Origin of the sequence: Citrobacter sp. Cu233, assembly GCF_030332225.1 — a bacterium.
GTDB lineage: Bacteria > Pseudomonadota > Gammaproteobacteria > Enterobacterales > Enterobacteriaceae > Citrobacter.
In genome coordinates this window covers 1-922,746 of record NZ_JAOWIF010000028.1, presented here as the reverse complement: position 1 = coordinate 922,746, position 922,746 = coordinate 1, and the positions used below count along the sequence as shown (strand labels likewise).

Genomic DNA, 922,746 nt, shown 5'->3' with positions numbered 1-922,746 from the left:
ATCAACTGCTGTTCTTGTTTACCCGGTACCTGCGCCAGGCTGGTCGCGGAAGGACGCAACGCAATGCGTGCCGGATCGTCAGAGTTGAGCAGATAGTTGCTGGCATCGCTCACGTGCCACTGCCCTTGTTTATCAATACCTAACAGCACAACGTCAAAGCGAGTCTTGTCGATGGCATCGACAATATTTTTTGCCGATTGCAATGACACTTCATGTTCCGCTGATTTACCACCAAATACGATTCCTACTCGCAACTTTGCCATCTTAAAAACCCATTCCTTGAATGCAAAGCACATACATTACCACGACAAAACGCAGGATTCCTCGGCTTCTGGCAGATTGTTTTGGTGGATTACCCGGGAATGAATACGCACAAATCTACAGGTCATGTTCGAAGCATAATCCCCTGCATACAATGTGGATTTGATGTGATGAATGTCACAAATATGATGAGCGGGGAGATAAAATACTAAACTGTGAAACATCGCACCTCTGGGCCCTCGTTTGAAGGCGTAATTTGTTAAGCTGCTCGCAGTTTTCAGCTAATTACCGTTATGAGTCCTTATGGAATCCTGGAGAGTTAACCTTATTTCCGTGTGGTTCGGTTGCTTTTTCACCGGCCTGGCGATCAGCCAAATCCTGCCTTTTCTACCGCTCTATATCTCCCAACTGGGCGTCACCTCGCACGAAGCGCTCTCAATGTGGTCCGGGTTAACGTTTAGCGTCACGTTTCTTATTTCTGCCATTGTTTCACCGATGTGGGGCAGTTTAGCTGACCGTAAAGGGCGTAAGCTGATGCTGTTACGGGCCTCGCTGGGTATGGCAATTGCCATTTTGCTGCAGGCATTTGCAACGAACGTCTGGCAGCTTTTTCTGCTGCGAGGAGTGATGGGGTTAACATCGGGATATATTCCTAATGCGATGGCGTTGGTGGCGTCGCAAGTCCCGCGCGAGCGTAGTGGTTGGGCGTTGAGTACGCTCTCAACGGCGCAAATTAGTGGGGTGATTGGCGGGCCGCTGATGGGCGGTTTTATTGCTGACCATGTTGGCTTACGTGCAGTATTTTGCATTACCGCCGCGCTGTTGGTGGTGAGTTTTTTGGTCACACTGTTCTTAATTAAAGAGGGTGTCCGTCCGACGATTAAAAAAAGCGAGCGTTTAAGCGGAAAAGCTGTTTTTGCTTCGTTACCGTATCCAGCGCTGGTTATTAGCCTGTTTTTTACCACCATGGTGATTCAACTGTGTAACGGCTCTATTGGCCCCATTTTGGTGCTGTTTATCAAATCGATGGTGCCAGATAGCTCAAATATTGCTTTTCTTAGCGGGCTGATTGCCTCGGTTCCCGGCATATCCGCTTTGATTTCAGCGCCACGTCTTGGCAAGTTGGGTGACAGAATTGGTACTGAACGGATTCTAATGGCAACGCTTATCTTCGCCGTGGTGCTGTTTTTCGCCATGTCATGGGTTACCACTCCGTTGCAGTTAGGGATATTACGTTTTCTGCTCGGCTTTGCCGATGGTGCAATGCTGCCTGCGGTGCAAACGCTATTAGTGAAATACTCCAGTGAGCAGATTACCGGGCGCATCTTTGGGTATAATCAGTCGTTTATGTATCTTGGAAACGTCGCTGGGCCCTTGATGGGCGCAACCGTATCGGCAATGGCGGGTTTCCGCTGGGTCTTTATTGCTACCGCGAGCATTGTGCTTATTAACATCTGGCAACTGGCTATCGCGTTGCGACGCCGGCGTCTCGCTCGCTGAATAGCGGATTAACAACGCGGGTTGCCAGCGTTGTTAATCCATAATTGAAGATTATATATCAGGGTGACTATTAATCTCCTTACCCTTTTATATTGAATTATTCTGCAGTAAGCGTCATTCCCCCTTATTTTGTGTTGTGATTGTTTTCGCAAAACGTTTTATTTCTGCAATAAATACAACTTTCATCCTCTAGGAAGTTGTGAGTCTTAGTGATAACGTGGCCTTTATTTGGTTAAGGGAATACGAAAATGAAAAATCTCATCACTGAGTTGTTACTTAAGCTCGCCCAAAAAGAAGAAGAGTCGCAAGACCTGGCCGCGCAAGTCGCAACGTTGGAGCGGGTCATCATGGAAATGCTGCGCAACATGGCAATAAATGAGCAGCAAACGCTGATTCGTCAAATAGAAGATGCGCTGGCAGGGGTAAGTCAAATGCCCGCATTTCTAACGACTATGCAAAGTGCTGGCGAGAACCTACCCAAAACGTGTTGAGATATCTGCAGTTACTTATCCACGAATTATCATAAAAGTGTCACATCAAATACTTATAGTCGCTTTGTTTTAATTTTACCGTATTTGTACATGGAGAAAATAAAGTGAAACAAAGCGCACTCGCTATTGCCCTGTTACCCTTGCTGTTTACCCCGGTTATTAATGCAGAAACATCTACCGTAGTGGCTATGGATAATCGTGCCGCACAGGGAGATATCACCACACCGGGTGGCGCGCGTCGATTAACGACTGATCAAACGGCAGCACTACGAGATTCTTTGAGCGATAAACCAGCCAAAAATATTATTTTATTGATCGGTGATGGTATGGGAGACTCGGAAATTACCGCTGCGCGAAATTATGCTGAAGGCGCGGGTGGTTTTTTTAAAGGTATTGATGCGTTACCTCTGACCGGACAATACACGCACTACGCGTTGGATAAAAAAACGGGTAAACCTGACTATGTGACCGATTCTGCAGCCTCTGCGACGGCATGGACGACCGGGGTTAAAACATATAACGGTGCGCTGGGCGTTGATATTCACGAAAAAGATCACGCTACTATTCTGGAAATGGCCAAAGCTGCCGGTCTGGCGACAGGCAACGTATCCACTGCTGAATTGCAGGATGCCACCCCGGCCGCGCTGGTTGCACATGTGACGTCGCGTAAATGTTATGGTCCGAGCGTCACCGCTGAGAAATGCCCGACGAATGCGCTGGAAAAAGGCGGAAAAGGGTCAATCACCGAACAATTATTGAATGCCCGCGCTGATGTTACGCTGGGTGGCGGGGCAAAAACCTTTGCTGAGACCGCTGCAGCGGGCGAGTGGCAGGGTAAAACGCTGCGTGAGCAGGCTCAGGCCCGTGGTTATCAGATGGTCAGTGATACCGCGACGCTTGCAGCCATTACCGAAGCGAATCAGGATAAACCGCTGTTAGGCTTGTTCTCTGACGGCAACATGCCGGTACGCTGGGAAGGGCCAAAAGCGTCTTACCACGGTAACCTTGATAAGCCAGCCGTGACCTGTACGCCAAATCCAAAACGTAACGACACGGTACCAACGCTTGCGCAGATGACGGATAAAGCGATTGAGCTATTAAGCAAGAATGAAAAAGGCTTTTTCCTGCAGGTAGAAGGCGCGTCCATCGATAAGCAGGATCACGCCGCAAACCCGTGTGGTCAGATTGGTGAAACGGTCGATCTGGATGAAGCCGTGCAGCGCGCGCTGGCTTTCGCGAAGAAAGACGGCAATACGCTGGTCGTCGTGACTGCTGACCACGCGCATGCCAGCCAGATTGTTGCGCCAGACACCAAAGCCCCTGGCCTGACTCAGGCGCTGAATACCAAAGATGGCGCGGTGATGGTTATCAGCTATGGCAACTCGGAAGAGGAATCACAGGAGCATACCGGCAGCCAGTTGCGTATTGCCGCCTATGGCCCGCATGCGGCGAATGTGGTCGGCCTGACCGATCAGACCGACCTGTTTTACACCATGAAAGCGGCGTTAGGGCTGAAGTAACCGGCTATTTGGTCACTTAATTTTAATTATGAGGTGGCTATTTTTGCGTCAGCAACCAGACTTACTACACGTCATCCTTCAGGCAGCCAACATCGAGGTCGCTTGAAAGGTGACGTGTAGAGTGAATACTCACAACAGGATGGTGCTATGAAAATAACATTGCTCGTTACCCTATTGTTTGGCCTGGTTTTCTTAACTACTGTCGGCGCTGCCGAGAAGACGCTAACCCCGCAACAACAGCGTATGACCACCTGCAACCAGCAGGCGACGGCGCAGACCTTAAAAGGGGATGCCCGGAAGACATATATGAGTGATTGCCTGAAAAACAGTAAGTCTGCGCCTGATGAAAAGAGTCTGACGCCGCAGCAGCAGAAAATGCGTGAATGCAATGTTCAGGCAACAGAGCAGTCGCTGAAAGGCGACGATCGTAAAAAATTTATGAGCGCTTGCCTGAAAAAAGCTGCGTAATACATACGGGTGAGCGGATAAAATCGCTCACCCGAAATATCATACTTCCGCCGCCAGACCCCTTTCTATAATTTGGGAAATTTGTTTCAGAATATTCCCAAATACGATGAATGATGAAAACTTTTATCAAAAGAAGGCCGCACCGAATGAAGCATTTATATCGCTTCATCAAAACGACCACCAACGTTCCGGTCTGCGATTTGCCCGACGGATAAGGCTGCCTCGCGCAGTCGGGCTGGGGGGAATGTTTTTCCCCATCGCGTCGGTATTAGTCTCGCAACCTATAACCGGAGGTTGGTGGCTATTACTGGTGGGGTGGGCGTTTGTCTGGCCACACCTGGCGTGGCAATTGGCGAGCAAAGCGGAAGATCCGCTGTACAGTGAATTTACGAATATTAAAGCCGATGCGATCCTCGCTGGCATGTGGATGGGGATCATGGGGGCAAACCTGCTGCCATCCACGGCGCTGCTGATGATTATCTGCATCAACCTGATGGGCGCAGGTGGGGTGCGATTATTCATCGCTGGCGTCGTGTTGATGGTGGTTTCATGTCTGGTGACGCTACAGTTAACGGATATTCCGGTCGTGTTTAGCAGTTCGCAACTGAGCGTGTTGTTGTCGCTGCCGGTACTGGTGATTTATCCGCTACTGTTTGCCTGGGTTAGCTACCAGACGGTGATCAAATTGGCGGAGCATAAACGCCGCCTGCAGGTAATGAGTACGCGGGATGGAATGACCGGAGTTTATAATCGGCGCCATTGGGAGCTACTGCTGCGCAATGAATTTGATAATTGCCGTCGTCAACAACGTGATGCCACTCTGCTTATTATCGATATCGACCATTTTAAGAGCATCAATGATACCTGGGGTCATGACGTTGGGGATCAGGCGATTGTTGCGCTGACGCGTCAGTTGCAAATGACGCTGCGCGGCAGTGATGTGATTGGGCGTTTTGGTGGTGATGAGTTTGCGGTAATTATGTGCGGTACACCTGCAACCAGCGCAATCGCAGCGATGTCGCGCGTCCATGAACGACTTAGCCAGTTACGCTTGTCCTGTGCTCCGCAAGTAGCCCTGCGGATTAGCGTCGGTGTTGCTCCGCTGACTTCTGAAACAGAGCACTATCGGGAATGGTTGAAGTCAGCGGATATGGCGCTTTACAAAGCAAAGAATGCCGGACGTAACCGTACTGAAGCGGCGGCCTGACGTCCGACTTGCACTCAGGATTTGCTGAGTTTCTCTGATTGTTCCATGCACTTAACCATCGCTTCGATGACTGACGAACGGAAGCCGCGTTCTTCGAGGACGCGCACTGCCTCAATGGTGGTTCCACCTGGTGAGCACACCATATCTTTCAGTTCTCCGGGATGTTTACCCGTTTCCAGTACCATCTTCGCCGATCCCATGACCGCCTGTGCCGCGAATTTATATGCTTGTGCGCGTGGCATGCCGCCCTGAACGGCGGCATCCGCCATGGCTTCGATAAACATAAACACATAGGCCGGGGCTGAACCACTGACGCCAACGACCGGGTGAATCATCGATTCTGCGATGACTTCGGCTTCGCCAAAGCAGCGGAAAATATTCAACACATCAGCAGTATCTTCCGGTGTCACCAGCGCATTTGGGGTGACGGAAGTCATTCCTGCATTGACCAGTGACGGCGTGTTAGGCATTGCGCGGATAATTTTACGGTCATGACCCAGTGCGCGGGCGAGTTGATCGAGGGTGACGCCCGCGGCAATGGATACCACCAGAGAATCTTTGTTCAGACTGGAGGTGATTTCACTCAGCACCTTAATCATGATACCAGGCTTCACGGCGCCAAAGACAATATCTGCGATCTGCGCGACTTCTTGCGCAGACTGCGCCGCATTTATGCCGTACTGATCGTGCAGTGCTGCGACTTTATCGGGAGAGGGGGTATAGACCCAGATTTGTCCGGGGAGTACCTGGCCGCTGGCGATCAGGCCGCCAAGAATTGCTTTACCCATATTTCCGCAGCCGATAAAACCAATTTTCTTGTCCATCTTGTCACTCCCTATGCGTGATATTCATTGTTTTATACCCGTCATCCTTCAAGTAACTTGAATTAGTTAGGGTAAATCTGGGAAAGCTAAGCTTAGCGCGGAATGAAGGCGTTCAGAAGGAGAAACAGCGCTTTGCCTGAAAGTAAAAGCACGAGACAATGTGCAATTGCACATGTGTCTGGAGGTGTTATGACGATTTGGGTGGATGCGGATGCGTGTCCGAATGTGATTAAAGAAATTTTATATCGGGCTTCCGAGCGGATGCAGATGCCGCTCATTTTGGTCGCAAATCAGAGTTTGCGCGTTCCGCCTTCGCGTTTTATCCGCACCTTACGTGTTCCGGCCGGGTTTGATGTCGCCGATAACGAAATCGTGCGCCAGTGCAGCGCTGGAGACCTGGTGATCACGGCGGATATCCCGCTGGCTTCTGAAGTCATTGAAAAAGGCGCTGCGGCACTCAACCCACGCGGTGAACGCTATACCGAGGCGACAATCCGTGAACGTCTGACGATGCGTGATTTTATGGATACGCTGCGTGCCAGCGGGATCCAGACCGGAGGGCCTGATAGCCTTTCACCGCGTGACAGGCAACATTTTGCGGCTGAACTGGACAAATGGTGGCTGGAAGTTCAACGTAGAAAATAATGACTGTAATTTATTTTTTACACTTTCTTCGTGGTGAATTCTTGTTATAGTAGGGTTTAATCGATTTCATCGCCTTACTGGAACGTATTCTTTACGCTTTGGCGATGTACTAGTTTGATGGTATGATTATAACTTTAACAGCATCAGATCCCGCTTACCTGCGGTTCTCTGGGGAACTTCTGTGATGACACAACCGCTTTATCTTGTTGGCCCCCGGGGGTGTGGTAAGACGACAACCGGTATGGCACTGGCGAAAGCCATCGACTTTCAGTTCGTTGATACCGATCGTTGGTTGCAATCACACGTGCAGATGACCGTGGCTGAAATTGTTGAAAGAGAAGGATGGGAAGGTTTTCGCGCCCAGGAAACGACCGCCTTGCAGGCCGTTACGGCCCCCTCAACAGTCGTGGCGACCGGCGGCGGTATTATTCTTACTGAATATAATCGTCACTACATGCGTAGTCACGGCATGGTCATCTATTTAAGTGCACCAGTATCGGTACTGGTAAACCGCCTGGAAGTGGCGCCTGAGGAAGGATTGCGCCCGACCTTAACCGGTAAACCATTAACCGAAGAAGTGCAGGAAGTTCTTGAGCAGCGCGATGCACTGTATCGTGAAGCGGCACATTATATTGTTGATGCGACGAATGAACCTTCGCAGGTTGTGGCCGATATTCTTGCGATACTGTCGCAAGCCCGGTCACGACTACAGGGCGGAGCTTATTGTTAAGGGCTTCCCGATATAGACCAACCCTTCCACTCAATCCCGGGCGCGCAGACAAATTATCTGTCCTCTGTCGGAGCGTGCCTGTATCACAATTTTCGAACCTCCCGGTATACCGCGGAAATTGAAAGTTAAACGATAACAATATAATACTGGAATGATTTGGAATCTTTACACTATGCATCACCGATCTGCTGCTACGCTTTTGAGCATTTGTAGCGCAGGTCAGTACCCGGCATTTGTCCGGGAATTCACAGCAAAGTAAGAAGACGGTGGAGCAATAAATGAGTACGTCGTTGGCTATCCTCACGATTGGTGTTGTGCCGATATGTGAGGTATTACCGCTCCTGACGGAATATATTGAGGAACAACACATTACTCACCACAGCCTGCTGGGACAGATGCGGCGGGAAGATGTGATGGCCGAGTATGCGGTCTCGCCCGGCGAAGATGTGTTATTAACGCTGCTGAGCGATCATCAACTGGCTCATGTCTCGCGCCAGAAAGTCGAGCGCGATTTGCAAAGTATTGTTGAAGTGCTGGATAACCAGGGGTTTGACGTTATTTTGCTGATGAGCACGGCCTCAATTACCCGCCTGACGGCCCGCAATAGTATCCTGCTGGAGCCTTTACGAATAATTCCTCCCCTGGTGGCCTCAATTGTGGAAGGGCATCAGGTTGGGGTGATTGTGCCGGTCGCCGAATTGCTCCAGGCCCAGGAACAAAAGTGGCAGGTGCTACAGACGTCCCCCGTCTATGCCGTGGCAAACCCGATTCACGGTTCTGAACAACAGCTGATTGATGCAGGAAAAGATCTGCTTGAGCAAGGCGCGGATGTGATTATGCTGGATTGTTTGGGTTTTAACCAACGCCATCGTGATTTACTGCAAACGTCGCTGGATGTCCCGGTTCTTCTGTCTAACGTACTGATTGCCCGACTGGCATCCGAGTTGCTCGCTTAATTTTGCGTGACAGGTACAACATCAGGCCCCTATATTGGTTATCAACTTAATCACGAGATAGGGCCAGTTGTATGCTTCAAAGTAATGAATACTTTTCCGGCAAAGTAAAATCGATTGGTTTTACCAGCAGCAGTACTGGCCGCGCCAGCGTTGGCGTTATGGCGGAAGGTGAATACACCTTTGGTACAGCAGCACCTGAAGAGATGACGGTGGTAAGCGGTGCGTTAAATGTGTTACTGCCGGGGGAAACTGAGTGGAAAGTATATGCCGCAGGGGATGTGTTTAACGTACCGGGCAACAGCGAATTTCATCTGCAAGTGGCAGAGCCAACATCCTACCTTTGCCGTTATCTGTAATTGTTTAGTGCCTGATAATACTCACTTATCTGGCCTACAATATGCGTAGGCCAGATAAGTCGCAAGGGTGACATCTGGCAAAACAAAGCCACTCAGCGCTGTGCTTCGCCGCCTAATCCTTCCACCAGGCTTTTAATCAACGCGGCCAGTTCACCCGTCATCAGGATGAAATCGGCATCAAAACGTTGAGCATAGTCTTCACGGTCGATGTCTTCATTCTGATCGCGTAGTTCATCGCTGAACTTCAGACGCTTAATGGAACCGTCGTCGCACATGACAAACTGAATACGCTGCTGCCAGTCGAGAGCCAGCTTGGTGACCAGTTTGCCTGCTTCGATGTGTACGGCAATTTCATCGCAAACCAGATCCTGTTTCTTCGCGCGGATCACGCCGCCATCTTCCAGCATCGCTTTCAGTTCGGCTTCATCCAGTAACTGGAAACCTTGCGCCGTCGTGCCGGAACGGACCCATTCGGTCAGCGTCAGTTCGATTGGGTTTTCCATCGTCAGCGGGACAACCGGCAGTGAACCGAGGCTTTTACGCAGCAGAGCCAGCGTGTCCTCTGCTTTCTTTGCGCTTGCACAGTCGACAATGATCAGGTCATTGACGGTGTCGATCCACATCATTGTCTGGCTGAAGCGGCTAAAGGCGCGCGGCAGCAATGAGTGCAACACTTCATCTTTCAGCGAGTCTTTTTCGGTCTTTTTGAGCTTGCGACCCTGCTCAGCTTCCAGTTTGACTATTTTTGCTTCCAGCGCCTGTTTGATAACCGGCGACGGCAGAATTTTTTCTTCTTTGCGGGCGCAGATAATAATTTGGCCATTGGCGGTATGCGTTAATGCATCGCTGTGCGATCCCATCGGCGGAACCCAGCCCATTTTTGCCATATCCTGGCTACCGCAAGGGGTGAACGTCATTGATGCCAGCTGTTTTTCCATCTCTTCGGCACGCAAAGAAACATCGCGGCTAAGACGGTAAACCATTAAATTTTTGAACCACAGCATGATAATTTCCACGGCCTTGTCGTTAAATCCAGCGGGCATGATAGCGAATTGTCGCTATGCTTGCATTGTTAATCGGGAAGAGGAGTAAACCGTGCGTATTGGTATCGATTTAGGCGGTACGAAAACGGAAGTTATCGCGCTTGGCGATGCGGGTGAACAGCTTTTTCGCTATCGCCTGCCGACGCCGCGTGATGATTATCGACAAACCATAGAAACCATCGCCGCGCTGGTGGAGATGGCGGAAAAAGACACCGGGCAGGCGGGAACTGTGGGGATAGGGATCCCCGGATCGCTGTCGCCCTATACCGGGGTGGTGAAAAATGCCAACTCGACCTGGCTCAATGGACAACCCTTTGACAAAGACCTGAGTACGCGACTGAACCGTGAAGTCCGCCTGGCAAACGATGCTAACTGCCTGGCGGTGTCTGAAGCGGTCGATGGCGCAGCAGCGGGGGCGCAGACCGTGTTTGCGGTGATAATTGGTACCGGCTGTGGTTCCGGCGTGGCGCTCAATGGTCGGGTGCATACCGGTGGTAATGGCACGGCGGGCGAGTGGGGGCATAATCCGCTGCCGTGGATGGATGATGATGAGTTGCGCTATCGGCAAGAGGTACCTTGCTATTGCGGTAAACAAGGCTGTATTGAAACCTTTATCTCAGGGACCGGTTTTGCTACTGATTATCATCGTCTGAGTGGGAACCCGCTAAAAGGCAGTGAAATTATCCGTCTGGTTAACGAACAGGATGCGCTGGCGGAACAGGCGCTGAGCCGATATGAATTACGCCTGGCAAAATCGTTAGCGCATGTGGTGAATATTCTCGACCCGGATGTGATTGTGCTGGGCGGGGGAATGAGCAATGTCGACAGGCTGTACCAAAACGTTCCGTCACTGATTAAGCAGTTTGTTTTTGGTGGTGAGTGTGAAACGCCTCTGCGCAAGGCGTTACACGGTGACTCCAGTGGCGTGCGCGGCGCGGCCTGGCTGTGGCCGCAGGCATAAACTTTTACGTCGCGGGTGCAACGTGTTGCACACCGCGCTTCAGACGACCATAGATCAGCAGTGATGACATCGCGGAAAAAGACAGTAGCGCCGCAGGGATCGTTACGTAGTTGTAGGCAAAGCCCAGCGTCAACATTAAGCCGCCGAAGTAAGCGCCAATTGCGCTACCCAGATTAAAGGCCATTTGCCCTCCGGCCGCTCCCAGCAGTTCACCGCCCTTCGCGTTTTGCAGCAGTAAAATTTGCAGCGGTGCTGATAGCGCAAATAGCCCTGCACAGCAAATAAAGGCGAACGTCAGCGATGCGGCTTTGATGCCGCCGAATGCAAACAGCAGCAGCAGGGCCACGACAATCACAAAATCGGTTACTATCGCAATGCGTAGCGGCGTGTAGCGACCAGACAGTCGTCCGCTCATCAGGTTGCCCAACACCATCCCCAGCCCAACCAGCATCATGATGAAAGTCATCAGCGCTGCGGAGAATCCCGAGATGTACATCATGTAGGGTTTTACGTAGCTGAACCAGGCAAAAACACCGGCGTTCCCAAACATGGTGGCGGAGAAAATGAGCCACGGTTCGGGACTTTTCAGAAAGTGAAATTGCTCACGTAGTCCGCCTTTTGCTTCGTCGCGGAGGTTGGGTACCCAAAAGATAACCGACAGAATAACGGCGATGTTAAACACGGCAATCAGCAGAAACGTGTAGCGCCAGCTAAATGTCTGACTCAGCCAGGTGCCAACAGGGATGCCAATCAGATTGGCGACGGTCATGCCGGAAATCATACCCGCTACGGCGGCGGTGACTTTACCAGGACGCGCCAGCTTTGACAGGATAATCGCGCCGACGCCAAAAAATGCCCCGTGTGGAAAACCGGAGATTAGCCGGCCTACCGCCAGCATGAACAAGGAGGAGGAGAAGGTGAAGATAGCGTTCCCGGCTACACACAGTGTGACCAGAAACAGCAGAATATGTTTGAGGGAAAAACGATTGGAAAACACGGCGATAATGGGGGCGCCGATGACAACGCCAAAGGCGTAAAACGAAATCATATGGCCAGCATCGGGGATGGAAATGCCCACGTCACGTGCCAGTTCGGTTAATACGCCCATCATGCCAAACTCGGCCATGCCCAGCCCAAACGTCCCGAGGGCTAAAGAGAAAATGACTTTTTTCATACTACCTGCCAACAATAAAGACGCAGGATATGCGCCACAGCGCCGAATGCTCGCCGCCAATAAAGGGATAGCTTGCGGATAAGAAAGAGAGATTGCCATTTCATATCCGTCTTTGTGTATTCACGATCGTGCTATGTATTATGCCGGATGGTGCTTGCGCTTATCCGGCCTGCGAAATCGCACCCACTGGTCGATTACTCCACCGCAAACATCTTGTCGAGTTTGCTGTAACCTAATCCATTGATTTTTTTAACCTTGATCTGCACGGGAATACGTTCTTTCATCGCTTCGACGTGGCTTATCACACCAATGGTCTTGCCCGTGGCGTTCAGGGCGTCCAGCGCGTCGAGGGCGGTATCCAGCGTTTCGCTATCCAGCGTACCGAAGCCTTCATCGAGGAACAGGGAGTCAATGCGTGTTTTGTGACTGACCAGATCGGACAACGCCAGCGCCAGCGCCAGACTCACGAGGAAGCTCTCGCCGCCGGATAGCGTGCGGGTATCACGTACGGCATCGGCCTGCCAGGTGTCCACCACTTCAAGTTCCAGCGCCTCACTGGCCTTGCGTTGCAACAGATAGCGACCGTGCAGGCGGGTCAGCTGATTGTTGGCCAACCAGACAAGGTTATCCAGCGTCAGTCCCTGGGCAAATTTGCGGAATTTATCACCTTCTTTCGAGCCGATCAGCGCATTCAGATAGCCCCAGTCTTCGACCTGCTGTGAGGCCTTTTCAATCTCTTGCATCAGGGTCTGCTGTTGCTGCCGGTTTTCGGCATCCTGCCGGAGCTGCTGGCGAATTTCGCCCTGGCGCGTGGTGTTATCCCGCAGTTGTTGCGTGAGCAGTGCCAGTGCATCGCGAAGATATTCCACGGTGAGTGTGAGATCCGCGCCAGCAGGCGGTTGCTGCTGATGCGTTGCCAGCGCCTGCTGAGCCTGGTTAAGCAGTGTTTGCGCCTGTTGTCGCTGGCCTTCCAGCGACTGCTTAAGCTGCTCAAGATGGTTAAATGCCTCTTCATCCAGCAGGGCAGCAAGGAAGGCGTCGCGATCGTCAAAAACACTGGCCTGCAATGCGCTATCAAATTGTGCCTGTATCTCAATTGCGCGTTGAGCTTCCTGGGCTTCCTGTTGTTGCAGCGACTGCCACTGGCCCTGTAATGAGAGGCAGTCGTCGTGCACCTGCCGCCAGTTTTCCAGCGCCAGGCTTTCTGTCGTTTCTTCCTTCGTGCCGGTTTCGGGCAATGTTTCCAGCAATGGCGCAAGCTGTGCCATTTTCGCCTGGAGCTCGGTCAGTTCATTCTGACGACGCTGCCACATCTGCGCTTCGCCCGCACGTGCGTTAAGCCAGGCGGTGATATCGTCATCGGCAGGAAGCGACAGACCGTAGCGGGTTAATTCAGCGAGAAGCGTAGTCTGCCGCTTTTCAATATGCCGCTGAAGCTGGGTTATCTGTTCGGAATGCGCAGTAATTTGAGCCTGCAGGGCATGACGCAGGCTCAACTGGTGAAGCTGTTGTTCGTGTTCCTCCTGGGCTGCAAGCCAGGGGGCGATATCATCCTGCGGTTGTAACGTTATGTTCAGACGGGTAGTCAGCGCCTGCCACTCTTTAGTAAGTGCTTGCTCCTCCTGAGAAAGCGTCTGTACCTCGCGTTCATCGCGCTGTAACTGTTGGGTTATCGCGTCGAGCTGTCCGCGTAGCGTTGACCCCTCATCGGCCAGCGTTTTGACCTCTTTTTCTAATGCATCCCGTCGCGCCTGATTGACGCTGAGTTCGAGTGTCTGATAGTGCTCAATGGCCGGATGCGTCGTGGAGCCACAAAGTGGACAAGGCTGTCCGGATTGCAGTAAAGCACGCTGGCTTTCCAGATCTTTAATCCGTGCTTCCTGCTCGCAGAGCGTTTTTACATCGGTCAGATGCTGATTTTTATCTTTATAACGCTGACGTTTTTCTGCCAGGGCCGCGTTGCGTTGAGCTTGCTCCTGCTGCCGCTGCTGAATTGTGCTGCGTAGCTGTACCAGCTGTTTTTGTTTCGGCGCAATTTGTCCATGCAGATTACTCAGTTGCTGGCGTAATGGACGCCACTGTGAGTGCTGCGCCAGTGCTACCGTGACCTCCTGCGCGTTAAGGGCCAACGAGGGAAGCGGCAGTGCATCCAGCTTGCGTACGTCGCTGTCGCGTAGTTTTTGCCACTGATGTAGCTGGTCGTTAGCGTCAGATTGCTGTGCCAATAGCGCTTTCCATCCTGCCAGTTCGCTGCTCCATAAGCGGAAACGGTCATGTTCGTTCAGCCAGTCGGTTAGCGTCTGCTGTTCGGTGAGCAAGGTCACCGACTGTTTTTGTGCCTGCTGACGGATGCGCCCACGCAGCGTTAAGCTGCTTTGTAAGCGAGCATTCACTTCCTGAATATTCTGTCGTGTTCGGCTAAGCGTGGCGGATTGTTCCTGAATTCGCTCCCAGTGCGGGCGTAACGCTCTGGCGGGATGTGCCAGGCTGAGTGTCGCCAACTGCGGCTGTGCTTTTTCTTGTGCCTCTTTTGCGGTTTGTAATGCTTGCTGGTGGCGGCGTATTTCTGCCTGCAGCTCATTTTGTCGGGTGAGCCAATTAAGATGCTGTTGCTGGATTTGCTGACGGGTAAGATGCTGTTTCTCTTCGTCAGTAAGTACCTGCAAACTTTCTGTCAGGGACTGCACCTGCTCTGTGGCGAGCAGGGCAACACCGCTGGCCTGCGCCTGTAGCTTTTCCAGCGCAGTGCGCGCCGCTTTATGTTTTTCGAACACCATGGCGGAGATTTGTCCATAAATCTCGGTCCCCGTCAGTTCTTCCAATAGTTCGGCGCGTTCTTTCGGTTTGGCATTGAGAAAAGCAGCGAACTGTCCCTGAGACAGCAGCATAGAACGGGTAAAGCGTCCGTAGTCCAGCCCGGTAAGTTCGGCAGTGATTTCCAGCTTGTCTTTAACTTTATCGGCGAGAATTTTGCCATCGGCGCAGCGAGCCAGTTCGACACGCGGAACCTGCAGATTACCTTCTGGTTGATTGCGCGCGCGGTTCTGACTCCAGAATGCGCGATAGGCTTCGCCTCTGACCTCGAATTCAACTTCGGCAAGACATTCCGCCGTGTCACGAGTCATCAGGTCATTTTGCGACTGCGATACGGTATTGAGTCGTGGTGTTTCGTGGTACAGCGCGAGGCAAATGGCGTCCAGCAGGGTGGTCTTCCCGGCACCGGTTGGACCGGTGATGGCAAACAGCCCGTTGCTGGCAAAAGGCTCTGCCGTGAAATCAACTTTCCATTCCCCTTTCAGGGAGTTGAGGTTTTTCAGACGCAGGCTGAGAATTTTCATGCTTCGGTCTCCCCGGCGAGCGTGTGTAAGGTCGTGTTAAACAGGTGATTCAGGCGCTCACGCTGTGGATCGTCGAGTTCTTCCAGCGCCAGACGGCGGTCAAATACCTCTGTCACGCTCAATTCACTCAACGTTTCACGTCGTTCATTGGCCATGATGCGCTCGCGTTGTTCACGGCTACGACGCACCAATAAGACTTCTACCGGTAAATCCTCGGTCAGGGCCTGGATTTTGCGCTGCATATCGTGCAGATAGTCATCGGTTGCGATTTCTATATCTAACCACACCGGCGGTTCCTGTTGCGTGTCACGCCATTGTTCCAGCTGTGCGCTAATCGTCGCTATATCGCCTTTCAACACGGCAAGCTGTTGGGTTACTGGCACGATGAGGTTTTCAACGGCGCTCAGCTTACCGTTTTCAAAGCTCACCAGGTGGACGCATTTGCTTTTGCCGCACTCGTCAAAACTGAGTGCAATTGGGGAGCCGCAATAGCGAATATGTTCTGTACCGCCGATGACCTGTGCCCGGTGAATATGTCCCAGCGCGATGTAATCCGCTGGTGGGAAATTTTGTGCCGGAAAAGCATCCAGCGTCCCAATATAAATATCACGTACGGCGTCACTTTTACTGGCACCGACGGTGGTCAGATGTCCTGTCGCAATAATCGGCAGATTCTGGTCGCCACGCAGCACGCAGGCGTCCTGATATTGCTGTTGGTAATAGTCGGTGATTGCACCTAATACATGCTGCTGTTTTTCGTGACCGGTTAGCCCCGCCTGGCTGGTAATGATGTCACGTGGGCGTAAAAAAGGAACCGGACAGAGGATCGCGCCCGGCATGCCGTCGCGTTGAAGTAGCACTTGCGGTGCATGGCCCGCGCTGGCCACGACGGTGGTGTTGAGGAACGCCAGAATATCGCGGGATTCATTGAGTGTGGCAACGGAGTCATGGTTTCCTGCCAGCACGACCAGATGACAGCCTGTTTGCTGTAGATTGACAACAAAACGGTTATAGAGCTCGCGGGCGTAGCTTGGCGGTGAACCGGTATCAAAAATATCACCTGCCACAATAATGGCATCCACCTGATGGGATTGTGCCGTTTCCAGCAGCCAGTCGAGAAAGGCCTTATGTTCAGCGGCGCGGCTCTTGCTGTAGAAATTTTGGCCCAGATGCCAGTCAGACGTGTGGAGGATGCGCATAAGAGTTCCATGACAAAAAAACGATGGCGGAGATTATAACCTTGCAAGGGCGGTAATATCTTGTTTCCGGGCTGTCATAATTCGCCTGGCTGCGTTAAACCTGGACTATCTTTTCATAAATCTGTCATAAAAGTGACGCATAATGCCACGGTATTGATGGCAAACGATTTAATTATAAACAGGGCAAATCATGGCGAGACGTATTCTGGTCGTAGAAGATGAAGCTCCAATTCGTGAAATGGTCTGCTTCGTGCTCGAGCAAAACGGTTTTCAACCCGTAGAAGCCGAAGACTATGACAGTGCTGTGAACCAACTTAATGAACCCTGGCCGGATCTTGTCCTGCTTGACTGGATGCTTCCCGGCGGCTCGGGTCTACAGTTTATTAAACACCTCAAGCGGGAAGCGATGACGCGGGATATCCCCGTGATGATGCTGACGGCGCGCGGTGAAGAAGAAGACCGTGTGCGGGGGCTGGAAACCGGCGCGGATGACTATATTACTAAGCCGTTCTCTCCGAAGGAGCTGGTGGCGCGTATTAAAGCCGTATTACGACGTATTTCCCCCATGGCGGTGGAAGAGATTATCGAGATGCAGGGGCTGAGTCTTGACCCTACCTCGCACCGTGTGATGACCGGTGAGGACCCGCTGGATATGGGACCTACCGAATTCAAATTGCTCCATTTCTTTATGACCCATCCTGAGCGTGTCTACAGCCGCGAGCAATTACTCAATCATGTGTGGGGAACCAACGTATATGTAGAGGACCGGACGGTCGATGTGCATATTCGTCGGTTGCGTAAAGCGTTGGAGCATAGTGGACACGATCGTATGGTGCAGACGGTACGCGGGACGGGATATCGCTTTTCGACTCGCTTCTGACTGCAGGTAATAAGAGCCTGAGGGATTAGGCTGTAAATGGAGTATGACGTTTGCTTGAACGATTGTCATGGAAAAGGCTGGTACTGGAGCTGATCCTCTGCTGCATACCGGCTTTTATCCTTAGCGCTTTTTTGGGTTATCTACCCTGGTTTTTACTGGCGTCGGTAACGGGCCTGCTTATTTGGCATTTCTGGAATTTATTGCGTTTGTCCTGGTGGCTGTGGGTCGACAGGAGTATGACGCCTCCACCGGGTCGTGGCAGTTGGGAGCCACTGCTCTACGGCCTGCATCAAATGCAGTTGCGTAACAAAAAGCGCCGTCGCGAATTGGGTAACCTGATTAAACGTTTTCGCAGCGGTGCCGAATCACTGCCCGACGCAGTGGTGCTGACCACTGAAGAAGGCGGGATTTTCTGGTGTAACGGACTGGCACAGCAGGTTTTAGGATTACGCTGGCCGGATGATAGCGGGCAAAACATTCTTAACCTGCTGCGCTATCCGGAATTTACGCTGTATCTGAAAACACGCGACTTTAGTCGGCCAATTAATCTGGTACTCAACACCGGACGGCATCTGGAAATTCGTGTAATGCCCTACACCGATAAGCAATTGCTGATGGTGGCGCGTGATGTTACGCAAATGCACCAGCTGGAAGGTTCCCGACGTAATTTTTTCGCCAACGCCAGCCATGAGCTGCGCACACCGCTGACGGTGTTGCAAGGTTATCTGGAGATGATGCAGGAGCATCCGCTGGAAGGGACGACGCGAGAAAAAGCGCTGCATACCATGCGTGAGCAAACCTACCGTATGGAAGGGCTGGTGAAGCAGTTGCTGACACTGTCGAAAATTGAAGCTGCACCGACGATGATGCTCAATGAAAAGGTGGATGTGCCGATGATGCTGCGCGTGGTTGAACACGAAGCACAAACGCTGAGCCAGCATAAACACTCCTTTACTTTTGATGTTGATAGCCAACTGAACGTGCGGGGCAACGAAGAACAACTGCGTAGCGCAATCTCAAACCTCGTGTATAACGCAGTGAATCACACGCCTGCGGGAACGCATATTACCGTACGCTGGCAGCATGTGGCGTCGGGAGCGGAGTTTAGCGTGGAAGATAACGGTCCGGGTATTGCTGCTGAGCATATTCCACGTCTGACTGAGCGTTTTTATCGTGTAGATAAAGCACGATCCCGACAAACGGGGGGGAGCGGATTAGGACTGGCGATTGTGAAGCATGCTCTGCATCATCACGACAGCCGTTTGAATATTGACAGCACCCCAGGCAAAGGAACACGTTTTAGTTTTGTGCTTGCGGAACGTTTAATTGCCAAAAATAACGGTTGAAACGTATTCGTAAGCTTATCTTTCCAAAAGCCAGCGTAAGCTGGCTTTTTTTGTTGTAGTCAATAAACAGATCCTGAATTTTACGACGTTTGATTGTTTTTTGTTCGCATGATTACCCATGTCTTTTTCCCGGGAATGGTGTTTTGTGCTGGCTCAATTTTTCATATCGCTATATTGTTCTGGTTTTTAGATCCCACCTTGCTTTAAAACGTTATAAGCGTTTAAATTGCGCATCAAATGCTGTCATACCGACTGCATTTACGCGGTAAATCGAAAAACTATTCTTCGCCGCGCCATGCAGGGAGAATTTCCCGCTGGAATTGCTTAAAAATTCCGCTGTATCATCCCGCGGGGAAAGGCAGAAAATTAAACGTTTTCAACACCACATCCACAGGCTGTAAGACTTTATGACCCATCAGTTAAAATCGCGCGATATTATCGCTCTGGGATTTATGACATTTGCACTGTTCGTTGGTGCAGGTAACATTATTTTCCCCCCAATGGTTGGTTTGCAGGCAGGCGAACACGTCTGGACTGCAGCCTTTGGCTTCCTGATTACCGCCGTTGGCCTTCCGGTACTTACCGTGGTCGCACTGGCGAAAGTAGGCGGCGGCGTGGACAGCCTGAGCACGCCTATCGGTAAAGTTGCCGGTCTGCTGCTGGCTACCGTCTGCTATCTGGCCGTGGGGCCATTATTCGCCACGCCGCGTACCGCAACGGTTTCGTTCGAAGTTGGGATTGCACCGCTGACCGGTGATTCCGCGCTGCCGCTGTTCATCTACAGCGTGGTGTACTTCGCGATTGTGATTCTGGTTTCACTGTACCCCGGCAAACTGCTGGATACCGTGGGCAACTTCCTTGCTCCGTTGAAAATTCTGGCACTGGTTGTGCTTTCCGTGGCGGCGATTGTCTGGCCCGCGGGTCCGATCAGCAATGCGATGGAAGCCTATCAAAACGCAGCATTCTCGAATGGCTTTGTGAACGGCTATCTGACGATGGATACGCTGGGTGCGATGGTCTTTGGTATTGTTATTGTGAACGCCGCTCGCTCGCGTGGCGTTACCGAAGCACGTCTGCTGACGCGTTATACCGTCTGGGCGGGTTTGATGGCGGGTATCGGCTTAACGTTGCTGTACCTCGCGTTGTTCCGTCTGGGTTCAGACAGTGCGACGCTGGTCGATCAATCTGCTAACGGTGCGGCAATTCTGCATGCGTATGTTCAGCACACCTTCGGTGGTGCAGGCAGCTTCCTGCTGGCGGCGTTGATTTTCATCGCTTGCCTAGTGACTGCGGTTGGCCTGACCTGTGCGTGCGCCGAGTTCTTCGCACAGTATGTTCCACTGTCTTATCGTACGCTGGTGTTTATCCTTGGCGGCTTCTCCATGGTGGTCTCTAACCTTGGCCTGAGCCATCTGATTCAGATCTCTATTCCAGTGCTGACGGCTATCTATCCGCCATGTATCGCACTGGTTGTATTAAGTTTTACCCGCTCATGGTGGCATAATTCTTCCCGCGTCATTGCACCTGCGATGTTTATCAGCCTGATTTTTGGTATCCTTGATGGCATTAAAGCTTCTGCAATTGGCGATGTCTTACCAGCCTGGACCCAGCGTTTACCGCTGGCAGAACAAGGGCTGGCGTGGTTGATGCCAACAGTCGTGATGGTGGTCCTGGCCGTTATCTGGGATCGCGCAGCGGGTCGACAAGTGACCTCCAGCGCACACTAATATCACTGACAATAAGTTTTAACCACGGGGCTATTAATATGGCCCCGTGGTTTTTTATTGTGTTAACAGGTTAGGAATCGATGGAAAGTAATAACAAGCTAAAGCGTGGGCTGAGCACCCGGCACATTCGCTTTATGGCACTAGGTTCAGCAATTGGTACCGGGTTGTTCTACGGTTCAGCCGATGCCATCAAAATGGCGGGGCCGAGCGTGTTGCTGGCCTATATTATCGGTGGCGTCGCGGCGTACATTATTATGCGTGCGCTGGGCGAAATGTCAGTCCATAACCCCGCAGCCAGCTCTTTCTCGCGCTATGCGCAGGAAAACCTCGGACCGTTGGCTGGCTACATTACCGGCTGGACCTACTGTTTTGAAATCCTGATTGTCGCCATTGCCGATGTGACAGCCTTCGGTATTTACATGGGCGTCTGGTTCCCGGCCGTACCGCACTGGATTTGGGTACTCAGTGTCGTGCTGATTATCTGCGCTATTAACCTGATGAGCGTGAAGGTGTTTGGTGAGCTGGAATTCTGGTTCTCGTTCTTCAAAGTTGCCACCATTATCATCATGATTGTTGCTGGTTTCGGCATTATCATTTGGGGGATTGGCAACGGCGGGCAACCGACCGGCATCCATAACCTGTGGAGTAACGGCGGGTTCTTTAGCAACGGCTGGCTCGGGATGGTGATGTCGCTGCAAATGGTGATGTTCGCCTACGGCGGGATTGAGATTATTGGTATTACCGCGGGTGAAGCAAAAGACCCGGAAAAATCTATTCCGCGCGCAATCAATTCTGTCCCCATGCGCATTCTGGTGTTTTATGTGGGGACGCTGTTCGTCATTATGTCTATCTACCCGTGGAACCAGGTCGGCACAGACGGCAGCCCGTTCGTCCTGACATTCCAGCACATGGGTATTACCTTTGCGGCGGGCATTCTCAACTTTGTGGTTCTGACTGCGTCGCTGTCAGCCATTAACTCTGATGTCTTCGGTGTAGGCCGTATGCTGCACGGTATGGCTGAGCAGGGTAGCGCACCAAAAATGTTTGCTAAAACCTCGCGCCGCGGCGTGCCGTGGGTAACAGTGATGGTGATGACGATTGCGCTGCTGTTTGCGGTATATCTAAACTACATCATGCCGGAAAATGTCTTCCTGGTGATCGCTTCGCTGGCAACGTTCGCCACGGTATGGGTGTGGATCATGATCCTGCTGTCGCAGATTGCCTTCCGTCGTCGTCTGCCGCCGGAAGAAGTCAAAGCGCTGACGTTTAAAGTGCCTGGCGGCGTGGTTACCACTATCGTGGGGCTGGTGTTCCTGGTCTTTATCATCGGGCTTATCGGCTACCATCCGGATACCCGTATTTCGCTGTATGTTGGCTTTGCGTGGATTATCCTGCTGCTGGCAGGTTGGGTATTCAAACGCCGCCGCGAGCGTCAACTGGCTGAAGTACAGTAATTTGTTTGCCGGGTAAGACAGTGTCGACACCCGGCAACATCTCCTCCCCCGAACTCCTCCCCCAATAAACGTTAAGATGATGAGTGATCCTGCACTTCGCTATGGCAAGGTGTCGTCATTATCATCAAAGGGGATACGTGATGTTGAACGCCTGGCACCTTCCGGTTGCCCCATTTGTGAAGCAAAACAAAGATCAACTGACGATTACGATATGGCTGGCAGGGGAAAATCCTCCTCAGCGCGTGACGCTTCGCGCTGAAAACGATAACGAAGAAATTTCCCTGTGCATGCACAAACAGCGCAGTCAACCGCACCCAGGTGTCACCGCATGGCGCGCGGCGCTCGATCTTACCAGCGGGCAGCCCCGTCGACGCTATAGCTTTAAATTGCTTTGGCTCGATCGCCAGTTGTGGTTCACCCCGCAGGGATTTAACCGCTTTCCGCCTGCGCGTCTGGAGCAGTTTGCTGTCGATGTACCGGACAACGGTCCGCAATGGGTGGCTGACCAGGTTTTCTATCAGATTTTCCCGGATCGCTTTGCCCGCAGCCAGTCGCGTGATGCGGGGCAGGATAACGTCTATTATCACCACGCCGCTGGGCAGGATATTGTGCGACGTGACTGGGATGAACCTCTCACTGCTCAGGCGGGTGGTTCGACGTTTTATGGCGGAGATTTGGACGGCATCAGCGAGAAACTGCCGTATCTGAAAACGTTAGGGGTAACGGCGCTGTACCTGAATCCGGTATTTACCGCACCAAGTGTACATAAATACGATACCGAAGATTATCGCCATGTTGATCCGCAGTTTGGCGGCGATCGGGCGTTGCTGCGTTTGCGGCAGAACACGCAACAGCAGGGGATGCGCCTGATTCTGACGGTGTTTTTAACCATAGCGGCGACTCACATGCCTGGTTTGACCGGCATCATCGCGGGACGGACGGAGCGTGCCATAATCCGGATTCCCCCTGGCGCGACTGGTACCATTTCTCTGATGAAGGGGTTGCGCTGGACTGGTTGGGGTACTCAAGCCTACCCAAACTGGACTTTTCCTCCGAAAGCCTGGTGAATGAAATTTATCGTGGCGAAGACAGTATTGTTCGCCACTGGCTAAAAGCACCGTGGAGTATGGACGGCTGGCGACTGGATGTCGTGCATATGCTGGGTGAGGCGGGTGGCGCACGTAACAACTTGCAGCATGTGGCCGGGATTACCCAGGCGGCGAAAGAAACGCAGTCAGAAGCGTATGTGGTGGGTGAGCATTTTGGCGATGCCCGTCAGTGGCTACAGGCTGATGCTGAAGATGCCGCCATGAACTATCGCGGCTTTACCTTTCCTGTCTGGGGCTTTCTCGCCAACACCGATATCTCTTACGATCCGCAGTTTATTGACGCCCAGACCTGTATGGCGTGGATGGATAACTACCGCGCGGGTCTTTCGCATCAGCAGCAGTTGCGCATGTTCAACCAGCTCGATAGTCACGATACCGCCCGCTTTAAATCATTGCTCGGAAAAGATGTCGCCCGCCTGCCATTAGCGGTGGTGTGGCTGTTCACGTGGCCTGGCGTTCCTTGTATTTACTACGGTGATGAAGTGGGGCTTGACGGGAATAACGATCCGTTTTGCCGCAAGACGTTCCCGTGGCAAAAGGAAAAACAGGATAGCGAGCTGCTGGCGTTATACCAACGGCTGGCAAAAATGCGTCACGGTAACCAGGCGTTACGCCATGGCGGTTGTCAGGTGATTTATGCCGAGGACAACGTGGTGGTGTTTGTGCGGGTACTGAACCGACAGCGCGTGCTGGTGGCGATCAATCGCGGTCACGCTTGTGAAGTCGTGCTGCCAGCCTCACCGTTGCTTGATGTCAGTCAATGGCAGCACAAAGAGGGCAAAGGCCAACTCGTCGATGATATCCTGATGCTGCCCGCAATATCGGCTTCAGTCTGGATGAGTCATTGATACAAAAGCGTAATTTCCTCACTGGCCAGCAGCGTTTCTCGCCACCAGCGCTGCGCCAGTCCTTCGCTACTATTGCGCCATGCCATATAGGCGACGTCTTTTTGGCGAAATGAGATAACCGTTTTTTCTACCAACTCGCCCGTTGCAAGCCATGGGCTGGCAATGTGGCGGGGGAGAAATCCGCAGCCCATTCCCGCCCGCAACAGCATCACCTTACTGTGGAAATCATCGACGCGAATTTGCGCCTGTTCATCCATCAGGTTGGTCTGTAACGGATGGCAAAAGCGAGCGCTGTCGCTGATAACAATTGCCCGGTGCAGGCACAATTGCTCATTCGTCAGGTCATCAGGCGCGCTCGCCAGCGGGTGTCCTGGGGCGACGACAAAGACATTGTCCAGCGTGCCGAGCATTTTGTAGGACCAGGCGGCGGATGTGGGCGGTTCATTAATTGCGCCGAGGATAATATCTGCCCCGTTGTGGGTCAGTTCCTCCCATGAACCCGCCAGCGTATGGTGGGTAAAGTTGAGACGGGTTTGTTTATTAAGCGCATGAAATTCATCAATAATGGGTAGCAATGTGGCAAAGGGGAAGGAGTCATCGAGCGCTATTGCCAGCTCCTTTTCCCAGCCGGAACTTAGCTGTATTGCTTGCTTTTCGAGATCTTTTGCCGCATTCAACAGTAGACGCCCCTTTTCCAGCATCATCCGTCCGGTGTCGGTGAATTTTGCCCGGTGTCCGGAACGGTCAAGCAATTCAATGTTCAGATCGCTTTCCAGCTTCTGAATCATATAGCTGAGTGCTGCAGGTGTTTTAAATAGCGATTCGGCCGCTGCGGCAAAAGAGCCGTGCTTGTCGAGTGCATCGAGGATCAGCAGAACATCCAGATTGAGGCGCATAAGCAGAAAATATCCTGATAATTAAACCCCTCTGTTGTACCGAAATGAGAAAAACAATACCAGTGAATAAATTAGATGAGTCATGCTCATTTTTTTGATGTTGTTTAGGATATATCGCAATACAGAATTAATAGTTTCACGGGATGGTAAGTTTTCTTTAATAACTCGTTAGAAATTTCCCGCTATACTCAACAAGCTTTCTGATTCAGGATCCTGCTACTGACGGCAGTTACAGGCTGTTACCTTTTAACTCATTGATTAAGAAGGTGTGCTATGTCTATCCGGGAACTGATTGACCCACAAAACTCAACGCTTATTTTTATTGATCATCAGCCACAAATGTCATTTGGCGTGGCGAATATTGACCGCCAGACGCTGAAAAATAATACCGTCGCATTAGCTAAAGCCGGGAAAATATTTAATGTCCCCGTCATTTATACATCAGTTGAAACCAAAAGCTTTAGTGGTTATATCTGGCCGGAATTATTAGCCGTGCATCCTGATGTGAAGCCCATTGAACGCACGTCGATGAACTCCTGGGAAGATGCCGCGTTTGTGAAAGCGGTGAAAGCGACCGGGCGTAAAAAACTGATTATCTCTGCGTTATGGACGGAAGTTTGTCTGACCTTCCCGGCGTTAATGGCGCTGGAAGAAGGTTATGAAGTGTATGTGGTGACCGACACTTCTGGCGGTACTTCTGTGGATGCCCATGAACGTTCTATTGACCGTATGGTGCAGGCGGGTGCCGTGCCGGTCACCTGGCAGCAGGTTTTGTTGGAGTATCAGCGTGACTGGTCACGTAAAGAAACCTACGACGCCGTCATGGATTTAGTGCGTGAACACAGCGGTGCTTACGGTATGGGTGTGGATTACGCGTATACCATGGTGCATGGCGCGCCTGAGCGCAAAGCCTAAATACACGTCATCCTTCATGTTGCCTCTTTGTTGGCTTCGTTTGCGTACCCCGGTCACTTACTTATGTAAGCTCCCGGGGATACACAACCTTGCCCCTCGATGCACCATGAATGATTTTGTGTATTGCTTCCGTGGCCTAAGCGGGCCTGTTTCCCTTCATCAAGGAACCCTTCATGGCGCAGAACAAACATGTGACGTTGGTAATTACTCACACCCTGCAGCCTGAACAGGCGCAGCGTTATGAGCAGTGGCTGGGGAAGATCATGCCGCTGGCCGCCGAGTTTCCCGGGCATCTTGGGGCGAATGTCATTCGACCCACAGATGGACAAAACCTGTGGAACATCATTATCCGTTTCGACAGCCTTGAGCATCTGTATAACTGGACTCAATCCGATACACGTCGGGAGCTGGTTGAGGAAATTGCACCGCTGCTGGCCGAAGGCGATAAAACAGAAGTGCGCACCGAAGCGGCCTTCTGGTTTACGCCGCCAGCCCCCCATGTACGCCAGCCCAAACGCTGGAAGCAGTTTTTGATAACGCTGCTGGTGATTTTCCCCAGTACCAACCTGGTGCCGTGGCTGACCGGTTTTCTGCTGCCTTCAATGAAAGGCTCGTTACTCCTGCATCTGATTAATGATGCCTGTGTGGTTGCGCTGGTGGTCTGGTTGTGGATGCCCATCGTAACCCGTCTGTTTGCCGGATGGCTGAAAAAAGCCTGACCGGTTTCTCAGGAGATTGTTATGCCTCAAACTGCCACACTGATTCTGACGCACGGAAAAATTCATACTCTCGAAAAGCAAAGCCCGCAGGTAGAGGCGGTGGCGATCGCCAACGGGAAGATCCTCGCAACGGGTAGTCACGATCGGGTAATGAGCTTTGCGACCGATGGTACGCAGATTGTCGATCTGCAGGGACACACCGTGATCCCGGGTTTAAATGATTCGCACCTGCACCTCATTCGCGGTGGGTTGAACTACAACCTGGAGCTGCGCTGGGAAGGGGTCCCGTCACTGGCGGACGCACTGCGTATGCTCAAAGAGCAGGCTGACCGCACGCCGTCTCCACAATGGGTGCGGGTGGTCGGCGGCTGGAGCGAGTTTCAGTTTGCCGAACGCCGTATGCCGACCCTGGAAGAGCTCAACGATGCTGCACCGGATACACCGGTATTTGTTTTGCACCTCTACGACCGGGCGTTGCTGAATCGCGCGGCGCTGAAAGCCGTTGGCTACACCAAAGCCACACCGGATCCGGCGGGGGGAGAGATTGTGCGTGACGGCAATGGTAATCCAACCGGAATGTTGATAGCCAAACCGAATGCCATGATCCTCTATTCGACGCTGGCGAAAGGGCCAAAACTCCCGCTGGAGATGCAGGTTAACTCGACCCGCCAATTTATGCGTGAGCTGAACCGCCTCGGGTTGACCAGCGCCATCGATGCCGGCGGCGGCTTCCAGAACTATCCGGAAGATTACGAGATCATCGAGCAACTGCACGCGAACCAGCAGATGACGGTGCGTATTGCGTATAACCTGTTTACCCAGCGTCCAAAGCAGGAGCTGGAGGATTTTGAGCGCTGGACGGATATGCTCAAACCCGGGCAGGGAACCGACTTCTATCGTGCTAACGGGGCGGGGGAAATGTTGGTATTTTCGGCGGCAGATTTCGAAGATTTCCTGCAGCCGCGCCCGGATTTACCGGAAGGCATGGAAGATGAACTGGAGCGCGTGGTGCGCCACCTGGTGGAACATCGCTGGCCGTTCCGTCTGCACGCCACCTATGATGAATCGATCAGCCGTATGCTCGACGTGTTTGAGAAGGTGAACCGTGACATCCCATTCAATGGCCTGCACTGGTTCTTCGATCACGCCGAAACGATTACCGAACGCAACATCGAAAGGGTAAAAGCGCTGGGCGGTGGCATTGCCGTTCAGCATCGTATGGCATTCCAGGGCGAATATTTTATCGATCGCTATGGCAAAGAGGCGGTTAAACATACGCCGCCGGTCGCAAAAATGCTGGCGGCTGATGTACCGGTTGGTCTGGGTACCGATGCTACGCGTGTGGCAAGTTACAACCCGTGGACAGCCTTGTACTGGCTGGTATCAGGACGCACCGTTGGCGGTATGGCGATGTACGATGATAACAACCGCCTGGCGCGAGATGTTGCCCTGGAACTGTGGACCGCTGGTAGCGCCTGGTTCTCCAGCGAGCAGGGTAAGAAAGGGCGTATTGAAAAGGATCAACTGGCAGATCTGGTGGTACTGTCAAAAGACTATTTCAGTGTGCCGGAAGAAGAGATCAAAGGCATTGAGTCAGTGATGACCATTGTCGATGGCAAAGTGGTTTATGCGGCTGGACATTTCACCCCGCTAGCCCCCCCAGCGATTCCGGTTGTTCCTGACTGGTCGCCCGTTGTGAAAGTACCGGGACATTATCGTTCAGCGCCGCCAGCTGCCGCGAAGGTTGGGGCGATGGTTCAGATGCATCAGTGCTGCGGAAGCTGTGGTGTGCATGGTCATCAGCATGATATTGCGCGTAAATCAGGGATTCCGGTATCAGATGACCGGGCGTTCTGGGGCGCATTGGGATGTTCGTGCTTTGCGTTCTGATCCAGGTTCTGGCGACAGAAAATAAAAAAGGCTCGCGAATGCGAGCCTTTTTTCGATTCATGCCAATTACAGGCTGGAAACGTTTTCGGTCAGGTATTTTGCTACGCCGTCCGGAGATGCGTTCATACCTTCTTTACCTTTTTCCCACTGCGCCGGGCAAACGTCACCGTGCTCTTCGTGGAACTGCAGCGCGTCAACCATGCGCAGCATTTCGTCGATGTTACGGCCCAGCGGCAGGTCGTTAACAACCTGATGGCGAACAACGCCGTTAGCATCGATCAGGAAAGAACCACGCAGAGCAACGCCCGCTTCCGGGTGCTCAATGCCGTAGGCTTTCTGGATTTCGCGTTTGATGTCAGCAACCATTGCGTATTTCACTGCACCGATGCCGCCTTTGTCGACAGGGGTGTTACGCCATGCGTTGTGGACAAATTCAGAGTCAAAAGAAACGCCAACCACTTCAACGCCACGTTTCTGGAATTCTTCGTAACGCTTGTCGAATGCGATCAGTTCAGACGGGCAAACGAAGGTGAAGTCCATTGGCCAGAAGAACAGAACGGTGGTTTTACCGTTGGTATGCTGTTTGAAGTTGAAGTTTTCAACAATCTCACCGCTACCCAGTACCGCAGCTGCTGTGAAATCCGGAGCCTGACGAGTTACCAGTACCATATAAATTCTCCTGCAAAGTTAAGGGGTTTTGGAACGCAACGCGGGCCAGTATAGAGAGTGTTTGGGAATAAGACAAAGAGGCGCTGGCAATCAATGAGACAGGTTTTGACTATCAATGTTCGCCGGATAGTGGCCTCGCCTTATCCGGCCCTACAACACATGCTGCAATCAAAGCGTTTTACGGCGTGCCTGTTCCATCATCTGCGGGTAAAACTGCCAGAAACGTTCTTCTAACGCATCGTAATGGGTATCCAGGTCGTACCATGAATCGCGCAGGGCATCGAGACGTGGACGACGACTGGCCATCCCGTTGAGTACGTTCTGGATAAAATCCATGTCGCGATAGCGCTCAAGCCATTTCTCTGACCACATATAATTGTTCAGATTAATAAAGCGCGGCGGTGATTCTGGCAGAATAGTGGCAACCTGGGTGTGCGCGTAGCGAACAAAATCCGTCAGCGGGAAATCGGGAGAGATTTCTGACCAGTGTCGGGACAGGAAGTGATCCCACATGACGTCCAGCGTAATCGGTGCGACGCGACGCGTTTCGCTACGAAACCACGCTCTGGCTTCAAGGACTTGTGGCAGGTTATCGGTCATGACGTCGATTCGACGATGCATAAAAATGCCTTCCACCACGTCAGGCGAGTAGTGCGTTTCCGGATTACCCCGGACAAAATCCGCCAGCAGATTGCCGGAAAGCGAGCTGTCTGCTAAATGTGCTAAGTGCAGGTGTGCAAGAAAATTCATAGTTAAACGTTTATCCAGAGGGGTAAAGGTTGCAGGGAGGACGCCCCGGCACTAGACTACCCGCCTCTTATTTTAGTCTGAGTCAGTGTCATGCGCGTTACCGATTTCACCTTTGAATTACCCGATTCCCTGATTGCTCATTATCCGCAGGCTGAGCGCAGCAGTTGCCGCTTGCTGTCACTGGATGGGCCGACGGGCGCGCTGACGCACGGTACTTTCACCGATTTGCTCGATAAGCTCAACCCTGGAGATCTGCTGGTCTTTAATAACACCCGCGTGATCCCGGCACGTCTGTTTGGCCGTAAAGCTAGCGGCGGCAAGATTGAAGTGCTGGTCGAGCGTATGCTGGATGACAAACGTATTCTGGCGCATATTCGCGCCTCGAAAGCGCCGAAACCTGGCGCTGAACTGCTGCTGGGTGACGACGAAAGTATTAAAGCGACGATGGTTGCTCGTCATGACGCGCTGTTTGAAGTTGAGTTTAACGACGAACGCAGCGTGCTGGATATCCTCAACGCCATCGGCCATATGCCGCTGCCGCCGTATATCGATCGCCCGGATGAAGATGCCGATCGCGAACTGTACCAGACCGTGTATAGCGAAAAACCGGGCGCCGTCGCCGCGCCGACCGCGGGCCTGCACTTTGACGATCCGCTGTTGGCAAAACTGCGTGATAAAGGCATTGAGATGGCGTTCGTGACGCTGCACGTTGGGGCGGGGACGTTCCAGCCGGTGCGTGTAGACACCATTGAAGATCACATCATGCACTCCGAATATGCCGAAGTGCCGCAGGATGTCGTTGATGCAGTGCTGGCGGCGAAAGCGCGCGGCAATCGCGTTATTGCGGTAGGGACGACGTCAGTTCGTTCGCTGGAAAGCGCAGCGCAAGCAGCCAAAAACGACCTTATTGAACCGTTCTTCGGCGATACGCAGATCTTCATCTATCCCGGCTATCAATACAAAGTGATAGACGCGTTGGTGACCAACTTCCATCTGCCGGAATCGACGCTGATCATGCTGGTTTCCGCCTTTGCTGGCTACAAAAACACCATGCACGCCTATCATGAAGCGGTAAAAGCGGAATATCGCTTTTTTAGTTACGGGGATGCCATGTTTATCACGTACAATCCGCAGGCTATTTCTGAGCGACCGTGAGAAGGCTATCTCACTTGCCATTTTGATGGCGGGCAGTGCTCGCCATCCTCACGTACTGCATGTACGCTCCGGTGGTTGTGCGCTGGTCGCCCCCAAACTGGCTGCGCCGATTGCGCCTTCGCCAGTGGGTTAAAATATTTTTACTCCGTGGAGTGAATCCATGGGGAAAGTTTAATCATCAGACTGTCTCTCTGATGCAGGAGAAAAAATGAAATTTGAACTGGATACCACAGACGGCCGCGCTCGCCGCGGCCGCCTGGTTTTTGATCGTGGCGTAGTGGAAACACCTGCCTTTATGCCGGTCGGTACTTACGGCACTGTCAAGGGTATGACGCCGGAAGAAGTTGAAGCGACTGGCGCACAGATCATCCTTGGCAACACCTTCCACCTGTGGCTACGCCCAGGCCAGGAAATCATGAAGCTGCACGGCGACCTGCACGATTTCATGCAGTGGAAAGGACCGATCCTCACCGATTCCGGTGGTTTCCAGGTTTTCAGCCTGGGTGATATTCGTAAGATCACCGAACAGGGTGTGCATTTCCGTAATCCGATCAATGGTGATCCGATTTTCCTCGATCCAGAGAAGTCGATGGAGATTCAATACGATCTCGGTTCCGATATCGTGATGATTTTCGATGAATGTACACCGTATCCGGCTGACTGGGACTATGCTAAACGCTCAATGGAGATGTCTTTGCGTTGGGCGAAGCGCAGCCGTGACCGTTTTGATGGCCTTGGCAACAAAAATGCGCTTTTTGGCATCATTCAGGGCAGTGTTTACGAAGATTTACGTGATATCTCTGTCAAAGGTCTGGTAGATATTGGCTTTGATGGCTACGCTGTCGGCGGTTTGGCTGTCGGTGAGCCGAAAGCAGATATGCACCGCATTCTGGAACATGTTTGCCCGCAAATTCCGGCAGATAAACCTCGCTATCTGATGGGCGTTGGCAAACCAGAAGATCTGGTTGAAGGCGTGCGTCGTGGTATCGATATGTTTGACTGCGTGATGCCAACGCGAAATGCCCGTAATGGTCATTTGTTTGTGACTGACGGCGTGGTAAAAATTCGTAATGCGAAACATAAAAGCGACACCAGTCCGCTCGATGCCGAGTGTGATTGCTACACCTGTCGCAATTATTCGCGTGCTTACTTGCATCATCTTGATCGTTGCAACGAAATATTGGGCGCGCGACTCAATACGATTCATAACCTTCGTTACTACCAGCGTTTGATGGCGGGTTTACGCAAGGCTATTGAAGAGGGTAAATTAGAGAGCTTCGTGACCGATTTTTACCAACGTCAGGGTCGACCTGTTCCACCTTTGAACGTTGATTAATTTTAATAATGAGGGAATTTGAATGAGCTTTTTTATTTCTGATGCGGTAGCGGCAACAGGTGCTCCGGCGCAGGGCAGCCCGATGTCTCTGATTCTGATGCTGGTGGTGTTTGGTCTGATTTTCTACTTCATGATTCTGCGCCCACAGCAAAAGCGTACCAAAGAACATAAAAACCTGATGAACTCCATTGCCAAGGGTGATGAAGTGCTGACTAACGGTGGCCTGGTAGGTCGCGTGACCAAAGTAGCAGAAACTGGCTACATCGCTATCGCGCTGAACGACACCACTGAAGTGGTTATCAAACGTGATTTCGTAGCTGCCGTTCTGCCGAAAGGCACGATGAAGGCGCTGTAATTTATTGTTTTCCCAAAGGGAACTGCCGTGTTAAACCGTTATCCTTTGTGGAAGTACATTATGCTGGTCGTCGTTATTATCGTCGGCCTGCTTTACGCACTTCCCAACCTGTATGGTGAGGATCCGGCTGTTCAAATCACTGGCGTGCGCGGTGCCGCCGCCAGTGAGCAAACGCTGATCCAGGTCCAGAAAACGTTACAAGAAGATAAAATCACACCTAAGTCTGTGGCTCTGGAAGAGGGCGCTATTCTTGCGCGCTTTGACTCCACCGATACCCAACTGCGCGCACGTGAAGTGTTGATGGGCGTGCTGGGTGATCAATATGTCGTGGCGCTTAACCTTGCTCCGGCAACACCCCGTTGGTTGGCAGCCATTCATGCAGAACCGATGAAACTCGGTCTTGATCTGCGTGGCGGCGTTCACTTCCTGATGGAAGTGGATATGGACACCGCACTGGGTAAATTGCAGGAACAAAATATCGATAGCCTGCGCAGCGATCTGCGTGAAAAAGGCATTCCTTATACCACCGTTCGTAAAGAAGATAACTACGGTCTGAGCATCACCTTCCGTGATGGAAATGCCCGTGATGAAGCTATCTCTTACCTGAGCAAGCGTCACCAGGATCTGGTGATTTCCAGCCAGGGCAGCAATGCGCTGCGTGCGGTGATGACCGATGCGCGCCTGAGTGAAGCTCGTGAATACGCGGTCCAGCAGAACATCAACATCCTGCGTAACCGTGTTAACCAACTGGGTGTTGCTGAACCTGTTGTTCAGCGTCAGGGTGCTGACCGTATCGTCGTCGAACTGCCTGGTATCCAGGATACCGCGCGTGCGAAAGAAATTTTGGGCGCAACCGCGACGCTGGAATTCCGTCTGGTAAATACCAACGTTGACCAGTCTGCTGCGGCATCCGGACGTGTTCCGGGTGATTCGGAAGTGAAACAATCTCGTGAAGGTCAGCCAGTAGTGCTGTACAAGCGCGTGATCCTGACCGGTGACCATATTACCGACTCCACTTCCAGCCAGGACGAATACAATCAGCCGCAGGTTAACATCTCGCTGGATAGTGCAGGTGGTAACATCATGTCTAACTTCACCAAGGACAACATCGGTAAACCGATGGCGACCCTGTTCGTGGAGTACAAAGACAGCGGTAAGAAAGATGCCAACGGTCGTGCCGTGCTGGTGAAACAGGAAGAGGTGATTAACATTGCCAACATCCAGTCTCGCCTGGGCAACAGCTTCCGTATTACCGGTATCAACAACCCGAACGAAGCGCGTCAGCTTTCCCTGCTGCTACGTGCCGGTGCATTGATTGCGCCGATTCAGATTGTTGAAGAAAGGACAATCGGCCCAACCCTGGGTATGCAGAACATTAAACAGGGTCTGGAAGCGTGTCTGGCTGGTCTGGTGGTTTCAATTCTGTTCATGATCTTCTTCTATAAGAAGTTCGGTCTGATTGCGACAAGCGCGCTGATTGCCAACCTGGTATTGATTGTCGGCATTATGTCACTGTTGCCGGGGGCGACGTTGAGTATGCCGGGTATTGCGGGGATCGTCTTAACCCTTGCCGTCGCGGTCGATGCTAACGTACTGATCAACGAACGTATCAAAGAAGAGTTGAGCAACGGACGTTCGGTGCAGCAAGCCATCAATGAAGGTTATGCGGGTGCATTTAGCTCCATCTTCGATGCGAACATTACGACGCTGATCAAGGTCATCATCCTGTACGCAGTCGGCACCGGGGCAATTAAAGGGTTCGCGATTACTACTGGTATTGGTGTGGCGACGTCGATGTTTACCGCGATTGTCGGTACACGTGCCATCGTAAACCTGTTGTATGGCGGCAAGCGCGTCAAAAAGCTGTCAATCTGAGGAGTGCGATGTGGCACAGGAATATACTGTTGAACAATTGAACCACGGCCGTAAAGTCTGGGACTTTATGCGCTGGGACTACTGGGCTTTCGGCATTTCTGGTTTCCTGCTGATTGCGGCCATCATTGTGATGGGCGTGCGTGGGTTTAACTGGGGGCTCGATTTCACCGGTGGTACGGTGATTGAAATTACGCTGGAAAAACCAGCGGACATGGACGTGATGCGCGATGCGCTGGAGAAAGCGGGCTTTGTGGATCCGCTGCTGCAGAACTTCGGCAGTAGCCACGACATTATGGTGCGTATGCCGCCAACTGAAGGGGCAAACGGCGGCCAGGTGTTGGGCAGCAAAGTGTTGAGTGTGATTAACGAATCCACCAACCAGAACGCGGCGGTGAAGCGAATTGAATTCGTTGGGCCGAGCGTGGGGGCCGATCTTGCACAAACCGGTGCGATGGCGCTGATGGCGGCGCTGATCTCCATCCTGGTATATGTTGGTTTCCGCTTCGAGTGGCGACTGGCGGCAGGTGTGGTTATCGCATTGGCGCACGACGTTATCATTACGCTCGGGATCCTGTCGTTGTTCCATATTGAGATTGACCTGACTATCGTTGCATCACTGATGTCGGTAATCGGTTACTCGTTGAACGACAGTATCGTGGTATCTGACCGTATTCGTGAAAACTTCCGCAAGATCCGTCGCGGTACGCCTTACGAAATCTTTAACGTGTCATTGACCCAGACGCTGCACCGTACGTTGATTACATCCGGTACCACGTTGATGGTTATTTTGATGCTGTTCCTGTTCGGTGGCCCGGTACTGGAAGGTTTCTCGCTGACCATGCTGATCGGTGTGTCCATCGGTACGGCGTCGTCTATCTACGTAGCATCGGCGCTGGCGCTGAAGCTGGGTATGAAGCGTGAACACATGCTGCAGCAGAAGGTTGAGAAAGAAGGGGCGGATCAGCCGTCAATTCTGCCTTAATCGACGAAGAGCAAAAGAACTGGAATCCCGATCGCAAGGTCGGGATTTTTTTTGTTTGTATATCGTCACAATACTACTGACAGTATGCTGTCAGTAGTCCTGTTTTATAGTCCTCCTGAACTTACTCATTAAGGCAGGAGGATGTATGAAAAATGTCATTAACTGGTTTGAAATTCCAGTAGTGGAAATGGATCGCGCCGTTGCATTTTATGAGCCGGTGATGCAGGTTTCGCTGCGCCGGGAGAAGATGGATTGTGCCGATCTGGCGGTATTTCCGCATCAGGATCCGGCTCCCGGCGGCGCACTGGCAAAATTTGACGGAATGATACCTTCGCAGCAGGGCGCTATTATTTACCTGCATACGGACGATTTGGCGGCAACGCTCGATCGTGTCACAACGGCGGGTGGCAAATGTGTGTTTGGGCCACTTGAACTGGGGCAGGATATCGGCACGATTGCGTTATTTACCGACAGCGAAGGCAATCGTGTTGGCTTACATCAGCCTGCGTAATAATTCCTGAGAGAGAGTAAAGATGACCAGACGCGCCGACCGCTTGTTTCAGATTGTACAAATCCTGCGTGGCAGGCGAGTGACAACGGCGGCGCTGCTGGCAGAACGTCTTGAGGTTTCTGAACGCACGATTTATCGCGATATCCGCGATCTCTCTTTATCCGGTGTGCCCATTGAAGGCGAAGCGGGCAGTGGATATCGCTTAATGGCCGGATATGATCTGCCGCCGTTGATGTTAACGCAGCACGAATCAGAAGCGTTGATGGTGGCTATTCGGCTACTGAAAACATGGGGTGGGGATTCACTCTCACAGGCGCTGGAATCTGCGCAGGAAAAAGTGCTGGCGATATTGCCGCCAGAGAGTCGGCGCAGGGCCGAACAAGCGCGGATTTACGCACCTGATTTTGGCAATCAGCCGCATTCACGCCGTGCGTTCGATCTTATTCATCGCGCGGTTTCGGTGCAGCAGATTTTGGCGCTACATTATCGCGATGAGTCCGGGAATCTCTCCTGGCGAGATGTTCAGCCGTTGGGGTTATTTTTCTGGGGCGAGCACTGGCTACTGGTTGCATGGTGTGAGAATCGTGACGATTATCGCTGTTTTCGCGTTGATCGTTGTCTGAAGATCACGCCGCTCGACAGGCATTTCCGCGAATCCGCAGATCGTTCGCTAAGTGACTTTTTACGTAAAGTACGCTGTGAAGATCGGCCATAAAAAAGCCAGCGGTTAAGCTGGCTTGTCTTTGATTAATTTACTGGATTAGAAGTTGTAACCTACAACCAGGTAACCACCCCAACCGGTAGAACGAACGTTTTCATTCATCCAGTTCAGATCCGCGTTATCGTTCCACTGACCACCGTTGTGCCAGTAACGGGCAACGACAGAATAATGCCAGTGGTCATAGTTTAGCGCCAGAATGTGGCTGGAGGCGATAGAGTTGTTAGTACGCTGTTTAATGCCATTCTCAGCGTAGGCGCTCTTATCACCCAGATCGGAACCCCAGTCAAAGTTGGTAAAACCGATGTAGCTCAGGTTACCGCCCCACAGTTCGGTAATTGGTACAAAGTACTTCACTTTGAAACGGTAGCCGTCCCAATCATTTTCGTTCTCAGCACCGTAGTTCTGCCACTGGTACTTAGCGTACACGTTCATGGACAGGCTCATCGGCAAGCCGGTGTCGATGTCGGTACCCAGACCCATGTACCAGGTACTCTGGCGGCCATCTTTGTTACGACCCATGTCGTAGATGTAGTTGTTCGCGAAATACCACTCTTTGAACGGACCGAAGCTCAGGTCGGTACCGGTCAGTTTGTCGATGGAGAAACGGGGTTCGATTTCCATGAACAGCGGAGAGCCGTGGTTCCAGATACCTTTCGCATCGGTGTTACCACCGAAGAATACCGGTGCATCCATGTAACCATAGAAGTCGAACCAATCTTTCTTGGCAAACGCTTCGTATTCCAGGTAGGTATCGTTACGGAGCTGCGGTCCGAAGCGAGTGTGGTAGCTACCCACAACGTTAACGCTCTGATGCCACCAGTCGGAAAGATATTGCGGTTTGTCATTTTCTGCCGCGTTTGCAACAGTAAATGACGAGGAGAGCGCCAGCACTGCACCGGCTGCAAGTAATGTTTTTTTCATATGTATGCCACTGTTTGAAATCCCTTTCGGGAGTGAAAAAGGCGCAAATTGCGTTTCTAAATATTTCGTATTTCTTCGGAGCCTATTATAAAAATCATTGTTCACAAAAATATGTCTTGTTTCACAGTTCTATCATTCACGTAATCGATTGCGTTCACGTTTGCGTACTTTAGGCGGCGAATTGTACTGGCTCCAGTGAATGTTGCCAAGTTTTACCAGAAATATCGTTTATGTCAGAGGAGTAACAAAATGAGGTGGGCTGGTGTTGCGGAACGCACAAAAACGTTCCGCAAAAAGTTTATTGGCTAACAGGCTGGATGTCGTGGATGCGAATAAAACCTAACTGGTCAGGAGACAGTCCGTTTAACTGCAACGGAATGTCTACATCGCTGGGGGCAAGGATACTCGCCGGGGCGTTTATCAACTGATTCTGTACATTCACTTCCTGGTAGTTGTCTGTGGTGCCCTGAATCTGTCCGTACTCTACAGTACCGCTAAAGGCAGGGAGCGGGGTATTCGATTCCCCCTGAATACGCAGTGTCAGGCGCGTTCCAGCCGCATTTGGCGCAATATTCACCAGAGACATACGCAATGTGCCGATCTGACTATCCAGCCGGGCAGGCGTTTTGGAACCGGGTAGCAGGTAGGCTCCGCTGGTCGATTTTGCATTCAACATATTTTGTTGCGTAATTTTTACCGTTTCCTGATTCAGCTGCGTCATCTCCTGGCTCAACGTACTAACGCTTTGATGCATCTGGCGTACTTCGCTTTGCTGTGCACAGGCGCTGAGGCTAAAGAGGCTTCCCACCAGGAGAATTCTTAGGTAACGTCTTGTCATTGTGATTACTTCCTTCATTGTCGCGATAGCATAATGGTAGTGTGCGCAGAGCTCGAAGGCATCGATCCTTTGTCTCAAAAGCGCTCCGCCTTTGTTGTCACGCCAGTTCAGGGTAAAATAGATTTCTGCGAACCACTAAGGTACAGGACGCCGTATGCATTGCCCATTCTGTTTCGCCGTAGACACTAAGGTAATTGACTCTCGTCTTGTAGGCGAGGGCTCTTCGGTACGCCGCCGCCGACAGTGTCTGGTCTGTAACGAACGTTTCACCACCTTTGAGGTGGCTGAACTTGTTATGCCGCGCGTTGTAAAAAGCAACGATGTGCGTGAACCCTTTAATGAAGAGAAGCTGCGTAGCGGCATGCTCAGAGCACTTGAAAAACGTCCGGTCAGCGCAGATGACGTCGAAATGGCGTTAAACCATATAAAATCACAGCTGCGCGCGACAGGCGAACGTGAAGTGCCGAGTAAGATGATCGGCAACCTGGTGATGGAGCAGTTGAAAAAGCTCGATAAAGTCGCCTATATCCGTTTTGCTTCGGTTTACCGGAGTTTCGAAGATATCAAAGAATTTGGCGAAGAGATCGCTCGCCTACAGGACTAAGCCATGCAGGATGAATTGTACATGGCGCGAGCGTTGAAGCTTGCTGCGCGCGGACGTTTTACTACTCACCCCAATCCCAACGTGGGCTGTGTGATTGTTAAAGATGGGGAAATCGTTGGTGAGGGGTATCACCATCGCGCGGGCGAGCCTCATGCCGAAGTCCATGCTCTGCGTATGGCGGGAGAAAAAGCACAGGGGGCAACCGCCTACGTTACGCTTGAGCCCTGTAGTCATCATGGTCGCACGCCGCCGTGCTGCGATGCGCTGATCGCCGCCGGTGTGACGCGTGTTGTTGCCGCTATGCAGGATCCTAATCCACAGGTCGCTGGCCGCGGGCTTTATCGCTTGCAGCAGGCGGGCGTTGACGTCAGCCATGGCCTGATGATGAGCGAAGTTGAGCAACTCAATAAGGGCTTTCTCAAACGGATGCGTACCGGATTCCCCTACGTCCAGCTCAAGCTGGGGGCCTCGCTTGATGGCCGCACGGCAATGGCCAGTGGTGAGAGCCAGTGGATCACCTCGTCGCAGGCACGTCGCGATGTTCAGCGCCTGCGTGCGCAAAGTCATGCCATTTTAACCAGCAGTGCCACGGTACTGGCGGATGACCCTCAGCTTACCGTCCGTTGGGAAGAACTGGGGGAATCAACCCAGGCGAGTTATCCGCAGGAAAATCTGCGTCAGCCGATCCGTATTGTACTTGATAGCCAAAACCAGGTGACACCGGCGCATCGTATTGTGCAACAGCCCGGAGAAACCTGGATTGTCCGTACCCAGGACGATCCTCGCAGCTGGCCGGAAACGGTTCATAGCCTGAAGGTTCCGGAACATAACGGGCATCTGGATCTGGTGGTGTTGATGATGCAGTTGGGCAAGCAGCAAATTAACAGTATTTGGGTTGAGGCGGGGCCAACACTTGCAGGTGCGTTATTACAGGCCGGCGTGGTGGATGAGCTAATCGTCTATGTTGCGCCTAAACTGTTAGGGAGCGATGCCCGAGGATTATGTGTGCTTCCAGGCCTTGAGAAACTGGCTGACGCCCCCCATTTCAAATTCAACGAAATACGCCATGTAGGTCCGGACCTTTGCCTGCATTTAGTGGGCGCATGATCTCCCGGTTCGAAAGGGAAGCAGCGCACAGATTATTATGATAAAATCCGCCCCCCTGCGGGGTCTAGTGAATCCGAAGGAAGAATATGAACATTATTGAAGCTAACGTTGCTACCCCGGACGCTCGCGTCGCCATCACCATTGCGCGTTTCAACAACTTTATCAATGACAGCCTGCTGGAAGGTGCGATCGACGCCCTGAAACGTATTGGTCAGGTTAAAGATGAAAATATTACCGTCGTTTGGGTTCCAGGCGCGTATGAGCTGCCGCTGGCGGCTGACGCACTGGCAAAAACCGGTAAATATGACGCGGTGATTGCGTTAGGTACGGTGATCCGTGGCGGTACCGCACACTTCGAATATGTGGCTGGCGGTGCAAGCAATGGCCTGGCGCATGTCGCTCAGGACAGCGGCATTCCGGTAGCCTTCGGTGTTCTGACCACCGAAAGTATTGAACAAGCCATCGAACGTGCTGGCACCAAAGCCGGCAACAAAGGCGCAGAAGCTGCACTGACTGCGCTTGAAATGATTAATGTATTGAAAGCCATCAAGGCCTGATTTTTGTAAGGGGAAATCCGTGAAACCTGCTGCTCGTCGCCGCGCCCGTGAGTGTGCCGTCCAGGCGCTCTACTCCTGGCAGTTGTCCCAGAACGACATCGCTGATGTTGAATACCAGTTCCTGGCGGAACAGGACGTAAAAGATGTCGACGTTCTGTATTTCCGTGAACTGCTGTCCGGGGTGGCGACTAACAGCGCGTACCTGGATGGACTAATGAAGCCTTACCTGTCTCGCCTGTTGGAAGAGCTGGGTCAGGTAGAAAAAGCCGTGCTGCGTATTGCGCTGTTTGAACTGTCTAAGCGTAGTGATGTGCCGTATAAAGTGGCCATTAACGAAGCGATTGAACTGGCGAAAACCTTCGGCGCTGAAGATAGCCACAAATTCGTCAACGGCGTACTGGATAAAGCAGCACCTGTGATTCGCCCCAACAAAAAGTGATCCCGAGGCCGGCTGGATGGTGGAACCTGTTTCCACTGTCCCCGGCTTTTTCTTTTTTCCTGCTGAGGCATAACGTATGGCATGTGGCGAGTTTTCCCTGATTGCCCGTTATTTTGACCGCGTAAGAAGCTCTCGTCTTGATGTCGAAACCGGTATTGGCGACGATTGCGCACTTCTGAACATCCCTGAAAAACAGACGCTGGCGATCAGCACCGATACGCTGGTGGCAGGCAACCACTTCCTCCCCGATATCGATCCCACAGACCTTGCCTGGAAAGCGCTGGCGGTGAACTTGAGCGATCTGGCGGCGATGGGGGCCGATCCTGCATGGCTGACGCTGGCCATTACATTGCCTGATGTCGATGAAGCCTGGCTTGAAGCTTTCAGTGATGGCCTGTTTGAGCTCCTGAATTATTATGATATGCAGCTGATTGGCGGTGACACCACACGTGGGCCGTTGTCAATGACGCTGGGGATTCATGGCTACGTCCCGGTTGGACGGGCCTTAAAACGCTCCGGTGCGAAGCCGGGTGACTGGATTTACGTTACCGGTACGCCGGGCGACAGTGCCGCCGGGTTGGCAATTTTGCAGCAGCGGTTGCAGGTTGCCGATGCACAAGATGCTGACTATCTGCTCAAGCGCCACCTGCGTCCCACGCCGCGAATTTTACAAGGGCAAGCCCTGCGCGACCTGGCGAGCGCCGCTATCGATCTTTCGGACGGTCTGATTTCAGATCTGGGGCATATCGTTAATGCCAGTGGCTGCGGCGCACGGATTAACGTCGATGCGCTGCCATATTCCACAGCGTTTACCCAACACGTCGAGCCTGAACAGGCGTTGCGTTGGGCGCTCTCGGGCGGTGAAGATTATGAGTTATGCTTTACCGTACCGGAAATGAATCGTGGGGCGCTGGACGTCGCGCTGGGACATCTCGGCACACCGTTTACCTGCATTGGGCAGATGAGCGCGGATGTGGAAGGCATTCATTTTACGCGTGATGGAAAACCCGTCACGTTTGACTGGAAAGGATATGACCATTTTGCCGCGCCTTAAAAAAGATGTCGCAAAAAGCCGTTTGAGCATGCGCAATCCGTGGCACCTGCTGGCTACCGGATTTGGCAGCGGATTGAGCCCGATTGTACCGGGCACCATGGGATCGCTGGCGGCGATCCCATTTTGGTATTTAATGACATTTCTGCCGTGGCAACTCTATTCACTGGTGGTCATGCTGTCGATCTGTATCGGCGTCTATCTGTGCCATCAAACGGCAAAAGATATGGGCGTGCACGATCACGGAAGCATTGTCTGGGACGAGTTTGTCGGAATGTGGATAACCCTGATGGCGCTGCCGACCAACGACTGGCAGTGGGTTGCCGCTGGATTTGTGATTTTCCGTATTCTGGATATGTGGAAACCCTGGCCGATTCGCTGGTTCGATCGTAACGTACATGGCGGCACGGGGATCATGATCGACGATATTGTGGCCGGGATACTTTCTGCCGGGATCCTGTATTTTATCGGCCATCACTGGCCGATAGGGATTATTTAAATGGGTTTGCCGGATGGTGGCGTAATCGCCTTATCCGGCCAACCGAGACTTATTTAAATCCCACTACCGGATGCTGTTTGTACGGCGTTTCCAGCTCAGCAATCTGCTCCGGCTTGAGTGTTAAATCCACCGCATTGAGCAACTCATCAAGCTGTTCCTTGCGCGATGTGCCGATAATCGGTGCGGCGACGCCGGGTTTGCTTAACAGCCATGCCAGAGCGACCTGCGCTCGTGTAGCGCCCAGTTCTTCACTGACGCCAGTCAATCGTGCAGCAATTTGCGCGTCGTTTTCATCGCTCTCGTTGTACAAATTTTTACCGACTTCATCGGATACCAGACGTGCGGTGGTTTCCCCCCAGGGACGTGTCAGGCGACCACGCGCCAGCGGACTCCATGGGATCACCGCCACGCCTTCCTGAGAGCAAAGCGGCAGCATTTCGCGTTCTTCTTCGCGATAGATCAGGTTGTAGTGATCCTGCATGCTGACGAACTGCGCCCAGCCGTGTTGCTTCTGTAAGGCCAGTGCCTCTGCAAACTGCGAAGCGTGCATGGATGATGCGCCGATGTAGCGCGCTTTTCCGGCTTTCACGACGTCATTAAGCGCTTCCAGCGTTTCTTCAATCGGCGTGTTGTAATCCCAGCGGTGAATTTGCAGGATATCGACATAGTCCATACCAAGACGTTTCAGACTGTCATCAATAGAACGCAGAATTTGCGCACGGGATAATCCTTCCGGCAGGTCGTTAACACGGTGAAAAACTTTGGTGGCTACTACGACGTCATCACGACGTGCGAAATCGCGCAGCGCACGGCCGACAATTTCCTCACTGCTGCCTGCGGAGTAACTGTTTGCGGTATCGAAAAAGTTAATACCACCCTCAAGGGCATGTTTGATAATCGGGCGGCTACTTTCTTCCGGTAGCGTCCAGGCGTGATTGCCGCGGTTGGGTTCGCCAAACGTCATGCAGCCCAGGCAAAGGCGGGAGACCCGAAGGTCTGTTTTTCCTAATGTGTTGTATTGCATAAATTCGCTCCTGCTTAGCGTGTTATTCATTAAGCATAGCAGGAGCGAGGGGGGGATTATGCCAGCCAGGCCTTGATTTTGGCCTCAATTCCGGCTGCATTCAGGCCCAGTTCGGCGCGAGCCTCGTCCTGAGTTCCCTGAGGAATGAAGAAGTCAGGCAGACCGATGTTCAGCACCGGAACCGGCTTACGATGCGCCATCAGCACTTCGTTTACACCGCTACCTGCGCCGCCCATAATGGCGTTTTCTTCAATCGTTACCAGCACGTCATGCTGTGCTGCCATTTCCAGGATCAGTGCTTCATCCAGCGGTTTCACGAAGCGCATATCGACCAGTGTGGCGTTCAGCGACTCCGCGACCTGAGCCGCTTCCGGCATCAGCGTACCAAAGTTCAGAATCGCCAGTTTCTCGCCGTGACGCTTGACGATACCTTTACCGACAGGCAATTGCTCCAGCGGTGTCAGCTCTACACCTACGGCAGTACCGCGTGGATAACGCACGACCGTTGGGCCATTGTTGTAGTGATAGCCGGTAAACAGCATCTGGCGGCATTCGTTTTCATCGCTCGGGGTCATAATGACCATTTCCGGGATGCAGCGCAGGAAAGAAAGATCGAACGCACCCTGGTGGGTTTGCCCATCGGCACCCACGATCCCAGCCCTGTCAACGGCGAACAGTACCGGCAGTTTCTGAATGGCAACATCGTGCAGCACCTGATCGTAGGCGCGTTGCAGGAACGTGGAATAGATAGCGACGATGGGTTTATAACCACCAATCGCCAGACCTGCAGCAAAGGTTACTGCATGCTGCTCGGCAATGGCCACGTCGAAGTAGCGGTCCGGGAATTTACGGGAAAACTCCACCATACCGGAGCCTTCACGCATTGCCGGGGTAATCGCCATCAGCTTGTTGTCTTTTGCTGCGGTTTCACACAGCCAGTCACCGAAGATTTTTGAATAGCTCGGCAGACCGCCGCTGCTTTTCGGCAGACATCCGCTGGACGGATCGAATTTTGGCACTGCGTGGAAGGTGATCGGATCTTTTTCTGCCGGCTCGTAGCCACGACCTTTCTTGGTCATGATGTGCAGGAACTGTGGGCCTTTCAGATCGCGCATGTTCTTCAGTGTGGTGATAAGCCCCAGAACGTCGTGACCGTCTACCGGGCCGATGTAGTTAAAACCCAGTTCTTCAAACAGCGTGCCCGGCACGACCATGCCTTTAATGTGTTCTTCGGTACGTTTGAGCAGTTCTTTAATCGGCGGTACGCCGGAAAAGACTTTCTTCCCGCCTTCGCGCAGCGACGAATAGAGTTTTCCAGAGAGCAATTGTGCCAGGTGGTTATTCAGCGCACCGACGTTTTCCGAAATCGACATTTCATTGTCGTTGAGGATAACCAGCATGTCAGGCTTAATATCGCCCGCATGGTTCATCGCTTCAAACGCCATCCCGGCGGTGATAGCACCGTCGCCAATGACGCATACAGTACGGCGCTCTTTACCTTCTTTCTCGGCTGCAACCGCAATGCCGATACCTGCGCTGATGGAGGTCGAGGAGTGGCCAACGCTCAGTACGTCATACTCGCTCTCCCCGCGCCACGGGAACGGATGCAGGCCGCCTTTCTGACGGATGGTGCCGATTTTATCGCGGCGGCCAGTCAGGATTTTGTGCGGATAAGCCTGATGTCCCACATCCCAGATTAACTGATCAAACGGGGTATTGTAGACGTAGTGCAGCGCGACGGTGAGCTCCACCGTGCCCAGACCAGAGGCGAAATGCCCGCTGGAACGGCTCACGCTGTCGAGTAAATAGCGGCGCAGTTCGTCGCAAAGCTTTGGCAGGCTCTCTTTTGGCAGCAGGCGTAACTCCGGAGTGGAGTCGACCAGCGCCAGGGTCGGGTATTTGGCTATATCAAAACTCATCGCAAGCTCATGGGATATGTTGGTTTATTTATCACGCTGGATTATGTAGTCCGCTAGCGCTTCCAGTGCCGAGGTATCGAGAGATTGTGCGGCCAGCAAATTTAACGACTGGCGGGCATCCTCAATTAAATCCCGGGCTTTATTCCGGGCTTGCTCAAGACCCAGAAGTGCAGGATAGGTACTTTTGCCAAGCTGCTGGTCGGCACCCTGGCGTTTACCCAATGTTGCAGTATCGCCTACCACATCCAGTATGTCATCCTGAACCTGGAAGGCCAGACCGATACTTTCGGCGTATTTGTCGAGTATCGGCAGGACGTTTCGCCCTTTATCGCCGGCACTTAACGCACCCAAACGAACGGCCGCGCGAATCAGTGCGCCGGTTTTATGGCGGTGAATACGCTCCAGCGCCGCCAGTTCTACCTGCTGACCTTCTGCTGCCAGATCCAGCGCCTGACCGCCACACATACCGGCGATACCGCTGGCCTGAGCCAGTTCAGAGATCATGGCGATGCGGTCACGGTCGGTGACTTCTGGCATCGGGGCGTCGCTGATAATAGAGAATGCCAGCGTTTGCAGAGCATCACCGGCCAGAATCGCATTCGCCTCGCCAAACTTGACGTGGCAAGTTGGCAGGCCGCGTCGCAGATCATCGTCGTCCATCGCGGGCAAATCGTCGTGCATCAGCGAATAGGCATGGATACACTCAACCGCTGCGGCGGGGGCATCAAGCGTACTCAGACTCACACCAAACATCTGACCGGTAGCATAAACCAAAAATGGGCGCAGACGTTTGCCGCCTAATAATGCGCCATATTGCATGGTTTCGACCACGGGAGTGTTCTGAAAGGGCAGTGGCGCGATAAAACGGCTCAGTGCCTGGTTAGCCTGCTCAACGCAAGCCTGTAGCTGCTGCGTAAAATCCATTTACTCATTATCCGGTGTAAAAGGCGTGAGGGCGGCGTCTTCAGTTTCTGACAGCAGGATTTGCACGCGCTGTTCAGCCTGCTGCAGTTTAACCTGTCCCTGACGTGCAAGCTGTACGCCACGTTCGAATTCGTTCAACGCTTCTTCCAGCGGCAGGTCGCCACTTTCCAGACGGGTAACAATCTGTTCCAGCTCGCTCAGCGCTGTTTCAAAACTGGCGGGCGCTTCATTTTTCTTCGGCATAATGAATGTCTGACTCTCTGTATTGGCAGCACAAGACTATGGTAACGGACTCGCACTGATAAGCAAATAACGCGCAATGTGCACAGTAGCCGTGTGATGGTGATATACTTGCGCGCCTGGATGCAGTCGCGGGTATGGGCTGCTGTATTTTTTTCCATTACAAGTCGTTCAGACTTGCCTAAGAACCATTGCCGCCATGAAGTTTATCATTAAATTGTTCCCAGAAATCACCATCAAAAGCCAATCTGTGCGTTTGCGCTTTATAAAAATTCTGACAGGGAACATCCGTAACGTTTTAAAGCACTACGATGAAGACCTTGCCGTTGTCCGTCACTGGGATCACGTTGAGGTTCGCGCCAAAGATGAAACCCAGCGTCTGGATATTCGTGACGCGCTGACCCGTATTCCGGGGATCCACCATATTCTCGAAGTAGAAGACGTGCCGTTTACCGATATGCACGACATTTTCGAGAAAGCACTGGTGCAATACCGCGATCAACTGGAAGGAAAAACTTTCTGTGTGCGCGTCAAGCGCCGCGGTAAGCATGAGTTTAGCTCCATCGAGGTGGAACGTTATGTTGGCGGCGGACTGAATCAGCATATTGAATCTGCACGCGTGAAGCTGACGAAGCCGGATGTTACCGTCAATCTTGAAATCGAAAATGACCGTCTGCTGCTGGTAAAAGGCCGCTATGAAGGTATCGGCGGTTTCCCGATTGGTACACAAGAAGACGTTCTGTCGCTGATTTCCGGTGGTTTTGACTCAGGTGTGTCCAGCTACATGCTGATGCGTCGTGGTTGCCGCGTACATTACTGTTTCTTTAACCTCGGCGGCGCTGCACATGAAATCGGCGTTCGCCAGGTGGCGCATTATCTGTGGAACCGCTTTGGTAGCTCACATCGCGTACGCTTTGTTGCTATCAACTTTGAGCCGGTAGTCGGTGAGATCCTGGAAAAAGTCGACGACGGTCAGATGGGCGTGGTCCTTAAGCGCATGATGGTCCGCGCGGCGTCTAAAGTCGCTGAGCGCTATGGCGTACAGGCGCTGGTAACCGGTGAAGCGCTGGGCCAGGTCTCCAGCCAGACGCTAACCAACCTGCGTTTGATCGATAACGTTTCTGATACGCTGATCCTGCGTCCGCTAATCTCTCATGATAAAGAGCACATCATTAATCTGGCGCGTGAAATCGGTACTGAAGACTTCGCCCGTACCATGCCGGAATACTGCGGGGTGATCTCGAAAAGCCCGACGGTGAAAGCGATTAAAGCGAAGATTGAGGCCGAAGAAGAAAACTTCGATTTCTCGATCCTCGATAAAGTGGTTGAAGAAGCGAACAATATTGACATTCGCGACATCGCCCAGCAGACGCAGCAGACCGTGGTGGAAGTCGAAACCGTGAGCGGCTTTGGCCCGAACGATGTGATTCTGGATATTCGCTCCGTGGATGAACAGGATGACAAACCGCTGAAGGTGGAAGGTGTGGACGTGGTTTCTCTGCCGTTCTACAAGTTGAGCACTAAATTCGGCGATCTGGACCAGAATAAAACCTGGCTGCTGTGGTGTGAACGCGGTGTGATGAGCCGTCTGCAGGCGCTTTATCTGCGCGAACAGGGCTTTGAAAACGTGAAGGTGTATCGTCCGTAGTCCCTTTTGTTGCCCTGGCTTTAGGTGCCGGGGCAACATAAGTCTATCGGCTAAGCGAACCCACAGTGTTCATAAGTTGTACCGCAATCTGTGGAATGTCTTCTGTACAAAAAAAACCCATCGTCACAGCAATTGCAATCAACTTCTCTTTATTATCCAGCAGTGGGCAGGCAATAGACTGCGCCCCTGGAATGCCGTGGGTAGGTTGATAACGCACAGCAAAACCCTGTAGCCGGATTTGAGCAATCAGTGAAGCATGCTGATCATCTTGCGGATGGTCTGTAAAGCCCATGAAAATCTGCCCGGCAGCGCTGTGATGAAGCGGTACAGGGGTGTTGGGGAGAAAATCAATATCAACATTACGAAAGCTACGGTTATAGTGCTTAAGTATGAGTCCTTCGCCAGTGCTGACAACCACCCCCGTAGAATAGTTAAACTTATCGCGAAAAGCGGTGAGTACGTCATTGAGTTTGCTGATCGGATCGCTTTCGCCTGAGCCGTTTCCGGACAACTGATGAAGAGTTGCCCCCAGTGAGTAAATTCCTTTCTCATTCTGGCTCAGCATCCCTGTTCTACACAATGAAATCAGATACTTATGCAGGCGGCTTTTGGACAGATTGCATCCATTAGCGATATCGATAGCTCTTGCCTGGCCGTCGTAACGCGCAACAAAAGTCAGAATGCCGACGGCGATATCAACCGAATTTACCCCTTGAGATGTCTCAGTCATATTTCTTCTCTATTTAAGATCCTCTCAATTATATCACTGTGCTTTAAATCATTACTGCCTTCGCAATTTTAAAAAACAACTCTACTCCTAAATGATTAGAACTTGATACACCGCAAGTTAACCAATGGTGTCCTTTGGTTCACTGATGATGAACTTTGTGAGGGGCAATTATGGAAACATTAAATAAGATACGTTTAAAAAGAAGAACCCTGCTAAAAGGGCTGGGCGTGGTGGGATTGTCTTCTCTGGGGGGCGTTTTTTTAACGTTACGACAGGCCAATGGCTCACCGCTGCCCCGATTTCGTCTAAAGCAAGCGGATTACCAGACGTTTCGTTCTACCTGTGCGATGGAGTGTTTGCACTGCAATCTCACAGCCTATGTCTGGAAAGATCGCTTAATGAAAATTGAAGCGACGAAAGATTTCAATGTGAAGTGTTGTTTACGAGGGATTAGCCGAACGAAATGGGTCTACCACCCTTTGCGTTTAACGCAGCCTCTGCTCCGTACAGGAGAAAAGGGAGAAGGTAAGTTTAAGCCGATCGGTTGGGACGCCGCGCTGGATTTGATTGAAAAAAAAATCAGAGAAACTATCGCAACTGACGGTAATAAAGGCCTATTCCTTACCGCAGCATCCGGAAATATGGATTCTATTAAAAATGATATGGGTAAGGCTTTTTTTGATTATCTCGGTGGAGCAACGAAACACGCTGGATCGTTATGCTGTGCGGCGGTAACTGCCGCCATGATGCCAATGGTGGGATTAAGGTACGCGGATACCCGGGATACGATAGCCGATAGTCGATATATCCTGTGCTGGGGAAATAACCCTGCTGTCACTATGCACGCGTACTTCAAATATTATTCACAGGCGCAGCATAACGGAGCGCGGATAGTCGTTATCGATCCACGCTTTAACGAAACAGCAGCCAAAGCAGATGAATGGGTTCCTATCGTGCCCGGTACGGATATCGCATTGGCGCTGGGGATGATCAACATCATTATGGAAGAAAAACGTTATGACGCTGATTTTTTGCGAGCACATACAGGAGCCGTCTACCTGGTTGATGACCAGCAGCAACTGATGCGTGCAGATCCCCTGGATATTGACAGCTACCTGGTTTTTGATACGCGAACTCAGACGCTGAAACGACATGATGAGCCTGGTGTAATCCCTGCGTTACTGAGCGATGAACTACCCGTTGATTGTCACTTTATGACTGTGCTGGATACCGTTTGGGCGCAGGCCAAACCCTGGTCGGCGAAGAAGGTTGAGGAGGAAACCGATGTTCCTGCACAGACCGTGTTACGTCTGGCGCGCGATTACGCTTCCACACAGCCCGCCATGATTGTTCAGAATATGTCCGGTGCACAGAGAACCGAGTTTGGAACGTACGTGGCCGCAAGCCAGTTTTATCTGGCACTGATTACCGGCAACATCGGAAAACGTGGAGCGGGTGTCTGTGATGCTGGAGGCGTCCGGCAGATGGCTAAATTTTCACCGATTATTCCACCAGCACCTCATGTGGAAAAAATTCCCTCCATTCCCATTTCTAAAATTGGCGACTGGCTTGTTAACGAAAAGCCTCATCCTGTTAAGTTCTGGTGGAATATGACGCTGGGCGCGATGACGCAGCTTCCTAATACTAACCAGGTCAGAGAAGCATTTAAAAAAGTTCCGTTTGTTGTGGTTGCGGACAACCTGATGAGTTCATCCGCGTTGTATGCCGACCTGGTGCTGCCTGTCACGACGATTTTTGAGGACATCAGCCTGATGGCTGGCGTGCGCAGCCATTATGTTCAGTTGATGGAAAAAGCGGTGGAACCGCCGGGAGAAGCAAAACCCGATTACTGGATTTTTGCCCGCCTGGCCGAGCGCTTTGGCTTTGGCGACGTCTTTAACCAGCCCATTGAGCACTACATCGATACTTGTCTTAAAGGCTCGGGTATTACCCGTGAAATGTTGAAAAAAGGGCCTGTGTGCCCTGTTGAAGAGGACTGGATCCCGTTTAAAGATGGTCAGTTCCGCACGTCGACTGGCAAAGCACATTTTTATATAGAAGAGTGGGCGAAAAAGAAATTTATGCCTGTGGTGACCTGGAAACAGGTGACGGAATCGGTGAAAGGTTCGCCTGAACTTGCCCATAAGTATCCCCTTATGGCGGTACAGCGGAAGCTGGCGCGCAGTGTGCATTCCAGCCACGGCATGAATGAGTGGATCCTTGAAGTTCAGCGCAACCGCCCGAACGTTATGATTCACCCGGAAGATGCCCAACATCGCCAGATACGAGCAGGAGAATGGGTTGTCGTCTTCAATCATCGTGGGGAACACCGCGCCATTGCTGATGTTACAACGCATATTAAACGAGGTGTTGTCAGTCTGGATAACGGCTGGTGGGAACAGCAGGGCGGAAGCAGTAGTCATGTCACCAACGATCAGGTGGAATTGCTGGGAAATGGTCACTGCTGTAACAGTACGCTGGTTGATGTCAGAAGGGAGGCTCAATCATGATAAAGCAGTATGGATTTCTTATTGATATGCAAAACTGTTATGGCTGCAAGACCTGCAGCATGGCCTGTAAATCGGAAAATATGACGCCGCTCGGGGTGCTATGGCGTCGGGTTCGCGAATGTCGTACGGATGAGCCCAACACCCAGGCATTTATTAGCATGTCATGTAACCACTGCGACGACCCTCAGTGTATGAAAGTGTGCCCGGCAGGAACATATACTAAACGGGCGGACGGTATTGTTGTGCAGGACCACGAACGATGTATCGGGTGTCGAATGTGCATCATGGCCTGTCCCTGGAGTGCGCCGGTTTATGATCCTAATGAGGGAAAAACCAGCAAATGCAATCTGTGTGCAGAAAGATTAGATGAGGGATTGCAGCCGCGATGTGTCGAGTCTTGCCCTGCGGGAGTATTACGTTTTGGGGATATAGCGGCGCTACGCAAAGAATACACTACTCAATGGACTGTGTTGGAAAAACGCTACAACCTACCTGACCATAACATCAGTAAGCCCAATATTGTGATTATTCCGGCACAGGACTGAGGTGAAAAAATGGAACATTATGAACTACCACTCGTTTTTTTCACGGTCTTTGCGCAATGGGGGGTTGGCGGGGTATTGGCGCTTACGCTGTGTCAGAGTTTCAGTACAACTAAATTCAGTGCAAACCAGTATCGTATGTTGGCATTGCTTTTTTGGAGCATCACAGTGTTGGGGTCATTAGCATCTCTGGCGCATCTGGGAACACCCACCGGAGCATACCGTGCACTGGCAGGGTTGGGAATATCCTGGCTTAGCAGGGAAGTGGTTATGTTTATTGCGCTGAATACAATGATATTTTGTTGGATGGGGTTATGTTGGTTTAAGCCTCAGCATTGGGCTGTTAACCCTCTGGGGGGGATGACGGCGCTTATTGGGCTGGCGTCAATTTTGGTGACTTCTCAGGTTTATTATCAGATGACGCTGCATCCGCTCTGGTCTTCGATTGCCACACCGGTCGGCTTTTTGGCAACGGCTATTTTGCTCGGTTTTATAAGTGTGGCCGCGGCATTTGGTTACTGGCATAACTCATCCTCGACCTTATGCAAAGCTGGGGCCATCATCGGAATTCTGTTAAGCGCAGGTGCGTTGTGGATTCGCTTTCAGGTTCCAGGATCTGATGCCTCAAGTCCTCTGTTCTGGTGGCAGCTATTTGCCAGTATTGGCGTTGCGGTATGGTGCATTTCTCGCCGGAATGTTGGGGTGAGCGCTTACGTTTGGGGGGCTGTTATTTTGACTGGCGAACTGGCGGGAAGAATGCTGTTTTACAGTAATGTCATGAGCGGAGCGCCATGGTTCTAAGTGGGGATATTTTTCCCTCTTCAAACCCAGTGTGTTGCACGCCGGATGGCGAAGAACTATGCCGCCATCCGGCAATATAACGATATTATTCAAAACGCACGGGGAGCGTTTTCCCGTTCGATTCCCAGACGCCCTGATAAACCCCGTCTTTTAAATCCAGCGTTATCTTCTCTTGCGTTTGTTCAGCGGCAGATGTCTTCAGTTCATAATGTTGATTGTTTTCAACGTCGCACTTGCCGGTTAATTCAATCGGTGCGCCAAATTTCTGGTAAAAGTAAGCCCCTTCAAAAGAATCACCGTATTTGCAGTCCACCTTCAGCACAATACGCATGCTTTTTCCCAGTGTGCCGTACATCACCTTGCCGTCAATGCCGGGCGCTGGCTCAACCGGTGTTGTACTCTTTGCGCCAGTCAGATAGTGGCCGTACGGCGTGAACTGATTATGCAGTTCTGCGGTAGGTATTTTCGTGGTGAAATCGCCCAGATCGTCGAGCGCACGACTGGCGTGGTTGCTACAGCGTCCGTTCAGAAAAGCCAGGTGGTCTTTTTGCAGGGAGAATTTGTCGATGTAGTACAACCCTTCAGTGTAGGTAGCGCATGAAGCGTAGAAATCGGCATAGTCAAAATCCTCACCTTTTTCTTCTTTTATTTGCTCGGGCGTCTGTGATTTATGCGCCGCAACGAAGGCATCGATTTGGCCACGGATATCTTTTCTGATGCGGGTGTTTAATTCGGCCATCGTGGCGCGGGAAAACAGATCGTTAAGGGTAATAGCGGCGCCGTTGGCTAAATCGAAGCTCAGCGGTACATTGTACGACTCGCAATACGCCCCGCAGCCTTCGACAAACATATTCAGGGTCAGAACCTTGGCGTCGCGATACTCAACCGTGTAGTCAAGGTTTGCGGTGGGATTCCTCTCTGATTTCGCAAACTGATTCACTGTAGCCTGCGGATTATTACCCGGTAGCTGGTTGATAAAGCTAGCGAAAATATAATCATTAATGCGTTTAGCGACTGTCGGGTTATCCGCCGAGCTAAACCACGGCAGGCGATACTGCATCTCAGTGCTGTTGGGATAGCGGTACTCAATGTTCTTTATTTCAAGCTGGGTTGCTGCGGTGTAGCCGGAAAGGAGCAGTAAAGCCACTCCGCTCAGATATCCTTTCATCATATTTCCTTGTAAGGAAGTGGCCTGAAGATTTACTCGTAGTAGTTATAAATTCCCGCAGCCATCACCAGTTGTGATGCCACCTCATGGGCTTTTTCGCGACTCACCAGCAGATCGATGATTTTTAAACCAAAATCGATGGCGGTGCCCGGTCCCTGGCTGGTTAACAGGTTAACGCGCGGATCCCATACGACGCGCTTGTCCTGCCACTGTTCGGCTGGAATCTTCTCTTTCAGCGCGGGGAAACCGGTCATATTACCGATGGGGAAAATATCGTGCGGGACGAGCACGGTGGCGGCAGCGGCACAAATCGCGGCGACAATGCGTCCGGAGCGATGGAATTGCTTCACTGTTTCGATAAGCAACGGGCTGTCACGAAAACATTCAGCGCCTTTAATGCCACCAGGCAACACGATAATGTCGAAATCACCGTCCGCAACTTCGACCAGGGGCGCATCAGCCAGTAACTTCACGCCACGCGAACAGACAATCGTCAGGTTGCCATCGCTGGCGACGCTTGCGGTCGTGACCTTAATGCCGCCACGAACCAGCAGATCGATAGTGGTGACCGCTTCGGTCTCTTCACTACCAGGGGCGAGGCAAACCAGTGCCTGAGCGCTCATACTCACTCTCCTTTCGCTTTACCATTTCAAACAGGCGGGCATTTTCCGGGACGGCGATGCCGTGCGCACGTGCGCGTTTTAACAAATAACCGGTAATGTAGTCGATCTCAGTATGACGCAAGGCACGAATGTCCTGCAGCATTGATGAGATATTTTCCGCTGTGCTGTCAATCACTTGCTCGACATAATAACGTAAATCATCCGCTGATGTGTGGTGACCTTCGCGCTCGATGACCGCCGCCACTTCCTCGCATATCAATGCTATTTTTTCTGGATGCTGACGCAGTTCGCCGTTGGGACAGTTCCAGAGTGCGGTGAGTGGGTTAATGACACAGTTCACAGCCAGCTTGCGCCACAGCTCCGCGCGAATAGTGTTGTGCCAGGCGACATCGGGCAGGACATCTTGCAGAATTTCAGCCAGATAGCTGAAATCACCATCTTGTTCACGTGCCGGGCCAATACGTGTTGTGCCCTGGGCGACATGAATAATGACGTTCCCGTCACGGCGTGCCGCGTGAGTGGTCGTACCCATCAACAGGGGTTGCCGAATGCTACGCAGTTCTTCAATTGTCCCCATACCGTTGTGAATTAACAGAATGGGTGTGGTTTCAGGCAGAATAGCGGCCAGGCTTTTGACTGCGTCAGAAACCTGCCAGGCTTTTAGTGTCACCAGCAGCAGATCGCTTTTCGCCAAAAAATCGGGGTCGTTTGCCGTCAGGGATTCATTAAAAACGGATCCATCCGTGTCAATCAGGTTCACGCTGCAATAAGGTTGCGGCACGCGTAGCCACCCTTGCACCTCATGCCCATGTTTGCACAGCGCTGTAAGCCACAGCTGTCCTAACGCTCCGCATCCCAGTACGGTAATTCTCATTCTTCCTCCTCACCTGCAACAGCACCAGGTGTTAATCCATATCCGCTACATCCCATTATTGTTCGCAGCTATCAGTACCACGTACAATTAAAGGATACAGCCTAGTATAGCGCTGTCTGTTGAGTAACTTTGCAGGTATTATGCTTCGCATCAAAAATGAAGGGAGAGGAAAAGATGCCATCTTTCGATATTGTTTCTGAAGTTGATCTTCAGGAAGCCCGTAACGCGGTCGATAATGCCAGCCGCGAAGTGGAGTCACGCTTCGATTTTCGTGGCGTTGAGGCCACCTTTGAGCTGAACGAGTCAAATAAGACGATTAAGGTGCTGAGCGAGTCTGATTTCCAGGTTAATCAGTTGCTGGATATTTTGCGTGCCAAACTGCTGAAACGTGGTATTGAAGGCACGTCGCTGGATGTACCAGAAACTTTTGTGCACAGCGGTAAAACCTGGTTTGTCGAAGCTAAGCTGAAGCAAGGTATTGAAAGCGCTGTGCAGAAGAAAATCGTCAAGCTGATCAAAGACAGCAAACTGAAGGTGCAGGCGCAGATTCAGGGCGAAGAAATTCGTGTAACCGGTAAGGCGCGTGACGATCTGCAATCCGTTATGGCGCTGGTTCGCGGTGGCGATCTCGGCCAGCCGTTCCAGTTCAAAAACTTCCGCGACTAAGTCGTTATGTCAGATGGCGCAAACCGCCATCTGACAATCTCATCATCACGCCTGGCTTATCGCCTGCTCAATTTCATATCGGTTGGTCACTTTGCTGTCGATTTTCACGTAGGCTGAATGCTCTTTTGCCACAATTAATACCTCACTCACGCCTTCTTTTGCCAGCAGACGCTGTTTCAGGGTGTCATCCGCAGCAATCTCAGGTGGGATTTCCACGCGCAGGCTGCTGACATACGGCGGCTCTTTCATTGTACTTGCCACCAATAACCATACTGCTGCCAGAAGCGCGCCAGCCAGGAATACCGCCTGACCGTCAAACATTTCGACCACCCAACCGCCCAGCGAACCGCCAATCGCCACGCCAAGAAACTGGCTGGTGGAGTAAACGCCCATCGCCGTGCCTTTATAGCCAGCCGGAGACTCTTTACTGATAAGCGAGGGGAGGAGGGCTTCCATCAGGTTAAAGGCGAGGAAGAATATCTGCACGCCCGCAATCAGCCCCCAGAAACGAATGTTAGCGGCCCACAATACAATCTCTGCAATAAGAATCAGTAACACGCAGGCGAGGAACACGCGTTTCATCCGGCGCTTCACTTCGGCGTAAATGATGAACGGCACGACAGAAACAAAAGACAGTAGCATCGTCACCAGATAAATTTTCCAGTGTTCGGCGGCGGGGAAGCCTGCTTTCGCCAGTTGTCCCGGTAAGGCGACGAAGGTGGACATCAGTAAAATGTGCAGACACATGATGCCAACATTGAGTTTCAGCAGTTTGGGCTCCGCCAGCACTTTGCTGAAGCTGTCTTTTACCATGCCCGACTCGCGGTTCAGCACGTGGTTGGTGCTATTGGGAACGACCCAAATGGTCAGCACAATACCAGTGGTGGCAAGCGCGGCAATCATCCAGAACAGCGCATGCAACCCCAGCGCATGGGTGACGATTGGCCCCAGCACCATCGCAATAGCAAAGGTGATACCAAAGCTGACGCCGATAAAGGCCATCGCTTTGGTGCGGTTTTGCTCACGGGTTAAGTCGGAAAGCAGCGCCATTACGGCAGCGGCAATCGCGCCAGAGCCTTGCAGAGCCCGGCCAAGAATAATTCCCCAGATTGAATCGGAGAGGGCGGCAATCACGCTGCCGAGAACGAATACCGCCAGTCCGCCAACGATAAGCGGCTTACGACCGATGCGGTCAGAGAGCAGGCCAAAGGGGATTTGAAAGATGGCCTGTGCCAGGCCATAAATGCCGATGGCAAGGCCTATCAGCGCTTCGCTTGCGCCCTGTAGCGCCATGCCGTATGTGGTCAGAACTGGCAGGACCATAAACATGCCAAGCATGCGCAACGAGAATACGGTCCCTAAACCCCAGGTGGCGCGCAACTCACCGGGCGTCATTTTGTAATCGTTCATTCCCACCTCTGTATTAATTTCGCGCCTAGTGTAAAGCGGTATGCAGGCAGGGTAAATACATGGTTATTTAACAAATATGACATTGTGTTGTATTTATGATGCGAATAAAAAAAGGGTGCCGAAGCACCCTTTTTGCATGAGCAGATTTTTACCAGACGTAAGTCAGCAGGTTCTGCGAGTTTGGCACCATAAAGTCGACGGACATCATCACGGAAAGCGCGGTAATGGCGATGATGGAGAACCCGAACAGCTTGCGCGCCCAGACTTTGTCATCTTCCACTTTATAACCGCGCAGCGCCATACCTAACCACCAGACACTCACCGCCGCAGCAACAATCAGGTACTTATAACCTGCATAGCCGCCCAGGGTTAGCATCAGCGTGGCAATAGCAAACGCCACGATGTACAGCGTGATATGGTTTTTTGCGACCGAAATGCCTTTCACCACTGGCAACACCGGGATGTTGGCAGCCTGATAATCCTTAAAGCGGAAAATCGCAATGGCGTAAGAGTGCGGCATCTGCCACAGGCTGAAAATAGCCAGCAGAATCAGCGCACCGCTATCGAACTCACCGGTTACGGCGCAGTAGCCAATCACCGGCGGCGCAGCGCCGGAGAGTGAGCCAATCAGCGTGCCATAAACGGAGTGGCGCTTCATATACAGGCTATAAACGCCCACATAGACCACGAAGCCCATTACCCCCAGCCAGCAGGCCAGAGGGTTTGCGCCAAACCACAGCAGCATAAAGCCAGCAATACCCAGCAAGGTGGCGTATACCAGCGAGACCGCAGGTGATATCAGACCTTTAACCAACACGCGGTTTTTGGTCCTCTCCATCTTCCTGTCGATATCCCTGTCGATGTAGTTGTTAAATACACAACCTGACGCCACAACCAGTGACACCCCAACCAACGTGTAGATAAACAGGGGATAATCGATACTGCCCTTAGAGGCCAGCAGGAACCCCCCAATCACCGAGATCAGGTTGCCAAAGATGATGCCTGGTTTCGTTACTTGCAGGTATTGCTTAAACATCATAATCGCCGCTCTTAGTGCATCATCATGTTGTAGTTAAGGTTCCACATAATCCAGATGGAGCCCACAACCAGGATGGCGATGATTAGCACAGTAAAGACAAAGGCCGTCATGTTCCAACCTTCATCAGATTTACTATTCATGTGCAGGAAGCACACCAGGTGCACCAGAATCTGTACCACTGCCATTGCCAGAATAGTTCCCAGAATGACGGCCGGAGAGGCAGAACCTGTCATGACCATCCAGAACGGAATGACCGTCAGGATGATCGACAGGATAAAACCTGTCATGTAGGTTTTTACGCTGCCATGGGATGCGCCGCCGCTCTCGTTAGCATGACTCATTACATCGCCCCCATCAGATAAACAACAGTGAACACACAGATCCACACCACATCAAGGAAGTGCCAGAACAGGCTCAGGCACATGATGCGGGTGCGGTTAGTACTGGTCAGGCCGCGACGAGCAACTTGCACCATCAGCACCGCCATCCAGATAAGACCGGAGGTGACGTGCAGACCGTGCGTGCCGACCAGCGCGAAGAACGCAGACAGGAAGCCGCTGCGATCCGGGCCCATACCGTTAACAATCAGGTGATGGAATTCATAGAGTTCCATCCCGATGAATCCGGCACCAAACAAGAAGGTCAACGCCAGCCAGGAGATAACCTGGCTCTTGTTGTTCTTGTACATGGCGATCGCCGCCATGCCGTAAGTAATGGAGCTGAATAACAGCAGGAATGTTTCAACCAGAACGAACGGCAGTTCAAAAATGTCCTTACCTGTTGGGCCACCTGCGGTGCCGTTCACCAGAACGGCATAGGTTGCAAACAGAATAGAGAACAGAATGCAGTCGCTCATCAGGTAGATCCAAAATCCGAAGATTTTGGTCTGGCCTGCATCGTGGTGCCCGTGTTCGTGCGCGTGGGCATTCGCGTGCGTTAAAGTATCAGTTGCCATTTTTCAGCCCTGCCTTAGTAATCTCATCGAAATGCTGGTTTTCCAGTTTTTCGACTTCCGGTACCGGCACGTAGTAATCCACGTCTTCATCAAAGCTTTTCACGATCCAGCTGATGATCATGCCTGCGAAGCTTGCAATCGCCAGCCACCAGATATGCCAGATCATGGCGAAACCAAACAGTGTTGCGAAGGCGGTAATGACGATACCGGCACCGCTATTCTTCGGCATATGAATTTCTTCATAGTGCGCAGGCTGCTTGTACGCTTCACCTTTTTCTTTCATTTCCCAGAAGGCATCACGTTCGTGGACGTGTGGCACAACGGCAAAGTTATAGAACGGCGGCGGGGAAGAGGTTGCCCACTCCAGCGTACGACCACCCCATGGGTCACCGGTCAGGTCACGATTCTGCTCGCGGTCACGAATAGACACGTAGATCTGAATCAGCTGGCACAGGATACCCAGTGCAATCAGTGCGGCACCGCAGGCGGCAACGACCAGCATTGGATGGAACTGTGGGTCAATCTGCTGGCTGAGACGACGAGTCATACCCATGAAGCCCAGCACGTACAGCGGCATAAATGCCACGAAGAAGCCGATGATCCAGAACCAGAATGCACGTTTACCCCAGGTTTCGTTCAGCGTGAAGCCGAACGCTTTTGGCCACCAGTAGGTCATACCTGCGAAGCAGCCAAATACGACGCCGCCGATGATAACGTTATGGAAGTGCGCAATCAGGAACAGACTGTTGTGCAGTACGAAGTCCGCACCCGGAACCGCCAACAGCACGCCGGTCATACCGCCGACTGAGAAGGTCACGATAAAGCCAATCGTCCACAGCATCGCTGAGTGGAATACGATACGGCCCTGATACATGGTGAACAGCCAGTTGAAGATCTTCACCCCGGTCGGGATGGCGATAATCATGGTGGTAATACCGAAGAAGGCGTTTACGTTAGCGCCTGCACCCATGGTGAAGAAGTGGTGCAGCCAAACAACGAACGACAGAACGGTGATACACACGGTTGCCCACACCAGAGAGGTGTAACCAAACAGACGTTTACGTGAGAAGGTTGCTGCGATTTCGGAGAACACACCGAAGACCGGCAGAACCAGAATGTACACTTCCGGATGGCCCCAGGCCCAAATCAGGTTGATGTACATCATCATGTTGCCGCCCATATCGTTGGTAAAGAAATGGGTGCCCAGATAGCGATCCAGGGTCAGCAACGCGACGGTAACCGTCAGGATTGGGAAAGACGCGATAATCAGGATGTTGGCGCACAGAGATGCCCAGCTAAATACTGGCATCTTGAACATGGTCATACCTGGTGCACGCATCTTAATGATGGTCACAAAGAAGTTGATACCGGTCAGCGTTGTACCGATACCGGACAACTGGACTGCCCATATCCAATAATCGACCCCGACGCTTGGACTGTACTCTATTCCCGAGAGCGGCGGATACGCCAGCCAACCGGTCTGTGCGAATTCACCTACGCCCAGAGACAGGTTAACCAGGATTACGCCGACAACGGTGAACCAGAAGCTCAGGTTGTTCAGGAATGGGAAAGCAACGTCACGTGCGCCGATCTGCAGCGGAACCACCAGGTTCATCAGACCGATAACAAATGGCATTGCCACGAAGAAGATCATGATCACGCCGTGAGCCGTGAAGATCTGGTCGTAGTGGTGAGGAGGCAGGAAGCCTGCTTCACCTGCAGAAGCCAGCGCTTGCTGACTACGCATCATGATGGCGTCGGCAAAGCCACGAATTAACATGACGATTGCGACGATGACATACATGATGCCAAGGCGTTTGTGGTCAACCGAAGTTAACCATTCTTTCCACAGGTAGGTCCACTTACCGAAGTAAGTGATAAGGCCGAGTAAGGCCGCACCACCGATGATAATGGCAGCGATCGTAACCATGACAATGGGTTCATGGAACGGCACTGCATCCAGCGTCAATTTTCCGAACATCGTATTCTTCCTCGGCCCCTTAGTGAGCGGATTCCGCGTGGCTCATGTCCATGCCTTCCATGCCTTCGTGTGCGTTGTGCTCACCTTCGGGTTGGGTCATGTCCATGCTCTTACCGTGAGCCATAAATTTGTTAATAACGTCTTTAAACAAATCGGGTTTCACGTTGGAGAAGTATTCCACCTGGTTGTATTCGCTTGGCGCAGCCACTTTCTCGAACGCAGCCATGTCGCTCATGGTGTTCGTGGACTGTTTCGCTTTAGCAACCCATTGGTCGAATTCGGCGCGGTCCTTTGTTGCGATAGCCTTGAACTTCATACCGGAGAAGCCGGGTCCGCTATAACTTGCGGAGATACCATCATAAGTACCGACTTCGTTGGCGATCAGATGCAGTCGAGTCTGCATACCGGCCATGGCATAAATCTGGCTACCCAGACGCGGGATAAAGAAGGAGTTCATCACGGAGTTGGATGTCACTTTGAATTCAACCGGAGTATTCGCCGGGAAGGCGATTTCATTCACGGTAGCGATACCTTGTTCCGGATAGATGAAGAACCATTTCCAGTCCATGGAAACCACTTCGATGGTAATGGGCTTCTCGTCATGCGCCAGCGGTTTGCTTGGTTCAAGAGCGTGAGTGGTTTTCCAGGTCAGAACGGCAAGGAAAATAATGATTAAGATAGGCACCGTCCAGACCACAGCTTCCACTTTATTGGAGTGTGACCAGTTCGGGCTGTACTTCGCATCTTTATTGCTTGCACGATACTTCCAGGCAAAACCAACAGCCATCAAGATGGCAGGAATAACGACAATCAACATCAGGCCAAATGCCGTCAGTATCAATGACCGTTGCTCCAGTCCAATCTGTCCTTTAGGGTCAAGCAGCGCAGAATTACAACCACTGAGTAATGCAGTGCCTGCAATTAATGACAACCATCCCAAACTTTTATTGTATTTCCTGAGTCTCATTTAACGACCTCAATTCCACGGGACCGGGTGGCGTTTAAAGTGTGAGGGCATTTTACGGGAAGGTTACATTACTGTAAACATCATTGGATCTGTGTTACCGGGTTCTGCCGTGCATGTCACATATGTTGCAATATATGTCGCCTCGGCTTTAAGAACCTGTTGCAACATCACGTTATAACGAAAGCGGGCGAGCAGGGGAGGTGTTGAGGGCAATTGGTATAACCAATACGAAAATAAAACAATTGTTTAACAATTGATTATCAATAAAAAGACAAATAGCGAACAAAAAATAAATCTGATTCGGCTGAATCGAGTAAGGAAAATAGAATTTATAAAAGGAGTCAATAATTTCCAAATTCTATGGCGCACAAAACAACAAATTATATTTTTATTAACTGCTTTTTATTTAGCCGTTATAATTACGCAGGGTGATTACAACGGCCAAATAAACCGGTCAGATTACGGCAGACGAGTTTTGCGTAGTGCCAAATAATCCAGCAGTCCACCGAATACCACACCGCAGACGGCGACCACGACGGCCACTTCAAGCAGCCCCGCCAGGAAAGAGAAGTTGGTGTAATCGAGGGCGTTCATCGTCAGAAGTAGCAGCCAGACAGCCAGCAAACAGCAGCCTGCCACTAACGTTATCAAAGCCAGATTGTACGCACCACGAAACTCTGTGCGTGGAATAAAACTCTCATTTTGCCAGCTATGTTCCAGCGTCTGGCGACAAACCAGCAGCAGCAGGAGTCCAGGGATCGCGGCAAACACGGAAAACAGATAAAACGTTGGCCAACCGTGAGCCTCGACGAACCAACCTGCCACTGGGCCCACATAGACGCGGCCAACAGCCGAAAGGGCAGAGAGTAGGGCAAACTGGGTTGCGGAGAACGATTTATTACACAGCGTCATTAATAAGGCGACAAACGCCGCAGTACCCATTCCGCCGCACAGGTTTTCGAAGAAAACCGCTGCCGCCATACTGAACATGTGCTTGTCTGTAATAGAAAGCAGCCAGTATCCGGCGTTCGATACGCCCTGCAGAATGCCGAAAATGAGTAACGCGCGAAACAGCGAAAGGCGCTGCATCAGGATCCCGCCGTACAGCGCACCGACTATTGTCGCCAGCAGTCCCAGCGTTTTATTAACGACGCCGACTTCACCGGCATCAAACCCGACGCCGCGGATTAAAAACGTCGTGGTCAGGCTCATGGCGAAAGCATCACCAAGCTTATACAGCACAATGAGCAGCAAAATCAGCCAGGCGTTGTTACGGCCAAAAAAGTCACGCAGTGGCGCAGCAACCGCTTGTTCCAGTGTTTTGGGCACCGGAATGGTGTCAGTGGGTTCGGGCGCTAACAGGGTGGCGATAATGCAGGGAATTAGTAGTGCCGCCATCAGCCAGTACATACCTTGCCAGCCGAGCCAGCGGTCGGCCATCCACAGTGCCAGACCACCGGAAACCAGCATCCCCAGGCGGTAACCCAGTACGCTGATTGCTGCACCGGTACCACGTTCTTCTGCCGGTAAAACGTCTGTTTTCCAGGCGTCAAAAACAATATCCTGCGACGCGGAACAAAATGCGATCACCACTGCGAGTGCCGCCATCCAGCGTAACTGCGTTCCTGATTCCAGAAAACCCATCGCGGCGATGGAAATAAGAAGCATCACCTGGGTCGTCAACAGCCAACCGCGACGACGACCTAAAAACGGTGGCGTGTAGCGGTCCATCACCGGGGACCAGAGAAACTTAAAGACGTAGGCCTGGCCGACCAGAGAAAAGAAACCGATAGTTTTCAGATCGATGTTTTCGACCGTCATCCACGCCTGAAGCGTACCGGAGGTCAGGGCGAGCGGTAAACCGGAAGCAAAACCTAACATCAGCAGAATCGCTGATTTTGGTTGCTGAAAAATACGTAAATAGTGATTGGACATGGGCATTAAAAGCTGACCCGGCGAAATGCCGGGTCAGGAGGCTTAAATTAGCGAGCGTTCTGCTTGATGAAATCGTGAACGCTGGTGTCCTGGGACATATCAGCGATGGTGTCGGTCAGGACGCTGTTAACGGCATCAGCAATATTTTTGTTAGAGGCCTGGAATGCGCCTTCAACAGAGTAGCTGGCACGGTAGTTTTTGGTCATCTTGTTGCCGTTGGCAGCCGTTGCAATAATGGCGATGTCTGCTTTGGTTGCGATGTTATAGCGCACGCTACCCTGAGACACGTCAGCATACAGCTGGCTTACGATGATTTGCAGGTTAACTGCACCGTTTGGACCCACCATATAACCGCGTGCAGTCATCTGCTTTTCCAGCACTTCTTGCAGCAGGAAGCGCAGATCGCGAGACGCAGTCAGAGTAACCAGTTGATTGTCGCGGGTCACTTTTGCCAGCGCCTGATCCTGACGCTGGTCGGCGCCGTTGATGCTGACAGTCACTCCCATCAGACTCGGATCCTGCTGTGGCAGGGTAATTTTCGGCGATACGTTGATGGTAGTGGGCGGAGTTGCGCAGCCAGCCAACATAAACAACGCGACTAAAGGGAAGAGGATTTTTTTAAACATGCCAGGGCTCTCAGCGAATCTAAATTGTATGGTTAGAGAAAATTCCCGCCATCATAACATCGCCAACGATGAGGGGAAGTGGGTAACGCATGTAAATTCATCATGTTGTCCGTTTGATGATGTTGTAGAGACCATAAATGGCCTTTTTGCAATAACGCGAACACAAGAATCAGTGAACTTCATTCGTTTGGGTGAGAAAATCAGACAAGCGCTAATTTTTTGTTGCTAAGGTGTAATGAAAACGGTAAAAGCGGCTAATATTTAAAGGGATGGGTGACATCTCAGCGTTGTCGGAGGAAAAATTTCATGATGATTCGTGAGCAAATAGAAGAAAAATTAAGGGCAGCGTTCCAACCCGTGTTCCTCGAAGTTGTGGATGAAAGCTATCGTCACAATGTCCCGGCAGGTTCTGAAAGCCACTTTAAGGTTGTGCTGGTCAGCGATCGCTTTACAGGTGAACGTTTTCTTAATCGTCATCGGATGATTTACAGCACGTTAACGGCGGAGCTTTCCACAACCGTACATGCTCTGGCCCTGCATACCTACACCATTAAGGAGTGGGAGGCGTTGCAGGACACCATTTTTGCATCACCTCCATGTCGTGGGGCGGGAAGCATCGCCTAAAAAACGGATTTGCAACAACCGGCGCTTTTCCAGTATGTTGCTACAGATTATGTGAAAACGGCCTGCGGGCCGTTTTGTTTTGTCTGAATTCTGAGTAGGTCGTCCAGTATTCAGACAAAAATTAGCCGGGAATTGTGAAAAAAGCCGCAGCAACGCGCGATAACCGTTCTCGACTCATAAAAGTGATGCCGCTATAATGCGCGTCTTATTTTTCGGAATGTCTTCGGGATGATTCTGACGACAGGGAATGTGATTGATTATGAGAACATCCCAGTTCCGCGAAGCCAACAACCTGTGCTTGCGGAGAAGAGTTGACCGAGCACTGTGATTTTTTGAGGTAACAAGATGCAAGTTTCAGTTGAAACCACTCAAGGCCTTGGCCGCCGTGTAACGATTACTATCGCTGCTGACAGCATCGAGACCGCTGTGAAAAGCGAGCTGGTCAACGTAGCGAAGAAAGTGCGTATTGACGGTTTCCGCAAAGGAAAAGTACCGATGAATGTCGTTGCTCAGCGTTATGGCGCTTCTGTTCGCCAGGACGTTCTGGGTGACCTGATGAGCCGTAACTTCGTTGATGCCATCATCAAAGAAAAAATTAATCCGGCTGGCGCACCGAACTACGTTCCGGGCGAATACAAACTGGGTGAAGATTTCACTTACGCGGTAGAGTTCGAAGTTTACCCGGAAGTTGAGCTGACCGGTCTGGATGCAATCGAAGTTGAAAAACCGGTTGTTGAAGTTACCGACGCTGACGTTGATGTTATGCTGGATACCCTGCGTAAGCAGCAGGCTACCTGGAAAGACAAAGACGGCGCTGCTGACGCAGAAGACCGTGTCACCATCGACTTTACCGGTTCTGTAGACGGCGAAGAGTTCGAAGGCGGCAAAGCGTCTGACTTCGTACTGGCGATGGGCCAGGGTCGTATGATCCCGGGCTTTGAAGAAGGCGTTAAAGGCCACAAAGCTGGCGAAGAGTTCACCATCGACGTGACCTTCCCGGAAGAGTACCACGCTGAAAACCTGAAAGGTAAAGCCGCTAAATTCGTTATCAACCTGAAGAAAGTTGAAGAACGTGAACTGCCGGAACTGACCGAAGAATTCATCAAACGTTTTGGCGTTGAAGATGGTTCCGTAGCAGGTCTGCGCGCAGAAGTGCGTAAAAACATGGAACGTGAGCTGAAAGGCGCTGTACGTAACCGCGTTAAGTCTCAGGCGATCGAAGGTCTGGTTAAAGCCAACGACATCGACGTTCCTGCTGCACTGATCGACAGCGAAATCGACGTTCTGCGTCGTCAGGCTGCACAGCGTTTCGGTGGCAACGAGAAGCAAGCTCTGGAACTGCCGCGTGAACTGTTCGAAGAACAGGCTAAGCGTCGCGTAGTTGTTGGTCTGCTGCTGGGCGAAGTGATTCGTACCAACGAACTGAAAGCTGACGAAGATCGCGTAAAAGGCCTGATCGAAGAAATGGCTTCTGCTTACGAAGATCCGAAAGAAGTTGTTGAGTTCTACAGCAAAAACAAAGAGCTGATGGACAACATGCGTAACGTCGCTCTGGAAGAACAGGCTGTTGAAGCGGTTCTGGCGAAAGCTAAAGTGACTGAAAAAGCCACTACTTTCAACGAACTGATGAACCAGCAGGCGTAATTCGTTGCTTTTATAGCACGAAATTCGCACATAAACCCGTCACCTTCTGGTGGCGGGTTTTTTTTTGTCACGCATTTTGCATGGGAAGGGTGCGAAAACAGCGTTTCAGTGTTAGCGTTACAACAAAAGATTGTTATGCTTGAATTATGGCGATGTCGTACCCATTACAGAGGGACTAGCTGATAATCCGTCCATAAGGTTACAATCAGCACAGCAGGTTTTTTCAAATTTTATCCAGGAGACGGAAATGTCATACAGCGGCGAACGAGATAACTTTGCACCCCATATGGCGCTGGTGCCGATGGTCATTGAACAGACCTCGCGTGGTGAGCGCTCTTTTGATATCTATTCTCGTCTACTTAAGGAACGCGTCATTTTTCTGACCGGCCAGGTCGAAGACCATATGGCTAACCTGATTGTGGCGCAGATGCTGTTCCTGGAAGCAGAAAACCCGGAAAAAGATATCTACCTGTATATTAACTCCCCTGGTGGCGTGATTACTGCAGGGATGTCTATCTATGACACCATGCAGTTTATTAAGCCGGACGTTAGCACCATTTGTATGGGCCAGGCGGCCTCAATGGGCGCGTTTCTGCTGACTGCCGGGGCGAAAGGTAAACGTTTTTGCCTGCCTAACTCTCGCGTCATGATCCACCAGCCTCTGGGCGGTTACCAGGGTCAGGCAACGGATATTGAAATTCATGCCCGTGAAATCCTGAAGGTAAAAGGGCGCATGAACGAACTTATGGCGCATCATACGGGTCAATCTCTCGAGCAGATTGAACGTGATACCGAGCGCGATCGCTTCCTCTCCGCTTCTGAAGCGGTGGAGTACGGTCTGGTCGACTCGATTTTGACCCATCGTAATTAATGCCCAGGGCGCAGGTGTGCCGCTATAATTACCTGGAGCGGCACAACGCTGACTAGCGTCTTGCGCCTGAGAATGGCATTTGCGTCGTCGTGTGCGGCACAAAGAACAAAGAAGAGGTTTTGACCCATGACAGATAAACGCAAAGATGGCTCGGGCAAATTGTTGTACTGCTCTTTTTGCGGCAAAAGCCAGCATGAAGTGCGTAAGCTGATTGCCGGACCATCCGTGTATATCTGCGACGAATGTGTTGATTTATGTAACGACATCATTCGCGAAGAGATTAAGGAAGTAGCACCGCACCGTGAACGCAGTGCGCTGCCGACGCCACATGAAATTCGCAACCACCTGGACGATTACGTTATTGGCCAGGAACAGGCGAAGAAAGTGCTGGCGGTCGCGGTATACAACCATTACAAACGTCTGCGCAACGGCGACACCAGCAATGGCGTCGAGTTGGGCAAAAGTAACATCCTGCTAATTGGTCCGACGGGTTCTGGTAAAACGCTGTTGGCTGAAACGCTGGCACGTCTGCTGGACGTTCCGTTCACAATGGCCGATGCCACCACCCTGACCGAAGCCGGTTATGTGGGTGAAGATGTTGAAAATATTATTCAGAAGCTGTTGCAGAAGTGCGATTACGACGTGCAGAAAGCGCAGCGCGGTATCGTCTATATCGATGAGATCGACAAGATTTCGCGTAAATCAGACAATCCGTCTATTACGCGTGACGTTTCCGGTGAAGGCGTACAGCAGGCGCTGTTGAAACTGATCGAAGGTACGGTTGCTGCCGTTCCGCCACAGGGTGGACGCAAACATCCGCAGCAGGAGTTCTTGCAGGTTGATACCTCCAAGATTCTGTTTATCTGTGGTGGTGCGTTTGCCGGTCTGGATAAGGTGATTGCTAACCGTGTTGAAACCGGCTCCGGCATTGGTTTTGGCGCGACGGTAAAAGCCCAGTCCGATAAGGCCAGCGAAGGTGAACTGCTGTCGCAGGTTGAACCAGAAGATCTGATCAAATTTGGTTTGATCCCTGAGTTCATCGGCCGTCTGCCCGTTGTGGCAACGCTGAGCGAACTGAGTGAAGAAGCGCTGATCCAGATCCTGAAAGAACCGAAAAACGCCCTGACTAAGCAGTATCAGGCGCTGTTCAATCTTGAAGGTGTGGATCTGGAATTCCGCGAGGAAGCGCTGGATGCTATCGCCAGGAAAGCGATGATTCGTAAAACCGGTGCGCGTGGTCTGCGTTCTATCGTGGAAGCCGCGTTGCTGGACACCATGTACGATCTGCCTTCTATGGAAGACGTTGAAAAAGTGGTGATCGACGAGTCTGTGATTGGCGGTCAGAGCAAGCCGTTGCTGATTTACGGTAAGCCGGAAGCACAGCAGGCATCTGGCGAATAATTCATCAATTCATACAGACGTTTAACCAAAAAGGGGGGATTTTATCTCCCCTTTTATTTTTCCGTAAACATGGCGTTGAATGTGTGGGAAACATCCCCATATACTGACATACATGTTAAAGGTGGTGTGAAGCACAGTCGTACCACCTGATTACCTGGCGGAAACTAAACTAAGAGAGAGCTCTATGAATCCTGAGCGTTCTGAACGCATTGAAATCCCCGTATTGCCGTTGCGCGATGTGGTGGTTTATCCGCACATGGTCATACCCTTATTTGTAGGGCGGGAAAAATCTATCCGTTGTCTTGAAGCGGCCATGGACCATGATAAAAAAATCATGTTGGTCGCACAGAAAGAAGCGTCAACGGATGAGCCGGGTGTAAACGATCTTTTCACCGTCGGGACCGTGGCCTCTATTTTGCAGATGCTGAAACTGCCTGACGGCACCGTAAAAGTGCTGGTCGAGGGGTTACAGCGCGCGCGTATTTCTGCGCTGTCAGACAACGGCGAGCATTTCTCTGCGAAAGCGGAGTACCTTGATTCGCCTGCTATCGATGAGCGCGAACAGGAAGTGCTGGTGCGTACCGCTATCAGCCAGTTCGAAGGCTATATCAAGCTAAACAAAAAAATCCCACCAGAGGTGCTGACGTCGCTTAACAGCATTGACGATCCCGCGCGTCTGGCGGACACCATCGCTGCCCATATGCCGCTGAAGCTGGCGGATAAGCAGTCCGTACTGGAGATGTCCGACGTGAATGAACGTCTGGAATATCTGATGGCAATGATGGAATCCGAAATCGATCTGCTGCAGGTTGAAAAACGCATTCGCAACCGCGTGAAAAAGCAGATGGAGAAGTCTCAGCGTGAGTACTATCTGAACGAGCAAATGAAAGCGATTCAGAAAGAGCTCGGCGAGATGGACGATGCGCCGGATGAAAACGAAGCGCTGAAACGTAAGATCGACGCGGCGAAGATGCCGAAAGAGGCAAAAGAGAAAGCGGAAGCAGAGCTGCAGAAGCTGAAAATGATGTCTCCGATGTCGGCGGAAGCGACGGTCGTGCGTGGCTACATCGACTGGATGGTACAGGTTCCGTGGAATGCGCGTAGCAAGGTCAAAAAAGACCTGCGTCAGGCACAGGAAATCCTCGATACCGACCATTATGGTCTGGAGCGTGTGAAAGACCGTATTCTTGAGTATCTTGCGGTCCAGAGCCGTGTGAACAAAATCAAGGGACCGATCCTGTGTCTGGTTGGACCGCCGGGGGTGGGTAAAACCTCTCTTGGTCAGTCCATCGCGAAGGCGACAGGACGTAAATACATCCGTATGGCGCTGGGTGGCGTGCGTGATGAGGCTGAAATTCGTGGTCACCGCCGGACCTATATCGGTTCGATGCCGGGCAAACTGATCCAGAAAATGGCCAAAGTGGGCGTGAAAAACCCGCTGTTCCTGCTTGATGAGATCGACAAAATGTCTTCTGACATGCGTGGCGATCCGGCATCAGCGCTGCTTGAGGTGCTGGATCCAGAGCAGAACGTGGCGTTCAGCGATCACTACCTGGAAGTGGACTACGACCTCAGCGACGTCATGTTCGTTGCGACGTCGAACTCCATGAACATTCCAGCACCGTTGCTGGATCGTATGGAAGTGATTCGTCTGTCTGGCTATACCGAAGACGAGAAGCTTAATATAGCTAAACGTCATCTGTTGCCAAAACAGATTGAGCGTAATGCGCTGAAAAAAGGCGAGCTGACGGTTGATGATAGCGCCATTGTGGGCATCATTCGTTACTACACCCGTGAAGCGGGCGTGCGTAGTCTGGAGCGTGAAATCTCCAAACTGTGCCGTAAAGCAGTTAAGCAATTGTTGCTCGATAAGTCACTGAAACACATTGAGATCAATGGCGATAACCTGCACGACTACCTGGGTGTGCAGCGCTTTGACTATGGCCGTGCGGATAACGAAAACCGCGTCGGTCAGGTCACGGGTCTGGCATGGACAGAAGTGGGCGGCGATCTGCTGACCATTGAAACCGCCTGTGTTCCTGGTAAAGGCAAGCTGACTTACACCGGATCGCTCGGCGAAGTGATGCAGGAATCCATTCAGGCAGCACTGACCGTGGTGCGTGCGCGTGCGGAAAAACTGGGTATTAACCCGGACTTTTACGAAAAACGCGACATCCACGTTCACGTACCTGAAGGCGCGACGCCGAAAGATGGTCCAAGTGCGGGTATTGCCATGTGCACTGCGCTGGTCTCATGCCTGACCGGTAACCCGGTTCGTGCCGATGTAGCGATGACCGGCGAGATCACCCTGCGTGGTCAGGTTCTGCCTATCGGTGGTTTGAAAGAAAAACTGTTGGCGGCGCACCGTGGTGGCATTAAGACGGTCTTAATTCCAGACGAAAACAAACGTGACCTGGAAGAGATTCCGGACAACGTTATCGCCGATCTGGACATTCATCCGGTGAAACGTATTGAGGAAGTTCTGACTCTTGCGTTGCAAAATGAACCCTCTGGAATGCAGGTTGTGACGGCAAAATAGTGACCTCGCGCAAAGAGCATTAATAAAAACAGGGCTGGCAGGCCATTTCGGGCTTGCCAGCCTTTTTTTGTATAGCTAATTTAGATAACGGATTGGGCTTGCCATCATTATCGGGTGTTGTAAGGGCATGGCAGGCCTGATATAACTGCTGCGCGGTCGCACTTTGAAGGATTCAGGTGCGATATATATTATAAAGAGGAAGAGAAGAGTGAATAAATCTCAACTGATCGACAAAATTGCTGCAGGGGCTGATATCTCTAAAGCTGCGGCTGGACGTGCGTTAGATGCAATTATTGCTTCTGTTACCGAATCCCTGAAAGAAGGTGATGACGTAGCACTGGTAGGTTTTGGTACTTTTGCCGTTAAAGAGCGTGCTGCCCGTACTGGTCGCAACCCGCAAACAGGTAAAGAGATCACCATCGCCGCGGCTAAGGTACCGGGCTTCCGTGCAGGTAAAGCACTGAAAGACGCGGTAAACTAAGTGATTTCCCCTTTGGGGATGTGACTAAGTACAAGGGCGCATCAACCGATGTGCCTTTTTTATTTCTGATTCCGGTACTTTCTACGCGTTGTGGGCTGACAATTGCCCCAGTTTCTTGTCACAATAGACCTTTGTGCGCAGCGTTCAGGAAACGCTATGCTGCGTGAAGCATATATACTCAAAATCCTTGCCGCCGTTGTTGTGTCAACGTGCAGGCGGCCTGAAGGATAACGCGTATAGTCATCTACAGCGGAGTGTGGTTACACCATGATGGACAGCTTACGCACGGCTGCTAACAGTCTCGTGCTCAAGATTATTTTCGGTATCATTATCGTGTCGTTCATTTTGACCGGCGTGAGTGGTTACCTGATTGGCGGGGGCAATAACTACGCCGCTAAAGTGAATGGCCAGGAGATCAGCCGCGGGCAGTTCGAGAATGCGTTCAACAGCGAACGTAACCGCATGCAGCAACGGCTGGGCGATCAATATTCTGAGCTGGCGGCGAACGAAGGTTATATGAAAACGCTGCGTCAGCAGGTGCTTAATCGTCTTGTGGACGAAGCGCTGCTGGATCAGTACTCCCGTGAGCTTAAGCTCAACATTAGCGACGATCAGATTAAGCAGGCTATTTTCGCCACTCCGGCTTTCCAGGTTGACGGCAAATTTGATAACAACCGCTACAATGCGATTGTGAATCAGATGGGAATGACTGCAGATCAGTATGCTCAGGCATTGCGTAACCAGCTCACCACGCAACAGTTGATCAACGGCGTTGCCGGAACCGACTTCATGCTGAAGGGGGAAACGGACGAACTGGCTGCACTGGTTGCACAGCAACGTATCGTACGTGAAGCGACGATTGATGTTAATGCTCTTGCTGCGAAGCAGTCGGTTACCGACGAAGAAGTGGCCAGTTACTACGAGCAGAATAAAAACCGCTTTATGACGCCGGAACAGTTCCGTGTGAGCTATATCAAGCTGGACGCTGCAGCAATGCAGGAAACCGCCAGCGATGCTGATATTCAGTCTTATTATGACCAGCATCAGGATCAGTTCACTCAGCCGCAGCGTAACCGCTACAGCATCATCCAGACTAAAACAGAAGATGAAGCAAAAGCGGTGCTTGATGCGCTGAACAAAGGTGGTGATTTTGCGACCCTGGCGAAAGAAAAATCTGCCGATATCATCTCTGCCCGTAACGGCGGTGATATGGGTTGGCTGGAAGACTCCACCACCCCAGATGAACTGAAAAATGCCGGTCTGAAAGAAAAAGGCCAACTGTCAGGCGTGATTAAGTCTTCTGTTGGTTTCCTCGTTGCGCGCCTTGATGATGTGCAACCTGCGCAGGTTAAACCGCTGAGTGAAGCCCGTGACGACATTGCAGCGAAAGTTAAGCAGGAAAAAGCGCTGGATGCCTATTATGCGTTGCAGCAGAAAGTGAGTGATGCTGCCAGCAATGATAACGAATCTCTGGCGGGTGCGGAGCAGGCTGCAGGGATGAAAGCGGTTGAGACGGGCTGGTTTAGCCGTGACAGTCTGCCGGAAGAACTGAATTTCAAACCTGTTGCTGACATCATTTTCAATGGTGGTCTGATAGGCGAGAACGGTACGCCGGGCAGTAACTCTGACATCATCACCGTGGATGGCGATCGTGCGTTTGTGCTGCGTATTAGCGAACACAAAGCAGAAGCCGTTAAGCCGTTAGCGGAAGTGAAAGAGCAGGTTACCGCGCTCGTTAAGCACAATAAAGCTGAGCAGCAGGCGAAACTGGATGCTGATAAATTGCTGGCCGATCTGAAAGCTGGTAAAGGCGACGAAGCGCTGAAAGCGGCGGGTCTGAGCTTTGGCGAAGCGAAAACGCTGAGCCGTACGGGCCAGGATCCGCTGAGTCAGGCGGCATTTGGCCTGAGTCTGCCTGCGAAAGACAAGCCGAGCTACGGTGTGGCGAACGATATGCAGGGTAACGTTGTACTGTTGGCGCTGGACGAAGTAAAAGCCGGCTCAATGCCAGAAGCACAGAAAAAAGCGATGGTTCAGGGGATTACTCAGAACAACGCTCAGATTGTCTTCGAAGCACTGATGAGCAACCTGCGTAAAGCGGCAAAAATTAAAGTTGGTGACGCGCTGGAACAGCAGCAATAACCGAGGCTTCTCGCAAAAAATTGCAAAAAGTTGTATATACCAAAGGCCGCTTTCGCGGCCTTTTCCATTTCTGAAAATTGCCATTTGTCTGCCGTTTATCCCCCCGCTATCGTGGCTCCACTGTTAACCAACAAGGAGCAAAACAGTATGAAACATGGAATTAAAGCTTTGCTTATCACCTTTTCATTGACCGGTGCCGGTATGGTGCAAACTGCACTCGCAGCGGAACCCGTCGCCAAAAGTCAGGCGGTTCAGACCAAAGCGGATGCATCAGGAAGTACACACAGCAAAGCCACGCCAGCGACAAAGTCGAGTGATGATGAAGGTACCAGGGTAAGCATCAACAGCGCTTCAGCGGAGGATTTAGCGCGAGTGATGAATGGGGTTGGGCTGAAGAAAGCACAGGCCATTGTCAGCTATCGTGAGGAGTACGGACCATTTAAAACCGTCGATGATTTAAAGCAGGTGCCGGGGATGGGCAGTTCGCTGGTGGAACGTAATCTGGCATTTTTAACACTTTAATAACTTGCAGAGTGCTGAAAGTTTGCCAGAATGTAGAGGTCATACCAGTTATGGCCTTTCTACCCTGAAGTGTATTCCTATAAAAACAAACTAAGGTTCCTGTGCTATGCAAACACAAATCAAAGTCCGTGGTTTTCATCTTGATGTCTATCAGCACGTTAACAATGCCCGCTATCTTGAGTTTCTGGAAGAAGCCCGCTGGGATGGTCTGGAAAACAGTGACAGTTTTCAATGGATGACTGCACATCACATCGCGTTTGTGGTTGTTAACATCAATATCAACTATCGCCGTCCTGCCGTGCTGAGCGATCTGCTGACCATAACCAGTCAGGTACAACAGCTAAATGGCAAAAGTGGCGTATTAAACCAGACCATCACACTGGAGCCAGAAGGGCAAGTAGTGGCTGATGCGTTGATTACTTTCGTCTGTATTGATTTGAAAACGCAGAAAGCGCTGCCGTTGGAAGGGGAGTTACGCGAGAAACTGGAACAAATGGTGAAGTAGTGACTGTGACTGCCGGATGGCGACGCTCAAGCGTCTTATCCGGCCTATATGAGTTGCTGCGAGTGTCTGTAGGCCGGATAAGCAAAGCGCCATCCGGCATCACTCAACACATTACTTTAACCCGGTTTTCTGCTTCATAGCTGCCATCACTGCCAGCTTATCCGCCAGATAATGGTTCAGACCGTTGGCACGCAGATTACAGGCAGCACAATGGCCGCAACCGTTACCCTTGATCCCGTTATAACAGGTCAGCGTCTCTTCACGTACCAGATCCAGCTTACCCCAGTAGTCGGCCAGCGCCCAGGTTTCGGCTTTATCAATCCACATCAACGGGGTTTCGAAACGGATGTCTTTTGCCATTCCCAGACTGATGGCATGATTCAGGGCTTTGACAAACTCGTCACGACAGTCCGGATAACCAGAGAAATCGGTCTCGCAAACGCCGGTAATTACCGCCTCTGCCTGTACCTGGTAAGCGTAAATTGCAGCCAGCGTTAAGAACAGAATGTTACGTCCAGGCACAAAAGTATTCGGGATACCGTTCGCGTCCGGTTCATAATCGGGTACCGGGATATTATCGCGGGTCAGGCTGCTGACAGCCAGTTCGCTGAGCAGCGTCACGTCGAGAACTTTGTGTGCACGGGCGCCGAGTTTTAAGGCCAGATCACGTGCGACGTCAATTTCAGCGCGATGGCGCTGACCATAATCAAAGGTCACACAGTGCACTTCATCATACTGATGTAGCGCTTGCACCAGACAGGTCGTGGAGTCCTGACCTCCACTAAATACAACAACGGCACGTTTCATGGCATTTCCTGAAAAAAGAACAAAACCCTATGGTAGCGTCTGGGTGTGGTGTCGACCAGCTTCTTCACGCTGAAGGGGGCGGTAACCAGGCCTCGGTGAACTCAAACCAGCCGCGCGGATTCAAACGTACGCCATTTACGCCCGGCGGAGCGCTAATTCGATAGTGATAATTAAACAGCGGAGTAAGCGTGGCGTCATGCATTAACGTTGCGAAAACCTGCTGTAAAGCCGCATGACGATCGTCCTCATCGGCCTGAACTTGCAAAGCATCCAGCGTGGTCTGCAGATGAGTATATGCGGGCGCATTCAGAACATGTGACCATAGCTGATCGCAACGTAACCACTGTTCGAGGGTATACTCGGGGGCTTCGCCAATCAGCCTGTCTCCCATCATCAGATCGGCCTGGGCTAAAGGATGATCGCCATCCCAGTTTTTAGCATTATGAAAAATAAGCGTTAATTCACAACCCAGTTTTGCCAGTGCCTGGCGAAGCTGTTCCGCCATCGTATGCAGTTCGACAGGTAAGTGGTAGGCCAGTGTCAGTTTTTCCGGCAACGCCACCTCGTCCAGCTCATCCCATTGTGGGATCGTCCATCCTGGCAGCAGGGCATTGCTGGGGGTAATGAGGTTTTCATCCACCTCCAGCGTCTGTAGCAGCGAAGAACGGTGAATAATATTGATCAGCCTGCGAGCCTGGAGCGTGTTCAGGCGTGAACTTTTCTTCAGCGTTAAATAGCAAAAGCCCAGGCTGATCCCGCTGCTGACCTGGCTCAGCATGGCGAGCTCTTCGGGTTTACCAATCGCAATTTGCACCGGGTGGCGGCAGCTGGTGCCCAGATCCTGGGAAAAGAGTTGCGGGGTTATCCAGTATTCAATCGCTTTCAGCAGCGGATGGCCAAGATGGTAACTATCGTGGCTCTCGATGCGAACCCATTCAGGTGTAAACAGCGTCAGCCGGAACGGGCCAGTCCCGACAAAGGGTTGTTCTGGGTGCGCGAGATGACTGCTGTAACTTGCCAGGCGGTGTGCCAGCCAAAAGTCAGGTCGATGCAAAATAAAAGTCAGACATTGAGGGTGCGTCACCTCTATGCGTTTAACGCTGATAAACAATCTGGCCAGCGCGGGCAGTTCAAGCAACATCAACAGCCGTTGGTGTAACTGAGCACTGTTGACAACGTCACCGTTATGCCAGTGCAGCGTTGAGCGAATATAGAAATCCCAGCGCAGACCGTCGGCAGAGATATTCCAGTGGTGAGCTAAATCGCCGCAGGGTCGTTGAGTGTGGCTGTCAAAACGTGTCAGGCCAGAGAATACCTGTCCGGCAAGGTGCTGCTCCGCACGACCGGGTAGGAATCCAGGATGCAAAGGTTCGAGCTGGCGATAATAGGGGATACGCAGGGTGGGCGTATCATTTTGCCATTGTCCGCCCATAAACGGCTGCAGCAGGGTTCTTAATTCCCCGGGGGCCAGTTGAGCCAGTTCCAGTACGCTGAGCTGTTCACCCTTTTGCAGTGCCTGCTCCATCATCGTGTTGCGCAGAGAGTCCGGAGTTACCAAAAAACGTAATGCTCCGCGTTTCCCGCGTCCGGAGTGCGCTTGCCATACCAACCAACCGGCATCCTGCGCTTGCCTGAGCAGAGTACGTACATGGCGCTCGCTGCAAAAGCAGCGTTCAGCCAGTTCCCCGACGGTGACTGACTGCGGTTCTCCGTTTGAAGGTTGCCACAGACGTTGGTACTGATTCAGGCGATTAAGCAAACGCATTGATACATCATCCTTCAAGATGCCCACTAGCGGTTTTACGTAGAAAAAACCGGAACAATTTTCTTTATCTATTCACTATTACTTCCGTATATCTCAGGAGATACTGAATCACAAGTTAACCGCGTCACAGTGTGGAGAATGAAATGGCTCGTCTGGCTGCATTTGATATGGATGGCACCCTTTTGATGCCGAATCACCACTTAGGTGATGAAACCCTTTCGACGCTGGCACGCCTGCGTGAACGAGACATCACGCTGACGTTTGCGACCGGTCGTCATGTGCTGGAGATGCGTCATATTTTGGGCTCGATCTCGCTGGACGCCTTTTTAATCACCGGTAACGGGACACGTATTCACTCGCTGGAAGGCGATGTATTGCATCGTCAGGATCTGGCTCCCTCGGTTGCCGATATCGTATTGCACCAGCGGTGGGAAACGCAGGCCAGTATGCATGTTTTTAATGACAACGGCTGGTTCACCGGGCAAGAGATTCCGTCACTGTTGCAAGCGCATGTGTACAGCGGATTTCGTTACCAGATAGTGGATGTGAAGCGTATTCCTGCTCATCAGGTCACGAAAATCTGCTTCTGTGGCGATCATGACGATTTGGTCCGCCTGCGTATTCAGTTGAATGACGCGCTGGGCGAGCAGGCGAATCTCTGTTTTTCCGCTATCGATTGTCTTGAAGTGCTGCCGCTGGGCTGCAATAAAGGCTCCGCACTGGCAGTGCTAAGCGAGCACTTGGGTTATTCCATGGCTGACTGCATGGCGTTTGGCGATGCCATGAACGATCGTGAAATGTTGGGCCGCGTTGGGCGTGGTCTGATTATGGGGAACGCGATGCCGCAGCTTATTGCTGCGCTGCCTCATTTATCGGTGATTGGGCATTGCCGCAATCAGGCTGTATCTCACTTTTTGACGCATTGGCTGGACAATCCGCATCTACCTTATTCCCCCGAATGAGAGATCCCTTCCAGCAAGCCAGGCTTCGCGTCTGGCTTTTTTTTGTCTGCTCAGTGTGTATTCAGCAACTGGGCAAGTTCTGCTTTCGATGGTGTTAAATCACCGATGTGTGACTCGACCCATTGCGGGTTGTAATAGGTTTCCAGATAACGTTCGCCACTGTCACACAGCAACGTAACCAGCGACCCTGTTTCTCCGGCGTCGCGCATCCGAGCGGCAAGTTGTAATGCTCCCCACATGTTGGTACCGGTTGAGGCACCCACTTTACGACCTAGCTGCGTCTCCAGCCAGTGCGCGGTGGCAACGCTTGCGGCATCCGGAACGCGCAACATTTCATCAACCACATCAGGAATGAAAGAAGGCTCTACGCGTGGGCGGCCAATGCCTTCAATTTTGCTGCCGACCGGACTGCGTAACGACGCATCGCGATCCTGCCAGTAAGGCAGAAAGACCGAGTTTTCCGGGTCAACGACCATCAGGTGTGTGTCGTAACCCTGACAGCGAATATAACGGCCTATGGTTGCTGATGTACCGCCGGTTCCGGCGCTCATCACGATATGGCGAGGCACGGGGTTTGGCTCACACTGCATCTGGCGGAAGATACTGTCGGCAATATTGTTGTTACCACGCCAGTCAGTAGCGCGTTCAGCGTAAGTGAACTGGTCCATATAATGCCCGTTCAGTTCACGTGCCAGCTGTTCAGAAGCTGCATAGATTTCACAGGCGCTTTCCACGAAGTGGCAGCGACCGCCATAGAATTCAATCTGTTCAATTTTGCGTTTTGCCGTACAGGAAGGCATAACGGCAATAAATGGCAGTCCAAGCAGACGGGCGAAATAGGCCTCAGAGACCGCCGTTGAACCCGATGACGATTCGATAATCGTGGTGCCTTCTTTAATCCAGCCATTACAGAGTCCGTAGAGAAACAGTGAACGTGCCAGGCGATGTTTCAGGCTACCGGTTGGATGCGTGCTCTCATCTTTCAAATAGAGCTGAATACCTGGAAACGCCGGAAGCGACAGGCGAATGAGATGCGTATCGGCAGAACGCTGGTAATCCGCATTGATTTCATTGATAGCGTTTTTAACCCAGGAGCTATTCATCATTAATATCCATTTGTCATTTTGTGCCCAGAATAGCGAAAAGCACGGAAAAAATTGTTGCCATTTAGCCTTTAAAATAGAATGTAAGGAGAAAATTCTTCTCTGTGGAGTGGGTATGTTAGACAAAATTGACCGTAAGCTGCTTGGCCTACTACAACAAGACTGCACCCTTTCTTTGCAGGCGTTAGCCGATGCCGTTAATCTGACTACCACCCCCTGCTGGAAACGCCTCAAGCGGCTTGAGGATGACGGCATTCTGCTGGGCAAGGTTGCCCTGCTGGATCCAGAAAAACTGGGGTTGGGCTTAACCGCGTTTGTGCTGATTAAAACCCAGCATCACAGCAGCGAGTGGTACTGCCGCTTTGTCACCGAAGTGACCGGGATGCCAGAGGTACTGGGTTTCTGGCGAATGGCTGGGGAGTACGATTACCTGATGCGGGTGCAGGTTGCTGATATGAAACGTTATGATGATTTCTATAAGCGTCTGGTGAATAGCGTACCGGGCCTGTCTGATGTGACCTCCAGTTTTGCGATGGAACAGATTAAATACACGACTGCTCTACCTATTGAATAACTCTGCCGGTGGTCATTGCCGGAAATCTTGTCAGGACATAACGCGTGCGATTATTTGCTCAATTAAGCTGGTACTTCCGCCGGGAGTGGCGTCGCTACCTCGGGGCTGTGGCCTTGCTTATCATCATCGCTATTCTTCAGCTTATCCCGCCAAAAGTGGTCGGTATCATCGTGGACGGCGTGACGACACAGCGCTTCACAACCGAGCGGTTGCTGATGTGGGTCGGCACGATTGCCCTGATTGCGGTGGTGGTCTATTTGTTGCGCTATGTCTGGCGCGTACTGTTGTTTGGCGCATCCTACCAGCTGGCAGTTGAATTACGCGAAGACTATTACCGCCAGTTGAGCCGCCAGCATCCCGAATTTTATCTGCGTCATCGCACAGGCGATCTGATGGCGCGTGCAACTAACGATGTTGATCGGGTGGTGTTTGCGGCTGGCGAAGGTGTATTGACGCTGGTGGACTCACTGGTCATGGGGTGCGCGGTGTTGATCGTGATGTCTACGCAAATCAGCTGGGAGCTGACACTGATCGCGCTACTCCCAATGCCGGTGATGGCGATAATGATCAAACGTTATGGCGATCGACTCCATAACCGCTTTAAGGTTGCGCAAGCAGCGTTCTCCAGTCTTAACGATCGTACTCAGGAAAGTCTTACCAGTATCCGTATGATTAAGGCTTTTGGTCTGGAAGACCGACAGTCGGCGCTATTTGCCGCAGATGCTAAAGATACCGGCAAGAAAAACTTGCGGGTCGCCCGCATTGACGCCCGTTTTGACCCCACGATTTATATCGCTATTGGTATGGCTAACCTGCTGGCAATCGCCGGAGGAAGTTGGATGGTGGTTCATGGTTCTCTGACCCTTGGTCAGTTAACCAGCTTTATGATGTATCTCGGTCTGATGATTTGGCCGATGCTGGCACTGGCATGGATGTTTAACATTGTTGAGCGCGGCAGCGCCGCGTATAGCCGTATTCGCGCGATGCTGTCTGAAGCCCCCGTGGTGGATGATGGCACAGAACCCGTACCAGAAGGACGTGGTGAGTTAGCGGTGGCCATTCGCGAATTTCGCTACCCGCAAACGGCTCATCCGGTGCTGGAGAATGTGAATTTCCAGCTTAAGCCAGGGCAGATGCTGGGTATTTGTGGTCCAACTGGGGCAGGGAAAAGTACCGTACTATCGTTGCTCCAGCGCCATTTCGATATCACTCAAGGGGATGTGCGTTTTCATGGTACTCCGTTAACGTGCTTGCAGCTTGATAGCTGGCGTAGCCGCCTGGCAGTGGTCAGCCAGACACCTTTCTTGTTCTCGGATACGGTCGCCAACAACATAGCGCTTGGACGCCCGCAGGCCACACAGGATGAAATTGAACATGTTGCACGTCTGGCCAGCGTGCATGAGGATATTTTACGTCTTCCTCAGGGGTATGACACTGAAGTGGGTGAACGCGGCGTGATGCTGTCCGGTGGACAAAAACAGCGTATTTCTATCGCTCGTGCGCTGCTGCTGAATGCTGAAATCCTGATTCTTGACGATGCGTTATCGGCGGTGGATGGTCGTACTGAACATCAAATTCTGCATAACCTGCGCCAGTGGGGAGAAGGCAGAACCGTGATAATCAGCGCTCACCGTTTATCTGCGCTGACAGAAGCCAATGAAATTATCGTGATGCAGCACGGACATATTGCTCAGCGTGGCAAACACGATGCGCTGGTGCAACAACCTGGCTGGTATCGTGATATGTACCGTTATCAGCAACTGGAAGCGGCATTGTCTGATGCGCCAGCGATCGACGAGGAGGCGGTTAATGCGTAGTTTTGGACAATTATGGCCGACCCTGAAAAGGCTGCTGGCGTACGGCTCGCCGTGGCGAAAACAGCTGTCTATCGCTGTTGTCATGCTGTGGGTAGCGGCAGCGGCGGAAGTTAGTGGTCCGCTGCTCATCAGCTATTTTATCGACAACATGGTGGCGAAAAACAATCTGCCGCTGGCGATGGTGGCTGGGCTGGTGGCGGCATATGTCGGTCTGCAACTGTTGGCGGCGGGCCTGCATTACGCGCAATCATTACTCTTTAACCAGGCGGCCGTTGGTGTGGTGCAGCAGCTACGTACCGATGTGATGGATGCCGCGCTGCGTCAGCCGCTCAGTGCTTTTGATACTCAGCCTGTCGGGCAGCTTATCTCCCGGGTGACCAATGATACCGAAGTGATCCGCGACCTGTACGTGACGGTAGTCGCGACGGTACTGCGCAGCGCCGCCTTAATCGGTGCCATGCTGGTAGCGATGTTCAGCCTTGAATGGCGAATGGCGCTGGTTGCGATGGTCATATTCCCGGCTGTGCTGGTGGTGATGGTGATTTATCAGCGCTATAGCACCCCCATTGTGCGTCGCGTTCGCGCCTATCTGGCGGATATTAACGATGGCTTTAACGAAGTGATTAACGGCATGAGCGTGATCCAGCAGTTCCGCCAGCAGGCGCGTTTTGGTGAGCGAATGGGCGAAGCCAGCCGTTCGCACTATATGGCGCGCATGCAAACGCTGCGCCTGGATGGCTTTTTGTTGCGCCCGTTGCTCAGCTTGTTTTCTGCCCTGATCCTCTGCGGTTTGCTGATGCTGTTTAGCTTTACATCCGGTACGTCCATTGAGGTTGGGGTGCTGTATGCGTTTATCAGCTATCTGGGGCGTTTGAACGAGCCGTTGATCGAGCTGACGACCCAGCAATCAATGCTGCAACAGGCGGTGGTCGCGGGTGAACGTGTATTTGAACTGATGGATGGCCCACGCCAGCGTTATGGTGAGGATATCCAACCCCTGAAAAGTGGGGACATTGAGGTTGATAACGTCTCTTTTGCCTATCGTGACGACAATCTGGTGCTGCAAAACATCAGTTTGTCCGTACCTTCTCGTAGTTTTGTTGCGTTGGTTGGGCATACCGGTAGCGGCAAGAGTACGCTCGCCAGCCTGCTGATGGGGTACTACCCGTTGACTCAGGGTGATATTCGTCTGGACGGACGACCGCTGTCTTCGTTGAGCCACAGTGTGTTACGCCAGGGCGTTGCGATGGTGCAGCAGGATCCGGTGGTGATGGCGGATACCTTTCTGGCCAACGTGACGCTGGGTCGCGATATTTCTGAAGAGCGGGTATGGCAGGCGCTGGAGACGGTGCAACTGGCAGAACTGGCGCGCGGGCTGAGTGACGGTATTCATACCCGACTGGGCGAGCAGGGCAATAATTTATCAGTCGGGCAGAAACAGCTGCTGGCGCTGGCGCGCGTGCTGGTCGAAACGCCGCAGGTGCTGATTCTGGACGAAGCGACGGCCAGCATTGACTCCGGTACAGAACAGGCTATTCAGCAGGCGTTGGCAGCGGTGCGTGAGCACACCACGCTGGTGGTGATTGCGCATCGGTTATCCACCATTGTCGATGCCGACACCATTCTGGTATTGCACCGGGGGCAGGCCGTTGAGCGCGGCACGCACCAGCAACTGCTTGCCGCACAGGGCCGCTACTGGCAAATGTATCAACTGCAGTTGGCGGGCGAAGAGCTGGCGGCTAGCGTAAACGAAGATTCAGCAATCGCCTGATGGCGCTGCGTTTATCAGGCCTACAGCCAGTGTGGTTTTGTCGGCCTGATGAAGCGTTTTCGCCGCCATCCTGCATTCAACAATCTGGTGCAAAAATGTAACGCACTATGCACCGTTTTAGTGCGTTTTTTCTTTTTCTATCCTGACCGTACCCCGCGCGGCTGAATCATCCCGCGTTTTTCATTCCTGGCACACCCCTTGCAATGTTCAGCATGTGTATCTGCAGCCACTACTGAATTCTGACTGGAGGGGATCTATGAAGCTGGTTACCGTGGTAATCAAACCGTTCAAACTGGAAGACGTCCGTGAAGCATTGTCGTCTATTGGTATTCAGGGGCTGACCGTCACCGAAGTGAAAGGGTTTGGCCGACAAAAAGGTCATGCCGAGTTGTACCGGGGAGCGGAATACAGCGTCAATTTTTTACCCAAAGTGAAGATTGATGTGGCAATTGCTGATGACCAACTGGATGGCGTAATTGATGTCATCAGTAAGGCCGCCTACACCGGAAAAATTGGCGACGGCAAAATTTTCGTCGCCGAGCTACAACGCGTGATTCGTATTCGTACCGGCGAAGCCGACGAAGCCGCACTGTAACGTCTGGCACACAGTGATAGGAAACCAAAAAATGAAGATAGCAACGATGAAAACGGGTATTGCATCACTGGCGCTGCTGCCGGGACTGGTGATGGCGGCACCGGCGGTCGCGGATAAAGCCGATAACGCTTTTATGATGATTTGCACTGCGCTGGTGCTGTTTATGACCATCCCTGGTATTGCGTTGTTCTACGGCGGTTTAATTCGCGGTAAGAACGTGCTGTCAATGCTGACCCAGGTTACGGTGACATTCGCTCTGGTCTGTATTTTGTGGGTCGTTTATGGCTACTCGCTGACTTTCGGCGAAGGAAATAATTTTTTTGGTAACTTCAACTGGGTCATGTTGAAGAATATTGCACTGACGGCGGTGACGGGGAGTATCTATCAGTATATTCACGTTGCTTTTCAGGGGTCTTTCGCCTGTATCACTGTTGGGCTTATCGTCGGTGCGCTGGCGGAGCGTATACGGTTCTCGGCGGTGCTGATTTTTGTGGTGGTGTGGCTGACGCTGTCTTACATCCCTATTGCACACATGGTCTGGGGCGGTGGTTTGCTGGCTACTCATGGTGCGCTGGATTTTGCTGGCGGCACGGTAGTACATATCAACGCCGCGATTGCCGGTCTGGTTGGGGCTTATCTGATTGGTAAACGGGTCGGTTTTGGCAAAGAAGCATTTAAGCCACATAACCTGCCAATGGTTTTTACCGGCACGGCTATTCTCTATATCGGCTGGTTTGGCTTTAACGCTGGCTCCGCGGGTATGGCGAATGAAATTGCCGCGCTGGCCTTCGTGAATACCGTTGTTGCAACCGCGGCCGCTATTCTCGGCTGGATCTTCGGTGAATGGGCGCTGCGTGGCAAACCATCATTGCTGGGAGCCTGTTCTGGTGCCATTGCGGGTCTGGTTGGTGTGACGCCTGCCTGTGGTTACATCGGTGTTGGTGGTGCGTTGATCATCGGCGTGGTTGCTGGTTTGGCGGGGCTGTGGGGGGTGACGATGCTGAAGCGCTTTCTGCGTGTTGATGACCCGTGTGATGTCTTCGGTGTTCACGGTGTCTGTGGCATTGTCGGATGTATCCTGACTGGCGTATTTGCCGCCAGCTCTTTAGGGGGGGTAGGATTTGCCGAAGGCGTTACCATGGGGCATCAGCTTCTGGTCCAACTGGAAAGTGTGGCGATCACCATTGTCTGGTCCGGTGTCGTGGCATTTATCGGCTATAAGTTGGCGGACATGACGGTAGGTCTGCGCGTACCGGAAGAGCAGGAGCGTGAAGGGCTGGATGTGAACAGCCACGGCGAAAACGCCTACAACGCCTGATGTTTCAATTTCTCGGATGGTGCTAAATGCTTTTCCGGCCTACGACAATTTATCCTGTAGGCCGGAAAAGAAATCAATTACGATTACGCATTACCCCTTCCTGCACGGTAGAGGCGACCAGCACGCCATCCTGAGTATAAAACTCCCCGCGTACAAACCCCCTGGCACCGGAGGCAGATGTACTTTCTACGTTGTACAACAACCACTCATTGATATTAAAAGGACGATGGAACCACATCGAATGGTCGATCGTGGCTATCTGAATCCCTTTTTCCAGAAAACCAATGCCATATGGTTGTAAAGCAACAGGCAGGAAGTTCAGATCGGAGGCGTAACCAAGCAGATACTGATGTACACGAAGATCGTCCTGCAGCGTGCCGTTAGCGCGTATCCACACCTGGCGAGTCGGGTTGGCAACGTGACCTTTTAACGGATTATGAAATTCCACCGGACGTACTTCCAGTGGGCGGTCGTTGATAAATTTTTCTTTCAACAGCGGTGGCAGCAGGTGAGCTACTGAACGGGCGATCTCAGTTTCTGATTTAAGCTCTTCAGGGCCAGGCGCATCCGGCATCTCTTTTTGATGCTCAAACCCATCTTCTGGTGCCTGGAAAGAGGCGGTCATATAAAAAATAGGTTTCCCATTCTGGATCGCGGCAACGCGGCGGGCGCTGAAGCTGTTACCATCGCGCAGCACTTCTACATCATAGATGATGGGCTTTTGGCTATCGCCTGGCCGTAAAAAGTAGCTGTGGAAGGAATGCACCAGACGTTCTTCCGGCACGGTCTCTTTCGCGGCGTACAACGCCTGACCGACAACCTGTCCACCAAAAACCTGACGTAACCCTAAGTCTTCGCTTTGGCCCCGAAAGAGTCCTTCTTCAATTTTTTCCAGATTTAACAATGTCAGCAAATTTTTCAGTGCCAGACTCATACGTACTCTCCAGGTAATAGCGATCTCGCAGCGAGGTAGGCAGAGTATAACGCAATTTTGAAAGTGGTCCGATGGGTGCAATTGTCTGAATTACAGGCCTATTACAAGCAGAAATTGCTAATTTGTGCCACACTTAGTCACGTTATGTTTTTGTTAACCACTCTTCTGGCGAGGAAAGTTCTCGCTGGTGCATAGATGAGAAGGAGAATCTAATGAAACTCGTGCACATGGTAAGTGGTTTAGCGGTTGCGGTCGCTCTGGCGGCCTGTGCTGGTAAAAGCGCAGATATTCAAACACCTGCGCCGAGTCCTAATACGTCAATTGCTGACACACAGTCAAAAATTCAACAGCCGAATGTGTCTGGTACGGTATGGATCCGCCAGAAAGTTGCCTTACCGCCGGATGCCGTGCTGACCGTCACGCTGTCAGATGCGTCGCTTGCCGATGCACCGTCAAAAGTGCTGTCGCAAAAAGTTGTGCGTACCGAGGGAAAACAGGCACCATTTAGTTTCGTGCTCCCGTTTAATCCGGCAGATATTCAGCCGAACGCGCGTATTCTGCTGAGTGCGGCGATTACAGTGAATGATAAACTGGTCTTTATTACTGATACCGTCCAGACGGTGATCAATCAGGGGGGGACTAAAGCCGACCTGACCCTGGTCCCGGTCCAGCAGACGGCCGTTCCAGTACAGGCGAGCGGTGGTGCCGCGACAACGGTACCGTCAACGTCACCCACGCAGGTGAATCCGTCTTCCGCAGTTCCTGCCCCGACACAGTACTAAGGGCATACTACCCCTCTCCGTCCGGAGAGGGTTAGTACACCCAGCGATAGCGCTGTAAATCGATTTGCCCACTCCCTGAAACCACAATACCTTCCGCCAGCAATGCCTGGCGTTGTCGTTGCAGGTCAGGACCTGTCAGTGAAATCATTCCGTGACGATTAACCACGCGATACCAGGGCAGGGTGCTACCTTCAGGCAGTCGCTTGAGTACACCGCCCACCTGACGCGCAGCGCGCGGTGAGCCAGCAAGCCTGGCGACATCGCCATAGGTGGTGACGAATCCTTCGGGGATTGAGGCAACGATTTGCCAGACGCGTTGAGGGAAAGAGTCTTGTATATCCATCGTTTATTCCTGCGCTAATCCTCCAGCATAATCCCGAATGACGAGGTAGTGAAGCTTCATTGCACAAGAAAACAGCATCTGATGCGGCATGGGTTGCAATTACAGGGGGCAGCAGTGATAATGCGCCTGCGCGTTGGTTAACAACGCTCTCAATGGGGGCTCTGTTGGTTCTCCCGCAACGCTACTCTGTTCACCAGGTCAGGTCCGGAAGGAAGCAGCCAGGGCAGATGACGTGTGTGCCGGGATGTAGCTGGCAGGGCCCCCACCCAATTCTGCCGTCCGGCAATCTCAGTTTTTCTCATCTTCTTTTCTTTGTCATCGTATTGTCATTTTATTGTCATCAAATGCTGTCAATGTGTTTCAGGGATGTTATTTGATGCTTTTGCCGTCGCCATCGCGTATCGCGTAGAGATATGAGTCTTGCGCCCGGTGGACTTTGGCTGACCACAAGGATTTTTTACGATGTCGACCGCAGTATTGAATGTCAAAATTGATGAGGCGCTAAAAGAAAAGCTGCGTCATTACGCTGAAGTGAATAACGAGAACCTAAGTATCTCGACGGAAAAATTGCTGCTTATCGCGTTTTCCGCCATTGAAGAGGCGGGAGTCTCCGCTGAAGATATTGATAGCCAGCATACGGAAGAATCCGTGGTTGAAGCACTGACTCCTAAAGAAATCAAAGCGCTGCGCAGATTACTGAAGAAGAAAAAATGAAACAACAACCGCTCTCAACCGCCTGTAATTATGGCGAAGCCTGTGAATTGCTACGTTCCGGTTATGTGAAACATGTTCGTCTGAGCTGGAATGTCGGTAGCGATGAATTTTTCCGTATTGCTTCCGACTGGTGCGACGCCGGGGCGAAAATTAAGAAAGACGGCGAGAATTTTGTGATTTCCCTGAAAGGTTTTCCGGTTCCCCGCCAACTGTAGTTATTGATGGTTTAAGTAGCGCATGACGAGCCTTGTGGCTCGTCGCTCATATTATTTTGCGTATTTTCCCGTGATTGGCCTGTAAACGCAGGTTGTCCCAAATGGGTTGCAACGTCCGGAAGGCCGAGCGCATTGTGTCATCGGGCAGTGCGAAGGGCATGCGTAAGAAGCGATCGAATGCGCCATCCAGGCCGAAGCGCGTCCCGGTACCCAATTGAATACCTGCACTTTCAGCGCGCGCGGCAAACAACGTCGCCAGCGTATCGGGTAATTCAACCCAGAAAGAGAGCCCACCTTGCGGTTGAGTAAACAGCCACTCCGGGAAATGTGTCTTCATCAGGTCATGGCACAGATCGCGCCGGGTGGTGAGCAATTGCCGTCTGTTGGGAAGAAAATTGGCTGCATTGTCCAGCAACCAACCCGTCGCAAGTTGTTCAAGTACTGGTGATCCTAAATCAAATGTGTCGCGAGTCTGTACCAGCGCGGCAATGGTACGCGACGAGGCCCTAATCCATCCCAGCCGCAGACCTCCCCAAAAACTTTTCCCCGCAGATCCCAGCATGATGATGGGCGCGTCATCATGGAATGCCGCCAGAGGCGGTGGTGGTGGGGCGTCATACCACAGATTGACCATGGTTTCGTCCACCACCAGTGTCGTGCGGGTTCTGGCGGAGATATCGGCGATAATCTGGCGCGTCGCCGCATCCATACAACGTCCGGTAGGATTGTGAAAATCTGGCATCAGGTAGGCCATTCTCGGCGCGGTTTGCGCAATAGTGGCGACAAGGCCCGATGTATCCCAACCGTGTTCAGGCAGTGACACGCCCACGGGGCGGCAGGATGCACCTTGAATGGCGGCAATGGCGAGCGGATAGGTAGGATGATCGACCAACACACGATCGCCGGGACCCGTGAGCAAACGCAGGATCAGCGCCAGGCCGCTGACTGCGCCATTCACCACCATTATTTCATCCGGCTGTGTGGGTAATCCACGTTCGCAATAATGTCGGGCGATAGATTCGCGCAGCGTTGGTAACCCCTGGGGCAAATACCCTGAACTTAGCAAATGCGGTGGCATCGCGAGCAGGGCTTGCTGGTACGCCTGATGAATTTCTGGCCCGGCGCTGAGGGCCGCGGTGGACAAATCCAGCGCGGTGCTGGTGCGGGTTCGCGTCGGTACATGACGGATATGTTCCGGCAGAATCACGCGTGAACCACTTCCATGACGGCTTTCCAGATACCCTTCTTCCCGCAGTTGCGCCATTGCGCTGGCAATTGTCGTACGACTGACTTCAAGCACGGCGGCCAGTTCGCGTTCGCCGGGTAAGCGGGTATCCAGTGCCAGTCGACCATCCAGGATCAGCAGGCGCAGTGCCTCTGCCAACTGTCGCCAGATAGGGGTACGCGAGGGGGTCTCCTGCCAGTGCCCGAGCAGGCGCTGCAAGGACTGACTTCCATAACGGCGAGATGACATAGCAGTCCACTTTCTGAAAACTGGACATTAATCATAGTGCCAATTGCGGTGAAGATGAAAGCTATCTGAGAGGTGAGGAGAAAATTATGCTGCGTCGTTTACTTCAGCTGTATGTCGGACTGGCGCTGTACGGTGTTTCGACGGCGATGTTTGTACGTGCAGATTTAGGGGCTGACCCGTGGAACGTATTTCATCTGGGCGTGGCAAATCTATTATCGATGAATATCGGCCTGGTGATCATCGCCGTGGGGGGACTGGTTCTGCTGGCATGGATACCACTGCGCCAGCGTCCCGGATTTGGCACTCTCAGCAATGTCATTATGATTGGTTTGGCGGCAGATACCGCGCTGGCAGTGATCCCGGGATTTGAATCGCTACTGACGCGCAGTGGACTGCTGGTTGCGGCGGTTATCTTGAATGCACTGGCGACCAGCCTGTATATCGGAGCCGGTTTTGGTGCGGGCCCACGTGACGGCTTGATGACCGGCATTCATGCGCGTACTGGTTGGTCTGTACGGACTATCCGGACCGCAATTGAGGTGTCGGTTTTGCTCAGTGGTTGGCTTCTTGGCGGAACCGTGGGTGTTGGAACGGTACTGTATGCGTTAGCTATTGGACCGTTAATTCAGATTTGCTTGCCGTGGTTTCGTCATCAGCCGCAGTCACGTATTCGTGTTCGGAATGAGCCTACGGCGTAATCGCCTGCTGACGACTAAACTTAACCTCGACTGACGCGGCCGGAATCGGCTTGCCGCGCAGTACACTTCGGAGGTTTATCTGATGAAGTATGTTGATGGTTTTGTTGTTGCCGTTCCCGCCGAAAACAAGGAGGCATATATCGCGATGGCGGCAAAGGCTGCGCCGCTTTTCAAAGAATTCGGTGCACTGCGCGTTGTGGAGTGTTGGGCTGATGATGTTCCCGACGGGAAGTTGACCGATTTTCGTATGGCGGTAAAAGCGCAGGATCATGAAGAAGTGGTATTCAGCTGGATTGAATACCCTTCCAAAGAAGTCCGCGATGCGGCGAACCAGAAGATGATGTCCGATCCCCGTATGAAGGAGTTTGGTGAGTCTATGCCATTTGATGGTAAGCGAATGATCTACGGTGGATTCTCGCCCATTATGGATGACTGACGTGACTGGCTGTGCGGCGTGCCGCCAGCCATCTCAATACACGCCAGTGCTATGTTAGATCCGTTGTTCCGCCCACAGAATAAATTCCGCCTTTGGCAGTGCTTTGCTGTACAGCCAGCCTTGGCCATACTGTACGCCATGTTGACGTAGCCAGCTTTCCTGGTTCTCGGTCTCGATACCTTCTGCCACCATTTCCAGCTTCAGCGTTTTGGCTATCTCGATAATATGTGGCGTGACGTTATTGTATTCCAGCGCATCAACAAACGATTTGTCTATCTTCAGGATGTCTACATCCAGATCCTGCAAATAACTCAGGCTGGAATAACCTGTACCAAAATCATCAATATAAATAGAGTGGCCAGCCTGACGGTATTTGGCGATAAATGGTGCACTGTTTTTCGGGTCGGCAAATTCACGCTCAGTCAATTCCAGGGCAATTTGTGCTGGTCTTAGTTGCCAGTGGTTAACCATGCGGTGTAACAGTGCCGGAAGTGTTTCGGACTTCAAATCGGCCGACTCAAGGTTGAGTGATATATGCTGTTGAGGATGTTGATGCAGCCATTTACCTAGATCTTCGAAGACGTTTTCAATAATCAAACGTGTGAGTGGTTCTGTCAGGCCGGTCTCTTCGGCCAGGGGGATAAAAATATCTGGTGAGAGATAGCTACCGTCAGCTTGTCGCCAACGAGCCAGTGCTTCTGCACCCACAACCTTTCCCGTTTTGAGCGAAATAATGGGCTGGTAATGGACCTTGATATCCCGGTTCTGAATAGCGTCTTGCAATTGGTGATGGGGAGACTGCAAGCGGCGCAAAATACGCAGAATAAAGAGGGCGGTGAGCAGGCCAATAATGAGCCCTGCCGGGAGCCAGATAAGCGCCTGTCGGTGCCAGGATTTTTGCAAAGGTAATGCCGACGCCCAGCTTACGATCGTGATACCCAGTTCGGGGAACGGGCGAGAATTATAAATACTGCCATCTTTTTGAAAATGGCTGATAGAACTGTCTTTTTGCAGATGGTGCAACACGTCTAAAGGGAGATCGGCACTACTGGCCACCACGACGTCGCTTACTGTACCCACAATGGCGACTTCGATAGGCCATGAACCAAATGGGATAACATCAATGAACGATCCCGGATCGATCATCACGACATAATGTTCGCTGCCGAGCGCTGCCATAAAACGCTTTATCCCGAGGTCATTTTGCGAAGTTAACCAGGCACGATAGCCATCAAGCGTAATTTTCATTGGTGGTGGAAACGCAGCAGCCAGGCTCCTTTTTTCAAGGGAGGAACATTGTGGAACATTGTTTTTGAGGTACATCACTTCCTGAATATAACGGTAGCTGTAGGACAACCGGCGCATTTCCAGCAAATGTTCCTCTGAGCAGGGCACACCCTGGAAGGCTTCTATTTTTTGTAGCGCTTTTTTGGCCTGTTCGCCAACGCGTTCCGTACGCAAAGCGACCCGGGTAGAGAATGAATCAAGTTCATCTATAAATTTCGTTTCGACCTGACGATGTGCCAGCCATAGGCTTAAACACACCGGTACGAGGATAGACAGAACCAGTATTCCCGTCACCAGGCCAATCAGATGTCGTGTTGTCACAGTGATATCCTTATTAACACAGCGTAGAGAAAGTATATCCGAAAGCTAATAAAGCAATTCGATTGGCATCATATATTTAGGGGCACTTATCACTCCGATAAATTACCCATAGCATAAATCAGGTTGAGATCTGTACGGGAGTGGTGTATTTTGTTGGTTATGTTATAACGTAACAAATTGAGGTTACCATGAAGCCGGATATCCACCCTTTTTATCGCCCTGTGGTGTTTCACGATACCAGTGCCAATGAATACTTTAAGGTCGGTTCGACTATCAAAACCGAACGAGAGATTGAGTTCGAGGGCCAAATGTACCCGTACGTAACGCTTGATATCTCGTCTAAGTCACATCCGTACTACACCGGTAAACAAAAAACCTTCGATAACGAAGGCAGCGCGGCGCGTTTCCAGAAACGTTTCGGCCACTTCATTGGCACTAAGCGAGGTTAAGATGCAGGTACTCAATTCACTTCGCAGCGCCAAACAGCGGCACCCTGACTGCCAGATAGTCAAACGCAAAGGGCGTTTGTACGTCATCTGCAAAACGAATCCGCGGTTTAAAGCGGTACAGGGCCGTAAAAAAAGACGTTAGTCACTTTGCCAGCATTACAGGGACTGAAGTGCGTTCCCCTCGGGGGACGCACTTTTTTGTTTGTGACAGAGTTTAATCACTGACTGACCTGTGCGCGGGTTAATGTGAAGACATCATAAAATGACAGTTCACCTTTCCGCGTAATCATTTTTTGCAATTGGGCCTTATGCTCATTGTCGACTTGGGGAGAGTGCAGGATAGTGTCGATGAGCGAGGGCGGCACAAAGCGCGTATTGTACCATTCACCGTTATAGCAGACTCTGAAATCCAGTACGTCAATGTCTTCAAAGCGGTAACGCGGCGCAACATCAAAAAAGAAAAAGGCGTTGAGTAAGACGAACAGTACAACCAACAGCCATACCGAATCGACCAGTGTTTCTGATTGCAGCATTACCGCCAGCGTGGCAAAAAACGCAACATACATGCCGATAAATAGCCCTGGATGTTTACGAATAAAGCTGATGCTAAAGCGCGGTTTGTTGTCGCGCTTTTCGCGAATATTTAAGTCGTCGATGGTTTCGGTAAGCAGGCGTTGTATTTCTGTCATCTCTTGCCTTCGTGAAGTCTGCAATAGTCAGGAGGGATCAGCCCATTTTAAAAGGGGATACCGTCTGAGAAAAGTAACAGATTAACCACAATTTAGCATAACAGTTACATATCAGATCACAGTGTTTTGATGCTCCGTGCCGGATTGCCTCCGACGACGGTGTTTGCCGGAACGCTTTTAGTCACCACTGCGCCTGACGCCACAACCACGTTGTCGCCCAGTGTTACACCCGGATTTATTACTGCGCGCCCCCCGATCCAGACATTATTCCCGATGGTTACAGGTTTCCCTAGTTCAACTCCGCTGTTGCGTTCGTTAGCGTCCAATGGATGGGTTGCCGTATAGATATGGACTCCCGGTGCCAGCATACAGTTATCACCGATGTGGATTGGGCAGACATCAAGCATGACGCAGTCGAAGTTGGCGTAAAATGCTTTGCCGAGATAAATGTTATAGCCGTAGTCGCAACGAAAAGAGGGCTCAATGTAAGCGCCTTCGCTTTGACCCAATAGATCGTGCAAGATAGCCTGACGTTCACTCTGCGCATCGGGTGCGGTGGCATTGTATCGGTGGATGAGTTGGCGTGCACGGAGACGGTCGTTGCGCAATGTTTCATCTGCCGGGCGATACAATTCGCCGGCGATCATCTTTTGCTTATCTTCACTCATTACGAACTTTCCTGTTTGCTGATAGGCCGTCACAGTACCTTAAAACGCAATGCAGGGAAGGGGAACGTTCCCGTTTTCTCGCTGTGATCGCAATCACGTGATTTGAATTAAATAATGGTTGTTGGTACGGGAAATGGTCAGTCAGACAAACAAATGTTTCGCGATACCTGACTTAACCTCATGAGCAATTAACGAATAAATTTCCAAACAGATGTTGGGATCTTGTCGTAGAGCTTATTCATTGTCAATTCAGCAAGACGATGATCGGCGGCTGAGTAAAATACAGCCAGTTCATTGTCAGACAATTCATATTTATTTTTCTCAATAACACGCTCAAGCGTGTCAATTGTTTGACAGCGTCGTAGGCGCATCAAATAATCTGTTTTAGTTAATGGTTTATCGGACATAACTCTTACCTATGATTGTAATAATTTTTAACAAGACAAACTGACAGGATTAGCCCTGGTGGCATTGACAAAACAGCGAAACAGTCGATTACCTGACTTCCGCCATTTCTGCAGATCCTGCGTATTAATACCATAACTGCTGAACAACATAAAAGTGTCATCCAGGTATTCATCAATCTGTGCGATCAGCTTATTGTCCTCATTGTACTTAATTTTATAATTAAGTGCGAAGGTTGCAATATGCTCTATCAGTTCATTGAGCTGCAAGCTGGTTGCAGAGGTAGGGTCATTTACCCAACCATGGTTGCTTTGTTCAAGGTTTGCAAGACAGTCATGATACAGAGTTTCGCAGAGAAATTTAAGCTGCGCGATATCATGTCTTTTCGGTGAGTATTCATCCATAACGCATCCCCTTCTTAGTGGTTTAGACTAACCGAACACCTTTCGGGATGGATACAACAAACGACCTGGAACTTGCCCGCGACTCCTGATGATTTAACTATAATCTACTCTAAAAAAGATTTCATCGTCATATCACGAAAAATTACAATTATGTAAAATTATGATGCAGTCCCATTTTTACATTTTAACAGATAAATGCCGGTATTCGAAATGGAACAACTTCTTTATTCTCGGCCAATCATCAAGTTATCTTGTTTAGGTTTAGCAACGAAAGGCGACAACCGGCTCTGTGAACGAAAACTAGGAATAGTCTTAATATTTATTTAAGTAAATAAGGATTCGTGACGCTTTTTAAGAATAGCCTTTAAGCTCGCAAGGATTATATCGCTTATTTAAACAAGAGAAAATAAACGAAATCGCAATAAGCGATTTTTATGATTTTTTTCCAGAAAAAAGGCCGCTTGCGCGGCCTTATCTTTAGGAATGTATCAATGATGCTCAACTGAGTGGCTATGTTCAACATCTTCGTTCTTGCGGCTAAAGCGGCGGCGGACCACCACAAAGAACACCGGAACAAAGAAGATAGCCAATACGGTTGCTGTGACCATCCCGCCCATTACGCCAGTACCGACGGCGTTCTGCGCGCCACTACCTGCACCGGAGCTGATAACCAGTGGCATTACGCCGAGGATAAAGGCTAATGATGTCATCAGAATCGGACGTAAACGCATGCGAACTGCATCCAGAGTCGCTTCTACCAGACCTTTACCTTCTTTATCCATCAAGTCTTTGGCGAATTCGACGATCAATATCGCGTTCTTCGCCGACAACCCAATGGTTGTGAGCAGGCCCACCTGGAAGTAAACGTCGTTGGTCAAACCACGGAACGTTGCCGCCAGCAGCGCACCGATAACCCCCAGCGGAACGACCAGCATAACGGAGAATGGAATTGACCAGCTCTCGTACAATGCCGCCAGACACAGGAAGACGACGATCAGTGAAATAGCATACAGGGCAGGTGCCTGGTTACCGGACAGTCGTTCCTGGTAGGACATACCTGTCCAGTCATAGCCGATACCGGATGGCAGTTTGCTGGCCAGTTGCTCCATCATTGCCATCGCTTCACCGGTACTTTTACCCGGTGCGGCCTGGCCTAAGATTTCCATGGACGGCAGACCGTTATAGCGTTCCAGACGCGGTGAACCATATTCCCAACGCGAGGAAGAGAAAGCCGAGAATGGCACCATTTGTCCATCGCTACCGCGGACATACCAGTTTCCAATATCTTCCGGCAACATACGGTATTTGGCTTCAGACATGACGTAAACTTTCTTCACACGACCACGGTCGATGAAGTCGTTCACGTAGCTTCCGCCCCATGCAGCGCCCAGCGTTGTATTAATGTCACTAATGGAAACACCCAGAGCCTGCGCTTTTTCCTGATCGATATCGATCTTGAATTGCGGAGTATCTTCCAGACCGTTAGGACGTACGCCCACTAACAGATCAGGATGTTTCGCGACTTCACCAAACAGTTGGTTACGCGCCTGAGTCAATTTTTCATGGCCCAGACCGGCCTGGTCAATCAACTGGAAGTCGAAACCAGTCGCGGTGCCCAGTTCTACGATTGCTGGCAGGTTAAAGGCGAATACCATGGCGTCTTTAATCTGCGAGAATGCCCCCATCGCACGCTGAGTAATCGCTTCTACCTTGTTCTCTTCACCTGGACGTTCACTCCAGTCTTTCAGAGAGACGAAGGCGATACCGGTGTTCTGACCACGACCAGCAAAGCCGAAGCCGTTAACCGCAAACACCGATTCAACGTTCGCTTTTTCTTTGGTCAGGTAGTAATCCGTCATTTCGTCCAGCACCTTCTGGGTACGCTCTTGCGTTGCACCCGCGGGTAGCTGAGCCATAGAAAGGAATACCCCCTGGTCTTCATCAGGCAGGAAGGAGCTTGGCAGACGAACGAACAGATAGGCCATACCCACGACGATGATCAGATACAGCGCCAGATAACGACCGGTGCTGCGCAGAATACCGCCCACACTGTCGGTGTAATGGTGCGTGCTCTTATCGAACATGCGGTTAAACCAGCCGAAGAAGCCTTTTTTGCCTTCTCCGTGATCACCCTTAGCAATCGGTTTAAGCATTGTTGCACACAGGGCTGGGGTCAGAATCAACGCCACCAGTACAGACAACGCCATTGCGGAAACAATGGTGATGGAGAACTGACGGTAAATCGCACCGGTAGAACCCCCGAAGAAGGCCATTGGGATAAAGACCGCTGACAATACCATCGCGATACCCACCAATGCGCCCTGAATCTGGCCCATTGATTTACGCGTTGCTTCTTTCGGTGGTAGCCCTTCTTCAGCCATGACACGTTCAACGTTCTCGACCACCACGATGGCGTCATCCACCAACAGGCCGATGGCGAGCACCATCCCGAACATCGTTAGCGTGTTTATCGAGAAGCCGAAAATCGCCAGCACAGCAAAAGTACCCAACAAGACGACCGGGACGGCGATGGTCGGAATCAACGTCGCGCGGAAGTTCTGCAGGAACAGATACATAACCAGGAACACGAGGATGATTGCTTCCGCCAGCGTCTTCACTACTTCGTGAATAGAGATTTTCACGAACGGTGTTGTGTCATACGGATAAACAATTTTCAGGCCTGACGGGAAGAACGGTTCCATCTTCTTCAGTTCTTCGCGGATGGCCGCTGCGGTATCCAGGGCGTTCGCACCGGTAGCCAGTTTGATACCCAGACCAGACGCAGGCTTGCCGTTGAACTTCGCAATGATGTCGTAGTTCTCGCCGCCCAGTTCGACTTTCGCGACGTCACGCAGACGTACCTGAGAGCCATCCTGATTCACTTTCAGCAGAATTTTGCTGAACTCATCTGCGGAGGTCAGACGGGTTTGCGCGATGATCGACGCGTTAAGTTGCTGGCCTTTCACCGGCGGCGTACCGCCTAACTGACCGGCTGCAACCTGGGCGTTCTGCGCTTTAATGGCGCTGATCACATCAACTGGCGTGAGTTGGAAGTTGTTCAGTTTATTCGGATCCATCCAGATACGCATCGCGTACTGGGAACCGAACAGCTGCACGTCGCCCACACCTGAAGTACGGCTGATCGCATCCTTCATGTTGGCGCCCACGTAGTCGGAAATATCCTCCTGCGTCATGGTGCCATTGGTGTTGATGACGCCGACAACCATCAGGAAGCTACTGGACGATTTCTCGACGCTCACGCCCTGTTGTTGTACTTCCTGCGGCAGCAGCGGCATCGCCAGCTGCAGTTTGTTCTGCACCTGAACCTGCGCAATGTCAGCATCAGTACCTGACTGGAATGTCAGGGTGATCTGAACCGTACCGGTTGAGTCACTGTTAGAGGACATATACATCAGGTTATCGATACCGTTCATATTCTGTTCGATAACCTGCGTAACAGTATCCTGTACTGTTTTGGCATCAGCGCCAGGGTAGGTCGCGGAGATCGTCACTGCTGGCGGTGCAATAGTCGGATATTGCGCCACCGGCAATTTGAGGATCGCGAGCCCCCCTGCCAACATGATGATAATGGCGATCACCCACGCAAATATGGGGCGATCGATAAAGAAATTAGGCATGTCTTAACGGCTCCTGTTTAAGTTAAGACTTGGACTGCTCAGACTGGCTACCGCTTGCGCCTTGCTGGTTGTTATCCGCGGTGATTTCCTGCGCTTTTACCTGCGCGCCAGGACGTACTTTTTGCAGCCCTGTGACAATCACGCGGTCGCCCGGCTTAAGTCCATCAGTGACTAACCATTTGTCGCCAATCGCTTGTGCGGCGACAATTTGACGCGTTTCAACTTTGTCATCAGCACCGATAACCAACGCACTGGCTTCACCGCGTGGTGTACGGGTCACGCCTTGCTGCGGAACCAGTATTGCCGTTGGGTTAACCCCTTCTTCCAGACGGGCACGGACGAACATACCCGGCAGTAAGGTGTGATCCGGGTTCGGGAAGATTGCGCGTAACGTAATCGATCCGGTGGTTTGATCTACCGTCACATCAGAAAATTCCAGCGTACCGGACTGCGGGAATTTAATACCGTCGCTGGTGACCAGTTCGACTTTCGCTTTACCGTTTTCTTGTTTCAGCGTGCCATTGGCTAACTCTTGTTTCAGGCGCAGGAAGTCGTTACTTGACTGCGTTACGTCCACATAGATGGGATCCAACTGCTGAACGGTCGCCAGTGCGGTCGCCTGACCGTTTTGCACCAGAGCGCCTTCCGTAACGGATGATTTACCAATGCGACCGCTGATCGGCGATGTCACTTTGGTATAAGCCAGATTGATGCGTGCAGTTTCTACCGCGGCTTTCGCAGCGACAACAGCAGCGTTCGCCTGCTGTGCATCTGCCTGCGCGCTATCATAGTCCTGTTGACTGATGTACTTCGTACCTAACAGTTTCTGATAACGTTTAACCGTCAGCTGAGCGATATTTGCTGCGGCTTGTGCCTTGGCCAGATCGCCTTTTGCGCTTTCATAAGCGGCCTGGTAAGTAGCAGGATCAATCTGATAGAGAGACACACCCGCTTCAATGTCGCCGCCTTCTGTGAAATTACGCTTCAGGATGATGCCGCTAACCTGAGGGCGAACTTCTGCAATGCGGTAAGCACTGGTGCGACCCGGGAGTTCAGTGGTGATCTGTAGAGGTTCAGTTTTGAGTGTCACAACTCCAACCTCTGGCATCTGCTGGCCCCCTTGTTGGGCCTGTTTGTCGTCACATCCTGTTAGCGCTAAGCTGCCTGAGAGCATCAGAACGACTGCCAGAGGCGTTAACCCTCTGTTTTTGTTCATATGTAAACCTCGAGTGTCCGATTTCAAATTGATCAATGGCTGAAAGCCCATAAACCCATTGCTGCGTTTATATTATCGTCGTGCTATGGTACATACATTCACAAATGTATGTAAATCTAACGCCTGTAAATTCACTGACCTATGGCACGAAAAACCAAACAACAAGCACAGGAAACACGACAGCACATTCTCGATGTCGCTCTGCGTTTGTTTTCGCAACAAGGGGTCTCATCCACCTCGCTTGCGGAGATCGCAAAAGCCGCTGGTGTAACTCGCGGTGCTATCTATTGGCATTTCAAAAACAAGTCGGATTTATTCAGTGAAATCTGGGAGCTGGCAAAACCTAACATTGATGAGTTAGAAACTGAGTATCAGGCAAAATTCCCCGACGATCCACTATCAGTATTAAGAGAAATTTTAATTTACGTTCTTGAAACTACCGTGACAGAAGAACGCCGACGTTTATTGATGGAGATTATATTCCACAAATGCGAATTTGTCGGGGAAATAGCATCAGTTCAGTTAGTCGAACGTAGTCTGTGCCTGGAAAACTATGACCGTATAGAAAAAACGTTACGCCACTGTATGGATGTCAACATGCTGCCGGAAAACCTGAACACCCGTCGTGTAGCGGTGTTAATGCGTAGCTATATTTCCGGGATCATGGAGAACTGGTTATTTGCCCCCGAATCTTTTGATCTGAAGAATGAGGCTCGCCACTACGTGGCGGTGTTGCTGGAGATGTGCCTGCTTTGTCCAACCTTGCGCCTGCAGACAGGGGAGACACGCTAACTTACCATTTCTGCACCAGGAATTCTCCTGGAGGGTTTCCCTCCTGCTATTCTGTCCGTCACAGCCGTGATATTCTTGCCGCTTGACTATTTTCGGTCACTTTCCCGGTTCAGAAACGTTCATTCTCATGACTATGTTGCAGCTCTATAAACGTTCACAGCATCTTATTGCTATAAGCATTCTTTTCTTCATTCTATTGCTGTCCAGCCAGTCATCAGCATTTGCGCGAGCGCAACAGAATGGTGAACTGCCGACAAAAGCGGATATTCAGAGCCAGTTGGATGCGCTGAATAAACAAAAAGATCTTTCCGCGCAGGACAAACTGGTTCAGCAGGATCTCATCGATACTATCGCCACGCTGGATAAAATAGATCGCGTGAAAGATGAGACCGTACAGCTTCGTCAGAAAGTGGCTCAGGCGCCGGAGAAAATGCGCCAGGCAACGGATGCGTTGAATTCACTCAGCGATGTCGATAATGACGATGAAACGCGGAAAACGCTGAGTACGCTCTCCCTGCGCCAGCTTGAATCTCGTGTCGCACAGGTGCTGGACGATCTGCAAAGCGCGCAAAACGACCTTGCAGCATACAACAGTCAGTTGGTTTCGCTGCAAACGCAGCCAGAGCGCGTGCAAAATGCGATGTACACCGCATCACAGCAAATGCAGCAAATCCGCAATCGCCTGGATGGAACTAATGTGGGTGAGGCGGCATTACGCCCCAGCCAACAGGTATTGCTGCAGGCGCAGCAAGCGTTGCTGAGCGCGCAGATCGATCAACAGCGTAAGAGTCTGGAAGGCAACACGGTTTTGCAGGATACCTTGCAGAAACAGCGTGATTATGTAACGGCGAATACGAATCGTCTTGAACATCAGCTTCAGTTGCTGCAAGAAGCGGTGAACAGCAAACGTCTGACGCTAACCGAAAAGACGGCGCAGGAAGCGGTAACACCAGACGAAGCGGCGCGTATCCAGACCAACCCGTTAGTTAAACAAGAACTTGATATTAACCATCAGCTCAGTCAGCGTCTGATATCTGCCACCGAAAACGGCAACACGCTGATGCAGCAAAACATTAAAGTCAAAAATTGGCTTGATCGTGCGCTGCAATCTGAACGCAATATTAAAGAACAAATCGCCGTGCTGAAAGGCAGCCTGCTGTTGTCACGCATTCTGTACCAGCAACAACAAACGCTGCCGTCGGCGGATGAACTTGCCGACATGACCAACCGGATCGCCGACTTGCGTCTGGAGCAGTTCGAGGTTAACCAGCAGCGTGATGCGCTATTCCAGAATGATGCGTTTGTCGCCAGGCTAGAAGAAGGGCACAGCAATGAAGTGAATGGCGAAGTCCATGATGCCTTGCTGCAGGTTGTGGATATGCGTCGTGAACTGTTGGACCAGTTGAATAAGCAGTTGGGTAACCAATTGATGATGGCCATTAACCTGCAAATTAATCAACAACAGTTAATGAGCGTATCGAAAAACCTGAAAGGGATCCTCACGCAGCAAATCTTCTGGGTAAACAGTAACCGCCCGATGGACTGGGACTGGATCAAGGCGTTCCCACAAACGCTTAAAGACCAGTTTAAGTCGATGAAAATTACCGTGAACTGGGAAAAAGCCTGGCCGGCGGTATTCATTGCGTTCCTGGCTGGTCTGCCGTTGCTGCTTATTGCCGGGCTCATCCGCTGGCGTCTTAAATGGCTGAAAGAGTATCAGGCAAAACTCGCCGCGGCGGTGGGGAACTTGCGTAATGACAGCCAACTCAACACGCCAAAAGCGATACTGATTGATTTGATCAGAGCCTTACCCGCATGTCTGATTATTCTCGCTGTAGGCTTGATTCTGCTGACGATGCAATTAAACGTCAGCGATCTGCTGTGGGCATTCAGTAAGAAGATGACCGTTTTCTGGCTGGTGTTCGGTCTGTGCTGGAAGGTTCTGGAAAAAGATGGCGTGGCGATACGTCATTTTGGCATGCCAGCGAAACAGACCAGCCACTGGCGTCGCCAGATTGTGCGTATTAGCCTTGCGCTGTTGCCGCTTAACTTCTGGTCAGTTATTGCTGAACTGTCGCCGCTTAATCTGATGGATGATGTGTTAGGGCAAGTCGTTATTTTCCTTAACCTGCTGCTGATCGCCTTCCTGGTGTGGCCAATGTGCCGTGAAAGCTGGCGTGACAAAGAGTCGCATGGTCTGCGTCTGGTCACTATTACCGTGTTGTCTATTATCCCGCTTGCGTTGATGGTGCTGACGGCGACTGGTTATTTCTATACCACGCTGCGCCTGTCCGGTCGTTGGATTGAAACGGTTTATCTGGTTATTGTCTGGAACCTGCTATACCAGACGGTGCTGCGTGGGTTGAGCGTGGCGGCACGCCGCATCGCCTGGCGTCGTGCGTTGGCGCGTCGCCAGAATCTGGTGAAAGAAGGGGCCGAAGGCGCAGAACCGCAGGAAGAACCGACCATAGCGCTGGAACAGGTAAACCAGCAAACGCTGCGTATTACGATGCTGTTGATGGTGGCTCTGTTTGGTGTTCTGTTCTGGGCAATCTGGTCCGATCTGATCACCGTGTTTAGTTATCTCGACAGCATTACGCTTTGGCATTACAACGGTACTGAAGCGGGAGCTGCAGTGGTGAAAGATGTCACCATGGGCAGTTTGTTGTTTGCCATTATTGCCTCGATGGTGGCGTGGGCACTGATCCGCAACTTACCCGGTTTGCTCGAAGTGCTGGTGCTCTCGCGACTCAAAATGCGCCAGGGCGCATCGTATGCTATCACCACAATCCTCAATTACGCGATTATCGCTATCGGGGCAATGACAGTCTTCGGATCGCTCGGCGTATCGTGGGACAAACTCCAGTGGCTGGCTGCGGCCCTGTCGGTTGGTCTGGGTTTTGGCTTACAGGAAATCTTCGGTAACTTCGTCTCGGGTCTGATTATTCTGTTTGAACGTCCGGTACGTATTGGCGATACGGTTACCATTGGTACGTTCTCTGGTACGGTCAGCAAGATCCGTATTCGTGCCACAACGATTACCGACTTCGATCGCAAAGAGGTCATTATCCCGAATAAGGCTTTTGTGACGGAGCGTCTGATCAACTGGTCACTGTCTGATACCACCACACGTTTGGTTATTCGTATTGGTGTGGCTTATGGTTCAGATCTGGATAAAGTGAAGAAAGTGCTGCTGCAGGCGGCAACGGAACATCCGAAAGTGATGCACGATCCGGAGCCGGCAGTGTTCTTTACTGCTTTCGGTGCCAGCACGTTGGATCATGAACTGCGTTTATACGTTCGTGAACTGCGGGATCGCAGCCACACGGTCGATGAACTGAACCGCGCGGTTGATCGTTTATGCCGTGAAAACAATATTGATATCGCCTTTAACCAACTCGAAGTGCACCTGCATAATGCCAAAGGTGACACAGTGACGGAGGTTAAGCGTGACATCATCAAAGGTGACGATCCGACGCCAGCCGCAGGTTGATGGTGAGCTAAACGTCTTATCCGGCCTGTGAGCTTCGATTCATTCGTAGGCCGGATAATGCACCGCCGACAGGCCATTTCAGCTACCGCTCTTTTTTTGATAAAGAGAGCTGTTTCTTCTCGTAATCCCGCTTCACAATCTCCAGAGCTTTCAGTACGGTTTCAGGTTCCACCTGATTCTCTTCAAGCAAAACAATTAAATCGACGGCCAATTTGACGTCGTCCGGGGCGTTTTCAAGAGACATACATTCTCCGGTGATTAGCGGGTTAAACGCGCCAGCACGTTTTCAATCCTTGCCAGCGCATGACGGCAGCGTGCCAGTCGTGCTTCGAACGCCTCGACTTCTCGGTGCAACTTTTGCTGCTCCTCTAACCCCGAGGCCTGAGCTAATCGCTCTTTACGTTCACGTGTCATCTCAACCAGACGCCGCTCAAATTCCTGATGCTGAACGCGTTTGCGCTGCCAGCGGGCAAGACCCGGCGAGGCGTTGTCCCACTCCCTCAGTGACCAGGTGGCGGATTCGCGTGAAATCGCTTCTAACTGTGAGGCGAGATGTTCCGCAAGCCAGGCAATTTGCGGTAATTGTTGCTGCTCAACGGCACGCCGCAGGGCGGCAAGATTATCGCCAGCTTCATCCAGACAAGCCTGCAACAGCGTGCTGCGAGTACGAAAAAGATGACGATCGAAACGGGCGCTGAGCGTTGCGTGATGAGCCTGGGGCGCACATTGCTGGCGCAGGCTGTTGAGTTGACTTTCGAGCTTCTGTAGTAGCATGACGGTTTTCACGACAACACTCCGATGAAAATGAGAACTGTTATGCTAAAGTAGCGATTCTCTGTGTTAAGTACTCATATTATGCAACGCATTATTCTAATCATCATTGGCTGGATAGCGGTAGTGTTAGGCACGTTGGGCGTTGTATTGCCACTGTTGCCTACCACGCCATTTATCCTGCTGGCAGCCTGGTGTTTTGCTCGTTCATCGCCTCGCTTTCACGCCTGGCTGCTTTATCGTTCGTGGTTCGGTGGTTATTTGCGCCATTGGCAAAAATACCGCGCGATGCCGCCGGGAGCCAAACCTCGCGCTATTTTGTTAATCGTGCTGACATTTAGCGTTTCGTTGTGGTTCGTTAATATGTTGTGGGTTCGCGTGCTGCTGCTGGTGATTCTCACCTGTTTGCTGATTTTTATGTGGCGAATCCCGGTGGTTGATGAAAAGCAATAAAAGCACTGAAGCACAATAATCGCTGTTGCAATTGTCTCTCACAGCCAGTAAATTCGACCGTTTTCGAGCACAGGCGCAGGTGGTCAAAGGTTAAGCAAGTGTAACTTTGACTCTTATATAGACACAAAATCATTCAAGTCGCGTCGAGACGGCACTGAATGAATCCCCGGAGCTTACATCAGTAAGTGACTGGGATGAATGAAGGTAGCCAATCAAAAGGCCGCTTGAAGGATAAAGTGTATAGTGCGCCGTGAAGTAATACTGTATTAATCAGGCACAAACTTATGACCGCGACTGCACAGCAGCTTGAGTTTCTCAAAAATAGCATCAAAAGCATCCACGACTACCCGAAACCGGGCATTCTTTTCCGTGATGTCACCAGTTTGCTGGAAGACCCGAAAGCGTACGCGCTCAGCATCGAATTGCTGGTTGAGCGTTACAAAAATGCCGGTATTACCAAAGTGGTCGGTACCGAAGCGCGTGGCTTCCTGTTTGGCGCACCGGTCGCGTTGGGCCTGGGCGTCGGATTTGTTCCCGTGCGTAAACCGCGTAAGCTTCCGCGTGAAGTCATTGCTGAGAGCTACGAGCTGGAATACGGCACCGATCAGCTGGAAATCCACGTTGATGCCATCAAACCAGGCGATAAAGTTCTGGTCGTTGACGATCTGCTGGCAACCGGTGGCACGATTGAAGCGACCGTGAAGCTGATCCGTCGTCTGGGCGGCGAAGTGACCGACGCTGCTTTTATCATTAATCTGTTCGATCTGGGCGGCGAACAACGTCTGGAAAAACAGGGGCTGACCTGTTACAGCCTGGTCCCATTCCCGGGCCACTAAGTTCGGACTCTCTTTTTTGCCATTCTGGCTCCGGTCAGTGCTCAAAATCCTCACGTACTACGTGTACGCTCCGGTTTCTGCGCGCTGCCCGAAACCAAACTGGCTGCAACGATAACGCCCGAATATAACGTGTCAACCTCGCCGTCGGTGCGAGGTTGTGTTAGCATTACCCTCTTGTGAATCCACCCTCCAGCCTTTCAGAGCCTGCCAATGAGTTATCAGGTCTTAGCCCGAAAATGGCGCCCACAAACCTTTGCTGACGTCGTCGGCCAGGAACATGTGCTGACGGCACTGGCGAACGGCTTGTCGTTAGGGCGTATTCATCATGCATATCTTTTTTCCGGCACCCGTGGCGTCGGAAAAACCTCGATCGCCCGTTTGTTGGCGAAGGGACTGAACTGTGAAACCGGCATCACGGCTACGCCTTGTGGTGTGTGTGATAACTGCCGCGAAATCGAGCAGGGGCGTTTTGTCGATCTGATTGAGATCGATGCTGCGTCGCGCACCAAAGTCGAAGACACCCGCGATCTGCTGGATAACGTCCAGTATGCGCCAGCGCGCGGTCGCTTTAAGGTCTATCTGATCGACGAAGTGCACATGCTGTCGCGTCACAGTTTTAACGCTTTACTGAAAACGCTCGAAGAGCCGCCGGCGCACGTCAAATTCCTGCTGGCGACCACCGATCCGCAAAAACTGCCTGTTACTATCCTGTCACGTTGTCTGCAATTCCACCTTAAGGCGTTGGATGTTGAGCAGATTCGTCATCAGCTTGAGCATATCCTCAATGAAGAGCACATCGCTCATGAGCCTCGTGCGCTGCAGTTGCTGGCCCGTGCAGCGGATGGCAGCCTGCGTGATGCGCTAAGTCTGACCGATCAGGCGATTGCCAGCGGCGATGGACAGGTCTCTACCCAGGCGGTGAGCACCATGCTCGGTACGCTGGATGACGATCAGGCGCTGTCGCTCGTTGAGGCGGTTGTTTCTGCGGATGGTGAGCGCGTCATGACGCTGCTGCACGACGCCGCCGCGCGCGGTATTGAATGGGAAGCGTTGTTGGTTGAGATGTCGGCCTTGCTGCATCGTATTGCGATGGTACAGCTTTCACCCGCCGCGCTTGGCAGTGATATGGCTGCAATTGAGCAGCGTTTACGCGAGCTGGCGCGGACCGTACCTCCGACCGATGTGCAGCTTTACTACCAGACGTTGTTAATTGGGCGCAAAGAATTACCGTATGCGCCAGACCGACGTATGGGGGTAGAAATGACGCTGTTGCGTGCGCTGGCTTTTCATCCGCGCCTGCCGCTTCCGGAGCCTGAAGTCCCGCGACAGTCGTTTGCCCCGGTCGCACCCACCGCGGTGATGACCCCAACGCTGGTCCCACCACAACAGTCTGCACCGGTGCATCATGATGTGCCGTTATCTGACGCCACCAGCCAGGTGCTGGCGGCACGTAGTCAGTTGCAGCGCGCTCAGGGAGCAACCAAACCAAAAAAGAGTGAACCGGCAGCCGCTTCCCGCGCGCGGCCGGTGAATAATGCTGCGCTGGAAAGACTGGCTTCGGTGTCTGAACGTGTTCAGGCGCGTCCGGCTGTCTCCGCACTGGAACAAACGCCGGCGAAAAAAGAAGCCTACCGCTGGAAAGCAACCAATCCAGTTGCAGAAGTCAAAGAAGACGTCGCCACGCCGAAAGCGCTGAAAAAAGCGCTGGAGCACGAAAAAACGCCAGAGCTGGCTGCAAAGCTTGCGGCTGAAGCTATTGAGCGCGATCCCTGGGCTGCGCAGGTGAGTCAGCTTTCGTTGCCCAAGCTGGTGGAGCAGGTAGCGCTGAACGCCTGGAAAGAAGAAAATGGCAATGTGGTTTGCCTGCATCTGCGTTCTACGCAGCGCCATCTTAATTCCAGTGGCGCGCAGCAAAAACTGGCCGAAGCATTGAGTACCTTAACGGGGTCAACGGTTGAATTGACCATCGTTGAAGATGATAATCCAGCGGTGCGCACGCCGCTGGAGTGGCGTCAGGCCATTTACGAAGAGAAACTCGCGCAGGCGCGTGAGTCGATTATTGCGGATAATAACATTCAGACGCTGCGTCGTTTTTTCGACGCGGACCTGGACGAAGAGAGTATTCGCCCCATTTGATCGTCAGCCTAATGGTTTGACGGTCGTCATCCCTTAACGTGATTGAGAGAGAAGCCTATGTTTGGTAAAGGCGGTCTGGGTAACCTGATGAAACAGGCCCAGCAGATGCAAGAAAAAATGCAGCAGATGCAGGAAGAAGTCGCCAAGCTGGAAGTCACCGGTGAATCTGGCGCAGGTCTGGTGAAAGTGACCATCAACGGTGCGCATAACTGCCGTCGCGTGGAGATCGATCCAAGCCTGCTGGAGGACGACAAAGAGATGCTGGAAGATCTGGTTGCTGCAGCATTCAACGATGCGGCACGTCGCATTGAAGAAACGCAGAAAGAGAAAATGGCCTCCGTTTCCTCCGGTATGCAACTGCCACCTGGCTTTAAGATGCCGTTCTGATGCAAACCAGCCCGCTGTTAACTCAGCTTATGGAAGCATTGCGCTGTCTGCCGGGCGTTGGCCCGAAGTCGGCGCAGCGCATGGCGTTCACGCTCCTGCAGCGCGATCGCAGCGGCGGGATGCGTCTGGCGCAGGCGTTAACGAAAGCGATGTCGGAAATCGGCCACTGTGCCGATTGCCGCACCTTTACGGAGCAAGACGTCTGCAACATCTGTTCAAACCCGCGTCGCCAGGAAAATGGTCAGATTTGTGTGGTGGAGAGTCCTGCGGACATCTATGCCATTGAACAAACAGGGCAGTTTTCCGGACGTTACTTTGTGCTGATGGGACACCTGTCGCCGCTGGATGGCATCGGGCCTGATGATATCGGGCTCGATCGTCTGGAGCAGCGACTGGCGTCTGAACACATCAACGAACTGATCCTGGCGACCAATCCCACGGTCGAAGGAGAGGCAACCGCCAACTATATTGCTGATCTTTGTATGCAATATGGCGTTGAAGCCAGCCGTATCGCCCATGGCGTACCGGTAGGCGGCGAGCTGGAAATGGTCGACGGTACGACACTGTCGCACTCTCTGGCAGGACGACACAAGATTAAATTCTGAACAAACGGAGGCCGCGATGGCGGCTTCCGCTTGAAATCCTACCCGCTTGTCCCCATTTCACCCTCAACGTGTTTTTACCATTAAAAATGGCATTGTTGAGGTAGATCTACATGAAAGGACAAGAAACTCGTGGTTTTCAGTCAGAAGTAAAACAGCTTCTGCACCTGATGATCCATTCTCTGTATTCCAATAAAGAAATCTTCCTGCGTGAGCTTATCTCTAACGCCTCGGATGCGGCAGACAAGCTGCGTTTCCGCGCCCTGTCTAATCCGGACCTGTATGAAGGTGATGGTGAGCTGCGTGTGCGTGTTTCCTTCGATAAAGATAAGCGTACGTTGACCATTGCTGATAACGGCGTGGGGATGAACCGCGATGACGTTATCGATCATCTGGGGACCATTGCAAAATCTGGTACGAAATCTTTCCTCGAATCCATGGGCTCCGATCAGGCAAAAGACAGCCAGTTGATCGGCCAGTTCGGGGTTGGCTTCTACTCCGCGTTTATTGTGGCGGATAAAGTCACTGTGCGTACCCGTGCTGCGGGTGATAAGCCTGAAAACGGTGTGTTCTGGGAATCTGCGGGCGAAGGTGAGTACACCGTTGCCGACATTACCAAAGAAGACCGCGGTACCGAAATCACTCTGCACCTGCGTGAAGGGGAAGACGAGTTTCTGGATGACTGGCGCGTGCGTTCCATCATCAGCAAATATTCCGATCATATCGCGCTGCCGGTAGAGATTGAAAAACAGGAAGAAAAAGACGGTGAAACCGTTGTTTCCTGGGAGAAAATCAACAAGGCACAGGCGCTGTGGACGCGTAACAAGTCAGAAATCAAAGACGACGAATACAACGAATTCTACAAGCATATCGCGCACGACTTCACCGATCCGCTGACCTGGAGCCACAACCGTGTGGAAGGTAAGCAGGAATACACCAGCCTGCTGTACATCCCGTCACAGGCCCCGTGGGATATGTGGAACCGCGATCACAAGCATGGCCTGAAACTGTACGTTCAACGTGTATTCATCATGGATGACGCTGAGCAGTTCATGCCGAACTATCTGCGCTTTGTGCGCGGTCTGATAGATTCCAACGATCTGCCGCTGAACGTGTCCCGTGAGATCCTGCAGGACAGCACCGTCACCCGTAACCTGCGCAGCGCCCTGACTAAACGCGTGTTGCAGATGCTGGAAAAACTGGCGAAAGACGATGCAGAAAAATACCAGACCTTCTGGAAACAGTTTGGCCTGGTACTGAAAGAAGGGCCGGCGGAAGATCACGCTAACCAGGAAACCATCGCTAAGCTGATGCGCTTCGCATCCACGCACACCGACTCTTCTGCGCAGACCGTATCGCTGGAAGACTACGTGTCGCGGATGAAAGAAGGTCAGGAGAAGATCTACTACATTACTGCAGACAGCTATGCGGCGGCGAAGAGCAGCCCACACCTGGAGCTGCTGCGTAAGAAAGGCATCGAAGTCCTGCTGCTTTCTGACCGCATCGATGAGTGGATGATGAACTATCTGACTGAATTCGACGGTAAGGCATTCCAGTCTGTAGCCAAAGCTGACGAGTCTATCGACAAACTGGCAGATGAAGTTGATGAATCGGCAAAAGAAGCGGAAAAAGCGCTGACGCCGTTTGTTGAGCGCGTGAAAACCCTGCTGGGTGATCGTGTGAAAGAAGTGCGTCTGACGCACCGTCTGACCGATACGCCAGCGATTGTCACCACTGACGCAGACGAAATGAGCACCCAGATGGCGAAGCTGTTTGCCGCTGCGGGCCAGGCTGTACCGGAAGTGAAATACATCTTTGAACTGAACCCGGACCACGTGTTGGTAAAACGCACGGCGGATACTCAGGACGAAGCTCAGTTTAAAGAGTGGGTCGAACTGCTGCTGGATCAGGCGTTGTTTGCTGAGCGCGGTACGCTGGAAGACCCTAACCAGTTCATCCGTCGCATGAACCAACTGCTGGTTTCCTGAGTTCGGTATGCCGGATAGCGACGCTGTGCGTCTTATCCGGCACAGGAGCAGGTTTCGTCTGTAAGCCCGATAAGCGTAGCGCTATCGGGCAATTTTTTATCTTCTCTTTTCTTAATTTTCCTCCGTTAACCGTTTCAGCGTCAGGCGTCTTTCTTGAGCCAATTGCGTGATGGTGGTATCGTTTAGCGCTTTTTAAAAAATATCGACAACCTTTAAGGGGATTTTCGTAATGCGTATCATTCTGCTTGGCGCTCCGGGCGCGGGTAAAGGAACTCAGGCTCAGTTCATCATGGAGAAATATGGTATTCCGCAAATCTCCACCGGTGATATGCTGCGTGCCGCCGTGAAATCTGGCTCCGAGCTGGGCAAACAAGCGAAAGACATCATGGACGCCGGTAAGCTGGTGACTGATGAGCTGGTGATCGCGCTGGTAAAAGAGCGTATTGCTCAGGAAGACTGCCGTAATGGTTTCCTGCTGGACGGCTTCCCGCGTACTATCCCGCAGGCTGATGCCATGAAAGAAGCGGGCATCAATGTGGACTACGTTCTGGAGTTTGACGTTCCGGACGAACTGATCGTTGATCGTATCGTTGGTCGTCGCGTACACGCTGCTTCTGGCCGCGTTTACCACATCAAATTCAATCCGCCTAAGGTGGAAGGTAAAGACGACGTGACCGGCGAAGAGCTGACCACCCGTAAAGACGATCAGGAAGAGACCGTACGTAAGCGCCTGGTGGAATACCATCAGATGACGGCTCCGCTGATCGGCTACTACTCTAAAGAAGCGCAGGCGGGTAACACCAAATACGCGAAAGTTGACGGCACTCAGGCCGTGGCCGACGTTCGCGCAGCGCTGGAAAAAATCCTCGGTTAATTTTTTCGCGGTTAATGCCGGATAGCGGTGTACACACCTTATCCGGCCTACGATTTTTTATAGGGCTGATAAGCGCAGCACTATCAGGCAAATTCTTACTTTACCTCTCACAGCAATTAGTTCTTCTTCCCCGCTTTTCCGCTACAATTATCAACAATTTGAATCGATAAGAGGCGGTAATGCGTCAGACGAAAACCGGTATCCTGCTGGCTAATCTCGGCACTCCCGATGCCCCAACCCCTGAAGCTGTTAAACGTTACCTGCGCCAGTTTTTGAGCGACACCCGCGTAGTTGATACGTCCCGTCTACTATGGTGGCCGTTGCTGCGTGGCGTGATCCTGCCGTTGCGTGCGCCGCGAGTGGCAAAGCTGTACCAGTCAATCTGGATGGAGGACGGTTCTCCACTGATGGTTTACAGTCGTGCACAGCAGCAGGCACTGGCGGAGCGTTTACCCGATACGCCCGTCGCACTGGGAATGAGTTACGGTTCACCTTCGCTGGAAAGTGCGGTTGATGAATTGCTGGCCAGCGGCGTTGACCACATTGTGGTGTTAACGCTGTACCCGCAATACTCCTGTTCGACGGTAGCCGCCGTATGGGACGAACTGGCACGTATCCTGGCGCGTAAGCGCGGTATTCCTGGGGTTTCCTTTATCCGTGATTACGCGGACGACAACAGCTATATTGATGCACTGGCCAAAAGCGCCCGCGATTCGTTTGCACAGCACGGTGAGCCTGATTTACTGCTGCTTTCTTATCACGGTATTCCACAACGCTATGCTGATGAAGGCGACGATTATCCGCAGCGCTGCCGTGATACCACCCGTGAGCTGGTCTCTGCGCTTGGCTTAGCCCCGGAGAAAGTAATGATGACCTTCCAGTCTCGCTTTGGCCGTGAGCCGTGGCTGACGCCATATACTGACGAAACGTTAAAAATGCTCGCGGAGAAAGGGACCGGACATATCCAGGTGATGTGCCCAGGCTTTGCCGCAGATTGTCTTGAAACACTGGAAGAGATTGCGGTGCAAAACCGGGAAATTTTCCTTGAGGCGGGTGGTAAGAAATATGCGTATATTCCGGCGCTGAATGCCGCGCCGGAGCATATCGAAATGATGGTTAAACTGACCGAAGCCTACCGCTAAAGCTGTTGTTCAAAGAAACGCGCGCCATCCTGCAGAGCCTCGTCGGCGGTTTTCATCATCCGCGAATAATGCAGGAAGGCGTGCAGCATGCCGGGGTACATTTGATACTGACAGGTCTGCTGATGCGCATGCAGCGTCTGGAAAAGTAACCGGCTGTCATCAATCAACGGATCGAACTCGGCGCTGGCGATAAAGCAGGGTGGCACGTCGTGCGTAAGATCGTTATTAAACAGGCAATAATACGGCGACTCACGATCGTCGGCGCTACGCAGATAGGCGTTTTCGTACATCTGCAGATCCTCACGCCCTAAGCCATCCCATGCTCCGCCCATCAGTCGGCGGCTAAGCGAATCCTGCAGACCATACAGCCCGTACCATAACAGTACGGCAATGACCTTGCCGCAGGGGACCTGTTTATCACGCAACCACAACGCACTGGCGAGTGCCAGCATGGCGCCTGCGGAATCGCCGGCAAAACCAATATGTTTCACATTGAGAGAATAATCGTCGGCGTGGTGATGGAAATATTGGCAGACGGCGACAATCTCTTCGATGGCTTGCGGGAAGCGCGCTTCTGGCGACAGTGAGTAGTCGATGCCAATAACAGTGCACTGCGTGTAGTGCGCCAGTAGACGCATAATGCGATCGTGCGTATCCAGATTACCGAGAATAAAGCCGCCACCGTGTAAATAATATAGCGTGGCCTGGCTGTGAGGCTGCGGTGAGTAAATACGTGTGTTAACAGAGCCATAGCGGGTGGAAACTGCGCACTCCTGAGTGCTCATTTGCGGTGCATTAGCATTCCAGAATTGCCGTTCATGTATGTAGTACTTTCGTTGAGCCACGATATCATCGGCAGCGGGCCATGGTGGCAGGTCATCGCGATGAAAATTCATCACGACCTTCATTTCATCTGAAATTCTGTCGAGTACGGGGATCTTGTTATCCGGCTTCATAAAACGCTCCTTGTGGACGATGATTTATTGTAGAAACTGAGACCGGATAAACTGCGATCCCGCCGTCCGATATTGAAACTTAGCGCCGCATCGCATGCATATCCGGTAATGTGCTACCATGCATCGCTCAGTTAACCACCCATATAGTCGACCATGAAATTTCCCGGTAAACGTAAATCCAAACACTATTTCCCCGTCAGCGCGCGCGATCCGTTGCTGCAACAAATTCAGCCTGAAAATGAGACCAGCGCGGCCTGGGTAGTCGGTATCGACCAAACGCTGGTGGATATTGAAGCCAAAGTGGATGATGATTTTGTAAAACGTTATGGATTAAGCGCCGGGCACTCTCTGGTGATTGAAGATGATGTTGCGGAAGCTCTCTACCAGGAGCTGGTACGCGAAAACCTGATCACCCATCAGTTTGCAGGTGGCACCATCGGTAACACCATGCATAACTACTCCGTGCTGGCAGATGACCGCTCGGTACTGTTGGGTGTGATGTGCAGCAATATCGAGATTGGTAGCTACGCGTATCGCTATTTATGCAACACCTCCAGCCGCACCGATTTGAACTATCTACAGGGGGTAGATGGCCCGATTGGCCGTTGCTTTACGCTGATTGGTGAATCCGGCGAGCGCACATTTGCCATCAGCCCCGGTCACATGAACCAGTTGCGCGCGGATAGCATCCCTGAATCGGTGATTGCCGGGGCTTCCGCACTGGTGCTGACCTCCTATCTGGTACGCTGTAAGCCGGGCGAACCGATGCCGGAAGCGACCATGAAGGCGATTGAATTTGCCAAAAAGCACAACGTTCCGGTGGTACTGACTCTGGGGACCAAATTCGTTATTGCGGATAACCCGCAGTGGTGGCAGGAATTTCTGAAAGAGAATGTCTCTATTCTGGCGATGAACGAAGAAGAAGCTGAAGCGCTGACCGGTGAAAACGATCCGCTGCTGGCGTCAGATAAAGCACTGGATTGGGTGGATTTAGTCTTGTGTACTGCCGGGCCGGTGGGGCTGTATATGGCCGGCTTTACTGAAGACGAGGCGAAACGCAAAACTCAGCATCCGCTGCTGCCAGGCGCTATCGCTGAATTCAACCAGTACGAATTCAGCCGCGCAATGCGCCATAAAGATTGTACGAATCCGCTGCGTGTTTATTCACATATCGCGCCATATATGGGCGGGCCGGAAAAAATCATGAACACTAACGGAGCGGGCGACGGTGCATTGGCTGCATTGCTGCATGATATTACAGCGAACAGCTATCACCGTGGCAATGTACCTAACTCCAGCAAGCACAAATATACCTGGCTGACTTATTCATCTTTAGCCCAGGTGTGTAAATATGCCAACCGCGTGAGTTATCAGGTGCTGAATCAGCATTCACCGCGTCTGACGCGTGGTTTGCCGGAGCGTGAAGACAGTCTCGAAGAGTCGTACTGGGATCGTTGAGTTACTGCCCGATAGCGCTATCGCCTATCGGGCCTACGCAGAACATGGCAAAATAGATGCCGGATAAGCAGCGATAGCGCCATCCGGCAACGCAAAACTAGCTGGCAGTGGCAACGTCACCTGCTGGCGGTGTTTCAATCAGTTCCAGCATAGTCCGTGCGATTTCACGTTCACCCATCACCACCTGATTGGCACCACGCTCAGTGATGTACTCAACCTCATCGTCATAATGCGCGCGGGCGATAATCTCAATCGAAGGGCATTTCTCACGTGCGGAAGCGACAATCTCTCCTGCTTCATAACCATTGGGGATGGTCAGCAGCAGCCAGCGCGCGCAGTCCAGATGCGCCAGATTCATGATCTCTTCGTTGGCCGCATTGCCCAGCACGGCACGGATCCCACGTTCACGCAGTTCATCCACGCGGGTACGCGATGTTTCAATAACGACCAGCGGGATACCCGCCGCCATCAGCTTTTCACCTAACAGGCTGCCGACACGACCAAAACCGACCAGCAGGGCATGATTACAAATATCAACCGGGATCTGTTTCTCTTCTTCGATAGCCTCTTCCAGAGTCTGCTCTTCCAGCGTTTCGGTTTTGGCGAGATATTTTTCTAATACCGCAAACAGCACCGGGTTGAGCATAATGGAGAGAATCGCACCTGCCAGCACCAGGTTTTGTCCGGCTTGTGGTAACAGGTTCAGCGCCATACCAAGGCCCGCCAGGATAAAGGCAAATTCACCAATCTGCGCCAGGCTGGTAGCAATGGTGAGCGCTGTACGCTGAGAGTGACCAAACAGGCGTACCAGGAAGTAGGCAGCGACGGATTTACCGAAGATAATAATCGCCAGTGTACCCAGCACGGCCAGAGGCTGCTGGATCAGGACTAATGGATCAAACAGCATACCGACAGAAACAAAGAACAGTACGGCGAAAGCATCGCGTAGCGGTAGGGTATCGTGCGCCGCGCGGTGGCTCAATTCTGACTCGTTCAGCACCATACCGGCAAAAAACGCGCCCAGTGCAAAGGAAACATCGAACAGCTCCACCGCGCCAAAGGCGATACCCAGCGCCAGCGCCAGCACCGACAGGGTAAACAGTTCGCGGGAACCGGTTGCGGCGCTGCGGGCCATAATCCATGGCACCAGGCGACGACCAACCAGCATCATAATGGCGATAAACGCCACGACCTTACCGATGGTGATGCCCATATCGACGGCCAGCGAAGTAAAGCCGACATCTTCTTTTTCCAGCATTCCGGCGACAGCAGGCAGGAGAACCAGCGTCAGCACCATCATCAGGTCTTCGACAATCAGCCAGCCAATGGCGATTTGCCCGCGTTGGCTATCAATGAGCTGCCGTTCTTCAAGCGCACGTAACAGCACCACGGTACTGGCGGTTGAAAGACACAGACCAAACACGATACCGACCATCAGCGACCAGCCTAATACGGCAGAAAGCGCCATGCCCAGCAGTGTTGCTACCGCTATCTGGGCAATCGCGCCGGGAATGGCGATAGACTTTACCGCCATCAAATCCTTCAGGGAAAAGTGCAGCCCGACGCCGAACATCAACAGGATTACACCAAGTTCAGCCAGTTCAGGCGCGAGCTTGGTATCAGCAACAAAACCAGGTGTAAATGGACCGGCCAGAACGCCCGCTAACAGATATCCCACCAGAGGAGAAATACGCAGTTTATTGGCAATCATGCCTAATATAAAAGCGAGCACAAGGCCGCCGACAATGGTGGTGATAAGCGGGGTGGCGTGATGCATTCCGTCTCCTTTGGTTGCTGTGTTGATCCTGAAAACTCAAATTCCGAGTAATAGTTTATGACAATTTTAATGTTTATGTTTATGAATAATTATTGAATTTTGATGAAAATAGGATTTTAAGCGTAAAAAAGCACGGATCGGAAAACTACGGGGAGATGTATGAGGCAAAGGCTGATGGTCACTGTAAGTGATGACGGCCAAAGTTTACTTTTGGCCGTCAGAAAATCAGGCTTTATGTCGGTTATCAGGTAAGAATATGGTCAGTATCCCAAGGAGAGGCAGGAAAGCACATATTTTATAGACCAAATCGATACTGGTATGGTCGGCAATAAGCCCTAACACCGCGGCACCCAAGCCGCCCATGCCGAAGGCAAAACCGAAAAATAGCCCGGAAACCATACCGATACGCCCCGGAAGTAGCTCCTGTGCATAGACCAGAATGGCAGAAAAGGCCGATGCGAGGATAAAACCAATGATCACGGTTAAAATCCCAGTCCATTCAAGGGTTGCATAGGGCAAAATGAGGGTAAACGGCGCTACGCCGAGGATAGAGCCCCAAATAACATATTTTCTGCCAATTTTATCGCCTAATGGCCCTCCAATTACCGTACCGGCCGCAACGGCAAACAGGAAGGCAAACAGGTGGAACTGGGCATTTTGTACCGATAATCCGAATTTTTGCATCAGATAAAAGGTGTAATAGCTACTGATGCTCGCCATATAGAAGTATTTGGAGAAAATCAGCACCAGCAGAATACCCACCGCCAGTACCACTTTATTTCGTGGTAGCGGATTGACGATGGCGACCTTCGGTTTTCCTTTACTCATCCGATGTTGTGCGGCGTACCAACGGCTAATCTGTGCCAGTACAACAATCGCCAGCAGGGCCGCCAGCACGAACCAGGCCACATTACCCTTACCATATGGCGCGATGATGACAGCGGCCAGTAGTGGCCCCAGAGAACTACCGAAGTTACCACCGACCTGGAAAATAGATTGCGCCAACCCATGACGGCCACCGGAGGCCATACGTGCCACGCGAGAGGATTCCGGGTGGAATACTGAAGACCCGGTACCGACCAGCGCTGCGGCGAGCAAAACCATATGGAAACTGCCTGCCATCGCCAGTAGCACAAGCCCACTCAGCGTGAAGCACATTCCAATAGGTAGCGACCATGGCATCGGGTATTTGTCCGTCCAATAGCCGACAACCGGTTGCAGCAGCGAGGAGGCGAGCTGGAAGGTTAGCGTAATCATCCCGATCTGCATAAACGTCAGTGAAAATTCTGACTGTAAAAGCGGATAAATCGCCAGAATCAGCGATTGGATCATATCGTTTAGCAGATGAGAGAGACTGATCGCCCCTAAAATGCCAAATGAGGTGCGTGCTTTAGCAACCGACGCTGACGCGCCAGCCACTGGCTGGGTTGGTTCACTTATTGCCATAGAAAGTCACTTCTGTTTGGGTTGCGATTATGAGGGTAATCTAATTTGTTATTATTACTTGCCTAACATACCTGCGGAAGGTGTTTGAAGGAAGTCTCATTTCTGAAAACATTTTCGACTATTATTTCATATCATTGTAATTTCAGTCGTTGATATTGGCTCAGGGAGAGTTCATGAAATTTTTAACACGGGGTGTGGCGCTGGCGTTATTGGCCGCATTTGCGCTGGCAGGTCAGCCTGCTCAGGCGTACGAAAAAGATAAAACCTACAAGATAACCATTCTGCATACCAACGATCACCACGGTCACTTCTGGCGCAGTGAATACGGCGAATACGGGCTTTCCGCACAAAAAACGCTGGTGGACGGTATTCGTAAAGAGGTCGCTGAAGAAGGGGGAAGCGTACTGCTACTTTCCGGCGGTGATATTAATACCGGCGTACCAGAATCCGATCTCCAGGATGCAGAACCTGATTTTCGTGGAATGAATCTGATTGGTTATGATGCGATGGCGGTGGGTAACCACGAATTTGATAATCCGCTCACCGTATTGCGCCAGCAGGAAAAGTGGGCGAAGTTTCCTTTTCTCTCCGCCAATATCTATCAAAAAAGCACTGGCGAACGCTTGTTTAAGCCGTGGGCTATTTTTAAGCGCCAGGATTTAAAAATCGCGGTTCTTGGTTTAACAACCGATGATACGGCGAAAATTGGCAACCCGGAGTTCTTCACCGATATTGAGTTTCGCAAACCTGCGGAAGAAGCAAAGCTGGTTATCCAGGAACTCAATATGAATGAAAAGCCAGACATCATCATCGCTACCACGCATATGGGGCATTATGACAACGGCAATCACGGCTCGAACGCACCGGGCGATGTGGAAATGGCGCGTAGCCTGCCCACCGGGGCGCTGGCGATGATTGTGGGTGGTCACTCACAGGATCCGGTGTGCATGGCATCGGAAAACAAAAAGCAGGTTGATTACGTACCGGGTACGCCATGTGCACCAGATAAGCAAAACGGTATCTGGATTGTGCAGGCGCATGAGTGGGGTAAATACGTTGGCCGGGCGGACTTTGAATTCCGCAATGGCGAAATGAAAATGGTCAACTACCAACTCATTCCGGTAAACCTGAAGAAAAAAGTGACCTGGAATAACGGTAAAAGTGAGCGCGTACTTTACACCCCAGAAATTGCTGAAAACCAGCAAATGCTGTCGTTACTGACACCATTCCAGAATAAAGGCAAAGCGCAGTTGGATGTTAAAATTGGCAGTGTCAATGCGCGTCTGGAAGGGGATCGCAGTAAAGTCCGTTTTGTGCAGACCAATATGGGACGTCTGCTGCTGGCTGCGCAAATGGCGCGAACCAGCGCTGATTTTGGCGTGATGAGCGGTGGCGGTATCCGTGACTCCATCGAAGGCGGCGATATCACCTATAAGAGCGTGCTGAAGGTACAACCGTTCGGCAACATCGTAGTGTATGCCGATATGAGCGGGAAGGAGGTTATTGACTATCTGACCGCCGTGGCTCAGATGAAGCCAGACTCGGGGGCGTACCCACAGTTTGCCAACGTCAGCTTTGTGGCGAAAGACGGCAAGCTTAACGATTTGAAAATCAAGGGTGAAGCTGTTGACCCGGCTAAAACCTATCGCATGGCAACGCTGAGCTTCAACGCTACCGGCGGTGATGGCTATCCGCGTATTGATAACAAACCCGGCTATGTGAATACCGGGTTTATTGATGCGGAAGTGCTGAAAGAGTACGTGCAGAAAAACTCACCGCTGGATGCCAGTATGTATGAGCCGAAGGGTGAAGTGACCTGGCAGTAACAGGGCGGAGTGCCGGATGGCGGTGCAAGCACCTTATCCGGCCTACGGGTACTTAATCCCGGCGGGCGATATCGGCGAACTTCGCATCCAGAATTTTCGCCAGATCGTTCGCCGCCAGTTCAATATCCAGCCCGCGTTTGCCACCGGAAACATAAATCGTGTCGAATGTCTGGGCGGGGGCATCAATCAGCGTTGGCAACCGTTTTTTCTGCCCCAGCGGGCTAATACCGCCGACCAGATATCCCGTTGTACGTTGCGCAACCATTGGGTCAGCCATATCGACTTTTTTAGCGCCCAGCGCCTTCGCGACCTTTTTAAGATCCAGCTGTCCGGCTACCGGAGTGACGGCAACCGCCAGATGTTTCATATCGCCATTCACGGCAACCAGCAGTGTTTTGTAGACCTGATCCGCATTCAGCCCTAATTTACGGACCACTTCGTCGCCAAAGTTGGTCTCAGACGGATCGTGATCGTAGGTGTGGATCTGAAAAGAAATTTTGTTTTTTTCGAGTAGTTTAACGGCGGGTGTCATAGCAATTTTTCCTGGCTCAGACAAAATACGACACAAGCATACGCCTGATGTCTGTCTAAAAAATAGTACCATCTTGCGCAATAGTATTGGCAGGATGACGACTTTGAGCGACAATCGACCTACACCGATGCTTTAAGCGTCGGCATAATAATAATGATGAAATTCCTCTTTGACGGGCCAATAGAAATATTGGCCATTTTTTTATCGCATCATCTCCGGTAAGTTTCCCTCTCCATACAGATGCAGTGCGCCGACAGCGACCACATAGTGGCCCGCAGGCATTGCCCTGAGTTTGTCCCGCCAGGCCTCATTACGCTGGTGCATGAGTACGTCATATAACGACTGGCTGAATGTGTTGGGTAATGTGAGTTCGCCATTTTGTGGTGGTGATTCAAGCCACCACCCCATCATTTGTTGCAGCAACCTGGCGTTGGTGTGCCAGTGCGTCAGGGTATCGTCGAGCAAAGCCAAACCGTTATCAGGCAACTGGCATAACAGGTCGATTTGGCTGGAGGCGCCTTCCAGTTCAATAATGGGTTTTTGCGTCTGTTTAGCCGCTTTGAGCAGTTGGTAGTCAATGCCATATTCCGCCCGTAATCCCAGCTGTTGCGCCTGCGTGGCTTGTAAGATCATGGCTATTTGCCACAGGGGTTGAGTCGAAAACAGGGAAGGGGAAATACCAAGATCGCCAGAAACTTTTTGCAGATTGCGCAACTGCGCTTCGCTGATACGTTCTTCCAGAGCAGCAAAAACCGGAAGATTGGCAAACGGCGCATCGTCACCGGAGACATCGGCTTCGACAATCAGTGCGTCAGCGCGGCTGAGTTTTTTCAGTAACCTGGCAGGCAGAGGGGCCATCCCCCGGCTACCCATATGAATGCTGCCAATCAGATGAAAATGGCGGTTGCCAGGCAAAGAGATATCGATGGCCGGCCAGGTATAATGGTTACCGCGCAGTGCAGACCATAATGCTTTTACCCGGTATAACAAATCCATACGACCTCCCTAAGTGTAAAGCCATGCTAGCGCGTGGCTGGAAAAGTCGCAATGTGTGAATTGCCGGATGGCGTAGTTGATAGCGCCATCCGGCAAAGGGTTACTCTTTCGGTTTGAAGCGCAGAAGTCGGTTAGCGTTGCTCACCACGGTAATGGAAGAAAGTGCCATTGCCGCTCCGGCAACGACCGGGTTCAGCAAGGTTCCAGTGAACGGCCACAGAATCCCGGCGGCGACGGGGATACCGATGCTGTTGTAGATAAATGCGCCGAGCAGGTTCTGCTTCATATTACGCAGCGTTGCTCGCGAGATAGAGAGCGCATCTGCAACGCCCATCAGGCTATGACGCATCAGCGTGATCGCAGCGGTTTCAATTGCCACATCGCTGCCGCCCCCCATGGCGATCCCTACATCGGCCTGAGCCAGCGCAGGCGCATCGTTAATGCCGTCACCGACCATGGCGACCTGACGCCCCTGGCTCTGCAGACGCTTAATCGCCTCGGCCTTACCGTCTGGCAGAACGCCGGCTATCACCTCATCAATACCTGCTTCTTTGGCAATGGCATTGGCTGTAGTTGGGTTATCACCGGTGAGCATCACCAGACGATACCCGGCGCGGTGCAGGCGCTGGAGCGCTGCCACGCTGTCGCTACGCAGTGGATCACGTACCGCTAACAAGGCTGCCGCTTGCCCGTCAATGGCCAACAGCACCGGAGTTGAGCCCTGGGAAGCCTGAGCGGTGATTTCAGCCTCCATTTCTGTGGTATCGACCTGCTGCTCATTGAGCAGCGCCTGGTTGCCCAGCAGCAGCGTATGACCTTCCGCTTCGCCGCTGACGCCTAAACCACGCAGCGTACGGAAACCATTGACCTGCGACAGCGTAACATCGCCCGCTTTGTCGAGGATCGCGCGGGCCAGCGGATGGCTGGAACCCTGTTCAAGGGCCGCAGCCAGGCGAACAGCCAGCGCTTCATCGGTATTGCCAAACGTTTTGATGGCGACAACCTGCGGTTTACCCTCGGTCAGCGTACCAGTCTTGTCAAAGACGACGGTATCAAGCGTGCTGGCGCGCTGCAGCGCATCGGCATCACGTACCAGCACACCAAACTCAGCGGCACGACCAACCCCGGAAATAATCGACATCGGCGTTGCCAGACCCAGCGCACAAGGACAGGCAATAATCAGTACGGTGGTGGCAATCACCAGCGTATAAACAATTTGTGGCGCCGGGCCAAAGAAGTACCAAATTGCTGCACTCACCAGCGCAATCACTACCACCACCGGAACGAATACCGAGGAAATCCGGTCGGCCAGCTTACCAATCTCGGGCTTACTGCTTTGCGCCTGACGCACCATGCGAATAATACGCGATAACGTCGTGTGGCTGCCGACGGCACTGGCGCGGAACAGCACGCTGCCATCCTGAACCACAGTACCGGCATGGACGCTATCACCTTCTCCTTTTTGTTGCGGGATCGGTTCGCCGGTCAGCATCGCTTCATCCAGCCAGGCTTCGCCCTGCGTAATTTCGCCATCGACCGGAACGCGATCGCCGGTAGTCAGACGTAGCAACATACCTGACTGTACATCGGCCAGTGGTACGCTTTTTTCACCGTCATCGGTTACGACACGTGCGGTTGGCGGTGTTAAATCGAGTAGTTTTTCCAGCGCTTTGGAAGAGCGTTGGCGGGCGCGGGCTTCCAGCATATGGCCAAGGTTAATCAGACCGATAATCATGGCGCTGGCTTCATAATAGAGATGCCGTGCTTCCATCGGGAACCATTGCGGCCAGAGGTTGACGCTCATGGAATAGAGCCAGGCGACGCCCGTGCCCAGCGCAACCAGAGTATCCATGGTTGCGGTGCCATTCATCAGGCTCTTCCAGGCACTGCGGTAGAAGTGACCGCCTGCGAAGACCATGATGGCGAGTGTTGCCAGACCAATGACCAGCCATAGGCTGCGGTTGTCATCGCTCACCATCATGTTATCGCCAATCATGCCCCATACCATCACCGGGATACCCAGCAGCAGCGCGACGGCCGCCTGCCAGCGAAAACGCTTCATGGTTGCCACGGCGGTTTCCTGCTGGCGTTCGCGGCGCTTAGCGTCGTCTTCGATCGCTTCTGCACCATAGCCGGCTTTTTCCACCGCCTGGACTAAATCTGCGGCGGAGGCACTGCCCATTACCAGCGCAGTGCGTTCCGCCAGGTTTACCCGTGCCTGGGTGACACCCGGTACGCTTTGCAATGCATTTTGTACACGGGTCACACAACTGGCGCAGCTCATGCCGTTTAACAGCAACTGTTGGCTGTCATCATCAGCCGTAGCTGCCGGAAGCTCGGAAGGGACCGCTGCCAGTGCTTCCGACGGGATTGATGACTCCGTCAGCGGTTTAGCCTTTGGGTGGCTTAACTCCGCCCCGTAACCGGCTTGTTTGATGGTTTCAATCAGCGCTTCTGCGCTGGCGCTCCCGGTAACATGCGCCTCTGTCACGGTGACATCCGCTTGCTCAACATCCGGACGTTGTTCCAGACTTTCTTTAACGCGTTTTACGCAGTGACCACAGGACAAACCGTCCAGGGTTAGATCGATTGTTTGAGACATAACCAACTCCTTGATTGCAGGATTAACTGACTGTGATAAAGGTTAAACCTTCCAGCAAGGGGAAGGTCAAGGGCGTTTTTAGAAAAGATGAAAAAAGGGGGCGAAGGGGAAAAAACGGGAACGTTACGTCAGAGCGTTCCCGGTCTGTTATTGATTGAGGACGATAAGCGGCGTTCGATGCTCCGGTTCATTTATGACCGTGAGATCGGCACCGTACAGCGCGTTCAGCGACCGTTGCTTCAGGACATCCTGCGGATACCCGTTATCAACGATCCTGCCGCGTTCCATCAATACCACGCGGTCGGCATAACGCGCCGCGAGGTTGAGATCGTGCAGGACGCAGCAGACGCTAAACTGTCGTTCACGCACCAGACGACGCAGCAGACGAAAAAGGTGTTGCTGGTGGTGAATATCCAGGGCGGAGGTGGGTTCATCGAGAAACAACCATTTTGGCACAGGTTCGGGCTCCCAAAGCTGAACCAGCAGACGCGCCAGCTGTACCCGCTGTTGTTCTCCTCCCGACAGATGCCGATAATCGCGCGCGGCCAGCGCCTGGCAATCACACAACGTCATGATATGCGCCGTTTCATCGCCCGTATTGCGCGTGCGATACGGATGCCTGCCCATGCGAATGACCTCCTGAACGCTAAACGGGAAGGCCATATGACTATTCTGGCGCATCACCGCACGGGTTTTTGCCAGCTCGGTAATCGACCATTCATCCAACGGCTTGCCGAATAAGCTACAGCGCCCACTGTGAGGTTGCAGATAACCCGTAAGCTGGCGTAGCAGCGTCGATTTCCCGGCGCCATTCGGGCCAAGGATCGCGATGATCTCTCCTTGGGGTAGCGTCAGGGAAACATCGTCGGTCAGTCGTCTCCCCTGAATGTGGTAGACCAGATTTTCTGCGACGATCATGACATCCTCCGGCTACGCAGTATTAACCACAGAAAATACGGTCCACCGATCAGGCTGGTTAACAGGCCAACGGGCATTTCGGCAGGCTGCACCAGAGTACGGGCCAGTGTATCGGCAATCAGGAGTAAACAGGCGCCCGCCAGCGTAGAGCAGGGAATCAACCAGCGATGATCGGCGCCGGTAGTCATTCTGATCAGATGCGGGATCACCAGGCCAATAAAGCCAATTACGCCGCTGACGGAAACGGCAGCGCCAACCAGTAGCGAACTAAGCAACAGTAATTGCTGGCGCTTACGTTTGACGTTCACGCCGAGGTAATGCGCTTCTTCATCCCCCAGTTGCAGCAAATTAAGCGTTCCCGCCATACAGACGGTGACAGCAATGGCAGGCAGAACAAACGTGCTGGCAACCAGCAGCGTTGGCCACTGGGCCTGGCCGAGATTGCCCATCATCCACAGCGTAAGTTGACGTAGCTGCTGCTCGTCGCCCACATAGCTCAGCACGCCAATAGCCGAACCGCACAGAGCATTGATAGCGATACCGGCTAACAACAGTTGCATCATTCCGCCGTGGCTATGACGCTGGCTTATCAGGAAAATAATCGTGCAGACCACCATGCTGCCCGCGACGGCAAAAATCATCTGTTCATACAGCACCAGAACAACTGGAAACGAAAAGGGGATAACTATCGCGATGCCGACCATCAGCGCGGAGCCGCTGCTGACGCCAAGCAGGCCAGGATCGGCCATCGGATTGCGAAAAAGCCCCTGCATGATGACCCCTGCCGTCGCCAGCGCCGCGCCTACCAGAACGGCCAGCAATACGCGGGGCAAGCGGATGTTCAACCAGATGTCACGGTATTCGTCGTTGAACAGCGCGCTGAAACTAATGTTCAGCGCGCCCTGGCTGGCACCGAAGAGCATCAGAGCGACCAGCAAGAGAGAAAGAACCGTCAGAATGCTGACGGAAGAAAGCGAGTCCTTAAGCACGCAACGCTCCATAACGTCTTTGCGGCGCGACGTTCCCGCGCCGCGAGGGGTTTACGCAGGTTTGAGTCCTGGCTCAACCAAACTGTAAATCTGGTTATTGAGTGACGGGGCTGTAGCCAGTTCGTGAATGTGCTTTGCAACATCTGCACGCATCACAAAACCATGACACTCCCGGGCCTGTATCCGTTGCGCCTGGCCTGTGGCAGCACCGTTCAGCAAACCGCCGGGGCGGAGAATGGCGTAGTCCAGTTGACTGGTTTGTAGCCAGCTTTCAGCCAACGATTTTTCCCGTACCGCCTGACCAAATGCGGCCCTGGCGTGTGGGGATAAAAAGAGCCAACTGTCGCCACAGCCCAGCGACGTCACCAGAATCATGCGTTTGATCTCCGCTTTTTCTGCTTCATCAATGACGGTTCTGTGCGCCAGATAATCGTGGGCACCGCCCATGGAGGAGATCACCGTCGCATGTTGACCAGCAGCGCGACAGGCACAGGCGGTGACCTGGCTGTCGCAGGCGTCGCCAATGAAGACCTGCACACCTTTTTCCTGTAACCCGGCAGCGACCTGCGCGTTGCGAACGACGGCAATCACCGGGCGTTGTTCCGCCAGTGCGAGTGCCAGCGTTTTTGCGCCGACGCCGCTACCACCCGCACCAAAAATGAGCCATGGAGCCATCAGGCATGTTCCTTTAAGGATGAAGACAGCGCGTGAAAGGCACTGATCTGCTCGGCCAGTAGCTGGCGATGCTCATCCCGACCAAGGAAAATTTTGAACATAGCGCTACCCGCCTGGTTAAAGAAGAGAATGGACGCGGTGTCCATGCCCATAAATTTGCGTTCAATCAGGGCAATATGCGTGCAGTTTTCTGCCTTGATATGACCGGTCATGCCTTTTTTGCCGCGCAGGTTGAAGTAACCGTGGCGGTGGAATCCGGAAGGTAATTCACCGGTAAATTCCAGAATGACATCAGCAGTATGGACCAGGGTAGTGACTTTGCCCCATTCGCTGACGGTTTCCCAGACGGTATCAAACTGATCGCCGGAAACCAGCGTCGGGGAGGGGAGACTTTTCACCACCTCCAGCAGCGTGGTGTTGTACCGGGCCGCGATAGCTTCCAGCGTACCGTCCGGCTCAGTTTTCAAAAAATCCTGTAAAGAGACATGGCTCATACTTCACTCCTGTTATGGTTGCTCTACCGCAATACGCGGCGCGTTAAGTGTCTGAATCAGTTCATCAAGAGACTGCAAAATATTGCTCGCCCAAAAACGCCCTTCATTGGTCAGGCGCAAACAGGTGCTGGCATCTCGCGTCAATCCTGCGTGATGCCATTGGGTCAGTAGCGGGGCCAGTTTTTGGGCATGAGGCGTCAGTTCATCCAGCGGGACGCGGGCCGTTTCAATGCCGGCCTGGAGGGTGTGCCGCCACTGGAAACCGCGCTCGGCGGTACGCATCATCATCATTAGCGGTTTTTTTCCGGCGGCGATGGATTCATGCCATGTGGTCAGATTGCGCTCGACCATCCAGGAATAGCCATTGACCGACCCCCCTGCGCCAGAGCCGAATGCCAGACAGTCAGCGCCCTGTTTAATCAGCAGGTTGTACAGATTGCGTTCCCGCGTGGTTCGCGCCCAGTGACTGTTACTGATGCAACGCCAGCCTGCGCTGTCCATAAAATCGCAGCCCTGAAGATAGAGATCGCGACGTTCGGCAGGGGAGGGAACCGTTGTGCGCCCGGTTTCAACCGCTTTGCCAAGCGGCGTATTGGGGATCAGGTTCAGCGCATAAAGATCTACGCCGTCGAGGCCGATGTCGCGGGCAATCGCCAGATCGTCGCCCCACAGTTTGGCGTCCTGTCCTGGCAGACCAAACAGCAGATCGCACACCACGGCGGCACGATCCCGTTTTACCAGCCCCTGCATAAAGGCTATGGCGGTCGGGCCGTCCGAGGTGCGCGCCATTTTCTTGCGGATCCGGCTGTTAAAGGATTGAATACCGATCGAAAACCGATTGGCACCAGCGTCAAGGCAGGCATCGATGCGGGCATCGTCAAAATTGAGAACCCGTCCCTCGATGGTGATTTCGCAGTCCGGCGCGAGCGGTAGCTTTTCACGCAGTGCGGTGATGATTCTGGCCAGATCCCGTGCTGACAGCGCAGACGGTGTACCGCCGCCAAAATAAACTGCGTGAATGGGCGCTGACTGATGCAATGCGCTGTCGGCCTCCATCTCTATTTCGCGCAACAGCGCGTTGGTGTAGCGGGCGCAGTGATCTTCTTCAAACCGGTTTTGATAAAACCCACAGAAAGTACAATGGGTTGCGCAAAAAGGGATGTGCAAATACACCAGCCGTTTACGTGCCGGTGTAGGCTGACTGAGGAGCTCCTGCCAGGTTTGTGACAGGTGCTCTTTGGCGACGGGGATCGCGCCGCGCCAGGGCATCGTGGCGCGTCTGTCCTTAAAGGGCTGGCTTCCCTCCAGGGCAAAATGTGGGGTGAGATTCAGCGTGCTTTGAGTGTTCATACTTCTTTTAAATTCCCTTTACTGTGGCCAGAATTGTTGGTGCAGAGCTTCAACAGCGTCCGCGACGCGGGGACCCATTCCCAGAATCAATGCCTGGTCTACCGCCACAATGCGCTGATTTTTCCAGGCTGCAGTGTGGGTAATACCGGCGATGGCGCTCAGACGATTCAGATCGCCATCGACCATTTGCGACGTCACCACGATGACCTCCGGGTTGGCCGCGATCAGCGATTCCGCGCTGTAGCTTTTGTACTGTGCGTGAGTGGCGACATTTTGTGCGCCTGCGAGGGTCATAATGGCATCGGCAACGCTACCTTTGCCGGCGACCTGCGGCGCGCTGCCGCCCGCGGAGAGAATGAACATGGCTTTGATCGGCGCGTTTTTTGCCTCCACGCTGTGCTGAACGCGATCCAGACGTCGACCTATGCGATCGATCAACGTCTCACCTTGTTCGGGAATACGCAGGGTTTGAGCCAGTTCCCGAATGTTGGCGTACATCTGCGCAACGGTGGCCGGGACGCGCGGCAACGTCACAACGTTCACTTTTTGCGCTCGCAGCTGATCCAACACGATTTGAGGGCCTGCGTCCTGCCAGGTGATAAAGCTGTCCGGATGCAGCGATAAAATGCCCTCGCTGCTTAACTGTTTCCAGTAGCCGATATGCGGGAGTGCGGCAGTTTCGGGCGGGTACGAGGTGGTTTCATCAACGCCGACCACCCGGTTGCCGACGCCCATGGCGTAAATCAGTTCGCTAAGCGAGCCGCCCGCCACTACCAGGCGGTCGGCGGAGTGGGCGCTGAAAACGCAGGCGAGACTCAGTAAGCCAATCAGGCGTTTTTTCATCGTCAGAAATTCCACGCAAAGCCAACGGCGGCGTTGAAACCCGCGCTTGGGATAGATTCATGCGCGGTTCTGTAACGCTTGTCGGTCAGGTTGTTAAGCGCGAGGTTGACCTGATACTGGTCTTGCGGACCAAACTCGGTGTTGAATGCGAGGTTAAGCGTGGCCCAGCCTGGGTAATTAATTTCTGTACTACCGGTATTATCTTTGGCGCTGGACGCCGCGCGAATAAAGACATCGGACGTTACGTTAGCGACATTCATCAACCAGGTATGTTTCAGACCCACGCGCCCGGTCAGTGTAGGTTCGCCGGTATCCCAGGTTTTAATCGTGTCACCCTCGTACTGACGGCGAATAAGATTACCGCTCAGGTAAGGTGAAACTGCCCAGCCGTTGTATTCTGCGGTGAGTTCCATACCCCAGGTTTTGGCCCGATCGATGTTGTCATAGTAGTTGTAGCCGCCGCGTGAAGAGGTGCTGTTACCATAGCAAACGGGTTGACCTGAACAGGCCAGACTGGCGATATAGTCTTTAGCTTCGGAGTAATAAATGGCGCCGTCTATCAGCCACATATTCCCTTTATACCGCGCGCCTAACTCATAGTTATTCGAGTGTTCCGCCTTCAGATTTGGGTTGCCGTAGGTCACGCTGCCGCCAGCGGACGTCTGTGTGAACAGCTGAGTCAGCGTAGGGAAAACATAGCCCTGGGCGTATGCTGCCCGGAGTTCAAGATCTTCAAAACCGGAATAACGCAGGCTGGTTGAGGTCACCAGTTCATCATCGTGAACGGAATTGCCCCCGGTAGATTGCCAGCTCGTACCGCTGCTTTGCATAGTTTGCGTATCGTTGCGATTGAGTTTCGAAGACAGCCAGTACTGGCGTGCGCCCACGGTCCACGTCCAGTCATCGGCAAAGCGCCAGTCGTTTTGCGCGAATAACGAGGTGTTGCTTTGCTCTGCTTCGTTGTATGACAAGGTGCGGGTTTGCGTATCGAAGAAGCCGGTAGCCGCGGTCTGGCGCGTACTGCCGTTCGTGTCCTGTTTTATTTTGTCATGCTGGTACTGAGTACCAATCACCAGCTCGTTGTTAGCAGGCAGGGAGAAGTTGCTCTGTAGCGTTACCCCCTGGGTATACTGTTTGTCGTTGGTATTGGTCTGATTGCTTACCGTCAGCGCTTTAATCATCGGGCTGGGGATTACCTGGGTTGTTTTGACCCGGTTTTCAAATTTGCGCTCTATTGTCTGGGTGTATGCGTCAACATGGATGTTCTTCAGGTAATCCCCATCGGCCGCGTAGTCGTAGAAAAGACCGATTTTCTCGCGTTCCAGCTTAGGAATTTTGACGCTAAAGTCGTCGAACTGGCCTTCCGGATCGTCAAACCAGGTTTGAGTGGACAGCTTATAACGGTCGAGGGAGAGGCCAATTTTGTGGCGATCGAAGTTGTAGCCAAGCCACACACCCTGGCTGTTGTTACGGAAATTGGTGTCGGGCAATCTTCCGTCAGGTGTGTCGCGGTCCCCCTGGTCGGAATAGCTGCCATTGATGCGGTAGTCAAAGTTTCCGATACTGCCCCAGGCTGCAGCCGATTCTTCCCAGCCAGCGGTCGCGGAGTTATAAACGGCTTTGATACTGCCGCCGAGTGGTTTATCACCGCCTTTTTTGGTAATAAAGTTCACGACGCCACCAATCGCCTGCGAACCGTAGAGGACAGAATAGGGGCCTTTGACCACCTCAATGCGTTCCAGCGCGGATTCGTCAATTAGCAAACCGGCTCCGTAATTTTGTCCGGCACGCTGGTAGCTGACGACCTGGCCGTCGATCAAAATCAGCACCCGTGAAGACGCTTCGCCACGGATACGGATTTGTTTTCGCCCTGCGAGGGCGTTATCGGTGACTTCGACGCCGGGAATATCCTGCAGATCGTCGGCGATAGATACGCTGGTGGAGTTTTGTAACGTCTGACGATCGATAACCTGAATGGTTGCCGGGCTATCCCAGAGACTACTTTCGGTGCGGCTAGCCGTGACGATCACGGTATCGTCGTGCGATGTCGAAGAGTGTGCCGGGGGGGTTGTCGCTGCGAAAGCAGTGCCAGAGATGCATAATGTCAGGGTTGAAAGAATAAATGGCCTTTGGTAATTCCGTGGCAACATAAGAGAACCTTTATTTGAATGTAAATGATCATCATTATCATTCGCGTTTATATATAAAATTGTTTCTCTTTATTCAAGATGAAAGATGTAGAACCAATATATCTTTTGATTTGAGTCAATTTCGTGCGGTCATTAAATACAGAAATGTGATGTGAATCGGATATAACAATGTGAATTAAAAGGATTTGTGCATCACGGTGCAGGTGAGAAATGTGCAGGGTTCTCGGGTAAAGCATTACGACAATCTGGGCTATAATGGGGCTCAGTACCAACACGATCCGCGGGGGAAATGTGAATATTAGCGATGTTGCGAAAAGAACCGGTTTGACCAGCAAAGCGATACGCTTTTATGAAGAAAAAGGCTTAGTGACGCCGCCGCTGCGTAGCGAAAATGGCTATCGCACATACAACCAACAGCATCTGAATGAACTGACGCTACTGCGCCAGGCACGCCAGGTTGGTTTTAATCTCGAAGAGTGTGGCGAACTGGTGAACCTGTTTAACGATCCGGCGCGTCACAGCGCAGATGTCAAAAAGCGTACCTTAGAAAAGGTAGCGGATATTGAGCGGCATATCAGCGAGCTGCAGGCCATGCGCTTGCATTTGCTGGCGCTGGCGGAGAGTTGCCCTGGCGATGACAGCGCCGAATGCCCGATCATTGATAACCTCTCCGGCTGCTGCCACCATAAAGCGAAGGCTTAACGGCGAGGGGGATTAAGCATAAACACCACCGTGCCGCGGTACCACGGGGATTTCTCAAGCTGCGCTTCAGCCTGCGGGTCCCGGCTACCGTTTTGCACCAGCCCCAGCTTAAACGGAATGCGCAGACGACTGAGTGCGGGCAGATACGCCTGATAATTCGTTACCGTATGACGGCCCTGATAGCTCTGGACCACCAGTTCATCGACCGCCAGCGCATTCAGCGTGGCGATATCCCCGGTTTTTGCCCAGTCCAGCAGACCAGTCACACCAAGCGCAAACTCTGGCGGCAACTGTTGACGCAATTGCTGCAGAAAATGGGCGTAATCAGCAAGCTGATGGGTCGCCGCGTCAAAATCAACCTGCAGGCCGACCACGTGATTCCCGGCGGTCTGCCAGCGTTGCAACAGCCGAATGATGCGAGCCGGGAGCGCCTCCGGTACGTCGAGCGTGGTAAAGCGCACGGTCAGCCAGATTGAGGGAAAAGACAGGCGGCTGACCGGCAGCCCGAGACGCTGGAAAACCACGTTACCCGAACGAATCAGCACTTCACCCTGATGCAGATAGACCGTTTGTGCGTCTTTCAGCTCGTCACTGGCCTTCACGCCGGACCACAGCCAGAAGGCCGGATGCTCCCGGGCAGCGACGATATCCGCCGCCTGTGTCTGACCGGCCAGCAGCGCGATTACCAGTAGTATTTGAGTTTTTGCGCCCACGGACTTCCCGGATACTGTGTCTTTAACTGCGTGAACCAGTCTTTTCGTTGTGATTTATCCACGTCTTCGCCGCCACATTCGTTATAGCCTGACGGGGAGTAGCACATGATGGCCCGATACAGCGCAAAGCTTTTATCCTCGACTTCTGCTTTTGGAGACGCGATAACCTGTTGATAATAGCGCTGCCTGTCGAACTGGCCGAACGGCGCCTTGCGTGAGATTGCTGATTCGAGCACATCGTTGCCGGCACTGTTTTTCCACAAATCAACGTGGGTTTGCGTGGTGCGGAAGAATTCGCCTAAGCAGTTCAGCGCGTGGGCATCATCCGCTTTTTTGCTTAATACCGTGACCGTTTCATTGAGGCTGCGACAGGTGTAACCGGCTTGAGCGGCATCGCCATTCCAGTCGAAAATACTCAGATTAACGTCATCAAACGCGTCGCCCATCACCGGTGGAGTAATGGCACTGGCCAGTTTTCGGTCATTCAACCAGTCGCCAAAGCGATTTTCGGTAAGATCGCGTACCAGCAGCGTATGCAGGGCGATGGTTCGCTCTTCATTGTTAGGTCCATGAACGGCCTGCTGGCGCAGTAGTTCAGGCGATGCCTGTGTTTTCAGTACCTGCGAGCGAAAACGCAGGTTGGTTACTGCGCTTTCTGGGGCAAAAACCGCCGCCACGTCGCCGCTATAAACCAGCGTTGCGGCGAGCTTAGCCTGCACATACTGCTGCTGTTCGTTGTCCTGGCTGAGTTTTAGCAACTGCTGCCAGAAATCACGCGCCGCGCTCCAATTCTTCTGGCCCATCAGCGCTTCGCCGTACAGCACCTGTTCACTGAAAGCGAGCGTATCGTGAGCGGCAAGTTTTTGTGCTGGCGTAACTGCCTGAATAATCGCCGCGTAGTTCCCGGTCGCCAGCCAGAGATTCAGTTGCAGATCGCGCCATAGCGGCAATTTTTGGCTCTGCTCAAACACTGGTTTGCTGGTATCGAGCTGCGCCTGCGTCAGCGTTGGTTTACCGTTGTTATCCAGACGCAGCGCGCGCAGCAGTTCGATATAGCTGACAAGCGGCGCATCGGGGAATGCTTCCACCACGGACTGTTCGTAGAACGCCATACCGTAGACATTATCGTATTCGATGACAATTTCACGCAGTTGCCGTGCGTCAGCCGACTGCTGGAGCGTCTGCTCATACAACCCGGCCAACTGCGGCCACGCCTGTAAATACCAGTTGATGCGACGCAGCATACCGCGCGCGGAGTCGGCATACAGGCCTTGCGGGTAGCGTTGCAGATAGGCTTGTGCCTGCGTCTGAGCCTGAGTCGCATCCTCGCGGTTAATTTTTGCAATATCAAAATCGCCGTACTCGCCCACGCTGTTCTGGCTGCTCTTGTTCAACGCCGCACGCATCAGCATGTATTGCGCGGTCTCTGCCAGCCACGGGCGATCGCTTTTCGCTAGCTGAGTAAACGTTTGTTCGGCATTCACATAATCACCGGCATAGAAATTGGCGGCGGCAATCAGGTACGTTTTATAGCGTTGGGCACCGGAATCCTCAGGCAGAGTGGACAATGAGGCATCAATCTGCTCACGGGTTGCGCCGGACAACAGCCCCATACGTGCTTGTGCCAGAGCCTGACGTTGTTCAACTGTCAACGAGGTATCGGCGAGCAGTGCAGCAAAGAATTGACTGGTACTGCCCATATTATTCGAAACATGGCGGTTTTCGAGATCATCATCATTGCGGATTACCTCATCCGCGCTGATGTGCAGTTCAGCCATTTGCCGGGTTAGCGTGTCATCTGCATTTTGCTCCGGGGCGGTGGCTGCGGGCGACGTGATGTCATCCCACTGCGGATGATACGCAAAATAGAAATCTCGGGAGCGGGTGATATCCTCAGGCATCGCCTGTATAGGCAGGGCGAATGATTTTTCCTGACTCAGCAGTCGTAGCAGGTTATCACGGCTGTCGTTTCCGGGGCTGAAGGTTGGCGTGCCTTTCAGCAGACAGTGGTCATCGCTCCATTTGCAATCTTCTATATCTGATGAGGCAAACGCCTGGGGAGCGGCTGCCAGTAGTGTGAAAAGGGCAAAGGCGAGGGGTGTCTTCCTGACCATAGTCTTATTTCCTGTCTGTTTTATTGTGATACGGCTTTGATTACCAGAGTAATACCTTCAACGGCAACCACTTCAACGTGTGTTCCGGCACTTAAGTCATCATTGGCGCTGACGGGCCACGAGCTGTCGCCGACGCGCATATGCCCGCGACCATTGACCAGCCCGGTTTCCAGTGTAAATCGACGACCGACTAGCTGTTGTCCGCGCTGATTGAGATGACTGTCGGCCGGTTTCTGCGCTTGCACGCGCTTCGCCAGCCATTTCCACCACAACCAGGCCGCCAGCAGTGTTAATACGGCGAACATTGCTCCCTGCCACGCCCAGTCGAGCGGTACGAGCCAGATAACCAGCCCGGTTATCACCGCCGCTACACCGCTCCATAGCAGATAGCCGTTACCGCCCAGCATCTCGGCGGCCAGTAACAGACCCCCGAGGCTAAGCCAGAAGATATGCGGGTGAACCAGAATCATCGCTATCATGATTTTTTCCGTTCGCTGGCGCTGTCCTTAATCAGTTCAGTGATCCCGGCGATGGAGCCCATCAGGCTGCTGGCATCTAGCGGCATCATCACCACTTTGCTGTTATTTGACGAACCGATATGTTGCAGCGCTTCGGTGTATTTCTGTGCCACAAAGTAGTTCACAGCCTGAATGTCCCCAGCGGCAATGGCTTCAGATACCATCTGCGTTGCACGAGCTTCCGCTTCCGCTGAACGTTCACGTGCTTCGGCCTGTAAAAACGCGGACTGGCGTTCACCTTCTGCTTTCAGGATTTTCGACTGTTTCTCACCCTCGGCCTTGACGATCTCCGCCTGACGGATACCCTCGGCTTCAAGAATGTAGGCACGCTTGGTACGTTCTGCTTTCATCTGCGCGTTCATCGCATCGATAAGCTCTGCCGGTGGGCGAACATCGCGGATCTCGATACGGGTAATTTTGATGCCCCAGGGATTGGTGGCTTCATCAACGATATGCAGCAAGCGCGTATTGATGTTGTCGCGCTGGGAGAGCATCTCATCGAGTTCCATAGAGCCGAGAACGGTACGGATGTTGGTCATGGTCAGGTTGATGATCGCCAGCTCCAGGTTACTGACTTCATAGGCCGCCTTTGGCGCGTCGATGACCTGAATAAAGCAAACGGCATCAATGGCAACATTAGCGTTGTCTTTGGAGATGACCTCTTGCGATGGAATATCAAGAACCTGTTCCATCATGTTGATCTTACGACCAATTCGGTCCATAAATGGCACAACAAGACTTAACCCTGGTTGCAGGGTCTTGGTGTAACGCCCGAAACGTTCCACCGTCCACTGGTATCCCTGCGGGACGATTTTCACGCCCGCACCGACGATCACCAGCGCGACAAAAATGAGAATAGGGATAAAAATGAGCATCGATGGAACCTCCTGTTGTGCTGTCCTTTACTGCCTGATTAATCAAATTATACCCGATTAATCAAGGTGGGCTCCCCTATAATAATTTACAGGCATAGACTGTCGGTATGAAAGAAGTCAAAAAGGGATCGGTAATGGAAGAAAGCAGAATGCTGCTTCAGTTAAAGAATGTCGCCTGGCAGGCAGGAACGACGAAAATTCTTAATAACATCAGTTTTAATCTTAATGCCGGGGAATTTAAGTTGATTACCGGCCAGTCCGGTTGCGGTAAAAGCACGTTGTTGAAAATTGTCGCATCGTTAATTAGCCCGACTGCGGGTGAGATTATCTTTGAAGGTAAGGAGATAACGACCCTCAAACCTGAAGCGTATCGTCAGCAGGTCTCCTATTGTGCGCAAACGCCCGCTTTGTTTGGTGACACCGTCTACGATAACCTCATTTTCCCCTGGCAAATCCGTAATAAACGTCCGGATCCGGATGTGTTTCTTGCCGATCTGGCTCGTTTTGAGCTCCCCGAGACGATCCTCAAAAAAAATATCAATGAGCTATCCGGTGGCGAAAAGCAGCGCGTCTCGTTAATTCGTAACTTGCAGTTTTTGCCTAAAATCCTGCTGCTTGATGAAATAACCAGTGCGCTGGATGAAGCCAACAAACGGAATGTGAATGAGCTAATTCACCGCTATGTGCGCGATAAGAATATTGCTGTGCTGTGGGTGACGCACGACAAAGATGAAATTAATCATGCGGATAATGTCATTATCCTTCAGCCGCATGCCGGAGAAATGCAGGAAGTCAGCAATGAATGAGCATAATATTACCAATGAATCACTGGCGTTAGCGATGATGCTGGTGGTGGTGGCGATGCTGATCAGCCACAAAGAAAAACTGGCACTGGAAAAAGATATTCTCTGGAGCGTTTGCCGGGCGGTTGTCCAGCTTATTATCGTAGGCTATGTGCTGAAATATATCTTCGGCGTGAACCACAGCATTCTGACCTTAGTGATGGTGTTGTTTATCTGCTTTAACGCCGCCTATAACGCGCAAAAACGCAGTAAATATATTGATAAGGCTTTTATCTCCTCATTTATCGCCATTACCTCGGGGGCGGGAGTCACGCTGGCCGTTTTGGTTCTGTCAGGCTCCATCGAGTTTGCACCGATGCAGGTGATCCCGATTTCCGGCATGATCGCTGGGAATGCGATGGTGGCCGTCGGGTTATGTTACAACAACCTGGGGCAGCGCTTTAGCAGCGAGCAGCAGCAAATTCAGGAGAAATTAAGCCTTGGCGCTTCTCCGAAAGTCGCGTCCGCGCCGCTTATTCGGGACAGTATTCGCGCATCGCTGATCCCAACGATCGATTCCGCGAAAACCGTCGGGTTAGTGAGTTTACCGGGGATGATGTCAGGATTGATCTTTGCCGGTATCGATCCGGTAAAAGCGATTAAATACCAGATCATGGTGACGTTTATGCTGCTTTCTACCGCCAGCCTGTCGACCATTATCGCCTGCTATTTAACCTATCGGAAGTTCTATAATTCACGCCACCAGTTGGTGGTGACGCCATTAAAGAAACCGTGATGTGATGCCGGATAGCGGCTACCGCTTATCCGGCCTGCGAGAGTGGAATTTGCCGGCCCGATAAGCACTGCGCCATCGGGCAAAGAAACGGATTAGTACAACAGAGCGTACAGCTGACGACGATATTTTGACGCCAGCGCATCACCGGTACCCAGCGCAGCGAGGATCTCCTGGAAGGTCTTACGTGCCTGACCCTCCGCCGCCGCGAGATCTTTCTTCAAATGGCTGAACAGGAGTTCCAGCGCTTCTTCGTTACGTCCAACCTGGTGCAATTGAATAGCCAGCTGCGTTGCCAGTGCTGCATCCTGTGGGTTATTCGTAACCTGTTGCTGTAACTGCTGAATTTCTGGTGTATCAGCCGCCTGCTTCAGCAGTTCAATTTGCGCGACCAGCCCCTGATAACGGGTATCCTGATCCTGCAATGGGATGGTTTTAAGTACCGCTTCGGCATCTTCAGAACGATTCAGTGCGATTTGCGTTTCCGCCAGCAGCAGACCAATTTCACTGCTCTGGTTGGAGATTTGCCACGCTTCTTTCAACAGCGGCAGGGCGTCGGCGTGGTTACCCGCTTCAATAAACTCAATCGCCTGGCGTGCCTTCAGCTCTTCTTCACTCGGCAACACTTTTTCAAGTAGTGCGCGGATCACCTCTTCCGGCTGTGGTCCCTGGAAGCCATCGACCGGCTGACCGTTCTGGAACAGATACACTGTTGGGATGGCGCGCAGGCCAAACTGCGAGGCGATCATCTGCTCGGCATCGCAATCCAGTTTGGCGAGAATGAACTGACCGTTGTACTGGGCGACCAGGCTTTCCAGCACAGGGGTCAGTTGCTGGCAATGCTGGCTGCGTTCAGACCAGAAATAGAACAGGACCGGCGTGGTCATCGACAGTTCAAGGGTCTGCTGCAGGTTGGATTCGTTAATATTGACAATATTTTGTACGGACATGGAGTCACTCTCTATTCGTCTATTTATTTCTACATGGGGGCTGACGAGCAGGCTTCAACTCAGCCGTGTAAAATTTTGTCCATTGCGCGGCCCGGCAGCAGACGTTTGAGCAATGTCACAGCCCAGGTCACCAGCGTAACGGGATAACGCAATTTGGGTTTGTCGCTCTCAAAAGCATGGCGTACTTTGGCGACAACGGCTTCCGGACCCAATGTAAACCGTGCAGCAATACCGGGGTTCTCGACAGGCTTATCACTCTGGGTCTGGTTGACGTTTTCAGTAAAGCGTGTGCGAATGGGGCCGGGTTCAATCAGGCTGACCTTAATTCCGCTATGGCGCAGTTCCATCCGCAGCGCATCGGACCAGGCTTCCAGCGCATATTTGCTGGCGGCATACGCGCCACGGCCTGGCGTGGAAATTAATCCCATGACTGAAGAGGTCATCACAATACGCCCTTCGCCATGAGGTAACATGGCGGGTAGCAGACGCATGGTGAGCTGATGTGCGCCAAAGAAGTTGGCAGAAAACTGCTGTTCCATTTGCTCGCGGCTGATGGTGGGCAGCGGGCCGTAAACGCCGAATCCGGCGTTGTTAAAGATCCCATACAAACGGTTATCGGTCAGGGCTATCACCTCATCGGCGGCGCGATCCACGCTTTCTGATGAGTCCAGATCCAGCAATATGCCGGTGAATCCCATGCCGTTCATGCGCGCGACATCCTCAGGTTTGCGGCAGCCAGCCAGAATTCGAAAACCCTGGCGTTTAAGCTCAAGCGCACTTTCCAGGCCAATACCACTGGAACATCCTGTTATTAAGACCGATTTTTGCATAACTTTACCTGTCAGGATCTCCGTTGATTTACGAGTCGTGATTTACTAAAGGGGTCAATTGTTTCGCCATCCAGTCGGCAATAAACGGCTGGGCGTCACGATTAGGATGGATACCATCATCCTGCATCCATTGGGGTTTCAGATAGACCTCTTCCATAAAAAAGGGCAGCAGAGGAATATCAAACTCTTTGGCAAGCTTGGGATAAATCGCGCTAAAGGTTTCATTATAACGGCGACCGTAGTTAGCTGGCAGACGAATTTGCATCAGCAGCGGTTCGGCATTCGCCGCTTTTACGTCCTGCAAAATGGTACGCAGGGTTTGTTCAGTTTGGGCAGGTGCAAACCCGCGCAGGCCATCATTGCCACCCAGTTCGACCAGCACCCAGCGCGGCTGATGTTGTTGCAGTAATGCGGGCAGACGGGCCAGACCCTGCTGCGAGGTATCGCCGCTAATACTGGCATTTACCACCGGTGTTCTGCTGTGCCATTTATCATTAAGCAGTGCAGGCCACGCTGCACTGGCTGACATACGGTATCCGGCGCTCAGGCTGTCACCCAGAATAAGTAACGTGTCCGCCGCGGCGGCGCGGAAAGTTAACAGAACCAGGAACAGGAAAGGCAAATGCCAGCGGAAAACATTGTTGAAGTTCATCATCTTAAGAAATCCGTCGGTCAGGGTGATCACGAGCTATCCATCCTTACCGGAGTTGAACTGGTTGTCAAACGCGCCGAGACCATTGCGCTGATTGGCGAATCAGGATCGGGGAAATCCACGCTACTGGCGATCCTTGCCGGGCTGGACGATGGCTCCAGCGGTGAAGTGAGTCTGGTGGGGCAGGCGCTGCATACCATGGACGAAGAGGCCCGTGCGCAGTTACGGGCGCGACATGTTGGCTTTGTCTTCCAGTCATTCATGTTAATTCCAACGCTGAACGCACTGGAGAACGTTGAGCTTCCTGCACTGTTGCGAGGAGAACACAGTGGGAAAAGCCGTGATGGTGCGAAAACGCTGCTTGAACAATTGGGGCTGGGAAAACGTCTCGACCATCTTCCGGCTCAGCTTTCCGGTGGTGAGCAGCAGCGTGTGGCACTGGCAAGGGCGTTTAATGGGCGCCCTGATGTCCTGTTTGCCGATGAACCTACGGGCAATCTGGATCGACAGACTGGGGACAAAATTGCCGATCTGCTGTTTTCTTTGAACCGCGAGCACGGCACGACCCTGATTCTGGTGACGCACGACCCACAACTGGCGGCGCGCTGCGATCGGCGTTTACGTCTGGTGAACGGGTTGTTGCAGGAGGAGGCATGATAGCACGCTGGTTCTGGCGCGAATGGCGCTCGCCTTCATTACTGATAGTCTGGCTGGCACTGAGTCTGGCGGTGGCCTGTGTCCTTGCGCTGGGTAACATCAGCGACCGAATGGAAAAAGGTCTGAGCCAGCAAAGTCGCGAATTTATGGCGGGTGACCGGTCGCTGCAAAGTTCACGAGCAGTACCGAAAGCATGGATTGACACGGCGCGACAGCGTGGTCTGCGGGTGGGGGAGCAACTGACTTTTGCCACCATGACCTTTGCCCAGGACACGCCGCAATTGGCGAACGTCAAAGCGGTAGATAGCGTGTATCCGATGTATGGCACGCTACAAACCCATCCACCAGGACTGAAACCGCAGCCAGGCTCGGTGCTGCTGGCTCCGCGTCTGATGGCGCTGCTCAACTTAAAAATCGGAGACGCCATTGATGTCGGCGATGCCACGTTGCGCATCGCGGGTGAAGTGGTGCAAGAACCTGACTCTGGCTTTAATCCGTTCCAGATAGCGCCGCGTCTGATGATGAACATGGCGGATGTTGAAAAAACGGGGGCGGTCCAGCCGGGAAGCCGGGTGACCTGGCGCTATAAATTTGGCGGGACACCGCAGCAATTAGAAGGCTATGAAAAGTGGCTGCTGCCACAGCTGAAGCCCGAACAGCGCTGGTATGGGCTGGAGCAGGATGAGGGGGCTCTGGGGAAATCGCTTGAGCGTTCGCAACAATTCCTGCTGCTTTCTGCATTGTTAACGTTGCTACTGGCGGTGGCCGCTGTTGCTGTGGCGATGAGCCATTATTGCCGTAGTCGTTACGACCTGGTGGCTATTCTGAAAACACTCGGCGCGGGCAGGGTACAGCTGCGCAAGCTGATTATCGGGCAGTGGCTGATGGTGCTGACGCTGTCTGGTGTGACCGGGGGGCTGTTTGGGCTGTTATTTGAACGTGTCCTGGTGGTGTTGCTCAAACCGGTTCTGCCCGGCGAGTTGCCGCCTGCCAGCCTGTGGCCGTGGCTGTGGGCATTAGGCACGATGACTGTCATTTCCCTGTTGGTGGGGCTACGTCCTTATCGGCTGCTGCTGGCGACACAGCCATTGCGGGTACTGCGTCGTGATGTCGTTGCCAACGTCTGGCCACTGAAATTCTATTTGCCTGTGGTATTGATCGTTGTGGTCGCGCTGCTTGCCGGGCTGATGGGGGGTAGCATGCTGCTGTGGGCGGTGCTGGCCGGCGCGGTTGTACTGGCGCTCTTGTGCGGCGTGCTGGGCTGGATGCTGCTCAACGTACTGCGTGGTCTGACGTTAACATCGCTACCGCTCCGTTTAGCGGTCAGTCGTCTGTTACGCCAGCCGTGGTCGACGCTGAGCCAGCTATCGGCTTTTTCGCTTTCCTTTATGCTGCTGGCGCTGCTGTTGGTACTGCGTGGCGATCTGCTCGATCGCTGGCAGCAGCAAATGCCGCCAGAAAGCCCCAACTACTTCCTTATTAACATCGCCAGCGAGCAGGTGGTGCCGCTGAAAGCGTTCCTGGCTGAACATCAGGTGATCCCGGAGTCGTTCTACCCGATAGTGCGGGCGCGTCTGACGGCTATCAATGACAAGGCAACCGAAGGTAATCAGGATGAGGCGCTGAACCGTGAGCTTAATCTGACCTGGCAGGATACCCGGCCGGATCATAACCCGATTACCGCCGGAAGCTGGCCGCCAAAAGCGGGTGAAGTGTCGATGGAAGAGGGACTGGCGAAGCGGCTGAACGTCCGGCTCGGCGATCGGGTCACCTTTATGGGCGATACTCAGGATTTCAGCGCCACGGTCAGCAGTCTGCGCAAAGTGGACTGGGAAAGCCTGCGACCAAACTTTTTCTTTATCTTCCCATCCGGTGCGCTGGACGGGCAGCCGCAAAGTTGGTTAACCAGCTTTCGTTGGGAGAACGGCAATGGCATGCTGACGCAGCTTAACCGGGAATTTCCGACCATCAGCCTGCTGGATATTGGCGCTATTCTCAAACAGGTGAGCCAGGTACTGGAGCAGGTGAGCCGCGCGCTGGAGGTGATGGTGGTGCTGGTCACTGCGTGCGGCATGTTATTGCTGCTGGCGCAGGTTCAGGTGGGGATGCGTCAGCGTCATCAGGAACTGGTGGTCTGGCGTACGCTGGGCGCGGGCAAGAAGCTGCTGCGTACCACACTGTGGTGCGAGTTCGCTATGCTCGGGATGGTCGCCGGACTGGTGGCGGCCATCGGGGCGGAAACGGCGCTGGCGGTTCTGCAAACAAAAGTCTTTGATTTCCCTTGGGAACCTGACTGGAGACTGTGGGTAGTATTACCCTTCTGTGGGGCGTTGCTACTCTCCCTATGCGGTGGATGGCTCGGCTCGCGCCTGTTAAAAGGCAAAGCACTTTTCCGTCAGTTCAGTAATTAATTCATTTCCGTGATGAATACGCACCGATTTTGCCATCGGTGCGTATTTTTTTTCTATAGAGCACAAATTGATAACTACTTGATATTTAACAGCACAAATCAATAAAAACCCGACAACACGAGTGTATTAATAAACGTTAATATTTGTATGCTGAATAATTGGCAGGCTATCTATCAAGGTACAAATAATGACTATAAAAAAAACGGCGCTGGCGGTATCGATCGGCGCAGCAGTGGCATTAACGACTTTCGCCTCTCAGGCGGAAATCACGGTCCTGAAACAAGATCCGCAGGCGGGCAATCCGCTGAGTCGTCTTAACTTCACCGTTGGCGGGAGTATTCGTCCGCAGTTCCAGAATATGGCTGGCGATGATGGTAAGAATGGTTACAAACGTAATGGCTTCGACGGCGGTACTCGTTTCCGTTTCGCTGCTGATTACTATCTGTTTGATGACATTAGTTGGGTGAGTTACTACGAGCTGGGCGTTAACTTCCCGGCCATGTTCAACTGGGATAATCACTATGCTGACGGCGCCAACGATACCACGCGCCGTATGCTGTACACTGGTCTGAAAAGCGCGACCTGGGGTACGCTGACCTTCGGTCAACAGAACAGCATCTACTATGATGTGGTTGGCGCGAAAACGGATATCTGGGACTACGACATGATCGGCCAGGCACCAGGTAACGGGATCAACGGCGACTACGATGGTTCCTATCGTACACGTAAATCACTGAAATATAAAAATACGGTAGGCGATGTTGATCTTTACGCGTCTTATCTGTTCAGCGATGACTACAACCCGAACAACGGTTTGCGTTACAAACGTAAAGGCGGCGGTTCACTGGGTGTGGATTATCACATTACGGATGACCTGACCTGGGGTACGGCGTGGAACTACACCCGCGCCGAGATGCGTGGCAACACCAGCAAAACTTACGATCAAAACATCGTCGGTACCGCGCTGAGCTGGAAACCGGACAACTGGACCTTCTCGCTGGGCGGCGGCTGGTATCAGAACTTCATGACCACCAAAAAAGTGTCTGTAAACGACTACTTCGCCGGTGATGCCTGGGGTCTGGAATACTTCGCGGGTTACACCTTCCCGGTCGGTCAGTATGCGCTGAAATCTGTTCAGCCTTACTTCATGGGCGATCGTATTGAATACGTGAATGGTCGTAACTACCTGCGTACCGACAACGGTGTGGGTATCAGCTTCCAGCTGGATTACGGTTTCCGTGTTGATTACGAACACGTCTTTACCTCCAGCACCGACAACCTGGGTGATATGAACCTGGTTCGTCTGCGTTACGACTTCTAAGTCAATTTCCCTTCCAAAACCGGGTAACCAGAGGGTTATCCGGTTTTTTACTCTCCTTTGCTGAAAAACACATAAGTACCTTCTGCGTATATTCAACGACATATCTCGCAACATCATGAAATAATTTCAAGGACAGCAGGTTGTGATCTGTGTCATGTTAACAATCAGCCTGTTAAACAGGTTAACAACAACAACGCCGCAAGAACGGCGTGAGACATGACACCACAACGTTAAAATGGAGAGATTATGGGATTGCGTCAGAGTTTACGCGTCGCGACCGGAGCACTGTTGCTGGCCTGCGGATTACAGTTTGCTCATGCGAACAGTGACCCGCATACTATCGTGTTTGGCGTCGCACCGGGTCCGTACGGCGATATGGTAAAACAAGCCATTGCCCCTACGTTGAAAGAGAAAGGCTACAAGGTGGTGGTGCGCGAATTTAGCGACTATGTTCAGCCAAACATGGCGCTCTCCAACGGCAGCATTGACGCAAACCTGTTTCAGCACTCGCTTTATTTTGACAAATTCACTGCCGATAAAGGGTTGAAATTGAGTAAGCTCATCGTCGTTCCAACGGCGGGGATGGGTTTTTACTCGCATAAAATCAAGAGCCTGGATGAACTGAAGAAAGGTGATGTCATCACGCTTTCTAACGATCCGACTAACCTGGCCCGCGGTTTGCGCTTCCTGCAATCTATCGACCTTATCACCATCAAAGACAATATTGATCCCACTAAAGCCTCTGAACGTGATATCGCCAGCAACCCGAAAGGGCTGGTGTTTAAACCACTGGAAGCTGCGCAGCTGCCGCGTACGCTGGATGGGGTGACCGGGGCACTGGTTAACGGTAACTTTGCGGTTGCGGCAAAACTGGATCTCGCCAGTGCGATCAAGCAAGAGCAGCTGGATGAAAACCTGAAAAATATCATTGCGGTACGCAGTGAAGATGCAGATAAATCGTTCGCCAAAGACATTGTTGAAGCGGTGAAATCTCCGGCTTATCGTGCGGTGATAGACGATCCGAAAAATATCTACAGCGCCTTCCAGAAACCGGAATGGATGACGGCAGCCCAATAATCGCTGCGCTTAAGGTTTAACAGGGCAGCAACGACTGCCCTTTTCGCATTTCTGAGGTCGGTATGATTGAGATAGAGAAGGTTTGCGTGGATTTCAGCGCAGGCCGTGGACCGTCAACCCGGGCGGTTGATGAGGTCAGCCTGCGTATCGGTGCAGGTGAAATATTCGGTATTGTCGGGACCAGTGGGGCGGGGAAAAGTACGCTGCTGCGCACCCTGAACGCCTTAACGCGCCCAAGCCAGGGAAGCGTGAAGGTGAACGGTGTTGAAATTTCAGCGCTGGAAGGAACGCACTTACGTAAGGCCCGTCAGCGTATTGGGATGATTTTTCAACATTTTAATTTGATGCACACCCGCACGGTGGCGCAAAACGTTGCTTTCAGCCTGAAGGCTGCCGGATGGGAACGCAGCAAAATCGCCCCGCGCGTGGCGGAAATTCTGGCGCTGGTCGGGTTAGCGGATAAAGCAAACCGTTTTCCGGTACAGCTCAGTGGTGGGCAAAAACAGCGCGTGGGTATTGCCCGCGCCATAGCCAACCACCCGGATGTACTGCTTTGCGATGAACCGACTTCCGCGTTAGATCTGGAAACATCGGCCACCATTCTGGCTCTGCTCAAACAGATCAACCAACAACTGGGGATCACGATCGTGCTGATCACTCACGAGATGAATGTGATCAAATCCATTTGCGATCGTGTGGCGGTCATGTCCGGCGGCAAGGTGGTGGAGTCAGGTGAGGTGTTTGATGTCTTTGCCCACCCGCAGCACGCTTTTACTCAGCAACTGGTTTCGCACACGCTTAATCTGACACTCCCGGAGAGACTGCGACAACATCTGCCTGGACAACTGCTGAAAATTTTATTTATCGGCGATTCGGCGGAGCAGCCGGTGCTGTCTGAAGTGGCGGTAAAGTTTGGCGTAGCGGTGAACATTCTGCACGGCAAAATTGAATATATCGGCGAACGGGCGCTGGGTATTTTGGTCGTGCAACTGACCGCGCCGCATAACCCTGCGGCGGTCGATGCCGCTGTGGAACATATTCGTCAACGTACCGCACAGGTGGAGGTGATTCGTGGATGATCTATTGCCGGATTTGACGCTGGCGTTTAATGAAACCTTCCAGATGCTGAGTATCTCAACCGTACTGGCGATCGTTGGCGGCCTGCCTCTGGGCTTTTTAATCTTCGTGACCGACCGCCATTTATTCTGGCAGAACCGCTTTGTGTATCTGCTCAGTTCTGTGCTGGTGAACATTATCCGTTCGGTACCGTTTGTGATCCTGCTGGTGCTGTTGCTGCCGTTAACCCAGTTTCTGCTCGGGAACACCATCGGACCGGTTGCGGCGTCTGTTCCGCTGTCGGTGGCGGCGATTGCGTTTTATGCCCGACTGGTGGACAGCGCGTTACGTGAGGTTGATAAAGGCATTATCGAAGCCGCGGAAGCGTTTGGCGCCAGCCCGATGCGTATTATTTGCACCGTGCTGTTACCGGAAGCCAGCGCGGGTCTGCTGCGTGGTTTGACGATAACGCTGGTCAGTCTGATCGGGTATTCAGCAATGGCCGGGATTGTTGGCGGCGGTGGGGTAGGCGACCTGGCGATTCGCTTCGGTTATTACCGCTACGAAACCCAGGTTATGATTGTCACCGTGGTGGCGCTGATTATTCTGGTACAGGTCGTTCAGGTATTGGGCGACTGGCTGGCGAAACGCGCGGATAAACGCGACAGACATTAATGCGTCTGGAGCCAGTCATTCACATCCTGCCATGTGCCGCGAAAAACGATTTTCGCGGCTTTCTTCTCCAGTTGATAGCGATACATCGGGTCGTAATATTCGTTAAGCAGTGGCACCAGCCAGCCCATATGCGCGTCGGTGTTGCCGTCGGTTTGTTGCGCTTGCAGGGCGACATCCAGCAGAGCGGTCAGCTCCGCAAAGCGCTGTAACCCCAGACGGCGGCGGATGGCGAACAGGCCGTGATGCAGATAGTCACTGTACTCCTGCCAGCCCTGAGTTTCCCCGTAAGCCTGAGTGAAATCGTGGTGCATACGGACAAAATACTCTTCGCGCAGTCGCTCCAGGCGTAGCTCAAAGGGGTCTTCCACCACCGCAATAGATGCCTGAGTCATACTATCACGCAAACATTCGGGCAGATGATTGGCACCAATCATGCGGCCTTCATCTTCCAGTACCCACAAACGCAGATCCTGGCGGCTGTCGGTTTTCAGCATTTCGACCGCCAGCAGGTTTTCGAAGCTCGCCTGGCTGAGCTGTGGTTCAACGGTTCGGCCAAAAGAGGAACCGCGATGATGTGCCAGACCTTCGAGATCCACGCCGTTTGTCTGCTGTTGTACCAACAGCGTTTTACCGCTGCCGGTACAGCCGCCAATTAAGACGATGGGCTTTTGTACTAAATCTTCGGTTATCTGTATCGCGGCCTGACGCAGGGCCTTATAACCGCCGCGTACCAGCGGGTAGTCAATGCCGGATTCACGCAGCCATTGCTGCACAATGTGCGAGCGCTGGCCGCCGCGGGCACAGCATAAGTATCCCTCTGGATGCTGGCGACAGGCTTCCAGCCAGGCGTTCATTCGCTGCTGGCGGGTTTCACCCGAGACCTGTTGGTGGCCCAATGCGAGCGCCGCCTCTGGTCCCTGACGTTTATAGCAGGTCCCGACCGCGGCGCGTTCGTCATCGTTCATTAGGGGGAGGTTGATTGCACCCGGCATCGTACCCTGCTGAAATTCGACGGGGGCGCGTACATCGATTAAGGGCGTACCGGCGAGCAGTATCGCGCGATAGTCCGTTCCATCGTTCATGTTTAGTCCTGAAAATACAAAACAGCAATGGAGGGGATTTTACGCGCCTGAAGAGGAGCCGGGGAAGGATAAAATCAAATCCCCGGCATTAATGGCTTATTTCAGCTTTGATTGCGCCCAGATAATTCCGCTGGCATATTCCGACGGCAGTAGGGGAATTAATGCTTCGAGCGTGGCGTTAAGACGTGCAGTATCGCTGTCGCTCAGGTTCAGGTGGCCGACCTTACGCCCTTCGCGCACGTCTTTGTCGTACCAGTGCAGATGGACCAGCGGCAGTTTCAGCCAGTCGTAGTTCAGGTCGCTGCCAATCAGGTTCACCATCACTGACGGACTGTTCACCACCGGCGTCGGCAGCGGCAGGCCGGTAATGGCGCGCAGGTGCAACTCGAACTGGCTGATACTGGCACCGTTTTGTGTCCAGTGCCCGCTGTTGTGCACGCGAGGCGCCAGTTCGTTAATCAGCAGACCTTCCGGGGTAATGAAACATTCCATTGCCATCACGCCGACATAACCCAGCTCCTGCATGATGGCGGAAAGCATCGCTTCGGCCTGTTCCTGCTGTCTGGCGTTAGCCTGCGGGAAGACCACGCTGGTACGCAGAATGCCGTCCTGATGCAGGTTGTGGGTCAGTGGATAGAAAACCGTGCTGCCGTCGTGTGCACGAGCGCCTACCAGTGACACTTCGCCAGAGAAGTTAATGCCCTGCTCAACGATACACTCGCCGTAGCAATCATCCGGCAATTGTTCAGTTTCATTCGCGCGCAAACGCCACTGACCGCGACCGTCATAGCCGCCGACGCGACGTTTGACAATCGCCAGCTCACCCAGCTTGTCGAATACCGCAGGCCATTCGCTTTTCTCTGCCAGCAGTTGCCACGGCGCGGTTGCCAGGTTGAGTTTGTCAAAAAGCTGCTTTTGCGTCAGGCGGTCGGCAATAATCGGGAAGACATCACGATTCACGAACGCCGGATGGCGCGCCAGCTCGCGGGTTAACGCGGTTTCCGGCCAGCGCTCGATCTCAGCGGTAATCACGCTTTGCTGAAAGGGAACGGCGGCGGGTTCGGCATCCAGCCCAACTGGCCAGACAGCAATGCCCAGCGGCTCGCCGGCCTGACGCAGCATACGTCCTAACTGACCGTTACCGAGTACGCAGACCTGCTTCATGCCGCACCTCGCGGGTCCGGGTTCTCCAGTACCTCATCGGTTTGTGCTTTGCGCCAGTCGCTCAGACGCTGATGTAATGCTATGTCGTGTGTTGCCAGAATTTGTGCTGCCAGCAGGGCCGCATTGGCCGCACCTGCTTTACCAATCGCCAGCGTACCCACAGGGATGCCGCGTGGCATCTGCACGATAGAGTAGAGGCTATCTACACCGCTCAACGCTGCGCTTTGTACCGGAACGCCTAACACGGGGACCAGCGTTTTTGCTGCAATCATGCCCGGCAGATGCGCTGCACCGCCAGCACCCGCAATAATGACCTGATAACCGTTTTCTTCAGCACTTTCGGCGAAACTGAACAGTTTGTCAGGAGTACGGTGGGCTGAGACGACTTCAACATGGTGTGGAACGTCCAGCATTTCGAAGATTTCGGCGGCGAACTGCATGGTAGCCCAGTCGCTTTTGGACCCCATCACGATGGCGACACGCGCCGGATTATTGCGGGAAGACATGCGTCTAAAAACTCCTGTGGGTGTGCTTCACACTGCTTTAGAGGCGAGAGAGAATAGCACGTTTTAAAAACAAGGAAAACGATTGCGTTGCTTTACATTTCACTCTTCAGGCTGCCTCTTTGTTGGCTGCATCTGCTCATCCCAGTCACTTACTTTTGTAAGCCCCAGGGGACTCACAGATTTGCCGCCTCGATGCAACTCGAATAGTTTTGTGTAAAGAGGAACTGGGTATCTGCAGAATTAAAATGGAAAAGCGATCAGTTCAACGTCGTCAGGTGTGACTTTAATCATCGAACCTTCGGTGTGCCAGGCACCTAACACCACGCGAAAAGCGGGTTGCGCATTGGCCGTGAGTTCGTGGACTGCCGGGCGATGGGTATGACCGTGAATTAACCACTGGACCTGATGTTTCTCCATTTCGGTAATGACGGCCTGTGGATTTACATCCATGATCTCCAGCGACTTGCTGCTATTGGCGGCTTTGCTGTTGGCGCGCATCTTCGCGGCAATACGTTGGCGAATGAATAATGGCAGGGAGAGAAACAGTTTTTGTAGCCAGGGCTGATGAACCTTAGCGCGAAATGCCTGATAGCCTGTATCGTCGGTGCACAATGTGTCGCCATGCATGATCAGTACGTTGCGACCATACAAGTTGAGCACTTTTTCCTGAGGTAACAGGGTCATGCCGCTCTCACGGGCAAAACGCTTGCCGATCAGAAAATCACGATTGCCATGAATGAAAAAGCAGGGAACACCGGAATCTGTCAGCGCTTTTATCGCTGCGGCCATTTCACGATGTAGGGGATTGGGATCGTCATCGCCTATCCAGGCTTCAAACAGATCGCCAAGAATGTACAGCGCATCGGCCTTTCGTGCATCGCCGGCTAAAAAACGCAGAAAACCGGCGGTGATCGCCGGTTCTTCCGTGCAGAGATGGAGATCTGCAATAAACAGTGTCGTCACGATTACTCGCTGACGGTCACGTTTTCGATGATAACGTCTTCTTTAGGTACATCCTGATGCATACCGCTGCGACCGGTGGAAACGCCTTTGATTTTATCAACGACATCCATACCTTCAACAACTTCAGCGAATACACAGTAACCCCAACCCTGCATGCTTTCGCCGGAGAAGTTCAGGAAGTCGTTATCAGCAACGTTGATGAAGAACTGAGCCGTCGCGGAGTGCGGAGCCTGAGTACGCGCCATTGCCAGCGTTCCACGGGTGTTTTTCAGACCGTTGTTGGCTTCGTTTTTGATAGCTTCTTTCGTGGCTTTTTGCTTCATGCCCGGCTCAAAACCGCCGCCCTGGATCATGAAACCGTTAATAACACGGTGGAAAATGGTGTTGTTGTAAAAACCTTCGCGGCAGTAGTCCAGGAAGTTTTTAACTGTTTCAGGCGCTTTATCATCAAACGTTTTGATTACGATATCGCCGTGATTAGTGTGGAAAGTAACCATTTTTGCATCCTGTTCCGATAGAGTGGTGCTTCGACCCTGGTCAGGGTCACATGATAGGGGCTTGTTATAGCATAACCGCAAGGTTCGATCACCTTGCAAAGTGTGCTGCTTCGGGGCCAATTTATAGGTATTATAGGGCTTTGTTATCCACACACGTCTACACGGAATCTTCGATGTTAAAAATCTTTAATACACTGACGCGCCAAAAAGAGGAATTCAAACCCATTCATGCCGGGGAAGTCGGCATGTACGTGTGTGGCATCACCGTTTACGATCTCTGTCATATTGGACACGGGCGTACCTTTGTTTCTTTCGACGTTGTTGCCCGTTATCTGCGCTTCCTCGGCTACAAGCTGAAGTATGTGCGCAACATTACCGATATCGACGACAAAATCATTAAGCGCGCTAATGAAAATGGCGAGAGCTTTGTGGCGCTGGTTGATCGCATGATTGCGGAAATGCACAACGATTTCGATGCGCTGAATATTCTGCGTCCGGATCTTGAACCGCGTGCTACGCATCATATCCCTGAGATTATTGAAATCACCGAACAGCTGATTGCCAAAGGTCACGCTTACGTTGCCGATAACGGCGATGTCATGTTCGACGTACCGACCGACCCGAATTACGGTCAGTTGTCACGTCAGGACCTGGATCAGCTGCAGGCGGGTGCGCGTGTTGATGTGGTTGATGTGAAGCGTAACCCGATGGACTTCGTGCTGTGGAAAATGTCCAAAGAGGGTGAGCCGAGCTGGCCATCTCCGTGGGGCGCAGGCCGTCCGGGCTGGCACATTGAATGTTCGGCGATGAACTGCAAACAGCTGGGTAACCATTTCGATATTCACGGCGGCGGTTCTGACCTGATGTTCCCGCACCATGAAAACGAAATTGCGCAGTCCACCTGTGCGCATGACGGTGAATACGTAAATTACTGGATGCACTCCGGGATGGTGATGGTTGATCGTGAGAAAATGTCCAAATCACTGGGCAACTTCTTCACCGTTCGTGACGTGCTGAAATATTATGATGCCGAAACCATTCGCTATTTCCTGATGTCTGGTCATTATCGTAGCCAACTGAACTACAGCGAAGAGAACCTGAAACAGGCTCGCTCAGCGCTGGAGCGCTTGTATACCGCGCTGCGCGGCACCGACAAGTCCGTGGCGCCAGCCGGTGGCGAAGCCTTTGAGGCGCGTTTCATTGAAGCAATGGACGATGACTTTAATACGCCGGAAGCCTACTCCGTGCTGTTTGACATGGCGCGTGAAGTTAACCGTCTGAAGGGCGAAGATATGGCCGCGGCTAACGCTATGGCTTCGCATCTGCGTAAGCTGTCCGGCGTACTGGGTCTGCTGGAACAGGAGCCAGAAACATTCCTGCAAAGCGGTGCGCAGGCGGATGACGGTGAAGTTGCTGAAATCGAAGCGTTGATTCAACAGCGTTTAGATGCCCGTAAAGCGAAAGACTGGGCAGCGGCGGATGCTGCACGTGACCGCCTGAACGAAATGGGTATTGTGCTGGAAGATGGTCCACAAGGAACCACCTGGCGTCGTAAGTAAGTCTCATATTGCCGGATGGCGCAATGCGTCGCCATTCGGCAAATTAGTGCTTTCTATACCACCACAGCACACCCATCATGACGGCTCCTGGTAGCCATACCCACATCAATTCCGAAATAATCACCTGATGCCCGTACGGCGTGGCGTAGCGCGACAGCGCAAACGGCGCGACCTTAATCACCTGCCACGGTGCAAAGAAGCGTTCATCTGACCACGGCCACAGCCAGCCAACGCCTTTCCCTCCGGTTGTCACTGAATCAAGCAAACTGTGTGACAGCAGTGAAACCGTCAGGAATAGCCAGCAGCGAATCAGACCAGCTTTAAACCATCGCCGGCCAATCATTACGCACAGTAGCGGCACCACGAAGGCGAACAATAGCGAGTGGGTAAATCCACGGTGACCAAACACGTTGCCGTAGGCGACGCCGAACTTAAACGACAGAACGTCGGCGTCTGGCAGCATTGCCAGCACAACCCCGGCAAACAACAAGCGTGGTGGAATGGCTTTGAGTCCCAGACCCAATCCTAAGCAAAGCGGTACGGCTGCATGGGTAACGATGGTTGGCATGATGGTCGCTTCGAATGAGAAAACAACATGCTAACAGTCTGGTGTGAAGTGATGGTGAAGTTAATTATCTGAAAATGCGGGGAACGGGCCGGATAAGGTACAAACCGTCATCCGGCACCTGGGATCACGCGACGACGTTAATGCTGTGACCTTCAAAGCTGACGGTCTGTCCGGCAACGATTTTGCAGCGCTTGCGCGTTTCTACAACACCATCGACCTTCACCAACCCTTCGCCAATAGCAATTTTTGCCTGGGCGCCGCTTTCGCTCCAGCCTTCCAGCTTCAGCAAATCGCAGAGTTCAACGTGAGGGTGTTTACCCAGTGAAAATGTGGCCATCTTAAACGTCCTTTACATCATGATATTCAACACACGCCTGCAGCGTGTTTTCGATAAGCGTGGCGACAGTCATTGGGCCAACGCCACCCGGCACAGGCGTAATATACGACGCACGTGCGGCAGCATCCTCAAAGACCACATCGCCAACAACCTTACCATTCTCCAGACGGTTGATGCCGACATCAATCACAATTGCACCTTCTTTGATCCACTCACCCGGAATAAAACCCGGTTTGCCAACGGCAACAATCAGTAAGTCGGCATGCTCAACGTGGCGACGCAGATCTTTGGTAAAGCGATGGGTTACCGTGGTGGTACAACCCGCCAGCAGCAGTTCCATGCTCATTGGGCGACCGACAATATTGGAGGCGCCAATCACCACGGCGTTCAGGCCATAAGTGTCGATGTTGTAGCGTTCAAGCAGGGTCACGATACCGCGTGGGGTACATGGGCGCAGGCGCGGTGCGCGTTGGCACAAACGACCGACGTTATACGGATGGAAACCGTCAACGTCTTTGTCCGGTGCAATACGCTCCAGAACTTTTACGTTGTCAATACCCGCCGGCAACGGCAGTTGTACCAGGATACCATCGATGGTGGTATCTGCATTGAGCGTATCGATCAGCTCAAGAAGCTCCGCCTCGCTGGTGGTTTCAGGCAGGTCATAGGAGCGGGAGACAAACCCCACTTCGTCGCAGGCTTTGCGTTTACTTGCCACGTAAATCTGCGAAGCCGGGTTGCTACCTACCAGCACAACAGCCAGTCCTGGGGCGCGTAATCCAGCCGCTAAACGCGCCTGAACTTTTTGAGCAACCTCAGAGCGCACCTGCTGCGCAATCGTTTTACCGTCAATAATCTTTGCTGCCATCAGAGAGAGGATTCCGTCTGTTACGTTAAGTCGAAGGGGATGTGACTATTTTGTCAGAAGCGGGGCGTGCTGTCAGTTTTCGTTTGCGTTTTTACGTGCGGTGATTGTTTCGCGTAGCCAGTGAGAGCGGCAACAGGCGTTGGAAGTTGGCACGTGATTCATGAGCATGCTAATGAAACTTAACCTAAATGAAACAACTCATCACCCTGGTATTTTCATGGGTAATATCTCAGAAACCAGACTGTTACGTCTTGTTATGGCTGTTTTTGCCTCATTTCTACCCGGAATTTTCTTAGGGTTCAATAAGAATAAGCCAGGATCATTAAAAGGAATTACAGGTATTTTTCATTAATTGAAATGTTTAATTTATCCCTGTGACGAATTGTCATATTCGTGAAGATTAATTAGTGAATCAAATACTCAGGAGAGTGGGGGTACACGTTTCGCTAATTCTCTCTCGATATATATCTTTACAGGACGCAGAGATAATTTGCCTGACATTTAATGTCGATAATGATTCAAACGGATCCCGCAGGACGCTGGAGCCGGATGTGTGTAATTCAAGGGAAATCCATGAAACGTAAATTAATGACCTCTTCTGTTTTTGCCAGCATGATGTTAATGGCGGGCGCAGCGGTGGCGGCAGATCCGGTAAGCGTGAGCGGCGGTACGGTTCACTTTGAAGGTGAACTGGTTAATGCAGCCTGTGCAGTGAGCACTCAGTCAGCCGACCAGGTTGTCACATTAGGCCAATATCGTACCGCCAGCTTCACCGCTGTCGGCGACACCACGGCGCAGATTCCGTTCTCCATCGTGCTGAACGACTGTGACCCGAAAGTTGCTGCGACTGCTGCTGTTGCTTTCTCTGGTCAGGCGGATGCCACTAACTCGGCCCTGCTGGCTGTTTCTTCAGGGAATAACACCACCACAGCGGGCGGTGTAGGGATCGAAATCCTGGACAACACGTCCACCGCACTGAAACCAGATGGTGCAACCTTCTCTACTGCCCAGGCTCTGGTAGAAGGGACCAACACCCTGCGTTTCTCCGCGCGTTATAAAGCGACTACCGCTGGCGCCACACCAGGCCAGGCAAACGCCGATGCTACCTTCATCATGAAATACGAATAAGCCGTTCTGATTTGCGCAAGGAAGACTACCGCCTCAATGGATGAGGCACTATCCGGGGATGATGAAGGATGTGGCAGATGATAGGGAAAGGCGGAGCGCTGGCGGGAATGGTCTGCGTAATGCCGGCGTTTGCACACACAGTGATACTGGAAAGTGGCCGTCTTCATTTACGTGGGCAGCTTGTTAATGGCGCCTGTACGGTTGCCACGGACAGCCAGAGTTTACGGGTGCAAATGGGGCAGTATCGCACTAACGCGTTCTCCGGGACGGGAAGCTTTGCCTCTACCAGCGTACCGTTTTCGTTGCGCCTGACGTCGTGCAGTGCTGATGTTTATGACCACGTGGGGATTGCCTTTGCGGGCGTTACGCCAGCCGAAGATCCACAGGTCTTTCTTGCCAGCGGCGAGGCGTCTGCGGCTTCGGGTATTGGTTTGGCGTTATTTGATGAGCGGCAACGACAAATAATTCCGAATGCGCTGCCGCTTCATTATGCCCCGATTTTAACGCAAGAGATGACGTTTCATTTCACTGCTCGCTATCGGGCTGTCTCGGAATATATAACGCCGGGAACGCTTCGTTCAGATGTGTGGTTTACGTTGGTGTATCCCTGATTTATTTCCTGACGATAATCACGCCAAAGGTATTTGTAGCTATGTTTAATTATCTAAAATCAGGCTTTATCATTTTACTGGCCTTATTTTCTGCCACCAGTGTGCAGGCATCTGGAGGAATTGCATTAGGTGCAACTCGTGTTATTTATCCTGCCGAGGCCAAACAAACGTCCCTCGCCATTAGTAATAGTGATACCAAAGAACGTTTCCTGATTAATTCATGGATCGAGAACAGCGCAGGCATCAAAGATAAATCGTTTGTGGTCACTCCACCGCTGTTTGTCAGTGAACCTAAAAGCGAAAACACGCTGCGTATTATCTACGCGGGCGAGCCGCTGCCCAAAGACCGTGAATCGCTGTTCTGGATGAATGTGAAGGCTATTCCGTCGGTCAATAAAAACAGCCTTGAGGGGAAAAACGTTCTGCAACTGGCGATTTTGTCCCGCATCAAACTCTTTGTCCGCCCAAATAATCTGCCACAAATCGCCGAAGATGCGCCAGGCATGCTGCAGTTTTCCCGGACCGGCAACCACCTGAAAATCACCAACCCGTCAGCGTATTACGTTACGCTGGTCAATCTCAATGTCGGAAATACGAAGATTGATAACGTCATGGTTGCGCCGAAAAATGACACGCAGGTCCTGTTGCCGACTGGCGTTCAGGGAAACGTGACGTTCCAGACGGTGAACGATTATGGCGCAGTAACCACCGCTAAAACGGTTAGCGTGCGTTGAGAAAACGATGAATAAGACAACGTATTTTCCTGGCCTGTTACCGGGGGTTACGCCACCGCTGGCGGGGGTGGCGTTGTCCACGCTGGCCGCGCTCTTTCCCTCCTTTAGCCATGGTGAAAGCTATTTCAATCCGGCGTTTTTATCTGCGGATACCGCTACCGTGGCGGATTTGTCTCGTTTCGAAAAAGGGAATCACCAGCCTGAAGGCGTTTATCGTGTGGATATTTGGCGCAATGATGAGTTTGTGGCCACCCAGGATATTCGTTTCGCCACCAGCGCGGGGAAAGCCGGAGAAAAATCCGGCGGGCTGATGCCGTGCTTTGATCTCGACTGGGTTAAACGCCTTGGCGTCAATATCACTGCGTTTCCGGCACTCAGTCAGGATGCGAACACTACCTGTATTAATTTGCCAGAGACGATTCCTGGTAGCGAAATTGCCTTCGATTTTTCTACGCTGCGCTTAAATGTCAGCCTGCCGCAAGCTTCAATGTTGAATAGCGCGCGTGGTTATATTCCACCAGAGGAGTGGGATGAGGGTATTCCGGCGGCGCTGGTTAACTACAGCTTTACCGGCAGTCGCGGCAGCGATACCGACAGCTATTTCTTAAGCATGTTAAGCGGCCTGAACTATGGCCCATGGCGGCTGAGGAATAACGGTGCATGGAACTACTCGAAAGGTGACGGCTACCATTCGCAAAGCTGGAAAAATATTGGCACATGGCTTCAGCGCGCGATTATTCCGCTGAAGGGTGAGCTGGTGATGGGTGACAGTAACACTGGCAACGACGTTTTTGACAGCATCGGTTTTCGTGGTGCGCGTCTCTACTCGTCCGACAGCATGTATCCCGACAGTTTACAGGGCTATGCACCAACCGTCCGTGGGATTGCACGTACCGCAGCGAAACTGACTATTCGCCAGAATGGCTACGTGATTTATCAAAGCTATGTTTCGCCAGGCGCTTTTTCGATAACCGATCTCAACCCCACCTCGTCGAGTGGTGACCTGGACGTAACGGTTGATGAGAAGGACGGCAGTCAACAGCGCTATACGGTGCCGTATTCCACGGTACCTCTGCTACAGCGTGAAGGGCGTTTCAAATATGATGTTGTCGCTGGGGATTTTCGTAGCGGTAATAGCCAGCAGTCTTCACCATTCTTTTTCCAGGGAACGTTAATCGCCGGGCTACCAGAAGGTTACACCGCGTATGGCGGCACGCAGTTAGCTTCACGCTACACCGCACTGGTGTTAGGCTCCGGCCGCAACCTGGGGGACTGGGGAGCCGTCTCTGTCGATGTAACGCATGCCCGTAGCCAACTGGCGGATGACAGTACACATCAGGGGCAATCGCTGCGTTTTCTGTATGCAAAATCATTGAACAACTTCGGCACCAACTTCCAGCTGTTGGGGTACCGCTATTCGACGCGCGGGTTTTATACCCTCGATGATGTGGCGTATCGCAGTATGGAAGGTTACGAGTACGAATATGACAGCGAAGGGAATCGCCACGATGTTCCACAGGTGAAGAGCTATCACAATCTGAGTTACAGCAAAAAGGGCCGTTTTCAGATCAACATTTCGCAGAACCTTGGCGATTACGGTTCACTGTATGTCTCGGGTAGCCAGCAAACGTACTGGAACACCTCAGATACCAATACCTGGTACCAGTTGGGGTATGCCAGCGGTTGGCAGGGGATTAGCTATTCGCTCTCCTGGTCATGGAATGAATCGGTCGGGATCTCCGATACCGACCGCATCGTGGCCTTCAATGTGTCCGTTCCGTTCAGTCTGCTGACCGGGCGGCGCTACTCACGTGATAACGCACTCGATCGCACCTACGCCACTTTCAATGCGAACCGTAACAGCAATGGACAAAACAGCTGGCAAAGCGGTATTGGCGGCACGCTGTTAGATGGGCGAAATCTCAGCTACAGCGTAAATCAGGGTCACAGCAGCTCCAACGGGTACAGCGGGAGCGCCAACGCGAACTGGCAGGCGGCCTATGGCACGCTGGGCGTGGGTTACAACTATGACCGTGACCAGCATGACTATAACTGGCAACTCTCCGGGGGGGTCATCGGACATGCGGACGGCATTACGCTCAGCCAACCACTGGGCGATACCAACGTACTGATAAAAGCACCAGGGGCCCAGGGAGTGCGGATAGAAAACCAGACCGGCGTGCAGACCGACTGGCGTGGCTACGCGGTCATGCCATATGCCACCGTTTATCGCTACAACCGCGTCGCGCTGGATACCAATTCAATGAATAACAACACCGATGTGGAAAATAACGTTAGCAGCGTCGTGCCAACGCAGGGGGCACTGGTACGTGCGGCGTTTGATACACGCATTGGCGTGCGTGCGCTTATCACGGTTAACCGGGATGGAAAACCGGTGCCATTTGGGTCGGTGGTACGCGAAACCACAAGCGGTGTCACCAGCATGGTGGGTGAAGATGGACAAATTTATCTGAGTGGTCTGCCGCTCAAAGGCAACTTGCTGATCCAATGGGGTGAAGGCGAAAACGCACGCTGTGAAGCGCACTACACCTTGCCTGAAGAGAGCCTGAAACAGGCTGTAACGCTCACCAACGTGACGTGCCAACGACCGTCGGCACGACAGGGATAATATGATGAAACGACAAACCGGTTTGCTACTGGGAAGCGCTTTACTGCTTATAGCTAATACGTCATGGGCGACGGTCTGCCATAATTCGAACGGAACGCCAACGGACGTTTATTACGATCTGTCGAATGTTTTTAACAGCAGCAATAACCAACCGGGCCAGGTAGTGACATTGCCTGAAAAGTCAGGCTGGGTTGGGGTGAATGCAACCTGCCCGGCAGGGACGACGGTGAATTACACCTACCGAAGTTATGTGACAGAACTCCCTGTGCAAAGTACGGAAAATAACTTTCAGTATCTGAAACTCAATGATTACCTGTTGGGGGCCATGAGTATTACCGACAGCTACGCCGGGTTGTTTTATCCCCCTCGCAATTATATCCGCATGGGGAATCACCCAAACGTTTCCAAACAGCAGCCTTTTGGCGTGATGGATTCTAAGCTGGTATTTAAATTAAAAGTGATTCGCTCATTTATCAACATGGTGCCGATCCCGCGACAGACGATGTTCAGTGTCTACGTCACAACCAGCACGGGAGATGCGCTGAGTACGCCGGTTTACACCATAAGCTACAGCGGCAAGGTGGAAGTCCCACAAAACTGCGAGGTGAATGCCGGGCAAATCGTGGAGTTTGATTTTGGCGATATTGGCGCCTCGTTGTTCAGCAAGGCGGGAGCGGGTAACCGGCCAGAAGGTATCAATACGCAAACGAAAACGGTCGCCATAAAGTGCACTAACGTTGCCGCACAAGCTTACCTGACCATGCGGGTCGAGGCCGAAAAAGCGTCCGGGCAAATGATGATATCGGACAACCCCGATTTAGGTTTTATCGTGGCCGACAGCAGCGGTAAACCGCTGACCCCGAATAATCTGTCCAGCACCATTCCCTTTCAGTTGGATGATAACGCTGCCGCACGGGTTGGCATCAGAGCATGGCCAGTCAGCGTGACGGGCAATAAACCAGCAGAAGGGCCTTTCACCGCCCGTGGCTATCTGCGAGTTGATTATGAATAAGCAGAGAACAATGAGACGTCGTGCGCTTTTCGTATTGATTTCCGCAGTGTCAGCCAGTTCGCTATGCCAGGCGGATACCTCGCTGGGTGAGATTAATATCGAACTGCACGGTAATATCGTGGACTTCACCTGTGCGGTTATTGCCAGTGATAACAATAAGTTGGTTGAATTAGGCACCTGGCCAACAAAACAATTAAAGACCACCGGGGATACGACCCAACCGGTTCCTTTTACGTTAAAACTTGAAGGCTGCCCGCCGGGGTCGGCCTCGATAACCTTTTCCGGTACGCCGGCAGCGGGTACCACGTTGTTGGCGCTGGACGATGCCGTGATGGCACAAAAGGTCGCGATTGAATTGCACGATAGTGACCGTACGCGATTACCGCTTGAACAAGCCAGCCAGACAGTGAACATTGATGAAAATGGCAATGCTATGCTGACTTTTTTTGCCAACTATATTGCGCTGGCAGATGGCGTTCAACCGGGGATCGCGAAAGCAGATGCTACGTTTATGATTAACTACAATTGACATCATGCGCTGATAATTCACTCCCGAACGACACCTCGCCGGGAGTGCGATCACATTAATTCATGCATCTTTGCATAATCGATTAGCTCAACAATGGTATGTAGTCCGAGCTTGGAATAGATGTTAGCTTTGTGAGCACTGATTGTTTTATTACTCAATAAAAGTTGCTCAGCAATTTCTTTATTAGATAACCCATTCGCCAGATAACGTAAAACCGTAACCTCGCGATTCGATAATGGCATGTCATTCAGCATGCCTTTACGTATATTAATATTATTAATAAAATTAAGCGTGTCTGATGGGAAAAATGAATATCCTGATAAAATCATTTTTACCGCGTTATAGATATCATTGAGATCCTTTCGTTTACTGACGAAACCATTGGCTCCGGCACGGATCGCCCGTCCGGCATAAAATGATTCGGACTTTGAGGATAGAAACAACACCCGAGTTTTTTCCTGCAGAGATTTTATTCTCTTGAGTAATGTAAACCCATCGGAGCCAGGTAGCTCAATATCCAGAATGACCAAATCGACTGGATAGGTCCGCAGATGATCTATTGCCGTGCGGCTGTCGTCGGTTTCCAGAACAACCTGAATATTACTATTCTTTTCGAGCAGTACTTCTATCGACATTCTGACAATAGGGTGTTCGTCCATAATGATAACGGATGCTGGTTTCATTGTTGTATGCCTCAAACTGTTTGTGTATCTTGCGATTTTGATAAAACATCAGGCGTTATAATATTGTCAAATAGCCAAGGATTGCTCTGGAAGAAGAACCGAATAAATATTATATCATCCTTGTTTATTCGGTTGTTCTACGTCAGAACAATGAGTTTGTGGAATATCCATTTCACACCAGGGAAAACTTACAATTAATCAGAAAACAGTGAGGATTATACCTGCTCTGCACTTTCGGAAAAGGCTTACAGCACGTAAGTTCATAATGTCTGTTAGGATATCCTGAAAGACCAGGGTATGGTAATGACTATTGATATTAATCTCCTGCTGTTTGAATTATGGCAGATTGAAAAAATTTTTTAAATAGTAAAAACGACACAATGGGCTAATTGTTTAGGTTTTGTTAAGGCGGCGATGCAATTCTTTTTTGTCGAAATGTACTGAATCTGTCGGCTAAAGCAGGATACCCGTGCGACATATAATACCAGGAATAGTTGTAAATATTAAATGTTTGTAAAAATCACATTCGTTTTCTCAGTTGAAAATAAGTAATTTCCTATAAATTCTTATATCACAGAGGCTTAGGGTGTTAAATTAAATGGGGAGAGGTAACGCTCAGGAGATGTATCAGATGCAAAAAATGTTGGCGATGTGGTAACCCCAGCCGTGTGATCAGTTGGTTCAGGCGATAGATAATGCGGTGATAGGGTTGGGCCTGCAGGAGAGCAATCTTCTTTAATGATTTACCTTGCAAGAGTAATGAGATCATCGCCCAGTCAGCCTGATTTATGTACCCTGAGTCAATATGATCCTGCTCCATAGATAATAAAGCATGGCGCATCTCCGGGAGGCGCTGGCGGCGCGGCAGGATATCAAATGGCCCAGCCATCGCAATAAAGTGCCTGAGCGCTTCGTGGCGACGGGGAAGTAATATGAAAATTTGAATATTACTCTGCTCTTTAATGAGTCGGCGAAGATATTCCAGAACATCGAAATATGAGCTTGATGCACCATCCATATCAACCACTAACTGACTAACTTCAGATGCCTTCAACAGTGGTAGGGCCGATTCAATCGTCTGGAAGATGGCCGTGTGTGTACCAGAAAATAAATAGCGATTTAGCGTGTAGCCGAGATAGTTGTCTGTTGTGATGATTGCTTGAGATATCGTGTCATCCGGTAATGTGTAATCAAGTTTTTGAGCCAGATACTCAATTCTGTCAAATTCTTGCGGTGCACAGTGATCATATTGCCAGGTACAGTGGGCGTTTCGTAAACGGCGATGCCGTTCCCGGCGTTTTACACTGCGCATCCTTCCTTTTTCCCTGTCCGTATCTATTGCGCCTGCTCTGGATAAATTGCTGGCCACAAATATCCCTGACCCAAATTTGCGCCAGCGAGCAGGGCAATTTCCTGCTGTTTCTGCGTTTCGATTCCTTCAACTACCACCAGGCCGGCGATTGCGCGCCCCATCTGAATAACCTGGCGGAGTTTTTCCGGCACATGACTAAGTGTCCAGAACGTATTTTTATCCAACTTTACCCCTGACAAATGCCAGTTGGCTGCGCTGAATGCGCCCAGCAGTTGCTCATTGACGTCATCCAGCCATATTGGGATACCATGGTTTTCAAGATGTTGAATTACGCCATAGACGATCGCCCGCTGAGGTGTACTTAAAGAATAAAACGTATTTGGATCTTGTATTTCGATAATCAAGCTGGACGGAGAGGGCGTAATCAAAGAATGGAATAACGGCCAACTCAGGAAGGCTTGCATCGGTAAATTCAATGAGTAGCGCAGACCCTGTGGATAGCACTTAATTTTGTCAATTTGCTGATAAAACAGATGCAGTCGGTGCTGAACCGACAGTTGGTGAAAATATTTTTCACTGTTTATATTCGCGGGAAGATGTGTGAGGACCTCACAACCGTATCTCAACGCGGTAGACAAATCGACAATGGGCTCGAATTTAAGTGCGAATTGCAAGGGTTCTGCATCGCTGTTTTTGGCGGTAAAGACAGAGCGCTCAGATTTATCATTCCATAATAACAGGCTCGGTGCCACGATATCCCCCCTGGCGTCAGCGCAAATATTACCGAGTGCGTCTATTTGTTTCCCCGGAAATAATATACATAGGGTATTCTGGCAGCATGCGGTTAGGTACAGTAGGTGCCAATACTTAATTGATGATGAGACATTTCTCAATAAAATGCCCGACAGCAAGACCCACTCTATTGTTGCAGAAAACTCAGGTGTGCCCTGATATACCTTAAAAATTGCTGATCATTTTTCACATCCAGCTTTTTCATAATGCGGCGGCGAGTTGCTCTGGCCTGTATATCGTTGATGGAGAGAAGATGTGCCGTTTCAGCGAGCGTGTTACCGCTGGCAAGTAGCATTAAGAACTGGCGTTCCTCCACCGAAAAGTTGCGGGTGGTACAGAAATGGCAGACGGTTGCAGGCACACTGTGGCGGAGCGCGCGTTTTTGCAGAATCAGGATCAATTTTTGGGTTATCGCTTCCACATTATCTTCCCGATAGATCAGCGGCAGCATATACAGGCAGGGGCGAAACATCAGCTTATCTTTATCGCCTCCATTGCAGATGATAACCCGATGTTGGCGTCTGGTGTGGACGGGAACCTGATAACATCCTGCACTGAGCCAATCGTCATCCAGCGAAATAAAGGCGATGTCTGCACGATCGATATCTTCGGTTGGTAAGAAGCAGATGTCCTGACGCCACTGATTTGCCAGGCGGGAGATGATGATTTTCAGCCCATGTTCGAAATGACTATTTTCTTCCTTGATAGCGATACTTAACATTGACGAGGTCCTGAACTGCAGGGAAGTGGTTGGGGAATGTTAAGCAAAATCATTAATTTTCTAAATACTTGTAACCTTAAATCCCGCATTATGCTGGCTGAGTTGTTACCAGGTGATTTCCTGGAACCCCATGAACGACCAGAAAAAACAACATTCGTACACTTCGTCAGCAACCGGAACAAAAGGCATTGACTCAGCAGGCGCTGACCGTATAATTCACGCGTTTCATCTGCATGAAGTCATCACTTCTCTATGCGCCCTTAGCTCAGTTGGATAGAGCAACGGCCTTCTAAGCCGTAGGTCGTAGGTTCGAATCCTACAGGGCGTACCATCTCGATAAAATATCCTCTCGGCACGGTCTTATTCCTGCAGGCATAACGTCTACATCAGCAGCTCTGAATTTAACTTTTTCTGCAGCGTTTTGGGGATATAAAAACGGGAGCCTGATCGCTCCCGTTTTCCTGTTTTTCTAACCAATATCACCGCACAACAAGCACGGGGCATTTGGCATGACGTACTACAGCTGCGGCGGTTGACCCCAACAGATAGGTGCTGAAACCCGGCTTATGTGAGGCGATGACGATAAGCTCGGCGTCTACTGATTCCGCCAGTTTGAGGATCTGATCCTTTGGCGGGCCGTAAACGACATGAGTTTGACTCCTGCCTGCAGGAATATTGAACTGCTTAATAATCTCTTCGAGTTTTTCGCTGGCCTTGGCCTGCAGACCACTTCTGTCCGGGAATTCAGTTGAATAGGCCAGCCCCAGCGAGGCATAAAACGGAACGGTAGGAATAACGGCTAAAAAGTGGACCTTCGCGGTTTTGGCATGCGCCTGCACTTGTGGAACAACATGGCGGGTTAAATCGGCTTCAGAGATATCAATGGGCACCAGAATTGAGCGATACATATTCACTACCTCCTGTTTGTTGACCTCTACCCTGAGTGTAGCGAAAGTTGTTTCTGTATAATAAGTGACCAGATCAAGGTTGCGTGCATAAATGTGTTTCAATGAAAGGTATGTGCCGCAAGTCCTGGCGGGAATGTATGCCTGAGCAAAACTGCAAGAAAGATATTTTTTTTAACACTCGCGATCGTGAAATAGAAAAGAAGTCGTTTTTTATCTCCTTTCATTGTATATTTAATTATATAACGGGTGTTGCTAAGGGATTAATTTCAGCGGCGTTATGCGGTCTTCCATCTTTTATTCTGACATTTCAATTATCAATAGATTAATAAACCTAAAACACCGATTAAAGTTCTGATTTTAAACTAAATTTGGTATTTACATTTCGTTCTCATTAAATATGCGAGTCCCTTCAAATTTACCCGCATGCTGATTCTCATTTCTCTATTCAGTTGATGAATATCAATAAACAGCCGCTTTCGGATAATTATTGTCTACCTATAAAAGGGTATTTGTCTTGCGGGAATAAAAGATGAGAAAAATAAATAAAACCATCCTCTGGACGATGCTGCTGTGCATTGTTCTGGGTGCCATTATTGTGTTGGCCGGGCAATGGACATTGCATAAAACCTCGAGCACGGAATTTTGTTTGTCTTGCCATACGATGCAGGCACCCTATGAGGAATATACCGGTTCGGTCCACTTCCAGAACCAGAAAGGTATTCGCGCAGAGTGTGCGGACTGTCATATCCCGCAAGGGGGTCTGGACTATCTGGTGGCTAAGCTGCGGGCCTCAAAAGATGTTTACCATCAGTTCATAACCAAAAAGATTGATACCCCGGAAAAATTTGAAGAACACCGTCTGGAGATGGCGCAAACCGTCTGGGCCCAGCTTAAGGCGAGTGATTCTGCGACCTGCCGAAGCTGTCACAGCATGGACGCGATGGACCTTGCCGCACAAAGCGCGGATGCCCAGAAAATGCACAAAATGGGCATCGCAGAAAAGCAAACCTGTATTGATTGCCACAAAGGGGTAGCCCACTTCCCACCTGAAATCAAAATGGATGACAGTGCGCTCAAAGGGCTTGAAGCGCAGTCAGCCTCCACACCGGCCTCGGCAACTGAGATTTATGCCGTAAGCAACACCGCGTTGGGCGATCTGGGAACCGTTTACCCGGCAACACAAATGCAGGTTCTGAAAACAACGGACAATACGCGTCTGGTCGAGATTCGTGGTAGCCAGATGCAGGGAAGTGAACAGGTCATTTACTACGCGGCAGGACAGCGTTTGATTCTTGCCAGCCTGAGTGAAAAAGGTCAGCAATCGCTGAAGATTCTCTCTGACTGGAAAACAGATGATTACGGCAATGCGTGGCGAGATGTTGTGTTGCAGGGCGAATGGAGCGGTTCGGCCCTCGCCAGCCGCGAGCCTATGTGGGATTACGCACGCAAACTCGACAATGTGTACTGCGCGGGCTGCCATGCGCCAATTCCGGCGAATCATTTCACGCTCAACGCCTGGCCTTCAGTGGCGAAAGGGATGGGCGCTCGTACCAATATCAGTGAAAACGAACTGGATATCCTGAGCCGTTACTTCCAGTACAACGCTAAAGACATGAACAAATAAGCGATAGATCAGGAGAAATCATGAAACTCACAAGACGTGACTTTATCAAGACGGCTGGCGCGGCTACCGGAACAATGGCGATTTCTTCGGTGATCCCAATGCCGGCCTGGGCCGAAGGTCAAAATGGCGGGGCGATCCTGACGGCAGCGCGTTGGGGCGCGGTATATGTGGAAGTAAAAGACGGCAAAGTGGTTTCCTCAAAAGGCGCGTTGCCTAAAACGGTACCGAACTCGCTACAACAAACCGCACCGGATCAGGTCCACACCAATATCCGCGTAAAATATCCGATGGTGCGCAAAAGCTATCTTGAAAACCCGGGTAAAGCGGATGGAAAACGTGGAAACGATCCCTTCGTGCGGGTTAGCTGGGAGCAGGCGCTGAAGCTCATTCATGAGCAGCATAGCCGGATCCGTAGCAGCTATGGCCCGGCTTCGATATTTGCCGGTTCATATGGCTGGCGCTCCAGCGGCGTTCTGCATAAAGCGCAAACCTTACTGCAACGCTATATGAGCATGGCGGGTGGCTACGCTGGTCATACCGGAGATTATTCAACCGGTGCCGCGCAGGTGATCATGCCTTACGTTGTGGGATCGGTTGAGGTCTATGAGCAGCAAACCACCTGGCCGATGGTGCTTGAGCACAGTCAGGTTGTGGTGTTGTGGGGGATGAACCCGCTCAATACTCTCAAGATTGCCTGGAGCAGCACGGATGAACAGGGGATCGAATACTTTAATCTGCTGAAGAAATCAGGCAAAAGCGTCATTGCCATCGATCCGATGCGTTCTGAAACCATCGAATTCTTTGGTGATAATGCCACCTGGATTGCGCCACATATGGGGACCGATGTGGCGATGATGCTGGGGATCGCCCATACGCTGGTGAAGAAAAATCTCCACGACAAAGCTTTCCTGGAAAAATACACCACCGGATACCCGCAGTTTGAAGAGTATTTGCTCGGCAAGAGTGACAAAATAGAGAAAACTGCCGAGTGGGCTTCCGGCGTGTGCGGCGTGCCTGCTGAGCAACTTGAGAAGTTGGCGGAAATTTTCTCCAGTAATAAAACGATGCTCATGGCGGGGTGGGGGATTCAGCGCCAGCAATACGGTGAGCAAAAACACTGGATGCTGGTGACGCTGGCGGCGATGCTGGGGCAAATTGGTACCGAAGGCGGCGGCTTTGGGTTCTCGTATCACTATTCTAACGGCGGTAACCCAACGCGCACCGGTGGGGTATTGCCAGCAATCTCCGCCAAAATTGAAGGTGGATCATCAGCGGGCAACGACTGGGCGGTTTCCGATGCAGTGACCAGCCTGCCGGTAGCGCGAATTGTTGAAGCACTGGAAAACCCTGGCGGCAAATATCAGCATAACGGTAAAGAGCAAACTTTCCCGGATATCAAAATGATCTGGTGGGCGGGCGGCGCTAACTTTACCCATCATCAGGATACCAACCGCTTAATCAAAGCCTGGCAGAAGCCTGAACTGGTTGTCATCTCTGAGTGCTACTGGACCGCAGCGGCCAAACACGCCGATATTGTTCTGCCGATCACCACGTCGTTCGAACGCAACGATCTGACCATGACCGGTGACTACAGTAACCAGCATCTGGTACCGATGAAGCAGGTCATCGCGCCGCAGTTTGAAGCACGTAGCGACTTTGACGTATTTGCCGATCTGTCTGAGATGCTCAAGCCGGGCGGGAAAGCGGTCTACACCGAAGGCAAAGATGAAATGGCGTGGCTGAAGCAGTTCTATGATGTCGCGCAAAAAGCCGCCCGTGCCCAGCGCGTCGCCATGCCTCAGTTCAATGCGTTCTGGCAGCAGAACAAACTGATTGAAATGCGTGAGAATGAAAAGAACAACAAATATGTGCGCTATGCGGAATTCCGCAGCGATCCGGTGATGAATGCGCTTGGAACGCCGAGTGGCAAGATTGAAATCTACTCGAAAACGATTGAAGGCTATCAGTACAAAGACTGCCCGCCACATGCGTCGTGGATTGAGCCTGATGAGTGGAAAGGAACGGCGGATAAGGATCAGCTGCAGCTACTGACGGCGCACCCGGCACATCGCCTGCACAGTCAGTTGAACTACGCGTCGTTGCGTAAAGAGTACGCGATTGCTAATCGGGAGCCGGTAACAATTCACCCGGATGATGCGAAAGCCAGAGGTATTGCCGAGGGCGATCTGGTACGCGTATGGAATGCGCGTGGACAGGTGCTTGTTGGCGCACACGTCAGTGACGGTATCAAACCGGGAATCATCTGTATCCATGAAGGTGCATGGCCGGATATTGAAAACGGCATCTGCAAAAACGGTGGCGCGAACGTGCTGACGGCAGATATCCCGACGTCAAGGCTGGCGAATGGCTGTGCGGGGAATACCAGTCTGGTATACGCAGAAAAATTCACCGGTGAAGCACCAAAACTCACTGTTTTTGATGAGCCTGAAATCGTCACTATGTAATGGTGGCTGATAAACGGGAACCGAAAGGTTCCCGTTTTTTCTGTTTTAGCAACTTTTACTGTCGTTACTCTTCCAGAACAATTACATCTCCCGTTGCCGGGGCGTCAGTTCCCGGTAGCCACAAACGTCCCCATGAACCGGTGCAATGGCAGCCGAGCAGCTTTTCCGGTTGCTGTTGCTTAATAAATTTTCGCGTCCGCCATAGCTTAGCGGGTGAGGCGGCGCGTAAATGGAACCCACCGATGAGGGCGTAAATTTTGTTAACACCGGTGATATTCTGGCAATGGCGTACGATATTCTCAATTCCCCGATGTCCGCAGCCGGTAATAATGACTAATCCGCGCTCAGATTTATAAATCAAGACACCTTCATCGCTGATGTAATCCGGTTGAGGTGTTTCCTCACTAATAACGCCATAGGCCTGCGGAGTGGGAACGCTAATTTCCCCGGACCATAAAAATCGATCGCTAATATCCAACGGTTTGCGGGTGTATTCCATGATGAGTCGAGAGTAGTCGTTATCGCGGGAGAGTTTTTTTATTTTTCGCGGCGTTCCCGCAAGAGTTATTGAGGCGTAACGCTCACAGGCGATTTGAGGATGGCAAATGACACGACTGTTATCTGCAAGCCACGGCACGCCGCCACAATGATCGTAATGGCCATGCGAAAGCACCACGGCGTCAAGCTGCGATAAATCAACCCCCATTTGCGCGGCGTTAAGTATGAAGCTGTCATCCGGCCCGGTATCAAACAATATGGTGGTGGTTTTATCCTGAACTAACAGACTCAGTCCAGGCTTTGCCCGTAATGATTTATCTGCGCTCGCAGCGCGCCGGTTTTCAAGCAATACCGTGAGGGTTAAAGCCACATCTGACTCCAGTATTAAAACGACATACTGTAGCTCAGGGCTTTTGTGAGCGCTGTGATCGCAGCGCTCTTTAGCGTTATCTGTTACTGCGCACAGTTTGCCTGTGCGCGGTGTTTTTCCGCCTGCTGTTCATGGGCATAGGAATGACCATTATTCATCGACTGATGTACTACCATCGCTTTTTCATGTTCATTCATTTGTGAAAATGACTGTGCATGGGGTGACGTTTCTGCTGCATTAACGCCAGCAGAGATAAAAAATGCGATAGCGAAAAAAGAGGACATCTTATTCATCATATTTCTCCTGTATGGGTTTACGGAAGAAATTATAAAGAGCGAGGACAGTCAGCGACGTGACAGGATTATGACGGTTATGTCAGAGAATAATAATATTAATATGAGGTTTAATTGATGGCGCATTAGCGCCATCAATAATAATTAAGCGGCATACTTGGGTAATGTCAGAATAAAGCGGGTAGCGCGAGCGTCGGATGTTACGGAGACCTTGCCCTGGTGGGCAATCACAATCGATTTCACTATCGCCAGGCCAATACCGCTACCTTCGCCTTTACGCTGTCGTGAGGGATCGACGCGATAAAACCGGTCAAAGAGTCGTGGCAGATGTTCCGCGGCTATTGGCGTACCGGGATTTTCCACAATAATATGCACGAGATCATCAGCCTCTTTCACTCGCACGGTGACAGACTCGCCTTTTGGCGTATAGCGCATCGCGTTAGAGAGCAGGTTGCTCATTGCCCGGCGTAACATTAACGGGTCGCCAGAAACCCAGCATGCCCGACCTTCAAAGCGCAGGCTGACTTCGCGTTCTTCCGCCCAGGCTTCGAAAAAGTCGAACACTTTACTGACTTCATCCGCAAGATTCAGCGCTGTTTTTTCCGGGATCAGCTGGTTATTGTCTGCCTGTGCCAGAAACAACATATCACTCACCATCTTCGACATGCGCCCAAACTCTTCGAGATTAGAGTAGAGCACATCTTCCAGCTCTTTCGTGCTGCGGGGATGACTGAGGGCAATTTCTGTTTGCGTCACCAGGTTGGTGATTGGTGTGCGGATCTCGTGAGCAATATCTGCAGAAAAATTGGACTGACGTTTAAACACATCTTCGATTCGTTCGATCATGTGATTAAACGACTCGACCAGTTGCTCAAGCTCAATAGGCACGGCCTGCGGGTCCAGGCGAACATCGAGATCTTTAGAGGTGATATTTTGGATGCGCCGACTGACATTACGGATCGGTTCATGGCCTTTATAGACGGCGAACAGCACGATAAAAACAATCATCATGCTAATTAACGATGCTGTCATGATCAGCTTGTTTTTCAAATCGTTAATGTAGTGCAGATGAAAATCGATCGATAATGCCATAAACAACGTATATGCCGGTTTCCCGTCTGGCAACTGCCCAATGGGTAAACGAATCATTCGCCAGTTGGAGGACGCATTTTTACCGTGTGCATGTTCTGATGTTTGCAGTGTTGGGCCGGAAATTAAAAAGACATTACGGGTATGGGCATTTTTATCCGGCGTTGCCGTGGCGATAAACTGACGAAGATCTGGCGCATCAGGTGAATGGAAAATGGCCCTCTGATTGGCATCTTCCAGAGAAATAATGACGTTAGAATAACCCGAAACTACGTTTTTTAGTGTTTCCAGCCGACGCGATTCCGGTTCGTTCGGGTGGTTAATAATACGCTCCAGCGTCGCGCTGATTTCTTTTAAATCATTGATATCCTGCTCTGCGAAATGGACTTTCACCGAGTGGATCATTATCCATGCGAAAGCGAAAAATGAGGCGATTGTCGCCAGGCTGATAAAAAAGGTTAACCGTGTTGCCAGCGAAAAAGGGCGCTGTAATCGTTTAGTGGCCATCCGGCACCTCAAGCATGTACCCTACACCACGCACGGTCTGAATCAGTTTCGGCTCAAAGTCATTATCGATTTTGGCCCGCAGACGCTTCACGGCGACGTCAATCGCATTGGTGTCGCTGTCAAAATTCATATCCCAGACTTGAGAGGCAATCAGTGAACGCGGCAATACTTCTCCCTGATGACGCAGGAAAAATTCAAGCAGCGTAAACTCTTTACTGGTCAGGGTGATGCGTGTTCCGTTGCGGGTGACTTTTCTGCTGACCAGATCGACCATTAAATCCGCGACCTGAAACTGACTTTCGACAATGACCGCGGCTCCGCGTCGCAGCAGCGTTCTGACCCGCGCCAGCAATTCTGCAAAGGCAAACGGTTTAACCAAATAATCATCAGCCCCCAGCTCCAGACCTTTAACCCGATGCTCAATGGTACCCAGTGCGGTGAGAAGCAGAATGGGCATGCCTTTGTTGGCGGTGCGCAGCATTCGCACGATATCCCAGCCGTTTACATCGGGCAGCATGATGTCGAGAATGAGCAGGTCATAATCACCGGTCATCGCCAGGTGGTATCCGTTCAGACCGTTGTCCGCCAAATCCACAACAAAACCCGCTTCCGTCAGGCCTTTCGTCAGGTATTCGCCGGTTTTTTTTTCATCTTCGACAATCAAAATCTTCATGACATTCTCCATCACGCACTGGCTGTGCGGATTTTCAATTCTAGAGAAGGCGGATCGGATAGCAATCGGTTATTGGGAAAATGACAGTTTTGTCATTTTCCTGTCACCGGTTAAACAGAGTCATTCAGGTATAAATTCACACATCTTTTATGGTTATCAGTCCGGTCTGGACGAGAAGAACTATGTACAAATTTAAGCTTCTTACCCTCAGCGCTATTTTTGTTCTGGCTGGCTGCTCGTTGGCTCCGGACTATCAGCGTCCTGCATTGCCGGTTCCGCAGCAATTCTCCTTAAGTCAGAACACGCTGGTTTCAGCCCCGATGGGATATCAGGATACGGGCTGGCGTACCTTTTTTGTTGACTCCCAGGTGAAGGCGTTGATTGGTGAGGCGCTGGTCAATAACCGTGATTTACGCATGGCGGTACTGAAGGTTCAGGAAGCGAAAGCGCAATATGGTGTGACGGATGCCGATCGTTACCCGCAGCTTAACGCCGGTTCCAGCGGTACCTATAGTGGGAAATTAAAAGGTGATAGCAGCACCAACCGGGAATTTGAAGCGGGACTGAATCTCAGTTTCGATCTGGATTTCTTTGGACGACTGAAAAATATGAGTGAAGCCGATCGGCAGAATTTTTTCGCCAGTGAAGAAGCGCGTCGAATGGTGCATATTTCATTAATTTCTAACGTGGCGCAAAGCTATTTCAATCAGCGTCTGGCTTACGCGCAACTGCAAATTGCCGAAGAAACGTTGCAAAACTACCAGCGCTCTTTTGCGTTTGTCGAGAAACAGTTGATGACCGGCAGTACGAACGTGCTGGCACTGGAACAGGCTCGCGGCGTGATTGAAAGCACACGCAGCGATATTGCCAAACGTCAAGGTGAACTGGCGCAGGCGAACAACGCACTGCAATTATTGTTGGGGACGTACGGGAAATTACCGGACGACCGTGTGCGCAGTCGCGGTGATATAAAACCCGTGACACTGCCCCCCGCACTCCCATCGCAAATATTATTGCAGCGTCCGGATATTATGGAAGCCGAACATGGATTGCTGGCGGCGAACGCCAATATTGGCGCTGCGCGAGCGGCGTTTTTCCCATCGATTACGCTGACCAGCTCTGTATCCAGCAGCAGTGGCGATCTTTCCAGTCTCTTTAATGCGGCCAGCGGCATGTGGAATTTTGTCCCGAAAATAGACATTCCGATCTTTAACGCTGGACGTAATCAGTCAAATCTCGATTTAGCAGAAATCCGCCAGCAGCAATCGGTGGTGAATTACGAGCAGAAAATTCAGAACGCATTTAAAGAAGTTGCGGATGCGCTGGTGTTGCGTCAAAGCCTTGCCGATCAAATTACCGGTCAACAGCGTTATCTGGACTCATTACAAATCACGCTGCAACGCGCTCGTGCACTCTATCAAAATGGTGCTGTTAGTTATATCGAAGTATTGGACGCCGAGCGTTCTTTATTCACTACACAGCAATCGTTGCTCGACCTTAACTATGCCCAACAGGTTAATGAAATTAAGCTGTTTGCTGCCTTAGGCGGTGGCTGGGTTGAATGATCTTTAATCTTAAATTCTCAGGAGTATATTGCATGAAAACTACCGTTGAAGCCGCTTTGTTTACTTTGTTATCTGTAGTCATGTTTAACGCTCAGGCCAATGAACATCAGCATGGCGAGATGATGAATATGGCGCCTGTGGCCCAGCAGGAGCAAGTGATTAGTGCGACAGGTGTGATTGAAGCTATTGATATGGATAGCAAAAAAGTCACGATTAAACATGAGCCTATTCCCGCAGTGAACTGGCCGGCAATGACGATGCGTTTCACGCTGGTACCTGATACCAAGGCCGACGATATTCAGCCTGGTAATAAAGTTGCATTTACGTTTGTTCAGCAGGGAAATCTCTCTGTCTTACGCGATATTCATATCAGTAAATAACGGATCTCGCTGGTCTCTTTTATTCTTGCCCGGGTTTTCCTGAACACGGGCGAGACTATCGCGCAATGGAAATCACTATGGCGTCTTTAAATATTAAAAATACCGCGCTTATTCTTGGCAGTATGATTGTCGGCGGAATTATTTCTGTCGGTGTGTATACCTATTATTCTTCCGCAAAAGTATCGGCCGATACCGGCGCTGCTCAAAAAAAAGAAGAGCGTAAAGTTTTATTCTGGTACGACCCCATGTATCCCAACACGCGGTTTGATAAACCGGGTAAATCACCGTTTATGGATATGGATCTGATCCCGAAATATGCCGATGAAGAGACGGCGAGTACATCCGCACCGGGCGTGCGTATTGACCCGACACAGACCCAGAATCTGGGGCTAAAAACCGAACCCGTGCGCCGTGGGCCATTGCAATATGCACAAACTTTTCCGGCGAACGTCAGTTATAACGAATATCAATTTGTCATTGTTCAGGCGCGTTCGGCAGGTTTTATCGAGAAGGTCTATCCGCTGACCGTGGGCGACAAAATTAAGCAGGGCTCGCCGCTTATCGATCTGACAATCCCTGACTGGGTAGAAGCACAAAGTGAATATTTACTGCTGCGGGAAACGGGCGGCAGCGCGACGCAGGTTGAAGGCATTCTGGAGAGATTACGCCTGGCTGGAATGCCGGAGGCGGACATTCAACGCTTGAAAGCGACGCGGAAAATTCAGACCCGCTTTACCCTGAAGGCCCCTATTGATGGGGTGATTACCGCGTTTGATTTACGAACTGGTATGAACATCTCAAAAGATAATGTGGTCGCGAAAATTCAGGGGATGGATCCGGTATGGGTCAGCGCTGCAGTCCCGGAATCTATCGCCTGGCTGATTAAAGACGCCTCACAATTCACCATTACCGTACCTGCCTGGCCGGGTAAACCCTTCACCATTAGCAAATGGAGTATTTTGCCGAGTGTGGATGCCACGACGCGCACGCTCCAGCTTCGCCTACAGGTTGATAACCCGGATGAGGCCCTTAAGCCGGGAATGAATGCCTATCTGCAACTAAAAACGCAAAGCGAACCGATGCTGCTGATCCCGTCTAAAGCGCTGATTGATACCGGTACCGAACAGCGGGTTATCACCGTCGATAATGAAGGACGATTTGTACCTAAGCAGGTTGCCGTATTCCATGAGTCTCAGGGGTTAACGGCCATCCGCTCTGGTCTGAGCGAAGGTGAAAACGTGGTGTCCAGCGGTCTGTTTCTGATCGATTCCGAAGCGAATATTTCTGGCGCGCTGGATCGTATGCGCGCCCAGACAAACGGGACACACGCTGTCCCCGCGATGCCAGCTCAGGCGACCCATTCACACTGAGGATATGATAAATGATTGAATGGATTATTCGCCGCTCGGTGGCAAACCGTTTCCTGGTGATGATGGGGGCGCTGTTTCTCAGCATCTGGGGCACCTGGACCATCGTGAATACGCCGGTTGATGCGCTGCCCGATCTCTCTGATGTGCAGGTGATCATCAAAACCAGTTATCCGGGGCAAGCACCGCAAATTGTTGAAAATCAGGTGACCTATCCGCTGACCACCACCATGCTGTCGGTGCCGGGAGCGAAAACGGTGCGTGGTTTCTCGCAATTTGGCGACTCTTACGTGTATGTCATTTTTGAAGATGGTACCGATCCTTATTGGGCGCGCTCCCGGGTTCTGGAATATCTCAACCAGGTGCAGGGGAAATTACCCGCAGGCGTCAGCGCGGAAATGGGGCCGGATGCCACCGGTGTCGGCTGGATCTTTGAATATGCGCTGGTAGATCGCAGCGGAAAACACGATCTGGCCGAACTGCGCTCACTGCAGGACTGGTTTTTAAAATATGAACTGAAAACGATCCCCAACGTGGCGGAAGTGGCTTCGGTGGGCGGTGTGGTCAAAGAGTATCAGGTTGTCATCGATCCGATGAAGCTGACGCAATATGGCATCAGCCTGGGTGAGGTGAAATCGGCGCTGGATGCCTCAAACCAGGAAGCCGGTGGTTCATCTGTCGAAATGGCCGAAGCGGAATATATGGTCCGCGCCAGTGGGTATCTGCAGTCCCTTGATGACTTCAATAGTATCGTGCTGAAAACCGGCGCTGATGGCGTACCGGTCTATCTGCGTGATGTTGCCCGCGTACAAATTGGGCCGGAAATGCGCCGCGGGATCGCCGAGCTGAATGGCGAAGGCGAAGTGGCAGGCGGTGTAGTGATCCTGCGTTCCGGTAAAAATGCGCGCGAGGTGATTTCCGCGGTTAAGGCTAAACTTGAAACGCTGAAGGGCAGTCTGCCAGAAGGCGTTGAAATAGTTACAACATACGATCGCAGTCAACTGATCGATCGCGCGATTGATAACCTGAGCTACAAGCTGCTGGAAGAATTTATCGTTGTGGCGCTGGTGTGCGCGCTTTTCCTGTGGCATATCCGCTCGGCGCTGGTGGCGATTATTTCTCTGCCGCTGGGACTGTGTATCGCGTTTATTGTGATGCATTTCCAGGGACTGAACGCCAACATTATGTCGCTTGGGGGGATAGCCATCGCGGTCGGCGCGATGGTTGATGCCGCAATCGTTATGATTGAGAACGCGCATAAGCGGCTGGAAGAGTGGGGGCATCAGCATCCGGGTGAAAAGCTGGATAACGACACGCGCTGGAAAGTCATCACCAACGCCTCGGTGGAAGTCGGCCCGGCGCTGTTCATTAGCTTACTGATTATCACGCTGTCGTTTATCCCTATCTTCACGCTTGAAGGGCAGGAAGGACGGTTGTTTGGTCCGCTGGCGTTTACCAAAACCTACGCTATGGCAGGTGCTGCGTTTCTGGCCATTGCGGTGATCCCGATCCTGATGGGATTTTGGATCCGTGGCAAGATCCCGGCGGAAAGCAGCAACCCGCTCAACCGTTTCCTGATTCGTATTTACCATCCGTTATTGTTGAAAGTGCTGCACTGGCCGAAAACGACCCTGCTGGTGGCGGTGCTATCGATCCTGACAGTCATCTTTCCGCTGAATAAGGTTGGGGGTGAATTCTTACCGCAGATTAACGAAGGCGATCTGTTGTATATGCCTTCAACCTTGCCAGGAATTTCCGCAGCACAGGCGGCAGATATGCTGCAAAAAACCGATAAGCTCATCATGACGGTTCCTGAAGTGGCGCGTGTGTTTGGTAAAACCGGTAAAGCTGAAACCGCCACCGACTCCGCACCGTTGGAAATGGTGGAAACCACCATCCAGTTGAAACCGCAGGATCAGTGGCGTCCGGGGATGACGATGGACAAAATCATTGAGGAACTGGACAAAACCGTTCGTTTACCGGGGCTGGCGAACCTGTGGGTACCACCAATTCGTAACCGTATCGATATGCTCTCTACGGGGATTAAAAGTCCTATTGGCATTAAGGTATCGGGTACCGTGTTGTCGGATATTGACGCTACGGCAGAACAAATCGAAGAAGTCGCAAGAACGGTGCCTGGCGTGGCGTCCGCATTGGCTGAACGTCTGGTCGGCGGGCGTTATCTTAGCGTAGATATTCATCGTGAAAAGGCCGCCCGTTATGGGATGACCGTCGGTGATGTGCAGCTGTTTATCACCTCAGCGGTAGGCGGCGCCATGGTAAGTGAAACGGTTGAAGGGATTGCCCGCTATCCGATCAATCTGCGTTATCCACAAAGCTATCGCGATAGCCCGGAAACGCTACGGAATCTGCCGATACTGACGCCAATGAAACAGCAAATCACGCTAGCGGATGTGGCGGATGTACAGGTGGTTTCTGGGCCGTCGATGTTGAAAACTGAGAACGCGCGGCCAACCAGTTGGATCTACATTGATGCCCGCGATCGCGACATGGTGTCGGTGGTGAACGATCTGAAAAAAGCGATTGCTGAAAACGTCCAGCTAAAACCGGGGACCAGCGTGGCATTCTCGGGACAATTTGAGCTGCTCGAGCGCGCCAGTCATAAGCTCAAACTGATGGTGCCGATGACATTGATGATTATCTTCGTGCTGCTGTATCTGGCATTCCGTCGTTTTGGCGAAGCACTGTTGATTATTACCAGTGTGCCCTTTGCGCTGGTAGGCGGAATTTGGTTTCTTTACTGGATGGGATTCCATATGTCGGTCGCGACCGGAACCGGATTCATCGCACTGGCAGGCGTGGCTGCTGAATTTGGTGTGGTGATGCTGATGTACCTGCGCCACGCAATTGAAGCAGAGCCTGCGCTGGAAAATCCGCACACCTTTACCGTGGATAAACTGGATGAGGCGTTGTACCACGGAGCGGTACTGCGTGTGCGTCCTAAAGCAATGACTGTAGCGGTCATCATTGCGGGTCTGCTGCCGATTCTATGGGGAACGGGTGCCGGGTCTGAAGTCATGAGCCGTATCGCTGCACCGATGATTGGCGGCATGATCACGGCACCTTTGCTGTCACTGTTCATCATTCCGGCAGCGTATAAGCTGATGTGGCTACACAGGCATCGCACCCAGAAATAACCCCTGATAGCGCTCACCTTCAATATACCGTGTTGCGTGACCAAATATTTACCCATCCAGGTATGAGTGAGTCATTAAACGACCTTTTTTCTCTCGTTCAATAATAAATATAGAGTCTGCATCTTTGCCCCACCTGTGTGGGGCTTTTTTTATCATATTGTTATACAGCACAATACTATCGAACAGCTATTCTGGGTTAGGATTGATGGGGGGAGTGCTGGCATTTGCAACGCCGCTTGTCACCTTGTCGTTTTTAATTACCACACCAGAAGCATGGATTATGCCATTGGGTGATTTACACCACGGTTTTCCGTATTTATCGGGGGCGGGACGTGTGGTGCTAAAAGACACGTTAATGTTGGCTGGGGCAGTAATGAAAATTGCTGATTCTGCCCGAGCAATCGTTAAACAACGGTATTGAATTTTTAACGCTGTGCCCTCTGTAAGATAGTTTGCCACTCTAATTTAATTCGGTATTTACCGGGGTCAGCATGATGTTGGCCTTTTTTATCACTTAAGTTAAATTATGATTAATATACCTGAATGATACAGCCTTCCCTGTGAAATGAGACGTCATTGTATTGATATCAGTTGGCTAATGCCCACCCGCTGGATATCTTGCCTATAGGTTCAGCAAACACCCGTCCACGCTCTGTATTGTCAACCCCTTAGTTTTAAAGCATTTTTTCTATTTTATTTCTATGCGATTATTGCTATTTATTATCTCAAAATCGCATTTTGAAAGGTCTTGTTATTCGCTTTTGTTATAGTAATTACGTAGGTTTGCATGGTTTTAGGCATGGCTTAAGCTAAAATTAATTCTGATTAAATGTTTTTACGTATCAATAAATGACAAAAGATAGTTAAAAACTTAAATTTTAATCAACTGTTCGACATGGAATCCACTATGGTAATTAGGCGCCAGGGGTGGATGCTGATCTCGTGTTTTTGTCTGTCATCAGACCGGGGCCGAGACATATCTTAAATATGGAAATAAGGGTTTTAGAATGAACTTTGGATTAGCAAAGGACAACAAGTTTGAGATCATCGCTATCCTTCGTGAAGAACTGCATAAGAAGACGAAGCTGGAAGTTTTATGTGAAAACACCAGCGCCATCACGCAGTTAGAAAGGATCGATTTCGAACGTTTTGTGGTCACCGGCCATGAAGACATCATTCCTGAAAAGATCCAATACTTTATCCTGCACAGTGATAGCGGGATTATAAAATTTAGCGCCAGATTTGAAGCAACCCCATCAACAGGTGCTGAGGCAGGATTATCCTACCTCATCCCGGATATGATTTTCTTTGCCCAACAGCGACAGAATCAGCGGTTTTCTTTTCTGAAGGGGTTCGATTTTTTCTGTTTTGGTCGTTACAAAAACGGAGAGAACTACTCACTTAAGATTAAAAACATCTCTCAGGGTGGCTGTGCACTAATCGCTAAAGATGTTAATGCCCGTTTTCTTTACAAGGATGCAGTGATTAAAAATGCTGCTCTGGATTTTGATACGTTCGGCAGTTTTCAGCTTGATTTAAAAGTCATTGATGTCGTCGCGATCAACGAATTTGATGAGGATAATCAATTGTATTCCTGTCATCAGGTTTCTTGCGAATTCGATTTTAAGAATCGCCGTGAAGAGGCTGAAGTTGAGAAAACCATTATTAAATTTTTAATGAGTAATAAAATTAGAAGCTTATAAGGAGCGGTGAACAGGATGTTGATGTGTGGCAGTGATAATTTTGTGGGCAATGGAATGTTTGCCTACCTGACAAGCAAACATGTGCCGATAAAAACATTCCAGTTTGAGGATATGTTGCAGCAGTCGTCATTATGCCAGCATCAGACAATGGTTTTTAATATCATTAACAATGAACAGCCGTGTTCCGCCATTGTGCAGTTTTTGAATAAAAACCGGTTCAAGTTTTATAATAGCGTCGTCGTCATCGTAGCTGATAGTTTGGTGGCGAAATTATGTATTGAATTATTATACGTTGAAAAAACTATAGTATTGACTGAGAAATCTTCATTGCGTGATTTTGCTCAGTTGGCTACGTTGTCGGTCGGGAAATGGAATCCCCGACTGTATCGTTCGCAGAAAAGATTGACGGAAAGAGAACAACAAATCCTCAATTTATTGGTAAGTGGTTATTCTGCCAGGGAAATCTCTGAGTTGGTTAGTCTGAACTATAAGACTATTCAGGCGCATAAGATGAGGGTTGTCGCCAAGCTGGGACTGACCAATACGTCTGATCTGAATAAACTGATTGTCAGATTTACCCATAGCATGTCTTTTTTACCCTAACCTGGCTATTCTTTTCTGATGTAATGCATTAACAGCAGGTACAACTCGGGAGTGATTTTGACTGGTTTTTAATTTATAGGATTTGTAGAGGGAGAGGGGGAATGTTTAATTCCGATGAGGTGCTCACCGCGCTTGAAAAGGCATTGAATACCAGTCAGCTTTATATGGTTTATCAGCCTATTTTTAATTTACATACCGAGTGTATTAGCGGGTTTGAAGCATTAATGCGGTGGAACAGCCCCCAGATGGGTATGATCTCTCCTGATGTGTTTATTACGTTACTGGAAGACAGTGGCAATATATTTTCAATTGAAGATATGGTTGCCAGTCCGCCGTGGAATGTTGCGAGTGCCTGGCCTGAACCTCTTGTATTATCAGTAAATATTTCTGCGCTTGAATTCTGCGATCCTCTTTTACCTCAACGAGTCAGACAAAACCTGGCCGCTTCCGGCCTTCCAGTTCATCGATGCCAGATTGAAGTAACGGAAACATCGCCGCTGTGTGACAGTCAAATAGCGGCGAAAAATATGACGGAACTGAAGGCTATAGGGGTCAAATTAGCGCTCGATGATTTTGGCACCGGGCACGCTAATCTTAATTATCTGTTGAAATACCCTTTTGATACCTTAAAAATTGATAAAGAATTTGTCACTGAAATAGAGCCCGATACTAAATCGACAAGGATTATTGAGGGCATCATTTCTTTAGCGCACAATTTTGGCATTGAAGTCCTGGCCGAAGGGGTCGAAACCCAGTCTCAACTGGATCGCCTGACGCAGATCGGCTGTGACAAAATTCAAGGCTTCTTCATTTCTCCCCCTGTGTCGGCAGAAGAGATTCCTTCACTCATCGCGCACTATAACCGTTAATCTCATCCCTCTTTGTTGTTCCCCTTAGTCTGGATCCTTTCACGTTGTCGGGTAGCGGCGCCTGCGCCTTATCCGGCCTGCAAGAACGAACGCAAATCCGTAGGCGTGATAAGTGCTGCGTATCAGGCTGTGCTGTATTCTGGACCGACAAAAAAAGCCCCCTGTGAACAGGGGGCTTGCGAGTTTATGCCTGCTTAAAACGATTTCTTAAAGCCAATGGACGCATTGACCGGGGCTTCAACCTGCGATTTATTGCTGCCATTGCTGAACTGTGTCCCCAGTTCGCCGTAGACCTGCAGATTACGGTCGATAGACCACGACAGACCCGCCGCAACCTCGGTGCTGGAGTACTGCTGTGACGATTCCAGCGTGGTAGTGGCGACCGCATTGCTGAAGTGCGTTTTATCTTTAGAGCCCAGACCCTGCCAGACGTTGACCCTGCCGTATGGCTGGAATTTGCCATGGTTGGTGTCGTAGTCCGCGACCAGACGCACGCCCAGACGCGCGGTAAATGAATCGGCAGTGTCCATATTCACTCTCGTTTGGGTTACACCATCCAGCGTGCTGTTATCGAAATCGCTGTACTGATAGATCAGCTGGGCCTGCGGTTCCAGGCTCCAGGCGCTGGCACCTAAACGGAATGCTTTACCCACTTCAGTTGAGGCCGTCAGCGTATTGCCTTTGACGGTGTAAGAGCCGTTGTTACCCGATGCCGACAGACGGGATTTATGGTTCCCGTATTGCAGCACGTTATCGACATACATACCGTCACCCGAGAACCAGGTGGCATAACCGCCAACATAAAACGCGTTGTCGTCGATATTACCGCCTTTGCCGTCGCTGCCAGTCTTCGTACCTTTCACATTGCTGTCGATATCCAGAATGCTGGTATACATACCGGCTTTCCAGCTTTCATTGGCGTACATATCGACGCCGACCTGAATACCCATGGTATGGGAGCTGGTTTGCGTACCGACTGCATCATCCAGTTTGGTTTTACCGGAATAACCAATCATTCTGGCCCATGCGCGGTTGTCTTCATCAATACCCGGTTTAACCTCATCACCCATACGTTGGTGCATGTTGCCCAACAGACTGATGTCGCCCTGGCGAACCACGCTGGCAAGACCGGAGTACAGCATGGTTTCCGGGCGATATTCACTCCTCAGGTACCAGTTTTCACCCTGACCTTGCGCGTTCCCTGCCTGCAACTGATACTCAAAAGCACCTGCAGCCATGCGTTCAGAGGCAAGATGGAAAGCATCCCGCGTGGTTTGCGCCGTGGTGGTTGCGCCGTTGAGCGCCGTAACCACTTCAATCCCGTCGCCGACCGTCGGGGCGCCCAGACCTGAACCGTCGACATTCAGCAGCGTACTGCCGCTGGCTTTACCGCCATCAATAATCAGGCGGTCGGCAATACCTGCGCCACTACCATTCTGGATAGCCGCCATGTTGATGGTGCCTTTTTCGCCGGTGTAATCCCCTTTGACGGTTAAGGTTGTGCCAGGTTGCTGGCCGATGAGCGACACATCACCACCGTTGTTGAGTCCTGCTACCGTCTGGTCGTAACCCTGTGTATTCAGCGTCGTGTTTGTCGCAACATAGTGATGTGATGCTGAGCTCAGCGTATCGGTATTACCGGCCTCGAGGACACCGTTGGCAACTAATGTTGCGCCGCTGTAGGTATTGGAACCTTGCAGAACGGTGGTGCCGCTACCCGTCTGATACAGTTGACCTTCACCGCTGATATTACTGGTTAATTCCAGCGTATCGGCACGATCGATATTGAGAATACCGTTATCAACAATATCTCCCTGCACGCTGCCGATATTGCCGCCGTTGCCCAGTTGTAATACGCCCTGGTTAATCGTCGTACCGCCGGTGTAAGTATTATCCAGCGTCAGCGTCAGTACGCCTTTGCCGGTTTTAGTCAATTGACCGTTACCTTCGACTTCCGTCAGCAGGGAGACATCATAGCCGTTCGTGTCGAATGTCCCGCCGCCGGATTCCAGCGTAACCTGACGCGCGGTATCAAACGCGTCGCCATATTTCAGCGTACCACCGTTGAAGGTGATCCCGGTCTCTGCTGCCCCGAGGTTGGTATCACCTGCCACTTGTAACGTACCTGACGTAATCGTGGTCCCACCGCTGTAGGTGTTATCGCCAGTGAGAATCAGCGTCCCGAGGTCGCCTTTATTTAAACCGCCAGTGCCGCGGATCACGCTGTCGATAGTGGCGGTATAGTTGATGCCGTCTACTGTGCCATCGCCGACGCGAATCAGCGTATTGGCTGTATCGGTGGTGATGGCTTCACCGCCCACGCGATAACCATCGGTAGCGAACTGCGCGCCACTGATGATGACGTCGCCTTTGCTGTTATCGACGGTCACATTACCGGCTTCCCCCTGGAAGACGGCAAATGCGGCATCGGTAAACGGTGCATTCAGCGCGCCTTCTGGCGTAGACTCATCCGTCGTCCAGTTGTCGTTCCCCTGGCTGGATTGCCAGATACCATCACCGCCGTTGATGACGCCGTTATTTTTCAGCTCGCCATTTTCACCGCCGGTGCCGTCCCAGAAGCGCAGCGTCAGCCCGGCATGGTTGACCAGGTTAACCTGGTTTTTAACCGAGGTTTGTACGTACAGGCTGTCTGCGGCTTCCGGCGCGTTAGCAATATCCATCACATTGTTGGTCAATGTGCCGGTGTAGTTGATGACGCGATAAACACCCACGTCGAAGCTACCGCCTGGTGACGTCTCAATGTTGAGCTTACCGTCGAGCGTCAGGTCGCCATTCACATCAATCAGGTCATTGAAGGCTCCGCCTGGGGTATAAGCCTGACCGAACTGGTAGTCCAGTTGTGCGTTATCGCTGAGCGTCAGAGAACCGGTGGTCAGTTTGCCCACGCTGTTGATGGTAGCTCCGGCGGTAATATGACCGTTGTCCAGAACATCAACCGCGCCGCCGATAATACCGTTACCCCCGAGCGTCGCCCCGGATTTCACCGTGACCTGACCGGTAGCGGCGGACTGATTACCGTTCACCAGTAGCACACCTTCGTCGACATTGGTGGTGCCGGTATAGGTGTTGTCGCCTTCCAGGGTCAACGTGCCGGTACCGATTTTCACCAGATTGCCATCATTGCCACTGATCACACCGCTGATGGTGTCATCAAAGTTCAGGTTACCCAGAGACAGGGATTTATTACCCAGCTCAACGTTACCTGCGCCGGACAACGAACCGATGGATGTTGCGCTGTTCACCGCGCTGATGTCGACCATACCGCCAGCCTGGTTTTTGACAACGGCGTTTTCAGCCATTGCCAGGTCAGCAAAGGTCATCAATCCGCTGTTGGTAACATCGGCACTGCCGCCGCTGGCGTTGTCTTCCAGCGCCAGCGTACTGTCTTCCCCGACGTTAACCGTTGCGTCACCGGCGGTGGAATCCTGCGTTAATATCGCTTTCGCTTTGCCGGTCAGATTCAGTTTGGCACTTGCGGCAGTGACGTTGTCAGCCAGCGTTAGCAGGCTGTCGGCAATGTTCATGGTGAGCGATTGCAGGCTGGTGTCTGTGCCGCTGACGTTTACTGTCGCACCTTTATTAACGGTAACGGTGCTGCTCGTATTGCTACCAAAGGCACCGGTTTTGCTGACGTTGACGGTCACATTGTTAGCATTACCCGTACCGGCAACCTCGGTTTCTCCTTTGTAGCTGTTCGCTCTGTCGAGCGTCAGCGTACTGTCCGCATCGCTGGAGCTGCTGGTGATTTTCAGTTTGCCGTCACCGGTGATATCGCCGGTTGGGGTGAAGTGGTGTGAGTTCAGGTCGAACACTTCTGCATCAGTATTTGCGCCCAGCGTGATGGTGCGATCGGTGCTTAAATCTGCACCCAGTTGCAAGGTTGAGGCGTTGTTAATCTCCAGACCCGTTCCGCTTTGTCCGAGGTTTGTGTCCGAAGAAATTTGCAGCGTACCGCCATCGATACGGGTACCGCCACGATACTCATTATCACCGCTCAGGATCAGACGACCGAGGTCGGTTTTCACCAGTGTCAGCTTATCGCTGGTGCTGGCTTCACGGATGATGGATTCGATGGTGGCGGTATAGTTTTGACCCGCACCACCGGCCCCAACGCGCAGCAGCAGTTCGCCGGTACCTGGCGTTTGGCCTGCGTGCGTCGCATTTTCTGTGGTGGCATAGGCATTGAGTGCGTCACCTTTAACGACATAGCCATCGGCGTCAAACTGCGCCCCGGAGAAGTTGACTTCACCCACCGCATTATCGACGGTCACAGTACCGGCGTTGCCAGTAAAGACGGCGAACGATTTCTGTGCCCACGGCGCATTGCCGTCGCCGGTTGCCGTCGTCCAGTTGTTATCGCCCTGGCTGCCAATCGCCATCCATTTACCATCGCCGCCATCAATATTGCTGTCACCTTCAATACCCGTTGCGCCGTGGCTCTGGTTCACGGTCGCACCGTCCCAGAATTGCAGGGTGACGCCATTGGCGTTGACCAGGTTAACCTGCTTATCGATGGAGGTCTGGACAAAGACGTTGCTCTTATCCTGGCTGTCCGGGATTGTGCCCAGATCCAGCCCCTGGTTATTCAGCGTGCCGCCGTAGTTATAAATACGGTACACACCGGGACCGAAACTCCCGCCCGATGACGTGGTGACATCCAGAGTCCCGTCCAGTTGCAGATCGCCTTTGACGTTGATCAGGTCATTAAGCTTACCACCCGGTGTATAGGCCTGGCCCAGCTCGAAAGCGGAAGTCGTTTTGTTGCCAAGCTGCAGATTACCGTTAATGGATAACGTACCTGCACCGCCGTCACCAGCGCTAATCGTTGTGGCATCGTTCATCAACACGTTGCCGCCGATAATGCCATTACCACCCAGTGTGGCAGCATTGCTGACGGTGGTGATACCCGTAGCAGCACTCTGGTTCCCATTGACCAACAGTGCGCCGCTCGTGACGGTAGTATCACCTGTATAGGTATTGTTCCCGCCCAGACGCGTGATCCCGCCGCCGATTTGTTGTAACGCACCGATACCGGAAATAATGCCGTTGAGCAGTACGTTATTGGCGCGATTAATGGTGAGTATGCCGTTATCGATAATATTCGACACGGCGCTGACTTCCCCGGTATCTCCGCCCGAACCTAGCTGCAGCGTGCCGCTTTGATCAATGGTAGTGGATCCGGTATAGGTGTTGTTGGCGGTAAATACTGTGGTGCCGCCCGCCGCACGTTCAAATTTCCCGCTGCCGCTGATGGTGCCGTTATAGATTTGAGCCTGGTTATTGTCGCCCGTTGTATCAAAGATGACTTTGCTGGCTGCATTGTTAGTGGTGATGTTGTAATCGCCAATGGTGGCGGCATTGCTGCTGGACTCACCGTGGTCGCCAGTACGCAGTGTTGCACCGTTGTTGACGGCGATGGTTTTGCTTGTCAGCGTCAGGCGATCAACGATGCGCATATCGGCCTGGGAGCCTGAAAGCGTGAGTGAATCCCAGCCTGCGCCGATATTGGTGCCAGTGCTGAGGTTATCGCTACTCAGGCTGCCGATTTTGGCACCCGTGCCATGCGTGTTCGTGAAGGTGAGGGCGTTACCTGCGCCTGCTGCGGTGATGATATGGCGCGTATTGCTCAGATCTACGTTACCAATATTGGCTTTATTGTTTCCGCCGGTTCCCGCGAAATTCATTTCGCCTGCAAAGGTACCCTTCGACCAGTTCACGGTATCGGTGCCAGCACCCGTGTTGATGACGCCGACCGTTTCGATGCCGTTGATATTGATGGTGTCATTACCGTCACCGGACTGAATGGCCACGGCGGTATCGCTGGCGGCACGGATAGTTCCAGTATTGGTAATGGTTTTACTGTTCGCACCGCTGGCATCAATCACCGGCCCATTGATGCTGCCAGAGATGATTTTCCCATTGTTAGTCAGCGATTTAACATTTTTCGCGATAATGGCTGAATCACCGGTGCTGTCCTGCACGGTAATATCGGCGCTGGTCGTGACATTACCGTCAGTATTCGCACGAATCCCACTACCCGTGGCATTACCTGCCGCGTTATGTACGAGCACGGTATAGCCGGTACCAATATTCAGATCGCCCGTCACGGCGCTCCCGTCGCGTTGTTCAAAAGCAAAACCGGTTCCGTTGCCTGTCACATTCAACGTATTGTTTGCGCCATCTTTTACATTCAGCGCAACGCTGGTACGGATACCAGAGCCATCGTTGGCATTGATGGTCACATCGTTGAGTGTAATGTCGCTACTGTTGGCGTCGTTCTGGATCCCCGCACCCGTACCCAACGCGCTGATGCTAACGCCTCTGGCCGTCAGTGAACCGGCATCCTTATCCAGGCGTATACCGTCGGCGGTGCCATTGGTGATGATGGAATCACCGGCTGAGGCAGTAATGTCCAGTTCGGCGCCGTTTGTCAGCAGAACGCCTGCTGTACCATCGTCAACCTTGATTTTCCCCAGCCTTTTGATCTGCGCATTGGCACCCGAAGCGCGTACGCCAATACCGTTGCTGACATGCAAATCGCTGGATGAATTATTGGTTAAACGTCCGCCTTGTTGCACATCGACACCGATGCTGTTGACACTGTCGAGAGCTATAAGCGATTTTGCATCGAGAATAATATTCCCCAGATTTTTCGCCACGTAAGCGATAACCTTTTTCCCGCTGGCATCAGAGGTAATGCTGGCGTCAGAGATAAGGGTCGTTTCGACAGGATTACCCTGGGTGGAGCCGTTTAAATTATGCGCCTGGCCGTCAACAATCCCGGCGGTGGTCTCTTCACCGGTCAAATGGATGGTGGTTTTATCGCTGATATTACCGTTTGCGCCGCCTTCAATCACAATGGCAGATGCGCCTTTACCCCCGACGTTGAAGGTCGCTTCACCGGTTTGAACGACAGTGTTATTCCCGGTACCCAGCACACCTACAGAGTTATTACCGCTGAGTGTCAGTTTAAGATCAGAAGCCGTGCCGGTTATCGGATCGTTGCTGTTACCGGCAAATTTAGCGCCCTCAGCAATACGGAAGATAGTGGTATTGGCCTGGCCATTATCATTCATCTCCGTCTTACCAATATTGGCAACGGCATTGGCACCGTATAAGAAATAACCTATCTGGTCGGTGCTGTTAAACACAGGGCTGCTGTCGTTATTGATATTCGCGGTTGCACTGCCGCGAACGTGTACCCCAATGTCCCCGGTACCCTTTAGTGTAATACCGGAAGAGATATCAGCAACCGCCTGCTTGCCGGCGGAGCCTTCGACCCAAATGGCATAGTTACGTTCGTTGGTTCCGCCTTCACCATCCACCGTAATTTGACCGGACTGGCTGGTGGTGACTTTGGCATCTGTGCTGTCTGCACGGACATGAATACCGATATTATTCTTGCCGTTAACATCAATCTGGCCGTCATTACGGATAGTCTGACCGGCATTTGCACCGCTGTTATGCACCGACATCCCGTAATTTTGCAGCCCGGATGATTTACCGTTGACCGAGATAACACCGGAGTTGATGACATCCCCGGTCGCGCCAGCAACCAGTATGCCTGCTGCGTTACGTACACCGGTACCCAGGGTAATATTCCCTGCGTTAGTCACAGTCCCTGTACCGCGCGCATGGATACCGGCGCTGAGGTTGGAGCCGCCAGTTAATTCAACATCCTGGGCGAGGTTGGAACCATCACGGCCGAGATAAATCGTGGCGTCCGCGCTGTTCTTGAAGGTTGCATTATCGGCCACTTCAACACCGTAGGCTGTACCTTTCCCGAACGAGGCTCCGTCGGCGTTACCGTCCACCACATTGATCGTTTTGTTGTTAACCCCGACAGAATCCCCCGATAACTGCATCCCGATGGCCAGCGTAATTGGCTTTGTTACCGTGGTGTCGGTATCCCATGGGTTGGCCGCTGAGGCGGTGCCATAGTTACCCGTTGTGATAGCCTGGTTAATGATGCCATCGTTGGTAACGGTACTGGTTCCTTTGCCTTGCATACCGATAGCACCATAGCTATTCAGGGTCTGTCGCCCATCTTTATCAATGAACAAGCCGGAGTTAATGGTACCGGTGTTGGTTGCCGTGGCGTTTTCCGCCAGCATACCGATGGCCAGACTGTGACCTGTGGAAGTACGCAATGCGTTGAGAGAACCCTGGTTCGTAATGATGGCGCCTTCCGTGCCTTTCATCACGCCATTAATGCTACCGTCTACCGCCAGCACTGAATCTTTTGTCACTGTGCCGGTTGCGCCCGCGCCATGCGCATAAACGGCGTGCAGCTCGGTATTACCGATCGTGGCGTTATTGGTATGACTCTTCCCATCAGCCCAGACTTGATAATCCCAGTCAACCGAACCGGTTACCGTATCAGATTGCAAAACACTGCTAATCAGGTTTGCATACCAGTCTTCAACGTCTTTGAGGGACATGGTGGCGCGATTGGCATCCAGCATCAGTTGCAACTGGCTTACCTTTTGCCCCTGAGTATTCAGGACTGCGGCATCATTTTCACCCAGTAACCAGTCGTTAAAGTCGCCGAGTTCCTGGGTATTGGTGATGTCGAATTCCTGGGTGCCGGTTTTCACCGCATTACCGTCGCTATCGTATCCGTAGGTATCGATAGTCAACACTTTGCCGAACTGGTCCATTGTCTGAGAACCATTAAAGGTTTCGTTCGGGACGACAGGTGCGGCGCCAAAGGAGATGTAGTTGTCGGAAATCCAGTTAACCTGGCTACCTGTGCCGCTGGCTTCAAGCAAAGAGCTGTTTTTGGCAAGAAGCTTGATGGTATTTTCAGCATCGCGGGCATTCTTCTGATCGTTGCCAATGTTCAGATTGGCCGTTGAACCGTTGCTGGCCTGCGCAATGCCAAAGTTGTTATAGATTTTAGACAGGGTAGCGTCATAGGTGTTTAACGTTATGCCATCTAACGGGGTTTTGGTCAGATAGCGAACCAGCTCATCGGTGTTGTAGACCTGCATATCTGCCGGGGCTTGTATTGCAGGGTCAATGACGGTGATTTTGTCATCTTGCGCAGGCGTCGTCTTTGGCTGGTTGTAATAATACTTTGCCAGTTCTTCAACGGTTGTAATCGGGGTGGTAACGCCCCCAATGGTCGCCGTGAGGGTGATCTTTTTTTGCTGCAGCAGCTGCTCAATAGTCGCCGATTCGACAATACCGGTTTGGCCTTGCTCTATCTTCGGCAATGCGCCGGTGACGTTTAACACTGCACCGTTGGTAGTGTTCTGGTAGAGGAAACCATCATTGTGAACGTCGTCATTTGTACCAGGCTGAATGACAATATTATTATAATCGACAGAAATATCGTGATCGCCGGTGACATCCGCCGCCATGAGGGGGGACGTGCTCATTAAGGCGGCAGCCGCTAATACGGCAACAGTTTTACGTGAACTGCTTTTTTTCTTACCTCTGGTTAATTCAGAGACGACAACCCAGATGCCGAGTGCCGCGTTCCAAATAATGCTGTAAACCTTATTCATATATAACCCTCGTTTACATTCCTGTTATGTATGTGTTAATACGTTGAGTTGTTGGCTATGGTTGGCACGCGGATGTGCTACCCGGTATGTCGATTTTCGAAAATAGAGATCCCTTCCGGGCTATGCGGAATTAAAAAAACGAGCCGAAAGAAAACCTGTTAATAATTAACCGTGATTACTATCCTTAAATAAGTCAGTTACGGCTGGCTATAGTGAGAAATGGTGTACTTGAGCCGGGTATTACTTTTACCCAGCTTTCTGGCAATGTTGCTTTTGTACGCCCCGATTGTTTTTTCACTTTTTTTCGATACTCCGGCGATTTGTGTCAGTGACCACCCCCGGGCTAACATCATCATCACGTTGAATTCATTGGCCGTTATTTTTGTTTGTAGTTCTTTGATATTGCGTGGCTTTTTGTTTTTTGTGATACAAGTGATTGTTTGCAATAGCTGATCAAGGCTGGTGTCCTGATCCAGGAACTGCAGGGCCATTCCGCAAACAGTTTGAAAAATAGAAAAAGTGGTTTCATCGGCTAAAACGATGACCGTTGTGGATGGTCTTAAAGCCATGTTGCGGATAATCCTGGCATATTTTAAAAAATCTGATTTGTCAGGGTTAATAATGATGCAATCCGTTTCATGAGATAGCGTTTGGACGGCAGAAAGCGTCTGGGAGGAGTGGTACGCGATATCAATATATAATGATGAGCCACGTAGGATTTCTCGCATGCCTAGCCAGGGGTAAATTGAGTCACCCAAAAAAATAGCTTTAGACATACCGATCTCCTTGAAATTTTGGTGCAAGCAGTCGCCTCTTTTTTTATTTAAAAAAGAGTTTCTCGCGATGCATGAAATGTTAATTAATACTCGTATGCCCTAACTAATTCCAGTTACAGCAAGTCCGGGAGGTAAATTCCCAGGCGTACAGATACTATGTGGCTGAGGTGAACTAACGCAGCCAACGCATATGTAACTTGAAGTATGATGGGTATATTTTGCTCTTTGTTTTGAACGCATCCTTATTTATTCGGATATCAACAGGTATTATCTGTCTTTATTTAAATCATTAACTATTCTTAAAGTGGATATTACACTTTGTTAAAATTTAAGATAAATCGTTTATATCACCTCTGTGAAGAACATTGATAGATTTCGCTTATTGATCGGCGAGGTTTAGTGTCCACCGATTCGATAATGACAGGGGATTCCTATAGGTTTAGAAGGGGGATATTGTTAATTGCTATTAATTTCAAACGGATATGTGATTTTCTTAACAGGGAAGGAAATAACCAGGAGAATTCTTAATCAAAGGCCGGACAGGGAAGGCGGTCAATGTTCTTGAGAAGAAAATATTGTTTAATTTGAATTAATGGGCTGCAAATGAAAATAATTTAGATTTATATTCTTTATGTTTGTGGTTTTTTTGGGTATTTAATCTAAAATGAGCTTTTCGTGCTTAATCTAAAAATCAGTCTTGCAGCCGCTTTTTTGCCCGCTTTTTGTTCGCTCATTTTCTCAGCCAGCCAATAGCTCTTGCTCCACTTGTTGTACTTGCATTTCCAGCGTATTGCGGATTTCCGTCAGTGCCCGTTGCTGATCGGAGAAGTAGGCCTCTTTGTCGGTTACTGAAGTGGCAAGACGCCAGGCGTTTTCCGCTTCCAGATCGCGAATCTCTTTGAGCAGTGCATTAATTTGCTCCCTGAGCTGCTGAATCTTGCTACGTAAATGCTGCAGATCGTTTAACCGGTCACTTGCCATCATCGGTTCGAGTCCGGTTTGTAACTGGGTCAGCAAGGCCCTGACCGCGGCCAGATCGGCATTTTGTCGTGCCTGATTAAGCTGCACCATCATCTGATGGGCTTTCTCTTTCAGGTCATCCGCTACCACGTCAGGGTGGCAAAGACGACTGGCCTGACGCCACAGGCGTTTTAATTCATTACGTTCATCCGTTGAAAGCCGCTGGTCGCGGGTGTAACGGTGCTGAGCATCCTGCTGTTGCTCCTGATATTCATCATATTCATGGCTGGCTTCCTCCTGTGCCTGACGGGTTGCGCTGTCGTCCTGGCGAGAAAAGTCGTTTTCAAGTTCACGAATTTCCGCCAGCAGGGCGGTGATAAGCTCAGTCTGTTGCTGAATGCGCTGGCGAGTTTCCACGGATTCGCGGGAGTCCGAACTCAGATTTACCCAGTGCTGCTTGAGTTTCGCCAGTTGATCAACGGCCTGTGAAATATAGTGCTGGCAGGACTGATAATCTTTTTCCCGACGTTTTCGTTCTGCTTCCTGCCTCCGTTGCGCACTGGCAGCCAACTGCTTACGCAGTTCGAGAATCCGGCTCATCAACGGTCCGAGGCGAAGATGGTACAGGTCATTGAAATCATCGAGGATTTGAATACGCGTGTTGCGCTTATCAATCAGATCACGCAGTTGGGTTTCAAGCGCTTTCAGTTCGAGCTTACTGGCGGCAATGCCGGGGTCCTGCCACGTTGATACTGCGCGCTGGGATTGTAGCCAGTGCGTAATTTCACGCAGGGCATCGCCGAAACGTCGTTCTTCAATCGCCTGCACGATGGCGCCGGGAATGACTGGCAAAGGTTCATTTTTCAGATGCGCCAACTGCTGGAAAATAATCTCTTCATCTTCCAGTTCGATAGCGCTTTTGACGATCTCAAGTCGTTTAATGATCTTATTCATGACAGTCGTTGCCTGGCGTGGTTCAAAAAAGAGTGACTGAACCACGACAGCTTCACCCGTTTGAAAATGTTGGAAAAACAGTAAAGTGCATTCTGTGGCCTGCGATGCCTTTTCGTCCAGAATAATTCACTGTAATTATGAAAAAGCGGTACTACCGCGCACTTCTTCGCGTCTTTAAACCCTCGTTTCATCTTTTTTATTCACCGGTTAATTATTCTTGATCTGATAAAGATAATGCGTATAGTTCTCATTCTCTTTTGTCATTAACAATCTGCGTGAACACTGGTAAGGATCCCGACAATGAAAAAAACAACATCCGCTCTGGCATTGTTGACTGCCGTTGCATTAAGCGGCTGCACAGCTAACGCCACGCCAGCCAGTAACCCGGTGGCGCAGGAAAAAACAATCGCACCGGCAGCAACGGATATTCAGCAGCGCGCACTGGCCGACGGCCTGTATGAGATGGCGCTGAGCCCAGCGGGTGATGCGCTGTACGTTGCCAGTGCGGAAGGGTTCAAAGATGTACAGGGTGGGGTCGTTTACAAGCTGGATCCGCAAACGCTGAAGACCATCGGTCTGAGCCACACCGATCTGAAAAACTTTGGTATGGCTCTCTCGCCAGACGGTAAAACAGTGTATGTCACCAACTCCCTGGATGGAGGGGTAAGCGCGCTGAATACCGCAGACGGCAAAGTGAAGAATCGTGTGCTGTTCCCGGAACGTAACGCGCAAGGTTTCCCGTACGGCGCGCGGCAGGTACTGTTGCATAACGGTCTGCTCTATATCGGCGCCGTTGCCGATCCAGCGGTGATCTGGGTTGTTGATGCTGAAACGCTGAAACTAAAAACCCGGATTAAAAACACGGGTAAATGGATGACCGGGCTGCATTACTCAGAAATGACACAGCGTATTTATGCGGCAAATGGCGGTGGTGAAATTCTGGTTATCAACCCGCGTACTCAGCGCGTTGAAAAACGCTGGCAGCCGCTGGGCGATAAACCCGCATTGCTGCTGAATATGGCGGAAGACCCGCAAACAGGTCGTCTGTTTGTCACCGACAATTCCAAAGCGAAAACGACATTGGTGTTGGATATTCATACGGGCAAGCTGCTTAAACAACTGGATATCGGGGATTCGCTGGCGGTGAAATTCAATGCGAAGCGTAATGAAATCTATATTACCCAGCGTGATTCCGGGAAATTGCTTAGCCTGAATGCAACGGATTACAGCGTGAAAAAAAGCTGGGATCTCCTCCCCAATCCAAACAGCCTGTTGCTCTCTGCTGATAGCCAAACCCTGTTTGTCACAGTGAAACAGAAATTCAATAAAGACCACTCCACCTCCGCGCCAGATAACGTGGTGCGTATCGACTTGAATAAATAATAACAACACGTTTCCGGAGCGCTCTCCGGCAACGTCGTCAGACTTTGATCAGCAAGCTAAGACCGTAGCCGATGTTGTCGCCAATGATGCGAGCGTGCAGGCGGTACAAGGCTACGATAACGTCACCAACGAGAATTACTGGTCAGGTATTGATGATACCGGGACTTATCTGTTCTAGGGCGAGCCACGCACGCTGAAGGTTTCTGCCAGTTACGACTTCTGATTTTTTTCCTGGGCCTCGGTGCGTTGGGCAAGGATGCCCGGCGTATCCAAACGATTGCGCCTTGCGACAACCAGGTTGAAATGTTAAAAGAAGCCCCTTCAATAAAAACCACACAGGGGTAGGGCGTGAAAAACGCGTCAACTGCATCTGACACCAGCGTGTCTGATGCCGCGTCGACGAATGAACCGACGCTTCAGCGGGGGTTGCAAAACCGCCATATTCAGTTAATTGCGCTGGGCGGCGCAATTGGTACAGGCTTGTTTCTGGGAATCGGCCCGGCTATTCAGATGGCGGGACCTGCTGTATTACTCGGTTACGGTGTTGCCGGAATCATCGCTTTTCTGATTATGCGTCAGTTGGGCGAAATGGTGGTTGAAGAACCCGTTTCGGGATCGTTTGCCCACTTTGCCTATAAATACTGGGGGCCGTTCGCGGGTTTCTTGTCTGGCTGGAACTACTGGGTGATGTTTGTGCTGGTTGGTATGGCAGAACTCACCGCAGCCGGAATTTATATGCAGTACTGGCTGCCTGATGTCCCAACCTGGATTTGGGCCGCGGCTTTCTTCGTGATTATCAATGCGGTCAACCTGGTCAACGTGCGTCTGTATGGCGAAACGGAATTTTGGTTTGCGCTGATCAAAGTCCTGGCGATTATCGGCATGATTGGCTTTGGTATCTGGATGCTGTTTTCCGGCAACGGTGGCGAACATGCAAGCATCGATAACCTCTGGCGTTATAACGGCTTTTTTGCGACTGGCTGGAACGGACTGATCCTGTCGTTAGCGGTGATTATGTTCTCGTTTGGTGGTCTGGAGCTGATCGGGATTACTGCTGCCGAAGCGCAGGACCCACAAAAAAGCATCCCGAAAGCGGTAAACCAGGTGGTGTATCGTATTTTGCTGTTCTACATCGGTTCACTGGTGGTGCTGTTAGCGCTGTATCCGTGGGTGGAAGTCAAATCGAATAGTAGCCCGTTCGTAATGATTTTCCACAATCTTGACAGCAACGTGGTGGCATCTGCGCTGAACTTTGTCATTTTGGTGGCTTCGCTGTCGGTCTATAACAGCGGTGTTTACTCGAACAGCCGCATGCTGTTTGGCCTGTCGGTACAGGGAAATGCGCCGAAGTTCTTAACCCGTGTCAGCCGTCGTGGCGTACCGGTGAACTCATTGATTCTCTCCGGCGCGATTACGTCGCTGGTGGTGCTGATCAACTATGTGTTGCCGCAAAAAGCCTTCAGTCTGTTGATGGCGCTGGTGGTTGCGACGCTGCTATTGAACTGGATTATGATCTGTCTGGCGCACCTGCGTTTCCGGGCAGCAATGCGTCATAAGGGGCGTGATACTCAGTTTAAAGCGTTGCTGTATCCGGCGGGTAACTACCTGTGCATCGCCTTCCTCGGCATGATTCTGGTGCTGATGTGCACCATGGATGATATGCGCCTGTCCGCTATCCTGCTGCCCGTGTGGATCCTGTTCCTGTTCGTGGCATTCAAACTGCTGCGTTGCAAGTCCCGCTAATATCTAACCGATCTCATCCTGGTGATGAGATCGGTCCTTTCTTCATGCTACCGATTAACGCTGAAAAACGCCTGCCAGTGCGCGAATATCATTTCCGGTAGGGGATTGATGAATGCGTAAACCAAACTCTTCGACGACGGCAAAAATATGGTCGAAGATATCAGCCTGAATACTTTCATATTCCAGCCACACCACCGTATTGGTAAACGCATAAATTTCAATCGGTAAACCGTGGTCATCTGGTGCAAGCTGGCGCACCATTAATGTCATATCTTTGCGAATGCGCGGATGGTGGCGTAAATATTCGTTCAGATAAGCGCGGAAGGTGCCGATATTGGTCATCTGGCGATGGTTCAATACGGACTCCGGCGCATCTAATTGCTGGTTCCACTCGCTGATTTCCTGGTGACGCGTGGTTAAATAGGGTTTCAGCAGGTGCGCTTTATGCAATCGCTGGCGTTCATCTTCATCGAGAAAATGAATGCTGGTCGCATCGATGCTGATGCTGCGTTTAATGCGTCGACCACCGGAAGCTGACATCCCGCTCCAGTTTTTAAACGAGTCTGATACCAGCGACCAGGTGGGGATAGTGGTGATGGTGTTATCCCAGTTGCGGACTTTTACCGTGGTTAAGCCGATATCAATAACTGCGCCATCGGCACCATATTTCGGCATTTCCAGCCAGTCGCCCAGCTTGAGCATATCGTTGGCTGAAAGCTGAATACCGGCGACCAGTCCGAGGATCGGATCTTTAAATACCAGCATTAAGACGGCGGCCATCGCACCCAGACCGCTTATCAGGATGGCCGGTGACTGACCAATCAGCAGGGAAATCATCAGAATGCCGACGATAATCGCGCCGATTAACTTGATGCCCTGAAATATGCCTTTCAACGGCAGTTGTGATGCGGCGGGAAGTTTTTGCGACAGATTGAGAATAACGTCGAGCAGAGAAAATACTGACAGCAGGGCGTACATCATGATCCACAGCTGCGCGCAGGTGACTAATATTTCTGCGGCTTCGCTGCCTTTTTGTAGCCAGAGGGCTGCCTGTATATTGACAATGATACCTTGCAGCGTGAATGCCAGTCGGTGAAATAACTTGTTCTGCGTGATGATTTGTAGCCACAGGCGGGAGCTGGCGTTGGCGCGCTTTTCAAATGCGCGTAATACCACCCAGTGCAAAATAACGTGAACAATAATGGCGGTGATAAAAATAATGCCAAAAATCATCACCAGCGAGGTGGTGTGATTCATTTCAATGCCGAGGTCTTCTACCTGAGATATCAATTCCTGCATAATGTCTCCTTAATAAACAGCGGTCTATGATGACCGCTGTGTGGAGCTTATGCAAATGTGGGGATCAGACTTCTGTCAGCGTCGTTTCTTGCGGCAGACGTGATTTGGGTAGGGCAGCGTTGAAGTCTTCTACGCTGTGATGACCCACCGGGACTACAACAACGCTGGTGTACCCTTTTTCTTTCAGACCAAATTCTGCATCCATGATGGCCGCATCAAAGCCTTCAATCGGTACGGCATCCAGGCCCATCGCCGCAACACCCAGCAGGAAGTTACCGACGTTCAGGTACACCTGTTTCGCCATCCAGTGGTTGTCGTCTTTAAGTTCCTTGCGGTGCAGGTCGGCAAAGAATGTACGGCCTTTATGGTTGGCAGCTTTGGCTTCTGGCGTTGCGAAACGACCATCAATCTCTTCCTGATCCACCACGCGTTCCAGCCACGCATCGTCCATCGCCGTTTTGGCGCAGAACACCACGACGTGTGAAGCATCCAGCATTTTACGTTCGTTGAACACAAAGCTGCCAGCTGCGGATTTAGCCACCCGCGCTTTTCCTTCGTCAGTGCTGGCAACGATAAAGTGCCACGGCTGAGAGTTGGTACTGGACGGACTAAACTGCAGCAGTGTTTTTAATTTTTCTGCTTGCTCAGCGGTCAGTTTTTTATTCGGATCGAATGCCTTAGTGGAGTAACGTTTTAAGGCGACAGAAACAATATCCATAACTACTCCTGGTGGTTTTTCGTACCCTGCGGGTGCGTTTTGTTTCAGCAGGGTACAGGGTTAGCGGGAAAATGATAAGACCGAAAAATGCAAAAACACTTATCGACGCTAACGATAAATCAGCCAGGCCGCAGGCGTTTTTGATCCCGCTTCGGCAGGCCGTCTACCACCCGATGCCATGAGTCGTTCACCAGGTCAGTCAGTAATGACTCGTTAATATCATCGCCGGGGTAGACGGATATCCAGTGCTTTTTATTCATGTGATAGCCCGGTTCGATACTGCGGTAAATCTGCTGATTCAGCAGCGATTTTTGTGGGTCTGACTTCAAATTAACCAACGGACGACCGCGCTGCTCTGAGACAATCATAAAAATCTTACCGCCGACTTTGAAGACATCGTATTCCGGGCCGAACGGCCAGCATTGCTCGGTAAAAGGGAGTTCGAGTGCAATACGTTTAGCACAAGCATGCAGCGTTTGGCCGTTCATTATTTTTCCTCGCGGGTGAGTGCGCGCCACATGGCCTCAAACCCCATCGAAATGTAATCATTCGCGCGGGCAGGATCGCGGGCGGCGAATTCCATGGTTGTCTCGGCAAGTGAAAGAAAAAGCCCATCACCGAAGGCACGATATTCGTCAGACATAAATTCAGGGCGAACGGAACGATGACATAAATCGCGCAGTTCCGGGAACATATCGTCAGCCTGCTGTTCGGTTTCTTTGCTGATTTTCTCGCTGACGGCCAGTTGGCGGATAGTACGATGCCCACAAGTATGGTTCAGACCCCAACTGATATAGCTGTTCCAGATGTAGTGAGTCATGGTTTTGGCATCGGTCACTGAACGGTCCAGATTGGCCATCATCGACTGGCACATATCGTGCTTTAAATGGAGATAAAGCTCGTTGATCAGGTCATCTTTTGTCGCGAAATAGCGAAACAATGTTCCCTCTGCGACACCTGCATTCCGGGCAATAACGGCGGTAGAGGCCGCAATACCTGATTGTGCAAATGCTGCGGTTGCAGCTTCCAGTAATGCCTGTTTTTTGTCTTCACTCTTCGGACGAGCCACTACACTTTACCCTTAATTCTGTAAAAAACATGATTGAATCACGGCCTTTACCGCACCGCAACGGCGAATGTCAAAGATTGAAAATCATCTTGACGACGAACTTTCGATTTCTATAATGAGTGCTTACTCACTCATAATCAAGAGTCAGTCGCGCAATCCAGCGGAAAGGGGCGCGTTTAAGGTCAGGATATGAAGCGTCTCACAGTTTGTGTGGTTGTTATTATGCTCATTGCCGCTGCAGCAAGTTTACCGTTTGTATTCAATGCCGGATTTGGTCAGGTGCCGCAAGGAGCACAACTGAGTCAGGTTGAACAGTCGCCACACTATCGTGATGGACAGTTTCATAATCAGGTCCCGACCCCGGGCTATACCGGCAACAAAGGTATGTTGGCGGCCTGGTGGGAGTTTCTGGTCGCGAAACGAGAAAACGCGCGGCCTGCACAGCCGTTACCACTGGTTGCGACCGATCTCGCCAGTTTATCGCCACAGCAGGATACCCTTGTCTGGCTGGGGCATTCCTCGTGGTATTTGCAGTTGGCGGGCCAGCGTATTCTTATTGATCCGGTGTTTAGCCATTATGCCGCACCGTTTTCATTCCTGAATAAAGCCTTTGCCGGTGAGTATCCGTGGACCGCGCAGACGATGCCGGAAATCGATCTTCTTATTATCTCGCATGATCACTACGACCATCTGGATCTCGCCACCATCAAGGCTCTGATGCCGAAGATTAAGCGCGTGATTACACCGCTTGGCGTAGGTTCACACCTGCGTTACTGGGGAATGAACAGCGAGATCATTGAGGAACGTGACTGGAATCAATCCGTCAAAGTGACAGATTCACTGATCGTCCATGTACTGCCTGCCCGCCATTTTTCTGGCCGGGGGATTAAACGTAACCAAACGCTGTGGGCAAGTTTCATGTTTGAAACGCCGGAACAGAATGTTTACTACAGCGGAGACTCCGGTTACGGACCGCATTTTAAAGCGATTGGCGAACAGTTCGGCACGGTCGATGTGGCGATCATGGAAAATGGTCAATATGACCAGGACTGGAAGTTCATCCATATGATGCCAGAAGAGACCGCCCAGGCCGCGGCCGATCTCCGCGCGAAAGCGGTATTACCCGGACATGCGGGTCGCTTCGTTCTGGCGAAACACTCCTGGGATGATCCATACAAAAGACTGGCACTCGCCAGTCGCCGCCAACATTACCGATTGCTGACGCCGATGCTGGGTGAGCCGGTAGTACTGTCCGAACCGGACCAACAGTTTACGGCCTGGTGGCAGCAGGCAACGCAATGAACAGAGGGGAGAGCATGATGACGATTTCTGCTCAGGTAATTGATACGATTGTTGAATGGATTGATGATAATTTGAATCAACCCTTGCGCATTGATGATATTGCACGCCATGCGGGGTATTCAAAATGGCATCTGCAACGCCTTTTCCAGCAGTACAAAGGTGAGAGCCTCGGGCGTTATATCCGTGAACGTAAGCTATTATTAGCGGCACGCGATCTGCGCGATACCGACCAAAAAGTTTACGATATCTGCCTGAAGTATGGTTTCGATTCGCAGCAGACTTTCACGCGTATTTTTACCCGTACGTTTAGCCAGCCACCTGGGGCGTATCGTAAAGAAAATCACAGCCGTACACATTGACGGGATACGGGTTCTCGCGGGTCTATTCTGCCAGCGAGAACCAACGCCGCCAGATGAAACGCAGCACAAAATACTCAATCACCCCGAGAAGCAAGAACCACAGACAAAACAACAACGTATAAAACTGATTAAGATCCATTAAATGAAAGGTTGTGACAAACTTTTGCGCCAACGCCAGGCCAAGCGAAGGGGCGGGCAGCAGCAGGCAGGAAAGCAGAGCCAACAGCAGTATCCCGGCGGCGGTCATCAGTGATTCAAGCGGGTGTTTCATGGCATTGTTAAACTTGAGTTAAAAAGCCATTGTCCGGGATATCGTTGGTTAACGCAAACGTCGCGCTTAATGCCCCGCCCAGATCTCACAATGTTTTTTCACCAGCCCACTCAGCGAGCCACCGTTTGCCACAAAATCACGCATGTGCCGGACCTCATTGTGACCCTTTTTCACCTGCTGATGTAAGGTGTTTATGGCACTGGCAGCCCCCACTTTTTCCGCCGATGCTGCGACAGTGTCCAGTAAGCGTAGCGTGTTATCCGCCAGGTGATGGTGATCCCCGGTGTTCACGTCGGTGAGTATTCCTTCCATACCAAAACGACAGGCCTGAAAACGGTTGAATTTGTACAACAGATAATCATTTTCCTGATGCCTGAATGGCCGTTTAGTGAGTAACCAGTGGGCGGTAGCCTGAATAAGCCCGGCTATGTTGAGTGCGTGCTCAAGAGTCAGCGGGGTATCCATCACCCGCACTTCTACCGTTCCAAAGTGTGGGCTGGGGCGGATATCCCAGTGCAAATCCTTAATACTGTCAACGATGCTGGTCCATGCCAGTCGGCGAAATAAGCCCTCAAATTCCTGCCAGTTGCGCACCCACGGCATCGGGCCATTATCGGGAAATCCGGAGAAAATGTTCAGCCGCGCGCAGGCAAATCGCGTGTCTGCTTCCTGCATATAAGGTGAGGCGGCAGAGAGCGCAATAAAATGCGGAACAAAGCGCGACAGGCCATGCAGCAGGTAAATGGCGTCGTCACCGTTGGCGCAACCGATATGAACATGCTGACCGAAAACCGTTGCCTGCTGAATAAGGTAGCCGAAGTTCTCCAGGTTCCGCCGATAGCGTTCGTCATCACACACTTCCTGACGCTGCCATGTTTGAAACGGGTGCGTACCACCGCCGCAGATTTCGAGGTGATGCGCTGTGGCGGCGCGCAAAACAAGGTGCTGCATGGTGGAAAACTGTGCGGCAGCCTGGTCAATATCGCGACACACCCCGGTCGCCATTTCCAGCATACTTTCGGTGATATCGTGCTTCACCTCGCCGACAGTGAGTTCTGACTTCACGGCGTCAATCAACCTGGACGCGTCCTGACTCAGATCGTAGCCCGGAGGATTGATTACCTGCATTTCCAGTTCAATACCTAACGTGAAGGGGTCAGAGATATGAAAATCGGGAAGTGACATCGTGTTCCCCTGAGCGTTGATTTTTAATCAGTATAGAAGGGGCGGTGATTTTCGGTTCTGCGTTAAAAATTCCTGACCGGTACTTTGAAGGCGAAATGGCGGGTGCTATAACTTGGTTTTTGTTTGCATAACAGGGGTTGAACAGTGCCAGAGATAAATCGGTATGGGCAGACGGTGGGTGATGCCCTGCCGGACTGGAATGGCGCAACCGCGCTGCCACGGAGTGTGCTTATTGGTCAATATTGCTGTCTGGAGCCCCTGAATGCTGACCACCATGCTGCCGATTTGTTTGACGCCTACGCACAGGCACCTGATGAACGTGACTGGACCTGGCTTGCCAGCACGCGTCCTGCGTGCGTAGAGGAGGCCGTGCGTTGGGTGACGGACAAATCAACGGATGCCTCTTTGGTTCCCTATGCGGTGATTGATTTACAATCCGGGCGCGCCGTGGGGTTAGTCTCATTCATGGCGATCGACCTTGTAAATGGCTCGGTCGAGATAGGCCATGTGACCTGGTCGCCACGCATGAAGAATACGGTATTGGGTACAGAAACCGTCTGGCTGCTGCTGCGTCAGGCATTTGCGCTGGGCTATCGCCGCGTGGAGTGGAAATGCGATTCTCTGAACGTCGCATCCCGCCGTGCGGCGGAGCGTTTAGGGTTTATCCATGAAGGGCGCTTTCGCCAGAAGATGGTGCGTAAGGGTCGCAACCGCGATAGCGACTGGCTATCAATGATTGACGATGAGTGGCCACAGTGTGACGTTGTTTTACAGCGCTGGCTGGCCCCGGAAAACTTTGATGCGCAGGGGCGGCAGCATCGGTCACTGGCGGCGTGCAGAGCGATTTAAGTTAACGCCCGCAGTTTGAGATGTCTGCGGGCGAATTTCTGTTACCAGCAGATAAATCCACCATCTACCACCAGGTCGACGCCGGTACAAAATGAGGCTGCATCGCTGGCAAGAAATAACGCCGGGCCAGCCATTTCTTCCACCCTGGCCATTCGCTGAATGGGTGTCTGACTTTCAAATTCCCGCGTCTGATGAACCATCTCCGGACGGGTATTCATCGGCGTGGCGGTATAGCCAGGGCTGATTGAGTTCACGCGAATACCTTTCCCAATCCACTCCATCGCCAGGCTTTTCGAAAGATGTATCACGCCAGCTTTAGAACTGTTGTAGTGAGCCTGTTCCAGTCCCCGGTTGACAATGATTCCTGACATGGACGCGATGTTGATGATCGAACCGCCGCCGGATTCAATCATCAGTTCTGCCTCCGCTTTACAGGAGTTCCATACGCCAGTGAGATTGATGTCAATTACGCGTTGCCACTGCTCGCTTTCCATTTCCAGCGCAGGATTGGCGTTAGCAATACCGGCGGCGTTTACCGCGATATTCAGGTGTCCGAAGCGCTCTTTTGCCAGCGCAACTGCAGCGCGCAGGTCATTAAACTGCCGGACATCGCCCGAATAGAGAGCAGCCTGCCCGCCAATGGCTTCGATATTATTGACGGTTTCTTTTAGTCCGCCGTCTTCGCGCAAGTCAAAGCAAACTACGCGAGCACCCGCACTGGCGAGGGCATACGCGATAGTCTGACCGATGCCGCTGCCCGCGCCGGTCACGAAAGCGACGCGCCCTTCAAGGTTAAACAGTTGTTGAGCAAAATCTTTTGCGATCATAGTGATAACTCTCCCTGCAAATACCCTTGCGGGCGTTACGACATAATCAGGCCGCCATCGATATTGATGGTCTGTCCGGTGAGATAACGTGCATCGTCAGAGGCCAGGAAAGCGACCAGTCCGGCGACATCCTCAGGTTTACCCGCACGTTTCATGGGAATGCCTTCAACCCATTCCGCCATCAGTTCACCTTTGCCATAGCGTTTTTCCTCCGTGCTGAGGATCTCGCCCCATACTCGGTCGTTGTAATCCCACATTTCACTCTCAATAATGCCCGGGCAGAAGGCATTGACGGTGATATTCCACGGAGCCAGTTCATGTGCCAGACTTTGAGTGATACCGATCACGCCCATCTTGCTGGCGGCATAATGCGGAGTGTAGATAAACCCCTGGCGTCCCTGACCGGAGGACGTGTTAATCAGGCAGCCCTGGTTTTGTTTAACCATATATTTTGCGGCTTCCCGGCAGCAGAGCCACACTCCGGTAGTGTTTACGGCGAGGACTTTTTCGAAATCCGCTTTCGGCATGCGGTCGAAATAATCGATAGTGATGACACCTGCGTTCTGGATGGATACATCAATGGTGCCAAAGCGCGCGGCGGCCTGTTCATACAGTGATTGCACCTGCGCCTCATTGGTGACATCAACCTGCAAAGACAGAATGTCGGCCTGGTAACGATGACGCAGTTGTTCAGCCGTTTCGTGGACGCGCTCGGCGTTGGAGACCATCACCAGTTTCGCGCCATCGCGGGCGAAACGTTCAGCGATGCCCGCGCCAATCCCCCGGCAGGCGCCGGTGATGACAACAGTCTTACCCTGAAAATCACGTTGCATATTCTTATCTCCTGAATAAGCCGGGCAACACACGTCCGGCGGAATGATGCTGCTTAACTGGATACGGTATTGGCTGAAGGTGTCGCCGTCTGCTTTTCTTCATGGCGACGCATCAGAATGACCTTGTTCTGTAGCTTTTGCTGGAACTGATCGACGACTACGGCGGTGACAATAACCACGCCTTTAATCACCATTTGCCAGAAATCGCTGACACCCATCATCACCATGCCATCCGCCAGAAAGACGATGACGAAGGCACCGATAATGGATCCGGAGACGCGCCCGCGCCCCCCGGCAAGCGCGGTTCCGCCCAGCACAGTCGCGCCAATGGCATCCATCTCAAACATGTTGCCGGTCATCGGGTGTGCGGTTTGTAACTGGGAAGCCACAATCAGCCCGACAAAAGCGGCACACAGCCCGGAGAAGGCATAGACAAATATTTTCGCTTTTACGATAGGTACGCCAGCCAGGCGCGCAGCAGATTCGTTCCCCCCGATAGCGTAGATATAGCGACCGAGAGGGGTTTTGGTGGTGAGCCAGTAGCCCAGCAGTAAGAAGGCGATCATCAACCAGATAGGCAGATAAATCCCCAGTAGCGTGCCTGAACCCAGCGTGGCGAAACCGGTGTTACCCAGCGCTTCCATACCGTTGAGGTTGGGGTAGGTGCTACCGTCATTAAACAGCAAGGCTGACCCCCTGGCGACGTACATCATGCCGAGGGTACAGATAAAGGGGGCAACACCGAAGCGAGTGATTACCGCGCCGTTAACCAATCCAACAATGATGCCGAAGATGGCGACACAGAGAATCACTTCAGGCACGTTGAAAAAGAGAATATTGCCGCCCCAGATGGGCAGACCGTTAGTGAGCAATGCCCCTGCAACCATGCCGCAAATACCTGCCACTGCGCCGACGGAAAGATCGATACCGCCGGTCAGGATCACCAGCGTCATACCAATCGCCAGTAGTCCGGTGATCGCAACATGCTGGGTCATAATCAGCAGGTTAGATGTGGTCAGGAAATTCGGTACCATCACGCTGAAGAATGCGATCACCAGCAGCAGAGCGATAAACGTTCTGGCCTTCAGCAGGTACATATAAATCATATATTTCTGGTTCATGATGGATTCCAGCCTGATTAATCTTGAGGTGTAGAAGCCGCGATCAATTTCTCACGAGTGACCGCATGGCGAGGGACATCTGCGGTAATGCGGCCATCGGCCATCACCAGAATTCGGTCCGCCAGGGCCATCACTTCATCCAGTTCTGATGAGGAGAACATCACCGCCAGCCCTTGCTGAGCCATTTTGCCGATCAGGTGATATACGTCAGTTTTGGCACCGACATCGATGCCACGAGTAGGTTCATCAAGGAAGACCACCTGTGGCTGCGTCATTAATGCTTTGCCGAGGACAACCTTTTGTTGATTGCCTCCACTCAATGAGGTAATAGGCAGCTCGGGATCGCTGACTTTGATGGCTAGCTGCTGGATCATATTCTTCACGCTGGCCTGTTCTTTATGCGGGTTGAGCCATTTCCAGGCACGGCGAAATCCTTTCAGGCTGAAGTCAGACAGCGTCATGTTGGACTGAATTGACATCATCTGAATGACGCCTTCGCCCTGTCTGTCTTCTGGTACCAGCGCCAGCCCTTTTTTCAGTCGGGACTGAAAGTGGGCTTTATTAATGCATTCACCGTTGAGCTGAACATTCCCACTCTGGCAAGGCATCAATCCAACCAGGCCTTTGAACAGTTCTGTACGTCCTGCGCCCAGCAGACCGTAGATTCCAATCACTTCACCTTTACTTAAGCTAAATGTTACGTCATTGAGCTTATAGCCACCGCTGGGATGGAGTGCTGTGAGTCCCTGAACAGTAAGGATCGTGTCACTTTTTGGTGCGGGCTGATAATCGAAATGTTTTTTCTTATCGCCAACCATTTGTTCAATGATCCATGGAACGCTGGCATCGTTGACCGTTCTTTCACTGATAAATCGGCCATCGCGAAAGATAGTGATGTAGTCACCAATTTCCATCAGTTCTTCAAGACGATGAGATATGTAGATGATGGTAACGCCACGCCGCTTGAGCTGTTCAATCACATTGAACAACACCTTTACCTCAGACTGGCTGAGGGCTGACGTTGGTTCGTCCATAATTAGCACACGCGTATCTTTGGAAAGGGCACGGGCAATCTCAATCAGTTGCTGGTGGCCAATCCCGAGTTCATCCAGGGGCGTATACGGATCAACGTCCAGTTCAAGCCTTTCCAGTAAAGATTTAGCCAGTGCATACTGGTACTTTTCGTTAATTCTCCCTTTCTGAAAGAACTCATTAGCCATGAAGATGTTGTCCATGACGTTCATATTTGGGAAGAGATTTAATTCCTGGAAAATAATGCTAATGCCCTGTTTTTCAGCCTGATGAGTTGAATTCAGAAAAACGGGCTTGCCGTCCAGAAAGATTTGACCGGATGATGGGCTTTCAACACCAGCAAGCATTTTCATCATGGTGGATTTACCGGCACCATTTTCTCCGATCAGCACGTTTACTTTATTACGATATACCCGGTAATTAACGTTATCTAATGCTACTACCCCAGGGTAGATGCGTGACAGATCGCGGGTTTCGATAATAACGTCTGATTCGACTGGGTGGGGAACGATGATATCTTGCTGTTGCATTTTATTGTCCCCTCATCTTTTCTATTTTTGCTGGTGTAATATCCGGAAGCGTTTGCGGAATATCCCACGCAGAAAAAACACCATAGACTTGTGTTGATTCACCCGTTTTTAGTTGCGACGCTTGAATCATTTTTATCGCTTGTTCGTTAATGGCTCGACCATATTCACCAAATAATACCTGGTCGTTGAAGTCGCCATAGCTGGTGCCTTTATAAGCATCGCGTAATTGCGTGCCTCGCAGGGTTGGGCCAATTTGTACGATAATATTGCTGCCGCTTTTATCCGTGATAGTCATTTTCCCACTGCGGGACGTGGTATCAAGATGGCTAATTGGCCCCTCTACTTTCACGTAAAAGATACAGGGATTCTCTTCCTGGGAGCGGTAGCCAAGGTTTTTACAGGCGCTATCAATGTCTGGTTCGGTTTGCAACGCGGCCATTAATTCAGCAACCGGACGAGCCTGCCCAACAATTTGTGGGACAATTTTGCTTTGCCACGTTTGGTCTATATTCGCCATATTGGGGTTTGGTGGAGATTTGAGATCCGCCAGCTCTTGCTGCGAGACGATGCGACATCCTCCGACGGTCAATACGGCCAGCGCCAGCCAGACTTTTTTAGTCATAATATTCTCCTTTGCGCCTCGTGAGAGGCGCAATAACCCGAGATCAGGATTTGATATTGAAATCCTGGACTTTATCTGCGTTATCTTTAGTGATGAGAATGCCGCGGAACATGACGCGTTGTTTAGCTGGTTTTACGCCATTTTGCAGGTAGTTATCCAGATCCGCGACGCCCTGTGCAGCGATCGCCTGAGCCTGAAGCATCACCGTGGCTTGAAGTGTTCCTGCTTTTACCGCATCACGTTCGTCGTTGCTGCCATCAATGCCAACGACAATAACGTCGTTACGGTTGGCTGCTTTGAGCGCGGCGATGGCGCCAAGCGCAACAGGACCGTTGCCGCAGATGACACCTTTAACGTCCGGATGTGCCTGCAGAATGCTATCCATAATACGTTTACCGTCGATAAGCGTACCTTTGGCATCCTGTTTGGCGACGCTGGTCATGTCCGGGAACTGGTCAATAACCTGGTGGAAGGATTTAGAGCGAGTAACGCAGTTATTATCAGCCAGGTTACAGGTCAATTCGGCATATTTGCCTTTTTCGCCCATCTTCTCAACAAATACGTTGGCCACCTCAGAACCAGCCTGGAAGTTATTATGGGTGATTTGTACAAGCGCAACATCATCAACCGGAATTTCCCTGTTGATTAATATGACAGGAATCCCAGCTTTTTTTGCTTTTTCAATTGCCGCAACACTTGCGGTTGAGTCTGCATTATCCAATACAATACCCTGGACTTTTTTTCCGATGGCGGTATCGATTAATTCATTCTGTTTTTTAACATCTTCACTGTGCGAAAGAATCGTGGTTTTGTAACCTAACTGTTGTGCTTTTTCACTGGCACCTTTTGCCTCAGAGGCGTAATAAGGGTTATCCAGTGAGTTAACCATAATCATGATTGTCCCTTTATCTGCGGCATGGGCAGTAAAAGACAAAGCAGTCAGGGTTGCAGCAGTTAGCAGCGTTAAACGTAATTTCATGACAATGTTCTCTCTGTGTTGTTATTGTCGGGTACGGTGAAACAACGTAAAGCCTGAATTCTTTTATGGGCCGGAATTCTCCTTTTATTGTTGGTAAAAAATCGTCACGTATTTTCCCTGGTGAGGCGTCAGACGGACGAGGCCGGTTTCCATAATGTTCTGTCTACCGCATGGCGCCATTCTTGCCATCTTTTTTGCAGACGATGATGACGCGTCATGTCGGGTTGAAATGTGCTGTGTACGGTTAAAAAGGCTTTTAAATCAGTGAGCGAACCGGGGTGAAGTGCTTTACGCGCCAGTAATGCAGCGCCAATGGCCGAAAGTTCCGGTACATCGCTGCGCATCACCGGGCAACCCAATAGGTCTGCCTGATATTGCATTAGCCAGTCATTCCTGGTCGGTCCGCCATCAACCATCAATGCTGACAGGCTAAAATCATTATGCTGTTGCATAGTGACCACGACGTCGGCGATTTGATAAGTCATCGACTCGAGCGCGGCGCGAATTAAATGCGCCCGCTTTACACCCCGACTGAGTCCGCAGATAACGCCACGGGCGCTGTCATTCCACCAGGGCGCGCCTAGCCCGGTGAGGGCAGGGACAAAATACACGCCGAGCGTTGATTCGACAGATTCAGGAAGGGTATTCAGCTCGTGAGTGAGTTCGGCGTCAGGCAGCTCGCTGAGCCCGGTGCTTTCTGCCATCCACGCTACCGCATCGCCGGTGTGTGGAATATTTCCTTCAAGACCGTAAATGATGCTGTCGCCATCGTGCCAGGCGATAGTGGTCGCCAGCGCACCAATATCACTCTGCGCGGATTTCACCGGTGCCATTACAGAAGAGCCTGTGCCGTACGTGGCCTTAACGCATCCCATCTCGCCGAGAGCATGGCCGAACAAAGCGGCGTGTGAGTCACCGACCATCGACATCACCGGAATGCCGTCCGGGATCCCATTCAGTCCACGGGTGTGACCAAATAACCCGCTCGATGGTTTGATTTCCGGCAATGCGGCGCGAGGAATGTGGAACAATGACAGCATGGTGTCATCCCATTGCCCGGTGTGCAGATTGAGTAACTGTGTGCGTGCGGCATTGGAATAGTCGCAGGAGAACGCTTCGCCGCCGGTTAAGTTCCACAGCAGCCAGCTATCGATTGTTCCAAGACAGATCAGTCCCTGTTCCGCGAGCTGTGGGCCATCAGTCACCGATTCCAGCAGCCAGCGCATTTTAGATGCTGAGAACAGTGGGGCTATCGGCAGGCCAGTCGTTGTTTTAATCAACTGCTCTTTATTGTCCTGGCGTAATGCCTCGCAGTAACCTGCGCTGCGGGTACATTGCCAGGTGATAGCGGAATTCAGCGGTTTACCTGTATGACGATACCAGCCAATCGCGGTTTCTCGCTGATTACTGATAGCCAGTGCTGCCACATTTTCTGCCCCAGCGTGATTAACCGCTTTGGCGATGACGTTAATGGAGGCGTCAATCAACATCTCACCGGATTGTTCAACCCAACCTTCACGTGGCGTTTGAATCGCCAGCGGCTGAGAAAACTTGGCCACGACGTTGCCCTGTGCATCAAGCACGACCGCCTTCGCGTTGGTCGTACCTTCATCCAGCGCAATAATGAACTCTTTCTTCGCTGCACACATAGATTATCTCCTGAGCCACGTAGCGTTCCGGTTTAGAGGGTAGAGTACCCTTAACTGTCGTTTCATTACTTCATCATGCCTGGCCGCGACGTTGTGTTTTTTATTGCTGAATATATATTCGATGTTGATTATTTATTTAATACCTTAGCCAGATTATTTCCGTCGGGCTACAGGAAAAATCATCAATTGTGCTGAGAATCACACTTACACAGACAGGGGAAGAGCAGGGAGAATAAAAAAATAACTGGAGATGAATCCTTTCAGTTCATTGAAATATAATGGTTTTATGGTAAGCCTTTGCCGTAAATATCATTTATGCAAAGGCTAAAAGAGGTATCAGAATCAGGCTGTAACCAGCATTCGGGCGGTGGGGTAGTCGGTGATCAGTACGTCGATATAGCCGCCATTTAATGCACCCTTAATCGCGGCAACTTTATCCGTTCCCCCCGCCAGTGCCACTACATTCGGACATTTTTTCACTTTGTCGAGAGCCATACCGATAACCGGATCTTCATCATCCGTTAATACCGGTTGACCATTTTTGTCATAGTAGTGCAGACAAATATCGCCAACGGCACCGCGATCGGCCAGGACTTGCAGCATATCTTCGTGATAGTAGTTACCTGAGGTTTTCAGTAACTGAGAAGGTTCCAGAATACCGACACCAACAATAGCAATATCGACATTATCGAAGCGAGAAATGACGTCAGCGACGTCTTTACTGGCGATGAGGCGATTTTTCTCTTCGACCGAGCCTTCGATGCTTTGTGATGGAAGCAACCAGGCTTCACAGTTCAAATGTTGAGCAAGTGTCTGTGTCAGAATGGTCGCCTGTACGTTACCGTTAGGTCCTACACCCCCCAGTAGTTGAATAACGCCGCCTGCTTTAAGATTTTGGGTGTGGACTTCATCAACCATGGCGCGAATTGTTGAACTCCATGAAGATACCCCGACCAGATCTTTGGGCCGCAAGCGTGTTTCCAGATAGTGTGCGGCGGCAGAGCCGATGGCCCGCTTGATGGTGTAATCACTGGCATCCTCTTCCGTATCCACCACAATTGCCTGCTTAAGCCCGTAGCGTTCCTCGATGCCTTTCTCAAGATTCAGGAAGATATTTGAGGGCTGGACGACGCTGATTTTTACCACGCCTTCTTTTTGGCAGCGGGTGATGGCTCTGGATATAAACGACTGAGAAAGCGAGAGAAGCTGAGCAATATCGGATTGTTTGCGTCCCTCAAGGTAGTAAAGGGTTGCGATTTTAACCAATAGCCGTTGTTCATCCTGCTTAGCCATATATTTCCCCGAAAATCATTTACGTACAGCCATTATCTTAGAGTGTTTTATCATACGCGAAAAATGACGACAGTTAAGTGTGATAAAGCTCTAACTTTAACCAATACTCAAAAACAGCTATGGACAAAAATAGAAAACGGGCCGCATAATTGAATAAAGAGTCATGTGTGAATATATATTCATGATGGCTTCAGATCAACTGAAGATTACCCGGCATCAGTTTGCATGCGGTAAGGAGGCAGAATGTTCCTGAGTATGACGCAGCGCGCAAGCCTTGTGATGCAACGCCTGGGGATTTCTGGTTTTTTTAGTCCCTGATGGAATAAATATTCCGTATTGAAAATAAATTCAGAGGTATTAAATGAATCCCTACAACTATGATGTCCAGACACTTGAGCGCAAAGCGCGGGCTGTGCGCCGCCACATCGTTAGACTGAATGCTAACAGCCCTGCAGGGGGGCATACTGGCGCAGACCTTTCCCAGGTCGAACTGCTGACTGCGCTCTACTTCCGAATGCTTAATGTTGCTCCGGATCGTATCAATGATGATGAGCGCGATGTTTATATCCAGTCTAAGGGGCATGCAGTAGGGTGTTACTACTGCGTCCTGGCAGAGGCGGGTTATTTCCCCATCGACTGGCTGGAAACGTATCAACATGCCAATTCCCATCTCCCCGGACACCCCGTTCGTCAGAAAACCCCGGGCATTGAACTGAATACTGGCGCATTAGGCCATGGTTTACCTGTTGCGGTCGGGCTGGCACTGGCGGCTAAGAAGAGCAACAGCGCCCGCCGCATCTTTTTAATTACCGGTGACGGTGAACTGGCTGAAGGCAGTAACTGGGAGGCGGCGCTGGCTGCGGCGCATTATGGTCTCGACAACCTGGTCATTATTAATGATAAAAACAACCTCCAGTTAGCCGGGCCGACGCGCGAAATCATGAACACCGATCCGCTCGCCGCAAAATGGCAGGCATTTGGTATGCAGGTGACTGAATGCCTGGGGAATGATATGGCGTCGGTTGTTGCCGCGCTGGAAGGACTGAAGCAGGAAGGTAAACCCAATGTCATTATTGCTAATACCACGAAAGGCGCTGGTATCTCCTTTATTCAGGGGCGCCCCGAATGGCACCACCGCGTACCGAAAGGTGAAGAAATTGAACTGGCACTGGAGGAACTGAGAGATGAGTAATGCAGAACACCTTGCAAACGTTATGGTTCAGGCATTTATTGATGCAGTAGAACGTGGTGTCGATCTGGTGCCGGTCGTGGCGGACTCTACATCAACCGCAAAAATTGCCCCCTTCATCAAACAGTTCCCGGGGCGTTTGGTAAATGTAGGTATTGCTGAGCAAAGCATGGTTGGAACGGCCGCTGGTTTGGCCCTCGGCGGCAAGGTGGCTGTCACTTGTAATGCCGCACCATTCCTGATCTCACGAGCCAATGAGCAAATTAAGGTCGACGTTTGTTACAACAATACCAATGTGAAGTTATTTGGTCTTAACGCGGGCGCCAGCTATGGTCCGCTGGCGAGTACTCACCACGCGATTGATGATATCGCGATTATGCGCGGCTTCGGCAACATTCAGATTTTTGCCCCATCTTCGCCGCGTGAATGTCGGCAGATTATCGACTATGCGCTGGGCTACCAGGGGCCGGTCTATATCCGCATGGACGGGAAGGCGTTGCCGGAGTGTCATGATGAAAATTATCGCTTTATCCCTGGTGCAATCGTGACCTTACGTGAAGGCGAAGATATTGCGCTGGTGGCGACAGGCTCGACAGTGCATGAAATCGTTGATGCTGCCGCGCTGTTGGCTGATTCCGGTATTCAGGCGACGGTGGTCAGTGTCCCTTCAATTCGACCGTGTGATACGAAAGCACTTTTATCTGCATTACATGGCTGTAAAGCAGTCATCACCGTTGAAGAGCATAATGTTAATGGCGGACTGGGGAGTTTGGTGGCTGAAGTTTTGGCTGGAGCAGGTGCCGGCACGAGGCTGAAACGTTTGGGGATCCCTGATGGTGAGTATGCGGTGGCGGCCGATCGTGGCTGGATGCGTCAGCACCACGGTTTTGACGCACAGGCGATTGCAACACAGGCACGCGAAATGCTTTGAATGCTACTCTGTGGCCAGAGTCATAACGTGGCTATCTGAAAACCGCCACCGCACACGGTATGTCCGGGCGTGTGTCAGCAGGAGCAGTTGCTGTTTCTGAACACTGACAATTTGATATTGCAAAAACCCGGTGTTTGCCTGCTGTAAAGCTGGGGTCGCTTTGAAGGCGCTCTCTTTGGCGGAAAAAGCCAGTGTGAGCGCCTGCTCAAAGGGCAATCCACTCTCTACCATCCATGCTTTTTCTTCATCTGTCACTATGCTGCTTGCCAGTTCCGCTGCGACCTGCGGCGAAAAAATGGCTTCAATGTCCAGCCCGACGGGGTGGCGTGAGACAACCGCCAGCGCCGTGTTTTCGCAATGACTGATACTGCCAAACAGGCCTTGCGGCCACAGGGGGCGTCGCTGCTCGCCGATGCCGGGCACCGTTTTGCTGCCATATTCACGCAGGGCATGCACGGCGGCAATACGTCCTGCCAGGTGTTCTGCTTTACGTTTACGTGCGCCAGCGGTTAGCAGGGCATGGTGAGGGAGCCAGAGCAGATCGTGTTCGTGAAAGCTGTTGGGATCAAATTCGATGCTCTGCAGCGAATAGCCTGCGAAAGGGATTGATGTGTGTATTGTACGCATGATTTTGTATCGTTTCCCTCTCCCCACCGGGAGGAGAGGGAACAACGCTATCAGAAGTGTGTATTCACGCTCATGAACCACGTACGACCCGGTTCGTTATAGGTGTACGCACCAGCGCCCGCCATATAATTTCCGGTCACGATATCGCCAGTGGTCTGGGCATTACCTTCACGCCACAGACGTTTGTCAAAGACGTTATCCACACCGCCGGTCAGACTGACGTTTTTGGTCACATCCCAGGTCGCGCTCAGGCCGACGATGCTGTACGGACTCACTTCTTGTGCCGAGCTGCCGGTCACCGGTTTACCCTGATAATCGTATTTCTTCGGTTGCTGCTTGCCGTACCAGGTAAAGGTGGATTGCAGTGACAGATCTTCACGAGCCTGCCAGCTCAATGTGGAGTTCAGCGTGTACTCAGGAATAATCGACAGACGCTCGCCAGTCTCTTTATTCTTGCTTTGCAACATGTAGGTGATGTTGTTGGTCCAGGTAACGGTCTCGCTAACCGGTACGTTCAACGTTCCTTCCAGGCCTTCTACCACCGCTTTAGGAATGTTTTCCCACTGATAGATATCGGTGTAGGTTGTTGTGGTCTTGCCCGTTGTTGCGTTTTTCTTGCTGATAGAGGTTCTGTCAAACGGTACCGTACCCGCTTCAATCTTGTTACGGTAATCGTTGCGGAACCAGGTGACGCCAGCCAGCCAGCCGTCACGTTTGAACTCGAGACCAATCTCTTTGTTGATGCTGGTTTCTGCTTTCAGGTCATCGTTACCCATCATGTAGCAGCCAATACCGCTGGCAGAACCGGTGGCATAGCAGCCCTGGCCTTTACTGTACAGAATGTAATTTGGGTTGAGTTGGTACAGGCTTGGTGCTTTATAGGCGCGTGCGATGCCCATTTTCAGCGTAAAGTCGTCGCCCAAACCTTGAGACAGGTTTAATGACGGGCTCCAGTTGTCGCCTACAATGCTGTGGTGATCGAAACGCAGGCCCGGCGTCAGCATGGTGCTGTCGGTCAGCTCCATGTTGTTTTCGGCAAACAGGGAGAAGATCTCGGCTTTCGAATATGGGCTGCGATCGGTGCTGCTGTAGCCTGGAATATTACCGCCCATAAAGGTCTGCGAGTTAGACAGCATGTCCTTCATGCGCTGCTGGTTCCATTCAGTACCCAGCGTCAGGTTTTGATTGACCAGCAGATCCAACGGAATGCTGATCTCACTGTGCAGCATGACGTCATTCAGGTCGGCATCGACATATTTTTGGGAAGCCGTCGGGTCGAAGATCCCCTCGGTTCCACCGGCCAGACCTTCCGGCGTGCGAGAGTTACGCGTGTGTTCGTACTGCACCCAGTTGCTGGTGGTGACACCATTATCCCAGCCGCCGTTCCAGGTCAGCGAGTAATTCTGACGGTACAGACGGTTAGTTTCTTTACCGTAGTTATCTTTCACCAACTGGTTAGTGTTGGTATTTTGCGTGTCACCCGCGTACAGGTTGCCCTGGCGGCTATAACCCGCTTCCAGTTCCAGTGACTGCAGTGGGGCGAAATCCCAACGCACAATACCGTTGATGTCTTTGTTGATCACCCCTTCGCGACCGGCCGGTAAGGTATTGGAATACGTACCTGTACGTTCTGACTGATGGCCCTGGTTGATATCCCAGGCATCGGCCTGGGTTTTATCGAGGTTACCGTACAGACGGAAGCTGAAATCTCCGCCCATTGGACCATTCAGGCTAAAGTTGGTGCGTTTGGTTGAACCTTCGTCTTTGTGCTCCGGCGCGTTGAAATAGGTATCCCATGAACCGTGCCATTCACTGCTGCCTTTTTTGGTGATGATATTCACCACACCACCTGCCGCGCCGTTGCCGTAGCGTGCTGCTGCTGGGCCGCGCAGGACTTCAATGCGTTCAATCATTTCTGGTGGTACCCAGGCGGTATCACCGCGGGTATCACGCTCACCACGCCACCCCTGGCGCACAGAGTTGCGGCTGGTCACCGGCTTGCCGTCGATCAAAATCAGGGTGTTTTCTGGGCCCATACCGCGAATATCAATCTGCCGGTTGTTACCGCGCTGGCCACTGGTTGAGTTACCGGTCAGGTTCACACCTGGCATGGTACGGATGATTTCCGAGACGTCGCGAGCCGGAGGGTTCTTACGGATCTCATCTGCGGTGATGGTTGAAACGCCTGGTGCCTGCAGGTTCTGCTGAGCGGCGGTGACGACGATGGTGTCTTCATGAGAGACGGCGGCGCTATCGGTTTTATCTTCTGCCATTGCGGGCAGTGCTACCCCGTAAATCCCTAAATTGACCAATAAGGCCAGTGAATGAATCTTGTTGTTCATTGTATGTCCTGCTTTCTTTTAGCCACGAGTACCCGTGTGCCGTTTTGGGCACCAGGCCTGATGTCGCCCGCATCTGCGTAAACCCTCCGTTCCAGAAAAAGTACGCAGCGCCAGGTCGGTTTATAAGTGGTGAAAAACTGTGCGCGCTTCCCACAGCGCGTCAATACGCTATTGCAAATGCAAATAGTTATCAATAATATTATCAATATATTTCACGCAAATATATAAAATTTCACAATAAACATGGGGTTATGACGGTGACGGCGTTAATGATGGGAAGCGAGGCGTGGTGGCAGTCTAAAAATGGCCCGGAATGGGAGCGTGAAGACAACGGAGATTACCGCGTAACGTTCTGGTGGCGTGACCCACAGGGCACCGAAAAAGAGTCAGCCATTCGCCGGGTGTGGGTTTACATCACGGGCGTTACCGATCATCATCAAAATGCCGTACCCCAGTCGATGCAACGTATTGATGGAACGAATGTTTGGTGCTGGAGCATTTCCCTGAGCGCTAACTGGCGCGGCAGTTACTGTTTTATCCCCTCCGATCGAAACGATATTTTTGCCTCACTGGCACCGGGTGAAACGCCCGATCGTACTGTGCTACGTGAAGGCTGGCGGCAACTGCTGCCACAGGCTATTGCGGATCCTCTCAATACTCAAAGCTGGAAAGGGGGGCGGGGGCATGCGGTGTCCGCACTGGAGATGCCAGATGCTCCCGTACAGCCGGGATGGGATCGCCCTGAAAATCCTGACTCGCCCGCAGTATGCCTGCAATGGCACAGCGACCGGTTGGGTAATACGCGCCGGGTGTGGGTTTTTACCACCGGTGAAGCCAACCCGGAAGAACGTCCTCTGGCTATTCTGCTGGACGGACAGTTTTGGGCACACAGTATGCCGGTCTGGCCGGCACTCACCTCACTCACTCATCGTGGCCAGCTTCCACCCGCGGTATATCTCCTGATTGATGCCATTGACACGCCGCATCGCAGCCATGAGTTGCCGTGTAACCCTGATTTTTGGCTGGCCGTTCAGCAGGAATTATTGCCGTTGGTGAAGACCACGACGCCATTCAGCAACGACCCGCAGCGCACGGTAGTTGCCGGGCAAAGTTTTGGCGGTTTGTCTTCGCTGTATGCTGGACTGAACTGGCCAGATCGTTTTGGCTGCGTACTCAGTCAGTCCGGATCTTATTGGTGGCCGCATCGCGGTGGTCATCAGGATGGCGTGATTATTGAACAACTGAAGGCCGGAACGGTAGGCGTTCAGGGTCTACGTATTGTGCTGGAGGCCGGGACCCGCGAGCCGATTATTTTTCGTGCTAATCAGGCGCTATTCACCCAATTTCCCTCTGCACCACAGTCTATTTTCTGGCGTCAGGTTGAGGGTGGACATGATGCGCTTTGCTGGCGCGGCGGCTTAATGCAAGGGCTGATGACGCTCTGGCAACCGCTCACTGACACGCTTTAACCGGACGATGTTCCACGACAGGAGTTGAGTATGGAATTCAGTAACCCCTTCGATAACCCGCAGGGACAGTTTTACATTCTGCAAAACCCACAACGTCAATTCAGCCTCTGGCCTCAGCAGTGTTCACTTCCTGCTGGCTGGACGGTTGTGTGCGAACCGCAGTCGCAGGAACTCTGCCAGCAATGGCTGGATGCGAACTGGACCACGCTGATGCCAGCGAACTATGTCGATGTACAGGAGGCGCAATGACCCAGCGCTTACCCTTAGTTGCGGCCCAGCCAGGGATCTGGATGGCAGAAAAGCTCTCCACATTGCCCTCGGCGTGGAGCGTTGCACACTATGTCGAATTAACCGGTGAACTGAATGCACCACTGCTGGCAAAGGCGGTCGTGGCCGGTCTGGAACATGCAGATACCCTGCGGATGCAGTTCACTGAGGATAACGGTGAAATCTGGCAATGGGTTGATCCTACGCTCACCTTTGCTGAACCTGACATACTCGATTTGCGTGATGAATCCAGTCCGCACGAGGCGGCACGCGCGTTGATGCGGGCGGATCTGCAACAGGATCTTCGCGTTGACGGCGGTAAGCCGCTGGTCTTCCATCTGCTCATTCAGGTGGGAGATAAACGCTGGTACTGGTATCAGCGCTATCATCACTTACTGGTTGATGGCTTTAGTTTCCCGGCGATTACCCGCCAGATTGCTGCAATTTACACAGCGTGGCTGCGCGATGAATCCACGCCAGCCTCGCCATTTACGCCGTTTGCCGAGGTCGTGGAAGAGTATCAACAGTATCGTCAAAGCGATGCCTGGCAACGTGATAGCGCATTCTGGGCTGAACAACGCCAACAACTGCCGCCGCCGGCTTCATTGTCGAACAAACCGCTGCCGGGTCGCTCAGCCAGCGCGGATATTATTCGTATGAAGTTAACCGCGCCTGAAGGGTCATTTCGCCAGCTCGCGTCACGTATGCCAGATGTTCAGCGTGCGGATCTGGCACTGGCGCTGGTAGCATTATGGCTCGGTCGTTTATGTAGCCGAATGGACTATGCCGCCGGGTTTATCTTTATGCGCCGCATGGGATCAGCGGCGCTTACCGCTACCGGACCGGTGTTAAATGTCCTGCCCTTTGCTGTGAGACTTGATGCAGCAGAAAGTCTCCCTGCGCTTGCTCAACGGCTGGCTGGCCAGATGAAGAAAATGCGCCGACACCAGCGCTATGATGCCGAACAAATTGTCCGTGACAGCGGGCGTGCAGCCGGGGCTGAACCGTTGTTTGGCCCGGTGCTGAACGTGAAGATCTTTGACTATCAGTTGAATATTCCTGGCGTGCAGGCACAAACGCATACGCTGGCAACGGGGCCGGTTAACGATCTGGAGCTGGCGCTGTTCCCGGATGAAAATGGCGGGTTGAGCATTGAAATTCTGGCGAATAAGCAGCGATATGACGCCGCTACGTTGGCACAGCATGCTTCGCGTTTAACGGCGCTTATTGCACAATTTGCCGCAAATCCGGCGTTACGCTGCGGGGATGCGGAGATGCTGCTGGCGTCTGAGCATGAACAACTGGCGACAATTAACAATACGGCAGTGACGATCCCTTCCACCACATTAAGTGCACTGGTGGCTGGGCAAGCCAGCAAAACACCGGATGCGCCGGCGCTGGCCGATGCCCGCTATCAGTTTAGCTATCGCGAAATGCGTCAGCAGGTGGTGGCACTGGCAAAACTGCTGCTCGAACGCGGTGTGCGCCCGGGGGACAGCGTGGCGGTCGCCTTACCGCGCTCCGTTTTCCTGACGCTGGCGCTGCACGGTATCGTCGAAGCAGGGGCTGCCTGGTTACCGCTGGATACCGGATATCCGGACGATCGCCTGCGGATGATGCTGGAAGACGCTAAACCTACTTTGCTTATCACCACTGATGAACAATTGGCTCGTTTTAGCGATATCCCTGGGCTGGAAAGCCTGTGCTACACCGCGCCGCTACCAGCGCAGGATGACACACCATTAGCATTATCACGACCAAATCATACGGCCTATATCATCTTCACCTCAGGATCGACGGGCAGACCAAAAGGGGTGATGGTAGGGCAAACCGCCATCGTTAACCGCCTGCTGTGGATGCAGAATCACTATCCGCTGACCGCCGACGATGTGGTGGCGCAAAAAACGCCATGCAGTTTTGATGTTTCGGTCTGGGAGTTTTTCTGGCCGTTTATTGCCGGGGCAAAACTGGTAATGGCTGAACCAGAGGCACATCGTGACCCACTGGCGATGCAACAGTTCTTCGCGACGTTTGGGGTGACGACAACGCACTTTGTACCGTCGATGCTGGCGGCGTTTGTGACCTCACTGACACCAGAAACGGCGCAGAAAAGCTGCTCCACGTTGAAACAGGTGTTTTGTAGCGGTGAAGCGCTGCCGGCAGAGTTGTGCCGCGAATGGGAGCAACTGACCCACGCGCCGCTGCATAATTTGTATGGGCCAACCGAGGCGGCGGTAGATGTAAGCTGGTATCCAGCCTGGGGTGAGGAACTCACTGCCGTGACGGGCAACAGCGTACCCATCGGCTATCCGGTCTGGAATACCGGTTTGCGGATCCTCGATGCCATGATGCGTCCAGTGCCCATTGGTGTCGCCGGTGACCTGTACCTGACGGGGATCCAACTGGCGCAGGGATATCTCGGCCGACCCGATCTGACGGCGAGCCGTTTTATTGCCGATCCATTTAACCCTGGCGAACGGATGTACCGTACCGGAGACGTGGCGCGCTGGCTGGAAAATGGTGCGGTGGAATATCTTGGGCGCAGTGATGACCAGCTAAAAATCCGCGGGCAGCGTATTGAACTGGGCGAGATTGATCGGGTGATGCAGCAGTTGCCAGATGTTGAGCATGCTGTTGCCCATGCCTGCGTATTCAATCAGGCGGCAGCGACAGGCGGCGATGCTCGCCAGTTAGTGGGTTATCTGGTGTCACAATCGGGTTTACCGCTGGATATTCCGGCATTGCGCGAGAATCTGCGCGCAACCCTGCCTGCACATATGGTACCGGCCGTGCTGCTGCAACTGGCGGAGCTACCGCTCAGCGCCAACGGGAAGCTGGATCGTAAAGCGTTACCGATGCCACAACTGACGTCACGCCAGGAAGGGCGGGCACCGCGAGTAGGGACTGAAACCACGATTGCGCAGGCGTTCGCGACCTTGCTGGGTTGTGAGGTCAATGATGTTGAAGCGGATTTCTTTGCGCTTGGCGGGCATTCTCTGCTGGCGATGAAGCTGGCGGCACAATTGAGCCGCATTTTTGCGCGCCAGGTCACTCCTGGGCAGATTATGGTGGCCTCGACTGTCGAACAGCTCAGCGCATTGCTGGATAACAATGATGACGAGCAGTCGCAACGGCTGGGATTTGAAACACTGCTGCCGCTGCGCGAAAGCGATGGTCCTGTGCTGTTCTGCTTCCATCCGGCATCGGGTTTCGCCTGGCAGTTTAGCGTGTTGTCACGCTACCTTCCTCCACAGTGGTCGATTATGGGTATCCAGTCACCGCGACCGGATGGCCCGATGCAGACAGCAGAAAACCTGGATGCGGTGTGCGAACAGCACCTGGCAACGTTACTTCGTCAGCAACCTCATGGACCTTATTATCTGATAGGGTACTCATTGGGCGGTACGCTGGCGCAGGGCATTGCTGCCCGATTACACGCGCGCGGAGAAACGGTCGCGTTTCTCGGCCTGCTGGATACCTGGCCGCCGGAAACGCAAAATTGGTCGGAAAAAGAGGCCAATGGACTCGACCCGGAAGTGTTGGCGGAGATTGATCGTGAGCGTGAAGCGTTTCTGACTGCTCAGCAGGGTAATGCGTCCGACGCCTTGTTTAGCGCCATCGAAGGTAACTACGCCGATGCGGTTCGACTGCTGAGTACGGCACATAGCGTACCTTTTGCGGGACACGCGACGCTGTTTGTTGCTGAACGCACGTTACCGCCGGGAGTCAGCCCGGAACGCAGTTGGTCGCCGTGGATTTCCAGTCTGGATGTTTATCGCCAGGACTGCGCGCACGTTGATATCATTACGCCAATGGCGTTCGAGAAGATTGGGCCAGTCATGCGCGACTTGCTCAAAGACATCCAATAAATGGACTCGCCACCTCTGCGGAGGTGGCGCGATTTATCTGTTTGCTGTACGTCCCAGCGGGACCACTAACGGCGTTCCGGCAACCGGATCGTCGATAATCATACACCGCAGCCCATAGATTTTTTCAATGAGCTCTGCCGTGACAATCTCTTTCGGCGCACCCTCGGCAACGATCTTTCCATCACGAAGTGCAATCAGATGGGTGGCATAGCGACATGCCTGATTCAGGTCGTGCAGAACGGCGGCCAGCGTGTAACCTTTCTCCCGGTTTAGCTCACTCAGCAGCTCCAGCAGATCAATTTGATGGCTGATATCCAGCCAGGTGGTCGGTTCGTCGAGCAGCATAATCGACGTTTCTTGTGCCAGCACCATCGCTATCCACGCGCGTTGGCGTTGACCACCGGAAAGGGTATCCACGCTTTGCATCGCCAGGTGGGTGATCCCGGTGGCGTTCATGGCGTGCACGACCGCATCCTCATCTTCTTTACGCCAGCGGGTAAATAAAGGTTGATGTGGATAACGCCCACGAGCAACCAACTCCTGCACGGTAATATCGCCCGGCGTAGTGGCATTTTGCGCCAGCAGACCAATTTTGCGTGCGACCTCTTTACTGGGGTAATGTTGAATATGTTCACCATCAAGCCAGACTTTGCCGTGCGCGGGTGTCATCAGACGACTCAATGTCCGCAGCAGTGTGGACTTGCCACAACCGTTGGGTCCAATAATGGCAGTGAAGTGACCATCGGGGATCGAGACATTAAGGTTTTCCGCCACGGTAAATTTGCCATAACCCAGCGTTAACTGGTCGCCACGCAAACGGGCTACTGATTCGGTCATTTTTTGCGGGACTCCTGAATTAACAAGACGATAAGGTAAATACCGCCGAGGCTTACGGTGACAACGCCTACCGGAAGCTGATAAGGCATAAATAGCTGCTGAGCGCATAAATCGGCCATCAGCAGTAACAGGGCGCCGCACAGCGCCGACTGCGTTAATCCCCAACGTGCCGTGCCGCTAAGCCGACGCGCGATGTGTGGGGCAACCAGGGCAATAAACGAGATAGGGCCAGCCAGCGCAGTGGCTGCGGCGGTCAGAACCACCGCGACCAGCATCATCATCAGGCGCGAGCGTTCAACGCTGACACCGAGCGCACAGGCGCTGTCATCACCCATTTCCAGTAAACGCAGGCGGCGTACCAACAGCGCGGCGCACCCCAGCATCACGATAATCAGCGGCGCAGAAGGCCAGGTCTTTGCCCAGGTCAGACCGTTGAGCGATCCGGCGTTCCACAGCCCGGCGGTCAGTGCGGTTTCTAAGGACGCTTTCAGCAGCAGCCAGGTGTTGAAGGCCACCAGCATTGCGCGAATGCCGATCCCGATGATGATCAGTCGGAAGGTGTCGATGCCGTTGCGCCAGGCCAGCGCCCAGACCACCAGTGAAGTCAGGATCCCGCCGAGCATGGCCGCCAGCGCGATGGCGGTAAGATGCTGACCAAACAGCACCATTGCCACCAGTACGCCGCTCCAGGCACCGGTATTGAAACCCATCACGTCCGGGCTACCCAGCGGGTTGCGCATCAATGACTGGAATATCGCGCCGCTAACGCCCAGCGCCGCGCCAATCAGCAGCGCCATCAAAACGCGTGGTAAACGCCACTCGGTCACCACCAGCGTAATGTTACGCGGTGCATCGCCGAGCAGGGCGGCTATAATTTGCTGGGTCTCGAGCATAACTGCACCGCTGCGCAGGCTCCACAATCCAACGGCCAGGCAACTGACGACCAGTAGCAGACAACTGATAATCAGGCGACGGGAGAGATGCATCATGCGCCACCTCCGTGCTGTTTGCGGCGTACCAGGAAGATGAGAACCGGCGCACCGATAAACGCGCTGACTACAGAGACGCGCAGCTCGCCGGGCACAATCAGACGACCGATGATATCGGCAATCAGCAGCAGAGAAGGGGTGGCCAGCAGAGTGACGGGCAGCGACCAGCGATGATCTGCGCCCACCAGCCAGCGTGCCATATGCGGCATCATCAGGCCGATAAAGGCGATAGGGCCGACGATGGCGGTCGCACTTCCGCACAGTACGGTAATCACCAACAGGCCGATAAACTGGGTACGCGCCACTTTGCTGCCCAGCGCAGTGGCGGTATCGCTTCCCAGACTGAGGCTATTCAGAGCACGGCTAAGAAACAGCGCGACAGCACCGGCAATCAGGACCGGGATCAGCACGACTTTCAGCGTCTGCAGGCTGCGGATATCCAGTGAACCGGCTTGCCAGAAACGCAACTGGTCGTAGACATCCGGGTTGAGCAGGGCGATGCCGGTAGATAATCCTTCCAGAACAGCACCCAGCGCAACACCGGCCAATGTCAGGCGTACCGGGCTGAGCTGCCCACCGCCCTGACTACCGGTAAAGGCCACAATCAGTGAGGCTGCGAGAGCCCCGGAAAAAGCCATTAGCAGTTGTTCTTGCGGGGAGGAAAAGCCAAACAGCGATGCGCCTAAAACAATCGCGAAGCTGGCGCCGGAATTGACGCCAAGAATACCTGGATCGGCCAGCGGGTTACGGGTGAGCGTTTGCATCAGCGCGCCCGCCAGGCCCAGCGCCCCCCCTGCGAGGAGCCCTGCCAGCGTACGTGGAAGTCGCGCGTCCAGCACGATGGTGCAATCGGCGCTTTGACAACTGCCGGTGAGTGCATCAAATACCACGGAGGCGGGCAGCGACTTTGCGCCAATAACCAGACTTAATGCCGTAGTGAGAACAAGTAGTAACAACAGTCCGGGCACGGCGAAGGCGCGTGTCGCGGAAACAGAGCATGACATATCAACTTCCCTGATAATGATAGTAATTATCGTTATCGATCTTATTTGGATATGTTAGCATGTGCAGCCATTGAATGGATAATGAAAAAGTACCTGGTAAGGCTCTGTAATGAATCGACAATCCTGGCTGCTTAATCTCAGCCTGTTAAAGACCCATCCTGCATTTCGCGCTGTTTTTCTCGCCCGTTTTATTTCCATTGTCTCTCTGGGACTATTGGGGGTTGCGGTCCCGGTACAGATCCAGATGATGACCCAGTCGACCTGGCAGGTGGGTTTGTCGGTTACGCTGACCGGGAGCGCCATGTTTATTGGTCTGATGGTTGGCGGTGTACTGGCCGATCGCTATGAGCGCAAAAAGGTGATCCTGCTGGCCCGCGGAACCTGTGGTATCGGTTTTATTGGCCTGTGCCTGAACGCGCTGCTGCCCGAACCGTCGTTGCTGGCTATCTATGTTCTTGGCTTATGGGATGGCTTTTTTGCCTCGCTGGGTGTTACCGCACTGCTGGCAGCGACACCTGCGCTGGTCGGGCGTGAAAATCTGATGCAGGCCGGGGCGATTACCATGCTGACGGTGCGTCTGGGATCGGTCATTTCGCCAATGCTTGGTGGGGTGCTGCTGGCGACCGGGGGCGTGGCCTGGAACTACGGCCTGGCTGCGGCGGGTACATTCATTACCTTGCTCCCATTGCTGAGCCTTCCCGCGTTGCCGCCTCCGCCGCAGCCGCGCGAGAATCCGTTGACATCACTGGTGGCGGCGTTCCGTTTTCTGTTCGCCAGCCCGCTGATTGGCGGTATTGCACTGCTTGGCGGCCTGTTGACCATGGCGAGCGCCGTGCGCGTGCTGTATCCGGCACTGGCAATTAACTGGCAGATGTCGAGTGCGCAAATTGGCCTGCTGTATGCGGCCATTCCTCTTGGCGCGGCGGTGGGAGCTTTAACCAGCGGGCAACTGGCACACAGCGTGCGTCCAGGTCTGATTATGCTGGCATCAACCGTGGCCTCTTTCCTGGCTATCGGTCTGTTCGGCTTGATGCCGGTCTGGGCGCTGGGCGTTGTGTGTCTGGCGCTGTTCGGCTGGCTGAGCGCGGTCAGTTCTTTGTTGCAATACACCCTGTTACAGACGCAGACGCCGGAAGCGATGCTCGGGCGAATTAACGGTTTGTGGACCGCGCAGAACGTAACCGGTGATGCGATTGGCGCGGCGCTGTTAGGGGGGCTGGGGGTGATGATGACGCCTGCGGCCTCGGCAAGCGTCAGTGGGTTTGGGTTGGTGATTGTCGGTCTGTTGCTGCTGCTGTTGCTGAGCGAGCTTCGTCGTTTCCGACAGATACCCGTGAATGCCTGATAGCGTTGTGCTCTACGGTATGTAAGCCGGATAAGGTATTAGCCACATCCGGCGAAAGCCATTAAAAGAGCGCTGACAGACGTTGCAGCAGTAGCGTAGCGCTGTAGTAATCCAGACGGAAGGTTTCCGTGCCCAGCGCATAAACGCGTTTGTTTTGTACGGCAGGCAGATGCGCCAGCAGTGGATTAGCGTAAATCGCATCGGCATCTTTGCTGTCGCCTGCAAACAGGAACAGCGCTTCACCGTTCAGACCGGCCGCCAGATTCTCACCACCAAGCTGGATAATATCGTGACGTTTACCCTGGCTCTGGCTGGTATGTAGTCCGGCAGGTAGCGGTGCCAGCGTGAAACCGAGCTGTTCCATCAGCTTGCCTTGCGCGGACTCCGGCGTCCACAGGTTGGCGCTGTGCGCGGCTGCGGTATACACCAGCGCGCTGACCGGCTGAGGCGGCAGGGTGATACGTTGCTTTACCGCGAGCAGTTGCTTATCAAACTCAGCAATACGCGCCGCTGCCTGTTGCTCCTGTCCGGTGATTTCACCTAATTGTGTCAGCAGTGACTGCCAGCTTTTATCGTCGTAATTAATGATAAGCGTAGGGGCTATGGTGGACAGTTGATCGTACAGCGCAAGCGCGGAATCGCCCCCGGTGGCGCTGACCAGAATCAGGTCCGGCATTTGTGCGGCAACGGCTTCGGCGCTGGGTTCGCCAATATACAAACGGCTCAGTTTGCGTTCTTTGGCGACGTCGCTCCACTGGCGTAAAAAGCCCTGAGCGTCACCAATACGGTTATTCGGTGTTGTGGCACCGCTGGCGATGACCGGGGCATCAATCGCCAGCAGAGAACCGGTGAGGGTCACGCTGGTGGAGACAATGCGCAGTGGTTTATGTTCCAGCGTGTGCGTGCCGCGGCTGTCAGTAACCTGACGCGGCCAGTCGGCGGCATGGCTTAAAGAAATTCCTGAAATAACGAGTCCAACCAGTAACAGCGCAGTGCGGTAAAACGCGGAAAATCTCACAAATAAGCTTCCTGTTATCAATGTAGTTAATGCTTCTCATTTTCATTGTTACGCGTCAGGGATGCAAGCCTAAGTCGCACATTGTGTTACCACAAGAGTTGACATACCGACGCTTTGCTTTTAGGTTAGCGACCGAAAATATAAATGATAATCATTATTAAAGCCTTTATCATTTTATGGAGGATAATATGGACACGTCACTGGCCGAGGAAAAAACGCAGACTATGGCAACTCTCGCTCCCGACAGTTTTTTCTTTATGTCGCCGTATCGTAGTTTTACGACGTCAGGATGCTTTGCCCGCTATGCGGAACCGGCAATTGATGGTGATTCACCAGACAGCCCCTTCCAACAGAAAATGCACGCGCTGTTTGCGCAGGCCAAATCGCAGGGCATCACAAACCCCATTATGGTAGGGGCCATACCCTTTGATACCCGCCAGCCCTCATCGCTATTTATTCCTGAATCATGGCAAAGCTTTTCACGCACGGCAAAGCAGCAATCAGCGCGTTATTTTACTGCCCATCAGTCGCTGAATGTGGTTGAGCGTAAATCGATTCCTGAGCAGGATTTTTTCGAAGATATGGTCGCCAGAGCTGCGGCGCTGACGGCAACCCCGGAAGTCGACAAAGTGGTGCTGTCACGCCTGATTGATGTGACCGCCGACGCCAATATCGACAGTGGTGCACTGCTGGAGCGGCTGATCGCACAAAACCCGGCAAGCTACAACTTTCATGTACCCATCGAAGATGGCGGTGTACTGATCGGCGCCAGCCCGGAATTGCTGTTACGCAAAGAAGGCGACCATTTCAGTTCGCTGCCGCTGGCGGGATCTGCGCGTCGCCAACCGGACGATGTTCTGGACAGGGAGGCTGGGATCCGTCTGTTAGCTTCCGAAAAGGATCGCCATGAACACGAGCTGGTAACCCAGGCGATGAAAGCGGTTCTGCGCGATCGCAGCCGTGAACTGCAACTGCCTTCTTCTCCGCAGCTGGTTACTACGCCGACGCTCTGGCATCTCGGTACCCCGTTTGAAGGTAAAGCCAACGCGCAGGAAAACGCACTGACGCTGGCTTGTCTGCTGCACCCGACGCCTGCGCTGAGTGGCTTCCCACATCTGGTTGCTCAGAAACTGATTGCCGAACTGGAGCCGTTCGATCGCGAACTGTTTGGCGGCATTGTGGGCTGGTGTGATTCGCAGGGCAACGGCGAATGGGTGGTGACGATTCGCTGTGCGAAACTGCTGCGCAATCAGGTGCGTTTCTTTGCCGGCGCCGGCATTGTGCCAGCCTCGTCACCGATTGCGGAGTGGCGTGAAACGGGTGCCAAGCTTTCCACCATGTTGAATGTTTTTGGACTGCATTAATAGCCTGGTCTACCAGGCTATTCAGGCCTTATCGACAGGCTCTAAGGAGCAATAATGAGTATCCCTTTCACCCGTTGGCCGGAAGAGTTTGCCCGCCGCTACCGCGAAAAAGGCTACTGGCAGGATTTGCCGCTGACCGACATTCTGACCCGCCATGCCGATAGCGACCATACGGCGGTGATTGCCGGGGAACGCCATCTTAGCTACCGCCAGTTAAACCAGGCGACGGATAATCTTGCCTGTAGCCTGCGTCGCCAGGGGATCAAACCCGGCGAGACCGCACTGGTGCAATTAGGCAACGTAGCTGAACTGTATATCACTTTCTTTGCACTGCTCAAACTGGGTGTGGCCCCCGTATTGGCACTGTTTAGCCATCAGCGTAACGAACTCAACGCCTACGCAACGCAGATCAAACCGGTGTTAGTGATTGCCGATCGCCAGCATGCGTTATTTAGTGGCGACGACTTTCTGAATACCTTTGTTGCCGAACACAATTCAGTGCGCGTGGTTCAGTTGCTCAATGATGATGGCGAACACAATCTGCAAACGGCAATACGCCAACCTGCAACGGCGTTTATCGCTACACCATCACCGGCTGATGAAGTGGCTTACTTCCAGCTTTCCGGCGGCACGACCGGGACGCCAAAGCTGATTCCACGCACCCACAATGATTACTACTACAGCGTGCGCCGTAGTAACGAGATTTGCCATTTCACCGGTGAGACCCGCTATTTGTGCGCGATCCCGGCAGCGCACAACTACGCCATGAGTTCGCCTGGCGCGCTGGGCGTTTTCCTCGCAGGTGGAACGGTGGTGCTGGCGGCAGACCCGAGCGCGACGTTGTGCTTTCCGTTGATTGAACAGCATCAGGTAAACGTTACGGCGTTGGTACCGCCTGCGGTGAGTCTGTGGCTGCAGGCCATTCAGGAGTGGGGGAGTAACGCACAGCTGGCTTCGCTGAAACTGTTGCAAGTGGGGGGCGCGCGGCTTTCGGCTTCGCTTGCCGCTCGCATTCCGGCAGAGATTGGCTGCCAGTTGCAGCAGGTCTTCGGGATGGCGGAAGGGCTGGTGAACTATACCCGTCTGGATGACAGCCCGGAGCGCATTATCAATACCCAGGGGCGTCCGATGTGCCCTGACGATGAGGTCTGGGTGGCAGATGCAGACGGGAATCCTTTACCACAGGGCGAGACCGGACGCCTGATGACGCGTGGTCCGTACACCTTCCGGGGTTACTTCAATAGCCCTGAGCATAACGCCAGCGCGTTTGATGCTAACGGATTCTATTGCTCTGGTGATCTGATCGCCATCGATCGGGAGGGTTACATCACGGTGCAGGGACGTGAGAAAGATCAGATCAACCGTGGCGGAGAGAAGATCGCAGCAGAAGAGATTGAAAACCTGTTGTTGCGGCACCCAATGGTGATCCATGCCGCATTGGTCAGTATGGACGATGAGCTGATGGGCGAGAAAAGTTGCGCCTGCCTGGTGGTGAAAGAGCCGCTGCGTGCAGTACAGGTCCGTCGTTTTCTGCGCGAACAGGGCGTGGCGGAATTCAAATTGCCGGACCGTGTCGAGTGCGTTGAGTCATTGCCGCTGACCCCGGTCGGCAAAGTGGATAAAAAACAATTACGTCAGTGGCTGGCATCACGTTCACCGGCCTGAAGGAGAATAAGAAATGGCAATTCCTAAACTGCAGGCTTATGCGCTGCCAACGGCGCTTGATGTTCCGGCAAATAAAGTTGACTGGGCATTTGAACCAGAACGCGCCGCGCTGCTAATCCACGACATGCAGGACTATTTTATCGGCTTTTGGGGCGAGAACTGCCCAATGATGGAACAGGTAGTAGCTAACATCGCCGCGCTGCGTCAGTACTGTAAAGCACATAATATTCCGGTCTATTACACTGCGCAGCCGAAAGAACAAAGCGATGAAGACCGTGCTTTGTTGAACGATATGTGGGGGCCAGGCCTGACGCGCTCGCCTGAACAGCAAAAAATCGTCGATGCACTGGCACCGGACGAAGCGGATACCATTCTGGTTAAATGGCGTTACAGCGCGTTTCATCGTTCACCGCTGGAGCAGATGCTAAGAGACACTGGACGTAACCAGCTGATCATCACCGGCGTGTATGCGCATATTGGCTGCATGACCACCGCGACTGATGCCTTCATGCGTGATATTAAGCCGTTTATGGTCGCTGATGCGTTGGCAGATTTTAGTCGTGATGAACACCTGATGTCGCTGAAATACGTGGCGGGGCGTTCCGGCCGCGTGGTGATGACGCAGGAGTTACTGCCGACGCCTGTTCCGGACAGTAAAGATGCGCTGCGCAGCGTGATTCTGCCGCTGCTCGATGAGTCTGAAGAGCCAATGGATGACGAAAATTTGATCGATTACGGTCTGGACTCTGTACGTATGATGGCGCTGGCGGCCCGTTGGCGGAAAGTGCATGGCGATATTGATTTCGTGATGCTGGCGAAGAACCCGACGATTGACGCCTGGTGGAAACTGCTTTCCCGTGAGGTGAAGTAATGACCGGTTTTGATTTTACCGGTAAAACTGTCTGGGTTACTGGGGCGGGAAAAGGGATTGGTTACACCACGGCACTGGCGTTTGTTGATGCCGGGGCGAAGGTCACCGGATTCGATCGCGAGTTTACTCAGCAGGTGTATCCGTTTACCACAGAAGTGCTGAACGTGGCGGACGGCGGGCAGGTGGCTGAGGTATGTCAACGCGTGTTGTCGCAGAGCGAGAGGTTAGACGTACTCGTCAATGCAGCCGGGATCCTGCGCATGGGGGCTACCGATGCGTTAAGTGCTGTGGAGTGGCAGCAGACGTTTGCCGTCAACGTTGGCGGGGCGTTCAACTTGTTTCAGCAGACCATGGCGCAGTTTCGTCGTCAGCAGGGGGGGGCGATTGTCACTGTCGCATCCGATGCTGCGCACACGCCGCGAATCGGTATGAGTGCATATGGGGCATCAAAAGCCGCACTGAAAAGTCTTGCACTGACTGTCGGGCTGGAGCTGGCGGGTAGCGGAGTACGCTGTAATGTGGTTTCTCCGGGATCGACCGACACTGACATGCAGCGTACGCTGTGGGTGAGTGATGACGCGGAACAGCAGCGTATTCGTGGGTTTGGCGAGCAGTATAAGCTTGGTATACCGCTGGGGAAAATCGCGCGTCCACAGGAAATTGCCAACACCATCTTATTCCTTGCCTCCGATCTGGCCAGCCATATTACGTTGCAGGACATTGTGGTCGATGGCGGTTCGACACTGGGGGCATGACGGTGATCTGGAAACGACATTTAACGCTTGATGAACTGAATGCCACCAGCCAGAACACGCTGGTGGCGCATTTAGACATTGTCTATACCCGACTGGGGGACGATGTGCTGGAAGCCGAAATGCCGGTGGATAGCCGCACGCATCAGCCGTTTGGTCTGCTGCACGGTGGGGCGTCAGCGGCGCTGGCAGAAACGTTGGGTTCAATGGCGGGTTACCTGATGACTCGCGACGGGCAGTGCGTGGTGGGAACCGAGTTGAACGCCACACATCACCGCGCGGTATCGCAGGGGAAAGTGCGCGGCGTGTGCCAGCCGTTACATCTCGGGCGACAGAATCAAAGCTGGGAGATAGTCATCTTTGATGAACAGGGGCGGCGTTGCTGCACCTGCCGTTTAGGTACGGCGGTGATGGGGTGAAGTCACCTGCAAAGTAAAATGAAATTGCAGGGTTAACAGGTAAATGAAGTGATCTGGTTAACAATGCAATGTAAATACTCAGTGATACTTCGGGTTTGTATAGTTGTCAGGTTGTTAAATCCAGAAAAGATGTTATAGAAACAAAATGTAACATCTCTCTGGATCAGACAACGGATAACAACTATGAACAAATCAGGGAAGTACCTCGTCTGGACATTGCTCTCTGTGATGGGAGCATTTGCCCTCGGCTATATTGCGTTAAACCGTGGTGAACAGATCAACGCGTTGTGGATAGTCGTCGCGTCGGTTTGTGTCTACCTTATCGCTTACCGTTTCTATGGCCTGTACATCGCGAAAAATGTGCTGGCGCTTGACCCGACGCGTATGACGCCAGCCGTGCGCCATAACGACGGGCTCGATTACGTTCCTACCGATAAAAAAGTACTGTTTGGCCATCATTTCGCGGCAATTGCCGGGGCTGGCCCATTAGTGGGGCCGGTACTGGCGGCGCAAATGGGCTATCTGCCAGGGATGATCTGGTTGCTTGCCGGGGTGGTACTGGCTGGCGCGGTGCAGGATTTTATGGTGCTGTTTGTTTCTACCCGTCGCGATGGACGTTCCCTTGGCGAACTGGTGAAAGAAGAGATGGGCCCTACCGCCGGTGTGATTGCGCTGGTGGCCTGTTTTATGATCATGGTGATTATCCTTGCCGTGTTGGCAATGATCGTCGTGAAAGCACTGACGCACAGCCCGTGGGGAACCTACACCGTCGCATTCACCATCCCGCTGGCGATCTTTATGGGGGTTTACCTGCGCTATCTGCGTCCGGGGCGTATTGGCGAAGTGTCAGTCATCGGTCTGGTATTCCTGGTTTTTGCCATTATTTCCGGCGGCTGGGTTGCGGAAAGCCCGACCTGGGCACCGTATTTTGACTTTACCGGTGTACAGTTGACGTGGATGCTGGTGGGCTACGGTTTCGTGGCTGCCGTGTTGCCGGTATGGCTGCTGCTGGCACCGCGAGATTACCTCTCGACCTTCCTGAAGATTGGTACCATTGTTGGTCTGGCGGTGGGTATTCTGATCATGCGTCCAACGCTGACGATGCCTGCGTTGACCAAATTCGTTGACGGTACCGGTCCGGTATGGACGGGTAACCTGTTCCCATTCCTGTTTATTACCATTGCCTGTGGTGCCGTATCTGGCTTCCACGCGCTGATCTCTTCCGGCACCACACCGAAGATGTTGGCGAATGAAGGGCAGGCCTGTTTTATTGGCTACGGCGGGATGCTGATGGAGTCCTTTGTCGCCATTATGGCACTGGTCTCCGCATGTATCATCGATCCGGGTGTGTATTTTGCGATGAACAGCCCGATGGCGGTGCTGGCCCCTGCGGGTACGGTGGATGTGGTCGCTTCTGCGGCGCAGGTCGTTAGCAGTTGGGGCTTTGCGATTACCCCGGACACCTTGCACCAAATTGCCAATGAAGTGGGTGAGCAATCCATTATTTCCCGCGCAGGCGGAGCGCCCACGCTGGCCGTTGGGATGGCTTACATTCTGCACGGTGCGCTGGGCGGCATGATGGATGTGGCGTTCTGGTATCACTTCGCCATTCTGTTTGAAGCCCTGTTCATCCTGACGGCGGTTGATGCGGGCACCCGTGCCGCGCGCTTTATGCTGCAGGATCTGCTGGGCGTCGTCTCACCGGGGCTGAAACGGACCGACTCGCTACCGGCGAACCTGCTGGCAACCGCGTTGTGCGTACTGGCCTGGGGTTACTTCCTGCACCAGGGCGTGGTGGATCCGTTAGGCGGTATTAACACCCTGTGGCCGCTGTTCGGTATCGCGAACCAGATGCTGGCCGGTATGGCATTGATGCTGTGTGCGGTCGTATTGTTCAAGATGAAACGTCAGCGCTACGCATGGGTAGCGCTGGTGCCAACGGCCTGGCTGCTGATTTGTACGCTGACTGCGGGCTGGCAGAAAGCGTTTAGCCCGGATGCGAAAATCGGCTTCCTGGCTATCGCTAACAAGTTCCAGGCGATGATCGACAGCGGTAACATTCCGGCGCAGTACACTCAGTCGCAACTGACGCAACTGGTATTTAACAACCGTCTTGATGCTGGCTTGACCATCTTCTTCATGGTGGTCGTGGTGGTACTGGGTCTGTTCTCCATTAAAACTGCGCTGGCAGCGTTGAAAGAGGACAAACCAACGTCGAAAGAAACACCGTACGAACCGATGCCCGAGAATGTTGAAGAGATTGTGGCGCAGGCGAAAGGCGCGCACTAATATTCTCTTAACGAAAAAGCCCTCTCCTTAATGGGGAGGGCGTTTGTACGACAGGGAATCACTATGTTTGAAACACTCTCAAAAGCTGGGAAGTATTTAGGGCAAACCGCCCGACTGATGATTGGTGTGCCGGATTATGACAACTATGTTGAGCATATGCGTGTTACGCACCCGGACCAGGAGCCGATGACTTATGAAGAATTTTTCCGCGAGCGCCAGGATGCGCGCTATGGGGGGAAAGGCGGTGCCCGCTGCTGTTAATGATCTTCATAATTCAAGCCGCAGGTGTGTTGGCTCTCCTCGCTCACCCCGGTCACTTATTGATGTAAGCTCCCGGGGATTCGCTGTGTTGCCGCCTTCCTGCAACTCGAATTATTTTGAGCATTTGCCATTGTAAGTAGTCGTCGTAGGCCTGATAAGGCGACACCACCGTCAGGCAACCTACACCTGAATCACACCGTAAACGTCTCTACCTTCTCAAATGCCGCACGCAGTGTTTCCGGTGTTAGCTTCACCGGCAACGCATGAATGGACTCCACCGGGCGCAGGGTGTGCGCAATCACCTTATCGATTTCGGCGTGGTTAGTGATGTCCACTTCCAGTTGAGCCAACCGGGTTGGTAAATTGAAGCGCTGATAAGCGGTAATTAACTGCGTTAGCACATCATCTTGTCCCAACAGCGCGCTTTGCACCAGAATGCCGTACGCCACTTTGGTGCCGTGTAAAAACTTTTCCGTTTGCGGGAGGACGGTCAGGCCATTATGCACCGAATGTGCCGCCGCCACGCGGGTGTAACGCTCGCCCAGACCGCCGACCATACCACCGCCAGCAATGATCGCATCCACCACGTCGCAAAATGCACGGGTCAGTTCTCCACGCTGTTTATCTGCCAGAGCCTGTTCGCTGCTCTGAAGGAGAACGTCGCGGATCGCCAGTGCGCCGTTGATGCCCAGACGTACAGTCAGCGGCAAGGTTTCAGGCTGTGGGGCGAGCACAACCGCTTCGTACCATTTCGCCAACGTGTCCCCAATACCGGCCAGCAAATACGCGTCTGGCGCATTAAGCACGATCTCCGGCTCTACCAACACCAAAAAATTGGCATCATCGAAAATTTCGAAATGCAGTGCCTGACCTTCATCGTTGTACCACACGGAGAGCGGCGTCCAGGCTGCACAGGTGGCGGCAATGGTTGGGATCGCCACAAATGGCAAACCAAGGCGGCGCGCCAGCGCTTTGGCGGTGTCGAGCAGGGTACCACCGCCGACACCGATCACGATGCTTCGGTCGTCTCCTGCATCTGTTGCCAGTTGCCCAACATCTTTTTCACTGCAGTGTCCGGTAAAAAGCAGGTGCCTGGCCCCGCTCAGATGAAAGGCGTCAGGCAGCCAGGGGCGTGCGGCAGCGATGGCGCGTTCACCGAAAACCCAGACTGCGCGTGAGAGTCTGTCTGGGGTGAAAAAATCGTTTAATCTGCAGAGGCTACCGGTATGGGAAAAATAGTTAGCGGGGCCAGTGACGACGCGAATTTCAGTACTACTCATGTTGTGTTGTCCTTTTGACTGTCCTGTCCAGGCAGGTTATTTTTATATAGACGTCTGAACGTCTTGATTGCCAAATACTAGCATCGTGCTATAGTGGCATCAACAACAACATCACACGCTGGGATAACAATAATGAGTAATAACCCGCTGATTGTGCAAAGCAAACTCCCCAACTTAGGCACGACTATCTTTACGCAAATGAGCGCACTGGCGCAGCAGCACCAGGCGATTAATCTCTCACAGGGATTTCCTGATTTTGATGGTCCGCACTATCTGCAGGAACGACTGGCATTTCATGTGGCGCAGGGTGCGAACCAGTACGCACCGATGACGGGTGTGCAACCGCTGCGAGAAGCCATTGCCGATAAAACCGCCGAGTTATACGGATACCTGCCGGACGCTGATAGTGACGTGACGGTAACGGCAGGGGCGACAGAAGCGCTGTATGCGGCTATTACGGCCTTAGTACGGCCCGGCGATGAGGTTATCTGTTTTGACCCGAGCTACGACAGTTATGCACCCGCGGTGGCGCTATCTGGAGGTATCGTGAAACGTATTGCGCTGCAGCCACCGTCTTTTCGCGTGGACTGGCAGGAATTTACCGCGTTGCTGAGCGATCGTACCCGACTGGTGATCCTAAATACGCCGCATAACCCTTCGGCTACGGTATGGCAGAAGGCGGACTTTGAGGCGTTATGGCAGGCCATTAACGGGCATGAGATTTATGTTGTCAGTGACGAAGTCTACGAGCATATCTGTTTTGCCACGCATGGGCATGCCAGCGTGCTGGCGCATCCGCAACTAAGGGAGCGTGCAGTTGCCGTTTCGTCATTTGGCAAAACTTATCATATGACGGGCTGGAAAGTGGGATACTGTGTTGCGCCACCGGCTATCAGCGCGGAGTTACGTAAGGTCCATCAGTATTTAACCTTCTCGGTCAACACGCCGGCACAACTGGCGCTGGCGGATATGCTGCGGGAAGATCCGACGCACTACCGTGAGCTGCCCGCGTTTTATCAGAGAAAACGTGATGTGCTGGTGAATGCGCTGCGTGACAGTCGGCTGGAAATTCTGCCCTGCGAAGGGACATACTTTTTGCTGATTGATTACAGTGCTGTTTCTGATCTCAACGATGTGGAATTTTGCCAATGGCTGACTAAAGAGGTCGGCGTGGCGGCGATCCCACTGTCCGTTTTCTGCGCCGATCCTTTCCCACATAAGCTGATTCGCCTGTGTTTTGCTAAGCAAGAATCGACGCTGCTGGCAGCGGCAGAATGCCTGGTTGCGCTGTAGTGACGTGATTTCGCTACTTCACCGTCCAGGCTCTGGAGAATTGGCGGTCGGCAAATAATTCTTGCAGACCGTTGATTTGCTTCAGACGTAAGACTTCGTCACTATCCATTCCCAGCTCTTTACCGATTTTCTCTTCGCTCCAGCCTAATTGTGACAGTTCACGAACGATTTCTGACATGGCATGGATTTGATGCCGCCCGCGGGCACGGTTATGACGAATGGTTGCCGCTATGCGTTCGTGGCGTTCGCGTTGTAAACAGGTGATCGGCAGATAACCTTTGAGCCGCGATTTTAGCGAGGATTTACTTTTGCCTAATTCATGTCGATGAAAACCATCAATGATTTCATACTCTTCTTCTGATGAGTGGACTACAACAATAGGCTGTGTGAATCCATCCGCTTCGATGGACTTTAGCAACAGTTTTTTCTCGGGAGGTGCGACGTTATTAGGGTTGTAATCATTCGGTGAGATATGTCCGTTTTTGACCCATAAAACACAATCTACCGGTTCTTCACGAAAAGGACTGACACTATGGATTGCCATCCTGAATTCATTGATCGCTTCAATTCGTTCCTCTTCTGAAAGACCAGAAAGAAAACCGGTGAGTTCCTGAGTTAGTCGCTGTTGCATAAGATCCCCCATTCCTGGCGTTTGGTTTTCATACGTTCGTTATAGCGTTGGTAGCTTTTGGATTTTGTTGGGCTGAATGAGAGTGCCCGACACCAGTAGTCATTATTCAGCAGGACTTTGCAGATCCGTCGCCATGAGGGAATGTCTTTAGAACCAATATCGCTTTCTTGTGTTTGAGGAATCTCATCGATCCCCTTTTTCTTGTACCACTGTATATAGACGGCAATTTTATTGCGGTAGTGCTCTGCGGTCTGTTCCGGCATGCTGTTTAATAGCAGCATGGCGTAATCTTGCCAGCTCAAATGTTCCGGTTTTAATATTTTCCGATGACCATAAAAATGGTTGTCATGACCGGCGTAAATCCCGCCGCTTTTAACACCGCTAACCCGGGCGCACATGGCTGCCCATCGCTGTGGCTCAATAACATGATACAGCCACAGCCCCTGGCGTTGTTCCGGGCCAAAGGGTTCGCAAATGCGCATATATCGTGTTGGAACTCCGGCCTGATACATCAGGTTATACAAGGGGTTGCATAGCATTTTTGTTTTAGCAAACCATGTCCAGATATCGGCTGTTTTCCAGTCGTATATTGGATAAATATACCAGGTGTGTCCGCCGGGCGCTGCGGTAGTCCACGGTTTATCATCAGAAAAGCGTTGCTTATGCGAGTTGGCAATAGCGACAAAACGGTTATATGACTCGTCGGCGCGGATCCCGACCAGCATCGCGGCGGGGCGTTTTTCTGAAAACCAGTCAGCGAACTCGCGGACGAATTGTTCAAAGGTCATTCCAGGTTGATAGAAATGAAAGAAACTGGGGTCGGTAATTGCATCCTCTGGTGGTTGGCGAACCCACTGTGTATTCGGTTCCCAGCACTGCCATTCTGGTTGATATTGCGAAAGGGAATTTTGCGTGGTTAGCGGGACTGCCACCCAGTAAAATTGCTCAATGACATCAGAATAATGTTCGCGTAATGCTTGCACATAATCGATAGTACAAGAAAACTGAGCCTCCCAATCGATGAAGAGTACGCTAATTTTCTTATGTAACTGACGAGCCAGCATGGCTGTCAGATGTAACATCAGTCCTGAATCTTTACCGCCTGAGAAGGAGACGCACACTCGAGATAGCGTCTCAAGCGCCCAGGTGATTCGTTCCTGTGCGGCTTCCAGAACATTTTGATTCAGAGGGATCTTATAAACAGACATCTCAAATCCATATTGAAGTTTATTATTTAAAGCCATAATAAATGGTTGTCATTAAATACGCCAGCTTACAGCAGGTTTAGTATTAATATATATTCATTTACATTATTGTTTTTTTGTTTTGCATGCTATAAATTAATGTGTTTAATGACGTGCTATGTTATCCATTTATTAATCATTATGTGTGATTTTTTTGATTAATTCAGCGAATCCATTATTGCTGAGAGATGCCCGGTTATACATTAAGAAGAGCTGTATTGATGGGGGATTAACATCAATATTTATTTTTTTAAGCTTAAGGATGGGAGAGTAAAAGTGATAAACCTCTACGGGTATCAGACCAATAATATCCGTGTTGGCAATAATATTGGCAATAGAGACCAGCGAGTTGCTACAAAACCCAATGCGACGATTAGTCAGGAAAGCGTTCGCTTTTGACTGGAATGCTTTAATGCCTGGATCTTCAGATAGAAAATAAGTGAACTGCTCTTCCAGTATGTGTTCAAAAGAGCTGGATTCATTGATTCTGGGGTGCGCGCTACGGCAAACCAGGACGCAGTCACTGGATTTGAAAGGTGTGCATATCACTGACCGGTTATTAATTGGCGACAGTGTAATAATCAAATCAGCTTTACGATATGCCAGTAAGTCTTCGGCAGTTTGTGCTGACATTAATATGTCATGGTGCTCTATTTCGATATTGGAATCATCTCTGAGATGATGAATAATGTCCATCACACGTGTTGCAATTATAATTTGTGGGCTGTAAATGATAAATTTCTTTTTCAGGTTAGAGCTGTTCATTATGCTGATTGTTTGCTCCAGACTATTGAGATTGTTTTCGAGATGGTGATGAAGATTTATCCCTGTCACAGTCGGGGTAATTCCCTTGCCGGAACGAATAAACAGGGGGTCATTAAACTGAGTGCGTAACCGCTGTAGTGACTGGCTGACGGCAGATGGCGTAATGAACAGTGTTTCAGCTGCTTTACTGATGCTTAAATGTTGATAAATACATTCAAAAATGACCAGCAGGTTGAGATCAAATTTCTTGAGATCATAGAGGTTTGCCATACATACCTTAGTGTAATGGTTAGGTTTTGAAAATTCGATTTGCTAATATTTTAAACGTTAATCATTCTAAAAAATTATGTTTGTGTGCTTAATGAATAATTAACTAATACTAAAGTAGCACGGCCAGCGTTCTTTTTACGAGAAAAATAAATGATGATGAGTGATTGAAATGAGAACCATAACAACCACTCATTTTATTACCTTTATTTATTACCCATGATAATATTTAATTTATCCTCATCAGGTAACCCTACTTCCTGCTGTAACGTATTGTCTTTGCTCATGTAATAGATAGCAGGCGTTACATTGGCTCCCAAATCATCCATCAATTTTTGATTGATATTCAATACCTTCATCTGCTCAGGAGGGAGCGACGCCGGGATGTTCAGCGTCATTTTCCCACCAGAGGCTTCATAGTCATGCCAGGTTTTAGCGGGGTCCTTGCTTGCCAGAATGGCCGCAGCGGTTGCCGGACTTTCGGGCTTAATCACGCCGACCAACAGCGTGCGTAATTGAACTTTGCCGGACTCAACCCACGGACGTGCTTGTTGCCAGAATTGTTTGCAGTACGGACAGAAGGGATCGGCAAACACATACACAATAACCGGCGCGTCTTTTTTGCCGTCCAGAATCCACGACGCTTTTTCCATTCTTTGCCACATCTCGCGCCCGGCAGGTGCATAGATTTCTTTTTCTATCAGCGTATTGCTCAGGTTTTCACCTTTCTCGTTATACATGTAGCCGGAGATCGCATGTTTTCCATCAGGCGTGACATAAATAGTGACCCCCATGTCCTGGTATTTGCCCAGGTACCCTTTCATGCCACCAGGGGCGTCGAACGGCTTCAAAATTGTAATGCCCTGTTTCTCAATCGCTTTAACAGGGGCAGGAAGCTCTTCAGCATGGACGACAGCAGGGAGCAGAGCTAAGAGTAATGTACGTTTAAACATTGATTTTCCTTATAAAATCAGAAGGAAAGGGAGTTAAATTGCAAAACCTATCGCAGCCATAGGTAAGATCGACACTCTGTCGATTGCCCTTTCTGTAGTTGGGTGATGTAATCCCAATCGCTGTTACGACCTTGGTTAAGGTAATGTAGAGCGCAACACATAGCCAGTTCTGCTGGCACTGAAGTTACTTGCGGGTAACTCGGGTAATGAGGCTCCCTGCAAAGGGAGCCTTTTTTACTTTTAGAACAGGGTTTACAAAATGCGGTTGAGTTGGTTGTTAGTTAACGCTTATTGATTTGATAAAGGAAACGCATTAGCCCTTATCAATGATTTTCGTTAACTTATCCCTCAACGAAAACACGGAGGAAGTACAAATGTCTTTGATTAATACCAAAATTAAACCTTTCAAAAACCAGGCGTTCAAAAACGGTGAGTTCATCGAAGTCACTGAGAAAGATACCGAAGGTCGCTGGAGTGTCTTCTTCTTCTACCCGGCTGATTTTACTTTCGTATGTCCGACCGAACTGGGTGACGTTGCTGACCACTACGAAGAACTGCAGAAACTGGGTGTGGACGTTTACTCTGTTTCTACCGACACTCACTTTACTCATAAAGCATGGCACAGCAGCTCTGAAACCATCGCGAAAATCAAATATGCGATGATCGGCGACCCGACTGGCGCCCTGACCCGTAACTTCGACAACATGCGTGAAGATGAAGGTCTGGCTGACCGTGCAACATTCGTTGTTGACCCGCAAGGTATCATCCAGGCAATCGAAGTTACCGCTGAAGGTATCGGCCGTGATGCGTCTGACCTGCTGCGCAAAATTAAAGCTGCACAGTATGTCGCTTCCCACCCAGGCGAAGTTTGCCCGGCTAAGTGGAAAGAAGGCGAAGCAACTCTGGCTCCGTCTCTGGACCTGGTTGGTAAAATCTAAAATTCGCTACGCCTTTCGCGCTACAGGTGCGTTGGCTACGCTTAATCACCCCGGTCACTTACTTATGTAAGCTCCCGGGGATTCATAAGCTTGCCGCCTGCCTGTAACACGAAATTCTTGCGAATTAATCCTTAAGCGGGTGCGTCGCGCCCGTTTTATTCCAACACCATGATGCAAACGTATTCAGACTGCCTGAACGAATTCGGCTTGCATGATGATGTTTTCAGAGAGGGAAGAATAATGCTCGACACAAATATGAAAACCCAACTCAAGGCTTATCTTGAGAAACTGACCAAACCTGTTGAGCTGATTGCTACGCTGGATGACAGCGCTAAATCGGCAGAAATCAAGGAACTGCTGACTGAAATTGCTGAACTGTCAGAAAAAGTCACCTTTAAAGAAGACAATACTCTGGCCGTACGTAAGCCATCGTTCCTGATCACCAATCCGGGTTCTCACCAGGGGCCACGTTTTGCTGGCTCTCCATTGGGCCATGAGTTTACCTCTCTGGTTCTGGCGCTGTTGTGGACAGGTGGTCATCCGTCGAAAGAGGCACAGTCACTGCTGGAGCAGATCCGCGACCTTGACGGCGATTTTGAGTTCGAAACCTATTATTCACTGTCCTGCCATAACTGCCCGGATGTGGTGCAAGCGCTGAACCTGATGTCTGTGCTGAACCCGCGTATCAAACATACGGCGATTGATGGCGGTACATTCCAGAACGAAATTACCGACCGTAACGTGATGGGCGTTCCGGCGGTCTATATGAACGGTAAAGAGTTTGGTCAGGGCCGTATGACGCTGACTGAAATCGTAGCGAAAGTGGATACTGGCGCAGAAAAACGCGCAGCGGAAGAATTGAATCAGCGTGATGCTTACGATGTGCTGATCGTCGGTTCGGGTCCTGCCGGGGCAGCGGCTGCGGTGTACTCTGCACGTAAAGGTATTCGCACCGGTTTGATGGGCGAACGCTTTGGCGGTCAGGTTCTTGATACCGTTGATATCGAAAACTACATCTCTGTACCGAAAACCGAAGGCCAGAAGCTGGCTGGCGCGCTGAAAGCACACGTTGATGATTACGATGTTGATGTTATTGATAGCCAGAGTGCGAGCAAGCTGGTTCCGGCGGCACAGGAAGGTGGTTTGCATCAGATTGAAACGGCTTCCGGCGCGGTGTTGAAAGCACGCAGCATCATCATTGCTACCGGCGCAAAATGGCGCAACATGAATGTTCCGGGTGAAGATCAGTATCGCACCAAGGGCGTAACCTACTGTCCGCACTGTGATGGCCCGCTGTTTAAAGGTAAGCGTGTCGCGGTGATTGGCGGTGGTAACTCCGGTGTTGAAGCGGCTATCGATCTGGCCGGTATCGTTGAACACGTGACGTTGCTGGAGTTTGCCCCGGAAATGAAGGCCGATCAGGTTCTGCAGAATAAGGTCCGCAGTCTGAAAAACGTCGATATCATTTTGAATGCACAAACCACAGAAGTGAAAGGCGACGGCACTAAAGTCACCGGTCTGGAATATCGCGATCGCGTTAGCGGTGATATCCACAATGTGGAACTGGCGGGTATCTTTGTGCAGATTGGCCTGTTGCCGAATACGAACTGGCTGGAAGGCGCCGTTGAGCGTAACCGCATGGGTGAAATCATTATCGATGCTAAGTGTGAAACAAGCGTGAAGGGGGTTTTTGCTGCGGGGGATTGTACAACCGTACCGTACAAACAGATCATCATCGCTACTGGCGAGGGCGCGAAAGCTTCACTGAGTTCATTTGATTATCTGATTCGCACCACAACCGTATAAGAAAGTAAGACTCACCTGCAAAAGAAGCGAAATGCCCGATAGCACAAGCATATCGGGCCTACAAATGGGATTTCATCGGTTTGTAGAATGAAGAGGCTACCGGAAGGTAGCCTCTTTTTTTATTAGCGAACAACCAGCACTGGCAGAGTGGCGTGGCGGACAACGCTGGAGGCATTAGAGCCGAGCAGATGGGTGCTAATTGATGGGTTGCGTGATCCGATGACCACCACATCTGCATTCAACTCTTCACCCAACTCGTTGACCACATCACGCACGCTACCAAAGCGAACGTGCTGCTTAATGCGGGAAGGATCGATACTGAAGTGACCGACCATCGTTTGCAGACGGGTTTCCGCTTCGTGTTGCAGATGCTCTTCAAAACGACGAACGTCAGCGGCAAAACGGTGCAGACTCAGACTGGCAGAACCCGGCAGTACATGCAGCAGATGGATCACCCCTTTATCTTGTGCCAGAAATTCTGCATGGCGAACAGCCTTGTCGCTCAGTTCCATTTCGAATACATCAACAGGCATTATGATTGTGTTGTACATAAACATTCTCCTTGTCATTACATGAACACATAACAGCATAGTATTAAAAATGATTCTGTCAGTCACGACACAGATTAATGTTTTGCAAACAGGAGAAAAGGAAGTGCAGTAAATGAAAGAAAGCAGGGGGAAGCGGAAAGAGGATGCGGATGCATCCCCTGTAAGATAAAGCGAGTCGCTTTGATAAGACAGAGTTAGCGCAGGTAGTCGCCTGCAGCTTCAGGCTGGTACTCAAGCTCGATGACTTCGAGGTGGGTCGATGTACCGCCCGGTAATTCCCAATGGATCGTATCGCCAACGCGCAGACCCAGAAGTGCTGCACCGACTGGCGCCATGACCGAAAGCTGTGTACTGCTGTCAGTCATATTGGCCGGATATACCAGAGTACGTACACGCACTTCGCCATCGCTCAGATTGCGGAATTTCACGCGGCTGTTCATGGTCACCACGTCGTGCGGCATGGTTTCCGGGGAACACATTTGGGCGCGATCCAGTTCAGCGTTTAATGCGTCCGCTATCGGTAAACCAGCAAACGCAGGTTGCTCCAACAGGCGGTCAATGCGTTCCGCATCGAGGTCGTTAATGATAATAGTTGGTCTGGACATTTATTACTCCATGTCGTCGATACTGCGGATGCGCAGGTAAATAATCCCAAAAGAAAACCCTCACCGTCAGGCGGCAAGGGTTTAGCTTTTATGATGATACTGAGACTTACCCCTGGTTTGAAGTGATTTAGTTCACATTCAGGCAAATCATCAATATTGCTGCAGATGAAGGGGGAGGCAAAAAACGTGATCGTTCTCAAATTTGCATTATGCTTTTTAAGCGCTCGCTGCGGGCGCGCCACGACAACTCAGTGTTCCTCGACAGGAGATCTCATGAGCCAGTACGACAAACTTACCTTAAAAGATGGCAGCTATTTGCATTTCAAAGACTGGGGAAGCGGCCAGCCCATTGTGTTCAGCCATGGTTGGCCGCTGACTGCCGATGCGTTTGAAGATCAGATGCTGTTTCTCGGGTCGAAAGGATTTCGTGTGATAGCCCATGACCGACGGGGGCATGGGCGTTCGGCCCAACCCTGGGATGGCAATAATATGGATCAGTATGCTGACGATTTGGCCGAACTTACCGCGTATCTCAATCTCAAAGATGCTGTGCATGTCGGGCACTCTACCGGCGGTGGCGAAGTTGCTCGTTATATTGGCCGCCATGGGACGCAGAGGGTAGCAAAAGCGGTACTCATTGGTGCGGTAACACCCATCATGATTAAAACCGACTTTAACCCGAATGGTGTACCGAGGGAGGTGTTCGATAGCATTCGTGAAGGCGTTGTGAACGATCGTGCCGCCTTTTTCTATGAGTTGACGGCCGCATTCTATGGCTACAATCGACCGGGTACAAAGGAATCGAAGGCTGTCCGCGAAAGTTTTGTCGAGCAGGGCTTACAGGGATCAATTAAAGCACTGTACGACTGTATACATGCTTTCTCGGAAACAGACTTGCGTGAAGATCTCAAAAAAATGACCATCCCGACGCTGGTGATTCATGGTGATGACGATCAGATTGTCCCGTTTGAAACCTGCGGTAAGGTCGCGGCAGAAATCCTACCAGATGCACAGTTGAAGGTGTATGCCGGAGGATCTCACGGTATTTGCACCACCCATAAACATCAGATCAACGCCGATCTACTCGGCTTTATCCAGTCGTAATCGTTCGTGGATTGTTCTACGCTGATCCTCTTCCGTCAGGGGGATGAGCGAAGCATAATTTATGCTTAGCAGAGGCTAACTTCACCAGAGAAAACGATGTATTTCTATCAACCGTCGCAGGGACACGGCCTGCCACATGACCCGCTCAATGCCATTATTGGGCCGCGCCCTATTGGGTGGATTGCGTCAAGTGACAGCAACGGTCGGCATAATCTGGCACCGTACAGTTTTTTTAACTGCTTTAACTATCATCCGCCGATTATCGGCTTTGCCAGCAGCGGCTGGAAAGACAGCGTGCAGAATATTATCGAAACAGGTGAGTTTGTCTGGAACCTGACCACCCTTGAGTTGGCCAGTGCGATGAACGAAACGTCGGCCAGTCTGCCTCACGGCGAGGATGAGTTTTTTGCCGCAGGGCTTTGCAAAGCAGAGAGTCGGTTAGTTAATGTGCCGCGCGTGGCACAAAGTCCCGTCAATTTTGAGTGTCGTTTATCTCAGAGCCTGCAATTAACGACCGCAGATGGCACGCTTGTTGAAACCTGGCTGATATTGGGTGAGGTGGTCGGTATCCACATTGATGAATCGCTGCTGGAAGAGGGCATCTACCAGACGGCGAAAGCGAACCCGGTACTGCGTGCAGGTGGGCCAGGTGCGTATTATTCAATTGATGAATCACATCGCTTTGATCTGGTGCGTCCGGATGCTCGGCCAAAACGTTAAGCCGTCAGACCGACGCCTGGTTTGCGCGTCGGTCTCCCTGTTTAGTATCCCGTTTTGTCGATAATAAACTGTTTACCGCAGTTACCCGGATGGGGTTGCGGCAGGAATGAACGGGATGATAAAGGTTGGTTGATGGCATCGGCTTTCAATGAAAACTGGATCTCCGTCAGATAAGCGGGGTTGCCGTGACAACTTAGCTTCACTGCTTTGATATTCTCTTTGCCCCAGTTTTTAGCGAATGCGGCGTCAAATGCGCTACGGCTAACCGTTTTGCCGTAGTTATCCGCCAGAAACTTGCCCGTCTCGCTACTCTTAATCTCATTGTTCAACCGCACCATGGTGTCGAAGTACGCATCGGGATCAAAACCAAAACAGGCACCATGTTTGGCATACTCATAACGTTCCAGACAAGATGTTCCGCCAGCACCGGGCATGACGGCGCTCAACTTCGCCGCACTCTCCAGTGACAGACCGGTTTCCGGTGCGGCGCATTTGCGGCTGGCGCGAGCTTCAGGCAGGTTGGGGATGGGGCGTGTTGCGCAGCCAAAACGCATCCAACGGCGATTATCTACACCGCGTGCGGCAATTGAGTTTGGCAGGCTGGGCCACAGGCCATGAACCGTCAGAAAATCTGCTTTATTGTCGGTCTCCTTTTGCAAACGGCATTCGTCAGGCTCCTGACGATTACGCTCATGCTGACTCTGACAAAAACCGGTTTGCCAGGAAAGGGCCAGCACGTAGCTGTCAAAATCACCGTACTGTTTGGCCTCAAGTTGGGAGGCTCCGGCTACTGAAACCGGCAGCAGAAGCGCTGCCAGTAAAGAAAAAGAACGCCATGTTGATGTCATGATGAATTCGGACACTTATATAAATTCTGAATATCATCTATTTAATCATAAAAAATGCCAGTCAGGTTTAGCTGACTGGCATCATTTTAGCTATGTGTTTTGACTATGTGTAAAGTGCGCGGATTAGCTCCACATTGCCAGAATCGGCCAGCCGACCAGCAGCAGCATTGAGATGTAGATGACACCGAAGATAGCACCCAAACGCCAATAGTCTTTGGATTTCACATAACCACAGCCATAGATGATAACACCAGGGCCAGTTGCATACGGAGTCAGACAGCCCATGATACCGATGGACAGTACCAGCAGGATACACAGATGTTCCATTGGAACGCCCGGGATACCTTTACCTACCGCCAGAATAACCGGCAGCATGGTGGCGGTGTGTGCAGAAAGGCTGGCAAACAGGTAGTGAGCAAAGTAGAACACCAGTACCAGAACGATTACTGTCGCGTTAGGCGAGAAACCTTCCAGATGCGTGCTCATGGTGTTGGCAAACCAGTCGATGAAACCAGAACGGGTTAAACCGTTGGCCATTACCACCAGAGTGGCAAGGTTGACCAGGGTGTTCCATGCGCTGTTATAGCGAGTAATGTCTTTCCACGGGACAACATGCAGAGCCAGCATCAGGGAGACTGCCAGCAGACCCACTGCGGTGGCGTCAATCAGCTTGCCGCCAAATACCCACAGGCCCAGACTGAGCAGTACCAGACCGATCAGCGTTATCTCTTTACGGGTCAGTTTACCCATGCCTTTCAGTTCATCACCGGCCCATGCTGCAACTTCAGCACTGTGGGTGACTTCCGGTTTGTACAGCACGTAAGAAAGCCACGGCGCAACGATCAGCAAAATAATACCGACTGGCAGGAAGCTGAGGAACCACTGCAACCAGCTGATTTGAATACCGGCAATTTTGTTGACGAATTCCAGACCCAGTACGTTTGGCGCAGCGCCGGTAACGAACATAGAGGAGCTCAGGCTGGTACTGATAACCATCATCCACATCAGATATCCGCCGATACGGCGTGCGGAAGGATCGTTAGGGAAGGATTTGAACAGCGGCGGCAGGTTTTTGATAACCGGGAACACTGTACCACCGGTACGCGCGGTGTTGGACGGTGTAAACGGTGCCAGCAGGATGTCGATAATAACAATCGCATAGCCCAGCGTCAGGGTACGTTTACCCATGAATTTCACCAGGAACAATGCGATACGACGACCCAGACCGGTGACTTCATAACCCAGTGCGAAAATAAATGCACCGAACACCAACCACACGGTGGTGCTGGAGAAGCCTGCCAGACCCCATTTCAGCGCTTGCTTACCCGCTTTAAACGCCGGATCAGCCAGTTCGGAAGCATCAAACAGCAGGTAGTTGCTGCCAATAACGCAGATCGTGACGGCGATAAAGCTGATCGCCGTTGCCGGGATTGGCTCGAGGATCATACCGACGATCATTGCCACAAACACGGCAAAGTAGTGCCAGGCCTGTGGAGGCATTCCATCAGGGACGGGGATTAGAAACATGACACCCATCACGACCAATGGGGCCAGTAACTTCCATATTTTATCTTTTGCTAAAGACATGTGTGTGATTCTCCGGAAAGGATCTTTAATTGTGATAATGATGAACTTGCGAAATCTGAGCTAAGAACCAGGTGACGATCAGCAGATCGGCGCAGCCTCCAGGGCTGAGGTTGCGTTCGATGCACTGTTGGTCGAACTGGCGTAGGTAATGGAGATCGGCAGGGGTACGAATTCCCCCTTGCTGCAATAATGTGGTGGCCTGCTGTTGTATCCACCGCAGACCCTCAGCGCCGCCACGTGAAGCCACGTTGGTGTCGCCATTGAGAGACATCAGCAGCAATAATGTGTCGAGTAATGCCAGTTCAGGGTCGCGACCCTGAGTCAGCAGTGCGCGGTAGTGCGGCAGGGCATGCTGAATGACGAGCGGGTATCCCGCTTCGGCTTCGCCCCGTGCGCCGGTTAATCCCAGTTGCTGATAAAGACGTTGGCCAGCCGTGAGTTGTTGATTGTTCTGGCGCAGTTCGCGCTCGGTCAGGCCTCGGCAAAATGTTGCTGCCGTAGAGCAAATGGTTTCAGCGGTAACAGTCAGTTGGAGCTGGTGCAGGCGGCCAATGGCGGCACACAGCAGTCCCAGAGAAAAGATGCTGCCTTTATGGGTGTTCACCCCAGCGGTGGCGCGAAACATATCGGCTTCGCAGGCCATACCCAGCGGACGCAGTCCTTTCAGTACATCTTCGGGTGACAACTGCGCGCTGAATGCGCCGTATTCGATAAAACGTGGCAGCCAGGCCTGGATAGCCTCTGCGCTGCGATGAAAATCTTCCAGCGCCATATCTTTATGTGCGCCGTTATTAATGCGATCCACCAGACCCGGTTTGGGCGATAAGTTGACTTCAGTCAGCATGGCGCGCCAGGCAAGCGTGGCGTAGGCGTCGGGCAGATCCAGTGGAAGGACTGCGTTATTCGTCGATGTTGCGGGAATCGGCATCATGCAGCAGTGCCTCCATTTGAATAAGTAAGTCGGAAAGTGCGTGGGTTTTACCCCGCGCACATTCGGCAGCGCTTTGCTCGCACAACAGACAGCGGCGGGCAGGAAGCGCGAAATGACGGCGGGACAGGATTTCTCCTTCAGGGGTCAGGACATCGATGTCCCATAACCGTCCCAGCGGATGTGAATGCTCAAGCTCGATAGTGGCGAGCTTGAGGTCGTGGGCTGGCGCCTCGATGGACAACAGACCTTCCGGACCGCTGGCGGAGACCAGCGCAGTTTGCTCCCTGACAATCCAGGATGATTGTTTCGCCAGCGCAAGCAAGGCGATGACGCCGTGATTAAAGATGCGACGGGTTAATTCGCTGTCTTTGATCGGGCCTGGCGCTACCACGGTAAAAGAGACCAATGGCGCGTGATGACGCGTGAGCCAGGCATTTTGCCTCGCTTGTCTCTCATCACGGCTGGCGAGCAGCTCGGGAATGGAAACCGCGTGGCAGGTGGCGTGTTCAGGGAGCAGGTGCATGGCTTATTCCTTCACCTGATGCACAACGTCAATCACTGAACCATCGCGGTAACGCACTACGGCAATGACGCGGTCGGTGAATTCAATTGCGCGTGGCTGGCCGGTAAGTTGCTGCGCACGTTCGCGCAACCATTCAATGGACACCACTTTCATGCCAGCTTCTTGCAGACGTTCTGCCAGCTCAGGGCGTGCAGGGTTGACGGCGATGCCGTGGTCAGTGACCAGGATATCAACGCTGGAACCCGGAGTTACGCAGGTCAGGACGTTATCAACCAGCGTCGGGATGCGCCCACGAACCAGCGGTGCGACGATGATGGAAAGCGCTGCGGCAACCGCTGTATCACAGTGGCCACCGGATGCGCCGCGCAGTACGCCGTCAGAACCGGTCAGTACGTTAACGTTGAAGTTGGTATCCACTTCAAGTGCGCTCAGTACCACGACATCCAGACGATCGACAGAGGCGCCTTTTGAGCCCCAGTTGGCATACTGGTTAGCACTGATTTCAATGTGATTTGGATTGCGTGCCAGAGATTCTGCCGCATTACGGTCGAAGCTCTGCACATCCAGCAGTTTGCGGATTAAGCCTTTCTCATGCAGGTCAACGATGGTGGCAGTGATGCCGCCCAGCGCAAAGTCAGCACGGATGTCGCGGCTGCGCATTTTGTCTTCCAGGAAACGGGTAACGGCCAGAGACGCGCCGCCGGTTCCTGTCTGCAATGAAAAACCTTCTTTGAAGTAGCCGGAGTTAGCAATAACGTCTGCTGCGCTGCGGGCGATCAGCAGTTCACGTGGGTTGGTGGTCATGCGGGTCGCATCAGCACCAATTTTGTCAGCATCACCGACCTGGTCGATTTGTACAATCAGATCCACCTGATCCTGGGTAATGCTGGCTGGATTATGCGGGTAGGTCAGCAGTTGTTCGGTCAGCAGGACAACCTGTTTTGCGTTTTCAGCATCGACACGAGCGTAGCCCAGTGAGCCACAGCAGGCTTTACCTGTGTAACCGTTGGCGTTACCAAACGGGTCACAGGACGGCACGCCGAGGAAGGCGACATCAATGTTGAGCTCGCCGCTTTGTACCAGGTGTACACGACCACCGTGAGAGTGGACCTGAACAGGTTCAGCCAGCAGACCGCGAGAGATCTCTTCTGCCAGCGGGCCACGCAGACCAGAAGTATAAATACGGCTGACGACACCCTGACGAATGTGTTCAACCAGCGGCGCATGGCAGTCGCTCAGGGAGCTGGAAGCCAGCGTCAGGTTTTTAAAGCCCATTGCCGCGATGGTATCCATCACCAGGTTGATCGTCAGATCACCACCACGGAAAGCGTGGTGGAAGGAGATGGTCATGCCATCCTGTAAGCCTGAACGGCGAATGGCCTCTTCCAGGTTAGCGCACAGCTTTTTGTTACGCGGTTTTTGCGCCTGTAATTCAACTTTTGCGGTGCTCTGATAAGCGGAAAGCTCGCTTTCTGCATGACGGCTCCAGGTCGCCACGCGATCCTGTCGTTGAGACTGTTCGATTTTCTGCGTCATTTTTTTGCCTTATTCTTCGCGAATGCCGGAAAGTTCTGCACGGGAGATAACCAGAAGGGCGCGCTCGATAACCGGGCTGTCGACCATCTTGCCGTTCAGGGAAACGACGCCACGGCCTTCACGGGCGGCGGCTTCAGCGGCTTCTACCACCAGACGTGCGTGAGCCAGCTCTTTGCGCGTCGGGGCATACAGGTTGTGCAGGAGTTCAATCTGACGCGGGTTGATGAGCGACTTACCATCAAAACCCAGTTGCTTGATGTGTGCTGCTTCGTGCAGGAAACCCGCTTCGTTATTGGCATCGGAATAGACGGTATCGAACGCCTGAATGCCGGCGGAACGCGCAGCCTGCAGAATTGAGCAACGTGCAAACAGCAGTTCGGTGCCTTCCGGGGAGCGTTCGGTACGCAGGTTACGTACGTAGTCTTCTGCGCCGAGGGCAATACCGATCAGACGCTCGGAAGCGTGGGCAATTTCTACCGCGCGGGTAATACCTAATGGTGATTCGATAGCGGCTAACAGACCGGTGCTGCCGGGTTCACGACCACAGGCGTTTTCAATACGCAGGATTTCGCTTTCGATATCGGTGACATCCTGGGCGGTATCCGTTTTGGGTAAACGCACGATGTCAGCGCCACCGCGTACGACGGCTTCGAGGTCATTGATGCCCCATTCGGAGTCGAGGGCGTTAACGCGCACGATAGTTTCAACATCGTGATACAGCGGATGCTGCAGCGCGTGATATACCATGCGGCGCGCAGTGTCTTTCTCCCGCAGAGCGACGGAGTCTTCCAGGTCGAACATCAGCGCATCTGCCGGGTAGATGAATGAGTTGCTGACCATTGCGGCGTTAGCGCCTGGTACGAACAACATGCTGCGACGTGTGCGGGATTTACGTTGTTGTAAAGAATCGGAAATCATTGGCAATCCTCCCATGGCAGTGCCGGAATGCCGCTGGCACGGGCCAGTAATGCTTCCAGTCGCGCACGTAAAATGCAGTCCAGTGCGCCTTTATCATCAACATTTAATTGCACGCCGCGGACGTTATAGCGGGACAGAACGTCCAGAATGGTGGCCCTGATGGCATCACCGAACTGCTTTTCGACGCTACTGTTAACCTGCAGGTCAATATCCTGCGTATCGAGCGGGGCGATGCGGATCATCACATCACCGGACTCGAGAGTGCCTGCGACGGCTGCCTGGTTTATTTTCATTTTTCACCTGTTGCTAATGCGGGGGTATTTTGGCGGACTGTCGCAGCCGATGAGGTTCGCTCAACCATGCTTTGCAAGTAGTGCAGCGTGGCTTCGGGAACCAGGGATGCGATAGCCGTGAGATCTTTTTTAACCAGCAGCTTGCGCACCCAGGAGGCGGAAATCGGCATCTCCTGGAAACACAGCCGCTCAATTTCCACCAGTTCAATCGGCGGGGCGGGAAGTGTTGGGGTCTCCAGCCAGTAGCGCATATCGTTGTTGTACTGGGAGGTGACGGTGCAATACGGCTCAGTACCGACGAAACGGTGCGTAACGCCGAGTGCCGGTGCCAGGTACTGACGGAAAATTTTCAGGTCTATTTCGGTATAGCAGTGGTTAATAACGCTCTGCTCTTTAATGAAGTAGCACGGGAACGTGGCGCGAGAGATGATGTATTCCGAACCGCGGTGTACGGTTAAACGTGGAATATCTTTTGTCCCTTTGAGTACCAGGTCCAGTCGGTCTTCATATGGGAAACGCGAAGTATCTTCTTTCACCAAAAACACATGCAGCCAGTCGCACTGTGCGGCGGCTTGTTGGATCAGAAAACGGTGCCCGTTGGTGAAGGGGTTGGCGTTCATCACGATACAGCCAATTTTTTTCCCTTCACGGCGCTGTTTTGTCAGTGATTCAGCGTAACGTTTGAGGCGAGTGGTGCTGTTTTCCATCAGCACCATAATGCCGGGCACACTGGTCAGCGTCGAAAAACCGCACTGCTTAAACAGTGACTCATACTCGGTTTTGGTATAGATGAAGAGATGGGTGCAATGCCGCTCGTAGGCGAGATTGATTAACTCAGTCGCCAGCGTCAACGCTAAGCCTTCACCGCGAACGGATTCACAGATCGCGACGCATTTAATGATATTGCCGGCGATACCGCCACAAGCGATTAGGCGGTCGTTACGGGTGACGGTGATAAATACTTCGACGGTGGTATCAACGCTCAAATCGTTCTCTTTCAGAAATTGAGCGATAACCGCCATCTTTTTATTTTCTGAGCGTTTAACTTGCGTGAATATATTATTACCGAACATAGTAAATAGAGCCCCGATGGTATATTTGTTACTGGGTTTCTGTTTTTGTTGCTCTGTTTAGCAACCTGATAACGTTTTGTTTGCAATTGAAGGGAATGTTTTTTTATTACGGAGTATTTCTTTTTTTCCCTGCTGCATACATCGTAAGGAGTATTTGGGAGGTAAATTTTGATTTATTTCACAATAACTTAGATGGTTTTTATGTGTTTTATGGTTTTAAGTTTTTTAATTAATTTAACCCGGAAATAGCATGTGGTTTTTATTTGTTTAATTGATTTAAGGTGGGGAATCTGTAACGATCCTATTTTAGGCCGTGACTTGTAAATAAAACATTTTTATTACAAATACAACGAAAAATAAGTTTCGGTTAACGTCGGTGAGGAAAAAACATGTCGGAAAAGAAAAATAAAACACGGTTTCCTTTTTTTCGCAGCCTGGCGTTTCCGTTGCGTATCTTTCTACTCATTCTGGTCGTTTCTGTTTTTATCATCGCGGCATTAGCACAATACTTTACCGCCAGCTTTGAAGATTATCTGGCAACGCATGTCCGTGATATGGCAATGAATCAGGCGAAAATTATCGCCTCGAACGACAGCATTATTACTGCTGTGAAGCACCGTGATTACAAGCGTCTGGCAACGATAGCGGATAAGTTGCAGAGCGGGACTGACTTTGATTATGTGGTTATCGGTGATACCCACTCGATCCGTCTTTATCACCCTAATCCGGATAAAATTGGCTACCCCATGCAGTTCACCAAACCCGGAGCACTGGAGAAAGGGGAAAGCTACTTTATTACCGGTAAAGGGTCTATCGGGATGGCGATGCGCGCCAAAACCCCTATCTTTGATGATGATGGTAAAATCATCGGTGTTGTCTCAATTGGCTACCTGATCAGTAAAATCGACAGCTGGCGCTCGGATTTCTTACTTCCGATGGCAGGGGTGTTCATTCTATTGTTACTGGTGCTTATGTTACTTTCCTGGTTTTTTGCCGCCCATATTCGACGCCAGATGTTGGGTATGGAACCCAAACAAATCGCGCGGGTAGTACGTCAGCAGGAAGCGCTGTTTAGCTCAGTGTACGAAGGCTTAATTGCTGTTGATCCTGAAGGGTGCATTACGGCGATAAACCGCAGCGCGAGAAAAATGCTGGGGCTTTCGTCGCCTGGACGTAAGTGGTTGGGTAAGCCGGTTGCAGACGTTGTTCAGCCAGCAGACTTTTTTACCCAGCAGATTGCGGAAAAGCGTCAGGATGCGATGGTTAACTTTAATGGGTTGAGTGTTATTGCCAACCGCGAGGCTATCCGCTCAGGCAACGAACTGCTCGGGGCTATCATCAGCTTTCGTAGCAAAGATGAAATTGCGACCCTGAATGCCCAGCTAACACAAATCAAACAGTATGTAGAAAGTCTGAGAACGCTACGTCATGAACACCTGAACTGGATGTCCACCATCAATGGTCTGCTACAAATGAAAGAGTATGACCGGGTGCTGGCCATGGTTCAGGGAGAGTCGCAGGCGCAGCAGCAACTCATTGATAGCCTGCGCGGCGCTTTTGCCGATCGTCAGGTTGCGGGCCTGCTGTTTGGCAAGGTGCAGCGTGCGCGAGAACTGGGTCTCACAATGACCATTGTACCTGGCAGTCAACTGCATAAGCTTCCTGAGGGATTGGATAGCACAGAGTTTGCAGCAATTGTTGGTAATCTGCTTGATAATGCTTTTGAAGCCAGTTTGCGTACCCAGCAGGGTAACAAGGTCGTTGAACTCTATCTGAGCGATGAGGGCGATGAGGTGATCATCGAAGTCGCCGATCAAGGTTGTGGCGTACCGGAAGCATTGCGCGAAAAAATATTTGAACAGGGTGTGAGCACTCGTACCGATGAACCAGGCGAACATGGCATCGGTTTGTATCTGATTGCAAGTTATGTGAGGCGCTGTAATGGGGTTATTACGCTCGAAGATAATGATCCCTGCGGTACCTTATTTTCTTTATTTCTTCCGAAAGTGAAAAAAAACAATGACGGAACCATTAACGCTGTTGATCGTTGAGGATGAAACGCTACTGGCGGAAATGCATGCTGAATATATCCGCCATATACCCGGTTTCAGCCAGATATGGCTGGCGGGTAATCTTGAGCAAGCAAGGATGATGATTGAGCGCTTCAAGCCAGGTCTGATTCTTCTGGATAACTACTTGCCGGATGGCAAGGGCATAACTCTGTTACACGAGCTGACTCAGGCACGCTACCCTGGCGGCGTGGTGTTTACCACGGCGGCCAGTGATATGGATACGGTCTCAGAAGCCGTACGCAGCGGAGCGTTTGATTATCTGGTTAAACCCATAGCCTACGAGCGACTGGGGCAGACGCTTACCCGGTATCAGCAACGCAGAAGAATGCTGGCAGGTAATGACAGTGCCAGCCAAAAACAGATTGATGAAATGTTTAATGCCTATGCGCGCGGTGAGCCGAAAGGGGATTTACCGACGGGGATCGACGCGCTAACGCTGAATGCGGTACTGAAGTTGTTTGCTGACCCGACGGTGCACCATACTGCGGAAACGATCGCCCAGGCGCTTACCATCAGCCGTACAACATCCAGACGTTACCTGGAGTACTGTGCCAGCCGCCATTTGATCATTGCGGAGATTATTCACGGGAAGGTAGGTAGACCGCAACGTATTTACCACGGCGGCTAATACACGTCATCTTTTAAGCTGCCTCCTGGTTGGCTGCGTGAAGAAACCCCAGTCACATAGTTATCTATGCTCCTGGGGATGTCTTCACTTGCCGCCTCGATGCAGCTTAAATGATTTTGTGTATCACGGTCGGATAATGAAAGTTATCGTCAACCGCCAATCAGGGCGGAGGTCGCGGGTACCATCACCTCAGTGGCGATAATCACAATTAGCAGTCCGACCATCACCGGAACAGAAGTCCGTTTTACGACTTCAAACGGTGAAATCTTCGCCATCCCAGCGACAGCCACAACCACACCGGATACCGGGGAGATTGTGCGTCCGAGGTTTGACGCCTGCAGCATTGGGATCGAAAGGTAGGCAGGGTTGATACCGGAAGAGTGCGCCAGTTTTGGGATCATCTCAACGAAGGCGTAGAAAGGCGCGTTACCGGAGCCCGTGGTCATTGCGGCCAGCATGGTCAGGATCACCAGGACCAGCATCAGAATAATACTCGCAGAACCAAATGAGGTGGCGATAGAGATCAGACTCTGAATAAAGCCAATGGTGCTCAGACCCTGAGCAAATACACCGGCTGCAACTAATAGCATGACGACGTTAGCAAAGGCATCTGCCATTCCACGGTAGGCGACTTCAAGACCTGAAAAAACCTTCTGGGTGTTGAATCCGCGGATGAACTCCAGCACTGCGGCAATAAGCATGCACAGCACCAGAATCGTGATGATGTGCAGTTGCGGGCCCCATTTACCATCAAAAATCAGTACACCGACGATCGGGGTAAACGGCAGAATGGCGTAAAACGAGGGGGCTGTGGTGGTGATTTCTGCCACATCTAACATTTCGTGAGAGATGTTCTCTTTTTTATCCAGATAGCGCTGCCAGAAGTAATGGGCAATCGCCATACCAATAATGGCGGCAATGGAAATCGGCAGCGTGGTTTTAAACGCAAAGTCGATCAGTGGCATTTCCGCTGCTTTTGCAGCCAGCACGACATCTCCGGAAGTGGGAGAAAGAATGATTGCGGCAGGGGAGGCGCAAATGGCCGCCGCAGCACCACGACTGATCCCAACGTTAACCATGACTGGAAAGAGTGTCGCCATCAGCAGCACGCCCAGCCCGGTTGCCGAAGAGACGGCCAGTGACATCAGGCAGGCAACAAAATAGGCGGCAATCATTAGCATGTAAGGCGAGTTGATATATTGCAGGGGTTTGGAGGCCAGCTTAACGACCATATCGTTTGCGCCGATATGCGTCATGTAGGCAGCAAAACCACACAGCATCATAATCATCATGCCAAGGTCGCCGCCGCGGCTCATTAGCAAAATTTTAATATATTCAACAATATCTGTCGCAGTATAGCCGGTACTTTCGGCACTGCCGGGCAGAACTTTATGTCCCATCAGGGCGCTGATAATCAATAAAACCAGCCCCCCGACAAACAATACGCCGGTCGCGGAATAACCTTTAATGATGTAGCGAGCTACACCCACAATAACAACGACTCCAATAAGGAGTTCTATAAATGTCAACATTGTTTCCCCTGTCATATTGACGCCCGGAAAGTAAAAAAACTAAAAAAAGCATAAAGCGGTGTGAGAATGTGCCTAATAAACACCTGCCCTTTGCTGATTAAAATCAATAAAAATACGGATTCAACCAATGGTATAGCCATTTTTTTAACATCGAGGATGAACAGGGAATGCGACATTCAAAAAGTGTGAAGTAGTCTGTGGTTGTGTGCTATTTGATATTGCATTGTTATTTAATTGTTAAGTTGTTGTTTATTTTGTTAACCATTGCATGCGGAAAGAACAATTTACTGATATTAAGAAAATAACAGTCATTTTTATAAACCTCATTAAATATATGGAAATAATCTGAAATTCATCCATAGAGAATATTCTTATTTTTATATTTGCCCATTTCGTTAAGCTAAAATTTAGGATGTATTTGCTACAATAAATATGAGATTCCAAAATGGTAATTAAGTTGTGATTGTCGCAAAACGCTATTTCCTTATTTTTTCATTTCTTTTTACTCAGTTGGCTGTTATGCCACAGGTCATCGCTGAAGATAAAGGCTGGTTTGACACTTTTAAAGATAATGTCAGTGAAACCTGGCAGCAACCCGAACATTATGATCTGTATGTGCCGGCCATTACCTGGCATGCGCGTTTTGCCTACGATAAAGAGAAAACCGATCGGTACAACGAACGTCCCTGGGGGGCAGGATTTGGTCAGTCCCGCTGGGATGATAAAGGTAATTGGCACGGGCTCTATATTATGGCCTTCAAGGACTCCTTCAATAAGTGGGAACCGATTGGCGGCTATGGCTGGGAAAAAACCTGGCGACCGCTGGCCGATGATAATTTCCGTCTTGGGCTGGGCTATACAGCTGGTTTCACCGCGCGCGATAACTGGAACTATATTCCCGTGCCATTGATCCTGCCGTTGGCATCGATAGGCTATGGCCCGGCAACGTTCCAGATGACCTACATTCCGGGTACGTATAACAACGGAAATGTCTACTTTGCCTGGATGCGTTTCCAGTTTTGACAGACTACCTGTATTGTCAGGTGGATTATTATAAACTTGTTTAAAAACAGATATATATGTTGTTTGTCTGAAAAATAACGCGACATTTATCACTTTTTGACAAAGTTCGACTGGACAAAGTGCACCACAATTGTTGTACTGATACCCGACACAGCATTTGTGTCTATTTTTCATGTAAAGGTAATTTTGATGTCTAAGATTAAAGGTAACGTTAAGTGGTTTAATGAGTCCAAAGGATTCGGTTTCATTACTCCGGAAGATGGCAGCAAAGATGTGTTCGTACACTTCTCTGCAATCCAGACCAATGGTTTTAAAACTCTGGCTGAAGGTCAGCGCGTAGAGTTCGAAATCACTAACGGTGCCAAAGGCCCTTCTGCTGCAAACGTAATCGCTCTGTAAGCATACGACAGCAAGAATTCAAAACCCGCTTAATTGCGGGTTTTTTTTCGTTTAGTGTGCAGGAGAGGCTGAAACCAGCCAGAACGCCAGAGCCGTCATCGCAAATGACCCCAACAGGTTAACCAGCACATTCACCATTGCCCAACCAAAGCGTCCTTCCTGCAGCAAAAATACCACTTCTGCCGAGAAGGTTGAAAACGTCGTCAATCCCCCGCAGAAACCGGTGGTAATGAGCACTTTCCACATGGGATCAATGTTTGTCATGCGGTTAAACCACGCCAGCCCCATGCCAATGATAAACGCGCCAATCAGATTTGCTGCCAGCGTACCGAATGGGATGGCCTGATGTAGCGGATTGAACCGCATGCTTAACATCCATCTTGCTACGCTTCCTGTACCGCCACCGATAAAAACTGCTAAAAGGAGTTGTAACACTGCGTAATCCTGCTATTTGATTGTATATAGCGTGAGTGTAACGCCGAATAATCGCTGTTGGCGAGCTTAACCAATTTTTCTGGAGGGAATATGTTTGTTGCAGCAGGGCAATTTGCCGTGGGTCCCTCGTGGGAAAAAAATGCGGAAACGTGTGTCCAGTTAATGTCTCAGGCCGCAGGAGAAGGAGTATCTCTGTTGGTCTTGCCGGAAGCGCTGTTGGCCCGTGACGATCTCGACCCCGATCTATCGGTGAAGTCGGCTCAGCTACTGGAGGGCGGTTTTTTGACGCGGCTACAGCGAGAGAGCGCGCAAAACGAGATGACGACGATTCTGACGATTCATGTTCCCTCTGTGCCTGGCCGGGCGTTGAACATGCTGGTTGCGCTACGCGGAGGCCGGGTTGTTGCCCACTACGCAAAATTACATCTCTATGATGCCTTTTCGATTCAGGAGTCGCGGAATGTCGATGCAGGTGAGGCTGTAGCGCCATTGCTGGACGTAGACGGATTAAAGGTAGGGTTAATGACCTGCTATGACCTGCGCTTTCCTGAACTGGCATTGGCGCTCGCGTTACAGGGGGCTGAAATCCTGGTCTTACCGGCTGCCTGGGTTCGTGGTTCGCTGAAAGAGCATCATTGGACAACACTGCTGGCGGCAAGGGCCCTCGATGCGACCTGTTATGTGGTTGCAGCAGGGGAGTGTGGTAACAAGAATATCGGTCAAAGCCGGGTTATCGATCCGTTTGGCGTGACGATTGCCGCTGCGGCGGAAACGCCCGCGCTGATAATGACGGAGGTTTCGGCTGAGCGGGTGAGGCAGGTCAGGGCGCAACTTCCGGTGTTACGTAACCGCCGCTTTGCGCCACCGCAATTATTATGACGTTTTTTTAAACAAGGCTTGATTCACCTTGTTACAGATTGCTATTGTGTGCGCGCGTCGAAAGGCCGTTAATATTCTCAGGTTAATATGGCGCTTTATGCAGCCTGGTTTAAGTTAAGAAGGTATCTATGGGTGAGATTAGTATTACCAAACTGCTGGTGGTTGCCGCACTGGTCGTTCTGCTGTTTGGTACCAAGAAGTTACGTACACTGGGTGGAGACCTGGGAACGGCAATTAAAGGCTTCAAGAAAGCGATGAACGATGATAATGCCGATGCTAAGAAAGATGCTGACGGTAGCGTTCAGACAGAGAAGCTTTCCCATAAAGAGTAATGTCAGGAGCACGATGCTCATACTGCATACTCTGCATGAAAAAAAACCGGCAATTGCCGGTTTTTTTATTGCTGAAATGTAAGTGAGTATTACACGATCACTTCACTTCCAACCCTTTCGCCTGCATGTCCGCATGGTAAGAAGAACGAACAAATGGGCCACAGGCTGCATGGGTAAAGCCCATTGCCATGGCTTCAGCCTTCATTTCATCAAACTCGTCCGGGCTTACGTAGCGCTGAACCGGCAGATGGTGACGGCTGGGTTGTAAATACTGGCCCAGCGTCAGCATTGTCACGCCGTGACTGCGCAGATCGCGCATAACCTCAATGATTTCAGCATTGGTTTCGCCCAGACCCACCATCAGACCGGATTTGGTTGGGATTTCAGGATGCGCTTCCTTGAAACGTTCCAGAAGCTTCAGTGACCAGTTGTAATCAGCCCCAGGGCGTACGTTGCGGTAAATACGCGGAACGTTCTCGAGGTTATGGTTAAACACGTCTGGTGGGGTGGCTGTGAGGATATCCAGCGCACGATCCATACGGCCACGGAAGTCAGGTACCAGCGTTTCGATTTTAATCGACGGGCTTTTCTCGCGGATTGCGGTGATACAATCAGCGAAATGCTGAGCGCCACCGTCGCGGAGATCGTCGCGGTCAACGGAGGTGATGACGACATAGCGCAGCGCCATGTCCGCAATCGTCTGAGCCAGCTTTAACGGTTCGTTAGCATCAGGGGCAACCGGGCGACCATGGGCAACGTCACAGAATGGGCAGCGGCGGGTACAGATTGCGCCGAGGATCATAAAGGTCGCGGTCCCGTGGTTGAAACATTCTGCCAGGTTAGGGCAGGACGCTTCTTCGCAGACAGAGTGCAGGCCATTTTTGCGCATCGCTGCTTTGATACCCTGGATGCGAGTGGAGTCCGCTGGCAGTTTTATTTTCATCCATTCCGGTTTACGCAGCAGGGCTTCGCGCTCTGTTGCTACATTTTTTACCGGGATAAGAGCCATCTTATCGGCATCGCGGTATTTAACACCGCGTTCCATCACAATGGGTTTACTCATAGCTTGCGTGTTCCAGTTGCGAATTACGAAGGAAAGCGTTTCAATTCAAGGGAATGTTGCATTTATCAACTATTTTTGAATTAGTGGTACGCAGTATATCATTGAAACGGGCCAGAAAGCAGCCTGACAGGCTGGCAAAATGTAAAATAGTTGTTGTTTTGTGCCATTTGCCACAACATATGCTGCGGCAAACTATAACCTGTTTTTCAGTCTTCAATGTACGCGTGGGGGGGATTGCCCAACAGCGCTAAAATGTTAGCCAGCAGACGAGGGCGAACGCTCTCGGTTGTTGCCGTACTGTCCCACTGCGAGACTTTTGCCATTTCCATTCCGGCATAACCACAGGGGTTGATGCGCAGGAAAGGCGATAGATCCATATCTACGTTGAGCGCTAAGCCGTGAAACGAGCAGCCTCTACGGATACGTAGCCCTAATGAGCAGATTTTTTTTTCGCCGACATATACTCCCGGCGCATCAGCGCGCGGATGGGCCTCAATACCTATCTCCGCAAGCGTATTCACCACGGTTTGTTCCAGCAGTGTTACCAGTTCACGTACGCCCAGTTTGCGGCGTTTGAGGTTCAACAGAACATACATAACCTGCTGACCCGGTCCGTGGTATGTCACCTGGCCGCCCCGATCGCTCTGGATAACGGGAATATCACCGGGCATCAGTACGTGCTCTGCTTTACCTGCCTGACCCTGGGTAAAGACAGGGTAATGCTCTACCAGCCAGATTTCATCATGGCTGTTTTCATCGCGGGTATCGGTGAATTCGTGCATGGCCAGAGAGACTGGCTCGTAGGGCTGAAGACCGAGCTGGCGGACAAGAATTTTATCCTGGTACAAAACGGCATCTCCGTAGATACTCGTCGTCTTTCAAGCTGCAACAGCGTTGGCTTTACTCACCCCTTCGGGGTCAGCGTAAGCGCTGTTCAGACTGGCTGCACCAGTTTGCCTCACTCACTCCGGTCACTTGCTTCTGTAAGCTCCTGGAGATTCGCTGCGTCGCCGCCTTGCTGCTGCTCGAAATCCATACAGTAGAGAATGTAAAATAGGGGAAAAGTATATCACAGCGGGAGAGGGGTTACCCGAGCGAGAATGCAGCGGGTAACCGACAGGTTTTTACAGCACCATACGTACGATATCGATATTACCTAATTCTTCGTACAGCGTTTCAACCTGCTCAATGTGTGTCGCATTAATAGTGATTGAGACCGAGTGGTAATTGCCTTTGCTGCTCGGTTTTACCGTTGGGGAGTAATCACCTGGCGCATGGCGCTGTACCACTTCAACCACCTGATCAACCAGCTCAGGCAACGCCTGCCCCATTACTTTGTAAGTAAATGGAGTAGGGAATTCAAGCAGTTCGTTAAGTTTGGTTTTCATGTCAGCTCCGGCGTTACATCAAAAAATAATAACTCCCACAGAGCGTGGGAGTTATCTGGATACTTAGTATATGGGGACGTAAATCACACTTTCAAGTGTTCAATTTTTAGCCAAACCAGTGATGGAACATTAATTTAATATAATCAATGATTTTACCAAAGAAGTTGCCTTCCGGGATTTCCTGCAGAACCACCAGTGGACGCTGCTCAATGGTTTTGCCATCAAGCTGGAAGTTGATGGTGCCGACAACCTGGTTTTTCTGCAGCGGAGCATGCAGTTCCGTGGTGTTCAGAACATAGCTGGCTTTCAGATCTTTCATGCGGCCGCGTGGAATAGTCAGGTAGACATCTTTATCGACACCTAACGACGCACGATCGGTATTACCAAACCAGGCGGGCTCTGAGGCAAACTCTTTGCCGACTTTCAACGGGTTTACGGTTTCAAAGAAACGGAAGCCCCAGGTCAGCAGCTTTTTACTTTCGGTTTCACGACCTTTATAGGTGCGACCCCCCATCACGGCTGAGATCAGACGCATCTGACCTTCCGTCGCGGAGGCAACAAGGTTATAACCCGCTTTGTCAGTATGGCCGGTTTTGATACCGTCAACATTCAGGCTGTTATCCCACAGCAGACCGTTACGGTTGAGCTGGCGGATGCCGTTAAAGGTGAACTCTTTTTCTTTATAGATAGAGTATTCGTTAGGTACATCGCGGATCAGAGCCTGACCAATCAGCGCCATATCGCGGGCTGAGCTGTACTGGCCTTCCGCATCCAGGCCATGTACGGTCTGGAAGTGGGTGTTTTTCAGCCCCAGCGCATTAACATAGCTGTTCATCAGGCCGACGAAAGCATCCTGACTTCCGGCAGAAAAGTCTGCCATTGCCACACAGGCATCGTTACCGGATTGCAGGTTGATACCACGGATTAGCTGCGATACTGGCACCTGCATGCCCGGCTTGAGGAACATCAGGGACGAACCTTTAAAGACAGGGTTTCCCGTAGCCCAGGCGTCGTTGCCGACGGTGACCAAATCGGTTTCTTTGAATTTCCCTGCTTTCATTGCCTGTCCGATGACGTAGCTGGTCATCATTTTGGTCAGGCTGGCGGGATCGCGGCGAGAGTCCGCATTCTGTTCTGCCAGAACTTTGCCTGAATTGTAGTCAATCAGGATATACGACTCCGCATCGATCTGCGGAACACCCGGGATCATGGTTTTAATATTCAGGTCATCTGCATGGGCAGCAGAAAGAGAGGCTGCGCAGAGAGCCGCGGTGAGCGCCATGCGCTGCACGAAACGAGCGGAAAAAGTGGTCTTCATGGTCTGAACTACGACGTCCGTGGTGAAATTAAAAAAAAGTGCCCTACTATAGCAAATGCATAACTCACAGGCATCTGACTTTCCGCGTGACTTTGTTAATGTCGTTTACAGAAACTGACAACTTAGATGCCGGGTTTACGTTATTACACGCCGGTGATGAAGGACTGTAATTGCGCCTCGGATTGAAGACGCTGTTGCAGTGTGGAGGCTTCAGCTTTGCTGGCGAATGGCCCCATCTGAATACGCCAAACGGCGCCGTTTTGCACTACCCTGCCCGGAACGCCAAACTGCTGACTTAAACGCTTTTGATACTGCTGTGCACGAGCCTGTTCACTTACCGCACCAACCTGAACGACGTAACGACCGTTGGCTGCGGCTGCCGGAGTGGCAACGGCAGCGGCCGGTGCTGCTGCGACAGTCGGTGTTGTGGCTGGTGCAGTAACTGGGGCGGCCGGTTGTGGCGCAGGCGTCGGTTCGCTACCTTCAAGCACGCCGGAAGCGAGCGTGGTAGGTGCGCCGAGGAAACCACCGCTGTTTACTGGTGCTCCGGTAGGGTCATCGCTTTTCAGCGTGGAATTGCTGATCGGGCGGATATCACCTTGTGGCTGACCCGCATCCGGTGTAGCAGGCATGCTGCCGCCACCGCTTAAATCAGGGCGAGAGGGCAGGGCATAGGTTTGTTTGGCCACTGTCGTACAGGCCATACCTGGGCCGGACAGAGAGCCATCCTGTGCGACAATGATAGGATCGATACGCACTTTCGTGTTGTTAGATGTGTTCAGACGATCGGCTGCTGCTCGCGACAGCGAAATGACGCGATCGTTGCCATATGGCCCACGATCGTTAATGCGTACGACGATCATTCGACCGTTTGCCAGGTTAGTAATTCTGGCATAGCTTGGAATGGGGAGTGTCGGATGCGCAGCGGTCAGCTGCATCGGGTCGAACGCTTCACCTGAGGCGGTTAAATTACTTCCTGGCTCCGCATCGTAAATGGCGGCCAGTCCAGCCTGGCTAAAGCGGGAGGGATCCTGGACTATCTTGTAGCTCTTACCGTCACGCTGATAGTCCTGATTCGCCGTTGGGTTCAGGGGTTCAAAGCGCGGATCGGCCCCGCTGATTTCAACAATCGGACCATTACACACCGCAGGCTGCGGCGCGACGGCAGCCTGCTGCTGACCATCATCACTTGAACACGCCGCGAGCATTCCTGCTGCGATGCAGATTCCAATCCACTGCTTACGCATTGCGTACCCCTTACACGCTTTTCGACAACATTTTTCTATGGGTGTGGATCGACATGACAATCCCGAACCCGGCCATCAGCACGATCAGTGCAGAGCCTCCGTAACTGACCAGTGGGAGTGGAACCCCAACTACAGGCAGAATACCGCTCACCATACCAATATTTACGAAGACATAAACGAATAATATCAACATTAAACCACCGGCCATGACGCGACCAAAGGTTGTTTGCGCGTGGGCGGCAATCCACAATCCGCGCATTATCAGCAAAATGTACAGGGCAAGCAGGATTAAAATCCCAACCAGACCCAGCTCTTCCGCCAGTACTGCAAAGATAAAGTCAGTATGACGTTCGGGCAAAAACTCCAACTGCGACTGCGTACCATGCAACCAGCCTTTGCCGCGTAGCCCACCTGAACCAATAGCAATTTTAGACTGAATAATGTGATAGCCCGCGCCCAGTGGATCGGTTTCCGGGTCGAGAAGCATCATCACGCGTTGTCGCTGGTAATCATGCATCAGGAAGAACCACAATATTGGAATAAATGCGGCCACCAGAACCACAGCAACGCCGATTAAACGCCAGCTCAGGCCAGAGAGAAACAAGACAAACAGGCCGGAAAGAGCAACCAGGATTGAGGTTCCAAGGTCAGGCTGCGCGGCAACCAGCAGCGTGGGCATAAAAATGAGCACCAGCGCAATAGCCGTATTCTTCAGCGAAGGTGGGCAGACATCGCGGTTGATAAAGCGCGCCACCATCAGCGGGACGGCTATCTTGGCAATTTCCGAGGGCTGAAAACGCACGATTCCCAAATCCAACCAACGTTGTGCGCCTTTGGAAATGGCGCCGAAGGCATCGACAGCAACCAACAGGATGATACAGAAGATATAGAGGTACGGTGCCCAACCTTCATAGACTCTGGGGGGAATTTGCGCCATCACCACCATGATGACCAGCCCCATAGCGATCTGGCCTACCTTACGTTCCATCATGCCAATATCCTGGCCGCTGGCGCTCCAGATGACCAGCGAGCTGTATACCAGCAGAGCCAGCAAGATAAGTAACATTGTGGGATCGATATGAATTTTGTCCCAGAATGTCTTTTTGTTCGGATTATCCGTCACGATTATTGGTCCTCACCTGCTGCAACCGCCGGGTTTTCAGCAGGCAGATTGGTGTTATTGTCGCCCAACATAATGTGGTCAAGGATCTGGCGCATGAGTGTACCTACCGCCGGACCGGCCCCACCGTTTTCGAGGATCATCGCGACGGCGACCTCGGGTTTGTCATAGGGCGCGAATGCAGTCATCAGTTTGTGGTCGCGTAAACGTTCGGCGATCTTATGTGCGTTATAGGTTTCATTGGCTTTCAGGCCAAATACCTGCGCGGTACCGGATTTCGCCGCAATTTTGTAGGGGGCGCCAGCAAAATACTTGTGCGCAGTCCCATTAGGGCGATTCGCTACACCGTACATACCGTCTTTGGCGATTTCCCAGTAGCCAGAATGAATGTCACCGACAGGAGGCTCATGCGGCTGTATCCACGGCACTTGCTTGCCGTTTTCCGCTGTGCTCATCAGCAGATGCGGGACTTTCACCATGCCGTCGTTGATGAGGATCATCAGCGCCTTACTCATCTGGATAGGTGTTGCTGTCCAGTAGCCCTGACCGATACCGACAGGGATTGTATCACCCTGGTACCAGGGCTTTTTAAACCGTTTTTGCTTCCACTCGCGGGTTGGCATGTTACCCGCGCGCTCTTCAGCGAGATCGATGCCCGTATAATGACCGTAACCAAACTTGCTCATCCACTCAGAAAGACGGTCAATCCCCATATCATAGGCGATTTGATAGAAAAACGTATCAGCGGACTCTTCCAGAGAACGGGTGATGTTCAGATGACCGTGTCCCCATTTTTTCCAGTCGCGGTAACGTTTCTCTGAACCGGGTAATTGCCACCAACCCGGATCGAATAGCCCGGTATTGCGGGTAATAACACCTGCGCTTAACGCAGAGACCGCAACATAAGGTTTAACCGTGGACGCCGGAGGGTAAACACCTTGCGTGGCGCGGTTAACCAGAGGGGTATTGGGGTCATTGAGTAACCCGGAATAATCTTTGCTGGAGATGCCGTCCACGAACAGGTTCGGATCGTAGCTGGGCATAGATACCAGTGCCAGGACACCGCCAGTACGTGGGTCTGTGACCACGACGGCGGCACGGCTACCTGCCAGTAGCGTTTCAATGTATTGCTGGAGTTTTAAATCAAGCGTCAGATAGATATCGTGCCCGGCCTGCGGGGCGACTTCTTTGAGCTGTCGAATTACGCGGCCACGGTTATTGACTTCAACCTCTTCATAACCTGTTTGACCATGAAGTACGTCCTCGTAATAGCGCTCGATACCCAGCTTGCCGATGTCATGTGTGGCTGCATAGTTGGCCAGCTTGCCGTCTTTATCCAGACGTTCAACGTCTTTATCGTTGATCTTCGATACGTAACCAATCACGTGGGTCAGTGCAGAACCGTACGGATAATAGCGGCGTTTATAGCCTTTGACCTCGACGCCGGGGAAACGATACTGATTCACGGCAAAGCGTGCGACCTGAACTTCAGTCAGGTTGGTTTTTACCGGGATCGAGGTGAAGCGGTGCGAGCGGGCACGCTCTTTTTTAAAGGCTGCAATATCGTCATCGCTCAGATCCACGACGTTGCGTAGCGCGTCGAGGGTATCCTGAATATTGTCGACCTTCTCCGGCATCATTTCTATCTGATAAATAGTGCGGTTAAGGGCGAGAGGAATTCCGTTGCGGTCATAAATGATGCCGCGGCTGGGGGCGATAGGCACCAGTTTGATGCGGTTCTCGTTCGAACGGGTCTGATAGTCAGTAAAACGAACGATTTGCAGATTATAAAGATTGGCGATTAGCACGCCAGTGAGCAGCAAAATCCCCAAAAAAGCGACCAGCGCCCGGCGCACAAACAGCGCGGACTCAGCCGTATAGTCGCGAAAAGAATTCTGTAGTTTCATCCGCTGCTTAATCTACTCAAGAATCAATGATCACTCACGGTGATAAGGATGGTTGGTGGTAATGCTCCACGCCCTGTACAGACTCTCTGCGACCAACACCCGAACAAGAGGGTGGGGAAGGGTTAACGCAGAGAGTGACCAGCTTTGCTCCGCTGCCGCTTTACAGGCGGGGGACAGCCCTTCGGGTCCGCCAATCAACAGACTGACGTCACGACCATCCAGTTTCCAGCGTTCCAGTTCGGTCGCCAGCTGTGGTGTGTCCCAGGGTTTCCCTGGAATATCAAGGGTGACGATGCGGTTTTTGCCTGCGGCGGCCAGCATCTGTTCACCCTCTTTGTCGAGAATGCGCTTAATGTCCGCGTTCTTGCCGCGTTTTCCTGCCGGGATTTCAATCAGCTCAAAGGGCATGTCTTTTGGAAACCGACGCAGGTACTCCGTAAAACCGGTTTGCACCCAGTCAGGCATCTTCGTACCCACGGCGACAAGTTGCAGCTTCACGCATTAACTCCAGAGTTTTTCCAGTTCATACAGGCGACGGCTCTCTTCCTGCATAACGTGGACAATCACGTCGCCAAGATCGACAACGATCCAGTCAGCGACGTTTTCGCCTTCTACGCCAAGCGGCAGCAGACCGGCGGTGCGAGATTCCTGAACAACGTGATCGGCGATAGACATGACATGGCGGCTGGACGTGCCGGTGCAGATAATCATGCAATCAGTGATACTGGATTTGCCCTGAACATCTAAGGCGATGATGTCTTGACCTTTCAGGTCATCAATTTTGTCGATTACAAAATCCTGGAGTGCTTTACCCTGCAAGTGTTCCCCCTGGGTGAAAAAGAGTTAAAAACGTCTGTTAGTATACCTGAACCAGAGGCGATATCGGGACAAATGTCTCCGAAAGCGCTTTTGAAGTGCGCTATCATCCCACCCCGCGCAACAGAATGCATCGCCATTTTTGTAAAACAATTTCTGCAAAGCTCTGAAAGGCGGGGAAAGTCAGGTTGCGGAGAATAGCAGCCTGTCATAGGGTGTCAATGGGAGAGAGGCCCTTCGGCAGAAAAAACAGTGCATTCACTCACCCTCGTGCCACACGGCGCGACTATTGAGAACTTTCAGAACCGCAAAATCATCACAGAAATCAATCGCGCTCCAGCAACCCTGCTCAACGCGGAAATGCCACATTGATGCTGCCGGCATTGACAGCAGTCGGGCGATCAGCACGCTGAGTACGCCCTGGTGGCTGACCACCAGCAGGTTCTGCACATTTTTATAATCAGCAAGTTGGGCAATGAAACGTTCAATACGTTGTGAAAATGCCTGGAATCCTTCACCGTTGGTTGGGGTTGCATTCTGCCAGTCGTTACACCATACGGCATAATTTTCAGCGTCTTCACGCGCCAGATCGCGATGATGGCGCATTTCCCAGTCGCCAAAGAACATCTCATTAAGTTCAGGCATGACACGCACAGGAACCTCGCGTTCCGCCAGAATCAGTTGGGTTGTATGGCGGGCTCGTTCGAGTTCGCTGCACAGAACGTTGTCGAAAGGGACATTGCGTAACAGTCCACTCAGTGATTGTGCCTGAGCAATCCCCCGTTCCGTTAGCGGTGTGGGGGCATGGCCGCTGTATAACCCGGCGACATTGGCTTCGGTTTCTCCGTGACGTACTAACCAGAGTCTCATTTCTTCCTCGTGAGGCTATTCGCATAAAACATGATGTTGGCCCTGATTGCGCAGAGATTTTTCAATAAAATACCTTTTTTTAACTGGAGCGGCACGATGTCTTTATTGAAGAGCGCGCACGGCGGTAATACCCGAGAAGCCGCCGCATTGTTGGGCATCCCGCCTGAGCAATTGCTGGATTTTAGCGCGAATATTAACCCGCTGGGTATGCCCGAAAACTTAAAATGCGCGCTTATCGACAATCTGGACAGGGCTGAACGCTACCCGGATGTTGACTACACCCAGTTGCATGCGGCACTGGCACAGCATCATCAGGTACCTGTTTCGTGGATCCTCGCGGGGAATGGCGAAACAGAATCTATTTTCACCCTGGTTAATGGGCTCAAGCCGCGTCATGCGATGATTGTCGTCCCCGGATTTGCTGAATACCGCCGGGCGCTGGAATGGGGAGAATGTGCAATCCATGAATTTGCGCTGCGCGAGGAGGATGGCTGGCAGCTCAGCGCCACGATCATTGATGTGTTAACGCCACAACTGGACTGCCTTTTTCTCTGTACGCCCAACAACCCTACAGGGCTATTGCCCGATGATCGTCTGCTTGCTGCGATAGCAACGCGCTGCGCTGAATTGGGGATTACCTTGATTCTGGATGAAGCCTTTATCGATTTTATTGCCGGGGAAGAAGGTTTTATTCCGCTGCTACAAGAGAATCCGCACATTTGGGTTCTTCGCTCGCTAACCAAGTTTTATGCGATACCGGGGTTGCGACTGGGTTATCTGGTCAATAGCGACGAACAGGCCGTAGCGCGAATGCGCAGCCGACAAATGCCGTGGTCAATTAACGCATTTGCCGCGCTGGCGGGAGAGATGATTCTCAGCGATAGCGCGTATCAGCAGGCAACGTGGAAGTGGCTAGCGCAGGAGGGACGGCGATTTGATCAACAATTGCAAATACTGCCCGGCCTGACAGTCTATCCCGGTCGGGCTAACTATCGGCTGTTACGCTGTGATCGACCGGGTATCGATTTGCAAAAATCATTGCTGGAACAACATGTTTTGATCCGTAGTTGTGCCAATTACCCTGGGTTGGATGTGCGCTATTACCGGGTTGCTGTTCGCAGTCAGGAGGAAAATGATCGCCTGCTGGTGGCATTAAACAACACGCTTAGCGGTACAAACCCTGCTGGTTGATATAGTCGAGCACGGCGCGTGGCAGTAAGTCGTCGCACGGCTCGCCTTTTTCCAGACGTTCGCGGATAAGCGTGGCGGAGATATTGAACCAGGGCGTTTCGGCAAGGTAAATCTTGCCTGCTGGCAGGTTGTGTAGATCATCTGCCGTATGGGTCAGATGATTTTCCAACCACTGCTGGTGCTGTTCCTGTTCCATCTCAAGGGGATAACCCGGTCGTCGACACACGATAAGATGGGTGTTATCCAGAATCGTGTCGTAATCATGCCAGGAAGGAAAGGTGAGCAGTGAATCCTGACCAATAATGAATGCCAGCGGTGCATCCGGGCCTTGTTCCACGCGCCACTCTTGCAGCGTTTGTGCGGTGTACGAGGCGGTATCGCGTTTTAGCTCACGCTCATCCAGTGAAAATAACGGTTTGTCGGCAATGGCCAGTTCAAGCATATGTTTACGCTGTGCGCTGGAGGCTTCCGGTTGCGCACGATGCGGTGGTACGTTATTGGGCATGACAATGACCCGAGACAGGCCAATCAGATTAGCCAGAATTTCAACGGGTTTCAGATGACCATAATGCACCGGATCAAAGGTGCCGCCGAACAGAGCCTGCAATGATTTCATATCAACCATCAATAAAAACATCTGCCAGTGATTTATGGCAAAGCAACAGGGAAAGTCCCTCAAGCTCCGCCCACACTAACTGACCATAGTCTTGTTTAAGCGTAATTTCCGTACGTGTTAACAGCGTGACTGCCTGACGTAACTGCGTGGGAGTCAGTCGGTTTAACGCTTCTCCCATCATGCCCCGGCGATTTTGCCATACCCGATGTTTGTCAAACAATGCCCGTAATGGGGTATGGGCCGACTGCCGTTTCAGATTCACCAGCAGTAATAATTCCCGCTGCAGAGTACGTAACAAAATAACGGGTTCACTGCCTTCAAGACGAAGCTGTTGCAGAATATGCAGCGCGCGCTTGCTTTTGCCCATCAGCAGTGCATCCACCCAGTGGAAGGGAGTAAAGTGCGCGGCATCATTAACGGCTTGCTCTACACGAGGCAGCGTTAATTTACCGTCAGGCCAAAGTAGTGAGAGCCGCTCCAGTGCCTGCGCTAACGCTAACAGATTACCTTCGTAGCAATAGCATAAGAGCTGGTTGGCGGCGTCATCCAGTTGCAGATTATGATGTTTCGCCCTTGCGGCTACCCAGCGCGGAAGCTGTGCCTGTTCAGGTGTCTGGCAACTGACCAGCACCGCGTTATTGGCCAGTCCGGAATACCATGCGGCGTTTTCCTGTGCTTTGGTCAGCTTGTTACCACGAACAATAAGCAGCAGATCGTCATGTAGCAGCGTGACGAGCGAGGCAAGTTGTTCGTTAATGGCGGCATTGGGGCCATTTTCTGGCAGTTGCAGGAGTAGCGTTTGACGGTTGGCAAACAGGCTCATCGCCTGGCAAAGGGAAAAGATTGCGCCCCAGTCGGTGCTGTTATCGAGGGTGAACGTATGGTGTTCTTCGAACCCTTGCGCGGCGGCAGCCATACGGACGATGTCCTGGCTCTCTTGCAACTGCAGGGGATCATTGCCCAGTAATAAATACGCCGCGCGCAGCCCTTCGTTGAGCTGTGCGCGGAGTTGTTCAGGGTACAACTTGAGCATCAGTTACCCAGGGTGGTGGAAACATGTGCCGGAGAGGAGGGCGCTGGCGCTGCTGTTTTCACTGCAGGTTCAACGCCATCACTGGATGACTGAACATCAGCAATATGTACGCTTGGCAGTTTACGAATCAACTGCTCGGCCGCCTTGTCGTACATCTCTTTAACGATTATCTCCTGCTCGTTATCCTTCGCCAGTGCCGCTTGCGGGTTGTCGAAGAATGAACGATAGACTTTAGCGCTGATCGGGTAAATATCATGGCCCGGGATCAGGACTGAGGCACTAACAGACATCACCATCTGGTATTCAGCGGTTTGACCGTTCTGGAACACGGACGCGGTATCCTGCGAAATGCTGACTGCACCAAGGCGTAAGGACGGAACGTCTTTGCGCGTTGAGCTGTCTTCCAGCAGTGTAACGCCATTCAAACGCAGCTGATTACGTACCGCACGGCTTAACGGGCCGTTCGGATCACCCGTGACCAGAATCATGGTTTTCATCGTGGGGGGAACCTGCGTAGTACTACGCAGATGCCAGCCACACCCGGCGGTGACAAGCACCACCAGGGATAACAACAATGTTGTCAGATGTCGCACGCTTCCTCCCGCGCTTAGCCAACGACCAGATTGAGGAGTTTACCCGGTACATAAATCACTTTACGTACGGTAACGCCATCAAGATATTTTGCCACCAGATGCTCCTGGCCAGCACGTTCACGAACCTGCTCTTCAGTGGCGTTTACCGGGACGGTAATTTTACCACGGACTTTGCCGTTGACCTGAACCACTACCAGCGTAGAGTCTTCGACCATTGCGCTTTCGTCAGCAACAGGCCACGGTGCATTGTCGATATCGCCTTCGCCTTTCAGCGCTTGCCACAAGGTGAAGCAAACGTGTGGGGTGAACGGGTTAAGCATACGCACAACGGCCAACAGCGCTTCCTGCATCAGGGCTCTGTCCTGTTCGTCTTCCTGCGGTGCTTTTGCCAGCTTGTTCATCAGTTCCATAATTGCCGCAATCGCGGTGTTAAAGGTCTGACGGCGGCCGATATCATCGGTCACTTTGGCGATAGTTTTGTGCACGTCACGACGCAGCGTTTTTTGGTCTTCGCTCAATGCATCAACGTTCAGTGCAGCCACATCACCTTTGGTGGTGTGCTCGTAAACCAGTTTCCAGACACGTTTCAGGAAGCGGTTTGCCCCTTCTACGCCAGATTCTTGCCATTCGAGCGTCATATCAGCCGGAGAGGCAAACATCATGAACAGACGCACGGTATCGGCACCGTAACGTTCAACCATTACCTGCGGGTCGATACCGTTATTTTTCGACTTGGACATTTTGCTCATGCCGGTATACACCAGTTCATGACCTTCGGCATCCTGCGCCTTAACGATACGGCCTTTCTCGTCGCGTTCAACGATCGCATCAACCGGAGAAACCCAGTTACGCTCGCCGTTTGCGCCAACGTAGTAGAACGCATCTGCCAGCACCATACCCTGGCACAGCAGCTGTTTAGCCGGTTCGTCAGAGTTCACCATGCCCGCGTCGCGCATCAGTTTGTGGAAGAAGCGGAAGTAGAGCAGGTGCATGATGGCGTGTTCAATACCACCAATGTAGATATCAACCGGCAGCCAGTAGTTTGCCGCTTCCGGATCCAGCATGCCTTCGTTGTACTGCGGGCAGGTATAGCGCGCGTAGTACCAGGAGGATTCCATGAAGGTATCGAAGGTGTCGGTCTCGCGCAGTGCCGGCATGCCGTTAACGGTGGTTTTTGCCCACTCAGGATCGGCTTTAATTGGGCTGGTGATGCCATCCATGACGACATCTTCTGGCAGAATCACCGGCAGTTGATCTTCTGGTGTTGGCAGTACTGTGCCATCTTCCAGCGTGACCATCGGGATTGGCGCACCCCAGTAACGCTGGCGGGAAACGCCCCAGTCGCGCAGACGGTAGTTAACTTTTCGCTCCCCCACACCTTTTTCGACCAGCTTGTCGGCAATGGCGTTAAAGGCGGCTTCGAAAGACAGACCGTCAAACTCGCCGGAGTTAAACAGGACGCCTTTTTCAGTCAGTGCCTGCTCAGACAGGTCCGGCTCTGAGCCGTCAGCGGCCAGAATAACTGGCTTAATGCTCAGACCATATTTAGTTGCAAACTCGTAGTCGCGTTGATCGTGGCCCGGAACGGCCATAACTGCACCCGTACCGTATTCCATCAGGACAAAGTTTGCTGCCCAAACCGGGATCTCTTCGCCGGTCAGCGGGTGAACGGCTTTAAAGCCAGTGTCGACACCTTTCTTCTCCATGGTCGCCATTTCAGCTTCAGCAACCTTGGTGTTGCGGCATTCATCGATAAATGCTGCCAGCTCCGGGTTATTTGCCGCTGCTTTTTGCGCCAGTGGGTGGCCTGCCGCAACAGCAAGGTAAGTGGCACCCATAAAGGTGTCCGGACGAGTGGTGTAAACGGTCAGCGTATTGTCATAGCCGTTGACATCAAAGGTGATCTCTACACCTTCAGAACGACCGATCCAGTTACGCTGCATCGTTTTCACGGTGTCAGGCCAGTGATCCAGATTATCCAGATCACGCAGCAGTTCGTCAGCATAAGCGGTGATTTTGATGAACCACTGAGGGATCTCTTTACGCTCAACTTTGGTGTCGCAGCGCCAGCAGCAACCGTCGATAACCTGTTCATTTGCCAGTACGGTCTGGTCGTTAGGGCACCAGTTCACCGCAGAGGTTTTCTTGTATACCAGACCTTTTTTGTACAGTTCGGTGAAGAACTTTTGCTCCCAACGGTAATATTCCGGGGTGCAGGTTGCCAGCTCGCGGCTCCAGTCGTAACCAAAGCCCAGCATTTTGAGCTGGTTTTTCATGTAAGCGATGTTGTCGTACGTCCACGGCGCTGGAGCGGTGTTGTTTTTAACCGCAGCGCCTTCCGCCGGCAGACCGAACGCATCCCAGCCAATGGGCTGCAGTACGTTTTTGCCCAACATACGCTGATAGCGGGCGATCACGTCACCGATGGTGTAGTTACGTACGTGGCCCATGTGTAGTCGACCAGAAGGATAGGGAAGCATAGACAGGCAGTAATACTTCTCTTTGCTCTCGTCTTCGGTCACTTCAAATGTGCGCTTCTCATCCCAGTGAAGCTGTACTTTGGATTCTATCTCTTCCGGGCGGTATTGCTCTTGCATGGCAGCCAGTGGTCCTGTTTTCAATACAGCTACAAACGTAGCTCTAGATGTGGTGTTTCAGATCCGCATAGCATAGCCCAAACGCCCGCGTCAAAACAGCCTTTCGCGCATTCAGCGTTGAATTCCCGCAAGGATAATTCTTGCACGAATTTACACACTCTGTGGGCAGTCTTGCAAAGCGTAGCGTAAATAACGTCTATTATTATAGACAGTTAACAACCCAGGAGGCGAAGCGATGAACAAGGTTGCTCAATATTACCGTGAACTGGTGACGTCACTCAGCGAACGTCTGCGTAATGGCGAACGCGATATTGATGCGCTGGTGGACCAGGCTCGTCAGCGAGTTTTGCAGACCGGGGAGTTAACGCGAACCGAGGTGGAAGAACTCACAAGGGCCGTCAGACGCGACCTCGAAGAGTTTGCGCTGAGTTATGAAGAGAGTCTCGACGAGGAGACTGACAGCGTCTTTATGCGGGTGATTAAAGAGAGTATCTGGCAGGAGCTGGCCGATATTACTGATAAAACCCAGCTTGAATGGCGCGAAGTGTTTCAGGATCTCAGTCACCATGGGGTTTACCACAGTGGTGAAGTGGTGGGGCTGGGCAATCTGGTGTGCGAGAAGTGTCACTTCCATTTAGCCGTTTACACACCGGACGTGCTGCCGTTGTGTCCGAAATGCGGGCATGACCAGTTCCAGCGCCGACCGTTTGAGCCGTAATGTTGCAGAAAAGCGGCCCGATGAAATGCGGGCCGTATCGATGAAGAAATGTTTAAGGGATCATCAGGTTAATGGTGATGACCGACTGATAGTTCCCCGACGTAGCGGCCGCAGCGTTTTGCAGGTACACCAGCTGGGCGCTAAAGTCGAGGGATAACGTGTCGTCTGCACCGATATCTGCTGCTGACTGTAGCGGGTATTTTTCGCCGGATTTAATGTGCTCAAACGTGCCGTTGGTGCCTTTACTGTATGTGGTGTACATAGATACATAGGCGCCCACGCCCTCGGCTGCGCCCTCACCCGAAAGATTATTCAGGAAGATGCTGCTGTTGGCGTCGCTGGTGGCGTCGCCATCAACGCTGATATAAGCACCGCTGGTCCTGAGGCAGTCCCCGCTGAAAATGATAGTGGGTGAAGTCATAGGCTTCTCCGGGAAGTCCTTACCGTCAGGGACCAATTGCACGGTTCCCATATTGATGGTGGCTTCCGGAAATTGTGTGCTCAGGGTACAGTCCGGAACGATATCGCCTTCAACGGTGATGGAGATATTAAAGTCCGGTGATCCGGCATCTATCCTGCTTTTCGCCAGAGCCCCCCATGGATGGCTGAGACCTGCACAAAAAAGCAGTCCAGCAATCCCATAGCGCTGAATTAATAATGTAAACATAGTGGCGTTCCCTCTGCACGCTATTGAACATGGACATTCAGAGTGGCGGTTGAACGGAAATGGCCTGCTTTCACCTCTTCTCCAAAACGATAGTAGTAGGCCGTAAGATAAAAATAGGTTCGTCTGACCTTGCCTGTCGGGCCATCAAGCAGATTAAAAGATTCGGCTAACGTCAGATCGCGTGGTTCGCTTTTGCCTCCGCCATCGGCATCATTAAAATGGTATCTGAAGGTTGCGCCGACTCCCTCTGCTCCTCCCGGTTCTGGCGCCAGGACATTGGACAGCCCTGGAACGGTATCCGTTGCGCTAAGCGTGAATTGCACGTTGACGTCTCGATCGCAGTTGATACCGCCGCGTGTAGTTTGTTGCTCTCCTGATGCTTTGAGGAGCCCGGGCTCTTTGAAGGCAGTTGTTTTGGTTTCTGGCATGGCAAAATACAACGCAGAAGTGTCTATATAGCAGCTGGCTATGGCGGTAGCCCTGTTGCCGAATCCAAAAATGACCTGTTTATCGTTAACGGGGTAATCGCCACCACCACTTGCGGTTAATGTAACAATATCTCTGGTACCGAAACGGCCTGATTTGGGATCTTCCGGGCCGATAGCCCAAAACTGATATGAAGCCAATTCTGCAACTCTATAAGCACGCAGGTCAGACTCGGAACCACTGATTCGAGGAATATCCCAACGGCGGGTGGTGAACGAGCCGTCAGTTAATACGGTTGAAGCTAAGCCGCTGGCATTGGCATTCAGCACCTTGGCAGTGATAGATACGCCGATGAAATCAATATCGGTTTTTATTACGCCGTTACCAATAGAGGCTGGAACCAGCGCTCCTGTTATGCTTAATTCAAACCACCCACCGTCGTTGTTACATATGACGAATACGTCACTCATAGGGTTATAATTCTCTATCACCTCACCTGGGAGATGCTGGTTGAGTATGACATTGCTGTTAAAAACTTGACCATAGCCGGTGCCGTTGTTCGATATTCCGCACCAGGCTAGCCCGGTCTGAGACCAGAGCGCGACCAGTACGCCGGTCAGCAGCAAAAATAGCTTTCTTCTCATTATTTGCATTCTCCTTGAACCATGTTCACACCGACGGCGGAAGGGGCCTCTGCACTGTGATAAACGAAGCGGCAGGTCTGGTTATTTCCCCACAGAGCCACCAGCGTGGTGTTGTCACTTAGCCCGCCGAGGTAGACCTCGCCGTCGCTCGCGACAATACCGCTCTGACCGTCGGTTCCGCCTTCTGGCGTCACAATTGCGCCAAACGGCACCACACTGCCATCGGGACGCCGGAGGGTAATAAGTGCTCTTTCCCCAACGTTAGCACCATATTCGGCACGAACCAGCGCGCCGCGCGTTGGCACCAGCATACGGTTGGTATCCTGCAGGTCGACATCAGTGGGCAGGGTTTCCGTGTCCAGATTCACTTCGTTTTCACGGTAGGGTGTCAGGTTATTGACAATGGTGTAACCACGGAAGTCGGTGCTTACGCCATCACGGTTAACTACCCGCACGCCGGAAGCCTCCGGGATTTTGATGAGCGCGTTGGTTTCACCTAACTCCTGGGCCAGGGTAACGCCATTGCGGTGAGCAATCAGCGCGCCGGATAAACCGTAATCGGTACGTTCTGAGTCGTCATCATAGCTATAGCCGCCTTGCAGCGTGCCGTAGGTGCCGTTATAGGTGGCGCGCAGGCTGCCGTTATAGCTGTTGTCATCCTCGTCGCTCTGGGTATAGCCTTGCTGGACGCTCCAGTTAAGCGCATTGCCTTCGAGGGCATAACCGTTCAGCGTGGTGGAGTGAACGGTGTCGCCGCCTTTGGTCGCGTTGAGGTTATAAGAAAGCCAGGCGCGCGGCAGCAGTTTGTCCAGCGGTACGGAAATGCTGAGCGAGAACACTTCGTCTTTATCGTAGCGTTCACTGTTGTCGTAAGACTGGGTGTTTTTGTTGTAGCTGTAGCTCAGGCTATAGCTGACGGCTCGCCAGTGGTTGTTCCAGCTTATTCGCCATGAGTCCATCTGCTGGTTGGTATTCCAGTAATCTTCCCGCACCAGCGAGCCGGAAATTGATCCGAAACCCGGGCCTAACGGTTGGCTCAAGCTTAATTCCCAGCGGTTACGCTGGCGGTCGGGCAGATTATCTTTATTGCCGTAGGTATCAAGAATGTCCGCCATCTCAAAGTAACCGTCGCTGTTATAGCGATAGCCAGCCATGGTGAAGGTGGTACCGGTTTCGAGGATTGATTTACTGTAACGAAGCCGCCACGACTGACCTCTTTCTTTCACATCGCCGTTAATTGGTTCTTCCGGGGTCGCCCATGACTGCGTGACATCGGCGGAGAGCGCCCCCCAGTTGCCCATATTTTTCCCGAGCCCAATCGCCAATGACTGGTAGTGACTGGCGAACTGCCCGCCGCCGTAGATGGTTAAGTTCCAGGGTAAACCATAGCTGGCAGAAACCTGAGTGAACGGTGTTTCATCCACGCTGCCATCATCCGGGCGATAGCGCCCGGTGGTGATAGCGTAATCAATTGTACCCTGACGTTGCAGGTTGGTGAGCGAGGCGTAGGGCACAATAAAATGCTGCTCTGAGCCATCTTGTTCCTTTACCGTGACATAGAGATCGCCGGAGCCGCCGGTAGAGTAAAGATCCTTAATGGAAAATGCGCCCGCAGAAACATAGTTTTGATAAATCACGTAATTATTCTGGCGAATGATAATCTGCGCGTTGGTGCGCGCAACGCCTTCAACGACAGGCGCATAGCCGCGCAGTGAATCAGGGCGCATGCTATCGTCGGTTTCCAACTGCACGCCGGTAAAGGGCACTCCGTCGAAAATATCGGCATTGGTGGTACTTTCTCCCAGCGTAAGCTGGCTGCCCCAGGCCGGAATATCGCGCTGAGCATAGGTGTAGGCCGTATCCCACGAGCTTTCACCATCGTCGTTGCGGTTCCACGTAGAGTAGGTGCGGATACGCCACGCGCCGATATTTATTCCGGGACGTAGGTTAGCATACTGGGTGTCCGAGCTGCCGCCGCCGTGGCGCTGGCGGGTTTGATCACCGGTAAAATCGTAGTTGAGAATAACGGCGTTAATCCCTTCATCCCAGTCTTCTGGCGGAATATACCCGCGTACATCGTTGGCTAGCGCCGCCTGAGGGATACTGATTTGCAACTGCTGTTTGTTGAAGTCAAAAAATGTATTGAAGCGATCAATAGCCGCGATGTTGGCGCAACTGCTGTCTTTGATAAGCAACTTCGGATAAGCGGAGGTATTCACGCCATATTTTTTCAACTGGGCCATGCTCAGACAGGGAACTAATTGGCCGTGATCGTCAAGGCTGAAGTTAATGTCCTGAGTTTCTGCCCGACGTTTGTTGACGAAAATATCGACACGGTAGGATCCTGGTGCCTGCCCGCCTTTTTCGAATAAGGACAAATCGACGGGCGCTTCACCGTTGCCCGCCCCCGAATGCTTAAAAAACGCTGGGTTGAAATAGGGAGTCGCCGCTGTGGCGTTGGCCGACTCCGCTGGCTTTTGCGGCTCGACTGCAACGGCTAGCGAAGTATAAAGCCCACAGGCTAAGATGACTCCGGACGCCAGACGGCTAAGGCGAAAGGGGGAGGGTTCTGCCGCTATAATCATCTACATCATCCATGTTAAGCTGATAACGTTTTATTTAAATGTGCGCATGGAAATCTTTGCTCACGCCGCCCTGGTCGTTAATGATGGCGAAAGCAACATCGCCGCCTGTCACGTCTTTTGGGAGGTCGAAGTGCGCCACGCTGCCAGGTGCGACGTAAGTGACTTTTTCCAGTTTTTTCCCGGCCACGCTAATGCGGCCAAAATTGATGTAATAAGGTGAGGCATTAGAGACCTGGAGCTGGATTCCGGAACGCTGCCAGGTCAACTGATCTTTGTGATCGGTTGGGATGGAGTGACCGAGTGATTTCGGGCGGTAAATCAGCTTGACGACAGTATTGACCGCAATCTGGATGCTGTTATCGCCGGTAGGACCGCCGGGAATACCTTTTACGTTTAGCCAGAATAGCGACTCTTTATCTTCCGGCAGCGGGCTGGTGAGAATAATACGCAGCACGTTTTTCTGCTGAGGGTCGAGACGAAAGAGCGGCGGCGTAATAACAAATGGCGCTTTTTTATCTTTCGCACCATCAGGCATATTGACCCAGGACTGTACCAGATAGGGGGTTTTATCCGGGTTTTCGAGCTGAACCGAGGCTTCTTTCTTTGCGCCATCATAGATCACGCGCGTACCCATCAGCGATACGCTGGCCGATGCGCTGGACATCGTGAAGAAACCCAGTAATAAACCGACAATGTTTTTTTGAATTCCATTCATAACTTAAATCCTTAGTACTTAAATAATCTGTCCTGAATTAATTTTGCATAACGTCGAGCGTGACCGTGGTGCTGGTTTTCCCGCTGGTGACCGCATCAGCCAGCCGTATATAACCGGCCTCAAGCTGAAAGGTGAATGTCGATTGCTTTTTTGCCGATGATGTTCTACCGTCGCCGAGAAATGTGTTGTTAGGGTAAAAGGCAGCGCTGGGATCGATATATTTCAGATAGTGTCCCACCCCTTTAGCGCCATCTTCGAGCTCATTTGCCAGGGCCTCGGGGAAACCGCCATCGGGACCGGTAAAGCGCAGAGCATATTGGGCATCTTCACATTGCTCGAGCGTGACGTTAACGATTTTGGTCGCCGAGGGAACCGGCGCGCCGAATGCAACGCTCAGGATATCCTTTACCGTGACGGGACTGAGGTTGATCCCAGAACCGCCCTCAATGGTGACCTTACAGGCAGAATTCACCAGTGACGCTGTGATCGTCAGTTTTGTGCCCCAGGTTTTTGCGGTATCGGCCCATGCCGATAACGAGCAGGCCAGCGCCAGAGGAATAAGCGTCACAATTATCGTGTTCCGAGTTTTCATCAGCCCGTTTATTCTCCCTGCCTTGTGGTTAAATTTGCCAAACTCCGCAATGCTGATTTCGATTATTTATCGTGATGCAGCGCGGTGGCTGGTTAAATTCGGTATAACAACATCTCCCCCACAGGGGAGATGTTGGCTACGCGTGATAAACTCTCACTGAGAATTAATCTTTGTAGGTGATATTCAGCGTAACAACAGACTCGGTCGGGCCAGCCGGAGAGGACTGATCGTCAACTTCGCCAATTTTGGTGTAGCCGACGTTAAGCGGGAATAGATAGCCAACAGCACTCTGCGCCGCAGTTGCTTCCGCAGTACCATGCTCAATGATCTGAGTCGTATTGCTCAGCGAGGCGGTGTTCGTGCCGTTGTACAGGTAGTGGGCCAAAACGGTGTTGGACGGTGCTTTGGAGTTGACGATAGCGTCTGCGTTGCCGTCGACGGTGTCAGCAACAAACTGAACATAAATGTTGTAATTCGGGCAGTTTGTCAGTTTGAAATGGTCATTCTGGTTGCCCAGGTGAGCGCCGATAGCCGCCACTTTTGCCTGCTGTACGGTGATTTTATTCAGCGAGATATCTGCGTTGTTGTTAGTGCCGAACTCGCAGCCTTTTTCAATCACTTCACCATTAATTGTGATGGTTTCGGCTATTACGCTACCGGATGCCAGAGCGGCCATGACGGCTGCGGCTAAAAATACCTTTTTCATGTAAAACTCCATTTAGATAAAAATACTAATTGAGGTTGTGCACTAAATGAATAGATTATGATTACTGCGATCAACGCCTGATACTTTGCGGGGGGATAATACAATATCAGAGGATCTGAAAATATATTTTTAAAAAAGATGGGCGATGGGCGTTCTTGTAAATATTGAATGATATTAATCAGGGTGATGAATAACGCCTGTTTGTGTCTTTCTGGCACGATAAAACAGTGAATATATAATTAAAATCGTATGGAACTGCAAGAAGCAGGTTTCCAGTTATGCTATTACGCGGAAGATTTTAGGAATTTATTTAGAAGAGATGCGTTGCTGGAAAATAAAATGCCGGGCGTTTTTCCTGACTCAGGAGAAAACACCCGGCGATGCAGTACTAATCGAAGGGGGAATTACTGAACGTAGGTGATACTGAGGTCAATCGTTGAGCTAGTTGGACCGGCAATAGATACGCCACTCCCCACCTCTTTAATTTTGGTATAACCTGCCAGCACCGGGTACTGATACCCCTCCGGGCTTTGTGCTGCTGCGGCTGCAGCTTTAGCCAGATAAACACGGTTGGAATCTGGGTCAGCCAGCGATTTGTATTCCGAGTCACGGCCGTCTCTCAGGAAGTGGGCGATATATTCACCGTTCACATCGGTGTTGACGATGGCGCCCGGGTAACCGTCTGGTGCCTGCGCCCTAAATTCAAGGCGCACGTCGTAGGTTGGGCAGTTGCTGATCTTAAAACTATCCGCCTGGTTCAGCAGTTCGCTGCCCAGCGGCGCCGCTTGTACATCTTTCGAGGCGAGTTTGTTCAGCGTGATATCGGCCTTGCCGTTGTTGCCGAATTTGCAACCTTCTTCGATCATATCGCCATTAATGGTGATGCTCTCGGCCATGGCGCTGCCAGAGACCAATGTAGCCATAACCGCTGCAGCTAAAAATACCTTTTTCATATAAACTCCATGTTTAAATAATGAATTATTGCTGCAAAGTATTATATTTAGATCGCTCATTGATATAATCAATAATCCATTTTTAGCTCGAGGTATAATAACATTAATCATGGCGGGCAGGTATAGGCGATACAATTGTACATTAGCATAGCGTGCACAATTATTCATGGAATTAATTTAATTATTAGTGGTGCTTAGCATGTGAAATTAAGGAAAATATGATAAAAATAAGGCTATCCTTGTTTTTTATGGCAGGATGCAAGTTTCTGTTTATTGCGGGGGCGGTTTTTTTAAGAATTTATTTAGCTTTGAGTGCGCAGATAGTGAAGAACACAATAAGAGATAAACCACCTCCGAAGGAGGTGGTGATTAATTAGACTGGTATCATACAGTGTCGATTACTGGTAATAAGTGATATCCAGTGTTACGACGGAACGCGTCAGACCGGCGGGCGAGACACCGGACTGCACGTCAGCGACCTTTTTGTAGCCCACGATTACGGGATAGTCATAACCTTCATCTGATAGCGCTTTTTTATGCTCTTCTGGAGTATATTCTGCTGACAGAGTTATTCCCCCATTCAGGTTCAGAAGGCTCATATTATCACTATTGTCTACCATATAATGTGCAACAACATCACCGGACGGTTTAATGTCGTTGACGATGGCCTCAGGATCCGTTGGGTGAATATCTCCACGGAATGTGATTGCGATACCATAGTTCGGGCAGTTGTGAATATTAAATGATGCCGCTTTTTCCGCGAATTTAGTGCCGATACCCGCATTTGTGACTTCAGCAACGGTGATTTTATTCAGATTAATATCCGCATTACCGTTTTTACCAATAATGCAGCCTTTTTCAAGCAGTTCGCCGTCAATGGTAAGGGTCTCTGCCATCACGCTGGTGGAGGCCAGCGCAGCCATCACTGCAGCGGCTAAAAATACCTTTTTCATAAAATTCTCCATGTAATAAAAAATAAATTATTTCGCAAAGTATTCAATAGCGACCGCGTATTGATATAACCAATAATTCATTTTTTACAGCGTGACTATAATAACATTTTTAAAAGGAATGTGGAGTCTAAAAAAAGAAGTGGGTGAAAGAATAATACATGGTGCGACTATGGTTAGTATTATTACCGAAGGTTATTCATTTTTGGATAATATTGATCTGGTTAACGCTTACCCCGTTTCTTTATTATTCACTTGTACTTAGCCGTACGGAGGTGCGATATCTTTGCACGAAAAGGCGCACACGTTGCCGCGTGCGCGAAAAAAATCAGTGCAGAATTTTGGCCAGGAAGTCTTTGGCACGATCTGATTTCGGGTTGGCGAAGAAGGCCTCTTTTTCCGAGTCTTCAACGATTTTCCCCTCGTCCATAAAGATCACCCGGTTCGCCACTTTCCGCGCAAAGCCCATTTCGTGGGTAACCACCATCATGGTCATCCCTTCATTGGCCAGCTCAACCATAACGTCCAGTACTTCGTTGATCATTTCGGGGTCCAGTGCGGACGTCGGCTCGTCAAACAGCATGGCGATAGGATCCATACACAGTGCCCGGGCGATAGCGACACGTTGTTGCTGACCACCTGAGAGTTGTGCCGGAAACTTCTCGGCATGCGCCGCCAGACCGACGCGTTCAAGCAGTTTTTGCGCTTTTGCACGCGCAGGTGCTTTATCGCGTTTGAGCACTTTTACCTGGGCCAGCGTCAGGTTTTCTATGATCGACAGATGTGGGAACAGTTCAAAGTGCTGGAACACCATACCGACACGGGAACGTAGTTTTGCCAGATCGGTTTTTTTGTCATTTACAACGGTGCCATCCACGGTGATGACACCCTGCTGTACAGGTTCCAGACCGTTTACCGTTTTAATCAGCGTTGATTTACCGGAACCTGACGGGCCGCAGACCACCACCACTTCACCTTTTTTCACTTCTGTGGAGCAGTCGGTCAGCACCTGAAAGTGACCATACCATTTCGAAACATTTTTCAGGGTAATCATTAAACTGTCCTTTTCTTCAAATAGCTGACCAACAACGATGCGCTCAGACTGAATACAAAATAGACGGCGCCAGCAAACAGGATCATTTCAACCTGTGTGCCGTCACGCTCGCCAATGGTGGAGGCGGTGCGGAAGAAATCTGCCAGACTCAATACGTAAACCAGCGAGGTATCCTGGAACAGGACTATGCCCTGGGTGAGCAGCAACGGCACCATGGCGCGAAATGCCTGTGGCAATATGATGAGCTTCATCGATTGCCAGTGGGTCATCCCCAGTGCCAGTGCCGCGCTGGACTGCCCACGGGAAATACTCTGGATCCCTGCACGGATAATCTCCGAGTAGTAGGCAGCTTCGAACATCGAAAACGCGACCATTGCTGAGATCAGGCGAATATCGGTTTTCGGCGACAGGCCTAATACGTTTTGCAGGAAGCCTGGAACAATCAGGTAGAACCATAGCAGTACCATCACCAGCGGAATGGAGCGGAATACGTTAACGTATATTTTCGCAAACCAGGCAATTGGCGCGAAGCTGGACAGACGCATGACCGCGAGGAGGGTTCCCCAGACGATGCCGATGATGACAGCCGTAACGGTGATTTTCAGCGTGATAAGCAGCCCATCCAGCAGATATGGCAGGGAAGGGACAATTGAACTCCAGTCAAATTCGTACATTATTTGCCTCCTATGTTGCCAGGCAGGCGGATTTTACGTTCGACAAGATTCATCACCAGCATAATAAAGGCGTTAATCAGTACGTAGGCCAGGGTAATGGCGGTAAACGATTCCCATGCGTGGGCAGAGTAATCCAGCAGTTTGCCTGCCTGCGCCGCCATATCAACCAGACCGATAGTCGAAGCGATGGCGGAGTTTTTGACCAGGTTCATCATCTCTGAGGTCATTGGCGGCACAATCACGCGGTAGGCGTTTGGCAGCAAAACATAGCGGTAGGCCTGTGGCAGCGTTAGCCCCATCGCCAGTGCGGCGTTTTTCTGTCCGCGAGGCAGTGACTGAATTGCGGCACGCACCTGCTCACAGACGCGGGCGGCGGTAAACAGCCCCAGACAAATCATGGATGAAAGGAAGAACTGGATGTTAGGGTCCAGCTCTGACTTAAACCACATGCCAATGTTTTCCGGCAGTAGCTCAGGTACGACCAGGTACCAGGTAAAAAATTGAACGATCAGCGGTACGTTACGAAAAAGCTCGACATACAGCGTACCCAGTCCGGAAAGGAAACGGTTCGGAACGGTACGTAAGATGCCGAATAACGAACCCACCAGGAAAGCGATAATCCAGGCGGTGATGGATAATGCGACAGTGACCTGGAAACCGCTCCAGAGCCAGCCAAGATAGGTGGTGTTGCCGAACGGGGCCTGTTGTAAAAAAATACCCCAGTTCCAGTCTATAGACATAAATCTACTCCAGAAAAAAAAGGGTAGCAGCGCTACCCTCGAAGATTGTTATTCAGCGTTTAGCGGTTTTCAGGCCTGATGGGGAACGACCATCAGGCTTATAGTCTGTCCGTGCCAAGTAACAATCGAGAGGGCAAGGTGAACTCGCCCCATTTATTTTAGTTAGTTAAGCGCTTTATCATTCGGTGACTTGAACAGAGCCTTCATTTCGTCTGACAGTTCGAAATTCATGTTCAGGTTTTTCGGGGGAATGGGGTTTTTAAACCACTTATCAAACCATTTTTCCGCCTCGCCTGAAGTCTGAGCCTGAGCAATGGTGTCATCCATCAGCTTCTTGAATTCAGCATCGTCTTTACGCAGCATACAACCGTAAGCTTCCTGAGATTGCGGCTTGCCAACGATCTCCCAGTTGTCCGGTTTCTTCGCTTTCGCGCGCTCGCCGGCCAGCAGTGCGTCATCCATCATAAAAGCAACGGCGCGACCGCTTTCCAGGGTGCGGAAAGAGTCACCGTGGTCTTTCGCGCTGATGATGCGCATATCCATTTTTTGTTCTTCATTCAGTTTGTGCAGCAGCACTTCTGAGGTGGTACCGGAAGTGACGACGACCGCTTTCCCTTTCAGATCAGGGAAATCTTTGATATCGCCACCTTTTTTCGCCAGCAGACGGGTGCCGACAACGAAAATAGTGTCAGAGAAAGCCGCTTGCTTCTGGCGCTCAACGTTGTTGGTGGTGGAACCACACTCAAAGTCGAAGGTGCCATTTTGCAGCAGCGGGATACGGTTCTGGGAGGTAATCGGGATCAGTTTCACCTGCAGGTCAGGCTTGTTCAGCTTTTTCTTCACAGCTTCAACAATTGCGTTGGAATAATCCTGTGAATAGCCGACCACTTTTTGCTGATTATCGTAGTAAGAAAACGGTACCGAGGATTCACGGTGTCCGACGACGATTACGCCATTTTTAGCGATCTTATCCAGCGTGCTGCCTGCCGCTGGTGCTGCGTCTTCTGCGTGCGCCAGACCAGCGGACATTCCCATAACCAGCATAGCTGTGGCGAGCTTACGTAATTGCATATCCAACTCCTTTATCGTCTGCGCCGGTGACGCAGTGATACCCATTGTGATGTTGTTATTGTTTGCTACTTAAACGTGCAGTCTTGTATATGTTTGTTAACATTTAGTTTGGATGAATGTAAAGAATTTGCTGTGTTATTGTTTATTTTTGCGAAGTGCGCCGCACCATTTGGGGGCAAAAATATCTTGTTGCACTTTTCAGGTGCTACCTTCGCTCAACTTTGGTGCGACCAGGTTGCACATTCAGCCAAAACAGTGTTTTCCTTGTATAACAAAGCAATAGACGTGCCAGAATGGGAGATGGGGACAATGTGTTGGCCGGAGAAGGCGCATGAGCGCCAACATCCGGCAATATGATGAGAGCAGAGGTTATTGACGACGCTGGCGCAGGCCCATCACGACTGCAGCGAAACCAAACAGTGCGGTAAGCAACCACAGTGGCCAGTTACCGGTTCGCGCATAAGGGGTTAAGCCCGTGGCTGGCGTAACGCTGGTGGTCAGTACCTGGCGGGTAAACTGCGGGATCATCGCCTGAATTTCACCTTGCGGGCCAATCACCGCGGTAATTCCGTTATTGGTGCTACGCAGCAGCGGGCGTGCCAGCTCCAGAGAACGCATACGCGCCATCTGGAAATGCTGCCACGGACCGATCGACTTACCGAACCAGGCATCGTTAGAGATGGTCAGCAGATAGTCAGTATCCGGGCGGAAGTTATCACGTACCTGTTCGCCAAGAATAATTTCGTAGCAGATTGCCGCTGTCAGTTTGAAACCATGCGCATGGAGCTGTGGCTGAACATATGGCCCACGGCTGAATGATGACATCGGCAGATCAAAGAATGGTGCTAACGGGCGCAGAATCGATTCCAGCGGAACAAACTCACCAAATGGGACGAGGTGATTTTTGTTATAGCGATTGGTCGAGTCATAACGGTACGGGCTGTCTTTACCCAGCGTAATGATGGTGTTGTAGGTATCGTAACGGTTCTGCTTGTTGAGGCGAGCATCGACAATGCCGGTGATCAGCGTGCTGTTTTTGGATTTCAGCAGGTCATCCATCATGCTCAGGAAACGCTGCTGATTAATTTCCAGATCCGGAATTGCAGACTCCGGCCAGATAATCAGCTGCGATTTACCCATCTCTTGCTCGGTAGCATCAAGGTAAATCTTCAGCGTGTTAAGCAGCTGGCCCTCATCCCACTTCAGTGACTGTGGAATGTCGCCTTGCACCATCGATACCTGCGTGGTTTTTTCAGGCTCCAGCGTATACCACTGGATATAGCGCAGCGGGAAGGGCAGTGCGAAAAGTATCACGGCTACGACCAGCGGACGCCAGTTACGGCTGACTAACGCCAGCACCAGCAGGCCGCTGACTATCATCAACAGGAAGTTGATGGCCTCTACGCCCATGACCGGTGCAAGCCCTTTCAGCGGGCCATCAATCTGGCTGTAGCCAAACTGCAACCATGGGAAGCCAGTCAGGACCCAGCCGCGCAGGAATTCAGTTATCTGCCAGATAACCGGCGCGGCAATCGCTACCCGAATCCAGCTGGTTTTCGGCCACAGACGCGACAAAATGCCAGCAAAAAGACCGGTGTAAAGTGACAGGTAGGCGGCAAGCAGTACCACAAGAAACACGTTAACCGGGCCAGGCATACCGCCAAACTGTGCAATGCTGACATAGACCCAGTTGATACCGGAGCCAAAAAGACCCATTCCCCAGAAATAGCCAATAGCAGCAGACTGGAGCGGGCGGCGGTTGAGGGTGAGGGCCTGCAGACCCATCAGCGAAATAATCGCGGCGGGCCAGATGTCATACGGAGAGAACGCCAGCGTCCCGCAGGCACCGAATAATAACGCCAGCAGCAGGCGAATGCGCTGGCGTTCAATTAATGGGGCTAATGCCATGTAGTCTATGATCCAGTTTCGGGTTTATTCGTCCAGTTTAGGCTGGGGTGAGTCGTCCGGAATTCTGACATGAACCTGAATAATACGACGGCTGTCAGCCATAGCCACTTTGAACTGGTAACCATCAATGTCGATGGTCTCACCGCGAGCAGGTAAATGACCAAAGGCCTGCATAACCAGCCCGCCAATGGTATCAACTTCTTCGTCGCTAAAGTGGGTCCCGAAGGCTTCGTTGAAGTCTTCAATCGGTGCCAGCGCGCGAATAGTCCAGGTGTGACGGCTGAGCTGACGGAAATCGATATCGTCTTCTTCGTCGTACTCATCTTCAATTTCACCGACGATCAGCTCAAGAATGTCTTCGATGGTCACCAGACCAGACACTCCGCCGAATTCGTCGATGACGATTGCCATATGGTAACGCTGGGAGCGGAACTCTTTCAGCATGCGATCAACACGCTTGCTCTCAGGGACAACAACCGCCTGGCGTAACACTTTCTCCATGCTGAATGCTTCGGCATCGCTGCGCATAAATGGCAGCAGATCCTTGGCCATCAGAATCCCTTCAATGTGATCTTTGTCTTCGCTGATCACCGGAAAACGCGAGTGGGCAGACTCGATAATGACATCAAGGCATTCGTCCAGAGTCTGGTTGCGTTTCAGGGTAATCATCTGAGAGCGGGGGATCATGATGTCGCGAACGCGCTGGTCCGCAATGTCCATCACCCCTTCGAGCATATCGCGCGTATCTTCATCGATAAGGTCGTTCTGCCCGGAATCACGGATCAGCTCCAACAGTTCGTCGCGGTTTTTCGGTTCACCGTGGAAAAGTTGGCTCAGTAACAGGGAAAAAAATCCCTTTTTGCTGGTTAACGTGTCACTACTGTGTGAATTGTCGTCGCTCATGGCGTCGTATGGGTTCTCATGTTAGTTAATATAAAGCGCGTCGAGCATAGTTTCTGCGTCAGACGGCAACAACAACCGCCGGGCGTCAGCCCGGCAGCTTACTCTTTCTCGGCAATGTACGGATCCTCATAGCCCAGAGCAAGCATAATCTCTGTTTCAAGGGATTCCATCTCTTCCGCTTCGTCATCTTCGATATGGTCGTAGCCCAATAAATGCAGGCTACCGTGTACCACCATATGCGCCCAGTGGGCTTCAAGTGGTTTGCCTTGCTCTTGAGCTTCTTTCTCAACCACCTGACGGCAGATGACCAGATCGCCCAGCAGCGGCATTTCAATGCCAGGAGGCGCTTCAAACGGGAAAGAGAGTACGTTGGTTGACTTATCTTTCCCGCGATAGGTCAGGTTCAGTTCGTGGCTTTCAGCGTCATCGACCAGACGAATGGTCACTTCTGATTCTTCCTGAAACTGCGGGATCACCGCATCCAGCCATGCCTGAAACTGACTTTCTGGTGGTAAGCCGGATTCGTTTTCGCATGCCAGCTGTAAATCGAGAATAACCTGACTCATTTTTGTTCCTGCTCCTGAGCTTCGCGCTTGCGTTCTGCCGCCAGCTCGGCTTTGCGTTTTTGTTCTGCTTCTTCCCAGGCTTCATATGCCGTCACGATACGGGCAACAACGGGGTGGCGTACCACGTCTTCGCTATGGAAGAAATTAAAGCTAATCTCATCGACTTCGGCCAGCACTTCAATGGCATGACGCAGGCCAGACTTGGTGCTGCGCGGCAGGTCAATCTGAGTGATGTCCCCGGTAATGACTGCTTTGGAGTTAAAGCCAATACGGGTCAGGAACATTTTCATCTGCTCGATGGTGGTGTTCTGACTCTCATCAAGAATGATGAACGCATCGTTTAACGTACGGCCGCGCATATAGGCCAACGGTGCGACCTCAATGACGTTGCGCTCAATCAGCTTCTCGACCTTTTCAAAACCCAGCATTTCGAACAATGCGTCATACAGTGGACGCAAATACGGATCGACTTTCTGGCTCAGATCGCCTGGCAGGAAACCCAGTTTTTCACCGGCTTCAACCGCTGGGCGGGTTAACAGAATACGGCGGATCTCCTGACGCTCTAGCGCATCGACCGCAGCAGCAACAGCAAGGTACGTTTTACCAGTACCCGCCGGGCCAACGCCGAAGGTGATGTCGTGGTCAAGAATATTAGCGATATACTGCGCCTGGTTCGGCGTACGCGGTTTAATGACGCCACGCTTAGTTTTGATATTCACCGCTTTGCCGAACTCTGGCACGCTGTCTGCGCTCTGTTCAAGCACACGCGCTTCTTTGATCGCAAGGTGAATTTGTTCTGGCTCGATGTCCTGTGTCTGGCCGCGCATTGGGGCCGTATCGACATACAGGCTGCGTAAAATATCTGCCGCAGCGGTGACACAAATTGGACGACCGGTCAGTTTGAAGTGGTTATCGCGGCGGTTAATTTCGATGCCGAGACGACGCTCCAGTTGTTTGATGTTGTCATCAAATGGCCCGCAAAGGCTCAACAGGCGGGCATTGTCTGCGGGTTCAAGGGTGATTTCGCGAGTGTCTATGTTCAAACTGTTCCTCTTATGCATGTCTCGCCGGACGTTGAACATTGACCGGCATATAAGGAAATTATTCACGCCACGGGGAAAAGGCGCAAGCATTGCGATAAAGATGGGGGCGTTGAGAAGAAATACAAGGCTCACCCCAGCCACATCGTTATCTCTGTGACTGGGGGCTTTGAGGATTAAGGCTGGTAAATACCGACGCCAAGATCGTTTTCTTTACGGGTACGAGCAATAACGGATTCCGGGCTTTCCGCGATACGCAATCCCATTTCGTCTTCGGTACGCACGACTTTACCGCGCAGGGAGTTGGTCCAGACGTCAGTAATTTCAACGTCGACGAACTTGCCGATCATTTCCGGGGTGCCTTCAAAGTTCACCACGCGGTTATTTTCGGTACGGCCTGACAGCTCCATGATGCTCTTACGCGATGTACCTTCTACCAGAATACGCTGAGTCGTGCCAAGCATGCGGCGACTCCAGGCCATCGCCTGCTGGTTGATGCGCTCCTGCAGGATGTACAGACGCTGTTTTTTCTCTTCTTCCGGCACATCGTCAACCATATCGGCTGCTGGAGTGCCTGGGCGCGCAGAGAAGATAAAGCTGTAACTCATGTCGAAATTGACATCAGCGATCAGCTTCATGGTCTGCTCGAAGTCCTGGGTGGTTTCACCGGGGAAGCCGACGATGAAGTCGGAGCTAATCTGGATATCCGGACGTGCTGCGCGCAGTTTACGGATGATCGCTTTGTATTCCAGCGCGGTATGGGTACGACCCATCAGGTTCAGCACACGATCCGAACCGCTCTGTACCGGCAGGTGCAGGAAGCTCACCAGTTCTGGCGTATCACGGTAGACCTCAACGATATCATCGGTGAATTCGATTGGATGGCTGGTGGTAAATCGAATACGGTCAATGCCGTCGATTGCAGCGACCAGACGGAGTAAATCGGCGAACGAACCGATCGTGCCATCGTAGTTTTCACCACGCCAGGCGTTTACGTTTTGCCCCAGCAGGTTCACTTCGCGTACGCCTTGCGCCGCAAGCTGGGCGATTTCAAACAGGATATCATCCGCCGGGCGGCTGACTTCTTCACCACGGGTGTATGGCACCACGCAGTAAGTACAATATTTATTGCAGCCTTCCATGATGGACACAAACGCGCTTGGACCTTCGGCACGCGGTTCCGGCAGACGATCGAACTTTTCGATCTCCGGGAAGCTGATATCTACCACAGGGCTACGGGTATTGCTACCACGCACTTTGTTGATCATTTCCGGCAGACGATGCAGAGTTTGCGGCCCGAAAATAATATCGACGTAGTGTGCGCGTTGGCGAATATGGTCGCCTTCCTGAGAAGCCACGCAGCCACCAACACCAATGATGAGATCGGGATTTTTCTCTTTTAAGAGCTTCCAGCGACCTAATTGATGGAAGACTTTTTCCTGAGCCTTCTCGCGGATTGAGCAGGTATTCAGCAGCAGCACATCCGCTTCTTCCGCCACGTCGGTCAGTTGATACCCGTGAGTGGCATCCAGCAGATCGGCCATCTTCGATGAATCGTATTCGTTCATCTGACAGCCCCAGGTTTTAATATGGAGTTTTTTGGTCATCGACTTGCTCTTGCGAAATTGTGGCTGAAATGCAGGGCGCATAGTGTACTGCTTTGGCGCGGTTGTGACCAGTATGACGGATGTCAGCCTCAAGGGGTAAAAAATCCTGTAAACTTACACAATACAGGTAACAGGATGATTGACCATGACAAATCAACCAACGGAAATTGCCATTGTCGGCGGGGGGATGGTCGGCGGCGCGCTGGCGCTGGGACTGGCGCAGCACGGATTTACGGTAACGGTTATCGAGCATGCTGTGCCCGCGCCGTTTGTGGCTGATGGACAGCCGGATGTGAGAATTTCGGCCATCAGTTCCGCCTCGGTATCGCTGCTTAAAGGGCTGGGCGTCTGGGATACGGTGCAGGGGATGCGCAGCCATCCTTATCGTCGGCTGGAGACGTGGGAATGGGAAAATGCTCATGTGGTGTTTGATGCTGCAGAGCTTAAGCTGCCGTTGCTGGGTTACATGGTGGAGAATACCGTCCTGCAACAAGCGCTCTGGCAGGCGCTGGAAGTTCACCCTAAAGTTACGTTGCGCGTGCCCACATCGCTGATTTCTTTACATCGACATAATGACCGGCATGAACTTGAGCTGGCAGAGGGTGAAAAAATCAACGCGAAGCTGGTGATCGGTGCTGATGGTGCCAACTCTCAGGTACGCAAAATGGCCGGGATTGGCCTTCATGCCTGGCAGTACGCGCAATCTTGTATGCTGATAACTGTCCAGTGTGAAAACGCACCCGGAGACAGCACCTGGCAGCAGTTTACTCCTGACGGTCCGCGTGCGTTTTTACCGTTGTTCGACGACTGGGCCTCGCTGGTGTGGTACGACACCCCGGCGCGTATCCGCCAGTTACAAAGCTTAAGCATGGCGCAACTCCAGACAGAGATAGGCAAACACTTCCCATCGCGACTGGGTAACGTGTTGCCTGTGGCGGCAGGCGCATTTCCACTTACACGTCGTCATGCGTTGCAGTATGTCCAGCCGGGACTGGCGCTGGTCGGTGATGCCGCACATACCATTCATCCATTGGCGGGGCAGGGCGTAAATCTGGGATTTCGCGATGTCGATGCACTGATTGACGTGCTGGTGAATGCCCGCAGTTACGGTGAGTCCTGGGCTAGCCAGCCAGTACTGAAACGCTATCAGAATCGCCGCATGACCGATAATTTCATCATGCAGAGTGGCATGGATTTGTTCTACGCCGGGTTCAGTAATAACCTGCAACCGTTGCGCATCATACGTAATCTGGGACTCATGGCCGCAGAGCGCGCAGGCGTGCTGAAACGCCAGGCATTGAAGTATGCGCTAGGGTTGTAGCTCGAGTGGCGCCTGATGTCGTTACGCTTATCAGGCCTACATGACTTGTAGGCCGGGTAAGGCTTGTCGTCACCCGGCGTTAGAAAAGCAAAAAGCTCGCCGAAGCGAGCTTTTTTAAGATGGCTGGGGTACGAGGATTCGAACCTCGGAATGCTGGTATCAGAAACCAGAGCCTTACCGCTTGGCGATACCCCAACGGGTGCACCCACAAAGTGGATGACTTCTTTAATATGGCTGGGGTACGAGGATTCGAACCTCGGAATGCTGGTATCAGAAACCAGAGCCTTACCGCTTGGCGATACCCCAACAATTTTTTGGATTTACCGGGTTAACCCGATACATCTTAATATGGTGGCTACGACGGGATTCGAACCTGTGACCCCATCATTATGAGTGATGTGCTCTAACCAGCTGAGCTACGTAGCCAAATACTAACACATTCTTCGATGGCTGGGGTACCTGGATTCGAACCAGGGAATGCCGGTATCAAAAACCGGTGCCTTACCGCTTGGCGATACCCCAATGACCGTCGCGGTGAACCGCTTTATCGAAGAAAAAATGGCTGGGGTACCTGGATTCGAACCAGGGAATGCCGGTATCAAAAACCGGTGCCTTACCGCTTGGCGATACCCCATCCGTGCAACGCTTACGGTGAATGGTGCGGGAGGCGAGACTTGAACTCGCACACCTTGCGGCGCCAGAACCTAAATCTGGTGCGTCTACCAATTTCGCCACTCCCGCAAAAAAAGATGGTGGCTACGACGGGATTCGAACCTGTGACCCCATCATTATGAGTGATGTGCTCTAACCAGCTGAGCTACGTAGCCATCTTTTTTTCGCGTAACCTTATCGGCGTTGCGGGGCGCATTATGCGTATTGAGCCTTGAAGCGTCAACCCCTTTTTCATTGAAAATAGCCGGAATGTGACTGTTTGGTTAGGTTGCGAACAGCATGACGCAATATTCGGCAATTATTAGTTATTAATTGTTTTTTCGCGCGTTAAATCGACATAAAAAAAGAGCCCCGAAGGGCTCTTTGCTGATGATTCGCTTACTTATAGGCTGACTGATGCACGCCAACCGCGCGACCAGACGGATCGTTCATGGTTTTGAACGCTTCATCCCATTCAATGGCTTTTGCTGAAGAACAGGCAACAGAAGGGCCACCAGGAACACATTCAGCCGCGCTGGCTACCGGGAACAGTTCTTCAAAAATCTCACGATACAAATACGCTTCTTTAGACGATGGCGTGTTATACGGGAAGCGGAAGCTGGCGGTTTCCAGTTGTTGGTCGGAAACTTGCTCTGCAGCGACTTCTTTCAGCGTGTCAATCCAGCTGTAACCGACGCCGTCAGAGAACTGCTCTTTCTGACGCCACGCCACGCTGGCGGGCAGATACGATTCAAAACATTCGCGCAGGACATGTTTTTCCATTTTTCCGTTGCCGCACATTTTGTCCTGTGGGTTGATGCGCATTGCCACATCAAGGAATTTTTTGTCCAGGAAAGGCACACGGGCTTCGACACCCCAGGCAGACATTGCTTTGTTGGCACGGGCGCAGTCGAACATGTGCAGCGCCTGCAGTTTACGCACGGTTTCTTCATGCAACTCTTTCGCGTCTGGCGCTTTGTGGAAGTAGAGATAACCGCCAAACACTTCGTCTGAGCCTTCGCCAGATAACACCATTTTAATGCCCATTGCCTTAATCTTGCGCGACATTAAGTACATCGGCGTTGAAGCACGAATGGTTGTGACATCATAGGTTTCGATGTGATAAATCACGTCGCGAATAGCATCCAGACCTTCCTGCACGGTGAAATGGATCTCATGGTGGACAGTACCAAGGTGGTTTGCCACTTCCTGCGCGGCTTTCAGGTCCGGTGCACCTTCGAGGCCTACCGCGAAAGAGTGCAGTTGCGGCCACCAGGCTTCACTGCGTTCCTGATCTTCTACACGACGCGCCGCATACTTTTTCGTGATGGCGGAAATAACGGAGGAGTCCAGACCACCGGACAATAGTACTCCGTAAGGAACGTCGGACATCAGGTGACTTTTCACGGCATCTTCCAGTGCCTGACGCAGCTCGTTTTTATCCGTAACGTTGTCTTTTACTGCATCGTAATCAAACCAGTCACGCTGGTAATACTGACGAATTTCGCCGTCTTTACTCCACAGATAGCTACCGGCCGGGAATTCTTTAATCGTACGGCAAACAGGAACCAGCGCCTTCATTTCAGACGCAACATAGAAGTTGCCGTGTTCGTCGTAGCCCATATACAGTGGGATGATCCCGATGTGATCGCGGCCAATCAGGTAAGCGTCCTGCTCGCTGTCATACAGTGCGAAGGCAAACATGCCTTGCAGCGAGTCGAGGAACTCAGGACCTTTTTCCTGATACAGCGCAAGGATAACTTCGCAGTCAGAACCGGTCTGGAACTGATAGCGATCGCCGTATTCAGCACGCAGCGCCTGATGGTTATAAATCTCACCGTTAACAGCCAGGATATGTGTTTTCTTCACATTATACAGCGGCTGAGCGCCCGCATTGACGTCGACAATAGACAGACGTTCATGCGCCAGAATGGCGTTATCACTGGCGTAAATACCAGACCAGTCCGGGCCGCGGTGGCGCATCAGACGGGACAATTCCAGAGCCTTTTTACGCAGTTCAACTGCGTCTGTTTTAATATCGAATACGCCAAAAATAGAACACATAACCTTCTCCGTTAACCTGTTGCGTGATGCTTTTTATGTTTGCTTGATAAAGAAAATGCCGCAAAGCCGCTGGGGGCGCAAGGAGTTTGGCGTGCTGAAAATAAAAAACTCAATGATGATTGTTGAATGGTGAAAAAAGATTACGTAATGAGCGCATTTATTGATGAATCATCAATAAAATGGCATTTTTATTAGATGGTGGGTTCTCTGTTGGCCGAATGAGGCGCTTACACCGTCATCCGGCATTCACGCCGCAACATTGCCGGAGGGTGACGCGCGTGCGTCTTATCCGGCCAGGGGATTAAATCACATCAATCTCTGCAACGGAGGGGTAGATCCAGCTTGGTCTGAATGGCATGTTGTCGATATCGTCAAGCTTGGATACGCCAGACAGTACCAGGATAGTTTCCAGACCCGCCTGGAAGCCTGCCAGAATATCGGTGCGCAGGTTGTCGCCAACAATGACCGTTTCTTCTGAGTGCGCCTGCATTTTGTTGAGTGCCGCGCGAATAATCCACGGGCTCGGTTTGCCGACATAAAACGGTTTACGACCGGAGATCTTCTCAATACCAGCGCAGAGCGCACCACAAGCAGGGTAAAAGCCGCGACCGTGGGTATCCGGGTTAGTGGCGATAAAACGTGCGCCGTTAGCCACAAAGTAAGCCGCTTTATGCATCATGTCCCAGTTGTACGAGCGGGTCTCTCCGACAATGACAAAATCAGGGTTAACGTCGGTAATAGTAAAGCCCGCTTTATACAGCTCATGGATTAACGCACCTTCACCCACCACGTAGGCTTTTTTCCCTTCCTGACGACGGAGAAAATCAGCAGTAGCCATAGCGGAAGTATAAAAGACGCTATCGGGGACATTTACACCCGCAGTGGCGAAGCGGTTTGCCAGATCTTGCCCGGTCTGCGAAGGGTAGTTAGTCAGCAGGACTAACGGTAAACCTTTCTCCAGAATGCCGGTCAGAAATTCTGCCGCACCCGGTACGGCAACATTGTCGTGCATCAGCACGCCGTCGATATCACAAATTACATTCTTAATGGCCATAGACAATCCGACATTAAAAAAAGAAGGCATTACTATACACAAAATACACGCAATCATCCGAGTTGCATCAAGACGGCAAGGGAGTGACAAATTCGTCAGGAACGAATTTGATCAGCCAAAGGCTGACCTCCGGTGAGGAACATGAATGGCCCTCATTCATCCCCTGAGCATACTGAAGTAAGTGGCTGGGGTGAGCCGATCCCGCTAACGCAGAGGCAGCAGGAAGGATGACGTGTATTAGCTCTCCAGCAAACGTTGCAGCAATGAACCATTGAGCATGGCGCGCTTCACCAGCGCAAATGCACCAATCGCTGAACGGTGATCCAGCGTGGAACGTACCACCGGTAAATTGTGGCGAAACGCCTTCAGTGCCTGATTATTAATGCAGCTTTCTATTGCCGGAAGCAGAACTTTATCTGCTTCGGTAATCTCACCGGCAATGACGATTTTTTGCGGATTAAACAGGTTAATCGCAATCGCGATGGTTTTTCCAAGATGGCGACCAACGTGCTCGATAACTTCTGCTGCCAGATTGTCACCTTTATTGGCTGCCTTACAGATCGCTTTGATGCTGCAATCGTCCAGTGTGAGGCGGCTCGGATAGCCTTGTTTCAGTAAATGTTGTACGCGATGTTCAATGGACGCATTGGCTGCGATCGTTTCCAGACAACCAAAGTTACCGCAATGGCAGCGTTCGCCCAGTGGCTCAACCTGGATATGGCCGATTTCACCCACATTGCCGTTGCGTCCGATGAAAATACGCCCGTTGGAGATAATTCCTGCGCCGGTTCCTCGATGGACACGCACCAGAATAGAGTCTTCGCAATCCTGACTTGCCCCAAAATAGTGCTCGGCAAGCGCCAGGCTGCGGATATCATGACCGACAAAACAGGTGACCTGAAACCGCTTTTCAAGAGCTTCGACCAGTCCCCAGTTTTCAACCTGAATATGCGGCATATAGCGGATGACGCCACTTTCGGGGTCAACGAGGCCTGGCAGGATAACGGAGATTGCAATCAGCTCACGGATTTTCCGCTGGCAACTGTCAATAAAGGTGGCAATCGTATTGAGCAGCGCGTGCTCCAGTGTTTCCTGGGTGCGCTCTGGTAGCGGATAATGCTCTTCGGCAACCACTTTGCTGCTCATATCATAGAGCGTCAGCGTGGTGTCGTGGCGGCCAAGGCGAACGCCAATTGCGTGGAAATTACGGGTTTCGGTGACGATAGAGATGGCGCGGCGGCCCCCGGTGGAGGCCTGCTGATCGACTTCTTTAATCAGCCCGCGTTCAATCAGTTGACGCGTAATTTTGGTTACGCTGGCGGGAGCAAGCTGGCTTTGCTCGGCAATCTGAATTCGCGAGATTGGCCCATGCTGGTCAATCAGACGATAAACTGCCGCGCTGTTAAGCTGTTTTACGAGATCAACATTACCTATTTGAGCTTGTCCGCCTGGTGTCATTCTTTCTCTTACTCAGTAACGACCTCGTTGCCATTAACGATGGTCTTGATAATTTTAAAGTCGTGCGTGAACGCGGTCAGGTTGGCTACGTTGCCTGGCGCGATACTGCCGAGTTGTTTGTCGACGCCAATGGCGCGAGCAGGGTAGAGCGTTGCCATACGCAGGACTTCGTCCAGTGCGATACCGCAATGTTCAACCAGATTGCGTACGCCTTCGATCATGGTCAATGATGAACCGCTCAGTGTGCCGTTCTCATCAACACACAGTCCATTGCGGTAGTATATTGTTTTACCAGCGAAAATGAACTGTTCAATGTTTGCACCCGCCGGTGCAGTTGCGTCGGTCACCAGGCACAGTTTGTCACCTTTCAGGCGTTTGGCATTGCGGATGTTGGCATAGTCAACATGCATGCCATCGGCGATGATACCGCAATAAATATCGGCCTCATCAAGAATCGCACCTGCCAGACCTGGTTCGCGGCCGGTAATATAAGGCATCGCGTTGAACAGATGTGTTGCAAAGGAAATGCCCGCACGGAAACCGATTTTTGCTTCTTTCAGCGTTGCGTTAGAGTGGCCCGCAGACACCACAATACCTGCACTCACCAGTTGGGTGATTACTTTGGCAGGAACCATTTCAGGCGCCAGCGTCACTTTGGTGATGACATCCGCATTATCGCACAGGAAATCGACCAGCGCAGCGTCTGGTTGGCGGACAAAACTCGGATTATGCGTCCCTTTTTTCACCAGATTCAGCCACGGACCTTCAAGGTGTAGCCCTAATGCCTGATTTGGATGCTTAGCGAGGTATTCACGCATGACGCGAACGCCCTGCTTCATCAGGTCATCGCTGGTGGTGATTAGCGTTGGCAGATAGTTGGTGCAGCCCGATTTCTCATTGGCTTTCTGCATGATTTCCAGCGTCTCAACGGTAACGGCCTCTGCCGTATCGTTAAACTGTACACCGCCACAGCCGTTTAACTGCACATCAATAAAACCGGGGGAGACAATGGCCCCATTCAGTGAGCGCTGTTCAATCCCTGACGGCAATTCAGACAGTGGGCAAACGCTATCGATCAGGCCATTGGCGACAACAATCGCATGGTCATCAAGAATTTCGTGACCGGTAAAAATCCGGCCCTGGGTTAAAGCATACATTCCGACCCCCCGATTTCAAAAAAATGCCGCCCTGCAAGTTTTCGGCAGGGCGGAGACATCATTACAGACCTTTAATATTTTCCGCTTCTAACTCGTTAAAGTATTTCAGCGTCTTCACTTTCAGTTCCATAGTGGAAGGCTCATCGCAGACCACAACCGCTTTCGGATGCAGTTGCAGACAGCTGATAGTCCACATGTGGTTAACGTTACCTTCAACAGCCGCCTGCAGCGCCTGAGCTTTCTGGTGACCCAGTACCAGGATCATCACTTCTTCAGCATCCAACAGGGTGCCCACGCCTACGGTCAGTGCATATTTAGGCACCTGGCTTACGTCGCCGTCAAAGAAGCGTGAGTTTGCTACGCGGGTGTCGTGGGTCAGCGTTTTGATACGAGTACGGGAAGCTAAAGAAGAAGCGGGTTCGTTGAACGCAATGTGCCCATCGTTACCTACACCGCCCATAAACAGATGGATTTTACCGTAAGAACGGATTTTCTCTTCGTACTGACGGCATTCTGCATCAATATCCGGCGCGTTACCATTGAGGAGGTTGATGTTTTCTGCTGGAATATCAACATGATCAAAGAAGTTACGGTGCATGAAGCTGTGATAGCTTTCCGGATGCTCTTTCGGCAGGCCAACATATTCGTCCATATTGAAAGTGACAACATGTTTGAAGCTCACCTGGCCCGCTTTGTGCATTTCGACTAATGCTTTATAGGCAGTCAGCGGAGTACCGCCAGTTGGCAGGCCCAGAACGAACGGACGATCTGCCGTTGGTTTGAACGCGTTAATACGGTTAACGATATGGCGAGCAGCCCATTTGCCGACTTGTTCAGCGGTATTCAGGGGGATCAGTCTCATTCTTCACCTCAAAAGTAAATGTAAGCAGTTGGCGGATTGAGTCTCTGTGCAGTATTAAGCGTAACCTGGTTTTGCATCGGTAAGGATCAATCCGTTTCGATTTTTTGAATGATAAAATAAGTTTTCGTAGTTAGCCAGTGTAAGGGAGGGTTAATAACGATATTTGGTGATAGTAATCACAAAAAACACGCTTTTAATTTGCGATACGAATTAATTTTTCACACACTCTGAATGTAGATGAATGGTTAATGTTGTTGTTCCAGAATCTCTTGCTGTTGCAGTCAGGAATGGTCGCACAATAAAAATATGGCTTCAAAGGAGCCTAATCGGGGTCTCGTAGGGGGAATAAAATGAATATTTTAGGTTTTTTCCAGCGGCTGGGTAGGGCGTTACAGCTCCCCATCGCGGTGCTGCCAGTCGCGGCACTGTTGCTGCGATTCGGCCAACCAGATTTACTGAACGTACCCTTCATCGCGCAAGCGGGTGGGGCTATCTTTGATAACCTCGCGTTAATTTTTGCTATCGGTGTGGCTTCCAGCTGGTCTAAAGACAGCGCGGGTGCGGCAGCGCTGGCAGGTGCGGTTGGTTATTTCATATTGACCAAAGCAATGGTTACCATTAACCCGGCGATCAACATGGGCGTCCTGGCGGGTATCATCACCGGTCTGGTCGGCGGCGCGGTGTATAACCGTTGGTCTGGCATCAAACTGCCTGATTTCCTGAGCTTCTTCGGCGGTAAACGTTTTGTACCCATCGCCACTGGCTTCTTCTGTCTGGTGCTGGCTGCTATCTTCGGCTACGTGTGGCCGCCGGTGCAGAACGCCATCCATGCGGGTGGTGAGTGGATCGTGGGCGCTGGCGCGCTGGGTTCCGGTATTTTTGGCTTCATCAACCGTCTGCTGATCCCTACCGGTCTGCATCAGGTTCTGAACACCATCGCCTGGTTCCAGATTGGCGAATTCACTAACGCTGCAGGTACGGTATTCCATGGTGATATCAACCGCTTCTACGCGGGTGACGGCACTGCGGGTATGTTCATGTCTGGCTTCTTCCCGATCATGATGTTTGGTCTGCCGGGTGCGGCACTGGCGATGTACTTCGCCGCGCCGAAAGCACGTCGTCCGATGGTCGGCGGTATGCTGCTGTCCGTTGCTATCACCGCATTCCTGACCGGTGTTACCGAGCCGCTGGAATTCCTGTTTATGTTCCTGGCGCCGTTGCTGTACCTCCTGCACGCTGTTCTGACAGGTGTCAGCCTGTTTGTTGCGACGCTGTTGGGGATTCATGCGGGCTTCTCCTTCTCCGCAGGTGCTATCGACTATGTGTTGATGTACAACCTGCCGGCTGCAAGTAAGAACGTCTGGATGCTGGTCGTCATGGGCCTGGTGTTCTTCGTTATTTACTTCGTCCTGTTCAGCGCGGTTATTCGTATGTTTAACCTGAAAACGCCGGGTCGCGAAGATAAAGAAGACGAGATTGTTACTGACGAAGCGAACAGCAATACCGAAGAAGGTTTAGCTCAACTGGCTACCAACTACATTGCAGCGGTTGGCGGTACGGATAACCTGAAAGCGATTGATGCCTGTATCACCCGCCTGCGTCTGACCGTTGGCGATTCTGCCCGCGTAAATGATGCGATGTGCAAACGCTTAGGCGCATCGGGTGTGGTTAAACTGAATAAACAAACTATTCAGGTCATCGTGGGTGCGAAAGCTGAATCTATCGGCGACGAAATGAAGAAAGTTGTGGCGCGTGGCCCGGTTGCGGCAGCGTCTACTGACAGTACTCCGGCAGCGGCTGCCCCGGTTGCAAAACCGCAGGCGGTAGCGAATGCGGCCACTATTGAAGCACTGGTTTCTCCGATTACCGGTGATGTGGTTGCACTGGAGCAAGTGCCTGATGAAGCATTCGCCAGCAAAGCAGTGGGTGACGGCGTGGCGGTAAAACCAACGAATAAAATCGTGGTTTCTCCGGCAGCGGGTACCATCGTGAAAATCTTCAACACCAACCATGCCTTCTGTCTGGAAACAGAAAAAGGCGCGGAAATCGTGGTCCATATGGGTATCGATACCGTGGCGTTGGAAGGTAAAGGCTTTAAACGTCTGGTTGAAGAAGGTGCGATTGTTGCAGCAGGTCAACCGATTCTGGAAATGGATCTGGAATACCTGAACGCGAACGCACGTTCCATGATTAGCCCGGTAGTTTGCAGCAATAGCGATGATTTCGGTGGTCTGGTTGTTAAAGCCGAAGGTCATGTGGTTGCCGGTCAAACACCACTGTACGAGATTAAAGCTAAGTAAGTCGCTTGTTGCCGGTAGGGTGGATAAGGCGTAAGCGCCACCATTCGGTAATATGAGATGAATCAAAAGCGGCGGGGGAAATCCTCCGCCGCTTTTTTTTGCAGCGATTGCCCGCATAATAGCTGTCAGATACGTATTTTGCGTAACTAAAGGTTGTCAGTCAGTCCTGCTTATAAGATCATATGCCGTTATACGTTGTTTACGCTTTGAGGAATCCACGATGAGTGAGGCTGAAGCCCGCCCGAGTAACTTTATTCGTCAGATCATCGATGAAGATCTGGCCAGTGGTAAGCACACCACTATCCATACCCGTTTTCCGCCGGAGCCAAATGGCTATCTGCACATTGGCCACGCGAAATCCATTTGTCTGAACTTTGGTATTGCGCAAGATTACCAGGGCCAGTGCAACCTGCGTTTTGATGATACGAACCCGGTTAAAGAAGATATCGAGTACGTTGAATCGATTAAAAATGACGTTGAATGGTTAGGTTTCCACTGGACTGGCGACATTCGCTACTCGTCGGATTACTTCGATCAGCTACATGCTTACGCGGTAGAACTTATTAACAAAGGTCTGGCGTATGTCGACGAACTGTCTGCTGACGAAATCCGTGAATACCGTGGCACGCTGACTCAGCCTGGTAAAAATAGCCCGTTCCGCGATCGCAGCGTTGAAGAGAACCTCGCGCTGTTTGAAAAAATGCGTACCGGTGGTTTTGAAGAGGGTAAAGCCTGCCTGCGTGCGAAAATCGATATGGCTTCGCCGTTTATCGTGATGCGTGACCCGGTGCTGTACCGCATTAAGTTTGCTGAACACCATCAGACTGGCAACAAGTGGTGCATCTATCCGATGTACGATTTCACCCACTGCATCAGCGATGCGCTGGAAGGCATCACACATTCACTGTGTACGCTGGAATTCCAGGATAACCGTCGTCTGTACGACTGGGTGCTGGACAACATCACCATTCCTGTTCATCCGCGTCAGTACGAATTCTCGCGCCTGAATCTGGAATACACCGTGATGTCCAAGCGTAAGCTGAACCTGCTGGTGACCGACAAGCACGTTGAAGGCTGGGACGACCCGCGTATGCCGACTATCTCGGGTCTGCGCCGTCGTGGTTACACGGCTGCTGCGATTCGTGAATTCTGCAAACGCATTGGTGTGACCAAACAGGATAACACCATTGAAATAGCTTCTCTGGAATCCTGCATCCGTGAAGATCTGAACGAAAATGCACCGCGCGCGATGGCCGTTATCGAACCGGTGAAACTGGTTATCGAAAACTATCCGCAGGGCGAAAGCGAACTGGTAACGATGCCTAACCATCCGAGCAAGCCGGAAATGGGCAGCCGTGAAGTGCCGTTCAGTGGTGAAATCTGGATTGACAGGGCTGACTTCCGCGAAGAAGCCAACAAGCAGTACAAGCGTCTGGTAATGGGCAAAGAAGTCCGTCTGCGTAATGCTTATGTTGTTAAAGCCGAGCGCGTAGAGAAAGATGCGGAAGGTAATATCACCACCATTTTCTGCACCTACGATGCCGATACCCTGAGCAAAGATCCGGCCGATGGACGTAAAGTAAAAGGCGTTATTCATTGGGTAAGTGCGGCTCATGCGCTGCCGATTGAAATCCGTCTGTACGATCGTCTGTTCAGCGTACCAAACCCTGGCGCGGCGGAAGACTTCCTGTCCGTCATTAACCCGGAATCGCTGGTGATTAAACAGGGCTATGGGGAGCCTTCGCTACAGGCTGCGGTTGCTGGTAAAGCGTTCCAGTTCGAGCGTGAAGGGTACTTCTGCCTCGACAGCCGCTATGCAACAGCTGACAAACTGGTGTTTAACCGCACCGTGGGTCTGCGCGATACATGGGCTAAAGTAGGCGAATAAACCGTCGTTACGCATCCTTTCAAGCGCCGCACTCTGCGGCGTTTTTTTCGCCTGAAAACGGTTAGCAGACTCTATTTGCGCAGCGAAATAATTGTTATTCAGGAATGATTTTTGCCGTTTATATTTTTCTAAAAAAACCTTGCGTTATCAGCCACTCTGGACTGAAACCGATTTCATCTTTATGGAAAACAAGCCTTTTTTCAATTCTTCAACGCTTTTTTATCTTCCAATGAAAATGTAACAGAAAGCAATGAAATATGTGCGGTTGCTCATGTTCTTACATACTGGTTACAAAAAGAGATTGATAATTCGCGTCGCGAAAAATAGTCTATTCATTGTAGTCAATGAGGTTTTCTCAGCGCTACTTTTTTATTTTTGCTTTTTCGCTGACCGCTTTTATCGGCAGCATTTTATACCCAATGAATTTCGAGTTGCATCAAGGCGGCGACGCAGTGAATTCCCGGGAGCGTACATCAGTACGTGACTGGGATGAGCGAGGAAAGCCAACGCAGATGCGGCTTGAAAGACGAAGGGTTATACGTCAAAGAGGATTAACATATGCGTACGTTTAGTGGCAAACGTAGTACGCTGGCGCTGGCTATCGCCGGTATCACAGCAATGTCGGGTTTTGTTGTCGCTCCCCAGGTTCACGCCGAAGGTTTTATTGATGACTCTACTTTAACTGGTGGCATTTATTACTGGCAGCGTGAGCGTGACCGTAAAGATGTGACCGATCATGACAAATACAAGACTAACCTTTCTCACTCCACCTGGAACGCAAACCTCGACTTCCAGTCCGGTTACGTGGCGGATATGTTTGGTATTGATGTCGCAGCATTTACCGCTATTGAAATGAATGAAAGTAGCGAAAGCGGCCATCCAAACGAAATCGCATTCTCTTCAAAAAATAAAGGCTATGACGAAGATTACTCCGGCGATAAGAGCGGGATTAGCCTGTATAAAGCGGCAGCTAAATTTAAATTTGGCCCGACCTGGGCGCGCGCCGGTTATATTCAACCAACCGGGCAAACTCTGCTGGCACCACACTGGAGCTTTATGCCTGGTACCTATCAGGGTGCTGAAGCCGGTGCCAACTTCGATTATGGCGATGCGGGTGCGCTGAGCTTCTCCTATATGTGGGCCAACGAATATAAAGCTCCGTGGCACACCGAAGTCGATAAATTCTATCAAGCCGATAAAAAGACCAAAGTTGATTACCTCCATTCAATCGGCGCAAAGTATGACTTCAAAAATAACCTGTTGCTGGAGGCAGCATTCGGTCAGTCTGAAGGCTACGTCGATCAGTATTTCGCCAAAGCCAGCTACAAATTTGATCTAGGCGGTAACCCATTTACAACCAGCTACCAGTTCTACGGTGCCCGCGATAAGGTTGATGACCGCACGGTTAACGACATTTATGATGGCACGGCCTGGCTGCAGGCACTGACCTTCGGCTACAAAGTGGCAGAAGTCGTTGATCTGCGACTGGAAGGGACCTGGGTTAAAGCTGACGGGCAGCAGGGCTACTTCCTGCAGCGTATGACTCCGACCTATGCGTCTTCAAACGGTCGTCTGGACGTTTGGTGGGATAACCGCTCTGACTTCAACGCCAATGGTGAAAAGGCCGTGTTCTTCGGCGCGATGTATGACCTGAAGAACTGGAACCTGCCAGGCTGGGCTGTGGGTGCATCCTACGTTTACGCGTGGGATGCTAAACCGGCTACCTGGCAGCTCAACCCGGATGCGTACTACGACAAAAATCGTACTATCGAAGAGTCGTCTTACAGCCTGGATGCGGTCTATACCCTGCAGGACGGCCGTGCGAAGGGCACTATGTTTAAACTGCACTTCACCCAGTACGACAACCATTCAGATATTCCGAGCTGGGGCGGTGGTTACGGTAACATCTTCCAGGATGAGCGTGACGTGAAATTCATCGTTATTGCTCCGTTCACCATCTTCTAATGCCGACAGCGGCAGGCCGCAAGCCTGCCGTTTTGTTGAGGAGTGTGTTATGAAAAAGCTGATACTCATCGCCGTCATGGCATCAGGGCTGGTTGCCTGCGCGCAATCACCAGCGCCGAAAGAAGATAGCCATCTTAAGGAAGCTTACAGTGCTTGTATCAATACTGCGCAGGGCTCGCCGGAGAAAATCGAAGCCTGCCAAAGCGTGTTGAATGTGCTGAAGAAAGAAAAACAGCACCAGCAGTTTGCCAATGAAGAAAGCGTGCGCGTACTGGATTACCAGCAGTGTATCCAGGCAACGCGTACGGGTAACGATCAGGCCGTTTCGGCCGATTGCGACAAGGTCTGGCAGGAAATTCGCAGTAATAATGCGGCGAAATAAAACGTGGTATGAACAAGAACGGGCGGAGAGATCTCTTCGCCCGTTTGCATTTTAGCGTTGTTTTTCAATTGCCCACTTGAGTAATGCCGCACAACGGTAAAATCCGTGGGCAAATTTTCCGTATGGGATGGTCAGAAATAGCGCTATGACGACACCAAGATGAATAGCAAGCAAAATAGCCATCCATGAGGTATCTCTGCCAGCCAACAGCGCCAAGCCCGTCAGACTGGTCAGTAGCAGCAACAGGATAAAACCGCGGTCCATCGGCTTTTGCCTTGCGTCACCTTGTAGCGGTGAGCGTTTAAAATTCAGCCATAGCAAGCCTGCAGGTCCTATAACCAGACCAATACCACCCAATGTGCCAAGGATTACCGGGATGCTGAAAAACGGGTAGGGGGCTTCGATACCGGCGAAGTAGTGGTAGCCTGTCGCCACGACGGTGGCGGCAAAACAGAGCATAAAACCGTAGAAAGTGAAGTGATGAAACCGGCGGCGAATCAGGGTGAAAGCATCATCCGCTTCATTACAACCTTTACCGTGCCCACCATCGAGATATTTCAGCGTCAGCGCATTGTGTGAGGCTTCAGCAATGTCAGCAGGACGCGGTATCCCCGGAGAAATCTCCCGCCAGAAGCGGATCACGCCAGCCATGAGCAGCCCCATCGCCAGAATAAAGACTGAACCAAACATCCATGCCAGCAGGTTGTGCGGGAAAATTTGATAAAAATCTCCAGCCAGCGGAGGATGGAACAGGGAGCCTTTTAACCCCATGGCAAGAAGTAAAAACAGGATCAGGCCGAAAACCAGCGACAGCGTTACGGTCATGCCAGCCCGGCGATAAAGTGCGCCAAAGGTGGCGGGTTGAGTATAGTGTTGATAGGTTTCCAGCCTTACTTCTGCCATCGCTTTCGGTACATTGATAGCAAACTCATGGGGCGGTGCGTATTGACACGCGTGCAGGCAGGCGCCGCAGTTATGGCACAAGTTGGCCAGATAGTTAATATCCGCTTTACCGAATTCCAGACGCTGAGTCATCGCCGGAAAAACGGCGCAAAAACCCTCGCAATAGCGGCAGGCATTGCAGACTTGCATGACTCGTTCAACTTCTGCTTCTGGCTCGGTAAGCATTTTCGCTTCGATAATTAATTTCTCAAGCTGTTTCATGATGCGCCTCCTCACGTGCTGCCAGAGCGGCTTCTTTTCCGGCAATACGGCCAAAGGTGGTCCCTATCGACATGCCTACACCTGCGGTGTAGCCTTTTCCCAGTACGTTGCCCGCCATCATCTCTCCGGCTACGAACAGATTGCGACTTGGAAGCCCGGCAAAATGCACCGCGGCGTGTTCATTCACCTTTAACCCCAGGTAGGTGAAGGTGATCCCTGGACGTAAGGCATAGCCATAGTAAGGCGGCGTATCCAGTGGTCGCGCCCAATGTGTTTTTGCCGGTGTCAGATTTTGTGTTGCACAGTTATCCAGAGTGGTGTGGTCAAAGTGCCCTGGCAGGCAGGCGCTGTTGTACTGCATGACAGTATGGGTAAAGCGCTCAGTATCCAGTCCCAGCTGACATGCCAGCTCTGCTAACGTATTGGCCTGTGCACCAGGAAAAACTGGGGGCATGAAGTGACCGATCGCTTTACTGTCGATAATGGAGTAACCAATTTGTCCGGGCTGGTGGGCAACCAGACGTCCCCAGATGGCATAACGTTTTGGCCAGAAATCCTCACCTTCATCATAAAATCGTTCTGCATCGCGGTTCACTACGATGCCCAGAGAGACACAGTCCACCCGGGTGCAAATTCCGCCGTCATATAAGGGGGCTCGGGCATCAATCGCCACGCAGTGTGATTGCGAGGGTTCGCCGATAATGTCCGCGCCGGCATCGATCATAAATTTGAGTAGTACACCCTGATTAAAGCGCGTGCCGCGAATGAGGAAGTTATCCGCAGGACATTCACCGCGGGCGTTCTCACCCCATGCTTCTCGCAGCCATTCGCGGTTAGATTCAAACCCGCCAGCAGCAAGCACGCAGGTCTTTGCCGGAATGCGCTCTGCGCCAGCCAGTGCTGCCACAAACTTGCCATTATGCAGTTCAAGCGCCTGGACTGGTGTGTTATAGCGGATTTGCACCCCCAGTTTTTCTGCGCTGCGATAATAGGCGTTCACGAGTGCTTTTCCTCCGCCCATAAAGAAGGCATTCGTTCGCGCGACATGCAAAGCGCCAGAAAGTGGAGGTTGAAAGTTAACGCCGTGCTGGCGCATCCAGTCGCGGCATTGGGAAGAGGTACGGATCACCAGCCGTGCCAGTGCTTCGTTGGTATTACCTTCCGTTACACGCCAGAGGTCCTGCCAGAATTCCTCTTCTGGATAGCTCTCCACCAGTACATCCTGTGGCGCATCATGCATACAGCGTAAATTACGCGTGTGTTGGGAGTTCCCTCCGCGCCATTCACGCGGGGCCGCCTCAAGCAGCAGTACCGAAGCGCCTTGCTCCCGGGCGGTTAAGGCGGCACATAATGCAGCATTGCCGCCGCCAATCACCAGAACATCAACCATCGCATACTCCATTACCACTTAACCAATTGTTAAGTTTGTAATTAAAATGTATACGAGTAAGTTGTGGGGACGCTATAACGTGATGCTAAACAGCTCTTTAATTATTGTAAAGGATCGCACCTGGCCAGTTTCCAGATTCCACCAGTTGATGCATCACTTCGTTAGTACCACACGAGCAGCGAGACCTGCCGGGGTGAGTTCATCGTCAGAAAGGCTGACCAAAAAGTTGGGGCGGCTAAGTATGGGGTTATGGATGCCGACCACTCTTAATGTCTCTTTATCGAGATGGGAAATTGCCGCACCGGGCTGAAGTGTTGCACCAATTCCGCTGCGAACGGCGTGCATCAGTAGCGTCAGACCGTCAATTTCTGTGGCGATCTCAATGTTCAGGGCATGCTCCTGGCTGATAGCATCCAGTCTGCCGCGCAGACCATGTCCTGGGCTTGGCATTATCAATGGAATATTAACCAGTTCGGCAGGGGCGATAGTGTCATCCGCAATACCTGCCAGCAAGGTATGAGTACCAATCAAAAATAACCGTTCCTCAAGAATCGCTCTGGCGCTCCAGCGCAGGATTTTTTCCTTCTGAAATACTACGGCCAAATCAATTTGACGGGTATTAATCATTCGTTCCAGATTGCCAGAGAGACTTTCCACTACATGCAGGCGGACATCGGCATAGCTTTCCCGCATGGCGCTGATGAAAGGCATCCCGAGAACGGAAGCTGTGCTGGGGGCCATGCCGACACTGACGTGCCCGGAAAGTCTGGCCTCCCGTGCTGCAAGGATGGCATCGTCTGCGTGGCGTAATGCCAGTTGTGCCTGAGAGTAAAAAGCCAGTCCAGCGCTGGTGGGTGTCACGCCACGAGAAGTCCGTTGCAGCAGACGTATGGCGAGTTCGTTTTCCAGGCGGGTCATTTGCTGACTGAGCGCCGAAACACCGATATTGAGGTCGAGCGCCGCGCTGCCCATGCTGCCGGTTTCTACAATGCGAACAAAATAGCGTAACTGGCGAAGTTCCATTTCGACTCTCCGATGAAGGCAAGGTGAGTTTTAAAGTAAAGCAACATTGAGTTGGAAGGAAGGGGAGAAAGGTCAGATTGAGTCCATAAAAAAAGCCAACCGTAAGGTTGGCTTTTCATAAAGCATCACATTATTTGGCGTCGTGCGCATGATCGTCTTCGCGGCAATCGCCTTCAGCGCAGTGACCGTACAGATAGAGGCTATGGTTAGTTAAACGAATACCATGTTTAGCCGCAATCTCACGTTGACGCGCTTCGATGGAGTCATCGCTGAACTCGACCACTTTGCCGCAGTCAAGGCAAATCAGGTGATCGTGATGATGTTGCTGGGTCAGTTCGAAGACGGATTTACCACCTTCAAAATTATGGCGGGTCACGATACCGGCATCATCAAATTGGTTCAGCACGCGATACACGGTCGCCAGACCAATTTCTTCACCCATGTCGATCAGGCGTTTGTATAAGTCTTCCGCACTGACGTGATGGTTATCCGGTTCCTGAAGAACTTCCAGAATCTTTAAACGAGGAAGCGTTACTTTCAGGCCAGCCTTCTTTAATGCGGTATTGTTGTCAGTCATGCGGAATCTGTCCTGTAGCTAAACGGTTCACTTCATTAACAGAAGTGACAGAAATTGCACTTGAGATAATGCGTATCATTATAGAACTGCCATGCCTAAATGAAAACTGCAAGTCTCTGGCAAATATTGTTAATCAAAACGTGGTATCACCGACAAACACACTGTGCAATACCCGATTGGCATCCAGCCATTGTACAGGGTCAGGCGAAAAAGTTACAAATTTGTAGCAATTATTTTGATTGGTTTTATCTATTGATGCGGCGCAGATGAATATCTACGCCGCACGAAATCAGGCATTGATGATTTCGTCGAGATGCAGCTCTTCAGCGATCTGCTTCACCCATTTTTCTACGCGTTCAGCGGTCAGTTCCGGCTGGCGATCTTCATCGATAGCCAGACCCACAAAGTGGTCGTCATCAGCCAGACCTTTGGACGCTTCAAAATGGTAACCCGCCGTTGGCCAGTGGCCGACGATGGTAGCGCCGCGCGGCTCAATGATGTCGCGGATGGTGCCTAACGCATCACAGAAATATTCTGCGTAATCTTCCTGGTCGCCGCAGCCGAACAATGCCACCAGTTTACCGTTAAAATCAATGTCTTCGAGAGTAGGGAAGAAGTCATCCCAGTCGCACTGCGCTTCACCGTAGTACCAGGTTGGGATGCCGAGCAGCAGAATGTCATACCCTTCCAGGTCTTCTTTGCTGCTTTTTGCAATGTCATGTACATCGGCAACGTCTTTACCAAGCTGTTTTTGAATCATTTTTGCGATATTTTCGGTATTACCGGTGTCGCTGCCGAAAAAGATGCCAGTGATTGCCATGAGTAAAATAACCTCTTGAAACTTATTGAAATGGTGGTGGCGCATTGCCCACGGATAAGGGCAATCATAGCAGAACAGTCCGGCATGCGGAAACAGCAAACATGCGGGACTGCACTCTGTGCTACACGATTTATGATTTAGAGCAGAAATTCAGACTAAGCCTGACCGCGCAATGCGGTGAGTTGGTTCATCAGCATCTCTTCGATGAGTTCACTGCGACTCATGTTGCGCGCTTCCGCCAATTCATTCAGAGCGTCAACGGCATCCGCGTTCAGTTTCAGTTCGACACGCTTGAGTCCACGAACTTTGTCGCGTTTAAGCTGATTACGTTTATTAATACGTAACTGTTCATCACGCGAAAGCGGATTGGTTTTGGGTCGTCCCGGGCGACGCTCCTGCGCGAACAGATCTAATGTCGTACGGTCCGTTTGTTCTTTGGCCATGATCTTGGTGACTTCGGGGAAACAATCAGCCAGGCGTCTGCCCGGATGGATAGCGCGCCATAATACATCAGCAGGGGAGGCGCGCCAACGCCCACGCGCGTAATCGCGCGCGGACGCTGAGTTTTTAATCAGTTAACCTTCTCACTCAGATAACGACGGATAGCGCGCAGCACGGCATCTGGTTTTTCTGCATGTACCCAATGGCCTGCGCCGGCAATAACGTGTGCGCGGGCCAGCGGAAACTGGGCCAGTAATTGCTCGCGATACGCTTCAGTCACATAAGGTGAATTACCGCCGGGGATAAACAACGCCGGATGTTCCCAGGCGGGTAGGGTTTCCCATCCCACGATATGGGGATACTGCTCCCACAACACCGGGACGTTGAAGCGCCACTCGCCCTCGACGAAAGACTTCAGCAGAAACTGGATCACGCCTTCTTCTTGCAAATGCTGACGCATGATGCTCGCAGCCTGCTGGCGTGAGGAAACCTGGGCATCTGTTACCGCATTAATGGCGGCAAAAATCTCATCGTGGCGGCGTACGTGATAGTCAACCGGGGCGATATCGATAGCCACAAGCTGGTCGATCCGTTCCGGTGCGAGAGCAGTGAGCGCCATGACGGCTTTGCCCCCCATGGAGTGCCCAATAAAGGTCGCTTTTTCGATATGTTGCTCATCGAGAGTATCCAACAGATCCTGTGCCATTGCCGGATAATCCATCTCTGGTGAGCGGGGAGAGAGGCCATGATTTCGCATATCGACCTGGATAATATCGTGATCAACGACCAGATCGCGCGCCAGTATGCCCAGGTTATCCAGGCTGCCAAACAGACCGTGAACCAGGACGATGGGAGAATTATTGTGCGGGTTTTGCGCAGATTGCGCTCGGATATTCAATTTCATGGCAAAGTTCTTTTTTTCACACTCACGGGTTAGGGTATCATGTTGACCATTCTGCCACATGGCTGCAACAACTACGGTTACTCCGAGTTTTGCTGGTCACCAGGCTTGACGCTATCCGCTGTCAGGATTTGCCTTTACACTACAGCGTGTAAAGTCCTGACAACTTGTATTCAGCCAAACATTGCACTGGATTAAGATGAAAACGATTGAAGTTGATGATGAACTCTATAGCTATATTGCCAGCCACACCAAGCATATTGGCGAGAGCGCATCCGACATTTTACGGCGTATGTTGAAGTTTTCCGCCGCATCACAGCCTGTCACTCCGGTAGTAAAAGAAGTCCGCGCCGTGCAACCTGTCGTGGAAGCCAAGCCGGTCAACCCCGCGAAAGACAAAGTGCGCGCCATGCGTGAACTGCTGCTTTCCGATGAATATGCGGAACAGAAAAAAGCAGTGAATCGCTTTATGCTGGTGCTGTCTACACTTTACTCACTGGATCAACACGCGTTTGCACAAGCAACAGAATCGTTGCATGGCCGCACGCGCGTCTACTTCGCAGCGGATGAACAGACGTTGCTGAAAAATGGTAATCAAACCAAACCAAAACACGTGCCAGGCACGCCATATTGGGTGATCACCAACACGAATACCGGCCGTAAATGCAGCATGGTTGAACACATCATGCAGTCAATGCAATTCCCCGCGGAGTTGATTGAAAAGGTTTGCGGAACAATTTAATCCTTGCACTAGAAGGACCAGGCAATGGCAATCCACAACCGTGCAGGTCAACCTGCGCAACAGAGTGATTTGATTAATGTCGCCCAGTTAACGGCGCAATACTATGTACTAAAACCGACGGCAGGGAATGCGGAGCACGCGGTGAAGTTCGGTACATCCGGGCATCGCGGTAGTGCGGGTCGTCATAGTTTTAATGAGCCGCATATTCTGGCTATCGCTCAGGCGATTGCCGAAGAACGTGCGAAAAACGGGATTACTGGCCCGTGCTATGTGGGCAAGGATACCCACGCGTTGTCTGAACCGGCATTTATCTCTGTGCTGGAAGTGCTGGCGGCGAACGGTGTTGATGTCATCGTGCAGGAAAACAACGGCTTTACGCCAACACCTGCCGTGTCTAATGCTATCCTGGTCCACAATAAAAAAGGCGGTCCGCTGGCTGACGGTATTGTGATCACACCGTCCCATAACCCACCAGAAGACGGCGGAATTAAATACAACCCGCCAAACGGCGGCCCGGCAGATACCAACGTTACCAAAGTTGTAGAAGACAGGGCTAATGCACTGTTGGCGGATGGTCTGAAAGGCGTGAAGCGTATTCCGCTGGATGCCGCACTGGCGTCCGGTCACGTGAAAGAACAGGATCTTGTGCAGCCGTTCGTGGAAGGGCTGGCAGATATCGTCGATATGGCAGCAATCCAGAAGGCGGGTCTGACGTTGGGCGTTGATCCACTGGGTGGTTCCGGTATTGAATACTGGAAGCGTATTGCTCAGCACTACAACCTGAATCTGACCCTCGTTAACGATCAGGTCGACCAGACTTTCCGCTTTATGCATCTTGATAAAGACGGCGCCATTCGTATGGACTGCTCTTCCGAGTGCGCGATGGCCGGTCTGCTGGCGCTGCGTGACAAGTTCGATTTGGCGTTTGCCAATGACCCGGACTATGACCGTCACGGTATCGTAACGCCTGCTGGACTGATGAATCCAAACCACTATCTGGCGGTCGCGATCAACTACCTGTTCCAGCATCGCCCACAGTGGGGCAAAGATGTTGCTGTGGGTAAAACACTGGTGTCCTCCGCGATGATCGATCGTGTGGTAAACGACCTGGGACGTAAACTGGTCGAAGTGCCGGTGGGGTTCAAATGGTTCGTTGACGGTCTGTTCGACGGTAGCTTTGGTTTCGGCGGCGAAGAAAGTGCGGGTGCATCTTTCCTGCGTTTCGACGGTACACCGTGGTCCACTGACAAAGATGGCATCATCATGTGCCTGCTGGCAGCGGAAATTACGGCAGTGACAGGCAAGAACCCGCAAGAGCATTACAACGAACTGGCGGCGCGCTTTGGTGCACCGAGCTATAACCGAATTCAGGCTGGAGCCACCTCCGCGCAGAAAGCTGCGTTGTCTAAGCTCTCTCCGGAAATGGTTAGCGCCAGCACGCTGGCGGGGGATCCCATCACTGCGCGTCTGACAGCAGCGCCAGGTAACGGCGCATCGATTGGCGGCCTGAAGGTTATGACTGACAACGGTTGGTTTGCCGCACGCCCGTCAGGTACCGAAGACGCTTACAAGATCTACTGCGAAAGCTTCCTGGGTGAAGAACATCGCAAGCAGATTGAGAAAGAAGCTGTTGAGATTGTCAGCGAAGTGTTGAAGAACGCATAAATCCTATGCCGGATAAGACGCTTGCGTCGCTATCCAGTATGAATAAAAAAAGCCGGATAGCCTGTGTGCTGATCCGGCTTTTTTATTCAGTGCATATTCACGGCATAAACCGGTAGCCAATCCCGGTTTCGGTAAGAAAATGGCGTGGGCGAGCCGGATCCAGTTCCAGTTTCTGGCGCAGATGACCCATATAGATACGTAAGTAGTGGCTGTGTTCAACGGCATTCGGTCCCCACACCTGATTCAATAACTGGCGTTGGGTCAGCACTTTTCCGGCATTATTGAGTAGTATGGCCAGCAGGCGAAACTCAATTGGCGTCAGATGAACCTCCACATCCCCGCGACGAACCAGACGCGCGGCAATATCCACCTTTACATCAGAAAATTGCACCACGGGATCAGGAGAGGGGCCGGTAGCGTGGCGCCGCAGTGCAACGCGTAAACGAGCCTGTAGCTCGCCAATGCCGAATGGCTTGCTGAGATAGTCATCGGCACCGGCATCCAGCGCGGCGATTTTATCGCTCTCTTCGCTGCGGGCTGACAGCACGATCACCGGGATCGCGCTCCACTGCCGCAGGTCGCGGATAAAATCAATACCGTCACCGTCCGGAAGACCGAGGTCGAGAATGATGAGATCGGGTTTTCGTGTGGCGGCTTCCAGCAGACCACGTTGCAGCGTTTCCGCTTCATACACACGCAGGCCATCAGCTTCCAGCGCGGTACGCAGAAAGCGACGAATGGCTTGTTCATCTTCAACAATCAGTACGTTTGTCACATATCCTCATGAAAATCTTCAAGTTCAGGGGGCGCTTCCTGCGGCAGTGTAACACGGAAACACACCCCTCCCTGCGGACGATTATGAGCAGAAATCGTGCCACCGTGCACGTCGACAATCGCCTGACAAATTGCCAGTCCCAACCCAACACCCGGTACCGATGATTCTTTGTTTCCACGGGAAAACTTGTCGAAAATACGTTGTTCCAGGCCGACAGGAATACCGGGCCCATTGTCCCAAACATCCAGCAACAGATGCTCGCCGTCGACCTGGGCGTCGATACCGATTTGCGCCTGCGGACCTGCGTATTTGACGGCATTTTCCAGTAGATTGATCAGCACCCGCTCAAAGAGTGGTCCATCAACGTGTATCAGCGTCAACGGCTCCGGAAGAGACAGGTTAATTGGTGCTGCCAGCCCAGGCTCCAACATTTGCAGGGCGCTGCCTACCACTTCTTCCAGCGTTAGCCACTCTTTCTTAAGATTAAAGCCGCCAGACTGGATCCGCGCCATATCCAGCAGATTATTGACCAGTCTGGTGGTATTCAGTACGTGCTGGCGGATCTCGCTGGCCTGGCGAGCGTGTGGCGAACCTTCACTTGCCAGATCCAACGTTAATATCTCCGCCTGACCGAACAGCACCGTCAGCGGCGTGCGTAAATCGTGGGACAGGGCGGCGAGCAGTGCATTGCGAATACTTTCTCGCTCGCTGGCAAAGCGGGCCTGCTCTTCACTGGCCGTCAGAGTCAGGCGCTCCAGCGCACTGGCCACCAGCAGAGTGAAGGTTTCCAGCAGACGTTGCTGTTCCGGGATCATCAGCTGACGCAGGTTTCCTGGCTCCACCACCAGTAGCCCATAGGTTTTATCGGCGCTTTTTAACGGCAAAATTTGATAGGGAACGCCTGGTAATGTGTCGGTGCCGGCACCTGCCATCTGCCCCTTGTCAAAACTCCACTGGGCAATGGCATCATCCCACGGTGTCATACCCTGCTGATGCGTCAGGGGAACCAACTTACCGTTTTCGTCAGGCAATAACACCCGGCTGCGGGCCTGAAACGTCGAGGCAATAAACTGTTCGCTGGTAGCCGCGATATCCTGTTGGCTACGCCCTACAGCCAGGGCTTTTGACATCTCATACAGGTGCCGCGTTCGTTGCTCACGATAGCGTGCAACCCGGGCCTGATAACGTACCCCCGCGGTCAGATTACCGATAACCAAGCCGACCGTTAGCATCACGGCGAAGGTAAGCAGGTACTGGACGTCAGACACGGCAAGCGTACCGCGTGGAGCAATAAAGAAGAGATCAAAGCTGGCGACGTTGATAAAAGTGGCTACCACTGACGGCCAGCGCCCGTAGAACAGGGCGATCACCACCACGCCCAGTAGATAGAGCATCACCAGGTTGGCTGCGTCAAATGCAACCAGCCACTGCATGGCAATCAACGTCGTAACCGCACACAATGCAGCAGCGACCACACAACCCTGGATTTGTACCCGCCATTTATCCTTAAAGGTGCGGTTATCCGTGGTTTGCAATGTCTGGCGAGAAGGCGGATCGTCCAATGCGACAATCATCAGGTCAAGATCCGGTGCGCGATGCGCCAGCTTGTCTGCAAAGGAATCGCTGCGCCACCAGCGACGGGTGGTCGGACGCCCAAGCACAATTTTCCCCAGGTTGTGTTCCCGGGCATAACGGACAACGGCTTTATCTTCGGCAGGGTCGGAGAGCGTGGCGGTTTCTGCCCCCAGTTCCTGTGCCAGTCGCAGCGCGCTTAAGATTGCCCGCCGCTGTTTTTCAGGTAGCCGGTGTAGCGCAGGTGTTTCAACATATACCGCATGCCAGACGCTGCCGAGACGTGCCGCCAGGCGTGCAGCGGCGCGCACCAGTTTCTCGCTGCCGGTGTTGTGCCCAATACACAGTAAAATGGCATCGCGGGTATGCCAGACTTTTTCTTCTCCTGGACGCCCCCGCCAGGCACGCATCTGCTCGTCTACCCGATCGGCGGTGCGTCGCAGAGCCAGTTCGCGCAGCGCTATCAGATTACCTTTGCGGAAGAAATGCTCGATTGCACGCTCTGCCTGACCGGCAATATAGACCTTGCCTTCGTTCAGGCGCTGACGCAAATCGTCAGGTGGGAGATCGACCAGTACCACATCGTCAGCGGCATCGAAAAACGGGTCAGGAACAGTTTCGCGCACCTGAATACCGGTGACGCCGCTGACCACATCATTCAGGCTTTCCAGATGCTGAACGTTAACGGTGGTAAAAACATCAATCCCGGCTTCCAGGAGTTCTTCAATATCTTGCCAGCGGCGGGGGTGGCGTGAGCCTGGCGCATTGCTGTGCGCCAGTTCGTCCATCAAAATCAGCGCAGGGCGGCGGGCGAGGGCGGCATCAAGATCGAATTCGCTGATATGCCGCCCACGGTGTGCCTGACGTTTCAACGGGAGTACGGTGAGACCGTCCAGTAGTGCGGCGGTCTCCTTGCGCCCGTGGGTTTCCACCACACCAATCAGCACATCCAACCCCTGCGACCGTAGCCGTTGTGCCTCCGCCAGCATGGCCCAGGTTTTCCCTACGCCCGCACAGGCGCCAAAGAAAATTTTCAGTTTTCCCCGGTGTGGCGCTGTGGTCTGCTCCAGCAGGCGATCGGGGTTGGGACGTAGGGGTTCGCTATGCATGTCCTTTTTCTCAGTGCTTATCCAGCGCTAAATTAAGTTCCACCAGGTTCACTACCGGTTGACCGATGAAACTGACCAGCGGTTTTTGCGTATAGTGTGCAACCAACTGCGTAACCTCTTCAACGCTGAGGTTGCGGGCTTGTGCCACGCGGGGAATTTGCCAGGCGACCGCATCGGGGGTCAGGTTATTGTCCAGACCACTGGCGGACGCTGTGACCAGCTCCACGGGAACAGCAGGGCTAGCCTGTGGATTAGCCGCACGCAGTTCGGCTATCCGGCTTTGCAGTTGCTTATCCAGCTCCGGGTTGCTCGCTGCCAGGTTGCTGCCACCCGAAGCCATTGGATTATAGGGTACTTCTGCCGTTGCCGACGGGCGTCCATGAAAATAACCCGCGGCGGTAAAATTTTGTCCGATCAGTTCAGAGCCGCGAATTATCTGACCCTCACGCAGAAGTGACCCGTTAGCCTGGTGGGGGAACCACCACTGTCCCAGTGCGGTGGTTAGCAGCGGATAAACACCGCCGGTGATAAGCATCAGGAAAAGCAATGTTGATAATGCAGGACGTAATCCACTCATCTGAAACCTCACACCAGACCCAGCAGGGTCAGCAGTAAATCAATGACTTTGATACCCATAAACGGCACAACCAGGCCGCCCAGACCGTAGATCCACAGATTGCGGCGCAGCATGGCGGAAGCGGATAACGGCTTATAGCTCACCCCCTTCAGCGCCAGTGGGATCAGGAAGACAATCACCAACGCATTGAAGATGACGGCGCTCAGGATCGCCGAATCCGGCGAATGCAGTCGCATGACGTTCAGTGCGTTAAGCTGCGGGTAAGTTGCGGCGAACGCAGCCGGGATGATGGCGAAATATTTCGCAACGTCGTTGGCGATACTAAAGGTGGTCAGCGACCCGCGCGTCATCAGCATCTGTTTACCAATGTGCACCACTTCAATCAGCTTGGTGGGGTTAGAGTCGAGATCCACCATGTTGCCCGCTTCCTTCGCGGCCTGGGTCCCGGAGTTCATCGCGACCGCGACATCGGCCTGCGCCAGTGCCGGGGCGTCGTTGGTTCCGTCACCAGTCATCGCCACCAAACGACCTTCCGCCTGATACTGACGGATCAGTGCCAGCTTGGCTTCCGGTGTCGCTTCTGCCAAAAAGTCATCCACTCCTGCCTCTGCGGCGATTGCTGCAGCAGTCAGGCGGTTGTCGCCCGTGATCATCACCGTTTTGATGCCCATTTTGCGCAGCTGGGCAAAACGTTCTTTAATCCCGCCTTTGACAATATCTTTCAGGGCTATCACGCCCAGCACCCGTGAACCTTCAGCAACGACCAGCGGCGTCGCGCCAAGGCGAGCAACGTTTTCGACTTTCTGCTCCACATCGGCAGGGAAGTGGCCGCCGTTGGCTTCGACGTGACGACGAATAGCATCTACGGAACCTTTGCGGATCATCCGGTTGTCGATGTTGATACCACTCATCCGGCTTTGCGCGGTAAACGGCACAAAGGTGGCATGGAGCGACTGTACATCACGTATACGCAGGTTAAAGCGTTGTTTAGCCAGGACAACGATGCTGCGGCCTTCCGGCGTTTCGTCGGCCAGTGATGAAAGCTGTGCCGCGTCGGCCAGTGTTTTTTCGTCCACGCCCTGGGCAGGCAGAAAATCAGAGGCCTGACGGTTCCCCAGCGTGATGGTGCCGGTTTTATCCAACAGCAGCACATCGACGTCGCCAGCCGCTTCTACCGCACGTCCGCTGGTGGCGATAACGTTCGCACCCAGCATGCGGCTCATCCCGGCGACGCCAATCGCGGAAAGCAGCCCACCGATCGTGGTGGGGATCAAACAGACCAGCAGGGCAACCAGTACCGTGACGCTGACCGCACTGCCGCCCCAGGCAGAGAACGGCCACAGCGTGGCGGTTGCCAGCAGAAAGACGATAGTCAGGGCAATCAGCAGGATCGTCAGCGCGATTTCATTTGGCGTTTTACGTCGCTGTGCGCCTTCGACCATGGCAATCATTCGATCGAGGAATGTTTCTCCGGGATTGACGCTACACTCGATCACCAGCCAGTCCGAGAGAATGCGTGTCCCGCCAGTGACGGAGGCAAAATCGCCGCCGGATTCACGGATCACTGGCGCGGATTCACCGGTAATGGCGCTTTCATCCACCGAGGCGCCGCCTTCGATAACTTCGCCGTCACAAGGGATAATATCGCCAGCTTCCACCAGCACGATATCGCCTTTGCGTAGCTCTTCGGCCGGCACGTGATCCATTTGCGCGCCATATTTCGGTTCACGAAGTTTGCGGGCAAAGGCGGTTTTTTTGACCCCTTTCAGGCTGTTGGCCTGCGCTTTACTACGCCCTTCAGCCAGCGCCTCCGCAAAGTTAGCGAACAGAACGGTCACCCACAGCCAGAGGCTTATCGCGCCGGTAAACAGTGGATTACCTGACATATGGCCTGTCGCCATCGCTACCGTTAACAGGGTGGTCAGCAGGCTGCCCAGCCAGACGATAAACATCACCGGGTTACGCCACTGAGTATGTGGACTTAATTTTTTCACGGCGTCCATCAGCGCTTGTACGACCAGAGAAGGTTCGAACAGTGCCAGTTGCTTGCGACTCATAACAATGTGCTCCGCATCGCTCAACGTAAAGAGAGGTATTCTGCGACCGGGCCAAGCGCCAGCGCAGGAACAAAGGTGAGGGCGCCAACCAGCAACACCGTACCGATCAACAATCCAACAAACAGCGCACCGTGGGTAGGTAGCGTGCCGGGACTTGCTGGCTGACTCTTTTTACCGACCAGTGAACCGGCAATCGCCATCACCGGGATAATGACGCCGAAGCGGCCGAAGAACATGCACGCGGCCAGCAGGCTGTTCCAGAATGGACTGTTGGCACTTAATCCGGCAAAAGCGCTACCGTTGTTATTGGCGGCAGACGAGACCGCGTACAGCACCTCGCTAAAACCATGCGGCCCAGGATTGAGCATGGCGCTACGCCCGGCATCGCTCATCATGGCTATCGCTGTCCCAAGCAGCACCAGCGCAGGGGTAACCAGAATCGCCAGCGCGGTCATTTTCATTTCACGGACATCGATTTTTTTACCCAGATACTCCGGGGTACGGCCAATCATCAGTCCGGCGATAAAGACCGCCAGCAGCACGAACAGCAGCATGCCGTACAACCCTGACCCCACACCGCCGAACACCACTTCGCCAATCTGCATCAACCACATCGGTACCATGCCACCCAGCGCAGTGAAGGAGTCGTGCATAGCGATGACTGCGCCACAGGACGCTGCCGTCGTGACGACTGCAAACAGACTGCTGACCAGCACGCCAAAGCGGCTTTCTTTACCTTCCATGTTGATATTGCTGTCTGCGCCAAACGCTATCAGATGCGGGTTACCCTGCACTTCGGCCCACATAACAACCGCCACGCAAACAACAAAAATGAGCGACATAGCCCATAGCAAGGTACGTCCCTGTCGGCGATCGCCCACGACGTCGCCAAAGGCGAAACACAGCGCCGTGGGAATTAAGAAGATGGCCAACATCTGTACCATGTTGGTCAGCGCGGTTGGGTTTTCAAACGGATGTGAGGAGTTGGCATTAAAAAAGCCACCGCCGTTGGTACCGAGCATCTTAATGGCCTCTTGTGAGGCGACCGGTCCCATCGGCAGCAGTTGTTTTGCCCCTTCAAGCGTGGTGATCGCCTGATAAGGCAGCAGGTTTTGCAGCGTACCTTGCTGGATGAAAAACAGCGCGATGAGTAGAGAAATCGGTAGTAATATCCACAATGTGATGCGTACCAGATCCACCCAGGCGTTCCCCAGCGTGTTCATACTCTGGCGCGTAAAGGCGCGAGCCAGGGCAAAGATCACCGCAATACCTGTCGCCGCAGACAGGAAATTCTGCACAGTCAGGCCGGCCATCTGGCTGAAGTAGCTTAAAGTGGTTTCACCCGCATAGGACTGCCAGTTGGTGTTGGTCACAAAACTAACAGCAGTATTGAGCGCGAGATCCCACGATAGCCCCGGCAACTGTTGCGGATTCAGCGGTAGCAGGTTTTGCGCCATCAACATCGCAAACAGTATCAGCAGACCGAAGATATTAAGTGCGAGGATCGCCAGCAAATAGTGCAGCCAGGTCATTTCCTGCTGCGAAATACCCAACCCACGCCACAGCACACGCTCAACGCCTGCAAGGCCGGGTAAGGATGTATTGTTGATAAGACGCGCCAGCCCAAAGCCCAGCGGCCTGGCGATAACAAACAGCACCAGCAGGAAACTGGCGAGGAGTAAAAATCCTTGCGCTGCCATCAGAACGCCTCCGCATTAATCAAGGCATACACCAGATAACCCAGTAATAAAAAGACCAGCACAATGCCGGTTATCACGCCTGCACTCACAGTGCACCTCCCGTGGCATAAATGTGATAACCAGAGCGTAGGTTTTTGGTTGCAAAGATTTCGCAAAAATCTGCGGGCGGGGTGTAAAAAAAGTATAAAAATGGCAAAGACCATTATTTAACTAATGATTAGTATTAATTTAACTTTTATGTAACTTACTTACGAATTTAAGTTAAACGGAGCATCAATAGATAAAAATAAGTGGTCGGATGAGTAGCAAAATTACACACAAAGCGGTATTATTTTCACCAGTTAACCAAGTTTATTTTTCCGGTGCGATTCACCGAACAGATATATGGGAGAGGATTATGGACTTTTATAAAGAATATCCAGCACACATTGTTTTCTTGCGCCGTACCTTTGCCGTACTGGCTGGTGTTCTGGCGCTGCCGGTCATGCTGTTCTGGAAAGACCGTGCCCGTTTTTACAGCTACCTGCATCGCGTCTGGTCGAAAACCAGTGATAAGCCGGTGTGGATGGAGCAGGCTGAAAAAGCCACCTGCGATTTCTACTAAGTTACCGTTCAGGTTCAAAAAAACCGCCAACAGCAATGTGGCGGTTTTTTTATACGTCGCAGACTACACTTATCTGTGTAACGGATAAGGAGTGGCGATGAGCAAGAGAATTTCTGTTGGTATCCGCGCCTGTCTGACCACAGAAGCGAACGATAAATTTCTGTTTGACGAGAATACACTGGTACGTATTTATGCCTTGCATGAATTGCACCGACTGCGCCAGAGCGGATTATCACGTGGCGCATTGATTGATTTTCACACCCGTTACAAGCTGGTGTTACTGGCACACTCCCAACCGGAGTATCGTGAACTCGGCCCTTTTGTGGCCGCAATCCACGAATGGGCAAGCCTCGATGCTTTTTATACGGAGTACCGTTTGCGGTTGATTCATCTGCTGTTTAATAACGCGACCCGACGCAACCATACCAATGTCCTGATGCATGTGCAGGGTTATTTCCGTAACCAACTCAATCTTCGTCAACGTCAGGAACTGACCTCAATAATCGATAACTATCGACGTGAGATGCAGCCGCTGCTTGCGCCATTGATGCTCCTCCAACACTATATGACGGAACACCCGAACAGTTGGTTGTCCGGGCAACGTTACTTTGAACTCTGGCCTGCGATTCTGCGTTTACATGGCAAAGCTTAATTTTTATTCGGGAGTTTTATGACCACTCATCTGGTCTGGTTTCGGCGAGATTTACGTCTGCATGACAATCTTGCGCTGGCAGCGGCATGTCGGGATCGTTCGGCGCGGGTATTGGCGTTATATATTGCCACGCCCGCACAGTGGAAAGCGCATGATATGTCACCGCGTCAGGCGGCGTTTATCAGCAAGCAGTTGAATGCGTTGCAAACGGCGCTGGCGGAAAAAGGCATCCCGCTGCTGGTTTATGACGTCGGGGATTTCACCGCCAGCGTAGAGAGAGTCAAAAATGTCTGCGCACAGCATGACGTTAGCCGACTGTTTTATAACTATCAGTACGAAATCAACGAACGCCAGCGCGATGCTCAGGTAGAAAAATCATTACCGCAGGTGGTGTGTGAGGGCTTTGACGATAGCGTAATCCTGGCACCGGGCGCGGTAATGACCGGGAATCATGAGATGTATAAAGTCTTTACGCCGTTTAAAAATGCCTGGCTGAAGCGGTTAAAAGACAGTATCCCAGAGTGTGTTGCGGCACCAAAAGCCCGCGAAAGCGGCGCAATTCCCTCCCCACCAACGCCAATTACGCTCAACTATCCACAGCAGGATTTTGATGTGGCGCTTTTCCCGGTAGAAGAAAAATCGGTTATCGCGCAATTACGTCAGTTTTGCCAGCAGGGGGCGGCAGAATACGAACAACAACGTGATTTCCCGGCCAATGAAGGTACCAGTCGGTTATCTGCAAGCCTTGCCACCGGCGGGCTATCACCGCGCCAGTGTCTGCACCGTTTGTTAGTCGAGCAACCGCAGGCGCTAGAGGGAGGCGCCGGGAGCGTTTGGTTAAACGAGCTCATCTGGCGCGAATTTTATCGCCATCTACTGACGTACTATCCCGCGCTGTGTCGGCATCACCCCTTTATTCGCTGGACTGATCGTGTGCAATGGCAAAATAACGTGACGCATTTTCAGGCGTGGCAGACGGGGAATACAGGGTATCCCATCGTAGATGCGGCGATGCGCCAGCTTAACGGCACAGGGTGGATGCATAATCGTTTACGCATGATCGCGGCTAGCTTTTTGGTGAAGGATCTGCTGATTGACTGGCGACAAGGTGAGCAGTATTTCATGTCACAACTGATTGACGGTGATCTGGCGGCGAATAATGGTGGCTGGCAGTGGGCTGCGTCTACCGGAACAGATGCTGCGCCGTATTTCCGTATTTTTAATCCCACCACGCAGGGGGAGAAATTCGACCGTGATGGTGACTTTATCCGCCAATGGGTACCGGAATTACGTGATGTACCGGGAAAAGCCATTCACGAACCGTGGACGTGGGCGGAAAAAATGCAGGTGACACTCAATTATCCTCGTCCGATTGTCGATCATAAGCAGGCAAGGTTAGCCACGCTGGCAGCATATCAGGCAGCGAGTCATTCGTAATCGCCGGATAAAAACAGGCCCGAGACATAGAACATCGTCGGGCCCGTAAACTCAGGACTCTACCGCGAGCGGACGGTTTTTAAATTTGAGGGATTGATATAACCAAATCAACAGCACCAGCGCCACACAGGCCAGCGCACCCCAGGTAATTTCGCTAAAGACATCAATGTAGGCGTTGATGGAATAGTTGATGGCACCGGTTGCATCAAACGCGCCCTGTGATGTCTGGTCGGCAATCACACCCGCCAGGTAGTTGGCAATAGCCCCGGAAAGCAGCATATAGATGCCGGTTAGTACGCCGGTTACCCCCGGAATTTCAATGCGTGTAATTTGTGACATGGCGACAGGGTCGATAAACAGTTCGGCGAAACCCATAACGGCCAGCCCTAAAACCATCAGCGGCATGGAGGAGTGCCCATATGCGGCGGACCAGCGGGCGCTTAAGGTCAGAATACAGAAACCAGCACTCATTAATCCCAGGCCGAGAGCAAACTTACCCCAGATACGAACGGTACGATTGCCACTCACGCTTTCTTTGACCACCCAGGCCAGCACGATGCCGCACAACATGACGGCGAAGGCGTTTACTGACTGGAACATGGCAGTAGGAACTGAATATCCCATCACGTCGCGATTAACAAAGCGGTCGATATACAAGCTGATGGAACTACCACCCTGCTGTGCAAAGGCCCAGAACAACAAGCTGAAGAAGGTCAGGGTAACGATCAGACCCAGCTCTTTACGCTGCTTCTGCGTTTGCGCCTGACGGTAGATTTTTGCCAGAACGGCCAAACCAATGACGGTGGCGACAATCAGCGCGTACACGGACCACTCTTTCCAGAACAGGACAGTAATGAAAAGTGGTGCGGCGACCAGCAGAACCAGCAGCCAGGCCCAGTTCGGCAGAATGAACGATTTGGCACACAGTACGGCTTTGTTGACGCCGGTGGTGTGAGCAAAATGACGATTCCCGCATAAGAAAATGACCAGCCCGGCCAGCATACCGATAGCGGCCAGCGCAAAGCCCATTGCCCAACTGTACTCTTCCTGCACATAGCCGCAGGCGATAGGGGCAATAATTGAACCAATGTTACCGGCAGCATAGAGCAGAGAGAATCCGCCGTCACGGCGCGGATCTTCTGGTTTATACAATTCACCCAGCAGGCAACTGATGTTGGATTTAAACAAACCGTAGCCACAGACAATAATGGCCAGAGATAAGTAGAGAAACGCCGGAGCCATTTCACTGGCACCCAGGACCAGATGTCCCACTGCCATCAGAAATGCGCCAATCATTACCGCCATCCGGTTACCGAGCACTTTATCCGCCAGGTATCCCCCGAGAATCGGCGTGACATACACTAGTGAACAGTAAGCACTGAACAGTTCATACGCGTGGTTATCGTTGTACTTAAGCTGGTTAGTGAGATACAGGATCAGCAGTGCACGCATGCCATAAAAACTGAAGTATTCCCAAATTTGCAGCGCGACGACGTAATAAATCGCGCGCGGCTGAGATGCTTGTTTATTCATTATTTTCTCGAAGTAAATGCCTCACGACGGAAGGAACGTGCCGTGTGAGTGTGTTTCCTTAAAGTTGTCACTTTGATACAGATCTGATTATTTTTGCAATATGCTGTCTGATTGCATAAATATACATGAATACGATCTCGTGGTGGTAAGCAATTTACGTTTACAGGCCGCGTGATTGTTTCTTGATGTGTCAGCGAAATGGCTATCGACGAACGGAGGTGAGGACGCTATTTTAACTGAAGCTGTGTTGCTGATTGAGCAGGCAGAATTTATGACAACGAGGGCGATGATGAAAAACACCGAGCTGGAACAACTGATTAACGACAAGCTGAACAGCGCAGCCATAAGCGACTATGCACCGAATGGTTTGCAGGTTGAGGGCAAAGAAACGGTGCAAAAAATCGTGACCGGTGTAACCGCAAGCCAGGCATTACTGGATGAAGCTGTTCGCCTTGGGGCCGATGCGGTCATCGTTCATCATGGTTATTTCTGGAAGGGCGAATCTCCGGTTATTCGCGGCATGAAGCGCCGGCGTCTGAAAACGCTGCTGGAAAACGACATCAACCTGTATGGCTGGCATCTGCCATTGGATGCCCACCCCGAACTGGGGAATAACGCACAGCTGGCCGCGCTGTTGGGCATCACTGTGATGGGGGAGATAGAGCCTCTGGTACCGTGGGGGGAACTCTCCATGCCTGTTCCTGGGCTGGAACTGGCATCCTGGATTGAAGCGCGTCTGGGACGTAAACCGTTATGGTGCGGCGATACCGGGCCCGAAAACGTTCAGCGTGTTGCCTGGTGTACGGGGGGCGGTCAAAGTTTCATTGATAGCGCGGCCCGTTTTGGTGTTGATGCCTTTATTACCGGGGAAGTTTCTGAACAAACCATTCACTCTGCCCGCGAGCAGGGACTGCATTTCTATGCTGCCGGTCACCATGCTACCGAACGCGGCGGTATTCGTGCATTGAGCGAATGGCTGAATGAAAATACCGATCTGGATGTGACGTTCGTCGACATCCCTAACCCAGCCTGATAAAGAGGGACGAAAGTGCAGCGAGCGCGTTGTTATCTGTTAGGTGAAACTGCGGTGGTTCTGGAGCTGGAACCGCCGATTACGCTGGCAACTCAGAAACGCATCTGGCGTCTGGCCCAGCGTCTGGCTGATGCTCCGAATGTACTTGAAGCCATTCCGGGAATGAACAATATCACGGTGATCCTGAATTCCCCGCAGACGCTGGCGCTGGATGCTATCGAACGCCTGCAACGTTGGTGGGAAGAGAGCGAGGCGATGGAGCCGGATTCGCGCTTTGTCGAAATCCCCGTTATCTATGGCGGCGAATATGGGCCCGATCTGGCCGAAGTCGCCCGGCACAGTGGTTTGAGCGGCAAGCAGGTCGTTGAATTGCATGCATCAGTGGATTATGTCGTCTGGTTTTTAGGGTTTCAGCCGGGATTTCCCTATCTTGGGAGCTTACCAGAACCATTACATACGCCAAGACGAGCCGAACCGCGCTTACTTGTTCCGGCAGGTTCGGTGGGGATCGGCGGTTCACAAACCGGTATTTACCCGATTGCAACGCCCGGCGGGTGGCAACTGATAGGACGTACCGCCGTTAAGCTTTTTGATCCGCAGCGGGAGGAGCCGATCCTGTTACGGGCTGGAGATACTGTACGTTTTGTCCCGCAGAAGGAGGGCGTATGTTAAACATCATTCGTGCTGGCATGTACACCTCCGTACAGGATGGGGGGCGGCATGGCTTTCGTCAGTCAGGGGTAAGCCACTGCGGTGCGTTGGACAAACCGGCATTGAACGTCGCTAATCTGCTGGTAGGAAATGATGCGAATGCTGCCGCGCTGGAAGTCACGTTGGGTCAGCTGGTGGTGGAGTTTGACGCGGATGGTTGGTTTGCCTTGACCGGCGCGGGATGCGAAGCGCATTTGGATCGTACTCCGGTATGGAGCGGTTGGCGGTTGCCAGTTAAAGCCGGACAACGCCTGTCATTAAAACACCCGCATCATGGTATGCGTAGTTATCTGGCGGTGGCGGGCGGTATTGATGTTCCCGACGTTATGGGATCGCGCAGTACCGATTTGAAAGTCGGTATTGGCGGATTTGAAGGACGTTTGTTACGCGATGGCGATAAGTTGGCGATTGGCGTTTCAACACGGCAATTCAATGGCCCACAAGGGGTAAAACAGTTGATGTGGGGCAACCACATTCGTGCGTTACCAGGACCCGAATATCAGGAGTTTGACGAGGCATCGCAGGCATCGTTCTGGCGCTCGCCGTGGCGACTGAGCCCACAGAGTAACCGTATGGGGTATCGCCTGCAGGGGCAGCCACTGACACGCACGACAGACCGCGAGATGTTGTCACACGGTTTGCTCCCCGGCGTGGTACAGGTCCCGCATAACGGGCAGCCAATTGTACTGATGAACGATGCCCAGACCACGGGCGGATATCCGCGTATCGCCTGTATCATCGAGGCGGATATGTATCACCTTGCGCAGATCCCTCTTGGACAACCGATTCACTTTGTTCAGTGCTCTCTGGAAGAGGCGTTGAAGGCGCGTCACGATCAGCAGCGTTATCTGGAACAGCTAACATGGCGACTTAACGATGAAAATTGATTTGAATGCCGATCTCGGCGAAGGCTGTGCGAACGACGCGACGCTACTCCAGCTGGTGTCATCGGCCAATATCGCCTGTGGATTTCATGCCGGGGACGCGCAAACCATGCTGTCAAGCGTGCGTGAGGCGCTTAAAAATGACGTCGCGGTGGGGGCGCATCCCAGTTTCCCGGATCGGGAAAACTTTGGTCGTAGCGCCATGACCTTGCCGGTAGAAACGGTTTACGCACAAACGCTGTATCAAATCGGTGCGCTGGCCGCGATCACCCGGGCGGAAGGGGGCATGATGCGCCATGTGAAACCGCACGGCATGCTCTATAACCAGGCCGCAAAAGATCCTGTGCTGGCCGATGCGATAGCCAGAGCAGTTTATGCCTGCGATCCGTCATTGATACTGGTAGGGCTGGCGGGGAGCGAATTGATCCGCGCCGGTGAACATTATGGTCTGGTGACGCGTCAGGAGGTTTTTGCAGATCGGGGGTATCAGGCTGATGGTAGTCTGGTTCCGCGTAGTCAGCCAGGTGCACTGATCGAAGACGAAGAGCAGGCGCTGGCGCAAACGTTAGAAATGGTGCAGTCCGGGAGAGTAAAAAGTCAGAGTGGAACATGGGCAAGCGTGACCGCGCAGACGGTATGCATTCATGGGGATGGTGAGCACGCACTCGCTTTTGCCCGTCGTTTGCGCAGCGCGTTCAGCGCCTGTGATATTCAAATTAGCGCATAAATTCTTATACAAAACAATAAGATATTACACAACAACATCAACTCTGAATATTTCGAGTGGCGGGAAGATGACCCGTGAGTGACTTCCCTGGCGCTTACATAAGTGAGTGGCAGGGGGGGAACGAACGCAGTCAACGGATATGCTGCTTGAAATATGACGAATTTAAACAGGAATGAATTATGGGAGAGGCTATTTCTCTCTGGCCATTGACGGGGATCGCCGTCATCGTGGTCGGATTTCTTTTACGTTTTAACCCGGTATTGGTGGTTATCGTTGCCGGGATCGTCACCGGGCTGGCAGCGCATATGCCAATCGCCACTATTCTTGAAAAGCTGGGTGAAGGATTTCTCAACACCCGCAACCTGCCGTTTATCCTGCTGATTCCGCTGGCAGTCATTGGTCTGCTGGAACGTCACGGGCTGAAAGAGCGTGCCCAGACGTGGATCGCGAAAATCCGTAGCGCCACCAGTGGTCGTCTGCTCATTGTCTATCTGTTTATTCGTGAAGTGACCGCCGCGCTGGGCTTGACCAGCCTGGGTGGGCATCCTCAGATGGTACGCCCGTTATTATCCCCGATGGCTGAAGGGGCTGCGGAGAAAAACCACGGTGAATTGCCGGGGGCCGTGCGTTATCGACTGCGTGCAATGTCTGCGGCGACTGACAACGTTGGTCTGTTTTTCGGTGAAGACATCTTCGTTGCCTTTGGGGCGATCATTTTCATGCACAACTTTATGCTGGAGTCCGGTGGGATCCAGACCGAGCCACTGCATATTGCCCTGTGGGGGATCCCAACGGCAATTTGCGCCTTCTTGATCCACGGTACGCGCTTGTGGCGTCTGGATAACTATCTGCAGCGTGAGGTGGCGAAAGCCAATGCGGCAGCGAAAGGAGCAGCGCAATGAATTTTCAGCAAAGCTATCTCTACTGGCTGGCGGGTGCGGTACTGTTGATTGTGGCGGTGATGTCCTGGCAGGACAAAGCGAACCCACGCCGTCTGAGCACAGGGCTGTTTTGGGGACTGTATGGTGTGCTGTTCCTGCTTGGAGACTGGACGTACTCACTGTTTGGCGACAAACGTACGGTACATATCGCCGTCGGCATTGCGGTGGTTGTACTGGCGCTGATCGCCGGGTTTGGCGGTGTGAAACTGGGCAGCTACCATCAACGCACCCAGCAGCAGCGTGAAGAAAGCGCCAGCCGACTGGGCAACCGCTTGTTTTTTCCGGCGCTGGCTATTCCGCTGGTGACCGTTATCGGTGTACTGATGTTTAACCATATTCCGGGTTTGCAGGATGCACTGTTTGGGCCAGGGAATCACGCCACGCTGGTCACGCTCTTTTCTATGACGGCAGGCTCGCTGATTGGCCTGGCGATGGCGATAAAAATGACCCATGAGCGCGTCCATCAGCCCATTCAGGAAGCCCGTCGTCTGCTGGATTCCATCGGTTGGGCGTTCATCCTGCCGCAAATTCTGGCAACGCTTGGGCTGTTGTTTACAGCGGCGGGTGTCGGCAGTGGTATATCGTATCTGACCCAGGAATACCTCGCAGTAGATAGCCGCTTTATCGCCGTGGCGGTGTACACCATCGGTATGGCGCTGTTGACGATGGTCATGGGGAACGCATTTGCTGCGTTCCCGATTGTGACCGCCGGGATCGGTATTCCAATTCTTGTGTTGCAGCATGGTGGTAACCCCGCGGTGATGGCGGCCATTGGGATGTTCTCCGGTTATTGCGGAACCTTAATGACGCCAATGGCAGCGAACTTTAACATCGTGCCCGCAGCCCTGCTGGAGTTACCGGATAAAAACGCGGTGATTAAAGCGCAGGTGCCAACCGGCATACTGCTGTTGCTGGTTAACGTGTTCCTGATGTATTTCCTGATGTTCCTGTAAGGAGAAAGGATGAAAACGGTCTTAATTACCGGATTTGAACCCTTTGGCGGCGAGTCAGTTAACCCTTCCTGGGAAGTGGTCTCCGGGCTCGACAATGCTATCATCGCCGGATGCCGTGTCGTGGCGCGTCAACTACCGTGCGTATTTGGCGAGTCTCTGGCCGTACTTAATGCCGCGATTGACGCGCTGTCACCGTCGTTGGTGCTGGCGGTGGGGCAGGCAGGAGGTCGTACCGATATTACCGTTGAGCGTGTGGCGATCAATGTGGACGATGCGCGTATTGCGGATAACCACGGTCAGCAGCCTGTTGATGTGCCGATTGTCGCCGAGGGTCCGGCGGCATGGTTTAGCACGCTGCCGATCAAAGCAATGGTGGCGGCCATGCGCAATGCGGGTATTCCGGCCTCGGTTTCGCAAACCGCAGGTACCTTCGTCTGTAACCACGTGATGTATGGCTTGCTGCACAAACTACGAGACACACCGGCAGTAAAGGGCGGGTTTATCCATATCCCTTATCTGCCACAACAGGCCGCCGCGCACCCCGGAGCGCCAAGTATGGCGAGCGAAACGGTGCGCCGGGCGCTGGAAATTGCCATTGACACTGCCTTACAGGTGGAACGCGATATCGCAGTGACGGGCGGTGCAACTCATTAACAAAGGACAGTATTATGCCTGAAGGCCCGGAGATCCGCCGCGCGGCGGATAACCTGGAGGCGGCAGTCAAAGGCAAACCGCTGACGGATGTCTGGTTTGCCTTTGAGCAGTTAAAACCGTATCAATCTCAACTCATCGGGCAGCGCGTCATCCAGCTTGAAACGCGGGGAAAAGCATTACTGACCCACTTTTCAAATGGACTGACGCTGTACAGCCACAATCAGCTTTACGGCGTATGGCGGGTGGTGGAGACCGGAAATATACCGGAAACGACGCGTGTGTTGCGTGTCAAACTGCAAACACACGATAAAACCATCCTGCTCTATAGCGCGTCTGATATTGAGATGCTGACATCAGCACAATTGGCGACCCATCCGTTTCTGCAACGGGTAGGGCCGGACGTGCTGGATCTGCGTTTAACGCCTGAGGAGGTTAAAGCGCGGTTGCTGTCACCCCGTTTTCGCAATCGGCAGTTTTCTGGCTTACTGTTGGATCAGGCGTTTCTGGCGGGACTGGGGAACTATCTGCGGGTAGAAATTCTCTGGCAGGTTGGACTGACCGGTCAGCATAAAGCATCGCAACTGAGCGATGAACAGCTCAGCGCGCTGGCGCATGCGCTGCTCGAGATTCCACGCCTGTCCTACAACACCCGTGGGCTGGCTGATGAGAACAAGCATCACGGGGCGTTATTTCGCTTTAAGGTGTTCCATCGGGATGGCGAGCTCTGTGAACGCTGTGGCGGCATTATTGAGAAAACGATGCTCTCTTCACGACCGTTTTACTGGTGCCCGGGATGCCAGCACTAAGCTGGCTGTTTTGGCGCATGCGCTGAAATAAACCGCGCGACTGTCGGTCCGGTTAATAAAATACTGAACAGTCGCAGGGTCTGCATCGCCATGACCAGTGCCATGTCGGCATGGCTTCCTGCGGCAATCACTGCGACGGAGTCCACACCTCCCGGACTGGTCGCCAGATAGGCGGTGAGAAAGTCGATTCGCATATAATGTGCCAGCCCCCAGGCCATGGCGGCACAGACAGTCATCAGTGAAAAAATAGACAATAAAATTTGTGGCAACGGACGCAGTGCCATCAAAAAGATCTGTTTGTCAAAACCCAGGCCTATTTGCCAGCCGATGGCCATATACGCCATCGCCAGCAGCCATTCCGGCAGTTCAATGACCATGACACCGCCAGCGTTCAGCAATGCGCCCACCAGCATAGGCAGGAGCATGACGCCAGAGGGGATACGCAGCAATCGTCCTGCCCCCCCGGCAACGGCGGCCAACATCAGGGTACTGAACAGGTTGATACTCAGCGGCGGAAACCAGACCATTTGGGCGCTGACCGCCTGTGCCTGATCGCCCATTACCAGTCGGGTGACCAGTGCGGCTGCCCCCACCACCAACAGTACCCGCAGATACTGCATAAAGGCCACCAGGCGGATGTCGGCGCCATAATCCTGTGCCATTGCAACCATTGCTGCGGCTCCGCCAGGCGATGAACCCCACGCACCGGTGTTACCGGGCAGGTTGCTGTAACGAACCAGCAGCCATCCGATGACCGCGCTGCTGACAAGTGTCGCCAGCAGGATGACCATAACCACCGGCCAGTGCGCCGCAAGCGTGGTTAAAATAGAGCCAGTCAGGTTTTGCGCAATCATACAGCCGAGAATGGCCTGCGCACCGAGAAACGTGCAGCGAGGGGGATGCAGCGAAATACCGCGCATACTGAAAATAATACCGACAATCATCGACCCGAGCAGTAATGGCCCCGGAAGATGGATAAGCAGAAACAGCAGGGAAAGAAGAAGTGACAGTATAAACAGTGCACTCCACTGCAAAACAGGCATCCCATGCTCCTGAATAAAATTAGAGAAATCTCAGTAAATCATAGAGAAAGGATGGGCGGATTAACACAACGCATGTCAAGAAAAAGGGAATATACCGGCTGGTGACGCCACAGCATCGCCAGCCGGTAACAGGGATTAACGCTTAATGTCGGACTTAAAATCGCGCTTGTCGTAGCCGGTGTACAACTGGCGAGGACGGGCGATTTTCATGCCGTCGGTGTGCATTTCGTTCCAGTGTGCAATCCAGCCAACGGTACGCGCCATTGCGAAGATCACGGTGAACATGGAAGACGGGATACCCATTGCTTTCAGAATGATGCCAGAGTAGAAGTCCACGTTCGGGTAGAGTTTCTTCTCGATAAAGTACGGGTCGTTGAGCGCGATGTGCTCAAGCTCCATTGCCACTTCCAGCAGGTCATCTTTGGTACCCAGCTCTTTCAGCACTTCATGGCAGGTTTCACGCATGACGGTGGCGCGCGGGTCATAGTTTTTGTAAACACGGTGACCAAAGCCCATCAGACGGAAAGAATCATTCTTGTCTTTCGCGCGGCGAACAAATTCCGGAATGTGTTTAACTGAGCTGATTTCTTCCAGCATTTTCAGTGCAGCTTCGTTCGCGCCGCCGTGCGCCGGTCCCCACAGGGAAGCGATACCGGCTGCGATGCAGGCAAACGGGTTAGCGCCGGAAGAGCCAGCGGTACGTACGGTTGACGTTGAAGCGTTTTGTTCGTGGTCAGCATGCAGGATCAGAATACGATCCATTGCGCGTTCCAGGATTGGGTTTACTTCGTATTTTTCGCACGGCGTGGAGAACATCATGTTCAGGAAGTTACCGGCGTAGGAAAGGTCGTTACGCGGATAAACAAACGGCTGGCCGATGGAGTATTTGTAGCACATTGCTGCCATGGTTGGCATTTTGGACAGCAGACGGAAAGCGGCGATTTCACGGTGACGCGCATTATTGACATCCAGAGAGTCATGGTAGAACGCGGCCAGCGCACCGGTAACACCGCACATGACGGCCATCGGGTGAGAGTCGCGGCGGAAACCGTGGAACAGACGGGTAATCTGTTCGTGGATCATGGTATGGCGAGTGACCGTGGTTTTGAACTCGTCGTACTCTTCCTGTGACGGTTTTTCACCGTACAGCAGGATATAACACACTTCCAGATAGTTGGACTCGGTTGCCAACTGGTCAATCGGGAAGCCGCGATGCAGCAAAACACCTTCGTCACCGTCGATGAAAGTAATTTTGGATTCGCAGGATGCGGTAGAGGTAAAACCTGGGTCAAAAGTGAACATCCCTTTTGAGCCAAGGCTACGAATATCAATAACATCTTGACCGAGCGTACCTTTCAGCACATCCAGTTCAATAGCAGCGTCACCATTAAGAGTGAGTTTTGCTTTAGTATCAGCCATTTACGGTCTCCTTAGCGCCTTATTACTTAAGACTACTCAGGTGAGATCTGTTTCAACTCATCAATTAACCATTACCAGTTTGTTATTCGGCTCGCCGCTCTGCGATAGAGGAGAAAACCAGGGTACAGAGCAATGGGCGCTTGCAGGTAAATCAGTTAACTCATGGTGAATTAGCAACAAATCAACAACTTAGCAATCCGAATTATTTAACCTGTCTATCACTAATAACTGTCCTGAAGGTATTGGTCAATACTTCCACACTGTTACATAACTAAATCTCCGGTGAAAGAGTGACCCCATAACTTTTACGCATTATATGCTTTTTCTGGTGTTGTTTGTAACAACTTTGTTTAATGATTGTCAAATCAGATGATTAAAAATTAAAATAATGTTGTTATCGTGACCTATGTCACTGTTCGGGATAAAACCCGACAAACTATATGTAGGTTAATTGTAATGATTTTGTGAACGTCCTATACTGCCGCCAGGTCTCCGGAATACCCTGCAATCCCGAGCCAACCAGCGTTGTAACGTGTCGTTTTAGCAACTGGAAGCAGTGTTTTATATGACGCGTAGTTATAGTAAGGACGCTGTCTGACCCGCACGCAGACCGGAGGAAGGAAATCCCGGCGTCTTTCAGACTACAGAAGTCTTTTTCTTCTGTGCCCGAAGTCCAAAGGGAATAATAAGAACAGCATGTGGGCGTTATTCATGATAAGAAATGTGAAAAAACAAAGACCTGTCAATCTGGATCTGCAAACGATCCGATTCCCAATCACGGCGATAGCGTCCATTCTCCATCGCGTATCTGGAGTGATCACCTTCGTGGCGGTCGGGATCCTGTTGTGGTTATTGGGTACCAGCCTGTCCTCCCCTGAAGGTTTCCTCGCCGCGTCATCCATTATGAATAATTTCTTCGTGGAGTTGATTCTGTGGGGGATTCTGATTGCGCTGGCCTATCACGCCGTCATGGGCATTCGCCATTTGTTGATGGATTTTGGCTACCTCGAAGAAACCCTCGAAGCAGGGACACGTTCCGCCAAAATTTCTTTTGTAATCATTGTCGTGCTTTCACTTCTCGCAGGAGTCCTCGTATGGTAAGCAACGCCTCCGCATTAGGACGCAATGGCGTACATGACTTCATTCTGGTCCGTGCCACCGCTATCGTTCTGACGTTATACATCATCTATATGGTCGGCTTCTTCGCCACCAGTGGCGACCTGACCTTTGAAGCCTGGACCGGTTTCTTCTCATCGGCATTCACCAAAGTCTTCACCCTGCTGGCTCTTTTCTCCATCTTGATTCATGCCTGGGTTGGCATGTGGCAGGTGTTGACCGACTACGTTAAACCGCTGGCAGTTCGCCTGATTCTGCAACTGGCCATTGTCGTTGCGCTGGTGGTTTACGTCATTTATGGATTTGTTGTGGTGTGGGGTGTGTAATGAAACTGCCAGTCAGAGAATTTGATGCTGTTGTGATTGGTGCCGGTGGTGCAGGTATGCGCGCGGCGCTGCAAATTTCCCAGAGCGGTCAGACCTGTGCGCTGCTCTCCAAAGTCTTCCCAACCCGTTCCCATACCGTCTCTGCGCAGGGGGGTATCACCGTTGCGCTCGGTAATACCCATGAAGATAACTGGGAATGGCACATGTACGACACGGTAAAAGGGTCGGACTACATTGGGGATCAGGACGCCATTGAATATATGTGTAAAACCGGTCCGGAAGCGATTCTGGAACTGGACCACATGGGGCTGCCGTTCTCGCGGCTGGAAAATGGCACCATTTATCAACGTCCGTTTGGCGGTCAGTCGAAAAACTTCGGTGGCGAGCAAGCGGCACGTACTGCAGCAGCGGCTGACCGTACCGGTCACGCGCTGTTGCACACGCTGTATCAGCAAAACCTGAAAAACCACACCACGATTTTCTCCGAGTGGTATGCGTTAGATCTGGTGAAAAACGCCGACGGCGCAATTGTCGGTTGTACCGCACTGTGTATCGAAACCGGTGAAGTGGTTTACTTCAAAGCCCGCGCGACCGTGCTGGCAACCGGTGGTGCAGGCCGTATTTATCAGTCGACAACGAACGCCCACATCAACACGGGTGATGGCGTAGGTATGGCAATCCGTGCCGGTGTTCCGGTGCAGGATATGGAAATGTGGCAGTTCCACCCGACCGGTATCGCCGGTGCGGGCGTGCTGGTAACAGAAGGCTGCCGTGGTGAAGGTGGTTATCTGTTGAACAAACACGGCGAACGCTTCATGGAGCGTTATGCCCCGAACGCGAAAGACCTTGCGGGCCGTGACGTGGTGGCGCGCTCCATTATGATCGAAATCCGTGAAGGTCGCGGCTGCGATGGCCCATGGGGTCCGCACGCCAAACTGAAACTCGACCATCTGGGTAAAGAAGTACTGGAATCCCGTCTACCGGGTATCCTGGAGCTTTCCCGTACATTTGCTCACGTTGACCCAGTGAAAGAGCCGATTCCGGTCATTCCAACCTGTCACTACATGATGGGGGGTATTCCGACCAAGGTGACTGGCCAGGCGCTGACCGTGAACGAGCAGGGTGAAGATGTGGTCATTCCTGGACTGTTTGCCGTGGGCGAGATCGCTTGCGTATCGGTTCACGGTGCCAACCGTCTGGGCGGCAACTCGCTGTTGGACCTGGTGGTCTTTGGTCGTGCGGTCGGCCTGCATCTGCAGGAATCTATCGCCGAGCAAGGTAATCTGCAGGATGCGACGGAAGAAGAGATCGATGCCTCTCTGGCGCGTCTGAATCGCTGGAACGGCAATCGCGACGGTGAAGACCCGGTTGTGATCCGTAAAGCGCTGCAGGAATGTATGCAGCATAACTTCTCGGTATTCCGCGAAGGTGACGCGATGGCGAAAGGTCTTGAAGAGCTGAAAGCCATTCGTGAGCGCCTGAAAAATGCCCGTCTGGATGATACCTCCAGCGAGTTCAACACCCAGCGCGTCGAGTGCCTGGAGTTGGATAACCTGATGGAAACCGCGTACGCAACGGCGGTATCCGCCAACTTCCGTACCGAAAGCCGTGGCGCTCACAGTCGCTTCGACTTCCCGGAACGTGATGATGAAAACTGGCTGTGCCATTCCCTGTATCTGCCAGAGTCGGAATCCATGACCCGACGTCAAGTCAACATGGAACCGAAACTGCGCCCGGCATTCCCGCCGAAGATTCGTACTTACTAATGCGGAGACAGGAAAATGAGACTCGAGTTTTCAATTTATCGCTATAACCCGGATGTTGATGATGCTCCGCACATGCAGGATTACACCCTGGAAGCGGAAGAAGGGCGCGACATGATGCTGCTGGATGCACTGATGCAGCTGAAAGAAAAAGACCCTACGCTATCGTTCCGCCGTTCCTGCCGTGAAGGGGTCTGTGGCTCCGACGGTCTGAATATGAACGGTAAAAATGGACTGGCCTGTATCACACCTATTTCTGCGCTGAATCAGCCGGGTAAGATGATTGTCATTCGCCCGCTGCCGGGTTTACCGGTTGTGCGCGATTTGGTGGTAGACATGGGGCAATTCTACGCACAGTATGAGAAGATTAAACCTTACTTGTTGAATAATGGGAAAAATCCACCGGCTCGTGAGCATTTACAAATGCCAGAGCAGCGTGAGAAGCTCGATGGGCTGTATGAATGTATTTTATGTGCATGCTGCTCAACGTCTTGCCCATCATTCTGGTGGAATCCGGACAAGTTTATTGGCCCGGCAGGTTTACTGGCCGCGTATCGTTTCCTGATCGACAGCCGCGATACCGAGACCGACAGCCGCCTGGACGGTTTGAGTGACGCTTTCAGCGTATTCCGCTGCCATAGCATCATGAACTGCGTCAGTGTTTGTCCTAAGGGGCTGAACCCAACGCGCGCGATTGGTCATATTAAGTCGATGTTACTGAAACGTAGTGCATAAATAGTTGTTGTTGCCGGGGAAGTGATTCCCCGGTAGTGCAGGAAACCTCTAAAAACTGCCATAAATTAGAGAGCAATAATCGAGGCGTTCGAAGCGCGACAAGGCGCGGTCCGAACGACGAAGATTATTAGACAGTTTTTAAAGGTTCCTTAGCGGACGCAGATGATACGACAGTCCGCAACAAGTGAACCCCGGCACGCACATCGGTGTGCGTGGTAGTATCCACGGCGAAGTAAGCATACAAATGCTTAAGGGATCACGATGCAGAACAGCGCTTTGAAAGCCTGGTTGGACTCTTCTTACCTCTCCGGTTCTAACCAGAGTTGGATAGAACAGCTCTATGAAGACTTCTTAACCGACCCTGACTCGGTAGATGCTAACTGGCGTTCGACGTTCCAGCAGTTACCTGGTACCGGAGTCAAACCGGATCAACTCCACTCAAAAACACGTGATTATTTCCGTCGACAGGCGTTGATTACCCCACGTTACTCTTCTTCTATTTCCGACCCTGATGCCAATGTGAAGCAGGTTAAAGTCCTGCAGCTCATTAACGCCTATCGTTTCCGCGGTCACCAGCATGCGAACCTCGATCCGCTGGGGCTGTGGCAACAAGAAAATGTGGCCGATCTGGACCCGTCTTTCCACGATCTGACCGACGCTGATTTTCAGGAAAGCTTTAACGTTGGTTCTTTTGCCGGCGGCAAAGACACCATGAAGTTGAGCGACCTGGTTGTCGCGCTGAAACAAACCTACTGCGGCCCGATTGGCGCCGAGTATATGCACATCACCAGCACCGAAGAGAAACGCTGGCTTCAGCAGCGTATCGAGTCCGGTCGTGCAGCATTCAGTAGTGAAGAGAAGAAACGCTTCCTCAGTGAACTGACTGCAGCTGAAGGCCTGGAACGCTACCTGGGTGCGAAGTTCCCAGGGGCAAAACGCTTCTCACTGGAAGGTGGCGATGCGTTAATCCCGATGCTTAAAGAAATGATCCGCCACGCCGGTAACAGTGGAACCCGTGAAGTGGTTCTGGGCATGGCGCACCGCGGTCGTTTGAACGTACTGGTTAACGTGCTGGGTAAACGCCCACAGGAACTGTTCGACGAATTCGCAGGCAAACATAAAGAACACCTCGGCACCGGTGATGTGAAGTACCACATGGGCTTCTCATCAGATATCGAAACCGAAGGCGGTCTGGTGCACCTGGCGCTGGCGTTTAACCCGTCGCACCTGGAAATCGTTAGCCCGGTGGTTATCGGTTCCGTTCGTGCGCGTCTGGATCGTCTGGACGAGCCAAGCAGCAATAAAGTATTGCCGATTACGATTCACGGTGATGCGGCAGTGACCGGACAGGGCGTGGTTCAGGAAACCCTGAACATGTCGAAAGCGCGTGGTTACGAAGTGGGCGGTACCGTTCGTATCGTCATCAACAACCAGGTGGGCTTCACCACCTCTAACCCGCTGGACGCACGTTCTACGCCGTACTGCACCGACATCGGTAAGATGGTTCAGGCGCCGATCTTCCACGTGAATGCGGATGACCCCGAAGCGGTTGCTTTCGTGACTCGTCTGGCGCTGGATTTCCGTAATACCTTTAAACGTGATGTCTTCATTGATCTGGTGTGCTACCGCCGTCACGGCCATAACGAAGCCGATGAGCCGAGCGCAACCCAGCCGCTGATGTATCAGAAAATCAAAAAGCATCCGACCCCGCGCAAAATCTACGCTGACAAACTGGAAGCCGATAAAGTTGCGACGTTGGAAGATGCGACCGAGATGGTCAACCTCTATCGTGATGCGCTGGATGCTGGCGAATGCGTCGTGAAAGAGTGGCGTCCAATGAACATGCACTCCTTCACCTGGTCACCGTACCTCAACCACGAGTGGGATGAAAACTACCCCAGCAAAGTTGAAATGAAGCGTTTGCAGGAACTGGCCAAACGCATCAGTACCGTACCAGAAGCGGTTGAAATGCAGTCGCGCGTTGCCAAGATTTATGGCGATCGTCAGGCGATGGCGGCAGGCGAGAAGTTGTTCGACTGGGGTGGCGCAGAAAATCTGGCTTACGCCACGCTGGTTGACGAAGGCATTCCGGTACGTCTGTCGGGTGAAGACTCCGGTCGCGGTACTTTCTTCCACCGTCATGCGGTCATTCATAACCAGGCGAACGGTTCAACCTACACCCCGCTGCAGCATGTGCATAACGGGCAGGGGACGTTCCGCGTCTGGGACTCCGTCCTGTCTGAAGAAGCGGTGCTGGCATTTGAATACGGTTATGCCACGGCTGAACCGCGTACCCTGACCATCTGGGAAGCGCAGTTTGGTGACTTCGCCAACGGTGCGCAGGTCGTTATCGACCAGTTCATCTCGTCCGGTGAGCAGAAATGGGGCCGTATGTGTGGCCTGGTGATGTTGCTGCCGCACGGCTATGAAGGTCAGGGGCCGGAGCACTCCTCCGCGCGCCTGGAACGTTATCTGCAACTTTGTGCTGAGCAAAACATGCAGGTTTGCGTCCCATCTACGCCGGCACAGGTTTACCACATGCTGCGTCGTCAGGCGCTGCGCGGTATGCGTCGTCCGCTGGTGGTGATGTCACCGAAGTCATTGCTGCGTCATCCGCTGGCGGTGTCTACGCTCGACGAACTGGCGAACGGTACGTTCCTGCCAGCCATTGGTGAGATTGATGAACTTGATCCACAAGCCGTGAAGCGTGTCGTGATGTGTTCTGGTAAGGTTTATTACGACCTGCTGGAGCAACGCCGTAAGAATGGCCAAAAAGATGTTGCCATTGTGCGCATCGAACAGCTCTATCCGTTCCCGCATAAAGCGGTGCAGGAAGCGCTGAAACCGTTTGCTCATGTACATGATTTTGTCTGGTGCCAGGAAGAGCCGCTTAACCAGGGCGCATGGTACTGCAGCCAGCATCATTTCCGTGAAGTAATTCCATTTGGGTCAGCTCTGCGTTATGCAGGTCGCCCGGCCTCTGCCTCTCCGGCAGTAGGATATATGTCCGTTCACCAGAAACAGCAACAAGATCTGGTAAATGACGCGCTGAACGTCGATTAAATAAAGGATAAATAATGAGTAGCGTAGATATTCTTGTTCCCGACCTGCCTGAATCCGTCGCGGATGCAACGGTTGCAACCTGGCATAAAAAACCGGGCGATGCAGTACGTCGTGATGAAGTACTGGTAGAAATCGAAACTGACAAAGTGGTACTGGAAGTACCGGCATCAGCGGACGGTATTCTTGATGCGGTCCTGGAAGATGAAGGGACAACTGTAACTTCTCGCCAGATCCTCGGTCGCCTGCGTGAAGGCAACAGCGCCGGTAAAGAGACCAGCGCCAAGTCTGAAGAGAAAGATTCTACTCCGGCGCAGCGCCAGCAGGCGTCCCTCGCCGAGCAGAACAACGATGCCCTGAGCCCGGCAATCCGTCGCCTGTTGGGTGAGCATAACCTCGAAGCCAGCGCTATCAATGGCACGGGTGTCGGTGGACGTATTACGCGTGAAGATGTTGAAAAACATCTGGCTAAAGCGCCGGCGGCGAAAGCTGAAGCCAAAGCACCGGCCGCCGCACCTGCTGCGCAGCCTGCGCTGGGCGCACGTGGTGAAAAACGCGTTCCGATGACCCGCCTGCGCAAGCGCGTGGCTGAGCGTCTGCTGGAAGCGAAAAACTCCACTGCGATGCTGACGACCTTCAACGAAGTCAACATGAAGCCAATCATGGACCTGCGTAAGCAGTACGGTGACGCGTTTGAAAAACGTCACGGTATCCGTCTGGGCTTTATGTCTTTCTACGTTAAAGCTGTTGTTGAAGCGCTGAAACGCTATCCGGAAGTCAACGCGTCTATCGATGGTGATGACGTGGTTTATCACAACTACTTTGATGTCAGCATGGCGGTCTCCACGCCGCGTGGCCTGGTGACCCCGGTACTGCGTGATGTTGATCTGTTGGGTATGGCCGACATCGAGAAGAATATTAAAGAACTGGCAGTAAAAGGTCGTGACGGCAAGTTGACGGTTGAAGATCTGACGGGCGGTAACTTCACCATCACTAACGGTGGTGTGTTCGGTTCCCTGATGTCTACGCCTATCATCAACCCGCCGCAGAGCGCTATCCTGGGTATGCATGCCATCAAAGACCGTCCGATGGCGGTAGACGGTAAGGTTGAAATCCTGCCGATGATGTATCTGGCGCTGTCTTATGACCACCGTCTGATTGATGGTCGTGAGTCAGTCGGCTTCCTGGTAACCATTAAAGAGTTGCTGGAAGATCCAACACGTCTGCTGCTGGACGTGTAACCAAAAAGAGTATCACCTGCCCCGTAGGTCTGGACGCCTTATCAGGCCTACGGGTAAAAGATAACGATTACCTGAAGGATGGACAGAACACATGAACTTACATGAATATCAGGCAAAACAACTTTTTGCCCGCTATGGCTTACCGGCACCGGTGGGTTATGCCTGTACTACTCCGCGTGAAGCCGAAGAAGCCGCCTCTAAAATCGGCGCGGGCCCGTGGGTAGTAAAATGTCAGGTTCACGCTGGTGGCCGTGGTAAAGCGGGCGGTGTGAAAGTTGTTAACAGCAAAGAAGACATTCGCGCTTTTGCTGAACATTGGCTGGGTAAACGTCTGGTCACTTACCAGACAGACGCACATGGTCAACCGGTAAACCAGATTCTGGTTGAAGCAGCGACCGACATTGGTAAAGAACTTTACCTCGGCGCAGTTGTTGACCGCAGTTCCCGTCGCGTGGTCTTTATGGCCTCTACCGAAGGCGGTGTGGAAATTGAAAAAGTCGCAGAAGAAACGCCGCACCTGATCCACAAAGTGGCACTTGATCCGCTGGCAGGCCCAATGCCTTACCAGGGGCGTGAACTGGCGTTCAAACTGGGTCTGGAAGGTAAACAGGTTCAGCAGTTCACCAAGATTTTCATGGGCCTGGCGACGATTTTCCTGGAGCGCGACCTGGCGCTGATCGAAATCAACCCGCTGGTGGTCACCAAACAAGGCGATCTGATTTGTCTCGATGGCAAACTGGGGGCTGACGGCAATGCGCTGTTCCGCCAGGCTGACCTGCGTGAAATGCGTGACCAGTCTCAGGAAGATCCGCGTGAAGCACAGGCTGCACAGTGGGAACTGAACTACGTCGCACTGGACGGTAACATTGGTTGTATGGTTAACGGTGCGGGCCTGGCAATGGGCACCATGGACATCGTTAAGCTGCACGGCGGCGAACCGGCTAACTTCCTCGATGTGGGCGGCGGTGCGACCAAAGAACGTGTCACCGAAGCATTCAAAATCATCCTCTCTGACGACAATGTTAAAGCCGTTCTGGTTAACATCTTCGGCGGTATCGTTCGTTGCGATCTGATCGCTGACGGTATCATCGGTGCGGTAGCAGAAGTGGGTGTTAACGTTCCTGTTGTTGTACGTCTGGAAGGCAACAACGCCGAACTCGGCGCGAAGAAACTGGCTGACAGCGGCCTGAATATTATTGCAGCGAAAAGTCTGACGGATGCAGCTCAGCAGGTTGTTGCCGCAGTGGAGGGGAAATAATGTCAGTTTTAATTAATAAAGATACCAAGGTTATCTGCCAGGGCTTCACCGGTAGCCAGGGGACATTCCACTCTGAACAAGCGATTGCTTACGGTACGCAAATGGTCGGCGGCGTTACGCCGGGCAAAGGTGGCACCACGCATCTGGGTCTGCCGGTATTCAATACCGTACGTGAAGCCGTAGAAGCGACCGGCGCAACCGCCACCGTTATCTACGTACCGGCACCGTTTTGCAAAGATTCCATTCTGGAAGCGATTGATGCAGGCATCAAACTGATCATCACCATCACCGAAGGTATCCCGACGCTGGATATGCTGACGGTGAAAGTGAAACTGGATGAAGCGGGCGTACGCATGATTGGCCCGAACTGCCCAGGCGTTATCACCCCGGGCGAATGTAAAATCGGCATCATGCCGGGCCACATTCATAAACCGGGTAAAGTGGGTATTGTTTCCCGTTCCGGTACGCTGACCTATGAAGCCGTTAAGCAGACCACCGACTACGGTTTTGGCCAGTCTACCTGTGTCGGTATCGGCGGTGACCCGATCCCAGGCTCTAACTTTATCGACATCCTGAAACTGTTCCAGGAAGATCCGCAGACTGAAGCGATCGTGATGATCGGTGAGATCGGCGGTAGCGCAGAAGAAGAAGCAGCAGCGTACATTAAAGACCACGTGACTAAGCCGGTTGTGGGTTACATCGCAGGTGTGACCGCGCCGAAAGGCAAGCGTATGGGTCACGCGGGCGCGATCATCGCGGGCGGTAAAGGGACAGCGGATGAGAAATTCGCTGCACTGGAAGCGGCTGGTGTGAAAACCGTGCGCAGTCTGGCCGATATCGGCGAAGCGCTGAAAGCGGTAATTAAGTAATTCTCAAAAAGCAGTATAAAGTCCGACTCTTTCGCGTAGCAGAAAACAGCTGTTACGCGAAGGAAGCAAGACTGATTCGTTTTCGACATGGTTGGCCATCTATTGATGGCCTTTTTTATTTTCTGTCATCCCGTATCATGCAAATTGATCATAATCATCTTCACAAATGAGATTATTTTTTGCGGCGAACATCATTCTTTCTTTTGCCTGGATTTTGCATATTACCGCCTTTAGTCATATTAAGGTTGGAGGATGGCGTGTCGCTGAAAATTCAGGATGATTACTTACCATGTTTTTTCTCTATAGCAGAAGTCTTCTCCAATGCGACGGGGTTAGCAACGGTAGTCGTTGATGTTACAGGTAGAGCGCTCTCTGATTGCCATAATTTTAATTCATTCTGTAAGCTGATGAGAGCGAATAAACGCTACAGTGTTGGTTGCCAAACGTGCGATAAACAGTGTGCTTTTGAAGCTCTGAAACAGTGTAAGCCCAGAATATTCAGCTGTCATGCAGGGCTAAGTCTGTTCTCCATACCATTAATTTATGAGGAAAATCTGCATGGTTTTATTATCTGTGGTCAGGTTCGGGCTAAGTACCAGGAATATAAAACCATCATTGTTGAAGATGAATCGCGATGGATGGTCGATCCTGAAATAAAAGCCGAGTGGGATCAGCTTGTTGCGGTTGATAATAATACGCTGGTGGCATCGGCTAATTTATTGCATTTTATTGTTAATAATTTTGAGGGACAAGAAAAACAATCTGAAGTAGTGTTCGACAAACCAGTCAGTAACATCCGGCACTATTTAACGGAGCTTTCTCGTCATGAGAAAAAACTACTGGCGGCACTGCGTTATATTGATGATAACTTGTATAGTGACTTATCCCTGGAGTCTGTGGCAGCACATGTCTGTTTAAGTGCAAATTATTTCAGTCGATTTTTTAAGAAACGCCAGGGCGTTAATTTTAAAACCTGGGTAAATCAGAAAAAAATGCAAAAGGCGGGGGAGTTATTACATGATCCTGTTCATTCAATAGACAGTATTGCCCGGAAACTTCAGTACGCACAAACCAGTTATTTTTGTCGCGTTTTCCGGGCGGCGCATCAAACATCACCCCAGTCTTTTCGTCACGCCAGACTCTCGCAGTAAAGATGTTCAGGGCGTTCGATAGCGGCGGGAATGAAAGACAGGCGATCGCTCAGCGTGACGACATCACCAATGACGATCAGTGCAGGCGGCGTAATGTTGGCTTCCTGCGCATTGCTCAGTAATGATCCGAGGGTACAGGTCAGTCGGCGCTGATTCTCCCGGGTCGCGGACATGATAATGGCTGCGGGTGTCTCCGCAGGTTTTCCGCCCATCAGTAGCTCTTCACAGATGAATGCCAGATTCGCGATACCCATGACGATAACCAATGTACCGTTCAGTTTGGCCAGCTGGCGCCAGTCCTGTTGCTGGTTACCTTCGCGCGTATGGCCGGTCACCACGTGAAAACCAGAGGCGTAATCGCGATGTGTTACCGGGATCCCGGCGCAGGTTAATCCCCCAATGGTTGAACTGATACCGGGGACGACTTCAAAAGGGATCCCCGGTTCGATAAGCCCTTCAGCTTCTTCGGCCCCACGACCAAATACGTAGGGATCGCCGCCTTTTAAGCGCACGATATTGTGATGCGTCTGGGCATACTGAACGAGAAGCGCGTTGATTTCATCCTGTGGTACGCAATGAAATCCTGGATTCTTACCGACATTGATAAGCTCACAGTCAGCGGATGCCCATTCCAGAATCTTAGGATTGACCAACCGATCGTAAATAATGACATCTGCTTGTTTAATGCACATCACTGCTTTGAGGGTGAGTAATGAAATATCACCGGGACCTGCGCCAACGAGCCAGACCTTTCCGAAAGTTTTCACATTGTGTCCTTTATCACGTCTAACAAAAAAAGGCAGAACCACCCCGGAGAATGATTAAAAGCAGTCGTTTGCCTGTAAGTTATAACGCTAAATTTTCCTAAATTATCGCAAGGATAATATTGATTAATCTCGCAAAGTTTTTTCCACAATAAACAAGATGACTTGAAAAATTATTAAGAACTTATTGGCGCTATGTGTCTGAATTTAACCTTATTTAAATTGTGTTTATTGTTGTGCTTGCGTATTATTGGTTAATATTTATCCGCCATCAGTATGAACAAATCATGGATTGGATCAATGACATCAATGCCTGAAATAAAATATAACACTCGATGTTTATTTGGGTGACATGAATTATTTTTTTATAAATTAAACTATTTTTGTACGCTGCATATGGAAGAGGTTATGAGAGGAAAAATACCCAAAACGGAGTTGCTGGTAACTTTTGAAGTGGTTGCGCGTCACGAAAGTTATACCCGGGCAGCTGAAGAGCTGGCTTTAACACAAAGTGCTGTTTTCCGCCAGGTGAATGCGCTAGAGGATTTTCTTAATACAGCGCTATTTAATCATGCCAAAAAGCGCATTTTTTTAAATGCGGCAGGCAAACACTATTTAACTATCGTTAAAGAAACGCTGAACAAGCTTGAACGAGATACGACGACGATCATGACATGGCAGCCGACCGTACAAGTGATCGAACTGGCGGTTAACCCGACGTTCAGTACGCACTGGCTGATCCCAAACCTGCGTGAGTTCAATAAACTCAATCCTGATATTATCGTTAATATTCATTCTCTGGCGAATATTGGTGATTTTCTTAACCGGGAATATGACGCAGCGATCATGCGGGAAGATTTTTACTCTCCGTGGTCGGGGGTAGAGTACCTGTTCGAAGAGGAAATTCTGCCAGTGTGCAGTCGTTGCCTGCTTGCTGAACCGGACCGGAAGCTGTCCGTCGATGAACTGCTGAACGAATACCCGCTTTTGCATCAAAGCACCCGAATTAAAGGCTGGCAGGAATGGTTTGCGCTGTCCGATGTCAGCAGTCCACTGGTGAATAAAGGTCCGCGATTTGATCTCTTGTCGATGCTGATTGCGGCGGTACGTTCCAACCTTGGCGTCGCATTGCTACCCCGTTTTGCCATTCAGCACGATCTGGATAGTGGGGATATGGTGATTCCTTGCGATGTTCCAATGCGTACCGGTAATCGATTCATCATGACGTGGCGGGAGGAAAAATCGGAGTCCCTGCATTTGGAGATCTTCCGCAACTGGTTGCTAAATAAATCCGTGGTGTCGGCTGCCTGATGGCGACTTGCGCATTATCAGGCCTACTGGTTTCGGTGTTCACCATAGGCCCGATAAGCGTCGCGGCATCGGGCAAATTGCCGGATGCGGCGTAAACGCCTTATCCGGCAAAGGAGTGATTACCAGTCGATTCCTGGCTGTGCCTGAATGCCGCTATCAAAAGCGTGTTTAACTGGGCGCAGCTCGCTGACCGTATCGGCAAGTTCAAGTAACAGCGCATGGCAACCGCGCCCGGTGACTATCACACTCTGGTCGGCAGGGCGATTTTCGATGGCGCTGATAACCTCCTGTGTATCCAGATAGTGATAAGCCAACATATAAGTGAGTTCGTCCAGTACGACCAGATCGTAATGCGCATCGGCTAGCATGCGCTTACTTTCCTGCCACACTGCCGTGGCCGCCTCAATATCGGCTTCCCGGTTCTGAGTTTCCCAGGTAAAACCGGTACCCATAATATGAAACTCCACGCCAAGAGGGTGCAGTGTGTTGTACTCGCCATTGTCCCACTGGCCTTTAATAAACTGCGCGACGCCAACGGTTTTTCCGTGACCAACCGCGCGCGTAGCCGTGCCGAAGGCTGCGGTGGATTTCCCTTTACCATTGCCGGTGAAGACAATCAGAATCCCTTTTTTCTCGGTGGCTGCCGCCACGCGGGTATCAACCTGCGCTTTTAGCTTCTGCTGACGCTGGCGATGTCGGTCATTGTTGGCTCGCGCTTCCATGATAGCTCCTTAATGCCCTGCCGGGCAGGTTGCGCAGCGATGCTGCTGCTCAAACTGACTGAAGAAGTTATTGCCTTTGTCATCCACTAAGACGAAGGCCGGCATATTTTTAACTTCCATCATCCAGACCGCTTCCATGCCCAGTTCGGGGTACTCAAGGCAGTGCAGGCTCTTCACATATTGCTGTGCCAGTAGGGCCGCTGCGCCGCCGATGCTGCCGAGGTTAAAGCCACCATGCTTGTGGCAAGCATCGGTTACTTGCTGGCTACGGTTGCCCTTTGACAACATGATCAGACTGCCACCCGCAGCCTGGAAGGCATCGACATAACCGTCCATGCGTCCGCCGGTGGTCGGCCCCATTGAGCCACAGGCCTGATTATCCGGCGTTTTTGCTGGACCTGCGTAATATACAATGTGCTTTTTCATGTACTCCGGCATTGGCTCGCCGTTATCCAGGCGCGCTTTTATTTTGGCGTGAGCAATATCACGGGCGACGACAATCGGGCCGCTGAGTGACAGGCGGGTGCCAATGGGCAGCGCTGACAAATCATTCAGAATGTCACGCAACGGGCGATCGAGGTTGAGCTGTACCGTCTGGGCGGTGTTTTCAACGCGGTGAGAGTCGGGAATAAACTTGCCTGGGTTATGTTCGAGTTTCTCCAGCCAGATACCGTGTTTATTAATTTTAGCCTTGATGTTGCGGTCAGCCGAGCAGGAGAGCGCCATGGCGATAGGGCAGGAGCCACCGTGGCGCGGCAGACGAATAACGCGAATGTCGTGGGCAAAGTATTTGCCACCAAACTGCGCGCCAATGCCAAATTCGCGGCTGGCATTGAGCAGTTCGGCTTCCAGTGCTGTATCGCGGAATGCCTGACCCAGTTCATTCCCGCTGGTGGGCAGGTTATCGTAATATTTGGTCGATGCCAGCTTCGCAACTTTTAGCGACTGATCGGCAGATAATCCGCCAACCACAAATGCAATGTGGTACGGCGGACAAGCGGCAGTGCCCAGCGATTTCATTTTTTCGATCAGGAAAGCCGTCAATTTCTCCGGCTGCAGAATAGATTTGGTTTCCTGGAACAGCGCGGCTTTGTTAGCTGAACCACCACCTTTGTTGACGAACAGGAAACGGTATTCGCTACCCGGCGTCGCGCTGATGTCGATTTGTGCAGGCAGGTTGGTCTGGGTATTGACCTCGTTATACATGTCCAGCGGGGCATTTTGTGAATAACGCAGGTTACTTTCCGTAAAGGTGGTATATACGCCCTTGCTTAATGCTTCGGCATCATCGCCACCGGTCCAGACCTGCTGGCCTTTGCTGGCGACAATGGTGGCGGTACCAGTGTCCTGGCAGTTTGGTAGTACGCCTTTGGCTGAGACTTCGGCATTGCGCAGCAGCTGTAATGCGACATACTTGTCATTACTGCTGGCCTGTGGATCGTGTAAAATGCTGGCAATCTGTTTCAAATGTCCGGCGCGCAGGAAAAAAGAGGCCTCATAAAATGCCTGCTGTGCTAACAAGGTTAACGCTTCCGGCGCAACCTTAATAACTTCCTCTCCGTCTAACTCTGTCACAGTAATATGTTGATTACTGAGCAATTCATATTCGGTATTATCTTTACTCTGAACAAAGAGCTCCTGCCAGACAAATGGTTTAGACATGTTTACTTCTCACCTCTTCATTTTTTGCCGGATGACGGCGTAAATAAATGTGCTAATCGTAGGCCGGATGAGCAAAGCGCCATCCGGCATAGCGTTATTTTGCTAAAAAGACATTGGCTTTGGTCGCGTCAGCGACATATTCGATAGTTTTCTGTGCACGAACGCTGTTACCGGCTTCGTCCAACGGCGGAGAATAGACGGCAATGGCATATTCACCCGGGACAACAGCAACCATTCCGCCGCCAACGCCGCTTTTCGCCGGAATACCGACGCTGTACAACCATTTACCGCTGCCGTCGTACAGTCCGGCAATGGCCATTTCAGCCAGCACCTGTGGTACATAGCTTTCATTCAGCAACTGCTTACCGTTGAAGGGCGATTTGCCTTTGTTCGCGAGTACGGCACCCATTTTGGCCAGTTGCTCAACGGTGATGTCCACTGAGCATTGGCGGGTATAAATTTCGACCGCTTCCTCTGTGTTGCCGTAGAAACTGTTATAGGACTCCATCAGCTTCGCCAGTGCCTGGTTGTGCTGATTGGTTTCCATCTCGGATTTGAATACCGGTTCGTTGACCGTCAGTGAGGCATCCGCCCAGACATTCAGGTTGTCGAGGATTTTGTTCCAGCGATCGGTTTTGTCTTTGGCCTCAATCAGGCTGACGGTGCTCATTGCACCTGCATTCACCAGCGGGTTTTCCGGCGCGCCTTTAGTGAGTTCAACGGCTAAACCTGAATTAAATGGCATGCCGGTGGCATTGGCCCCGAGTTTATCCAGAACCACCTGAGGACCGTGCTGCTCCATGGCCAGCGCCATAGTGAAGACTTTACTCAGGGACTCCATCGGGAAGGGCTTTTTAACATCACCCACCTGGTAGATTTTTCCGTCTACCGTGGCAACGGTGATGGCAAAATTATTGGGACTGTAGCTCGCCAGGGCAGGGATGTAGTCGGCGACTTTTCCATCATTGTTACTTTTGTATTTCTGATGTGCCTGCTCTATTAGCCTTGCGTAGTCCGGCGTGGTTTGCGCGAATGAGGCAGAGCTAAACAAGACGCTGAAAACAAAGAGACTCACGCCGGGAAGAGTTTTAGTCATGGTGCGATCCTGTTGGGGTACTCATCATGGTGCCGGATGGCGGCGTACCGCCTTATCCGGCTTACGGATAGTTAAACGTTATGTAGGCCGGATAAGCGCAAGCGCCATCCGGCAATAACGGGGTATCAGGACAACGCGACCTCTGTTTCGGTAACCGGGCGTTCTTGCTCCGGTGTTTTGACGGGTGCTGTTCCGCGGCAGCCTGAACCAAAGTGTTCACCTTCCCAGCGACCTACAATGGCAGCCCCCATGGCATTACTCATGACGTTAGTGGCTGAACGCCCCATATCCAGGAACGGATCGACGCCCATCAGCAGGATCAAACCGGCTTCCGGAATGTTGAACTGGTTCAGCGTAGCGGCAATAACCACCATGGATGCACGTGGCACACCCGCCATCCCTTTTGAGGTCAGCATCAGGATCAGCAGCATGGTGATTTGCTCGCCCATGCTCAGTTCTATGTTGCACGCCTGGGCAATAAAGACGGTGGCAAAGGAGCAATAGGCCATGGAGCCGACGAGGTTAAAGGAGTAACCGATCGGCAGCACGAAGCTGGCAATTTTTGACGATACACCGAATTTTTCCAGCTTATCCAGCGTGCCAGGGAAGGCCGCTTCAGAACTGGACGTGGTAAAGGCCAGCAGCGCCGGTTCGAAGATGGATTTGGTGAGGCGGCTGATGCAAGGACCAACAATGAGTGTCGACAGGCCAATCAGAATTGCCCACAGCATGCCCAGTGTCAGGTAGAACTCGCCCATAAAGATACCGGCGCTGACCATTACACCCAGACCTCGCTCGGCAATCAGGCCGGAAATAGCAGCGAAAACGGTCAGTGGGGCAAACAGCATGACGTAGCCTGTCAGCTTCAGCATGACGTGTACCAGCGAATCCAGAACCTTAACGATAGGCTCGGCTTTTTCACCGATTGCGGCCAGGCTGCAACCAAGGAAAATGGAGAACACCACGATCTGCAGGATTTCGTTACGCGCCATCGCGTCAACGATACTGGTTGGTACGGCATGTGAGATAAAGACTTTCAGCGTGAACGGCTCTGACTTAACAGCGGCAACAGCGCCTGCGTCATGAGCAACAAAGTTGATGCCTGCGCCCGGCTGGAAGATATTAACGATAACCAGACCCAATGCGATCGACAGCAGTGAGGCACAAATAAACAGGAAAAAGGTTTTAGAAAATATACGCCCCAGCGTTTTGGCATCGCCCATCTTGGCAATACCGACAACCAGAGTTGAAATAACCAATGGCGCAATAATCATCTTCACCATACGTAAGAATATAGTGGTGAAAATGGAAATATCCTGTGCATATGATTTTGCTGTTTCAGCCGCGGCCATATTATTAATAGCCACCCCGGCAATCATGCCGAGTATCAGGCCTAATATGATCATCTTCGTTAAACTAATTTTCTTCATGTGTACTCCATCGGATAAAGGCTGGTAATTGGAATAATGTAGAGTGGCGTGTGCCTGAGCCCGGACAGCAGCTCAGACGCACGCCTGTTGTGACCAACCGCATGAATATTCGAAGCACTGTGATACAGCTGAACTCTGTGCTCCAATGGCTGTTATTGTGTTTTTTTGTTACAGATCGAATTCAATACTTAATAATGGTGCGTGTTGCTGTGCGCCATAAACATCATTGTCACCGACATTTCCGGAAATAATATCGCGCGGCATGACAATTTTTACTGCGTTCGCGGGGTCAAACCAGACAATATTGTGAATAAAGTCAGGTTCGACATTATATAATCCAGCAATAAGCTGCGGAGTTAATTGCTCCGAACGCTTTACTCGCTGATAGTCTTCCCGGGTTTTAAACAAAATATCTAAAACCAGTTCGTACGGTCCGGCATTTTTGGAGCGAATGACCTGCGCCAGTGAACAAATTGACTGTTTCATGCCTGAACTCCTTCTGGCGTCACCTGCTCAATGTGGAAATCAAACCGCAGTGCATCGCTTGCTTCAATCAGGTGATAGATCGAGAACTCATACACCGGCCCACTCTGAATATCAGATGGTGAGAATGGGAAAGCGAGGTTGCCCGCGGTCGCAATACGATTTTCATAGCCGTAGTGCAGTAGGGTAGAGCGCACCAGCGAGCAAACGCTGTTGGCGATATCCTGCGTTGGCGCGACGACGTCCAGTAAAATCCCCAGTTCATGACCGGCGGTTTTCATCGGTTCATGATTGCCCATCACGCCATTCTTACCGTAGAGGTGGAACGTCATGCGGATACTGTCATCATTCAGTGAGAGGTTACGTGCCACGCTTGCCTGTACCTCTTCGAGAATGGTGTCGATACCGGCAATCATTATCGGATCGCGCGTCCCGGCGATAGTCAGGCAGCGGAAGCCAACCTGACGTGCGCCTTCCAGTTTCAGCGCATACGGCGTTTCTTCATGACGCGAACCGCTGACATACACTTCGCCTTCGTTAACTGCGGTGAAAGTACATGCCTTCAGATTCAGTACGCCGCCCGGTCCCGGCAGGAAGTACGGGTCGGACTTCTCGTACAAGGTATGCGCCGCAGCGGAGGTTTCGGTGAACTTACGCTTTGGATTGAACGCTTTCAGCGTAAAGCCGTTGTCGTCGATGATCCCCATTGCGCAATCCGAGCCGGAGCCAGGGGTTGCTGCAATGGCAGCACACTCAAGGATCTTACCGCAGTGTAGCGCCAGACCTTCATCAAAGCCTTGCATGATGGGCAGCGCCGCGAAGCAGGCTGGATCGTAAGCACGTCCGCCCAGAACAACCTGTGCACCCGCTTTCAGCGCACGCTGGAAAGGTTCGACACCCATCTGTGCGACGATGTAGGTGCTGTCTTCGATGGCTTCGTGGGTTAACTCAGGCACGAAATCCAGCGCGGTGATTTTGCCGTTATCCAGTGCCTGGTGAACCACTTCTTTATCAACATCAGACGGAATCAGCGCCATTGAGAAAGACAGTTTTTCTTCCTGGGCAATCTCATGGATTATCTGGCGGCACCACTCCAGATGCGGAGCAGCACCGGAACCACCCGCGGTACCGATGACCACTGGGATGTTGTTCTTAACGCCCGCCACGATCATATAGCGTAGATCGCGTTTTACCCCGGCCCTGTCAGTGAAGGGTTTACCTGCCCCCAGGTAGTGGGGGCCCGGATCGGAGGAACCTGCGTCAACAGCAATAAGATCCGGTGACTCTTCCATGGCTTTACGAAAACTCTCTTCCGGGAAGCCATAACCCAGGATAGCCGTAGGCGATAAGATCTTAAATGTGCGTGCCATCTCTTAATCCTTAGTTTGCAACAGCGCGATGGTGCGGTTCATTTCGTTAAACACGATGTTGAGACCTTCATCGAATCCCATACCCGGTTTTACCAGCATGCGCATTGGACGTGCGGCCAGTGCGACGTGGACGCAGGTGCGAGCACTGATCTCGGTTTCGTTGCAGGTACCGCCCTGATAAGCTTCCATGGCGTGTTTGTTGCAATACAGCACCGCATCAACGATGTTGTGAATACCGCCCAGGTCCGGGGTTTTGATCTGCACCATGTGGCAGCTGCCCGCATCGGTGAAGTCCACGATGTCCTGATAGGTGTTACACCATTCATCAGCCACGATTTTCACGCCGGAGCCCAGACGGGTCAGCTCTTTGGTGATGGCGGTCAACATGCGGATCTGATCCGGTTTGTTGCCGGCATCAACCGGACCTTCAATGTACAGCGGCAGGCCTTGCGCTTCGGCTTCCAGGCTGGCGATGTATTCGGCGCAGCGCACTGGGTCCATATCAAAAATCAGGCCGATCGTGCCGTACACATCGATATGTAGCGTCGGGTGATAACGCTCGCTGGTGCGCAGGCTTAAGATACGGTCGGACAGCCAACGCACATACTCACGCAGTTTTTCGCCTTTAAAGCCCAGCTTCTCTTCAACGTTGTTGATCAGCGCATGCGGCAGGACATCCACACCTTTGAGGATCATTTTGTCGACGGCGATATAGCGGTCATCACCACTCTGACCAAATAATGGAATGGCTTCCGGTACGCACGGCAGTTGCCACTCGTCGCATACCACTTCAGTTTTCAGACGACCGGTGGCCAGTGCCGCCGCGTCAAGCAGTGCCTGAGACAGACCATAACGAACGGCGGTATGCAGCAGATGGCCGTCAATACGCAGTTGGTCAAAGAAACGGGCATTCGGCAGGAATGCATCAACGTCACGACCTTCCAGCAGTGGTTTGATGTGATCGTTGAGGAACGGAATGAAGTTCTCAGCCAGGAACAGCGGATCACGACCGCCGGCACCTGAATATTGCACCGCCGCGCAATCACCCACTGCGACCGCGCCGTTTTCCAGAACCAGCTGTACGGATACGCATTCACCTGCCTGACGCACAGAAGTAAAGCCTGGCGTTACCGGATCACCGGTATAGATAAAGCCGTCATGACCTGCGCCGTTTTTGATGGCCTGCTGATCGTCAAAATAAAATGAGGAGTAGCCAGCGGTGAAAAGGGCCTGTTTAATTTTCATTATGGTCTTCCTATTAATTTACTGTGGGATACGGCGTTGATGTCATCAATGACCATCTGGAAAGAAGGTTTGCGACCTTCAAAATGTGCGCGCTCTGAGACGTAGTCGTGGTGCAGCGCGAGAATGTCTTTCGGCAGTGGAACCGCACCGGCTTCGAGAATACGGATAGCACCTGTGTTATCGCGCACCGGCAGAATTTTGCCTGCGTTGCAGGCGGCTGGGGCGAAGGGAACATCCAGAACACCGGCTTCAAAGGCCAGTACCGTACCGCGTGCAATGTCGCCATTACCCAGCTCGAAGACTTTTTTCAGTACTGCGCGGACTTCACTCTTAATCAGTTCGACTTCCTGTTCCACGGCAGCGCACTGCGGGAACTTCTGGTCGCTCACCATGTTAAGCATCTGGCGTGACGCTTTAAGACCCTGAGCGTTAGCCGCGGCGGTTGGGATGCCGAAGGCTTCATGCGGGCTCTTGGTAATGACTTTTGTGGCACCGGACATGCCAGCAACCGCAGCACCCCAGGCGATAACGGAGAAGGCTTTTGCTTCATCTTCCGGGAATCCGCCCATCCACTGGTGGAATACGGTACTCAGCTCATAATCATCGAAGCCGTGGTTATGGAAGTATTCGTGGGACAGTTCACGCAGTGCCTGAATGGCGGCGATATCCTGAGTCAAACTACCGACCTGGCCGTAACCGACGGTAATAGACTTCACGCCTTGTTCCAGTGCCAGCAGACCTTCGATAATCGCTACCGAGTGGGACATAAACGGGGGGATCAGGGTGCCAGTCAACGGGCCAAACGGTTCACGGTTGATGCGAATACCATTTTCTTCGTACAGTCCCATCAGGCGATCGCAGTACTGCCAGTCACGAATGGATTTTTCCAGGGTGACGCGTTTGGCGTAAGGGATGTTGTAGGAGATACCGCCGCCTTCGTAGCTGGTAAAACCACTGGCCATGGCGATTTCTGCCAGCAGACGGGCATCTGGCGTACCGTGGCGGACCTGGATTGGTTTTTCCAGCGACTCAGTCATACGGCGGCAGGCAGCAACCCCATGATTGACGACAGGTAAACCATTCAGTTTGGAGGTGCCCGCCTCGATAGATTTTTGGATCCCGACAGCCGCTTCTTCATAGCGGTTCAGACGGGTATAAGCATCGATTGTACTTGGCAGGAGGTCACATTCTTCCTGCAATGTTTTAAGCAGCTCAATATGCTCATCCATGAGTGCGACGCCCGCACGCGGCTGGCTCAGCGTTTTACCTTCTTGATCGGCCTTCAACAGCGCGAGGGAGAAGCGCTTTGAGTCTGGAATTGATTGCTGGTACTTCACGCCATCTTCGAAGTTCTCAACGTCTTTGCCGGTTTCCCAGGTTTGCAATACCTGATGCCTTTCGGTCATGAATTCGTCGTGGGTCAATTTTTTATTTCGAAGTTCCATTCGTAGCTGCCTTTAGTTTTGTAGGGTTAAACACTGAATGCTGGTGCGAGCAGCGGCTTGCGGGTACAGCCTGGCGACGTTTGCCAGTAGCGGGAGCAGGCCATATGAATCGCGGTAATACTCAAACTGATTCGGTAACAGAATTCTTTTACCCTGGTCGTCCAGCTCCCGGTATTTGAGCCAGTTATGGATATCGAACTGGCTGGCGCGAGAGAGCCATCCCCCTGAACCGACAACTTTCCGTACGGTGGTGAGATCGCGACCCATCTGTAAATCCACGTTACCGACGCAGGTGCAAACCTGCTTCTTAGTGCCCGCGTGGCGCTCAGCGGCATAGCCCACGCACAAACCTGCTAACAGAGTGTCGAAATATTTCTCTTCCTCGTTGACTGGCAGGTAGTCCGGCTGCCCAACCAGATGGCGCAGGTAGCGATAAAACGCCTCCTCACGTTGTGGCTGTTGGGCGAAAACAACTTTCACCATCTCCTGCGTGCTTTCTCCCACCACGACGGCGGAAACGCGCATGCCCAAATCACCTTCAACGGTACGTTTGACGAAAGGTTCTGGGACACCATGCAGGACAGTATCGGGGGAGAGGGTATTCGCGCTGGCTGAATAGACATCCGTGGTGGCGCCACCCATATCGATCAGCATGAATTCCTTCCATGCGCTGTCGTAATCGCTAATTGCTTTTACCAGTTCATACACCGTCCACGGCGTCGGCATGGGGTCTTCGCCTGTTTCACCCACGATGACGTCAAGACCTTTACCTTTTACGATGCGTGACAAGAACACATCGCAAATGGCCTGACGAGCGGCAAACGGATTCGGGTGATCGAGATCCGGCAGGATGTTGTCTACCGTGGTCAGATCTTTGTGGCCCAGAATCGTTTGTATTTCGTCCTGAATATCACGGTTTCCGGCATAGATGATGGCGCAATCAAGCTTCGAATCCGCCAGTGCACGCGCATTGGCCAATCCATAGCTTTCTTCACCGCCATCTGTACCACCCGTAAACAACAGGATATCTGGCGGTACGGATTCCAGCTCCTGGATGTCATGACGGTTCAGCTTGTACGAATAATATTGCGCGATTTTCGCTCCTGCCGAGTGAGCGGTAACTTTCGCCGATTCCAGCGTAATGGAAGGCACCAGCCCCATTGCTGCAACAGCGAGTCCACCTTTGGCTGAGGAGGAGTACTTCAACTGCACTTCACCACTTTTCAGTAACGGGCGAGCATCGGCAACATTCAGCACCTGATTCAGGCTGGCAAAAAAACCGTCTGCCAGATGATGTGTGGTGGTTGGGGTCAGGACATGATTGACCAGCGTTAACACCTCTCCTTCCTGTGCGAAGAGGGCTGCCTTGGTCCATGTCGAGCCGATATCGACAGAAACTGTTTGCATCAGATGGCCTCTTCCAGGCAACGCTGTTCGAGGCCATTGTGTTGGTGAATATCGTTAGTGATAAGCGAGCAGACATCTTCCAGGTCATGGCTGGGGGCGAAAACGCGGTTGAAGCCCATTTCTTTAAACTTCACTTCGACATCGGCAAAATCATGTTTGCCCACGACAAGGTTACCGCCGACATACAGCAGAATGTCGCCCAGGCCGCGTTCAATGCAGCGCTCACGCAGGCCGAGGCAGTCAATGTCGCCGTGGCCGTAGATGGAGGACACCACGATGGCATCGGCGCCTGTTTCAATTGCGGCATCAATATATTCATCCTGGCTCACCATCACCCCGAGGTTGATTACGTGAAAATCATGAGCAGTAAAAACGCGATCCAGAACTTTATTGCCTACTGCATGGCAGTCAGCACCGATGACGCCAATAACAAGTGTAGATTTCTTCATGGGTAATCCTCTGTAGGGCTGATGGTCAATAAGTAAAAAATATTTCTAATATTTAGAACATGGATTGTGACAACCTCTTAATAGGGTTGGAGTTTCTGTGGAAGCGAAAAAGGAAGCAATTGATCTATTTTCAAAATATCCTGCATAAAACGATTGTTATATTTTATTTTTATAAAAAGGCATTTAAATCAGTATGTTATAAATTAGTTTCTATTGGTTACCTTATTTATTAGCGAATTGCGTAATAAACAACTTGCCATGTTTGTGATCAAAATCTTATTTTGTGTTGCGGGCTTTATTTGTGGCGTTTTTAATAATTTCGAAAATGATATTCGCTAAATAAATTGTGAACGGCATAACGGTTTTTTATTTATTAATCTTATATGTCGTAAATATTTTTTGTTAAATTTAAGATAAAAATGATAATGAATTGTTCGTGATATATTTATTCTTTGGCACAGAAGCGATGTTGTGGTGGGAGTGATAACTTATAATGATGATTTAAGCGAAACGGCAGGTCTCTGCTGAGAGATCGCCAAAGCTCAGGGCGTTGGTCAATGTTAGCCGCTTCGCTTCCGGTTGAGATAGTTACATTGCGGTGTTAATTATAAGTAAATTTAAAATGAATAATTTGTATTAAATAATGATTGCAGGACTTGCTAAACAAAAAACTGTGAGCTACCCAGCAAGAGTGACTCTTTATCTGTCCATAATTTTGTCTGCCTGACTGGTTAAAAGATCGTGTAGATTTAAATAAATATCCTATCATTTGTAGTAACGGCAATTACTCATTGAAAAACATATCGTTAACATGGTGTTCACTAGTCGCACTAGCGATAAACACTATTAACATTAAAATTGAAAATTGATTTAAATCAATGTTTAAAACTTGGTAAACATCATCAAATGAGGTTAAATTGCTGCAGATCAAATTGGTCTGAAGGTGATAAATTAGCTATAAATTGATCACTATCGAAAAATGCAAATTTACCTCGATAAAAACCTGTTTATTGTAAGGATTTTACGGCGTAATATAATTGCGGGATCAATTTGAGTGTTTTATTAACATGTTTGTAACTTTTCATCATTGTCCTTTCTTCAAATGAGAAGAAAGAGCAGCGGGGGAAGGAAGCAAATAAATTTGTATTGGGGCATGCGTGTGACCCTTTCTAACGGGGTTCACTCTCGGAGTCTTCATGCGATGAGCAAGGAGTCATGATGTTAGATATAGTCGAACTGTCGCGCTTACAGTTTGCCTTGACCGCGATGTACCACTTCCTGTTTGTGCCACTAACGCTCGGTATGGCGTTCTTGTTGGCCATCATGGAAACGGTCTACGTCCTTTCCGGCAAACAGATTTATAAAGATATGACCAAGTTCTGGGGCAAGTTGTTTGGTATCAACTTCGCTCTGGGTGTGGCAACCGGTCTGACCATGGAGTTCCAGTTCGGGACTAACTGGTCTTACTATTCCCACTATGTAGGGGATATTTTCGGTGCACCGCTGGCGATTGAAGGTTTGATGGCCTTCTTCCTCGAATCCACCTTTGTAGGTCTGTTCTTCTTCGGCTGGGACCGTTTGGGTAAAGTCCAGCATATGTGTGTCACCTGGCTGGTGGCGCTGGGTTCTAACCTGTCCGCACTGTGGATTCTGGTTGCGAACGGCTGGATGCAAAACCCTATCGCTGCGGATTTCAACTTTGAAACCATGCGTATGGAGATGCTGAGCTTCTCTGAACTGGTGCTCAACCCGGTTGCTCAGGTGAAATTTGTTCACACTGTGGCTTCTGGTTATGTTTGTGGCGCGATGTTCGTTCTGGGTATCAGCTCCTACTATATGCTGCGCGGTCGTGACTTCGCGTTTGCTAAACGTTCTTTTGCTATCGCTGCCAGCTTTGGTATGGCTGCCATTCTGTCTGTTATCGTTCTGGGTGATGAATCTGGTTACGAAATGGGCGACGTGCAGAAAACCAAACTTGCTGCTATTGAAGCCGAGTGGGAAACCCAACCTGCACCGGCATCCTTTACGCTGTTCGGTATTCCGGACCAGGATGCGCAGGAAAACCATTTTGCGATTCAAATTCCTTATGCGTTGGGTATCATCGCTACCCGCTCCGTTGATACACCGGTCATTGGTCTGAAAGATCTGATGGTGCAGCACGAAGAGCGTATCCGTAACGGGATGAAAGCGTACCAGCTGCTGGAAGAACTGCGTGCAGGCTCTACCGATCAGGCTGTTCGCGACCAGTTCAACAGCATGAAGAAAGATCTGGGATATGGTCTGCTGCTGAAACGTTATACAGATAAAGTGACCGATGCGACTGAAGCGCAAATCCAGCAAGCCACGAAAGACTCTATCCCTCGTGTTGCACCGCTGTACTTCGCATTCCGTATTATGGTGGCGTGCGGCATCCTGATGCTGGCTATCATCGCTGTGTCCTTCTGGACCGTGATTCGTAATCGTATCGGCGAGAAAAAATGGCTGCTGCGTACTGCGCTGTATGCTATCCCGCTGCCGTGGATTGCCATTGAATCTGGCTGGTTTGTCGCAGAATATGGCCGTCAGCCGTGGGCGATTGGTGAAGTGTTACCGACAGCCGTGGCGAACTCGTCGCTGACTGCGGGTGATCTCATCTTCTCGATGCTGTTGATTTGCGGCCTGTATACCCTGTTCCTGGTGGCTGAACTGTACCTGATGTTCAAGTTCGCACGCCTTGGGCCGAGTAGCCTGAAAACCGGTCGTTATCACTACGAGCAGTCTACTGTGACTACTCAGCCGGCACGCTAAGACAGGAGTCGTCAAATGATCGATTATGAAGTATTGCGTTTTATCTGGTGGCTGCTGGTTGGCATTCTGCTGATTGGTTTTGCGGTCACTGATGGCTTCGACATGGGGGTGGGCATGCTCACCCGTTTCCTCGGTCGTAATGATACCGAGCGTCGAATTATGATTAACTCCATCGCCCCGCACTGGGACGGTAACCAGGTATGGCTTATCACCGCGGGTGGCGCACTGTTCGCTGCATGGCCGATGGTGTACGCTGCTGCGTTCTCCGGTTTCTACGTGGCGATGATCCTGGTACTGGCGTCATTGTTCTTCCGTCCGGTCGGTTTCGATTACCGCTCCAAGATTGAAGATATGCGCTGGCGCAACATGTGGGACTGGGGCATCTTCATTGGTAGCTTCGTTCCGCCGCTGGTTATCGGCGTTGCGTTTGGCAATCTGCTGCAAGGTGTTCCGTTCCACATGGATGAGTACATGCGCTTGTACTACACCGGTAACTTCTTCCAGTTGCTGAATCCGTTTGGTCTGCTGGCAGGGATTGTGAGCGTAGGGATGATCATCACTCAGGGCGCAACCTATCTGCAGATGCGTACCGTAGGCGAACTACACCTGCGTGCACGTACCACCTCACAGGTGGCGGCGCTGGTGACGCTGGTTTGCTTCGCACTGGCCGGTGTTTGGGTTATTTACGGTATTGATGGTTATGTTGTGACTTCCGCACTGGATCACCACGCGGCCTCTAACCCGATGACCAAAGAAGTGGTGCGTGAAGCGGGCGCCTGGATGGTGAACTTTAACAAAGCACCTGGCCTGTGGCTGGTTCCGGCGTTGGGCGTGGTTCTGCCGTTGCTGACCATTCTGACCTCTCGTATGGAGAAAGGGGCCTGGGCGTTCATCTTCTCCTCACTGACGTTAGCCTGCATCATCCTGACTGCCGGTATCGCAATGTTCCCGTTTGTGATGCCGTCCAGCACCATGATGAATGCAAGTCTGACCATGTGGGATGCCACCTCCAGCCAGAGAACATTGAACCTGATGACCTGGGTTGCGGCAGTGTTTGTACCGATTATCCTGCTCTACACCAGCTGGTGTTACTGGAAGATGTTCGGTCGCATCACTAAAGAAGATATTGAAAGCAACACCCACTCTCTGTACTAAGTAAGGAGCTAAAAATGTGGTATTTCGCATGGATTTTGGGAACGCTTCTTGCCTGTGCATTTGGGATAATCACAGCACTGGCGCTTGAGCACGTTGAATCAGGCAAAGCCGGACAAGAAGAAAGTTGATGACCAACATTATCGCGATGGTATACAACGCGATGGATAAGCGCCCCTTGCGGGCGCTTTCCTTTGTGCTGGCAATCGTGTTGGCTGGCTGCATATTCTGGGATCCGTCACGTTTCGCGGCCAAAACCAGTGAGCTTGAGATCTGGCATGGCTTCCTGCTGATGTGGGCGGTCTGCACTGGCGTCATTCATGGCGTTGGGTTCCGTCCTCGTGCGGTGCACTGGCAGGGCATCTTCTGCCCGCTGATCGCAGATATCGTCCTCGTTGTTGGTCTGATTTTCTTCTTCTTTTGAATAAGAAACATCCTTAAATATTTATGGGCTTGCATAAGCCCATAATTTTTTACTCTCCGTTTACTTTCCCCCATTCCAAAGCATCAATCCCGCGCGTATAGTAGCGAAGTTTGAAAGCACTACCGGGATGTACAGTGAAGACAGCGCGATATACAACGACATTCTTGAAGCATCGCGGCGGCAAGAACGCGAGTCACCTGGCGTTTACAAAGATAAGCGACTGGTGTGAGTGGACGAAGCCAACAAAGAGGCAGTAAGAATGAATAAGTATATATTTCGATGGCCGGTTCGTGTCTATTATGAAGACACCGATGCCGGTGGGGTGGTTTACCACGCCAGCTATGTTGCTTTTTATGAGCGAGCACGCACAGAGATGCTGCGTCATCATCACTTCAGTCAGCAGGTGCTGTTGGCAGAACGTGTAGCCTTTGTGGTGCGCAAGATGACCCTGGAATATTTTGCGCCAGCCCGGCTCGACGATATGCTCGAAGTCCAAACCGAAATTACGTCAATGCGTGGCACCTCATTGGTTTTCACGCAACGCATTGTCAACGCAGAGAACGTCGTGTTGAATGAAGCCGAAGTTCTGATTGTTTGCGTTGATCCACTCAAAATGAAGCCTCGTGCGCTTCCCAAGTCTATTGTCGCGGAGTTTAAGCAGTGACTGACATGAATATCCTTGATTTGTTCCTGAAGGCAAGCCTTCTGGTTAAACTTATCATGTTGATTTTGATTGGTTTCTCAATCGCATCCTGGGCCATTATTATCCAGCGGACCCGTATTTTGAATGCCGCTTCACGTGAAGCAGAAGCCTTTGAAGATAAGTTTTGGTCTGGCATCGAATTATCGCGTTTGTACCAGGAAAGCCAGGGGCGCCGGGATAATCTGGCCGGTTCGGAACAAATTTTCTACAGCGGATTCAAAGAATTTGCGCGTCTGCATCGGGCAAATAGCCACGCGCCGGAAGCGGTCGTTGAGGGGGCATCCCGTGCGATGCGTATCTCTATGAACCGTGAACTGGAAACGCTGGAAACGCATATTCCGTTCCTGGGAACCGTCGGCTCCATCAGCCCATACATTGGTCTGTTCGGTACCGTTTGGGGGATCATGCACGCATTTATCGCGCTGGGCGCGGTAAAACAGGCAACCCTGCAAATGGTTGCACCTGGTATCGCGGAAGCGTTGATTGCAACGGCCATCGGCCTGTTTGCGGCAATCCCGGCGGTTATGGCTTACAACCGACTGAATCAGCGCGTGAACAAGCTGGAACTGAATTACGACAACTTTATGGAAGAGTTCACCGCGATTCTGCACCGCCAGGCGTTTACCGTTAGCGAGAGCAACAAGGGGTAAACCATGGCCAGAACGCGTGGACGAGGTCGTCGCGAACTCAAGTCCGAAATCAATATTGTACCGTTGCTCGACGTACTGCTGGTTCTGCTGCTGATCTTTATGGCAACAGCGCCAATCATTACACAGAGCGTGGAAGTCGACCTGCCGGATGCGACTGAGTCGCAAGCCGTCAGTAGCAATGACGAACCACCGGTCATTATTGAAGTTTCCGGTGTTGGGCAATACAGCGTGGTGGTTGAAAAAGACAGGATGGATCAACTGCCACCAGAGCAGGTTATCGCGGAAGCGAAGAGCCGTCTGCAGGCCAACCCGAAAACGGTATTTTTAATCGGTGGTGCGAAAGACGTGCCTTATGATGAAATAATTAAAGCGCTGAACTTGTTACACAGTGCAGGCGTGAAATCGGTTGGCTTAATGACGCAGCCAATCTGATGTCTGCGTATTCCTGGCTTGAAAGATAGCGCGTAACAGGCGAACAGTTTTTTGGGAACCGAGAGTGTCAAAGGCAACCGAACAAAACGACAAGCTCAAAAGGGCGATAATTATTTCAGCGGTGCTGCATGTCATTTTATTTGCGGCACTGATCTGGAGTTCGTTCGATGAGCACATTGATGCTTCAGCCGGCGGTGGTGGTGGCTCGTCCATCGACGCTGTTATGGTCGATCCTGGTGCTGTTGTTCAACAGTACGACAGGCAGCAGCAACAGCAGGCAAGTGCGAAACGTGCAGAAGAACAGCGTGAGAAACAGGCGCAGCAGCAGGCCGAGGAGCTTCGAGAGAAGCAGGCGGCAGAGCAAGAGCGTCTGAAACAGCTGGAGAAAGAACGTTTAGCGGCGCAGGAAAAAGTGCGCGAGCAGGCGGAACAGCAGAAACAGGCTGAAGCCGCTGCGGCGAAAGCACAGGAGCAACAAAAACAGGCTGAAGAGGCTGCGGCGAAGGCTGCTGCAGACGCGAAAGCCAAAGCAGATGCTCAGGCGAAACAGGCGGCTGATGCTGCGAAGAAAGCCGCTGCTGATGCCCAGAAGAAAGCAGAAGCTGAAGCTGCAAAAGCGGCTGCCGATGCTAAGAAGGTTGCTGAGGCGCAGGCTGCCAAGGCCGCCGCAGACGCCGCGAAGAAAGCGCAGGCTGAAGCCGCTAAACAAGCTGCGGCTGAAAAAGCTGCCGCTGAGAAAGCCGCTGCTGCTGCCGAAAAAGCGGCTGCCGCGAAAGCTGCCGCTGCTGAAAAAGCGGCTGCAGAGAAGAAAGCCGCCGCCGAAAAAGCCGCTGCAGATAAGAAAGCTGCCGCTGAAAAAGCCGCAGCAGATAAGAAAGCCGCTGCCGATAAAGCCGCCGCCGCGAAAAAAGCCGCCGCCGAAAAAGCTGCTGCCGCTTCGGGTGTTGACGACTTATTAGGTGACTTAAGCTCCGGTAAGAATGCGCCGAAATCAGGCGGTGGGGCGAAAGGAAACGGCCAACCGGCGAAAGATAGTGGTACAAGTGGTGCAAATGGCGGTGCATCTGGTGCTGATATCAGTGCTTACGCATCTCAAATTCGTAATGCAATCCAGAGCCGTTTGTATGGTGCCGATTTATATGCAGGGAAATCTTGCGTATTACATATCAAGTTAGCACCCGATGGTCTGTTACTGGATGTGACCGAAGAGGGCGGCGATCCGGCATTGTGCCAGGCTGCGCTGACGGCTGCGAAAACAGCCAGAATTCCTAAACCGCCTAGCCAGGCTGTTTATGAAAAAGTAAAAGATGCCAAACTGGACTTTAAACTGTAATAAGGCCCCCTGAGAATTCAGGGGAAACGGTCTAAGGTTGAGACAGAGTTCTGGTAGTTTTGTGTATTTGAGTTTGTTAACATTCTGCTAAATTATCGTGGGCGTGCCGTCCAGATAAGGGAGATATGATGAAGCAGGCATTACGAGTAGCATTTGGTTTTCTGATGCTGTGGGCAGCAGTGCTGCATGCAGAAGTACGTATCGAGATCACCCAAGGGGTAGACTCGGCACGCCCGATTGGTGTTGTCCCGTTCCAGTGGGCAGGGCCGGGCGCTGCACCTGAAGATATCGGTGGTATCGTCGGTGCTGACCTGCGTAACAGCGGTAAATTTAACCCACTAGACAGATCTCGTCTGCCTCAGCAGCCGGGGACTGCGGCTGAAGTTCAGCCTGCTGCATGGTCCGCTCTGGGTATTGATGCCGTCGTGGTAGGCCAGGTTACGCCAAATCCGGATGGTTCCTATAGCGTTGCATATCAACTGGTTGATACCGGTGGCGCACCGGGTACCGTACTGGCACAGAACACCTATAAAGTGAACAAGCAGTGGCTGCGTTATGCGGGCCATACTGCAAGTGACGAAGTATTTGAAAAACTGACCGGTATTAAGGGCGCATTCCGTACCCGTATCGCGTATGTTGTTCAGACGAACGGTGGTCAGTTCCCGTACGAATTACGTGTGTCTGACTACGATGGTTACAACCAGTTTGTCGTTCACCGCTCTCCGCAGCCGTTGATGTCTCCGGCGTGGTCTCCGGACGGTTCTAAACTGGCCTACGTTACCTTCGAAAGCGGTCGTTCAGCGCTGGTTATTCAGACGTTGTCCAACGGTGCAGTGCGTCAGGTTGCTTCGTTCCCGCGTCACAACGGTGCACCAGCATTTTCTCCGGATGGCAGCAAGCTGGCGTTTGCACTGTCTAAAACCGGTAGCCTGAACCTGTACGTTATGGACATTGGCTCCGGTCAGATCCGTCAGGTCACTGATGGTCGTAGCAACAACACGGAACCTACCTGGTTCCCGGACAGCCAAAACCTGGCCTTTACGTCTGACCAGGCCGGTCGTCCGCAGGTGTATAAAGTTAACGTCAACGGCGGTGCTCCGCAGCGTATTACCTGGGAAGGTTCGCAAAACCAGGATGCTGATGTCAGCAGCGACGGTAAGTTTATGGTAATGGTAAGCTCGGCGAATGGTCAGCAGCACATTGCCAAACAAGATCTGGTAGCGGGTGGCGTACAAGTTCTGTCGTCAACGTTCCTGGACGAAACGCCAAGTCTGGCACCTAACGGCACTATGGTAATCTACAGCTCTTCTCAGGGGATGGGATCCGTGCTGAATTTGGTTTCTACAGATGGGCGTTTCAAAGCGCGTCTTCCGGCAACTGATGGACAGGTTAAATTCCCTGCCTGGTCGCCGTATCTGTGATAATAAATAATTGATTAATAAAGGAATCATTGAAATGCAACTGAACAAAGTGCTGAAAGGGCTGATGATTGCTCTGCCTGTTATGGCTATTGCGGCATGTTCTTCTAACAAGAACGCCAGCAATGACGGCAGCGAAGGCATGCTGGGTGCCGGCACTGGTATGGATGCAAACGGCAGCGGCAACATGTCCTCCGAAGAGCAAGCGCGTCTGCAGATGCAACAGCTGCAGCAGAACAACATCGTTTACTTCGATCTGGATAAGTACGATATCCGTTCTGACTTCGCTGCAATGCTGGATGCGCACGCTAACTTCCTGCGTAGCAACCCGTCTTACAAAGTCACCGTAGAAGGTCATGCGGACGAACGTGGTACGCCTGAGTACAACATCTCCCTGGGTGAACGTCGTGCTAACGCCGTTAAGATGTACCTGCAGGGTAAAGGCGTTTCTGCGGACCAGATCTCCATCGTTTCTTACGGTAAAGAAAAACCTGCAGTACTGGGTCATGACGAAGCGGCTTACGCCAAAAACCGTCGCGCCGTACTGGTTTACTAAGAGAATTGCATGAGCAGTAACTTCAGACATCACTTGTTGAGTCTGTCGTTACTGGTTGGCATAGCGGCCCCCTGGGCCGCTTTTGCTCAGGCGCCAATCAGTAGTGTCGGCTCAGGCTCGGTCGAAGACCGCGTCACTCAACTCGAGCGTATTTCTAACGCTCACAGTCAGCTTTTAACCCAACTCCAGCAACAACTCTCCGATAATCAGTCCGATATTGATGCCCTGCGTGGTCAAATTCAGGAAAGTCAGTATCAGCTGAATCAGGTTGTTGAACGCCAAAAACAGATATTGCTGCAGATGAATAATCTCGGCAGCGGTAGCGCGCCTGCGGCGCAATCTGCGACTGGCGATCAGAGCGGGGCGGCAACCCCAGCACCCGATGCGGGTGCTGCAGCCTCGTCAGGCGCTCCGGCGCAAACTGGCGATGCGAATACTGATTACAATGCGGCAATCGCTCTGGTACAGGATAAATCCCGTCAGGATGATGCGATCGTTGCATTTCAGAACTTCATCAAAAAGTACCCGGATTCTACTTACCTGCCAAATGCGAATTACTGGCTCGGTCAGTTGAATTACAACAAGGGTAAAAAAGATGATGCAGCGTTCTATTTTGCATCCGTAGTTAAAAACTTCCCCAAATCACCGAAGGCTGCAGACGCGATGTATAAAGTCGGCGTCATCATGCAGGACAAAGGTGACACAGCAAAAGCGAAAGCGGTTTATCAGCAGGTTATCACTAAATACCCTGGTACTGATGGCGCGAAACAAGCGCAAAAACGTCTTGGCGCGATGTAATGCACACCATGCGACCAGAAATCGTGTTATTTCTGGTCGCGTCGTGTGATTCCTAAGCAGTTGAGTCATTTACATCGAAATTTTTGTTGCGCTAAAATCTGAAATCAGTAATATATGCCGCCGTTGCCAAGGGATATCAAACAAACCAAAAGCAGCGCAAAAGTGGGTCGTTAGCTCAGTTGGTAGAGCAGTTGACTTTTAATCAATTGGTCGCAGGTTCGAATCCTGCACGACCCACCAATCGTTCTGGTGGAACGCGATAGTAAAACGTGAAGGATAACGTTGCGAGAGCAACGGCCCGTCAGGGCGAGACGAAGTCGAGTCATCCTGCACGACCCACCACTTAATGCAGTATCCAGCGTAGTATCGGGTGATTAGCTCAGCTGGGAGAGCACCTCCCTTACAAGGAGGGGGTCGGCGGTTCGATCCCGTCATCACCCACCACTCGGGGCGTTAGCTCAGTTGGTAGAGCAGTTGACTTTTAATCAATTGGTCGCAGGTTCGAATCCTGCACGCCCCACCAATTCTTATATTGGTGTCGAGTAAAAATTTTCAGGTGATATCCGAGCGGGTCGTTAGCTCAGTTGGTAGAGCAGTTGACTTTTAATCAATTGGTCGCAGGTTCGAATCCTGCACGACCCACCATCCTGAATAATTGAAGCAGTAAACCCCATATGGGGGCGTTAGCTCAGTTGGTAGAGCAGTTGACTTTTAATCAATTGGTCGCAGGTTCGAATCCTGCACGCCCCACCAGTGTAAAAAGGCGCCCTAAAGGCGCCTTTTTGCTATCTGCGATTTATAAAATTCGAACCTGCAGACCTGATAAGACGCTAGTCACCATCCGGCATTCATCACACGCATTTCTTGTGACTTTTCTACGCCAATCCGCTATCTTGTTTAGCATACAAAACAATTATAACCGAATATAGCGTATGTCACGCTTTTACTCGGTTATTTCGTTAAGCCAGTAAAACGAGACAGCATGATGAGCGTGATGTTTGATCCTGAAGCAGCAATCTACCCGTTTCCGCCAAAACCTGCGCCGTTGAGTGTGGATGAAAAGCAATTTTATCGAGAGAAAATTAAACGTCTGCTGAAAGAGCGTGATGCCGTCATGGTCGCGCACTATTACACCGATCCTGAAATACAGCAGTTGGCCGAAGAAACCGGTGGCTGTATCTCTGATTCGCTTGAGATGGCGCGGTTCGGATCAAAACATCCGGCCTCTACGTTGCTGGTTGCGGGAGTCCGGTTTATGGGGGAAACAGCCAAAATTCTGAGCCCGGAAAAAACCATCCTGATGCCAACCTTACAGGCTGAATGTTCATTAGATCTGGGGTGCCCGATTGAGTCGTTTAGCGCATTTTGCGACGCGCATCCGGATCGCACCGTCGTAGTGTATGCCAATACGTCGGCTGCAGTTAAAGCGCGCGCTGACTGGGTCGTGACGTCCAGTATTGCCGTCGAACTGATTGAACACCTTGATAGCTTGGGGGAAAAAATCATTTGGGCCCCTGACAAGCACTTGGGCAATTACGTGCAAAAACAGACGGGGGCGGATGTTCTCTGCTGGCAGGGTGCCTGTATCGTTCATGATGAATTTAAAACCCAGGCATTAACACGCATGAAAGGGCTGTATCCTGACGCTGCCGTACTTGTGCACCCTGAATCCCCCCAGTCTATCGTTGATATGGCCGATGCGGTGGGATCAACCAGCCAGTTAATCAGCGCCGCTAAATCGTTACCGCACAAGCAACTGATTGTGGCGACCGATCGGGGTATTTTTTACAAAATGCAGCAAGCGGTTCCGGATAAAGAGCTGCTTGAAGCCCCGACGGCGGGTGAAGGTGCAACGTGTCGTAGCTGTGCGCACTGTCCGTGGATGGCAATGAACGGCCTTAAGGCGATTGCTGAGGGACTTGAGCAGGGTGGTGTGGCTCATGAGATACATGTTGATGCCGCGCTGCGAGAAGGTGCATTGCTGCCGTTAAACCGCATGCTGGAATTTGCGGCTACACTACGAGCTTAATTAAGGCGTTTCGCTCTGGGGGAAAAGATGGATTTTTTTAGCACGCAGAACATTCTGGTACATATTCCAATCGGTGCAGGCGGGTACGATCTGTCGTGGATTGAAGCGGTGGGGACTATCGCCGGGTTACTGTGTATTGGCCTCGCCAGTATGGAGAAAATCAGTAATTACTTCTTTGGTCTGATAAACGTCACGCTGTTTGCGATTATCTTCTTTCAGATCCAACTCTACGCCAGCTTGCTGCTGCAGGTGTTCTTTTTTGCCGCCAATATCTATGGCTGGTACGCCTGGTCCCGGCAGACCAGCCAACATGAGGCTGAACTTAAAATTCGCTGGCTGCCGTTGCCGAAAGCGTTGGGTTGGCTGACGGCTTGTGTGGTGGCAATTGGTCTGATGACCGTGTACATCGACCCGGTGTTTGCGTTCCTCACCCGCATTGCGGTGACTATCATGCAAGGACTGGGATTACAGGTTGCATTACCTGAATTGCAACCGGATGCGTTCCCGTTCTGGGATTCCTGCATGATGGTGCTATCAATTGTGGCGATGATCCTGATGACGCGCAAATACGTCGAGAACTGGCTATTGTGGGTGATCATTAACATCATCAGCGTAGTGATCTTTGCCCTGCAAGGGGTGTATGCCATGTCGCTGGAATACATGATTCTGACGGTGATCGCGTTGAACGGCAGCAGGATGTGGATTAACAGCGCGCGCGAACGTGGCTCACGCGCGTTTTCCCATTAGTGATGGTGATGTGAATGGCCGGACAGTCCCTCATACAGGTGACAGTCCGGCCCATTACATGGTTGGTATTCCATCTGAATCGTCGCGTGTTCAATTTGATAGTGATGAAGAAGAAAGTGCTGAATACGTTCCAGCAACGCATCGTGATCGTGCGGCGGGACTACCTGAACATGCAGCGTCATGACCGGTTTTTCACCCACCATCCAGACGTGAACATGGTGCACGTTGCGAACTTCGGGGATATCCCGGCTGAGATGTCGCTGTAGGGCGGCGATATCCAGCGCATGGGGCGCGCCCTCGAGTAATTCATTCACACTGTCTTTCAGTAAGCGCCAGGCGCTGCGCAACACCAGAACAGAAACCAGAATAGAGAGAATAGGGTCCGCAGGGGTCCAGCCCGTCCAGATAATGATCAGTGCCGCAATGATCGCGCCGACCGAGCCCAGCAAATCGCCCATAACATGCAGTGCTGCGGCACGAACGTTGAGGTTTTTCTCTTCGCTGCCGCGATGTAAAACCCAGAAGGCGAGCACGTTAGCCAGTAAACCCGCAACGGCGATAACCATCATCATCCCGCCGGCGACCGGACGGGGCGTATGGAAGCGCTCAATCGCTTCCCAGACGATTAAAATCGTGATCACCACCAACGCAATAGCGTTAACAAATGCGGCCAGCGTCGTGAGCCTCAGCCAGCCGAAAGTGTGTCGGATGGTCGGCGGTCGACGGGAAAACTGGACGGCCAGCAGCGCAAAAAGCAGCGCTGCGGCGTCAGTGAGCATATGTCCGGCATCAGCCAGCAGCGCCAGCGAGCCTGAAAGTATCCCTCCCACCACTTCGACCAGCATGAATCCCGCTGTAATGCAGAAGGCGAACAGCAGTCGACGGGCGTTATTATCCTTTGGCTGGTCGGGGGAAGTATGAGTATGTGAGTGCGCCATTGTGCCATCCCTTTGTTATTCTCACCTTTACTGTATGACATCATACCGTTTTTGGGGGGATAAAATTAAAAAGGAGAGCTTCCATTCTCCCGCTATCAGCCACGTAAATATTGGGCGTTGCCTTACAGTACAGTGGGTAAAGATCCACAATGTGTATCGATAGTCAGCACAGAATTTTGAAAATAATGATAAAAGCCGCAATTACAGTCGGGATTTGCAGTCTGGATCTCACTATTCGCTACATTCTTGCGTTTTTTTGCTTATTCCCGGGATAACACGGTTCGTACTGTAAAACCCCGTTTACACTTTATGACTGAAGATATAGATTGGAGGGATTGCATTCATTTATATAAGTATGGCTACGCTGGAATAATCATGAATTATCAGAACGACGATTTACGCATTAAAGAGATCAACGAGTTATTGCCCCCGGTTGCACTGCTGGAAAAATTCCCCGCTACTGAAAATGCCGCAAATACGGTGGCGCATGCCCGTAAGGCGATTCATAAAATTCTGAAAGGAAATGACGATCGTCTGTTGGTCGTTATTGGGCCGTGCTCAATTCACGATCCAGCTGCCGCTAAAGAGTATGCCGCACGTCTTCTGGCGTTGCGTGAAGAGTTGAAAGGCGAGCTTGAAATCGTCATGCGCGTTTACTTTGAAAAACCGCGTACTACCGTCGGCTGGAAAGGGCTTATCAACGATCCACATATGGACAACAGCTTCCAGATCAACGACGGCCTGCGCATTGCACGTAAATTGCTGTTGGATATCAACGACAGTGGTCTGCCGGCTGCGGGTGAGTTTCTGGATATGATCACTCCGCAATATCTTGCGGATCTGATGAGCTGGGGCGCAATTGGCGCGCGCACCACTGAGTCTCAGGTGCACCGTGAACTGGCGTCTGGTCTTTCCTGTCCGGTTGGCTTTAAAAACGGTACCGATGGCACAATCAAAGTTGCCATTGATGCTATTAACGCCGCAGGAGCACCACACTGCTTCCTGTCCGTGACCAAATGGGGTCACTCCGCCATTGTGAATACCAGTGGTAACGGCGATTGTCATATCATTCTGCGTGGCGGCAAAGAACCAAACTACAGCGCCCGGCACGTCGCAGACGTAAAAGAAGGTCTGGTCAAAGCGGGTCTGTCTGCGCAGGTGATGATCGATTTTAGCCATGCCAACTCCAGCAAGCAGTTCAAAAAGCAGATGGATGTTGCAAAAGATGTCTGCGGACAGGTTGCCGGCGGCGAGAAAGCAATTATTGGTGTGATGATCGAAAGCCATCTGGTCGAAGGTAATCAGAACCCGGATAGCGGTGAACCACTGACCTACGGCAAGAGCATCACTGATGCCTGTATTGGTTGGGAAGATACCGATGCCGTGCTGCGCCAGCTGGCGGATGCGGTAAAAGCGCGTCGGGGTTAAAAGCAAGCCCCGCAGAGAGACAAAAAAAGCGCGGATTCTCCGCGCTTTTTTATGTGCAACGAAGAAATTACTTCGCTTTACCCTGGTTGGCAACGGCCGCAGCTTTTGCTGCGATCTCGTCAGCGTTACCCAGATAGTAATGCTTGATCGGCTTGAAGTTTTCGTCGAATTCATACACCAGCGGTACACCCGTCGGGATGTTCAGTTCAAGAATTTCATCTTCACCCATATTATCCAGATATTTCACCAGCGCACGCAGGGAGTTACCGTGAGCGGCAATAATGACGCGCTCACCGCTTTTCATGCGCGGCAGAATGGTTTCATTCCAGTAAGGGATAACGCGATCGATAGTCAGTGCCAGGCTTTCGGTGACCGGCAGTTCTTTGTCCGTAAGTTTGGCATAACGCGGATCGTGACCCGGATAGCGTTCGTCATCTTTAGTCAGTTCCGGCGGGGTTACCGCAAAACCACGACGCCATTGCTTAACCTGCTCGTCACCGTATTTCTCGGCAGTTTCGGCTTTGTTCAGCCCCTGCAGCGCGCCGTAATGACGTTCGTTCAGTTTCCAGGATTTCTCAACGGGCAGCCAGGCCTGATCCAGTTCGTCCAGGACATTCCACAGGGTGTGGATGGCACGTTTCAGCACAGAGGTATAAGCAAAATCGAAGCTGTAGCCTTCCTCTTTCAGCAGTTTACCTGCCGCTTTTGCTTCGCCCACGCCTTTCTCAGACAGGTCAACATCATACCAACCGGTAAAACGGTTTTCGTTGTTCCACTGACTTTCACCGTGACGTACCAGAACCAGCTTAGTTACAGCCATACACTCACTCCTATAAATCATATTGAATGATAATAATTATCATTATATTGCCGTAATGCACCAGCGGCAATGCTTACGCATAACCATAGCGAAAATAGCGGCGCAGTGTAAGGTTCTTGTGAACTCAAGGTTGCGATTTTGTCTTTGAGTGGTGTGGTTTTGAGCGGATCCCGCGTGGGAATTTATGACGAGCCGGGTTTCGGCTCATCACGGCTAACGATCAGGCTGGAATAAATCGGTATTCGGTCAGGCTGGTGTACTCTTCACCCGGTCGCAGAAAGCAGTCTGGTTGCGGCCATTCCGGATGATTTGGGCTGTCAGGCAGAAACTCACTTTCCAGCGCCAGTCCTTGCCAGTCAGCATAGACTTCAGGCCCACGGGATGGCGTGCCGCCGAGGAAGTTACCGGAATAGAACTGCAATGCCGGGGCAGAGGTGTATACCTCCATTTGCAGTTTTTTATCCTGGGACCAAACCATAGCGACCGGTTTGCGGGCGTCGCCTTGCGCCTGCAACAAGAAAGCGTGATCGTAACCTTTCACCTTGCGCTGATCGTCATCGACCAGAAATTCGCTGTCGATGCGTTTAGGTGCACGGAAATCGAACGAGGTGCCAGCCACGGGTTTCAGTCCGTCATGCGGGATACCCATTTCATCAACCGGCAGGTACATATCGGCCAGAATCTGTAGCGTATGCTGACGGATATCCGTTTTGTCGCCGTCAAGATTGAAATAAACGTGATTCGTCAGATTTACCGGGCAGGGCTTATCCACCGTCGCACGGTAGGTAATCGAAATACGGTTATCATCGGTCAGGCGATATTGCGCGGTGGCGCAGAGGTGACCCGGAAAACCCTGGTCGCCATCGTCAGAGGTTAAGGCAAACAGCACCTGACGATCATTTTGATTCACTATCTGCCAGCGGCGTTTATCGAAGCCGTCCGGCCCGCCATGTAACTGGTTGTCACCCTGGCTTGGCAGTAACGCAACGGTCTCACCGGCATAGGTATAACGGCTGTCTGCGATACGGTTAGCATAGCGGCCAATGGATGCGCCTAAAAATGCGGCCTGTTGTGGGTATTGCTCCGGGCTGGCGCAACCGAGTAATGCTTCTCGCACGCTACCATCATTAAGCGGGATACGGGCAGAAAGCAGCGTCGCGCCCCAATCCATCAGTGTGACTACCATCCCCGCGTCATTACGCAGGGTGAGCAGACGAAAGGGTTGGCCATCGGGCGCCATTACGGGAATTTCGTTTAGCACTGTCCGGCTCCTTGTGAAGGTTTGCAGACGTAAAAGGTTTCCTTGATACCGGTTTTCGCTTCGTACTGTTCAGCGACAGCTTGCTGTACGCCAGGAACCAAATCTTGCGGGATCAGCGCCACGATGCAGCCGCCGAAGCCGCCACCCGTCATGCGCACGCCACCCCGATCGCCGATAGTTGCTTTCACAATCTCGACCAGCGTATCAATTTGTGGCACGGTGATTTCGAAATCATCGCGCATTGAAACGTGAGATTCAGCCATCAGCTGACCCATACGTTGCAGGTCGCCTTTCTCCAGAGCCGCTGCGGCTTCAACCGTGCGGGCGTTTTCTGTGATCACATGGCGAACACGTTTGGCAACGATGGGATCCAGTTCATGTGCAACCGCGTTAAAGGCCTCAAGGCTGACATCACGCAGCGCGGGTTGTTGGAAGAAGCGCGCACCGGTTTCACACTGTTCGCGACGGGTGTTGTACTCACTGCCAACCAGTGTACGTTTAAAGTTGCTGTTGATGATCACCACCGCCACACCTTCCGGCATGGAAACCGCTTTGGTGCCCAGCGTACGACAGTCAATCAGCAGCGCATGATCTTTCTTGCCCAGTGCAGAGATGAGCTGGTCCATAATGCCGCAATTACAGCCGACAAACTGGTTTTCTGCTTCCTGGCCGTTCAGGGCAATCTGTGCACCGTCGAGTGGCAGATGATAAAGTTGCTGGAACACGGTACCTACGGCCACTTCCAGTGAAGCAGAAGAGCTTAAACCCGCACCTTGCGGCACATTGCCACTGATCACCAGATCCGCGCCGCCAAAGGCGTTATTGCGTTTTTGCAGATGCTTCACGACGCCGCGCACGTAATTTGACCACTGCTGGGTTTCGTGGGCGATAATCGGCGCATCAAGCGAGAACTCATCTATCTGATTTTCGTAATCCGCCGCAATCACACGAACGGTGCGATCATCGCGGGGGGCACAACTGATAACCGTTTGATAGTCGATGGCGCACGGCAGGACGAAGCCGTCATTATAATCAGTGTGTTCGCCGATCAGGTTTACACGGCCGGGTGCCTGAATGGTATGGGGGGCAGGGTAGCCAAACGATTCAGCAAACAGAGATTGTGTTTTTTCTTTCAGACTCATTATTTAAACTCCGGATTCGCGAAAATGGGTGTCGCTGACCGCACGCAGACGGTCTGCCGCTTGTTCTGCTGTCAGATCGCGTTGGGTCTCCGCCAGCATTTCGTAACCAACCATAAACTTACGTACGGTCGCGGAACGCAGCAGCGGCGGATAAAAGTGTGCGTGCAACTGCCAGTGGTCATTCTCTTCGCCGTTAAACGGTGCGCCGTGCCAGCCCATAGAGTAGGGGAAAGAGCACTGGAACAGGTTGTCATAACGACTGGTCAGTTTTTTCAACGCCAGCGCCAGGTCAGTTCGCTGTTCGTCGGTCAAATCGGTAATACGCAGCACATGCGTTTTCGGCAGTAGTAGCGTTTCGAACGGCCATGCGGCCCAGTAAGGCACAACCGCCAGCCAGTGCTCGGTTTCTACGACCGTACGGCTGCCGTCTGCCTGTTCACGCTGGACATAATCCAGCAGCATTGGTGTGCCCTGTTCAGCGAAGTACGCTTTTTGCAGACGGTCTTCACGTTCGGCTTCGTTGGGCAGGAAACTGTTGGCCCAAATCTGTCCGTGTGGGTGCGGGTTTGAACATCCCATCGCCGCACCTTTATTCTCAAATACCTGCACCCAGGGATAGGTTTTCCCTAAATCTGCGGTTTGTTCCTGCCACGTTTTCACGATTTCGGTCAGCGCGGGTACGCTGAGCTCTGGCAGCGTTTTGCTATGATCGGGCGAGAAGCAAATCACGCGGCTGGTACCGCGTGCGCTCTGGCAACGCATTAATGGGTCGTGGCTATCGGGAGCATCCGGGGTATCAGACATCAGCGCGGCAAAATCGTTGGTAAAAACGTAGGTTCCCGTGTAATCGGGGTTTTTATCACCGGTAACGCGTGTATTGCCTGCACACAGGAAGCAGTCCGGATCATGCGCGGGCAGAACCTGTTTAGATGGCGTTTCCTGCGCCCCTTGCCAGGGGCGTTTTGCACGATGTGGCGAAACGAGGATCCACTGCCCGGTGAGCGGGTTAAAGCGGCGGTGTGGGTGATCGACAGGGTTGAATTGCGTCATAACGTGTCCTTAATCCGAATATCCCTGTGGATGGCGTGATTGCCAGTGCCAGGTATCTTGCGCCATTTCATCCAGTGTACGCGTCACGCGCCAGTTAAGTTCGCGGTCTGCTTTGCTGGCATCAGCCCAGTAGGCAGGCAGATCGCCGTCGCGGCGCGGAGCAAAATGGTAGTTCACTGGCTTACCACACGCTTTGCTGAAGGCGTTGACCACATCCAGTACGCTGCTACCAACGCCAGCGCCAAGGTTGTAAATATGTACCCCTTGCTTGCCTGCCAGTTTTTCCATGGCGACAACGTGACCGTCGGCAAGATCCATCACGTGGATGTAATCGCGAACACCGGTACCGTCTTCGGTAGGGTAGTCATTACCAAATATGGCCAGAGACTCACGGCGGCCTACGGCAACCTGTGCAATGTAAGGCATCAGATTGTTAGGGATACCTTGCGGATCTTCGCCCATGTCTCCTGACGGATGTGCGCCAACCGGATTGAAATAGCGTAGCAACGCGATGCTCCACTCAGGTTGTGCTTTTTGCAGATCGGTCAGGATCTGCTCGACCATCAGCTTACTTTTGCCGTACGGACTTTGTGGTGTGCCGGTCGGGAAGCTTTCAACGTAAGGAATTTGCGGCTGATCGCCATAGACTGTGGCGGAGGAGCTGAATATGAAGTTTTTCACGTTGGCGGCGCGCATCGCATTAACCAGACGCAGAGTGCCGTTGACGTTGTTGTCATAGTACTCCAGCGGCTTAGCCACGGATTCGCCGACGGCCTTCAGACCGGCAAAGTGGATGACCGTATCGATGGCATGATCGTGCAGGATTTCGGTGATCAGCGCTTCGTTACGGATATCACCTTCGACGAAGGTCGGATGTTTTCCACCTAAACGCTCAATAACGGGCAGTACGCTGCGCTTACTGTTGCAGAGGTTATCAAGGATCACGACATCGTGACCGTTTTTCAGTAACTGTACACACGTGTGGCTTCCAATGTAACCGCTACCACCTGTAACCAATACTCTCATAATTCGCTCCGTTATGCCTATATCATGTAATGAAGATAGCATAACAAAGTTGTGAAAAGTGTGACATGGAATAAATTAGTGGAATCGTTTACACATGATGATTCTCAACGCCTGAATTGTGTTTTTTGGTTTTAAATCATTCTGTTATTTAATGATCGCAGCTTTTATCTGAAAAATCAGGCCTAAAAAAGGGCGCATTAACGCGCCCTGGTATGAAAACTAACGCAGGGAGGATTGCCGATAGGTGTAGATATCGTTTTCTGGTACGAACTCCAGTCGGTGGGTAATGCAGGCTGGTGCATCTTCAGCATGGTGAGAAACAAACAGCAGTTGGGTTTCGCCTTCGCCGAGCAGAACATCAACGAAGCGGCGGATCAACTGGCGGTTTAACGGATCCAACCCTTGCAAGGGTTCATCAAGGATCAATAGCGTAGGGTGTTTCACTAACGCGCGGACGATCAGCGCCAGGCGCTGCTGCCCCCAGGAAAGGCTGTGGAAAGGGGCGTCTGCAGTGCGTTTATCCATTCCCAGAATGTCTAGCCACTGTTGCACCAGCTTGTGTTGTCTGTCTGATACGGCCTGATAAATACCGATTGAATCGAAGTAGCCTGAGAGAATGACGTTACGCACCGTGGTGCTTACCCGGTAATCCAGATGCAGGCTGCTGCTGACGTAGCCAATGTGCTTTTTAATATCCCAGATAGTTTCGCCGCTACCCCGACGACGGCCAAACAGCGTCAAATCATTGCTATAGCCCTGCGGATGATCGCCGGTAATTAAACTGAGTAGCGTTGATTTTCCCGCCCCGTTTGGACCGACAATCTGCCAGTGTTCCCCTGGGTTTACCCGCCAGCTCAGATGATGAAGAATAGGGCGATCGTTATAGGAAACGACCCCGTCGTTGAGCATAATCCGCGGTTCGTTCTCAGACAATATGCGGCGTACGGAAGGTTCATCCGGTTCGGGGAGGATGATACCATCAAGCCGTTCACTGTGGGCAAGTTGGGCGATTAACGCTTGTTGCAGAAGACCCGTTTTTTCACCGGTTTCAGTCAATGTGCAATCGGCGAGTACGCCAGCAAATTGCACAAAATCGGGGATCTCATCAAAGCGGTTTAGCACCAGCACTAACGTAAAACCGGCCTGATGTAACGCCGCGAGCAGCTCCGCCAACTGGCGACGTGAAGCCACATCCAGCCCGTCAAATGGTTCATCAAGGATCAGCAAATCGGGTTCGGACATCAGTGCCTGACAGAGCAGGGTTTTCCGCGTTTCGCCAGTGGAAAGGTATTTGAAACGTCTGCTGAGCAGTGAGGTGATACCAAACTGCTGCGCCAGGGCGGCACAGCGAGCTGGATCGCTGACCTCATCCTGAATAATTTCCGCAGTGGTGCGCCCGGTATCGTCTTCGCCTGGGCTCAGAAGATCGGTGTTGTTACGCTGCCATTCGTCGCTGACCAACTTTTGTAGCTGCTCAAAGGAGAGACGGGTTATACGCGTGAACTGGCTGTGGCGTTCGCCTTTTAGTAACGGCAATTCTCCGGCGAGCGCACGCGCCAGCGCGGATTTTCCGCTGCCGTTAGACCCCACAAACGCCCAGCTATCACCCGCGTTTAACGTCAACGAATTCAACTGAAGCGTTTTGGTATCACTCAGACGAAACGTGCCTTGCGAAATTTGCAACGATGACATTTTGCATCCCATTTTTTGCAGCGATGAATGACAGGGATACTTTGTCCGGGCGGGAATGTCAATGTCGTTTGTTGCCGGATGGCGGCGCGGGTACCTTATCCGGCCTGAACGTAGCCTGATAAGCGCAGCGCCATCAGGCGAAGCGGGCTTCAAGATTTAGCACAGCGTTGCGATAATCACTCTGTCCGCGTTGAAATATGCAGTGACATTCGCGCCTTCTTGTAGTGATAGCGCATCGTCAGTCGGAACGGTGGCGCACAGCGTTTGTCCATCCGGTAAGGTCATTAACACTTCACACTGCTCGCTCCCGCGTTCAATATGGCTGATGGTGCCTTGCAATTGGTTATCGGCGGCCTGAGCGATAGCATCATCCTGGGTGATCCCCACCCACGGCGCTTTCAACAGGATCAAGACTTCTTTGCCTTCATCAAGTCCCAGACGTTCACCGCTCTGCGCGGTAATCGCGACTTTCAGCCGGGTTTCGCCATCGGCCAGCAGGACGTCAACATGCTGTTGAACCTGATCGTGGTCGCGTGCGGTGATGGTGCCAAACCATTGGTTACGCGCACTGGTTTGCAGCGAGAAGCGGGAGATGGCCGCCAGCAGGCTATTGAGTGGAACCGCATCGTCATCGCTCAGGACATCGAAGGCTTTTTGCTGAATTTGCGCCAGCAGATCGTATAACTGAATCAGGCGTTGGCCGTAGCGGGTTAACACTGCACCGCCGCCCCCTTTGCCACCGGTGGCGCGCTCTACCAGCGTCTGCTCACTAAGCTGGTTCATTTCGTTAATCGCGTCCCAGGCGCTTTTATAACTGATACCTGCATCCTTCGCGCCCTGACTGATGGAGCCGGAAAGCGCAATGTGCTTAAGCAGAGAAATACGGCGGGGATCGGCAAACAGTTTTTGCTGAAGTTTCAGTGTAAGTAGGATTTCGGCCTGCATAACAAGCTCCTGGCAAAAAAGGGTATTGTGACGGAAAACCGCGCCTGAGCAAAGCCGACCGCACAAAAGGGGAGTGCTTTTCTGTGTTATGTGGTTAGAATACAACTAAGGACTATATCTGGAGTTGACCATGTTAGAGTTATTGAAAAGTCTGGTATTCGCCGTAATCATGGTACCTGTGGTAATGGCCATCATTCTGGGACTGATTTACGGACTGGGTGAAGTGTTCAACATTTTTTCCGGTATCGGTCAGAAAGACCAATCCAGACAGAACCATTGATTCCCCGAACGCCCGCTTAGCCGGGCGTTTTTTATTGCTCATTATCCAACTGCGTTAGTTCCTCAAGATCCTGCTTTCCCTGCCGATATTTTCTTTGTGTAACCTCTAATTGGTAGTAATAACCACTGGGAAAATCCTGATTTAATCGTTATATTTGCGCCTACATAACGAAACTCAAAGGAGTTACAGATGGCACGTACATGGTTACGCTTGTTTGCAGGGGCAACACTTTCTCTTTCTGTTGCCGGACATGCACTGGCGGATGAAGGTAAAATCACAGTGTTTGCAGCGGCGTCGTTAACGAACGCGATGCAGGACATTGCCGCAGAATATAAAAAAGAGAAGAATGTTGATGTTGTCTCCTCTTTTGCCTCTTCTTCTACGCTGGCACGCCAGATTGAAGCAGGCGCACCCGCCGATCTGTTTATTTCAGCCGATCAGAAATGGATGGATTACGCGGTAGACAAAAAGTCTATCGATACCGCAACGCGCAAAACGCTGCTCGGTAACAGCCTGGTCGTTGTCGCTCCGAAAGCCAGTGCACAGAAAGACTTCACCATCGACAGCAAAACCAACTGGACCAGCCTGTTGAACGGCGGGCGTCTGGCCGTGGGTGACCCGGAACATGTTCCGGCAGGTATTTACGCGAAAGAAGCGCTGCAGAAATTGGGCGCATGGGATACCCTGGCGCCGAAACTGGCTCCGGCTGAAGATGTTCGTGGCGCATTGGCGCTGGTTGAACGTAACGAAGCCCCGCTGGGTATTGTCTATGGTTCTGATGCCGTAGCCAGCAAAGGCGTAAAAGTTGTGGCGACCTTCCCGGAAGACTCACATAAAAAAGTGGAATACCCTATCGCGATTGTTGATGGGCACGCCAACGCAACGGTCAGCGCGTTCTATGATTACCTGAAGGGACCGCAGGCTTCTGAAATCTTCAAACGTTATGGATTTACGACCAAGTAATGATACTCACTGATCCAGAATGGCAGGCTGTCTTACTTAGCCTGAAAGTTTCTTCCCTGGCCGTGTTGTTTAGCCTGCCGTTTGGGATCTTCTTTGCCTGGTTACTGGTACGCTGTAAGTTCCCGGGCAAAGCGTTGCTCGACAGCGTGCTGCACTTGCCGCTGGTACTGCCTCCCGTCGTGGTGGGGTACCTGCTGCTGGTGGCTATGGGGCGGCGCGGATTTATTGGCGAATGGCTGTACGACTGGTTTGGCATCACCTTTGCCTTTAGCTGGCGTGGCGCGGTTCTGGCCGCGGCGGTGATGTCTTTTCCTCTTATGGTGCGGGCAATACGTCTGGCGCTCGAAGGGGTGGACGTCAAGCTGGAGCAGGCCGCCCGCACGCTGGGGGCCGGGCGCTGGCGCGTATTCATGACCATTACCTTACCGTTGATGCTGCCTGGCATAATTGTCGGTACGGTGCTGGCGTTCGCGCGTTCACTCGGTGAATTCGGCGCAACCATTACTTTTGTTTCTAATATCCCGGGCGAAACGCGCACCATTCCTTCGGCAATGTACACTCTCATCCAGACGCCTGGCGGCGAAAGTGCGGCGGCAAGGTTATGCATTATTTCTATTGTGCTGGCGCTGATTTCGCTGCTCATTTCTGAGTGGCTGGCGCGAATTAGCCGTGAGCGGACGGGGCGATAATCATGCTGGAACTTCATTTCTCCCAGACGCTGGGAACCCACTGTCTGACGCTCAACGAAACGCTGCCAGCCAGCGGTATTACCGCTATTTTTGGTGTCTCTGGCGCGGGAAAAACGTCGCTGATTAATGCTATCAGTGGTCTGACCCAACCACAGTCCGGGCGCATTGTGCTCAACGGTCGGGTACTGAATGACGTTGAAAACGGTATCTGCCTGACGCCTGAAAAACGCCGGGTGGGCTATGTTTTTCAGGATGCGCGTCTGTTCCCGCATTATAAAGTGCGTGGGAATCTGCGTTATGGCATGGCGAAAAGCATGGCCGGGCAGTTTGATAAGCTGGTGGCATTGCTGGGCATTGAGCCTTTGCTCGACCGTCTACCCGGAGGCCTTTCTGGCGGTGAAAAACAGCGTGTTGCTATTGGTCGCGCGTTACTGACCGCACCTGAATTGTTGCTGCTCGATGAGCCGTTAGCCTCGCTGGACATTCCACGTAAACGTGAGTTGTTGCCTTATCTGCAGCGGCTGGCGCGCGAAATTAATATTCCCATGTTGTATGTCAGCCATTCGCTTGATGAGATTTTGCATCTGGCCGATAAAGTGATGGTGTTGGAAAATGGGCAGGTGAAAGCGTTTGGCTCACTGGAGGATGTCTGGGGGAGCAGCGTGATGCATCCCTGGCTACCGAAAGAGCAGCAGAGCAGCATACTGAAAGTTAACGTACTGGAGCATCACCCGCATTATGCGATGACAGCGCTGGCGCTGGGCGATCAGCATCTGTGGGTCAATAAGCTGGATAAACCGCTGCAAACCGCATTGCGTATCCGGATTCAGGCATCTGATGTTTCGCTGGTATTACAACCGCCGCAGCAGACCAGTATTCGTAACGTACTACGGGCAAAGGTGGCGTCATGCTATGACGACAACGGACAGGTAGAAGTACAGCTTGAGGTCGGCGGGAAAACGCTGTGGGCGAGAATCAGCCCATGGGCCAGGGATGAACTTGGCATCAAGCCTGGCCTGTGGTTGTACGCCCAAATTAAGAGCGTGTCGATTACCGCCTGATTACAGCAACTGAGAATAGATAAATTTGGCGATACTGTCGGTGGTATTGTCGCCAATGACAATATTGGCGCGGGCTTTGACTGCATCATCGGCATTTCCCATCGCCACACCGGTACCCGCGGCTTCCAGCATACTGATATCATTAAAGTTGTCACCAAAGGCGATGACATTCTCCATTGACCCGCCTTGCGCTTCAATCCACTGGGCAAGGCGTCTTCCTTTGCTGTTGCCTTTGCGGGCCACGTCGACCTGATCGTGCCAGGACCACTCACACTCGAGCCCCAACTGCTGTTCAACATGTTTACCAAACTGCTGCAGCTTTGGAATATCTTCGTCAGTCAGGGCAAATTTCCACACGGCATTAACGTCATGCGCGGCCTGTGCCAGAGACGGAACCTGAGTGAAGGTAGGGCGCTGTTCCGGCGGCAGAGTTTGCGCCCAGTTTGCAGTACGCACGACATGCCCGGTCGGGCGTTCATACAGCATCGCGTCATCCACATACATCAGACCGTGGATCTGATGAGCCTCCAGCATGTCGATCAGCTGCAACGCCTGGTTAACCGGAAGGGGATCGGATTCCAGTACCTTTTTTGCCTGATAATCATACAAGTAAGTGCCATTGCAGCAAATTGCAGGTGTATCCAGCGCCAGTGCCTGATAAAAAGGATGAATAGCAACGTGATGGCGGCCCGTGACAATGATAAGTTGATAGCCGGCTTCTCTGGCGCGTGAGAGCGCTTCGAGAGAGGAGGGCAGCAAGGTTTTTTTCGGGGTCAACAACGTACCGTCTAAATCTAGGGCAATCACGCGAGTGGTCATCAGTTATTCCAGATTAAGGTTGAGAATTGTGTCTTTTGGCATGGTACACCGAGTCGGCAGTCGGACAAAATTCTGAGCCTTAATTAAGCATTCACCGTTAAAAGCGTCTACCTTAGGCGTGTGTCAGGCAATTGCAGCCACCTGCCAAAAGCAAAGGAGTTTTCATGAAGCAAACCGTTTATACCGCCAGCCCTGAGAGTCAGCAAATTCACGTCTGGAGCCTGAATCACGATGGGTCACTGACGTTGACGCAGGTGGTTGATGTACCGGGTCAGGTACAGCCGATGGTTGTCAGCCCGGATAAACGCTACCTCTATGTCGGTGTGCGCCCGGAGTTTCGTGTGCTGGCATACCGTATCGCGCCTGATGACGGTGCGCTGACATTCGCTGCGGAATCTGCACTGCCGGGGAGCCCGACGCATATTTCGACCGATCATCAAGGGCGTTTCGTATTCGTCGGGTCTTATAACGCGGGTAGTGTGAGCGTCACGCGTCTGGAAGATGGCCTGCCGGTGGAACTGGTGGATGTGGTAGAAGGTCTGGATGGTTGTCACTCGGCCAATATCTCACCAGATAACCGTACGTTGTGGGTTCCTGCGTTGAAACAGGATCGTATCTGCCTGTTCACCGTCAGCGATGATGGCCATTTGGTTGCACAGGAACCCGCGGAAGTGACTACCGTTGAAGGTGCGGGTCCGCGCCATATGGTGTTCCATCCGAATCAGCAATATACCTACTGTGTGAATGAGCTGAACAGCTCCGTCGATGTTTGGGAACTGAAAGATCCGTACGGCAAAATTGAGTGTGTACAGACGCTGGATATGATGCCTGCTGATTTCTCTGATACCCGCTGGGCGGCAGATATCCATATTACGCCAGATGGTCGTCATCTGTATGCCTGTGACCGTACCGCCAGCCTGATTACGGTTTTCAGCGTATCAGAAGACGGAAGTGTGCTGACGAAAGAAGGTTTCCAGCCTACTGAAACACAGCCGCGCGGTTTTAATATCGATCACAGTGGGAAATACCTGATTGCCGCAGGGCAGAAGTCCCACCATATTGCGGTGTATGAAATTGTGGGGGAACAGGGATTGCTGGCTGAGAAAGGACGCTATGCGGTGGGCCAGGGCCCAATGTGGGTGGTGGTTAACGCGTACTAATTCGTTTTTCGTTTTGCAGGCCGGACAGGGCAGGTAAACCACTGTCCGGCACACTGCCCGGTCGGCGCATGCGCTTACCGGGCCTGCCTAAGGGGATGACGCTTACTGCTTAGGTACGGCAACCACTTTGCTACCGATACCACGGTTGTTGTATTCCCACATGCGGTTAAAGTTGGTGTCATTCAGGTTACGTTGAATTTCACCTTTGTCATCTTCCGCACCGGTGTTCCCTGCAAACGGACGTTTTGAGATAACGCTGTCAGCCCAGGGTTTTGCCATGTTAAAGCCTTCATTGATCACACTGTCGCGAATAACAACCTGACCATTGGTGTTAGCATCGACATCCAGCGAACGGCCCAACTGCGCCACGCCATCGCCTGCTGCGGTAAAGCGGCTATTGGTGGCGAGGAAACCGTAGTAAATGTTCGACAGGGTTGCTGGCGCAAATACGTAGGCTTCCTGCTGGGTGCGGGAGTTTACTACGCGGAAATCGGTGTTATCGAACACGACAGCACCGCGACCAGAAACCATATCCACATCACCTTCAATGTAGCTGTTAGTCACCAGCGTACGCGGCTGACGATCGTTTTCCAGACGGTTTTGTACGCCGCTATTGGTCACGAAGAAGGTGTTCTGACGTCCCAGAATGTTGACCTTGTCGATTTGCACTTTATCGCCATCGGTACGCAGTGCGACGGCCGGGTGGTTACCCGCATCAACGCTGTCACCGAGGTTATTTTCGATGGTCAGGTTCTGCAACTGCAGACCATTGTTTTGCGACCAGACAACCGCAGAACACATCACGCCGATGTTTGTGCCACGCTTATTCTGGCAATTATCATACATATACCACGCAGGTTTACCCGGCATATATTTACCGCCAGGGTTCACCGTACGACGCCAGTCTGCGGTGCTCATTTCGCCATCAATAGCCTGGCCAATTTTCACATCAAGCGGTTTTTCGCCCATACCGTAGAGCGTCAGGCTTCCTGTCGCCGCCGGGATATAGACTGTGCCCTGATACTCGCCAGGCATGATGGCGATGTACTGACGCTTATTGGTGCGTTTTATGATTGCCGCATCCACTGCCGCCTGAATACTGGTATGGGTAACGCCTTGAGTTCCTGCCGGGCCGACGACAAAGTCAGGCTGGGCGGGCAGAGAAATCGCGGAAGGACTCCATGGCGCAGTGTTTGGCGTCAGGGCAGAAAAATAGTGTGCAGCGACAAAATTTTTCGCTTCATTTGCCGACAGAATCGGGCGCATAGACGTTCCTGGCGCGGTCTGATCGGAAGGAATTTGATCGGGCGGTGTAGAGCTACAGGCTGTCAGCGTCACGCCAAAAGCCATTGCCAGCGCCAGACGGGAAACTGATGAAATGTTCACAGGTTGCTCCGGGCTTTGAAAGTTATCCATTGAAGCCTGCTTTTTTATACTAAGTTGAGCGAAACGGGAAGGCGAAAAGGTAAAAAGTTGTTTTTTATAGCAGCAATGTCGGGTGTAGAGAGTCCTTATATCACAATTAGATAACAATTTCGGTCCTTCAGGTTGACAACATCCACAGGATGCAAAATAAATGTCTATACAACCTATGACAAGTGGTGAGTCGAATGCAGCAATTTTTCCCTGATGATGTTATCTGGCGTAATGTCCGCCTGGCGACCATGGATACTGAACGTGATACTTCGTATGGGCTGGTGGATGACCATGCGTTGATCGTCCGTCAGGGTAAGATTCGGGCCATTGTGCCTGAGTCGTCGTTATACCTTACACACGATAATACCCTTGATATGCAAGGGCGGTTGATTACGCCGGGTCTGATTGATTGCCATACGCACCTGGTGTTTGGTGGTAATCGTGCAGGTGAATGGGAACAGCGGCTAAACGGCGTTTCATACCAACAGATCAGTGCTCAGGGGGGAGGGATCAATGCCACCGTTACGGCGACGCGCAGCGCCTCCGATGAGCAGCTCTTACAGCTGGCGCAGGGGCGAATGGAACGGTTGATCAAAGAAGGCGTTACGTTGCTGGAAATCAAATCGGGCTACGGCCTGGATTTGACGACAGAAGAGAAAATTTTACGCGTCGTGGCTGCGCTGGCGGCAGAAAACACCGTCGAAATAAGCCCAACGCTGTTAGCTGCACATGCCACACCGACCCAGTATCGCGATGATCCTGATAGCTATATTGCGCTGGTTTGCGAAACGATTTTGCCGCAGTTGTGGGAACAGGGATTGTTTGAAACCGTTGACCTGTTCTGTGAAACCGTGGGCTTTACGCTGGCGCAGAGCGAACGCGTATTTCAGGCCGCGCAGGCGTTGGGTATCCCGGTTAAAGGCCATGTCGAACAACTGTCATTACTGGGCGGGACGCAACTGGTTAGCCGCTACCACGGATTATCAGCCGATCACATTGAATATCTGGATGAAGCGGGCGTAGCGGCGATGAGCCAAAACGGTACGGTTGGTGTGTTATTGCCCGGCGCTTTTTATTTCCTCAAAGAGAAACAGCGTCCGCCAGTTGAGTTATTACGTCAGTATCAGGTTCCGATGGCGGTGGCGACCGACTACAACCCAGGCACCAGCCCGTTTATTAGCCTGCACTGGGCGATGAATATGGCCTGTGTACAGTTTGGCTTAACGCCGGAAGAGGCATGGGCAGGGGTCACGCGTCATGCTGCCCGCGCGCTGGGTCGTCACGCCACTCATGGACAACTGAAAGCCGGGTTTGTGGCCGACTTTGTGGTGTGGGACGCACAATTACCGGTCGAAATTCTCTATGAACCTGGTCGCAACCCAATCTATCAACGCGTATTCAGAGGGCAACCATCATGACTCACTGGCAACCCGCTTCTCCTGCGCTCTGGCAGGGGCGTGATGACCGCGCCGAGTCGCCGAATGCGCTGCGTCTGTTTCAGACCATTTCGCTTAGCCCGGCATTTACACCGGAAATGTACCAAGAGCAGATTGCGTTGCTCGGATTTGCCTGTGATGAAGGTGTAAAGCGCAATCAGGGGCGTATGGGGGCGGCTGGTGCGCCCGATGCGCTGCGTAAAGCTCTGGCCAATTTAGCCAGTCACGCGGGCCATCAACGGTTGGTGGATTTGGGAAACATTGTGGCCCAGGCTCCCGACCTTGAAGGTGCTCAGCAGGCGCTGCGCATAGCGGTGCAGCGTTGTCTGCGGGCGGATATGCGTACCTTCGTGTTGGGCGGGGGACACGAAACGGCATTTGCTCATGGTGCAGGGGTGTTGGATGCATTCCCGCAGGCCAAAGTGGGAATTGTTAATCTCGATGCGCACCTGGATCTACGCTACGCCGAACAACCCACATCCGGTACGCCGTTTCGTCAACTGGCGCACCTCTGTGAGCAACAGCAGCGTGAATTTCATTACGCCTGCGTGGGCGTCAGTCGGGCAGCGAATACCCAGGCGCTGTGGGATGAGGCGCAGCGGCTGGGGGTTACTGTGGTGGAAGATCTGCACTGTCATACGGCGCAGGCGCAGCTGGCGCAATTTGTTGCAAACATGGATGTCATCTATCTGACTATCGATCTTGACGTGTTACCGGTGTGGGAAATGCCGGCCGTATCCGCGCCTGCCGCGTTGGGTGTTCCGCTGGCGGCGTTGTTGGGGCTCATTGAACCCCTTTGTCGCAGCGGTAAATTACAGGCGGTGGATATGGTTGAGTTTAACCCGCGTTTTGATGATGATGGCAGGGCGGCGCGCGTTGCGGCGCGATTAGGTTGGCAAATTGCACACTGGTGGCACTGATATGCCTGAGGTTATGCGCTTATCAGGTCCAGGTTATACCTGTAAACTGCACCTATTAAAATTCTCAGCTTAAGGAAGGCTAACGAATGCACCGAACCCGCCCCCAAACTGCTCCGGCTCCTTTTTACGAAAAGGTCAAAATGGAGATCAGTGAGAAGATTTCCAGCGGTATCTGGCAACCTCACGATCGTATCCCATCGGAGGCGGAACTGGTGGCGCAGTATGGTTTTAGCCGTATGACGATCAACCGGGCGCTGCGTGAGCTAACGGATGAAGGATTACTGGTGCGTTTGCAAGGGGTGGGAACATTTGTCGCCGAACCTAAAGGTCAGTCCGCGCTGTTCGAAATTCGCAGCATCGCGGATGAAATTAATGCGCGCCAGCATCAGCATCGATGTGAGGTCCTGACGCTGGAAAGAACCCGGGCAAACGCGCAGCAGGCCACGGCATTAAACGTCAAAGAAGGTACCCCCATTTTTCACTCCGTCATGGTGCACTATGAGAATGAGCTGCCGGTGCAGATTGAAGATCGCTGCGTGAATGCGGAGATTGTGCCGGAGTATCTGTTGCAGGATTACAGCCAGACCACGCCGCATGCTTACCTGTCACTCATCGCCCCTTTGACGGAAGGGGAACATATTGTCGAAGCGGTACGCGCCAGCGCGGAAGAGTGTGCGCTGTTACATATCAAAGAGCACGATCCCTGCCTGTTGATCCGCCGGAAGACCTGGTCGGCGTCTTCTATTGTCTCTCATGCCCGCCTACTTTTCCCAGGTTCCCGCTACCGTCTGCAGGGGCGTTTCATGTCCTGATGCAGGAGATGAAAACCGTGATTGCTGACGCAATATAATAAAAATGTATCTTAATTGTTAAATTCAACCTTGCGATGGCTTGTATAGACAAGTATATGTTACTTATCTGTCCGAACGTTCGCGAGGAGTGCTCTACCATGTCTCACAGCAAGTATCGTCAGCAGGATATTCGTGCCCCACGAGGCACTACCTTAACGGCCAAAAGCTGGCTGACCGAAGCGCCGCTGCGCATGTTAATGAACAATCTGGATCCTGATGTGGCGGAAAATCCGCATGAGTTGGTAGTGTACGGTGGGATTGGCCGTGCAGCGCGTGACTGGGAATGCTATGACGCCATCGTCAAGGCACTGACCCAACTGGAATCTGATGAAACCCTGCTGGTTCAGTCCGGGAAACCGGTCGGCGTGTTCAAAACTCATGACAATGCGCCACGCGTGTTGATTGCCAACTCCAACCTGGTGCCGCACTGGGCGACCTGGGAACACTTTAACGAGCTGGACGCCAAAGGTCTGGCGATGTATGGCCAGATGACGGCCGGGAGCTGGATCTACATCGGCAGTCAGGGCATCGTACAGGGCACTTATGAAACCTTCGTTGAGGCCGGACGTCAGCATTATCAGGGGAACCTGAGTGGACGCTGGGTTCTGACCGCCGGGCTGGGGGGCATGGGTGGCGCGCAGCCGCTCGCTGCAACGCTGGCGGGCGCGTGTTCTCTGAATATTGAATGCCAGCAAAGCCGCATTGATTTCCGTCTGCGTACCCGTTACGTGGATGAGCAGGCCACCTCACTGGACGACGCTTTGGCGCGTATCGACAAATACACCTGCGAGGGTAAAGCCGTTTCTATTGCGCTGTGTGCGAACGCGGCAGACATTGTGCCGGAACTGGTGAAGCGTGGCGTGCGCCCGGATATGGTCACTGACCAGACCAGCGCCCACGATCCGCTGCACGGTTACCTGCCGTCCGGCTGGCGCTGGGAAGAGTATCAGGCGAAAGCGGTGTCCGATCCACAGGGTACGGTACAGGCGGCAAAACGTTCAATGGCGACGCATGTTGAGGCGATGCTGGCGTTTAGCAAAATGGGCGTACCGACGTTTGATTACGGTAATAACATTCGCCAGATGGCCAAAGAGATGGGGGTGGAAAACGCCTTTGATTTCCCAGGGTTTGTGCCTGCTTATATTCGTCCGTTGTTCTGCCGCGGCATTGGCCCTTTCCGCTGGGTGGCGCTTTCCGGCGATCCGCAGGATATTTATAAGACCGATGCCAAAGTGAAAGAGATCGTGGCTGATGATAAGCATCTGCACCACTGGCTGGACATGGCACGTGAGCGGATTAACTTCCAGGGCTTACCGGCACGTATCTGTTGGGTTGGTCTGGAATGGCGACAAAAGCTGGGTCTGGCATTTAATGAGATGGTGCGCAGCGGTGAAGTGTCTGCACCTATCGTCATTGGCCGTGACCATCTGGATTCAGGCTCTGTTGCCAGCCCGAACCGCGAAACCGAAGCGATGCGCGACGGTTCTGACGCTGTCTCCGACTGGCCGCTGCTGAACGCACTGCTCAATACCGCCAGCGGCGCGACTTGGGTGTCGCTGCATCATGGCGGCGGGGTCGGCATGGGCTTCTCCCAGCATGCAGGGATGGTCATTGTGTGCGACGGTACCGATGAAGCCGCTGCGCGTATCGCGCGGGTATTGCATAACGATCCGGCGACAGGCGTCATGCGCCATGCCGATGCCGGGTATGACATTGCTGTGGAATGCGCCGTCGAAGAAGGGCTGAATTTGCCGATGATTGCCGCCACGCAGGGGAAACGCTGATATGAACACAATTACCTTAACGCCTGGCCACCTAAGCTTTGCGCAGTTGCGCGATATCTGGCAGCAGCCGGTTCAACTGAGACTCGATGCCAGTGCGATTGACGCAATTAATGCAAGTGTCGCCTGCGTCAATAGCATTGTCGCGGAAGGCCGCACGGCGTATGGCATTAATACCGGGTTTGGGCTGCTGGCTCAGACACGTATCGCGACTGACGATCTGCAAAATTTACAGCGTTCGCTGGTATTGTCTCATGCAGCAGGCGTAGGCGAAGCGTTAGATGATGCGATGGTGCGCCTGATTATGGTGCTGAAAATTAACAGCCTGGCGCGTGGTTTTTCCGGTATTCGCCTGAGCGTCATTGAAGCGCTGATTGCGCTGGTCAACGCCGGGGTGTACCCGCTAATTCCGGCGAAAGGATCGGTGGGGGCATCGGGCGACCTGGCTCCGCTGGCGCATATGTCGCTGACGTTGCTGGGAGAAGGCAAGGCGCGCTGGCAGGGGGAATGGCTCCCGGCGACAGATGCGCTGAAGAAGGCCGGACTGGAGCCGATTACGCTGGAGGCAAAAGAAGGGCTGGCGTTGCTGAACGGCACCCAGGCGTCCACCGCCTTTGCATTACGTGGGTTGATTGAGGCGCAGGAGCTGTTTGCGTCTGCGACGGTGTGCGGGGCGCTCACCACTGAAGCGGTACTGGGTTCCCGTCGTCCGTTTGACGCCCGCATTCACGCTGCGCGAGGACAACGTGGGCAGATTGACGCCGCAACGCTGTATCGCCATGTGCTGACCGACTCCAGCGCGCTTTCACAGTCACATCATAACTGTGAAAAAGTGCAGGACCCCTATTCTCTGCGCTGCCAGCCTCAGGTGATGGGCGCGTGTCTGACACAAATGCGCCAGGTGATGGAGGTGTTGCTGGTGGAGGCCAACGCCGTGTCGGACAACCCGCTGGTGTTTGCCGAAGAAGGTGATGTTATTTCTGGTGGTAACTTCCATGCGGAACCGGTGGCGATGGCAGCGGATAATCTGGCGCTGGCGATTGCCGAAATCGGGGCGTTATCCGAGCGGCGTATTGCGCTGATGATGGATAAACACATGTCGCAACTGCCGCCTTTCCTGGTGAAAAATGGTGGGGTTAACTCCGGCTTTATGATTGCCCAGGTAACCGCAGCTGCGCTGGCGAGCGAAAATAAAGCACTCGCGCACCCGCACAGCGTGGACAGTTTACCAACGTCAGCAAATCAGGAAGATCATGTCTCAATGGCACCTGCAGCAGGTCGTAGACTGTGGGAGATGGCGGCGAATACGCGTGGCGTGATTGCTGTGGAGTGGCTGGCGGCTTGTCAGGGGATCGATCTACGTGAAGGATTAACCTCAAGCCCGCTACTGGAGCAGGCGCGTCAGACGCTGCGTGAGCAGGTTTCACACTATACCCAGGACCGTTTTTTCGCCCCGGATATCGAGTGTGCGACCGAACTACTAGCACAGGGAACCTTGCTGAAGCTGGTGCCCGAGTTTCTGTAAATAACGCCTTGCTTTGTCGGCCGGATAAGACGCATCGCGTCGCCATCCGGCACAGCACAGCTTAACTGAACATCGCGGTAATCGACGCGCTGGCGAGCGAATGAAAATGGACGTTAAATCCGACCATCGCTCCGCTGGCGCCCTCATCGACATCAAGACGCTCCACATCCAGCGCGTGAACCGTAAAGATATAGCGATGCGTTTCGCCTTTCGGTGGCGCCGCACCGCCGTAGCCTGCTTTACCAAAATCCGTGCGCGTTTGCAGCACGCCTTCCGGTAGCGCAACCAGCCCGGAGCCGTACCCTTGTGGTAAAACCCGGGTATCTGCAGGCAGGTTAACCACCACCCAATGCCACCAGCCGGAGCCGGTTGGCGCATCAGGATCGTAACAGGTTACGACAAAGCTTTTGGTCCCGGCGGGTACATCGTCCCACGCCAGATGTGGGGAAATATTGTCCCCGTCATATCCCATGCCGTTAAAGACATGACGATGTGGTAGCTTTTCCCCATCGCGCAGATCGTTGCTGATTAATTTCATGCTGACTCCTCTCGTTAGCCAAAAAGTGTAGCCAGAAACCTCATAACTTACCGCTGATTATTCACTAAAAAATGTTTCATTGCGCACAGCATCGTTCACGGCCTTTGTCAGGCGACGCAGTTGATCTGGCTGGATAATGTACGGCGGCATCAGGTAGATGAGTTTGCCAAATGGCCGTATCCACACGCCTTGTTCAACAAAGAACTTCTGTAATGCGGCCATATTCACCGGACGCGTAGTTTCAATGACACCAATGGCGCCAAGCACCCGCACGTCGGTGACATAGTCGGAATCTGCTGCGGGGACCAGTTCGGCACGTAGCTGGGCTTCGATTGCGGCAACCTGCGTGCGCCACTCGCCCGATTCCAGCAGGGACAGGCTGGCCGAGGCGACGGCGCAGGCCAGCGGATTACCCATAAAGGTCGGGCCGTGCATAAAGCAGCCAGCATCACCGTTGCTGATGGTTTCCGCCACCTGGCGCGTGGTGAGCGTTGCGGAAAGGGTCATCGTGCCGCCAGTTAACGCTTTGCCGAGGCACAGTATATCCGGCGTAATGCCGGCATGTTCACAGGCAAACAGCTTACCCGTGCGACCAAAACCGGTGGCGATTTCATCGGCAATCAACAGGATACCTTCACGGTCACACATCTTACGAATACGCTTCAGCCATTCGGGGTGATACATACGCATACCGCCTGCACCTTGCACAATCGGCTCGAGGATCACCGCCGCTATCTCGTGGCGATGCGCGGCCATCAGGCGGGCAAATGGCACCATATCCAGTTCATCCCACTCACCGTTCATGCGGCTCTGCGGGGCGGGGGCGAACAGGTTTTCTGGCAGGTAACCCTTCCACAGGCTGTGCATTGAGTTGTCGGGATCGCAGACCGACATGGCGCCGAAGGTGTCACCGTGATAGCCATTACGAAACGTCAGGAAACGCTGGCGCGCTTCGCCTTTTGCCTGCCAGTATTGCAGTGCCATTTTCATTGCCACTTCGACGGCAACCGAACCTGAATCCGCGAGAAAAACGCACTCCAGCGCCTTGGGTGTCATATCCACCAACTGACGACACAACGTAATGGCCGGCGCATGGGTAATACCGCCAAACATCACATGTGACATGGCATCAATCTGCGTTTTCATCGCGGCGTTCAACTGCGGGTGATTGTAGCCGTGGATCGCCGCCCACCAGGATGACATGCCGTCAATCAGTCTTTCACCGCTGGCTAAAATCAGTTCGCAACCTTCGGCGCGTGCCACCGGGTAAACCGGCAAAGGGGAGGTCATAGAGGTGTAGGGATGCCAGATATGGCGTTGGTCAAAAGCAATATCGTCCGTTGTCATAATCGACTTGTAAACCAAATTAAAAAGATTTAGGTTTACGAGTCTACACGAAACTCACAATGAAACGTATATCAATATGGCCCACATTTCTCGCTGGACAATGTCGCAAGTCACCGAATTATTTGAAAAACCCCTGCTGGATCTGCTGTTTGAAGCGCAACAGGTGCACCGTCAGCATTTTGATCCGCGGCAGGTACAGGTGAGTACACTGCTGTCGATTAAAACCGGCGCCTGTCCGGAAGATTGCAAATACTGCCCGCAAAGTTCCCGCTATAAAACCGGTCTGGAAACCGAGCGTCTGATGGAAGTTGAGCAGGTTCTGGACTCTGCGCGTAAGGCGAAACAGGCCGGTTCAACGCGGTTTTGCATGGGGGCTGCGTGGAAGAATCCGCATGAACGCGATATGCCTTACCTGGAGCAGATGGTCCAGGGCGTAAAAGAACTGGGGCTGGAAACCTGTATGACGCTGGGTACGTTGGACGAAACGCAGGCGCAACGTCTGGCCAGCGCGGGTCTCGACTACTACAATCACAACCTCGATACCTCGCCGGAGTTCTACGGCAATATCATCACCACCCGTTCCTACCAGGAGCGACTTGATACGCTGGATAAAGTGCGTGAAGCGGGGATTAAAGTCTGCTCAGGTGGCATCGTCGGCTTAGGTGAAACGGTTACTGACCGTGCCGGTTTACTGCTGCAACTGGCGAACCTGCCCACGCCGCCGGAAAGCGTGCCCATCAACATGCTGGTGAAAGTAAAAGGCACGCCGCTGGCGGATAACGACGATGTGGATGCGTTTGATTTTATCCGCACCATCGCGGTGGCCCGCATCATGATGCCGACCTCGTACGTGCGCCTTTCCGCAGGACGCGAACAGATGAACGAACAGACCCAGGCAATGTGTTTTATGGCCGGGGCCAACTCGATTTTCTACGGCTGCAAACTGCTGACTACGCCGAATCCAAACGAAGATAAAGACCTGCTGCTGTTTCGCAAGCTGGGTCTGAATCCACAGCAAACGGCAGTGCTGGCGGGCGATAACGAACAGCAACAGCGCCTGGAACAGGCCCTGCGCACGCCGGATACCGACGACTACTACAACGCGGCCACCGTATGACCTGGCAGCAAAAAATTGACGATGCGCTGGCGGCGCGTCGTTCTGCCGATGCCCTGCGTCGGCGTTATGCAGTGACGCAGGGAGCCGGGCGCTGGCTGCAGGCCGACGGTCGTCAGTATCTGAATTTTTCCAGCAATGATTACCTTGGGCTAAGTCACCATCCGCAGATTGTGTGCGCGTGGCAGCAGGGGGCAGAACGGTTTGGCGTCGGCAGCGGCGGCTCTGGTCACGTCAGCGGTTATTCCATTGCGCATCAGGCGCTGGAAGAGGAGTTAGCGCAATGGCTGGGTTATTCACGCGCATTGCTGTTCATCTCCGGCTTTGCTGCCAACCAGGCGGTGATCACCGCGTTGATGGGCAAAGATGACCGGATTGTCGCCGACCGCCTCAGCCACGCTTCGTTGCTGGAAGCGGCCAGCCTGAGTCCCGCCGCGTTACGCCGTTTTCCCCATAACGACCCGCAACATCTGGCTCGTCTGCTGTCTGCCCCCTGTCCGGGACAACAGTTTGTGGTGACCGAAGGCGTGTTCAGCATGGATGGCGATAGCGCGCCGCTGGCGGATATCCATGCCGCAGCGCAACGCCAGGGGGCCTGGTTGCTGGTGGATGATGCGCACGGTATTGGCGTCACTGGTGAAGAAGGTCGCGGATCGTGCTGGCAACAGCAGGTTAAGCCCGAGTTGCTGGTGGTGACGTTCGGAAAAGGATTTGGCGTCAGCGGTGCGGCAATACTGTGTTCTGACAGTGTGGCTGACTATCTGCTGCAGTTTGCCCGTCATCTGATCTACAGCACCAGTATGCCTCCGGCGCAGGCGCAGGCCTTACGTGCTGCGCTGGCGGTGATCCGCAGTCGTGAGGGCGATGAACGCCGGGAAAAACTGGCGATGTTGATCCAACGTTTTCGTGCCGGCCTGGACATTCCGGATTTCACGCTGGCAAATTCGGACAGTGCCATCCAGCCATTGATCGTGGGCGATAATCATAAAGCGCTGCAACTGGCGGAAGCTTTACGCGCTCAAGGTTGTTGGGTGACAGCTATCCGGCCTCCTACGGTACCGGTCGGCACCGCCAGATTACGGCTGACGCTGACGCAGGCTCATGAATGCCAGGATATCGACCGTTTACTGGAGGTGCTGCATGGCACAGGTCAATAAACAGGCCATTGCTGCCGCCTTTGGGCGCGCCGCTTCCCATTATGAACAACATGCCGGGCTACAGTGCCAAAGCGCCGATGCCTTGCTGACGCTGCTTGGCGAACGGGATTTCCCACGGGTACTGGATGCGGGGTGCGGCCCTGGGCGCATGAGTCGCTACTGGCGTGAGCAGGGAAGCGAAGTCAGCGCACTGGATCTTTCTGAACAAATGCTGGCAGAGGCACAGCGGCAAAATGCCGCCCACCACTATCTGCTGGCGGATATTGAAGCCATCCCACAAAACGCCGCCACTTTTGACCTGGCATGGAGCAATCTGGCGGTTCAGTGGTGCGATAATTTACGCGGGGCGTTAAACGAGCTTTGCCGGGTTGTGCGCCCCGGAGGCACGGTGGCATTTAGTACGCTGGCGCACGGCTCGATGCCGGAATTACGCCGGGCGTGGCAGGCGGTGGATGACCGGGAGCACATCAACCGTTTCTTGCCCGTGGAGCAACTTGAAAAGGCTCTGCATGGCTGGGACGTCGAGTATCAGCTTCATACGGTGACACTGTGGTTTGACGACGCATTGAGCGCCATGCGCTCGCTCAAAGGGATCGGTGCGACGCATCTCCATGATGGACGCGAGCAGCGCGTACTGACCCGTTCACAGCTGCAGCAGTTACAGTTAGCCTGGCCCTCTGTGCAGGGAAAATACCCGCTGACGTATCAACTTTTTTTAGGAGTAATTCAACGTGACCAGAACGTATTTTGTCACCGGGACGGACACTGAGGTTGGTAAAACCATCGCCAGCTGTGCGCTACTGCAGGCAGCGGGGCAATTGGGTTATCGAACGGTCGGCTATAAGCCTGTAGCCTCTGGGAGTGAAATGACGGCAGATGGCCTGCGAAACTCTGATGCCCTTGCCTTGCAGCGCAACAGCGCTGTGGCAGTGAATTATACGGCAATCAATCCCTATACCTTTGCCGAACCCACGTCACCGCATATCATCAGCGCTGATGAAGGGCGACCGATTCTGGCTTCAGTGATGTCTGCTGGTTTACAGGCACTGCAAATGCAAGCCGACTGGGTGCTGGTGGAAGGCGCTGGCGGCTGGTTTACGCCGCTTTCACCCACGCTGAGTTTTTCTGACTGGGTACAAACAGAACAACTTCCGGTGATTCTGGTGGTTGGCGTCAAGCTTGGTTGTATCAACCATGCCATTCTGACTGCGCAAGCGGTACAACAGGCGGGGTTGACGCTGGCGGGGTGGGTCGCCAATGATGTGGCTCCACCAGGGAAACGCCATGCTGAATATATGGCAACGCTGAAGCGCGCGATTCCGGCCCCGCTGCTGGGGGAAATTCCCTGGCTGGAAGACGAGCCAGAACGCGCAACGACAGGTCACTATCTCGACCTTAGCGTTTTGCCTCTGGTGCCATCCAGTCGTTAAGAAACGGGTCGTTGAGCTGCGCCAGTTGTCCCTGGGCCACATTGCGTCCGCGATGTAACAGGCAATAGCAATCCGCGACCCGACGAATAAACGGCAGGCTTTGTTCTGCGAGCATAATGGCGATACCCAACTCCTGGCTCAGGCGTACGATCAGATTGCCCAATTTGTGAACATACGCCTGGCCCGTGCCTCGCGTAGGCTCATCGAGGATCAGCAGGCGTGGGCGTGTAACCAGTGCGCTGGCGAGCGCGAGCTGGTGCTGATCATCCTCTGATAAGACCCCCCCTTTGGTCTGACGCAGACTGTACAACTGTGGGAAGAGGCGGTATATATCGCTGCCGCTCATCGCCTCGTTTTCCCCGATCGCTTTACGCGCAATATGCAGGTTTTCCTCGACTGTCAGCTGCGAAAAAATACGCCGTTCTTGTGAGACATAGCGAATACCCAGGGCGATACGGTTGACCATTGCCATTGGCCGCAGATCGCACGGTGGTGCCCCAGCCTGATACCAGACCATCGTACCGCTTTCAATCGGCAAAGTGCCGATGATGCAATTGGCCAGCGTTGTTTTCCCCATCCCCGGAAGTCCCAGCACACCGGTACACTTGCCGGGTTGCAGGTCGAGATCCACATCCCATAGCGTGTGCTGGTTACCGTAATAGTGATTCACCGCACGAAGACTCAACATAGGTTTTCTCCATCATGATGTTATCCGCCCGACAGGCCGGGGAGCAGAAGAAAATTGCAAATCTCTTGCCAGAAATGGGAACTACACGAAAAACAGCGGGATAGCGTGATCTACCGGCAGTGATGTCTGGCTTTTAACGACCTGACTTGATTTTGTGCACATTGCCAGTGCCTGGTCGCGTCGGGATGGTGCAGGCAGGGAAATGGTGAAAATGCGAGCAAGATCTCGGCTGCGTCCAGGGCTGCGTTAGCTGATAAATATAAAAAAATGGCGATAATTTTTTTTTATCCCACCCGAAAAGTGCAAGTCGGTGTTTTTGCCAGGCGGCAGTCAGCACGGGCTGGAGGCAGTTATCCACTATTCCTGTGGATAACCTTGTGTATTAGAGTTAGAAAACACAATGTAAGCGAGAGAAGACGCGGCCTGCGACTAAATTGATGCGAAAGACGGCTCGAGAGAATAGTTATTGAAATTCAGAATGTTAGATAAAAGCAATGGCTGTCGCAGAAGCGTCATGCGTTGCCATAAAACTTTCATCTGCCGTCTTGACAAATGTTAAAAAAGTCATTGGTTTGGGGATAACACATTTTTACTGGTGTTTTATCTCGCCAGTGCCAAAATTTTAGCCTGCTATGACGGGCTTCCTGACGGCGTAACAGAAATAATCTGATGCGTTACTGTTTTTTCATCCAGTATATTTTACTGGCAAAATATACTGCTGCGAGTAAAATTACACACCTGCCCGCCCATTGCTTCAGGTAGCTGCCCATGAGTAAACCTTTCAAACTGAATTCCGCTTTTAAACCCTCTGGCGATCAGCCTGAGGCGATTCGTCGCCTGGAAGAAGGGCTGGAGGATGGTCTGGCGCATCAGACGCTGCTCGGGGTGACGGGGTCGGGGAAGACATTCACTATCGCCAACGTGATTGCGGACTTACAGCGTCCGACTATGGTGCTGGCCCCTAACAAGACCCTCGCAGCCCAGTTGTACGGCGAGATGAAAGAGTTTTTCCCGGATAACGCAGTGGAATATTTCGTCTCCTACTACGACTATTATCAGCCGGAAGCTTATGTCCCGAGCTCTGATACGTTTATCGAGAAAGATGCGTCGGTAAACGAACACATTGAACAGATGCGTTTGTCGGCGACCAAAGCCCTGCTTGAACGGCGGGATGTGGTGGTGGTGGCCTCAGTTTCCGCGATCTATGGTTTGGGCGATCCGGATCTGTATCTGAAGATGATGCTGCACCTGACGGTGGGGATGATTATCGACCAGCGCGCGATCCTGCGTCGGCTTGCTGAGCTGCAATACACGCGTAACGATCAGGCATTCCAGCGCGGGACGTTCCGTGTGCGTGGTGAGGTGATCGACATCTTTCCAGCCGAATCTGACGATATTGCACTGCGCGTCGAGTTGTTTGATGAAGAAGTTGAGCGCTTGTCGCTGTTCGACCCGCTAACCGGGCAGGTTGAATCCACTATTTCGCGCTTCACCATTTACCCGAAAACCCACTACGTGACGCCGCGCGAACGTATTGTGCAGGCAATGGAAGAAATTAAAGTTGAGCTGGCGGACCGCCGCAAAATCCTGCTGGCGAACAACAAGCTGGTGGAAGAACAGCGTTTAAGCCAGCGTACGCAGTTCGATCTGGAAATGATGAACGAGCTGGGTTACTGCTCGGGTATTGAAAACTATTCACGCTATCTGTCCGGACGCGGTCCGGGCGAGCCGCCGCCGACGCTGTTTGATTACCTGCCTGCCGATGGTCTGTTGGTGGTGGATGAATCCCACGTAACGATTCCGCAAATTGGTGGGATGTACCGCGGCGACCGGGCACGAAAAGAGACGCTGGTTGAATATGGATTCCGTCTGCCGTCGGCGCTGGATAACCGTCCGCTGAAGTTTGAAGAGTTCGAGGCGCTGGCACCGCAAACCATTTATGTTTCAGCGACACCGGGCAATTATGAGCTGGAGAAATCCGGTGATGACGTGGTCGATCAGGTGGTGCGACCAACCGGGCTGCTGGATCCGGTAATTGAAGTTCGTCCGGTCGCAACACAGGTTGATGACCTGCTGTCTGAGATCCGCACTCGCGCGGCGATTAACGAACGCGTGCTGGTGACGACACTCACGAAACGGATGGCAGAGGACCTCACTGAATATCTCGAAGAACACGGCGAGCGGGTGCGCTATTTGCACTCCGACATTGATACCGTGGAACGCATGGAAATCATTCGTGATTTGCGCCTGGGCGAGTTTGACGTGCTGGTGGGTATCAACCTGTTACGAGAAGGCCTGGACATGCCAGAGGTCTCTCTGGTGGCGATTCTGGATGCGGACAAAGAAGGGTTCCTGCGTTCGGAACGATCGCTTATCCAGACCATCGGTCGAGCGGCACGTAACATCAACGGTAAAGCGATTCTCTACGGCGATAAAATTACCGCATCGATGGCGAAGGCCATTGGTGAGACCGAACGTCGTCGCGAGAAGCAGCAACTGTATAACGAAGAGCACGGTATTACGCCACAGGGGCTGAACAAGAAAGTCGTTGATATTCTGGCGTTGGGTCAGAATATTGCGAAGACCAAAGCGAAAGGCAAAGGGAAGTCGCGTGCCGGGGCGAAATCCGAGGTTGTTGAGCTGGATATGACGCCGAAAGCGCTGCAGCAGAAGATTCACGAGTTAGAAGGTCAGATGATGCAGCATGCGCAGAACCTTGAGTTCGAAGAGGCCGCCCAGATCCGTGACCAGTTGCATCAGTTGCGTGAGTTGTTTATCGCGGCATCGTAAGCGTGTTCCGGATGCGGGATAAATCCCTTATCCGGCCTATAAGCGCATCAGGCAAATACGTTCAACCTAACGCCTGCACCGCTTTCTCCAGCGCGCTATGCAGCAACTGACGGTCATGACGATAGGGGATATCGCTGGCTTCCAGTTCATCCTGAATCACAATGCGGTCGGTCACGGCCGAAACATCGACTTTTGGCCCTACAATCACCGCATCAATCACCTTCTTACCAACATATTGCTCAATGATAGCCAGCTTATCGGCAAGCGTCAGGCTGGCGGCAGGCAGGCTGAGTTCACGTCCCAGATTGCCGATATAAACCATTGGAGCCGGCGTACGACGCAAGGCCTGCGCCAGTTCGTCAAGCAGCAGTAGCGGCATCAGGCTGGTATAAAAACTCCCCGGTCCTATCAGGATCAGATCCGCTTCTGCGATGGTTTCAATCGCCTCTCGCGTAGCGGGAACTTTAGGTGAGAGCATTAATTCTTGTGGCAGGGTAGTGAGCTGGTCGATATTTACTTCGCCATACACTTCATGTCCCTGATCGTCCAGCGCCATCAGGTCTACCGGCAGTTCTGACATGGGAATTAAATGCGCATCAACTTTTAGCAGGCTGCGAATTAAATTGATGGCTTCCAGAGGCCGCACGCTGAGGTGATCGAGCGCTTTTAACATCAGATTTCCGAGGTTATGACCGGAAAGTTCGCCATTGCCGCCAAAACGGTACTCAAACATTGCCGATGCAACGCTGGGTTGGGTAATTAACTGGTTGAGGCAGTTCCGCATGTCTCCCCAGGCAATACCGCCTTCTGAACGGCGAATTCGCCCCGTGGAACCGCCGTTATCGGTGGTCGTGACGATGCCCGTCAGGCGTGAGCCTAAAGAGGAAAGTGACGACAGAACGCGTCCTAATCCATGCCCTCCGCCGAGAGCGACAACGCGATCCAGATCTGCCAGCGTACGAGTGCGCATAGTTATTCCTGATATCAATTGATCGGCGTTACAATAACGTAAATAGCGTATTTTCAGCAATTATCCAGTCGTCATCGCAGAAAATAATTTTCTGCGATCTACCCCTTTCTGACGACATCCACCTGATAGCAAGATGATGTATATCAATGCAAAACCATGGTTTTTGCTTATTCTGTAGCGAAATTGCACGATCATGTCGCTATATACATGTTTATACAGCGAAAGTGTACATGGCAAAAGTGTCATTTACACGCTAGTATCGGCATAACCACAATGTACTCAAAGCATGACGAGTATAAACACTCTAGCCTCTGCACCTGGGTCAAATGATACGGTGCTTTGGCCGTGACGATACGTGAATACGATTGTCACCAGGGCGCAGGAAGAAATGACTTCGCCTCCCGTATTTGGAAAGGTGTACATGGGCTCTCAACTTACCGATGCATTCGCGCGTAAGTTTTACTACTTGCGTTTGTCGATTACCGATGTGTGTAACTTTCGTTGCACCTACTGTCTGCCAGATGGCTATAAGCCTGGTGGCGTGACTAATAACGGCTTTCTGACCGTTGATGAAATTCGCCGCGTCACACGTGCGTTCGCCAGTCTGGGAACGGAAAAGGTGCGTCTGACAGGTGGCGAACCGTCACTGCGTCGCGATTTTACCGACATTATTGCTGCTGTACGTGAAAACGACGCTATCCGTCAGATTGCGGTAACCACCAATGGTTATCGTCTGGCGCGCGATGCTGCTGCATGGCGCGATGCCGGGCTGACGGCACTCAACGTCAGCGTCGACAGTCTCGATGCCCGTCAGTTTCACGCTATTACCGGGCAGGATAAGTTTCAGCAGGTGATGGCGGGGATTGACGCCGCCTTCGATGCCGGTTTTGAAAAAGTGAAAGTCAACACCGTGTTGATGCGCGATGTAAACCATCATCAACTGGATACCTTCCTGGCCTGGGTTCAACCGCGGCCGATTCAGCTACGTTTTATTGAACTGATGGAAACGGGTGAGGGCAGCTCTCTCTTTCGCAAACACCATATCTCCGGGCAGGTACTGCGCGATGAACTGCTCAAGCGCGGCTGGATCCACCAGTTACGCCAGCGCAGCGACGGTCCGGCTCAGGTTTTCTGTCATCCTGATTATGCCGGTGAAATTGGTCTTATCATGCCTTATGAGAAAGACTTCTGCGCCACCTGCAATCGCCTGCGTGTTTCATCCGTCGGCAAACTTCATCTGTGTTTATTTGGTGAAGGCGGGGTGAACTTGCGTGATTTGCTGACAGACGACGCCCAGCAGTCTGCGCTTGAAGAACGTATCTCTGCCGCGTTGCTGGAGAAAAAGCAGACCCATTTCCTGCATCAGAATAATACCGGTATTACGCAAAACTTATCTTACATTGGCGGCTGATCGCTAAAAGGAGTTTCTCATGAGTCAGGTAAGCGCTGAATTTATCCCGACACGCATTGCTATTCTTACCGTTTCCAGCCGTCGAGGCGAAGATGACGACACTTCCGGCCATTATCTGCGCGACTCTGCGCTGGAAGCGGGTCATCAGATTGTTGATAAGGCGATTGTCAAAGAGAACCGCTATGCGATTCGCGCCCAGGTTTCAGCGTGGATTGCCAGTGACGATGTGCAAGTGGTGCTCATTACCGGTGGTACCGGTTTAACCGAAGGCGATCAGGCACCGGAAGCGCTGCTGCCACTGTTTGACAGAGAAGTCGAAGGCTTCGGCGAAGTGTTCCGCATGCTCTCCTTTGAAGAGATTGGTACGGCGACGCTGCAGTCTCGTGCGGTTGCCGGGGTGGCAAATAAGACGCTGATTTTCGCCATGCCAGGGTCGACCAAAGCGTGTCGTACCGCCTGGGAAAATATTATTGCGCCGCAGCTCGATGCCCGTACACGTCCGTGTAACTTCCACCCACATTTGAAGAAATAAGTATGTCGCAATTAACCCATATTAATGCCGCTGGCGAAGCGCACATGGTGGATGTTTCTGCCAAAGCTGAGACTGTACGCGAGGCGCGAGCTGAAGCATTCGTGACCATGCGCAGTGAAACGCTGGCGATGATTATCGATGGCAGTCATCATAAAGGTGATGTTTTCGCTACGGCCCGCATTGCGGGTATTCAGGCGGCCAAACGTACCTGGGACCTGATCCCGCTGTGCCATCCGCTGATGCTCAGCAAGGTTGAAGTCAACCTGCTGGCTGAACCGGAGCAAAACCGTGTCCGCATTGAAACACTATGTCGGCTGACGGGAAAAACTGGCGTTGAAATGGAAGCATTAACGGCGGCTTCCGTAGCGGCGTTGACCATTTACGACATGTGCAAAGCCGTACAAAAGGATATGGTGATTGGTCCGGTACGTCTGCTGGCAAAAAGCGGCGGCAAGTCGGGGGATTTTAAGGTGGATGCACATGATTAAGGTTCTTTTCTTTGCCCAGGTGCGAGAACTGGTCAACACCGATGCGCTAGAGGTGACGGCTGAATTTCCAACGGTAGAAGCACTGCGCCAGTATCTGGCGGGCAAAGGCGATCGTTGGGCGCTGGCGCTGGAAGATGGCAAGCTACTGGCGGCGGTAAACCAGACGCTGGTCAGCTTTGATCATCCTCTCAGGGCGGGTGATGAAGTGGCTTTCTTCCCGCCAGTGACCGGAGGCTAAAATGGCTGAAACGCGAATTGTTGTTGGGCATGCGCCATTTAGCGTTGGTGACGAGTACCCCTGGCTTGCCGGGCGCGATGAAGACGGCGCGGTGGTCACTTTTACCGGTAAAGTTCGTAATCACAATCTGGGTGACAGCGTGCAGGCGTTGACGCTGGAGCATTACCCAGGCATGACCGAAAAAGCGCTGGCTGAAATCGTCGATGAGGCACGTGAGCGCTGGCCGCTGGGCCGTGTGACGGTGATCCACCGTATTGGCGAACTGTGGCCGGGCGATGAAATTGTTTTTGTCGGTGTGACCAGTGCACATCGTAGTAGCGCGTTTGATGCCGGGCAGTTCATTATGGATTACCTGAAAACGCGTGCGCCGTTCTGGAAACGTGAAGCCACGCCAGAAGGTGAACGTTGGGTTGACGCCCGCGACAGCGATAAGCAAGCAGCAAAACGCTGGTAGAGTACAATTGGTTTAGGCACATACTGACTCAGGAGATTGTCATGGACCGATTCCCACGATCCGATTCTATTGTGCAGGCCCGTTCCGGCCTGCAAACCTACATGGCGCAGGTCTACGGCTGGATGACCTGTGGGTTGTTACTGACGGCGTTTATTGCATGGTATGCGGCGAATACGCCTGCGGTGATGATGTTTGTCTTTTCCAGCAAAATTACCTTCTTTGGGCTGATCATTGCACAACTGGCGCTGGTATTTGTCCTGTCGGGAATGGTGCAAAAGCTCAGTGCTGGAATGGCAACGACGCTGTTTATGCTCTATTCGGCATTAACCGGGCTGACGCTATCGAGTATTTTTATCGTTTATACCTACTCGTCTATCGCCAGCACCTTCGTGGTTACCGGCGGGATGTTCGGTATCATGAGCCTGTACGGATACACCACTAAACGCGATCTCAGCGGTTTTGGCAACATGCTGTTTATGGCGTTAATTGGTATCGTTCTGGCCTCGTTGGTTAACTTCTGGCTGAAGAGCGAAGCGCTGATGTGGGCGGTGACCTACATTGGGGTGATAGTGTTTGTTGGCCTGACCGCCTATGACACGCAGAAGCTGAAAAATATTGGCGAACAGATTGATCTGCGCGACAGTTCCAACCTGCGTAAATACGCGATCCTCGGGGCGTTAACGCTGTATCTGGACTTTATTAACCTGTTCCTGATGCTGCTGCGTATTTTCGGTAATCGCCGCTAATTCTTGTCGCCGGATGGGGTAGTGCCTGTCCGGCCCACGGTTCTGCAACGAAAGTAGGCCGGATAAGGTGTTAAGCCGCATCCGGCACTAACGTCACGATGATTTAGCCATCGTCTCCTCGTTTTTTACCCGCCGCGTTTTCGACCGACTTCGCCATCAGCTTTTTCCTCCTGCATCCTCGGTTTGAATGCGATCTTGTGTTTCGATCGCGGGTTGTGCTGGCGGCTCCACTTCCGTCAGGCGTGGAGTGTGTGCCGGTAGCCAACCGACCAGTGCCGGGAAGTGGCGTAAAAAGTGAAATGCCAATACGCTTTTGGTCAGGTTCCACCAGGTACGTCTGGGTAACATTGATTCATCAATTCGCTGACAGTCATCTGCAATAATTGGATTCAGGTTGTCGCGCAGGATCTGATTAAAAGCACGGTCGTGAATAATGAGATTGGCTTCCAGATTCAGCGACAGACTGAGCGGGTCAAGATTGCTGGAGCCGACAGTAGCCCAGTGATCGTCCATCAGCGCCACTTTGCCATGCAGCGGCTTGCGGTGATATTCGTAGACGTGGACGCCCCCTTTCACCAGATAGTGATACAGCAGCCGGGCGCCCACTTTCACAATGGGCATATCAGGCTCGCCCTGAACGATGAGTTTTACCCGTACGCCGCGTCGTGCTGCTTTACGTAGTGCATGCAACAGACGATAACCGGGGAAGAAATAGGCATTGGCAATAATCACTTCCCGTTTTGCCTGAGCAAGCATTTTCAAATAATGACGTTCAATATCATCACGATGTTCCTCGTTATCACGCCAGATGAACAGCGCCTGCGCTTCACCGGGGCGATGGTTTTCGACTGCCCGGTGATGGCGTGGCCACCAGCGGCGTACGGCGCTTTGTCCCGGCAGGTTCCCCAGCACGAATGTAAGAATATCAACCACAATCGGACCTTCAACACACACCGCGTAATCTTGCTTGGCTTCCGGCCCGTAGTCAGACATGTGTTCGGCGGAGTAATTAATGCCGCCGACGAAGGCGATGCGATCGTCAATGACCACAATTTTGCGATGCATCCGGCGAAACAGATTGGTACGCATCCCGAACAGACGTGGGCGCGGATCGTAATAACGGAAAACAATACCTGCCGCGGTTAACTCTTCGACAAAGCGATCGCTGAGGTCAGGTGAGCCGTAGCCGTCGAGCAACACCTCTGCGGCGATCCCGCGGTGCGCGGCAGCGAGCAGTGCGGCATGTAGCTGTTTCCCTACCTCATCTTCAAACCAGATAAAGGTCTCCAGAATGATTTTTTGCTCCGCGTGTTTAATCGCGTGAAATACGGCGGGATAGTACTGATCGCCGTTTTCCAGTAGCTGAATTTGATTGCCTTCACGCCAGCCTGTTTTCATACACGAATCTCCGCGCTCAGGGGGGCATGATCGGACAAATGTCGCCAGTGTTGCAGCGCCAGCGCGGCTGGTGTACTGGCGTTAGCATTTTTTACATAGATTCTGTCGAGGCGCAGTAGAGGACATCGCACCGGGAAAGTTCGTGCCGGGCGGCCGTGAGCGCGAGTAAAAATCTCGTCAAGACCGGCCTGGCTTTTCAACGGATAATTTGCCTGTTGTCGCCAGTCGTTAAAATCGCCAGCAACCACCACGGGGTCCGTGTCGGGCAGGGCATTGACCCAATTTGCCAGCATGCTGAGCTGTGCCTGGCGATGGGCTTCACGCAAACCGAGGTGGACGCACATCACATGAATCGGGCGGGACAGCATCGGCGGCATAATGCGGCAGTAAAGCACACCACGTTTTTCACTCGTGCCTACGGATACATCACGGTTTTCATAATGTTCAATGGGGTAACGCGATAGCACGGCATTGCCGTGATGTCCTTGTGGATACACGGCATTGCGCCCGTAGGCGAAATCGCGCCACATGGTGTCGGCCAGAAACTCGTAGTGGCTGGTATCCGGCCAGTTTTCTATCTGCAGTGAGTGTTCGTCGTGAGCGCCCAGCACCTCCTGCAGGCACACAATATCTGCGCCAATTGCCCTGACGGCATCCCGCAGCTCGGGCAAAATAAAGCGTCTGTTAAAGGCGGTGAAACCCTTGTGAGTATTAATGGTGAGCACATTGAATGAAAATCGATCTGCTGATTCGCTCATGATTCTCCCGTTGGCGTCACTTTCCTGACTCTCTCCGTCATCCTTCGGGATGCGGGGGTTTGACCGCATCGCGAATTCTGTGGCGAAATAAATAGTGTAGTCGCCGTCACAAAAAGATGCGGTGTTGCGGAATTTTCCGGAAAGTCCGGTACTCTGAATAATTAGTTAAAAATCCTTCAGGAGAAAAGCCATGAGGTGGCAACAACGTGTTCGTGTCGCAACGGGTCTAAGTTGCTGGCAGATTGTGTTGCATTTACTGGTAGTGGCGTTGCTGGTAATGGGCTGGATGAGCGGCAAGTTGGTGCACGTCGGCCTGGGATTATGCGTCGTGTATGGCGTAACGGTTATCTTAATGCTGGCATTGCAACGTCACCATGAACAGCGCTGGCGTGATGTGGCGGATGTGCTGGAAGAGCTGACGACCACGTGGTATTTCGGTGCGGCAATGATCGTACTGTGGCTGCTGTCGCGTGTGCTGCAAAACAACGTGTTACTGGCGCTGGCGGGGCTGGCTGTCCTTGCCGGACCCGCAGTGGTCTCGTTGTTGACGAAAGAGAAAAAGTTACATCACTTTGCGTCTAAACATCGCATACGCCGCTGAGCCTGTTGTGGCCGCTATTACCAATAGCGGCCACAAACTTCCCCAGACAATCTTCAGACTCGCATCCTTCAGGTAAATCTGTTTTGTGATGTCCGTAAAGTGACGGATCGGGTTTATCCACGTCAGGTTTTGTAACCATACCGGCATATTTTCGACCGGAGAGACATATCCGGACAGCAAAATCGCCGGCATCATAAAGACAAAGACGCCGATAAAAGCCTGCTGCTGCGTCGCGCACAGTGACGAAATCAGCAAGCCAAATCCCACCAACGACAACCCGTAAATCACCATTGTGAAGTAGAACAAACCCAGTGAACCTGCAAACGGGATGTGATAGGCCCAGATGCCGATTGCCAGTACGATAGTGGCCTGAAAGGTGGCAACAATGAGTGCTGGCACGGCTTTACCGATGAAAATCTGCCAGGTCGTCAGTGGGGAAACCAGCAGTTGATCAAGTGTGCCCTGTTCGCGTTCGCGGGCGACCGACAGTGAGGTGACGATCATCACGCCGATGGTGGTGATCATAGCGATCAGCGACGGAACGACGAACCATTTGTAATCCAGATTCGGGTTATACCAGTTACGCACGACCAGCTCGCTGTTGTTCGGTTTCGGTTTGCCTTCCATCAGCTCCTGCTGATACTCCTTAACGATCTGCTGCAGATAATTCGCTGCAATCTGCGCGCTGTTGGAGTTGCGCCCATCGAGAATTAGCTGCATGGGTGCTTGTTGGAAAGTATCCAGATTACGCGAGAAGTCTGCCGGGAAGCGCACCAGCAGTAGTGCTTTTTGCGTGTCGATGGTGGGTTGGATTTCCTGTGGGCTTTTCAGCAGCAGAATATGGGTAAAGGCGCTGGCGCGGGCAAAACGCTGGGTTAATTCAACCGAGTGTTTACCGTTATCTTCGTTATAGATAGCGATAGTGGCGTTAGTGACTTCCAGCGTTGCGGCGAACGGGAACAGAATGACCTGAATCAGTACCGGTAAAATCAGAATGGCCCGCGTTTGCGGCTCACGCAGCAGCGATTGCAGCTCTTTGCGAATTAATGTCCATAAGCGATGAAACATGCCAGTCCCCTTAATCCAACCGACGTTTGGTTTTAAGCCACGTCAGACCAATAAACATTACCGCCGAAGCGATTAAAAACAGCACGTTGATAATCAGCACCACCGGAATATTTCCCGCCAGAAACAGGCTTTGCAACGTACTGACGAAATAGCGTGCGGGAATAATGTAAGTCACCGCGCGGATAATCGCCGGCATGCTGTCTATCTGAAAGATAAATCCCGACAACATAATTGAAGGCAGGAAGGCGGCGTTCAGCGCCACCTGTGCGGCGTTAAACTGATTGCGGGTAATGGTGGAGATCAGCAATCCCATGCCAAGCGTACTGAGCAGAAACAGGCTGGTGATAAAAAACAGGATCAGTAACGAACCGCGATACGGCACGCCCAGAATAAATACCGACACCAACATACACAGCAGCATCGCCAGCATGCCAAGAAAGTAATAGGGGATAAGCTTACACAGCAGCAACTCCACGCGAGTCACTTCGGTTGACAGCAACGCTTCCATGGTTCCGCGCTCCCACTCACGCGCCACCACCAGCGAGGTGAGGATCGCGCCAATGACCGTCATAATGATAGTGACCGCCCCAGGGATAATAAAATGCTGGCTGATGGCCGCCGGGTTGAACCAGTATCGAGTCTGCACATCGATCAGTGGCTCGAACGATTCACCCTGGTCTTCCGCCCGTTGCTTTTGCCAAATCTGCCAGATACCTTCGACATAACCCTGCACAAAGTTAGCCGTGTTTGGCTCACTGCCGTCGGTGATGACCTGAATGGGTGCTACGTCGTTGGGCCGCGCCATCTGCTGGGCAAAATCTACCGGGATCACCACCAGGCCGCGAATGCGTCCGGCCTGCATTTTCTCAATCAATTCCTGACGGTTATCGCTGATGGTGGCATCAATATAGGGCGAGCCGGTCATGGTATGGGTAAAGTCCAGTGCCTCTTTGCTTTGCTGTTCAAGCAAAATCCCCACCCGCAGCTTGCTGGAGTCGAGATTAATGCCGTAGCCGAAGATAAACAGCAGCAGTAACGGGATCACGACGGCAATCAGCCAGCTACTGGGATCGCGGACGATCTGGCGTGTTTCTTTCACGCACAACGCCCGTACGCGCCGCCAGGAGAGAGAGTGGCTACTCATGCGTATGCTCCTTATCCCAGTCATTGATAAGCGTAATAAACGCCTGCTCCATCGTCGGGTCCGGCGTGTCGCTATCGGCTGCTTGTGCCTTCAGGTCATCAGGCGTGCCGCTGGCAATCAGCTTGCCGCGATACACCAGCCCGATACGGTCACAGTATTCCGCCTCGTCCATAAAGTGGGTGGTGACCATCACCGTCACGCCTTTCTCCACCATGCTGTTGATATGCAGCCAGAACTCCCGACGGGTGAGGGGATCGACCCCGGAAGTGGGTTCATCAAGGAACAGGATATCGGGTTCATGCATCAGCGAACAGGCCAGTGCCAGGCGCTGCTTAAAGCCCAGCGGCAGATCGTCGGTGGCGTGAGACGCGATGCTTTTCAGGCCGAATGCCTCGCTCATACGATCAATTTTGTCTTTCTGCGCACGGCCGCGCAGACCGTAGACGCCGGAGAAAAAGCGCAGGTTCTGCTCAACCGTCAGGTTGCCGTACAGGGAGAATTTTTGCGCCATATAACCCAGATGCTGGCGCGCTTTGCCGGAGCTGACCTTCAGATCCATGTCCAGCACCAGCGCTTTGCCGGAGGTGGGGACCAGCAGGCCGCACATCATTTTAAAGGTGGTGGATTTACCGGCACCGTTTGGCCCAAGCAGGCCAAAAATCTCACCACGTTGTACTGCAAAATCCACATGATCGGTGGCCGCAAAATCACCAAATTTCTTGGTCAGTGCTTTGGCTTCGATCACCGTTTCACCTGGCGTTCCTTCAACCGTATGCAGGATCGCGCCCAGCGGTGATTCCGACGTACCGGCACCACCCAGTAAATCAATGAAGGCATCCTCGAAGCGGGGAGCCGTTTCGCTGATGTTAATCTCCGGCATCCCGTCTGCCTGACGAATATTGTCTGCAGTGGCTGCTTTTTTCAGGATCAAACGTACCGATTTCCCCTGAATCATCCCGTCGCTGACCTGCGGTAGTTTTAATGCCCGCTGCAGCAACCGACGGTTATTTTCTTGCTGACTGCTCATGAGGAAACTGCGGCCCGCCATGGTTTGCGTCAGTCGCGTCGGTTCGCCCTGATACAACAGTTCGCCTTCGTTCATCAACAGCACATCGCGGCACTGCTCTGCCTCATCCAGATACGAGGTACTCCAGAGGATCAACATGCCATCCCCCGCCAGTTCGTGCACCATTTGCCACAGTTCACGACGGGAGATGGGGTCGACGCCGACCCCCGGCTCATCAAGCAACAGTACTTTGGGCTCGCCGACCAGCGTACAGGCCAGCCCCAGTTTCTGTTTCATCCCACCGGAAAGTTTGCCAGCCAGACGCCCGGTAAATGGCCCCAGTGAGGTAAATTCCAGCAGGCGGGCAAAGGTTTTTTCCCGCGCTTCGCCGGTGACACTGCGCAAATCGGCATAGAGATTGAGGTTCTCCATGACGGTTAAATCTTCATACAGGCCAAATTTCTGCGGCATATAGCCCAGTACCGCATGCAGCGCACTGTCGTTGACTATCGGGTCAAAGCCAATCACCGTCGCACTGCCATCGTCCGGTTTTAACAGACCCGCCAGCATCCGCATTAGCGTGGTTTTCCCGGCACCATCAGGCCCGACAAGCCCGGTGACGTAGCCTGCATGAATGGTGCAGTCAAGTGGGGCGACTGCCGGTTTTTCCATCCCGGCAAAGCGTTTCGTCAGACCATTCAGCGTAATGACGGCGTCATTCATGCCGTGCCTCGGTACCGAATTTTACCGTCACCGGCATTCCCTGGCGTAGCGCATCGTCTGCGTCGGTCACGACAATACGCAGACGGTAAACCAGGTCAGTACGCAGGTCCGGGGTTTCCACCGTTTTCGGAGTAAATTCTGCAGTAGGTGACACGAAGCCAATTTTACCGTGATACGGCTTGTCCGGCCGACCGTCGGTGTAGAGCAAAATTTCACGTCCCGGCTGCGCCTGGTTCAGATTACGTTCGTCAACATAGGCGCGGACCCAGACCGGGCGGGTGAGCGACAGCGTCAGTACCGTACCGCCTGCGCTTAGCATACTGCCGGGTTCGACCGCACGGGTAAGCAGCGTACCGTCAGACGGTGAGGTCAGCGTGGTGTCATGCAAATTAAGCTCAGCCTGTGCCAGCTCAGCCTGAGCCTGTTCGAGCGTGGCTTTTGCCTGCGCAATATCCTGCACACGGTTACCGCTGCGATATTGCGTGAGTTTATCTTGCGCGGATTTTAACGATGCCAGCGCCTGGTCACGCGATGAACGGGCATTTTCCAGATCGTTGGCGGAGATAGTGCGACTTTTCCACAATCCTACCTGTCGATTATAAAAATTCTGCGCGTAATCGTAAGCCGCCTGGGCCTGTTTTACCGCCGCGGCAGTTTGTGCGATTTCTTCTTCCCGATAACCTGCCAGCATTAGATCGTACTGCGCCTGGGCGGCGGCAACATTGGCTTTCGCCTGCATTAGCGCGTTCTCATACGGGGCGTGATCCAGTTCGCCCAGTACCTGACCTGCAGTAATGGCATCGCCTTCGTCAACGGCCAGCGAGGCCAGTCGGCCACCGACGCGAAAACTCAGGTTGACGCTACGGATGTCGACGTTGCCGTACAGCGTCAGGCCGTTATCTTGCCGACTTTGATACCACCACGTTCCACCGGCAATCACGGCAACGAGGGCCGCGATAACCAGCCCAAGAACGACAGGTTTTTTCATGACTCCAGACTCCTTTGCGTTAAACCTTGCAGAATAAGATCGATATGACAGGTGACCGTTTGGTAAATCAGCGCGGTTTTATCCTCATCAAATTGTGACCAACCCGTACGTAACAGGATCGTTTCTTTACCCAGGCGAAAGGCCAGCACCTCGCCAAGTATGGCGTGGGTGTGCAGGATCATTTGGGTATCATGGGCATCGCAGCCAGTATAGGCAGCGATCAGTCGTGTCAGGTGGGTATGCAGTGGATTGATAACCTGGTCATGCACCAGCTGATACGCGGCGGTAGGGGAAAGCTGCTCGCGTGAAATAAACTTGCTCAGGTTAACCGTGTCGTCCTGGGTTAACAGCATGATCATATTTTTGCAGGCCCGCAGGATAAGTTCGCGCATCGCGGCCCGGTCTGGCTTTGGCTGAGCAAACAGTCGCTCTGCTTCCTCCGCGTGAGGGCGAAACTGCGAGCCGATAAAATCAGCAATCCACTGGGCACAGGCGAGATATAAATCCTCTTTTGAGCCAAAATAGTAGGTGATGGCCGCAATGTTTTGTCCGGCTTGAGCCGCAATATCACGCGTAGTGGCGTGCAGGCCGTACTCGCCAAATTGCGCCAGTGCGGCGGCAATGAGCTGATTTTTCGCCTGTTCACCTTTGGTTGTCATGGTGGGTGTATTCATTGCGCGACTCTGAAATTAATCAATCGATTGATTAAGATTATGACTCAAATGTCCCCTTGTCCAGTCTGTCGACGTATTTTCCGTGGGCGGGAAATTTATGCGGCATATCACAAAAACTGCTACACTCCGCCCCTTCATGACATTGTGGTTTTTGTCATCTCTATTGTGTGTATCTCCCTGAAAACGACACCGGTAACGGTCGGGGCGGTTCGGAGTAGTTATGTCTTTTGATTCCCTTGGTTTAAATCCTGATATTTTGCGTGCCGTTGCCGAGCAGGGTTACCGTGAACCTACCCCTATTCAGCAGCAGGCGATCCCTGCTGTGCTGGAAGGCCGCGATCTGATGGCAAGTGCCCAGACCGGTACGGGTAAAACGGCAGGTTTTACCTTGCCGCTGTTACAACATCTCATTACCCACCAGCCGCATGGCAAAAGCCGTCGTCCGGTACGTGCGCTGATCCTGACGCCAACCCGCGAACTGGCGGCTCAGATTGGCGAAAACGTGCGTGATTACAGTAAGTATCTGAATATTCGCTCGCTGGTCGTTTTTGGCGGCGTGAGCATTAACCCGCAAATGATGAAACTGCGCGGTGGTGTGGATGTACTGATTGCAACGCCGGGGCGTTTGCTCGATCTGGAACACCAAAATGCGGTGAAGCTGGATCAGGTTGAGATCCTGGTGCTGGATGAAGCCGACCGAATGCTGGATATGGGTTTTATCCATGATATTCGTCGCGTACTGGCTAAACTGCCGGCAAAACGTCAGAACCTGCTGTTCTCGGCCACGTTCTCTGACGACATTAAGCAGCTTGCCGAAAAGCTGCTGCACAATCCGCTGGAAATTGAAGTAGCGCGTCGTAATACCGCGTCAGAGCAGGTGACTCAGCATGTGCATTTCGTTGATAAAAAACGTAAACGTGAACTGCTGTCGCAGATGATTGGTCAGGGTAACTGGCAGCAGGTACTGGTTTTTACCCGTACTAAACACGGCGCGAACCATCTGGCAGAACAGTTGAACAAAGACGGTATTCGCAGTGCGGCGATCCACGGCAATAAATCTCAGGGTGCGCGTACACGTGCGCTGGCTGATTTTAAATCCGGGGATATTCGCGTGCTGGTGGCGACCGATATTGCAGCACGCGGGCTGGATATCGAAGAGTTGCCGCATGTTGTGAACTACGAGTTGCCAAACGTACCGGAAGATTACGTGCACCGTATTGGCCGTACCGGCCGTGCGGCGGCAACCGGTGAAGCGTTGTCGCTGGTGTGCGTTGATGAACACAAGTTGCTGCGTGATATCGAGAAGCTGCTGAAAAAAGAGATCCCGCGTATCGCGATCCCTGGCTATGAGCCAGACCCGTCAATCAAAGCTGAGCCGATCCAGAACGGACGTCAGCAGCGTGGTGGCGGTGGTCGTGGTCAGGGTGGTGCTGGTCGTGGGCAGCAGCCGCGTCGTCAGGATGGCGGTGCGCCAAAAGCGAAACCGCGTAGCAGCGAAGGCAAACCGGCGGGCGATAAGCCTCGTCCGCCGCGTCGTCCGCGCAAACCCTCGTCTGCGCAGTAAGTTACGTTACCGGATGGCTGCGTAAACGTGTTATCCGGCCTGCCTGTCGCGTAGGTCGGATACGCAATGCATCATTCCCCAGAACTTTGCGATTTCAGTACGATTGAGCAGGTATAGCGTCCTGCCGGATGAATAGAAATCGTCGTTTCAAATACCTTTCCTTCCCTGTCCAGATAGCGACGCACAATTCTCATCGCTGGAGAATCAGGTGCTACGTTAAGGATTTTTGCCATCTTCCTGGGCACGCCGACGGCCGTAATCGTTTGATGAACTTCATGGCTTTTAATGCCGTAATGCGTTTCGATCAGATCGCTAATTAACGAGTGCGGATCGTCGCGGATGTACGTGCGCAGCTTGGCGTAATCCGTACTGGCGTAGCTGTCGGTCCAGCAGATTGGTGCATCCGGGTTCTGCGCATCTTCGCGAGTACTGGCAATGTGCAGCCAGCGGGAGCCTGGCGGGCAACCAATCATCTGGGAAAGTTCAATATCCGCCACAATCTCGTCGATTTTCTTAATCACGCGCAGGTTATTTTTTGCCAGCAGTAAGAGATCTTCCAGATGCGATAGCGGGTGATTAACACCGTTTGCCTGTGGTTCGCAAACGCGTGTTCCTGCACCTTTACGCCGTGAAATCAGCCCCTGTTCTGTTAATTCCCTCAACGCCTCTCTTATGGTGTGGCGGCTGACCTGCCACGTTTCACACAGCTCCATTTCTGTGGGAAACAGCGAGCCGGGAGCAAAGGTACCCACCGAAATTTGCTGTGCCAGTTCACGTGCTATTCGCTTGTACAGAGATTCTTTCATCGCGGTTTCATCAAAAAATTAATGATCTTCATCACAAAAATATGTACGGACTATTCCATACATTTCTCATGAATACTATAAATGTCCGCACATTTAAATGTACGGACATTTGGTTATGTCTGGACATTGAAGCGGTCTTTGTTTATCCAACAAATGATCCGAAACACGCATCTTATCATTATCAGATTTTCCAGGGGGATTTATGGCTTCGAATGTACTTGATTCTGTTCTGTTCAGGGATTCTTTCGGCACACCGGCGATGCGCGCGGTGTTTGACGATCGCGAGCTGGTACGCAAATACGTGGAAGTGGAGGTGGCCTTAGCCAAAGCCCAGGCACGCTGCGGTGTGATACCCGAGGCTGCGGCACAGGAAATTGCCGAGAAATGTAATGCCGATACGCTTGATTTCGATTTGCTGCGCCATGAAACCGAGATTGTGGGTTATCCAATCCTGCCGCTGGTACACCAGATTTCGAAACAAGCCGGGGAATCTGGTGGCTATGTGCACTGGGGCGCAACCACGCAGGACATCATGGACACCGCGGTAGTTCTGCAAATTCGTGATGCGTTTGCGTTAATTGAAACCGATATGGACAAACTTCGTGCGACGCTCGCTGACCTCGCGCGCCGTTACCGCGATACGCCAATGGCGGGCAGAACCCATTTGCAGCAAGCGTTGCCAGTAACCTTTGGTTATAAAGCCGCTATTTGGCTGGATATGTTCGAACGCCACGCTGAACGTCTTGCCCAGGCGCGTCCACGTGTACTGGTTGGCGAATTTGCTGGTGCAGCCGGTACGCTGGCATCGCTGGGGGATAAGGGTCTGGCGGTACAAAAAGCCATGATGGAAGAGTTAGGGCTCAATGTACCGACCTCCACCTGGCACGTTGCACGTGATGGTTTTGCAGAAGCCGTAAACCTGCTGGCGGTGATGACCGGTTCGCTGGGCAAAATTGCTTATGACGTGATGCTGATGGCATCAAATGAGTTTGGTGAGCTGTATGAACCGTTTGTTAAAGGACGCGGCGCCAGCAGTACTATGCCACAGAAACGTAACCCTATTTCCAGCGAGTTGATGCTGGCCTGTGCGAAAGGTGTGCGTCAGCAAGCAGGGCTCATGCTGGATGCGATGGTGCAGGATCTGGAGCGGGCGACCGGACCGTGGCATGCAGAATGGATTGCTATCCCGGAAAGTTTCGTCCTCAGCGCCGGGGCATTGCATCAGGCCAACTTTATGTTAGCGGGGCTGGTGGTTGATGAAGCTGCGATGAAACGTAACCTCGGCATGACTAACGGACTGATTGTGGCTGAAGCGGTCATGATGGGACTGGCACCGTATATTGGTCGTCAGGATGCGCATGATGTCGTGTATGACGCCTGCCGTATCGTCAATGAACAAGGGGGACGACTGGCGGATGTACTGAATGCGATGCCGTCAGTTTCAGAACGTCTGGATCCGCAGTTGATTGAAGAGTTGACCGACCCGGCAAATTACCTGGGAATGGCGCCTGCGATGGTCGATCAGGTGCTGGCCAAATATCTGTCGCAGAAATGACGGTTCTCGGGTTAACGGAATAAGGATATTTTTATGTCAACGAATTCTGTCACGGGAAAATCCATTCTGTCGTTCCTGATACCGCTGGTGATTGGGGGGATCATTTGGTTTTATCCCGTACCTGATGGCCTGACGCCTCAGGCCTGGCATATGTTTGCTATTTTTGCCGCCACTATTGCCGCCATTTTGACCCAACCGCTCCCTTCGGGGGCGGTCATGTTGATTGCGCTTTGCGTGGTGATTTTTACCAAAACGTTGCCAGAGGCGAAAGCGCTTTCCGGGTTCGCGTCCGGCACGGTATGGCTTATCTTCTGCGCCTATGTCCTTTCTCTGGGGTTTGTTACCTCAGGGCTTGGGAAACGTATTGCGTACAAAATGCTGTCGCTTTTTGGCGGCAGCAGCCTGGGTATCGCCTACTCGTTGGGGGTGTCCGATCTTATTATGGCCCCGGCAATGCCGTCGGTTACTGCCCGCTCCGGGGGGATTATTTTCCCCATCACCCGCTCAATCAATGACGTGCTGGGCTCGGCTCCTGGGGTAACCGGCAAACGTATCGGTGATTTCTTAACCATGGTGTGCTTTCAGTTTACGCCGATTACCGGGGCGATATTCCTCACCGGGATGGCGGCGAATCCGCTGGTGGCCAGTCTGGCAAAATCCTCGTTAGGCGTTGAGATAACCTGGGGCGGATGGTTTGTTTCCGCAGTGGTTCCGGCGATGGTCTGTTTCTGCCTGATGCCGCTTCTGGTCTATAAATTGCTGGACCCTGAGCTTAAGCGTACGCCAGAGGCAAAAGCGATGGGCAAGCAGGCGCTGGGTGAACTCGGTGCGATGAGCAGTAACGAGAAAAAGGTCGCATTTGGCTTTGTGCTGGCGTTGGTCGGCTGGGGCACCAGCTTGATCACGGGATTATCGGCGACCTCTGTCGGGCTGGGGCTGGCCGCGTATCTGTTTGCCTCTGGCGCGGTCAGTTGGAAAAGCCTGCTCAATGACCACGCGGCCTGGGATACGGTGATTTGGTTTAGCGTCATTATTAGCCTCGCGACCGGACTTGCCGATCTGGGCTTTATTAAATGGATGACGATAAAACTGGGCAGCGGCATTCAGGGATTTGGCGCGATAGAATCCTTTATTATGCTGGGGATTCTTTATATTTACGTTCATTATCTCTTCGCCACGGCGACCGGGCATGTTGCTGCACTGTATGCCCCTTTTGCGGCAACGGCGATCGCAGCAGGCGCGCCACCGATGATGGTCGCTATCTGTTTTGGTATCTTCAGTAACCTGATGTGGGGCAATACCGAGTACGGTGGTGGGCCAGGTCCTATCTATTTTGCCCAGGGGTATTTTGAACGTCCGCGCTTTTACAAAATCAACCTCTGCGTGGTGACGGCGAATGTGATTATCATTTTTGCCGTGGGCATGCTGTGGTGGAAGTTGTTGGGATACTATTAACCAACACCCTTATTCGGCCTGCAATGTTCCTCACCGTAGGCTGAATAAGGTGCTAACCCGGATTGTCGGCCGGATAAGGCGTGTACGCCACTATCCGGCAATTTAAGCCAGTGCTGCGAGCCGCTTTCCATAATGGGGGAAAAAGGTACATTGAGCGTCTGAAATGTGCCACAATAGTGGCTGTTTATACAGTATTTCAGGTTTTCTCATGGCATTAACCGCGGCGCTAAAAGCGCAAATAGCCGCCTGGTATAAGGCGCTTCAGGAACAGATCCCCGACTTTATTCCCCGTGCACCGCAGCGACAGATGATTGCCGATGTCGCGAAAACGCTGGCAGGGGAAGAGGGACGGCATCTGGCGATTGAAGCACCGACCGGTGTAGGGAAAACGTTATCTTACCTGATCCCCGGTATCGCCATTGCGCGTGAAGAACAGAAAACGTTGGTGGTCAGTACCGCTAACGTCGCGTTGCAGGATCAGATCTACAGCAAAGACCTGCCGTTGTTGCGTAAAATCATCCCCGATCTGCGTTTTACCGCTGCTTTTGGTCGTGGGCGTTATGTCTGCCCGCGCAATTTAGCCGCGCTGGCGAGTACCGAACCCAATCAACAGGATCTGTTGGCCTTTCTCGACGATGACCTGACGCCAAATAATCAGGAAGAACAAAAGCGCTGCGCCAGGCTGAAAAGCGATCTCGACAGCTATAAATGGGACGGGTTGCGCGATCACACTGATATCGCTATTGATGACGGACTCTGGCAGCGTCTGAGTACCGATAAAGCGAGCTGTCTGAACCGCAACTGCCACTACTACCGTGAATGTCCTTTCTTTGTCGCCCGCCGCGAGATTCAGGAAGCCGAAGTGGTGGTGGTGAACCACGCGTTGGTGATGGCGGCAATGGAAAGCGAAGCCGTTCTGCCAGAGCCGAAAAACCTGCTGTTAGTCCTTGATGAAGGCCATCATTTGCCGGATGTCGCCCGCGATGCGCTGGAGATGAGTGCAGAAATCAGCGCCCCCTGGTATCGACTTCAGCTGGATCTGTTCTGCAAATTAGTGGCGACCTGCATGGAGCAGTTCCGCCCGAAAACCACGCCGCCGCTGGCGAACGCCGAGCGGTTGAATGGTCACTGTGAAGAGCTATATGAACTGATTGCCTCACTTAATAATATCCTCAATCTCTATATGCCCGCTACGCAGGAGGCGGAACACCGCTTTGCAATGGGAGAACTGCCTGGTGAAGTGATGGAGATCTGCCAGCGACTGGCGAAACTCACGGAAATGCTGCGCGGCCTGGCAGAACTGTTCCTGAACGATCTCAGTGAAAAAACCGGTACCCACGATATTGTGCGGCTGCATCGGGTTATTTTGCAGATGAACCGGGCATTGGGCATGTTCGAGGCGCAAAGCAAATTGTGGCGTCTGGCGTCGCTGGCGCAGTCGTCAGGCGCGCCAGTGAGTAAATGGGCAACGCGCGAGGTGCGCGATGGGCAGCTCCATGTCTGGTTCCATTGTGTCGGGATCCGTGTGAGCGATCAGCTCGAAAGACTGCTGTGGCGCAGCGTACCGCATATTATTGTGACCTCAGCCACGCTCCGTTCACTTAACAGTTTCTCGCGCCTGCAGGAGATGAGCGGTCTGAAAGAAAAAGCCGGAGACCGCTTTGTTGCACTGGATTCACCGTTTAACCATGTAGAGCAAGGCAAAATCGTGATTCCGCAGATGCGCTACGAACCGTTGATAGATAACGAAGAGCAGCATATAGCCGAAATGGCGGCCTATTTCCGCGAGCAACTGGAAAGTAAAAAACATCAGGGCATGTTGGTGCTTTTTGCCAGCGGGCGGGCGATGCAGCGTTTTCTTGAGCACGTTACCGATCTGCGCTTGCTGCTGCTGGTACAGGGTGACCAGCCGCGCTATCGTCTGGTGGAGTTACACCGAAAGCGAGTGGAAAACGGCGAACGCAGTGTACTGGTCGGACTGCAATCTTTTGCCGAAGGTCTGGATTTGAAAGGCGAATTGCTGACTCAGGTACATATTCACAAAATCGCGTTTCCGCCCATCGACAGTCCGGTCGTGGTCACTGAGGGCGAGTGGCTGAAAAGCCTGAACCGCTACCCTTTTGAGGTGCAAAGCTTACCGGCAGCGTCGTTCAATTTGATCCAGCAAGTTGGGCGGCTCATTCGTAGCCATGGCTGCTGGGGTGAAGTCGTGATCTACGATAAGCGGTTGTTGACCAAAAACTATGGCAAGCGTTTACTGAATGCGTTACCCATTTTTCCGATAGAGCAACCTGCTGTGCCAGACGTTATAGTAAAACCAAAAGAAAAAGCGAAACCCACGCGCCGCCGTAGGCGTTAACGATGCGAGCAACAGGAAAGGAGTTATCGATGGATTACCGCAAAATCATCAAAGAGATTGGGCGAGGTAAAAATCACGCGCGTGACCTGGACCAGGATACTGCTCGCGGACTGTATACCCATATGCTGAATGGCGACGTCCCCGACCTTGAGATGGGCGGCGTGCTGATTGCGCTGCGCATTAAAGGCGAGGGAGAAGCGGAGATGCTGGGCTTTTATGAGGCGATGCAAAACCATACCATTCGCCTGACACCGCCTGTTGCCAAACCCATGCCCATTGTTATCCCCAGTTACAATGGCGCACGAAAGCAGGCCAATCTGACGCCGCTGCTGGCTATCTTATTGCATAAACTGGGATTTCCGGTGCTGGTACACGGCGTCAGCGAAGACCCAACCCGCGTGCTGACAGAAACCATTTTTGACCTGATGGGGATCATGCCCACGCTGCATGCCGGCCAGGCACAGGCAAAACTGGATGGTCATGAACCGGTGTTTATTCCGGTGCGCGCGCTGTGTCCGCCGCTGGAGAAGCAACTGGCGATGCGCTGGAGAATGGGGGTTCGCAACAGTGCACATACGCTGGCGAAGCTGGCCACGCCGTTTGCAGAAGATGCCGCACTGCGTCTTGCCAGTGTTTCTCATCCTGAATATGTCTCGCGAGTGGCAAAATTTTTCGGTGACATCGGCGGCCGTGGTCTGCTGATGCACGGAACGGAAGGTGAAGTCTATGCCAACCCGCAACGCTGCCCGCAGATTAGCCTGATAGACCCGACGGGGATGCGTGTGCTACAGGATCGCCAGAGTGAGATGCCTGACGAGCCAGTTCCACTGCCGGTAGCAAAAGATCCGGAGACGACAGCCCGCTGGATAGAACGCTGTCTGGCAGGAAGCGAGCCGATACCGGCCTCATTGAAAATTCAGATGGCTTGCTGTCTGGTGGCCACCGGGGAATCCGCCACGCTGGCAGAAGGGCTTGCTCGCGTCGAGCAAAACTTCTGACCCTTTCTTCATCCCGACGGGCCCGTCATCTGGCCCGTCAGTCATTCCTGTCCTGCACCCCCTGCAACGTGAAATTTCTGCACGTTTATTGACCTCCTGGCTACCGTGGCGCAGCATAGTTTGTTGAAAAATAAGAAACACAACAAACACGCAACACAACAGGAGAATACAATGAACAGTGGACATCGCTTTCACGCGCCAACGCTGCATGCGTTTATTCAGGCCGTTTTCCGCCATATGGGGAGTGACGAGCAGGAAGCGCAGTTGGTGGCCGATCATCTGATTGCCTCAAACCTCGCCGGCCATGATTCACACGGTATCGGGATGATCCCAAGCTATATTCGCTCATTCACGCAGGGGCATTTGCAGATCAATCGTCATGCGAAAGTGGTGAAAGAGGCAGGTGCAGTGGTTACGCTGGATGGGGATTGCGCATTTGGTCAGGTAGCCGCGCATGAAGCTATCGCGCTGGGGATTGAGAAAGCACAGCAGTACGGAATTGCTGCGGTAGCACTGCATAATTCTCACCACATTGGGCGCATTGGCTACTGGGCGGAGCAGTGTGCGGCGGCGGGTTTTGTCTCTATACACTTTGTGAATGTGGTGGGGATTCCGATGGTTGCCCCCTTCCATGGTCGTGATAGCCGTTTTGGCACCAACCCTTTTTGCGTTGTGTTTCCACGTAAAAATGATTTCCCGTTGCTATTGGACTACGCGACCAGCGCTATTGCTTTCGGTAAAACGCGCGTGGCGTGGCACAAAGGTGAGCCGGTTGCGCCGGGCTGTCTGATTGATGCTCAGGGGGCTCCTACCACCGACCCTGCTGTTATGCAGGAATCACCATTGGGCTCGCTGCTCACCTTCGCTCAGCATAAAGGCTACGCGCTCGCGGCAATGTGTGAAATCATGGGCGGTGCGCTCTCTGGCGGTAAAACTACCCACGAAGCCAGTTTGCAGAACAGCGCGGACGCCATTATTAACTGCATGACCACGATCATCATTAACCCAACACTCTTCGGTGCCCCGGACTGTGACAATCAGGTTTCGGCATTTGCTGAATGGGTCAAAGCGTCGCCGCATGCTGAGGACGCACCCATCCTGTTACCGGGTGAGTGGGAAGTGAATACCCGTGAAGAACGGCTGGCGCAGGGGATCCCGCTTGATGCCGGAAGCTGGCAAGCGATATGTGAGGCGGCACGGCAAATCGGTATGCCGGATGCGGTATTGCAGGCGTTTCGCCAACGGCTTGAACGTTAGATAAAAAAAGCCCGTCCAGTGGCGGACGGGCAAACAAAGGGTAACAAACAGGGTCAATGAGGGTTGGAGCATTGGGTCGTACAGGAATTCTGTTGGTTATTTGTAGATAACCGCGGTACCGCTCATTTTGTCGTTGCCGACAGCGGAGGTGATGCTGTAACCACTTGCACCAGCAGCAGCCGCTTTTTCAGCCAGTTTTGCTTCCAGGCCGTCCAGCGTGGTGGCACCATCAGCAGATACCACACCCATTTTATTCATGCTTTGCGCCTGAGTGGAGGTGACCGGTTCAGCAGCGAAAACACCAAATGACAGGGTAGACAGGGCGATAGCAGCAACAGCAAATTTAATGTTTTTCATGATTTTTCTCTCGCAGGTTTATTCGGTTAGTCGATGTTCTGTTCAGCAGACGTTGTTCCGTCGATGTGAGAAGTATCACGTTTTTTTCGGTGAGAGAAAATCGAATAGAATTGACGACATCAATCAAAAATATTGAATGACAAATAACTTATTGAATATTAATAAATTCAGAAGATGGATTTACAGTTCTTGTCATTGCGCTTTACAGAGAAAGTGACAACGGCACATTTTGCTACACCGCGAGTGAAAAAGCGTGCTCGTAAAGGAAATCGTATGCGCTGAAACTTTTGGTAAAGATGAGTCAACGTAGCTGGCTGTCTTTCGAACCTCTGCGATTATATCCTGAAAATGCAGCGTTATGTGAATCTTTATCCTGCTGGCAGGCGATGCACAAACGCACGCCAGGTACCGCCTCACGGCGTGCCTGTGGGATAGGATCGCCGCATTCTTCACATTCATGCAGACTTTCTCCCGTGGGTAACTCGCCACGGGCACGGGCAACAGCATCTTCAATTGTATTGTTGATCTGTTCGTTCACGGCGTCGTCATTTGCCCAGCCGGATGCCATGTGTGCCTCCTGTCATTCGTTTTATAAAATTCGTTTATAGAATAATTATAGCGAATGAAATGGGGGAAAAACGAGCGCCTACAGGCGTATCAGATTTCGGACCACTCGCGCAGCAGGTTATGGTAAAGATTAAGCAACGACAGGATCTCTGCACTTTCTCCGTGGCGCGCTTTCAGTGATTGAATGTTCTTATCCAGTTCAAACAGCATGGCGCGTTTTTTGTCATCACGGATCATCGACTGGACCCACATAAACGATGCCACACGGGTTCCACGGGTAACTGGTGTGACGCAATGCAGGCTGCTGGAGGGGTAAAGTACCAGATCGCCAGCCGGGAGTTTGACCGCATGCTGGCCGTAGGTGTCATTGACCAGCAGTTCCCCGCCCTCATAGCTGTCGGGATCGCTTAAGAATAACGTGGCGGAAAGGTCGGTACGCATCCAGCCACTTTCCGGATGGCTACGCACCGCGCCATCAACGTGAAAGCCGTAGGTCTCAGCATTCTGATAACGATTGAACAATGGCGTGGAAAGCGTTTTGGGTAACGCAGCGGCAAAGAACAACGCATTGTTGTTCACGGCGGTCAGCACCTCTTTCTGTAACATGGCATAGCGTTCGCTACGGGTATCAACCTGCTGGTTATTTTTAACCTGTGCACCCTGAGCGCCGGTGGTGGCGCGGCCATCTACCCATTCTGCTGTGTCCAGTTGTTCACGAAACCAGGCAACGTCCTGCGGCGATAAGACGCCAGGAATGTGGTACATCATCAGTGTTTCTCCTGCAAGTGGGGCTTACGCCCCACGCGATAAATCAGAAATGCATATTGGCGGTGAGCAGGAAGGTTCTTGGCTCACCCGGATGATAACGGTATCCGCTCTTGTTGATTGAGGAGACATAATCGGTGTCGAACAGGTTGTAGACGTTGAGCTGGAAATCAAGATTGCGGTTCACGCGATATCCCAGTTTGGCATCAGCGACCCAGTAGCTTTCGGTAAAGGATGGTGTACCCACTGCGCCGTCAGCGCCGCGATGCATGCTGCCCACGTAGCGTGCGCCTGCGCCAACGGAGATATCATCAGTGGCCTGATACTGACTCCACAGGGTGAAGGCATGTTCCGGTGTATACGGCAGGGAAGACGAACCATCCTGCGCGACGCCCTGGCCGTTATGCACCGTGGCGCGTTGTTGGGTATACCCGCCAATCACCTGCCAGGCCGGGGTAATATTTCCTGCCACGGAGAGTTCGTAGCCTTCAACACGTTTTTCGCCATACTGGGAGTAGGTCCCGTCATCGTTCTGTTCAACTTCGTTCTCGATATCCGTGCGGAAAACGGCGGCGGTCAGCAGCAGGCGTTTATCCAGCACTTCCCACTTGGTGCCAATTTCGCTGGTCTTCGCTTTTTGCGGTTTAAAATCGGTACGGTTGGCGCTGTTACCGGTCCCACTTTGAGCAAGGGCAAAATTACTGCCGCCCGGCGGTTGCTGGGAAACCGCGTAGTTGATGTAAACGTTGCCGTTCTCTGTCAAATGGTATAACGCACCCGCTTTCCAGTTCACCAGATTACCGGATTTCGCGGTGTCGACGGTCGTGACCGGAGAACCTTTGGCAACGCCCGTTGGGCACGCAACGGCACCGCGACCAGAAGCGCCGCACGCGGTTGCACTGTCATACTCGGTACGGTAATTATCCAGACGAATACCACCGTTCAGTTCAATATCACGCGTAATTTGCAGAGTATCGAAGGCGTAAATACCGAAGGTATCGGTCTGGCCGTTGGCGTTGGCGCCATTACGGGATAATCCGCCAATGTTCACGTTGCTGTTTGGTGAGTAAATATTGACAGGTGGTGGTGTGAGTGGCGCCACGCCATAGTTGGTCTGTGTTTCACGCGTCAACTCCACGCCGGTACTGATGTCATGCCCGACAGTACCAGTATAAAATTTTGACGTCAGGTTGGTCTGGTTGGTGAGGATTTTGTTGCTGACATCTTTGGTATTCGCCACCCGTGACCAGCTCCAGGTATCGACGTTGCGGGTTGGCTGCGTGATGTTTGATGCGCCGCCCATTACCGCGGTCATCAGATAATCCTGTTTAATGCGCGACCAGCGCGTGGTGTTGCGAAGGGTCGTGCTGTCACTCAGGTCATGCTCGAAACGCATTGTTGCGGTATCGGTCGTTGAATCGTCGTAATCCGAATCGGTGCCATAGAAGTTGTTCGTATCGACTTTCCCGGAATGGTTCAGGGCCGACGTTCCCGCAGAAGGCGCAGAGTAACCCGGCAGGCCGATGGTAGGAATTCCTCCGTCCGGCGTGTTGTGCTGGGTGACGTGTAGATAGTTCAGATACAGTCGGTTTTCAGTGCCTAAACCAAAGGCAATAGAGGGGGCCACGCCGTAGCGTTCGTTTTTAATGTTATCGCGTCCGGCATCATGCGTTTTCTCACCCATCAGGTTTAAGCGTGCCGCGGTGGTGTCGCCAATAGCCTGATTGATGTCCAGCGTGCCGCGGCGGAACCAGGCGCTACCGACGCTGGCTGAAGCATCAATACCTGAATCGGTGCGCGGCTGCTTGCTGATCATATTGATGGAGCCTGTGGGGGCACTGCGACCATAGTCGGTGCCGGAAGGCCCTTTAATGACTTCAACCTGTTCAGTATTGAAGGTGTCACGCGTGACGCTACCAATATCACGAATACCGTCGATATAAATGCTGTTTGAGGTGTCAGCACCTCGCATATACACCGCATCGCCGGTGGTGGAGTTACCATTTTCACCCGCAAAAAATGCGCCAACACCCGGCACGTTTTTCAACGCATCAGTAAGATTGGTGGCCCCCTGATCCTTAATAACCTGCTCAGAAATTACCGTCATGGTGCGAGTGGTGTCAGCCACTGGACGAGAGAACTTCGGGTCGGCAGATTGCGTTGGGGCATACAACGAGGGTTTAGCTGCTTCAACGACCAGCGTATCTTCCTGCTTTGTCTCTTGCGAGCCTGCGGCGACGGCCTGGGCTACAGGAGACAGGCCAATACACAGGCCGGCAAAGAAGGTGAGCGAATGAAAACTACAAGACGGCAGATTGCGATTTTTATCCATGTTAATGAATGACTTATTATTTTTGAGTAGAAGGTTTCATTCAAGCGAAGGGACATCTCTGTGGACGTTATACCCTGCAGGCCTCGCCTGAATGAAATGCGTAATTGATAATAATTTTGATAAGCATTATCAATAAGTGCGTTGTTTTAGCATTCATTACTTCAAAAATAAATACATTTATTTACATTGAATTCAAATTTCCAACATGGCAGTTACAGTTCATGCGGGGGATTTCAGCAAGAAAGGACAGCAAACTGCATTCAGGGCGAATGCAGTTGAGCTGAGGGAGAGTTACTTTTAGAGAGTTACTTATAGATAGTTGCAGTACCGTACATCTGATTTTTACCGCCAGCGGAATTAACCACAAAACCTTTCGCGCCTTGCTCTTTTGCTTTTTCTGCCAGCTTACCTTCGAGGTCGTCCAGGCTTGATGCTCCGCTCACGGAAATCGTACCGGAGGCTTGTAGCGGACCGGTGGCAGGAGGGGTATTGGGCTGTGCAGCAAAAGTCGCAAATGTCATGCCGGTAAGTACGGTAGCGGCAAGGAATGTGAGGCATTTTTTCATGATGATATCCTCTGAGAAACAACAGTTCGTGCCTGATAAGTTTAGGTCGTCATTGCAGGGCATTTGCCGCAAAAAATCGACCAACAACAGGCTATTTTTTGAACGATGCAATTCGCATAAAAAATGAAATTTCCCGGCTGTGTATGTTTACCCCGTGGCGTTATGCGGGTATCTTACGCCGCTGTTAAAAGGAGAATGCTATGCCCCCCCAGAAACCGGGATTACACCCACGCAATCGCCACAATGGCCGTTATGATCTTGCGACGTTATGCCAGGTTACCCCCGAACTGACGCAATTTCTCACCCTCACACCAGGCGGCGAGCAGAGTGTTGATTTCGCGAATCCGCAGGCAGTTAAGGCGCTCAATAAAGCACTGCTGGCGCATTATTATGCGGTGGCAAACTGGGATATCCCGGAAGGTTTCCTGTGCCCGCCGGTTCCGGGTCGTGCGGACTACATTCACCATCTGGCCGATCTGTTGGGTGAAACCACCGGAACCATCCCTGCAAATGCCAGCATGCTGGATGTTGGAGTAGGGGCGAACTGCATTTATCCACTGATCGGCGTGCATGAATACGGCTGGCGTTTTACCGGCAGTGAAACCAGTAGCGAAGCGTTTAGCAGCGCTCAGGCAATCATCAATGGCAACCCTGGCTTAACCCGGGCGATTCGTCTGCGTCGTCAGAAAGATGCTTCGGCTATCTTCAATGGCATTATTCACAAGAATGAGCAGTACGAAGCCACGATGTGTAATCCGCCATTCCATGATTCTGCTGCCTCTGCCTGTGCCGGAAGCGAGCGCAAACGCCGCAACCTGGGGCAAGACAAAGATGATGCGCTGAACTTTGGTGGCCAGCAGCAGGAGCTGTGGTGCGAAGGGGGGGAAGTGGCGTTCATCAAGAAAATGATCGCAGAAAGCCAGGCCTTTGGTCGTCAGGTGATGTGGTTCACCACTCTGGTATCACGGGGCGAGAATCTGCCTCCGTTGTACCATGCGTTAACCGATGCCGGCGCGGTGAAAGTGGTTAAAAAAGAGATGGCCCAGGGGCAAAAGCAGAGTCGCTTTATTGCCTGGACCTTTATGGATAACGATCAGCGTCGTCGTTTTATGGCGCGTCAACGCTAAATCGTGGGCTCGCTTGGCGGCAGCGGTTCTGCTGCCGTTGATTGTGGGCCCGACACCGGTGCAGGCAGTACCTGATAGGTCTGTACCGGGGCGCGCACGTTGGCCAGATCGAAGTGTTTTTTCACCTGGCTGTCGAGCGCAAAACGTACCGTCCACTGCTTCAGCGGCAGGGTGGTAAACGAGACCCGCAAGGTGAATGCTGTATTGGTCAAACCCACAATCCCGGCGAATGACGGCTCGCCAATGATAAGCCCACGAATATCATCCTGTTCCATCACCGCAGCGACCGCATCCTTCAGCGCCTGATTGGCTTTATCCGCATCTTCATGGCGGTCGACGTCGTAATTTGCGACGACCGAGCCGATCCCACGCACGAAGTTGGCGAAGGTTGTTATCGAGGACCACGGGATGATGTGGTATGCCCCAGTGTCCTGGCGTACGCCAACAGAACGGATCGACATGCGTTCGACCGTGCCGGTTAACGGGCCGATAGTGACCAGATCGCCGGTATTCATGCCGTTTTCAAACTGGATAAATATCCCAGTAATAATATCCTTCACCAGTGTCTGTGATCCAAAAGAGATCGCCAGTCCCAGAGCTCCCGCCCCGGCCAGTAATGGGGCGATATTGACGCCAATCTCTGACAATACAATCATGATCGTGATGGTACTGATGATCACTGCCAGCGCGTTGCGAAATAACGTCAACAGCGTGCGAGTCCGCGCACTGGGCAGCGGACGACCGTGAATATCTGAAGCCAGGCGGTTTTCAATCAGGCTGGCAAGGATCGTCCAGCCGATAGCAGAGAAGAAGAGAATCAGTACGATGCGGATCAGAATATCGACCGTTTTTTCGCCAGCGCCGTAATGCAGCCAGTTCAAGAAGTCGAACAGCCCCCAGGCGTTGAGTAGCAACATAACGGCGACACACACTGTCAAGATCCGGGCCACGCTTAACGCCGTTGACAGCCATCCATTTAGCCGCTTTTGTAATTCCGGATAGCTGCGCTGCGTGTGCGGCGACAGGGTTATCGTTTTGGCAATCCAACGGGATAACATGCCGGATACAAAGGCGGCGATCCCGATGATCACCAGACTGCGTAACGTTGCGCCCATCATGAATTTCAGACTATTGCCCGGATCAAATAGTGAGAAGAAGAACAACACAATGAAATAGGCGCTGGCCAGCCAATGCCAGACCAGCGCAAACGCACGGATAAACAGGCTAAAGAAAGCTAAAGAGCGTTCGGCAAGATTCTGTAAGTGCCGGGTAATCTCATTCTTGTTTCTGAAAATCAGGTACAGCGCCCACAGTGTGATGCACAGCATGATGATGACGTTAGCCATTGCGCCGACCTGTACGTTGACCTGATTCGAGATAATGGGGACCGCCACAATAAGCCCGTAACCAATCAGACTGCTTAATGAACTCAGACGCCGGTTCCAGTAGCGTGCGCCTGCATCCTGAATGTTAAAGGGTCGCAGTTCTGTCACCGCCGGGCAAAAAATCAGGCGTAAAATGGCCTTAAAGAATTCAATCAGTGCAAAGGCATTGAGAAACAAGCTTTGCTGGAATGCAATAGTTCGGCTGCCGGCATTCATTCGGTCGCTCAATATCTGCCCGACAAACAAGGTGAGCGCCAGCAGCAGTAAATCGATAATGAACGCGCCAATGATCATGGCGGGAAGCTGTACCCAATTACTGCGCTCGCGGTTTTTCCGTCGCGCCCATTGCCCCATTTTGCGATACAGCGGCAGTGCGCAAAGCCGTATCAGCCAGTAAAAGCCAAAAACAGATGCCGCCAGCATAAGGAAATGGGTCAGGGCATTCGTGAATGTTTGCGGATTAAAGGTTTTATGGGGGGCGTCAGTGATGTTGCGATACAGCTGGGCAAAACGGCTTGAGAGAGCCTCACCATAATGACGGCTGACATCCGTGACATTCTCCAGCACCGTTTTTTCTTCCGTTAACGTCGGCGGGACAATGGTGGGCACCGGTTCGAGGGGGGGCGTGGTCGCAACTTTGCGCAATTGACCGATCAGCTCCTGGCGTGAGGTCTCATTTTCCAGCACATCCGCCAGCGCGCCATAGGCCGCCTTTTTTTGTTCAATATCAGGCTCTGCAACGGGTTCTGTTGGCGGGCTGGCTGATGCTGTGGTTGTTACACCGGGTATGGTGACCGCCTGAGCCGGGACGCTCAGCAGAAAAAAGCAGATGAACAGGAACCAGCGCATCACTCCTCCCATGAGAAAATAAATTCAAAAGGATAAGTATAGATGTCAGGGCGGGAGAGGATTGAAATGAGAGGATTCTGGTGAAAAACCTCCCTTCCGGCTGAAGGGAGGTATCAGACATCAGGAAACGTGTTGCAAAAATTCCTGCAAACGCTGGCTGGGTGGATTTTCAATCAGGGCTTGCGGATTACCATCTTCGGCAATACGTCCTTTATCGATGAAAATCAGGCGTGAGGCCACTTTTTCGGCGAAGCCAATTTCGTGAGTCACAATCACCATGGTCATCCCTTCTTCTGCCAGATCCTGCATGACTTTCAGAACCTCATGACGCAGTTCCGGATCCAGTGCTGAGGTTGGCTCATCAAACAGCATCATTTTCGGCTTCACCGCCAGCGCACGGGCAATGGCAACACGCTGCTGCTGACCGCCGGAAAGCTCAGAAGGGTAGTGGTGGGCACGCTCGGCCAGACCGACTTTTGCCAGCAGCTCTTTGGCCAGCTTTTCCGCCTGTTCTTTATTCGCCCCACGTACGCGTAGCGGGCCAAACATGACGTTTTCCAGCGCAGTCAGATGGGGGAACAGATAGAACTGCTGAAACACCATCCCGGCTTCCTGGCGGATTAACCGTTCATCGACCTTGGGATCGTTGACTTTCAGACCGTCAACAATCAGGTCACCGGAGGTAATTTCTTCCAGCTTGTTAATGCAGCGCAGCAGCGTGGATTTACCGGAGCCAGATGGCCCGATAATCACCACGACTTCACCTTGTTTAATATTCAGATCGATGTTGTGTAGCACCTGGGTTGGACCAAAGTGCTTAGAAACGTTTTTAAATTCAATCACAGGATTTTCATCCTTCTTTCCAGACGACGCAGAATGAAGCTCAGCACCAGCGTAATGATCAGATAGAACACCGCAACGGCGCTCCAGATTTCTAGGGCGCGGAAGTTACCCGCAATGATTTCCTGACCCTGACGAGTCAGTTCCGCGACGCCAATGACGATAAACAGCGAGGTATCTTTGATGCTGATGATCCACTGGTTGCCCAGCGGTGGCAGCATACGACGCAGCGCAAGAGGTAAAATAACGTGGCGGATGGTCTCCGTGCGTGAAAGCCCAAGCGCCAGGCCTGCCTCGCTGAACCCTTTGTGGATTGAGAGTACCGCACCACGCGTGATTTCCGCGATATAGGCACCGGAGTTAATCATGATGGTGACAACAGCGGCGCTGAAGGGGTCAATACGTAAATCGTTAAACGCCATTGGCAGGGCGAAGTAGATAAACATGACCTGTACAACGATTGGCGTACCGCGGATGACTTCGATAAAGACCAGCGCTACGTGGTTGGCTATCCAACCGCCGAAGGTACGCGCAAAACCTGCTGCGAGCCCGATAATCAGACCGCCAGCCAGACCGAGGATTGAAATCCACAGGGTCATTTTGGCGCCTTCTATCAAAAGCGGGATGGCGGGCCAGATGGCACTCCAGTCAAACTGCATATGTCGTTCCTGTTACCGTGGTGAAAATAGTCAAATGCCCGTTTTACCGGAGAGACTTATCCGGCCTACAGGTCTGTAAAATGCTGGCGTAGACCCGGTAAGCATCACGCTACCGGGGCTACGTTGTAGGTTATTATTTAGGTTCAGTACCGAACCATTTTTTGTAGATTTCGTTGTAAGTGCCGTTCTCTTTCAGCGTTTTCAGCGCGCCGTTCACTTTCTCACGCAGTGCATCGCTGCCTTTCGGGAAAGCGATACCGTACTGCTGGGCTTCCAGGGAATCACCTACAGCTTTGAACTGACCGTTGCCGGCAGTTTTGATGAAGTACAGAATGTTTGGTGTATCGTGCAGTACAGCGTCTGCGCGGTTGGTACCCAGTTCCATATACGCGTTATCAATGTTCGGGAACTGACGCAGGTCTTTGGTTTTGATATTCGCTTTTGCGTAATCCACTGAGCCGGTACCGCTTTTCACTGCAACGACTTTACCGTCCAGATCTTTTACGCTTTTCACATCGTTATTGTTCGCTTTGACCATCACTAACAGGCCGCTTTTGTAGTAGCCGTCAGAGAAGTCGATGGCTTTTTTACGCTCTTCGGTAATGGTGATACCAGCCAGCGCCAAATCGACGTTTTTAGTTTGCAAAGCCGGGATGATGCCGCTGAAATCCATAGGTTTCAGTTCATAATCCAGCTTTAATTCTTTGGCGACGGCAGCCCACAGATCCACATCAAAACCAACGTATTTGTCGCCCTGTTTGAATTCAAATGGAACGAAGGCGGTGTCGGTTGCGACAACGAGTTTCTTATCTGCGGCATGGGAGGACACCGCAAAAGCCAGGGTAAGTGCAGCCAGTGAAACTTTTAATACAGACTTCATAGGATTTCCTTTTATATCCACGGGGCGATCCCCTGCGAGAACATATGGCTTAATGAAAAAATCGTGCCAATTTTGCAACTCATTGTTTTAAAAAGAGGGAGGCTCATTTTATTGCACAATAAGTAGAGCAAAGCGGGCGGCCTGCACCGTTTCAGGGCACTCATTTGGTGCATGACGGGCGCGGTGCAAACGGTATGACTATTTAGCGTAAAAATTGTTGATAAAACAATCTTTCGTTAACGATTGTGTGAGGTGATTATTACAAATAATTTACTTTGGAGTGACGAATGATCAATGTTATGCACCATAGAAGTGCAAAACCCCCGCAACTGCGAGGGCAATATAGGTATTTCTTATATGTCTGTTATTCGATGTTCGCTTCGATAAACCACAAGAATTTGTCGAGGTCGCGGGAAGCTGCAGTGAAGATATCTGCTGTATCCTCGTCTTTTGCTTCGCTTATCGCTTTACGTACGCTGTTAGCAACCACAGCATAACGTTCGGCCAGCTCTTTTAAGTGGTCCTGTACGTTATGGATATCCAGTGGGTAGCTTTTCAGTGGCGTTTTGCTGTTAATAACCTGCGTTGTCCCCAGTGCAACACCGCCTAACTGTACGGCACGCTCAGCCATGGTATCGAGGTGATCGGTCAGTGCAGTCCGGAAACCATCCAGCATTTCATGTACGGCAATAAAGTTTGCACCGCGCATATTCCAGTGTGCCTGCTTGGTGATCAGTGACAGGTCGATGAATTGGATCACCTGCTGATTCAGCAGTTCAACGGTCGCTTTTTTATCGCTGTCTGTTACATCGTTACGGGTATAAAGGAGGGCGGATGCTTTTGTTTTTACCAGTTTTGCGGTACTCATAATCTCATATCCTCTTGATGTTTATGTCCCAAATCTTCAACGAGAATAAGTATAGCGCTAATTTCAGTTTTATTTTTCCGGTGTTACCTATCACTTTAATAGTGAGGTGAATCAAAATATAAAATACCAATATAAATCAATGTGATATGTAATTTTAATGCGATGGTGTGTTATTATTGTGTTAATGCAGTACCTCAGCATAAATAGCGAGCTTCAACTGGGAGGTAGAGGGCGATAATAATAGTGGGGATATATAACAAGATATTCTGCATGATTATGCAAACCATGCAGAATATTGGCAGGTTAATTCACGTCAACTTGCTTAATTTGCGGGTCTTTGCGGATGGTGAGCGTAGAGCCCATTGACGCAGCAATAATCGCTCCCAGAGCCAGCGTCTGGATAAGCGTCAGCGTTTCACCGAGAAAAATCATCCCAGACACCGCCGCCAGTGCGGGCTCCATACTCATCAGTGTCCCAAAGGTACGTGTAGGCAGTCGCGTTAATGCGATCATTTCCAGTGAATAGGGGAGCGCAGTAGAGAGGACCGCTACCGCTAAGCCCAACGGAAGAATAGACCAGTGCCACAGCGCATCGCCTGCCTGAATGACGCCAATCGGCACAAAAACCAGCGCTGCGATTAATGAACCTACTGCGACCGTTGCCGGACCATGTTCTTCGCCTGCGCGTTGCCCGGTAAGAATATAGATAGCCCAGCAGGCACCGGCCCCCAATGCCAGCGCGGCGCCGGTTAAATCAACATGAGAAACGTCCTGACCTAACGGCAGCAGGAACCAAAGTCCGAGTACGGCCAGCGCAACCCAAATAAAATCGACCGGGCGTCGGGAGGAAAATAACGCTACCGCAAGAGGGCCGGTAAACTCCAGTGCGACGGCAATACCCAGCGGTACAGTCTGAATTGACAGGTAAAAAAGATAGTTCATCCCACCCAGAGACAAACCATAAAACAGCAGGGGAAGACGTTGCTCTTTGGCAAAACGTAAACGCCAGGGTTTAAAGAATGCAATAAGGATGAGCGTTCCCAGCGCGAGGCGCAGGGCGGTAACGCCTGGCGCACCGACGAGAGGGAACAGCGATTTCGCCAGCGATGCGCCGCTTTGAATAGAGGACATAGCTATCAGTAAAACCAAAATAGGCAACCAGACTGGCGCTTTACGTAACGACCCCGGCATCCTTTCTCCTGTCAAATGATGGTTACACACCTTCCCCTGCGGGACGCCGCAGATTGGCTGCGATGCGCGTGAGTTTGTGTATAGAAAAGTAAAACAGCGAGTGTAATGGAAATACGCTCGGCTGGTTGAGTATTCGTTGAAAAAAAAATTACTGAGATCCGTACAATGGCATGAAAACGATGGATTAATAATCTGCACGATTAGGAATCATCTGGATGAATGTGCCGTGTTGTGCGCGCAATAATGGCATAAATCATTAGAAAAGTGATGTTAATTGAAAGAGATAGCGGGTTTTTGAAATGTTCTGTTACATGAAAAGCTCCGTTAGACATCGCTAATCGCAAAGAGTTTCCCATCAGTTTTTGGTATATTTAAAACTTAAGATTTACTTGAAGCACATTTGAGGTGGTTATGAAAAAAATTGCATGTCTTTCAGCACTGGCCGCTGTTCTGGCTTTCTCCGCAGGTACCGCTGTAGCGGCTACTTCTACCGTTACTGGTGGTTACGCTCAGAGCGATGCTCAGGGCGCAGCGAACAAAATGAACGGTTTCAACCTGAAGTATCGTTATGAGCAGGACAACAGCCCGCTGGGCGTGATCGGTTCCTTCACTTACACTGAAAAAGATCGTACCGACTCGTTTGGCGATTACAACAAAACCCAATACTACGGCATCACTGCAGGTCCGGCTTACCGTCTGAATGACTGGGCAAGCGTCTACGGTGTTGTAGGTGTTGGCTACGGTAAATTCCAGGATGCAGCAACGCCTGCTGACAAACACGACACCAGCGACTACGGTTTCTCTTACGGTGCCGGTGTGCAGTTCAACCCGATCGAAAACGTTGCTCTGGACTTCTCTTACGAGCAGAGCCGTATTCGTAGCGTTGACGTAGGTACCTGGATCGCGGGTGTTGGTTACCGCTTCTAATCACTTCGGTGATATAAAAAATCCGCCTCCTGGGGCGGATTTTTTTTGCCTGCAATTTGAGCTGTTAACGAGATTTGGTCTCAAAGATGTCGGTACCAAGGTGGTTGTAGTCCACCTTCTGCAGCTTAAAGTTGGTGATATACACTGGCCCGGCTTTTTTCTCAGAGATAAAGCGGTAGCTGTTGGTAATTTCCTTCGCGCTGATCCCCGTCCACTGTGAGAAAAAGCTCAGGAAATCATTCGCCGAGCGGCGGGCTTTAATCACCCGATGCGCTTTGTCATCGCTGGACAGTACCATAAAGGGCACCTGGAAGTTCTGCTGGAACTGGTCGTCATGCGCTAGGTACTGCACCTCTTTTCCGCGCTCTTTAAAGGCAAGGCCATGATCGGAGAAATAGACCATGGAGAAGCTACTGCCGCTGTTACGCAACTGCTCGTAAAGCTGGCGCAGCAGATCGTCGGTTTGCGTCATGGTGTACAGATAACAGGAGGTCTCTTTCGACTGGACGAATGTGTCGTATTTTCCTTGAGTACGATCGCAGGCCTGCGGGTGAGAACCCATTAAATGCAGCACAATCAGTTGCGGCTGGGTGCGTTCGGTGGCCAGCACCTGAGCAGTCATTTTCAACAAGGCTTCATCACGGGTGTTTTTATCGGCTTCGAAGTCACCGTTTTTGAGGAACTGAACTTCATCTGCTCGCTTCGCAATGCTGGCGATTGCCGTATCGTATTCACCAATCTGTCCCTGATTGGAAAACCACCACGTCTGGAACCCGGCGCGGTTGGCCAGCGTGACAAAGTTATCCTGGAACTGAGGCTTATTATCGACGACCCGGTTTAGCGTTAAGCCGAGCGATTTTTGCGTAGAACCGCTGGCGGCAATGTAATCCGCGAAGATATAGCCGTTAACCGAGCTGGCAAACGGGGTGTTATCCCAGTGACCGCCAAATGCCCCTAACGCATCGCGGCGGGCACTTTCACCGATCACTACCATGTAGGTGTGATACTTCGGCTTCACGGCGGTTACCGTCCAGCTGTCTTTTACGCTCGACAACTTAGCCATACGCTCTTGCTCGTCGAGCACTTCGTTATTGTTGACGATAACGTCTTTGGCAAAGCGGAAAACCGGGTAACCGGTATCCTTTAACTTGAAAACGCCGCCCCATGCCAGGTTTTGTACCGGAGTAACAAAGAATGCAACGATGCTAAACAGCAAACACAGGCTGTCGTACTTGTTCCAGCGACGTTTCTGCTCGTCTTTTTTACGCCGTACGGCGATAACGCCGAGCGCAAAAATAAACACGCCAACCAGGTAATTGTACCAGGGGAAGATTGTCAGGATTTCGGTCGACTCTTCCATGTTGGTCGAGTGCAGCGCCAACAACGTATTAAAGTTTGGCGAGCCGTAAGCCTGGCCGAATGGGAAATACATCGCGGCAATCAGCGAACAGATGCCAATCAGTGTTTTTTGCGCGCGCGGCGCAGTACGCCACAACAGCATCAATACACAGGTAAAGGCAACGCTATAAAGAAGGCTGAGTGGGTAGCCCAGTGCGAGGTTGATCAGCAGAGACTGTAAAAAATAAAAGCCAGTCCACGGACTAATAGCCCGGCTACGAGCAATAAGTGAATCTTTGAGGGTTAAATTCATATGCCACTGTTGCAAAAACGCCATGTGCTACCCCTGGCGCAAAGGGTCATGCCTGCCTGAGAGAGCGAGAAGAGGGAATGGGTCCGCATCCGCGAGCCGCAATAAATGCAGGGCTGCGAAAAGATAGAGTGTGTGCATGAGAAGGTCAACTACTACAACGAAATTGTTTTGAGAGGGCAACTGCAAAACAGACAAAAAGAAGGGGTATTCGGACAAAACCTATTACCGTAATCAGGTTACGGCAAAAAAATGAAGCGGCGTACCGCGACGCCGCATTATTTTGCTGAGGGTTTATCCTGCTCTGGTTTGCCGTTAATCATGTCACACAGCATTGAGATCAGCATCAACCGTACTTTAAAGGGAGAGTGGCTAAACACGCGTATACACCTCTTAAATTCATTCATATAAACCTCCTGACTTCACGATCCCATCAGTCCTTGAGGGATGTCTTTATTATATACAGATATAGCACAGGCTATATTATATAGCTATTGCTAAAACGTTAATTTTTTGTGCCCGCGCAACTCTGGTTTACAATGAGCGTTCTCTAATCAGATGCTGTTAATGCGTCACAGGAACGAGGAAGCAGAATGAGTCGTCGCGCAGGTATGCCAACAACAAAAAAAGTGACGCAATTGGTGAATGTCGAAGAACACGTTGAAGGATTTCGTCAGGTCCGCGAGGCACATCGCCGTGAGCTGATTGATGACTACGTAGAGCTGATTTCCGATCTCATTATCGAGGTGGGTGAAGCGCGTCAGGTGGATATGGCCGCACGTCTTGGGGTTTCCCAGCCGACGGTTGCCAAAATGCTTAAGCGCCTTGCCTCCGTTGGGTTGATTGAAATGATTCCCTGGCGTGGGGTGTTTTTAACTGCCGAAGGTGAGCGTCTGGCGCAGGAGAGCCGGGAACGCCATCAGATTGTGGAAAACTTCCTGCTGATGTTAGGTATCAGTCCGGAGATTGCCCGTCGCGATGCGGAGGGAATGGAGCATCATGTCAGTAAGGAAACACTGGAGGCTTTTAGTCGGTTTACGCAACAGCAAGGAACAGGCTCTGAATGAGTTTTCCTTTTCTTCGCGCCTTACAGCGCGATCGTTTTTTCCAGCTGTTAATCCTCATCGGGGTTGTTCTGAGCCTGTTTGTGCCATTTACACCCCGCACCTGGCCTGGGGCAATTGACTGGCACACAATTATTACGTTAAGCGGCCTGATGCTGCTAACCAAAGGCGTGGAGCTAAGCGGTTACTTTGATGTTTTAGGGCGCAAGATGACCCGCCGCTTCAAGACGGAACGTCAGTTAGCGATATTTATGGTGCTGGCGGCGGCGCTGCTGTCGACCTTTCTGACCAACGATGTCGCCTTATTTATTGTTGTTCCCCTCACCATTACCCTGAAAAAACTGTGCGCCATCCCGGTAAACCGCCTCATTATTTTTGAGGCGCTGGCGGTGAACGCAGGTTCGCTGCTGACGCCGATAGGTAATCCGCAGAACATTTTGATGTGGGGGCGCTCTGGCCTGTCATTTACTGCGTTTACCTGGCAAATGGCACCGCTTGCGGGTGCCATGATGCTGACGTTGGTGGTGCTGTGCTGGTTCAGTTTCCCACATAAAACACTGCACTATCATAGCGGTACGCGCGCACCTGACTGGCAACCTCGGTTGGTGTGGAGCTGCCTGGCGCTGTATATCGTCTTTCTGACGGCACTGGAACTGAAGCAGGAACTCTGGGGGCTGGCGATTGTGGCGACAGGATTCATGATACTGGCTCGTCGTGTGATGACCAGCGTGGACTGGACGCTGCTGCTGGTATTTATGGCGATGTTTATTGATGTACATCTGTTGACGCAGTTACCGGTACTCCAGGGGATTTCGGGACACTTTGGTACGCTTTCCCAACCTGGACTATGGTTGACGGCAATCGGTCTGTCGCAGTTTATCAGTAATGTACCCAGCACTATTTTGCTACTGAACTATGTCCCGCCAACGCTACTGCTGGCCTGGGCTGTCAATATTGGCGGTTTTGGCCTGTTACCGGGATCGCTGGCGAATCTGATTGCTTTACGCATGGCAAACGACCGGCGTATCTGGTGGCGTTTTCATTGGTATTCGGTGCCGATGCTGATTTGGGCGGCGCTGGTGGGATATGGCTTGTTGCTGTTGATGTGATAGCGGCAGAGAGGCAATAAAAAAGGCGGATGATTCATCCGCCTTTTTCGTTTCAGGTCTGCTTAGTTCAGACGAACCGGCATACCTGAGCGGTTCTGTACCGCCTGCTCAACGACGGCCTGATCGACGTCAGACTGACCGGTGATGCTGGTAATGCTCTTGTTCAGCGTAATCGGTACGATTTCGCCGCCTTCGAATTGTTCTTCGGTGGTAGACAGTGGGTTATGCACCTCAATGTAACGGCTACCGTCTGGTTCAGTGGTGGCTTTCACTGGCTCATCGATAAACTGGACGCGAGTACCGACCGGAACATTTTCAAACAGGAACTTGATGTCATCGTTACGCAGACGCACGCAACCGTGGCTGACGCGTAAGCCGACGCCGAAGTTAGCGTTGGTACCGTGGATAGCATACAGACGGCCGATATATAGCGCGTACAGACCCATCGGGTTATCCGGACCTGCCGGCACGACAGCTGGCAGCGGTTCGCCCGCAGCACGGTATTCCGCATGCATTTTAGCGGTTGGCGTCCAGGTTGGGCCGGCTTTCTTACGTTCAACTTTGGTGGTCCAGTTGATAGGGGTGTCTTTACCTAACTGGCCGATACCGATCGGCAGAACGATAACGGTGTTCGTACCTTTCGGGTAGTAGTACAGACGCATTTCGGCGCTGTTAATCACAATACCTTCATGCACGGTATCCGGCAGGATCAACTGCTGAGGAATGTTCAGTACGGTGCCGCCTTTCGGCAGGAAGGTATCCACGCCCGGGTTGGCTTCCAGCATGTTGGACAAACCCATCTGGTACTCAGCCGCAAAATATTCCAGCGGCTGGGTGTTACCTTCAGGGATGGTGATGACCTGGTTTTGGCCAATCAAACGACTACCATCGGTAGGCAGCGGATACGTGACGGCTGAGGCGGTGTTACAAAAACCAACTACCGCGAGCGCCGCCGCGAAAAGCGTTGTCAATTTCATATTCATTTTTGCGAGATTCTGAAGCCAAGCAGGCTAGTGGGTTGAGATTTATGTAGTGTTGGGCACGCATTATATGTGCATTCTGTGCAACAAGGAATTCGGATGTGTACTAAATCACACTTTTTTCCTTTTGCTTTCACTTTATCTGTCCAGCATGAACGGCGCGATCTTATTGCAGAGTTATGGCATAATAAGCGGTTCGTCACATATTTCTTTCTCTTTCAGGATACGCCAGTGTTAGTTTCCAGCAACGTCACTATGCAGTTCGGCAGTAAGCCGCTGTTTGAAAATATTTCCGTCAAGTTTGGCGGCGGCAATCGTTACGGCCTGATTGGCGCGAACGGTAGCGGTAAATCCACCTTTATGAAAATTCTCGGCGGCGACCTCGAACCGACGCTGGGTAACGTTTCACTCGATCCGAACGAGCGCATCGGTAAACTGCGTCAGGATCAGTTCGCCTTTGAAGAGTTCACCGTTCTCGACACCGTTATTATGGGCCATGCTGAACTGTGGGAAGTGAAGCAGGAACGTGACCGTATCTACGGCCTGGCCGAGATGAGCGAAGAAGACGGCTATAAAGTGGCTGACCTCGAAGTTCAGTATGGCGAAATGGACGGCTACTCTGCGGAAGCCCGTGCGGGCGAACTGCTGTTGGGCGTAGGTATTCCGGTAGAACAACATTACGGACCGATGAGCGAAGTTGCGCCCGGCTGGAAACTGCGTGTGCTTCTGGCGCAGGCGCTGTTTTCTAACCCGGATATTCTGCTGCTCGACGAACCAACGAACAACCTGGATATCGACACCATCCGCTGGCTGGAGCAGACGCTGAACGAGCGTGACAGCACCATGATCATCATTTCGCACGACCGTCACTTCCTGAACATGGTCTGCACGCACATGGCGGATCTGGACTACGGCGAACTGCGCGTTTATCCGGGTAACTACGACGAATACATGACGGCGGCGACTCAGGCTCGTGAGCGTCTGCTGGCTGATAACGCCAAGAAGAAAGCGCAGATTGCCGATCTGCAATCCTTCGTCAGCCGCTTTAGCGCCAACGCATCTAAATCTCGACAGGCGACCTCTCGTGCGCGTCAGATCGATAAGATTAAGCTCGACGAAGTGAAAGCCTCCAGCCGTCAGAACCCGTTCATCCGCTTCGAGCAGGATAAGAAACTGTTCCGTAACGCGCTGGAAGTGGAAGCCCTGACTAAAGGATTCGAGGAAGGCCCGCTGTTTAAAAACTTTAATCTGCTGCTGGAAGTGGGAGAGAAGGTTGCCATCATTGGTGCCAACGGCGTGGGTAAATCCACCATGCTGAAAACGTTGGTTGGCGATTTGCAGCCGGACAACGGTACCGTTAAGTGGTCTGAAAACGCCCAGGTCGGTTACTACGCGCAGGATCACGAATACGAGTTTGAAAACGATTTGACCGTATTCGAATGGATGAGTCAGTGGAAACAGGAAGGCGATGATGAGCAGGTTGTGCGCAGCTTCCTCGGTCGTCTGCTGTTCAGTCAGGATGACATCAAGAAACCTGCGAAGGTGCTCTCCGGTGGTGAAAAAGGGCGCATGCTGTTCGGTAAACTGATGATGCAGAAACCGAATATCCTGGTTATGGATGAACCAACCAACCACCTGGATATGGAATCAATCGAATCGCTGAACATGGCACTGGAAATGTATCAGGGTACGCTGATTTTTGTTTCTCACGACCGTGAGTTTGTCAGTTCGCTGGCAACCCGCGTGATTGAAATTACGCCGGAACGCGTGATCGACTTCACCGGGAACTACGAAGATTATCTGCGTACTAAAGGCGTCGAATAACGTTCCCGTCATTTTTCGCGTTACAGGTGTGTTGGCTGCACCTGTAACGTGAAATACTTAGGGGATTAGAAATTAGATAATCCCCAGTGCACGCTTACCGTGGATATTCAAATTCTCCAGTGTAAAGCGGCCTTCCCAGTTCGTTTCATAATCCTCACGCGGGAAATCACCCGGTGATGCGCCTTTTTCCAGAGCAGCCTTCACGTTATGGGCGTAGGCCAGATTCTTCTCACACATCGGTGCGGCAGGGATGTACATCACATTACCCCAGCCCTGTTGATTTTCTACCGGCGCAACGGCGTGAATGACATCACAATGCCACCACACTGAATCTCCAGCCTCCAGTTGTGGAATGCTGGTTAACGCCTCCATCAGTAACGGGTGCCACTGTTCTGACACTGGCAACACTCTGCCTGGCGCGACGCCGCACAGTTCATCATCCGGAACATCGTCCAGCAAGGGACGCAACAGCACATAGGCCATTGCTTCCGGAATAGGAACAACATGCAGCAGCCCCTGGCCGGGCAGCATATCGGACAGTGCCGTCCAACCCTGGAAAGTACGAAACACTGAGCACTTCGTCGTGTTATCTACCGTGTACTCTTCAACATCGGTACGATGTGCAGCATGCCACGGATCGTACTCTGCCAGCTTGCCGTTAAAGACATTGGCGAAAACACGCTGATAAGCCGGAAGCAGCCAGCGCTCCAGTGCTCCGGAGTCGGTGTGTGCGCCAAGCCCTTTCGAGGTGGTACCTGGCGGGCGGCGGCGAATACGGTCAGGATAAATGACGCTGACATCCGGGTTAAACCACTGCTTACCGTCACTTTCAAACGTCCATAAGCGATTGAGAAAGGACTGGGCATTCGCCATCTCCTCACTCTGACGGGCCTGCATTTGCGCCTGTGACCAGTAGATTGGATAGATCTCTGGACGCGATGCGCTCAGGGTACCGAAGAAATTATCTCCCGGTCCTTTGTAGACGTCGTCAAAGTGGTTGCGATCCAGGTAATCCAGCATCGACTGATCCCATGCCAGCGCCTGCTCGCGGGGGAAATGGCCTTTAATGACTGCGCATCCGCGACGTTTAATCTCTTCCCGCTGCTCTGTGCTCACACGGCCCGCTTTGATATCGGCATAAGATAATACCGGCCAGACCGCAGAACCTTGCGCTTTGAGCGCGTTGATCTCCGCCACACGGCTGGCAATGGTATCGCTGAGCTGACTGAAGATTTGCTGGACGTCGCCAGGCTGTGTCCGCAATTCCTGTTTCATCTGACGGATCGCTGCTTTGTGATCGGCAGGTAACGTGTCGCTGGTAAAAGTAAAAGCCATAACCACCTCGCATAACTTTCATTTGAAACTAATTTAACTTACAAGTGCAATATAAGTTAAAAATAAGTTAATGCAAGTTTAAAAACTTGATGGCGTGCACGGAATGCAAAAACGGTGAGAACCGGAGCAGGTACTCCGGTCGGCAGGATCAGGCGTTGAAAGGGGAGGTGTTATCCAGCACGGCCTGAATCACGTTCAGTGCACCTTGATGGTTATTATCGTCGGTCTGATAGCGGGCAATAAATTTGATGTTCCCGGCTGCATTAGCCATGGCAAAAGAGTAGTGCGCCATTTTCAACATTTCCGCATCGTTGCCACTGTCGCCGATGGCGACGACGTTTTGTGGTGACAGGTTCCAGCGTTTTAGCAGACGGCTGATACCATTGGCTTTATGTAAACCTGGAATAATCAGATCGATAAACCCAAAGCCGCTGGTGACGGGTTTCATAATACCGTCGAGAGCAGTATGCAGGTGATCGATAACCAGCGGGATTTGCTGGTCAGGCAGATTCAGCGAGAATTTGAACAGCACATCATCAATGTCCTGATAATCTTTAACTGGCTTCAGTCGGTGATAGTGTTTCGACATCAACGCCACAAAAGATTCCGGGGCGTTTTCACTGACATAGGCGCTTTGCAGACCACAAGCTACGAAGTTAAGTTGCCGATCTTTTAACAGTTCACCAATCACAATTTGCGATTCGTGGCGAGTCAGTTCGCCGTGAAAGAGCTGTTTACCATGCTCAAACACCAATGCACCGTTCTCGGCGACAAAAGAGATCTCATCTTTGAGTTCCGGGAAAAAGGAGATGAGCTGGTAATACTGGTTACCGCTGGCCACGACAAATTCAATGTTGCGTTTTTTCAGTTCCTGATACTGCGCCATAAATCGTACTCGATCGTACTTTTTGGCGTCGTCGAGAAACGTTCCGTCCATATCTGTGACGATAACGTTGATGGTCATACTTGCTCCTGGCTCATAACTGCGACCAGAAACATTCTAATAACAATGTGACCTGAAGCACAAATTTATTTCATTCGAAACTAAAATGCCCGGCAGGCGAAAATGCCCCCGGGCAATGGGATTACAGCATGTGTTCAGTACGGGCGATAATGTCGTCCTGGGCGTCAGGAGACAGCGCAGTGAAGAAAGCAGAATAGCCTGCGACACGAACGACCAGGTCACGGTACTGATCCGGGTGTTTTTTCGCGTCCAGCAGCGTTTCACGGGACACGATGTTGTACTGAATATGCCAGCCTTTGTGCTCTTCAAAGAAGGTCCGCAGTAGGAAAATCAGCTTCTGTTTATCAGACTCATTTTCCAGCGTAGCCGGATTCAGTTTCTGATTGAGCAATACGCCGCCGAGAATCGACCCCGTGGGCAGTTTCCCCACCGAGCCAATGACTGCCGTTGGGCCGAGGTGGTCAGTACCGGAAGCCGGGCTTGCACCTTCAGCCAGCGGTGTATGTGCTTTACGACCATCCGGCGTTGCCATCGTAGCGGCACCAAACGGCACGTTTGCGGAGATGGAAGAGGTCCCTGCATAGTAGTTGCCGCCAACCGGGCCGCGACCGTAACGCGGGTTATGATACTGCTTCAGCTCATCGATATAGGTCTGATAGGCACGGGCCAGCAGGGTGTCGACGCTGTCATCATCGTTACCGTATTTCGGTGCGCCGTTGATCAGACGCTGGCGCAACTGTTCATGAGTGAGGCCTTCGAAGTCATCCGCCAGCGCAGCCGCCAGCTGTTGCTGACCGATAACACCCTGATCGAAGACCAGTTTTTTCACTGCTGCCAGACTGTTACCAAGGTTAGCAATGCCGACCTGCAAACCGGATACCCAGTCATATTTTGCGCCACCTTGCTTAATGCTTTTCGCGCGCTCAATACAATCGTCTACCAGTGCGGAACACAGAATGTCATGGACGTTTTCTTCCAGCATGGTATCGACCACATATTCAATCTCAATAGATTTACGCGTGTAGTAGCGGATTTGTGTATCCCAGGCGTCCATTACTTCATCGAACTTATTGAAATTACCGGCTGAGAGCGCTTTTTCCTGCGGCAGGAATACTTTACCGCTGGTGGCATCGCGTCCACCTTCCAGCGCGGCCAGTATCACGCGGGCAAAGTTAATAAAGCTCATGCCCGTGCAGCGGTAGCCCCATTTGCCTCCCACGGCAGTTTCGATGCAGCCGATGGCCGCATAGTCGTAGGCATCTTCGGGTTCAATGCCGAGTTTGATAAATTCCGGGATAACGATTTCATCGTTATTGAATGCCGGCATGCCAAAGCCGCAACGGATGACCTGCACGCAGGCGTCAAGAAAATCATTACTCATCCCCGCGTGATAACGCACGCTCAGATTGGGTTGCGTCGAACGCAGGCGGCCGCAGGACTCCAGAATGGCATAGGACAGTGGATTGACGGCATCCACCGCCAGACCATTGACCAGATTCTGACCGCCGATAGTGACGTTCTGATACAACGGGCTGCCAGCCGAGGCTTTCGAGTGGGAACCGGAGCGGATTTTGTTCACTTCCAGCAGCTTCAGCCAGCAGCTGTGCAGCAACTCAATGGCGTGCTCGCGGTCGAGACTCTGGTTCAGCTCCACGTCGCGGCGATAGAACGGGTAGAGATACTGGTCCATGCGGCCAAACGACACCGAGTGACCGTTCGATTCGATCTGCAGGATCAACTGAATGAAGTAGCACAATTGCAGCGCCTGCCAGAAGGTTGTTGGCGGTTCGTGGGCAATCACCTCACAGTTCTTCGCTATTGCCAGCAGCTCATCGCGACGGCTTGCACGGGTTTCAGTCGCCGCCATTTTACGCGCCAGGCTGGCGAAACGTTCGATATGCAGGCTGACGGCATCCAGCACAATATCAATCGCTTTCAGGAACTGATCGCCATGGAGATCTTCCAGGCAGGTCAGGTTAATGCGGGAACGACGTTCATCGACTTTGTGGCGCAGACCATCAATCCCTTTTTCCAGCAGCAGCGGGAAGTTCACCGCCAGGTGTGCATCCCCGGAGGTCATATTGCCTTCGGCTTTGATGATGCCGGTTTCCAGCAGGCCTTTTTGTTCGTCGGTAAACATGCCGTAGCAGCGATCCTGCACGGTCTGGCCACGCCACCACGGGCATATTTCATGCAGTACGCGCTTATTCTCTTCGCTGACCGCAAAGCCTGCACCAGGACGGTCGGCCAAATCGTCGATCTCTTTTTCAATCCACGACACGGTATATTCCGGGAAGATCGGTGCGGCGCGTACTTCACTCGCCTGGTTACCGATAATCAACTCATCGTGTTTAATCCAGATGGTACGTTCCGCCAGATGATGCGCCAGTGCCAGCGCACGACGTACCGGGATGGGTTTGTCCAGATGTTGCTGATACATCTCGGTATAGTGCTGGGCGCGTTCGGTACAAACCGGCGGCTTCACAATGTGGATCAGGGCCGTTTTATGCGCTTTAGTACGGTCGCTGAGTGTGTCCAGTTTCAGAGTCGTCATGGCGGTTATCCTCGTAGGGTCGCGGTTAAACCTTTAAGGCTGGCGTACTGCTGGGCAAATTCGAGCAGCGCAGGCGCATCAAGCGGTTTTTCCGGGGCGTTGTAGGGTTGATTGAGTAAGAGGTATTTGTTGATGCCCAACGTGTGATAGGGCAAAAAATGGATCTCATCGACGTGCAGTTCGTCGGCAGCAAAATCGGTAATGGCCTGAATATCGGCCGCGTTGGCATTGAATCCCTGAATCAGCGGTACGCGGATAATCATTTTTTTACCTGCGGCAGCCAGTTTTTTTAGATTTTCCAGCACGCGAGCGGCGTTGCCATCGGTCCACTGCTTAAACGGCGCATCAGCGACGTGTTTTAAATCGGCAAGAAACAGATCGATGTTCGCTAACGAAGGTTCAATATACTTCCACGGCACGTGCAGGCAGGTTTCGACCGCAGTATGAATGCCCGCATCGTGGCTGGCTTTGAACAACGCCGCAGCCAGCTCCGGCTGCATAAACGGTTCACCGCCGGAAAGCGTTACCCCGCCACCGCTGCGGTCGTAAAACGGTTTATCACGCAGGACGGTCGCCATAATGTCTTCCACACTTTTGACTTCGCCGCAGACGGTCAGCGCCTGGGTCGGGCAGCAGTGGGTCAGCGCGGTGAGAGTCTCATCGGTCAGTTTTTCGCGATGAATAAGCAGGCCGTTCAGCGCTCGCTCAATAACGTCAGGTGCAGCCTGAGCACACAGGTCGCAGCCGTCCAGACACAGACGCGCGTCGTACAGCAGATCCCGTGTACGGGCACGACTCTCCGGGTTCTGGCACCAGCGACAGCCCAGGGAGCATCCCTTAAGGAACACCACGGTACGGATACCGGGACCATCGTGGGTGGAATAACGCTGGATATTGAAAATCATAAGCGGCCTCTCTGCTTTCGTATAAAGATTAAATTACTTTCGAATGAAAGTTATATTGACGTGCGTCAACTAACCGCGCGGTTTCGTCGTGCTACCTTTAATTCATGCTAATTATTCGTTTGAGGACAGGTTATGGAACTCTATTTAGATACATCTGATGTTGATGCGGTAAAAGCTCTGGCGCGTGTTTTTCCGCTGGCAGGGGTGACCACTAACCCAAGCATTGTGGCGGCAGGTAAAAAGACGCTGGAAGTGTTACTGCCGCAATTGCAGGAAGCGCTGGGGGGACAAGGTCGTCTGTTTGCGCAGGTGATGGCGACGACCGCCGAAGGGATGGTCAGCGACGCGCGTAAATTACGGGCAATCATTCCGGATATTGTGGTGAAAGTACCGGTCACAGCAGAAGGTCTGGCGGCGATTAAGCAACTGCAGGAAGAGGGTATCCCGACATTGGGGACGGCGGTATACGGTGCAGCACAGGGACTGCTGGCGGCGCTGGCAGGGGCGGAATACATTGCGCCATACGTTAACCGCGTGGATGCCCAGGGCGGCGATGGCATCCAGACAGTGACCGATCTGCAGAATTTATTAAAAATGCATGCTCCGCACGCCAAAGTACTGGCAGCCAGTTTCAAAACCCCACGCCAGGCGCTGGACTGCCTGCTGGCAGGCTGTGAAGCCATTACGCTGCCGCTGGATGTTGCACAGCAGCTGATTAGTTCCCCGGCCGTTGATGCTGCCGTGGCGAAGTTTGAACACGACTGGCAGAATGCGTTTGGGCGGACGTCGATCTGATGCTGTTGCCGGGTGGCGCTAACGCTTGCCCGGCCTGCGTTCTGGCCGTTGTAGGTCGGGCAAGGCGAAGCCGTCACCCGACTTTTTTACCGACTACAAACCTCACATCCCGGATTACGCATTAGCTTCATTTCCCGAAACTGACAGGTCATGGCGTCATACATCACGATTTTACCGGATGCCGGTTTACCGTAGTTTGCCAGCAGCTTAATGGCTTCCATCGCCTGAAGTGAACCTATCACGCCAATGAGCGGAGCCATTACACCGGCTTCTACACAGGTCAGGGCATTTTCACCGAACAGGCGACTCAGGCAGCGATAGCAGGGCTCACCCTCCTGGTATGTGAAGACTGTAATTTGTCCTTCCATGCGGATTGCCGCGCCGGAAACCAGTGGAATTTTTGCGGCGAAGCAGCCGGCATTAAGCTGATTACGGATACTGACATTATCGGTGCAGTCAAGAACCAAATCATGTTCAGCGATCAGCGCATGAATCGCGGTATCGTCGAGAAGCGCATTCACCGGCGTAATGGTTATATAAGGATTAATCCGCGCCAGTGCGTCGCGTGCCGATTCTACTTTTGGTTGACCAACGGTTGCGTCACTATGCAGCGTCTGGCGTTGCAGGTTTGAGACGGACACGGTGTCAAAGTCGAGCAGGGTTAACTGCCCGACGCCAGCACCCGCCAGATACTGGGTGGCAGCACAACCAAGCCCACCCAGACCCACGATCAGTACCCGCGCTTCCTTGAGCGCTTCCTGACCTTCAAAATCGAAGCCGCGCAGAATGATTTGCCGGTTATAGCGCATCATCTCCTGGTCGCTGAGTTCCGCCATTACAGGCCTCCAAACAGGGCGTTAAACGGCTCGACCTCAACCCATTCTCCTGCTTCGACGTTACCGCGATCGCGCTCCAGCACGATAAAGCAGTTACCGAGGCTAAAAGAACTGAAAATATGCGACCCCTGGTGTCCCGTGGTGGTGACTTCCAGTTCGCCTTGCGCATTACGCTGCAATACACCGCGCTGAAAATCCAGACGGCCTGGCGTTTTCTTCAGACGAGATGCCGTGCGCACGCGCTGGCGTGGTGGCAGTCCGCAGGCGGTGTTACCGCTGAGTTTCGCCAGTAACGGTTGTACCAGTTGATAGAACGTGAGGGCCGCGGAGACCGGGTTTCCAGGCAGGCCGCAAAACCAGCTGTTGCTCAGTTTACCGAAAGCGAACGGTTTACCAGGTTTGATGGCCAATTTCCAGAAGGCGATTTCTCCCAGCTCTTCCAGAATGGTTTTGGTGTAATCTGCTTCACCCACCGACACGCCACCGGAGCTGATGACAACATCGGCCTGGCTGTCGGCTTCGATAAACGCCGCGCGCAGGGCGTTAGGATCATCGCGAATAATCCCTAAGTTGATGACTTCACAGCCCAACTGTTGCAGCATCAGATGCACGGTCAGGCGATTGGTATCGTAAATCTGCCCGTCGCCCAGCGGCTGACCAGGTAGTTGCAGTTCATCACCGGTGGAGAACAACGCCACGCGGACTTTACGCACAACCTGTGCCTGCGCAATACCCAGCGAGGCCAGTACCGGAAGTTCTGCGGTTGTCAGACGTGTTCCTGCCGGAAAAACCACCGCGCCGTTGGCAATGTCTTCACCGCGCAGACGAATATTTTGTCCGCTGCGGACGTCGGCGGTAAAACGAATACCGTCGTCAGTTTGTTCTGTCTGTTCTTGCATGACGACGGCTTCACAACTGGTCGGTACCGGGGCGCCCGTCATAATTCTAATGCAGGTTCCCGCAGGCCATTCACCATGGAAAGGCTGACCGGCATAAGCTTTACCGGCAACGGAGAGCGGCTGGCCGGATTGCAGATCGGCCAAACGCACCGCATAACCATCCATTGCCGAGTTATCGAATCCTGGAACATCAATGGGAGAGACGATGTCGGTCGCCAGAATGCGACCAAAGCATTGAACCAGTGGCAGCGTTTCGACGGCGGTAAGTGGGGTAATACGCGAAAGCATCTGAGAGAGAGCCGTTTCAAGCGGCATCAGTCCGGCGGTAAATTCCATGTGAAGACTCCTGCGGGGCAAAATCGAATCCGGTTATTATGTCAGAAAATGGACGCGGACAGTATGCCACCTCAGGCTTAGAATCCGATCTGCTGAAGGTTTTATACCAGAGAGTAACGCAGCATATTTCACCGCTATCCTGAGGTTAATGGGATTGGCTCTGCAGAAGGGGCCTTTACCTTTACATGACGTCTGCATCTTTCTATATTCAAAAATCGAATCAATAACTCACCGAAATTCTGATATTTATAACCCCGTTACCTGCCACCTTAATGGATGAAAAAAATGGGCAAAGCAGTCATTGCAATTCACGGCGGCGCTGGGGCAATAACCCGCGCAGAGCTAAGCCAGGAGCAGGAGTTGCGTTATATACAGGCGCTGTCAGATATCGTTGAAACCGGTCAACGTATGCTGGAAGCGGGCCGTAGCGCGCTGGATGTTGTCACTGAGGCTGTACGCCTACTGGAAGAGTGCCCCTTGTTTAACGCCGGAATTGGCGCTGTGTATACCCGTGATGAAACCCATGAACTGGATGCCTGCGTCATGGATGGTAATACCCTGCAAGCCGGTGCTGTTGCCGGAGTCAGTCATCTGCGTAACCCGATCCTCGCGGCTCGTCTGGTGATGGAACGCAGCCCTCACGTCATGATGATTGGCGAAGGGGCGGAAAATTTTGCGATTGCACAGGGCATGGAACGGGTTTCTGCTGATGTTTTCTCTACCCCTGAACGCTATGCGCAACTGCTGGTGGCGCGTGCTGAGGGTAAAACGGTACTTGATCATAGCGGCACACCGCTGGACGAAAACAACAAAATGGGCACCGTTGGCGCGGTGGCGCTGGATGTTTTCGGCAATCTGGCTGCGGCGACGTCGACCGGCGGAATGACCAACAAATTACCAGGGCGGGTGGGCGACAGTCCTTTGGTTGGCGCGGGTTGCTATGCCAACAATGCCAACGTTGCGGTTTCATGTACGGGAACCGGAGAAGTATTCATTCGCGCGCTGGCGGCCTATGACATTGCGGCGCTGATGGATTATGGCGGCCTGAGTCTGTCAGAGGCGTGCGAGCGCGTGGTGATGGAAAAGTTGCCGGCGCTGGGCGGCAGCGGCGGATTAATTGCTATCGATCATGAAGGGAATGTGGCTTTGCCGTTTAACAGTGAAGGTATGTACCGCGCATGGGGATACGCTGGCGATACGCCAACCACCGGAATTTATCGGGAAAAAGGAGAGAGTGTTGCCACACAGTGATGAGCTTGATGTCAGTGACGTACTGGCCGTCAGCAACCTGAATATCGCCTTCGAACAAGAGCAGCAGCGTATCAGCGCCGTACGAAATCTGTCGTTTCGCCTGAAACGTGGAGAAACGCTGGCGATTGTTGGCGAATCCGGTTCCGGAAAATCGGTAACGGCCTTGTCGCTGATGCGTCTGATTGAACAGGCGGGCGGCGAGGTAAGCTGTGATGCGATGCTGCTACGGCGGCGCAATCGGCAGGTGATTGAACTCGGTGAGCAGAGCGCAGCGCAGATGCGCCATGTGCGCGGCGCGGATATCGCGATGATTTTTCAGGAGCCGATGACGTCGCTCAACCCTGTGTTTACCGTCGGTGAGCAGATCGCTGAGTCCATCCGTCTACACCAGGGGGCCAGTCGCGAAGAGGCAATGGTGGAAGCCAAGCGCATGCTTGACCAGGTTCGGATCCCCGAATCGAAGGCCATCTTATCGCGCTATCCACACCAGCTTTCCGGCGGAATGCGCCAGCGAGTGATGATTGCCATGGCGCTATCATGCCGACCGGCGGTGTTGATTGCTGATGAGCCGACAACGGCGCTGGACGTCACTATTCAGGCGCAGATCCTGCAACTGATAAAAGTGCTGCAGCAAGAGATGTCGATGGGTGTCATTTTTATCACCCACGATATGGGGGTGGTGGCAGATATCGCTGACCGTGTGCTGGTAATGTACCAGGGCGAAGCGGTCGAAACGGGCAGCGTTGAACAAATTTTTCATGCTCCTCAGCATCCTTACACGCAAGCGTTGTTGGCGGCTGTGCCGCAACTTGGTGAGATGCGCGGGCATGACCTTCCTCGACGCTTCCCGCTTATTTCTCTGCACGATCCTCATCATGTTGAACCTCAAACCGAGCAGGATACGGTGGTTGAGGGAGACCCGATTCTGCAGGTTCGCAACCTGGTGACACGTTTTCCCCTGCGTAGCGGCATCCTTAATCGCGTGACCCGCGAGGTGCATGCGGTGGAAAACGTCAGTTTTGATCTCTGGCCCGGCGAAACGCTTTCACTGGTTGGCGAATCGGGTTGCGGTAAATCAACGACCGGACGGGCATTGTTGCGTCTGGTGGAGTCCCAACGTGGGGAGATTTTCTTCAATGGACAACGCATTGATACCCTGGCCGCCAGCAAGTTGCAGCCGCTGCGTCGGGATATCCAGTTTATCTTCCAGGACCCTTATGCGTCGCTCGATCCGCGCCAGACGGTGGGATATTCCATCTTAGAGCCATTGCGGGTGCACGGTTTGTTACAAGGCGATGCGGCGACAAAACGGGTCGCGTGGTTGCTGGAGCGTGTCGGGTTGCTACCTGAGCATGCCTGGCGCTATCCGCACGAATTTTCCGGCGGTCAGCGGCAACGTATCTGTATAGCCCGGGCGTTGGCGCTCAATCCAAAAGTGATCATTGCCGATGAGTCCGTCTCGGCACTGGATGTCTCAATTCGTGGGCAAATTATTAACCTGTTGCTCGATCTACAGCGGGAAATGGGAATTGCGTACCTGTTTATTTCCCACGATATGGCGGTGGTGGAGCGCATTAGTCACCGCGTGGCGGTGATGTACCTGGGGCAGATTGTTGAGATCGGCACCCGACGGGCGGTGTTTGAAAATCCACAGCATCCCTACACGCGAAAACTTATGGCGGCAGTCCCGGTTGCCGATCCATCGCATCAAAGACCACAGCGCGTACTGCTGTCGGATGATATCCCCAGTAATATCCGCAAACGCGGTGAAGAGATCCCCCCGGTTTCACTACAGTTAGTAGGACCGGGGCATTATGTTGCGCGTGCGCCAGCGGAAAATGCGCTTTCGCGTTTATGACAGACAGGCAGGGTTAAGGAGAATAACATGACAAAAATTGTTGCTCGTAAATGGCTGGTTGCTCTGGGGGTTGCCTCTGCGCTGGCTGCATCCCCGTCCTGGGCTGCCAAAGATGTGGTCGTTGCGGTAGGGTCTAATTTCACCACGCTCGACCCTTATGATGCCAACGATACGTTGTCGCAGGCGGTAGCCAAGTCGTTTTACCAGGGACTGTTCGGCCTTGATAAAGGGATGAAGCTGAAAAATGTGTTGGCGGAAAGCTATTCCGTTTCTGATGATGGTCTGACTTACACCGTAAAACTGCGACAGGGTGTGAAGTTTCAGGATGGGACTGACTTCAATGCGGCTGCGGTAAAAGCCAACCTTGATCGCGCCAGCAATCCGGAAAATCACCTTAAACGCTATAACCTGTATAAGAATATCGATAAAACCGAGGTTGTTGATCCCACTACGGTGAAAATTACACTGAAGCAGCCATTCTCTGCCTTTATCAATATTCTGGCGCATCCGGCGACGGCGATGATATCTCCGGCCGCGCTGGAGAAATACGGGAAAGAGATCGGTTTCCATCCGGTAGGGACGGGGCCGTACCAGCTTGAAACCTGGAATCAGACCGACTTTGTCAAAGTTAAGAAGTTCGCGGGCTACTGGCAGCAAGGATTGCCAAAGCTTGATACGATTACCTGGCGTCCGGTAACGGACAATAATACGCGTGCGGCAATGCTGCAAACCGGGGAAGCGCAGTTTGCTTTCCCAATTCCGTACGAGCAGGCAGCGTTACTGGCGAAGAATAAAAACCTGGAACTGGTCGCCAGCCCGTCTATTATGCAGCGTTATATCAGCATGAACGTCACGCAAAAACCGTTCGATAATCCGAAGGTGCGCGAGGCGTTGAATTATGCCATCAACCGTCAGGCGTTGGTTAAAGTGGCGTTTGCGGGTTATGCCACGCCGGCAACTGGCGTTCTTCCGCCATCGATAGCCTATGCGCAAAGCTACACGCCGTGGCCTTACGATCCGGCAAAAGCGCGCGAATTACTGAAAGAAGCGGGTTATCCCAACGGCTTTACCACCACGCTGTGGTCATCTCATAACCACAGCACCGCGCAGAAAGTGCTGCAATTTACCCAGCAGCAGCTGGCGCAGGTGGGCGTGAAGGCTCAGGTCACGGCGATGGATGCCGGGCAGCGGGCCGCAGAAGTCGAGGGCAAGGCGCAGAAAGAAAGCGGGGTACGGATGTTCTACACCGGCTGGTCGGCGTCTACGGGCGAAGCGGACTGGGCGTTGTCGCCGCTGTTTGCGTCACAGAACTGGCCGCCAACCTTGTTTAATACCGCGTTCTACAGTAACAAGCAGGTGGACAAGGATTTAACGGCGGCATTGCAGACTAACGATCCGGCGCAAAAAGCGCAGTTGTACAAAGACGCGCAGGATATTATCTGGAAAGAGTCGCCGTGGATCCCGCTGGTGGTGGAGAAACTGATCTCGGCGCACAGTACGAATTTGACCGGATTCTGGATCATGCCTGACACCGGGTTTAGTTTTGATGACGCGGATTTGAAATAAGCTATTCATTCGGCCCTGCGTGGATGGGGCCGGCGAAGGGAGTCTGATGCTCAACTATGTTTTCAAGCGCCTGCTGGGGTTGATTCCGACGCTGTTAATTGTGGCGGTGCTGGTGTTTTTGTTTGTTCACTTGCTACCCGGCGATCCGGCGCGGCTTATTGCCGGGCCGGAGGCCGATGCAGAGGTGATTGAGTTGGTACGTCGGCAGTTGGGCCTGGATCAGCCGCTGCACGTTCAGTTCTGGCATTACATGACCAACGTATTACAAGGCGATTTCGGTACCTCGATGGTTTCTCGCCGTCCGGTTGCCGATGAGATTGCCAGCCGTTTTATGCCGTCGTTGTGGCTGACGATCGCCAGCATGGCGTGGGCGGTTTTGTTTGGTATGACGGCGGGGATCATTGCCGCCGTTTGGCGCAACCGCTGGCCTGACAGGTTGAGTATGACGCTTGCGGTCACCGGGATCTCTTTCCCGGCCTTTGCGCTTGGTATGCTGTTAATGCAGGTCTTTTCCGTGGAGTTGGGTTGGCTACCGACCGTAGGCGCGGATAGCTGGTTGCACTACATTCTTCCTTCAATCACGCTAGGGGCGGCAGTGGCGGCGGTACTCGCCCGTTTTACCCGCGCCTCGTTTGTCGATGTGCTTAGCGAGGACTATATGCGCACCGCGCGGGCGAAGGGGGTGAGCGAAACCTGGGTAGTGCTAAAACATGGTCTGCGTAACGCGATGATCCCGGTCGTCACGATGATGGGGCTGCAGTTTGGCTTTTTGCTGGGTGGCTCGATTGTGGTTGAGAAGGTATTCAACTGGCCTGGACTTGGGCGATTGTTAGTCGACTCAGTTGAAATGCGTGACTATCCGGTGATCCAGGCCGAAGTGCTGTTGTTTTCCCTGGAGTTTATTCTTATCAACTTAGTGGTGGATGTGCTCTATGCCGCCATTAATCCGGCTATCAGGTACAAGTAAGGATGCGATTTTTTAACTGGCGCCGACAGGCGATTTTAAATGCGATGCCCCTCGTTAAGCCAGAGCAAATACGTACGCCGTGGCATGAGTTCTGGCGTCGTTTTCGTCGTCAACATGTTGCGATGATCGCGGGGTTATTTGTGCTGGCCCTGATCCTGGTGGCCATCTTTGCCCGTTGGCTGACGCCGTTTGATGCTGAAAACTACTTCGATTACGACCGGCTGAATGACGGACCGTCGATGCTGCACTGGTTTGGCGTGGATTCGTTAGGCAGGGATATTTTTAGCCGCGTACTGGTTGGCGCACAAATTTCGCTGGCGGCTGGGGTCTTTGCTGTCTTTATTGGTGCGGCGATTGGCACGGTGCTGGGCCTGCTGGCCGGATATTACGAAGGCTGGTGGGATCGGCTGATTATGCGTATCTGTGACGTACTGTTTGCCTTTCCAGGGATTTTGCTGGCAATAGCAGTGGTGGCGGTGCTGGGAAGCGGGATTGCGAATGTGATTATTGCGGTTGCGGTGTTTTCTATTCCGGCTTTTGCGCGACTGGTTCGTGGCAATACGTTGGTTCTTAAGCAACAAACATTTATTGAGTCAGCACGCAGCATTGGTGCCAGCGACGCGACCATTATCTTTAACCATATTTTGCCGGGTACGGTCTCTTCAATCGTGGTTTTTTTCACCATGCGTATCGGGACGTCAATAATTTCTGCCGCAAGTCTGTCATTCCTGGGGTTAGGGGCACAGCCGCCGACGCCGGAATGGGGAGCCATGCTCAATGAAGCGCGGGCTGATATGGTGATCGCGCCCCACGTGGCGATTTTCCCGGCGGTGGCGATATTCCTGACGGTGCTGGCGTTTAACCTGCTGGGGGATGGGTTGCGCGACGCGCTGGATCCGAAGATCAAAGGATAACGCGTAGGCCTGATAAGACGCGTTAGCATCTTATCAGGCATTGTTGGATGATGGCATAAATGCCTTATCCGGCCTACGGTGAGGTTACGATTATTTAAACGCGCGTGCCCCACAGGTCGTATTCATCTGCGTTTTCGACTTTCACGCGGATGATATCGCCAGGCTTCACGTTGGTTTCGCCATTCAGATATACCGCACCGTCGATTTCAGGAGCATCAGCCATACTTCGACCAATCGCGCCTTCTTCGTCAACTTCATCAACGATGACCAGAATCTCGCGGCCTACTTTCTCCTGCAAACGTTCAGCAGAGATCTGCTGCTGCAGCTGCATAAAGCGGTTCCAGCGTTCTTCTTTTACTTCTTCCGGGATTTGATCTGGCAGATCGTTGGCTCCTGCTCCTTCTACCGGACTGTATTTAAAGCAGCCGACGCGGTCCAGACGTGCTTCTTTGAGGAAGTCGAGCAGCATCTGGAAGTCTTCTTCGGTTTCGCCCGGGAAGCCAACAATAAACGTTGAACGCAGGGTCAGTTCAGGGCAGATTTCACGCCACTGTTTAATACGCGCCAGCTGTCGGTCCACAGAACCCGGGCGTTTCATGAGTTTCAGAATACGCGGGCTGGCGTGCTGTAGTGGGATATCCAGATACGGCAGGATTTTCCCTTCCGCCATCAGCGGGATCACATCATCTACGTGCGGATAAGGATAGACGTAGTGCAGACGGGTCCAGATGCCCAGTTTTGACAACTGTTCGCACAGGTCAACCATGCTGGTTTTAACCGGCTCGCCGTTATGGAAACCGGTACGATGCTTCACATCCACACCGTAAGCAGAAGTATCCTGGGAGATCACCAGAATCTCTTTCACGCCTGCATCGACCAGACGTTTAGCCTCGCTAAGAACGTCGCCAATCGGACGGCTCACCAGATCACCACGCATGGATGGAATAATGCAGAATGTGCAGCGGTGATTACAGCCTTCAGAAATCTTCAAATAGGCATAATGGCGCGGGGTCAGTTTGACACCTTGCTCAGGAACCAGACTCTGGAACGGGTTGTGCTTTGGCTTCGGCACGTAGTGATGCACGTGCTCCAGAACCTGTTCGTAGCTGTGCGGTCCGGTAATTTCCAGTACCTTCGGGTGGACTTCACGGATCTGATCGACTTTGGCGCCCAGACAGCCAGTGACGATCACTTTGCCGTTTTCGTTCAGCGCTTCGCCAATGGCTTCCAGTGACTCCTGAACTGCGCTGTCAATAAAGCCGCAGGTGTTAACGATAACCATATCCGCATCGTCGTAGCTTGGCACAACATCATAGCCTTCGGTACGAAGTTCGGTCAGGATGCGCTCAGAATCGACGAGGTTTTTCGGACAACCTAGTGATATAAAACCAATTTTTGCCATTTTCTTATACTGTACATTGCTCGTAATCGGGGGATTATACAGATGCCTTCACACTACATCTATATCTGATCGGCATAACACGCAGAGAATACTCATAACGTGTTTCTGTTAGTGAAAGGTGTTTAGCGAGTCTAATTCCGGCTTTAAGTGCCACTTCTTGGCTATATAAACTTATTATCGTAAATTTTATCTCGTCGAGCGTTATTAATGAGGTTTATTTTGAAAGATATTGTTTTAAAGTCGAAACTTGAAATGGCTAAAACACTGTATGCTAACGGAGTGAGTTTATATTATATCTCTCTGGCTACGGGGCTGAGTTGGCGGGTATTAATGTCAGAGTTAAGTTTCCTCGCCAGTCATGAAGTAATTCGAAATAAAGCTGACGCTCGCAAAGCAAATTTTAAATAATTCACCTGTCTGTTACGTATCCTACAATATTATGAAAGGTAATGTTCATATGTATATTTCACCGCTTCCGGTTGCCCCGGATTCTGATGTTGATAAGCTGAGAGATGATATTGCGAATAAGCTTTTATTTACTATCGGTAAAGATCCCGCAATTGCCACGAAAAGGGAGTGGTTGAATGCGACGTTATATGCTGTACGCGATCGAATGGTTGAGCGGTGGCACCGCTCTAATCGGGCACAATTCTCTCAGGATGCCCGCCAGGTTTATTATCTGTCAATGGAGTTTCTCATCGGCCGCACGCTCTCCAATGCACTACTCTCTTTGGGCTTATATGATGAAGTCCGGAGCGCGCTCGAGGCCATGGGGCTGGATCTGGAAGATCTGATCGACGAAGAGAATGACCCAGGGCTCGGAAATGGCGGCCTTGGTCGTCTGGCGGCCTGTTTCCTTGATTCGCTGGCAACTCTGGGCTTACCTGGGTGCGGTTACGGTATTCGTTACAATTACGGTATGTTTAAACAAAATATCATTGATGGTGTTCAAAAAGAGTCTCTGGACTACTGGCTGGAATACGGGAACCCATGGGAGTTCAAACGTCATAATACGCATTATAAAGTGCGTTTTGGCGGACGCGTGCAACTGGAGGGGAATAAAGCCCGCTGGATTGAAACCGAGGATATTCTGGCTGTCGCACATGACCAGATTATTCCCGGCTATGCGACCGACATGACGAATACGCTGCGGCTGTGGAATGTACAGGTGAATAGTGAGGTCAATGTCGGGAAATTAAATCCACATGATGACTTTGCAACCGAAGTGGAAAATAAATACCACTTTGATCGGATTTCACGGGTCCTGTATCCGGATGACTCCACCGATGCAGGACGTGAATTGCGCTTGCGACAGGCTTATTTTCTGGCCTCGGCAACGATTCAGGATATCCTGAGTCGCCATTACCAGTTGCACCGGACTTACGATAATCTGGCGGATAAAATTGCGATTCACCTCAATGATACTCACCCGGTCCTGGCAATTCCGGAACTGATGCGCCTGCTGATTGACTATCACCAGTTCAGTTGGGATAACGCGTTTGATGTGACCTGTCAGATTTTTTCGTACACCAATCACACGCTGATGAGTGAGGCGCTGGAGACATGGCCGGTCGAGATGCTGAGTCGAATTTTGCCGCGTCACTTGCAGATTATTTTCGACATTAACGATCGCTTTCTGAAAACGTTGCAGGAGCGATATCGTGATGACAGTGAGCTGTTGAAACGTGTATCGCTCATTGATGAATCTCATGGTCGTGTGGTGCGCATGGCCTGGCTGGCAGTCGTGGTCAGTCATAAGGTAAACGGCGTGTCGGCACTGCATTCCAAATTGATGACGGAATCGCTGTTTGCTGATTTTGCACGCATCTTTCCGCTGCGTTTCACCAATGTGACCAATGGTGTCACGGCTCGCCGCTGGCTGGCGTTGGCTAATCCTCCGCTGGCAAAAGTGCTGGATGAGAATATCGGTGATAGCTGGCGGACTAAGTTAATGCAGTTGGGCGAGTTGAAGCAGTATATTGATTATCCGTCGGTGAATGAGGCGGTACATCGAGCGAAACGAGCAAACAAGCAGCGACTGGCGCACCATATTGCAACACAGTATGGGGTGGTGGTGGATTCTGGTGCGTTGTTTGATGTGCAGGTGAAGCGTATTCATGAATATAAGCGGCAGTTACTGAATGTGCTCCATGTCATTACTCGCTACAACCGCATTAAAGCGGCACCGGATGCCAGCTGGGTTCCGCGTGTGAATATCTTTGCGGGAAAAGCGGCGTCGTCCTATCACATGGCGAAACAGATCATTCGCTTAATTAATGATGTGGCGAGATTAGTGAATAACGATCCGCAAATCGGCGGCAAGCTGAAGGTGGTGTTTATCCCGGATTACAGCGTCAGCCTGGCGCAAATGATCATTCCGGCAGCCGATCTTTCTGAACAAATATCCCTGGCCGGGACGGAAGCATCCGGTACCAGCAACATGAAGTTTGGGCTGAATGGGGCGCTAACAATCGGTACGCTGGATGGCGCGAATATAGAAATGCGTGAATACGTTGGGGAAGATAACATCTTTATCTTTGGGAATACGGCGAGTGAGGTTGATGCGCTGCGTCGCGATGGCTATGACCCGCGCTGTATTTTTGAAAACGATGCGGAGTTACATCAGGTACTGACGCAAATTGGCACGGGGATGTTCAGCCCGCAAGAGCCCGGACGCTACAAAGATGTACTGGATTCGTTAATCAACTTTGGCGACTACTATCAGGTACTAGCGGATTACCGCAGCTATGTGGACTGCCAGGATTCGGTGGATGAGTTATATCGTTATCCCCGCGAGTGGACGACAAAGACGATGCATAATATTGCTAATATGGGGTATTTCTCGTCGGACAGAACGGTACAGGAATATGCTGACCATATCTGGCGTATCGCTAAAATCCGCGTGTAGTTATTAATGGCGGCATCTGGCCTCCCGGGATTTTATCACCGGGAGGTTGTTTGTAAATCAGCCAGAATGGGTGACAGTATTTGATAGGCTGCACCATCTTTGCGTAAAGAAGAAAATACACTAAATTGCGGTAATGGAAATGGTGTGTTTATCTTTTTAAGACCATACAGATGCGCGTGTGTTTCAAATACCTTTTCCGGGATCACCCCTAAGCATTGGGTTGTGGACACAATAGTGAGTATGGCCGTAAAAGAAGAGGTAAGCAGACAACGTTCACCGGTTCTGAATTTTTTATCCACAATACTCCGGTGGTAAATTATTTTTTCATTCTTGGTATTGTAGCCCACCAGGTTGGCACTTCTGAACTGCTCCTCTGTCATTGCATTTCCGTATAATACATTATTCTGCGAGGCTACAAGGACCAGCCGCATATCAGATATTTTCTGGCAGGTGATATTTCCTGACTCAACGGAAAATGTTGAAAACACCGCATCAGCCTGGCGCATGTTTAATAGCTCAACAATGCTCTGCTCGTTTAAATCAGCGGTGAGGTGCAGGAGACTGATATCCGCATCGGTATTGATTATTCTGGCTGTGACATCGGGAATAACAATCGGGGAAATAAATGACTCAGTATACAGCGTTAGCCTTTTTTTCGCCGCCGGAGAGGAAAGCGGCATCAGCGCCGATAGTTTGTCGATAATTGGGATCGTATTGTCATAAAGTTCATCAGAGTAGACGGTCGGTAACAGCGCATTTCCGCTACGGACAAAGAGATTATCGCCCATCATTTCTCGCAGTTTTCGTAGTGACTGGCTGACGGCAGAAGGTGAAATGTTAAGCATGTCAGCGACTCTGGAAATACTGCCAACGCTATAGATCAAACAGAAAATTGTCAGCAAATTCAGATCTATTTTGGATAGTGTGCGTATTTTTTCTGCATCACTTGCTTTTGACATAAATCCCTCATAATCAGCGCTATGGCAGTAATCACTTCAGGTATAGCAAAAAATGTTCGGTGCGCCAGAAACGAGATGTTTTGTGTAAGTGCAACACCGGCATCATGCCGAAGGTTGTAACATTGTAAATTATGTTAATCAATTAGGCTTTATTGATGTAGAGCATCAATTTGTTCAAAAAACAACCATACTATTAAGTTGCACCATGGTTGGAAAGAGGAGGAACAAGGTATGGTTGTTGACAGACTGAGAACCGATCTTCTCAACAAATTGATAAACGCCCGCATCGATCTTGCCGCTTATCTGCTGTTGAGAAAAGCGAAAGGCTATATGTCAGTCAGCGAGAGCGATCGTCTGCGTGATAACTTTTTTGAACTGAATCGCGAATTGCACGATCAATCACAGCGCCACGGTATGCATCTTGATCAGGAAGAGTGGAATGCCCTTCGTCGTGCAGAAGGGGCATTAGCCGCCACCGCTGTTTGTCTGATGAGTGGACATCATGATTGTCCGAACTTTATTGCCGTTAACGCAGAGAAACTGGAAAACTGCCTGACAACGCTGACGCTGAGCATCCAGAGTTTGCAAGCTTATTCAACGCTGGAACACATCTGAACCAGGGGGAGGGCGCTCCCCCTTTTCGTTAAGATTATGTAAAAGTGGCGGGATAATTCCCCTTGCTGGCTACGCTTTAAGCAGAGCCATTAAGGAGGTGCTATGCGTCGACTCTTTCTCTGTGTTGCCTCATTGGCGTTGCTTTCCCCCTATGCCGCTGCCGTCAGGGTGGAGGTCCTGCAAACCAAACTCGACCACCCGTGGTCGCTGACCTTTTTACCGGATGATCGCAGTATGCTGATTACGCTTAGAGGAGGGCAGCTTCGGCTCTGGCAACCCGATAAGGGGCTTTCTGACCCACTGACCGGCGTACCTAAGGTTTGGGCGCATGGCCAGGGCGGCTTGCTCGATGTGGTGTTAGCGCCGGATTTTGCACAATCCCGGCGGGTGTGGCTTAGCTTTGCGGAAGCTGACAGTGAAGGGAGAGCCGGGACAGCAGTGGGCTACGGGCGGTTAAGTGACGATCATAAACACTTGCAGGGGTTCCAGACGGTGTTCCGCCAAATGCCTAAGTTATCAACCGGGAACCATTTTGGCGGGCGCATGGTATTTGATGGCAAAGGTTATCTGTTTATCGGCCTTGGCGAGAATAACCAGCGTATAACCGCTCAGGAGCTGGATAAATTACAGGGCAAGGTGGTTCGACTAACGGACGAGGGCAAAATTCCACCGGATAACCCGTTTGTGAATCAGACTGGCGCGCGGGCTGAAATATGGTCGTATGGGATCCGTAATCCGCAGGGGATGGCGATGAATCCCTGGAGTAATGCGTTATGGCTCAACGAGCATGGTCCGCGTGGCGGAGATGAGATCAATATCCCCGAGAAAGGTAAAAACTATGGATGGCCAATCGCGACATGGGGTGTTAACTACAGTGGTTTCAACATCCCCGAAGCAAAAGGCACAATTGTGGCGGGCACTGAGCAGCCTATCTTTTACTGGGAAAAATCACCTGCAGTCAGTGGGATGGCCTTTTATAACCACGATACGTTCCCACAGTGGCGACACAAACTGTTTATTGGCGCGCTGAAAGAACAGGGGGTGATTGTGTTAAGCGTGAAAGGCAATACAGTGACGGAAGACGGGCGTATTTTGCATGACAGAGGGCAGCGAATCCGCGATGTGCGCGTCGGACCAGACGGCTATTTGTATGTATTAACCGACGAGTCCGACGGGGAATTACTGAAAGTGAGTCCCTGATAGGATTAGCTAACCGGGATCATCACGACTTTCTGGAATGCCGGGCGTTCGGTGAGCTGTTGATACCAACGTTCCAGGTGAGGGCGTGGCGTCCAGCTCAAGCCGACATTAAACAGGTTATAGATGAACGGCGCGACGGCGATGTCCGCAGTGCCAAATTCAGCGCCAGAGAACCACGCCCGGTCAGCCAGTGCGTTGTCGAGAATGGCAAACAGGTTATCGCAGACCTTCGCACCGGCCTCGATGGCTGCCTGATCGCGTTGATCCGCAGGGGTTCTGACCAGACCAAATAAGATAACCCTATGTGCAGGGCTCAGCGTCTGGTTAGCCCAGTCCATCCATTTTTCGCCCTCGGCGCGTTGCGCCGGGGCGTCAACCCACAGTCGTTTTTGCCCGTATTGGGCTGCCAGGTAGCGGACAATGGTATTTGATTCCCACAGCAAGACGTCTGTTTCGTCATCGCGTAGCAGTGGAACCAGCCCGTTAGGGTTCATCGCCAGATAGTCTGCGTCATGATTTACGCCATGCTGTCCGCCAGCCAGAATTTGGCTGTACGGCAGTTCCAGTTCTTCGAGTGTCCACAATACTTTTTTTACGTTGGTCGAATTATTGCGACCCCACAGTGTAATCATAGTAACCCCGTAAATTAATTGAGCAGCTTTATGGCCGCATTCTCTATCTGACTCGCTCACATGGTGGGGTAAACCTAATATTTACGCAACAAGGCGCAAAAAAATCGTGATGAGAGCAGCACAGCGCAGCGTTATTGCATAAACTTTAAAAACTTTACCAACTTACGGTTTCTTTAAGCTCGTTAGTGCGTTATTACTCACCGCACTTATTTTACACGTCATCCATCAGAACTTTTCTGTATGGTTGGCTGAGGCAACTTGGCCGGTTTTGTGTAAACACGGTGTGGTATGACGTGGTTTTTTGGAATGGATACTCGGGTGGCATTTATGACGCAATACTTCTCTTCCCTACGCAGCCTTGCTGCAGGTTCAGCACTCTTAATCCTTTTTGCGCCGACCGTACAGGCGGCGGAACAACCAACGGCCCCGCCGAGCGTTGACGCACGTGCGTGGATCTTAATGGATTACGCCAGCGGCAAAGTGCTGGCGGAAGGTAATGCCGATGAGAAACTGGATCCCGCCAGTCTGACCAAGATTATGACCAGCTATGTGGTCGGTCAGGCGCTAAAAGCCGGAAAAATTAATCTGAATGACATGGTTACCGTCGGGAAAGATGCCTGGGCTACCGGGAATCCGGCCCTGCGCGGCTCTTCGGTGATGTTCCTCAAGCCTGGCGATCAGGTTGCGGTGTCCGATCTGAACAAAGGCGTGATCATTCAGTCTGGTAATGATGCCTGTATTGCGCTCGCTGATTATGTTGCCGGAAGCCAGGAATCGTTTATTGGTTTGATGAACGGCTATGCGCAAAAACTGGGACTGACGAACACGACCTTCCAGACGGTACATGGTCTGGATGCCGCGGGGCAGTTCAGTACCGCGCGTGATATGGCATTGTTGGGTAAAGCGTTAATCCACGATGTGCCGGAAGAATACGCCATTCATAAAGAGAAAGAGTTTACCTTTAATAAAATTCGCCAGCCAAACCGTAACCGCCTGCTGTGGAGTACCAACCTGAATGTGGATGGTATGAAAACGGGCACCACGGCGGGAGCCGGTTATAACCTGGTTGCATCCGCGACACAGGGCGATATGCGTTTGATCTCCGTTGTGCTGGGGGCAAAAACCGATCGCATTCGCTTTAATGAATCCGAAAAGCTGCTGACATGGGGTTTCCGCTTCTTTGAAACCGTTACGCCGATTAAACCGGACGCCACCTTTGTTACCCAACGTGTCTGGTTTGGTGATAAGAGTGAAGTCAATCTGGGCGCTGGGGAAGGTGGGTCTGTGACCATTCCGCGCGGTCAGTTGAAAAACCTGAAGGCGAGCTTTACTCTGACAGAGCCACAACTGACCGCGCCACTGAAGAAAGGCCAGGTTGTGGGGACAATCGACTTCCAGTTGAACGGAAAATCTATTGAACAGCGTCCGTTGATGGTGATGGAAGCGGTGGAAGAGGGGGGATTCTTTAGCCGGATGTGGGACTTCGTTATGATGAAATTCCACCAGTGGTTTGGTGGCTGGTTCTCTTAATTTCTGATGCCGGATGACGATATGATAGCACCGTCATCCGGCACAAATTTAGTACATCAACTTGATATGCTGCGCTTTGGCGTACTCGACAAACGCATCATCCGGGCGGTTATCGCTGATGATGGTATCAAAGCGTTTTAATTCACCCATCCTCGCGGGACGCACCTTCCCAAACTTGCTGTGATCAACCACCAGAACATGATACTGCGCCATCGACATCGCCCAGTGTTTAACCGGTAATTCCTCAAGGTTAAAACAGGTTGCGCCTTTATCGATATGCACGCCGGCTGCGGAATAAAAAGCGATATCCGGGCATACATTATTCAGGGTTTCCTGGAAATCGAGTGGCTTGAAAATAGCATTACTGGCATGGAATTCGCCGCCACATAAAATGACGCGGCACTGCGGTTTCTCCTGCAATACCAGAAACGTATTCAGTGAATAGCAGATTGCGGTGAACGGTAATTCATTATCGATCGCTTCAATGATCCAGGGCGTTGTTGTTCCGCAGTCGAAGAAAACGGTCTGATGCGCCTGGACGAGGCTGGCTGCCTGCTGCGCTGCCCGGCGTTTTTCATCAACCAGGCGGGATTTTTGATCGCTGATTAAATAGTGGCTGGCGCTACGGGGTTCCAGAACAATATAGCCCCCAAGCAATACGACCGGGGCCGTGTTATTATTCAGATCGCGACGAATGGTCATTTCTGATACACCCAGCAGTGTCGCGGCTTCTTTAAGGTGTAATTTATCGCTGCGTTTCAGCGCCTGCAGTAATTGACCAATACGCTCGTCGCGTCGAGTTTCCATAGTTCCCCTGGAGAGTAGAATAAGTGCTCAGTTTCGCGCGTAATACTACTCTCTTTACCGTGGGTTAGTCACGTACCCAGCCTTTACGAATAGGCAGGGCGAAGCAGGTGCGATAGCAGGTCTGCAAACCGTGGTACAGGGTTGTGCCGAATCGTTGCCAGATCATCTGGGCGCTCAGGCAGCCGATCAGCCCTGCCAGTAATCCCCCCAGCATATCCAGCGGCCAGTGTACGCCGAGGTAAACACGTGACCAGGCAATCGCCACGGCGACGACCATCAACAGTGCTCCGGACCACAGGCGGTGCCAGAACAGGAAGGCCAACGCGAAGGTAAAGATAACAGTACCGTGGTCGCTCGGGAAAGAGTCATCTGCGGCATGGTGCAGGAAGTTATAGCCGATATGATTGACGAATGGCCGGTCGTGAGGGAATAAATGACCCATGAGCCATGAAATGGTCAGGCCGATGATCAGTGCTATCGCCATTTTTATGACCAACTGGCGCTGGATGGTCACGCGGTTTTGCGGCCCCCAAAGCCAGAGAATGATCGCCAGTAGCGGTACGATGCTAATCAGATCTTTGGCAATAAAAATGGCGAGCGAGATCGTCCATTGCGCAGAGTCCGGCGTGGCGTTGATCAGGTAAAAAAGCGAATTGTTCAGATTTTCCAGCATAACATCCAGACTCAATGTAATCGTTAAAAAGGCCCCTATTGGGGATCATAAAATTACTTTCAGGCGATAAAAAGCGGTCTTGTCCTATTTGTCTGTTAACTGACTCTTTTTAAGACAATTAATGAGGCTTATTGAGCATGATAGCGGTCTCAACTTAAATTAACCTTAAAACAAAAAGCTATCGTGCAATTGAGTGTAAAAATGTGCGCATTTTGCTTTCAAATCACATAATTCACTATCACCAGTACGGCGCATTTATTACACTTTGCGCGTTTTTTCATTTGTTAAGAGATTGCATGCAGAACCGTTTATCTTCAGGCGCCCGCTTGGGACGTCAGGCATTACTTTTCCCTCTCTGTCTGGTGCTTTACGAATTCTCTACGTATATCGGTAACGATATGATCCAACCCGGAATGTTGGCGGTGGTGGAGCAATATCAGGCCGGTTTAGATTGGGTTCCAACGTCCATGACCGCTTATCTGGCAGGCGGCATGTTTTTACAGTGGTTGTTAGGGCCGCTGTCGGATCGTGTTGGTCGTCGTCCGGTGATGTTAACCGGGGTGGTTTGGTTCATTGTGACCTGCCTTGCAACGCTGTTTGCACAAAATATTGAGCAATTTACTTTCCTGCGTTTTTTACAGGGGATTAGCCTGTGCTTTATTGGCGCGGTAGGTTACGCCGCAATTCAGGAGTCCTTTGAAGAAGCGGTGTGCATTAAAATTACTGCGTTAATGGCAAACGTAGCATTGATTGCACCACTTTTGGGGCCGTTGGTTGGGGCCGCCTGGGTACATGTCCTTCCATGGGAAGGCATGTTTGTCCTGTTTGCCGCGCTGGCTGCCATCGCCTTTTTTGGCCTGCAGCGCGCGATGCCGGAAACGGCTACCCGTCTGGGCGAGAAGCTTTCCATTAAAGAGTTGGGCAAAGATTATAAGCTGGTGCTAAAGAATGTGCGTTTTGTCGCAGGCGCACTGGCATTGGGCTTTGTCAGTCTGCCATTGCTGGCGTGGATTGCGCAGTCCCCGATCATTATTATCAGTGGCGAACATCTCAGCAGTTATGAATATGGCCTGCTTCAGGTACCGATTTTTGGCGCACTGATTGCCGGTAACCTGGTGCTGGCGCGTCTGACATCACGCCGCACGGTGCGCTCGCTGATTATCATGGGGGGCTGGCCAATCTCTATGGGATTGATCATTGCCGCCGCGGCCACGGTTGTTTCTTCTCATGCGTATCTGTGGATGACGGCAGGTTTAAGTCTTTATGCGTTTGGCATTGGCGTGGCGAATGCCGGGTTGGTGCGCCTGACGCTGTTTGCCAGTGAAATGAGCAAAGGGACAGTTTCAGCAGCAATGGGTATGCTGCAAATGCTGATATTTACCGTCGGTATTGAGCTGAGCAAACATGCTTATCTGTTGGGTGGAAACGGCTTGTTCAGTCTGTTTAATCTGGCGAGCGGTGTGCTGTGGCTGATTCTGATGGTTATCTTTCTAAAAGATAAGCGGGTAGGGAATTCCCGGGAAGGTTAAAGCCCGGTTTCCGGGCTTTGCAATCATTAGTGATGGTCGTCAATCTGATGCTCAATGACCATCCCTTCACCTACGCTGGCAACATGGCGCGCATACGGATGTGCGCGGTAAACAGGGGCTGGAGTGGCTGCCGGAGCAACATAAACCGTTTGCGGGGCAGTAGTGACACTGACCGCCTGTGGAACGTTGACGGAAGAAGGAACGACCACCACTTTGTATCCGCCTGGCACATCAACAGTAACATTCTGTGCAGATGCTGTTCCTGCAAATCCCAGCAACACTGTTGCCATCAGTACACTTTTTTTCATAATTCGCTCGCCTGAAATATTCACTGGAGTTAATAATCCAGCGGGTTAATTTTGAGGCGGATTATGAATAGATCATGCCATCATTTTGTTGCCGTCTGTGCTGATGCGTTAACGAGTAAAGGGCGCTTCATTTTTTAGTACACGATCTATGACATTCAGCACGCCTTCTTCGTTATTCGAACCCGCACGATATTTTGCTGCCTGAACAACGGGTTCGTGAGCGTTGGCCATTGCGAAGCTAAATCCGGCCTGGCGTAGCATCTCAATATCGTTTCCACCATCACCAAATACCACGACTTCATCGTCACTGATATTCCAGCGTTGTTGCAGCAGGCGTAAACCGTTGGCTTTATGAACGCCCGGAATAATTAAATCGATACTGCCGTATCCGGTATGCACCGGTACCATAATGTCGCCAATCGCCTCATGAAGATCTGCCTGCACCTGGGGAATGCGATCGTCGGAGATATTCAGCCCAAACTTGAAGAATACATCATTGATGTTGTCGAAGTTATCGACAAATTCAAGACGGTGATAATACATGGCAGAGATGGATTTATGCTCATCGCTGTACTGTTTCAGGGTGTAGGCGCTGTTTTTGCCGCAGGCGATAATCTCGATGTCTGCGCGGGTCAGCAGATGCTCCACGATGGTCTGGAAATCGTCTTTAGCCAGCTCACCGTTAAAAATATCTTCCCCTTCGCTGACCACCCAGCCCCCGTTTTCTGCCACAAATGAGATTTCATTGGCCAGTTCGGGAAAAAAAGAGATCAGCTGGTAATACTGATTGCCGCTGGCGACCACAAAGCGGATCCCCTGCGCTTTCATTTGACGGTACTGCGCCATAAACCGCTCGCGGTTATAGGTCTTTTGGTCACTTAAAAACGTGCCGTCCATGTCTACTGCAATTAACTTGATACCCATTAGCCGTTCTCCATCACAGTTGTATTTTTGACATCCGGTTTAGCAACAGCCTTCGCAACGATGGCCGCGACAAGCACCAGCGCCAGCACAACCAGCATGGCGCTGCGCAGGCCATAGTGTTCACCCAAATAGCCCAGCAGCGGCGGGCCGACTAGGAATGCCAGATAGCCAGTAGTCGCAACAACGCTCACGCGGGTTGGCGCATCAGGGCCGGTATCGCTGGCGGCCGAAATAGTCAGCGGGAAGCCGAGAGAAGCCCCTAGCCCCCAAAGGATCACCGAGACACCTGCCACCCATGAGCTGTCGACAAAAATGATCAGGCTGATACCGATCGCACCCATCAGTGCACTGGCGCGGACTACTGCCACACGGCTGTAGCGGTCGATAAACCAGCCACCGGTGAAGCGCCCGACGGTCATACCGAGCGTAAAGCCGGCATAAATCAGCGATCCGGATGTTGGGCTAAATCCATGCCCATCAACCATCAGTAATGGCAGCCAGTCGTTGGCGGAACCTTCGGCAAACGCCATTGCCAGCACCACGACGCCAATCAGCAGCAACTGGATATCGCGATAGAATGGCAACCCTTTTTCAACGGTGTGCGAACCGTCAGTAGCATTCTTACCTGTGCCGTCGGGGATAGCCTTAATCGCGATAAAAATAGGGGTAATAGCCACCATCGCCGCCAGCAGAATATGCGCGGTCGCCGGAACGCTGACGGCGGTAAGTACCATGCCAACACCTGCGCCAGCCAGCGTTCCCAGGCTGTAGAAACCATGCATCATCGGTAGCACAGTTTTGTTCATTTCACGCTCAACCGCTGCGCCTTCGACGTTGATTGCAACTTCAGCCGCGCCAAAACTGGCACCAAACACGCCCAGACCAAACGCGAACAGCCAGGCGGAGTGCAACCATAATGCGAGGCTAAGAATTATCATTCCCAGCACCGCGCATGACATGGTGGTGCGGATGACGTTTCGTGTGCCAAATCGTTTCACCAGCCAGGCCGAACAAAGAATGCCACTCATCGAGCCAATTGAGAGTCCAAACAGCACCGCGCCCATTTCGGCAGTGGAAATAGAGAGGATGTCTCGGATAGCAGGGGTACGCGTCGCCCAGGAAGCCATTAATAATCCTGGTAAAAAGAAGAATGTGAAAAGCGCCCACATACGGCGTCTTAAGGCTTTGCGTGATGAGATGCCAGTCATGAATTCGAGCCAAAGAAAAGAGGAAAGAAGACAACATTAGCAAGGTTGTGTACATTTGTACACAAATGCAAAAAGAGGGAATGCAGTGCGACGCGCGAACGACCCACGACGACGGGATAAAATAGTCCAGGCCACGCTGGATGCGGTTATAATCCATGGTATTCATGGGGTTACACACCGGAAAATCGCCATGATTGCCGAGGTGCCGCTGGGCTCAATGACCTATTACTTTTCGGGAATAGATGAGCTTTTAATGGAGGCATTCGAGCGTTTTACTGACACCATGTCTGTGCAATATCAGGCATTTTTTGCCAGTGTTGAAAATGCGCCACAGGCCTGCCATGCCATTACCGATATGATCTATAGCTCCCAGGTCACTACGCCTGGCAATATGGAACTCATGTACCAATTGTATGCGTTTGCCAGCCGTAAACCGGCGTTAAAGACGGTTATGCAAAACTGGATGTTACGCAGCCAGCAGACGCTGGAACAGTGGTTCGAGCCGGTAACCGCACGAGCGCTGGATGCGTTTCTTGAGGGCATGACGCTGCATTTTGTCACGGACAAAAAACCGCTATCGCGAGAAGATATTCTGACGATGGTGGAACGCATTGCTGGCGTGCCGCAGAAGTAAAATCATTAAAATGGCTTGTCGAGGCGGGAAATCGCCTGACGTAAAAAGTCGATGACTTTCATCGCTTCTGTTGTCAGCGGTTGAGCCGCTGTTTTTACCGTCCCGACGTCCATCCAGGTAATAAAATCATCAATTGTTCTGTGCATGACGCGCAGGCCATCCAGCGACCACGGGCGATAAACCAGATCAGATAAAATGGTTATTCCTCTGCCTTTTGCCACCAGGCTTCTTATTGCCTCAAAAGAGTTGCTGCGAAAACAGATATTGGGCGTATAGCCACGCTGCTGCCAGTAATCGATGATCACGTCAGGGTATTTATCGGTTTCCAGCAGTAAAAACGGCTGCTTTACGACATCAGTAAGGTGGATCGAGGGCTGGCTCTGGAGCGGATGTCCAACAGACGTCCACAGGCGGCGTTGTGAACGAATGAATGTTTCGATTTCCAGATCGGTGTCGTGGCTGATATTTGAGGTCAGGAGCAGGCAAAAATCGACCTTTTTTTCCCGTAGCGCCTGTACCAGTTCCGGTGCAGTAGCTTCATAAAATACGATCTCCAGCAAAGGGAAGCGTCGTTCAAGATCGTTGAGTATATCCGGGATAAGATAGGCAGAGAGCGTTTCGGCAATGCCTATGCGCACCGTGCCGGTGAGAATGTCGCTCCGGTCATGCAAAGCGTCAACTGCCGAGTGGCTACTGTTGATGATGTTGCAGGCATGTGCCAGAAAGCGCTCTCCCTCGACGGTGAGCTTCACGCCTTTGGGGTAACGTACAAATAGCTGCACGTCTAATGATACTTCCAGATTTCGCATGGCAATGGTCATTGATGACTGAGAAATATGGCAGCGCGCAGCAGCTTTGGAAATTTGTAATGTTTCTGCAAGTGCGATGTAAAACTCAAGTTGCCTTAGCGTGAATTTCATAGTTTTAATCTATGCACAAGGATGAAAACGTTATATTAGCATTCATTCTCACGCCGCCGTAGCCTTGTGGTCATACCGTACAACTGACAATAAGGCGCAAATATGCCCTATCTTTTACTCAGTCTGGCTGCCTGTTTTTGGGGCGGGAACTATGTGGTCGGCCATATATTGGTTGCCGATGTTAATCCCATCGTTTTATCAGCAGCACGCTGGGTATTTACCGCATTGCTATTGATGGCGCTTTATTTCCGACAGATCGCCATGCAGTGGCCAGCGATGAGAAAATCCTTTGGTACTATCGTGTTCCTCGCGTTATGTGGTCAGGTTCTTTTCCCCTTAACGTTGTATATCGGTCTGCAATATACAACGTCGCTCAATGCGGCGATTTATATGTCCACCACACCGGCTCTCGTCCTGTTAATCAATAAATTCTTTTTTAGAGAGCGGATCTCTGTGCGTAATATTGCCGGCGTGATCCTCAGTACCGTTGGCGTTATCTGGTTGGTATCACAGGGTGATGTGATGCATGCGCGGGTGTTTGAACACCTGAATCAGGGCGATTTCTGGACGATGGGGTCAGCGCTGAGTTGGGCGGTCTATTGCGCTTTTTTACGCATTAAACCGGTTGAGGTAAAGGGAAACGCCTTTGTCGCCGTGAGCGCCCTGATAGGCGCGATGGTACTTATTCCAGTATTGACTCTGGAGTTGATACACAATGGTATGCCGGGCTGGAATAGCTATGCAAATACGGGGGTTATTACTGGGCTGGCATACCTTGTTATTTTTCCTTCCTGGCTGTCATATCTGTTATGGAACAAAGGGATTAGCACCATTGGCGCAACGCGCGGAGAGATCTATTCACACTTGATTCCACTGAGTGGCGGATTATTTAGCGTGATGTTTATGCACGTCACTCTGCATTCATATCATCTGGTCAGCGCGTTGGTTATTATGTGCGGTATAGCATTGTGTTCCCGCCCGAGCGCAAAAAAAGGCCCGCAGCAGCGCACGGCGTGAAAGAGCGGGTAAATTAGCTTACGGTTGCGCCCCCGGTAATATTGACCACCGTAGCCGTCATTGCTCCGGCATGGTCTGAAGCCAGAAAGGTTGTAACCTCAGCGATTTGTGCAAGCGTAGGCAGGCGTCCGATCATGGTGCTTTGTGCTGCACCACCCAACCATTGCTCAACGGTTAGCCCCATCGACTGGGCTTTGGCACTAAATATTTCCCCCGTGTAAGAACCCGCCGACATGGCATCAATAATTGCGTGCGATCGTACCCCGAGAACACGGATATTTCGTGGGCCAAGTTCGCTGGCCAGCGCTTTCATGAAGGCTTCTGCACCCGCGCAACCGACAATGTGGCCCAGGTGGCCTGGCATCGCCATGGGGGCCGCAGGGGCGACGACAGAGAGAATAACGCCAGCACGTTTACCACCCATATGCGGTGTGACGGCTTTTGCGATGTTGAACTGTGCTGAGAGGAAAGGAGTGATACCGCTCATAAACTCAGCCAGGGACAATGCTTCAATACGTTTTCCCTGTTCATGCCTAAAACCCGTTGCATTGACCACTACGTCAATGCCGCCAGTATGCTGAGCGAGGCGCGTAACCTGCTCCACGGCGTCATATTCATCGAGCACATCGGTGATAAATGTGTCGACAGTACCGCCTACCATGCGAACGCTACTGGCCGTTCTGTCCAGATTTTCCTGACAGCGCGCGGCCAGGTACACATGAGCACCTTCGCGCGCCATTGCGCGCGCAACCGCACTACCAATAGCGCCGCTGCCGCCGAAAATCACAGCGATTTTGTCAGTCAGTAACATTGCTAACCCCTTTATGGAAACAGCACAGTTTAAAAGTATGTGCCATAACCGGCATGCTGCAAATCAGAGGGAGAATGGGTGATAAAGAGGGGACGAGAGGTAAATTTCAGGCAACAAAAAACCCATCAACCTTGAACCAAAACGGCGGGGTTGATGGGCTCCACAAATTGGGGACATCAAAGAAAAGCAGTGGCAATAGTTATGACTGACACCTTTAAGAAAAGTTCTGCTTACCTGCAAAAAATTTTCATTAAAAGCAAAAAAACAGTTCTAACCAATGCCTGGCCAGATGATGACAATAAGTGTCCCTGCCAGCGTCAACAGAACGTTAGCAATCGCGTATGTGCCCGCATAGCCTAAAGCGGGAATGTTGCTGCGTGCGGTATCACTGATGATTTCCATTGCTGGCGCACAGGTACGTGCCCCCATCATTGCCCCGAACAGCAGGGCCCGGTTCATGCGCAATACGTAAGCCCCAAACAAGAAACAGATGACAACCGGCACCAGGCTGACAATCAGACCTGAAATCAGCATCTGGCCACCCACTGCGCCGAGGCCATTACCAATGCCGCTACCTGCGCTCAAACCGACACCAGCCATAAAGACCATCAGACCAAACTCTTTCACCATGTTCAACGCACCCTGCGGGATGTAGCCAAACGTCGGGTGGTTAGCACGCAGGAAGCCGAGCATAATTCCGGCGAACAGCAACCCGGCCGCGTTGCCGATGCCAAAGCTGAAATTACTGAACTGGAAGGTGATCATCCCGATCATCAGGCCAATAATAAAGAACGCGCAGAAAGCCAGCAGATCGGTCACCTGGCTGTGAATGGAAATAAAGCCGATACGATCGGCAATGGTTTTCACACGGCGGGCATCGCCGCTTACTTGCAACACGTCGCCTTTATTGAGCACAACATTGTCATCAATCGGCATCTCAATCTGGCTGCGGATCACGCGGTTCAGGAAGCAGCCATGATCAGTCAGCTTCAACTGGGCCAGACGACGGCCGACGGCATTGTGGTTTTTGACCACGATCTCTTCGGTGACGATGCGCATATCGAGCAGATCGCGATCGAATACTTCTTTGCCGTTGCGAAAACTTGGGTCGAGGCGGGCATGCGCATCCGGGTAGCCCACTAAGGCGATTTCATCGCCCATCTGCAGCACGGCGTCTCCGTCCGGATTAGCCAGAATACCGTTGCGACGGATACGTTCGATATAACAACCGGTCTGGCGATAGATGCCCAGCTCGCGCAGATTTTTACCGTCAGCCCAGGCAACCAGTTCCGGGCCGACACGATAGGCACGGATCACCGGCAGATAGACCTTACGGTTGGCGTCAGTGTCCAGACCGCGCTCACGCGCGATTTGTTGGGCGCTGGTTTGGAGATCCTGGTGCTGCAGTTTTGGCAGATAGCGGGCACCGACAATCAGGCTGACCAGTCCGATCAGATAGGTCAGTGCGTAACCGAGGCTCAGGTTGTCGAGGGCGGTCGACAATTGTGTTCCCGTCATCCCCGAATGGCGCAATGTGTCACCTGCGCCGACCAGCACCGGCGTTGAAGTCATTGAGCCTGCCAACATGCCTGCCGTCAGGCCGATATCCCAGCCAAATAGCTTACCCAGTCCCAGAGCGATCAGCAGTGCACTACCGACCATCACCAGCGCAAGCATTAGGTAATTTTTCCCATCGCGAAAAAAAATCGAAAAAAAGTTGGGACCGGCTTCGACGCCGACACAAAAAATAAACAGCATAAAGCCGAGATTTAAAGCATCAGTGTTAATACTAAAGTGCTGCTGACCTAATAATAGGGACACCACTAAAACGCCAATGGAATTACCGAGTTGGACTGTCCCCAGGCGTAATTTACCCAGACACAGGCCCAGAGCCAGGACCACAAATAATAACAGGATGTAATTCCCATTTAACAAATCTGCGACGTTTATATTCACGGAGGCTAACTTCTTGTTTACCAGTAAGCTATTGAAAGAAATGGCAATTTACGCTAATGTTTTTGCCAGAAATTAAGGGGCGACTGCATCGCACACAGCCCCAAATAATGCAGCACGACAATATACGCGACTAGTTTAATCTCATTACGTATCAACGGCTATAAGAATCGTGTGGGTGTGTTTTTGGCATGGAATGCCGAGTAACTTTATCTGACTGGACGCCTGCGGGCGAAAAGAGTGTTCGATAGAGAGAGTGTCAGGAGGAACGATTGAAACATAAGCAAAGTTGGGCGGGTGCGATCTGCTGCTTTGTGCTCTTTATTGTAGTGTGTCTTTCATTAACGCTGAATATCAAAGGCGCATTTAGAGCGGCTGGGCATCCTGAGGTCGGGTTGTTATTTTTTATACTGCCTGGCGCTGTGGCAAGCTTTTTCTCCCACCGTCGGGAAGTGCTTAAACCCCTTCTTGGTGCAATACTGGCAGCGCCGTGTTGCTTGTTGCTGATGCGGTTCGTGTTTATGCCGACGCGTTCGCTGTGGCAAGAGTTGGCATGGTTGTTTAGTGCAGTGTTTTGGTGCGCGCTTGGCGCATTGTGTTTTTTATTTATCAGTAGTTTATTCAACCAGCGTCAGCGGCGGAAAAAAAACTGATGACGCCCTCCAGCGGAGGGCGTAGAAACAGCTATCAGGCGAACAGATTCATATTCTCTTTTGCCCACGCTTCAAAATCCGTGCAGCCGCCGATGTGTTGTTGATCAACGAAAATCTGCGGAACGGTCTCAACTGGCTTACCTACCGTTTTTTCCAGATCTGCTTTAGTTATTCCTTCGGCATGGATATCAATGTAGCGGAAGTTAAAATCGTCATGCTCATTGCTTAATTTTTCTGCTAATTCTTTTGCGCGCACGCAATACGGGCACCCTGGGCGACCAAAAATAACGGCAAACATCTCTATCTCCTCGAACTTATCAGGCCGGATGGCGAATGTTGTTATGATGCCGCGATTTGTGACGGATGGAAAGCAGGTTCAGCCTGTTGCTTTGATATCCTTAGTCTATGCCTTCGTCTTTCAAACCGCATTTTTGTTAAACATGGGCTGTCGGAACGTTTTACACTAAGCGCCATTTATCGGGAGGCACCTATGCGCACAGTGGGCGTGTTACCCAAAAGCGTATTGATTCTGGAAATCATCGGGATGGTTTTGTTATCGCTGGCGCTGTTGTCGCTTAACGATTATCTCACTTTACCCGCACCGCTAAACGGGCCATTGGCCTGTGTGGTAATGATATTTCTGGGTGTACTGTTGATGCTTCCCGCCGCGGTGGTATTGATGTTGCGCATTGCGCAGCTGTTGGCACCGCAGCTGATGTCGCGTGCTCCCGACGCTTCTTCCCATTCAGCCAGAGAAAAAAAAGATGACTCCAACCATTGATTTAATTCGTAGCCACCGTTCCATTCGCCATTTCACCGATGAAGGTATTTCCGATGCACAGCGTGAGGCGATTATTGCTGCCGCTCAAGGGACATCAAGCTCAAGTTTTTTGCAGTGCACGACGATAATTCGTATTACCGATCAAAATCTGCGTGAGTCCCTGGTGACATTATCGGGTGGACAAAAGCACGTCGCGCAGGCCGCCGAGTTCTGGGTTTTTTGTGCTGATTTTAATCGCCATTTGCAAATTTGCCCCGATGCGCAACTGGGGCTGGCGGAGCAATTATTGCTTGGCGTGGTTGATACGGCGATGATGGCGCAAAATGCGCTGACAGCGGCTGAATCACTGGGGCTTGGCGGTGTGTTCATTGGCGGCCTGCGTAACAATATTGAGCCGGTAACGGAATTACTGAAGCTGCCAAAGCATGTTTTGCCGCTGTTTGGCCTGTGTCTCGGCTGGCCTGCGGATAACCCGGACATCAAGCCCCGGCTGCCAGCAACACTGGTGGTGCATGAAAACCAGTACCAGCCGCTCGATCAGGATGTATTGTCGCAATATGATGAGCAGCTTGCGCAGTACTATCTGACCCGTGGTAGCAACACGCGTCGCGATACCTGGAGCGATCATATTCGCCGTACCATCATTAAAGAAAGCCGTCCCTTTATCCTGGAATATTTACATAAACAGGGATGGGCGACGCGCTAAAGCGTTTAACCCAGTGTATGATACGCCAGCTTTTACCAGGTCTTTTAGAGAGGTGCAGGGTGAAAATTGCCATTTTGTCCCGGGATGGAACGCTCTATTCTTGCAAGCGCCTGCGTGAAGCGGCGATGCAACGCGGTCACCTGGTTGAAGTTATCGATCCTCTTTCTTGTTATATGAACATTAGCCCAGCGGCGTCTTCTATCCATTATAAAGGCCGTCAGCTTCCCCATTTTGACGCGGTCATTCCAAGGATTGGCTCAGCCATTACCTTCTACGGTACGGCAGCATTACGCCAGTTTGAGATGCTGGGTAGCTACCCGCTGAATGAGTCAGTCGCGATTACCCGCGCACGCGATAAGCTGCGCTCGTTACAACTGTTAGCGCGACAGGGAATTGACCTGCCCATTACCGGGATAGCCCACTCGCCGGATGATACCAGCGATATGATTGATATGGTCGGCGGTGCGCCGCTGGTGGTGAAACTGGTGGAGGGGACTCAAGGGATCGGTGTGGTATTGGCCGAAACGCGCCAGGCCGCAGAGAGCGTCGTGGATGCATTTCGTGGTCTGAATGCCCATATTCTGGTCCAGGAATATATCGAAGAGGCGAAGGGGCGAGATATTCGCTGTTTCGTCGTGGGTGATGAGGTGGTCGCGGCTATTGAGCGGCGGGCTAAAGAGGGCGATTTCCGTTCTAACTTGCATCGCGGGGGAGTTGCCACTATTGCCAATATCACGCCGCAGGAAAGGGGCATTGCGCTTAAAGCTGCCCGCACGATGGGGCTTGACGTTGCTGGCGTCGACATCCTGCGTGCAGAACGCGGACCGCTGGTTATGGAGGTCAACGCCTCTCCAGGGCTGGAAGGCGTGGAGAAAACCACTGGGATAGATATTGCTGCGCGAATGATCCAGTGGATCGAGCGTCATGCTACTCCTGAATTTTGTCTTAAAATCGGCGGCTAAACGCAATATCGATAGCGATCGTGGTATGACACGGTCTTTTTGCGTAAGCTGTGCCGGTAATTTTTTCATCAATAGAGGTCGCACATTATTATGACATCACTGGTCGTTCCCACTCTGGATACGTTGCGTCAATGGCTCGACGACCTGGGCATGAGTTTTTTTGAATGTGATACCTGTCAGGCGCTGCATCTACCGCACATGCAGAACTTCGACGGCATTTTTGATGCAAAAATTGATCTGGTGGATAACGTCATTCTGTTTTCCGCGATGGCGGAAGTCAGACCTTCAGCGCTGCTACCGCTGGCCGCCGATCTGTCCGCTATCAATGCCAGCTCGCTGACGGTAAAAGCCTTTCTGGATATGCAGGATGATAATCTGCCAAAGCTGGTGGTTTGCCAGTCTTTATCCGTTATGCCGGGTGTGACGTTTGAACAGTTTGAATGTTTTGTGCGTCAGAGCGAGGAACAGATATCGATGGTGATCCTTGAAGCCGGGGCACATCAGTTGTTGTTTAACGCCGAAGAAGACGCACAAAACAGCAATGCAGAGGTTCATTTCCTCCACTAATAGTTCCTGAATATGGGTATCTATAGCGCAGCCGCTGCCAGAGCGGTTGCATATTTCATGTTTTTATTCTGCATTTAACCTTTTCTTAAAGAGTTATTCACTTCGATTCTGCCCCTTCCGCTTTACGTCATAGACAAAACCTGCATAAAAAATTGATAAAAGACGTTTTTTTATCTGGGCTATATCCACAAATCCTGGCTAAAGTTATTCTTGCAAGGCTTATAAACGTCACCGTTCAATTTGCCCATTATGAGCTATCTGTAGCTGTATGCATGTTGAATGAGTCAGCGGATATCAGCGAGCAATAGCGGCGGGGAGAGAGACCTCTCTTTCATTGATGCCGCATGAAATAATATGCACGGTTCTTGCATATCATTAGAGTGTGACTTTTTTGTTCGTTTGTTAACGAACTTTCAGAAGGAAAGAGATTATGACCGCCTTAAATAAAAAATGGTTATCAGGCCTGGTTGCAGGTGCTCTGATGACCCTCTCTGCCGGCACGCTCGCTGCTGAACAAAAAACACTGCATATTTATAACTGGTCTGACTATATTGCTCCGGACACGGTGGCTAATTTTGAGAAAGAGACCGGCATTAAAGTCATTTATGATGTATTTGACTCCAATGAGGTGCTGGAAGGTAAGCTAATGGCTGGCAGCACCGGTTTTGACCTCGTTGTCCCGTCAGCCAGCTTCCTCGAACGGCAACTGACCGCGGGTGTATTCCAGCCCCTGGATAAGAGCAAACTGCCTGGCTGGAAAAACCTCGATCCTGAACTGCTGAAACTGGTGGGTAAACACGATCCCGACAATAAGTTTGCTATGCCGTATATGTGGGCAACCACCGGTATTGGCTACAACGTGGATAAAGTCAAAGCGGTGCTGGGTGCGGATGCTCCGGTTAACAGTTGGGATTTGATCCTGAAACCGGAGAATCTGGAAAAACTCAAAAGCTGCGGTGTCTCTTTCCTCGATGCGCCTGAAGAAGTGTTTGCTACCGTGCTGAATTATTTGGGTAAAGATCCAAACAGCACGAAAGCGGATGATTACACCGGGCCGGCAACCGATTTGCTGTTGAAACTGCGTCCGAATATCCGTTATTTCCACTCCTCGCAATACATTAACGATCTGGCAAATGGTGATACCTGTGTCGCAATTGGTTGGGCAGGGGATGTATGGCAGGCCGCAAACCGCGCGAAAGAAGCGAAAAATGGCGTCAATATCTCCTTCTCTATTCCAAAAGAGGGGGCGATGGCGTTCTTTGATGTGTTCGCGATGCCTGCAGATGCGAAAAACAAAGACGAAGCCTACCAGTTCCTCAATTACTTGCTGCGCCCTGATGTGATTGCACATATTTCCGATCACGTGTTCTACGCCAATGCTAACAAAGAAGCGACGGCGCTTGTCAGCCCGGAAGTTCGTGATAACCCAGGTATCTATCCGCCAGCGGACGTGCGCGCCAAACTGTTCACACTGAAAGTTCAGGATCCGAAGATCGATCGTGTACGTACCCGTGCCTGGACGAAGGTGAAAAGCGGGAAATAACCCGATGTTCTGGACACGACCCGGCGGTGCTTGTGCCTGCCGGGGATGTCGCGATCCCGAACACACAAAACCCGGCAATACGCACCAATAAGGTGCGTTATTTGCACCGTTTCTTTGTTTTATGCCGGAGAGCACTTAAGTGAATGATGCAACCCCACGCCCACAAGCGAAAATCCGTAAGGCGCTGACCCCGCTGCTTGAAATTCGCAACCTGACGAAGTCATTTGACGGTCAGCATGCCGTCGATGACGTCAACCTCACTATCTACAAAGGCGAAATATTTGCCCTGCTTGGTGCGTCTGGTTGTGGTAAATCAACCCTGCTGCGCATGCTGGCGGGGTTTGAGCTGCCAACCACTGGGCAAATCATGCTGGACGGTGTCGATCTGGCGCACGTTCCACCTTATCTGCGTCCCATTAATATGATGTTTCAGTCCTATGCTCTGTTTCCACATATGACGGTGGAACAGAATATTGCCTTTGGACTCAAACAGGACAAGCTGCCGAAAGCGGAAATCGCTAGCCGGGTGAATGAGATGCTCGGACTGGTGCACATGCAGGAGTTCGCCAAGCGTAAGCCACATCAGCTTTCAGGCGGTCAGCGTCAACGTGTGGCACTGGCCCGGAGCCTGGCCAAACGCCCTAAGCTGCTGTTACTGGATGAACCGATGGGCGCTTTGGATAAAAAACTGCGTGACCGCATGCAGCTGGAAGTGGTTGATATCCTTGAGCGTGTAGGGGTGACCTGCGTGATGGTGACGCACGACCAGGAAGAAGCCATGACCATGGCGGGTCGTATAGCCATCATGAACCGCGGAAAATTTGTGCAGATTGGCGAGCCGGAAGAGATCTACGAGCACCCGACCACCCGCTACAGCGCTGAATTTATCGGTTCGGTAAACGTTTTTGAAGGGCTGCTAAAGGAGCGTCAGGAGGACGGTCTGGTGATTGATTCTCCGGGGCTGGTGCATCCGCTAAAAGTGGATGCTGATACTTCCATTGTCGATAACGTACCGGTGTATGTCGCGCTTCGTCCGGAAAAAATCATGCTCTGTGATGCCCCTCCGCCGGATGGCTATAACTTTGCGGTGGGCGAGGTGGTGCATATTGCCTACCTGGGTGATTTGTCTGTGTATCACGTGCGTTTAAAAAGCGGCCAGATGTTGAGTGCCCAGCTGCAAAACGAACATCGCTATCGTAAGGGGCTACCGACCTGGGGTGACGAGGTACGTTTGTGTTGGGATGCGGACAGCTGTGTGGTGTTGACGGTTTAAGGAGTAAAGATGAGTACACTTGAACCTCCGGCACGTGCCGAAAAAGCGAGCCGTTTCACGCTGTATATGTCGCGGCTGCAAATGAAACATGGTCGCAAGCTGGTGATCGCGCTGCCGTATGTGTGGCTGGTTCTCCTGTTTTTATTGCCGTTTCTGATTGTCTTCAAGATAAGCCTGTCCGAGATGGCCAGGGCGATACCGCCGTACACTGACCTTGTGGCATGGGCCGATGGTCAGCTATCTATTACGCTCAATTTAGGTAACTTCCTGCAACTGACGGACGACCCGCTCTATTTCGATGCTTACCTGCAGTCTTTGCAGGTCGCGGGGATTTCGACGATCTGCTGTCTGCTGTTGGGGTACCCACTGGCGTGGGCCGTGGCACACAGTAAACCTTCTACACGTAATATTTTGCTGTTGTTGGTGATCCTGCCTTCCTGGACCTCTTTCTTGATTCGCGTCTATGCCTGGATGGGGATCCTGAAAAATAACGGGGTGCTGAACAACTTCCTGATGTGGCTGGGCGTTATCGATCAGCCATTGACGATCCTGCATACCAACCTGGCGGTTTATATCGGTATTGTTTATGCCTATTTGCCCTTTATGGTGCTGCCGATTTATACCGCACTGACGCGCATTGACTATTCGCTGGTGGAGGCTGCATTGGATCTGGGCGCACGGCCGTTGAAAACCTTTTTTAGCGTGATTGTGCCTTTGACCAAAGGCGGGATTATCGCCGGTTCAATGCTGGTGTTTATCCCGGCAGTAGGGGAATTTGTTATTCCGGAACTGCTTGGGGGGCCGGACAGCATTATGATCGGCCGCGTGCTATGGCAGGAGTTTTTCAATAACCGTGACTGGCCGGTGGCGTCTGCTGTTGCCATCATCATGTTGCTGTTACTGATTGTGCCAATCATGTGGTTCCATAAATATCAGCAGAAAAGCGTGGGGGAACACGGATGAATAACTTACCGGTCATTCGCTCGCCGTGGCGGACCTTTATCCTGGTCGTGGGGTTTACGTTCCTGTACGCTCCCATGCTGATGTTAGTTATCTATTCGTTCAACAGCTCCAGGCTGGTGACGGTGTGGGCGGGTTGGTCAACACGCTGGTACGGTGAACTTTTCCACGATACTGCAATGATGAGTGCCGTCGGCATGAGTTTAACGATTGCTGCCTGTGCTGCGACGATGGCAGCCATTCTTGGTACGATTGCTGCCGTAGTGATGGTTCGTTTTGGCCGTTTTCGTGGTTCAAACGGTTTTGCCTTTATGATCACCGCGCCGCTGGTTATGCCGGATGTCATTACGGGTTTATCATTGTTGTTGCTGTTTGTGGCCCTCGGACATGCGATTGGCTGGCCAGCCGATCGCGGTATGCTGACTATCTGGCTTGCGCACGTCACCTTCTGTACCGCTTATGTCGCGGTAGTGATTTCGTCGCGTCTGCGCGAACTGGATCACTCTATTGAGGAAGCGGCGATGGATCTCGGCGCGACGCCGCTGAAGGTGTTTTTCGTCATTACGCTGCCGATGATTATGCCGGCGGTCATTTCCGGTTGGTTACTGGCCTTTACGCTATCGCTGGATGATTTGGTTATCGCCAGCTTTGTCTCTGGTCCTGGGGCGACAACCTTGCCAATGCTGGTGTTCTCCAGCGTACGTATGGGGGTTAACCCAGAGATCAACGCACTGGCGACGCTGATCCTTGGCGTGGTAGGAATTATCGGATTTATCGCGTGGTATCTGATGGCGCGAACAGAAAAACAACGGATACGCGATATCCAACGTGCAAGACGCGGCTGAAAAAACTAAAATCTGCCAATCTGTCTATACGGCGCAGCTGTGGTGGTTGCGCCGTTTTCATGGAAGACGACGCGTTGGGATTTTTTAAGAAATCATCCACATCACATGCTCGCTTAAACGTCCCTGCTTTGGTGCAGGTGGCGGCGCTGGCTATCATTATGATCCGCTGTCTCGATCTGTTGATGATTTTTAATACGCTTGGGTTTCGTGGAACCAGTGAGTTTATTCATCGCAGTGTGCAGACCTGGAATTTGACGCTGGTATTTCTGGGCAGTCTGGTGCTGCTGTTTATCGAAATTTTCTGCGCATTTTCGCTGGTCAAAGGACGGAACTGGGCTCGCTGGATCTACCTGCTGACCCAGATTATCGCCAGCGTCTATCTGTGGGCGGCTTCGCTGGGCTACGGATATCCGGAACTGTTCAGTATTGCGGGGGAGTCCAGACGTGAAATCCTGCATACGCTGGTGATGCAAAAATTGCCGGATATGCTGGTGTTGCTACTGCTGTTTGTTCCTGCGTCCAGCAGGCGGTTCTTCCGTTTGCAATAATGTGTATAATCTTGGCCCCCGGTTAATTTGTAGGTTTTTGTATGCAGTGCGCACTTTATGACGCCGAACGCTGCCGCTCTTGTCAGTGGATAACGCAGCCCATCGCCGAACAACTCTCTGCAAAAACAGCCGATCTCCAGCATCTGCTGGCCGATTTTTCGGTCGGGGAATGGCGTGCGCCGATCGGTGGTGCGGAAAACGCGTTTCGAAATAAAGCCAAAATGGTGGTCAGCGGTAGCGTGGAAAAACCGTTGCTGGGCATGCTGCATCGCGACGGTACACCTGAAGATTTGTGCGATTGTCCGCTGTATCCCGCTTCTTTTGCACCAATATTTACCGTGCTAAAGCCGTTTATTGCCCGCGCGGGGCTTACGCCTTACAACGTGGCACGTAAACGGGGTGAGCTTAAATATCTGCTGTTAACGGAAAGCCAGTTTGACGGTGGCATGATGCTGCGTTTTGTTTTACGTTCTGACGCGAAATTGGCACAGCTGCGCACAGCGCTACCGTGGCTGCAGGCACAGTTACCGCAGTTAAAAGTCATTAGCGTCAATATCCAGCCTGTGCATATGGCCATCATGGAAGGGGAGACAGAAATCTTCCTGACCGAACAGCAGGCACTGGCCGAACGTTTTAACGATGTACCGCTGTGGATCCGTCCACAAAGCTTTTTCCAGACTAACCCGGTCGTGGCAGGACGCTTATATGCCACCGCCCGCGACTGGGTGCGTCAACTGCCTGTTAATCACATGTGGGATCTGTTTTGCGGTGTGGGTGGATTTGGTCTGCACTGCGCCACGCCGCAGATGAAACTGACAGGAATTGAAATCGCGCCAGAGGCGATCGCCTGCGCGAAACAGTCGGCACAGGAGCTTGGGTTGCAGAATCTGCATTTTCAGGCGCTGGATTCAACCCAGTTTGCTACTGCTCAGGGCAAAGTGCCGGACCTGGTGCTGGTAAACCCACCGCGTCGGGGTATTGGCAAACCGCTGTGCGATTTTCTTTCCCAAATGGCGCCACGTTTTATTGTTTATTCCAGCTGTAATGCGCAAACCATGGCGAAGGATATTCGCGAGTTGCCAGAGTATCACATTGAACGCGTCCAGCTTTTCGATATGTTTCCGCACACTGCACACTACGAAGTGTTGACGCTGCTTAGTCGACGATAAATGGCATGCCTGATGGCGTTTTGCTTATCAGGCCTACGACGAGATGCAGAAAAAGGTGCTTGCGCCACATCCGGCAAATGCAACATGCGAAAAAAAAGCCCGTACTTGCGTACGAGCTCTCTCTTGAATATGGCGGTGAGGGGGGGATTGACTCGCGTTGCTCGCCCAGTGGGCAGCCTGTTCGCTGCGCTCTCAGTCTGTCCAACTGGCTGCGCCAGTTGTCGAACCCCGGTCGGGGCTTCTCATCCCCCCGGCAGGGCGCAACATGCGAAAAAAAAGCCCGTACTTACGTACGAGATGCGAAAAAAAAGCCCGTACTTACGTACGAGCTCTCTCTTGAATATGGCGGTGAGGGGGGGATTCGAACCCCCGATACGTTGCCGTATACACACTTTCCAGGCGTGCTCCTTCAGCCACTCGGACACCTCACCATATTGTATTGCTGCCTGACCTCATGGGGGGCAACGGGGCGCTACTATAGGGAGTTGCGCTAAAACGGTCAAGCAGAATTTACATGTTCATATTCGTTTGGTTACGCAATGTACATATTCCCCCACCCGGACAGGCGTGGGGGAGAGGATTAGCGCTGAGAGTCCAGTTTTTCACCGTTGGTGACGACTTCCTGAGCTTTGCTGTAGCTCTCAATCAGCAACTGATATGCCGGGAAGACTTTCGTGTACACTTCTGCCCACTCTGCGGCATCTTCACGGTTCCATGTTCCCTGCAATTCGGAAGCAACCGCGGCGGTATCCATCGGTACTACGCCTGCCTGAACGACACGTGCCAGGGTAATTTCCTGCGTCATTTTACTGTAGGTGCCGGAAGCATCGATAACTGCGAACACTTTGTAACCTTCAGCTACCGCGCTAATGGCCGGGAATGCCATGCATACACTGGTGATGGTACCAGCAATAATCAGCGTTTTACGACCGGTCGCTTTCACTGCTTTAACAAAATCTTCGTTATCCCAGGCGTTGATTTCACCTTTACGCGCCACGTATTGAGCATGAGGCGCATTGGCGTGGATCTCAGGGATCAACGGGCCATTAGGTCCCTGCGGTACTGATGCGGTGGTAATCACCGGCATCTTCGCCAGGGAGGCCATTTTAGCCAGCGCGGCAGCACGCGCACGCAGTTCTGGCATTGGCATATCGCCTACGGTCTGGAAAAGTCCGCTCTGGTGATCGATAAGTAGCATAACGGAATCATTTACATCGATGACCGGGCGTGAACCATTAAAGTTTGCAGGACTGGACATAGTATTCTCCTTTGACTCAGATTTGGCCAAAGCGGCCGGAGTTAAAATCGCGTACGGCTTCTGCGATTTCTTGTTTCGTGTTCATCACAAACGGACCGTAACCAACAATCGGCTCATTCAACGGTTCGCCTGCCAACAGCAATACGCTGGCATCGCTACTGGCTTCAATATGCAATGTTTTACCCTGCTGGCTTAATACCACCAGTTGTGCCTCGCTGACGGGTGTGGTGCCGTTTATGGTGATGTTGCCTTTCAGTACGACCAGCGCGGTGCTCCATCCTTCCGGCTGAGACAGCGTGAACTGATGATTACGCTGCAGACGCATATCCCAGACATTCAGCGGCGAGAAGGTATGCGCCGGACCTTTTGTCTCCTGATAGCTGCCCGCAATGACACGGAGAGTACCGGCGTCATCTGGCAGCACGACAGTAGGGATAGCATCACTACTAATGCCCTGATACCCTGGTACGGTCATTTTGTCTTTCGCTGGTAGGTTGACCCAAAGTTGCACCATTTCCAGCTCGCCACCCTTCCGGGTAAATTCCGGAGAATGGAATTCTTCATGTAAAATGCCTGCACCTGCAGTCATCCACTGCACGTCGCCTGGGCCGATAATCCCACCACGGCCGGTTGAGTCACGATGTTCAACTTCACCGCTGTAAACGATGGTCACCGTTTCGAAACCACGGTGAGGGTGCTCACCCACACCACGTTTTTCATTACCTGGGGTGAAGGTATGTGGCCCGGCGTAATCCAGCAGCAGGAACGGACTTAATTGTTCAGCATGAGACTGGTAAGAGAACATCGAACGAACCGGGAATCCATCGCCAACCCAGTGTGGGCGAGGTGCGGTGTAGACGCCTGTTACTTGTTTCATATGTGTCTCCTCAGTGGCGTTATCTTGATGTGAATAAGCTTATATTCATGACAGAGGGCTGAGTAGTAGCTAAAATAGCCTTCACAGTCTCATAAATAGGACAATAAGATGACTAAGCCGGATCTCAATGATTTCGCGTGGTTTGTTCACGTAGTTGAAGAAGGAGGATTCGCTGCGGCCGGTCGGGCGCTCGATGAACCGAAATCAAAACTGAGCCGCCGAATTGCACAACTGGAGGAGAGGCTGGGGGTTCGGTTGATTCAGCGAACTACCCGGCAGTTTAATGTTACTGAAGTTGGGCAAACGTTCTACGAACACTGTAAGGCTATGCTGGTGGAAGCGCAGGCAGCGCAGGATGCCATTGCGGCGTTACAGGTTGAGCCGCGAGGTATTGTGAAACTGACCTGTCCGGTCACTTTACTGCACGTGCATGTCGGCTCCATGCTCGCCCGTTTTATGGCACGTTATCCCGATGTATCCGTACAGCTTGAGGCTACAAATCGTCGGGTTGACGTGGTAGGTGAAGGGCTTGATGTCGCGATTCGCGTCAGACCCCGTCCTTTTGAGGATAGCGATCTGGTAATGCGTGTACTTGCTGACCGGGGGCATCGCCTATATGCCAGCCCGCTATTGATCGAGCAGATGGGCACTTTACATGCGCCAGCGGAGCTGACCCGATGGCCTGGTCTGAGCCTGGCTACGGGTAAGCATGTGCATCGCTGGGAATTATTTGGCCCACAGGGTGCGCGAGCAGAGGTACATTACACACCGCGTATGATCACCACCGATATGCTGGCTTTACGCGAAGCGGCAGTGGCAGGTGTAGGGGTCGTTCAGCTCCCGCAATTGATGGTAAAAGAGCAAATAGCAGCGGGCGAATTGGTGGCATTACTGGATGGCTGGGAACCAAAGCGAGAGATCATTCACGCGGTCTTTCCATCGCGCAGGGGGTTATTACCGTCGGTTCGTGCATTGGTGGATTTCCTCACGGAAGAATATGCACGAATGATCGAGGATTAAATACGTAATATCAGTCCACAAAAAAGGCCGGTTAAACCGACCTTTTATTATCTGGACGCCATTCAGGCGTTAAAACAATCAGCGACTACGGAAGACAATGCGGCCTTTGCTCAGGTCGTACGGGGTTAGTTCAACAGTCACTTTGTCGCCCGTCAGGATGCGGATATAGTTTTTACGCATTTTACCGGAGATGTGTGCAGTAACCACGTGACCGTTTTCTAACTCTACGCGGAACATGGTATTAGGTAACGTATCGAGAACGGTACCCTGCATTTCAATATTGTCTTCTTTGGCCATCTAATCCTCTGGGGTATCACTACCGTAATTTGAACCGGCAAGATAATGCCGAAGTTCTTTTAATAAGTAAAGATTTGTGCGTTTAAAACGCAGCAAATCGGGTTTGGCGCATTACTCTAACCACACACAACAAAGGCGCACTAAAAGCGCAACGTGTAAGGGAACGATGAGATAAACGATAGGCGTTGCCTGACGCGAACTGTTCCTTAACGGCGGCGGGGTAATGGGCTAAACCGACTCTGCGGCACCAATTATAACACCCCGACAAAAAATGTGCCGAAAACATTCACTCCTGAGGCGAAAATAACGTCCTGGGCACCCAGAAGTGGCTCGGTAGGCGCTGCTGGCGTAGCCTGCTTAAATGTTCAAGGTAGTCCCTGCGAGGAGTCTCAATGGCTCCCAGTGACGCGGTGTGGGTATTTAACACCTGGCAATCGATTAATTTTCCGCCCTGACGGATAAATTCAGCGCAAAAAACAAGCAGTGCGGTTTTGGACGCATTTTCCTGGCGACTGAACATCGATTCACCGCAGAAAAGGGTACCTTGCGCAACGCCGTACATCCCGCCGACTAATTCGTTTTGTCGCCATACTTCAATCGAGTGCGCGTGTCCAAGTTCATGCAACCGATGATAGGCATCCACTACATCATGCGTTATCCAGGTACCTTCTTCCCGGTCGTTTGCACATCCTTCAATGACCTGACCAAATGCGTAATTAAGTGTCACGTGATACGGTGAGTGTTTATGAAAGCGCTTCATACTGCGACTTAAGTGAAATTTATCAGGCCAAAGAATGGCGCGTGGGTCGGGCGACCACCAGAGGATAGGGTCGCCTGGGGAAAACCACGGGAAAATACCGCGTTGGTAGGCCATTAGCAGGCGGGCAGGGCTGAGATCGCCCCCCAGTGCTAACAAACCGTTAGGCTCGCGTAAAGCGCCTTCCGGTGAGGGGAAGGCGATAGAATGGCGGGACAGTTGCACCAGGCGCATGACAGCGAAACTCCACTACGCGAGTTGGATCGTTCAATAATAGCTTACAGACGTTGCTTAAACTGGTAATAACGCCCCTGCCTGGCTAACAGATCTGCGTGATTACCTTGCTCAATTATGTGTCCGTTGTCCATCACTATTATTTGATTAAATCGCGACAGCCCGCGCAGGCGATGTGTGACCATGAGTACGGTTTTATGGCGCATCACATCGTTAATCAATTCAAGCATTTGGCTTTCCGTTGTCGCATCCAGACTCTCAGTAGGTTCATCCAGAAGCATCAGCGGCGCATCGTGCAGCAAGGCGCGCGCGATAGCCAGACGGCGTAGCTCTCCGCCTGAAAGCTGACGACCGCCTTCACCCAGCCAGGCATTGAGCCCATCACCTTCAAGCAGTTTTTCCAGACCGACACGGCACAGCATCCCGGATAGCGCTTCATCGCTGGCGTGCGGCGCAGCCAGAAGCAGGTTATCGCGCAATGTCGCACTGAACAGATGCACTCGCTGTGGTACGACGCTGATGCATTGGCGCAAAGCGGCTTCGTTCAGCGTTGAAATCGGATGATTATTAATCAGGATTTCGCCGCTTTGTGGATCCCATGCACGGGTCAATAATTGCAGTAACGTTGATTTCCCACAGCCTGTCCGACCCAGAATCGCAATGTGTTCACCGGGTTTTGCGAGCAAAGAAAGGGTGTCGAGAGCTTTTTGTGTTTGCCCGGGATAGCTGAAAGACACCTCACGCAATGTCAGAGTAATCTGTTCCGAAACGGTAGATTCCGTATCCGGGAAGGTGACTTCCGGTTTCTGTTCTGTCAGTTCGGTAATACGTAGTGCTGAAGCAATCACCTGGCCGAGATGTTGAAATGCGCCGGTAACAGGGGCCAGCGCTTCGAAAGCGGCCAGCGCGCAGAACACAAACAACGCTATCAGTGCGCCAGGTTGTGCGTTTCCGCCTACGCCACCTGAAGCCATCCATAACATCATCACCACAGCCAGAGCGCCAATCAGCAGCATGACAGCCTGAGACAAGGCCGTTAATTCGGACTGACGACGCTGAGCCTCGTGCCACTGTAATTCGGTGGTTTCCATTTGCGTGCGATAGCGAACGCTGGCACCAAAAATGGTCAGCTCAGCCTGACCCTGTAACCAGGAGGTTAACTGCTGACGATATTGCCCGCGCAGATGAGTCAGGTTCTGCCCGGTGCTTTTACCTGCCTGGTAAAACAACGGGGGCAAGATAAACAGAGTAAGCAGCATAATGCCACCAAGGGTGATGGCGAGCGTGAGATCGAGAACGCTTAATCCTAGCGTGACCACCACAATAACGACAAACGCACCAACCAGCGGGGAGAGCACGCGTAAATAGAGATGATCGAGCGTGTCGACATCCGCCACAACGCGGTTGAGCAGTTCGCCCTGACCGTATCGGGCGAGCCCGGCAGGGGAGAGTGGCAGCAATTTGCTGAAGGTGTAAATACGCAAATGTTGCAATACACGAAACGTCGCGTCGTGACTGACCAGTCGTTCGAAATAACGACCTGCGGTTCGGGTAATTGCCGCCCCGCGAACGCCAGCCGCCGGGAGCATATAGTTAAAACTGTAGATCCCGGTGACACCGACAACGGCGGAAGCAGACAGGAACCAGCCTGAAAGCGTCAGTAAACCAATGCTTGCCAATAATGTAACAATCGCCAGAACAATCCCCAGTGTTAACATCCATTTATGACGTTTATACAGTGTCAGATAGGGTAGCAAAGCGCGCATTTAGATGTCCTCCTGACGGTGAGCCAGTAATGTCGCAAAAGTCCCGTTGGCTGCGCTAAGTTGAGCATAGGTACCTTGTTCGACAATCTTACCGTCTTGCATGACCCAGATAGCGTCCCAGTCGGCAAGATCTTCCAGCTGGTGCGTAACCATCAGTGTGCTCTGGCGGCGCGATGCCGCATTCAATGCCTGCATCACACGTTGTTCGCTGTGAGCATCAAGACTGGCTGCGGGTTCGTCGAGCAGCAGTAACTGGCACGGGTTGAGTAAGGCACGGGCAACGGCAACACGCTGCGCTTGCCCGACAGAAAGTCGACCAGCCTGGTCGCCCACAGGGGTATCCACACCCTGAGGAAGCTGCGGTAAAAACTCACTGACCCAGGCGCTATCGAGCGCGGCCTGTAGCTGTTCTTCGCTGGCATCGGGGCATGCCAGCAGCACATTTTCACGCAATGTAGCAGCCGGAAGCTGCGGGTTTTGCCCAACCCATGAAAGCTGTTTACGCCAGGCGTCAGGCGACAAGTCACGAAGTTCAAAGCCATTAATACGCAATGAGCCCTGATACGAGAGAAAACCGGACAGGACATTCAGCAACGAGCTCTTACCGGAACCACTACGCCCAACCAGCACTGCGCGCTGGCCTGCTGGTAGGGAGAAGTTAAGCGGACCAGCCAGAATTTTGCCTTCAGGTGAGGTGATGATCAGAGCTTCGGCTTCAATTGAAACCGCGTCTTTAGTCGCCAGCTCAATATCACCACGCTCAGGATGCGCGAGTGGGGTTTCCATGAACGTTTTCAGACTATCGGCAGCGCCTACCGCTTGCGCCTTGGCATGGTAAAACGTCCCCAGATCGCGCAGCGGCTGGAAAAATTCCGGTGCCAGAATCAGCGCCAGGAAACCTGCCGCCAGCGTGACGCCGGTTCCGTAGTGGCCGAAATCAAGCTCGCCGAGATAAGAAAAACCGAAGTACACGGCGACCAGGGCAATGGAGAGCGAAGTGAAAAACTCCAGCACGCCTGAAGACAGAAATGCCAGGCGAAGCACCTCCATCGTGCGCTGACGGAAATCCTGCGATGCAGCCCGGATGCTTTCCGTCTCCGCTTCGCCGCGGCCAAAAATTCTCAGTGTCTCCATGCCGCGCAAGCGATCGAGGAAGTGACCGCTGAGTCGGGCAAGTGCCTGAAAGTTACGCCGGTTGGCATCGGCAGCGCCCATACCGACCATCGCCATAAACAGAGGGATCAGTGGTGCGGTTCCCAGCAGGATAAGGGCTGCAACCCAGTTTGACGGAAAAATGGCAGCCACAATCAATAACGGGACGCATACAGCAAGCGCCATTTGCGGCAAATAACGCGCATAGTAGTCATGCATATCGTCAATCTGTTCCAGAATCAGCGTGGCCCAGCTTCCGGCAGGCTTCCCCTGTATCCATGCTGGCCCCGCCTGTTGCAGACGGTCCAGAACCTGGCGACGAATCTCAAAACGAATATGTTGGCCCGCGTGAAACCCTATTCGCTCACGTAACCAGACAACCCACGCCCGCAGGATAAAAATCAAGACCAGCACGATAAAAGGGAACAGCAGTGCTTCACGGGGAATATTTTCCATGATCATGTGCTGCAGAATCCGAGCCATGAGCCAGGCCTGAGCGACAATTAACAGGCCACTCACGAACCCCAACAGGCGTGAAATGTTCAGCCAGCGTTGAGAAATGACACTTTGCTGTTTTAACCAGCGGGTAAGCTCTTTTTGACGGGTTTTATTCATTGCACGCTTAGCAGGTGAGTTATTGGAATTTTTGGGCAGGACAATGTTACAACGGGGCAAAAATAAAGGCGACTTATAGTCGCCTTTTTTACTTTTGTTACTGATTTGTAAAAATTATTTGCAGGCGTCAGCCAGACCGTCGAGATAACGTTCAGCATCCAGGGCAGCCATACAACCAGTGCCAGCTGAGGTAATCGCCTGACGATAAATATGGTCCATCACGTCACCGGCAGCGAACACACCTGGAATGCTGGTTTGTGTCGCATTGCCGTGAATACCGGACTGAACTTTGATATAGCCGTTTTCCAGTTCAAGTTGACCATCGAAAATAGCCGTGTTTGGGCTGTGGCCGATGGCGACAAACAATCCGGCGACGTCGAGAGATTCAACGTTGTCAGTGTTTTGCGTATCGCGCAGGCGCAATCCGGTTACACCCATTTGATCGCCAGTCACTTCTTCCAGTGTGCGATGTGTGTGCAGGACGATGTTGCCGTTTTCAACTTTATCCATCAAACGTTTGATGAGGATTTTCTCGGCACGGAAACTGTCGCGGCGGTGAATCAAGTGAACTTCGGCGGCGATATTCGCCAGGTACAACGCTTCTTCCACAGCGGTGTTGCCGCCGCCGATCACCGCCACTTTTTGGTTACGATAGAAGAAACCATCGCAGGTTGCACAGGCGGAGACGCCGCGGCCTTTAAAGGCTTCTTCTGAAGGTAAGCCCAGATAGCGTGCTGAAGCGCCAGTGGCGATGATCAGTGCGTCACAGGTGTATTCGCCGCTGTCTCCGGTGAGACGGAAAGGGCGGTTTTGCAGATCAACCTTGCTGATGTGATCGAAGATGATCTCAGTTTCAAATTTCGTTGCGTGCTCGTGCATGCGCTCCATCAGCAGCGGGCCAGTGAGATCGTTTGGATCGCCAGGCCAGTTCTCTACTTCTGTTGTCGTGGTCAGCTGACCGCCTTTTTCCATACCGGTAATCAGCACCGGCTGCAGGTTTGCGCGCGCAGCGTAGACGGCGGCGGTATAGCCCGCAGGGCCTGAACCCAGAATAAGAAGTTTACTGTGTTTGGTTGTGCCCATGAGATCCCCATAGTTGTTGGTAGGCAATGGGCAGGATTGTAGGGAATTTGCAGACGTAAAAAAAGAGTATGGCGATTTTGTTAACAATATGTGTAATAGCGGAAACCGATGATGGGCAAAATTGATGGTAATACGCTTCCCTAACCCTTTCGAATTGGGTGGACGCGTGAAGCCAACGCACAGACAACGTGAACTATGACGGGATATAATGATTTCTACTTAAAATCGGTCAGTTATAAGGTGATAAAATGACGATTTTCCATCACTCCCAATGAATAACTGGCATGTTGTACTAAAAATCGATGTTTTGCTTTGACAATCACCTGCTGTTTTGCGAAAACATTCAAGGAAGAAAAAAACTGTGTCATGTATATGCTGCATAATCATGCATGTAGATACCATGTTTACCGGGTTAGTGAAATCTACGCATGGTGTGGACAGATGCCATTCGTGATGTCGATAGCCGCCGACAGGCAACGGTCTTCTCACCATAAACCCAGGCATTGCGCACCGTAAATCCCTCTGGGTTGCGGTTTATTGTGATGGGTAGCGACTCTGAACAGTGATGTTAGTAGAGTCAGGCAGGAGTAGGGAAGGAATACAGAGAGACAATAATAATGGTAGATAGTAAGAAGCGCCCTGGCAAAGATCTCGACCGTATCGATCGTAACATTCTTAATGAGCTGCAAAAGGATGGGCGTATTTCTAACGTCGAGCTTTCAAAACGAGTGGGACTTTCACCAACGCCCTGCCTTGAGCGTGTGCGTCGGTTGGAAAGACAGGGTTTTATTCAGGGCTATACAGCACTGTTGAACCCGCATTATCTGGATGCATCACTTCTGGTTTTTGTTGAGATTACTCTGAATCGTGGCGCCCCGGATGTGTTTGAGCAATTTAACTCTGCAGTACAAAAACTTGAAGAAATTCAAGAGTGTCATTTGGTTTCCGGTGATTTCGACTATCTGCTGAAAACGCGCGTACCGGATATGTCGGCATACCGTAAGCTGTTGGGGGAAACCCTGCTGCGTCTGCCTGGCGTGAATGACACACGTACTTACGTGGTAATGGAAGAAGTCAAACAGAGCAATCGTCTGGTAATTAAGACGCGCTAACACGGAACAGGTGCAAAATCGACGCAGTTTGATTACACTCCTGTTAATCCATACAGCAGCAGTGCCGGGGTAACCCGGTGCTGTTGTCCGTTTTAGCATCGGGCAGGAAAAGCCTGAAACCTGGAGAGCCGTTTTTGAGCCAGGAATACACTGAAGACAAAGACGTCACATTGACGAAGTTAAGCAGCGGGCGCCGACTTCTGGAAGCGTTGCTGATCCTTATTGCCCTTTTTGCCGTCTGGTTGATGGCTGCCTTACTCAGCTTTAACCCTTCGGACCCCAGTTGGTCGCAAACCGCATGGCACGAGCCTATCCATAATCTGGGTGGAATACCTGGAGCATGGCTGGCGGATACGCTGTTCTTTATTTTTGGTGTCATGGCTTACACCATCCCCGTGATAATTGTCGGCGGCTGCTGGTTTGCCTGGCGACATCAGGCCAGCGACGAATACGTCGATTACTTCGCCGTATCGCTGCGTATTATTGGCGTTCTGGCGCTGATCCTCACATCTTGCGGGCTTGCCGCAATCAATGCCGATGACATCTGGTATTTTGCCTCTGGCGGCGTTATTGGCAGTCTGCTCAGTACCACGCTGCAACCCTTGTTGCACAGCAGTGGTGGTACGCTTGCGCTGTTATGTATCTGGGCCGCGGGTTTAACGCTGTTTACTGGCTGGTCATGGGTGAGCATTGCCGAGAAACTGGGTGGCTGGTTACTGAATATCCTGACATTTGCCAGCAATCGTACTCGTCGCGATGATACCTGGGTTGATGACGAAGAATATGAAGATGATGAAGAGTCTGTCGACGCCGTTGATGGCACCCCACATGAGTCTCGACGGGCACGTATTCTGCGCGGAGCGTTAGCGCGCCGTAAACGGCTGGCAGAGAAGTTCACCAATCCACTCGGTCGCCATACTGATGCAGCGTTGTTCTCCGGCAAACGCATGGATGATGAGGAAGAAATTGAGTACAGCGCGCGTGGCGTTGTAGCCGACCCTAACGATGTCTTGTTCTCTGGCAACCGAGCCACACTGCCTGAATACGATGAATTCGACCCGCTATTAAACGGCCATTCAGTGACTGAGCCGGTCACTGCGGCGGCCGCCACTGCCACTGCGGCAACGCAGGCCTGGAGTGCGCCAGTCGATCCGCTGTTGCAACCTGCGTCAGTACCGGGAACCGTTTTAGAACAACCCGTGCCTGCTGTGGCATGGCAATCCGCACCGGCTCCGCAAACCGGTGAAGCGGTTATCGCGCCCGCACCGGAAGGTTACCCACAGCCCGTTCAGTACGCACAGCCACCGGTTCAGCCTTATGAACCCTGGCAGCAACCTGCACCGGTTGAACCGCCAATGCCATATTCTGTACCGCCAGTTGCCGACGCTGGCTATGAACAGCCGGTGATGCCGCAACCGGCAATGCCGTGGCAAGCACCTGAGCCGGTGGTGGAACACGCCTGGCAACCAGAACCGGTTTACCAGCAGAGTGCGCCGCTTGAACCGCAGCCGGTCTATCAGCAAGACATCGTGCAGCAACAACCCGTGGTTCATCAGCAGCCTGTTGTCGAACAGCCGCCGGTTGCCGAGCCTGAACCTGTCGTTGAAGAGGTGAAGCCAGCGCGTCCACCGCTCTACTATTTTGAAGAAGTGGAAGAAAAGCGCGCGCGTGAGCGTGAGCAGCTAGCCGCCTGGTATCAACCGATTCCAGAACCTGTGCAAGAGCCAGAACGGGTGAAACCCGTTGCACCGTCTATGCCAACAGCATCCATACCTCCCGTTGAGTCTGTGGCTGCCGCAGCGCCGCTGGCTGCTGGGGTGAAAAACGCTGCATTGGGTGCCGGTGCAGCAGTTGCCGCACCGGTATTTAGTCTTGCAGGGAGTGGTGCGCCGCGTCCGCAGGTGAAAGAGGGAATAGGCCCGCAACTGCCACGTCCTAATCGTGTGCGTGTCCCGACACGCCGAGAGTTGGCTTCATATGGCATTAAGTTGCCGTCACAACGTATGGCTGAAGAGAAGGCTCGCGAAGAGCAGCTTGATACGGATGCGCAATACAGTGACGATGAAATTGATGCAATGCAGCAGGATGAACTGGCGCGTCAATTTGCCCAGTCGCAGCAGCATCGCTATGGCGAAGAGTATCAGGATGACACAGCTGCTGATGACGAAGATTCAGCAGCAGAAGCTGAACTGGCCCGTCAGTTTGCTTCTTCCCAACAGCAACGTTATTCCGGCGCGCAGCCTGCCGGGGCGAATCCATTCTCGCTTGATGATTTTGAATTCTCACCAATGAAAGCGTTAGTGGATGATGGTCCGCATGAGCCGTTGTTTACCCCAGGCGTGATGCCGGAACCTGCTCCACAGTATCAACAGCCTGTCGCACCACCGCCGCAGGAAAGCCTGATCCATCCGTTATTGATGCGTAATGGCGACAGCCGCCCTGTACAGCGTCCGACGACACTGCTGCCATCGCTGGATCTGCTTACCCCACCACCGGCGGAAGTTGAGCCAATAGATACATTCGCGCTGGAGCAAATGGCGCGTTTGGTGGAAGCGCGTCTGGCCGATTTCCGTATTAAAGCCGATGTGGTGAACTACTCGCCCGGACCGGTCATTACCCGTTTTGAGCTAAATCTGGCACCGGGTGTTAAAGCTGCGCGTATTTCTAACCTCTCCCGTGACCTGGCGCGTTCATTGTCGACCGCGGCAGTTCGTGTGGTGGAGGTTATCCCGGGTAAACCGTATGTAGGGCTGGAATTACCGAACAAAAAACGTCAGACCGTTTATTTGCGCGAAGTACTGGATAACGCGAAATTCCGTGATAATCCGTCACCGCTTACTGTCGTTCTCGGCAAGGACATTGCGGGCGAACCGGTTACTGCTGATTTGGCGAAGATGCCGCATCTGTTGGTGGCAGGTACCACGGGTTCCGGTAAGTCTGTTGGGGTCAACGCCATGATCCTCAGCATGCTCTACAAAGCGCAGCCGGAAGACGTTCGCTTTATCATGATCGACCCGAAAATGCTCGAGCTGTCGGTTTATGAAGGTATCCCGCATCTGTTGACTGAAGTTGTTACGGATATGAAAGACGCAGCCAATGCCTTGCGCTGGAGCGTTAATGAAATGGAACGCCGCTATAAGCTGATGTCAGCGCTGGGCGTGCGTAACCTTGCGGGCTACAACGAGAAGATTGCGGAAGCAGATCGTATGGGACGTCCAATCCCGGATCCGTACTGGAAACCTGGCGATAGCATGGATGTCACTCATCCGGTGCTGAAAAAAGAGCCGTATATTGTGGTTCTGGTCGATGAATTTGCTGATCTGATGATGACTGTCGGTAAAAAAGTGGAAGAACTGATTGCCCGTCTGGCGCAAAAAGCGCGTGCGGCAGGTATCCACCTGGTGCTGGCAACCCAGCGTCCGTCGGTTGACGTTATCACTGGGCTTATCAAAGCAAATATCCCAACGCGTATAGCGTTTACTGTCTCGAGTAAGATTGACTCTCGTACCATTCTTGATCAGGGGGGGGCTGAATCCCTGTTGGGCATGGGCGATATGCTCTATTCTGCACCAAACTCAACGATCCCGGTGCGTGTACATGGTGCCTTTGTGCGCGATGAGGAGGTTCACGCGGTCGTCCAGGACTGGAAAGCGCGTGGCCGTCCGCAGTACGTGGAAGGCATCACCTCGGACACCGAAAGTGAAGGCGGAGGCGGTGGTTTTGACGGTGGGGAAGAGCTGGATCCGTTGTTCGATCAGGCGGTAAATTTTGTTACCCAGAAACGCAAAGCTTCTATCTCCGGTGTCCAGCGCCAGTTCCGCATTGGTTATAACCGTGCGGCGCGCATCATCGAACAGATGGAAGCGCAGGGAATTGTCAGCGAGCAGGGACATAATGGCAATCGTGAAGTGCTGGCTCCACCGCCCTTTGATTGATTGCAAAGTTAAGTAATTCAGTATTTTCTACTTTCCTCATGCTGATTTTTGGCCTGAAATGGATAGCAGAAGGAGCTCCCCGTTGGGAGTGACGTATTTTGAGGAATAACGATGAAAAGAATCGCAATCACCTGTGCATTATTGTCGAGCTTTGTGGTGAGCAGCGTTTGGGCTGACGCCGCCAGCGACCTGAAAAGCCGTCTGGATAAAGTCAGCAGCTTCCACGCCAGTTTTACCCAGAAAGTAACGGATGGTAGCGGCGCAGCGGTACAGGAAGGCCAGGGTGATTTATGGGTTAAACGTCCGAATCTGTTTAACTGGCATATGACACAGCCTGACGAAAGCATTCTGGTCTCTGATGGTAAAACACTGTGGTTCTTCAACCCGTTTGTTGAGCAGGCGACGGCGACCTGGCTGAAAGATGCCACAGGTAACACGCCGTTTATGCTGATTGCGCGTAACCAGTCCAGCGACTGGCAGCAGTATAATATTAAGCAAAACGGCGATGATTTTGTGCTGACGCCTAAAACCAGCAGCGGCAACCTGAAGCAGTTCACCATCAATGTTGGACGCGACGGAACAATTCATCAGTTTAGTGCTGTTGAACAGGACGATCAGCGTAGTAGCTACCAGTTGAAATCGCAGCAGAACGGCGCGATCGAACCATCAAAATTCACCTTTACCCCGCCACAAGGCGTAACGGTAGACGATCAACGTAAGTAGAGGCGCGTGAGTGGGCAACCTGTCGCTCGATTTTTCTGATAATACCTTTCAACCCCTGGCCGCGCGTATGCGGCCAGAAAATTTAGCGCAGTATATCGGCCAACAACATCTGCTGGCTGCGGGCAAGCCTTTGCCGCGCGCCATCGAGGCCGGACACCTGCACTCCATGATTTTATGGGGACCGCCAGGAACGGGAAAGACCACACTTGCCGAAGTAATTGCCCGTTATGCGAACGCTGATGTTGAACGTATTTCAGCCGTCACCTCGGGTGTGAAGGAAATTCGCGAAGCGATTGAACGTGCGCGTCAGAACCGTAATGCCGGCCGACGTACAATACTGTTCGTGGACGAAGTTCACCGCTTTAATAAAAGCCAGCAGGACGCTTTTCTTCCACATATTGAAGATGGCACGATTACGTTTATTGGGGCGACCACCGAAAATCCCTCATTTGAACTGAACTCGGCGCTGCTGTCGCGGGCGCGCGTTTATTTACTGAAATCATTGACCACCGAAGATATCGAGCAGGTGTTGGATCAGGCGATGTCAGATAAAGCGCGAGGTTATGGCGGCCAGGATATCGTTTTGCCGGACGAAACGCGTCGGGCGATTGCTGAACTGGTAAACGGTGACGCGCGGCGGGCGTTAAATACGCTGGAAATGATGGCCGACATGGCCGAAGTGGATGACAGCGGAAAACGCGTTTTACACGCTACATTGCTGACTGAGATTGCCGGTGAACGTAGCGCGCGTTTCGATAATAAAGGCGATCGTTTTTACGACCTGATCTCAGCATTACATAAGTCGGTTCGCGGTAGTGCACCGGATGCGGCTCTTTACTGGTATGCCCGCATCATTAGCGCAGGCGGTGACCCGCTCTACGTTGCCCGGCGCTGTTTGGCAATTGCCTCTGAAGATGTGGGAAATGCCGACCCTCGCGCTATGCAAGTGGCCATTTCGGCATGGGATTGTTTCACCCGCGTAGGTCCTGCGGAAGGTGAACGAGCGATTGCTCAGGCGATTGTCTATCTGGCCTGCGCGCCGAAAAGTAATGCGGTATACACCGCCTTTAAAGCCGCTCTGGCAGATGCCCGTGAACGCCCAGATTACGACGTACCGGTGCACTTGCGTAACGCGCCGACGAAGCTCATGAAAGAGATGGGTTATGGCCAGGAATATCGTTACGCCCATGATGAGCCAAATGCCTACGCTGCCGGAGAAGAATACTTCCCGCAGGAAATGGCACAAACGCGCTATTATCACCCGACAAACAGAGGTCTTGAGGGCAAGATTGGCGAAAAGCTCGCCTGGCTCGCCGGACAGGATCAAAATAGCCCTATAAAACGCTACCGTTAGTGTTATCGTTGCGGTAATGTTGTCGATGTATCCCTGTGATCGCAGGCTGTGGTCACTTTCTCCTATTTTAATTCGATAAGCACAGGATAAGCATGCTCGATCCCAATCTGCTGCGTAATGAGCCAGACGCAGTCGCAGAAAAACTGGCAAGCCGGGGCTTTAAGCTGGATGTAGATAAGCTGCGCGCTCTTGAAGAGCGTCGTAAAGTTTTGCAGGTACAAACTGAAAACCTGCAGGCAGAGCGTAACTCTCGATCGAAATCCATCGGCCAGGCAAAAGCGCGCGGGGAAGATATCGAGTCTTTACGTCTGGAAGTGAACAAACTGGGCGAAGAGCTGGATGCCGCGAAAGCTGAACTTGATACCTTACAGGCCGAGATCCGCGACATCGCGCTGACCATTCCTAACCTGCCAGCGGACGAGGTTCCGGTAGGTAAAGATGAGAATGACAACGTTGAAGTTAGCCGCTGGGGTACCCCGCGTGAGTTCGATTTCGAAGTGCGCGATCACGTGACGCTGGGTGAAATGCACACAGGTCTTGATTTCGCCGCTGCGGTTAAACTGACCGGCTCTCGTTTTGTTGTCATGAAAGGGCAGATTGCGCGTATGCACCGTGCGCTGTCTCAGTTCATGCTGGATCTGCATACTGAACAACATGGCTACAGTGAAAACTACGTTCCGTATCTGGTCAACCATGACACGCTGTACGGTACCGGTCAGTTGCCGAAATTTGCTGGCGATCTGTTCCATACGCGTCCGCTGGATGAAGAAGCTGACAGCAGCAACTATGCGCTGATCCCAACGGCAGAAGTTCCGCTGACCAACCTGGTACGCGATGAAATCATTGACGAAGACGCGTTGCCAATCAAAATGACTGCGCATACGCCATGCTTCCGTTCTGAGGCCGGTTCTTACGGTCGTGATACCCGCGGTCTGATCCGTATGCACCAGTTCGACAAAGTTGAGATGGTGCAGATTGTTCGTCCTGAAGATTCTATGGACGCGCTGGAAGAGATGACCGGTCATGCTGAAAAAGTCCTCCAGCTGCTGGGCCTGCCGTACCGTAAGATCATTCTGTGTACTGGTGACATGGGCTTCGGCGCATGCAAAACCTACGATCTGGAAGTGTGGATCCCGGCACAGAATACCTATCGTGAAATTTCCTCCTGCTCCAACGTGTGGGATTTCCAGGCTCGCCGCATGCAGGCGCGTTGTCGTAGCAAATCTGACAAGAAAACACGTTTAGTGCATACGCTGAACGGTTCTGGTCTGGCAGTGGGACGTACGCTGGTTGCCGTTATGGAAAACTACCAGCAAGCTGATGGCCGTATTCAGGTACCGGAAGTATTACGTCCGTACATGAATGGCCTGGAATTCATCGGTTAAGTCATTTTTCCTTGCTAAAAAAGCGCCTCAGGGCGCTTTTTTTACGCCCGTTTGATGCCGGACAATAACCCTTACTCCATTGGTGGTAATACTGCCTTCGAATGAAAGTCAGTATTTATCTCTGTCTTTGCATAAATTCGCTATATAACGGTCTGTATAACGATAATGTCGATATATAAACGACTATACAACGAACATTCCCTTTTTGTTTATTGTGAGCAGCAGAGTGAGCCACTATGAAAACTAAGATCCCCGATGCCGTGCTGGCAGCTGAGGTGAGTCGTCGCAGTTTGGTAAAAACGACGGCGATAGGCGGACTGGCAGTAGCCAGTAGCGCGTTTACCCTGCCATTTACCCGTATTGCCAATGCAGCAGATGCCATTAACCCGTCACCGATCAATGAGAAAGTGATCTGGAGTGCGTGTACGGTAAACTGCGGTAGCCGCTGTCCGCTACGTATGCATGTCGTAGACGGTGAAATCAAATATGTCGAGACCGACAACACGGGCGATGATAACTATGACGGCTTGCATCAGGTTCGTGCCTGCCTGCGTGGTCGGTCCATGCGCCGTCGAGTTTATAATCCCGATCGTCTGAAATACCCAATGAAGCGTGTCGGCAAACGCGGTGAAGGTAAATTTGAGCGCATCAGTTGGGATGAAGCCTACGATATCATCGCCAGCACTATGCAGCGTCTGATTAAAGACTACGGTAACGAGTCTATCTATCTTAACTATGGGACCGGTACGCTGGGTGGCACGATGACACGCTCATGGCCACCGGGTAAAACGCTGGTGGCACGTTTAATGAACTGTTGCGGCGGTTACCTGAACCACTATGGGGATTATTCTTCTGCGCAAATCGCGGCAGGACTGAACTATACCTATGGCGGCTGGGCAGATGGTAACAGCCCATCTGACATTGAAAACAGTAAGCTCGTTGTCTTGTTTGGTAATAACCCAGGCGAAACTCGTATGAGCGGTGGTGGGGTGACCTATTACCTTGAACAGGCGCGGCAGAAATCTAATGCCCGCATGATCATCATCGATCCCCGCTACACGGATACCGGTGCGGGACGCGAGGATGAATGGATCCCCATTCGACCGGGTACGGATGCCGCGCTGGTTAACGGTATTGCCTATGTGCTGATCAGCGAGAATATGGTTGATCAACCGTTCCTCGATAAGTACTGCGTGGGCTATGACGAAAAAACCCTCCCGGCGGGCGCGCCGAAGAACGGTCACTATAAGGCGTATATTCTCGGTCAGGGTAAAGACGGTGTCGCGAAGACCCCGGAATGGGCTGCGCAGATAACCGGTATTCCTGCTGAGCGAATTGTTAAGTTGGCACGTGAAATTGGTAGTGCGAAACCCGCCTACATTAGCCAGGGCTGGGGGCCGCAGCGTCACGCCAACGGTGAGATTGCGACCCGTGCCATTTCGATGTTGGCCATTCTGACCGGCAACGTTGGTATTAACGGCGGCAACAGCGGTGCACGCGAGGGATCCTACGATTTGCCGTTTGAGCGTATGCCAACGCTGGAAAACCCTGTTGAAACCAGCATCTCAATGTTTATGTGGACGGATGCCATTGAGCGTGGTCCGGAAATGACGGCGCTGCGCGACGGTGTTCGTGGTAAGGATAAGCTCGACGTTCCGATTAAGATGATCTGGAACTATGCCGGTAACTGTCTTATTAATCAGCACTCTGATATCAACCGCACGCATGAAATCCTGCAGGATGATAAGAAGTGCGAAATGATCGTCGTTATCGACTGCCATATGACCTCCTCGGCGAAATATGCCGATATTCTGCTGCCAGACTGCACGGCTTCTGAGCAGATGGACTTCGCACTGGATGCATCTTGCGGGAATATGTCCTACGTGATTTTCACCGATCAGGCAATCAAGCCACGTTTTGAATGCAAGACTATCTACCAAATGACCAGCGAGCTGGCAAAACGCCTTGGCGTCGAGCAACAGTTTACGGAAGGCCGTACTCAGGAAGAGTGGATGCGTCATCTGTATGAACAGTCGCGCAAGGCTATACCGGAACTGCCGACATTTGAAGAGTTCCGTAAGCAGGGCATTTTCAAGCAGCGTGATCCTGAAGGACATCACGTGGCGTATAAAGCGTTTCGTGAAGATCCCAAAGCCAATCCGCTGACCACGCCGTCAGGTAAGATTGAAATTTATTCTCAAGCGCTGGCAGAAATCGCCGCAACCTGGGAACTGCCGGAAGGCGATGTGATCGATCCATTACCGATTTATACACCGGGCTTTGAAAGCTTAAACGATCCACTGGTGGAAAAATTCCCTCTGCAATTGACGGGTTTCCACTACAAATCTCGCGTCCATTCGACCTATGGCAACGTTGACGTTCTGAAAGCGTCCTGTCGCCAGGAAATGTGGATTAACCCGATGGATGCACAGCGACGTGGTATTAACAACGGTGACAAGGTACGTATCTTTAACGACCGTGGTGAAGTGCATATTGAGGCTAAAGTTACCCCGCGTATGATGCCTGGCGTTGTAGCGTTGGGTGAGGGTGCCTGGTATGACCCGGATGTGAAGCGTGTGGATCAGGGCGGTTGTATTAACGTGCTGACGACCCAGCGACCTTCTCCTCTCGCTAAGGGGAACCCATCACATACGAACCTTGTTCAGGTTGAAAAGGTGTAAGGAGTAACCGATGACAACCCAGTATGGATTTTTTATTGATTCCAGCCGTTGCACCGGTTGCAAAACTTGCGAACTGGCCTGCAAAGACTTCAAAAATTTAACGCCGGACGTCAGTTTCCGCCGTATATACGAATACGCTGGCGGTGACTGGCAGGAAGATAACGGTGTCTGGCACCAGAACGTTTTTGCCTACTACCTCTCCATTGCGTGTAACCACTGTGAAGACCCGGCCTGTACCAAGGTTTGTCCAAGCGGCGCGATGCACAAACGTGAAGATGGTTTTGTGGTCGTGGATGAGGACGTGTGCATTGGCTGCCGCTATTGCCACATGGCCTGCCCGTATGGCGCACCGCAATACAATGCGGACAAAGGACACATGACCAAGTGCGATGGCTGTCATGAACGCGTTGCTGAGGGTAAGAAACCCATCTGTGTCGAATCCTGCCCGCTGCGTGCGCTGGACTTCGGCCCGATAGAGGAACTGCGTAAAAAACACGGCACCCTGGCTGCGGTTGCGCCGTTACCTGGTGCGCACTTTACCAAACCGAGCATCGTCATCAAACCCAATGCCAATAGCCGCCCGACCGGGGATACCACGGGTTATCTGGCTAATCCGAAGGAGGTGTAAGATGGGAAGTGGATGGCATGAGTGGCCGCTGATGATCTTCACTGTTTTCGGGCAGTGTGTTGTGGGTGGCTTTATTGTTCTGGCGCTGGCGCTGATGAAAGGGGACTTACGCACTGATTCACAACAGCGTGTGGTTGCCTGCATGTTTGGTCTGTGGGTATTGATGGGTATCGGTTTTATTGCTTCCATGCTTCACCTGGGCTCACCGATGCGGGCGTTTAACTCCCTCAACCGTGTCGGTTCTTCTGCGCTAAGTAACGAAATCGCCAGTGGCTCGATCTTCTTTGCCGTTGGTGGTCTTGGCTGGCTACTGGCGGTGTTGAAAAAAATGTCGCCAGCGCTACGCAATCTGTGGTTAGTTCTCACCATGGTGCTGGGCGTAGTTTTTGTCTGGATGATGGTGCGCGTATATAACACTATTGATACGGTGCCTACCTGGTATAGTGTCTGGACGCCGATTGGGTTCTTCCTGACGTTGTTCATGGGAGGTCCGCTGCTGGGATATCTGCTATTACGCGTTGCCGGAATTGACGGCTGGGCGATGCGACTGCTGCCTGCTATTTCAGTGCTTGCGCTGGTCGTAAGCGGCATCATGTCCGTGATGCAGGGGGCCGAACTGGCGACAATCCACAGTTCCATTCAGCAGGCGTCTGCGCTGGTACCGGACTACGGTTCGCTGATGGCATGGCGGATTGTGGCACTGGCTTTAGCGTTGTGCTGCTGGATTGTTCCGCAGGTGAAGGGCTACCAACCGGCAATACCGCTGCTTTCCGTCGCGTTTATTCTGCTGTTAGTCGGTGAGCTGATTGGCCGCGGTGTGTTCTATGGTCTGCATATGACCGTCGGCATGGCGGTCGCCAGCTAACCTGAAAATGCGAATGGCATCGCGCTTGTCCGGCCTACAAATTGCAGTTCGGAACTTGTAGGTCGGATAAAGCGTTAATACGGTCATCTCGCAAATAAAAGATGCCGATTATCCATGAATTTTTTCGACTGAACGTAGCGGGGCAATTTTGTTTTAGATCAATTAAAACAAATAGATGTATTTTCCCATTTTTTATCAATCCGCGTTAAGAATCAGTAATACGAATCGATCCCCCTGAAAGCGCCTCAGGTCCCTGATTGCGCCGATTGACAATGTTTTTTGCAGTGGCATGATGCGCATGAAATTTGAACTTCCTCACGGTTTTTATTCATGTCCACCTATACCCGTCCCGTTATGCTATTGCTGTGCGGGCTGCTTCTGTTGACCCTGGCGATCGCCGTGTTAAACACGCTCGTCCCGCTTTGGCTCGCCCATGAAAATCTGCCAACCTGGCAGGTAGGCGTGGTCAGTTCGTCTTATTTCACCGGAAATTTGGTTGGGACGTTATTGACCGGGTATTTAATTAAACACCTCGGTTTTAACCGCAGCTATTACATCGCTTCGCTTATTTTTGCCGCGGGCTGTGTCGGGCTGGGTGTCATGGTAGGTTTTTGGAGCTGGATGACCTGGCGTTTTATTGCGGGGATCGGTTGTGCCATGATCTGGGTGGTGGTGGAAAGTGCGTTGATGTGCAGCGGGACGTCGCGTAACCGTGGACGCTTACTTGCCGCTTATATGATGGTCTATTACGTGGGGACGTTTTTGGGGCAATTATTGGTCAGTAAAGTCTCGACAGAATTAATGAATGTTCTGCCGTGGGTAACCGGCACTATCCTTGCCGGAGTATTACCGCTGCTCTTTACCCGCATTGTGAATCAGCAGGGTGATGAACAACAGTCACCCCCCATTGTCTCTATGCTGAAGCTTCGCCAGGCCCGTCTGGGTGTGAATGGCTGCATTATCTCCGGGATTGTGCTGGGGTCGTTGTATGGTCTGATGCCGCTGTACCTCAACCATCAGGGTGTCAGCAATGCCAGCATTGGTTTCTGGATGGCGGTACTGGTCAGTGCAGGTATTCTGGGACAATGGCCAATTGGTCGCCTGGCCGATAAGTTAGGTCGTCTGCTGGTTTTGCGCGTCCAGGTATTTGTAGTGATCGTCGGGAGTATTGCCATGCTAAATCAGGCGGCGATGGCACCTGCATTGTTTATGCTGGGCGCGGCAGGTTTCACCCTTTATCCGGTCGCGATGGCCTGGGCCTGCGAGAAAGTAGAACATCATCAGTTGGTCGCGATGAACCAGGCATTATTATTAAGCTATACCGTGGGTAGCCTGCTTGGGCCGTCATTTACCGCAATGCTGATGCAAAATTATTCTGACAGTTTACTGTTTATCATGATTGCCAGCGTATCGTTTATTTATTTACTGATGCTGCTGCGTAAGACTGGGCATACACCGAATTCTGTGGCGCATATCTGATCTGATTTAACAGGATAAAAACAGGTTCCCATACATGCTGTTTATGGGAGCCTGTTTTATTTAATCATCGCTATTCTTTCCTGAAAATAAAATGTGCAGAAGATTATAGTTTTACATTCTGCCGTTTCCGCTTGGCCATTTTACCGCGCATAATCCCTCGCTTCATTTATTGATTATCAAAAATAGCGTCTACGAAGGATCGCCAATGGCAAGTGTGCAGGAAAAACAATTGCGGTGGTACAACATCGCATTGATGTCTTTTATTACCGTATGGGGATTCGGTAATGTTGTAAACAACTATGCTAATCAGGGATTAGTGGTTGTCTCTTCATGGATATTTATTTTCGCCCTCTATTTTATCCCTTATGCACTGATTGTCGGACAACTTGGCTCCACGTTTAAAGACGGTAAAGGTGGGGTTAGTACATGGATTAAACACACAATGGGACCGGGGCTGGCTTATCTCGCAGCGTGGACCTATTGGGTGGTGCATATCCCTTATCTGGCGCAAAAGCCACAGGCTATTCTGATTGCTCTGGGATGGGCGCTGAAAGGCGATGGCTCGCTGATTAAAGAGTACACCGTGGTGGCGTTGCAGGGGCTGACGTTAGCGCTGTTTGTCTTTTTCATGTGGGTTGCATCCCGTGGCATGAAATCGCTTAAAATCGTTGGATCGGTCGCGGGGATCGCGATGTTTGTGATGTCCATTCTGTATGTCGTAATGGCCGTCACCGCTCCGGCGATTACTGATGTGCAGATCGCCACAACCAATATCACCTGGGAATCTTTTATCCCGCATATCGATTTTACCTATATCACAACGATCTCGATGCTGGTCTTTGCAGTCGGTGGCGCGGAGAAAATCTCTCCATACGTTAACCAGACGCGTAACCCTGGCAAAGAGTTCCCGAAAGGGATGTTAGTTCTGGCGGTTATGGTAGCGGTGTGTGCTATCCTGGGTTCTCTGGCAATGGGGATGATGTTTGACTCTCAGCATATTCCTGATGACTTAATGACGAATGGCCAGTATTACGCTTTCCAGAAACTCGGGGAGTATTACGGCATGGGTAACACATTGATGGTTATTTATGCAGTTGCCAACACGTTAGGTCAAATTGCGGCTTTGGTGTTTTCTATTGATGCACCGCTTAAAATTTTACTGGGCGATGCCGATCGCAAATATATTCCTGAAAGCCTGTGTAAAACGAATGCCTCTGGTACACCGGTGAATGGCTATATTCTGACACTGGTGCTGGTGGCCATTTTGATTATGTTGCCAACGCTGGGTATCGGTGACATGAACAATTTGTATAAATGGTTGCTGAATCTGAATTCAGTGGTGATGCCTCTGCGCTATCTGTGGGTGTTTGTGGCCTTTATTGCCGTTATTCGTCTGGCGCAGAAATATAAACCGGAATATGTCTTCATTCGTAACCGCTCTCTGGCGATGACGGTGGGAATTTGGTGTTTTGCGTTTACTGCGTTTGCCTGCCTCACGGGGATCTTTCCGAAAATGGAAGCCTTTACTCCAGAGTGGACATTCCAGCTCACGCTGAACATTGTGACGCCGTTTGTGCTGGTCGGACTGGGCTTAATTTTCCCGTTGCTGGCACGTAGGAAACTATAATGAACTAACGCTCTTCAAGAGTGGAGTGAAGTTGCGCCAGGCTGGTAGTATGGGATAACTGCTGTAAGCGCTCAGCTTCATCCAGCCAGCACACCAACTGCTGAATCATTTCGATATGTTGAGTGCTGTTGGCTGCGGCAAGAATAATTATTAGCCGTACATCCGGGTGTCCAGGAAATGGTACTGCCTCTTTCAGGCACAGAAGCGACAGGTGCGTTTTACTGCTGAGCACTCCTTCTTCCGGGCGAGCATGAGGCAGGGCAAACTCCGGGCTTAATATATACCATGGACCGTGTCGTTCTGTTTCACGGATGATCGCCTGAGTATACCCATTTGTAATTGCCCCTTGTTCTTCCAGAGGATGACAAGCCAGTTGTACTGCCTCCTGCCAGGTGTGGCATTGTTCCTGAAACTGACAGGCTGAAAACAGCGTAGAGACCATCATTTTATCCTTATTTCAGTGGGCAGACCGTGTTACGGTCTGCCCAGCCGATTATTTGAGTGCTTCACAAATTGCAGAGGCTGAAATTCCGTATTTCTCTTTTAATTGTCGGCTGTTGCCCGATTCGGTAAATGTGTCCCGAGTCCCAAGACGGTGTAATCGCGTACTTAATCCCTCCTCGGCCAGAACTTCAGCAATTTGTCCGCCAAGCCCACCCGTAATGGTATGGTTTTCAATCGTGACGATACGCGGACAATCGGCAACCAGCTGCAGGAAACGCTGGCGGTTAAACGGTTTTAGCGTGGCGACATGAATGAGTTTTCCCCGTTTCCCTTGCGTGCTTAGTTGGGTGTAACCTGTACTCGCTTGTTCAAGCACGGTCCCTTCATAAAGAATGGCAAAGTCGTTGCCTGCGTTCTCCACGGCGTCAATATCAGTCACTCGGGGAACAATAGATTTATCGCGCACGGGCATCGGTTCGCGAGCAACGCGAATATAAACCGGTCCAGCAATTCTCACTGCTTGCTCAAAGGCTTCTGCAACTTCTTCGGCATCAGCAGGCGTCAGAATGGTGATCCCGGGTAAAACACGGGTTAATGCGAGATCTTCCAGGGCGTGATGGGAGGCACCATCCGGGCCATCATCCATCCCGGGATGACTGCCGACCAGTTTAATATTGGCATTGGCATAGCAGGCCTGACGTAGTTGAGTCCAGGCCGTGCCTGTCACAAACATGGCGAAGTTCACATAGAAAGGAATATTGCCTTCCAGTGCCTGGCCCACAGCAAAGCTCATTGCTGAACCTTCGGCGATCCCCATTTCAAAGAACGCGTCCGGATAGGCTGCCTGAAACTGGTCGGTGCGCGTTGAGCTGGCTAAATCGCTGTCGATGGCGACAATGGGATAGCCTTGCTGTTTCAGCGCAATCAGGGCGTTACCGATTTCATCGCGGGGTGCTTTCATCATTGCAGCTCCTCCATAGCCTGTTGATATTGTTCGGTGGTTGGGGTTTTTGAATGCCAGTCGCCGTTATTTTCCATGTAGCTAACACCGCTGCCTTTGGTGGTATGTGCAATAATCGCAATGGGTTTCCCTTTCAGATGCCGTGATAGCATGAAGGTGTCGGCCACCTGATGCATACCGTTGCCGTTATGAAGTTCGAGTACATGCCAGCCAAAAAGGCGTACTTTGTCGGCCAGCGGCTCCAGATTCACCACCTGATTGACCGGGTCATGGGAAGAGAAACCGTTGTAGTCGATAATTGCCACCAGGTTATCCATTTTCATATGACCGGCCTGTTGCAACGTTTCCCATATTTGGCCTTCGTGCATTTCACCATCGCCGATAATGGCGAAGACGCGCTGCGGTTCACCATGTTGCTTTTTCGCTGCCGCCATACCGAAAGCAATGGATAATCCCTGGCCCAACAGACCCGTTGTGGCATCGACCTCTGGCATAGATTTGATGCTGGGATGCCCTTGCAAACGCGAGTTAATCTGCCGGAAGGACTTAAATTCGCTACGTGCAATGTTGCCTTTTTGATGCAGCAGGGCGTATTGGGCAGCCACGGCATGGCCTTTACTCATCACTACACGGGCACGGGGCGATGCGGTCAAATCTACTTCCTGATCGTAAATCCAGGTCAGAATATCGATAATGGATAACGCACCGCCAGGGTGGCCAATGCCTGATTCATAAATCATGGAGACAATATCCCGGCGAGCGGCCTGCGCGTGGGATTTTAGTTCGTCAATATTCATGTTCATTCCTTATCAAGGCAACATTTTGCCGATGTAATACACCACTAAACCGAGTGCAACGAAGTCGGTTTCCGGGAAGCTGGTTCCGGACAAACCGACTGATTCCATAATCGGGTAGATGAGTGCCGGGCCGATGCCAATTAATATGCCGGTGACAAAACTCCCGGCAATTGCCCCTTTCCAGCCACCGGATGCGTTGCCGAATACTGCGGCGGTGGCACCAATGAAGAAGTAGGGGATAGCCACGGGGATGATGACCGTTTGCCCAATTAACGCGAGTATGCCCATGACCACGAGTCCTCCTATAAAAGAGGAAATAAAGCCTAAAACCGTGGCAGTAGGGGCGTAAGGAAAGACCACCGGACAATCCAGCGCAGGTTTGGCATTGGGTATAAATTTTTCAGAGATGCCTAAAAAGGCTGGGACGATTTCCGACAATAACAAACGAACGCCGGTGATGATGATATAGAGCGATGCCGTAAACGTGAGCGACTGGAATAACGGATAGACCAGCCAGTGCATTCCTCCCGCTGCGGCAGTCACTGCTTCTTTACCTGCGGCAAGCGCCGCGATGTAGTAGAAAATACTGACGGAGATGGAAACGGAGACGATATAGTCTTTAAAAATCCCCAACCACCCGGGAAGATTCAGTTTTTCGGTTGACTGTTTAGGGTCACCAACTTTAGAGCCAATCCATCCTGAAAACGCATAGGCCAGGGTGACGTAATGGCCCATGGCAATTTCATCATTACCCGTGATTTTGCGCATCCAGGGTTGGGCGATAGCAGGATAAATGCAGGCTGCCAGCCCCAGTAATACTGAGCCGACAATAATTGTTGTCATATCACTGTAGCCGAGGGCTTTGAGTGTGACGGTTAATAAGGCGGAAAGATAAAGATTATGCTGGCCTGTCAGGAAGATGTACTTGAACGGCGTGAAGCGTGCAAAAAACAGATTCCAGCCAAAACCGACGACCATAATGAGCGAAACGCACATGGCAAATTTTGTTTGCGCCAGCCCGGTTAATGCTTCTGCCAGTGGCATCACACCTTTCAGACCAAACCCATCGCTGAATAATGTCTGAAAATTACCGAGAGAGGTCACTGCTAGTCCTGCGCCACCGGCAAAGACCAGAAATCCGACGATGGTTTTAAAGGTGCCTGAAAGGACCTTTTCGATAGGTTTGCGCTGGATTAGCAAGCCGATTAACGCAATAAAGCCAACTAAAAGTGGGGTTACACCCAGAATGTCGAATACAATGAACTTAAGGAAATCCATATTTCCCCCGGAGAGGTTAGTGATTTTGAACGATGCTGGTGAGCGCGGATTCCATCTCTTCGCTGTTCATCAGATCGGTAATGCCGATTGCCCTGAACCCGGCGGCTTCAACTTCGTCGGTGAGGTCGCTCATAGTGATCACGAAGTCGATGTTCTGCCAGGTCCTTAAGCCTGACAGCACATCATGTTCAAGATCGATATCCCAGCTATGCTTATCGATAATTCTTTGCGCTTTTATTTTGAGCATTAGCGAGCTACCCATACCGGTACGGCAGACGATCAGACCTTTCATGAGACGTTCTCCTGTTTGTAAAAATAATTATTTTTAATTATTATGGTGCGATAAAAATTATTATCACAAAGCAGAGCGAAGTATGTGACAGCATTTGCATTTTGTGCAAAAAGGCCAAAAATGAGTCAGATAGACACTAATTTGTTGATTAACATAAGAAACGAGGCTTCAGGGTTGAGTCCGATCCTGGAAAAGGTGGGGCGTTTCATCACGGAAAATCCTGATTTTGTGATGCGGCACACGATAACGGAGCTGGCGGATTCTATTGATACCAGCGAGGGCAGTATCACCCGGTTCTGCCGTGCTTTTGGGTTTAAAGGATTCTCTGATTTCAGAACGGCGCTGGCGTTAGAGCAGGGCGCGGCGCGCTCGGATGACGGGGCGTGTGAAGAGACGGCGGCGGTACTGGACAGCGTCCGTGACAGCAATGCAATTATCGACAGCATCGAGTTACAGGCGGTGGCAGCCTGGCTTAACTCACTCAGCAATATTGCGATTTATGCGGTTGGGACGGCTGTACCCGTAGCGTTGTTTCTACAGATAAACCTGGTGCAGATGGGGAAAGTCGCCAGTTATATCGACAGATTCTATCCGGCGGCGATCTCGCCGTTGGCCGACAGCCAAAAGACTGGGATTATTGTTATCCATACTGAGCAAGTGTCCACCGATATGATGCAGGCACTGGCGCTGGCGAAAGAACAAGGGATTAAAATTGTCTCACTGACGCGGGGATCGTTTGCGCCATTAAACCGGCTTTCGGACTGGAACTTGCAGGCGGCTGTTGCGCTACAGGGGGAAGGGGAATCGGGTTTTGCGGAGATAGCTGGGGCGATGATGGTGGCGGATCGTATGCTGAGCGCGCTGGAAGAACAGGACGAACGCTATGTGCAGTGCCGTAAAGCGCATCAGAAACGTATTTTCTCAATTGAAAGTGTGACCAATAAACTGTCGGAATACTTCATGTCGTAAAGATTGGATTCTGGCGTCCCGTCTGTAAGACAACAATGATGGCGGAAGAGTGAGGATATCGCTTTCTGTCCATAGTACTTTTTTCCGCGTTCCATCGTCTTGTTTTCCGGCGTTATGGTGTTCTTATTCAGGTACTTGGGTACGATATATTGCTTGTCATCATATCGGAGCGATGTTGTCGGCCTGGTTTGTGTCTTTTGATAAAAACTCACCATTGACTCCAGAGATGAATAACCGCATGACGTCCTTTCCTGTGATATGGCTCGTTTGCCGGATATGAGAGCGTAGATAACAAAACGGCCGCCATTTTGGGCAGCCGTTTGTAGGGATGTAAACTTAGTACATCACTTTATGACCATACTGTTCAAGGATGCCTTTGACGCGCTCCATGGTCTCTTTTTTCGGGGGCTTCACGCCATCCAGTTTGTATTCCTCACCCATCGCCACCCATTTGTGTTTACCCAACTCGTGGTATGGCAGCAGTTCAATTTTTTCGACATTGCCCATATCGCGGGTAAATTCGCCCAAACGGTGTGCTGAATCATCATCATCGGACCAGCCAGGTACGACAACATAGCGGATCCACACTTTGATATCTTTGTTGGACAGGTAGCGGGCAAACTCCAGTGTGCGATGGTTAGATACGCCAACCAGGTTTTGGTGGATCTCGTCGTTCATCTGTTTCAGATCGAGCATCACCAGATCGGTCACTTCCAGCAACTCATCAATCACCGGGTCGTAGCGGCGGACAAAACCGTTAGTATCAAGGCAGGTATGAATACCTTCTTTCTTACAGGCACGGAACCAGTCACGGACGAATTCAGCCTGGAGAATGGCCTCTCCGCCGGATGCCGTTACGCCACCACCGGATGCGTTCATAAAGTGACGATAGGTCACGACTTCTTTCATTAATTCATCGACGGTGACTTCTTTACCGCCGTGCGTATCCCATGTATCACGGTTGTGGCAGTACAGGCAGCGCATCAGGCAGCCCTGGAAGAAGGTAATAAATCGGATGCCCGGGCCATCTACAGTGCCACAGGATTCAAAGGAGTGAATGCGACCAATAACTGACATTGCGGTGTTTCTCCAGGTGTGGCCCATCCGGGGCCAGTGTTAGTGCACAGTTATTAACTGTGTCGAGTCTGTTTTGGCTGTTATCCATAAGTATAGATAGCTGACAAAGCAGGCTATTAAAAAGGCCCCACTTACGTGGAGCCTTTATTGTACGCTTTTTAAAGTACGATTTCAGTCAAAACCAATTACATGGTCTGAGTGAAGGTACGAGTAATAACGTCCTGCTGCTGTTCTTTAGTCAGGGAGTTAAAACGTACTGCGTAGCCAGAAACACGGATGGTCAGCTGCGGATATTTTTCCGGATGTTCCATCGCATCCAGCAGCATTTCACGGTTCATGACGTTCACGTTCAGGTGCTGACCACCTTCGATGGACGCTTCATGGTGGAAGTAACCATCCATCAGACCCGCCAGGTTGGTCTTACGAACTTCGTCGTCTTTACCCAGTGCGTTCGGAACGATAGAGAAGGTGTAAGAGATACCATCTTTAGCGTAAGCAAACGGCAGTTTAGCAACGGAGGTCAGAGAGGCAACAGCACCTTTCTGGTCACGGCCGTGCATTGGGTTAGCACCCGGTCCGAACGGCGCGCCAGCACGACGACCATCTGGGGTGTTACCGGTTTTCTTACCATACACAACGTTAGAAGTGATGGTCAGAACAGACTGAGTTGGGATAGCGTTGCGGTAAGTAGTCAGTTTCTGAATTTTCTTCATGAAACGTTCTACCAGATCAACCGCCATGTCATCCACGCGAGAGTCGTTGTTACCGAACTGCGGGTATTCGCCTTCGATTTCGAAGTCAACAGCCAGGCCGTCTTCGTCACGAATCGGTTTTACTTTCGCATATTTGATTGCAGACAGGGAGTCAGCAGCAACGGACAGACCAGCGATACCACACGCCATAGTGCGGATAACGTCACGGTCGTGCAGCGCCATCAGAGAGGCTTCGTAGCTGTACTTGTCGTGCATGTAGTGGATAACGTTCAGTGCAGTGACGTACTGTTTAGCCAGCCAGTCCATGAAGTGATCCATGCGATCCATGACTTCGTCGAAGTTCAGAACATCGCCTTTGATCGGTTCAGATTTAGGACCAACCTGCATTTTCAGTTTTTCATCAACGCCGCCGTTGATTGCGTACAGCATGGTTTTCGCCAGGTTAGCACGCGCACCGAAGAACTGCATTTGTTTACCAACAACCATTGGGCTTACGCAGCAAGCGATAGCGTAGTCGTCGTTGTTGAAGTCCGGACGCATCAGGTCATCGTTCTCGTACTGCAGAGAAGAGGTGTCGATGGACACTTTAGCGGCGAATTTCTTGAAGTTCAGAGGCAGTTTTTCAGACCACAGAACAGTGATGTTCGGCTCCGGAGAAGGACCCATGGTGTACAGGGTGTTCAGGAAGCGGAAGCTGTTTTTGGTAACCAGAGTACGGCCGTCAACGCCCATACCACCGATAGATTCAGTTGCCCAAATCGGGTCACCGGAGAACAGTTCATCATATTCAGGAGTACGCAGGAAACGAACCATACGCAGTTTCATGACCAGGTGGTCAATCATTTCCTGAGCGTCTTGCTCGGTGATTTTGCCGGCTTTGATATCACGTTCGATGTAAGCATCCAGGAAGGTGGATACACGACCGAAGGACATTGCTGCACCGTTCTGAGATTTAACAGCGGCCAGGTAGCCGAAGTAAGTCCACTGGATAGCTTCCTGAGCGTTGGTAGCCGGACCAGAGATATCGCAGCCATATTTAGCAGCCATTTCTTTGATCTGACCCAGAGCGCGGTGCTGTTCAGCGATTTCTTCACGCAGACGGATAGTCGCTTCCAGGTTTACGCCATTTTCCAGGTCTGATTGCAGAGAGACGAACTGAGCGTATTTGTCTTTCATCAGGTAGTCGATACCGTACAGCGCAACGCGACGGTAGTCACCGATGATACGGCCACGGCCATACGCATCTGGCAGACCAGTCAGAACACCAGATTTACGGCAGTTCAGAATGTCTTTGGTATAAACATCGAATACACCCTGGTTGTGGGTTTTACGGTATTCGGTGAAGATTTTTTTCAGCATCGGGTCCAGTTCGCGATTGTACGCTTTGCAGGAACCTTCAACCATTTTGATACCGCCAAACGGGATGATCGCACGTTTCAGCGGAGCTTCAGTCTGCAGACCAACAATTTTCTCGAGCGCTTTGTTGATGTAGCCAGCGTCGTGAGAAGTGATGGTAGAAGCAACGGAGGTGTCAAAGTCAACAGGCGCGTGAGTGCGGTTTTCCTGTTTAACGCCTTCCATTACGCTGTCCCACAGTGCAGTGGTCGCTTCAGTTGCGCCAGCCAGGAAGGACTCATCACCCTCATACGGAGTGTAGTTTTTCTGAATGAAGTCACGGACGTTTACTTCATTCTGCCAATCACCTTTGGTAAAACCTTCCCAGGCTGTGGCTAACTTTTCATTAAGCTCGGACATGTAACACCTACCTTCTTAAGTGGATTTTTTATTTACTGCGTGTAATGAACATCAACAGATTAATGATGATCGTTACCACGCAGGTAAATGACCCAGTATGTCAACCCGACCAACAAACCGCCGCCGATAATGTTACCGATCGTAACCGGAATCAGGTTATCGGTGATGAAATTCATCACGGTCAGGTGAGAAAAATTCTCCGGAGAAGAACCGACAGCGGTCCAGAATTCCGGGGTGGCGAAATCGCGTATTACGATACCCATAGGGATCATAAACATGTTTGCGATACTGTGCTCAAAACCGCTGGCAACAAACATTGCGACCGGTAATACCATGATAAACGCTTTGTCCATCAGGCTGCGGCCAGAGTAGCTCATCCAGACGGCCAGACACACCATTAGGTTAGCCAGAATACCAAGGCTTACAGCTTCAACAAAAGTATGGTGCACTTTGTGGTCGGCAGTTTGCAGGACGTTGAGTCCCCACGCGCCGTTGGCGGTCATATACTCGCCAGAAAGCCACATGAGTAACACAAAGATCAGCGCACCAATCAGGTTACCGACATAAACGTTAAGCCAGTTCTTCGCTAACTGACCCCAGGTAATACGACCACTGGCTTTAGCGACGACAATCAGTACGGTTGAAGTGAAGAGGTCAGCGCCGCAGACAACGCAAAGGATCAGCCCCAGGGAAAAGCAGATACCACCCACCAACTTTGCCATGCCGAAAGGCATTGTGCCGGTACCGGTCGTGGCAGTGATATAGAAAACAAAGGCAATTGAAATGAACACACCGGCAGTAATTGCCAGATAGAACGTCTTAAGCGGATGTTTCGTTGCTTTATAGACGCCTGCTTCTTCGGCAACTTTGGCCATAGCAGCAGGAAGTATAAGATCAAAAGGGTTGTCAGCTTTCACACTAACTCTCTCTTTATTAAGTCGGCGACGAGATACTAACAAAGCATTATAGATGAGAATTTGATATAGATCATATCTCGCCTGGCTTATAGGCCCGCAAGACGCATGGTTTTTATGCGATTACGGTGTAACTTGTTGATTATCCATATAAAAATAAATTTTAAAAATTATAAAGTGAGTTGAATTTTTTCTTTATGCCTCCAGTCGGACGGTTAATTAAAATGGAGTAATTGAGATAAATAGCGACATTAATAAACTAAAATTTTTAATATCAACTACTAATATTTAACCTTGCTTTTACATTTATTTCTGAGTAAACAAAAATAAAAAAACAGGGCGCTTAAAGCGCCCCGTAATATAGCCCAGACAATACGTTTAGCCTACTCAACACAGGCTGTTTGCCACTATTTTGACCAGTGCGTTGCTTTCGCACGTTGTAGCTTCTCATAGGCTTTCAGCAGAGACTGATGTGCCGGGAAAGCCTGCAGATCGCTATCAACCGTTTGTAATCCATAGAATGGCGCTTCTCCGCTCATTGCTGCACTTGCTGCTTCAACTGCCTCTGCACCGTACATACGAACAAATGCGTTAAGATACTGCAGCGGCTGGCGGTCCTCTTCCTGTGACAGCAGCAGCAGGGTTTGCAGGCAGCGGTAATAGTTTGCGCGTTCAGCACTAAAGACGGATGCGTTAAATTCCATCGTCCATTCCGTCCAGATCAGTGCCTGCTCAAGGTCACCACCCGCCAGAGCCAGCATTACTTTGAGCTCGCCAATGCGCAGGGTATACCAGCCATTATCCGCTCCGGTCGCCAAACCCAGCAGTTCACGTACGCGAGTGAAATCGTCGAACCCTTCTTCATCCAGCTGTGCGAGCAGGTTGAGGTAGTCTTCTTTTTCCCATTCGCTGCCTGGCAGAGAGAGAATGGTATCACGCAGGTGCGCTCCCATACTGTTGTTGGCTAACCACAAATCTTCTGCTGGGTAGATGTCAGACATACCCGGGACGATAATGCGGCAAGCGTAAACGCTCAGGTGCTCGTAGTCGGCGATGTAGACTTCTTTATCTTCCGCTTTGAAGATGGCCATCAGGGTTGCAAACTCTTCTTCCGTTGTACCGGAGAAATTCCAGTCAACGAACGGGTAATCGGCATCCTGCTTGAACAGATCCCAGGAGATCAGACCGCTGGAATCGATGAAGTGCGTTTCGAGGTTAGTGTGCTCAGCCACTTCTTCATCGTCGAAGGTTGGGGGAGTGAAGACATCAAGATCTTTCAGACCACGGCCCTGCAACAGTTCAGTGACGGTACGCTCCAGTGCAACACCGAAATCCGGGTGCGCACCGAAAGAGGCAAAACAGGTACCGTTAGCCGGGTTGAACAGTACCACGCAGATAACCGGGTATTTGCCACCCAGCGAACCGTCGTACGCGAATATTGGGAATCCTTCGGCTTCCAGCTTTGCAATGGATTCAACGACTGCCGGGTAACGCGACATCACTTCGGCCGGAATTTCCGGCAGGCTGATGCTTTCCGCGATAATGCGGTTCTTCACATAGCGCTCAAAAACTTCAGACAGCCCCTGAACGCGGGCTTCATTCGGTGTGTTACCCGCAGACATACCGTTAGATACGTACAGGTTACCGATAATGTTCATCGGAATGTAAACGGTCTGATTATCTGACTGACGGGTAAACGGCAGGCCACAAACGCCGCGTTCTTCATTGCCGGATTGCAGATCGATAAGCATGCTACCGGTCAGTTCATTGTCTGGATCGTAGAATGCACGCAGACGCACATCCAGCAAACCTTCAGGTACGTCATCATCTTCAGTCAGTGGGAACCATTTTTCGTTCGGGTAATGTACGAACGGGCCGTTAGCGATGGTTTCGCCCAGCCAGAAATCCGCAAAGAAGTAATTCGTGGACAGACGCTCAAAATATTCGCCCAGTGCGGAGGCCAGTGCCGCTTTTTTAGTCGCACCTTTACCGTTGGTAAAGCACAGCGCGCATTCTTTGTCGCGAATATGTACAGACCAGACGTTAGGAACGGGATTCAACCATGAGGCTTCTTCAATTTGAAAACCGAGGTCGAGTAATTTTTGCTGGAAGCGAGCGATGGAATCTTCCAGTGCGGCATCTTTGCCGGGGATAAATGTTTGCGTCATGAAAATCACTTTTGTCGTACGGAAAGCGCGCAATGATACGGGTTTTCAATGAATGGCGCTATCGCCGCCGGAGCCTCAGCGTAAATAAAGCATTTGATTCACACCGTGGCGTATGCAGTCGAATGTTCGCGGACTATCTGCTGAAGGGAAGGGGGGCTTCTTTCTTTAATATATCTCTGCGCGAGGCAAAACCAGAATGGTCGAAGGTCGGCTGGGCAAAATGCGCCTCCTGATAGCGAAAATCTCGGTTTTTATCCGTCAATCCGATAGATTCTGTTGTGTGACGCATCGCTCATTTTTGCCCTGACCAGTTTTACCCATTGCGGCGCGTGTCACTGAATGATAAAACCGATATCCACAGGAATAACTTATACCCAATGTCTGTCACAGGAATTATCGTAAACGACAGGATGTTGATTGGATAACAACACAACGTGGTGAGGGGAAATGGCTCAGGTCTTCAATTTTAGTTCAGGTCCGGCAATGCTTCCGGCGGAAGTACTTAAACTGGCTCAACAGGATCTTTGTGACTGGAACGGTCTTGGCACGTCGGTGATGGAAATTAGCCACCGAGGTAAAGAGTTCATCCAGGTTGCAGAGGAAGCAGAGCAGGATTTTCGCGATCTTCTCAATATCCCCTCCAACTATAAAGTGTTGTTCTGTCATGGCGGTGGTCGTGGACAGTTTGCGGGTATCCCGTTAAATATTCTGGGTGATAAAACGACGGCAGATTACGTTGATGCCGGTTACTGGGCAGCCAGCGCGATTAAAGAAGCGAAAAAGTACTGCACGCCAAACGTTATTGATGCCAAAGTCACCGTTGACGGCCTGCGCGCTGTTAAGCCGATGAGCGAATGGCAGCTTTCTGACAACGCGGCGTATCTGCACTATTGCCCGAACGAAACCATCGACGGTATTGCGATTGATGAAACGCCGAATTTTGCCAGCAATGTGGTGGTCACGGCGGATCTGTCTTCTACCATTCTTTCCGCGCCGCTTGATGTTAGCCGCTATGGCGTTATCTACGCGGGTGCGCAGAAAAATATTGGCCCTGCCGGGCTGACCATTGTCATCGTACGTGAAGATTTACTGGGTAAAGCCCACGTGTCTTGCCCGTCGATACTTGACTATACCGTACTGAATGACAACGACTCCATGTTTAACACGCCACCGACCTTTGCCTGGTATCTGTCAGGCCTGGTCTTTAAATGGCTGAAAAAACAGGGCGGCGTCAGTGCAATGGATAAAATTAACCAGCAAAAAGCAGAACTGCTGTACGGCGTGATTGATAACAGCGATTTCTACCGCAACGATGTGGCGAAGTCGAACCGTTCACGTATGAACGTACCGTTCCAGTTGGCTGACAACGCGCTCGATAAACTCTTCCTGGAAGAGTCGTTTGCTGCGGGCCTGCATGCACTGAAGGGACACCGTGTGGTTGGCGGAATGCGGGCTTCAATCTATAACGCTATGCCGCTGGAAGGCGTAAAAGCACTGACCGATTTCATGGTCGATTTTGAGCGTCGCCGCGGCTAATCTGCTGTACTTTTCATCCCCGCAGCCAGCCTGTGGGGTTTTTATGTCTGTTTTTGAGAGTTGAGTTTCATGGAATCCCTGACGTTACAACCCATTGCGCGGGTGGATGGCACCATCAATCTGCCTGGATCCAAAAGTGTTTCTAACCGCGCTTTGCTGCTGGCTGCACTAGCAAATGGCACCACTGTCCTGACAAACCTGCTGGACAGTGATGATGTCCGCCATATGCTGAATGCGCTGAATGCGTTGGGGATTAACTATACCCTTTCGGCCGATCGTACCCGCTGTGAAATTACGGGGAATGGTGGCCCACTGCATGCCGAAGGCGCTGTAGAGCTGTTCCTCGGTAACGCCGGAACCGCAATGCGCCCGCTGGCCGCTGCGCTGTGCCTGGGCAGCAATGATATTGTGCTGACCGGCGAGCCACGTATGAAAGAGCGCCCGATTGGCCACCTGGTTGACGCACTGCGCCAGGGGGGGGCAAAAATTGAATATCTGGAGCAGGAGAATTACCCGCCTTTACGTCTGCATGGTGGCTTCAACGGAGGGCAGGTTGACGTTGACGGCAGCGTTTCCAGCCAGTTCCTGACCGCGCTGCTGATGACGGCACCGCTTGCGCCGCAGGATACGACAATCGCGATTAAAGGCGATCTTGTGTCAAAACCGTACATTGACATTACACTGAACCTGATGAAAACGTTTGGTGTTGACATTGAAAACCAGAACTACCAACGTTTCGTCGTGCAGGGCAACCAACAGTACCAGTCTCCGGGCGCCTATCTGGTAGAAGGCGATGCTTCATCGGCCTCGTATTTTCTCGCGGCCGGCGCGATCAAAGGCGGTACGGTGAAGGTTACCGGAATTGGGCGTCATAGCATGCAGGGTGATATTCGCTTTGCCGATGTGCTGGAAAAAATGGGCGCGACCGTGACATGGGGTGATGATTTTATTGCCTGTACTCGCGGTGAGTTGAACGCTGTTGATATGGATATGAATCATATTCCTGATGCGGCAATGACCATTGCGACCGCCGCGCTGTTTGCAAAGGGCACAACGACTTTACGGAACATTTACAACTGGCGTGTCAAAGAGACTGACCGTCTGTTTGCTATGGCAACCGAGCTGCGGAAAGTGGGTGCGGAAGTTGAAGAGGGGCATGATTTTATCCGTATCACTCCGCCGGTTAAGCTGCGGTTTGCGGATATTGCGACCTATAACGATCACCGTATGGCGATGTGTTTCTCGCTGGTGGCGCTGTCTGACACACCCGTTACCATTCTTGACCCGAAATGTACCGCGAAAACCTTCCCGGATTACTTCGAACAACTGGCCCGTATCAGCACACCTGCCTGACTTTATTGCCGCATCTTCGGGTGCGGCACATTCCGTCATCTCCGATTGCCCATTTATTCTACACTCAGCTTCAATGAGTCTGTATTTTTCACACAAAGATAACGTTCGTAGACGTTGGCGCGTATAATGCGCGGCGTTCACGTTAACGTATGCCTGTTTAAGGAGAAAAAGATGACGGCAATTGCCCCGGTTATTACCATTGATGGCCCAAGTGGTGCAGGTAAAGGCACCTTGTGCAAGGCAATGGCGGAAGCATTGCAGTGGCATCTGTTAGATTCAGGCGCGATCTACCGTGTACTGGCGCTTGCGGCGTTGCATCATCATGTTGATGTGGCTTCTGAAGATGCTCTGGTACCGCTTGCGTCGCATCTGGATGTGCGTTTTATCTCAACAGACGGCAATCTGGAAGTTATTCTGGAAGGTGAAGATGTCAGTGGTGAAATCCGCACTCAGGAAGTGGCAAATGCCGCATCCCAGGTGGCTGCATTTCCCCGTGTGCGCGAAGCGCTTTTACGGCGCCAGCGCGCCTTCCGCGAAGCACCGGGCCTGATCGCTGACGGACGCGATATGGGCACTGTGGTATTCCCTGATGCGCCAGTAAAAATTTTTCTGGACGCCTCCTCGCAAGAACGTGCGCATCGACGTATGCTACAGTTGCAGGAGAAGGGCTTTAGTGTTAACTTTGAACGCCTTTTGGCCGAGATCGAAGAACGCGATGATCGTGATCGCAACCGTGCTGTAGCGCCGCTGGTTCCCGCTGCTGATGCTTTAGTTTTGGATTCAACCCGATTAAGCATTGAGCAAGTGATTGAAAAAGCGTTACAATACGCGCGCCAAAAACTGGCTCTCGCATAAGTGCGACCGAATTTGCAGTACCCCCGTTGCAATGGATTGACAGCGGGTATGTTAAACAACCCCATCCGGCATGGAGCCAGGTGGACGTTAAATATGAAACCTGAAGATTAAACATGACTGAATCTTTTGCTCAACTGTTTGAAGAATCCTTAAAAGAAATCGAAACCCGTCCGGGTTCCATCGTTCGTGGTGTTGTTGTTGCTATCGACAAAGACGTAGTACTGGTTGACGCCGGTCTGAAATCTGAGTCCGCCATTCCGGCAGAGCAGTTCAAAAACGCCCAGGGCGAGCTGGAAATCCAGGTTGGTGACGAAGTTGACGTTGCTCTGGATGCAGTAGAAGACGGCTTCGGTGAAACTCTGCTGTCCCGTGAAAAAGCCAAACGTCACGAAGCTTGGATCACGCTGGAAAAAGCTTACGAAGAAGCTGCAACCGTTACTGGTGTTATCAATGGCAAAGTCAAGGGTGGCTTCACTGTTGAGCTGAATGGTATTCGCGCGTTCCTGCCGGGTTCCCTGGTAGACGTTCGTCCGGTCCGCGACACGCTGCACCTGGAAGGCAAAGAGCTTGAGTTCAAAGTAATCAAGCTGGATCAGAAGCGTAACAACGTTGTTGTTTCCCGTCGTGCCGTTATCGAATCCGAAAACAGCGCAGAACGCGATCAGCTGCTGGAAAACCTGCAGGAAGGCATGGAAGTTAAAGGTATCGTTAAGAACCTCACTGACTACGGTGCATTCGTTGATCTGGGTGGCGTTGACGGCCTGCTGCACATCACCGACATGGCATGGAAACGCGTTAAGCATCCGAGCGAAATCGTAAACGTTGGCGACGAAATCACTGTTAAAGTGCTGAAGTTCGACCGCGAACGTACTCGTGTATCTCTGGGCCTGAAACAGCTGGGCGAAGATCCATGGGTAGCTATCGCTAAGCGTTATCCGGAAGGTACCAAACTGACTGGTCGCGTGACCAACCTGACCGACTACGGCTGCTTCGTTGAAATCGAAGAAGGCGTTGAAGGCCTGGTTCACGTTTCCGAAATGGATTGGACCAACAAAAACATCCATCCGTCCAAAGTTGTTAACGTTGGCGATGTAGTGGAAGTTATGGTTCTGGATATCGACGAAGAACGTCGTCGTATCTCCCTGGGTCTGAAGCAGTGCAAAAACAACCCATGGCAGCAGTTCGCGGAAACCCACAACAAGGGCGACCGTGTTGAAGGTAAAATCAAGTCTATCACTGACTTCGGTATCTTCATCGGCCTGGACGGCGGCATCGACGGCCTGGTTCACCTGTCTGACATCTCCTGGAACGTTGCAGGCGAAGAAGCAGTACGTGAATACAAAAAAGGCGACGAAATCGCAGCAGTTGTTCTGCAGGTTGATGCAGAACGTGAGCGTATCTCTCTGGGCGTTAAACAGCTCGCAGAAGATCCGTTCAACAACTGGGTTGCACTGAACAAGAAAGGCGCAATCGTAAACGGTAAAGTCACTGCAGTTGACGCTAAAGGCGCAACCGTAGAACTGGCTGACGGTGTTGAAGGTTACCTGCGCGCTTCTGAAGCTTCCCGCGACCGCGTTGAAGATGCAACTCTGGTTCTGAGCGTAGGCGACGACGTTGAAGCTAAATTCACCGGCGTTGATCGTAAGAACCGTGCAATCAGCCTGTCTGTTCGTGCTAAAGACGAAGCTGATGAGAAAGATGCAATCGCAACTGTTAACAAACAGGAAGATGCAAACTTCTCTAACAACGCAATGGCTGAAGCTTTCAAAGCAGCTAAAGGCGAGTAATATCGAGTGCTCCAAATCCTTTGTGCTATTAACAGCACAAAGGGTAACGAGTAGCTTGACAGATTACAGGATTCGTCCTGTAATCAATGACAAAGGGCGGCTACGGCCGCCCTTAATCAATGCAGCAGCTAATTTTGCCTTTAAGGAACCGGAGGAATCATGACCAAGTCAGAATTGATTGAAAGACTTGCAACCCAGCAACCTCATATTCCCGCGAAAGCGGTTGAAGATGCAGTAAAAGAGATGCTGGAACATATGGCCTCGACTCTTGCGCAGGGCGAGCGTATTGAAATCCGCGGTTTCGGTAGTTTTTCTTTGCATTACCGCGCACCACGCACCGGACGTAATCCGAAGACTGGCGATAAAGTGGATCTGGAAGGTAAATATGTTCCGCACTTTAAGCCGGGTAAAGAACTGCGCGATCGCGCCAATATTTACGGTTAAGTCCTCAGCAAGACTTAGCCCCGAGAAAAGCACCTGTATGGGTGCTTTTTTCATTTTTACCTCTCTGTGCAGGGATCCCTCTCCCAACTTCTTTGTATGTTACATCTGCAGTTAAATAACAGCGGAATGCTCCTCGTTTACCGGTAAATGGTTGCCAGACATCTGCTGAGTTGTCCTGCACACTCCCTGTCACAGGGAGGTGTCATATGAAAATAACAACAATCAGTACGTGTGCGTTATGCGGCATTCTCCCGCTGACGATATTACCCGTATTACCTGACATGCTGTGTGTCAGCCTTGTATTTGGCCTGGCATGTCTGCTTTGTCTCATTCCTCATCGATATATGCATTACGCCGGATTAGTCCTGCTGTTTTTCCTGTGGGGAATACTGGCAGCGAAAGAGGTTATCTGGGCTGGCGATACGCTCCCGGCCAAAACGCAGCAGGCTATTGTTCAAATAACCGGGACTGACAATATGACCACGCACTACGGTCAGATTACACACCTTCAGGGGAGACGGATATTTCCTGCTGTTGGCATCGTACTGTATGGGCAGTACTTACCCGGTGATGTTTGCGCAGGTCAGACATGGGCGATGACGTTGAAAGTTCGCGCTGTGCATGGGCAACTGAATGAAGGTGGATTTGATAGCCAGCGCTATGCCTTGGCACAGCATCAGTCGCTGACGGGGCGTTTTCTGCAGGCCTCAGTGATTACGCCGCAATGCAGTCTGCGTGCACGTTATCTCTCCTCGCTAAATACCACACTTGCCGCCTATCCCTGGCAGCAAGTCATACTGGGGCTGGGGATGGGGGAACGTGTGTCTGTATCGCAGGCGGTAAAAAATATAATGCGTGATACCGGAACAGCACATTTGATGGCCATTTCCGGGCTGCATATTGCTTTTGCCGCTCTCCTCGCTGGCGGACTGATACGTGGTGGACAATTTTTAATGCCGGCACGCTGGATCTGCTGGCAGGCTCCGCTAGTCGGGGGCGTGCTATGCGCTGCATTTTATGCCTGGCTGACGGGGCTGCAACCACCGGCATTACGCACGGTCACCGCGCTAATGGTATGGGGGGGACTAAAACTAAGCGGCAGGCAGTGGAGTGGATGGGCGGTCTGGATTACCTGCCTGGCAGCAATTGTGGTCGTGGATCCGGTCGCGGTGCTTTCACAAAGCCTGTGGTTGTCTGCTTTCGCCGTAGCGGCGCTGATATTCTGGTATCAGTGGATGCCGATGCCGTACTGGCCACTCCCGCGTATCGGGCGCGCAGTACTGGCGCTTGCTCATCTTCAGTTGGGTATCACGGTGCTGCTTCTGCCTGTTCAAATCGCATTATTTCATGGTATTAGCCTGACCTCATTCCTGGCCAATTTATTTGCGGTACCGCTGGTCACATTTGTTTCAGTTCCCCTGATATTAGCGGGAATGGTCGTGCATTTAACCGGTCAGGTGATGATTGAGGCGGGGCTGTGGTATTTCGCTGACCGTTCTCTGGCATTGTTATTTTGGGGACTCAATAGTTTACCGGAAGGATGGATCAACATTGATGGACGTTGGCAATGGCTTGCGCTGTCCCCATGGCTGATGCTTATTGCATGGCGATTCAATGCCTGGAAAACGCTACCGGTTGCCTGTTTTACCGGGCTTTTGTTATTGAGTGGACCGTTCTGGAGAACACCCCGCGCTGATTTGTGGCAGGTACATATGCTGGATGTAGGGCAGGGGCTGGCAATGGTGATTGCCCGTAATGGCAAAGCGATTCTCTATGATACCGGGTTGGCCTGGCCCGAGGGCGATAGTGCGCAGCAGTTGATCATTCCCTGGCTACGCTGGCACAACCTGGAACCGCAAGGGGTAATTCTAAGCCACGAACATTTGGATCATCGGGGAGGGTTGCAATCACTACAGCAAGCCTGGCCGTCGCTGTGGATTAGAAGTCCGTTGGGCTGGAAAGGCCATCTCCCTTGTTTTCGCGGGGAGCGCTGGCAGTGGCAGGGGTTAACATTTAGCGCACATTGGCCAGTGAGTGGAAATAAAGAGCAGGGGAATAACCATTCCTGTGTGGTAAAAGTGGATGACGGACATCAGAGTATTCTTCTGACAGGTGATATTGAATCCCCCGCTGAACAGAAAATGCTAAGTCACTACTGGCAGCATCTGCAGGCTACGTTTGTGCAGGTTCCACACCATGGTAGTAACACTTCATCCTCACTGGCGCTGATTCAACGCATTGGCGGACAGGCCGCAATAGCCTCTGCATCCCGCTACAATGCCTGGCGTCTACCGTCATGGAAAGTCCGACAGCGTTACCGGCAACAAAATTATCAGTGGCTGGACACAGCCCACCAGGGTCAAATCACGCTGGATGTTTATCAGAAAAGTTGGCGAATACGCAGCTTACGGGATCAGATTTTACCCCGTTGGTATCATCAGTGGTTTGGCGTGTTGGAGGATAACGGGTAGAATATGCGGCTATTCTAACAAATGCTGGTTTTTTGAATGCATAACGATAAAGATCTCTCTACGTGGCAGACGTTTCGCCGACTATGGCCAACCATAGCGCCTTTTAAATCGGGTCTGATCGTGGCGGGTATAGCGTTAGTCCTTAACGCGGCCAGCGATACCTTCATGTTATCGCTCCTCAAACCATTACTGGATGATGGTTTTGGTAAAACTGATCGCTCTGTGCTGCTGTGGATGCCGCTGGTGGTCATTGGGCTGATGATAGTTCGTGGTATTACGAGCTATGTCTCCAGCTACTGTATTTCATGGGTGTCAGGCAAAGTGGTCATGACCATGCGCCGCCGCTTGTTCGGTCATATGATGGGCATGCCCGTCGCCTTTTTTGATAAACAGTCTACCGGTACGCTGCTGTCTCGTATTACCTATGATTCAGAGCAGGTCGCGTCTTCGTCTTCCGGCGCATTGATCACTGTGGTACGTGAAGGGGCCTCAATTATTGGCCTGTTTATCATGATGTTCTACTACAGTTGGCAACTGTCATTGATCCTGATTGTGCTGGCGCCTATCGTGTCGGTGGCCATTCGCGTGGTCTCCAGGCGTTTTCGTAGCATCAGTAAAAATATGCAAAACACCATGGGGCAGGTTACCACCAGTGCAGAGCAGATGCTGAAAGGCCACAAAGAAGTGTTGATTTTTGGTGGTCAGGAAGTTGAAACCAAGCGTTTTGATAAAGTCAGCAACAAGATGCGTTTGCAGGGTATGAAGATGGTTTCTGCCTCTTCTATCTCCGATCCTATCATCCAGTTGATCGCTTCTCTGGCTTTGGCCTTCGTGTTATATGCGGCCAGTTTCCCAAGCGTGATGGAAAACCTGACGGCGGGGACAATTACAGTTGTCTTCTCTTCAATGATCGCCCTGATGCGTCCGCTGAAGTCACTGACTAACGTCAATGCACAGTTCCAGCGCGGTATGGCGGCATGCCAGACCTTATTTACGATTCTGGATAGCGAACAAGAGAAAGATGAGGGTAAACGCGTCATTGAGCGCGCTTCCGGCGATCTGGAGTTCCGTAATGTGACCTTTACCTACCCGGGCCGTGACATTCCCGCGTTACGTAATATCAACCTGAATATCCCGGCGGGCAAAACCGTTGCCCTGGTTGGACGTTCTGGTTCTGGTAAATCCACTATTGCCAGCCTGATCACGCGCTTCTACGATATCGATGAAGGGCAGATTCTGATGGATGGGCACGACCTGCGTGAATATACCCTGTCATCTCTGCGCGATCAGGTGGCCCTGGTATCGCAGAACGTTCACCTGTTCAACGATACGGTTGCCAACAATATCGCCTACGCGCGTACCGATATGTATAGCCGTGAGCAGATCGAAAAAGCTGCACAGATGGCCTACGCCATGGATTTCATCAACAAGATGGATGATGGTCTGGATACGGTGATTGGCGAAAACGGTGTGCTGCTTTCAGGTGGTCAGCGCCAGCGTATCGCCATCGCTCGCGCCTTGCTGCGCGACAGTCCGATCCTGATCCTCGATGAGGCTACGTCGGCGCTGGATACCGAATCCGAACGCGCGATTCAGTCTGCACTTGATGAGTTACAGAAAAACCGTACCTCTCTGGTCATTGCTCACCGTCTTTCTACCATTGAACAGGCGGACGAGATCATCGTGGTGGAAGACGGGCTGATTGTTGAGCGCGGAACCCATAGCGAACTGCTTGAGCAGCGTGGGGTTTATGCGCAATTACATAAAATGCAATTTGGTCAATGATCGCACGTATCTGGTCCGGTGAATCGCCGTTATGGCGATTATTGCTGCCACTTTCCTGGCTGTATGGCCTGGTGAGTGGAGGGATCCGTCTATGCTACAAGCTTGGGCTTAAACGTGCGTGGCGCGCGCCAGTCCCGGTGGTGGTGGTCGGTAATCTTACCGCAGGCGGCAATGGTAAAACACCGGTAGTCATCTGGCTGGTTGAACGGTTGCAGCAACGCGGTATTCGTGTGGGGGTGGTGTCTCGCGGTTATGGCGGGAAAGCCGCGACTTATCCGCTATTGCTAACGGCAGACACCACTACCGCAGAAGCGGGTGATGAGCCTGTGCTTATCTTTCAGCGTACTGGCGTACCCGTAGCGGTTTCTCCGGTAAGATCGGATGCGGTAAAAGCGATCCTTGCTCATCATGACGTGCAGATTATTGTGACGGACGATGGGTTACAGCACTATCGTCTGGCACGTGATGTTGAAATCGTGGTGATTGACGGTGTGCGTCGGTTTGGTAACGGCTGGTGGCTTCCTGCGGGTCCAATGCGTGAACGTGCTGGTCGGCTGAAATCGGTGGATGCCACGATCGTTAATGGCGGCGTTGCGCGACCGGGTGAAATTCCCATGCATCTTGAGCCGGGGCTGGCCGTTAATTTACGTACCGGTGAACGCCGCGATGTCGCGCAACTGCCTGATATCGTCGCCATGGCGGGTATCGGCCATCCACCACGTTTTTTTGCCACGCTTGAGGCATGTGGCGCCAGGCCACAAAAATGTGTCGCACTGGCGGACCATCAGTCTCTGACCTACAGTGACGTCAGTGCGTTGGTAGCCGCAGGACAAACGCTGGTGATGACGGAAAAAGATGCCGTGAAATGCCGCGCATTTGCCGATGATAACTGGTGGTATTTACCCGTTGACGCACATCTGTCAGGCGAACGACCTGATGTGTTGCTGGATAGCTTAATCTCGCTGACTCGCTAACAGATTCAAGCTGCGGCAGCGAATCATTTATGAGGCCATAAATGTCGTTGCCGCACCTTTCTTTGATGGATGCCCGTCATCTTCACCTTGCTGCACAGGGTCTGCTGAAAAAAACACGTCGTCGGGCAACGCCGGCGGATATTCTGGCGACCATTTCTCGCATGTCCTTATTGCAAATCGATACCATCAACATTGTCGCGCGCAGTCCCTATCTGGTGCTGTTTAGCCGTTTGGGCGACTATTCCCCCCAATGGCTCGATGACTCCTTACGGCAGGGCGAACTGATGGAGTACTGGGCGCATGAAGCCTGTTTTTTACCGCGCAGCGACTTTATGCTGATACGCCATCGTATGTTGGCTCCGGAAAAAATGGGTTGGAAATACAAAGCGGCGTGGATGAAAGAACATGCGCATGAGATTGAGCAGCTGTTACAGCATATCCAGCATAACGGGCCGGTACGTTCAGCCGATTTTGAGCATCCACGTAAGGGCGCCAGCGGCTGGTGGGAATGGAAACCACAAAAGCGGCATCTGGAAGGGCTTTTTACATCCGGGAAAGTGATGGTGGTGGAACGGCGTAATTTTCAGCGAGTGTATGATTTAACGCATCGCGTCATGCCTCATTGGGATGACGAGCGTGACCGGCTGTCGCAGGATGAAGCCGAAATTGTGATGCTGGATAATAGCGCTCGTAGTTTGGGTATTTTCCGTGAGCAGTGGTTGGCGGACTACTATCGACTGAAGCGTCCGGCGTTAAAAAACTGGTGCGATATGCGAAGGGAACAGCGACATATAATTCCTGTTGATGTAGAAGGGCTGGGCACCCTGTGGCTGCATAGCAACCTTCAGCCGCAACTGGAACTTGCGTTAGCAGGAAAGTTGACTGCCACTCACAGCGCTGTTTTATCCCCGTTTGATCCGGTGATCTGGGATCGTAAACGGGCTGAACAGCTGTTTGATTTTAGCTACCGACTGGAATGCTATACGCCAGCGGCCAAACGTCAGTATGGCTATTTTGTCTTACCTCTGCTGCATCGCGGCCAGTTGGTTGGACGTATAGATGCCAAAATGCACCGTAAAACCGGTGTGCTGGAAGTCATTTCACTGTGGTTACAGGATGGCGTCAGGCCCGGGGGGATGCTGCAAAAAGGTTTGCTCCAGGCCATCAGTGATTTTGCTCGCTGGCAGCAGGCGACGCGAGTGACATTGGGGAATTGCCCGGACGGTTTATTTGCTGACTCTCGGCACGGTTGGGAAATAGACCCAGCCTCTTAATTGATTATGTTAATATTTACGGATTCACAATCCGGTCCATCTGGAGGAACTATGGATCATCGTCTGCTTGAAATCATTGCCTGCCCGGTATGCAATGGAAAACTCTGGTTTAACCAGGAAAAACAGGAACTGATTTGTAAACTGGATAACCTTGCTTTCCCACTGCGCGATGGTATTCCCGTTTTGCTGGAAACCGAAGCCCGCGTTCTGACCGCTGATGAGAGTAAATCATGAGTTTTGTGGTCATTATTCCTGCGCGTTATGCGTCCACACGTTTGCCGGGTAAGCCGCTGCTGGATATCAACGGCAAGCCCATGATTGTGCATGTGCTGGAGCGTGCGCGTGAATCTGGCGCTGAGCGTATTATTGTTGCCACCGATCATGAAGATGTCGCTCGTGCGGTAGAAGCGGTGGGTGGCGAAGTGTGCATGACACGTGCCGATCACCAGTCTGGTACGGAGCGCCTGGCGGAAGTTGTCGAGAAATGTGGTTTTAGCGATGATACTGTTATCGTGAACGTACAGGGTGATGAGCCGATGATCCCTGCGGTCATTATTCGTCAGGTGGCAGAAAATCTGGCGCAACGTCAGGTTGGAATGGCGACGCTGGCAGCCCCCATTCATAGTGCGGAAGAAGCGTTTAATCCGAATGCGGTAAAAGTTGTGCTGGATGCCGAAGGCTATGCACTCTATTTTTCCCGTGCGACGATCCCATGGGATCGCGACCGTTTTGCCAAAAGCCTCGAAACGGTGGGCAATACCTTCCTGCGTCACCTGGGCATTTACGGTTATCGCGCCGGATTTATTCGCCGCTATGTAAACTGGCAGCCGAGTCCGCTTGAGCATATTGAAATGCTGGAGCAACTGCGTGTGCTGTGGTACGGCGAAAAAATTCACGTCGCCGTTGCTAAGGAAGTTCCTGGCACAGGGGTTGATACCGCTGAAGATCTTGAGCGTGTTCGCGCTGAGATGCGTTAGTTTTTCTCACGATTCGCCATCAAGATACGCTGAATAATTTAAGTTGCAGGAGGCTTTACTCACCTGCAGCTTGAAGTATGACGCGTATTTTTGGGAGGCGTATCGTATCGTTACGCTTTTCCTCCACTTTTCTTTTCATCAATTGATCTCATCCGGGTGACATCTGTCTGCACGACGCTCATTATGAAAGCAGTAGCATTTATGAGGGCAATCTGAAATGGAACAGTTGCGTGCCGAACTCAGCCATCTGCTGGGTGAAAAACTCAGTCGTATTGAATGCGTAAATGAAAAAGTGGATACGGCCCTGTGGTCACTGTATGACAGCCAGGGAAATCCGATGCCACTGATGGCGAGAAGTTTCACCACACCGGGGATGGCGCAGCAGTTAGCATGGAAAACCACTATGCTGGCACGCAGCGGGACGGTGCGTATGCCAGTCATTTATGGGGTCTTAACGCACGAAGAGCATCCCGGCCCTGATGTCCTGTTGCTTGAGCGTTTACGCGGTGTGCCGGTAGAAGCGCCTGCCCGAACCCCGGAACGCTGGGAGCATTTAAAAGATCAGATCGTGGAAGGCTTGTTATCGTGGCACCGTCAGGACAGTCGTGGCTGTGTGGGGGCAGTGGACAATACGCAAGAGAACCTCTGGCCATCCTGGTATCGGCAGCGTGTTGAAGTGCTATGGAGCACGTTAAACCAGTTCAACAACACCGGACTGACGATGCAGGACAAGCGGATTTTGTTTCGTACCCGGGAATGCTTACCCGCCTTGTTTGAAGGCTTTAATGATAATTGCGTACTGATCCACGGTAATTTCAGCTTACGCAGTATGCTCAAAGATGCCCGTAGCGATCAGCTTCTGGCAATGGTGGGACCTGGCTTAATGCTGTGGGCACCGAGAGAGTATGAATTGTTCCGCTTGATGGACAATGCGCTGGCGGAAAGCCTGTTGTGGCAATATTTACAACGTGCGCCGGTGGCAGAATCATTTATCTGGCGGCGCTGGCTATATGTGTTGTGGGATGAAGTTGCGCAGCTGGTCAATACCGGGCGTTTCAGTCGTTCCAATTTTGATCTTGCAACAAAATCATTGCTGCCGTGGCTCGCCTGACGATCCCTTCAGCCACTGCCAGATGCGCCCTAACGTTTCGTAACCAACACGATCGCTATGCATCAGCCAGACAGGTGAAGGAATTGCTCGCTCCCACGGATTGAGCGGTGAATCGATGGCCAGTTGATTAGCGGGGGCTGGCAAAGGATGCAGTCCAGCCTGCTGGAAGAAAATCATCGCACGCGGCAAGTGCGATGCGGATGTCACCAGCAGGAACGGCGCATCGCCAATAGTCTGTTTTACTGCAGTCGCTTCTTCTTCGGTATCTTTGGGTTTATCCAGCGTAATGATCTCGCTGCGGGGAACGCCCAGCGACTGCGCCACGCGAGCACCGACTTCGGCCGTGCTGACGTTATTGGTTTTCGCGGCAGCGCCGGTAAAAATCAGCTTTGATCCGGGATTCGCCCGCCACAAACGAATACCTTCATTCAGACGCGGAAGACTATTACTGATGAGGTTAGAACTCGGCGCCCACTGCGGATTCCAGGTGTACCCCCCACCCAGCACCACGATATAGTGCACTTTTTGCGTATTCTGCCAGGTAGGATAACTGTCCTCAAGCGGTTTCAGCAGGCGATCGGCGACAGGTTGCAGGCTGAGCAGTAAAAGTGCGAGCCAACTCAGGCTGATACACACTTTCCCCGTTTTCTGAAAGCGGCTAAACCAGATCAATCCCAGGCCTATGCCCATCACAAGCAGCATCAACGGAAGTGGCAGCATCATACCGCCAATCACTTTCTTCAGCGTAAAAAGCATCCTTTTTGGTTCCTTTTTTAACCATACAGCAGGGGATCTGCAGCGATATTACACCAGGAAGGTTCATTCTCGGCGTGGGTGTGACAAAATAGCGGTTTTACTTAGTCGCCCTAAAGCCAGCCAGTGGAGAGCCCGATGCGGGATCGCAATTTTGATGACATTGCAGAGAAGTTTTCCCGTAACATTTACGGCACCACCAAAGGTCAATTAAGACAGGCTATTCTTTGGCAGGATTTGGATCGCTTACTGCCCACGCTCGGTGAACAGAAATTACATATTCTGGATGCCGGGGGGGGCGAAGGGCAAACGGCCATCAAAATGGCGGAGCGCGGTCACTTCGTGACATTATGCGATCTGTCCGGTGAGATGATCGCCCGTGCGCAACAGGCAGCAGAGGCAAAAGGTGTGAGCGGAAACATGCATTTCATACAATGCGCCGCTCAGGATGTTGCTGCGCATTTGGAAAGCCCGGTTGATCTGATATTGTTTCATGCTGTGCTGGAATGGGTGGCCGAACCGGTTTGCGTGCTGCAAACCTTGTGGTCGGTATTACGTCCCGGCGGCGCACTATCGTTAATGTTCTACAATGCTAACGGTCTGCTGATGCACAACATGGTCGCAGGGAATTTTGACTATGTGCAGGTTGGGATGCCAAAACGTAAAAAACGTACGCTTTCACCAGACTATCCGCGTGAACCTGGACAGGTTTATCAGTGGCTGGAAGAGATCGGTTGGCAGATAACCGGTAAGACAGGCGTACGCGTGTTTCATGATTATCTGCGAGATAAGCATCAACAGCGTGACGGTTATGAAATGTTACTTGAGTTAGAAACGCGCTATTGCCGCCAGGAGCCGTATATTAGCCTTGGCCGCTATATTCATGTCACCGCGCGCAAACCGCAGATGCAAGGATAACCTATGAGTGAATTTTCCCAGACAGTCCCCGAACTGGTTGCCTGGGCCAGAAAAAATGACTTCTCCATCTCTCTGCCGGTAGACAGACTTTCGTTCCTGCTGGCGGTAGCCACGCTGAACGGTGAGCGACTTGACGGTGAGATGAGCGAAGGCGAACTGGTGGATGCGTTCCGCCATGTGAGTGATGCGTTTGAGCAAACCAGCGAAACCATCGGTGTTCGCGCCAATAACGCGATTAACGACATGGTACGTCAACGTCTGCTGAACCGCTTTACCAGCGAGCAGGCGGAAGGTAACGCTATTTATCGTTTAACGCCGCTGGGGATCGGCATCACGGATTACTATATCCGCCAGCGCGAATTCTCTACATTGCGTTTGTCGATGCAGTTGTCGATTGTTGCTGGTGAGCTGAAGCGCGCGGCAGATGCCGCCGCGGAAGGTGGTGATGAATTTCACTGGCACCGCAACGTCTATGCGCCATTGAAGTATTCGGTAGCGGAAATTTTCGACAGTATCGATTTGACTCAGCGCATTATGGATGAGCAGCAGCAGCAGGTAAAAGACGATATCGCCCAGTTGCTGAACAAAGACTGGCGGGCGGCAATTTCCAGCTGTGAAATGCTGTTGTCTGAAACGTCTGGTACGCTGCGTGAGCTGCAGGATACGCTGGAAGCCGCAGGCGATAAGCTCCAGGCGAACCTGTTACGCATTCAGGACGCGACGATGACACATGACGATTTGCATTTCGTCGACAGGCTGGTGTTCGACCTGCAAAGCAAGCTCGACCGTATTATCAGTTGGGGTCAGCAATCCATCGATTTGTGGATCGGCTACGATCGACACGTGCACAAGTTTATCCGTACCGCTATTGATATGGACAAAAATCGCGTTTTTGCACAGCGTTTACGCCAGTCTGTCCAGAGCTATTTTGACGATCCGTGGGCGTTGACCTATGCCAATGCCGATCGTCTGCTGGATATGCGTGACGAAGAGATGGTACTGCGTGATGAAGAAGTCACCGGTGAGTTGCCTGCCGATCTTGAATATGAAGAATTTAATGAGATCCGCGAACAGCTGGCGGCAATTATCGAAGAACAGTTGGCTATCTATAAATCCAGACAAACGCCACTGGATCTCGGATTGGTCGTGCGCGAGTATCTGGCGCAATACCCACGTGCGCGTCACTTCGACGTTGCGCGTATTGTTATCGATCAGGCGGTACGTCTTGGCGTAGCGCAAGCAGACTTCACCGGACTGCCAGCCAAATGGCAGCCGATTAATGATTACGGAGCCAAGGTACAGGCGCATGTCATTGACAAATATTGAACAAGTGATGCCGGTCAAGCTGGCGCAGGCGCTGGCGAATCCGTTATTTCCGGCGCTGGATAGCGCCTTACGTTCGGGTCGCCATATCGGCCTGGATGAACTGGATAATCATGCCTTCCTGATGGACTTTCAGGAATATTTTGAAGAGTTTTACAGCCGCTATAACGTGGAATTGATTCGTGCACCGGAGGGGTTCTTTTATCTACGCCCGCGTTCAACCACGCTTATTCCGCGCTCGGTCTTGTCTGAACTGGACATGATGGTCGGTAAAATTCTTTGCTATCTCTATCTCAGCCCGGAACGTCTGGCGAATGAAGGGATCTTTACCCAGCAAGAACTGTACGACGAGCTGCTAACGCTGGCTGATGAAGCCAAATTGCTGAAGCTAGTGAACAACCGTTCAACCGGTTCAGACGTTGACCGCCAGAAACTACAGGAAAAGGTGCGCTCTTCACTTAACCGCCTGCGCCGTTTAGGCATGGTGTGGTTTATGGGCCATGACAGCAGCAAATTCCGTATTACGGAGTCTGTGTTCCGCTTTGGCGCGGATGTGCGCAGCGGCGACGATCCACGCGAAGCGCAGCGCCGCTTAATTCGTGATGGTGAGGCGATGTCGGTCGAGAACCGCCTGCAGCTCAATGATGAGCCAGAAGATAATCAGCCGGACAGTGGAGAGGAAGAATAATGATTGAACGCGGTAAATTTCGCTCACTTACGCTGATTAACTGGAATGGTTTTTTTGCTCGTACGTTTGACCTTGATGAGCTGGTTACCACGCTGTCGGGTGGGAACGGGGCGGGTAAATCCACTACCATGGCGGCATTCGTTACAGCGCTTATCCCGGATTTAACCCTGCTGCATTTTCGTAATACCACCGAAGCCGGTGCAACCAGCGGCTCACGCGATAAAGGTCTGCACGGAAAGCTGAAAGCAGGTGTCTGTTACTCAATGCTTGATGTGCTCAACTCGCGCCATCAGCGTGTGGTCGTCGGCGTGCGTTTGCAGCAGGTTGCCGGGCGCGATCGTAAAGTGGACATCAAGCCGTTTGCGATTCAGGGGTTGCCGATGTCGGTGCAACCAACCCAACTGGTTACGGAAACCCTGAACGAACGCCAGGCTCGCGTTCTGTCTCTCGCAGAGCTGAAAGAGAAGCTTGATGAGATGGAAGGTGTGCAGTTTAAGCAGTTTAACTCAATCACCGATTATCACTCGTTGATGTTCGATTTGGGCATCATTGCCCGTCGTCTGCGCTCTGCGTCCGACCGTAGTAAATTCTATCGCCTGATTGAAGCCTCATTGTACGGCGGTATCTCCAGCGCCATTACTCGCTCACTGCGCGATTACCTGCTGCCAGAAAACAGCGGCGTGCGTAAAGCGTTCCAGGATATGGAAGCGGCGTTGCGTGAAAACCGCATGACGCTGGAAGCCATTCGCGTCACCCAGTCAGATCGTGACCTGTTTAAGCATTTGATCAGCGAAGCGACTAACTATGTGGCAGCAGATTATATGCGCCACGCTAATGAACGTCGTATTCATCTCGACAAAGCGCTGGAATATCGTCGTGAACTGTACACTTCGCGCCAGCAGTTAGCGGCTGAGCAGTATAAGCACGTGGATATGGCGCGCGAGCTGGGTGAGCATAACGGTGCGGAAGGCGATCTTGAAGCCGATTATCAGGCGGCAAGCGATCACCTCAATCTGGTGCAAACTGCGCTGCGTCAGCAGGAAAAGATTGAACGTTACGAAGCGGATCTTGAAGAGTTGCAGATTCGCCTCGAAGAACAAAATGAAGTCGTGGCAGAAGCTGCCGATCGTCAGGATGAAAATGAAGCCCGTGCGGAAGCCGCCGAGCTGGAAGTGGATGAGCTGAAAAGCCAGTTGGCCGATTACCAGCAAGCGCTGGACGTTCAGCAAACGCGAGCCATCCAGTATACTCAGGCGATTCAGGCACTGAGCCGAGCCAAAGCGCTTTGCCATTTACCGGATCTTACCGCAGACAGTGCCGCTGAATGGCTGGAAACCTTCCAGGCCAAAGAGCAGGAAGCGACCGAGAAGTTGCTGACGCTGGAACAAAAAATGAGCGTGGCGCAAACTGCGCACAGCCAGTTCGAGCAGGCTTATCAGCTGGTGGCGGCTATTAATGGTCCATTGGCGCGTGGTGATGCCTGGGGCGTCGCACGTGAGCTGCTGCGCGAAGGCGTTGAACAGCGTCATCTGGCGGAACAAGTTCAGCCATTGCGCATGCGTCTGAGCGAGCTGGAACAGCGTCTGCGCGAACAGCAGGAAGCCGAGCGTCTGCTGGCTGAATTTTGTAAGCGTCAGGGTAAGCATTTCGATATCGATGAGCTTGAGGCTCTGCATCAGGAGCTGGAAGCGCGTATTGCCGCCTTGTCAGATAGCGTATCGTCTGCCAGCGAACAGCGAATGGCGCTGCGTCAGGAACAGGAACAACTGCAATCCCGCATTCAGCATTTGATGCAACGAGCTCCGGTCTGGCTGGCTGCGCAAAATAGCCTGAACCAACTGAGCGAACAGTGCGGTGAAGAATTTACGTCCAGCCAGGATGTAACGGAGTATCTGCAACAGTTGCTGGAACGTGAGCGTGAGGCCATTGTTGAACGCGATGAAGTCGGCGCGCGTAAAAATGCAGTTGATGAAGAGATTGAGCGTCTAAGCCAGCCGGGCGGGGCGGAAGATCAGCGTCTGAACGCACTGGCGGAGCGTTTCGGCGGCGTGCTGCTGTCTGAAATCTATGACGATGTTAGCCTCGAAGATGCGCCGTACTTCTCTGCACTGTATGGCCCTTCGCGACATGCTATCGTGGTGCCGGATCTGTCGCTCATTACTGAGCAACTTGAAGGGCTGACGGATTGCCCTGAAGATCTCTACTTCATCGAAGGGGACCCGCAGTCGTTTGATGACAGCGTCTTCAGCGTCGATGAACTTGAAAAAGCGGTGGTGGTGAAAACCGCCGAGCGCCAGTGGCGTTACTCCCGCTTCCCAACGGTGCCGATTTTTGGTCGTGCCGCGCGTGAAAGCCGTATCGAAACGCTGCACGCTGAGCGTGAGGGGCTGTCTGAACGTTTTGCGACGCTTTCATTTGACGTACAGAAAACACAGCGTCTGCATCAGGCATTTAGTCGCTTTATCGGCAGCCATCTGTCGGTAGCGTTTGGGGCCGATCCAGAAGCTGAAATTCGTCAATTGAACAGCCGTCGCGTTGAACTCGAACGTGCGCTCACCAACCATGAAAATGATAACCAGCAAAGCCGTACGCAGTTTGAACAAGCGAAAGAAGGTGTTTCTGCACTGAACCGTCTGCTGCCGCGTTTAAATTTGCTGGCGGATGACACATTAGCCGATCGCGTGGACGAAATTCGCGAACGCCTGGATGAAGCTCAGGAAGCGGCGCGTTTTATTCAACAACATGGTAATCAGCTGGCCAAACTGGAACCGATGGTTTCCGTTCTGCAAAATGACCCAGAGCAGTTTGAGCAGCTGAAAGAAGACTACGCATATTCTCAGCAGATGCAGCGTGATGCGCGTCAGCAGGCCTTTGCACTAACTGAAGTCGTTCAGCGTCGGGCGCATTTTAGTTATTCCGACTCCGCCGAAATGCTCAGCGGTAACAGCGATCTGAATGAGAAACTGCGTGAGCGTCTGGAGCACGCGGAGGCTGAACGTACCCGTGCTCGCGAAGCTTTGCGCAGCCATGCCGCGCAGTTGAGCCAGTACAATCAGGTTATGGCCTCGCTGAAAAGCTCTTATGACACCAAGAAAGAGCTGCTGAACGATTTACAACGCGAACTGCAGGATATCGGCGTTCGTGCTGATAGCGGCGCAGAAGAACGTGCGCGTATTCGTCGTGATGAACTGCATGCGCAGCTCAGTAATAACCGCGCTCGCCGTAATCAACTGGAAAAAGCGCTAACCTTCTGCGAAGCCGAGATGGAAAATCTGACCCGCAGATTGCGCAAGCTTGAGCGCGATTACCATGAAATGCGTGAGCAAGTGGTGACCGCGAAAGCCGGCTGGTGTGCTGTGATGCGGATGGTAAAAGACAACGGCGTTGAACGTCGCCTGCACCGTCGTGAGCTGGCTTATCTTTCTGGTGATGAGCTGCGTTCGATGTCGGATAAGGCGCTCGGTGCACTGCGTCTGGCGGTGGCGGATAACGAACACTTGCGTGACGTATTGCGCATGTCTGAAGATCCGAAGCGACCAGAACGTAAAATCCAGTTCTTCGTGGCGGTCTACCAGCATCTGCGCGAACGTATTCGTCAGGATATTATTCGTACCGACGATCCGGTGGAAGCCATCGAGCAGATGGAAATTGAATTGAGCCGTCTGACGGAAGAGTTAACCTCGCGTGAGCAGAAGCTGGCTATTAGCTCGCGAAGCGTGGCGAACATCATCCGTAAGACTATCCAGCGTGAGCAGAACCGTATTCGTATGTTGAACCAGGGTCTGCAAAGCGTGTCGTTTGGTCAGGTAAACAGCGTTCGTCTGAACGTAAACGTGCGAGAAACGCACGCTACTTTGTTGAATGTCCTGTCCGAGCAGCATGAACAGCATCAGGATCTGTTTAACAGTAACCGTTTGACCTTCTCTGAAGCGCTGGCAAAGCTGTATCAGCGTCTTAATCCGCAGATCGATATGGGACAGCGTACGCCACAAACCATTGGTGAAGAACTGCTGGATTACCGCAACTACCTGGAAATGGAAGTTGAGGTTAACCGTGGTTCTGACGGTTGGCTACGTGCCGAATCGGGCGCGTTGTCCACGGGGGAAGCGATCGGAACCGGGATGTCGATCCTCGTGATGGTTGTACAAAGCTGGGAAGATGAAGGTCGCAGACTGCGTGGGAAAGATATCTCGCCATGCCGCCTGTTGTTCCTTGATGAAGCCGCACGACTTGATGCCCGCTCCATCGCAACCCTGTTTGAACTGTGCGAGCGTTTGCAGATGCAGCTGATTATTGCAGCGCCGGAAAACATCAGCCCGGAGAAAGGCACAACCTACAAACTGGTGCGTAAAGTCTTCCAGAATACCGAACACGTTCATGTGGTGGGGCTGCGTGGTTTTGCCCCTCAGTTACCTGAGCCGTTGCCGGGGATAGATGATGCCTCTTCGCAGGCAAGCTAAGTAAAAAGGCGGCGCTAAAGCCGCCTTTTTCTTTTCCGATATGCACATGATACCTGGTGTAATTTCTTTAGACTTCTTTACATTAGGTTAGGCAAAAACGATTTGATGTTTATATACTGAAGGTAAGCCTGACGCGTCACCGGGCTTGCTCGTCATACTTCAGAATGTATTGGCGTTTTACAGGCCCGCTCCCGTGAGAGTAACGGTGAATACAGGCGGTCTGGCTACTCAAAGTATGATAAAGAAAACAGGGGGCAAGGGATGTTGCTTAATAAAATGTGTGGTCGTCGGCTGTCGGCAATCAGTTTGTGCCTGGCCGTAACATTCGCTCCACTGTTCAATGCGCAGGCTGATGAGCCTGAAATGATTCCTGGCGACAGCTCTGCTGCCGTCAGCGAACAACCTACAGCGTTATCTCAACCGCAGGTACAATCTTACGCGACGGGTGTGATGGCGGGAATTCAGCCTCTGCCCAATGGCACATCTGTGGATAAAGCCCGCGCTGAATTGCAGTCTCAACTACCAGCAGGCTATACGCCGGTCTATTTGAGCCAGCTGGAATTGCTGTATGCCGCACGCGAAATGAAACCGATGTGGGAAAATCGTGATGCGGTAAAAGCCTTTCAACAACAGTTAGCCGAGGTGGCTATTGCCGGTTTTCAGCCGCAGTTTAACGCCTGGGTCGCGTTACTGACTGACCCGGCAGTCACTGGCCTGGCACGTGATACAGTACTTTCTGATGCGATGATGGGCTATCTCCACTTCATTGCCAATATCCCCGTCAAAGGTAGCCGCTGGCTCTATAGCGATAAGCCTTATGCACTGGTAACGCCACCGCTCTCCGTTGTTAATCAATGGCAGGTGGCGCTGGACAATGGTCAGCTAACTTCATTTATCACCAGCCTTACACCTCAGCATCCACAGTATGCTGCGATGCATGAGTCGTTGCTGAAGCTGGTGGGGGATTCGCGACCCTGGCCACGATTAACCAGCACCACGACGCTGCGCCCCGGTGAGTGGAGTAATGATATCCCGGCGCTGCGCGAAATTTTGCGCCGCACCGGGATGCTGAATGCCGGTGTCAGCACGTCTGCCAAAGAAGGGCGCAGCGCCTACGATCGCGAACTTGTTGACGCGGTGAAACGTTTTCAGACATGGCAGGGGCTTGGGGCCGATGGCACGATTGGTCCTGCAACACGTGACTGGCTGAATGTCACGCCTGCTCAGCGCGCAGGCGTGCTGGCGCTTAATATTCAGCGTTTGCGCCTGCTGCCGAGTGAGTTGTCTACCGGCATCATGGTGAATATTCCCGCGTACTCGTTGGTGTATTACCAGAATGGCAATCAGGTGCTGGCTTCCCGTGTTATCGTCGGACGTCCCGATCGTAAAACGCCGATGATGAGTAGTGCGTTGAATAACGTGGTTGTAAACCCACCGTGGAACGTGCCGCCGACGCTGGCGCGTAAGGATATACTGCCTAAATTGTGGAACGATCCGGGGTACCTTGAGCGTCACGGGTATACTGTAATGCGCGGCTGGAACAGCAAAGAGACGATAGATCCGTGGCAGGTTGACTGGGCCACAATCACCGCGTCGAATCTGCCATTCCGCTTCCAGCAGGCACCGGGCGCGCGTAATTCGCTGGGTCGCTATAAATTCAACATGCCGAGTTCTGACGCCATTTATCTGCACGATACGCCAAACCATAATTTGTTCCAGAAGGATACACGGGCGCTAAGTTCTGGCTGTGTGCGCGTGAATAAGGCCTCGGAACTGGCGAATATGCTGCTGCAGGATGCGGGCTGGAATGATACCCGTATCTCGGATGCCCTGAAGCAAGGGGATACGCGATATGTAAATATTCGCCAGAATATTCCGGTCAACCTGTACTATCTGACCGCCTTTGTGGGAAGCGATGGGCGTACGCAGTATCGAACAGATATTTACAATTACGATCAGACAGCGCGATCCAGCGCACAAATCATGTCGAAAGCTGAGCAATTAATCAGATAAATGAAGCAGTTCGAGGAAAATGATTGTCGTAAGTTATGACGAAAACGGGGCAGGATGGCTGTAAGCCCCGTATTTCCTGGGTTTGGGAGCCTTGACGTGGACTACTTAGCCAGATAAGGTTTCCCGCGTGCGCTAGAGCATACATACGATAACATTGACCTGTAGACCTTAATACCATGGACAAATTTGACGCTAATCGCCGCAAATTGCTGGCGCTTGGTGGCATTGCCCTCGGCGCTGCCATCCTGCCCACGCCTGCGTTTGCAACACTCTCCACCCCACGTCCGCGTATATTGACGTTGAATAACCTGCATACCGGTGAGTCAATTAAAGCAGAGTTTTTTGATGGCAGGGGCTATATTCAGGACGAATTAGCAAAACTTAATCACTTCTTCCGTGACTTTCGGGCGAATAAAGTGAAATCCATCGACCCGGGATTGTTTGATCAACTCTTCCGTCTGCAGGGACTGCTGGGTACGCGTAAACCCGTACAACTGATCTCCGGCTATCGCTCCATCGATACCAATAACGAACTCCGTGCACGTAGTCGTGGTGTGGCAAAGAAAAGCTACCACACGAAAGGACAGGCAATGGATTTCCATATTGAAGGCATCGCATTAAGTAATATTCGCAAAGCTGCGTTATCTATGCGCGCAGGTGGTGTAGGATACTACCCCAGCAGTAACTTTGTGCATATTGACACCGGTCCTGCACGGCACTGGTGATCCGTAAGCTTAATGAAACAGGAGCTGTATGAACTATCGTATTATTCCGGTCACTGCATTCGCCCAGAACTGCTCGCTAATCTGGTGTGAGCAGACGCGTCTGGCCGCACTGGTCGATCCCGGCGGTGATGCCGAGAAAATCAAACAGGAAGTGGATGCCAGCGGTCTGACGCTCATGCAGATCCTGCTTACCCACGGTCATCTCGACCATGTTGGGGCGGCAGCAGAACTGGCACAGCATTACGGTGTACCGGTTATTGGGCCAGAAAAAGAAGATGAGTTCTGGCTGCAGGGGCTGCCTGCGCAAAGTCGTATGTTTGGATTGGGTGACTGTGAACCACTGACGCCTGATCGCTGGTTAAACGAAGGCGATCGGATTAGCGTCGGCAACGTAACCCTACAGGTGTTACATTGCCCGGGTCACACGCCAGGGCATGTCGTTTTCTTCGATGAACAATCAAAGTTACTGATTTCCGGCGACGTGATTTTCAAAGGTGGCGTCGGGCGCAGTGATTTCCCGCGTGGGGATCACAGCCAACTGATTGACGCGATCAAACGTAAACTCTTACCGCTGGGTGATGACGTGACGTTTATTCCGGGTCACGGACCTGTCTCTACCCTGGGCTACGAGCGGTTGCATAACCCGTTCCTGCAGGATGAAATGCCGGTTTGGTAAAACCAGTCTGTAGGCCGGAGAAGACGCCAGCCTTCGTCTGGCAAAAAAAAGCCCGCTAGTGTGCGGGCTTTCTCTTTTCAGGTGCGCTTACAAAACAGCGACAATCGCTTCGCATAACGGCGCCATGTTGTCTGGCGTCATTCCTGCTACGTTTACGCGTCCGGAAGCAACAGCATAAACACCAAACTCTTCACGCAGACGCAGAACTTGTTCTTTCGTCAGGCCGCTGAATGAGAACATACCGTTCTGTTTGATGATAAAGCTGAAATCGCGGTTTGCGCCTTTCTCCTGCAACGTGTTGACGAACAGCAGACGCATGCGCTGAATACGTTGGCGCATGTCTGTCAGTTCCTGTTCCCAGATTGCACGTAGCGCATCGTTGCTCAGAATTGTCGCGACCACTGAGGCACCGTGTGCCGGTGGGTTGGAGTAGTTCGCACGAATTACTGATTTCATCTGGCTAAAGGCACGGTCAACGGTTTCTGCATTGGCAGCGACCAGCGTACAGGCGCCGACACGCTCATTGTACAGACCAAAGTTTTTGGAATAGGAGCTGGCGACAATCAGCTCTTTATGCAGCGCGGCGAATGCGCGCAGGCCTTCTGCATCTTCTTCCAGACCACGAGCAAAACCCTGGTAGGCGAAGTCGAACAGTGGTAACCAACCTTTTTCGACAGACAGCTGCGCCAGCGTTTGCCATTGCTCCAGCGTCGGGTCAATACCAGTCGGATTATGGCAGCATCCGTGGAATAATACGACGTCGCCAGCTTGTGCTTCAGCCAGGCTTGCCAGCAGCGCATCAAAGTCCAGTGAATGGTTTGCCGCATCGTAATAGTTATATTCACGCACTTCCAGACCAGCAGAGTTAAATACGCTCTTATGGTTCGGCCAGCTTGGGTTGCTGACCCACACGCGTTTTGCGTTGGTGTTTTTTGCCAGGAAATCAGCGGCCACACGCAGGGCACCCGTACCACCAGGGGTCTGTGCTGTACGCGCGCGTTTGTCATTAATCAGTGCACTTTCTTTACCAAACAGTAATTCCTGAGTGCAGCGGCCAAACTCTGGAATACCGTCAATGCCAAGATAGTTTTTGGTGGTTTCATTTTCCAGAATATATTGCTCGGCTTTTTTAACGCTGGTCAATACCGGCGTTTTGCCTGTCTCATCTTTATATACACCGATTCCGAGGTTTATTTTCCCCGGGCGGTCATCGGCACGAAACAAATCAGCCAGGCCCAAAATGGGGTCGGCAGGAGCGGCGGTAATGTTCTCAAACATGACGAGGTTCCATTGTGGTTACAGAAGGGAAGTCCGCTATCAGGTTAACGGTAGATTTACAAAATGCCAACCGTTAGTGACGAAAAGCAGGGGTGTTTTTTGAAGACGCAAGAATCCGCTGGCGGATATAAAAAAACAGGACCGAAGTCCTGTTTTTTAGGCATTTAGCAAAGAGGTCTGCTATTAGAACTGGTAAACGATACCCACTGCAACGGTGTCGTCAGAGCCTACGCCCAGTTTGTTGTCAGAATCGATCTGGTTGATGATGTAATCAACATAGGTGGACATGTTTTTGTTGAAGTAGTAAGTCGCACCCACTTCGAAGTAGTTCACCAGATCTACGTCACCGATACCTTCGATATCCTTACCTTTAGATTTGGTATAGGCGATGGACGGACGCAGACCGAAGTCGAACTGGTACTGAGCAACTAACAGTACGTCTTCAGTTTTGTTCGCATAACCGTTAGAGATACGGGTTGCGTTGCGGGTTTCGCTGTAGTTCGCTGCCAGGTAGATGTTGTTAGCATCGTATTTCACGCCGGTAGCCCACTGCTCAGCTTTGTCGCCATGGCCGCGCAGAAGCGGGTTTTGCTGGGCATCGGTACGGTCAGCCGCGCCGTATGCACCGACGATACCGAAGCCTTCGAATTCGTAGCTTACAGAACCGCCAACGCCGTCACCATTAGAGCGACGAACGTCATCACGCTCGTTTTTACCCAGGTACTGAACAGCGAAGTTCAGGCCTTCAACCAGACCGAAGAAGTTGGAGTTACGGTAAGTCGCGAGGCCACCGTTACGCTGAGAGAAGAACTGGTCGGAAGCTGCAGTATCGCCACCGAATTCTGGCAGCATATCGGTGTAACCCAGTGCATCGTATACGACGCCGTAGTTACGACCGTAATCGAAGGAGCCTGCGTCACCGAATTTCAGACCAGCAAACGCCAGACGGGTTTTGTTACCTTTCTGAGAGTCGTCACCGCCTTCGGAGTTATTGCCGCTGAACTGGTACTCCCACTGGCCGTAACCGGTCAGTTGGTCGTTAATCTGAGTTTCCCCTTTGAAACCAAGACGGGCGTAAGTCTGATCGCCATTAGCGGCGTAGGCGTTGTCACCGTTGTGCTTGGAAAAATAGTGCAGACCTACAGCTTTACCGTAGATATCTACTTTATTGCCATCTTTGTTATAAACTTCTGCAGCGTTAGCTGCCCCGGCTACCAGCAGAGCAGGGATAACCACTGCAAGAATATTGCGCTTCATCATTATTTATTACCCTCATCGGTTTTTATATGACACCTGCCACTGCCGCCAATAAATTCCGTCAATAAAAATTTACGGAACTATTGATGAGAGTTTGGTGTCTTTATGTGTCTGCAGGCATCTTTCCATTCAAACTACCGTTTCGCTACCCTCAAAGTGCTACAAATATAAAGATTTGGTTTCAAAAAGAAAAAATGTGTAACAAGATGTTATTTTTATGCAACTTTGTGAACGACTTCAAATTTCAGCTGTCCCTGCGATTGAATTTTGCTCAATTTTATCTATTTATATGATTTTCTTATGCTTAATTTTTCTAACGACATTTTTATCTCACCCCGCAAAAAAGAACCATTTTTACAAATGCGTATTTTGGACGTCCAGAGCGCCGCACGAATGGGTAATAAATGTTCTATTTGATCATGAAGTGCTAATCCACAATAAAAATAGTGATTATTTTTTGTTCTTAAATGTTGCAGTGAAACATTGCGTAACAGGAAGGGGGAATTTAAGCGTTGAGTTTAGGGCCGGATGAGAGTCCATCTAAGGCGACAAATGCAGCATGTACTAAACGTAAAAAGGCCAGCAGTGCTGGCCTTTAAGATTAAAACGATAACGTCAGAAGCTGGCGTTACGCGGTGTACGCGGGAACGGAATCACATCGCGGACGTTCTGTACGCCGGTGACATAAGCAATCAGACGCTCAAAGCCTAAACCAAAACCGGAATGCGGAACGGTACCGTAGCGACGCAGATCGCGATACCACCAGTAATCTTCTTTGTTCAGACCCATCTCCAGCATACGGGCATCCAGCACGTCCAGACGTTCTTCACGCTGAGAACCACCGATGATTTCACCGATTCCCGGTGCCAGTACGTCCATTGCCGCAACGGTTTTACCGTCGTCGTTAAGGCGCATATAAAACGCCTTAATATCTTTCGGATAGTTTTTAACAACCACCGGCGCTTTAAAGTGTTCTTCGGCAAGATAGCGTTCATGCTCAGAAGACAGATCGACACCCCAGTAAACCGGGTTTTCGAACTGTTTGCCGCATTTTTCAAGAATGCTGACGGCATCGGTGTAATCCACCTGCGCGAAGTCGGCATCAATGAAACGTTCCAGGCGTGAAACCGCGTCTTTGTCGACACGTTCGGCGAAGAACTTCATATCATCTGCACGTTCTTCCAGTACGGCTTTGAACGCGTATTTCAGCATCGCTTCAGCCAGACCTGCAACATCGTTCAGATCGGCAAAAGCGACTTCCGGCTCAAGCATCCAGAACTCTGCCAGGTGACGACTGGTGTTGGAGTTTTCCGCACGGAAAGTCGGTCCAAAGGTGTAGATTTTGGACAGGGCACAAGCGTAGGTTTCACCGTTCAACTGACCGGAAACCGTCAGGAAGGCTTCTTTACCAAAGAAGTCTTTATCGAAATCGACTTTACCCTGATCGTTGCGCGGCAGGTTTTCCAGATCCAGCGTCGAAACGCGGAACATTTCACCGGCACCTTCGGTATCGGAAGCGGTGATCAGTGGGGTGGAAACCCAAAAGAAACCCTGCTCATGGAAGAAGCGATGCAGCGCTTGCGCCAACGTATGGCGTACTCGCGCAACCGCACCAATCATATTGGTACGCGGACGCATGTGTGCGACTTCACGCAGGTACTCAATACTGTGACGCTTCGCAGCCATGGGATAGGTATCAGGATCTTCAACCCAGCCGGTCACTTCAACCTCGGTGGCCTGAATCTCAAAGCTCTGTCCTTGTCCTGGTGACGCAACGACTTTACCCGTTACGATAACCGAACAACCCGTCGTCAGGCGTAATACGTCCTGATTGTAATTGGGCAGAGAATTATTGATGACGGCCTGTACAGGATCAAAGCAGGAACCGTCATAAACGGCGAGGAAGGAGATGCCAGCTTTTGAATCTCGGCGGGTACGCACCCATCCGCGCACGGTGACTTCGCTGTCAACGGCTACGCGGCCCTGGAGTACGTCGGCTACAGGCACAACGCTCATAATATTCTCTCTGTTAATAGTCGGATATATAAACACATGTCCACCCGTAATGGGGGGATACCTATGTTACCTGGCATCTGCAATCAGACAAGCAGAATTCGTAGCTGGAGTGAAAGATTTCGGAAATAAACGTGAAAAGGGAGCCAAAGAGGCTCCCTGGGAAGACTAGCTGGCTTTTTTAATATGCGGAAGATCGAAGGCTTTACGCAGCGCACGAACAAATGCTTTATCGTGGCAAATGGTTTTGCCTGGACTATCTGACAACTTGGCTACCGGCTTACCATTACATTCGACCAGCTTGATAACGATATTTAGCGGCTTCACCTGGGGGATATTACACGTCAGGCGTGTCCCGATACCAAAGCTCAGCTGCACGCGAGAAGAGAAGTGGCGATAGAGCTCAATCGCTTTATTCAGATCGAGGTTATCTGAGAACACCAGCGTTTTGCTTTGCGGGTCAATACCCAGTTTTTCATAATGAGCGATGGCTTTCTCACCCCATTCCACCGGATCGCCAGAGTCGTGGCGCAAACCCTGATAGCGGGTTGCAAACTCAGCGCCAAAGTCACGCAAAAACGCGTCCATAGTGATGCAATCGGTCAGGGCGATGCCGAGTTGGTCGGGATATTCGTTCAGCCAGGCGGCCAGGGCAACGCGCTGACTGGTCGCAAGCTCAGGGCTGATTTGCTGGTGTGCCTGGAACCATTCATGCGCCTGAGTCCCCATTGGGGTTAATGACAGGCGGCGGGCGAGATCGTAGTTGCTGGTGCCAACAAACCACGGTTCCTGCTTCAGACGATTAACAATAGCTTGCTGCACTTCGCGTGAAAAACGACGACGCGTGCCGAAATCCATCAGATGGAAGCGGGACATATCGACATCTTTCGTTAATGTAGTGAATTCTGCTAACTTGTTTTCCAGCTCAGTCAGTGCCTGCGGCACGCCAGATTCTGGTGAACGGTAACGGTGTACCAGTTCGCTTATTACCGCCAGCAGCGGGACTTCCCACATGATGACTTCACGCCACGGGCCAGTTAAGCGGATGCTCAGCTTACCGTTATCATTGGTGACGCACACCTGTTGCGGGTTGTAGCGGAAATCACGTAACCAGGTGAGGTAATCAGCTTTAAAGAAGGGCAGGCCGGAGAGCCACTGGTACTCGTCCTCCTGCAGTTGCAGGTGCTGCATAGCGTTCACCTGCTCGCGAATAGAATCGGCATAAATACCGAGCAGGTCATCGCCACGGCAACGAAATTCAGCCGCTACTTGTACATCATAGTAGTGGTGAAAAACGGCTTGCTGCATATGCAACTTATAAGCGTCTGTATCCAGCAGCGAGTGCAGAACAGGAGAAGCGAATTGTGTCATAGGTGTGCAGTAGCATCCTCTCACGGGAGCGTTTAGTACAATAAACAACTAAGAAAACCGCTGGAGTATACCCTGTTTAGCGATTTATTGAACCCCGATCACACCATAAGCTGTCTTTCTGGTCGAGGGCAATTCGTGCCTCGTGTTATACAAATGTAGCAAAAAGGGTGTTTGTACCTGAAAAGATGAACATTCTGCGTAGCGCGATTTACGCAACAGGAATAGACTGAACCCGAGACTCTACCCAAGATGCTAAAGGTTTTTTATGACACAACAGCCACAAGCCAAATACCGCCACGACTACCGTGCGCCGGATTACCAGATTACTGATATTGACTTGACCTTTGACCTGGATGCTGAAAAAACCGTGGTCACTGCCGTGAGCCAGGCTGTCCGTCAAGGTGCGTCTGATGCTCCCCTACGCCTGAATGGCGAGGATCTGGCCCTGGTGTCAATCCACGTGAACGACGAACCGTGGACAGAGTATAAAGAAGAAGAGGGTGCTCTGGTCATCAGCCACCTGCCGGAACGTTTTACGCTGCGTATCGTTAATGAAATCAGCCCAGCAGCTAACACCGCACTGGAAGGGCTGTATCAGTCCGGCGATGCGCTCTGTACGCAGTGCGAAGCGGAAGGGTTTCGCCATATTACCTGGTATCTTGACCGCCCGGACGTGCTGGCGCGCTTTACCACCAAAATTATCGCCGATAAAACCAAATATCCGTTCCTGCTTTCCAACGGTAACCGCGTGGCGCAGGGCGAACTGGATAACGGTCGTCACTGGGTGCAGTGGCAGGATCCATTCCCAAAACCGTGTTATCTGTTCGCGCTGGTAGCCGGTGATTTCGATGTCCTGAGCGACACCTTTACCACCCGCTCCGGGCGTGAAGTCGCGCTGGAATTGTACGTTGACCGCGGCAACCTGGACCGTGCTCCGTGGGCAATGACCTCGTTGAAAAATTCCATGAAGTGGGATGAAGAGCGTTTCGGCCTGGAGTATGACCTCGACATCTATATGATTGTCGCGGTGGATTTCTTTAATATGGGGGCGATGGAGAATAAAGGTCTGAACATCTTTAACTCCAAGTATGTACTGGCGCGTACCGATACTGCGACCGACAAAGATTACCTCGATATTGAGCGGGTCATTGGCCATGAATATTTCCATAACTGGACCGGCAACCGCGTAACCTGCCGTGACTGGTTCCAGTTGAGCCTGAAAGAAGGCTTAACCGTGTTCCGCGATCAGGAGTTCAGCTCCGATCTCGGTTCCCGCGCGGTAAACCGTATTAGCAACGTGCGTACCATGCGCGGCTTGCAGTTTGCTGAAGATGCCAGCCCGATGGCGCATCCAATTCGCCCGGATATGGTCATTGAAATGAACAACTTCTACACCCTGACCGTGTACGAAAAGGGCGCTGAAGTGATTCGTATGATCCACACCCTGCTGGGTGAGGCTAACTTCCAGAAAGGGATGCAGCTCTATTTCGAACGTCATGACGGTAGCGCCGCGACCTGTGACGATTTCGTACAGGCGATGGAAGACGCTTCCAACGTCGATCTGTCTCATTTCCGCCGCTGGTACAGCCAGTCCGGTACGCCGATACTGACTGTGCGTGATGACTATAATCCGACAACGGAACAATATACGCTGACTATCAGCCAGCGTACGCCAGCCACGCCGGATCAGGCTGAAAAGCAGCCGTTGCATATTCCTTTCGCCATTGAACTTTATGACAACGAAGGCAAAGTGATCCCGTTGCAAAAAGGCGGACATCCGGTGAATTCCGTGCTTAACGTCACCCAGGCCGAGCAGACGTTTGTCTTTGATAACGTCTACTTCCAGCCGGTTCCGGCACTGCTGTGTGAGTTCTCTGCGCCGGTGAAACTGGAATATAAATGGAGCGATCAGCAACTGACCTTCCTGATGCGTCACGCGCGTAACGATTTCTCTCGTTGGGATGCGGCTCAGAGCCTGTTGGCGACCTATATTAAGCTGAATGTTGCCCGACATCAGCAGGGACAGCCGCTGTCACTACCGGTACACGTTGCTGACGCATTCCGGGCGATTCTGCTTGATGAGAAAATCGATCCGGCACTGGCGGCAGAGATCCTGACGCTGCCTTCCGTCAACGAAATTGCTGAGCTGTTTGAGATTATCGATCCGGTGGCGATCGCTGAGGTACGTGAAGCTTTAACCCGCACGCTGGCTGCTGAACTGGCAGATGAATTCCTGGCTATTTATAACGCCAATCATCTTGATGAGTACCGTGTCGAACACGCTGATATCGGCAAACGTACGCTGCGCAATGCCTGCCTGCGCTTCCTCGCCTTTGGCGAAACGCATCTGGCGGACACACTGGTGAGCAAGCAGTACCGTGAAGCCAATAACATGACCGATGCGCTGGCGGCGCTGTCAGCCGCTGTTGTGGCGCAACTGCCATGTCGTGATGCGCTGATGCAGCAGTATGACGATAAGTGGCACCATGACGGTCTGGTGATGGATAAATGGTTTATCCTGCAATCTACCAGCCCGGCAGATAACGTGCTGGAGACGGTACGTGGCCTGTTGAAGCATCGCTCCTTCAGTATGAGCAACCCGAACCGCATTCGTTCTCTGATTGGTGCCTTTGCGGGTAGTAACCCGGCCGCATTCCATGCGGAAGATGGTAGCGGCTATCAGTTCCTGGTCGACATGTTGACCGAACTGAACAGCCGAAATCCTCAGGTGGCATCTCGTTTGATTGAGCCGCTGATTCGCCTAAAACGCTATGATGCAAAACGTCAGGCGAAGATGCGGGCAGCATTGGAACAACTGAAAGGTCTGGAAAATCTCTCCGGCGATCTGTTCGAGAAGATAACCAAAGCATTAGCCTGATAATGTTGCCGGATGATGATGCAATTGCGTCACCATCCGGCATTATCAACCGTGTCGACGTACTGCCTGCTCGGTATATCCCCTCTGCATCACCCGATTCAACACTTCCGCTTCGAGTTCCGCCAGGCGCACTGAACCCATCCGTCGTGGACGCGGGATATCTACGGTCAAGTCCAGACCGATTTTCCCGTCCTCAATCAACAACACGCGATCGGCCATCGCCACGGCTTCGCTGACATCATGAGTGACCAGCAGTACGGTAAAACCGTGCTCTTGCCACAAAGTGACAATCAAATCCTGCATTTCCAGGCGGGTGAGTGCATCCAGCGCGCCGAGTGGTTCATCCAGCAACAGCAGTCCGGGACGATGAATCAGTGCGCGTGCCAGCGCCACGCGTTGTTTCTGACCACCGGAAAGGGCGGCAGGCCATTCCTGCGCCCGGTTTTCCAGCCCAACGGAAGCTAGCGCATCACGGGCAGCATCTTGCCAGTTGCTTTTCAGACCCAGACCTACGTTATCGATAACTGATTTCCACGGCAGCAGGCGCGCATCCTGGAACATCATCCGCGTATCATCCTGAATATCCACCAGCGGTGTGGTTCCGGCGAGTAATTCCCCTGCGTTGGGAGATTCCAGACCGGCCAGCAGACGAAGCAATGTGCTTTTTCCGCCGCCGCTGCGACCGACCACGGCGACAAATTGACCTGCCGGAATGTGCAAATCTAACTGATTGAGCACCGTATTGGCGCCGTAGCGTTTTGTCACGCCGCTAAGCAGCAGCGGTGTTCCCTGATTTATACGTGCAGTATTCATACGGTGGCCTCCTTCGCATGGTAAGCCGGGTTCCAGCGTAGCCAGATACGTTCCAGTAATTGCGCGCTGACATCGGCAAGCTTACCGAGCAGGGCGTAGAGAATGATGGCCACTACCACTACATCCGTTTGCAAAAACTCGCGGGCATTCATTGCCAGATAGCCGATGCCAGCATTAGCAGAAATGGTTTCCGCGACGATAAGTGTCAACCACATCAGCCCGAGGGCAAAACGCACGCCGACCATGATCGAGGGCAGGGCGCCGGGCAGGATCACATGGATAAACAGCGAAATACCGGATAACCCATAGCTGCGTGCCATCTCCACCAGCCCACGATCGATATTGCGGATCCCATGCCATGTGTTGATGTAAATCGGGAACAACGTCCCCAGCGCAACAAGAAAGATCTTGGCGGATTCATCAATACCGAACCACAAAATTACCAGCGGGATTAGTGCCAGATGTGGGATGTTACGTAGCATTTGCACTGAGGTGTCCAGCAAGCGTTCGCCCCAGCGTGACAGGCCGCTTATCAATCCCAGTGTCAGGCCAATCGATCCGCCGATGGAAAAGCCGATCGCAGCCCGCCAGGAACTGATCGCCAGATGCTGCCAAAGCTCGCCGCTGGCGGAAAGTGTCCAGAAGGCTTCCACCACACCTTGCGGGGAGGGCAGAATGCGGGTGGATAGCCAGCCCATTGATGACGCGAGCTGCCAGACCGCCACCAGAGCGAGTGGTAAAAACCACGGAGCAAGGCGCAGTAACCACCTGTTTTTCGGCGTTGCCATCATCGGGCTCCTCAGCTTTGCGCAACTTTGCGCGGGATAAATTCGTTCGCCACCGCTTCGCCTTGTTGGTGCAGGCGCTGCGGCTGCGGAATTTCTGGTATAGCGACATCCAGATGCGGAAACACCAGTTCACCGACCTTGTACGCTTCTTCAAGGTGCGGATACCCGGACAGCACAAAGCTGTCGATACCCAGCGCGGCATACTCGTTAATACGCGCCGCCACCGTTGGACCATCTCCTACCAGCGCCGTACCGGCTCCGCCGCGTACCAGCCCTACACCAGCCCACAGGTTCGGGCTAATTTCCAGTTGATCGCGTCTGCCGTTGTGCAGCGCCGCCATTCGCTGTTGACCCACAGAGTCGGTTCTTGCGAAGGCGGCCTGAGCTTTGGCAATGGTGTCGTCATCCAGATGGGCAATCAGGCGATCCGCCGCCTGCCACGCCTCTGCGGTGGTTTCGCGTACAATCACGTGCAGGCGAATACCAAATCGGATCTTGCGCCCGAGCGCCGCCGCTTTAGCCCGCACCTGTTCAATCTTCTCTTTGACTTGTTCAGGTGGCTCGCCCCAGGTCAGATAGAGATCAACCTGCTCGGCGGCAAGATCCTGCGCCACGTCGGAAGAACCGCCGAAGTACAGCGGAGGGTGGGGCTGTTGCACAGGCGGGAAAAAGAGTTTTGCCCCACGGACGTGGACGTGCTTACCGTTGAAATCCACGGTTTCGCCTTGCAGCAAGCGGCGCCATACCTGAGTGAATTCAGCGGAGGCTTCATAACGTTCGGTGTGATCGAGGAACACGCCATCGCCCGCCAGCTCCTGCGGATCGCTGCCGGTTACCAGGTTAAACAGCGCGCGGCCATTGGATAGTCTGTCGAGCGTCGCCGCCTGGCGTGCCGCAACCGTGGGTGAGGTTACGCTGGGACGTAGCGCGACCAAAAATTTTAACCGCTGGGTGACCGGGATCATGGAGGCGGCGACCAGCCAGGCATCTTCGCAGGAGCGTCCGGTCGGGATCAGCACCCCGGTAAACCCCAGACGATCGGCTGTTTGCGCGATTTGTTGCAGATAACTGTGATCGACTGGGCGTGAACCTTCTTCTGTTCCCAGATAATGGCCGTCACCGTGCGTAGGTAAAAACCAGAACATGTTCAGACTCATAATTTTGCTCCTGCCTGCTGAGTGGGCTGCCAGATACGCTGGCGAATATCGATTTTTTTCGGCAACAACCGGTTGTCATAAAACAGATCGGCGGTTTGTTGCTGCAGTGCGGCAACAGAGGCGCTGACAGGGGTAATAGTGGTTGGCGGGCGATGGTCCAGATAAGATGCTATGACCGGTTCAGGCAGCCCCATGGTTTTAGCCAGCAGGGTGATACTTTGCTGACGTTGACTGAGGGTTAAGGCATCGGCCTGGCTAAAGGTGTCTAATACGCCATGAATAAAAGCGCCGTTTTTCTCGGCATAAGGGCGCGCGGCGAGGTAAAACGAACCGGTCTGTTTGAGGTCGGTACCATCTTTCAAAACGCGTACGTCACCTTGCAGTAACGCGGCGGAGTAGTACGGGTCCCAAATTGCCCATGCATCCACATTTCCTTGTTGGAAAGCGGCACGCGCATCGGCGGGTGTCAGATACGTGGCCTGGATATCGGTAAAATTCAACCCAGCCTGCTGCAGGGCGCGGAGCAGTAAATTGTGGGCGCTGGAACCTTTCTGGAAGGCGACTTTATGCCCTTTAAGCTCTGCGACGCTCTGGATTGGGCTATTTTTCGGCACCAGAATCACTTCAGCTTTCGGTTTGGGCGGCTCGACGCCTACGTAGACCAGATCGGCCCCGGCGGCCTGGGCAAAAATCGGCGGGATATCACCGGTGCTGCCCAGATCGATGCTGCCGATATTTAGCGCTTCCAGCATTTGTGGTCCGGCAGGAAACTCAATCCATGAAATTCTTGTCTGTGGATAGCGTTTTTCCAGCAACTGATGGCTTTTTGCCAGCACCATGCTGATGCTCCCTTTCTGATAACCAATGCGCAGGGCATCTGGCGCGGTATCTGCGGCGTGAACCTGTGTCGACAAAGACAGCAGCCCAGTCAGCGCCAGCCATGGCGTATGGCGTTTAAGTAAATTAAGCATGGGCGGCACCTCGCAGAGCGTTCAAGGACAAAAGCTGGACATCGCGGCGTTGCAGGGCCTGCCAGAACGTCTCAAGCGCACCCTCCAGGCGCAATTGCAGGTTGGGTGTAAACTGAGGTTTATGCTGATAATCAATGACCTGTGAATCATCGGCAAAAACACCATGCAGAATCTCCTGGGCCTTTAATGCGCTGAGCACCGGTTTCAGTGCATAATCGACCGCCAGTAAGTGCGCAACGGTTCCTCCGGTTGCCAGCGGCAATACCACTTTTCCTTCCAGTGCCCGTTCGGGGAGCAGATCGAGCAGTGTTTTCAGTGCGCCAGAGTACGCGGCTTTATAGACCGGTGTAGCGACAATCAGTCCGTCGGCGTCTCGCAGTTGTTCGACAAATGTCTTCAACGCCGGGCTGTCAAAACGTGCATAAATCAGATCCTCGGGCGCAAAATTGTGCAAATTCCAGTGGTAAACCTCGATTTCCTGACCGTTCAGTTTTTCTCGTGCATATTCCAGTAACGCGCTGGAGCGAGAAGGGAAACGTGGGCTTCCCGCCAGTGTGATGACACGCATAATGCTAATCTCCGTTTATAACTAATTATTCAATTTTTATTAACATTGATAACAATTCATGCAGTCTGGCAGAAAGATTTTGTTTCCCGAAATGATTTAAACGGGATAGAAAAGCTGAAAAGTGAATAAAAACGCAGGGGCAGGAAAACGATTGCTATTTATTGCCGCAGGTCAATTCCCTTTTTGCTCGCGATCGCACATAATACGCCCCCGGTTTGCACACCGGGAATCCAGGAGAGTTCATGTACTACCCCTTCGTTCGTAAAGCCCTTTTTCAGCTCGATCCTGAGCGCGCTCATGAATTGACATTCCAGCAATTACGTCGCATTACCGGCACGCCGCTTGAAGCGCTTGTCCGCCAGAAAGTACCCGCAAAACCGGTTACCTGTATGGGGCTGACGTTTAAAAACCCGCTCGGTCTTGCTGCCGGACTGGATAAAGACGGGGAGTGCATTGATGCACTTGGGGCGATGGGATTCGGCTCAATTGAAATCGGTACCGTGACGCCGCGTCCGCAGCCGGGGAACGATAAGCCGCGTCTGTTCCGTCTGGTCGATGCAGAAGGTTTGATCAACCGTATGGGGTTTAATAACCTGGGGGTTGATAACCTGGTGGAGAACGTTAAAAAATCGCATTTTGACGGTATTCTGGGGATTAATATTGGTAAGAATAAAGACACCCCGGTAGAGAATGGCAAAGATGACTATCTGATTTGTATGGAAAAAGTCTATGCTTATGCTGGTTATATTGCGATTAATATCTCTTCACCAAATACTCCTGGGTTGCGTACGCTACAATATGGCGAGGCTCTGGATGATCTGCTGGCGGCTATTAAATATAAGCAAAACGATCTCCAGGCGATCCACCATAAATATGTGCCGGTGGCGGTAAAGATCGCGCCGGATCTTTCTGTGGAGGAACTGATCCAGGTTGCCGACAGTTTGGTTCGTCATAATATTGATGGCGTTATTGCCACAAATACCACCCTTGATCGTTCCCTTGTTCAGGGAATGAAGAATTGTGACCAAATGGGTGGTTTGAGCGGCCGACCATTGCAATTAAAAAGTACAGAAATTATTCGTCAGTTGTCTCAGGAATTAAAAGGGCAGTTGCCGATTATTGGTGTTGGCGGGATCGACTCGGTGATTGCCGCGCGGGAAAAAATGGCTGCCGGTGCTTCACTGGTTCAGATTTATTCGGGATTTATTTTTAAAGGTCCGCCGTTGATTAAAGAAATCGTCAGCAATATCTGATCTATGCCTTAATCCGACAACCAGGGCTTTATTTCTAGCCCTGGTTGTTTTATATTCCTTTACTGTTGCTTATTTAAACATTCTGAGCTTTTATTATTAGGGCAATAAACGAAGCGGCAAAAGGATAGTGTCGCAATGGCGATGATTAAGGAAAGGAGAGAAACTGATGCGAATTAAACCCGACGATAACTGGCGCTGGTATTATGATGAAGAGCACGATCGCATGATGCTCGATTTAGCCAATGGCATGTTATTCCGCTCGCGTTTTGCTCGTAAAATGCTCACGCCTGATGCATTTTCTCCGTCTGGTTTTTGTGTCGATGACGCTGCGCTTTATTTCTCCTTCGAAGAAAAATGCCGTTACCTGGATTTAGCTAAAGAACAAAAAGCGGAACTGGTGCTAAATGCGTTGGTGGCTATTCGGTATCTTAAACCGCAAATGCCAAAAAGCTGGCACTTTGTTGCCCACGGCGTGAACTGGTCGCCAATGGTAGGCGACGCCGCCTGTGTTTATTTGAGCGATACTGAAGAACAGGTAAATCTGTTAGTGGTAGAGCCGGGTGAAAATGCCGCACTGTGTTTGCTTGCACAGCCGGGAGTGGTCATTGCCGGTCGCACCATGCAACTTGGCGATGCGATTAAAATCATGAATGACAGACTGAAACCGCAGGCGATTGTCGACAGTTTCAGCCTTGAGCAGGCGGTCTAACTTTCCAGCCTGATTGCCGTTTTGGGTACACAACTGCAGCAAAGAATCGTTCCGTCATCGCCAATCGCTGATTTTTTCAGTGGGCTGACTTCGCCTTCTACCAGCCGAATCCGGCAGCATCCACAAATTCCCGCACGACACGAGTAGGGAACACGGATCCCCTGGTTTTCCAGCTGTTCCAACAATACCTGCTGATTATTTCCGCGAAACGTTTGACCCTGCCAGTCAATCATCACTTCTGCATCGGGTTGTTGTTGCAAAGCGGTATCATCAGATTCCGCCGCGCCGTACAGCCGGGCGGGTCCGGTTGCCAGTATTTCGACTTCATCACCCACACGAATTACGCCGCTATTACGGGCGATGAGATTTTGGCCGAAATCGACATCACCGTTGTCTGGCGCTGTACGGAAGGTTTGCAGCGTTGCCAGTGGCTCGCCGGATGGATGTTTCTGGCCTTTCTCTGGGCTGACGGTAGTGAAAATACAGCGACTACAGGGTTTAGCCACGTCAAAGATAACGTCGCCGATGCGTATCACTTTCCAGGTATCTTCTTCCCAGGCGCTAGCCCCTGTAACCACCAGGTTGGGGCGAAACTGTTCCATTTTGATGCTGGCCGGGCAGCGCTGCTGCAGATCGCGCAGAGAGGCCTCGTTCGTCAGGAGATAGGGAAATCCATCGGCAAAAGATAACGGCACGCCATCGTGCCGTTTTACCCGGCGCGTCAGTTGCGGGCCAACCCAACGCAACTGCACATCACGGGAAAAGAAACCGCTGAGCCATCGATTGATATCCGCTGGTGCTACCCGCGCGGTAAAATGGTTTCCCCACACTTCTGTTGGCGCATCCTGCGTGGCGAAGTCGGCAAAGCGCACTAACGCACTGCTGCCGTCTGGCGCGGTAAGATGTAGGCCGTCATGGAATGGCGATGGGGTAAAACGGACCATTTGCGGGAACTGTCGGGCGGTGATGAACGTTCCGTCAGGTTCAGTGATCATAAATATGCGATCAAAGGCAAGGCCGCTGATATCTGCCAGGGCGTGCGTTAGCCCAATGCCGCGCATTGATTTAACCGGATGGATAAAAAGTCGGGTTAACGTGACCACTGTACAGCCTCTCGCATGAAAATAAGCCTTCAACTTTATGACATACAGCCCATATTAGCTATAATGCGCAGCAATTTTCTCGGAGTAAAAGTGACATTATGAATTCTCTGTTTGCCAGTACGGCCCGCGGGCTGGAAGAGCTGTTAAAAACTGAACTGGAAAACCTCGGCGCATTGGAGTGTCAGGTCGTTCAGGGTGGGGTCCATTTTAAGGGCGACACACGGCTTGTTTACCAGAGCCTGATGTGGAGCCGCCTGGCCTCGCGCATTATCCTGCCGATGGGAGAGTGCAAGGTCTATAGCGATCTTGATCTGTACCTCGGTGTTCAGGCAATCGACTGGACAGAGATATTTAATCCTGGTGCCACCTTTGCCGTGCATTTTAGCGGGCTGAACGAGACGATTCGTAATAGCCAGTACGGTGCACTGAAAGTAAAGGATGCGATTGTCGATGCCTTTACCCGTAAAAACCTGCCGCGTCCGAACGTAGATCGTGAATCACCCGATCTGCGCATTAACGTTTGGCTGAACAAAGATACTGCCAGCATCGCGCTCGATCTGAGCGGCGACGGCCTGCATCAGCGTGGTTATCGTGATCGTGCGGGTCAGGCACCGATTAAAGAGACGCTGGCGGCCGCCATTGTGATGCGTTCAGGCTGGCAGCCGGGTACGCCGCTGCTCGATCCGATGTGTGGTTCCGGTACGTTGCTGATTGAAGCCGCCATGTGGGCAACCGATCGCGCGCCTGGTCTGCACCGTGGGTACTGGGGGTTCAGTGGCTGGGCGCAGCATGATGAAGTCGTCTGGCAAGAAGTGAAAGCTGAAGCACAGGTGCGTGCGCGCAAAGGGTTGGCGGACTATACCTCGCACTTCTATGGCTCAGATAGCGATGCCCGCGTGATTGAAAAAGCGCGCAGTAACGCCCGCCGTGCCGGTATTGCCGATCTGATGACGTTTGAAGTCAAAGATGTTGCCAAACTGAGCAACCCGTTGCCGAAAGGACCTTACGGTACTGTTATCAGCAACCCACCCTACGGCGAGCGTCTGGACAGTGAACCGGCATTGATTGCTCTGCACAGCCTGCTGGGACGCACGATGAAAAACCAGTTTGGCGGCTGGAATTTGTCGCTGTTCAGCGCATCACCCGATTTGCTCAGCAGTCTGCAATTGCGCGCGGATAAACAGTTTAAAGCGAAAAACGGCCCGCTGGACTGCGTACAGAAAAACTATCATGTTGCAGAAACGACCGCTGACAGTAAGCCTGCAACGGTGGCGGAAGATTATGCCAACCGCCTGCGTAAGAATATTAAGAAGTTGGAAAAATGGGCGCGTCAGGAAGGGATTGAATGTTATCGCCTGTACGATGCTGACCTGCCGGAATATAACGTTGCGGTTGACCGCTATGGCGACTGGATTGTGGTTCAGGAATATGCGCCGCCGAAGACGGTTGATGCGCAGAAAGCACGTCAGCGCCTGTTCGATATTATTGCTGCAACGCTGTCGGTACTGGATATTGCACCGAACAAACTGGTGCTGAAAACCCGTGAGCGTCAGAAAGGGAAGAACCAATACCAGAAGATGAACGAGAAGGGAGAGTTCATTGAGGTGAGCGAGTATAACGCACGCCTGTGGGTAAACCTGACCGATTATCTGGATACCGGCCTGTTCCTTGATCACCGTATTGCACGCCGCATGTTGGGGCAGATGAGCAAAGGGAAAGACTTCCTTAACCTGTTCTCCTATACCGGTAGCGCGAGCGTACATGCCGGATTGGGTGGCGCGCGCAGCACTACAACGGTAGATATGTCGCGTACCTATCTGGAATGGGCAGAGCGTAACCTGCGACTGAACGGGCTAAGCGGACGTGCGCACCGCTTGATTCAGGCCGACTGCCTGGGCTGGTTGCGTGATGCCAATGAACAGTTTGATCTGATCTTCATCGATCCACCGACCTTCTCTAACTCTAAGCGTATGGAAGACTCGTTTGATGTGCAGCGCGATCATCTGGCGCTGATGAAAGATCTGAAACGTCTGCTACGCAAAGACGGCACGATTATGTTCTCCAACAACAAACGTGGATTCCGTATGGATCTCGACGGTCTGGCTGAACTGGGATTGAAAGCACAAGAAATTACCCAAAAAACGCTTTCCCAGGACTTTGCCCGTAACCGTCAGATCCACAACTGCTGGCTGATTACCGCAGCCTGAAAGGAAAAATAGATGTCATTGATCAGTATGCATGGCGCATGGCTGTCGTTCAGCGATGCTCCACTTCTTGATAATGCAGAATTGCATATCGAGGATAACGAACGCGTCTGTCTGGTAGGCCGTAACGGTGCAGGCAAATCGACGTTGATGAAGATCCTGAACCGTGAGCAGGGTCTTGACGACGGACGTATTATTTATGAGCAGGATCTGGTTGTTGCTCGTCTACAACAGGATCCGCCGCGGAATGTCGAAGGCAGCGTATATGATTTTGTTGCGGAAGGCATTGAAGAACAAGCCGAGTACCTGAAGCGCTATCACGATATTTCTCGTCTGGTGATGACCGATCCCAGCGACAGAAACCTCAATGAGATGGCGCGTGTTCAGGAAATGCTCGATCACCACAATCTGTGGCAGCTCGAAAGTCGTATTAATGAAGTGCTGGCGCAACTGGGGCTGGATCCGAATGCTTTGCTGTCCTCGTTGTCTGGTGGTTGGTTGCGTAAAGCGGCACTGGGTCGGGCGTTAGTGAGCAACCCACGCGTGCTGCTGTTGGATGAACCGACAAACCACCTGGATATTGAAACCATCGACTGGCTGGAAGGGTTCCTGAAATCTTTCAACGGCACGATCATTTTCATTTCGCACGACCGTTCATTTATTCGCAATATGTCGACGCGTATTGTCGACCTCGATCGCGGCAAGCTGGTGTCATATCCAGGGAACTACGATCAGTACTTACTGGATAAAGAAGAAGCGTTGCGGGTTGAAGAGTTACAGAATGCGGAATTTGACCGCAAGCTGGCGCAGGAAGAAGTCTGGATCCGTCAGGGTATCAAGGCGCGTCGTACCCGCAATGAAGGTCGTGTGCGTGCGCTGAAGGCCATGCGTCGGGAGCGCGGTGAGCGTCGTGAAGTGATGGGTACGGCGAAGATGCAGGTTGAAGAGGCGAGCCGCTCAGGCAAAATTGTCTTCGAAATGGAGAATGTTGATTACCAGGTTGACGGGAAACAACTGGTAAAAGATTTCTCTGCCCAGGTGCAGCGCAGCGACAAAATTGCCTTAATTGGACCTAACGGCTGCGGCAAAACGACGTTGCTTAAGCTGATGCTGGGACAATTGCAGGCTGACAGTGGCCGCATCCACGTCGGGACAAAGCTGGAAGTTGCCTATTTCGACCAGCACCGTGCTGAACTGGATCCGGATAAAACCGTGATGGATAACCTTGCTGAAGGTAAGCAAGAGGTGATGGTGAACGGTAAGCCGCGCCATGTTCTGGGCTATCTTCAGGACTTCCTGTTCCATCCGAAACGCGCGATGACGCCGGTACGTGCATTGTCTGGCGGGGAACGCAACCGTCTGCTGCTGGCGCGTCTTTTCCTGAAACCCAGCAACCTCTTGATTCTCGATGAACCTACCAACGATCTCGACGTCGAAACGCTGGAACTGCTCGAAGAGTTGATTGACGGTTATCAGGGGACCGTATTGTTGGTAAGCCACGACCGTCAGTTTGTCGACAATACGGTTACTGAGTGCTGGATTTTTGAAGGCGGCGGCAAGATTGGTCGTTATGTGGGCGGTTATCATGACGCGCGCGGCCAACAAACACAGTATGTGGCGTTTAAACAACCTGTTGAGAAAAAAACTGAGGAAACTGTTGCTCCTAAAGCAGAAATTGTAAAACGCGGCACAAGCAAACTAAGCTATAAACTACAGCGCGAACTGGAGCAGCTTCCTGCGTTGCTGGAAGCGTTGGAAGCAAAGCTGGAAACATTACAAGCTCAGGTGGCTGATGCCTCATTTTTCAGTCAACCGCATGAGCAAACGCAGCAGGTATTAGCTAATCTGAACGAAGCTGAACAAGAACTTGAGCAAGCCTTTGAGCGCTGGGAGTATCTTGAGTCTTTAAAGAATGGCGCATAATTAAAGGAGCACATATGTGCGAACATCACCATGCCGCGAAGCATATTTTGTGCTCGCAGTGTGACATGCTGGTGGCGCTTCCTCGCCTTGAGCATGGTCAGAAAGCGGCATGCCCACGATGTGGCACTACGTTAACTGTTGAATGGGACGCACCAAGACAGCGTCCCACCGCCTATGTTTTAGCAGCACTTTTTATGCTGCTTTTGTCCAACCTGTTTCCCTTTGTGAATATGAATGTCGCTGGGGTGAGCAGCGAGGTGACGTTGCTGGAAATCCCCAGTGTTCTTTTTTCGGAAGACTATGCCAGTCTCGGCACTTTCTTTTTGCTCTTCGTGCAACTGGTTCCCGCTTTTTGCCTGCTGACTATTTTGCTGCTGGTGAATCGGGTTGAGATGCCGGGGCGGCTCAAAGCGCGGTTAGCGCGCGTCTTGTTCCAGCTAAAAAGCTGGGGAATGGCAGAAATCTTCCTCGCCGGCGTGCTGGTCAGTTTTGTTAAGCTAATGGCCTATGGCGATATCGGTGTGGGCAGTAGTTTCATCCCGTGGTGCTTCTTTTGCCTTCTCCAGTTACGCGCATTCCAGTGTGTCGATCGTCGCTGGCTTTGGGATGATATTGCGCCGATGCCGGCTATCAAACAGGCCTTAAAGCCAGGTGTACCTGGCATCCGGCAAGGATTGCGTTCCTGCTCCTGTTGCACGGCTATTCTTCCGGCTGATGAGCGGGTGTGTCCGCGCTGTCAAACGAAAGGCTATGTGCGTCGTAAAAACAGTTTGCAATGGACACTGGCATTACTGTTCACGTCGATCATGCTTTATCTTCCCGCCAATATTCTGCCGATTATGATCACCGATTTGCTCGGGTCAAAACTGCCGTCAACCATTCTTGAGGGCGTAGTTTTAATCTGGAGTGAAGGCTCTTATCCCGTGGCTGCGGTTATCTTTATCGCCAGTATTCTGGTGCCGACGTTGAAAATGATCGCTATCGCCTGGCTATGTTGGGATGCCAAAGGACATGGCAAACGCGACAGCGAACGTATGCACCTGATTTATGAGGTGGTGGAATTTGTTGGTCGCTGGTCAATGATCGACGTTTTTGTTATTGCGGTACTCTCAGCGCTGGTGCGTATGGGAGGGTTGATGAACATTTATCCTGCAATGGGTGCTTTGATGTTTGCTTTAGTCGTCATTATGACAATGTTTTCTGCGATGACGTTTGATCCACGTCTGTCGTGGGACCGTGAACCAGAACCAGGCCATGAGGAGTCCTGACAGCATGGAATCTAAAAGTGGGGAAGCCAAAGTGCAGAAGGTAAAAAACTGGTCGCCTGTGTGGATATTCCCGATCGTCACTGCACTCATTGGCGCATGGGTTCTGTTTTACCACTACAGCCATCAGGGGCCGGAAGTCACGTTGATTACGACCAATGCCGAAGGTATTGAAGGGGGGAAAACGACGATTAAAAGCCGTAGTGTGGATGTCGGCGTGGTTGAAAGCGCTACCCTGACGGATGATTTGACCCATGTGGAAATTAAAGCACGCCTCAATTCCGGTATGGAAAAGCTGCTGCATAAAGATTCTGTTTTTTGGGTTGTGAAGCCGCAAGTGGGGCGTGAAGGTATCAGTGGCTTGGGAACGCTGTTGTCCGGGGCATATATTGAGCTGCAACCCGGTAATAAAGGCAGCAAGCTGGAAAATTACCAATTGCTCGATTCTCCACCGCTGGCGCCGCCTGATGCGAAAGGGATCCGCGTGATTCTGGACAGTAAAAAAGCAGGGCAATTGAGTCCGGGTGACCCGGTTCTGTTCCGTGGATATCGCGTGGGCTCGGTTGAGACCAGCACGTTTGATGCACAAAAGCGCACGATCAGTTACCAGCTTTTCATCAATGCGCCAAACGATCGACTGGTAACCAGTAATGTCCGTTTCTGGAAGGACAGCGGTATTGCCGTCGATCTCACTTCGGCAGGTATGCGAGTGGAAATGGGCTCGCTCACCACGCTGTTTGGCGGCGGAGTAAGCTTTGACGTACCGGAAGGGCTGGAACAAGGACAACCGGTTGAACAGCACTCCTCTTTTAATCTGTATGACGATCAAAAAAGTATTCAGGATTCCTTGTATACCGATCACATTGATTACCTGATGTTCTTCAAGGATTCAATTCGTGGTCTGCAGCCGGGGGCGCCGCTGGAGTTCCGTGGTATACGCCTGGGTACAGTAAGTAAAGTGCCTTTCTTTGCGCCAAATATGCGCCAGGTATTTAACAACGATTACCGCATTCCTGTTCTGGTGCGTATCGAACCTGAACGGCTGAAAGCGCAGTTGGGTGAAGACACCGATGTGGGGGCTCATCTTGCTGAGTTGCTCAAACGTGGACTGAGAGGGTCATTGAAGACGGGGAACCTGGTGACCGGTGCACTGTATGTTGATCTCGATTTCTATCCGAAAGAACCACCGATCACGGGTGTGCGTGAATTTAACGGTTATCAAATTATTCCGACAGTGAGCGGCGGTCTGGCGCAGATTCAGCAGCGTCTGATGGAAGCGTTGGATAAGATTAATAGTCTACCGCTGAACCCGATGATCGAGCAGGCAACCAATACGCTTTCAGAAAGCCAGCGCACGATGAAGCATCTGCAAACTACGCTGGATAACATGAATAAGATAACCGGTAGCCAGTCGATGCAGCAGCTTCCTGCAGATATGCAAAATACGTTGCGTGAACTGAATCGCAGCATGCAGGGCTTCCAGCCGGGTTCTGCGGCCTACAACAAGATGGTGGCAGATATGCAGCGTCTTGATCAGGTACTGCGTGAACTGCAGCCGGTTCTGAAAACGCTGAACGATAAGAGCAACGCGCTGGTGTTTGAAGCGAAGGACAAAAAAGATCCAGAGCCGAAGAGGGCGAAACAATGAAAAAGTGGCTAGTGGTGATGATGGCGGTCTGGCTGACGTCATGCAGCTCCAGCGGAGAGAATAAAAGCTATTATCAGCTCCCCATCGCGCAAGGGGGGGTACAAAGTTCGGCTAATCAGGGCAACCGCCTGCTGTGGGTTGAACAGGTTGCAGTACCTGATTATCTGGCAGGGAATGGTGTGGTGTACCAGACCAGCGACGTGAAGTATGTGATAGCGAATAACAATCTCTGGGCCAGCCCACTGGATCAGCAATTGCGTAATACCCTTGTCGCAAATCTCAGTATGCAACTTCCTGGCTGGGTGGTTGCATCTCAGCCGTTGGGAAGCACTCAGGATACGCTTAACGTAACGGTGACAGGCTTTCACGGACGCTACGATGGGAAAGTGATTGTCAGCGGTGAATGGTTGCTGAATCACCAGGGGCAATTAATCAAGCGTCCGTTCCATATCGAAGTTGTACAGACGCAGGATGGCTACGATGAAATGGTGAAAGTTCTGGCCAGCGCCTGGAGTCAGGAAGCGACGGCAATCGCACAAGAGCTGAAACGCATTCCATAAGCTTAAATAATTGTAAATTATGCCGCCTCAGGCTCAGCGCCAGAGGCGGTTTTTTTTATTTTTTTAGCGGTTGAGGTCGCTGTTCTGACAGAGAATTTTTGTACAAATGATTTACCAGCTAGCTCACAAATATGACACTGGCGTGAATTTTGCGCATTGACGAGTCTGATGTTTAGGGGTATTCGTTTAGTGTGATTGCACGCTTAGTAATCACTGTTTTCTTTTCCACCAGACCTAAAAATGAGGGAAACGAGGCATGAAGAGACAAAAACGAGATCGCCTGGAACGGGCACATCAACGTGGATATCAGGCCGGCATTGCCGGACGCTCAAAAGAAATGTGTCCCTATCAGACGCTGAATCAGAGGTCATACTGGCTGGGAGGCTGGCGAGAAGCCATGGGGGATAGGGTTTTAATGGCCTGATTCTGTCTCTTTAGATAAAAGAAACCTCCGCAAAGCGGAGGTTTCGCCTTTTGTAGACTGGCAAATTAACGTACCCGGCCATTCGGCCATGTCGCACTACCAGACCTACAGATGCCAGCGATTAGAACGCTGAGGTGTCCTGGAACAGACCCACTTTCAGATCATTTGCGGTGTAGATCAGACGACCATCAACCAGCACTTCACCATCAGCCAGGCCCATGATCAGACGGCGGTTAACGATGCGTTTGAAGTGAATGCGGTAAGTGACTTTCTTCGCGGTCGGCAGAACCTGACCTGTGAATTTCACTTCGCCCACGCCCAGTGCACGGCCTTTACCTTCGCCGCCCAACCAGCCGAGATAGAATCCAACCAGCTGCCACATGGCATCCAGACCCAGGCAGCCTGGCATCACCGGATCACCGATAAAATGGCATCCGAAGAACCACAGGTCCGGGTTGATGTCCAGTTCAGCTTCCACATAACCTTTGTCAAAGTTGCCGCCGGTTTCGGTCATCTTGATGACACGGTCCATCATCAGCATGCTTGGTGCAGGCAGTTGTGGGCCTTTAGCACCAAACAGCTCACCGCGACCAGAGGCAAGAAGGTCTTCTTTTGTATAGGATTCGCGTTTATCTACCATGTTCTCTGTAAGCCTTATTTTATTGAAGCACGCAGGATAGCTAACACGTGTACGCTGAACAAGTCCGATCAGTTCGGAATAATCCAATTCAGCCAACGTAGCGGCCATGGAAAACGGTGACGGCCTTCCTGTTGCGTTGCCGCAGCAATACGCTCCTGGATAGTTTGCATCAGCGTCGTCTGACCTTCGCCATCCCACACCAAATTTAATAGCAGTGGCAGCGCATCGGTCACGTCGTCTACTGCCCAGATAGTGAATTTTTCTTCTTCAACTGCCTGCAGCAGTGCGGGGGGCAGGCTCAGATGTCTGACGTTGGCCGTAGGGATAATCACCCCCTGAGTCCCCGTTAATTCACGCTGCTGGCAGATAGCAAAGAAGCCTTCAATTTTCTCATTCAGACCGCCGACAGGTTGAGCACGACCAAACTGATCGACAGAACCGGTTATGGCGATGCTTTGATTGACGGGAACGTCAGCGAGGGCGCTGATCAGCGCACACAGTTCTGCCATAGAGGCGCTGTCACCGTCTACTTCACTGTATGATTGCTCAAATGTCAGAGAGGCAGAGAACGGTATTTGCTGTTCAAGCTGGAGTTCCGACATCAGGAACGCCTGCATAATCATCATACCCTTGGCATGAATATTTCCGCCTAACTCGGCTTTGCGTTCAATATCGGTAAATTCGCCGTCGCCAATATGCACGACGCAACTGATACGCGAAGGTTCACCAAACGCGCGGGGATGGCCTGGAAATTCGATCACCGACAGGGCGTTTATTTGCCCAACACGCTCGCCTTCCGTTTCAATGAGGATCTGCTCTTGCAGGATCTCATCCTGCATCCGTTCGGAGAGAAATCCTTCTCGCCATTCACGCTGTGCGAGCATCAGGCTCAATTGTTCCGCAGTGCAGGTATCACTGTCGCAAAGAGGGGACACTTCTTTGAGCTGGCGAGTGATCCATAGCGGATTAAGCGGCAGCGTGTCCTGTTCGCCGGTATAGCGAACGGCTTCGCGGATGAGAACCTGCCATGCATCGGCAGCGGGAGAGGGCAGATTGTTGCGTCGGGCAGTATGCGTTACCCACTGACACCACTGTGTCATGGTTTCGGCATCCACTATCTGCAAGTTATCTTCAAATTCGCTGTAGATAGCCTGTTCTGCCAGTTCTGGTTCCATTTCCTGGAAGTCTGCCAGCGATTCACGTTCGCCGACCAGCACCACTTTCAGTTTAAGCGGCATAGAAGGGACGGAGACGGGCAGGGGGCGAGACTCGTCAAAGGCCACCCAGTCAAAACGCTCGTGGCTGACAATGGCTTTCAGGCGCATCCACAACAACGGCTGAGCCAGAAGCGTGCGCAATGAGATAACCAGCACACCGCCGTTGGCCTGATGGACCAGTCCCGGTTGCAGAGTAATTTCGCCATTGAACTGGCGCAGACAGCCAAACAGCTGTTCGGCCTCAACCCAGTCAGCATTAACCACCTGAGTTAACGTCGCAAAGTTGTCGTCTGCTTTCTCCGCTGTGCGGTAACGAATAGTGTGGCCGGATACATCGTAATGTCCCCCGGTTAACCTATCGGCATCCGTATGCAAGGTACGTGCAGCTGTTGCAATAAGATTGAGATACTCCAGCTCTTCGGGCGCTTTCACCAGCATAAACGAGGACGTAGCCCAGTGCTGAAGAAGCTGCTCTAGCGCGAATTGTAAACGTGGCTGAGTATCACTGAGTAAGGTGTCGGTGTCGTCAGTGACGTGCGGCTGTGCAAATATTTCCTGATAGCTGTCGGTATCAGGAACCAGATCACGCCATGCAAGTTTCGTAATGGTCAAAGTTGATGTTTTTTAGTCTGTTGTAAAAAACGAGATTATACCGTAACCATCAGCACTGCACACGTGGAAAGCGCCGCGAAACGGATGTGATGACGCGCGACAGTTCACAGGCTGGATATTCTTTTCTTCAGATGCCCAAAAAGCTGATATTCTGATAAGAGTTACACGGTAACATTGAGATCGCAATGAAATATCAACAACTTGAAAATCTTGAAAGCGGATGGAAATGGAAGTATCTGGTGAAAAAGCATCGTGAGGGGGAGTTGATTACCCGCTATGTGGAAGCCAGCGCTGCCAAAGAAGCCGTTGATTTGTTGCTAACCCTCGAAAATGAACCGGTTCGGGTCAACGCCTGGATTGAAGAATACATGAACCCAGCACTGCTCAATCGTATGAAGCAAACGATCCGGGCGAGGCGTAAGCGGCACTTTAATGCAGAACATCAACATACGCGTAAGAAATCGATCGATCTGGAATTTATGGTCTGGCAGCGTTTAGCCGGGCTTGCGCAGCGACGAGGCAAAACGCTCTCAGAAACGATTGTGCAGTTGATTGAAGATGCGGAACATAAAGAAAAGTATGCGAACAAGATGTCGACATTGAAGCAGGATCTACAGGCGTTACTGGGTAAAGAGTAGGGTACGGGTAACTTCAATATGGAGTGTACCTGTGCTTTTGAATGATATGTAGGTAAAAAAAACCCCGCCAGGCGGGGTTTTTTTATAAGACGATAACTTAAGCCTGAGGCTGAGTTACAACGTCTTTGATACCTTTAACTTCGATCTCAACACGACGATCCGGAGCCAGGCAGTCGATCAGCGCAGCGCGAGCTTTCACGTTGTCACAGGTGTTGCCAGTAACAGGGTTGGATTCGCCCATGCCACGTGCGGAGATTTTGTCAGATGGGATACCTTTAGAGATCAGGTAATCAACAACAGACTGAGCACGTTTCTCAGACAGACCCTGGTTGTAAGCGTCAGAACCGATGCGGTCAGTGAAGCCCAGAACAACGACGGAACCGTCTTTCGGATCCAGGTTGCTCAGCTGGCTGTACATCTGATCCAGAGCCTGCTGGCCTTCTGGTTTCAGAGTCGCTTTGTTGAAGTTGAACAGAACGTCAGACTTCAGAGTGAAGTGTTTGGTCTGTACTTCTGGAGCCGGAGCCGGAGCCGGTGCAACTACCGGAGCTGCTTCTTCCTGCTGGCCGAAACGGTAAGAAACACCAACGCTCAACAGACCGTTGTCTGGACGACCACCAACGGTGTTCGCATCACCGATGTTGTTAGTCCACTGGTATTCCAGACGGGTAGCGATTTCAGGAGTAATTGCATACTCTACGCCACCAGCGAATACTGGGGATACACCAGTGTCGTGGTCTTTGAAGCCGTCGTTGTTTTTAGCATCTGCACGCCAAACCATACCACCCAGACGGGTATAAACGTCCAGATCGTCAGTGATTGGGTAACCCAGTTTAGCGGTCAGCTGAACGCCCTGAGCTTTGAATGCGCCATTTTCAGTGTTGCCTTTGTACGGCATACGACCTAACCAGTCGTAACCCATTTCAAAACCAACGTACGGGTTAACCTGGTAACCACCGAACGCACCAGCACCCAGTTGGCTTTCGTGGGTCGGTCCGTTGTTGTTGATCTGATTGTTGCCGATGTCATGGAACTGGGACCAACCCAGTTTAGCACCAGTATACCAGGTGTTATCTTTCGGAGCGGCCTGCGCCACGGTAGCGAAACCAGCCAGTGCCACTGCAATTGCGATAGCTGTCTTTTTCATTTTATGCGCCTCGTTATCATCCAAAATTCGCCATGAATATCTCCAGAGAGATAACACGGTTAAATCCTTCACCCGGGGACCAGTTCAATAGTTACTCTACCGATATCTGCGGCTTAAGCCGAGCACCCCTGGCGATGTAAAGTCTACAACGTACTCGAAAACTTACAAGTGTGAACTCCGTCAGGCATATGAAAAAAAAAGGCTTGTATACACAATATTTAACATTTGTGGATGATTAATTGTACAGCTACTGTCGCGGAAACCGCTTCACACAGGCGTTCTCACAGAAAATGTGTTAAAGCTCAAAGCCGAATTTTAGGGTGAAAAAAAATTCCAGGATAATTCCTAATTTTACTCAATGATACAAATTCGAGTGAATTTTTAGCCCGGAATGGTGTCTCCCCGCAAGTGTCTGAGCGCGTACAGGACGCATGATAAATCCCATTGCGTTTCCCTCATCTGCCGCTTTCACCAGTTCTGCATGTTCATCTTCTGTTAATTCTTCCGTCAGCCAGCCGATGACCACACTGTAATTCCCAGTGCGCAGCGCACGGACCATTGATTCTAGCGTATGGCAGGGAGAGAGTTGGCTGATTTGCATGACTTTCGTCAATGGGAGTCCGGCCGACTGCACCCACTCGCGGCTTAGTTTCTGTTGCGGCGTCAGCCAGAGCTGCCAGCGTGACTGCTGACCTAATTGCTGAAGCAGAGGAAGCAGCAGGAGTTGCGTCATCATGGGCTGGTCCTCGCGATAGACCACTTCACTGATAAGCCCAGCGGTAGTGTGTTCTGACGACACGCGCGCAACTTTGCTTGATGTGGAAGAGAACGACGAAGAACGATTTGCGTAGCCTGAAGTGTACATAATCAATCCAGCCCTGTGAGTTACTGTATGGATATACAGTAACTCTGCTGTCACCAAAGATCAACCTTATTTTCTGAAACAGGTTCGCAGTTTTTGGTTGTTGTTACGGTAAAAACAAAATTCATCTTGCCCCTTGCGAATAAGTTGCCTATTTTCGTCATTAACGGATCCGCTACTGCAAATCATTTTATTACGTTATGATTTAAAAGGATTTTTATGAAAAAACTTTCTTATGCAAGGATCTATAAATCACAAGAATATCTGGCGTCATTGGGGACGATTCGTTATCGATCGCTGTTTGGTGGTTATAGCCTGACTGTCGAGGACACGGTATTCGCCATGGTCGCCAATGGTGAGTTATATCTTCGGGCCTGTGAACAGAGCGCGCAGTACTGTGTAAAACATTCCCCTGTCTGGCTGACATTTATAAAACGTGGACGTCCGGTGGTGCTCAATTATTATCAGGTGAACGATACGCTGTGGCAAAACCAGCAACAACTGGTGTCGCTATCACGGTATTCACTGGATGCGGCGTTAAAAGAAAAGCAAAGTCGTTTTGCACAGCATTGCCTGCGTGGACTCCCGAACATGACATTTCATCTGGAAACCCTGCTGAATGAAGCAGGTATAAAAGATGAAAGCACATTACGCATGTTGGGGGCAAAAATGTGCTGGTTGAAACTACGACAGGTTAATCCCGCCCTGACGGTGAAAATACTCTATGCCCTTGAAGGCGCGATTGGGGGCATTCATGAGGCGGCGCTCCCGGCGATTCGTCGCCAGGAGCTTGTGGAGTGGGTGAGTTCTCTTACGCCTGAATCGGTATACTAGACGGCAATGCGGCAATTTGCTGCTGTAATCGTCTGATTTCTGGTAGTAGCGCTATCAATAGGCCAACTTGCTGTACGACCAGCGGTTCTTTGCTGTCCGGGCGTGGTTCAAGATGCTGAATCCGTTGCTTCAGTCCTTCAAGCGCCTGGTATACGCGCTGCTCGTCAGCGGGTTGATGATGAAGTGCATCATCAACATAGCAAACGGCATCGTCCAGTAATGCCAGAACGTCCGGGTTGGTTAACTGTTCACGGTGTGCGCCCAGCGCCGAGATATAACTGGTAAAGGTATGGTTGAGGCACAGCAAGCGGAATGCTGTTTCGCGCGTTTGGGCGGTGACATCCGGTTCACTCGACATATTCGACACCACGGATGCCAGCTCTGCGTCACGATTATGCGCATCGCGACGCGCAATACGGTATGCCAGACGATTGTCTCGCCCCTGATGATATTGTTCGAGAATGGCGTCAAGGTAACGACAGTTTGCATCGGTCGCCCGTTCAATCACTCGTGGCAGGTTGCGAAAGCGCCAGTCTGGCCAGATGAAACTGACGGCTGCCCATGCGATGGCACAACCTATCAGTGTATCGATGACGCGCGGCAGTGCGACTTCAAATCCTTCTCCAAGCAGGTTAAAGCACAGCAATACCAGCAATGTGATAAACATTGTGGCATGTGCGTACTGAACATTGCGGAAAGCGAAAAAGAGCACGCCGGTGATCACAAGCAGTATTAATTGCCCTTCCAGCGATGGGACGAACCACAGGATGGGCAATCCAATCGCTATCCCGACTAATGTGCCGATAATCCTTAACGCCAGACGATGGCGTGTGGCGTTGTAGTTGGGCTGGCAGACAAACAGGCTGGTCAGCAGGATCCAGTAGCCATGGTTCATACCCGTTATCTGGATAATGGCGTACCCGACGCAGAGCACCAGCGACATGCGAACCGCGTGGCGAAACAGCGCCGACTCCGGCGTAAAATTGCGACTCAGACGCAGCCAGATATCACTGAATCCATGCGGACTGTCATCGGCAAGCTGATTTTCTGACTCATTGCGCGAGAGTACCTGAGCCTGTTCAGACTCAATGGTGGCCAGTTGCGCGTCGATAGCCCGCAGGTTTGACAGTAAGAATCCCAGCGTATTGAGCAGATCTGCAGGGGCACCGCTTGCACGCATGCGCTCAAGGGCGGCATCTATATGTGTAAAGACTCGCTCAAAGTGTGGATCGTGCTGGTAAGGGGTGCGTAGCAAAATGCAGCGAGACAGCTGCGTACAGGCTTGTCCCTGCATCGACATTAATCGCTGGAAACGAAACATTACATCGCTGTGACGGAAATGGTCGCGTAGCGTCTGGTACTGAATATGTGAGGAACTTGCGCGTTCGTGAATATCCTGCGCGACAAAATAGTAATGCAGTGTACGGCGGGTTCCTCGCTGTCCACGGTCACCGCGCAGACGGGTCAGTAATGATATTTTTGTTTGGTTCAACGTCGCCATCAGTTGCCCATTGGCCAGCGCTAAGTCATACAAGGGGGCCTGGCTTTCATCTTCGATGTCGGGATCAAAAAGGCGGGATTTCAGCTCCAGGTAGTGCGCCAGCTGTTCGTAGCTGCGTGCCAGATTGTCCTGCAGTGGACGAATCGGGAACAGAAGGTGGCCGATAAGCGTCAGAAGGTTATACCAGATGGCGCCTGCAAGCAGCAGGATCGGCTGCTGATACCACTGATCGTACAGCGATGTACCCAGCATGGTGTAAATGGCGATCAGTAATGCACCAAAAGCGATGGTCGCGTAACGCTGACCTAAGCCTCCGAGCAAAATAAAGCCGCTGGTGGAAAGCGTTAATCCAATTGCGAAAAGCCACGGCCAGGGGAAGAGCAATTCGACGGAGGCCGAGGCAATAAAAAAGCAGATCAGTGTAATGATCAAATTGCGCAGACGACCCGCGAGCCGATCGTCCAGATCGGTCAGCGCGGCAGCAACCATGCCCAGCGTTAGTGGGATGGTCAGTTTGACGTCACCCAGCCACCACGGCAGCGCCGTAGTGCCGCAAAGTGCGATAAAAATTCGCACGTAGTACAGCCAGGTGCTGTTCCAGGTATAGCGTTTAAGCAGTGGACTTAACATAAAGGCCATCAGTTCCGATTATTCAAAGCGACGACGCGCATTGGCTTCGCGTGCGGCACGGGCAACTTCGACTGAAACCACGCGACGACCAACGGGCCAGAGTGCAATTGCGGCGATTTTAAAGTTCGCAATACCTACCGGAATACCAATAATCGTAATGCACTGGGCAATACCGGAAACAATATGCATCAGGCACAGCCACCAGCCGAAGAAAATCAGCCAGAAAATGTTGAGTAGCGTACCGCCGGTATTCAGAAGCACGTTTTTACCCGCCGGGTTGAGTTCATCAACGTGAATCGCTTCATTACCGTAGGGGAACAACGACAAGCGAGTGATTTCCCAGCAGGAGCGGGTCAAGGGGAGTGTGAAGATAAGCACAATACTGACCAACGTCGCCAGTAACCAGGCTAAGGTGGTGGCGAATCCCCCAAGCACAAAATTTAAAATATTCAGAACAGTACGCATAAACCCTCGGTTAACTCTGGTTTTCTGTGAGTTTGGCAATTGTAACGTTTTTTTGGGCTGGAGCACGTTTTCTCTGGCGGTTACACTGATAAGCAAACCTCTTCGTGTGGATCCGCGTAAGTCTTATGGAACTGAAAGCAACTTCTCTGGGAAAGCGTCTGGCGCAACACCCTTACGATCGGGCTGTTATTCTCAATGCCGGCATTAAAGTTTCCGGCGACCGTCATGAGTATCTTATTCCATTCAATCAGTTACTGGCTATCCATTGTAAAAGGGGACTGGTATGGGGCGAGCTGGAATTTGTGCTTTCTGATGATCAAGTTGTACGCCTTCACGGCACTGAATGGGCGGAAACCCAGCGTTTCCACCATCATCTGAGCATGCTCTGGCAGCAGTGGAGCCAGGAGATGAGTGACGTTGCAGCAGGGGTGCTACAGGAACAGCTGGATGCGATTGCCGCTCGTACAGGGGAAAACAGATGGCTGACGCGGAGCCAAACATCCGGATTGCAACAACAGATCCGCCGTGCTTTTGACGCGTTGCCCCTGCCGGTCAACCGGCTAGAAGAATTTGATCATTGTCGTGAGGCGTTGCACCAGTGCCAGGCGTGGCTGCAGGATATTGAAGCGTGTCGTTTGCAACATAACCAGGCCTATACCGACGTAATGCTGGCAGAGCACGCCGAGTTCTTTCAGCAGATCGAATCTTCGCCGCTAAATCCAGCTCAGGCTCGTGCGGTGGTGAATGGTGAGCCGTCGCTATTGGTGCTTGCGGGGGCAGGAAGTGGCAAAACATCCGTTCTGGTTGCGCGTGCGGGCTGGTTGCTGGCGCGGGGAGAAGCGGCTGCTGAACAAATCTTGCTGCTGGCGTTTGGCCGCAAAGCCGCTCAGGAGATGGATGAGCGCATTCGTGAACGGCTGCATACGCAAGACATCGCCGCGCGGACGTTTCATTCACTGGCGTTGCATATTATTCAACAGGGTAGCAAAAAAGTCCCGACAGTCAGCAAACTCGAAAATGATACTGCCGCCAGAAATAAGCTGTTTCTCGGCGCATGGCGTCAGCAGTGCAGCGAGAAAAAAGCACAGGCTAAAGGTTGGCGACAGTGGCTGGAAGAAGAGATGCAGTGGTCCGTGCCAGAAGGCAATTTTTGGGACGATGAAAAATTACAGCGTCGCCTGGCCTCACGACTGGATCGCTGGGTTAGCCTGATGCGTATGCATGGTGGAGCACAGGCGGAGATGATCGCCAATGCGCCGGAGGCGATCCGCGACCTGTTCAGCAAACGTATAAAGCTGATGGCGCCGTTGCTCAAGGCCTGGAAGAGTGCTCTGAAAGAAGAGAATGCCGTCGATTTTTCTGGACTGATCCATCAGGCGATTGTCATTCTGGAGAAAGGGCGCTTTATCAGCCCCTGGAAGCATATTCTGGTTGATGAATTTCAGGATATCTCCCCACAGCGCGCCGCCCTGTTAGCCGCATTGCGCAAGCAAAACTCACAGACCACGCTATTTGCCGTGGGGGATGACTGGCAGGCCATCTACCGTTTCAGTGGCGCACAACTTTCGTTGACTACCGCCTTCCGGCAACACTTTGGTGAGGGCGATCGCTGCGATCTGGATACGACATACCGTTTTAATAGCCGTATTGGTGAGATAGCCAATCGGTTTATCCAGCAAAACCCGCATCAGCTTAAGAAACCGCTCAATAGCCTGGCCGCTGGCGACAGGAAAGCCGTCACTCTGCTCGATGAAAGTCAGCTGGATGCGCTGTTGGATAAGCTATCCGGCTTTGCGAAAGCAGAAGAACGCATACTGGTGCTGGCGCGATATCACCACCTTAAACCTGTCAGTCTTGAGAAAGCAGCGACCCGCTGGCCCAAACTACAGCTGGATTTTATGACGATTCATGCCAGTAAAGGACAGCAGGCGGATTATGTCATTGTCGTTGGGCTTCATGACGGCAACGATGGTTTTCCTGCCCCGGCCCGTGAGTCGATTATGGAAGAAGCACTACTGCCAATGGTCGAGGATTTTCCGGATGCAGAAGAGAGAAGGTTGCTCTACGTGGCACTTACACGTGCCCGGCATCGGGTGTGGTTGCTGTTTAATAAAGACGCGCCATCCTGTTTTGTGGATCAACTAAAACAACTGGATGTCCCGGTAGCGAGAAAACCCTGAAGAACAGGCGGCGGCCGCCGCCTGTCTGGCGATTATTTGAGGCGCTCTGCCAGATAACGGGCGTAATCCGGGATCAGTATGTCCGTCGCATCGCTGAAGTTTGGTGACTGGATAATAAAATCGGCGGTAGATACGTTGGTGGCAACCGGAATATTCCAAACAGTGGCCAGGCGCAGAAGGGCTTTCACATCCGGATCATGAGGCACGGCGTTGAGTGGATCCCAGAAGAAGATCAGCACATCAATTTTCCCTTCAGAGATCAGCGCACCGACCTGCTGATCGCCGCCCATTGGACCGCTGAGCATGGCGTTGACATCCATGCCGGTCGCGCGTTGAATGAGATTTCCTGTCGTGCCTGTCGCATAGAGGACATGCTTTTCTAACAATGGCTGGTGGCGTTCCACCCAGCTCATCAGCATCTGTTTACAGTGATCATGTGCAACCAGCGCAATATGTTTGCGCGCTGGTAATGTGCGAGTCGTCAATTCCATAGTACAGCTCCCAAGTTAACCTTACTACAGAGTACTGGAAGCTCTTGACGCTGCAAGAGAAAGACAAAAAAAAAGCGTAGGTGAACATAAATGTCACGAGGGCGGTTGTTTCTCTGCCCATTGCAGAAAATTGCTTCGCGTTTGCGCATCGGCCTGCCCAAACCAGTATTTCAAACGCTGTTCGGTGAGTGTTTGCGACTGTGGCGGCACCCGATCCAGTTCAGAGACCCCCGAGAGCAATGCGCTGTCATCTGCCATCATAGTCGCAAATTGTGGGAGTGAAGCATGCTTAGACGATTTGTTATAGCGTTCAGTCTCGAGTTCGTAATCCACGATTTTTGCCGATGAGGTAATCGACAAAATATCCAGCTTGACTGGAATGGGCATGGAATCGCCATCTAATAGTTCCACACGGGGAGCGTCATCGAAATGCGTCGCGTCACGTTCGTTGTTCAGACGGGGGAGATGAAAATTGACCTGACTAACTAACTGAGTATCAAAACTGATGACCAGCGGAGGAGAAATATACAGACGCTCTTCATGGCTGGAGAGACGAATCGTTTTCTCAACGCGAAAGACAAGTTGATGCCGACCATTCTCCAGCTCAATACTGTCGGCACCGCGCAGTAAAGAGCTGGACACCTTTTTTCCGTCCAGCACCAGAAGGTCAATATCATTAGACAGGCGCAAAGAGGTCGCACAAACGGTTACCGGCAAAAGCAGAGCAATCAGGGCTGTCACAATGCCGGTTTTCATAGGGTTCTCCTGTCCAGAAAATTTCTGCATAAGATGTATCTAAATTTTTCGACAATCATGTTTACTAACATATAGACATATTTTTCAGTTTAGCTCTCATGCGCCAGTATGGGATGAATGGTTGCGACGTCAGGTTTGTCGTACACTTTGCAAAACAGCCTGGAGGAAGACGATGAAAGAGACCGATATTGCTGGCATTTTGACATCTACCCGTACGATTGCGCTGGTAGGAGCAAGCGATAAACCCGATCGCCCGAGCTATCGGGTAATGAAGTATTTACTCGATCAGGGTTATCACGTTATCCCCGTGTCTCCTAAGGTTGCCGGGAAGACGCTGCTGGGGCAGCAGGGTTATGCGACGCTGGCAGACGTACCAGAGAAAGTGGATATGGTGGATGTCTTTAGAAACTCAGAAGCCGCATGGGGAGTCGCACAGGAAGCTATTGCTATTGGTGCGAAGACCTTGTGGATGCAGCTTGGCGTGATTAATGAGCAGGCTGCCGTGCTGGCGCGCGATGCGGGCCTGGCGGTAGTGATGGATCGTTGCCCGGCGATTGAAATCCCCAGACTGGGACTGGCGAAGTAAGGTTGTACTGTTGCCGGATGGTGCATTGTATATCCGGCCTACAGCGGTGTTTGCCGTAGGCCGGAGAAATGTTGTCAGTTGCGCAGGCGTGGAGCCTGGAGCTGTTTACGGATTGTCCGTGCCAGTTCATCCATCGACGGTTGCTCTGGATGTTCTTCTTGTAGCTCACTACTCAACTGTGCTTCAGCCAGATACGTATGTACTGGCAGGCCATTATCGTCTTCCATCACCACGTGATACCAGGGAGCGGCGCGAAGTTCGTCGTTTACCGCCAACTCATCAGGTGACGGGTCATCAAGCGAATATTCCGGGTCGATATCCACGACCACTCCGAGGTAACCTAACAGGGAATGGCGGACCTGCTGGCCGATACCGAATTTGCTGGCAATCATAGTCACCTCCCGGGAAATAGATACCCTCTATGTAAGGGTAATATTCCACTTTTCAAGTTACATGATGCGACAGGCAAACCCTTTCAGATACAGCCCTTCCGGGTAGGTAGCGATCACCGGATGATCGGCGGCCTGACGGAACTGCTCTATAAATTGTACATCACGCCCGGCATCTATTGCGGCATCGGCGATGATTTTCTGAAATAAATCGGTGGTCATCAATCCGGAGCAGGAGAATGTCAGCAGTACGCCCCCCGGATTCAGTAACTGAATTGCCAGCATATTGATGTCTTTATAGCCACGGCAGGCACCCATCAACTGGCTTTTGTTTTCGACAAACTTCGGTGGGTCCATCACGATAACATCAAATTTCTCACCACGATCGCGATAGGCGCGCAGCAACTTGAACACATCATCACGCACAAACTCGGCTTTGCTCAGATCCAGTTTGTTCAGCTCTACGTTCTGGCGGGCGATATCGAGCGCTTCCTGGGACGTATCAACGCTGACGACCTGGCGGCAGCCACCCATTAATGCAGAGACGGCGAATCCACCGGTATAGGAGAAACAGTTCAGTACGCGCTGATTTTCCACATAACGACGCGTGGCCAGGCGGCTGTCACGCTGATCGAGGTAATAACCGGTTTTATGGCCGTGCTGAATATCAACCAGTAGTTTCATCCCGTGCTCTTCAATCGGCAGCAGAGCTGGCGGCAGTTCACCCGTGACGGGTCCCTGAGTCAGTTCCATGCCTTCTTTTTTACGCACGGCGACATCGCTACGGTCATAAATCGCGCACTCCGGGAAGACAACCTGCAGGGCGCTAATCAATGCGGCACGTTGATACTCGGCACCTGCGCTGAGTAGTTGCAGCACCAGAAAGTTACCGAAACGGTCAATAGTGACGCCCGGCAGGCCATCAGACTCCCCGGCAATCAGTCGATAGCTGTCCAGCCCGTCTTTTTTCGCCAGCCAGTCTCGCCATTTCTGGGCTTGTTGCAGACGGCGGGTAAAGAAATCAATATCGATGGATTCAGACTTGTCGAACGTCCAGACACGTGCACGGATCTGCGAGGCAGGAGACCAGGCTCCGCGTGCTAACCATTTACCCTGATGGTCAACAATATCGATGGTTTCACCGAGGTTGGCTTTACCTTCCATACGTGCGACGGCACCGGAAAATACCCATGGATGGCGACGAAGTAATGATTTTTCGCGCCCTTTGGCTAACACTAAACGTACACTCATAATTTACTGTTCTGTCGATTCAAAGAAATGGGCGCCATTGTCCTGAGTTTTACGTGTATTTGCAACGCGCACCGCGATGATAAGGAGAACCATAATGTCGAAAATCTGCATAATTGCCTGGGTTCATGGGCGGGTACAGGGGGTGGGGTTTCGCTATACCACTCAGCATGAAGCGCAACGTCTGGGGTTAACTGGCTATGCGAAAAATAGGGATGACGGCAGTGTAGAGGTTGTGGCTTGCGGTGACAGCGAGCAGGTAGAACAACTGATGAAGTGGTTAAAAGCCGGGGGCCCGCGTAGCGCCAGGGTAGACAGAGTTCTCAGCGAACCGCATCGGCCTGGCGAAGAGTTAACGGGATTTAGTATCCGCTATTAAATACATTTGACCGGTTTTGGCAGACCGGCAATTTTAGTTGCCTGCTTAGCTGGACCTTTTGGAAACAGGCGATAGAGATAACGGCTATTGCCTTTTTCTTCACCAAACTTATTGGCCATCGCTTTGACCAGCATACGAATAGCGGGAGAGGTATTAAATTCCAGATAAAACTCGCGTACAAAGCGCACCACTTCCCAGTGTTCAGTTGACAGCGTAATTCCTTCGTTTTCAGCAATGGCAACTGCCAGCGGCTCGCTCCATTCGGTTGTGTCTTTTAAATAGCCTTCGCTATCAGTACTGATTTCTTTACCTTCAAAGATCAACATAATTCTTCACTGCGTTAGTCAAACTGACGGCAGTTTACCAAAAAAGAAAGCCCCGCATAAGCGGGGCTGGATAATGCACGTCGTCATTTTAATCGCGGCTTGCGAAGCCCAGAATGCTCAGCAGGCTGACGAAGATGTTGTACAGCGATACATACAGGCTGACCGTTGCACGGATGTAGTTGGTTTCACCGCCACGGATGATGTTGCTGGTTTCAAACAGGATGGCACCTGAAGAAATCAGGATAAACACCGCGCTAATCGCCAGATGCAGCGCTGGCAGTTGCAGGAAAATATTCGCAACCATACCAATCAGCACTACCACGATACCTGCCATCAGCATACCGCCGAGGAAGGACATGTCTTTACGCGTGGTCAGCACATAGGCAGAGCAGCTGAAGAAGACCAGCGCCGTGCCACCCAGCGCCATAGCGATAACATCACCCATACCTGCCGACAGGTAAGTGTTCAGAATCGGTCCCAGGATGTAACCCAGGAAACCGGTGAAAGCGAAAGCAGACAGAATACCTACTGGTTTATCTGCCGTTTTGTAGGTCAGGAACATCAGACCATACATACCCACCAGCGTCAGAATCAGGCCCGGAGACGGCAGCATCAGCACTGTACTGGCTGTTGCGGTGATCGCTGAAAACGCCAGCGTCAGGCTGAGCAGAAAATAGGTATTACGCAGCACCTTGTGCGTGCTGAGTAGCGATGTACGATCGCGCGAAGAACTAATAATACGATCCATGAGTCACTCTCTTATGACAGATGTAATTAATGATGGAGGATAATAAAATCACCGGTAACGACCCAGCGGTTTTACCCATCTTTACGCATTTTAACCCGCCAGGCTTAAGCATATTATTTCAGCAAAAGCATCAGGATTAGATGTTACCACTGTTTATACAAAAATGTCAGATCGATATCTGATAGGTGACTGAAAAATATTGCGTTATTCCCTACATGCCTTTAAGAGTGACAGCGGTGTCAACATAAAACAGAGCAATAAGGTAAAGGGAATGACTCAACATAAATCGAAGGTATTTACATTTACGCTGTTGGCTGTCTGTTTGATGTCTATCAACGGTGTGGCGAGCGCTGCGACGGTTCCCGCGGGTACAGAACTGGCAGCTCAACAGGAACTGGTCAGAAATAACGGCAGTGAGCCAGCCTCACTGGATCCGCATAAAGTTGAAAGCAACGTTGAGTTTAATTTAATCAGCGATATGTTCGATGGACTGGTTGCCGTCAATCAGGACGGGTCTATAGAGCCTCGCCTCGCGGCATCCTGGGAGAATAAAGACAACACCGTCTGGACCTTTCATTTACGTCCGGGCATTACCTGGTCTGATGGCTCTGCGATTACCGCTCAGGATGTTGTCTGGAGCTGGCAGCGTCTGGTTTCACCGCAAACAGCTTCACCGTATGCCTCTTACCTTGGCAATATGCATGTTGCGAATGCTGCCGATATTGCGCAGGGGAAAAAAGCGCCTGCCGAGCTGGGGGTAAAAGCACTGAATGATACCACGCTGGAAATTACCCTGACGCAACCCACGGCGGCGTTTCTGGCTATGCTGGCGCACCCATCACTGGTCCCGCTGGATAAAGTGCTGATTGGCCGCTTTGGCGATAAGTGGACTCGTCCGGAGCACTTTGTCAGCAGTGGTGCGTATAAGCTGTCGCAGTGGGTCGTCAACGAGCGGATTGTTGCCGTGCGTAACCCGTATTACTGGGACGATCAGCATACGGTCATTAATAAAGTGACGTATTTGCCCATCAGTTCAGAGGCTGCAGACGTTAACCGTTACAAAGCCGGGGAAATCGATATTGTTTTTAGTGTTCCGGTCAATCAGTTCGCGCAATTGAAAAAGACGATGGGTGATGAACTCCATGTCTCACCTCAGCTTTCAACCTATTATTATCAGTTTAATACCACGCGTGCGCCGTTTAACGATCCGCGCGTGCGTCGGGCGCTGAATATGGCGCTGGATAAAGACATCATTGCCCAAAAGGTGATGGGACAAGGACAGCGTGCGGCGTGGGTTATCAGCCAGCCTGAAATTGGTGGGGTAAAATTACACGCGCCGGACTACGCATCATGGCCACTCGACAAACGTATTGCTGAAGCCAAAAAACTGCTGGCAGAAGCGGGCTACGGTCCTGAGCATCCGCTTACCTTAAATCTGCTCTACAACACTTTCGAAACGCACCAGCGAATCGCGATTGCTGCCTCGTCAATGTGGAAGAAAAATCTGGGCGTTGAGGTGAAGCTGCAGAACCAGGAGTGGAAAACCATGTTGGACACCATGCACACCGGCAATTTTGACGTCGTGCGCTATGCATGGATAGCCGACTATGATGACGCGTCGAGCTTCCTGAACATTTTTCGCACCGGTGATAGTGAGAACACCACCAGGTACAGCAATCCCACCTATGATGAAGCGATGAGTCATGCTGCGGAAGCAAACTCACTGGCAGAACGCGGGAAGTATTACCAGCAGGCGGAAGACGTATTAGGCGAGGATGTCCCCGCGATTCCGGTTTACCACTATGTCCGCACACACCTGGTGAAGCCGTGGGTAGGCGGATTTGCACCGGATAACCGGGGGAATTACTTCACCAAAGATATGTACATCAAAAAACATTAAACAGCAGCCGCCCGGATTTGTGCTGAATAAACGGTCAATTTGTTGTTATTTAAGTCGATTAACAACATTTTGGCTGTTTTTCAGGCAAACGAACACATTGGTGCTTTACAGGTCCGTTCGGGATGTTTATAGTGCGCCTCATTGGAAGCGTGGCCGAGCGGTTGAAGGCACCGGTCTTGAAAACCGGCGACCCGAAAGGGTTCTAGAGTTCGAATCTCTACGCTTCCGCCAAATCTAAACCCCGAGCTATTAAGTAGCTCGGGGTTTTTCGTTTTATACGGTTTTAATGGCGTGTTTAGCGTGTCTGAAATAGATTCAGCTCGTTAATAATGCGCTCAGATTCTTCATTGAGAGGCATATTGTCCATGTCTAAAACCCCACCATTTTTTTGGGGGATGATGACCCATTGCAATAGCCGTATTTACCACATGAAGACCAATACTGCCTGTTGCGCCGACAATGATTGTGTCTATGAACACCTTTCATGAGTTCCTTTTGAGGGGAATGTTCCACTCAGGAAACCGTGAATGCTCAAAGAAAACTTCAACGAACTGCAAATCTTTCTGGTGGTAGCCAGAGAGCGAAGTTTTACTAAAGCGGCCGGTAAACGGGGCAGCGTTGGTTCGGTTGGTCGTGGATTCATCCGCCTGAACCGGGGATGTCCACGCGTATACCTCGAAAAAGCGCTGGAGGGAATGAAACGCATTGCATTTAAATCTGCAAATAACGTTCATCCCATCAGCGAGTTTAAATAAAAGCGTTATTACTCTGCATGAGGCTTTGTCGGTCTACTTAAAAAGTCGGCTGTCATTATATGAAAACGCATCAGGTGGGATGCGTTTTTGCAGGCATTAACCGCGCGGTGTTTTAAATCGGGCTAACGTGCTTTCGACAAGGACAAAGAAGACCGGGACAAAATAAATCGCCAGCACGGTCGCGGCCAGCATCCCCCCGATTACGCCAGTCCCTACCGCATTTTGCGCGCCTGAACCTGCACCGTGGCTTATTGCCAGGGGAATAACCCCCAACATGAAGGCCAGCGACGTCATCAGAATAGGGCGTAAGCGCATTTTTGCTGCTTCCACTGCGGCTTCAAGCGGTGTTTTTCCTTCTTTTTGCATAATCTCGACGGCAAACTCAACGATCAGAATGGCGTTTTTAGCCGACAGACCCATTGTGGTGAGCAGGCCGACCTGGAAATAAACATCATTACTTAAACCGCGCAGGTCGGTAGCCAGCAACGCACCGACGATGCCAATTGGCACCACGAGCATCACTGAAAAAGGAATGGACCAGCTTTCATACAGGGCTGCCAGTGCAAGAAATACCACAACAAGCGAAATGGCATACAGCATGGGCGCCTGGTTTGTGGATACCCGGAACACCCGATCAAAGAACCGCTGAAGATGCCGGAGCCCAAAGTATGTCCGAAATAATCACCGATCTGGCGTGGTTCCCTTCAGCAATGCTTAGCCATGCCATTACGAAAAGTCATAGCTAAGCAAAGCGCACGTAACGAGTTAATTCATAAAAGGAATGCAAAATGAAAATACGACATTATCTGGCGGTGCTGGGGGCTCTGCTGCTGGCGGGCTGCAGCCAGCCAGCAGCAAAGGCGGAGAGCCGGGGTGGCGGCGGAACCATTGAGGCTATCGGCTCATAACGCCCGGTATTATGAACAACTGGTTGAGCAGCAGCATCAGGCCTGGTGGGAGCAGCATCAATACCGTTTCGCGTTCAGTGAAATGGTGCTGCTGGGCCCGGTCGGAACCGATACGGCACACTGGCTGCGTCTTTTAAAGCGGGAACATCGGGTTCCTGAGATTAAAAATGAGTCGAGCGGGAAAGCGCTGCGCATCGGCCGAACATTGGTTGCCCCGGTGGCTGAACGGGAGGCTATGTTGGCAAAAATGCTGGTGCTGCAATGGCAGACGCAGAACGCAGATTCCACTCTCCCGCACATACGGCGCTGTTACTGGCAGGGTTCCCTGGTTGCCTGGCGAGCATTTTGCGCGCAAATGCAGGTTTCGTTTACTGACGTATCGCTCCCCGAAAAGCCGGAGGTATGGCAAGGCGAAGAGACGCTGTCTGCGCTTGCCGCAACGGCTCAAACGCTCCCTGAAACAGAGGCCATTCTGGTCGCCGGGTGTCATTCGATAGCGGCCTCGTTTAATTCTGCGCAGCCTGCCGGTGAGTCTGCTGCATTGTGCCTGGTTGCTCATAAAGGCGTGGTCAGCCTCACCCGGGGGGAGGTCTACGATATCACCGGGAAAGAGGTTTTAACCGCAGTCAGCGAGCGGGCGGAGCAGCAAAGCGAACTCGAAAAGGCACCTGAGGCTTGCATGCTGTTCTCACAGCCAACGTTAGCCGGGTAAAACCCAGGAGGGGATTCAGTCGCTGATTAGCCTGCTGGCACCGGATACCACTGTGCAGGTCAGCCCTTACTGCCTTCGGCCAGTGGAAGTGAATCAGCCGCTGGGCTTTTACGGTAATGATGATTTTCTGCTGGACGGCAATACGCCACTGGGTGACGAAGCAATGGATGCCAACAGCCAGTTGCTGATTGCCCTGTCCACGGATAATGAGCAGGAAGCGCAGGGCTGGAAGCCGGATGGCCTGCTGTATCAGGATTTTCTGGTCATGCTGCGGGTGTATCTGGGCTGGCGATTCAAGGCAAAAATCACACTAACAACGCAGACCCGCTTGTTGGCCGTGCCACCACTTGGTGACGGTCCTTTTTGGCTGGGCATGAATGGTGTATTGGGTGTGGGCGACGATGAATTTCTGGACGATATCCCGCAAACCTTTACGACGGAACTGGGTTATTACACCGGGCTGGAGCCTGCGAAACCACAACAAGGAAACCGATGTGTTACGTACAAATTTAACTAAGACCACGTGCTGGCTACTGCCGCTGCTGGCATTCAGTCTGGCAGGCTGTGGAGTGACGCAGAGCGTCACTGATGGCACTAAATCGGCCTTCAATGCCGTTTTTTACAAGAAGATTAAGGTACTACACCTGGATTTCACCGCTCGTGAAGCCCTGAACACCGATGCACGTGAGAGCAACTCGCTCTCGGAGTCGGTTGTGGTGCGAATTTATCAGCTCAAAGATAATAAAACCTTCGACAAGAGCGTGTACCAGCAACTACTGAAAGACAGTGAAACGGCTCTCGGGGCCGATCTTTTGGCCACCCGCGATGTGGTGGTTAAACCGGGCGCAGATGTGCTGCTTGATATGCCGATGGAAGAGGGGGCGAAATACGTTGCCGTGGTGGGATTGTTCCGCCATCCCGATGTGGTGAAAAACACATGGAAGCTGATCATAGACCGTGAAGAACTCGATCCGGACAAGGCCCGGGTGATTGAGGCCGGGAATAACCATCTGACGCTGTTACCGATAAAGGATAAATAATGCCTCAGACCCACAACGCCCCCTCGCTGTATGAGATGCTCGCGGGTAATTTCTCCGGTGGCCTCGACCTTCACCAGGTCAGTGAAGAAAATCAGGTCATCCTGTCCGTACTGGACAACATGCAGCGCGTTCTTAACTGCCGAGCAGGAACGCTGGCGCATCTGCCAGACTACGGCCTTCCGGATATGACCAAAATCCTGCAAGGGATGCCCGGTACGGCGCATGAGCTGATGGGGACTCTGTCGGCAGTATTACTCAAATATGAACCACGCCTGAAAACAATAGCGGTTGTGCTGCTGGAACAGGACATCCCTGGTGAACTGCGTTATGCCATTGACGCTGAACTCAAAGGTATTGGCCTGGTACGCTATGGCACGGAGTTTAAACCCGAAGGGCGGGTACTGTTGAGACACCTCAAACAACAGCAGTATGTGCAGTAAACGTTGCTTTAACATCTTTTTCCGGGTTCTCCCCCCTCAACAGTTAATAACAGCAAAACGGCATGCCGGGCTGTTTCCCGTAAGCAAAATAACGCGATTTATTGTGTTGTCCTGTCAAATGGATATCTGGTCATGAATGACATTCACTCTCGTAAAATTAAAACCGGCGGCGATCCGCGTATGCTGGCGGATTATGCGGCTCTGCGTGATGAGCTTGCTAAACTCTCACACCCGGCGCGGCCAGATGTTGACTGGGGTCGCGTTGAGCAACTGAGCCTGGCATTGTTTCGTCAGAACGGCGTTGAACTGCAAACGGTGTGCTGGTACACGCTGGCGCGCACACGAATCAGCGGGCTGGCGGGGCTTAACGATGGACTCGCTATTCTGGAGGCGTTATTAACGCATCAATGGAGCGTACTCTGGCCACAACCGGTTCACGCCAGAATGGAGATCCTCGCCGGATTCAGCCAGCGCCTGCAATCCGTATTGCGGACCCTGAGCCTGAATTATATTGACCTGCCACAGATTTATAAGGCGGAACAGCATCTGAACGCTGTGCGTGAGCTTTTGCAGCGCCTGGAGTTGAAAAACGCCAGCCAGATAGGGGAACTGTGCTCATTTATGCACAATGCGATACTACGTCTCGAAAACGTGGAGCCGGGAAATAGCGTGCCAGTCGCCGTGACTTTATCCACTTCCGCCATTGACGCATCCGGTGAGGTCTCTGCTGTTCGGTCTGAACCCTTGATTTACATTGTCCGGGAAGAACCCGACGCGCCCCGCGTGATTGCGGAATCCCCTGAATCAGGGCGCTGTCGACCATGGAAGCCTTTTGCCGGAGGGATGCTGACCATGCTGGTTCTGGGCGCCTTAGGCGTAGGGAGCTGGCAGTGGCTGTCTCCGCCAACAATCAATTCACTCCCGGCTGTCGCTGACGAAACGTCCCTGAAGGCGCTGACGCAACTCTCTCCTCTGTGGCTGCAAAATTACGGTTTTGCGCTTGCGGCAACGGCTCAGCCTGCTGACGCTGAAAAACTGCAAGCACAGTGGCAGCGCTATATCGACGGTAATGCCTTACCCGTATCATCACTTTCAGGCTGGCATGAGGGCATGGATGGACTTCAGGCATTAACTCAGCGTCTGAACGCACTGGACGAGCGGAAGGGGAAATACCTGACCGGCTCTGAACTGAAGTCGATGGTCTTTGCCATCACGCAGAATTTTGGTCGTTCGATCCCTGTTGAAGAGCAACTGAACCAGTTAAATCAGATGCATCCCGGGGCACCATTGTCAGCTGCATTGATACAACAAACCGATATGCATCTGCATCAGCTAATGAATCGCTATATGCTGATAAAACAACATGCTCAATTTTAAGTCGATCACGCTGAGCAAAGTCAGCCAGTCTGAAAACTCACCAACATGATGAATAAAGGAAGCGCCCGCAAGGGCGCTTCCTTTATTCGAAGGATTAAACGTATAACTGCGTTACGGATGAGTGACAAAGCGAGACAGGCGCTGTCGCAGCAGACGATTTTCCTGACGTAGCTGTGCATTCTCTTCTAACAACGTCAACGCAACGGCTATCCCCGGCCAGTCAAGTTCCAGCTCCTGACGCAGGCGCAACGCGCGTTGCACGACGGTCAGCGCATGATCATCAAAGGTTTTATCCTCGCGGGGTTCGACAACCCCCAGCCCGACAATCTCACTTAGCTCCTCGGCAGAAACGCCGGTATGCAGGCAAAACTCGGTAATGGTAAAGGTGACGGTAACGTTAGCCATTATGCTTTCCCCCACTCTTTGCGCGGATCAAAGGATTTCTGTGCGTCCGCCAGCTGTTGCCACAAGGCGGCGCTGTTGTCGTCAGGCTTGGGCGGCATCACAATTTTGATCACCGCGTACAGGTCGCCGGTCTGTTTTTTACTCACCAGTCCTTTGCCCTTGATGCGTAATCGTTGCCCGGCCTGGCTACCCGGTGGGATCGTCAGCAGGATGCTCTCTTTGAGTGTGGGTACAGTCACTTTCGCACCCAATGCGGCTTCCCATGGGGCAAGCGGAACGACAACTTCCAGATCCTGATTAACAATGTCAAACAGCGGATGCGGCGCGATACGAATCACCAGCCACAAATCGCCGTTCGGGCCGCCGTTCTCACCGGGCGTGCCCTGGCCTTTCAGGCGAATGCGCTGCCCATTGCCGACACCGGCCGGGATCTTAACGTTGAGGGTTTTGGGGATTTCCCGCTCGATCATGCCAAACGCATTGTATACCGGCAGGTTGTAACTGATGGTGCGGCTATGCTCAGCCAGCGTTTCTTCGAGGAACACGGCCACTTCGATTTCGATATCGTGACCCCGACTGGCACGACGTTGCCGTGACTGATGTGCGTGCTGGCCAAAAATTGAAGAGAAGATATCGTCGAAATCTTCAGCGCTGTAGCTTTGACCTTCTCCTTGCTGGAACTGACGATTAAACTGCGGATCGTTGCGATGCTGCCACAGCTGGTCGTATTCGGCGCGTCGCTGTTCATCGCTCAGCACTTCCCAGGCTTCGGCAACTTCTTTAAAACGGGCTTCAGCGTCGGGTTCTTTGCTGACATCGGGATGGTATTTTCGCGCGAGACGACGGTAGGCGGTCTTGATTGTCTTGAGATCGTCTGTCGGCTTCACGCCCATAATGGCGTAATAATCCTTTAATTCCATAGCGTTCTCTCGTGTAAATCAACACATGAAGAAGGCAATCCCTCTCAAAAGGTATCACCGTTAAGTTTAGGGTAATCCTGATAGGCACGAATGCCAACCATGAAAAAGAGGGGCGCTGGTCATAAAAGGTTCACTGGCTAATGCGGTGAGCCTGCTTGTTTATTTACCTATCACACTCACCTTTTCCTGTTTCACCAGACTTTTCGTTGTTGAGCGAAGCATCTCATTTTATCTGGCAATAGAGTGGCTGAAATTAACAAGGGAGAGATACTGAATGATCGCCGTTATTTTTGAAGCAGATGTGCATCCTCAGGCTGGAGAGCGATATCTTCAGCTGGCCTCAGAGCTGAAGCCATTGTTGGCCGAGATCCCCGGGTTTATTGCTATCGAACGATTTCAGAGCATTAATACGCCCGGGAAAATGCTGTCACTTTCATGGTGGGAGGATGAAGATGCCGTGCTCAGGTGGAAATGCAACGTCAGGCATCAGGCCGCACAACAGGAGGGTAAGCAGTTGATTTTTTCATACTACAGAATACGTGTTGCCACTGTTTTGAAGGATTACGCCTCTGAATAAGGTTCTGTCAGTGTGTATGACAGTTAACCGTCAATAATGTCCGCCTGTAGAAACAGGAGCCAGAACAGGCTCTGGCTCCTGTTGATGGCGCGTCAGGAATATTAACGGCTTATCACGGTTTGGAAAAAAGAAAACGAACGGTGTCAACGTAGTTCTGGACAAAAGCGTTAACGTTATCTGATTTTAATCCTTTCGGGTTAACCATATATTTACCCTTGATAAAGATAGCCGGTACACCTTTCAGGTCCATCGCTTTAGCCAACTCCTGTTGCTTTGCCGTTAATGATTTTACGGCAAAGCTGTTCCACGCAGCATCATAGTCGCTTGCACTGACGCCCGCGCGGATAAATACATTGCGAATATCATCTGCTGTTTTAACCGTTTGTTTTTTCTGCACGGCATCAAACAGTAAAGGTTTTACTTTATTTTCCACGTTTAACAGCATAGCGACAGACCAGGCGTGCGTCATCTCCGGCCCCAACGGACCTAAGAAATCGACGTGATATTCAGTGAGGTTGACATCATTTGGTAATACTTTTTTCACATTATCAGTGACTTCCAGAACTTCATCGTATTGGTAGCATGACGGGCAATAAAATGAAAAAAACTTAAGCGCAGCGGGCGCTGACGCAACTGGTTTTTCAAGTGAAATATATTCCTTGCCATCGGTAAATGTTGCTGCCTGAACGCTCACAGTAAAAAATAAGCCAAGAAGAGGGAGTAAGATTTTTTTCATTTCCATATACTCTAAATAACATTTAACAAACAACTTTTTTTGATGATGAACATAACGTTCATTGCGGTAAGTTATAATACAATATTCATCCGAAAATGTGCTGACTCTTACTTTCATTTACGTAGGAATATCCACTGACAGATGTCTCATTCATTTTTATCGTCAGTGGTTAAATATCTGTTGGGACGTTTTTGGAATGGCAGATAGTAAACCAGGTGATATTTCCAGCTTTGTTTTATTAGCGCTATTATTTTGTAATGGTGAAATTGATTAACAGTATTAATCATCATTTCTGGGCAGAGTGCTGTGGGAGGAATAAGATTTGACCGACCTCTGCCGACATAACTTTACAGGGCAAAGGTTGCCAAAACCTCGCCAGTGACTAAGATAACTCGCGTCAATCAGTGAGGGTATAATGGCAAAACGTCAACGGATGGGATGGTGGTTCCTCTGCCTGGCATGTGTTGTGGTGATGGTATGCACCGCGCAGCGCATGGCGGGTCTGCACGCGTTGCAGATGAGCACCGCGACCACTGCTGTTGTCGTGAGCGCCCAGGTCGATACCGATGAAGCTTCGCCCGTTACCCCTTGTGAACTGAGCGCGAAGTCATTGCTGGCTTCGCCGCCGGTGCTGTTTGAAGGTGCCATTCTGGTGCTCTGCCTGCTTTTGTCGCTACTGGCGCCGGTGCGGGCTTTTCGTCTGCCGTTTTTCCCTCCGCGAGCTATCTCGCCACCCACACTCAGGGTTCATCTCCGATTTTGTGTCTTCCGTGAATGACAGAGCAGCCGTTGCTGACTGTTAGATAATTATTCACGGAGAAAAAATATGAAGACTGTTTCCAGGCAGGCGCTGCTCTGCCTGTTATTGCTATGGCTGCCCGTATCCTGGGCGGCTGATATCGGCTGGCTGCGTTCACCCGATAACGACCACGCCAGCGTGCGGTTACGTGCCGATACAACTGCAGACGGTGAAACCCGACTGCTGCTGGATGTAAAACTGGAGGATGGCTGGAAAACCTACTGGCGATCGCCGGGTGAGGGCGGTGTAGCACCGTCCATTGTCTGGAAAGATAAAATGCCTGCTGTTGATTGGTACTGGCCGACACCCGCGCGTTTTGAGGTCGCCAGTATCACCACCCAGGGATATCACGATAATGTCACCTTCCCGATGGTAGTACGCGGGACGCCACCGGCTACGCTGAGCGGCGTATTGACGCTTTCGACGTGTAGTAACGTCTGCCTGTTAACGGATTTTCCCTTTTCCGTGACCCCATCCGCCCAGGACCCGTCTTTTGCTCATGACTATGCGCAAGCGATGGGGCAGATACCGCTGGCCAGCGGCCTGACCGATTCGCTGAGTGCCGGGGCGCGAGCCGGAGAGCTGGTGGTTAAGGCGAGTCGTACGGGGGGCTGGTCTGAGCCAGGCCTGTACCTGGACACCGTTGATGATGCGGATTTTGGTATGCCGAAAATCCGCGTAGAGGGCGAAACGCTATGGGCAACGGTTCCGGTTCATGACAGCTGGGGGGAAGGGGCGCCGAATCTTCGTGGTAAGCAACTTACACTGGTTCTGGCTGATAACGGTGTTGCACAGGAAAGTCGTCTTGCCATTGGCGATGCACCAGTGGTGCAGAATGCAGAGATCCCGCTGTGGCAGGTGGTGCTGATGGCGTTGTCAGGCGGGTTGATCCTTAACTTAATGCCCTGCGTGCTTCCGGTGCTGGGCATGAAGCTGGGCTCGATTTTACTGGTTGAGGAGAAAAGCCGTCTTCAGGTTCGCCGCCAATTTCTGGCATCGGTGGCTGGCATCCTGGTTTCTTTTATGGCCCTCGCGCTGTTGATGACGGTGCTGCGCCTGACCAATCAGGCGCTTGGTTGGGGGATCCAGTTCCAGAGTCCGTGGTTTATCGGCTTTATGATGCTGGTGATGCTGACGTTCAGCGCCAGCCTGTTTGGGCTGTTTGAATTCCGCCTTCCTTCAGTAATGACCACCATACTGGCAACTCGCGGCGGAAACGGCTTGTCAGGGCATTTCTGGCAAGGCGCGTTTGCGACGTTGCTTGCCACACCGTGCAGTGCGCCGTTCCTGGGGACGGCAGTGGCGGTGGCGTTGACCGCCTCGTTGCCGACGCTATGGGGGCTGTTCCTCGCGCTCGGGCTGGGGATGAGTTTGCCATGGTTGCTGGTGGCACTGCGTCCGGGTCTGGCGCTGTGTCTGCCGCGTCCGGGGCGTTGGATGAATATCTTGCGGCGTCTTCTCGGCGTGATGATGCTTGGCTCGGCTATCTGGCTGGCAACATTGCTGCTCCCGCATCTGGGGGTCACAAGCCAAAGTACAGCCAAAGAGAGTGTGAACTGGCAACCGCTTAGCGAGCAGGCCATCGAAGATGCACTTGCACAGCATAAGCGCGTATTTGTAGATGTAACGGCTGATTGGTGTATTACCTGTAAAGTTAATAAATACAATGTCCTACAAAAAGAAGATGTCCAGGCGGCACTGCAGCAACCCGATGTGGTGGCCCTGCGGGGGGACTGGACACTGCCCTCTGAAGCGATCGCCGAATTCCTGAAAAAACGCGGCCAGGTTGCTGTGCCGTTTAACCAAATTTATGGCCCCGGTCTGCCGGAAGGTCAGGCGTTGCCGACGCTGTTAACCCGTGATGCGGTGTTAAACACGCTGGTAGATGCCAAAGGAGTCACGCCATGAAAATGATGATTGTTCTGCTGTTATCCCTGTTTTCTGCCGTCAGCGTGGCGCAAGAACCTGCGCCATTTACACCGGAGCAGGAAAAGCAAATTGAAGCGTTAGTTCAGGAAGCCCTGTTTAACGATCCTGACAGCCCACGCATTGGGGCGAAGCAGGCAAAACTGACGCTGATTAATTTTACCGATTACAACTGCCCGTACTGCAAGCAACTGGATCCGATGCTGGAAAAAATTGTGCAGAAATATCCGGATGTGGCGGTGGTGATTAAGCCGCTGCCGTTTAAAGGCGAAAGCTCGGTGCTGTCGGCGCGTACCGCGCTGATGACCTGGCGCGAGCATCCGCAGCAGTTCCAGGCGCTGCATGAGAAACTGATGCAGAAAAGAGGCTACCATACTGCCGCCAGCATCAAACAGGCGCAGGAAAAATCGGCGGCGACCCCGGTCACGCTGGATGATAAAAGTATGGAAACGCTGAGCACTAACCTGCAACTGGCGCGGCTGGTGGGGGTGCGGGGAACGCCGGCTACGATTATTGGCGATGAGCTGATCCCTGGTGCAGTACCGTGGGAAACACTGGAAGAGGTGGTCAAAGAAAAACTGGCGGCCTCAAATGGTCAGTAAACTGCGCCGTTGGCTGCGCGAAGGACTGATCTTACTGGTGTTACTCGCCGGGGTGATGTTGTTGATGGATGCCTGGCGAGCGCCCCGGCTTCCCGCAGCGTTTGACAGTACACCTTTGCAGACGCTGGATGGCGAAAACGTAACGCTGGCCGCGCTCAGCAAAGAGGAACCGGTGCTGATCTATTTCTGGGCGAGCTGGTGCGGCGTGTGTCGGTTCACGACACCGGAAGTCGCCAGACTGCACTCAGAAGGCGAGAACGTGATGACCATTGCGCTGCGCTCCGGTGATGAGGCGGAGGTGACGCGCTGGCTGGCGCGTAAAGGCGTAGACTTTCCTGTCATCAACGATGCCGGCGGGGCCATCTCCCGCAGTTGGGACATTAGCGTCACGCCGACGCTAGTGGTGATGTCGCAAGGTCGTGTGGTATCGACAACCAGCGGCTGGACCAGCTACTGGGGGATGAAGATACGGCTGTGGTGGGCGAAAACGTGGTGATCTTTGTGCCGGGGAAACCCGGCATTTTTTATACGATAAAATGGCAGTAAAAACATGTTGTTCTGATATTAAAGCCCAAAGCTATATCGTAATGATTATATAGTTTTCATCGCTTCTGTAGTTGCAAATCTACAAAGGTAATGGCATACCTGAAGGCGTTTTAAATATCTTATTTCTTACAGGGATTATAGAAGAATGCACAAGGGTAAAGTTATTGTTGCATCAATGATGGTGTTTTGTGTCCTTATTTTTATTGCCGCTATTGCCTGGTTTATGGTGTTCCAGGGGGAAGTCACCGAACCGACCAGTGAAGAGAAAAATGCCGCCATTCTGCATGCTGCTGGCTTGCTAAAATCAGATGCACAGGATGAAAAAACTATAAATAATTTATTTCAACGTTATATTTTAGCGCGAAAGGTCAATCTGGATTCCGGGGAGTGGGTAGCTGACGATGTCATGACGCAAGGATGTAAGAAGCTCGCTCCGGAGCATGATCCCGCCAGGATCCACCAGCGCTGCGTAATTGCAGATGTCTATCTGGTGAAAAATAAAAACAATAAAATTCAACAAATTATAATTCCTGTTTTCGGTAAGGGGGCGAAGTCTATGATGCACGCCTTCCTTGCTCTTGACCTTGACGGGCGTACAGTTAAAAACCTGTATTACTACCAGCAGCGGGAAACTCCTTTTTTGGGGGCCAGAGTGGAAGATGAGAACTGGCGTAAGCAATGGCCGGGTAAAAAAGTGGTTGATAATACCGGGAAGCCGGCGCTGAAAATAATTCAGGAAAAACCAGAGCATATCGATGAATATACCGTAGATGGTATTTCTGGTGCGACTCTGACATCGACGGGGGTAGAGAACAGTATTAACTACTGGACAGGCGAACAGGGTTATGGTCGTTTTCTACAACGTATTACTCGTGATCCTGATATAATGACGCCCTGACGTTTTTTGTTTTAAATAACGTTTTTCCTCATGCCCGCTGTCGGCTTCATTTGTGTCAGCGAGTATGGGGGAACGCTATTCTGCACGGTGTATAAATACTCCTGAATTAACGGCATCACTAATAAATCCTGCCAGCTTCAACTTCGTATTCATCACATTTTTATGAAATATATTTACATAACTTGTCACCCGTTGACATTTTTATGATCCAGGTCATGTACAACGCAGTCAAAAATAGATAATGATAATAATTATCATTTGTATTTTACGGGATGCGTACCGTGCGTAAGTTCTGCTCTTTCCTGCTGTTCACTTTGTGTGGCTTGCTTGTAAGCCTTCACGTATGGGCTGCAACAAACTATGCCCCGTTTATTGAGGATATTGAGCAACGTCTTGATAAAACGGCAGAACTTTACTCTCAACAGCAAACTGATGAAGCGCGTCGCACGGTGCAAATGGCCTACTTTGAGGTATTCGAAAACCTTGAAGGCCCGATTCGTATCAACATTTCCGCCAGCAAGAGTTATGAGATGGAAAGCGCTTTCGGTGAGATCCGTCGCATGATTGGCGAAAAAAAATCTCTCTCTGACGTGCAGGCTAAAATCGACTGGCTGAAGGCATCGCTGCGTGAAGTTGAACCTGTGCTGGATGGCGGGCATCGCCTGGTTGCCGAAGAGCAGCACAATGCGTTTTCCAGAACCGATATCGCCGTACACTGGCAAGAGAGTTTCCGCACTATCGACGATTTGCTGGCCCAGGCAGTAAATAACTATCAGGCCGGGAATCTCAGCGTTGCCAGCCAGCACGTTCAACAGGCGCACTATCAGGGTTTTAAAAACTCAGAGATGGAAATGTCGATCAGACAGAATCGATCGGCAAAAGACGCAGCAGCGATTAATCAGCAATTTTCTGCGCTGATTGCGCTCACCGCGCAGCCGGATCACCTCAATGATGTTTCTTATCAGGTCACAACGTTGCTACAGGATATTGAGGATCTTCTGCCCGGTCTGCCCACTACCCGTGACGAACAGCAGGTTGCAGCGTCGCAAAATACGGGTAACGCTCCTGCGGCAGAGGATGACAAAGCTCGCGCAGACTGGACTGCGGTGTCGATGGGGATCAATCAAAGTATTCAGGAAGCGATTGCCCGCTATCAAGGGGGCGATGCGAAGAATGCCATTCTGGATGTGCAGGACAGTTACTTTGACCGCTTTGAAGCCAGCGGAATGGAAAACAAAATTGGCTCCCGTGACTCAGCGTTTAAAACCACGCTGGAGGCTTACTTTACGCGTCTGGTTAGCCTGATGAAAGCGGGTCAGCCAGTGGAAAGGCTCAACGCAGAAGCCAGCGCACTGGAGCAGGATCTACAAAAAGCGGTGGCGATGTTGGGAGAAGGCGAAGAGACCCAGTGGAGCCTGCTGCTCTATAGCCTGATGATCATTGTTCGCGAAGGGCTGGAAGCACTGCTTATTGTGGCGGCTATCGTGGCCTATATGGTGAAAAACAATCACCAGGATAAGTTACCGCTTATTCGTCAGTCGGTGATTGTCGCGCTGATCGCCAGCGTCATTACCGCGGTGATATTCCAGCTTCTGTTCACTAATTCTGGCGCCAGTCGTGAATTGCTCGAAGGCATAACGATGCTGATTGCCGTCGTCATGCTGTTCTTCATGAGCTACTGGTTACTGTCTAAGGTCGAAGCACGCCACTGGAAAGCCTGGCTGGAAGGAAAGCTGTCCCACTCACTTTCCCGTGGTTCACTGGTTGGACTGTGGCTGACCAGCTTCCTGGCTGTTTATCGCGAAGGGGCGGAAACCGTGCTGTTTTACTACGCCCTGGTCGGGGATGCGAATGATGTTTCCGGGCATATGGCGATTGCTGCAGGTTTTGTTATCGGCTGTGTTGTTCTGCTGGCCGCCTGGCTGCTCATGCGCTACTCGGTAGTACGCCTGCCGTTGAAGCCGTTCTTTATGTTTACCGGCAGTTTTATGTACCTGATGGCCTTTGTGTTTGCGGGCAAAGGGGTTCTGGAACTGGTGGAAGGCAAACTGTTCCAGCCGACGTTGATTAACGGCTTCCCTGAAATCAGCTGGTTGGGAATTTATCCCTACATGGAAACGTTATTACCGCAGGCCGTATTGCTGCTTGCAGCGCTGGTGGCGCTGTGGGTGATGCGGCGGAAAAGCACAGTCCCTGGGGAAACGATAAAAAATAATCTATAGCTGTTATTTAAGACGAGAGGATATGTCTGATGACCATGAAGAAAACCCTGATTGCCAGTGCAGTGATGGCCAGTATTTTCACTGCTCCGGCTGCGTTTGCCTTTAAGGAGTATCCGGCAGGCGAGCCTGTCACCATGAATGAAATGGAACTGGCTGCTGTCTATCTGCAGCCGATCGATATGGAGCCGCGCGGCATGGGGTTACCGGCAGCAAAAGCCGATATTCACCTTGAGGCGGATATTCACGCAGTGGAAGGCAGTAAAAATGGTTTTGGCGCAGGCGAATGGATCCCTTATCTGACCATCAGTTACACCTTAATTAACAGTGATACAGGTGAAAAACAAGAAGGTACCTTCATGCCGATGGTCGCCAGCGATGGTCCTCACTACGGCGCGAACATCAAAATGATGGGTGTGGGTAACTACAAAGTGACCTATCACATCGAACCACCGTCAAAAGCAGGTATGCACCGTCACACAGACAGTGATACGGGCGTTGGTCGCTGGTGGAAGCCATTTGATGTGAGCTATGAATTTAAATACGTTGGCCTGAACTAAGCGCTTTTCCCATCAGGCTGCTTTATTTGCCATTTTGGACCGGGCAGTGCTCACATCCCTAAGTACGACATGTACCCACGGTTTGTTCTGCGCTGCTCATCTCCCAACTGACCGCAAGCCTGAACGTTTGATGGGCAGGCTCTACATTATCGATGTACCTGGATAGTTACATCATTCAATCCGCCGTACAGAGTCGATGTTATGAGTTATTTTTTTGTCACGACGCTACAGGTTTTTTTCTGCATTGCGCTGCTCTCCGGGGTTCTGTGGAGTCGCAACGATCCTCCTTCTTTACGCCCACTCGTCTGGACCTTATTCACAGGCTTGATCGTTGGCGTGCTGGTGGGACTCACACTCCGTGGCACGCAGCCGGTGCAATTGCTGCTGGTCGGCACCGAAGTGATGATCACGCTGTTGTTTGTGTTGAGCTTCTGGTGGGTATCAAACCGCATTCGCTACCTGTGGCAGGGTATCCTGGTGTTTGGCGCTGCTCGACACTGGGCGCTGGATCCTAACCTAGGCGGATTAACCAGTACCCATGTGCTAAATACCGACCTGCTGCTGAATCTGACGGCAGTGCTATTGGCTTTTGCGATCCTCTGCCTGGCGGGAGTGCTTTGCGCCATGCTGTTACGGCGTATTCGCGGGCTCTACTGGCCGTTAACACTGATCCTGATGGTCATGATTTGGCTGCCATTAAGCGGCAATCTGCTGCTGTTGTTAATGAAGCTGCAGGTGCTACCGCTGGCAAAATCGCTATTGAGCTTCGTGGCCAAAGTGACAAACAACGCGGCGTTATATAACTGGTTGGGAGCTGCTCTATTGCTTGTTCTGGCGCTGTGCTGGGTACCGGCGCTGCTGCGTGCTATCCGCCTGACGCGTGAAACCGATGAGCCGATTGCTCATCGACTGGCACTGGCGCATCGTCGAAATGCGTTCCGTCTCTGGCTGGTGACGCTGGGATGTGCGGTGGTTGTGATCGCCGGACAACTGTGGTGGGAAAAAGTCGCATCTCAGCCGCCGCAGTTATCAGAAGCCGTTCCGGTACAACTTGCCAGCGATGGCATGGTACATCTGCCGATAGAACAACTCCGTGATGGCAAGTTGCACCGCTTTGTCTGGGTGGCAGACGACGGTAAAGCTGTACGTTTTTTCGTGATTAACCGCTATCCCGACAAATTGCGTTTGGGCGTGGTTTTTGACGCCTGTCTGCTTTGTGGCGATCAGGGCTACGTGATGGAAGGGAATCAGGTTATCTGCGTGGCCTGCGGGGTACACATTTTCATTCCTTCGATTGGTAAACCTGGCGGTTGTAACCCGGTGCCGATTGAAAACTGGCGTAATGATGAGAAAGAGCTGGTGATCCCGGGTAAAGAGCTGGCAGCGGGCGTGAATTACTTCTCGACGGTCATGACCATTAATGTGACCGATCCGGTTGATGGTTCCCGGTTGACGAATACCTCGGCTGACTACAAATACAGCTATGGTGGCAAAACCTGGTTCTTCTCGTCTGAAGCAAACTATGACCGCTTTCGTAACACTCCGGAACAGTACGTACCTGCCGAACTGAGGGAGGAGTAACAATGCTGTGGCGAATGTTACGACAATCCTGGGGGCGCAATCTCCGGCGCAAGGGACTGGCTATTGTGACGGTATTTCTCGCATCCAGCCTGATCTCTGCACTGCTGGCGGTGTCGATTGATATTGGCGATAAAATGTCCAGAGAGCTGAAGTCTTACGGTGCCAATATTTTGATTGAACCCGCCGGGCAGGCGGCGTTGCCTGCGCTTTTCAGTGAAAACAGTAACCCACTATCGGGGCAGGATTTCCTTGATGAAGCGGAACTGCCAAACATTAAGGATATCTTCTGGCGTAACAACATTGTCGGCTTTGCCCCTATGCTCGGTGGTGAAGTCGACGTTGATGGCAAAGAGGTACGTATTCTTGGCACCTTCTTCAGCCAGCCGGTGGATATTCCAGATGAAGAAGGGTTTGAGACGGGGCAGAAAACAGTGAGCCCGTTCTGGCAGGTTACTGGCGACTGGCCGCAGGAGCCCGCAGGCGATGCCCCTCAAACTCTGGTGGGACATGCCCTGGCACGACAAACGGGCTGGAAGCCGGGCGATCAACTGGTAATACGTAACGGTAAAACAACATTGACCGTGACAGTCAGCGGAATCCTCTCCAGCGGTGGGGATGAAGATAACCAACTGGTTATGCCGTTGAGCACGGTGCAAACGCTTCTCGGTTTACCAGGCAAAGTGCAGGCCATTCGCGTCTCGGCGTTGACGGTGCCGGAAAACGAGCTTTCGCGCCGGGCGCGTGAAAATCTCGATGCATTGAATGCTGAAGAGTACGACCTTTGGTACTGCACGGCCTATGTCTCGTCTATTGCGCATCAACTGGAGGAGGCTATTTCCGGGGCAGAAGTCCGTCCTGTGTGGCAGGTTGCCGCATCTGAAGGTGTCGTTATCGATAAAATTCAGTTGCTGATGGGGGTTGTAACCGTCGCAGCACTGGCAGCTTCGGCAATGGGGATTGCGTCACTGATGACCAGCACCATTATGGAACGCGCTAAAGAGATCGGCCTGATGAAGGCGCTTGGAGCACATCAGTGGCAAATCATGCTGTTGTTCTATCTTGAAGCGGCTTCCAGTGGACTGGCCGGAGGGGCGTTGGGATGCGTAGCCGGATGGGGAATGGCGAAAGCGATTGGCTTGATGCTATTTGATGCGCCATTGAATTTTGCCTGGATTGTCGTGCCCTGTGTATTGGTGATTGCGGTACTTATTGCCCTGATTGGCACCTGGTTCCCGGCTCGGCGCATTGCTCGTCTGTATCCTGTGGAGGTGCTGTATGGCCGCTAAACGCACAATGCTCTGGCTATTAGTATGGCGGGCGCTGCGTCTGCGCTTTCAGCGGGTTAGCGTGGTATTTGCCGCATTGATGGTGGGGGCGACCATCGTGACCGCGCTATCTGCGGTGTGGTTCGACATCAATACCAAAATGAGTGAAGAATTGCGTACCTTTGGCGCGAATTTCTACATCGGGCCAGGCCACGGCTCCAGCATGACACAGCAAGAGTTGCAGACCATTCTGGATCAGGCACCACAAGGTCTGGTTCACGGAGCCAGCCCATGGCTATACGGTATGGCGCGCACTGAACTGGAGAAGGTGGTCATTGTCGGCGTGTGGTTTGAATCCTTGCAAAGGCTGGTGCCGTACTGGCAGGTACAGGGGAGTTGGATTGGTGTCAGCTTTGACGATCGCAATGCGATGATTGGCGTCAAACTGGCGGAACGTCTTAGTGTCCAGCCGGGCGATAGCATCACCCTGGTGGATCACAATCAACGTAAAAACCTACAGATTAAAGGCATTGTTGAAGCTGGTGATGCGACGGATAACATGCTGATTGTGAGTCTTGACGTGGCGCAGGCGTGGCTGCATCAGCCCGGTAAAATTAGCCATGGGCTGATGAGTGTCAGCAACGATGTCGGTCAGGTGGAAAACTATGCTAACCGCTTGCAGGCTCAATACCCGGATCTGGAGATCCGTCCAATACGGAAAGTCTCTGCTTCAGAAGGACAGGTACTGGATAAGATAAAAGGGTTAATGGGGCTGGTATCGGTGGTGATCCTTGCATTGTCCTCTTTGTGTGTGAACACCACGCTGATGGCCATTGTTGGTGAACGCGCCCGTGAGTTTGCTCTGCAAAAAGCGTTGGGTGCCAGCAACGGTGATATTGTCCGGCAAATTCTCCTGGAAACCTGCATTATCGCGCTGGCTGCGGTGGTTTGCGGGTGGATCTTAGGGTATCTGTTGGCCCAATTGCTGGGGCTGACCGTATTCAATGCTGCAATTTCGCTACGCTGGCCAGTGCTGCCTGTCACCCTGACGTTATCTTTACTGGTCGCCATTCTGGCGGCGATTGTTCCGGTCCGGCGCGCGGTCAGTGTCGAACCCGCAAAAGTGTTGAAAGGAGAGTAACGCCATGTCCGTTATGCAGACCCCACCAATGGCGATTGAAACCCGCCATTTATATAAACGGTTCGGCGATGTTACCGCCTTAGATGACATCAACCTGCAAATCGTGCAGGGCGAATTTGTCGCTATTATGGGCGCGTCTGGTTCAGGTAAAACGACATTGATGAATATTCTTACCTGCCTGGACACCGCGACAGAAGGTCAGGTGTTTTTAGGTGGGATTGATGCCGCAGCACTGGATGAAGAGGGGCGGCGCCGTTTTCGCGCTGAAAAAATAGGGCTGGTGTTCCAGCAGTTTCATCTGATCCCGTTTTTAACCGCGCTGGAGAATATCATGCTGGCACAGCACTACCACAGCGTGGTCGATGAAGCGGCGGCCAGAAAGGTTCTGGAACAGGTGGGGCTTGGGCATCGCGTGACGCACCTGCCGAGTCAGCTTTCCGGAGGGGAGCAGCAACGGGTGTGCATTGCCCGGGCGCTGGTCAATGAGCCGCCGGTGATTTTTGCCGATGAGCCCACGGGTAACCTCGATGAGGAGAATGAACAGCGGGTACTGGATCTGCTCACCGACCTGCATCGCCAGGGGCGCACGATTGTGATGGTGACACATAATCCGGCGCTTGGGTTGTTTGCCGATCGTATTATCCGTCTGCAACATGGCAAATATCAGGGCGAGGAGGCTAATCAACATGCGCTGGACTAACGTATTAATTCTCGCCGTTTTGGTTCTGATGAGCGGATGTAAAGAAGAGAAACTGGCGGTTGGGCAGCAAGCCCCGGCGCTGGCAACGTTCGACATGCAGGGAAGAGAATCCGGGCTTGAACACTGGCGTGGGAAGGCTGTTTATCTTAACTTTTGGTCGGCGGGGTGCGGCGGCTGTCTTGCCGAAATGGACGCGCTGGAAGCGCTGAGTAAAAAGTGGGGCGATAAGGTGGTGGTCGTGGCGGTGAATACCGATCCGGCGACGGTGATGATTGATGGCTTACTGGCGAAACATCAGGTTTCTTATCCGGTACTTCGCGATCAGCTTAAGATTTCCCAGGAGCGTTATCAGGTCATCGGTACGCCAACCTCTGTGTTGATTGATCGGGAAGGTCGCGTGCTGGAATTACACCAGGGGATGCGGAAACCGCCTGAGTTAGAGGCTACGTTTGCGCGTCTGGCAGCCCTATAAACGCGATACAGGGAGACGCGCTAAATGGCATTTAGGTGGAATGAAGAGAGTCTGACCGTGCTGCGTGAAAACGCAGGAGTTCTCACAACGGAGCAAATTGCGCAGATGCTTTGCACCAATATTACGGTTGTGCGTAATATGGCGTATCGACTGAAAATCGGTCTGCGGGTGTCGGCTTACAATCAAAAACGCATTGAACAGGTACAAGCTCTTTATGCGTCTTCTGAACCATTAAATCTGAAAGAGATTGCTGCAAAAACCGGGCTGACGTTCAGTACTGTGCAATATATTGTGTATGTGAAATTAAAAAGTAAACCGTATACCACACGGGAATATGTCTCCTTTGAAACCGAGGACGCAGTTCATTACCGGATACAAAAAGAGTTCATTGATACTGAGCGTTCCCTTTTACACAACATTCCAGATAACACGTGCTTGCATCAATTGTACCTTACCGACGGGACCTTATATTGTGTGCGTAATATCCGTCGCGAAGTGATTATTTCCGAATAACCGGATGGCATATTTCGTCGCCCGACGAAGCAAGCATGACTATTAGCGTACAAACTGGCTTATCTTCTATTGCGGGAAAGTGAAGAATGGCCAATGTATATGCGTATGATTTCTCCCTGGTGATAATGATTGCCGCAACCTTTGTGTTGGCGGGGATGGTGAAAGGCGTAACGGGCATGGGTTTGCCCACGGTGGCGATGGGGATACTCGGATCGCTGATTTCTCCGGTCGCGGCGGCGGCGATGCTGCTGTTACCCTCTCTGATTAGCAATCTGTTTCAGTTTGGCGGCGGTGGTAATACCGGCCGATTGCTGCAACGATTGTGGCCTATGCTGCTGGCGGTGGTGATTGCCACTTTGCTTGCCAGTGTCTGGATCACCGGGGGCGACACAACCCGGACCCAGTTTGCGCTAGGCATAGCTCTGGTTGCCTATGCCATCTGGACGCTGATGGGAAAAAAAATTACCGTGGACCCGCAGCGTGAAAAACCCTTTTCCCTTGTCGTTGGATTTGTGACCGGTTTATTGACGGGGGGAACGGGGGGATTTGTCATGCCCGCCGTGCCATGGATCCAGTCTTTGGGCTTTGAAAAGGATGAATTGGTGCAGGCGCTTGGCATTTCGTTTACGTTTTCGACGCTGGCGTTAGCACTTGGCCTGTGGTGGCACAATGCATTGCCCATTCAGTCGCTGAGCTTATCGGCTTTTGCCATTCTTCCTGCGCTACTGGGACAATGGATAGGGACGCGTGTGCGGCGAGTGATTTCTCCTGTGGTGTTTAAACGCTGTTTTCTGTTCTGCCTGGTGGGGCTGGGAGTGGAGATGATGCTGCGCGCCGCGTCAGTCTCGCTGTGACTTTACGCCAGTTTCATGCCATCGTAATTCAGAAGGTTAACGCCAAAGGAGGTGCTATGGCATCGGTGATACTGCACGAAGAAGAGGGTGAACTGGAGTCGCAAATGGCGCTCACTGCGGCAGTGATGGCGGATAAATCGCGTTCGCGTATGCTGTGTGCTTTGATGGATGGGCGCGCCTGGACCGCAACCGAACTTAGCGCGGTGGCGGACGTGTCAGCCTCGACGGCCAGTGCGCATCTGGCGCGTCTGTGCGAACAACGATTTGTTGTGGCGTTAGCCCAGGGGCGGCATCGTTATTTTCGCCTCGCAGGAACGGAGATCGCCGAACTGCTGGAACGTTTGATGGGGGTGGCATGGGCAACATCAACGCCACGAAAAATTACCACGCCGATAAACCTGCGGCATGCGCGAACCTGCTATGACCACCTTGCGGGCGAAGTGGCAGTGAGGCTTTTTGATACCCTGGTTGCCCGGCAGTGGTTAACACCGGATGGCGAAACTCTAACCGATCTGGGGCAGGAAAAACTGGCAGAAATGGGGATTGTCCTTTGTGCTGGTGTGACCCGACGAAAGATAAGCTGCGGCTGTCTGGACTGGAGTGAGCGACGTTATCATCCTGGCGGCGTGCTCGGTGCCACGTTGCTGAGCTGGTTTAGCGAACAGAAGTGGATTAAAACGCAGACAGGTAGCCGGCATGTCACCTTTACCCCACTTGGCGTGCGCAAACTTCAGACGGAGTTTGGCATTCAAACGACTCGGTAGATCCCCCATTTTTGCGAAAGCGTTCCCGGAAAAATGTCATATATCTGTCACACTCTGTAGTGATTGATAACAACAAGAGGTCGTAGGGATGAAAAAATCGTTAATCGCCACCGCCGTGGCGGGGGCTGTATTGCTGTCAACGGCTGCACAGGCGCAGACGGCACCGGAAGGTTATCAGCTTCAGCAAGTATTGATGATGAGCCGACATAACTTACGTGCACCTTTAGCCAATAATGGCAGCGTTCTCGAGCAGTCCACCCCCAAACCGTGGCCGGAGTGGGATGTCCCTGGCGGACAACTCACCACTAAGGGCGGCGTGCTGGAAATTTATATGGGCCATTACATGCGTGAATGGCTGGCAGAACAGGGCATGGTGAAATCCGGTGAATGTCCGGCACCGGGCACGGTTTACACCTATGCTAACAGCCTGCAGCGGACAGTAGCGACGGCGCAGTTTTTTGTCACGGGGGCTTTCCCGGGGTGTGACGTTCCGGTCCATCATCAGGAAAAAATGGGGACCATGGACCCCACTTTTAACCCGGTGATCACCGATGATTCTGCGACATTCAGTCAGCAGGCTGTTCAGGCGATGGAGAAAGAGCGCAGCCAGATGCAGCTCGGCGAGAGTTACCAGCTGCTTGAGCAAATGACAAACTACAAAGACTCGCCGTCCTGCAAAGAAAAACAGCAGTGTTCTCTGACCGATGCGAAAGACACATTCAGTGCGAAGTATCAGCAGGAGCCAGGTGTTTCCGGGCCGCTGAAGGTGGGGAATTCGCTGGTTGATGCTTTCACCTTGCAATATTACGAGGGCTTCCCGATGGATCAGGTCGCCTGGGGGGAGATCACATCTGATCAACAGTGGAAGGTACTGTCGAAGCTGAAAAATGGTTATCAGGACAGCCTGTTCACCTCTGCGGAAGTGGCGAAAAATGTCGCCAAACCGTTGGTCAAATATATCGATAATGCGTTGGTGACTGAACGGGCGAAAGCGCCGAAAATTACGGTGCTGGTGGGGCATGACTCGAACATTGCTTCATTGCTCACGGCACTGGATTTTAAACCGTATCAGCTCCATGACCAGAACGAACGCACGCCTATTGGCGGCAAAATTGTCTTCCAGCGCTGGCATGACAGCAACACAAATCGCGATCTGATGAAGATTGAGTATGTGTATCAGAGTGCGCAGCAACTGAGAAATGCGGAGGTTCTGACGCTCAAATCACCGGCCCAACGTGTGACGTTGGAACTGAAAGGTTGTCCGATTGATGCTAATGGCTTTTGCCCAGTTGATAAATTCGATAGCGTACTGAATGAGGCTGCTAAGTAAGCAAAGAAAACTCCCCCGCGCAAACGGGGGAGTCAGAATGCTAAACGTTTTTGCGTTCGATAGTCTGTTCACCCCAAAAGAGTGAATCTTTGTCAGTTTTCTCAAAGGCTTTGATCAGTACCTCATCGCTACCTTCTTCCCAAATCTTTTCCGCCATCTTTTCGTCATAGTGGGCGACTTCAAAAATGGCTTCGGCTATTTCTGGCGATGTGTTGCGCAGACTTGCCCATTCGCCGACGCGATGGGCTTTCGCTTCTTGAGTTGGCATTCGAATCCTCCTGTTGAAGATTAGCCGTTGAGTTTTACTGCCAGACCTGCGACATATTCACCCTGATAGCGGGCGATAGATAACTCTTCCTGACTTGGCTGTCGGGAGCCGTCACCCCCGGCAATGGTGGTTGCGCCGTACGGCGTACCGCCACGAACTTGTGAGACATCAAACAGTTCTTGCGCCGCATAACCAATGGGAACAATCACCATCCCGTGGTGGGCAAGCGTTGTCCAGGTTGATGTAATGGTTTGTTCCTGACCGCCGCCAGTTCCTGTTGAACTGAATACGCTGGCGAGTTTGCCGTAAAGGCCGCCAGATGCCCACAGTCCGCCGGTCTGATCCAGGAAGGTACGCATCTGACCTGACATGTTGCCAAAGCGCGTGGGAGTACCAAAAATAATGGCGTCGTAATCAGCCAGTTCCTGCGGGGTTGCGACTGGTGCGTTTTGTGTTTTACCGCCTGCTTTCAGGAAGATTTCAGGCTGCATTGTCTCTGGCACACGCTTAATAATGACTTCCGCGCCATCTACCTTATTTGCGCCTTCTGCGACTGCATGGGCCATGGTTTCAATGTGTCCGTACATGGAATAATAAAGCACCAGAACTTTTGCCATTTTACACTACTCCTCGAGTTAACCGTGTCCGTAGCGATTCGCTACCTCCCTTTAAAGATATGACGTACGGCCAGGAGTGCAAATTTCACAATCACTTCTTTGATTTATAACAATTTTTATAACAACTGTTTTTGTTGCAAAATGATACATTTTTAACCTCGCGGAATTTGCTAACCATAAGAAAGAGTTATTGATTTCATGCCGCGATTATTAACCTCTTGCGGCCATTCCTGTTGCAGGATATTACAGTTCGCCGGTTATCCGGTTACTCTTCACTATGCTTAATCCCACGCAGTAAAAATCAGGGCACGGCCCATGCGCTGCGTGAGGTATCACTCCTCAGTACCTATGCAATATGATGGCTAATCAATGACGGAGGTCAGTAATGGCAAACCATCGGGGCGGTTCCGGCAACTTTGCGGAAGACCGTGAAAGAGCATCAGAAGCAGGTCGAAAAGGTGGCCAGCACAGCGGGGGCAACTTCAAGAATGACCCGCAACGCGCTTCAGAAGCAGGCAAAAAAGGGGGCAAGAATAGCCACGGCAATAACAAATCGTAATTGTTGGGCTGTCTGTTAGATATATCGTGACGGCTGAGTGTTCAGAGACAGACGTTACGTCGCCACCGCCGCCGGGTCGTTCCGGCGGTTTTTTTTGTCTGCAAGGTTGAACTGTAACAAAACGCAACGCAGACTAATGACATTCAGCTAATCGGGTGTCTCATGTCATTACTTTCTCGTTATTCCTTTTCTGTTAAACCCCAGGAGGCGATCCTCATTGTGATCACCATGTTCTGGGGCGGAACGTTTTTGGCTGTGCAATATGCTGTCACGCTGAGCGGTCCCTTTTTCTTTGTCGGCGTGCGCTTTGCTACAGCGGCACTGGCTGTGGCGTTGCTGTCAGTGCATACCTTGCGTGGGCTGACATGGCTGGAAGTCAAAGCCGGGGTGGCGATTGGCGTAGCGATTGCGCTGGGTTATAGCCTGCAAACCTGGGGACTACAGTCTATTCCCAGCAGTAAGTCGGCATTCATTACTGCGATGTATGTACCACTGGTACCGCTGTTGCAGTGGTTGTGTTTGGGACGCGTGCCTGGGTTGATGCCGTGCGTCGGTATTGTATTGGCCTTTATCGGATTGATGTTTCTTGCCGGGCCGGATGGCAATGTATTGGCGCTCGGTGAAGGGGAGTGGATCACACTTGTGGGCGCGGTGGCAATCGCGGCAGAAATTATCCTGATCAGCGCATGGGCTGGAAAAGTGGATGTACGTCGGGTCACGGTGGTGCAACTGGCAACCGCTTCTGTGGTGGCGTTTATTGCGATGGGGCCGGCAGGTGAGTCTGTACCTCCCATGTCGACGGGGTTGCTGGTCGTGGCATTAGGATTGGGCATTTTTAGCGCGATTATCCAGGTTACCATGAACTGGGCGCAGCGCAGCGTTTCGCCGACACGCGCAACGGTAATCTATACCGGTGAGCCTGTATGGGCGGGAATTTTTGGTCGACTCGCAGGAGAACGCCTGCCGCTGCTTGCTCTGTTGGGGGCGGCATTCATTATCATTGGCGTACTGGTCAGTGAACTGAAGTTCAAAAAGAAGAAAGCCGTCCAGCAGGAGGCTCCGCCCGAGTCGCTTTAATTTAACTTTTCAGTGTGCGATTTGTTATGCTGGCGCCCTCAGAACAAGGAGAGGGCGCATGGCTCAAGGCGCAGAGAAAAAAACAGGTAAACGCTCGCAGGCCGTGAGCGCGAAACGCCAGGCTATCTTAACCGCGGCATTAAATATCTTTTCCCAGTATGGAATTCATGGCACGCGTCTGGAGCAGGTTGCGGAACTGGCGGGGGTGTCTAAAACGAATCTGCTTTATTACTACCCTTCTAAAGAGGTGCTCTATATTGCCGTATTGCGCCAGATCCTTGATATCTGGCTGGCACCGCTGAAGGCCTTTCGCGAGGACTTTGCACCGCTGGTGGCGATTAAAGAGTACATCCGACTCAAACTGGAAGTGTCCCGCGATTATCCTCAGGCATCGAGACTGTTTTGTATGGAAATGCTGGCGGGAGCCCCTCTGTTGATGACGGAGTTAACGGGCGATCTCAAAACGTTGATTGACGAGAAATCCGCATTGATTGCCGGATGGGTTAGCAGTGGAAAACTGGCGCCGGTTGACCCGCATCATCTGATTTTTATGATTTGGGCTTCAACGCAACATTACGCTGACTTTGCCCCACAGGTAGAGGCAGTGACGGGCGCAACGCTGCGTGATGAAGCCTTTTTTAACCAAACGGTGGAGAGCGTACAGCGAATGATTATTGAAGGGATCCGTGTGCGTTAGTTGGCGGGTGGTAATGGGCAACTTAAATCGCCCTCTTCACATTGCAAGAGGGAGGCGAGAAATGCTTCTCGCTCGTTGGTTTTGTCCGTTAAACACTGGCTGGTGATCATCGACTGTATACTGCCGCCCTCCGTGCCTGAACTGATCAATGCGCAGTCTGCATCTCGCAGGGTAATCCATGCGACCTGTGCTTTTTTCAATAAATCACGTTGGGTGGGGGCGGCGCGCTTCAGTGCATTCTGATAAGTATCATTTAGCTTTGTGTCGGCCGTCTTATACTGCTCAGCGGCGCAGGTATTCATTTCAATCTGGTTGTTTGCGTTTGCGCAGTCATCCGCCAGCGCGTGACTGCTTAGCAGCAGTGCTGCACATGTCAGTACAATTCGTTTCATGCTTCCCTCTGGCTTAATAATAAAGGCCCCGTTACCGGAGCCTTAATTAACCACACCCTTAGCCGATTGTCATCAGGCTGGCATTCCCACCTGCCGCGGCGGTATTCACGCTCAGCGAACGTTCAATATACAGCCTCTCCAGCAGGATATTGCTCTCGCCGCGGGCAAATCCTTGTACCGAAACAATCGCACCTTCCCGTGCCGCTACCGATTCGCACAGTGCGCGTAGCTGGTCAGAATCGCCGTGGAAGATAACGGCATCGAACGGCTGCGCGGTGAGGGTGTCTGCTTTGGCAAACTGGATGCGCCCGGAAACAGCAGCAGGCAGGCGTTTTGCCAGCTCGCGGTGGAAAGCATCATCCTGCCACAGGATTGAGCTACCCACAGAGGCCACGGCGGCGATCTGCACCAGCGCGTCCTGCTCATTATCGGCCATACACAGCACACGTTCACGCGGCAACAGCGTCCAGGTGTTACGTTCTCCGGTTGGTCCTGGCAGCAAACGCTGGGTTCCGGCCTGTGCCAGTTCGGCAAACTGTTGGCACAGCGCATGCAATGTCGGGCGATCGGCTGCCCATTCAGTGAGCGCTTCAAGCGGTTGAGCCAGCGCTGATTTAAGCTGTGCATCGACAGGGTAATCGGCATCCTGGCGGGCCAGCGTGATGGCCAGCGCATTTTCCGGACGGTTAGCCAGCAAGCGGTACAGATACAGTGGGCCACCGGCTTTCGGACCGGTTCCTGACAATCCTTCGCCACCAAATGGCTGCACGCCGACCACTGCGCCAACCATATTACGGTTGACGTACAGGTTACCCACGTGCGCCGAGCCGGTGACCTGAGCGATGGTTTCATCAATACGAGTATGTACACCCAGCGTCAGGCCGTAACCGGAGGCATTGATCTGCTCAATCAGATTGCCAAGGTTATTACGGGTGTAACGCACCACGTGCAACACCGGGCCGAACACCTCTTTTTGTAGCTCATCAAAGCTTTCCAGCTCAATCAGCGTCGGTGCAATAAAGGTCCCGCTTTGCCATTCACGCGCATCGTCGCTGTTCTCACGCACCGCCTGGAACACCGGACGTCCTTTGGTGCGCATGGCCTGAATATGACGTTCAATATTGGCTTTGGCTTCTTTATCAATAACCGGCCCAATATCGGTGGTCAGACGGCCTGGGTTACCCATACGACATTCTGCCATCGCGCCGCGCAGCATTTTCAGCGTGTGGTCGGCGATGTCGTCCTGTAGGCACAGGACGCGCAGTGCCGAGCAGCGCTGTCCGGCGCTGTCAAAGGCAGAGGCCAGCACATCCACCACAACCTGTTCCGTCAACGCGGAGGAGTCGACGATCATGGCGTTCATCCCGCCTGTTTCAGCGATGAGCGGAATTGGACGACCCTGAGCATCCAGACGGGTAGCAATATTTCGCTGCAACAGCGTGGCGACTTCCGTTGAACCGGTGAACATCACGCCGCGCACGCGCTCATCGGAGGTGAGTTGCGCCCCGACGGTTTCGCCCTGGCCTGGCAACAGTTGCACCACGCCCGGTGGTACACCGGCTTCCAGTAAAATAGCGATGCCTTGTGCGGCAATCAGCGGGGTTTGTTCTGCCGGTTTTGCCAGTACGCTGTTGCCTGCGGCCAGCGCGGCAGCAATCTGCCCGCTGAAAATGGCCAGCGGGAAGTTCCACGGGCTGATGCAGACCACCGGGCCGAGCGGACGATGCGTTTCGTTATCAAAATCATCGCGGACTTGTCCGGCGTAATAATGCAGGAAATCGACCGCTTCGCGCACTTCCGCAATGGCGTTGCTGAAGGTTTTACCCGCTTCACGCACCAGAATGCCAATAAGTTGCTGCATCTGGCCTTCCATCAGGATGGCGGCGCGATGCAGAATGGCGGCACGTTCTTGTGGCGGCGTCGCAAACCAGATAGGGGCACTATTGACGGCGCTCTGTAGCGCCTGCTCCACTTCAGCGTGAGTCGCTTCTCGCACGTAGCCCACAATGTCTTTCGGCTCAGCTGGGTTAACCACGGGCATCATTTCGCCATCGGCTACCGGATGCTCCAGAATCGGTTTCGCGTGCCATTTTTGCAGTGCGCTATTGAGCAGGGCAGAGGACAGCGAGGCCAGACGATGTTCGTTCGCCAGATCCAGCCCTGCGGAGTTTTCGCGCCCCTTGCCGTACAGGTCGCGCGGCAGTGCAATCTTCGGATGCGGCAGGCCAGCCTGACCTTCCTGCTGCGCCATTTTTTCCACGGCTTCGACCGGGTCGGCAACCAGTTCATCCAGCGGCAGAGTGGTGTCGGCAATACGGTTAACGAACGAAGTGTTGGCACCGTTTTCCAGCAGACGGCGCACCAGGTACGCCAGCAACGTTTCATGTGTGCCAACGGGGGCATAAATACGGCATGGGCGGTTGAGTTTACCGTCTGCGACTTTGCCGGTAACCTGTTCGTACAGTGGTTCACCCATACCATGCAGACACTGAAATTCGTACTGGCCCGGATAGTAGTTTTGGCCTGCTAACTGATAAATTGCCGCCAGCGTATGCGCGTTGTGGGTAGCGAACTGCGGGTAGATCAGGTTTGGTACGGCGAGCAATTTTTTCGCGCAAGCCAGATAGGAAACGTCGGTGTACACCTTACGGGTATAGACCGGATAGCCTTCCAGACCGTCCATCTGTGCACGTTTGATTTCACTATCCCAGTACGCACCTTTAACCAGACGGATCATCAGGCGACGGCGGCTACGGGTTGCCAGGTCGACCAGGTAGTCGATGACGTACGGGCAGCGCTTCTGGTAGGCCTGAATAACAAAACCGATCCCGTTCCAGCCGGCCAGTTCGGGCTCAAAACACAGTTTTTCCAGCAGATCGAGGGAGATCTCCAGTCGGTCGGCTTCTTCGGCGTCAATATTAATGCCGATGTCATACTGACGTGCCAGCAGGGTAAGCGACTTCAGGCGCGGATAAAGCTCATCCATCACGCGGTCATACTGCGCACGGCTGTAACGTGGGTGCAGTGCAGACAGTTTGATGGAGATCCCCGGGCCTTCATAAATACCGCGTCCATTTGACGCTTTACCAATGGCATGGATCGCCTGCTGGTAGGAGACCATATAGGCCTGGGCATCGGCGGCGGTCAGCGCAGCCTCACCCAGCATGTCATAGGAGTAGCGGAAGCCTTTCTCTTCCAGTTTACGAGCGTTAGCCAGCGCTTCTGCAATGGTTTCTCCGGTGACGAATTGCTCACCCATCAAGCGCATCGCCATATCGACACCTTTGCGCACCAGCGGTTCGCCACTCTTACCGATGATGCGGTTCAGCGAGCGTGAGAGGTTGGCTTCGTTATGGGTCGAGACGAGTTTACCGGTAAACAACAGTCCCCAGGTTGCCGCATTGACGAATAACGACGGGCTGCGACCAATGTGCGACTGCCAGTTGCCGTTGCTGATTTTGTCGCGGATTAGCGCATCGCGGGTGGCTTTGTCGGGAATACGCAGCAGCGCTTCAGCCAGACACATCAGCGCGACGCCTTCCTGTGAGGAAAGGGAGAATTCCTGCAACAGTCCCTGGACCATGCCGGCACGCCCGCTGGCCGTCTTTTGGTTGCGCAGTTTATCTGCCAACTGATAGGCCAGTTTATGGGCCTGCTCTGCGACAGGTTGCGGGAGACGCGCCTGCTCCATCAACATTGGCACCGCATCGGTTTCAGCACGGCGATATGCAGCGGTAATGGCCGCTCGGGAAACAGACTGCGGCAGGATCTGCTCTGCAAATTCAAGGAAAGGCTGGTGCGCTTCATTTTGTTGCGCAGTGGATTCCTCGCTCTCATTTGCTGCACCCGCCAGCAGGGCAGGCAGCTCCGGAAGCGCATCGTCATTTTCCAGTCTTTCGAGATAATTAAAGATGGCCTGCTTGATAAGCCAATGCGGCGTGCGATCGATTCGTGATGCGGCTGTTTTAATCCGCTCGCGCGTGGCGTCGTCCAGTTTAACCCCCATCGTGGTGGTTCCCATGCCATTTACTCCTGTTGTACTGAAATACGGGGCTGATAGTTACCGAGAAATATCCACCATGTTGCAACTTTGTGCAACCGTGTTAAATGTGACTTGGTTTGCAGGCTTGAAAATGAATGAAATGTTAATGAAGATGACGTTTATAACGAGGACTGTAAAAAACGCAGAATCTTTTTCTCTGCGGTAGTTAACACTTTTTAAAGGTGCAACCAGAAAAAGTGTGAGAGAGTGCAACCTACAGAAAAATGCTATCTACTCGAGATCAAAATTGATGTAAATGGTGTGTTAAATCGATTGTGAATGACCATCGCTTCCGGCAGCATACGGTCGCCCTGGTCAATATAGATATCTTTGCCACGTTCCGGCAGGGTAATAAAACGGCAAGCCACGGCATTGCCGATACATAATTTTGGAGAGTTTTGATGGCTATTAGCACACCGATGTTAGTCACATTCTGTGTCTATATTTTTGGCATGATATTGATAGGGTTTATTGCATGGCGTTCGACCAAAAACTTTGATGATTATATTCTGGGTGGACGCAGTCTGGGGCCGTTCGTAACGGCGTTATCCGCTGGGGCATCCGACATGAGCGGCTGGCTGCTGATGGGGCTACCAGGTGCGATTTTCCTGTCCGGAATTTCAGAGAGTTGGATCGCTATCGGCCTGATATTAGGGGCCTGGATCAACTGGAAGCTGGTGGCCGGGCGTTTACGTGTACACACCGAATACAATAACAACGCACTGACGTTGCCGGATTACTTTACCGGCCGTTTTGAAGATAAAAGTCGTATCCTGCGAATTATCTCTGCACTGGTTATTCTGCTGTTTTTCACCATCTATTGTGCTTCAGGTATTGTGGCAGGGGCGCGTCTGTTCGAAAGCACCTTTGGCATGAGCTATGAAACGGCGCTATGGGCGGGGGCTGCTGCTACGATCATTTACACCTTTATTGGTGGCTTCCTTGCGGTGAGCTGGACCGATACCGTACAGGCCAGCCTGATGATCTTCGCCCTGATCCTGACGCCGGTGATGGTCATTATTGGTGTCGGCGGATTTGAAGACTCGCTGGAAGTGATTAAGCAAAAGAGCATTGAAAACGTCGATATGTTCAAAGGGCTGAACTTTGTCGCCATCATCTCACTGATGGGCTGGGGATTGGGTTATTTCGGTCAGCCGCATATCCTGGCGCGCTTTATGGCTGCCGATTCCCACCATAGTATTGTCCACGCACGTCGCATCAGTATGACCTGGATGATTCTGTGTCTGGCTGGCGCTGTTGCCGTTGGTTTCTTCGGTATTGCTTACTTCAATAATAACCCGTCGCTGGCTGGTGCGGTTAACCAGAACGCCGAGCGCGTGTTTATTGAACTGGCGCAGATCCTATTCAACCCGTGGATTGCCGGTATTCTGTTATCTGCGATCCTCGCAGCGGTGATGTCGACGCTGAGTTGCCAGTTGCTGGTGTGCTCCAGTGCCATCACTGAAGATTTGTACAAAGCGTTTCTGCGTAAAAATGCCAGCCAGAAAGAGCTGGTATGGATTGGGCGTATCATGGTGCTGGTCGTGGCGCTGGTGTCCATCGCGCTGGCGGCAAACCCAGAGAACCGTGTGCTCGGTCTGGTGAGTTACGCCTGGGCGGGCTTCGGTGCGGCGTTTGGCCCGGTTGTACTGTTCTCCGTCATGTGGTCGCGTATGACCCGTAACGGCGCGCTGGCAGGGATGGTCATTGGCGCAGTGACGGTTATCGTCTGGAAGCAGTTTGCCTGGCTGGGTCTGTATGAAATCATCCCAGGCTTCGTGTTTGGTAGCATCGGGATTGTGGTCTTCAGTCTGTGGGGTAAAGCGCCATCAGCAGCAATGCAGAAACGTTTTGCCGAGGCTGATGCTCATTACCATTCAGCACCGCCGTCGCGTTTGCAGGAAGAATAATCGCGGTATTGCTTTCAAAGCCCGCCGCGAGGGCAACCCAGTTCAGTTCAGCATAATGACACCGATAAATTCACCATTATGCTGATAAGGGAATCACGTTGTAGGCCGGATAAGCGAAGCGCCATCCGGCCTACCGCTCGCCAAAACCCTGGAGTGATCAGCATTAACCACCGAGCTGGCTTTGTGATGTCTTCCATCCCTTCAATCCGATGTGCAATAACTGTTACTTAGCTAACTGTTTACATTAAGTCATCATTCTCAAAACATTCTGCTTGAGTTTTTCCTTGCTGTAATGATAATCACTATCAGTGTAATTTACTTTTCTTTGCACCAATTGACTGAGAATAACGTTAAAGGGTACTTCGCATGTTTGTTCCATTTTTAATTATGTTGCGCGAAGGGTTAGAGGCCGCGCTGATTGTCAGCCTGATTGCCAGCTACCTGAAACGGACTCAGCGTGGTCGCTGGATTGGCGTGATGTGGATTGGTGTGTTGCTGGCGGCGGCGCTGTGCCTCTCGCTGGGAATTTTCATCAATGAAACCACGGGCGAATTCCCGCAAAAAGAGCAGGAGCTATTTGAAGGTATCGTGGCACTTATTGCCGTGGTGATCCTGACCTGGATGGTCTTCTGGATGCGTAAAGTATCGCGCAACGTCAAAGTTCAACTGGAACAGGCTGTCGATAACGCGCTACAGAAAGGCAATCATCATGGCTGGGCGCTGGTGATGATGGTCTTTTTTGCCGTCGCCCGTGAAGGGCTGGAGTCTGTCTTCTTTCTGCTGGCGGCATTTCAGCAGGATGTGGGTATTTGGCCGCCGCTAGGAGCGATGCTGGGTCTGGCAACCGCCGTTGTACTGGGCTACCTGATTTACCTCGGCGGGATCCGCCTCAATCTTGGAGCTTTCTTTAAGTGGACCAGTCTGTTCATTTTGTTGGTTGCCGCAGGTCTTGCTGCGGGGGCCATTCGTGCATTCCACGAAGCTGGGTTATGGAATCATTTCCAGGACGTGGCGTTTGATATGAGCAGTGTTCTGTCAACGCATTCGCTGTTTGGCACATTGATGGAAGGGATCTTCGGCTATCAGGAAGCGCCAAGCGTTAGTGAAGTTGCTGTCTGGTTTATCTATCTGATTCCGGCATTGATTATGTTTGCTCTGCCACCTCGTTCAGGCACTACGGCATCAAGGACCGCACCCTGATAAAACGTGATGCAAGAATATCATTTAATTACAACATACTTTTTATAGGGATGGGTCATGACGATTAATTTCCGCCGTAATGCGCTGCAGTTGGGTATTGCCGCGCTGTTTACTTCTGCTTTTACCGCTCACGCAGCTGATATCCCGCAGGTAAAAGTCACGGTAAATGACAAACAGTGTGAACCGATGACAATCACGGTGAATGCCGGGAAGACTCAGTTCATCATTCAGAACCACAGTCAAAAAGCGCTGGAGTGGGAGATCCTCAAAGGCGTGATGGTGGTCGAAGAGCGGGAAAACATTGCGCCCGGTTTTAGCCAGAAAATGACGGCTAACTTGCAGCCGGGTGAATATGATATGACCTGCGGTCTGCTGACCAACCCGAAAGGCAAGCTGATCGTGAAGGGGACTGCAACGGCAGATGCCGCGCACAGCGATGCGCTGCTGAGCCTGAGTGGTGCAATTACTGAATACAAAGCTTATGTAACGGCAGAAACCGCGCAACTGGTGACTGGCACGAAAGCCTTTACGGATGCCATTAAAGCGGGCGATCTGGAGAAAGCCAAATCCCTGTATGCGCCAACGCGTCAGCATTATGAACGTATTGAGCCGATTGCCGAATTGTTCTCCGACCTCGATGGTAGCATTGATGCACGTGAAGATGATTATGAGCAAAAAGCTGCCGATCCGAAATTTACTGGCTTCCACCGTTTGGAAAAAGCGCTGTTTGGCGATAACTCCACCAAAGGCATGGAAAAGTATGCTGACCAGCTGAATACTGACGTTATCGATCTGCAAACGCGTATTAGCGAACTGGCTTTTCCACCGTCTAAAGTAGTTGGTGGTGCGGCCGGACTGATTGAAGAAGTCGCAGCCAGCAAAATTAGTGGAGAAGAAGATCGTTACAGCCACACCGATTTGTGGGACTTCCAGGCTAACGTTGATGGCGCGCAGAAAATCGTCGATCTCCTGCGCCCTCAGTTGCAAAAATCCAATGCCGGGCTGTTGGCAAAAGTGGATGCGAACTTCAAAAAAGTTGATAGCATCCTGGCTAAATATCGCACCAAAGACGGTTTTGAAACCTACGACAAACTGACCGATGCCGACCGTAACGCTCTGAAAGGACCTATCACGACGCTGGCGGAAGATCTGTCTCAATTACGCGGCGTACTGGGTCTGGATTAAGCATCATGCAGCAAGATAATGAAAACGGCGTGAGTGAACCGTCACGCCGACGTTTACTGAAAGGGATGGGGGCGCTGGGTGGGGCACTGGCGCTGGCGGGCGGATGCCCGGTCGCTCACGCGCAAAAACCGCAAAGTGCGCCGGGAACACTGTCACCTGATGCACGCAGTGAGAAACAACCGTTTTATGGCCAGCACCAGGCCGGGATCCTGACGCCGCAGCAAGCCTCAATGATGCTGGTGGCGTTTGATGTGCTCGCCAGCGATAAAGCTGACCTTGAGCGTCTGTTTCGTTTACTGACCCGCCGTTTTGCATTTCTGACCACCGGCGGCCCGGCGCCAGAAACGCCGAATCCACGTTTACCGCCAATGGATTCCGGTATTCTGGGGGCATACATCGCGCCGGATAATCTGACGATGACGCTGTCAGTGGGATCTTCACTGTTTGATGATCGTTATGGTCTGAAAGCACTGATGCCAAAAAAACTGCAAAAAATGACGCGTTTTCCGAATGACTCACTGGATGCGGCGTTATGCCATGGTGATTTGCTGTTGCAGATTTGCGCCAATACGCAGGACACCGTTATCCATGCGCTGCGCGATATCATTAAGCACACGCCGGATCTACTCAGCGTGCGCTGGAAACGTGAAGGGTTTATCTCTGATCATGCCGCACGCAGTAAAGGTAAAGAGACTCCCGTCAATTTGCTGGGATTTAAGGATGGAACCGCGAATCCCGACGCTGCCGATACAACGCTGATGCAAAACGTGGTGTGGGTCACTGCCGAACAGGGAGAACCGGCATGGGCACAAGATGGTAGCTATCAGGCCGTCAGGCTCATCCAGTTTCGCGTGGAATTCTGGGACCGTACGCCGCTTAAAGAGCAGCAAACGATTTTCGGCCGCGATAAACATACCGGCGCACCGCTGGGAATGCAGCACGAGCATGATGTGCCGGATTACGCCAACGATCCCGAAGGCGAGGTGATTGCACTCGACAGCCATATTCGTCTGGCGAACCCGCGCACGAAAGAAACAGAGACCAGCCTGATGATGCGTCGTGGGTACAGCTATTCGCTTGGCGTGACCAATTCCGGGCAATTGGATATGGGATTGTTGTTCGTTTGCTATCAGCACGACCTGGAAAAAGGGTTTCTGACGGTTCAGAAACGCCTGAACGGTGAAGCGCTTGAGGAGTATATCAAACCTATTGGTGGGGGCTACTTCTTTGCTTTACCTGGTGTCAAAACCGCTGACCACTATCTGGGACAAGCCCTGCTCGAAGCATGATGATTGTGCCCCGCAGCGCTGCGGGGCATTTCCTGACATTCTGATGAATGAAAAAATTATTTTTCATGATCGGCGGCGACTGAAATAATTCTGTCATCTCTCTGCAAGAGACTGTTGCTGGCGATAAGATGAAATTAAGTTAACAACAAGTAAAAATATTGTTGCATTAACGAAAGGTTATGATGTAATTATAAGTAATAGCGGTAGTTCCCGGCGGTGATAGTCATTCACTATGGAGATCGCGAATGGAAAAGTCCTGTACTGGACACGTCTCTCAAAGTTATTGCAGTCCCTTACGCGGACGTTTCTCTTCCGGTAGCCATCTCGTCACCGTTAAATCTCTCTCCCTTTCACTTCTTATCCTTGTAACTGACACCCTGTACGGTGCGCGTAGCCGTGTATGGCGTCTTATCCGAAGGCAGGCAATGGCTTACAAGGAAGCCAACCCTCAGATGTTCGTGCGCATAATCGTGCCGCCAACGGCGCGTGTGATGTATACCTACAACTCAAGGTGCTATCCATGGGAAGACAAAAAGCAGTGATCAAAGCTCGTCGCGAAGCAAAACGTGTGCTGAGGCGGGATTCGCGTAGCCATAAACAGCGCGAAGATGAATCGGTCACCTCGCTTGTGCAGATGGGCGGCGTAGAAGCGATTGGTATGGCGCGTGATAGCCGCGACGCCACACCGATCACGGCGCGAAATGAAGCTCAGGCGCACTACCTGAATGCTATCGAGAGTAAGCAGCTGATATTCGCCACGGGCGAAGCCGGGTGTGGTAAAACCTGGATCAGCGCGGCGAAAGCAGCAGAAGCTCTGATCCACAAAGATGTGGACAGGATCATTGTAACCCGTCCAGTTCTGCAAGCTGATGAAGACCTCGGCTTCTTACCTGGGGATGTTTCCGAGAAATTCGCTCCCTATTTTCGTCCGGTTTATGACGTGCTGGTAAAACGTCTGGGAGCTTCTTTTATGCAATATTGCCTGCGACCTGAGATTGGTAAGGTAGAAATCGCGCCGTTCGCGTATATGCGGGGACGTACATTTGAAAATGCCGTTGTTATTCTGGATGAGGCACAGAATGTGACTGCTGCGCAAATGAAGATGTTTTTGACTCGCCTCGGAGAGAATGTGACGGTAATTGTGAATGGGGATATTACCCAGTGCGATCTCCCCGCTCATGTTCGTTCAGGGCTAAGCGATGCGCTGGCCCGTTTCGAAGAAGATGACATGGTTGGGATCGTTCGATTCAACAAAGATGATTGCGTTCGCTCGGCACTGTGTCAGCGGACGCTCAATGCTTACAACTGATCTGCTCTGCGTCTTCAAGGCCCGGGAAACCGGGCTTTGTTTTTTGTACCACTATGAGCACAACTGACTGATGGCGTGGCTGACATTGTGGGTGAGGTCAGGTGTTCGCGTTGTATCCCGCATGGGAACATAGCAATAAAAAAGCCGCTGGTCGCGGCTTTTTAAACAAGACAGAGATTACTGTGGGAACCACTGGTCACTGATTTTCTGGTACGTGCCGTCAGCTTTGATCGCGGCCAGCGCATTGTTCAGTTTTTCCAGCAGTGCTTTATTATCCGGGCGAACAGCAATACCAAGACCCGTACCAAAGTACTGCGGATCGGTGACTTTTGCCGTTGCAGTACCTAACTGTGGATTGGTTTTCAGCCACTCATTGACGACGGCAGTGTCGCCAAATACGCCATCAATACGGCCGTTTTTCAGGTCGATGATGGCATTCTGATAGCTGTCGTAGGCCACGGTTTTTACTTCAGGATGTTTGTCCTGCAGGTATTTTTGGTGCGTGGTACCGTTCTCCATCCCAATACGTTTACCTTTCAAGTCATCAAAGCTTTTATAGGTGTCTTTCTTCGCAATTACCAGCGCTGAGTTGGCATAGTACGGCTGGGTGAAGGAAACCTGCTTGCTACGTTCAGGCGTGATGTCCATACCGGAAATCACCGCATCATATTTTTTGAATTTCAGCGCGGGGATCAGGCTGTCGAAAGCATGATTAGTAAAAGTACATTCAGCCTGCATTTGTTTGCACAATGCTGTTGCCAGATCGATATCAAAACCGACAATTTTATTGCTGGCGTCCAGTGATTCGAATGGTGGATAGGTTGCTGATACACCGAAACTAATCTTATCAGCAGCTGCGGCGCCAGCGGCGAAAGTAGCAAGTAATGCGGCCAGTACTAACTTTTTCATGGTGGAACTCCCGTCTGTCAATCTTATGATTATTTACCGTGTCTGCGGCGTGGATTCACAATGCCATTTAATGAATTTGTATGCAATAAAAATGATTAAATATTTTTCCATGCGTAAAAAAAGACGGACAATTTAGAATGTTGTCCGTCTTTATATTTTTGCTTTATGCACATTTGCCGGATGACGGTGCTAGCACCTTATCCGCCAACATTGGCGCATAAACCGTAGCGCCATCGACTTAATTCCGGTGTTCAAACGCCAGGGCTTTACGTTCGATTAAGCGCATCATCAACGTCAGCAAGCCATTGACGATCAGGTAAATCACGCCAGCGGCACCAAAGACCATGACGTCATAGGTACGGCCGTACAGCAGTTGGCTGTAGCCCATGACTTCCATCAGTGTGATGGTGTACGCCAGTGAGGTACTTTTAAAGACCAGTACCACTTCGTTGGAATACGAGGAGAGGGCGCGTTTAAAGGCATACGGCAGCAGAATGGCCAGCGTATCCTTTTTGCTCATTCCCAGCGCACCACAGGACTGCCACTGGCCTTCCGGGATTGCTCGAATCGCACCGTAAAACAGTTGCGTGGTATAGGCCGCACTGTTTAAGGACAGTGCGATTAACGCGCACAGCCATGGTTCGGACAGCAAATGCCAGAGCACTGGATATTCCTGCAGCGCAGGGAACTGCCCTGGTCCGTAGTAAATCAGGAATATTTGCACCAGCAGCGGTGTACCGGTAAACAACGTGATATAGGCGCGAACCAGCCATACCAGTACCGGCGTTTTCAGTGTCAGGATAACAGTGAAAACCAACGCCAGAACCAGAGCCACCACAATCGAGGCGACCGTCAGCGTCAGGCTGGTGTGCAGCCCTTTCAGTAGTTCAGGTAAATACTCAAGCATTAGCCTGGTCTCCGCTCAAAACGTGTCGCGCGCAGGTCAATGCGTTTGAGAATGTACTGACTCACCAGCGTAATCACCAGGTAAATAGCCGCCGCGACGATGTACCAGGTAAAGGGTTCCTGAGTACGGGTCGCAATGCTCTTCGTTTGTAGCATCAGATCGTTCACGCTGATGAGGCTAACCAGCGCGGTATCTTTCAGCAACACCAGCCACTGGTTACCCAGACCCGGCAGGGCATGGCGCCACATTTGCGGCATCACCAGGCGAAAGAAAATCGCGGTTTTAGATAAACCCAGCGCCTGGCCTGATTCCCATTGTCCAATCGGAACCGCTTTCAACGCACCGCGCAGCGTTTGTGAGGCATAGGCTGCATAAAGCAGTGACAGCGCAATCACACCGCACAGGAAGGGGCTGACGTCGAAGTTTTCAATCTGCATCTGAACGGGGATTTGTACGAACCCAAGGTTGATTGTAAAGCCATCGGCCAGCGTAAGCAGCAGTTGAGAGGAACCGAAATAGATAAACAGAACGACCAGAATTTCTGGTAACCCGCGCAGGATAGTGACCAGCGCTGAACCTGCCCATGCCACCGGACGCCATTTTACAGACTCCCAGACGGCAAAGAACATGGCGAGCGCAAGGCCAATAATCAGCGCACAAACGGCAAGGCCGACGGTCATCCCGGCGGCGCTTGCTAAAGGAAAAAATTCATTCATCAAATATTACTTCTGGAACCATTTGTTATAGATGGTTTCGTAAGTCCCATCTTTCTTCACTTTTTCCAGCGCAGCGTTAAATTTCTGCTGCAGCTCGGTATTACCCTGGCGCACAGCAATGCCCAGACCGGTACCGAAGTAATCTTTGTCCGTCACTTTATCGCCAACGGCAGCCAGTTTCGGGTTGTCTTTCAGCCATTCCGTTACCACTGCGGTATCACCAAAGACGCCATCAATACGACCGTTTTGCAGATCCAGTTTGGCATTCTGATAGCTGTCATATGGCACGGTAGTCACTTCCGGATGTTTATCCATGATGAATTTTTGGTGCGTGGTACCGTTCTGTACGCCGACTTTTTTGCCTTTCAGCTGGTCGATGCTGGTGTATTTACCCTGCTGGCCGACAAACAGCGCAGAGTTGTCGTAGTAAGGTGTCGTGAACAGTACCTGCTTTTCACGCTCTGGTGTGATGTCCATACCGGCCATTACCGCGTCAAAACGGCGGAACTTCAGGCTGGGGATCAGGCTGTCGAAGGCCTGATTGGTGAATGTACATGTGGCGTCAATCTCTTTACACAGCGCATTCGCCAAATCAACGTCAAAGCCCACGATCTTGTTATTAGCATCGATGGATTCAAACGGAGGATAGGACGCTTCGGTAGCGAAACGAATGGTTTGGGCTGCGGTAGCGGAAAGACTAAAACCTGCGATTAGCGCGGCAATCAGAACTTTTTTCATTGTATTGTCCCGAATCTTAGTGAGAAAGATAGTTTTTAAACGCTTCGGTTTGCGGGTTGGCAAAGCAGCTCGCATCCCCAAACTCGACGATATGACCGTTTTCCATATACACCACACGACTGGCTGTTTTACGTGCAACTTCCACTTCGTGGGTGACGATCACCTGAGTAATGTTGGTTTCCGCCAGCTCACGAATGATGCTGACGATTTGGGCCGTGATTTCCGGGTCAAGCGCTGCGGTAGGTTCGTCAAACAGCAGCACCTGTGGTTCCATCATCAACGCACGGGCAATCGCCACACGCTGCTGCTGACCGCCGGACAGGTGCAGCGGGTAGCGATCGCTGTAAGGCTTCAGGCGCAGACGCTCAAGCAGTTTTTCAGCACGCGCCAGCGCTTGTTCTTTCGTCAGACCAAGTACGCGGCAGGGCGCTTCAATGAGGTTTTGCTGTACCGTCAGGTGCGGCCATAGATTGTATTGCTGAAAGACCATGCCTACGTTTTGACGCAGCTCACGAATGGCTTTATCTGATGGGGTTTTCGTGAAGTCGAAGCGGTTACCCGCAATAGAGAGCGTGCCCGAGCGCGGCATCTCAAGCAGATTGAGTACACGCAGTAGCGAGCTTTTCCCGGCTCCACTTGGGCCAAGTAACACCAGTGTTTCACCCTGAGGGCAATCCAGCGTGATATCGAACAGCGCCTGATGTGCGCCGTAGAAGCAGTTAATGCCGTTTAATTGAATACTCATTGACACTCGTATACTGGCAGTCTGATAGCTATTGAAGCCGCAGATACTACCTTTGACAGAATAGTTATGCAATATTTATGCGTTAAAAGTTAAATGCGAACCGCATTCTTATCTAAACATAGCACAAAATAGCGGGGTCACCAGTGGGCAAGAATAATTGTCGGCATTCTATGCAGAATGCCAGACAATTTATGGGGGTTATGATTTGGTGAGCTGAATGGGGAGATTAGCGGTTTTCGACGGACTGGCGCAGTGTCCCGGCTGGCGCGTGCACGCTACCGCCCAGATAGCGGACATCGTCAACGACCCAGCACTGGCCTTCGCGGATCATCAACACTTCATCACGCCAGCTTTGGTCGCCCTGTTTAAGCTCTACGCGCAGCGGAATATTGCGTGCATCACTATTCGGAATAGTCGATGCGCTGGCGACGCTGGCGCTGTCCGGTAACGTGGCGCGACTGGAGAACGGATCGCTGTTAAACAGTTCGCGATGCGCGTTATCACGGCTGGCATCGTTCAGCAGTTTAGCCAGGTTGTCGCTGAGGTACGGGCGAAGGGCGGTAATGTCATTGTTTCGATGCTGAATACGGTAATCATAGAATTGTTGAGCCACGCTGTCTGGCCCGCCTTCTACGCATGAACCGCTACGCGTGCCGTTATCTTTATAGACCGGCGTCACGGTAGTACAGGCGCTGAGAAGAAGTGCACAGGGAACCAGCAGAGAGAGTTTCGAGTAGCGCATAATGATTTCCTTATTAGCTTTCTACGATTAGTGTTCTACGTTGATAGAATATATCCTTTCAATGATAGTGGATCGGTTTGATAATGCTTTTGAGATCGTGCTCTTAGCACTATAAGGAGATTAACCATGCAGTTTTCGACCACCCCTACACTTGAAGGGCAGAGCATCGTGGAATACTGCGGTGTGGTAACCGGTGAAGCTATTCTGGGTGCAAATATCTTCCGCGATTTCTTTGCGGGTATCCGTGATATCGTCGGCGGGCGCTCCGGCGCATATGAAAAAGAACTACGTAAAGCGCGTGAAATTGCCTTCCAGGAACTCGGTGAACAAGCCAAAGCATTGGGCGCTGATGCGGTTGTCGGTATCGATATTGATTACGAGACGGTCGGGAAAGATAGCAGTATGCTGATGGTAAGCGTCAGCGGTACCGCGGTAAAAACTCGCCGATGAACCGTCTGCTGTGGTTGCTGGCGTTCACGCTGCTGTTGACCGGGTGTGCCGGCGAGAAAGGGGTTATCGATAAAGACGGGTATCAGTTAGATACCCGCCGTCAGGCTCAGGCGGCCTATCCACGCATTAAGGTGTTGGTTATTCATTACACCGCAGATGATTTTGATTCATCGCTGGCTACGCTGACGGATAAAAACGTCAGTTCACATTATTTGATCCCGGCAGTGCCGCCGTTGTATCACGGCAAGCCGCGTATCTGGCAACTGGTCCCGGAAAAAGATTTGGCCTGGCATGCGGGGATTAGCTTCTGGCGTGGCGCCACGCGCATCAACGACACATCGATTGGTATTGAGCTGGAAAACCGCGGCTGGCAAAAGTCGGCGGGAACGAAATATTTCACCCCGTTTGAAGCAACACAAATCCAGGCGCTGATCCCGCTGGCAAAGGATATTATTGCCCGTTACGACATCAAGCCACAAAACGTCGTGGCTCATGCGGATATTGCGCCACAGCGTAAAGATGATCCCGGTCCCCTGTTTCCGTGGCGTGAGCTGGCAGCGCAAGGTATTGGCGCGTGGCCGGATGCGCAGCGCGTCACGTTTTATCTCGCCGGACGTGCGCCTCATACGCCGGTAGATATCGCCCCGTTGCTTGATGTGTTGTCGCGCTATGGCTACGACGTTAAACCTGAAATGACGCCACGTGAACAACAACGGGTGATTATGGCGTTCCAGATGCACTTCCGTCCGGCGTTGTGGAACGGCGTGGCGGATGCTGAAACCCAGGCGATTGCCGAGGCGTTACTGGAGAAATACGGGCAGGGTTAACGCAGATCACCGATGCCTGATGGATCTAGCCAACGGTTAGTTCGGGCAGGTATGTAAGCCGGATAAGGCGCTTGCGCCGCCATCCGGCAATGGCAACCCGCTTAACGTGGTAACTTGCCGTGGTCGCGCAACCAGGCCGCGGTACGTTCAATCCCTTCGTCCAGCGTGACTACGGGCTGATAGCCTAACTCCTCCTGAGCGCGCGTTGTATCCAGCGTAAAATCAAAATTAAGCTTCGACACACCGTAATGCGTGAGTTTGGGTTCTTTAGCCGATTTATTACCAAGACGCTCCATGCTGCGGGCGATCATGTCCAGCATCGGATAAGGAACCGAACGAATACGGCAATCAATATTCAGCTCATCAATGAGCTTCTGCACGATGCTGCGCAGGGTGCGATGCTCGCCGTTGGTAATGTTATAGGCACGACCTGACGGCAGTTTATCGCAGGTTGTCTGACTTGCCAGCCACATCGCATGCACCGCGTTCTCGTAGTAGGTCATATCTACCAGCGCACTTCCGCCGTGCGGCAACAGAATGCTGCCGTAGTGATGCATCATATGCGCCAGACGCGGGATAAACACTTTATCATGAGGGCCGAACAGACTTTGCGGACGCAAGACCGTAAAACGGGTCTGCGGGTTGGCCTGCGCTAACAGCGCAATAACCTCTTCACCAGCGGCTTTGCTGCGGGCGAATTCGTTGGCGAAGCGATGTGGGCGGAAGTCCTCTTTGATATCACGATGGTGGTGATAGTCAAAATACAGTGATGGAGAGGAGATATGAATAAAGTTACGCACACCCCAGGCAACGGCCCACTCGCCCAGACGACGGGTAGCACGGACGTTGGCCAGATCGAAGGCTTCCTGCGTGCCCCACGGTGAGGTGAAACTGGAGCAGTGCCATAGTGTGTCGATACCTGCGAGCATCACTTTTGCCTGCGAAGAGACCAGCTCGGTCAGATCCGCATGGACAAATTCTGCCCCCATTTTTTCCAGCAGCTTACCCATCGCTTCGTTGCGACCGGTGGCTCTGACGCTGATGCCTTTTCTGCACAAAAACTCAACCGCGTTTCGGCCCAAGCCGCTGGTGGCTCCGGTAACCAGTACCTTCATATCAATCCACTGTGTTTAAAAAACGTCGTGCGCATTCTTCCGTGAAATACGCTCGTATGCAATGGGAAACATGAAAGAATACAGTCTCTTTTTATCATTAGTCTGTGATTTGTTCTGCAAGTTTGGCAATACGCTTCGCCATCCCTCTGAAAATGAACAAGTGCGCCGGGATCATCAATAGCCAATAGAAGAGACCGGGCATCCCGTGCGGGTGCCACCATGCCCGGACATCAATGCGTCGGTGATCGTCTTTTTCTTCCAGCGTAAAGCTCAGGCGACCGAGGCCAGGGGCCTTCATGCCAAACAGCAGAGTAAGCTGCTTTTCCGGTTCAACGATGATGACTTTCCAGCTATCAACGGTATCACCAACCTGCAAAAATGGGTGTTGGGGCCGACCTTTCGCCAGCTTGTGACCTACTAACAGGTCTAACGCCGCACGTGTCTTCCACAAAATGTTGCCAAAGAAATAACCTTCTTTACCACCGAGCCGGTTCACGACCTGCCACAACGCTTTCCGGCTGGCGGAGGTCTCCACGCTAAAACCGGCTTGTTTGGCAAAATACCCATATTCAGGACGCCAGCGTGCAAAAGCCTGAGCGTCGTAACCCCAGTCGCTGGAGTTGACCAGCTTCTCTTCTTCTTTGAGTGTGCTGCGTACCGCATCGTCAAAGGCGATAAGCTTTTGGGGTATCAATGTCCTCAGTTCAGTGTCATCGGCCAGCAGATCGTGTTTCAGACCCTGTATCAGCGCTTTTGCGGTGGTGGGGGGAACCGAAGTGATGACATTTAAAAACCAGACCGAGATCCAACGGGTCGGAAAGGGGATAGGGACCAACAGCCGATGCTTACCGCTGACGGCCATAAAGTGCTCAAACTGCTCCTGGTAGCTTAATACCTGCGGGCCTGCTGCTTCGAGTACGCGGTGTTTGCTTGCCGGATGATCCAACAACGCCACCAGGTAATACATCAGGTTTTCCAGCGCGATAGGCGTGGTGCGAGAGCGTACCCAGCGTGGCGGGGTTAACACAGGTAGGTTATAGACCATGTCGCGCATGACTTCAAACGCAGCGGAACCCGCGCCAACGATAATGCCTGCTCGTAGCTCAGTCACCGGTACACCGGATTCGCGCAGCGTATCTGCGGTAATCTGGCGCGCACGCAGGTGATCGGACTGCTCATGTCTGGGAGCCTGCAATGAGCTCAGGAAGATCAGTTGTTTGACCGGGGTGGTACGCAGCGCATCGCGCACGTTTTCTGCGACCAGGCGCTCATGGGCAATAAAGTCGCCCCCTTCGCCCATGCCATGAACCAGATAGTAAACGGTATCAATACCCGCCAGCAGCGGCGGCAAAGTATCCGGTACATTTAAATCGATCTTATGACAGTTAACGTTGGTCAGTTGCTGCTTTTCCAGCCGCTCAATGCGACGTGCCGCAGCCAGCACCTGATGCCCTTGCTGGCCGAGTGCCTGAACCAGATGCTGACCAATGTAGCCACTGGCACCAAGAACTAAAATCCGTTGCGGCACGCCTGACTCCTTAGTGGGTTAAAAAAGCGCGCCAGTGGGCGACGACTTCAGCAAGCTGTGCACGTGACACGTCCAGATGCATCACCAGGCGCACAATCGGGGAGGCGTTAATCAGCACGCCATGTGCCTTCATATACTCGCCCAGTGCTGTGGCATGTTCTTCGCCAACACGGATAAACAGCATGTTGGTGTCGTGACGCAGGACATCCGCTCCCGCTTCACGCAGTTGCTCTGCCATCCAGGCCGCGTTGTCGTGGTCATCTTGTAAGCGCGCGACGTTATTTTTCAGTGCATACAGTCCGGCAGCCGCCAGAATCCCGGCCTGACGCATTCCGCCGCCGGTCATTTTGCGCCAGCGAATCGCGCGTTTGATGTAGTCATGACTGCCGACCAGCAGTGAACCCACTGGCGTTCCCAGACCTTTGGAAAGGCAAATTGTGAACGAGTCGCAGTATTGAGTAACGTCTTTTAACTCACAGCCATAGGCGACGATGGCGTTAAAAATTCGTGCACCATCAACGTGCAGGGCAAGGTTTCGCTCACGGGTAAATTCCCAGGCATCCTTCAGGTACTCACGTGGCAACACTTTACCGTTGTGGGTGTTTTCCAGACTGAGCAGGCGCGTGCGGGCAAAATGAATATCGTCGGCTTTGATTTTTGCGGCTACTTTGTCCAGTGGCAGAGAACCGTCTGGGGCAGCATCAATAGGCTGGGGTTGGATACTTCCGAGCACTGCGGCGCCGCCCGCTTCATATAAGTAGTTATGAGCACCCTGACCGGCGATATATTCCTCGCCGCGCTGGCAATGGCTGAGTAACGCAACCAGATTAGCCTGGGTGCCGGTAGGCAGGAAAATAGCAGCTTCTTTGCCAGAAAGTTCAGCGGCGTAGTGCTGAAGGGCGTTAACGGTAGGGTCATCTCCGTAAACATCGTCCCCGACCGGGGCTGCCATCATCTCTTCCAGCATGGCGCGACTCGGGCGGGTGACGGTATCACTGCGTAAATCAATCACGGGCATTCCTTTTTAAGTGAGGTAATGCCCTCTGTTTTACCTGAGCCAGTTAGTTTTCGCCAGTTCGATCACTTCATCACCGCGTCCACTGATGATCGCGCGCAGCATATACAGGCTAAATCCCTTCGCTTGTTCGAGTTTTATTTGTGGTGGAATGGCGAGCTCTTCTTTCGCCACAACGACATCGACCAGCACGGGACCATCAATTGACATGGCGCGTTGCAGGGCCTCATCGACCTCAGAGGATTTCTCTACGCGGATGCCGGTAATACCACAGGCTTCGGCAATCCGTGCGAAGTTGGTGTCGTGTAGTTCCGTCCCGTCTGTCAGATAACCGCCTGCCTTCATCTCCATTGCCACAAAACCCAGTACGCTGTTGTTGAACACGATTATCTTCACCGGGAGCTTCATTTGTACAACCGAGAGAAAATCGCCCATTAACATGCTGAAGCCACCATCGCCGCACATCGCGACGACCTGACGACCTGGTTCAGTCGCCTGCGCACCCAGCGCTTGTGGCATGGCGTTTGCCATTGAACCGTGGTTAAACGATCCTAGCAGACGGCGTTTACCGTTCATTTTCAGATAGCGGGCGGCCCACACTGTCGGTGTGCCCACATCACAGGTAAAGATTGCGTCGTCCGCGGCAAAATGGCTGATTTGTTGTGCCAGATATTGTGGATGAATGGCTTTATCGCTGGGTTTGGCTAAATCATCCAGCCCTTTGCGTGCATCGCGATAGTGTTCCAGCGCTGTGTCCAAAAACTGCCGATCGGTTTTTTCTTCTACCTGTGGAAGCAGGGCGCGAAGCGTGGATTTAATATCCCCCACCAGCGCCATATCCACTTTACTGTGTGCGCCAATGCTCGCCGGGTTGATATCAATCTGGATAATTTTGGCATCGGTAGGGTAGAACGGACGATAAGGGAACTGAGTGCCGAGTAAGATCAGCGTGTCGGCATTCATCATGGTATGGAACCCGGAAGAAAAGCCGATTAATCCGGTCATACCGACGTCGTAAGGGTTGTCGTATTCAACGTGTTCTTTACCACGCAGAGCGTGAACAATCGGGGCTTTGATTTTAGCGGCAAATTCGACCAGCTCTTTATGTGCCCCGGCACAACCGCTGCCGCACATCAGGGCAATGTTGCGGGAATAACGCAGCAGTTGCGCCAGCTTTTTAATTTCTTCTTCTGCTGGCGTAACCACCGGCAGCGGTGCGTGATACCAGTGCGTACTGGCGCTTTCCGGCGCGGGTTTCAGCGCGACGTCGCCAGGTAAGACGACTACCGAGACACCGCGGTTTAATACGGCTTTTCGCATCGCAATCGCCAGTACCTGGGGGATCTGCTCAGGACTGGAAACCAGCTCGCAATAATGGCTACATTCGCGGAACAACTCCTGCGGGTGGGTCTCCTGAAAATAACCACTGCCTATCTCACTGGAAGGAATATGTGCCGCAATTGCCAGCACCGGGACATGGTTGCGGTGGCAATCAAACAGGCCGTTAATCAGGTGCAGGTTTCCCGGTCCGCATGAACCGGCACAAACGGCCAGTTCACCGGTCAGTTGGGCTTCTGCCCCTGCGGCAAAAGCGGCAACCTCTTCATGGCGGGTTGGCATCCAGTCAATCGTTCCCATACGATTCAGACTATCGCTGAGGCCATTCAGTGAGTCGCCCGTCACACCCCAAATACGTTTAACGCCAGCTTGTTCAAGGGTTTTAGCAATAAAAGCAGCAACCGTTTGTTTCATGGTTTTCCATCTCCTTTAATGTGATACCGGTTACAAGTTTAGATGAAGATAATAGTTATGCTTCTCATTACCCCCTTATTTTCGGCAGCTTACATTTCACGAAAATAAAGCGTAGTTTGGCATAAGACATGGTAAAACAAGGAACGAATTCAAATGGTTACAAGACTATTAAATGCAGTTAACCGGATGCTGACGCACGAGGATTTTGGCAAGTTTTTGTTACGCCTTGCTGTTGGCGGGCTGATGCTGTTCCATGGACTGCATAAACTGTTCGCGGGTATTGATGGCATCAGTGGCATGCTGATAGCGAAAGGATTCCCCGGCTTTATTGCTTACGGTGTCTTGCTGGGGGAGGTTGTTGCGCCTTGCCTGATTATTCTTGGGATCCTGACACGCCCGGCGGCATTAGGGCTGGCGTTTACAATGATTGTGGCGTGGCTGATGGTCGGGATGGGAGAAACCTGGTCTCTGGACAAAACCGGTGCCTGGGCGATTGAGAGTCTGGTGTACTTTTTTATTGGCGCGATGGCGGTGGCGTTTCTGGGCGCAGGAAAATATGCCCTGGGCGGCAATTCAGCCTGGCGGTGATAAATGGCCGGATGACGGTATTAATACTTTGTCCGGCCTACAACGGTTCTTGTAGACCGGATAAGTATGCCATCCGGCAGTGACTATTTACGCAAGTACCAGATCGCCCTGCGGATGACAGGAACAAGCCAGAACGTAACCTTCCGCAATTTCTGCATCGGTCAGCGTCATGGTGCTGCTGACCGTATAGTTACCATCAACCACTTTGGTTTTGCAGCAACCACACACGCCTGCGCGACAGGCGGCAACGACCGGAACCTTATTGCTTTCCAGTGCTTCCAGTAGCGTTGTGCCAACCGGCGCATAGAACTCTTGTGCGGGTTGCAGCTTGGTAAACTTCAGGCCGCTGGTTGCCGCTTCGGCCACCGGAGTGAAGAACTGCTCTTTAAAGAAGCGTGTTACGCCAAGCGCTTTCACTTCTTTTTCGACCAGATCCATATACGGGGCCGGGCCACAGGTCATCACGGTACGTGAGGTCAGATCCGGGACGTTCTTCAGCAGTTCGGTGGTCAGTCGACCGGAAACAAAACCCTGAGTGGCATTGTTTTCAGCGACTAATGTCACCGGATACTCACGCCATTCATCGGCAAAGATGACATCTTCTGGCGAGCGAACGTTGAAAATCACCTGCACGTCGGCTTGTGGACGGTACTTCGCCAACCAGCGACGCATCGACATGATTGGCGTTACGCCACAGCCGGCAGCCAGCATCAGGAACTTGTCTTCGGCTTTATCTTCACAGGTAAATTCACCCATGGCATCGGACAGCCAGATGTAGTCGCCGCGCTTCACGTCGCGGGTTAACCACTGAGAACCTGCACCGTCGTCAATGCGGCGGATGGTCAGCGTGATGTACTCGCTTACGCCCGGCGTTGAAGAGATAGTGTAAGCACGCAGCGTATCCGCTGAGTTACGTACGCTGACCAGTGCATACTGCCCGGCACGATAGGGATAATAGTCGTGGCATAGCAACGAAATTGTCCACACATCCGGCGTTTCCTGATGGATGTGATGAACCTGCATCCGCCACGGGCACTGATGGGTTGGCATTGTCATTCTTTACTCCTTACGCGCTCAGCAACTGCTTCATGTCTTCTTCAACGGTGGTCACGGAACGCAGACCAAATTTCTCGTTGAGTACAGCCAGCAGATCGGGTGTGAAGAAGCCAGGTGCCGTTGGGCCAGTCACGATGTTTTTCACACCCAGAGACAGCAGGGTCAGCAGAATAACAATTGCTTTCTGTTCGAACCAGGAGAGCACCAGAGACAGGGGCAGGTCGTTCACGCCACAGCCCAGTTTCTCAGCCAGAGTGACGGCCAGGATAATGGCAGAGTAGGCATCGTTACACTGACCGGCATCGACCAGACGCGGCAGACCTTCGATATCGCCGAATTCCAGTTTGTTGAAACGGTATTTACCACAGGCCAGCGTCAGGATCAGGCAGTCGTCCGGTACGCTGGTGGCGAAGTCGGTAAAGTAGTTACGTTCGCCGCGTGCACCGTCGCAGCCGCCAACCAGGAAGATGTGACGCAGTTTTTCGCGGCTCACCAGGTCGATCAGCGTATCAGCGGCACCCAGCAGCGTCTGACGACCGAAACCGACGGTGATCAGATGAGGAATTTCGCTGTACGGGAAGCCAGCCATCTGCTGCGCCTGAGCAATAACCGGACCGAAATCATCACCTTCGAGGTGGCTCACACCCGGCCAACCGACGATGCTACGGGTCCAGATGCGGTCATCATATGCGCCAACGGTTGGGTCGATGATGCAGTTAGAGGTCATGACGATTGGGCCAGGGAAACGAGCAAATTCAACCTGCTGGTTCTGCCAGCCGCTGCCGTAGTTACCGATCAGGTGTTTGAACTTACGCAGTTCCGGGTAGCCATGTGCTGGTAGCATTTCACCGTGGGTATAGACGTTAACGCCGGTACCTTCGGTCTGCTCCAGCAGGTTGTACAGATCTTTCAGGTCGTGACCGGAGATCAGGATGCATTTGCCTTCGGTTGCTTTCACGTTGACCTGGGTTGGTGTTGGGTGACCGTATTTGGTGGTTTCACCGGCATCCAGAATGCTCATCACTTTAAAGTTCATCTGGCCGATTTCCATTGAGCACTCCAGCAGAGCGTTCATATCGGAAGGCCAGGTACCCAGCCACGCCATGATCTTGTGGTACTGCGCGTAGATATCGTTGTCGTACTGACCGAGAACGTGTGCGTGCTCCATGTAAGCTGCCGCACCTTTCAGGCCGTACAGGCACAGCAGACGCAAGCCGAGAATGTTCTCGCCGATGGTCGCTTTGTCTTTATTCGGGGTGAATTCAGCGGCCTGACGTTGCAGGTCGCCCAGATCGTCGCTGACCAGTTGCAGGTCGGCCATCGGGTTTTCAACCGTTGCGTTAGCATCAATGTTCAGGCATTGCGCTTTCAGTGCATCGCGCATGGCGATAGCTTCACGAGCATAGCCAACAATACGCGGGGAATCGAAGTTAACGTTGGTCAGCGTAGAGAAGAATGCACGCGGCGCGAAGTTATCGACGTCATGGTCGATGATGCCGTATTCACGCGCTTTAACAGCCCATGCAGACAGACCTTGTAGGGAAGCAATCAGCAGATCCTGCAGATCGGAGGTTTCAGCAGTTTTACCGCACATACCCTGCGCGTAAGAGCAGCCGTTTCCTGCCGGAGTACGGATGGTTTGTTCACATTGCACACAAAACATGGTCACACCTTTTAAAGTTATATTTGATATACATGTTTAAGGTTATGCCTGCGCGCGAAGGGATTAAAGGGATTTCTGATACAACTTGCAGGGAGATTGATTTAGCGCAATTTTGGCGGTAGCTGACTACCGCCAGAGAGGTATTTGTCTGTGTATCAGGCGGAGAAAAAGGCCATTAACAGAGGTACTAACAGGCTAAGAATAAAGCCGTGCACAATGGCTGCGGGAACCATCTCCAGACCGCCACTGCGTTGCAAGACGGGCAGCGTGAAATCCATTGATGTCGCCCCGCAAAGACCCAATGCGGTTGAACGACTGCGGACCACCAGTCCAGGGATCAGCATAATGGCAATCAACTCACGCGCCAGGTCGTTAAAAAAGGCGGCGCTGCCAATTACTGGACCGAATGATTCGGTCAACAAAATGCCTGACAGGGAATACCAGCCGAAACCCGATGCCATCGCCAGTGCGGTTTTCAACGGCAGGCCGAGGATCAGCGCATTAATGACGCCGCCCAGCAGAGAACTGGCCACTACGACGACGGCAACAATCATGCCCCGACGGTTCAGTACGATCTGCTTTAATGTCATACCACTGTTTCGCAGTTGGATCCCAACCAGGAATAATAAAAAGATCAGCGTATATTCGCTGGCTTCGGTCGCGTGCTGCAGCATCGACAATCCGGTAAGCCCCAACAGAAAACCCAGCACCACGACGCCGCAAAGCTGTAGCGACTCAAGCGCCATCGCGATTCGGGAGGGGAGCTTCTCTTGTTGGTGGCTGTGTCGCCAGGGGAGTGAGCGCTCCAGCCACAGCAGCGCTGCGATATTACACAGCAGAATGACCGTCACACTGACGGCAGAATAATAAAAAATGGATAACAGATTACTGGCGAGATTATCCAGAAACGCCAGACTGATCCCCATAAAAAAGAGAATAAGGTAGACGATCCAACTTAACAGCCGGTTGATGAGTTTTAATGCGGCTCTGTGTCGAAGCGGAATGAGGTAACCCACAATAAGGGGGACCAGAATGATTAACAGTCCTGAAAACATGAAAACCAGATCCTTGCTGAGAAGTAAGACGAAATGCGCCTGCACACACTACTGAAAGCAAAGAGGGGAGTAAAGTTGCAAATTAAAGGAAATATAGCGGGGGGAAAAAAGGCCTGACAGTTCATCAGGCCTTGTTGTTAGCGATTAATCACGTTTTTCCAGCAGGGTGCGGTAAATAAGACCGCCGACGATCCCGCCGATAATCGGCATAACCCAGAATAACCAAAGCTGTTGTAATGCCCAGCCACCCTGGAAGATAGCAACCGCGGTGCTACGTGCCGGGTTTACGGAGGTATTGGTGACCGGGATACTGATCAGGTGAATCAACGTTAAGGCAAGACCGATTGCAATTGGCGCAAAACCTGCCGGAGCATGTTTATCGGTCGCACCATGGATCACTAATAAGAAACCTGCGGTCAGGACGATTTCAATTACGATGGCAGAAAGCATGGAATATCCGCCAGGCGAATGCTCTCCGTAACCGTTTGAGGCGAAACCACTGGCTGCTGCATCAAAACCGGCTTTGCCGCTGGCAATGAGATAAAGTACCGCTGCTGCTACAATGCCGCCCACAACCTGAGCAATAACATAACCAATAACGTCTTTCGCCGGGAAGCGACCACCAGCCCATAAGCCGAATGTCACTGCCGGGTTAAAATGGCCACCTGAAATATGACCCACAGCGAATGCCATGGTTAATACTGTCAGACCAAACGCTAGGGCGACACCGGCAAACCCAATACCTAACTCCGGGAAAGCCGCGGCCAGAACGGCACTACCACACCCACCAAAAACAAGCCAAAACGTGCCGAAGAACTCGGCTGCTAATTTCCTGAACATAACCACCTCAATTAAAAGTTCCGGGTTAGTTTTTCTATCCCGGTATTTCATCGCTAAAAGGGACGATGATTAAAGAGCGCTTATTCTAGAAAAAAATCTCATCCCTTCGCCACTTAAATTAATAAAAAAATTTGATTTAAGGCAATATGATGCGAATCCTTTTTGGATTTCAGGTGAATAAAGCATAGTTCAGTTATCAGAAATCGGATTATTGACGTCTAAAATTATATTCAAAAGTAATTTTTAAAGAGAATATTCTTAACTCTTCGATTTATCTGCGGATGATATCGGGTGTTCTGAGCACTCGCTTACCGTTATACTCCTGATAACTTGAAGGAAAAAGTGAGCATTTCCGGAGGCTATATGATTCTCGAACGCGTTGAGATTGTTGGGTTTCGTGGTATTAATCGGCTGTCGTTGATGCTGGAGCAGAACAACGTGCTGATTGGGGAGAACGCGTGGGGTAAGTCCAGCCTGCTGGATGCGTTAACCCTGCTGTTGTCGCCAGAGTCGGATTTGTACCACTTTAACCGCGAAGATTTCTGGTTCCCGCCGGGTGATATCCTGGGCCGGGAACATCATCTGCATATTGTCCTGACGTTTCGTGAATCTCAACCGGGTCGCCATCGTGTGCGCCGATATCGCCCGTTAGAAGCGTGCTGGTCGATGTGCCCCGATAACTATCACCGTATTTTCTATCGACTGGAAGGTGAGTGCGCTGATGACGGCAGCGTCCTGACATTACGCAGTTTCCTTGATGGCGAAGGCCACCCGTTACCCCTCGACAATATTAACGATCAGGCGCGTCATCTGGTGCGTTTGATGCCAGTATTACGTTTACGTGATGCGCGTTTTATGCGGCGGATCCGTAATGGCACGGTGCCGGATTCAGCGGATGTTGAAGTGACTGCGCGTCAACTGGATTTTATGGCGCGTGAGTTGGCCACCCGACCGCAGAATCTGACGGATGGGCAGATTCGCCAGGGGCTCTCAGCGATGGTTCAACTGCTGGAGCACTACTTTTCGGAACAAGGTTCTGGCCAGTCCCGCTATCGTCTGATGCGCCGACGCTCCAACAACGAGCAACGCAGCTGGCGTTATCTGGATATTATCAACCGTATGATTGATAAACCTGGAGGGCGCACGCACCGTGTGATTCTGCTGGGGCTGTTTTCCACGCTATTACAGGCCAAAGGGTCGCTAAGGCTGGATAAAGACGCTCGTCCGTTGCTACTGGTAGAAGATCCTGAAACGCGGTTACACCCCATTATGTTGTCTGTTGCCTGGCAACTGTTGAACCTGCTTCCCCTGCAGCGAGTGACGACGACCAACTCTGGTGAATTGTTGTCACTCACGCCCGTGGAACATGTTGTCCGACTGGTACGAGAATCTTCCCGTGTTGCCGCCTGGCGACTGGGACCGGGAGGACTCAATGCGGAAGATGGGCGGCGCATTGCCTTCCATATCCGTTTTAATCGGGCGTCTTCACTGTTTGCCCGTTGCTGGCTGTTGGTGGAGGGCGAAACAGAAACATGGGTCATCAACGAGCTGGCTCGTCAGTGCGGGCATCACTTTGATGCTGAAGGGATTAAAGTCATTGAATTTGCCCAATCGGGGCTTAAACCACTGGTGAAGTTTGCTCGCCGGATGGGAATTGAATGGCATGTGCTGGTTGATGGCGATGAGGCGGGGAAAAAGTATGCGGCCACGGTACGCAGCCTGTTGAACGATGACAAAGAGGAAGAGCGTGAGCATTTGACCATGTTACCCGCGCTCGACATGGAACATTTTATGTACCGCCAGGGGTTCTCGGATGTTTTTCATCGGGTGGCGCAAATACCGGAAAATGTGCCGATGAATATGCGGAAAATTATAGCGAAGGCGATCCATCGCTCGTCAAAACCGGATCTGGCGATTGAAGTGGCGATGGAAGCGGGGCGACGCGGTGTTGAAGCGGTACCAACGTTGCTGCGGAAAATGTTTTCCCGCGTGCTGTGGTTAGCACGCGGGCGAGCGGATTAGCGGCGGAACATAACTGATAACTGCGAGTGGATACTGTCGAGTAACTGATAGCGGCGGCGATATTCCGCGCGCTTCTTACTGGCAATATCGGCTTCGCTTTTACGCGCCAGCGTACGCGGAATATGATAGTAGCCATTGCTGTCACATTCGCCGCCAACTGACTCCCAAAATGAATTGTAGTCAGAATGAATAACCTTGTTTTTATCATGGTAACGCTGGCTGCGAAAAATATGCTGGTCACTACTGACTGCCAGTACCTGTTCAATATTCAATTGTTCTGCAAAACGACAAATAGCTTCCATTACAATGCGTTTAGGAAACAAACCGTGGCATGATTTCGTCGCTTTTTGAATTTCTTCGTGCGGCATTAATCGGTTACCCCCCTGCAAGCCACCAATAAAAAGCGCGCTGCGCCCTTCATAGTTGCACAGGGTGAAGGTCATTTCTGCTAATGTCTCGCCCTCACTATTACGGACAAGAATGGTACTTTCACCTTCTTTATCGAGGGCAATAAATGAGGACATGATAATGGTGTATATTGCGCTATCTTTGCCTTCAATTTGTGCCAGTTGTAACCCATCTGCACTTAAATAATCATTAAACTCTTTCGATGAAAAAGCGTTGCGAAAAACATTGTAATGAAAACGCACGGCATCGAGTTTTGCTTTACGGTCAAGGTTGACTGCGAGATACGCGCGATGCAGACGAACCGGTATACGGGGTTGTATCGCGAGAATTTCTTCAAGATCCGGCCATTGCGCCAGCTCAGCCATCCACTCACGTGTCAATCGTGGCATCAGCAATGAGCGCCATACAAACTTACGGCGAAAGCTTCGTTGATGCCAAAATTTACCTGGCCGCCATTGTCCGGTTGTCAGACGACAAAAAAGACTAAAACTTGTGGCAGGTCTGGAAGAATGAAAAGTGCTTTCTGTTAGCTGGCTCATAATAACAATCCAATAGATACTCTGATACTAATTTCAGCACAGCGGACCTTAACGGTTCATCAATAACTCTGTTATTCTTTGCACTTTTCAACGCCTGTTAATTTATCGTTGATGTTTATCACTCCACTCTGGTGGGCGTATTGGGGGACACTGGGACATTTTATGAAGCTCAAGGGAAAAATTAAAAAACGTTATTTTCTCCTCGCCATCATCATTATTGTGGCGATGATTTCACTTTGGCGAACGCTTAATGCGCCACTACCTCAGTATCAAACGTTAATTGTACGTCCAGGCGATCTCCAGCAAAGTGTGCTGGCCACCGGGAAACTGGATGCGTTACGCAAAGTTGATGTTGGTGCACAGGTGAGTGGGCAGTTAAAAACGCTGTCAGTAGCTATTGGCGATAAGGTTAAAAAAGATCAGTTGCTCGGCGTTATCGATCCTGAGCAGGCACAAAACCAAATCAAAGAAGTTGAAGCGACGCTCATGGAGCTGCGGGCTCAGCGTTTGCAGGCTGAAGCTGAGTGGAAACTGGCACGCGTAACGCTTTCTCGTCAGCAACAACTGGCGAAAACGCAGGCGGTTTCGCAGCAGGATCTCGACACGGCAGCGACCGAGATGGCGGTCAAACAGGCACAGATTGGCACTATTGATGCACAAATAAAGCGTAATCAGGCTTCCCTTGATACGGCAAAAACGAACCTCGATTACACGCGGATCGTCGCGCCAATGGCGGGTGAAGTGACACAAATCACCACCCTCCAGGGGCAAACCGTCATTGCCGCCCAGCAGGCGCCCAACATTTTGACGTTGGCAGATATGAGCACCATGCTGGTAAAAGCGCAGGTCTCCGAGGCAGATGTTATTCACCTGCAGCCGGGCCAAAAAGCCTGGTTTACTGTGTTGGGCGATCCGCAGACACGGTATGAAGGCGTGCTCAAAGATGTACTGCCGACGCCTGAGAAGGTGAATGACGCCATTTTCTACTATGCGCGCTTCGAAGTGCCTAACCCGAAGGGGATCCTGCGCCTTGATATGACCGCACAGGTGCACATCCAGCTCACAGACGTTAAAAATGTACTGACGATCCCGCTGGCGGCGTTGGGCGATCCTATTGGCAACAACCGCTATAACGTCCGGCTGCTGCGTAATGGTGAAACTCGTGAGCGCGAAGTGGTCATCGGCGCCCGTAATGATACCGACGTAGAAATTGTGAAAGGGTTGGAAGAGGGTGATGAAGTGATCACCGGTGAGGGTAAAGCGGGAGTAGCACAATGACGGCATTGCTTGAGTTGAGCAATATCCGCCGCAGCTACCCGTCAGGCGAGGGACAGGTCGAGGTATTAAAGGACGTTTCCTTGCGCATTCAGGCCGGCGAAATGGTGGCGATTGTCGGGGCGTCTGGCTCGGGTAAATCGACGCTGATGAACATTCTGGGATGTCTGGACAAGCCGACCAGTGGAACCTATCGGGTTGCGGGGCGGGATGTTTCTACACTGGATAGCGATGCGTTAGCGCAACTGCGGCGTGAGCATTTCGGCTTTATCTTCCAGCGTTATCATTTGCTTTCACATTTAACGGCGGCACAAAATGTTGAAGTTCCGGCGGTGTATGCCGGGACTGAACGTAAGCAGCGTCTGGTTCGTGCTCAGGAATTACTTCAGCGTCTGGGGTTGGGCGACCGAGTTGATTATCAGCCTTCCCAGCTTTCCGGTGGCCAGCAGCAACGTGTCAGTATTGCGCGTGCGTTGATGAACGGGGGTCAGGTCATTCTGGCTGATGAACCCACTGGCGCGTTGGACAGCCACTCCGGCGAAGAGGTGATGGCTATTCTGCATCAGCTACGCGATCGCGGGCATACGGTAATCATCGTCACGCATGACAGCCAGGTTGCCGCCCAGGCAGAACGCGTAATTGAAATTCGTGATGGCGAGATTGTGCGTAATCCACCACCACAAAAGCCCGCTAGCGGACGTGATATTGCTGAACCCGCGGTGACGACGGCTTCTGGCTGGCGTCAGTTTTCCAGCGGCTTTCGTGAAGCATTGACCATGGCCTGGCTAGCCATGGCCGCCAACAAAATGCGTACACTGCTCACAATGCTGGGCATCATCATCGGTATCGCTTCGGTGGTATCGATTGTGGTGGTGGGTGATGCGGCAAAACAACTGGTGCTGGCAGACATCCGAGCGATTGGTACGAATACTATCGATATCTATCCGGGCAAAGATTTCGGTGATGACGATCCACAATATCAGCAGGCGCTGAAGTATGACGATTTAGTTGCGATTCAGAAGCAACCCTGGGTCAGTTCCGTTACGCCTGCGGTATCAAAGAACCTACGCCTGCGCTATGGCAATATTGATGTCGCCGCCAGTGCAAACGGTGTTAGCGGTGATTACTTCAATGTCTATGGCATGACGTTCAGTGAAGGCGCGACCTTTAATGCAGAGCAACTGGCGGGGCGGGCACAGGTGGTGGTGCTCGACAGCAATACCCGACGCCAGTTGTTCCCCAGCAAAGCAAAAGTGGTGGGTGAAGTTATTCTGGTGGGAAATATGCCAGCCACCGTCATTGGCGTTGCGGAAGAAAAACAATCGATGTTTGGCAGCAGTAAGATCCTGCGCGTCTGGCTACCATACAGCACCATGTCAGGACGGATCATGGGGCAATCGTGGTTAAACTCTATTACCGTGCGGGTAAAAGAGGGTTTTGATAGCGCCCAGGCCGAGCAGCAACTCACCCGTCTGTTATCGCTGCGTCATGGCAAAAAAGATTTCTTCACCTGGAACATGGATGGCATCTTGAAAACCGCCGAAAAAACCACACGTACATTACAGCTCTTTCTGACACTGGTAGCGGTGATTTCGCTGGTGGTGGGGGGGATCGGCGTGATGAACATTATGCTGGTATCGGTGACAGAGCGTACGCGTGAAATCGGTATTCGGATGGCAGTGGGAGCGCGGGCCAGCGATGTGCTACAGCAGTTCTTAATTGAGGCTGTGCTGGTGTGCCTGGTGGGAGGCGCGCTCGGTATCAGTTTGTCGATGTTAATTGCCTTTACGCTACAACTGTTCCTGCCTGGGTGGGAAATTGGTTTCTCTCCTGTCGCGCTGTTAACGGCTTTCTTGTGTTCAACCGCCACCGGAATTTTGTTTGGCTGGCTTCCGGCCCGTAATGCCGCGCGTCTGGATCCCGTGGATGCTTTGGCGCGAGAATAACCTGTTGTATTGCATAATAAATAAAAATGCCAGCCTCAGGGGCTGGCATTTTGTCTGCGGGATGTACACAATGAGACAGAAGAGCTATGCGACAGCTTCTGCTTCAATGACGGGCACGATAAGACTGGCATGATTGCCTTTTGGCCCCTGGTGGACATCAAACTGGACAGACTGTCCGGCTTTTAGCGTTCTGTAACCATCCATCTGAATGGTGGAGTAATGGGCGAAGATATCTTCACCACCGCCTTCGGGGCAGATGAAACCAAACCCTTTGGCATTATTGAACCACTTAACAGTACCCGTTTCCATACTTCGACATCCTTCGTAAATCTTATATAAGTAAGATGGAATGAACCGGTGGCGGAGTGGGGGCTGTTCAAAACCTCGCCAACTCTCGAAACTACAATTTAGAGAAATCAGGCGGGGCGTCAAGCGCCAGGCTTGTGGAATCGGGTAAAAATGCATCAAAATTTGAAGCAGTTAACGCTATTGTCGGATATGTGACAGATGTCGCGGATGACACTGATAGATGATAGTTATCTAATAATTGAGGTAGATTGATTATGCGCATAGGCTCTAGTCAGCGGCAAGTTATTCTGCCGGTAACCGTAACTGAAGATGACGACTGACAATGGGTAAGACGAACGACTGGCTGGATTTCGAACAGCTGGCGGAAGACAAATTGCGCGACGCGCTAAAACCGCCATCTATGTATAAAGTGATATTAGTCAATGATGATTACACTCCGATGGAGTTTGTTATTGACGTGTTACAAAAATTCTTTTCTTATGATGTAGAACGTGCAACGCAACTGATGCTTGCCGTTCACTATCAAGGTAAAGCCATCTGCGGCGTATTCACCGCCGAGGTTGCTGAAACCAAAGTGGCGATGGTGAACAAATATGCGAGGGAAAACGAGCATCCGTTGCTGTGTACGCTGGAAAAAGCCTGAATGCAGGCATAAATATTGGGGGAGGTGCCTATGCTCAATCAAGAACTGGAACTCAGTTTAAACATGGCTTTCGCCAGAGCGCGCGAGCACCGACATGAGTTTATGACCGTCGAGCACTTGTTACTGGCGTTGCTCAGTAACCCATCGGCCCGCGAAGCGCTGGAAGCGTGTTCTGTGGATCTGGTGGCGCTCCGTCAGGAACTCGAAGCCTTCATTGAACAAACCACACCCGTATTGCCTGCCAGCGAAGAAGAGCGCGATACTCAGCCGACGTTGAGCTTTCAGCGTGTTTTGCAACGAGCTGTCTTTCATGTTCAGTCTTCCGGGCGCAATGAAGTGACTGGCGCTAATGTGCTGGTTGCTATCTTCAGCGAGCAGGAATCACAGGCGGCCTATCTGCTGCGTAAGCATGAAGTCAGTCGCCTGGACGTGGTGAATTTCATTTCTCATGGCACGCGTAAAGACGAACCGAGTCAGTCTTCTGACTCCGGTAATCAGCCAAATAACGAAGAGCAAGCTGGCGGGGAGGACCGTATGGAGAACTTCACGACTAACCTTAACCAGCTGGCTCGCGTAGGCGGGATTGATCCGCTTATTGGCCGGGAAAAAGAGCTGGAGCGCGCCATTCAGGTACTGTGTCGTCGTCGTAAAAATAACCCACTGCTGGTGGGAGAATCCGGTGTGGGGAAAACGGCGATTGCCGAAGGTCTCGCCTGGCGTATTGTCCAGGGTGATGTGCCGGAAGTGATGGCTGATTGTACGCTGTATTCTCTGGATATCGGTTCATTGCTGGCGGGTACCAAATACCGCGGTGATTTTGAAAAACGCTTTAAGGCGCTGCTGAAGCAACTGGAGCAGGATACTAACAGCATTCTGTTTATCGATGAGATCCACACTATTATCGGTGCGGGGGCGGCATCGGGCGGCCAGGTGGATGCGGCTAACCTGATCAAGCCGCTGCTCTCCAGCGGGAAAATTCGTGTGATAGGTTCAACCACCTATCAGGAGTTCAGCAATATCTTTGAGAAAGACCGTGCGTTAGCGCGTCGCTTCCAGAAGATCGATATCACTGAGCCGTCAGTGGAAGAGACCGTGCAGATTATCAACGGTCTGAAACCGAAGTACGAAGCGCACCATGACGTTCGCTACACCGCCAAAGCGGTACGTGCAGCTGTCGAACTGGCGGTGAAATACATTAACGATCGCCACCTGCCGGATAAAGCGATTGATGTGATTGATGAAGCAGGCGCACGTGCGCGTCTGATGCCGGTCAGCAAGCGCAAGAAAACCGTCAACGTGGCAGATATCGAATCTGTCGTAGCCCGTATTGCGCGGATCCCGGAGAAGAGCGTTTCGCAGAGCGATCGTGATACGCTGAAAAATCTGGGCAACCGTCTGAAAATGCTGGTATTCGGGCAGGATAAAGCCATTGAAGCACTGACCGAAGCGATCAAAATGAGCCGTGCCGGTCTGGGTCATGAGCATAAGCCTGTCGGTTCGTTCCTGTTCGCCGGACCGACTGGCGTCGGTAAGACCGAAGTCACGGTGCAGTTGTCTAAAGCCCTGGGCATCGAACTGCTGCGTTTTGATATGTCCGAATATATGGAACGTCATACTGTCAGCCGCTTGATTGGCGCGCCTCCAGGGTATGTCGGTTTTGACCAGGGCGGCTTGTTGACCGATGCGGTGATTAAACATCCGCATGCTGTACTGCTGCTGGATGAAATTGAAAAAGCGCACCCGGATGTCTTTAACCTGCTGCTGCAGGTCATGGATAACGGTACGCTGACTGACAATAACGGGCGTAAAGCGGATTTCCGCAACGTGGTGCTGGTGATGACGACCAACGCCGGGGTACGTGAAACTGAGCGTAAATCAATTGGGCTTATCCATCAGGACAACAGTACTGATGCGATGGGCGAAATCAAGAAAGTGTTTACGCCGGAATTCCGTAACCGCCTCGACAACATTATCTGGTTCGATCATCTCTCGACTGAAGTGATTCATCAGGTGGTGGATAAATTTATTGTCGAGCTGCAGGTTCAGCTGGATCAGAAAGGTGTCTCTCTGGAAGTGAGTCAGGAAGCACGTAACTGGCTGGCGGAAAAAGGCTACGACCGCGCAATGGGCGCACGTCCGATGACACGAGTGGTTCAGGACAACCTGAAAAAACCATTGGCCAACGAATTGTTGTTTGGTTCGCTGGTGGATGGTGGTCAGGTTACCGTCGCGCTGGATAAAGAAAAAAATGAGCTGACCTATGGTTTCCAGAGTGCGCAAAAGCACAAGCCAGAAGCTGCACATTAATTTCTAATCGCATGATAAACCGGGCGAATGCCCGGTTTTTTTTTCGCCTGATGTCAGACAACAGATGAATGACAGGCAAAAAATAAGCCTGCGTAAGGGAGATTACGCAGGCTAAGGAGGTGGTTCCTGGTACAGCTAGCATTTATGGGTTATGTTTTTCAGCGGATGGGATAATACCCTTAATGAACGAAACGGTATGTGATCGATTTCTAAGAATCTTCCGAACGCTGAAAAATAACCGTAATTAACTACTTAGCATGTGGATTGCGCGTGGACTCACCGGCAAAATTACGCATCAGTAATGCATAATTCAGATCGATATCCTGTGGTACGGGCATCCATACGGTATAACCATCACCAGGCGCAACTGGCATAGCTTCGCCTTTGGCGTTTTCCATCTGCTCAAGGGTGAAATTGACGTTACCCTGCGGCGTCATCAGCTCCAGACTGTCACCGACGGTGAATTTGTTTTTCACCAGCACAGCAGCCAGATCGCCTTTGCGTTCGCCGGTGAATTCACCGACAAACTGCTGACGTTCGGAAACAGAAAAACCGTATTCGTAGTTCTGATAGTCGTCATGAGTATGGCGGCGCAGGAACCCTTCGGTATAACCACGGTGCGCCAGACCTTCCAGTGTTTCCAGCAGTTGCGGATCGAACGGTTTACCGGCCGCAGCATCGTCAATGGCTTTACGATAGACCTGTGCAGTACGGGCGCAGTAATAGTAAGACTTGGTGCGACCTTCGATTTTCAGGGAATGCACGCCCATCTGGGTCAGGCGCTCAACGTGGGCAATTGCGCGTAAATCTTTTGAGTTCATGATGTAAGTGCCGTGTTCGTCTTCGAACGCGGTCATGTATTCACCCGGACGCTGGGCTTCTTCAATCATAAACACTTTGTCCGTAGGCGCGCCGATCCCAAGTGTCGGTTCCACGTTTTGTACCGGGATGGGTTCGTATTTGTGCACGATATTACCCACCACATCTTCTTTACCTTCCTGTACGTTGTATTCCCAGCGGCAGGCGTTGGTACAGGTCCCCTGGTTAGGGTCGCGCTTGTTGATGTAGCCGGAGAGCAGGCAGCGGCCGGAGTAGGCCATACACAGCGCACCGTGAACGAAGATTTCAATCTCCATATCCGGAACCTGGGTGCGGATCTCTTCAATTTCTTCCAGCGACAGTTCGCGGGAAAGGATCACGCGGGTCAAGCCCATTTGTTTCCAGAACTTCACCGTTGCCCAGTTGACCGCGTTAGCCTGTACTGACAGATGAATATCCATATCAGGGAAGTGTTCACGGACCAGCATGATCAGCCCCGGATCGGACATGATCAGTGCATCCGGCCCCATTTCCACAACGGGTTTCAGGTCACGAATGAAGGTTTTCAGCTTGGCGTTATGCGGGGCAATATTAACCACCACATAGAATTTTTTACCCAGTTCATGGGCCTCATTAATGCCGAGTTGCAGGTTTTCGTGATTGAATTCGTTGTTGCGCACACGCAGAGAGTAACGCGGTTGGCCCGCGTACACAGCATCTGCGCCATAGGCGAAAGCGTAACGCATATTTTTCAGCGTTCCCGCCGGGGAAAGGAGTTCCGGTTTAAACATAATGTTCTCGTTCTGATGACAGGTCAGACTCGCTTCACTGCATGAAGCGGTTGGGGGAGTGCCCCCATATTAAGGGCGGGCATTGTATCGCTGCGTGGCGGGCAGGTAAAGTTATTGTGCCGGGTGGGCATTTTGCCTTACCCGGCCTTGATTGGCTTCTGGCTGATTAAGCTATCCGACAGGCATCGGCTTCCCAGCGATATCCTACGCCATAGACCGCGCGGATAAACGACTGCTCTGCATCCAGCGATTCCAGTTTACGGCGCAGATTCTTGATATGGCTGTCGATGGTGCGGTCGGTAACGACGCGGTAATCATCGTAGAGATGGTTGAGCAATTGCTCGCGGGAGAACACTTTTCCCGGTTCATGCGACAGTGTTTTGAGTAAGCGAAATTCAGCAGGTGTCAGGTCGAGCATTTTTCCACGCCACGATGCCTGAAAACGGCCTTCATCAACGATCAGTGGACTTTCTGCATCCATCTGTTGCAACTCGCGCTGTGGTTTACAACGGCGCAGGATCGTTTTCACTCGTGCGACGACTTCCCGCGGGCTGTACGGTTTACAAATGTAGTCATCTGCACCGATCTCCAGCCCCAGCAGGCGGTCAATCTCTTCGATTTTGGCGGTCACCATCATAATCGGGACGTCAGAGAAACGACGAATTTCCCGACACAGAGTCAGACCGTCGGTACCAGGCAACATCAGATCTAACAAGATCAGATCGGGCGGCGTCTGGCGTACATAAGGCAACACCTGATCGCCGTGATTGATGAGCGTAGGGGCATAGCTTGCCGCACGCAGGTAGTCGATGAGCAGTTGCCCCAGCTTGGGCTCGTCTTCCACGATCAGAATACGCGGCGTGTTTTCATCAATGGGTAACTCAGTCATACATCTCTCTGTAAGTCGCGTTCCAGCGGTAACTCTACTGTAATGCTAACCCCGCCAAAAGGCGAATGGGCGGCGCGGATCAGACCATTATGCGCCTGGACAATGTTGACGCAAATCGCCAGCCCCAGCCCGGACCCACCGCTGGCCCGGTTGCGGGACCCTTCGGTGCGATAAAAACGTTCGAACAGTTTCTGTAGCTGTTCGTCGCTAACGCCGGGGGTGGAATCGGCGAAGGTTAATAACACCATCCGCTCCCGCTGTTCGGCACTGATATGCAGACCGCCACCGCTGTCGGTGTAGCGTAGGCTGTTTTCCAGTAGGTTGTTAAACAGTTGCATCAGGCGATCCCTGTCGCCAAAGACCGTCATGCTGTCCGGGAGTGAAAGCTGGATCGTCAGCCCTCGACTGGCAAAGCGCTCACGAAACGCGCCGCTCGCCACTTCCAGCAGAGGGATCAGGTCCAGCGAGGTTTTCTGATAGGCCAGCGCACCTTCATCAGACATAGAAAGCTGGTGGAGATCGTCTACCAGTTTGGTGAGCGTACCCACTTCGGCCTGCAATGAGGCTACCGAATCCGGGGTGAACTGACGTACACCATCCTGAATAGCTTCGAGTTCGCCGCGTAAAACTGCCAGCGGTGTGCGCAGTTCGTGAGAAATATCAGCCATAAAGTCCCGGCGCATCTGCTGGTTTTTTTCCAGCGTACTGGCAAGCTGGTTGAAATCCTGCGCCAGTTTGCCCAGTTCATCGGTACTGGTGGGAACCACGCGGGTAGTAAAATCGCCGGCCGCCAGTTTGTGTGTGCCGTCGACCAGTCGTTTGACGGGCGCGAGCAGGCTCCGTGCCAGCGTAAATGTTGCCAGCGCTGCCAGTATGGTGGAGAGCGCCACGATCAGCCAACTGGTGCGCCGCTGTTGTTTATCGAAGTTAATATCCGTATTGCGCGTCAGCCGTTCAACGGGTGAGGCGATGACGGCGCCAACTTCCAGACCGTTGACGCGGATCGGGCGGCGAGTGCCGTCACGCGGTACGGGACCGCGCGGGCCGACCAGCACATGGGCACTTTGATCGACCACCCAAAATTGCGTGCGCCAGCCGTGCGGTGGCATGCCGGGGCCCGGTTTATCATCGTCATTGTCGTGTTCAAATGAGCGCAGGATCTGAAAGATAAAACGATCGTTGTTACGTAAAAATCGCCAGTTGCCGTGCTGCTCATACTGCTCGCCAAGGGCATCGCTCAACATTTGCAGGCGCTGTTCGTTACCGTGTTTGATGTAGTCAATAAAACCGCGTTCGAAGCTAATGCGGACGGCCCAGTGCATACTGATCAGCAACACAATGCAGGTGGCGAAAATAGCCAGAAAGAGTTTGCCGGTGATACCGGGCCGCCAGAACGTCATCGGGTGCTCCTTTTGCGCCGTGAAATCACCGCGTTGGTCTGCGTGTCGTTCGGCACGCGGGCAAAAATGATGGCAGGCAGTGCGATAAGAAACGCGATGCACAGCCAGGTATACATAAAGACGGTATGCGTAGACGCGCTGTCGATGGCGATATGCTGCTGCCCGAACATGCCTAACAACAGACCGGCGATGGTTACCCCGATACTCATCGACAGTTGCATGATCATCGACAGCAGACTGTTGCCGCTGCTCGCGAGGTCATCCGGCAGGTCTTTGAGCGTCAGTGTGTTCATTGATGAGAAGCGGGTAGAATTGACCATTCCCTGTAAGAACAGTATGAACGGCAGGGCGTAATACCAACCGAGTAACGCGGTGCTCATCAGCAACAGGCTGACCATCGACAGGGCAAGCGTGGTGGTGACCAGTACGCGACGGTAGCCAAACCGGTTGACGACCTGGACCACAATGCGTTTCATTCCCATACTGCCCAGCACCATCGGGATCATCATCAATCCGGCATGAAGTGGCGAAAAGCCCAATCCTATCTGCAGGAATACCGGGGTCATGAACGGTAACATCCCGCTACCGATGCGTCCGGCAAAACTGCCGAACAGGCCTAAAGAGAAGGTGTGTGTACGAAACAGATGCAGGCTAAACAGTGCACGAGGGTTGTTGTAGGCATGTTTCAGATACAGCAGGATCGCCAGTACGCCACAGATAACCAGCGCTGCCAGCGTGATGTGGGAAATGCCGGTTCCCTTACTACCATCGAGCGCTAACGTGAGTACCGCCATGCCAACAGCCAGCATCATGAATCCAGAAAGATCGAAACGGCGAGTTTGCATGGTGTAGTTGGGCATCAGCATTAACGTGGCTATTGCCCCGACAATGCCAACCGGAATGTTAATCAGAAATATCCAGTGCCAGGAGGCATATTCCACCAGGATCCCCCCTAATGCCGGGCCCAGAAGAGGACCAATCTGACCGGGCAAGGTGACGAATGTCATTGCCGCCATGTATTGCTCGCGTGGGACGATTTTCATCACCGTTAACCTGCCGACGGGTACCATCATTGCGCCGCCTACCCCCTGTAACACACGCGCCATCACCAGTTCATTCAGCGTTCCGGACCAGGCGCAAAACAGCGATCCCAGCGTAAACAGAATGATTGCGGTAAAGAATATATTGCGTACACCGATTTTATCGGCCAGCCAACCGCTGGCGGGCAGCATCACCGCTACGGTTAATACATATGACACAATGACCATATGCATATGCAGTGGACTTTCCCCGAGGCTTTTGGCCATTGAGGGAAGCGCGGTGTTGACGATGGTGGTATCCAGCGACTGCATAAAAAAGCCAAATGCCACAATCCAAAGTTGCCAGCGGGTGCTGTCGGGAAGTTCTGTCATAACTCTGCTACCGGTTTGCTGCCTTTACGCGAAAAACGCAGACGCAGACGATCGAAAAAGAGATAGACCACCGGAGTGGTGTACAGCGTCAGTAGCTGACTCACGACCAGTCCGCCAACAATGGTTATCCCCAATGGTTGGCGCAATTCAGCGCCGTCACCAGCGGATAATACCAGCGGCAGCGCACCAAACAGTGCCGCCAGCGTGGTCATCATTATTGGGCGAAAACGCAGCAGGCAGGCCTGGAAAATCGCTTCTTCCGGCTGCAACTTGCCATTTCTCTGCGCTTCCAGCGCAAAATCGACCATCATGATGGCGTTTTTCTTCACAATGCCAATTAATAGCATGATCCCTATCAGGGCGATTAGGCTGAACGGGGCATCGAACAGCTCCAGCGCCAGTAAGGCCCCAACGCCGGCAGAAGGCAGCGTGGAGAGAATAGTCAGCGGGTGAACATAGCTTTCATACAGCATACCCAGCACGATATAGACTGTGGCGATGGCGGCGATAATCAGGATCACCTGTGAATTCATGGTGTCCTGAAATACCTGCGCGGTACCCGCAAAGCTACCGCGCACCGTCGACGGTACCCCAAGCTGGGTCATGGTTCTGTTGATGGCCTCCGTCGCTTCAGAAAGTGAAGAACCCGTCGGCAGGTTAAACGATACGGTTGAGGCGGCAGACAACCCCTGGTGATTCACCGATAGCGGTGCGTTTGCCGGTTGCCATTTGGCAAAGTACGACAACGGTATCGCTTTACCATCGCTGTTGATGACGAACATTTTGTCCAGGGCGCTGATATCCTGGGTGTAGCGTGGGTCGACTTCCATCACCACTTTGTACTGGTTCATCGGCTGATAGATGGTCGAAATTTGCCGCTGACCAAAGGCGTTATTCAGCAGGCTGTTTGCTGCTTCGACGTCGATTCCCAGACGTGACATGGTGTCACGATCGTAGGTCAGATTCATCTCTGCGCCGTTGTCCTGCTGATCGGAATTGACGTCTGCCAGTTGGGGCAGGGTGGCTAGCGCCTTACGAATTTTCGGTTCCCATTCGCGCAGTGCGGCGAGGTCATCTGACAACAGCGTGTATTGGTAGCTGGCATTGGCCTGACGACCACCGACGCGAATATCCTGTACTGCCATCAGAAACAGGTTTGCGCCGGGTTCTTTGGCAAGCGCGACACGCAGGCGGTCAATCACCTGTTGCGCCGTTTCGTGGCGTTCTCCACGTGGCTTCAGGGTGATAAACATCATCCCGCTGTTGACGCGTGAGCCGCCGGTAAATCCGGTGACATTATTCACCGCAGGATCGTCGCGGATGATCTTCATAAAGTCCTGCAGTTTGCCTCGCATCGCCTGAAACGAAATGCTTTGATCGGCCTGGATCCCGCCCATGAGTACGCCAGTATCCTGCTCCGGGAAGAAGGTTTTGGGGATGGAAATATAGAGCCAGACGTTCAGGGCAATGGTTGCGAGTAGCACCACTCCCACCATGCGCGTGTGGCGTAGCACCCACTTCAGCGAGGTGGCGTAGCTTTGTTGTAATGCCACCAGTACACGGCCAAATCCCCGCTTACGCGATTGTTCGCGTGGCGTGCTGGATTTGAGCATCCAGCCGCACATCATCGGCGTCAACGTCAGCGATACCAGCAGTGAAATACCGATAGCCACCGACAGAGTGACGGCAAACTCGCGTAACAGACGACCTGGCAGCCCGCCCATTAACAGCAGTGGCAGGAATACCGCCACCAGCGACAGGCTCATGGAGAGAACGGTGAAACCCACCTCGCGCGTGCCCTGTAGTGCCGCCTGTAACGGTTTCATTCCTGCTTCGAGATGGCGTGCAATGTTTTCCAGTACCACAATGGCATCATCGACGACAAACCCCGTCGCGATGGTTAGCGCCATCAGCGACAGATTGTTGAGGCTAAATCCACACAGATACATCGCGGCAAACGTACCAATCAGCGAGACCGGAACCGCAACGGCAGGGATCAGGGTGGCACGTCCGGAGCGCAGGAAGACAAACACCACCAGGATAACCAACGCCACGGAGATAATCAGCGTCTGTTCGACTTCCTCCAGTGAGGCGCGAATAGTCGGCGAACGGTCCTGGGCGATTTGCAGATCGATAGCGGCAGGAACCAGGGTTTGTAACTCTGGTAGTTTGGCGCGAATGCTGTCTACCGTCTGAATAATATTGGCTTCCGGCAGTTTGCGGATCATCAACAGAATGGCCGGTTTGGCATTGGTCATCCCCGCATTGCGTACGTCCTGCACTGAATCACTGACAGATGCAACATCCCCCAGCCGCACAGCTGCGCCATTGTTATAGTGGATGATAACGGGCTTATATTCCGCCGCAGTTTTGAGTTCATCGTTGGTTTGTACCTGCCAGCGATGGGTTTCATTTTCGATAGCGCCCTGTGGTTTACGCACGTTGGCGTTATCGATAGCGCTACGCACCGCGTCCAGTGATACGCCCTGGTTGAACAGCGCCTGCGGATTAAGCCCCACGCGCACAGCGGGAAGGGAGCTTCCTCCGACATCCACATCACCGACGCCGTTGATTTGCGCGATAGTTTGCGCCAGTTGCTTGGATGCGAAATCGTACAATTCACCTTGCGAGTACGTGTCCGATGTCAGCGTCAGGATCATGATCGGCGCATCAGAAGGGTTGGCCTTCCGATACGTCGGACGGCTGGGCATCCCGCTGGGCAGCAGGCTTTGCGCCGCGTTAATGGCGGCCTGTACGTCCCGTGCTGCGCCGTTGATGTCGCGGTCAAATTTAAATTCGAGAATAATGCGCGTACTGCCAAGCGAACTGCTTGATGTCATCTCATTTACGCCCGCAATGCGCCCAAGCGAACGTTCCAGTGGGGTTGCTACGGATGACGCCATTGTTTCTGGTGATGCTCCCGGTAGCGATGCACTGACCATGATTACCGGGAAATCAACCTGCGGCAGTGGGGCCACTGGCAACAGACGAAAGCCAAGAATCCCGCACAGGGTAATCGCCACCGAAATGAGAATGGTCGCGACCGGGCGATGGATGAAAAGCGCAAAAAATTTCATTTACGCTTCCTCTTCCTGGCGTGGGAAGCGGTTTTTCACGTACAGCGACAGCCGGTCAAACAGCAGGTAAATTACCGGTGTGGTAAACAGGGTTAAGACCTGACTGACCAGCAGGCCGCCGACCATGCCAATCCCTAATGGACGGCGTAACTCCGCGCCTACGCCGGTACTTAACATCAGCGGCAACGCCCCCAGTAGTGCTGCCAGCGTGGTCATCAGGATCGGGCGAAAACGCAGCAGACAGGCCTGAAAAATGGCATCGCGCGGTGACATTCCCTGCTCACGTTCTGCGGCAAGGGCAAAGTCGATCATCATGATGGCGTTTTTCTTCACGATCCCGATGAGCAAAATAATGCCGATGATCGCGATCACGTCCAGCTCACTGCCGGCAATCATCAATGCCAGCAACGCCCCGACACCTGCAGTGGGAAGCGTAGAGAGAATCGTAATCGGGTGAATAAAGCTTTCGTACAATACGCCGAGCACGATATACATCGCGACCACTGCCGCCACAATCAGCCAGATGGTATTGCCCAGGGCTGCCTGGAATGCCAGCGTACTGCCCTGGAACTGAGTGGTGATATTTGCAGGCAGGTTCAGTGTTTTTTCGGCATCCTGAATCGCCTGGACCGCATCGCCCAACGACTGGTTATCTGGCACATTGAACGAGATAGTCGTCACCGGGAATTGATCGAGATGGTTAATCGATAGCGGGGCAAAACGCTGCTCGATGTTGGCGATAGCGCTGAGCGGTACGATTCCGCCATCGCTACTGGTCAGACGAATGGTATCCAGCGCGGCAAGTCCAGGTGTGCTGTCAGTGTTATGCTCTAATACCACGCGATACTGGTTTGCCTGTGTATAGATAGTCGAAATCAAACGCTGTCCGAAGGCGTTGTACAGGGCGTTATCGACATCTGCCATGCTGATCCCTAAACGACTGGCACTGTCGCGATTAACATTCACATAGGCCACCAGTCCCTGATCCTGCCAGTCGCTGCTGACATCAGACAGCTGAGGCAACTGCTGCAGTTTTTCCAACAGTTGTGGCACCCAGGTACTGAGGGCGTCCAGAGAGGTGGCCTGCAGCGTAAACTGGTACTGTGTCCGGCTCACCTGAGTATCAATCGTCAAGTCCTGGGTCGGCTGGAGATAGAGATCGACGCCGGGAACCTTATCCACCGCATCCTGCAGACGCTCAATTACTTTTTGTACGCGGTCATCGCGTTCATTCAGCGGCTTGAGGTTAATTTGCAGGCGTGCACTGTTCAGCGCGGGGTTCGTGCCATCAACACCCACAAAGGCCGTCAGGCTTTCTACCGCGGGATCGTTGAGGAGCACATCGGAAACCTGGCGTTGGCGCTGGGCCATGCTGGCAAATGAACTGGATTGTGGAGCCTGCAGCGTACCCTGAATAATGCCGTTATCCTGAATTGGGAAGAAGCCTTTTGGGATAAAAACCCACAGCATGACGCTCAGGGCCAACGTACTGAGTGCGACGCCAAGCGTCAACCACGGATGGTTAAGTACTTTTGCCAGCCAGTGTCCGTATCCGGCGATCACACGATCGAACATTTTTTCTGAGGCACGGGAGAAGCGGTTTTGCTTACGCAATGACGCCTGACTGAGCATGCGCGCGCACATCATCGGTGTCAGGGTTAGCGATACGACGGCGGAAATCAGAATCGCGACCGCCAGCGTAACGGCGAATTCTCGGAACAAGCGCCCGACGATATCGCCCATAAATAGCAGTGGGATCAATACCGCAATCAATGAAAACGTCAGGGAGATGATGGTAAAACCAATCTCGCCTGCACCTTTCAGGGCTGCGGTCAGTGGTTTCTCCCCTTTTTCGATATAGCGCGAAATATTCTCGATAACCACAATAGCATCGTCCACCACAAAACCCGTGGCGATGGTCAGCGCCATCAATGTCAGGTTGTTGATGGAGAAATCAAGAAAGACCATTACCGCGAAAGTACCGATCAGCGATAGCGGCACGGCAACAGCAGGAATGATGGTGGCAGGAATATTGCGCAGAAACAGGTAGATAATCATGACGACCAACGCAATTGCCAGCATCAGTTCGAACTGAGTGTCTGCAACGGAAGCGCGAATATTGGTCGTACGATCCGAAAGTACAGTGACTTTCACCGATTTCGGCAGGCTGTCTGTCAGTTGTGGCAGCATTTGCCGAATACTGTCTGCCGTGGCGATAATATTTGCGCCAGGCTGACGCTGTACGTTCATCACGATGGCTTGTTGTTTGTTGGCCCATGCCCCAAGCCAGCTGTTTTCTGCACCTTGTTCGACGGTGGCAACATCGCCAAGGCGCACCGGCGCACCGTTTTTATAGGCAACAATTAACTGGCGATACTCATCGGCAGACTGCATCTGGTCGTTAGCGGAAAGCGTAACGGCACGTGTTGGCCCATCAAGACTCCCTTTGGCGGAATTGACGTTGGCACCGGTAATCGCCGTACGGATGGTTTCGCTGGTCAGGCCGAGTGCTGCAATCGCCTGTGCATTGAGCTTCACGCGGACCGCAGGACGCTGGCCGCCAGAAAGTGTCACCAGGCCAACACCAGAAACCTGGGAGATTTTCTGTGCGACGCGGGTTTCCACCATATCTTCCACCTGCGTCATCGGCATGGCGGTCGAGGTGACGGCCAGCGTCATGATCGGCGGATCCGCTGGATTAACTTTGCTGTACACCGGTGGGTTAGGCAGGTCACCCGGCAATAAATTGGTGGCTGCATTGATGGCGGCCTGAACTTCCTGCTCGGCAACATCCAGTGGCAGGGTCAGTTGAAACTGCAACGTGACCACCGATGCACCACCGGAACTTTGGGAGGACATTTGTTTCAGACCGGACATCTGCCCGAACTGGCGTTCAAGCGGAGCGGTAACTGCAGACGTCATGACATCCGGGCTGGCTCCGGGGTAGAGCGTTATGACCTGAATGGTGGGGTAATCCACTTCTGGTAATGCAGCAATGGGCAGGAAACGATAGCCGATAATACCGGCAAGCAAAATCGCGACCATCAGCAATGTGGTGGCGACAGGGCGCAGAATGAACAGGCGGGACGGGCCGCCTGTATTGCCGGGAGGTAACACCTGCATCAGGAGCTCGCTCCTTTTTTGCCATAGCCGCGCGGTGCGGCTTTGTCGTCGCTAGCGGTGGCGGCGTGAGCCTCCACGACCTCGACTTTAGCCCCTTCCGTCAGACGATCAATACCGTCGGTGACGACGCGTTCGCCCGCGGACAGCCCGGCGGAGATAACGACGTTCTGACTGTCCTGAATACCTGGTTTAACCAGATGTTTGCTGACTTTGTTGTCGTTGTTCAGCACCCAGACAAAGTGGCCTTCATTGCCCATTTGTAATGCGGCAGCCGGGATCACGATGGCATTTTGTTCGGTGTCGACCAGCATGCGAGCGTTAACAAACTGATTCGGGAACAAGGCATCGTCCTGGTTGTTAAAGCGGGCTTTCGCTTTGATGGTGCCGGTGGTGGCGTCAATCTGGTTGTCGAGGCTCAGCAGTACGCCTTCGCTCAGTTTTTGCGAGTTGGTACGGTCCCAGGCCTCAACTTTCAGTGGCGTCCCCGATTTCTGTGCCTGTACTACGGTCGCGATATCGTTCTCTGGCAAAGTGAAAACCAGATCAATAGGATGGGTTTGTGTAATGACGACAATCCCGGTGGTATCGCTGCTGGATATCTGGTTACCCACATCCACAAGCTTCAGGCCCACCCGACCATCAACAGGAGCCGTTACCCGGCTCCAGTCGAGTTGCAATTGCGCGCTGGCGACGCTGGCTTCATCGGCTTTTATCGTCCCTTGTGTTTCGTTGACCAGCGCCTGCTGCGCATCCAGTTCCTGGCGAGAGACCAGGTTGGTTTTAACCAGTTGCTGATAGCGGGCGAGATCGCGACGGGCATTGGCCAGTGTGGCTTTATCTTTCGCTAACTGCCCCTGCGCCTGAGCCAGAGCGACTTTAAACTGGCTGGGGTCTATTTCTGCCAGCAGGTCGCCGGCTTTCACCTGCTGTCCTTCCTGAAAGTGTATGGCGATGAGTTGGCCGTCCACGCGACTGCGTACCGTCGCGGTGTTCGCGGCAGTAATGGTACCCAGCCCGGTCAGATAGCGTGGAACTGCTTGTTCGACTGCCGTGGCCGCCTGAACCGGAGCCAACGGGCCTGAACGCATTCCTCGCCGTCCCGTTGCCGGAGCGGGTTGCATCTGACGGGTTGCGCCGGGGGCTGTTCCCTGGGGTTCGCTGCGACTCTGCCAGAACCAAAATGCGACGATGGCGGCCACGACGCTCACGATTGCTATCACCCAGCGGGATTTGTTACTGCCTTTCATTGTTGTAAGTTTCTCATCCTGAAACGTTTCGCGGAATGATACTAGTTTAGCCAGTGAACGCGGGAGAAAAATGGAGGAATTATGAAACACTGTCGGGATTCGTCTGAATGCTGACGCGGCTTTGCGAGGCATTACGCAACAATCAGCGCTGAAAATAGCGAATGCCGGATAGTACGTTAGAGTGCTGGCACGGCAAAAAGGAGGAAAGCCAGAGATTTCAGCCGGATGCTGAAACGGGAAAACCCCTCCCGAGGAAGGGGCCAAAATAAGGAAAGGGTTATGATGAAGTACGTCATCATACTGGTGATACTCTTAGTGATTAGCTTACCGGCTTACTAAGATACCAGAGGGAGGGGAAACCCTCCCTGACCCTCACTCCTGACCATAAGCCACAGTAACGATGATGTCAATACGCACACTTTTCAGCCTGCGAACCACTTAGCGGAAAACCACTTCCGCCCAGCGTGCCAGACCTGCGGTAACCGAGCCGAAGTCATCACCACCGGCGATAGGGATCCCCGGAAGCTGTTCGGCAAGCGCTTTTTTGATAATCGGTGAGCGCGCGCTGCCGCCGGTTAAATAAATGACATCCGGTTTTTCCTGGGCATTATCCAGGGCTAGTTGCACCTGTTCCAGAATATGTGCCAGTGGTTGATTGAGCGCAGTTTCCAGCCCCTGTTGGCTGATTGCGGCAGCCAGTTCATCACTGATAAACGGCAGTGCCGCCGTGACGTTTGCCTGAGCGGAAAGCGCAATTTTGCTTTCTTCTGCGCTACGAACCAGGCGGTAGCTCAGACGCTCGCGCCAGACTTTGAGTAACAGCGCGACTTTGTCCGCTTCACGTGCATCACGGATAAGATCGTTCAACAATCGACCGTTGGCGGTACTGTAAAAATCACTTTGCGCGGGGACATCGTTAATCGCGACGGCGTTCCACCACGGCAGAATAGGTAATGCGATACCTTTTTCGGTTTCGCCTCCCATGCCGAGTAACGGCATCAGGTGTTTAAAGGCCAGCGCGATATCCAGATCGTTACCGCCTACGCGACATCCACTGTGACCTAACAGGCTGGTTTCGCGATCGGCGCGTTGATGCCACTGCGGCCCCATCAGCAGCAACGAGCAGTCGGTGGTACCGCCGCCAATGTCCACCACCAGTACGCGCTTTTCTTCTTGCAAGGTTGCTTCAAAATCCAGACCAGCGGCTACCGGCTCGTACTGAAACACCACATCCTGAAAACCCGCGCGTTTTGCCGCGCGTTCAAGAATACCCTGCGCCTGGGCGTTGGCGTCGTCGCCGCCTAACCCCTGGAAGTTTATCGGGCGACCGATGACGGCCTGGGTAATGGCTTCGGGGAGCTGATTCTGTGCCTGGTTGCGGATGTGCAGCATCATCGCGCAGACCAAATCCTCAAACAGCGCAACCTGCTGTGGCTTCAGGCCGCTGGCACCCAGGAATGATTTTGGCGATTTAACAAAGTAAACCTCTTCCGGGTCGTCAATGTATTGCGCCAGTGACGCCAGACCAAACTGTACGCTATTGGCGTTAACATCGATGTCTTCATCGCGGTTATAACGCATCGCACGACTCAGTAGCGCCTGTGTTTCGGCATCCGTTGTGGGGACATCATGATGGCGATACAACCATTCGCTGACCGCTTCACGCGTAGGGGCACAAAGCATAGAAGGCAGCAGCGTGCTGTTATTTTCCATTTTGAGCAAGTATGGCTGCCCATCACGCATGACGGCCACTGAACAGTTCGCCGTACCGTAGTCAAAACCAATAAACACCGTAAAAATCCCCATGCCAGTGAAGAAGGGGCGTGACTTTAGCGAAATGTTGACGCCCCGACAACTGGAATATGAAAGCAAGGCGTATCGTCGGGATAACGTTTATGCTGTAGGCTGGCAAAAAAAGGAAGCGTACATGTTTACTCTGAGCTGGCAACCGCCTTACGACTGGCCCTGGATGCTGGGGTTTCTGTCCGCCCGTGCGGTGGATGGCGTCGAAACCGTTGGGGAGCTGTATTACGCCAGGAGCCTGGCAATCGGTGAGCATCACGGGCTGGTGAGTGTGGTGCCTGACCTGAAGACATACCAGCTTCAGATCAGGCTAAGTCCGGGGCTACAGCCCGTTGCGGCAGAGTGTCTGGTTAAAATTGAGCGCTTGTTCGATCTTGGTTGCTGTCCACAGCATATTGTTAACGCTCTGGGCAGCCTGGGCGCTGCGCGTCCTGGCTTGCGGCTACCCGGCGCTGTCGATGCCTTTGAACAAGGTGTGAGGGCGATATTAGGCCAGTTAGTGAGCGTCGCAATGGCGGCAAAACTGACCGCGAAAGTTGTACACGCCTACGGCGACAGGCTTGATGACGCGCCTGAGTATGTGTGTTTTCCCACACCACAAGCGTTGGCTGCTGCTGAGCCTTTGCACCTGAAAGCGTTAGGGATGCCGCTCAAACGCGCCGAAGCGCTCATTCATCTGGCACGAGCAACGCTTACGGGAAGGCTTTCATCGGTTGCACCAGCTGATATTGAGCAAGGCGTAAAGCACTTACAAACGTTTCCCGGTATAGGGCGCTGGACTGCCAATTATTTCGCGCTACGCGGTTGGCAGGCGAAAGATGTTTTTCTTCCTGACGATTATTTGATCAAACAACGCTTTCCGGGCATGACACCCGCCCAGATCCGGCGCTATGCCGAGCGCTGGAAGCCGTGGCGCTCCTATGCGTTATTGCATATCTGGTATACGGAAGGGTGGCAGCCGTCAGTTGATAGCGAAGTGACTGGTATTGAGTAGCAGATCCAACGGCTGAGCATCAGCAATGATGTCGCCGTAGATCATATCAATGCCGATACCAGAAAGTGCGTCCATGATCAGTGGCATTTGCACGGGGCCAGCGATCGTTTTGATATCCAGGCGCTGAGCATGGCTCTGGATCATAGAAACCCACATTTCATCCATCAGGTTGCCGTGAACACTGGCGCTGATCTCACTGTCCAGTAACAGGTAATCGACAGCGTGAAACTTCAGGTTTTCAAAGATCTCTAAGTCGCGCCCAACCTGGCTTAAAATAATCCGACAACCCGCGTGACGAAGTCGCTGAATGGCCGATATGCTCTGAGCTGGATGCGATTTCATCACTCCGGCTGGTATGGTCAGGTGTAATAAACGTGGTGGTAGCGGGCTACGTTGCAACTGTTCTAACAGTCCATCCAGAAGTTCGGTACTCAACAGTCCGGCTGCAGAAAGGGGAAGGGCAATACTGAGTCCCTTACTGGCAATTGCCGTCGCAGCATGCTGGAAAAATTCGTTAAAAACCCGGCGGTCAAGCGCATGATTAAGCGCAGGGTCAACGAGTCCGGTACGGAAGATATGCTCTTCGATAACATCACCGTCCTCTGTTCCCAGACGCAGTGAGAGTAGCCAGAAGCTGAATGTCTCAGGAATGCGTGGAGAGGCCACACCCCGGGCGATCATGAGCATCGGGTTGTGCGCAATAATGTACTTCTGTTCATCAAACGACAGCAGTTCCCGTGAAGTGTGCGTCTGACTTTGCTGAGGCTCATACACGCAGACCCGCCCACGTCCGCTGTTTTTGGCGGCATAGCAGGCGATATCCGCCTGGGACATGACCTCCGTCGCGACATGATTTTTCTCATCGATCAGCGTAATACCCGCACTGGCGCCTATGCGGTGCAGACGGCCCTCCCACATAAACTGATGCTCGTTGATGGCGCGGATAATACGGCCAGAGATAAAGCGTGCGCTTTCGATGTTGCAATCTGGCAGCAACAGACCGAATTCATCGCCGCCGAGACGCGCCAGTACATCGCTGCTACGCAGCATGCTGAGCATCAGAGACGCCAGTTCGCGCAGCAGGGCATCGCCAGCAGCATGGCCCGCGCTATCGTTCACGGCTTTAAACCGATCCAGATCGATAAAGACCAGAACATGGCGTTGATGCGTATCGTGTACGGCTTGCAGCAATTGTTTCAGATGGTTCTCGAAGCTGACCCGGTTAGCAAGATGGGTGAGGTCATCGTGCGACGCGCTGTAGCTCAGTTGGCGTAACATCTTACGTGACTCGGTGACATCCTGAATGACCAGTACGGAGCCAATGCTGCCGCCGTCAAGTGTACTGAGTGGCGTAATGCTGTACTGAATGTCGTAACTGCTGCCGTTACGGCAATGCAGGACCACCTCCTGCTCTATGGCTGTGCGCGACATATCGGCACTGTAGATGTTTTCCATCAATGGGCCGTTATCGCCAAAGGTGATACGCAGCACTGTCAGTAACGGAATACCTATCGCGTCGTCCTGCTGCCAGCCGCTCATCTTCTCGGCAACCGGGTTCATAAAGGTCACATTCATGTCGACATCAATACAAATCACCGCTTCGCCGATTGAGTCCAGCGTGATGTGCAAACGCTCTTTTTCCTGGTACAACGCTTCATTGAGCTGCTTCACTTCGGTCATATCCAAATTAATGCCGAGTAAGCGTTCAACTTCTCCGTCTTTATTCAGTACCCGGTTAGCCAACGAGCGGATGTGTCGCACGCCGTCACGTACTGCAATACGAAATTCGAGTTTAAAGGGAATTCGTGCGGCCAGAGAGTCGCGAATCACATTCTCAGCATGCTCGCGATCTTCCGGTACGACGCACTCGTACCAGACTTGCCAACTGGGTTTGATATGCGGCGGGACTTCATAGAGATCGAACATGCGCTTATCCCAACTGATCACGTCGGGTTGCAGTTCCCACTCCCAGATGCCGATACCGCCTGCTTCGTTGGCGAGGGTGATGCGTTCCATCAGCCGCTTATTCATCCACTCGGTGTGCTTCAGGTCGTTTATGTCTTCGACCTGTGCAATAAAGTAGAGCGGGGTGTTGTCGCTGTGGCGTACCAGCGAAACGGCCAGCAATGCCCAGACGACTTCGCCCGCGCGCGTGTAGTAGCGCTTTTCCATGGAGTAGCTATTGATTTCACCACGGGTCAACATGCCGAGTTGTTCGAGGTCGTTATTCAGATCTTCCGGCCAGGTGAGCTGCTGGAAGGTCAGCGCTCTCAGTTCTTCCTGACTGTAGCCAAGAAACTGACACAACGCCTTGTTTGCCTGTAACCACTGCCCTTCGGTACCGACGAGTGCCATGCCAATCGCGGAATATTCCATGGCATTACGAAAACGCGATTCGCTTTCAGAGATGTGTTTTCGCTCGGCCCGAAATGCGTACATCACCATAGTCATCATGTTGGCTGGCAACAGAATCATCAAAAACGGCAGCCACGGAATACTTGTCATCACATTCGCTTTTGGGGTGTAGAGCAGCGATGGGTTGGCAGCCAGCATCAGAGAGACCATCATGACGGTGCTGAGGAAAATTAAAAATGCTTCCATACGTGGCAAACGGACGGCGCTCCACATCAGCAACACAATGACGCAGGTAAACGGCCACGGCACGTACATCATGGAGAGCCAACTGAACGTTAAAGTGATGAGCAGCGTGATGAGGGTCTCAAGCAGTAAACGGGGATCGCGGTGGCGCAGCAGATAATGAGGCTTGAATAACAGACCCAATGGCACCAGCGCCAGCGCGCCGATGGATTCGGAAAGCACCCAAATAAGAAACGTATTTAACGAGGTTCCCTCCGGGAGCAGTAGCCACATCAGCACACCACCTAACAGCGGTGGAATGACGGCGCTACCCAACGCCAATCGCGCCCAGTCATTCAGATTCTGTAAGGGATTGTACCAGGGGAGCAGTTTGCGCAATAACATCGCGCCGGCGACCGCTTCAATAATATTGATGGTCGTATAAGTGTAGTTAAGCGAACCTCCAGGAAAGAACAGCAAAGACGCGCCGATGCTGCCGAATGAGCAAGCCAGCGCTATCCCGGGCCACATTTTTCCTGCATGGCGGTAAAACGCCACCATCATGATTGAGGTTGGAAACCAAAGCGGTGCCAGTTGGGTACCGAAACGCGACAGTTCCAGCGAGAATAGTGTAAAGATAAATGCTACCAGACCTAAACTGGCCAGGCGCAGCAGAGGATGGGGTAGGGTAACTAAAACATGTTGGAATTGTTTACTCATTACCACTTTACCCAAATAGCCGATGTCGGCCAGCAGAGTTACCGGCCGCATCACGTTTAATCTTCGTTTATGCTAGTACAAATAATTTACAATTTATACGCCAGTTGCTCATAAATTAACACGCTCAAGCCATTAATTCCTAAGGCGGGTGAATAAAACTTGAGCCTGCTTTAAAATTAACCGTTTTAATTTGCGACAGGGACGCATTGGTGTAGCCTGGGCTGGCATCGCGCTGCTGAAATCCCTATAATTGCCGCGTTTGGCGTTTCGACGCCGCCCTTCCTTACATCCAGGTTAATCAGGTCGCTAAATTTATGACTGATCAGTCCCATCAGTGCGTCATTATCGGCATTGCCGGCGCATCGGCTTCCGGCAAGAGTCTTATTGCCAGTACTCTTTATCGCGAATTGCGCGAGCAAGTAGGTGACGAACATATTGGCGTTATTCCCGAAGACAGCTATTACAAAGATCAAAGCCATCTGTCGATGGAAGAACGCGTAAAAACGAACTACGACCATCCGAACGCGATGGATCACAGTTTGCTGTTTCAGCATCTGCAAACACTTAAACGTGGTTCCGCCATTGAATTGCCCGTTTATAGCTATGTCGAACACACACGCACACAAGAAACTATTCATATTGAACCCAAGAAAGTCATTATTCTGGAAGGCATTTTGTTGCTGACGGATGCGCGTTTGCGTGATGAAATGAATTTCTCTATTTTTGTTGATACGCCGTTGGATATTTGCCTGATGCGCCGTATCAAGCGGGATGTGAATGAACGTGGTCGTTCAATGGATTCGGTGATGGCGCAATACCAAAAAACCGTACGTCCGATGTTCCTGCAATTTATTGAGCCTTCAAAACAATACGCCGATATCATCGTGCCTCGCGGGGGTAAAAACCGCATTGCTATCGATATTCTGAAGGCGAAAATCAGTCAGTTCTTTGAATAAGTTCAGCGAATTGTGTACCGTTCAGTGATAACCTGGTTCACCCTTAACGCGCCTGGCATTAAGGGGTTGAAGCACGAAAGGAGAAAGTGCCATGCGTTTATGTGACCGAGATATTGAAGCCTGGTTGGATGAAGGTCGTCTGTCGATCAATCCACGTCCTCCTGTCGAGCGTATCAACGGCGCAACGGTAGATGTGCGTCTTGGAAACAAATTTCGTACGTTCCGCGGTCATACGGCGGCGTATATTGATTTGAGCGGACCGAAGGATGAGGTCAGCGCTGCGCTTGACCGCGTAATGAGTGATGAAATTGTCCTCAAAGATGGTGAAGCGTTTTTCCTGCATCCAGGTGAATTAGCGCTGGCGGTCACTTTCGAATCCGTAACGCTGCCTTCCGACCTTGTTGGCTGGTTAGACGGCCGTTCTTCGCTGGCACGTCTGGGCCTGATGGTACACGTTACTGCACACCGTATTGATCCGGGTTGGTCGGGGTGCATCGTTCTGGAATTTTACAACTCAGGAAAATTACCGTTGGCGCTGCGCCCCGGTATGCCGATTGGTGCACTGAGCTTCGAACCGCTTTCCGGCCCTGCAGCGCGACCTTACAACCGCCGTCAGGATGCGAAGTATCGCGATCAGCAGGGCGCGGTAGCCAGCCGGATCGATAAAGACTGAGTGTTTTTCAGTCCATTGAGGATAGCATGAGACGATTTCTGACGACGTTGATGATTCTTCTGGTCGTGCTGGTGGCCGGTTTCTCTGCGTTAGTATTGTTGGTGAATCCGAACGATTTCCGCGCATACATGGTGAAGCAAGTTGCTGCGCGTAGCGGATATCAACTGCAGTTGGATGGTCCTCTGCGTTGGCACGTGTGGCCCCAGTTGAGCATTCTCTCCGGGCGCATGGTGCTAACGGCCGACGGTGCCAGAGAACCTCTGGTTCGTGCCGACAATATGCGTCTGGACGTCGCCTTGTGGCCGTTGTTGAGTCACCAACTCAGCGTAAAACAAGTCATGCTCAAAGGCGCGGTGATTCAACTCACACCTGAAACCGAGGCTGTGCGTGGAGTCGATGCCCCTGTTGCGCCAAAAGATAATACACTGCCGGATCTGGCAGAAGATCGTGGATGGTCGTTTGATATCGCTCGCCTGCGCGTGGCTGACAGCGTTCTGGTATTCCAGCATGAAGACGATGAACAGATAACGGTTCGTGATATTCACCTGAATATGGAACAGGATGTCCAACATCGCGGAACGTTCGATATCACCGGCCGCGTTAACCGCGACCAGCGCGACCTGACGTTGTCCATCAGCGGCGCTGTCGATGCGTCTGACTATCCGCATGATTTAGTCGCTAACATTGAGCAGCTAAGCTGGCAGTTACAGGGCGCTGACTTGCCGCCGCAGGGGATCCGCGGCCAGGGTCAGCTTCAGGCGCGGTGGCAGGAAGAGAAAAAACAGCTCGCTTTTACTCAAATTAACTTAACTGCGAATGACAGTTCACTCGCCGGGCAAGCTCTGGTAACGCTGGCGGAGAAACCCGCATGGGATGTCGATCTGAAATTCGGCCAGCTCAATCTGGATAACCTGCTCGTACAGCATGACGCTCTGACGGCGACAGATACCGGAGCACAGCAGAGTCAGAGTCAGAGCCAGTCGACTCTGGCGCGACCGGTCATTGCCTCGCAGGTTGATGCCGTCTCTTACCAGGGGCTGAAAGGATTTTCCGCCAATATAGCACTTCAGGCGGATAAAGTTCTCTGGCGGAAAATGGCCTTTGATAATGTTTCTGCAAAAATCGTCAACCAGGCTGGCTTGCTGAATATCAATGAGTTACAGGGAAAAAGTGACGGTGGGTTGATCTCGCTTCCTGGCGCGCTGGATGCCAGAAAAGGCTCACCACGGGCCGTCTTTCACCCACGACTGGAAGGCGTAGAAATCGGCACTATCCTGAAAGCCTTTGACTATCCTATAGCCCTTACTGGCAAGCTGTCACTGGCTGGCGATTTTTCGGGCTCTGACATTGATGCGCAGGCATTTCGTCACAGCTGGCAAGGACAGGCCAATGTTGAGATGAGCGGCACGCGTATGGAAGGCATGAACTTCCAGCAACTGGTGCAACAGGCGGTTGAACGTAGCGGCGGCAATGCAAGCTCGCAACAGGATTTGGATAATGCGACGCGACTGGATCGCTTTGTGACCGATCTGACGCTGGATAACGGCAAGGTTACGCTGGATAACATGGAAGGGCAGTCCGCCATGCTGGCGCTTTCGGGTAAGGGCACGTTAGATCTGGTTGAGCAAAATTGTGATACTCAGTTTAACGTACGCGTGCTGGGCGGATGGAATGGGGAAAGCAAATTGATCGATTTCCTCAAAGCGACTCCGGTTCCGCTCAGGGTCTATGGCAAGTGGCAGTCGTTGAACTATAACCTGCAGGTGGACCAACTCTTGCGTAAGTATATGCAGGATGAAGCGAAACGCCGATTGAACGACTGGGCCGATCGCAACCAGGATTCCCGCAACGGCAAAGACGTTAAAAAGCTGCTGGATAAACTTTGAACCCTTGAGTCGGATGGCGCTTTAGCGCCATCCGGCATATCGCTTATACCTCGTAATCCATCTCTTCTTCACTGCGCAGTGGTATCAACTGGACTTTCTGCACCCGATGGTTTTCTACTTGCAAGGTTTTCAGCAAATAGTCACCCACTTGTACTTCCTCTCCGGTTTTCGGGATACGCTGCAGATACTCCATTAACAGCCCGGCAATGGTGTGGTACTCACGTTTCTCATCTAATGGGAGCGGGACATACTGTACCAGGTCTTCCAGCGGCATATGGCCATTTGCCGTCCACGACCCATCGGCATTTTTCTGAATATCATGACGCGCGTCGATCTCTTCGACTTCATTTGGCAAGTTACCCGCGATGGTTTCCATCACGTCGCTCAGCGTCACGATTCCTTCCACCGAACCAAATTCATCGGCCACAAAAGCGAAGTGCGTACGGGCATTACGGAACTGCTCCAGTGCCGGAAGGAGCGGCAGGGTTTCCGGGAATACCAACGGCTGGCGAAGCAAGACGCGCAAATCGAGAGGTTCGCCACGCAGCGACTGTTGCAGAAGGTCAATCACATGCACCACACCGAGCAGTTCTTCCTGTTCATCTTCTCCGGTTACGACCAGACGCGTATGCTGGTTTTTCTCCAGGAGTGTGCGAATTTCAGCTTCCGGCGCATTGAGATCAATGTGCTCGATATCATGGCGTGATGTCATGATGCTGCTGACGGTTCGCTGATTAAGGTTCAGCACGCGTTCAATCATCCGCCGTTCTTGTGGTGCAAAAATCTGGCCTTCATGATGATCCGCCAACATGGCGGCAGTTTCGGCATCCAGCTCGGCATCTTCTTTTTGACCGCTTATCAGACGCATTACCGCCTCGGCGGTTCGCTGGCGTAACGTGTGGTTAGCCGACAGGAAACGACGACGGTTAAAAATAGCCAGCTGGTTCAGGGCTTCTATCATGACCGAGAAGCCGATAGCCGCGTACAGATAGCCTTTCGGTATGCGAAAACCAAAGCCTTCCGCGACCAGGCTGAAACCAATCATCAGCAGGAAGCTCAGGCACAGGATAACGATAGTTGGGTGGCTGTTAACAAAGCGGGTCAACGATTTACTGGCCAGCATCATCAGGCTGATGGCAATAATCACTGCCGCCATCATGACCGCCAGATGATCAACCATGCCAACAGCAGTGATCACAGAGTCCAGTGAGAAAATGGCGTCCAGTACCACAATTTGCGCGACCACGCCCCAAAATTTCGCACCCCGACGCTGAGTGGGATTGTCGCTGTCTTTCCCTTCCAGCCTTTCGTTAAGCTCCATCGTCGCTTTGAACAGCAGGAAGAAGCCGCCAAATAGCATGATCAGGTCACGGGCGCTGAAGCTGAAGTCCCGAATGCTGAACAGAGGTGTGGTCAGCGTCACCAGCCATGATATTGACGCCAACAGCAGCAGGCGCATGACCATCGCCAGTAGTAGCCCGGTAATACGCGCCTTATCCCGCTGGGCTTGAGGGAGTTTCTCCGCGAGGATGGCAATAAAAACAAGATTATCAATGCCAAGAACGAGTTCTATCACGATTAGCGTGACGAGTCCGGCCCAGATTGACGGATCGGCAATCCATTCCATAGTAAATGCTATACCCATAGTGATATGACAATTGTCACAATTCGATCATGGGTAAAACCGACGAAAAATGCAATGGCGAGAAGGGATTTCTCTGCCGTTTATATCAGGACAGGGGCGAGAGAATAGCCTGAAGGTAACTGCAAGAAATGGTTTTATTTATCCACTTATATTTAGGAAATATCGCAGGGTGGATATTTATATATTAATATTGTCAACATCAATAAAATCTTAAAAATATACATGTCCCGCACTTAATATTAATCTTAAAAGGCTATGTTTCAGGACTTGTTATCTTGCCTGCTATTCGGTTAGCTGCAACAATTCCTCCCGTAATAATCAAAAGATAAATATTCTGTCAGTATCGCATCATGCTATTTCTGGTGGCAGGTGCTATGAAAATGATGAAAATTGCGAGGATGGTAAAAATATAAATTAATCAGTGCATTGGTAGCTAATGAAGCCAGGGGCGGTAGCGTGTCTGGTCGCCTGATGATAAACCTAAATTATTCTGTCAAGAGACTGCGGATGAATCCATTTTTTAGGACTGATGCCAGTTAAATTTCTATTCAATTAACGGCAAGGTAAATGCAAACAGGCGCAATCGCTATTTAAAATGCACGTGATAATGACTCTGCCAAAGTGATAAATAATCAATGATGAAATCCAAACTTAAATTGATACCAGTATTGGTGTCGGTAATATTGATCAACGGTTGTACCGTGCTTCCGGGCAGCAATATGTCTACCATGGGCAAAGATGTGATTAAGCAACAGGATGCCGATTTTGATATCAACCGGATGGTGAATGTTTATCCACTTACCCCTCGACTGGTTGAACAATTGCGTCCGCGACCGAATGTTGCTCAACCTAACATGTCGCTGGATCAGGAGATCTCCGGGTATCAGTACCGGGTCGGCCCCGGCGATGTCCTGAATGTCACCGTCTGGGATCACCCCGAACTCACCACGCCTGCGGGGCAGTACCGTAGCTCAAGCGATACGGGAAACTGGGTGCAACCTGACGGCACCATGTTTTATCCCTACATTGGCAAAGTTAGCGTGGTGGGGAAAACGTTGGCAGAAATTCGTAGTGATATTACCGGGCGCTTAGCGAAGTACATCGCGGACCCGCAGGTGGACGTTAATATCGCCGCATTCCGCTCGCAAAAGGCATATGTCTCCGGGCAGGTGAATAAATCCGGTCAACAGGCCATCACCAACGTACCTCTTACCATCCTTGATGCTATTAATGCCGCAGGCGGCCTCACTGAAGAGGCTGACTGGCGCAACGTTGTGCTGACCCACAAAGGGCAGGAGCAACGAATTTCTCTGCAAGCGCTAATGCAAAATGGCGATCTAAGCCAGAACCGTCTGCTCTATCCTGGCGATATTCTGTTTGTCCCGCGAAATGACGACCTGAAAGTGTTCGTGATGGGCGAAGTGAAAAAACAGAGCACCCTCAAGATGGACTTCAGCGGTATGACGCTCACCGAAGCGCTGGGCAATGCGGAGGGCATCGACCTGACCACCTCCAATGCCAGCGGCATCTTCGTGATTCGTCCATTAAAAGGCGAGGGCGGGCATAACGGCAAGATCGCCAATATCTACCAGCTTGATATGTCCGACGCGACATCGTTGGTGATGGCGACCTCTTTCCGACTTCAGCCTTACGATGTGGTGTATGTCACGACCGCGCCGGTTGCTCGCTGGAACCGTTTGATCAATCAGTTGCTGCCGACCATTAGCGGTGTTCGTTATATGACGGATACGGCCAGCGACCTTCACAACTGGTAATCATGATGTTTAACAAAATATTAGTTGTCTGCGTGGGGAACATTTGCCGCTCTCCGACGGCAGAGCGCTTGTTAAGGCAATTCCATCCGGCGTTGACGGTTTCTTCCGCTGGCCTCGGCGCGCTGGTAGGCAAGGGCGCAGATCCGCGCGCCATGAGTGTGGCCCAGGCACATAACTTGTCGCTGGAAAATCATTGTGCGCGGCAGATCTCGGGACGGATGTGCCGGGAGTATGACCTGATCCTGACCATGGAAAAACGTCATATTACGGCGTTGTGTGAAATGGTGCCGGAGATGCGTGGCAAAGTGATGCTGTTCGGCCATTGGGACAGCGAACGCGAGATACCCGACCCGTATCGCAAAAGCCGTGATGCATTTGATGCGGTGTATGCACTACTTGAGCGGTCTGCCCACCAATGGGCTCAGGCACTGAATGCGGAGCAGGGAACACAATGACAGAGAAAGAAAAACCGTCTGCAACGTCGGTAACAGGCAACGATGAAATCGATATCGGACGTCTGGTGGGGACAGTCGTCGAAGCACGCTGGTGGGTACTGGGCATAACCGCCGCATTTGCGCTGTGTGCGGCGGTCTATACCCTGTTTGCCACACCGATCTACAGTGCCGATGCGCTGGTACAAATTGAGCAAAATACCGGCAACTCGTTAGTCCAGGATATTGGTTCGGCGTTATCCAACAAGCCACCGGCCTCTGAAGCGGAAATTCAACTTATACAGTCGCGACGGGTATTGGGCAAAACGGTAGACGATCTCAATCTGGATATTTCCGTTACTAAAGATACATTTCCTCTTTTTGGTGCCGGTTGGGACCGACTGATGGGCCGCCAGAATGAAACGGTCAATGTGACGACCTTCACCTTGCCAACGTCAATGAATGAACAGACCTTCACGTTGAGTGTACTGAACGATAAAAGTTATCAACTGGTGAGTGACGGTGGCTTTAGCGCGCGTGGTCAGGTTGGGCAGTTACTGAACCATGACGGTGTATCGATGCTGGTTGAGGCGATTCATGCCAGTCCGGGTCGCGAATTTACCGTCAGTAAGTTCTCCACGCTTGGCACAATCAACAATCTGCAAAATAACCTGATGGTGACGGAAACAGGTAAAGATACCGGGGTTTTGAGCCTGATCTTTACGGGGGAAGATCGTGAACAAATCCGCCAGATCCTCGACAGTATTACCCGCAACTATCTGCAACAAAACGTGGAGCGTAAATCTGAAGAGGCCGCCAAAAGCCTGGCATTTCTGGCAAAACAATTGCCAGAGGTGCGCAACCGTCTGGACGTTGCCGAAAACAAGCTGAATGCATTTCGTCAGGATAAAGACTCCGTCGATTTGCCGCTGGAGGCCAAAGCGGTGCTGGATTCGATGGTCAACATTGATGCTCAATTAAATGAACTGACCTTCAAAGAAGCTGAGATTTCCAAACTGTTCACCAAAGCGCATCCCGCGTACCGCACGTTGCTGGAAAAACGCCAGGCACTGGAGGATGAAAAAAACAAGCTGAACGGGCGCGTAACAGCAATGCCGAAAACGCAGCAGGAAATTGTCCGCCTGACGCGTGACGTGGAGTCTGGCCAGCAGGTCTATATGCAATTGCTGAATAAAGAGCAGGAGCTGAAGATCACGGAAGCCAGTACGGTTGGCGATGTGCGCATTGTCGACCCCGCTATTGCTCAGCCCGGTGTCCTGAAACCGAAAACGGCGCTGATTATTCTCGGGAGTATCCTTCTCGGTTTAATGCTTTCAGTGGTTGGCGTGCTGCTACGGTCACTGTTCAATCGCGGTATTGAAAGCCCACAGGTGCTTGAAGAACACGGCATCAGCGTGTATGCCAGCATTCCCTTGTCAGAATGGCAAAAAGCCCGTGATAACGTGCAGACCATTAAAGGCGTTAAGCGCTATAAGCAGAGCCAGTTGTTGGCGGTGGGTAATCCTACTGACCTGGCAATAGAAGCGGTGCGCAGTCTGCGTACCAGCCTGCACTTCGCCATGATGCAATCACGTAATAATGTGCTGATGCTTACCGGGGTCAGCCCGTCGATCGGCAAAACGTTTGTCTGTGCCAACCTGGCTGCGGTTATCAGTCAGACCGACAAGCGCGTGCTGCTGATCGACTGTGATATGCGTAAAGGTTATACCCATGAGCTGCTCGGGACCAATAACGTCAACGGTCTGTCTGAGATCCTTAGCGGCAAGGGCGACATTCCCTCCTGTGCCAAACCGACTTCAATTGCACATTTTGACCTGGTCCCTCGTGGGCAGGTTCCCCCTAATCCTTCAGAACTGCTGATGAGCGAACGCTTTGGCGAGCTGATGACCTGGGCTAGCGCAAACTATGACCTGGTACTGATTGATACGCCGCCAATACTGGCCGTGACCGATGCGGCTATCGTTGGTCGTCACGTCGGAACCACGCTGATGGTGGCGCGTTACGCGGTCAACACGCTGAAAGAGGTGGAAACCAGTCTGAGTCGCTTCGGGCAAAACGGTATTCAGGTGAAAGGGGTGATCCTCAACTCCATCTTCCGGCGCGCCAGCGGGTATCAGGATTACGGCTACTACGAATATGAGTACACCTCGGATTCGAAATAAAGAACGAACATTGCCGGATGGCGGCTTACAAAAACATATTTATACCCTAAATAACTCGAGTTGCAGGAAGCCAACGCACATGCAACCTGAAGTATGACAGGAATATCTGGGACAAAAAAATGACGACAGACAATCCGCTAATTTCTATTTATATGCCCACCTGGAACCGCCAGCAATTGGCCATCCGGGCGATTAAATCGGTGCTGCGCCAGGACTATAGCCACTGGGAAATGATCATTGTCGATGATTGCTCTTCCGGGTATGAGCAACTGCAACAGTTTGTTGAGGCGTTAAACGATCCACGCGTGAGCTATACGCATAACGATATTAACTCCGGCGCGTGCGCAGTTCGCAATCAGGCCATCATGCAGGCCAGTGGGCAGTACATGACGGGGATTGATGATGACGATGAGTGGACGCCGAATCGCTTGAGCACATTCCTTCAGTCTCGTCATCAACTGGTGACACACGCTTTTTTATACGCTGATGATTATGTCTGTGACGGTGAGGTTTATTCACAGCCAGCCAGTCTGCCGTTGTATCCAAAGTCGATGTACACACGACGTCGATTCTATAAACGCAATATCATTGGCAATCAGGTCTTTAGCTGGGCGTGGCGTTTCAAAGCATGCCTGTTTGATACGACGTTAAAAGCCGCGCAGGATTACGACATTTTTCTGCGCATGGTAGTGGCCTACGGTAAACCCTGGAAGGTAAAAGAGGCGACGCAGATCCTGCATGTGAATCACGGCGAGATGCGCATTACTTCCTCTCCGCATAAGTTCTCCGGTTATTTTCAGTTCTATCGCAAGCACAAAGGTAAATTTGACCGGGCGAGTAAAAAATATCAGCTGTTTACCCTTTATCAGATTCGTAACAAGCGGATGAACTGGCGCACATTGCTGACGTTGCTTTCCATCCGCAACGGTAAGCGCCTGGCTGACGGTCTGCGAGGACGTTAAGTATGCGAAGTCAATATGTGCGAGCAAAGGTAATGCAATGAATATTTTGCAATTTAATGTTCGGCTTGCCGAAGGCGGGGCGGCAGGGGTCGCGCTGGATTTACACCTGCGTGCGCTGGAAAAAGGGTGGTCGTCGCGGTTTGTATACGGCTATGGCAAAAGCGGCAAGAAAAGCGCCAGTCACGGGAATTATTCGCACGTGATCCAACATACGCCGCGTTTGACGTCGGCGGCGAATATTGCGCTGTTTCGCCTCGCAAACCGCGATCTGTTTGGCAACCTCGACAGTCTGTATCGCACAATTACCCGCACCGTGGGCCCGTTGGTTCTGCATTTCCATGTGTTGCACAGTTACTGGCTGAACCTCGAAGAGGTGGTGGTGTTTTGTCAAAAGGTGAAGGCACATAAGCCCGATATCACCGTTGTCTGGACGCTGCACGATCACTGGAGTGTTACCGGACGCTGCGCTTTTACCGATGGCTGCGAAGGCTGGAAAACAGGCTGCCAGAAATGCCCATCGTTAAGCAACTATCCCCCGGTTAACGTTGATAAAGCACATCAGCAACTGCCCGGTAAACGTCAAATGTTTCGTACGATGCTGGCGCTTGGCTGCCAGTTTATCTCGCCCAGTCAACATGTGGCGGAAGCATTTAACAGCCTGTACGGTGTCGGGCGTTGTCACATCATCAATAACGGTATCGATGTGGCGACGGAAGCGATTCTTGCTGACTTGCCGGTTCAATATGAGCCGCTGGGCAAACCGAAAATTGCCGTGGTGGCCCACGATTTGCGTTATGACGGCAAAACCCGCCAGCAACTGGTCCAGGCGCTTATCGCGCTCGGTGACAAAATAGAGCTGCATACCTTCGGTAAGTTTTCCCCGTTTGCCGGAGCAAACGTCATCAACCATGGGTTTGAAAGTGACAAACGAACCTTGATGGGGGCGCTAAATCAGATGGATGGGCTGGTGTTCAGTTCACAGGTTGATAACTACCCGCTAATCTTGTGCGAAGCGCTTTCTATCGGTGTACCGGTTATCGCCACGCACAGCGAGGCGGCACAGGAAGTGCTGGCAAAATCAGGCGGTAAAACGTTCAGTGAAGCGGATGTTCTGCGTCTGGTACAACTGAAAAAATCAGAAATTGCACAGGCGGTATTTGACACCACGCTGGCTACCTTTAGCCAGCAGAGCCGGACAGCATACAGTGGGCAACAGATGCTGGAGGAATATGTCTCGTACTATCAGGGTCTGTAGCTATCTGGTGTTACCGCTGCTTTATCTGCTGGTTAACGTCAAACTTGCGCAACTGGGTGAAAGTTTCCCTGTCACCGTTGTCACTTTTTTACCGCTGTTGCTACTGCTGTTTGTCGATCGTATCAATATTAAAAAGCTGTTGATTGCATTGGGTGTGGGTGGGGGCCTGACGGTGTTTAACTACCTGTTTGGCCAATCGCTGGATGCCAGCAAATATGTAACATCTGCCATGTTGTTTATCTATACCGTGATCATTATTGGCATGGTTTGGAGCATCCGCTTCAACATCATTTCACCGCATAACTATCCTAAAATTTTACGTTTATTCTGGCTGGTGGTGGGGTTAGTGGTCGGTCTGGCTGCCGTTGAAATGGTACAGATCATGCTCAGTGGTGGCAGCAGTATAATGGAAGCTATTTCGAAATATCTTATTTACAGCAATAGCTATGTTCTGAACTTTATTAAGTTTGGTGGAAAACGTACCACTGCACTCTATTTTGAGCCTGCATTTTTCGCTCTGGCGTTAATCTCAATTTGGCTCAGCATCAAACAGTTTGGTATCAAAACGCCCAGGACCGATGCTATGATTCTGACAGGGGTGATATTGTCAGGATCGTTTTCGGGGGTAATGACATTTATTTTATTTTATCTACTGGAGTGGGCGTTTCAGTATCTGAATAAGGATGCGATAAAAAAGAAGTTACCCTTGGCGATTATCTCACTGAGTGTGTTTATGGTGGGCGTGATATTTGCCTTCCCCTATATCGCGACGCGTCTTGGTGATTTAGGTACAGAAGGCTCTTCATCTTATTATCGCATAGTAGGGCCGTTGGTCATGGTTGGATATTCATTACTGAATGTCGACGGTGTAGTGAGATTTGGCTCACTTTATGAATATGTTGCATCATTCGGAATCTTTAACGGTGCAGATGTAGGTAAAACGATAGACAATGGTTTGTATCTGTTAATTATCTATTTTTCGTGGTTCGCCGTAATATTATCCCTGTGGTACATGGGGAAAGTAACGAAAATGATGATGAATGCGTTTGGTGATAATCAGAATTATCGGGTGCAGCTTTATCTTTTTACACCGTTGTCGTTGTTTTTCACCGGTTCAGTATTTAGTCCGGAATACGCATTTTTAATCGTATGTCCGTTTATTTTGCGCAAAGCGCTGAATATCGCGAGGTAATTGACATGCTGCTGAGTATTATCACCGTCGCTTTCCGCAATCTGGACGGGATCGTCAAAACCCATGCGTCACTGGCGCATCTTGCGCATGCGAGCGATATCAGCTTTGAGTGGATTGTTATCGATGGGGGGTCTGCAGATGGTACGCCGGCGTTCCTGGAGAATCTCAATGGAGAGCACCAGTTACGTTTTGTCAGCGAGCCTGATAACGGTCTCTACGATGCAATGAACAAAGGTATCGCTATGGCGCGCGGGCGTTTTGCACTATTTCTCAACTCTGGAGATATTCTGCATGCCGATTCTGCACATTTTGTCCGCCAGTTAAAAACGCAGAGTGATAAAACGATGGTGATTGGCGATGCATTGCTGGATTTTGGTAATGGTAAAAAAATGACGCGCCGGGCTAAACCAGGTTGGTATATTTACCACAGTTTGCCAGCCAGCCATCAGGCAATATTTTTTCCGCTGACGGGCCTGCAAACCTGGCATTATGATTTGCAATATAAAATATCATCGGATTATGCGCTGGCAGCAAAATTATACAAGTCCGGGTTCGCTTTTAAAAAACTGACTGGTTTAGTCTCGGAGTTTTCCATGGGCGGTGTATCGACTACGAATAATCTTGAATTGTGTCGGGATGCCAAAAGAGTTCAACGTCAAATATTGCGCATGCCCGGTTTTTGGGCTGGGTTTTCTGAATACATACGTCTGCGTACAACCGGTAAGACAAAACACTTATATGGTAAAACGTAAGGTCACACTATGCAGAATTTAAACGGCTTCGCGGTGCCGAAAGGTTTTCGCGGCGGCGGTGTCATTAAAGTGCAATTATGGTGGGCGGTACAAGCAACATTATTTCACTGGTCACCACAGGTTATGTATCGCTGGCGTGCATTTTTATTAAGAATTTTTGGCGCTAAAATAGGAAAAAACGTAGTTATTCGCCCTTCAGTTAAAATTACTTATCCGTGGAAATTGACACTGGGTGATTACGCCTGGGTGGGTGATGACGCGGTTTTATATACGCTGGGTAATATTACGATTGGGGCTCATGCGGTTATTTCGCAGAGAAGCTATTTATGCACCGGGAGTCATGATTATGCCAGCCAACACTTTGATATTAGCGCCACGCCAATTGTAATTGGCGAGAAATGCTGGCTGGCGACAGATGTTTTTGTCGCGCCTGGCGTGACGATTGGTGACGGCACCGTCGTGGGTGCACGCAGCAGCGTTTTTAAATCGTTGCCGGCCAATGCCATATGTCGGGGTAACCCCGCAGTAGTTACGCGTAAACGCGTCGAGAACGTTACTCCCTGAAGGGAAATTTTAAGAGGTAACAACATGTCAAAAGTCGCTCTCATTACTGGCGTAACCGGGCAGGATGGTTCTTACCTGACAGAGTTTCTGCTGGAAAAAGGTTATGAAGTTCATGGTATTAAGCGCCGGGCCTCGTCATTTAATACCGAACGTGTAGACCATATTTACCAGGACCCGCATACGGGCAATCCCAAATTCCATCTGCATTATGGCGATTTGACAGACTCTTCTAATCTGACCCGCATTTTGCAAGAGGTTCAGCCGGATGAAGTCTATAACCTGGGCGCAATGAGCCACGTGGCGGTGTCGTTTGATTCGCCAGAATATACTGCTGATGTTGATGGGATCGGCACGCTGCGTTTGCTGGAAGCGATTCGCTTCCTGGGACTGGAAAAGAAAACCCGTTTCTATCAGGCTTCCACCTCTGAACTATACGGTTTGGTTCAGGAGATCCCACAAAAAGAAACGACACCGTTCTATCCGCGATCGCCTTATGCCGTCGCCAAACTGTATGCCTACTGGATCACCGTCAATTACCGTGAATCTTATGGCATATATGCCTGTAACGGCATTCTGTTTAACCATGAATCTCCGCGTCGTGGCGAAACCTTCGTCACACGCAAAATTACCCGTGCAATTGCCAACATCGCCCAGGGGCTGGAGTCCTGTCTGTACCTCGGCAACATGGATTCGCTGCGTGACTGGGGGCATGCCAAAGACTACGTCAGGATGCAGTGGATGATGCTGCAGCAGGAACAGCCGGAAGATTTCGTGATCGCCACTGGCGTGCAGTATTCCGTCCGTCAATTTGTGGAAATGGCCGCAGCCCAACTCGGTATTAAGCTGCGCTTTGAAGGAGAGGGCGTGAATGAAAAAGGCATTGTGGTTTCGGTGACTGGGCATGATGCACCAGGGGTGAAACCGGGGGATGTGATGATCGCCGTCGACCCGCGCTATTTCCGTCCTGCAGAGGTGGAAACGCTGTTAGGCGATCCGACAAAGGCACACGAAAAACTGGGCTGGAAGCCGGAAATCACGCTGCGCCAGATGGTTTCTGAAATGGTTGCTCACGATCTGGAAGCAGCGAAGAAACACTCACTGCTGAAGACCCATGGTTACGATGTTGTTATTGCACTGGAGAGCTAATGATGAAGAAGAAACGTGTTTATATTGCGGGACATCGGGGCATGGTGGGCTCTGCTATTTACCGACAACTCGCACAACGTGAAGATGTAGAGTTAATCATCCGTAACCGTGAGCAGCTCAATTTATTAGACACAACGGCGGTTAATGATTTCTTTACCCGTGAACATATTGACCAGGTTTATCTTGCCGCGGCAAAAGTGGGCGGGATTATGGCTAATAGTAATTATCCATCTGATTTTATTTATGAAAACATGATGATGGAAAGTAATATCCTTCATGCGGCCCATAATTCAAATGTCGGGAAGTTATTATTTTTAGGCTCATCATGTATTTATCCTAAGTTTGCGCAGCAACCCATCAAAGAGAGCGAGCTGTTGCAGGGATCACTGGAGCCGACAAATGAGCCCTATGCCATCGCTAAAATTGCAGGGATAAAACTGTGTGAGTCCTATAACCGGCAGCATCGCCGGGATTACCGTTCAGTGATGCCGACGAACCTGTATGGGCCTAACGACAATTTCCATAAAGATAATTCCCATGTGATTCCTGCGCTATTGCGTCGTTTTCATGAAGCCACCCAACGGGATGACAAGTATGTTGAAGTTTGGGGCAGTGGAAAACCCATGCGTGAATTTTTGCATGTCGATGATATGGCGGCAGCAAGCATCCATGTTATGGAGTTAGACAATGAGGTTTGGCAGGAAAATACAGAGCCAATGCTTTCTCATGTCAATGTAGGCACGGGTGAAGATTGCACGATTCGTGAACTTTCTGACGCCATTGCAAAGGTTGTTGGTTTTCGCGGTGAAATTATTTTTGATGCTTCTAAACCTGATGGGACACCACGAAAACTGCTTGATGTCAGTCGCCTGAGAAGACTCGGGTGGCATCATGAAATCGGACTTGAACAGGGGTTGGTTAATACTTATCGCTGGTTCCTTGATAATCAGCAGCGGTATCGGGGTGAGTAATGTTTCTCAATAATGAAGACTTCGCTAATGCGGTGCGCACGACGCCGCTGATCTCTCTGGATTTTATCATTGAGAATGAGTTTGAGGAGTTTTTAGTTGGGAAAAGAACTAACAGGCCTGCTCAAGGATATTGGTTTGTGCCCGGCGGCAGGGTATTAAAAGATGAAACGCTGGAACAAGCATTTATGCGTTTGACGGCAGAAGAATTAGGTCAGCAGTTTCCCATAACACACGGTCAGTTTTTTGGTGTCTGGCAGCACTTTTATGAGGATAATTTTTCTGGTTCTTCATTTACAACGCATTATGTGGTGTTGGGTTTTCGACTGAAAATTAATACCAGTACCTCAATGTTGCCGTCAAAACAGCATGATACCTGGCGTTGGGCTAAAACGGATGAACTGATTGCCGATGGGAATGTGCATAAGAATACGCAGGCATATTTCAACCCAGCGACGAAAGATCGGGTGCCCGGGATATGAGAATTCTGGTTTATGGTATCAATTACTCGCCCGAATTGACCGGAATTGGCAAATACACGGGAGAGATGGTGGAGTGGATGGTGAGCCAGGGGCATGAGGTTCGGGTGGTTACGGCACCTCCTTATTATCCGCAGTGGCAAGTAGGCGAACCTTATTCATCCTGGCGCTATCGTCGGGAAGTTGGTGTCACTACTGTCTGGCGCTGTCCATTATATGTACCAACTCAACCTTCAACGCTAAAGCGGTTGCTACATTTGGGCAGTTTTGCCCTGAGCAGTCTTTTTCCCCTGTTGGCTCAGTATCGGTGGAAGCCTGAATACATTATCGGCGTGGTACCCACGCTATTCTGTACACCAGGGATGCGTTTGCTGGCAAAACTGTCTGGCTCTCGCACCGTGCTGCATATTCAGGATTATGAAGTTGATGCGATGTTGGGGCTGGGATTGGCGGCAACCGGAAATTCCACCATGATTGCGCGAATAGCCAAAGCATTTGAGCGTAGCAGTTTGTTGAATGTGGATAATGTTTCCACAATCTCCCGCTCTATGATGCAAAAAGCGCAGGAGAAAGGCGTTGCTGCAGAAAAACTTATCTTTTTCCCGAACTGGTCCGAAGTGGAAAGATTCAGCAAGGTGGATAGTGCTGATATAGAGCAAATTCGTCAGCAGTTTGATTTGCCAACGGATAAAAAAATTATTCTGTATTCCGGCAATATTGGTGAGAAACAAGGCGTTGAAAATATCGTTGAGGCTGCAAGCCAGACTCAGGATAAACCATGGATATACGTTATTGTGGGTCAGGGAGGAGGGAAATCCAGGATGGAACAAATGGTCAGGGAACGAGCCTTAACGAATGTTAAGTTCTACCCACTCCAACCATACGAAATGTTGCCTGCGTTATTAAGGCTGGCAGATTGCCATTTAGTCATCCAAAGACGTGGCGCTGCAGATGCGGTCCTTCCTTCGAAGTTAACGAACATATTGGCGGTCGGGGGAAATGCCGTGATTACAGCAGAGATCCATACCGAACTGGGGCAGCTTTGTCAGAAACATCCCGGTATTGCGATCTGTATTGAACCAGAATCCGTTGAGATGCTTGTGGCCGGTATTACTGATGCAATCACTATGCCTGAATACAATATTATTGCACGTTCATATGCAGAGTCTGCGCTTGAAAAAGATAATGTCTTAAATCAATTTATTAATCATTTGAAGGGTTGACTTATGAGTCAGAATAACATTCACCCAGTAATTATTGCCGGTGGGTCCGGTAGCCGTTTGTGGCCATTATCCAGAACATTATATCCAAAGCAATTCTTGTGTCTGGATGGACAAAATACAATGCTGCAATCGACAATTTGTCGCCTTGATGGACTGGATTGTTCACCACCGCTGGTAATATGTAATGAAAAGCATCGATTTATTGTTGCTGAACAATTACAAGAAATCGATAAGCTAACGGGTAATATTATTCTTGAGCCACAAGCCCGGAATACCGCACCCGCAATCGCGCTGGCAGCAATTTCAGTATGTAACAATAATTCCGATCATAACCCGTTGTTGCTGGTCCTGGCGGCTGATCATATTATTGAAGAAAATCAATTCTTCCACGATGCAGTTACCTCAGCCATTCCGTTAGCCGAAGATGGCAAGCTGGTAACATTTGGTATTGTCCCGGATGCACCGGAAACAGGGTACGGTTATATTCGACGCGGTGAAGTCAGTAGTACCCAGATTAAAGTTGATTCTGTTGCTTTCAATGTTGATGCTTTTGTGGAAAAACCTGACCTTGAAACAGCCGAAAAATATATCTCTGCGGGTGAATATTACTGGAATAGCGGTATGTTTTTATTCCAGGCCCGACGCTATCTTGAAGAGCTTGAAAAATATCGCCCGGATATTCTACAGGCCTGCTTGTTGGCGATGGATAACGCTGAACTGGACAATGATTTTATCCGTGTCAGTCGGGACGATTTCCAGTCTTGCCCAGAGGAATCGATCGACTATGCCGTGATGGAGAACACCACGGATGCTGTAGTCCTGCCGATGAACGTTGGCTGGAGCGATGTGGGTTCATGGTCATCACTTTGGGAAATCAGCGATCGTAACGATGAGGGTAATGTTTATCATGGCGATGTCATCTCTCATAATACAGAGAACAGTTATGTCTACGCCGAGTCGGGATTGGTAGCAACCGTCGGCGTAAAAGATCTGATCGTCGTCCAAACTAAAGATGCAGTATTAATCGCAAATAAAACGGACGTACAAGATGTAAAAAAAATCGTTGCACAAATCCAGGCGGATGGTCGCCCGGAACATCATATTCATCGTGAGGTTTTTAGACCCTGGGGAAAATATGATTCTATTGATGAAGGTGATCGTTATCAGGTTAAAAGGATAACCGTGAAACCCGGTCAGGGCTTTGCATTACGTATGCACCATCATCGTGCTGAACACTGGATTATTGTTGCGGGAACGGCAAAGATTACGATCTGTGATGAGGTCCAGTTATTAAGTGAAAATCAGTCAGTGTATATTCCTCAGGGCACTATTCATTGTCTTGAAAACCCAGGGAGGGTTCCGCTGGAGATGATTGAAGTGCGCTCTGGAGTCTACCTTGAAGAAGATGATATTGTAAGATTTGGCACACATCATGAACATATATAGAAATCTATTATTCATTTCTGTTAACTGACTCTCTGCGAACTTTTATGAAATAAAAATAACAGAGCCTGGCCTTTGTTACTTATTTATTTAGGCAATCAGGCCCGGGCTAACTGTTGCCTGAAGAAGGAGATAACATGAGCCAAATAATCCGCGTTACCACTTGTGATATTTGTTACGGGTCAGTTGGTGATGTATGTCTGAACGTGCGAACGCGCACCCTCCTGGTATTACTAAATCAGTAATGCTGGTATTTCCCTTGCCCGATAAGGGCAAGTGGCGACTAACAGGAACCACGATGACACATCTAAAAAAGCGCGAACGAGCCAAAACCAATGCGTCGTTAATATCGATGGTGCAACGCTTTTCAGATATCACCATCATGTTTGGTGGATTATGGATAGTCTGCGAACTGAGCGGTTTGCCTTTCCTGTATATGCACCTGCTGGTGGCGTTAATCACGCTGGTCGTTTTTCAGATGCTGGGCGGGATAACGGATTTTTACCGCTCCTGGCGCGGGGTAAAAATTTCAACTGAGCTGGTGCTGCTGCTGCAAAACTGGACGCTGAGTCTGATCTTTTGCGCAGGTCTGATTGCCTTTAATAACGATTTTGACAACCGGTTTGCTCTTTGGCTGGCATGGTATCTGTTGTCAAGTATTGGTCTGGTGCTGTGCCGTGCGTTTATTCGCTACGGGGCGGGGTGGTTGCGTAATCGTGGTTATAACACGCGTCGGGTAGCGGTAGCAGGGGACCTCCCCGCCGGACAGGTGCTGCTGGAAAGCTTTCGCCATGAGCCATGGTTGGGATTTGAGGTCGCGGGTGTTTATCACGACCCCATACCGGGGAAAAACGCCCGGGACTGGGCGGGAAATCTGCAGCAACTGGTGGATGATGCCAAAGCTTCACGCATTCATAACGTCTATATCGCTATGTCGATGAGCGATGGGGCGCGCGTAAAAAAACTGGTACGCGAACTGGCTGATACCACCTGTTCAGTGCTCCTGATTCCTGATGTCTTTACCTTCAATATTCTGCACTCGCGGATTGAAGAGATGAACGGTGTTCCTGTGGTACCGCTGTATGACACACCGCTTTCTGGCATTAATCGTCTGCTGAAGCGCGCGGAGGATATCGTCCTGTCATCGTTAATCCTGCTGCTAATTTCTCCTGTGCTATGCGCCATTGCGCTGATGGTGAAGCTGACCTCAAAGGGGCCGGTAATCTTTCGTCAGACCCGCTATGGGATGGACGGGAAGCCGATCAAAGTCTGGAAGTTTCGTTCCATGAAGGTAATGGAAAACGATGCAGTGGTTACCCAGGCCACACAAAACGATCCGCGTGTAACCCGCGTGGGTAACTTCCTGCGGCGGACGTCACTGGATGAATTACCACAGTTTATAAATGTGCTGACAGGCGGGATGTCTATTGTCGGGCCGCGTCCACATGCGGTGGCGCATAACGAACAGTATCGTCAGCTGATAGAAGGGTACATGTTGCGCCATAAGGTGAAGCCAGGCATTACCGGTTGGGCGCAAATCAACGGCTGGCGTGGTGAAACCGATACGCTGGAAAAAATGGAAAAGCGCGTAGAGTTTGACCTCGAATACATTCGCGAATGGAGCGTGTGGTTCGATATCAAAATCGTTTTTCTGACGGTGTTTAAAGGCTTCGTCAATAAAGCGGCATATTAATATGAGCTTACGAGAAAAAACCCTCAACGGTGCCAAGTGGTCAGCCATTGCTACGATAATTATCATTGGCCTGGGGCTCATCCAGATGACGGTTCTGGCGCGGATTATTGATAATCATCAGTTCGGGTTATTAACCGTGTCGCTGGTGATTATCGCGCTGGCCGACACGCTGTCTGATTTTGGGATCGCCAACTCGATTATTCAGCGTAAAGAGATAGGTTATCTTGAACTAACCACCTTGTACTGGTTAAACGTTGGGCTGGGGATAGCCGTTTGTATTGCTATGTTTTCGCTCAGCGAGACTATAGCCGATGTGCTTAATAACCCTGAGCTGGTGCCACTGATTAAAACCTTAGCGCTGGCGTTTGTGGTGACCCCGCATGGGCAGCAGTTTCGTGCGCTGATGCAAAAAGAACTGGCCTTCAACAAAATTGGCATGATTGAAACCAGTTCAGTACTGGCCGGTTTTACTTTTACCGTGGTTAGCGCGCATTTTTGGCCGCTCGCCATGACGGCCATTGCTGGGTATCTGGTAAACAGTACGCTACGTACGCTGCTGTTTGGCTATTTTGGCCGCAAAATTTATCGACCAGGGCTGTGTTTTTCGCTTTCGTCCGTGTCGTCAAATCTGCGCTTTGGGGCGTGGCTGACGGCGGACAGCATCATCAATTACGTGAACACCAACCTTTCAACACTGGTGCTGGCCAGAACCCTGGGCGCTGGCGTGGCGGGAGGCTTCAATCTTGCCTGGAATGTGGCAGTTGTACCGCCAATCAAACTGAATCCGATAATTACCCGAGTGCTGTTCCCTGCGTTTGCCAAAATTCAGGACGATAGCGAAAAACTACGGGTCAATTTTTACAAGTTGCTATCCGTTGTCGGCATTATCAATTTCCCGGCCCTGCTGGGATTAATGGTGGTATCGAATAACGTCGTACCGCTGGTGTTTGGTGAAAAGTGGAACAGTATTGTTCCGGTGCTGCAACTGCTGTGCATTGTGGGTCTGCTGCGCTCAGTCGGTAATCCAATAGGCTCTTTGCTGATGGCCAAAGCACGGGTCGATATCAGCTTCAAATTCAATATCTTCAAAACCTTTTTGTTTATCCCCGCCATCCTGGTTGGCGGAAATATGGCGGGTGTGATTGGCGTCACGCTGGGTTTTTTACTGGTACAGGTTATAAACACCATCCTGAGCTATTTCGTGATGATCAAACCGGTACTGGGACCGAGCTATCGACAGTACATGCTCAGCCTGTGGCTACCGTTCTATCTCTCCTTACCCACGCTGGTGGTGAGCTACGCGCTGGGAATGGCATTGCAAAATAAATTGCCGTTAAGTGTGTTGTTAAGCCTTCAGATAGCCGCTGGCGCCCTGGCGTTTGTCGTGATGATTGTGCTGTCGCGTGATCCGCTGGTGGTGGAAATAAAACGCCAGTTCTGCCGAGGTGAAAAAATGAAAGCCTTGCTCCGCGCAGGATGAATAGCGTTTGTTGTCGTCCGGGGACGGGAAAACCGTCATCCGCACTGATTTTAAGAGGTCATGATGAAATTACTGATTCTGGGCAACCACACCTGCGGGAATCGCGGGGACAGCGCCATTTTGCGCGGTTTGCTGGATGCCATTCATACGCTCCAGCCTGAGACGGAAGTGGATGTGATGAGCCGCTATCCAGTGAGTTCCTCCTGGTTACTAAACCGACCGGTGATGGGCGATCCACTGTATTCACAGATGAAGCAGCATAACAATGCTGCAGGCGTCATGGGCCGCGTAAAGAAAGTGCTGCGTCGCCGCTATCAGCATCAGGTGCTGCTCTCACGCGTGACGGACTCAGGCAATCTGCGCAACATCGCTATTGCTCAGGGGTTTACTGACTTTGTCCGCTTGTTGTCGCGTTACGACGCCATTATCCAGGTCGGTGGATCGTTTTTTGTCGATCTTTATGGTGTGCCGCAGTTTGAGCATGCACTGTGTTCATTTATGGCCAGAAAACCGCTGTACATGATTGGTCACAGCGTAGGGCCATTCCAGGACGAACAGTTCAATCAGTTGGCGAATTACGTTTTTGGGCACTGCCATGCGCTAATTTTACGAGAGTCGGTCAGTCTGGAACTGATGAAACGTAGTGAAATAACGACAGAGAAAGTCGAGTCAGGTGTGGATACCGCCTGGCTGGTAGACAACCATCACGATGACTTTGAACCGGGTTATGCCGTACAGCACTGGCTACAAACGGCAGCAAAGCAGAAGACTGTCGCCATTACACTACGTGAACTGGCGCCGTTTGATAAGCGTCTTGGGACCACACAACAGGCCTATGAGCAAGCCTTTGCCGGAGTGGTTAATCGGATCCTTGATGAAGGTTACCAGGTGATGGCGCTCTCAACCTGTACCGGTATTGATAGTTACAACAAAGACGATCGCATGGTTGCACTGAACCTGCGTCAGTACGTTAACGATCCGGCCCGTTATCACGTGGTCATGGATGAACTAAACGATCTCGAAATGGGAAAAATATTGGGCGCATGTGACCTGACGGTGGGCACACGCCTGCACTCTGCCATCATCTCGATGAACTTTATGACGCCGGCGATAGCCATTAATTATGAGCACAAATCGGCGGGAATTATGCAGCAACTGGGGTTAGCGGAAATGGCGGTTGATATCTGCCATCTGTTGGATGGCAGCCTTGAAGGCAGGGTTGCCGATACTCTGGGACGGTTGGCTGAACTTAACGTCAGGGTGGAGGAGGCCGTTAAGCGTGAACGTGAACACGGTATGCATATGGTGCAATCGGTATTAACGCGTATTGAGGAGGGGAAATGAAAGTCAGCTTTTTCCTGCTTAAATTTCCGCTGTCCTCTGAAACCTTTGTGCTGAATCAGATCACCGCGTTTATCGATATGGGGCACGATGTTGAAATTATCGCGTTATATCAGGGCGATCTTGATAACACCCATGCTTCCTATGTGGACTACCGTCTGGGCGAAAAAACACGATGGTTATTGAAAGAACCGGCTGGCAGGTTGGCGAAGCTGAAATATCGTACCACGACGATTTTACAGGGCATTACCCGGACTGCAACCTGGAAAGCGCTCAATGTTCCACGCTATGGCGATGAGGCACGTAATCTGATTTTAGCGTCCATCTGTGCGCTAACCCCACGAGCACTCCAGGCCGATGTCTTTATTGCGCACTTTGGACCCGCAGGCGTAACGGCGACCAAACTACGTGAACTCGGCGTGCTTCGCGGCAAAATAGCCACTGTCTTTCATGGTATTGATGTTTCACATCGGGACATCCTTGCCCGCTATACCCCCGAATATCAGAAGCTGTTTCAGCGCGGTGATTTGATGTTGCCTATCAGCAATCTCTGGGCCGGACGTTTGCGGAATATGGGATGCCCACCGCATAAAATAGCAGTATCGCGTATGGGGATTGATATGACGCGTTTTACACCTCGTGAGGTGAAAGCGCCTGGCACACCGCTAGAAATTCTCTCCGTTGCACGGTTAACCGAGAAAAAAGGGCTGCATGTCGCTATCGAAGCGTGCCGCCAGCTGAAGGCGCGAGGTATCTCATTTCGTTATCGCATTCTGGGAATTGGCCCCTGGGAGCGTCGGTTACGTACGCTTATCGAGCAATTTCAACTGGATGATGTGATTGAAATGTCGGGATTTAAACCCAGCCATCAGGTTAAAGAGATGCTTGAGCAGGCGGATGTTTTCCTGTTGCCCTCCGTCACGGGAATTGATGGTGATATGGAGGGGATCCCGGTGGCGTTGATGGAGGCCATGGCCGTAGGGATACCGGTCGTCTCTACCGTGCATAGTGGGATCCCTGAGCTGGTGGAATCTGGAAAATCCGGCTGGCTGGCACCAGAGAATGATGCTCAGGCCCTGGCGGAGCGATTAGCGACGGTCAGTGTGCTCAACACTGAGCAAGTGAGGCCGGTGGTGGAGTGCGCTCGCGAAAAAATAGCCGCTGATTTTAACCAGCTCGCGATCAACAAACAGCTAGCCAGTCTGCTGCAAACGATGTAAATCGAGGTTGTATGCCAGAGAACAAACTCTCCCGACGTACTTTTCTTACTGCAGGTTCTGCGCTTGTCGTTCTCCATTCTCCCGTCGCAAGAGCGTTTGAAGCAAGGCGCAGCGTCAACATCGAGGATTACAATCCCCAGGATTGGGTTGCTTCCTTCCGGCAGGCGTTTTCAGAGGCGCAAACCGTTATCGTGCCTGCTGGTCTGGAGTGCAGGAATATCAATACCGCGATCGAAATCCCGCCTGGTAAAACGTTGCATCTGCAAGGCGGGGTCAGTAGCAGCAGTCGTGGGCGATTTATTCTGCAGGATGGCTGCCGCGTGACAGGGGGGCAGGGGGGGCGCTTGCGAAATATTACCCTTGATGTTCGGGGCTCCGACTGTGTGATTAAAGGCATAGCCATGAGCGGTTTCACCCCCGTGGCGCAAATTTATATCGGGGGGAAAACGCCGCGAGCGATGCGTAACCTCACCATTGATGACATGACTATCACTCATGCAAATTACGGGATCCTGCGGCAGGGGTTTCATAACCAGATGGATGGCGTACGGATAACCAACAGCCGTTTTAGTGACTTACAGGGGGACGCCATCGAGTGGAATGTCGCGATAAACGACAGTGACATCGTGATTTCAGACCATGTTATAGAACGCATTAATTGTACGAACGGAAATGTTAACTGGGGTATCGGTATCGGGCTGGCGGGCAGTACGTACGACAACACTTACCCAGACGAACTGGCGGTGAAAAGGTTTGTGGTAGCCAATATAACGGGCTCGGATTGTCGACAGTTAGTCCATGTGGAGAACGGCAAGCATTTTATCATTCGTAATATTACCGCGCGAAATATCACCCCGGATTTCAGTAAGAAAGCAGGTATCGATAATGCTACAGTCGCTATTTATGGATGTGATAATTTCGTTATCGATAATATCAATATGAAAAATAGCGCAGGGATGCTGATTGGTTACGGTGTGATCAAAGGACGGTATTTGTCCATCCCACAAAACTTTAAGTTAAATAATATTCAACTGGATAACACACACCTCGATTATAAATTACGTGGCATTCAGATTTCCTCAGGTAATGCAACTTCATTTGTGGCCATTACCAACGTTGAGATGAAGCGCGCGACGCTGGAGCTGCACAACAAACCTCAGCATCTTTTTTTGCGGAACATCAAGGTGATGCAGCAATCCACCACAGGGCCGGCGCTAAAAATGCACTTTGATCTGCGCAAAGATGTCCGCGGTAAGTTTATGGCCAAACAGGGCACCTTGCTCTCGCTGGCCAACGTTCATGCAGTCAATGAAGCAGGACAAAGCTCAGTTGATATTGACAGCGTAAATCACCAGGTTGTGAATGTCGCGGCCGTGAATTTTCGACTACCGGGCCGGTAATTTTACGACCATTCCTGGCTAAAAACCTACCCGGCTAAGATTATGATTACTGCATTCTGCCGATAAGCGGCGTAACATGCGTCCTAACTGAGCTATGTAATTCATACTGGCTAAAACAAGCTAAAAAGCTATAATTCAGCAACTATTGAATAGGTGAATGACTTAATGATTAATTTGAAAGCAGTTATTCCGGTAGCGGGCCTCGGGATGCACATGTTGCCTGCCACAAAGGCCATCCCAAAAGAGATGCTACCGATCGTTGATAAGCCGATGATTCAATACATTGTTGACGAGATTGTAGCTGCAGGTATCAAAGAAATCGTTCTGGTAACACATGCGTCTAAGAACGCGGTTGAGAACCACTTCGACACCTCTTATGAACTTGAATCGCTGCTTGAACAACGTGTTAAGCGCCAGTTACTGGCCGAAGTGCAGTCCATCTGCCCTCCAGGTGTGACTATCATGAACGTTCGTCAGGCACAATTGCTTGGTCTGGGTCACTCTATTCTTTGTGCCCGCCCAATTATCGGCGACAACCCTTTTGTGGTGGTGTTACCTGACGTCGTTCTGGATACGGCGAGTGCGGATCCACTGCGCTACAACCTGGCCGCAATGGTGGCCCGCTTTAATGAGACCGGGCGTAGTCAGGTGCTGGCAAAACGTATGGCTGGCGATCTTTCCGAGTATTCCGTTATTCAGACCAAAGAGCCTTTAGACAACGAAGGTAAGGTCAGCCGTATCGTTGAATTCATTGAAAAACCCGACCAGCCGCAAACCCTTGATTCGGACCTGATGGCCGTAGGGCGCTATGTGCTTTCTGCTGATATTTGGGCGGAAATTGAGCGTACGCAGCCTGGTGCGTGGGGGCGTATTCAGCTTACGGATGCTATCGCTGAGCTGGCGAAAAAACAGTCTGTTGATGCCATGTTGATGACGGGCGACAGTTACGACTGTGGTAAAAAAATGGGTTATATGCAGGCATTTGTGAAGTACGGACTGCGCAACCTGAAAGAGGGGCCGAAGTTCAGGGATCAAATTTTAAAACTGCTGAGCTAGTGCCACTGCTACCCTCATTGCCCACGATTTGAATCGGGTATCGCAACTGTATATGTAAAGAGTAATGATTTGTCTGATACCCGCAGCATGCTGCTACAAATGTTTTTTTATAAATTTCAAATACTAAAAAAGGTAGATCGGTAAGAAATTACCGGTCCGCCATAGGACATTTTTCTTGTCTATACAGTGAATAAATAAGAGAATATTCGGTTGAGATATTCCTTAATTCGTTGAGAGTTGTCAGCAATTTGTTTGCCCAACATAAAATGAGCAGTGTCCTGGTAGCTGTAGAGCCAGTGCGGTAGCGTGCCCATTTTTCATTGAGCTGCGGCGAAACTCTTCTGTTGGTTTAGTATAACGCATTGATATTTAAGGACCTAAGATGTTACTTCCTGTGATAATGGCCGGTGGTACCGGTAGTCGTTTATGGCCGATGTCGCGCGAGCTCTACCCAAAACAGTTTCTTCGTTTGTATGGGCAGCGTTCAATGCTGCAAGAAACTGTGCTTCGTCTGGATGATGTCGATGCACGGGAACCGGTAGTCATTTGCAATCAGGAACACAGATTTCTTGTTGCGGAGCAACTAAGACAAATTAATAAGCTCTCGCATAATATCATTCTTGAGCCCGTTGGCCGCAATACTGCGCCAGCAATAGCGCTGGCAGCATTAAGTGCAATAGAGAATGGCGATGATCCAATCCTTCTGGTATTAGCCGCAGATCACATCATTAACAACAAACCGGCATTTCACCAGGCGGTAAAGTCAGCATTTAAATTTGCCATGCAGGGGCGCCTTGTCACATTTGGGATTGTACCGACCGGTGCAGAAACAGGTTATGGCTATATTCACCGCGGTAAGGAAGAAGTTCTTGGTGAGAATATCGCTTACCAGGTTAGCCGTTTCGTGGAAAAACCGAACAAAGAAACCGCGGAAAGTTATTTAGCGTCTGGTGAATATTACTGGAACAGCGGAATGTTCATGTTCCGGGCCAAGAAATATCTTGAAGAACTGGAAAAATTCAGACCCGATATTCTTGAGTCCTGTAAGGCGGCGATCCGCGGTTGCAAAGATAGCGATGAGTTTATCAAGATCGATCGCGATCTGTTTATCGCTTGTCCGGATGAGTCCGTTGACTACGCGGTCATGGAGAAAACGACAGACGCTGTTGTCGTCGGTCTAGACGCAGACTGGAGTGACGTGGGTTCCTGGTCGGCACTATGGGAAGTGAGCCCTAAAGATAAAAAAGGTAATGTCCTGACGGGCGATACCTTCATGCACAACGCAAATAACTGCTATATCAACACCGATGAAAAATTGGTCGCAGCTATCGGTGTCGATAATCTGGTGATCATTAATACAAAAGATGCTGTACTGGTTGTTGATAAAGATCAGGTGCAGGATGTTAAGAAAGTTGTTGAGTATCTTAAAGCTAATCATCGCAGTGAATATAAGCGTCACCGGGAAATATACCGTCCGTGGGGGCGATGCGATGTGGTGGTACAGACCGAGCGTTTTAATGTAAATCGGATCACCGTTAAACCAGGTGCAGCGTTTTCGATGCAGATGCATCATCACCGGACAGAACACTGGGTTGTGCTTTCTGGCACGGGTGAAGTGACGATTAAAGATCAAAAATTCCTGCTGACTGAAAACCAATCAACCTTTATTCCCATCGGAGCACAACATCGACTGGAAAACCCAGGCAAGATTCCATTGGAACTGCTTGAGATCCAATCCGGCTCCTATTTAGGGGATGATGACATTATTCGTATTAAAGACCAGTATGGTCGTTGCTAATTTTGAAGGTATAAAGATCTATGTCTAAGCTGACTTGTTTTAAAGCCTATGATATTCGTGGAAAATTAGGCGAAGAATTAAATGAAGATATTGCGTATCGCATTGGTCGCGCATACGGTGAATTCCTCAAGCCTAAAACAATCGTGGTGGGCGGTGACGTTCGCTTAACCAGCGAGAGCCTGAAACTGGCATTAGCGAATGGTCTAATGGATGCGGGTACCGATATCCTCGATATTGGTTTAAGCGGGACAGAAGAGATCTATTTTGCAGCCTTCCATCTTGGCGTTGATGGCGGTATCGAAGTTACCGCCAGCCATAATCCGATGGATTATAACGGGATGAAACTGGTTCGCGAAAATGCGAAACCTATCAGTGGTGACACAGGATTACGCGATGTGCAGCGTTTAGCCGAAGAAAATAACTTCGCGCCTGTTGATGCTCAACTGCGCGGAAGCTACAAGAAGATCTCTATCCTGGACGCTTATGTCGATCACTTAATGGGCTACATTGATTTCGCGAACTTCACTCGTCCAATGAAGCTTGTGGTTAACTCTGGCAATGGTGCTGCAGGCCATGTCATTGACGCAATTGAAAAACGTTTCGTTACTGCTAATGTTCCCGTTACATTTATTAAAGTTCATCATCAGCCGGATGGCACTTTCCCTAACGGGATCCCTAATCCTCTGTTACCAGAATGCCGCAAAGACACTGCCGATGCTGTTAAAGAACATGGCGCCGATTTAGGGATCGCATTTGACGGCGATTTTGACCGTTGCTTCCTGTTTGATGAAGAAGGGCAGTTTATCGAAGGCTATTACATTGTCGGTCTGTTAGCCGAAGCATTCTTACAAAAAGAACCGGGCGCGAAAATCATCCATGACCCGCGACTGACCTGGAATACTATTGATATCGTGACTAAAGCTGGCGGCATTCCTGTGATGTCTAAAACGGGCCACGCCTTCATCAAAGAGCGTATGCGTAAGGAAGATGCGATCTACGGTGGCGAGATGAGTGCACATCACTACTTCCGCGATTTTGCATATTGCGATAGTGGAATGATCCCGTGGCTTCTGGTGGCAGAGTTGATTGCTAAAAGCAACTTATCGCTTGAGACGCTAGTGAGCGAGCGTATGAATGCATATCCTTGTAGCGGTGAAATTAACTATAAGGTCAACAATGCAAGTGTAATGATTGAGGCAATAGAGCAGCAATACGCGCTGATGGCGGAGCAAATTGATAAGGTAGATGGGTTGAGTATGGAGTTTTCTGACTGGCGGTTTAATATCCGTACATCAAATACTGAACCCTTATTACGCTTGAATGTTGAAACAAAATCTAATCCTGAAAAAGTTAAACTAAAAGTTTCTGATTTAGAAGTCTTCATCAAGTAAAGGTGAAACAGTGAAGGTTATAGAATTAATATGGGAGTATCGGGGTTTTATTCTCGGTAACATTAAAAGAGAATTCCAGTCAAAGTACCGAAACTCCTTGCTTGGGGTAACCTGGAGTGTATTAAATCCATTATCAATGATAGTGGTGTATACAGTTATATTTTCTCAAGTCATGCGGGCAAAATTACCCGGTGTTGATTCACAATATGCTTATAGTATCTATATATGTGCAGGTATTTTGACATGGGGGCTGTTCTCAGATCTTGTACTTAGATCTCAAAATATGTTTTTGGATAACGCCAATCTTATAAAAAAAATTAACTTCCCCAAATTATGCTTACCTGTTACTGTCATTGGTAGTGCGTTAGTCAATTTTTTTATCATATTTTCTTTATTTACGATATTTTTAATTGTAACTAATGACTTTCCAGGTCTTGCCTATTTCGCTCTTATTCCAGTACTCATTGTTATGATAATACTTGCTATGGGAATAGGTATTATTACTGGTGTCTTAAATGTATTTTTTCGCGATGTTGGGCAGTTTTTTGGTATTGTTTTGCAATTCTGGTTTTGGCTGACACCGATTATATATCCAGCAACAATTTTGCCTGCAAGTATTCATCCCCTAATGAAAATAAATCCTATGGCTAGCGTGATTGAGGCATGTCAAAAGATTTTAGTGAGTGGAGTTTTCCCAAATTGGCTTGGATTAATCTACCCGCTTAGTCTTGGTATCGTACTTTGTTTCATCGGTTTGCATTTGTTTAGAAAACATATTGGTGAAATGGTGGATGAATTATAATGGGTAGCATTACTGTTAAACAATTATATAAAGAATACAAAAGTTACCCGAATAAATGGGGACGCTTAATTGAGTGGTGTGGATTTACCAATAAAAAGAGGCATAAAACCAAGTCAGTCCTTAATGATATTAACTTTACAATTGAAGCCGGCGAGTCGGTAGGAATCATTGGCGTAAATGGTGCAGGTAAAAGCACCTTACTAAAGTTAATCACTGGCACTACACAACCCAGCCGTGGTGAAATAAAAGTAAATGGACGCATAGCTGCACTACTAGAGTTAGGTATCGGGTTCCATCCGGACTTTTCAGGTCGCCAGAATGTGTATATGGCTGGTCAACTGTTGGGCTATTCCACTGAAGAAATTGATAGTTTATTCCCTGAAATTGAAGCATTTGCTGAAATTGGAGAATATATTGATCAACCTCTAAGAATGTATTCTTCTGGGATGCAGGCCCGCCTTGCATTCTCGGTAGCCACGGCGACAAAACCGGATATACTTATTGTCGATGAAGCGCTATCCGTGGGCGATGTGTATTTTCAGGCGAAATGTTATTCAAGAATTGCGGAGTACAAAAAACAGGGGATGACTCTGTTACTTGTTTCCCATGCTGTAATGGACATCTCCAAACAATGTGACAGAGCTATCTTTTTAAAGGCAGGCAAAGTTTATGCTGATGGTCCTTCCAGAGAAGTCGTTAATCTATATATGGATGACTTGTTTGGTAAAAAGAAAGAGAATATTGCAAATAATCAAGATAATGAAAGCAATGTAATTAAAATTAATCAAGATTCAGAAGATCTCTATCATACACGCCCTGGATATCTGAAAGAGGAGCATCGTTGGGGACAAGGTGGTGCAAAAATTATCGATTACCTGACGGTAAGCGGTGGCGTAGAATATCCAACTGTAATCAATACTAATGATAAATTAGATGTTTATGTGAAAGTGCTTTTTGAAGACGATTTTGAGCATGTTACTCCGGGGATTTTACTCAAAAGTCTTGAAGGTGTATTTATCTATGGAAGTAATTCATACCTTTCTACAAAAGGGAAAATATTACCCACTGGGAAGTCTGGTCATATTGTAGTTTATAAATTCAGTATGAACTTATGCTTAAATGAAGGGGCCTACCTACTCTCGCTTGGGCTTTCGTCTGGAGATCCGACAAAAACAACGGATCCTATCGATAGAAGGTACGATTCTATATTATTAAAAGTTACAAACCGTGTCCATATGTGGGGATTGGTTGATATGCAGGCTGATTTTGAACAGATCGAGGAATTTATTTAATGACATATAAAGAACAATCAATTTCAGAACTGGTAGAGCAATTACCAGAGGTTTATCAGCCAATTTTTAAGCATCCTGAATTTAATGCGCAAGCATCTCGAACTCATGCCTGCTTTGATAGATTAGAAACTATAACATCGTTTTATGACTATATTTCCAAGGATAAAGGACGCCCTTTAAAAGTACTCGATTTAGGCTGTGCGCAAGGATTCTTTAGTCTGAACTTAGCTGCCCGAGGCGCTAGTGTTACAGCTGTAGATTACAGCCAACCAAATATTAATGTTTGCAATAAATTAGCAGATGAGAACAATGGTCTTAATATCGAGTTCTTGCTAGGTAGCATCGAAACAATTGTCCGGGAAAGAGTTAAAGAACAAGAATATGACCTTGTTCTTGGGTTAAGCGTATTCCATCATTTAGTTTATGAGCATGGGGCTGATTACGTTTTCGGACTTTTTGAAGAGTTGTCCAGTAAGGTTGAAACTGGCATTTTCGAGTTTGCGTTAAATTCCGAACCATTGTATTGGGCAGACGCTCAACCCGAAGAACCGCGTCAACTGATTGAGAGTTACACCTTTAACCATAATTTATCGATGCATGGCACACATTTATCGGTAGTAGAGCGTCCTTTATATTTCGCCAGTAATAAATACTGGAGCGTTGGTGGAAACTACGGTGTTATTGAGCACGCAATGCGTAGGTCACACCAGTTGGATAATTATTATCACGGGGATAAGAGACGTTACTATTTCTCAGATAATAAAATTATCAAGATCTTCTTAAAAGACGCTACCAATTGTAATTTTAATGAGCTAAAGAGTGAATCAGTTTTCCTGGAAAGAAAAATTGAAGGGTTTCGTTCTTCAGATTTGGTCTGCTATGGTAGCAATGAAAGTGAATCATGGCTAGTTAGAACCTTAACACCAGGTCGTTTGTTATTAGATATTATTCTGGCAGGTGATAAGTACGATGATGAGAAGATTGTCGCAGATATTCTTGAACAGATAACTCTTCTTGAAGAAAATGGTTTGTATCATAACGATCTTCGTCTCTGGAATATTTTATTGGGAGATGATGGGAAGGTTCATGTAATCGATTATGGTTCTATCTCTAATCGCATTTCTGATGGCGATGATCTCTATGGACAAATACTGTCATTCTTTGCTCTCATTAAAGAAATAGCACATCATAAAATTCGGGAACAAGAGAGCCAGCGGCCACAGTTTATATCACCTCATGATTTCCCAGAAAAATACAAAAAATGGCTCACAAAGGTATGGCTTCTGCCGAGTCATCAATGGAATTTTAAGAATATATATGCAGCCTTCCTTGATCAGAATGAGGTCAATGAAGATATCCCAGTATCAGCTATTCTGGAAAGCTATCTGTCATCAACAATAAACCATATGAATTGGCAAATTAAGCTTATCGAGAATAAAATTGTCACTTGCGACAGTAACGCATCTATTCATAGTCATGAACTGGATGTGAAACTTTCGGCTCAAATCGATAATCTTAGTGAGAAGATTGATGATACTAACAATCGTATCACTGGAATAATAGATGAGCATAATATTGAAAACCAACTACGGAATGAGCTTAATTTAGTCTATGCGAGTACTTCCTGGAAAATAACGTATCCTCTGAGGTTGATATCAACGTTAGTAAGAAAAGTGTTACGGTTCCGTGGGTGATTTCAGGAGAAAATTATGTTGCAAAAGATAAGTAAAGACATCATTTCTGCTGCGAGAATCTTTTTCGAAAATCGTCCACTGTTGAAGCAGCGTGTTGTGCGTTTTTTGAATCGCTATCCAAAATTAAAAAGTAGAATCAAAAGAGGGATGCAAGAAAGCTACAATAATACCCCCTCTTTAGATCTATTTGTAAATGGTTCTGTATCTGAAGATAACTGTAAAATAGTAGAGCGAGAAGGTTCTTTATCTATTAAGAAACAAGGTATCCATGAAGATAAGAAATCAGTACTTGAATCATGGTTCTACTAATCAATGGCTGTGGAAATAATGAAAAAAATACTTGCGCTTAACTTCTTTCCGGCATTCGTTCCAATATCTAATGGTGGTGAATCCAAACTTTATAATTTTTATAAAGCATTGAGCAAGTATCATCATGTAACATTGCTAACCTCTACTCATCCCGGAGTAAAAGAAGAAAAAATATACCATACGGCGACGTTCGTTGAGCGGCGGATCCCGAAGGATAAATATTTTGACCAATGCTGGCAAAATTTAGAAAGCTATACTTCGGAGGGCCACGGAGATCTGTCTGCCCCTGCTATTGCCGCTAGTGCACAATACCCAACAACGATGTTGGCAGCATATCTTAGTGAATATGAATCTGCCGATATCATAATTCATGACTTCCCATTCACCGTCGATTTTGACATTTTCTTGGGTATAGATAGTAAACCAAGAATTTATAATTCGCATAATTGTGAGACTGAATTATATCAGACGCTTCATCCATCAGAAAAATCGCAACCTATAGTTGACCTGGTTTCTAAAGCTGAAAAGAAATTACTGAATAACGCTGATCTGATACTTTATTGCGGTGAAAGCGATTATGAATCATTTAAAAAAATCGCGCCTCAAAAAGAATCTGTAATGTTTTATTCTCCGAATGGTATGGTCGATAACCATCGGGCAATACTCCGGAGAACAACAAAAGTTAAGCACTCAGCCGTTTTTGTTGGTAGTGCCCATTTGCCGAATGTAAACGCTGCAATCTATATTGCTAAAGAAATCGCTCCTAAATGTCCTAATATTATATTCGACATTATTGGTAATTGTTTACCAGCAGGTGAGTACGTAAAAAATGTTGTTAGACATGGACGCGTTACTGACGAAGAGAAAGTTAGGTTATTTGAAAACGCAAGCATTGCATTAAATCCCATGGAGTCAGGTAGCGGTTCTAATATTAAAGCACTAGACTACTTCGCCTATGCTTTGCCTATCTTGTCTACTCCTTTTGGCATGCGCGGATTTAATACTGAGTCTGGCAAGAATGTGATTGAAGGGGCGTTGGAAGATTTTCCTGATCTTTTGAAACAACATCTTTCAGATGATGATTTTGCAAACACAGTCGAAATAGGTCTTGCAGGAAAATTATTTGCTAGCGAGAATTATACGTGGGATGCTATTGTTGCAAACATCCTACCTGAGCTAGATAAGTTAGAGAAACAATCGAGTAATTATACACTAGTTCTTAATGATTATAACTCATTTTTAAATGTCGGCGGTGGAGCAACTCGGACCAGAGGGATCTATCAAGCTGTTAATGATATATCCTCTGTTGTTTTCATTTGCTTCTCAGACGATGAAAAGTTGTCTGTAGAAAAGTATAATGAAAAAACATATGTAATTTGCATCCCTAAATCGCCAGAACATCGCAAGCAAGTTGATGAATTAAATGCACAATTTCATGTGTCCTGCGATGATATAATTGCTAGCGCGCATTGTGCTAAGAATGATTTATTAGTAGCTGTTTATAATATTTTGAAAGTATCTTCACGATTTATAATTATCGAGCATCCATATATGGCACCGGTGCCGATTGCTTATCGTGACCGTTTTATCTATTCTTCGCAGAATGATGAAACAATTCTTAAAAAATCTCTACTGGAATGGCATCCCAAGAAGAATTATTTGATTGATTTAGTTACATCTGTTGAGAAAAAAGCGGTTGAATGTTCAGCGGCAACGATTGCAGTATCGGATGATGATGCTTATAGTCTTTTAGTTGGGAAAAAGACAGCGGGACCCATGATCGTTGTCCGTAATGGAGCTCAGCTACCGTCCCCAATTACTAATGAGATTAGTCAGCAAGTCGCACAGAGAATTATAAAAAAATCGGCGGTATTTCTTGGATCCGCGCATATGCCAAATGTGGATGCTGCCAATTTTTTATTAAAGAATATAGCGCCTAAATGCCCGGATGTTCAGTTTAATATAGTTGGGTCAGTTTGCAATTCTATCAACGTCAATCCGGGTAAAAATGTTATCTTGTGGGGAGTCGTAGATGAAGAAACCAAATCCGCTATTCTTCAAAACTGTCTTTTTGCAGTAAACCCAGTGACCTCAGGTAGCGGATCTAATATTAAGTTAGCAGATTTTTTCGCGAATGGTCTGTTTGTCGTCAGCTCAAAATTTGGTTTACGTGGCTATCCGAGTCATCTTCACAAACATATCGCACTGACGGAACCTGAAACATTTTCAGATGTGATAAATGCTTTATCTATTTCAGATGGTGTTTTCACTGATGAAATGAGAGCAGAGCGCAAAGATATATTCCGTGCTGAACTTTCTATGGTAGGAATCGCGAAGAAATTCGTTGATTTATTATTAAGCATGGAAAAACCAAAACGTAAGGTACTGTTTGTTACATATCGCTATACTCATCCTGAATTAGGTGGGGCAGAGTCAAATTTGAAGCGTTTTTTGAAAGCGCTTGGTGACACACAGGAGTTCGAAATTGATGTTGTTACTACAGAGGTCAGTCGAACAACTAACCATGCACGTTTCATGGAACGTTACGAATTTGATGCCGAGATCGGTGCACCAATTGAAATGTCTAATCTTCGCTTTGCTCGCTTTCCTGTTGACGATAGTCCGAGTTCAGCATTAAGTAATGCAACAAGTTTAGCATGGCGTGTGCAGCCCGTATTTGAGAAGGCTATTGTTCAACAAACCGATAAATTATCATTAGATGGGCTTGCATGGGGATGGGCTGATTTAGAGGGTGAAGTTTCAAGCCACTATCGCTGGAGCTACTCTTCTTGTGCAGTCAATGTGACAAAAGCAAGTAAAGTAAAACTGATAGGGTATATCCCCGAAAAATCATTAATTACATTGCAGTCCCCTGATGGGGGCATCTATCTCAGTCAGGAAATCGAACATAACTTTACGCTTGAATTGGAAGTTGATGCGGGTATATTCGAGATCTTTACATCTAGCCGATTTATGGGTGGCCAGGATCCTCGACCATTAGGTTTTATGCTTACTGAGTTAATCATTGATAGTGCACCACTCGATCTAACGCGACCAACTCTGGCAAGTGCCCAATGCATCTCGCCAGATAAAGTGTTTGATGTTCTGTCTACGGCTGCAGAGAAAACGCGCTTTCCATTAGGTATCAACCTAACAGATATAAGAGGTCCGCACTCTTCGTCGATGGAACATTATATTGCTACTAACATTGGTAAGTACGATTTGGTAGTAACGCACAACATTGTTTTCAAACCAGCGGTATTTGCTCTTGACTTGGCGAAACAGCATAATGTGCCTTCATTATTGATACCGCACGCGCATCTGGATGATGACTATTACCATTTCCCAGATTTAATTAATGCTGCGCGAAAAGCAACAAAAGTCCTCGCTGTACCTAAAGCAGCGAATGCTTTCTATGTTGAAAAAGGGTGCTGCTCTGAATATCTTCCAGCCGGTGCCGATACTGATGAAGAGTTCCTTGAGAGCGATCGCCATGAGTTTGAAAGCGTGTATGGCAGTGATGATGAATTCGTTCTGGTCCTGGGGCGTAAATCCGGAGCTAAGGGTTATCGTTCAGTAATCCAGGCTGTTGAATCTATTAACCAGTCTGGTAAAAAACTTCGATTAGTAATGATTGGTCCGGATGATGACGGTTTAATGATCACGTCCCCATACGTCTCTTATTTGGGGAGGCAGCCGCGCTCAGTGGTGCGTGGTGCATTGATGTCTTGCCTGGCTCTTGTAAATATGAGTTCAAGCGAAAGCTTTGGTATAGTATTACTCGAAGCCTGGTTGGCCAGAAAGCCGGTGATCGCCAATAAATCTTGTGTGGCATTTCATGATATGGCTGTTGATCAAGAAAATGCCCTGATGGTGAGTCACGAAGAGCTACAGGATGCTTTGGTGCGCTTAAGAAACGAGCCGGCTCTGTGCGAGCGCCTGGGGAGTAATGGTTTTGAAACAGCTCAAAAATTTAGCTGGAAAGTGGTTGAAAACGACTTTGTAAATATTTGTCGTAAAGTAGCTCGATAAGACTTCTCTTCACATTGTTACATTGTCACTAATTATTAATAAGAGATTGATAGATTATTATGAATATAGCGATTGTTACTGGTATTACGGGTCAAGATGGTGCTTATCTGGCAGAACTGCTGCTTGGTAAAGGGTATAAAGTATACGGAACATACCGACGTACCAGCTCTGTCAATTTCTGGCGTATTGAAGAGTTGGGCATTGCACAGCACCCGAACTTGACTTTGGTTGAATACGATCTGACTGACCTGTCTGCTAGTATCCGCTTGCTGCAGCAAACTGAAGCTACTGAGATTTATAACTTAGCTGCGCAGAGCTTCGTCGGTGTATCTTTCGAACAGCCGATTACTACAGCAGAGATTACGGGTCTTGGTCCAGTAAATCTTCTGGAAGCTATTCGTATCGTTAATCCTAAAATTCGCTTTTACCAGGCATCAACGTCAGAAATGTTTGGTCTGGTTCAGGCTGTTCCGCAGAAAGAAGATACTCCGTTCTATCCGCGCAGCCCATATGGCGTCGCGAAACTGTATGCTCACTGGATGACCGTGAACTACCGTGAGAGCTATAATATTTTTGCATCAAGCGGAATCCTGTTTAACCACGAATCACCATTACGTGGTCAGGAGTTTGTAACGCGTAAAATCACTGATTCTGTTGCAAAAATTAAGCTGGGAAAACTTGACGTTCTTGAACTCGGTAATATGGACGCTAAGCGTGACTGGGGTTATGCCAAAGAGTATGTAGAAGGAATGTGGCGTATTCTGCAGGCAGAAAAACCAGATACCTTCGTACTGGCAACTAACCGTACTGAGACTGTGCGCGACTTTGTCAGCATGGCTTTCAAAGCTGCTGGATTTACACTGCGTTTTGAAGGTAAGGATGAGGAAGAAGTGGGTATTGACACCGCAACTGGAAAAACGTTGGTTCGTGTAAATCCAAAATTCTTCCGTCCTGCTGAAGTCGATCTACTAATTGGTAATCCAGCTCGTGCAAAAGAAATTCTGGGATGGGAGCCAAAAACTTCGCTGGAGCAGTTGTGCCAGTTGATGGTTGAGGCAGATTTGCGTCGTAACCAGCAAGGGTTTTCGTTCTGATGTTCGGCGCCGGCAAACATGCTCTGGTGACAGGGATTAATGGTTTTACCGGCCGCTATGTGGCAGCGGAATTATCCGCTGCCGGATATCGGGTATTTGGTATTGGCGCAATGCCTTTTGATCAACCAGATTATTACCAGGTTGATCTAATGGATACTGCGAAATTGCAGGAGGTTATTCAGCTCATACAACCAAACGTTGTTATACATTTGGCCGCTATCGCTTATGTTGGGCATGGTGATGCAGATGCTTTCTACAACGTCAATTTACTTGGAACGCGCAATTTATTGCAGGCTTTGAGTGCCTGCAGCACCATCCTGGATGGTGTGCTTCTCGCCAGTAGTGCTAACATTTATGGAAATGGTACAGCAGGGCAGCTGAATGAATCTGCGGCAGCAAATCCAGCGAACGATTATGCCGTCAGCAAGTTGGCCATGGAGTATATGTCTCGATTGTGGATGGACAAGCTACCTGTATTCATAACGAGGCCATTTAACTATACAGGTGTTGGTCAGGCGGAAAACTTTCTTCTGCCAAAGATAGTTAAACACTTTAAATCAAAATCACCGACGATCGAGTTAGGTAACATTGATGTTTGGCGCGATTTTACGGATGTTCGTGCACTAAGCCATGCTTATGTCAAATTATTACAGGCAAAACCAGTTGGCGAAGTTATTAACATCTGCTCTGGCCGTACATATTCACTGAGAAAAGTTATTGAACTTTGTGAAAAAATAACCGGACACCATCTGACCATCCAAATTAATCAAGAATTTGTCCGGGCAAATGAAGTTAAGACACTTAGTGGGGATCCATCTAAACTACAATCATTTATTCCCGATTGGAATGTCCCACCACTCGAAGATACCCTGCGCTGGATGTTGGAAAACGAGTAATGAAAGTCATATTTGGAACTGATGCAATAAAATACCCACTAACAGGTATCGGTCGCTATGCATTTGAGTTGGCTAAATGTTTATCTGATGCTCCAGAAATATCTGAATTACTTTTTTTAAATGGGCATCGACTTACTCAGCAAATGCCCGTGGCTAAAGAAAATAGCTCTTCAACAGAAGGGCTTAAAAGTTTAATAAAAAAGAGTCGACTGGCTTCGGAAGTATATAGGCTTACAGCACCATGGTTGAAGACAAATGTCTTAAGAAATCATAAGGATGCGATTTATCATGGGCCAAATTTTTATCTGCCACCCAAGGTAGAACGCTGTGTTGTCACGTTTCATGATCTTTCTGTTTTTACTTTACCGCAATGCCATCCACCTGAAAGAGTTAGGTATATGCGTAAAGAGCTTTTACAAACGGTAAAGCGAGCATCAGTATTTATTACAGACTCTGATTTTACCAGATTGGAACTGATTAATTATTTCAATATTTCTGAAGGTAGGGTATTTACTGCAAAGTTAGCATGCAGTGATGAATTTAGGCCCCGCCGTGAAGAAGATATAACTTCTGTTCTCGGAAAATACGAGCTTACCTTTAAAAAATACACCCTGTTTACTGGCTCGATTGAGCCGAGAAAGAATATTACGACATTGCTTGATGCCTACGAACGTCTGCCACTGTCACTGAGAAAGCGGACTCCTCTCGTTATTAGCGGCTTCAAAGGGTGGAACAGTGATACTCTACATCGTCGATTTGAACAAGGTAAACGAGAAGGGTGGCTGCGCTACCTGGGATTTACACCGTCAAGCGATTTACCTGCACTCTATGCAGGTGCTGTTAGTTTTTTATTTCCATCACTCTATGAGGGATTTGGGCTACCAGTATTGGAGGCAATGGCATCTGGGACTCCGGTTGTTTGTTCAAACAGCTCTTCACTTCCTGAGGTTGCAGGTAGCAGCGCTTTAATGTGTGATGCTATGGATGTTGAGACACTTACGTCTTTAATTATGAAGAGTCTTACTGATACGGAATGGCAGGATAATGCCACTAAAAGTGGATTATCACATGTTAACCAATTTTCATGGAAACGATGTGCAACTGAAACGGTTGCTGCATATAAACAGGTGAAGTAAGATTAATGTTGAAAGTACTGCATTTTTATAAGACATACTATCCAGATACTTTTGGTGGCATCGAGCAAGTTATCTACCAGCTAAGTGAGTCTGGGGCTGAATATGATGTTGAATCAACCGTACTTTCTCTAAGTAAACGCGGAGATATTGATAATCAAAAAATTGGTAAGCAGCGTGTCTTCTACGCAAAAACTAATTTTGAAATAGCCTCAACACCATTCTCTCTATCTTGCATTAAGAAATTTAAAGAATTAGCAAAGCAAGCAGACATTATCCATTACCATTATCCATTCCCCTTTATGGATATGCTGCATTTTTTATGCCGAATCAATAAACCAACAATTGTTAGCTATCATTCTGATATTGTTAAACAGAAGTTTTTTTCTCGGTTATATTCGCCTCTAATGAATCAGTTTCTCAAATCAGTTGATTGTATTGTTGCTGCTTCTCCAAACTATGTAAAAACCAGTGTTGTATTACAAAAGTTTGAATCCAAGGTAAAAGTTATACCTTATGGTTTAAATGAGAAATCTTATCCAGGTATCAGTAACGAAAAACTCAAATTTTGGCGAGACAGGTTTGACGGAGGTTTTTTCCTGTTCATTGGTGCATTTCGCTATTATAAAGGGTTACACACTCTTCTGGAAGCGGCACACACTACTTCGTTACCCGTAGTTATTGTTGGTGGCGGAGGGATCGAAAGTGATATAAAGGCGAAAGCAGAAGAGCTTAATCTTACTAATGTGCATTTTGTTGGCTCATTACCCGATGAAGACAAGGCTGCATTACTAAAACTATGTACCGCTATTGTTTTTCCTTCACATCTTAGATCGGAAGCCTTTGGTATTACTTTACTTGAAGGTGCAATGTATGGAAAGCCTCTCATTTCATGTGAAATAGGTACAGGTACAAGTTTTATTAACCTTGATGGCTACTCTGGATTTGTTATTCCACCTAACGACCCCGTGAGATTAAGGCAGGTAATGCAAGAACTATACTCGAATCCTGAATTGGCTGAGCGATATGGCTCAAATGCTTATGCTAGATTTAAAGATGTATTTACATCGGGAAAAATGCTAACTGATTATAGCGCTGTCTATAGAGAGCTGTATTCCGCATATAAAAAAAATCATTAATAACTATTCTCATAAAATATTTTAAATTTCTAAGGTTGAATAATGGTCAATAGATTTAGTTCTCTATTGTTTATTGGATTGTCTATTGTTCTACTTGTTATCGGACTAACAAGTAAGCCAGTACAACTTGGCGATGGACATGAGTATTCACTCACAACAAAAGCATTTTTAAATAACTTATCACCAAATATTACTGCAAATGAAGTTACGGATAGGCTAAATGATATTAGGAGTTTCGAGTCAGCAGGGTATATTCCAGAGTACCTGGAAAAAATTAGAATAGGGTTGGAAAATGGTGAAAATAATGCGGGTGCTGTAGGTATATATAAATCTAAAAATAATGAATACTATGGGTATCACTTTTGGTTCTATCCACTATTGACTGCTGTTACTGAAAAAACAATATCTATATTAGATATTAATCCTCTTAAATCCTTTCAAGTAACGAATGTAATACTTCTAATATGCACTTTATTCATTTTGATGAATAATGAAAAAAGCAATCCCGTTGCACAATTGCTTTTTTTATCTGGTGGGGTCATATTTTATCTTAAATGGTCGCATCCAGAAGTAATGATATATTCGATGTTGTTTCTTGCATTTTATTTTTTAATGAAATGTAGACCGTTAACCTCGGCATTGTTTATATCATTAGCATCAATTCAAGTTGTGTCATTATCATTATTGTTCATCGTTATACCTATTTATCTTACCTTGGTAAGTCATAAAAACATATTTTCCGTTATATTCGATTTGTTAAGGAAGTGGCAAATATGGATTTGTGGACTTATTTCTATAAGTTCAATTATATTTTACTATGTAAAATTTAACCAGTTTAGTTTGATAGGAAGTCAGGCCAGCAGTATTTCAAATGTTAACTTCGGACATTTCATTTCATACTACTTTGACTTAGATCAGGGGCTATGGGTTGGAGCTCCATGGTTAGTGATTTTTGTTATTTTTCTATGTTTTAGATTTGAAAAAACAATTATTAGAGATTTCTTTTTTAGCCTTTTGTTTTCAGTTGTAATTTGTATACCGCTTTTAGCAAATAACAATATGAACTCAGGGCAGAATGTCTTTCAACGATATGCCTTGTATTCTATCGCGCCTATTATTGCATGGTCTTGCGCTTACTCTGCTGTAATTTTGAACACAATATACAAGAAAGTGATAATCATACTATTAGCGTTCATGTATATAATATTTAGCAATGGATATGAAACGGATGCGAATTATTTGGCTCATAAACCGTGGACAGCATATCTGCTAGAAAATTATCCTGAGATGTATAACCCAGAACCTCAGATATTTATATTGAGAACATTCCCTTATAATATGTGGTCTGGAAAAGGGCAAGGCTCTTATGCTTATGAAAACCAAGATGGTATAGTCACCAAAATAATATTTAAGGATAAAAATGAGCATGCATTTAGTGATAATTGTAAGGCGGGATATAAAGATTTAACGACTCATCAACCTATTAGTATTGATAAAGCATCTGCACCAAAATACGGATGGCGCTATATTACAGGTGCGATGTATTGCGATGACTTTGCTCCAGTGTACAAAGGTGCTAAATATATTCAAGAAGCATCTAATGTCATCGACTTCAGAAAGAATGGTCTTCCCAATTTTGTGACTGGACTCTCTGGTCTAAGTCATGAAGAAGGTTGGGGGAGATGGAGTGAAGGAAGTAATGTTAAATTAAATTTAGATCTTAAGTTAAATAAAGAAACTACTTTCTATGCAGAGCTTTTTCCCTTCGGGCCTAATGCAGGTGAGCCTATTGTTTTAACTATAAATAATGAGTCACATGTAATGGAACCGGTTGAAGGTAAGGGAAATGTATTTTATGCGAAATTTAACTCCATTGAAGAAAAACAAAATACAGCTATCACTGTCAATGTTTCGAAACCAACGTCTCCAGCAGAATTAGGTGTCAGTTCTGATAAAAGGAAAATTGGGCTGGGATTGATTCAATTTTATTGGCAGTAAAGTTAGTTAAATATAATTTTGACAAATCATTAGAGGATAGGATCTAGTAGATCCTATCCTTTTTTTATGCTTACTTTCTTATAAATGAATCGTATGCTTCACTCATTGCCACGATATCCGACTTTGTTGTTGACCACCCAAGAGTTTCATATGTCAGTGTTGTGTCAAGTAGTACATCTTTATCGGCTATACCAAACTGCTCGGGGTACAGTAAGGTTAATCCTATCTTGTCCATTGTGGCTAAAACTGGTTTCAATAGCGTGGCAGGGATAGGCAATAGTACAGACTTAGATTTTGCATGTTTAATCACACCATAGAGTAACTCTTTTGTAGTTGGTGGTGTTGCAGAGCCTAAGTTAAAATTCATGTTCGGACAATTCTTATCAACGGCGAGTTCTGCTGCTAGAGCGCAATCCTCGACACTCACCATTTGGTAACGATTATTTCCGTTACCAATCATTGGAACGGGTACTCCATGTTGAATGAGTTTAAATAATTTCCCCAGTATACCTAAACGACCCGGACCAGTGATTAAGCGAGGGCGGAATATCGTCGCATCAATAGAATGTTCACCACGGATGATTTTCTCGGCTAATATTTTACTATTACCATAAGGCCCGAGGGGATTTTGTGGATGATCTGGCGGCACAGGACAGACGGTAGGGATGCCGTAAGTCATATCGGTTGAAAAGAATACGAGTTTATGGCAGCCAGTATTTTTCATTTCATTCACGACAGCTTTTGTCCCGCATACGTTCACTTCATTAAACCATTCTTCACGGGATTTTTTGGGGACAGCATCGGCAAATTGTCTTGCGGCAAGATGATAAACAACATCATCTTCTTTTAAATGCAATTTTTTTAATGTATCGCTATCTGTTACATCACCATGGACAAAATGAACTTTTTTTCGTAGTGCCACATTAGGTTGCTCACGGATATCGATATTGACAACTTCTTGCCCTTTATCAAGTAATCGTTTTGTGAGAACACTTCCTGTAAAACCACTTCCGCCAGTAATAATATGACGCATTATGCACTCCTAGAGATAAATACAATTCCGACGCAAATTAGAGACAAGCCAATGAGTCTCATTGTGTTTATGTCTTCTTTCAGGAAAAAATAGCCAATTACTGCAGTAATAACATATCCAACAGATAGTAGAGGATATGCCAAGCTAACCTCAACTTTGCCAAGGACTGCCATCCACAAACCAATGCTGAGTACATAACAACTCATACCAGCAATAAACCATGGATTCATGAGAAGTTGAATTGCAAAACCTAAATAGCCTGCAATAGCATCTGGAAGCGGTGCTATAGTGAGCATCGTCTTACGCAGGGCCACTTGGGCAAGGGCATTTAGGGATACACTTGTTAATGCAAGTAGTAAAACAAGTAAACTCATAATTCATCACACCTTAGTAATAGCTTGCAATTATAAAACTTAAGATAGCCGCAGCACCTAATAAAATACTTGTCCTATCCTTGATCGCGAAAATCACAGGATCATCCGTTAATACTTTCCTATGGCTAAGAAACCATATTCTCATTACCCAAAAAAATACGCATATTGGTTCAAGCAGTAGCCATTCAGGAGCACTGTAATTTATCTGCACCATTGCTTCCTGAGTCAGGAAAAGCAGCATGATTAAAATTGAACAGATCGCGCTACTTATACCAAAGGCTAAAGTTAATGGCCAGTCTTGATGAGTGTAACCACGACCACCAATTTTGTTAGTCATTGTTTGATCAGATTTGAGAATCTCAACATGTCGTTTTGCCAGAGCCAGTGAGAAAAATAGCAAGGCTGAGAATGAATTCAGCCATGGAGATAGGGGGAGATCATTCAACACCGACCCCATGATTATTCTTAATGTAAAAAGAGCGCCGATGATTGAAACATCTAACATTGGAACTCTTTTTAGTTTGAATGAGTAGCAAAGCGTTAACATTACATAAATTAAAATACAGTATGTTAAACCTACTGATAAATTTATTGATATAATTCCGCCGATTAAAAATAGTATCAACGCACCAAGGATTCCTTGGAATGTGGAAATATTTCCAGATGCAAGAGGTCTGTTTCTTTTTGTCTTATGTCGACGATCGGCTTCAAGGTCTGCAAGATCGTTAATAATATAGGTTGCGGAGGCAATTAAGCCGAATGCAACAAATGCCAATGTAGTTTTTGCAATAACGTTCGCATCATTTGCGATATGTGCCAGAAATATTGGGATAAAAATCAGTATATTTTTAGCCCACTGATGTAATCTAAGTTGTTTTATCCATTGTTTGAAAATACTCACCTTAGCATCTTCAAAAGCAAGGCATGGGATTTCACTTTTTATATCTTTCTTAAATTTATTCCCATTTCCTACAAGAATAACACCTTTAGACTCGTTCCAGATTGTAATATCAGCTTTATGGTCACCTGCATAAATAAAACCCTGCGGGAATCTATCTTTTAGCCATGCTAATTTATTGACTCCTTTTAAATTCAATTGGTTATCTGAGCCTTTTACATCATCAAAGATTCTCAGATACTCATTTATAGAGTCTGCAATTTTTTGGTTAGAGGCTGTAACAAGATGGATTTCTCTTCCTTTGCGTTTTTCTGTTTTTAAATAATCTATTAGATTATGTCTGTAACAGAATGAGTCTGCATTTTGCGTTACAGTTTCTGTAACGAAGCGTTTAAAAGATGTTTTTCCATCAAATAAGGCTTTAGTTAAGCCAATTATTTTAATTGGTTTTTTGAATAATATTGACACAATGCCTTCATGCAGTGTGTCAGTTTTAGACAGCGTGCCGTCTAAATCAACAACAAGAGGTACATTTATGTCGATAGCATCAAATGGCTTGGTGGACATTTACATTCCTTGGCTAAGCAGAATCTACACCGATTCTCAATCTAAAAGTATCGAAAACATTATTAACTGATTATTTTATACAAACTTAGTTATATTTTAAAGAAAAAGATAGTCCCTGAGCCAGAGTTTAACCAACAGTGCTTGTTGAGATCCGGTTATGGCTTCGATGCAGGGTTTTGCGATAGTATGTTAGAAATTATGCGAGTAACGCATCTGCTCGTTAGATCACCTGACAGGAGTACATAATGTCTAAGCAACAAATCGGCGTCGTTGGTATGGCTGTGATGGGGCGCAACCTGGCGCTCAACATCGAAAGTCGTGGTTATACCGTGTCCGTTTTCAACCGCTCACGTGAAAAAACGGAAGAGGTTATCGCCGAGAACCCGGGGAAAAAACTGGTTCCTTACTATACGGTAAAAGAGTTTGTTGAATCCCTTGAAACACCTCGTCGTATCCTGTTAATGGTGAAAGCGGGGGCTGGCACTGATGCTGCTATCGACTCCCTGAAACCTTATCTGGATAAAGGTGACATCATCATTGATGGCGGTAATACGTTCTTCCAGGACACTATCCGTCGTAACCGTGAGCTCTCCGCTGAAGGTTTTAACTTCATCGGAACCGGCGTCTCTGGTGGTGAAGAAGGTGCGCTGAAAGGTCCATCCATTATGCCGGGTGGCCAGAAAGAAGCTTATGAACTGGTAGCGCCAATTCTGACCAAAATCGCAGCGGTTGCTGAAGATGGTGAGCCGTGTGTGACGTATATTGGTGCCGACGGTGCAGGTCACTACGTGAAGATGGTGCACAACGGCATTGAATACGGTGACATGCAACTGATTGCCGAAGCCTATTCATTGTTGAAAGGTGGTCTGAACCTGAGCAACGAAGAACTGGCCAGCACCTTTACCGAGTGGAATAACGGTGAGCTGAGTAGCTATCTGATCGACATCACTAAAGATATCTTCACCAAAAAAGATGAAGATGGTAAATATTTGGTGGATTTCATTCTGGATGAAGCGGCGAACAAAGGTACCGGTAAGTGGACCAGCCAAAGCTCTCTGGATCTTGGTGAGCCGCTGTCTCTGATCACTGAATCTGTGTTTGCACGTTACATCTCTTCGCTGAAAGATCAGCGTGTTGCTGCCTCTAAAGTCCTGTCTGGACCTAAAGCTCAGCTTGCGGGTGATAAGGCAGAATTTATTGAGAAAGTACGTCGTGCACTGTACCTCGGTAAGATCGTTTCTTATGCTCAGGGCTTCTCACAGCTGCGTGCCGCATCCGACGAGCATAACTGGGATCTTAATTACGGCGAGATTGCAAAAATCTTCCGTGCGGGTTGTATTATTCGCGCGCAGTTCCTGCAGAAAATCACTGATGCCTACGCTAAAAATCCTGGTATCGCGAACCTGCTGCTCGACCCGTACTTCAAGAACATTGCCGATGAATACCAACAGGCACTGCGTGATGTCGTAGCCTATGCCGTGCAGAATGGTATCCCGGTACCGACATTCTCTGCTGCTGTCGCTTATTACGACAGTTATCGTGCAGAAGTATTGCCCGCAAACCTGATTCAGGCCCAGCGTGATTACTTCGGTGCGCATACCTACAAACGTACTGATAAAGAAGGTGTTTTCCATACCGAATGGATGGAATAAGTCTTCTGATAGTCACTGGCCCGGTTCTCTAACCGGGCTTTTTTTTATCTTAAATCTGATTGATTTGCGTTGATTGCTTAATCTTTACTTAATATTTCTGGCGTACTCTGATAAAGAAAATCTGAATTGTTTTAACCTTCGTTGACACAATATTCAACAAAACGTTAAAACATTATTCTCTTATCAGGATGTACAACATCATGATTAAATATTAAGTTAATACTGAGAGCATGAAATGAAAATTACCATTTCTGGTACCGGATATGTTGGCCTGTCAAATGGTCTTCTTATCGCCCAACATCATCAGGTCATTGCTCTGGACATTGTCCCTTCACGTGTCGAGATGCTAAATAATCGGATATCTCCGATAGTCGATAAAGAAATTGAACAGTATCTACAATCAAGCGATATAAATTTCAAAGCCACGCTGGACAAGTACGACGCCTACCAGAATACAGATTTTGTTATTATTGCAACGCCTACAGATTACGACCCGAAAACAAACTATTTTGATACCTCCAGCGTTGAATCAGTTATCAGAGATGTGATTGCAATAAATCCTGATGCGCTCATGGTGATTAAATCAACAGTGCCCGTTGGTTTTACGCAGACTATGCGCCAGAAGTTTAACTCGGATAATATTATCTTTTCTCCTGAGTTCCTGCGTGAAGGAAAGGCACTGTATGATAACTTATACCCATCACGAATTGTTGTCGGTGAACGGTCTGCCCGTGCTGAGCGTTTTGCTGCCTTGTTACAGGAAGGGGCAATAAAGCAGGATATCCCAGTGTTGTTCACTGATTCTACCGAAGCTGAAGCCATTAAGCTTTTTGCAAATACCTATCTGGCAATGCGTGTTGCCTATTTTAACGAACTTGATAGCTATGCAGAAAGTCTGGGGCTTAATGCACGACAGATCATTGAAGGGGTTTGTCTGGACCCACGTATTGGTAACCATTACAACAACCCTTCATTCGGTTATGGTGGATACTGTCTGCCAAAAGACACGAAGCAATTACTCGCCAACTATCAATCTGTACCTAATAATATTATTTCAGCCATCGTTGATGCTAACCGTACACGAAAAGATTTTATTGCTGATGCTATTCTTTCGCGTAAACCCAAAGTTGTCGGTATCTATCGCCTGATTATGAAAAGCGGCTCGGATAATTTCAGGGCATCGTCTATTCAGGGCATCATGAAACGTATTAAAGCGAAAGGTATCCCGGTCATCATTTATGAACCGGTAATAGCAGAAGAGAGCTTTTTCCATTCACGGGTTGAACGTGATTTGGCTAAATTTAAAAGTGAGGCCGATGTGATTATCTCAAATCGGATGGCTGAAGAACTTCAGGATGTCGCTGATAAAGTGTATACCCGCGATTTATTCGGTAACGATTAAAGGTACTGCAGAATAAAGATACCGGCATGATGCCGGTATCAGTCTATTACTGATGACGTTTACGTAAATTCTCAATCACCGTCGTTAGATCAAGATCCTGGTCCTGCAGCAGAACCAGCAGGTGATACATCAGATCCGATGCCTCATTGGTCAACTCGAAACGATCATGCACGGTTGCGGCCAGTGCTGTCTCAACACCTTCCTCTCCAACTTTCTGGGCAATTCGCTTCGTACCGCTGGCGTATAATTTTGCGGTATAGGAGCTGGCGGGATCTGCCGTTTTGCGCTCAGCCAGGAGTTGTTCCAGTTGATACAGGAACAACCATTGGTGGCTGGACTCACCAAAACAGCTGCTGGTTCCTTTGTGACAGGTTGGCCCAATAGGGTTAACCAGCGCCAGCAGGGTGTCGTTGTCGCAATCAGCGGAAATGCTGACGACATTAAGAAAATTGCCAGAGGTTTCACCTTTGGTCCACAGGCGCTGTTTAGTACGCGAGAAAAAGGTAACTTTCCCGCTTTCGATTGTTTTATCCAGCGCTTCCGGGTTCATATACCCGAGCATCAACACTTCACCGGAAACTGCATGCTGCACAACGACTGGCATCATCCCATCGGTTTTTTCCCAGTCCAGTTCGCGGCATTGTTGCTTGGTTAACATATCCTGATCTCCACGCCCTGTGTTGCCAGGTACGCTTTTAATTCGCCAATATTGATAATTTGCTTGTGGAAGACAGAGGCGGCAAGCGCGCCATCGACATCCGCATCCCTGAAGGCTTCGAGAAAGTGCTCCATCGTTCCGGCACCGCCTGAGGCGATCAGCGGAACGTGGCAAACTTCGCGCACTTTTTTCAATTGCTCAAGATCGTAGCCGTTACGCACGCCGTCCTGGTTCATCATATTAAGAACGATTTCACCGGCGCCCAGTTTTTGCACCTCTGTTACCCAGTCGATCGTTTCCCACTGTGTAACGCGCGTACGGTTTTCATCTCCGGTGTACTGATTGACGTGATACTTCCCGGTTTGTGCATCATGCCAGGTGTCGATACCCACCACGATGCACTGCACGCCAAAGCGATCCGCCAGGCGGGTAATCAACGTTGGGTCAGCCAGAGCAGGGGAGTTGATAGAAATTTTATCTGCGCCGAAAGACAGTATCTTTGCGGCATCCTCTGGTGATTTAATCCCACCGGCGACGCAGAACGGAATGTCGATTACTTCTGCCACGCGTGATACCCAGCTTTTGTCCACCACGCGACCATCGCTCGATGCGGTGATATCGTAAAAAACCAGCTCATCTGCGCCTTCATCGGCATAGCGTTTTGCCAATGGAACGATATCGCCAATAATCTCGTGATTGCGGAACTGAACACCTTTGACAACCTGCCCGTCACGAACATCAAGGCAAGGGATTATGCGTTTTGCCAGCATTGGATGGCCTCCTCAACGGTGAATTTACCTTCCAGCAAAGCACGACCCACAATGACGCCGCCAACACCGCTTCCGCGCAGGGCGGCGACATCGTCAATCCCACCAATCCCGCCGGATGACTGAAATGCCACCTGGGGGTATTTCGCACACACTTCTTCGTACAGTGCAACGTTTGAGCCAGCCAACGTGCCGTCGCGGGAGATATCGGTGCACAGCACATGCTTTAGGCCAACGGGTAAATAGGTTTCAACCAGTTCTTCCAGAGAAACGCCGGAGTCTTCCTGCCAGCCGCTTACCGCAACCTGTTTTTTCCCGTGCTCGTCAATCCGCACATCCAGCGCCAGAACCAGCGCGTCAGCGCCAAAACGCGTGAACCAGGTTTTAACACGTTCGGGCGATTTTACCGCCGTCGAGCCGACAACCACACGTGCAACGCCCGCATCCAGCAGCGCGGCGACGTCTTCTTCAGTACGTACGCCACCCCCTACCTGCATCGGTACGTTTACGCCAGCCACCAGTGTTTTAATCAGCGGTATTTGCCGTTTCTGCGGATCTTTTGCACCGGTCAGATCCACCAGGTGCAGTACCTTTGCGCCTTGTGCGGCATAGCTTTGTAAACGGGGCAGGGGATCGTTACCGTAATCACGCTGCGTTGCGTAATCGCCCTGATGAAGACGCACAACCGTGCCGTCGATTAAATCTAATGCCGGAATAATCATTACATCTCCAGAAAGTTTTTCAGCAACTTCGCACCAGCGGCACCTGAACGCTCCGGGTGGAACTGCACGCCAAAGAAATTATCCTTTTGTACCGCTGCGGTGAAGGGCTCACCGTAGTTGCATTGCGCAATAGTCCATGGGTTCACCGGCATGGCGTAGCTGTGTACAAAATAGAAATACGCCCCATCCTCAATGCCCTGGAAAAGGCGGTTTCCGGCCTGTGGATAGACACGGTTCCAGCCCATATGCGGCAACGGTAGACCAAAATCGGTCATTTTGGGTACGTCCTGATCAATAATCCCCAGTAGGGAGACACCGTTGCTTTCTTCACTGCGCCGACCAAGCAGCTGCATACCTAAGCAAATCCCCAGTACAGGTTGTGTGCAGGCTTTAATCAGTTCAATCAGCTCACGCTCGTGTAGCTGATCCATTGCCGCCTGTGCGGTACCCACACCAGGCAGAAACAGTTTATCGGCACGCAGCACAACATCCGCATCGCGGCTAACTACCGGATCATAACCGTGGCGTGCGACGGCGGATTTCACCGAGTTCAGGTTGGCACAGCCGGTGTCGAGGATCACCACGTTCATCACAGCACTCCTTTTGAAGAAGGAAGCGTGTCGCCTTCTACGCGAATAGCCTGGCGCAGCGTGCGGCCAAAGGCTTTGAACAGACTTTCCACGCGGTGGTGGTCATTTTTACCTTTGGTTTTAAGGTGTAATGTGACACCCATGGTGTAAGAGAGCGAACGGAAGAAGTGTTCGATCATCTCCGTACTCAGATCGCCGACGCGCTGGTAGGTAAACTCAGCCCGGTACTCCAGGTGTGGACGCCCGGAGATATCCAGGGCGCAGCGTGCCAGGCACTCGTCCATCGGCAGCACAAAACCAAAACGGTTGATGCCTCGTTTATCGCCCAGTGCCAGTTTTAAGGCTTCGCCCAGAGCCAGCCCGGTATCCTCAACGGTGTGGTGATCGTCAATATACAGATCGCCTTTGACGGCTATCTCCATGCGAAAACCACCGTGGGTCGAGATTTGATCCAGCATGTGGTCAAAGAAGCCGACGCCGGTATTAATTTTGCTGCGGCCTTCGCGGTCCAGCCAGACTTTAACGTCAATCTGCGTTTCTTTTGTATTACGTTCAACGTGGGCGTAACGATCCCGTTTGGTTAGCTGCTCACCGATCATTGCCCAGTTCAGCGTGTCGCGGTGATAGCGTAACCCGGTGATGCCCATATTTTCCGCCAGTTGAATGTCGGTTGCGCGATCGCCGATCACGTAGCTGTTCCCGGTATCCAGCGCCTGTTCAATCAGATATTGCTCGACCAGCTTCACTTTGGGTTTACGACAATCACATGCGTCTGCCGGCAGGTGCGGACAGATCAGTACTTCATCGAATATGACACCCTGCGAGGTGAAAATTTGCATCATCAGGTTGTGCGGACCGTCAAAATCTGCCTGTGGGAAGCTCTGTGTTCCCAGTCCATCCTGGTTGGTGATCATCACCAGCTTAAAACCTGCTTTTTGTAGTTTTAGCAGGACCGGGACCACCTCCGGCTCAAAGGCAAGCTTGTCGAAGCGATCAACCTGAAAGTCACTGGGCGGCTCGGAAATCAGGGTTCCATCACGGTCAATAAAAAGATACTTCTGGCTCATACTTGCTCCGCACGTAAGGCGTCAATGACGCGCTGGCTCTCTTCACGGGTTCCGACAGTAATACGCAGGCAGCCGCTCAATGAAGGTTGTTTGTTCTGGTCTCTTAAGATAATGCCCTGATCCCACAAAGATTTAAATACGCTGCTTGATGCTGTGAAGCGCGCCAGAACATAGTTGGTTTCAGAGTCGAAAACCTGTTCTACACAGCGGATGGTTTTCAGGCTATCAACCAGGTACTGACGCTCTTGCAGAATCTGCGCCACGCGCTCGCGCATGGCGGAAATGCCTTGCGGTGTTAGTGCCTGAGCGGCGATATCTGCCACCGGTGTAGAGAGCGGGTAAGGGGCAATCACTTTCAACAACAAGTTGATAACGTCTTCATTAGCTAGCGTAAATCCGCAGCGCAAACCGGCAAGGGCAAACGCTTTAGACAGAGTGCGCAATACCACCAGGTTTGGGTATTCCGATAGCCAGCCCGCCAGTGTAGCCTGCGGGCAAAACTCGATATACGCTTCATCGGCGACCACGATGGCTTTACCCTGCGTCATTTCAAGCAGTGAACGCAGATCCTGCGGGTTAATCAACTGGCCTGTCGGGTTATTGGGACTGCAAACGTAAACCACTTTCACGCCATCAAGCTTGTCAGCGATGCCTTGTAAATCCAGTTGCCAGTCGGCAAGTGTCGGTACGGTGCGACATTCAACGCCAATGGTTTCTGCACTGACGCTATACATGCCATAGGTCGGCGGGCAGTAGAGAATCGCATCTTTACCCGGCTCGCAAAAAGCACGTACCAGCAATTCGATACCTTCATCAGCACCGCGGCTGACCAGTACCTGCTCTGGCTTAACGCCGGCATACTGCGCATAGTTCTCGATTACTGCCTTCGGCTGACACTCCGGATAACGGTTCAGTGTTTGCTGAGTCAGCAGGAATTCAACGGCAGTGGGGAACTCATTGGCATTGAGCCAGACGTCGCCATTTCCACCCAGACGGCGGGCAGATTGATACGGTGTTAGCTCCCGGACATTTTTACGGGCTAAATCAGTAACGCTGAGAATGTTGTCAGTGCTCATGCTTGCTCCTTCAGGGCGTTAACGCGCAGGGTAACGGCATTTTTGTGGGCTGTCAGTCGTTCAGCGGCGGCCAGCGTTTCGATGGTTGCGGCCAGGGCAGAGAAACCTTGCGGCGATAATTCCTGTACGGTCATCCGCTTCTGGAAATCGGCCAGTCCAAGACTTGAGCAGGTTGCGGTATAGCCGTAGGTAGGCAGCACGTGGTTAGTCCCGGAGGCATAGTCACCGGCAGATTCCGGTGACCAGTCACCGAGAAAGACAGAGCCCGCACTGGTGATGTCATCGACAAGTTCGCGAGCATTGCGGGTCTGAATGATCAGGTGCTCCGGACCGTACGCATTAGAAATCGCTACGCATTGCGCGAGAGAGCGGGTGACAATCAGACGACTGGCGCTTAACGCCTGCCGCGCGGTTTCAGCGCGTGGCAGCGCTGCAAGCTGGCGTTCTACTGCTTCAGCGACCTGGCTGGCCATACCGGCATCTGGCGTCAGCAGGATCACTTGAGAGTCGGGGCCGTGTTCGGCCTGCGAGAGTAAATCAGAGGCAACGAAATCCGGCGTGGCACCGCTGTCGGCAATCACCAGCACTTCAGACGGGCCTGCTGGCATATCGATGGCGGCACCGTCCAGACGCTGACTAACCTGACGCTTGGCTTCGGTCACAAAGGCATTACCGGGGCCGAAAATTTTGTCCACTTTCGGTACGGATTCGCTGCCAAATGCCAGCGCGGCAATAGCTTGCGCACCCCCGACGTTAAACACGTCCTGTACGCCGCAGAGCTGTGCGGCATACAGAATTTCATCGGCGATAGGTGGGGGAGAGCACAACACCACTTTTTTACAGCCAGCAATGCGGGCCGGGGTGGCGAGCATTAACACGGTTGAGAAGAGTGGTGCGGAGCCCCCGGGAATATACAGTCCAACAGAATTTACCGGGCGGGTAACCTGCTGGCAGCGTACACCGGGCTGCGTTTCAATATCGACTACCGGCAGTTGTTGGGCGTTATGAAACGTTTCGATGTTTTTCACGGCGACTGCCATGGCCTGTTTAAGGTCATTGCCAAGACGTGCGCCGGCGGCGGCGATCTCTTCAGCACTGACTTTCAGCGCACTCACGTTAGTTTTATCAAACTTTGCGCTGTATTCACGTAGCGCTGTGTCACCGCGCGACTTTACGTTATGCAGAATTTCGCTTACGGTACGGGTGATGCTATCTGAAGCCGAGATTGCCGGGCGCATCAGTAATTCACTTTGCTGCTCTTCAGTACAGCTATTCCAGTCGATGATGGTATTAAAGCTCATAATCGTCTTCCTTTTTTTACCGGATGGCTCGTTGTTTATCCGGCCTACGGGTCTTGTAGGCCCGGCAAGCGAAACGTCACCGGGCAGCATAAGTAGAATTACTCCATCATCTTCTCAATAGGCAGCACCAGGATGGAGCTGGCACCAAGCGCTTTCAGTTTTTCCATCGTTTCCCAGAACAGGGTTTCGCTGCTAACCATATGCATTGCCACGCGCTGCTGATCGCCGGCCAGTGGCAAAATCGTTGGGCGTTCAGCGCCTGGCAGCAAGGCGATAACGTCGTCCAGACGTTCACTTGGCGCGTGCATCATGATGTATTTAGATTCGCGAGCCTGAATAACCCCCTGAATTCGGGTCAGCAGCTTATCAATCAGTTGTTGCTTCGCTGACGCCATTTCTCCGTCACGCTGAATCAGGCAGGCTTTGGAGCGGTAAATGACTTCCACTTCACGCAGGCCGTTGGCTTCAAGCGTTGCACCAGTGGAGACCAGATCGCAGATTGCATCTGCAAGTCCCGCACGGGGAGCAACTTCGACAGACCCGTTTAACAAACAGGATTTGAACGAAACCCCTTTCTGGTCGAGATAGCGTTTGAGCAGGTGCGGATAAGAGGTGGCGATACGTTTGCCGTTCAGTGCAGATGGACCGTCCCAGGCTTCGTCAACCGGAGTCGCCAGCGAAAGACGACAGCCGCCAAAGTCCAGACGACGTAACGTAAAGTAACGAGGATCTTCACCCTGCGCCCGGCGGTTAAGCAGTTCTTCTTCCAGCACGTTTTCACCGATGATGCCGAGATCAACGACGCCATCCATGACCAGACCCGGAATATCGTCATCGCGTACGCGGAGAATATCGATAGGCATATTCTCTGCCATCGCAATCAGGCGCTGGGTGTGAAGATTAATTTTAATGCCACAGCGGGCCAGCAATTCGCGTGAGTCATCGCTTAAACGGCCTGATTTCTGCATAGCTATGCGTAAGCGGGTGTTGTCTAACATTCTTTATTCCTCGTTATCCTGTCTGAATCGGTTTGGGTCACGCACAAAAAAAAAGCCCCCGGAAGAAATCTTCCGGGGGCTTTCTCATACGCTCATGCACCGCTGGAAGATTTAAATGTCTCCCAGCACACATCGCCTGAAAGACTAGTCAGGATGATGGTGATGATGGTGTTTAAATTGAGCGCGTGTCATAAATTTTCTCGATGAATGTTTATTCATGTGATGTCTTTTAACCTAAACCACTTTAGCCACGGAAAGCAAGGGCTTTTTTTGATCATTAATTCATTTCATATTGATACTATAAATTGTCAGCCACCGTGGGCTGGCGTAGCCTTGGGTTATAGGCCAAAAGTCAGGAGAAAAGGCATGAAAAAGGTCGCAATTGTCGGATTAGGTTGGTTAGGCATGCCGTTAGCCATGTCTCTGGCGGCCAGGGGCTGGCAGGTTACCGGCAGCAAAACCACATTGGATGGGGTGGAAGCGGCCCGAATGAGCGGTATTGAAAGCTACTCGCTGCGTCTGGAGCCTGAACTGGTCTGTGAACCTGACGATCTCGATGCGCTAATGGATGCGGATGCGCTGGTCATCACCCTGCCTGCACGCCGTAGTGGCCCGGGCGAGACGTTTTATTTGCAGGCAATGCAGGAACTGGTCGACAGTGCGCTGGCGTATCGTATTCCACGGATTATTTTTACCAGCTCCACCTCGGTTTATGGTGATGTGCAGGGGACGGTGAAAGAGGGCACACCACGCAATCCGGTCACGGCAAGTGGTCGTGTCCTGAAAGAACTTGAAGACTGGCTGCACAATCTGCCAGGAACGTCGGTGGATATTCTGCGCCTGGCAGGCCTGGTGGGACCGGGCAGACATCCAGGTCGCTTCTTTGCGGGTAAAACAGCACCTGATGGACAGCATGGCGTCAATCTGGTGCATCTGGATGATGTGGTTTCTGCTATCTCGTTGCTACTACAAGCGCCTAAAGGGGGACACATCTATAATATATGTGCGCCTATGCACCCGGCGCGCAATGTGTTCTACCCTCAGATGGCTCGTCTGTTGGGCATGGAACCACCGGATTTCCGGGACGGAGTGGATAACGGTAAAGGTAAAGTCATTGATGGCAACCGAATTTGTAATGAGCTTGGGTTTGAGTACCAGTATCCCGATCCGCTGGTGATGCCGATGGAGTGACAGATCAGCAGAGTGTCGCTGTATACCGCCAGGGGGCGAGTATGAAACCACTGCTGGATGTACTGATCATTCTTGATGCGTTAGAGAAAGAGGGGAGTTTCGCGGCGGCGTCAGCAAAATTGTTTAAGACGCCGTCAGCGCTGAGTTATACCGTCCATAAACTGGAAAGCGATCTTAATATTCAGTTGTTGGATCGCAGTGGGCACCGGGCCAAATTTACCCGTACTGGACAAATGCTGCTGGAAAAGGGACGCGAGGTATTACATACCGTGCGCGAACTTGAAAAGCAGGCCATCAAACTGCATGAAGGCTGGGAGAATGAACTGGTTATCGGCGTAGACGATACCTTTCCCTTTTCTCTTCTTGCCCCACTCATCGAATCTTTCTATCAACACCACAGCGTAACGCGTCTTAAATTTATCAATGGCGTACTGGGCGGTTCCTGGGATGCCCTGATTCAGGGCCGGGCCGATATCATTGTGGGTGCCATGCGTGATCCACCAACAGCGAGTGACTTTGGTTTTGCGCGCATGGGCGTGCTTGAACAGGCTTTTGTTGTTGCCCCCCATCATCCATTGGCGCAGGAGCCGGAACCGTTGAGTCGTAGAACGATCAAACGTTTTCGCGCCATTGTGGTCGGCGATAATGCGCATCCCACGAACGTATCAGCTTCTCAGCTTCTTGACGATCAGGAAGCCATCACCGTTTTTGACTTCAAAACCAAACTGGAACTGCAGATAAGTGGCCTGGGATGTGGTTATATTCCGCGCTATCTGGCACAACGATTTCTGGACAGTGGGGCACTGATTGAGAAGAAAGTTGTCGCGCAAATTCTGTTTGAACCCGTGTGGATTGGCTGGAACGAGCAGACCGCAGGATTAGCCAGTGCATGGTGGCGGGATGAAATTTTAGCAAATAGTGCTATCGCGGGTGTCTATGTAAAAACGGTTGTCGATAAATCAATCAGTTAGGAAAAAATATTTTTTGACAAGGCTCTCATTCTCTTGTCATTTCGCCCTAATTTAGTGCACAATGCGCCGCTTGCAAAAAATGAGATTAACCGACGTTTTAATACGCGTCGGTTATTTTTTTGCATCAAACCAATCATTCATAAAAGAGGCCGGGCTTCGTACCGGATAGATACTTACTTAAAAATCGACAGTTGTTGTCGCTGAGGATTAACAAAAAATGGGGCAATTTTTTGCTTACGCGACGGTTTCCGCCGTAATGGAGGATAACCATGTCGCATAACGCTACTCCAAACACCTCTCGCGTGGAATTACGTAAAACGCTTACGCTGGTTCCGGTTGTCATGATGGGCCTTGCCTATATGCAGCCGATGACGCTGTTCGATACATTCGGTATCGTATCAGGAATGACCGATGGTCACGTCCCGACAGCTTACGCCTTTGCACTGATCGCCATCCTTTTTACCGCACTGAGCTACGGTAAACTGGTGCGTCGCTATCCGTCTGCAGGCTCTGCCTACACTTACGCCCAGAAATCCATTAGCCCGACCGTTGGCTTTATGGTGGGTTGGTCATCACTGCTGGACTACCTGTTCGCACCGATGATCAACATTCTGTTGGCGAAAATCTATTTTGAAGCCCTGGTGCCGTCGATACCGTCATGGATGTTCGTGGTAGCACTGGTGGCCTTTATGACTGCTTTTAACCTGCGCAGCCTCAAATCTGTCGCGAACTTCAACACTGTGATCGTGCTGTTGCAGGTCGTGTTGATTGCGGTGATCCTCGGCATGGTCGTTTATGGCGTCTTCGAAGGGGAAGGTGCGGGTACGCTGGTGAGCAGCCGTCCGTTCTGGTCAGGTGACGCGCACGTGATTCCAATGATCACGGGTGCTACTATTCTGTGCTTCTCGTTCACCGGTTTCGACGGTATCAGCAACCTCTCTGAAGAGACCAAGGATGCTGAGCGTGTGATCCCGCGTGCAATTTTCCTGACCGCACTGATCGGTGGCCTGATCTTTATTGTCTCCACCTATCTGTTGCAGCTGTACTTCCCGGATATCTCTCGCTTCAAGGACCCGGATGCTTCACAGCCTGAAATCATGCTGTACGTAGCTGGTAAGTTCTTCCAGGTCGGCGCGCTGATTTTCTCCACCATTACCGTACTGGCATCCGGTATGGCGGCACATGCAGGCGTAGCGCGTCTGATGTACGTGATGGGGCGTGACGGTGTATTCCCGAAAAGTTTCTTCGGCTATGTACACCCGAAATGGCGTACTCCGTCCATGAACATCATTCTGGTTGGTGCGATTGCTCTGCTGGCAATCAACTTCGACCTGGTGATGGCGACGGCGCTGATTAACTTTGGTGCACTGGTGGCGTTTACCTTCGTTAACCTGTCGGTAATCTCCCAGTTCTGGATCCGTGAGAAGCGTAACAAGACGCTGAAAGACCACTTCCAGTATCTGTTCCTGCCGATGTGCGGTGCGCTGACCGTGGGTGCGCTGTGGGTGAACCTGGAAGAGAGCTCTATGGTTCTGGGGCTGATCTGGGCCGGTATTGGTCTGATCTACCTGGCTTGTGTGACCAAGAGTTTCCGCAACCCGGTACCGCAGTACGATGAAGATATCGCGTAATCACCTCATCTGATATCGAAAAAACCGGAGACATGCTCTCCGGTTTTTTTATTCCTTTGTTTTATTTCCAGCCAGTATTAATAACTGTTAGTTCTAAATTAGAGAATTTGGTTATTGGTTCTGAACCAGCTAGTCATGAATAATTTCCTGACTAATATACTTCTGGCTAATTAATTTATGTTTTCAATGATGTTAAGCGGGCTCATCTGTGGCGCGCTGCTTGGCTTTGTCATGCAACGTGGGCGATTCTGTCTGACGGGCGGTTTTCGCGATATGTACATTGCGAAAAATAATCGTATGTTTTACGCACTACTGATAGCCATCTCTGTGCAAAGCGTGGGTGTCTTTGCGCTGATCCAGACGGGTGCGCTCACCTATGACGCCGGCACTTTCCCATGGCTGGGAACCGTTGTTGGTGGTTATGTTTTTGGTATCGGAATTGTTTATGCGGGCGGGTGTGCTACCGGAACCTGGTATCGTGCAGGAGAAGGACTTATTGGCAGTTGGATTGCGTTGTTTACCTACATGGTGATGAGTGCGGTGATGCGCTCTACGCATGCTAGTGGGCTGAATCAGGCGCTGAAAACCTACAGTACTGAACATAATTCCATTGCAGACACGTTGAACCTGTCCGTGTGGCCACTGATCGCTATTCTGCTGGCGGTTACATTGTGGGTGGTGGCGAAAGAGCTGAGAAAACCAAAATTGAAAGTCGCTACGCTACCGCCTCGTCGTACCGGCCTTGCGCATATTTTGTTTGAGAAGCGCTGGCACCCATTTGTTACTGCGGTTCTGATTGGGCTGATTGCGCTGTTGGCATGGCCGCTGAGCGAAGCAACCGGACGAATGTTTGGCCTGGGTATCACGTCACCAACCGCCAATATTTTGCAATTCCTAGTCGCAGGCGACAGTAAGTTTATTAACTGGGGAGTGTTCCTGGTGCTGGGCATTTTTCTCGGCTCTTTTATTGCTGCGAAAGCCAGTCGCGAATTTCGCGTTCGTGCAGCCGACGCCTCCACCACGCTGCGTAGCGGCTTTGGCGGTCTGTTAATGGGCTTTGGTGCCAGCATCGCGGGTGGCTGTTCGATTGGTAACGGTCTGGTTATGACGGCGATGATGACCTGGCAGGGATGGGTTGGCCTGGTCTTTATGATTCTCGGCGTCTGGACCGCGTCATGGATTGTGTATATCAGACCGCAGCGTAAGGCAAAACTAACCGCTGCTGCGGCAAATTAAGCGTAAGGATTTGATGATGGCAATTAAAAAACTGGATGTGGTCACACAGGTTTGTCCGTTTCCACTGATTGAAGCAAAAGCGGCACTGGCAGAAATGGCAAGTGGTGACGAACTGGTGATCGCGTTTGACTGTACTCAGGCAACCGAAGCGATCCCGCAATGGGCCGCAGAAGAAGGGCATGTGATTACTGATTATCAACAGGTGGGGGACGCCGCCTGGAGCATTACGGTGCAGAAAGCGTAAACACGATCCCTCCGCCGTCTGGCGGAGGGTATTTTATCTTCAGACTATCTCTTGCGCATACTGCCAGAGTGATTTCAGTAGCATCAGCTTCTCTTTGTTGTCAGCATATTGCTGACTCAACATCTGCAATTCATTAGCGTAGTTTTGCAAAAACTCCGGTGAGAATACCTGACGACGATGATCCAGCCAGCGTTGCTGCTCCCCTTCATCCAGTGTCCCGGGGAAATTGCGCGCGCGATAATTAAACAGTAGTTTTTCAATGCGCTTGTCGACAAAAGTGATGTCCAGTGCGGGTAAATTTCGAGGTTCGGTTTCCAGAACGATCTTCATTGCGGCGCGGTCGGCATCGCTGAAAAAACCGTTGTATAACTGCGCATCTACGTTATCCGATGGCGTAAAGGGTTCTGCGTCGGCAAAAATAGCCACCACTTTATCGCGCACCTGCGGGTTTTCACGCAGGACTTTAAGATTATCCAGGCAATGCTGGCGGTTAATTCCGAGGCGATCGGCATCTTCCGGACGTAACGTATTCGCCTGTGCCAGAACTGGGCATTTGTTGATATGCACCAGTTTAACCGGCACCGCTGCGTTATCGCCCAGATCGGCTTTGGCGGTGTAAAGACGTTCGCGCAGGGTGTCGCTATCCAGTTCCAGCAAGGGAGAAATATCACCGGCTAAGTCGACCATAATAACCGCATTACGATTGTCCGGATGCCAGGCGAGCGGGGCAACCCAACTGGTGTTACCTCGCCATGCACCGAACATCCCAGATACATGCACTAAGGGCTTCATTTGCGGGACATCAATCAACGCAGCCAGCTTGTGTTTATTACGGTGGCTGTAGAGATAGTCAAACAGACGCGGCTGACGTGATTTTACGAGTTGTGCCATCGCAATGGTGGCATACACGTCTGCCATCGCATCGTGGGCATTAGCATGCTCAATGCCGTTGGCGCGGGTCAGATGCTCAAGGCGGAAACTGGGGAGACCGTCGTCGTTTTCTGGCCAGTTGATCCCTTCCGGTCGTAGCGCATAGCAGGCGCGCATCACATCCAGCAAATCCCAGCGAGAATTGTCGTTCTGCCAGCTCCAGGCGTAGGGATCATAAAAATTGCGATACAGGATATTACGTGTCACTTCATCATCGAAGCGCACATTGTTATAGCCGAGGATACACGTTTTCGGCACGGTAAACAGCGCATGGATGCGGGCAGCAAAAGCGGCTTCATTCTCACCCTTATCACGTGCTTCTTGCGGCGTAATACCGGTTATCAGCACCGCTTCTGGTTGTGGCAGATAGTCGTCGGCGGGCTTGCAGTAAAAAACGTCGGGATCGCCAATGATATTGAAATCGTTATCTGTGCGTATGGCCGCAAACTGCGCGGGTCTGTCCAGTGCCGGATGGGTACCAAAGGTCTCGTAATCGTGGAAGAGAAAACCAGGTTGCTGCTTGCCGTCATTCATTGTTCAGTTATGTCCGGGATCAATTTAGCGCTTATCTAAGAATACCAAAAAATAGCGCGGTAATCAGCAACGGGATTATCAATGCTCGGCGGTGGCCGCAATAAAATTGAGATAAGCGTGATTAAACGAAAACGAATTAATAGGTTTGAGGTTTTAAGGATATTTCATGAAATAAGATCACGTTATCTTGTGAGTTTATAAATAATCTAATTAAGAACTATTATTGTTATTTTTACGTTTGGTAGTGTGTTCTGGAAACTTTAAAACTCTTTTATAAACAATAGGTTTTATTCTTGCTGGTTAACGAAACTTCATTGTAATGAAATGTGAGTGAGGTTAAAAATTAATAATTTAAAGGCCATATAATCATTGGATATATCTAATAACAGGAGGTTATATGAGCATTAGTCGGCGTAATTTTTTGCGAGGCGTGGGTATTGGCTGCTCGGCCTGTGCAATAGGAAGTTTCCCACCTGGCGCACTGGCGCGAAATTCGCCAGAGAGTATTAAAGGGAAAACATCCCTGACGCCAAGTCTGTGCGAAATGTGTTCCTTTCGCTGTCCAATTCAGGCTCAGGTGATTAATAATAAAACTGTTTTTATCCAGGGAAACCCTAATGCCCCTCAGCAAGGCACGCGCGTTTGTGCTCGTGGGGGCAGCGGTGTTAGCCTGGTAAACGACCCGCACCGGATTGTTAAACCAATGAAACGCACCGGGCCACGTGGCAGTGGAGAATGGCAGGTCATTAGCTGGCAACAGGCATATAAAGAAATTGCCGAAAAGATGACAGCAATAAAAAAACAATACGGGCCGCAGGGCGTTGTATTCTCCTCTAAATCCGGTTCGCTTTCCGGCCATTTATTTCATTTGGCGACGGCTTTTGGTTCACCAAATACCTTTACGCACGCTTCAACTTGTCCAGCAGGTAAAGCCATTGCCGCCAAAGTGATGATGGGTGGGGATTTAGCAATGGATATCGCCAATACCCGCTACATGGTCTCTTTTGGACATAACCTCTATGAAGGGATTGAGGTTGCCGATACTCATGAACTGATGACCGCACAAGAGAAGGGCGCGAAGATGGTCAGCTTCGACCCCCGGCTGTCGGTATTTTCCAGTAAGGCGGATGAATGGCATGCGATTAAACCAGGGGGAGACTTACCGGTGCTGATGGCAATGTGTCACGTCATGGTTACTGAAAAATTGTATGACGCGGAATTCGTTGAACGCTATACAACAGGGTTTGACCAACTGGCCGAGGCGGTACAAGAGGCTACGCCGGAATGGGCACAAAAGTTGGCCGACGTGCCTGCGGATGTCATTACCCGGGTGACTCGAGAAATGGCGGCCTGCGCCCCCCATGCTATTGTCAGTCCAGGTCACCGTGCGACTTTTTCGCAGGAAGAGATCGACATGCGGCGCATGATTTTCACCCTCAACGTGCTGCTGGGAAATATTGAGCGCGAAGGCGGCATGTACCAGAAAAAAGCCGCTGCAACCTACAATAAGCTGGCGGGAGAGAAGGTGGCTCCGGTGCTGGCGAAACCGGATGCCAAACTTCCTAAGCCAACGGCACAGCGTATTGACCTGGTCGCGCCGCAATTCAAATACATCGCTGCGGGTGGTGGGGTGGTGCAGAGCATTATCGATGCTGTGTTAAACCAGACACCTTATCCGGTGAAAGGATGGATTATGTCCCGGCATAACCCTTTTCAAACGGTGACCTGTCGACCGGATCTGGTCAAAACCGTTGAGCAGTTGGATCTGGTGGTGAGCTGCGATGTCTATTTAAGCGAAAGCGCGGCCTATGCCGATTACCTGTTACCTGAATGCACCTACCTTGAACGCGATGAAGAAATCTCTGATATGTCGGGGCTGAATCCGGCCTATGCGCTGCGCCAGCAGGTCGTTGAACCTATTGGTGATGCACGCCCAAGCTGGCAAATCTGGAAAGAGCTGGGTGAGCAACTGGGTCTTGGGCAGTACTATCCGTGGCAAGATATGCAAGTACGCCAGCTGTATCAGCTCAATGGTGATCATGCGTTATCTGCGGAACTGCGCCAGAAAGGGTATCGGGAGTGGGGCGTACCGCTGTTACTACGCGAACCTGAATCGGTACGCCAGTTTACTGCGCACTATCCGGGCGCCGTGGCCGTTGACAATGACGGTACGTATGGCGAACAACTGCGCTTCAAATCCCCATCCGGGAAGATCGAACTTTATTCCGAAGAACTGGAGACCCTCCTGCCGGGCTATGGTATTCCGTGTGCACGCAATTTTGCGCTCAAGGCCGACAATGAACTCTATTTCATTCAAGGCAAAGTCGCGGTTCACACCAATGGCGCGACGCAATATGTCCCATTACTCAGCGAGCTTATGTGGGATAACGCGGTGTGGATCCACCCGAAAACGGCTGGCGAAAAAGGGATTAAAAGCGGCGATGACATCTGGCTTGAAAATGCGACAGGTAAGGAGAAAGGCAAAGCGCTGGTCACTGCCGGTATTCGACCCGATACGCTGTTTGTCTATATGGGATTCGGCGCCAAGGCCGGCGCGAAAACCGCGGCGACAACGCATGGTATCCACTGTGGCAACTTGCTTCCGCATGTGACCAGTCCGGTTTCCGGCACGGTGGTTCACACCGCTGGCGTTACGCTTCGTCGGGCATGAGAAAGGAGAACATCATGAATCAGTCAACAAATCCGTATGTCATGCTGCATGACGAGAAACGCTGTATTGGTTGTCAGGCGTGCACAGTTGCCTGCAAAGTCCTGAATGACGTGCCAGAAGGTTTTAGTCGGCTACAGGTACAGATCCGCTCACCGGAAAATGAACCTGAGGTGCTGTCTCACTTTCAGTTTGTCCGCGTCTCCTGCCAGCACTGCGAAGATGCGCCTTGTGTCAGCGTCTGTCCGACTGGCGCTTCGTTTCGGGATGAAAACGGCATCGTGCAGGTGGACAAGTCCCGCTGTATTGGCTGTGATTATTGCGTTGCCGCCTGTCCGTTCCATGTGCGTTATCTGAACCCACAAACAGGAATTGCAGATAAATGTAACTTTTGCGCGGACACCCGTCTGGACGCTGGACAACCGCCAGCCTGTGTTTCCGTATGCCCTACGGATGCGCTGAAGTTTGGTCGCCGTGATGACCCTGAAATTCAACACTGGATTCACCAAAAAGAGGTTTACCGTCAGCAGAATACGCGTAGTGGTGCAGTGAGTATTTTCCGGCGTAAAGAGATTCATCAGGAGGGAAAAGTATGAATTCTATCTGGGGAGCAGAGCTTAATTATGCGCCAGACTACTGGCCGCTGTGGCTCATTTATGCAGGCGTAGTCATTCTGTTGATGATTGCCGGTCTGGTGGTACATGCGCTGCTGCGTCGAATGCTGGCGCCCAAAACGGCAGCCGGAGAAGAGCACCGTGACTATCTCTACTCATTGGCTGTCCGCCGCTGGCACTGGGGAAATGCGCTGCTTTTTATCCTGCTTCTGCTCAGCGGTTTGTTCGGCCATTTTTCTATCGGACCGGTAGCTCTGATGGTGCAGGTGCACACCTGGTGTGGATTCGCATTACTGGCTTTCTGGCTTGGCTTCGTCATGATCAATGCCACCAGCGGCAACGGTTGTCACTATCGTGTGCAATTCAGCGGGTTGATAACGCGCTGCCTGCTGCAAACACGTTTTTATCTGTATGGGATAATGAAAGGTGAGGCTCATCCGTTTGCGGCAACAGCGGAGAATAAATTTAATCCCCTGCAACAGTTAGCCTATCTGGCCATCATGTATGCGTTGGTTCCGCTGTTAATCATTACCGGGTTGCTCTGTCTTTACCCGCAGATTATAGGCGCCGGGCCGGTGGTACTGGTGCTGCATATGGTGTTGGCGATTGTTGGCATTTTGTTCATTTGTGCACATATTTACCTGTGCACATTGGGTGACACGCCGGGGCAAATCTTTCGCAGCATGATTGACGGCTATCACCGTCATCGCAGCCATCATGCAGAAACAGCATCACATAAAGGCTAATCCTGCGCGTATTTTGCAGGGGAAGCCCGTCTGACATTCTTTCTTTATCAGCAAGAAAATGTGCCTTATGTCACATTTTCTTGCAATTTATCCATGTTTGTTCGACAGAACTTCCGTAAAAAGAACGGCTATTTCTTCTGGTTATGAGGACATGCTGTTGAAACGCCGTTTGTTTATTGCCGCTTCGCTATTCGCGATAAGTTTTTCGTCCGCTTATGCGACTGATGTCGCCAGTTTTGCCCCCCGGCCTCCCGCCATCAATGCTGGCGCGTGGGTGCTTATGGATTACACCACGGGCCAAATCCTGACTGCCGGTAATGAACACCAGCAACGCAACCCCGCCAGCCTGACCAAGTTAATGACCGGCTATGTTGTCGATCGTGCGATTGATAGCCATCGCATTAGCCCAACGGATATCGTTACTGTCGGACGTGACGCATGGGCGAAAGATAATCCGGTGTTTGTAGGCTCATCATTAATGTTCCTGAAAGAAGGCGATCGCGTTTCAGTACGCGATTTAAGCCGCGGCTTAATTGTTGATTCCGGCAATGACGCATGCGTGGCGCTGGCTGATTACATCGCGGGTGGACAGCCACAGTTTGTCGCAATGATGAACAGTTACGTTGAGAAGCTGAAGCTTAAAGATACACATTTCGAAACGGTGCATGGGCTGGACGCGCCAGGCCAGCATAGCTCGGCCTACGATCTGGCCGTGTTGTCCCGGGCGATTATTCACGGGGAACCGGAGTTCTACCACATGTACAGTGAGAAGAGTCTTACCTGGAACGGTATCACGCAGCAAAACCGTAACGGACTGCTGTGGGACAAAACGATGAACATCGATGGCCTGAAGACCGGGCACACATCCGGGGCAGGATTTAACCTGATCGCCTCCGCAGTTGATGGACAGCGTCGCCTGATTGCTGTGGTCATGGGCGCCGACAGCGCGAAAGGGCGCGAGGATCAGGCACGCAAACTGCTGCAGTGGGGGCAACAAAATTTTGATACGGTGCAGGTTTTGCGTAGCGGTAAACAAGTCGGCGTCGAACGAATCTGGTATGGCGATAAAGAAAAAATTAGCCTCGGTACCGAGCAGGATTTCTGGATGGCACTGCCTAAGGCTGAAGTCCAGAATATCAAAGCAAAATATGTTCTTGATAAGAAAGAACTGGTAGCACCTATTGCCGCGCATCAACGCGTGGGGGAAATTGAACTCTATGACAGGGATAAACTGGTGGCTCATTGGCCTCTGGTCACCCTGGAATCGGTCAGTAAAGGCGGTGTTTTTTCGCGCCTGAGCGATTACTTCCACCATAAGGTGTAATTTTTCACCCATGCTACTGACTGGCAAGAGTGCGAAACTGCTCACATAATAATCACTATTTCCTTGTGGCTGCAATACGCAAAAATTACACTGTATATAAATACAGTGTAATAAAGGAGGTTATATGGAGTACGAGATAAAGCAGGTCGATAAACGCAGGATTGCCGGTTTTCATATGGTTGGACCGTGGGAGCAAACGGTAAAGCAGGGGTTTGAGCAGTTAGTCATGTGGGTGGATGACAAGCAGATAGTGCCGCTGGAATGGATCGCCGTTTATTACGATAACCCCGATGTTGTGCCTGCTGAAAAACTGCGCTGCGATACTGTGGTTTCCGTCGCAGAGCATTTTGAGATCCCAGAGAACAGCGAAGGTGTGATACTGACTGAACTGGCAGGTGGTGAGTATGCTATTGCTGTTGCACGTGTTGAAAATCATGATTTTGCGACGCCATGGTATCAATTTTTTAATCTTCTGCTGCAGGACGCAACATACCAGATAGCAGCCAAACCCTGTTTTGAGATTTATATGAATAATGGAATGGAAGACGGTTACTGGGACATCGAAATGTATGTGCCAGTACAGTCGAAGTAGCTGTTTTTTTGTGTAAATTGGGATGAAAGTCCTGGTGATAACGATGATGTTTTCACTAAAAAAGCAGGTACAATTCTGTTCTTTGCTATTCCCTGACGGAGTGGATGAGTGCGTGCCGATAAGTCGCTGAGTCCTTTTGAAATTCGTTTGTATCGTCATTATCGCGTAGTGCACGGTATTCGCATTGCGCTGGCGTTTCTTCTTACTTTTCTGTTGGTTCGCCTGCTGGATATTCCTGAAGGTACGTGGCCTCTGATCACGCTGGTTGTGATTATGGGGCCCATTTCATTCTGGGGTAATGTCGTCCCAAGAGCGCTTGAACGCATTGGCGGGACGATTCTGGGCTCAGTCCTTGGGCTGGTTGCTCTGCGTCTCGAACTCCTGTCACTTCCGCTTATGCTGATATGGTGCGCAGCAGCGATGTTTCTCTGCGGCTGGCTGGCATTAGGTAAAAAACCCTATCAGGCGTTGCTGATTGGCATAACGCTTGCCGTCGTTGTCGGGGCTCCCGCGGGTGACATGAATACAGCGTTGTGGCGCGGTGGCGACGTCATTTTGGGATCGCTACTGGCGATGCTGTTTACCGGCATCTGGCCGCAGCGGGCATTTATTCACTGGCGTATTCAACTGGCACATTGTGTCGCGGGTTATAACCGGGTGTATCAGGCTGCACTGTCACCTAACTTGCTCGAACAGCCCCGACTGGAGAAGCATTTACAGCAACTACTGAGTGACGTTGTCAAAATGCGTGGACTCATTGTTCCCGCCAGTAAAGAGACCCACATCCAAAAATCAATCTTTGAAGCTATTCAGACGGTCAATCGCAACCTGGTGTGCATGCTTGAGCTGCAAATCAACGCGCTGTGGGCAACACGTACCAGTCACTTTGTGATGCTGAACGCGCATACCTTGCGTGAGACTCATCTCAGAACGCAACAGGCGCTACTGACGATCACTCATGCGCTCTATGAAGGTAATCCACAGCCGGTACTTGCCAATACGGAAAAACTCAACGACACCGTGGAGGAGTTGCGCCAACTCATCGCTGAGCATAAAGGCGATAATGTTGCTGAAACACCTATTCACGGCTATGTCTGGTTGAATATGGAGATGGCGCGACAACTGGAATTGCTCTCACATTTAATTTGTCGCGCGCTGCGCAAATAAAGAGCAGATCCGGGGATTGGCTCTACTGCTGCTTCGATTCAGCAAAGATTAAGGGTATGATATTGAAAAAGGCTAAAACCATTGGTAACTACAATGGCTTTACCCTCGATAATTCAGGTTTCAGCCATGCATTATCAATGCAGATGCAACTTGAAGTATGGCGGGCATGAAAGTAATGTTGACCCACTTTAGCCGTTGTTTTAACGAATCCGAATCTCACATTATCAGGGGTGTAAAAATGGAAACTACCAAGCCTTCTTTCCAGGACGTGCTGGAATTTGTTCGTCTGTTCCGTCGTAAAAACAAACTGCAACGTGAAATCCAGGACGTTGAGAAAAAGATCCGTGACAACCAGAAACGCGTCCTGCTGCTGGACAACCTGAGTGACTACATCAAGCCCGGCATGAGCGTTGAAGCGATCCAGGGTATCATCGCCAGCATGAAAAGTGACTATGAAGATCGTGTAGATGATTACATCATCAAGAATGCAGAGATCTCTAAAGAACGCCGTGATATCTCTAAAAAGCTGAAAGCCATGGGTGAAGTGAAAAACGGCGAAGCGAAAGCAGAGTAACGTTTTATGACAGTAGGGGGCGCGGCTAAGCGGCGACCCCTACTGTAGTTTTACCCCGCCGGTTACCATCCGCAGTAAATGCTGCTCAGGCCAGTGAGTTGTCAGTTTTTTCTGCGCCAACATCCATTTGATGTAATCAACATCATGACGTTTTCTGTCCAGCATCAGACCTACCACGCTGCCGCTGTGCGCAACGTTCACCCCGTATAAATCACATTCTTCTACCAGCGCCAATAGCGAATCGAAATCTGGTTTTGGCAACAGCATTTGGCTGGCGATTGCGCTAAGCGTGGCAGCCTCTCCCATTCGATAGGGATTTTGACTAATACAGGCTTCCTGTACTTTTTCCCATGCGCGTTTAAGTGCGGGAGCACCTGCCTGTAGTCCGGGCTGGCGGGGAATACGGTGATAATCCGCGGTACGTAATGTTTCCGGGCTTTCCAGAACCAACAGGTCAAGCTGGGGCTGCGCTTCACAGGAAATTTGCGTAGAGGCGTCGTTATGATCGAAAAGGGTTAACTGACGGAAAACGGTGCTGTCAGTAGGTTCAAGAGAAACGCAAAGCTGCGCCAGTGTAGGTTCATCTAACTGATGACCCAGAAAATGAGCGGTGGCAAGCGCGGTGGCGGCAATATCCGCGGTGCTACTGGCCATTCCTTTCGCAATGGGAATCGTTGACTGGATATCGATTCGAATATCCTGGCTGATATGCGCCGGGTAGTGCCAGTGCTGCAATAATCGGTCAACCATCGCTCGCGAAAGTGGGCGTTCATCCACTTGTGGTGAACCTGAACTGACCTCGACGGTGCTATACCATTCAACCGGGCAGGAGACCAGTTTCTCACTGCCCAGAATCCAGCCCTGGATAAGTTCTCCGCACGATGCGGGACATTGCGCAACAGCCACGTCTTCACCTTTGTGATCAGCAATCCTCGGCGCATAGTGTCATGGCGATTGCGCTATTACCATGATTTGCCGCAATTTGCGGTGCGGCAGGATTAAGCAGGAATGCCCAATGTCACAGTTTCTGATATCGCTATACGCATAACATCCTGCGCGATCATCAACTCTTCATTGGTATTTATAACGGCCACTTTGACCAGCGCAGTTTCAGTTTGAATGAAGGTTGCGTTGCGCTGATTTTTTTCATCATCAACGGCCAGACCTAAGAAATTCAGATTGTGGCAAATCGCAGCGCGTGCTCGGGCTGAGTTTTCACCAATCCCACCCGTAAATACCAAAGCATCCAGACCGCCCATCTGCATAATATAACTGCCTATAGTGGCACGAATTCGCTCTGCAAACAGCGTCAGTGCGAGAGCAGCCTGTGCGTTGCCTTCGTCTGCGGCTCGTTCAACGTCACGATAGTCTGATGAGATACCGGAAACCCCAAGTAATCCCGATTCATTGTTGAGGAGTTGGTTAAGTTGCTGCGGCGTTTTGCCTTCGCGCAGGGCAATCCACGGCAAAATAGACGGGTCAATATCTCCGCTGCGCGTACCCATCATCACGCCTGACTGTGGTGTAAAGCCCATCGAGGTATTCACCGATTTTCCGCCCTTGATGGCACAGATGCTGCTGCCATTACCAAGATGACAACATACGACGCGCAGTGCGCTGAGCGGAACGCCCAGCTTTTCGGCCAACGCGGTACTGACGTATTTGTGGCTGGTACCATGAAAACCGTAACGCCGAATTCCCAGCTCTGAGTAATAGCGCCAGGGCAGAGGATAAATAAAAGCAGGCTCAGTCAGCGTCTGATGAAAAGCAGTGTCAAAAACTGCGACGGCAGGTGCTTCGGGTAATAATTGACGAAAAACAGCGATCCCCAGCGCATTAACCGGGTTATGCAGCGGTGCCAGTTCTGCAAGACGCTCAATTTCGGCCAATGTTTCATCGTTGACGAGGGCCGAGTCTTTAAAGGACTCACCACCATGTGCGACGCGATGACCGACGCCATCGATCTCTTCCAGACTCTTGATGATGTTCAGGTTAAGCAGTTTTTCCAGTAACAGAGTTACTGCTTCACGGTGATCGGCAACGGGTAACGTCTCCTGCCATTTCTGCGCGGGAGTTTTAAGCGTAACCTGCGCGTCAGACATTCCAATACGTTCAATCAGCCCCTGGCATATCATTTCACCCTGCGGCATCGCCAGTAACTGAAACTTAAGTGAAGAGCTACCCGCGTTTATGGCCATTATTTTGTGAGACATGACGGTTCCTTTGCATTCAGAAAAATGAACATCTCATCGACCCCGGTATTCTCCAGCGCGCTGGTGATAAACACGTTCTGCGCTCCTGCCTGTACCAACCAGCTTTCTACGAGTGAAATTCTCTGGGGGTTAGCTAAATCGGCCTTGGTGACGAGGCCGATAACAGGTCTGTTCATTGGGCCAGTAAAACCGGGAGAAAAAGGTGACCATGGGGCGTCAGCATTCAGTACCAGAGCAATAATGTCGGCTTCGCAGGCGCTGGTCAGCAACGCACTGTACAGGCAGCGGTTCTCAAGATATTCACCCGGCGTGTCTATTGTCGTTGGCGACCAGACAATCGCCTGAGTTTTCTGGTAATGAAGTGCTTCACCACGCAAACATTGTGTGAGTGATGTTTTACCGCACTGGCTGGGGCCAATTAGCATGATGCGTTTCATGTGGTTACGTCCGGGTAATAGGGCACGCAGTAAAACGCATCATTTCGCCAAGCGTTCTGGTTACCTGTTTCAGCGCGTACTCAACGGCTGAAACATCACCTGTCAGTACAACTGCACCGGTAAAACGATCGAGAAATCCAATCTCTACCGCACCAGATTTCGTGGCGATATCACAGGCGATAATTGAGGCTTCACTGGGCGTAATGGTTAAAATACCAATGGCCGAGACTGAATCCTGCAACCCCAGCTTTTTGAATAAATCCTTACCTGGATTCGCAATAAGGTGCGCCAGCGTGACCTGCTTGCCGGGTACGTATTCCTGGATCATGCGATCCGTCGGCGGTTGTCTGTCCATTATCCCTCCACTATTTGCCGCCACATGCTTTCATGCGGGCGTGGTATGACGGAGCGATAAACCAGCAGACCTTTTTCCCCGGCGCTTTCGCTGGCGACGGTCACGGCGTTATTGACATCGGAAACATCTCCAGCGACAACCATGTAGCATTTACCACCGATACCGAATGCCATATGTACCCGTACCAGCGTGACATTGGACGCTTTAACTGCACGATCGGCGGCACAGATACAAGCCGCTACGCTCCAGGTTTCAACAATCCCGACGGCCTGATGCTTATCCACACTGTTAAGTCCGCTAATTGCCGGGAGAACGCTGGCATGAATGTTTGGGAGCACCAGACTGTCGACGAGCATATCGCCTGCAAGAGACGTCCCTGTTGCAATGGCCTGCTGTACTGCACCTACGTCCCCCCCGAGCATCAGTAAAAACTTTCCAGGGCAAATGGTTTTGCTGACCAGCAAATTCACATTTGCGCTTTTTAGCATCGCATCACCGGCTTCCATCCCTTTGGCGATGCTGGTGAGTTCTAAAATCCCTATAGCCTGAGACATGATTAACCTCTTATTACCGTGATGGATTGCCCGGTTATCTCGCTGACAAGACCGTCAATACTGGCGTGGACAGGTGCGCCTAACGCGCCCTCGGGTACATCAGCAACACATTGGCCGCGAACAACACGTTCACCTTTTTGCACGCAGGGGATAGCGCTGGCGCCAATATGCTGGCGTAACAGCAGTGTTGTTTCGTCTGTGGTGTAATCTGCCTCAGACAAGGGCGCGTCGTGGTACCAGTCGCTGAGGCCAAGCTTAGTGATAAGTCGTTTAACCGGAATCAAACGGTACTTCGCCATTTCGTCTTCAGGATTTAGTGGTCCCTCATAACGATGGTTAAGCGCCCGTAGTTCACGTTTGAGCATACGGTTGATACGCATGGGCGAAATGCCTACCGGACAAGCCACACTTTCACAGACATTGCATTCTGAACAGGTTAGGGCAGTGAGCAGCAACTGCGGTGTGGCTGCCTGTTGGTAGTTCACTGCGCGAACCAGCAGATGCGGTGAGAGTTCATGACCGATTAAGTGTCTTGGGCATAAATCAGTGCACAGACGACACTGCTCGCAAACGGTTTTTGCAACCGAAAGCACGGTGCGTTCGTCCTGCATTCGTCGTTGGATCAGCGCATGGGATTTGGGTAATACCAGCAGCCCCCCGGTGGTCTTGCTCACGGGGGTATCCAGCGAAGTAATCAGGCCACCCATCATCGGACCGCCGTTGATAAAACCTGGATCGTCAACGGTGGCGCCACCCGCCAGTGTCAGGACTTCGCGTAACGACATACCGATGGGAACACTCAGCGTTAACGGTCTGGCGACCGCACCGTTGACGGTCAGAGTGCGTCGGGTGACGGGATACTGCTGTTCAACCGCTCTGGCGATATTGAGCACGGTCTGGACGTTATTGACCACCACACCTACGCTAACGGGCAATGCGGCTGGAGGAACCCGCCGTCCCGTTGCCATCCAGATGGTCAGTACCTCGTCACCAGCCGGATATACATCGGGTAAAATATGTAACCTGATGTTAGCGGGTAAAAGCGGTGTTAACGCATTGATGGCCTTCTGATATTTTTCTTTGAGGGCAATAATGCCTGCATTGGCCCCTGTTGCTGTCATGGCATACTGAACGCCACGTACCAGCCTCGCCGCTTGCACCGCCATTAATTGTTGATCGACTTTCAGCATTGGCTCGCATTCTGCGGCGTTTACCAGAAACGTATCAACCTGTGCCTGAAGTTTAACATGTGCAGGAAATCCCGCACCGCCGGCCCCAACCACGCCCGCTGCACGCACGCGATCGCGTATCGTTTGTGCGTCATAAAGAACATGTTCTGCCGTCATGGCTGTATTCATAATAATTCCTCAAGCAGTTCCTGAATGGCACTGGCATCAGCTACGCGGGGATTGGTTTGCAACGTGACATCAGCCAGCGCGGCCTGAACCATCGACGGTATACGTTGCGACCAGGTATGCTTCTCGTCTTTCAGTGCATCAATAAATGTCGGTAATGCGCACTGTTTTTTGAGTTGTTCAATATGATGAATGAGCGCATTGAGTGCCGCCGTATCATTCGCACTATCCGGGCATAAATGGCAGGCTTTCGCGAAACGGGCGTAGCGCTTTGCCGCCCGCGGATCGCGTGCATTAAACTGAATGACACGAGTGAGTAACAGTGCGTTAGCCAGTCCATGGGGTAAGTGAAACTGCCCACCGAGCTGATGGGCAATGGCGTGATTGATACCCAACCCCGCCTGGCTAAATGCCATCCCTGCCAATGTAGAGGCATTGTGCATTTTCCCCCGAGTTGCCAGGCAATCGCCTTTGCTAACCGCAACAGGTAGGTACTGGAAGACAATTTGCGCGGATTTTTCCGCCAGAGCATCCGTGAAATCACTGGCTTTCGTCGATACGTAGGCTTCCAGTGCATGCGTCAGGACGTCCAGTCCGGTATTCGCAGTAATGGCGGGGGGAACGCTGACAACCAGCATAGGATCAAGAATGGCCATGTCAGGGTAGAGCGCGTTATTAAATAGTGGATATTTAATACCTTTCTCTGGATCGCTGATCACGCAGGCACTGGTCACTTCCGAGCCTGTACCGCTGGTGGTGGGAATTGCCACACAGGTTTCGATTTCAATACCAAACTGACGGCTGAACCAGACGATAGCTTTGGCGGCGTCAAGTGCGGAGCCACCGCCAAAGCCAATCACGACATCCGGTTGCAGGGACTGCATTTGTGCAATCCCTTGAACTACCGTACCAATGGTTGGATCGGGTGTGATATCACTGAAAATACTGATGCGGTTATCCGCGGGCAGCGCATTTCGCAGCTTTTCAATCAGGGGTGAACGTGCGAGAAAACTGTCGCAGATAATCCAGATATGCTTATTGGAGAAACGCTTGAGCACATCCAGACTTCCCTGGCCGCTGTACAATTGTGTTTGCAGTGAAAAGCTATTCATAACGGCCTCATTAGCGAATAGAAAAACCGTTGGTTAGCACGCAACGACGAGAGCGCGCGAAAGTTCGCGCTGACGTTGTGCCTTCACCGGTTGGTGTGGCAATAGTAAAGGTGGTAAAGCCTTCTCCACCGACACCAATACCGGCGTAAGAGGGGCCATTCTTCACAAAGATGGAGGTCTGAAGGGTGCGGGCGGCAAGATTCAGACGTGACACGTTTTGTGAATGCATAATGGCAGTGTGATGCAACCCCTCTTCAACTTTCAGTGCCAATGCCAGTGCACTGTCAAAATCCTTTACGCTCACGATGGGCAGCATTGGCATCAACTGTTCGCTGGTGACCCACGAATCGTCAGCATTGACGATGCCAATCAACAGGCGAGGTGTTTTTGCCGGAACCGGTATGTCCGCAGCTTCAAGCAGAGCTGCCGGGCTCTTTCCAACCAGTTTTTTATTGGCTATGCCTTCAGGCAGACAGGCGGCGCGCAGTTTGTTAATGTCTTCGTCGTGCAGAAGTAACGCGCCAAAAGACTGCATTTGTTGGACCAGCCGTTCAGCAACAGCATCGACAACAATCAGGCTTTTCTCAGCAATACAGGGCAGGTTGTAATCAAACGATGCGCCGTTGATGATATCTTCAGCTGCTTTAACCAGATCGGCAGTTTCATCAACAATACAGGGCGGGTTTCCTGCGCCAGCACCAATAACTTTCTTCCCGCTTTTCATACCCATAGCAACAATGCCAGGGCCGCCGGTAATCGCCAGAACTGCGATTTTAGGGTGAGCCATCATCTGCTGGGTAGCTTCAAAAGTAGGTTCTGTGACCGTGACGACAAGATTCCGGATCCCGCAGCAGCGGAAGGCAATATCTTCAATCATGGCAATCAGTTTCAGTGATACTGCTTTTGCGCCAGGGTGCGGACTGAAGTAAACGCTGTTTCCCGCAGCCAGCATACTGATGCTGTTATTGATGATGGTTTCCGTGGGGTTCGTACTTGGTGCAACGGAGCCAATTACCCCAAATGGAGAGTACTCAAACAACACCATGCCACCGTCACCGGTAAGTGCAGTGGTGGTGAGGTCTTCGATGCCAGGGGTGTTGTCGAGCGCGGCTTTATTCTTAAGAAATTTATCCTCTTTGTTACCCATTCCCGTTTCTGTTGCGCTTTCAGCGGCCAAAGAAGCCAGATGAGGCGTCAGCTCTTCCCGAAGGGCGTTAATGATGGCGCTGCGGGTTTTTAGCGGACATTGTTGATAGCGCAAAAAAGCCTGATGAGCCGCATCGATTGCTTCACCGACGGACGGAAAGATACCCTTGCCTTTAACGTCTGTTTTTGCCGGGACGAGTTGCTCAGTCAAAATGTTGCGGATAAGGGTTTCAAGTTCTGAAGTATTCATTGATGTGTTCTCACGTTAATCGCCGCAATGGCCGTTTCTGCAATGTCCATATCCTGCTCAACGCTTCCTCCGCTGATGCCAAGACCCCCAAGGAGTAAACCTTCGCGCCATAATGCGTAGCCGCCTCCAAAGGTGACGATTTTTCCCTGCATATGGCTTTCCAGACCGTAAAGTGCGGCGCCTGGCTGAACCGCGGACGTCAGTTCGTGCGTGGCAGTTTTCATGGCGACGGCGGTCCAGGCTTTTTTCGGCGCCAGTTCACTACTGACGAGTAAGGCATCTGGCATGCGCCAGGTCACTGTAGGCGTACCATTGGTATCCACTATGCTGATAACGACAGGGACCTGGAGCTCTTCAGCGCGCGTTACTGCCGCGCGTGTCAGTTGATGGAGTTCATGAAAAGACAAAGACATAGTCGACTCCCTGGTGACTGCTGTGCGAGTGGCTGCAAGATAGCGCTCGGCGACTTTATGAATGATGTCGTTTTGATGAATGTCATGATCTTCGGCACGTGCAAGTGCATATAAACAGTCGGACAGGCGGTTGATATAACGCATCAATACATGTCGGATGGAGACATTGGCCGAGAGTTCGACCAGTCGCCTTTCTGCGCGCCGAGCCAGCGTGCGGGCGAAGTGTAGCCGGCTGGCGGCTTCGCTGCGGCCAGGTAAAATAAAACTGCGCTGTGGAGGAATCCGCCCCATGGCGGTATCGATAGCGGCTTCCAGAGCCGCAATTTCTTCCGAGCTGATGTATCGCTGATCGGGCGTTGGCTGCTCGCTTTCGCTGGCCAGTTCGGCACTGAACCAAAACAACTGCAACTGAATATCTTCAAGTAAGAGACGATGTTGCTGGCTTTTTACCGCGCAGGCACACAGGCTCAATGCAGCATTGAGTTCATCCAACGTACCGTAGGCCTCAACGCGCGGATGTGATTTACTCACGCGTTGTCCGGTAAAAAGCGCTGTCGTGCCAGCGTCGCCCGTTCGGGTATAAATCGTCATAGTTTCTCCTGGTAAGAAAGCGTGTCGACAATGCCGACAATGGCCAGATCGATAGCTTCATTAGGACCGGAAAAAACGTGCCTGGCGCTGGATCCGCTACTGAGTAACACCAGTTCGCCAGTTCCTGCACCGACAGAGTCAACCGCGACTTCATCTCCGGTAGAGGGGGAGGCGGGGAGCTCTCCGTCAGTGCTTACTCGACGTACCAGCAACAGTTTTTTCCCCACCAGTGATGGCGACTTTTGCGTAGAAACCACAACGCCTGTAACCCTTGCCAGATACATGGTTCACTCCTGCTTAATTAATTGAACATTTCGCGCACTAACGGCTTCCCTGGCCAGTGCCGTCACGACACAGCGACGACGCAGCACCAGGATGCCACCGTTAAGTTTGGCAACATCGGCATAACTTAAGAGCGTTTCGGGATGCAGCATGACGATGTGCCCCTGTTCATTACTGAACTCCAGCGGCAGCCGTGCGAGCTTTTTCACGGGGAGTGCCGGTAACAGCCGATGCTGTAGAGATATTTTTACGCGAAGCCCGCATGCCAGCGCCTCGTGGATTGTTACCACCGTGACACTGGACGGACTGCAATCTGCAATTTTCTCCAGTAAAGGCAGGTCTGCCTGCAGGAGGTGCAGTGACGAGTACTGACAACATAAGGTCCGGGAGTCGATTTCCCGTAACTGTGCGACGCTCAACGTGATGGTACTTTCCGCGCGTTTTTTGAGCCGGGAAACAACTTCCTCAATGATGCGTTGCAGCAGTTCGTTGTTCATCGTGGGGCCACCAATGTGGCAAATGCCTGCGGATTATCAGCGCCTGCTGCATTGGCTTCGTCTGTATCGATATGCATCTCAAGGCGCATATTCGGTGAAACGCGTACGGCAACATTATCGAAAATCAGTCGGCGTTCATCGCCATTGATTGCCACGGAGACTTTATCTCCATGAGATACGCGCAGTATCAGCGCATCCAGCGGTGACATATGGATATGTCGCTGAGCAACAATAACCCCGGAGGGTAAGTCCAGTTCAGCAAAGGGGCTGATAAGACGAATGCCAGGTGTTCCCTGAATATTACCGGACATGCGCAGCGGTGCAGCGATGCCTAATGTGCGGGCGTCGGTTCGAGATATCTCCACCTGGCTAGTACCACGCAGTGGACCAAGCAGACGCACATTCTTTAACTGACCTTTCGGTCCGACCAGTGTGACGGTCTGATCTGCGGCATATTGTCCGGGCTGCAACAGGCCCTTTTTCTCGCTAATCGGCTGATTGGGGAACAGACGAGTGTAGTCCTCGGCGCAAAGGTGGATGTGACGGTTCGAAATCCCGAGAGGAATAGGTCGTTCACGCATTTCATCCAGTACTTTACTGACCGTTGTTTCCAGTTGCTGTTTATCCATTACGCTTCACCTCGTTTTCCCGAATGCAGGCAGAGCGCGCGTGGCTCGCCTTTCTGGCGAGGGCAGGCAGGGTCAAGACACAGGTTGCAGCTAATCAACTCTGCCTGTGGCGCTGCTTCAGGTAATGCAATTTCTGTAGCCATTTCTTTTTGCGATACAGCAGGTATCGGTTCTGGTTCAGGCTGCACGGGCACACTGTGGGACAGAATGCCTTCTCCGGGCCTGGAAATGACCCTGTGCGCGACCAGTCCATTTCGAAGTTCTGCTAAACTGGCACCGGTGGATATAGCCGCCTGAACGGAGGCCACATCCCCGATGATTTTGATCACCGTCCAGCCCGAGCCGTTGGTTTTTTCGAGGCCCACCAGCGTGATGGAAGCGGCTTTCGCCATGACGTCCGCGCAACTGATGGCTAATGCCAGACCACTAACTTCAAGTAATCCCAGTGATTGCTTCACGCTGTGCTCCTTGTTTACGGCGATTTATGCGGATTTAGGTAAAATGGCTTCAACGTCGCTGTGTGGACGTGGAATAACGTGACAGGATTTCACCTCTCCAACAGCACTCGCTGCTGCGCTTCCTGCATCTACTGCTGCTTTTACTGCGCCGACATCTCCGCGGACCATCACGGTGATCAGGCCAGAACCAATTTTTTCGTAACCAACCAACTGCACATTTGCGGATTTCACCATGGCATCAGCGGCTTCAATAGCGCCGACAAGCCCTTTTGTTTCAACCAGTCCCAGTGCGTTATTCATACTGCTTTTCTCCTGTGGATTATGAGTGGCAGTCCCGGAAGGGGATGCCTTTTACCAGCCGCGCAGCGTTATTACCAATGCTCCGGCGAGCGTGGCTATTTTGTTGATATGTCAGCGTAAAAAGTGGCGCTGAGGTGGGTAGATTCTTATAGTGCACAACCAGCTTTTCCCGGTCGCATCCAATGCCGACCAGCAACGGTGACTGACAGGCGGCCAGCCATGCGTTGTGGATAATGTCAGTCGAGTGAGTCTGTTGAATCACGAAGGGGATACCTTCTTCTTCAATGCCCAGCAGAACGTCATTCCAGATGTTTGCGAAGTCACCCATGGCGAAGATCACGATAGCGGGTACAGTGAGGTTACTTTCCATGAGCGAATGCCTTGTACCAGGAGATAATTAACCCCGTCGCAACTGCGTTTCGCGGGCCTTCCGAACCCCGAATATTGCCGCGACCCGCGACCAGGCGATAATGAGCCAGCGCATCAGTAACCAGTTGCGGAACTTCGAAGTCCAGAGAGGAACCTCCAACCAAAACGACAAAGGGAATGTCCCGAATGTTCCCGGTCGGGCTAACCTGTCGCAACGCTCTCAGCGCGTTGGTAACAAAAACACGCTCTTTAGCGCTGCGACGAATAGCCCGAACTTTTTCCAGCGTCAGATCGCCCGGCAGTGGCACCAGCTCAGCAGGTTTTACAACGCATACGCGAGCGAAGACGGCAGGAGAGAGAGGTGTTGGGAAGAACTGAACGCTGCCATCTTCGTGACGCAGGTGAAACAAGCTCTCCACTTTCGCCAGCGGGTACTTCTTGATCTCTTCCGCCAAATAGCGGTCATCCAGACCCAGTTCACGGGCAATAATCATCGTGACCATATCGCCTGCGCCCGCCAGGTGTGTGGCAATAATTTCGCCCTGAGGATTAATGATAGAGGCGTCAGTTGATCCGGCCCCAAGATCCAGAATAGCCAGTGGACGTGTGGTACCCGGTGTGGTTAAGGCTCCCAGAATAGCGGCTTCGGCTTCAGCCCCACCAACCTGTACATCAATGTTGAGTTTTTGCGTGATTTCCTGGGCAATCATCGCCATTTGCAGACGATCTGATTTCACCATAGAAGCAATACCAACGGCTTGTTCCAACGAAAACTCGCCGGCAAGTCCCCCGGTCACGCTGACTGGAACTGAAGTATCAACTGCCAACAGATCCTGAATAAAGATTTCATGGCTGGGTTTGTTGGTTAATTCAGCCATTGTCTGGCGAACGTGCTCCAGCATGCCGCCAATATTGGTTCCCGCCTCTCCGATGACGTTATCCAGTTTCGGGCATTCACCAACCGCTTTCATAATCGCGTCTGCACCTGCCGCGACATCGACGCGTACGGTTCGTCCTTGCGATTGCAGTTCCAGGTTTCCGGCTGGTATCGCACGAGCCTTCACATCACCAGATGGCGTTTTCACCACAACTGCAGAGCGGTTGCCAATCAGTGCGCGGGCCATGGGGACAATGTTTTTGGTCTCCTCTGCGCTAAGGCTGAAGACAGTCGCGATTCCGTACGGGTTAGAAAGGGTTTCGATAACTTTGCCAGGAACAGCGACCTCAATGGCGGCCAGCATGCCCAACGGGATACGATCGATATGGCGGACTTCATCAACGATGGGCAGAGGCATGTTCAGCCGGTTGCTGACCAGCACACCGTCGTCCTGTTGCAAAATAACGCCAGTCAACTGGTATCCGGCGCGTGCGGAAGCATTAATCATCGTGGCGACATCGGCAAAATCGAAAGCCGATGACACCACCAGAATATACGGTGTATCCGCCGGACGGCTCAGGAGCTCTTCCGGCGTAATGGTTACACCAACGCCTAACCCGACACCGCCAGGCGTTTTGGGGTTGTGACCGATCATGGTGGATTCTGTGATGATGGTTTCGGTGATGGTTTCCATCGCCACGTCACCAATAACCGGTGTGGCTTCGTTAATACGGATGAGCGAAATATCGCTGACATTAATTCCGGCATTTTTTGCCGCCTGTGCAAGTGCCTCCTGAATACCAAACACATTACGCAATGTGCCTTTAATTCCGGTGGTTTCCGCCAGTGCGCTGCCGGAAATGCTTAGCGCGCCAGTCTCATCCAGGGTTGCCAGTGCGACTTCCGTTGATGAGTTGCCTATATCAATGCCAGCTATATATCGCATCGTTTCACCCTGACGTTAGTCGTCGCCTTTAAGTTTCTTACGCTCTACATACAGCGCTGCTGCTTCACGAACGAACGCGGCACAGATCTTCGCCTGATAGCGATTCTCCAGATCGTCGGCGATGGCCATCAACTCGTCTTTCGTTGAGCGATAAGGACGTAGCGCGTTGTAGATCTCAAGAATGCGGTCGTCAGGTACCGCAGTCAGTTCGGCTGCACGTTCGAAGTTCATCGCCAGTCTGTCACGGCCGGCGTCTTTGGCGATGTCCGCCTGAATACGCAGCGTTTCAGGTGTGATACGCATATCCTGTGCGGTCACTTTATTGCTCAAAACATTTTCGATAGTGAAGTCATCCAACGTTTTGTTGGTTGCGGTTTTGACCCACTCAGGATGCTTATTCGCCAGGGGGTAATCCGTGACTTTTGCGGTATGTGCTGAAGCTGCCGCCGTAATGGGAGAGGTTGTTTCTCCTTGCAGGCTGTTCATCCGGCTCAACACATCCCGAACCATAGATTCAATTGCGTCGGTATTCATGGAGTTATCCTTTATCAAAGCGCCACGCGCAGTTCCTGCGGGTTTTTGCCCGTTACGACGTATTTGGTCTCTTTAATGTGCAAAATGGCTGATTTCGCCTGATACTTCGGACGCGCCATTTGGTCATTCAGCGTCGGGACCGGTTGCGGAGACTCACGCTTGGCATAACGCGCGGCGTTCTTACCAATCTGACGGTAGGTTTCCAGCGTCAGCAGTGGTGCCTGTGGGAACAATTCCAGGTTAGAAAGCGGTGGTAACCCTTGCTGGTGGATAACCGTTGTGCCTTTGGACTGGATGCCAATTGAGATCCCGGAACCACTCAGGCGGTTACCTTCCACGGCTACAAACGCAACATCGGAAGATTTAAAGCAACGGATTACGCGTGCTTTAATTCCCTCTTCTTCAATACCGGCTATCACTTCGCGCAAAATATTTTTGTGCGGAATACCGACGATATTGACGGTTTGTGAGAGGCCAAACGCCGGACCTACGGCAATAATGACTTCGTCCTGCTGCTGACCTTGTTTGGCTTCGCCAATTTCGGTCAGAAAGCCGTCGCCCTGTACCGTTGCAGCCTGTGGTGCACTGGTTGCGGCCGATGTGCGAAAAGAGACGGGTTTATCGCTGGTCTGCATTTCAGCCAGCACATCCTCAATTATCTGACGCAGCAGTTTTTCATTGATTTCCATTGTTCACCCCTTAGCCAAGCTCGTTGGGATCAAGTGCGCCAGGGATGTTTTTAATTTCCTCCCAGCGTTCGCCTTGCAGGCGATAACCTGTTGCCGGACCGGCATAATCGTTGACGTCATTCACTGCGGAAAGCACTTGTCCGTCGCCGACGATAATGGCGGAGGTATGCAGATAGTCTCCGGTTAACTTGGCTTTTTGGATGTTGAGCATGTCTTGAGCAACATCGGTAAACCCACCCTGGGCAAGGGCTTTCACCACTTCCAGGCCGTTACGGTTTTTATTGATGATCTCTTGCGCAAATTTGATGTCTTCAACAATGTTACGCTCTGGCATATCTTTTGAACCGTGGGCGTAGGTCGCGGCTTCGACTTCTTCGTCGGTGATTGGCGGTAGCCCCATTCCGGCGAAAACGGCCTGCAGCGCACGAGCCGCTTTATTGCGAATGGCGATAACGTCTTCTTCCCGAACCGGACGCAGACCACCGTCTACTTTCAGATCGCGCTGGATGACGTTGTAATCGTCAAAATCTTCGGCATCCTCGTTGGAACCAGCGAACATGTTGTCGTAGTTCGGAACAGCGGAATATCCAGAAGAAATGAAATCTGTACCCGGCAAGAATTGCATCAGCAGACGAGCAGTACGACGCATATCGGAGTGGGTAAAGGTCTGGTCATTACTGGAGGCGCACTCCAGATCCAGTGACGAACAGATCAGGTTTTCTGCCAGCACAGCACGAATGCCTGATGGCACGGCTGAAGGTACGCCAATGCAACTTACGGAGCCGTTTTGCAAACCCTGAACGCCAGCCGCCTTGGTGATGTAGATGCAGCGTGCTTCCAGATAAAGCATCGATTTGCCTTCGGCGTAGCCCATCTGAACTTCTGAACCGGAGCCAGAAGTAAAGCGCATTTTCAGGCCGCGTGAGGCGTAAGAAGAGGCCAGAAAACCTTTTGACCATGGCGTGTCGTCACCGTCTGTAAAGACGGGTTCAGTACCGTAGACGGAGATGGTTTCTGCATAACAGGTGTGGCCCAACATGCCGAGTTTCAGTTCGGTGGCTTCTTCCAGGGAACACTGAGTTAACACACCAGGGCGTCCAACCTGCGAACCTACCAGCAGAGCAATCGCGTTAAACGGCGCGTAACGTGCAACAGCAACGGTCGTTTCCTGCTCATCAAAGCCACGCCAGGCACCTTCTGCTGCATCGGCGGCAATCTGTACCGGGTTGTCTTTGACGTTAGTCACGTGCGCTTGTTGAGATGGGGTACGGCGGGCACGCATTTTCTGCATTGCCATCATCATCTCAACGACGTTCATGTGCGAAACCACTTCCACAATTTTCGCTGGCGTCATTGCAGTGGTCAGAGGAACAATGTCCATACGCTTGACGTTGGGGTCGCAAAGCATATTGGCGAGTTTAACCGAGTCCATCGCCATCACCTCTTCAGCGCGTGCCAGGTTAATGCCGTAGCGCGCGATGAAGTGGTCAATCAGATCAAATTCACTGACGGATTTGCCGTCCAGTTCAGTGACCATACCGTTGACGATTTTAATCGACGGCTTAGGGTCGTTCGGGCTTTCCATCGCAATGAAGCCTTCTTCGATCCACTCCTTAACGAAGCCGTCCTGATTCACAGGGCGTTTCGCCAGTGCTTCAAATCTTTTCGATCTCATGAATCAGCCTCACTGATATCAGATATAGGACGGACGGTCGTTTTTGGGTTCTGAGCCGAGGGTCGCCAGCACGGTTTTACCGATTTCACGGGCTGAGATGACTGCCTGACGCACAGCCCCAGAGTCACCGGAAATGACCAGAATGGCTTCGTTGCTGAAACTGGTGCCATGCGCGGGGGAACTGTAGGCCACCACTTCAACATTGGCGGATTTCAGCGCTGTATCGGCCATCAGTACACCAACGGAGGCCGGGGCACCGACGATAACGCCACAGGCACGGCCAATTGGCGCACCAAAGGCTTTTTCCAGCGCGTAGCTGGCGCGCGCCGTGTATTGCATTTCGATGTGTCCGGCTTCGTTGGCATATACATCGCCAAAGGTGCGATCCAGTTCTTTCAGCGCAACTTCAATCCCGCGCTTCACGTCAGAAACGTCGTTACCGCCTAAGATAATCAGCGAGCCGTGACCTGCGCCGCCTTTGGTATCACGAGGAAGCTCAATACTGACGACTTCAGTGTTTGTGGCTTTTACCGCTTCATCGGCGGCCATGATGTGTGGGCCTGCGCCTGTGCGCGCGCCGAGGATACCGATGGAGCGATAGCGTTTTTCAAGTTTCATCGCGTCCAGTAGGGCACTGTCTACGTTGGCGATTACCAGACCGACGGTGTCGCCAATCGCAGTACCGACAAATTCCGTTAAACTGCAGCTCTTCTCTGCCATAGCCGTTTCTCGTGTTGGGGGAGTATTTTCAGGGGTAGCTTGTTGTTCTGGCGTTGCCACACGAGCAATCACCTGCGCCATGATCTGTTCAACCAGCTCATTGCTGCTCATTAGCTAATTCCCTTCGGTAAGATTTTTTCGACATCGGTGTGAGGGCGTGGGATCACATGTACGGCTTTCACTTCTCCCACGTTGCGTGCGGCGGCGGCACCGGCATCTGTTGCTGCTTTTACCGCGCCTACATCACCGCGAACAATGACTGTTACCAGCCCTGAACCAATTTTTTCGTAGCCGACCAGCATCACATTGGCTGATTTCACCATTGCGTCTGCGGCCTCTATGGCTGCAGTTAAGCCTTTGGTTTCTACCATTCCTAACGCTTCTTGTTGCATAAAGACCTCGCCTGGGTTGTCCCGATTTTCATGACTATAAAAAGAAGCGAGGAAAAAGAATGGCTGACTTGAAATTGTGAGTGAAAAAATAGTGAGGATATGGTGATATAAAATTGCCACAATATATTGTAATGCATTGTTTTTAAATGATTTATTGAATGTTGTTAATGTGAAAAATTAGTTTTGTTAATTCCATATTTACACTTTTAAAGGTGACAATATAAATATCATTTGCTATGCGATGAAAATGAAATTGTGATGGTTGTTTGAAAATGAAAATCTCCCATGAGCAATATTTTATTATTTTATAAATATGCTTTTAATAAGGTTTCAGTCCATTCGGTGGTATGTTTTTATAAAGGTGATGACAAGAATTTGCTATCACAACACGATTTTGACGTACATACCGCCCTCAGGTTGCCAACAATTTGCCGACATCGCTTTTTATAGTAAGTCTCGAAGTATTCTACGAGCCAGCAAGGAGACCGCTGGTAAAGACACGAACTCTGCTTAGAAGGTGTCACAATGAACGATTCACTAAAAGCGCAATGTATCGCCGAGTTTTTGGGTACCGGATTATTTTTGTTTTTTGGCATTGGATGCCTGAGCGCCCTGAAAGTAGCCGGTGCCAGTTTAGGGTTGTGGGAGATCTGCATTATATGGGGGTTGGGGATCTCACTGGCAGTCTATCTGACAGCAGGGATCTCGGGTGCGCATCTCAATCCCGCCATCACCATAGCACTGTGGCTGTTTGCCTGTTTTCCTGGCCGTAAAGTGTTGCCTTACTCTATTGCTCAGGTGGCTGGTGCCTTTGGTGGCGCTCTGCTCGCCTATTTATTGTATGGCAGTTTGTTTATCGAGTATGAAACCGTCCACCATATGGTGCGGGGGAGCCTCGAAAGTCTGCAGCTTGCCAGCATATTTAGTACTTATCCTGCCGCCGCACTCAGCGTCTGGCAGGCTGCACTGGTGGAAGTTGTGATTACCTCCATTCTGATGGGGATGATCATGGCGCTCACCGATGATGGCAATGGGATTCCCCGGGGGCCGTTAGCACCACTACTGATCGGTATTCTGGTTGCTGTTCTTGGGGCATCTACCGGGCCACTTACCGGATTCGCCATGAATCCGGCTCGTGATTTTGGACCTAAATTGTTCGCATGGATGGCAGGCTGGGGGGATGTCGCGATGACTGGGGGGCGTGATATTCCTTACTTTATTGTCCCGATCGTGGCACCTGTCATTGGTGCTTGTGCGGGGGCTGCAATTTATCGTTACTTTATTGGCAAAAACTTACCGTGTAATAGCTGCAAGCTTGAGGAAAATGAGCGTTAGCTTCACGGAAAATGTTTATTTTTGAAATGTGATGACTGTTTTCGTGATCAGGTTTCCTGAACCGCTTAAAAAGTCTCCCAAGAATGGGAGACTTTTGTTATGTTCGAATACGCCTTTTATCATTGCTTTGGATAGCGAGATGAAAAGCGAATGTAAATGATATGTTTTGTTTATAACAATAAATTAACTGAGAGGTTTTATCATGATTTCTGCGAGTGCCCTGAACTCAGAACTCATTAATAAAATCGCACAGGATTTTGCGCAGGCCACCAGTCTGGCTGTTGTGGTTGTCAATATTCACGGTGATGAAATTTCTGAGCTTTTTAATTTCACCCCTTTTTGCCAGTTGATGCGCCAGCATCCTCAACATAGTACGCGATGTCGTATGAGCGATCGCTGTGGGGGGCTGGAAGCATCAAAATCCGATCAACCCTGCATTTATCGCTGCCATGCCGGACTTACCGACTTCTCCATTCCGCTGGTCATTGCGGGACATCTGGTAGGGTTTGTCTTATGTGGTCAGGTGCGCTTAAGTAATGACGTGGGGCTGGTGGATATTCTGAACGTAGACGACCGTTGGCAAGCCGATCCCGAGCTGGTGAGTGAATTTCGTAATGTACCGGAAATGGACTATTCGCGGGTTATTGCCTCAGCAGATTTGCTGAAGCTCATTGTAGAAAATTGTCTTAAAAAACAACTGAATTTTGTCGTAATCAAAGACAATCCGCAACAATCAGAGCCGGTGCGGGCTAATCGTAGTCCGAACCCTCATGACAGTAAAATGAAGAAAGCCTTGCGTTATATTGATGCGCATTTATCAGACGAGCTTCGTCTGGAAGATGTTGCCTCTCACGTTTATCTCAGTCCTTACTATTTCAGCAAATTGTTCAAAAAATATCAGGGGATAGGATTTAACGCATGGGTAAATCAACAGCGAATGGCGAGTGCTAAAGAGTTACTTTGTCATAGCGACTGGAGCATTGCCAGTATTGCGCGAAATTTAGGCTTCTCACAAACCAGTTATTTTTGCAAAGTTTTCCGTCAAACGTACCAGGTTACGCCGCAGGCTTTCCGTCAGCAAATAAATGTCATTTCATCTGAAAAGACAGCTTAAATAGCAATAATTTGCTATTGCCGATTTTTGATATCGTACGCTATGTCAGTCATTATAAAATGAAAAATAACTACAGCAGTCAATAAATTGTCATAGCGCAACAAAATAATAGTATTTGAGGGATAAACTGCACCAGTTTTTATTTTTGTGATGAGATACAGTGTCTGTGTGAAAGACTTTCTTTATTCTTTAATGACGCTTTCATTCAAAAAATGAACATATGAATAAACGGGTTGAGGCCATAACATTGGTTGAATGTACCCGGCAAGATATTAATTTGAATTATTGTCATGAGGTCGTGAATTTGCCTCAAGACACAGAGCCAAATTAAATCGGCTCTTGAACTGACAGGTTTGCCACATTTGTGGTAGGGAAGGGGGTGAGAATCCCCCGCAGCCCCCGCTGCTGTGATGCTGACGACCCCGTATAGACCACTGATCGCAAGATTGGGAAGGGCGGGCGAGGACGACGCTAAGCCAGAAGACCTGCCTGTCGGTGACTACCAACAACTTCGGTGGGAAGTGGGTTGCGCAGATGCATACAGTCGAGAGACTGGGTATCTATACACCCCTACCACCCTGAACAGGATCAGGGTATGGCGGCCAGTTTTCACGCATTTGTTCTTGCAGGTACCGGTAGCGGCTGTGGCAAAACCACGGTGACGCTGGGCTTGTTGAGCCTGATGAAAAAGCGCGGTTTACGCGTCCAGCCATGCAAAGTCGGTCCTGATTACCTTGATACCGGCTGGCACACCGCGGTGTGCGGCACGGCTTCCCGCAATCTTGATAGTTTCATGCTACCCACCTCTACACTGAATGCCTTATTTTGCGAGCAGATGCAGCACGCGGATATTGCCGTTATCGAAGGCGTTATGGGGTTGTATGACGGCTATGGAACGGACCCTGATTACTGCAGTACTGCGGCGATGGCGAAACAGTTGGGTTGCCCGGTCATCTTGCTGGTTGATGGTAAGGCGGTTTCCACTTCGATAGCTGCCACGGTGATGGGGTTTCAGCATTTTGATCCCAGTCTGAACATTGCAGGCGTGATTGTTAATCGGGTCAACAGCGAAACACATTACCAGCTACTCAAAGTTGCGATTGAGCGTTATTGCTCCGTGCCTGTATTGGGCTATGTTCCCCGCATGGAGGGCGTCGCACTCCCGGAACGTCATCTGGGTCTGGTTACCGCTCGTGAGTCAGTTATCAACCAGCAGCCATGGCAGGATTTTGCCGCGACGCTGGAACAGACGCTGGATATCGACGCGCTGCTGAACTTAAGCATGTTAGACAACCTTCCTGTCGGTGAATGGCCCGCACTGCCTGCTGCAGACGCAGGTGCAGGATTAACGCTGGCCGTTGCTGATGACGAGGCGTTCAACTTTTATTATCCGGATAACATGACGTTACTGGCGCGTACGGGCCTCAATATTGTTCGTTTTAGCCCGCTGCATGATACCTGTTTACCAGACTGTCAGATGATTTGGTTAGGCGGTGGGTATCCGGAGCTGCATGCTGCGGCCCTGGCCCGTAATGTGACCATGCTGGAGCAATTGCGAGCAGCGCATCAGCGTGGCGTCGCTATTTATGCTGAGTGCGGAGGGTTGATGTATCTCGGTAGTTCGCTGGAGGACAGCAACGGCGATCGCTGGCTAATGGCAGATATCATTCCTGGGCACAGCAAAATGGGCAAACGGCTGACCCGGTTTGGCTACTGCGAGGCGCAAGCCACGCAGCAAACATTGCTGGCAACGGCCGGTGAAGTCTTGCGCGGACATGAATTCCACTATTCTGATTTTACCCCTGAAATCCCGGCAGTGATGAATTGCCGCAAGGTGCGTGATGGCAAAACGCTGCAGGCCTGGTCAGGCGGATGGCAGGTCGGAAATACCTTCGCCAGTTATCTGCACGTTCATTTTGCCCAGCGCCCCGAAATGCTCAATCACTGGCTGGCCGCTGCGAGGAACACGCTATGACGATACTTGCATGGTGCGTTGCCTGGCTGCTGGATTTTATCATTGGCGATCCGCAGAACTGGCCTCACCCGGTGCGCTGGATCGGCAACCTTATCTCCACAATCCAGCGAGTCATTCGGCGTTATTGCCATAGTGATGGCACGCTGAGAATCGGTGGTGCCGTGATGTGGATCGTGGTGGTCGGTGTGACATGGGGCGTTTCCTGGGGGGTGTTGACGCTGGCGAGTTCTATTCACCCGTGGCTGGGATGGGGCGTAGAGGTGTGGATGATCTTTACCGTGCTGGCAGGGCGTTGTCTGGCGAATGCTGCGCTGGATGTCGAGCGTCCATTGCGTGCCAATAATCTTGCCGAAAGTCGGGAAAAACTCTCCTGGATTGTGGGACGTGATACCTCGCAGCTGCAACCAAAACAGATTAACCGCGCCGTGGTGGAAACTGTGGCGGAAAACACCGTTGACGGCATCATCGCGCCACTGTTCTTCCTCTTACTGGGTGGTGCGCCGCTGGCGATGGCCTACAAAGCGGTGAATACCCTCGATTCAATGGTGGGGTACAAACATGAAAAATACCGTGCTATCGGCATGGTTAGCGCCCGCCTGGATGATGTCGCTAATTTTATTCCGGCAAGACTGAGCTGGTTGTTGCTGGGTGTGGCGGCGTTTTTATGCCGCCAGGACGGCGCACGTGCTTTGCAGATTGGCTGGCGTGATCGCTACAACCATAGCAGCCCAAACTGCGCATGGTCGGAAGCTGCCGTGGCTGGGGCATTAGGTATTCGTCTGGGGGGGCCTAATGACTACTTCGGCGAGCGCGTTGAGAAACCGTGGATTGGCGATCAACAACGAGACATTTCTGTAGACGACATTTCCCAAACGATTCGATTGATGTGGGTAGCATCGACCCTGGCACTGGCGCTGTTTATTGCACTGCGCTGGCTGTGGGGCGGTGTCGCCTGAGGACAACAAAATGCACTATATCCAGCAACCTCAAGCGATTGAGGCCAAAAGTTTCGACATCATTGGCGAGATTATCAGTGAAACCCGCCCGGATTATCAGTTTGCCAGTCCGTTGCATGAAGCCATCATCAAGCGGGTGATCCACACAACCGCGGATTTTGACTGGCTGGACATTCTGTGGTTTTCCAGCGGTGTACTGGAACAGTTTTGCGCTGCATTGAGTCGCCCGAGCGTGATTTATACCGATACCACGATGGCGCTTTCCGGGATCAACAAAACCCTGCTGGCAAAATTCGGTGGCGAATGCCGCTGTTACATCAGCGATCCACGTGTGGTACGGGCAGCAAAAGAACAGGGGATCACTCGTTCAATGGCTGCAGTCGACATTGCTGTGAAGGAAGAGGGCGAAAAACTGTTTGTCTTTGGCAACGCGCCAACCGCGTTGTTCCGACTGTTGGAACATGATGCAGCCGTCAGCGGTGTGGTTGGCGTACCGGTAGGATTTGTTGGCGCGGCGGAGTCGAAAGATGCACTGACACAAAGTCATCTGCCCGCCATTGCCGCATTAGGTCGCAAAGGTGGCAGCAACGTCGCTGCCGCTATCGTCAACGCCATGCTTTATCACATGCAGGGGGCGCGATGAGCGACCAGTCCTTTGATACGCCAGTGTGGCACAACGGTAAAGCGCTGCGTAAAGGGTACACCACGGGATCGTGTGCGACGGCGGCGGCAAAAGTCGCTGCGTTGATGGTGCTGCGCCAGCATCTGATCCATCAGGTTTCCATTGTGACGCCTTCCGGGGTGACGTTATGCCTGAACGTGGAGTCACCGCATATCGAAGGGCAGCAGGCGATTGCCGCCATCCGTAAAGACGGTGGTGATGACGTGGACGCCACGCATGGGATGCTGATCTTTGCCCGCGTGACGTTAGACGATAGCAAAGACATTGTCTTACAGGGCGGTGAGGGTGTTGGTACGGTGACCCGTAAAGGGATTGGTTTGCCGGTGGGCAGTTCGGCGATTAACCGGACACCTCGTCAGACCATTGAGTCCGCAGTACGTGAAGCGATTGGACCAAATCGCGGGGCAAAAATTGAGATTTTTGCGCCTGAAGGTGAAGAAAGGGCGCAAAAAACCTACAACTCGCGCCTGGGGATTCTGGGCGGTATTTCGATCATAGGTACCACGGGCATTGTTACGCCGATGTCGGAAGAGAGCTGGAAACGTTCGTTATCGCTGGAACTGGAGATCAAACGCGCGGCAGGGCTGGATCGCGTAGTGCTGGTACCGGGTAATCACGGCGAACGTTTTGTGCGTGAACAGATGGGGCTCGACACACAGGTTGTGGTCACTATGAGCAACTTTGTCGGTTACATGATTGAAGAAGCGGTGCGCCTGGGATTCCGCCAGATCGTGCTGGTGGGCCATCCCGGCAAACTTATCAAAATCGCGGCAGGGATCTTCCATACCCATAGTCATATCGCGGATGCCCGCATGGAAACGCTGGTCGCTCACCTCGCATTACTTGGCGCGCCGTTGGAACTGCTGACGCTGGTCAGCGACTGTGACACGACCGAAGCTGCGATGGAACATATCGAAGCATACGGCTTTCAGCACATTTACAACCATTTGGCGAAGCGTATTTGTATGCGCGTCCTGCAAACCTTGCGTTTTACGAAAAATCCTCCGACCTGCGACGCCATCATGTTCTCTTTTGATAATCAGGTCCTCGGCAGCAATCGTCCGGTCGCGGAGATCGCAGAGGAGATGGAATGTTAACGGTTGTTGGGATGGGGCCCGCTGGGTTGCATTTGATGACGCCAGTGGCGCGCGACGCGGTTGCAATGGCCGATGTGCTGGTCGGTGGCAAGCGACATCTGCAGCAGTTCCCGGATTTTGCCGGTGAACGGTTTGCTCTTGGTGCCAATATTCCGGAGCTATTGAATTGGATCGGCGAACATCAGGAGCGAAATGTGGTGGTACTGGCCTCAGGTGACCCGCTGTTCTACGGCATTGGCACGCGGATGGTGGCGCATTTTGGTATTGAAAATGTGCGCATTATTCCTGGTATTAGCGCCGTTCAGTATCTGTGTGCGCAAGCGGGTATTGATATGAACGACATGTGGCTCACCAGTAGCCATGGTCGCAGTGTCTGTTTTGATGAACTGGCGCGACATAACAAGGTTGCGATGGTGACCGATGCGCTGTGTGGCCCGCGTGAAATTGCGCAGCAGTTGGTTGCCAGAGGCAAAGGACATCGCTGGATGGTGATTGGCGAAAACCTGGCGATGGACAATGAGCGTATCCACTGCCTGCCTGTGAGCAAAATTACAGCCGACTATGACATGAATGCAGTGGTGATCCTCGATGAAAGATGAGCTTTTTCTACGTGGAGAGAAAGTGCCAATGACCAAAGAAGCGGTACGTGCACTCGCCCTCTCAAAACTTGAATTACACCGCGCCAGCCATCTGATTGATATCGGCGCGGGAACCGGCAGCGTGTCGATTGAGGCGGCGTTGCAATATCCAGGGCTGCGTATCACGGCGATCGAGCGTAATCCGGATGCGCTCAGGTTGCTGGACGAAAACCGTCAGCATTTTGCCTGTGCAAACATCGATATTTTTCCAGGTATCGCGCCGATGACGATTGCGGAAAAAGCCGATGCCATTTTCATGGGCGGTAGCGGCGGCCATCTGACCGATCTGATCGACTGGTCAATGCGTCAGTTACATCCCGCAGGGCGACTGGTGATGACATTTATCCTTCAGGAAAACCTGAACACCGCTCTGGCTCATCTGGACCACCTTGGCATACAGGGTGTGGATTGCCTGCAACTGCAGGTTTCCTCACTTTCCAGGCTGGGTAGTGGTCACTATTTCAAACCGAATAACCCCGTATTTGTTATCGCCTGTCAGAAGGAAGGAACCCATGTCTGAGATTTTTGATCCCCGTAGTGTGTGGTTTGTTGGTGCAGGTCCTGGCGATCGTGAGCTGATTACCCTCAAAGGTTACCGGTTGCTCCAGCAGGCGCAAGTGGTTATCTATGCCGGATCGCTGATTAACACTGAATTACTGGAGTATTGCCCGGCCGGAGCGGAATGCCATGACAGCGCCGAACTGCATCTGGAGCAGATCCTTGATCTGATGGAAGCGGGTGTGAAAGCCGGTAAAACCGTCGTGCGTCTGCAAACCGGTGACGTTTCTTTGTATGGCTCTGTACGTGAACAAGGCGAAGAGCTGACCAAGCGAGGGATCGACTGGCAGGTGGTGCCTGGCGTTAGCGCGTTCCTTGGCGCGGCGGCAGAGTTGGGCGTCGAGTATACCGTACCGGAAGTGTCGCAGAGTCTAATCATTACCCGTCTGGAAGGTCGCACGCCGGTACCGGAACGTGAACAACTGGAGTCGTTTGCCAGTCACCAGACATCGATGGCGATTTATCTTTCCGTCCAACGCATCCACCGGGTTGCTGAGCGTCTGATTGAAGGCGGTTACCCGGCGGCCACGCCAGTGGCGGTGATCTACAAGGCAACCTGGCCGGAAAGCCAGACCGTGCGCGGTACCCTGGCAGATATTGGCGACAAAGTTCGCGACGCAGGGATCCGTAAAACGGCACTCATTCTGGTCGGTAACTTCCTGGGCTCGGAGTATCACTACTCCAAACTCTATGCGGCGGATTTTAGCCATGAATACCGTAAAGCCTGAATCACTTGCGCTATTTTGCCTGACCCCCGGCGGCGTTGTGCTTGCTAAACGTCTGGCGGCGATGCTGCCGGTAACCTGTTTCACCAGTGAAAAACTGCTGGAGGAGGGATTTATTCCTTTCGACAACGGTTTTGCTAACACTGCGCGCGATGCGTTTGCGAATTACTCAGCGCTGATTTTTATCGGTGCAACTGGCATTGCAGTGCGTGTGCTGGCTCCGCTGGTCAACGACAAATTTTGCGATCCGGCTGTGGTGGTCATTGATGAACGTGCCCAGCATGTCATTAGCTTGCTCTCCGGTCATGCGGGGGGGGCTAATGCACTGGCGCGTTATCTGGCGGGGATGTTGGGGGCCGACCCGGTCATTACCACCGCGACGGATGTTAACGATATGGCGGCGCTGGACACACTGGCGTTTCAGTTAAATGCCCGCATGAATGATTTCCGCTCGGCGGTCAAAATTGTTAACCAGATGCTGGTCAGCAACAAACGGGTTGGTCTGTGGTGGGACGACGAACTGGCACAGGACGTCAGCCATTGCGACCGCCGTGGATTTATCACGGTGACCGATCTCAATCAGCTTCCTGAACTGGATGCGCTGATTTGTATTACCTTGCGCAACAATCTGCCTGAGCTGCCTGTTATGCACTGGAAGCTGGTACCGCAGCGAGTGGTTGCCGGAATTGGCTGTCGTCGGGATACGCCGTTCCCACTGTTAGCCGCGCTGCTGGCACGCCAACTCGAAGCCCAGCGCGTCGACCCGCTGGCGTTAAAAGCCATTGGCAGCATTACGCTGAAAAAAGACGAACAGGGGCTTATCCAGTTGGCCTCCTGTTGCCGCGTGCCTTTCGAAACCTTTACCGCTGACGCGCTGCGTGAGCATGAACACCGTTTTCCAGCCTCATCGTTTGTTCGCAAAACGGTGGGTACAGGAAGCGTTTCCGGTCCTGCAGCCTGGCTGCTGAGCCACGGACAACTGTTAGGCGAGACCCTGCGCGAACAGGGCGTCACGATCACTTTGGGAGTTTCACACTGATGTTAAGCGTAATTGGAATTGGCCCTGGCTCGCAGGCAATGATGACCATGGAAGCCGTTGAAGCTCTCCAGGCGGCAGAAATCATTGTTGGCTATAAAACCTACACCCATCTGGTAAAGGCGTTCACCGGCGATAAGCAGGTGATCAAAACCGGAATGTGTAAAGAGATTGAACGCTGCCAGGCCGCAATTGAACTGGCGCAAGCTGGCCACAACGTGGCGCTGATTAGCAGCGGCGACGCCGGGATTTACGGTATGGCTGGGCTGGTACTTGAGCTGGTCAGCAAGCAAAAACTCGATGTTGAGGTTCGGCTGATCCCAGGGATGACGGCAAGTATTGCCGCCGCATCATTGCTTGGCGCACCGCTGATGCACGATTTTTGCCATATCAGCCTGAGTGACCTGTTAACGCCGTGGCCGGTAATTGAAAAACGCATTATTGCCGCAGGTGAAGCTGACTTCGTTATCTGTTTCTACAACCCGCGCAGTCGCGGTCGTGAAGGACACCTGGCGCGTGCATTTGAACTGCTTTCCGCCAGCAAGAGCGCACAAACACCAGTAGGTATCGTGAAGTCGGCCGGTCGTAAAAAGCAGGAAAAATGGCTGACTACGCTCGGTGATATGGATTTTGAACCGGTGGATATGACCAGTCTGGTGATTGTCGGCAACAAAACCACCTATGTACAGGATGGGCTGATGATTACACCGCGGGGTTATGTGCTGTGAATTACGGTGAAGTGCTGGTTATGGGCGGCACCAGCGATGCGCGCATGCTGTGCCAGCAACTTGATGCGGCAAATGTCGCTTACACCCTGTCGGTGGCGACGCCGACAGGTAAGCAACTGGCAGGTGACATCAAAGGTCAGGTTCGCTGCGGGCGTCTGGAGCGCGAACAAATGATTGCCTGGTTGCAGGAAAACCGGACGCGCTGGGTGATTGATGCTTCACATCCTTATGCCGAGGTGGTGAGCCGCAACATCATGAACGCCTGTGAAGCGGCCGGCGTGTTGTTGAGCCGCTATCAGCGACCTGAACAGTTGAGTGATTTAACTCACCCGCATCTGCACACCGTACAGAGTATCCAGCAAGCATGTGAAACAGCTCGTCGTTTTGGCGAACGTGTGTTGCTGACGACCGGCAGTAAAGATTTGGCTATCTGGCGTGCAGGTTTGCCGGAAAAAACGCTGCTGGCACGCGTACTGCCTGTGCCAGAGGTGATTCAACAGTGCGCGGATCTGGGCTTTGGCGTGGGCGAAATCTTCGCGCTGTGTGGGCCGTTTAGCGCCGAGTTCAATGCCGCGTTTTATCGCCAGTGTCGGGCGGATGTGATGATCACCAAAGCGTCAGGCGCGGAAGGGGGTTATCAGGAAAAAGTTCAGCCCTGTCTGGATGCAGGTATTCCCTGCATCGTGATTACACGCCCGGCACCGCTGGTGACGGGAGAAGAGTTACTGGAAAGTCAGGCCGCATTTGGGGCGCGTTTAACGCGCTGGCTGGCCGCTGCTTAAGGAGTAAGAGATGAAAAAGGCGCTTCTGGTGGTCAGCTTTGGCACCAGCTATCACGACACCTGCGAGAAGAATATTGTGGCCTGCGAGCGCGATCTTGCGGCCAGTTGCCCCGACCGCGATCTGTTCAGGGCATTTACCTCCGGGATGATCATCCGCAAGCTCAAGCAGCGGGACGGCATTGAGATCGACACGCCGCTGCAGGCGCTGCAAAAGCTGGCGGAGCAGGGGTATCAGGATGTGGCTATTCAGTCGCTGCACATCATTAATGGTGACGAATACGAGAAAATTGTTCGTGAAGTCCAAAGTATGCGCCCGCTGTTTTCACGCCTGACGTTGGGCGTGCCGTTGTTGAGCAGTCACGATGATTACGCACAACTGATGCTGGCGCTGCAACAGCAGATGCCGCAGTTAAGTGAGCGTGAAAAAGTCGTGTTTATGGGGCACGGTGCCAGTCATCACGCCTTTGCTGCTTATGCCTGTCTCGATCACATGATGACAGCGCAGCGCTTCCCGGCTCGCGTAGGTGCAGTAGAAAGCTACCCGGAAGTTGAGGTGCTGATCGAAAGCTTAAGCCAGGAAGGTGTGACGGCGGTTCATCTTATGCCACTAATGCTGGTTGCCGGCGACCACGCTATCAATGATATGGCCTCTGATGAAGAGGATTCGTGGAAAACGTTGTTTAACGCAGCAGGCATTCCGGCTACGCCATGGCTCAGCGGTCTGGGTGAGAATCCGGCGGTTCGTGCCATGTTCGTCGCGCATTTACAGCAAGCGCTGAGCGTAGCGCTGGAGGAAGCAGCATGAGTGGTAAATTGTATGCACTGAGCACCGGGCCCGGTGCGGCCGATCTGGTAACCGTGCGTGCAGCACGTACCCTTGGGGCGCTGGATATTCTCTATGCGCCGGCCGGGCGTAAAGGTGGCGATAGTCTGGCGTTGTCGATCGTGCGTGAATATATCGGTGAGCAAACGGACGTTCGCTGCTGCCATTTCCCGATGAGTGCCGACAGTGCTGAAAAAGAGGCTGTCTGGGATGAGGTCGCCGCTGCGTTGGTACAGGAAGTGAAAGCGGGTAAACAGGTTGGTTTTATTACCCTCGGCGATGCCATGTTATTTAGTACCTGGATCTTTTTACTCCAGCGTATTGGTAATCCAGACTGGTTAGAAATTGTCCCCGGCGTCACCTCGTTTGCCGCAATTGCAGCACGTTCAAAAACGCCGCTTGCCATGGAGCAACAGTCCCTGGCGGTGGTCTCCTGTACCGCGCCGGAAAGTGAAATCCAGCACGCATTAAAACAGCATGACAGCCTGGTGTTGATGAAGGTGTACGGTCGTTTTGCTCGCATTAAAGCGCTGCTGCAACAAGAAGGCTTGCTGGACTGCGCATTGATGATGTCTGAAGCCACGTTGCCAGGTGAACAGTGCTGGCGCCATCTGAATGACGTGAGCGACGATCAACCGCTACCTTATTTCTCAACCATTCTGGTTAATAAACAGTGGGAGTATGCACAATGAAGCTTGAACAACAGCTCAAACAGCTGTCTTTCAGCGGGTTAGCTGCGGCACTATTATTGATGATTGTTCCTGAACAGGCGTTTGCGATGCACATTATGGAAGGCTTTTTGCCGCCGATGTGGGCGCTGGCCTGGTGGCTGCTGTTTCTACCTTGCCTGTGGTACGGGTTAGTGCGTCTGCGCCAAATCGTGCAGGAAGATAACCACCAGAAAGTCCTGCTGGCCCTGTGTGGCGCCTTCATTTTTGTCCTGTCGGCGCTAAAAATTCCTTCCGTTACCGGGAGCTGCTCACATCCTACAGGGGTGGGGCTGGCGGTTATCCTGTTCGGGCCGGGGGTGGTGGCTATTCTTGGGGCAATCGTCTTGCTGTTCCAGGCGCTGTTACTGGCCCACGGCGGTTTGACAACGCTTGGCGCTAACGGCATGTCGATGGCGGTAATCGGCCCAGTCGTTGGGTATATGGTGTGGAAGATGGCTTGTCGCGCGGGGTTCCGTCGTGATGTTTGCGTATTCCTGTGCGCCATGCTGGCGGATCTCGTGACCTATTTCGTCACCTCTGTGCAGTTGGGCGTCGCCTTCCCGGATCCCTCTGCGGGGGCGATGGGATCAATTATCAAGTTCATGGGTATTTTCTGTCTGACGCAGGTTCCAATTGCGATCGCAGAGGGGCTGCTAACCGTGATGATTTATGACCAGTTAACCAAACGCCAGTTGATTACCGCACAAGGACATTAACGATGAAAAAGACGCTGATTTTATTAGGGATGGTCGTTGCGCTGGTGGTCCTGCCGTTTTTCATCAACCACGGCGGAGAATACGGCGGTTCAGACGGTGAAGCGGAAAGCCAGATTCAGGCTATCGCACCACATTATGAGCCGTGGTTCCAGCCATTGTATGAACCTGCAAGCGGCGAAATTGAAAGCCTGCTGTTTACGCTACAGGGTTCGCTGGGAGCTGCCGTGATTTTCTATATCCTGGGTTATACCAAGGGCAGGCAGCGCCGTGATGACCGGGCTTGACAGGCTGAGCTACCAGAGTCGCTGGTTTCATGTCTCACCGCAGCGAAAATTCTTGCTCTGGCTGGTGATGATGATTCTGGCCTTTACTCTGCCCCCGCTGGGGCAGGGTATCGAGATGTTGCTGGTAGCGGCGCTCAGTTGCTGGCTGCTGAGGGTTTCTTTCTGGCGCTGGTGTCGTTGGATGGCGTTACCGTTTGGCTTTCTGCTGGTGGGCGTCGTGACGATTTTGTTTAGCGTCAGCCGCGACCCGCATACCTTACTGGCCAGCGTACCCGTGGGCAGTTTCTGGCTGGGGATCACTTCATCGGGCATTCACACAGCCAATGAAACGTTCTGGCGAAGCCTTGCGGCGCTGGCTGCAACGTTCTGGCTGGTGCTGAATTTACCGTTTCCGCAGTTAATTATTCTGCTCAAACGTGCACATGTTCCACGACTGATGACAGAGCTTATTCTGCTGACCTGGCGATTTATTTTTATTCTGTTAGACGAGGCACTCGCCATTCATCGCGCACAAACGCTGCGTTTTGGTTATCGTAGCTTGCCGTTGGGCTATCGCTCTCTGGCGATGCTGGTGGGATTATTGTTTACCCGCGTGTTGATCCGTTATCAGCAAATGACCACCACACTGGATATCAAACTGTATCAGGGTGATTTTCACCTGTAAGGAAAAGTATGCTTGCCACCTCAGCGCTTTGGTTTCGCTACCAGGATGACCCGATTCTCAAAGGGCTAACGCTGGACTTTTCTCAACATGCTGTCACCGGACTGGTGGGGGCCAATGGCTGCGGGAAGTCCACGCTGTTTATGAACCTGAGCGGTTTACTGCGCCCACAACAGGGGGCGGTGATGTGGCAAGGAAAACCACTGGATTACAGCAAGCGCGGACTGCTGGCGCTACGTCAGCAGGTGGCAACGGTATTTCAGGACCCCGATCAGCAAATCTTTTATACCGACATCGACAGTGACATCGCGTTTAGCCTGCGTAATCTGGGCGTGGACGAAGCTGAAATTGCCCGTCGGGTGGACGATGCCTTGACGTTGGTCGATGCGCAACATTTTCGCCATCAGCCCATTCAGTGTCTCAGCCACGGACAAAAAAAACGCGTGGCGATTGCGGGGGCGCTGGTGCTGCAGGCGCAGTATTTGTTATTGGATGAACCCACCGCCGGTCTCGACCCATCAGGGCGTACGCAGATGATTGAAATTATCAAACGTATTGTGGCGCAAGGAAATCATGTGGTTATTTCCAGCCATGATATTGATCTCATCTATGAAGTCAGCGATGCGGTGTACGTTTTACGTCGCGGAGAAGTGCTGACGCACGGTACGCCGGGTGACGTGTTCGCCCGTACCGATCTTATTGAACAAGCCGGGTTAACTCAGCCATGGCTGGTGAAATTGCACACCGAGCTGGGTTTCCCGCTGTGTAAAACAGAGGCTGAATTTTTTAGCTGTATGCGAAAGAACGCACTGAAGGAGGCGTCATGACGCAGGCAATAATGTTGCAGGGAACGGCATCTGATGTTGGCAAAAGCGTACTCGTCGCCGGGCTGTGTCGTATTTTTTATCAGGATGGATTGCGTACCGCGCCGTTCAAATCGCAGAACATGGCGTTGAACTCGGGCATCACGCCGGAGGGAAAGGAGATGGGGCGCGCGCAAATATTTCAGGCTGAGGCGGCAGGGATAACGCCGGATGTGCGCATGAACCCTGTGCTACTTAAACCGACCAGCGATCGTAAAGCTCAGGTCGTGTTGATGGGCAAAGTGGCAACTGATATGGATGCGGTCAGTTACCACGAGTACAAACCGCGGCTGCGTGAACAGATTATTTCAGTTTATAACAGTTTGGCACAGGAGTTCGATGTTGTCGTGCTGGAAGGGGCGGGAAGCCCGGCAGAAATCAACCTGCGCGATCGCGATATCGTGAATATGGGGATGGCGGAGATGGCGCGCTGCCCGGTCGTCCTGGTGGCGGATATCGATCGCGGTGGGGTGTTTGCCTCCATTTACGGCACACTGGCGCTGTTGCACGACCATGAGCGCGCCAGAGTCAAAGGGGTCATCATCAACAAGTTTCGCGGTGACGTGGCATTGTTGTACTCCGGCATTGAACAAATTGAGGCGCTGACCGGCGTTCCGGTGTTGGGCGTGATGCCATGGCTGGATGTGGACCTCGAAGATGAGGATGGCGTCGCACTGCAAAAAGGGAAGTACGTACGCACGGATAAGCGAGATATTGAGATAGCCGTAGTCCAACTGCCACATATCTCTAACTTTACTGACTTCAACGCGCTTGCTGCTCAACCGGATGTTCGTGTGCGCTATGTGCGCCACCCGGAGGAGCTGGCGGGAGCCGATCTGGTGATTCTGCCGGGCAGTAAAAATACGTTGGGCGATCTGGTCTGGTTACGTGAAAGCGGTATAGCCCACGGCGTGTTGCAATTACACCGTCAGCGTGTACCGGTAATCGGAATTTGCGGTGGCTATCAGATGCTCGGAGACACCATCATTGATGATGTGGAGTCAGGACTCGGCACGCTGCCGGGGCTCGGACTGCTGAATATCGTGACCCATTTTGCCCAGCATAAAACGACGACCCAGGTGGCAGGGGTGATGTCTTCCACACTGCCTGACTGGCTGGCGGGTGTGGCGAAGTTATCCGTACGCGGCTATGAAATTCATATGGGTGAAACGCAATTAACAGATGACTGCCAGCCCGTCATGACGCTGCATAAAAACGGTGGTGTTATGGCTGATGGTGCGGTGAGCTCAGACGGACTGGTATTGGGTACCTATCTGCACGGTCTGTTTGACAGTGATGAATTCACCCGTGCGTTGGTCAACGGCCTGCGTGAACGCAAAGGGCTAACCGCGCTGGATTCCACCTTCCAATACGCGCAATATAAATCGCAGCAGTTTGATCTGCTGGCGGATGCGATGCGGCAACACATCGATATTGAGAAAATTTATACCATCATGCATCAGCACCGGGAGTCCGTATGATGATTCTGGTGACTGGCGGTGCCCGTAGCGGCAAAAGTCGACATGCGGAAGCGTTAATTGCAGATTCCCCGCAGGTGCTGTATATCGCCACATCGCAGATTTTTGATGAGGAGATGGCAGCACGAATTCAGCACCATCGCGATGGGCGTCCCGCGCACTGGCGTACTGCTGAGCGTTGGCAACATCTTGATGAGCTGATCACGGCGGCGAACAATCCGCATGAGGCGATTTTGCTAGAATGCATCACCACGATGGTGACCAATCTGCTGTTTGCTCTGGGTGGCGATAGCAATCCTGACGGCTGGGATTACGCGGCGATGGAGCGCGCCATTGAGGAGGAGATCCGTACGCTGATTGAGGCCTGTCAGCGCTGTCCGGCAACGGTCGTTTTGGTGACAAACGAAGTGGGGATGGGGATCGTTCCGGAGAACCGTCTGGCTCGGCATTTTCGCGATATTGCCGGACGTGTTAACCAACGCCTGGCGGCGGCAGCTGATGAGGTCTGGCTGGTGGTATCAGGAATTGGAGTCAAAATTAAATGAGTAAGTTGTTCTGGGCAATGCTCTCTTTTATCAGTCGTTTGCCCGTTCCAACGCGTTGGTCGCAAGGGCTGGATTTCGAGCATTATTCACGCGGCATCGTTATGTTCCCCCTTATAGGTGTTGTGCTGGGTGGGTTGACGGGACTGGTCTTTATGGTGCTGCAATCCTGGTGTGGTATTCCTCTGGCCGCCCTGTTTGCTGTGCTGGCGCTGGCGCTGCTGACTGGCGGTTTTCACCTTGATGGACTGGCGGATACCTGTGACGGCATTTTTTCTGCACGTCGACGCGAACGGATGCTGGAAATCATGCGCGACAGTCGACTCGGGACCCATGGCGGGCTGGCACTGATCTTTGTGCTACTGGCCAAAGTGCTGGTGGTGAGCGAACTGGCGCTGCGCGGAACTCCGATGCTGGCAGCACTGGCTGCAGCCTGCGTCGCTGGGCGGGGTACCGCTGTTTTGCTGATGTATCGACACCGCTATGCCCGCGAAGAAGGGCTGGGAAATGTCTTTATTGGTAAAGTTACCGGACGACAGACATGTGTCACGTTGGGGCTCACGGCGATCCTTGCGGCCGTCCTGCTTCCTGGCATGCGCGGTGTGGCAGCACTGGTCGTTACGTTGGTGGCGATCTTCATTCTTGGGCAGTTATTAAAACGCACGTTAGGTGGGCAAACCGGCGATACGCTGGGTGCGGCCATTGAACTTGGCGAGTTGGTTTTCCTGCTGGCTCTTCTTTGAGTCAGTCAACATACTGGAACCCTTATGCAGACTTTATCCTCTTTACTTCACGCGATCCCTTCACCCGATAGCGCTGCAATGCTGCGCGCGCAGCAACATATTGATGGCCTGCTTAAGCCGCCGGGAAGTCTTGGGCGACTCGAATCTCTCGCTGTGCAACTGGCCGGTATGCCAGGCCTGAAAGGCGTGCCACATGTTGGGGGAAAAGCGATGCTGGTGATGTGCGCCGACCACGGCGTGTGGGATGAAGGTGTTGCTGTTTCGCCTAAGATCGTTACGGCGATTCAGGCGGACAATATGACGCGCGGAACGACCGGCGTCTGCGTGCTGGCCGCTCAGGCTGGCGCAAAGGTGCATGTGATTGATGTGGGAATTGACGCCGAACCCATTCCTGGCGTAGTGAACATGCGCGTAGCGCGCGGTTGCGGCAATATTGCGCAAGGGCCGGCAATGCGTCGCTCACAGGCCGAAGAGCTACTGCTGGAAGTGATTCGGTATACCCGAGAGCTGGCGAATGATGGTGTAACGTTGTTTGGCGTCGGTGAGCTTGGCATGGCAAACACCACTCCTGCGGCGGCGATTGTCAGTGTGTTAACCGGTAGCGATGCAGAGGATGTGGTGGGTATTGGTGCTAACCTTCCGCTCTCGAGGGTAGGAAATAAGGTCGATGTTGTTCGCCGGGCCATTGCCGTCAACCAGCCGGACAGCCGTGATGGTATTGATGTGCTGGCAAAAGTGGGTGGTTTTGATCTTGTCGGTATGGCGGGGGTGATGTTGGGGGCGGCGTCTTGTGGTCTGCCGGTCATCCTGGATGGTTTTCTGTCTTATTCAGCGGCACTGGCTGCTTGTCAGATAGCGCCGGAGATTAAACCTTATCTGATCCCGTCGCATTTCTCCGCCGAGAAGGGCGCTCGTACTGCACTGGCGCACCTGGAACTGGAGCCGTATCTCAACATGGGAATGCGTTTAGGCGAAGGCAGTGGTGCCGCGCTGGCGATGCCCATTGTTGAAGCAGCCTGCGCGATGTATAGCAATATGGGGCAGTTAGCTGCCAGTAATATTGTATTACCGGATGGCAAAGAAGCGTAGCCGCTCACGACCCCGCTTTATGGCGGGGCTTTTTATGTGCATTCTCGTCGTAACCCCCTAAAACAGATAAAAAAGCTATACTTAACGGATATCTGTTGCGACGAAGGAAAGGAAAAAGATGCGTCGTGTAAAACTGCTGTGTGCTCTTGTTATGCTGCTCGCGAGTCAGGGATCGCAGGCGGTGAGCTACCCCTTGCCTCCTGAGGGCAGCCGCCTGGTCGGAAGCCCTCTGACGATAACGATTCCCGCTGGTAACACGCAGCCCCTGGAGGCTTTTGCCGCACAGTATGGACAGGGATTGAGCAATATGCTCGAAGCCAATCCTGGTGTGGATGTATTTCTGCCGAAGCCGGGCTCCACACTGGTGGTGCCACAACAATTGATATTGCCTGATACCATACGCGAAGGCATCGTTATCAACGTCGCAGAAATGCGGCTGTATTATTACCCTGAGGGTGCTAATACGGTAGAGGTGTTACCTATTGGTATTGGGCAGGCCGGGAGGGAAACTCCGCGCAACTGGGTCACGGCGGTCGAACGTAAACAGGAAGCACCAAGCTGGACGCCCACGGCAAATACCCGACGGGAGTATGCTGCTCGTGGGGAAAGCTTACCGGCATTTGTGCCTGCCGGGCCAGACAATCCGATGGGACTGTACGCGATCTATATCGGCAGGTTGTACGCCATTCATGGTACTAACGCCAACTTCGGTATTGGGTTACGCGTGAGCCAGGGCTGCATCCGTCTGCGTAATGACGACATCAAATACCTGTTTGATACTGTGCCGGTTGGCACGCGTGTTCAGATTATTGACCGACCGGTAAAATTCAGCACCGAGCCAGACGGTAGCCATTGGGTTGAAGTTCATGAACCGCTGTCCCGCAATCGCTCCGAATATGAATCTGACAGAAAGGTTCCGTTGCCCGTCACCCCCGTTTTGCGTACATTTATCAGCGGGAATGACGTGGATGTAAATCGTGGGAATCAGGCACTGGAACGCCGTTCCGGGATGCCGGTAAATATCAGTCTGATGCAGACACATTAGCGATGTCACTACGCGGCTCTTTCTTAGCCCTGGCTATGGTGGGCCGCCTTTTTAACCTGATACTGACCCATTTTCACAAAACCGATATGGTCCGCCATCAACTGAGCTTCGTGCTCGCTGTGGGTAACCAACAGTGCGGTCTGGCCGGCAGCCCGTAAAATATCCCGAACCTCATTACCAAGGCGCTCGCGTGTGCGCTTATCCAGGCTGGAGAAGGGCTCATCCAGCAGTAAAATTTCTGGGTGTGGTGCCAGCGCGCGGGCTAATGCGATGCGCTGCTGCTGCCCGCCAGAAAGCTCATGAGGGTAATGGTTAGCATGACTGTGCAATTCCACCATTTTCAACAGCTCCGTCACTCTGGCCTGCTGTGCTTCACGTGGCATACGCCGTAAACCGAAGGCAACGTTTTGCTGTGCTGTCAGATGGGGAAATAAGGCGTATTCCTGAAAGACCATGCCGACATGACGTTTTTCCGGCGGCAAATGAACGCCGGGGCCAGCGATACGCCGCTCTGAGACATAGATCTCTCCACACTGCAGTCGTTCAAAACCGGCAACTGCACGCAATACCGTTGTTTTCCCACAGCCTGAAGCGCCAAGCAGGCAGGCAATCTCCCCTTTGCGTACCGACATTGAGAATCCGGTCAGAACCGGTTGCTGGCTGTTGCCGTAGGCAACGTGCACGTCCTGGAGTCGTAATGCGATTTCTGACATTGTTGCTCTCTTAACCACGGCGAGTCATCTGGTGACGCACCAACAATATAACGGGCAGTGTACCTGCTAAAACAATCAGGAGCGCGGCGATTGCGCCTTCTTCATAGGTTCCACGGGCGGCTTCTGCATACAGCAGGGTGGCCAGCGTTTCGAAATTTACCGGGCGCAACAGCAGCGTTGTTGGCAGTTCTTTCATCGCATCGGCAAAAACCAGCAATGCGCTGCTCACTAATGCCGGACGCAGTAACGGAAAATGAACGCGGGCAAATGTTCCGGCACCGTTTTCGCCGAGCAGGCGTGACGCCTGTTCGAGTGACGGCGGGATGCGGCCCAGACCGGAGTCCAGCGCGCCGATGGCAATTGCCTGGAAGCGCATCGCGCAGCAAATGACCAACAAAATACCGGCAGACATCAGCGGTAACCCGCGAATATCCAGTAAGTCGGCCAGCCAACGATCGACAGCCATAGCTGGAGGCAAAAAACCAATCGCCAGAATCGTTCCGGGAACGGCATAGCCGAGGGAGGCCAGACGCATCACGCCACGACGAAAGCCTGGCATCGCGTTGTCTGCAGCGCTATGGCGTGCGCTCCAGGCCACCAGCAAGCTGACGCAAATCACCACCAGCGTGGTGCCCGCTGCCAGCAAGAGCGTATTTTGTAATGCTGAAAGCAACGAGGCGGACAGTGGGCTCGTGTCCCCTAAGCGTTTGGCACTTTCCCACATCAAAAAGAGAACCGGGGCCACAAAGCCCAATATAACGGGTAGCGAAATGACTGCGCCGAGTAGCCAGCCACGCCAGCCGTGCACACGAGTGGGTTGGATTTCCCGCAGGCTGCGACTGCTGAATCCTTGCCTTCTGCGCCCGTAAAATTCCAGCGTCAGAATGAAGAAGATAAACATCAGCATCATGCAGGCGATTTGTGCGGCGGCGGATAAATCAGAACGAGAGATCCATGTGGTGTAGACGGTAACGGTTAACGTTTGTACGCCGAGGAACTCCGATGCACCAATATCGTTAAGCGTTTCCAGAAGTGCCAGGCTGATGCCGACAGCCAGTGCCGGGCGCGCCATCGGCAGGGCGACACGGAAGAACGTCCCGGCAGCACTGCATCCCAGTGTACGGGCAGCCTCCAGTAAATGGGCCGGTTGACTGATAAAGGTAGCACGGGTCGTCAGATAGACGTAAGGATAGAGCACTAAACCGAGCAAAATAATCGCGCCGGAAAGCGAACGCAAATCCGGTAGCCGGAATTGTCGTGGACTGTCAAAGCCCAGCAGGAAGCGGATAAAGGTTTGCAGAGGGCCGATCGGATGCAGCAGATCGAGCCAGGCAAAGGCGACGATGTAGGTTGGCATCGCCAGCGGCAGCAGCAACGCCCAACTGAGGATCTTACGTCCAGGAAAGTCCCATGCTGTGACGGCCCAGGCGCTGCCTACGCCAATCACGCCCACCAACACGGCAACACCGGCTAACAGCAGCACGGTATTTTTTAATGCTGCAGGTAGCACAAACGTAATGAGATTGTCCCAGTGCGATAAATCCGACTGGGTAGCTTGCCAGATAAGTGCAATGATGGGAGTCAGGACGCCAAGCGCAATGCAAAGTGCCCCAAGGTGCAACGGCGTTAATAATGACTGCGGCCCGGAAACCAGGCCGCGTAACGTCGGAAACTGCAGAAGTTTATTGATCGAATCCAACTTTATCTACCAGCAGACTTGCTTGTTTACGGTATTTCACGATTTCGGTTAACGGAATTTTATCGACGTCGATCTCACCAATTGTGGCGTTGATCACTGGGTCGAGAGTGACACCTTTCAATACCGGGTATTCGAAGTTCGCTTTCGCGTACTGCTGCTGGGCAGGTGCGGAAACCAAATATTCCATCAGCTTAACGGCATCAGCTTTATTGGGGGCATAGCGTGCTACTGCAGCGCCGCTGATATTGACGTGCGTGCCGCCATTTTCAAAGGTTGGCTTGACGACTTTAATTGCATCGCCCCATTGGCGTGCATCGCTGCCTTCTTTGGCGTTTTTCATATGGCCGACGTAATAGGAGTTCGCCAGGCCAATATCGCAAATACCCCCGAGGATATCGCGGGCAACGTCACGGTCGCCGCCAGTCGCTTTACGTGCCAGATTCGCTTTCACGCCACGCAGCCATTCTTCCGTTTTTGCTTCGCCGTGATGCGCGATCATGGCAGCAATCAATGCCGTGTTATACGGGTGTTGTCCGGCACGGATGCAGACTTTACCTTTGTACTCAGGGTTGGCGAGTTGCTCGTAATGCCAGTTATCGATTGGCATTGACTTCTCGGCGTACAACACACGCGCACGCATTGACAGCGCAAACCACTGGTTATCTGCACCGCGGAGATTGGCCGGAATAGCCGCTTTCAGTGCTTCTGACTCTACGGGTTGTGTCACACCCGCTTCGACTAAGTCGATAAGGTTCCCGGCGTCAACGGTCATCAGCAGGTCGGCAGGGGAGTTTTTACCTTCCGCTTTAACACGCTCAAGCATGCCGTCCTTGATATAGACCGTGCTGACTTTTATACCGCTGGCTTTAGTCCAGCTATCAAGCAGGGGCTGAATCAGACCCGGCTCACGAGTGGTATACAGCGTTAACGTATCCTGGGCGAAAGCCGGCAGGCTGACAGAGAGGACCAGAGCAGAAGCAAGTGTGATACGGCGCAGTCCAGTGCGAGGCAGAGCATTCATCGTTTATATCCCAGCGTAATTGGAACGTACAGTGACCCGAGCAGGGGCTCATTTTTTGCCTGCGTACAATAAATGATAATCACTAGCAATTACAATCATTGCAAAGTGTAAACAATTTGCATTTACATAACTTTAATCAACGGTGTGACGTTGCCTGTCCCTGTTATGGATAAAATATTTAGCGTCCATGAATACGCTGGGTTGCCGTCTGCCTGGCGTTACCAGGCGCAATCGCTTAAGCCCGTGTAATAAACGAGACAAAGCGATTAAGTACCCGGCTGACTTCGCGGCTTTTTAGCCATATCATCATGGTGTTCACTTTACCTATCTGTGGCGTAATCGTATGACTTCGGATAGGGAAGTTATTTTCATACTGTCTGACAACACTCTCCGGCAACAGCGCAATCCCCATTCCGGCACTCACGCAACCAAGGATCGCCTGAAAAGAGCCAAATTCCAGAGGATCGGCGTAATCGACCCCCTGTAGGCGCAGCCATTCCCCCAGGCGGGAGCGATAGTTGCACCCTTTAACAAAGACCAGCGGCCTTGTCACCCGTAGGTCCGCGCCTGTAATGACATTCTGGTGCTCTGCCGCTGTTACCAGTACCAGTGTTTCCTGACATAACACGTGTGATTGCAGGGGGGAATTTTCCATATGCAGTCCCTGATGATCGGCAACGAATGCGATTTCCAGTTCATTGTTCAGAATGTGTTGCACCAGCGCCTCAGTAGGAGAGGTTTTCAGGTTTAACTCAATAGAAGGCATTTCGCGGTGGAAATTCGCCAGTATCGAAGGGAGACGTACCGCTGCGGTCGTTTCCATTGCACCAATACGCAATGGCCCCGCCACTTTTGTTCCCAGCATGGACAATTCCGCTTCCTCTAACAACGCCAGAATTTTTTTGGCGTAGCGCAGTAGCAGCTCGCCCTCAGGAGTAATGTAGAGTCGATTTTTCTCGCGCACAAACAGAGAGACATCAAGGCTGGCTTCCAGCTGTTTAAGGCGGGTTGTGACATTCGAAGAAACGCAATGCAGACTGCGTGCAGCAGCGGATATGGAGCCCGTTTCCGCAACCGTTTTAAACAAGTTCAGAGAGGTACTGTTCATAGAAGCATCACTCAAAGTGAATGTTTTCGTTATTTTTATTAACTTTTTATCATCATTTCCTTGTGTAAGATAACAATCAAACTTAATTCGTCTTTTGAGGCCAAAATATGGATCTCGATCACAGTGCTGCTGGCCTCCGTCAGTTGAGTACGGCTGTATTTGGTATGATCGTCTTGACCTTAGGAATGGGCATTGGGCGCTTTTTATACACACCTATGCTCCCGGTTATGCTTCATGAAGGACTGTTTACCTTTTCACAATTATCTCTAATTGCCAGCGCCAACTATGCTGGTTATCTTGTCGGCAGCCTCCTTTTTTCTTTTGGTATTTTTAGCGCTGTCAATAAGTTAAGAGTGTTGTTACTGGTCTCAGCACTACTTACCGTCATGCTGATTTTTTTGATGGCAAAAGTGACCCAGCCAGAAATTATTTTGTTAATCAGGTTTCTCGCGGGTGTGGCAAGCGCGGGAATGATGATATTTGGTTCAATGCTGGTCCTTCAGCATACCCATCATCCTTTTGTTATCGCCTCTTTGTTTTCGGGCGTAGGAGTGGGCATTTTTATCGGCAATGAATATGTCATTGCCGGCGTATTCTACGCTTTAAATTCACATGTGTTGTGGATTGGTGCAGCCATAATTTCAGCGATACTTTTCGTCATACTGACGATGCTATTGCCGAAAGATAATCATATGATCTCCCCAGTAAAAGCTGCCGTAGGCGTGGAGTCGGATATCCAGTGGTGGAATTTAGCCTTACTGTATGGACTGGCGGGGTTCGGCTATATCATTGTCGCCACGTATTTGCCGTTAATGGCCCGGGGGGGTGGCAACACTTTTTTAGCCGACCATATCTGGTCTATTGTCGGTCTTGCCATTATTCCCGGCTGCTATGGTTGGCTATGGGCCGCCCGCAAATGGAATATATTATTCTGCCTGAGCGCTAACTTAATTGTGCAAGCGAGTTGCGTAGTCATGGCCATATTTATTAACTCGCCACTGCTATTAACCATTAGCTGCATTGGATTTGGTGGCACATTTATGGGTACAAGCTCGTTAGTCATGCCGCTGGCTAGAAAAATAAGCGCGCCCAAAAAGATTAATCTCCTCGGTCTCGTTACGCTGACCTATGGGATAGGGCAAATCCTCGGCCCATTAGTTGTCAGTGTCTTTCAGAGTAATAAAAATGGAATGACCTATTCCATATTGTTGGGCGCAGTCTCGTTATTTATCGCAGCAGCGATTAGTTATTTACAATACAACAAAGCTAAATATTCTGGTTGTTCTTGGAAATAATGACAATCGTTATATTTCAGCTAGTTTTCTTAATAGTCCCTCCGGCAGAACTCGTTTTCAAAAACATTATGACTTTGTTCTGCTGTTTAATGTGCGTGCTGTTCTGTCTGTGCGCATTTCCCATAATTATCTGATTTGCAGGAGTTTTTATGCCCTACGTAAATATTAAGATCACCAAAGAAGGTGCTACCGATAAACAAAAGAAACAGCTGATGGAAGGTGTTACTCAGCTACTGGTGGATGTGCTTAACAAAAATCCCAAGACAACGATTGTGGTTATTGACGAAGTCGAAACCGATAACTGGGGGATTGGTGGCGTACCGGTGACCGAATTGCGTAAAAAAGCCAGTAAAGAGTGAATCTGATGGCGGGGAGCGTGGGTTCCTCGCCCGATATCAGTTTGTGATTGAACAATCGGCCTGGAGAGGGCGTCGATGAGAGTATTGGCAGGTATTATCCTCTGTTTCTTGTCGGGCAAGGGGTCACTTTCTGTCATGTTCCACTGAGTATGATGTTTGGTGCCCTCTTTACCGTAATTATACTTTAGCGGGTTGGGCGCTCTGTAGTTATTATTCGGAATCACCTTAATTTCATCATACAAATTGTATGTTAACATTCCCTTAAAAATTATATGGACTTATCCTGCAGCCATAACTTGGTTAAGTAATGGTTAAATTTATTTCCAGTATGTTTCATGCTATTGCATGTGCCTTATTTTATATGGTGCAGCTAGCGGAAATAGCTCTCAGTCTCATGGGATATTAGTGAATGCGTCCCTTTACAGGGAGCACCGATGATATCAAAACAATAGTTAAAAACAGCACTATAACTTCCCTGGACGATGGAGCTTATCTTGTTGGTGGTTATACCCAATTTGATAGCTCTAAATTTTTATTATGACGTTGTATCAGGTGCTAATTAACGTCAACTTTTTACATCAACCCCATCAATTCAGTGTGAGTCAATCAATGTGAACATGTCAAAAACAATTGTGACACCAGGGATTCGTCGCCAGATCTGGTTCAACATCACCATGCAGGCAGCCTTTCCCCTGGCGGTGGCTTTCGCCCCGGTGATGGCCGGAGCCGGCGAACAGCATTTCCTGCAGCAGCCGGCGCCGTTGTCTGCGCAGCGCAAGCAAGTCTACACACTGGGCGCCGGTGAGAGCGTTGCCTCTGTCGCGAAAAAATATAACCTGACCGTTGCGCAACTGCGTAATTTCAACCAGTTCCGCACATTCTCACATGGTTTTGACCACCTGCAGCAGGGCGATGAGCTTGACGTCCCGGCGATACCTCTGCCGGAAGTGCGCTGGGAGAATGACGCTTCCGATACTGATGCGGCAGAACATAATAATGATGAACAGATGCAGAAAGTTGCCGGGTATGCTTCGCAGGCAGGGAACTTTTTGAGCTCCGGTGCAAGTGGGGATGCCGCTGCGTCCATGGCCCGCGGTATGGCTACGGGAGAGGCGGGAGGGGCTCTTCAGCAATGGCTGAGCCGTTTTGGTACCGCCCGCGTCCAGTTGGATGCGGATAAACACTTCTCTCTTAAGAACTCTCAGTTTGATCTGCTTCTTCCTTTGTATGAACAGCAGGATCGCATTGTCTTCACTCAGGGCAGCCTGCACCGGACTGACAGCAGAACTCAGGCCAATCTCGGGGCTGGCATCCGCCACTTTTACGATTCCTGGATGTTCGGTGCCAATAGCTTTGTTGACTACGATCTGTCACGGGACCATGCGCGGGCCGGGGCTGGTCTGGAGTACTGGCGTGACTTCCTCAAGCTGGGATTTAATGGCTATACACACCTGACGGGCTGGAAGGATTCTCCGGACCTGGATAATTATCAGGAACGCCCGGCTAACGGCTGGGACATACGTGCTCAGGCCTGGTTGCCTTCACTGCCTCAGTTAGGCGGTAAACTGACGTACGAGCAGTACTATGGAAATGAAGTGGCTCTCTTCGGGGTGGACAACCGCCAGAAGAACCCTCATGCCATCACTGCCGGGGTTAACTATACCCCGGTACCACTGATTACCCTGGGGGCGGAACAGCGTCAGGGAGAGTCAGGAAAAAATGACACGCGGCTTACACTGGATATGAACTACCAGCTTGGCGTGCCATGGCGCAGTCAGTTGAACCCGGACGCGGTGGCGGCGATGCGCAGTCTCATCGGCAGCCGATATGACCTGGTTGAACGCAATAATAATATTGTACTGGAATATCGTAAGAAAGAGGTACTCCGGCTGCATACGGCAGACTTGATTACGGGTAAAGCGGGCGAGCAGAAGTCACTTCAAGTGTCGGTAACCAGTACATATGGATTGTCCCGTATTGACTGGGATGCTCCGGCCCTCAACGCAGCCGGCGGAAAAATAGTACAGAACGGAAGCGATTATGTGGTGGTGCTGCCGCCGTACCTGTCGGCTGCTCAGGCAGTGAACACCTATACCGTTAGTGGTATAGCGGTAGACACAAAGGGCAACCGTTCTGACCGGAGCGATACCCAGGTGACGGTGCAGGCGTCAGAAGTGAACAAACAGACCTCCACCTTCACGCCGGTAAGCAGTGTGCTGCCGGCGGACGGAAAGAGCACACAGATACTGACCCTGACGCTCCTGGATGCGAATAATCAGGCGGTGGATATTGATGTGAAGGACATCAGCCTGAAAAACAGCGCCCTCAAAAGCGCCACTGTATCGGCACTGACCCGAAATTCCGCGGGGGTCTATATTGTCACCGTGACGGCGGGCACGGATGTTGAGAATGTAACCCTTACGCCGACAGTTAGTGGCACCACACTCACTTCAGCGGGGGTGACTATCAACAGTGACGCACCGGTACAGGAACAGTCTGCCATCAGCACCGACAAAACCAGTTACGCGTCAGGCACGGATATGAAAGTGACGGTCACGCTGAAGGATGCGGCTGGTGATGCAGTAACCGGAGCCACTGCGTTACTGACGGCGGACACAGTGAAAGTAGCCAACGCCACTCTCAAAGCGGACAGTACCTGGAAGGATAATAGTGACGGTACTTACAGTGCGACCTATACCGCTGGTATAGCTGGTGACAATCTGAAGGCAACAGTGAAACTTGCTGACTGGACTGGCAGTGCTGAGTCGGAAGCTTACGCCATTACTGCGGGTACACCAGTACAGTCACAATCAGCCATCAGCACCGATAAAACCAGCTATGCGTCCGGCACGGATATGACGGTGACGGTCACGCTGAAAGATGCGGCCGGTAGTACAGTAACCGGAGCCACAGCGTTACTGACGGCGGACACGGTGAAAGTAACCAACGCTTCTCTCAGGGCTGGCAGTACCTGGAAGGATAATAACGACGGTACTTACAGTGCGACCTACACCGCCGGTATGGCCGGTGACAATCTGAAGGCAACAGTGAAACTTGCTGGCTGGAGTAATGCAGATGAATCACAGGTCTATGCAATCTATCAGCAGATAGAAGCCCCTGGTACCATTGAAACCCAAATAAATCCTTATTCATACAGCGTAAATAAAGTAGAGGGGGACTTCCCGACAGTCGGTTTTATGGGGGCGACCTTTACTATTAAGCCCAAAAACAATGCCAATGCCTCGGACTATGTCTGGAGCACGGATACTTCTTGGGTCGCTGTTACAGATGGTGTGGTAGAACTTCACAATCTTAGTGCTCAAAGTAAAGGAGACAAAGTGACCATTACGGGTAAGCCCAAGACGAATATAGGTAATATTATTGAGTATTCGTTTACCCTCAAAAGCTGGTTTATTTTTAATCACAACCAGCTGCGTTGGGCAGATGCAAGCGCAGCCTGCAACAGCGAATCTGGGAACTATAACCTGTCTACGGTGCAGCAGTTAAATGGTAGCGCATCACAAGGCTCCGGCACCCGCGGAACCTTAGGTGGATTGTGGAGCGAATGGGGGAATCCTGGTAAATACAATTCAGTAAACAATAATATCGCAGATTCCTGGTCTTCAGACCAGGCAGGCAGCGGCAGCCACTATGGTGTTTATATGTTGGATGGTAAAATTGGACCCGCTAATGATGACGTCCTCTATAAAGGCGCTTCCGTATGTCATACAGCACTTTAATTCCTGATATTTTGACGATTGACGTTCAGGCGTAAATCGCTATTTCAAAAAGGTGGCCATCAATTTGGCCACTAAATTTATTCAGATGGGTAAGCGTGCTGTGAACCGATCTTCTAATAGTCTTTTGGAACGTTAGTATCGGTTACCTCTGCAGCTATTTTGCTGTTGAGGAAAGAAATCGATGCAGCAACGAAAACGCTAAACACTGCGTATTTACCTGGCTAAACAGTCAATAGCAGAAGGGGAGTTAAGCCCCAATATAATGAAATTAAGCCCGGATTAGGGGGCGTCAATCGATAGTTCCGAGCTGTTAATGTTGTTTATAAAAGGAATGATTTTGAATAATTTTGCAAGGAAAATGGTTAATGGTCTTTCATTAGTACTGACTGTGCTGGCTTTATCGGGTTGTGCAACAAAACAACTGAAAAATGACATAAAAGAACATGAAAATGGCCGGGCGTTATATAACAATGATGTGATCACTGCAGCAACCATCACTGAATCAGGAAAGGAAAATTATAGCTGGGTATTTATTGGAATTAATTTTGACTATGCCCTTACTTCCGGAGCGGGTGATTTTTTGCGTGCGCTGGTGACCGGCAAAATTGATAAGGCTCGCATCAGAGTATCTGAAGAAGCTGCATTTACGTTGAACAAAGAAAAAAATCAGTTCAGCGGGGAGATTACCTTGAAATATAGTTATCGCGATCTAGCTGAGAAGGCTCTAATCTTAAGTACTCTCAAATTATCAGAGTGGTATTGCACTGGTAATCATAAAGGTGCTGGTGAGTGTGAAATCAGGCTCTCCGGGCTGGCGGGAACGATACATCAAAAGACTCACGTCCCTGCTGACGTTTTTCGATTTAACCATCCGATTAAGGTAAATTTCTATACCAATAATACTCTATCAGCAAAACGCCTTCTCTATCCGGTCGCTGTGGCAACTGATGTCGTGCTTTCTCCTCTGTATCTCCTCGGCGGTGTTGCTGTATTAACGGTCTATGGCGTCATTTTACTGCACTGATGGCCAGGCAATAGCCTGAATAGTCGACTGACAAGGAGGCGACACCTTCCAGAGGGACTGCTGGTTTAATTTACCAGACGTCCACGTTGAAACGAATAAACTAATGCACGATTTAATCATGGGGTTCACCCAATCTAAAAAATAAGGACGGAAATTGTTTATGAAATCTAACGTAAAAACATCTTCGCCAGCATTTAATATCATGTCCTGGATGGCACTGGTCGGCGGTATTCTGGTGTATCTGATCGGGCTGTGGCGTTCAGATATGATGCTGAATGAAAAGGGCTATTATTTTGCGGTCATGCTGTTGGGTGTATTCTCTTCCATTTCGTTACAGAAAACCGTGCGGGATCGTATAGAAGGGATCCTGACGAGCCAGATTTATTATGTTTCCTGCGTGGCTTCCTTTGCTATCTCCATTATTTTGTTGGCAATAGGTCTATGGAATGCGGATTTATTACCCAGTGAAAAAGGATTTTATGCGATCGCTTATTTTCTGTGCCTGTTTGGCGCAATCGCCGTACAGAAAAACGTTCGTGATAATCAATGTGAGTCAGATGGCATTTCTTACAGCGTCGTGAGTACAAAAGACACTATCGAGGAAGATTAATGAGAATGCGTGCAGGTATAACTGCACGCCATTAAACTGATGGTGATGTCATCTGACGTCATTGCTACCATCGTTAAAACGTGCAGAAATGAAATTTCGCTACATCTTATCAATGGCAATAAATATTGAAATGTCAGATAGTGGATTTTTTTCTGATAAATGGACTGTCAAATAAAAATATGACTCTTTACGATATTAAACCAAGATTTCAGGATTTATTACGAGCATTAGTCCGCGTGTTTTTTATTCGAGGTGTGACAGCTAACCTGGTCACCGTCAGCGCAGCAATTTTCTCGGTGGTCCTCGGCGCAGTGTTGATGTCGTGGCTGACAGAGTTTTGCGGCGTTATCGTCCAGACCCTGACGGGCTGCCGAAATTATCGTGGTCCGATGGGAAAAAGTGACCGCGCCTTTGTGCTGGGGGCTTTAGGTTTGTTTATCGCGCTTTGGCCGCAGTACGTCCTCATCGCCAATATCGTCTTGGGTATCTCTGCAGTGCTGCTGGCCTGGACCTCAATCAACCGCTGTCGCAGCGCGCTGGAGGTCATAAATGCCTGATTCCCTGCACATGCTGTATTACTGTCTTGGCGGGATCTTCTCGGCATCATTCCTGTTTATCGCGGAGCTCATCAGGCCAATCCGCTGCAGGCCTGCGTCGATGCGCTGGCAGCAAAGAAAGTTGTGATTATTTTCCCCGAAGGTACGCGCGGCGAACCGGGGAAATTCTCAGAAATCAAATCCGGCATCTGGCATCTGAGCCAGCAGTGCCCGGAGGTGCCGATTATCCCCGTCTATATGCACGGGCTGGATCGCTCAATGGGCAAAGGGCAGAAAATCCCCGTGCCGTTTTTTATCGACATCTTCATCGACGAACCGCTGTTTTATGACGCGGATAACGCCATGTTTAAACAGTTGTTATTCACTCGTTTCGTCACATTACAACAGCAGGCGACAAGGAAAATCACATGAGTCAGGAAGCACGTATATTTCAGGAAAGTACATTTGCCACCAGCGATGGTGAGTCGCTTTATTTTCGCCACTGGCCTGCAACGGAAGGCAGCGGTAAGAAAGTGATCGTGCTGTTTCACCGTGGGCATGAACATTCCGGGCGTCTGCAGCACATTGTCGATGAGCTGGCCATGCCCGATACGCATTTCTACGCCTGGGATGCTCGCGGCCATGGTCAGTCTCCGGGGGCTCGTGGTTACAGCCCGAGTCTGGCTCGCTCTGTTCTGGACGTGGATGAGTTTGTGCGCTTCGTGGCGAAGAACGTGCAGGTCAGCCTTGAGGATATCGTGGTGATTGCGCAGAGTGTGGGGGCAGTGCTGGTCTCCACCTGGGTTCACGACTATGCGCCGAAAATTCGGGGGATGGTGCTGGCTTCTCCGGCTTTTAAGGTCAAATTGTATGTGCCGTTTGCCCGCACGGGCCTTGGGCTGATGCAGCGTATCCGCGGCCTGTTCTACGTCAACTCGTACGTGAAGGGGAAATTCCTCACCCACGATCCGGCGCGTGTCGCCAGCTTTGAGCAGGATAAGCTCATCACGCGAGCAATCGCCGTGAACATCCTTCTTGATCTCTACAAAACGGCTGAGCGTATTGTGTCCGACTCTGCCGCCATTACGCTGCCGACCCAATTACTTATCTCCGGCGATGATTTTGTGGTGCACGCAAAGCCACAGAAACAGTTCTACGCCGGTCTGCGCAGCGCTATCAAAGAGCAGCATATTTTGCCTGGTTTCTATCACGATACGTTGGGCGAAAAAGATCGCGTCCTGGCCTTCGATAAAATGAAAATCTTTATCGATAAGCTCTATGCGGCAAAACCTTACACCTTCGATTACAGCCATGAGGACCAGTGGAGTTCGAGCGCAGATGCGTACCGCGAACTGCAGGCACCGCCAAAAGCGCTCTCTCTGGAGGGCATGTTCTATTCCTCATTGAGCTATGGCATGAAAACGGTCGGCAGACTCTCAAAAGGGATGCGTCTGGGCTACGAGACGGGCTTTGATTCCGGCAGCACACTGGATTATGTCTATCGTAACTACCCGGAAGGCAACGGTATTCTGGGGCGCATGATTGACCGGCACTATCTGAATAGCATTGGCTGGCAGGGGATCCGCGTACGAAAAATCAATATTCAGCAGATCATAGCGCAGGCGGTCACCCGGCTGAAAGAGAGTGAAATGCCGGTACGCGTGGTGGATATTGCAGCCGGGCACGGGCGCTATGTGCTTGACGCGCTGGAGAAATATCCGGATATCGAAAGCATCCTGCTGCGGGACTACAGCGACCTGAACGTTGAAAAAGGCCAGGCCATGATTGAAGGGCGCGGGTTAAGCCACGTCGCACAGTTCAAAAAGGGCAATGCTTTCGACTATGATTCCCTCGCCACGCTTGATCCCGCGCCAACGTTGGGGATCGTTTCCGGGCTGTATGAACTCTTCCCGGATAATGCCTTAATCAAAGCCTCACTCGCCGGACTGGCTGCGGCAATCCCGCCTGGCGGCGTGCTGGTCTACACCGGGCAGCCGTGGCATCCGCAGTTGAAGACCATCGCTTATACCTTAACCAGCCACCAGAACGGCATTCCGTGGATGATGCGTGTGCGTACCCAAAAAGAGATGGACACGCTGGTGGAGCAGGCGGGTTTCGAGAAATGCCATCAGGTGATTGATGAGTTTGGTATTTTCACCGTCTCGCTGGCCGTGAGAAAGCAGCATGGCTGAGTCCGCGCTCATGCAGAACAAAGTCGGCCTCTGGAAACAGGGACTGTGCTGGCTGCTCCTGCTGGGACCGCTGTTTTTCCTCAGTTATGGGCAGGTGAATCAGTTCACGGCCACACGTCATGATGTGGGAAGCATGGTCCTGGGTTGGGAGCATGCTATCCCGTTTATGCCCTGGACCATTGTGCCTTACTGGAGCATTGATCTGCTGTATGGCATTTCGCTGTTTATCTGTACTTCACAGCAGGAGCTGACCCGCCATGGCTGGCGGTTGCTCGCCGCATCGCTGATTGCCTGCATCGGCTTTCTCCTTTTTCCGTTGAAATTTACCTTCATTCGCCCGGAAACGCAGGGGATGTTTGGCTGGCTGTTTCGGCAGCTTGAACAGTTTGATTTGCCCTATAACCAGGCTCCGTCGCTGCATATCATCCTGACATGGTTATTGTGGTTGCGCTTTCGTCAGCATCTGGGGAAGGGGGCAAGTCTGCTTTCCGATGCGTGGTTTTTGCTGATAGCGGTATCGGTTCTCACCACCTGGCAGCACCATTTCATTGATGTCGTTAGCGGGATTGTGGTTGGGGTGCTGATTAGCTATGCCATTCCTGTTGAAGGCCACTGGCGGTGGAAGTGCCCGTCAGCGTAAGCTTTGCGGCTCGCCATAAAATACTGTGCTGGTGGGATGGAGCATTCCACATTACTTCATTTTGCTGTGGCCTGCTACGGCAGTATTGATGGTAGCAGCGGGCCAGGCCGGACTTGGCGTGTCGGTGTTCCAGAAAAATAACCACGGCGATGTATCCCTCTCTGCCCGTTGACTGCTGTTCCCCTATTTAGCCGGGGCATGGCTTTCCAAAAAATGGTTTTCCAGACGAATATCTCTGAGCAACGTTATTTATGACGGCGTGGCACTGGGCCGCTTTCCGGATAGAGCCGTGGCGCAGGACGCCGTCCTCGATCTGACGGCCGAATTTCATAAAGGCCGCTGCAAAGCAGGGCATTGGGAAGCTTACCCGCTGATGGATTTGGTGGCGCCGGATGTACGGGATATCCGCCAGGCCGTGATGAAGCTCAGCCAGATGCAGCAAGGACATGACACAGTACTGGTATGCTGTGCTTTAAGTGTATCCCGCAGTGCAACGGTCGTGGCTGCCCTCGCACTCAGGGTGTTTTCCCCATTCATTGGTTGAATGACAACAATACCCAAAGTGATGAAGCGGTAAGTGTGAAACGAGCTTATTACTGTATACGCAGTTTTTGCCACCGGAGGTTTATCCTCCGGTGAATATTGTTAATGGGATTTTTATTTACCGCAAAGAAATTGAAAGAATGCCGAACCGCTATAAAGCGGTGGCGTATTTCCCGCGGTGATGTGATCCTTTTGTGCAATAGATTAACCAGGTTTCCTACACTCTCATTCTTTTATATATAGTTCATATAAATCAATGAACGACTATTTTATTAGATATGGAGACTGCTTTTATCTTTTTACAAATAAACTGAGAATACCTACGCCAAGCGCACTGTAGAAACATAATCCGTATAAATTATCAGGAATATTGACCCATCTACGAATGATTCCTAAAACGACAACCATCAGTACTGCTGGGTAGATAGCGTTCAATACAGGAACCGCCAGTGTTGTCAGAGAATTTAATCCCAGAATAGCAATTGCTGCTGAAGATATAAGCGATATCGCAACAAAGACGCTGTAAGGTATACCCGTATTCTGGCTGAAAAATTGTGCTGTGCCGCTCGTCAGACCAATCGCTGTCACAAGGCAGGCCAGGGTGATAATGGCTGCCAACAATTCCCGGCCATATGTTCCAAATACGATCTCAACATATGCACTCATAATTTGCATACCGTTTGTTGCACCCGTCTCTGGTGTATGTGCTCCCATTGATATGTAGCAGATATAAATTAGAGTCAGACCGGTCGCAGCAATAAGTGCTGATGAAGCCGAATATCGGAAAATGTCTTTAGTCTGCGTCACGCTACGTTGCTTAAGTGTGTGTGAGATAATCGCCCCAAAACAAAGCGCGCTGATCACGTCTAATGTTTGATAGCCATTTACAAAACCTGCTTTGAACGCCTGCTTTTCATATATGGTCGTCGCTGTAGTGATCTCACCGATAGGGTGAAACCATGCGCAGATACCAATGAAAATCAACACGCTAATTTTGACCGGCGACAGGATGAAACCAACCACCTCAAGTAACTTTCCGGGCCTGGACAAAATAGCACCTGCCAGACCAAAAAAAACGACAGAAAAAATAAGTTTTTTCCACCATATATCGGCGGTTCCATTCGTTATCACTTCGTAACTAATGGTAGCTGTGCGCGGAGTACCAAATAACATACCAAGAGTTAAAAAACAAATTCCGATAAATATAAAGCTGGCCCATTTCCCTAATGGTCTGGTGAGCTCATTGATATTACCTTTATTAATCGCCAGCGACAGGATTGCTAATGCAGGAAATAACACTGCTGTAATGATAAAACCAAAACCAGCGTTTAAAGAGTTTGTGCCGGCTTGCAAACCAACTAACGGTGGGAATATGATATTTCCGGCACCCAGAAAAAGAGCCAGTGTCATTCCGCCAAGTGCCATTATTTCTGGAAAAGATAGTTTTGTGTTTGCTGTCATTTATAAATTCGCATTTATGATATTGCCATCTCTATTGATTATGTGATCAATATCAATGGAGGGATGAATATTATTATTTGGGCATGAGTAATGGTGAAGATTCTCACCATTACATATCAAGGCTGTGATATTACAACTGAAACATTCCTTCAATCATCAAGCGGGCGGTACCGTATAATTCTACGCGCTGATTATCGCCTACAACGCAACGCAATGTGCCCTTCCTCGCGCCGCCTTGTTGCGCCGTCAGTTCTGTTTTGCCTAACCGTGATGCCCAAAACGGGGCAAGAAAAGTATGAGCTGATCCGGTAACGGGATCTTCATTTACGCCGACTTGCGGTCCAAACCAGCGAGAGACAAAATCAAACTCTTCATCCCCGGCAGTGACAATGACGCCACGGGTGTCAAATAAAGCCAATTTATTGAAGTCTGGCGTTAACTTATCAATGATTGCTTTATCGTCCACCAGCACAATCAGATCGTCTGATTGCCATACGCTAATCACACCGGTGGTGATCCCGAGTGCGTCAAGTAACCCTGCAGGTGCTTCAATTTCTGTGGCAGACTTTGCCGGAAAGTCCATGCAATACTCATTACCTTGCTGAGTCACAGTAAGAATGCCACTGCGCGTATGAAAACGAATAGATTTGCCAGGATGATTTAGTTTATTGAACATTACCCATGATGTTGCCAGCGTTGCGTGACCGCATAAATCAACTTCTGTCGCCGGTGTGAACCAGCGAAGATGATACCCATCTTCAACAGGTACGAAAAACGCGGTTTCTGAGAGATTATTTTCTGTGGCGATCGATTGCAAAATATCATCATCCAGCCATGCCGTCAGTGGGCATACAGCAGCGGGATTGCCGCCAAAGGGTAGCGATGTGAAAGCATCTACCTGGTAAAAGGGCAGACTGGTTATGAAATTATTCATCATTGATTTTGTCCAGATAGTTATAGATTGTATATCGCGTTACGCCTAATGCTCTTGCTACATGGTTAACGCTGCCTTTAATTTTAAAAAATCCCATTGCATGTATTTCAGATACAACCCGCTTTCTAAAATTGGTTTTGCTTTCTGAGCCTGTTGGTCGATATTGAGCAAGGACTTCGTCCAGTGACTTATCTTGAATATCTCTGGGGATACTGTCAGAACTTTCTGTCTCGACAGGTGTTGGCAGAAGATAATCAAGCTCGCGCTTTAACCGTACCACTGCCTCAATATCAACATTTATACAAAAGGCCACCAGGGGACTACCTGATTGACTGTAGTAAATGGTTGATGCGCTATTCAGCTTTGTTCCTGCGATCGTTGTTGTTGTGTATCCACTGAATACACGGGTTTGGACGGGCTGCGAAGTATCGAGTAGCCCTAAAAAGCCCGCGTCATCATCCGGTCCTGATAACAGGGCATCTCCAACTTTCCGACCACTTATATGCCCGTTGACAATACTGATAACTGATTTTTCCGGTTGTGTAAGATCGTGCAATACGGCTTCAGTATTGGAGGGGAGAGTTGTGCGCAGAGCTTCCAGTGAAGCGCTCAGTACAGTTATTAAGTGATCATGTTCTTTTTTCATTATGGTCTCTTTACGAGGCGACAGCCTGTACCTCAATCTCAACATCTAATTCAAAGGCAAGGCGGCTGGTTGTTACTGTCCTTGCAGGGTAACCATTTGGGAACCACGTGCAATATGCTGCGTTAAACTCAGCAAAATATTTCATATCACTTAACCATACTTGTACTTTGACGACATTATCTTGCGAAATACCTGTACATTTCAGCGTTTCTACAATGGTATGCATGATCCTCTGCGTTTGTTCCGTCACAGAACCATACAGTGGTTCACCCTCCTCAGTCATAGACACCTGACCTGAAAGAAATACCATGCCATTCCCTTGAACCGCATCGGAAAAAGGGAAGGGTTTACTGGTGGCATAACGCTTGATACTCATACTTTAGTCTTACTCATCGGGGGGGAGGATGCCATAACGTTACCACAGTTTAGTCTTAAATTAAACAAAATTGTAATTATCAACAAATGTTTGTTTTTGGCGTGAAATTTTGTCTAAAGATCACAGGAATTAAGCAACGTGCTGATGTAAAAGCAAGCACGTGAATAATTTTTAGTGTGATTATTGGGTGGGGAGTAGTTTACTTTTAGAATTTTTAAGCAGATAAATCCCATTTATAACCGTGCTGGTTTTTCTTATGTCATTGTTTATAAAAGTAAACATTGAAAAATGCAAATTCAACAAAAATATTATTTTCAAAAGTTGTTGAATTTGATTTTGGGTGTCGATAAGATGTCCGTGCTCTGAAATATTTTACCTGATTTGAACCAGGTGTGTTCGAAGGCATTTTGGGGCTAATCTTTTACATCAAAGTAAAAGTCGATTAATTCAGGAACAAGAGAATTGTCGTTGGATAATCACGGACTGGATTTTGCTTTTCTGGTTCAGGAAAAGAGAATGTTTTTATATTTGGCCATATTCTGGCTTTACTGTTGAATGAAAAATAGTACCTAAGGATGCTTCAGTGGATGCATTAATCATAAAATATAGCTAATCATAAAATGCCTGATTAATGGTGCCACTCAGATATTTTTTTTTTGCCCGGATTTGCTAGCCAGAATACTGGCTATACCATCATTCATATGTGACGAAAATAGTGACTAATATGACTAAAGGTCATTATCCGTCACAGTATCTATTTTTATGTAAGGCTGTGTTTATGCAATTAAGTAAAGTGTTTATCGCTGTTATATCTGCGCTGTGTACCGCAAGCGCAATAGCGAGTGATATTAATAATAACCAGGAAGTTACAATTGATTCCGTATGGGATGATACTTCTAATGAGGTGAGTAGTATCAGAGTTGGGTATGAATCAGATGGTGTACTGAATATTGTTCAGGGTGGTGACGTTTTAGCTGAGTACTTCCATATTGGCCAGGAAGATTCTACCGGTACAGTAAATGTTATTGATGGCGGGAAATTGACAGTTGGCGGAGTGGGAACGTCCTATCCCTTTGATATTGGAGGGTCCAAAGATGGACAAAACAATAAAGGGACTGGCACTCTTAATGTTTCCGGCCAGGGAAGTCTCGTCACTATGTCCTCTACAAATGCTGCTGCTATTCAGGTGGGGGCCGGGGAAGGAAACGGATTTATAAATATTTCTGATGGCGGAAAAATTCGCAATGAATCTGGTGGCATATGGATTGGCGGCAAGGAATCTTCATCCGGAGAAACATCAGGTGTTGTGAGTGTTGATGGTACGGACAGTGAAATATGGAGTGCGGGCAGTATTCATGTCGGAACATATGGCTCCGGAAGCCTCACCACGTCAAATGGCGGACATACCCATAGTGAAGCCACAATCTCGGTAGGCAATATGGAGGCGACTAAAGCCTACGATAATCTGATGAGCGTAAAGGGCGCTGATTCAATAATATCATCGAAGGATAAAATGGTTGTTGGACTTCAGGGAAAGGGGACGGCGGTTGCCTCCGATAGTGGAACACTCAGTGCTCCAGATATTGTTATTGCGCAAGAGTTCAGGTCCAGTGGTGAACTGGCAGTAGGAGCCAGAGCGGGTGCTGACGCGGCTGTTGCAGGAATTATTGATACTAAGAAAATTATTTTTGGTGATGGTGATGGTGTATTAACACTTAATCATACCAGCACGGATTTTGTCCTCGATGCGGATATAAGCGGTACAGGTTCAGTAAATGCTGAGAGTGGAGTTTCTACCTTGTCCGGTGATAACTCCGCTTTTCAGGGGCGTTTTGATATTGCCTCTCCTGCCACGCTGGTTATTTCAGAACAACAAAATATCGGTACAAATGAAATTACCATGACGGGTGGCATACTGGAGATTGACGCAGATCACGACTGGCAGTTTATTAACGCGCTTACTGGGCAGGGCGTACTTCAGATTAATACAGCGGGAAATACTTTTGATTTCAACTCCTCCGGCGTGACCGAGAATTTCAACGGCACGCTGGCGCTTAAAGACACATTATTTTCTCTGGCGGGTACGAATACTGCTGCACTGAAAAATATGTTGCTGAGTTTAGGTGAAGGAAGTGTGGTCAGTGTTGGGAAGGGTCAACAGGTTATTGACGAGCTTGCGTTTGATGGTGGCAAGCTGGTGTTCGGAGATGTTATCCCCGGTCAGACAGAAAGTACGAAAACAGTTCATACCACCGGAGATCTGGATGTTTCAGGGAAGGGAACGATACAGGTAACCACCGGGGGAATGATAAATAACGATACTCCCACACCGAATACCCATATCACTCTTCTGGAGCAGGATGATGGTAACAGCCTGATTCAACTGGTTTCCAGCGATGGGGACACTATCGGCAGCGCAGGTAATTTGACGCTGACGGACCAGAACGGAAAGGTTATCAGTGACGCCGTCGAATCCTCTATCAGTCAGAACGGCGAGGTTGTCGCTGAAGGGACCTATGATTACCGTCTTACCAGTGGTGAGAATAATGACGGATTGTATATCAGTTACGGGCTGACGCAGGTTGAACTTCTTGCGTCTGGCGATAATGCGCTGACCCTGGGTGCGAATGGTAATAGCGGAAATGCGGCAGACCTCAGTGCCCGTGTAACGGGTAATGGCGATCTGGCAATTGACAGCCAGAAAGGGCAGACCGTTTCGTTGTCTAATACTGATAATGATTACACCGGGATCACCGATGTTCGTGGTGGTAATTTGCTGATGCAAAACGACAACGTTCTTGGTCAAACGAGTGAGTTACGTCTGGCAGCAGAAACCGGTTTTGATATGAATGGTCACAGCCAGACAATTGATCAACTGTCTGCTACGGCGGATTCGTTGCTGAATATCAACGGTGGAAGCCTGACGCTGCAACATGGTGGTTTTGTTGACGGTACGCTAGCTGGCAACGGCGAGCTGAAGATTATGGGCGACACGTTGACGGTAACCGGTGAAAACAGTGCGCTGACGGCTAAAACAACCATCGCAGAAGATGCAAGTGTGTTGATGAATAATACCCTTGGTCTGGGTGTGGGAAATATCATCGCAGCGGGCACGCTGTCTCTGAGCAAATCCGCGGGCACGCTATATAACAATATCAGTGATGCTGGGTTGGTAGAACTGAGCGGCAGCGATGTGGTGTTGGCTGGGAATAACAGTGATTTCTCCGGACAGTTCACCATTGATGCGGACTCCCGGCTTACGGCTTCGACGGCGGAAAATCTGGGCGATGCGCAAGTCAGTAATGTTGGTTCACTGGTACTTAACAGTGAGAGCACATGGCAACTCGACAATGAGATCTACGGTCAGGGAAGCGTAACCAAAACAGGCGCAGGGACCATTACCGTAGGCGATAACGCGGCCTGGACCGGCCAGACTGTTATCGAACAAGGTGGACTGGAACTGGGACACGCAGACTCTCCGGTGGTACTTGCCAGTACGCAGGTCACTATTCATGACGGGGCAGTGCTTTCCGGCTCTGGCGGAGTAGCAGGCAGCATCGATAACGGCGGTATGTTGCGGGTCGGGTCGGTGGTGAGTGACAACCCTCAGCTGTTTACTGTCGGTGGTGATTTGTCGAACAGCGGCGACCTTGTTACTGGTATTCATGGTCAACTGGCGGGTAATCAACTGGTCGTTAAGGGGAACTACACCGGTAACGATGGCCATCTGTCATTAAATGCGGCGTTGGGTGACGACAGTTCCGTTACGGATAAGCTGGTGATTAATGGCAATACGAGCGGCAAAACGTCTGTCAGTGTGACGAATGCGGGCGGTAAAGGGGCTGCGACTGTCGACGGAATAGAGGTGATTCACGTTGATGGACAGTCAAACGGTGAATTTACCCAGGCGGGGCGTATTGTCGCGGGTGCCTACGATTATACCCTGGGGCGTGGTCTGGATGAGAACAGCGGCAACTGGTACCTCACCAGCGGTAAAACCAATCCGGATCCCGATCCGAAACCCAATCCAGATACCGGGAAGGACCTGCGTCCGGAAGGTAGCAGTTACACCGCTAACCTGGCAGCAGCGAACAATATGTTCGTCACGCGACTTCACGATCGTCAGGGTGAGACCCGGTACACGGATGCACTTACCGGGGAGCAGAAAGTTACCAGTATGTGGATGCGTCATGTCGGAGGACACAATAGCTGGCGTGATGGCAGCGGGCAGTTGAAAACCCAGAGTAATCGCTATGTGCTGCAACTAGGGGGAGATATTGCTCAGTGGAGTCAAAACGGGATAGATCGCTGGCATCTTGGCGTGATGGCGGGCTATGGCAATGAACACAATAACACTCGCTCTTCACGTACTGGATACGATGCTAAGGGATCGGTGAATGGCTATAGCGTCGGCGCGTATGCGACCAGGTATGCCAATGATGAGTCACACAACGGCGCTTATCTGGATAGCTGGGTACAGTACAACTGGTTCGATAACCATGTGAAGGGTGATGATCTGCAGGGTGAATCGTATAAATCCAGCGGAGTAACGACCTCACTGGAAACGGGCTATACCCAGAAACTGGGCGCGTTCAATGGCAGCAAAGGGACGCTGAACGAATGGTATGTACAACCTCAGGCGCAGGTTGTGTGGATGGGCGTGGACGCTGACGACCATCTTGAAAGCAACGGGACGCGTGTCAGCAGCAACGGCAGCGGTAATCTTCAGACGCGTTTGGGTTTGAAAACCTGGATTAACAGCCATCATCAGATGGACAACGGTAAAGCGCGCGAATTCCAGCCTTTTGCTGAGATCAACTGGATCCACAATAGCCGAGATTTTAGTACAACAATGGATGGTGTGAATATCCGTCAGAATGGTGCGAAAAATATCGGTGAAGTTAAAGTCGGTGTGGAAGGTCAGGTAACTTCCCATCTGAATCTGTGGGGTAACGTTGGCGTTCAGGTGGGCAATAAAGGCTATAACGACAGCGCCGCAATGGTCGGTGTGAAATGGAATTTCTGATGCTGTTGGATTGATGCCGCTTGTAAGGCTTTCACCTTAATTTCTTAACGATACCGTAAGCACCCCGATGGGGGCTTTGCCCGACAAAAACGAGTTAATTATGCTTATAACCAAGAAAGCTGCGCCCACAGTGATGGTGTTACTTTTTCTTCTGACCGGAATGCTGGCCTCATGGCTGCAATGGAATAAAGAGGAAGAACTCATCAGGGAGAACGCAGTAGGTAATCTGGTGGAAGAAATTAATCGTGTTTTTAATGGCGCACGGACACTGGCAGTACTTGCCAGCCCACATATTCACAAAGACTGTACGGACGATTTGCTGCGAACACTGAACCGTCTGACAGCATCAGAAGACAGTATTCGCTCGCTCAATATTATCGAAAACGGCGAATGGACCTGTTCATCTCTTGAAGGGCGGGAATCGCTGGGAATTCATTCGCCAGGTACAACCACGCGCTCTTTGATGATTGAGTTGGTTCATCGTCAAAAGACGGATATGTACATGGTTTATTTCCCCGCTGCAGGGCAAGTGGTTGCGGTTGCGGTCTATAAGGCAGTCATCGATAATATTTTACAAAAATTTTCCCATGATAAAAAAATAGATGCGTTGTTCTTACTGCATCCCGATAGCAAATCTATGCTCCCCGCGGCTTCACATAATTATCCTTTCTGGATTGTGGATAAATCCAATCGGCAGGCCGGTGATTATTTACAAGATAATCGTTATATCATTATTTTATTTTTCATTCTGTTGATAGCATCATGTGTTCATCTGCGTTATATACATCGATTATCATCGATTGAAATGCTGGCACGGGCGATCGATAACGACGAATTTATCCCATATTATCAACCTGTCGTCGATCTCATGTCCGGAAAAATTGTGGGGGCTGAAGTTCTTGCCCGATGGAACCATCCGGAGCGGGGGATTGTTACACCTAATGAGTTTATTCATGACGCGGAACAACATGGGTTGATTAATGCAATGACGCTCAGTTTACTGGAGCGGGTAGAAGTGGATATGCAACAAATAAGTTATCGGAGAGAAAATCCATTTCATATCGGAATTAACATTCCACCGGAATCCCTGGAGTGCAATAAGTTTACAGATGCCTGTATTCGATTTATTCAACGCATGAGTCTGATCGATATCGGTGTGATGCTGGAAATCACCGAAAGACAGCTGAATTTAATCCCGGAAAATGTACTTAACCGGTTGAAAGACGCAGGTGCATCGTTGGCTCTGGATGATTTTGGTACTGGCTATTCGAACCATGCCGCTTTGCAGAGAATTTCTCCTCAATATCTGAAAATAGACAAGATGTTTATTGATTCACTGGGCAGAGGCGGAGTCGAAGAGTCCATCGTTAGCAATATTGTTCATCTTTCTGAACTGATACAGACTCCTTTGGTCGCTGAAGGTATTGAAAATAAAAAACAACAGGAGAAACTCCAGCAGATGGGGGTTGCTCTTGGACAAGGGTATCTTTTTAGCAAGCCCGTTCCCTTTAGTGTTTTTTACACCAGGTTTGATAATTTTGTCCACAAAAGATAAGTGTATTAATTATTGTTTTTGTTAAATTAATTTTAGTTGAATATGTCTTCTGCTTCTGTGTATTACGGAGGGAGGGTATTTATAATCAGTTTATAACTAACGAAAATGTCGTGAAAAATACAGTCTGGTAACGGTTGTGTATTATAGTCATTATTTCTAACTAATTTCGTCTTCGATTATTGCCAGGTGTTTAACCCAGCGATAAATCAGAAATGCACAAATGAGCAGCAGGAATAGATTAATGAAATTAAAACCTTCAAAATTACTGGTGACATTTAATGATGATAACCAGATATATAGTCAGGGAATGTGGTCATTACTGGAAGATATTTTTAGTCATGGAATGGGGACTCCATTGGTCCGAATGACTGGCTCACCAGGCAATTCCTCCATCCGCGTTGCAGATATCTATGTTGAACATTGTGCCGCGGGTGTGCAGGCAATGTGTCATCCTGAATACAGATTACGTAAGCGGGGCAGCCTGATGATTGTGATCAGCTCGGCACGTGGAAAGATTCCGCTGAACACGATTCTGCCGTGTCAGCATAACTGTGTGTTTCTGCGCAGAACGGATACTCTTGCGGAAATTCGGCGTCAGATAATATTGGCCTGGCATCGACGGTTCCAGATGAAAGAGGTTAGTTGTCATGCCTGCTGTCCGTCGCTATTAACTAAATCTGAAAAACGAGTCGCCGACTACTTGAGCCAGGGAGCCTCATTATCAGAATTGGTGGACAGGCTGGCTCTCAGCCCGAAGACGGTAAGTGCACAGAAACATAGCCTCATGCGAAAATTAGGTTTGAGCAATAATGTCGAGCTGATGGATTTTATTTTGTGGCAGAAGCGTTATGAGCTAACTTGCAGACTGACGGATCAGCCATTGCCAGCACTCTGCCTAAAATAGGCATAAATAGTCGTGTGCCATGCCACCGCAACGGGCCCAGGCATTTTTCCGGTGACGTGGCGGCTTTTGCCGTCATGCGTTGTTGTACGGGATTCTTTTCGATTGAAACGATATTTGAGATACCTGAGGCGTGAACTACCAGGATTGACAAGCAGATACAGACCACGAGAATCGGTCAGTTTAAAAGGTTTATCAGAAGGCTTGATGCTATGGATTTTTGTGTCGGATATGGACATAGGGTGGTCACTCCATCATCGAACTGAAATGACCCCAATTTCGCCGGATGCGCGGGAAAAGCCAGATACGCATCGGGAAAGATTTTCACGCTAACCTATTAACGCCTAGTTGCATAGGGACTTATAAGCACGCCTGAAAACAAGAATTTGGCTCCTCTGACTGGACTCGAACCAGTGACATACGGATTAACAGTCCGCCGTTCTACCGACTGAACTACAGAGGAATCGTGTGAACGGGGCGAATATTAGCGATGCCTGTCTGCGTTGTCAAAGCCTGAATGGATATTTGCGATCGTTTGCTGAAATATTCCTCATTTCGTCGCTTATTCAGACGCAGACGGTTGTTTTATACACTTTTCACGTTCAGGACGTGGGTATTTCCACAGCCAACGGCCTGTGACCATTCGCCAGTAAAATAACGCGGCCCGTACTGCCCAGTCGAAGAACATCCCCATCCAGACGCCAACGACACCCCATCCTAATACGATCCCGAGGGTGTAGCCTGCGACAACACGACAGCCCCACATCCCCAACATGGAGACCCACATAGCGAAACGGGCGTCACGTGCACCTTTAAATCCAGCAGGAAGAACCCATGATGCTGCCCATATCGGCATAAATGCCGCGTTCAGCCAAATCAGGATGACAATGACTTCTTTTACATCCTGATCGTGGGTATAAAACGAAGCCATTACGCCAGCAAACGGCGCGGTTAGCCAGGCGATGGCGGTTAAACCGATTGTGGAGAGCCAGAATACATGCCGCAACTGGATTTCCGCCTGAGCAATCTGTCCATTTCCCAGACGTCTGCCGGTAATGATGGTAGACGCGGAACCTAAAGCGTTTCCCGGCAGGTTGATCAGTGCCGCTATCGAAAAGGCAATGAAGTTACCGGCAATTACGCTGGTACCCATACCTGAAACAAACATCTGTGTCAGTAACTTGCCACCGTTAAACAGGACTGACTCTATACTGGCAGGAATACCAATCCCCATGACTTCCCAGATGATGGCAAGATTCAGCGGTTTAAAATAGCTCTTCAGGGGAATGCGCAGCGCTGGGTTAAATCCAATCATCAGCACCCATATAATGGCGATGGCGCCAATGTAACGTGAAATCGTCAACCCCAGACCTGCGCCGACGAATCCCAGCCCTTGCCAGGAAAAAATGCCGTAGATCAGGATGCTACTGATGATAATGTTCAGGATATTCATACCACCGTTAATCAATAACGGTATTTTGGTATTTCCGGCACCGCGCAGTGCGCCACTGCCAATTAACGCAATTGCCGCAGCAGGGTAGCTGAGCACGGTTAATTCCAGATAGGTTAGCGCCAGCGCTTTTACCTCAGGGGTAGCTTCTCCTGCAACGACATCAATTATCTGCTCACCGAAATAGTGAATCACCGCCGCCAGTACGACAGCAAATATCGTCATGATCACCAGTGATTGTCTGGCTGCGGCTCTGGCGCGTCGGCGATCGCGCTTTCCGAGACTAAAAGCAACCACCACCGTCGTGCCAAGGTCGATAGCGGCGAAAAATGCCATGATGACCATGTTGAAACTGTCGGCGAGCCCGACGCCTGCCATAGCTTCTTTACCCAACCAGCTCACCAGGAAGGTGCTCAGTACTCCCATCAAGAGTACACAGGTGTTTTCCAGAAAAATGGGGACAGCAAGTGGGGTAATTTCGCGCCAAAAGAGAACTTTATAACGCTTGCGTTTGGCATACCAGGTCGTGCGGGATGCGACCTGGCGTAAGGCTGCGGAGACGTTCAAAGTGGACCTTAATGAAGAAAGTTGAAACCTCATTTCAAATGATGAAGGAGAATCAAAAAAGCTGCAAAGTTTTTTCCATTTAAAATGTCTGTAAATGCAACAAACTGTCGAGAGAAGCATCAATTGATCCCCAATGTAGGAATTGGGGTTTGACAAAAGTTTTTTCGCCGCTAAGATAAGCCTCCACAACGATTCCTCTGTAGTTCAGTCGGTAGAACGGCGGACTGTTAATCCGTATGTCACTGGTTCGAGTCCAGTCAGAGGAGCCATATTTAAGAAGCCTGCTTAAGGATACTTGAGCGGGCTTTTTGCTTTTTAGCTTTTCGGTAAATCCACCTGACATGCAGGTGGATATTTTACAGACCGGGTATTATCAGAACTGGTAGCTGGCGGTGAGGCTGACGTTACGTGGCTCACCATAGACGATAGAGCCTTCGACATTGGTATCGTAGGTTTTATCGAACAGATTATTGATATTGCCCTGGATAGCGAAGTTCTTCGTTACCTGGTAGCGAGTGAATAAATCCACCAGCGCGTAGCTTCCCTGTTCTGCACGAAACGTGCCGTATGGCGTCACGGTATCGCTGTACACGCGATTCTGCCAGTTAACTCCACCCCCCACGGTCAGTGCCGGCAGGGCAGGCAGGTTATAACGGGTGAACAATTTTACCGTAGTCCGCGGCAGGTTCGGATTGACTGCATTGCCTTCGTTATCATCCGCAACGTACCGCGTTGCGCCGAAAGTCATCTGCCAGTTATCCGTGATCGCACCGTTCACTTCGAATTCAACGCCTTTGCTGACCGTTCCATCCACCGCTGTATAGGCGGTGTCGCCATTGCTACCAGCGATTGGTACGCCGGTTGATTGCGCCACGTTATCCTGCTCAATACGGAATACGGCGAGGGTGGTGGTTAAACGGCTGTTCATCCAGTCTGATTTCAGACCAACCTCGTAGTTGTTGCCGGTAATAGGGGAGAGATATTTACCGGAACTGTCGCGTTTGTTCTGCGGCTGGAAGATAGAGGTATAGCTGGCGTAAGTGGACCAGTTATCATCGATGTCATAAACCAGACCCGCATAGGGCGTAGTGTGGTTTTGTTCCATGCTGTAGGCCAGGGTATCGATACGCCAGTTGGTATAGCGCGCGCCGACGATCAAATGCAATGGGTCGGCCAGCGAAATGCGTGTCGCGGCGTACAGCGATTTCATGTGCGTGGTATCGTCCTGGGCCAGTGATTGCGGATTCCAGTTGGTTTCCGGGAAGTTGCCGTCGTAGGTATAGAAGCTACCTATTTCATTGGGGAATACGTTCGCCCACGAGCTCTCATAGCGGTTATTCTGCTTGCTGTAGCTACCGCCCAGCATCAGGTTATGCTGACGACCAAACAGGTCGTAGCCACCATCGGCAAAGAGATCGACGGCATCGACTTTACGCTTGCCGCTGTTCCAGCCTGTTCCGCCAACGTAATCATAGCCCGGTCCATAGTTGCCATAGGGACCAATCAGTGTGCCGTCAGCTTTATTAACGTAAGCGTCGACATACATCATCTTGCTGTCGAACTTGACCTCAGAGTGTGTAGCATTCAGGGTTGTTTGCCAGGTATCCGCGAAACGCTGTTTGAGTGTCACGAAGACTTTGTTGATGTCTTTGTCATTGTAGGTCCAGTCCGGCGCGGTGCTGCGCGAGCGATCATAGCTGTTTTTGCTGCCATCGGTATTCCAGCGCGGCAAGCCGCCCCAGGTTGGGCTGTTGATATCAATACGCTGGTATTCGTAACCTGCTGACAGGCTGGTGGTGTCGCCCAGATCGGCATCGACAATCCCCGAGAAAAACATTTTTTCACTGTTGTAGCGGTCAAGCCAGGAGTCGTTATTTTGATAACCTGCCACGATGCGGGCGCGCACGTTGCCGTCTGCTGTCAATGGGCTTTGCAAATCCGTTACATAGCGTTGCTTATTCCAACTGCCGTATTCCGCGGAGACATTCCCCGTGAACTCGCGGCTGGTTGCATGTTTACGGATCATGTTAATAGATGCCGAAGGATTCCCCGTACCGGTCATTAACCCGTTTGCACCACGAACCACTTCTACACGTTCAAACAAGGCCGTGTCAGAAAGGGCATCGCCGAGGTTCCAACGGGATTCAAAATAGGTCGGGATCCCATCGACCATGTAGTTATCGATCTGGAATCCGCGAGAGAAATAGCTGCTGCGGTCAGAGTCCGACTGGCTTTTGCTGATCCCCAGTGTGTTGTCCATCACATCACCCAGTGTCTGGAGTTGCTGATCTTCCATACGCTGTTGGCTGACGATGCTGACAGATTGCGGGATATCCCGCTGTGTCATTTGCATTTTTGTGCCTGCGGATGTCGATTTAACGCTGTAATCTTGCTCATCACGGGATGTGGCGGAGGCTGAACCATCAACGATCACTGTCTCTTCTGCGGAGGCGGCGAGGCTGGTGCAAGGCAATAACGCAGCCGTAATACAGGCGGCCAGGAGGGATGGGACAATAGCAGAACGGGGCTGTTCGTCCCTGTAGTGTGTTGTGAAAGACATCGGAAAGTCCTTGATAATTATTAATATTAAGTTCTAATCACGTGAGTGCGTAATGAACCCTTTGGCTGTTAATTATTTGCCATGCATGAGAATGCAAATGCGAAATATACGCATTCATATTCAATGTGTAAACAAATGCTACGTATAAATGAAATATTGTTTCAGTACTATGTCTGAGCGATAGCGCCGGGAAATGGTTATAAGAACAGCCCTGGCAGGGCTTTTGGCTTAAAAAATCGAGGGTTAAAGTTGAAAGAGCGTGAGTAACTCGCTCATACTCTATACTCGCAGAGTCACCCGGCGTAGCATGACACAACGCATGGGCTCTTAATGAAAAAGGAAAACGTCGTGGCAGAAGAAACTATATTCAGCAAAATTATTCGTCGTGAAATTCCGTCGGACATCGTATACCAGGATGAGCTGGTCACTGCGTTTCGTGATATTTCACCTCAGGCACCAACGCATATTCTGATCATCCCGAACGTTTTAATCCCAACCGTCAATGATGTGACGGCAGAGCATGAGCAGGCGCTGGGACGAATGATCACCGTGGCGGCGAAAATCGCTGAGCAGGAAGGCATTGCTGAAGATGGATACCGTTTGATTATGAATACCAACCGTCATGGCGGTCAGGAGGTGTATCACATTCATATGCATCTGCTGGGTGGACGTGCGCTTGGTCCCATGCTCGCGCATAAAGGTCTTTAATAATGACCAGAGGATGTATTGCGCTTACGTTGGGTCTGCTGTTGCTGGCTGGCTGCCGTTCACACCCGGAAATTCCGGTCAGTGATGAGCAGTCTCTGGTGATGGAATCAACAGTACTGGCGGCGGGTATAACCGCAGAGCCGCCTGAGTTAACAACGTCTGATATTCAGGCCTCTGCATCCTCACGACTCTATAACGAAAGACAAGAACCTGTCACCGTTCATTATCGGTTTTACTGGTATGACGCCAGAGGGCTGGAGATGCACCCTCTGGAAGCGCCACGCAGCATGACTATTCCGGCTCGTTCGTCGGTAACGCTGTACGGCAGCGCCAATTATCTGGGGGCGCACAAGGTTAGGCTTTATCTTTATCTGTAAGGGGTGAATCTTGAAGATCAAAATGAATCGCTACGCATTGATTGCCGCGCTGGCGATGTTTCTCTCCGGTTGTGTGGCTCAACGTGAACCAGCGCCGGTAGAGGAAGTCAAGCCGGTGCCGGAACAACCCGCACAACCGCAACAGCCAGTGCCGGTTGTGCCAACAGTACCCACTATTCCGCAGCAACCGGGTCCGATTGAACACGAGGACCAAACGGCGCAGCCAACCCCTCGTCAGCGTCATTATGACTGGAACGGGGCAATGCAGCCGATGGTCGGCAAAATGCTGCAAGCTGAGGGTGTGAAAGCGGGAGGCGTACTGCTGGTTGATAGCGTAAATAACCGTACCAACGGCTCCTTGAACGCAGGTGATGCCACCGAGACTTTGCGAAACGCACTGGCGAATAATGGTAAATTTACCCTGGTTTCTGCACAGCAGTTGGCAGTAGCCAAGCAGCAGTTGGGTCTGTCGCCGAACGACAGCCTGGGAACACGCAGCAAAGCGATTGGTATTGCCCGTAACGTTGGTGCTCAGTATGTGCTCTATTCCAGCGCTTCCGGTAACGTCAATGCCCCTTCGCTGCAAATGCAATTAATGCTGGTACAAACTGGCGAGATAATCTGGTCAGGTAAAGGTGCCGTTCAGCAACAATAACAGACTGACGCGCGATGAAGTTTTGTCGCGCTATTTCCCGCAGTATCATCCCGTCGTACCCAGCCAAAGCGGTTTGAGCGGCGGGAGCTGCATCATCGAACATCAGGCCCACCGTTTAGTGCTGCGCTGTCATCACGATCCTTACGCGCCAGAATCGCATTTTCTACGCCAGTATCACGCGTTAAAACAACTGCCTGAGAATCTTGCCCCCAGCCCCCGTTTTTATACGCGGGGGTGGATGGCAGTCGATTTTTTTCACGGTAAGGTAGAATCCAGATTACCGGAAGCCGACGAACTCGCAGGCTTACTGTATTATTTGCATCAGCAACCCCGTTTGGGTTGGCGAATCAGCCTGTTGCCACTGCTCGAACAGTACTGGCAGTGTAGCGATCCGACGCGCCGAACGCCGCGCTGGTTGCAACTGCTAAAGCGGCTAAGAACCAAAGGTGAGCCGCGTCCCTTACGATTGGGACCATTGCATATGGATGTTCACGGCGACAATATTGTACGCACGGCGTCGGGACTACGGTTAATCGACTGGGAATATGCCGGAGACGGTGATATAGCTCTGGAACTCGCGGCAGTGTGGGCCGCGGATGAATCTCAGCGCCGACAGCTGGTTCATGCCTATGCCAAACATGCGCATAGTGAACCCGATGTCCTGTGGCGGCAGGTCAGGCGTTGGCAGCTGTGGGTGATGATGCTGAAGGTGGGATGGTTCGAGTATCGCTGGCAACAAACCGGCGATCGACAATTTATCAGGCTGGCCGATGAAACCTGGCGGCAGCTAACAATAAAAGGATAAGGAGAGCAGTGTGGGCCCAGTAATGTTGGATGTCGAAGGGTATGAGCTGGACGCTGAAGAGCGTGAGATTCTGGCGCATCCACTGGTAGGTGGGTTAATCCTCTTTACCCGAAATTATCATGACCCGGAACAGCTACGTGAGCTGGTTCGCCAGATCCGTGCCGCGTCGCGCAATCATCTGGTGGTGGCAGTGGATCAGGAAGGGGGACGCGTCCAGCGTTTTCGTGAAGGTTTCACTCGTCTGCCTGCGGCGCAATCTTTTGCTGCACTGCATGGGCTGGAAGAGGGGGGCAAACTGGCTCAGGACGCTGGATGGCTGATGGCCAGTGAAATGATCGCGATGGATATTGATATTAGCTTTGCGCCCGTTCTGGATGTGGGACATATCAGTGCTGCGATTGGTGAACGTTCTTATCATGCCGAACCCGCGAAAGCGTTGGCGATGGCAACCCGCTTTATTGATGGCATGCATGCGGCCGGCATGAAAACGACCGGAAAACACTTCCCCGGACATGGTGCAGTGACGGCGGATTCGCATAAAGAAACGCCAACCGATCCGCGTCCGCAAGCCGAGATCCGCGCGAAAGATATGTCGGTATTCCAGACGTTAATCACTGAAAACAAACTGGATGCCATTATGCCAGCGCACGTCATTTACAGTGATGTAGACCCGCGACCCGCGAGTGGCTCACCCCACTGGCTGAAAACAGTGCTTCGCCAGGAGCTCGGTTTCGATGGCGTGATTTTCTCCGACGATTTGTCGATGGAAGGCGCAGCAATTATGGGGAGCTACGCAGAGCGCGGGCAGGCATCGCTGGATGCAGGTTGCGATATGATCCTGGTCTGCAATAATCGTAAGGGTGCGGTCAGTGTTTTAGATAATCTGTCGCCGATCAATGCAGAACGTGTTACACGTTTGTATCATAAAGGTTCATTTTCACGTCAGGAACTGATGGACTCGGCTCGCTGGAAGACAGTAAGCGCCCAGCTCAACCAGCTTCATGAGCGTTGGCAGGAAGAGAAAGCAGGTCATTAACGCAAGTTTGGCGAGGATGCGATGATTATCTATTTACACGGTTTTGACTCTAACAGTCCGGGCAACCACGAGAAAGTATTGCAACTGCAATTCATTGACCCGGATGTCAGGCTGATTAGCTACAGCACGCGGCATCCTAAACATGATATGCAGCATCTGCTGAAAGAAGTGGACAAAATGTTGCAGCTTAATGTGGACGATCGACCGTTGATTTGCGGTGTTGGGCTGGGGGGATATTGGGCTGAACGGATTGGTTTCCTGTGTGATATTCGTCAGGTGGTGTTTAACCCTAACCTGTTCCCGTATGAGAATATGGAAGGGAAAATCGACAGGCCGGAAGAGTATGCTGATATCGCCACAAAATGTGTGACCAACTTCCGCGAGAAGAATCGCGATCGCTGCCTGGTTATTCTGTCACGCCATGATGAAGCCTTGAACAGCCAGCGTTCGTCGGAGGCGCTACATCATTACTATGAAATTGTATGGGATGAAGAACAAACCCATAAATTCAAAAATATCTCTCCACATTTGCAGCGAATCAAAGCGTTTAAGACGCTAGGTTAATCCTCAATGAGCGTTTAAAAAACCAGCCTTCGGGCTGGTTTTTTTGTCCTAAAAGTCTGGGTTGTCTATCTTTTCAGCATCAAAACTTGATACACATCAATTTTGGTATGACCAATGCACCGTTCGTGTTATTCTCAGTCTCGAAGAACATTTTCATTGCTGTAACTTGTTGTTAATTAAAGGCTATGCTAATAACTTTTAATTAACAATTGGTTAATAAATTTGAGGGGGTCACGTTGACTACACCATTGAAAAGGATCGTGATTGTCGGCGGCGGTGCTGGCGGGCTGGAAATGGCGACGCAGTTGGGTAAAAAACTGGGTCGTAAGAAAAAGGCAAAAATCACGCTGGTAGACAGAAACCACAGCCACCTGTGGAAACCGTTGCTGCATGAAGTGGCAACCGGATCGCTGGATGAAGGTGTTGATGCGCTGAGCTATCTGGCGCATGCCCGTAACCACGGGTTCCAGTTCCAGTTGGGTTCGGTGATGGATATCGATCGTGAAGCGAAGACCATCACGATTGCTGAGCTGCGAGACGAGAAAGGCGATCTGCTGGTCCCTGAGCGTAAAGTGCCATATGACACGCTGGTGATGGCACTGGGCAGTACGTCCAACGATTTCAACACGCCGGGCGTCAAAGAGAACTGTATTTTCCTCGATAACCCGCACCAGGCGCGCCGCTTCCACCAGGAAATGCTGAATCTGTTCCTGAAATATTCCGCAAACCTGGGCGCGAACGGCAAAGTGAATATCGCCATTGTCGGCGGTGGTGCAACGGGGGTAGAACTCTCTGCAGAGCTGCACAATGCGGTAAAACAGTTGCATAGCTATGGTTATAAAGGACTGACCAACGAAGCGCTGAACGTGACGCTGGTGGAAGCCGGTGAACGTATTCTGCCCGCGTTGCCGCCCAGGATCTCCAGTGCTGCGCATAACGAGTTAACTAAACTTGGCGTACGTGTACTGACTCAGACGATGGTAACCAGCGCTGACGAAGGTGGGTTGCATACCAAAGATGGTGAGTACATCAAAGCCGATCTGATGGTGTGGGCAGCAGGTATCAAAGCGCCAGACTTTATGAAAGAGATTGGCGGTCTGGAAACCAACCGTATCAACCAACTGGTGGTTGAACCGACCCTGCAGACGTCGCGTGATCCGGACATCTATGCGATTGGTGACTGTGCGTCCTGTGCGCGTCCGGAAGGGGGTTTTGTGCCGCCGCGCGCTCAGGCTGCGCACCAGATGGCATCGTGCGCAATGAGCAACATTCTGGCGCAGATGAACGGAAAGCCGCTGAAGGCGTATCAGTATAAAGATCACGGTTCGCTGGTTTCGCTGTCCAATTTCTCTACCGTCGGTAGCCTGATGGGCAACCTGACGCGTGGCTCAATGATGGTGGAAGGGCGTATTGCGCGCTTCGTCTACATCTCACTGTACCGCATGCACCAGATTGCGCTGCACGGTTACTTCAAAACCGGTTTGATGATGCTGGTTGGCAGTATCAACCGGGTGATCCGTCCGCGCCTGAAACTGCACTAAACTCTCAACTCGCCGGGCCACATAGTGGCCCGGTAGTGAGTGCGGCATTCCTGGCGTACGACTTCTAGTCTTCTGTTTGCCAGTGGTCTTCCGGTACTTTTGTGAGCATATAACTTGCTAATTTATGGGCAATGCTTTTTCCTATCCACTGAGATGCACCTCCCATATCATTTTCCTCGTCGTGCAACTCTTCTTTTATACTTGCCACGACTATATTTACCTGAGTTTGGTCTAAGGATCTAACATCTTCAACTAATTGCCCAACATCTATGATGCCCTGCATACAAACAATACTCATAAAATCAGCCATTTTGATGCTTGTTCCATTACTTGGTTGACCTATTTCATCTTTAACTACCATCTCCGAGCCAAGTTTCCCGAAGATAGCATTCGTTAATGCTTGATTCTCTGGTGAAAGCCTTCCTATCTTATCATCCATATGTTTATTAAATGACCGTTGATCCATGCTGAGTGTTTTTATACTTTCAGTTATATGTGGCATGCGTTCAGATCTCACTGTTTTCAGAATGATATTAGCTGAAAGATCACTAACAGGATTTCCGCCGTTTTTTATATTTAATAATTCATTCATGCATCTTTCATCGGTAGCTGCACCGGTACTTCCTCTCATTGGAGAGCGTCCCTCACTGTATGCCGCAACCGTGGATTCAAAAAGAGTGTCTAAGTGATTTATATTTACTGCATCTGTAACTTCTTTTTTCGCTTTTGCCTCTGCAACATAATTAGAGTCCGGCCCATGCTTTTCGGTAAGAGAAGAGACACTCTTTGAATATGATTTTTCGGGAATGGTTACCAATGGGGCACTTATTTTTGGTTCTGGACGAAAAAATTTTTTTACCGACATTGTTACTGAACTTAGTTTTTCAGAAAAATGAGTTTTGTGCTGATTTTTTACATTGTCTGTTCTATTGGTATTCGCTGTTGTTTGCTCAATGCCACTATGCCTTCCTCGTAGATGAATCCCCATGTTAAATCTCCTTTTTCGTGTTTATATTCATGCTGGAATAATATGATTGCTATGAGGCTAATGCTTTGAGAGTAAGAAAACTTCCAAAAAATGCTCCTGATTATGAGTCGTCATCAGAAATGTTGGTGTCTGGAACCCTTTTTCTAAATCTTTATTTATATATTTCATGAATGCGAATTGCGATAATCGCGATGTTCTTCTTACCTCAAGGTATTTGATTTATAAATAAAAGGAATTAATGTATGGATAATAGTGATATTTTGATGGAAGAAATCCTCGACAAAATTTCAGAAGAAAATCGAGAACAATTTCTGGAGGATTTATTTGAATCCGGAGCGACCCGCAAGCAGTTGTACGGCATTCCAGACAGCCTGATGAGTGGCTTTTATGCCTGCGCTTACGATTATTACCAAAAAGGAGAAATCGAAAAAGCGGAGCACTTTTTTAAATTTTTGATGATGTACGACTTCTATAATCCTGATTATGCGTTCGGACTGGCGGCTGTTTATCAGTTGAAGCAAGAGTACAAAAATGCCCTGGATATCTATGCGATTGCATATGCGCTGGATGGCGATGATTTCCGTGCCATTTTTGAAGCCGGGCAGTGCTATATGCACTTGCACAATTATTCGAAAGCACGCGATTCATTTGAAGAGGTCATTGTGCACGAGAAAGACCAGGATCTGGTAAAACGCGCGGAAATCTATCTCCGGGCATTGGCGACGATTAACGAGAATTGAGGACAATAACTATGTTAGGGGTAACTGCTAAACCTGTCACGCAGGTCACACCACAAGCAAACAGTGAAAGTGATATCGAACGCGTGACTATTGCTAAGAACGATGTTACGACCACCAACAGCAGTGATGGAAATGCTGCCCTAAAAATCGTACAGCAAAAGCTGGTCACCCAAACGGAGAAATCAACGATGACGGGTGACCCGTGGAAACCAATGTTACGCGCGCCAGCGCTTTTGCCGTCGGGGTTGACGACGCAGCAGGCGACAGCGCCAACCACCACGGCGAAAACGGAATCTCAAGCTTATGAAATGGCGGAAGTTCTGGCAAAATTATCTGTAGTGTTAGGTGACTCGGCGATCGCAACGCAGAAACTGCGTAGTCAAACCAGCCAGATAATTAATAACAGCGCATCGGCGATAACAACTGGGGCACTATCTGATGTAGAAAATGCACAAGCCGAAGTCAATAGGGCTGAGGCCGGTGTGCAATCAGCGCAAGCACAAAAAGAGAATGCCGACCAAATACTGACTGGAGCAAATGCGGCGGTGAATAACGCGTCGAAAGCATTGGATGATGCAAATCAGGTGCTCGCAAAAGTGCATAGCGATGTTGATGATCCACTCTCTTCTCTAAAAGCCTCTGTAAGTCGCAACATTGACTCACTGAAAGACCACTCTAATCAAACGAAAGCTTCCTTTCGTGATTTGGCTAAGGTTGTTGATTCCATCGCGCAGTCAAATCTTTCCGGAAAAGAGGCGGCACAGCAGATCCTGACAGATCTTCAGGCAATCGAAACCGGGAAGGCAGCACTTATACCGTTAATTAAAGACAATCCTGCCTCTATTTCCGACCCCAGTCTGCTAGCGGAAATAGAAGCGATTACCGTTGAAATACAATCGCTTCTTGATGATGTTGGAAAGTTATTAAATACGCTTGTGCAAAACAGCGCGGATTGGCCCGATGAAAATGAAGGGCGTCAGCTAAGACAATATGCCTATGAGGTGAAGAAAGATATTTCAGATGCAAAAGAGGACCTGCAGAATATTAAAGCCAGTTTAGACAGCATAAAAACGCTGAGAGCACAAATTGCGGCTGCAGAAGACCAGGTTGCCATTGCGAAAAATGTTTTACAACAGGCTGTTGCCGCTCAGGTTGTCGCGCAAAATAATGTTGCGCTGGCGGTACAGAACATCGCCGCTGCACAGCAGGTACTTAATACTGCCAATGGCATGAATGAAGCAAATGCCGCTTTACCGGGGGCGTTCAATCAGACACAGGCCCTCCAGCAACTTGATAAGTTAAATAAAAATCAAACCGGCAATGGCATTAATAAAGTGGATTTGCTGATGGCCGAGCTCGTGACAATCTTGGGAAAATGCAATGAAGAAACATTAAAAAACAACATGGCGCTGGCAAAAACGCAACAGGCCGCTAAACAAGCTGAACTGGAAAAACAGACCGATAAGTCTGAGAAAGAAATCGCAAAACAAAAAAGGATGAATAAAATTTTTGGTTGGGTCAGTAAAGTTGTCGGTGCAATTATGATGGTGGCAGGGGCTATCACCGCTATTTTATCCGGTGGCGCGATGGCAGTATTTTTTGTTATTGGTCTTGCGCTTACAACATCGGATCTGATCACGAAAGCTGTTACCGGGGAGTCATTTATGGCGAAAGCGTTCAGCGGCATAGTGGACGGTATCGCTAAAATGTTTGAAGCGATGGGTATTGATGCTATGACATCAAAAATACTCGCCGTGATAACGCTAATCGCGCTAATGATTGCCGCAGCGATACTGACGAGAAAGGGTATGAATGCAAGTGGGCTATCGAAACTGTTAGGTAGCGTAACGAAGCATATTGGAACAACTGTGGCTAAAGTCGCGGCGAAAATCACGACGAAAAAGATTATGTTCGATAGTGCAAAAAGAGTCATTCAGATGGGCGCTAAAGTAACGATGTATGCGTCAATGACTGCTAATCAATTAGCTGCATCAGGTTCCTCTGTGGGCAATGGTATCTATGAAAAGCGACGTGATGAGATTTCTGCTCAGTTAATGGAAATAATGAAAGACACTGATTTTGTTAAGCAATTTATGGATATGGTCCTTGAGAATTACAGCAATACGATGAAAACCATGAATGCAATTATTAAAGGTGAAACCGAGGCATCAGGGATGTCCATGCAGGTAGGTAAACAAATTCTGGCGCAGACTCGCGCATAATATTCATTAAAAGGAGATATATATTATGGTTAGTTCAGTTTATTCAGCAACACCAAGTAATGTTTATATTAATACCAGTGCCAGTGCGGGTACTGCGCAGACTGCGTCGGCGGCAGATTTTAAAGACACTCAGGCTTATCAGGCATTGGTGAAGCTTGCCAGTGAAGGTTACAAAGGGGCTGATGGAAAAAATAGTGACAAAGCGGCATTGCAAAAAGAAGCGCAGCAGTTGCTTAATCAATTACAGGCGGGACTGGGAAGTAGCGATACCCTGACGGGCAATATGGTAACGGTGGCGATGCCGAAAGCCAGTTCGCTGGTTGCTCTGATTGTTGCAATGATCGAATCAGAAAATGACGCCGCGGTAGCCAGTAATAAGATGTCAAGCGAACTTGGGGTGCTCAGTCATAATCTGACAAGTGCAGCAGCAGATGAATTGCGAAAGCAAGGGGAGATGGCGTTGTTCAAGGGCATTACGGCCGGAACCGTTCATGCAGTAGGTGCTGCAGCTTCTTTTGGAACGTCGTTCGCAAGTCCTGCCATGACCATGTCGACACAACAAGCGTTCAATGGCATGACAGAGACGATCAATGGTGTTTTCGATATGCAAATAAAAAATATGGAAGCAGAACAAAATACGCTTACTGCAGGCAGCCATATGCTGGATCAAACCATGTCAATGGACAAAGAGACCGCGCAGAAAGCAGCGCAAATTATGGCCAACTTACTGTCTCTGCTGTCTGATATCCGCCATACTTCGGCTGATATGGTTTCGACGGTGAGTAGCAATCTGAAAGCCTGATATTTTTAAGAGTAAAAAAACCGATATTTTATATCGGTTTTTTTGTAGGGTAATAATTTTCAGCTTACTTTCCTGCGGCCAGTTTTTCGACAAGATCTTGTTGTGCAAGACGGCGATATTCGGCAAGTTTTTCGGGTATCACCTGTTGTTCAAAAGTCGCTTTTATTGCCAACTGAGCCAGTTGCGAAGATTGTCGAAGAAAGTCACAGCGCCAGATTTCCTGCCCATATTCGACGCGTAGCTCCTCGAGTGGACTTGTGCGTAGCTCGACCTCAATTCCGCATTGCTGAAAATTATTGCGTATAGTAACGGCCGCTCGAGCAGCGTGAGCTGGAAAGGAGATGATCGCTTTACGTGCGGTAATTTTCTCACGCCCCATATGATGAGCCAGCAGCGCAAGCATGTTTTCTATACAGGATTCATTGGCAAACAGTTGCCGCAGCTGTTCTTCCAACTGCTGTTGTGACTGAAGCAGCAGACGAGATGTCACAGATTCAATATTGTCGATATAGTGAATTACAGTCTGTAATGCACACTGGATACCTTCGCTATAACCTTCAATCCATGCTTCTGATCGTAGTTTACCAGCTTCAACGGAGGCATCACGCAGTGTACGTTGCGTCTGAATTTTGGCCTGATGTTCAAGTTTGGTTGCGGTTGTGGCGGTACGTAGCCAATTGGCTTTGATAAGAGGAGAGTCGGGTAGCGGTAACCTGGATGAAAGCGAGATTTGTCTAAGCATATTCTATGGCCTGCAGGAACAGAGAGTAGTCTTCTGGATAGGTTTGATCCGCATTGAGCTGCGGCATTTTACAGTGTTCGGGGAAAAGAAAAGCTAACAGTGGAATGAGTGGTTCAGGCAAGCGATTATGCATAGCTTTCATTAATGACGTATAAGCCTGTTGCTCGAGAGTATTGAAATCAGGTTGTTGATTATCCGGCATTGTCTGTGTGGATGGAAACCACGGCACGTAGAGGAAGGCGCGTTGATCGGCATTTAACAGACCCAGACTGGCAGGAAAGCGTAAAAAAACCGGCGCCAGTTGTCGGGCTGCTGTCATCATGGCGGCGGGATAAAACCACTCCCAACGGGAAATAAAAAACCAGTTCTGTTCGGTAAGTGATGCCGGGTCAATATCAAAATGGTTTTCCTGTAACAGGAGGCTGTTTATGACGCAAAGAGGAAGCGCATTCTGCCCTCTCCGCCATTTTTCAAGTCTGGCAGTATGCGCCCATTCGGCCGGCATAAGTAGTATTTTGCTCAGCACCAGCATGTTATCCATAAGTATCTCGAAAAAGATGATAAGAAAAGGGGGGGACGAAAGCATCGTCTCCCCATGGGAACGCAGTACTGATACGGTCAGATATTATCAGCTGTTTTTTTCCTCGATGAAAATAATCGGGACAGGCGTGACCAGAAAATACCGAGTACAATGAGAACCAACATCATCGCAACCGAAACAATCACAAACGTATATCCCCATACGGGGTAAGCAGATGTAATTTTCTTCGACTGAAGCGGCATTGACTGACGAAACATGACAACAGAGATATTTTCATAATGCATATCCTGTAAGCCATTTTTGATAAACCGGCGGATTTTGTCGGCATATCCTGCTTCATCAATTGTGCCTCGGTACATGATGAGTACAGAAGCAACCATCGACGATGATTCATTGTCTTCGGGGCTGATCCCCGGGTAACTTAAATGCACTCTCGCGCTGGTGACATTCTCAAGCTCCTGCAATGTCTGCCCAAGGCGTTGCTCAATGGCCGAAATTAACCGTGCTTTTTCACCCAAGGGTGTTGAAACCATAGCATCAGCAGGGAATTGTTGAGATATTTCAATATCTTCAGCGGAAGGAAGCTTATAAGCCGTCAGTAATGTTGTGGCAGATGCCAGACTTTCCGACGCCACCTGTATAGAGTATTTCCCTTTGCCACTGTCCGCTTTGCGTGCATCAATATTATTTGCCTCCAGCAGTGTAACAATTTCATTAGCCTGACGTTCAGATAACTGATCGGCTAATTTTTCATTGCATCCGCAGAGAAAAAATATAATTAATAACAACACAGATTTAGCATTCAGAGGTTTCATCATGTTTTTATCAATGTTTCAATGGCTGAGACGCCTTTACGCGTCAACGTACTCATAAAGCTCGTATCAATCGTGTAGGCGCTTAATCTTTCCTGCCACTTCGCCAGCTGTTCTGGGTCAGATGTAACAGCAGGGTTGCTTAATGCCGCTGTAATTCGATCTTTTTCCATCTGTGAGCCGACGGCTTGTCGGGAAATTTCTTCTGACAGACGAGTGTCCAAGTCAACAAGATCGCCAGTCACTAAAGAGGGCTGGGGTTCCAACAGCGTAGATGACCGTAATATTTGCGGAGATATCTGGCTAATAGTGATACTCACATTAATACTCCATGTCCGTGAGTGGAATCAGCGGTGACGAAATTATTGCCATATCGCCACTCGCCCCTTTTTATTTAAAGTTTGCAATAATTGACTGATCAATATCGCGGAACGATTTTACGACGTTAGACTGCGCATTTCGGTAAAGGGTATATTCGGACAATGCACTTTGATATTTTGCAAGGTTTGCTGGGTTACTGGGATCATTCTGTAATGTATCTAATGCTTCGTCCAGACTTTTCTGCAGATCCTGCGTCCCTGTTTCAAACCCCCCTGACATATTCGAAATATACCCCATACCAAACGTCCGGTTATCAACACTGCTAGCATCGTGTGAAATATTAGTAAAGTTGACCATAATAAATTCCTTTCATTAAATATAACTAATAGGGATAAAGCCAATGATAATCGGAGGTAATGGCGTAGCTATCATCACCACTACGATAGGTCAAAGGGCGTAATCCCGGTTCTTCCAAATCAAAAACAAACTGAACATACTCGCTGCCATACTCTTGCATGAAGGTGGTCATGGTGTTTTCAAGCGCCGAATATTGTTCACCTTCCAGTACACCATGAACAATAAAGCGAGCGTGTGACGGCATAATGCTGGTTGTAAACTGTAATTGTAGATCGTTTAGTTTACGATTTGCTAATGCAACGATATCGCGATCAGAAAACCAATCGACGGAAATATTATTGATCCATGGGTAATTCCTGGCAATGAACGTTCTGAAGGCAGCATTACAAATACTTTCAGTACAACGTTCTTTACTAAATGCGATAGTAATATCTCTTGAACCTTTGAGCTCCAGTCGATGAAATGGCATTTTCATTTCATGAAGCATTGCGGGTAGCTCCAGTCGTGCCGATTCAAGAGATATCATGTGAATATTGCTGGTATTTATTTTATCTTTAATTAACGCCTGCCAGCCCCATTCAGCATTAGCATCTGTTTTAGTAATGATATAGACATTACCATTTTTTAACTTAATGACATCTGGAGCAATAGGCAAGAGCACGTTGCGTACTGAACGGCTATTATCCGCCACAAAAAAATAACCTACTGAAATAGCAGTAAAAAATATAAACAAGACTGTGCACAGTAGTGTCAACCGATAAAACCGATTTTGCAAACACCGAGAATACGTTGGCGATTTATTATCAGCAATGAGGGCGCTGTTAACATCAGGGTCAGCAGTCGAGGAAACCGTTCCTTTGTGACTATTTGACACATCCGGATGCCATACATCTTCCTCTGCTTTTAACGCAACCGTAACGAAACCAATTTCCACTGGGGTATTGAGTAACAAAGCGTTTTTTTCTGGCGCTTCGCTTTCTGCCTGATAAACGGGATTTCCTGCAGTGGAAAGCAATTGGCTAAACACTGCAATACCTGATTCATTAGGCGAAAGTGTAAATGATAATAGGAAACTGGTGCTTTGTTCCCCGGTTGAAGGAACAACAATACTATTGGTGCTATTGAAAAGGGATTGCATCTCGCCTTGTTCAACAGTCAACAATTGTTCCTGGGAAATGAAGCTAACATACACGGTTTCACTATATGGCAGAGGGATATCCACGCCGTACATAGGGCCAGAAAGGACCTTCATAACATAGTGGGGCGGGGAATCCATACCTGCGTTCTGCGAACTGTCTTCCATAAATATCCCATGCAAAAGAGCGATACTGGATGGCAGTTTAAGGGATATAACCAAAAAACAAATAAATATTTATTTATTAGTCTGGGAATAAAGAAAAAATAAACAAATATTTAGATACTGTTCTTCCAGAAGGCATTAATCTCTCCTGACAGGAAGCGATGAGTGGTGAGTGGCAAGCTCTCGTAATACATAGAGATGCAATTTTATGGAGCATGCAGATACATGGAAAAGTATTTGATACAGAGTCGGCCTGTACTGTGGATAGCAATAGTTGTCGCATCGATTGTTCTGAATGGCTGTGCACCCAATAAAAACAGTAAGGTAAAAAATGATATCGTATTGGTGCCTGACGAACAGAGTGCGAAATTGACGCAATCTTTCAGACAACAGCTTGTCTATTGTACAACGCAATATCTCGCTGCGACACAAGCGCCAGAGGCGAAAGTTGCCTGGGTTTTGCAAGGGAAAAAACTAACGATAAAAACCCCTGACTCAAAATTAGAGTATTATCTCAATATCTGTGCAACAGAGGCTGTGGTGCAAATGGCCGATGTTGAAGACAGCGGTAAAATGGACATTTCCGGCATTCAGCCATCTGATGAGGCGCGGATGTAATATATGAATATTAAGAAAATAGAATGGCAATCAGCACCTAAACTTAAACGCAATCAGCTTTGCGGTAATTTTTTATTCTGTATTTCGCTGAAGCATGACGCATCGTCAACGCAAACTGATAGCAAAAAGTCTAACCATAAGCATTGCTGCTATACCTTGAGTAAACAGGGGAAATATCGTCAATATTTGCTTTATGGTGTAAAAAAACAGTTTGTACCAACGACATCACTCATTCTATATGGTCTGATTAATTCCGGATATTTCTCAGAACTACTGGCATTTCTTGATACCGCTTATGAGAATACTGGCGATACGCAGGGTGAAGACCGTTTTTTTCCTCAGTTCAATGATTGTAGAGGTTTACATCTTAGTTACCGCCAACTGGAACAAACATTTATAATGAAGTATTTAGCAGGTGAGAGAGAAGGGGGGTTTTCTGCGTTCTGTCATTTTATTCGCCAGCAGGAATCTTATTTTCTCGCACGCTATCTTATCGAGAATTATAGTGCTTGTGACAAAATCTCAGAGTTGAGCGAACGCTATGGCTTGTCATATAGCTACTTTAGGAAAAAAACGCAGTTGTTTTTTGGTGATACAGCGAAATCAAAGATACAAGCATGGCGTCTGGCGAAAACAACGTTGGAACTTCTGGGATCGTCTGAAAGCATTACCAGGATTGCGATGAATAATGGATTTGCCTCATCATCACATATTCATCAGGTAATATTATCTTCTATTGGCATGACTCCGTCGTCATTAAGGAAAGTTAATGAACGACTATGATGCTAGCTTAAAGAACACATATAAGCTATTCCTGCTAACGGATGAGAGGTTTATTGATAAATATGCTTTGCTTTCTGTATTAATGGTTAAGCTTTGCCAGTTTGTGCCCTGCCATATCAGCATCAGCGATGACTGGGTTTGTTTAAACATTATTGAAGAAACAAGTGTGCCTTTTTTTTCATATTTCATGGACGGATATGTTAATGTCTTTCAGGATTGAATTCGCTAGCAGAAAATTGAGCGCCATGCTGATCCTGGGTTTGTTGGGGCCAGTGAGTGGTGCTATTGCGGCCGATAAGCGTTTGGATGGCGCAGCAGATCCCGTCGCATCCGTCATTAACGATGCAACCACGGCAGAACCGACAGCACAGGTAAACAGTTTTACAGCAAGTGATAAAAGCGTTGACTATGTCTTTAAAGCTATCTCATCACAGCTAAAAAAACCTATCATTGCAAGTTCTCGAGCCAAAAAATACTCGGTTACTGGGCGATTCGATCTGAATAAACCGATGGAAATGATCGAGCGCATTACTCAGGATTTGGGTTTGATATGGTATTTTGATGGTGCAATATATTATATCTACGAGTCATCAGAAGCCAAAACCGCGGTCGTCCATTTCCCTGCCAGAAATTATAGAAACTTAGAGAGTTTCCTTCGCAGTAATGGGATGTATGATGAGCGTTACCCTCTAAAAATGAACCTTTCAACCAGCACACTTTATATCTCAGGCCCACCAAAATATATCGACATTATCGTGGGTATCGCTGGTTTTATGGGGAATGAATATAGTTCATCGAATAATGAATTAGTAATTGATGCTGTCAAACTTCGTCATGTTTTTGTTGATGATCGTTCTTATAGTTATCGCGGGCAAACGAAAACAATGTCAGGTATTGCATCTACTATTAACGATCTTCTAAGTGATAATCACATAGATGGTAAAAGCACCATCGTGGTAAGAAAACAGGATAAGCTTTCCCAGGCAGCGGACCCTGCGGTACAGGGCGATCCTGAGTTCGGCGTCAGTGCAGAAGTTAACAACACAGGGATGGGGAGATACGATGAGACGGGTATCAAGGTATTGCCGTTCACCGGGCGAAATAGCTTACTAATTAAAGGAACTCAGGATCAGGTCAATATGGTGAAAGACCTTATTGCACGTCTGGATATTCCTCGCAAGCAGGTTGAATTTTCGCTGTGGATTATTGATATCAATAAGGATGATCTGGACCAGATAGGTGTCAACTGGCAAGGTCAGTATAAAATTGGTTCAAATATACAATCTTTCTTTAATGCTACAAGTATATTATCCAGCACTGAGAGCGATACATTCCTGGCTACAGTCAATGCCCTAAGTCAAAAAGACAAGGCGAATATTGTATCGCGGCCCATTATTTTAGCACAGGATAATATACCCGCAATCTTTGATAATTCTCGCAGTTTTTATGTCAAGTTAATGGGAGAAAGGGAAGTTTCACTCCAGACGGTGACTTACGGAACATCGATTAACGTTATTCCTATGGTTTCTGATGACAATAAACTGGTTGAGATGAATGTAGATATTACGGATGGCAATACCGTATCTGATGATCAAGGGGATACGGCGATGGTGGATCAACTTCCGGTGGTGGGTAATACCTCAATCAGTACCATGGCCAGGGTTTCCGCAGGGCAAAATTTATTGATTGGCGGCTACACGCGCGATCAATTATCTGATGGTGTGACCAAAATCCCTCTCCTTGGTGATATTCCCTGGATTGGTGGTCTGTTCAGAACCACGACAAACAACTCCTCTAAGGCTGTAAGGCTTTTTTTGATTCAACCCAAAATTCTTAAAGATGATTTTAGCAATAAAGAGTCCCTTAACGGCTACGTTAATGATGGTTGGGATGCCATTAAGAGTTCGCTAATCAAATTACCGGAGTAATGTATGGCACTGGAAGGTTCTTCCATGTCCCGCATGAACAATGTGAGCGGGGCTAATGAACTGATCACTACGCTTGCCAGATTGCAGGATGACGCTGAGGTAAGGGTAGAGAAAAGCTCCGTCTCTGTGGCGATGGATATGGCAGATGATATGTCTGCGTTATTAAGTTCATTCCTGCAAAATAGCCGGACAGCAAAGGCAAAGTCATCATCAGCAGAGAGTATTGCTGCAGAATGTGAAGCATCAGTTAAAGAAGAGAGCCCCAATTGTGTAGTCAAAATCAATGATTTTGCTAAGGGAGGGGCAATGGCAGCCAAGCAACTGCTGAATTTTATGCACCAATTATTTCCTGACCCTGCGCAAATTGCACTGCTTCTACATGCTTTCATTTTAATGAAGAAGAAAAAAAAGGTCGAAGAAGAGGATGAACTCCCGGATGTTCCGCTGGAACTCCTGGAATCCACACTTGAAACTTTGATGAAGGGACCTGACAAGAAAAAGATAAAAGCAGGTATCAACAGTGCAAAAGTGGCAAAACAATTCAGTGTGCGGCTGAAAAAAAATGAGGGTATGCTGCGTAGAGCCTATGAGAGCTTTCTGATGCAGGATCTGGATCCAATCGAGATTTACCAAATGTCTATTGAGAAATTTGGGATTGAGAACAGATACATTGTTATGGATTATTACAGGCATGCATTACATTGTGATATTAATAGCTATGATCCTTCTTGCAGTACGATGGAATTCGGCCCGCTACTCGAAGCAAATTTTAGGATGAATTTGCTTCGTTCGGCCGACCAGGTTTTCATGAATATGATGCCTGATGGAGAGTATATTCCTCCTGGTTCAGTGTGGGAATTTAAATTGCTGGATTTTTTTATCAGAATTATTGCGCAACCCGATAATACCAAAGCATTAACAATGAATCTGGTAAATGATTGCATGAAATACTATCCGAAGCGTGATAACAATAGTTTTGTGCAACAAATCTACGCAGCTGTAAAACAACTTCCCTTTGGATTGTTTGCAGAGGACATGAGAGATGCGGAAAAAATAAAAAAAAACGTGGAAGAAATTATTGCAATGATTATTGATGGTTTTGCTCGTGTAACGCTGACTGGACGGGTATATGGATGATATTGCACTGGATGCACAACTTCGCCGTTTAAGTGCTGGAGAGGAAGTATCAGTCACATTTAAGAATGTGTTATTTCGCTGTTGCCGGTATGATTTATGGTATTTTTTTATGACAAAAATACCGATGCAAGAGATCAACTTGTCTGCCTGGTTGTATAACAATAGTGAAACACTGGATAGTGACGAGCAGATGCTTTCCTTCCGTGGTGAGATTTACTTTTGTGTTTTGCTGAAAAAACCAAATATAGCGCAAATCTATGGTCGAGCTATAAAACATATTGAGCAGTGTTAATTCTGACAGCAGTGGTGTATGACTATGTGGCAAAAAATAGCACAAAGACCTGAGCTTTTTCTGGTCGTATTGATGATATCAATATTGGCAATGCTTATTATTCCGTTGCCAACCTGGCTTATTGATATCCTTTTAGCATTCAATATCACGTTTTCTATATTGATATTCATTGGTACGTTTTACATACAAAAAGTGCTTGAGTTTTCTGCGCTTCCATCTTTGTTGCTGATTACGACTTTATTCCGACTTGCTCTTTCTATCAGTACCAGTCGTATGATTCTGGTACAGGCCGATGCAGGGCATATTATTACGACATTCGGTAACTTTGTTATTGCTGGCGATATCATTGTTGGTTTTATCATATTTTCCATTGTGACATTATTTCAATTTATTGTCATAACCAAAGGTTCGGAGCGCGTTGCGGAAGTATGCGCTCGTTTCTCACTGGATGCGATGCCAGGTAAGCAGATGAGTATTGACGCTGATTTACGCGCCGGCAATATTGATGCTGATCAAGCGCAGATGCGTCGTTCAATGCTGGAAAAAGAGAGCCAGTTATACGGGGCTCTGGATGGCACCATGAAATTTATCAAGGGTGATGCCATTGCTAGTATTGTCATTATTTTTGTTAACTTTATCGGTGGCGTGTCGATTGGCATGGGACGCCATGGTTTGTCGTTTAGTGCTGCGACTGATATTTATACGATCTTAACTATCGGTGATGCGCTAGTTGCACAGATCCCCGCACTGCTTATTTCTGTGGGTACTGGTTTTGTGGTTACACGTGTCAGTGAGGATGGGAAAAATCTTGGTAACAACATTATTGACCAGATTTTTCAACGTGATTTTGTATTAATCGTCACCGCAGTTGTGGCCGTTTTAATTGGTTGTTTACCCGGCTTCCCTTTATTCGTTTTTGTTCTGATTGCCAGCATCATTCTTGCTGTCTTCTTCAACCGACTCATAAAAGCGAAGAGACAAGCAGCGATTACGGCAGGAGGGGGGGGTAAAAGCGGCAGCGCCGGTGGCTCATCGCGAAATGAAAAGGATTCGACGTTATCCGCGCTGTCTGATTTATTACCAGAAACTGTACCGTTAATGGTAATGCTACCAGAGCAAGGATTTAGCGAACTCGATCTGGAACATTTTGGCATGCGATTTTCACGGGAATTTTATATTAATTATGGCGTTGAGCTTTCCCGGGTAAATGTGGTGATGAGCCCCAACGTGGCAAAAGATCGTGCTGTAGTACTCATTAATGAAGTATCAGCCGGGGAATTTCCCATTTGCTTTGGGCACTATAAAGTTTTAAACCTCGAAGGGGTAATCGAGCTTCCTGGTGTTGAGGTTATCACTGTTGAAAATGGTGATGACAAAGAATACTGGGTTACTGAACCGAGCCGTGAGTTGTGCCTGTCTCTGGGTTTTAATTTGCGGGGTGCCGAAGATGAAATGATGCTCTCTTTTCAATCTATCGTAACTGCACAAATAGCGGAGCTGTTCGGCATCCAGGAAACAAAAAATATTATGGACAAGCTGGAACGTCAATATCCTGAGTTGTTAAAAGAAACATATCGACACTGCACCGTTCAGCGTGTTTCGGAAGTGTTGCAGCGTTTACTAAGTGAACGAATCTCTGTCCGCAATATGAAAGCAGTACTTGAAGCTTTAGCTCTCTGGGGGGGGAAGGAGAGGGATACTATTCAGTTAGTGGAACATGTGCGAGGTGCTCTGGCTCGCTATATCTCGGATAAGTTTTCCACTGATAATATTTTGCTGGTTATGGTGCTATCACCAGAACTGGAGGGGAAAATTCGTAAAGGAATTAAGACAGCGGCTTCGGGGTCATTTATTAATATGGACCCAGCGGACAATGAATTTGTCATGAATCGGTTCGAACTACATTTGAGCAGTCTTTCCCGCAAAGATGTGGTCTTGTTGACGGCCGTTGATATCAGGCGTTATACCAAGCGGTTAATGATGTCACAATTTTCTGATTTGGATGTCATTTCATTTGGTGAAATATCAGAAAGCGTGAAGGTTAATGTAATTAAAATGGTGGATTAAATAAATGGATACTTCAAAGATTGTTGATACGCTCAAAAGTGCGCTGGAGATTATGGGATGTGATTCATCATTAATTTCAGATATTGACCATCATTCAACCATAGAGCTTAGTTTCAACGACAGAAACTCGATCATGCTCAGCACAACCGATGATGTTGTTGTTCTTTGGTGTACACCTGGTGGATATAATCATCAGGCATTATTGAATGGTGCAGTGCAACTGATTGAACTGCTCGTAAAAGAGCATGACTGGATTGCAACGGGTCAGCTTCAATTGATGGAAAATGATGGCGATTTCGTCTTACGTGCGCTCCTCAGTGATAGCGTTATTGAGCAATCTGATTTACTCGCGGCGGCGCTTGGCCAATTTTTTGATTATTCTGAAGTTTTTAACCAGGTGCTGAGATAATGCAAGAGATCTCGCTGCGTGATATCTTTCGCTGTGATGCCAGAATAACGTCGATTCATGGTTCGATAATTACTGCTCCTCTGCGCCATACCTTTGTAGGAGAACGGTGTCGAATTTATCGTTCGCTGAATGATCGACATTTCATAGGGCAAGCAGAAACCATTGGGTTTAATAAAGATAATGCAGTGTTGTGCCTGCTGGGTGGGTCCGACGGTATTTCATGTTCTGATATTGTCGTACCAGATGGCAGCGTATTTTCCCTTTCACTCTCATTAAATACACTGGGTACAGTGATTAATGCACAAGGTGAGATCTGCGAACGTTTTGCTCAACAAGCAGTGAATGATGTTATTGCTGTACAACGGCCAATAATGCAATCACCGCCGGACTACAGCGATCGTCGTCCTATTAATACGTTATTTGCAACTGGCGTAAGAGCTATTGATGGGTTGTTAACCTGTGGAATTGGTCAACGAGTCGGCATTTTTGCCGGAGCAGGTGCCGGTAAAACATCCTTGATGACGATGATTATCAGTCATTCTATTGCTGATGTTTATGTTGTTGGCTTGGTCGGTGAGCGAGGCCGCGAGGTTACAGAATTTTTAGCGGAAGGTATACCTGAGGATAAACGTGATAAAACGGTGGTGGTGTATTCAACCTCAGACCGGCCAGCAGTTGAACGTCGGAATGCCGCGCTTATCGCCACCACTGTTGCTGAATATTTTCGTGATGCTGGTAAGAATGTCGTGCTGATGATTGACTCGATGACGCGTTATGCGCGCGCGCTTCGCGACGTTGCACTTTCCGCAGGAGAGATGCCTGCTCGTCGCGGCTATCCGTCATCGGTATTCGATAATTTACCCCGCATTCTCGAGCGGAGTGGAAAAACGCGACATGGCAGTATTACGGCGTTTTACACGGTACTTCTTGAAGAAGAAGAAGAGGTCGATCCGATCGGTGATGAAGTTCGCTCTATTCTGGACGGACATATTTACCTTTCACGAAAATTAGCCGGTACGGGCCACTATCCCGCGATTGATGTACTGCGCAGCGTCAGTCGTGTCACACGGGCCGTTTCGTCAGATGAACAACGAGAAGCTGCGTCTCTGTTTCGTGGTTATTTGTCGAAACTGGATGAGTTAAAACTGATGATTGAATTAGGTGAATATCAGCCCGGTGAAAACCCTACGACGGATAGCATTGTTGGGAAAAAAGAGGCGCTAATGGCTTTTTTACAACAAAAAATGGTAGATAAAACATCATTTGAACAAATGCTGGAGTATCTGTATGCCATATAAAAGGATGGAAAATCTCTATTCGACTTACTGCGACAGCATTGTGCTGAAAGTGATCCGCAGTGAGCGAGAAATAGAGCGATTAGAAAATCTGATTATTGCTAACACGCAGAAAAAAACAGAGATAGATTATGACATTATCACTCTGTGGAGTGCTATTGCAGAAAAGAAATTAACAAAAAATACAATTTATAACACTAAACGTAAAGAGTCATTACTGCTCTCAGCTTTATACAGGCTGGAGACAGAAAAAAATGATTTAGTGCAGAGTAAACTTCAACAAGAGAATGAAAAATCCCGTCTGAAGCTATTACGAGCCAGATATGAACGGAAAAAACGTAAATGGTCATTGTGCCGACAAAAAGTTAAGAGTCAGCGGAATATTAAACTCATCGCCCGGGAAGAATCTCTGACAGAGGAATGTGCGTCATGGAAAATGTAAGAACTACCCCAGTAAGTAAAACCTCATCAGGCCAGATCACCACGGAAGATGCGGTGATATCTGTTGATGATATCGTGCAGCGGATGCTGAACGATATCGGGAACCGGCAAGAGCGACCTGGGAAAACAAAAGACCTGGCAGGCCATGAAGATCAAAGTGCGGAGATTTCAACGCCAGGAATCTTTATGAATATGCAACTTGTGGTGCCGCAAAATGTGCTGGCAGCGTTACCGGTACAGAACCAGGATAAGGGCCGCGACATCGCTAATAAACGGGTTTCGGTACCTCAACAGTATGGTCACGCCCCTGTATTACCAACTACCCAGGATCTTATTACGCATTTACAGAAAACAACGTTACCACTCGATACCAATGTAACGACGACTGCTTTACATGCTGAGGCACAACCGAAGCACGAAAGCGCCAGGGAACATACTTTATCGAATATACCGGTGCCAGCCACCCTCCAGCCACAAAATACAGCGGATGTTATTCATACTTCCGCTTCTGACAAGCAGCCACTCAGATCGAGTGATAAGGGGATGACGCACCCGGCACAATTTTTATCCACAGTGAGTGCCGCTGAGGAGCTCCAGGCAAAACAGGAAGTGACTGAAATTCGCTGGACATTTCCAACTCAGCAAAGTGCCAGGGTGCGGATAGAGCATGCGCAAAACAGAGCGGATACGCAGGTTCAGGTTGTCCCGTCAGATACCGAAATTGGACAACGGTTGGCGAACTTTCAGCAACAGCATCCCATACAGGCTCTACGCGTAGAAGTCGCGTCAGCTCAGAACGATTATTTACACAGTCAACAGAATTCACAGCAGCAGCAGCAAAATCAGGCTGAGCGAGATACCTCCAGTGAGGAGGACGAGGTTTGAGTACGCTAATTTCACATTTGCGATGCCTGGATCCCGTCGAGAATCGGATCAAGCAATACTGCACTCGGCGGAATATCCCTTTTATCAGGTACCAGGTGCGGGAGCAGAGATCTTTGATGCGTTGTAGCGGGTTGCTTGCAGGGCAGGAGATCAGTTTCTATGTTTCGGCTGACCGGTTGCTGGAAACCTATGCTATGCAGGATGCACGGTTCTCCGTTCAGCACGTTGGCGAAAAAATGCTCTTAAGGCTGTACAGCGCTTTGCTTGCTGAGCTTAGTCCTGGCCTCGAGTGGTTTTCAGTTCCCCTGGAGGATATCGTCGTACAACAACTGGAATGCCTGCTTTCATCAGAGAAAAAATTATACAGTACCGGTGAAGGTGCAGATTGTATCTGGTTTGCTGAAGATACCCTTGCATCAATAGTGATACCTGATGTGGAAACAGATACAGACTGGTCCTGTTTGCCCTGTCCCGTGAAAATATCCCTGGGGTTCACGCCGTTAACGCTTAAGGATATTCGCCATCTTAATGTTGGTGATGCGTTATGGCTTATTAATGAATGTACAGCCCTGTATGTGGGGCACAAGCGATTTTGCTCTGTGCAGTATGAGCAAGACCATTTTTCAGTGAGTGAGGGTATTATGGATGATCAAACAAGTAATATTTCAATGGATGATTTATGGCGTGAGGATGGCCTCAAGCTGAATATTGAATTTGTGCTTTGTGAAACGAGCATGACATTATCCGATATTAGTCAAATGCAACCAGGTGATGTTTTGGATTCGGTCATGGGGGTAGATGATAATAAAATAGCCATTCAGCTTCGCGTCCAGGGGAAAACGATCGCGACGGGTGAACTCGTTTTACTGAACGAACGTTTGGCAGTGGAGATTGAAAAAGTTTACGGCGCAGCGTGAGACAAACTTATGACGGATTATAATAGTATTGGTCTTGTTGGTATACTCAGTCTCGCGACACTTCTGCCATTTTTTATTGCCGGTGGAACCTGCTTTATTAAATTCTCGATAGTTTTTTCGCTGATCCGTAATGCGATTGGTTTACAGCAGGCACCATCGAATATGACGTTAAATGGCGTATCATTGTTATTGACTGCTTTTGTTATGTCTCCCGTCGCACTACAGGGATATGATTATTATCGCCAGGAAGGTGTGAGTTTTGAAAATGTGGAGTCAGTGCAAAATTTTATTGATAATGGGTTGTCTGGGTATAAAAACTATTTATATCGTTTTTCAGATAAGGAATTGTTAACTTTTTTTAGTAATATTTACCAACAGCAGTATCCGATCACAGATGATCATCAGGTCAAGGGAATTAAACCAACAGTAGAAAATAGCTCTTTATTTACTTTGTTAGCGGCTTATTCATTAAGTGAGATCAAAAGCGCCTTTATCTTAGGTTTCTATGTGTATCTTCCCTTTATTGTTGTTGACCTGTTGGTATCGAACGTCCTGTTGGCCTTGGGGATGATGATGATGAGCCCGGTAACAATATCGCTGCCAATCAAATTAGTGCTTTTTGTGGCCATAGATGGCTGGTCTAAAATCGCGACGGGGATGGTCATGCAGTATGCAGCGCTATGGAAGACAGCGGGGTAACGATGGACAACATTTTTTATATCGGTAATAAAGCGCTATACATGGTCCTGATACTCTCTGCTGTTCCGGTCATAGTGGCGACAGTTGTGGGTATTGTGGTTGCGATTCTTCAGGCGATCACGCACATACAGGAACAAACATTGCCTTTTGGTATTAAATTGTTGGCGGTTTGTGCGGCGCTTTTTATGACGGCGCCGTGGTTTGTATCAAGCTTGAAAAGTTTCGCCGCAGAAGTGTTAGCAATGGCATTCCAGATACCCTAACGAGTCGCCTATGAATGTCTATGTGCTTTTCCATGAATATATCGTCCTTATTATTATCGGAATGGCCAGAATTTTACCGGTTACTCTTTTTTTGCCCTGGTTCAACAGCCAGATATTAGGCGGGATGATTGTCAAAAATGTCATCATGTGCTTCCTGATTGTGGGTATTTTACCCATACTCAGCGTACAGTTTTCACTTGCGCCGACAGAGCCTGTGCTGGCTGTTATTACTCAGGAAGTTATCATTGGTTTAATTTGTGGGATCTGCTTGTCGGTACCGTTCTGGATAGCACTGGCAATAGGGGAGATCATGGATAACCAACGAGGCGCAACCATCAGTAGCACCATGAATCCGGGCGTCGGAGTAGAAACATCTGTTTTCGCGAGTTTTATGAATTATTTTTATGGCGCTACATTTATGCTCAGTGGTGGGATGGTTACGCTTTGTGAAGCGATAAAGAAAAGCTATCAAATATTCCCAGTGGCACAACCATTCCATTTTGATCAAACATTGGCCTTCCAGGGGATACATTTGATTAATGAGATAATGCTTAGAGCATTAATCCTGGCAGGGCCCATCGTTGTTGCTCTTTTTATAACAGAATGCGCGCTTGGTTTGCTCTCTCGTTTTGCTTCGCAATTGAATGCTTTTTCCGTTGCGCTGGCATTGAAAAGTGTTGTTGCTATTATTGTGCTGCTGTTTTATTTGACACCGTTACTCATTCCCCAGCTCATTGAATTACGGCTGGGTGATCTTTTGCCAGGGAGGTAATAGTCATGAGTGAGGAAAAAACTGAACAACCCACACATAAGAAGAAAGAGGATTCGGCCAAAAAAGGACAGATGTTTCTGAGCCGGGACTTTGTCGGGCTGCTCACGTTAATCGCCGTATCTTCGTTCGTGTGGCTGACTATAGATGCCAAAGAGCTGATGTTTTATTTTGATTTATTTGTGACCAGTGGGTTTATGCTGTCAACAGGTGAATATTCACGCCTGGTTTTTTCTACAGCATTTAAAATTATAGCTGGTATAGCGGTTGTCTCCGTTTTCACCTCAATGCTGGTAACGCTGATCCAAACCCGCTTCAAAATGGCATCAGAAGCAATAAAGTTGGATCTCAACGCCATCAACCCATTGAAAGGATTTAAAGAGATTTTCAGTATCAGAAACCTGAAAGACAGTGTCAAAGCCATCTGTTATCTTGGCATGGCGATAACGGGATTTAGCATTTTTGTGATAAAATATCATGCTCGTCTTTTCGCATTGCCCTCAGGTAATATTCAGCATTTTATGACCGTATGGCGGGGGCTATTACCTCTGCTTTTCTGTTATACGTTGCTGCCGTTTTTAATTATTATGGCCTTTGATGCGCTGGCTGAATTTTTCTTGTATATCAAAGACTTGATGATGACGAAACAAGAAATAAAGCAGGAATATAAAAATAACGAAGGCGATCAGCATATAAAAAGTGCGCGCAAACAGCTACATCGTGAACTGCTTTCTGAGCAAACCAAAGCAAATATAATGACGTCGAAAATGGTACTGGCTAACCCGACACATATCGCATTGGGCATTTATTATAATCCTAAGGTTATCGGCTTGCCTTTTATTTCAGTGGTGGAGAAGAATTCCCGGGCAGTCGCTGCCATTGCATTTGCGGAAAAAAACAATGTTCCGGTTATTCGTAATATTCCACTGGCGCGGCGAATATTCAAAACGGCGAAAATTTATACGTTTATTGACAGTGACAGCATAGATGAAATTATGCAGTTGATTACCTGGCTCGAGCAAGTGGAGCAAGCCTGGAAGAATGATGCTCCCGAGGATATCCAGGAGCATCAGCCGGATGAAATCGCTGCGGTTGAGAACGCAGATACTGCGTGGAAAGAGGGTGCTGGCAGTGGGCCGGATACTGACAGTGACGAACCCTCTGAGAAGGAGGATGAGAATAATGCGCAATAGCTTGCCAGTGTTACTTTTCTGCCTGGCGCTTCCCGCTTTTGCCGGGCAGTGGTGTTACGTTGATGCCGGAGGGATTACGCATGTGGCTCCGCAGCGTACTTCAAAAATGGCTAAGCCTTGCCCCACCGTCAAAGGAGAGTTGGCATTGCGTTGGCAAGCATTCAGTGGTTCACAATCAGTCCGCTTTGCGGATGCCCCCTCGCAGCGCCCATCTGCTAAAACAAAAGGAAGTCGTCAGTATAATGATGCCATTGTTCGTTATGCCCGGCATTACGGTGTTGACCCGCATTTGATCAGAGCTGTTATGGCCGTAGAGTCCGGATTTAATCCAGATGTGGTTTCGGCAAAAGGTGCTGTGGGGCTTATGCAGATCATGCCAGAAACGGCGAATGGTTTATCACTCAGGTTAGGGAACGGATTGAAAAAGGCGGCGTTATCGAACCCGGATGTCAATATTCACCTTGGCACTTTTCTGCTGTCCGAACTGGCGCGGCGTTATGACAACAATCTGGATCTGATGCTTGCTGCTTATAACGCAGGGGAAGGCAATGTCGAAAAATACAACAATCAGGTTCCGCCCTTTACGGAAACACAAAAATATATTCACGATGTGAAATTGGAGTATTTAAACGTTCATTAAACAGATATATTTATTTTTCTTAAATGCAAAAATAAGAATAAATGATTTGGAAGAATCTTTTACTTTGGACGAATATAACTGCCATCTGTAAATAAAATATAACTATAAAATTTAATCGAGCATTAATCAGGGATTGATTAACCGTTGCTTCTTAAGGAGTTGTATATGAGAAGAAATCTACCGCATCCACGCTATACCGTAGCACTTGTCAGTGACGAACCTATCGTCATAACGGGGCTACGTAGCGTGCTTGTCGATTGTGCTGACATCGAGTTTTCTGCTAATTCAGCAGAAAGTCTGGTTAACCAACTGCTCTGCAGTAAAGCGGAGAAACCTCTGGCTTTAATTATCGATTTACCACTCGAATTCATGGGTAGTAGAAATGATAGCCGTTTTATTCAACGAATTCAGCAGTCGGCACCCGGTATCATGTTGGTTATCCTGACAAATGAAACACACGCTCTGACGCTGCGAAGGTTTAAGATGTTGGGTATCCGCGCTTTATTAAGCAAGAAAGATGATTTAGTACACTGTCTGCCAAAAGCGCTGGCCGCTTGTTTGCAGGGCGTTTTTTTTACCTCGCCGCTTATCCGGCAGCATATGGATCCTGCTGGTATTGCATTTGATTCTAATCAGCAGAGTTCATCTTTAACCTCACGAGAACTGGAAGTTATTCGTCTTTATGCCCGCGGTATGCGCGTAAAGGAAATCGCCAGCCTCCTTAAGCGATCTGTCTGCACTGTTGCCGTACATAAACATAACGCCATGCAGAAACTCGCGATTACCAGCAATATGCAGTTGCTCCATTATGTGCAGTCTCAGGACAGGTTTGCTGAAATACCTGGATATTGAAGATACTGCTAAACTTTTTCAGGGAACGAGACCATGACTACGATTGCTGCTCCTGTTACAGGAAGATCTCTACTTTCTTCACTGCACGCTACCACCGAAGCCACTGCTACCACACAAGAGGCAACGGATGTTTCTGCCATAGCGATGACGACAAATTCCAGTGTTAGCCGACAGCAGATCATTGACGCTTTCCTGGCGGAGCTGTCTGTGTACTCTGAGCAATATAATGAACTGCTCAAAGAAGGGGTGAAGATCGATACCACACCAGCACAAAATGTATTGAAAAGCAGCTTGCCATTATTATTAAAAACGGATTCAGGTATTAAGAGTACCAGGGATATCTGGGATATTGATACTAACCCCAGAAAGAAGCCTATTGACTGGACTGTACCGCTTGATGGCAATATGGATAAAGACGGCGACGGTGTTTTTGATCTTGATGCCAATGGCGACGGCAAAGTTGATGATTATGTTGATTATAGCCAGTATACCTGGGACACAAAGGATAATGGTGGCGTCCCCCAAAGTGACTGGGAAATCTATGCTAATGTCGCTACCGAGCTGGCTGGGCTAAAAACGACTTATATGGACGTCTACACGGATCTGGCTAACCAGAGCGTGGAATTTCTGGATGCGGTAAATGGTTTTAAAACCCGAATGGTGAAATATATCACCAGTGGAACGGGTGATAATAAAGATAAGATATACATTGATGTTCATGGGGTGAAGGATGAGCTGAACAGCATAATCGATAGCTGGGGCAAGTATGTCACAGTCCCGACCACGGATGAGAAAGGTAACGTGACAGGAGAAAAGACTATTCCTAATACCGACGAAATTAATCCGCCTCGGAATGCTGACGGCTCGAAGCCAACGCCGCCTTCCAGCGGGCCGGTAGCTATTCGGGGGCTTGATCTGGCCGGTGTCGATTACTGGGCCGTTCAACTGAATATGGAAGACCAGTTGGTTGTTGACAAAGAAGTCACGGCAGGTAAAGACGGTAAGATGGGCACAGAGGAGACTGACATGGATAATGTTACCGTTTATCATTCTATCACCGTTGTACCTGATACGCCTGAAAACAGTAATCAATTATACCTGGTTCAAGAAAACGGGACTTATACATTATATGTCTACCCGGATATCCAACCGATAATTGATGCCGATAATTTCTCGACCGATTCATTCGGATATCGTTATAACGCTGGAACTTCAGGACCTACAAATGCGCCGTCTCCTTTAAAGAAGAATGATGTTCGTTATCATGGTGATAATAAATTTGAACACGATTACAAAAAATATGACGGTGATGATACTTATGATAAACGTTATTTTGTTATTCCAACATCTAAAGATCTGATGGTTGTACCAACGGATGCAATAAACAAATCCTACAACATGTACTATATCCCAGCTGGCTACACTCTGGTAACATCGACAAGCACTGAAGATTATCACGCATATGATTGTTTTTTAATTCCAACAAAGATGCTTGATCCACAGCTAACTAACTCATCAAAAAATAATAAAGATTCTGTACATGTCACTGAACCCGTTATCATGCAGGCTGAAATGTATGTTATTCATTCGAATGATAATACAACCGGTAGTTATCCAGGAGAATCAATGGCGAATATTTATTTCGCGCCAATGGCGGAATGGGATTTTGCGGCACACGGCGCGTCAACTAAAGTGAGCGTCAGCACCAGCGTATTTAATGAGTGGGAAAACTCGATGAATACCATGTCCAGTACGGTAGAAAGTGATTCGCAGGTCATGTCTGAAAAATTAAACCAGGCGAATACAATTTATAATAACCTGACGAAGGTAGTATCTTCGACCATTGAGGCCCTGTTGGAAACTCAAAAAGAGTTCCTGAGATAGGATGAGATAATGAGCGATATGACAATTAGCACAATGCCTGTTTGCGCCGGAGCCGTAACGCAACCTGATGATCCCGCTATGGATTTAACAGACGAGCAGCGCGAGTTGATGCAGCTCTCCACGCAACTCTTTAGCAACCAGCTTTTTTCTGATTGGATCATGGGCGATACGGATGACCCGGCGAACCCGATGTACAAAACAGAATGGTAATGGCCGCTGGCCGTTATAACACTGCGTTGATTGAGATGTTACCCCGCGTGGTTCAGAACTGTCTGAATCACGCTATTTGGGCTTTTACTCCCACTTTTTTCATCCCCATTCTGATTGGCATCCCTTACTTCCTGTTGCAAAGTTGTTGCTAATAGCAAAAAAGGAGGATGTCCCGTGAATAAATCCATGTTGGCGGGTATAGGGATTGGCGTAGCGGCTGCGCTGGGTGTGGCAGCGGTGGCCAGTCTGAACGTTTTTGAGCGTGGCCCACAGTTTGCACAAGTCGTCTCTGCAACACCGATTAAAGAAACGGTAAAAACACCGCGCCAGGAATGTCGCAATGTGACGGTTACTCACCGTAAACCTGTACAGGATGAAAACCGTATTGCCGGTTCCGTGCTGGGCGCGGTTGCCGGGGGCGTAATTGGTCATCAGTTTGGTGGTGGACGCGGCAAAGACATTGCGACCGTTGCTGGTGCGTTAGGTGGCGGTTATGCAGGTAACCAGATTCAGGGTTCAATGCAGGAAAACGATACATACACGACCACACAACAACGTTGTAAAACGGTGTATGACAAATCAGAAAAAATGCTGGGCTACAACGTCACGTACAAAATTGGCGATCAGCAGGGCAAAATCCGTATGGATAAAGATCCCGGTACGCAAATTCCGCTGGATAACAACGGCCAGTTGGTTCTGAATAACAAGGCGTAAAATAGCGTTATCCTGAACATTAGCCCCCCATTCGCTCAGGCTGGGGGGCTTTTTTTGTCAGAAGGTCAATGCGTAGTTCAGGCCAAAGGTGCGACCCCGGCCTTTGTATTCATACAAGGATGGACTGCCATAGGTCGGGCTGTAGAGTAACGGTGCACGCTGTCCCCAGAGGGTGGTGTACTCTTCATTCAGCAGGTTCTCAACGCTAAAGGTCAGTTTACCCAGCGGGAGCTGATAGCTGCCGATAACGTCCATCGTATTGTACCCATCCAGCTTGTTGCCACTGGCGTCGCTCAGGTCGAAGGTTTGCTGACTCTGTACTCGCAGCGACCACGGTTCCGGTGCCCAGCCAACCCATGCGGTTGCTTTAGATGGTGAAGCCAGAGTGACATCCCATTTTTGCCATTTACCGTTTTGCTTCACTTCCGATTTAATGATGTTGAAGTTACTTCCCACACTCCAGTCGGTATCAGCAATGAAATAATCCACCGCGCCTTCAAGGCCATAAATCCGGCGATCGTCGGGTTGTACGTTAATGGTCATATCGTTGCGGTTAATGACGATCGATTTATCTGACGTGGAGTAATAGGCTGCCAGTTGTGTGCGCAGATTATCGCCGGTGTAGCGCCACCCCAGTTCGTAAGAGTTAACTTTAATGCCTTCCAGACGTGAATCCGCGACGTTAACGCTGCGCTGGAGCTGATAATGATCGCCAACCAGCGAGTAGGTACCATTGCCGTAGTATTTTCCTGGGTCGGGAAGTTCCACACCTTGAGAGAAGTTGAACCAGGTCTGTTGGCGTTCGGTCAGGTGTGCGAGGATGCCCGCGTTAAACAGGACGTTATCATAGTCAGCTTTGCCACCCGGGATACTATCAGCAGAGTTCGCCAGACCCGTTGCGATGCCTTGTTGCTGCGTATAGCCGACAAAATCATCAACGCGGTTTTCAGTCCACTGGTAGCGGATACCACCGCTGAGCGTAAAGATGTCATTAATGTCGTAGCTGTTTTGCAGGAAAGGCGCAAAGTTGGTGATGCTGTAACCGGGATAGCGCCCGGTGGTGTAGGCTGTTCGGTTATCCATACCGCCGGAGGGGAGGGAATAAGCCAGATCGAAGAATTCTTGATTGGAATCGAATGTTTCGTGATCGGCGTCGATCCCCCATGTCAGTTCCCAGTTTTCCATCAGCTGGCTGTTGAGGGTGATTTTGGCACCAAACTGGTCAGTATCCTGTTGTGATGCGGAGAAACTGGTGACCTTACCTTTGCTCAGCGTAGGGAAAGGATAGAATTTTAGTGATTCGTCACGGTAATAGATCTGGCTGACCAGATTCTGACCGAAGAAATTAGCATCGGAATATTGCAGACTGATCAGATGCCGCTCCGTGCCGGGGATTCGGTTGGAATTGAGACCACTGCTGGTATTAGCGTTACCGGTGCCCGTCACGGCGGACATGTTCTCGCCGAGATCCAGTCCGTAGTCGTCATCTCCCTGGCTTTTGTAGTACTGCGTAACCAGCTGCAGCTGGCGGTCGTCATCAAGCTCAATCGTCCCGGTGCCCATGACGTCCAGACGGTCAGAGTGTTGCAGGCCAGTTTGAGTGTTATCGAGCATTAAAGCGTCGTGGTTGGCATTGTACCAGCCACCAAAGCGTTGATAAGCGACGGACATGCGTCCGGATGCGCGGTCGGTTCCTCCGCTAACTGCGGCGGCAACCCGTTCGTCATGATCGTTACTGTTGTTGAACCCGCTTTTACTGCCCAGCTCGAGTTCAACTTCACGCTCAGGCTGACCTTTTTTGGTAACGATGTTGATCAAACCACCGGTACTTCCGCCGCCATACAGCGATGTTGCACCGGAGATAACTTCAATGTGTGCAATATTAAACGGATCAATGGAGTCAAGCTGACGGCTGTCGGTGCGGGAAGAGTTGAGACGAACACCGTCAATCAGCACAACGATGGCGCGACCACGCATGTTCATCCCGTAGTTGGTCCGTCCCTGGCTGCTGACATCGATTCCGGGGATCAACTGAGCAAGAACATCCTTAAACTCTTTCCCCCCCTGAACCTGCTGTTCAATCTCTCTGCCTTCGATAACCCATGTAGTTTGTGCCATTTGAGACACGGTACGTTGACTACGGTTGGCGCTGACGATGAGATCTTCTTCTTCTGCCGCCATTGCCGGTAGGGTTAAAGACAGTAACAGAGGATTGAGCACCCAGAGATGCTTATTCATTTGTATTCCTTATAAAATTTGTTGGTCTGTTTTTATTTTTACGGCATGGAAACCGATTGTTACATTATGAAACGGATATTAAAGCAAATGCGAATATTGCTGATAATGATTGACATTATCAATGTTTTTTACAAAAGAAATGTATTAACTCAATGAAAACAATAAAGAATGTAGGGATTAAGAAGTGCCGTATCCACCGGGAACGGCGTAAGCTCCCGGTGATGACAGTAAGACGTGGGTAGTGTGGAAAAGGTTAATCTTTAATCAGTTCAGGCCACAATCGTAACGTGGTGTGCGCGATCTGCATCAGTTTTTCGAATGTGGCTCCTTCGCGGGCGCTGATCGACATACCCTGCAAAATACAGTTCAGATATTCAGCCAACTTTTGTACATCACAGTGTGCCGGTATTTCACCATGTTCCTGTCGTTGATGCAGAAACTGAGCCAGCGTCTGCTCCTGCATGGCGTGACGGGATTTAACCGTGCGCGCAATGTCCCGGGAAGAGGCGGCAAGCGTCGCGGATGTGTTAATCATAAAACAGCCCGCGGGCGTGTCTTTACTGGTGAAGCAGGTCGCTATTGCGGTGAAATAGTCCTCGAGTGCGGATTCGAGGCTTTTTTCTTCACAAAACAGTTGAGCTTCGTGTTTTGCCGCGAAGCGACTGATATAGCGGTCCAGCACGGCACGAAACAGTCCTTCCTTATTGGTAAATTCTGCATACAGCGTAGGCGCTTTTGCCCCGGTTGCTTCTACGAGATCGGCGAGCGATGTCGCTTCATATCCGTGCTGCCAGAAGAGTGTCATGGCCTTATCAAGCGCGGCTTCCCTGTCGAACACTTTTGGTCGGCCACGGCTTTTTTTTGCACAACTTGTCGTTTCAGTTGTCATGGTGCCGTTGTACCTGGTTGGGTTTATTGAATAACCATTATAAAAATAATCGCGCAGACACTCCAGTGCATTCACGATAAAAATAATTTAATGCTATTAGCATGAAAAATAAGGTCTTTGTGTTTTAAATAACAATCGTTATAAAAAAATGTTGACGTGTGACCTGGATCACATCTATGATTTACCTATCGATCGTTAAGTTAATCGCTTACGGCACACATTCATCTGCTAAAGGTCACTATCATGAAAAACGTAAAAACTCTTTTTGTCGCTGCAGTTCTGAGCTCACTTTCATTTGCCAGCTTTGCCGCTGTTGAAGTTCAGGCTACACCTGAAGGCCAACAGAAAGTCGGTACTATCACTGCCAACGCCGGGACTAACTTAGGTTCTCTGGAAGATCAACTGGCACAGAAAGCAGATGAAATGGGGGCGAAGTCATTCCGTATTACTTCTGTTACCGGTCCTAACACCCTTCACGGGACTGCAGTTATCTACAAATAAGTTGTAAACCCTCGCAATGCCACTGCGAATTCAATAAAAAACCCCCGCGGGAACACACCGGCGGGGGTTTTTTATGACCTGAATTTACAGAGTTTGTGCGGGAACATCGTGGTGGCGTGTCACATCTACAGGCATTCCTGAACGTAGCTCCATTGCATGCTCCATCACCGCTGCGTCTGTTTGTGCCGCATTTTTAAAGCTCTGCATTGATGAATTCAACACGATCGGCAGTAACTGCGGGTCGTCATTAATCTTTTCTGACAGCGGTTGGTGTACTTCAACCAGGCGCATACCGCCAGGTTCAACGGAGGCTTTAATCGGCGTGTTGATGATGTTCACTTTGGTTCCCGGCGTAACCTGGCGGAATAAGGTTTCAATATCACCGTCACGCAGGCGAATACATCCAGAACTGACACGCATACCGATGCCAAAATCCGCGTTGGTTCCATGCAGCAAATACACACCGCCGTAAGCAGCTAAGCGGATAGCATGGTGCCCCATCGGGTTATCCGGCCCGGCAGGTACTACGGCAGGGAGGTCGATACCATTGGCTTTATACCGAGCGCGGATATTCGCCGTTGGTGTCCAGGTCGGGTTGGCACGCTTATCAGAGATGGTGGTTACCATTGTTGGTGTCAGGGTGTCGCCGCCTAACTGGCCAATGCCAATTGGATACACGGTCACCGATTTTGTCCCTGGCTGGTAATAGTAAAGACGCAGTTCGGCGAGGTTAATGACAATCCCTTCGCGTGGGGCATCCGGCAGCAAAGTTTGCAATGGGATGGTTAAAACACTGCCTGGGCGAGGTACGTATGGATCAACGCCGGGGTTAGCCTGCAGCAGCGCTAAAAAGCCGACGTTGTATTTTTTCGCAATGGCTTCCAGCGATCCGCCGTTGTTTTCGACAACGTGAGTGGCATTTTCACCCACCAGTTTGCTGCCTGGCGGCGGGAGCGGCCAGGTATTCGCTTTAGCCGGAAGTGCTAACGCGACGGTCGCCGCGAGCGTAAAAATCGTTAGCCAGCGAGAGAGTCGTTTATTGTTTAACATCACCATAAATCCATTGTTTTTACGTGGTTTTTATAATGTAAAAGTAAACGGGAATTATGGCGGTTTGCAGTGTCGGGAAGTGCAGGGAAGTGCAAAGAGTTTGTAAATTCATCGGCCGGGCAAGCACGGTGCTCACCCGGCCGGAACGCTACGCTATGGCGTTTTCTTCAAGTTGGCGCATAAACTGACGTACCCAGTCGATACGGGTTTTACGCTCGGCTAAATCTTGCATAAACTTCAGCCGGGTTGGGCCATCCAGACGGAAGTGCTGAGGTTGCTTTTGGAGTAAGCCAATCAGCCACACCGGGTTGACGTGGTTCTTCTCGGCAAACTCAATCGTCCCGCCTTTTTCATTGCCTTCTAGCTTTCTGATGCCCAGTTTTTGCGCTTGCTGGCGCAAACGGGCAATATCCAGCAGCGTACGGGCCGGGTCAGGCAGCAAACCAAAACGGTCAATCAGTTCGACTTTAATCTCTTCCAGCTCGTTTTCGCTTTTTGCACTGGCAATGCGCTTGTAGAACGACAGTCGCGTATTCACATCGGGGATGTAGTCATCTGGCAGTAGCGAAGGCATCCGCAGCTCGACTTCAGTTTGCTGGTTGGTGAGATCTTCGAGCGACGGTTCGCGTCCCTCTTTAAGCGCATCAACCGCGTTTTCCAGCAGTTCCATGTACAGTGAGAAGCCGATGGTTTCCATCGAACCGCTCTGATCTTCACCCAGCAGTTCCCCCGCGCCGCGAATCTCGAGGTCGTGAGTGGCCAGCGCAAAACCTGCACCCAAATCTTCCAGTGATGCAATTGCCTCAAGGCGTTTTTGTGCATCGGTGGTCATCGCTTTCGGATGCGGCGTCAACAGCCAGGCATAGGCCTGATGGTGTGAACGTCCCACGCGGCCGCGTAGCTGGTGCAATTGTGCCAACCCGAAATGGTCAGCGCGCTCGATAATAATGGTGTTAGCGGTTGGAATATCGATCCCGGTTTCGATGATGGTGGTACACACCAGCACGTTGAAGCGCTGATGGTGGAAATCGTTCATCACGCGTTCCAGCTCGCGTTCGCGCATTTGCCCATGTCCAATCCCGATACGCGCTTCCGGTACCAACTCTGCCAGCCTGTCGGCGGTTTTCTGGATGTTTTCAACATCGTTGAACAGATAGTAGACCTGCCCGCCGCGTAACACTTCACGCAGGATAGCTTCGCGAACCACCAGATTGTCATACTCGCGCACAAAGGTTTTGACTGCCAGACGACGAGCTGGCGGTGTGGCGATAATTGACAGATCGCGCATGCCGCTCATCGCCATATTGAGCGTACGCGGGATCGGGGTTGCGGTCAGTGTCAGAATATCGACATCGGCGCGCATCGCTTTAATACGCTCTTTGTGACGGACACCGAAGCGGTGCTCTTCATCGACAATCAGCAGTCCCAAATCTTTTAGTTTCACATCGCTTTGCAGCAGTTTGTGCGTGCCGATGAGAATATCGATTTTACCTTCGGCAACCTGCTCCAGAATCTGCGCTTGCTCTTTGGCGCTACGAAAACGGGACAGCATCTCAATGCGCACGGGCCAGTTGGCAAAGCGGTCACGGAAGTTGTCGAAATGCTGCTGAGCGAGCAGGGTAGTCGGCACTAAAACGGCCACCTGTTTGTGGTTCTCGACGGCGAGAAATGCGGCGCGCATCGCAACTTCGGTTTTGCCGAAGCCGACGTCACCACACACCAGGCGGTCCATTGCCAGCGGCTGACACATATCGCTGAGTACCGCGTTGATGGCCTGTGCCTGATCGGGTGTGGTTTCAAACGGGAAGCTGTCACAAAACAGCTGATACTGCTCACGATCGTGCTTAAAGGCAAAACCTTCTTTTGCCGCACGCTGGGCGTAAATATCCAGCAACTCCGCCGCGACGTCACGCACCTTCTCGGCGGCTTTCTGCCGGGCGCGCGACCAGGCATCTCCACCAAGTTTATGCAGCGGGGCATTCTCTTCTGCGCCTCCGGCATAGCGGCTTATCAAATGCAACGATGACACCGGGACATACAATTTGGCGTCGTTGGCGTAGGTGAGCATCAGGTATTCGCCAGTAATGCCGCCCGCTTCCAGTGTGGTCATACCGGCATAGCGACCCACGCCGTGCTCAAGGTGCACGACGGGCTGCCCCGGATGCAGCTCTGCGAGGTTTCGGATCAACGTATCCGGGTTAATCGTGCGGCGGGAATCCTGGCGGCGACGTGCCACACGTTCACCAAGGAGATCGCTTTCGCAAATCAGTGCCTGGTTGCGTTTGGTATCAATGAAACCGTGCTCTGCCGCACCAATCATCAGATAACGACCGCTGTCGGCGGCTTCATCAAGGCGTAAAATACGTTTTGGCGCAACTTTGATGCGAGCCAGAAGTTCGCCGAGTGCTTCACGGCGACCTTCACTCTCTACTGAGAAAATGACCGGACCATTGAAGGTTTCCAGGAATTTACGCAGCGCATCCAGCGGCGATTTCTGTTGCGCTTGTACGGCGATGTCCGGCAGCTTCCGGAATCCCAGATTAGTGTTTGCCGCTTTGTTTGCCAGACTTTCGGTTTTGAGCTGGACGCGAGGCCAATGTTTAAGCTCGGAAAACAGTTCGTCAACCCGCAGCCACAGCGATTCTGGCGGCAGCAGTGGACGCATCGGATCGACACCCCGATTCTCAAAACGTGACAGTGTATCCGCCTGGAAACGTTCTGCGCTGGTTTCAATATCTCCGGTATTCACTAACAGCGTATTGGCGGGGAAGTAGCTGAACAGCGGTGGCAGGGGCTCACTGAAAAACAGCGGTTGCCAGTATTCAATCCCGGCAGGTAACGTGCCTTTACTGACCTGCTGATAAATATGTTCAGCGTCACGTTTAACTTCAAAGGTGTCGCGCCACTGACTGCGGAACAGCTCAATGGCTGTTTTATCGGTTGGAAATTCGTGGGCAGGCAGCAAATTAATGGCGTCGACTTCTTCCAGCGTGCGTTGTGTATCGGTGTCAAACAGACGCAGGCTGTCGATTTCGTCATCAAAGAAATCAAGGCGATAAGGCAGTTCACTGCCCATTGGGAACAAGTCCAGCAACGCACCGCGTGTGGCGTATTCACCGTGCTCCATAACCTGATCAACATGGCGATAACCGGCGCTGTCCAGTTGCTCACGCAGGGCATCACGCGACAGGCGCTGACCCTTTTTCATCACCAGTGCATGACCGTGTAGATAGCTGTGCGGGCAGACTCGCTGCATCAACGTGTTGACCGGTACGATCAGCACACCGCGTTGCATTGCAGGCAGTTGATACAACGTGGAGAGTCGCGAGGAGATGATTTCCTGATGTGGTGAAAAACTGTCATAGGGCAGTGTTTCCCAGTCAGCCAGATTCATCACCATCTGGTCGGTAAACTGACGAATTTCATCATGCAGACGCAAGGCATTTTGCATGTCCGGCGCGATAAGCACCACGGGTCCCGGATGGTGTTCGGCGATTTCTGCGACCAGCGTCGCGCAGGCGGCACCGGTAAGTTCACCCAACTGGCGCTGCTCGCCAGCTTTTGCTGGAAGCGTGTAACGATGTTGTTCAGGCATTCGGTTGTCAGGATCTCGTTTGGATATACGTCTGATAAGCAATGTTTCTTTATTATCCGTGATCGTTTCTCATAAGCAAATTGATTCGCCCCCGGATGGGGGCAAAAGCGCGTAAGGTTTAGCGAGAAACAGTGGAGAAAGAAGGCGGGGAGAAGAGCAGGTCGGCAACGGTTTTTTGTGAAATTTTTCGAACCATTAGTCCGACCAGCGTACACAACAGTAAGCAAGCGAACGGGTACACCAGTAGCAGGGCCAGCTCTACGTTTGCGGACCAGACGGTATGATTGAGTTTGGGAAGCAGCGTTAAACTCATCAGTTCCACCAGAATTCGGTGGGTGGTGTAGATGGCGATAGTATTGGAACCTATCACGCTTAATGGACTGGATGCACTCATGCCAAAACGTTGTTCAAATTGATAAAACAACTTCATGATGAGTACGATGGAAAGAAGTGAGAGTAATAGCGAAACATTTGCCAGCCAGGCGATGACAGCCACCAGTGCACTCACCGTCACGATGACTGCGTGACGGCGCAGGGGAACGTCTTTGATCCACGTCATCAGCGTTGAGCCAAACCAGGCGCCGAGACTGTAGTATGGCAGGTTACGAATTACGCTGTTCATTCCCCACCACGGCGTCGGGATAAAATTGATCGCCACGCTCAGCACGACAAATAACGCCATCATCGGCACCGCCCAGCGGCTGAAAATCTTACACAAAATAAAATAAACAATCAGCGCGTACAGATACCACAAGCTGGTGCTGGCGGTGAGCATCCCGTGGGTAAAGCCACTGATCGAGCCGGCATAGGCGGCGTTGGCGGTATGGCTCAGATCGCGCTGCGGGGCCAGCCAGTTATTGAGCGTGACTAACGCCAGCCATTGCACGATCCCCCACAGTATCAGCACCCAGGCAATACTCCAGATGCGTTTGTCTACACAGCTTGCCCACGGGACGTTTGCAATGTAGCGGCGGATCAGATAGCCCGAAATAAAGAAAAAGACGGGCATGCGCAACGGTGCCAGATACAGATTGAGATAGATCCAGCATTTGGTTAGCACCTGTGAGAGTGGATGCTGGAAGGCGGTGAGAGGAGGATAAAAGGTAATGACCGAGTGGTAAATAACCACCATGCAGATACATAACCCTTTGATTTGATTAATCCATAACTCTTTTTTATTCATTGCAGTGGTGTATCCATATTGTGTGAGATAGCCTGCCATCCTGCAAAACCCGGCCTTCTCTGTAATGCGTAACCGTCTGCTTTTTATTTTTTTAAGATAAAGATCAGGAACAATGGATGAGGGAAAAGTGGAAACTTTAGCGAATTGATTTGGTTATACTTTTCAGAACAATGCTGACGAACACTTACGGTTCAGTCATTTACCCATCCCGCTTTCGCTTATATACTCGTGACTTTGCTAACAGCAACCAGACGGATTTCATGTACCAACCTGTCGCTCTATTCATTGGCCTGCGTTATATGCGTGGGCGTGCAGCAGATCGCTTCGGTCGTTTCGTTTCCTGGCTCTCTACCATTGGCATTACTCTTGGGGTAATGGCGCTGGTCACGGTATTGTCGGTGATGAACGGTTTCGAACGCGAGCTGCAAAATAACATCCTGGGTCTGATGCCTCAGGCAATTCTCTCGGCGGAGCAAGGCTCTCTTAACCCGCAGAAGTTGCCGGAAAAAGCCGTGGTATTGAACGGCGTCAACCGTGTTGCGCCACTAACAACGGGCGATGTGGTCCTGCAGAGTGCGCGTAGCGTGGCGGTAGGGGTGATGCTGGGCATCGACCCGGCGCAAAAAGATCCGTTAACGCCGTATCTGGTCAATGTGAAGCAAACAGATCTCGAACCGGGTAAGTATAATGTCATCCTCGGTGAGCAGCTTGCCGGTCAGTTGGGTGTGAACCGCGGCGATCAAATTCGCGTGATGGTGCCGTCTGCCAGTCAGTTTACGCCAATGGGACGCTTGCCGAGCCAGCGTCTGTTTACGGTGATTGGCACCTTTGCCGCCAATAGTGAAGTCGATGGTTATCAGATGTTGACCAACATCCAGGATGCGTCACGTCTGATGCGTTATCCGGCAGGCAATATCACCGGCTGGCGTCTGTGGCTGAATGAACCGCTCAAGGTTGATACGCTGAGCCAACAAACGTTGCCGCAAGGCACCAAATGGCAGGACTGGCGCGAGCGTAAAGGCGAGCTGTTCCAGGCTGTGCGGATGGAAAAAAACATGATGGGGCTGTTGCTGAGCCTGATCGTGGCGGTTGCAGCGTTTAATATTATTACCTCGCTGGGTCTGATGGTGATGGAGAAGCAAGGGGAAGTGGCGATTTTACAAACGCAGGGGCTCACGCCGCGGCAAATAATGATGGTGTTTATGGTTCAGGGGGCCAGTGCCGGGATTATCGGCGCGCTGCTGGGGGCCGTGCTGGGCGCGTTGCTTGCCAGCCAACTGAACAACCTGATGCCGATTATCGGCGTGCTGCTGGACGGTGCCGCGTTACCTGTCGCTATTGAGCCGTTGCAGGTGATCGTCATTGCGCTGGTGGCAATGGCCATCGCGCTGCTGTCTACGCTTTACCCTTCCTGGCGCGCTGCCGCCACTCAACCCGCTGAGGCTTTACGTTATGAATAAGATCCTGTTGCAATGCGACAACCTGTGCAAACGCTATCAGGAAGGCACGGTGCAGACTGATGTTCTGCACGATGTCAGTTTTTGCGTCGGCGAGGGTGAGATGATGGCGATTGTCGGCAGCTCAGGCTCCGGTAAAAGTACATTGCTTCATCTGCTCGGCGGGCTGGATACACCGACTTCCGGCGACGTTATTTTTAGCGGTCAGCCGATGAGCAAACTCTCGTCAGCGGCGAAAGCGGAACTGCGTAATCAGAAGCTCGGATTTATTTACCAGTTCCACCATTTGTTGCCAGACTTTACCGCGCTGGAAAATGTGGCGATGCCGCTACTGATTGGCAAGAAGAAGCCGGCTGAAATTACCGCGCGCGCACGTGACATGCTGAAAGCGGTTGGGCTGGATCACCGTGCCAGCCACCGTCCGTCCGAACTCTCAGGCGGCGAGCGTCAACGTGTGGCGATTGCCCGTGCGCTGGTGAATAACCCGCGTCTGGTGTTGGCAGATGAGCCAACGGGTAACCTTGATGCGCGTAACGCGGACAGTATTTTTGAGCTTCTGGGTGAGCTGAACCGTTCTCAGGGCACCGCATTTCTGGTTGTGACGCACGATCTGCAACTGGCGAAGCGCATGAGCCGCCAGCTTGAAATGCGCGATGGTCGCCTGACGGCCGAACTGAGCCTGATGGGAGCAGAGTAATGGCTTCGCCTTTATCGTTATTGATTGGGTTACGTTTTAGCCGTGGCCGGCGGCGCGGCGGTATGGTCTCGCTGATTTCCGTCATCTCCACTATCGGTATTGCATTAGGGGTGGCGGTATTGATCGTCGGTTTGAGTGCGATGAACGGTTTTGAGCGCGAGCTGAACAACCGTATTCTGGCGGTTGTGCCGCACGGTGAGATAGAAGCGGTGAACCAGCCGTGGAATAACTGGCAGGACGCGCTGGTCAACGTGCAGAAGGTACCGGGTATTGTCGCTGCTGCGCCATATATCAATTTCACCGGGCTGGTGGAGAGTGGGGCGAACTTGCGCGCCGTACAGGTAAAAGGCGTGGATCCGAAGCAGGAGCAACGTTTAAGTGCGCTACCGTCATTTGTGCAAAACCATGCCTGGGATAATTTCAAAGCGGGTGAGCAGCAGGTCATTCTTGGCAAGGGGATTGCTGACGCGCTGAAGGTGAAGCAGGGGGACTGGGTGTCGATTATGATCCCCAATGCCAGCGCCGATCACAAGCTACAGCAGCCTAAACGTGTGCGTTTGCACGTTACCGGTATTCTGCAACTGAGCGGTCAGCTCGATCACAGCTTCGCCATGATCCCAATGGAAGACGCGCAGCAGTACCTGGATATGGGCTCCAGCGTTTCCGGGATTGCCCTGAAGGTCAACGATGTCTTTAACGCCAATAAGTTGGTCAGAGACGCCGGCGAAGTGACCAACAACTATGTCTATATTAAGAGCTGGATCGGTACTTACGGCTATATGTATCGCGATATCCAGATGATTCGCGCCATTATGTATCTGGCCATGGTGTTGGTGATTGGCGTTGCCTGTTTCAATATCGTTTCAACGTTAGTGATGGCGGTGAAAGACAAGAGTGGTGATATTGCGGTATTAAGAACGCTGGGGGCGAAAGACGGGCTGATCCGCGCCATCTTCGTCTGGTATGGACTGCTGGCGGGTCTGCTCGGTAGCCTGATAGGTGTGGTTATTGGTGTTGTTGTTTCTCTGCAGCTCACACCGATCATCAACGGTATTGAGGCGCTTATCGGTCATCAGTTCCTCTCGGGTGATATTTATTTTATTGACTTCCTGCCATCTGAATTGCACTGGCTGGATGTGATTTACGTGTTGGTGACTGCATTGTTGCTGAGTCTTTTGGCTAGTTGGTATCCGGCGCGTCGCGCCAGCAATATTGACCCTGCGAGAGTACTTAGCGGCCAATAACAACAAGATATACACTAAGGCATTCATGCTGTCTCGGGCGGCAAGCCCGATAACCACCAGACGCATAAACAACGATGTGACTGGGTGTGAGGGTGCAGCCAACGCAGAGGCAGCCTGAAGAAAGACGTGTATCAAGGAGCGGTGATGTATTACGGGTTTGACATTGGCGGGACAAAAATTGCGTTAGGCGTCTTCGATAACCACCGTCGTTTGCAGTGGGAGAAACGTGTCCCTACGCCGCGTGATAGTTATGACGCTTTCCTTGATGCGGTGTGCGCTCTGGTGACGGAGGCGGACCAGCGCTTTGGCGTTAAGGGTTCCGTAGGGATTGGTATCCCTGGCATGCCCGAGACCGAAGACGGCACGCTGTACGCGGCTAACGTTCCTGCCGCCAGTGGCAAACCGCTGCGGGCCGATCTCAGCGCACGGCTGGATCGCGATGTGCGTCTGGATAATGATGCCAACTGTTTTGCACTCTCCGAAGCCTGGGACGATGAGTTCACCCAGTATCCGTTAGTCATGGGCTTAATCCTCGGCACCGGTGTCGGTGGTGGCCTGGTGCTTAACGGGAAGTCTATCACTGGACGTAGCTATATTACCGGCGAGTTCGGTCATATCCGTTTGCCTGTTGATGCATTGACGTTGATGGGATTTGATTTCCCACTGCGTCGTTGCGGATGTGGCCAACTGGGGTGCATCGAAAGCTATCTTTCCGGTGGCGGATTTGCATGGTTGTACCAGCATTACTACCATCAACCTCTGGATGCCCGTGAAATTATCGCCCTCTGGGAGCAAGGCGATGAGCATGCGCGTGCGCATGTAGAGCGTTATCTGGATTTGCTGGCCGTTTGCCTGGGGAATATCCTGACTATCGTCGATCCCGATTTAGTGGTGATTGGCGGTGGCTTGTCGAACTTTACCGCTATTACGACGCAACTGGCGGATCGATTGCCACGTCATTTGCTGCCCGTTGCCCGTGTGCCGCGTATTGAGCAGGCACGACACGGTGATGCGGGTGGGATGCGCGGAGCCGCTTTCCTACATCTTACCGATTAATACAAAGAGGTTGTTATGCTGTCGCGTCGGGGTCATCGATTAAGCCGTTTTCGTAAAAATAAACGCCATTTGCGCGATCGCCTGCGTCAACGGATCTTTTTCAGAGACAGAGTGGTGCCTGAGGTGGTGGAAAAACCAAGGGTGTTAGTCCTGACTGGTGCGGGGATTTCCGCTGAATCAGGGATTCGTACCTTCCGCGCTGCGGATGGTCTTTGGGAAGAACATCGGGTTGAGGATGTGGCAACGCCGGAAGGATTTAGCCGTAATCCTGGACTGGTTCAGTCATTTTATAACGCCCGCCGTCATCAGTTACAGCAGCCCGAAATTCAACCAAATGCGGCGCATATTGCGTTGGCAAAACTCGAAGCTGAGTTGGGTGATCGCTTTCTACTGGTAACGCAAAATATCGATAATCTGCACGAACGTGCGGGAAGCCAGAACGTTATCCATATGCACGGCGAACTCCTTAAGGTTCGCTGTTCGCAAAGCGGGCAGATATTAGACTGGACAGGGGACGTCACGCCGGAAGACAAATGCCATTGCTGCCAGTTCCCAGCGCCACTGCGACCGCACGTTGTCTGGTTTGGCGAAATGCCTCTGGGGATGGATGAAATTTATATGGCACTGGCGATGGCAGATGTTTTCATTGCCATTGGCACGTCAGGACATGTTTATCCGGCCGCGGGTTTTGTCCACGAAGCGCGTCTGCATGGGGCGCATACGGTGGAGTTAAATCTTGAGCCAAGCCAGGTGGGTAGCGAGTTTGAAGAGAAGTATTACGGTCCGGCAAGCCAGGTGGTACCCGAGTTTGTTGAGAAGTTATTGAAAGGCCTGTGATTTTTTGCCGGATGGCGGCGAATGCCTTATCCGGCCTACGGCATGCGTTTTTGTAGGCCCGATGAGCATAACGCCATCGGGCCTTTCTTACCCCACTGAATCAACGTCCTGCTTTTAGCTTCTGATAATACTCTTCATAGAGGGCGCTGGCAGAACCAACATCGTTCTGCCACTCCCCTTTATTGATGGTTTCTGCATCCGGGTAGAGCGTTTTATCGTTAGCCACTTCCGGACTTAAAAGCTTACGTGCCGCCAGGTTTGGCGTCGGGTAACCGATGGTTTCCGCGACTTCTTTTGCGACATCCGGACGCAGCAGAAAGTTAATTAGCTTCAGCGCACCTTCTTTGTTTTTGGCATTTGCCGGAATAGACAGGCTGTCCATCCAGAAAATACCCCCTTCTTTCGGCCAGACGACCTCCAGCGGTGTACCCGCCTGACGCGCCACGAATGCAGAACCGTTCCACACCATCCCCAGATTAACTTCGCCTTCCATATACGGATTAGCCGGGTTATCGGAGTTGAAGGCTGCAACGTTAGGCATTAGCTTCTTGAGCTCGTTATATGCGGCTTCAATCTCTTTCGGGTCGGTGGTATTTCCGGAGTATCCCAGCTTGCGCAGCGCCATCTGGAATACTTCGCGGGCATCATCCGTTAACAGCAGGCTGCCTTTGTATTCCGGTTTCCACAGGTCAGCCCAGCTGGTCACGGTTTTTGGATCAATGGCATCACTGTTAATACCAATGGCCGTCGCACCCCAGATATAAGGAATTGAGTAGTCGTTGTTCGGATCAAACGGCTTATTGAGCATTTCCGGATCGAGGTTGTGGAAGTTGGTTAACGTCGACTTATCGATCTTTTGGATCATGCCTTCCTTGCGCATTTTGTCGACGTAATAGGTGGAAGGCACCACCAGATCGTACGCACCGTCTTTGTAGGTTTTGAGCTTGGCGTACATGGTCTCATTTGACTCGTAGGTCGAATAGATAACCTTGATCCCGGTCTCTTTAGTGAACTGTTCCAGTAATCCTGGCGGAACGTACTCGGTCCAGTTATAGAAATAAAGCGTGTTGTTATCATCAGCGTGAGCGGCGCTCATGCCCAGTGCCAGAGCACCCGCCGCGAGCAGGTGGCGTGACCATTTTTTCATTTAACGTCCCCTGAATGAAGAGCCTCAACGGCCCTTGGTTTTATCACGTGCAATAAGCTGGCTGGCGATCACCATAACCAGCGACAGAACCAACAAAATGGTTGCCAGAGCGTTCACTTCTGGTGATACGCCGACTTTAACCATTGAGTAGATTTTTAATGGCAAAATTTCATAGCCGGGCCCGGTGACGAAGGACGAAACCACGACATCATCCATCGACAGCGTAAAACTTAGCAACCAACCCGCCGCTACCGCAGGCATGGCCAGTGGCAGAATGATTTTGCGCAGAATAGTCACTTCGCTGGCACCCAGGTCTTTTGCTGCTTCAAGCATACGTACGTCAAAGCCTTTCAAACGTGAGTAGACCGTTACTACCACAAAAGGCAGGCAGAACGTGATATGTGAAAACAGCAGCGACCAGAAACCCAACTGAATGCCAATCAGCATAAACAGCACCAGCAGCGAAATTGCCATCACAATATCCGGCGACATCATCACCACAAATAACATGCCGCTGACAAATGGCTTGCCACGAAAACGGTAGCGATATAAGGCGACCGCAGTCAGTGAACCGATCAGTGTGGCAAAGGTCGCGGAGAGTATGGCCATCGTTAGCGAGTGTTGTGCCGCCTGCAGCAAACTGTCGTTGTTCATCAGCAGGCCGTACCATTTGGTGGTAAAGCCTTGCCAGTTAATGCCAAAGCGCGAGCTGTTAAAGGAGTTCACAATCAAAATGATGATTGGAATGTACAGGTACGCGTAGATAGCGGTCATAAAACCGCCGCGAAGCAGTCGACCGATCATTCGAGTTCCACCTTCTTGTTCAGAAGGCGTGATACTTTCAGAGTATTGAAAATAATCAACTTTTTCTCTTCTCCAAAATCTCTCCAAAACTTCCCGCCAAAACAGACAGCCATCACTAAGGCCGCGAATTTTACAACAATTTTCCAGGTGAGCGGAAAAAAATGCCCATTTAAATGACCAGCTTTACCCATTCCTGGCCGCGAGTGTCGTTATACCGATCTGTTGTTGCCTGCACTTTATGACCCAGCAGTGTTTTAGTGTCGATCCCCTGCGCGCGGTACAGTCGTTCAGCTAGCGAGCGTTGCTCGTGAAAGGTTGTTGGCGTTTTTCCTGCTGGTGGATTAACCCCTGCCATATCCCGGGCAACCGCAAAATAATCACTCAGATTATCTTTGCTCATTGGCTGGCCTTTTTTCTGCTGCCGGCTGTGAACCAGATAGGGGCTAACAACCCTGTCACGGCAACCGGCAATGACTTCTTTAAGTGTCATGCCCACGGCATCGCAATGAAGGGACAGTGGTAGCGCCAGACGCATATCAGTCTTACCCTGAACGACATGCAAATGACCGTCCCACACGTCGGAGAATTTCATTCTGACAATATCCTCTCTTCGCTGGCCAGTAACCAGGGCGAGAAGCATGGCGTTCCTGTTGTAATGCCCTTCTGGGGTAACATTGAATATGGCTCTCCAGTCCTCGATGCTGAGTCTGGCGCGGGTTACTTTCGGTACCGGTTTGCGTGTCGCCTCCGGAGGATTCCAGCCCGGTGGAACTTCGCCTGCATGTTGTGCTTCACGATAAATATCTACCCATACCACGCGGTTATTTAACGCGGTGCTGGTCTGCCCCTTATCAAGCCATTCTTCAAGAATCAGGGAGAAATCCCTAACCTCCAGACTACGCAACGGATGATTGCCAAGTCGGCCAACTAAAAGATTAGCCATTCTCATTTTTTCTTTGAGTCGGGTTTCTGATAAATCGCCGTTATCTACGCGGGTACGCTGCACTTTTTCATAGCGAACAATCCACGCCTGTAAACTGATCCCACGAGCCCTATTTGATGATGGTCTTTCATCTATTTTCTTCAGGAAATAATCAGCCTCAGCTGCTGCCAGTCGCTGATTGGCAGTGGATGCTATCTTTTCTGCTTTGACTTTATCGGTACCAAGTCCGTGAAATTTTCCGGTTACCGGGTTTTTATATTGGTAATAGGTTTTATCGGTGCGGCGATCGAACCGGGCGTAAAGCCCGGGTATAGATATGCTATTTTTTCGTGGCCTTGGTGACATGATTCAGGATCTCCTTTAACGCATCGTCATCGTCATCGTGAATTTCTGGTGCCACGCCGACAGTACCTGGGCCAACATACACGGCATTGCGATCAACGCACCAGCGACCGCATATTTTTTCAGGCTTTGGGTTTATGTATCCCAACTTGCCATATTTCACCAGAGTGGTATTCGTTATGGAAAAGCCGAATCGACCGGTTTTCCATTCCGTCAGCGGTATCAGAAATTGTTCACTCATAGCCATCACTCGCGATAGCCAGCCATTACGATACGCGCAACGACTGGCGCAGATTGATTGTCAAAAATCAGCAGTTGGTTTTGCCTTTCTTTTTTGGCGCCGTTTTTTCTTGGGTTTTATACTCTGCGGTATAGCGCGCTGACGAACTGGCGGTCGCGTGAAAACATGTTCGCTTATGCGCCGCCGTTCTCCCATTCGCCATACATGCCAGGACGTCCAGTCACATCCATCATCACAGACGTGCAGAGAACGGATCAGGGCTTCATCGCCGGTTAAATTCTCTGTCACTTCTCCGCCTCCGCACTTATAACTCCAGCGGCCAACGCTGCGGCCATGTGCGGCAATTCGTCAAAATCGCCGCGGTATGCCGGGTTTGCACACATCCCCTGCAGAGCTGCGAGCGTCAGTTGCTGGCGGTAGGTGAGGGCCATCGGTTCAGGTTTTGGCGCAGATACAGTTTCTGGTTCCTTTTTCGGCTTAACGGTAACCACGGGAGGATCCATCACCACCGGTTTCGGTGGTTCCGGGCGACGATATTCCACGATCGCATCGAGGGCGATTTTCTGACGAACGGACACATCATCAGACCAGCCCTCAAGAATTGTCGTTGCGACATCGTGAACTTCTTCATCGCTGAAATTGGGCGACAGACAAAATTCAGTGGTGGCGATATCGATGATCAGCAGAGGAAGAACGTCAGCGATAATATGACCGGTGCATGCCACAACGCCTTCCGCTTCTTCTTTACCCATAATGTCAGTACGCCCGGAAAGCAGGTCGTTCAGCGCGTGGGCAATCTCAATTTCATGATTATCAAGAAGTGGACGGTCGTCTTCCTGTTCGGTTACTTCCGTTTTTTCACCTTCATTTGAGGCGCTATTGGCAAATGCTGCATCCAGTTCCCTGTCGAGTTCTGCAGCGCGAGACGGGCAGACTGCTGGTGGTAAATTTTCGTCCTGTAACGTCTGTTCGGTTTTACCATCAGATTTTGCTCCATCATTTTTTTGTGGCAGCGGGGCAGACGTACGGCCGCAGGCAATATCAATGACCAGTTGTGGTGGATTAACGCAGTCAAAACCCGCAATGCAGCTATCAATGTATTGGCGCAGTTCGCCAGGGTAAATATGAAGTTTTTCATCAGCGGTTTTGATGATGGCCACGATGGACGCCGGGTGATAATCATGAATACCCGGTGTACGTGAAAATGGCGCACACCAGTCATCAATCTCGACATCTTTACCGCACAGCATGGTATTGATGCGCATTTCAATGCCAACTGGAGGACTGCACACGTCGAAATCCATGGAGCGGGATAATTTGCCCATGGCGATGCGATAGCGCAGCCTGGTAGCAAGTTCGCTCATGCTTGGTTTTTTCTCATTGCGTTTTGCTGGCGGAGTATCAAGCCATTTATTAATCGGCCTTTTGATATCAGTCCACTGTGCTGTTTCTTTGACAGTTGCACGTAGATGCGCCATTAATTCTTCCTGACGTTCTGGCAGCAGCGCCAGTGTGTGTGGTTCGCGGGCGATAGCTTCCGCCAGTTCGCGGGCAAAACTGCTTTCATCATCGTTAACCAGATCCATTACCTGGCCGTATTGAATAGCTGTGATTTCCTCGACAGGTCCAAACAGCACCAGACTGGCGGCGCGATAGTTAGCTGGTAACGGTCTTACCGCTGTCATTTTTTCTGCGGCTGTAACATCTTCAGCAAGTTCAGGCTCAACCAGCACGCGTTCAGGTTTGCCGGTTTCAGCATTCCAGACAATTTCATCTGAGAAAAAATCAGGAGTTAATACGCCCATAAGTTCAGGTCGCGGGACGTCTTCGCTGTCCTCCCATACTTTAGGCTTGAAATAATCATCAGCAAGTTCTGGTGCAAATTGCAGAAAAATTCCGTGTAACATTACCTGTGCCGCGGATTTATTTTTTGCTCTCACAGCGCCAGCGTAAACGGGAAGGTCTTTATTTTTCTCAAGCGAACCTTTTTTAGGTTCGAGCATTCCAGAAAAAATATTTAATTCAATAGTCATAACAACCTCAATAATGTTTATGTGTATGGCGTGCATTGCTTCTGCTTAAATTACAGCGCCGTGGTTCATGAATTTGTTTGTAGGAGATAGCATGCTCAAGGCTACAGAAATAAGCAGTCACCACTCTCTTATGAATTCTTTTTGTTGATTTATACATGGAATCATCAGAACTCCATTTTTTACAATACGGACAGCACTCAAGTGTCACTTACCCTCCCTGCATAGCTGGCTATGACAGGGCCATCATTGATGGATATAGTTAGCCCTGCCAGTTAAGGCATAAATAAAAACTCTCTTAATTGTTTGAAGTTATTGAAGGGGGTAAATAAAAGTTCAGCGTAAAAACTCGCTAATATTAACCCTCTGGTCGTTAACTATTTTGGTCATTACTTTGATGAAACACATATCCAGCACCGCCTCATCTTTATATTTTTGAACGCCGGTTATATCAGCCACAGCTTTTTTATATTCAGCTTCAGCTGTACGCTGGGCAATATCTTCTCTGGTAAATTTAACCATTGGCACGCACCATCCTGAGTAAAGGTTCCGTGTGATCGAGAGCTGCCTTCTGTTGTTCGTACAGCGCTTCGATCTCAGCTGTAAGGCGGTCGCGAAAAGCAGGAACGGTTAACTGATGAATAAAATTACTTACGGAGCTTTCCACATCAGGATCCCCGTCCGGTATAACTGGCTGTGAATTTTTCATAAACCCTCCGGTAAAAAAGGTGCCATCGTGGGAGATGGGCAAAGATCACGCGGCACACACAGCAATTAATCACATCTGCAAGCGCACTCCACCTGTTCCACACCTGTCACCCATAACTGGTAAGTGAAGGAGTGCACTTGCATGTTGCGCCCTGAAAAAGCTGGCGGTTACCGGAAATACACGGGAAAACACCGGGCCGCCAGAACAGGGGTCTACTTGTTATTGCTTTGGCCTGCTTTTAACCACATCAGGCGCGGTGGATCCTGCTATTCCCCAACAACAAGGATTCGGTTAATCTGGATATCCCCAACAATAATATGAGTACTCAAAGTGATCGCTGAACTGTCGGCGGCTATGGCCGCGATAAAGGAAACGGCTGGTCTCGCTAAGGTTATTAATGAAGCGAAAACAGATGCAGAGGTAAAAGCTGCAACCATAGAAATCCAGAACAAACTAATCATGCTTCAGGCGGAGTGCTTCTCTCTTGGCGATGCGATCCGCCTTCGTGACGAAGAGGTAATGCATCTCAAAGCAAAAATTGCAGAGTTTGAAGATTTTTGTGCCAAGGTAGAAGGATATAACCTTGATCAGCTTGAATCTGGTGCTTTTGTTTACTCTAAAAATGAAGTTGTGAGTGGAAAAGAAATAACCGTGCATCTTTGCCCACTTTGCTATTCCAAAAATATAAAATCGATACTTCATCCTTTCCCTGTAAGTAAAAATGCGCATTTTCATAAAAGCCGTTGTCTCCACTGTGAAAACAAGTTCTTAATGAATAAAAATCCGGACTACGATCAACCCAAATCTTTAAATGAGATTGGGCGAGAATTAAACGGTGGTAGCTGGCTAAACCGTTGAGTCAGGTTGTGGATATCCAGATTGTTAAAGAGCGAAGCGTCCAGTAGGGCGCTTTTTTTGTTTCTGGCCCTGTATCGCCAGGGTAAGCGGAACATTTTGATTCTGAGTAATCACTGCGTGTGGTTACTTGATGGGGTTTAGATTAGATATGTCTAACGAAATAGGCAAGGAATTTTGTTAGATAAAACTAACAAAATGAGCGAGTTTAAATTAACTTACTGATAAATAGAAAATTATTTTTTGGTTTGACGTTGTCTGGCCTGGAGAAGCTCTTCGAATAATTTATTGAAGTTCTGCACTCTCGCTCGCATTTCCTGAAGCTGGGCTTCTTGCTCCGATTCAGGCAGAGAATCAAAGAGATCTATCAACTCCCGATGCTTGTCAGTCAACTGAGTGGTGGATGGTAATTCATTGGCAGGGACAGGATTTTGCTGTTCATCTCCAAACAACAGCCAAGTCGGTGTGCATGATAGGGCTTTTGCGAGCGAAAACAGACGGGTGCCGACAGGTTGCGTTTCATCACGCTCCCATTGCGAAATGGTCACGTGCGCAACACCAGCAAGTTTGGCTGCCTCACGCTGAGTCAGCTTTAGCTCTTTACGTCTGGCAAGAGCTCTTTGTCCAAGGCTGTTTAAATTTTTCATAGTTAGACAATTCTAAATTTTATTGACTTAGATATCCCGCGCAAGCTAATGTTAGATATACCTAACAAAATGGAGGTCACATGCTCACATGTGAAGCACTTGCTTTTTTTGACACCAAAACAAAACTCGCGAAAGCCGCCGGTGTAGAACTTCAGTCTCTTTACAAATGGGGAACACTTGTCCCCGAAGGTCGGGCCCGTCGCCTGGAAGAAGCCTCGGGTGGCGTACTCATCTACGACAAAGACGTTTATGACCGTTACCGCCAGGCCAAGCGCCTTGGTAAACAGAATATCTGCACAACCAAGAAGGAATCTGATTGATGAAAATCAACGAGATTAAATTGCTGGCTATCGAGCTGGAAGAGTGGGCGATGAAGGATGGCAGGAAAGGGGGCTGGAAAAAGATAGTCCCGCTGATTACAGCGCATCACTACGGTGAGTTGCTGGATAGCTTGGCAGATATCGTGGACCCGTCAGAGTATGCGCGTCGCCTGCATAACAACACTCAGATCATCCAGCGGGCATTTCGAAATGACACGCCGAATTATCGTGGTCAGGCAGCTGCGCTGGCGCCAGCAATCAGGGCTGCGATGGATGCAGAGCTGGCTGGTCAGCATGACTTACATAACCTGGTGGCCATTGCGAACCGCGAGTGCATCGAGGCAACCAGCGCGGTGCTGACTGGTAAGCCCATGCAGGTTATCCGCAAAGAAACGGCAGAGGCGATTCAGGCGCTGGCCGATCTCATCCCCGGCGTCAGCATCCAGTTTAACCATATTGGTCCGCGCGCGGCGTAACAGGAGGCTCCCATGCTTGCCCAGGAATTAGTAGACCGTATGAAAAAGGCGATGAAGCACAGAGTACCGGTGGAGACAGTCGATCGCAGCGCTGAACTGATTCCGGGGATGAAATACCGCAACGAACGCGGACGCATGGTGACGGTAATGAGAGTTTCTCATCTTCGGGTTATGTACCGATACGAAGGCTATCAGGACATCTGCGAGACAGGCCGGAGAGAGTTTGAACTCAAGTTCAGGAAGGTGCAGTCATGACTAAGCGCACAGCAGGTACGGAGTTTTGTGTGAGTAGAATTTTTGAGATTGTCCAGTCGATGTCCGGTCAGGGAAACAGCATCACGATCCCTTGTCCGTATCTGGATTTTTTCGCTGGTGACCGCCAGCAGCATTTGCTCGCGGCGATCCTGAATCAGCTGGTGTTCTGGTCGGGTAAATCTCACCTGGAAAATGGCTGGTTTTACAAAGAACACGCGGTAATTGCTGCGGAAGTTCGTGCGTCCAGCGAGGATGTCATCCGCAAGGCAATGAGCAAAATAATCAGCCAGTATTTGCCCGGTGTTATCGAAGAGAAGAAACGCAAGGTAAACGGTACGCCGAAGATGCATTATCGCATCAATGAAGAGGCATTAATTGCCCTGATATTCCCGCCAGTGCTGGATTCGGCTCTTAAGACGAATGGAAACGGCTCTCAAGCCGAAACCAAACGGCTCTTAAGCCGAATGGAAACGGCTCATAAGCCGAATCCTGGAAACGGCTCTCAAGCCGAATCTATTCTCTATACAGATCTTAAAACAGATAAATACATACAGATCTCTTCTTGTCCGGGAATTGCGTCCCCGGAAGTCGATTTACCTACAGGCGAAGAAAAAAAATCATCTTCTGAACAGCAAAAAGGCAAATGGGGCACACCAGAAGATCATCAGTGCGCTGAGTGGGTTTTTTCCCGCATCAAAAAACTCTACGAGAAGGCCGCCGAGACAGACGGCGAACTGTCACGCCCAAAAGACCCTAACTGGAATGCCTGGGCAAACGAAATACGCCTGATGCGCTGCATAGACGGGCGCACCCACCGCCAGATTTGCGACCTGTTCAAGCGCGTACAACGCGATCCGTTCTGGTGTCGCAACGTCCTGAGTCCGTCAAAGCTGCGGGAAAAATGGGATGAATTGATTATCCGACTTGGCGGTAGCACGCAACAACGGGATGTTAACGCCATTTCAGTCCCGGACAACACCATCCCTGAAGGTTTCAGGGGCTAAAAAATTAACCTGGAGAATTTTATGGAAACCATTTTAGACGTACTGAAAGCGATGGAAAAAGCGACTGCCCGTGAAATTGCGGCGCGCATGAAAATTGAGCCTGCGGCGGTGATCGGGATGCTGCGTGAGCACGAAGAACGTAACGAGGTTGTTCAGGCTAACGGGTACTGGAAAGTTGCTACTGGGGAGGTGAAGTCACAGCCCACGGCGACCAGTTCTGTCAGCAAAACACCGGCAAGTGTATCTGTCAGCGACGTCATCGCCTTACTGGCCGAACATGGACCACAGACATCCTTTGAGCTGGCAACACTGGCAGGTATTGAATCCAAACGTGTGGCACCAATGCTGACCCACCACATGACAAAAGGGCGGATCATCCGCGAAAAAGTGGGCAACAAGTTTGTTTATTCGGTAGCGGCCGCTGGGCCAGTTAAAAACAAGATTTCAACACCACAGGAACCGGAGATATCAACGCCACCAGTACTAAAAAAATCTGTCACTGAAATTGTCGAGGAAATTCCCTCGTTCGTGAGCCGTCCTGATGATCTGCTGATCCCAACGGTACGCGGTATCTCAAGCGAAATTCGCCGTACGAAAGCGAAGCTGGCCAACCTGGAAAAACTTCGTGAAGCCGTTCGCAGCATTCGCAAACACGGTGCACTGATGCAGGAGCTGGCGCAATGAAACAGTCTGAGTTACCACGCTGTCCGACCTGCGGAAATATGCCCGAATACGCGCTAAAGCCTAACCATATGGGATGGGTATGGGGTGGATTGAAATGCCCGTATGACCATTACCGTGTGAATTTGAATGGCCCAGCTGGCAGCCGCGCACAGGCAGAGAAAAAGCTGGCGCCACAGTGGATTGAACTTGTCGAAAAAATAAACTAGGGAAAACAGCATGAAACCAACCTACGGGGGACTAGCAGCACAACTCGCTAACTCCGAGAGCAAGAGCAGGGAGCTGGCGCGCGAGGCAGGCGATCTGCTAGACATGTGGGAGAAGCGCGTCGCTGAGGGTAAGCCAGTGCCACCGGTACGCTTGGCAATTGCGCCGCCGGCTGCCGAGCATGGGCGGACACTCATACAACTGTTGCTTGCCAAATACAATCAATTAAAGTAGAGAACAATTGGAGTATACTTACAATGGAAGTGCAAAGAAACCTTTCTTATCCTAAATTATCAACATTTTAACATTCGTTAATCATTGATAAAATCCTTGAGAATTGCTCCTATAAGAGATAAATTTGAAAGGTGATTCCGTAAGAACACATTAAATAAAAAGGTCTGAGATGATTGAGTTAAAAGAAGTAAAAAAATCTTTATCAAGTGTAAATGAAGTTTCAAAATTAAAAGACACAGATTATGGCATCTCTTTTTATTATAAAGAAGCCTTTACTGATTTGAGAGTGTACGCTAAAGAATCTATGATTTCTTCAAGGATTGAAATTTCAAATTCTTTTCAGTCGCCTCATGATTTTAATAGTGTTTTCGATGCTGATAGTATAGCTAAAGTTGTTAATTTGACAACCACAACACCATGTAAAACTATCTTTGTTGAATCCAAAAATTCCAATGGAGCATTCATAATAAAAAATATTTCCTCAGATAAGTTAGATGTTTTTGCAGAGGATAACCTAAGTGAAGACATGCTAAGTAATAATTTAAAGCTGACGATCTTTAAAATGATGCTTGAAAATTTTGCTTGCTATAAAGACCTGAGGGTAGTTGTTGATAAATATAAAGCTGGAGCGCAAAGTGAAAACTAATGACGCACCAAAAATTATCATTCAACTTATATTGAGTGCTCTTTTATTTTATTTTTATTCATTCAAATTTAAGGTTGGCTTATTAGGTTTTTTATCAGAGCAAGTCTATTATCAAGTGCTGATAATTTTGGTTATTTTGTCTGGGTATATTGCAAAATGGTTAGATAGTTTTCGTTTGTTAATTATTCATCATACGTTGATGATATGTTCAAGCTCATATAAGTTGAAACACCTAAAGCAGGGAGTAGAGATTTTAACTGAAAAAACAGTTAATGCACAACTATCTCAATCAGCTCAGGCTATGATGACTGAAATAACATCTTCGGATTTTGAATTAGAGAGTATGGTTAAGGAAATGCATAATCAAATACAAAAAATAAAGAAATAAAATATTCCTATCACAGAATTTAATTTTTGCTAATAATCTTTGCATTATGATTTTGTCATCGGAGCTTGAACAACTCTGTTGACTTCTGCGCATTTAGGGTGACTAAATGCGACCGCAATCTGAAATCTTCGCCTTGTCACAGATGGAGCAATGCGGTGCTGCCACCATTTACTGAGGCTTTGGTGAGGGCTAACCTGCCGGAGGTATGCCAGTCGAAAAAAATCGCAGCCTGACCTATAATCCCCTCCATAACATGGAGGGGAAATGAGCAATCAATTCAGAAGTAAACATGATATCCATCCTTTAGATCCTTACATAAAATGGTTGGCAAATAGAGCGTTCATGCTTGTTATTTGGCTGAGTATTATTGCTGTGGGAGTATTACTTTCTAAGTATTATGAACAGTGGAATATCCTTCCAAGATTTGGCTCAATTGGGATCATGATTGGTACGTTACTTACTCTATCGCCTCTTTTCGCCGATGGTATTTACCTTTCTCAAGCCAAGGCTTTTTGTTTTGCTGGAACGGACGAAGATGGGAAAACGTCAGTCACGTCTGATGAGGGACGTAAAGTGTCCATTAACATTTTTTGGGGTGTGATCTTGATAGTTCTTTCATCCCTCATTAATGCCTTTGGTGACTATCTTGGGGATTATTTATGAGTGAATTTAACATCGCAGCAAAATCGAAAGAAGAGCAGGACAAGGTTAACGTCGACTTGGCGGCTTCTGGTGTAGCGTACAAAGAGCGCCTGAACATGCCGGTTATCGCTGAGCAGGTAGCACGAGAGCAGCCAGAACATCTTCGAGAATACTTCATGGAGCGAGTGCGCCACTACCGCGAGCAAAGCCTGACGTTACCGAAAGCATCCGATCCGCGCTATCTGGACATGGCTGCGCAGAATGAGAAGAGGTAATAGGCCGTCTCATTATCCCGTCGTTCGCTGAAGCTTTGGTATGAGCTAATTTGCCAGAGATTTGTCATCAGAAACAAATGACGGCTTAATAAAATATTGCTAATTCAACCCGCTACGGAGGGTTCTCTTTTTCGCTTCATCAATCCCTGCTACGATTCCCTGTCTTTTACTGATGGGGATATGAAGAAAGTTCTTGTTGTTTTATTGGTGTCACTTTTCTCACTGACAGCAACGGCAGCAAACAAGCCATGCTCAGGTAAGAAAGGCGGAATATCGCATTGCTCGGGCGAAAAGTTTGTTTGTAATGATAGCTCAATCAGCAAATCTAAGAAGGTTTGTCAGAAATAGTTATCAATAGATAGCACTCGCCATCAAAATCAAACCCGCTACGGCGGGTTTTTCACTCTCTATTGTATATGCTATTTTTTATGCAATAAGAGCGATTAATGGGACGCATCAGGGGAGCGCATGGATTCAACGAACGACGAAGAAAAACGCATAGAGTTTGAAAAATTCATCATTGAAAGGTTTGGTGATACAGTTGATCTTCGGAGGGCGAAACATGGCAACAACGGATATATCTCATGGGAAGCGGCGGTTGCTTGGATTGTCTGGCAGGAGCGCTCATAGCACTATGAAACAACGTCTACCTCTAGCGGGCGCTGATTTATTATGGCGCTGCCCGGAGCGTCCCGTCATTCACTATGGACTCCCACTTAGCAACGTCGTTTTAGAATTTGATTTTGGTCCGCTATGAGCGAAAAACGGACTTACTTTAGGTTTGATGAACGTAAATAGGGGGTAATAATGAAATTATTACCCCCTATCGTTAAAAGGCAATTTACTTTATTAATTAATGATGCAGTCAGAGACTGTTCTGAAACGGTCTCTGAGCATTAATCTGTGATGTTAAATATAATTTAGACTTCAAAAAATTGCCTGCCATTCTATAAATGGTGGCATTAGTTCTTATCAGTTGAATTTTTATTAAGTGCATTTTTTTACACTTGGGACAACTTTGTACTAAGTCCTCGGTGATTTGATAATAATAAGGAATTAAAATATTCATTCCACCACATTTTATCGCATCATAAGCAAGTGCTTTAGTTAGCATTTCCTTTCCTTCAACAATTATTTCCCTATCGCTGACTAAAATATCGCTAAGAGGTAAGTGTTCTGGATTGTAAATTATCACATCGCCTGATTGCCTTTCATAAGCCTCATAGTTGTCACCTGCTTTACCATAAGCTATATCCGTGGCTTTCACCCAATTAATTAGTTCTGCTGTCTGGCACCAACTAATTAGTCGTTCAAGTTTCTCTGGAGTATATGTTCTTGCAAAGTCTCCATGCGCTTCACAATGACCATATTCTGCAAAGTAGCCTAAGTTATATTCGTAAGAGTAATCCCCCGCAGTCAACGGAAGTCTGAAATACTGATTTGGTAATACATTTTTAGTTTTTGTGCTATTAAGTAAATTAAAAACAATATCATAAAGTTGATAAAGGCAACACCCTTGATAATCAGGATTACCATATACAACAATGTCTCCAAAGTTCTTCATATCAGAATTATAGACACTTCCAAAGCGTTCATCGCCATATAAGAAAAAGCCTTTCGAAAGAATGAAGACAGCATTAGGAAGTAAACTTTTATCATAACTTTGCGCATGCTTTTCTAACTCTGAAACGATATCGCTCCACTCCATGTCAGTATCATAAGCAAAAATAACTCCGAATCCATCCTTCTGAATTTTCGTGCCTGAATGAACAATAATACCTTGATTACTAACTATTCTCTTTAATTTTTTGAATGAGGCAATATTTTTGAATGCACTTCCTAATTCTTTTTTTGTAAGTTTTGATTTTACCTGAATAGCACCATAGCAGTACTCAACAGGTAAAACCTCGTAGATATCTTGTCGCTGCATAAGCGTAAATGCATTTAATGCATCATAAAAAAGAATATCAATTTCATTACTAATGTGTCCGGTTGTTGATGCAACACGGACGCTCGATTTTGAGATTGCATAACTAAGCGGCAAAAGCTTATTATCTATAAAGAAAGCTCTTAGCAATTCTTCTCTAACCGTACCAACATCTCTAGGATGTTTAATATCTTTAGATATTTCAAAATCTTTAAGCATTTTATTCTGTAAATACATGAACTCACGTTCCAGACCATGAAACTCCTTATCCTGTGAGCGTAATTTATTTGCACGCGAGGCTTGGTTTGATATCCATTCTTTTGTCCTCGCTTCTTTCTCAGCAAAATCAGCACGTTCTTTTTTTTGAGCACTAGTCTGGCGTTTTCTTTTCCTTTCGTTTTCTGACATAACAAAAATATCCTTAAATTTAATAAAAATATTAACTAATTTAACAAATATGGAAATCGAAAAATGTGCTAACCATCTTTTTTTAAGCCTTTAATCAATTTGTTAAGTGACCAAACCTTCATTCCATTGATTTCTAAGACGTTCTCTTCGAGCACGCAATGATTCACTGCGATCCAAGTGTAAGTATCTAACATAACTTGGTCATTTACTCTAAAAGAGTTACTGACACTCCAACTTCCGCTTCTGGCACTATGGGGACCTTCGCAAACAGGACACCCTCGATTTCACCAAAACGGTCAAGCTTCACCTCTTTAATAGAAATATGGGGCTACTACCCATCGTGTTGCTCTCTGGCTCATTAATAAATCAACATTATAGGTCCGCAGAAGTCATGGGATGACCGGTGTTACTGGGATATTTACACATACACCGTTACCTCAACCCTATGATAGTCGGAGCTGTTAATACCTGTTAAGGCATAATGGATACACTCGCGGATAATCCTGCCACTAACTCAATGCCTGCAGGCATGGTATCTAACTGGATGCGCACCGGTACGCGTTGAGCCAGCCGAACCCAGCTAAAGGTGGGATTGACATCCGGCAGCCCAAGTCCGCCGGTCTCATCGTTGCTGTCACCAATTCCCCGCCCGATACTCTCCACATGGCCTATGAGCAGCGAATCAAAACCCATCAGTGAAATCTGCGCGGTTTTCCCGACGCGGATATGACGCAGTTTAGTCTCTTCAAAATAGCCCACCACCCAGAAACTGTGCGCATCGACAATGGCGACTTTTGTCTCTCCCGCGGTGGCATAGTCACCGGGCCGAAGACGGAGATGTGTGACATAGCCGTCCACCGGTGATCTCACGGTGGCATGCGCTAAATTAAGCTGAGCCAGTTCCAGCGCGGTCAGTGCGCCCTGATAATTGGCCGCCGCGATGCTTGCCGCACTGCCTGTTTGCTGGATGTCCTCACTGGATATCACCCCTTTGATCATCGCCCGTCGCCTTGCCGCATCCTGCCGCATTAGCATCTCATGACGTTTTGCCTCAACGTCAGCCTGTGAACTCAGCACGGCCAGCTTCAGCCAGTGGGGATCGATGGCATAGAGAATATCGCCACGGTTAACCCACTGGTTATCGCGGACCTCCACGCGACTCACCGGCCCGGAAACATCCGGTGCAATCTGCACCACATCCGCACGAACCCGCCCGTCGCGTGTCCAGGGTGTTTGCGCATACTGTTTCCAGAAAATAAATGCCACGAGTGTCGCCACCGCAACGGCACTTAATGTCAGCGCATAGCAACCCAATAAAGAGAGTAAAGATTTCATGCAAATAACTCCAGAGTGGTCAGGCCCTGCAAAAGCAGGAAACAACTAATGATAAAAGTCGAAAAATCAATCAACGGGCGAAAGGGCAAACGTCGGTAAAGCCTGCTGAAAGAGAAAATTAATAAGAGTGATAGCGTACAGATCAGCGCGATGAGCACAGTCATCAGCAGACCGGGAAAAAAAACACCCCCGATATTGATGTCATTTATCATTTGTGGATCCCTCGTCCTGCGTTCGTAACGCGCAGTGCAAATCAACCAGTTTGTCGACTAACTGGCGCGATGGTTTATCAGTGGCGGGCAAGTATTGAACGGTTATCTCCGCGATGCGCTCGCGCAAGGCTTCAGTCTCCGTAGAGCGGGTAAGGTTATAAAGGATGGCGTTGATGCCACAGCCTGAGGGCATGTCGCAGCGGCGAAGATGCATCACACCGAGGCCAATGCGCAGAAAGTGCATCAGGTGAACAAGTGCCCGAGCGGATGATGGCCTGCTACGCGGTATGCGTGGCAGCAGCAAGGCAGCTCGATCAATCATCAGATTGGTCCAGTGCGTTTCATCTCCTTTAAATACGCCGTTCACGCTCCGGCGGATATCACGCTGACAAAGTTTCAGCAGGCGGTTTATCGCCGCGTCGGCTTGCACGGTTTGCAGCAGGCTCATGCTAAAGACCGCAAAACCGGTCGCGAAAAATAGCGCGATGGCGGTGTTAGCCGCATCGGCGAAGTTGCCGCTGTAATGTGCACCCAACTCGCACAATACAGGTAGCGTCAACGTTATTCCCATCGCCATAAACGTGGTGGGCGGCCGTGCCTGGAGTGACCCGGCAAGCAGGTAGACCGGAGCAAGCACGGCAACCAGTACGGGAAAATCGCTGACCTGGGGAAGCAGGGCAAAACTATAGATGAGACTTATCAATACGCCCCAGAAGGAGCCGATAATGTATTTCACAATATGGGGTGCAGGCGTGTCGAAACTTCCAAACAGAGTGCAACAAACCCCAAGAATGGAAACCGCTGTACCGCCATCTGACCATGCTGAGTCGATCCATATCAGACAGCCGCTCAGGATGATGGCAAACGCGCCCAGTGCCGTCCGGATTGCACTCAGGGGATCGCGATGAAAAATATATCCTTTCGCCGCGCTATCTTCCGCCCGTATGGTCCCGGGTTCCGCGTGAAATATAGCCTGCGAAAGGCGCTCACACTGGTGAATAAGACTAATCAACTCCGCTATGTAGCCTAAGAAGTTCACCCCCAGCGCGTCCTCAAAGGTCAGTGATTGCACCGCACGCTTCTGTAGTAACCGGGTGCTACGTTTTTGTAGGGCTTCAGCAGTACTTTTGTGTTTCCCGACATTGTCGCAGGTGAGCCAGGCCTGGACATCATTCAGCAGCGTCTGTATATCGGCGGGCATATCCGCGATCACCTGCAAGCGATCGCGTAATTCGCCGTTCACGATGGCTAATCGTGCCAGCCTGTCATGGAGTGCTTTTCTGGCCTGTCGGGCCGGAACTGAAAGGGCAAAATCATACGGGATGTGGTGGCTGATGCCCTGCAGGAATTGCAGTGCAAGCGCGAGTTGCAAGGGGGCTGAAACCTTATCAGACTTGCCCGCCAGAGTATCGGCAACATGCTGTCGTGCCGCGTGTAGCGTCTGCGTCAATTTGCTGTTGAACAGGCCTGATATCCGACTTGGCAGAATGTACCGGTGGATCAGCGCGGCGCAGACGATACCGATCGTTATCTCCTGCACCCGGATGATAGCAATGTTAAACACCGAGCCTGGGTCGGATACGGCGGGAAAGCCAATCAGGCTTGCGGTGTAACCGGCCAGTACAAAGGCATAGGCGCGGGGAGTACGGTCAAGAAGGGATAACCAGAGGCAGAAGGCTATCCAGCCTGTCAGCATCACGCTGCATACAATCGGCATATTCACAAACGTAGGCACGATCAATACCGTTGCCCCTGCGCCCGCCACGGTGCCGACCAGGCGATAGAGACACCGGCTCAGCGAAGCGCCCACAGAGGTTTGCGAAACAATATAGACGGTGATGATGGCCCAGGAGGGCCGTTCCAGGCCAATCGATAGGGCGATATAATAGGCGAGCATCGCAGCGGCAAAACTCCTGAGGGAATAGAGCAGGGCATGGGCGTCACTCAGTAGCATGGGAGTGATTATGCTGCCTGACCAGCGGCGTATCGCGTGCCAAAAAGGGACGTGTTGGGGGATGATTGTATTCATGCCGAGAATTATTCCCGGTTTGCACACGTCACTAAATACTCTATTCTGTCAAAAAATACCTAAATGTTGCCAATAACATGACATCCCGACTTGCCAATACCTTGTTTGATCCCGACAGCACGTCGAGCCCGGCAGTCGCTCGTCATATCGATTTCGTCGATTACGCAGCCGAAGTTCCGGTTCATTCGCACCGTAAAGGGCAGTTGATTATTGCTCTGTATGGGGCGGTAATTTGTCGTGCGGAAAACGATATCTGGATTGTGCCACCCGATTGCGCGGTGTGGATCCCCGGCGGCGTTCCTCATAGCGCCAAAGCGACCTGGAATGCGCACCTTAACTATCTGTTTATTGAACCTGGCACTGCCGCATTGCCGGAAAAATGCTGCACGCTGGCCATTTCACCACTGATTAAAGAGTTAGTTGATCGTTTAACGAATGAAGGCGTTGATTACGCACCACAGAGTCATGTTGGCAGGCTAACCAGAGTGACACTTGATGAACTCGTGACCATGCCACAGCAGAAATTGAGCCTGCCGGTCTCTGCGAACCCTAAAATTCGTGCTATGGCCGATGCGTTAGTCAGCAATCCAGACGACCGGAGCACATTCAAAGTCTGGGCAAAGCGACTGGCACTCAGCGAACGCTCGTTAGCGCGCTTAATGCTGCGTGAAACCGGTCTGACCTTCGGTCGCTGGCGTCAGCAACTGCACTTGATTATTGCCCTGCGGGAGCTGGCAAGTGGGGTGTCAGTACAAAATGTGGCAGCAAACCTGGGGTATGAGTCGGTTAACGCATTTATCACCATGTTCAGAAAAACCATGGGCAGTACGCCAGCGCACTATTTTTCTGTTCGCAAAACGGCTGATTCATAGACTTGATAAAGTGTGAGGCTCTTGATTTAGGCATGGGCAAGATGCGGGCAAGCTTACTGAGTTGAACTCACAGTGAGGAGAGGATATTGCAGAAAAATCTAAATAGTTTTGGTATTATTGTAAAATATCATTGCCAATAACGATTAAATCTTCTGCCAAGTACGGTGGTAAAATGCTTTAATTAAAATCATATCAGTTTTTTTATTTTTAAACTTAAGCCAGCAAAGGTGGTAAATATGAATATTTATAACTCTAGAAAAAATAGCACGCGAAATAGACGGAGAGGAATGTATTTTAAAGATATCATCCTTCCGCTTGCATTAACGTTTCTTGGGATATTAGGGACTTTAGGAGGAGTGCTTATTACAAATTACCAGAATTCTGTTAACGAAAAAGAATCTCGTCTTTATGAATACCAGAATAAAATAATTGAACAGAGAATTATCCTCATTGATAGAGCTGCTAAGATTTTTGGTAAATCTCCGGGTTTGCAAGATATTTGGAATGAGCACCTTGACATGATAAAAAAAGGAAAAGTTGAACAACTAGTTGTTGATAAATTAACTGATGCTCAAGGCGAGTTTCAGAGTATTATTTATCTCTCAAGCATTTATTTTGGTCCTAAAACTCAACAAGCACTTAAGGATTTTGATGAAAATCCAGGTCCATGGTGGACAAAACCCAAAGATAAACAAGATAATTTCGTATCATCCATGGCCTTAGAAATTAACTATGGGATAAAGTGATCTCACAACATATCATTTCGAAATGGTAAAAAAAGAAATCATCTTCAGTTAGATATCGTGAGAAATGTATACAGAGAAGCATCATGGATATTATTCACCAAGATGCTTTTTATGTCCGATTTCGGTACATAGCAAACAGCTATGGGCTGCTGAAGGTCCGCTGTGAGCGAGAAGCGGACTATGAAACTTCGCTAAGCGAAGCTATTCAACATTTAGGTCATGTCGTTCATCAAGTTTACCAAAATCTGACCATCTTTTTGTTCCAACGCCAATTAAGTTGGCTCCATAATAGCTAAAGAACGATGAATAATGGTTTTGCTTAGTTATGGCATCCATGCAAGCTCTCACAATAATTTGTCTTTCAATCGTTGCCATATCCTTGCCATATAAATTTATCATGGGAAGCCAGTCATAAAGAGCTCGGCAATTATCAAAGACAAACAGGTCAAGGTACATGCTTCTACTTTTAGCTCTATATTTAGCTCTCCAATGAGCATCCGTATTTACATGATATGCATTGCCTAAATGGTTTAGGGCAAGTTCAATCCAAAGATGTGGCAAGGGAACATCACAAAAAATACCGCCATGCTTATCCGGTAGGGATGAAATTATCTCATTTATTGACTTAGATACATCTTTAGATAGTGTGCTTTGATAGTAGTTTTGAGCATTACGGAGTAAGTCGTATAATTGAATACTATATAAATATGACGGTTTGTTTTTCGACAATTGCTGATACCAGTATTTACCTAGCTCGCTTTTCGAATCCTTAAGGCGTAATATAAAATTCCATATCGGAAATTCCTCGTGACTTTCGAAGACTTCTCCACCAGAAAACATCTCTGCGGCATTTTCATTATCATCTAAAATTTCGCAGTCTGATATTGTGACCATTTTTTCAAGGGCAAGCTGAATTTCTTTATCATCCATTTTCAGAAACATTCGCTTTAAGGCTGTGTTACCTCCAACTCTCAACATGGGAGAAATATAGCTTGCAGCTATGGTTGGATAGTTGGTTGAAAAGGCACTGTAAGCAAATTCAAAATTTGATTCGATTAAGTGTTTGAAGGTTTTATTGTATTCTTCATCTTCATCTTCATCTTCATCTTCATCTTCATCTTCATCTTCATCTTCATCTTCATCCTCATCGCCATACCCATGAAAATCGGCACCTTCTATAAAACGAGAGTCTTTACTTTCACCTGAAAAAATGGATTTTTCAAGAAAAGCATGACTTCTGAAGTATGATGACAAAAATTCAATATTCTCTTCTGTTTTATCAGGTAATGCACTATTTACAACAAGAATCCCTAAGTCACTGAATGAGTTGCTTTCAAATATAGCATTTATGGTAAGTATCGGTTTAGATTCTTTACTAAATAAAGGTGCTGTAAAGTCAAGATAAATAATATCAAATTTAAATGATGTTATTTTTATGAGATCAGAAATATTACCATTAAATATCTTTAATGTCGGGAATTTATCTCGAGCGCTCAAGAGTGCAGCAGAATACATTTTTTTATCAGACTCAATAGCCCATACATTTGAAATTTGAACACCGAGGCTGATCATTACTTCTAAATCATTTTCTGGTTCGGGGCCGCAAAAATAAGCAATCTTTAATTGTTGTGGTTGTTTTGATTCATACATACTATTCGAAAAAATGGTCCATGAATCGATGATGCTTTCATCTGGCTCCTTGTTTGGAAGTATTTCATCAAATGCATAATCCCATAACCTTCTGATATAGTTAGGTTTCAATATACGCTGATTATCTCTATCAATAGTCAGTTTCTTGATTGCTTTTGTCCATATTTCAATACGGCTTTTTTCTTTAACGTCCTGTTTATAAGTTACCATGGCCTGTTCATTCTCAATATGTGGGGTAAGTATGAAAAAACACGTCATATCGAATCTACCATTTCCACCGCGTAAACACTATTAAAATTAATACTAATATTAATCTATTTCTATGGATCAAATGAATAGCTTACCAAAACCACATTGCAAGCCACTCTCTATTCATTCAATTTGCGTTTAACTAATGTTTTATAGATAAAAAGAGATGGTTTTATATATTCAGGCGTCCGCTTCTGGCACTAAGCGGGCTAAAGCAGACAGATTTGACGAGTTAAGGGTATGGATGAATTCTCCATACCCTTGAACGATTACTTCCCAGCTGATTTGCTTGGTTTCAGTCCTGGGGTATTGCCAGGTGTATCCTTATTATCACGTCTGCGTTGATCGGGTTTTCCTGTTGATTTTGCAATTGGTTTTGGACCAGGTTTAAGCCCCATAATCGTGTTCCTTAGCCTTGTCAGAGGTTATTCCTCAGTCTGGATATAAGGGGAACGGTAAGAATTATCAAGCTTGGATGGGCGGTGAAAAGTGACTACTTGACTATTATGTGAGCAATGTCAGCTTTTGGCACTAACCAGCCCTTTGCTGATTGAAAAAGGCGAATGAAAGTTGGTTAACACTTTACCTCATGGTCACACAGTTGATCATTGATGAGGCGTTAGTGAGGGCGAATCTCTCGGGGTTGTGCCAGCAGAAACAAATAGCGACTTAATAAAACACTGTTAATTCAACCCGCTCAGGCGGGTTTTCTTTTTTTACTACTGACAAGAAATTAACAATTTGTGCTCTTAAAGCGTTGATCATTTCCGTGCACAGGTATACTGTATAAAAACACAGTATTTGCAATGGAGGCCATTATGAAAGTTGAATTAACCATTGATCGCATGAAAGAACTTCCTAAAGGCGCGGTACCAGCACTGGAGAAGGAGCTGCTTAAGCGCCTGAACGATCACTATGACAATTGCAGGCTCACAATCCGCCGTGCCGGGTCAGATGGGTTAAGTGTTTTTGGCGGTGACAAGGACGACAAAAAGAAAATTGAATCAATCCTCCAGGATACCTGGGAAAGTGCAGACGAGTGGTTTGTTAACTAACTAACGCCCCCTTAGCTGGTAGCTCCTGCTGCCATTTTTTAAATCGAGTTTCCGCATCGCCTCGCACAATTATTGCCAGGTAATTCAGGTTTATTCAGGTGTGGGAATCTTTTCAAGGGGCATCTCATGCAAATTCCGGATGATTTAATCCCAGGGTTGCCGGAGCACACTGGCCCGGTTCTGATTTATTTCGTGAAGGGGAGTGTGGTGAGGGGATTCGCTTTACGTAAAGATGAATTTGTTACGTCTTTGCGGGCACTGGAAGAGGCCAGAAAGAAAGCTGGTCTTCCTGTTTCAGATGCAGGATAAGTTGGGTTATACTCAAACACGGGTCTGAACAGCCCGCTGAGTAACACTGCGCCAACCGGGAAAACGCGATGGCGCATAAAACTGAATTACCCCATTCACGCCGTTCCTTCGTGAGCGGTGTCGCTGTTTGTGCTGGTGGTGCAGCATGAGCAGATCTAAGACCAAAGCTGAAAAACTTCATCTTTCCCGCGTAGCTGGGATGGGCTGTATTGTCTGCAAAAACCTGAAGCTGGGGGAAACTCCTGCAGAGATACATCACATCCGAACTGGTCAGGGAGTTGGCCAGCGCGCTGACAATTTCAAAGTTATTCCTCTTTGCCCAATCCATCACCGCCAGGGCGGACACGGCATAGCCATTCATGCTGGCCGCCAGTCCTGGGAAAACAATTACGGTACTGAAACAGATCTGCTGGTGCAGTTTCTCTACGAACTGGGGGAATCTGCATGACCATTACTTACGGTTTAGTATGTAGCGGCATTGAGGCTGCGAGTGTGGCGTGGGAAGTTTTGGGCTGGCGACCGTCATGGTTTTCTCAGTTCGATCCTGAACACAATTACAAAAACGGTCCTGATTTTCCGTCTGCGGTGCTGGCGCATCGCTGGCCACACGTAAAAAACCTGGGCGACATGACAAAAATCGCCGCTGCAATCCGGTGTGGAGCAATCGAAGCGCCAGATGTTCTGGTAGGTGGTACGCCATGCCAGGCATTCAGCATTGCTGGTTTACGTAATGGCCTGACGGACTCACGCGGGCAATTGACCCTTGCTTTTGTAGAACTGGTAAACGCAATTGATGAAAAACGAAGAGAACAGGGATTCCCCCCCGTCATTGTCGTCTGGGAAAATGTACCCGGAGTGCTCAGCAGCAGAGATAACGCTTTCGGATGTTTTCTTGCAGGGCTTGCCGGCGAAAGCTGTGAACTGGAATCACCAGGGAAAAAATGGACAAACGCTGGTTATGTGCTGGGACCAGAAAGGGCTGTCTGCTGGCGAGTGCTCGACGCTCAATTTTTCGGAGTGGCCCAACGACGCCGTCGTGTGTTTGTTATCGCAAGCGCTCGAGGGGATATCGATCCCGCAAAAATACTTTTTGAGTCCGAAGGCATGCGCCGGGATACTCCGCCGCGCAGAAAAGCGGGGAAGGGCATTACCGCAAATACTGGGCATCGCATTACTAACGGTAGCCACTGGGATGGGGAATATAATCCACATCCAACCCTCAACCAGTCACACAACATCGGAGGCATAGGCCAAAGCAACCAGGAATTGCTCAGCCAGCGCGGAGGTGGAATCGTTGGTGTCTTTCGTATGCGGGCATTTGGTGATTATGTTAATGATGAAACCGCATCCACTGTTAAAGCGCGAGATCACAAAGATGCAACCGATCTCACTGTCACTTATTCAGACGTCAGTAGAACGTTGCTTGCCAAATCAAATGACAGCATGGCTGAAGATTTGGATACCTATGCCATTCACGGAACACAAGACCCTGACATAAACATTAATTTTGCTCATACGCTGGGACGAAATCACGGGCAGGAAAATGCTGTTGTCTATGCCTTCAAGGCTGGACAGGGCGCAAAAGCGGGTGGCATTGGCTGGGCAGAAGAACAATCCCCAACTCTGACTGCTGCCAGTAGCGGATCGAATTTATCCCCTTCAGTGATGAAAAATATGGCCGTTCGCCGCCTTACTCCTGTCGAATGTGAACGTCTGCAGGGTTTCCCTGATAACCACACTTTAATCCCCCGTGATAACCGTAAGCAGATCACTGCTGATGAATATGCTTACGTGCGCCATCACAACTCAAAAATAACTGCAGAAGAAGCCTACCGACTGGCGAAAGATGGTCCGCGCTACAAAGCGATCGGCAACAGTATGGCTGTGCCGGTTATGCGCTGGATTGGTAAAAGAATTAAGGAGGTTCTTAATGCCTGAATATCAAGTTACACCCGTTGGTAAGCCCAGAATGACACGAGCTGACAAATGGAAAAAACGCCCCGAGGTTCTGCGTTACCGTGCTTTCTGTGATGAAGTTCGTCAGCAGGGTGTTGAGCTGCCGGAAAGCGGTTCACATGTCACCTTCATTCTTCCGATGCCAGCGAGCTGGAGCAAAAAGAAACGAGCCGAGTTCAACGGTAAACCGCACCAGGCTAAACCAGATTTTGACAATATGATGAAAGCCCTGATGGATGCCATTTACGAAAATGATGCTCATATATGGGATGCACGGGTATCAAAATTATGGGGAGAAACCGGGAGAATAATTATTGAGGAGCTAAAAGCATGACGCCACGCCAACGCAGACTACAGCAGTCAGCATTTGAAAAAGCAGCAGCTGCGCCGCGTAAAAGCTGGCTGGGTAAATGTATTCTCCTGACGGGGATCCAGTCCGGATGGATTAAATCCCTGCTCACCACATGGGGCGAGGGCGTGGGAGGAAAAACAGCCCCCCGTATGCCGCGGGGCCATGCGTGCTGGAATGTGCTTAAGGGACGGAACTGGTCAGATAAGGCACTCGAGCGTTTTACTGCTGCTTTGAATCAGGCTCGTGAAGAGGGATTCCGTGGGCAGCAGGCAATGAACAGGGCGCACAGCATTCTCTGGCCCCAGTCACCTGCCAGTGTAATTGACGAGGCCCTGCATAATGACGATGTCGATTTTGTTGAGCAATGCGTGCTGCAGGCGCTGAATATAAACGATCCGGTGTATGTGGTAGGTCTACAGTATTACACCACACGAAAAAAAATCTCAGACATAACCCGGGAACTGCAGGCGATTGCGCCGTGGTTAACTGACGGGGAGGCGAGAAAGCGCGTGCGCTGGTGTCTGGAAATATTCAGAGCAAAGGTCTTTTTGGAAGCCCGCAAACAATTATCTGAATAGACTCAATGAACCATTTTTTAGCTATTAGTGCTATTTTTTGATAGTGGAGTTGAAAACGGGCCAGAAAATCAGATAATCCATTCATGCTTGGCAGAGCTGCGCCACGATGGCAGCGACGAAAGCGAACAATTTGAATATAACGAGAACCCCGCCAGCGCGGGGTTTTTGCTTTCCGGCGATACGACAGGGGTATTCGCGAACGTGCTACGGCACAGTACCCCTGTCATATCGTCGATCCATAATCGTCCACAAGAAAATGAGGCCTCGCAATTATGCGGGGCTTTTTCATTTCAGGCTCACGGGTATCACTCACTGCGTGCTTTGTTGATAAATCCAGCCCGTGAAGCCTGATCTTTTCATCACACACAGCGACATCCGAATAATCGGAGGTGAGGCTATCTGTGCGGTATCTACCCTTACTCATCGTGGGCCACTATCGGGGCCAACATTATTTTCCTGTCCGTGCTGGTCGCCGTCAGAGGCAACGTAGCTCGGCTTATTGATGCTGTGCACAAATAAAAAAGCGAGTCGCAGCGACATCGCTACAACCCGCAAAGAAGATGAAATTATTAGGATTTATCTTAAGTCTCATTGTGACTTAAATTAAATTTAATTTCATTATCTCAGGTGAATTCCAATCCCTACCATTAATAGTGGTTTTATCCGGTAACTATATGAACCAATCACAATTTCAGCAGGCGGCTGGTATCAGCGCCGGGCTTTCTGCACGCTGGTTTCCGCACATTGATGCGGCAATGAAAGAGTTCGGTATTACGACAAAACTCGATCAGGCAATGTTTATTGCGCAATGCGGACACGAAAGCACAGGGTTTACCCAACTGGTGGAAAGCTTCAACTATAGCGTCGACAGATTAGCCTATTTTGTGAAAGTAAAGCGGCTCACTCAGGACCAGGCCAGTGCGCTGGGGAGAAAAACTTACGAAAAAGTTCTGCCACTTGAACGCCAGCGGGCGATTGCAAATCTGGTATACGGAGGCCGCTTTGGCAACAAGTCGGCTGGTGATGGGTGGAAATACCGAGGGCGCGGAATCATAGGGATCACCTTCCTGGATAACTACCTGACCTGTGGCACGGCGTTAAAACTGGATTTAGTCAGCAACTATGAACTGTTGGAAAAGGACATTAACGCTGCACGCAGCGCTGCCTGGTTCTATGTTTCAAACGGTTGTCTGCAGTATCCGGGCGATCTGGAACGTGTCACACAGATTATTAACGGCGGGCAGAACGGCATTAAAGACCGCCGTGAACGATACGTCAAAGCAAAAGCTGTGCTTGTAATTTAGTACGCACCAAAAAGCAAAAACCCCGATTGCGGCAAACAGTCGGGGTTTTCTATTTCTGCACCTGAGTAGGCAGGGAGAACCTGTGATTGATTTTAGCAAACTGATACGGGAGTTGCGACTAATGATTAAGCAATTACCAAACTGGAAATTTTTCCTTGTATGGGTGATTCCATTTTTATGGGTGGTATCCCAATTGATTATCGCTATTAAAGGGGGATGACAATGGGGATGGAGATAATTCTGGGCATTGTCATTGCCGTCCTGGCAGCAGTTGCAGGTGCTTTTGGTCTGGGTAAATCACGCGGTACTAACATCGCTGAGACAAAAGCGGACCAGCAACGCACTGAAGAACGTGCTGCGGCTACTGAAGCTGTTGCAGAACGCCGGGTAGAGACAACAAAAGGAGCCAGGGATGTACAGCAGACTGTTAACCATATGCCTGATGACGGTGTTGCTCGCGAGTTGCGGGAATCGTGGAAGCGTCCCGGTAGTCGTTGATACTGCCTGTGATTGGGTGAAGCCAATTTATCTCACCGATCACGACATTGACGTTATGGACAAGCAGACGAAGCGTGATGTGCTGACACATAACAAAGCGTGGAAGACGAACTGCCAGAATTAGTAATCAATCAGCATTTAAACTAAAGATCATCAATTTTTGTGTCGATAGTCTTCCCATACTTACTGATGAGGGAAGTTGGACATGAAAGTATTACAAACGTTAGGTGGCTACCAGGGTGGGCAGGCAGGAATTTTTCAGTATAAAAGGGATAGCAAAGGGATTGTCATTGACCCTACCGTTGGCATGAATGCTAATGCTGAAGTTATTGAAATTTCTAACGAAGATTGGAGTGAGATGATTGAGCGGTTAGAGAATATTGGTAAGAAAGTAGTGGATTTGACGGAAATGAAACAAGAGATCGCAGAGCAACTCGGGATGAATAACACCGAGACTGCCGCTGTGGTTGCCATTTTAGAGCACGAAGGCACGTTTGACCATTATGGTGGGTTTATTGGTGGTGGGGATTCAGTTTCAATTCATCTTCGTAGAGACGACAACTGATTCAATCTGATTTGATTTACACAAGCCTCGAATTCTCGGGGCTTTTTAATAAAAGAGGAATGAGCAGGACAGTAGTTCTTAGAGCTAAGCAGATTGAAGACCTGGCAGCCTTTGCGAAAGAAGATGGCCAGCCACAATACACCATCACCACTGGGACAATCCCGGAGTTCGAGGCGGATGATGGCGAGATTATCCCCAGTTATACCGGACTCATCGCCTATTCAGAGTCACTGGAACACGGTGTGTTGCAACTCGACGACTAGCAGCATTACAGCAGGCATTCACTGAGTGCCTGTGATAGTGCTACATTAACCCCATACTATGTTGATGGGGATTATCATGGAAAGAGGTGTTGTTTTTACTGCACGTGAAATTTTACAAACAGAGAATGGAGACGGATTTCAGACTGGTAAGCAGATTACAGTTGAGGAACTTAACTATCTAGTACTGTATTGGGATCGGCTTGTTTCTCCTACCAACAACATTATTCATTTTTCTCTTATCAATGAAGAGGAATTGATACAGTGCGGTATTCTCAGTAGACCACGGTTTGTCCAAAATGGATTTATTGATAGTCAAGTGATGACTGAATTTCATGCTAAGACACATGCTTTAACCTTGAATGCTCTTAGACAAAGTGAAGGCATGGTTGACTGGCGAATGCATTTCCTTAATGAACAAGTTTCAATTCACCAAGAAGTTTCAGAGCAGAGAGCGGTACTTAGATTTGAATTAGCTGACCTTTTGCCCGTTCCACAAAAAGATACTCCTTTACATGAAATATTGGAGTTTAAAGAACGACGCTCAGATGAATTGATGGCATTACATGGTTATTTAGATGAACTCTATACAGAGGTTTTACGGTCAGGTGATTTTAATTTAGAAAGAGCCAAAGCTATCTCTGGGTTAAAGAAATCACTTCATGATCTAAATGAGCTTAATAATCAAGGGTGGAGGAGTCCTCTTAAATTCAATCTTTCATCATCATTTGAATTTGATTTCAATCAAATTTACTCTGGTGTAGCGACTGCATACGCTGCAATGAAATCACCTCATCCAATAGAGGTCTTATGCGTTGGAGGTCTATTTACATTATTTGGTGGGTTTATTAAGGTACGACCTCAAATTCAAAGTGTCTTAAAAAATGGGGATCCTAAGTTGGCTTATATAACAAGGGCGAACAAAGAAGGTATTATATTTAAAAGTTAAATTATACATTTTAAATTTCACGGTAATCATTAGCCACTAGCATTCGCTGGTGGTTTTTTATGTGTACTGCACGTACATAATAAAGAGAGTCTTTCAATAGTAAGCCCGGGTAATCTGTTAACTCTTGGCGGCTTTGCCGTGCGACAGGCTCACGTCTAAAAGGAAAATTCAATGCAACTTCCGCAAGTATTAACGTCACCCCGAGCTTGGGGTATCCAGGTTGAATGGCAGTGGCCAGAAAATAGCGGTGAGCATTCACGGCTTGAAATGCAGTATCTCAATGCCGATGGTCGTCTGAAAAGACAGGTTATCGCATGGCCGTTAGCCGGGGTGTTTATCGCTGGCCTTAAAGCTGGCGAACGCCTGCAGATTCGCTTACGACCGATTGATAAAAATGGTGCTGTTCGTGAATGGATGGGAAGTGACTGGATCGAGGGTGTGTCATCCAGCAATGCAGAAGAGTACCTCAATGCAATGGCTGGTAGTAGCGACACGCGCTTAATGACTACTCTTAGCGCACCGAATTTCAAAATCGTAAATGGTGAAACGTTCATCAATAACGCATTCATTTCGGAAACTATCCACGCGGCAGAAACGCTAAAGCCGAAGACCAGTAATAGCAACATCGATGTAGGTAAGATTCTTGACGATGCATGGAAAAGTGGTCGCCCATGTATCGGGGAGGCTGTGAACGACCTGGCTCAGGTTATAGCAAATGCCCGAGCATCCTCACAAACCTTTAAGCAACATACGATCGGCGGTGAGATAACGCCATTAACCTATACAGCATCCATGAGCATTAACGTGAACGATGCCTCGTCTGCATCTGGCGTCGATACCAATCTCGAAGCGCTTATCAAAAACGCGCTGAAAAACGCTGCTGAATGTGCTGCGATGGATGTTGCAAGGCAGGTGGCGGCAGACCAGAAAGCAATGGATGAACTGGAAAAAACGATCCGCAAAGCTATTCACAATGAATGCCTGGTTGGTGGAATTATTTGGCAGCGCTTTGGGCGATAGTCTGCGGAGGTTATATGCGTCTCACTGTATTAGATGACGATCCCGGCAGGAAGATTAATCCCGGTGTTGAACGATACGCCGTCTTTCTCAATGGTGCTGAGGTTAAGCATGTCTATAGTGCTGATGATGATAAAGGTGAAGTGATCTCGGCGGTTCTCGATGAACGTGGTTACGTAGCAACAGAAAACGGCGAACTGAAGCGGCAAACGCTTTTCGGGAAAGTCATCATCAAACGTCAGTAGTTTTCCTCCTGGAGAAAATATGCAGGTCATTATTGATAGTGTCCCGTATGCGCCTGTCTGCAATTCTTCTGCCCGTATCGGAATAGCAATCTCAACGCACAATCGTGCTGAAGTTCTGAGCCGCGCCCTGACTCAGCACATGAAGTTTTTACCTGCTGGCGCGCTGGTGGTTGTTGTCGATGACGGATCTAAGCCTGCGACCGTAGTTCCTGCTGGTGTGCAACTGGTTCGCCAGGAAACATCACTCGGCATTGTTGCTTCGAAGAACACCTGTCTGACCGCGCTGATGGATGCCGGATGCGAACACCTTTTCCTGTGGGACGATGACGCATGGCCGATTGCCGATGGCTGGCATCTTCCTTATATCGAATCACCTGAGCCGCATCTTGCGTATCAGTTCCTCGACCTTGCCGGACCGCGCAAGCTTAACGATCTCGCTGTGCTTTATAGCGACGATAAGTATGTAGCGTACACGGGACAGCGTGGCGTGATGCTGTATTACCACCGCAGCGCCATCGAGAAGGTGGGCGGATTCGATCCGGTTTATGGGCGCGGCATGTACGAACACAGTGACCTCGCCCTGCGTATCTATAACGCTGGCCTGACAACATGGGCTTACGGTGATGTGACCGGCTCCGAAAAACTGATTCATTCCCTCGATGAGCATGAAGCGGTGGAGCGTTCGGTACCGAAACCTGACCGCTTGGCGCTGGTGGAACGTAACGTGAAAATCCACAACGAACGGCGTGATACCGGGTTTACCGGTTACGTTGAATACCGGCAGCAGCGCGACGTGGTAATCACAACGTTACTCACCAGCCAGCCTGACCCGCAGCGCGGCACGAAAATGACGGCCTCGCCTGACATGCTGGGTAAATGGGCCGCATCACTCCGGCAGTGTGGCCGTATTGCGCTGGTGGATGAATTGGAGAAGGCCCCGGCAGACGTTGAGCTTTGCCTCGTTCCTGACGTCAAAATGAATGTCTACTTCCGGCGCTGGCTGCATATCTGGCAGCACCTGCGTGATCATCCTGAATATCGGTTCGTCTGGTGTACCGATGGTACCGATGTTGAGATGCTACGCGAGCCGTGGGATGAAATGGAGCCTAGCAAGATTTATGTCGGTTCAGAACCGAAGACATACGCCGACACCTGGGCGAAACAGAATCATCCGGAGCGTATCTATCAGGAATTCATTGAAGCGCACCGCAACAATGTGATGCTTAACGCTGGTTTGCTGGGTGTGACCCGCGCTGATGTTATGGCGTTCGCTCACGGCATTATTCGCCTTTACTACCGGATTGAGAGTTATCGATTCTGGAAGAAAGAACAGGCTGGCGCCGCGGTGGGAGATATGATGGCTTTCGGCATTGTGGCGAAGTCTTTCGGCGATCGGATAGTAACCGGCCCACGCATCCACACCGTGTTCAAGTCTGATGGTGTTGGTAAGGAGTACGCCTTTTGGAAACACAAATAAAGTTTGTGGTTGTCGGACACCATTCACGACACAAGCAGGCATTGTGTCTGGCTGGATTATTTAGTGCAGTTCTGCTAATTGATAGCGGTGACAATGGCGCTAACTGGAATCACCGCCGCGCGCTTGAATGGGCTTCAAAGCAGGATTGCCGGGTTGTGATCATGGAAGATGATGCGTTGCCGCTGTCCGAATCGGTTGACGGTTTCCGCAAATGGATAGACGAATATCCAGATCATCTAATCAGTTTTTATCTCGGCACTGGCCGGCCACCTCAGTATCAGATGCAGATAGCAGAACGGTTGATAGCGGCCGACAAAGCGCGCATTAATTACATTAAGCTGCCGAAACTGATTCACGGTGTCTGCTACAGCGTCCCACAGCATCATATTGAGCGTGTACTGGCGCGGTGGGATAGCAGCAAGCCAGCTGATTATGCCGTTGGTGATGCACATGGCGACGAAGTAATTTATCCGTGTTACTCGCTGGTTGATCATGCAGATGGTGAACCGGTAGAACAACACCCGGATAGAACACCTCGCACAGAGCGCCGCCGCGCATGGCGACTGGCTATGTTTCCGGTGATGGAGTGCTAACACCCTCCCAAGCCACATAATCCACCAGGCATGGAGGTTACATGTCCAGGCTAAAGACATTACAGCCACGATTAAAAGCCATCGATACCCGACGAATTAAGCCTGTCTATGGTGAGAATCGGCGCATTAGTGGTAGTGCCAGGGTGGGTCTGAAGCGCCGAATTTATATCCGTGATGGTGGTCACTGCTGTATGTGCAGTCGCATCGTTGACCTGCATGACAGCGAACTGGATCACCGTGTGGCGTTACAGTTTGGCGGTGATAACGATGAGTCCAATCTGTGGACGCTATGCATTGATTGTCACTCAGGTAAGTCTGCGCGTGAAGCCTCGACGGGACGACCTGATGGAGAGGCCCTGAAACATTCAATCACCGATGACGCCCAGGAGTCAGGCATAGTTGTGATTTGATATCAATTGATAATGCTTCTCAATGCCATTCGATATTGATTGTATTTGAAATCATTTCATATCTAATGATAGTGATTCTCATTTGCATGGGGGGGAGGGTTGGGTGTTAACCTCAATCGCCCTGGACACCGCGCTCCCCCTCACGCACAGAAAAAATTCCCCTCTGGAGGGTATAAACATGTTAACAGCGCAAAAGCGAAAATTCGCTGTCGCGCTGATGTCCGGTATGTCTCAAAAGGATGCGGCAATAAAGGCGGGATATTCTGAGAAATCCGCACGGTCAAAGGGTTCGCAACTTGCAAAAGACCCGGAGGTCATCGCGTTTATTGGGCGAAAAAAGAGGGAAGTCATCGAAACGGACGACGTACCGACGTACCGTCAAAATGTTTATACCCCAGCGGTAAACAATACTGAAAAACACAGGACTCCAACGCCACCGCCAGAGGCACCCACTGTTGTTGGTACTTTTGATGATCCGCTCAAGTTCCTGATGGCCGTAATGAACGATGCCACCGAAGATATTGACGTGAGGAAGGATGCTGCAAAGGCAATGCTCCCGTATAAGCACCCTAAAATGGGTGAAACGGGTAAAAAAGATGCCAAAAGCGACGCCGCTAAAAAAGCTGCCAATAAATTTGCCGTCCAGCAACCACCCAAGCTGGTGGTGAATAACCGAGAGAAATAACTATGCCCGAATGGACTACTGCCTGCCCCGACTGGGCGGATCGCCTGAAAAAAGGGCAGTCTATTATTCCTGCGCCAATCTATCCTGAGCAGGCTGAAATAGCGCTTAGCGTCTTCAGGCAATTAAAAATCGTAGATGCGCCTGGTTCTCCGACCTTTGGAGATGCCTGTGCGCAGTGGGTGTTCGACCTGGTGGCTGCTTTGTTTGGCTCTTATGACGCAGAAACCGGGCGACGGCACATCACGGAAGTATTTGTACTGATCCCGAAAAAGAATTCCAAATCTACACTTGCTGCAGGGATCATGATGACGGCGCTGCTGCTCAACTGGCGGCAGGCGGCCGGATACACCATTATTGCGCCAACTGTTGAAGTTGCCACTAACGCCTTTAATCCAGCGCGGGACATGGTAAAGCGTGACGATGATCTGGATGACCTGTGTCAGGTTCAGACCCACATACGGACGATCACCCACCGAGGCACAGATACCACGCTTAAGGTAGTAGCTGCCGATCCCAATACGGTTTCGGGTATTAAGTCGGTCGGCACGTTGATAGATGAATTGTGGCTGTTCGGAAAGCAGCACAATTCGGACGACATGCTACGTGAGGCGACTGGTGGTCTGGCATCGCGGCCTGAAGGCTTTGTGATGTACACCACCACGCAGTCGAATGACCCGCCGGCAGGCGTGTTCAGGCAGAAACTTCAGTACGCCCGTGATGTGCGTGACGGGAAGATAGTCGATCCCCATTTTCTGCCCGTTATTTTTGAACATCCTCCTGAAATGGTGGCCAGCGGCGAACATCTGCTGGTGGACAATCTTGCCATGGTTAACCCCAACCTGGGATTTTCAGTGGATGAGAAATTTCTTTACCGGGAGTTCAGGAAAACCCCGCCGTAATGCATGGCAAAAATCAGATATCTGCAACGCACCCATGATTCGGAGTCGGGAGACGTGAAAACCGTGGACGATCGGTGCGCACGGGTGCTGGTACTGCTTGGTAAGGCTGAATATTTCACCGGCGCACGTACTGGTGGCAAAAAGAACAAGCGAAAAGCGGAGAACGGCTAATGTGGAATCCTTTCCGGAGAAAACAGGGAAAAGAAAAAGCCCTGCAGCAGCCTGTCAGCCGCGGAGGCTGGTCGCCATTATTCGGCTTTATGCATGAACCATTCGCCGGGGCATGGCAGCGTAACCTTGAAATTAATCAGGACACCGTTCTTTCTTATTATGCTGTGTTCGCCTGCATATCACTGATTGCGAGTGATATCGCCAAGATGCCGCCACGGCTGATGCGCCGTGACACAAAAGGGGTCAGGCGACCGCACAGGCGAACGAGCTGGCTGATGCAATATCAAAAACGGTCAGCGCGGCGAGGGCGATTGGTTTTCCGGCGGCGAATGCTGACCAGTTCTCCGGCGCTACCCGCGGTGCCGGGCAACTGAGCTTTGTACTGCATGAGGTGGCAGCCGGAAGTAATGTTGCCAGCAGTAGCATCATCAATGCGCTCATCCCGGCGGTTCATTCTCTGAAAGGGCAACTGGACGGCAGCGCGGGAGGCTGGAAGACACAACAAGATGCCGCCAAAAGTGCGGCGGCAGAACTGGCGTCTGCTGCACAAAGCCAGATCGCTGTTGCACAGGCCGAACGGCAGGCGGCTATCAATAAAGTGGCTATTGCCGAAAAAACGATTGCAGCCGCCAAGGCGCAGCGTGACCAGGCTATCGCTCTTGACGAGTATTACGTCAAACAGTCCGCGGTAAATAAGCAATTTGGCCTGAATGTCAGCTATCAGGATGAGCACCTGAAGAATGAGCGCGCTATCCTCGAAGCCAACAAGCTCGAAGCCAGCGGACTGGAGAAACTGAAGGCAGCAAAAGCTGGAGTGGCCGCAGCCGAGCTGGCTGAAACAGGAGGTAAGGCAGCGTTGACGGCGGCAACTGAAGCCGCCGCCGCAGCAAATACGCAACTGACATTTACGCAGCGTGTCGCCGCGACCAGCAGCAGGGCGCTCAGTGCGGCGATGAGCCTGCTGGGTGGCCCTGTTGGTATCGGTTTGACTGCGCTGGCCGCCGCAGGCACCTATCTCTACAGCGAGTTTAAAAAGTCCGAGGAGCAGACTAAAAAGCTTAACGAAGCAGTGTTAAGCCTGCGCGCGTCAGCGAGTATTTCTGCATCGGATCTTAAATCACTGAATTCTGCACTCGGTGATACCGAAAGCTCATTAAGTGCGGTAACCGCTGCAGCTAAAGGCGGCTTCAGTGGCTCGATGCTAACAGAGGTTGCTACCGTCGCGAATGCTTACGCAGAGGCCGGCGGCAACGCTGATGAGCTGGTCAGTAAAATCACGGCACTTAAAGGCGACCCTATTAATGCCATGCAGCAGCTTACCGCCCAGGGCGTGGCGCTGAATGAGTCGATTATTCAGCAGGTGGTCAGCCTCAACAGCAAAGGGCAAACGGCACAGGCCACCCAAATCATCATGGAGCAGGCACTGAATGCGGAAAAAATTCGCCTTCAGGAGCTGGCTGCACAGGCTGATACCTACCTTGATAAGCTGAAAAGCCTTGGCCGGGAATGGGGTGTGCTTGGTGGTCTGGGAGAGGCCGTTTCCTGGAGTGATGCGCTCGGCAAAAACCAGAAAGATTTTGATGACCAGACCCGGCGTTTTCTGGCGGCCAGCAAAGCGGGCTACGCTGAAGCTCAAAGCGAGCGCATTAAAAATTCCGCTGGTTTAAAGAGCTATATGGAAGCCGGAACCAGTGCTGCTGAGAAGCGCGCCGAGGCGATCAAAAAGCTTAACAGCAGCATCTACTCGTCAGATTCCGGGGATTACAAGCGGATCCTGAAGGGCATCAACGACGAGTACGACAAGGCAGTTAAAAGAGAGCAGCCCAAAAAGCCCAAAGCTACAGGAGAGAGTGAGGGGCAGCGTGCGCTGGCACAGGCTCAGCAGCAAAATGCCGTGTTGCGTGAGCAGGCACAGAGCAGCGATAAACTCACAGCATCAGCCAATCAGCTTGCTGCGTTCAATGAGAAAATTTCGCAGCTTAAAGGCCAGCACCTGACCGCTGACCAGCAGAGCCTGGTCAATATGCAGGGCCAGATTCGGGCCCAGTTGCAGGCGAACGCGTTGCTGGAGAAGGAAGCTGCGTTGCGCAAGCTCTCGGAGAAGTACCAACAGGAAAGCCGCAAATGGCAGGAAGAAGCCAATGCTATGCAGAGGGAAGCTGCGCAGGGGCTGGGTAAATACAGCCAGTCAGACCGCGAATCTGCCGATGCTGATGCACGCCTTGCCATCATCAACCGGTTCGAGCAACGCCGTGCGACACTGGACAAGGATTTCACCGATCACAGTTCAGCGGAGTATCAGGCCCGCCTGGCTGATCTTGAGTCTGCCAAACAGCGTGAACTACAGATCACCCAGCAAAGCGTTGATGATCGGCTGGATGCCGAAAAGGATTACACCGCCGGTTTCCGGCGCGGCGTGAAAAACTGGGTAGACAGTGCCCGGGACGCTAACAGTCAGATGGCTGGTTACGCAGGAAGTCTGTTTGACAGCATGACAGATTCGCTCGCGCTGTTTGCTACGACCGGGAAGCTTAGTTTTAAAAGCTTCACGGTTTCTGTTCTTTCTGACCTGGCGAAAATCGCCACCCGCATAGCGTTGTCCAGTGCGCTTCAGAGCATATTCGGTGCGGCAACATCTGCTTTTGTCGGTGGTGCATCGGGTGGTAGTACGCCATCTGGTGCATACGACAATGCAGCCTCCAGCATCAAATTCAATGCGAAAGGTGGCGTATATGATTCTCCATCTCTCAGTTCATACAGCGGCGGTGTTTATAACTCCCCGCAGGTGTTCGCTTTTGCGAAGGGGGCCGGAGTATTTGGTGAGGCAGGGCCAGAAGCCATTATGCCACTCGCACGCGCATCAAATGGATCTCTGGGCGTCAGGGCAGTTGACGATACGAATGGGCAATCATCCGGCGGTGCAGGTGTTGCGCCTGTTGTCTACATCACTATACAGGGTGACGGGAACACCAGTACGCAAACGTCAGGTGGTTGGGAGCAGTTTGGTAAAGAGATTGGCAGTTTCGTAGACCAACGGTACCGCAAACTTTTAAATGCGGATATCCTGGTGGTTAAAACGACGGTCGCCAGTGTGGATAAGGCGATGGCCGAGCTGTCAACGCAGGTGCAGGCGCAGATTGAGGACGTAACCGCCTCGCTTGAGGATAAGCTTACCGCCACCGTTGACGCTTCAGGTGCAACGGCCATTCATACCCTGAAAGCCGGAGTGCGTATCAACGATATTTTTTACAGCGCCGGGATGTCGATAGCAGTGCTGGCAGAAGCGGGTAAGCCGGTAGTCACCCGCGTCGGGTTTAACGCTAACCAGTTTGTCCTGATGAGTGGCAGTGGTGATACGCAATATTCTCCGTTTGCTGTTGTTAATGGTCAGGTGTTTATCAGCGATGCTTTTATTCAGTATGGTCAAATCACGCTGGCAAAAATTGGCGAACTGCGCTCCGCTAATTATATCCAGGGACAAACCGGAACCATCATGAAATCAGACGGGACGTTTGAAATGAACGGGGCTGTTGCCGGGGAGGGCGCAACGAAAATGACCAACCTGAATTACAGTGTTAAAGACGGAAACGGGGTGCTTCGCGTGCAGATCGGCAAATTAACAGGGGTGTTCTGATGTCGTGGGGAATTCAGACATGGGATGCTAACGGTGTCCCAAATAACTATGGAATTAAACCTGTTTCTGTTGTTGGCAGAATTCAGCTTAGTGCCGGGCAAACGTCCGGCTCATGGTCGTTCACCATCCCTGCCGGGATGAAAGTTGGTTTTGTTGTTTCACTGGAGTCATCGGGTAATGCCGCTGTGGGGCGGCGCATCGTTGCTTCAGGTAATACGATATCGGTTATGTCAGCGAGCGATGTAGGTATCGGCAATTATCCGGCGAATGCCTGTGAACTCGTTGTTTACCTGGAGAAAGCGTAAATGGCTGACTATGGGGCACTCATCGATGTGAATGGAAATCCGTTTATAACCCCTGACTCCACTCCTTTCTGTCTGTACAGAAAGTTAACTGCTGATTCTGTCGCGAACGGCTCTTATCAGACAGCAACAGTAACCGTTCCGCTTGATGATTCTTATCCTGCAATAGCCTTTAGCAGAGTAAGAAATACTGACTATGGTGGGGTGGCGCTCAGCACAGGGCGTTTTGGTGGGGTATTCAGTGCCGGCGGCATTAATCCATACAACCGACCTTTTACCATGGATGTTTATGTTTTTGCCATCTTCCCTCAGACTTTGCCAAAATGGGGAATGGCGATCTGGGATGCGAACAGAAAGCTCGTTCTGACCAATGAATCCAGGGTGCTTTCAGATCTTCAGGCAGTAGGTACGCCCGGAAATAATGGGGGGATAAATATCGATCAAACTCTTCCTGGCTCATGGGCTGTAGCGCCGCTAACGATGGGGGGAACGTTATTGCAAAACAATAATACCCAGCCACCTTCTATTGTGCTTGTTCAGGCCTACACCTGCTGCTGGTATAACGGCTCTACAAGCAGAATAAACGCGGCGGCTAACAATGCCGGCAACGGGGGCGGGTCAGTAGGCACGGTCAATTCAGGTGTGGCAATCACGGCAATAAACACGGCTAATTACGATTAATGAGATCGCTTTTAACGATCAATTTAAGATTATTGATCTGTTTAATCTATTTATAATATTTATCCAGCTCGGTTATTTTAATGTAAATAACTTGCACTGGTGCCGAAAATGAGAAATATAATTATTTTGTTTGTCGTCAGTTTTATTCTTTCAGCATGTTCTGGACCATTGCTGGAGAAACAATCTCCTGTTTGTCAGGCCCAGGCCTTACTGGGTGGACAGTCACAAACGGTGGATATTTATGGTGTACGTAAAGTCTCAAATCAGACTGAATACAGAGCCGGTTATCCATTTAACTGGAGATGGGTGAATAAGAATAATTTCACAAGGTCGAATTGCCTTCAATGAGTTACCAAAAAATAACCCGCTCCGGCGGGTTTTTTATTATCTGAATTCAGGAGATAGTCATGTCAGCAGGAACACTCACCCTGACGAATAATTCTGCCCAGGTGACAGGGGAAGGAACTGCATTTAGCACCGAACTGTCGGCCGGTGATTTTATTGTTGTGACCGTGGGAGGCATACCTTATACGCTCCCGGTCAAAACAATCGAGAGCAATACAGGGCTGACGATGGTCAGTAACTTTACCGGACCTGCTCAGTCGGGGGCTGCATGGTCAGCCGTTCCCCGCGTGGCGCTGAATATGGTAACCGCCGCGCTGGTGACACAGAGTGCTGAGGCGCTTCGTGGCCTGAATTACGACAAGCAGAACTGGCAGCAGTTTTTCACTGCTGAGGGTGATGTCACAATTACGCTTCCAGATACCAGCCAGACAACGGGGCCATCAGCGAAAAAACTGGTCAATAGTGTCAGCAA

General features: G+C 51.1%; 844 protein-coding genes, 17 tRNA genes, 1 other RNA gene, 16 pseudogenes, 2 riboswitches and 2 other annotated features (1 of these 882 only partly in view). Of the genes and pseudogenes, 486 read left to right on the top strand and 392 right to left on the bottom strand.

All coding sequences use genetic code 11. The features are described from left to right. Positions 1–263, bottom strand: partial view of a D-alanine--D-alanine ligase gene (gene ddlA, locus OGX95_RS05160; protein WP_286628541.1) — the 5' portion only. Its footprint begins 832 nt before the window's first position; only the first 263 of its 1,095 coding nucleotides appear in the window; it begins with the start codon at positions 261–263; its stop codon lies beyond the left edge, outside the window. Positions 264–564: 301 nt separating this feature from the next. On the opposite strand from ddlA, the gene OGX95_RS05155 reads away from it, so the two are divergent. The 5 genes from OGX95_RS05155 to adrA all read left to right on the top strand — a co-directional run bounded on the left by OGX95_RS05155 (position 565) and on the right by adrA (position 5,447). Further along, positions 565–1,761: a multidrug efflux MFS transporter gene (locus tag OGX95_RS05155; protein WP_286628540.1), complete on the top strand. Its 1,197-nt coding sequence runs from the start codon at positions 565–567 to the stop codon at positions 1,759–1,761. A gap of 248 nt (positions 1,762–2,009) precedes the next feature. Further along, the gene (locus OGX95_RS05150; protein ID WP_286628539.1) at positions 2,010–2,252 is read left to right on the top strand and encodes a sigma-S stabilization anti-adapter protein IraP; all 243 of its coding nucleotides are present in this window, start codon (positions 2,010–2,012) and stop codon (positions 2,250–2,252) included. Between the two features lie 104 nt (positions 2,253–2,356). Further along, a complete protein-coding gene (phoA, locus tag OGX95_RS05145) occupies positions 2,357–3,772 on the top strand; it encodes an alkaline phosphatase (RefSeq protein ID WP_286628538.1) in 1,416 nt (471 codons plus the stop codon). A 147-nt stretch (positions 3,773–3,919) separates the two neighbouring features. Then, entirely contained in the window at positions 3,920–4,240 is a 321-nt protein-coding gene (gene psiF / locus OGX95_RS05140; RefSeq protein ID WP_048212462.1) for a phosphate starvation-inducible protein PsiF, read from the top strand. 91 nt (positions 4,241–4,331) lie between these two features. Further along, positions 4,332–5,447, top strand: coding sequence for a diguanylate cyclase AdrA (gene adrA / locus OGX95_RS05135; RefSeq protein ID WP_286628697.1), 1,116 nt, complete (start codon positions 4,332–4,334; stop codon positions 5,445–5,447). A 14-nt stretch (positions 5,448–5,461) separates the two neighbouring features. Here adrA and proC read toward each other — a convergent pair whose 3' ends face one another. Next, positions 5,462–6,271 carry a pyrroline-5-carboxylate reductase gene (gene proC, locus OGX95_RS05130; RefSeq protein ID WP_048212460.1) on the bottom strand — a complete coding sequence of 270 codons (810 nt, stop codon included), beginning with the start codon at positions 6,269–6,271 and terminating at the stop codon, positions 5,462–5,464. 189 nt (positions 6,272–6,460) lie between these two features. Here proC and OGX95_RS05125 point away from each other — a divergent pair, with 189 nt between their 5' ends. The 4 genes from OGX95_RS05125 (at position 6,461) to ppnP (ending at position 8,958) form a co-directional block, all read left to right on the top strand. Then, positions 6,461–6,916, top strand: coding sequence for a YaiI/YqxD family protein (locus OGX95_RS05125; RefSeq protein ID WP_286628537.1), 456 nt, complete (start codon positions 6,461–6,463; stop codon positions 6,914–6,916). 184 nt (positions 6,917–7,100) lie between these two features. Further along, positions 7,101–7,646: a shikimate kinase AroL gene (aroL, locus tag OGX95_RS05120; protein ID WP_286628536.1), complete on the top strand. Its 546-nt coding sequence runs from the start codon at positions 7,101–7,103 to the stop codon at positions 7,644–7,646. Between the two features lie 278 nt (positions 7,647–7,924). Next, positions 7,925–8,602: an AroM family protein gene (locus OGX95_RS05115; protein WP_286628535.1), complete on the top strand. Its 678-nt coding sequence runs from the start codon at positions 7,925–7,927 to the stop codon at positions 8,600–8,602. Positions 8,603–8,673: 71 nt separating this feature from the next. Further along, positions 8,674–8,958, top strand: coding sequence for a pyrimidine/purine nucleoside phosphorylase (ppnP, locus tag OGX95_RS05110; RefSeq protein ID WP_003021477.1), 285 nt, complete (start codon positions 8,674–8,676; stop codon positions 8,956–8,958). 92 nt (positions 8,959–9,050) lie between these two features. Here the strand turns inward: ppnP and rdgC are convergent, their stop codons facing one another. Beyond that, a complete protein-coding gene (gene rdgC / locus OGX95_RS05105) occupies positions 9,051–9,962 on the bottom strand; it encodes a recombination-associated protein RdgC (RefSeq protein ID WP_286628534.1) in 912 nt (303 codons plus the stop codon). A gap of 91 nt (positions 9,963–10,053) precedes the next feature. Between rdgC and mak the strand changes: the two genes are divergently transcribed. Continuing rightward, on the top strand, positions 10,054–10,962 hold the full coding sequence (mak, locus tag OGX95_RS05100) for a fructokinase (RefSeq protein WP_286628533.1): 909 nt from the start codon (positions 10,054–10,056) through the stop codon (positions 10,960–10,962). 4 nt (positions 10,963–10,966) lie between these two features. Here the strand turns inward: mak and araJ are convergent, their stop codons facing one another. The 3 genes from araJ to sbcD form a co-directional block, all read right to left on the bottom strand. Continuing rightward, positions 10,967–12,136: an MFS transporter AraJ gene (araJ, locus tag OGX95_RS05095; protein ID WP_286628532.1), complete on the bottom strand. Its 1,170-nt coding sequence runs from the start codon at positions 12,134–12,136 to the stop codon at positions 10,967–10,969. Between the two features lie 194 nt (positions 12,137–12,330). Beyond that, complete coding sequence (sbcC, locus tag OGX95_RS05090; protein ID WP_286628531.1) at positions 12,331–15,474, bottom strand: exonuclease subunit SbcC; 3,144 nt, start codon at positions 15,472–15,474, stop codon at positions 12,331–12,333. Further along, the gene (sbcD, locus tag OGX95_RS05085) at positions 15,471–16,673 is read right to left on the bottom strand and encodes an exonuclease subunit SbcD (protein ID WP_286628530.1); all 1,203 of its coding nucleotides are present in this window, start codon (positions 16,671–16,673) and stop codon (positions 15,471–15,473) included. The genes sbcC and sbcD overlap by 4 nt, the downstream gene beginning before the upstream one ends. 190 nt (positions 16,674–16,863) lie before the next feature. Between sbcD and phoB the strand changes: the two genes are divergently transcribed. The 5 genes and pseudogenes from phoB (at position 16,864) to malZ (ending at position 24,037) form a co-directional block, all read left to right on the top strand. Next, complete coding sequence (gene phoB, locus OGX95_RS05080; RefSeq protein WP_137351095.1) at positions 16,864–17,553, top strand: phosphate response regulator transcription factor PhoB; 690 nt, start codon at positions 16,864–16,866, stop codon at positions 17,551–17,553. 50 nt (positions 17,554–17,603) lie between these two features. Next, on the top strand, positions 17,604–18,899 hold the full coding sequence (phoR, locus tag OGX95_RS05075; RefSeq protein WP_286628529.1) for a phosphate regulon sensor histidine kinase PhoR: 1,296 nt from the start codon (positions 17,604–17,606) through the stop codon (positions 18,897–18,899). Between the two features lie 407 nt (positions 18,900–19,306). After that, entirely contained in the window at positions 19,307–20,626 is a 1,320-nt protein-coding gene (gene brnQ, locus OGX95_RS05070) for a branched-chain amino acid transporter carrier protein BrnQ (protein ID WP_286628528.1), read from the top strand. A gap of 80 nt (positions 20,627–20,706) precedes the next feature. After that, on the top strand, positions 20,707–22,080 hold the full coding sequence (gene proY / locus OGX95_RS05065) for a proline-specific permease ProY (RefSeq protein ID WP_286628527.1): 1,374 nt from the start codon (positions 20,707–20,709) through the stop codon (positions 22,078–22,080). Positions 22,081–22,220: 140 nt separating this feature from the next. After that, positions 22,221–24,037, top strand: a pseudogene (gene malZ, locus OGX95_RS05060) (maltodextrin glucosidase). Here the strand turns inward: malZ and OGX95_RS05055 are convergent. Next, positions 24,031–24,933: a LysR family transcriptional regulator gene (locus OGX95_RS05055; RefSeq protein ID WP_286628526.1), complete on the bottom strand. Its 903-nt coding sequence runs from the start codon at positions 24,931–24,933 to the stop codon at positions 24,031–24,033. The pseudogene malZ and the gene OGX95_RS05055 overlap by 7 nt on opposite strands. Positions 24,934–25,206: 273 nt before the next feature. Between OGX95_RS05055 and OGX95_RS05050 the strand changes: the two genes are divergently transcribed. From OGX95_RS05050 to OGX95_RS05040, 3 genes are all read left to right on the top strand, one after another. Next, positions 25,207–25,848 carry a hydrolase gene (locus tag OGX95_RS05050; RefSeq protein ID WP_286628525.1) on the top strand — a complete coding sequence of 214 codons (642 nt, stop codon included), beginning with the start codon at positions 25,207–25,209 and terminating at the stop codon, positions 25,846–25,848. Positions 25,849–26,021: 173 nt separating this feature from the next. Beyond that, a complete protein-coding gene (locus tag OGX95_RS05045; protein ID WP_286628524.1) occupies positions 26,022–26,567 on the top strand; it encodes an antibiotic biosynthesis monooxygenase in 546 nt (181 codons plus the stop codon). Positions 26,568–26,588: 21 nt separating this feature from the next. After that, positions 26,589–28,457: an amidohydrolase gene (locus OGX95_RS05040; RefSeq protein WP_286628523.1), complete on the top strand. Its 1,869-nt coding sequence runs from the start codon at positions 26,589–26,591 to the stop codon at positions 28,455–28,457. Between the two features lie 66 nt (positions 28,458–28,523). Here OGX95_RS05040 and OGX95_RS05035 read toward each other — a convergent pair whose 3' ends face one another. Then, positions 28,524–29,126, bottom strand: coding sequence for a peroxiredoxin (locus OGX95_RS05035; protein WP_003021524.1), 603 nt, complete (start codon positions 29,124–29,126; stop codon positions 28,524–28,526). 168 nt (positions 29,127–29,294) lie between these two features. Continuing rightward, entirely contained in the window at positions 29,295–29,876 is a 582-nt protein-coding gene (acpH, locus tag OGX95_RS05030) for an ACP phosphodiesterase (protein WP_286628522.1), read from the bottom strand. A 90-nt stretch (positions 29,877–29,966) separates the two neighbouring features. Between acpH and queA the strand changes: the two genes are divergently transcribed. From queA to OGX95_RS04995, 7 genes are all read left to right on the top strand, one after another. Next, positions 29,967–31,031 carry a tRNA preQ1(34) S-adenosylmethionine ribosyltransferase-isomerase QueA gene (queA, locus tag OGX95_RS05025; protein WP_286628521.1) on the top strand — a complete coding sequence of 355 codons (1,065 nt, stop codon included), beginning with the start codon at positions 29,967–29,969 and terminating at the stop codon, positions 31,029–31,031. Between the two features lie 208 nt (positions 31,032–31,239). After that, positions 31,240–32,367, top strand: a complete 1,128-nt coding sequence (gene tgt / locus OGX95_RS05020) for a tRNA guanosine(34) transglycosylase Tgt (RefSeq protein WP_045440480.1) — start codon at positions 31,240–31,242, stop codon at positions 32,365–32,367. Between the two features lie 22 nt (positions 32,368–32,389). Beyond that, the gene (gene yajC, locus OGX95_RS05015) at positions 32,390–32,722 is read left to right on the top strand and encodes a preprotein translocase subunit YajC (RefSeq protein ID WP_002890398.1); all 333 of its coding nucleotides are present in this window, start codon (positions 32,390–32,392) and stop codon (positions 32,720–32,722) included. Between the two features lie 27 nt (positions 32,723–32,749). Continuing rightward, positions 32,750–34,597, top strand: coding sequence for a protein translocase subunit SecD (gene secD / locus OGX95_RS05010; RefSeq protein ID WP_137384646.1), 1,848 nt, complete (start codon positions 32,750–32,752; stop codon positions 34,595–34,597). Between the two features lie 10 nt (positions 34,598–34,607). Beyond that, complete coding sequence (gene secF / locus OGX95_RS05005) at positions 34,608–35,579, top strand: protein translocase subunit SecF (RefSeq protein WP_137384645.1); 972 nt, start codon at positions 34,608–34,610, stop codon at positions 35,577–35,579. Between the two features lie 145 nt (positions 35,580–35,724). After that, positions 35,725–36,090: a VOC family protein gene (locus OGX95_RS05000; RefSeq protein ID WP_286628520.1), complete on the top strand. Its 366-nt coding sequence runs from the start codon at positions 35,725–35,727 to the stop codon at positions 36,088–36,090. 22 nt (positions 36,091–36,112) lie between these two features. Further along, positions 36,113–36,805, top strand: coding sequence for a helix-turn-helix transcriptional regulator (locus OGX95_RS04995; RefSeq protein ID WP_286628519.1), 693 nt, complete (start codon positions 36,113–36,115; stop codon positions 36,803–36,805). Positions 36,806–36,850: 45 nt separating this feature from the next. Here the strand turns inward: OGX95_RS04995 and OGX95_RS04990 are convergent, their stop codons facing one another. Next, complete coding sequence (locus tag OGX95_RS04990; protein ID WP_271454028.1) at positions 36,851–37,732, bottom strand: nucleoside-specific channel-forming protein Tsx; 882 nt, start codon at positions 37,730–37,732, stop codon at positions 36,851–36,853. 298 nt (positions 37,733–38,030) lie between these two features. After that, on the bottom strand, positions 38,031–38,570 hold the full coding sequence (locus OGX95_RS04985; RefSeq protein WP_286628518.1) for a SadB/YajI family lipoprotein: 540 nt from the start codon (positions 38,568–38,570) through the stop codon (positions 38,031–38,033). A gap of 154 nt (positions 38,571–38,724) precedes the next feature. Here OGX95_RS04985 and nrdR point away from each other — a divergent pair, with 154 nt between their 5' ends. The 6 genes from nrdR to pgpA all read left to right on the top strand — a co-directional run bounded on the left by nrdR (position 38,725) and on the right by pgpA (position 42,827). Beyond that, positions 38,725–39,174 (top strand): transcriptional regulator NrdR, encoded by a 450-nt coding sequence (gene nrdR / locus OGX95_RS04980; RefSeq protein WP_003021571.1) that lies wholly within the window; start codon positions 38,725–38,727, stop codon positions 39,172–39,174. Between the two features lie 3 nt (positions 39,175–39,177). Further along, positions 39,178–40,281, top strand: coding sequence for a bifunctional diaminohydroxyphosphoribosylaminopyrimidine deaminase/5-amino-6-(5-phosphoribosylamino)uracil reductase RibD (gene ribD, locus OGX95_RS04975; protein ID WP_286628517.1), 1,104 nt, complete (start codon positions 39,178–39,180; stop codon positions 40,279–40,281). Positions 40,282–40,367: 86 nt separating this feature from the next. Then, a complete protein-coding gene (gene ribH / locus OGX95_RS04970; RefSeq protein ID WP_003021575.1) occupies positions 40,368–40,838 on the top strand; it encodes a 6,7-dimethyl-8-ribityllumazine synthase in 471 nt (156 codons plus the stop codon). Positions 40,839–40,857: 19 nt separating this feature from the next. Continuing rightward, positions 40,858–41,277 (top strand): transcription antitermination factor NusB, encoded by a 420-nt coding sequence (gene nusB, locus OGX95_RS04965; RefSeq protein ID WP_000801129.1) that lies wholly within the window; start codon positions 40,858–40,860, stop codon positions 41,275–41,277. Between the two features lie 76 nt (positions 41,278–41,353). Then, the gene (thiL, locus tag OGX95_RS04960) at positions 41,354–42,331 is read left to right on the top strand and encodes a thiamine-phosphate kinase (protein WP_271441090.1); all 978 of its coding nucleotides are present in this window, start codon (positions 41,354–41,356) and stop codon (positions 42,329–42,331) included. Beyond that, the gene (gene pgpA / locus OGX95_RS04955; protein ID WP_286628516.1) at positions 42,309–42,827 is read left to right on the top strand and encodes a phosphatidylglycerophosphatase A; all 519 of its coding nucleotides are present in this window, start codon (positions 42,309–42,311) and stop codon (positions 42,825–42,827) included. The genes thiL and pgpA overlap by 23 nt, the downstream gene beginning before the upstream one ends. Positions 42,828–42,876: 49 nt before the next feature. On the opposite strand, the gene yajO is transcribed toward pgpA, so the two are convergent. Genes yajO through xseB form a run of 4 tightly spaced genes read right to left on the bottom strand, consistent with a single transcriptional unit; the run spans position 42,877 to position 46,937 of the window. Next, positions 42,877–43,851 carry a 1-deoxyxylulose-5-phosphate synthase YajO gene (gene yajO / locus OGX95_RS04950; protein WP_286628515.1) on the bottom strand — a complete coding sequence of 325 codons (975 nt, stop codon included), beginning with the start codon at positions 43,849–43,851 and terminating at the stop codon, positions 42,877–42,879. Between the two features lie 56 nt (positions 43,852–43,907). Then, positions 43,908–45,770, bottom strand: a complete 1,863-nt coding sequence (gene dxs, locus OGX95_RS04945; protein ID WP_286628514.1) for a 1-deoxy-D-xylulose-5-phosphate synthase — start codon at positions 45,768–45,770, stop codon at positions 43,908–43,910. Between the two features lie 24 nt (positions 45,771–45,794). Continuing rightward, positions 45,795–46,694: a (2E,6E)-farnesyl diphosphate synthase gene (gene ispA / locus OGX95_RS04940; protein WP_286628513.1), complete on the bottom strand. Its 900-nt coding sequence runs from the start codon at positions 46,692–46,694 to the stop codon at positions 45,795–45,797. Then, positions 46,695–46,937 (bottom strand): exodeoxyribonuclease VII small subunit, encoded by a 243-nt coding sequence (xseB, locus tag OGX95_RS04935; protein WP_096759458.1) that lies wholly within the window; start codon positions 46,935–46,937, stop codon positions 46,695–46,697. 196 nt (positions 46,938–47,133) lie between these two features. On the opposite strand from xseB, the gene thiI reads away from it, so the two are divergent. Continuing rightward, complete coding sequence (gene thiI, locus OGX95_RS04930) at positions 47,134–48,582, top strand: tRNA uracil 4-sulfurtransferase ThiI (protein WP_286628512.1); 1,449 nt, start codon at positions 47,134–47,136, stop codon at positions 48,580–48,582. A 43-nt stretch (positions 48,583–48,625) separates the two neighbouring features. On the opposite strand, the gene OGX95_RS04925 is transcribed toward thiI, so the two are convergent. Continuing rightward, entirely contained in the window at positions 48,626–49,312 is a 687-nt protein-coding gene (locus OGX95_RS04925; RefSeq protein ID WP_286628511.1) for a helix-turn-helix domain-containing protein, read from the bottom strand. Positions 49,313–49,482: 170 nt separating this feature from the next. Here OGX95_RS04925 and OGX95_RS04920 point away from each other — a divergent pair, with 170 nt between their 5' ends. The 3 genes from OGX95_RS04920 to OGX95_RS04910 are packed head-to-tail and all read left to right on the top strand — an operon-like array spanning position 49,483 to position 53,165. Beyond that, complete coding sequence (locus tag OGX95_RS04920) at positions 49,483–51,822, top strand: molybdopterin-containing oxidoreductase family protein (RefSeq protein ID WP_286628510.1); 2,340 nt, start codon at positions 49,483–49,485, stop codon at positions 51,820–51,822. Next, on the top strand, positions 51,819–52,367 hold the full coding sequence (locus OGX95_RS04915; RefSeq protein WP_286628509.1) for a 4Fe-4S dicluster domain-containing protein: 549 nt from the start codon (positions 51,819–51,821) through the stop codon (positions 52,365–52,367). Before OGX95_RS04920 ends, OGX95_RS04915 begins: the two co-directional genes overlap by 4 nt. Before the next feature lie 9 nt (positions 52,368–52,376). Continuing rightward, a complete protein-coding gene (locus tag OGX95_RS04910) occupies positions 52,377–53,165 on the top strand; it encodes a dimethyl sulfoxide reductase anchor subunit family protein (RefSeq protein WP_286628508.1) in 789 nt (262 codons plus the stop codon). 85 nt (positions 53,166–53,250) lie between these two features. Here OGX95_RS04910 and OGX95_RS04905 read toward each other — a convergent pair whose 3' ends face one another. From OGX95_RS04905 to panE, 3 genes are read right to left on the bottom strand one after another with little or no spacing between them, the layout of a single operon-like run. After that, the gene (locus OGX95_RS04905; protein WP_353655418.1) at positions 53,251–54,333 is read right to left on the bottom strand and encodes a hypothetical protein; all 1,083 of its coding nucleotides are present in this window, start codon (positions 54,331–54,333) and stop codon (positions 53,251–53,253) included. A gap of 32 nt (positions 54,334–54,365) precedes the next feature. Then, a complete protein-coding gene (yajL, locus tag OGX95_RS04900; protein ID WP_286628506.1) occupies positions 54,366–54,956 on the bottom strand; it encodes a protein deglycase YajL in 591 nt (196 codons plus the stop codon). Continuing rightward, positions 54,919–55,830, bottom strand: coding sequence for a 2-dehydropantoate 2-reductase (panE, locus tag OGX95_RS04895; protein WP_286628505.1), 912 nt, complete (start codon positions 55,828–55,830; stop codon positions 54,919–54,921). Before panE ends, yajL begins: the two co-directional genes overlap by 38 nt. 174 nt (positions 55,831–56,004) lie before the next feature. Here panE and OGX95_RS04890 point away from each other — a divergent pair, with 174 nt between their 5' ends. Beyond that, positions 56,005–56,496 (top strand): YajQ family cyclic di-GMP-binding protein, encoded by a 492-nt coding sequence (locus OGX95_RS04890; protein ID WP_003831002.1) that lies wholly within the window; start codon positions 56,005–56,007, stop codon positions 56,494–56,496. Between the two features lie 45 nt (positions 56,497–56,541). Here the strand turns inward: OGX95_RS04890 and OGX95_RS04885 are convergent, their stop codons facing one another. From OGX95_RS04885 to OGX95_RS04850, 8 genes are all read right to left on the bottom strand, one after another. Beyond that, the gene (locus tag OGX95_RS04885) at positions 56,542–57,906 is read right to left on the bottom strand and encodes an MFS transporter (protein ID WP_286628504.1); all 1,365 of its coding nucleotides are present in this window, start codon (positions 57,904–57,906) and stop codon (positions 56,542–56,544) included. A 148-nt stretch (positions 57,907–58,054) separates the two neighbouring features. Beyond that, positions 58,055–58,945 carry a heme o synthase gene (gene cyoE, locus OGX95_RS04880; protein WP_137378452.1) on the bottom strand — a complete coding sequence of 297 codons (891 nt, stop codon included), beginning with the start codon at positions 58,943–58,945 and terminating at the stop codon, positions 58,055–58,057. An 11-nt stretch (positions 58,946–58,956) separates the two neighbouring features. Beyond that, entirely contained in the window at positions 58,957–59,286 is a 330-nt protein-coding gene (locus tag OGX95_RS04875) for a cytochrome o ubiquinol oxidase subunit IV (protein WP_003021607.1), read from the bottom strand. After that, positions 59,286–59,900, bottom strand: a complete 615-nt coding sequence (locus OGX95_RS04870; RefSeq protein WP_045440539.1) for a cytochrome o ubiquinol oxidase subunit III — start codon at positions 59,898–59,900, stop codon at positions 59,286–59,288. The genes OGX95_RS04875 and OGX95_RS04870 overlap by 1 nt, the downstream gene beginning before the upstream one ends. Continuing rightward, positions 59,890–61,881, bottom strand: a complete 1,992-nt coding sequence (cyoB, locus tag OGX95_RS04865) for a cytochrome o ubiquinol oxidase subunit I (protein WP_003021610.1) — start codon at positions 61,879–61,881, stop codon at positions 59,890–59,892. Before cyoB ends, OGX95_RS04870 begins: the two co-directional genes overlap by 11 nt. Positions 61,882–61,900: 19 nt before the next feature. Next, entirely contained in the window at positions 61,901–62,848 is a 948-nt protein-coding gene (gene cyoA, locus OGX95_RS04860; protein ID WP_271441079.1) for a cytochrome o ubiquinol oxidase subunit II, read from the bottom strand. A 459-nt stretch (positions 62,849–63,307) separates the two neighbouring features. Then, positions 63,308–64,783 carry a muropeptide MFS transporter AmpG gene (ampG, locus tag OGX95_RS04855; RefSeq protein WP_286628696.1) on the bottom strand — a complete coding sequence of 492 codons (1,476 nt, stop codon included), beginning with the start codon at positions 64,781–64,783 and terminating at the stop codon, positions 63,308–63,310. Between the two features lie 47 nt (positions 64,784–64,830). Then, positions 64,831–65,409: a lipoprotein gene (locus tag OGX95_RS04850; protein WP_005125164.1), complete on the bottom strand. Its 579-nt coding sequence runs from the start codon at positions 65,407–65,409 to the stop codon at positions 64,831–64,833. Positions 65,410–65,715: 306 nt separating this feature from the next. Between OGX95_RS04850 and bolA the strand changes: the two genes are divergently transcribed. The 9 genes from bolA to fadM all read left to right on the top strand — a co-directional run bounded on the left by bolA (position 65,716) and on the right by fadM (position 76,138). Then, on the top strand, positions 65,716–66,033 hold the full coding sequence (gene bolA, locus OGX95_RS04845) for a transcriptional regulator BolA (RefSeq protein ID WP_040232707.1): 318 nt from the start codon (positions 65,716–65,718) through the stop codon (positions 66,031–66,033). Between the two features lie 345 nt (positions 66,034–66,378). Beyond that, on the top strand, positions 66,379–67,677 hold the full coding sequence (tig, locus tag OGX95_RS04840) for a trigger factor (protein WP_137384629.1): 1,299 nt from the start codon (positions 66,379–66,381) through the stop codon (positions 67,675–67,677). Between the two features lie 247 nt (positions 67,678–67,924). Beyond that, positions 67,925–68,548: an ATP-dependent Clp endopeptidase proteolytic subunit ClpP gene (clpP, locus tag OGX95_RS04835; RefSeq protein ID WP_003021624.1), complete on the top strand. Its 624-nt coding sequence runs from the start codon at positions 67,925–67,927 to the stop codon at positions 68,546–68,548. Positions 68,549–68,674: 126 nt separating this feature from the next. Further along, positions 68,675–69,949, top strand: coding sequence for an ATP-dependent protease ATP-binding subunit ClpX (gene clpX, locus OGX95_RS04830; protein ID WP_040232704.1), 1,275 nt, complete (start codon positions 68,675–68,677; stop codon positions 69,947–69,949). A gap of 184 nt (positions 69,950–70,133) precedes the next feature. Beyond that, entirely contained in the window at positions 70,134–72,488 is a 2,355-nt protein-coding gene (gene lon / locus OGX95_RS04825; protein WP_016152052.1) for an endopeptidase La, read from the top strand. A gap of 190 nt (positions 72,489–72,678) precedes the next feature. Continuing rightward, positions 72,679–72,969, top strand: coding sequence for a nucleoid-associated protein HU-beta (gene hupB / locus OGX95_RS04820; protein WP_219352570.1), 291 nt, complete (start codon positions 72,679–72,681; stop codon positions 72,967–72,969). 267 nt (positions 72,970–73,236) lie between these two features. Beyond that, positions 73,237–75,111 (top strand): peptidylprolyl isomerase, encoded by a 1,875-nt coding sequence (gene ppiD / locus OGX95_RS04815; protein ID WP_286628503.1) that lies wholly within the window; start codon positions 73,237–73,239, stop codon positions 75,109–75,111. A 147-nt stretch (positions 75,112–75,258) separates the two neighbouring features. Then, the gene (locus OGX95_RS04810; protein WP_286628502.1) at positions 75,259–75,633 is read left to right on the top strand and encodes a helix-hairpin-helix domain-containing protein; all 375 of its coding nucleotides are present in this window, start codon (positions 75,259–75,261) and stop codon (positions 75,631–75,633) included. Between the two features lie 106 nt (positions 75,634–75,739). Further along, the gene (fadM, locus tag OGX95_RS04805; RefSeq protein ID WP_271441616.1) at positions 75,740–76,138 is read left to right on the top strand and encodes a long-chain acyl-CoA thioesterase FadM; all 399 of its coding nucleotides are present in this window, start codon (positions 75,740–75,742) and stop codon (positions 76,136–76,138) included. Positions 76,139–76,249: 111 nt separating this feature from the next. Here fadM and queC read toward each other — a convergent pair whose 3' ends face one another. Both queC and OGX95_RS04795 read right to left on the bottom strand, forming a co-directional pair. Further along, on the bottom strand, positions 76,250–76,945 hold the full coding sequence (queC, locus tag OGX95_RS04800; RefSeq protein ID WP_286628501.1) for a 7-cyano-7-deazaguanine synthase QueC: 696 nt from the start codon (positions 76,943–76,945) through the stop codon (positions 76,250–76,252). A 64-nt stretch (positions 76,946–77,009) separates the two neighbouring features. Next, positions 77,010–78,710 (bottom strand): SgrR family transcriptional regulator, encoded by a 1,701-nt coding sequence (locus tag OGX95_RS04795; protein ID WP_286628500.1) that lies wholly within the window; start codon positions 78,708–78,710, stop codon positions 77,010–77,012. A 143-nt stretch (positions 78,711–78,853) separates the two neighbouring features. Here OGX95_RS04795 and cof point away from each other — a divergent pair, with 143 nt between their 5' ends. Further along, on the top strand, positions 78,854–79,672 hold the full coding sequence (cof, locus tag OGX95_RS04790; protein ID WP_286628499.1) for an HMP-PP phosphatase: 819 nt from the start codon (positions 78,854–78,856) through the stop codon (positions 79,670–79,672). Between the two features lie 50 nt (positions 79,673–79,722). Here cof and OGX95_RS04785 read toward each other — a convergent pair whose 3' ends face one another. After that, positions 79,723–80,778 (bottom strand): PLP-dependent cysteine synthase family protein, encoded by a 1,056-nt coding sequence (locus OGX95_RS04785; RefSeq protein ID WP_286628498.1) that lies wholly within the window; start codon positions 80,776–80,778, stop codon positions 79,723–79,725. A gap of 112 nt (positions 80,779–80,890) precedes the next feature. Here OGX95_RS04785 and decR point away from each other — a divergent pair, with 112 nt between their 5' ends. The 5 genes from decR to amtB all read left to right on the top strand — a co-directional run bounded on the left by decR (position 80,891) and on the right by amtB (position 86,850). Next, complete coding sequence (gene decR / locus OGX95_RS04780; protein WP_005125175.1) at positions 80,891–81,349, top strand: DNA-binding transcriptional regulator DecR; 459 nt, start codon at positions 80,891–80,893, stop codon at positions 81,347–81,349. Positions 81,350–81,393: 44 nt separating this feature from the next. Next, entirely contained in the window at positions 81,394–83,166 is a 1,773-nt protein-coding gene (locus OGX95_RS04775; RefSeq protein WP_286628497.1) for a SmdA family multidrug ABC transporter permease/ATP-binding protein, read from the top strand. Then, positions 83,159–84,937, top strand: coding sequence for a SmdB family multidrug efflux ABC transporter permease/ATP-binding protein (locus OGX95_RS04770; RefSeq protein WP_286628496.1), 1,779 nt, complete (start codon positions 83,159–83,161; stop codon positions 84,935–84,937). The genes OGX95_RS04775 and OGX95_RS04770 overlap by 8 nt, the downstream gene beginning before the upstream one ends. A 256-nt stretch (positions 84,938–85,193) precedes the next feature. Further along, complete coding sequence (gene glnK, locus OGX95_RS04765) at positions 85,194–85,532, top strand: P-II family nitrogen regulator (RefSeq protein WP_003021657.1); 339 nt, start codon at positions 85,194–85,196, stop codon at positions 85,530–85,532. A gap of 31 nt (positions 85,533–85,563) precedes the next feature. After that, positions 85,564–86,850: an ammonium transporter AmtB gene (amtB, locus tag OGX95_RS04760; RefSeq protein ID WP_286628495.1), complete on the top strand. Its 1,287-nt coding sequence runs from the start codon at positions 85,564–85,566 to the stop codon at positions 86,848–86,850. Positions 86,851–86,923: 73 nt separating this feature from the next. Here amtB and tesB read toward each other — a convergent pair whose 3' ends face one another. After that, on the bottom strand, positions 86,924–87,784 hold the full coding sequence (gene tesB, locus OGX95_RS04755; protein ID WP_271441608.1) for an acyl-CoA thioesterase II: 861 nt from the start codon (positions 87,782–87,784) through the stop codon (positions 86,924–86,926). Positions 87,785–87,996: 212 nt separating this feature from the next. Here tesB and OGX95_RS04750 point away from each other — a divergent pair, with 212 nt between their 5' ends. Next, positions 87,997–88,566: a YbaY family lipoprotein gene (locus OGX95_RS04750; RefSeq protein ID WP_137384617.1), complete on the top strand. Its 570-nt coding sequence runs from the start codon at positions 87,997–87,999 to the stop codon at positions 88,564–88,566. A 31-nt stretch (positions 88,567–88,597) separates the two neighbouring features. Here OGX95_RS04750 and OGX95_RS04745 read toward each other — a convergent pair whose 3' ends face one another. Further along, positions 88,598–88,909, bottom strand: coding sequence for an MGMT family protein (locus tag OGX95_RS04745; RefSeq protein ID WP_137384616.1), 312 nt, complete (start codon positions 88,907–88,909; stop codon positions 88,598–88,600). 162 nt (positions 88,910–89,071) lie between these two features. On the opposite strand from OGX95_RS04745, the gene ffs reads away from it, so the two are divergent. The 3 genes from ffs to OGX95_RS04730 all read left to right on the top strand — a co-directional run bounded on the left by ffs (position 89,072) and on the right by OGX95_RS04730 (position 89,838). Then, positions 89,072–89,168, top strand: an RNA gene (gene ffs / locus OGX95_RS04740) — signal recognition particle sRNA small type. A gap of 203 nt (positions 89,169–89,371) precedes the next feature. Beyond that, complete coding sequence (locus tag OGX95_RS04735) at positions 89,372–89,623, top strand: hypothetical protein (protein WP_005125182.1); 252 nt, start codon at positions 89,372–89,374, stop codon at positions 89,621–89,623. Continuing rightward, complete coding sequence (locus tag OGX95_RS04730; protein WP_271441606.1) at positions 89,620–89,838, top strand: hypothetical protein; 219 nt, start codon at positions 89,620–89,622, stop codon at positions 89,836–89,838. Before OGX95_RS04735 ends, OGX95_RS04730 begins: the two co-directional genes overlap by 4 nt. A 46-nt stretch (positions 89,839–89,884) precedes the next feature. On the opposite strand, the gene yczR is transcribed toward OGX95_RS04730, so the two are convergent. Next, a complete protein-coding gene (gene yczR, locus OGX95_RS04725) occupies positions 89,885–91,312 on the bottom strand; it encodes a MocR-like transcription factor YczR (protein ID WP_286628494.1) in 1,428 nt (475 codons plus the stop codon). A gap of 86 nt (positions 91,313–91,398) precedes the next feature. Here yczR and yczE point away from each other — a divergent pair, with 86 nt between their 5' ends. Then, positions 91,399–92,010 (top strand): membrane protein YczE, encoded by a 612-nt coding sequence (gene yczE, locus OGX95_RS04720; protein WP_286628493.1) that lies wholly within the window; start codon positions 91,399–91,401, stop codon positions 92,008–92,010. 82 nt (positions 92,011–92,092) lie between these two features. Continuing rightward, entirely contained in the window at positions 92,093–92,446 is a 354-nt protein-coding gene (locus tag OGX95_RS04715) for a DUF1428 domain-containing protein (RefSeq protein ID WP_115259217.1), read from the top strand. Positions 92,447–92,500: 54 nt separating this feature from the next. Here OGX95_RS04715 and pdeB read toward each other — a convergent pair whose 3' ends face one another. After that, positions 92,501–94,054, bottom strand: coding sequence for a cyclic di-3',5'-guanosine monophosphate phosphodiesterase PdeB (gene pdeB, locus OGX95_RS04710; protein ID WP_286628492.1), 1,554 nt, complete (start codon positions 94,052–94,054; stop codon positions 92,501–92,503). Positions 94,055–94,242: 188 nt separating this feature from the next. Between pdeB and OGX95_RS04705 the strand changes: the two genes are divergently transcribed. Both OGX95_RS04705 and ykgO read left to right on the top strand, forming a co-directional pair. Next, on the top strand, positions 94,243–94,503 hold the full coding sequence (locus OGX95_RS04705; protein WP_005125189.1) for a type B 50S ribosomal protein L31: 261 nt from the start codon (positions 94,243–94,245) through the stop codon (positions 94,501–94,503). Between the two features lies 1 nt (position 94,504). Continuing rightward, positions 94,505–94,645, top strand: a complete 141-nt coding sequence (gene ykgO, locus OGX95_RS04700; protein ID WP_005125190.1) for a type B 50S ribosomal protein L36 — start codon at positions 94,505–94,507, stop codon at positions 94,643–94,645. Positions 94,646–94,721: 76 nt separating this feature from the next. Here ykgO and OGX95_RS04695 read toward each other — a convergent pair whose 3' ends face one another. The 6 genes from OGX95_RS04695 to acrA all read right to left on the bottom strand — a co-directional run bounded on the left by OGX95_RS04695 (position 94,722) and on the right by acrA (position 101,523). After that, a complete protein-coding gene (locus OGX95_RS04695) occupies positions 94,722–95,192 on the bottom strand; it encodes a YlaC family protein (RefSeq protein ID WP_286628491.1) in 471 nt (156 codons plus the stop codon). Between the two features lie 116 nt (positions 95,193–95,308). Then, entirely contained in the window at positions 95,309–95,860 is a 552-nt protein-coding gene (maa, locus tag OGX95_RS04690) for a maltose O-acetyltransferase (RefSeq protein ID WP_286628490.1), read from the bottom strand. A 188-nt stretch (positions 95,861–96,048) separates the two neighbouring features. Beyond that, positions 96,049–96,267 (bottom strand): hemolysin expression-modulating protein Hha, encoded by a 219-nt coding sequence (gene hha / locus OGX95_RS04685; RefSeq protein ID WP_002892050.1) that lies wholly within the window; start codon positions 96,265–96,267, stop codon positions 96,049–96,051. 27 nt (positions 96,268–96,294) lie between these two features. Beyond that, positions 96,295–96,669, bottom strand: coding sequence for an Hha toxicity modulator TomB (gene tomB / locus OGX95_RS04680; RefSeq protein ID WP_003021733.1), 375 nt, complete (start codon positions 96,667–96,669; stop codon positions 96,295–96,297). 488 nt (positions 96,670–97,157) lie between these two features. Beyond that, positions 97,158–100,307, bottom strand: a complete 3,150-nt coding sequence (gene acrB, locus OGX95_RS04675; RefSeq protein ID WP_286628489.1) for an efflux RND transporter permease AcrB — start codon at positions 100,305–100,307, stop codon at positions 97,158–97,160. Between the two features lie 22 nt (positions 100,308–100,329). Next, positions 100,330–101,523 (bottom strand): multidrug efflux RND transporter periplasmic adaptor subunit AcrA, encoded by a 1,194-nt coding sequence (acrA, locus tag OGX95_RS04670; RefSeq protein WP_286628487.1) that lies wholly within the window; start codon positions 101,521–101,523, stop codon positions 100,330–100,332. 141 nt (positions 101,524–101,664) lie between these two features. On the opposite strand from acrA, the gene acrR reads away from it, so the two are divergent. Both acrR and mscK read left to right on the top strand, forming a co-directional pair. Further along, positions 101,665–102,315 (top strand): multidrug efflux transporter transcriptional repressor AcrR, encoded by a 651-nt coding sequence (gene acrR / locus OGX95_RS04665; RefSeq protein WP_048212409.1) that lies wholly within the window; start codon positions 101,665–101,667, stop codon positions 102,313–102,315. A gap of 127 nt (positions 102,316–102,442) precedes the next feature. Further along, positions 102,443–105,808: a mechanosensitive channel MscK gene (mscK, locus tag OGX95_RS04660; RefSeq protein WP_286628486.1), complete on the top strand. Its 3,366-nt coding sequence runs from the start codon at positions 102,443–102,445 to the stop codon at positions 105,806–105,808. A gap of 82 nt (positions 105,809–105,890) precedes the next feature. Here mscK and rsmS read toward each other — a convergent pair whose 3' ends face one another. Then, positions 105,891–106,052, bottom strand: coding sequence for a pleiotropic regulatory protein RsmS (gene rsmS / locus OGX95_RS04655; protein WP_286628485.1), 162 nt, complete (start codon positions 106,050–106,052; stop codon positions 105,891–105,893). 14 nt (positions 106,053–106,066) lie between these two features. Beyond that, on the bottom strand, positions 106,067–106,594 hold the full coding sequence (gene priC / locus OGX95_RS04650; protein ID WP_286628484.1) for a primosomal replication protein N'': 528 nt from the start codon (positions 106,592–106,594) through the stop codon (positions 106,067–106,069). Positions 106,595–106,663: 69 nt separating this feature from the next. On the opposite strand from priC, the gene OGX95_RS04645 reads away from it, so the two are divergent. The 8 genes from OGX95_RS04645 (at position 106,664) to hemH (ending at position 114,997) form a co-directional block, all read left to right on the top strand. Next, positions 106,664–107,032 (top strand): DUF454 family protein, encoded by a 369-nt coding sequence (locus tag OGX95_RS04645; protein WP_286628483.1) that lies wholly within the window; start codon positions 106,664–106,666, stop codon positions 107,030–107,032. A 284-nt stretch (positions 107,033–107,316) separates the two neighbouring features. Continuing rightward, entirely contained in the window at positions 107,317–107,868 is a 552-nt protein-coding gene (apt, locus tag OGX95_RS04640) for an adenine phosphoribosyltransferase (RefSeq protein ID WP_006685676.1), read from the top strand. 210 nt (positions 107,869–108,078) lie between these two features. Then, on the top strand, positions 108,079–110,004 hold the full coding sequence (dnaX, locus tag OGX95_RS04635; RefSeq protein ID WP_286628482.1) for a DNA polymerase III subunit gamma/tau: 1,926 nt from the start codon (positions 108,079–108,081) through the stop codon (positions 110,002–110,004). Then, positions 109,337–109,401, top strand: a sequence feature (DnaX frameshifting element). (Overlaps the previous gene by 65 nt.) Positions 110,005–110,061: 57 nt before the next feature. Beyond that, on the top strand, positions 110,062–110,391 hold the full coding sequence (locus tag OGX95_RS04630; protein ID WP_003021764.1) for a YbaB/EbfC family nucleoid-associated protein: 330 nt from the start codon (positions 110,062–110,064) through the stop codon (positions 110,389–110,391). Next, a complete protein-coding gene (gene recR / locus OGX95_RS04625) occupies positions 110,391–110,996 on the top strand; it encodes a recombination mediator RecR (protein WP_286628481.1) in 606 nt (201 codons plus the stop codon). The genes OGX95_RS04630 and recR overlap by 1 nt, the downstream gene beginning before the upstream one ends. Positions 110,997–111,106: 110 nt before the next feature. Next, positions 111,107–112,981, top strand: coding sequence for a molecular chaperone HtpG (htpG, locus tag OGX95_RS04620; RefSeq protein ID WP_271449469.1), 1,875 nt, complete (start codon positions 111,107–111,109; stop codon positions 112,979–112,981). 229 nt (positions 112,982–113,210) lie between these two features. Next, positions 113,211–113,855, top strand: a complete 645-nt coding sequence (adk, locus tag OGX95_RS04615) for an adenylate kinase (RefSeq protein ID WP_003021773.1) — start codon at positions 113,211–113,213, stop codon at positions 113,853–113,855. A 179-nt stretch (positions 113,856–114,034) separates the two neighbouring features. Continuing rightward, a complete protein-coding gene (gene hemH / locus OGX95_RS04610; RefSeq protein ID WP_286628480.1) occupies positions 114,035–114,997 on the top strand; it encodes a ferrochelatase in 963 nt (320 codons plus the stop codon). Here hemH and aes read toward each other — a convergent pair. Continuing rightward, positions 114,994–115,953 carry an acetyl esterase gene (aes, locus tag OGX95_RS04605; protein ID WP_286628479.1) on the bottom strand — a complete coding sequence of 320 codons (960 nt, stop codon included), beginning with the start codon at positions 115,951–115,953 and terminating at the stop codon, positions 114,994–114,996. The genes hemH and aes overlap by 4 nt on opposite strands. Positions 115,954–116,106: 153 nt before the next feature. On the opposite strand from aes, the gene gsk reads away from it, so the two are divergent. Then, positions 116,107–117,411, top strand: coding sequence for an inosine/guanosine kinase (gene gsk, locus OGX95_RS04600; protein WP_286628478.1), 1,305 nt, complete (start codon positions 116,107–116,109; stop codon positions 117,409–117,411). A gap of 97 nt (positions 117,412–117,508) precedes the next feature. Here the strand turns inward: gsk and ybaL are convergent, their stop codons facing one another. Together ybaL and fsr are read right to left on the bottom strand one after the other, a co-directional pair. Beyond that, positions 117,509–119,188: a YbaL family putative K(+) efflux transporter gene (gene ybaL, locus OGX95_RS04595; protein WP_286628477.1), complete on the bottom strand. Its 1,680-nt coding sequence runs from the start codon at positions 119,186–119,188 to the stop codon at positions 117,509–117,511. A gap of 225 nt (positions 119,189–119,413) precedes the next feature. Then, on the bottom strand, positions 119,414–120,634 hold the full coding sequence (gene fsr / locus OGX95_RS04590; protein ID WP_121584311.1) for a fosmidomycin MFS transporter: 1,221 nt from the start codon (positions 120,632–120,634) through the stop codon (positions 119,414–119,416). Positions 120,635–120,807: 173 nt separating this feature from the next. Between fsr and ushA the strand changes: the two genes are divergently transcribed. Then, a complete protein-coding gene (gene ushA / locus OGX95_RS04585) occupies positions 120,808–122,460 on the top strand; it encodes a bifunctional UDP-sugar hydrolase/5'-nucleotidase UshA (protein ID WP_286628476.1) in 1,653 nt (550 codons plus the stop codon). A gap of 52 nt (positions 122,461–122,512) precedes the next feature. On the opposite strand, the gene ybaK is transcribed toward ushA, so the two are convergent. From ybaK to OGX95_RS04535, 10 genes are all read right to left on the bottom strand, one after another. Continuing rightward, the gene (gene ybaK, locus OGX95_RS04580; RefSeq protein WP_137384598.1) at positions 122,513–122,992 is read right to left on the bottom strand and encodes a Cys-tRNA(Pro)/Cys-tRNA(Cys) deacylase YbaK; all 480 of its coding nucleotides are present in this window, start codon (positions 122,990–122,992) and stop codon (positions 122,513–122,515) included. A 201-nt stretch (positions 122,993–123,193) separates the two neighbouring features. Continuing rightward, the gene (locus OGX95_RS04575) at positions 123,194–123,988 is read right to left on the bottom strand and encodes a TraB/GumN family protein (protein ID WP_286628475.1); all 795 of its coding nucleotides are present in this window, start codon (positions 123,986–123,988) and stop codon (positions 123,194–123,196) included. 100 nt (positions 123,989–124,088) lie between these two features. Beyond that, a complete protein-coding gene (gene copA, locus OGX95_RS04570) occupies positions 124,089–126,590 on the bottom strand; it encodes a copper-exporting P-type ATPase CopA (protein WP_286628474.1) in 2,502 nt (833 codons plus the stop codon). A gap of 147 nt (positions 126,591–126,737) precedes the next feature. Beyond that, complete coding sequence (locus OGX95_RS04565) at positions 126,738–127,508, bottom strand: heme ABC transporter ATP-binding protein (protein ID WP_286628473.1); 771 nt, start codon at positions 127,506–127,508, stop codon at positions 126,738–126,740. Beyond that, positions 127,505–128,497, bottom strand: coding sequence for a FecCD family ABC transporter permease (locus OGX95_RS04560; protein ID WP_286628472.1), 993 nt, complete (start codon positions 128,495–128,497; stop codon positions 127,505–127,507). The genes OGX95_RS04565 and OGX95_RS04560 overlap by 4 nt, the downstream gene beginning before the upstream one ends. Positions 128,498–128,548: 51 nt before the next feature. Continuing rightward, positions 128,549–129,172 (bottom strand): anaerobilin reductase, encoded by a 624-nt coding sequence (gene chuY, locus OGX95_RS04555; RefSeq protein WP_286628471.1) that lies wholly within the window; start codon positions 129,170–129,172, stop codon positions 128,549–128,551. Next, complete coding sequence (gene hutX / locus OGX95_RS04550; RefSeq protein ID WP_286628470.1) at positions 129,172–129,666, bottom strand: heme utilization cystosolic carrier protein HutX; 495 nt, start codon at positions 129,664–129,666, stop codon at positions 129,172–129,174. Before hutX ends, chuY begins: the two co-directional genes overlap by 1 nt. A 12-nt stretch (positions 129,667–129,678) precedes the next feature. Then, a complete protein-coding gene (gene hutW, locus OGX95_RS04545) occupies positions 129,679–131,016 on the bottom strand; it encodes a heme anaerobic degradation radical SAM methyltransferase ChuW/HutW (protein WP_286628469.1) in 1,338 nt (445 codons plus the stop codon). Between the two features lie 18 nt (positions 131,017–131,034). Continuing rightward, positions 131,035–131,859, bottom strand: a complete 825-nt coding sequence (locus tag OGX95_RS04540; RefSeq protein WP_286628468.1) for a heme/hemin ABC transporter substrate-binding protein — start codon at positions 131,857–131,859, stop codon at positions 131,035–131,037. A 2-nt stretch (positions 131,860–131,861) separates the two neighbouring features. Next, positions 131,862–134,009: a TonB-dependent receptor plug domain-containing protein gene (locus OGX95_RS04535; protein ID WP_286628467.1), complete on the bottom strand. Its 2,148-nt coding sequence runs from the start codon at positions 134,007–134,009 to the stop codon at positions 131,862–131,864. Between the two features lie 291 nt (positions 134,010–134,300). On the opposite strand from OGX95_RS04535, the gene cueR reads away from it, so the two are divergent. Then, positions 134,301–134,711: a Cu(I)-responsive transcriptional regulator gene (cueR, locus tag OGX95_RS04530; protein WP_003021822.1), complete on the top strand. Its 411-nt coding sequence runs from the start codon at positions 134,301–134,303 to the stop codon at positions 134,709–134,711. Here cueR and OGX95_RS04525 read toward each other — a convergent pair. From OGX95_RS04525 to OGX95_RS04510, 4 genes are read right to left on the bottom strand one after another with little or no spacing between them, the layout of a single operon-like run. Then, the gene (locus OGX95_RS04525) at positions 134,708–135,424 is read right to left on the bottom strand and encodes a DUF3142 domain-containing protein (RefSeq protein WP_286628466.1); all 717 of its coding nucleotides are present in this window, start codon (positions 135,422–135,424) and stop codon (positions 134,708–134,710) included. The genes cueR and OGX95_RS04525 overlap by 4 nt on opposite strands. Continuing rightward, a complete protein-coding gene (locus OGX95_RS04520) occupies positions 135,394–137,538 on the bottom strand; it encodes a PA5441 family protein (protein ID WP_286628465.1) in 2,145 nt (714 codons plus the stop codon). The genes OGX95_RS04525 and OGX95_RS04520 overlap by 31 nt, the downstream gene beginning before the upstream one ends. Before the next feature lie 20 nt (positions 137,539–137,558). After that, positions 137,559–138,017: an NfeD family protein gene (locus OGX95_RS04515; RefSeq protein WP_286628464.1), complete on the bottom strand. Its 459-nt coding sequence runs from the start codon at positions 138,015–138,017 to the stop codon at positions 137,559–137,561. Next, positions 138,014–138,931 (bottom strand): SPFH domain-containing protein, encoded by a 918-nt coding sequence (locus OGX95_RS04510; protein ID WP_005125227.1) that lies wholly within the window; start codon positions 138,929–138,931, stop codon positions 138,014–138,016. Before OGX95_RS04510 ends, OGX95_RS04515 begins: the two co-directional genes overlap by 4 nt. Before the next feature lie 134 nt (positions 138,932–139,065). Here OGX95_RS04510 and fetA point away from each other — a divergent pair, with 134 nt between their 5' ends. Both fetA and fetB read left to right on the top strand, forming a co-directional pair. After that, positions 139,066–139,737, top strand: a complete 672-nt coding sequence (gene fetA, locus OGX95_RS04505) for an iron efflux ABC transporter ATP-binding subunit FetA (protein WP_286628463.1) — start codon at positions 139,066–139,068, stop codon at positions 139,735–139,737. Beyond that, positions 139,730–140,509 (top strand): iron efflux ABC transporter permease subunit FetB, encoded by a 780-nt coding sequence (gene fetB, locus OGX95_RS04500; RefSeq protein ID WP_271441940.1) that lies wholly within the window; start codon positions 139,730–139,732, stop codon positions 140,507–140,509. Before fetA ends, fetB begins: the two co-directional genes overlap by 8 nt. Positions 140,510–140,601: 92 nt before the next feature. On the opposite strand, the gene OGX95_RS04495 is transcribed toward fetB, so the two are convergent. From OGX95_RS04495 to tesA, 3 genes are read right to left on the bottom strand one after another with little or no spacing between them, the layout of a single operon-like run. Next, the gene (locus tag OGX95_RS04495; protein ID WP_286628462.1) at positions 140,602–141,456 is read right to left on the bottom strand and encodes a co-chaperone YbbN; all 855 of its coding nucleotides are present in this window, start codon (positions 141,454–141,456) and stop codon (positions 140,602–140,604) included. A gap of 59 nt (positions 141,457–141,515) precedes the next feature. After that, on the bottom strand, positions 141,516–142,286 hold the full coding sequence (locus OGX95_RS04490) for an SDR family oxidoreductase (RefSeq protein ID WP_286628461.1): 771 nt from the start codon (positions 142,284–142,286) through the stop codon (positions 141,516–141,518). A 28-nt stretch (positions 142,287–142,314) separates the two neighbouring features. After that, positions 142,315–142,938: a multifunctional acyl-CoA thioesterase I/protease I/lysophospholipase L1 gene (tesA, locus tag OGX95_RS04485; protein WP_502872758.1), complete on the bottom strand. Its 624-nt coding sequence runs from the start codon at positions 142,936–142,938 to the stop codon at positions 142,315–142,317. Between tesA and ybbA the strand changes: the two genes are divergently transcribed. From ybbA to OGX95_RS04455, 6 genes are all read left to right on the top strand, one after another. Next, positions 142,909–143,595 carry a putative ABC transporter ATP-binding protein YbbA gene (ybbA, locus tag OGX95_RS04480; protein ID WP_271441944.1) on the top strand — a complete coding sequence of 229 codons (687 nt, stop codon included), beginning with the start codon at positions 142,909–142,911 and terminating at the stop codon, positions 143,593–143,595. The genes tesA and ybbA overlap by 30 nt on opposite strands. Then, a complete protein-coding gene (gene ybbP, locus OGX95_RS04475; protein WP_286628459.1) occupies positions 143,592–146,006 on the top strand; it encodes a putative ABC transporter permease subunit YbbP in 2,415 nt (804 codons plus the stop codon). The genes ybbA and ybbP overlap by 4 nt, the downstream gene beginning before the upstream one ends. 187 nt (positions 146,007–146,193) lie before the next feature. Continuing rightward, positions 146,194–147,327 (top strand): porin, encoded by a 1,134-nt coding sequence (locus OGX95_RS04470; protein ID WP_123268429.1) that lies wholly within the window; start codon positions 146,194–146,196, stop codon positions 147,325–147,327. A 246-nt stretch (positions 147,328–147,573) separates the two neighbouring features. Then, entirely contained in the window at positions 147,574–148,404 is an 831-nt protein-coding gene (locus OGX95_RS04465; protein WP_286628458.1) for a MetQ/NlpA family ABC transporter substrate-binding protein, read from the top strand. A 62-nt stretch (positions 148,405–148,466) separates the two neighbouring features. Further along, positions 148,467–149,483: a virulence-associated ABC transporter ATP-binding protein SfbB gene (gene sfbB / locus OGX95_RS04460; protein ID WP_286628457.1), complete on the top strand. Its 1,017-nt coding sequence runs from the start codon at positions 148,467–148,469 to the stop codon at positions 149,481–149,483. Beyond that, positions 149,476–150,135: a methionine ABC transporter permease gene (locus tag OGX95_RS04455; protein WP_181637111.1), complete on the top strand. Its 660-nt coding sequence runs from the start codon at positions 149,476–149,478 to the stop codon at positions 150,133–150,135. Before sfbB ends, OGX95_RS04455 begins: the two co-directional genes overlap by 8 nt. On the opposite strand, the gene mnmH is transcribed toward OGX95_RS04455, so the two are convergent. The 5 genes from mnmH to ppiB form a co-directional block, all read right to left on the bottom strand. Further along, entirely contained in the window at positions 150,132–151,217 is a 1,086-nt protein-coding gene (mnmH, locus tag OGX95_RS04450) for a tRNA 2-selenouridine(34) synthase MnmH (RefSeq protein WP_286628456.1), read from the bottom strand. The genes OGX95_RS04455 and mnmH overlap by 4 nt on opposite strands. A 96-nt stretch (positions 151,218–151,313) precedes the next feature. After that, positions 151,314–152,381, bottom strand: coding sequence for a 5-(carboxyamino)imidazole ribonucleotide synthase (gene purK / locus OGX95_RS04445; RefSeq protein ID WP_286628455.1), 1,068 nt, complete (start codon positions 152,379–152,381; stop codon positions 151,314–151,316). Further along, positions 152,378–152,887 (bottom strand): 5-(carboxyamino)imidazole ribonucleotide mutase, encoded by a 510-nt coding sequence (purE, locus tag OGX95_RS04440; RefSeq protein WP_286628454.1) that lies wholly within the window; start codon positions 152,885–152,887, stop codon positions 152,378–152,380. Before purE ends, purK begins: the two co-directional genes overlap by 4 nt. Positions 152,888–153,127: 240 nt before the next feature. Then, on the bottom strand, positions 153,128–153,850 hold the full coding sequence (lpxH, locus tag OGX95_RS04435; protein ID WP_286628453.1) for a UDP-2,3-diacylglucosamine diphosphatase: 723 nt from the start codon (positions 153,848–153,850) through the stop codon (positions 153,128–153,130). 2 nt (positions 153,851–153,852) lie between these two features. Beyond that, the gene (gene ppiB, locus OGX95_RS04430) at positions 153,853–154,347 is read right to left on the bottom strand and encodes a peptidylprolyl isomerase B (RefSeq protein WP_003021875.1); all 495 of its coding nucleotides are present in this window, start codon (positions 154,345–154,347) and stop codon (positions 153,853–153,855) included. 173 nt (positions 154,348–154,520) lie between these two features. Here ppiB and cysS point away from each other — a divergent pair, with 173 nt between their 5' ends. Beyond that, a complete protein-coding gene (cysS, locus tag OGX95_RS04425) occupies positions 154,521–155,906 on the top strand; it encodes a cysteine--tRNA ligase (protein ID WP_286628452.1) in 1,386 nt (461 codons plus the stop codon). 43 nt (positions 155,907–155,949) lie between these two features. On the opposite strand, the gene OGX95_RS04420 is transcribed toward cysS, so the two are convergent. The 3 genes from OGX95_RS04420 to folD form a co-directional block, all read right to left on the bottom strand. Next, the gene (locus tag OGX95_RS04420) at positions 155,950–156,474 is read right to left on the bottom strand and encodes a metal-dependent hydrolase (RefSeq protein ID WP_286628451.1); all 525 of its coding nucleotides are present in this window, start codon (positions 156,472–156,474) and stop codon (positions 155,950–155,952) included. Between the two features lie 124 nt (positions 156,475–156,598). After that, positions 156,599–156,811, bottom strand: a complete 213-nt coding sequence (gene ybcJ / locus OGX95_RS04415) for a ribosome-associated protein YbcJ (RefSeq protein WP_003831111.1) — start codon at positions 156,809–156,811, stop codon at positions 156,599–156,601. A gap of 1 nt (position 156,812) precedes the next feature. Continuing rightward, the gene (gene folD / locus OGX95_RS04410) at positions 156,813–157,679 is read right to left on the bottom strand and encodes a bifunctional methylenetetrahydrofolate dehydrogenase/methenyltetrahydrofolate cyclohydrolase FolD (RefSeq protein ID WP_003021887.1); all 867 of its coding nucleotides are present in this window, start codon (positions 157,677–157,679) and stop codon (positions 156,813–156,815) included. Positions 157,680–158,252: 573 nt separating this feature from the next. Here folD and fimA point away from each other — a divergent pair. The 6 genes from fimA (at position 158,253) to sfmF (ending at position 164,322) form a co-directional block, all read left to right on the top strand. After that, on the top strand, positions 158,253–158,807 hold the full coding sequence (fimA, locus tag OGX95_RS04405) for a type 1 fimbrial major subunit FimA (protein ID WP_286628450.1): 555 nt from the start codon (positions 158,253–158,255) through the stop codon (positions 158,805–158,807). A 77-nt stretch (positions 158,808–158,884) separates the two neighbouring features. Continuing rightward, a complete protein-coding gene (fimI, locus tag OGX95_RS04400; protein WP_286628449.1) occupies positions 158,885–159,418 on the top strand; it encodes a type 1 fimbrial protein subunit FimI in 534 nt (177 codons plus the stop codon). A gap of 41 nt (positions 159,419–159,459) precedes the next feature. Further along, a complete protein-coding gene (gene fimC / locus OGX95_RS04395) occupies positions 159,460–160,152 on the top strand; it encodes a type 1 fimbria chaperone FimC (protein WP_286628448.1) in 693 nt (230 codons plus the stop codon). A 7-nt stretch (positions 160,153–160,159) separates the two neighbouring features. Further along, positions 160,160–162,781: a fimbrial biogenesis usher protein gene (locus tag OGX95_RS04390; RefSeq protein WP_286628447.1), complete on the top strand. Its 2,622-nt coding sequence runs from the start codon at positions 160,160–160,162 to the stop codon at positions 162,779–162,781. A gap of 4 nt (positions 162,782–162,785) precedes the next feature. After that, entirely contained in the window at positions 162,786–163,793 is a 1,008-nt protein-coding gene (gene fimH / locus OGX95_RS04385) for a type 1 fimbria D-mannose specific adhesin FimH (RefSeq protein WP_005122052.1), read from the top strand. Positions 163,794–163,803: 10 nt separating this feature from the next. Beyond that, positions 163,804–164,322 (top strand): fimbria assembly protein, encoded by a 519-nt coding sequence (gene sfmF, locus OGX95_RS04380; protein ID WP_286628446.1) that lies wholly within the window; start codon positions 163,804–163,806, stop codon positions 164,320–164,322. A gap of 50 nt (positions 164,323–164,372) precedes the next feature. Here the strand turns inward: sfmF and fimZ are convergent, their stop codons facing one another. The 4 genes from fimZ to fimW all read right to left on the bottom strand — a co-directional run bounded on the left by fimZ (position 164,373) and on the right by fimW (position 167,830). Then, the gene (gene fimZ / locus OGX95_RS04375) at positions 164,373–165,005 is read right to left on the bottom strand and encodes a fimbria biosynthesis transcriptional regulator FimZ (RefSeq protein ID WP_271441957.1); all 633 of its coding nucleotides are present in this window, start codon (positions 165,003–165,005) and stop codon (positions 164,373–164,375) included. Positions 165,006–165,594: 589 nt separating this feature from the next. Further along, positions 165,595–166,317 (bottom strand): fimbria biosynthesis regulator FimY, encoded by a 723-nt coding sequence (gene fimY / locus OGX95_RS04370; RefSeq protein WP_286628695.1) that lies wholly within the window; start codon positions 166,315–166,317, stop codon positions 165,595–165,597. A gap of 23 nt (positions 166,318–166,340) precedes the next feature. Beyond that, complete coding sequence (locus OGX95_RS04365; RefSeq protein WP_286628445.1) at positions 166,341–167,228, bottom strand: EAL domain-containing protein; 888 nt, start codon at positions 167,226–167,228, stop codon at positions 166,341–166,343. Between the two features lie 8 nt (positions 167,229–167,236). Continuing rightward, positions 167,237–167,830 (bottom strand): fimbria biosynthesis transcriptional regulator FimW, encoded by a 594-nt coding sequence (gene fimW, locus OGX95_RS04360; RefSeq protein ID WP_286628444.1) that lies wholly within the window; start codon positions 167,828–167,830, stop codon positions 167,237–167,239. Positions 167,831–168,084: 254 nt separating this feature from the next. Here fimW and OGX95_RS04355 point away from each other — a divergent pair. Further along, a tRNA-Arg gene (locus OGX95_RS04355) sits at positions 168,085–168,161 on the top strand. A 148-nt stretch (positions 168,162–168,309) separates the two neighbouring features. Here the strand turns inward: OGX95_RS04355 and uspF are convergent. After that, complete coding sequence (gene uspF, locus OGX95_RS04350) at positions 168,310–168,738, bottom strand: universal stress protein UspF (RefSeq protein ID WP_286628443.1); 429 nt, start codon at positions 168,736–168,738, stop codon at positions 168,310–168,312. A gap of 529 nt (positions 168,739–169,267) precedes the next feature. Here uspF and OGX95_RS04345 point away from each other — a divergent pair. Together OGX95_RS04345 and OGX95_RS04340 are read left to right on the top strand one after the other, a co-directional pair. Beyond that, positions 169,268–170,362: a NapC/NirT family cytochrome c gene (locus OGX95_RS04345; RefSeq protein WP_286628442.1), complete on the top strand. Its 1,095-nt coding sequence runs from the start codon at positions 169,268–169,270 to the stop codon at positions 170,360–170,362. A gap of 20 nt (positions 170,363–170,382) precedes the next feature. Continuing rightward, on the top strand, positions 170,383–172,827 hold the full coding sequence (locus tag OGX95_RS04340; RefSeq protein ID WP_286628441.1) for a trimethylamine-N-oxide reductase 2: 2,445 nt from the start codon (positions 170,383–170,385) through the stop codon (positions 172,825–172,827). A 64-nt stretch (positions 172,828–172,891) separates the two neighbouring features. Here the strand turns inward: OGX95_RS04340 and OGX95_RS04335 are convergent, their stop codons facing one another. The 4 genes from OGX95_RS04335 to cusR all read right to left on the bottom strand — a co-directional run bounded on the left by OGX95_RS04335 (position 172,892) and on the right by cusR (position 176,257). Further along, positions 172,892–173,695: an MBL fold metallo-hydrolase gene (locus tag OGX95_RS04335; protein WP_286628440.1), complete on the bottom strand. Its 804-nt coding sequence runs from the start codon at positions 173,693–173,695 to the stop codon at positions 172,892–172,894. Positions 173,696–173,778: 83 nt separating this feature from the next. After that, complete coding sequence (locus tag OGX95_RS04330; protein ID WP_286628694.1) at positions 173,779–173,988, bottom strand: PcoE/SilE family metal-binding protein; 210 nt, start codon at positions 173,986–173,988, stop codon at positions 173,779–173,781. A gap of 144 nt (positions 173,989–174,132) precedes the next feature. Continuing rightward, positions 174,133–175,584: a Cu(+)/Ag(+) sensor histidine kinase gene (locus OGX95_RS04325; protein WP_286628439.1), complete on the bottom strand. Its 1,452-nt coding sequence runs from the start codon at positions 175,582–175,584 to the stop codon at positions 174,133–174,135. Beyond that, positions 175,574–176,257 (bottom strand): copper response regulator transcription factor CusR, encoded by a 684-nt coding sequence (cusR, locus tag OGX95_RS04320; RefSeq protein WP_040232623.1) that lies wholly within the window; start codon positions 176,255–176,257, stop codon positions 175,574–175,576. The genes OGX95_RS04325 and cusR overlap by 11 nt, the downstream gene beginning before the upstream one ends. 182 nt (positions 176,258–176,439) lie before the next feature. Here cusR and OGX95_RS04315 point away from each other — a divergent pair, with 182 nt between their 5' ends. The 9 genes and pseudogenes from OGX95_RS04315 to OGX95_RS04275 all read left to right on the top strand — a co-directional run bounded on the left by OGX95_RS04315 (position 176,440) and on the right by OGX95_RS04275 (position 185,902). Then, positions 176,440–177,822 (top strand): efflux transporter outer membrane subunit, encoded by a 1,383-nt coding sequence (locus tag OGX95_RS04315; RefSeq protein ID WP_286628438.1) that lies wholly within the window; start codon positions 176,440–176,442, stop codon positions 177,820–177,822. A 32-nt stretch (positions 177,823–177,854) separates the two neighbouring features. Next, positions 177,855–178,202, top strand: a complete 348-nt coding sequence (gene cusF / locus OGX95_RS04310; protein ID WP_286628437.1) for a cation efflux system protein CusF — start codon at positions 177,855–177,857, stop codon at positions 178,200–178,202. Positions 178,203–178,279: 77 nt separating this feature from the next. Then, entirely contained in the window at positions 178,280–179,572 is a 1,293-nt protein-coding gene (locus tag OGX95_RS04305; protein ID WP_286628436.1) for an efflux RND transporter periplasmic adaptor subunit, read from the top strand. An 11-nt stretch (positions 179,573–179,583) separates the two neighbouring features. Then, on the top strand, positions 179,584–182,727 hold the full coding sequence (locus OGX95_RS04300) for a CusA/CzcA family heavy metal efflux RND transporter (RefSeq protein WP_286628435.1): 3,144 nt from the start codon (positions 179,584–179,586) through the stop codon (positions 182,725–182,727). Between the two features lie 11 nt (positions 182,728–182,738). Then, positions 182,739–182,831: pseudogene (locus OGX95_RS04295) on the top strand (hypothetical protein); the annotation flags it as partial. Positions 182,832–182,860: 29 nt separating this feature from the next. Next, positions 182,861–183,148 carry a DUF417 family protein gene (locus OGX95_RS04290; RefSeq protein ID WP_502872757.1) on the top strand — a complete coding sequence of 96 codons (288 nt, stop codon included), beginning with the start codon at positions 182,861–182,863 and terminating at the stop codon, positions 183,146–183,148. Positions 183,149–183,734: 586 nt separating this feature from the next. Next, positions 183,735–184,430, top strand: coding sequence for a flagellar brake protein (locus OGX95_RS04285; RefSeq protein WP_286628434.1), 696 nt, complete (start codon positions 183,735–183,737; stop codon positions 184,428–184,430). A 21-nt stretch (positions 184,431–184,451) separates the two neighbouring features. Further along, positions 184,452–185,033, top strand: a complete 582-nt coding sequence (locus tag OGX95_RS04280) for a helix-turn-helix transcriptional regulator (RefSeq protein WP_286628433.1) — start codon at positions 184,452–184,454, stop codon at positions 185,031–185,033. A 101-nt stretch (positions 185,034–185,134) separates the two neighbouring features. Beyond that, positions 185,135–185,902, top strand: coding sequence for a putative bifunctional diguanylate cyclase/phosphodiesterase (locus OGX95_RS04275; protein WP_286628432.1), 768 nt, complete (start codon positions 185,135–185,137; stop codon positions 185,900–185,902). A gap of 194 nt (positions 185,903–186,096) precedes the next feature. Here the strand turns inward: OGX95_RS04275 and OGX95_RS04270 are convergent, their stop codons facing one another. From OGX95_RS04270 to OGX95_RS04260, 3 genes are all read right to left on the bottom strand, one after another. After that, positions 186,097–195,435: an autotransporter outer membrane beta-barrel domain-containing protein gene (locus OGX95_RS04270; protein WP_286628431.1), complete on the bottom strand. Its 9,339-nt coding sequence runs from the start codon at positions 195,433–195,435 to the stop codon at positions 186,097–186,099. 197 nt (positions 195,436–195,632) lie between these two features. Beyond that, on the bottom strand, positions 195,633–196,211 hold the full coding sequence (locus OGX95_RS04265) for a LuxR C-terminal-related transcriptional regulator (protein WP_286628430.1): 579 nt from the start codon (positions 196,209–196,211) through the stop codon (positions 195,633–195,635). Positions 196,212–196,949: 738 nt separating this feature from the next. Beyond that, positions 196,950–198,125, bottom strand: coding sequence for a coiled-coil domain-containing protein (locus OGX95_RS04260; RefSeq protein ID WP_286628429.1), 1,176 nt, complete (start codon positions 198,123–198,125; stop codon positions 196,950–196,952). A 300-nt stretch (positions 198,126–198,425) separates the two neighbouring features. On the opposite strand from OGX95_RS04260, the gene OGX95_RS04255 reads away from it, so the two are divergent. The 3 genes and pseudogenes from OGX95_RS04255 (at position 198,426) to pheP (ending at position 201,251) form a co-directional block, all read left to right on the top strand. After that, positions 198,426–199,508, top strand: a complete 1,083-nt coding sequence (locus tag OGX95_RS04255; protein WP_286628428.1) for a YncE family protein — start codon at positions 198,426–198,428, stop codon at positions 199,506–199,508. A gap of 109 nt (positions 199,509–199,617) precedes the next feature. Continuing rightward, positions 199,618–199,686: pseudogene (locus OGX95_RS22980) on the top strand (hypothetical protein); the annotation flags it as partial. A 170-nt stretch (positions 199,687–199,856) separates the two neighbouring features. After that, positions 199,857–201,251 carry a phenylalanine transporter gene (gene pheP, locus OGX95_RS04250; RefSeq protein ID WP_286628427.1) on the top strand — a complete coding sequence of 465 codons (1,395 nt, stop codon included), beginning with the start codon at positions 199,857–199,859 and terminating at the stop codon, positions 201,249–201,251. Positions 201,252–201,305: 54 nt separating this feature from the next. Here pheP and OGX95_RS04245 read toward each other — a convergent pair whose 3' ends face one another. The 4 genes from OGX95_RS04245 to OGX95_RS04230 all read right to left on the bottom strand — a co-directional run bounded on the left by OGX95_RS04245 (position 201,306) and on the right by OGX95_RS04230 (position 204,337). Further along, entirely contained in the window at positions 201,306–202,550 is a 1,245-nt protein-coding gene (locus tag OGX95_RS04245; RefSeq protein WP_286628426.1) for a mechanosensitive ion channel family protein, read from the bottom strand. 64 nt (positions 202,551–202,614) lie between these two features. Beyond that, entirely contained in the window at positions 202,615–203,268 is a 654-nt protein-coding gene (nfsB, locus tag OGX95_RS04240) for an oxygen-insensitive NAD(P)H nitroreductase (RefSeq protein ID WP_286628425.1), read from the bottom strand. Positions 203,269–203,387: 119 nt separating this feature from the next. Next, a complete protein-coding gene (locus OGX95_RS04235) occupies positions 203,388–203,756 on the bottom strand; it encodes an MmcQ/YjbR family DNA-binding protein (RefSeq protein ID WP_286628424.1) in 369 nt (122 codons plus the stop codon). Further along, the gene (locus OGX95_RS04230) at positions 203,756–204,337 is read right to left on the bottom strand and encodes a TetR/AcrR family transcriptional regulator (RefSeq protein WP_286628423.1); all 582 of its coding nucleotides are present in this window, start codon (positions 204,335–204,337) and stop codon (positions 203,756–203,758) included. Before OGX95_RS04230 ends, OGX95_RS04235 begins: the two co-directional genes overlap by 1 nt. Before the next feature lie 189 nt (positions 204,338–204,526). Between OGX95_RS04230 and OGX95_RS04225 the strand changes: the two genes are divergently transcribed. Further along, on the top strand, positions 204,527–205,639 hold the full coding sequence (locus OGX95_RS04225; protein ID WP_286628422.1) for an MBL fold metallo-hydrolase: 1,113 nt from the start codon (positions 204,527–204,529) through the stop codon (positions 205,637–205,639). 17 nt (positions 205,640–205,656) lie between these two features. Continuing rightward, entirely contained in the window at positions 205,657–205,998 is a 342-nt protein-coding gene (locus OGX95_RS04220) for a RamA family antibiotic efflux transcriptional regulator (RefSeq protein ID WP_286628691.1), read from the top strand. 22 nt (positions 205,999–206,020) lie between these two features. On the opposite strand, the gene OGX95_RS04215 is transcribed toward OGX95_RS04220, so the two are convergent. Together OGX95_RS04215 and OGX95_RS04210 are read right to left on the bottom strand one after the other, a co-directional pair. Further along, positions 206,021–206,269, bottom strand: a complete 249-nt coding sequence (locus tag OGX95_RS04215) for a DUF1158 family protein (RefSeq protein ID WP_286628421.1) — start codon at positions 206,267–206,269, stop codon at positions 206,021–206,023. A 66-nt stretch (positions 206,270–206,335) separates the two neighbouring features. Beyond that, positions 206,336–207,454 (bottom strand): YbdK family carboxylate-amine ligase, encoded by a 1,119-nt coding sequence (locus OGX95_RS04210; RefSeq protein WP_286628420.1) that lies wholly within the window; start codon positions 207,452–207,454, stop codon positions 206,336–206,338. Between the two features lie 144 nt (positions 207,455–207,598). On the opposite strand from OGX95_RS04210, the gene OGX95_RS04205 reads away from it, so the two are divergent. Continuing rightward, positions 207,599–208,303, top strand: a complete 705-nt coding sequence (locus tag OGX95_RS04205; RefSeq protein ID WP_286628419.1) for a GNAT family N-acetyltransferase — start codon at positions 207,599–207,601, stop codon at positions 208,301–208,303. A 41-nt stretch (positions 208,304–208,344) separates the two neighbouring features. Here the strand turns inward: OGX95_RS04205 and OGX95_RS04200 are convergent, their stop codons facing one another. The 8 genes from OGX95_RS04200 to OGX95_RS04165 form a co-directional block, all read right to left on the bottom strand. Next, positions 208,345–209,130: an SDR family oxidoreductase gene (locus OGX95_RS04200; protein WP_286628418.1), complete on the bottom strand. Its 786-nt coding sequence runs from the start codon at positions 209,128–209,130 to the stop codon at positions 208,345–208,347. Between the two features lie 35 nt (positions 209,131–209,165). Then, on the bottom strand, positions 209,166–209,963 hold the full coding sequence (locus tag OGX95_RS04195; protein WP_286628417.1) for an SDR family oxidoreductase: 798 nt from the start codon (positions 209,961–209,963) through the stop codon (positions 209,166–209,168). A 53-nt stretch (positions 209,964–210,016) separates the two neighbouring features. Then, positions 210,017–211,084: an ABC transporter permease gene (locus OGX95_RS04190; RefSeq protein WP_286628416.1), complete on the bottom strand. Its 1,068-nt coding sequence runs from the start codon at positions 211,082–211,084 to the stop codon at positions 210,017–210,019. Positions 211,085–211,101: 17 nt separating this feature from the next. Continuing rightward, positions 211,102–212,646, bottom strand: a complete 1,545-nt coding sequence (locus OGX95_RS04185; RefSeq protein ID WP_286628415.1) for a sugar ABC transporter ATP-binding protein — start codon at positions 212,644–212,646, stop codon at positions 211,102–211,104. Position 212,647: 1 nt separating this feature from the next. Then, positions 212,648–213,268: a DUF2291 family protein gene (locus OGX95_RS04180; protein ID WP_286628414.1), complete on the bottom strand. Its 621-nt coding sequence runs from the start codon at positions 213,266–213,268 to the stop codon at positions 212,648–212,650. A 43-nt stretch (positions 213,269–213,311) separates the two neighbouring features. Next, positions 213,312–214,247 (bottom strand): D-ribose ABC transporter substrate-binding protein, encoded by a 936-nt coding sequence (locus tag OGX95_RS04175; protein WP_286628413.1) that lies wholly within the window; start codon positions 214,245–214,247, stop codon positions 213,312–213,314. 128 nt (positions 214,248–214,375) lie between these two features. Continuing rightward, positions 214,376–215,896, bottom strand: coding sequence for an FGGY family carbohydrate kinase (locus OGX95_RS04170; protein WP_286628412.1), 1,521 nt, complete (start codon positions 215,894–215,896; stop codon positions 214,376–214,378). 342 nt (positions 215,897–216,238) lie between these two features. Beyond that, positions 216,239–217,189 (bottom strand): sugar-binding transcriptional regulator, encoded by a 951-nt coding sequence (locus tag OGX95_RS04165; protein WP_286628411.1) that lies wholly within the window; start codon positions 217,187–217,189, stop codon positions 216,239–216,241. Positions 217,190–217,550: 361 nt separating this feature from the next. Between OGX95_RS04165 and OGX95_RS04160 the strand changes: the two genes are divergently transcribed. Together OGX95_RS04160 and OGX95_RS04155 are read left to right on the top strand one after the other, a co-directional pair. Next, positions 217,551–218,381 carry a transketolase gene (locus tag OGX95_RS04160; protein ID WP_286628410.1) on the top strand — a complete coding sequence of 277 codons (831 nt, stop codon included), beginning with the start codon at positions 217,551–217,553 and terminating at the stop codon, positions 218,379–218,381. After that, positions 218,374–219,309, top strand: a complete 936-nt coding sequence (locus OGX95_RS04155; protein ID WP_286628409.1) for a transketolase family protein — start codon at positions 218,374–218,376, stop codon at positions 219,307–219,309. Before OGX95_RS04160 ends, OGX95_RS04155 begins: the two co-directional genes overlap by 8 nt. Positions 219,310–219,312: 3 nt before the next feature. Here OGX95_RS04155 and entD read toward each other — a convergent pair whose 3' ends face one another. Together entD and OGX95_RS04145 are read right to left on the bottom strand one after the other, a co-directional pair. Beyond that, positions 219,313–219,936: an enterobactin synthase subunit EntD gene (gene entD / locus OGX95_RS04150; protein WP_286628408.1), complete on the bottom strand. Its 624-nt coding sequence runs from the start codon at positions 219,934–219,936 to the stop codon at positions 219,313–219,315. A 50-nt stretch (positions 219,937–219,986) separates the two neighbouring features. Next, positions 219,987–222,278, bottom strand: coding sequence for a TonB-dependent siderophore receptor (locus OGX95_RS04145; RefSeq protein WP_061067488.1), 2,292 nt, complete (start codon positions 222,276–222,278; stop codon positions 219,987–219,989). Positions 222,279–222,529: 251 nt separating this feature from the next. On the opposite strand from OGX95_RS04145, the gene fes reads away from it, so the two are divergent. The 3 genes from fes to entF are packed head-to-tail and all read left to right on the top strand — an operon-like array spanning position 222,530 to position 227,883. Then, positions 222,530–223,747: an enterochelin esterase gene (fes, locus tag OGX95_RS04140; protein ID WP_286628407.1), complete on the top strand. Its 1,218-nt coding sequence runs from the start codon at positions 222,530–222,532 to the stop codon at positions 223,745–223,747. Positions 223,748–223,777: 30 nt separating this feature from the next. Continuing rightward, entirely contained in the window at positions 223,778–223,996 is a 219-nt protein-coding gene (locus tag OGX95_RS04135; RefSeq protein WP_286628406.1) for an MbtH family protein, read from the top strand. Next, on the top strand, positions 223,993–227,883 hold the full coding sequence (entF, locus tag OGX95_RS04130; protein WP_286628405.1) for an enterobactin non-ribosomal peptide synthetase EntF: 3,891 nt from the start codon (positions 223,993–223,995) through the stop codon (positions 227,881–227,883). The genes OGX95_RS04135 and entF overlap by 4 nt, the downstream gene beginning before the upstream one ends. Before the next feature lie 33 nt (positions 227,884–227,916). Here entF and fepC read toward each other — a convergent pair whose 3' ends face one another. Genes fepC through fepD form a run of 3 tightly spaced genes read right to left on the bottom strand, consistent with a single transcriptional unit; the run spans position 227,917 to position 230,713 of the window. Then, on the bottom strand, positions 227,917–228,720 hold the full coding sequence (gene fepC, locus OGX95_RS04125) for an iron-enterobactin ABC transporter ATP-binding protein (protein WP_286628404.1): 804 nt from the start codon (positions 228,718–228,720) through the stop codon (positions 227,917–227,919). Beyond that, positions 228,717–229,709 carry an iron-enterobactin ABC transporter permease gene (fepG, locus tag OGX95_RS04120; protein WP_286628403.1) on the bottom strand — a complete coding sequence of 331 codons (993 nt, stop codon included), beginning with the start codon at positions 229,707–229,709 and terminating at the stop codon, positions 228,717–228,719. Before fepG ends, fepC begins: the two co-directional genes overlap by 4 nt. Further along, on the bottom strand, positions 229,706–230,713 hold the full coding sequence (fepD, locus tag OGX95_RS04115; protein WP_286628402.1) for a Fe(3+)-siderophore ABC transporter permease: 1,008 nt from the start codon (positions 230,711–230,713) through the stop codon (positions 229,706–229,708). Before fepD ends, fepG begins: the two co-directional genes overlap by 4 nt. A 109-nt stretch (positions 230,714–230,822) precedes the next feature. On the opposite strand from fepD, the gene entS reads away from it, so the two are divergent. Next, a complete protein-coding gene (entS, locus tag OGX95_RS04110) occupies positions 230,823–232,058 on the top strand; it encodes an enterobactin transporter EntS (RefSeq protein ID WP_286628401.1) in 1,236 nt (411 codons plus the stop codon). Between the two features lie 61 nt (positions 232,059–232,119). Here entS and fepB read toward each other — a convergent pair whose 3' ends face one another. Continuing rightward, a complete protein-coding gene (gene fepB / locus OGX95_RS04105) occupies positions 232,120–233,076 on the bottom strand; it encodes a Fe2+-enterobactin ABC transporter substrate-binding protein (RefSeq protein WP_286628400.1) in 957 nt (318 codons plus the stop codon). Between the two features lie 188 nt (positions 233,077–233,264). On the opposite strand from fepB, the gene entC reads away from it, so the two are divergent. The 7 genes from entC to OGX95_RS04070 all read left to right on the top strand — a co-directional run bounded on the left by entC (position 233,265) and on the right by OGX95_RS04070 (position 240,697). Then, a complete protein-coding gene (gene entC, locus OGX95_RS04100) occupies positions 233,265–234,440 on the top strand; it encodes an isochorismate synthase EntC (protein ID WP_286628399.1) in 1,176 nt (391 codons plus the stop codon). A gap of 54 nt (positions 234,441–234,494) precedes the next feature. Continuing rightward, positions 234,495–236,105 (top strand): (2,3-dihydroxybenzoyl)adenylate synthase EntE, encoded by a 1,611-nt coding sequence (gene entE / locus OGX95_RS04095; RefSeq protein WP_286628398.1) that lies wholly within the window; start codon positions 234,495–234,497, stop codon positions 236,103–236,105. A gap of 13 nt (positions 236,106–236,118) precedes the next feature. Next, positions 236,119–236,976 carry an isochorismatase gene (locus OGX95_RS04090; RefSeq protein ID WP_286628397.1) on the top strand — a complete coding sequence of 286 codons (858 nt, stop codon included), beginning with the start codon at positions 236,119–236,121 and terminating at the stop codon, positions 236,974–236,976. Next, positions 236,976–237,731: a 2,3-dihydro-2,3-dihydroxybenzoate dehydrogenase EntA gene (entA, locus tag OGX95_RS04085; RefSeq protein ID WP_286628396.1), complete on the top strand. Its 756-nt coding sequence runs from the start codon at positions 236,976–236,978 to the stop codon at positions 237,729–237,731. The genes OGX95_RS04090 and entA overlap by 1 nt, the downstream gene beginning before the upstream one ends. Positions 237,732–237,733: 2 nt before the next feature. Beyond that, positions 237,734–238,147, top strand: coding sequence for a proofreading thioesterase EntH (entH, locus tag OGX95_RS04080; RefSeq protein WP_137384535.1), 414 nt, complete (start codon positions 237,734–237,736; stop codon positions 238,145–238,147). A 183-nt stretch (positions 238,148–238,330) separates the two neighbouring features. Beyond that, complete coding sequence (cstA, locus tag OGX95_RS04075) at positions 238,331–240,436, top strand: pyruvate/proton symporter CstA (RefSeq protein WP_286628395.1); 2,106 nt, start codon at positions 238,331–238,333, stop codon at positions 240,434–240,436. Between the two features lie 63 nt (positions 240,437–240,499). Beyond that, the gene (locus tag OGX95_RS04070) at positions 240,500–240,697 is read left to right on the top strand and encodes a YbdD/YjiX family protein (protein ID WP_286628394.1); all 198 of its coding nucleotides are present in this window, start codon (positions 240,500–240,502) and stop codon (positions 240,695–240,697) included. A 191-nt stretch (positions 240,698–240,888) separates the two neighbouring features. On the opposite strand, the gene OGX95_RS04065 is transcribed toward OGX95_RS04070, so the two are convergent. Further along, positions 240,889–241,977, bottom strand: coding sequence for an oxidoreductase (locus OGX95_RS04065; protein WP_286628393.1), 1,089 nt, complete (start codon positions 241,975–241,977; stop codon positions 240,889–240,891). Between the two features lie 132 nt (positions 241,978–242,109). On the opposite strand from OGX95_RS04065, the gene OGX95_RS04060 reads away from it, so the two are divergent. Then, complete coding sequence (locus OGX95_RS04060; protein WP_286628392.1) at positions 242,110–243,270, top strand: pyridoxal phosphate-dependent aminotransferase; 1,161 nt, start codon at positions 242,110–242,112, stop codon at positions 243,268–243,270. A 13-nt stretch (positions 243,271–243,283) separates the two neighbouring features. Here OGX95_RS04060 and OGX95_RS04055 read toward each other — a convergent pair whose 3' ends face one another. From OGX95_RS04055 to dsbG, 4 genes are all read right to left on the bottom strand, one after another. After that, a complete protein-coding gene (locus OGX95_RS04055) occupies positions 243,284–243,901 on the bottom strand; it encodes an IbrB-like domain-containing protein (protein WP_286628391.1) in 618 nt (205 codons plus the stop codon). Next, positions 243,886–245,109 carry a phosphoadenosine phosphosulfate reductase gene (locus OGX95_RS04050; RefSeq protein ID WP_286628390.1) on the bottom strand — a complete coding sequence of 408 codons (1,224 nt, stop codon included), beginning with the start codon at positions 245,107–245,109 and terminating at the stop codon, positions 243,886–243,888. The genes OGX95_RS04055 and OGX95_RS04050 overlap by 16 nt, the downstream gene beginning before the upstream one ends. Before the next feature lie 168 nt (positions 245,110–245,277). Beyond that, a complete protein-coding gene (gene citR / locus OGX95_RS04045) occupies positions 245,278–246,180 on the bottom strand; it encodes a DNA-binding transcriptional repressor CitR (protein ID WP_286628389.1) in 903 nt (300 codons plus the stop codon). 203 nt (positions 246,181–246,383) lie between these two features. After that, a complete protein-coding gene (gene dsbG, locus OGX95_RS04040; RefSeq protein ID WP_286628388.1) occupies positions 246,384–247,130 on the bottom strand; it encodes a thiol:disulfide interchange protein DsbG in 747 nt (248 codons plus the stop codon). Positions 247,131–247,504: 374 nt separating this feature from the next. Here dsbG and ahpC point away from each other — a divergent pair, with 374 nt between their 5' ends. After that, positions 247,505–248,068, top strand: coding sequence for an alkyl hydroperoxide reductase subunit C (ahpC, locus tag OGX95_RS04035; protein ID WP_002894394.1), 564 nt, complete (start codon positions 247,505–247,507; stop codon positions 248,066–248,068). Positions 248,069–248,308: 240 nt separating this feature from the next. Further along, the gene (gene ahpF, locus OGX95_RS04030; protein ID WP_286628387.1) at positions 248,309–249,874 is read left to right on the top strand and encodes an alkyl hydroperoxide reductase subunit F; all 1,566 of its coding nucleotides are present in this window, start codon (positions 248,309–248,311) and stop codon (positions 249,872–249,874) included. Positions 249,875–249,996: 122 nt separating this feature from the next. Here the strand turns inward: ahpF and uspG are convergent, their stop codons facing one another. Both uspG and rnk read right to left on the bottom strand, forming a co-directional pair. Beyond that, a complete protein-coding gene (uspG, locus tag OGX95_RS04025) occupies positions 249,997–250,425 on the bottom strand; it encodes a universal stress protein UspG (protein WP_005120854.1) in 429 nt (142 codons plus the stop codon). Between the two features lie 194 nt (positions 250,426–250,619). Then, positions 250,620–251,030 (bottom strand): nucleoside diphosphate kinase regulator, encoded by a 411-nt coding sequence (gene rnk / locus OGX95_RS04020; protein WP_005120853.1) that lies wholly within the window; start codon positions 251,028–251,030, stop codon positions 250,620–250,622. Positions 251,031–251,303: 273 nt separating this feature from the next. Here rnk and OGX95_RS04015 point away from each other — a divergent pair, with 273 nt between their 5' ends. After that, a complete protein-coding gene (locus OGX95_RS04015; RefSeq protein WP_286628386.1) occupies positions 251,304–252,134 on the top strand; it encodes an alpha/beta fold hydrolase in 831 nt (276 codons plus the stop codon). A gap of 96 nt (positions 252,135–252,230) precedes the next feature. After that, positions 252,231–252,854, top strand: coding sequence for a flavin reductase family protein (locus OGX95_RS04010; protein WP_286628385.1), 624 nt, complete (start codon positions 252,231–252,233; stop codon positions 252,852–252,854). A gap of 41 nt (positions 252,855–252,895) precedes the next feature. Here OGX95_RS04010 and rna read toward each other — a convergent pair whose 3' ends face one another. From rna to citC, 8 genes are all read right to left on the bottom strand, one after another. Further along, the gene (gene rna, locus OGX95_RS04005) at positions 252,896–253,702 is read right to left on the bottom strand and encodes a ribonuclease I (RefSeq protein ID WP_286628384.1); all 807 of its coding nucleotides are present in this window, start codon (positions 253,700–253,702) and stop codon (positions 252,896–252,898) included. 123 nt (positions 253,703–253,825) lie between these two features. Then, positions 253,826–255,289: a citrate/succinate antiporter CitT gene (citT, locus tag OGX95_RS04000; RefSeq protein ID WP_003022114.1), complete on the bottom strand. Its 1,464-nt coding sequence runs from the start codon at positions 255,287–255,289 to the stop codon at positions 253,826–253,828. 25 nt (positions 255,290–255,314) lie between these two features. Continuing rightward, positions 255,315–256,220, bottom strand: coding sequence for a triphosphoribosyl-dephospho-CoA synthase CitG (citG, locus tag OGX95_RS03995; protein ID WP_286628383.1), 906 nt, complete (start codon positions 256,218–256,220; stop codon positions 255,315–255,317). Further along, on the bottom strand, positions 256,189–256,743 hold the full coding sequence (gene citX / locus OGX95_RS03990) for a citrate lyase holo-[acyl-carrier protein] synthase (RefSeq protein WP_286628382.1): 555 nt from the start codon (positions 256,741–256,743) through the stop codon (positions 256,189–256,191). Before citX ends, citG begins: the two co-directional genes overlap by 32 nt. A 3-nt stretch (positions 256,744–256,746) precedes the next feature. Continuing rightward, on the bottom strand, positions 256,747–258,279 hold the full coding sequence (citF, locus tag OGX95_RS03985) for a citrate lyase subunit alpha (protein ID WP_040232565.1): 1,533 nt from the start codon (positions 258,277–258,279) through the stop codon (positions 256,747–256,749). A gap of 9 nt (positions 258,280–258,288) precedes the next feature. After that, the gene (locus OGX95_RS03980) at positions 258,289–259,197 is read right to left on the bottom strand and encodes an aldolase/citrate lyase family protein (RefSeq protein ID WP_137384520.1); all 909 of its coding nucleotides are present in this window, start codon (positions 259,195–259,197) and stop codon (positions 258,289–258,291) included. Next, positions 259,194–259,490 (bottom strand): citrate lyase acyl carrier protein, encoded by a 297-nt coding sequence (citD, locus tag OGX95_RS03975; RefSeq protein WP_005120843.1) that lies wholly within the window; start codon positions 259,488–259,490, stop codon positions 259,194–259,196. The genes OGX95_RS03980 and citD overlap by 4 nt, the downstream gene beginning before the upstream one ends. Continuing rightward, the gene (gene citC / locus OGX95_RS03970; protein ID WP_286628381.1) at positions 259,487–260,563 is read right to left on the bottom strand and encodes a [citrate (pro-3S)-lyase] ligase; all 1,077 of its coding nucleotides are present in this window, start codon (positions 260,561–260,563) and stop codon (positions 259,487–259,489) included. The genes citD and citC overlap by 4 nt, the downstream gene beginning before the upstream one ends. Positions 260,564–260,952: 389 nt before the next feature. Between citC and dpiB the strand changes: the two genes are divergently transcribed. Both dpiB and dpiA read left to right on the top strand, forming a co-directional pair. Further along, positions 260,953–262,614, top strand: coding sequence for a sensor histidine kinase DpiB (gene dpiB, locus OGX95_RS03965; protein WP_286628380.1), 1,662 nt, complete (start codon positions 260,953–260,955; stop codon positions 262,612–262,614). Beyond that, positions 262,583–263,263, top strand: coding sequence for a two-component response regulator DpiA (dpiA, locus tag OGX95_RS03960; RefSeq protein WP_271442590.1), 681 nt, complete (start codon positions 262,583–262,585; stop codon positions 263,261–263,263). Before dpiB ends, dpiA begins: the two co-directional genes overlap by 32 nt. Positions 263,264–263,412: 149 nt before the next feature. Here the strand turns inward: dpiA and dcuC are convergent, their stop codons facing one another. Further along, positions 263,413–264,795 carry an anaerobic C4-dicarboxylate transporter DcuC gene (gene dcuC, locus OGX95_RS03955; RefSeq protein ID WP_137384517.1) on the bottom strand — a complete coding sequence of 461 codons (1,383 nt, stop codon included), beginning with the start codon at positions 264,793–264,795 and terminating at the stop codon, positions 263,413–263,415. Positions 264,796–265,254: 459 nt separating this feature from the next. On the opposite strand from dcuC, the gene pagP reads away from it, so the two are divergent. Both pagP and cspE read left to right on the top strand, forming a co-directional pair. Beyond that, the gene (gene pagP / locus OGX95_RS03950) at positions 265,255–265,818 is read left to right on the top strand and encodes a lipid IV(A) palmitoyltransferase PagP (protein ID WP_353655417.1); all 564 of its coding nucleotides are present in this window, start codon (positions 265,255–265,257) and stop codon (positions 265,816–265,818) included. A gap of 189 nt (positions 265,819–266,007) precedes the next feature. After that, positions 266,008–266,217: a transcription antiterminator/RNA stability regulator CspE gene (gene cspE / locus OGX95_RS03945; protein ID WP_000034825.1), complete on the top strand. Its 210-nt coding sequence runs from the start codon at positions 266,008–266,010 to the stop codon at positions 266,215–266,217. A gap of 51 nt (positions 266,218–266,268) precedes the next feature. On the opposite strand, the gene crcB is transcribed toward cspE, so the two are convergent. After that, a complete protein-coding gene (gene crcB / locus OGX95_RS03940) occupies positions 266,269–266,652 on the bottom strand; it encodes a fluoride efflux transporter CrcB (RefSeq protein ID WP_043015566.1) in 384 nt (127 codons plus the stop codon). Positions 266,653–266,742: 90 nt separating this feature from the next. Here crcB and OGX95_RS03935 point away from each other — a divergent pair, with 90 nt between their 5' ends. Continuing rightward, positions 266,743–267,531 carry a deaminated glutathione amidase gene (locus tag OGX95_RS03935; RefSeq protein WP_286628379.1) on the top strand — a complete coding sequence of 263 codons (789 nt, stop codon included), beginning with the start codon at positions 266,743–266,745 and terminating at the stop codon, positions 267,529–267,531. A 128-nt stretch (positions 267,532–267,659) separates the two neighbouring features. Further along, positions 267,660–267,863: a twin-arginine translocase subunit TatE gene (gene tatE, locus OGX95_RS03930; protein ID WP_048212302.1), complete on the top strand. Its 204-nt coding sequence runs from the start codon at positions 267,660–267,662 to the stop codon at positions 267,861–267,863. Between the two features lie 97 nt (positions 267,864–267,960). Here tatE and lipA read toward each other — a convergent pair whose 3' ends face one another. From lipA to OGX95_RS03880, 10 genes are all read right to left on the bottom strand, one after another. Beyond that, a complete protein-coding gene (lipA, locus tag OGX95_RS03925) occupies positions 267,961–268,926 on the bottom strand; it encodes a lipoyl synthase (RefSeq protein WP_003022702.1) in 966 nt (321 codons plus the stop codon). A 206-nt stretch (positions 268,927–269,132) separates the two neighbouring features. After that, entirely contained in the window at positions 269,133–269,774 is a 642-nt protein-coding gene (lipB, locus tag OGX95_RS03920; RefSeq protein ID WP_286628378.1) for a lipoyl(octanoyl) transferase LipB, read from the bottom strand. A 276-nt stretch (positions 269,775–270,050) separates the two neighbouring features. Beyond that, positions 270,051–270,314 carry a DUF493 family protein YbeD gene (gene ybeD / locus OGX95_RS03915; protein WP_000850547.1) on the bottom strand — a complete coding sequence of 88 codons (264 nt, stop codon included), beginning with the start codon at positions 270,312–270,314 and terminating at the stop codon, positions 270,051–270,053. Between the two features lie 106 nt (positions 270,315–270,420). Continuing rightward, positions 270,421–271,632 carry a D-alanyl-D-alanine carboxypeptidase DacA gene (gene dacA / locus OGX95_RS03910; protein WP_137384513.1) on the bottom strand — a complete coding sequence of 404 codons (1,212 nt, stop codon included), beginning with the start codon at positions 271,630–271,632 and terminating at the stop codon, positions 270,421–270,423. Between the two features lie 143 nt (positions 271,633–271,775). Then, complete coding sequence (rlpA, locus tag OGX95_RS03905; RefSeq protein ID WP_286628377.1) at positions 271,776–272,879, bottom strand: endolytic peptidoglycan transglycosylase RlpA; 1,104 nt, start codon at positions 272,877–272,879, stop codon at positions 271,776–271,778. Between the two features lie 10 nt (positions 272,880–272,889). Continuing rightward, positions 272,890–274,002, bottom strand: a complete 1,113-nt coding sequence (gene mrdB, locus OGX95_RS03900) for a peptidoglycan glycosyltransferase MrdB (protein ID WP_003022718.1) — start codon at positions 274,000–274,002, stop codon at positions 272,890–272,892. 2 nt (positions 274,003–274,004) lie between these two features. Then, positions 274,005–275,906, bottom strand: coding sequence for a peptidoglycan DD-transpeptidase MrdA (mrdA, locus tag OGX95_RS03895; RefSeq protein WP_286628376.1), 1,902 nt, complete (start codon positions 275,904–275,906; stop codon positions 274,005–274,007). A 30-nt stretch (positions 275,907–275,936) separates the two neighbouring features. Next, entirely contained in the window at positions 275,937–276,404 is a 468-nt protein-coding gene (gene rlmH, locus OGX95_RS03890; protein ID WP_003022725.1) for a 23S rRNA (pseudouridine(1915)-N(3))-methyltransferase RlmH, read from the bottom strand. Between the two features lie 3 nt (positions 276,405–276,407). Further along, a complete protein-coding gene (rsfS, locus tag OGX95_RS03885) occupies positions 276,408–276,725 on the bottom strand; it encodes a ribosome silencing factor (RefSeq protein WP_003022728.1) in 318 nt (105 codons plus the stop codon). Between the two features lie 255 nt (positions 276,726–276,980). Next, complete coding sequence (locus OGX95_RS03880; protein WP_286628375.1) at positions 276,981–277,592, bottom strand: adenosylcobalamin/alpha-ribazole phosphatase; 612 nt, start codon at positions 277,590–277,592, stop codon at positions 276,981–276,983. Positions 277,593–277,688: 96 nt separating this feature from the next. Between OGX95_RS03880 and cobD the strand changes: the two genes are divergently transcribed. After that, a complete protein-coding gene (gene cobD, locus OGX95_RS03875; RefSeq protein WP_286628374.1) occupies positions 277,689–278,783 on the top strand; it encodes a threonine-phosphate decarboxylase CobD in 1,095 nt (364 codons plus the stop codon). Here cobD and nadD read toward each other — a convergent pair. From nadD to leuS, 4 genes are read right to left on the bottom strand one after another with little or no spacing between them, the layout of a single operon-like run. Continuing rightward, the gene (gene nadD, locus OGX95_RS03870) at positions 278,758–279,399 is read right to left on the bottom strand and encodes a nicotinate-nucleotide adenylyltransferase (protein ID WP_286628689.1); all 642 of its coding nucleotides are present in this window, start codon (positions 279,397–279,399) and stop codon (positions 278,758–278,760) included. The two genes, cobD and nadD, sit on opposite strands and share 26 nt — an antisense overlap. Position 279,400: 1 nt before the next feature. Beyond that, a complete protein-coding gene (gene holA / locus OGX95_RS03865) occupies positions 279,401–280,432 on the bottom strand; it encodes a DNA polymerase III subunit delta (RefSeq protein WP_286628373.1) in 1,032 nt (343 codons plus the stop codon). Further along, the gene (lptE, locus tag OGX95_RS03860) at positions 280,432–281,025 is read right to left on the bottom strand and encodes an LPS assembly lipoprotein LptE (protein ID WP_286628372.1); all 594 of its coding nucleotides are present in this window, start codon (positions 281,023–281,025) and stop codon (positions 280,432–280,434) included. The genes holA and lptE overlap by 1 nt, the downstream gene beginning before the upstream one ends. A gap of 14 nt (positions 281,026–281,039) precedes the next feature. Next, positions 281,040–283,622 carry a leucine--tRNA ligase gene (leuS, locus tag OGX95_RS03855; RefSeq protein ID WP_286628371.1) on the bottom strand — a complete coding sequence of 861 codons (2,583 nt, stop codon included), beginning with the start codon at positions 283,620–283,622 and terminating at the stop codon, positions 281,040–281,042. 235 nt (positions 283,623–283,857) lie between these two features. Between leuS and OGX95_RS03850 the strand changes: the two genes are divergently transcribed. Continuing rightward, complete coding sequence (locus tag OGX95_RS03850) at positions 283,858–284,340, top strand: zinc ribbon-containing protein (RefSeq protein ID WP_286628370.1); 483 nt, start codon at positions 283,858–283,860, stop codon at positions 284,338–284,340. Between the two features lie 52 nt (positions 284,341–284,392). On the opposite strand, the gene OGX95_RS03845 is transcribed toward OGX95_RS03850, so the two are convergent. The 17 genes from OGX95_RS03845 to miaB all read right to left on the bottom strand — a co-directional run bounded on the left by OGX95_RS03845 (position 284,393) and on the right by miaB (position 302,141). After that, entirely contained in the window at positions 284,393–285,007 is a 615-nt protein-coding gene (locus OGX95_RS03845; protein WP_286628369.1) for a fimbrial protein, read from the bottom strand. A 20-nt stretch (positions 285,008–285,027) separates the two neighbouring features. After that, positions 285,028–286,077 (bottom strand): fimbrial protein, encoded by a 1,050-nt coding sequence (locus tag OGX95_RS03840; protein ID WP_286628368.1) that lies wholly within the window; start codon positions 286,075–286,077, stop codon positions 285,028–285,030. Further along, complete coding sequence (locus OGX95_RS03835; protein ID WP_286628367.1) at positions 286,077–288,662, bottom strand: fimbria/pilus outer membrane usher protein; 2,586 nt, start codon at positions 288,660–288,662, stop codon at positions 286,077–286,079. The genes OGX95_RS03840 and OGX95_RS03835 overlap by 1 nt, the downstream gene beginning before the upstream one ends. Before the next feature lie 34 nt (positions 288,663–288,696). Then, positions 288,697–289,377 carry a fimbrial biogenesis chaperone gene (locus OGX95_RS03830; protein ID WP_286628366.1) on the bottom strand — a complete coding sequence of 227 codons (681 nt, stop codon included), beginning with the start codon at positions 289,375–289,377 and terminating at the stop codon, positions 288,697–288,699. Between the two features lie 37 nt (positions 289,378–289,414). Further along, positions 289,415–289,969, bottom strand: a complete 555-nt coding sequence (locus tag OGX95_RS03825; RefSeq protein WP_286628365.1) for a fimbrial protein — start codon at positions 289,967–289,969, stop codon at positions 289,415–289,417. A 163-nt stretch (positions 289,970–290,132) separates the two neighbouring features. Further along, complete coding sequence (locus OGX95_RS03820; RefSeq protein ID WP_286628364.1) at positions 290,133–290,675, bottom strand: fimbrial protein; 543 nt, start codon at positions 290,673–290,675, stop codon at positions 290,133–290,135. Between the two features lie 404 nt (positions 290,676–291,079). Beyond that, complete coding sequence (locus tag OGX95_RS03815) at positions 291,080–291,628, bottom strand: fimbrial protein (protein WP_286628363.1); 549 nt, start codon at positions 291,626–291,628, stop codon at positions 291,080–291,082. A 398-nt stretch (positions 291,629–292,026) separates the two neighbouring features. Next, a complete protein-coding gene (locus OGX95_RS03810) occupies positions 292,027–292,581 on the bottom strand; it encodes a fimbrial protein (protein ID WP_286628362.1) in 555 nt (184 codons plus the stop codon). 325 nt (positions 292,582–292,906) lie between these two features. Next, positions 292,907–293,632 carry a glutamate/aspartate ABC transporter ATP-binding protein GltL gene (gene gltL / locus OGX95_RS03805; protein WP_286628361.1) on the bottom strand — a complete coding sequence of 242 codons (726 nt, stop codon included), beginning with the start codon at positions 293,630–293,632 and terminating at the stop codon, positions 292,907–292,909. Then, positions 293,632–294,306, bottom strand: coding sequence for a glutamate/aspartate ABC transporter permease GltK (gene gltK / locus OGX95_RS03800; RefSeq protein WP_213132011.1), 675 nt, complete (start codon positions 294,304–294,306; stop codon positions 293,632–293,634). Before gltK ends, gltL begins: the two co-directional genes overlap by 1 nt. Beyond that, a complete protein-coding gene (gltJ, locus tag OGX95_RS03795; RefSeq protein ID WP_286628360.1) occupies positions 294,306–295,046 on the bottom strand; it encodes a glutamate/aspartate ABC transporter permease GltJ in 741 nt (246 codons plus the stop codon). Before gltJ ends, gltK begins: the two co-directional genes overlap by 1 nt. A gap of 162 nt (positions 295,047–295,208) precedes the next feature. Next, a complete protein-coding gene (gene gltI, locus OGX95_RS03790) occupies positions 295,209–296,117 on the bottom strand; it encodes a glutamate/aspartate ABC transporter substrate-binding protein GltI (RefSeq protein WP_286628359.1) in 909 nt (302 codons plus the stop codon). A gap of 369 nt (positions 296,118–296,486) precedes the next feature. Next, positions 296,487–298,025, bottom strand: a complete 1,539-nt coding sequence (gene lnt, locus OGX95_RS03785; RefSeq protein WP_286628358.1) for an apolipoprotein N-acyltransferase — start codon at positions 298,023–298,025, stop codon at positions 296,487–296,489. Positions 298,026–298,049: 24 nt separating this feature from the next. Beyond that, positions 298,050–298,928, bottom strand: a complete 879-nt coding sequence (gene corC / locus OGX95_RS03780; RefSeq protein WP_038638785.1) for a CNNM family magnesium/cobalt transport protein CorC — start codon at positions 298,926–298,928, stop codon at positions 298,050–298,052. Between the two features lie 98 nt (positions 298,929–299,026). Next, positions 299,027–299,494 carry an rRNA maturation RNase YbeY gene (gene ybeY / locus OGX95_RS03775; protein WP_286628357.1) on the bottom strand — a complete coding sequence of 156 codons (468 nt, stop codon included), beginning with the start codon at positions 299,492–299,494 and terminating at the stop codon, positions 299,027–299,029. Then, entirely contained in the window at positions 299,491–300,537 is a 1,047-nt protein-coding gene (locus OGX95_RS03770) for a PhoH family protein (RefSeq protein ID WP_019076268.1), read from the bottom strand. Before OGX95_RS03770 ends, ybeY begins: the two co-directional genes overlap by 4 nt. 173 nt (positions 300,538–300,710) lie before the next feature. Beyond that, positions 300,711–302,141: a tRNA (N6-isopentenyl adenosine(37)-C2)-methylthiotransferase MiaB gene (gene miaB / locus OGX95_RS03765; protein ID WP_045449497.1), complete on the bottom strand. Its 1,431-nt coding sequence runs from the start codon at positions 302,139–302,141 to the stop codon at positions 300,711–300,713. 145 nt (positions 302,142–302,286) lie between these two features. Between miaB and ubiF the strand changes: the two genes are divergently transcribed. Beyond that, positions 302,287–303,462 carry a 3-demethoxyubiquinol 3-hydroxylase gene (ubiF, locus tag OGX95_RS03760; protein WP_286628356.1) on the top strand — a complete coding sequence of 392 codons (1,176 nt, stop codon included), beginning with the start codon at positions 302,287–302,289 and terminating at the stop codon, positions 303,460–303,462. Positions 303,463–303,582: 120 nt separating this feature from the next. On the opposite strand, the gene OGX95_RS03755 is transcribed toward ubiF, so the two are convergent. The 12 genes from OGX95_RS03755 to nagB form a co-directional block, all read right to left on the bottom strand. Next, positions 303,583–303,657 (bottom strand) — tRNA-Gln (locus OGX95_RS03755). A 36-nt stretch (positions 303,658–303,693) separates the two neighbouring features. After that, a tRNA-Gln gene (locus tag OGX95_RS03750) sits at positions 303,694–303,768 on the bottom strand. Positions 303,769–303,811: 43 nt separating this feature from the next. Next, positions 303,812–303,888: transfer RNA gene (locus OGX95_RS03745), tRNA-Met, on the bottom strand. Positions 303,889–303,909: 21 nt separating this feature from the next. Then, positions 303,910–303,984, bottom strand: a tRNA-Gln gene (locus tag OGX95_RS03740). A 37-nt stretch (positions 303,985–304,021) separates the two neighbouring features. After that, positions 304,022–304,096 (bottom strand) — tRNA-Gln (locus OGX95_RS03735). Positions 304,097–304,118: 22 nt separating this feature from the next. Next, positions 304,119–304,203 (bottom strand) — tRNA-Leu (locus tag OGX95_RS03730). 9 nt (positions 304,204–304,212) lie between these two features. Continuing rightward, positions 304,213–304,289: transfer RNA gene (locus tag OGX95_RS03725), tRNA-Met, on the bottom strand. 223 nt (positions 304,290–304,512) lie between these two features. After that, entirely contained in the window at positions 304,513–306,177 is a 1,665-nt protein-coding gene (gene asnB / locus OGX95_RS03720; RefSeq protein WP_286628355.1) for an asparagine synthase B, read from the bottom strand. Positions 306,178–306,478: 301 nt separating this feature from the next. Then, a complete protein-coding gene (nagD, locus tag OGX95_RS03715; RefSeq protein WP_003022792.1) occupies positions 306,479–307,231 on the bottom strand; it encodes a ribonucleotide monophosphatase NagD in 753 nt (250 codons plus the stop codon). 237 nt (positions 307,232–307,468) lie between these two features. Continuing rightward, positions 307,469–308,689, bottom strand: a complete 1,221-nt coding sequence (gene nagC, locus OGX95_RS03710; protein ID WP_286628354.1) for a DNA-binding transcriptional regulator NagC — start codon at positions 308,687–308,689, stop codon at positions 307,469–307,471. Between the two features lie 8 nt (positions 308,690–308,697). Next, positions 308,698–309,846, bottom strand: coding sequence for an N-acetylglucosamine-6-phosphate deacetylase (gene nagA / locus OGX95_RS03705; RefSeq protein ID WP_286628353.1), 1,149 nt, complete (start codon positions 309,844–309,846; stop codon positions 308,698–308,700). A gap of 61 nt (positions 309,847–309,907) precedes the next feature. Continuing rightward, positions 309,908–310,708: a glucosamine-6-phosphate deaminase gene (nagB, locus tag OGX95_RS03700; protein ID WP_003022803.1), complete on the bottom strand. Its 801-nt coding sequence runs from the start codon at positions 310,706–310,708 to the stop codon at positions 309,908–309,910. 350 nt (positions 310,709–311,058) lie between these two features. On the opposite strand from nagB, the gene nagE reads away from it, so the two are divergent. The 4 genes from nagE (at position 311,059) to OGX95_RS03680 (ending at position 317,243) form a co-directional block, all read left to right on the top strand. Next, positions 311,059–313,008, top strand: a complete 1,950-nt coding sequence (gene nagE, locus OGX95_RS03695; RefSeq protein WP_286628352.1) for a PTS N-acetyl glucosamine transporter subunit IIABC — start codon at positions 311,059–311,061, stop codon at positions 313,006–313,008. Between the two features lie 220 nt (positions 313,009–313,228). Then, the gene (gene glnS, locus OGX95_RS03690) at positions 313,229–314,896 is read left to right on the top strand and encodes a glutamine--tRNA ligase (RefSeq protein WP_286628351.1); all 1,668 of its coding nucleotides are present in this window, start codon (positions 313,229–313,231) and stop codon (positions 314,894–314,896) included. A 558-nt stretch (positions 314,897–315,454) separates the two neighbouring features. Next, positions 315,455–316,861: a chitoporin ChiP gene (chiP, locus tag OGX95_RS03685; protein ID WP_286628350.1), complete on the top strand. Its 1,407-nt coding sequence runs from the start codon at positions 315,455–315,457 to the stop codon at positions 316,859–316,861. A gap of 49 nt (positions 316,862–316,910) precedes the next feature. After that, positions 316,911–317,243 (top strand): ChiQ/YbfN family lipoprotein, encoded by a 333-nt coding sequence (locus OGX95_RS03680; protein WP_286628349.1) that lies wholly within the window; start codon positions 316,911–316,913, stop codon positions 317,241–317,243. A gap of 51 nt (positions 317,244–317,294) precedes the next feature. On the opposite strand, the gene tcuB is transcribed toward OGX95_RS03680, so the two are convergent. From tcuB to ybfF, 8 genes and pseudogenes are all read right to left on the bottom strand, one after another. Continuing rightward, positions 317,295–318,407, bottom strand: coding sequence for a tricarballylate utilization 4Fe-4S protein TcuB (gene tcuB / locus OGX95_RS03675; protein WP_286628348.1), 1,113 nt, complete (start codon positions 318,405–318,407; stop codon positions 317,295–317,297). Further along, positions 318,394–319,797 (bottom strand): FAD-dependent tricarballylate dehydrogenase TcuA, encoded by a 1,404-nt coding sequence (gene tcuA, locus OGX95_RS03670; protein WP_286628347.1) that lies wholly within the window; start codon positions 319,795–319,797, stop codon positions 318,394–318,396. Before tcuA ends, tcuB begins: the two co-directional genes overlap by 14 nt. Positions 319,798–319,894: 97 nt before the next feature. Continuing rightward, positions 319,895–320,820 (bottom strand): annotated as a pseudogene (gene tcuR, locus OGX95_RS03665) (tricarballylate utilization LysR family transcriptional regulator TcuR). Positions 320,821–320,950: 130 nt separating this feature from the next. After that, the gene (fur, locus tag OGX95_RS03660; RefSeq protein WP_271441586.1) at positions 320,951–321,397 is read right to left on the bottom strand and encodes a ferric iron uptake transcriptional regulator; all 447 of its coding nucleotides are present in this window, start codon (positions 321,395–321,397) and stop codon (positions 320,951–320,953) included. Next, a complete protein-coding gene (locus OGX95_RS03655; RefSeq protein ID WP_100247215.1) occupies positions 321,390–321,476 on the bottom strand; it encodes a ryhB-regulated fur leader peptide in 87 nt (28 codons plus the stop codon). Before OGX95_RS03655 ends, fur begins: the two co-directional genes overlap by 8 nt. A 210-nt stretch (positions 321,477–321,686) precedes the next feature. Next, positions 321,687–322,217: a flavodoxin FldA gene (gene fldA, locus OGX95_RS03650; RefSeq protein WP_005121401.1), complete on the bottom strand. Its 531-nt coding sequence runs from the start codon at positions 322,215–322,217 to the stop codon at positions 321,687–321,689. Positions 322,218–322,372: 155 nt separating this feature from the next. After that, entirely contained in the window at positions 322,373–322,660 is a 288-nt protein-coding gene (ybfE, locus tag OGX95_RS03645; protein WP_005121400.1) for a LexA regulated protein, read from the bottom strand. A 128-nt stretch (positions 322,661–322,788) separates the two neighbouring features. After that, positions 322,789–323,562 carry an esterase gene (ybfF, locus tag OGX95_RS03640; protein WP_286628346.1) on the bottom strand — a complete coding sequence of 258 codons (774 nt, stop codon included), beginning with the start codon at positions 323,560–323,562 and terminating at the stop codon, positions 322,789–322,791. 196 nt (positions 323,563–323,758) lie between these two features. On the opposite strand from ybfF, the gene seqA reads away from it, so the two are divergent. Both seqA and pgm read left to right on the top strand, forming a co-directional pair. Beyond that, positions 323,759–324,301 (top strand): replication initiation negative regulator SeqA, encoded by a 543-nt coding sequence (seqA, locus tag OGX95_RS03635; protein ID WP_271441588.1) that lies wholly within the window; start codon positions 323,759–323,761, stop codon positions 324,299–324,301. A 24-nt stretch (positions 324,302–324,325) separates the two neighbouring features. Continuing rightward, entirely contained in the window at positions 324,326–325,966 is a 1,641-nt protein-coding gene (gene pgm, locus OGX95_RS03630) for a phosphoglucomutase (alpha-D-glucose-1,6-bisphosphate-dependent) (protein ID WP_101742411.1), read from the top strand. Positions 325,967–326,063: 97 nt separating this feature from the next. Here pgm and kdpE read toward each other — a convergent pair whose 3' ends face one another. From kdpE to kdpF, 6 genes are read right to left on the bottom strand one after another with little or no spacing between them, the layout of a single operon-like run. Next, a complete protein-coding gene (gene kdpE, locus OGX95_RS03625) occupies positions 326,064–326,741 on the bottom strand; it encodes a two-component system response regulator KdpE (protein WP_286628345.1) in 678 nt (225 codons plus the stop codon). Then, on the bottom strand, positions 326,738–329,422 hold the full coding sequence (gene kdpD / locus OGX95_RS03620; RefSeq protein ID WP_286628344.1) for a two-component system sensor histidine kinase KdpD: 2,685 nt from the start codon (positions 329,420–329,422) through the stop codon (positions 326,738–326,740). Before kdpD ends, kdpE begins: the two co-directional genes overlap by 4 nt. A 10-nt stretch (positions 329,423–329,432) precedes the next feature. Continuing rightward, complete coding sequence (gene kdpC / locus OGX95_RS03615; protein WP_286628343.1) at positions 329,433–329,999, bottom strand: potassium-transporting ATPase subunit KdpC; 567 nt, start codon at positions 329,997–329,999, stop codon at positions 329,433–329,435. A gap of 8 nt (positions 330,000–330,007) precedes the next feature. Continuing rightward, a complete protein-coding gene (gene kdpB, locus OGX95_RS03610; protein ID WP_286628342.1) occupies positions 330,008–332,056 on the bottom strand; it encodes a potassium-transporting ATPase subunit KdpB in 2,049 nt (682 codons plus the stop codon). Positions 332,057–332,076: 20 nt separating this feature from the next. Next, on the bottom strand, positions 332,077–333,756 hold the full coding sequence (gene kdpA, locus OGX95_RS03605; protein WP_286628341.1) for a potassium-transporting ATPase subunit KdpA: 1,680 nt from the start codon (positions 333,754–333,756) through the stop codon (positions 332,077–332,079). Then, the gene (kdpF, locus tag OGX95_RS03600; RefSeq protein WP_001670793.1) at positions 333,756–333,845 is read right to left on the bottom strand and encodes a K(+)-transporting ATPase subunit F; all 90 of its coding nucleotides are present in this window, start codon (positions 333,843–333,845) and stop codon (positions 333,756–333,758) included. Before kdpF ends, kdpA begins: the two co-directional genes overlap by 1 nt. A 308-nt stretch (positions 333,846–334,153) precedes the next feature. On the opposite strand from kdpF, the gene OGX95_RS03595 reads away from it, so the two are divergent. The 3 genes from OGX95_RS03595 to phrB all read left to right on the top strand — a co-directional run bounded on the left by OGX95_RS03595 (position 334,154) and on the right by phrB (position 336,449). Then, positions 334,154–334,360, top strand: coding sequence for a YbfA family protein (locus tag OGX95_RS03595; protein WP_005122569.1), 207 nt, complete (start codon positions 334,154–334,156; stop codon positions 334,358–334,360). Positions 334,361–334,457: 97 nt separating this feature from the next. Further along, entirely contained in the window at positions 334,458–335,012 is a 555-nt protein-coding gene (locus OGX95_RS03590) for a DUF1722 domain-containing protein (RefSeq protein WP_005122568.1), read from the top strand. Positions 335,013–335,030: 18 nt separating this feature from the next. Beyond that, positions 335,031–336,449, top strand: a complete 1,419-nt coding sequence (gene phrB, locus OGX95_RS03585; protein ID WP_286628340.1) for a deoxyribodipyrimidine photo-lyase — start codon at positions 335,031–335,033, stop codon at positions 336,447–336,449. Between the two features lie 51 nt (positions 336,450–336,500). Here phrB and dtpD read toward each other — a convergent pair whose 3' ends face one another. Beyond that, complete coding sequence (dtpD, locus tag OGX95_RS03580; protein WP_286628339.1) at positions 336,501–337,982, bottom strand: dipeptide permease DtpD; 1,482 nt, start codon at positions 337,980–337,982, stop codon at positions 336,501–336,503. A 289-nt stretch (positions 337,983–338,271) separates the two neighbouring features. Between dtpD and ybgI the strand changes: the two genes are divergently transcribed. The 8 genes from ybgI (at position 338,272) to nei (ending at position 344,691) form a co-directional block, all read left to right on the top strand. Continuing rightward, positions 338,272–339,015 (top strand): radiation resistance protein YbgI, encoded by a 744-nt coding sequence (gene ybgI, locus OGX95_RS03575; RefSeq protein ID WP_101742420.1) that lies wholly within the window; start codon positions 338,272–338,274, stop codon positions 339,013–339,015. Between the two features lie 15 nt (positions 339,016–339,030). After that, positions 339,031–339,687, top strand: coding sequence for a 5-oxoprolinase subunit PxpB (pxpB, locus tag OGX95_RS03570; RefSeq protein ID WP_286628338.1), 657 nt, complete (start codon positions 339,031–339,033; stop codon positions 339,685–339,687). Next, positions 339,681–340,613: a 5-oxoprolinase subunit PxpC gene (gene pxpC, locus OGX95_RS03565; RefSeq protein ID WP_286628337.1), complete on the top strand. Its 933-nt coding sequence runs from the start codon at positions 339,681–339,683 to the stop codon at positions 340,611–340,613. Before pxpB ends, pxpC begins: the two co-directional genes overlap by 7 nt. Then, positions 340,603–341,337: a 5-oxoprolinase subunit PxpA gene (gene pxpA, locus OGX95_RS03560; protein WP_286628336.1), complete on the top strand. Its 735-nt coding sequence runs from the start codon at positions 340,603–340,605 to the stop codon at positions 341,335–341,337. Before pxpC ends, pxpA begins: the two co-directional genes overlap by 11 nt. 179 nt (positions 341,338–341,516) lie before the next feature. After that, complete coding sequence (locus tag OGX95_RS03555; RefSeq protein WP_286628335.1) at positions 341,517–342,239, top strand: DUF969 domain-containing protein; 723 nt, start codon at positions 341,517–341,519, stop codon at positions 342,237–342,239. Beyond that, positions 342,236–343,231, top strand: a complete 996-nt coding sequence (locus OGX95_RS03550; protein WP_286628334.1) for a DUF979 domain-containing protein — start codon at positions 342,236–342,238, stop codon at positions 343,229–343,231. Before OGX95_RS03555 ends, OGX95_RS03550 begins: the two co-directional genes overlap by 4 nt. Before the next feature lie 9 nt (positions 343,232–343,240). Next, positions 343,241–343,885 (top strand): pyroglutamyl-peptidase I, encoded by a 645-nt coding sequence (pcp, locus tag OGX95_RS03545; protein ID WP_286628333.1) that lies wholly within the window; start codon positions 343,241–343,243, stop codon positions 343,883–343,885. Positions 343,886–343,899: 14 nt separating this feature from the next. Next, the gene (nei, locus tag OGX95_RS03540) at positions 343,900–344,691 is read left to right on the top strand and encodes an endonuclease VIII (protein ID WP_286628332.1); all 792 of its coding nucleotides are present in this window, start codon (positions 343,900–343,902) and stop codon (positions 344,689–344,691) included. Here the strand turns inward: nei and OGX95_RS03535 are convergent. The 3 genes and pseudogenes from OGX95_RS03535 to OGX95_RS03525 form a co-directional block, all read right to left on the bottom strand. Then, positions 344,688–345,734, bottom strand: coding sequence for an AbrB family transcriptional regulator (locus OGX95_RS03535; RefSeq protein WP_286628331.1), 1,047 nt, complete (start codon positions 345,732–345,734; stop codon positions 344,688–344,690). The genes nei and OGX95_RS03535 overlap by 4 nt on opposite strands. A 135-nt stretch (positions 345,735–345,869) precedes the next feature. Then, positions 345,870–347,153 carry a citrate synthase gene (locus tag OGX95_RS03530; protein WP_271442210.1) on the bottom strand — a complete coding sequence of 428 codons (1,284 nt, stop codon included), beginning with the start codon at positions 347,151–347,153 and terminating at the stop codon, positions 345,870–345,872. Positions 347,154–347,355: 202 nt separating this feature from the next. Continuing rightward, positions 347,356–347,466, bottom strand: a pseudogene (locus OGX95_RS03525) (hypothetical protein). A 383-nt stretch (positions 347,467–347,849) separates the two neighbouring features. On the opposite strand from OGX95_RS03525, the gene sdhC reads away from it, so the two are divergent. The 9 genes from sdhC (at position 347,850) to OGX95_RS03480 (ending at position 358,672) form a co-directional block, all read left to right on the top strand. Beyond that, positions 347,850–348,254, top strand: a complete 405-nt coding sequence (gene sdhC / locus OGX95_RS03520) for a succinate dehydrogenase cytochrome b556 subunit (RefSeq protein WP_271449843.1) — start codon at positions 347,850–347,852, stop codon at positions 348,252–348,254. Continuing rightward, a complete protein-coding gene (gene sdhD / locus OGX95_RS03515) occupies positions 348,248–348,595 on the top strand; it encodes a succinate dehydrogenase membrane anchor subunit (RefSeq protein ID WP_286628330.1) in 348 nt (115 codons plus the stop codon). Before sdhC ends, sdhD begins: the two co-directional genes overlap by 7 nt. Continuing rightward, on the top strand, positions 348,595–350,361 hold the full coding sequence (sdhA, locus tag OGX95_RS03510; protein ID WP_271449841.1) for a succinate dehydrogenase flavoprotein subunit: 1,767 nt from the start codon (positions 348,595–348,597) through the stop codon (positions 350,359–350,361). Before sdhD ends, sdhA begins: the two co-directional genes overlap by 1 nt. 15 nt (positions 350,362–350,376) lie before the next feature. Next, complete coding sequence (sdhB, locus tag OGX95_RS03505; RefSeq protein ID WP_286628329.1) at positions 350,377–351,093, top strand: succinate dehydrogenase iron-sulfur subunit SdhB; 717 nt, start codon at positions 350,377–350,379, stop codon at positions 351,091–351,093. Positions 351,094–351,354: 261 nt separating this feature from the next. After that, on the top strand, positions 351,355–354,156 hold the full coding sequence (sucA, locus tag OGX95_RS03500) for a 2-oxoglutarate dehydrogenase E1 component (protein WP_271442215.1): 2,802 nt from the start codon (positions 351,355–351,357) through the stop codon (positions 354,154–354,156). Positions 354,157–354,170: 14 nt separating this feature from the next. Beyond that, complete coding sequence (odhB, locus tag OGX95_RS03495; protein ID WP_271450211.1) at positions 354,171–355,394, top strand: 2-oxoglutarate dehydrogenase complex dihydrolipoyllysine-residue succinyltransferase; 1,224 nt, start codon at positions 354,171–354,173, stop codon at positions 355,392–355,394. 91 nt (positions 355,395–355,485) lie between these two features. After that, complete coding sequence (sucC, locus tag OGX95_RS03490; RefSeq protein WP_003022927.1) at positions 355,486–356,652, top strand: ADP-forming succinate--CoA ligase subunit beta; 1,167 nt, start codon at positions 355,486–355,488, stop codon at positions 356,650–356,652. Further along, a complete protein-coding gene (gene sucD, locus OGX95_RS03485) occupies positions 356,652–357,521 on the top strand; it encodes a succinate--CoA ligase subunit alpha (RefSeq protein WP_005122544.1) in 870 nt (289 codons plus the stop codon). The genes sucC and sucD overlap by 1 nt, the downstream gene beginning before the upstream one ends. A gap of 257 nt (positions 357,522–357,778) precedes the next feature. After that, positions 357,779–358,672 (top strand): PocR ligand-binding domain-containing protein, encoded by an 894-nt coding sequence (locus OGX95_RS03480; protein WP_286628328.1) that lies wholly within the window; start codon positions 357,779–357,781, stop codon positions 358,670–358,672. On the opposite strand, the gene cobA is transcribed toward OGX95_RS03480, so the two are convergent. Continuing rightward, the gene (gene cobA, locus OGX95_RS03475; RefSeq protein WP_286628327.1) at positions 358,651–359,439 is read right to left on the bottom strand and encodes a uroporphyrinogen-III C-methyltransferase; all 789 of its coding nucleotides are present in this window, start codon (positions 359,437–359,439) and stop codon (positions 358,651–358,653) included. The two genes, OGX95_RS03480 and cobA, sit on opposite strands and share 22 nt — an antisense overlap. A gap of 405 nt (positions 359,440–359,844) precedes the next feature. On the opposite strand from cobA, the gene OGX95_RS03470 reads away from it, so the two are divergent. After that, positions 359,845–360,747, top strand: coding sequence for a LysR family transcriptional regulator (locus OGX95_RS03470; RefSeq protein WP_137381339.1), 903 nt, complete (start codon positions 359,845–359,847; stop codon positions 360,745–360,747). A gap of 119 nt (positions 360,748–360,866) precedes the next feature. On the opposite strand, the gene cobO is transcribed toward OGX95_RS03470, so the two are convergent. The 10 genes from cobO to glmS form a co-directional block, all read right to left on the bottom strand. Then, entirely contained in the window at positions 360,867–361,469 is a 603-nt protein-coding gene (gene cobO / locus OGX95_RS03465; RefSeq protein ID WP_048212249.1) for a cob(I)yrinic acid a,c-diamide adenosyltransferase, read from the bottom strand. Positions 361,470–361,478: 9 nt separating this feature from the next. Continuing rightward, a complete protein-coding gene (locus OGX95_RS03460) occupies positions 361,479–363,131 on the bottom strand; it encodes a class I fumarate hydratase (RefSeq protein WP_286628326.1) in 1,653 nt (550 codons plus the stop codon). A 94-nt stretch (positions 363,132–363,225) separates the two neighbouring features. Continuing rightward, positions 363,226–364,227: a glutaminase A gene (gene glsA / locus OGX95_RS03455; protein WP_286628325.1), complete on the bottom strand. Its 1,002-nt coding sequence runs from the start codon at positions 364,225–364,227 to the stop codon at positions 363,226–363,228. A gap of 125 nt (positions 364,228–364,352) precedes the next feature. Continuing rightward, positions 364,353–365,657: a dicarboxylate/amino acid:cation symporter gene (locus tag OGX95_RS03450; protein WP_286628324.1), complete on the bottom strand. Its 1,305-nt coding sequence runs from the start codon at positions 365,655–365,657 to the stop codon at positions 364,353–364,355. A 168-nt stretch (positions 365,658–365,825) separates the two neighbouring features. Then, complete coding sequence (locus OGX95_RS03445) at positions 365,826–366,143, bottom strand: DUF4387 domain-containing protein (RefSeq protein ID WP_005122536.1); 318 nt, start codon at positions 366,141–366,143, stop codon at positions 365,826–365,828. Then, positions 366,140–367,510: an acyclic terpene utilization AtuA family protein gene (locus OGX95_RS03440; RefSeq protein WP_045441108.1), complete on the bottom strand. Its 1,371-nt coding sequence runs from the start codon at positions 367,508–367,510 to the stop codon at positions 366,140–366,142. Before OGX95_RS03440 ends, OGX95_RS03445 begins: the two co-directional genes overlap by 4 nt. 3 nt (positions 367,511–367,513) lie before the next feature. Beyond that, on the bottom strand, positions 367,514–368,755 hold the full coding sequence (locus OGX95_RS03435; RefSeq protein ID WP_137381333.1) for a methylaspartate ammonia-lyase: 1,242 nt from the start codon (positions 368,753–368,755) through the stop codon (positions 367,514–367,516). Continuing rightward, complete coding sequence (locus OGX95_RS03430) at positions 368,755–370,200, bottom strand: methylaspartate mutase subunit E (RefSeq protein WP_271450205.1); 1,446 nt, start codon at positions 370,198–370,200, stop codon at positions 368,755–368,757. Before OGX95_RS03430 ends, OGX95_RS03435 begins: the two co-directional genes overlap by 1 nt. A gap of 12 nt (positions 370,201–370,212) precedes the next feature. Then, entirely contained in the window at positions 370,213–371,607 is a 1,395-nt protein-coding gene (glmL, locus tag OGX95_RS03425; protein WP_286628323.1) for a methylaspartate mutase accessory protein GlmL, read from the bottom strand. After that, positions 371,607–372,056 carry a methylaspartate mutase subunit S gene (gene glmS, locus OGX95_RS03420; protein WP_137381330.1) on the bottom strand — a complete coding sequence of 150 codons (450 nt, stop codon included), beginning with the start codon at positions 372,054–372,056 and terminating at the stop codon, positions 371,607–371,609. The genes glmL and glmS overlap by 1 nt, the downstream gene beginning before the upstream one ends. A gap of 1,218 nt (positions 372,057–373,274) precedes the next feature. Here glmS and cydA point away from each other — a divergent pair. The 18 genes from cydA (at position 373,275) to pnuC (ending at position 385,085) form a co-directional block, all read left to right on the top strand. After that, positions 373,275–374,843, top strand: coding sequence for a cytochrome ubiquinol oxidase subunit I (gene cydA / locus OGX95_RS03415; RefSeq protein ID WP_137381347.1), 1,569 nt, complete (start codon positions 373,275–373,277; stop codon positions 374,841–374,843). A gap of 15 nt (positions 374,844–374,858) precedes the next feature. Beyond that, positions 374,859–375,998 (top strand): cytochrome d ubiquinol oxidase subunit II, encoded by a 1,140-nt coding sequence (cydB, locus tag OGX95_RS03410; protein WP_286628322.1) that lies wholly within the window; start codon positions 374,859–374,861, stop codon positions 375,996–375,998. Positions 375,999–376,012: 14 nt separating this feature from the next. Then, positions 376,013–376,126, top strand: a complete 114-nt coding sequence (gene cydX / locus OGX95_RS03405) for a cytochrome bd-I oxidase subunit CydX (RefSeq protein ID WP_061381940.1) — start codon at positions 376,013–376,015, stop codon at positions 376,124–376,126. Continuing rightward, positions 376,126–376,419 (top strand): cyd operon protein YbgE, encoded by a 294-nt coding sequence (gene ybgE / locus OGX95_RS03400; protein WP_271454195.1) that lies wholly within the window; start codon positions 376,126–376,128, stop codon positions 376,417–376,419. The genes cydX and ybgE overlap by 1 nt, the downstream gene beginning before the upstream one ends. Positions 376,420–376,678: 259 nt before the next feature. Further along, entirely contained in the window at positions 376,679–377,083 is a 405-nt protein-coding gene (gene ybgC, locus OGX95_RS03395) for a tol-pal system-associated acyl-CoA thioesterase (RefSeq protein WP_005125439.1), read from the top strand. Continuing rightward, complete coding sequence (gene tolQ / locus OGX95_RS03390) at positions 377,080–377,772, top strand: Tol-Pal system protein TolQ (protein ID WP_003022976.1); 693 nt, start codon at positions 377,080–377,082, stop codon at positions 377,770–377,772. Before ybgC ends, tolQ begins: the two co-directional genes overlap by 4 nt. 3 nt (positions 377,773–377,775) lie before the next feature. Next, the gene (gene tolR, locus OGX95_RS03385; RefSeq protein WP_137381327.1) at positions 377,776–378,204 is read left to right on the top strand and encodes a colicin uptake protein TolR; all 429 of its coding nucleotides are present in this window, start codon (positions 377,776–377,778) and stop codon (positions 378,202–378,204) included. A gap of 64 nt (positions 378,205–378,268) precedes the next feature. Beyond that, positions 378,269–379,537, top strand: coding sequence for a cell envelope integrity protein TolA (gene tolA / locus OGX95_RS03380; protein WP_271450203.1), 1,269 nt, complete (start codon positions 378,269–378,271; stop codon positions 379,535–379,537). A 128-nt stretch (positions 379,538–379,665) separates the two neighbouring features. Continuing rightward, positions 379,666–380,958 (top strand): Tol-Pal system beta propeller repeat protein TolB, encoded by a 1,293-nt coding sequence (gene tolB, locus OGX95_RS03375; RefSeq protein ID WP_038638949.1) that lies wholly within the window; start codon positions 379,666–379,668, stop codon positions 380,956–380,958. A gap of 34 nt (positions 380,959–380,992) precedes the next feature. Continuing rightward, positions 380,993–381,511, top strand: a complete 519-nt coding sequence (gene pal / locus OGX95_RS03370) for a peptidoglycan-associated lipoprotein Pal (protein ID WP_003022983.1) — start codon at positions 380,993–380,995, stop codon at positions 381,509–381,511. Between the two features lie 9 nt (positions 381,512–381,520). After that, positions 381,521–382,309, top strand: a complete 789-nt coding sequence (gene cpoB, locus OGX95_RS03365) for a cell division protein CpoB (protein ID WP_286628321.1) — start codon at positions 381,521–381,523, stop codon at positions 382,307–382,309. A 164-nt stretch (positions 382,310–382,473) separates the two neighbouring features. Then, positions 382,474–382,549: transfer RNA gene (locus OGX95_RS03360), tRNA-Lys, on the top strand. 128 nt (positions 382,550–382,677) lie between these two features. After that, positions 382,678–382,753 (top strand) — tRNA-Val (locus OGX95_RS03355). Positions 382,754–382,756: 3 nt separating this feature from the next. Beyond that, positions 382,757–382,832: transfer RNA gene (locus OGX95_RS03350), tRNA-Lys, on the top strand. Between the two features lie 46 nt (positions 382,833–382,878). Then, positions 382,879–382,954: transfer RNA gene (locus tag OGX95_RS03345), tRNA-Lys, on the top strand. Positions 382,955–382,986: 32 nt separating this feature from the next. Then, a tRNA-Lys gene (locus OGX95_RS03340) sits at positions 382,987–383,062 on the top strand. A gap of 232 nt (positions 383,063–383,294) precedes the next feature. Continuing rightward, a complete protein-coding gene (nadA, locus tag OGX95_RS03335; RefSeq protein WP_271441227.1) occupies positions 383,295–384,338 on the top strand; it encodes a quinolinate synthase NadA in 1,044 nt (347 codons plus the stop codon). Positions 384,339–384,365: 27 nt separating this feature from the next. Then, positions 384,366–385,085, top strand: coding sequence for a nicotinamide riboside transporter PnuC (gene pnuC / locus OGX95_RS03330; protein ID WP_286628320.1), 720 nt, complete (start codon positions 384,366–384,368; stop codon positions 385,083–385,085). Here the strand turns inward: pnuC and zitB are convergent. Then, positions 385,082–386,023 (bottom strand): CDF family zinc transporter ZitB, encoded by a 942-nt coding sequence (zitB, locus tag OGX95_RS03325; protein ID WP_286628319.1) that lies wholly within the window; start codon positions 386,021–386,023, stop codon positions 385,082–385,084. The genes pnuC and zitB overlap by 4 nt on opposite strands. Before the next feature lie 375 nt (positions 386,024–386,398). Between zitB and aroG the strand changes: the two genes are divergently transcribed. Next, entirely contained in the window at positions 386,399–387,451 is a 1,053-nt protein-coding gene (gene aroG, locus OGX95_RS03320) for a 3-deoxy-7-phosphoheptulonate synthase AroG (protein ID WP_286628318.1), read from the top strand. Positions 387,452–387,518: 67 nt separating this feature from the next. Here the strand turns inward: aroG and gpmA are convergent, their stop codons facing one another. The 7 genes from gpmA to modE all read right to left on the bottom strand — a co-directional run bounded on the left by gpmA (position 387,519) and on the right by modE (position 395,387). Beyond that, positions 387,519–388,271 carry a 2,3-diphosphoglycerate-dependent phosphoglycerate mutase gene (gene gpmA, locus OGX95_RS03315; RefSeq protein WP_003022999.1) on the bottom strand — a complete coding sequence of 251 codons (753 nt, stop codon included), beginning with the start codon at positions 388,269–388,271 and terminating at the stop codon, positions 387,519–387,521. 220 nt (positions 388,272–388,491) lie between these two features. Then, positions 388,492–389,532: a galactose-1-epimerase gene (gene galM / locus OGX95_RS03310; RefSeq protein WP_286628317.1), complete on the bottom strand. Its 1,041-nt coding sequence runs from the start codon at positions 389,530–389,532 to the stop codon at positions 388,492–388,494. After that, positions 389,526–390,674 carry a galactokinase gene (gene galK, locus OGX95_RS03305; RefSeq protein WP_286628316.1) on the bottom strand — a complete coding sequence of 383 codons (1,149 nt, stop codon included), beginning with the start codon at positions 390,672–390,674 and terminating at the stop codon, positions 389,526–389,528. Before galK ends, galM begins: the two co-directional genes overlap by 7 nt. Positions 390,675–390,677: 3 nt before the next feature. After that, positions 390,678–391,724: a galactose-1-phosphate uridylyltransferase gene (gene galT, locus OGX95_RS03300; protein ID WP_286628315.1), complete on the bottom strand. Its 1,047-nt coding sequence runs from the start codon at positions 391,722–391,724 to the stop codon at positions 390,678–390,680. 9 nt (positions 391,725–391,733) lie between these two features. Beyond that, positions 391,734–392,750, bottom strand: a complete 1,017-nt coding sequence (gene galE, locus OGX95_RS03295) for a UDP-glucose 4-epimerase GalE (protein WP_040232497.1) — start codon at positions 392,748–392,750, stop codon at positions 391,734–391,736. A 219-nt stretch (positions 392,751–392,969) separates the two neighbouring features. After that, complete coding sequence (gene modF, locus OGX95_RS03290; protein WP_286628314.1) at positions 392,970–394,442, bottom strand: molybdate ABC transporter ATP-binding protein ModF; 1,473 nt, start codon at positions 394,440–394,442, stop codon at positions 392,970–392,972. Positions 394,443–394,598: 156 nt separating this feature from the next. Then, positions 394,599–395,387: a molybdenum-dependent transcriptional regulator gene (gene modE / locus OGX95_RS03285; RefSeq protein ID WP_137384363.1), complete on the bottom strand. Its 789-nt coding sequence runs from the start codon at positions 395,385–395,387 to the stop codon at positions 394,599–394,601. Positions 395,388–395,517: 130 nt separating this feature from the next. On the opposite strand from modE, the gene OGX95_RS03280 reads away from it, so the two are divergent. The 4 genes from OGX95_RS03280 (at position 395,518) to modC (ending at position 398,380) form a co-directional block, all read left to right on the top strand. Continuing rightward, positions 395,518–395,667 (top strand): AcrZ family multidrug efflux pump-associated protein, encoded by a 150-nt coding sequence (locus OGX95_RS03280; RefSeq protein ID WP_003023026.1) that lies wholly within the window; start codon positions 395,518–395,520, stop codon positions 395,665–395,667. A gap of 189 nt (positions 395,668–395,856) precedes the next feature. Further along, positions 395,857–396,630, top strand: coding sequence for a molybdate ABC transporter substrate-binding protein (gene modA / locus OGX95_RS03275; protein WP_286628313.1), 774 nt, complete (start codon positions 395,857–395,859; stop codon positions 396,628–396,630). Next, on the top strand, positions 396,630–397,319 hold the full coding sequence (gene modB / locus OGX95_RS03270) for a molybdate ABC transporter permease subunit (protein ID WP_005125418.1): 690 nt from the start codon (positions 396,630–396,632) through the stop codon (positions 397,317–397,319). The genes modA and modB overlap by 1 nt, the downstream gene beginning before the upstream one ends. A gap of 2 nt (positions 397,320–397,321) precedes the next feature. After that, positions 397,322–398,380 carry a molybdenum ABC transporter ATP-binding protein ModC gene (modC, locus tag OGX95_RS03265; RefSeq protein WP_286628312.1) on the top strand — a complete coding sequence of 353 codons (1,059 nt, stop codon included), beginning with the start codon at positions 397,322–397,324 and terminating at the stop codon, positions 398,378–398,380. On the opposite strand, the gene OGX95_RS03260 is transcribed toward modC, so the two are convergent. Then, positions 398,381–399,199: a pyridoxal phosphatase gene (locus OGX95_RS03260; protein ID WP_286628311.1), complete on the bottom strand. Its 819-nt coding sequence runs from the start codon at positions 399,197–399,199 to the stop codon at positions 398,381–398,383. Between the two features lie 164 nt (positions 399,200–399,363). Between OGX95_RS03260 and pgl the strand changes: the two genes are divergently transcribed. Further along, positions 399,364–400,359, top strand: coding sequence for a 6-phosphogluconolactonase (gene pgl, locus OGX95_RS03255; protein WP_286628310.1), 996 nt, complete (start codon positions 399,364–399,366; stop codon positions 400,357–400,359). A gap of 102 nt (positions 400,360–400,461) precedes the next feature. Here the strand turns inward: pgl and OGX95_RS03250 are convergent, their stop codons facing one another. After that, positions 400,462–401,745 carry a putative acyl-CoA thioester hydrolase gene (locus OGX95_RS03250; protein WP_286628309.1) on the bottom strand — a complete coding sequence of 428 codons (1,284 nt, stop codon included), beginning with the start codon at positions 401,743–401,745 and terminating at the stop codon, positions 400,462–400,464. Positions 401,746–401,969: 224 nt separating this feature from the next. Here OGX95_RS03250 and hutI point away from each other — a divergent pair, with 224 nt between their 5' ends. The 5 genes from hutI to hutH all read left to right on the top strand — a co-directional run bounded on the left by hutI (position 401,970) and on the right by hutH (position 408,288). After that, the gene (hutI, locus tag OGX95_RS03245; RefSeq protein ID WP_286628308.1) at positions 401,970–403,193 is read left to right on the top strand and encodes an imidazolonepropionase; all 1,224 of its coding nucleotides are present in this window, start codon (positions 401,970–401,972) and stop codon (positions 403,191–403,193) included. After that, on the top strand, positions 403,190–404,131 hold the full coding sequence (hutG, locus tag OGX95_RS03240) for a formimidoylglutamase (RefSeq protein WP_286628307.1): 942 nt from the start codon (positions 403,190–403,192) through the stop codon (positions 404,129–404,131). The genes hutI and hutG overlap by 4 nt, the downstream gene beginning before the upstream one ends. An 86-nt stretch (positions 404,132–404,217) precedes the next feature. Continuing rightward, positions 404,218–404,943 (top strand): histidine utilization repressor, encoded by a 726-nt coding sequence (locus OGX95_RS03235; protein ID WP_286628306.1) that lies wholly within the window; start codon positions 404,218–404,220, stop codon positions 404,941–404,943. 137 nt (positions 404,944–405,080) lie between these two features. Continuing rightward, a complete protein-coding gene (hutU, locus tag OGX95_RS03230; protein ID WP_286628305.1) occupies positions 405,081–406,766 on the top strand; it encodes a urocanate hydratase in 1,686 nt (561 codons plus the stop codon). A 1-nt stretch (position 406,767) separates the two neighbouring features. After that, entirely contained in the window at positions 406,768–408,288 is a 1,521-nt protein-coding gene (hutH, locus tag OGX95_RS03225) for a histidine ammonia-lyase (RefSeq protein WP_286628304.1), read from the top strand. 61 nt (positions 408,289–408,349) lie between these two features. On the opposite strand, the gene OGX95_RS03220 is transcribed toward hutH, so the two are convergent. Both OGX95_RS03220 and bioA read right to left on the bottom strand, forming a co-directional pair. Beyond that, on the bottom strand, positions 408,350–408,826 hold the full coding sequence (locus OGX95_RS03220; protein WP_199969311.1) for a kinase inhibitor: 477 nt from the start codon (positions 408,824–408,826) through the stop codon (positions 408,350–408,352). Between the two features lie 57 nt (positions 408,827–408,883). Then, a complete protein-coding gene (bioA, locus tag OGX95_RS03215) occupies positions 408,884–410,173 on the bottom strand; it encodes an adenosylmethionine--8-amino-7-oxononanoate transaminase (protein WP_286628303.1) in 1,290 nt (429 codons plus the stop codon). A gap of 76 nt (positions 410,174–410,249) precedes the next feature. On the opposite strand from bioA, the gene bioB reads away from it, so the two are divergent. From bioB to bioD, 4 genes are read left to right on the top strand one after another with little or no spacing between them, the layout of a single operon-like run. Next, positions 410,250–411,290 (top strand): biotin synthase BioB, encoded by a 1,041-nt coding sequence (bioB, locus tag OGX95_RS03210; protein ID WP_286628302.1) that lies wholly within the window; start codon positions 410,250–410,252, stop codon positions 411,288–411,290. Further along, positions 411,287–412,444 carry an 8-amino-7-oxononanoate synthase gene (bioF, locus tag OGX95_RS03205; protein ID WP_286628301.1) on the top strand — a complete coding sequence of 386 codons (1,158 nt, stop codon included), beginning with the start codon at positions 411,287–411,289 and terminating at the stop codon, positions 412,442–412,444. The genes bioB and bioF overlap by 4 nt, the downstream gene beginning before the upstream one ends. After that, the gene (gene bioC, locus OGX95_RS03200; protein WP_286628300.1) at positions 412,428–413,213 is read left to right on the top strand and encodes a malonyl-ACP O-methyltransferase BioC; all 786 of its coding nucleotides are present in this window, start codon (positions 412,428–412,430) and stop codon (positions 413,211–413,213) included. The genes bioF and bioC overlap by 17 nt, the downstream gene beginning before the upstream one ends. Next, positions 413,176–413,874 (top strand): dethiobiotin synthase, encoded by a 699-nt coding sequence (gene bioD, locus OGX95_RS03195; protein WP_286628299.1) that lies wholly within the window; start codon positions 413,176–413,178, stop codon positions 413,872–413,874. Before bioC ends, bioD begins: the two co-directional genes overlap by 38 nt. Here bioD and OGX95_RS03190 read toward each other — a convergent pair. Beyond that, positions 413,840–414,562 (bottom strand): ABC transporter ATP-binding protein, encoded by a 723-nt coding sequence (locus OGX95_RS03190; protein ID WP_286628298.1) that lies wholly within the window; start codon positions 414,560–414,562, stop codon positions 413,840–413,842. The two genes, bioD and OGX95_RS03190, sit on opposite strands and share 35 nt — an antisense overlap. 768 nt (positions 414,563–415,330) lie before the next feature. On the opposite strand from OGX95_RS03190, the gene uvrB reads away from it, so the two are divergent. Next, positions 415,331–417,352, top strand: a complete 2,022-nt coding sequence (uvrB, locus tag OGX95_RS03185; RefSeq protein WP_286628297.1) for an excinuclease ABC subunit UvrB — start codon at positions 415,331–415,333, stop codon at positions 417,350–417,352. A gap of 61 nt (positions 417,353–417,413) precedes the next feature. Here uvrB and yvcK read toward each other — a convergent pair whose 3' ends face one another. Further along, positions 417,414–418,322 carry a uridine diphosphate-N-acetylglucosamine-binding protein YvcK gene (gene yvcK, locus OGX95_RS03180; RefSeq protein ID WP_286628296.1) on the bottom strand — a complete coding sequence of 303 codons (909 nt, stop codon included), beginning with the start codon at positions 418,320–418,322 and terminating at the stop codon, positions 417,414–417,416. A gap of 288 nt (positions 418,323–418,610) precedes the next feature. After that, positions 418,611–418,756, top strand: a riboswitch (molybdenum cofactor riboswitch). On the opposite strand from yvcK, the gene moaA reads away from it, so the two are divergent. From moaA to OGX95_RS03150, 6 genes are all read left to right on the top strand, one after another. Next, positions 418,744–419,733: a GTP 3',8-cyclase MoaA gene (gene moaA / locus OGX95_RS03175; protein ID WP_286628295.1), complete on the top strand. Its 990-nt coding sequence runs from the start codon at positions 418,744–418,746 to the stop codon at positions 419,731–419,733. It overlaps the preceding riboswitch by 13 nt. Before the next feature lie 19 nt (positions 419,734–419,752). Further along, complete coding sequence (gene moaB, locus OGX95_RS03170) at positions 419,753–420,265, top strand: molybdenum cofactor biosynthesis protein B (protein WP_286628294.1); 513 nt, start codon at positions 419,753–419,755, stop codon at positions 420,263–420,265. Positions 420,266–420,267: 2 nt separating this feature from the next. Beyond that, on the top strand, positions 420,268–420,753 hold the full coding sequence (gene moaC / locus OGX95_RS03165) for a cyclic pyranopterin monophosphate synthase MoaC (protein ID WP_286628293.1): 486 nt from the start codon (positions 420,268–420,270) through the stop codon (positions 420,751–420,753). After that, positions 420,746–420,991 (top strand): molybdopterin synthase sulfur carrier subunit, encoded by a 246-nt coding sequence (moaD, locus tag OGX95_RS03160; protein WP_286628292.1) that lies wholly within the window; start codon positions 420,746–420,748, stop codon positions 420,989–420,991. The genes moaC and moaD overlap by 8 nt, the downstream gene beginning before the upstream one ends. 1 nt (position 420,992) lies before the next feature. Next, entirely contained in the window at positions 420,993–421,445 is a 453-nt protein-coding gene (gene moaE / locus OGX95_RS03155; RefSeq protein WP_286628291.1) for a molybdopterin synthase catalytic subunit MoaE, read from the top strand. Positions 421,446–421,486: 41 nt separating this feature from the next. After that, on the top strand, positions 421,487–422,191 hold the full coding sequence (locus tag OGX95_RS03150) for a Bax inhibitor-1/YccA family protein (RefSeq protein WP_040230421.1): 705 nt from the start codon (positions 421,487–421,489) through the stop codon (positions 422,189–422,191). Between the two features lie 156 nt (positions 422,192–422,347). Here the strand turns inward: OGX95_RS03150 and clsB are convergent, their stop codons facing one another. Further along, positions 422,348–423,589: a cardiolipin synthase ClsB gene (gene clsB / locus OGX95_RS03145; RefSeq protein WP_286628290.1), complete on the bottom strand. Its 1,242-nt coding sequence runs from the start codon at positions 423,587–423,589 to the stop codon at positions 422,348–422,350. Next, positions 423,586–424,347, bottom strand: coding sequence for an endonuclease/exonuclease/phosphatase family protein (locus OGX95_RS03140; protein ID WP_286628289.1), 762 nt, complete (start codon positions 424,345–424,347; stop codon positions 423,586–423,588). The genes clsB and OGX95_RS03140 overlap by 4 nt, the downstream gene beginning before the upstream one ends. A 190-nt stretch (positions 424,348–424,537) precedes the next feature. Between OGX95_RS03140 and OGX95_RS03135 the strand changes: the two genes are divergently transcribed. Continuing rightward, positions 424,538–424,948, top strand: coding sequence for a YbhQ family protein (locus OGX95_RS03135; protein ID WP_286628288.1), 411 nt, complete (start codon positions 424,538–424,540; stop codon positions 424,946–424,948). Here OGX95_RS03135 and OGX95_RS03130 read toward each other — a convergent pair. The 5 genes from OGX95_RS03130 to cecR are packed head-to-tail and all read right to left on the bottom strand — an operon-like array spanning position 424,910 to position 430,551. Beyond that, positions 424,910–426,016, bottom strand: coding sequence for an ABC transporter permease (locus tag OGX95_RS03130; RefSeq protein WP_286628287.1), 1,107 nt, complete (start codon positions 426,014–426,016; stop codon positions 424,910–424,912). The two genes, OGX95_RS03135 and OGX95_RS03130, sit on opposite strands and share 39 nt — an antisense overlap. A gap of 10 nt (positions 426,017–426,026) precedes the next feature. Continuing rightward, the gene (locus tag OGX95_RS03125; RefSeq protein WP_286628286.1) at positions 426,027–427,160 is read right to left on the bottom strand and encodes an ABC transporter permease; all 1,134 of its coding nucleotides are present in this window, start codon (positions 427,158–427,160) and stop codon (positions 426,027–426,029) included. Next, complete coding sequence (locus OGX95_RS03120; protein WP_286628285.1) at positions 427,153–428,889, bottom strand: ATP-binding cassette domain-containing protein; 1,737 nt, start codon at positions 428,887–428,889, stop codon at positions 427,153–427,155. Before OGX95_RS03120 ends, OGX95_RS03125 begins: the two co-directional genes overlap by 8 nt. Then, entirely contained in the window at positions 428,882–429,877 is a 996-nt protein-coding gene (gene hlyD, locus OGX95_RS03115) for a secretion protein HlyD (RefSeq protein WP_286628284.1), read from the bottom strand. The genes OGX95_RS03120 and hlyD overlap by 8 nt, the downstream gene beginning before the upstream one ends. Next, positions 429,874–430,551 (bottom strand): transcriptional regulator CecR, encoded by a 678-nt coding sequence (gene cecR, locus OGX95_RS03110; protein WP_202039077.1) that lies wholly within the window; start codon positions 430,549–430,551, stop codon positions 429,874–429,876. The genes hlyD and cecR overlap by 4 nt, the downstream gene beginning before the upstream one ends. A 220-nt stretch (positions 430,552–430,771) precedes the next feature. Here cecR and rhlE point away from each other — a divergent pair, with 220 nt between their 5' ends. Continuing rightward, a complete protein-coding gene (gene rhlE, locus OGX95_RS03105; RefSeq protein WP_286628283.1) occupies positions 430,772–432,115 on the top strand; it encodes an ATP-dependent RNA helicase RhlE in 1,344 nt (447 codons plus the stop codon). Between the two features lie 71 nt (positions 432,116–432,186). Here the strand turns inward: rhlE and OGX95_RS03100 are convergent, their stop codons facing one another. Beyond that, positions 432,187–432,921 carry a GntR family transcriptional regulator gene (locus OGX95_RS03100; protein ID WP_202039075.1) on the bottom strand — a complete coding sequence of 245 codons (735 nt, stop codon included), beginning with the start codon at positions 432,919–432,921 and terminating at the stop codon, positions 432,187–432,189. A gap of 202 nt (positions 432,922–433,123) precedes the next feature. Between OGX95_RS03100 and OGX95_RS03095 the strand changes: the two genes are divergently transcribed. The 5 genes from OGX95_RS03095 (at position 433,124) to OGX95_RS03075 (ending at position 440,545) form a co-directional block, all read left to right on the top strand. Further along, positions 433,124–434,476 carry a class-II fumarase/aspartase family protein gene (locus tag OGX95_RS03095; protein WP_286628282.1) on the top strand — a complete coding sequence of 451 codons (1,353 nt, stop codon included), beginning with the start codon at positions 433,124–433,126 and terminating at the stop codon, positions 434,474–434,476. 33 nt (positions 434,477–434,509) lie between these two features. Beyond that, the gene (locus tag OGX95_RS03090; protein WP_286628281.1) at positions 434,510–435,931 is read left to right on the top strand and encodes a DASS family sodium-coupled anion symporter; all 1,422 of its coding nucleotides are present in this window, start codon (positions 434,510–434,512) and stop codon (positions 435,929–435,931) included. A 208-nt stretch (positions 435,932–436,139) separates the two neighbouring features. Continuing rightward, a complete protein-coding gene (gene dinG, locus OGX95_RS03085) occupies positions 436,140–438,290 on the top strand; it encodes an ATP-dependent DNA helicase DinG (protein WP_286628280.1) in 2,151 nt (716 codons plus the stop codon). A gap of 29 nt (positions 438,291–438,319) precedes the next feature. Beyond that, complete coding sequence (ybiB, locus tag OGX95_RS03080; RefSeq protein WP_286628279.1) at positions 438,320–439,288, top strand: DNA-binding protein YbiB; 969 nt, start codon at positions 438,320–438,322, stop codon at positions 439,286–439,288. Between the two features lie 171 nt (positions 439,289–439,459). Beyond that, positions 439,460–440,545, top strand: coding sequence for a malate/lactate/ureidoglycolate dehydrogenase (locus OGX95_RS03075; protein WP_286628278.1), 1,086 nt, complete (start codon positions 439,460–439,462; stop codon positions 440,543–440,545). Between the two features lie 96 nt (positions 440,546–440,641). Here the strand turns inward: OGX95_RS03075 and ybiJ are convergent, their stop codons facing one another. The 5 genes from ybiJ to mcbA form a co-directional block, all read right to left on the bottom strand. After that, positions 440,642–440,902 carry a DUF1471 family protein YbiJ gene (ybiJ, locus tag OGX95_RS03070; RefSeq protein WP_048212199.1) on the bottom strand — a complete coding sequence of 87 codons (261 nt, stop codon included), beginning with the start codon at positions 440,900–440,902 and terminating at the stop codon, positions 440,642–440,644. A 301-nt stretch (positions 440,903–441,203) separates the two neighbouring features. Beyond that, positions 441,204–441,470: a DksA/TraR family C4-type zinc finger protein gene (locus OGX95_RS03065; protein WP_286628277.1), complete on the bottom strand. Its 267-nt coding sequence runs from the start codon at positions 441,468–441,470 to the stop codon at positions 441,204–441,206. 89 nt (positions 441,471–441,559) lie between these two features. Then, entirely contained in the window at positions 441,560–442,237 is a 678-nt protein-coding gene (ybiX, locus tag OGX95_RS03060) for a PKHD-type hydroxylase YbiX (RefSeq protein ID WP_286628276.1), read from the bottom strand. 43 nt (positions 442,238–442,280) lie between these two features. Further along, complete coding sequence (locus OGX95_RS03055) at positions 442,281–444,566, bottom strand: catecholate siderophore receptor Fiu (protein ID WP_286628275.1); 2,286 nt, start codon at positions 444,564–444,566, stop codon at positions 442,281–442,283. A gap of 305 nt (positions 444,567–444,871) precedes the next feature. Continuing rightward, on the bottom strand, positions 444,872–445,132 hold the full coding sequence (mcbA, locus tag OGX95_RS03050) for a DUF1471 family periplasmic protein McbA (protein ID WP_286628274.1): 261 nt from the start codon (positions 445,130–445,132) through the stop codon (positions 444,872–444,874). 200 nt (positions 445,133–445,332) lie between these two features. Between mcbA and rlmF the strand changes: the two genes are divergently transcribed. Next, on the top strand, positions 445,333–446,259 hold the full coding sequence (gene rlmF / locus OGX95_RS03045) for a 23S rRNA (adenine(1618)-N(6))-methyltransferase RlmF (protein ID WP_286628273.1): 927 nt from the start codon (positions 445,333–445,335) through the stop codon (positions 446,257–446,259). Here the strand turns inward: rlmF and ybiO are convergent. From ybiO to rhtA, 6 genes are all read right to left on the bottom strand, one after another. After that, positions 446,256–448,493: a mechanosensitive channel protein gene (gene ybiO, locus OGX95_RS03040; RefSeq protein ID WP_286628272.1), complete on the bottom strand. Its 2,238-nt coding sequence runs from the start codon at positions 448,491–448,493 to the stop codon at positions 446,256–446,258. The genes rlmF and ybiO overlap by 4 nt on opposite strands. 120 nt (positions 448,494–448,613) lie before the next feature. Continuing rightward, positions 448,614–449,336: a glutamine ABC transporter ATP-binding protein GlnQ gene (gene glnQ / locus OGX95_RS03035; RefSeq protein WP_006685365.1), complete on the bottom strand. Its 723-nt coding sequence runs from the start codon at positions 449,334–449,336 to the stop codon at positions 448,614–448,616. Beyond that, positions 449,333–449,992: a glutamine ABC transporter permease GlnP gene (gene glnP, locus OGX95_RS03030; protein ID WP_005123684.1), complete on the bottom strand. Its 660-nt coding sequence runs from the start codon at positions 449,990–449,992 to the stop codon at positions 449,333–449,335. Before glnP ends, glnQ begins: the two co-directional genes overlap by 4 nt. A gap of 133 nt (positions 449,993–450,125) precedes the next feature. Then, positions 450,126–450,872, bottom strand: a complete 747-nt coding sequence (glnH, locus tag OGX95_RS03025) for a glutamine ABC transporter substrate-binding protein GlnH (protein WP_271456484.1) — start codon at positions 450,870–450,872, stop codon at positions 450,126–450,128. A 364-nt stretch (positions 450,873–451,236) separates the two neighbouring features. Continuing rightward, a complete protein-coding gene (gene dps, locus OGX95_RS03020) occupies positions 451,237–451,740 on the bottom strand; it encodes a DNA starvation/stationary phase protection protein Dps (RefSeq protein WP_005123679.1) in 504 nt (167 codons plus the stop codon). Between the two features lie 303 nt (positions 451,741–452,043). Further along, complete coding sequence (gene rhtA / locus OGX95_RS03015) at positions 452,044–452,931, bottom strand: threonine/homoserine exporter RhtA (RefSeq protein ID WP_286628271.1); 888 nt, start codon at positions 452,929–452,931, stop codon at positions 452,044–452,046. 411 nt (positions 452,932–453,342) lie between these two features. Between rhtA and ompX the strand changes: the two genes are divergently transcribed. Then, positions 453,343–453,858, top strand: a complete 516-nt coding sequence (ompX, locus tag OGX95_RS03010) for an outer membrane protein OmpX (protein WP_048212190.1) — start codon at positions 453,343–453,345, stop codon at positions 453,856–453,858. 64 nt (positions 453,859–453,922) lie between these two features. On the opposite strand, the gene OGX95_RS03005 is transcribed toward ompX, so the two are convergent. Next, positions 453,923–455,509, bottom strand: a complete 1,587-nt coding sequence (locus tag OGX95_RS03005) for a phosphoethanolamine transferase (protein ID WP_286628688.1) — start codon at positions 455,507–455,509, stop codon at positions 453,923–453,925. A 275-nt stretch (positions 455,510–455,784) separates the two neighbouring features. Next, positions 455,785–455,913, bottom strand: coding sequence for a manganase accumulation protein MntS (gene mntS, locus OGX95_RS03000; protein ID WP_137384317.1), 129 nt, complete (start codon positions 455,911–455,913; stop codon positions 455,785–455,787). Positions 455,914–456,099: 186 nt separating this feature from the next. Between mntS and mntR the strand changes: the two genes are divergently transcribed. Both mntR and OGX95_RS02990 read left to right on the top strand, forming a co-directional pair. Further along, positions 456,100–456,573: a manganese-binding transcriptional regulator MntR gene (gene mntR / locus OGX95_RS02995; protein WP_003831586.1), complete on the top strand. Its 474-nt coding sequence runs from the start codon at positions 456,100–456,102 to the stop codon at positions 456,571–456,573. After that, positions 456,570–457,679: an anion transporter gene (locus OGX95_RS02990; RefSeq protein WP_286628270.1), complete on the top strand. Its 1,110-nt coding sequence runs from the start codon at positions 456,570–456,572 to the stop codon at positions 457,677–457,679. Before mntR ends, OGX95_RS02990 begins: the two co-directional genes overlap by 4 nt. A 62-nt stretch (positions 457,680–457,741) precedes the next feature. On the opposite strand, the gene ldtB is transcribed toward OGX95_RS02990, so the two are convergent. Beyond that, positions 457,742–458,662, bottom strand: coding sequence for a L,D-transpeptidase (gene ldtB / locus OGX95_RS02985; RefSeq protein WP_286628269.1), 921 nt, complete (start codon positions 458,660–458,662; stop codon positions 457,742–457,744). A 228-nt stretch (positions 458,663–458,890) separates the two neighbouring features. Here ldtB and OGX95_RS02980 point away from each other — a divergent pair, with 228 nt between their 5' ends. After that, positions 458,891–460,483 carry an ABC-F family ATPase gene (locus tag OGX95_RS02980; protein WP_137384314.1) on the top strand — a complete coding sequence of 531 codons (1,593 nt, stop codon included), beginning with the start codon at positions 458,891–458,893 and terminating at the stop codon, positions 460,481–460,483. Positions 460,484–460,555: 72 nt separating this feature from the next. Here the strand turns inward: OGX95_RS02980 and OGX95_RS02975 are convergent, their stop codons facing one another. From OGX95_RS02975 to OGX95_RS02960, 4 genes are all read right to left on the bottom strand, one after another. Continuing rightward, on the bottom strand, positions 460,556–461,818 hold the full coding sequence (locus OGX95_RS02975) for a DUF1479 domain-containing protein (RefSeq protein ID WP_286628268.1): 1,263 nt from the start codon (positions 461,816–461,818) through the stop codon (positions 460,556–460,558). Between the two features lie 148 nt (positions 461,819–461,966). Next, the gene (locus tag OGX95_RS02970; RefSeq protein WP_286628267.1) at positions 461,967–462,782 is read right to left on the bottom strand and encodes a Cof-type HAD-IIB family hydrolase; all 816 of its coding nucleotides are present in this window, start codon (positions 462,780–462,782) and stop codon (positions 461,967–461,969) included. A 121-nt stretch (positions 462,783–462,903) separates the two neighbouring features. Then, the gene (locus tag OGX95_RS02965; RefSeq protein WP_286628266.1) at positions 462,904–465,336 is read right to left on the bottom strand and encodes a formate C-acetyltransferase/glycerol dehydratase family glycyl radical enzyme; all 2,433 of its coding nucleotides are present in this window, start codon (positions 465,334–465,336) and stop codon (positions 462,904–462,906) included. A gap of 5 nt (positions 465,337–465,341) precedes the next feature. Beyond that, entirely contained in the window at positions 465,342–466,241 is a 900-nt protein-coding gene (locus OGX95_RS02960) for a glycyl-radical enzyme activating protein (RefSeq protein ID WP_286628265.1), read from the bottom strand. Between the two features lie 132 nt (positions 466,242–466,373). Here OGX95_RS02960 and fsa point away from each other — a divergent pair, with 132 nt between their 5' ends. Further along, on the top strand, positions 466,374–467,036 hold the full coding sequence (gene fsa, locus OGX95_RS02955; RefSeq protein ID WP_286628264.1) for a fructose-6-phosphate aldolase: 663 nt from the start codon (positions 466,374–466,376) through the stop codon (positions 467,034–467,036). Positions 467,037–467,122: 86 nt separating this feature from the next. Here the strand turns inward: fsa and moeB are convergent, their stop codons facing one another. Together moeB and moeA are read right to left on the bottom strand one after the other, a co-directional pair. Continuing rightward, positions 467,123–467,872, bottom strand: a complete 750-nt coding sequence (gene moeB, locus OGX95_RS02950; RefSeq protein WP_286628263.1) for a molybdopterin-synthase adenylyltransferase MoeB — start codon at positions 467,870–467,872, stop codon at positions 467,123–467,125. Further along, positions 467,872–469,107, bottom strand: coding sequence for a molybdopterin molybdotransferase MoeA (moeA, locus tag OGX95_RS02945; protein WP_286628262.1), 1,236 nt, complete (start codon positions 469,105–469,107; stop codon positions 467,872–467,874). Before moeA ends, moeB begins: the two co-directional genes overlap by 1 nt. Before the next feature lie 285 nt (positions 469,108–469,392). Here moeA and iaaA point away from each other — a divergent pair, with 285 nt between their 5' ends. From iaaA to gsiD, 5 genes are read left to right on the top strand one after another with little or no spacing between them, the layout of a single operon-like run. Beyond that, the gene (gene iaaA, locus OGX95_RS02940; RefSeq protein ID WP_286628261.1) at positions 469,393–470,358 is read left to right on the top strand and encodes a beta-aspartyl-peptidase; all 966 of its coding nucleotides are present in this window, start codon (positions 469,393–469,395) and stop codon (positions 470,356–470,358) included. Continuing rightward, complete coding sequence (gene gsiA / locus OGX95_RS02935) at positions 470,345–472,216, top strand: glutathione ABC transporter ATP-binding protein GsiA (protein ID WP_286628260.1); 1,872 nt, start codon at positions 470,345–470,347, stop codon at positions 472,214–472,216. The genes iaaA and gsiA overlap by 14 nt, the downstream gene beginning before the upstream one ends. 27 nt (positions 472,217–472,243) lie before the next feature. Beyond that, a complete protein-coding gene (gene gsiB / locus OGX95_RS02930; protein ID WP_286628259.1) occupies positions 472,244–473,782 on the top strand; it encodes a glutathione ABC transporter substrate-binding protein GsiB in 1,539 nt (512 codons plus the stop codon). A gap of 46 nt (positions 473,783–473,828) precedes the next feature. Then, complete coding sequence (gene gsiC / locus OGX95_RS02925; RefSeq protein WP_286628258.1) at positions 473,829–474,749, top strand: glutathione ABC transporter permease GsiC; 921 nt, start codon at positions 473,829–473,831, stop codon at positions 474,747–474,749. Between the two features lie 2 nt (positions 474,750–474,751). Then, on the top strand, positions 474,752–475,663 hold the full coding sequence (gsiD, locus tag OGX95_RS02920) for a glutathione ABC transporter permease GsiD (protein WP_005123642.1): 912 nt from the start codon (positions 474,752–474,754) through the stop codon (positions 475,661–475,663). 94 nt (positions 475,664–475,757) lie between these two features. On the opposite strand, the gene rimO is transcribed toward gsiD, so the two are convergent. Further along, positions 475,758–477,065: a 30S ribosomal protein S12 methylthiotransferase RimO gene (rimO, locus tag OGX95_RS02915; protein ID WP_271449699.1), complete on the bottom strand. Its 1,308-nt coding sequence runs from the start codon at positions 477,063–477,065 to the stop codon at positions 475,758–475,760. A 457-nt stretch (positions 477,066–477,522) separates the two neighbouring features. Between rimO and glgP the strand changes: the two genes are divergently transcribed. Further along, positions 477,523–479,973: a glycogen phosphorylase gene (gene glgP, locus OGX95_RS02910; RefSeq protein WP_286628257.1), complete on the top strand. Its 2,451-nt coding sequence runs from the start codon at positions 477,523–477,525 to the stop codon at positions 479,971–479,973. Positions 479,974–480,008: 35 nt separating this feature from the next. On the opposite strand, the gene OGX95_RS02905 is transcribed toward glgP, so the two are convergent. Then, positions 480,009–480,932, bottom strand: coding sequence for a LysR family transcriptional regulator (locus OGX95_RS02905; RefSeq protein WP_286628256.1), 924 nt, complete (start codon positions 480,930–480,932; stop codon positions 480,009–480,011). Between the two features lie 231 nt (positions 480,933–481,163). Here OGX95_RS02905 and bssR point away from each other — a divergent pair, with 231 nt between their 5' ends. Together bssR and OGX95_RS02895 are read left to right on the top strand one after the other, a co-directional pair. Continuing rightward, entirely contained in the window at positions 481,164–481,547 is a 384-nt protein-coding gene (bssR, locus tag OGX95_RS02900) for a biofilm formation regulator BssR (protein WP_286628255.1), read from the top strand. Positions 481,548–481,649: 102 nt separating this feature from the next. Next, positions 481,650–482,747 (top strand): PQQ-dependent sugar dehydrogenase, encoded by a 1,098-nt coding sequence (locus OGX95_RS02895; RefSeq protein ID WP_286628254.1) that lies wholly within the window; start codon positions 481,650–481,652, stop codon positions 482,745–482,747. 5 nt (positions 482,748–482,752) lie between these two features. On the opposite strand, the gene OGX95_RS02890 is transcribed toward OGX95_RS02895, so the two are convergent. Then, the gene (locus tag OGX95_RS02890; RefSeq protein WP_286628253.1) at positions 482,753–483,379 is read right to left on the bottom strand and encodes a glutathione S-transferase family protein; all 627 of its coding nucleotides are present in this window, start codon (positions 483,377–483,379) and stop codon (positions 482,753–482,755) included. Positions 483,380–483,706: 327 nt separating this feature from the next. Here OGX95_RS02890 and dacC point away from each other — a divergent pair, with 327 nt between their 5' ends. Next, positions 483,707–484,909, top strand: coding sequence for a serine-type D-Ala-D-Ala carboxypeptidase (gene dacC / locus OGX95_RS02885; protein WP_137384369.1), 1,203 nt, complete (start codon positions 483,707–483,709; stop codon positions 484,907–484,909). Between the two features lie 48 nt (positions 484,910–484,957). Here the strand turns inward: dacC and deoR are convergent, their stop codons facing one another. Continuing rightward, entirely contained in the window at positions 484,958–485,716 is a 759-nt protein-coding gene (gene deoR, locus OGX95_RS02880; RefSeq protein WP_048212169.1) for a DNA-binding transcriptional repressor DeoR, read from the bottom strand. 64 nt (positions 485,717–485,780) lie between these two features. Then, positions 485,781–486,389 (bottom strand): undecaprenyl-diphosphate phosphatase, encoded by a 609-nt coding sequence (ybjG, locus tag OGX95_RS02875; protein ID WP_286628252.1) that lies wholly within the window; start codon positions 486,387–486,389, stop codon positions 485,781–485,783. Between the two features lie 296 nt (positions 486,390–486,685). Between ybjG and OGX95_RS02870 the strand changes: the two genes are divergently transcribed. Further along, positions 486,686–487,918, top strand: a complete 1,233-nt coding sequence (locus OGX95_RS02870; protein ID WP_286628251.1) for an MFS transporter — start codon at positions 486,686–486,688, stop codon at positions 487,916–487,918. Positions 487,919–487,944: 26 nt separating this feature from the next. Here OGX95_RS02870 and OGX95_RS02865 read toward each other — a convergent pair whose 3' ends face one another. From OGX95_RS02865 to OGX95_RS02855, 3 genes are all read right to left on the bottom strand, one after another. After that, positions 487,945–488,226, bottom strand: coding sequence for a hypothetical protein (locus OGX95_RS02865; RefSeq protein WP_286628250.1), 282 nt, complete (start codon positions 488,224–488,226; stop codon positions 487,945–487,947). 108 nt (positions 488,227–488,334) lie between these two features. Continuing rightward, positions 488,335–489,150: a Cof-type HAD-IIB family hydrolase gene (locus OGX95_RS02860; protein WP_271440621.1), complete on the bottom strand. Its 816-nt coding sequence runs from the start codon at positions 489,148–489,150 to the stop codon at positions 488,335–488,337. Next, positions 489,150–490,358, bottom strand: a complete 1,209-nt coding sequence (locus OGX95_RS02855) for an MFS transporter (protein ID WP_286628249.1) — start codon at positions 490,356–490,358, stop codon at positions 489,150–489,152. Before OGX95_RS02855 ends, OGX95_RS02860 begins: the two co-directional genes overlap by 1 nt. Before the next feature lie 85 nt (positions 490,359–490,443). Here OGX95_RS02855 and OGX95_RS02850 point away from each other — a divergent pair, with 85 nt between their 5' ends. Further along, entirely contained in the window at positions 490,444–490,992 is a 549-nt protein-coding gene (locus OGX95_RS02850; protein ID WP_286628248.1) for a TetR/AcrR family transcriptional regulator, read from the top strand. A gap of 5 nt (positions 490,993–490,997) precedes the next feature. Here OGX95_RS02850 and OGX95_RS02845 read toward each other — a convergent pair whose 3' ends face one another. Next, positions 490,998–491,912: a LysR family transcriptional regulator gene (locus OGX95_RS02845; RefSeq protein WP_286628247.1), complete on the bottom strand. Its 915-nt coding sequence runs from the start codon at positions 491,910–491,912 to the stop codon at positions 490,998–491,000. A 102-nt stretch (positions 491,913–492,014) separates the two neighbouring features. On the opposite strand from OGX95_RS02845, the gene OGX95_RS02840 reads away from it, so the two are divergent. Further along, positions 492,015–492,929: a DMT family transporter gene (locus OGX95_RS02840; protein ID WP_286628246.1), complete on the top strand. Its 915-nt coding sequence runs from the start codon at positions 492,015–492,017 to the stop codon at positions 492,927–492,929. A gap of 13 nt (positions 492,930–492,942) precedes the next feature. Here OGX95_RS02840 and OGX95_RS02835 read toward each other — a convergent pair whose 3' ends face one another. Further along, positions 492,943–493,740, bottom strand: a complete 798-nt coding sequence (locus OGX95_RS02835) for an SDR family NAD(P)-dependent oxidoreductase (protein ID WP_286628245.1) — start codon at positions 493,738–493,740, stop codon at positions 492,943–492,945. A gap of 270 nt (positions 493,741–494,010) precedes the next feature. Next, complete coding sequence (locus OGX95_RS02830) at positions 494,011–495,696, bottom strand: aspartate:alanine antiporter (protein ID WP_286628244.1); 1,686 nt, start codon at positions 495,694–495,696, stop codon at positions 494,011–494,013. A gap of 269 nt (positions 495,697–495,965) precedes the next feature. Between OGX95_RS02830 and OGX95_RS02825 the strand changes: the two genes are divergently transcribed. Further along, on the top strand, positions 495,966–496,346 hold the full coding sequence (locus OGX95_RS02825) for an inner membrane protein YbjM (RefSeq protein ID WP_286628243.1): 381 nt from the start codon (positions 495,966–495,968) through the stop codon (positions 496,344–496,346). Between the two features lie 34 nt (positions 496,347–496,380). On the opposite strand, the gene OGX95_RS02820 is transcribed toward OGX95_RS02825, so the two are convergent. Further along, the gene (locus tag OGX95_RS02820) at positions 496,381–496,644 is read right to left on the bottom strand and encodes a GrxA family glutaredoxin (RefSeq protein WP_005123606.1); all 264 of its coding nucleotides are present in this window, start codon (positions 496,642–496,644) and stop codon (positions 496,381–496,383) included. A 192-nt stretch (positions 496,645–496,836) separates the two neighbouring features. Between OGX95_RS02820 and OGX95_RS02815 the strand changes: the two genes are divergently transcribed. The 10 genes from OGX95_RS02815 (at position 496,837) to rlmC (ending at position 505,700) form a co-directional block, all read left to right on the top strand. Continuing rightward, positions 496,837–497,127 carry a YbjC family protein gene (locus tag OGX95_RS02815; RefSeq protein WP_286628242.1) on the top strand — a complete coding sequence of 97 codons (291 nt, stop codon included), beginning with the start codon at positions 496,837–496,839 and terminating at the stop codon, positions 497,125–497,127. After that, positions 497,111–497,833: a nitroreductase NfsA gene (gene nfsA / locus OGX95_RS02810; protein ID WP_286628241.1), complete on the top strand. Its 723-nt coding sequence runs from the start codon at positions 497,111–497,113 to the stop codon at positions 497,831–497,833. The genes OGX95_RS02815 and nfsA overlap by 17 nt, the downstream gene beginning before the upstream one ends. Positions 497,834–497,892: 59 nt before the next feature. After that, positions 497,893–498,795: a 30S ribosomal protein S6--L-glutamate ligase gene (rimK, locus tag OGX95_RS02805; protein WP_286628240.1), complete on the top strand. Its 903-nt coding sequence runs from the start codon at positions 497,893–497,895 to the stop codon at positions 498,793–498,795. Positions 498,796–498,885: 90 nt separating this feature from the next. Beyond that, entirely contained in the window at positions 498,886–499,362 is a 477-nt protein-coding gene (locus OGX95_RS02800; RefSeq protein ID WP_286628239.1) for a type III secretion system chaperone family protein, read from the top strand. Between the two features lie 430 nt (positions 499,363–499,792). After that, positions 499,793–500,905, top strand: coding sequence for a spermidine/putrescine ABC transporter substrate-binding protein PotF (gene potF, locus OGX95_RS02795; protein ID WP_286628238.1), 1,113 nt, complete (start codon positions 499,793–499,795; stop codon positions 500,903–500,905). Positions 500,906–501,044: 139 nt separating this feature from the next. Next, a complete protein-coding gene (gene potG / locus OGX95_RS02790) occupies positions 501,045–502,178 on the top strand; it encodes a putrescine ABC transporter ATP-binding subunit PotG (protein ID WP_061067606.1) in 1,134 nt (377 codons plus the stop codon). Between the two features lie 9 nt (positions 502,179–502,187). After that, positions 502,188–503,141: a putrescine ABC transporter permease PotH gene (gene potH / locus OGX95_RS02785; protein ID WP_286628237.1), complete on the top strand. Its 954-nt coding sequence runs from the start codon at positions 502,188–502,190 to the stop codon at positions 503,139–503,141. Beyond that, the gene (potI, locus tag OGX95_RS02780) at positions 503,138–503,983 is read left to right on the top strand and encodes a putrescine ABC transporter permease PotI (protein ID WP_286628236.1); all 846 of its coding nucleotides are present in this window, start codon (positions 503,138–503,140) and stop codon (positions 503,981–503,983) included. Before potH ends, potI begins: the two co-directional genes overlap by 4 nt. A gap of 59 nt (positions 503,984–504,042) precedes the next feature. Further along, positions 504,043–504,531, top strand: a complete 489-nt coding sequence (locus OGX95_RS02775) for a YbjO family protein (RefSeq protein WP_137345635.1) — start codon at positions 504,043–504,045, stop codon at positions 504,529–504,531. A 41-nt stretch (positions 504,532–504,572) separates the two neighbouring features. Beyond that, positions 504,573–505,700 carry a 23S rRNA (uracil(747)-C(5))-methyltransferase RlmC gene (gene rlmC, locus OGX95_RS02770; RefSeq protein ID WP_286628235.1) on the top strand — a complete coding sequence of 376 codons (1,128 nt, stop codon included), beginning with the start codon at positions 504,573–504,575 and terminating at the stop codon, positions 505,698–505,700. Positions 505,701–506,043: 343 nt separating this feature from the next. On the opposite strand, the gene OGX95_RS02765 is transcribed toward rlmC, so the two are convergent. From OGX95_RS02765 to OGX95_RS02755, 3 genes are all read right to left on the bottom strand, one after another. Next, a tRNA-Ser gene (locus tag OGX95_RS02765) sits at positions 506,044–506,131 on the bottom strand. A gap of 149 nt (positions 506,132–506,280) precedes the next feature. Continuing rightward, complete coding sequence (locus tag OGX95_RS02760; RefSeq protein WP_286628234.1) at positions 506,281–506,958, bottom strand: isochorismatase family protein; 678 nt, start codon at positions 506,956–506,958, stop codon at positions 506,281–506,283. 16 nt (positions 506,959–506,974) lie between these two features. Continuing rightward, positions 506,975–507,835 carry a pirin family protein gene (locus OGX95_RS02755; protein WP_286628233.1) on the bottom strand — a complete coding sequence of 287 codons (861 nt, stop codon included), beginning with the start codon at positions 507,833–507,835 and terminating at the stop codon, positions 506,975–506,977. A gap of 108 nt (positions 507,836–507,943) precedes the next feature. Between OGX95_RS02755 and OGX95_RS02750 the strand changes: the two genes are divergently transcribed. Further along, positions 507,944–508,855: a LysR family transcriptional regulator gene (locus OGX95_RS02750; RefSeq protein WP_286628232.1), complete on the top strand. Its 912-nt coding sequence runs from the start codon at positions 507,944–507,946 to the stop codon at positions 508,853–508,855. A gap of 78 nt (positions 508,856–508,933) precedes the next feature. Here the strand turns inward: OGX95_RS02750 and infA are convergent, their stop codons facing one another. From infA to trxB, 5 genes are all read right to left on the bottom strand, one after another. Continuing rightward, complete coding sequence (gene infA / locus OGX95_RS02745) at positions 508,934–509,152, bottom strand: translation initiation factor IF-1 (protein WP_002211347.1); 219 nt, start codon at positions 509,150–509,152, stop codon at positions 508,934–508,936. 286 nt (positions 509,153–509,438) lie between these two features. Then, positions 509,439–510,143 carry a leucyl/phenylalanyl-tRNA--protein transferase gene (aat, locus tag OGX95_RS02730; RefSeq protein WP_286628231.1) on the bottom strand — a complete coding sequence of 235 codons (705 nt, stop codon included), beginning with the start codon at positions 510,141–510,143 and terminating at the stop codon, positions 509,439–509,441. A gap of 44 nt (positions 510,144–510,187) precedes the next feature. Then, complete coding sequence (gene cydC / locus OGX95_RS02725) at positions 510,188–511,909, bottom strand: heme ABC transporter ATP-binding protein/permease CydC (RefSeq protein ID WP_286628230.1); 1,722 nt, start codon at positions 511,907–511,909, stop codon at positions 510,188–510,190. After that, positions 511,910–513,676 carry a heme ABC transporter permease/ATP-binding protein CydD gene (gene cydD, locus OGX95_RS02720; RefSeq protein ID WP_286628229.1) on the bottom strand — a complete coding sequence of 589 codons (1,767 nt, stop codon included), beginning with the start codon at positions 513,674–513,676 and terminating at the stop codon, positions 511,910–511,912. It lies immediately after the preceding gene. Between the two features lie 114 nt (positions 513,677–513,790). Beyond that, positions 513,791–514,759, bottom strand: coding sequence for a thioredoxin-disulfide reductase (gene trxB, locus OGX95_RS02715; protein WP_286628228.1), 969 nt, complete (start codon positions 514,757–514,759; stop codon positions 513,791–513,793). A gap of 617 nt (positions 514,760–515,376) precedes the next feature. On the opposite strand from trxB, the gene lrp reads away from it, so the two are divergent. The 10 genes from lrp to OGX95_RS02665 all read left to right on the top strand — a co-directional run bounded on the left by lrp (position 515,377) and on the right by OGX95_RS02665 (position 530,548). Further along, entirely contained in the window at positions 515,377–515,871 is a 495-nt protein-coding gene (lrp, locus tag OGX95_RS02710) for a leucine-responsive transcriptional regulator Lrp (protein ID WP_002439523.1), read from the top strand. Between the two features lie 134 nt (positions 515,872–516,005). After that, entirely contained in the window at positions 516,006–519,806 is a 3,801-nt protein-coding gene (locus OGX95_RS02705) for a DNA translocase FtsK 4TM domain-containing protein (RefSeq protein ID WP_286628227.1), read from the top strand. Positions 519,807–519,917: 111 nt separating this feature from the next. Further along, on the top strand, positions 519,918–520,529 hold the full coding sequence (gene lolA / locus OGX95_RS02700) for an outer membrane lipoprotein periplasmic chaperone LolA (RefSeq protein WP_040233939.1): 612 nt from the start codon (positions 519,918–519,920) through the stop codon (positions 520,527–520,529). 10 nt (positions 520,530–520,539) lie between these two features. Further along, positions 520,540–521,883 (top strand): replication-associated recombination protein RarA, encoded by a 1,344-nt coding sequence (rarA, locus tag OGX95_RS02695; RefSeq protein ID WP_286628226.1) that lies wholly within the window; start codon positions 520,540–520,542, stop codon positions 521,881–521,883. A 92-nt stretch (positions 521,884–521,975) separates the two neighbouring features. Then, positions 521,976–523,268, top strand: coding sequence for a serine--tRNA ligase (gene serS / locus OGX95_RS02690; RefSeq protein WP_003836908.1), 1,293 nt, complete (start codon positions 521,976–521,978; stop codon positions 523,266–523,268). Between the two features lie 236 nt (positions 523,269–523,504). Next, positions 523,505–525,949 carry a dimethylsulfoxide reductase subunit A gene (gene dmsA / locus OGX95_RS02685; protein ID WP_286628225.1) on the top strand — a complete coding sequence of 815 codons (2,445 nt, stop codon included), beginning with the start codon at positions 523,505–523,507 and terminating at the stop codon, positions 525,947–525,949. Positions 525,950–525,959: 10 nt separating this feature from the next. After that, complete coding sequence (locus tag OGX95_RS02680; RefSeq protein ID WP_286628224.1) at positions 525,960–526,577, top strand: DMSO/selenate family reductase complex B subunit; 618 nt, start codon at positions 525,960–525,962, stop codon at positions 526,575–526,577. 1 nt (position 526,578) lies between these two features. Next, a complete protein-coding gene (locus OGX95_RS02675; RefSeq protein WP_286628223.1) occupies positions 526,579–527,442 on the top strand; it encodes a dimethyl sulfoxide reductase anchor subunit family protein in 864 nt (287 codons plus the stop codon). 330 nt (positions 527,443–527,772) lie between these two features. Then, positions 527,773–528,921 carry an MFS transporter gene (locus OGX95_RS02670; RefSeq protein WP_286628222.1) on the top strand — a complete coding sequence of 383 codons (1,149 nt, stop codon included), beginning with the start codon at positions 527,773–527,775 and terminating at the stop codon, positions 528,919–528,921. Between the two features lie 205 nt (positions 528,922–529,126). Continuing rightward, complete coding sequence (locus OGX95_RS02665) at positions 529,127–530,548, top strand: amino acid permease (protein ID WP_286628221.1); 1,422 nt, start codon at positions 529,127–529,129, stop codon at positions 530,546–530,548. Between the two features lie 4 nt (positions 530,549–530,552). Here the strand turns inward: OGX95_RS02665 and OGX95_RS02660 are convergent, their stop codons facing one another. Genes OGX95_RS02660 through OGX95_RS02640 form a run of 5 tightly spaced genes read right to left on the bottom strand, consistent with a single transcriptional unit; the run spans position 530,553 to position 534,320 of the window. Beyond that, entirely contained in the window at positions 530,553–530,990 is a 438-nt protein-coding gene (locus tag OGX95_RS02660; RefSeq protein WP_286628687.1) for a PTS sugar transporter subunit IIA, read from the bottom strand. Positions 530,991–531,041: 51 nt separating this feature from the next. Beyond that, positions 531,042–531,953: a transketolase family protein gene (locus OGX95_RS02655; RefSeq protein ID WP_286628685.1), complete on the bottom strand. Its 912-nt coding sequence runs from the start codon at positions 531,951–531,953 to the stop codon at positions 531,042–531,044. Beyond that, positions 531,953–532,750 carry a transketolase gene (locus OGX95_RS02650; protein WP_286628220.1) on the bottom strand — a complete coding sequence of 266 codons (798 nt, stop codon included), beginning with the start codon at positions 532,748–532,750 and terminating at the stop codon, positions 531,953–531,955. The genes OGX95_RS02655 and OGX95_RS02650 overlap by 1 nt, the downstream gene beginning before the upstream one ends. 12 nt (positions 532,751–532,762) lie before the next feature. Beyond that, positions 532,763–534,028, bottom strand: coding sequence for a PTS ascorbate transporter subunit IIC (ulaA, locus tag OGX95_RS02645; RefSeq protein ID WP_286628219.1), 1,266 nt, complete (start codon positions 534,026–534,028; stop codon positions 532,763–532,765). A gap of 16 nt (positions 534,029–534,044) precedes the next feature. Beyond that, complete coding sequence (locus OGX95_RS02640) at positions 534,045–534,320, bottom strand: PTS sugar transporter subunit IIB (RefSeq protein WP_286628218.1); 276 nt, start codon at positions 534,318–534,320, stop codon at positions 534,045–534,047. Positions 534,321–534,440: 120 nt separating this feature from the next. On the opposite strand from OGX95_RS02640, the gene OGX95_RS02635 reads away from it, so the two are divergent. Beyond that, complete coding sequence (locus OGX95_RS02635; protein WP_286628217.1) at positions 534,441–535,289, top strand: MurR/RpiR family transcriptional regulator; 849 nt, start codon at positions 534,441–534,443, stop codon at positions 535,287–535,289. 336 nt (positions 535,290–535,625) lie between these two features. On the opposite strand, the gene pflA is transcribed toward OGX95_RS02635, so the two are convergent. The 4 genes from pflA to ycaO all read right to left on the bottom strand — a co-directional run bounded on the left by pflA (position 535,626) and on the right by ycaO (position 541,916). After that, on the bottom strand, positions 535,626–536,366 hold the full coding sequence (gene pflA, locus OGX95_RS02630; protein WP_003035751.1) for a pyruvate formate lyase 1-activating protein: 741 nt from the start codon (positions 536,364–536,366) through the stop codon (positions 535,626–535,628). 185 nt (positions 536,367–536,551) lie between these two features. Beyond that, on the bottom strand, positions 536,552–538,834 hold the full coding sequence (gene pflB, locus OGX95_RS02625) for a formate C-acetyltransferase (RefSeq protein WP_137382814.1): 2,283 nt from the start codon (positions 538,832–538,834) through the stop codon (positions 536,552–536,554). A 59-nt stretch (positions 538,835–538,893) separates the two neighbouring features. After that, positions 538,894–539,751 carry a formate transporter FocA gene (focA, locus tag OGX95_RS02620; RefSeq protein ID WP_003831909.1) on the bottom strand — a complete coding sequence of 286 codons (858 nt, stop codon included), beginning with the start codon at positions 539,749–539,751 and terminating at the stop codon, positions 538,894–538,896. A gap of 404 nt (positions 539,752–540,155) precedes the next feature. Further along, entirely contained in the window at positions 540,156–541,916 is a 1,761-nt protein-coding gene (gene ycaO, locus OGX95_RS02615; RefSeq protein ID WP_286628216.1) for a 30S ribosomal protein S12 methylthiotransferase accessory factor YcaO, read from the bottom strand. A gap of 447 nt (positions 541,917–542,363) precedes the next feature. Here ycaO and serC point away from each other — a divergent pair, with 447 nt between their 5' ends. From serC to OGX95_RS02555, 12 genes are all read left to right on the top strand, one after another. Further along, positions 542,364–543,452: a 3-phosphoserine/phosphohydroxythreonine transaminase gene (gene serC / locus OGX95_RS02610; RefSeq protein ID WP_286628215.1), complete on the top strand. Its 1,089-nt coding sequence runs from the start codon at positions 542,364–542,366 to the stop codon at positions 543,450–543,452. A 69-nt stretch (positions 543,453–543,521) separates the two neighbouring features. Beyond that, a complete protein-coding gene (aroA, locus tag OGX95_RS02605; RefSeq protein WP_286628214.1) occupies positions 543,522–544,805 on the top strand; it encodes a 3-phosphoshikimate 1-carboxyvinyltransferase in 1,284 nt (427 codons plus the stop codon). A gap of 171 nt (positions 544,806–544,976) precedes the next feature. Then, a complete protein-coding gene (gene cmk / locus OGX95_RS02600) occupies positions 544,977–545,660 on the top strand; it encodes a (d)CMP kinase (protein ID WP_045441261.1) in 684 nt (227 codons plus the stop codon). Between the two features lie 113 nt (positions 545,661–545,773). Beyond that, positions 545,774–547,447, top strand: a complete 1,674-nt coding sequence (gene rpsA, locus OGX95_RS02595; protein WP_003035776.1) for a 30S ribosomal protein S1 — start codon at positions 545,774–545,776, stop codon at positions 547,445–547,447. Between the two features lie 159 nt (positions 547,448–547,606). Beyond that, a complete protein-coding gene (gene ihfB, locus OGX95_RS02590) occupies positions 547,607–547,891 on the top strand; it encodes an integration host factor subunit beta (RefSeq protein WP_003035780.1) in 285 nt (94 codons plus the stop codon). A 206-nt stretch (positions 547,892–548,097) separates the two neighbouring features. Next, positions 548,098–550,362: a ComEC family protein gene (locus tag OGX95_RS02585; RefSeq protein WP_286628213.1), complete on the top strand. Its 2,265-nt coding sequence runs from the start codon at positions 548,098–548,100 to the stop codon at positions 550,360–550,362. Between the two features lie 36 nt (positions 550,363–550,398). Beyond that, positions 550,399–552,147 (top strand): lipid A ABC transporter ATP-binding protein/permease MsbA, encoded by a 1,749-nt coding sequence (msbA, locus tag OGX95_RS02580; protein ID WP_040231807.1) that lies wholly within the window; start codon positions 550,399–550,401, stop codon positions 552,145–552,147. After that, on the top strand, positions 552,144–553,121 hold the full coding sequence (gene lpxK, locus OGX95_RS02575) for a tetraacyldisaccharide 4'-kinase (RefSeq protein ID WP_286628212.1): 978 nt from the start codon (positions 552,144–552,146) through the stop codon (positions 553,119–553,121). The genes msbA and lpxK overlap by 4 nt, the downstream gene beginning before the upstream one ends. 41 nt (positions 553,122–553,162) lie before the next feature. Beyond that, the gene (locus OGX95_RS02570; RefSeq protein WP_286628211.1) at positions 553,163–554,395 is read left to right on the top strand and encodes a winged helix-turn-helix domain-containing protein; all 1,233 of its coding nucleotides are present in this window, start codon (positions 553,163–553,165) and stop codon (positions 554,393–554,395) included. A gap of 51 nt (positions 554,396–554,446) precedes the next feature. After that, complete coding sequence (gene ycaR / locus OGX95_RS02565; protein ID WP_003035793.1) at positions 554,447–554,629, top strand: protein YcaR; 183 nt, start codon at positions 554,447–554,449, stop codon at positions 554,627–554,629. Beyond that, positions 554,626–555,372: a 3-deoxy-manno-octulosonate cytidylyltransferase gene (kdsB, locus tag OGX95_RS02560; RefSeq protein WP_286628210.1), complete on the top strand. Its 747-nt coding sequence runs from the start codon at positions 554,626–554,628 to the stop codon at positions 555,370–555,372. Before ycaR ends, kdsB begins: the two co-directional genes overlap by 4 nt. Before the next feature lie 217 nt (positions 555,373–555,589). Further along, on the top strand, positions 555,590–556,483 hold the full coding sequence (locus OGX95_RS02555) for a YcbJ family phosphotransferase (protein ID WP_137382824.1): 894 nt from the start codon (positions 555,590–555,592) through the stop codon (positions 556,481–556,483). On the opposite strand, the gene elyC is transcribed toward OGX95_RS02555, so the two are convergent. Beyond that, positions 556,460–557,239 (bottom strand): envelope biogenesis factor ElyC, encoded by a 780-nt coding sequence (elyC, locus tag OGX95_RS02550; RefSeq protein ID WP_286628209.1) that lies wholly within the window; start codon positions 557,237–557,239, stop codon positions 556,460–556,462. The genes OGX95_RS02555 and elyC overlap by 24 nt on opposite strands. A 135-nt stretch (positions 557,240–557,374) precedes the next feature. Between elyC and cmoM the strand changes: the two genes are divergently transcribed. The 7 genes from cmoM to OGX95_RS02515 all read left to right on the top strand — a co-directional run bounded on the left by cmoM (position 557,375) and on the right by OGX95_RS02515 (position 568,039). Next, complete coding sequence (gene cmoM / locus OGX95_RS02545; RefSeq protein WP_040231810.1) at positions 557,375–558,154, top strand: tRNA uridine 5-oxyacetic acid(34) methyltransferase CmoM; 780 nt, start codon at positions 557,375–557,377, stop codon at positions 558,152–558,154. A gap of 3 nt (positions 558,155–558,157) precedes the next feature. Further along, positions 558,158–559,480: a chromosome partition protein MukF gene (mukF, locus tag OGX95_RS02540; protein WP_286628208.1), complete on the top strand. Its 1,323-nt coding sequence runs from the start codon at positions 558,158–558,160 to the stop codon at positions 559,478–559,480. Next, positions 559,461–560,165 (top strand): chromosome partition protein MukE, encoded by a 705-nt coding sequence (mukE, locus tag OGX95_RS02535; RefSeq protein WP_286628207.1) that lies wholly within the window; start codon positions 559,461–559,463, stop codon positions 560,163–560,165. The genes mukF and mukE overlap by 20 nt, the downstream gene beginning before the upstream one ends. Continuing rightward, positions 560,165–564,625 carry a chromosome partition protein MukB gene (gene mukB, locus OGX95_RS02530; RefSeq protein ID WP_286628206.1) on the top strand — a complete coding sequence of 1,487 codons (4,461 nt, stop codon included), beginning with the start codon at positions 560,165–560,167 and terminating at the stop codon, positions 564,623–564,625. The genes mukE and mukB overlap by 1 nt, the downstream gene beginning before the upstream one ends. 261 nt (positions 564,626–564,886) lie before the next feature. Further along, positions 564,887–566,638, top strand: a complete 1,752-nt coding sequence (gene ldtD / locus OGX95_RS02525) for a L,D-transpeptidase (protein ID WP_286628205.1) — start codon at positions 564,887–564,889, stop codon at positions 566,636–566,638. Positions 566,639–566,814: 176 nt separating this feature from the next. Further along, a complete protein-coding gene (gene mepK / locus OGX95_RS02520; protein ID WP_003831948.1) occupies positions 566,815–567,363 on the top strand; it encodes a peptidoglycan L,D-endopeptidase MepK in 549 nt (182 codons plus the stop codon). Between the two features lie 28 nt (positions 567,364–567,391). Further along, positions 567,392–568,039, top strand: a complete 648-nt coding sequence (locus tag OGX95_RS02515; protein WP_286628204.1) for an MBL fold metallo-hydrolase — start codon at positions 567,392–567,394, stop codon at positions 568,037–568,039. An 87-nt stretch (positions 568,040–568,126) separates the two neighbouring features. Here OGX95_RS02515 and aspC read toward each other — a convergent pair whose 3' ends face one another. The 4 genes from aspC to pncB form a co-directional block, all read right to left on the bottom strand. Continuing rightward, positions 568,127–569,317 carry an aspartate transaminase gene (aspC, locus tag OGX95_RS02510; protein WP_286628203.1) on the bottom strand — a complete coding sequence of 397 codons (1,191 nt, stop codon included), beginning with the start codon at positions 569,315–569,317 and terminating at the stop codon, positions 568,127–568,129. A 183-nt stretch (positions 569,318–569,500) separates the two neighbouring features. Continuing rightward, positions 569,501–570,577 (bottom strand): porin OmpF, encoded by a 1,077-nt coding sequence (gene ompF / locus OGX95_RS02505; RefSeq protein WP_286628202.1) that lies wholly within the window; start codon positions 570,575–570,577, stop codon positions 569,501–569,503. Between the two features lie 612 nt (positions 570,578–571,189). After that, complete coding sequence (gene asnS / locus OGX95_RS02500; protein ID WP_202039013.1) at positions 571,190–572,590, bottom strand: asparagine--tRNA ligase; 1,401 nt, start codon at positions 572,588–572,590, stop codon at positions 571,190–571,192. A 165-nt stretch (positions 572,591–572,755) separates the two neighbouring features. Then, the gene (gene pncB, locus OGX95_RS02495; RefSeq protein ID WP_286628201.1) at positions 572,756–573,958 is read right to left on the bottom strand and encodes a nicotinate phosphoribosyltransferase; all 1,203 of its coding nucleotides are present in this window, start codon (positions 573,956–573,958) and stop codon (positions 572,756–572,758) included. A 265-nt stretch (positions 573,959–574,223) separates the two neighbouring features. Here pncB and pepN point away from each other — a divergent pair, with 265 nt between their 5' ends. Then, on the top strand, positions 574,224–576,836 hold the full coding sequence (pepN, locus tag OGX95_RS02490; protein ID WP_286628200.1) for an aminopeptidase N: 2,613 nt from the start codon (positions 574,224–574,226) through the stop codon (positions 576,834–576,836). Positions 576,837–576,881: 45 nt separating this feature from the next. Here the strand turns inward: pepN and ssuB are convergent, their stop codons facing one another. Genes ssuB through ssuE form a run of 5 tightly spaced genes read right to left on the bottom strand, consistent with a single transcriptional unit; the run spans position 576,882 to position 581,133 of the window. Next, positions 576,882–577,649 carry an aliphatic sulfonates ABC transporter ATP-binding protein gene (ssuB, locus tag OGX95_RS02485; protein WP_286628199.1) on the bottom strand — a complete coding sequence of 256 codons (768 nt, stop codon included), beginning with the start codon at positions 577,647–577,649 and terminating at the stop codon, positions 576,882–576,884. After that, positions 577,646–578,437 (bottom strand): aliphatic sulfonate ABC transporter permease SsuC, encoded by a 792-nt coding sequence (ssuC, locus tag OGX95_RS02480; RefSeq protein WP_286628684.1) that lies wholly within the window; start codon positions 578,435–578,437, stop codon positions 577,646–577,648. The genes ssuB and ssuC overlap by 4 nt, the downstream gene beginning before the upstream one ends. Positions 578,438–578,448: 11 nt before the next feature. After that, positions 578,449–579,594, bottom strand: a complete 1,146-nt coding sequence (gene ssuD / locus OGX95_RS02475; protein ID WP_286628198.1) for an FMNH2-dependent alkanesulfonate monooxygenase — start codon at positions 579,592–579,594, stop codon at positions 578,449–578,451. Continuing rightward, positions 579,591–580,565 carry a sulfonate ABC transporter substrate-binding protein gene (locus OGX95_RS02470; protein WP_286628197.1) on the bottom strand — a complete coding sequence of 325 codons (975 nt, stop codon included), beginning with the start codon at positions 580,563–580,565 and terminating at the stop codon, positions 579,591–579,593. The genes ssuD and OGX95_RS02470 overlap by 4 nt, the downstream gene beginning before the upstream one ends. Beyond that, positions 580,558–581,133, bottom strand: coding sequence for an NADPH-dependent FMN reductase (gene ssuE / locus OGX95_RS02465; protein ID WP_286628196.1), 576 nt, complete (start codon positions 581,131–581,133; stop codon positions 580,558–580,560). The genes OGX95_RS02470 and ssuE overlap by 8 nt, the downstream gene beginning before the upstream one ends. A 242-nt stretch (positions 581,134–581,375) precedes the next feature. Here ssuE and pyrD point away from each other — a divergent pair, with 242 nt between their 5' ends. After that, the gene (gene pyrD, locus OGX95_RS02460; RefSeq protein ID WP_286628195.1) at positions 581,376–582,386 is read left to right on the top strand and encodes a quinone-dependent dihydroorotate dehydrogenase; all 1,011 of its coding nucleotides are present in this window, start codon (positions 581,376–581,378) and stop codon (positions 582,384–582,386) included. A 166-nt stretch (positions 582,387–582,552) separates the two neighbouring features. Continuing rightward, positions 582,553–583,095, top strand: a complete 543-nt coding sequence (gene zapC, locus OGX95_RS02455) for a cell division protein ZapC (protein WP_286628194.1) — start codon at positions 582,553–582,555, stop codon at positions 583,093–583,095. On the opposite strand, the gene OGX95_RS02450 is transcribed toward zapC, so the two are convergent. Continuing rightward, positions 583,092–584,198: a YcbX family protein gene (locus OGX95_RS02450; RefSeq protein WP_286628193.1), complete on the bottom strand. Its 1,107-nt coding sequence runs from the start codon at positions 584,196–584,198 to the stop codon at positions 583,092–583,094. The genes zapC and OGX95_RS02450 overlap by 4 nt on opposite strands. Before the next feature lie 98 nt (positions 584,199–584,296). Between OGX95_RS02450 and rlmKL the strand changes: the two genes are divergently transcribed. The 6 genes from rlmKL (at position 584,297) to rmf (ending at position 592,222) form a co-directional block, all read left to right on the top strand. Further along, entirely contained in the window at positions 584,297–586,405 is a 2,109-nt protein-coding gene (gene rlmKL, locus OGX95_RS02445; protein ID WP_286628192.1) for a bifunctional 23S rRNA (guanine(2069)-N(7))-methyltransferase RlmK/23S rRNA (guanine(2445)-N(2))-methyltransferase RlmL, read from the top strand. Positions 586,406–586,417: 12 nt separating this feature from the next. Then, complete coding sequence (locus tag OGX95_RS02440; protein ID WP_286628191.1) at positions 586,418–588,325, top strand: ABC transporter ATP-binding protein; 1,908 nt, start codon at positions 586,418–586,420, stop codon at positions 588,323–588,325. Between the two features lie 14 nt (positions 588,326–588,339). After that, positions 588,340–589,593, top strand: a complete 1,254-nt coding sequence (gene pqiA / locus OGX95_RS02435) for a membrane integrity-associated transporter subunit PqiA (RefSeq protein ID WP_286628190.1) — start codon at positions 588,340–588,342, stop codon at positions 589,591–589,593. Positions 589,594–589,597: 4 nt separating this feature from the next. After that, positions 589,598–591,238 (top strand): intermembrane transport protein PqiB, encoded by a 1,641-nt coding sequence (gene pqiB / locus OGX95_RS02430; RefSeq protein WP_286628189.1) that lies wholly within the window; start codon positions 589,598–589,600, stop codon positions 591,236–591,238. Next, positions 591,235–591,798 (top strand): membrane integrity-associated transporter subunit PqiC, encoded by a 564-nt coding sequence (gene pqiC, locus OGX95_RS02425; protein WP_137382849.1) that lies wholly within the window; start codon positions 591,235–591,237, stop codon positions 591,796–591,798. Before pqiB ends, pqiC begins: the two co-directional genes overlap by 4 nt. A 256-nt stretch (positions 591,799–592,054) precedes the next feature. Beyond that, entirely contained in the window at positions 592,055–592,222 is a 168-nt protein-coding gene (gene rmf / locus OGX95_RS02420; protein ID WP_003035871.1) for a ribosome modulation factor, read from the top strand. A gap of 121 nt (positions 592,223–592,343) precedes the next feature. Here the strand turns inward: rmf and fabA are convergent, their stop codons facing one another. After that, positions 592,344–592,862: a bifunctional 3-hydroxydecanoyl-ACP dehydratase/trans-2-decenoyl-ACP isomerase gene (gene fabA / locus OGX95_RS02415; protein ID WP_003035875.1), complete on the bottom strand. Its 519-nt coding sequence runs from the start codon at positions 592,860–592,862 to the stop codon at positions 592,344–592,346. Positions 592,863–592,930: 68 nt separating this feature from the next. Continuing rightward, on the bottom strand, positions 592,931–594,691 hold the full coding sequence (locus OGX95_RS02410; RefSeq protein ID WP_286628188.1) for an AAA family ATPase: 1,761 nt from the start codon (positions 594,689–594,691) through the stop codon (positions 592,931–592,933). A 185-nt stretch (positions 594,692–594,876) separates the two neighbouring features. On the opposite strand from OGX95_RS02410, the gene matP reads away from it, so the two are divergent. Continuing rightward, positions 594,877–595,329: a macrodomain Ter protein MatP gene (gene matP, locus OGX95_RS02405; protein ID WP_005123520.1), complete on the top strand. Its 453-nt coding sequence runs from the start codon at positions 594,877–594,879 to the stop codon at positions 595,327–595,329. Between the two features lie 97 nt (positions 595,330–595,426). On the opposite strand, the gene ompA is transcribed toward matP, so the two are convergent. Both ompA and sulA read right to left on the bottom strand, forming a co-directional pair. Further along, on the bottom strand, positions 595,427–596,476 hold the full coding sequence (gene ompA / locus OGX95_RS02400) for a porin OmpA (RefSeq protein WP_048212110.1): 1,050 nt from the start codon (positions 596,474–596,476) through the stop codon (positions 595,427–595,429). 355 nt (positions 596,477–596,831) lie between these two features. Next, positions 596,832–597,341, bottom strand: a complete 510-nt coding sequence (gene sulA / locus OGX95_RS02395; RefSeq protein WP_286628187.1) for an SOS-induced cell division inhibitor SulA — start codon at positions 597,339–597,341, stop codon at positions 596,832–596,834. A 216-nt stretch (positions 597,342–597,557) separates the two neighbouring features. Here sulA and OGX95_RS02390 point away from each other — a divergent pair, with 216 nt between their 5' ends. Continuing rightward, the gene (locus OGX95_RS02390; protein ID WP_286628186.1) at positions 597,558–598,172 is read left to right on the top strand and encodes a TfoX/Sxy family DNA transformation protein; all 615 of its coding nucleotides are present in this window, start codon (positions 597,558–597,560) and stop codon (positions 598,170–598,172) included. On the opposite strand, the gene yccS is transcribed toward OGX95_RS02390, so the two are convergent. Then, positions 598,150–600,303: a YccS family putative transporter gene (gene yccS / locus OGX95_RS02385; RefSeq protein ID WP_286628185.1), complete on the bottom strand. Its 2,154-nt coding sequence runs from the start codon at positions 600,301–600,303 to the stop codon at positions 598,150–598,152. The genes OGX95_RS02390 and yccS overlap by 23 nt on opposite strands. Positions 600,304–600,321: 18 nt before the next feature. Beyond that, positions 600,322–600,768 carry a YccF domain-containing protein gene (locus OGX95_RS02380; protein ID WP_005123514.1) on the bottom strand — a complete coding sequence of 149 codons (447 nt, stop codon included), beginning with the start codon at positions 600,766–600,768 and terminating at the stop codon, positions 600,322–600,324. 125 nt (positions 600,769–600,893) lie between these two features. On the opposite strand from OGX95_RS02380, the gene helD reads away from it, so the two are divergent. Continuing rightward, positions 600,894–602,948, top strand: a complete 2,055-nt coding sequence (gene helD / locus OGX95_RS02375) for a DNA helicase IV (protein WP_286628184.1) — start codon at positions 600,894–600,896, stop codon at positions 602,946–602,948. A gap of 32 nt (positions 602,949–602,980) precedes the next feature. Here the strand turns inward: helD and mgsA are convergent, their stop codons facing one another. After that, a complete protein-coding gene (mgsA, locus tag OGX95_RS02370) occupies positions 602,981–603,439 on the bottom strand; it encodes a methylglyoxal synthase (RefSeq protein ID WP_137382855.1) in 459 nt (152 codons plus the stop codon). Positions 603,440–603,532: 93 nt separating this feature from the next. Further along, positions 603,533–604,195, bottom strand: coding sequence for a curli synthesis inhibitor (gene csgI / locus OGX95_RS02365; protein WP_271442099.1), 663 nt, complete (start codon positions 604,193–604,195; stop codon positions 603,533–603,535). Between the two features lie 172 nt (positions 604,196–604,367). Between csgI and OGX95_RS02360 the strand changes: the two genes are divergently transcribed. After that, the gene (locus OGX95_RS02360; protein WP_006685217.1) at positions 604,368–604,781 is read left to right on the top strand and encodes a CoA-binding protein; all 414 of its coding nucleotides are present in this window, start codon (positions 604,368–604,370) and stop codon (positions 604,779–604,781) included. A 74-nt stretch (positions 604,782–604,855) separates the two neighbouring features. Here the strand turns inward: OGX95_RS02360 and hspQ are convergent, their stop codons facing one another. Both hspQ and rlmI read right to left on the bottom strand, forming a co-directional pair. Continuing rightward, complete coding sequence (gene hspQ, locus OGX95_RS02355; RefSeq protein WP_005123508.1) at positions 604,856–605,173, bottom strand: heat shock protein HspQ; 318 nt, start codon at positions 605,171–605,173, stop codon at positions 604,856–604,858. 57 nt (positions 605,174–605,230) lie between these two features. Next, on the bottom strand, positions 605,231–606,421 hold the full coding sequence (rlmI, locus tag OGX95_RS02350) for a 23S rRNA (cytosine(1962)-C(5))-methyltransferase RlmI (RefSeq protein WP_286628183.1): 1,191 nt from the start codon (positions 606,419–606,421) through the stop codon (positions 605,231–605,233). Between the two features lie 94 nt (positions 606,422–606,515). Here rlmI and yccX point away from each other — a divergent pair, with 94 nt between their 5' ends. Further along, the gene (gene yccX, locus OGX95_RS02345; RefSeq protein WP_286628182.1) at positions 606,516–606,797 is read left to right on the top strand and encodes an acylphosphatase; all 282 of its coding nucleotides are present in this window, start codon (positions 606,516–606,518) and stop codon (positions 606,795–606,797) included. Here the strand turns inward: yccX and tusE are convergent. Together tusE and yccA are read right to left on the bottom strand one after the other, a co-directional pair. Continuing rightward, complete coding sequence (gene tusE / locus OGX95_RS02340; RefSeq protein WP_286628181.1) at positions 606,794–607,123, bottom strand: sulfurtransferase TusE; 330 nt, start codon at positions 607,121–607,123, stop codon at positions 606,794–606,796. The genes yccX and tusE overlap by 4 nt on opposite strands. Positions 607,124–607,211: 88 nt before the next feature. Then, entirely contained in the window at positions 607,212–607,871 is a 660-nt protein-coding gene (gene yccA, locus OGX95_RS02335) for an FtsH protease modulator YccA (RefSeq protein WP_043015806.1), read from the bottom strand. A 271-nt stretch (positions 607,872–608,142) separates the two neighbouring features. Between yccA and OGX95_RS02330 the strand changes: the two genes are divergently transcribed. Next, positions 608,143–609,771, top strand: a complete 1,629-nt coding sequence (locus OGX95_RS02330; RefSeq protein WP_286628180.1) for an ABC transporter substrate-binding protein — start codon at positions 608,143–608,145, stop codon at positions 609,769–609,771. 143 nt (positions 609,772–609,914) lie between these two features. After that, a tRNA-Ser gene (locus OGX95_RS02325) sits at positions 609,915–610,002 on the top strand. A gap of 64 nt (positions 610,003–610,066) precedes the next feature. Here OGX95_RS02325 and OGX95_RS02320 read toward each other — a convergent pair. Further along, positions 610,067–610,165, bottom strand: a pseudogene (locus tag OGX95_RS02320) (SDR family oxidoreductase); the annotation flags it as partial. A 133-nt stretch (positions 610,166–610,298) separates the two neighbouring features. Between OGX95_RS02320 and OGX95_RS22975 the strand changes: the two are divergent. Then, positions 610,299–610,526, top strand: coding sequence for a hypothetical protein (locus OGX95_RS22975; RefSeq protein ID WP_502872759.1), 228 nt, complete (start codon positions 610,299–610,301; stop codon positions 610,524–610,526). Positions 610,527–610,622: 96 nt separating this feature from the next. Here the strand turns inward: OGX95_RS22975 and OGX95_RS02310 are convergent. Further along, a pseudogene (locus tag OGX95_RS02310) lies at positions 610,623–611,147 on the bottom strand (efflux RND transporter permease subunit); the annotation flags it as partial. Positions 611,148–611,399: 252 nt separating this feature from the next. On the opposite strand from OGX95_RS02310, the gene OGX95_RS02305 reads away from it, so the two are divergent. The 5 genes and pseudogenes from OGX95_RS02305 to OGX95_RS02285 all read left to right on the top strand — a co-directional run bounded on the left by OGX95_RS02305 (position 611,400) and on the right by OGX95_RS02285 (position 615,003). After that, positions 611,400–612,146, top strand: a complete 747-nt coding sequence (locus OGX95_RS02305) for a KPHS_23130 family T6SS system protein (RefSeq protein WP_286628179.1) — start codon at positions 611,400–611,402, stop codon at positions 612,144–612,146. Beyond that, positions 612,139–612,663 (top strand): annotated as a pseudogene (locus OGX95_RS02300) (type VI secretion system baseplate subunit TssG); the annotation flags it as partial. The gene OGX95_RS02305 and the pseudogene OGX95_RS02300, both read left to right, overlap by 8 nt. Further along, complete coding sequence (tssJ, locus tag OGX95_RS02295; RefSeq protein ID WP_286628178.1) at positions 612,641–613,186, top strand: type VI secretion system lipoprotein TssJ; 546 nt, start codon at positions 612,641–612,643, stop codon at positions 613,184–613,186. The pseudogene OGX95_RS02300 and the gene tssJ, both read left to right, overlap by 23 nt. After that, a complete protein-coding gene (gene tssE / locus OGX95_RS02290) occupies positions 613,186–613,626 on the top strand; it encodes a type VI secretion system baseplate subunit TssE (protein ID WP_286628177.1) in 441 nt (146 codons plus the stop codon). Before tssJ ends, tssE begins: the two co-directional genes overlap by 1 nt. A 132-nt stretch (positions 613,627–613,758) precedes the next feature. Then, positions 613,759–615,003 (top strand): VasL domain-containing protein, encoded by a 1,245-nt coding sequence (locus tag OGX95_RS02285; protein ID WP_286628176.1) that lies wholly within the window; start codon positions 613,759–613,761, stop codon positions 615,001–615,003. A gap of 111 nt (positions 615,004–615,114) precedes the next feature. Here the strand turns inward: OGX95_RS02285 and cbpM are convergent, their stop codons facing one another. Both cbpM and cbpA read right to left on the bottom strand, forming a co-directional pair. Continuing rightward, a complete protein-coding gene (gene cbpM / locus OGX95_RS02280; protein ID WP_286628175.1) occupies positions 615,115–615,408 on the bottom strand; it encodes a chaperone modulator CbpM in 294 nt (97 codons plus the stop codon). Beyond that, positions 615,408–616,328, bottom strand: coding sequence for a curved DNA-binding protein (gene cbpA, locus OGX95_RS02275; RefSeq protein WP_286628174.1), 921 nt, complete (start codon positions 616,326–616,328; stop codon positions 615,408–615,410). Before cbpA ends, cbpM begins: the two co-directional genes overlap by 1 nt. A 274-nt stretch (positions 616,329–616,602) precedes the next feature. On the opposite strand from cbpA, the gene OGX95_RS02270 reads away from it, so the two are divergent. Further along, positions 616,603–616,905, top strand: a complete 303-nt coding sequence (locus OGX95_RS02270) for an antibiotic biosynthesis monooxygenase family protein (protein ID WP_286628173.1) — start codon at positions 616,603–616,605, stop codon at positions 616,903–616,905. Positions 616,906–617,017: 112 nt separating this feature from the next. Here OGX95_RS02270 and dsbA read toward each other — a convergent pair whose 3' ends face one another. Next, a complete protein-coding gene (gene dsbA / locus OGX95_RS02265; protein WP_286628172.1) occupies positions 617,018–617,641 on the bottom strand; it encodes a thiol:disulfide interchange protein DsbA in 624 nt (207 codons plus the stop codon). Between the two features lie 415 nt (positions 617,642–618,056). On the opposite strand from dsbA, the gene OGX95_RS02260 reads away from it, so the two are divergent. From OGX95_RS02260 to agp, 16 genes are all read left to right on the top strand, one after another. Further along, positions 618,057–618,419 (top strand): copper resistance protein, encoded by a 363-nt coding sequence (locus OGX95_RS02260; RefSeq protein WP_286628171.1) that lies wholly within the window; start codon positions 618,057–618,059, stop codon positions 618,417–618,419. A gap of 48 nt (positions 618,420–618,467) precedes the next feature. Next, a complete protein-coding gene (locus OGX95_RS02255; RefSeq protein ID WP_286628170.1) occupies positions 618,468–620,348 on the top strand; it encodes a protein-disulfide reductase DsbD family protein in 1,881 nt (626 codons plus the stop codon). Next, on the top strand, positions 620,345–620,968 hold the full coding sequence (locus OGX95_RS02250) for a DsbA family protein (protein ID WP_286628169.1): 624 nt from the start codon (positions 620,345–620,347) through the stop codon (positions 620,966–620,968). The genes OGX95_RS02255 and OGX95_RS02250 overlap by 4 nt, the downstream gene beginning before the upstream one ends. Then, on the top strand, positions 620,958–621,464 hold the full coding sequence (locus OGX95_RS02245) for a protein disulfide oxidoreductase (RefSeq protein ID WP_286628168.1): 507 nt from the start codon (positions 620,958–620,960) through the stop codon (positions 621,462–621,464). Before OGX95_RS02250 ends, OGX95_RS02245 begins: the two co-directional genes overlap by 11 nt. A gap of 195 nt (positions 621,465–621,659) precedes the next feature. Next, the gene (gene nqrC / locus OGX95_RS02240; protein ID WP_286628167.1) at positions 621,660–622,412 is read left to right on the top strand and encodes an NADH:ubiquinone reductase (Na(+)-transporting) subunit C; all 753 of its coding nucleotides are present in this window, start codon (positions 621,660–621,662) and stop codon (positions 622,410–622,412) included. A 272-nt stretch (positions 622,413–622,684) separates the two neighbouring features. After that, entirely contained in the window at positions 622,685–624,634 is a 1,950-nt protein-coding gene (locus OGX95_RS02235; RefSeq protein WP_370637075.1) for an FTR1 family iron permease, read from the top strand. Positions 624,635–624,663: 29 nt separating this feature from the next. Continuing rightward, complete coding sequence (locus OGX95_RS02230) at positions 624,664–625,191, top strand: iron transporter (protein ID WP_045441492.1); 528 nt, start codon at positions 624,664–624,666, stop codon at positions 625,189–625,191. Positions 625,192–625,392: 201 nt separating this feature from the next. After that, the gene (locus OGX95_RS02225) at positions 625,393–626,772 is read left to right on the top strand and encodes a Fe-S-containing protein (protein ID WP_286628166.1); all 1,380 of its coding nucleotides are present in this window, start codon (positions 625,393–625,395) and stop codon (positions 626,770–626,772) included. A 2-nt stretch (positions 626,773–626,774) separates the two neighbouring features. Next, positions 626,775–628,058 carry an ABC transporter permease gene (locus tag OGX95_RS02220; RefSeq protein ID WP_200011931.1) on the top strand — a complete coding sequence of 428 codons (1,284 nt, stop codon included), beginning with the start codon at positions 626,775–626,777 and terminating at the stop codon, positions 628,056–628,058. Beyond that, positions 628,048–629,178: an ABC transporter permease gene (locus OGX95_RS02215; RefSeq protein ID WP_045441495.1), complete on the top strand. Its 1,131-nt coding sequence runs from the start codon at positions 628,048–628,050 to the stop codon at positions 629,176–629,178. Before OGX95_RS02220 ends, OGX95_RS02215 begins: the two co-directional genes overlap by 11 nt. A gap of 4 nt (positions 629,179–629,182) precedes the next feature. Next, complete coding sequence (locus OGX95_RS02210; RefSeq protein WP_286628165.1) at positions 629,183–629,878, top strand: ABC transporter ATP-binding protein; 696 nt, start codon at positions 629,183–629,185, stop codon at positions 629,876–629,878. Further along, positions 629,865–630,350: a TlpA family protein disulfide reductase gene (locus OGX95_RS02205; protein ID WP_048221684.1), complete on the top strand. Its 486-nt coding sequence runs from the start codon at positions 629,865–629,867 to the stop codon at positions 630,348–630,350. The genes OGX95_RS02210 and OGX95_RS02205 overlap by 14 nt, the downstream gene beginning before the upstream one ends. Positions 630,351–630,407: 57 nt before the next feature. Further along, positions 630,408–630,863, top strand: coding sequence for a hypothetical protein (locus tag OGX95_RS02200; protein ID WP_286628164.1), 456 nt, complete (start codon positions 630,408–630,410; stop codon positions 630,861–630,863). 86 nt (positions 630,864–630,949) lie between these two features. Beyond that, positions 630,950–631,717 carry a sulfite exporter TauE/SafE family protein gene (locus tag OGX95_RS02195; protein ID WP_286628163.1) on the top strand — a complete coding sequence of 256 codons (768 nt, stop codon included), beginning with the start codon at positions 630,950–630,952 and terminating at the stop codon, positions 631,715–631,717. A gap of 56 nt (positions 631,718–631,773) precedes the next feature. Next, positions 631,774–632,481: an ArsR/SmtB family transcription factor gene (locus tag OGX95_RS02190; RefSeq protein ID WP_286628162.1), complete on the top strand. Its 708-nt coding sequence runs from the start codon at positions 631,774–631,776 to the stop codon at positions 632,479–632,481. Between the two features lie 88 nt (positions 632,482–632,569). Continuing rightward, the gene (agp, locus tag OGX95_RS02185) at positions 632,570–633,811 is read left to right on the top strand and encodes a bifunctional glucose-1-phosphatase/inositol phosphatase (protein WP_286628161.1); all 1,242 of its coding nucleotides are present in this window, start codon (positions 632,570–632,572) and stop codon (positions 633,809–633,811) included. Positions 633,812–633,851: 40 nt separating this feature from the next. Here the strand turns inward: agp and OGX95_RS02180 are convergent, their stop codons facing one another. Both OGX95_RS02180 and wrbA read right to left on the bottom strand, forming a co-directional pair. Then, a complete protein-coding gene (locus tag OGX95_RS02180; protein ID WP_271441331.1) occupies positions 633,852–634,079 on the bottom strand; it encodes a YccJ family protein in 228 nt (75 codons plus the stop codon). Between the two features lie 20 nt (positions 634,080–634,099). Further along, positions 634,100–634,696, bottom strand: a complete 597-nt coding sequence (gene wrbA, locus OGX95_RS02175; protein WP_003832057.1) for an NAD(P)H:quinone oxidoreductase — start codon at positions 634,694–634,696, stop codon at positions 634,100–634,102. Between the two features lie 385 nt (positions 634,697–635,081). Here wrbA and OGX95_RS02170 point away from each other — a divergent pair, with 385 nt between their 5' ends. From OGX95_RS02170 to rutR, 3 genes are all read left to right on the top strand, one after another. After that, positions 635,082–635,255 (top strand): con-10 family general stress protein, encoded by a 174-nt coding sequence (locus OGX95_RS02170; RefSeq protein WP_003036022.1) that lies wholly within the window; start codon positions 635,082–635,084, stop codon positions 635,253–635,255. Between the two features lie 162 nt (positions 635,256–635,417). Next, positions 635,418–636,332, top strand: coding sequence for a DMT family transporter (locus tag OGX95_RS02165; RefSeq protein WP_286628160.1), 915 nt, complete (start codon positions 635,418–635,420; stop codon positions 636,330–636,332). A 58-nt stretch (positions 636,333–636,390) separates the two neighbouring features. Continuing rightward, positions 636,391–637,029, top strand: coding sequence for an HTH-type transcriptional regulator RutR (gene rutR / locus OGX95_RS02160; protein WP_271441333.1), 639 nt, complete (start codon positions 636,391–636,393; stop codon positions 637,027–637,029). Here the strand turns inward: rutR and OGX95_RS02155 are convergent. Both OGX95_RS02155 and putA read right to left on the bottom strand, forming a co-directional pair. Further along, positions 637,026–637,421 carry a lysozyme inhibitor LprI family protein gene (locus OGX95_RS02155; RefSeq protein ID WP_286628159.1) on the bottom strand — a complete coding sequence of 132 codons (396 nt, stop codon included), beginning with the start codon at positions 637,419–637,421 and terminating at the stop codon, positions 637,026–637,028. The genes rutR and OGX95_RS02155 overlap by 4 nt on opposite strands. A gap of 58 nt (positions 637,422–637,479) precedes the next feature. Next, positions 637,480–641,442, bottom strand: coding sequence for a trifunctional transcriptional regulator/proline dehydrogenase/L-glutamate gamma-semialdehyde dehydrogenase (gene putA, locus OGX95_RS02150; protein WP_286628158.1), 3,963 nt, complete (start codon positions 641,440–641,442; stop codon positions 637,480–637,482). Positions 641,443–641,864: 422 nt separating this feature from the next. Here putA and putP point away from each other — a divergent pair, with 422 nt between their 5' ends. The 5 genes from putP to phoH all read left to right on the top strand — a co-directional run bounded on the left by putP (position 641,865) and on the right by phoH (position 648,356). Beyond that, positions 641,865–643,373: a sodium/proline symporter PutP gene (putP, locus tag OGX95_RS02145; protein WP_286628157.1), complete on the top strand. Its 1,509-nt coding sequence runs from the start codon at positions 641,865–641,867 to the stop codon at positions 643,371–643,373. Between the two features lie 366 nt (positions 643,374–643,739). Beyond that, positions 643,740–644,573 (top strand): iron uptake transporter permease EfeU, encoded by an 834-nt coding sequence (efeU, locus tag OGX95_RS02140; protein WP_271441337.1) that lies wholly within the window; start codon positions 643,740–643,742, stop codon positions 644,571–644,573. Between the two features lie 57 nt (positions 644,574–644,630). Further along, a complete protein-coding gene (gene efeO / locus OGX95_RS02135; RefSeq protein WP_286628156.1) occupies positions 644,631–645,758 on the top strand; it encodes an iron uptake system protein EfeO in 1,128 nt (375 codons plus the stop codon). Between the two features lie 5 nt (positions 645,759–645,763). Then, positions 645,764–647,047 (top strand): iron uptake transporter deferrochelatase/peroxidase subunit, encoded by a 1,284-nt coding sequence (gene efeB / locus OGX95_RS02130; RefSeq protein WP_286628155.1) that lies wholly within the window; start codon positions 645,764–645,766, stop codon positions 647,045–647,047. A gap of 520 nt (positions 647,048–647,567) precedes the next feature. Then, positions 647,568–648,356, top strand: a complete 789-nt coding sequence (gene phoH, locus OGX95_RS02125) for a phosphate starvation-inducible protein PhoH (protein WP_199954506.1) — start codon at positions 647,568–647,570, stop codon at positions 648,354–648,356. A 177-nt stretch (positions 648,357–648,533) separates the two neighbouring features. Here phoH and artJ read toward each other — a convergent pair whose 3' ends face one another. The 6 genes from artJ to OGX95_RS02095 form a co-directional block, all read right to left on the bottom strand. Continuing rightward, positions 648,534–649,265: an arginine ABC transporter substrate-binding protein ArtJ gene (artJ, locus tag OGX95_RS02120; RefSeq protein WP_271441340.1), complete on the bottom strand. Its 732-nt coding sequence runs from the start codon at positions 649,263–649,265 to the stop codon at positions 648,534–648,536. A 238-nt stretch (positions 649,266–649,503) separates the two neighbouring features. After that, positions 649,504–650,172, bottom strand: a complete 669-nt coding sequence (artM, locus tag OGX95_RS02115) for an arginine ABC transporter permease ArtM (protein WP_137382221.1) — start codon at positions 650,170–650,172, stop codon at positions 649,504–649,506. Beyond that, positions 650,172–650,888, bottom strand: a complete 717-nt coding sequence (gene artQ, locus OGX95_RS02110; protein WP_286628154.1) for an arginine ABC transporter permease ArtQ — start codon at positions 650,886–650,888, stop codon at positions 650,172–650,174. Before artQ ends, artM begins: the two co-directional genes overlap by 1 nt. 6 nt (positions 650,889–650,894) lie before the next feature. Next, on the bottom strand, positions 650,895–651,626 hold the full coding sequence (gene artI, locus OGX95_RS02105) for an arginine ABC transporter substrate-binding protein ArtI (protein WP_003027298.1): 732 nt from the start codon (positions 651,624–651,626) through the stop codon (positions 650,895–650,897). Positions 651,627–651,642: 16 nt separating this feature from the next. Beyond that, positions 651,643–652,371 carry an arginine ABC transporter ATP-binding protein ArtP gene (gene artP / locus OGX95_RS02100; protein ID WP_286628153.1) on the bottom strand — a complete coding sequence of 243 codons (729 nt, stop codon included), beginning with the start codon at positions 652,369–652,371 and terminating at the stop codon, positions 651,643–651,645. A 226-nt stretch (positions 652,372–652,597) separates the two neighbouring features. Then, complete coding sequence (locus tag OGX95_RS02095; protein ID WP_200000890.1) at positions 652,598–653,113, bottom strand: lipoprotein; 516 nt, start codon at positions 653,111–653,113, stop codon at positions 652,598–652,600. Between the two features lie 126 nt (positions 653,114–653,239). Between OGX95_RS02095 and OGX95_RS02090 the strand changes: the two genes are divergently transcribed. Together OGX95_RS02090 and OGX95_RS02085 are read left to right on the top strand one after the other, a co-directional pair. Continuing rightward, positions 653,240–653,563 carry a heavy metal-binding domain-containing protein gene (locus tag OGX95_RS02090; protein ID WP_001160726.1) on the top strand — a complete coding sequence of 108 codons (324 nt, stop codon included), beginning with the start codon at positions 653,240–653,242 and terminating at the stop codon, positions 653,561–653,563. After that, positions 653,560–654,390 carry an N-acetylmuramoyl-L-alanine amidase gene (locus OGX95_RS02085; protein WP_286628152.1) on the top strand — a complete coding sequence of 277 codons (831 nt, stop codon included), beginning with the start codon at positions 653,560–653,562 and terminating at the stop codon, positions 654,388–654,390. Before OGX95_RS02090 ends, OGX95_RS02085 begins: the two co-directional genes overlap by 4 nt. Positions 654,391–654,491: 101 nt before the next feature. Here the strand turns inward: OGX95_RS02085 and OGX95_RS02080 are convergent, their stop codons facing one another. From OGX95_RS02080 to poxB, 4 genes are all read right to left on the bottom strand, one after another. Beyond that, positions 654,492–655,505 carry a 3-beta-hydroxysteroid dehydrogenase gene (locus OGX95_RS02080; RefSeq protein WP_137382225.1) on the bottom strand — a complete coding sequence of 338 codons (1,014 nt, stop codon included), beginning with the start codon at positions 655,503–655,505 and terminating at the stop codon, positions 654,492–654,494. 97 nt (positions 655,506–655,602) lie between these two features. Continuing rightward, positions 655,603–657,033, bottom strand: a complete 1,431-nt coding sequence (locus tag OGX95_RS02075; protein WP_286628151.1) for an SDR family oxidoreductase — start codon at positions 657,031–657,033, stop codon at positions 655,603–655,605. Positions 657,034–657,043: 10 nt separating this feature from the next. Then, entirely contained in the window at positions 657,044–658,045 is a 1,002-nt protein-coding gene (gene ltaE / locus OGX95_RS02070) for a low-specificity L-threonine aldolase (RefSeq protein ID WP_286628150.1), read from the bottom strand. Between the two features lie 36 nt (positions 658,046–658,081). Further along, positions 658,082–659,800, bottom strand: a complete 1,719-nt coding sequence (poxB, locus tag OGX95_RS02065; protein WP_286628149.1) for a ubiquinone-dependent pyruvate dehydrogenase — start codon at positions 659,798–659,800, stop codon at positions 658,082–658,084. 153 nt (positions 659,801–659,953) lie between these two features. Here poxB and OGX95_RS02060 point away from each other — a divergent pair, with 153 nt between their 5' ends. After that, entirely contained in the window at positions 659,954–660,388 is a 435-nt protein-coding gene (locus OGX95_RS02060; RefSeq protein ID WP_286628148.1) for a DoxX family protein, read from the top strand. An 87-nt stretch (positions 660,389–660,475) separates the two neighbouring features. Here the strand turns inward: OGX95_RS02060 and hcr are convergent, their stop codons facing one another. From hcr to aqpZ, 4 genes are all read right to left on the bottom strand, one after another. Continuing rightward, positions 660,476–661,444 (bottom strand): NADH oxidoreductase, encoded by a 969-nt coding sequence (hcr, locus tag OGX95_RS02055; RefSeq protein ID WP_286628147.1) that lies wholly within the window; start codon positions 661,442–661,444, stop codon positions 660,476–660,478. 10 nt (positions 661,445–661,454) lie between these two features. Further along, positions 661,455–663,107, bottom strand: coding sequence for a hydroxylamine reductase (gene hcp, locus OGX95_RS02050; protein WP_286628146.1), 1,653 nt, complete (start codon positions 663,105–663,107; stop codon positions 661,455–661,457). Positions 663,108–663,262: 155 nt separating this feature from the next. After that, entirely contained in the window at positions 663,263–664,162 is a 900-nt protein-coding gene (locus OGX95_RS02045) for a LysO family transporter (RefSeq protein ID WP_286628145.1), read from the bottom strand. Between the two features lie 144 nt (positions 664,163–664,306). Beyond that, positions 664,307–665,002, bottom strand: coding sequence for an aquaporin Z (aqpZ, locus tag OGX95_RS02040; RefSeq protein ID WP_048212061.1), 696 nt, complete (start codon positions 665,000–665,002; stop codon positions 664,307–664,309). A 363-nt stretch (positions 665,003–665,365) separates the two neighbouring features. Here aqpZ and OGX95_RS02035 point away from each other — a divergent pair, with 363 nt between their 5' ends. Beyond that, the gene (locus tag OGX95_RS02035; RefSeq protein ID WP_286628144.1) at positions 665,366–667,024 is read left to right on the top strand and encodes an ATP-dependent endonuclease; all 1,659 of its coding nucleotides are present in this window, start codon (positions 665,366–665,368) and stop codon (positions 667,022–667,024) included. Here the strand turns inward: OGX95_RS02035 and OGX95_RS02030 are convergent. After that, the gene (locus tag OGX95_RS02030; RefSeq protein WP_286628143.1) at positions 667,021–667,971 is read right to left on the bottom strand and encodes a VirK/YbjX family protein; all 951 of its coding nucleotides are present in this window, start codon (positions 667,969–667,971) and stop codon (positions 667,021–667,023) included. The two genes, OGX95_RS02035 and OGX95_RS02030, sit on opposite strands and share 4 nt — an antisense overlap. Before the next feature lie 162 nt (positions 667,972–668,133). On the opposite strand from OGX95_RS02030, the gene macA reads away from it, so the two are divergent. Continuing rightward, complete coding sequence (gene macA, locus OGX95_RS02025; RefSeq protein WP_286628142.1) at positions 668,134–669,249, top strand: macrolide transporter subunit MacA; 1,116 nt, start codon at positions 668,134–668,136, stop codon at positions 669,247–669,249. Then, positions 669,246–671,192 carry a macrolide ABC transporter ATP-binding protein/permease MacB gene (gene macB / locus OGX95_RS02020; protein WP_286628141.1) on the top strand — a complete coding sequence of 649 codons (1,947 nt, stop codon included), beginning with the start codon at positions 669,246–669,248 and terminating at the stop codon, positions 671,190–671,192. Before macA ends, macB begins: the two co-directional genes overlap by 4 nt. Before the next feature lie 84 nt (positions 671,193–671,276). Here the strand turns inward: macB and cspD are convergent, their stop codons facing one another. After that, positions 671,277–671,501, bottom strand: coding sequence for a cold shock-like protein CspD (gene cspD, locus OGX95_RS02015; protein ID WP_005128369.1), 225 nt, complete (start codon positions 671,499–671,501; stop codon positions 671,277–671,279). 322 nt (positions 671,502–671,823) lie between these two features. Between cspD and clpS the strand changes: the two genes are divergently transcribed. Further along, the gene (gene clpS, locus OGX95_RS02010) at positions 671,824–672,144 is read left to right on the top strand and encodes an ATP-dependent Clp protease adapter ClpS (protein ID WP_005128368.1); all 321 of its coding nucleotides are present in this window, start codon (positions 671,824–671,826) and stop codon (positions 672,142–672,144) included. A 30-nt stretch (positions 672,145–672,174) separates the two neighbouring features. Then, complete coding sequence (gene clpA, locus OGX95_RS02005) at positions 672,175–674,451, top strand: ATP-dependent Clp protease ATP-binding subunit ClpA (RefSeq protein ID WP_040231864.1); 2,277 nt, start codon at positions 672,175–672,177, stop codon at positions 674,449–674,451. A gap of 248 nt (positions 674,452–674,699) precedes the next feature. Here the strand turns inward: clpA and trhP are convergent, their stop codons facing one another. The 7 genes from trhP to OGX95_RS01970 all read right to left on the bottom strand — a co-directional run bounded on the left by trhP (position 674,700) and on the right by OGX95_RS01970 (position 687,209). Next, entirely contained in the window at positions 674,700–676,061 is a 1,362-nt protein-coding gene (gene trhP / locus OGX95_RS02000; RefSeq protein ID WP_271441353.1) for a prephenate-dependent tRNA uridine(34) hydroxylase TrhP, read from the bottom strand. Positions 676,062–676,227: 166 nt separating this feature from the next. Then, complete coding sequence (gene baeR / locus OGX95_RS01995) at positions 676,228–676,950, bottom strand: envelope stress response regulator BaeR (RefSeq protein ID WP_137382236.1); 723 nt, start codon at positions 676,948–676,950, stop codon at positions 676,228–676,230. Next, a complete protein-coding gene (gene baeS / locus OGX95_RS01990; RefSeq protein WP_286628140.1) occupies positions 676,947–678,350 on the bottom strand; it encodes an envelope stress sensor histidine kinase BaeS in 1,404 nt (467 codons plus the stop codon). The genes baeR and baeS overlap by 4 nt, the downstream gene beginning before the upstream one ends. Then, positions 678,347–679,762, bottom strand: coding sequence for an MFS transporter (locus tag OGX95_RS01985; protein ID WP_286628139.1), 1,416 nt, complete (start codon positions 679,760–679,762; stop codon positions 678,347–678,349). The genes baeS and OGX95_RS01985 overlap by 4 nt, the downstream gene beginning before the upstream one ends. Continuing rightward, positions 679,759–682,839 carry a multidrug efflux RND transporter permease subunit MdtC gene (gene mdtC / locus OGX95_RS01980; protein WP_286628138.1) on the bottom strand — a complete coding sequence of 1,027 codons (3,081 nt, stop codon included), beginning with the start codon at positions 682,837–682,839 and terminating at the stop codon, positions 679,759–679,761. Before mdtC ends, OGX95_RS01985 begins: the two co-directional genes overlap by 4 nt. Then, positions 682,840–685,962: an MdtB/MuxB family multidrug efflux RND transporter permease subunit gene (locus OGX95_RS01975; protein ID WP_286628137.1), complete on the bottom strand. Its 3,123-nt coding sequence runs from the start codon at positions 685,960–685,962 to the stop codon at positions 682,840–682,842. Continuing rightward, positions 685,962–687,209, bottom strand: coding sequence for an MdtA/MuxA family multidrug efflux RND transporter periplasmic adaptor subunit (locus OGX95_RS01970; RefSeq protein ID WP_286628136.1), 1,248 nt, complete (start codon positions 687,207–687,209; stop codon positions 685,962–685,964). The genes OGX95_RS01975 and OGX95_RS01970 overlap by 1 nt, the downstream gene beginning before the upstream one ends. Positions 687,210–687,488: 279 nt before the next feature. On the opposite strand from OGX95_RS01970, the gene OGX95_RS01965 reads away from it, so the two are divergent. Next, positions 687,489–687,548, top strand: coding sequence for a type I toxin-antitoxin system Ibs family toxin (locus tag OGX95_RS01965; protein ID WP_106672390.1), 60 nt, complete (start codon positions 687,489–687,491; stop codon positions 687,546–687,548). Positions 687,549–687,647: 99 nt separating this feature from the next. Here the strand turns inward: OGX95_RS01965 and yegD are convergent, their stop codons facing one another. Next, positions 687,648–689,000: a molecular chaperone gene (yegD, locus tag OGX95_RS01960; protein WP_286628135.1), complete on the bottom strand. Its 1,353-nt coding sequence runs from the start codon at positions 688,998–689,000 to the stop codon at positions 687,648–687,650. 136 nt (positions 689,001–689,136) lie between these two features. Here yegD and alkA point away from each other — a divergent pair, with 136 nt between their 5' ends. After that, positions 689,137–690,006 (top strand): DNA-3-methyladenine glycosylase 2, encoded by an 870-nt coding sequence (alkA, locus tag OGX95_RS01955; RefSeq protein ID WP_286628683.1) that lies wholly within the window; start codon positions 689,137–689,139, stop codon positions 690,004–690,006. On the opposite strand, the gene OGX95_RS01950 is transcribed toward alkA, so the two are convergent. Next, entirely contained in the window at positions 689,974–693,303 is a 3,330-nt protein-coding gene (locus OGX95_RS01950; protein ID WP_286628681.1) for a diguanylate cyclase, read from the bottom strand. The two genes, alkA and OGX95_RS01950, sit on opposite strands and share 33 nt — an antisense overlap. A 314-nt stretch (positions 693,304–693,617) precedes the next feature. On the opposite strand from OGX95_RS01950, the gene udk reads away from it, so the two are divergent. The 3 genes from udk to asmA all read left to right on the top strand — a co-directional run bounded on the left by udk (position 693,618) and on the right by asmA (position 696,818). After that, complete coding sequence (gene udk, locus OGX95_RS01945; RefSeq protein ID WP_005128328.1) at positions 693,618–694,259, top strand: uridine kinase; 642 nt, start codon at positions 693,618–693,620, stop codon at positions 694,257–694,259. A 91-nt stretch (positions 694,260–694,350) separates the two neighbouring features. Continuing rightward, the gene (dcd, locus tag OGX95_RS01940) at positions 694,351–694,932 is read left to right on the top strand and encodes a dCTP deaminase (protein WP_003036774.1); all 582 of its coding nucleotides are present in this window, start codon (positions 694,351–694,353) and stop codon (positions 694,930–694,932) included. 26 nt (positions 694,933–694,958) lie between these two features. Then, complete coding sequence (gene asmA, locus OGX95_RS01935) at positions 694,959–696,818, top strand: outer membrane assembly protein AsmA (protein ID WP_286628134.1); 1,860 nt, start codon at positions 694,959–694,961, stop codon at positions 696,816–696,818. 43 nt (positions 696,819–696,861) lie between these two features. Here the strand turns inward: asmA and OGX95_RS01930 are convergent, their stop codons facing one another. Beyond that, complete coding sequence (locus tag OGX95_RS01930) at positions 696,862–698,445, bottom strand: TerC family protein (RefSeq protein WP_286628133.1); 1,584 nt, start codon at positions 698,443–698,445, stop codon at positions 696,862–696,864. 653 nt (positions 698,446–699,098) lie between these two features. On the opposite strand from OGX95_RS01930, the gene OGX95_RS01925 reads away from it, so the two are divergent. The 31 genes from OGX95_RS01925 (at position 699,099) to OGX95_RS01775 (ending at position 738,604) form a co-directional block, all read left to right on the top strand. Next, entirely contained in the window at positions 699,099–700,238 is a 1,140-nt protein-coding gene (locus OGX95_RS01925) for a polysaccharide export protein (RefSeq protein WP_286628132.1), read from the top strand. Positions 700,239–700,243: 5 nt separating this feature from the next. Continuing rightward, a complete protein-coding gene (gene wzb, locus OGX95_RS01920; RefSeq protein WP_286628680.1) occupies positions 700,244–700,693 on the top strand; it encodes a low molecular weight protein-tyrosine-phosphatase Wzb in 450 nt (149 codons plus the stop codon). After that, positions 700,690–702,852 carry a tyrosine-protein kinase Wzc gene (gene wzc, locus OGX95_RS01915; protein ID WP_286628131.1) on the top strand — a complete coding sequence of 721 codons (2,163 nt, stop codon included), beginning with the start codon at positions 700,690–700,692 and terminating at the stop codon, positions 702,850–702,852. Before wzb ends, wzc begins: the two co-directional genes overlap by 4 nt. A 119-nt stretch (positions 702,853–702,971) precedes the next feature. Further along, positions 702,972–703,814 carry a colanic acid biosynthesis glycosyltransferase WcaA gene (gene wcaA, locus OGX95_RS01910; RefSeq protein ID WP_286628130.1) on the top strand — a complete coding sequence of 281 codons (843 nt, stop codon included), beginning with the start codon at positions 702,972–702,974 and terminating at the stop codon, positions 703,812–703,814. Positions 703,815–703,851: 37 nt separating this feature from the next. After that, the gene (gene wcaC, locus OGX95_RS01905; RefSeq protein WP_286628129.1) at positions 703,852–705,069 is read left to right on the top strand and encodes a colanic acid biosynthesis glycosyltransferase WcaC; all 1,218 of its coding nucleotides are present in this window, start codon (positions 703,852–703,854) and stop codon (positions 705,067–705,069) included. Then, positions 705,044–706,261 (top strand): colanic acid polymerase WcaD, encoded by a 1,218-nt coding sequence (wcaD, locus tag OGX95_RS01900; RefSeq protein WP_286628128.1) that lies wholly within the window; start codon positions 705,044–705,046, stop codon positions 706,259–706,261. The genes wcaC and wcaD overlap by 26 nt, the downstream gene beginning before the upstream one ends. Before the next feature lie 5 nt (positions 706,262–706,266). After that, a complete protein-coding gene (wcaE, locus tag OGX95_RS01895) occupies positions 706,267–707,013 on the top strand; it encodes a colanic acid biosynthesis glycosyltransferase WcaE (protein ID WP_286628127.1) in 747 nt (248 codons plus the stop codon). A gap of 9 nt (positions 707,014–707,022) precedes the next feature. Next, a complete protein-coding gene (wcaF, locus tag OGX95_RS01890) occupies positions 707,023–707,577 on the top strand; it encodes a colanic acid biosynthesis acetyltransferase WcaF (RefSeq protein WP_286628126.1) in 555 nt (184 codons plus the stop codon). A 24-nt stretch (positions 707,578–707,601) separates the two neighbouring features. Further along, entirely contained in the window at positions 707,602–708,723 is a 1,122-nt protein-coding gene (gmd, locus tag OGX95_RS01885; protein WP_286628125.1) for a GDP-mannose 4,6-dehydratase, read from the top strand. A gap of 2 nt (positions 708,724–708,725) precedes the next feature. Beyond that, positions 708,726–709,694, top strand: a complete 969-nt coding sequence (gene fcl, locus OGX95_RS01880; protein WP_286628679.1) for a GDP-L-fucose synthase — start codon at positions 708,726–708,728, stop codon at positions 709,692–709,694. Further along, entirely contained in the window at positions 709,694–710,173 is a 480-nt protein-coding gene (locus OGX95_RS01875; RefSeq protein WP_286628124.1) for a GDP-mannose mannosyl hydrolase, read from the top strand. The genes fcl and OGX95_RS01875 overlap by 1 nt, the downstream gene beginning before the upstream one ends. Next, positions 710,170–711,393, top strand: coding sequence for a WcaI family glycosyltransferase (locus OGX95_RS01870; RefSeq protein WP_286628123.1), 1,224 nt, complete (start codon positions 710,170–710,172; stop codon positions 711,391–711,393). The genes OGX95_RS01875 and OGX95_RS01870 overlap by 4 nt, the downstream gene beginning before the upstream one ends. 3 nt (positions 711,394–711,396) lie before the next feature. Continuing rightward, positions 711,397–712,839, top strand: coding sequence for a mannose-1-phosphate guanyltransferase (gene cpsB, locus OGX95_RS01865; RefSeq protein ID WP_286628122.1), 1,443 nt, complete (start codon positions 711,397–711,399; stop codon positions 712,837–712,839). Between the two features lie 295 nt (positions 712,840–713,134). Beyond that, positions 713,135–714,529, top strand: coding sequence for an undecaprenyl-phosphate glucose phosphotransferase (wcaJ, locus tag OGX95_RS01860; RefSeq protein ID WP_286628121.1), 1,395 nt, complete (start codon positions 713,135–713,137; stop codon positions 714,527–714,529). Between the two features lies 1 nt (position 714,530). Then, positions 714,531–716,009, top strand: coding sequence for an MOP flippase family protein (locus tag OGX95_RS01855; RefSeq protein WP_286628120.1), 1,479 nt, complete (start codon positions 714,531–714,533; stop codon positions 716,007–716,009). A 63-nt stretch (positions 716,010–716,072) separates the two neighbouring features. Next, positions 716,073–717,353, top strand: a complete 1,281-nt coding sequence (gene wcaK / locus OGX95_RS01850) for a colanic acid biosynthesis pyruvyl transferase WcaK (RefSeq protein WP_286628678.1) — start codon at positions 716,073–716,075, stop codon at positions 717,351–717,353. After that, entirely contained in the window at positions 717,350–718,570 is a 1,221-nt protein-coding gene (gene wcaL / locus OGX95_RS01845; protein WP_286628119.1) for a colanic acid biosynthesis glycosyltransferase WcaL, read from the top strand. The genes wcaK and wcaL overlap by 4 nt, the downstream gene beginning before the upstream one ends. Positions 718,571–718,581: 11 nt before the next feature. Beyond that, complete coding sequence (wcaM, locus tag OGX95_RS01840) at positions 718,582–719,970, top strand: colanic acid biosynthesis protein WcaM (protein WP_286628118.1); 1,389 nt, start codon at positions 718,582–718,584, stop codon at positions 719,968–719,970. 165 nt (positions 719,971–720,135) lie between these two features. Continuing rightward, on the top strand, positions 720,136–721,026 hold the full coding sequence (galF, locus tag OGX95_RS01835; RefSeq protein ID WP_061067685.1) for a GalU regulator GalF: 891 nt from the start codon (positions 720,136–720,138) through the stop codon (positions 721,024–721,026). A 382-nt stretch (positions 721,027–721,408) separates the two neighbouring features. Further along, positions 721,409–722,824 (top strand): mannose-1-phosphate guanylyltransferase/mannose-6-phosphate isomerase, encoded by a 1,416-nt coding sequence (locus tag OGX95_RS01830; RefSeq protein WP_061067686.1) that lies wholly within the window; start codon positions 721,409–721,411, stop codon positions 722,822–722,824. Positions 722,825–722,844: 20 nt separating this feature from the next. Continuing rightward, positions 722,845–724,215, top strand: a complete 1,371-nt coding sequence (gene cpsG / locus OGX95_RS01825; RefSeq protein WP_286628117.1) for a phosphomannomutase CpsG — start codon at positions 722,845–722,847, stop codon at positions 724,213–724,215. A gap of 10 nt (positions 724,216–724,225) precedes the next feature. Next, positions 724,226–725,017 (top strand): ABC transporter permease, encoded by a 792-nt coding sequence (locus tag OGX95_RS01820; protein ID WP_286628116.1) that lies wholly within the window; start codon positions 724,226–724,228, stop codon positions 725,015–725,017. Then, entirely contained in the window at positions 725,017–726,309 is a 1,293-nt protein-coding gene (locus tag OGX95_RS01815) for an ABC transporter ATP-binding protein (RefSeq protein WP_286628115.1), read from the top strand. The genes OGX95_RS01820 and OGX95_RS01815 overlap by 1 nt, the downstream gene beginning before the upstream one ends. After that, positions 726,309–728,003 (top strand): methyltransferase domain-containing protein, encoded by a 1,695-nt coding sequence (locus tag OGX95_RS01810; RefSeq protein ID WP_286628114.1) that lies wholly within the window; start codon positions 726,309–726,311, stop codon positions 728,001–728,003. Before OGX95_RS01815 ends, OGX95_RS01810 begins: the two co-directional genes overlap by 1 nt. A gap of 15 nt (positions 728,004–728,018) precedes the next feature. Then, on the top strand, positions 728,019–728,312 hold the full coding sequence (locus tag OGX95_RS01805; RefSeq protein WP_286628113.1) for a hypothetical protein: 294 nt from the start codon (positions 728,019–728,021) through the stop codon (positions 728,310–728,312). A gap of 18 nt (positions 728,313–728,330) precedes the next feature. Continuing rightward, positions 728,331–732,344, top strand: coding sequence for a glycosyltransferase (locus tag OGX95_RS01800; protein WP_286628112.1), 4,014 nt, complete (start codon positions 728,331–728,333; stop codon positions 732,342–732,344). A 59-nt stretch (positions 732,345–732,403) separates the two neighbouring features. Next, the gene (gene gmd, locus OGX95_RS01795) at positions 732,404–733,438 is read left to right on the top strand and encodes a GDP-mannose 4,6-dehydratase (RefSeq protein ID WP_286628111.1); all 1,035 of its coding nucleotides are present in this window, start codon (positions 732,404–732,406) and stop codon (positions 733,436–733,438) included. After that, the gene (locus OGX95_RS01790; RefSeq protein WP_119676889.1) at positions 733,438–734,334 is read left to right on the top strand and encodes a GDP-mannose 4,6-dehydratase; all 897 of its coding nucleotides are present in this window, start codon (positions 733,438–733,440) and stop codon (positions 734,332–734,334) included. The genes gmd (OGX95_RS01795) and OGX95_RS01790 overlap by 1 nt, the downstream gene beginning before the upstream one ends. Then, entirely contained in the window at positions 734,334–735,470 is a 1,137-nt protein-coding gene (locus OGX95_RS01785; RefSeq protein WP_286628110.1) for a glycosyltransferase family 4 protein, read from the top strand. The genes OGX95_RS01790 and OGX95_RS01785 overlap by 1 nt, the downstream gene beginning before the upstream one ends. Before the next feature lie 5 nt (positions 735,471–735,475). Then, the gene (locus OGX95_RS01780) at positions 735,476–736,606 is read left to right on the top strand and encodes a glycosyltransferase family 4 protein (RefSeq protein ID WP_286628109.1); all 1,131 of its coding nucleotides are present in this window, start codon (positions 735,476–735,478) and stop codon (positions 736,604–736,606) included. Positions 736,607–736,648: 42 nt separating this feature from the next. Beyond that, the gene (locus tag OGX95_RS01775; RefSeq protein ID WP_286628108.1) at positions 736,649–738,604 is read left to right on the top strand and encodes a DUF7024 domain-containing protein; all 1,956 of its coding nucleotides are present in this window, start codon (positions 736,649–736,651) and stop codon (positions 738,602–738,604) included. 70 nt (positions 738,605–738,674) lie between these two features. Here the strand turns inward: OGX95_RS01775 and OGX95_RS01770 are convergent, their stop codons facing one another. The 3 genes from OGX95_RS01770 to OGX95_RS01760 are packed head-to-tail and all read right to left on the bottom strand — an operon-like array spanning position 738,675 to position 741,476. Further along, a complete protein-coding gene (locus tag OGX95_RS01770) occupies positions 738,675–739,637 on the bottom strand; it encodes an NAD-dependent epimerase/dehydratase family protein (RefSeq protein WP_286628107.1) in 963 nt (320 codons plus the stop codon). Then, positions 739,637–740,011, bottom strand: coding sequence for an SMR family transporter (locus OGX95_RS01765; RefSeq protein ID WP_116360230.1), 375 nt, complete (start codon positions 740,009–740,011; stop codon positions 739,637–739,639). Before OGX95_RS01765 ends, OGX95_RS01770 begins: the two co-directional genes overlap by 1 nt. 13 nt (positions 740,012–740,024) lie before the next feature. After that, positions 740,025–741,476, bottom strand: a complete 1,452-nt coding sequence (locus OGX95_RS01760; protein ID WP_286628106.1) for a UbiA family prenyltransferase — start codon at positions 741,474–741,476, stop codon at positions 740,025–740,027. 245 nt (positions 741,477–741,721) lie between these two features. Between OGX95_RS01760 and gnd the strand changes: the two genes are divergently transcribed. Beyond that, positions 741,722–743,128 (top strand): NADP-dependent phosphogluconate dehydrogenase, encoded by a 1,407-nt coding sequence (gene gnd / locus OGX95_RS01755; protein ID WP_040231903.1) that lies wholly within the window; start codon positions 741,722–741,724, stop codon positions 743,126–743,128. Between the two features lie 235 nt (positions 743,129–743,363). Beyond that, positions 743,364–744,530, top strand: a complete 1,167-nt coding sequence (gene ugd, locus OGX95_RS01750) for a UDP-glucose 6-dehydrogenase (protein WP_286628105.1) — start codon at positions 743,364–743,366, stop codon at positions 744,528–744,530. A gap of 46 nt (positions 744,531–744,576) precedes the next feature. Here the strand turns inward: ugd and hisIE are convergent, their stop codons facing one another. The 9 genes from hisIE to hisL all read right to left on the bottom strand — a co-directional run bounded on the left by hisIE (position 744,577) and on the right by hisL (position 751,901). Further along, positions 744,577–745,188 carry a bifunctional phosphoribosyl-AMP cyclohydrolase/phosphoribosyl-ATP diphosphatase HisIE gene (hisIE, locus tag OGX95_RS01745; protein ID WP_048212023.1) on the bottom strand — a complete coding sequence of 204 codons (612 nt, stop codon included), beginning with the start codon at positions 745,186–745,188 and terminating at the stop codon, positions 744,577–744,579. After that, complete coding sequence (gene hisF / locus OGX95_RS01740) at positions 745,182–745,958, bottom strand: imidazole glycerol phosphate synthase subunit HisF (protein WP_040231909.1); 777 nt, start codon at positions 745,956–745,958, stop codon at positions 745,182–745,184. The genes hisIE and hisF overlap by 7 nt, the downstream gene beginning before the upstream one ends. Continuing rightward, entirely contained in the window at positions 745,940–746,677 is a 738-nt protein-coding gene (hisA, locus tag OGX95_RS01735) for a 1-(5-phosphoribosyl)-5-[(5-phosphoribosylamino)methylideneamino]imidazole-4-carboxamide isomerase (RefSeq protein WP_286628104.1), read from the bottom strand. Before hisA ends, hisF begins: the two co-directional genes overlap by 19 nt. Further along, complete coding sequence (gene hisH, locus OGX95_RS01730) at positions 746,677–747,267, bottom strand: imidazole glycerol phosphate synthase subunit HisH (protein WP_005128083.1); 591 nt, start codon at positions 747,265–747,267, stop codon at positions 746,677–746,679. Before hisH ends, hisA begins: the two co-directional genes overlap by 1 nt. Continuing rightward, on the bottom strand, positions 747,267–748,334 hold the full coding sequence (gene hisB, locus OGX95_RS01725) for a bifunctional histidinol-phosphatase/imidazoleglycerol-phosphate dehydratase HisB (protein WP_286628103.1): 1,068 nt from the start codon (positions 748,332–748,334) through the stop codon (positions 747,267–747,269). Before hisB ends, hisH begins: the two co-directional genes overlap by 1 nt. Next, positions 748,331–749,410, bottom strand: a complete 1,080-nt coding sequence (hisC, locus tag OGX95_RS01720; RefSeq protein ID WP_286628102.1) for a histidinol-phosphate transaminase — start codon at positions 749,408–749,410, stop codon at positions 748,331–748,333. The genes hisB and hisC overlap by 4 nt, the downstream gene beginning before the upstream one ends. Next, positions 749,407–750,711 (bottom strand): histidinol dehydrogenase, encoded by a 1,305-nt coding sequence (gene hisD, locus OGX95_RS01715; RefSeq protein ID WP_286628101.1) that lies wholly within the window; start codon positions 750,709–750,711, stop codon positions 749,407–749,409. The genes hisC and hisD overlap by 4 nt, the downstream gene beginning before the upstream one ends. A gap of 98 nt (positions 750,712–750,809) precedes the next feature. After that, the gene (gene hisG, locus OGX95_RS01710) at positions 750,810–751,709 is read right to left on the bottom strand and encodes an ATP phosphoribosyltransferase (RefSeq protein WP_286628100.1); all 900 of its coding nucleotides are present in this window, start codon (positions 751,707–751,709) and stop codon (positions 750,810–750,812) included. Between the two features lie 46 nt (positions 751,710–751,755). Beyond that, positions 751,756–751,878: a sequence feature (His leader region), on the bottom strand. Further along, positions 751,854–751,901 carry a his operon leader peptide gene (gene hisL / locus OGX95_RS01705; RefSeq protein WP_100250077.1) on the bottom strand — a complete coding sequence of 16 codons (48 nt, stop codon included), beginning with the start codon at positions 751,899–751,901 and terminating at the stop codon, positions 751,854–751,856. Its footprint overlaps the feature before it by 25 nt. 174 nt (positions 751,902–752,075) lie before the next feature. Between hisL and OGX95_RS01700 the strand changes: the two genes are divergently transcribed. From OGX95_RS01700 to tsuB, 6 genes and pseudogenes are all read left to right on the top strand, one after another. Continuing rightward, a complete protein-coding gene (locus OGX95_RS01700; RefSeq protein WP_286628099.1) occupies positions 752,076–752,900 on the top strand; it encodes an SDR family oxidoreductase in 825 nt (274 codons plus the stop codon). Positions 752,901–752,941: 41 nt separating this feature from the next. Then, positions 752,942–753,926, top strand: a pseudogene (locus OGX95_RS01695) (LysR substrate-binding domain-containing protein). Positions 753,927–754,088: 162 nt separating this feature from the next. Beyond that, positions 754,089–754,151 carry a membrane protein YoeI gene (yoeI, locus tag OGX95_RS22920; RefSeq protein WP_101741514.1) on the top strand — a complete coding sequence of 21 codons (63 nt, stop codon included), beginning with the start codon at positions 754,089–754,091 and terminating at the stop codon, positions 754,149–754,151. Beyond that, a complete protein-coding gene (gene plaP, locus OGX95_RS01690) occupies positions 754,141–755,502 on the top strand; it encodes a putrescine/proton symporter PlaP (RefSeq protein ID WP_048218046.1) in 1,362 nt (453 codons plus the stop codon). Before yoeI ends, plaP begins: the two co-directional genes overlap by 11 nt. Before the next feature lie 177 nt (positions 755,503–755,679). Further along, the gene (tsuA, locus tag OGX95_RS01685) at positions 755,680–756,738 is read left to right on the top strand and encodes a thiosulfate utilization transporter TsuA/YeeE (protein ID WP_286628098.1); all 1,059 of its coding nucleotides are present in this window, start codon (positions 755,680–755,682) and stop codon (positions 756,736–756,738) included. Between the two features lie 16 nt (positions 756,739–756,754). Continuing rightward, the gene (tsuB, locus tag OGX95_RS01680) at positions 756,755–756,982 is read left to right on the top strand and encodes a thiosulfate utilization sulfurtransferase TsuB/YeeD (protein WP_200005963.1); all 228 of its coding nucleotides are present in this window, start codon (positions 756,755–756,757) and stop codon (positions 756,980–756,982) included. Positions 756,983–757,021: 39 nt separating this feature from the next. Here tsuB and sbcB read toward each other — a convergent pair whose 3' ends face one another. After that, positions 757,022–758,446, bottom strand: a complete 1,425-nt coding sequence (sbcB, locus tag OGX95_RS01675) for an exodeoxyribonuclease I (RefSeq protein WP_286628097.1) — start codon at positions 758,444–758,446, stop codon at positions 757,022–757,024. 397 nt (positions 758,447–758,843) lie between these two features. Between sbcB and phsA the strand changes: the two genes are divergently transcribed. The 7 genes from phsA to OGX95_RS01640 all read left to right on the top strand — a co-directional run bounded on the left by phsA (position 758,844) and on the right by OGX95_RS01640 (position 766,131). Beyond that, entirely contained in the window at positions 758,844–761,117 is a 2,274-nt protein-coding gene (gene phsA / locus OGX95_RS01670) for a thiosulfate reductase PhsA (protein WP_286628096.1), read from the top strand. A gap of 14 nt (positions 761,118–761,131) precedes the next feature. Next, entirely contained in the window at positions 761,132–761,710 is a 579-nt protein-coding gene (gene phsB, locus OGX95_RS01665; RefSeq protein ID WP_286628095.1) for a thiosulfate reductase electron transport protein PhsB, read from the top strand. Further along, positions 761,707–762,474, top strand: a complete 768-nt coding sequence (gene phsC / locus OGX95_RS01660; RefSeq protein ID WP_286628094.1) for a thiosulfate reductase cytochrome B subunit — start codon at positions 761,707–761,709, stop codon at positions 762,472–762,474. The genes phsB and phsC overlap by 4 nt, the downstream gene beginning before the upstream one ends. A gap of 151 nt (positions 762,475–762,625) precedes the next feature. After that, positions 762,626–763,798 (top strand): serine-type D-Ala-D-Ala carboxypeptidase DacD, encoded by a 1,173-nt coding sequence (gene dacD / locus OGX95_RS01655; protein ID WP_286628093.1) that lies wholly within the window; start codon positions 762,626–762,628, stop codon positions 763,796–763,798. A 124-nt stretch (positions 763,799–763,922) separates the two neighbouring features. Further along, positions 763,923–764,390, top strand: coding sequence for a DNA gyrase inhibitor SbmC (gene sbmC, locus OGX95_RS01650; RefSeq protein WP_286628092.1), 468 nt, complete (start codon positions 763,923–763,925; stop codon positions 764,388–764,390). Positions 764,391–764,498: 108 nt separating this feature from the next. Continuing rightward, positions 764,499–765,557 (top strand): FUSC family protein, encoded by a 1,059-nt coding sequence (locus tag OGX95_RS01645; protein ID WP_286628091.1) that lies wholly within the window; start codon positions 764,499–764,501, stop codon positions 765,555–765,557. Between the two features lie 238 nt (positions 765,558–765,795). Continuing rightward, positions 765,796–766,131 carry a DUF496 family protein gene (locus tag OGX95_RS01640; RefSeq protein ID WP_003834176.1) on the top strand — a complete coding sequence of 112 codons (336 nt, stop codon included), beginning with the start codon at positions 765,796–765,798 and terminating at the stop codon, positions 766,129–766,131. Positions 766,132–766,170: 39 nt separating this feature from the next. Here the strand turns inward: OGX95_RS01640 and OGX95_RS01635 are convergent, their stop codons facing one another. From OGX95_RS01635 to pduA, 21 genes are all read right to left on the bottom strand, one after another. Beyond that, positions 766,171–767,037, bottom strand: a complete 867-nt coding sequence (locus OGX95_RS01635) for an L-threonine kinase (protein WP_286628090.1) — start codon at positions 767,035–767,037, stop codon at positions 766,171–766,173. Between the two features lie 92 nt (positions 767,038–767,129). Then, on the bottom strand, positions 767,130–768,344 hold the full coding sequence (locus tag OGX95_RS01630; protein ID WP_286628089.1) for an acetate/propionate family kinase: 1,215 nt from the start codon (positions 768,342–768,344) through the stop codon (positions 767,130–767,132). Then, a complete protein-coding gene (gene pduV, locus OGX95_RS01625) occupies positions 768,329–768,781 on the bottom strand; it encodes a propanediol utilization protein PduV (RefSeq protein ID WP_286628088.1) in 453 nt (150 codons plus the stop codon). The genes OGX95_RS01630 and pduV overlap by 16 nt, the downstream gene beginning before the upstream one ends. Positions 768,782–768,785: 4 nt before the next feature. Further along, positions 768,786–769,136: a propanediol utilization microcompartment protein PduU gene (pduU, locus tag OGX95_RS01620; RefSeq protein ID WP_048212006.1), complete on the bottom strand. Its 351-nt coding sequence runs from the start codon at positions 769,134–769,136 to the stop codon at positions 768,786–768,788. After that, the gene (gene pduT / locus OGX95_RS01615) at positions 769,136–769,690 is read right to left on the bottom strand and encodes a propanediol utilization microcompartment protein PduT (protein ID WP_040231922.1); all 555 of its coding nucleotides are present in this window, start codon (positions 769,688–769,690) and stop codon (positions 769,136–769,138) included. Before pduT ends, pduU begins: the two co-directional genes overlap by 1 nt. Before the next feature lie 2 nt (positions 769,691–769,692). Then, a complete protein-coding gene (pduS, locus tag OGX95_RS01610; protein WP_286628087.1) occupies positions 769,693–771,048 on the bottom strand; it encodes a cobalamin reductase PduS in 1,356 nt (451 codons plus the stop codon). After that, positions 771,045–772,157 (bottom strand): 1-propanol dehydrogenase PduQ, encoded by a 1,113-nt coding sequence (locus OGX95_RS01605; RefSeq protein WP_286628086.1) that lies wholly within the window; start codon positions 772,155–772,157, stop codon positions 771,045–771,047. Before OGX95_RS01605 ends, pduS begins: the two co-directional genes overlap by 4 nt. Positions 772,158–772,167: 10 nt before the next feature. Further along, on the bottom strand, positions 772,168–773,553 hold the full coding sequence (gene pduP / locus OGX95_RS01600) for a CoA-acylating propionaldehyde dehydrogenase PduP (RefSeq protein ID WP_286628085.1): 1,386 nt from the start codon (positions 773,551–773,553) through the stop codon (positions 772,168–772,170). Continuing rightward, positions 773,550–774,557, bottom strand: coding sequence for a two-domain cob(I)yrinic acid a,c-diamide adenosyltransferase PduO (gene pduO, locus OGX95_RS01595; RefSeq protein ID WP_286628084.1), 1,008 nt, complete (start codon positions 774,555–774,557; stop codon positions 773,550–773,552). The genes pduP and pduO overlap by 4 nt, the downstream gene beginning before the upstream one ends. Next, positions 774,554–774,841, bottom strand: coding sequence for a EutN/CcmL family microcompartment protein (locus OGX95_RS01590; protein WP_286628083.1), 288 nt, complete (start codon positions 774,839–774,841; stop codon positions 774,554–774,556). The genes pduO and OGX95_RS01590 overlap by 4 nt, the downstream gene beginning before the upstream one ends. Positions 774,842–774,844: 3 nt before the next feature. Then, complete coding sequence (gene pduM / locus OGX95_RS01585; RefSeq protein WP_286628082.1) at positions 774,845–775,336, bottom strand: microcompartment protein PduM; 492 nt, start codon at positions 775,334–775,336, stop codon at positions 774,845–774,847. Next, the gene (locus OGX95_RS01580; RefSeq protein WP_286628081.1) at positions 775,333–775,965 is read right to left on the bottom strand and encodes a phosphate propanoyltransferase; all 633 of its coding nucleotides are present in this window, start codon (positions 775,963–775,965) and stop codon (positions 775,333–775,335) included. Before OGX95_RS01580 ends, pduM begins: the two co-directional genes overlap by 4 nt. Further along, positions 775,965–776,423: a BMC domain-containing protein gene (locus tag OGX95_RS01575; protein ID WP_286628080.1), complete on the bottom strand. Its 459-nt coding sequence runs from the start codon at positions 776,421–776,423 to the stop codon at positions 775,965–775,967. Before OGX95_RS01575 ends, OGX95_RS01580 begins: the two co-directional genes overlap by 1 nt. 24 nt (positions 776,424–776,447) lie before the next feature. Further along, complete coding sequence (pduJ, locus tag OGX95_RS01570) at positions 776,448–776,723, bottom strand: propanediol utilization microcompartment protein PduJ (RefSeq protein WP_001057752.1); 276 nt, start codon at positions 776,721–776,723, stop codon at positions 776,448–776,450. 19 nt (positions 776,724–776,742) lie between these two features. Continuing rightward, positions 776,743–777,093 carry a glycerol dehydratase reactivase beta/small subunit family protein gene (locus OGX95_RS01565; protein WP_286628079.1) on the bottom strand — a complete coding sequence of 117 codons (351 nt, stop codon included), beginning with the start codon at positions 777,091–777,093 and terminating at the stop codon, positions 776,743–776,745. After that, positions 777,083–778,915 carry a diol dehydratase reactivase subunit alpha gene (locus tag OGX95_RS01560; RefSeq protein ID WP_286628078.1) on the bottom strand — a complete coding sequence of 611 codons (1,833 nt, stop codon included), beginning with the start codon at positions 778,913–778,915 and terminating at the stop codon, positions 777,083–777,085. Before OGX95_RS01560 ends, OGX95_RS01565 begins: the two co-directional genes overlap by 11 nt. A 15-nt stretch (positions 778,916–778,930) precedes the next feature. Further along, entirely contained in the window at positions 778,931–779,449 is a 519-nt protein-coding gene (gene pduE, locus OGX95_RS01555; RefSeq protein WP_286628077.1) for a propanediol dehydratase small subunit PduE, read from the bottom strand. 14 nt (positions 779,450–779,463) lie between these two features. Continuing rightward, a complete protein-coding gene (pduD, locus tag OGX95_RS01550; protein ID WP_286628076.1) occupies positions 779,464–780,138 on the bottom strand; it encodes a propanediol dehydratase medium subunit PduD in 675 nt (224 codons plus the stop codon). A 10-nt stretch (positions 780,139–780,148) separates the two neighbouring features. After that, the gene (pduC, locus tag OGX95_RS01545) at positions 780,149–781,813 is read right to left on the bottom strand and encodes a propanediol dehydratase large subunit PduC (RefSeq protein WP_286628075.1); all 1,665 of its coding nucleotides are present in this window, start codon (positions 781,811–781,813) and stop codon (positions 780,149–780,151) included. A gap of 18 nt (positions 781,814–781,831) precedes the next feature. After that, on the bottom strand, positions 781,832–782,644 hold the full coding sequence (gene pduB, locus OGX95_RS01540; RefSeq protein ID WP_286628074.1) for a propanediol utilization microcompartment protein PduB: 813 nt from the start codon (positions 782,642–782,644) through the stop codon (positions 781,832–781,834). After that, positions 782,644–782,925, bottom strand: a complete 282-nt coding sequence (pduA, locus tag OGX95_RS01535; RefSeq protein WP_003030255.1) for a propanediol utilization microcompartment protein PduA — start codon at positions 782,923–782,925, stop codon at positions 782,644–782,646. The genes pduB and pduA overlap by 1 nt, the downstream gene beginning before the upstream one ends. Positions 782,926–783,450: 525 nt before the next feature. Between pduA and pduF the strand changes: the two genes are divergently transcribed. The 23 genes from pduF to ldtA all read left to right on the top strand — a co-directional run bounded on the left by pduF (position 783,451) and on the right by ldtA (position 803,505). Next, the gene (gene pduF / locus OGX95_RS01530; RefSeq protein ID WP_286628073.1) at positions 783,451–784,260 is read left to right on the top strand and encodes a propanediol diffusion facilitator PduF; all 810 of its coding nucleotides are present in this window, start codon (positions 783,451–783,453) and stop codon (positions 784,258–784,260) included. Positions 784,261–784,462: 202 nt separating this feature from the next. Then, entirely contained in the window at positions 784,463–785,374 is a 912-nt protein-coding gene (gene pocR, locus OGX95_RS01525) for a transcriptional regulator PocR (RefSeq protein ID WP_286628072.1), read from the top strand. A 332-nt stretch (positions 785,375–785,706) separates the two neighbouring features. Continuing rightward, positions 785,707–785,881, top strand: a riboswitch (cobalamin riboswitch). Positions 785,882–785,969: 88 nt separating this feature from the next. After that, positions 785,970–787,349, top strand: a complete 1,380-nt coding sequence (locus OGX95_RS01520) for a cobyrinic acid a,c-diamide synthase CobB (RefSeq protein ID WP_286628071.1) — start codon at positions 785,970–785,972, stop codon at positions 787,347–787,349. Continuing rightward, positions 787,346–788,305, top strand: a complete 960-nt coding sequence (gene cbiB / locus OGX95_RS01515) for an adenosylcobinamide-phosphate synthase CbiB (protein WP_286628070.1) — start codon at positions 787,346–787,348, stop codon at positions 788,303–788,305. Before OGX95_RS01520 ends, cbiB begins: the two co-directional genes overlap by 4 nt. 10 nt (positions 788,306–788,315) lie before the next feature. Beyond that, entirely contained in the window at positions 788,316–788,948 is a 633-nt protein-coding gene (locus OGX95_RS01510; RefSeq protein ID WP_286628069.1) for a cobalt-precorrin-8 methylmutase, read from the top strand. Continuing rightward, positions 788,945–790,084 (top strand): cobalt-precorrin-5B (C(1))-methyltransferase CbiD, encoded by a 1,140-nt coding sequence (cbiD, locus tag OGX95_RS01505; protein ID WP_286628068.1) that lies wholly within the window; start codon positions 788,945–788,947, stop codon positions 790,082–790,084. The genes OGX95_RS01510 and cbiD overlap by 4 nt, the downstream gene beginning before the upstream one ends. Then, positions 790,078–790,683, top strand: coding sequence for a cobalt-precorrin-7 (C(5))-methyltransferase (locus OGX95_RS01500; RefSeq protein WP_286628067.1), 606 nt, complete (start codon positions 790,078–790,080; stop codon positions 790,681–790,683). Before cbiD ends, OGX95_RS01500 begins: the two co-directional genes overlap by 7 nt. Further along, on the top strand, positions 790,673–791,242 hold the full coding sequence (locus OGX95_RS01495; RefSeq protein WP_286628066.1) for a decarboxylating cobalt-precorrin-6B (C(15))-methyltransferase: 570 nt from the start codon (positions 790,673–790,675) through the stop codon (positions 791,240–791,242). Before OGX95_RS01500 ends, OGX95_RS01495 begins: the two co-directional genes overlap by 11 nt. Next, positions 791,235–792,008, top strand: coding sequence for a cobalt-precorrin-4 methyltransferase (locus tag OGX95_RS01490; RefSeq protein ID WP_005123046.1), 774 nt, complete (start codon positions 791,235–791,237; stop codon positions 792,006–792,008). Before OGX95_RS01495 ends, OGX95_RS01490 begins: the two co-directional genes overlap by 8 nt. Continuing rightward, positions 791,989–793,044, top strand: coding sequence for a cobalt-precorrin 5A hydrolase (gene cbiG, locus OGX95_RS01485; RefSeq protein WP_286628065.1), 1,056 nt, complete (start codon positions 791,989–791,991; stop codon positions 793,042–793,044). The genes OGX95_RS01490 and cbiG overlap by 20 nt, the downstream gene beginning before the upstream one ends. Next, positions 793,044–793,769, top strand: a complete 726-nt coding sequence (locus tag OGX95_RS01480) for a precorrin-3B C(17)-methyltransferase (RefSeq protein ID WP_048211983.1) — start codon at positions 793,044–793,046, stop codon at positions 793,767–793,769. The genes cbiG and OGX95_RS01480 overlap by 1 nt, the downstream gene beginning before the upstream one ends. Further along, positions 793,766–794,551 (top strand): cobalt-precorrin-6A reductase, encoded by a 786-nt coding sequence (locus tag OGX95_RS01475; protein ID WP_286628064.1) that lies wholly within the window; start codon positions 793,766–793,768, stop codon positions 794,549–794,551. Before OGX95_RS01480 ends, OGX95_RS01475 begins: the two co-directional genes overlap by 4 nt. 10 nt (positions 794,552–794,561) lie before the next feature. Then, positions 794,562–795,356 carry a sirohydrochlorin cobaltochelatase gene (gene cbiK, locus OGX95_RS01470; RefSeq protein WP_286628063.1) on the top strand — a complete coding sequence of 265 codons (795 nt, stop codon included), beginning with the start codon at positions 794,562–794,564 and terminating at the stop codon, positions 795,354–795,356. Next, positions 795,353–796,066, top strand: coding sequence for a cobalt-factor II C(20)-methyltransferase (locus tag OGX95_RS01465; protein ID WP_286628062.1), 714 nt, complete (start codon positions 795,353–795,355; stop codon positions 796,064–796,066). Before cbiK ends, OGX95_RS01465 begins: the two co-directional genes overlap by 4 nt. Then, positions 796,063–796,800, top strand: a complete 738-nt coding sequence (cbiM, locus tag OGX95_RS01460) for a cobalt ECF transporter S component CbiM (RefSeq protein ID WP_271441833.1) — start codon at positions 796,063–796,065, stop codon at positions 796,798–796,800. The genes OGX95_RS01465 and cbiM overlap by 4 nt, the downstream gene beginning before the upstream one ends. A 2-nt stretch (positions 796,801–796,802) precedes the next feature. After that, the gene (locus tag OGX95_RS01455; protein ID WP_137382353.1) at positions 796,803–797,084 is read left to right on the top strand and encodes an energy-coupling factor ABC transporter substrate-binding protein; all 282 of its coding nucleotides are present in this window, start codon (positions 796,803–796,805) and stop codon (positions 797,082–797,084) included. Beyond that, positions 797,071–797,748 (top strand): energy-coupling factor ABC transporter transmembrane protein, encoded by a 678-nt coding sequence (locus OGX95_RS01450; RefSeq protein ID WP_286628677.1) that lies wholly within the window; start codon positions 797,071–797,073, stop codon positions 797,746–797,748. The genes OGX95_RS01455 and OGX95_RS01450 overlap by 14 nt, the downstream gene beginning before the upstream one ends. Before the next feature lie 8 nt (positions 797,749–797,756). Then, positions 797,757–798,572 carry an energy-coupling factor ABC transporter ATP-binding protein gene (locus tag OGX95_RS01445; protein WP_005123032.1) on the top strand — a complete coding sequence of 272 codons (816 nt, stop codon included), beginning with the start codon at positions 797,757–797,759 and terminating at the stop codon, positions 798,570–798,572. Continuing rightward, on the top strand, positions 798,569–800,089 hold the full coding sequence (locus OGX95_RS01440) for a cobyric acid synthase (RefSeq protein WP_286628061.1): 1,521 nt from the start codon (positions 798,569–798,571) through the stop codon (positions 800,087–800,089). The genes OGX95_RS01445 and OGX95_RS01440 overlap by 4 nt, the downstream gene beginning before the upstream one ends. Beyond that, on the top strand, positions 800,086–800,631 hold the full coding sequence (gene cobU, locus OGX95_RS01435; protein WP_286628060.1) for a bifunctional adenosylcobinamide kinase/adenosylcobinamide-phosphate guanylyltransferase: 546 nt from the start codon (positions 800,086–800,088) through the stop codon (positions 800,629–800,631). Before OGX95_RS01440 ends, cobU begins: the two co-directional genes overlap by 4 nt. Further along, positions 800,628–801,371, top strand: coding sequence for an adenosylcobinamide-GDP ribazoletransferase (gene cobS, locus OGX95_RS01430; RefSeq protein ID WP_286628059.1), 744 nt, complete (start codon positions 800,628–800,630; stop codon positions 801,369–801,371). Before cobU ends, cobS begins: the two co-directional genes overlap by 4 nt. Before the next feature lie 24 nt (positions 801,372–801,395). Then, the gene (gene cobT, locus OGX95_RS01425) at positions 801,396–802,460 is read left to right on the top strand and encodes a nicotinate-nucleotide--dimethylbenzimidazole phosphoribosyltransferase (protein ID WP_286628058.1); all 1,065 of its coding nucleotides are present in this window, start codon (positions 801,396–801,398) and stop codon (positions 802,458–802,460) included. Positions 802,461–802,578: 118 nt separating this feature from the next. Then, positions 802,579–803,505, top strand: a complete 927-nt coding sequence (ldtA, locus tag OGX95_RS01420) for a L,D-transpeptidase (RefSeq protein WP_286628057.1) — start codon at positions 802,579–802,581, stop codon at positions 803,503–803,505. Between the two features lie 23 nt (positions 803,506–803,528). On the opposite strand, the gene OGX95_RS01415 is transcribed toward ldtA, so the two are convergent. From OGX95_RS01415 to OGX95_RS01400, 4 genes are all read right to left on the bottom strand, one after another. After that, entirely contained in the window at positions 803,529–804,218 is a 690-nt protein-coding gene (locus OGX95_RS01415; protein WP_286628056.1) for an ABC transporter ATP-binding protein, read from the bottom strand. A gap of 10 nt (positions 804,219–804,228) precedes the next feature. After that, positions 804,229–805,917 carry an ABC transporter permease gene (locus OGX95_RS01410; protein ID WP_286628055.1) on the bottom strand — a complete coding sequence of 563 codons (1,689 nt, stop codon included), beginning with the start codon at positions 805,915–805,917 and terminating at the stop codon, positions 804,229–804,231. Continuing rightward, positions 805,901–806,938 (bottom strand): extracellular solute-binding protein, encoded by a 1,038-nt coding sequence (locus OGX95_RS01405; RefSeq protein ID WP_286628054.1) that lies wholly within the window; start codon positions 806,936–806,938, stop codon positions 805,901–805,903. The genes OGX95_RS01410 and OGX95_RS01405 overlap by 17 nt, the downstream gene beginning before the upstream one ends. Positions 806,939–807,173: 235 nt before the next feature. Then, a complete protein-coding gene (locus OGX95_RS01400) occupies positions 807,174–808,046 on the bottom strand; it encodes a LysR family transcriptional regulator (RefSeq protein WP_286628053.1) in 873 nt (290 codons plus the stop codon). A 107-nt stretch (positions 808,047–808,153) separates the two neighbouring features. On the opposite strand from OGX95_RS01400, the gene OGX95_RS01395 reads away from it, so the two are divergent. From OGX95_RS01395 to OGX95_RS01355, 9 genes and pseudogenes are all read left to right on the top strand, one after another. Further along, a complete protein-coding gene (locus OGX95_RS01395; RefSeq protein ID WP_286628052.1) occupies positions 808,154–809,341 on the top strand; it encodes an MFS transporter in 1,188 nt (395 codons plus the stop codon). A gap of 149 nt (positions 809,342–809,490) precedes the next feature. Beyond that, on the top strand, positions 809,491–809,700 hold the full coding sequence (locus OGX95_RS01390) for a 2-hydroxymuconate tautomerase family protein (protein WP_286628051.1): 210 nt from the start codon (positions 809,491–809,493) through the stop codon (positions 809,698–809,700). Between the two features lie 617 nt (positions 809,701–810,317). Then, positions 810,318–813,440: an inverse autotransporter beta domain-containing protein gene (locus tag OGX95_RS01385; protein ID WP_286628050.1), complete on the top strand. Its 3,123-nt coding sequence runs from the start codon at positions 810,318–810,320 to the stop codon at positions 813,438–813,440. A 337-nt stretch (positions 813,441–813,777) separates the two neighbouring features. Next, positions 813,778–814,464: a YidX family protein gene (locus tag OGX95_RS01380; RefSeq protein WP_286628049.1), complete on the top strand. Its 687-nt coding sequence runs from the start codon at positions 813,778–813,780 to the stop codon at positions 814,462–814,464. A gap of 160 nt (positions 814,465–814,624) precedes the next feature. Continuing rightward, positions 814,625–815,074, top strand: a complete 450-nt coding sequence (gene yiaA / locus OGX95_RS01375) for an inner membrane protein YiaA (protein WP_286628048.1) — start codon at positions 814,625–814,627, stop codon at positions 815,072–815,074. 179 nt (positions 815,075–815,253) lie between these two features. Then, positions 815,254–815,631 carry a hypothetical protein gene (locus tag OGX95_RS01370; RefSeq protein ID WP_286628676.1) on the top strand — a complete coding sequence of 126 codons (378 nt, stop codon included), beginning with the start codon at positions 815,254–815,256 and terminating at the stop codon, positions 815,629–815,631. Positions 815,632–815,670: 39 nt separating this feature from the next. Next, positions 815,671–816,042: pseudogene (locus OGX95_RS01365) on the top strand (lysophospholipid acyltransferase family protein); the annotation flags it as partial. Continuing rightward, complete coding sequence (locus tag OGX95_RS01360) at positions 816,039–817,802, top strand: bifunctional alpha/beta hydrolase/class I SAM-dependent methyltransferase (protein WP_286628047.1); 1,764 nt, start codon at positions 816,039–816,041, stop codon at positions 817,800–817,802. The pseudogene OGX95_RS01365 and the gene OGX95_RS01360, both read left to right, overlap by 4 nt. Further along, a pseudogene (locus OGX95_RS01355) lies at positions 817,795–818,959 on the top strand (phosphatase PAP2/dual specificity phosphatase family protein); the annotation flags it as partial. The gene OGX95_RS01360 and the pseudogene OGX95_RS01355, both read left to right, overlap by 8 nt. Before the next feature lie 317 nt (positions 818,960–819,276). Here the strand turns inward: OGX95_RS01355 and brnQ (OGX95_RS01350) are convergent. The 4 genes from brnQ (OGX95_RS01350) to OGX95_RS01335 form a co-directional block, all read right to left on the bottom strand. After that, positions 819,277–820,446 (bottom strand): branched-chain amino acid transport system II carrier protein, encoded by a 1,170-nt coding sequence (gene brnQ, locus OGX95_RS01350; protein ID WP_286628046.1) that lies wholly within the window; start codon positions 820,444–820,446, stop codon positions 819,277–819,279. Positions 820,447–820,576: 130 nt separating this feature from the next. After that, a complete protein-coding gene (locus OGX95_RS01345) occupies positions 820,577–821,383 on the bottom strand; it encodes a PhzF family phenazine biosynthesis protein (RefSeq protein WP_286628045.1) in 807 nt (268 codons plus the stop codon). Continuing rightward, the gene (locus tag OGX95_RS01340) at positions 821,373–822,026 is read right to left on the bottom strand and encodes a helix-turn-helix transcriptional regulator (RefSeq protein WP_286628044.1); all 654 of its coding nucleotides are present in this window, start codon (positions 822,024–822,026) and stop codon (positions 821,373–821,375) included. The genes OGX95_RS01345 and OGX95_RS01340 overlap by 11 nt, the downstream gene beginning before the upstream one ends. Before the next feature lie 10 nt (positions 822,027–822,036). Then, positions 822,037–822,402 carry a RidA family protein gene (locus OGX95_RS01335; RefSeq protein WP_286628043.1) on the bottom strand — a complete coding sequence of 122 codons (366 nt, stop codon included), beginning with the start codon at positions 822,400–822,402 and terminating at the stop codon, positions 822,037–822,039. Positions 822,403–823,180: 778 nt separating this feature from the next. On the opposite strand from OGX95_RS01335, the gene OGX95_RS01330 reads away from it, so the two are divergent. The 3 genes from OGX95_RS01330 (at position 823,181) to OGX95_RS01320 (ending at position 829,887) form a co-directional block, all read left to right on the top strand. Continuing rightward, a complete protein-coding gene (locus OGX95_RS01330; RefSeq protein WP_286628042.1) occupies positions 823,181–827,428 on the top strand; it encodes an autotransporter outer membrane beta-barrel domain-containing protein in 4,248 nt (1,415 codons plus the stop codon). A 100-nt stretch (positions 827,429–827,528) separates the two neighbouring features. Next, on the top strand, positions 827,529–828,983 hold the full coding sequence (locus tag OGX95_RS01325) for an EAL domain-containing protein (RefSeq protein ID WP_286628041.1): 1,455 nt from the start codon (positions 827,529–827,531) through the stop codon (positions 828,981–828,983). A gap of 241 nt (positions 828,984–829,224) precedes the next feature. Next, positions 829,225–829,887, top strand: coding sequence for a response regulator transcription factor (locus OGX95_RS01320; RefSeq protein ID WP_286628040.1), 663 nt, complete (start codon positions 829,225–829,227; stop codon positions 829,885–829,887). Between the two features lie 8 nt (positions 829,888–829,895). Here the strand turns inward: OGX95_RS01320 and OGX95_RS01315 are convergent. The 4 genes and pseudogenes from OGX95_RS01315 to OGX95_RS22915 form a co-directional block, all read right to left on the bottom strand. Further along, positions 829,896–830,123, bottom strand: a pseudogene (locus OGX95_RS01315) (Arm DNA-binding domain-containing protein); the annotation flags it as partial. A gap of 148 nt (positions 830,124–830,271) precedes the next feature. Further along, a tRNA-Asn gene (locus tag OGX95_RS01310) sits at positions 830,272–830,347 on the bottom strand. 99 nt (positions 830,348–830,446) lie between these two features. After that, positions 830,447–831,934, bottom strand: a complete 1,488-nt coding sequence (locus OGX95_RS01305; protein WP_286628039.1) for an EmmdR/YeeO family multidrug/toxin efflux MATE transporter — start codon at positions 831,932–831,934, stop codon at positions 830,447–830,449. A 46-nt stretch (positions 831,935–831,980) separates the two neighbouring features. Then, the gene (locus OGX95_RS22915) at positions 831,981–832,088 is read right to left on the bottom strand and encodes a DUF5951 family protein (RefSeq protein ID WP_353655416.1); all 108 of its coding nucleotides are present in this window, start codon (positions 832,086–832,088) and stop codon (positions 831,981–831,983) included. Positions 832,089–832,094: 6 nt separating this feature from the next. Here OGX95_RS22915 and OGX95_RS01300 point away from each other — a divergent pair. Further along, positions 832,095–832,170: transfer RNA gene (locus tag OGX95_RS01300), tRNA-Asn, on the top strand. 104 nt (positions 832,171–832,274) lie between these two features. On the opposite strand, the gene fhuE is transcribed toward OGX95_RS01300, so the two are convergent. Beyond that, complete coding sequence (gene fhuE, locus OGX95_RS01295) at positions 832,275–834,461, bottom strand: ferric-rhodotorulic acid/ferric-coprogen receptor FhuE (RefSeq protein ID WP_286628038.1); 2,187 nt, start codon at positions 834,459–834,461, stop codon at positions 832,275–832,277. 348 nt (positions 834,462–834,809) lie between these two features. Here fhuE and hinT point away from each other — a divergent pair, with 348 nt between their 5' ends. The 7 genes from hinT (at position 834,810) to ndh (ending at position 840,147) form a co-directional block, all read left to right on the top strand. Continuing rightward, positions 834,810–835,169, top strand: coding sequence for a purine nucleoside phosphoramidase (gene hinT / locus OGX95_RS01290; protein WP_005121105.1), 360 nt, complete (start codon positions 834,810–834,812; stop codon positions 835,167–835,169). 2 nt (positions 835,170–835,171) lie between these two features. Then, a complete protein-coding gene (locus OGX95_RS01285) occupies positions 835,172–835,546 on the top strand; it encodes a YcfL family putative periplasmic lipoprotein (protein ID WP_048211964.1) in 375 nt (124 codons plus the stop codon). 22 nt (positions 835,547–835,568) lie between these two features. Next, on the top strand, positions 835,569–836,201 hold the full coding sequence (lpoB, locus tag OGX95_RS01280; RefSeq protein ID WP_286628675.1) for a penicillin-binding protein activator LpoB: 633 nt from the start codon (positions 835,569–835,571) through the stop codon (positions 836,199–836,201). Then, positions 836,182–837,006, top strand: a complete 825-nt coding sequence (thiK, locus tag OGX95_RS01275) for a thiamine kinase (RefSeq protein WP_286628037.1) — start codon at positions 836,182–836,184, stop codon at positions 837,004–837,006. Before lpoB ends, thiK begins: the two co-directional genes overlap by 20 nt. Before the next feature lie 10 nt (positions 837,007–837,016). Next, positions 837,017–838,042, top strand: a complete 1,026-nt coding sequence (nagZ, locus tag OGX95_RS01270; RefSeq protein ID WP_286628036.1) for a beta-N-acetylhexosaminidase — start codon at positions 837,017–837,019, stop codon at positions 838,040–838,042. A 21-nt stretch (positions 838,043–838,063) separates the two neighbouring features. Then, a complete protein-coding gene (gene ycfP / locus OGX95_RS01265) occupies positions 838,064–838,606 on the top strand; it encodes an alpha/beta hydrolase YcfP (protein ID WP_286628035.1) in 543 nt (180 codons plus the stop codon). 236 nt (positions 838,607–838,842) lie between these two features. Continuing rightward, positions 838,843–840,147 (top strand): NADH-quinone dehydrogenase, encoded by a 1,305-nt coding sequence (ndh, locus tag OGX95_RS01260; RefSeq protein WP_286628034.1) that lies wholly within the window; start codon positions 838,843–838,845, stop codon positions 840,145–840,147. A 64-nt stretch (positions 840,148–840,211) separates the two neighbouring features. Here ndh and OGX95_RS01255 read toward each other — a convergent pair whose 3' ends face one another. Then, positions 840,212–841,135, bottom strand: coding sequence for a hypothetical protein (locus OGX95_RS01255; protein WP_286628033.1), 924 nt, complete (start codon positions 841,133–841,135; stop codon positions 840,212–840,214). A 242-nt stretch (positions 841,136–841,377) separates the two neighbouring features. Here OGX95_RS01255 and OGX95_RS01250 point away from each other — a divergent pair, with 242 nt between their 5' ends. From OGX95_RS01250 to OGX95_RS01240, 3 genes are read left to right on the top strand one after another with little or no spacing between them, the layout of a single operon-like run. After that, complete coding sequence (locus OGX95_RS01250) at positions 841,378–841,875, top strand: SycD/LcrH family type III secretion system chaperone (protein ID WP_286628032.1); 498 nt, start codon at positions 841,378–841,380, stop codon at positions 841,873–841,875. Positions 841,876–841,886: 11 nt separating this feature from the next. Continuing rightward, positions 841,887–844,097, top strand: coding sequence for a type III secretion system translocon subunit SseC family protein (gene sctE / locus OGX95_RS01245; protein ID WP_286628031.1), 2,211 nt, complete (start codon positions 841,887–841,889; stop codon positions 844,095–844,097). Positions 844,098–844,122: 25 nt separating this feature from the next. Next, a complete protein-coding gene (locus tag OGX95_RS01240) occupies positions 844,123–844,899 on the top strand; it encodes a hypothetical protein (protein WP_286628030.1) in 777 nt (258 codons plus the stop codon). A gap of 64 nt (positions 844,900–844,963) precedes the next feature. Here the strand turns inward: OGX95_RS01240 and OGX95_RS01235 are convergent, their stop codons facing one another. From OGX95_RS01235 to OGX95_RS01210, 6 genes are all read right to left on the bottom strand, one after another. After that, entirely contained in the window at positions 844,964–845,641 is a 678-nt protein-coding gene (locus OGX95_RS01235) for a type III secretion protein HrpE (protein WP_286628029.1), read from the bottom strand. Further along, positions 845,634–846,182: a hypothetical protein gene (locus OGX95_RS01230; protein ID WP_286628028.1), complete on the bottom strand. Its 549-nt coding sequence runs from the start codon at positions 846,180–846,182 to the stop codon at positions 845,634–845,636. The genes OGX95_RS01235 and OGX95_RS01230 overlap by 8 nt, the downstream gene beginning before the upstream one ends. 77 nt (positions 846,183–846,259) lie before the next feature. After that, positions 846,260–847,000, bottom strand: a complete 741-nt coding sequence (gene sctJ, locus OGX95_RS01225) for a type III secretion system inner membrane ring lipoprotein SctJ (protein ID WP_286628027.1) — start codon at positions 846,998–847,000, stop codon at positions 846,260–846,262. Further along, positions 846,997–847,314 (bottom strand): type III secretion system inner rod subunit SctI, encoded by a 318-nt coding sequence (sctI, locus tag OGX95_RS01220; RefSeq protein ID WP_286628026.1) that lies wholly within the window; start codon positions 847,312–847,314, stop codon positions 846,997–846,999. Before sctI ends, sctJ begins: the two co-directional genes overlap by 4 nt. Before the next feature lie 70 nt (positions 847,315–847,384). Then, entirely contained in the window at positions 847,385–847,612 is a 228-nt protein-coding gene (locus OGX95_RS01215; RefSeq protein WP_286628673.1) for a type III secretion system needle complex protein, read from the bottom strand. Positions 847,613–847,697: 85 nt separating this feature from the next. Then, positions 847,698–848,975: a PrgH/EprH family type III secretion apparatus protein gene (locus OGX95_RS01210; protein ID WP_286628025.1), complete on the bottom strand. Its 1,278-nt coding sequence runs from the start codon at positions 848,973–848,975 to the stop codon at positions 847,698–847,700. Between the two features lie 222 nt (positions 848,976–849,197). Here OGX95_RS01210 and OGX95_RS01205 point away from each other — a divergent pair, with 222 nt between their 5' ends. The 21 genes from OGX95_RS01205 (at position 849,198) to OGX95_RS01105 (ending at position 866,968) form a co-directional block, all read left to right on the top strand. Continuing rightward, positions 849,198–849,590, top strand: coding sequence for a hypothetical protein (locus OGX95_RS01205; RefSeq protein WP_286628024.1), 393 nt, complete (start codon positions 849,198–849,200; stop codon positions 849,588–849,590). 3 nt (positions 849,591–849,593) lie between these two features. After that, on the top strand, positions 849,594–850,373 hold the full coding sequence (locus OGX95_RS01200) for a helix-turn-helix domain-containing protein (RefSeq protein WP_286628023.1): 780 nt from the start codon (positions 849,594–849,596) through the stop codon (positions 850,371–850,373). Next, positions 850,360–850,593, top strand: a complete 234-nt coding sequence (locus tag OGX95_RS01195; RefSeq protein ID WP_286628022.1) for a hypothetical protein — start codon at positions 850,360–850,362, stop codon at positions 850,591–850,593. The genes OGX95_RS01200 and OGX95_RS01195 overlap by 14 nt, the downstream gene beginning before the upstream one ends. Further along, a complete protein-coding gene (gene sctC / locus OGX95_RS01190) occupies positions 850,577–852,301 on the top strand; it encodes a type III secretion system outer membrane ring subunit SctC (protein ID WP_286628021.1) in 1,725 nt (574 codons plus the stop codon). The genes OGX95_RS01195 and sctC overlap by 17 nt, the downstream gene beginning before the upstream one ends. A gap of 3 nt (positions 852,302–852,304) precedes the next feature. After that, complete coding sequence (locus OGX95_RS01185; RefSeq protein ID WP_286628020.1) at positions 852,305–853,438, top strand: HrpJ domain-containing protein; 1,134 nt, start codon at positions 852,305–852,307, stop codon at positions 853,436–853,438. Continuing rightward, complete coding sequence (locus OGX95_RS01180) at positions 853,431–853,730, top strand: hypothetical protein (protein WP_286628019.1); 300 nt, start codon at positions 853,431–853,433, stop codon at positions 853,728–853,730. The genes OGX95_RS01185 and OGX95_RS01180 overlap by 8 nt, the downstream gene beginning before the upstream one ends. An 18-nt stretch (positions 853,731–853,748) precedes the next feature. Then, positions 853,749–855,797, top strand: a complete 2,049-nt coding sequence (locus tag OGX95_RS01175) for an EscV/YscV/HrcV family type III secretion system export apparatus protein (protein ID WP_286628018.1) — start codon at positions 853,749–853,751, stop codon at positions 855,795–855,797. Positions 855,798–855,801: 4 nt separating this feature from the next. Continuing rightward, positions 855,802–856,206 (top strand): InvB/SpaK family type III secretion system chaperone, encoded by a 405-nt coding sequence (locus tag OGX95_RS01170; protein WP_286628017.1) that lies wholly within the window; start codon positions 855,802–855,804, stop codon positions 856,204–856,206. Next, the gene (gene sctN / locus OGX95_RS01165) at positions 856,206–857,504 is read left to right on the top strand and encodes a type III secretion system ATPase SctN (RefSeq protein ID WP_286628016.1); all 1,299 of its coding nucleotides are present in this window, start codon (positions 856,206–856,208) and stop codon (positions 857,502–857,504) included. Before OGX95_RS01170 ends, sctN begins: the two co-directional genes overlap by 1 nt. Next, a complete protein-coding gene (locus OGX95_RS01160; protein WP_286628015.1) occupies positions 857,494–857,943 on the top strand; it encodes a hypothetical protein in 450 nt (149 codons plus the stop codon). The genes sctN and OGX95_RS01160 overlap by 11 nt, the downstream gene beginning before the upstream one ends. Continuing rightward, complete coding sequence (locus tag OGX95_RS01155) at positions 857,931–858,827, top strand: hypothetical protein (RefSeq protein WP_286628014.1); 897 nt, start codon at positions 857,931–857,933, stop codon at positions 858,825–858,827. The genes OGX95_RS01160 and OGX95_RS01155 overlap by 13 nt, the downstream gene beginning before the upstream one ends. A 116-nt stretch (positions 858,828–858,943) precedes the next feature. After that, complete coding sequence (locus OGX95_RS01150; RefSeq protein ID WP_286628672.1) at positions 858,944–859,744, top strand: FliM/FliN family flagellar motor switch protein; 801 nt, start codon at positions 858,944–858,946, stop codon at positions 859,742–859,744. A 9-nt stretch (positions 859,745–859,753) separates the two neighbouring features. Beyond that, positions 859,754–860,443, top strand: coding sequence for an EscR/YscR/HrcR family type III secretion system export apparatus protein (locus tag OGX95_RS01145; RefSeq protein WP_286628013.1), 690 nt, complete (start codon positions 859,754–859,756; stop codon positions 860,441–860,443). A 2-nt stretch (positions 860,444–860,445) separates the two neighbouring features. Next, positions 860,446–860,706, top strand: coding sequence for a type III secretion system export apparatus subunit SctS (sctS, locus tag OGX95_RS01140; protein WP_286628012.1), 261 nt, complete (start codon positions 860,446–860,448; stop codon positions 860,704–860,706). A gap of 10 nt (positions 860,707–860,716) precedes the next feature. Further along, a complete protein-coding gene (sctT, locus tag OGX95_RS01135) occupies positions 860,717–861,478 on the top strand; it encodes a type III secretion system export apparatus subunit SctT (RefSeq protein WP_286628011.1) in 762 nt (253 codons plus the stop codon). A 5-nt stretch (positions 861,479–861,483) separates the two neighbouring features. Next, positions 861,484–862,668, top strand: coding sequence for an EscU/YscU/HrcU family type III secretion system export apparatus switch protein (locus OGX95_RS01130; protein ID WP_286628010.1), 1,185 nt, complete (start codon positions 861,484–861,486; stop codon positions 862,666–862,668). Continuing rightward, positions 862,658–863,308, top strand: a complete 651-nt coding sequence (locus OGX95_RS01125; RefSeq protein ID WP_286628009.1) for a lytic transglycosylase domain-containing protein — start codon at positions 862,658–862,660, stop codon at positions 863,306–863,308. Before OGX95_RS01130 ends, OGX95_RS01125 begins: the two co-directional genes overlap by 11 nt. A gap of 165 nt (positions 863,309–863,473) precedes the next feature. Then, positions 863,474–864,160: a LuxR C-terminal-related transcriptional regulator gene (locus OGX95_RS01120; RefSeq protein WP_286628008.1), complete on the top strand. Its 687-nt coding sequence runs from the start codon at positions 863,474–863,476 to the stop codon at positions 864,158–864,160. 33 nt (positions 864,161–864,193) lie between these two features. Further along, entirely contained in the window at positions 864,194–866,044 is a 1,851-nt protein-coding gene (locus OGX95_RS01115) for an IpaD/SipD/SspD family type III secretion system needle tip protein (protein ID WP_286628007.1), read from the top strand. Positions 866,045–866,053: 9 nt separating this feature from the next. Beyond that, a complete protein-coding gene (locus tag OGX95_RS01110) occupies positions 866,054–866,254 on the top strand; it encodes a hypothetical protein (protein WP_286628006.1) in 201 nt (66 codons plus the stop codon). Between the two features lie 174 nt (positions 866,255–866,428). Then, a complete protein-coding gene (locus OGX95_RS01105; protein ID WP_286628005.1) occupies positions 866,429–866,968 on the top strand; it encodes a glycine zipper 2TM domain-containing protein in 540 nt (179 codons plus the stop codon). A gap of 57 nt (positions 866,969–867,025) precedes the next feature. Here the strand turns inward: OGX95_RS01105 and OGX95_RS01100 are convergent, their stop codons facing one another. Together OGX95_RS01100 and comR are read right to left on the bottom strand one after the other, a co-directional pair. Continuing rightward, positions 867,026–869,206: a TonB-dependent siderophore receptor gene (locus tag OGX95_RS01100; protein WP_286628004.1), complete on the bottom strand. Its 2,181-nt coding sequence runs from the start codon at positions 869,204–869,206 to the stop codon at positions 867,026–867,028. Positions 869,207–869,459: 253 nt separating this feature from the next. Then, positions 869,460–870,095 carry a TetR family copper-responsive transcriptional repressor ComR gene (gene comR / locus OGX95_RS01095; RefSeq protein ID WP_286628003.1) on the bottom strand — a complete coding sequence of 212 codons (636 nt, stop codon included), beginning with the start codon at positions 870,093–870,095 and terminating at the stop codon, positions 869,460–869,462. A 243-nt stretch (positions 870,096–870,338) separates the two neighbouring features. Between comR and bhsA the strand changes: the two genes are divergently transcribed. Then, positions 870,339–870,596: a multiple stress resistance protein BhsA gene (gene bhsA, locus OGX95_RS01090; RefSeq protein WP_286628002.1), complete on the top strand. Its 258-nt coding sequence runs from the start codon at positions 870,339–870,341 to the stop codon at positions 870,594–870,596. 84 nt (positions 870,597–870,680) lie between these two features. On the opposite strand, the gene ldtC is transcribed toward bhsA, so the two are convergent. From ldtC to OGX95_RS01075, 3 genes are all read right to left on the bottom strand, one after another. Beyond that, positions 870,681–871,646 carry a L,D-transpeptidase LdtC gene (gene ldtC, locus OGX95_RS01085; protein ID WP_286628001.1) on the bottom strand — a complete coding sequence of 322 codons (966 nt, stop codon included), beginning with the start codon at positions 871,644–871,646 and terminating at the stop codon, positions 870,681–870,683. 148 nt (positions 871,647–871,794) lie between these two features. Further along, the gene (gene mfd / locus OGX95_RS01080; protein WP_286628000.1) at positions 871,795–875,241 is read right to left on the bottom strand and encodes a transcription-repair coupling factor; all 3,447 of its coding nucleotides are present in this window, start codon (positions 875,239–875,241) and stop codon (positions 871,795–871,797) included. A 118-nt stretch (positions 875,242–875,359) separates the two neighbouring features. After that, the gene (locus OGX95_RS01075) at positions 875,360–876,424 is read right to left on the bottom strand and encodes an acyltransferase family protein (RefSeq protein ID WP_286627999.1); all 1,065 of its coding nucleotides are present in this window, start codon (positions 876,422–876,424) and stop codon (positions 875,360–875,362) included. 260 nt (positions 876,425–876,684) lie between these two features. Here OGX95_RS01075 and lolC point away from each other — a divergent pair, with 260 nt between their 5' ends. The 5 genes from lolC to cobB all read left to right on the top strand — a co-directional run bounded on the left by lolC (position 876,685) and on the right by cobB (position 881,715). Further along, on the top strand, positions 876,685–877,884 hold the full coding sequence (gene lolC, locus OGX95_RS01070; RefSeq protein WP_286627998.1) for a lipoprotein-releasing ABC transporter permease subunit LolC: 1,200 nt from the start codon (positions 876,685–876,687) through the stop codon (positions 877,882–877,884). Then, positions 877,877–878,578: a lipoprotein-releasing ABC transporter ATP-binding protein LolD gene (gene lolD, locus OGX95_RS01065; protein WP_042309095.1), complete on the top strand. Its 702-nt coding sequence runs from the start codon at positions 877,877–877,879 to the stop codon at positions 878,576–878,578. Before lolC ends, lolD begins: the two co-directional genes overlap by 8 nt. Then, positions 878,578–879,822, top strand: a complete 1,245-nt coding sequence (gene lolE, locus OGX95_RS01060; RefSeq protein WP_286627997.1) for a lipoprotein-releasing ABC transporter permease subunit LolE — start codon at positions 878,578–878,580, stop codon at positions 879,820–879,822. Before lolD ends, lolE begins: the two co-directional genes overlap by 1 nt. Positions 879,823–879,966: 144 nt before the next feature. Then, a complete protein-coding gene (nagK, locus tag OGX95_RS01055; protein ID WP_137382946.1) occupies positions 879,967–880,878 on the top strand; it encodes an N-acetylglucosamine kinase in 912 nt (303 codons plus the stop codon). A gap of 15 nt (positions 880,879–880,893) precedes the next feature. Further along, complete coding sequence (gene cobB, locus OGX95_RS01050) at positions 880,894–881,715, top strand: Sir2 family NAD+-dependent deacetylase (protein ID WP_286627996.1); 822 nt, start codon at positions 880,894–880,896, stop codon at positions 881,713–881,715. A gap of 100 nt (positions 881,716–881,815) precedes the next feature. Here cobB and potD read toward each other — a convergent pair whose 3' ends face one another. From potD to OGX95_RS01015, 7 genes are all read right to left on the bottom strand, one after another. Further along, positions 881,816–882,862 carry a spermidine/putrescine ABC transporter substrate-binding protein PotD gene (gene potD, locus OGX95_RS01045; RefSeq protein WP_286627995.1) on the bottom strand — a complete coding sequence of 349 codons (1,047 nt, stop codon included), beginning with the start codon at positions 882,860–882,862 and terminating at the stop codon, positions 881,816–881,818. A 24-nt stretch (positions 882,863–882,886) separates the two neighbouring features. Beyond that, positions 882,887–883,666 carry a spermidine/putrescine ABC transporter permease PotC gene (potC, locus tag OGX95_RS01040; RefSeq protein ID WP_096757408.1) on the bottom strand — a complete coding sequence of 260 codons (780 nt, stop codon included), beginning with the start codon at positions 883,664–883,666 and terminating at the stop codon, positions 882,887–882,889. Positions 883,667–883,835: 169 nt separating this feature from the next. Beyond that, on the bottom strand, positions 883,836–884,954 hold the full coding sequence (locus OGX95_RS01035) for a phage integrase Arm DNA-binding domain-containing protein (RefSeq protein ID WP_286627994.1): 1,119 nt from the start codon (positions 884,952–884,954) through the stop codon (positions 883,836–883,838). Then, a complete protein-coding gene (locus OGX95_RS01030) occupies positions 884,929–885,192 on the bottom strand; it encodes an excisionase (protein ID WP_286627993.1) in 264 nt (87 codons plus the stop codon). Before OGX95_RS01030 ends, OGX95_RS01035 begins: the two co-directional genes overlap by 26 nt. 284 nt (positions 885,193–885,476) lie before the next feature. Next, positions 885,477–887,225, bottom strand: a complete 1,749-nt coding sequence (locus tag OGX95_RS01025; protein WP_286627992.1) for a RecE-related exodeoxyribonuclease — start codon at positions 887,223–887,225, stop codon at positions 885,477–885,479. A gap of 333 nt (positions 887,226–887,558) precedes the next feature. Continuing rightward, positions 887,559–887,744 (bottom strand): hypothetical protein, encoded by a 186-nt coding sequence (locus OGX95_RS01020; protein WP_047502010.1) that lies wholly within the window; start codon positions 887,742–887,744, stop codon positions 887,559–887,561. Further along, positions 887,737–887,931 carry a hypothetical protein gene (locus tag OGX95_RS01015; protein WP_286627991.1) on the bottom strand — a complete coding sequence of 65 codons (195 nt, stop codon included), beginning with the start codon at positions 887,929–887,931 and terminating at the stop codon, positions 887,737–887,739. The genes OGX95_RS01020 and OGX95_RS01015 overlap by 8 nt, the downstream gene beginning before the upstream one ends. Positions 887,932–888,261: 330 nt before the next feature. On the opposite strand from OGX95_RS01015, the gene OGX95_RS01010 reads away from it, so the two are divergent. After that, positions 888,262–888,789: a hypothetical protein gene (locus OGX95_RS01010; RefSeq protein WP_286627990.1), complete on the top strand. Its 528-nt coding sequence runs from the start codon at positions 888,262–888,264 to the stop codon at positions 888,787–888,789. 233 nt (positions 888,790–889,022) lie between these two features. Here OGX95_RS01010 and OGX95_RS01005 read toward each other — a convergent pair whose 3' ends face one another. Further along, the gene (locus OGX95_RS01005) at positions 889,023–889,433 is read right to left on the bottom strand and encodes a helix-turn-helix domain-containing protein (protein ID WP_016150004.1); all 411 of its coding nucleotides are present in this window, start codon (positions 889,431–889,433) and stop codon (positions 889,023–889,025) included. An 80-nt stretch (positions 889,434–889,513) separates the two neighbouring features. On the opposite strand from OGX95_RS01005, the gene OGX95_RS01000 reads away from it, so the two are divergent. The 13 genes and pseudogenes from OGX95_RS01000 to OGX95_RS00945 all read left to right on the top strand — a co-directional run bounded on the left by OGX95_RS01000 (position 889,514) and on the right by OGX95_RS00945 (position 895,191). Then, entirely contained in the window at positions 889,514–889,753 is a 240-nt protein-coding gene (locus OGX95_RS01000; protein WP_286627989.1) for a Cro/CI family transcriptional regulator, read from the top strand. Further along, positions 889,753–890,229: a toxin YdaT family protein gene (locus tag OGX95_RS00995; RefSeq protein ID WP_286627988.1), complete on the top strand. Its 477-nt coding sequence runs from the start codon at positions 889,753–889,755 to the stop codon at positions 890,227–890,229. Before OGX95_RS01000 ends, OGX95_RS00995 begins: the two co-directional genes overlap by 1 nt. A 12-nt stretch (positions 890,230–890,241) precedes the next feature. Then, positions 890,242–890,484: a DUF4222 domain-containing protein gene (locus tag OGX95_RS00990; RefSeq protein ID WP_286627987.1), complete on the top strand. Its 243-nt coding sequence runs from the start codon at positions 890,242–890,244 to the stop codon at positions 890,482–890,484. Positions 890,485–890,543: 59 nt separating this feature from the next. Further along, complete coding sequence (locus tag OGX95_RS00985) at positions 890,544–891,488, top strand: phage replication protein O (protein WP_502872756.1); 945 nt, start codon at positions 890,544–890,546, stop codon at positions 891,486–891,488. 21 nt (positions 891,489–891,509) lie between these two features. After that, positions 891,510–892,172: a DUF1627 domain-containing protein gene (locus OGX95_RS00980; protein ID WP_286627985.1), complete on the top strand. Its 663-nt coding sequence runs from the start codon at positions 891,510–891,512 to the stop codon at positions 892,170–892,172. Continuing rightward, positions 892,169–892,378, top strand: a complete 210-nt coding sequence (locus tag OGX95_RS00975; RefSeq protein ID WP_286627984.1) for a hypothetical protein — start codon at positions 892,169–892,171, stop codon at positions 892,376–892,378. The genes OGX95_RS00980 and OGX95_RS00975 overlap by 4 nt, the downstream gene beginning before the upstream one ends. Positions 892,379–892,448: 70 nt before the next feature. Next, a pseudogene (locus tag OGX95_RS22910) lies at positions 892,449–892,610 on the top strand (replication protein P); the annotation flags it as partial. 169 nt (positions 892,611–892,779) lie between these two features. Then, positions 892,780–893,256: a hypothetical protein gene (locus OGX95_RS00970; RefSeq protein ID WP_286627983.1), complete on the top strand. Its 477-nt coding sequence runs from the start codon at positions 892,780–892,782 to the stop codon at positions 893,254–893,256. Then, positions 893,246–893,644 carry a hypothetical protein gene (locus OGX95_RS00965; protein WP_286627982.1) on the top strand — a complete coding sequence of 133 codons (399 nt, stop codon included), beginning with the start codon at positions 893,246–893,248 and terminating at the stop codon, positions 893,642–893,644. The genes OGX95_RS00970 and OGX95_RS00965 overlap by 11 nt, the downstream gene beginning before the upstream one ends. A gap of 264 nt (positions 893,645–893,908) precedes the next feature. Further along, a complete protein-coding gene (locus OGX95_RS00960) occupies positions 893,909–894,307 on the top strand; it encodes a hypothetical protein (RefSeq protein ID WP_286627981.1) in 399 nt (132 codons plus the stop codon). Beyond that, positions 894,304–894,561 (top strand): DNA polymerase III subunit theta, encoded by a 258-nt coding sequence (locus OGX95_RS00955; protein WP_286627980.1) that lies wholly within the window; start codon positions 894,304–894,306, stop codon positions 894,559–894,561. Before OGX95_RS00960 ends, OGX95_RS00955 begins: the two co-directional genes overlap by 4 nt. A gap of 180 nt (positions 894,562–894,741) precedes the next feature. Further along, complete coding sequence (locus OGX95_RS00950; RefSeq protein ID WP_286627979.1) at positions 894,742–894,909, top strand: YdcA family protein; 168 nt, start codon at positions 894,742–894,744, stop codon at positions 894,907–894,909. Positions 894,910–895,029: 120 nt separating this feature from the next. After that, complete coding sequence (locus tag OGX95_RS00945; RefSeq protein WP_286627978.1) at positions 895,030–895,191, top strand: hypothetical protein; 162 nt, start codon at positions 895,030–895,032, stop codon at positions 895,189–895,191. Between the two features lie 235 nt (positions 895,192–895,426). On the opposite strand, the gene OGX95_RS00940 is transcribed toward OGX95_RS00945, so the two are convergent. From OGX95_RS00940 to OGX95_RS00925, 4 genes are all read right to left on the bottom strand, one after another. Next, on the bottom strand, positions 895,427–896,896 hold the full coding sequence (locus tag OGX95_RS00940; protein WP_286627977.1) for a DUF6602 domain-containing protein: 1,470 nt from the start codon (positions 896,894–896,896) through the stop codon (positions 895,427–895,429). Between the two features lie 471 nt (positions 896,897–897,367). Then, positions 897,368–898,231, bottom strand: a complete 864-nt coding sequence (locus OGX95_RS00935) for an HlyD family secretion protein (RefSeq protein WP_286627976.1) — start codon at positions 898,229–898,231, stop codon at positions 897,368–897,370. Beyond that, complete coding sequence (locus tag OGX95_RS00930; protein ID WP_040233557.1) at positions 898,228–898,443, bottom strand: DUF1656 domain-containing protein; 216 nt, start codon at positions 898,441–898,443, stop codon at positions 898,228–898,230. The genes OGX95_RS00935 and OGX95_RS00930 overlap by 4 nt, the downstream gene beginning before the upstream one ends. After that, positions 898,433–900,397: an FUSC family protein gene (locus tag OGX95_RS00925; RefSeq protein ID WP_286628671.1), complete on the bottom strand. Its 1,965-nt coding sequence runs from the start codon at positions 900,395–900,397 to the stop codon at positions 898,433–898,435. The genes OGX95_RS00930 and OGX95_RS00925 overlap by 11 nt, the downstream gene beginning before the upstream one ends. 152 nt (positions 900,398–900,549) lie before the next feature. Here OGX95_RS00925 and OGX95_RS00920 point away from each other — a divergent pair, with 152 nt between their 5' ends. Further along, positions 900,550–901,344, top strand: a complete 795-nt coding sequence (locus OGX95_RS00920) for an AraC family transcriptional regulator (protein WP_121584589.1) — start codon at positions 900,550–900,552, stop codon at positions 901,342–901,344. A 236-nt stretch (positions 901,345–901,580) separates the two neighbouring features. Further along, the gene (locus OGX95_RS00915; protein ID WP_286627975.1) at positions 901,581–902,090 is read left to right on the top strand and encodes a hypothetical protein; all 510 of its coding nucleotides are present in this window, start codon (positions 901,581–901,583) and stop codon (positions 902,088–902,090) included. Between the two features lie 201 nt (positions 902,091–902,291). Here OGX95_RS00915 and OGX95_RS00910 read toward each other — a convergent pair whose 3' ends face one another. Then, entirely contained in the window at positions 902,292–903,950 is a 1,659-nt protein-coding gene (locus OGX95_RS00910) for an SEN1985 family protein (protein ID WP_286627974.1), read from the bottom strand. 857 nt (positions 903,951–904,807) lie between these two features. On the opposite strand from OGX95_RS00910, the gene OGX95_RS00905 reads away from it, so the two are divergent. The 25 genes and pseudogenes from OGX95_RS00905 to OGX95_RS00785 form a co-directional block, all read left to right on the top strand. Continuing rightward, entirely contained in the window at positions 904,808–905,044 is a 237-nt protein-coding gene (locus OGX95_RS00905; RefSeq protein ID WP_046671203.1) for a DinI family protein, read from the top strand. A gap of 126 nt (positions 905,045–905,170) precedes the next feature. After that, the gene (locus tag OGX95_RS00900) at positions 905,171–905,353 is read left to right on the top strand and encodes a hypothetical protein (RefSeq protein WP_046671202.1); all 183 of its coding nucleotides are present in this window, start codon (positions 905,171–905,173) and stop codon (positions 905,351–905,353) included. A gap of 145 nt (positions 905,354–905,498) precedes the next feature. Beyond that, positions 905,499–905,801 (top strand): Ref family recombination enhancement nuclease, encoded by a 303-nt coding sequence (locus OGX95_RS00895; RefSeq protein ID WP_286627973.1) that lies wholly within the window; start codon positions 905,499–905,501, stop codon positions 905,799–905,801. Next, positions 905,798–907,291 carry a DNA cytosine methyltransferase gene (locus tag OGX95_RS00890; RefSeq protein WP_286627972.1) on the top strand — a complete coding sequence of 498 codons (1,494 nt, stop codon included), beginning with the start codon at positions 905,798–905,800 and terminating at the stop codon, positions 907,289–907,291. Before OGX95_RS00895 ends, OGX95_RS00890 begins: the two co-directional genes overlap by 4 nt. Beyond that, a complete protein-coding gene (locus tag OGX95_RS00885; RefSeq protein WP_286627971.1) occupies positions 907,284–907,643 on the top strand; it encodes a RusA family crossover junction endodeoxyribonuclease in 360 nt (119 codons plus the stop codon). The genes OGX95_RS00890 and OGX95_RS00885 overlap by 8 nt, the downstream gene beginning before the upstream one ends. Beyond that, the gene (locus OGX95_RS00880; protein ID WP_286627970.1) at positions 907,640–908,239 is read left to right on the top strand and encodes a hypothetical protein; all 600 of its coding nucleotides are present in this window, start codon (positions 907,640–907,642) and stop codon (positions 908,237–908,239) included. The genes OGX95_RS00885 and OGX95_RS00880 overlap by 4 nt, the downstream gene beginning before the upstream one ends. 396 nt (positions 908,240–908,635) lie before the next feature. Continuing rightward, positions 908,636–908,758, top strand: a pseudogene (locus OGX95_RS00875) (phage holin family protein); the annotation flags it as partial. Between the two features lie 155 nt (positions 908,759–908,913). Continuing rightward, positions 908,914–909,543: a glycoside hydrolase family 19 protein gene (locus OGX95_RS00870; protein ID WP_286627969.1), complete on the top strand. Its 630-nt coding sequence runs from the start codon at positions 908,914–908,916 to the stop codon at positions 909,541–909,543. Positions 909,544–909,765: 222 nt separating this feature from the next. Further along, positions 909,766–910,041 carry a hypothetical protein gene (locus tag OGX95_RS00865; protein ID WP_286627968.1) on the top strand — a complete coding sequence of 92 codons (276 nt, stop codon included), beginning with the start codon at positions 909,766–909,768 and terminating at the stop codon, positions 910,039–910,041. 205 nt (positions 910,042–910,246) lie between these two features. Continuing rightward, complete coding sequence (locus OGX95_RS00860) at positions 910,247–910,606, top strand: hypothetical protein (protein WP_286627967.1); 360 nt, start codon at positions 910,247–910,249, stop codon at positions 910,604–910,606. 59 nt (positions 910,607–910,665) lie between these two features. Further along, positions 910,666–910,869: a hypothetical protein gene (locus tag OGX95_RS00855; RefSeq protein ID WP_286627966.1), complete on the top strand. Its 204-nt coding sequence runs from the start codon at positions 910,666–910,668 to the stop codon at positions 910,867–910,869. Between the two features lie 76 nt (positions 910,870–910,945). Next, complete coding sequence (locus tag OGX95_RS00850; RefSeq protein WP_286627965.1) at positions 910,946–911,815, top strand: DUF6236 family protein; 870 nt, start codon at positions 910,946–910,948, stop codon at positions 911,813–911,815. Between the two features lie 171 nt (positions 911,816–911,986). Further along, positions 911,987–912,835: a phage tail protein gene (locus OGX95_RS00845; protein WP_286627964.1), complete on the top strand. Its 849-nt coding sequence runs from the start codon at positions 911,987–911,989 to the stop codon at positions 912,833–912,835. Between the two features lie 14 nt (positions 912,836–912,849). Continuing rightward, on the top strand, positions 912,850–913,077 hold the full coding sequence (locus OGX95_RS00840) for a hypothetical protein (RefSeq protein WP_286627963.1): 228 nt from the start codon (positions 912,850–912,852) through the stop codon (positions 913,075–913,077). A 19-nt stretch (positions 913,078–913,096) separates the two neighbouring features. Beyond that, positions 913,097–914,554, top strand: coding sequence for a glycosyltransferase family 2 protein (locus OGX95_RS00835; RefSeq protein ID WP_286627962.1), 1,458 nt, complete (start codon positions 913,097–913,099; stop codon positions 914,552–914,554). After that, a complete protein-coding gene (locus OGX95_RS00830) occupies positions 914,539–915,147 on the top strand; it encodes a hypothetical protein (protein WP_286627961.1) in 609 nt (202 codons plus the stop codon). The genes OGX95_RS00835 and OGX95_RS00830 overlap by 16 nt, the downstream gene beginning before the upstream one ends. 41 nt (positions 915,148–915,188) lie before the next feature. Further along, the gene (locus OGX95_RS00825; protein ID WP_286627960.1) at positions 915,189–915,557 is read left to right on the top strand and encodes an HNH endonuclease; all 369 of its coding nucleotides are present in this window, start codon (positions 915,189–915,191) and stop codon (positions 915,555–915,557) included. Positions 915,558–915,735: 178 nt separating this feature from the next. Next, positions 915,736–916,242 (top strand): terminase small subunit, encoded by a 507-nt coding sequence (locus tag OGX95_RS00820; RefSeq protein ID WP_286627959.1) that lies wholly within the window; start codon positions 915,736–915,738, stop codon positions 916,240–916,242. Between the two features lie 2 nt (positions 916,243–916,244). Beyond that, positions 916,245–917,129: pseudogene (locus OGX95_RS00815) on the top strand (terminase large subunit domain-containing protein); the annotation flags it as partial. A 182-nt stretch (positions 917,130–917,311) separates the two neighbouring features. Next, positions 917,312–917,686 (top strand): hypothetical protein, encoded by a 375-nt coding sequence (locus OGX95_RS00810; protein ID WP_286627958.1) that lies wholly within the window; start codon positions 917,312–917,314, stop codon positions 917,684–917,686. A 17-nt stretch (positions 917,687–917,703) separates the two neighbouring features. Further along, the gene (locus OGX95_RS00805; RefSeq protein WP_286627957.1) at positions 917,704–920,946 is read left to right on the top strand and encodes a phage tail tape measure protein; all 3,243 of its coding nucleotides are present in this window, start codon (positions 917,704–917,706) and stop codon (positions 920,944–920,946) included. Further along, positions 920,946–921,251 carry a hypothetical protein gene (locus OGX95_RS00800; protein WP_286627956.1) on the top strand — a complete coding sequence of 102 codons (306 nt, stop codon included), beginning with the start codon at positions 920,946–920,948 and terminating at the stop codon, positions 921,249–921,251. The genes OGX95_RS00805 and OGX95_RS00800 overlap by 1 nt, the downstream gene beginning before the upstream one ends. Then, positions 921,252–921,929 (top strand): hypothetical protein, encoded by a 678-nt coding sequence (locus OGX95_RS00795; RefSeq protein ID WP_286627955.1) that lies wholly within the window; start codon positions 921,252–921,254, stop codon positions 921,927–921,929. 108 nt (positions 921,930–922,037) lie between these two features. Continuing rightward, entirely contained in the window at positions 922,038–922,277 is a 240-nt protein-coding gene (gene cor / locus OGX95_RS00790; RefSeq protein ID WP_286627954.1) for a phage exclusion lipoprotein Cor, read from the top strand. A 59-nt stretch (positions 922,278–922,336) separates the two neighbouring features. After that, positions 922,337–922,746: pseudogene (locus tag OGX95_RS00785) on the top strand (tail fiber domain-containing protein); the annotation flags it as partial.

Excerpts from the sequence above, each read along its gene's own strand:
- OGX95_RS05155 (WP_286628540.1), top strand. The coding sequence starts at position 565 with ATGGAATCCTGGAGAGTTAACCTTATTTCCGTGTGGTTCGGTTGCTTT.
- OGX95_RS05150 (WP_286628539.1), top strand. The coding sequence starts at position 2,010 with ATGAAAAATCTCATCACTGAGTTGTTACTTAAGCTCGCCCAAAAAGAA.
- psiF (WP_048212462.1), top strand. The coding sequence starts at position 3,920 with ATGAAAATAACATTGCTCGTTACCCTATTGTTTGGCCTGGTTTTCTTA.
- proC (WP_048212460.1), bottom strand. The coding sequence starts at position 6,271 with ATGGACAAGAAAATTGGTTTTATCGGCTGCGGAAATATGGGTAAAGCA.
- OGX95_RS05125 (WP_286628537.1), top strand. The coding sequence starts at position 6,461 with ATGACGATTTGGGTGGATGCGGATGCGTGTCCGAATGTGATTAAAGAA.
- aroL (WP_286628536.1), top strand. The coding sequence starts at position 7,101 with ATGACACAACCGCTTTATCTTGTTGGCCCCCGGGGGTGTGGTAAGACG.
- OGX95_RS05115 (WP_286628535.1), top strand. The coding sequence starts at position 7,925 with ATGAGTACGTCGTTGGCTATCCTCACGATTGGTGTTGTGCCGATATGT.
- ppnP (WP_003021477.1), top strand. The coding sequence starts at position 8,674 with ATGCTTCAAAGTAATGAATACTTTTCCGGCAAAGTAAAATCGATTGGT.
- rdgC (WP_286628534.1), bottom strand. The coding sequence starts at position 9,962 with ATGCTGTGGTTCAAAAATTTAATGGTTTACCGTCTTAGCCGCGATGTT.
- araJ (WP_286628532.1), bottom strand. The coding sequence starts at position 12,136 with ATGAAAAAAGTCATTTTCTCTTTAGCCCTCGGGACGTTTGGGCTGGGC.
- sbcC (WP_286628531.1), bottom strand. The coding sequence starts at position 15,474 with ATGAAAATTCTCAGCCTGCGTCTGAAAAACCTCAACTCCCTGAAAGGG.
- sbcD (WP_286628530.1), bottom strand. The coding sequence starts at position 16,673 with ATGCGCATCCTCCACACGTCTGACTGGCATCTGGGCCAAAATTTCTAC.
- phoB (WP_137351095.1), top strand. The coding sequence starts at position 16,864 with ATGGCGAGACGTATTCTGGTCGTAGAAGATGAAGCTCCAATTCGTGAA.
- brnQ (WP_286628528.1), top strand. The coding sequence starts at position 19,307 with ATGACCCATCAGTTAAAATCGCGCGATATTATCGCTCTGGGATTTATG.
- proY (WP_286628527.1), top strand. The coding sequence starts at position 20,707 with ATGGAAAGTAATAACAAGCTAAAGCGTGGGCTGAGCACCCGGCACATT.
- OGX95_RS05055 (WP_286628526.1), bottom strand. The coding sequence starts at position 24,933 with ATGCGCCTCAATCTGGATGTTCTGCTGATCCTCGATGCACTCGACAAG.
- OGX95_RS05050 (WP_286628525.1), top strand. The coding sequence starts at position 25,207 with ATGTCTATCCGGGAACTGATTGACCCACAAAACTCAACGCTTATTTTT.
- OGX95_RS05045 (WP_286628524.1), top strand. The coding sequence starts at position 26,022 with ATGGCGCAGAACAAACATGTGACGTTGGTAATTACTCACACCCTGCAG.
- OGX95_RS05040 (WP_286628523.1), top strand. The coding sequence starts at position 26,589 with ATGCCTCAAACTGCCACACTGATTCTGACGCACGGAAAAATTCATACT.
- OGX95_RS05035 (WP_003021524.1), bottom strand. The coding sequence starts at position 29,126 with ATGGTACTGGTAACTCGTCAGGCTCCGGATTTCACAGCAGCTGCGGTA.
- acpH (WP_286628522.1), bottom strand. The coding sequence starts at position 29,876 with ATGAATTTTCTTGCACACCTGCACTTAGCACATTTAGCAGACAGCTCG.
- queA (WP_286628521.1), top strand. The coding sequence starts at position 29,967 with ATGCGCGTTACCGATTTCACCTTTGAATTACCCGATTCCCTGATTGCT.
- tgt (WP_045440480.1), top strand. The coding sequence starts at position 31,240 with ATGAAATTTGAACTGGATACCACAGACGGCCGCGCTCGCCGCGGCCGC.
- yajC (WP_002890398.1), top strand. The coding sequence starts at position 32,390 with ATGAGCTTTTTTATTTCTGATGCGGTAGCGGCAACAGGTGCTCCGGCG.
- OGX95_RS05000 (WP_286628520.1), top strand. The coding sequence starts at position 35,725 with ATGAAAAATGTCATTAACTGGTTTGAAATTCCAGTAGTGGAAATGGAT.
- OGX95_RS04995 (WP_286628519.1), top strand. The coding sequence starts at position 36,113 with ATGACCAGACGCGCCGACCGCTTGTTTCAGATTGTACAAATCCTGCGT.
- OGX95_RS04990 (WP_271454028.1), bottom strand. The coding sequence starts at position 37,732 with ATGAAAAAAACATTACTTGCAGCCGGTGCAGTGCTGGCGCTCTCCTCG.
- OGX95_RS04985 (WP_286628518.1), bottom strand. The coding sequence starts at position 38,570 with ATGACAAGACGTTACCTAAGAATTCTCCTGGTGGGAAGCCTCTTTAGC.
- nrdR (WP_003021571.1), top strand. The coding sequence starts at position 38,725 with ATGCATTGCCCATTCTGTTTCGCCGTAGACACTAAGGTAATTGACTCT.
- ribD (WP_286628517.1), top strand. The coding sequence starts at position 39,178 with ATGCAGGATGAATTGTACATGGCGCGAGCGTTGAAGCTTGCTGCGCGC.
- ribH (WP_003021575.1), top strand. The coding sequence starts at position 40,368 with ATGAACATTATTGAAGCTAACGTTGCTACCCCGGACGCTCGCGTCGCC.
- thiL (WP_271441090.1), top strand. The coding sequence starts at position 41,354 with ATGGCATGTGGCGAGTTTTCCCTGATTGCCCGTTATTTTGACCGCGTA.
- pgpA (WP_286628516.1), top strand. The coding sequence starts at position 42,309 with ATGACCATTTTGCCGCGCCTTAAAAAAGATGTCGCAAAAAGCCGTTTG.
- yajO (WP_286628515.1), bottom strand. The coding sequence starts at position 43,851 with ATGCAATACAACACATTAGGAAAAACAGACCTTCGGGTCTCCCGCCTT.
- dxs (WP_286628514.1), bottom strand. The coding sequence starts at position 45,770 with ATGAGTTTTGATATAGCCAAATACCCGACCCTGGCGCTGGTCGACTCC.
- ispA (WP_286628513.1), bottom strand. The coding sequence starts at position 46,694 with ATGGATTTTACGCAGCAGCTACAGGCTTGCGTTGAGCAGGCTAACCAG.
- xseB (WP_096759458.1), bottom strand. The coding sequence starts at position 46,937 with ATGCCGAAGAAAAATGAAGCGCCCGCCAGTTTTGAAACAGCGCTGAGC.
- thiI (WP_286628512.1), top strand. The coding sequence starts at position 47,134 with ATGAAGTTTATCATTAAATTGTTCCCAGAAATCACCATCAAAAGCCAA.
- OGX95_RS04925 (WP_286628511.1), bottom strand. The coding sequence starts at position 49,312 with ATGACTGAGACATCTCAAGGGGTAAATTCGGTTGATATCGCCGTCGGC.
- OGX95_RS04920 (WP_286628510.1), top strand. The coding sequence starts at position 49,483 with ATGGAAACATTAAATAAGATACGTTTAAAAAGAAGAACCCTGCTAAAA.
- OGX95_RS04915 (WP_286628509.1), top strand. The coding sequence starts at position 51,819 with ATGATAAAGCAGTATGGATTTCTTATTGATATGCAAAACTGTTATGGC.
- OGX95_RS04910 (WP_286628508.1), top strand. The coding sequence starts at position 52,377 with ATGGAACATTATGAACTACCACTCGTTTTTTTCACGGTCTTTGCGCAA.
- OGX95_RS04905 (WP_353655418.1), bottom strand. The coding sequence starts at position 54,333 with ATGAAAGGATATCTGAGCGGAGTGGCTTTACTGCTCCTTTCCGGCTAC.
- yajL (WP_286628506.1), bottom strand. The coding sequence starts at position 54,956 with ATGAGCGCTCAGGCACTGGTTTGCCTCGCCCCTGGTAGTGAAGAGACC.
- panE (WP_286628505.1), bottom strand. The coding sequence starts at position 55,830 with ATGAGAATTACCGTACTGGGATGCGGAGCGTTAGGACAGCTGTGGCTT.
- OGX95_RS04890 (WP_003831002.1), top strand. The coding sequence starts at position 56,005 with ATGCCATCTTTCGATATTGTTTCTGAAGTTGATCTTCAGGAAGCCCGT.
- OGX95_RS04885 (WP_286628504.1), bottom strand. The coding sequence starts at position 57,906 with ATGAACGATTACAAAATGACGCCCGGTGAGTTGCGCGCCACCTGGGGT.
- cyoE (WP_137378452.1), bottom strand. The coding sequence starts at position 58,945 with ATGATGTTTAAGCAATACCTGCAAGTAACGAAACCAGGCATCATCTTT.
- OGX95_RS04875 (WP_003021607.1), bottom strand. The coding sequence starts at position 59,286 with ATGAGTCATGCTAACGAGAGCGGCGGCGCATCCCATGGCAGCGTAAAA.
- OGX95_RS04870 (WP_045440539.1), bottom strand. The coding sequence starts at position 59,900 with ATGGCAACTGATACTTTAACGCACGCGAATGCCCACGCGCACGAACAC.
- cyoB (WP_003021610.1), bottom strand. The coding sequence starts at position 61,881 with ATGTTCGGAAAATTGACGCTGGATGCAGTGCCGTTCCATGAACCCATT.
- cyoA (WP_271441079.1), bottom strand. The coding sequence starts at position 62,848 with ATGAGACTCAGGAAATACAATAAAAGTTTGGGATGGTTGTCATTAATT.
- ampG (WP_286628696.1), bottom strand. The coding sequence starts at position 64,783 with ATGTCCAATCACTATTTACGTATTTTTCAGCAACCAAAATCAGCGATT.
- OGX95_RS04850 (WP_005125164.1), bottom strand. The coding sequence starts at position 65,409 with ATGTTTAAAAAAATCCTCTTCCCTTTAGTCGCGTTGTTTATGTTGGCT.
- bolA (WP_040232707.1), top strand. The coding sequence starts at position 65,716 with ATGATGATTCGTGAGCAAATAGAAGAAAAATTAAGGGCAGCGTTCCAA.
- tig (WP_137384629.1), top strand. The coding sequence starts at position 66,379 with ATGCAAGTTTCAGTTGAAACCACTCAAGGCCTTGGCCGCCGTGTAACG.
- clpP (WP_003021624.1), top strand. The coding sequence starts at position 67,925 with ATGTCATACAGCGGCGAACGAGATAACTTTGCACCCCATATGGCGCTG.
- clpX (WP_040232704.1), top strand. The coding sequence starts at position 68,675 with ATGACAGATAAACGCAAAGATGGCTCGGGCAAATTGTTGTACTGCTCT.
- lon (WP_016152052.1), top strand. The coding sequence starts at position 70,134 with ATGAATCCTGAGCGTTCTGAACGCATTGAAATCCCCGTATTGCCGTTG.
- ppiD (WP_286628503.1), top strand. The coding sequence starts at position 73,237 with ATGATGGACAGCTTACGCACGGCTGCTAACAGTCTCGTGCTCAAGATT.
- OGX95_RS04810 (WP_286628502.1), top strand. The coding sequence starts at position 75,259 with ATGAAACATGGAATTAAAGCTTTGCTTATCACCTTTTCATTGACCGGT.
- fadM (WP_271441616.1), top strand. The coding sequence starts at position 75,740 with ATGCAAACACAAATCAAAGTCCGTGGTTTTCATCTTGATGTCTATCAG.
- queC (WP_286628501.1), bottom strand. The coding sequence starts at position 76,945 with ATGAAACGTGCCGTTGTTGTATTTAGTGGAGGTCAGGACTCCACGACC.
- OGX95_RS04795 (WP_286628500.1), bottom strand. The coding sequence starts at position 78,710 with ATGCGTTTGCTTAATCGCCTGAATCAGTACCAACGTCTGTGGCAACCT.
- cof (WP_286628499.1), top strand. The coding sequence starts at position 78,854 with ATGGCTCGTCTGGCTGCATTTGATATGGATGGCACCCTTTTGATGCCG.
- OGX95_RS04785 (WP_286628498.1), bottom strand. The coding sequence starts at position 80,778 with ATGATGAATAGCTCCTGGGTTAAAAACGCTATCAATGAAATCAATGCG.
- decR (WP_005125175.1), top strand. The coding sequence starts at position 80,891 with ATGTTAGACAAAATTGACCGTAAGCTGCTTGGCCTACTACAACAAGAC.
- OGX95_RS04770 (WP_286628496.1), top strand. The coding sequence starts at position 83,159 with ATGCGTAGTTTTGGACAATTATGGCCGACCCTGAAAAGGCTGCTGGCG.
- glnK (WP_003021657.1), top strand. The coding sequence starts at position 85,194 with ATGAAGCTGGTTACCGTGGTAATCAAACCGTTCAAACTGGAAGACGTC.
- amtB (WP_286628495.1), top strand. The coding sequence starts at position 85,564 with ATGAAGATAGCAACGATGAAAACGGGTATTGCATCACTGGCGCTGCTG.
- tesB (WP_271441608.1), bottom strand. The coding sequence starts at position 87,784 with ATGAGTCTGGCACTGAAAAATTTGCTGACATTGTTAAATCTGGAAAAA.
- OGX95_RS04750 (WP_137384617.1), top strand. The coding sequence starts at position 87,997 with ATGAAACTCGTGCACATGGTAAGTGGTTTAGCGGTTGCGGTCGCTCTG.
- OGX95_RS04745 (WP_137384616.1), bottom strand. The coding sequence starts at position 88,909 with ATGGATATACAAGACTCTTTCCCTCAACGCGTCTGGCAAATCGTTGCC.
- OGX95_RS04735 (WP_005125182.1), top strand. The coding sequence starts at position 89,372 with ATGTCGACCGCAGTATTGAATGTCAAAATTGATGAGGCGCTAAAAGAA.
- OGX95_RS04730 (WP_271441606.1), top strand. The coding sequence starts at position 89,620 with ATGAAACAACAACCGCTCTCAACCGCCTGTAATTATGGCGAAGCCTGT.
- yczR (WP_286628494.1), bottom strand. The coding sequence starts at position 91,312 with ATGTCATCTCGCCGTTATGGAAGTCAGTCCTTGCAGCGCCTGCTCGGG.
- yczE (WP_286628493.1), top strand. The coding sequence starts at position 91,399 with ATGCTGCGTCGTTTACTTCAGCTGTATGTCGGACTGGCGCTGTACGGT.
- OGX95_RS04715 (WP_115259217.1), top strand. The coding sequence starts at position 92,093 with ATGAAGTATGTTGATGGTTTTGTTGTTGCCGTTCCCGCCGAAAACAAG.
- OGX95_RS04705 (WP_005125189.1), top strand. The coding sequence starts at position 94,243 with ATGAAGCCGGATATCCACCCTTTTTATCGCCCTGTGGTGTTTCACGAT.
- ykgO (WP_005125190.1), top strand. The coding sequence starts at position 94,505 with ATGCAGGTACTCAATTCACTTCGCAGCGCCAAACAGCGGCACCCTGAC.
- OGX95_RS04695 (WP_286628491.1), bottom strand. The coding sequence starts at position 95,192 with ATGACAGAAATACAACGCCTGCTTACCGAAACCATCGACGACTTAAAT.
- maa (WP_286628490.1), bottom strand. The coding sequence starts at position 95,860 with ATGAGTGAAGATAAGCAAAAGATGATCGCCGGCGAATTGTATCGCCCG.
- hha (WP_002892050.1), bottom strand. The coding sequence starts at position 96,267 with ATGTCCGATAAACCATTAACTAAAACAGATTATTTGATGCGCCTACGA.
- tomB (WP_003021733.1), bottom strand. The coding sequence starts at position 96,669 with ATGGATGAATACTCACCGAAAAGACATGATATCGCGCAGCTTAAATTT.
- acrB (WP_286628489.1), bottom strand. The coding sequence starts at position 100,307 with ATGCCTAATTTCTTTATCGATCGCCCCATATTTGCGTGGGTGATCGCC.
- acrA (WP_286628487.1), bottom strand. The coding sequence starts at position 101,523 with ATGAACAAAAACAGAGGGTTAACGCCTCTGGCAGTCGTTCTGATGCTC.
- acrR (WP_048212409.1), top strand. The coding sequence starts at position 101,665 with ATGGCACGAAAAACCAAACAACAAGCACAGGAAACACGACAGCACATT.
- mscK (WP_286628486.1), top strand. The coding sequence starts at position 102,443 with ATGACTATGTTGCAGCTCTATAAACGTTCACAGCATCTTATTGCTATA.
- rsmS (WP_286628485.1), bottom strand. The coding sequence starts at position 106,052 with ATGTCTCTTGAAAACGCCCCGGACGACGTCAAATTGGCCGTCGATTTA.
- OGX95_RS04645 (WP_286628483.1), top strand. The coding sequence starts at position 106,664 with ATGCAACGCATTATTCTAATCATCATTGGCTGGATAGCGGTAGTGTTA.
- apt (WP_006685676.1), top strand. The coding sequence starts at position 107,317 with ATGACCGCGACTGCACAGCAGCTTGAGTTTCTCAAAAATAGCATCAAA.
- dnaX (WP_286628482.1), top strand. The coding sequence starts at position 108,079 with ATGAGTTATCAGGTCTTAGCCCGAAAATGGCGCCCACAAACCTTTGCT.
- OGX95_RS04630 (WP_003021764.1), top strand. The coding sequence starts at position 110,062 with ATGTTTGGTAAAGGCGGTCTGGGTAACCTGATGAAACAGGCCCAGCAG.
- recR (WP_286628481.1), top strand. The coding sequence starts at position 110,391 with ATGCAAACCAGCCCGCTGTTAACTCAGCTTATGGAAGCATTGCGCTGT.
- htpG (WP_271449469.1), top strand. The coding sequence starts at position 111,107 with ATGAAAGGACAAGAAACTCGTGGTTTTCAGTCAGAAGTAAAACAGCTT.
- adk (WP_003021773.1), top strand. The coding sequence starts at position 113,211 with ATGCGTATCATTCTGCTTGGCGCTCCGGGCGCGGGTAAAGGAACTCAG.
- hemH (WP_286628480.1), top strand. The coding sequence starts at position 114,035 with ATGCGTCAGACGAAAACCGGTATCCTGCTGGCTAATCTCGGCACTCCC.
- aes (WP_286628479.1), bottom strand. The coding sequence starts at position 115,953 with ATGAAGCCGGATAACAAGATCCCCGTACTCGACAGAATTTCAGATGAA.
- gsk (WP_286628478.1), top strand. The coding sequence starts at position 116,107 with ATGAAATTTCCCGGTAAACGTAAATCCAAACACTATTTCCCCGTCAGC.
- ybaL (WP_286628477.1), bottom strand. The coding sequence starts at position 119,188 with ATGCATCACGCCACCCCGCTTATCACCACCATTGTCGGCGGCCTTGTG.
- fsr (WP_121584311.1), bottom strand. The coding sequence starts at position 120,634 with ATGGCAATAAGTGAACCAACCCAGCCAGTGGCTGGCGCGTCAGCGTCG.
- ushA (WP_286628476.1), top strand. The coding sequence starts at position 120,808 with ATGAAATTTTTAACACGGGGTGTGGCGCTGGCGTTATTGGCCGCATTT.
- ybaK (WP_137384598.1), bottom strand. The coding sequence starts at position 122,992 with ATGACACCCGCCGTTAAACTACTCGAAAAAAACAAAATTTCTTTTCAG.
- OGX95_RS04575 (WP_286628475.1), bottom strand. The coding sequence starts at position 123,988 with ATGGATTTGTTATACCGGGTAAAAGCATTATGGTCTGCACTGCGCGGT.
- copA (WP_286628474.1), bottom strand. The coding sequence starts at position 126,590 with ATGTCTCAAACAATCGATCTAACCCTGGACGGTTTGTCCTGTGGTCAC.
- OGX95_RS04565 (WP_286628473.1), bottom strand. The coding sequence starts at position 127,508 with ATGATCGTCGCAGAAAATCTGGTCTACCACATTCAGGGGAGACGACTG.
- chuY (WP_286628471.1), bottom strand. The coding sequence starts at position 129,172 with ATGGCTCCATGGCTCATTTTTGGTGCGGGTGGTAGCGGCGTCGGCGCA.
- hutX (WP_286628470.1), bottom strand. The coding sequence starts at position 129,666 with ATGAGCCATGTCTCTTTACAGGATTTTTTGAAAACTGAGCCGGACGGT.
- hutW (WP_286628469.1), bottom strand. The coding sequence starts at position 131,016 with ATGAACACTCAAAGCACGCTGAATCTCACCCCACATTTTGCCCTGGAG.
- OGX95_RS04540 (WP_286628468.1), bottom strand. The coding sequence starts at position 131,859 with ATGAAAAAACGCCTGATTGGCTTACTGAGTCTCGCCTGCGTTTTCAGC.
- OGX95_RS04535 (WP_286628467.1), bottom strand. The coding sequence starts at position 134,009 with ATGTTGCCACGGAATTACCAAAGGCCATTTATTCTTTCAACCCTGACA.
- OGX95_RS04520 (WP_286628465.1), bottom strand. The coding sequence starts at position 137,538 with ATGGTCAGGAAGACACCCCTCGCCTTTGCCCTTTTCACACTACTGGCA.
- OGX95_RS04515 (WP_286628464.1), bottom strand. The coding sequence starts at position 138,017 with ATGATAGCGATGATTCTGGTTCACCCGCATATCTTCTGGCTTAGCCTC.
- OGX95_RS04510 (WP_005125227.1), bottom strand. The coding sequence starts at position 138,931 with ATGCTCATTTTTATCCCTATTCTCATTTTTGTCGCGCTGGTGATCGTC.
- fetA (WP_286628463.1), top strand. The coding sequence starts at position 139,066 with ATGGAAGAAAGCAGAATGCTGCTTCAGTTAAAGAATGTCGCCTGGCAG.
- fetB (WP_271441940.1), top strand. The coding sequence starts at position 139,730 with ATGAATGAGCATAATATTACCAATGAATCACTGGCGTTAGCGATGATG.
- OGX95_RS04495 (WP_286628462.1), bottom strand. The coding sequence starts at position 141,456 with ATGTCCGTACAAAATATTGTCAATATTAACGAATCCAACCTGCAGCAG.
- OGX95_RS04490 (WP_286628461.1), bottom strand. The coding sequence starts at position 142,286 with ATGCAAAAATCGGTCTTAATAACAGGATGTTCCAGTGGTATTGGCCTG.
- ybbA (WP_271441944.1), top strand. The coding sequence starts at position 142,909 with ATGCCAGCGGAAAACATTGTTGAAGTTCATCATCTTAAGAAATCCGTC.
- tesA (WP_502872758.1), bottom strand. The coding sequence starts at position 142,938 with ATGAACTTCAACAATGTTTTCCGCTGGCATTTGCCTTTCCTGTTCCTG.
- ybbP (WP_286628459.1), top strand. The coding sequence starts at position 143,592 with ATGATAGCACGCTGGTTCTGGCGCGAATGGCGCTCGCCTTCATTACTG.
- OGX95_RS04470 (WP_123268429.1), top strand. The coding sequence starts at position 146,194 with ATGACTATAAAAAAAACGGCGCTGGCGGTATCGATCGGCGCAGCAGTG.
- OGX95_RS04465 (WP_286628458.1), top strand. The coding sequence starts at position 147,574 with ATGGGATTGCGTCAGAGTTTACGCGTCGCGACCGGAGCACTGTTGCTG.
- sfbB (WP_286628457.1), top strand. The coding sequence starts at position 148,467 with ATGATTGAGATAGAGAAGGTTTGCGTGGATTTCAGCGCAGGCCGTGGA.
- mnmH (WP_286628456.1), bottom strand. The coding sequence starts at position 151,217 with ATGAACGATGGAACGGACTATCGCGCGATACTGCTCGCCGGTACGCCC.
- purK (WP_286628455.1), bottom strand. The coding sequence starts at position 152,381 with ATGAAGCAGGTCTGCGTACTCGGTAACGGTCAGTTAGGACGTATGCTG.
- purE (WP_286628454.1), bottom strand. The coding sequence starts at position 152,887 with ATGTCTTCCCGCAATAATCCGGCGCGTGTCGCCATCGTGATGGGGTCC.
- ppiB (WP_003021875.1), bottom strand. The coding sequence starts at position 154,347 with ATGGTTACTTTCCACACTAATCACGGCGATATCGTAATCAAAACGTTT.
- cysS (WP_286628452.1), top strand. The coding sequence starts at position 154,521 with ATGTTAAAAATCTTTAATACACTGACGCGCCAAAAAGAGGAATTCAAA.
- OGX95_RS04420 (WP_286628451.1), bottom strand. The coding sequence starts at position 156,474 with ATGCCAACCATCGTTACCCATGCAGCCGTACCGCTTTGCTTAGGATTG.
- ybcJ (WP_003831111.1), bottom strand. The coding sequence starts at position 156,811 with ATGGCCACATTTTCACTGGGTAAACACCCTCACGTTGAACTCTGCGAT.
- folD (WP_003021887.1), bottom strand. The coding sequence starts at position 157,679 with ATGGCAGCAAAGATTATTGACGGTAAAACGATTGCGCAGCAGGTGCGC.
- fimA (WP_286628450.1), top strand. The coding sequence starts at position 158,253 with ATGAAACGTAAATTAATGACCTCTTCTGTTTTTGCCAGCATGATGTTA.
- fimI (WP_286628449.1), top strand. The coding sequence starts at position 158,885 with ATGATAGGGAAAGGCGGAGCGCTGGCGGGAATGGTCTGCGTAATGCCG.
- fimC (WP_286628448.1), top strand. The coding sequence starts at position 159,460 with ATGTTTAATTATCTAAAATCAGGCTTTATCATTTTACTGGCCTTATTT.
- OGX95_RS04390 (WP_286628447.1), top strand. The coding sequence starts at position 160,160 with ATGAATAAGACAACGTATTTTCCTGGCCTGTTACCGGGGGTTACGCCA.
- fimH (WP_005122052.1), top strand. The coding sequence starts at position 162,786 with ATGAAACGACAAACCGGTTTGCTACTGGGAAGCGCTTTACTGCTTATA.
- sfmF (WP_286628446.1), top strand. The coding sequence starts at position 163,804 with ATGAGACGTCGTGCGCTTTTCGTATTGATTTCCGCAGTGTCAGCCAGT.
- fimZ (WP_271441957.1), bottom strand. The coding sequence starts at position 165,005 with ATGAAACCAGCATCCGTTATCATTATGGACGAACACCCTATTGTCAGA.
- fimY (WP_286628695.1), bottom strand. The coding sequence starts at position 166,317 with ATGCGCAGTGTAAAACGCCGGGAACGGCATCGCCGTTTACGAAACGCC.
- fimW (WP_286628444.1), bottom strand. The coding sequence starts at position 167,830 with ATGTTAAGTATCGCTATCAAGGAAGAAAATAGTCATTTCGAACATGGG.
- uspF (WP_286628443.1), bottom strand. The coding sequence starts at position 168,738 with ATGTATCGCTCAATTCTGGTGCCCATTGATATCTCTGAAGCCGATTTA.
- OGX95_RS04345 (WP_286628442.1), top strand. The coding sequence starts at position 169,268 with ATGAGAAAAATAAATAAAACCATCCTCTGGACGATGCTGCTGTGCATT.
- OGX95_RS04340 (WP_286628441.1), top strand. The coding sequence starts at position 170,383 with ATGAAACTCACAAGACGTGACTTTATCAAGACGGCTGGCGCGGCTACC.
- OGX95_RS04330 (WP_286628694.1), bottom strand. The coding sequence starts at position 173,988 with ATGAATAAGATGTCCTCTTTTTTCGCTATCGCATTTTTTATCTCTGCT.
- OGX95_RS04325 (WP_286628439.1), bottom strand. The coding sequence starts at position 175,584 with ATGGCCACTAAACGATTACAGCGCCCTTTTTCGCTGGCAACACGGTTA.
- cusR (WP_040232623.1), bottom strand. The coding sequence starts at position 176,257 with ATGAAGATTTTGATTGTCGAAGATGAAAAAAAAACCGGCGAATACCTG.
- OGX95_RS04315 (WP_286628438.1), top strand. The coding sequence starts at position 176,440 with ATGTACAAATTTAAGCTTCTTACCCTCAGCGCTATTTTTGTTCTGGCT.
- cusF (WP_286628437.1), top strand. The coding sequence starts at position 177,855 with ATGAAAACTACCGTTGAAGCCGCTTTGTTTACTTTGTTATCTGTAGTC.
- OGX95_RS04305 (WP_286628436.1), top strand. The coding sequence starts at position 178,280 with ATGGCGTCTTTAAATATTAAAAATACCGCGCTTATTCTTGGCAGTATG.
- OGX95_RS04300 (WP_286628435.1), top strand. The coding sequence starts at position 179,584 with ATGATTGAATGGATTATTCGCCGCTCGGTGGCAAACCGTTTCCTGGTG.
- OGX95_RS04285 (WP_286628434.1), top strand. The coding sequence starts at position 183,735 with ATGAACTTTGGATTAGCAAAGGACAACAAGTTTGAGATCATCGCTATC.
- OGX95_RS04280 (WP_286628433.1), top strand. The coding sequence starts at position 184,452 with ATGTGTGGCAGTGATAATTTTGTGGGCAATGGAATGTTTGCCTACCTG.
- OGX95_RS04275 (WP_286628432.1), top strand. The coding sequence starts at position 185,135 with ATGTTTAATTCCGATGAGGTGCTCACCGCGCTTGAAAAGGCATTGAAT.
- OGX95_RS04270 (WP_286628431.1), bottom strand. The coding sequence starts at position 195,435 with ATGAATAAGGTTTACAGCATTATTTGGAACGCGGCACTCGGCATCTGG.
- OGX95_RS04265 (WP_286628430.1), bottom strand. The coding sequence starts at position 196,211 with ATGTCTAAAGCTATTTTTTTGGGTGACTCAATTTACCCCTGGCTAGGC.
- OGX95_RS04260 (WP_286628429.1), bottom strand. The coding sequence starts at position 198,125 with ATGAATAAGATCATTAAACGACTTGAGATCGTCAAAAGCGCTATCGAA.
- OGX95_RS04255 (WP_286628428.1), top strand. The coding sequence starts at position 198,426 with ATGAAAAAAACAACATCCGCTCTGGCATTGTTGACTGCCGTTGCATTA.
- OGX95_RS04245 (WP_286628426.1), bottom strand. The coding sequence starts at position 202,550 with ATGCAGGAATTGATATCTCAGGTAGAAGACCTCGGCATTGAAATGAAT.
- nfsB (WP_286628425.1), bottom strand. The coding sequence starts at position 203,268 with ATGGATATTGTTTCTGTCGCCTTAAAACGTTACTCCACTAAGGCATTC.
- OGX95_RS04235 (WP_286628424.1), bottom strand. The coding sequence starts at position 203,756 with ATGAACGGCCAAACGCTGCATGCTTGTGCTAAACGTATTGCACTCGAA.
- OGX95_RS04225 (WP_286628422.1), top strand. The coding sequence starts at position 204,527 with ATGAAGCGTCTCACAGTTTGTGTGGTTGTTATTATGCTCATTGCCGCT.
- OGX95_RS04220 (WP_286628691.1), top strand. The coding sequence starts at position 205,657 with ATGACGATTTCTGCTCAGGTAATTGATACGATTGTTGAATGGATTGAT.
- OGX95_RS04215 (WP_286628421.1), bottom strand. The coding sequence starts at position 206,269 with ATGAAACACCCGCTTGAATCACTGATGACCGCCGCCGGGATACTGCTG.
- OGX95_RS04210 (WP_286628420.1), bottom strand. The coding sequence starts at position 207,454 with ATGTCACTTCCCGATTTTCATATCTCTGACCCCTTCACGTTAGGTATT.
- OGX95_RS04200 (WP_286628418.1), bottom strand. The coding sequence starts at position 209,130 with ATGATCGCAAAAGATTTTGCTCAACAACTGTTTAACCTTGAAGGGCGC.
- OGX95_RS04195 (WP_286628417.1), bottom strand. The coding sequence starts at position 209,963 with ATGCAACGTGATTTTCAGGGTAAGACTGTTGTCATCACCGGCGCCTGC.
- OGX95_RS04190 (WP_286628416.1), bottom strand. The coding sequence starts at position 211,084 with ATGAACCAGAAATATATGATTTATATGTACCTGCTGAAGGCCAGAACG.
- OGX95_RS04185 (WP_286628415.1), bottom strand. The coding sequence starts at position 212,646 with ATGCAACAGCAAGATATCATCGTTCCCCACCCAGTCGAATCAGACGTT.
- OGX95_RS04180 (WP_286628414.1), bottom strand. The coding sequence starts at position 213,268 with ATGACTAAAAAAGTCTGGCTGGCGCTGGCCGTATTGACCGTCGGAGGA.
- OGX95_RS04175 (WP_286628413.1), bottom strand. The coding sequence starts at position 214,247 with ATGAAATTACGTTTAACGCTGCTAACTGCTGCAACCCTGACTGCTTTG.
- OGX95_RS04170 (WP_286628412.1), bottom strand. The coding sequence starts at position 215,896 with ATGTGTGCAGCGAAGAAAGAGTTCATTATTGCGCTGGATGAAGGTACG.
- OGX95_RS04165 (WP_286628411.1), bottom strand. The coding sequence starts at position 217,189 with ATGGCTAAGCAGGATGAACAACGGCTATTGGTTAAAATCGCAACCCTT.
- OGX95_RS04160 (WP_286628410.1), top strand. The coding sequence starts at position 217,551 with ATGAATCCCTACAACTATGATGTCCAGACACTTGAGCGCAAAGCGCGG.
- OGX95_RS04155 (WP_286628409.1), top strand. The coding sequence starts at position 218,374 with ATGAGTAATGCAGAACACCTTGCAAACGTTATGGTTCAGGCATTTATT.
- entD (WP_286628408.1), bottom strand. The coding sequence starts at position 219,936 with ATGCGTACAATACACACATCAATCCCTTTCGCAGGCTATTCGCTGCAG.
- OGX95_RS04145 (WP_061067488.1), bottom strand. The coding sequence starts at position 222,278 with ATGAACAACAAGATTCATTCACTGGCCTTATTGGTCAATTTAGGGATT.
- fes (WP_286628407.1), top strand. The coding sequence starts at position 222,530 with ATGACGGTGACGGCGTTAATGATGGGAAGCGAGGCGTGGTGGCAGTCT.
- OGX95_RS04135 (WP_286628406.1), top strand. The coding sequence starts at position 223,778 with ATGGAATTCAGTAACCCCTTCGATAACCCGCAGGGACAGTTTTACATT.
- entF (WP_286628405.1), top strand. The coding sequence starts at position 223,993 with ATGACCCAGCGCTTACCCTTAGTTGCGGCCCAGCCAGGGATCTGGATG.
- fepC (WP_286628404.1), bottom strand. The coding sequence starts at position 228,720 with ATGACCGAATCAGTAGCCCGTTTGCGTGGCGACCAGTTAACGCTGGGT.
- fepG (WP_286628403.1), bottom strand. The coding sequence starts at position 229,709 with ATGATGCATCTCTCCCGTCGCCTGATTATCAGTTGTCTGCTACTGGTC.
- fepD (WP_286628402.1), bottom strand. The coding sequence starts at position 230,713 with ATGTCATGCTCTGTTTCCGCGACACGCGCCTTCGCCGTGCCCGGACTG.
- entS (WP_286628401.1), top strand. The coding sequence starts at position 230,823 with ATGAATCGACAATCCTGGCTGCTTAATCTCAGCCTGTTAAAGACCCAT.
- entC (WP_286628399.1), top strand. The coding sequence starts at position 233,265 with ATGGACACGTCACTGGCCGAGGAAAAAACGCAGACTATGGCAACTCTC.
- entE (WP_286628398.1), top strand. The coding sequence starts at position 234,495 with ATGAGTATCCCTTTCACCCGTTGGCCGGAAGAGTTTGCCCGCCGCTAC.
- OGX95_RS04090 (WP_286628397.1), top strand. The coding sequence starts at position 236,119 with ATGGCAATTCCTAAACTGCAGGCTTATGCGCTGCCAACGGCGCTTGAT.
- entA (WP_286628396.1), top strand. The coding sequence starts at position 236,976 with ATGACCGGTTTTGATTTTACCGGTAAAACTGTCTGGGTTACTGGGGCG.
- cstA (WP_286628395.1), top strand. The coding sequence starts at position 238,331 with ATGAACAAATCAGGGAAGTACCTCGTCTGGACATTGCTCTCTGTGATG.
- OGX95_RS04070 (WP_286628394.1), top strand. The coding sequence starts at position 240,500 with ATGTTTGAAACACTCTCAAAAGCTGGGAAGTATTTAGGGCAAACCGCC.
- OGX95_RS04065 (WP_286628393.1), bottom strand. The coding sequence starts at position 241,977 with ATGAGTAGTACTGAAATTCGCGTCGTCACTGGCCCCGCTAACTATTTT.
- OGX95_RS04060 (WP_286628392.1), top strand. The coding sequence starts at position 242,110 with ATGAGTAATAACCCGCTGATTGTGCAAAGCAAACTCCCCAACTTAGGC.
- OGX95_RS04055 (WP_286628391.1), bottom strand. The coding sequence starts at position 243,901 with ATGCAACAGCGACTAACTCAGGAACTCACCGGTTTTCTTTCTGGTCTT.
- OGX95_RS04050 (WP_286628390.1), bottom strand. The coding sequence starts at position 245,109 with ATGTCTGTTTATAAGATCCCTCTGAATCAAAATGTTCTGGAAGCCGCA.
- citR (WP_286628389.1), bottom strand. The coding sequence starts at position 246,180 with ATGGCAAACCTCTATGATCTCAAGAAATTTGATCTCAACCTGCTGGTC.
- dsbG (WP_286628388.1), bottom strand. The coding sequence starts at position 247,130 with ATGTTTAAACGTACATTACTCTTAGCTCTGCTCCCTGCTGTCGTCCAT.
- ahpC (WP_002894394.1), top strand. The coding sequence starts at position 247,505 with ATGTCTTTGATTAATACCAAAATTAAACCTTTCAAAAACCAGGCGTTC.
- ahpF (WP_286628387.1), top strand. The coding sequence starts at position 248,309 with ATGCTCGACACAAATATGAAAACCCAACTCAAGGCTTATCTTGAGAAA.
- uspG (WP_005120854.1), bottom strand. The coding sequence starts at position 250,425 with ATGTACAACACAATCATAATGCCTGTTGATGTATTCGAAATGGAACTG.
- rnk (WP_005120853.1), bottom strand. The coding sequence starts at position 251,030 with ATGTCCAGACCAACTATTATCATTAACGACCTCGATGCGGAACGCATT.
- OGX95_RS04015 (WP_286628386.1), top strand. The coding sequence starts at position 251,304 with ATGAGCCAGTACGACAAACTTACCTTAAAAGATGGCAGCTATTTGCAT.
- OGX95_RS04010 (WP_286628385.1), top strand. The coding sequence starts at position 252,231 with ATGTATTTCTATCAACCGTCGCAGGGACACGGCCTGCCACATGACCCG.
- rna (WP_286628384.1), bottom strand. The coding sequence starts at position 253,702 with ATGACATCAACATGGCGTTCTTTTTCTTTACTGGCAGCGCTTCTGCTG.
- citT (WP_003022114.1), bottom strand. The coding sequence starts at position 255,289 with ATGTCTTTAGCAAAAGATAAAATATGGAAGTTACTGGCCCCATTGGTC.
- citG (WP_286628383.1), bottom strand. The coding sequence starts at position 256,220 with ATGATGCCGATTCCCGCAACATCGACGAATAACGCAGTCCTTCCACTG.
- citX (WP_286628382.1), bottom strand. The coding sequence starts at position 256,743 with ATGCACCTGCTCCCTGAACACGCCACCTGCCACGCGGTTTCCATTCCC.
- citF (WP_040232565.1), bottom strand. The coding sequence starts at position 258,279 with ATGACGCAGAAAATCGAACAGTCTCAACGACAGGATCGCGTGGCGACC.
- OGX95_RS03980 (WP_137384520.1), bottom strand. The coding sequence starts at position 259,197 with ATGATTTCCGATTCTTTACAACAACGTAAATCCCGCACACGTCGCAGC.
- citD (WP_005120843.1), bottom strand. The coding sequence starts at position 259,490 with ATGAAAATAAACCAGGCAGCCGTCGCAGGCACTCTCGAGTCCGGTGAT.
- citC (WP_286628381.1), bottom strand. The coding sequence starts at position 260,563 with ATGTTCGGTAATAATATATTCACGCAAGTTAAACGCTCAGAAAATAAA.
- dpiB (WP_286628380.1), top strand. The coding sequence starts at position 260,953 with ATGTCGGAAAAGAAAAATAAAACACGGTTTCCTTTTTTTCGCAGCCTG.
- dpiA (WP_271442590.1), top strand. The coding sequence starts at position 262,583 with ATGACGGAACCATTAACGCTGTTGATCGTTGAGGATGAAACGCTACTG.
- dcuC (WP_137384517.1), bottom strand. The coding sequence starts at position 264,795 with ATGTTGACATTTATAGAACTCCTTATTGGAGTCGTTGTTATTGTGGGT.
- cspE (WP_000034825.1), top strand. The coding sequence starts at position 266,008 with ATGTCTAAGATTAAAGGTAACGTTAAGTGGTTTAATGAGTCCAAAGGA.
- OGX95_RS03935 (WP_286628379.1), top strand. The coding sequence starts at position 266,743 with ATGTTTGTTGCAGCAGGGCAATTTGCCGTGGGTCCCTCGTGGGAAAAA.
- tatE (WP_048212302.1), top strand. The coding sequence starts at position 267,660 with ATGGGTGAGATTAGTATTACCAAACTGCTGGTGGTTGCCGCACTGGTC.
- lipA (WP_003022702.1), bottom strand. The coding sequence starts at position 268,926 with ATGAGTAAACCCATTGTGATGGAACGCGGTGTTAAATACCGCGATGCC.
- ybeD (WP_000850547.1), bottom strand. The coding sequence starts at position 270,314 with ATGAAAACCAAACTTAACGAACTGCTTGAATTCCCTACTCCATTTACT.
- dacA (WP_137384513.1), bottom strand. The coding sequence starts at position 271,632 with ATGAAGACCACTTTTTCCGCTCGTTTCGTGCAGCGCATGGCGCTCACC.
- rlpA (WP_286628377.1), bottom strand. The coding sequence starts at position 272,879 with ATGCGTAAGCAGTGGATTGGAATCTGCATCGCAGCAGGAATGCTCGCG.
- mrdA (WP_286628376.1), bottom strand. The coding sequence starts at position 275,906 with ATGAAACTACAGAATTCTTTTCGCGACTATACGGCTGAGTCCGCGCTG.
- OGX95_RS03880 (WP_286628375.1), bottom strand. The coding sequence starts at position 277,592 with ATGAGACTCTGGTTAGTACGTCACGGAGAAACCGAAGCCAATGTCGCC.
- cobD (WP_286628374.1), top strand. The coding sequence starts at position 277,689 with ATGTCTTTATTGAAGAGCGCGCACGGCGGTAATACCCGAGAAGCCGCC.
- nadD (WP_286628689.1), bottom strand. The coding sequence starts at position 279,399 with ATGAAATCATTGCAGGCTCTGTTCGGCGGCACCTTTGATCCGGTGCAT.
- holA (WP_286628373.1), bottom strand. The coding sequence starts at position 280,432 with ATGCTCAAGTTGTACCCTGAACAACTCCGCGCACAGCTCAACGAAGGG.
- leuS (WP_286628371.1), bottom strand. The coding sequence starts at position 283,622 with ATGCAAGAGCAATACCGCCCGGAAGAGATAGAATCCAAAGTACAGCTT.
- OGX95_RS03850 (WP_286628370.1), top strand. The coding sequence starts at position 283,858 with ATGAACAAGGTTGCTCAATATTACCGTGAACTGGTGACGTCACTCAGC.
- OGX95_RS03845 (WP_286628369.1), bottom strand. The coding sequence starts at position 285,007 with ATGTTTACATTATTAATTCAGCGCTATGGGATTGCTGGACTGCTTTTT.
- OGX95_RS03840 (WP_286628368.1), bottom strand. The coding sequence starts at position 286,077 with ATGAGAAGAAAGCTATTTTTGCTGCTGACCGGCGTACTGGTCGCGCTC.
- OGX95_RS03835 (WP_286628367.1), bottom strand. The coding sequence starts at position 288,662 with ATGATTATAGCGGCAGAACCCTCCCCCTTTCGCCTTAGCCGTCTGGCG.
- OGX95_RS03830 (WP_286628366.1), bottom strand. The coding sequence starts at position 289,377 with ATGAATGGAATTCAAAAAAACATTGTCGGTTTATTACTGGGTTTCTTC.
- OGX95_RS03825 (WP_286628365.1), bottom strand. The coding sequence starts at position 289,969 with ATGAAAACTCGGAACACGATAATTGTGACGCTTATTCCTCTGGCGCTG.
- OGX95_RS03820 (WP_286628364.1), bottom strand. The coding sequence starts at position 290,675 with ATGAAAAAGGTATTTTTAGCCGCAGCCGTCATGGCCGCTCTGGCATCC.
- OGX95_RS03815 (WP_286628363.1), bottom strand. The coding sequence starts at position 291,628 with ATGAAAAAGGTATTTTTAGCTGCAGCGGTTATGGCTACATTGGTCTCT.
- OGX95_RS03810 (WP_286628362.1), bottom strand. The coding sequence starts at position 292,581 with ATGAAAAAGGTATTTTTAGCCGCTGCAGTGATGGCTGCGCTGGCCTCC.
- gltL (WP_286628361.1), bottom strand. The coding sequence starts at position 293,632 with ATGATTACCCTGAAAAATGTTTCGAAATGGTATGGTCACTTTCAGGTG.
- gltK (WP_213132011.1), bottom strand. The coding sequence starts at position 294,306 with ATGTACGAATTTGACTGGAGTTCAATTGTCCCTTCCCTGCCATATCTG.
- gltJ (WP_286628360.1), bottom strand. The coding sequence starts at position 295,046 with ATGTCTATAGACTGGAACTGGGGTATTTTTTTACAACAGGCCCCGTTC.
- gltI (WP_286628359.1), bottom strand. The coding sequence starts at position 296,117 with ATGCAATTACGTAAGCTCGCCACAGCTATGCTGGTTATGGGAATGTCC.
- lnt (WP_286628358.1), bottom strand. The coding sequence starts at position 298,025 with ATGGCATTAGCCCCATTAATTGAACGCCAGCGCATTCGCCTGCTGCTG.
- corC (WP_038638785.1), bottom strand. The coding sequence starts at position 298,928 with ATGAGCGACGACAATTCACACAGTAGTGACACGTTAACCAGCAAAAAG.
- ybeY (WP_286628357.1), bottom strand. The coding sequence starts at position 299,494 with ATGAGTCAGGTTATTCTCGATTTACAGCTGGCATGCGAAAACGAATCC.
- miaB (WP_045449497.1), bottom strand. The coding sequence starts at position 302,141 with ATGACCAAAAAACTCCATATTAAAACCTGGGGCTGTCAGATGAACGAA.
- ubiF (WP_286628356.1), top strand. The coding sequence starts at position 302,287 with ATGACAAATCAACCAACGGAAATTGCCATTGTCGGCGGGGGGATGGTC.
- asnB (WP_286628355.1), bottom strand. The coding sequence starts at position 306,177 with ATGTGTTCTATTTTTGGCGTATTCGATATTAAAACAGACGCAGTTGAA.
- nagD (WP_003022792.1), bottom strand. The coding sequence starts at position 307,231 with ATGGCCATTAAGAATGTAATTTGTGATATCGACGGCGTGCTGATGCAC.
- nagC (WP_286628354.1), bottom strand. The coding sequence starts at position 308,689 with ATGACACCAGGCGGACAAGCTCAAATAGGTAATGTTGATCTCGTAAAA.
- nagA (WP_286628353.1), bottom strand. The coding sequence starts at position 309,846 with ATGTATGCTTTAACCCAGGGCCGGATTTTTACCGGTCACGAAATTCTT.
- nagB (WP_003022803.1), bottom strand. The coding sequence starts at position 310,708 with ATGAGACTGATCCCCCTGAATACCGCTGAACAAGTCGGCAAATGGGCT.
- nagE (WP_286628352.1), top strand. The coding sequence starts at position 311,059 with ATGAATATTTTAGGTTTTTTCCAGCGGCTGGGTAGGGCGTTACAGCTC.
- glnS (WP_286628351.1), top strand. The coding sequence starts at position 313,229 with ATGAGTGAGGCTGAAGCCCGCCCGAGTAACTTTATTCGTCAGATCATC.
- chiP (WP_286628350.1), top strand. The coding sequence starts at position 315,455 with ATGCGTACGTTTAGTGGCAAACGTAGTACGCTGGCGCTGGCTATCGCC.
- OGX95_RS03680 (WP_286628349.1), top strand. The coding sequence starts at position 316,911 with ATGAAAAAGCTGATACTCATCGCCGTCATGGCATCAGGGCTGGTTGCC.
- tcuB (WP_286628348.1), bottom strand. The coding sequence starts at position 318,407 with ATGAAACAGCTTGAGAAATTAATTATCGAAGCGAAAATGCTTACCGAG.
- tcuA (WP_286628347.1), bottom strand. The coding sequence starts at position 319,797 with ATGGTTGATGTTCTGGTGATTGGCGGCGGCAATGCTGCATTATGTGCC.
- fur (WP_271441586.1), bottom strand. The coding sequence starts at position 321,397 with ATGACTGACAACAATACCGCATTAAAGAAGGCTGGCCTGAAAGTAACG.
- OGX95_RS03655 (WP_100247215.1), bottom strand. The coding sequence starts at position 321,476 with ATGATACGCATTATCTCAAGTGCAATTTCTGTCACTTCTGTTAATGAA.
- fldA (WP_005121401.1), bottom strand. The coding sequence starts at position 322,217 with ATGGCAATCACTGGCATCTTTTTCGGCAGCGACACCGGTAATACCGAA.
- ybfE (WP_005121400.1), bottom strand. The coding sequence starts at position 322,660 with ATGGCCAAAGAACAAACGGACCGTACGACATTAGATCTGTTCGCGCAG.
- ybfF (WP_286628346.1), bottom strand. The coding sequence starts at position 323,562 with ATGAAATTGAATATCCGAGCGCAATCTGCGCAAAACCCGCACAATAAT.
- seqA (WP_271441588.1), top strand. The coding sequence starts at position 323,759 with ATGAAAACGATTGAAGTTGATGATGAACTCTATAGCTATATTGCCAGC.
- pgm (WP_101742411.1), top strand. The coding sequence starts at position 324,326 with ATGGCAATCCACAACCGTGCAGGTCAACCTGCGCAACAGAGTGATTTG.
- kdpD (WP_286628344.1), bottom strand. The coding sequence starts at position 329,422 with ATGCATAGCGAACCCCTACGTCCCAACCCCGATCGCCTGCTGGAGCAG.
- kdpC (WP_286628343.1), bottom strand. The coding sequence starts at position 329,999 with ATGAGTGGATTACGTCCTGCATTATCAACATTGCTTTTCCTGATGCTT.
- kdpB (WP_286628342.1), bottom strand. The coding sequence starts at position 332,056 with ATGAGTCGCAAGCAACTGGCACTGTTCGAACCTTCTCTGGTCGTACAA.
- kdpA (WP_286628341.1), bottom strand. The coding sequence starts at position 333,756 with ATGGCAGCGCAAGGATTTTTACTCCTCGCCAGTTTCCTGCTGGTGCTG.
- OGX95_RS03595 (WP_005122569.1), top strand. The coding sequence starts at position 334,154 with ATGGACTTTTATAAAGAATATCCAGCACACATTGTTTTCTTGCGCCGT.
- OGX95_RS03590 (WP_005122568.1), top strand. The coding sequence starts at position 334,458 with ATGAGCAAGAGAATTTCTGTTGGTATCCGCGCCTGTCTGACCACAGAA.
- phrB (WP_286628340.1), top strand. The coding sequence starts at position 335,031 with ATGACCACTCATCTGGTCTGGTTTCGGCGAGATTTACGTCTGCATGAC.
- dtpD (WP_286628339.1), bottom strand. The coding sequence starts at position 337,982 with ATGAATAAACAAGCATCTCAGCCGCGCGCGATTTATTACGTCGTCGCG.
- ybgI (WP_101742420.1), top strand. The coding sequence starts at position 338,272 with ATGAAAAACACCGAGCTGGAACAACTGATTAACGACAAGCTGAACAGC.
- pxpC (WP_286628337.1), top strand. The coding sequence starts at position 339,681 with ATGTTAAACATCATTCGTGCTGGCATGTACACCTCCGTACAGGATGGG.
- pxpA (WP_286628336.1), top strand. The coding sequence starts at position 340,603 with ATGAAAATTGATTTGAATGCCGATCTCGGCGAAGGCTGTGCGAACGAC.
- OGX95_RS03555 (WP_286628335.1), top strand. The coding sequence starts at position 341,517 with ATGGGAGAGGCTATTTCTCTCTGGCCATTGACGGGGATCGCCGTCATC.
- OGX95_RS03550 (WP_286628334.1), top strand. The coding sequence starts at position 342,236 with ATGAATTTTCAGCAAAGCTATCTCTACTGGCTGGCGGGTGCGGTACTG.
- pcp (WP_286628333.1), top strand. The coding sequence starts at position 343,241 with ATGAAAACGGTCTTAATTACCGGATTTGAACCCTTTGGCGGCGAGTCA.
- nei (WP_286628332.1), top strand. The coding sequence starts at position 343,900 with ATGCCTGAAGGCCCGGAGATCCGCCGCGCGGCGGATAACCTGGAGGCG.
- OGX95_RS03535 (WP_286628331.1), bottom strand. The coding sequence starts at position 345,734 with ATGCCTGTTTTGCAGTGGAGTGCACTGTTTATACTGTCACTTCTTCTT.
- OGX95_RS03530 (WP_271442210.1), bottom strand. The coding sequence starts at position 347,153 with ATGGCTGATACTAAAGCAAAACTCACTCTTAATGGTGACGCTGCTATT.
- sdhC (WP_271449843.1), top strand. The coding sequence starts at position 347,850 with ATGTGGGCGTTATTCATGATAAGAAATGTGAAAAAACAAAGACCTGTC.
- sdhD (WP_286628330.1), top strand. The coding sequence starts at position 348,248 with ATGGTAAGCAACGCCTCCGCATTAGGACGCAATGGCGTACATGACTTC.
- sdhA (WP_271449841.1), top strand. The coding sequence starts at position 348,595 with ATGAAACTGCCAGTCAGAGAATTTGATGCTGTTGTGATTGGTGCCGGT.
- sdhB (WP_286628329.1), top strand. The coding sequence starts at position 350,377 with ATGAGACTCGAGTTTTCAATTTATCGCTATAACCCGGATGTTGATGAT.
- sucA (WP_271442215.1), top strand. The coding sequence starts at position 351,355 with ATGCAGAACAGCGCTTTGAAAGCCTGGTTGGACTCTTCTTACCTCTCC.
- odhB (WP_271450211.1), top strand. The coding sequence starts at position 354,171 with ATGAGTAGCGTAGATATTCTTGTTCCCGACCTGCCTGAATCCGTCGCG.
- sucC (WP_003022927.1), top strand. The coding sequence starts at position 355,486 with ATGAACTTACATGAATATCAGGCAAAACAACTTTTTGCCCGCTATGGC.
- sucD (WP_005122544.1), top strand. The coding sequence starts at position 356,652 with ATGTCAGTTTTAATTAATAAAGATACCAAGGTTATCTGCCAGGGCTTC.
- OGX95_RS03470 (WP_137381339.1), top strand. The coding sequence starts at position 359,845 with ATGAGAGGAAAAATACCCAAAACGGAGTTGCTGGTAACTTTTGAAGTG.
- cobO (WP_048212249.1), bottom strand. The coding sequence starts at position 361,469 with ATGGAAGCGCGAGCCAACAATGACCGACATCGCCAGCGTCAGCAGAAG.
- OGX95_RS03460 (WP_286628326.1), bottom strand. The coding sequence starts at position 363,131 with ATGTCTAAACCATTTGTCTGGCAGGAGCTCTTTGTTCAGAGTAAAGAT.
- glsA (WP_286628325.1), bottom strand. The coding sequence starts at position 364,227 with ATGACTAAAACTCTTCCCGGCGTGAGTCTCTTTGTTTTCAGCGTCTTG.
- OGX95_RS03450 (WP_286628324.1), bottom strand. The coding sequence starts at position 365,657 with ATGAAGAAAATTAGTTTAACGAAGATGATCATATTAGGCCTGATACTC.
- OGX95_RS03445 (WP_005122536.1), bottom strand. The coding sequence starts at position 366,143 with ATGAAACAGTCAATTTGTTCACTGGCGCAGGTCATTCGCTCCAAAAAT.
- OGX95_RS03440 (WP_045441108.1), bottom strand. The coding sequence starts at position 367,510 with ATGGCACGCACATTTAAGATCTTATCGCCTACGGCTATCCTGGGTTAT.
- OGX95_RS03435 (WP_137381333.1), bottom strand. The coding sequence starts at position 368,755 with ATGAAAATTAAACAGGCCCTTTTCACCGCTGGCTACTCCTCATTTTAT.
- OGX95_RS03430 (WP_271450205.1), bottom strand. The coding sequence starts at position 370,200 with ATGGAACTTCGAAATAAAAAATTGACCCACGACGAATTCATGACCGAA.
- glmL (WP_286628323.1), bottom strand. The coding sequence starts at position 371,607 with ATGCAAACAGTTTCTGTCGATATCGGCTCGACATGGACCAAGGCAGCC.
- glmS (WP_137381330.1), bottom strand. The coding sequence starts at position 372,056 with ATGAAGAAATCTACACTTGTTATTGGCGTCATCGGTGCTGACTGCCAT.
- cydA (WP_137381347.1), top strand. The coding sequence starts at position 373,275 with ATGTTAGATATAGTCGAACTGTCGCGCTTACAGTTTGCCTTGACCGCG.
- cydB (WP_286628322.1), top strand. The coding sequence starts at position 374,859 with ATGATCGATTATGAAGTATTGCGTTTTATCTGGTGGCTGCTGGTTGGC.
- cydX (WP_061381940.1), top strand. The coding sequence starts at position 376,013 with ATGTGGTATTTCGCATGGATTTTGGGAACGCTTCTTGCCTGTGCATTT.
- ybgE (WP_271454195.1), top strand. The coding sequence starts at position 376,126 with ATGACCAACATTATCGCGATGGTATACAACGCGATGGATAAGCGCCCC.
- ybgC (WP_005125439.1), top strand. The coding sequence starts at position 376,679 with ATGAATAAGTATATATTTCGATGGCCGGTTCGTGTCTATTATGAAGAC.
- tolR (WP_137381327.1), top strand. The coding sequence starts at position 377,776 with ATGGCCAGAACGCGTGGACGAGGTCGTCGCGAACTCAAGTCCGAAATC.
- tolB (WP_038638949.1), top strand. The coding sequence starts at position 379,666 with ATGAAGCAGGCATTACGAGTAGCATTTGGTTTTCTGATGCTGTGGGCA.
- pal (WP_003022983.1), top strand. The coding sequence starts at position 380,993 with ATGCAACTGAACAAAGTGCTGAAAGGGCTGATGATTGCTCTGCCTGTT.
- cpoB (WP_286628321.1), top strand. The coding sequence starts at position 381,521 with ATGAGCAGTAACTTCAGACATCACTTGTTGAGTCTGTCGTTACTGGTT.
- nadA (WP_271441227.1), top strand. The coding sequence starts at position 383,295 with ATGAGCGTGATGTTTGATCCTGAAGCAGCAATCTACCCGTTTCCGCCA.
- pnuC (WP_286628320.1), top strand. The coding sequence starts at position 384,366 with ATGGATTTTTTTAGCACGCAGAACATTCTGGTACATATTCCAATCGGT.
- zitB (WP_286628319.1), bottom strand. The coding sequence starts at position 386,023 with ATGGCGCACTCACATACTCATACTTCCCCCGACCAGCCAAAGGATAAT.
- aroG (WP_286628318.1), top strand. The coding sequence starts at position 386,399 with ATGAATTATCAGAACGACGATTTACGCATTAAAGAGATCAACGAGTTA.
- gpmA (WP_003022999.1), bottom strand. The coding sequence starts at position 388,271 with ATGGCTGTAACTAAGCTGGTTCTGGTACGTCACGGTGAAAGTCAGTGG.
- galK (WP_286628316.1), bottom strand. The coding sequence starts at position 390,674 with ATGAGTCTGAAAGAAAAAACACAATCTCTGTTTGCTGAATCGTTTGGC.
- galT (WP_286628315.1), bottom strand. The coding sequence starts at position 391,724 with ATGACGCAATTCAACCCTGTCGATCACCCACACCGCCGCTTTAACCCG.
- galE (WP_040232497.1), bottom strand. The coding sequence starts at position 392,750 with ATGAGAGTATTGGTTACAGGTGGTAGCGGTTACATTGGAAGCCACACG.
- modF (WP_286628314.1), bottom strand. The coding sequence starts at position 394,442 with ATGTCATCGTTGCAAATTTCGCAAGGCACGTTTCGTCTGAGTGATACC.
- modE (WP_137384363.1), bottom strand. The coding sequence starts at position 395,387 with ATGCAGGCCGAAATCCTACTTACACTGAAACTTCAGCAAAAACTGTTT.
- OGX95_RS03280 (WP_003023026.1), top strand. The coding sequence starts at position 395,518 with ATGTTAGAGTTATTGAAAAGTCTGGTATTCGCCGTAATCATGGTACCT.
- modA (WP_286628313.1), top strand. The coding sequence starts at position 395,857 with ATGGCACGTACATGGTTACGCTTGTTTGCAGGGGCAACACTTTCTCTT.
- modB (WP_005125418.1), top strand. The coding sequence starts at position 396,630 with ATGATACTCACTGATCCAGAATGGCAGGCTGTCTTACTTAGCCTGAAA.
- modC (WP_286628312.1), top strand. The coding sequence starts at position 397,322 with ATGCTGGAACTTCATTTCTCCCAGACGCTGGGAACCCACTGTCTGACG.
- OGX95_RS03260 (WP_286628311.1), bottom strand. The coding sequence starts at position 399,199 with ATGACCACTCGCGTGATTGCCCTAGATTTAGACGGTACGTTGTTGACC.
- pgl (WP_286628310.1), top strand. The coding sequence starts at position 399,364 with ATGAAGCAAACCGTTTATACCGCCAGCCCTGAGAGTCAGCAAATTCAC.
- hutI (WP_286628308.1), top strand. The coding sequence starts at position 401,970 with ATGCAGCAATTTTTCCCTGATGATGTTATCTGGCGTAATGTCCGCCTG.
- hutG (WP_286628307.1), top strand. The coding sequence starts at position 403,190 with ATGACTCACTGGCAACCCGCTTCTCCTGCGCTCTGGCAGGGGCGTGAT.
- OGX95_RS03235 (WP_286628306.1), top strand. The coding sequence starts at position 404,218 with ATGCACCGAACCCGCCCCCAAACTGCTCCGGCTCCTTTTTACGAAAAG.
- hutU (WP_286628305.1), top strand. The coding sequence starts at position 405,081 with ATGTCTCACAGCAAGTATCGTCAGCAGGATATTCGTGCCCCACGAGGC.
- hutH (WP_286628304.1), top strand. The coding sequence starts at position 406,768 with ATGAACACAATTACCTTAACGCCTGGCCACCTAAGCTTTGCGCAGTTG.
- OGX95_RS03220 (WP_199969311.1), bottom strand. The coding sequence starts at position 408,826 with ATGAAATTAATCAGCAACGATCTGCGCGATGGGGAAAAGCTACCACAT.
- bioA (WP_286628303.1), bottom strand. The coding sequence starts at position 410,173 with ATGACAACGGACGATATTGCTTTTGACCAACGCCATATCTGGCATCCC.
- bioB (WP_286628302.1), top strand. The coding sequence starts at position 410,250 with ATGGCCCACATTTCTCGCTGGACAATGTCGCAAGTCACCGAATTATTT.
- bioF (WP_286628301.1), top strand. The coding sequence starts at position 411,287 with ATGACCTGGCAGCAAAAAATTGACGATGCGCTGGCGGCGCGTCGTTCT.
- bioC (WP_286628300.1), top strand. The coding sequence starts at position 412,428 with ATGGCACAGGTCAATAAACAGGCCATTGCTGCCGCCTTTGGGCGCGCC.
- OGX95_RS03190 (WP_286628298.1), bottom strand. The coding sequence starts at position 414,562 with ATGTTGAGTCTTCGTGCGGTGAATCACTATTACGGTAACCAGCACACG.
- uvrB (WP_286628297.1), top strand. The coding sequence starts at position 415,331 with ATGAGTAAACCTTTCAAACTGAATTCCGCTTTTAAACCCTCTGGCGAT.
- yvcK (WP_286628296.1), bottom strand. The coding sequence starts at position 418,322 with ATGCGCACTCGTACGCTGGCAGATCTGGATCGCGTTGTCGCTCTCGGC.
- moaA (WP_286628295.1), top strand. The coding sequence starts at position 418,744 with ATGGGCTCTCAACTTACCGATGCATTCGCGCGTAAGTTTTACTACTTG.
- moaB (WP_286628294.1), top strand. The coding sequence starts at position 419,753 with ATGAGTCAGGTAAGCGCTGAATTTATCCCGACACGCATTGCTATTCTT.
- moaC (WP_286628293.1), top strand. The coding sequence starts at position 420,268 with ATGTCGCAATTAACCCATATTAATGCCGCTGGCGAAGCGCACATGGTG.
- moaD (WP_286628292.1), top strand. The coding sequence starts at position 420,746 with ATGATTAAGGTTCTTTTCTTTGCCCAGGTGCGAGAACTGGTCAACACC.
- moaE (WP_286628291.1), top strand. The coding sequence starts at position 420,993 with ATGGCTGAAACGCGAATTGTTGTTGGGCATGCGCCATTTAGCGTTGGT.
- OGX95_RS03150 (WP_040230421.1), top strand. The coding sequence starts at position 421,487 with ATGGACCGATTCCCACGATCCGATTCTATTGTGCAGGCCCGTTCCGGC.
- clsB (WP_286628290.1), bottom strand. The coding sequence starts at position 423,589 with ATGAAAACAGGCTGGCGTGAAGGCAATCAAATTCAGCTACTGGAAAAC.
- OGX95_RS03140 (WP_286628289.1), bottom strand. The coding sequence starts at position 424,347 with ATGAGCGAATCAGCAGATCGATTTTCATTCAATGTGCTCACCATTAAT.
- OGX95_RS03135 (WP_286628288.1), top strand. The coding sequence starts at position 424,538 with ATGAGGTGGCAACAACGTGTTCGTGTCGCAACGGGTCTAAGTTGCTGG.
- OGX95_RS03130 (WP_286628287.1), bottom strand. The coding sequence starts at position 426,016 with ATGTTTCATCGCTTATGGACATTAATTCGCAAAGAGCTGCAATCGCTG.
- OGX95_RS03125 (WP_286628286.1), bottom strand. The coding sequence starts at position 427,160 with ATGAGTAGCCACTCTCTCTCCTGGCGGCGCGTACGGGCGTTGTGCGTG.
- OGX95_RS03120 (WP_286628285.1), bottom strand. The coding sequence starts at position 428,889 with ATGAATGACGCCGTCATTACGCTGAATGGTCTGACGAAACGCTTTGCC.
- hlyD (WP_286628284.1), bottom strand. The coding sequence starts at position 429,877 with ATGAAAAAACCTGTCGTTCTTGGGCTGGTTATCGCGGCCCTCGTTGCC.
- cecR (WP_202039077.1), bottom strand. The coding sequence starts at position 430,551 with ATGAATACACCCACCATGACAACCAAAGGTGAACAGGCGAAAAATCAG.
- rhlE (WP_286628283.1), top strand. The coding sequence starts at position 430,772 with ATGTCTTTTGATTCCCTTGGTTTAAATCCTGATATTTTGCGTGCCGTT.
- OGX95_RS03100 (WP_202039075.1), bottom strand. The coding sequence starts at position 432,921 with ATGAAAGAATCTCTGTACAAGCGAATAGCACGTGAACTGGCACAGCAA.
- OGX95_RS03095 (WP_286628282.1), top strand. The coding sequence starts at position 433,124 with ATGGCTTCGAATGTACTTGATTCTGTTCTGTTCAGGGATTCTTTCGGC.
- OGX95_RS03090 (WP_286628281.1), top strand. The coding sequence starts at position 434,510 with ATGTCAACGAATTCTGTCACGGGAAAATCCATTCTGTCGTTCCTGATA.
- dinG (WP_286628280.1), top strand. The coding sequence starts at position 436,140 with ATGGCATTAACCGCGGCGCTAAAAGCGCAAATAGCCGCCTGGTATAAG.
- ybiB (WP_286628279.1), top strand. The coding sequence starts at position 438,320 with ATGGATTACCGCAAAATCATCAAAGAGATTGGGCGAGGTAAAAATCAC.
- OGX95_RS03075 (WP_286628278.1), top strand. The coding sequence starts at position 439,460 with ATGAACAGTGGACATCGCTTTCACGCGCCAACGCTGCATGCGTTTATT.
- ybiJ (WP_048212199.1), bottom strand. The coding sequence starts at position 440,902 with ATGAAAAACATTAAATTTGCTGTTGCTGCTATCGCCCTGTCTACCCTG.
- OGX95_RS03065 (WP_286628277.1), bottom strand. The coding sequence starts at position 441,470 with ATGGCATCCGGCTGGGCAAATGACGACGCCGTGAACGAACAGATCAAC.
- ybiX (WP_286628276.1), bottom strand. The coding sequence starts at position 442,237 with ATGATGTACCACATTCCTGGCGTCTTATCGCCGCAGGACGTTGCCTGG.
- OGX95_RS03055 (WP_286628275.1), bottom strand. The coding sequence starts at position 444,566 with ATGGATAAAAATCGCAATCTGCCGTCTTGTAGTTTTCATTCGCTCACC.
- mcbA (WP_286628274.1), bottom strand. The coding sequence starts at position 445,132 with ATGAAAAAATGCCTCACATTCCTTGCCGCTACCGTACTTACCGGCATG.
- rlmF (WP_286628273.1), top strand. The coding sequence starts at position 445,333 with ATGCCCCCCCAGAAACCGGGATTACACCCACGCAATCGCCACAATGGC.
- ybiO (WP_286628272.1), bottom strand. The coding sequence starts at position 448,493 with ATGCGCTGGTTCCTGTTCATCTGCTTTTTTCTGCTGAGCGTCCCGGCT.
- glnP (WP_005123684.1), bottom strand. The coding sequence starts at position 449,992 with ATGCAGTTTGACTGGAGTGCCATCTGGCCCGCCATCCCGCTTTTGATA.
- glnH (WP_271456484.1), bottom strand. The coding sequence starts at position 450,872 with ATGAAGTCTGTATTAAAAGTTTCACTGGCTGCACTTACCCTGGCTTTT.
- dps (WP_005123679.1), bottom strand. The coding sequence starts at position 451,740 with ATGAGTACCGCAAAACTGGTAAAAACAAAAGCATCCGCCCTCCTTTAT.
- rhtA (WP_286628271.1), bottom strand. The coding sequence starts at position 452,931 with ATGCCGGGGTCGTTACGTAAAGCGCCAGTCTGGTTGCCTATTTTGGTT.
- ompX (WP_048212190.1), top strand. The coding sequence starts at position 453,343 with ATGAAAAAAATTGCATGTCTTTCAGCACTGGCCGCTGTTCTGGCTTTC.
- OGX95_RS03005 (WP_286628688.1), bottom strand. The coding sequence starts at position 455,509 with ATGAATTTAACCCTCAAAGATTCACTTATTGCTCGTAGCCGGGCTATT.
- mntS (WP_137384317.1), bottom strand. The coding sequence starts at position 455,913 with ATGAATGAATTTAAGAGGTGTATACGCGTGTTTAGCCACTCTCCCTTT.
- mntR (WP_003831586.1), top strand. The coding sequence starts at position 456,100 with ATGAGTCGTCGCGCAGGTATGCCAACAACAAAAAAAGTGACGCAATTG.
- OGX95_RS02990 (WP_286628270.1), top strand. The coding sequence starts at position 456,570 with ATGAGTTTTCCTTTTCTTCGCGCCTTACAGCGCGATCGTTTTTTCCAG.
- ldtB (WP_286628269.1), bottom strand. The coding sequence starts at position 458,662 with ATGAATATGAAATTGACAACGCTTTTCGCGGCGGCGCTCGCGGTAGTT.
- OGX95_RS02975 (WP_286628268.1), bottom strand. The coding sequence starts at position 461,818 with ATGGCTTTTACTTTTACCAGCGACACGTTACCTGCCGATCACAAAGCA.
- OGX95_RS02970 (WP_286628267.1), bottom strand. The coding sequence starts at position 462,782 with ATGACCATCAACGTTATCGTCACAGATATGGACGGAACGTTTCTCGAC.
- OGX95_RS02965 (WP_286628266.1), bottom strand. The coding sequence starts at position 465,336 with ATGACGACTCTGAAACTGGACACACTCAGCGACCGTACTAAAGCGCAT.
- OGX95_RS02960 (WP_286628265.1), bottom strand. The coding sequence starts at position 466,241 with ATGATTTTCAATATCCAGCGTTATTCCACCCACGATGGTCCCGGTATC.
- fsa (WP_286628264.1), top strand. The coding sequence starts at position 466,374 with ATGGAACTCTATTTAGATACATCTGATGTTGATGCGGTAAAAGCTCTG.
- moeB (WP_286628263.1), bottom strand. The coding sequence starts at position 467,872 with ATGGCGGAACTCAGCGACCAGGAGATGATGCGCTATAACCGGCAAATC.
- moeA (WP_286628262.1), bottom strand. The coding sequence starts at position 469,107 with ATGGAATTTACCGCCGGACTGATGCCGCTTGAAACGGCTCTCTCTCAG.
- iaaA (WP_286628261.1), top strand. The coding sequence starts at position 469,393 with ATGGGCAAAGCAGTCATTGCAATTCACGGCGGCGCTGGGGCAATAACC.
- gsiB (WP_286628259.1), top strand. The coding sequence starts at position 472,244 with ATGACAAAAATTGTTGCTCGTAAATGGCTGGTTGCTCTGGGGGTTGCC.
- gsiC (WP_286628258.1), top strand. The coding sequence starts at position 473,829 with ATGCTCAACTATGTTTTCAAGCGCCTGCTGGGGTTGATTCCGACGCTG.
- gsiD (WP_005123642.1), top strand. The coding sequence starts at position 474,752 with ATGCGATTTTTTAACTGGCGCCGACAGGCGATTTTAAATGCGATGCCC.
- rimO (WP_271449699.1), bottom strand. The coding sequence starts at position 477,065 with ATGGCAAAAATTGGTTTTATATCACTAGGTTGTCCGAAAAACCTCGTC.
- glgP (WP_286628257.1), top strand. The coding sequence starts at position 477,523 with ATGTATATTTCACCGCTTCCGGTTGCCCCGGATTCTGATGTTGATAAG.
- OGX95_RS02905 (WP_286628256.1), bottom strand. The coding sequence starts at position 480,932 with ATGTCAAAAGCAAGTGATGCAGAAAAAATACGCACACTATCCAAAATA.
- bssR (WP_286628255.1), top strand. The coding sequence starts at position 481,164 with ATGGTTGTTGACAGACTGAGAACCGATCTTCTCAACAAATTGATAAAC.
- OGX95_RS02895 (WP_286628254.1), top strand. The coding sequence starts at position 481,650 with ATGCGTCGACTCTTTCTCTGTGTTGCCTCATTGGCGTTGCTTTCCCCC.
- OGX95_RS02890 (WP_286628253.1), bottom strand. The coding sequence starts at position 483,379 with ATGATTACACTGTGGGGTCGCAATAATTCGACCAACGTAAAAAAAGTA.
- dacC (WP_137384369.1), top strand. The coding sequence starts at position 483,707 with ATGACGCAATACTTCTCTTCCCTACGCAGCCTTGCTGCAGGTTCAGCA.
- deoR (WP_048212169.1), bottom strand. The coding sequence starts at position 485,716 with ATGGAAACTCGACGCGACGAGCGTATTGGTCAATTACTGCAGGCGCTG.
- ybjG (WP_286628252.1), bottom strand. The coding sequence starts at position 486,389 with ATGCTGGAAAATCTGAACAATTCGCTTTTTTACCTGATCAACGCCACG.
- OGX95_RS02870 (WP_286628251.1), top strand. The coding sequence starts at position 486,686 with ATGCAGAACCGTTTATCTTCAGGCGCCCGCTTGGGACGTCAGGCATTA.
- OGX95_RS02865 (WP_286628250.1), bottom strand. The coding sequence starts at position 488,226 with ATGAAAAAAAGTGTACTGATGGCAACAGTGTTGCTGGGATTTGCAGGA.
- OGX95_RS02860 (WP_271440621.1), bottom strand. The coding sequence starts at position 489,150 with ATGGGTATCAAGTTAATTGCAGTAGACATGGACGGCACGTTTTTAAGT.
- OGX95_RS02855 (WP_286628249.1), bottom strand. The coding sequence starts at position 490,358 with ATGACTGGCATCTCATCACGCAAAGCCTTAAGACGCCGTATGTGGGCG.
- OGX95_RS02845 (WP_286628247.1), bottom strand. The coding sequence starts at position 491,912 with ATGAAATTCACGCTAAGGCAACTTGAGTTTTACATCGCACTTGCAGAA.
- OGX95_RS02840 (WP_286628246.1), top strand. The coding sequence starts at position 492,015 with ATGCCCTATCTTTTACTCAGTCTGGCTGCCTGTTTTTGGGGCGGGAAC.
- OGX95_RS02835 (WP_286628245.1), bottom strand. The coding sequence starts at position 493,740 with ATGTTACTGACTGACAAAATCGCTGTGATTTTCGGCGGCAGCGGCGCT.
- OGX95_RS02820 (WP_005123606.1), bottom strand. The coding sequence starts at position 496,644 with ATGTTTGCCGTTATTTTTGGTCGCCCAGGGTGCCCGTATTGCGTGCGC.
- OGX95_RS02815 (WP_286628242.1), top strand. The coding sequence starts at position 496,837 with ATGCGCACAGTGGGCGTGTTACCCAAAAGCGTATTGATTCTGGAAATC.
- nfsA (WP_286628241.1), top strand. The coding sequence starts at position 497,111 with ATGACTCCAACCATTGATTTAATTCGTAGCCACCGTTCCATTCGCCAT.
- OGX95_RS02800 (WP_286628239.1), top strand. The coding sequence starts at position 498,886 with ATGACATCACTGGTCGTTCCCACTCTGGATACGTTGCGTCAATGGCTC.
- potF (WP_286628238.1), top strand. The coding sequence starts at position 499,793 with ATGACCGCCTTAAATAAAAAATGGTTATCAGGCCTGGTTGCAGGTGCT.
- potH (WP_286628237.1), top strand. The coding sequence starts at position 502,188 with ATGAGTACACTTGAACCTCCGGCACGTGCCGAAAAAGCGAGCCGTTTC.
- potI (WP_286628236.1), top strand. The coding sequence starts at position 503,138 with ATGAATAACTTACCGGTCATTCGCTCGCCGTGGCGGACCTTTATCCTG.
- OGX95_RS02775 (WP_137345635.1), top strand. The coding sequence starts at position 504,043 with ATGGAAGACGACGCGTTGGGATTTTTTAAGAAATCATCCACATCACAT.
- rlmC (WP_286628235.1), top strand. The coding sequence starts at position 504,573 with ATGCAGTGCGCACTTTATGACGCCGAACGCTGCCGCTCTTGTCAGTGG.
- OGX95_RS02760 (WP_286628234.1), bottom strand. The coding sequence starts at position 506,958 with ATGTCCAGTCCTGCAAACTTTAATGGTTCACGCCCGGTCATCGATGTA.
- OGX95_RS02755 (WP_286628233.1), bottom strand. The coding sequence starts at position 507,835 with ATGAAACAAGTAACAGGCGTCTACACCGCACCTCGCCCACACTGGGTT.
- OGX95_RS02750 (WP_286628232.1), top strand. The coding sequence starts at position 507,944 with ATGACTAAGCCGGATCTCAATGATTTCGCGTGGTTTGTTCACGTAGTT.
- infA (WP_002211347.1), bottom strand. The coding sequence starts at position 509,152 with ATGGCCAAAGAAGACAATATTGAAATGCAGGGTACCGTTCTCGATACG.
- aat (WP_286628231.1), bottom strand. The coding sequence starts at position 510,143 with ATGCGCCTGGTGCAACTGTCCCGCCATTCTATCGCCTTCCCCTCACCG.
- cydC (WP_286628230.1), bottom strand. The coding sequence starts at position 511,909 with ATGCGCGCTTTGCTACCCTATCTGACACTGTATAAACGTCATAAATGG.
- cydD (WP_286628229.1), bottom strand. The coding sequence starts at position 513,676 with ATGAATAAAACCCGTCAAAAAGAGCTTACCCGCTGGTTAAAACAGCAA.
- trxB (WP_286628228.1), bottom strand. The coding sequence starts at position 514,759 with ATGGGCACAACCAAACACAGTAAACTTCTTATTCTGGGTTCAGGCCCT.
- lrp (WP_002439523.1), top strand. The coding sequence starts at position 515,377 with ATGGTAGATAGTAAGAAGCGCCCTGGCAAAGATCTCGACCGTATCGAT.
- lolA (WP_040233939.1), top strand. The coding sequence starts at position 519,918 with ATGAAAAGAATCGCAATCACCTGTGCATTATTGTCGAGCTTTGTGGTG.
- serS (WP_003836908.1), top strand. The coding sequence starts at position 521,976 with ATGCTCGATCCCAATCTGCTGCGTAATGAGCCAGACGCAGTCGCAGAA.
- dmsA (WP_286628225.1), top strand. The coding sequence starts at position 523,505 with ATGAAAACTAAGATCCCCGATGCCGTGCTGGCAGCTGAGGTGAGTCGT.
- OGX95_RS02680 (WP_286628224.1), top strand. The coding sequence starts at position 525,960 with ATGACAACCCAGTATGGATTTTTTATTGATTCCAGCCGTTGCACCGGT.
- OGX95_RS02675 (WP_286628223.1), top strand. The coding sequence starts at position 526,579 with ATGGGAAGTGGATGGCATGAGTGGCCGCTGATGATCTTCACTGTTTTC.
- OGX95_RS02670 (WP_286628222.1), top strand. The coding sequence starts at position 527,773 with ATGTCCACCTATACCCGTCCCGTTATGCTATTGCTGTGCGGGCTGCTT.
- OGX95_RS02665 (WP_286628221.1), top strand. The coding sequence starts at position 529,127 with ATGGCAAGTGTGCAGGAAAAACAATTGCGGTGGTACAACATCGCATTG.
- OGX95_RS02660 (WP_286628687.1), bottom strand. The coding sequence starts at position 530,990 with ATGGTCTCTACGCTGTTTTCAGCCTGTCAGTTTCAGGAACAATGCCAC.
- OGX95_RS02655 (WP_286628685.1), bottom strand. The coding sequence starts at position 531,953 with ATGAAAGCACCCCGCGATGAAATCGGTAACGCCCTGATTGCGCTGAAA.
- OGX95_RS02650 (WP_286628220.1), bottom strand. The coding sequence starts at position 532,750 with ATGAATATTGACGAACTAAAATCCCACGCGCAGGCCGCTCGCCGGGAT.
- ulaA (WP_286628219.1), bottom strand. The coding sequence starts at position 534,028 with ATGGATTTCCTTAAGTTCATTGTATTCGACATTCTGGGTGTAACCCCA.
- OGX95_RS02640 (WP_286628218.1), bottom strand. The coding sequence starts at position 534,320 with ATGAAAGGTCTGATCGTCTGCCGTACCGGTATGGGTAGCTCGCTAATG.
- OGX95_RS02635 (WP_286628217.1), top strand. The coding sequence starts at position 534,441 with ATGAGTCAGATAGACACTAATTTGTTGATTAACATAAGAAACGAGGCT.
- pflA (WP_003035751.1), bottom strand. The coding sequence starts at position 536,366 with ATGTCAGTTATTGGTCGCATTCACTCCTTTGAATCCTGTGGCACTGTA.
- pflB (WP_137382814.1), bottom strand. The coding sequence starts at position 538,834 with ATGTCCGAGCTTAATGAAAAGTTAGCCACAGCCTGGGAAGGTTTTACC.
- ycaO (WP_286628216.1), bottom strand. The coding sequence starts at position 541,916 with ATGACGCAAACATTTATCCCCGGCAAAGATGCCGCACTGGAAGATTCC.
- serC (WP_286628215.1), top strand. The coding sequence starts at position 542,364 with ATGGCTCAGGTCTTCAATTTTAGTTCAGGTCCGGCAATGCTTCCGGCG.
- aroA (WP_286628214.1), top strand. The coding sequence starts at position 543,522 with ATGGAATCCCTGACGTTACAACCCATTGCGCGGGTGGATGGCACCATC.
- cmk (WP_045441261.1), top strand. The coding sequence starts at position 544,977 with ATGACGGCAATTGCCCCGGTTATTACCATTGATGGCCCAAGTGGTGCA.
- rpsA (WP_003035776.1), top strand. The coding sequence starts at position 545,774 with ATGACTGAATCTTTTGCTCAACTGTTTGAAGAATCCTTAAAAGAAATC.
- ihfB (WP_003035780.1), top strand. The coding sequence starts at position 547,607 with ATGACCAAGTCAGAATTGATTGAAAGACTTGCAACCCAGCAACCTCAT.
- OGX95_RS02585 (WP_286628213.1), top strand. The coding sequence starts at position 548,098 with ATGAAAATAACAACAATCAGTACGTGTGCGTTATGCGGCATTCTCCCG.
- msbA (WP_040231807.1), top strand. The coding sequence starts at position 550,399 with ATGCATAACGATAAAGATCTCTCTACGTGGCAGACGTTTCGCCGACTA.
- lpxK (WP_286628212.1), top strand. The coding sequence starts at position 552,144 with ATGATCGCACGTATCTGGTCCGGTGAATCGCCGTTATGGCGATTATTG.
- OGX95_RS02570 (WP_286628211.1), top strand. The coding sequence starts at position 553,163 with ATGTCGTTGCCGCACCTTTCTTTGATGGATGCCCGTCATCTTCACCTT.
- ycaR (WP_003035793.1), top strand. The coding sequence starts at position 554,447 with ATGGATCATCGTCTGCTTGAAATCATTGCCTGCCCGGTATGCAATGGA.
- kdsB (WP_286628210.1), top strand. The coding sequence starts at position 554,626 with ATGAGTTTTGTGGTCATTATTCCTGCGCGTTATGCGTCCACACGTTTG.
- OGX95_RS02555 (WP_137382824.1), top strand. The coding sequence starts at position 555,590 with ATGGAACAGTTGCGTGCCGAACTCAGCCATCTGCTGGGTGAAAAACTC.
- elyC (WP_286628209.1), bottom strand. The coding sequence starts at position 557,239 with ATGCTTTTTACGCTGAAGAAAGTGATTGGCGGTATGATGCTGCCACTT.
- cmoM (WP_040231810.1), top strand. The coding sequence starts at position 557,375 with ATGCGGGATCGCAATTTTGATGACATTGCAGAGAAGTTTTCCCGTAAC.
- mukF (WP_286628208.1), top strand. The coding sequence starts at position 558,158 with ATGAGTGAATTTTCCCAGACAGTCCCCGAACTGGTTGCCTGGGCCAGA.
- mukE (WP_286628207.1), top strand. The coding sequence starts at position 559,461 with ATGTCATTGACAAATATTGAACAAGTGATGCCGGTCAAGCTGGCGCAG.
- mukB (WP_286628206.1), top strand. The coding sequence starts at position 560,165 with ATGATTGAACGCGGTAAATTTCGCTCACTTACGCTGATTAACTGGAAT.
- ldtD (WP_286628205.1), top strand. The coding sequence starts at position 564,887 with ATGTTGCTTAATAAAATGTGTGGTCGTCGGCTGTCGGCAATCAGTTTG.
- mepK (WP_003831948.1), top strand. The coding sequence starts at position 566,815 with ATGGACAAATTTGACGCTAATCGCCGCAAATTGCTGGCGCTTGGTGGC.
- OGX95_RS02515 (WP_286628204.1), top strand. The coding sequence starts at position 567,392 with ATGAACTATCGTATTATTCCGGTCACTGCATTCGCCCAGAACTGCTCG.
- aspC (WP_286628203.1), bottom strand. The coding sequence starts at position 569,317 with ATGTTTGAGAACATTACCGCCGCTCCTGCCGACCCCATTTTGGGCCTG.
- ompF (WP_286628202.1), bottom strand. The coding sequence starts at position 570,577 with ATGATGAAGCGCAATATTCTTGCAGTGGTTATCCCTGCTCTGCTGGTA.
- asnS (WP_202039013.1), bottom strand. The coding sequence starts at position 572,590 with ATGAGCGTTGTGCCTGTAGCCGACGTACTCCAGGGCCGCGTAGCCGTT.
- pncB (WP_286628201.1), bottom strand. The coding sequence starts at position 573,958 with ATGACACAATTCGCTTCTCCTGTTCTGCACTCGCTGCTGGATACAGAC.
- pepN (WP_286628200.1), top strand. The coding sequence starts at position 574,224 with ATGACACAACAGCCACAAGCCAAATACCGCCACGACTACCGTGCGCCG.
- ssuB (WP_286628199.1), bottom strand. The coding sequence starts at position 577,649 with ATGAATACTGCACGTATAAATCAGGGAACACCGCTGCTGCTTAGCGGC.
- ssuC (WP_286628684.1), bottom strand. The coding sequence starts at position 578,437 with ATGGCAACGCCGAAAAACAGGTGGTTACTGCGCCTTGCTCCGTGGTTT.
- ssuD (WP_286628198.1), bottom strand. The coding sequence starts at position 579,594 with ATGAGTCTGAACATGTTCTGGTTTTTACCTACGCACGGTGACGGCCAT.
- OGX95_RS02470 (WP_286628197.1), bottom strand. The coding sequence starts at position 580,565 with ATGCTTAATTTACTTAAACGCCATACGCCATGGCTGGCGCTGACTGGG.
- ssuE (WP_286628196.1), bottom strand. The coding sequence starts at position 581,133 with ATGCGTGTCATCACACTGGCGGGAAGCCCACGTTTCCCTTCTCGCTCC.
- pyrD (WP_286628195.1), top strand. The coding sequence starts at position 581,376 with ATGTACTACCCCTTCGTTCGTAAAGCCCTTTTTCAGCTCGATCCTGAG.
- zapC (WP_286628194.1), top strand. The coding sequence starts at position 582,553 with ATGCGAATTAAACCCGACGATAACTGGCGCTGGTATTATGATGAAGAG.
- rlmKL (WP_286628192.1), top strand. The coding sequence starts at position 584,297 with ATGAATTCTCTGTTTGCCAGTACGGCCCGCGGGCTGGAAGAGCTGTTA.
- OGX95_RS02440 (WP_286628191.1), top strand. The coding sequence starts at position 586,418 with ATGTCATTGATCAGTATGCATGGCGCATGGCTGTCGTTCAGCGATGCT.
- pqiA (WP_286628190.1), top strand. The coding sequence starts at position 588,340 with ATGTGCGAACATCACCATGCCGCGAAGCATATTTTGTGCTCGCAGTGT.
- pqiB (WP_286628189.1), top strand. The coding sequence starts at position 589,598 with ATGGAATCTAAAAGTGGGGAAGCCAAAGTGCAGAAGGTAAAAAACTGG.
- pqiC (WP_137382849.1), top strand. The coding sequence starts at position 591,235 with ATGAAAAAGTGGCTAGTGGTGATGATGGCGGTCTGGCTGACGTCATGC.
- rmf (WP_003035871.1), top strand. The coding sequence starts at position 592,055 with ATGAAGAGACAAAAACGAGATCGCCTGGAACGGGCACATCAACGTGGA.
- fabA (WP_003035875.1), bottom strand. The coding sequence starts at position 592,862 with ATGGTAGATAAACGCGAATCCTATACAAAAGAAGACCTTCTTGCCTCT.
- matP (WP_005123520.1), top strand. The coding sequence starts at position 594,877 with ATGAAATATCAACAACTTGAAAATCTTGAAAGCGGATGGAAATGGAAG.
- ompA (WP_048212110.1), bottom strand. The coding sequence starts at position 596,476 with ATGAAAAAGACAGCTATCGCAATTGCAGTGGCACTGGCTGGTTTCGCT.
- sulA (WP_286628187.1), bottom strand. The coding sequence starts at position 597,341 with ATGTACACTTCAGGCTACGCAAATCGTTCTTCGTCGTTCTCTTCCACA.
- OGX95_RS02390 (WP_286628186.1), top strand. The coding sequence starts at position 597,558 with ATGAAAAAACTTTCTTATGCAAGGATCTATAAATCACAAGAATATCTG.
- yccS (WP_286628185.1), bottom strand. The coding sequence starts at position 600,303 with ATGTTAAGTCCACTGCTTAAACGCTATACCTGGAACAGCACCTGGCTG.
- OGX95_RS02380 (WP_005123514.1), bottom strand. The coding sequence starts at position 600,768 with ATGCGTACTGTTCTGAATATTTTAAATTTTGTGCTTGGGGGATTCGCC.
- helD (WP_286628184.1), top strand. The coding sequence starts at position 600,894 with ATGGAACTGAAAGCAACTTCTCTGGGAAAGCGTCTGGCGCAACACCCT.
- mgsA (WP_137382855.1), bottom strand. The coding sequence starts at position 603,439 with ATGGAATTGACGACTCGCACATTACCAGCGCGCAAACATATTGCGCTG.
- csgI (WP_271442099.1), bottom strand. The coding sequence starts at position 604,195 with ATGAAAACCGGCATTGTGACAGCCCTGATTGCTCTGCTTTTGCCGGTA.
- OGX95_RS02360 (WP_006685217.1), top strand. The coding sequence starts at position 604,368 with ATGAAAGAGACCGATATTGCTGGCATTTTGACATCTACCCGTACGATT.
- hspQ (WP_005123508.1), bottom strand. The coding sequence starts at position 605,173 with ATGATTGCCAGCAAATTCGGTATCGGCCAGCAGGTCCGCCATTCCCTG.
- rlmI (WP_286628183.1), bottom strand. The coding sequence starts at position 606,421 with ATGAGTGTACGTTTAGTGTTAGCCAAAGGGCGCGAAAAATCATTACTT.
- yccX (WP_286628182.1), top strand. The coding sequence starts at position 606,516 with ATGTCGAAAATCTGCATAATTGCCTGGGTTCATGGGCGGGTACAGGGG.
- tusE (WP_286628181.1), bottom strand. The coding sequence starts at position 607,123 with ATGTTGATCTTTGAAGGTAAAGAAATCAGTACTGATAGCGAAGGCTAT.
- yccA (WP_043015806.1), bottom strand. The coding sequence starts at position 607,871 with ATGGATCGTATTATTAGTTCTTCGCGCGATCGTACATCGCTACTCAGC.
- OGX95_RS02330 (WP_286628180.1), top strand. The coding sequence starts at position 608,143 with ATGACTCAACATAAATCGAAGGTATTTACATTTACGCTGTTGGCTGTC.
- OGX95_RS22975 (WP_502872759.1), top strand. The coding sequence starts at position 610,299 with ATGCTCAAAGAAAACTTCAACGAACTGCAAATCTTTCTGGTGGTAGCC.
- tssE (WP_286628177.1), top strand. The coding sequence starts at position 613,186 with ATGCCTCAGACCCACAACGCCCCCTCGCTGTATGAGATGCTCGCGGGT.
- OGX95_RS02285 (WP_286628176.1), top strand. The coding sequence starts at position 613,759 with ATGAATGACATTCACTCTCGTAAAATTAAAACCGGCGGCGATCCGCGT.
- cbpM (WP_286628175.1), bottom strand. The coding sequence starts at position 615,408 with ATGGCTAACGTTACCGTCACCTTTACCATTACCGAGTTTTGCCTGCAT.
- cbpA (WP_286628174.1), bottom strand. The coding sequence starts at position 616,328 with ATGGAATTAAAGGATTATTACGCCATTATGGGCGTGAAGCCGACAGAC.
- OGX95_RS02270 (WP_286628173.1), top strand. The coding sequence starts at position 616,603 with ATGATCGCCGTTATTTTTGAAGCAGATGTGCATCCTCAGGCTGGAGAG.
- dsbA (WP_286628172.1), bottom strand. The coding sequence starts at position 617,641 with ATGAAAAAAATCTTACTCCCTCTTCTTGGCTTATTTTTTACTGTGAGC.
- OGX95_RS02260 (WP_286628171.1), top strand. The coding sequence starts at position 618,057 with ATGGCAAAACGTCAACGGATGGGATGGTGGTTCCTCTGCCTGGCATGT.
- OGX95_RS02255 (WP_286628170.1), top strand. The coding sequence starts at position 618,468 with ATGAAGACTGTTTCCAGGCAGGCGCTGCTCTGCCTGTTATTGCTATGG.
- OGX95_RS02250 (WP_286628169.1), top strand. The coding sequence starts at position 620,345 with ATGAAAATGATGATTGTTCTGCTGTTATCCCTGTTTTCTGCCGTCAGC.
- OGX95_RS02245 (WP_286628168.1), top strand. The coding sequence starts at position 620,958 with ATGGTCAGTAAACTGCGCCGTTGGCTGCGCGAAGGACTGATCTTACTG.
- nqrC (WP_286628167.1), top strand. The coding sequence starts at position 621,660 with ATGCACAAGGGTAAAGTTATTGTTGCATCAATGATGGTGTTTTGTGTC.
- OGX95_RS02235 (WP_370637075.1), top strand. The coding sequence starts at position 622,685 with ATGCGTACCGTGCGTAAGTTCTGCTCTTTCCTGCTGTTCACTTTGTGT.
- OGX95_RS02230 (WP_045441492.1), top strand. The coding sequence starts at position 624,664 with ATGACCATGAAGAAAACCCTGATTGCCAGTGCAGTGATGGCCAGTATT.
- OGX95_RS02225 (WP_286628166.1), top strand. The coding sequence starts at position 625,393 with ATGAGTTATTTTTTTGTCACGACGCTACAGGTTTTTTTCTGCATTGCG.
- OGX95_RS02220 (WP_200011931.1), top strand. The coding sequence starts at position 626,775 with ATGCTGTGGCGAATGTTACGACAATCCTGGGGGCGCAATCTCCGGCGC.
- OGX95_RS02215 (WP_045441495.1), top strand. The coding sequence starts at position 628,048 with ATGGCCGCTAAACGCACAATGCTCTGGCTATTAGTATGGCGGGCGCTG.
- OGX95_RS02210 (WP_286628165.1), top strand. The coding sequence starts at position 629,183 with ATGTCCGTTATGCAGACCCCACCAATGGCGATTGAAACCCGCCATTTA.
- OGX95_RS02205 (WP_048221684.1), top strand. The coding sequence starts at position 629,865 with ATGCGCTGGACTAACGTATTAATTCTCGCCGTTTTGGTTCTGATGAGC.
- OGX95_RS02195 (WP_286628163.1), top strand. The coding sequence starts at position 630,950 with ATGGCCAATGTATATGCGTATGATTTCTCCCTGGTGATAATGATTGCC.
- OGX95_RS02190 (WP_286628162.1), top strand. The coding sequence starts at position 631,774 with ATGGCATCGGTGATACTGCACGAAGAAGAGGGTGAACTGGAGTCGCAA.
- agp (WP_286628161.1), top strand. The coding sequence starts at position 632,570 with ATGAAAAAATCGTTAATCGCCACCGCCGTGGCGGGGGCTGTATTGCTG.
- OGX95_RS02180 (WP_271441331.1), bottom strand. The coding sequence starts at position 634,079 with ATGCCAACTCAAGAAGCGAAAGCCCATCGCGTCGGCGAATGGGCAAGT.
- wrbA (WP_003832057.1), bottom strand. The coding sequence starts at position 634,696 with ATGGCAAAAGTTCTGGTGCTTTATTATTCCATGTACGGACACATTGAA.
- OGX95_RS02170 (WP_003036022.1), top strand. The coding sequence starts at position 635,082 with ATGGCAAACCATCGGGGCGGTTCCGGCAACTTTGCGGAAGACCGTGAA.
- OGX95_RS02165 (WP_286628160.1), top strand. The coding sequence starts at position 635,418 with ATGTCATTACTTTCTCGTTATTCCTTTTCTGTTAAACCCCAGGAGGCG.
- rutR (WP_271441333.1), top strand. The coding sequence starts at position 636,391 with ATGGCTCAAGGCGCAGAGAAAAAAACAGGTAAACGCTCGCAGGCCGTG.
- OGX95_RS02155 (WP_286628159.1), bottom strand. The coding sequence starts at position 637,421 with ATGAAACGAATTGTACTGACATGTGCAGCACTGCTGCTAAGCAGTCAC.
- putA (WP_286628158.1), bottom strand. The coding sequence starts at position 641,442 with ATGGGAACCACCACGATGGGGGTTAAACTGGACGACGCCACGCGCGAG.
- putP (WP_286628157.1), top strand. The coding sequence starts at position 641,865 with ATGGCTATTAGCACACCGATGTTAGTCACATTCTGTGTCTATATTTTT.
- efeU (WP_271441337.1), top strand. The coding sequence starts at position 643,740 with ATGTTTGTTCCATTTTTAATTATGTTGCGCGAAGGGTTAGAGGCCGCG.
- efeO (WP_286628156.1), top strand. The coding sequence starts at position 644,631 with ATGACGATTAATTTCCGCCGTAATGCGCTGCAGTTGGGTATTGCCGCG.
- efeB (WP_286628155.1), top strand. The coding sequence starts at position 645,764 with ATGCAGCAAGATAATGAAAACGGCGTGAGTGAACCGTCACGCCGACGT.
- phoH (WP_199954506.1), top strand. The coding sequence starts at position 647,568 with ATGGGAAGACAAAAAGCAGTGATCAAAGCTCGTCGCGAAGCAAAACGT.
- artJ (WP_271441340.1), bottom strand. The coding sequence starts at position 649,265 with ATGAAAAAGTTAGTACTGGCCGCATTACTTGCTACTTTCGCCGCTGGC.
- artM (WP_137382221.1), bottom strand. The coding sequence starts at position 650,172 with ATGCTTGAGTATTTACCTGAACTACTGAAAGGGCTGCACACCAGCCTG.
- artQ (WP_286628154.1), bottom strand. The coding sequence starts at position 650,888 with ATGAATGAATTTTTTCCTTTAGCAAGCGCCGCCGGGATGACCGTCGGC.
- artI (WP_003027298.1), bottom strand. The coding sequence starts at position 651,626 with ATGAAAAAAGTTCTGATTGCCGCGCTAATCGCAGGTTTTAGTCTTTCC.
- artP (WP_286628153.1), bottom strand. The coding sequence starts at position 652,371 with ATGAGTATTCAATTAAACGGCATTAACTGCTTCTACGGCGCACATCAG.
- OGX95_RS02095 (WP_200000890.1), bottom strand. The coding sequence starts at position 653,113 with ATGCGCTACTCGAAACTCTCTCTGCTGGTTCCCTGTGCACTTCTTCTC.
- OGX95_RS02090 (WP_001160726.1), top strand. The coding sequence starts at position 653,240 with ATGCAGTTTTCGACCACCCCTACACTTGAAGGGCAGAGCATCGTGGAA.
- OGX95_RS02085 (WP_286628152.1), top strand. The coding sequence starts at position 653,560 with ATGAACCGTCTGCTGTGGTTGCTGGCGTTCACGCTGCTGTTGACCGGG.
- OGX95_RS02080 (WP_137382225.1), bottom strand. The coding sequence starts at position 655,505 with ATGAAGGTACTGGTTACCGGAGCCACCAGCGGCTTGGGCCGAAACGCG.
- poxB (WP_286628149.1), bottom strand. The coding sequence starts at position 659,800 with ATGAAACAAACGGTTGCTGCTTTTATTGCTAAAACCCTTGAACAAGCT.
- OGX95_RS02060 (WP_286628148.1), top strand. The coding sequence starts at position 659,954 with ATGGTTACAAGACTATTAAATGCAGTTAACCGGATGCTGACGCACGAG.
- hcr (WP_286628147.1), bottom strand. The coding sequence starts at position 661,444 with ATGACAATGCCAACCCATCAGTGCCCGTGGCGGATGCAGGTTCATCAC.
- hcp (WP_286628146.1), bottom strand. The coding sequence starts at position 663,107 with ATGTTTTGTGTGCAATGTGAACAAACCATCCGTACTCCGGCAGGAAAC.
- OGX95_RS02045 (WP_286628145.1), bottom strand. The coding sequence starts at position 664,162 with ATGTTTTCAGGACTGTTAATCATTCTGGTCCCCCTTATTGTGGGTTAC.
- aqpZ (WP_048212061.1), bottom strand. The coding sequence starts at position 665,002 with ATGTTCAGGAAATTAGCAGCCGAGTTCTTCGGCACGTTTTGGCTTGTT.
- OGX95_RS02035 (WP_286628144.1), top strand. The coding sequence starts at position 665,366 with ATGATTCTCGAACGCGTTGAGATTGTTGGGTTTCGTGGTATTAATCGG.
- OGX95_RS02030 (WP_286628143.1), bottom strand. The coding sequence starts at position 667,971 with ATGAGCCAGCTAACAGAAAGCACTTTTCATTCTTCCAGACCTGCCACA.
- macA (WP_286628142.1), top strand. The coding sequence starts at position 668,134 with ATGAAGCTCAAGGGAAAAATTAAAAAACGTTATTTTCTCCTCGCCATC.
- macB (WP_286628141.1), top strand. The coding sequence starts at position 669,246 with ATGACGGCATTGCTTGAGTTGAGCAATATCCGCCGCAGCTACCCGTCA.
- cspD (WP_005128369.1), bottom strand. The coding sequence starts at position 671,501 with ATGGAAACGGGTACTGTTAAGTGGTTCAATAATGCCAAAGGGTTTGGT.
- clpS (WP_005128368.1), top strand. The coding sequence starts at position 671,824 with ATGGGTAAGACGAACGACTGGCTGGATTTCGAACAGCTGGCGGAAGAC.
- clpA (WP_040231864.1), top strand. The coding sequence starts at position 672,175 with ATGCTCAATCAAGAACTGGAACTCAGTTTAAACATGGCTTTCGCCAGA.
- trhP (WP_271441353.1), bottom strand. The coding sequence starts at position 676,061 with ATGTTTAAACCGGAACTCCTTTCCCCGGCGGGAACGCTGAAAAATATG.
- baeR (WP_137382236.1), bottom strand. The coding sequence starts at position 676,950 with ATGACTGAGTTACCCATTGATGAAAACACGCCGCGTATTCTGATCGTG.
- baeS (WP_286628140.1), bottom strand. The coding sequence starts at position 678,350 with ATGACGTTCTGGCGGCCCGGTATCACCGGCAAACTCTTTCTGGCTATT.
- OGX95_RS01985 (WP_286628139.1), bottom strand. The coding sequence starts at position 679,762 with ATGACAGAACTTCCCGACAGCACCCGCTGGCAACTTTGGATTGTGGCA.
- mdtC (WP_286628138.1), bottom strand. The coding sequence starts at position 682,839 with ATGAAATTTTTTGCGCTTTTCATCCATCGCCCGGTCGCGACCATTCTC.
- OGX95_RS01975 (WP_286628137.1), bottom strand. The coding sequence starts at position 685,962 with ATGCAGGTGTTACCTCCCGGCAATACAGGCGGCCCGTCCCGCCTGTTC.
- OGX95_RS01970 (WP_286628136.1), bottom strand. The coding sequence starts at position 687,209 with ATGAAAGGCAGTAACAAATCCCGCTGGGTGATAGCAATCGTGAGCGTC.
- alkA (WP_286628683.1), top strand. The coding sequence starts at position 689,137 with ATGTTTACTCTGAGCTGGCAACCGCCTTACGACTGGCCCTGGATGCTG.
- OGX95_RS01950 (WP_286628681.1), bottom strand. The coding sequence starts at position 693,303 with ATGAGTAAACAATTCCAACATGTTTTAGTTACCCTACCCCATCCTCTG.
- udk (WP_005128328.1), top strand. The coding sequence starts at position 693,618 with ATGACTGATCAGTCCCATCAGTGCGTCATTATCGGCATTGCCGGCGCA.
- dcd (WP_003036774.1), top strand. The coding sequence starts at position 694,351 with ATGCGTTTATGTGACCGAGATATTGAAGCCTGGTTGGATGAAGGTCGT.
- asmA (WP_286628134.1), top strand. The coding sequence starts at position 694,959 with ATGAGACGATTTCTGACGACGTTGATGATTCTTCTGGTCGTGCTGGTG.
- OGX95_RS01930 (WP_286628133.1), bottom strand. The coding sequence starts at position 698,445 with ATGGAATGGATTGCCGATCCGTCAATCTGGGCCGGACTCGTCACGCTA.
- OGX95_RS01925 (WP_286628132.1), top strand. The coding sequence starts at position 699,099 with ATGATGAAATCCAAACTTAAATTGATACCAGTATTGGTGTCGGTAATA.
- wzb (WP_286628680.1), top strand. The coding sequence starts at position 700,244 with ATGTTTAACAAAATATTAGTTGTCTGCGTGGGGAACATTTGCCGCTCT.
- wzc (WP_286628131.1), top strand. The coding sequence starts at position 700,690 with ATGACAGAGAAAGAAAAACCGTCTGCAACGTCGGTAACAGGCAACGAT.
- wcaA (WP_286628130.1), top strand. The coding sequence starts at position 702,972 with ATGACGACAGACAATCCGCTAATTTCTATTTATATGCCCACCTGGAAC.
- wcaC (WP_286628129.1), top strand. The coding sequence starts at position 703,852 with ATGAATATTTTGCAATTTAATGTTCGGCTTGCCGAAGGCGGGGCGGCA.
- wcaD (WP_286628128.1), top strand. The coding sequence starts at position 705,044 with ATGTCTCGTACTATCAGGGTCTGTAGCTATCTGGTGTTACCGCTGCTT.
- wcaE (WP_286628127.1), top strand. The coding sequence starts at position 706,267 with ATGCTGCTGAGTATTATCACCGTCGCTTTCCGCAATCTGGACGGGATC.
- wcaF (WP_286628126.1), top strand. The coding sequence starts at position 707,023 with ATGCAGAATTTAAACGGCTTCGCGGTGCCGAAAGGTTTTCGCGGCGGC.
- gmd (WP_286628125.1), top strand. The coding sequence starts at position 707,602 with ATGTCAAAAGTCGCTCTCATTACTGGCGTAACCGGGCAGGATGGTTCT.
- fcl (WP_286628679.1), top strand. The coding sequence starts at position 708,726 with ATGAAGAAGAAACGTGTTTATATTGCGGGACATCGGGGCATGGTGGGC.
- OGX95_RS01875 (WP_286628124.1), top strand. The coding sequence starts at position 709,694 with ATGTTTCTCAATAATGAAGACTTCGCTAATGCGGTGCGCACGACGCCG.
- OGX95_RS01870 (WP_286628123.1), top strand. The coding sequence starts at position 710,170 with ATGAGAATTCTGGTTTATGGTATCAATTACTCGCCCGAATTGACCGGA.
- cpsB (WP_286628122.1), top strand. The coding sequence starts at position 711,397 with ATGAGTCAGAATAACATTCACCCAGTAATTATTGCCGGTGGGTCCGGT.
- wcaJ (WP_286628121.1), top strand. The coding sequence starts at position 713,135 with ATGACACATCTAAAAAAGCGCGAACGAGCCAAAACCAATGCGTCGTTA.
- OGX95_RS01855 (WP_286628120.1), top strand. The coding sequence starts at position 714,531 with ATGAGCTTACGAGAAAAAACCCTCAACGGTGCCAAGTGGTCAGCCATT.
- wcaK (WP_286628678.1), top strand. The coding sequence starts at position 716,073 with ATGAAATTACTGATTCTGGGCAACCACACCTGCGGGAATCGCGGGGAC.
- wcaL (WP_286628119.1), top strand. The coding sequence starts at position 717,350 with ATGAAAGTCAGCTTTTTCCTGCTTAAATTTCCGCTGTCCTCTGAAACC.
- wcaM (WP_286628118.1), top strand. The coding sequence starts at position 718,582 with ATGCCAGAGAACAAACTCTCCCGACGTACTTTTCTTACTGCAGGTTCT.
- galF (WP_061067685.1), top strand. The coding sequence starts at position 720,136 with ATGATTAATTTGAAAGCAGTTATTCCGGTAGCGGGCCTCGGGATGCAC.
- OGX95_RS01830 (WP_061067686.1), top strand. The coding sequence starts at position 721,409 with ATGTTACTTCCTGTGATAATGGCCGGTGGTACCGGTAGTCGTTTATGG.
- cpsG (WP_286628117.1), top strand. The coding sequence starts at position 722,845 with ATGTCTAAGCTGACTTGTTTTAAAGCCTATGATATTCGTGGAAAATTA.
- OGX95_RS01815 (WP_286628115.1), top strand. The coding sequence starts at position 725,017 with ATGGGTAGCATTACTGTTAAACAATTATATAAAGAATACAAAAGTTAC.
- OGX95_RS01810 (WP_286628114.1), top strand. The coding sequence starts at position 726,309 with ATGACATATAAAGAACAATCAATTTCAGAACTGGTAGAGCAATTACCA.
- OGX95_RS01805 (WP_286628113.1), top strand. The coding sequence starts at position 728,019 with ATGTTGCAAAAGATAAGTAAAGACATCATTTCTGCTGCGAGAATCTTT.
- OGX95_RS01800 (WP_286628112.1), top strand. The coding sequence starts at position 728,331 with ATGAAAAAAATACTTGCGCTTAACTTCTTTCCGGCATTCGTTCCAATA.
- gmd (WP_286628111.1), top strand. The coding sequence starts at position 732,404 with ATGAATATAGCGATTGTTACTGGTATTACGGGTCAAGATGGTGCTTAT.
- OGX95_RS01790 (WP_119676889.1), top strand. The coding sequence starts at position 733,438 with ATGTTCGGCGCCGGCAAACATGCTCTGGTGACAGGGATTAATGGTTTT.
- OGX95_RS01785 (WP_286628110.1), top strand. The coding sequence starts at position 734,334 with ATGAAAGTCATATTTGGAACTGATGCAATAAAATACCCACTAACAGGT.
- OGX95_RS01780 (WP_286628109.1), top strand. The coding sequence starts at position 735,476 with ATGTTGAAAGTACTGCATTTTTATAAGACATACTATCCAGATACTTTT.
- OGX95_RS01775 (WP_286628108.1), top strand. The coding sequence starts at position 736,649 with ATGGTCAATAGATTTAGTTCTCTATTGTTTATTGGATTGTCTATTGTT.
- OGX95_RS01770 (WP_286628107.1), bottom strand. The coding sequence starts at position 739,637 with ATGCGTCATATTATTACTGGCGGAAGTGGTTTTACAGGAAGTGTTCTC.
- OGX95_RS01765 (WP_116360230.1), bottom strand. The coding sequence starts at position 740,011 with ATGAGTTTACTTGTTTTACTACTTGCATTAACAAGTGTATCCCTAAAT.
- OGX95_RS01760 (WP_286628106.1), bottom strand. The coding sequence starts at position 741,476 with ATGTCCACCAAGCCATTTGATGCTATCGACATAAATGTACCTCTTGTT.
- gnd (WP_040231903.1), top strand. The coding sequence starts at position 741,722 with ATGTCTAAGCAACAAATCGGCGTCGTTGGTATGGCTGTGATGGGGCGC.
- ugd (WP_286628105.1), top strand. The coding sequence starts at position 743,364 with ATGAAAATTACCATTTCTGGTACCGGATATGTTGGCCTGTCAAATGGT.
- hisIE (WP_048212023.1), bottom strand. The coding sequence starts at position 745,188 with ATGTTAACCAAGCAACAATGCCGCGAACTGGACTGGGAAAAAACCGAT.
- hisF (WP_040231909.1), bottom strand. The coding sequence starts at position 745,958 with ATGCTGGCAAAACGCATAATCCCTTGCCTTGATGTTCGTGACGGGCAG.
- hisA (WP_286628104.1), bottom strand. The coding sequence starts at position 746,677 with ATGATTATTCCGGCATTAGATTTAATCGACGGCACGGTTGTGCGTCTT.
- hisH (WP_005128083.1), bottom strand. The coding sequence starts at position 747,267 with ATGAACGTGGTGATCCTCGACACCGGCTGTGCCAACCTGAACTCGGTG.
- hisB (WP_286628103.1), bottom strand. The coding sequence starts at position 748,334 with ATGAGCCAGAAGTATCTTTTTATTGACCGTGATGGAACCCTGATTTCC.
- hisC (WP_286628102.1), bottom strand. The coding sequence starts at position 749,410 with ATGAGCACTGACAACATTCTCAGCGTTACTGATTTAGCCCGTAAAAAT.
- hisD (WP_286628101.1), bottom strand. The coding sequence starts at position 750,711 with ATGAGCTTTAATACCATCATCGACTGGAATAGCTGTACTGAAGAGCAG.
- hisG (WP_286628100.1), bottom strand. The coding sequence starts at position 751,709 with ATGTTAGACAACACCCGCTTACGCATAGCTATGCAGAAATCAGGCCGT.
- OGX95_RS01700 (WP_286628099.1), top strand. The coding sequence starts at position 752,076 with ATGAAAAAGGTCGCAATTGTCGGATTAGGTTGGTTAGGCATGCCGTTA.
- plaP (WP_048218046.1), top strand. The coding sequence starts at position 754,141 with ATGTCGCATAACGCTACTCCAAACACCTCTCGCGTGGAATTACGTAAA.
- tsuA (WP_286628098.1), top strand. The coding sequence starts at position 755,680 with ATGTTTTCAATGATGTTAAGCGGGCTCATCTGTGGCGCGCTGCTTGGC.
- tsuB (WP_200005963.1), top strand. The coding sequence starts at position 756,755 with ATGGCAATTAAAAAACTGGATGTGGTCACACAGGTTTGTCCGTTTCCA.
- sbcB (WP_286628097.1), bottom strand. The coding sequence starts at position 758,446 with ATGAATGACGGCAAGCAGCAACCTGGTTTTCTCTTCCACGATTACGAG.
- phsA (WP_286628096.1), top strand. The coding sequence starts at position 758,844 with ATGAGCATTAGTCGGCGTAATTTTTTGCGAGGCGTGGGTATTGGCTGC.
- phsB (WP_286628095.1), top strand. The coding sequence starts at position 761,132 with ATGAATCAGTCAACAAATCCGTATGTCATGCTGCATGACGAGAAACGC.
- phsC (WP_286628094.1), top strand. The coding sequence starts at position 761,707 with ATGAATTCTATCTGGGGAGCAGAGCTTAATTATGCGCCAGACTACTGG.
- dacD (WP_286628093.1), top strand. The coding sequence starts at position 762,626 with ATGCTGTTGAAACGCCGTTTGTTTATTGCCGCTTCGCTATTCGCGATA.
- sbmC (WP_286628092.1), top strand. The coding sequence starts at position 763,923 with ATGGAGTACGAGATAAAGCAGGTCGATAAACGCAGGATTGCCGGTTTT.
- OGX95_RS01640 (WP_003834176.1), top strand. The coding sequence starts at position 765,796 with ATGGAAACTACCAAGCCTTCTTTCCAGGACGTGCTGGAATTTGTTCGT.
- OGX95_RS01630 (WP_286628089.1), bottom strand. The coding sequence starts at position 768,344 with ATGTCTCACAAAATAATGGCCATAAACGCGGGTAGCTCTTCACTTAAG.
- pduV (WP_286628088.1), bottom strand. The coding sequence starts at position 768,781 with ATGAAACGCATCATGCTAATTGGCCCCAGCCAGTGCGGTAAAACATCA.
- pduU (WP_048212006.1), bottom strand. The coding sequence starts at position 769,136 with ATGGACAGACAACCGCCGACGGATCGCATGATCCAGGAATACGTACCC.
- pduT (WP_040231922.1), bottom strand. The coding sequence starts at position 769,690 with ATGTCTCAGGCTATAGGGATTTTAGAACTCACCAGCATCGCCAAAGGG.
- pduS (WP_286628087.1), bottom strand. The coding sequence starts at position 771,048 with ATGAATACAGCCATGACGGCAGAACATGTTCTTTATGACGCACAAACG.
- OGX95_RS01605 (WP_286628086.1), bottom strand. The coding sequence starts at position 772,157 with ATGAATAGCTTTTCACTGCAAACACAATTGTACAGCGGCCAGGGAAGT.
- pduP (WP_286628085.1), bottom strand. The coding sequence starts at position 773,553 with ATGAATACTTCAGAACTTGAAACCCTTATCCGCAACATTTTGACTGAG.
- pduO (WP_286628084.1), bottom strand. The coding sequence starts at position 774,557 with ATGACGATTTATACCCGAACGGGCGACGCTGGCACGACAGCGCTTTTT.
- OGX95_RS01590 (WP_286628083.1), bottom strand. The coding sequence starts at position 774,841 with ATGTATCTGGCAAGGGTTACAGGCGTTGTGGTTTCTACGCAAAAGTCG.
- pduM (WP_286628082.1), bottom strand. The coding sequence starts at position 775,336 with ATGAACAACGAACTGCTGCAACGCATCATTGAGGAAGTTGTTTCCCGG.
- OGX95_RS01580 (WP_286628081.1), bottom strand. The coding sequence starts at position 775,965 with ATGGATAAACAGCAACTGGAAACAACGGTCAGTAAAGTACTGGATGAA.
- pduJ (WP_001057752.1), bottom strand. The coding sequence starts at position 776,723 with ATGAATAACGCACTGGGACTGGTTGAAACAAAAGGGCTTGTCGGCGCT.
- OGX95_RS01565 (WP_286628079.1), bottom strand. The coding sequence starts at position 777,093 with ATGGAAAGTAACCTCACTGTACCCGCTATCGTGATCTTCGCCATGGGT.
- OGX95_RS01560 (WP_286628078.1), bottom strand. The coding sequence starts at position 778,915 with ATGCGATATATAGCTGGCATTGATATAGGCAACTCATCAACGGAAGTC.
- pduE (WP_286628077.1), bottom strand. The coding sequence starts at position 779,449 with ATGAATACCGACGCAATTGAATCTATGGTTCGGGATGTGTTGAGCCGG.
- pduD (WP_286628076.1), bottom strand. The coding sequence starts at position 780,138 with ATGGAAATCAATGAAAAACTGCTGCGTCAGATAATTGAGGATGTGCTG.
- pduC (WP_286628075.1), bottom strand. The coding sequence starts at position 781,813 with ATGAGATCGAAAAGATTTGAAGCACTGGCGAAACGCCCTGTGAATCAG.
- pduB (WP_286628074.1), bottom strand. The coding sequence starts at position 782,644 with ATGAGCAGCAATGAGCTGGTTGAACAGATCATGGCGCAGGTGATTGCT.
- pduA (WP_003030255.1), bottom strand. The coding sequence starts at position 782,925 with ATGCAACAAGAAGCGTTAGGAATGGTAGAAACCAAAGGCTTAACTGCA.
- pduF (WP_286628073.1), top strand. The coding sequence starts at position 783,451 with ATGAACGATTCACTAAAAGCGCAATGTATCGCCGAGTTTTTGGGTACC.
- pocR (WP_286628072.1), top strand. The coding sequence starts at position 784,463 with ATGATTTCTGCGAGTGCCCTGAACTCAGAACTCATTAATAAAATCGCA.
- OGX95_RS01520 (WP_286628071.1), top strand. The coding sequence starts at position 785,970 with ATGGCGGCCAGTTTTCACGCATTTGTTCTTGCAGGTACCGGTAGCGGC.
- cbiB (WP_286628070.1), top strand. The coding sequence starts at position 787,346 with ATGACGATACTTGCATGGTGCGTTGCCTGGCTGCTGGATTTTATCATT.
- OGX95_RS01510 (WP_286628069.1), top strand. The coding sequence starts at position 788,316 with ATGCACTATATCCAGCAACCTCAAGCGATTGAGGCCAAAAGTTTCGAC.
- cbiD (WP_286628068.1), top strand. The coding sequence starts at position 788,945 with ATGAGCGACCAGTCCTTTGATACGCCAGTGTGGCACAACGGTAAAGCG.
- OGX95_RS01500 (WP_286628067.1), top strand. The coding sequence starts at position 790,078 with ATGTTAACGGTTGTTGGGATGGGGCCCGCTGGGTTGCATTTGATGACG.
- OGX95_RS01495 (WP_286628066.1), top strand. The coding sequence starts at position 790,673 with ATGAAAGATGAGCTTTTTCTACGTGGAGAGAAAGTGCCAATGACCAAA.
- OGX95_RS01490 (WP_005123046.1), top strand. The coding sequence starts at position 791,235 with ATGTCTGAGATTTTTGATCCCCGTAGTGTGTGGTTTGTTGGTGCAGGT.
- cbiG (WP_286628065.1), top strand. The coding sequence starts at position 791,989 with ATGAATACCGTAAAGCCTGAATCACTTGCGCTATTTTGCCTGACCCCC.
- OGX95_RS01480 (WP_048211983.1), top strand. The coding sequence starts at position 793,044 with ATGTTAAGCGTAATTGGAATTGGCCCTGGCTCGCAGGCAATGATGACC.
- cbiK (WP_286628063.1), top strand. The coding sequence starts at position 794,562 with ATGAAAAAGGCGCTTCTGGTGGTCAGCTTTGGCACCAGCTATCACGAC.
- OGX95_RS01465 (WP_286628062.1), top strand. The coding sequence starts at position 795,353 with ATGAGTGGTAAATTGTATGCACTGAGCACCGGGCCCGGTGCGGCCGAT.
- cbiM (WP_271441833.1), top strand. The coding sequence starts at position 796,063 with ATGAAGCTTGAACAACAGCTCAAACAGCTGTCTTTCAGCGGGTTAGCT.
- OGX95_RS01455 (WP_137382353.1), top strand. The coding sequence starts at position 796,803 with ATGAAAAAGACGCTGATTTTATTAGGGATGGTCGTTGCGCTGGTGGTC.
- OGX95_RS01450 (WP_286628677.1), top strand. The coding sequence starts at position 797,071 with ATGACCGGGCTTGACAGGCTGAGCTACCAGAGTCGCTGGTTTCATGTC.
- OGX95_RS01445 (WP_005123032.1), top strand. The coding sequence starts at position 797,757 with ATGCTTGCCACCTCAGCGCTTTGGTTTCGCTACCAGGATGACCCGATT.
- OGX95_RS01440 (WP_286628061.1), top strand. The coding sequence starts at position 798,569 with ATGACGCAGGCAATAATGTTGCAGGGAACGGCATCTGATGTTGGCAAA.
- cobU (WP_286628060.1), top strand. The coding sequence starts at position 800,086 with ATGATGATTCTGGTGACTGGCGGTGCCCGTAGCGGCAAAAGTCGACAT.
- cobS (WP_286628059.1), top strand. The coding sequence starts at position 800,628 with ATGAGTAAGTTGTTCTGGGCAATGCTCTCTTTTATCAGTCGTTTGCCC.
- cobT (WP_286628058.1), top strand. The coding sequence starts at position 801,396 with ATGCAGACTTTATCCTCTTTACTTCACGCGATCCCTTCACCCGATAGC.
- ldtA (WP_286628057.1), top strand. The coding sequence starts at position 802,579 with ATGCGTCGTGTAAAACTGCTGTGTGCTCTTGTTATGCTGCTCGCGAGT.
- OGX95_RS01415 (WP_286628056.1), bottom strand. The coding sequence starts at position 804,218 with ATGTCAGAAATCGCATTACGACTCCAGGACGTGCACGTTGCCTACGGC.
- OGX95_RS01405 (WP_286628054.1), bottom strand. The coding sequence starts at position 806,938 with ATGAATGCTCTGCCTCGCACTGGACTGCGCCGTATCACACTTGCTTCT.
- OGX95_RS01400 (WP_286628053.1), bottom strand. The coding sequence starts at position 808,046 with ATGAACAGTACCTCTCTGAACTTGTTTAAAACGGTTGCGGAAACGGGC.
- OGX95_RS01395 (WP_286628052.1), top strand. The coding sequence starts at position 808,154 with ATGGATCTCGATCACAGTGCTGCTGGCCTCCGTCAGTTGAGTACGGCT.
- OGX95_RS01390 (WP_286628051.1), top strand. The coding sequence starts at position 809,491 with ATGCCCTACGTAAATATTAAGATCACCAAAGAAGGTGCTACCGATAAA.
- OGX95_RS01385 (WP_286628050.1), top strand. The coding sequence starts at position 810,318 with ATGTCAAAAACAATTGTGACACCAGGGATTCGTCGCCAGATCTGGTTC.
- yiaA (WP_286628048.1), top strand. The coding sequence starts at position 814,625 with ATGAAATCTAACGTAAAAACATCTTCGCCAGCATTTAATATCATGTCC.
- OGX95_RS01370 (WP_286628676.1), top strand. The coding sequence starts at position 815,254 with ATGACTCTTTACGATATTAAACCAAGATTTCAGGATTTATTACGAGCA.
- OGX95_RS01360 (WP_286628047.1), top strand. The coding sequence starts at position 816,039 with ATGAGTCAGGAAGCACGTATATTTCAGGAAAGTACATTTGCCACCAGC.
- brnQ (WP_286628046.1), bottom strand. The coding sequence starts at position 820,446 with ATGACAGCAAACACAAAACTATCTTTTCCAGAAATAATGGCACTTGGC.
- OGX95_RS01345 (WP_286628045.1), bottom strand. The coding sequence starts at position 821,383 with ATGATGAATAATTTCATAACCAGTCTGCCCTTTTACCAGGTAGATGCT.
- OGX95_RS01340 (WP_286628044.1), bottom strand. The coding sequence starts at position 822,026 with ATGAAAAAAGAACATGATCACTTAATAACTGTACTGAGCGCTTCACTG.
- OGX95_RS01335 (WP_286628043.1), bottom strand. The coding sequence starts at position 822,402 with ATGAGTATCAAGCGTTATGCCACCAGTAAACCCTTCCCTTTTTCCGAT.
- OGX95_RS01330 (WP_286628042.1), top strand. The coding sequence starts at position 823,181 with ATGCAATTAAGTAAAGTGTTTATCGCTGTTATATCTGCGCTGTGTACC.
- OGX95_RS01325 (WP_286628041.1), top strand. The coding sequence starts at position 827,529 with ATGCTTATAACCAAGAAAGCTGCGCCCACAGTGATGGTGTTACTTTTT.
- OGX95_RS01320 (WP_286628040.1), top strand. The coding sequence starts at position 829,225 with ATGAAATTAAAACCTTCAAAATTACTGGTGACATTTAATGATGATAAC.
- OGX95_RS01305 (WP_286628039.1), bottom strand. The coding sequence starts at position 831,934 with ATGAGGTTTCAACTTTCTTCATTAAGGTCCACTTTGAACGTCTCCGCA.
- fhuE (WP_286628038.1), bottom strand. The coding sequence starts at position 834,461 with ATGTCTTTCACAACACACTACAGGGACGAACAGCCCCGTTCTGCTATT.
- OGX95_RS01285 (WP_048211964.1), top strand. The coding sequence starts at position 835,172 with ATGACCAGAGGATGTATTGCGCTTACGTTGGGTCTGCTGTTGCTGGCT.
- lpoB (WP_286628675.1), top strand. The coding sequence starts at position 835,569 with ATGAATCGCTACGCATTGATTGCCGCGCTGGCGATGTTTCTCTCCGGT.
- ycfP (WP_286628035.1), top strand. The coding sequence starts at position 838,064 with ATGATTATCTATTTACACGGTTTTGACTCTAACAGTCCGGGCAACCAC.
- OGX95_RS01255 (WP_286628033.1), bottom strand. The coding sequence starts at position 841,135 with ATGGGGATTCATCTACGAGGAAGGCATAGTGGCATTGAGCAAACAACA.
- OGX95_RS01250 (WP_286628032.1), top strand. The coding sequence starts at position 841,378 with ATGGATAATAGTGATATTTTGATGGAAGAAATCCTCGACAAAATTTCA.
- sctE (WP_286628031.1), top strand. The coding sequence starts at position 841,887 with ATGTTAGGGGTAACTGCTAAACCTGTCACGCAGGTCACACCACAAGCA.
- OGX95_RS01240 (WP_286628030.1), top strand. The coding sequence starts at position 844,123 with ATGGTTAGTTCAGTTTATTCAGCAACACCAAGTAATGTTTATATTAAT.
- OGX95_RS01235 (WP_286628029.1), bottom strand. The coding sequence starts at position 845,641 with ATGCTTAGACAAATCTCGCTTTCATCCAGGTTACCGCTACCCGACTCT.
- OGX95_RS01230 (WP_286628028.1), bottom strand. The coding sequence starts at position 846,182 with ATGGATAACATGCTGGTGCTGAGCAAAATACTACTTATGCCGGCCGAA.
- sctJ (WP_286628027.1), bottom strand. The coding sequence starts at position 847,000 with ATGATGAAACCTCTGAATGCTAAATCTGTGTTGTTATTAATTATATTT.
- OGX95_RS01215 (WP_286628673.1), bottom strand. The coding sequence starts at position 847,612 with ATGGGGTATATTTCGAATATGTCAGGGGGGTTTGAAACAGGGACGCAG.
- OGX95_RS01210 (WP_286628025.1), bottom strand. The coding sequence starts at position 848,975 with ATGGAAGACAGTTCGCAGAACGCAGGTATGGATTCCCCGCCCCACTAT.
- OGX95_RS01205 (WP_286628024.1), top strand. The coding sequence starts at position 849,198 with ATGGAAAAGTATTTGATACAGAGTCGGCCTGTACTGTGGATAGCAATA.
- OGX95_RS01200 (WP_286628023.1), top strand. The coding sequence starts at position 849,594 with ATGAATATTAAGAAAATAGAATGGCAATCAGCACCTAAACTTAAACGC.
- OGX95_RS01195 (WP_286628022.1), top strand. The coding sequence starts at position 850,360 with ATGAACGACTATGATGCTAGCTTAAAGAACACATATAAGCTATTCCTG.
- sctC (WP_286628021.1), top strand. The coding sequence starts at position 850,577 with ATGTCTTTCAGGATTGAATTCGCTAGCAGAAAATTGAGCGCCATGCTG.
- OGX95_RS01185 (WP_286628020.1), top strand. The coding sequence starts at position 852,305 with ATGGCACTGGAAGGTTCTTCCATGTCCCGCATGAACAATGTGAGCGGG.
- OGX95_RS01180 (WP_286628019.1), top strand. The coding sequence starts at position 853,431 with ATGGATGATATTGCACTGGATGCACAACTTCGCCGTTTAAGTGCTGGA.
- OGX95_RS01175 (WP_286628018.1), top strand. The coding sequence starts at position 853,749 with ATGACTATGTGGCAAAAAATAGCACAAAGACCTGAGCTTTTTCTGGTC.
- OGX95_RS01170 (WP_286628017.1), top strand. The coding sequence starts at position 855,802 with ATGGATACTTCAAAGATTGTTGATACGCTCAAAAGTGCGCTGGAGATT.
- sctN (WP_286628016.1), top strand. The coding sequence starts at position 856,206 with ATGCAAGAGATCTCGCTGCGTGATATCTTTCGCTGTGATGCCAGAATA.
- OGX95_RS01160 (WP_286628015.1), top strand. The coding sequence starts at position 857,494 with ATGCCATATAAAAGGATGGAAAATCTCTATTCGACTTACTGCGACAGC.
- OGX95_RS01155 (WP_286628014.1), top strand. The coding sequence starts at position 857,931 with ATGGAAAATGTAAGAACTACCCCAGTAAGTAAAACCTCATCAGGCCAG.
- OGX95_RS01150 (WP_286628672.1), top strand. The coding sequence starts at position 858,944 with ATGCGTTGTAGCGGGTTGCTTGCAGGGCAGGAGATCAGTTTCTATGTT.
- OGX95_RS01145 (WP_286628013.1), top strand. The coding sequence starts at position 859,754 with ATGACGGATTATAATAGTATTGGTCTTGTTGGTATACTCAGTCTCGCG.
- sctS (WP_286628012.1), top strand. The coding sequence starts at position 860,446 with ATGGACAACATTTTTTATATCGGTAATAAAGCGCTATACATGGTCCTG.
- sctT (WP_286628011.1), top strand. The coding sequence starts at position 860,717 with ATGAATGTCTATGTGCTTTTCCATGAATATATCGTCCTTATTATTATC.
- OGX95_RS01130 (WP_286628010.1), top strand. The coding sequence starts at position 861,484 with ATGAGTGAGGAAAAAACTGAACAACCCACACATAAGAAGAAAGAGGAT.
- OGX95_RS01125 (WP_286628009.1), top strand. The coding sequence starts at position 862,658 with ATGCGCAATAGCTTGCCAGTGTTACTTTTCTGCCTGGCGCTTCCCGCT.
- OGX95_RS01120 (WP_286628008.1), top strand. The coding sequence starts at position 863,474 with ATGAGAAGAAATCTACCGCATCCACGCTATACCGTAGCACTTGTCAGT.
- OGX95_RS01115 (WP_286628007.1), top strand. The coding sequence starts at position 864,194 with ATGACTACGATTGCTGCTCCTGTTACAGGAAGATCTCTACTTTCTTCA.
- OGX95_RS01110 (WP_286628006.1), top strand. The coding sequence starts at position 866,054 with ATGAGCGATATGACAATTAGCACAATGCCTGTTTGCGCCGGAGCCGTA.
- OGX95_RS01100 (WP_286628004.1), bottom strand. The coding sequence starts at position 869,206 with ATGAATAAGCATCTCTGGGTGCTCAATCCTCTGTTACTGTCTTTAACC.
- comR (WP_286628003.1), bottom strand. The coding sequence starts at position 870,095 with ATGACAACTGAAACGACAAGTTGTGCAAAAAAAAGCCGTGGCCGACCA.
- bhsA (WP_286628002.1), top strand. The coding sequence starts at position 870,339 with ATGAAAAACGTAAAAACTCTTTTTGTCGCTGCAGTTCTGAGCTCACTT.
- ldtC (WP_286628001.1), bottom strand. The coding sequence starts at position 871,646 with ATGTTAAACAATAAACGACTCTCTCGCTGGCTAACGATTTTTACGCTC.
- mfd (WP_286628000.1), bottom strand. The coding sequence starts at position 875,241 with ATGCCTGAACAACATCGTTACACGCTTCCAGCAAAAGCTGGCGAGCAG.
- OGX95_RS01075 (WP_286627999.1), bottom strand. The coding sequence starts at position 876,424 with ATGAATAAAAAAGAGTTATGGATTAATCAAATCAAAGGGTTATGTATC.
- lolC (WP_286627998.1), top strand. The coding sequence starts at position 876,685 with ATGTACCAACCTGTCGCTCTATTCATTGGCCTGCGTTATATGCGTGGG.
- lolD (WP_042309095.1), top strand. The coding sequence starts at position 877,877 with ATGAATAAGATCCTGTTGCAATGCGACAACCTGTGCAAACGCTATCAG.
- lolE (WP_286627997.1), top strand. The coding sequence starts at position 878,578 with ATGGCTTCGCCTTTATCGTTATTGATTGGGTTACGTTTTAGCCGTGGC.
- nagK (WP_137382946.1), top strand. The coding sequence starts at position 879,967 with ATGTATTACGGGTTTGACATTGGCGGGACAAAAATTGCGTTAGGCGTC.
- cobB (WP_286627996.1), top strand. The coding sequence starts at position 880,894 with ATGCTGTCGCGTCGGGGTCATCGATTAAGCCGTTTTCGTAAAAATAAA.
- potD (WP_286627995.1), bottom strand. The coding sequence starts at position 882,862 with ATGAAAAAATGGTCACGCCACCTGCTCGCGGCGGGTGCTCTGGCACTG.
- potC (WP_096757408.1), bottom strand. The coding sequence starts at position 883,666 with ATGATCGGTCGACTGCTTCGCGGCGGTTTTATGACCGCTATCTACGCG.
- OGX95_RS01035 (WP_286627994.1), bottom strand. The coding sequence starts at position 884,954 with ATGTCACCAAGGCCACGAAAAAATAGCATATCTATACCCGGGCTTTAC.
- OGX95_RS01030 (WP_286627993.1), bottom strand. The coding sequence starts at position 885,192 with ATGAGTGAACAATTTCTGATACCGCTGACGGAATGGAAAACCGGTCGA.
- OGX95_RS01025 (WP_286627992.1), bottom strand. The coding sequence starts at position 887,225 with ATGACTATTGAATTAAATATTTTTTCTGGAATGCTCGAACCTAAAAAA.
- OGX95_RS01020 (WP_047502010.1), bottom strand. The coding sequence starts at position 887,744 with ATGGTTAAATTTACCAGAGAAGATATTGCCCAGCGTACAGCTGAAGCT.
- OGX95_RS01015 (WP_286627991.1), bottom strand. The coding sequence starts at position 887,931 with ATGAAAAATTCACAGCCAGTTATACCGGACGGGGATCCTGATGTGGAA.
- OGX95_RS01005 (WP_016150004.1), bottom strand. The coding sequence starts at position 889,433 with ATGAAAAATTTAAACAGCCTTGGACAAAGAGCTCTTGCCAGACGTAAA.
- OGX95_RS01000 (WP_286627989.1), top strand. The coding sequence starts at position 889,514 with ATGCTCACATGTGAAGCACTTGCTTTTTTTGACACCAAAACAAAACTC.
- OGX95_RS00995 (WP_286627988.1), top strand. The coding sequence starts at position 889,753 with ATGAAAATCAACGAGATTAAATTGCTGGCTATCGAGCTGGAAGAGTGG.
- OGX95_RS00990 (WP_286627987.1), top strand. The coding sequence starts at position 890,242 with ATGCTTGCCCAGGAATTAGTAGACCGTATGAAAAAGGCGATGAAGCAC.
- OGX95_RS00985 (WP_502872756.1), top strand. The coding sequence starts at position 890,544 with ATGTCCGGTCAGGGAAACAGCATCACGATCCCTTGTCCGTATCTGGAT.
- OGX95_RS00980 (WP_286627985.1), top strand. The coding sequence starts at position 891,510 with ATGGAAACCATTTTAGACGTACTGAAAGCGATGGAAAAAGCGACTGCC.
- OGX95_RS00975 (WP_286627984.1), top strand. The coding sequence starts at position 892,169 with ATGAAACAGTCTGAGTTACCACGCTGTCCGACCTGCGGAAATATGCCC.
- OGX95_RS00970 (WP_286627983.1), top strand. The coding sequence starts at position 892,780 with ATGATTGAGTTAAAAGAAGTAAAAAAATCTTTATCAAGTGTAAATGAA.
- OGX95_RS00960 (WP_286627981.1), top strand. The coding sequence starts at position 893,909 with ATGAGCAATCAATTCAGAAGTAAACATGATATCCATCCTTTAGATCCT.
- OGX95_RS00955 (WP_286627980.1), top strand. The coding sequence starts at position 894,304 with ATGAGTGAATTTAACATCGCAGCAAAATCGAAAGAAGAGCAGGACAAG.
- OGX95_RS00950 (WP_286627979.1), top strand. The coding sequence starts at position 894,742 with ATGAAGAAAGTTCTTGTTGTTTTATTGGTGTCACTTTTCTCACTGACA.
- OGX95_RS00945 (WP_286627978.1), top strand. The coding sequence starts at position 895,030 with ATGGATTCAACGAACGACGAAGAAAAACGCATAGAGTTTGAAAAATTC.
- OGX95_RS00940 (WP_286627977.1), bottom strand. The coding sequence starts at position 896,896 with ATGTCAGAAAACGAAAGGAAAAGAAAACGCCAGACTAGTGCTCAAAAA.
- OGX95_RS00935 (WP_286627976.1), bottom strand. The coding sequence starts at position 898,231 with ATGAAATCTTTACTCTCTTTATTGGGTTGCTATGCGCTGACATTAAGT.
- OGX95_RS00930 (WP_040233557.1), bottom strand. The coding sequence starts at position 898,443 with ATGATAAATGACATCAATATCGGGGGTGTTTTTTTTCCCGGTCTGCTG.
- OGX95_RS00925 (WP_286628671.1), bottom strand. The coding sequence starts at position 900,397 with ATGCTACTGAGTGACGCCCATGCCCTGCTCTATTCCCTCAGGAGTTTT.
- OGX95_RS00920 (WP_121584589.1), top strand. The coding sequence starts at position 900,550 with ATGACATCCCGACTTGCCAATACCTTGTTTGATCCCGACAGCACGTCG.
- OGX95_RS00915 (WP_286627975.1), top strand. The coding sequence starts at position 901,581 with ATGAATATTTATAACTCTAGAAAAAATAGCACGCGAAATAGACGGAGA.
- OGX95_RS00910 (WP_286627974.1), bottom strand. The coding sequence starts at position 903,950 with ATGGTAACTTATAAACAGGACGTTAAAGAAAAAAGCCGTATTGAAATA.
- OGX95_RS00905 (WP_046671203.1), top strand. The coding sequence starts at position 904,808 with ATGAAAGTTGAATTAACCATTGATCGCATGAAAGAACTTCCTAAAGGC.
- OGX95_RS00900 (WP_046671202.1), top strand. The coding sequence starts at position 905,171 with ATGCAAATTCCGGATGATTTAATCCCAGGGTTGCCGGAGCACACTGGC.
- OGX95_RS00895 (WP_286627973.1), top strand. The coding sequence starts at position 905,499 with ATGAGCAGATCTAAGACCAAAGCTGAAAAACTTCATCTTTCCCGCGTA.
- OGX95_RS00890 (WP_286627972.1), top strand. The coding sequence starts at position 905,798 with ATGACCATTACTTACGGTTTAGTATGTAGCGGCATTGAGGCTGCGAGT.
- OGX95_RS00885 (WP_286627971.1), top strand. The coding sequence starts at position 907,284 with ATGCCTGAATATCAAGTTACACCCGTTGGTAAGCCCAGAATGACACGA.
- OGX95_RS00880 (WP_286627970.1), top strand. The coding sequence starts at position 907,640 with ATGACGCCACGCCAACGCAGACTACAGCAGTCAGCATTTGAAAAAGCA.
- OGX95_RS00870 (WP_286627969.1), top strand. The coding sequence starts at position 908,914 with ATGAACCAATCACAATTTCAGCAGGCGGCTGGTATCAGCGCCGGGCTT.
- OGX95_RS00865 (WP_286627968.1), top strand. The coding sequence starts at position 909,766 with ATGGGGATGGAGATAATTCTGGGCATTGTCATTGCCGTCCTGGCAGCA.
- OGX95_RS00860 (WP_286627967.1), top strand. The coding sequence starts at position 910,247 with ATGAAAGTATTACAAACGTTAGGTGGCTACCAGGGTGGGCAGGCAGGA.
- OGX95_RS00855 (WP_286627966.1), top strand. The coding sequence starts at position 910,666 with ATGAGCAGGACAGTAGTTCTTAGAGCTAAGCAGATTGAAGACCTGGCA.
- OGX95_RS00850 (WP_286627965.1), top strand. The coding sequence starts at position 910,946 with ATGGAAAGAGGTGTTGTTTTTACTGCACGTGAAATTTTACAAACAGAG.
- OGX95_RS00845 (WP_286627964.1), top strand. The coding sequence starts at position 911,987 with ATGCAACTTCCGCAAGTATTAACGTCACCCCGAGCTTGGGGTATCCAG.
- OGX95_RS00840 (WP_286627963.1), top strand. The coding sequence starts at position 912,850 with ATGCGTCTCACTGTATTAGATGACGATCCCGGCAGGAAGATTAATCCC.
- OGX95_RS00835 (WP_286627962.1), top strand. The coding sequence starts at position 913,097 with ATGCAGGTCATTATTGATAGTGTCCCGTATGCGCCTGTCTGCAATTCT.
- OGX95_RS00825 (WP_286627960.1), top strand. The coding sequence starts at position 915,189 with ATGTCCAGGCTAAAGACATTACAGCCACGATTAAAAGCCATCGATACC.
- OGX95_RS00820 (WP_286627959.1), top strand. The coding sequence starts at position 915,736 with ATGTTAACAGCGCAAAAGCGAAAATTCGCTGTCGCGCTGATGTCCGGT.
- OGX95_RS00810 (WP_286627958.1), top strand. The coding sequence starts at position 917,312 with ATGTGGAATCCTTTCCGGAGAAAACAGGGAAAAGAAAAAGCCCTGCAG.
- OGX95_RS00800 (WP_286627956.1), top strand. The coding sequence starts at position 920,946 with ATGTCGTGGGGAATTCAGACATGGGATGCTAACGGTGTCCCAAATAAC.
- OGX95_RS00795 (WP_286627955.1), top strand. The coding sequence starts at position 921,252 with ATGGCTGACTATGGGGCACTCATCGATGTGAATGGAAATCCGTTTATA.
- cor (WP_286627954.1), top strand. The coding sequence starts at position 922,038 with ATGAGAAATATAATTATTTTGTTTGTCGTCAGTTTTATTCTTTCAGCA.